The sequence below is a fragment of the Streptomyces sp. RLB3-17 genome (genome assembly GCF_007113425.2).
Taxonomy (GTDB): domain Bacteria; phylum Actinomycetota; class Actinomycetes; order Streptomycetales; family Streptomycetaceae; genus Streptomyces; species Streptomyces mirabilis_D.
The window spans coordinates 2,842,143-3,761,570 of the sequence record NZ_CP041610.2 but is presented as its reverse complement, the minus strand read 5'-3'; the positions used below and the strand labels follow the sequence as shown (position 1 = coordinate 3,761,570).

Below are 919,428 nucleotides of genomic sequence, written 5' to 3'. Positions count from 1 at the left end.
CGGGGGATCAGTCGAGTCCGCCGAAGACGATCTGGTCCCAGTCGATGACCGAGCCCGTGACCACGCCACTGCGGTCGGAGAGCAGGAACACGACGAAGTCGGCGATCTCGTCGACCTGGCCCAGCTTGCCCATCGGCTGGGTCTTCGCCGCCTTCTCCCGCCAGTCGTCGCCCGCGCCGTGGAAGGCGCGCTGGATCTCCTCCTCGCCCTCGGTGTCCGTCCAGCCGATGTTGAGGCCGTTGATCCGGACCCGGTCCCAGCGGTGCGCGTGGGCGGCGTTGCGGGTGAGGCCCATGAGCCCGGACTTGGCGGCGACGTACGGGGCGAGGAAGGACTGCCCGCCGTGGGCCGAGGACGTGATGATGTTGACGACGGTGCCCGGCGCCCCGCGGTCCACCAGATGCTGGACGGCGGCCTGCATCGCGAAGAACGGCGCCCGGAGATTGATCGCCACATGCGCGTCGAACAGTTCCGGCGTGGTGTCCAGGAGCGTGCCACGTGACGTCAGCCCCGCCGCGTTCACCAGGCAGTCGATCCGCCCGTGGGCGGCCACGACCTGCTCGACACTGCCACGCGCCTGCGCCGGGTCGGTCAGATCGGCCCGTACGAACGTGGCGCCGGTCTCAGCGGCGAACTTCTCGCCGAGCTCGGTGCGCCGCCCGGTGAAGGCGACCGTGGCGCCCTCGCGCAGCGCCGCGCGCACGATGCCCGCGCCGACGCCCTGGCTGCCGCCGTTGACGAGGACGACCTTGTCCTCGAGCAGTTGGTTCATGAGTGTGCTGCCGCCTTCCGGCGCGGAGACATTTCTGCCAGTCTCATGAGGTCGGGACCGTCAAGCAATCCGCAGAGAACCATCAAAAACCCCTCATTGATCTCCTCGATCTTGATCTCCTCGATCACGGGACGCAGCGAAGGAACCCATGGGACATCCGTATACGATCCGCGAGATCGCCCGGCAGGCCGGCCTGAGCGAGGCGACGGTCGACCGGGTCCTCAACCAACGCGGCGGCGTGCGCGAGAGCACGGCGCGGGAGGTGCAGCAGGCCATCAAGGACCTGGACCGGCAGCGCACCCAGGTCCGCATCGGCGGCCGCACCTTCATGATCGACATCGTGATGCAGACCCCGGAGCGGTTCTCCTCGGCGGTACGCGACGCCCTGGAGGCCGAACTGCCGTCCCTGCACCCGGCGATCGTCCGCTCACGGTTCCACTTCCGCGAGACGGACCCCGCGGCGGAGCTGGTGAAGGACCTCGACAGGATCGCCGCGCGCGGTTCTCAGGGTGTGATCCTCAAGGCCCCGGAGGTCCCCGAGGTCACCGCCGCGGTCGGCCGGCTGGTGGCGGCCGGCATCCCGGTGGTCACGCTGGTGACGGATCTGCCCAGCAGCCCGCGGCTGGCGTACGTCGGGATCGACAACCGGGCCGCCGGAGCCACCGCCGCCTATCTGATACGCCAGTGGCTCGCCGACCGTCCGGGGCATGTGCTCGTCACGATCAGCCGGGGGTCCTTCCGCAACGAGGAGGAGCGCGAGATGGGTTTCCGCAGCGGGATGCGCGGCGGCGGGCCCCTGCGCCGACTGGTCGAGGTCACGGACAGCGACGGGCTGGACTCCACCCAGCGGGCCCTGGTCCTGGCGGCTCTGGAGCGGGATCCGGAGATCAACGCCGTCTACTCCATCGGCGGCGGCAACACCGCGACCATCGACGCCTTCGCGTCGCTCGGCCGGGGAGTGCTGGCCTTCGTCGCGCACGACCTGGACCACGACAACACCCGGCTGCTGGCGGAGGGGAAACTGTCCGCGGTGCTCCACCACGACCTGCGCCAGGACATGCGGCGCGCCTGCCAGACCATCATGCGGGCCCAGCAGGCGCTGCCGGACGAGGGCCCGTTCCTGCCGTCGGCGATCCAGGTGGTGACGCCGTACAACATGCCGCCGTACAACGTGCCGCCGGTGTGAGAATCCCGTAGCCGCGGGGCGACAGGCGGGCGTCTACGCGGGCGGGCCCAACGGCTGTCCCGCGGGGCCGCTCTCCCGCGCGTGCGCCGCGCCGCCGATGTCCGTGCCCGCCCAGGACAGCGCCGTCCAGCCCTCCTCGGGGGAGCCCTCCAGGATCACGATGTCGGTGTTGTCCAGCCGGTGTTCGGTCGCGAAGGACATGTCGACGTTGTGCGCCCGAGCCGCCGTCCACACCCGGATCGCGGCGCCGTGGCTGACCATGGCGACACTGCCCACGCCGGTCGCCGCGGCCTCCGTGACCACCGCGTCGAACCGGCCCAGTGCCTCGATGCCGTTCTCGCCGCCCGGCATCCGCAGCGCGGTGTCCCCGGCCACCCAGGCGAACGCCGTCGTGAAGTACGTCCTGGCCGCCTCGGTGTCGCCGCGCATCATCTCCAGGTCCCCGGCCTCCAGCTCACGGATGCCGTCGCGTACGACCACCTCGAGGCCGCGGGCGGCCGCCAGCGGGGCGGCCGTCAGCTGGGTACGGGTCAGCGTGGAGACGTACAGCAGGTCGATGTCCACGTCCGCGAGCGTCTGGGGCAGCGCGGCGGCCTGCTTCTCACCGAGGTCGGTCAGACCCGGGCCGGGGACGGCGGTGTCCAGGAGGAAGGCCACGTTGGACGGGGTCTGGCCGTGGCGGATGAGGATCAGGCGCATACGGTCACCTTCTCAGACGGCGCTACGACGGACGCGGCGGCCCGGGCGGAGGCGGCGGCTCTGGCGGACGCGGCGGCCCTGGCGGTTGGGGCCGCCCTGCGCAGCAGAGTCGCCGTGCAGGGAAGAGCAGCCCCCTGGGAAGAGCCGCCCCGCAGGGAAGAGCAGCCCCCTGGGAAGAGCCGCCCCGCAGGGAAGAGCAGCCCACAGGCCGGAGCAGCCCACAGGCCGAAGCAGCCCACAGGCCGGAGCAGCCCCGTGCCCCGGCCGCCCGCCCCCGCCTCAGCCGCCGATCGTGAACCAGGTCGCCCGGGACTTCTTCCACTCGGGGTGGGTGAGGTCCTTGGCCTCCGTGCCGTCGCCGTACAGGTCGGCGGAGCCGTCGTCGGTGATCAGCTGGGCGCGGGCGCCGGGAACCGTGAGGTCCGGGACGTCGACGACCGACTCCCAGCCGCCCGGGTCCGAGGTGGGCAGGTCGAGCCGCTTGACCGGGGCGTGCGCCGGGTCGCCGTCCCAGGAGTAGAGGGCGTACGGGTCGGAGTTGTCGTCGGCGGCCCAGGAGCCCGCGACGATCAGGTACTGGTTCGCGGCGTTCTTGCGCAGGTCGCGCACGGAGAGACCGCCGAGGTCCAGCTCGATCGGCGTCCCGAAGACAGCCGTGGCGCCGCTGCCGACCACCTTGTCCATGTTCGTGACGGGCACGAGGAGCGCCTTGCCGCCGGCGACCGCCGGGGCGAGCGGGGCGCGGAAGCCGAGGTACGCGGTCGTCGTCGACCCGGGCGCGAACTCCAGCCCCTCCACGTTGAACCCGTCGATCTGCTTGGGGACCTGGCCGTCGGCGGTGCCCGCCGCGAAGCCGTAGCGGTCGCCGTGGGCCTCGTCCCAGGCGACGAGGTCGTCGCGGAGCTTCCCGTACGAGCCGCCGTACGACAGCACGGTCGCCGCGCCCGAACCGCTGACCTTGGTGGTGAAGACGGTGTTGCGGGCGGACTTGTACGCGCCGTCCTTGTTGTTGCCCAGCGAGCCCGTCCAGTAGATCGTGTCGCCGACGCGCGCGGCACCCTCGATGTCGATCTCCTTGGAGACACCGATGTTCGAGCTGAAGTCCCAGGTCCTCACGGGCGCGCCCGAGGCCGAACGGTCGTACAGGCGCAGGGTGTTGGACTCGTCGTCCGCCACCACCGCATAGCCGCCCCCGACGTCCACGGCGGCGGAGGCGTCGCTGGACCCCGTGAAGTACCTGCTGTCCGCGGCCTGTTGGACGGCGGCCGAGGCGGCGTAGTGCAGGGTCTTGGTGGCGGTCTGGCCGTCCACGCCGGTGACCTTCACGGTCAGGTCGGTGTAGCCCCGGCCGCGCGCGGCGACGGCGACCTGGCGGGTGGCGCCGGTGCCGGTGACCGTGGCGTCGGCGGTGGTCGCCACGGAGGTCCTGCTGCTCTTGGTCACCGTGACCGTGAGCGCACCGGCGTCCGCGCCGCTCTGCGCGACCGTCACCTTCACGACCGGATCCCCGCTCGCCCCCACCGCGCCGGACAGGTAGGCCGCCGACAGCGACAGTGTCGGCGTCCCGTAACTCGCCGCTCGGGCCTGGCTTCCCAGCCCCGTGACGGCGAGCGCGAGCACCCCACTGGCAACGGCGAGCGTCCTGCGGCCACGGGGGAGAAGGTAGTCCTGCACGGGGACCCTTTCGTCGGCGTGATGTCGACGAGAAGGCTCGGCCGTCCCCACCAACTGCCGACGGCCCGCACCCGTCCACGGGGTGAACAAGTGCGGGCGCGGCTCACGGAGTTGGATCCGCCCCGAGCGAGCGCTCCGTGACGCCCGCCAGACGGTCCATGAAGACCTCGCGCGCGTCCGGCGTCAGCGTGCGCAGGGCGACCAGGGCCGTGATGACGACGTCGCAGAGCTCGGACCGCACGTCGTCCCAGGTGTGACTGGCGCCCTTGCGCGGGTTCTGGCCGGTCGCGCCGATCACCGCCTCGGCGACCTCGCCGACCTCCTCCGACAGTTTCAGGATGCGCAGCAGCAGGCCCTCCTGACCGCCGTGCGCGCGGTGGGCGTCCAGCCAGGTGCACAGACGGTCGATGGATTCCCAGACGTCGTCATCAGCCATGGGGCAAGCTTCCCGCACCGGCCGCGGGTCCCACGCCACCTGGACGGCCACGGGTGCGCCCACGCCCACCCCCTCATGGGCCTACTCCTCGAACTCTTCGAACAGGGCCTCCTGCTTGCCCTCGGCCGCCTCGCGCACCCTCTTGTTCCGGGCGCCCACCACGGCCAGCGTGGCCGCCGCCGTCACGCCGAGCGCCACGGGGACCATCCAGCCGCGGTTCACGGCGTGGCCGAGCGCGTGGTCCAGCGAGAGGCGGCCGGGGCCCGCCACCGCGAGGCCCGCCGCCGTCAGGGCCAGCGACGCCGCGTGCTCGTAGCCGCCGTTCATCGCGAAGAACCCGTTGGGCAGATGGACCGCGGCCGCGCCCACCATCGCCCCGGCCGCCGCCGCGCCCGCCGCGGGGGTCGCGAGGCCCAGCGCCAGCAGGGTGCCCCCGCCGGCCTCGGCCAGCCCCGCCGCCGTCGCGCTCGCCTTCCCGGGCAGGTAGCCCATGGCCTCCATGGCGGTCCCGGTCCCCTCCAGACCGCCCCCGCCGAACCAGCCGAACAGCTTCTGCGCCCCGTGCGCGGCCAGCACTCCGCCCGTGCCCAGACGGAGCAACAGCAGTCCCAGATCACTTCGGTCGTAACAGGTCACGGTGGCTCCCAGAGCAGACGGCCGGCGGCAACGGTCAACGGTCCCTCCCGTGTCTCCACCGTCGCACCGATGACGCGTGACCGACGTGTTCGGGGTGTCGTTCGGGTGGCGGGCGCCCGGGACCGGTGTGAAGGTGACTCCCATGACGATTCAGGTAGCGAAACTCAGCGACCCGGCCGTCCGGGCCTTCGTCACCGCTGTGAACGCCCATGACCGTGCGGCCTTCGAGGCCGTCCTCGCACCCGACGCGACGATGTCCGACGACGGTGCCGACCGTGACCTGGCCGACTGGACCGATCGGGAGATCTTCTCCTCCCGCGGCCACATGGAGGTCGACAACGAGTCGAACGGCGGCCGTGCCCTCATCGCCCGCTACAGCAACGACACTTGGGGCGAGATGAAGACGAGGTGGAGCTTCACCGTCGACGACGGCGGCAGGATCATCCGCTTCGAGACGGGCCAGGCGTAGCCGGAACCGTCCCGGGGTCTTGCCTTCGTGTGCGCTCCAACCCCTAGCGTCCGGGGGCATGGAGAGCATCGGGAACAGGACGCTGGGACGGACCGGTATCGAGGTGAGCGCCCTCGGCTTCGGCTGCTGGGCCATCGGGGGAGAGTGGGCGACGCCCGACGGGCAGCCGCTCGGCTGGGGCAAGGTCGACGACGAGGAGTCCGTACGAGCCGTCCGGCGGGCCCTCGACCTCGGCGTGACGTTCTTCGACACGGCGGACGCGTACGGGACGGGGCACAGCGAACGCGTCCTCGCGCGGGCGCTGGGCAAGCGGCGCGCGGACGTGGTCGTCGCCACCAAGTGGGGCAACGTCATCGACGAGGACCGTCGCCTGTGCACCGGCTCCGACGACTCCCCCGCGTACGTCCGCCGCGCGCTGACCGCCTCACTGCGGCGCCTCGACACCGACCATGTCGACCTCTACCAGCTGCACCTCTCCGACGCCGACCCGGAGCGGGCCGCCCGACTCCGCGACACCTGCGAGGAGTTGGTCCGGGAGGGGCTGATCCGCTCGTACGCCTGGAGCACCGACGACCCGGCGCGGGCCGCCGTGTTCGCGCGGGGCCCGCACTGCGCGGCCGTACAGCACCGTCTCAACGTCCTTCAGGACGCGCCGGAACTCCTCGCGCTCTGCGAGGAGTCGAACCTCGCGAGCATCAACCGCAGCCCGCTCGCCATGGGGCTGCTCACCGGCGGGCAGAGCGCCGGGCGGGCGCTGGAGGCCGGGGACATCCGCAGCGCGCCGCCCGCCTGGCTGCCCGGCTTCCGGCGCGACAGCGGCGCCGACCCGGACTGGCTCGCCCGGGTCGACGCCCTCAGGGACATCCTCACCAGCGGCGGCCGTACCCTCGCGCAGGGCGCCCTCGCCTGGCTGTGGGCGCGCAGCCCGCGCACGGTCCCGATCCCCGGCTTCCGCTCGGTCGCCCAGGCCGAGGAGAACGCCGGCGCGATCGCGCGAGGGCCGCTCACCGCCGCGCAGCTGGCCGAGGCCGACCGCGTGCTGGGACGGTGAGCGGCCCCGGGCCGCGCCTACTGCTGGACGTACTGCTGGGACAGGGGGCGTCGGCCCCCCTGCTCGGTCAGGGTGATCTGCCCGGCCTTGATGGTCGCGAGGCGCGGCGCCCCGCGGGCGATCGACGAGTCGTGGGTGACCATGATGAAGGTCAGCCCGTACTCGTGCCACAGCCCTTCCAGCAGACCCATGATGTCGTCGCGGGTGCCCTCGTCGAGGTTGCCGGTCGGCTCGTCCGCGAGGAGCACCTTCGGCTTCTTGACCAGCGCGCGGGCGATGGCGACACGCTGCTGCTGACCGCCCGACAGCTCGGACGGCGCGTGCGTCAGCCGCTCGCCGAGACCGACCGAACGCAGCGCCTCGGCGGCCCGCTCGCGCCGCTCCGCGGGCTTCACCCCGAGCGGTACGAGCGCGGTCTCGACGTTCTCCTGCGCGGTCAGCGTCGGGATGAGGTTGAAGGACTGGAAGATGATGCCGATCTTCTCGGCGCGCAGCCGGGTCAGCTTGGCCTCGCTGATGGAGGCGAGGTCGACGCCGTCCAGCTCGACGCTGCCGGCGGAGGGACGGTCCAGGCCGCCGATCATCTGGAGCAGGGTGGACTTGCCGCCGCCCGTGGGGCCCTGGATGACGAGCTGGTCGCCGTCCTCGATGGTGAGGTCGATGCCACGCAGCGCCTCCACCGTGTCCTTGCCCCGCGTGTAGCGCTTGGTGACGCCGGTGAGCTTGTACATGAGGTTCTCCGAAGATGAAGCAGGCGTTGAAGTGGGAGAGGAGAGAGGTGGAGAGGAGGAGGGGAGAGAAGGGGGAGAGGAGAGAGGAGGTGAGGAAGGGGTAGGGGTAGGGGTAGGGCGTGAACGGGATCGCCCGAAGGGGCTAGGCGACGCTGCGCAGCGCGTCCGCCGGGCGCATCCGCGAGGCGCGCCAGCCGCCCATCGCACCGGCGATCAGACCGCCCGCGATGGCCAGGCCCGCGGCGAGCGCGATGGTGGTCACCGAGACCGGCGCGGAGAGCGCGATCTCCATGGTGTTCTTGACCGCCTGCTGCCCGGGACCGCCACCGCCGGGGCCGCCGCCCATGCCGCCACCGCCACCACCGGTGTTGCCGAGCTCCGCGGTCAGCTTCGGGCTGATCGCCGTCACCGCGTACGCCGCGCCGAGGCCGATGGCGATGCCGAGCGCGCCGCCGATCAGACCGTTCACGATGGACTCGCCGACGACCTGCCGGGTGACCTTGCGGGAGGGCCAGCCGAGCGCCTTGAGGGTGCCGAACTCACGCACCCGGCGGGACACGGCGGAGGAGGTCAGCAGCGCCGCCACCAGGAACGCGGCCACGAGCACCGCGATGGACAGCCACTTGCCGACGCTGGTCGCCAGGTTCGAGGCGGTCGACAGGGAGCCGGAGACGGTGGAGGCGAGGTCGGCGGAGGTGGTGACCGTCGTACCCGAGATGTTCTTCTGGATGGTCGCCTTGACCGTGGTGATCTGCTTGGAGTCGGTCGCCTTGACGTAGATCGTGGTGACCTTGTTCTTCGCGTCGCCGAGCGTCTGCGCCTGCTTCAGCGGCAGGTAGACGTCGGTCGTCGACTCGCTGCTGTCCGGCGTCGCGATCCCGATGACCGTGTACTTGGTGCCGGAGATCGTGAAGGTCTTGCCGACCGTGTACTTGTTCTCCTTGGCGTACGACTTGCTGACCACCGCGACCTTCGCGTCGGTCTGCGTCGCCGTGAAGGTCTTGCCCGAGGTGATCTTCGAGGTGGCGAGCGGGCCGAGGCCCTGGTTGGTGACGTCGACGCCCGCGACGGAGTACGAGTTCACGTCGAAGGAGGCGCCGCCGCCCTGCACCTGGGGCGCTCCCGTGCTGCCGCCGCCCTGGCGGCCGCCGGGGCCGCCCTGCTGGGAGGAGCCGCTGGACCCCGAGGAGGTCGAGGACTTCGCGGTGCCCTGGGTGAAGGAGCCGTCGACCTTGGTGACGTTCAGGCTCAGCGCGCCCACCGCGCTCGCCACGCCCTTCTGCGCGGAGACCTTGGTGACCAGGGAGGAGGCCAGGGACTGTCCGCCCTGCGTCATCACGCGGTCCGAGCTCTGCTTGGTGGAGCTGCTCGACTTGGCGTTGAAGTCGAACTTCGGTCTGCCGGACGAGTTGCTCGAAGGCGCCGCCTGGGCCTTGGTCACCGTCATGTCGGTGCCGAGCCCGTACAGCGATTTCAGGACCTTGTCCTGTGCCTGCTGCATGCCGGCCGACACCGAGTTGACGGTGATGACCAGCGCGATACCGAGCGCCAGACCCATGGCGATCACCAGGGCCGCTTTCTTGCGCCGGCTCAGCTCACGCTTGAGATAGATGCCAAACATCCCGTTCCCCAAAGGTTCTTGGCGCCCGCTGTGGGCGCGGCCACAAGCTATGGAGAAACCTTTGAGCGGGGCTGAGTAAGAGATGTGTGAGAGCTGAGAAAGTAGGGTCCGGAATCAATATTCCGTAAGACAGCTGATTCCTAAGGTCCGGAGGGGCTGTTGCCAGGAAACCCCTGTTGGGTGGGGTGCTGAGGGCAGGAGTCGGCCGGACGTACGGGTGGGGGTGTTCCTTCGCCCTGCCTTTGGGTGCGCTGTGGCTTTTCTTCGGGACCCCGACGCGTGGCGACTTCGAGACCCCGGCGTACGGACCCGCGAACTTCTTTTGTACGGTCCCGGGATGCGCGATTCCTCTCCCGTCCCCCCGCGTGCCGCTCGGTTGTCCCGCCGTGCCGCCCTCGGCCTCGCCGCGGCGCTCCCGCTGGCCGCGGTCTCCCCGGCGTCGGCCGCCACGCCCGTGATCGGCGGTGAGCGGCTCGCTCGCGCCGGCGTCCAGGTGCGCGGTGCCGCGGGGCTGCCCAAGCGGCTCACGGCCCGCTCCTGGCTCGTCGCCGACCACGAGAGCGGCGAGGTGCTCGCCTCGTACCACGCGCACACGCGCCTGGCGCCCGCCTCCACGTTGAAGATGCTCTTCGCGGACACCGTGCTGAAGAACTTCGAGCGGACCGAGCGGCACCGGGTGACCGACGCCGACCTCGCCGACATCCCCGCGGGCTCCAGCATGGTCGGCGTCAAGCCCGGCATCACCTACACCGTCGAGCAGTTGTGGCTCGGCGTCTTCCTGCGCTCCGGCAACGACGCGGTGCACGTCCTCAGCCACATGAACGGGGGCGTCGCCAGGACGGTCGCCCAGATGCAGGCCAAGGCCCAGGACCTGCAGGCCCTGGACACCCATGTGGTCAGCCCCGACGGCTTCGACCACAAGGGGCAGGTGTCGTCCGCGTACGACCTGACGCTCTTCGCCCGCCACGGCCTCGCCGACGCCGACTTCCGCGCCTACTGCCACACGAAGACCGCGAACTTCCCGGCGGGCGGCAAGAAGACCTTCCAGATCCAGAACACCGACCGCCTGCTGACGGGCGCGTGGGGTGTGCCGACGTACGACGGACTCATCGGCGTGAAGAACGGCTACACCAGCAACGCCGGCAACACCTTCACCGGCGCCGCGACCCGTGGTGGGCGGACCCTCCTCGTCACCGTGATGCACCCCAAGAGCGGCGGCAGCGGCGTCTACGAGGAGACGGCCGCGCTGCTCGACTGGGGGTTCAAGGAGGGCGCGAAGGTCCAGTCCGTGGGCACCCTCGTCGATCCGCTCAGCGAGGGCGGCGCCTCCGTGGCTCCCACCGGGAAGGCGGCCAAGGCGGCGGCCGGAGCTCCCTCGACGGCCGCGGGCGACGGCGGCTCGTCGTCGTGGGGGCTGGTCGGCGGGGCCGGGGGAGCGGTCGCGCTGCTCGCGGGCGGGGCGTACGCGTGGCGCAGGCGGCGGCGTGTGGTGGGGGACGAGGCCCCGGAGGGACGCCAGGGACGTCAGGACAGTCAGGACGGTCAGGACCGTCACCAGGGCTGACCGCGGTGGCCGCTGGGGGTCGGCCGTAATTGGGGCAGCCGTTCCGAGGCCCGGAGCTCACCTCGCGGTCCCGCGCGAGGTCCGCCCCCCACCCGGGCCGCGGAACGGCTGCCACCACCCCCCTCGGTGTGGACCGTGGTCGTACCGAAGTCCTCCACTCCAAGTGTGAAGCTCTGGTGGAGAAGCCACGAGCATAAGCCCGCCACCGGCCCGAACGGTACGGACGTTCAGCTTCCGTTTGTGTAGGTTGAGCCGTTGACGAGCCGTAGACGAGCTGTCCGGGGCCCGTCAGCCGCGCCCGACATACGGCATCGCCGTGGCCAGTACCGTCGCGAACTGCACATTCGCCTCCAACGGCAGCTCGGCCATGTGCCGCACCGTGCGCGCCACGTCCACCACGTCCATCACCGGCTCGACCGCCGTTTCCCCGTTCGCCTGCAACGCTCCCGTCCGCATGCGCTCGGTCATGTCGGTCGCCGCGTTGCCGATGTCGATCTGACCGCAGGCGATCCGGTACGGACGCCCGTCCAGGGACAGCGACTTGGTCAGCCCCGTCAGCGCGTGCTTGGTCGCCGTGTACGCCACCGACAGCGGGCGGGGCGTGTGCGCAGAGATCGAGCCATTGTTGATGATCCGGCCGCCCTGCGGGTCCTGCTCCTTCATCTGCCGGTACGCGGCCTGCGCGCACAGGAACGCGCCGTTGAGGTTCGTGTTCACGACGTGCAGCCACGCCTCGTACGGCAGTTCCTCGACCGGGACACCGCCGGGCCCGAACGTCCCCGCGTTGTTGAAGAGCAGGTCCAGCCGCCCGAAGCGCTCGCGCGCGGCGTCGAACAGGGCCGCCACGTCGTCGGGGCGTGAGACGTCGGTGCGTACGACGAGGGAGGGTGCTTCGGGGACGAGGGCGGCCGTCTCCTCCAGCCTCTCCGGCTTGCGTCCGGCGAGCGTCACCGACCAGCCGGTGCGCAGCAGTTCGACGGCCACCGCACGGCCGATGCCGGAGCCCGCGCCGGTCACCACCGCGATCTTCGCCTGCGAGGCGGGCAGGGCGTTCGAGTCGTTGAGGGCATTCATGGGCCCGCAGCGTAATCGGGAGGGGCTGCCGTGCGGTGTCGGCGTCCTGGTCGGATTGTCCTGGTGGGACCGTCCTGGTCCGACTGCTCTAGTCGGTCTCTCCGGGGTAGCGGACGCCGATCTGGGTGCGGATCGTGTCGAGCGTCCGCATCACGGCGAGGCTGCCGTCCAGGGGGACGAGCTGTGACTCCTTCTCGCCGGCCCGCAGGGCGCGCATCACCTCGGCGGCCTCGTGCCTGAGGCTGGTGCGCGGGCCGTGCGCCGGGTCGGCCGTGAACTCCTCGGCGTCGCGGCCGTCGCGGTGCAGCACGAGCCGGTCCGGGAAGAAGAAACCGCCCGGGATGTCGATGCGGCCCTGGGAGCCGGTGACGGAGGCGGAGACGGGGGTGCCGCCGTTGACGGAGCAGTGCACCGAAGCGAGAGCGCCGCTCTCCCAGGTGAGCAGTGCTCCGGTCTGGAGATCGACGCCCTCGTCGGAGAGCACCGCTCTCGCGGTGATGCCCGAGGGCTCCCCCAGCAACAACTGCGCGAACGACACCGGATAGACGCCGAGATCCAGCAGCGCGCCACCGCCCTGCGCGGGGTCCCGCAGTCGGTGCGACGGCGGGAACGGGCCATTGATCCCGAAGTCGGCCTGAATCGTGCGGACTTCACCGATCACACCGTCGTCGACGAGGCCCTTGAGCCGCCGGACCAGCGGATTGCAGTACATCCACATGGCCTCCATCAGGAAGCGGTCGTGCTCCTTGGCGAGCGCGACCAGTTCCTCCGCCTCGCGCAGGTTCAGTGTGAACGCCTTCTCGCACAGCACATGGCGCCCCGCCTCCAGACACATCCCGGCGGCGGCCCGGTGCGCCGAGTGCGGAGTGGCGACGTACACGACGTCGACGTCCTCGTCCGCCGCGAGCGAGGCCCAGTCCCCGTACGCCCTCGGTATCCCGAACCGCTCGGCGAACGCCTTCGCCGAGGCGTCGGTCCGCGAGGCCACGGCAACGACCTCGGCGTCCGGCATGTCCACCAGATCCGCCGTGAAGGCCGCCGCGATCCCGCCGGTCGCCAGAATCCCCCACCGCACCCGCTCGCCCACGCCCGTCATTCCCGGCCCTTCGCTCTGCCACTCGCTCAGCCACTTGACGTTCTGTGACCCCGAACACTCCGTTCGAACTGAGAGCATAGGTGGCGGATTACTCGAAGAGGGAGGGGCTCATGCCCGAGCGCGGGCACACCAGGCGGGACCCGAAGGGCCCGGAGGCCCCGGAGGGGCACATACCGAACACGGCGGTGGCCGACGCACCGGCGACACCCGACGCACCGGCGACGCCCGAAGCGCCGGACCGCGGTGCCCTCCGTCGCACCGGACTCCTCGTCACCCTGATCCTCGGCGGACTCACCGCCACGCCCCCGTTGTCGATGGACATGTACCTCCCGGCCCTGCCGGAGGTCACCCGCGCACTGCACGCCCCCGCCGCCACCGTCCAGCTCACGCTGACCGCCTGCCTCGCCGGGATGGCGCTCGGCCAGCTCGTCGTCGGACCGATGAGCGACAAGTGGGGCCGCAGACGCCCGCTCCTCGTCGGCCTCGTCGTCTACGTCCTCGCGACCGCCCTGTGCGCCCTCGCCCCGAACGTCGAACTCCTCGTCGCCTTCCGCCTCGCCCAGGGCCTCGCGGGCGCGGCCGGCATCGTGATCGCGCGAGCCGTCGTACGCGACCTGTACGACGGCATGGCGATGGCCCGGTTCTTCTCCACCCTCATGCTGATCTCCGGCGTCGCCCCCGTCGTCGCGCCCCTCATCGGCGGCCAGATCCTGCGCGCCACCGACTGGCGGGGCGTGTTCGTCCTCCTCACGGCGGTCGGCATCGCACTCACCGCGCTCGTCTGGACCAAGCTCCCCGAGACCCTCGAGCCCGCGCAGCGTCACGGCGGCGGCGTCGGTGAGGCGCTGCGCGCCATGCGCGGACTGCTCGCCGACCGCGTCTTCACCGGCTACACGCTGGCGGGCGGCTTCGCCTTCGCGGCACTGTTCGCGTACATCAGCGCCTCTCCTTTCGTGATCCAGGAGATCTACGGCGCGTCCCCGCAGACCTTCAGCCTGCTCTTCGGGATCAACTCCGTCGGCCTGGTCATCGTCGGCCAGATCAACGGCAAGATCCTCGTCGGCCGGGTCAGCCTCGACAAGGTCCTCGCGGTCGGCCTCGCCCTCATCGCGCTCGCCGCGACGGCCCTGCTCCTGCTCTCCACCGGCGTCTTCGGCAAGGCAGGCCTCGTCCCGGTGGCCGCGGCCCTCTTCGTCCTCATGTCCGCCATGGGCCTCGCCATGCCCAACACCCAGGCGCTGGCCCTGATGCGGGTACGGCACGCGGCCGGTTCCGCGTCCGCGCTGCTCGGCACCTCCTCCTTCCTCATCGGCGCGATCGCCTCCCCGCTCGTCGGCATCGCCGGGGAGCACACCGCGGTCCCGATGGCCGTCGTCCAACTGGCGGCGGTACTGGTGGCCATCGCCTTCTTCGTGGGACTGTGCCGTCCCTGGCAGTCGGGACACACCGTGGACGGAAAGGCGGCGGGCAGCTGAGCGCACCGAGACTGCGCGTGGACACCCCGGAACGGGCCGGACTCGACCCGACGGAACTGCGCCACCTCGTACGAGACGTCCGCACCCTCACCCGTGGGCCGCGCCCCTGGACGGCGGGCGTCGTGCTGGTCGCGGGCCGCGGCCCGGTCATCGCCGTCGAGGAGGCGGCGGGCTGGGCCGTGCGCTACTCCTCGTACGACGAGAAGACCGACACCGGGGTCGAACTGCCGCCCGGGGACCGGCGGCCGATGACCGTCCACACCCCCTTCGACCTGGCCTCCCTCACCAAGCTGTTCACGGCGGTCGCCGCGGTGCAGCAGCTGGAGCGGGGCACGCTGGGGATCGACGCGCGGGTGGGGGCGTATCTGCCGGAGTTCCGCGCGGCCTCCGCCCACGACATCACCGTACGACAGCTGCTCACGCACACCTCCGGGCTGCGCCCCGAACTCCCGCTGTACGACTGCCCGGACGACGCGGCGCGCCTCGCCCTGCTGCGGGCCGAGGCCCCTTCGTCCCGGCCGGGGGAGTACGTGTACTCCGACCTGAACCTGATCCTCCTCCAACACGTCCTGGAACGCGTCACCGGCCGCACGCTCGACGTCCTCGTCCGCGACGGGATCACCCGGCCGCTCGGGATGACCGCCACGTCCTTCGGGCCGTGCGCGGGGGCGGCGGCGACCGAGGACCAGCGGCGGCCGTGGGGCAAGGCGGACCGGGGGATGCTGCGGGGGGTCGTGCACGACGAGAACGCGTGGGCGCTCGGTGGGGTGGCCGGGCACGCGGGCCTCTTCTCCACGGCCCACGACCTCGCGGTCTTCTGCCGGACCCTCCTCGCGGGCGGCTCCTACGGCCCCGCCCGCATCCTCGGCCCCGACTTCGTCGAGCTGATGCTCACCCCGCCGGGCCTCGGCTTCGCCGTCGACCAGCCCTGGTTCATGGGTGCGCTGGCCGGGCGGGGCGCCGCGGGGCACACCGGTTTCACCGGTACGTCCCTTGTACTGGATCCCGCGACGGACACGTTCCTGGTGCTCCTCGCGAACACCGTGCATCCCCGCCGACGCCCGCCGGACAGCGCGCCCCGGGCAGAGGCGGCGACGCGGCTCGCGCGGGCGGTACGGGGGGCGTGAGCGGGGGGTTCTGTTCACTGCGGGTGCGTGGTGGCTGGTCGGTAGTCGTTTGGCTGCGGGCCGGTGGGGGCTGGGCGCGCAGTTCCCCGCGCCCCTAAAGGCTCTGGGTCGTCCGGCGTTTCAGGGCGAGGTCGGGGGTCGCACCCCACCCACCCCGGCCCGCGTCTCCAGCCCGTCCGGCGTTTGAGGATGGGACGGGTAGGGGCGGCGGGGGCGAGGGACTCGTTGCGGCGACCGTAGAATCGGTGGGTGAACGTCCCCGTACATCCCGCCGAGGCCCTGCGTACCGCCCTCGCCGGACTCCTCGACGGCCTCCCGCCGAAGGCGGCCACACAGGCGGTCGACCGGCTGATCGCGAACTACCGGGGAACGACCCCCACCCACACCCCGGTCCTCCGCGACCGCTCGGACGTGGTCGCGTACGCCGCCTACCGCATGCCGGCGACGTTCGAGGCGGTGCGATCGGCGCTGGAGGCGTTCGCGGACGCGGTCCCGCAGTGGACGCCGGCGAGCCACGTGGACGTCGGCGGCGGCACGGGCGCCGCGACCTGGGCGGTGAACGCGACCTGGGCGGGCGCCCGCCCCGTGACCGTGCTCGACTGGGCCGAGCCCGCCCTCGCGCTGGGCCGCGAGATCGCCGCGGCGAACCCGGAGCTGAAGTCCGCCGAATGGCACCGCTCTCGTATCGGATCGGCGCTCACCATCGAGAGCACTGATCTCGTCACTGTCTCCTACGTCCTCGGCGAGCTCACCGACGCCGACCGCGCCTCCGTCGTGACCGCCGCCGCGACCGCCGCCCAGGCCGTCGTGATCATCGAGCCCGGTACGCCCGACGGCTACGCGCGCGTCATCGAGGCGCGGGACCGTCTGATCACCGCCGGGTTCCACGTCGCCGCCCCCTGCCCGCACAGCGCGGCCTGCCCGATCGTCCCCGGCGAGGACTGGTGCCACTTCTCCGCCCGGGTCGCGCGTTCCTCCCTGCATCGTCAGGTCAAGGGCGGCTCCCTGCCCTACGAGGACGAGAAGTTCAGTTACGTCGCCGCCACCCGCCTCCCGCCGACCCCGGCCCCCTCCCGCGTCGTACGCAAGCCGCAGATCCGCAAGGGCCAGGTACTCCTGGACCTGTGCGGCCCCGACGAGGCCCTGCACCGCGAGACGGTGACCAAGCGTCACGGGCCGCTGTACCGGGCGGCCCGCGACGCGGACTGGGGCGACGCCTGGCCACCGCCGCCCGCGGAGGACTAGCAGCCGGGGCTCAGCTCCTCAGCTCCTCAGCTCCTCGGCACCTCCGCTCCTCAACACCTCAGCTCCTGTGTGCAGCACTTCACGCTGCCGCCGCCCTTGAGGAGCTCGCTCAGGTCGATGTCGACGGGCTCGAAGCCACGTTCCCGCAGCGGACCGAGGAGCCCCGTCGCGGCCTGCGGCAGCAGCACGTGCAGGCCGTCCGAGACCGCGTTGAGGCCGAACGCGGCGGCGTCCTCGGCACCGGCGATCAGCGCGTCGGGGAACAGTCGCCGCAGCACCTCCCGGCTACCGGGGGAGAAGGCGGGCGGGTAGTACATGACCTCGTCCGTCGTGTCGTCGAGGACGGCGAGGGCGGTGTCGAGGTGGTAGTAGCGGGGGTCGACCAGGTCGAGCCCGATCACCGGTCGCGCGAAGAACTCCTGGGCCTCGCCGTGCGAGAGGGGGCTCGCGCGAAAGCCACGGCCGGCGAGTACGTAGGAGGCGGTGACCGCGAAGTCGCCCTCGCCCTCGTTGACATGGACCGGCTCCTGGACGTGCGGGAAGCCGTGCGCGCGGAACCACTCCAGGTGGGCCGCCGCCTCCGGTTCACGCTCGCGGTGCGCGAACCGGGCGCCCAGCACCCGGCCGTCGACGACCGTCGCCCCGTTCGCGGCGAAGACCATGTCCGGCAGGCCGGGGCGCGGGGTGAGTTCCTCGACCGTGTGGCCGAGCGCGAGGTAACGGCTGCGCAGGTCCTCCCACTGGGCGACGGCGAGCGGCACGTCGACCGGCTTGGCGGGGTTCATCCACGGGTTGATGGCGTAGGTGACGTCGAAGTGTGCGGGTGGGCACATCAGATAGCGCCGGGGTGTGGCGCGGCGGGGAGGCTGCAAGGAGGGCTCCTCACGTACCGCAGGGGCAGGTGATGCCCATGGTGCGGTCCGCGGGGCCCGTCGGCCCGCTGGCGAACGGGTGGACTTCGCAGGGCACGACTTCTCTCGCCCCCGCCGCCCCTACCCGTCCCATCCGTACTTGGGGGCTCCGCCCCCAGACCCCCGATCGGCCTGAACGGCCTCGCCCTCAATCGCCGGACGGGCTGAGTGGTGCGGGCCGGGGTGGGTGGGACGCGGCCCCCGGCCTCGCCCTGAAACACCGGACGCCCCGAGGCTCTTAGGGGCGCGAGGAACTGCGCGACCAGCCCCCACCGGGCCCGCAGCCAAACGAATCGGGCGGGCGGAGGATCCGGGGCGCAGCCCCGGCCCCAGGGGCGCGGGGAACTGCGCGACCGGCCCCCACCGGCCCGCAGCCGGCCACGAGACGCCTCGTCTTGTCAACCTGTTAAGTTCGCCCCATGGCCGACACGCCCCGCCCCTCCGCCAAACCCACCCCCGACTCCACCCGCCGCAGCGAGAAGTCCCGGCGTGCGATCTTCGACGCCGCCCTCGCCCTCGTCGGCGAGGTCGGCTACCCCAAGACCACGATCGAGGGCATCGCCGCCCGCGCCGGCGTCGGCAAGCAGACGATCTACCGGTGGTGGTCGTCGAAGGCGGACGTCCTGCTGGAGGCGTTCATCGATCTGAGCGCCCAGGCGGCGGAGGCGGCGGACCGGTCGCAGGTGCTGGGGGAGCGCGCGGAGTACGTCATCCCGGACACCGGCGATCTCGCGGCCGACCTCAAGCTGGTCCTGCGCGCCACCGTCGACGAACTCCAGAACCCCAAGTTCGAGATCCCCTCGCGCGCCCTGGCCGCGGAGGGCGTCGTGAACGAGGCACTCGGCGTCGAGTTCGTGACCAAGCTCCTAGAACCCCAGCTCCAGCTCTACGTGAAGCGGCTGCGGTCCGCCCAGGACAAGGGCGACCTGCGCCCGGACATCGACCCCCGCATCGCCCTGGAACTCTTCGTCTCCCCGCTCGCGCAACGCTGGCTCCAGCACACCGGCCCCATCTCGTACGCGTATACGGACACCCTCGTCGACTACGCGCTGTACGGCCTCGCTCCACGGGGATGAATCATGCCAAAGCGCCCCGGATGGGGGGCTCTGTCCATTCGGGGCGCGGGAGGGTGGGACCATAGAGGTTGTTGAAGGCGTTCGTCGGCACGATGAGATCGACGTGAACGTGAATCACGTGAACGTGAACGTGATGGACATGGACGCCGCGACACGACCGCTGTCGGCACAACTGCTTGGCGAGGGGATTGATGAGCGCAGAGTTCGGCCGCCGCTCCGGCGCGCAGGGCAGGATCTCCCAGTGGCTGCGTGGTCGCCGTCCGAAGGGTGCGACAGAGATCGCTGCCGACGGCGGGCGCGAGGCCCTGCTGATCGCCGCTGCCGCCGCGGGGCTGCCGCTCGCGCAGGCCGCGTACCCCTCCGGCTACCGCTGTTCCTGTGACCGCGTCGGCTGCCCCACCCCCGCGCGCCACCCCGTCTCCTTCGCCTGGCAGACCCAGTCCACGACCGACCGCGCCCAGATCGAGCGGTGGGTCCGGCATCAGCCGCAGGCCAACTTCATCACCGCGACCGGCATGGTGCACGACGTCCTCGACGTGCCCGTGGACGCCGGCCGCGAGGCCCTTGAGCGGCTGCTCGCCTCCGGTGTGGAGGTGGGGCCCGTCGCGCAGAGCGGCGACGGCCGCATGTTCTTCTTCACACTCACCCGCGGTACGCCCGAGGACGAGGACGAGTGGTGGCCGTGCGAGCTGGACTCGCACCCCGAGACGACGGAAGAGCACCCCGGTCTGCGCTGGCACTGCCGAGGCTCGTACGTCCTCGTGCCGCCGGCCCAGCTCCCCGGTGGCCTGACGGTCGACTGGGTACGGGGCCCGGAACACCCCCTCCCCGACCCCCTGAGCCTGCTCGAGGCGCTGACGGACGCCTGTGCCCGTTACGTGGGCGAGAACGAGTCGGACGACCATCTGGCAGCCTGGCCCCATCGCAACTAGCCCACCGGAACCGGCCGAGCCCCAACTATCCGCCCTTCGCCGCCGTCAGCCCCTCGATCCGCCCCAGCACCGCCACCTGTTGCTTCTGCGCGCTCTTCCCGGGGTCCAGGACCGCCTGGTTGGAGACGAACTCCAGGGTGAGGGACTGCTTGATGTCCCCGGTGGTCAGGGCCTTGACGTCCGCACTGGGGGCCGGGATCTCGGTGCCCTGCGCGGCGGTCTGCTTCTCGTAGCGGCGGGTGGCGAAGAAGACCAGCGCGCCGCCGTCCGCGGTGCGCAGCCCCACCGGGGTGTAGTCGCCCGAGGACAGCGGCGCGTCGATGTACTGCCGGGCGAGACCGGGCTTGGTGGCGTTCTTGGCGCGCTGGGTCCGCCACTGCGAGGTGTGGAGGCCCGGTGCGAAGGTGTCGCCGCCGCTCTTCAGATACGTGGTGTACGACTGGCTCAGTTTGTTCGGCGCGACGGCGAGAGCCGTGTCGTCCCCGGTGACGGGCTGCGCCCAACCGTCCTTGTCCTGCTGGAACTTCGGTACGTCAGTGGCGGCGAGGACGGTCAGATACGAGGCCTGCCACACGTCGTTCGCGCCGCCCCGGGTGAAGACGAGCAGCCAACGGTAGCCCGCCACGCCCTTGTTGGCCGCGGCGTCGGCCACGAACCAGCGCGGCCAGCCCGCCTTCGCCGGTATCGAGAACTTCGCGTCGGTCAGCGACAGCGGCGAATAGGACGGGTTGCCGCCCGGATTGTTCTTCCGCCCGGCCGTCAGCTTCGCCCCGTCGATGGCGCCCAGGGCGCCGGTGACGCGGTCCGCGTCCAGGGAGCTGTCGTTCGCCTTGTCCGCCTTGTTGTAGGCGGCGGTGAAGTCCTTGAGCGCACGGGCGGCCTCGGTCCGGGTCGCCGTCGGTACGACCTCCCGCTCCCCGTGCACCACCACGCAGCCGCTCGCCGTCAAGGACAGAACGGTCACCGCCCCCGCTGTCAGGGCGAACCGGTTGAGACTACGAAGCCTTCGTGGGCTGCGACCCGCGCGATCCCTGCTCATCAGGTACCTTCACCTTCCCCTTCCCGGAGGCGAACCCTACCGGGGCGAGGAAGATCGCGAGTGTCGGGACCAGGTACAGCGCCCACACCGTGACCTGAAGGACCGTCGGGTCGGGCTGGAAGTTCAACACGCCCTTGAGGAGCGTGCCGTACCAGCTGTCCGGCGGGATCGTGCCACTGATGTCGAAGGCGAGATTCCGCAGCCCCGGGATCCAGTCGGCCTCCTGCAGGTCGTGGACGCCGTACGCGAGCACACCCGCCGCGACCACGACCAGCATGCCGCCGGTCCAGGTGAAGAACTTCGCGAGGTTGATCTTCAGGGCGCCCCGGTAGAAGAGCCAGCCGAGGAAGACCGCGGTGGCCAGGCCCAGGGCGACACCGATCAGCGGGCGCGGGGTGCCGTCGCTCGCCGCGTGCACCGACGCCCACACGAACAGCGCCGTCTCCAGACCCTCCCGGCCGACGGCCAGGAACGCGGTCGCGACCAGCGCGCCCGTGCCCATCGCCAGCGCCGCGTCCAGCCTGCCGTGCAGTTCGGACTTCAGATGCCGGGCGGTGCGCCGCATCCAGAAGACCATCCACGTCACCAGGCCGACCGCGACGATCGACAGCGAACCGCCGAGCGCCTCCTGCGCCTCGAACGTCAGCTCCTGGGAGCCGAACTCGAGCGCGCAGCCGAAGCCGAGCGCGAGCGCGATCGCGACGCCGATGCCCATCCAGATGGGCTTCAGGGCGTCCTTGCGACCGGTCTTCACCAGGTAGGCGATGAGGATGCAGACGACGAGGCTGGCTTCCAGCCCCTCGCGCAGGCCGATCAGATAGTTGCCGAACACGGGCTACGCCTCCTTGGAGAACAGCGCGCGCCCCCACCAGTCGTCCTTGTCGAGGACGCCGGGCGGGACGGCGAAGACCGCCGAACTCACGTGCTGGATGTACTCGTTGAGCGCGTCGGAGCGCGCGAGACTGCGCTGCACGGGGATGAACCCCTTGCGCACGTCACGCTGGTAGGCGAGGAAGAACAGCCCGGCCTCCAGCCTGCCTAGGCCGTCCGTGCCGTCCGTGAAGGAGTAGCCGCGGCGCAGCAGGGTGACCCCGTCGTTGGAGTCGGGATGCGCGAGCCGTACGTGCGCGTCGGGCTTCATCGCCTTCAGGAACGGCTCGTCGCGCTCCTTGGCCTTGCCGACCGGCGCGCCCTCGCCCTTGTCCCGGCCGAAGACGTCCTCCTGCTCCTGCAGCGAGGTCCGGTCCCAGGTCTCGATGTTCATCCGGATGCGGCGCGCCACGAGGTACGAGCCGCCGGTCATCCAGGCGGGACCCTCGCCCTCGCCCACCCACACGAACTTCTTCAGCCGGTCCGGCTCGGTGCCCGCGATGTTGCGGGTGCCGTCCTTGAACCCCATGAGGTTGCGGGGGGTCTGGGCGTCGGGGGTCGTGGAGGAGGTCTTGCCGAAGCCGAGCTGCGACCAGCGGATGGCGACCTTGCCGAAGCCGATCCGGGCCAGGTTGCGGATCGCGTGCACCGCGACCTGCGGGTCGTCCGCGCAGGCCTGGACGCACAGGTCGCCGTCGCTGCGCGTCTTCTCCAGGTTGTCACCGGGGAACGGCGGCAGGTCGACGAGGGCCTCCGGCCGCTGCCCCGTCAGCCCGAACTTCTCGCCGTACTTCTCGAACAGCGAGGGCCCGAAACCGATGGTCAGGGTCAGCCGGGACGGCTTGAGGCCCAGGGCCTCACCGGTGTCGTCCGGCGGTGCCTCGGCCAGTCCGCCGTACGCGCCCTCACCGACCGCGTGCCCCGCGGTCATCCGACGCGCGGCGGCCGTCCAGTCCTTCAGCATCTGGACGAACTCGGCGCGGTCGTCCGTCTTCACGTCGAACGAGGCGAAGTGCAGCCGGTCCTGCACCGGCGTCGCGATGCCCGCCTGGTGCGCGCCGTGGAAGGCGACCGCGGCGCCGGTCTCGGCACCCGCCGGGTCCACGTCGTTGCCAGTACGGGTCATCGCCACCGCGCCGCCGGCCGCGGCGGCCCCGAGCGCGAGCCCGGCACCGCCCCAGCCGATCAGCGAACGCCGGGAGGGCGAAGGTTCGCCCGCTGCCTGTGTGGTGTCGTTCGTCATGACGCGCCCCGTCTACTTCACAACAGCCGCGGCGAGCTTGGACAGCGGCTCGGCGAGCGCGTTGACCGCGTCCGAGAGCTCCTTGCGCTGGTCCTTGGTGACCTTGTCGTACGACACGAAACCGTTCTGTGCCTTCTCCTGCGGATCGTCCGTGCGGTACTTGTCCAGCAGCGTGTTCAGCGCCGAGAACTGCTTGTCGAGCTCGGTGGTCAGCGTCTTGTCGTTCTGCTGTGCGACCGGCTTGAGCAGCTCGTACGACTTCTGCGCGCCCTCGACGTTGCCCTTGAAGTCGCTGAGGTCGGTGTGCGAGTAGCGGTCCTCCTCGCCGGTGACCTTGCCGGTGGCGACCTCGTCGAGCAGTTCCTTGGCGCCGTTGGCCATGGAGGTCGGGGTGATCTCGGCCTTGCCGACCCGCTTCTGCCAGCCCTTCAGGTCGGTGACCAGCTCATCGGCGAGGGTCTTCTGCTCGGCGCCGATCTTCTTGTCCTGCCAGAGGGCCTTCTCCAGCGCGTGCCAGCCGGTCCACTTCTGGCCCTTCTCCAGGTCGTTGACGCGGGTGTCGGTCTTGGGGTCGATGTCCCCGAAGGACTCGGCGATCGGCTCGGTGCTCTCCCAGCCGAAGCGGGAGGGGGCGTAGGCCTGCTTGGCGGCCTCGATGTCGCCGGCCTTGATGGCGTCGGCGAACGTCTCCACCTTCGGGATCGTCGCGTCGGCCTGCTCCTGCGCGTACTCGCGGTAGGCGGCGACGGCCTTGTCGAGGCGCGGGTCGCGCTTGGCGACCGTGCCACCGGTCACGGCGAGCTTCTGGCGGACGCCGAGGCCCTTCATGCCGGGGCGGCAGGCTATCTCGTACGAACCGGCCTTGACCTCGGCGGTCAGCGTGTACTTGGTGCCCGGGCCGATGTTCTCCTTCTCGGAGACGATCCGGTCGTCCGGGAAGAGGATCTCGACCTCGGTGGCCTTCGAGCCCTTGTTCTCGATGTTCAGGGTGACCTGGCCGGCCGGGACGGACTTCGAGGAGGTCTCGCACTTGGAGTCGGCGGCGGTCACCTGAATCGCGTCGCCGGACCCGGCGTCGCTCTTCTCGGTGCAGCCCGTGACGGCGGCCAGAGCGGCCGCGGTCGCGGCGGCGGTGACAACTGAGAGTCGGACGGCTCGCATTCAGGCTCCAAGAGAACGACGGACAGGCCAGGCGGAAGATCGCCGCTGGCATGGTGAGGCTGCCCTAACTTACCTGAGGCTTACCTCACTCTTACCCACTCCGACGGTGATTCAGCTCTCACGGTTGACGCACGGACACGGCCTGATCACGGTGGCTCAAACTGAACCCCATGGAAAGGTCAAGTGATGGTCAAGTGTCTCGTTCGGCGGTCACGGCGCCCCGTTCCGGAGTCACCAGGACGGCACCCGTCCGGGGGTGCGGGACCACTTCGACGGGCTGGCGGTAGACCTCGCTCAGCAACACGCCCGTGAAAACCTCGCGCCCTTGCCCGGCACACCCGCTGAGCGCGGAGAAGGGGCGTGGCGCGAACTCGTCGACCTCCGTGGCCGCCATGGCCTCGGCGACGGCCACGTCGTCGTCCTCCCGGCTCGTGCCCGCCCGGGGCGCCCGGCCCATCCGTACGACCGCCTCGACCGCGAACGGGAAGGAGAGCGTGGCCGACTGGGGGAGCACGGCCCGGCGCAGGGCGAGTTCGGGCGCCGACCACTCCGGGGCGGGGCGACCATGGACCCGTACCACCCCCTCGGCGGCGCGCACATCGGCGGCCGAAGCCCCCCTCAAGGACTATGAGTTGACCTGGGGCATCAAGCAGTCGTACCGCGCCTATGTGGGCACCTTCACCGGCGGCGCCGGCAGCTATGACTCCACCACCCACGTGGTGAAGCTCGGGCGCGGCCGAGATCATCACCGCGGACGTGACCAGCAACGGCACCACACAGAACGACGTCCCGCTGACGGTCGCGGCGGGCGCGGGTGTGGTGGTCGCGGTACGCAGGCGGCGCACGGCGTGGAACGGGTGATGTTTGAATGCTCGAGTGACTGATTTCGACGTACTGCGCGTCTTCTGCGGGCCCGGTGGTGAACACGGCAACGAGCTCGGTGTGGTGCGCGAGGGCTCCGTGATGCCGGACCCGGAGGAGCGGCAGGCGTTCGCCGCGAAGCTCGGGTTCAGCGAGACCGTGTTCGTCGACGACCCCGAGCGCGGGGTCGTCGACATCTACACCCCGACCCTGCGGCTGCCGTTCGCCGGGCATCCCTGTGTCGGGGTGGGGTGGTTGCTCGACATTCCCGAACTGGTCACGCCCGCCGGGGTCGTGGGGGTGCGGCTGGACGGGGAGTTCAGCTGGATCGAGGCGCGGGCGGAGTGGGCACCGGGGCGTACGTTGCGGCAGTACGGGTCCGCCGACGAGGTCGACGCGCTGGCCGTGCCGGAGCCGGGGGAGTGGGTGTACGCCTGGGCCTGGGAGGACGAGTTGGCCGGGCGCGTGCGGGCCCGAGGCTTTCCCGGACGGGACGACGGCATCGTGGAGGACGAGGCGACGGGGGCGGCGGCGCTGCTGCTCACCGACCGGCTGGGCCGCGCCCTGAACATCGTCCAGGGCGCCGGCTCCCAGATCCTCACCGCGCCGCAGCCTGGTGGGTGGGTGGAGGTGGGAGGCCGCGTACGACTGCTCCGAACCTGAACGCCCCCGAGGTGCGGTTGTCGCCTGCGGGCCCGGCGGGGGCGGGCCGCGCGGTTCCCCGCGCCCCTCAAGGGGCGTAGCCCCCAGGGACGGGGCGGAGGAAGTCGTCGGGTGCCGGGTCAGGCGGTGAGGGGGAACTCCTCGCCCAGGGCGTGGAAGACCGCCGTGTTGAGGGCGAACGCCCGCCTGCACTCGGCGACGATCCGCTGCCGCTCCAACTCGTCCGCCCGCACCCCGTCCAGCAACTCGCGATACCCCCGCTTGAACGCGGCCGGATTACCGATGTCCTCGAAGACGTAGAAGCGGACACCGTCACCCTTCCGAGCGAAGCCCCAGGTCTGTTCCGCCTTGCCCCGGATGATCTGACCGCCGGAGAGGTCGCCGAGGTAGCGGGTGTAGTGGTGGGCTACGTACCCTCCGGGCCACTCGCGCGCGCACTCGGCGACCCGCGCCGCGTACGCCTCGGTGGCGGGCAGCGCGGTGAGCGTCGCCCGCCAGTCCGCACCCCGCAGATGCGTGAGGTCACGCTCCAGCGCACCGCGACGCAGCAACTCCGGCCGGATGAACGGCCCGGCCACCGGATCGGACGCCAACCGCTCGGCGTCCGCCTCCAGCGCCTCGTACACGAACCACAACTGCTCGGTGTAGCGCCCGTACGCCTCGACGCCGAGCCTGCCGCCGAGCAGGTCGCTCATGAACGTCGAGGTCTCAGCCTCCATGTGCTGCTCGTGCGACGCGGTGCGGATCAGCGTCGAGAACGCCGTATTCATGGGACCTCCGGTGCCGAAGAGGACGAGAACCAGTCGGAATCTTGTATGGTTAGGCTTACCTAAGTCAATAGCTTCTGGAGAGGTTCCCGACATCCTGTCGGTAAAAACGTACCCCGCCGGGCGACAAAGAAAGCCCGCCCTGTGATCAGGGCGGGCGAGGTGCGACGAGCGACGAACCACGGGCTACGGGCTATGAGCACGCGGCTACGGCAGCGTGAGGATCTCCGTACCGCTCTCCGTGACGACCAGCGTGTGCTCGAACTGCGCCGTCCGCCTGCGGTCCTTCGTCACGACGGTCCACCCGTCGTCCCACATGTCGTAGTCGTGCGTACCGAGCGTGAGCATCGGCTCGATCGTGAAGGTCATCCCGGGCTGGATGACGGTCGTCGCGTGCGGGCTGTCGTAGTGCGGGATGATCAGTCCTGAGTGGAACGAGGAGTTGATCCCGTGCCCCGTGAAGTCCCGCACGACCCCGTATCCGAACCGCTTGGCGTACGACTCGATCACACGGCCGATGACGTTGATCTGGCGACCCGGCTTGACCGCCTTGATCGCGCGGTCGAGGGATTCACGGGTCCGCTCGACGAGCAGCCTCGACTCGTCGTCCACGTCCCCGACCAGGTACGTCGCGTTGTTGTCGCCGTGGACACCACCGATGTACGCCGTCACGTCGAGGTTGATGATGTCGCCGTCCCGCAGCACCGTGGAGTCGGGGATGCCGTGGCAGATGACCTCGTTGACCGAGGTGCACAGGGACTTGGGGAAACCGCGGTAACCGAGGGTGGACGGATAGGCGCCGTGGTCGCACATGTACGCGTGCGCGACCCGGTCCAGCTCGTCCGTCGTCACACCCGGTGCGATGAGCTTCGCCGCCTCGGCCATCGCCTGCGCGGCGATCCGCCCGGCGATCCGCATCGCCTCGATGGTCTCGGGGGTCTGCACCTCCGGACCGGTGTACGGCGTGGGGGCGGGCTTGCCCACGTACTCGGGGCGCCTGATGTTTCCCGGAACGGGACGGGTGGGAGAGAGCTCTCCTGGTACGAGCAGCGACTGGCCAGACATGCCAGCGAGTCTAACCAGCGGGCATGGGGGCACTATGTCCGTGGCGAAAGGAGCAGGTCATGGCCCTCTTCAAGAAGCGGACCGTAGGGAAGCCGGGCGAGTGGTACTACTGCCTCGTCCACCAGAAGGTGGAGGAGGGCCCCGAGTGCCCCGCGAAGGACCGCTTCGGCCCGTACACCAGCCGTGAGGAGGCCGAACACGCGATGGAGACCGCCCAGGAGCGCAACCTCGAGTGGGAAACGGACCCCAAGTGGCACGACGCGACGGGCCCGACCCCAGAAGACGACTGACGCGCCCCGAGCCACTGGCCGGCGAGACGCCACCGGGCCGCCGGGCGGCATGAGGGCGTTGTGCCAGGGCGGCGCGTGGACCCGCGGGTGCCGAGGGTGGCCGGCTCCCGCGGGCGACCCGCACCACCCGGGCGACCGTCACGGGTGGTGCGGGTGGGAAAGTGCAGCCTGGCCCCGGGCGGAGCGCATCCGTACCGCGTGCTCATTCGTCCGTACGTCGTACCTCATCAGCTGCGGCAGGCACCACGCCAACACCCCCACCGCTCCCACGCAGACCACACCCCCGGCCCAGATCGACGCCCGCACCCCCGTCCAGGCCGCCGTCCCGCCCGCCCGTACCTGCCCCAGCTGGGGCCCGACGGAGTACGAGAGCAGCTCGATCCCGGCGAGTCGCCCCCGTAGCTCGTCCGGAATCGTCTGGTCCCACATCGCGCCCCGGAAGATCCCGCTCACCATGTCGCAACAGCCGCCGAGGACCAGGAACAGCAGCACCAGCCACACGTCGTGCACGGCCCCCGCCCCCACCATCGCAAGCCCCCAGCACGCCGCCGCGAACGCCACCATCCGCCCGTGCCGGTGCACACGCGAGGTCCACCCGCTGGTCAGCGTCACCAGCATCGCCCCGGCGGGCAGCGCGGCGTACATCAGCCCGAGCGACCACGCGGCGTGGAGCTCGTCGGCGAGGAACGGCAGCACCGCGAGCGGCATCGCGAAGAACATCGCGGCGAGGTCGATCACGTACGTGCCGAGGAGCTCCTTGCGGTTCCACGCGTACCGCGCGCCCTGGGCGATGGAGGCGAGCGACGGCTTCGCGGCCTCGTGCGCGGCCGGTGACGCGGCGAGTCCGACGATCAGTACGACCGACACCACGAAGGTCACCAGGTCCACGGCGTACGCCCAGCCGAGCCCGGCGTACGCCACCACGACGCCCGCGAGCGCCGGCCCCGCGACCCCGCCGACCGACCAGCGCAGGGAGTTGAGGGAGGCCGCGGCGGGCAGGTGCTCGTGCGCCACGATCCGGGGGACGAGCGAGTCGAGCGCGGGCCGCTGCACCGACCCGAGCGCGGAGGACAGCGCGGCGACCACGTACAGCGGCCACACCGCCGGACGCGGCATCAGCGCGTTGACGAGCAGTCCGCCGCACAGCAGCCCCTGCCCGGCCTCGGTGTAGAGGATCAGCTTCCGTTTGTCGAGGGCGTCGGCGAGCGCCCCGCCGTACAGCCCGAACACGATCAGCGGTACGAGTTCCACGGCCCCGATCGCCCCCACGGCCACCGCCGACCCGGTCAGCACCTTCATCTGCACCGGCAGCGCGACGAAGGTCAGGAAGCTTCCGAAGTTGGTGATCAGCCCGGCCAGCCACAGCCGCCGGAAGTCGGCCGACGCCCGCCAGGGCGCGAGATCGGGCAACAGCGACCGCAGTCGCGCACCGGCATCGGCGCCGGCATTGGCGGCGGGTTCGGCGTGCGCCGCCGGCAGCGCGGCGGGGGATACGGGGGCGTCGTCGGTCACGACGGCTCATGCTGAGCGGCCGCCCACCACGGCGGCAACTGCTTTTCAGCCGCCCAGCCGCCCCGCTGCCCTGCCGCCCCTCCGCCCGCTGTGCCCTGCCGCCGCCCGCCACCCCGCCGGCTCGTCGGCCGCCCTCGTCCTTCCCGTCAGGTCATCGCCCGCCGCGGTCTACCACCGCGCCGCCGGCGGAGCCGTCAGCTGGTCCGCGAGGCGGGAGAGCCGGTCGCGGAACCGGCGCCGCCCCCGCGGTGAGGGCAGGGAGTTCTCCCCGGCCGCCGCGCTGACGAGGTGCTGCACGGTGTCGAGGTCGAGCTCCTGTTCCGGCGGCACGGTCAGCGACTCGTGCGCCATCGCCCCCAGCTCCCGGTCACCGGCGTCGAGCGCGAGTACGGTCGCCCCGGCCCGCCGCGCGTCGTGGACCCGCTCCAGGAGCGGCGCCCCGGGTGCGGCGGGCGACACCACGAGCAACGTCTCGCCGCGCCGCGCCGCCTCGATACGGCCGAGGCCCACGGCGAGATGGGCCGGGTCCGAGGCCCGTGCCCCGTGCCGCACCAGCGTCGGCGACAGCTCCGGCGTCCCCGACCAGGCCGCCTCGTCCACCAGATGCGCGGCCAGGTGCCACGGCTCGTACTCCGCCGTGCCCACGAGGAGCAGCCCGCCCCCGTACGACACCACGGACCCTCGCAGGCCCTCCGCGAACCGGCGCGTGGCACCCAACCACTCGGTCCCGGCGAGGACTTCGCGCAGCAACGCGACCCGTACGGCATCCATGCGCACGCATCCTGCCGCAATCGGCAACTGATCAGGCGGAGTTCACCATGAATTCGCCCAAGTGGGGCAGATCCCGGCGCATGACGGAGACAACCGGAACCACCACGGCAACAACCGCGGTCACCAGCACCCCCTTCCACGCGGGCCGCGAAGGCTACGCGAGCTTCCGCATCCCCGCTGTCGTCACCACCCGTACACCCACCACACCCGTCACCACGCCCCCCGCCCCCACCCTGCTCGCCTTCTGCGAGGGCCGGGTCGACTCCGCCGCCGACCACGGCCACATCGACATCGTCCTGAAGCGGTCGACGGACGGCGGCCGCACCTGGGGCCCGCTCCAGGCCGTCGCCCGGAACGGGAACGACCTCGCGGGCAACCCCGCCCCCGTCGTCCTCGACACCGGCAGGATCCTGCTCGTGCACGTCCGCGCCGCCGCCGGCGCGACCGAGGACGCCATCCTGCGCGGCAGGGTGAAGCCCGCCGACGGGCGCCGCGTCTGGGTGCAGCACAGCGACGACGCCGGTGTCACCTGGTCCGCCCCTAAGGAGATCACCGGGCAGGTGAAGAAGGCGGGCTGGCGGTGGTACGCGACCACGCCCGGGCACGCCGTCCAGCTCGGCACCGGCCGGGTCGTCGTCCCCGGCAACCACACCCTGCCGCCCACCGGTACGGACACCGGCACCGAGGCGAAGTACAACAGCGGCCACTGCCTGCTCAGCGACGACCGCGGCGAGACCTGGTCCCTCGGGTACGTCGACGAGAACACCGACGGATACGTCAACGCCAATGAGACGACCGCCGCCGAACTCCCCGACGGGCGCGTCTACTTCAACACCCGCAACGACTCCCCGTCCCCCGGCAACCGTGCTGACGCCCACTCCGCGGACGGCGGCAGGACCCTGGTCAAACCCTTCCGGCCGCAGGCGGGCCTGGTCACCCCCGTCGTCCAGGGCAGCCTGCTCCAGCTCCGCGACCCGGACCTGCTGCTGTACTCGGGGCCCGCCGACCCCGCCGCCCGCGCCCTCATGACCGTCCGGGTCTCCGCCGACGGCGGCACCACCTGGCGGCCCGCGTACACGGTCGACGGACTGCCCGCCGCCTACTCCGACCTCGTCCGCGTCGACGGGGCGACGGTGGGGCTCCTCTACGAGACGGGCGACTTCGGGCCGTACGAGACGATCACCTTCCGCCGGATCCCCGTGACGGCCCTCACCTGAGCCCCCGCAGCCCCCGAGGCGGGAACCGCGGCACGTAAAGTCGGCGCATGACCTCTACTGACAGTGCACAGAAGGCCCCCGCGAAGGACCCCTGGGACCTTCCCGACGTGTCCGGGCTCGTCGTCGGCGTCCTCGGCGGCACCGGCCCCCAGGGCAAGGGCCTGGCCTACCGGCTCGCCAGGGCCGGCCAGAAGGTGATCATCGGCTCGCGTGCCGCGGAACGCGCGCAGACCGCCGCCGAGGAGCTGGGCCACGGTGTCGAGGGCGCGGACAACGCCGAGTGCGCGCGGCGCAGCGACATCGTGATCGTCGCCGTGCCGTGGGAGGGGCACGGCAAGACTCTGGAATCGCTGCGCGAGGAGCTGGCCGGCAAGCTCGTCGTCGACTGTGTCAATCCGCTCGGCTTCGACAAGAAGGGCGCCTACGCCCTGAAGCCGGAGGAGGGCAGCGCCGCCGAGCAGGCCGCCGCCCTGCTGCCGGACTCCCGGGTCGCGGCCGCCTTCCACCACCTGTCGGCCGTCCTCCTCCAGGACCCGGAGGTCGAAGAGATCGACACCGACGTGATGGTCCTCGGTGAGGAGCGCGCGGACGTCGAGATCGTGCAGGCGCTGGCGGGCCGCATCCCCGGCATGCGCGGTGTCTTCTCCGGCCGGTTGCGCAACGCCCACCAGGTCGAGGCACTGGTGGCGAACCTGATCTCCGTGAACCGCCGCTACAAGGCCCACGCCGGCCTCCGGGTGACGGACGTATAGCGGTCGTACGGGCATGGGGGACACTGGACGCCGTACGACCTCGTAGACCTCGTACGACCTGGTAGATCGCGTACGACCTCGTACGACCTCGTCAGAACAGTCCCGACAGGAGCCGACCCCCATGCCCCTCTCGCCCCCACCCGACCCGACCCGGCGACTCGCCCTCTACGCCCTCGCCGTCTGCGTCCTGTCCGTCGCCGCGGCCGTCGTCTCTTTCGTCCAGGGCAGCTGGCTGGGGATCGTGTGGGTGCTGCTGGCCGGACTGTCGTCCAACATGACGTGGTACTACGCGCGGCGCGGCAGGTCCGTCAGCTGACCGAGCAGAACTCGTTCGTGCCCTGCCAGAAGCGGTAGAACTCCTGGCCGCAGTACGTCTGGATCTCGTTGATCCCCAGGCTGTTCAGGAGCGAGTGGATCACGTCGAAGAAAGCCGTGTTCACCGACGGGATCCACAGCACCGCGAACACGAACAGCAGGCCGAACGGGGCGAACGGCTCCACCTGGCGCTTGACGTTGTACGACAGCCAGGGCTCGATCACGCCGTAGCCGTCCAGGCCCGGGACCGGCAGGAAGTTCAGGAGCGCGGCCGTGACCTGGAGCAGCGCGAGGAACGCCAGCGCGAACTGGAAGTCCCGCGGCACGCCGTCCAGGGCGTGCAGCCAGAACGGCGCCGTGCACACGACGGCGAACAGCACGTTCGTCAGCGGACCCGCCGCCGAGATCAGACTGTGCTTCCAGCGGCCCTGGATCCTGTTCCGCTCGATGAAGACCGCCCCGCCCGGCAGACCGATCCCGCCCATGATCACGAAGATCACCGGCAGCACGATGCTCAGCAGCGCATGCGTGTACTTCAGCGGGTTGAGCGTCAGATAGCCCTTCGCGCCGATCGAGATGTCGCCGCTGTGCAGGGCGGTGCGCGCGTGCGCGTACTCGTGCAGGCACAGGGAGACGATCCAGGCGGCCGTCACGAAGAGGAACACGGCCACACCGGGCTGCTCGGCGAACCCGGTCCATGTCGCCCACCCGGTCACCGCCATCACGGCCACGATCCCGACGAAGACGGGGCTGATCCTCCGGTCGCTGCTGCGACGGGAAGCGGCGGTGGTCATGGGGCTCCTCTGACTGGTACGCATGGTGCTGGGCCTGCCCGACCGTACCGGGCTCGCAGGGAAAACGTCTCGCGATCGGTCATTGGTTCCGGAGAGGGTGGGGGCCTGAGACAGTCACACCACCGGAGACAATGGACCCCGTGCGCTACCGGATCCTTGGCACCACCCAGGCACTCCGCCCCGACGGCACGCCCGTCGTGCTCGGCGGGGCGCGGCTGCGCGCCCTCCTGACCGTGCTCGCGCTGCGGCCCGGACGGACCGTGCCCGCGGCCGTCCTGGTGGACGAGGTGTGGGACGGCGATCCGCCCGCCGACGCGCCGGGCGCGCTCCAGGCCCTGGTGGGACGGCTGCGCAGGGCGCTCGGGCCGCAGGCGGTGGACTCGGGGGACGGCGGCTACCGGCTGGCCGCGGGCGCCGACGACATCGACCTGCACCGTTTCGAGCGGCTCGCGGGGGAGGGCGTCCGCGCGCTCGCCGACGGCGACTCCACGAAGGCGGCCGAGGCCCTCGACGACGCCCTCGCCCTGTGGCGCGGGCCGGCCCTCGCGGACCTCCCGGACCGGGCCGCCGAGTCGGCCCGCTGGGAGACCCGCCGCCTCGACGTACGGCGCGCCCGGTTCGCGGCGGCCCTCGCCCTCGGCCACGCCGAACAGTCCCTGCCCGAGCTCACCGCCCTGTGCGACCTCCACCCCCTGGACGAGCCCCTGCACGTCCTGCGTCTGCGCGCCCTGCGCGACGCCGGCCGCCCCGCCGAGGCCCTCGCCGCCTACGAGTCCGTACGGGAGCTGCTGGCCGACCGCCTGGGCTCCGACCCCGGCCCCGAACTGCGCGCCCTGCACGAGGAGTTGCTCAGCCCGGCCGACGACGGCGGCAGGGCGCACGCCCGGCGCCCGCGACCCCGCTCCACGGACCTGAACGAGGACCGGGCCGCACCGGCCGCACATGGCCGCTCCGCATCCCCGCCCCCCGGCAACCTCCGCGCCCGGCTGACCTCCTTCGTCGGGCGGGCGGCGGACATCGACACGATCCGGGAGGATCTGGCGGCGGCTCGGCTCGTGACGTTGCTCGGGCCCGGTGGGGCCGGCAAGACGCGGCTGTCGCAGGAGGCGGCGGAGACCGTGGCGGACACCGCGCCGGACGGGGTGTGGCTGGCCGAACTCGCGCCGGTCGAGGACCCGAACGCCGTGCCCGAGGCCGTGCTCACCGCCGTCGGAGCCCGCGAGACCGTGCTGCGCGGCGCCGGTGCCGAGGAGATGCGGGCCGCCGCCGACCGGCACGACGACCTCCATCGGCTCGCCGAGTACTGCGCCAAGCGGCGCATGCTGATCGTCCTCGACAACTGCGAGCACGTCGTGGACGCCGCCGCGCGTCTCGTCGAGGAGCTGCTGGAGCGGTGTCCGGGCCTGACGGTGCTGGCCACCAGCCGCGAACCCCTCGGCGTACCGGGGGAGTTGCTGCGCCCCGTGGAGCCGCTGCCGGAGCCGTTCGCGCTGCGGCTGCTGGCCGACAGGGGGGCCGCCGCCCGCCCGGGTTTCCGGGTCGAGGACGACCCCGCGGCCACCGCCGAGATCTGCCGCCGCCTCGACGGACTGCCGCTCGCCATCGAACTCGCCGCCGCCCGGCTGCGGATGCTCACCCCGCGTCAGATCGCCGACCGGCTCGACGACCGGTTCCGGCTGCTGACCTCCGGCAGCCGTACCGTCCTGCCGCGCCAGCAGACCCTGCGCGCCGTGGTCGACTGGTCCTGGGACCTCCTCGACGAGGACGAACGGGACGTGCTGCGGCGGCTGTCCGTCTTCGCGGGCGGCTGCGACCTCGCCGCCGCCGAGGCCGTCTGCGGACCGGCCGCCCTGGAAGCGCTCGGCTCGCTCGTCGACAAGTCCCTCGTCGTGGCCGCCCCTTGGGGGGACGGCGAGATGCGCTACCGGCTCCTGGAGACCGTCGGCGAGTACGCGGGCGAGCGGCTCGACGAGTCGGGGCAGCGCCCCGCCGCCGAGCGCGCCCACCTCACGCACTACCGCGAACTGGCCCGCACCACCGACCGCCGGCTGCGCGGCCCGGGCCAGCGCGCCGCCATCGCACGGCTGGAGACCGAGTCGGAGAACATCCGCGCCGCCCTCCAGCACGCCGTCGCCGCCCGCGACGAGCAGGAGGCGCTCTGCCTGGTCCTCTCCCTGGCCTGGTACTGGCAGATGCGCGATCTGCGGCAGATGGCCCGCCACTGGTCCCGCGAGGTCATGGCCCTCGGCCCGGACCCCTTCGCCGAGCCCGCGCGGCCGGCCGCCCCGCTGCTGGAGAGCTGCACCGACACCCCGCCGCCGATGCGCCCCGAGGTCCTCGAAGAGGCCCGCCGCGGTGTCCACCTCGTCCATCTCTCCTGCATGGACATGGACATGGCGGCCTGGGACACCCCGCAGGCCAAGCGGAAACTGGGCGTCATCAGCGAGACCTACCGCCCGGGCCAGCCGCAGACCTGCCGCAGCCCCGGCAACCTCTGGTTCTACGCCGTGATCCTGACCGGCGACATCGAGCGGATGCGCTCCGTCATCGACGCGACCGTCCAGACCTGCCGCGAACTCGGCTACGAGTGGGAACTCGCCGTCGCCCTCCAGATGCGTGCCAACATCCTCGCCAACCGGGCCACCTGGGCGGGCGACGCGACCCGGGACGCCGACGAGGCACTGGAACTCTTCACCCGGCTCGGGGACGCCTGGGGCGCCGCCGAGGCGCTGTCCGCACGCGGTGAGGCCCACGAGCGCCGGGGCGAGTTCACGCTCGCCGCCGCGGACTACACGGAGGCCATGACCCACGCCGAAGGGCTCGGCGCGCACGCCCAGACGGCAGTCCTGAGCACCCGGCTCGGCGGTGTGCTCATCGAGTCCGGCGACACCGAACGCGGCGAGCGGTTGCTGCTGCAGGTCCTGGAGCGCGGCGACGGCGCCTACAACGAGGCCATGCCCGCCTCCCGGCTGTTCCTGGCGATGTGGATGGCCCGCAGCGGCCGGGTCGCCGAGGCACGCGAACACATGCGGGTCCTGCGCGAGAACTTCGAAGCGGTCACCTTCGTGGTCTTCGACGGGTTCGTGGTGGGTGTCGAGGCCTGGCTGGACGCGCTCGAGGGGCTGCACGAGTCCGCCCTGGAGAAGGTGCGGCAGGCGCTGGCGCGGGCGGGCGACCCGTTGTCGCAGATCATCGCCCCGCACATGCCCTCCGCGCATCTGACCACCGCTGCCATCGCCCTCACCGGTCTGGACGGCGGCCGCCGCGTCCGCGACGCGGCCGTGCTGCTCGGAGCCGCCGACCATCTGCTGCCGCCCGGGCACTTCGTGGGCCCGATGGAGGACGAGGTGCGCGTACGGGCGGAGGCCGACGTACGGGCCGTGCTGGACGACGCGACGTACGAGGCCGCGTACGCCGAGGGCGGCGGGCTCTCCCTGGAGGAGGCCGCCGCCCTCGTGTGACGCGGACCGGGGGTGACGCGGACCGGGGTTCTCGTGGTCCTGTGCGCGAACGTCAGCTCTTGGTGCGGAACTTGTGGATCGCGATCGGCGCCATGACCAAGGTGAGCCCTGCCGTCCAGGCGAGGGTCACCCACAGGCTGTGCGTGACCGGGCCGCCGACCATCAGGCCGCGCGTGGTGTCCGCGAGCGCGGACAGCGGGTTGTAGTCGGTGAAGTTCTGCAGCCAGCCGGGCATGGTCCGGGTCGGCGAGAAGATGGACGAGCCGAACTGCAGGGGCATCAGCACCAGGAAGCCCATCGCCTGCACGGACTGCGCGTTCTTCATCGTCACCCCGAGGACCAGGAAGATCCACATCAGGGACGAGCCGAAGAGGACGGAGAGCCCCACGGAGGCGAACAGGCCCGGCCAGTTCGTGATGTCGAAGCCGACCAGCACGCCGACGATCATGAGGATCGTCGTCGCGACGAGCATCCGCATCAGCTCCACCACGATCTTGGCGAAGAGCACGGAGCCCTGGCCGATCGGCAGGGTGCGGAAGCGGTCCATCACCCCCTTCTGGAAGTCCTCGTTGAAGCCGGTGCCGACGGCCGTGGCGATGTTCATCGCCGTCATGGCCATCAGACCGGGCACCACGTACTGCACGTACCTGTCCTGCCCGCCGCCGAGCGACTGCCCGATGGAGCCGCCGAAGACGTACACGAACAGCAGGGTGAAGACGACCGGCATCAGGACGGCGTCGAACATCGACTCCGGGTCCTGGCGGATCCACAGCAGGTTGCGGCGGACGAGGGCGCCGATGTGGCGCGCGTGCGCGCGGGGCGAGATGCGGGGGTCGCCCTTCGCGGCGAGGGGGGTTTCGACAACGGCGGTACTCATGCGGAGACCTCCTCGTAGGCGCGGGCGGGGGCGGCGTCCTGCGGGGCACTGGCCTTGTGGCCGGTGAGGGACAGGAACACCTCGTCCAGGCTGGGCAGTTCGGTGGAGATGGAGCCGATGGTGATGCCGCGCGCGGTGACCGCGCCGACCACGGCGGTGAGCTGTTCGTCGCTGAGGATCGGGACCAGCACGGTGCCGGTCTCGGTGTCCACGACCGAGGCGGCGAGACCGGTGAGCCCCAGTTCGTCGAAGAGGGAGGCAAGCGGGCGCAGCTCCAGCGGGTCCACCGGGCGGATGCGCAGTGTGCGGCCGCCGACCCGGGCCTTCAGCTCGTCGATCCGGCCGCTGGCGATGACCTTGCCGCGGTCGATGACCGTCAGCTCGGAGGCCAGCTGCTCGGCCTCCTCCATGTACTGGGTGGTGAGCAGCACGGTGGCGCCGTCCGCGACCATCCGCTTGACCTCCTTCCACACCTCGTTGCGGGTGCGCGGGTCGAGCCCGGTGGTCGGCTCGTCCAGGTAGAGGACGGACGGGTGGCCGATCATGGAGGCGGCGAGGTCGAGACGGCGGCGCATACCGCCGGAGTACGTCGATGCCGGGCGCTTGGCCGCCTCGGTGAGCGAGAAGCGCTCCAGGAGCTCGTCGGCGCGCCGGCGGGCGTCCTTGCGGGGCAGGTCGAGCAGCCGCCCGATCATGTACAGGTTCTCCCAGCCGGGGAGCTTCTCGTCGACCGAGGCGTACTGACCGGTCAGGCCTATCACTCGGCGCAGCTGGCGGGGCTGCGTGAGCACGTCGTAGCCCGCGACGGTGGCCCGGCCGGCGTCGGGGGTGATGAGGGTGGACAGGATACGGACGAGGGTGGTCTTGCCGGCACCGTTGGGACCGAGCACCCCGAGGACGGTTCCCTCGCGGACGTCCAGGTCCACGCCGTCCAGAGCCTTGGTCTCGCCGTAGTGCTTGACCAGCCCCCGCACGGAGACGGCGCTGCGGGCGCCGCTGTCGGGGTTCTTGTCGATTCGCGTCATGCCCATCAAGGTGCCAGCGCCCACCGACAAACCACCTACAGCTCGCCTACAGCGCCGTACGCTCGCCGATATATCGCCGACAGACGTTCGTGCGTATCACCGTGGTGTGGGCGTCGCGCGTACGGCAACAGCCCGCCGACGGGGGAAATCGGCGGGCTGTCTTGGTGCCGCAGTGGCTCAGTGGACCGAGTGCTCCTCAAGAGGGAACGTTCCGCCGACGACGTCGTCCGCGAACGCGCGCGCCGCGTTGCCCATGACCTCGCGCAGATCGGCGTACTTCTTCACGAACTTCGGCATCCTGCCGCCGGTGAGGCCGAGCATGTCGGTCCACACCAGGACCTGCGCGTCGGTCTCCGGACCCGCGCCGATGCCGACGGTCGGGATGTGCAGGGTGCGCGTGACCTCGGCGGCGAGCTCCGCCGGGACCAGCTCCAGGACGACCGCGAACGCGCCCGCGTCCTGGACCGCCTTGGCGTCGCGCAGCAGCTGCTGGGCGGCCTCCTCGCCGCGGCCCTGGACGCGGTAGCCCATGGAGTTCACGGACTGCGGGGTCAGGCCGATGTGCGCCATCACGGGGATGCCGGACTCCACGAGCAGCTCGATCTGGCGGTGCGAGCGTTCGCCGCCCTCCAGCTTCACCGCGCCGACCCCGGCCTCCTTGACCAGGCGGGTGGCGGAGCGCAGGGCCTGGACGGGGCCCTCCTGGTACGACCCGAAGGGCAGGTCGCCGACGATCAGGGCGCGGCTGGTGCCGCGCACGACCGCGGCGGACAGCATCGTCATCTCGTCGAGGGTGACGGGGACGGTCGTCTCGTACCCCAGGTGGCAGTTGCCCGCCGAGTCGCCGACGAGCATGACCGGGATGCCGGCCTCGTCGAAGACGGACGCGGTCATCGCGTCGTAGGCGGTGAGCATCGGCCACTTCTCGCCGCGCTCCTTGGCTGTGGTGATGTCGCGGACCGTGATGCGGCGGGTGCTCTTGCCTCCGTACAGCGCCTTGCTGCTGTCGGTGGTCGCCCGCGCACCCTCCACGGGCTGCTTCGGGGCAGCCGAAAGCTGCGTCATCGCAACGGCTCCTTCTGTCATCTCGAGGCGCCCTGACGGCGTCCCCGGACCCCCTACATGGTGGCACCTCGTGCCACCGGGGGCCAGACCGGGTCGAGCGATGTACGTCTCCGGTCCACCCGTGATGTGCGTTTCGGGTGGACCGTAGGCCCATCTCTTCGTAAGGTCTCTGTAAAGGATTTACGATACGAGACGGTCCCGTATCGGAAATCGCTAGGCTCGGCCCCATGACAACTCCCGCAGCCCACGTCGAACGGCGCGTGCCCGAAGCGGTTCATCGGCGCCGCTGGGCCATTCTCGGCGTGCTCATGCTCAGCCTGTTGATAGTGGTGCTGGACAACTCCATCCTCAACGTCGCGATCAAGACGATCTCGACGCCGGCGCCCACCGGACTCGGCGCCACCCAGAGCGAGCTGGAGTGGGCCATCAACGCCTACACGCTCGTCTTCGCGGGGCTGCTGTTCACCGCGGGCCTCTTCGGCGACCGGTTCGGCCGCAAGAAGGTCCTGCTCGCCGGACTTGCCGTCTTCGGCACCGGCTCCGCGCTGGCCGCGGAGGCCGGATCACCCGTCCAGCTCATCGTCTTCCGCGCGCTGATGGGCTTCGGCGCCGCCTTCGTCATGCCCGCGACCCTCGCCGTCCTCATGAACGTCTTCGAGCGCGAGGAGCAGCCCAAGGCCATCGGCATCTGGGCCGGCGGAGTCGGCATCGCCATCGCCATCGGCCCGATCACCGGCGGCGTGCTCCTCGCCCACTTCTGGTGGGGCTCGGTCTTCCTGATCAACGTGCCGATCGTGCTGCTGGCGCTCGGCCTGATGTTCTGGCTGGTCCCGGACTCCCGCGACCCGAACCCCGGCCGCATCGACCTCGTCGGCGTCGTCCTGTCGGTCATAGGGCTCGTCCTGCTCGTCTACGGCATCATCAAGGGCGGCCAGCTCGCGTCCTTCACCGACGCGGCGGTCCTCGCGACCATCGGCGCCGGAATCGCCGTGCTCGCCTGCTTCGTCATCTACGAGAAGCGCAGCGACCATCCGTCCATCGACATCACCTACTTCAAGAACAAGGTCTTCTCGGCCGCCATCGCCGCCATCGCGCTCGTCTTCTTCGCGATGATGGGCGTGACCTTCTTCTCCGTCTTCTACACCCAGAGCGTGCGGGGCTACTCGCCGCTGAAGACCGGTGTGCTGCTGCTGCCGCTCGCCGCGGCCCAGCTCTTCTTCGCACCGCGCGCCCGCCTCGTCGTCGACCGCTTCGGCAACCGCGCCACATGCACCGCGGGCCTGGTGCTGCTCGCCGCGATGCTCGGCGCCTTCGCGACCCTGGACGCGGACACGCCGATCTGGCTCCTCGAGGTCATCTTCTTCCTCATGGGCACCGGCATGGCGCACATCATGACCCCGACCAGCGTCGTCATCATGCAGGCCCTGCCGCGCGAGAAGGCCGGCTCCGCCTCCGCCCTGAGCAACGTCTTCCGTCAGGTCGGCGGCGCCCTCGGCATCGCGGTCCTCGGCTCGGTCCTCTCCTCGGCCTACCGCACCGGCATCGAGGACAAGCTCACCCTCCTGCCGGCCGGCCTGCGGCACACCGCGGGCGAGTCCATCGAGGCCACCCTCGGCGTCGCCGCCAAGCTCGGCCCCCGGGGCGACGCCCTCATCGCCCCGGCCAACGACGCCTTCCTGCACGCCATGCACGTCACCGCCCTGTGCGGTGCGAGCATCGCGCTGGTCGGCGCCGTGATCGTGGCCCTGTTCCTGCCGGGCCGCAGTTCGACCCCGCAACAGGGCAAGGAGGAGACGGAGTTGGTGGCCGCCGAGCACTGACGGGGCGCGGCAGGGAGAATTGCGCCAGTACCACCAAGGAAAGGAGCGACACGTGAGCCTCGCGGACAGCCCAGCCAGGCAAGAGGGGTCCCCCCGGGGGCGTCCCCGCAGCGAGGCCGTGGAGCGCTCCATCATCGAGGGCGCGATAAAACTCCTGGAGGACGGCGTCCCCCTCGCGGAGATCTCCATCGAACGCCTGGCCAGGACCGCGGGCGTCGGCAAGGCGACCATCTACCGCCGTTGGAGCGGCAAGGAGGAACTCTTCGTCGACGTCATGCGCGCCACCGAGCCCCCGGACACCGAACTCCCCGGCACCTCGATGCGCGACGACCTGATAGCCCTTCTGGAGCCGCTGCGCCAGCGGGGCCTGGCCAGCCGCTCCTCGGCGCTCCTGCACAACGTCTACGCCCAGATCAAGTCCAGCCCCAAGATCTGGGCCGCGTACCAGGCGATCGTCATCGAACCGCGGCGTCTGACCACCTTCGAGGTCCTGCGCCGTGGACAGCGGGACGGCGAGCTGCGCGACGACGTGGACATCGAGGTCATCAACGACCTCTTCGTCGGCCCCATGCTGGTACGCGCCGTCATGCGCCCGGACGCCGAACTCCCCGAGGACCTGGCCGAACAGATCGTCGACACGGTACTCGCGGGACTGCGTCCCGACCGGCCCTAGTTCGTCCTCTCGTTCATCCTCGTATTCATCCTCGTATTCATCCTCCCGGCCGATGCGCCGAATGTGCGCGTTTCGTCACAGAGGCCGCGCTCCGCCCCGTATTCGGAACTCAGGACGTCGAGTTGTTCGTCCTCGTGCCCGTACGGCCGTCCCCGGACGGCGAGATCGATGCCGATCATCCCCTAGGGTCGTAGCCGAGGGGCTGACGGTGTGCACGGCAGGTTGTGAGGCGACGGTATGGCGCAGGCGTACGTGACGGAGACGGGCAGCGACGGCTCGGGGCCCGAGCGTCGGGGTCCCCGGCTCCGGCGCCTGCTGGACAGGCTCAGGCGCTCGCTGGGTTCATGGCGCGGCGACCGGGGCGTCTGGCGCCGTGGACTGATCCTGGCCGCGCTCGCCCTGATCCTCGCCCTGGTGATGCTGCTGCACGCGCAGATCCCCAACACGATCGGCAACCTCGGCAGTCTCACCGAGACGTTCCTGCCGTGGCTCGGCATCCTCATCCCGGTCCTGCTGGTCCTCGGCCTCGTACGGAAGTCCGCGACCGCCCTGATCGCCGTCGTGCTGCCCGCGATCGTCTGGTTGAACCTGTTCGGCGGACTGCTCACCGACCGGACCGGTGCCGGCGGCGACCTGACCGTCGCCACGCACAACGTCAACGCGGAGAACCCGGACCCTTCCGGTACCGCCCGTGACGTGGCCGCGTCCGGCGCCGACGTGGTGGCCCTGGAGGAGCTGAAGGCCACGGCGGTTCCCACGTACGAGAAGGCGCTCGCCCCGACGTACAGGTACCACTCCGTGCAGGGCACCGTCGGCCTGTGGAGCAAGTACCCGATGTCCGGAGCCGAGCCCGTCGACATCAAACTGGGCTGGACGCGTGCGATGCGCGCCACGGTGACGACGCCGAACGGCGAGGTCGCGGTGTACGTCGCCCATCTGCCCTCGGTCCGGGTGAAGCTGCAGGCGGGGTTCACCGCCCGCCAGCGCGACCGGAGCGCCGACGCGCTCGGCGAGGCGATCGCCACCGAGTCACTGCGGAAGGTCGTCCTGCTCGGCGACCTCAACGGCACGATGAACGACCGCGCGCTGAACGCCGTCACCTCGCAGATGCGCTCCACCCAGGGCGCGGCGGGCAGCGGCTTCGGGTTCAGCTGGCCCGCGGCGTTCCCGATGGCCCGGATCGACCAGATCATGGTCAAGGGCATCGAGCCGGTGACCTCGTGGACCCTGCCCAGGACCGGCAGCGACCACCTCCCGATCGCCGCCAGGGTCAAGCTCGCGGCAACCGGGTCTTAACCTCCTGGAATACTGGGCCTGCGAGACTTTGTTCCACAGGTGAACTTATGGAGCCCGTGCACACCGGTGTGCACGGGCGCGTCCGTGCGCGCCTGCGCCCCAGACCACTGGAGCGCACGCCCACGAACCCGGGCACGTCCCCGCCCGTCCGGTTCTCCTCTTTGCACTCCGCTCCTCTGAAAGGCCCCTCATGCCACTGGCCCTGCTCGCCCTAGCCGTGGGCGCCTTCGGCATCGGTACCACCGAGTTCGTGATGATGGGCCTGCTGCCCGACGTCGCGGACGACCTCCACATATCCATCCCCAGCGCCGGACACCTCGTCTCGGCCTACGCCCTCGGCGTGGTGATCGGCGCCCCGCTGCTCGCCGCGGCCACCGCCCGGATGTCCCGCCGCAAGGTCCTCATCGCCCTGATGGGGCTCTTCGTGGCCGGCAACGCGCTCTCCGCCTTCGCCCCCGACTACCACTGGCTGCTCGCCGCCCGCTTCGTCAGCGGTCTGCCGCACGGCGCCTTCTTCGGCGTCGGCGCCGTCGTCGCCACCAACCTCGTCGCCCCCGAGCGCAAGGCGCGCTCCGTCTCGCTGATGTTCCTCGGCCTGACCGTCGCGAACATCGCGGGCGTCCCCGTCGCCACCTTCATCGGCCAGCACTTCGGCTGGCGGGCCACCTTCCTCGGCGTGAGCGCGATCGGTCTGGCGGCGATAGCCTCGCTCGCGTTCCTCATCCCGCGCGACCACACGCACGGCCCCACGGGCGGCCTGCGCGGCGAGCTGGCCGCCCTGCGCTCGCTCCCCGTCTGGCTGTCCCTCGGTACGACGGTCGCGGGCTTCGGCGCCCTCTTCTCCGCGTACAGCTACATCACGCCGATGCTCACGGACTCCGCCGGGTACGCCGACTCCAGCGTCACGCTGCTGCTCGCGCTGTTCGGCGTCGGAGCGACGGTCGGCAACCTCGTGGGCGGCCGCCTCGCGGACCGCTCCCTGCGCGGCACCCTCTTCGGCGGACTCGTCTCGCTGGTCACGGTCCTCGCCCTCTTCCCCGTCCTCATGAGCGCCCAGTGGAGTGCGGCCGTCGCGGTCACCCTCCTCGGTGCCGCCGCCTTCATCACCGGCTCACCCCTCCAGCTGATGGTCATGGAGAAGGCCTCCGCGGCGCCGTCCCTGGCGTCCTCCGCCAACCAGGCCGCGTTCAACCTCGCGAACGCCGGCGGTGCGTGGATCGGCGGCATCGCGCTGGCCGCGGGCTTCGGCACGACGTCGCCCGCGCTGGCGGGTGCTCTGCTCGCCGTCCTCGGCCTCGCGGTCGCCGCGACGGCGTACGCCGTGGACCGCCGCCGCGCCGAGGTCCCCGCCCCCACACCGGGCCGCCTGGTCGCGACCCATGTCCCCCCGCACCCGGAACACGCGAATCACTGATCTGCCTCGCCCGTGAACGCGGGACGAGCGCAGGCTTTGAGGGGCGCGGGGAACTGCGCGCCCAGCCCCCACCGGCCGCAGCCAAAGAACTCCCCCGGGGGGTCTGGGGACGGAGCCCACAGGTCCGAGAGGGGACGGGTAGGGGCGGCGGGGGCGAAAGACCCCCGCCGCCCCGACGGCGTCACGCGTGCTCGCGCCACCGATTGGTGATCGGAAGCCGCCGGTCCTTCCCGAACCCCTTGGCGGAGATCTTCGTGCCCGGCGGATACTGCCGGCGCTTGTACTCCGCCGTGTCCACCATCCGCAGCGTCTTCACCACCAGCTCCCGGTCGAACCCGGCCGCGACGATCCCGTCCGCCCCCTCGTCCCGGTCCACATACCGCTCGAGGATCGCGTCCAGCACGGGATAGTCGGGGAGGGAGTCCGTGTCGACCTGGTCGGGCCGGAGTTCCGCGCTCGGCGGCTTGGTGATCGAGTTCTCGGGGATCGGCGGGGTCTGCCCCCGCTCGGCCGCCGCCCGGTTGCGCCACTCCGCCAGCCGGAAGATCGACGTCTTGTACACGTCCTTGATGGGCCCGTACGCGCCCACGGAGTCGCCGTACAGCGTCGAATACCCGACCGCCAGCTCGGACTTGTTCCCCGGCGCCAGCACGATGTGCCCCTCCTGGTTGGAGATGGCCATCAGCATCGTGCCCCGCAGACGTGACTGGAGGTTCTCCTCGGCCAGCCCGGTCAGCCCCAACGACGACATATAGGCGTCGAACATCGGCTCGATCGCCACCGTCCGGAAGTTCAGCCCCGTCCGCCGCGCCAGCTCCGCCGCGTCCCCCTTGGAGTGGTCGGAGGAGTACTTCGACGGCATCGACACCCCGTACACGTTCTGCGCGCCCAGCGCGTCGCACGCGATCGCCGCGACCAGCGCCGAGTCGATGCCGCCGGACAGTCCGATCAGCACGGACCGGAACCCGTTCTTCGCGACGTACGCCCGCAGTCCGACGACCAGCGCCGAGTAGACCTCCTCGTCGGCGTCGAGCCGCTCCGCGTACCCGCCCGCGAGCTCCGCCTCGTACGCGGGCAGCGGCTCCTCCGACAGCACCAGCCGCTCGATCCGCAGCCCGTCGTCGACGACACCCGTCACCGGCTCGGCGGCGCCCGCCGGCAGCTCCAGGTCCAGTACGACGCACCCCTCCGCGAACTGCGGCGCGCGTGCGACGACCTCCCCGTCCCGGTCGACCACGATGGAGTCGCCGTCGAAGACCAGCTCGTCCTGTCCGCCGATCATGGCGAGATAGGCGGTGGTGCAGCCGGCCTCCTGGGCCCGCTTGCGCACCAGTTCGAGACGGGTGTCGTCCTTGTCGCGCTCGTACGGCGAGGCGTTGATGGACAGCAGCAGCCCGGCCCCGGCGGACCGGGCCGCCGGCACGCGTCCGCCGTCCTGCCAGAGGTCCTCGCAGATGGCGAGGGCCACGTCGATCCCGTGCACCCGCACGACCGGCATGGTGTCGCCGGGCACGAAGTAGCGGAACTCGTCGAACACGCCGTAGTTCGGGAGGTGGTGCTTGGCGAAGGTCAGCGCCACCCGGCCCCCGTACAGTACGGCGGCGGCGTTCTGCGGGGCGCCGGCCGGCTGCCCGTACTTCGGCTGGGCGGTCTCGGACCGGTCGAGGTAGCCGACGATCACCGGCAGTTCCCCGAAGCCCTCGTCGGCCAGCCGCGCGGCCAGCGCGCGCAGCGCCGCGCGGGAGGCCTCGACGAAGGACGACCGCAGGGCCAGGTCCTCGACGGGATACCCGGTCAGCACCATCTCGGGGAACGCCACCAGATGCGCTCCCTGCTCGGCGGAGTGCCGGGTCCAACGGACGATCGCCTCGGCGTTGGCGGCGAGATCGCCGACGGTCGAGTCGATCTGATTCAGGGCGAGGCGTAGTTGAGGCACGGGCCCAGTGTAATCGTCAGAGCGACACAATGGGGTGTGGGGCGCCCCACGTGGAGACGCCCGGACCTCCGGCGCGGCAGTGCGGTGAACGGCGCCGGCCGCCCCCACCGGGCCCGGCTCCTCGTCATCATGCCCGGCAACTTACCCCCACGGGGTATCCCGCACCGCTGGGCCGCCGATCCGCCCGGAAACGCCGACGCCCGCCCCTCGACGAGGGGCGGGCGCGGTGGAGATGTGACGGAGGACCGTCAGTGACCGTGCTGGGAGCGGTACGACTCGACGTAGTCCGAGGTGGGCGTGCCCACACCGGTGACGTCGTCGTAGCCGCGCACGGCCTTCAGGGAGCTGTCCTTGCCGAGGCTGCGGACGGAGGTGAGCAGACCGCCCGACGCGTCGAAGGAGTTGGCGAAGTCCACGCGCGCCACGGCGAGTTCGGAGCCCGTGGGGGTGTCCGTCACGTCGTGGTAGGCCTTGGAGCCGTACTTCGCGTAGATCGTCGGGTTGGCGAAACCGATCGCCTTGCCCGCCGCCTCCTGGGCCAGGGCCTGGACGGCCGCGATCACCGGCGCGGCGAGCGAGGTGCCGCCGATCCGGTACTCGCTGTACTGCTGGGACCCGTCCGGGAAGGTCTGCGTCTGGCCGACCTTGAAACCGGTGTTGGGGTCGGCGACCGCCGCGATGTCCGGCACGGTGCGCATGGCCGTCGTGCCGTTGGCCTTGGCGAGCGCGCCGGGCACGACACCCTTCTGGTAGAAGGGCTGCGCCACGGTCTTGCTGGTGCCGCCGCCCGCGCCCGAGGTGAACGCGCCCGGGAAGCCGGTCCAGCTCTTGCCGTCGGCCGCGAGGGCGGCCTTCTCGGTGCCCCAGCCGGTCTCGAACTGGTACTTGTCACCCTTGCCGACCGCCAGCGACGTACCGCCGACCGCCGTCACCCACGCCGAGTTGGCCGGGGTGTCGACCTGCTTCGTCTTGGTGTTGGCGACCTCGTCACCGTTGTCACCGGAGGAGAAGTAGAAGCCGATGCCCTCGACCGCGCCGAACTGGAAGGTCTGGTCGTAGGCGGCCGCGAGGTCCGGCGTCTGGTTGGCCTCGATGTCGCCCCACGAGTTGGAGACGATGTCGGCCAGGTGGTTGTCGACGATCTTGTTCAGCGAGTCGAGCAGATCGTTGTCGAGGCAGGACGCGGCACCCACGTAGGTGATGCTCGCGTCCGGCGCGACGGCGTGCACGGCCTCGACGTCGAGGGTCTCCTCGCCGTACCAGCCGGCCGCCCCGCACGCCTCGGTCTGCGTGTAGGTGCCGGGCAGCACCTGACGCAGCTGGCTGCTGTTGTACGCCGAGTCACCGTGGTTCTTGGCGTACGTGGCCGCGTCGAACGCGATGGTCGGCGAGGCGTACGCGTCGGTGATGGCGACCCGCACGCCCTTGCCGGTGCGCTTGCCCGCGCCGTAGGCGGCGCGCAGCTGCTTGCCCGTGTAGCCCTGGATCGCGTACGGGATCTTCGTGCCGTACGCGTCCGGCAGGGTGCTCGCGATGTTCGAGCCGAAGTACGAGGAGAACGGCCCGGAGTTCTTGAACACGGCGTCCGGGGGCGGCAGCGTGTCGTCGTGCGTCGCCTTGTGCGGGGCGTTGTCCAGGCCGGTGACGGTCAGGACGGCGCCGTTGAGGGCGGCCGGCGCGGAGGCCGTCTTCGACGGCGCCCGGTAGGTCTTGTTGCCCTTGGCGTAGTTGTGGAGCTGGGTGCCGAACGCCTTCTCGGCGGCGGCCACGTCACCGGTGACGGAGACGTAGTGCTGCGTGGTGCCGGTGACCTTCAGGCCCGCCGACTTCAGCCACGAGGTCACCGCGGCGACCTGCGCCTTGGTGGCACCGAAGCGGGCCTGCGTCTGCTTGGCGCTGAGGTACTTGCCGTACGAGGCCGAGTTCGGGTCGGACACGGCCTTGGCGTACGCGGCCAGACCGGAGGCGTTCCGGCCGGCGAAGTAGACCCGGGCGGAGACCTGGGAGTTGTCGGACGAGGCCCCCTTGTCCGCCTTCGCCGTGGCCCACGCGGGCTTGGTGCCCGTGAGGGTGTCCCGGCTGGGACCGTCCGCGGCGTTGGCCGTGGGTATACCGAGCGCCAGCGCACCGGCGAGCAGCGGCAGTGTCGCTGCCATGCTCACTCCGGCGCGCATGGTGGCGCGATTGGATCTCATAAAACCCCCTGCGATGCGGTTCGTCGCATGTGTGGTCGTTCGTGATGTGCGAAACCGTGTGCCGGAATTGAGGACGCACGGAATGGATCACGCTGGGGGTCACTCTGGCGATGAACCGTTCATGCCAGGGGAATGAGAAGGCCAAGGAAACACCAAGTGGCCGCGAATAAAGGGTGTTTGGGACGGTATGACGTCACCCTCGCCCCGGATGTAGGGATATCCCTCGTTTTCTTGTAAAGGGGTTCCCAACTTCTGTGAGCGTATTGCGACATCGGCGGGTTCATGATTCGTCCCGGCGACGGTAAGCGCTTCGCGGCCCGGGGCGCGCAGGGGCTTTGAGGCGGCCGGAGTCCGAAGAGTCCCACCGCGGCGGCCACGCCGGCCCACTCCCGGCTGACCGGCGCGGTCGCCCACCCGGCGGGAGAGACGGACGGGTCCGGGGTTCGACACCCCGGACCCGTTCACGCACAGCCGTTCACACGCAGCCGTTCACCCCTGGCCGTCCTCGGCCTAGGGCCTGTCCGGCGGATCAGGTCGGAGGGAAGCAACGGCGCCTCATCAGCGCAGATGGGCGTGCCAGACCTCGCGTCTCCGGCATGATCCGCCGGACAGGCCCTAGTCGCGGGCCTTCGCGCCCCGCTCCTTGAGCATGTCCGCCATCAGCTGGATCTCCGACTGCTGCGCGTCGACCATGCCCTGCGCGAGCTTCTTCTCCACGCCGACCGTGCACTTCGCGACGCAGCCCTCGGCCATGTGGATGCCGCCCTTGTGGTGGTCGGTCATCAACTGCAGGTAGAAGACCTCCGCCTGCTTGCCGTTCAGCGTGTTCAGCTTCTTCATCTCGGTGTTGGTCGCCATGCCGGGCATCAGCGCGCCGTCCTTGCCGGACGCCATGTCACCCATGCCCATCCACGTCATGGGCGCGTCCGACGACACCTTCGGCAGCTCCCACAGGTCGAGCCAGCCCAGCAGCATGCCGCGCTGATTGGCCTGCGTCTGCGCGATGTCGTACGCGAGCCGTCGTACCTCCACGTTGTCCGTACGGTCGCGCACGATGTACGACATCTCGACGGCCTGCTGGTGATGGACCGCCATGTCCCGCGCGAAGCCCGCGTCCGCCGAGTCGGCCGACGGCACCTTCGTCCCCGAGGACCCCGAGCCGTCGCTCTCGGCGACCGCGTACGTGATCGCCCCGGCGGCCACCAGCACCGCCGCCGTGGTCCCCGCGATCCAGCCCACCTGGCGCATCTGGCTCACTGCGACAGGCCGTTGGTGCAGGCGGCGCCCGGCTCGGGCGTCTGCTTGCCCTGCACGAACTCCGAGAAGAACTTGTCGACGTTCGGGTCGCTCGCGCTCGTCACCGTGCGCTGCTTGCCCCACGCGCTCAGCATGATCGGGTCCTTCTGGTCCTCGACGGGGCTCATCAGGGTGTACGGCGTCTTCTTGACCTTCGCTTCGAGCGCCTTCACGTCGGCGTCGGAGGCCTTGCTGTTGTACGTCACCCACACCGCGCCGTGCTCCAGCGAGTGCACGGCGTTCATGTTATTGATCGCCTTGCCGTAGACGTCGCCGTTGCAGTTCATCCACACCGGGTTGTGGTTGCCGCCGACCGGGGGCTCCATCGGGTACTTCACGGTCTTGGTGACGTGGTTGCGGGACAGCGTCCCCGACCAGGTCTCCACGCCGTCCTTGCCCGTGACGAAGTGCCCCGAGCCCCCCTTCGAGTCGCTCGCCGAGGTGCTGCTGCTGTCGGACTGCGACTTGACCAGGACGACACCGCCGACGACAAGACCGGCAACTATGACCGTGCTGGCCGTGATCGTGAGGATCCGGTTACGACGCTCCCGGGCGCGCTCGGCCTTGCGCATCTCTTCTATGCGCGCCTTGCGCTGCGCGGAGGTGGTGTTCTTGGCGGAACCCATGGCGAGTCCTTATGGGGATGGGACGGTCGGGTCCGCTGATCGTAATGGGACGGGGGTGCTCAGTACGAAGGGAGGTCACAGAATGTCCAAAGGAGACACCCTGTGGCGCAGCCCCGCAAAGGTGGGAGGCGGTGCTGTTCGGATGGTCCGTGGATAATTTGAGCGGCAGATGCGTATTAACTACGCTGGCGGCATGAGGCTGCTGCGCTCCACCGATCTGGCCCTGCGTGTCCTGATGCGGCTCGCCGTCGCCGACGGGTCGACCCCCACCACCCGCGAGGTCGCCGCGGACATGGACGTCCCCTATACCCATGCCGCGAAGGTCGTCGCCGAACTCCAGCACCTCGGACTGCTCGCGGCCCGCCGCGGCCGCGGCGGCGGCCTCGGCCTCACCGAAGCGGGGCGTACGGCTTCGGTCGGCACGATCGTCCGCACCTTCGAGGGTGACGGTGACGTGGTCGACTGCGAGGGGGCCGCGCCCTGCCCGCTCCACACCGGCTGCCGACTGCGGGGCGCGCTGCGGCGGGCTCAGGAGGCGTTCTTCGCCTCGCTGGACCCGCTGACGGTGGCGGACGTGGTCGCCGCGCCTACGGGGCCGCTGCTGCTGGGGATCTCCGGCAGGCCGACCTCGGGTCTGACATCCGATGGCGGATGACACCTGACGAAATCTGTTATCTGTTATCTGCCATCGGTCATCTGTCAGCTGACGTCTGATATCTGAAGTCCGCCGCCTGCTATCTGCCGCCTGCCGCCTGCCGTCCGTCATCTGTCATCCGTCATCCGCCTCAGCCCTGCGCAAGCCAGAGATCCGGCCCGAACACCTCGTAGTGAATGTCGGCCGGAGCCACCCCCTTGTCGATGAGTTGCCCCCGCACCGCCCGCATGAAGGGCAGCGGCCCGCACAGGTACGCGCGCGTGCCCGACGCGACGGCCACGGCGGAGAGGTCCGCGCGCCCGGGGCGGCCGGCGCCCTCGGCGTCCTGCTCGTACCAGAAGTGGACGGCGGCGTCCGCGAGCTTCGCCGCGTACGCCTCGTGGTCGGCGCGCAGCGCGTGGTCGGCGGGGGAGCGGTCGGCGTGGACGACCGTGACGGGGGCGTGGTGTCCGGTGAGCGCGAGCTGTTCCAGCATGGCGATCATCGGGGTGACGCCGATGCCGGCGGAGGCGAGCAGCACCGGCGCGTCCGTGTCGTCGAGCACCAGATCGCCGTACGGCGCGGAGAGCTCGATCGTGCTGCCGACGTGCACACGCGTGTGGAGGTGGTTGGACACTTCGCCGTCGGGGCCCGAGGCCTCGCCCTGCACCCGCTTGACGCCGATCTGCCGTACGGGGGAGCCGGGGGCGCTGGAGAGGCTGTACTGGCGTATCTGGTGGGCGCCGTCCGGCAGCTCGACGCGTACGGACACGTACTGGCCCGCCCGGAAGTCCGGCAGTGGCCCCCCGTCGGCCGGGCGCAGCCGGAAGGTGGCGACGTCGGTGGTCTCCTCGACGCGTTCCACGACCTCCCAGGCCCGCCACCCACCCCTCCCGTCGCCGTGCTGTGCGTACAGCCGCCGCTCGATGGCGATGAGGGCGTTCGCCATCAGCCAGTAGACCTCGTCCCAGGCGGCCTCGACCTCGGGCGTGACCGCGTCGCCGAGGACCTCGGCGATCGCCGCGAAGAGGTGCTCGCGCACGGTCGCGTATTGCTCGGGGGCGATCCCCAGGGAGGCGTGTTTGTGCGCGATGCGGTTCAGCAGCACGTCGGGGCGCTCGTCCGGCCGCTCGACGAGGTGGGTGGCGAAGGCGGCGATGGATCCCGCGAGGGCCCGGCGCTGGGTGCCGGAGGCCTGGTTGCCGCGGTTGAAGAGGTCGCGGAGCAGTTCCGGGTGGGCGGCGAAAAGCCTTTCGTAGAAGCGGTCGGCGATCTCGCCGATGGCGGCGCCGACGGCGGGGAGGGTGGCGCGCACCGTGGCGGTGGACGGCTCGGACAGCATGGGGACTCCTCAAGTGCCTGGGACGGAACGTCAAGTGCCTGGGAAGGGAGGGGGGTTGCGATCCCCGTTTCTGCCCCGCACAGTAATAAAACTTGCATCTAAGATGCAAATTAAAGCTCATGAGGAGAGAGTCTGGGGGTCGGCCATTACAGACAGGCGGATGAGCAGGCAGTATGGGCACCAGAGCAGGACACCTGCCGTACGCGAGGCGTTCAGACCGCGGTCGCCCGGGCGATCATGGTCCGCAACGCGCATGAAATGGTGTTGTGGTGGGATGCTCAGGTGCCCCGACCGTCCCCGAGGCGTGGGAGCAGGCGGCCTGACCAGCAAGGATGGGTGGAAGCGGAAGATGGACAAGCAGCAGGAGTTCGTGCTCCGGACACTGGAGGAGCGGGACATCCGGTTCGTTCGGCTGTGGTTCACGGACGTGCTGGGCTTCCTCAAGTCGGTGGCTGTGGCTCCGGCCGAGCTGGAGCAGGCCTTCGACGAGGGCATCGGCTTCGACGGCTCGGCCATCGAGGGCTTCGCCCGGGTGTACGAGTCCGACATGATCGCCAAGCCGGACCCGTCGACGTTCCAGGTGCTGCCGTGGCGCGCGGAGGCCCCCGGCACGGCCCGCATGTTCTGCGACATCCTGATGCCGGACGGCTCCCCGTCCTTCGCGGACCCGCGCTACGTCCTCAAGCGCGCCCTCGCGAAGACCTCCGACCTGGGCTTCACCTTCTACACCCACCCGGAGATCGAGTTCTTCCTGCTGAAGGACCGCCCGCTGGACGGCTCGCGCCCGACCCCGGCCGACAACTCCGGCTACTTCGACCACACCCCGCAGAACGTCGGCATGGACTTCCGCCGCCAGGCGATCACCATGCTGGAGTCGATGGGCATCTCGGTCGAGTTCTCCCACCATGAGGGCGCCCCCGGCCAGCAGGAGATCGACCTGCGCTACGCCGACGCGCTCTCCACGGCCGACAACATCATGACGTTCCGCCTGGTCATGAAGCAGGTCGCGCTGGAGCAGGGCGTCCAGGCGACGTTCATGCCCAAGCCCTTCTCCGAGCACCCCGGCTCCGGTATGCACACGCACCTCTCCCTCTTCGAGGGCGACCGCAACGCGTTCTACGAGTCGGGCTCGGAGTACCAGCTGTCGAAGGTCGGCCGCTCCTTCATCGCGGGCCTGCTGAAGCACGCGGCGGAGATCTCCGCCGTCACCAACCAGTGGGTCAACTCCTACAAGCGCATCTGGGGCGGCTCGGAGCGCACCGCGGGCGCCGGCGGCGAGGCCCCCTCGTACATCTGCTGGGGCCACAACAACCGCTCCGCGCTCGTCCGCGTCCCGATGTACAAGCCCGGCAAGACCGGCTCGGCACGCGTCGAGGTCCGCTCCATCGACTCGGGCGCGAACCCGTACCTGGCCTACGCCCTGCTCCTGGCCGCCGGCCTGAAGGGCATCGAGGAGGGCTACGAGCTCCCGCCCGGCGCCGACGACGACGTCTGGGCCCTCTCCGACGCCGAGCGCCGCGCGATGGGCATCGAGCCGCTGCCCCAGAACCTCGGCGAGGCCCTCACCCTCATGCAGCGCAGCGAACTCGTCGCCGAGACCCTCGGCGAACACGTCTTCGACTTCTTCTTGCGCAACAAGAAGTCGGAGTGGGAGGAGTACCGCTCCGAGGTCACCGCCTTCGAGCTCCGCAAGAACCTGCCGGTGCTGTAGACGCAGGTCGAATCGGGCATCCCGCCAGAACGGCACGTAGGGCCGACGGTCACCGACCGTCGGCCCTACGGCGTTCACGGCGCCGCATCAGATCATGCGCCCGCGTCTCGGGGTGGGCTCAGTACGGGATACATGGTGGCCGCCCGCTACGTGGTTATGTAGCTTGCTCCCATGACCGACAACGCAAGGGGCGATGCCGCGTAGGCGCCCATCAGCCCTGCGGGGCGAGGTCCCTGCCCGCCATGTGAGGCGGCGGCGGTACCCGTCCATGGATCGCCTGTCAGGATCCTGCACGGCCGATCTCGGCCGGCTCGAACGCGCCCGCTTCTGGCCCGAGGCCACGGCAGAGGCGTTCTGGCACTGGAAGGCCCTTGCCCACGGCCCGCTCAGACGCATCGCCGACCCGTTCACGGCGCAACGATGCGGTGTCCCCGGCTGCTGCGACCCGGCCTACTTCCGCGATCACCTCGAAGCTGTGCTGCATGCCCTGCCCAAGAAGAGCTCCCGCGAGCTGCGCGCCCTCGTGTCGGCTCTCGACGACAAGATTTTGACGAGGGGCAAGGCCATCCAGGTCGACAACCTGGACGTGCCATGGTGGCGAGACCAGCTCTAGGCCAACGCTCTAGGCCAACAAGAGTGTGGTTTTGGCGGTGACCCGGGCGCGTAGTGTCTCGCGGACGGTGGGCCATTCGTCGGCGAGCAGGCTGTAGTAAAGGGAGTCGCGGCGGGTGCCGTCCGGGCGGCGCATATGGCTGCGCAGGGTTCCTTCGTGGACCAGGCCGAGGCGGGCCAGGGCCTGCTGGGACCGCACGTTGAGGTTGTCGGTGCGCAGGGCGAGCCGAGCCAGGCGCAGGTCTTCGAAGGCGTGGGCGAACAGCAGCAGTTTGGACTCGACGTTGTAGGGGCCGCCCCAGCAGGAACGGTCGAACCAGGTCGCGCCGATCTCGGTGCGGCTCTCGGCCAGGTCGAGGTCGTACATGCTGGTCGAACCGATCACGGTGCCGTCGTCACGGCGCTGCACCGCGAAGCAGCGTCGCGTCGGGTCGGCGGTCATCTCGCCGAGCCACTCGCGCAGTTGGTCCACGGTCTCGGGTCGTGCCCGGGGCATCCACCGCCAGACCTCGGGGTCGGACGCCGACGGGAAGAGAGCCTCGGCGTGGTCGGGAGACAGATGGACGAGGCGGACGACAGTGCCCTCAAGCGGCTGGTTGGTCACCGGAGCAGAATAGATCCGGTGACCTGTGACGATCTTCTTCCTACGGGTCTTCTTGCGGGCCTTCTCACGGGTCTCCTCGCACGCCTCCTCGCCGGAGCGCGGCAGGGGTCGTACGCCGTCAAGCCGTCACCTTCGTGAGGAACGCCGTCAGGTTCGTCACCGTTCGTTGGATCTTCTCCTCCAGCGTGAGTGACTCGTGGAGGCGGGCGCCGGCGCCCGCGTCCTTCTTGCCTCGTACGTACAGGGAGCAGGAGAGGTCGCTGCAGATGTAGGCGCCGACCGAGTTGCCCTGCTGGCCGGCCTTGCCCGCCTTCGGGGCGACCATCAGGGAGACGCCGCCGGTGTGGGTGGTCAGGCACATCGAGCACATGCTGCGCCGGGTCTGCCAGGAGGTGGGGCTGGGGCTGCGCAGGACCAGGGCCTTCGGGTGGCCGTTCAGTTCGAGGACGAGGTAGGCGCGTTCGGGGGACTGGGGATCTCGCCAGCCGAGGTAGTCCAGGTCGTCCCAGGGGTGGTCGGCCAGGTCGCGTGGGACGGACAGGCGCTTCGCCTCGCCCTTGGTGCAGTTCACGAACGCGGCGCGGATCTCTTGTTCGGTCAGCGGCTTCATGAGAGCCATGGTAAATTGCCTAAAGGTGTTAGGCAAATAGATTAGCTATTATGGCAAGTGGGAGGAAGGTTATGGTGCGCGTCGGGTTGACCACGGAACGTCTGGTTCTTGCCGGGGCCGAGCTGGCCGACGAGGTCGGCTTCGATCAGGTGACCGTCTCGGAGCTCGCCAGGCGCTTCGACGTGAAGGTCGCGAGCCTGTACTCGCACGTGAAGAACTCCCAGGACCTCAAGACCCGGATCGCCCTGCTCGCCCTGGAGGAACTCGCCGACCGGGGCGCCGCCGCGCTGGCCGGACGGGCGGGCAAGGACGCCCTGGCCGCTCTCGCGAACGTCTACCGCGACTACGCCCGGGAGTATCCCGGCCGCTATGCCGCCGCCCAGTTCAGGCTCGATCCGGCAACGGCCGCCGCCAGCGCCGGTGGGCGGCACGCGCAGATGACGCGGGCGATCCTGCGTGGCTACGCGCTGACGGAGCCGGACCAGACGCACGCCGTCCGGCTGCTGGGCAGCTTCTTCCACGGCTACGTCAGCCTGGAGATGGGGGGAGGGTTCAGCCACAGCGCCCCCGACACGCAGGAGACCTGGGTGCGGATGCTGGACGCCCTCGACGCGCTGCTGCGGAACTGGCCCGCGAGCGCGGCGGCGACATCAGCGACATCAGCGACATCGGTGACAGCGACCGGGCCCGCATCCGCCCCTGATCGTCCCGCCGGAATCGTCACTCCTGCCGATTCCGGCGCCCGAGAGTTTTGACGGAGACACCGAGGCCATGACCACCGACCACGACTGGATCACCACACCCGTCACCGCCGACCTCCTGCGCGGTGCCCTCGACCTGGAGCCCACCGAACGCGGTGTCCTCCCGCACCGGCTGCCCGCCCGGGCCCGCGGGCAGATCCCCGACGGACAGCTCGCCATGGCCGAGGCCCAGCCCTCCGGCGTACGGCTGGTCTTCCGTACCCGGGCCACCGCCGTCGAGCTGGACACGTTGCCCACCAAGCTCGTCTACGTGGGTGCGCCGCCCCGTCCGGACGGGGTGTACGAGTTGGTCGTCGACGGCCGGCCGGCGGGGCGGGCGAGCGTGATCGGCGGCAATGCGATGACCGTCGACATGGCCACCGGCGCGGCCTCGACCCGGCCGGGAGCGGTCGGTACCCTCCGTTTCGACGGTCTGTCCGACGGCGTCAAGGACGTCGAGATCTGGCTGCCGTACGACGAGACCACCGAACTCGTCGCCCTGCGCACCGACGCCCCCGTCGAGCCCGCGCCGGACCGGGGACGCAGGGTGTGGCTGCATCACGGCAGCTCGATCAGTCACGGTTCCACCGCCGCCGGGCCCACCTCCACCTGGCCCGCGCTCGCCGCCTCACTCGCCGGTGTGGAACTGATCAACCTGGGGCTGAGCGGGAGCGCTCTGCTCGATCCGTTCACCGCGCGGGCCATGAGGGACACCGCCGCCGACCTGATCAGCGTCAAGATCGGGATCAATCTGGTCAACACCGACGCGATGCGGTTGCGTGCCTTCGGCCCGGCGGTGCACGGCTTTCTCGACACCGTCCGTGACGGGCATCCCACCACGCCGCTGCTGGTCGTCTCGCCTCTTCTGTGCCCCATCCATGAGGACACGCCCGGGCCCACCGCCCCGGACCTCTCCGACATCGGTGCGGGGCGGCTGCGGTTCCTGGCCGTGGGGGATCCGGCGGAGCGCGCGAGCGGGAAACTGACGTTGCGTGTCATCCGCGAGGAACTGGCCCGGATCGTGGAGCAGCGGGCGGCCGAGGATCCGAACCTGCACCACCTGGACGGCCTGGACCTCTACGGTGAGGCCGACTTCGCCGAGTTGCCGCTGCCCGACCAGCTCCACCCGGACGCCGCCACCCATCGCCGTATCGGCGAACGCTTCGCCAAGCTGGCCTTCACCGCCCAGGGCGCCTTCGCCTAGTTCACGTACGCCGTCGCCTGGTTCACGCACGCCGTCGACTGGTTCGCGTACGCCGTCGGCTAGTTCACGTACGCGGGAGACACCGCCGCGGTGCTGATGCGCCGCGGCTTTCCCGTGCCGTCGGACGGGACGGTGTAGAGGTCGGCTCCGTAGTCGCCGGGGAGGGCGTAGACGATCGTGCGGTCGTCGCGCCAGACCACCTGGTCGTCGACGCTGCGGGGCTCGGCCAGCGGGGTTTCGCGCATCGTGCGCAGGTCGAGGACGTACAGGTGCCAGGGGGCGTCCTTCGACAGACCCGGCACGCGCTTCTTGTAGGCGACGCGCGTGCTGTCGGGGGAGAGCGACGGGCACTCGACGTTGGCGTGGAGGGTCGTGAGGGTGCGGGCCCGGAGGTCTCCTCGGACCAGGTACGTCGTGCCCTTCGTCGCCAGTGTCGCGTAGAACGTGCGGTCGTCGGCCGCGAACGTGATGCCCCAGAAGTTGACGTCCGCCGCGTGGTACGTCCTGCCGTCCTTCACGACGCGGAACGCCTCCAAGGAGGGGGTGAGTTTCCCCGTTCTCGTGTCCACGATCGCCGCGCGCGTGGAGAAGTTCGTACCCGCGTACGAGTCGCCGCCGACGAAGGCCGTCCACGCGGCGTACCTGCCGCTGGGGGAGACGCGGGCGCGGGACGGGATGCCGGGGACGTCGTAGCGGGCCGTCTCGCGCAGGCGCGTGTCGAGGATGACGGCCCGGTAGGTGTCCTGGACCGGGCCGTGCACCGACTGGAGGCAGACACCGGTGCCCGCGGCCGCGTAGAAGCGGAGGCATTTGACCTTCGACGCCGTGCGGGGCCCCGAGGGGTTCGATGCCGGGACCGTCGTCAGTTCGTCGCGGTGCGGGCCCCAGGCCATGTTCCGGAAGATCATGCGGCTCCCGGACCCGGTGGCGAGCGCGACCGTGCCCGCGGTGATCCTCGGGCCGCCGGGCTGGGTCTGGTTCTTGCGGTCCGCGCGGGCCGAGGCGTGCAGGACGGAGGCCGTGGCCACGCCCGCCAGGACGACCAGCGCCGAGATCAGGACCAGGATGCGGGTACGGAGGGTCATGCGAGGCCTTCTGAAGGGGCGGAGGGGGCGGGACGGCGGAGTGTGAGCGCGAACAGGGCGCAGAGCGCCAGCGCCACCGTCGACGCCGTGAGCGCCGTACGGTCGCCCCACGCCGTCCACGCCGCGCCGAAGCCGAGCGAGCAGACGAAACGGGCCAGGGCCTGGCCGGTCTGGACGAGGGCGAGACCGGACGAGCGCAGTTCCTCGGGCACGCTCTCCGAGGCCACCGCCATCAGTACGCCGTCGGTGGCGGAGTAGAAGCAGCCGTGCAGGAGCAGGACGGCGTACGGCAGTGCCGTTCCGTGCCAGGAGGTGAGCAGGAGGGCGTACGCGAGGAGCAGGGCGCCGTGGCCGGCCAGGAACACCCGCCAGCGGCCGACCCGGTCCGCGAGGCGGCCGAGCGGGACGGCCAGGAGCAGGAAGGCCGCCGCCGTGCCGAGGGGCAGCAGCGCGAACCAGCGGTCCGGTACGCCCAGGCGCCGTTGGAGAAGCAGGTAGACGAAGGAGTCGCTGACCGTCGCGAGGCCCAGGAGGAGCGCGCAGAGGGTGACGCGGCGCAGGTCGGGGCGGGCGAGGAGGGCGAGGGCCGCGCGCAGGGTGGGGCGGGGTGCGGTGTCCCCGGAGATCGCCTGCGGTGCCGTCCCTGTCGTCGGCGAACGAGCGCTGTCGGGAGCGGACTTGGTGCGAGTGCCGTCGGGAGCGGACTTCGTATGGGCGTCGTCGGGACCGGACTTCGTGCGAGCGCCGTCCGGATCTGGCTTCGTACGGGCGCCGTTCACACTGTTCGGCACGAACAGCACCAGGACCAGTACGCCCACCACCGCCACGCAGAAGCTCACCGTGAACACCGCGTCGTACCCGTCGACCGTGGCCCGCAGGATCAGGAAGGCCACGAGGGGACCGAACAGCGCGCCCGCCGTGTCCATCGCCCGGTGCACGCCGAACGCGCGCCCCCGTGTCTCCGGCGTGCTCGACAGCGAGATCAGCGCGTCGCGCGGGGCCGTGCGCAGGCCCTTGCCGGTGCGGTCGGCGGCCAGGATCAGGCCGATCGGGGTGAGCGTGTGGGCCAGGAGCAGCAGGGGCTTGCAGGCCGCCGAGAGGGCGTAGCCGAAGCCCGCCACCCACTTGTGGCGACCGCCGCCGCGGTCGGCCAGGTGGCCCCCGATCAGCCGGACGAGAGCTGAGAAGCCGTTGTAGATGCCGTCCAGGAGGCCGAAGCCCAGCGGGGACAGGCCAAGGCCCGTCACCAGGTACAGGGGCAGTACCGCCGTGACCATCTCCGAGGAGACGTCGGTGATGAGACTGACCGCGCCGAGCGCCAGCACCGTGGGCGCGACCGCGGCACGGCGCCGTCCGGCACGAGGCCGGACGGCGCCTTCCGCGGACGCCGCACTCGTGGAGGCGCGGCTGTCCGCCACGTACATCTCAGGACGTCCAGATGCCGGTGATGTCCTTGCCGGAGGCGGCGTTGCCCGCGTGTGTCGACAGGCCCTGCGAGTCCTCCAGGGTGCGCAGCAGGTCGTAGTGGTTGTAGGTGGTCGAGCTGGTGGATCCCGCGGTCACCTGCTGGCCGTAGAACACGGTCGGGATCTTGTTGCCGCTGAGCCGGTTGTCCTCGTCGAAGGTGACGACGAGCAGACTGTTGTGGGTCTTGGCCCAGGTCGCGTACGCGCCCAGCTTGTTCTTCAGCCAGGTGTCACCGGTCGACACCGAGCAGTCGTGCATGTCGCTGCACAGGTTGGGGACCACGAAGGAGACCTGCGGAAGCGTCGTGTAGTCCGTCGGGAACTGGGTGAAGGTCTTCGCGGACGACGTCGGTACGTTGCTGAAGCCGAACCACGGGTTGTGCTTCTGCGCGTAGTTGCCGCTGCTGCACGTCGTGGAACCCTGGCTGGGCAGCGTCTCGTTGTAGCTGGCCCAGGTCCTGCCCGCCGCGATCACCTCGGAGGCGAGGTTCGCGGCGGAGGAGAAGCCGGGGGTGACACAGCTGTCGTCGGTGATGCCCTGGGTGGAGCCGGAGAAGAGGGCGTAGTAGTTGGGCTGGCTCGGGTGCGTCTCGGCGTACGACGAGGTGAGGTTGGCGCCGCCGGTCTTGAGCGAGTTGATGTACGGGGCGCTGGAGGAGCCGATCACCTGGCTGTACGCGTGGTTCTCGAAGACCACGACGACCACGTGGTCCGGGGTCGGTACCCCGGCCGCGGCGTGCGCGGTCGTGGAGCCGCCGAGGCCGGTCCACAGGCCCACCGCGGCTGCGGTGAAGGCGAGGGCGGACGCCACGACGGCACGACTGCGGCGGTACACGTTTCTGCCGGACACTTCAGACCTCCGGTGGGGGGGAAGACGACGGTGGCGGTGCGGACAGAGCATGCACACGCCAACATTCCCCTGCGTCAAGCCACCCAACCGGCGGGGTGAAGAGCTGATGAACTGCTTACCTCTCGGGCTGCGCGGTCGTCGCCACCGCGCTCGCCTTCTTACTTTTCTTACCTTCCTCGCCGCTCGCGCGGGCCGCATCCAAGGACACCTCCTACGGAAGCCGATTCCGGCGCGGGGCGCCACCGCGGGGACCGGGGTTAGGCTCGGGCTCGTACGACCTTGATCGGACCGGTCGTGCGACCTGATCCGACGGGAGGGCCCAGGATGATGGCGCCGGGGCGCAGGAGCAGTACCTTCACGCGGCTGCTGCGACACGGCTTCACCGATCCGTCGGCCGCCGAGCGGCTCCTGGACGGCGCGGAGCTCGAGCCCGTACGGTCCGATCCGGTGCTCCTCGACGCGCTCGGCGCCACCGCCGATCCCGATCTCGCGCTGCTCGGACTCGTGCGGCTCGTCGAGGCGCAGGACGGTCACATCGCCGAGCGGGAACTCCTCGACACCCTGATCGCGGCCAAGCCGCTGCGCGACCGGCTGCTCGGCGTCCTCGGTGCCTCCGCCGCCCTCGCCGACCACCTCGCCCGGCACCCGCGCGACTGGCATGAGCTCGTGACGTACGAGCCGCAGGACCTCCACCCCGGGGTACGGGAGTTCGAGCGGGGGCTCGCGCAGGCGACCGATCCCGTCGCCCTGCGCGTCGCCTACCGGCGCTGCCTGCTGTCCATCGCCGCACGTGACGTGTGCGGCACCACCGACCTCGCCCAGACCGCCGCCGAACTCGCCGACCTCGCCACGGCCACCCTGCGCGCCGCGCTCGCCATCGCCGGCAGGGCCGCGCCCGACGACGCCGCGCTGTGCCGGCTCGCGGTGGTCGCGATGGGGAAGTGCGGGGGGCACGAGCTGAACTACGTGTCCGACGTCGACGTCATCTTCGTGGGGGAGGCGGTGGACGGGGCCGACGAGCGCAAGGCGTTGCAGGCCGCCACCCGGCTCGCCTCCCACATGATGCGGATCTGTTCCGAGACCACCGTCGAGGGCAGCATCTGGCCCGTCGACGCGAATCTGCGGCCCGAGGGGCGGAACGGGCCGCTGGTGCGGACCCTGAGCAGTCACCTCGCCTACTACCAGCGGTGGGCCAAGACCTGGGAGTTCCAGGCGCTGTTGAAGGCGCGGCCCGTGGCCGGGGACCTCGGGCTCGGCGAGGAGTACGTGGCCACGCTGGCGCCCCTGGTGTGGCACGCCGCCGAGCGGGAGAACTTCGTCGCCGACGTACAGAAGATGCGGCGGCGGGTCGTGGAGAACATCCCCGTCGCCGAGATCGAGCGCGAGCTGAAACTCGGACCGGGAGGACTGCGCGATGTCGAATTCGCCGTGCAGCTGCTCCAGTTGGTGCATGGGCGGGCCGACACCTCGCTGCGCAGCGGGACCACACTGGACGCGTTGAAGGCGCTCGCGGCCGGCGGGTATGTCGGGCGGGCCGACGCCGTGCAGCTCGACGAGGCCTATCGGTTCCTGCGGTCCATGGAGCACCGGATACAGCTCTACCGGCTGCGGCGGACCCATCTGGTGCCCGAGGACGATGCCGATCTGCGGCGCATCGGGCGGTCGCTCGGGCTGCGGGCCGATCCCGTCGTCGAGCTGAACCGTGAGTGGAAGCGGCACGCGGCTGTCGTACGGCGGCTGCACGAGAAGTTGTTCTACCGGCCGCTGCTGGACGCCGTGGCCCAACTCGCCCCGGGCGAGAGCCGGCTGAGTCCGAACGCGGCGCGGGAGCGGCTCGTCGCCCTCGGGTACGCCGACCCGGCCGCGGCCTTGCGGCATCTGGAGGCGCTGGCTTCCGGGGTCTCGCGGAAGGCCGCGATCCAGCGGACCCTGCTGCCCGTGCTGTTGGGGTGGTTCGCGGATTCCGCCGATCCCGACGCCGGGTTGCTGAACTTCCGCAAGGTGTCGGACGCCCTGGGCAAGACCCCCTGGTATCTGCGGCTGTTGAGGGACGAAGGGGCCGCGGCGGAGAACCTGGCGCGGGTGCTGTCGGCCGGGCGGCTCGCCCCGGACCTGCTGATGCGGGCGCCGGAGGCCGTCGCCCTGCTCGGCGACGGGGACGGGGGCGGGCTCGAACCGCGCGGCCGTGCCCATCTGGAGCAGGAGATCCTCGCCGCGGTGAGGCGCGCCGACGGGGGCGAGCAGGCGGTGACCGCCGCGCGTGGCGTGCGGCGGCGGGAGCTGTTCCGTACGGCCGCCGCGGACATCGTCGCCTCGTACGGCACCGAGGAGACGCCGGCCGTCGCCGATCAGGGCGCGCTGGTGGATCAGGTGGGCGGGGCCGTTTCCGACCTGACGGCGGCGACGCTGGCGGGGACCCTGCGGGCCGTGGTGCGGGACAGGTGGGGGGACACGCTGCCCACGCGGTTCGCCGTCATCGGGATGGGGCGGTTCGGGGGGCACGAACTCGGTTACGGGTCCGACGCGGACGTGCTGTTCGTGCATGAGCCCCGGGAGGGTGTCGACGAGCAGGAGGCATCCCGGGCGGCCAACGCGGTTGTCTCGGAGATGCGGCGGTTGCTTCAGGTCTCCAGCGCGGATCCGCCCTTGCTGATCGACGCCGATCTGCGGCCCGAGGGGAAGTCCGGGCCTTTGGTGCGGACGCTGAACTCCTATGAGGCCTACTACCGGCGGTGGTCGTTGGTGTGGGAGTCGCAGGCCCTCCTGCGGGCCGAGATCGTCGCGGGGGACGAGGACCTGGGGCGGCGGTTCATCGAACTGGTCGATCCGCTGCGGTATCCCGCGGAGGGGCTCGGTGACGACGCCGTACGGGAGATCCGGCGGCTGAAGGCCCGGATGGAGTCGGAGCGGATGCCCCGCGGGGCCGATCCGACGCTGCACACGAAGCTGGGGCGGGGCGGGCTGTCCGACGTGGAGTGGACCGTGCAGCTGTTCCAGTTGCAGCACGGGTGGGTGGAGCCGGGGCTGCGGACCACTCGGACACGGGAGGCGCTGGGCGCGGCGTGCGCGGCGGGGCTGGTGTCCGGGGAGGACGCGGCCATCCTGGACGAGGCATGGGTGCTGGCCACGCGGGTGCGCAACGCGGTGATGCTGGTGCGGGGGCGGGCCGGGGACACGTTTCCCTCCGACGGGCGTGAACTCGCCGCGGTCGGGCGGTACCTGGGGTACGGGCCCGGTCATGTCGGCGACATGCTCGAGGACTACCGGCGGATCACTCGGCGGGCTCGGGCCGTCGTGGAGGTGCTGTTCTACGGGGCCTGAGCCCCGGCACGGCCCCTTCCGTCCGGGGGCGGGTGCGGGTGGCTGCCACTCCGGCCAGGACCACCGCCATGCCCGCCAGGGTGCGGGCGCCGAGCGTCTCGTTCAGGACCAGGGCGCCGAGCGTCACCGAGACCACGGGGAGCAGGTAGCCGACCGTGGCCGCGCTGGTGGGGCCCTCTTCGGCGATCATGCGGTAGTTGAGGTAGAAGGTCAGGCCGGTGGAGAAGACGCCGAGGACGGTGACCGCCAGCAGGGCCGTGCCGTCGGGGTGGGTGGGGGCCGCCGCGGGGAGGGCCAGGGTCGTCCACGCCGTGGCCATGAGGAGTTGGGCCGCCGATACGGCCAGGGGGGCGCCGCGGGGTGTGAGATGGCGGGCCATGTAGGTGAAGGCGATCGCATAGCTCGCCGCGGCGGCCAGGAGGGCTCCGGCGCCCCAGCCGGTCAGGCCGTCGTGCTGCCAGGGGGCGAAGATCAGCAGGACGCCCGCGAAGCCGAGGAACAGCCCGGTCAGGCGGAGGGGGTGGAGGGCGCGGTCCGTGCCGAGAACCGCGCCCAGGAGGAGCGACCAGAGGGGAGTGGTCGCGTTCATGACCCCCGCGATCCCCGAGTCGACCGTCTGCTCGCCGAGCGCGAAGAGGGCGAAGGGGATCGCGTTGCAGAACAGCGCCGCGACGGTCACATGGAGCCAGAGTGCGCGGGAGCGGGGGAGGCGCTGGTGCGCCCCGCGGGCCAGGAGCAGGAGGACCGCCGTGCCCAGGGCGCAGCGCGTGAGGGTGAGGTGGGCGGGGGACAGGCCGTGGTCCAGGGCCACCTTGATCCAGAGGAAGCCGGAGCCCCAGAGGAGCGCCAGGGTGGCCATGCGGAGAGAGGAACGGAGGGGGGAGGCGGCTTGGGGGCTTGGCATGCGTCCTACGGTCCTTGGGTTTTGAGTTGAGAACAAGTGAAGTGTTTTGCATGCACTGTTAAGGTGTGCTTCATGCTTGATGTGCGGCGTATGCAGGTGCTGCGGGCTGTGGTCAGCAGCGGGTCGGTGACGGCGGCCGCGGCGGATCTGGGGTACACGCCGTCCGCCGTCAGTCAGCAGATCGGGGCGCTGGAGAAGCAGGCGGGGACCGAGCTCCTTGAGCGGGTCGGGCGCGGGGTGCGGCCCACCGCGGCGGGGCTGCTGCTGACCGAGTACGCGGACGCCATCGGCCGGCAGGTCGCCGAGGCGGAGACCGCCCTCGCGGATCTGCGGGCGGGGCGGACGGGGCGGCTCGCGGTGCGGTACTTCGCCACGGCCGGGGCCGCGCTGGTCGCTCCCGCCGTCGCGCGGTTTCGGCGTGAGCACCCCGGCGTACGGGTGGAGTTGAAGCTGATCGATGTGGAGGATCCGCTGCCCGACGTGAAGGAGGGGCGGGCCGATCTCGCCCTCGTGGTGCGGGCCGACGGAACCGGTCCCGAGGGCATCCGGCTCGTACGTCTGCTCGATGATCCGTACCGGGTCGTGCTGCCCAGGGGGCATCGGCTCGCGGGGCGGCGGCTGCTCGAACTGGCGGAGCTGGCGGATGAGCCGTGGGTCGGGAGCGAGTGGCCGGGGCCCTGTCTCGACGCCCAGCTGGACGCCTGTGCGGCTGCCGGGTTCCGGCCCTCGTTCGCGGTGCAGAGCGAGGACTACGCCACCGCTCAGGGATTCGTGGCGGCCGGGCTCGGAGTGAGTCTGGTTCCCCGGCTCGGGCTGGGGAGCCGGCACCCTGGTGTGGTGGTGCGGAAGGTGCGCGCTCCTGAGCCGGTGCGGGTCCTCTACGCGGCGGTGCGGGAGGCGGGTCCCGGCGCGGCCGAACGGCCGGCGTTGCACGGACTGCTGGACGCGCTCCGGGGCGCGGCCCACCCCGACCGGTGACGGCTCATGCCGACCCCCGGAGGCCGGTGTCGTGGTAGTCCTCGGCGGGCTCCAGGCGCTGGAGGGTCGCGAGACGGGACGTATCGCTCCGGCGGACGGCGCACGGGCCCGTCGGTCACCGACGGGCCCGTGCGACGACAGCTCCGGGTGTCAGGCCTCCAGCGGCACCAGGGGCGCGCCACGCGTCCCGGGAACCCAGCGGGGCAGGGCGTAGGGCAGAGCGCCGTACCAGAGGCGGGCGACCGTGAAGCCGAAGGCCAGGCACAGCATGCCGCCCAGCGCGTCCAGCCAGAAGTGGTTGGCGGTGGAGACGATGACCAGGAGTGTGGCCGCCGGGTACAGCAGGCCCAGGACGCGCACCCACGGCACCGAGGCCAGGGCGAAGATGGTCAGACCGCACCACAGGGACCAGCCGATGTGCATCGACGGCATCGCGGCGTACTGGTTCGACATGTGCTTGAGGTCCCCGGAGGCCATGGAACCCCACGTGTGGTGGACGACCACCGTGTCGACGAAGTCGCCGCCGTTCATCAGGCGGGGCGGGGCCAGCGGGAAGAAGTAGTAGCCGAGCAGGGCCACCGCCGTGGTGGCGAAGAGCGCGAGGCGCGCCGCCGCGTACCGGCCGGGGTGGCTGCGATAGAGCCACACCAGGACACCCAGCGTCACGACGAAGTGCAGCGTCGCGTAGTAGTAGTTCATCCCGATGATCAGCCATGTCACCGAGTTCACGGCGTGGTTGACCGACTGCTCGACGGCGATTCCGAGATGGTGCTCCATGCGCCACAGCCAGTCGGCGTTGCGCAGCGCCTCCTGCTTCTGCTCGGGCACGGCGTTGCGGATCAGTGAGTACGTCCAGTAACTCACGCCGATGAGCAGGATCTCGAACCAGAAGCGGGGGCGACGCGGGGTGCGCAGTCGGCGCAGGAACGCCTTCCCCGCGTTCTCCTCCGCGACGGGGCGTGGAGCGGCCCGGTCCTGGCCTTCCAGTGTCGTCACGGTCGTCTCACCCATAGGCACAAAGTCTGCCAGAAAAGCGTTCCGCGACCGATCATCCCCTGGTTGGGTCCTGGCCGCACGTTCTACGACAGGAGGAGTCCTACGCGCAACGTAGGGGCTCCTCCTTAGGGACGATTCCGGTCCCCAGGGGCCGAAGCGGTCGAACCGCGCACCACCAGCTCCGGCATGAACACGAATTCACTGTGCGGCGCGGGAGTTCCACCGATCTCCTCCAGCAACGTCCGCACGGCTGCCTGACCCATGGCCGGGACCGGCTTGCGTATCGTCGTCAGGGGTGGGTCGGTGAAGGCGATCAGAGGGGAGTCGTCGAAGCCGACGACCGATATGTCCTTCGGCACCTCCAGGCCCCGCTGCCGCGCCGCCCTTATCGCGCCGAGGGCCATCATGTCGCTCGCGCACACCACCGCCGTGCACCCCCGGTCCATGAGGGCGGTGGCCGCGGCCTGACCGCCCTCCAGGGTGTACAACGAGTGCTGGACCAGTCGCTCCTCGATGTCGGCCGGGCTCAGCCCCAACTGCTCCTGCATCGTGCGCACGAAGCCCTCGATCTTCCGCTGCACGGGCACGAACCGCTTCGGACCCAGGGCGAGTCCGATGTTGGTGTGCCCGAGCGAGACGAGGTGCGTGACCGCGAGGGCCATCGCCGCGCGGTCGTCCGGGGAGATGAAGGGCGCCTGGACCTTCGGTGAGAAACCGTCGACCAGGACGAACGGGACGCCCTGGGCGCGCAGCTGCTCGTAGCGCTGCATGTCCGCCGAGGTGTCGGCGTGCAGACCGGAGACGAAGATGATGCCGGCGACGCCCCGGTCCACCAGCATCTCCGTCAGCTCGTCCTCGGTGGAGCCGCCCGGCGTCTGGGTGGCGAGGACCGGGGTGTAGCCCTGGCGGGTCAGGGCCTGGCCGATGACCTGCGCCAGGGCCGGAAATATGGGGTTCTCCAGCTCCGGGGTGATCAGGCCCACCAGGCCCTCGCTGCGCTGCCGCAGCCGGACCGGGCGCTCGTAGCCCAGGACGTCGAGCGCGGCCAGGACGGACTGGCGGGTGGTCGCGGCGACGCCCGGCTTCCCGTTCAGGACGCGGCTGACAGTCGCCTCGCTGACCCCCGCCTGGGCTGCGATGTCGGCAAGCCGTGTGGTCACAGGATTGGACTGTACCGGTCGCATCTCAGACTGCCCACCAGACCGTTGAATCTGCGGGCAGTTCGGTCGTTTCGGTACCCGGCTCGACGTTCGCGCTGGCGAGCAGCAGGGTGCCCGGGGTGGGCAGCGGGAGGGGGGCCGCGGTGAGGTTCACCGTGCAGACGAAGGAGCCCTCGGCGGTGTCCCGGCGGAAGGCGAGGACCCCGTCGGGCGTCGGCAGCCAGGTCACCTGGCGGCCCGCGCCGAGCGCCGGGTGCTCGCGGCGCACGGCGAGCGCGCTGCGGTAGAACTCCAGCGTCGAGGTGGGGTCGCCCTCCTGCGCCTCGACCGTGAGGTTCTTCCAGGAGGCCGGCTGCGGCAGCCAGCTCGGGCCGCCCTCGACGGGGCCGAAGCCGAACGGCGCGACCTCGCCGGACCACGGCAGCGGCACCCGGCAGCCGTCGCGGGTGCCGTCCTGGCCCGCGCTGCGGAAGAACGCCGGGTCCTGGCGGACCTCGTCGGGCAGGTCGACGACCTCGGGCAGCCCGAGCTCCTCGCCCTGGTAGAGGTACGCCGAGCCGGGCAGCGCGAGCATGAGCAGGGTCGCCGCCCGGGCCCGGCGCAGACCACGCGCCTCGTCCCCTTCCGCGAGACGCGTGGAGTGCCGTACCACGTCGTGGTTGGAGAGGACCCAGGTCGCGGGCGCGTGTACGGCGTTCATGGCGCCGAGCGAGCGGTCGATGACCTCGCGCAGGTCCGCCGAGTTCCAACCGGTGGTCAGGTAGGAGAAGTTGAAGGCCTGGTGCAGCTCGTCCGGGCGCAGGTACAGCGCGCTGCGCTCGACGGTCGGCGTCCACGCCTCCGCCACCGCGATGCGCTCGCCGGTGTACTCGTCGAGGATCCGCCGCCAGCTGCGGTAGATCTCGTGCACGCCGTCCTGGTCGAAGTACGGCACGGCCTCGGTGCCGAGCAGCTTGACCTGCTCGTCGTGGCCGATGTCGGGCAGACCCGCCGCCTTGACGAGGCCGTGGGCGACGTCGATGCGGAAGCCGTCGATGCCGAGGTCCAGCCAGAAGCGCAGGATGGACCGGAACTCGTCGTGGACGGCCGGGTGGTCCCAGTTGAAGTCGGGCTGCTCGGGCGCGAACAGGTGCAGGTACCACTCGCCGTCCTCGACGCGGGTCCAGGCGGGGCCGCCGAAGATGGACTCCCAGTCGTTGGGGGGAAGTTCGCCGTTCTCCCCCTTGCCGGGACGGAAGTGGAAGCGCTCCCGGATCGGCGAACCCGGACCCTCGCGCAGCGCCTGCTTGAACCACTCGTGCTGGTCCGAGCAGTGGTTGGGCACCAGGTCGACGATCACCCGCAGTCCCAGGCCGTGCGCGTCCCGCACCAGGTCGTCGGCGTCCGTGAGGTTGCCGAACATCGGGTCCACCGCGCGGTAGTCGGCCACGTCGTAGCCCGCGTCCGCCTGTGGGGAGGCGTAGAAGGGGGACAGCCACACCGCGTCGACGCCGAGTTCCTTCAAGTACGGGAGCCGGGCCCGGACGCCGGGCAGGTCACCCATGCCGTCGCCGTTGCCGTCCGCGAAGCTGCGCGGATAGACCTGGTAGATGACCGCGTCGCGCCACCACTCCCGACGCCCGGAGGCGGCGGAGGAGGCGTCGGTGGGGAGTGCGTCGGTGGCGTGCTGGGTCATGGATTCCCTTAGGGGTGCGGGGGGAACGACGGAGGCGCTTGCTGAGTACGAGGGGTCCGCTAAGTGCGGGCGGGCCGTCAGGATTTCGTGCCTCCGGCCGTCAGACCGGAGACCAGGCTGCGCTGCACCAGCATGAAGACGAGGGCCGCCGGAAGGGTGATGATGATCGCCGTGGCCGAGGTCCACGCCCAGTCGGGCCGCTGGTCCTGCGCGAAGGTGCGGATGCCGACGGCGAGCGTGTAGTGGTCGGACTGCATGAACTGCGTGGCGTACGCGACCTCGCCCCAGGCGGTGAGGAAGCTGTAGAACGCGGTCACGGCGAGGCCCGGCTTGGCCAGCGGCACGATCAGCCGCCAGAACGTGCCGAAGGGGGTGAGCCCGTCGACCCGGCCCGCCTCGTCTATCTCCTTGGGGATGGTGTCGAAGTACCCCTTCATCATCCAGGCGCAGAACGGCACCGCCGTCGTCGCGTACGCCAGGATCAGACCGAGGTAGTTGTCCAGCAGGTTCAGCTCGGACATAAGGAGATACAGCGGCACGATCAGCACGATACTGGGGAACATCTGCGTGACCAGGAAGGTCCACATCAGCTGCCGGCTGCCGGGGAACTTCATCCGGGACACCGCGTATCCGGCGGTCGCCGCGAGGAAGACGCCGAGCACGGTGGTGCCGCCCGCCACGACGACGGTGTTCAGGAACCACTTCGGCAGGTCCGTCTGGGACAGCACATCGCTGTAGTTGTGCAGGCTGAGGTGCGAGAACACCTCGCTCGGCTGCTGCCAGGCGTTCTTCGGGCCGAGCGAGATGAACAGGATCCACATCACCGGGAAGGCCGCGATCACCGTGGCGACGATCAGCGTGCCGTGCAGGGCGATCGAGGAGCCGAGGCTGCGTTCCTCGCGGCCGCGCACCTTGCGGGGGGTGGCCACGGCGGACCGGCCGGCGGCGGTCGCGGAGGACTCGTGGGTTGCTGCGGTCATGGCGAGGGCTCCTTACGCCTGCTCGGACTTCAGGGTGCTGCGGCGGTAGAAGGTCGAGAAGGCCAGCAGGAGGGCGAGGATGATGATCCCGTACGTCGCCGCGCCCGCGTAGTCCGAGATGCCGGTGAACGCCTTGCGGAAGGCGAAGGTGACGAGGATGTCGGCGTCGCCGCTCGTGTTGTTGCCCAGCAGCAGATAGATGACGTTGAACATGTTGAACGTCCAGATGCAGCCGAGCAGGATCACGGTGTTCGACACCGGGCGCAGACCGGGCAGCGTCACGTTGACGAAGCGTTGCCAGGGGGAGGCGCCGTCCATCTCGGCGGCCTCGTACAGCTCCTTGGGGATGGACTGGAGTCCGCCGAGCACCGCGACCATGTTGAAGGGGATGCCGATCCAGACGTTCACCATGATGACGGCGATCTTCTGGGCGAGCGGGGTGCCGAGCCAGTCCTGGGCCGGCAGGCCGAACGCGGTGATGATCTCGTTGAAGACGCCGTACTGGGAGTTGAGCATCAGCCGCCAGGCGAAGACGCCGATGAACGAGGGGACGGCCCAGGGCAGGATCAGCATGGCGCGGTAGAAACCGCGGAAGCGGACCTTGCGGTTGAGCAGCACCGCGAGGCCCATGCCGATGCCGACCTGGAGGGTCACACAGGACACCGTCCAGATGACCGTCCACAGCAGGCGCGGGTAGAAGTCGCTGTCCGCGCCCGACAGCACGTGCCAGTAGTTGTCGAGGCCGACGAACTTGTAGGTGGCCGGGCGGTGGAAGGCGCCGATGGTGGACGCCACGTTCGACTCGTTGGCGTCGGTCAGCGACTGGTAGATGCCGTACCCGAGCGGATACAGGACGAGGACGGTGAGGACGATGGCGACCGGGGTCACCATGGCCCAGGCGTACCAGTACTTGTCCCAGGACCGCCGGAGCGCCGAAACGCGTGGGGGGCGCGCGGCGTTCTTGCCGGGCGCGGGCAGGTCGGTCTTCTCGGTGCTCGCTGCGGTCGTCATCCTCATCGGCTCTTTCGCGGCGGAAATGCGGAGGTCTGGGGCGGGAGATCTGGTGACCCGGGGTCCGTCGGTCCCGTGGCCCTGGTGGACCGGTGGACCCGTGGACCCGTGGGTCTGGTGGATCCGGGGTCCGATGGGCTCGGGGTCCGTGGGCCGGTGGGCCTGGATCCAGGGATCCGGTGGGTCCGGGGTTCAGGGTTCAGGGTCCGGTGGACCAGGGACCCGGGACCAGGGACCCGGTCAACCCCTGGGGCCAGTGCCCCGGGGGTCTGGTGGGTCCGGGGGCCGGTGGGTCCGGTGATCCTGGGGTAACCGGTAACCGGTGACCGCAGCCCCGGGGGAGCCCCGTTCGGGGCGGCAGCGGGGAAAACGTTCCCCGGGGCTGCGCGTTCTTCGGTTACCGGTGGATCAGGGGTTGCCCGGTCAGCCGATGGTGTAGCCGGGCAGGAGCTTCTGGAACTCCTTGGCGGTGGCGTCGAGACCGGCCTTGACGTCCTCGCTGCCCTGCAGGATCTTCACGTAGTTCTGCGCGAGCGGCGTGAAGAGCGAGCCGACCTGCGGCAGCGCGACGCGCGGACGGGCGGTCTGCTCCAGGATCGGCTTGAAGCCGGCGATCTTGGCGTCGGACGTGACCTCGGCCGTGTACGCCGACTTGCGGGTCGGCAGCGTGCCGGTGCCCTTGGCGATCTCGACCTGGCTGTCGGTCGAGGTCATGAACTGGGTGAAGAGGTACCCGGCGTCCAGGTTCTTGGAGCCCTGGTAGACCGCGAGGTTGTGACCGCCGGTCGGCGCCTGGGCCTTGCCACCGGGGCCGGCCGGGACGGGCGCGTAGCCGAGGTTGGTCTCCTTGCCCTTGAAGGCGCTGCCGGCCAGGTCCTCGCTGACCGACCAGGGGCCCTGGACCAGCATGGCGACCTTGCCGGTCTTGAACGCCGTCTGCATGTTCTGGTAGGCGTTGGCGTAGTCGACCTTCATCGACGCCTCGTCCTGGATCTTCTTCGCCGTGGTGATCGCGGTGACGGCGTCGGCGTCGGAGATGGTGATCTTCTTGGCCGAGGTGTCGGCCATGTCCGCGTTGTTGCTGTAGAGCAGCGGGAGCAGGAAGTACGAGTCGGGGTTCAGGTAGGTGCCGTACGCCCCGGTCTTCTTCTTGATCGTCTTCGAGTCGGCGATGAACTCGTCCCAGGTGGTCGGCGGCTGCGCGATGCCGGCCTTCTTCAGGAGGTCCTTGTTGTAGAGGAGACCCAGGGTGTCGGTGACCGAGGGGACGCCGTACGTCTTGCCGTTGTACTTGGTGGTGTTCAGCGGGCCCGAGTTGAAGTCCGAGGTGTCCTTCAGCGCGCTCGTGCCGTCGAGGGGAGCGATGTAACCGAGCGAGGCGTACTCGGCCATCAGGCCGACGTCGGTGCGGACGACGTCCGGGGCGCCCTTGCCACTCTTCGCCGCCGACTTGAACTTCTGCTCGACGTCGCTGAACGGGACGCTCTGGTAGTTCACCTTGATCTTCGGGTACTTGGCCTCGAACTTCTTGATGAGAGCCTTGTACGTCGGGGCTTCGGTCGCCGCGTCCGATGTGTCCCAGTACGTGATCGTCCCGGAAATGTCGCCGGCGGCCTTCGGCTTGCTCGACGAGTTGCCGTCGGAACCACCACAGGCAGTCGCGGTCAGCGCGATGACGGTCACCGCGGCGGCGATCGATATGCCACGTCGCATATGAACTCCTAGAAGAGGGTTTGCCCGGATCTTCCCTTGGGAGGACCGCGGGTGCCGTCTGTCCCATCGACGGCCGCCGGGCTGGGGAGGAAACTAACAGCGCTGCAAGTCCTTGCGAAAGACGTTGCAAGGAAATTTCCGCAAGATCCCGCAAGCGTGACGTTCCCGTTACCGCAAGGTGTCGCAAAGGGGTCGCAAAGAGGGAAGCGCCGTATCGGGTATGTCCGATACGGCGCTTTCGGCGCGGGCTCCCGCGGGAGTCCCACGGGGAGCCCGCGGGGGTCCCACGGGCTCCGTACGGCGTTCCGTACAGGCTTCCGCGCGGCTCGCGGAGGTCGCTCAGCAGCTGGTCTTGCCCGCGTACAGCGCCAGTGCCGTGTTCGCGCCGAGGGTCGCCGTGAACTGCCCGGAGCCGTTCACCGTGACGCTGGTGTTGTTCTGGACATTGCAGTACGTCCCCGCCGCGAGGGATGTCTGATAGGTCCGGGTCAGCGAGCCCGACTCGTGGTTGATGGCCACGTACCCCTTGGCGCCGCGGCCGAAGGCGATCGCGTCGTTGCCGTCGTCCCACCAGTCGGTGACCGACTGGCCCCGGGTGGCGTTGCGGAAGGCGACCATCGACTTGATCTCCGGCCAGGCGTGCTGGCACTTCCAGCCGTCCTGCCAGCAGGCGTTGACCGTGCCGCCGTTGGGCGGACCGGCGTCCACGTCCGACCACTCGTAGCCGGAGTTGATGTCCGGGGCGCCGTACGGGTAGGCGAGCATGAAGACGTTGGCGAGGGTGTAGTTCGCCCCGTCCTTGTAGTTGAGCGTCGAGCCGTTGCGCTCGGTGTCGTGGTTGTCGACGAACACGCCCGCGACGGAGCTGCTCATATAGCCCCAGCCCTCGCCGTAGTTCTTCAGGTAGGCGAGGTTCTCGTTGTTGAAGACCCGCTTGAGGTCGTAGGCGTACCGGAACTCCTGCACGTCGCCGTTGCCGGTGTACTCGGTCGGCTGGACCGCCTCCCCGGCGCCGTAGATGACCTCCTGCTTCCAGTACACCGACGGATTGGTCAGCCGCGACTTGATGTTGGCGAGATCGGTCGCCGGGATGTGCTTGGCCGCGTCGATGCGGAAGCCGTCCACGCCGTACCCGAGCAGGCTGTTCATGTATCCGGCGATGGTCTTGCGGACGTACTCCTCGCCGGTGTCCAGGTCGGCGAGCCCGACGAGCTCGCAGTTCTGGACGTTGGCGCGGTTGGTGTAGTCGCTGACCGTCGCCGTGCAGTCGTCCATGTCGTACGAGGAGTACAGGCCCGGGTAGTTGTACTTCGTGTACGAAGAGCCGCCGGTACCGGTGCCGGAACCGGCCGCCATGTGGTTGACGACCGTGTCCACCACGACCTTCACGCCGGCCGCGTGACAGGTGTTGATCATGTTCTGGAAGGCGGTCGCGTCACCGAGCCGCCCGGCGATCCGGTAACTCACGGGCTGGTACGAGGTCCACCACTGTGAGCCCTGTATGTGCTCGGCGGGTGGCGAGACCTGGACGTAGCCGTAACCGGCCGGGCCCAGCGTGTTGGTGCATTCCTTGGCGACCGAGTCGAACTTCCACTCGAACAGAACGGCGGTGACGTCCTTCGTGCCCGGCGGGGAAGCCGCCGCGACACCCGGGGGGAGGGCCACCGAGACCGCCAGGCCCGCCGCGAGGGCGAACGAGGCGGCAAGTGTCTTCCTGGCCATGTTTCTTGCCATGTGCATGCTCCTGCACTTCGTCGTGCGGGTGGGGGGAACGGAAGCTATCCGTTGGTTCGGGTTTCAGCAAGATGTCGAAAGAACTTCCAACACGTGTATTGACGGGGCCCCTTGACCGCGCCCACTCTCGCACCGCGGTCAACTTGCTTCCCCAGCAACCCAGTTGACCGCGTCCCCGCACCTCCGTCCCCCGCAAGGAGTTGCCGTCATGCGCTGGATCAGATCACGGGCGTTACCCCTGGCCGCAGCCGGACTGCTGGCCCTCGGCGGAGCCGCCGCGCTGCCCGCCCCGGCCGCCCACGCCGCCGTCTCCGACACCGGCATCCCCAACGGCGATGTGATCGCCAACCTGTGGGAGTGGAACTGGAAGTCGGTCGCCGCCGAGTGCACGAACGTGCTCGACCCGGCGGGCTACGGGGCGGTCCAGGTCGCCCCGCCCGCGGAGTCGTTGAAGCAGACGAACTACTACTGGTGGGACGTCTACCAGCCCTACGCCTACAACCTGAACAGCCGCTTCGGCACCGCGGCCCAGTTCAAGACCATGGTCGACACGTGTCACGCGGCCGGCATCAAGGTCTACACGGACGCCGTGATCAACCACACCGCCGCCCAGACCGGCACCGGCTACAACGGCACGGTCGTCACCAACAAGTACGACACCCCCGACTACGACCCCGCCGACAGCGACGACTGCACGAAGACGATCTCCAACTGGTCCGACCGGTACGAGGTCCAGCACTGCGAACTGCTCGGCCTGCCCGACCTGGACACCGCCGAGAGCGGCGTCCGCACGAAGATCACCGGCTTTCTCAACCAGCAGATCGACCTGGGTGTCGACGGCTTCCGTGTCGACGCGGCCAAGCACATCGACGCCGCCGACCTGAGCGCCATCGTCGCCGGACTGCACACCACGACCTCCGGCGCGGCGCCGTACATCACCCAGGAGATCTACCCCGGCACCCCGCCCGCGCAGGACGAGTACTACGGCACCGGTGACGTCCTCGACTTCACCTTCGCCGCGCAGATGAAGTCCCAGTTCCAGGGCGACATCGCCAACCTGTCGAGCTTCGGCGGCAGTTGGGGCCTGACGGCCGAGGCGAACTCCAACACCTTCGTCACCAACCACGACACCGAGCGCAACGGCTACTCGCTCAGCTACAAGGACGGCGACACCGCGGTCCTCGCCAACGTCTTCCAGCTGGCCCGGGGCTACGGCCGCCCGTCCGTCTACTCCGGCTGGACCTTCAGCCAGAGCGACGAGGCCCCGCCGAACTCCGCCGGTTTCGTCACCGACACCAACTGTGCGAGCGGCTGGTACTGCCTCGACCGCAACACCGCGGTCTCCGGCATGATCGGCTGGCACAACGCGGCGAGCGGCTACGCGGTCGCCAACTGGCAGTCCCCGTCCTCGAACGTCATCGGCTTCGGCAGGGGTGGCGCGGGCTTCGTCGCCCTCAACAACAGCTCCGGCGCCAGCACGCACACGTATACGACGGGCCTGGCCGACGGAACGTACCCGAACGTGATCGACGGGGGCGCGACCACCGTCACCGTCACGGGCGGCAAGGCCTCCCTGACCGTGCCCGCGAAGTCGGCGGTCGCCTTCTACGACCCGAACTACATCTGCACGGTGAACTGCGGCGGAGGCAGTGGGGGAGGAGGCGGCGGTGGTTCCACCAGCGTCACCGCGACCTTCGACGCGTACGCCTCCACCACCACCGGCACCGATGTGTACGTGGTTGGTTCGGTCGCCGCGCTCGGCAGCTGGAACACGGCGAACGCGGTGAAGCTGTCGTCGTCGGGCTACCCGATCTGGAAGGCCGACGTCTCCGTCCCGGCGAGCACGAGCATCGAATACAAGTTCATCAAGCGAGATTCGTCCGGGAACGTCACCTGGGAGTCCAACGCAAACAGGACACTCACCACCGGTACTTCGACGGTCGAGGTCAACAACTCCTGGAACGTGGCCGACGCCAACGCCACGGACGTGACCTTCGCAGTGAACGCCACCACCGACTACGGCACCAACGTGTACGTCGTCGGCTCCATCCCCTCCCTCGGCTCCTGGAACACCGCCGACGCCATCCCGCTGTCCTCGGCGTCGTACCCGTACTGGGGCCGACTGGTCATCGTGCCCAAGTCGACGTCGTTCGCGTACAAGTACATCAAGAAGGACTCCTCCGGCAACGTGACATGGGAGTCCGGCGCCAACCGCGCCTACAGCACCGGCTCGGGAACGGGTTACAGCGTCAGCGACACCTGGCGCTGAAAGTTCTTGCTCAGAGTTTCAAGACTCTTGCTGTAAGGCTTGCGTGGGCGATACCGTCGCGCCGGTCGCCCGGCATCGAGGCCGTGTCTCGGCTTGAAGCCGGTCCGGACGAGCTGTTCGAGCCGTAGCCGTACTGAGCCGTATTCACTAGGAGTTCACGCCTGTGGCCCTGATACCGAGATGGCCGGCGCCCGGGGCGCGCCGCCGTACCCCACCCCAGCGAAGAATCGCGGCCGTCGCCGTGGCCGCCCTCGCGGCGGCGTTCCTCCAGCCGATCGCGGCGCGGGCGCAGACCCCGCCCGCGCCGCCCTCGGACGCGAAGCTCGCCGCCGAACCGGCCCGGCACGACGACACGCGCGAGCAGTTCTACTTCGTGATGCCGGATCGTTTCGCCAATGGCGACACGTCCAACGACCGGGGCGGGCTGACCGGTTCGCGCCTCGCCACCGGGTACGACCCCACGGACAAGGGCTTCTACCAGGGTGGCGACCTGAAGGGGTTGACCGACAAGCTCGACTACATCAAGGGGCTCGGCACCACCGCCATCTGGATGGCGCCGATCTTCAAGAACCAGCCCGTGCAGGGCGAGGGCAGCAACGCCTCGGCCGGGTACCACGGCTACTGGATCACGGACTTCACCCAGGTCGACCCGCACTTCGGCACCAACAAGGACCTCGCGACCCTCATCTCCAAGGCGCACGCCAAGGGCATGAAGGTCTTCTTCGACGTCATCACCAACCACACCGCCGACGTCGTCGACTATGAGCAGAAGTCCTACGACTACCTCTCCAAGGGTGCCTTCCCGTATCTGACCAAGGACGGGAAGCCCTTCGACGACGCCGACTACGCGGCGGGAGGCGCCGGGTTCCCGTCCGTGGGCGCCGGGTCCTTCCCCCGTACGCCCGTCGTGCCCGCCGCCAAGAAGAACGCCAAGGTGCCGGCCTGGCTCAACGACCCGACGATGTACCACAACCGGGGCGACTCCACCTATGCCGGGGAGTCCACCACCTACGGCGACTTCTCCGGCCTCGACGACCTGTGGACCGAGCGTCCCGAGGTCGTCAGCGGCATGGAGAAGATCTACGAGAAGTGGGTCAGGGACTTCGGCGTCGACGGCTTCCGGATCGACACCGTGAAGCACGTGGACATGGAGTTCTGGACGCAGTGGGCCACCGCGCTCGACGCGTACGCGGCCGAGCGGGGCCGGAAGAACTTCTTCATGTTCGGCGAGGTGTACTCCGCCGACACGTCGATCACCTCCCCGTACGTCACCCAGGGCCGGCTCGACGCCACCCTCGACTTCCCCTTCCAGGACGCGGCACGCTCGTACGCCTCCCAGGGCGGCAGCGCCAAGAAGCTCGCCTCGGTCTTCGGTGACGACTACAAGTACACGACCGACAAGGCCAACGCGTACGAGCAGGTCACCTTCCTCGGCAACCACGACATGGGCCGCATCGGGTACTTCCTGAACCAGGACAACCCGAAGGCCACCGACGCCGAGCTGGTGAAGAAGGACGAGCTCGCCAACGAGCTGATGTTCCTCAGCCGCGGCAACCCGGTCGTCTACTACGGGGACGAGCAGGGCTTCACCGGCGCGGGCGGCGACAAGGACGCCCGCCAGACGATGTTCGCCTCCAAGGTCGCCGACTACCTCGACGACGACGAGCTCGGCACCGACCGCACGCACGCGAGCGACGCCTACGACACGAGCGCACCGCTCTACAAGGAGATCGCCGCTCTCTCGAAGCTCCGCAAGGACAACCCGGCTCTCGCGGACGGGGTGCAGACCGAGCGGTACGCGGCCGACGGGGCGGGCGTCTACGCCTTCTCCCGTACGGGCGGCAACAGGACCGAGTACCTCGTCGCCCTCAACAACGCGGGCGAGGCGAAGACGGCGACCTTCGCGACCGGCTCCGCCGACATGACCTTCCAGGGGATCTACGGGACCTCGTCCCGGCTGACGAGCGACGCCGACAAGAACGTCACCGTCACCGTCCCGGCGGGTTCCGCCGTCGTCCTCAAGGCGGCCCGCCCGCTCGGCACCCCCGCCGCGAAGCCCTCGCTCACCCTGAAGGCGCCGGACGCGGGCGCCACCGGCACCGTCGAGCTCGGCGCCGACGTCACCGGCGGTCAGCTCGACCGTGTCGTCTTCGCCGCCCAGGTCGGAGGCGGGAAGTGGCGGACGCTCGGCTCCGTCGACCACGCCCCGTACAAGGTCACCCAGGTCATTGGCAAGGACGTACCCGCCGGAACCGCCCTGCGCTACAAGGCGGTGGTCGTCGACTCGGCCGGGCGGACCGCGAGTGCGACGGCCACGAGCACCACCGGCGCCCCGCCCGCCCCCGAAGTCCCCACCGCCTCCTCGCGCGACTACGCGATCGTCCACTACAAGCGCACCGACGGCGACTACACCGACTGGCGGCTGTACGCCTGGGGCGACCTCGCCGACGGCGAGTCGACGACCTGGCCCGCGGGCCACGACTTCATCGGCCGCGACGCCTACGGGGCCTTCGCCTACGTGAAGTTGAAGCCGGGCGCCTCCAGTGTCGGCTTCCTCGTCATCGACAAGGACGGCAACAAGGACGTCGCCACCGACCGCACGATCGACGTCACCAAGACGGGCGAGGTCTGGGTCGAGCAGGGCAAGGAGGCCGTACAGACCCAGCGGCCCGACTACCCGGCGCAGGACACGACCAAGGCCGTACTGCACTACCACCGCGCCGACGGCGACTACACCGGCTGGGGACTGCACGTCTGGACCGGGGCCGCGACGCCCACGGACTGGTCCAAGCCCCTGGAGCCGGTCAGGACCGACGCCTATGGCGCCGTCTTCGAGGTGCCGCTCACCGCCGGTGCCACCAGCCTCAGTTACATCCTCCACAAGGGCGACGAGAAGGACCTCCCGACCGACCAGTCGCTCGACCTCACCGCGAACGGCCACGAGGTGTGGCTCGTGAACGGGCAGGAGAAGTACCTGCTCCCGCAGCCCGCGGGCAGCGCGGCCGCGCTCGACCTGACCACCTCCAAGGCGGTCTGGATCGACCGGAACACGGTCGCCTGGAACGGCTCCGAGGCCGCGGCCTCCACCCAGTTGCTGTACTCCCACGACGGCTCGATCGCCGTCAAGGACGGGACGCTGACCAGCGACGACGAGCGGTGGCTCCGGCTTTCCAGGACCACCCTCACTGACGCCCAGAGGGCCGCGTTCCCGCACCTCAAGGGCTACACCGCCTGGTCCGTCGACCCGCGCGACCGGAGCCGGGTGAAGAAGGCCCTGAACGGTCAGGTCGTCGCCTCGCAACGGGCCGCGAACGGCGCCGTGCTCGCGGCGACCGGCGTCCAGATCGCCGGCGTACTGGACGATCTGTACGACGCGACCGAGGCACAGCTGGGTCCGACGTTCCGTGACGGTCGTCCCACGCTGGCCGTGTGGGCGCCGACCGCGCAGAGCGTGGCACTGGAACTCGGCGGCTCCACGGTCGCCATGAAGAGGAACGACACCACCGGCGTGTGGTCCGTCACCGGCGCGAAGTCCTGGCGGAACAAGCCCTACCGGTACGTCGTGAAGGTGTGGGCGCCCACCGTCCGCAAGGTCGTCACCAACAAGGTCACCGACCCGTACTCGCTCGCCCTCACCGCCGACTCCGGGCGCAGTCTCGTCGTCGACCTGAAGGACAGGTCCCTCGCCCCGAGCGGCTGGTCCTCCCTGAAGAAGCCCAAGGCCGTGCCACTGCGGGACGCCCAGATCCAGGAGCTGCACATCCGGGACTTCTCGGTGGCGGACAAGACCGTCCCCGCGAAGGACCGGGGCACCTACCTCGCCTTCACCGACAAGAACAGCGACGGGTCCAGGCACCTGCGGGCCCTCGCCGCGGCGGGCACCTCGTACGTCCACCTCCTGCCCGCCTTCGACATCGCCACCATCCCCGAGAAGAAGTCCGAGCAGGCCACCACCGGCTGCGACCTCGCCTCCTACCCCGCCGACTCCCAGAAGCAGCAGGAATGCGTCGCCGCGATCGCCGCGAAGGACGCCTACAACTGGGGCTACGACCCGTACCACTACACGGTCCCGGAGGGCTCGTACGCGAGCGACCCGGACGGCACCGGCCGTACGGTCGAGTTCCGCCGCATGGTCAAGTCGCTGAACGAGGACGGCCTGCGGGTCGTCATGGACGTGGTCTACAACCACACGGCCGCCAGTGGTCAGGCGGACACCTCCGTGCTCGACAGGATCGTGCCCGGCTACTACCAGCGGCTCCTCGCCGACGGGTCCGTCGCCACCTCCACCTGCTGCGCGAACACGGCCACCGAGAACGCCATGATGGGCAAGCTGGTGGTGGACTCGATCGTCACCTGGGCCAAGGAGTACAAGGTCGACGGCTTCCGCTTCGACCTCATGGGGCACCACCCCAAGGCCAACATCCTGGCCGTCCGCAAGGCCCTCGACGCGCTGACCCCGGCGAAGGACGGGGTCGACGGAAAGAAGATCATCCTGTACGGGGAGGGCTGGAACTTCGGCGAGGTCGCCGACGACGCCCGTTTCGTACAGGCCACCCAGAAGAACATGGCGGGGACCGGCGTCGCGACCTTCTCCGACCGGGCGCGCGACGCGGTGCGCGGCGGCAGCCCCTTCGACTCCGACCCCGGCGTCCAGGGCTTCGCCTCGGGGCTGTACACCGACCCCAACTCCTCCACCGCCAACGGCACTTCGGCCGAGCAGAAGGCCCGGCTGCTGCACTACCAGGACCTCATCAAGATCGGGCTCAGCGGCAACCTCGCCACCTACCGCTTCACCGACACCGACGGCAAGGAGGTCAAGGGCTCCGAGGTCGACTACAACGGTCAGCCCGCCGGATACGCGGCGGCACCGGGCGACGCCCTCGCGTACGCCGACGCGCACGACAACGAGTCCCTGTACGACGCCCTCACCTACAAGCTGCCCGCCACGACCGGCGCGGACGACCGGGCGCGGATGCAGGTCCTCGCCATGGCGACCGCCGCCCTCTCCCAGGGCCCGTCGCTCTCCCAGGCGGGCTCCGACCTGCTGCGCTCCAAGTCCCTCGACCGCAACTCGTTCGACAGCGGCGACTGGTTCAACGCCATCCACTGGGACTGCCGGGACGGCAACGGCTTCGGACGCGGACTGCCGATGGCGGCCGACAACGCGTCCAAGTGGCCCTACGCCACACCCCTGTTGAGCACCGTCAAGGTGGGATGCCCGCAGATCGAGGGCAGCTCGGCCGCGTACCAGGACCTGGAGCGGATCCGTACGACCGAGAGCGTCTTCTCGCTGTCCACCGCCGGGCAGGTGCAGTCGAAGCTCTCCTTCCCGCTGTCCGGCAAGGACGAGACGCCCGGCGTGATCACGATGGAGCTCGGCGACCTCGTCGTCGTCTTCAACGCGACACCCAAGGCACAGGAGCAGACGGTCGGCGCCCTGGCCGGGACGGCGTACGCGCTGCACCCGGTGCAGGCGGCGGGCGCCGACCCTATCGTCAAATCCTCCTCTTACGAGGCGAAAACGGGCACGTTCGCCGTTCCGGGGCGCACTGTGGCGGTATTCTCCCGGATCTCCTGAAAGGGCATTACCTTGGTGGGGCAGGCCTCGAACCCGGTCTGCCCCACCGGTGTGTCCAAAGGCTGGTAGATGGACGTCAACGGCAAGCGGACAGACACGACCGTGCTGGTCGTGGACGATGTGGCGGCCAGTCGGTACGCCATGAGCGCCGTGCTGCGCCGCGCCGGTCACCAGGTCGTTCCGGTCGCCAGCGGCTCCGAGGCGCTCGTCGAACTCGACGTACGGCTGCGCAAGGGCGCCCTGCCCGACGTGGCGCTGGTCGATGTGGACCTGCCGGACATGAGCGGCTTCGAACTGTGCCGTCGGCTCAAGGCCCGGCCCCACATGGCCGGCCTGCCCGTCGTGCACTTCTCGGCCGCCGCCGTGGACGCGGGTGACCGCTGCCGAGGCCTCGACGTGGGCGGCGAGGCGTATCTGACGGTGCCCGCCGAGCCGGAGGAGATCGACGCGGTGGTCCGGGCCGCGGTGCGCGCCGCCCGGCTCAGGGCCGACGACCAGGCACTGGCACGGCGGCTGACCCGGCTGGCGGAGACGGTCGTCGCCATCCAGACGGCGCGCTCCCCGCAGGAACTCGCCGACGCCGCCGCCGACGGCGCCGCGCGGCTCACCGGCTCGCCCGCCGCCGTCTTCGTCCTCGGCCCGGACGACGAGCTGTACCGCGGCACCTCACGGGACCGTACCTCGCTCGCGATGCCCGACGAGGGCGCCCACCAGGCCGTGGCCGGACTGCTCCGACGGCTCACCCGGGGGCAGTCGGGCGTCCAGATCACCACGGTGCCCGCGCCGCTGTGGCCGGCCGGGTTCTTCCGGCCGGGCGTGCAGCACGACGCCCGCCTGGCGCTGATCCCCATCCAGGAAGGCCGCGCCTCGGTGTGCCTCGCCACGCCCACCCGCGGGGTGCGCCGGGTCAGTCCCGAGGACGAGGCCCTGCTGGCCCGGCTCGCCGAGGCCACCGCGCTCGCCGCCGAACCGCTGCTCATGTACCAGGTCGAACGGCACGTCGCCCTCACCCTCCAGCACAGCTTCCTGCCCCAGCCGCACCGGCTGCCCGAACTGCCGGGCGTCGACGTCGTGGTCCGGTACGTGCCCGCGTCCGCGGAGACCGAGATCGGCGGCGACTTCTACGCGGCCCTGCGCACCGGTGAGGGCGTGCTCACCGCGGTCGGCGACGTCGTCGGGCACTCGCTGGAGGCGGCCACCGTCATGGTCGAGATCAGGCACGCGCTGCGCGCCTACAGCGTCGAGGAGAGCGACCCGGCCGTGCTCGCCGAGCGCCTCGACCGGATGCTCCAGCGCTACCACCCCGGCATCACCACGACCGTCTGCCTGGTCCTGGTCGACCCCGCCACCGGACGCACCCGTATCGCCAACGCCGGCCACATCCCGCCGCTGATCATCCGGGACACCGGGGGCGCCGACTACTCCAAGGCCGCCGGCCCGCTGCTCGGTGTGGGTCTGCCCCACCCGCCGCCCACGGAGCTGTTCCTCGAACCCACCGACCGGCTCCTCATGGTCACCGACGGCCTGATCGAGACCCGGGGCACCGATCTGGCTGTCTCGATGGAGCACCTCCGCGCCGCCGCCACCGGCGCCCTGCCCGGCCTGGACGCCCTCTGCGACACCCTGCTCGACTGCTTCGGCCGGGACCGCGAGGACGACATCGCACTGCTGGCGCTGCGGCTAGGGTGACCGGGAAACCCTAGAACAGGAGTGCCCATGCCGCAGATCACCGTCGACTACTCCTACTCGCTCGACGACGCCTTCGACCAGCGCGGCTTCGCGCTCGCGCTGCACCCGGTGGTCGTCGAGACGGCGGCCGCGCGCATCGAGGCGTGCAAGACGCGGTTCCGGTGCACCGATGAAGAGGTGGTGGGGGCGGGTGAGGACGGACACGCCATCGTGCACATCACGCTCGCCCTGCTCCCGGGCCGCACCGACGAGACCAAGGCCAAGCTCACCGAAGCTGTACTGGAGCTGCTGCGCAAGCACATCGAGCCCACCGACGGGGTCTCGACCGTGCACGCGTCCGCCGAGGTACGCGACCTCGACCCGTCGTACCGGAAGTACGAGGAGTAGAGGCCGCCGGGCCTACGAGGCCGGGGGGGAGGCCAGCGCGATCAACCGGACGGCGAGGTCGGTGAACGGCCCGTCGCCCGGGTCGCCCTTGAGCGCCCGGCGCAGCAGCGCGCCCAGCTCCTCGTCGTGCGTGGCGCTCACCGCCGCCAGCGCGGCGAAGTCCTGCACGAGCTGCACCTCCAGTTCGCCGCGCGGAATCCGCCGCCCGTCCAGCCAGATCAGCGCCGTCGACTCGACGAGCGAGATCCAGGAGCGGATCACCAGCTCCAGGCGGGCGGGCGGGTCCTCGACCTTCAGATGCGACAGGATCTGGACATAGGCGGCCTGCCGCACCGCGTCGACGAGCGCGTTGGTCTTCGAGGAGCCGACCGCGGGACCGCCGCGCATCAACGCCGAGAAACCGGGGCCGTGGTCGTCCACGAAGTCGAAGAAGCGGCGCATGACCCGCAGCAGCCGCGAGCCCAGCGGGCCCTCGTGCGGCTCCACGAAGCGGCTCGCGAGATCGTCCGAGGCGCGCTGCAACGCCGCCTCGTACAGGCTGATTTTGCCGGGGAAGTAGTGGTAGACCAACGGCCGTGAGATACCCGCGGCCGAGGCTATCTCGTCGATCGAGACCTCGTCGGGTGAGCGTCGGCTGAAGAGGTCGAGGGCGACGCCGATCAACTGTTGCCGCCGCTCCTCGACACCCATCCTGCGGCGTACCCCGGTTGTCATACGAACACCTTACCGATCGGATCCGGCCCCGAACGGGCCGGTCCGACCATGGTCGTTCACATGTCCAACACGATGCGATCACCGAGCGCCCGCGAAACACAGATCAGCATCGAGTCACCACGCTCCGTGTCGGTGAGCAGTTCGTCGCGGTGCTCGATCTCCCCTTCCAGCACCCGCTGTTGGCAGGTTCCGCAGAATCCCTGCTCGCAGGAGTAGGCGGTGTCGGGCAGTTCGGCGCGTACGGCGGCGAGCACGGTGGTGTCGGCGGCGACGCTCACCGTACGTCCGCTGCGGCGCAGTTCGACCTCGAAGGCACCGTTGCCCTCGGCGGAGGTGCTCGGCGTGAACCGCTCCAGGTGCAGCGCCGCACCGTCGGGCAGTCGGCGTCCGACCGCCTCCATCAGCCCCTCGGGGCCGCAGCAGTGGACGGCCGCGCCCGTCGGCACGTCCGCGAACAGCGCGTCGAGATCGGGCCGTCCGTCCTCGTCCTCGGCCACGACGGTGACCCGGCCGCCGCGCAGCTTCCCGATCTCCTCCAGGAACGGCATCGACGCGCGCGTCCGGCCGCCGTACAGCAGCCGCCACTCCGCGCGGTCCTGGACCGCCCGCAGCATCGGCAGGATCGGTGTGATCCCGATGCCGCCCGCGACGAAGACATACGCGGGCGCCGGTGCGAGGGGGAACCGGTTGCGCGGCCCCCGCACCTCGACCTCCATGCCCTCCCGGAGCTGTTCGTGGACCTCGCGCGACCCGCCCCGCCCCTCCTCGACCAGCCGGGTCGCGACGGTGTACGACGAGGTGTCCTCCGGGTCCCCGCACAGCGAGTACTGCCGTACGAGCCCCGAGGGCAGGACGAGGTCGAGGTGGGCGCCGGGCTCCCAGCGCGGCAGGTCGTGCCCCTCCAGACGCAGTTGTACGACCCCGTCGGCGACCCGCTCGTGCCGGGTGACCAGCAGCCGCAGCGCCCGGGAGCGCGGCCGGCCGGAGATCGGCTCCTCGAGGGCGGGCAGCGGCCACAGCGGCGAGACCTCGATCCGGCGGCGCAGCGCCCGCCGGGCGAGCAGGGCCGCACCGGCGACGGCGACGACGGTCCGCAGCCGGGGCGTCATCCGGCTCTCCTCTCGGCAGCCGTCGCCGCCGGTGACGAGGCGAGATAGGCGACCGCCTGCTCGGTCGACCCCTCCTGGGAGGGGTGGTAGGTGCGGCTGAGATAGCGGGGAATGGACTTGAGCATGTCCCCGGTCGACGGCAGTACACCCCGCTTCCCGCTCAGGTAGAAGTCCTTGAAGCTCGCCCTGCCCGCCGTGAGGGTCGGGTCGTTCTCCATGAAGAACCGCGCCCCGCGCTGCCACAGGAAGACCAGGGCGGTGAAGGCCGTGGCCCAGGTCCGGGCGCGGCGCCGGTAGCTCCCGTCGACGTGGAGGAAGAGTTCGAAGGCCACGGACCGGTGCTCGACCTCCTCCGCGCCGTGCCAGCGCATCAGGTCCAGCATGGTGGGATCGGCGCCGCGCCGGTCCAACTCCTCCGCGTTCAGGATCCAGTCGCCGAGGAAGGCGGTGTAGTGCTCGATCGCCGCGATGATCGCGACGCGTTCCATCAGCCACCACCTGCGGGCCCTGCCCGGCGGCAGGGTGCGGTCGCCGAGCAGCTTCTCGAAGAACCAGTCGACCTGGGCGGTGTACGGCGTCGGGTCGAGCCCGAGTTCCCTGAGGTGGGGGAGTACCTCGTCGTGGGCCTGCGAGTGCATCGCCTCCTGCCCGATGAACCCGATGACGTCCGCGCGCAACCGCTCGTCCCGGATGTAGGGCAGTACCTGCTTGTACACGTGCACGAACCAGCGCTCACCGGCCGGCAGCAACAGGTGCAGCACGTTCATCGTGTGGGTGGCGAACGGCTCCCCCGGCACCCAGTGCAGCGGTGTGTCCTCCCAGGAGAACGACACCTTCCGCGCCTTGAGGGGTATCCGCTCGGACTCGACCGGCCGGGGCAGCCGGGCGGCATGCTTGTTAGACATGCCGTCAATGTACTGACGGGTAGGTGCCGGGAGAACCCCCGTGCGCCCACTTGTTGACGCGAAGGCCGGCCGTGCCACCCGAGTCCGGGCCGGGCCGGACCTAGCGCAGTCCGTCGACCGTTCGTCCGTCCGTCAGGGTGCCCTTCAACCCGGCCTGATCCCCCTGCTTCGTCCGTACGGCGAGCAGCGCGCCCCGGGCCGACCCGCTCACCCTGCCCGTCGTACTGATCGAGGCGGTGTCCTTGCTGCCCGCCGCGAGCAGGTACCAGTCGCCCGTGCCCGACTTCCACAGCACGCCCGCGAGCACATGGGGGTCACGGCTGCCGCACGCGGGCGAGTTCTCGGCCTTCGCCGCGATGGCACCGTACGCCCCGCCCGGGGTGTGGAACTGGGCCAGGACCCGGGTGCCGTAGCCCCGCCAGGTGTCGGCCCGGGTGCACACCCAGACGGCCTGCCCGCTCGCGTCGGGCAGCGACTGCTGCGCGTACTGCCAGGCGTTCACGGACCGCACGCCCTGGGAGCGCACGGCGGCCAGGGAGCAGGCGAACGGCGCCCAGTTCCGCAGCGCCGCCGGGCCCGCGGCCTCGTGGGGCGCCGCGGGCGGACCCGAGGTCAGATGGGCCGGGATCAGCTCGCCGAGATCGGCCAGCAGGTGCGGGCCCGAGGTGTCGGTCACCTCCATGACGTTCCACGAGGTGCAGGTGCCGGTCGGGGCGGGGCCGGCCAGTGGCGTGCTGACACCCTCGGCCGAGAGGGTGAGGGACGTCGGGCCCGCGGCCGGCTTCATCAGGTCGCGCTCGGCGGCCCTGGTCACCCAGGGGGCGGTCAGATAGCGGACGTTGCTGTCGGCCCGGTCCAGGACCAGCGCCTCCGCCTCGGCCCCGGTCGCGCCGTCGACCCGGGCGAAGTCGAGGGCCGCGCCGCCCGTGCCGGCGCGCGGCTCGGCGTACCGGGCGATGCGCAGTCCGTCGTAGAAGAGCACCACGCGCGCCTGGTCCACGTCACCGGCGTACAGCAGCTGCGGCGGTCCGGCCGGGGCACCCGAGGGGGTGCCGGGCGTCGCCGAGACCTGCACGGACTCGCCGGGCCGGGCCCAGACGGCGAGCGCGCGGCGCAGCAGCGCGGTGTCCCCGGCGAGGTTGCCGCGCGCGGGCCACACGGAGAAGTCGGTGCGCGCGGACGACCGCCACGCCGTCGGGGCGACCCGCGTCACCTTCCCGGGGTCGAGGGCGGCCTCGGCGGCCGGGTTCTGCGCGTACGACGGGGCGGCGGCGCCGTCGGGTCCCCAGCCACCGTTGGGCAGGGCGAGCAGCGCGCCGCAGACGGCCGCCGCGACGCCGGCGGCGAGCGCGGCCTTCATGTGCTGTCTGCGCCGCATCAGGTCGGTGGGCCGGGCGTGCAGCGAACAGGGGTCGAACTCGGGGGACAGGAGCAGGGCGTCCCTGGCCTCGACACCGCCCGCCGCCTTGAGTGCCGCGCCCGGCTCGTCGACGCCCGCCGCCGCCAGCACCTTGCGTACGTCGGAGTCGGGCAGCTTCTCCAGGCCGCGCAGGACGTACGCCGCGCGGGCGGGACCGGACAGGGCCGACAGCCGCTGGTCCAGGGCGAGTTCGTCGGCTCCGCCCGAGCGCGGGAAGAGCCTCAGGCCCCACACCTGGGGCAGGAACGGGGGCAGTTGGGACCGCCTGGGCCAGGCCGCGCGCCGCAGCGGCACCCCGGCCTCCAGCGCCGTACGCACGACCTTGAGGCGTACGAGGGCGTAGCCGGGGTCGCCGTCGCGGCCGGTGGCCTGGGCCGGGATCAGGGTGGCGGTCGTGCGTCCCCGGGGCAGGGCGCGCTGGGTGAGGGCGTGCGCGGTCAGCACCCGTCGGTTGCGGCCGAGACTCGGCGGCAGCACCAGATAGGCGAGCCGGACGAGCCGCGGGTAGTGCTCGACGAGAGCGGCCTCGGCCTGCTCGACGTCGACGACCGGTCCTGGGGAGGCTGCGGAGCGCTGGGCTACATCCTGTGGCTGCACGTTCAGCAGAACGAGCGAATCGGTGGATGGTCACCCCGGGGGGCCGGAAGCCCGGAGGGGGCGTGTTCCGCCTCGGGGTCCGGCACAGGCATGACTTTCCGCCGTCCGGCGGTAGGTCCGCCAGCTGTGCCGATCGGACAACGTGACCGTAGCGCGAGTTGATCGACTCCGGAGCCTACGGGCCTACGAGTGTGCCGGTTTCCGCTCCAGGGCGTGACGCAGTGGGCTTACGTTCGACTGAACTGTCCGTCCGTAACGGGGGAGATTGAGCACTTGGCGCGCCGCAGCCGTATCGAAGGCCAGGGCCCTCGCCGGGGCTCTCGACGGCGTGGGCGCCGACAGGCACCGGAGGAACGTATGAGGTTGACACGCGAAAAGCTGAGCGGGCACGGCCTTGCGGTCGTCGCGGCCGCGGCCCTGCTGGCGCTGACCGGCTGCGGCGGGTCGGGCGGGGGAGGAACCAAGAGCGACTCGGCCGACCGGGTCCCGGCCACCGCGACCGGCAGTCTGGAGGATCTGGCGGCCGAGGTGAAGTGCAAGCCGGACATCCAGACGGATGCCGACGAGATCCGTCAGGCGATCTGCAAGAACACCGACGGCAAGTTCGTCCTCGCGACCTTCGCCACCGACCGCGGCCAGCGTGAGTGGATCAACGACGCGAAGGACTACGGGGGGTTCTACCTCGTCGGCGCGAAGTGGGTCGCCGTCGCCGACCAGAAGGTGGTCACGGCGCTGCGCGGCACGCTCGGCGGTGACATGGAGGTCGGGACCGACCACCACCAGCATTCCCACAGCGGCTGAGCCGCACGTACGGCACACACGCAGAAGGCCGGTGGCGGGATCTCCCGCCACCGGCCTTCTCAGTGCCTTGCTAGTTCTTCGGCGAAGCGATTACTGCCTTCGGCGAAGGAGCTGTTACCTGCACTGCTGACCGGTGTTGATGCAGTTGGCGATCTTGTTCGCCAGGCCACCGGTGGTGACGCTGATGAAGTCGTCGTGGTCGGTCGCCGACTTGTGGAGCTGCTCCGGGAAGCCGTCCACCGCGTACGCGTTCTTCACCACGCCGTTCTGGAGGACCGGCGGCGCGATCTTGTAGACGAGACGCATGGTCAGCTGCGGGATCGCCTTGAAGCCGTTGCCGCAGACGCCGCTCGCCGGATCGGCGAAGGCCACGTGCGTGCGGTGGTTGGCGCTGTCGATGTTCTGGCCGTCCCAGCAGCTCTGGAAGGCGAACGTGCGGACCACGTTGCTGCCCTGCGGGCAGATCGGGTACTGCGTCGTCAGCTGGACCTTGTTCTCGAAGCCGGTGCAGCTCCAGTGCGCGTTGGCGTTCGCCAGACCGTTGGTGGTGGTCTTGGCGTCACCGGTGATGATGCGCAGGAACTGCGGCATCGCGACGACCTTGCTGGCAGGGCTGCCGACGTACTTGATCTGCGCCTGTACGGGCGTCAGGATCTTGCCGACGTTGCCTTCCTTGCCACCACCGTCCGCGTTCTGGTCGAAGTCCTGCGTGCCGTTCTGGAGACGGACCACCGGCCAGTAGTACGAGGACAGGTCGCTCTTGTTCTGGCAGCTGGTCCCGCCCTGCAGGAACGTCTGGTTGCTGGAGAACGCGTTGACCTTCTGGTTGCCGACGTAGTCGTGCAGGTGGTGCGCGCCGTTGGTCACACCGGGCGCCACGATCACGTTGTCGGTGTTGTGGTTCTTGTTCGCGTTCACGCCGCACTGGGTGGTGAACGTACCCCGCGAGGCGTTGGCGCCCTTCTGCGGCTTGCCCTGGACGTTCGCCGCGACCTTCGTGATGTCCACGAAGTCGGCGGCGACGGGGCCGTTTCCGGCCTGGCCGCCGATGTTGGCCGGCGCGCTCGCGCTCGGAGCCGCGCTGGCCGAGGCACCGCCGTTGTTCTGCTGGCCGCCGTTGTTCTGGCCACCGTTGTTCTGGCCGTTGTTGTTCTGACCCCCGTTGTTCTGGCCGTTGTTCTGCCCACCGGCGGTGGTCTGGGCCTGGTCGGCGGTGGTGCCGGTGCAGGCGGCGAGACCGTCCAGCGTGGTCGGCGCGGCGGCGCCCACCCGGGTGAAGTCGATCTTGATTCGGCCGATGACCGCGGTCCGCTTGTCCTTGAGCGGCGACAGGATCGCGTTCTGGACGAAGCCCGCGTCATTGGTCTGAGCCTGACGCGACGAGGCCAGCCGGGCGTAAGCCTCGGTGATCTGCTTGTCGAGCGTGGCCAGCTCCGTGTCGACGTTCGACTTGGCGTTGGCGGGCACACTGGTCAGTTTCTGCCCGACATCGGGGCAGGAGATGGTGGCGACCTGGGCGGCGGCGGCCTTGGTGGTGTTCGGGCTCGAGTTGGTCTCGTGCGCCGAGGCGTAGAAATTCGCCCAGATCAATCCGCCCCCACCGATCGCGAGCGCCGCGGATGCGGCAACGGCGCGAACAGCCAGCGGCGAACGTCGTTTGCGAGTGTTGCGTCCCATGGAACTCCTCTGACTTCCTTGCGGGGCAGCGAGGCGCCCGACAGGAGTGAAGCGGCGTCCATCAGTACGCAGGTGACTCCTGAGGCGTTCAGAAACCCTGGAAAATCTTAGAAGTTCGTGAGGTCATTTCCGGCGCAATGGGCTCAGAAGCGCATGTTTTTCGAGGAGTTGATCTCGGAAAACAGGTTTGAATGATATTCAACGGCGTCGGCGGGTCCTTCTTCCTCAGTGGCTGCCGTGGTCCAAATAGGCCAGTACGGCGAGTACGCGCCGGTTGTCATCGTCGGAGACCTCCAGCCCCAGTTTGGTGAAGATGTTGGAGGTGTGTTTGGCGATCGCCCGTTCTGTGACCACGAGTTGGGACGCGATCGCCGCGTTCGAGCGTCCCTGCGCCATCAGTTCGAGCACCTCCAGCTCACGCGGGGTCAGCCGCCCGAGGGGCTGCGCGGTGTGCGAACGCCGCGCCAGCAACTGCTGAATCACCTGCGGATCCATCGCGGTCCCACCCGCGGCGACCCGCCGTACGGCGTCGATGAACTGCTCCGCCTCGAACACCCGGTCCTTGAGCAGATAACCGACCCCGCCCGTGCCGTCCGCGAGCAACTCCCGTGCGTACAGCTGCTCCACGTGCTGGGAGAGCACGAGCACCGGCAGCCCCGGCCGCTCCCGACGGGCCTGGAGCGCGCACTGCAGCCCCTCGTCCGTGTGCGAGGGCGGCAGCCGTACGTCGACCACGGCGACGTCCGGCGCCAACTCGGCCAGCGCGCGGGTGAGTTCGGGCCCGCTCTCGACGGCGGCGGCGATCTCGAAGTCGTACGCCTCGAGCATCCGGACCAGTCCGTCGCGCAGCAGGAACAGGTCTTCGGCTAGGACAACGCGCAAGGGATCTCCATGGTGACCATGGTGGGACCGCCCGCGGGGCTGCTGACGGCCAGGACGCCGTCGAATGTACCGAGCCGCCGCTCGACGCCGGTGAGGCCCGAGCCCGCGCCGACCCGGGCGCCGCCCTCTCCGTCGTCGGTGACGGTGATGCGGAGCGTTCCGTCCCTGTGCTGGAGGTCGACCCAGAGGCGCTCGGCACCGGAGTGCTTGACCGCGTTGGTCAGCACCTCGCTGACGGCGAAGTACGCGGCGGACTCGACGGGCGCGTCGGCACGGCCGTCCATGTCGACGTCCACCTCGCTCACGAGAGGCAGCCGCAGCACCAACGCCCTTACCGCGTCGCCGAGTCCACGCTCGGCGAGCACGGGGGGATGAATACCCCGTACGAGGTCACGCAGCTCGGTGAGCGCCTCGGCGGAGGACCGGCGGGCCTGGGCGAGCAGCTGTCGGGCCTTGGCCGGGTCCTTCTCGATGAGGACGTCGACGGTCCCCAGGTCCATCCCCATGGCGACCAGTCGCGCCTGCGCCCCGTCGTGCAAGTCCCTCTCGATACGGCGGAGTTCGGCCGCCGAGGTGTCCACGGCGGTGCGCCGGGTCTCGGTGAGGACGCGGACGCGCTCGGCGAGTTCGCCGTCGCCGGGGGCGAGGACGGCGCGGGTGAGGAGGAAATGGACCCGCAGGAGGGCGGGGGAGAGGGCGTAGGAGGCGACGAGGAGCGCCGCGCCCAGTGCCCCCGCGAGGAGGGCGGTGCCCTGCCCCGACACCGGCACGAAGCCGTACCACCACCCCACGTGCGTGCCGTCCGTGAAGACCCGCCACAGGCCGGCCGCCAGGGCGAAGCCCTCCAGGGGGTAGAAGAGGAGGGCGGCGGGCAGCAGCGCGGTCACGAACCCGGCGGTCATGTCGACCACCAGCCAGCCGAGGTCGCGCCAGGTCGCCGGGTCCCCCAGCATGCGGAAGCAGCGCGTCCACGGGGGCGCGTCCGCGGGCAGGGTCCGGTACGTGGACGGAATCCGTATCCCGCACCACTCGGCGGCGACGATCCGTCGCCGGTCCGCGAAGGCCCGTACGCCGGTCAGGACCCACGGAGTCGTGACGATCCCCACCCCCACCGGGACGAGCAGGATCGACACGACGGACAGTACGAGGAGGACAACCGCGCCGGTGTACCCCCCGACGGCCAGCATCAGCCCTCGTCCCCCGGCGACCAGTACCTCCGGCCCGCGCGTCCGTATGCCCCTGCCGCTCCACATCTCCATACCGCCAGTCTCACCGACCCGCTCCGCGGGGTCACTGGGCCGAGCACCAGGACGGGGGTGGTGCCAGGTGCACCCCGGGGCGGGCCTTTCCTCGCCCCCGCCGCCCCTACCCGTCCCATCCTCCCGGGGCTCCGCCCCAGACCCCGAGGGTGGTCTTTCGGCTGCGGGCCGGTGGGGGTTGGGCGCGCAGTTCCCCGCGCCCCTAAAAGCACTCAGCCCGTCCGGCGTTTGAGGACGAGGCCGTTCAGGCCGATCGGGGGTTTGGGGGCGGAGCCCCCGAGTGGGGAGGGGACGGGTAGGGGCGGCGGGGGCGAGGACAAGGGCGCTACTGGGTGAGCACCTTTGTCTCCAGGTGTGGTGGGAGGCCCACCGGGGGGCGGTCCGGGCGTTGGGGGGCCACCCCGCCGATGCCCTGGAGCCAGGTCCACGTGTCCGCCACCGTTTCCGAGACGGGCCGGCACCGCAGTCCCGCCGCCACCGCCCGGGACACGTCCGCCCGATGAAGAGCGTCATGCATGTCGGACCCCACCGGCACCCACACCGGCAACTGCGTCCACGGCTGAATCCCGGCGTCGAGGACCACGGAAGGCTCGGTCCAACGCAGTTCCGCCCGCGCCCCGGTGACCTGGACGCACGCGTCGAGCAGCTCCCCCATCGTCGTATGCCCCTGCGGACTCATCAGGTTGTACGCCCCGCTCACCCCCGCGTCCGCCGCCCCGAGGATCCACTCCGCGAGATCACGCACATCGACGTACTGGAGGGGGAGGGACCGCGGGCCGGGCGCGAGTACGGGACCGCCCCGGGCGATCCGGGCCAACCACCACGGCAGGCGCCCGATGTTCTCGTACGGCCCGAGGATCAGCCCGGACCGCACCAGCAACGAGCGCTCCGCGCCGAACGCGGACACGGCGGCCAGCTCGCCGCCCAGTTTGTCCTGCGCGTAGTCGGTCTGTTCCGCGTCCTCGGACGCCCCTTCCACGAGCGGCGCGTCCTCGGCGTAGTCGGCGGGCGGAGCCCACGCGTAGACCGAGCAGCTCGACACGTACACATACCGCCCCGCCCGGTCGGCCAACAGCCGTGCCGTGTCGCGAACGGCCCGCGGCGCCGCCGACCAGGTGTCGACGACGACATCCCACTCACCATCGGTGGACGCGTCGGCGAGCTCCGCGAGCCCGTCGGGGGCGGTGCGGTCACCCAGCAAGGACCGCGCCCCGGCGGGCGGCTCGCGCCGCCCGCGGTGGAAGACGGTCACCTCCCAGCCACGGCCGAGCGCCGCCTCCACCACGGCCCGCCCCGCGAAGTCCGTACCGCCCAGCATCAGCAGTTTCTTGGGTGTCATACGGAGGACTCTGCCCGCACGGTCCGCCGGACGGAACGGGAATCTGCTGACAGAAGAGTTCCTGAGCTGCGAGGCGGGTCAACGCCCCGTCGGAGGCGCGTACTTGTACCCCACCCGCCGTACCGTCTGGATCGCCTGCCGGTGCTGCGCCCCCAGCTTGCGCCGCAACCGCGCGACGTGGACGTCGACGGTCCGCCCGTCGCCCACGTGCCCGTAGCCCCACACGGTGGTGACCAACTGGTCGCGGGTGTGCACCCGGTGCGGATGCGAGACGAGGTGGGCGAGCAGCTCGAACTCCAGGTAGGTGAGGTCGAGCTGCCGCCCGTCGACCTCGGCGGTGCGCCGCACGGCGTCGATGCGGACGAGCGGGTCGTCCCCCACGGCGGCGTCGGTGGGGGCCGGGGAGTCCGGGACGGCGACCGGCAGCAGGGGCTGCTGGTCGGCCGGTACGAGGACCAGGTAGCCGATCATCGGCGGCTGGCCGGGGAGTACGGGCAGGGTGTGCGGGGGAGCGGGCAGCCAGGTGGCGCCCGGCGGCAGGAAGTCCGCGACGTCGACCACCTCGTCCCGGTGGACGGCACGGAGTCGGTGCCGCGCGGGGACGGGGGCGGGTGCCGGTGCGGACGTGGTCGCGACGGACGAGAAGGAACGAGTGGTCGCCATGAGAGGTCAGCTCTTTCGCGCGAGAAGTTCGTCGGGAAGGTCGACGACCGCGAGTTCGTGGTCGGGGCCGTCGAGGACGTACGTCGTGCGCGCTGGCCGAAGGCCGGGGTGTACGGCTTTAGAGGGCCGGCGCGTTCGTCGCGCGGCAACACACCCGGTCGAAGTCGTGATGCTGACGGGAAGGCCAGAAGGGCTCCAGGTCGGGGCGACCCGTCGCGGTGTACTTCTGGAAGCTGGCCATGCCCCCATTGAAGCAGAAGCCGGAGCCGGGCAGGAGACTCCTCTCACAGGTCGGACGCGTCCTTGGCGTGAACTTGACGCCGTACGAGGCCGATGTCGCGCAACGCGAGGAGGCGCCCACCATGACGGTGGGCGCCTCCTCGCGTTGTGTGCGGGGCGGATCAGACCTGGCCGGCCTTCTCCAGGGCGGAGCAGCAGGTGTCGACGAGCAGGCGCGTGACGACGTACGGGTCGACGTTGGCGTTCGGGCGGCGGTCCTCGATGTAACCCTTGCCGTCCTTCTCGACCTGCCACGGGATGCGGACCGAGGCGCCGCGGTTGGAGACGCCGTAGGAGTACTCGTTCCACGGGGCGGTCTCGTGCAGACCGGTCAGGCGGTCGTCGATGCCGGCGCCGTAGTTCTTGACGTGGTCGAGCGGCTTGGAGCCCTCGCCCAGCGACTCGCACGCGGTGATGATCGCGTCGTAGCCCTCGCGCATCGCCTTGGTGGAGAAGTTGGTGTGCGCGCCGGCGCCGTTCCAGTCGCCCTTGACCGGCTTGGGGTCGAGGGTCGCGGAGATGTTGAAGTCCTCGGCGGTGCGGTAGAGCAGCCAGCGGGCCACCCACAGCTGGTCGGAGACCTCCAGCGGCGCCAGCGGGCCGACCTGGAACTCCCACTGGCCGGGCATGACCTCGGCGTTGATGCCGGAGATGCCGAGGCCGGCCTTGAGGCAGTTCTCGAGGTGCGCCTCGACGACGTCACGGCCGAAGATCTCGTCCGCGCCGACACCGCAGTAGTAGCCGCCCTGCGGGGCCGGGAAGCCGCCGACGGGGAAGCCGAGCGGGCGCTCCCCGTCGAAGAAGGTGTACTCCTGCTCGATGCCGAAGATCGGCTCCTGCGCGGCGAACTTCTCCGCCACCTCGGCCAGCGCGGCACGGGTGTTGGACTCGTGCGGCGTCATGTCGATGTTCAGGACCTCGCACATCACGAGGACGTCGTCGCCGCCGCGGATCGGGTCCGGGAAGGTGGCGACGGGCTTGAGTACGCGGTCCGAGGCGTGCCCCTCGGCCTGGTTCGTGGAAGACCCGTCGAAGCCCCAGATCGGCAGCTCGGCGCCCTTGGCGTCGTCGCCCAGTATCTTTGTCTTGGAACGGAGCTTGGCCGTCGGCTCGGTGCCGTCGATCCAGATGTACTCAGCCTTGAAGGTCACGGGCCACATCCTTCGGGGTGTGTCTTTGGGCGCACTGCGGGTGCTGCGGCGCTGCGGCACTGGGCGCCGCGGTACTGCCCGGCAGCCTGTCAACAGGCGATTTCCCGATCATTGCTCGAATGTGAACCCCGTGTTACCGGGTGTCTCTGTGCTGCGACTCACTCGCTGAGAGCGATGCGCGTCCGCATCGCCGGCCCGCTCGCGAAGCCCGCGAGCACACACGTCGGGCCACCGTGGTCCTCCCGGTCCCGGTGGCGGCGGCTCGTATGCGATGGGTTTGCGGGCGCGCACCGGGCTCTGCGCCCGGTGAACTCGCTCTACGTGCCGGTCCTGGTCCACGTGCCGGTCCTGCTGTTCGTGGCCGCGAACAGCAGGACGCACGACCCGCACCGGGCGGCGGTCCGGGCCGCGGGGCTGCTGCCGCACGCGGCCCGGCCGGTACCGCCGTCCGATCGGCGGAGTTCCTCAGTCGTCAGGTGCAGGCGCTCACCCCACCTTCTCGATCCGGGCCCGGCGGATCAGGAACTTGCCCGGCTCCCGAACCTGCTCGAACGCCGCGTTGTTGAGCAGTACGCAGCTGCCCGACACCGAGGTGACCTGCACGGTCGTGGACTTGTTGTTGTCCAGGTTCGTGACCTTGAGCTTGGTCCCGGCCGGGAACTGGTTGCTGGACGCGGCCGGGGCGCCCGCCTCGCCCGAGAGGGTGACGGTCGAACCGTTGCAGACCTGCTGGCCGGTGGCGGCGCCACCACCACCCGTCCCCTGCGCGGGTGCGGTGGTCTGCTGCTGCGCGGGTGTGGTCGTCGCCGGCTGGGCGGACTGCGCGGGCTGCGTGGTCTGGGAGCCCTGAGCCGACTCCCCAACCGCGCAACCGGACGCCTTCTGCTGCACCTTGATCTGTGCGATGACCGCCTCGCGGTTGGCGATCCGCGCCGCCGACTGCGCGTCGGGATTGGCCCGTTGGCCGTCGATGAACTTCTGGTTGTTGCCGAGGGCGGTGGCGAGCCCCTGGCAGACCGTCGAGTTTCCGGCGGACAGGGTCCGGCCGTTCTCGGTCGGCGCCGCGTTCGAGGTGGACGCCATGGCGAAGGCGCCACCTCCGGCCACGGCGGCCGCGCTGACCAGCAGCGCGAGCTTCTTCTTGGGACTGAGAGTCCTTCTACGCGACATGCGCGCCTCCTGTCCCCGGCCGCCTCGTGCGGCGGCCGGATGCGATCCGTGTGCCGCTATGTACGAGATGCCGAACAGGGTTACTCAACGGTTAACACGAGTCAGTGCAGTGGCCTGGGTCACATGCGAGTCAAGGCGTCCCGAACCGCTTCCTCCGTACGGGCCACGACTGCCGTCCCGTCCTCCGCCGTGATGATCGGGCGCTGGATGAGCTTCGGGTGCTCGGCCAGCGCCTTGATCCACTGCCCGCGCGAACTGTCGTCGCGAGCCCACGACTTCAGGTCGAGCTCCTTCGCGAGGGCCTCCTGCGTCCGGGTGATGTCCCACGGTTCGAGGCCCAGCCGCTCCAGTACGTCCCGGATCTCGTCCTCCGTGGGGACGTCCTCCAGGTAGCGGCGGACGGTGTACTGCGCACCCTCCGCGTCGAGCAGGCTGATGGCGCTGCGGCACTTCGAACAGGCCGGATTGATCCAGATCTCCATGCCACACACGGTACGCGAGCCGTTCACCACAAGATCATCACTCCATCTCTGGGAGCCATGGGGGGGCAGTACTGCCGGAACAGGGACCACGGCGCTTCGACGACGGATGCCGGCGGGGCGAGCATCACGTGCGCGTATCGCAACGGGTGGCGCTGGACCTGCTCCTGACGGCGCGAGCCGCGTCCTTCCCGGCGGGTGACGGGCGGGTCCCCGCCGTGCCGCCGGAGGGTCTGTTCGAATTTTCCGCCGCCTCACGCACCTCTCGCAGAACTGCTGTGACACGGCGGCAATTCCCTTGCTCACCTGGATGTTTGCTGGACTCTGCGGACTCCCTGGATGTCAGTGCCGGGCAGTAAACTGGAGGCAGTGTTCGAGGGTGTCGCCGGGGGGTCCGGATGGCGCCCTGACCGCGACAGGAGGATGCCTGTGCCCGCTGCCGCACTGAAGCCGCTGCCCACTCAGTCCACGTCCAAGAGGGCGGTCCTGATGGACCTGCCGTACGAGCCCGTGGCGAAGCGCCCGTTGCCGCCGGGGCGGCCTCGCGAGTGGTACGTCACGCACAACCGCCGGCTCAAGGCGATGCGTCTTGCGATCGCTCTGCTCGACTCCGGTGTGTACGTTCCGAATCAGGCCCGCAACGAGAAGATCCGCAGTACTGCGGAGGCGATCGGTGTTCATCCGCCGTCGGACACCACGTGCCACATGGTGCGTGCGCTGATGCGCTACGCGCGCTGAGCGCAGGGGGCGGCGGGGACGAGTATCTCGCCCCCGCCGCCCCTACCCGTCCCATCCTCAACCTGGAGGCTCCGCCCCCAGACCCCCATCGGCCTGAACGGCCTCGTCCTCAATCGCCGGACGGGCTGAAGATGCGGGCCGGGGTGGGCGGGGCGCGGCCCCCGACCTCGTCCTCAATCGCCGGACGGGCTGGAGATGTGGGCCGGGGTGGGCGGGGTGTGGCCTCCGGCCTTGTCCTCAGTCGTCGGGCGGGCTGAAGGTGTGGGTCGGGGTGGGTGGGGTGTGGCCCTCGACCTCGTCCTGGAACGCTGGACGACCTCGGGCTTTTAGGGGCGCGGGGAACTGCGCGGCCGGCCCCCACCGGCCGTCAGCCAACGAACTTCGGGCGGACGGGGGATGCGGGGCGAAGCCCCCGCCTCAGGGGCGCGGGGAACTGCGCGAGCAACCCCCGTGCTCCCGCAGGCGAATGGCACACCCGGGGGCCGGGGCGGAGCCCCGTCTCCTCCGTCACTGTCCCGTCGTCAGTTCCTTCTCCAGGGGGGTCCGGAAGCGCGGTGTGATCCGGGTCGGGCCCAGCCAGGCCCGTAGACGGGCGGCCTCCGTCTCGATGGCGGCCAGTGCCTCCCGCCCCACCCCGGCAGGGTCCAGCACCCGCCACACCAGAGCCCCATCGGCCCGCTGCGCCCACCCCCCGACCACCCGCCCGTCCCACCACACCGTCGGCCCGACATTCCCACTGCCGTCGAAGAGCGCGGGGCGGAGGGAGGGGGACAGGTACCAGTCCCGTTCCTGCCATCCCATGGGCGTGGGATCGAGCCCGGGGAGGAGCGCGGCCCACGGCGCGGCGGGGCCGGGGACGGGGGCGATGTCGTCGGCGGTCACATATCCGGTGGCTCCGTCGTCGAGCGACACGGCCACCGCCCCGATCGCGGCCAGCGCCCGCCGCACATCGGTGACCTTCCACCCCGTCCACCACTTGAGGTCGGCCTCGGTGGCGGGCCCGCACACCGCGAGCCAGCGGCGCAGCAACTCGGGCTGGGCCTCGGAGGGCGGGAGTTCGGGATGCGGCGGCGCCACGGCCCAGCGGAACTGGGTCGACGTCCAGGACCCCAGCGGGCGCCCACGCACCACCCGCCCCTCGACCCCGAGCACCCGCATCAGCCGGGACGACACGGTCTGCGCGCTCTCGTAACTCCGTCCCGCGCCGTACGTGAACTGCTCCCTCAACCGCGGCTCGTCCTGCACGAGTTCGTTCACCGTGGCCTGCCCGCGCCGCGCCAGCGCGGCGAGCGCGGACGCCTCCACCTCGGCGAGCCACTCCTCGGTCAGCCGTCCGTCACTGCCGCTCACCATGTTCTTGACCAGCCCGGCCCGGGCCTTCGCGGCGATCGCGAGCCCCGTCGAGGCGTGCACCGCCGCGGCCAGCTCGGTGGGGAACACGAACACGGTGTGCCGCATGCCGTGCATCCGTACCAGCGTCCGGTCCTCGTACAGCGCCCGGTCGAGCTCCGCCACCGTCTTCCCGGCGTCCGCGAGCCGCGCGCCCACCGCCAGGTACACCGTCGCCGGATCGGTCCCGTGCAGTGCGACCAGGGACCCGGCGACCTCCTCGGGGCTCTCCGCGCGCGCCGTCCCCGCGAGCCGGTGCCGCAGGGCGAGCCGGGCCCGCCGCTCCGCCCCTGCGATGTGCCGTCGTTCCTCGCCCACGCCGCCTCCCTCTCGTAGCTGCCGTCCCGCATCCTCTCGCGCCTCACCCGATCGGCGCCCCCGCCATGCGTACGCCCGGCTCGCGGCCTTGACTGAAGCGGGAATCCGCAGCGGAACGTCGGGAGACGACATGGCGCGGCACGCTGGGCAAGGGATACGCGGGACAGGCGGGGTGCACGGGGTGCACGGGATACGAGCGCCCGGCGTACGACGGGCCGGCCCGGGGTCCGTGGCTGTCGTGCTCCTGCTGGCCCTCGGCGCCTGCCTGGCCGGCTGTTCCGACGGCACCAGTCCCTCCGACGTGGCCTCCGCCGCCTCCTCCCTCGCGTCCGAGGCCGGCGACTCGCTCGCCTCCGCGACCGCCGAGGCCGGGCGGAGGTTCAACGAGTTCAAGAACGGCCTGGACGCCAAGGACGAGGTGAAACTCGGCGACCGGGTGACCATCGACTCCGCGGGCCGGGCCACCGTCAAGGCCACCGCCACCAACCCGACGTCCGCGGCGAAGACGTACGCGATCCAGGTCGACTTCCGCGACAAGGGCGGCAACCTCCTCGACACGGTCGTCGTCACCCTGAACGACGTCCCGGCGGGCGCCGCCAAGGACGCCACCGCCCGCAGCACCCGCACCCTCTCCGGAGACGTCACCGCCGACGTGGCCCGCGCCGTACGGACCTGACACCCGCGAACGCGCCTCCCGCTCCGGCGACCGTCTTGTTGTCGCCGTCGCCGTCGCCGTCGCCGTCGCCGTCGCCGTCGCCGATGCCTCAGCCGTACGTCTTGTTGTCGCCGTCGCCGATGCCTCAGCCGTACAGCTCGAACAGCCCGGTCACATACGCCGTCAGCCGTTCGCCCAGCAGTTCGGGGGTCAGGTCCGCGCGCCCCAGTTCCCGCCACGGCACCGCGAGCTTCTCGGCGTCGGGGGAGTAGGCCAGCGCGTCCAGCAACCGCCAGTACAGGTGCTCCTCGGCGTCGGCCGCTCGGCGTCCGCCGTGTGCCTCGTACCGCGCGCGGAACCCCAGGCCGTACGCCTCCCCGTGGAGCAGCGCGAGAGCCGTGGAGCAGTGGGCCACGTCCAGGTCGGCGGGCCCCCACGAGGTCTCCACCCAGTCGACCACCCCGCTGATCCGCAGTGTGTCGCCCGCGCCGGTGAAGAGCACGTTGCCGGGATGGAAGTCCCGGTGCAGGAAACAACCTTCGTACGCCGGGGGTTCGCGCCGGATCACGTCCACGGCCCGCTCCCACAGCGCGCCCCGGGGCGCACGGACGCGTTCGGGCGAGGTCCATGCCTGGTAGGGACGCGGGCGGTCGGCCGGAACCACCGTGTGGATACGGGCCAGTTGGCGGGCCAGCAGGTCGACGCGCCGGTCCAGGTCCTCCTCGTCGACCCGTACGCCGCCCGGCAGCGAGGACATCAACAGCGAGGGGTGGTCGCAGTGTTCGGCGGCGGCGTCGACGGCGTGGAGCTCGGGCGTGGGTACGTCCTCGTACGGGGCGAGCAGGGTGAGGACGGACGCCTCGCGGGCCAGCAGACCGGCCGCGTGACGGCGGTAGAAGGGCTTCACGAACGATCGCAGCACCAGACCCGTGCCGTCGTCGAGGGTGAGCCGACGCATCCGGGAGCTCCAGCCGCCGCGCAGGGCCGTGGACTCCCGTACGCTCCTGCCGACCGGAAGCTGTTTGGCCACCCAGCCGCGGGTCGCGGTCCACCCCCGCTCGCCCAGTCCCACGAGTACGGCGTCCACGAACCGCGCCCGGTCGGCGGGATTCTCGCGCAGCCACAGCCCCAGCATGTGGTCGGCGTCGGGGAATTCGAGCCGGGTGAACTGGGCGCGAGCGGTGAGCGCGTCCGTCACGGCCTCGGTGACGGCGGGCGGGATGACGGCGTCCGTACCGGGTACGGCGAGGACCGCACGGCCGTCGTAGCCGCGCAGCACGTCGAGCGCGGGGGCCCGCCGCCAGCTGTCCGGCGCCCGGATGATCTCGCTGAAGCGCCCGTCGCCCTCCCCGAACGGAACCCGCCAGGCCTCGGCGCCGTACACAGCGGGCGCGCACAGGCCCAGCGCCACCACGCGCCGCCCGTAGTGCCCGGCGAGATCGGCCACCGTCTGGCCACTCATGCTGAACCCGACGAGGATCAGCGGACCGTCCGCCGGCACCGACGCGTCGATGACGGAGACGGCCTGCTCGAAGCGTCGGCGCAGGCTCAGGTCCTTGAGTTCGCCCGAACTCTCACCGTGTCCGGAGAAGTCGAGGGCGAGGCCCCGGCAGCCGCGTGCCACGAACTCCTCCAGCAGCGGGAGCAGTCGCTCCTTGTTGCCGAGGCCCGCGCCGTGCAGCAGGACGGCGGTGGCCGCGGCGCCAGGGCCGTCGTCGTCACCGCCGCCGCTGACGCAGCTCAGTCGTTCACCGTCATGATCGTGTGCGAAGGAGGCGAGCATCCCCCCATTTACCCACGTCCGCTTTTACCGACGCCCGCTTTTCCACTCTCCACGTGGCGACGGCCCCGGCCGGGTCACAGACCCGGGGCGCCCCAGATCGGGAACCAGCGGCTGAGGTCCTGTTCGATCCGCAGATCGTCCGTGAGCGCGGCCTTGACCTGCAGTTCCAGCGCGTTGTCGCGCCGCTGGGCCTCGCCGGCCAGTGGTGCGAAGGGATAGAAGGTGCCGCGCTTGTAGAGGTAGACGAGTCCGAGCCGTCGCTGCCCGGTGTCCTGGAAGCCGGCCACGGAGCAGAGCAGCTGGGGTCCGAAGCCGCTGCCCTCCAGTGCGCTGTTCACCGCGTGCAGATCGCTGACCAGCGCGGGCAGATCGTCCGGGTCCCGCCGCGAGACCAGCCACGAGTACCCGTACTCGTCCCGGTTGACCTCCACCGGCGGACCCGTGCGTTCGGCATCCGCGTCGAGCAGTTCCTGCACCTCCTGGTGCGCCTGGGCGAAGGCCCCGCCCTCGACGCTCGCGAAACACACCGCTCCCGTCCCGGTCGGGGTGAACCCGGCGGCGGCCTGCAGGGTCAGGGCCGCCGACGGCAGCCCGAAGAGCTGGTCGAGATCGGGCGCGACGGCCTTGGTACGCCCGAGCAGGATGTCCAGGAACCCCATGCAGTCGGCCGCCTTTCCGGAAGGGACGAAGGGCCATGGCCCAGGACGAGAGGGATGGGTCGGGAAGGGGCGGGAAGAGGAGTCAGGCGGTGTTCTCCGGAGTCGCCGCCTCACCCAGCTCCGCCGAGATCCTGCCCAGTTGTTCGAGCCGCTGCTCCAGGCTCGGGTGGGTCGAGAAGAGCTTCGCGATCCCGGGTTCGGCACCGAAGGCGGGCGTGAAGTAGAACGCGTTGAACGCCTGGGCCGTCCGCAGGTCCTTGGTCGGGATCCGCGCGATGTCCCCGGAGACCTTCGTCAGCGCGGACGCCAGCGCCGAGGGCCGGCCGGTGAGCAGGGCGGCGGACCGGTCGGCGGCCAGCTCGCGGTACCGGGACAGGGCCCGGATGAGCAGGAAGCTGATCGCGTACACGGCCGCGGAGACGGCCATCACCGCCATGAAGATCGCCACGGTGTTCTGGTCCTTGCGGCCGCGCCCGCCGAAGAGCTGGGAGTAGAAGGCGAACCGCACGATCAGCCCGGCGATCACCCCGAGGAACGAGGCCACGGTGATCACGGCGACGTCCTTGTGCGCCACGTGCGACAGCTCGTGCGCGAGCACGCCCTCCAGCTCGTCGGGCTCCAGGCGCCGCAGCAGCCCGGTGGTCACGCACAGGACCGCGTGATCGGCGTTCCGCCCGGTCGCGAACGCGTTCGGCATGTCGATGTCCGACACGGCGACCAGCGGCTTCGGCATGTCGGCGACGGCGCACAGCCGGTCGACGACCCCGTGCAGCTGCGGATACTCCTCGCGCTCCACGATCCGGCCGTGCATCGCGTAGAGCGCGATCCGGTCCGAGAACCAGTACTGAGCGCCGAGAACCAGGGCCGCGACGACCACGACCAGCACCCAGGACTTCAGCAGCACGATCAACGCGGCGACGAAAGCCACGTACAACAATCCGAGCAGGAACAGCGTGACCGTCATGCGTACGGTCAACCGCGGATCGCTCCGGAACCGGCTCTGCATCTGCATCACCCCCGCAGTAAGGCACTCGTCCCGCTGTCCAGTGTGCACCTGCGGATGCCCATGAAGCGGTTCCGAACAGCCCTAGGAGGTGCAAAGGCAACCGGTGGGATTCCGTGCGGGATCTGGGGGATTCCGCCCAAGATGCTGAGTGGTCGATCGCCGACTAGCCTTTATTCGCGAGCAGCTCTTAAGGAAAAGAGCCGCCATCGGGGTACGCCCGCTGCACGCGTCGGCGGTTTGAACGTACTCCCCGTACTCGGGCGAGAATCGCGCCGGACCCGCTCCGCCGCGGTCACGGCCATCTGCCATCCGTCTCGTGCCTCCGAAAGACCGCACGAGGGGTGCAAGGAGGATTCATCCATGAAGGCACAACGTGCGAGGCGCTTCTTCGCGGTATCCGCCATCGGCGTTCTGATGGCCGGAGGCGCCGCGATCGGCGCAGCAGGTACGGCCTCGGCGGCTGCCCCGGCCCAAGCCCAGACCCATGTCACCAATGGCTGTTCCAACTGGGGTGGCCGTGGCTTCGGGAACTGCGGGTTCGGCTTCAACAACGGCTTCAACACCGGCTTCAACCGTTTCGGCTTCAACAACGGTTTCGGCTTCAACAACGGCTTCGGCTTCAACAACGGCTTCAGCAACGGCTTCGGTGGTGGAGTCGTAGTCATCGTGGTGCCCTGACGGACCACCGCCGAGGGCCGCCACCTGTACTCACAGGTGGCGGCCCTCAGTTTTTCAGGCGTCTTTCGGCGTCATGATCTTTAGACGTCGTAGTACAGCTCGAACTCGTGCGGGTGCGGACGCAGCTGCAGCGGCGCGATCTCGTTCGTGCGCTTGTAGTCGATCCACGTCTCGATCAGGTCGGACGTGAACACGTCGCCCGCGAGCAGGAACTCGTGGTCGGCCTCGAGGCGGTCGAGGACGGCCGGGAGGGAGGTCGGGACCTGGGCGACGCCCGCGTGCTCCTCGGGGGCGAGCTCGTAGAGGTCCTTGTCGATCGGCTCGGCCGGCTCGACCTTGTTCTTGATGCCGTCGAGGCCCGCGAGCAGCAGGGCCGAGAAGGCCAGGTACGGGTTGCCGGAGGAGTCGGGCGCACGGAACTCGACGCGCTTGGCCTTCGGGTTCGAACCGGTGATCGGGATACGCATGGCCGCGGAGCGGTTGCGCTGCGAGTACACCAGGTTGACCGGGGCCTCGAAGCCGGGGACCAGACGGTGGTACGAGTTCACCGTCGGGTTCGTGAAGGCGAGGAGCGACGGGGCGTGCTTGAGGATGCCGCCGATGTAGTAGCGGGCGGTGTCCGAGAGGCCCGCGTAACCGGCCTCGTCGTAGAACAGCGGGTCGCCGTTGGCCCACAGCGACTGGTGGACGTGCATGCCCGAGCCGTTGTCGCCGAAGATCGGCTTCGGCATGAAGGTCGCGGTCTTGCCGTTGCGCCAGGCGACGTTCTTCACGATGTACTTGAAGAGCTGGAGGTCGTCGGCCGCGGCGAGCAGCGTGTTGAACTTGTAGTTGATCTCGGCCTGGCCGGCGGTGCCCACCTCGTGGTGCTGGCGCTCGACCTGGAGGCCGGACTTGGCCAGCTCCAGGGAGATCTCGGCACGCAGGTCGGCGAAGTGGTCGACCGGCGGGGTCGGGAAGTAGCCGCCCTTGTAGCGGACCTTGTAACCACGGTTGTCCTCGAGGGCGCCGGTGTTCCAGGCGCCGGCCTCGGAGTCGATGTGGTAGAAGGCCTCGTTCGACTTGGTGTCGAAGCGCACGCTGTCGAAGACGTAGAACTCGGCCTCGGGGCCGAAGAACGCGGTGTCGGCGATGCCGGTGGAGGCGAGGTAGGCCTCGGCCTTCTTCGCCACGTTGCGCGGGTCACGGGAGTACTGCTCGCCCGTGATCGGGTCGTGGATGAAGAAGTTGATGTTGACCGTCTTGTCGCGGCGGAAGGGGTCGACGCGCGCGGTGGACAGGTCGGCGCGGAGCGCCATGTCGGACTCGTGGATGGCCTGGAAACCGCGGATCGAGGAACCGTCGAATGCGAGCTCCTCGGCCGGGTCGAAGGCCTCGGCCGGGATCGTGAAGTGCTGCATCACGCCCGGCAGGTCGCAGAAGCGGACGTCGACGAACTTGACGTCCTCGTCCGCGATGAACTTCTTGGCCTCGTCGGCGTTCTGGAACATCCAGCTCCTCCTACTCCCGCCCACAGTGGACCGGGGTGGTAGTTCGTTCGTGCGGCCAGTGCGGTGGCACACGCTGCAGCCGACCATAGGGATGGGGGATTTCTCCAGCGTGACCCATTTGTTTCGCCCAAGTTAACCGACCCGGGGTCGCCAGGCCCCTCCTGTCCGCATGGCAAAACGGGCGCAGTACCGTGGACGGGTGGACAACAGGCAAGCAATCGGATCGTGGCTCTCCGGACCCCGCGCGGCCCTGGAGGACGCCGGTGCCGACCTCGGATACCGGGGCGAACAGCTGGGTCTGCCGGAACAGGGCCCCGGCTCCATCGCCCGCCCCGGCCGCAGGCTGGGCGCCCTCGCCATCGACTGGGCCCTGTGCCTGTTGATCGCATACGGACTGCTCACCCACGGCTACAAGCCGGGTGCGACGGGCAACTGGGCCCTGCTCGTCTTCTTCGTCCTGGGCGTCCTGACCGTCGGCACGGTCGGCTTCACCCCGGGCAAGCGCCTCCTGGGCCTGCGGATCGTCCCCGAGGGCGGTGGCCGTCTCAACCCGCTGCGCGTCCTGCTGCGCACCGCCCTGCTGTGCGTGGCCATCCCCGCCCTGATCTGGGACCGCGACGGCCGCGGCCTGCACGACCGCCTGGCCCGCACGATCGAGGTCCGGGCCTAGCGACCGGGCACGACCCCGTACGACGACATCAGGCCGTACGGCGAGGGGTACGACGATGGGGGCGCCCGGAGTGATCCGGGCGCCCCCATCGTCGTAACGCTGCTCAGAGGAGTGTCAGCGGGCCTTCGGTCCGCCGCGCGGCATCCGCATGCCCTTGGGCATCGGACCCTTCGGAAGGGGCATGTTGCTCATCAGGTCGCCCATCGCGCGCAGCCGGTCGTTGGTGGCCGTCACCTGCGGGCCGGTCAGGACGCGGGGGAACTTCAGCATCGTCGTGCGGAGCTTCTTGAGCTCCACCTGACCCTCGCCGGAGCCCACGAGCACGTCGTGCACGGGCACATCGGCGACGATCCGCGCCATCTTCTTCTTCTCGGCCGCCAGCAGGCTCTTCACCCGGTTCGGGTTGCCCTCGGCCACCAGCACGATGCCGGCCTTGCCGACCGCGCGGTGCACCACGTCCTGGCTGCGGTTCATCGCCACCGCCGGAGTCGTGGTCCAGCCCCGGCCGATGTTGTCCAGCACGGCCGCAGCTGCGCCGGGCTGGCCCTCCATCTGTCCGAACGCGGCTCGCTCGGCCCTGCGCCCGAAGACGATCGCCGTCGCGAGGAAGGCGAGCAGAAGGCCGAGAATGCCCAGGTAGAACGGGTGGTCGATCAAGAGGCCGATCGCGAGGAAGACACCGAAGGTGACGATTCCGACTGCCGCGAGTACAAGACCGATCTTGGAGTCGGCCTTGCGAGTCATCTTGTAGGTCAGGGCGATCTGCTTGAGTCGCCCGGGGTTAGCAGCGTCCGCTGCAGTTTCCTTCCTCGCCATGCCACGAAGTCTACGTGGCCCGACAAGCGCCGACGACGGCAGTGTCCGGGCAGGCGGCGGCAGCGCCCGCACGGGGGGTCCGGCGACGGCTACGAACGCGTCGCCACGGACTCCAGCACGCGCTGCGCCTCGACCCGGTCCTTGGCGCGGCGGCGATCCTCCAGGACGGAGGTCCAGGCGTTGCGGCGGGCGGTGCGCTGACCGCTGCTCATGAGCAGCGACTCGACGGCACGGAGTGCATCGGTGAACGACGGGATGGCTGTGGCGCGTACGGGCGCGGCCTGCATGATGGAGGTCCCCCCTCGGGATGGCGGCTCTGGACGGGGCGGTACGTGGCGTAAGACCAGGGTCACTGATTGGTGTTACCAGGGCGTGACCGACCGGTCAAACACCAATGAAGCCTTGATGCGGCGGGCCTCCAGCATGACGCCGTCCTGACGCCTGTCCCCATCTGCGCGGACGGTCCGCAGCGCGGTGAATTGGCCACATTGTGGGGGGAGTTGCTTGTGCGCCGATTCACACGCGAGCGGTGGCACTGAGTGCCACCGCTCGGGTTGTACGGCGTTTTAAATTGTGTCGCCCGGACTACTCCGTACGGGTGTTCAGACCGCCTGCGAGGCGACGTACGCGCCCCGCTTCTCGATGGCCATCTGGTACAGCCGGCCGGCGCGGTACGAGGAGCGCACCAGCGGGCCCGACATGACACCGGAGAAGCCGATCTGCTCGGCCTCCTCCTTCAGCTCCACGAACTCGTGCGGCTTGACCCAGCGCTCCACGGGGTGGTGGCGCACGGAGGGACGCAGGTACTGCGTGATGGTCACCAGCTCGCAGCCCGCCTCGTGCAGCTGCGTGAGGGCCTCGCTGACCTCCTCGCGGGTCTCGCCCATGCCGAGGATGAGGTTCGACTTCGTGACCAGACCGTAGTCGCGCGCCTCGGTGATGACCTTCAGCGAGCGCTCGTAGCGGAAGCCCGGGCGGATGCGCTTGAAGATCCGGGGGACCGTCTCGACGTTGTGCGCGAAGACCTCGGGGCGGGACGAGAAGACCTCGGCGAGCTGGGCGGGCTCGGCGTTGAAGTCGGGGGCGAGGAGCTCGACCTTGGTGCGGCCGGCCTCGCGCTCCGCCGTCTGCCGGTGGATCTGGCGGACCGTCTCGGCGTACAGCCACGCCCCGCCGTCCTCCAGGTCGTCGCGGGCGACGCCGGTGATGGTGGCGTAGTTCAGGTCCATCGTGACCACGGACTCGCCCACGCGACGGGGCTCGTCGCGGTCGAGTGCCTCCGGCTTGCCCGTGTCGATCTGGCAGAAGTCACAGCGCCGGGTGCACTGGTCGCCGCCGATCAGGAACGTGGCCTCGCGGTCTTCCCAGCACTCGTAGATGTTGGGGCAGCCCGCCTCCTGGCAGACCGTGTGCAGGCCCTCGCTCTTCACGAGGTTCTGCATCTTCGTGTACTCGGGGCCCATTTTCGCCCGGGTCTTGATCCACTCGGGCTTGCGCTCGATGGGGGTCTGGGCGTTCCGGACCTCCAGGCGCAGCATTTTGCGTCCGTCGGGTGCGACTGCGGACACATCGGCTCCCTGTAGCTTCGATTCTTCGGCGTACACCAGGGTACGCCCGTACGGTTCTCGGCCCCCGGGGTGGGCAACCTTGCGGACCGGGGGTGCATTCCCGGGGGTTTTCTCGCCCCCGCCGCCCCTACCCGTCCCATCCTCAACCTGGGGGCTCCGCCCCCAGCCCCCCATCGGCCTGAACGTCCTCGTCCTCAAACGCCGGACGGGCTGGAGATGCGGGCCGGGGTGGGTGGGGTGCGACCCCGACCTCGCCCTGAAACGCCGGACGACCCAGAGCCTTTAGGGGCGCGGGGAACTGCGCGGCCGGCCCCCACCGGCCCGCAGTCAAACGAATCGGGCGGCCGGCGGATCCGGGGCGCAGCCCCGGCCCCAGGGGCGCGGGGAACTGCGCGAGCAACCCCCACCGGCCCGCGGTCAAAGGACTTCGGGTGGGCGGGGGACGCGGGGCGAAGCCCTGCCCTGGGGGCGCGGGGAACTGCGCGAACGGCCCCCACCGGGCCCGCAGCCAAACGAACCGGACGTACGGGGGCGCGGGGAACTGCGCGAGCAAGCCCCACTCACCCGTGGCCGGCATTCGTCAGGCCGAGGCCCGTTCGACCTCGCGGGGGCGCAGGTCGGCGTTCCCCAGGACGTCGCGGAGGTGCTTCTCCGCGACCGGCAGGACCTCGGCGATGGTGACGTCGCGCCCCAGCTCGTACGCCAGGGACGTCACCCCCGCGTCCCGGATCCCGCACGGGATGATCTTGTCGAAGGAGGATGTGTCCGGATTCACGTTCAGGGCGAAGCCGTGCATCGTGACGCCCTTGGCGACCCGAATCCCCATGGCGCAGATCTTCCGGTCCTCGCGCCGCTGCCCGGCGTTGGAGGGCGCGTACTCGGGCCCGTTCAGACGGGGGTCGAACTCCTCGTCCGTCAGCCGCAGGTCGAAGTCGAGGGAGAGCCCGCCGAGGGAGGGGCGCGCGGCGACGGGATCGCCCAGGACCCAGACGCCCGCCCGGCCCTCCACCCGGCTGGTCTCGACGCCGAACTCGGCGCAGACCCGGATCATGACCTCTTCGAGCCGCCGCAGGTGCGCCACCACGTCCACCGGGCGCGGCAGCTTCTGGATCGGGTAGCCCACGAGCTGCCCGGGCCCGTGCCAGGTGATCTTGCCGCCGCGGTCCACGTCGACCACGGGCGTGCCGTCGAGGGGTCGTTCGCTGTCCGCCGTACGCCGGCCCGCCGTGTAGACCGGCGGGTGCTCCAGGAGCAGACAGGTGTCGGGGACCTCGTCCAGGAAACGGGCGGCATGCACGCGGCGCTGCTCGTCCCAGGCCTCTTGGTACTCCACGGCCTCGGCACCGAATCCCATGCGGACGAACCGCAACTCACTCACGGCAAGCGCCTCCCTAGAAGCCTCAGAACCTTCAGAACCTGTGGTGTGGCAACCGGCGGGCCCGTTGCGCGGCAGGCGAAAGAACCTTTCGTCAGGTACGTAACGCGCCCACGCCACTGTACGTCCGGGCCGCGCGCGTCAGCCCAGCGGTCAATCCTCACACGATCGGATGAATGTATGCCGATGCGTGCGATCAGGTGCTTACTCTCCGCTACATTCGCGCCGTCCACGAGGCCATAAGGGCTGCTCACAGGCAATCCGGGCACCCAGTGATGCCCGGAAGGCAGGAGACCGCACCGCAGATGACGGAACGACCCGCGCAGCGCACTCCCAATCGCCAGCTCGCCGCGCTCATCGCAGAAGCGGGGTTCTCCAACGCGGGTCTCGCCCGTCGCGTGGACCAGCTCGGACTCGAACACGGACTTGACCTGAGATATGACAAGACATCGGTGACGCGGTGGCTGCGCGGGCAGCAGCCCCGCGGCACCACGCCCGCCCTCATCGCCGAGGTGTTCACACGGCGCCTCGGCCGTCGCCTCACCGCGCAGGACCTCGGGCTCGACGCCTGCGCGCCCGTCTACGCGGGCCTCGAGTTCGCCGCGACCCCCGAGGAGGCCGTCGACATCGTCAGCGGCCTGTGGCGCAAGGACTCCGGCAGCCACGCCGAGCTCCGCAAGATCGCCTTCACCCCGGCGGGACTCGTCGTCCCCAGCCGCGACTGGCTGATCGGACGGGCCGACGACCGGGTGAGTCGCGGCGACCAGGCCGCCGCGCGCATCCCCGCCCAGGGGCGGCCCGCGGTCCCCCGCCAGCGCAGCCAGACCGAACGCGGCCCCGGCCAGAAGGTCACCGGCGGGGACATCGCCGCCCTGCGCTCGGTGGGCGAACTGTTCCGCGCCCTCGACCACGCCTACGGCGGCGGCCACGCCCGCCAGGCCCTGGTCCGCTACCTGGAGCACGAGGCCGAGCCCATGCTGCGCGGCGCGTACGGAGAGCAGACCGGCCGCCGCCTGTTCGCGGCCGCCGCCGACCTCACCCGCCTCGCCGGCTGGACCTCGTACGACATCGGCGCGCACGGGCTCGCGCAGCGCTACTTCGTGCAGGCGCTGCGGCTGTCGCAGGCGGCCGGCGACCGGGCGTACGGCTCGTACGTCCTGGTCACCATGAGCCGGCAGGCGGTCTACCTCGGCCACGGGCGTGAGGCCGTGCAGCTCGCCCGGGTCGCGCAGCAGGGCGTCGGCTCGTCCGTGCCGCCCGTCGTCCAGGCGCTGCTGCACTCCGTGGAGGCGCGCGGGCACGGTGTACTCGGGGAGGTGCGGGCCTGCACGGCGTCGCTGGTGCGCGCCGAGCGGGCCCTCGAATCCGCCCGGCCGGGGGACGAGGCCCCGCACTGGGCGCGGTTCTTCGACGAGGCGCAGCTCGCCGACGAGTTCGGGCACTGCCACCGGGATCTGCAGCAGTACCGGGCCGCGGCGCAGCACGCCGAGCGCTCGCTGCAGTTGCGGGCGCCCGGCTTCGCGCGCAGCCGGCTGTTCTGCCGGGTGGTGCTCGCCTCGGCACGGCTCGGGCTCGGTGAGCTCGACCAGGCCTGCCTGTTGGGCGCCGAGGCCGCGGGGCAGGCGGCGGAGATGCGGTCGGTCCGGGCCGTCGAGTACGTACGGGACTTCGAGCGGCGGCTCGAACCGTACCGGGACGCGGCACCCGTACGGGGCTACCGGGATCGGGTGGCGGCCCTGGGCTGACTCAGGCCGCCGTTTCCAGAGGCTCCTCCGTCGCGGCCGGACGGGCGCCCAGGTCCATCAGGAGGGCGTGGGCGGCCCGGCGGCCCGAATGCAGGGCGCCCTGGACCGTGCCGGTGTCCCGGTGGTCCCCGCAGACGTACAGGCCCGCCAGGAGGCGCACAGGGCGGCGCAGGTCGTGCGGCGGGGGCATCGCGGGGACCGCGTCACGGGTGTGGTGGACCGCGAGGAGTTCCCAGCGGGTCGTCGACGTGCCGTAGAGACGGGCCAGTTGGGCGCGGACCGCGGTGTCCAGATGGGCGGCGGCCGGGGGAGTGCCCAGCACCGTCGAGGAGACGAGCGCCCGTCCGGCGGGGGCGCGGGACGGGTCGACCTGGCTGATGACCGCGGTCTGCGCCACCGGGCCGCTCCGGTCGGCGTCCAGCAGCAGGGCCGGGTCGGTCAACGGCGGCTCGTCCGTGGTGTGGTGCAGGACCGTCACCGGATGGAAGGCCGGGACGCGCAGACCGGGCAGCAGCCGGGCCGCGGCGCGGGCTCCGGTCGCCAGCAGGATGGCCCGGCAGCTGAGTTCGCCGTGGTCCTTCGTCGTCACGGTGGTCGTGGAGACCGCGGTGACCTCGACGCCGGTGTGGACGGTGCCCGGGGGCAGGGAGGCCGCCAGGAGCTCCGGCAGGGTGTCCGCGCCGCCCTCCGGCAGACACAGCCGGCCCGACGCGAACGAATGCAGGGCCAGGTCGGCGGCGCGGCTGGAGGTGGTGAGGGCCGGGTCGCACAGGAGTGCGGCGAGCAGGGGGCGCAGGAAGCCGTCGACCGCGCGGGGCGGCAGACCACGGGTGGTCAGCGCGTGTGCGGTGGGGAGGTCGGGGCGGGTGAGGAGGCGTTCGGGTGGTGTGACGGCGAGGCGGGCGAGGGCGGTGGCCAGGCGGGTCTGGTCGAGGTGGCCGCCGAGGGGGCCGGGGCGGGAGGACTGGCTCCGGGGGAGACGGGGGGCGCTCGCGAGGGCGCGTGCGGCGGTGAGTGCGCCCCTTGCGCTCCGGGGGGTGGTGGGGGCGGCGGCTCGGTGGTGACGGCCGTCGCTGTGCAGCAGCACGCCCGGCGAGAACGGGCGCAGGGCCAGGGTGTTCAGGCCCGGGGTGCGGTGCAGTTCGGGGTACGACGTGGACAGGAGCCGGCCGATGCGGTCGAGCCGGAAGCCGTCCACCTTCTCCGTCGTCATGCGGCCGCCCACGGTGGGGGCGACCTCCAGAACCTTCGTCGTGAGGCCTGCCCTGGTCAGGTGCTGGGCGGCCGCGAGTCCCGCGGCTCCGGCCCCGACGATGACGACGTCCACGTCCGCCTTGCTTACGGGCTCTAGCACGTACCCCTCCTCGAGGTTGCGCGGCCGGTGGGAACGTCATGCCCCCAACCTGCCCTGGGGATACCCGAGTTCGGGTCGAGGGTAGGTGTGTCTGGAGCCGTGGACAGTCGCGCGTCGGGCGTGCACGGTCGCATGGGGGTGCACGGATTCTCTGTCCGCGGGTGAGCGGGCGCCGTTCGCGCAGTTCCCCGCGCCCCTGGGGCGGGGCCCCGCCCCGCATCCCCGGGCGCCCGGACTCGTTTGGCTGCGGGCCCGGTGGGGGCTGGTCGCGCAGTTCCCCGCGCCCCCAGGACGGGGCTTCGCCCGCGCCCCCCGCCCACCCGAAGTCCTTTGGCTGCGGGCCCGGTGGGGGCTGGTCGCGCAGTTCCCCGCGCCCCCAGGACGGGGCTTCGCCCGCGCCCCCCGCCCACCCGAATTCGTTTGGCTGCGGGCCGGTGGGGGCTGGGCGCGCAGTTCCCCGCGCCCCTGAAGGCTCTGGGGCGTCCGGCGTTTCAGGGCGAGGTCGGGGGGCGCACACCACCCACCCCGGCCCGCGTCTCCAGCCCGTCCGGCGTTTGAGGACGAGGCCGTTCAGGCCGATGGGGGGCTGGGGGCGGAGCCCCCAGGTTGAGGATGGGACGGGTAGGGGCGGCGGGGGCGAGGAACGTTTTTCAGCGCAGCGCCGCCCGCAACGCTTCCTCGATCGACGGGAAGGCGAAGGTGAAGCCGGAGGACAGCAGGCGGGTGGGGTGGACACGTTGACTGCCCAGGATGTCGCCGGACATGTCGCCGAGGGCGAGGCGCAGGAGGGGAGCCGGGGTGGGGAAGACCGTGGGCCGATGCAGGACGCGCCCCATCGCCTCGGTGATCTCCCGGTTGGTGAGCGGCGTCGGCGCGGTGAGGTTCACCGGCCCGGACAGCGACGACGTGTCGATGAGATGCCGGATCGCGGCCACCTCGTCATGCAGGGAGATGTAGCTCCAGTACTGGCGGCCGTCCCCCATCCGCCCACCGAGCCCCGCTTTGAAGAGCGGAAACAGCTTCCCCCACGCCCCGCCCTCACGGGCCACCACCAGCCCCGTACGGGCGAAGACGGTACGGACACCCGCCTCCCGCGCCGGTGCCGCCGCCCCCTCCCAGGCCACGCACACGGAGGAAAGGAATCCCTCCCCGGGCGGCGCCGACTCGTCCACCACCCGGTCGCCCGTCTCGCCGTAGAACCCGATCGCACTCCCGTTGACGAACACCCGTGGCCGCTCGTCGAGAGAGGCCACCGCCGCGGCCAGCGTCGCCGTCCCCCGCACCCGGCTGTCCAGGATCTTCCGCTTGTACGCCTCCGTCCACCGCCGCGAAGCGACCCCCGCCCCCGCGAGATTGACGACCGCCGCGCACCCGGCGAGCCCCGCGGCGTCCATCCGCTGCCCGTCCGGATCCCACCGCACCTCGTCCTTCCCGCGGGGCGCACGCCGTACGAGGCGGACCACCTCGTGTCCGTCCGCGGTCAGGGAGCGCGTCAGCGCCGAACCGATCAGGCCGGACGCACCGGCGATCGCGACACGGGACCTACGGGAATCCGGAGCGAGCGGTGAGTCGTTCATGCGCCCATCCTGCCGCGCGCGCCGGGAAAGTACCGGACGGAACTGCGCGGGGCCGCCGTAAAGTGACCTTCATGCCGGTACCGCACATACGCATCGCCACCCTCGACGACGAGGACGCGCTCGGCCGTCTCGACCGTGTCACCTGGTCGACCCAGCACGCCGTCATGCCACGCCCCCAGCCGCCGTACGAACCCTTCTACAACGAGCGGTTCGGCCCCCGGGACCACCACGTCGCCGAACTCGACGGCGTCCTCGTCGGCTACATCCGGCTGGGCTATCCCACGCCCCTCGCCTGCAACTCCCACGTCCGGCAGATCCAGGGACTTGTCGTCGCCGAGGAGGCGCGCCGCGCGGGCGTCGGACGAGAGCTGCTGCGGGCCGTGATGGACGGGGCCCGACGGCAGGGCGCCCGGCGGATCACGCTGCGCGTCCTCGGGCACAACGCCCCGGCACGGAAGCTGTACGAGTCCGAGGGCTTCCAGGTGGAGGGCGTCCTGCCCGAGGAGTTCCTGCTCGACGGCCAGTACGTCGACGACGTGTTCATGGGCCGCTTTCTCTGAGCTACGAGGTGATCAGGTCACCCGTGTCCACCGGTGTCGTCGCGGTCGCCGCGCGCTGGGCGTCGCCCGCGACCTCGTCGGCCGTCAGGACGTAACCCGTCTCGTTGTCCGAGGTCGAGCGGGCGAACACGACGCCGTACACCCGCCCGCCGGTGGTGAGGAGTGGGCCGCCGGAGTTGCCGGGGCGGACGGTGGAGCGGATCGAGTAGATCTCCCGGGTGACCATGCTCGAGTTGTAGATGTTCTGGCCCCGCGCGTTGATCCGGCCTGCGACCGTGGCCGCCTGGAGATCCAGACCGCCGTCCTGCGGATAGCCCGCGACGACCGCCGAGTCGCCGCGCTTGGCGCTGTCGTCGAAACGCAGGAGGGGAACCCTGAGGTCCGGCACGTACAGGACCGCGACGTCCTTGCGCGGGTCGAAGAACACCACCCGCGCCGAGTACACACGGCCCACACCGCCCACCCGCACGGTCGGGTTGTCGATGCCCGCCACCACGTGGGCGTTGGTCATCACGTGCTGCGCCGCGTACGCGAACCCGCTGCCCTCGCGGCCCTGGTTGCCCGCGGCGCCCTCGATCTTCACCGTGCTGCGCTTGGCGGCGCTCGTCGCCGCCGCGGTGACGCTGTCGCCGGAGGGCTTCGCGACACCCGCCGTCGGCTCGTTCTCGAACGGGTTGAAGACCTGCGGGAAACCCGCCTCCGTCAGCGCCGAGGTGGCTCGTGAGAACCAGGTGGGCGTGGTGTCCGGCATCGCCGTCTGTACGGCGCCCAGCAGCGCGGAGTTGCGGATCGACTGGGTGATGAGGGTGGACGAGGAGGCTCCCAGGACGCTCGCGGCGACCCAGGCCACCAGCAGCACCGCCACCGTGTTCGCCGCCGCTCCGCCGACCCCGTCGGCCACCCGCAGCGGCCCCTGGTCCAGTTCGCGGCGCAGCTTCAGCGCCAGCCGGCCCGCCAGCTCGTGGCCCACCACGGCGGGTACCAGCACCGTCAGCACGGCCGTCACCGTCGCCGCCGACGTCCCCGCCGTCACCAGGTCCATCATCCACGGCAGCACCCATACGCCGATGACGGCGCCGCCCACGAACCCGGCCAGCGAGACACAGCCGGCTACCAGCCCGCGCCGGTAGCCGGACGCCGCGTAGGCAAGGATCACCAGCAACAGCAGGATGTCGAGCAGGTCCACGGAGCCGCCTTTCTCTTGGGCCCCTTAGTACGCGTGGGGCAGGCCCAGTGATCAGGCACGCGCGCGTGGAGCCGGGAAACGGCCACGCGTGCGTGGACCTGTAAAAACGTCCCGGACCAGGACGATGGTTCCACCAGGTGGCACAGCACACATCGCGGGGGGACCGGAACCGGGGCAGGGTGGCTCCATGCGTGTCTTCCGAAAGGCGCGGGGGGCCTGGACGCGGCTGGCGCGGAGGGTGTGGGCGCGGCGTGCCACCGTCGTCGTGCTCGGGTGCGTGCCCGGTCTGCTCGCCGTGCTCGCGCTGGTGGTGTGTGCGGTGGGGGTCGACCGGAAGGTCGTCGCGCGCGAGCGGCCGGTGGCCGCGCCGCTGCCCGCGGGTCCGCATCGCGCGGCGCGACCGGTCATCGTGCCCCGGTCGCGGTGGCTGGACGCCGGGAGCGCGCACGCGCAGCCGCCCGCCCGCTACGACGACCACGTCGTCGCGGTCTTCGTGCACCACACCGACTCGCCGAACGCGTACGAGTGCGCCGACGTGCCCCGCATCATCCGCTCCCTGTACGCCGGTCAGACCGGCGTCCGGCGGTGGGACGACATCGGGTACAACTTCCTCGTCGACCGCTGCGGCACGATCTACGAGGGGCGGGCGGGTGGGGTCGACCGGGCCGTCACCGGAGCGCACACGCAGGGGTTCAACCATGGCACCGCGGGGATCGCGGCCATCGGTACGTTCGGGGCGGGGACGCCGGTGCCGCGGGCGATGACCGAGGCGATCGCTTCGTTGGCGGCGTGGAAGCTGGGGCTGTCCGACGTGGATCCCCGTGCCACGGTGCGGCTCGTCTCCAGCAACGACCTCAGCCGTTACACCGCCGGTACGAGTGCGGTGCTGCCCACGCTGGCCGGGCACGACGCGGGCTTCATGACCAACTGTCCCGGCGCGGCGCTGGCGTCCCAACTCCCCGGAATCCGCTCCCGAGCCGCCCACCTCCAGGGCCGCTGACCCCGCCGACGCACTTCGCCCGCCGACCGCCGCTCACGCAGTTCCCCGCGCCCCCAAAACGGGGCTGCGCCCCGTATCCCCGTCCGCCGGGGGTTCTTCGGCTGCGGGCCGGTGGGGGCTGGTCGCGCAGTTCCCCGCGCCCCTGGGGCGGGGGCTTCGCCCCGCATTGCCCCTCTTTTAGCCTGTCCGGCGATTGAGGACGAGGACGTTCAGGCCGTTGGGGGGCTGGGGGCGGAGCTCCCAGGTTGGGGATGGGACGGGTAGGGGCGGCGGGGGCGAGGAACGTGTTCACAGACAGTGCACAGTCGAGTCAACGGTGTCTCAGATTGGCCCTCTCTAGCGTTCTTCCCATAGCAGCCGACCGGAGGTGGGGAAGATGAGCAGCAGGCGTACCGAGAAGACGGGCAAGGCGAACAGGGCGGCCGGCGCGCGGGGTTGGAACACCGCGTTGCGGACCCCGTGGACCGTGGCCTGCGCCGTGGTGACGGTCCTCGTGGGACCCGCCGCGGCCACCGCCTCGGCACTGGACCGAGCCAACGCCGCACCCCCGTACCACGCCCACGAGAACCACGAAGACCACGAAAGCCACAAGAACCGCGAGACACGTCTCCCGTACGTCACCCCGTACGCCACGTTGCCTCAGTCCCTGAAGCGCTCCCACAGCTTGGGATAGCGCTCGGCCAGCACGGACTCGTTCTCGAAGTCGAGCGGCGTACCCTCCGGCTCGGGCGACGCGGGCGGAATGCCCAGGTCGGGCGCGACGACCCCGGTCAGCTGCTCGTACGCCTCGTCCGCGGCGTACCCGAGCTCCTCACCGTCCCCGTCGAGGTCCTCGTCGAAGTCGTCCAGGAGGTCGGCGAGCGCGTCGGGATCGTGCATCGCGCCCTCGAAGACCTCCCGGCCCTGGCCGATCAGCCAGCACCGGAAGAAGTCGAAGGCGTCGTCGCTCACCCCGTCGAGCAGAACCCACGCCGCGCCCCACAGATCCCAGCGGTAGGCGCGGTTGTAGCGGGCCTCGAAGTGACGGGCGAAGTCGAGCACGGCGTCCGGGTCCAGCTGGACGAGCCGTTCGACGAGCAGGTCGGCGTGGTCCTCGGGGTCGCCCTCGACGGCCTCGCGGGTCGTGTCCACCAGCTCCCAGAACTCCGTCTCGTCCATCACGGGTCCAGCATCGGGCCTGAACGGGAGTGACGCACGCGGAGTGCCGCAGATTGTTATGCACGCACATGCCGACGGTAAAACCGCGGGCTACGAGGCGTTTTCCCGGTACAGCGCCGCCAGCCGCACCGCGTCCCCCGCGAATCGCTCCCGCAGCGCCGTCGGCGAGAGCACCTCCACCTCCGGCCCGAGCCCCGTCAGTTGCGCATGGGCGACCTCCTCGGACTCGACGGGGAGAGTGACCGTCACCCAGCCCCGCCCGTCGGGGTCACCGCACCCGTCCAGCGCCTGTCTGGCGGACGCGGGGTCGACGACGTACGCGAGTCTCCGCACGCCCTCCGGAGACAGCCGTACGACGGCCTCCGCCCGCAGGATGGACCGTGCGAACTGCCCGGCCCGCTCCGCCCAGAACCCGGGCAGGTCGAACCCGTCCTCCCGGGTGAAGCACTCCGTGGCGGGCCTCACCTCCGTGAAGCGGTCGATCCGGTAGACCCGGAAGGGGCCGGACCCGCCCGGCCCGGGCTCGGGCACCCGCGCGCACAGGTACCAGACGCCCGCCTTCAGTACGAGCCCGTACGGTTCGAGGACCCGCTCGACCTCGGCAGTCCCGCGCCGGTACCCCGCGGTGATCCGACGGTCGTCCCAGACCGCCTCCGCGACCACGGGCAGCAGCTCGGGCGTCTCGGGTTCGTCGAACCACGCGGGCGCGTCCAGATGGAACCGCTGTCCCGCCGCCCGCGAGGCGTCCCGCAGGGAGGGGAGCAGGGCGGCGGACACCTTCAGGCGCGCGGCGGAGGCGGCGTCCTCCAGACCCATGTCCCGCAGGGCCCCCGGCACCCCGCTCAGGAACAGCGCCTCCGCCTCCGTACGCGCCAGGCCCGTCAGCCGGGTGCGGTAGCCGCCGATCAGGCGGTAGCCCCCGGCCCTGCCCCGGTCCGCGTACACCGGAACGCCCGCCTCCGACAGCGCCTGGGCGTCCCGCGTGATCGTCCGTTCGGACACCTCGAGCTCCCGCGCCAGCTCGCCGGCGGTCATCGACGGCCGTGACTGGAGCAGCAGCACCATCTTGATCAGGCGGGCAGCACGCATACGGCCATGATGCCGGGCCCCACCGACAGCGAAGCGGCACGCGGGAACGCCGAAGGGCGCGGCGGCCGTAGCCACCGCGCCCCTCGCGAAACACCGGGAACAGGCGGACCCTCAGAGTCCGTAGCGCTCCCGCGCTTCCTTCACCGCGGACGCCTTGACCTCGCCCCGCCGTGCCAGCTGCGCCAGCGCCGCGACGACGATCGACTGCGCGTCGACGCCGAAGTGGCGACGGGCCGCCTCACGGGTGTCGGAGAGGCCGAAGCCGTCGGCACCGAGCGAGGAGTAGTCCTGCTCGACCCACTGCGCGATCTGGTCCGGGACCTGGCGCATGTAGTCGGAGACCGCGAGCACCGGGCCCTCGGCGCCGTGCAGCGCCTGGCGGACGAACGGCATCCGCTCCTCGCCGCGCAGCAGGGCCGCGTCGGCCTCCAGCGCGTCGCGCCGCAGCTCCGTCCAGGAGGTCGCGGACCACACGTCGGCGGCCACACCCCACTCCTCGGCGAGCAGCTTCTGCGCCTGGAGGGTCCAGTGGATCGCCGTGCCGGAGCCCAGCAGCTGGATGCGCGGGGCGTTGGCGACGGGGGACAGGCCCGCCGACTCGGCCGTGTTGAAGCGGTAGAGGCCCTTGACGATGCCCTCGTCGATACCGAGGCCGGCCGGCTTGGCGGGCTGCGGCATCGGCTCGTTGTAGACCGTCAGGTAGTAGAAGACGTTCGAGTCCTCGCCCGGGGCCGCCTCGCCGTACATCCGGCGCAGGCCGTCCTTGACGATCGTCGCGATCTCGTACGCGAACGCCGGGTCGTAGGACAGGGCGGCCGGGTTGGTCGCCGCGATGACCGGGGAGTGGCCGTCGGCGTGCTGGAGGCCCTCGCCCGTCAGCGTCGTACGGCCGGCCGTGGCGCCGACGAGGAAGCCGCGGCCGAGCTGGTCGCCGAGCTGCCACATCTGGTCGGCCGTGCGCTGCCAGCCGAACATCGAGTAGAAGATGTAGAAGGGGATCATCGCCTCGCCGTGCGTGGCGTACGCGGTGGACGCGGCGATGAAGTCCGCCATGGAGCCGGCCTCGGTGATCCCCTCGTTGAGGATCTGGCCGTCCTTGGCCTCCTTGTAGTACATCAGCTGGTCGCGGTCGACCGGCTCGTACGTCTGGCCCTTGGGCGAGTAGATGCCGAGGGAGGGGAAGAGGCTCTCCATGCCGAAGGTGCGCGCCTCGTCGGGGACGATCGGCACCCAGCGCTTCCCGGTCTCCTTGTCGCGGACGAGGTCCTTGATCAGGCGGACGAAGGCCATCGTCGTCGCCACGTTCTGCGAGCCGGAGCCCTTGTCGAAGGACGCGAACGCCTTGTCGGCGGGGGCGGGCAGCGGAGCGAGCGCGTGCGTACGGCGGGCCGGGGCCGGGCCGCCGAGGGCCGCGCGGCGCTCCTGGAGGTAACGGACCTCGGGGGAGTCGGCGCCCGGGTGGCCGTAGGGAACCACGCCGTCGACGAACTGGCTGTCGGAGATGGGCAGCTCGAGCAGGTCACGCATCTGCTTGAACTCGTCCGTCGACAGCTTCTTCATCTGGTGATTGGCGTTCTTGGACGCGAAGCCCTCGCCGAGCGTGAAGCCCTTGACCGTCTGGGCCAGGATCACCGTCGGCGCGCCCTTGTGGGCGAGGGCGGCGCGGTAGGCCGCGTACACCTTGCGGGACTCGTGGCCGCCGCGGGAGAGGTGGAAGCACTCGGTGATCTTGTCGTCGCTCAGCAGCTTCGCCATCTCGACCAGCGCCGGGTCGGCGCCGAAGAAGTCCTGGCGGATGTAGGCGGCGTCGCGGGTCTGGTACGTCTGCACCTGCGCGTCGGGTACCTCGCGCAGGCGGCGTACGAGCGCGCCCGTGGTGTCGAGTTGGAACAGCTCGTCCCAGGCCGAGCCCCACAGCGACTTCACGACGTTCCAGCCGGCGCCGCGGAACTGGGCCTCCAGCTCCTGCACGATCTTGAAGTTGGCGCGGACCGGGCCGTCGAGGCGCTGCAGGTTGCAGTTGATGACGAAGGTCAGGTTGTCCAGGCCCTCGCGGGAGGCGAGTGCGAGTGCCGCGGTCGACTCGGGCTCGTCCATCTCGCCGTCGCCGAGGAACGCCCACACGTGGGACTGCGAGACGTCCTTGATGCCGCGGCTGGTCAGATAGCGGTTGAAGCGCGCCTGGTAGATCGCCGACAGCGGGCCGAGGCCCATGGAGACGGTCGGGAACTCCCAGAGCCAGGGCAGGCGCCGCGGGTGCGGGTACGACGGGAGGCCGTTGCCGCCCGCCTCCTGGCGGAAGTTGTCGAGGTGCTGCTCGGTGAGCCGGCCGTCGAGGAAGGCGCGGGCGTAGATGCCGGGGGAGGCGTGGCCCTGGATGTAGAGCTGGTCGCCGGACCCGTCACCCTCCTTGCCCTTGAAGAAGTGGTTGAAGCCGGTCTCGTAGAGCCAGGCCGCGGAGGCGAAGGTGGCGATGTGGCCGCCGACGCCGTGTTTCGCGCCCCGGGTCACCATCGCGGCCGCGTTCCAGCGGTTCCAGGCGGTGATCCTGGCTTCCATCGCCTCGTCGCCGTCCACGACGGGCTCGGCGGCGGTGGGGATGGTGTTGACGTAGTCGGTCTCAAGCAGCTTGGGCAGCGCGAGACCGTTGCCCTCGGCGCGCTCCAGCGTGCGGCGCATCAAGTACGCGGCACGGTGCGGCCCGGCCGCCTGGGTGACGGCGTCCAGGGAGGCCTGCCATTCGGCGGTCTCCTCGGGGTCGCGGTCCGGGAGCTGGTCGAGCTCGCTCGGCTGGATTGCGGTGGGGTCGGTCATTGCGCCGCCTTCCGGATGCGGAGGGGGGTTCCCTCATCGGCAAGGGGTTTTCGGGGGTGCCCTTATGTCTTTGGCAGGACAGGGCGGCGGGCTCTGGTGGGAGCCCAGCGCTGACTGTAACTCCCTGATCGATGATCGATCAAAGGGTTGAAGGCGAAAACCTCTTCGTATCGCAAAAGTCGGCACGGGGTGCCTTGACAACAGGCACGGGGTGCCTTGGATTCCCAGGGTTTCCCCAGGTGAGCGTGGGTGCGCTCGGCTGTGTCACGGGCGCGGCGCGCAGCCCAGCACATGCGCCTTCACCAGGTCGGCGATCAGTGGATCCCGGCGCCGGAAGGCGTCCACGAGCGCCTCGTGCTCCTCCGCGTACGACTGCTGGACGGTTCCCAGCCAGCGAATGGACAGGGCGGTGAAGACCTCGATGCCCAGGCCCTCCCAGGTGTGCAGGAGGACGGAGTTGCCCGCGGCGCGCACGAGTTCGCGGTGGAACGCGACGGTGTGGCGGACCTGGCCGGTGCCGTCCGACAGCCGGTCGGCCTCGTACAGCGCCGTGACGTGCGGCTCCAGGGCCGAGCAGTCCTGGGCGAGCCGCTCGGCCGCCAGCTCGGCCGCGATGGCCTCCAGACCGGCCCGTACGGGGTAGCTCTCCTCCAGGTCGGCGGCCGTCAGGTTGCGCACGCGCACACCCTTGTTGGGCGCCGACTCGATCAGCCGCAGCGACTCCAGTTCGCGCAGTGCCTCCCGCACCGGGGTCTGGCTGACCTCCAGCTCGGTCGCGATCCGCCGCTCCACGATCCGCTCGCCCGGCTTCCAGCGCCCGCTGACGATCCCCTCCACGATGTGCTCGCGGATCTGTTCGCGCAGCGAGTGGACGACGGGCGCGGTCATGAGGGGCTCCTTCGCTGGGGGCGGGCCGGCCCCAGGGGCGTTTGACCTTTAGACAATAAGGCCGCAGCCCCGTCGGAGAGAGGCGTACGGGGGCGCTTTCATGCAGGTGAGACGAGACTTACACGCTGTCAGAGCGGCCGCGGCTGTAAAGACCCGTACCGGGTGGGGTCCGGAGGCGTCACGTCCGTGTCACTCCGAGAACCCGCAGGCCCCGCACGGTGTGGAGGTCTGCACAGGGGTTTCGGCGCGGGGGTTTCCACGGGGGCTCCCGCGAGCGCCAGGGGGTCGGCATGGGCGGATGGGGACGCAAGCGGGGGTTGCGCTGGGCTGCGGCGGCCGGGGCGGTCGCGGCCGTGGCGGCGTGCGGGCCCGTGGACACGGGGGCGGCCGTGCGGCCGAGTGCGGCGCGGGCCCACGGCACCCCGGTCGCCTCCGGCGGGGCGTGTGTCTTCGTCAAGCCGGACGGCGCGCGGAAGTTCGGGCACGTCGGCTGGGGCTTCCGGATCACCGGCACCGACCGCTGGGTGTACGGCGCGGTGGAGAACCCGTCGAACGCGCTCTACACCCCGCCCGGAGGCGACATCGGCGCCTGGCACGCGGAGGGCACGTACGCGCGGATGCTCGGCGACATGTCACGTGACGCGCACTTTCCAGGGAAGTCCACCCACCCGTACAGCCGCTACCGCTGCACCGACTCGTCGACCAGTGACGTGAACTCCGCCCGCGCCATGATCCGTAAGGTCGAGAAGCGGGGCTTCCTCGTCGGCGTCGACCCGGAGACGGGGGACCTCGGCTCGCGCGACTGCCTGGACGCTACGTACGACGTCCTCAGGGCGTACCGGACGCGGCACCTGACACCCGCGTACCCGACGGAGATCCCGAACCTGTGGGTGGAGACGCTGGTGCTGTGGTCGGACAGCGCGCTGAAGCCGCGGTGACCTGCGGCGGAAACGCGAAGCCCCTTGTGGGCGGAAACGCGAAGCCCCCGTCCGGAAGGTTCCGGACGGGGGCAGCGCGCGTGCGGGGGTGGTTACAGGCCGAGCTCGACCTCGAACTCGCCCGCCTCCAGGATCGCCTTGACCGCGGTCAGGTAACGGGCCGCGTCGGCGCCGTCCACCAGACGGTGGTCGTAGGAGAGCGTCAGGTAGGTCATGTCGCGGACGCCGATGACCGTACCCTCCTCCGTCTCGATGACGGCCGGACGCTTGACCGTGGCACCGATGCCGAGGATCGCGACCTGGTTCGGCGGCACGATGATCGTGTCGAAGAGCGCGCCGCGCGAGCCGGTGTTGGAGATGGTGAAGGTGCCGCCGGACAGCTCGTCCGGAGTGATCTTGTTCGCCCGGACCTTGCCCGCCAGTTCGGCGGTGGCCTTGGCGATGCCGGCGATGTTCAGGTCGCCCGCGTGCTTGATGACCGGGGTCATCAGGCCCTTCTCCGAGTCCACCGCGATACCGATGTTCTCGGTGTCGAAGTAGGTGATCGTGCCCTCGTCCGCGTTGATCCGGGCGTTGACGGCCGGGTGGGCCTTCAGCGCCTGGGCCGCGGCCTTCACGAAGAACGGCATCGGGGAGAGCTTGACGCCCTCGCGGGCCGCGAAGGAGTCCTTCGCCTGCGCGCGCAGCCGCATCAGGCGGGTGACGTCGACCTCGACGACCGAGGACAGCTGGGCCTGCTCGTGCAGGGCCTTCACCATGTTGTCGCCGATGACCTTGCGGATGCGGGGCATCTTGACGGTCTGACCGCGCAGCGGGGAGACCTCCAGGGCCGGCGCCTTCTTGGCCGCCGGGGCGGCAGCGGCCGGAGCCGGGGCAGCGGCGGCGGCCTTCGCGGCCTCGGCGGCGGCGAGGACGTCCTGCTTGCGGATACGGCCGCCGACGCCGGTGCCCTTGACGGAGGCCAGGTCGACGTAGTTCTCCGCGGCGAGCTTGCGCACCAGCGGGGTCACGTACGCGCCGTCGTCAACGGCGAGCGCGGCGGACGCGGGAGCCGGGGTGACGGGAGCGGCAACCGGCGCGGGGGCCGGAGCCGGCGCGGCGGGCGCGACCGGGGCGGCGGCCTGGACCGGAGCCGGGGGCGCGACCGGGGCGGCTGGCGCCACCGGGGCCGGGGCGGGCGCCGGAGCCGCGGGGGCGGCCGGAGCCGGGGCGGCAGCGGCGGGGGCCGGAGCCGCGGGAGCCGGGGCGGCGGCCGGAGCCGCGCCCGGGGCACCGATGACGGCGAGCTTCGCGCCGACCTCGGCGGTCTCGTCCTCGCCGACCACGATCTCCAGCAGCACGCCGGCGACCGGCGCGGGGATCTCGGTGTCGACCTTGTCCGTGGAGACCTCGAGCAGCGGCTCGTCCTCCGCGACCTCCTCGCCGACCTCCTTCAGCCAGCGGGTGACGGTGCCCTCGGTGACCGACTCGCCCAGCGCGGGCAGCACGACGTCGGTACCGGAGGCGCCACCGGCCGGAGCGGCGGCGGGGGCCGGGGCGGCGGCGGGAGCCGGGGCCGCGGGGGCCTCGGCGACCGGGGCGGGAGCGGCCGGAGCCGGAGCCGGGGCGGCCACGGGCTCGGCGGCCGGAGCGGGGGCGGCGGCGGGCGCGCCCGTGCCGTCGTCGATGACGGCCAGCTCGGCGCCGACCTCGACCGTCTCGTCCTCGGCGACCTTGATGGAGGCGAGGACACCGGCGGCGGGGGAGGGGATCTCGGTGTCGACCTTGTCGGTCGACACCTCGAGCAGCGGCTCGTCGGCCTCGACGCGCTCGCCCTCGGCCTTCAGCCAGCGAGTGACAGTGCCCTCGGTGACGCTCTCACCGAGCGCCGGAAGGGTTACGGAAACCGCCATGGTTTCTGTTGCTCCTTACGAATGGTGCGGAAGTCTGTGGTCGTCGTCGCGCCCAGGGGCGACGCGATGACTGAAATCAGCCGGGGACTGGATCAGTCGTGCGAGTGCAGCGGCTTGCCCGCGAGGGCCAGGTGGGCCTCGCCCATTGCCTCGTTCTGCGTCGGGTGGGCGTGGATGAGCTGGGCGACCTCGGCGGGCAGCGCCTCCCAGTTGTAGATCAACTGGGCTTCGCCGACCTGCTCGCCCATGCGGTCGCCGACCATGTGGACGCCGACCACGGCACCGTCCTTCACCTGGACGAGCTTGATCTCGCCCGCGGTGTTGAGAATCTTGCTCTTGCCGTTGCCCGCGAGGTTGTACTTCAGGGCGACGACCTTGTCCGCGCCGTAGATCTCCTTGGCCTTGGCCTCGGTGATGCCCACGGAGGCGACCTCGGGGTGGCAGTACGTCACCCGGGGCACGCCGTCGTAGTCGATCGGAACGGTCTTGAGGCCGGCCAGACGCTCCGCCACCAGGATGCCCTCGGCGAAGCCGACGTGCGCGAGCTGGAGCGTCGGGACCAGGTCACCGACGGCGGAGATGGTCGGGACGTTCGTCCGCATGTACTCGTCGACCAGGACATAGCCGCGGTCCATCGCGACGCCCTGCTCCTCGTAGCCGAGACCGGCCGAGACCGGGCCGCGGCCGACGGCGACGAGCAGGACCTCGGCCTCGAACTCCTTGCCGTCGGCGAGGGTGACCTTGACACCGTCCTGGGTGTACTCGGCCTTCGAGAAGAAGGTGCCCAGGTTGAACTTGATGCCGCGCTTGCGGAACGCGCGCTCAAGAAGCTTGGAGGAGTTCTCGTCCTCGACCGGGACGAGGTGCTTGAGGCCCTCGATCACCGTCACGTCGGTGCCGAAGGACTTCCACGCGGAGGCGAACTCGACGCCGATGACGCCGCCGCCGAGCACGATCGCGGACTGCGGGACGCGGTCCAGGACCAGCGCGTGGTCGGAGGAGATGATCCGGTTGCCGTCGATCACCAGGCCCGGCAGCGACTTCGGCACGGAGCCGGTCGCGAGCAGCACGTGGCGGCCCTGGATGCGCTGGCCGTTCACGTCGACCGAGGTGGGGGAGGACAGTCGGCCCTCACCCTCGATGTACGTCACCTTGCGGGACGCGATGAGACCCTGCAGGCCCTTGTACAGGCCCGAGATGACCCCGTCCTTGTACTTGTGGACGGCCGGGACGTCGATGCCCTCGAAGGTGGCCTTGACGCCGAACTGCTCGCTCTCGCGGGCCTGGTCGGCGATCTCGCCCGCGTGCAGCAGGGCCTTGGTGGGGATGCATCCCCGGTGCAGGCAGGTGCCTCCGACCTTGTCCTTCTCGATCAGGGCGACGTCCAGGCCCAGCTGCGCCCCGCGGAGCGCCGCGGCGTAACCGCCACTGCCACCGCCGAGGATCACTAGGTCGAAAACGGTGCTGGCGTCGTTCGCCACGTCACGTCCTCCATGCATGTGCGCCACGCCGGTCTCCAGTGACCGGTCGGCGGCTGGTGTCCGGCCGCTCTTCTTCGGCCCTGTGGTGGGGGCCCTGTCCTGCCGAGAACCCATCTTCGCACTTGTCCGGAGCGTTCGAGACGCCGGGCCGGTGTGTGAGAAGTCGCACTGTCCGAATACGGGGGTACCTCCGCGCCCCGACAGGGGGCACGGAGGTACCGCGCGACCGGCCGCGCTTCACCCGCGGCCGTGAAGCACCTCTAGCCGAGATCGCCCGCGGCGGTCAGCTCGGCGAGCCGCACCAGCGTCCGCACCGCCGACCCCGTGCCACCCTTCGGCGTGTAGCCGAACGGGCCGGACTCGTTGAACGCGGGCCCGGCGATGTCCAGGTGCGCCCACGTGATGCCCTCGCCCACGAACTCCTTCAGGAACAGACCGGCGACCAGCCCGCCGCCCATCCGCTCACCCATGTTGGCGATGTCGGCGGTCGGCGAGTCCATCCCCTTGCGCAGGTGCTCCGGCAGCGGCATCGGCCAGGACTCCTCGCCGACCTCCTCCGCGGCCTCGACGACCGCCGTACGGAACGCGTCGTCGTTGGCCATCACGCCGAAGGTGCGGTTGCCGAGCGCGAGCACCATCGCACCGGTCAGCGTCGCCACGTCGATGATCGCGTCCGGCTTCTCCTCGGACGCCTTCCACAGCGCGTCGGCGAGCACGAGACGGCCCTCGGCGTCGGTGTTGAGGACCTCGACGGTCTTGCCGCTGTACATGCGCAGCACGTCACCGGGGCGGGTGGCGGAACCGGAGGGCATGTTCTCGGCGAGCGCCAGCCAGCCGGTGACGTTGACCTCGAGGCCGAGGCGCGCCGCGGCGACCACGGCGGCGAAGACCGCCGCCGCGCCGCTCATGTCGCACTTCATCGTCTCGTTGTGCCCGGCGGGCTTGAGGGAGATGCCGCCCGAGTCGTAGGTGATGCCCTTGCCGACGAACGCGAGGTGCTTGGTCGCCTTCGGCGAGGTGTACGACAGCTTCACCAGGCGGGGAGCGGCGGCCGAGCCCGCGCCGACGCCGAGGATGCCGCCGTAGCCGCCCTTCGCCAGGGCCTTCTCGTCCAGCACCTGCACCTTGATGCCGTGCTCCTTGCCGGCGGCGGTGGCGACGGCGGCGAAGGCCTCGGGGTAGAGGTCGTTCGGCGGGGTGTTGACGAGGTCGCGGGCGCGGTTGAGCTCCTCGGTCACGGCGGTGGCGCGCGCGAGGGCCGCCTTGTACGCCGCGTCGCGGGGCTTGCCGCCGAGCAGGGTGACCTCGGCGAGCGGGGCCTTGCCGTTCTTCGCGTCCTTGCCGTTCTTGCCGTTCTCCTTGTAGGCGTCGAAGGCGTACGCGCCGAGCGCCGCGCCCTCCGCCAGGACGCCCGCGTCGGCGGCGTCGGTGATCGGCAGGGCGAAGACGGCCTTCTTGGCACCGGCGAGCGCGCGGGCCGCGGCACCGGCCGCGCGGCGCAGCGCCTCGGCGCTGAACGTGTCGTCCTTCTCCGGGACGGCTCCCAGTCCGACGGCCACGACGACGGGCGCCTTGAAGCCGGTCGGCGCGGGCAGCTTCGTCACCTCGCCCTCGCCGCCGGATGCGCCGAGGGTCTCCAGGATCCCGGCGAGTGCGCCGTCGTACGCATTGTCCACGGCCTCGGCACCCGGTGCGACGACCGGGCCCTTGGCGCCCTTCGCGACACCGACGACGATCGCGTCGGCCCGCAGGCCGGACGCCGCGGCGGTGCTGAGAGTCAGAGCAGTCACTGTGGTGAGATCTCGCTTCCATTGTTTTGCTGCGGCCGAGTAGGGATGGGTCGACCGGGCCCTGACGAATGACCCTAGATCCGGCCTCAGGGAGTGTCTTTACCTGGGTGGCACATACTCGGGACGAGCCTACGCGCGCCGCCGGGTTTCGCTCATTCCTACGCTCGCTGGAAGTTCAGCCGAGGGAGAGCGCCACGAGGGCGGTGGTCGCCGCCGTCTCGGCGAGGCCGCCGAAGACGTCGCCCGTGATGCCGCCGAAGCGGCGGGTGCAGTGGCGCAGGAGCAGTTCGGCGCTCGCGCAGGCGGCGAGGACGGCCAGGGGGGCGCGTACGAGGTCGTACGTGCCGAGGAGCGCGCCGGCGCCGGCCGCGGCGACGGTGACGGCGAGGGCCACCAGCAGGGCGCCGCGCACGGGCACCGTGCCCGCGACCGCGGCACCCAGGCCCTCGGGGCGGGCCGGGGGCACCCCGGTGCGCGCGGCCAGGGTGAGGGCGAGACGGGCCGCGGTCGCCGAGACGACGGCCGCGAGCACACCCCGCGCCCACGAGGCCTCGTAGGCCTGGAAGAGCGCGGCGACCTGCGCCAGCAGCACGAAGAGCAGGGTGATCACGCCGAACGGGCCGATGTCGGACTGCTTCATGACGCGCAGCGCGTCCTCGGCGGGCTTGCCGCTGCCGAGGCCGTCCGCGGTGTCGGCGAGCCCGTCGAGATGCAGACCGCGGGTGAGCGCGGCCGGGACGGCGGCGGTGGCGACGGCGGCCAGCAGGGGGCCCGCGCCCATCGCGAGCAGTGTCACGCCCACCAGGGCCGCGCCCGCCCCGACGACCAGCCCGGCGACGGGGGCGCACAGCATTCCGCCGCGCGCCGCCTCACGGTCCCAGCGGGTGACCGTGACGGGGAGCACGGTCAGGGTGCCGAAGGCGAAGCGGAGGCCGTGGGGGAGAGGGGTCCTGGACACCGGCGCAGGGTACCCGGGGAGGTGGCGGGCCGACCGGGGGCGGGTGCGGCGGCCGGGTGTGAGAGCCGCGGATAAAGTGCGCAATATGGGTCATTGGTTGCAGAGGAACATCATCGAACCGGGAAAGCTGCCGCTTCTGCTGGCACTCGCCTCCTTCGTGCTGACCTTTGTGATCACCCGTGTCATCGTCCGCCTCATCCGCGCGGGCAAGGGTCCGTTCGGCAACGTCAAGGCGGGCGGTCTGCACATCCACCACGTCGTGCCCGGTGTCGTCCTGACGGTGATCGGCGGATTCGGCGCGGTGGCCAGTTCCCGGCACGGCTTCGGCGCCGCCCTGTTCGCGGTGGTGTTCGGGATGGGCGCGGGACTGGTGCTCGACGAGTTCGCGCTGATCCTGCACCTCGACGACGTGTACTGGAGCGAGGAGGGCCGCAAGAGCGTCGAGGTCGTCCTGGTCACGGCGGCCCTCGTCGGCCTGGTGCTCGCCGGGTTCCTGCCGTTCGGGGTCAACGACATTTCCCAGGAGGAACTCCAGGACCGGGGCGGGGTCATCCTGAGCGTCGCCGTGAACTTCGTCTTCGCCCTGCTCGCCCTGAGCAAGGGCAAGGCCCGCATGGCGATCTTCGGCGTGATCGTCCCGTTCGTCGCCCTCATCGGCGCCGTCCGGCTGGCCCGCCCGGTCTCTCCGTGGGCCAAGCGCTTCTACCGTCGCAGGCCGCGCGCCCGGGCCAGGTCGATGCTGCGCGCCTACCACCACGACCGCCGCTGGTTCGGCCCGCGCCGCAGGCTTCAGGACTGGATCGGCGGAAAACCGGATCCCGTCCGGCCCCTGCCCGGCCGCCGGTGAAGGCGACAGCGACGGTGGCGGTGGCGGTGGCGGTGACGCAGGATCGAGATCCCGTACAGCATGAAGACCGCGGCGAGCGCGGCGATGTGCTCCTTGCCCGCGAGGTTCCCCTTGAACGCCACCTCGATCACCATCGCCGCGACCACCCCCCACCCCGTCCAGTAGGCGCGATAGCGCCAGGCGACGAAGATGGCGAGGCCGACCACGGCCGCCGAGGGCCCGGTGTCCACGACCTGCGCGTCCGTCACGGGCAGCCCCAGCGGGTTGCCCGGGCTCAGTGAGATCGCCACGCGCGCGTAGAGCGTGCCGGCCAGCGTGGTGGCGTACGCGATGACGAGCATCCGCCACCAGCCCAGACAGATCTCGGCGATCCCGAACACGACGAGAAGTTGCAGCAGCGCGCCCCACACCGGCAGGTCGAGGGCCGGCACGAACAGGGAGAGCGGGGTGCGCAGCAGGGCGAGCCAGAGTGGCTCCTCGGCCCGCACGGAGCCGATGTCCTGCACGAACTGGAAGCCCCAGGGCTGGTTCTGCACGAACTGGAGGATGGCCGTCAGACAGACGGCCCCGAGCGTCACCGGCATCGCCCGCCATCGCTGTCCGGCGAGTGCCTCGCGCACGGTGACGTACAGCAGTCCCCATTCGGCGCGGGCGAGGCGGGCGAGGGTGTTCATGCAGCGGTCCCCATCCGTCCTGCTGTCCAGGTCCCCGTCCGGCAGGCTCTTCCCGTCTGTCCGGCCACCCTCATCGGTGCGACTCCAGGTGCCTGCGGTGCAGCCACTTCGGCAGTCCGGGTGCTTCGAGAAACCCCTCGGCGCGCGCGGCCGCGAGGCCGATGCGCAGCAGGTCCGCGCTCTTCTCGAAGAGCAGGAACCGGGGTTCCCAGATCGGCCGGTACTTGGCGTTGGCCCGGTACAGCGACTCGATCTGCCACCAGCGTGAGAAGAAGCTGAGCAGGGAACGCCACAGTCGCAGGACCGGTCCGGCACCGAGGCGTCCACCTCTTTCGAAGACGGAACGGAACATGGCGAAGTTGAGCGAGACCTGGGTGATCCCGATCTCCTGGGCGCGGCGCAGGAGTTCGATCACCATGAACTCCATCAGCCCGTTCTCGGCGTCCCGGTCACGCCGCATGAGATCGAGCGAGAGCCCCCGCGGCCCCCACGGGACGAAGGACAGCAGCGCCCGCAACTCCCCCTCTCCGTCCGTGCATTCCAGCATCACGCACTGCCCGTCGCTCGGGTCGCCGAGCCGTCCGAGCGCCATGCTGAACCCGCGCTCGGTGGCCCCGTCCCGCCAGTCGTCGGCGCGCCGCAGGAGGTACGCCATCTCGTCGGCCGGGATGTCCTCGTGCCGCCGGATGCGCACCTCGTACCCGGCCCGCTTGACCCGGTTGTAGGCCTGGCGGACCGTGCGCATGGCGCGTCCCTCGAGGGTGAACTCGGCGGTCTCGACGATCGCCTCGTCACCGAGTTCGAGGGCGTCGAGCCCGTGCCGTGAGTAGACGGTCCCCGCCTCCTCGCTCGCTCCCATCACCGCCGGGATCCAGCCGTGCGCGCGGGCCTCGGCGAGCCAGGGCTCGATGGCGCCGGGCCACGCCTCCGGGTCGCCGATCGGGTCGCCGGAGGCCAGCGAGACCCCGCCGACGACGCGGTAGGCGACCGCGGCCTTGCCGGTCGGCGACCAGATCACGCTCTTCTCCTGGCGCAGCGCGAAGTAGCCCAGCGAGTCGCGGTCGCCGTGCCGGTCGAGCAGGGTGCGCAGCCGTTTCTCGTCGTCCTCGGTGAGCGGGTCGACGGCGCGGCGGGAGCGGAAGGCGGCGTAGAACACGGCGAGGACCAGCAGGGTGCTGAGCACGTTGATGGTGACGTTGACCCAGTTGGCGATCTCCAGGCCGCGGAAGCGGGAGTCGTCGGCGGCGACGGAGACCAGTCGCAGGGCGCCGTAGCGCCAGCGGTCCCAGAAGGTCGAACGGTAGGCGTCCTGCGCGCTGTTGGTGACCGTCACCAGCAGCGCGGCGAGCAGGGAGGCGACGAGCAGTCCGCCGACGGCGACGGCCGCGGCGAGCTTGGGGTTCGACCGGTCGCCCTTCGCGTAGAACTCCCGGCGGCCGGCGACGAGCGAGACGACGAAGGCGGCGGTCAGGGCGATGGAGACCCAGTTCTGGGCGTACTGGCGGATCTCCGGGAACGTCATCGCGACGGCGAACAGCATCAGGAACAGTCCGCTGAGCACGAAGTTCAGGATCCACGCGGCCCGTTTGCGGCGACGCATCGTGATGGCCAGGAACATGGTGAACACACCCGAGGCGAATCCCGCCGTCAGCAGGTACGGGGTGAAGAGGTTCTCGGTGTTGTGGCGCCGTACGTCCTGCCCGAGCGACACCCACGCGGCGCTCAGGAAGTTGATGAACGCGACGGCCCGCAGGTACCAGACCGCGAAGGCGGCGGCTCTGCGTGACGCGCCCGTGGACAGGTGGTCCCCTTCAGCCTGACGGGCCGGGACCCGCTCCTGGTCAGCGGCAATTCGGGCATCTCCCATAAAGGGCGATGATATGGGGCGGGGTGCGTCGTGCGGGGGAGGGGCGGTACGGGTGATGCGGGCCGGGGATTTGTTGCGGGGTGGGTTTCGCCAGTTCTTCGGCCGCGGGCCGGTGGGGGCTGCTCGCGCAGTTCCCCGCACCCCTGAAAGCCTCGGGGTGGACGGCGTTCGAGGGCGAGGCCGGAGGCTGCCCCACCCACCCCGGCCCGCATCCTTCAGCCCGTCCGGCGTTCGAGGGAGCGGAAGTTCACTCGTTCTGGTCGGAGACCTCGGGCTCGGCCTCGGGCTCGGGCTCGGGGGTCGGAGTTTCCGGGAGTTCGGCCGAGAGGGCGGCGGCGGCCTGGACGAGGGGGAGGGCGAGGAGGGCTCCCGCGCCCTCGCCGACCGTGACGCCGTGGTCGAGGAGGGGTTCGAGGGCCATGCGGTCCAGGGCCTTCGCCTGGGCCGGCTCGCCGCTGTTCTGGCCGGCCAGCCACCAGTCCGGCGCCCGGAAGGCGACCCGCTGCCCCACGAGGGCACACGCGGCCGAGACGACCCCGTCGAGGATCACCGGCATCTTGCGCACCGCGCTCTGCAACAAGAACCCCGTCATCGCCGCGAGGTCGGCGCCGCCCACCACCGCGAGCAGCTGCAGCTGATCCCCGAGCACCGGCCGAGCCCGCCGCAGGGCGTCCCGCACGGCCGCGCACTTGCGCATCCACGCGAGGTCGTCGATGGGCCGTCCGCCCCGCCCGGTGACCACGGACGCGTCGGTCCCGCACAGCGCAGCGACCAGCACGGCCGCCGCGGTGGTCCCGCCGACGCTCACATCGCCGAGCACCACCAGATCCGTACCGGAGTCCGCCTCCTCGTCCGCGACCGCGACCCCCGCCCGGAACGCGGCCTCGACCTCCTCCGGGGTCAGCGCGTCCTCGACGTCGATCCGCCCCGACCCGCGCCGCACCCGATGCCGTACGACCTCCGCGGGCAGCTCCTGCGGATCGCAGTCCAGCGCCATGTCGACGACCCGTACCGGCACGCCGAGCCGGCGCGCCAGCACCGCCGCGGGGCTCGCGCCCTCCAGGACCGCCCGCACCAACTGGTCGGCGGTGCCCGCGGGCCGCGCCGACACACCGAGTCCGGCGACCCCGTGGTCGCCCGCGAACAGCACCACGCGCGGGTGCTCGATCGGCCGCACCGGCACCGCGGACTGCGCCGCCGCCAGCCACTCACCCAGTTCGTCGAGGCGGCCCAGCGCCCCGGGCGGCACGATCTGGCGCTCCCGGCGCGCCTCGGCGTCCCGGCGCACGCCTCCGTCGGGGCGCTCGATCAGATCGGTGAAGTCGTCGAGATTAAGCGAGCTCATTCGCCGAACAGTACCGGCAGCGATCGAACACGTCCGCGCCACGTCGGTGCACCCCGGATCACGATCCGCTACGTACCGTTTGTGTCGGATTGTCGTACGGCTCGTTCGCGTGCCCCGCCGTCCCCCCACCCTGCCGTCCCCAGGAGCGTCCATGCCCCCCACGCCACCCCCGAGCGCCGATCGCCGCGCCGCCTACGCGGCCGAACTCGCCCAAGGCACCGACCGGTTCCACGAACCGCGCCGGGAGGACTGTCCCTGGTGCGGCTCGAAGCGGCTGCGCACCCGGCTGCGGACGCCGGACCAGGTGCAGCGCAAGCCCGGCACGTTCGTCGTCGACGAGTGCGCGGAGTGCTCCCACGCCTTCCAGAACCCCCGGCTCAGCGCGGAGGGGCTGGCCTTCTACCACCGGGACTTCCACGAGGGCCTCGACGGCCTCACCGACCGGCTCCTGGGCGCCCGCGGCAGCAGAGGGCGCCACCGGGCCGCCGCCCGCGCGCTGCTCCGCCACGCCGAGCCGGAGAGCTGGCTCGACGTCGGCACCGGGCACGGGCACTTCCCGGCCGTCGCCCGGGAGGTCCACCCGTACACGTCCTTCGACGGCCTCGACCCCACCCGGCGGGTCGAGAAGGCGCGGGCGGCCGGGCACATCGAGGAGGCCCACCGCGGCCGGCTCACCGATCCCCGGATCATCGGGCGGCTGAGCGCCCGCTACGACGTCGTGAGCATGTTCCACCATCTGGAGCACACCCGCGACCCGCGCGAGGAACTGCGCGCCGCCCTGACGGTCCTGCGGCCGGGCGGCCACCTCCTCGTCGAAGTGCCGGACCCCGACTGCGCGTTCGGCGCGCTGCTGGGCAGGTGGTGGGTGTCGTACGGCCAGCCGCGCCATCTGCACCTGATGCCGCTGTCCAACCTGCTGGGCGAACTGGAGTCCCTCGGCTGCGAGATCGTCGCGACGGACCGCCGCGAACCGCACATCCCGTACGACCTCGCCGGCGCCCTCGCGCTGGCCCTCGGCCGGGTCCTGCCCGATCTCGACGCTCCCTGGCGCCCCACCCCGCCGACCCAGTTCCAGCGCGCCCTGCACACGGTCCTGGCCCGGGCGAGCGTCCCGCTGCTCGCCTCGGCCTCCGCCCTGGACCACGCGATGGCCCCGGTCTTCCGCCGCACCCGCTTCTCGAACGCCTTCCGGATCATCGCCCGCAGAAAATCCTGAGCCCTGGTCAGCCCTGGTCGGCCTCGGTCGGCTCCGGTCAGCCCCGCAAGGCCAGCGCCTGCCCCGCCACCACCAGCAGCACGTGCTCGCACTCCGCCGCGAACCCCGCGTTCAGGCGGCCGAGTTCGTCGCGGTAGCGGCGTCCGGAGGCGGTGGCGGGGACGATGCCGGAGCCGACCTCGTTGGAGACGGCGACGAGGGTGCGGCGCGTGTTGCGGACGGCGGTGGTGAGTTCCTCGACGCGGGCGCGCAGCGCGCGTTCGCCGCCGCCGGCCCACTCCGCGTCGTCCCACGCGTTCACGGAGTCCATCGCGTCCGTGAGCCAGAGGGAGAGGCAGTCGACGAGGAGGGGAGGCCCGGAGCCCTCCAGGAGCGGCACCAGGTCGCAGGTCTCCACCGTCCGCCAGGAGCCGGGCCGCCGCTCACGGTGGGCGTGCACGCGCGACGCCCACTCGTTGTCCCCGTTGCGGGACCCGCCCGTCGCCACGTACTGCACCCCGGGGAAGGACTCCAGACGCCGTTCCGCCTCCACCGACTTGCCCGAGCGCGCCCCGCCGAGCACGAGGGTGCGGCGCGGTACGTCGGGTACGTCCTCGTAGACGCCCACGTCCAGCGTCGTCCCGTCCGGCACCGCCCGCGCGCCCGCCGCCGCGAGCCGCCGCCGCAGTTCGGGGCCCGGCGGCACGTCGTGGTCGAGGTGGACCGCGACCACGTCCGTCGTCGGCCCGACGGCCCCGACCGCGCGCAGCTTCGCCAGGGCGTCCGGCCGCCCCACCACATCGGCGACCACCATGGCGTACGAGTCGCCGTTCTCCTCAAGTCCCGCGGGCGCCGCGCCCGGCGGCAGATACAGCAGCCGCTGTCCGTCCGGTCCGGTCACCGCGTACCCCGTGCCGGGCGAGTCCATCGGCACCGCCCGCACCCGGTGTCCGGTCAGCAGCGCCAGCTCGCTGCCGTCGGGAACCCGTACGGGCTGCGGGAGCCCGGCCGGCACCTCGACGGCGGGCCCGTCGTGCGGATGCGAGAGCAGCACCTGCCGTACACCGCCCAGCGAGTGCCCGGCGCGGGCCGCGGCGAACGCGGCGCCGGGCGTGAGGTCGAGCAGCAGGGTGCCGTCCACGAGCAGCGCGGTGGCCGCCCGCGCGTCCTCGCCGAGCGCACTGGCACAGGCCGCACAGGGACAGTCGGGACGGGGCAGGCCCTCGGGGGCGCCGGTGCCGAGCAGAGTGAGTTCCACGCCCTGATTTTCCCGTGTCACCGTGGGTGGCGCGCGTTCGGGTACAGCGCTCGTAGGCGCGCGGCGCCGTTCACGACCCGCGACGCGTGCCGCGACTCGCGATCTTCTGTTCCGCACCCGGCGCAGCGCCTAGGCTTCGGACGGGAGCCGGATCTTGTGCGGCTTCCGCTGTGCAGTGTGCTCACACCTGGGAGGCGTACATGGCGGCATGGACGTGGCGGTTCGAGAAGTCCGACGGGACAGAGGTCCAACCCGCGGTACAGCCCGAGGAGTTCACCACACAGGGGGATGCGGAGTCCTGGATCGGCGAGGTCTGGAAGGACCTCCTGGAGGGCGGCGCGGACCAGGTGTTCCTCTTCGAGGACAGTACGAAGATCTACGGGCCGATGAGCCTGCACGCCGAACCGGAGTAGGCCGGCCGGGGTTGCCGGGACCGCTCCCGGCAACCCCGTTCACCGTGCGTCAACCCCTCGCCGCCGCCTTCACCCCGTACCTACTGCTCACCCAGCCGTACGCCGACCGTCCGCTCGGCCGCGCCCCGGACGAACGTCACCCGCGTCCGCTGGCCCGGCTTGTCGGCCGCGAGCGCCTCGGCGAGCGAGGTGAGGGTGGTGATGTCGTTCGTGCCGATCCGGGTGATGATGTCGCCGGGCCGGATGCCCGCGGTGTCGGCCGCGCCGCCGGGCTTCACCTCGACCACGGCGACACCCGCGGGCGCGTAGGTCTCGTCGAGCACGGTACGGCCGGTGATGCCGAGCGCGGCCCGTCCCGAGTCGGTGACCTTGCCGGTCCTGATGATCTGGTCGGCGATCGTCCGCACCATCGAGGCGGGGATCGCGAATCCGATACCGGGCGCCGTGCCGCCCCCGAGGCTCGGGTCCGTCGCGGCCAGCGTGGGAATGCCGATGACCTGCCCGTTCAGGTCGACGAGCGCGCCGCCGCTGTTGCCCGGGTTGATCGCGGCCGACGTCTGCACCATGTTGGCGATGGTGGCCCCCGTCCCGCCGCCGGTGCTGTCCTCGCTGACGGTGCGCCCGGTCGCCGACACGATGCCCTGGGTCACGCTGGACGACAGCCCGAGCGGCGAGCCCATCGCCAGCACGATCTGGCCGACCTCGACCTTCTCCGAGTTCCCGATGGTGGCCGCCTTCAGCCCGCTCGGCACCTTGTCGAGCTTGATGACGGCGAGGTCCTGGGCCGGGTAGGTGTACACGAGCCTGGCCGTCAGTACGTTCTGGCTGTTGGCCGTCGTCACCCTGAACGTCTTCTCGCTCCCGACCACGTGCGCGTTGGTGACGATGTGTCCCTGGCCGTCGTACACCACCCCCGAGCCCAGTTCGTCGCTCGCCTGGATCTGCACCACCGAGGGCAGGACGTTCTTGATCACCTTCAGGTACGCGTTCTGCAGGTCGTCGGCCGCGAGCGGGACGACGGCCTGCGTCGTGCCGTCCTTCGTCCCGTCCTTCTTGGCGGGCGACCCGGCGTCGGAACAGCCGGAGAGCAGGGCGGCGGCGCAGGCGAGGATGGCGATGACGAGGGCGGGTATGGGGAGCAGCGGACGCGACACGGGGGCACGGGTGGCAGCCATGTCCAGAGTGTCCCTTTCGCGGCTCTGTCGCGGCTCGCGATGCAGGGCCGAACAGGGGGCGATCAGGCAGCGATCAGTCCTGTACGCCGCAGGGATCGATCAGCCGCGTACGCCGCAGAGATGCAGCAGGGCCGCCACCTGGCGATAGGGGTCCGTCCGCCCGGCCCGCTCCTCCGCGGCCAGGAGAGTCGCCACGTCCTCGGGGACGGGGGTCCCGTCGGGCGCCGTGTCCGTGAAGACCCGCACGCCGTACCAGGCGTGCAACGCCGCCCCGATCCCCGCGAGCGTCGACGTCAGCGTGGCGAGCCGGTCCGCGCGGACGGCGAGGCCGAGCCGATTGACGTAGGCCTCCGTGTCGAACGCGGCCAGGGTCGCCGTCCAGTCGCCGGACAGGCCCGGCCGCATGGCCAGCGCGTCGGCGTTGCGCACCAGCAGCGAGAGGAGCCCGCCCGGGGCCAGCATCCGCGCCAGCCCCGCGAGGAGCGGGTCCGGCTCCTCGACGTACATGAGTACGCCGTGGCACAGCACCACGTCGAAGCTGCCGGGCAGGAAGTGCACGCCCGTCTCGCGGCCGTCGCCCTCGATGAGCCGCACCCGGCTCCGGATGCCCTCGGGCTCGGCGGCCAGCGCCTCCCGGGCCACGGTGAGCATCTTCGGGTCCTGCTCGAGGCCGGTCACCTGATGGCCGGCCCTGGCCAGCCGCAGCGCCTGCGTGCCCTGGCCCATTCCGACGTCGAGCACCCGCAATCGCTGCCCGACCGGGAACCGGCCGGCTATCTGCTCGTCGAGCTGCCGGGCCACCAGCTCCTGTCGCACGACATCACGCAGCCCGCCCAGCTTGCTCAGCCAGGCATCCGCCGCGCCCCCGGAGAACGATGTCGTGCTCAGGGCCGCTCTCCGCGCTTGACCTGCGGCTTCGGCAGCCGGAGGCGACGCATCTGGAGAGTGCGCATCAGCGCGTAGGCGACCGCGCCCTTCTTGGGCACGTCGGGGAAGCGGGCGGCCAGCTGCTTCTTCAGGCGGATCGCGATGCCGATCGAGTCGACCACGATCATCACGATCACCACGAGCCACAGCAGCAGCGCGATGTTCTGCAGCGAGCCCACCCGCACCATGCTCAGCACGAGGATGACCACGGCCATCGGCAGGAAGAACTCCGCGACACAGAAGCGCGAGTCCACGAAGTCGCGAGCGAACTTGCGCACCGGCCCCTTGTCACGGGCGGGCAGATAGCGCTCGTCGCCGTTGGCCAGGGCCTGGCGCTGCTTCTCCATCTGGACACGGCGCTCGTCGCGCTGCCGCTTGGCCGCCTCCTTGCGCGTCGTCGGCGTCTGGGCGACGCTACGACGCTGGGTCTGGGCCTCACTGCGCTTGGGCGTGGGGCGGCCCTTGGGGGCCTGCGGGTCACGGGTCTGCTTGGAGTCGGTCACCTGCGCCTTGTCGGCGGGGGCCTTCTCTTCCTTGGCACGGCTACGGAACACAAAACCCAAGGGTACGGGGTGCGGCGGCATGGACGTCGTTCGAGTGGGGAACGATCCGGCAACACCGTGCGTCTGTACTGGGACAGAGGGGACGTTGTGTACGGGTGGACCCCGAGTCCCACCTACTCCCTACGCCGGAGCGGTGCCGTACGCAGTCGTCCTTGGGGATGAGCGCATCCGTCCCCGAACAGTGCGGTAATGGATGCAGGGCCCGTACTGTGGGTTCTGTTGCAGTACCTGGAGCTGGAGTCCGTCAGAAGGGGGCGCGCGAAGCCCATGAGCGGTGTCATGAAGCGTATGGGGATGATCTTCCGCGCGAAGGCGAACAAGGCCCTTGACCGGGCCGAGGACCCGCGCGAAACCCTCGATTACTCGTACCAGAAGCAGCTGGAGCTGCTGCAGAAGGTGCGCCGCGGCGTCGCGGACGTGGCGACCAGCCGCAAGCGCCTCGAACTTCAGCTGAACCAGCTCCAGAACCAGTCCACCAAGCTGGAGGACCAGGGCCGCAAGGCGCTCGCGCTCGGCCGCGAGGACCTGGCCCGCGAGGCGCTCTCCCGCCGTGCGGCGCTCCAGCAGCAGGTGACGGATCTGGAGACGCAGCACCAGACCCTCCAGGGCGAGGAGGAGAAGCTCACCCTCGCGGCGCAGCGGCTCCAGGCCAAGGTGGACGCCTTCCGCACCAAGAAGGAGACCATCAAGGCGACCTACACGGCGGCCCAGGCGCAGACCCGTATCGGAGAGGCCTTCTCCGGCATCTCCGAGGAGATGGGCGACGTCGGCATGGCGATCCAGCGCGCCGAGGACAAGACCGCGCAGCTGCAGGCCCGCGCCGGCGCGATCGACGAACTGCTCGCCTCCGGTGCGCTCGACGACCAGTCCGGTCTGGCCAAGGACGACATCCAGAGCGAGCTGGACCGGCTCTCCGGTGGTACGGATGTAGAGCTGGAACTGCAGCGCATGAAGGCCGAGCTCGCCGGTGGTTCGCCGCAGCAGGCGATCGAGGGCGGCACGGGACAGTCCACGTCGCAGTCCCAGCCGCAGGACACCCCGCGCTTCGACAAGCAGTGACCCACACCTAGGGCGCCTGAGGAGGGCGACATGATCGTACGGATCATGGGGGAGGGGCAGGTGAGGTTGGACGACAGCCACCTCACCGAACTGAACAAGCTGGACGACGAGCTGCTCGCCGAGATGGAGAGCGGTGACGAGGCCGGCTTCCGTCGCACCCTGACCACTCTTCTGGACCAGGTCCGCCGCCTCGGCGCTCCGCTTCCCGACGACGCCCTCGAACCCTCCGACCTCATCCTGCCGTCCCCCGACGCGACCCTCGAAGAGGTCCGCGCCATGCTGACCGACGAGGGCCTGATCCCCGGCTGACGGTTCCCTCCGGGGGTTGAGCGGGGGAGCTCCTCAGCTCCGGGGCCGCCCAACTCGCCCACGCAGTTCCCCGCCCCCTGACCGGGGCTGCGCCCCGCGTCCCCCGCCCAGTCCTTTGGCTGCGGGCCCGTGGGGGCTGGGCGCGCAGTTCCCCGCGCCCCTGAAAACCTCGGCTCGCCCTCGTTCCAGCCTGTCCGGCGTTTGAGGACGAGGCCGTTCCGCCCCCTGCAAGGGCCCCGTACCGTAAAACGGGTGAGCACTCTAGAGCGCACGAAGTGCAGACTCCGCGCGCACCCGATGGCACTGGACGCGACCCTGGCGGCCGGCGTACTCGTGGCGATGCTGGCCAGCTCCTTCGTCGACCCCCACGGGGAGAACGGAGCGACCTGGGGCACGCACACCCCGAACGTCCTCAGCCTCACCCTCATGGTGCTCAGCGCCGCCGCCCTCGTGTTCCGCCGCCGCGCCCCCAGATCCATCCTCGCCACGACCGGAGCCTTCTCCGCCGTGGAACTGGTCGCCAGCGACCCCAGAGCCCCGGTGGTGATGTCCGCCGTCGTCGCCCTCTACACCGTCGCCTCGGCCACGGACCGCCCCACCACCTGGCGCGTCGGCCTGCTCACGATGACGGTGCTGACGGCCTGCGCGATGCTGGTCGGCCCCCTGCCCTGGTACGCGCAGGAGAACCTCGCGATCTTCGCCTGGACGGGCATGGCCGCCGCCGCGGGCGACGCCGTACGCAGCCGTCGCGCCTTCGTGCACGCCATCCGCGAACGCGCCGACCGCGCCGAGCGCACCCGCGACGAGGAGGCCCGCCGCCGCGTCGCCGAGGAGCGGCTGCGCATCGCCCGCGACCTGCACGACGTCGTCGCCCACCACATCGCCCTCGTCAACGTGCAGGCCGGAGTCGCGGCCCATGTGATGGACAAGCGCCCCGACCAGGCCAAGGAAGCCCTCGCGCACGTCCGCGAGGCCAGCCGCTCGGCCCTCAACGAACTGCGCGCCACCGTCGGCCTGCTGCGCCAGTCCGGCGACCCCGAGGCCCCCACGGAACCCGCCCCGGGCCTCGCCCGCCTCGACGAACTCGCCGACACCTTCCGCAACGCCGGACTCCCCGTGGAAGTCGCCCGCGCCGACCACGGCACCACCCTCCCCGCCGCCGTCGACCTCGCCGCGTACCGCGTCATCCAGGAAGCCCTCACCAATGTGCAGAAACACGCGGGCCCGGAGGCGAAGGCCGAGATCAGCGTCGTACGCGTGGGACCGAACGTGGAAGTGACCGTCCTCGACAACGGACCTGGGCAGGACGACGGCCCGGAGGAGGGCGGCGGGCACGGGCTGCTCGGGATGCGCGAGCGGGTCACCGCGCTCGGCGGCACCTGCACGACCGGTCCCCGCTACGGAGGCGGCTTCCGGGTCCATGCGATCCTTCCGGTCAAGAACCGCACCGCGCCCGCCCTGGGGGACTCCGCATGACCATCCGTGTCCTGCTCGCCGACGACCAGGCGCTGCTGCGCAGCGCGTTCCGTGTCCTCGTCGACTCCGAGCCCGACATGGAGGTGGTCGGCGAGGCGTCCGACGGCGCGGAGGCGCTGCGGCTCACCCGGGAGGTCCGCGCCGACGTGGTGTTGATGGACATCCGGATGCCGGGCACCGACGGCCTCGCCGCCACCCGGCTGATCAGCGCCGACCCGGGACTCGCACACGTACGGGTGGTCATGCTGACGACCTTCGAGGTCGACGAGTACGTGGTGCAGTCGCTGCGGGCCGGCGCCTCCGGCTTCCTCGGCAAGGGCGCGGAGCCGGAGGAGCTGCTGAACGCCATCCGGATCGCGGCGGGCGGCGAGGCGCTGCTGTCCCCGGCGGCCACCAAGGGGCTGATCGCCAAGTTCCTCGCCCAGGGGGACGGTTCGGACGAGGGCCGGGACTCCGCCCGGGCCGAGCGGCTCGAGGCGCTCACCGGGCGCGAGCGCGAGGTGCTCGTCCAGGTCGCGGGAGGACACTCCAACGACGAGATCGCCGAGCGGCTGGAGGTCAGCCCGCTCACCGTGAAGACCCATGTCAACCGGGCCATGGCCAAGCTCGGCGCCCGGGACCGGGCCCAACTCGTCGTCATCGCCTACGAGTCGGGCCTGGTACGCCCGAGGGTGGAGTGATCCTGGTACGCCCGAGGGCGGAATGGTCTCCGCGTTACGGCAGCGCCAGCATCCGCTCCAGCGCCAGCTTCGCGAACGCCTCCGTCTCCTTGTCCACCTCGATGCGGTTGACCAGGTTGCCCTCGGCGAGGGACTCCAGGGTCCACACCAGGTGGGGGAGGTCGATGCGGTTCATGGTGGAGCAGAAGCAGACCGTCTTGTCGAGGAAGACGATCTCCTTGTCCTCGGGCGCGAAACGGTTCGCCAGGCGGCGGACCAGGTTCAGCTCCGTGCCGATCGCCCACTTGGAGCCGGCCGGGGCGGCCTCCAGGGCCTTGATGATGTACTCCGTGGAGCCGACGTAGTCCGCCGCCGACACGACCTCGTGCTTGCACTCGGGGTGGACGAGGACGTTCACGCCGGGGATGCGCTCGCGGACGTCGTTCACCGAGTCCAGCGAGAAGCGGCCGTGGACCGAGCAGTGGCCGCGCCACAGGATCATCTTGGCGTCGCGCAGCTGCTGCGCGGTGAGGCCGCCGTTCGGCTTGTGGGGGTTGTAGAGGACGCAGTCCTCCAGGCTCATCCCCATGTCGCGGACGGCGGTGTTGCGGCCGAGGTGCTGGTCGGGGAGGAAGAGCACCTTCTCACCCTGCTCGAACGCCCACTCCAGGGCCCGCTGGGCGTTGGAGGAGGTGCAGATCGTGCCGCCGTGCTTGCCGGTGAACGCCTTGATGTCGGCGGACGAGTTCATGTAGGAGACGGGTACGACCTGCTCGGCCACCCCGGCCTCGGTCAGCACGTCCCAGCACTCGGCGACCTGCTCGGCCGTCGCCATGTCGGCCATGGAGCAGCCGGCGGCGAGGTCGGGGAGGACCACCTTCTGGTCGTCGGACGTCAGGATGTCCGCGGACTCCGCCATGAAGTGCACACCGCAGAAGACGATGTACTCGGCCTCCGGGCGCGCGGCGGCGTCGCGGGCCAGCTTGAAGGAGTCGCCCGTGACGTCGGCGAACTGGATGACCTCGTCGCGCTGGTAGTGGTGGCCGAGCACGAAGACCTTGTCCCCGAGTTTCTCCTTGGCCGCGCGGGCCCGCTCCACGAGGTCCGGGTCGGACGGCGAGGGCAGGTCTCCGGGACACTCCACGCCGCGCTCGCTCCTCGGGTCGGCCTCGCGGCCGAGCAGCAGTAGGGCGAGGGGCGTCGGCTGTACGTCGAGCTCCTGGGTCTGGGCGGTGGTCACGACACGCACCCTTTCTGTTCTGCGGCTCGCTTGGATCACGGGGGCGACCCAGCGGGACATTCGGACTAGCCTTTTCGTCGAAATGACGCTATCTATCATAACCGCTTCATGTCATGTTGACGATGCCCATAGTGTCGATGTGACGTGAATCCCGGAGGTTGTCCACAGGCCGCTGTCCGCTCTCCGGCGCGTGTGCGAGCATGGGAGGCGAGAACGGAAAGCCCACGGAAAGGCAGACTCTCGGCCCGGAATGAATCCGCGGCCCCGGCGGTTGCAATCGTCGGCAAGCAGTCTCCGTACAACCCGGGAGAGAAGCAGATGTCCGTATCGGACGAGAAGACCACCGTGAGCGACGGCATCATGCTGTCCGACGCCGCCGCGGGCAAGGTCAAGGCCCTGCTCGACCAGGAAGGCCGCGACGATCTGGCGCTGCGCGTCGCCGTTCAGCCCGGTGGCTGCTCCGGTCTGCGCTACCAGCTCTTCTTCGACGAGCGCTCCCTCGACGGCGATGTCGTCAAGGACTTCGGTGGCGTCAAGGTCGTCACCGACCGCATGAGCGCTCCGTACCTGGGCGGCGCCTCCATCGACTTCGTGGACACCATCGAGAAGCAGGGCTTCACGATCGACAACCCGAACGCGACGGGCTCCTGCGCCTGCGGCGACTCCTTCAGCTGAGCCCCGGCCAACTGCCGAACGCGTAACGCGTACGAAGGCGGCGTCCCCCTCCGACAGGGACGCCGCCTTCGCGCATCCGGGGCCATGCCTGAGCCGCCCTGACCGCTCCCGTGGCTACCGCGCCTGGGGCGTCTTCACCGAGGCGCCGGCCGGCTTGCCCTCCGGGATCGGCGTGCCGTCGGACCCGACGACCTTCCGGTCGCCGAGCGGCTGGTCGAGGTGCACCGTCTTCTCGTACACCTTGGCGATGAGGATGCAGACCTTGCCCTGCCACGGTGTCTCGGTCACCTTGACGGTCACCTTGTCCGTGCTCTCGCTCGCGGAGACGGAGTAGTCCGCGCACACCCCGCCCGTGAAGCTCACGGTCAGGTCCTTGCCGTCGGCCGTGTAGCCCTGCACCTTGACGTCACGGGACGTCGGCGCCGCGGTCGGCCGCGGGCTGGGGGTGGCGGTCGGCGTCGGTGCCGCGGTCGGCTCCGGCGAGGTCAGGTACTTCGGGGCGACCGCCGGATGCGTCACCGTGAAGGCGGAGTCCGTGCCCGTCGGCCGTACCTCGAACAGCCAGGACGGCACCAGTGTCTGGTGCCCGGACACGAAGTGCGAGGCCAGCCCGAAGACGGCCTTCTCGACGGCCACCGACTCCCGCTTCGGCACCGCCGTCGACGCACGGCACGGCGTCTCGTCACGGTCCTTCAGCGGTACGGCACTGGCGCAGCCGCCGGGTCCCACGCGCCCGCCGCCCGGCGTCGCGAGAGCGGCCTTGCCGTTCATCAGATCCAGGGTCCTGCTCGCGCTGATCACGGGATACGTGTCTCCCTCGACCGGCGTCTTCAACTGGCCGTTGCCGCCCACCACCTGGCCGTCCGGGCCGACTTGGACGCCGGTCGTCCAGCCATACGTGGGCAGGCCCCCGACCTTCGGGTCCGCGTTCACCACCCGTACGGCGCCCATGAGCTCGCTCGCGTCCAGCTTGGCGTCGTCCTGGCCCAGCGCCTTCAGCACGGGCACGGCGGCCTTCTTCGCGGCGGTCTCGGTCACCGCGTGGCTGCTCGGGGAGCCGGGGTCGCTCGTGCACACGGCGCCCTTGCAGTTGTCGGTGCCGGGCGCGTACCGGTTGAACGTCCAGGTCCCGGGGGCCCGCTGGTTCACCTGGAGGCTGGGTCCCGAGCCGTCCTTGTCCTGGCCGACCTTCCAGGTCTCGCCGGTGAGCTTCGGGGTGCCCGCGATGTCCAGGGCCTTCGCGAGGCGGGCCACCTCGGCCGCCGTGACCTCGCCCTTCGCCGCGTAGACGGGCGCGGAGTCCGGGCCGGCGGGCAGGGTGCCGTTCGCGTGGTAGGTCACGCCGTAGGGGTTGGGCTCACCGGGCGCGATATCGCCCGTACCGCCCGTGCCACCCGTACCGCCCTCGGTGTAGCCGTCGAGGACCAGCGGCGGGGGAGTGCCGTCGGCGCCGGGGCTCGCGGAGTGGTCGCGGTCGCTCCCGCCGCCGGACGCGGTCGCGGCGAGATAGGCCCCGCCGCCCCCGACGAGCAGCACCGCGGCCGCGACGGAGGCGACGGCCGCCGGGGAATGGCGGCGGCGCGGCTTCGCCGGCTCGCCGCCGTCCTCGGGGGGCTCGGGCGCTTCGGTCTCGGGTCGCTCGGTGCTCACCGCATCGCTCCTTCTGGTCGTACACCGCATCCCCTTTACGGGGGACAGCGATGGGACGCAGCGGGGGAGCGCACGGTTCCCTGCGGGCGCCGTTCGGGGCCGCCCTTTTCGAGGACCTTCCGGGTCCTGTCAGTCGCCGTAGTCGGACATCGCGTCCAGCAGACGGGCGGACGCGGGAGGCACGGTCACTCCGTGGATGCGCGACGGGGACACGGGAAGGTCGGCACGGGAGATGATCGGGTCCGGTGCCGCCCAGTCACGGGCCAAGGCGCCGTCGCCGCGCAGCGACGCCAGATCGCCTTCGAAGTCGTGCGGAACGGAGCCGTGGACCTTGCGGTTCGTCATGACGGAACCGTATGCACGCCGAGCGTTACGAAGAAAGACCTACTATCGGGTAGTTTTGACCGCTTCAGACGGCACGTGTCGACCGGGTAGCGTGAACTGTCAATCCCCTTCCGTCGCAGGAGCGTGTCCTCGCCGTGCGTATCGCAGTCACCGGCTCCATCGCCACTGACCACCTCATGACCTTCCCCGGCCGTTTCGCCGACCAGTTCGTCGCGGACCAGCTGCACACGGTCTCCCTGTCCTTCCTGGTCGACAACCTCGACGTACGCCGGGGTGGCGTCGGCGCGAACATCGCCTTCGGCATGGGACAGCTGGGCACCCGGCCGATCCTGGTCGGGGCCGCGGGCTCCGACTTCGACGAGTACCGGGCGTGGCTCGACCGCCACGGCGTCGACACCGACTCGGTCCGGATCTCCGAGGTGCTGCACACCGCGCGCTTCGTGTGCACCACGGACTCCGACCACAACCAGATCGGCTCCTTCTACACGGGCGCGATGAGCGAGGCCCGGCTGATCGAGCTCAAGGCGGTCGCGGACCGGGTCGGCGGCCTCGACCTCGTCCTGATCGGCGCCGACGACCCGGAGGCGATGCTCCGCCACACGGAGGAGTGCCGCTCGCGCGCGATCGCCTTCGCCGCCGACTTCTCGCAGCAGATCGCCCGTATGAACGGCGACGAGATCCGGATACTGCTGGACGGGGCGACCTACCTCTTCTCCAACGAGTACGAGAAGGGGCTCATCGAGTCCAAGACCGGCTGGAGCGACGAGGAGATCCTGTCGAAGGTCGGTCACCGTGTGACGACCCTCGGCGCCCGGGGCGTGCGCATCGAGCGGGCCGGTGAGGACCCGATCGAGGTCGGCTGCCCGGACGAGGAGCGCAAGGCGGACCCGACGGGCGTCGGCGACGCGTTCCGCGCCGGTTTCCTCTCCGGCCTCGCCTGGGGAGTCTCCCTGGAGCGCGCCGCCCAGGTCGGCTGCATGCTCGCGACGCTGGTCATCGAGACGGTCGGCACCCAGGAGTACCAGCTCCGCCGCGCCCACTTCATGGACCGCTTCACCAAGGCGTACGGCGACGACGCGGCCATCGAGGTCCGGGCCCACCTGGCCTGATCACCGAGGTCCGGGCCCATCTGGCCTGATCGGGACACTCCTCCGGCCGGCCGTCTAGGACACCCGGCGGACCACATAGGCGAAGCCGTGGTCCGCCGGCTCCTCCCCGACGTACTCGTGCCCGCGCATCTCGCACCACGCCGGGATGTCCAGCCGGGCGGCCTCGTCGTCCGAGAGGACGCGGACCGTGCCGCCCACCGGCACGTCCCCGATGACCTTGGCCAGTTCGATGACCGGGATGGGGCAGAGCTTGCCGAGGGAGTCCACCACGAGCGCGTCGGAGCCGGAGGGGGACGGCGAGGGCGGCGCCGACGCCGTCGGGGCGCCGAGCTTCTCGCGTACGTCCGCGACCGCGTCCGGCAGCACCGACAGGAACCGGTCGACGTCCTCGGACGGCGTACCCGGTGGCAGCGAGACCCGGACGTTGCCCTCGCTCAGGACGCCCATCGCCTTCAGGACATGGCTCGGGGTCAGCGTGCTGCTCGTGCAGGAGGAGCCGGAGGAGACGGAGAAACCCGCCCGGTCCAGTTCGTGCAGGAGCGTCTCCCCGTCGACGTACAGGCAGGAGAAGGTGACGATCCCCGGGAGACGGTGAACCGCGTCCCCGACCACCTCGACGTCCGGGACCAGTTCGGGCACCCGTACGCGGATCCGCTCCGTCAGTTCCCGCAGGCGCGCGGCCTCCGCGACCGCCTCCGCCCGTACCGCGCGCAGCGACGCCGCCGCGGCCACGACGGCAGGGATGTTCTCGAAGCCCGCCGCCCGCCCCGACTCCCGCTCGTCCACGGGCCCTTGGGGAGCGAACCGCACCCCCTTGCGCACGACGAGCAGTCCGACCCCCGAAGGCCCGCCCCATTTGTGGGCACTTGCCGTCAACAGGGACCAGTCGCCCTCCACCCGGCGCCAGGGCAGTGACTGCGCCGCGTCCACCAACAGCGGCACCCCCGCCGCCCGGCACGCCTCCGCGACCTCCCGCACCGGCTGCTCCGTGCCCACCTCGTGGTTGGCGGACTGGAGGCACGCGAGCGCGGTGTCGGGGCGCAGGGCGGCGGCGTAGGAAGAAGGGGAGACGGTGCCCGCGCGGTCGACGGGCACCGTCGTCACCGAGCCGCCCGCCGCCTCGTGGACCTCTGCCGAATGGAGTACCGACGAGTGTTCGACGGCTGACACGATCAGGTGGCGTCCGACGCGCCGGCGGCCCGCCAGCGCACCCTCGATCCCGGAGTGCACCGCCCGGGTGCCCGACGAGGTGAAGGTCAGCTCGTCCGGGCGGCACCCCACCGCCTCGGCCGCCGCCTCGCGCGCCGCGTCGAGCAACAGCCGGGCCCGCCGCCCCTCCCGGTAGAGCCGCGCGGGATCGGCCCACCCCTCGTCGAGCGAGGCCTGCAGGGCCTGCCGGGCGACGGGATGGAGAGGAGCAGCGGAAGCAGCATCGAAGTAGGCCACACCCCAACGCTAAGGCCCCGGTCAGGGCAGCGCCCCAAAGGGGCGCGAGGAACGTCGCGACAAGCCACAACGAGCCCGCAGCCGCTGTGACGTCCTGACGCCCCGAGCTCCTGGGCGCCCCAAACCTCCGTCAGAAGTAGCCCGGAGCAGGGCAACCCACCCCCTTCGGCTGACCCGGCGGCGCGTTGGGCACCCTCCCCGCGCGACCCCAAATAGCGTCCAGTAGGGTTTGGTCCGCATAAACATCCAAACCCCTGCCCGACGCAGGGCGGCGACCGACCAGCGAGAAGGCCGCAGCCGACCGCGCGGGCGAGACTCTCGGGAAGGCGCTACGTGAGTCCCAACGGCTCCGACCGCTCGCCGCGGCGCCCGATGCGGCGGAAGCTGCTGCAGGCACTGACTGCGGGCCTGGTCCTGGCGACCGCCACCGGTTGCACATACAAGGACTTCCCCCGCCTTGGTATGCCCACCCCGACCACAGAAGAGGGTCCGCGGATCCTCTCCCTGTGGCAGGGGTCCTGGGCGGCCGCGCTCGCCGTTGGCGTGCTGGTGTGGGGCCTGATCCTGTGGAGTGTGTTCTTCCACCGGCGCAGCCGCACCAAGGTCGAAGTTCCTCCGCAGACCCGGTACAACATGCCCATCGAGGCGCTGTACACGGTAGTCCCGCTGATCATCGTCTCGGTGCTGTTCTACTTCACCGCCCGCGACGAGACGAAGCTCCTCAGCCTCAAGCCGAAGCCCGACGTCACGGTCAACGTGGTCGGCTATCAGTGGAGCTGGGGCTTCAACTACATCGAGGACGTTCCCGGTGTCACCGGCAACGCCAAGATCGACCCGAACCTGCGTGCCATTCCGGACCGGTTCAAGAAGGACTTCCCGGCGAACGCCGGCGGTGTCTACGAGGTCGGTACGCCGGGTGAGCGGAACCCGCAGACGGGCAACCCCGGTCCGACCCTCTGGCTGCCCAAGGGCAAGACGGTCCGCTTCGTCCTCACTTCGCGTGACGTCATCCACTCCTTCTGGGTGGTGCCGTTCCTGATGAAGATGGACGTCATCCCGGGCCACACCAACTCCTTCCAGGTGACCCCCAACAAGGAGGGCACCTTCCTGGGCAAGTGCGCCGAGCTGTGCGGCGTCGACCACTCCCGGATGCTCTTCAACGTGAAGGTCGTCTCCCCCGAGCGCTACGAGGCCCACCTCAAGCAGCTCGCGGCGCAGGGACAGACCGGTTACGTCCCGGCCGGCATTGAGCAGACGGGCCACGAGAAGAACCGGGAGACGAACAACCTGTGAGCATCCTCAACGAACCTCAGGGTGCCGGGGCAGCCGAAGACTCGTACGAGAACGAGCTGCCGGTGCGGCGCAAGCAGCCGGGCAACGTCGTGATCAAGTGGCTCACCACCACTGACCACAAGACGATCGGCACGCTCTACCTCGTCACGTCGTTCGCGTTCTTCTGCATCGGTGGCGTCATGGCGCTGCTGATGCGCGCCGAACTGGCTCGCCCCGGCACGCAGATCATGTCGAACGAGCAGTTCAACCAGGCGTTCACGATGCACGGCACGATCATGCTGCTGATGTTCGCGACGCCGCTGTTCGCCGGCTTCACGAACTGGATCATGCCGCTGCAGATCGGCGCGCCCGACGTGGCGTTCCCGCGGCTGAACATGTTCGCCTACTGGCTCTACCTGTTCGGCTCGCTCATCGCGGTCGGTGGCTTCCTCACCCCGCAGGGCGCGGCCGACTTCGGCTGGTTCGCCTACAGCCCGCTGTCGGACGCGGTCCGCTCGCCGGGTGTCGGCGCCGACATGTGGATCATGGGTCTGGCCTTCTCCGGCTTCGGCACGATCCTCGGTGCGGTCAACTTCATCACGACCATCATCTGCATGCGCGCTCCCGGCATGACGATGTTCCGCATGCCGATCTTCGTGTGGAACGTGCTGCTCACCGCGGTGCTGGTGCTGCTGGCCTTCCCCGTGCTCGCGGCGGCGCTGTTCGCGCTGGAGGCGGACCGAAAATTCGGTGCGCATGTGTTTGACGCCGCCAATGGCGGAGCCTTGCTATGGCAACACCTCTTCTGGTTCTTCGGCCATCCAGAGGTGTACATCATCGCTCTACCATTCTTCGGCATCATCTCCGAAGTCATCCCGGTGTTCTCCCGCAAGCCGATGTTCGGCTACATGGGCCTGATCGCCGCGACGATCTCCATCGCCGGTCTGTCCGTGACCGTGTGGGCGCACCACATGTACGTCACCGGTGGCGTGCTGCTCCCGTTCTTCTCCTTCATGACGTTCCTCATCGCCGTACCGACAGGCGTGAAGTTCTTCAACTGGATCGGAACGATGTGGAAGGGGTCCTTGAGTTTCGAGACCCCGATGCTCTGGGCGGTCGGCTTCCTGATCACCTTCACCTTCGGTGGTCTGACCGGTGTCATCCTGGCCTCGCCGCCGATGGACTTCCACGTCTCGGACTCGTACTTCGTGGTGGCGCACTTCCACTACGTGATCTTCGGTACGGTCGTGTTCGCGATGTTCTCCGGATTCCACTTCTGGTGGCCGAAGTTCACCGGCAAGATGCTCGACGAGCGCCTCGGGAAGATCACCTTCTGGACGCTGTTCGTGGGCTTCCACGGCACGTTCCTGGTGCAGCACTGGCTGGGTGTCGAGGGCATGCCGCGTCGCTACGCGGACTACCTCGCCGCCGACGGCTTCACCGCGCTGAACACGATCTCGACGATCAGCTCGTTCCTGCTCGGCCTGTCGATCCTGCCGTTCTTCTACAACGTGTGGAAGACCGCCAAGTACGGCAAGAAGGTCGAGGTCGACGACCCGTGGGGCTACGGCCGCTCGCTGGAGTGGGCCACGTCCTGCCCGCCGCCGCGCCACAACTTCCTCACGTTGCCGCGGATCCGTTCCGAATCCCCGGCCTTCGACCTGCACCACCCGGAGATCGCCGCTCTCGACCAGCTCGAGAACGCCGGTCACGGTGAGAAGGCCCTCGCTGGTGGCAAGGAGGCCGGCAAGTGAAGGTCCAAGGCAAGATGTTCCTCTGGCTGGCTGCCTTCATCCTCGTCATCGCGATCGTCTATGGCGTGTGGTCGAAGGAGCCGGCCGGCACCACGGCGCTCTTCCTGGCCTTCGGCCTGAGCGTGATGATCGGCTACTACCTGGCCTTCACGGCCCGGCGGGTCGACCAGCTGGCGCAGGACAACGACGAGGCCGATGTCGCGGACGAGGCCGGCGAGGTGGGCTTCTTCAGCCCGCACAGCTGGCAGCCGCTCGCGCTCGGTGTCGGCGGTGCGATCGCCTTCATGGCCGTCGTCTTCGGCTGGTGGCTGCTGTACTTCGGGTTCCCGCTCATCCTGATCGGCCTGTGGGGCTGGGTCTTCGAGTACTACCACGGTGAGAACCGCACCCAGTAGCACGCACGCGGTCCCGTAGCGATCGCTGGACACCCCGGAAGCCCGGACTCTCCTGAGGGAGAGTCCGGGCTTCCTCTTTTGCCGCACGTCACATCCCCCACACGGCTCACTCGCCGCGCCATGGTTGACGGGTGTTCATAGCTTGAGTCCATGAATCACGCACCGCGAATCCGCACGGTCGTCAGCCGCACCACGCTGGTGGTCGCCCTCGGCGCGGCCGCCGCTGCCTGCGGCGGAAGCGGCCACCCGCTCTCCGCCAGGCCGTACGACGCGGCGGGTCAGCTCTCCTTCACCGACGTGGTCGGCGACAGCCGCAAGGTCGACCCGGACAAGCCCCTGGAAATCACCTCCAAGGGCGACGACGAGCGCATCACCGATGTGACGGCCTTCGACGCGTCGGGGCGCTATGTGGCGGGCGAACTCGCCGCCGACGGCTCCCGATGGCACAGCACCTCACCACTGGCCGCGGGCGCCCACTACACGGTGCACGTGAGCACGGAGGACGAGGACGGCGCCCCCGGCCGCCAGATCGTCGACTTCGAGACCACCGCGCCCACCACGAACAAGCCCCTGGGCGTGACCCTGGGGCCCGCCTCGGGGGAGTACGGCGTCGGTCAGCCCATCACCGCCGAACTCAGTGCCCCGGTCAAGGACAAGGCCGCTCGCGCGATCGTCGAAGGAGCCCTGAAGGTCGACTCCGTGCCCGCCGTGGAGGGCGCCTGGCACTGGGTGGACGACAAGACGCTGCACTACCGCCCCAAGGAGTACTGGCCCATCCACGCCACCATCCAGGCCCACAGCAACCTGAAGGGCATCAAGGTCGCCGACCGACTCTGGGGCGGCGACGCGAAGCCCCTGACGCTCACCACCGGGGACCGCTTCGTCGCCGTCACGGACGCCGCCGCGCACTCCATGACGATCTACAAGAACGACCAGGTGATCAACCAGATCCCCGTCACCACCGGCAAGCCGGGCTACGAGACCCGCAACGGCGTCAAGGTCGTACTGAGCAAGGAGCCCTACGTACGCATGCGCGGTACCACCGTCGGTATCGCCGAGGGCAGCGCGGACTCCTACGACCTGCCCGTCTACTGGGCGACCCGGGTCACCTGGAGCGGCGAGTACGTGCACGCCGCGCCCTGGTCGGTGGGGGAGCAGGGGTCCGCCAACGTCAGCCACGGCTGCACCGGGATGAGCACCAGCAACGCGGAGTGGTTCTTCAAGAACGTCCGACCGGGCGACATCGTGAAGGTCCAGAACTCCAACGGCGACGCGATGACCCCGTTCAACAACGGCTTCGGCGACTGGAACGTCGCCTGGAAGGACTGGCGCAACGGCAGCGCCCTGACGGCGGGCACCCCGGAGGGCCCGAAGCTGACGGACCGGGCCCGCCTACGTCCCGAGTCCGTGTGACCCAGACCCTGGCCACCGCGCCCCGAAAGAGGCGCGGGGCTGTCTCCTTCCGCCGCTCCGTGCTCTCAGGCGCCCAGAAGTGCCTTGCGGCGGAGCAGCGAGGCCAACGCGGAGGCGAACTCGACCGGGTCCACCGGAAGGGTCACCGCCGCGTCCGCACGGCTCCACGTGGCCAGCCAGGCGTCCTGAGGACGCCCGATGAGCACCAGCACGGGCGGGCAGTTGAAGATCTCGTCCTTGATCTGCCGGCAGACGCCCATGCCGCCCATCGGAACCGCCTCGCCGTCCAGCACACAGACGTCGATCCCGCCCTTGTCCAGCTCCGTCAGGACGGCGGCGGGCGTGGCGCACTCGACGAACTCGACCTGGGGGACGTCGGGGGCCGGTCTGCGGCCGGTCGCCAGCCGCACCTGCCCCCGGGTGTTGGAGTCGTCGCTGTAGACCAGCACCGTGGCGGTCGGCTGCATTGTTCCTCCACGCATCTAAGAAGCACGGCATTGCTCGGGAACTCCTGGTACCGATGGCGCGGATGCTACCCCCTCGAACACCTCGTCAACACCGGTTCGGACAGGGCTTCGATGGGCCATACGGGCTGGACACACCCCATCAACACCCCGAACGGCACCCCCGGGCGTGAGGGCGGGATAAGCGACCGACATAATGTCGGTCGTGGCGACAGCAACGACAGTAGAAACCGGGCACGCGCACCCGTCGGTCAATCGGCCGAACCTCACCAGCGTCGGAACCATCATCTGGCTGAGTTCCGAGCTGATGTTCTTCGCGGCCCTCTTCGCGATGTACTTCACCCTGCGATCGGTGACCGGACCGGATCACTGGAAGGAGATGGCGAGCCATCTCAACTTCCCGTTCTCGGCCTCGAACACCACGATCCTGGTGCTCTCCTCCCTGACCTGCCAGCTCGGCGTGTTCGCCGCCGAGCGCGGGGACGTGAAGAAGCTCCGGATGTGGTTCACCGTCACGTTCGTGATGGGTGCGATCTTCATCGGCGGTCAGATCTTCGAGTACACCGAGCTGGTCAAGAAGGACGGGCTCTCGCTCTCCTCCGACCCGTACGGCTCGGTGTTCTACCTGACCACCGGTTTCCACGGCATGCACGTGACGGGTGGACTCATCGCCTTCCTGTTTGTCCTCGGTCGCACCTACGCGGCCAAGAGGTTCACTCACGAGCAGGCAACCGCAGCCATCGTCGTGTCCTACTACTGGCACTTCGTCGATGTCGTCTGGATCGGCCTCTTCGCCACGATCTACATGATCAAGTAACCGGGCGTCGTCCGCGGCGAACCGATCGCACGCGACGAACCGATCCATTTCCAGAAGCATCGACGCAGAAGATCCTGACACCGGGGTAATCCGTGAAAAAGCTCTCCGCACGACGACGCCATCCGCTGGCGGCGGTCGTCGTCCTACTCCTCGCGCTGGCGGCCACCGGGGGGCTGTACGCCGCGTTCGCACCCGCGAGCAAGGCGCAGGCCGATACGACCGCCCAGTCCCTTGCCATCGACGAGGGCAAGAAGCTCTACTCCGTGGGCTGCGCCAGCTGCCACGGAACCGGCGGTCAGGGGTCCTCCGACGGGCCGAGCCTGGTGGGTGTCGGCGCCGCGGCGGTCGACTTCCAGGTCGGCACCGGCCGTATGCCGGCCCAGCAGCCGGGTGCTCAGATCCCGCGCAAGAAGGTCATCTACTCGCAGGCCGAGATCGACCAGCTCGCGGCGTACATCGCCTCGCTCGGCGCCGGTCCCACGATTCCGACGAAGAGCCAGGTCAGCCCCGAGGGCGCGGACATCGCCAAGGGCGGCGAGCTCTTCCGTACGAACTGCGCGCAGTGCCACAACTTCACCGGCAAGGGCGGCGCGCTGACGCACGGCAAGTACGCGCCGAGCCTTGAGGGTGTCGACCCCAAGCACATCTACGAGGCCATGCAGACCGGCCCGCAGAACATGCCGTCCTTCCCCGACACCACGCTGTCGGAGAAGAACAAGAAGGACATCATCGCGTACCTCAACGCGGTCAACGGTGACGACACCGAGAGCCCCGGCGGTCTGGAGCTGGGCGGCCTCGGGCCGGTCAGTGAAGGCCTCTTCGGCTGGATCTTCGGTCTTGGCGCCCTGGTCGCCGTCGCCGTCTGGGTCGCCGCTCGGACCGCAAAGGCCAAGAAGTCATGAGTAGCCAAGACATTCCAGAAGAGAACCTGCCCGCTGAGCAGGTCGACGAGCACGGTCACGGCGCGGTAGCCCTCGCGGACGAGACCAACCCGTTCGCGGACCCGGGCCTGCCGCCCCACGAGCACCGCATCCAGGACATCGACGAGCGGGCCGCCAAGCGGTCCGAGCGCGTCGTCGCCATGCTGTTCACGTTGTCGATGCTGGCCACCGTCGGCTTCATCGCCTCGTACGTGGCGATCCCGAGGGACAAGTCGATCTTCGTCTTCCCGCTCGGGCACATCAGCGCGCTGAACTTCGCGCTGGGGATGACCCTCGGTGTGGCGCTGTTCGCGATCGGAGCGGGCGCGGTCCACTGGGCCCGCACCCTGATGTCCGACGTGGAGATCGCCGACCAGCGTCACCCGATCGAGGCGGAGCCCGAGGTCAAGGCCAAGGTCCTGGCCGACTTCAAGCAGGGCGCCAAGGAGTCCGCGCTCGGCCGCCGCAAGCTGATCCGCAACACGATGTTCGGCGCGCTGGCCCTGTTCCCGCTCTCCGGCGTCATGCTGCTGCGCGACCTGGGTCCGCTGCCCGGCACCAAGCTGCGCCACACGCTCTGGTCCAAGGGCAAGCTGCTCGTCAACATGAACACGAACGAGCCGCTGCGCGCCTCCGACGTCGCCGTCGGCTCGCTCACCTTCGCCAAGCCCGAGGGCCTGGAGGAGCACGACGAGGACTTCCAGCTCCAGATCGCCAAGGCGGCCCTGATGATCGTCCGGCTCCAGCCGGAGAACATCAAGGACAAGCGCGAGCTCGCCTGGTCGCACGAGGGCATCGTGGCGTACTCGAAGATCTGCACCCACGTCGGTTGCCCGATCTCCCTGTACGAGCAGCAGACGCACCACGTGCTCTGCCCCTGCCACCAGTCCACCTTCGACCTCTCCGACGGTGCCCGAGTGATCTTCGGCCCGGCCGGTCACGCCCTGCCGCAGCTGCGCATCGGTGTGAACGAACAGGGCTACCTCGAAGCGCTCGGCGACTTCGAAGAGCCCGTCGGTCCTGCCTTCTGGGAGCGCGGATGAGCACTACCACCACCTCCGACTCGCGCCCCTCGCGCGAGAAGGCCCCGGCCGGCGAGAAAGTCGCCGACTGGGCCGATGGACGGCTCGGGATCTACTCCCTGGCCAAGTCCAACATGCGCAAGATCTTCCCCGACCACTGGTCGTTCATGTTGGGTGAGATCTGCCTCTACAGCTTCATCATCATCATCCTCACGGGTGTGTACCTGACGCTGTTCTTCCACCCGTCGATGAACGAGGTCACGTACCACGGCAGCTACGTCCCCCTCCAGGGACAGCTGATGTCCGAGGCGTTCAACTCGACCATGCACATCTCCTTCGAGGTGCGCGGTGGTCTGCTGGTCCGGCAGATCCACCACTGGGCGGCGCTGATCTTCCTCGCCGGCATGTTCGTGCACATGATGCGTGTGTTCTTCACGGGTGCGTTCCGCAAGCCGCGTGAGGTCAACTGGCTGTTCGGCTTCCTGCTGTTCGTCCTGGGCATGTTCACCGGCTTCACCGGTTACTCGCTCCCGGACGACCTGCTCTCCGGCACCGGTGTCCGCTTCATGGAGGGCGCGGTCCTGTCCGTGCCGGTCGTCGGCACGTACCTGGCGTTCTTCCTCTTCGGCGGGCAGTTCCCGGGCGGCGACTTCGTCGCGCGGTTCTACTCGGTCCACATCCTGCTGCTGCCGGGCATCATGCTCGGCCTGGTGGTCGGCCACCTGATCCTGGTCTTCTACCACAAGCACACGCAGTTCGCGGGCCCCGGAAAGACGAACAACAACGTCGTCGGCATGCCGCTGCTGCCGGTCTACATGGCCAAGGCCGGAGGCTTCTTCTTCCTGGTCTTCGGTGTCATCGCGGCCATCGCGGCGATCGCCTCGATCAACCCGATCTGGTCCATGGGCCCCTACCGTCCGGACATGGTGTCCACGGGCGCCCAGCCCGACTGGTACATGGGCTTCTCCGAGGGCCTGATCCGTGTCATGCCGGGCTGGGAGATCAACGTCTGGGGTCACACGCTCGTGCTGGGCGTGTTCATCCCGCTCGTGATCTTCCCGCTGGTCCTGGTCGCGATCGCGGTCTACCCGTTCATCGAGTCCTGGGTCACCGGCGACAAGCGCGAGCACCACATCCTGGACCGCCCGCGCAACGTCCCGACCCGGACCGCGTTCGGCGCCGCCTGGATCAGCTGGTACTTCGTCCTGCTCGTCGGCGGCGGCAACGACATCTGGGCCACGCACTTCCACCTGTCGATCAACTCGATCACCTGGTTCGTGCGCATCGGCTTCTTCGTCGTGCCGGTCATCGTGTTCGTCATCACCAAGCGGGTCTGCCTCGGCCTCCAGCGCCGCGACAAGGACAAGGTGCTGCATGGCCGCGAGTCGGGCATCATCAAGCGCCTGCCGCACGGTGAGTTCATCGAGGTGCACGAGCCGCTCAGCCAGGACGCCCTGCACACGCTCACCGCGCACGAGCAGTACCAGCCCGCCGTGATCGGCGCGACGGTCGACGAGAACGGTGTCGAGCGCAAGGTGAAGGGCTCGGAGAGGCTGCGCTCCAAGCTCAGCGAGGGCTTCTACGGGGAGGACAGCCAGATCCCGAAGCCCACGGTCGAGGAGTACAAGGAGATCACGAGCGGCCACGGCCACCACTGATCCTCCGACCGGTTGACCGGTCTTCACTGATCGCCACGGCGAGAGCCTCCGTCCATTGCCTGGACGGGGGCTCTTTGCCGTCTCCGGGCCTGGATAGGGTGTTCCCATCTACACAAGGCGTCCCTTTGGCGGGACGACGGACCCAGGAGCGGCTTATGAGCGCTGTGAACCCCGCTGGAGGCGACACCGCGGCGGGCCGTTCCTGGCCCGTGGTGCTGAACGGCCTGCTCGAGGGCCGCGACCAGAGCGCGGACGACACGGCCTGGGCGATGGACCGGATCATGAGCGGCGAGGCGACGGACGCGCAGATCGCCGGGTTCGCGGTGGCGCTGCGGGCCAAGGGCGAGACGGTCGAGGAGATCTCCGGTCTCGTCCGGACGATGTACGAGCACGCCAATGTGATCGAGGTGCCGGGGGACACCGTCGACATCGTCGGTACGGGCGGTGACGGCGCGAAGACGGTGAACATCTCCACGATGTCGTCGATCGTCGTCGCCGGGACCGGCGCCAAAGTCGTCAAGCACGGCAACCGGGCCGCGTCCTCCGCGTCCGGTGCCTCGGACGTCCTGGAGAAGCTCGGCGTCAATCTGGACCTGACGACGAAGCGGGTGGCCGAGGTCGCGGAGGAGGCCGGGATCACCTTCTGCTTCGCGGTGAAGTTCCACCCGGCGCTGCGTCATGTCGCGGCGGCGCGGGGGCAGTTGGGGATCCGGACCACGTTCAACGTGCTGGGTCCGCTGACGAACCCGGCGCGGGTGAAGGCACAGGCCGTCGGAGTCGCGGACCTGCGCATGGCGCCGATCGTGGCGGGCGTGTTCGCCGAGCGCGGCAACTCCTCGCTCGTCTTCCGCGGCGACGACGGCCTGGACGAGCTGACCACCACCGCGACGTCCCGGGTCTGGATCGTCCGCGACGGCAAGGTCACCGAGGAGCGGTTCGACCCGCGTGACGTCGGCCTCGAACTCGTCCCCGTGGAGGCCCTGCGCGGCGCCGACGCGTCCTACAACGCGGACGTCGCCCGTCGCCTGCTCAACGGCGAGACGGGGCCCGTACGGGACGCCGTGCTGCTGAACTCCGCGGCGGCCCTCGTCGCCCTGTCCCCGACCGACGCACCGCTCGCGGACCAGCTCCGCGCCGGGATGGCGAAGGCGGCGGAGGCTATCGACTCTGGGGCGGCGAAGCGGACGCTGGAACGCTGGGTGGCTGCGAGCCAGTCGTAGCTCGGTTGTTCGTCTGCGGGCCGGTGGGGGTTGTTCGCGCAGTTCCCCGCGCCCCTTCAGGGGGCGCGGGGAACTGCGCGATCTTTTGGGGGTCCGGGGGCGGAGCCCCCGGGTAGTGGCGCTGCCTCCCACTCGGCGTCCCGGTATGCGGACGCCGGGTTGCGGGTGGAAGATCTTGTGGCAGGATGCCGTATCAGGTCATGAGCGACAGCCATCAGGCCCCGGCCGGCTGTCCGGCAACCCTCCGTCCGTGGCGGGGTGCCCCGGGTGAAGACCAGGCCGTAGGCAGCGAGGTCTGCGGCAAGCGCGGACCCCTCGAGAATCCCAGGGGTCCTGGTCGTTCGAGGGAGCCTTCTGTGAGCAAGCGAATGCGATAGGGCGTAGAGCCCCGCCTCCGCACACCCCTTTTGCCTTTCCTCCCTGCGCCGAGCCGTGCAGCCGCACACCCGTACCCCCGTGCACCCGGCCCGCGCAGCGATTCCGCCTGCCTCTCACAGGAGCTCGCCATGTCTGTCTCCACCACTGCCGCCGACCAGGCCGTTTGTGCCCCTCTGCCCGTTCTGGGGCGAGATGTCACCGTCCCGCTCGTGACCGGCGGTGAGGTCACCTACGCCGCGCTCGACTACGCCGCCAGCGCCCCCGCCCTCCAGCGGGTGTGGGACGACGTCGCCGCGTACGCCCCGTACTACGGCAGCGTGCACCGCGGCGCCGGGTACCTCTCCCAGCTGTCCACCGACCTCTTCGAGAACGCCCGCAGGACCGTCGCGGAGTTCCTCGACTGCCGGGGCGACGACCAGGTCGTCTTCACCCGCTCCACGACCGACTCCCTCAACCTGCTCGCCGCCACCCTCCCGGCCGGCTGCCAGGTGTTCGTCTTCGAGACGGAACACCACGCCTCGCTGCTGCCGTGGAAGGACGCCCAGGTCACCTACCTCAACGCGCCCCGTACCCCGCGGGAGGCCGTCGCGGCCCTGGAGCGGGCCCTCGCCGCCCGCGACCCCCACGGGCCGGCCCTCGTCTGCGTCACCGGCGCCTCGAACGTCACCGGCGAGCTGTGGCCCGTGCGCGAGCTGGCCGCCGCCGCGCACGCGCACGGTGCCCGGATCGTCCTGGACGCCGCCCAGCTCGCCCCGCACCACCCGGTGTCCGTGCGGGACCTCGACGTCGACTGGGTCGCCTTCTCCGGGCACAAGCTGTACGCGCCGTTCGGCTCCGGCGTGCTCGCGGGCCGCGCCGACTGGCTGCGCGAGGCCGAGCCGTATCTCGCGGGCGGCGGCGCCAGCCGCAAGGTCACGCGGCGGGTGGACGGCGGCGTGGACGTGGAGTGGCACGAGAGCGCGGCCCGGCACGAGGCCGGTTCGCCGAACGTGATCGGCGCCTACTCCATCGCCTCCGCCTGCAAGGCGCTGACCGAGGCCGGTTTCGACACGCTCGTCGCCCGCGAGGAGCAGCTGATCGGGGCCGTCCGCGCCGGTCTGGCCGAGGTGCCCGAGGTCCGCGTCCTGTCGCTCTTCGGCGACGACGCCCCGCGCGTCGGCGTCCTCTCGTTCGTCGTCGAGGGCTGGAACAGCTCGCACTTCGCGGCCGCGCTGTCCGCCGAGTACGGGATCGGGGTGCGCGACGGTCTCTTCTGCGCCCACCCGCTGGTGCGGACGCTGCTCGGCAGCGATCCGCAGACGCAGGGGGAGTGCGGGGCGCCCGAGGCGGCGCCCGGGGAGAAGTCCCTCAACGCGATCCGCGTCAGCTTCGGGGCCGGTACGCCCGACGAGCACGTGGAGCGGTTCGTGCGCGCGGTGAAGGAACTGGTGCGGGACGGGGCGAAGTGGAACTACCGCACGGAGGACGGCCGCTGCGTCCCGGCGGTCTGAGACCGGCTTGGGGGTGCGTGGGGGCTCCGCCCCCACATCCCCGATGGGACCGCGCGGCTGTGCCTAGCTGTCGAGGCCGATGGCGAACGCCGCCTCCAGGTCGTGCTGGGAGTACGTGCGGAACGCGACGTGGGTGTCCGTCCCCTCGACGCCGGGGATCTTGCTGATCTTGCCGGGGATGACGTCGGCCAGGTCGTCGTGGGCCTTCACCCGGACCATGGCGATCAGGTCGTACGTACCGGTGACGGAGAAGACCTCGCTGACACTGTCCAGCGCGGCGATCGACTCGGCGATCTCGGGGATCCGGTCCACGCTGGTCTTGATGAGCACGATCGCGGTGATCACGGCTGGTTTTCTCCCTCGGGGGCTGCTGCTGGGGTTTTCACTCTAGTCGGCCGCCCGAACCGCACCCACGCGTAGACGAACCCCAGCGAGAAGCCCACCAGGTGGGCCAGATAGGCGACCCCGGGGCCCGAGGGGCTGCGGCCCGCCGCCAGCCATTGCAGGGTCACCCAGAAGGGCAGCACGACCCAGGCGGGGAAGCGCAGCGGCAGGAAGAAGAGGAACGGGAAGAGACTGGTCACCCGGGCCCGGGGGAACAGGTACAGGAACGCTCCGAGGACCGCGGAGATCGCCCCCGAGGCGCCGACCAGGGTCTGCTCGGAGCCGGAGTTGGCGATCGCGTAACCCAGCAGAGCGAGGTAGCCGCAGACCACGTAGAAGACGGCGAACTGGACGTGGCCCATGCGTTCCTCGGTCATCGCTCCGAAGACGTAGAAGAAGAGCATGTTGCCCAGGAGGTGGAGCCAGCTGCCATGGATGAACAGGGCCGTGGCCGGGGTGAGCCAGGCGCTCGGGGTCCCGTCGAAGAGCTCGGCGGGGATCACGCCCCAGCGCCGGAAGTAGGCCCGCTGGGCGACCACCAGCGCGTCCCCGGTGCCGAACGACGGATTGAGTCCCGAGGCGGGACCGATCAGGAAGATCAGGCAGCACAGGAAGATCAGCCCGTACGTCACCGGCGCGGACTGACCGCGCATCGTCCTGCCGACCGCCGTACCCCAGGTGCTGATCATGGGACAGAGCATGACGTAACCGCACCGATGCGCGCAGAATGCCTCGCCGCCATGGACGGCCGAGCGTCGAGTACCCGCCAGGCCGTAGGGTAACGAGCCACACGCGCCGGAGACCGGCGCTGGACGGACACTAGAAGGAAAGCGACTGCCACATGACGGTTCCCCTCCCGACCGCCGAGACTCGCTGGCGCTGCACACTCTGCGGCAACCTCACGCGATTCGACGTGACCCGCTCGTCCAAGGTCGTCGAGTATGTGCACCTGGACCTGGCCGGTGAGCCGAACGTCGAGGAGCGCAAGGTGGTCAGTGAGACCATCGAGTCGGTGCGCTGCCGGTGGTGCAACGCGGTGGACCAGGTGGAACTGGTGGACAGGCCGGGCGCCGGCTCCTGAGGGAGCGGGCCCCGCACAGACATTGGGGTGACGGATGGTGGAGACCACAGGCGGGGAGCCGGACGACGGCGCCGCTGAGGTGCTCGACCGTCCGCTGCCCGACGGGGTGCGCCGGCGGGTCGTACAGATCGTGTCGGACAGCTTCGGCGGGTTGACCGTTGCCGAACTCCCCGCCCAGTTGCGGCAGTATGCGCGGTTCGCCCCCAATCGGCGCGCGAAGTTCGCCGGCAACGCCATGGCCGCCGCGCTGGAGACCGATCCGCTGTTCCGGCAGCGTATCGCCGAGAAGCTCAGAGAGGCGCAGCCGGAGCTCGCCGGCGCCCTCGACTCGGGCGCGCCACCGCCGGCCGCGGATCCGCTGGACGTGGCGGCCGCGGCCTATGTGCTGCGCCCCACGGGCTGGGTGAAGCTGGTGACCGCCGCGGGCGAGGAGGCCCTGCGGGCGGACGCCGAGCGCGCGGACGAGGAGAGCCGGGCGGAGCTGGAGCGGCTGCGCGAGGAGCTCGCGCAGGCACGTGGTCAGACCAAGGCCGAAACCGAGCGGTTGCGCACGGAGTTGGAGTCCGCGAAGAGGGAAGCGGAATCGCTTCACCGCAAGTTGCGCGGCGCCCTCAGCGACGTCAAACGGGGCGAGGCCGCGCTGCGCAAGCTGCAAGGCGAGATGGACACCGCGCGGGCGGACGGGCAGGCCCAGGTGTCGGCCGCCGAGAGCGAGACCCGACGGCTCAAGGCGCGGCTCTCGGAGGCCGAGGCGGCCCTGGAGGCCACCCGCAAGGCGGCGCGCGAGGGTCGCAGCGTCGAGGACATGCGCGTACGGCTGTTGCTCGACACCGTGCTGGAGGCGACCCAGGGGCTGCGCCGGGAGCTCGCGCTGCCGCCCGTGTCCGTACGGCCGGCGGAGACCGTGGACGCGGTCGAACCGGGGCGCATGACGCCCAAGGACATCGCGGCCCGGGCCCTGTCCGAAAATGATCCCGCGATCCTCGACCAGCTGCTCGCGCTGCCGCAGGCGCATCTGGTCGTCGACGGCTACAACGTCACCAAGACCGGCTATCCGCAGATGCCGCTGGAGAAGCAGCGGCTCAGGCTGCTGGGGCAGCTCTCGCAGCTCGCCGCGCAGACGGGGGCCGAGGTGACGTGTGTCTTCGACGGGGCCGAGCTGGCGGCGCCCGTGCTGCTCGCGCCGCCGCGCGGGGTGCGGGTGCTGTTCTCCAAGGCGGGCGTCACGGCGGACGAGTTGATCCGCCAGCTGGTGCGCGCCGAGCCGCCCGGGCGGCCCGTCATCGTGGTCTCCACCGACCGTGAGGTGGCCGACGGGATCGCCAAGGCCGGCGCTCGCCCGGTGGCCTCCGTGGTGCTTCTCAAGCGCTTTTCGCGCGGCTGAAACAGGCCTCGGCGATCTGTGCCGTACGCCCCAAAGGGCCCGTACATCCCATCCGTAACATCCAGGCGTTGTGACCGAATTGGCGAAACCTTCACGCAACGTAGCGTCAGCCCCACATCACTGCACGTGAGTTGAGTGCAAAGAATGCGCTGGGTGACTAAGAATTTTCAGGTTTGGATTTGAACTGATCACAGGAAGGTCACTAGGGTCTGGGCTCGAACCTCCACTCGGGTGATCACTCATTGGGAGTGACGGTGGGGGGACACCGCCCGTCGGCGTCTCGGCAGGCGGCTGGAGGAAGAAGGAGCTCGCCTTCGTGGCGTCCCACCGTCGACCCAAGCAGCCGAGCCGCACCCGTGTGACCGTGCTCACCACCGCCGCAGCCGCTGCCGTTGCCCTCAGCGCCAACGCCGCCAATGCCGCGCCCAGCGAGAAGCCGAGCAAGGACGAGGTCAAGAGCAAGGTCGACCAGCTCTACCAGGAGACCGAGCAGGCCACCGAGAAGCTCGACGGGGCCAAGGAGAAGCAGGACAAGCTGGAGAAGGAAATCAGCACCCTGCAGGACAACGTGGCCCGCGGGCAGGACGAGCTCAACAAGCTGCGCGACGGCCTCGGTACGATGGCCAGCGCCCAGTACCGCACCGGCGGCATCGACCCCTCCGTGGCACTCTTCCTCTCCTCGAACCCGAACGACTACCTGGACAAGGCGTCCGCGATGGACCAGCTGAGCAGTCAGCAGGTCGAGGCGCTGAAGAAGGTCCAGGAGAAGCAGCGTTCGCTCGCCCAGCAGCGGCAGGAAGCCTCCGCGAAGCTCAAGGACCTCGCCGACACCCGTACGGAACTGGCCAAGCAGAAGAAGACGGTCCAGACCAAGCTCGCCGCGGCGCAGAAGCTCCTCAACTCCCTGACGGCCAAGGAGAAGGCGGCTCTCGACGCGCAGCAGTCCCGCGCCACCCGCGCCAGCGAGCGCACCGTTCTCAGCGACCCCGGTACACCCGCGTCCGGGCGCGCCGGTGCCGCGTTCTCCGCCGGACAGACCAAGATCGGCTCGCCGTACGTCTACGGCGCCTCCGGCCCCAGCTCCTTCGACTGCTCGGGCTTCACCTCTTGGGCGTACGCCCAGGCCGGTGTCTCCATCCCGCGCACCTCGGAGTCGCAGGCGACCATCGGCACCCGCATCTACTCGCAGAGCGATCTGCAGGTCGGCGACCTGGTCTTCTTCTTCGGCGACCTGCACCACGTCGGCCTCTACGCGGGCAACGGCCAGGTGCTGCACGCCCCGCGCACCGGAACCGTCGTGCGCTACGAGTCGATGAGCACCATCGGTGGAGCGTTCCAGTTCGGCGTCCGGGTCTGATCCGGCTCCCCGAACCCTCCGAGATCCTTTCGAGGCCCCTCGCCATACCGCCCGAACGGGCGAATCGCGGTAACTCCCGCTGACCCCACGCCCCGTCGGTGACCTGCGTCTCCGGCGGGGCGCCGCGTTGTGCGCCCCCCGAGATTTTTGGCCGGTGCGTAGTCGCACGGCTACTGTCTGGCGCGTTTCCCCCAACTCCGGGGGACCGTCAGCGGAAGGGAGAGCGGCTACTCGTGGGGTCCCATCGCCGCCGTCCACCGTCCGGGTTCGACCGGGGCGTCAGCGCCGCGGGCATCGCCGGCATCGCCGTGACCGTGATGTCCGTCGCGGCCGCCGCCCTCGGGGCCGTACCGGCCGCCGCAGCACCGAAGGACGACACCCGGGCCGAGGTGGACCGCCTGTACATCCAGGCGGAGAAGGCAACCGAGGCGTTCAACAAGGCCGACGAGCGCACGGGAGTCCTGCGCGAAGAGGTGAGCAAGGCACAGGACCGCATCGCCCGGCAGCAGGAGCGCATCAACACCATGCGGGACGCGCTCGGTTCGCTCGCCGGGGCCCAGTACCGCGCGGGCGGCCTCGACCCCTCCCTGGCGCTGCTCTTCTCCGACAGCCCCGCCGAGTACCTCGACAAGGCCGCCGCGCTCGACCGGATCAACGCCCACCAGGCCGGCGAACTCAAGGACCTCCAGCTCGCCATGCGCGACCTCGCCCAGGAGCGCGAGGAGGCGACCGCCGAACTCGCCGAGCTGGAGAAGAGCACCAAGGCCGTCGCCCAGCACAAGCGGACCGTCGAGAAGAAACTCGCCAAGGCGCGCATACTGCTCAACTCGCTGCCGTCCGCCGAGCGCGCCGCCTACGACCGGGCCTCCCGCTCCGGACGCTCCGACCTGCCCGAACCCGGCGGGGTCACGCCCGCCTCGGGGCGCGCCGCCGCCGCCCTCGCCGCGGCCCGCTCCGCACTCGGCCGCCCCTACATGTGGGGCGCCAACGGGCCCGGCGGATTCGACTGTTCCGGCCTCATGCAGTGGTCGTACCGGCAGGCGGGCGTCGGTCTGCCACGCACCTCCCAGGAACAGCGCTACGCCGGACGGCAGGTGTCGCTCTCCCAGGCGCAGCCCGGCGACCTCATCACCTACCGCTCCGACGCGAGCCATGTCGCGATGTACGTGGGCAACGGCCAGGTGATCCACGCGCCCTATCCGGGCGCGCCGGTGCGCTACGACCCGGTGGGCATGATGCCCATCTCGTCCGTCACGCGGGTCTGACCCCCGCGCCCGGGCGCCGTACGATCGGGAACGTGGCTGGTCGAAGGCGTGCGTCGCGGGCGGGATGCTCCCTGGTGCTGCTGCTCGCCGTGCTGGTGGGCTGCGGCGGCAGGCCCACCCAGGACACCGCGTCCGCCGATGTGCAGCGGGTCCTCGACCGGCGGGCGGCCGCGGTCCTGGACCGGAACGAGTCGGCGTACCGGGCCACGGAGGAACCGTCCGCCTCGACCGCGGAGTTCACCCGGCTGCGCGCGGTCCCGCTGGCCGCCTGGTCGTACCGCCTGACGGACCTGCACCGCTCCGGCGACCGCGCCACCGCGGGCGCCGAGCTGCGCTACCGCATCGAGGGCTACGACAGGGCGCCTGTCACGGCGGCCCGCACCCTGCGCCTGGTCCGCGAGGGCGGGACCTGGCGGGTCGCCTCCGACGTGCCCGCCGAGCGGGCCAGTCAGCAGTTGTGGGAGCAGGGGGCGGTGACGGTGGTACGGGGCGCGCACAGCCTCGTCCTGGGGGTCGGGCAGTCCGGTGAGCGGCTGCGGGCGTACGCCGGCCTCGCGGACCGCGCCGTGCCCGCCGTGACGGACGCCTGGGGCGCCGACTGGACGGGGCACGTCGTCGTCCTCGTACCGAAGTCGCTGGAGGGCATGGCGGGGCTGCTCGGGGCGCCCGCGTCCGGGTACCGGGGGATCGCGGCGGTCACCACGGGAGAGGCGGGCGGGACGGCCAGGGCGCCCGCGGACCGGATCATCGTCAACCCCGATGCGTACGGCCTCCTCGGCGACTTCGGCAAGCAGGTCGTGCTCACCCACGAGACGACGCACGTGGCCACCCGCGCCCACACCACCGCCGCCACACCCCTGTGGCTCTCCGAGGGCTTCGCGGACTGGGTCGGCTACCGCGGCAGCGGCCGTACGGCGACGCAGGCGGCGCCGGAGCTGGCGCGGTCGCTGCTGGACGGGCACGTACCGGCCGCGCTGCCGGACGACAAGGACTTCGGGTTCGCCGGGGACGCGGCGCGGCTGGCGCGGGCGTACGAGGGCGGCTGGATGGCCTGCAGGCTGATCGCCGACCACTGGGGCGAGGTCCGGCTGAACGAGTTCTACCGGGCCGTCGGCGACCACGAGAAGCGGGCGGGGGCCGTCGAGGGCGCGCTGCGGGACGTACTGCACACGACGCCGGAGAAGTTCACGCAGCAGTGGCAGGCGTACCTGAAGGCGCAGCTCGCCTGAATCGGCTCGGCTGAATCAGCCCGTCGCCGTGTCCAGCCGGGCGATGGCCTCGGCGAGCCACTCCCGCTCCGCCTCGCCCGTCGCCCGCGCCACCCGCAGCATCCCCTGCCGGAACAGGTCGCCGGCCTCCTCCGCCCGTACGGGCTCGCCGTCCCGGTAGAAGAAGCTCGCGGGCGTCAGAAGGAACTCCTGGCGGCGGCGCAGGACCGCGGCCTGCTCCCGCGGGTCCGGGAGGTGGCGCAGGAACGCCAGCAGGGTGTTGAAGCGGACGTGGTCGGTGATCTCGGCCTGCTTGGGGTGGCGCAGCCGCTCCAGGAGGTCCGCACGGCCCTTCTCGGTGAGCGACAGGATGCGACGCGGGGCGGCGCCGCTGCCGGGCTCCGTGTGCTGGTCCAGCTGTCCTGCGGCCACCAGGCGGGTGATCGCCGGGTAGAGCGCGCCGTCGCTGACGGGGCGGACATGGCCGCTGAGCGCCTTGATGCGCTCCTTCAACTCATAGCCGTGCAAGGGCTCTTCGAACAGAAATCCGAGGATCGACAGCTCCAGCATGCGGGGCGCTCCTTGCTTGCGGGTGTCGGACGACCATGGTACCTCTTATCGAGCTACCTCTAAACGAGGTAACTCGATAAGAGGTAATCGAGGGAAATCAAGGGAATCGAGGACTCATCGGTGAACGCCCACCGGAAGCAGCTCATATCGCTCGCCCACCCCGTGTACCTCTCCCTGCTCGCCTCCGTCGCCGCCGGGATCATCAACACCGTCTGGGTCTCCCGGCTCGGCGGCCCCGCCGTGGCCGCCGTCGCCGTCGCGACCAACACCGAGAACGTGCTCCTCGGCGTCGCCCTGGTCTTCGCCTCCGGCACGACCGTCCTCGTCGCCCACGCCAGAGGGGCCCGGGATCCGGGCGCGCTCCGGGCGGCCGTACGCGGCGGAGGGGCCCTGTGCGCGGTCGTGACGCCCGTGGTCGCCGTGGGCGGATACCTGCTGCGCGAGCCGCTGGCCCGGCTGGTCCTGGGCGGCGACGGGCGCGCCCTCGCCCTGGCGGTCGCCTACTTCGGGATCTCCCTGCCGGGCATCGCCGTCTTCTTCGCGCAGAACCTCGTCGACGGCATCCTGAAGGGCGCCGGTGACACCCGCACCCCGATGCGCCTCGCCCTACTGGCCAACGGGCTGATTCTCGGCCTCGACCCGCTGTTCATCCACGCGTACGGCGTCCGGGGCGCCGCCGCCTCCACGGTCCTGTGCCGCTGCGTCGCCCTCGCCGCCGGCCTGCGCGCCCTGCGCCGCAACGCGCCGCTGCGCGAGGCCGCGGCCGTCCGCCCCGCCGAGCGCACCGGCCCCGCGCTGCGCCGCACCCTGCGGACCGGACTGCCGATGTCCGCCGACTTCACCGTGCGTCAGGGCGGGGCGCTGGTCCTGGTCGCGATCGTGGCCCGGCTCGGGGTGACGGCCGTGGCCGCGTACTCCATCGCGTACAAGGTCATGTACGTCGCGACCATGGCCTTCTACGCGGTGCGGCAGGCAGCCTCGATCCACACCGCGCACACCCGGGGCAGCGGCCGGGACGAGCGGGGCGCGATCGGGCGGCAGGCGGTGATCGTCTCCGGGGCGGTGGGCCTGGTGGCAGCCGTCCTGCTCGGCGCGTTCGCCCCCTGGATCACGCGGGCCTTCGGAGCCGGGGGCGCGGTCGCCCACGACGGTGTGCTGTTCCTGCGCTGCGTCGGCCCGTACCTGCTGCTGATGGCCTGCTTCATCGCGCTGGGCGGGGTCTTCGAGGGGAGCGGGGGAGCCCCGTTGCTGCTGCGGGTGACAGTGCTCGGCACCGCGGTCCAGCTGCCCCTGGCGTACGCACTGTCGGGGCTCGGACTGCCCGGGATCTGTCTGGCGCTGGCGCTGTCCATGGCGGTGCAGTGCACGGCCGTCGGACTGCTTCTCGCCCGCGCCCGCCGCCGTCAGGAGGAGCTCAGGCGCTCCTTGCTGCGGGTGGCCTGAGCGGGCAGGGTCGGGGCCGGGTCGGACACCGTGCTCCACCACAGTTCGAGGGCGGCGAGCAGGGCCGCGACCACCAGCAGGCCGTTGCGCAGGAAGAGCAGGGTGATGCCCAGCCGGTCGCTGCCCACGACGTGCGAGAACCAGATCGGGAACTCCAGGACGGTCACGAAGCAGGCGGCCAGCACCAGGGCGACCGGCAGGGTCATCCGGCTGCCCCGGAAGCACAGGCAGACCGCGCCGATCCCGACCAGCCACACCATGTACTGCGGGCTGATGACCCGGCTGGTGGCCGTGAACATCAGCACCGCCACGAACGCGGCGTCGGCGAGCGTGTGCGGCCGGAAGCGCTGGACGCGCAGCCGCCACAGCAGCAGCCACGCGAAGGCGATCGCGGTGAGTGCCAGGGCCAGCCGGCTCACCACGTCGACGTACGGGCCGAGGAACTCCACCGAGCCGTAGTTGAGCAGCACCTGACCGTCCCAGCCGAAGTGCCGGCCCACGTGGAAGACGAGGGAGCCCAGCGACTCCACCTCGGTGCCCCGGTCGCGCTGGAAGGTCAGGAAGGAGAAGGCGCCGGGCATCGACAGCCCGAACAGCACCGCGATCCCGCCCGCGGTCACCGCCGCCGCGGCCCACGCGCGCCGCTTCACGGCCCCCAGGAGCAGGAGCGCCGGCCACACCTTCACCAGCGCCCCGAAGCCCACGAGAGCGCCCATCACCCGGGGATGGCGGGCTCCCGCGAGGAGCGCCGCGACCGCCACGGCCGTCACCATCACGTCGTAGCGGGCGTAGACGGTCGGTCCGAGCAGCGGGACGCCGATCACCCACACCCAGGCGCCGCGCAGCGTCTTGCCGGGGCGCCGTCCGGCGTAGTGGAGCAGCGCGTACACCACCACGTCGGCGACGAAGGCCAGCAGGAAGAAGGCGTGCGCGTAGTCGAGGAAGGGCAGCAGTCCGGGGGAGAGGATCGCGAGCGCGGCGGCCGGCGGGTACTGCCAGGTCACGTCGTCGAGCGGGAAGGTGCCGGTGCGCAGGATCTCGTACCAGCCCTGGTAGATCACCGAGACGTCACTCGTGACGTCCGGTCCCGGGAAGACGAACACCTTGAAGACGAAGAGCAGGAGCAGAAGCCTGGTCAGGCCCCAGGTTCCCAGCAACGCGTACGGAAACCCCGCCCCCCGTGTGCCCTTCATGCTCACCTGGCCCTCGTTCGTCGGCTGTCTGTGCGGTGGTGACGTGGTGCGGTGGTGCGGTTGTGCGGAAACATGATGACGTGCGGGGCTGTGCGAGGCCCGTGAAGCGCGGCCGTACGGAGCTGTGACCACCGGTGGAATACAGCTTCGCCGCTGTGGACCGCTCGCGTGGGGATTCGAAGGTTTCGGTAGTGTCGAGCGCGATGCACAAGACCTTGATCGTGACCAACGACTTCCCGCCCCGCCCCGGCGGCATCCAGGCGTTCCTGCACAACATGGCGCTACGACTGGACCCGGAGCGGTTCGTAGTCTACGCATCCACGTGGAAGCGGGGCCGGGAGGGCGTCGAGGCGACGGCCGCCTTCGACGCCGAGCAGCCCTTCACCGTCGTCCGGGACCGTACGACGATGCTGCTGCCCACACCGGGGGCCACCCGGCGCGCCGTCGGGTTGCTGCGCGAGCACGGCTGTACGTCGGTGTGGTTCGGGGCGGCGGCCCCGCTCGGCCTGATGGCGCCCGCGCTGCGCAGGGCGGGCGCCGAGCGCCTGGTGGCCACCACGCACGGCCACGAGGCGGGCTGGGCCCAGCTGCCCGCCGCACGGCAGCTGCTGCGCCGGATCGGCGAGTCCACGGACACGATCACCTACCTCGGCGAGTACACGCGCTCGCGCATCGCGTCCGCGCTGACGCCCGAGGCCGCCTCCCGCATGGTGCAGCTGCCTCCGGGGGTCGACGAGAAGACCTTCCACCCCGGTTCGGGCGGCGACGCGGTCCGCGCCCGACTCGGCCTCACCGACCGCCCGGTGGTGGTCTGTGTCTCGCGTCTGGTCCCGCGCAAGGGCCAGGACACGCTGATCCTCGCCATGCCCCGCATCCTCGCCAAGGAGCCGGAGGCGGTGCTGCTGATCGTCGGCGGCGGGCCGTACGAGCAGGACCTGCGCAAGCTGGCGTACGACACCGGGGTCGCCGCCTCGGTCCGCTTCACCGGCGCGGTCCCCTGGTCGAAGCTGCCGGCCCACTACGGCGCGGGCGACGTCTTCGCGATGCCCTGCCGCACCCGCCGGGGCGGCCTCGACGTCGAGGGCCTGGGCATCGTCTACCTGGAGGCCTCCGCGACGGGTCTGCCGGTCGTCGCGGGCGACTCGGGCGGTGCCCCCGACGCGGTCCTCGACGGCGAAACGGGCTGGGTCGTCCGAGGCGACTGCCCGGACGACTCCGCCGACCGCATCATCACCCTTCTCGCCGACCCCGAACTCCGCCGCCACATGGGCGAACGGGGACGGGAATGGGTGGAGCGGAAATGGCGCTGGGACCTGCTGGCGGAGAGCCTCAAAGAGTTGCTCTAGGTGCGCGACCGGTCACAAGCGACCCGCATTCTCCCCACTCATCGCGGCGCCCCCTGAAATCCCGGCAAAAACCCTAGGCGGAAGCAAATAATCCGCCGATGCTGCGCTCATGACAGAAAAACTGACTCATCATCAGATGAGTAACCGTCAACTGACAAACCGTCACTTGACGAGACGCCAGATCCTGGGCATGGTCGCCCTCCAGACGGCCGCCGCCGCCGGCCTCACCCGCGTAGGCCTCCAGTCCGCCCACGCGGCAGAGCCCGCCGCGGTCGACACCGCGCCCGCCATCGTCATCGGATCGGGTTACGGCGCCGCCGTGGCCGCCCTCCGCCTCGGCCAGGCCGGCATCCGCACCCTCGTCATAGAGATGGGCAAGCTCTGGAACACCGCCGGTTCCGACGGCAAGGTCTTCTGTTCCACCGCCGCCCCCGACGAGCGCTCGATGTGGTTCCGCACCCGCACCGAGGCCCCGCTCGCCACCTTCCTGTGGCTGGACGTCGTCAACAAGGACATCGGCCTCTACCCGGGAGTCCTGGACCGGGTCCACTACGACAACATGTCGGTCTACGTCGGCCGAGGCGTCGGCGGCGGCTCACTGGTCAACGGCGGAATGGCCGTCACGCCCCTCCAGTCCTACTTCTCCGAGCAGTTCCCCACGGTCGACGCCACCGAGATGTACAACACGTACTTCCCGCGCGCCCGCAGCATGCTCGGCGTCAACACGGTCGACCCCACCTGGTTCGAGTCCACGGAGTGGTACCAGTTCACCCGCACCTCCCGTAAGGCCGCCGCCAACGCCGGCCTGAAGACGACCTTCGTCCCGAACGTCTACGACTTCGCCTACATGCAGCGCGAGGCGGCCGGCACCGCCACCAAGTCCGCACTCGCGGCCGAGGTCATCTACGGCAACAACTACGGCAAGAAGAGCCTCGACAAGACCTACCTCGCGGCGGCGCTCGGCACCGGCAACGTCACCATCCACACCCTGGAGAGGGTCCGGGCGATCAGCAGGGGGACGGACGGCACGTACACCCTGACCGCCGACCGGATCGACACCACCGGCGCGGTCGTGGAGACCAAGCAGTACAGCTGCACGTACCTCTTCCTGGGCGGCGGCAGCCTCGGCACCACCGAACTCCTCGTCCGGGCCCGGGAGACGGGCACCCTGCCGGCCCTGGACGCGAGCGTCGGCACCGGCTGGGGCACGAACGGCAACGTGATGACGGGCCGCGCCAACCACATCTGGGACACGGTCGGGGCGAACCAGTCGACGATGCCGGTCATGGGCATCGACGACTGGGCCAACACCGCCAACCCCGTCTTCGCCGAAATCGCCCCGATACCCACCGGGTTGGAGACCTGGATCAGCCTCTACCTCGCGATCACCAAGAACCCGGAGCGCGCGTCCTTCACGTACGACGCGGCGACGGACTCCGCCAGGCTCGGCTGGACCGCCGCCCAGAGCGCGGTCTCCGTGAGCATGGCCAAGAAGCTCTTCGACCGGATCAACTCGGCCAACGCGACGATCTACCGCTACGACCTCTTCGGCAACAACAAGACCTTCGCCGACGACTTCTGCTACCACCCGCTGGGCGGCTGCGTGCTGGGCAAGGCCACGGACAACTACGGCCGCGTCAAGGGGTACCCGCACCTGTACATCACCGACGGCTCGCTCGTGCCGGGCTCGATCGGGGTGAACCCGTTCGTCACGATCACCGCGCTCGCGGAACGCGGAATGGCGCGGATCCTCGCCGAGGACACCGCGCCATGAGAACCGCTCGGTCGGGCCGTCAGCCCCGGTAGATGGCCTCGATCTCGTCCGCGTAGTCCTTCGCCACCACGTTGCGCTTGAGCTTCAGGGACGGCGTGAGGTGGCCCGACTCCTCCGAGAACTGGGAGGACAGAATGCGGAACTTCCGCACCGATTCCGCCTTCGACACCGCGGCGTTGCCGTCGTCGACCGCGTCCTGGATCGCAGCGATGAGATCCGGGTCCTCGCGCAGCGACGCCGCGGTGGAACCCGCCGGCTTGCCGTGCTCCTCGGCCCAGCGGCCCAGGAACTCCTCGTCGACGGTGACCAGCGCGCCGATGAACGGGCGCCCGTCGCCGACCACCATGCACTCCGCGACCAGCGCGTGCGCGCGGATCCGGTCCTCGATCACGGCCGGGGCGACGTTCTTGCCGCCCGCGGTGACGATGATCTCCTTCTTGCGGCCGGTGATCCGGAGGTAGCCGTCCTCGTCGAGGGTGCCGATGTCACCCGTGTGGAACCAGCCGTCCGCGAGCGCCTCGGCGGTCGCGGCCTCGTTGTTCCAGTACCCCTTGAACAGGTGCTCGCCGTGCAGCAGCACCTCGCCGTCGTCGGCGATGCGGATCACGGAGCCGGGCAGCGGCTGGCCGACCGTACCGATCTTCGTACGGTCCCAGGGGTTGAAGGCGGTGGCCGCGCAGGACTCCGTCAGGCCGTAGCCCTCCAGGACCGTGAAGCCGATGCCGCGGAAGAAGTGGCCCAGCCGCTCGCCGAGCGGGGCGCCGCCGGAGATCGCGTACTCACCGCGACCGCCCAGCACCGCGCGCAGCTTGCTGTAGACGAGCTTGTCGAACGTCTTGTACTTGATCTTCAGGCCGAGCGACGGGCCGGAGGGGGTGTCCAGGGCGCGGCTGTAGGCGATCGCCGTGTCCGCCGCCTTGTCGAAGATCTTGCCCTTGCCGTCCGCCTGCGCCTTGGCGCGCGCCGAGTTGTAGACCTTCTCGAAGACACGCGGCACACCGAGGATCAGCGTCGGCCGGAACGCGGCCAGCTCGTCGGTGAGGTTCTTGATGTCCGGGACGCAGCCCAGCTTGATCGGCGCCATCATCGGCGCGACCTGCACCAGCCGTCCGAAGACGTGCGCGAGCGGCAGGAAGAGGAGGACGGAACACTCGCCCGTACGGAACAGCGGGCGCAGCCGCTCCACGATGTTGCCGCACTCCGCGAAGAAGGCGCGGTGGGTGAGGACACAGCCCTTGGGACGGCCGGTCGTACCACTCGTGTAGACGATGGTCGCCGGGTCGTCCGCCTTGGCGAGCGAGCTGCGCTCCTCGACGGTGGCGTCGCTGACGTCCTTGCCCGCGCGCCCCATTTCCTCCACCCCGCCGGCCTCGATCTGCCAGACGTGCTTGAGGGCGGGCAGCCGGTCGCGCACCGACTCCACGGAGGCCGCGTGCGTGTCCAGCTCGACGATGCAGGCACTCGCGCCCGAGTCGCCGAGTATCCACTGCACCTGCTCGGCCGAGCTGGTCTCGTACACCGGCACGGTGATCGCGCCCGCGCTCCAGATCGCGAAGTCGAGCAGTGTCCACTCGTAGCGGGTACGGGACATCAGGGCGACCCGGTCGCCGGGCTGTACGCCCGAGGCGATCAGGCCCTTGGCCGCGGACCGCACCTCGGCGAGGAAGGTGGTGGCGGTGACGTCCGTCCACGTGCCGCCCACCTTGCGGGCGATGACGGCGACGTCGGGATGCTGCGCGGCGTTTCTGCGGACGATGTCGGTCAGATTTCCGTCCGCAGGGACCTCGTACAAAGCCGGAAGGCTGAACTCGCGCAAGACTGCTGCTCCTCATAGGGCGCCGACGCCACGACGGTGTGTGATGCGACGGAGCGGTCCAAGGCTCGGGCAGGTACCCAGGAACATCATTGTTGAAATCCTGAGTACGACTGGACTGCCCGGACGTTACCCACCGGTACGGCTTTTTAGATAGGGGGTCCCGCCGAGATGTTCCCTGCGTCACACAGGCTGGTGCGTCGCACCCGATGGCGTTCCTTCACGCACAGTAGTCCACGCTCTTCTTGCCATGCCAGTAACCGCAGGTCCGACCGCCTCTATTCACGTTTGCCGCACACGCCTACGCTTGATCGCCATGGCACCCACACCAGGCGGTAACCGCAGGACGCGCATTCATGTGGTCAGTGACGTGCACGGCAACGCGCGCGACCTGGCCCGGGCCGGCGACGGCGCGGACGCCCTGCTCTGCCTCGGTGACCTGGTGCTCTTCCTCGACTACGCCGACCACGCGCGCGGCATCTTCCCCGACCTCTTCGGCACCGAGAACGCCGACCGCATCGTCGAGCTGCGCACCGCCCGCCGCTTCGCCGAGGCACGCGAGTTCGGGCGGCGGCTGTGGGACGAGATCGGGATGGACCATTCCGTGGCCATCGAGAAGGCGGTGCGCAAGCAGTACGCCGAGCTGTTCGCCGCGTTCCCGACACCGACGTACGCGACCTACGGCAATGTCGACATGCCCCCGTTGTGGGCGGAGTACGCCGGACCCGGCACGACGGTCCTCGACGGTGAGCGGGTGGAGATCGGCGGCCGGGTCTTCGGCTTCGTCGGCGGGGGGCTGCGCAGCCCCATGCGGACGCCCTACGAGATCGACGACGAGGAGTACGCGGCGAAGATCGAGGCGGTCGGCGAGGTCGACGTGCTGTGCACGCACATCCCGCCGGACGTACCGGAGCTGGTCTACGACACGGTGGCGCGCCGCTTCGAACGCGGCTCCCGTGCCCTGCTGGACGCGATCCGCCGCATCCGTCCCCGTTACTCCCTCTTCGGCCATGTCCACCAGCCGCTCGCGCGCCGGATGCGGATCGGGACGACCGAGTGCGTGAACGTCGGCCATTTCGCGGCGTCGGGCCGCCCGTGGGTCCTGGAGTGGTGAACACCAGGTGGGGTGGCGATGCTTCGGCGGGCGCGCGGTAGCCTTCACGCTGCACACACGTGCGTACCACCCTCCCTCACCGGACCGCATCTGGAGGAGCCCCCGCGATGGCGGAACACACCAGCTCGAGCATCACGATCGAGGCGGCACCGGCTGATGTCATGGCGGTCATCGCCGACTTCGCCCGCTACCCGGACTGGACGGGAGAGGTGAAGGAGGCGGAGGTACTCGCCACGGACGGGCAGGGACGCGCCGAGCAGGTACGCCTCGTCATGGACGCCGGCGCGATCAAGGACGACCAGACCCTGGGGTACACCTGGACCGGCGACCACGAGGTCTCCTGGACCCTGGTCAAGTCCCAGATGCTCCGCTCCCTGGACGGCTCGTACATCCTCAAGCCCGCGGGCGCCGGCGCCACCGAGGTCACCTATCGGCTCACGGTCGACGTCAAGATCCCCATGCTGGGCATGATCAAGCGCAAGGCCGAGAAGGTCATCATCGACCGGGCGCTGGCGGGTCTGAAGAAGCGAGTGGAGTCGGGCGAGGCGGGCTGACCCCGCTCCGCGGGGCGCCCCTGAAGTCGGGGCTTCGCCCCGGATCCCGTCGGGCCGAGGTGTCTTGTCCGCGGGTGGGTGGGGGCTGGTCGCGCAGTTCCCCGCGCCCCTGACGGGGCGCGCCCGCGTTTTCAGCCCGTCCGGCGTTTGAGGACGCCGGCCGATCGGGGGGCCGGGGGCGGAGCCCCCAGGGACGGGCGGGGGCGGCGGGGGCGTTCGGCGCGGGTAGCGTTCATGCAATGCGCACCATCCTGATCACAGGCCAGGGCGGCACGGGCCGTACGACGGTCGCGGCGGCCACCGCGCTGAAGGCCGCCCGCGAGGGCACCCGCACCCTCCTGCTCACCGCCGACCGCACCGACACCCTCGGCGCCGTCCTCGGTGTACCCACCGGCGCGGAACCCACCGACACCGCGCCCCGTCTCACGACCTGGCGCCCCGACGCCAACGCCCGCTTCCGTGCGGACCTCACCGCCTTCCAGGACCGCGCGACCACCGCCCTGGACCTGCTCGGCGCCGCCCGCCTGGACGCCGAGGAACTCACCCCCCTGCCCGGCGCCGAGGAACTCGCCCTGCTGCGCGCCCTGCGCGACGCGGCGACCTCGCAGATGTACGACCTGCTGGTCGTGGACCTCCCGCCGACCCCACAGGCACTCGCCCTCCTCGCCCTCCCGGAGGAGCTCCGCCGCTACCTGCGCCGACTGCTCCCGCCGGAGCGCCAGGCGGCCCGCGCCCTGCGCCCCGTCCTCGGCCGCCTCGCGGGCGTCCCGATGCCCGCCGAGTGGCTGTACGAGACGGCGGCACGCTGGGACATCGAGCTGGCCGCCGTCGCGGCGGTCGTCGAGGACCGCGCCACGACCGTACGGCTGGTCGCCGAGCCGGGCCCGGCCGGCACCGACGCCGTGCACGCCGCCACCACCGCCCTCGCCCTGCACGGGCTGCGCGTCGACGCGCTGGTCGCGAACCGGGTACTGCCCGCCGCGAGCGCGGACGCCTGGCTGGGCGCCCTCGCCGCCCAGCAGCGCAAGGCGCTGGACGAGTGGCAGGAGACGTACACCGTCCACGAGGTCCCGCACCTCGGCCGCGACCCGCGCGGCACCGACGACCTCGGCGCGCTCCCCGTGCCCGGCGTCAACCGGGCGCCCGTCCCGGTCGAGTGGCCCGTTCTCGACCACCTCGCCGACGACGGCGTCCTCGTCTGGCACATCCCGCTGCCCGGCGCGATACGCGAGGAACTGGACCTGATCCGCCGGGGCGACGAACTCGTCGTCACCGTGGGCCAGTTCCGCAGGATCGTGCCGCTGCCGTCCGCGCTGCGCCGCTGCACCGTGGCAGGCGCCGCCCTGCGCGAGGGGGAACTCAGGGTGCGTTTCGCGCCGGACCCGGATCTGTGGCCCCGGACACGGTGAACGGCGTACCCCCGTTCGGGTACCGTCGAAAGGAAGAACCATAGGCAGGAGTCCGCCATGAGCGAAGAGCGCCCCACGTCCGACGCCGCTCAGGAGGCGAACGACGAAGCGCGCGCGAGCGACGCCGACGCCTGGGCGAAGGCGTGCGCCGAGGACCTCGCGGCGGAGAAGGCCCGCCGCCGCGCCCAGTACGGTCCGCCGCCCGGCTCGGCCGCAGAGGAACTGCGCAAGCTGGTCGACACGGTCGCCGACAAGCTGTCCGGACTGAACTCGCCGCTGTTCGGCATGGTCGCCTCCGGCACCGCCCAGCAGATGGTCAACCAGGTCGTACAGCAGGCCAAGGCCGCCGTCGAGCCGGTCATAGAGCGCAACCCCGATGTCTTCGATCACCTCGCGGCCGCGGGCAACGAGCTGCTCGCCGCCTACCGCTCGGCCGTCGAGGCCCAGGAACGACGCTGGACCACCCGGGAGCGTGGCCCCCGCGACGAGGGGACCGGTCCGGGGGAGCGGATTGACTTGGACTAAAGGCTGCTCGGGTACGGTTGGCCGTAGCGGGGCTCGACCGAAACTGAGGGATTCATGGGACTCACCATCGGCGTCGATATCGGCGGCACGAAGATCGCGGCCGGTGTGGTCGACGAGGAAGGCAACATCCTCTCGACGCACAAGGTGCCGACCCCCACCACGCCGCAGGCCATTGTGGACGCCATCGCCGCCGCAGTGGAGGGCGCGCGCGCAGGTCACGACATCGTCGGCGTGGGCATCGGTGCCGCCGGATACGTGAACCGCCAGCGCTCGACCGTGTACTTCGCGCCCAACATCGACTGGCGGCAGGAGCCGCTCAAGGCCGAGGTCGAGGCGCGCGTGGGGCTGCCCGTCGTCGTCGAGAACGACGCGAACGCGGCGGCGTGGGGCGAGTACAAGTTCGGCGCGGGCAAGGGCCACCGGAACGTCATCTGCATCACCCTGGGCACGGGCCTGGGCGGCGGCATCATCATCGGCAACAAGCTGCGCCGCGGCCACTTCGGTGTGGCCGCCGAGTTCGGCCACATCCGCATGGTGCCGGACGGTCTGCTGTGCGGCTGCGGCTCGCAGGGCTGCTGGGAGCAGTACGCCTCCGGACGCGCCCTCGTCCGCTACGCCAAGCAGCGGGCCAACGCCACCCCCGAGAACGCGGAGATCCTGCTCGCGCTGGGCAACGGCACCCCCGAGGGCATCGAGGGCAAGCACATCTCGGTGGCCGCACGCCAGGGTGACCCGGTGGCGGTGGACTCCTACCGCGAGCTGGCCCGCTGGGCCGGCGCCGGCCTCGCCGACCTGGCCTCGCTCTTCGACCCCTCCGCCTTCATCGTCGGCGGCGGCCTCTCGGACGAGGGCGAGCTGGTCCTCGACCCCATCCGCAAGTCGTACAAGCGCTGGCTCGTGGGCGGCAACTGGCGCCCGGTGGCCGAGGTGATCGCCGCCCAGCTCGGCAACGAAGCCGGCCTCGTGGGCGCGGCGGACCTGGCCAGGGAGCCCGACCCGATCATGTGACCGACGTGATCACGCAATACATGCACCTCGCCCGCCGCGCCCTTCAGGGGTACGGCGGGCGAGGTCGTACCGCGCCCCTTTCGGCGGGGGGCGCGGATGGCGCCGCTCAGGGGCGCGGGGCTGTGACATCTCGCGGCTGCGCCGCGTGGGCGTGAGCAGCCCCCACCGGCCCGCAGCCGACAAACCACCCGAGGCGTTCCGGCGCCGCCGAGCGGCGCATCCACGTATGTTGATCCACATGGCGACGACCCCGCTGCCCCGCTCCCACACCGAACCCGACGGCTCCGCCGTCATCCGCGTCCTCAGCTACAACATCCGCTCGATGCGCGACGACACCACCGCCCTCGCCCGCGTCATCCACGCCTGCGCCCCCGACCTGGTCCTCGTCCAGGAAGCCCCCCGCTTCTTCCGCTGGCGCAAGAAGCTGGCCCGGCTCGCGGCCGCGTCCGGCCAGACGATCCTGTCCGGTGGCGCGACCGCCGCGGGCCCCGCGCTCCTCTGCTCGATGCGAGCCACCGTCGAACGCACCGAGGACGTCCTGCTGCCCCTCACCCCCGGCCTGCACCGCCGCGGCCTCGCCACCGCCGTCATCCGCTTCGGCGCCGCCCGGCTCGGCGTGGTGAGCTGCCACCTCTCGCTCCAGAAGGACGAGCGGTACACGCAGAGCGGCCTGCTCCTCGACCGCCTCGCAGCCCTCGGCACCCCGCACGCCCTCGCCGGCGGCGACCTGAACGAACGCCCCGACGGCCCCACCTTCACCCGCCTCGCCGCCGACCTCCAGGACTGCTGGGCCACCGCACCCTGGGGCACGGAGTACACCTCGACGCCCACCGACCCCCACCAGCGCATCGACGCGATCTTCGCCACCCGCGGCATCGAGGTCCTCGGCTGCGGGGTCCCGTACGGCCACCCCGGGGTCACGGAGACAGACCTGAGGGCGGCCACGGACCATCTGCCCGTGCTGGCCGCCCTCAGAGTGCCCGCCGCGTAACCGGCCGCGTCAGACCACCGCGCCCCGCCCGGGATCGTCCTCGTCCTCGTCGTCGGGCTTCATGCGCGCCACGAGGGTGGCGAAGCCGCCCAGGAAGCCGCCGATGCCGACCGTGGCGAGCCACCACGTCATGTCCCAGCCGAGCAGGACGGCCAGCAGAAGCACGATCGGGCCACCGACGACGGCGAGCCAGGCGAACTTGGCCGTGGTGTCCGCGGTGGGCAGCGGAGGCGGCTCCGGCGGGACGAAGTGGCCCTCGTCGTCCCCGTCGAAGTCGTCCTCGGAGGGCTCGGGCGCCTGGTAGTCGCGCGGACCGCCGACGCCGGGCGCGAAGGAGACGGAGCCGCCGAGGGGCCTCGCTGCGGCGGGCGGCTTCCCGGCCTCGTCGCCGGTCCCGTCCTTCTCGCTCGTCCCGACGGTCCCGCCGGTCCCGTTCTTCTTGCCCTTCTCGGGCCTCTCGGGTGTGTCCCCGCCGCCCGGGGCGTCGTTCGTCACCGGGTCGAGGAGCGCCAGGTCCTCGATCGACTTGAACGGCTTCGCGCCGGGCGGATCCGGCGGTTCCTCGCCGTACCCCGCCACGATCGCCTGCCACGCGGCGTCCTCGTCGAACGGCACCCCCTGCTCGTCACCGAGAGGCTCGCCGACGGGTACGCCCTTCTCGTCGGGCTCGCCGCGCTCCGCGTCGTGCTCAGCCACCAGTGGCCGTCCCTTCCTGCTGACCCACCTGGCCCGTGTCGGACCGCTTGCCGACACCGGGCGCGAGCCGGGCGATGAACGCGTAGCTCTCCTCGAAGATCCGGTCCGCGTCATGGTCCAACGTCGCCACGTGGTAGCTCTGTTCCAGCAGGATCTCCGTCACGTCGGTGGACGACACCCGGCTCAGGATCCGGGCCGAGTCGACGGGCGGCACCACATGGTCCTGAGGGCTGTGCAGCAGCAGCATCGGCTGGGTGACCTGGGGCAGTTCACCGTCGACCATCCGGTAGAAGTTCCGCATGGAGTGGGCGGCGTGCAGGGGCACCCGGTCGTAGCCCACCTCCGCGACGCCCTCCTTGGCGATGTCGCTGGTGATGCCGCTCACCGTCCGGACGAGGTGGCGGAGCACCGGGAGGGCGTGGGCCGCCGCCCCGTGCACCTTGTTCGCCGGATTGACGACGACGATGCCGCTCACCTCGTCCCCGTGCTTCGCGGCGAGCCGCAGGGTCAGCGCTGCGCCCATGGACAGGCCGAAGACGAACACCTGGGCGCAGCGCTCCCGCAGGGCACGCAGCTCGCGGTCCACCTCCGCGTACCAGTCCTGCCAGCCCGTGAGCTGCATGTCCTCCCAGCGCGTGCCGTGCCCGGGCAGCAGGGGCAGCGCGACGGTCAGACCGCGCTCGGCGAGATACTCCGCCCAGGGGCGCAGCGACTGCGGGGAACCGGTGAAGCCGTGACAGAGAAGGACACCGACCTCTCCGCCCTCGTGGCGGAACGGCTCGGCTCCAGGAAGGACCGGCACTTCGGTCTCCTGTTCATCAGACGGGCGGAATGCGAGGCGTACTTCACCGTACGCGACGGCACTGACACCGACCAGGGTCGTCGAGGCCTTTGACAGTGCTCCGGGATAAGGTCTGACCGACGACACAGGAGGCATTCGGTTGATCTACGGCGCCATGAAGTTTTCCATCGGAGGGCCGCTGAAGCTTGCCTTCAGACCCTGGGTGGAAGGCCTCGAGAACATTCCCGCCGAGGGCCCCGCCATCCTGGCCAGCAATCATCTCTCGTTCTCGGACTCGTTCTTCCTGCCCGCGGTCCTCGACCGCAAGGTGACCTTCATCGCGAAGGCCGAGTACTTCACGACGCCCGGCGTCAAGGGCCGGATGACCGCCGCCTTCTTCAAGGGTGTCGGCCAGCTCCCGGTGGACCGCTCAGGCGCGCGTGGCGCGGGCGAGGCGGCGGTCAAGAGCGGCATCGACGTCATCGAGCGCGGTGAGCTGTTCGGCATCTACCCGGAGGGCACGCGCTCGCCCGACGGGCGGTTGTACCGCGGCAAGCCGGGCGGCCTCGCGCGCGTGGCGCTCGCCACCGGCGCCCCGGTCATCCCGGTCGCCATGATCGACACCGAGAAGATCCAGCCGCCGGGCAAGGTGATGCCCAAGCTGATGCGCCCGGGCATCCGCATCGGCAAGCCGCTCGACTTCAGCCGCTACAACGGCATGGAGCACGACCGCTTCGTGCTGCGCGCGGTGACCGACGAGGTCATGTACGAGATCATGAAGCTCTCCGGCCAGGAGTACGTCGACATCTACGCGACGGCCGCCAAGCGGCAGATCGCGGACGCGGCGAAGGCCGAGAAGCAGGCGCTCAAGGAAGCCGAACAGGCGCAGAAGGAGGCCGCGAAGGCGGCCGAAGCCGAAACCGAAGAAGGACGGGCCGGCACCTAGACGCTTGCGTCGGGGGACGGTGGGGGTGGGGGACATGGCCAAGCGCGAGAGAGTCATGAGGATGTCGGTCGAGCAGCCGCTGTGGCGTGCGCTCACCGCCTACCGCGTGCTGACGATGCTGTACGCGATCGGGCTCTTCGCCACCGCGTTCCGCAAGTTCGCCCATCCCTGGGTGGCCATCGGGTACTACGCGGTCCTGTTCGTCTGGACGCTCGCCACCCTGCCCAGGGTGGCGAACGCGGCGAGCTGCACCAAGCGCTTCCTCGCCGTCGACCTGACCGTCGCGCTCACCGGCATCATGCTCACGCCCGTCGCGGACACCCACCACCGCGTGGTGACCGGCGGCCCCACACTCCCGTCGATATGGACCGCGGGCTCCGTCCTGGCCTTCGCCATCAAGGGCGGCTGGCGCTGGGCGGCCTTCGCCTCGACGCTCGTGGCGGCCGCCAACCTCGTCGAGCGCGGCGCCCCCACCCGCGACACGGTCCACAACGTGATCCTGGTCTGGGTCGCCTCCATCGCCATCGGATACGTCGTCGAGGTCGCCCGCGCCTCCGAGCTCACCCTCGCCCGCGCACTGGAGATCGAGGCCGCGACCCGCGAGCGCGAGCGTCTCGCCCGTGACATCCACGACGGCGTCCTGCAAGTCCTCGCCATGGTGCAGCGACGGGCCTCCGCGCTCGGCGGCGAGGCCGCGGAGCTGGGCCGGATGGCCGGCGAGCAGGAGGTCGCGCTGCGCAGCCTGGTCTCGGGCGGCCTGGTGCCCGTCTCGCGGGTGTCCGAGGACGCCGCGCTCGGCGCGGTCGTACGGGCCGTCGAGGAACCGGACGAGGACCAGGACTCCCGGGGCCCTGTCGACCTGCGCGCCCTGCTCGCCCCGTACGCGAGTGCGCGCGTGACCTTCTCCGAGCCGGGCGCCCCGGTTCCTCTTCCCCCGGCCGCGGCCCGGGAGTTGGCCGCCGCCGTCGGCGCCGCCCTGGACAATGTCCGGAAGCACGTCGGAGAGGACGCCCGGGCCTGGATCCTCGTCGAGGACGAGCCGGACGAGGTGATCGTGACCGTACGCGACGAGGGCCCGGGCATCCCGGCGGGGCGGCTCGCCCAGGCCGAGGGGGAGGGGCGGCTCGGTGTGGCCCTGTCGATCCGGGGCCGGCTGCGCGACCTCGGCGGCGCGGCCGAACTGATCTCGGTGCCCGGCCAGGGCACGGAGGTCGAGCTGAAGGTACCGAAGGTTTCCAGGGTTTCACGGGGGAAGGCGGAGCAGCGATGACGGAGGTCACCGGCGTGGCGGGGCAGGGTCCGATCAAGGTCATGGTGGTGGACGACCACCCCATGTGGCGCGACGCGGTCGCCCGCGACCTGGACGCGTCCGGTTTCGCCGTGGTCGCCACCGCGGGCGACGGCGAGCAGGCGGTGCGCCGTGCCCGGGCCGCCGCGCCCGACGTCCTGGTGCTCGACCTGAATCTGCCCGCCAAGCCCGGCGTCCAGGTCTGCAAGGAACTGGTCGGCGGCAACCCGGCGCTGCGCGTCCTCGTCCTGTCGGCCAGCGGCGAGCACGCGGACGTCCTGGAGGCGGTGAAGTCCGGCGCCACCGGCTATCTGCTGAAGTCGGCGTCCACGGAGGAGCTGATCGACGCGGTGCGCCGTACGGCCGTCGGCGACCCGGTGTTCACGCCGGGCCTCGCGGGCCTGGTCCTCGGCGAGTACCGCCGACTGGCTTCCGAGCCCGCCCCCGCCGCGGGCGCCGACGAGCCCAAGGCCCCGCAGCTCACCGACCGCGAGACCGAGGTGTTGCGCCTGGTGGCCAAGGGCCTGAGCTACAAGCAGATCGCCGAGCGCCTGGTCATCTCCCACCGCACGGTCCAGAACCATGTGCAGAACACCCTCGGCAAGCTCCAACTCCACAACCGGGTCGAGCTGGTGCGCTATGCCATAGAGCGCGGTCTCGACGAGGCGTAGACCCCGACGAGTGGGCGGCGTAAACCCTGATTGACCCACCATCGAGTGAAGGCGAGTGATCAACACCCGCACATTTCACCGGAATTGCCCTTCCGCCCCATGCCGAAGTGACCTGGATCACTATTAGCGTGAGTCCCCTCAGGCAATCGCGGCGAAGGGACTTTTCCATGCGGGTCGGAGTACTGACCGGAGGCGGCGACTGCCCCGGACTCAACGCCGTCATCCGGGGCATCGTCCGCAAGGGCGTACAGGAGTACGGATACGACTTCGTCGGCTTCCGGGACGGCTGGCGCGGACCTCTCGAGAACGACACCGTCCGGTTGGACATCCCCGCCGTGCGCGGCATCCTGCCGCGCGGCGGCACCATCCTCGGCTCCTCGCGGACGAACCCGCTCAAGCAGGAGAGCGGCATCCGCCGCATCAAGGAGAACCTCGCCAAGCAGGAGGTCGAGGCGCTCATCGCGATCGGCGGCGAGGACACGCTCGGCGTCGCCGCGCGCCTCACCGACGAGTACGGCGTGCCCGTCGTCGGCGTACCGAAGACCATCGACAACGACCTGTCCGCCACCGACTACACCTTCGGCTTCGACACCGCCGTCGGCATCGCCACCGAGGCGATCGACCGCCTGCACACCACCGCCGAGTCGCACATGCGCGTCCTCGTCTGCGAGGTGATGGGCCGTCACGCGGGCTGGATCGCCATCCACTCGGGCCTGGCCGGCGGCGCCAACGTCATCCTCATCCCCGAACAGCGCTTCGACGTCGACCAGGTGTGCGCCTACGTGACCTCGCGCTTCAAGGCCTCGTACGCGCCGATCGTGGTCATCGCCGAGGGCGCGATGCCCAAGGACGGCCAGATGGTCCTGAAGGACGAGTCCCTCGACTCCTTCGGCCATGTACGCCTCTCCGGGGTCGGCGAGTGGCTGGCCAAGGAGATCGAGAAGCGCACCGGCAAGGAGGCCCGCACCACGGTCCTCGGGCACATCCAGCGCGGCGGCACCCCCAGTGCCTTCGACCGCTGGCTCGCCACCCGCTTCGGGCTGCACGCCATCGAGGCCGTCCGCGACGGCGACTTCGGCAAGATGGTCGCCCTGCGCGGCACGGACATCGTCCGGGTCCCGATCGCGGAGGCCACGGCCAAGCTGAAGACGGTCGACCCGAAGCTGTACGAGGAGGTCGGGGTCTTCTTCGGCTGACGCGCCCCCTCCCCGCGATCCCGTCGGCCGCACGGGCCTCCCGACACCCGTGCGGCCGGCGTCTCGACCACGGCTGCCGACTACACGGAGGGCCGCCGCTCCGACAGCGTGCCGGCGCCCCGCAGCCGGCCGACCAACTCCCGCACGACGGCCGTCCCGTTCAGCGTCAGCACCGACTCCGGGTGGAACTGCACACCCGCGAACCCCGGCCCGCGCAGCGCGTGCACCTCACCGCTCTCGGTGCGGCTGACCTCGATGCCGTGGGCCGACAGCTCGGCCGCCGTCTCCTCGTCGCAGTGCGCCACGAAGCTGTTGTAGAAACCGACGGTCTCGGCCCGCCCGAAGAGATCGATCCCCGTCTGCGCGCCCTGGTACGGGACCTCCTTGCGTACGATCTCCAGGCCCAGTTCCGCCGCGATCAGCTCGTGCCCGAGACAGACGCCGAGCACGCCGTGCCCGTGCCCCCCGATCACCTCGGCGGTGAGCTCCCGCAGGAACCGCATCTTGGGATCGTCCAGGTCCGAGGGGTCGCCCGGGCCGGGGCCCAGGACCAACGGCCCCTCGTGCGCCCGCACCGCCTCCCGCAGCCCCGGCTCGTCGTAGCGCCGCACGGTCACCTCCAGCCCCGAGGACCGCAGCACATGCGCGAGCATCGCCGTGAAGGTGTCCTCGGCGTCCACGACCAGCGCATGGCCCTCCAACTCACGTGCCTGCTCCTGCATCCGCAGCCAGAACGGCGCGAGCGAGGCCCGCCGCCCGTCCAGCGCCGCCCGCACCCGCGGATCGTCGGCCAGCCTCGGCCGTACGCCCTTCACGCGGGCCCCGGCCTCCACGACCCCCAGCGCCGCCAGTACCCCCGCCGCCTTCGCGTGCGTCTCGGCGACCTCGCCCGCCGGATCCGATCCCCGGACCAGGGTGGCGCCGACCGGCACCCGCAGCCGTCCGTCCGCGTCGATGTCGGCGGTCCGGATGAGGATGGGCGAGTCGAGGGTCTGGGCACCGCCCGCATCGCGGCCGATGAGGGCCAGCGCCCCCGCGTAGTAGCCCCGCCCGCCGACCTCGTGCCGCTCGATCACCCGGCACGCGTTCTGCACCGGCGACCCCGTGACGGTCGCCGCGAACATGGTCTCCTTCAGGACCTCGCGCACATCCAGCGAGGACCGGCCCCGCAGCTCGTACTCGGTGTGCGCGAGGTGGGCCATCTCCTTGAGCCGCGGGCCGATCACCACGCCGCCCATGTCTCCGACCGTGCACATCATCTTGAGCTCCTCGTCGACGACCATCGAGAGCTCCTCGATCTCCTTGCCGTCGGCGAGGAAGCCGAGCAGGTCGTCCGCGGAGGGCCCCTCGGCCGGATAGCGGTACGTGCCGCTGATCGGGTTCATCACGACGGTCCCGCCCGACATCCGCACGTGCACCTCGGGGCTCGCGCCCACCAGCGTGCGCTCCCCGGTGTGCACGACGAACGTCCAGTACGCGCCCCGCTCGCCGACCAGTAGCCGCCGGAACAGGGCCAGCGCGTCGGCCCGCCCGAATCCCGGGATCGCGCCCTCGTACGTACGCCGGATCACGAAGTTCGCGCCCTCGCCGCGCCCGATCTCCTCCTCCAGCACGCGTCCGACGATCCCGGCGTACTCCTCGTCGTCGACGTCGAAGCCCCCGCCCGTGACACGCACCCCGTGCGTCGGCAGCTCCGCCAGCGCCCGCTCCAGCGGCAGGACGTGCGTCTCCTCGGGGGTCAGCACCGTGAGCGGCGTGCCGTCGTCGCGGACGTCGAAGCCGCGCTCCCTGATCTGGCGGAAGGGGACGAGCGCGAGTCCCTCGTCGGGGAGGTCGGCGAGGCGGTCACAGGTGCTGACCGGTCCGAGCAGCAGCTCGACGGTGTCGTGATCGTGACCGGGGGTGCGGCGCCGCAGCAGGGCGAACGGACGGGGATCGTCCAGCAGGTCGAGCAGGTGCATCGGTCCTGTTCCTTCACTCGGATTCTCGGATTCCCGAAAACTCGGAGAGGAACGACCCGTGTCCGCAAACACCGAAGGCCGCCCCTCGGGCGGCCTTCGCGAAGTCTTGCGTACGCGCAGTCAGTGGGCCGCCGGATGAGCGGTCCACCACCAGTTCTGGGTCGAGTGCGCGAACATGCGCCGCACCTTACCCGACGTCAGGGGGCGGGCAACAGCGTGAACCGTCCGCGCCCTGCGTTCCTACTGCTCGGTCACCGGCCATGGATGGCATGGCCCAGGAAGCCCGACCGAGGAGACAACCATGTACGCAGCCCGTTCACCCCGGCCCCGCCGCGGCGGCGTCCGAACGCTCGCCGTGTGCGCCGCCGCCACGGCCCTCGCCGCCGCCCCGCTCGGCGCCGCACGCGCCGCCGGGACCGACGACACCGTCAAGGTCACCTACCGCGGCCACGAGTTCACCGTCCCCGCCTCCTGGCCGATCGTGGACCTGGAGAAACATCCGGATGTCTGTGTCCGGTTCGACCGGCACGCCGTGTACCTCGGAACGCCCGGCGACCAGCAGCAGTGTCCGGCGGCGGCGAGGGGACGTACCGAGGCGTTCCTGATCCAGCCGTCCGTCGTCAAGGGCCGCACCGCCAGCGAGAACCGCACGGCCCGCACGTTCCGGGTCACCGCCGACCGGATCGCCGTGACCGCCGCGTACGCGAAGGACCGTACGAGGATCCAGGACATCCTGCGCGACGCCGGTCTGCCGAACGCCGCCGCGGGGACCGACGTGACCGCGGGCGCGCCCGCCGCGGCACCGCTGCCCGCCGACGCGACGTCCTTCCGCGGCGAGGGCTTCGACGCCTGCACCGCGCCGGGCCAGACGGCGATGGACGCCTGGCGGGACGACTCCGACTACGGGGCCGTCGGCGTCTACATCGGCGGGGTCAACCGCGCCTGCGCCCAGAGCAGACTCACCGCCGGCTGGCTGCGGACGCAGTACGCGAACGGCTGGCGGTTCTTCCCGCTGTACGTCGGCCGCCAGCCCACCTCCGACGGCGGCAGCTGCAAAGGCGGCTGCGAGGCGATCACCGACCCCGCGCCGCAGGGCACCGAGGCCGCCGACGACGCCGTCGAGCAGGCCACCACGCTGGGCTTCCCCAAGGGCACGGTGATCTACGACGACCTGGAGAACTACACCCCCGGCTCCACCGTCACCAGCCGGGTGCTGTCGTACCTCGACGCCTACACCAAGCGCCTGCACGCACTGGGCTACCGCTCCGGCGTCTACGGCAACACCTCGTCCCTGGTCACCGACCTGGTCGCCAACAAGAGCCGCGTCACGCTGCCCGACGTGCTCCACTTCGCCCGCTGGAACGGCAAGTCGACGACCACCGACCCGACGATCCCCGCGAACCTGTGGGCCGACCACCAGCGCATCCACCAGTACGTGGGCGACACGACCGAGACGCACGGCGGCGTGACGATCTCCATCGACCGCGACAAGCTCGACGTGGGGTAGCGCCTGGCCACCCGCCCGCTCCGGGCGGCCGCGGGGCCTGCCGTGCGGCCGCCCGGAGCGCGTCCCGATCGAGCGCGGTCCGTCTCAATTGATGGGCATGGGGATGGACGCCCGACACGACCCCGTAATGTTGTCAGGGTGACCGTGAACGCTAAGCCCAGCGCAAGCGCTGGCAACACCTGGCGAGACCTGCCCGCGGCGCAGCAGCCCGAGTACCCCGATGCCGAGGCTCTGCGCGATGTGATCGCGGACCTCGAGTCGTATCCGCCGCTCGTCTTCGCGGGCGAGTGCGACCAGCTGCGCGCCCGGATGGCGTCCGTCGCCAAGGGAGAGGCGTTCCTTCTCCAGGGTGGCGACTGCGCCGAGGCCTTCGACGCGGTGTCGGCCGACCACATCCGCAACAAGCTCAAGACCCTGCTCCAGATGGGCGCCGTGCTCACGTACGCCGCCTCGGTGCCGGTCGTGAAGGTCGGCCGCATCGCCGGCCAGTACTCCAAGCCGCGCTCCAAGGGGACCGAGACCCGCGATGGCGTGACCCTGCCGACGTACCGCGGTGACTCGGTCAACGGCTTCGACTTCGACGAGAAGGCCCGCATCCCGGACCCCGAGCGTCTGAAGCGGATGTACAACGCCTCCGCCTCCACGCTCAACCTGGTGCGCGCCTTCACCACCGGCGGCTACGCCGACCTGCGCCAGGTGCACGCCTGGAACCAGGACTTCGTGAAGTCCTCCCCGTCCGGGCAGCGCTACGAGCAGCTGGCGCGGGAGATCGACAACGCGATGAACTTCATGCGGGCCTGCGGGACCGACCCGGAGGAGTTCAAGACCGTCGAGTTCTACGCCTCCCACGAGGCGCTGCTCCTCGACTACGAAGCGGCGCTGACCAGGGTCGACTCGCGTACGGGTCAGCTGTACGACGTCTCGGGCCACATGGTGTGGATCGGCGAGCGCACCCGGCAGCTGGACGGCGCGCACATCGAGTTCGCCTCGCGGATCCGCAACCCGATCGGCATCAAGCTCGGCCCGACGACGACGGCCGAGGAGGCACTCCAGTACATCGACCGCCTCGACCCGGACCGCGAGCCCGGCCGGCTGACCTTCATCGTGCGGATGGGCGCCGACAAGGTCCGCGACAAGCTCCCCGAGCTGGTGGAGAAGGTCACGGCCTCGGGCGCGGTGGTGGCCTGGGTGACCGACCCGATGCACGGCAACACCTTCGAGGCGGCCTCCGGCCACAAGACCCGCCGCTTCGACGACGTGCTCGACGAGGTCAAGGGCTTCTTCGAGGTCCACAAGGGTCTGGGCACGCACCCGGGCGGCATCCACGTCGAGCTCACCGGTGACGACGTCACCGAGTGCGTGGGCGGCGGCGACGAGATCTTCGTCGACGACCTCCACCAGCGCTACGAGACGGCCTGCGACCCGCGTCTGAACCGCAGCCAGTCCCTCGACCTGGCCTTCCTGGTCGCGGAGATGTACAGGGACCAGTGACGGGTTCGCCTGTTACACCTGAGTGAAGTGGGGCGCGGATCACATACGATCCGCGCCCCCTCCCACTTTTGCGGTTCCTGAGTGATGGGTAAGGTTAGGTTAGCCTCACCGATTAACGGGACGGCGCCAGACATCAATCCCGCCGGGAGGTGAACCGCGTGTACGTATGCAGCTGCTTCGGGGTCACCGAACAGCAGGTCAAGCAGCACGCGAAGAACGGCGCCTGCACGCCCCGCCAGATAGCCTCCGCCTCCAAGGCGGGCACGGACTGCGGCTCCTGCGTCCGCAGCATCCAGGCGATCCTCGGCCGTGGCGCCTGCCCCCGCCGTGAGCTGGCCGAGAAGGGCAAGCCGGTACTGGCCGAGCTGTCCCCGGCGCAGGGCCTGGAAGAAGCCGCCTAGCTTTCCGGCTGCTCGATCACCTGCGCGATGTAGAGCGCCTCACCGAGCTTCTCCACGAGCTCCAGCTGGGTGTCCAGGTAGTCGATGTGGTGCTCCTCGTCCTCGAGGATCGACTCGAAGATGTTCGCGGACGTGATGTCGCCCTTGTTGCGCATCACCTCGATCCCGCGCTTGAGGCGGTCGATCGCCTCGACCTCCACCTGCCGGTCGGCCTGGAACATCTCGGTGACGGTCTGGCCCACCCGGACGTGGAAGAGCCGCTGGTAGTTCGGCAGGCCCTCCAGGAAGAGGATCCGGTCGGTGAGCACCTCCGCGTGCTTCATCTCGTCGAAGGACTCGTGGCGCGTGTACTTCGCGAGCTTCGTCCAGCCGAAGTTCTCCTGCATCTTCGCGTGCAGGAAGTACTGGTTGATCGCGGTCAGCTCACCGGTCAGCTGCTCGTTGAGGAATTCGATGACCTCGGGGTCGCCCTGCATCGCAGAGGCTCCTTCCAAGCGAGGGACTGGGCAGATTGCGCCGCATCCTCGCATCGGCGTCCCGGGCCGTCCAGTAAGTGCACGCTTAGTACGAGTTGCCCGATTCCGTACTGGGCTGGTCATGTGCACTGTCCCGGGTCTGTCAGGATGGAGTCATGGGTCAGCCGGTGGGACGTGGAACGGGAGAAGCGGCACAGTCGGAGCTTCCGCCGGGGCAGCGACTGCAGCGCGGCTGGCCGGTCACGCACTACGGTCCCGTACCCAAGTTCCGTCCCGAACGCTGGGAGTTCAGGGTCTTCGGCGCCACCGCCGACGGTGAGAAGCACTGCTGGACCCACGAGGAGTTCACGGCCCTGCCGTACACCTCGGTCGTGGCCGATCTGCACTGCGTCACGAAGTTCAGCATGATCGGGGCCGAATGGGGCGGTATCCCGGCGCGCACGATCCTGGAGATCGCCCCGCCCGCGCCCGCCGTCACCCATGTCATGGTCTGGGCGGAGTACGGCTTCAGCTCGAATCTGCGCCTCGACGACTTCGCCTCCGACCGCACGATCTTCGCCACCCACAAGGACGGCGAACTCCTCACCGCCGAGCACGGCTTCCCGCTCCGCCTCGTCGTCCCCCACCTCTACGCCTGGAAGGGCCCCAAGTGGGTGCGCGGCGTCGAGTACATGACGGCCGACCGCCGCGGCTTCTGGGAGGAGCGCGGCTACCACAACATCGGCGACCCCTGGCGCGAACAGCGCTACTCCTACCAGGAGGAGCCCGGGGACGGCCCCGAGCTCTGACCCGGCCCGCCTTCTCCGGCGGCGTCAGCCGTCCCTGAGTTTCTTCAGGCGCTCCACGTCCGCCGCGTGCCCCTCCTTCCCGCCCGGCGTCTCGATGATCAGGGGCACGCCCTCGGTGGCGGGGTGGGTCATCAGCGCGCGGAACGGGTCCTCGCCGATGTGACCGGAGCCGATGTTCTCGTGGCGGTCCTTGTGGGCGCCGACCACGTCCTTGGAGTCGTTGGCGTGGATCAGCTTGAGCCGGCCCGCGCCGACCGTGTCCACCAGCAGGTCGAGCGTCTGGTGCATGCCGCTCGGGCCGGTCAGGTCGTGCCCCGCCGCGTAGATGTGGCAGGTGTCGAGGCACACGCCCAGCTTCGGATGGGCGTCCAGCGCCTCGAAGTACGGCCCGAAGTCCCAGGTGCGCGAGCAGAGCGAGGCGCCCTGGCCCGCGGTCGACTCCAGAAGCAGATACGGGTCGTCGTCATGCGTCAGCTCGTCCAGCAGGGGCAGCAGATGCTCACGTACCTGCCTCAGGGCGACGGACCGCTCCCGGCCTCCCGTGGCGCTCCCCGTGTGCACGACCACGCCGAGCGCCCCGATCTCCCGGCCCCGCCGCAGCGAGTGCCGCAGCGACTCCACGGACTTCTCGACCGTCGCCTCGGTGTGCGAGCCGAAGTTGATCAGATAGGGGGCGTGGACGTACGCGGGTATCGACTCGGCGGCGCAGGCCGCCCGGAACTCCTCGTCCTGGCGGGGACTGCCGACGGGCGTCGCCCAGCCGCGCGGGTTGGCGACGAAGACCTGGACGGTCTCGGCGCCCATCTCGCGCGCGTAGGTCAGGCCGACGGAGCTGAGGCCGCCGGCCACGGGGACATGGCCGCCGACGGGGTTGCGGAGCTGCTTGCTGGTCACGCCCTTCAGGGTGTCACGCGCTCCCGGACGGCCCGTCGGCGGACCTCACTGCCGTGGATCTGAGAGTCGCCGTGGCCTCGGCATTGTCGAGGCCACGGCAACGCCGTGGCCTCAGCGCCGCTGTGGTTCAGCGGATCACGATGGAGATCGTCGACCCCTTGGGCGCGGTCTTGCCGCCCTCCACCGACTGGCTCTTGACGTGGTCCCCGAAGAGCCCGAGCAGCCCGCGGTCCTCGTTGACCTGGAAGCCGGCGTCCTCCAGCGTCTTCTTCGCGTCGTCCACGGTGGCGCCCACCACGTCCGGCACCGAGACCATCTCGGGGCCCTTGGAGACGGTCAGCGTGACGGTGTCGCCCCCGGCGACCTGGCTGCCCGCCTTCGGCGACTGCTGGGCGATCTGGCCCTGGTCGAACTCCGAGTTGACCTGCTGGGTGGCGATCTTCACCTTCAGGCCCGCCTGCTCCAGCTCCGAGGTGGCGTCAGCGACGGACGCGCCCGTGACGTCCGCGACCTCCACCGGGCTGCCCTTGCTGACGGTGAGGGCGATGGCCGAACCGGCGTGCCGCTCCGTGCCCGCGCCCGGATCCGAACTGATCACGAAGCCCTTGGGAACGTCCTGGCTGAACTCCCGGGTGACCATGCCCGCGGCGAGCCCGTCCCCCTTCAGGACCTCCCGCGCCTTGAACAGCGCGAGTCCCGTCAGGTCGGGCACCTTCACCGTCTCCGGCCCGTTGGAGATGGTCAGTGTGACGGAGTCGTTGTCCCGGATGCGGGCGCCGGGCGCCGGGTCGCTGCTGATCACAGTGCCGCGCTTCACGGTGTCGCTGTAGGCGTGCTTGATCTGCCCGACGTCGAGACCGGCGTGCTCGATCCGCGTCCTGGCCTGCGCCTCGGTCTTCGCCAGCAGCAGCGGGACCTTGGTGAACTGGCCGGAATTGATGTACCAGACGCCCGCGCCGAGCCCGAGCACCAGCACGACCGCGGCGATGATCGCGAACATGCCGCGCCGGGGCCGTGAGCCGCGCCGCGGGGGAGCGGGCGGTCCGGACTCGAACCGGCTGGTCTGCTCGAACCGACTGGTCCGGTTCACCGGGTCGCCGGCGTCGCCGCCGTCCTCGTGGCCCTCGTTCACCGGCAGCAGGCGGGGCACGGACAGCGAGCGCGGGATCACGCTCGTACGGTCGCCCGCGTTGTCGTGTCCCACGGCGAGCGCCTGCGGGGGTATGGCGTCGAGCTGCTCGGCGGTGAGACCGGCCCGCGCCTGGAGGACCTGGCCGAGCAGCGCCACCGCGTCGTGCGGGCGCACCTCGGGGTTGCGGGCGGTCGCCGCGGCGACCAGCTCGTCCAGGGCGTACGGCATTCCGGGCACGGCGGCCGAGGGCGGCGGCACATCCGCGTGCAGGTGCTGGTAGAGCACCTGGGCGGGGGAGTCCCCGGAATGCGGCTTGCCGCCGGTGAGCATCTCGTAGAGGACGACCCCGCAGGCGTAGACGTCGACGCGGGTGTCCGCGGTGCCGTGCTCGATCTGTTCGGGGGCGAGGTACGACACGGTGCCGAGGACGGACCCTGTCGTGTTCGTGACGGTGTCCACGGCCCGGACGAGGCCGAAGTCGGCCACCTTGACCCGCCCGTCGTCCCCTATCAGGACGTTCTCCGGCTTCATGTCGCGGTGCACGAACCCGGCGCGGTGCGCGGCGCCGAGCGCGGCGAGCACCGGCTCCAGGACGTCCAGGGCGGCCCGCGGTTGCAGCGCCCCCCGCTCGCGCAGCACGTCACGCAGGGTGCAGCCGGCGACGTACTCCATGGCCAGGTAGACGTACGACCCGTCCGCGCCCTGGTCGAAGACCTGCACCACGTTGGGGTGCGCGAGCCGGGCCACCGACTTGGCCTCCCGGATGAACCGCTCGACGAACGAGCCGTCGGCGGCCAGCGTCGGGTGCATCACCTTGAGCGCGAGCACGCGGTCGAGGCGGGTGTCCAGGGCCCGGTAGACCGTGGCCATCCCGCCGACCGCGATCCGTGCGTCGACGCGGTAGCGGCCGTCGAGCACTTGCCCGACAAGCGGGTCCTGAAGGGTCGTATCCACGCAGGCGAGTCTACGAGCCGCCACTGTCACCCCCACCCTTCCGGCCAATTCCGGAGCGGGACTGCAGCCGACCTGTGACGGATCTCGCACGCCAGATCGATCCGGTCCACATGTCGTGCACAGGGAAGGTAAGGCAGCCTGCCCCGCCACCCCCCCAGCCGCCAACGGCGCCCCGCCCCCACAGGCGACCCCCACTTTCCAGCCGACTGGAAACGGACGGAGCGCGGGCGGGAGAAACAACACACCGGCGCCGGGCGCCTAGAAAGCAGGACGCTCAGGGTCCAACCGCGCCAGCCCCTCCGCAGGAGACGACGCGGAGGCGAAGTGCCGCCGAGGAATCCGCCCCGCACGCCAGGCGAGCCGCCCGGCTTCCACCGCGTGCTTCATGCCCTCGGCCATCAGCACCGGCTCCTGCGCCCGGGTCACGGCCGACGCCAGCATGACGCCCGCACACCCCAGCTCCATCGCGAACGCCGCATCCGACGCCGTACCGGCCCCCGCGTCCAGAATCACCGGCACACGCGCGTGCTCCACGATCAGCTGGAAGTTGTGCGGGTTGCGGATGCCGAGACCGGACCCGATGGGCGACCCGAGCGGCATGACCGCCGCGCACCCCACGTCCTCCAGCTTCCGCGCGAGCACAGGATCGTCGTTGGTGTACGGCAGCACGGTGAACCCGTCGTCGACCAGCGTCTCGGCGGCGTCCAGCAACTCGATCGGATCCGGCAGCAGGGTCCGCTCGTCGGCGATGACCTCCAGCTTGATCAGCTCCGTACCGAGCGCTTCCCGCGCGAGCCGCGCGGTCAGCACGGCCTCGCCCGCGGTGAAACACCCCGCCGTGTTCGGCAGCACCCGGATGCCCAGCTTGTCGAGCACGGACAGCACCGAGCCGTGCGCCGAGGGATTCACCCGCCGCATCGCGACCGTCGTCAGCTCCGTGCCGGACGCCACGAGCGACCGCTCCAGGACGTCGAGGCTGGGCGCACCCCCCGTACCCATGATCAGCCGGGACGAGAAGGACGTACCTGCGAGGACAAACGGATCGTCGGCCATGGTTCAGCCTCCTTGGACTGCGGTGAGGACTTCGACGCGGTCTCCCTCGGAGAGGGCCGTGGACGACCACCGCGTGCGCGGGACGACGGTTTCGTTGAGCGCGGCGGCGACGCCGGAGGGCGCGACGGTGAGGGTGGCGACGAGCGTGTCGAGGGCCGTGTCGGCGGCGACGAGCCGTCGCTCTCCGTTGACGAAGATGTTCATACGGTCTGCTCCGTGAGTGCGGTGCTGAAGCGCCCGGGGGCGAAGGGGCGGGCCTCTTCCGGGAGCTCGCCGGTGGTCAGGACGTGCGCCATGGCGTCCCCGGTGACGGGCGTGAGCAGGACGCCGTTGCGGTAGTGCCCGGTGGCCAGCAGCAGCCCGTCGAGCGCGGTCGGGCCGAGCAGCGGCGCGTTGTCGGGCGACCCGGGCCGCAGGCCCGCGCGCGTCTCGGTGAGCGGCAGCTCGGTGATCCCGGGCACCAGCTCGTGGGCGTCGCGCAGCAGCTCGTAGACCCCGCCCGCGGTCACCGTCGTGTCCCAGCCCAGCTCCTCGCTGGTGGCGCCCACGACGAGCTCACCGTTCTCCCGCGGCACCAGATAGACCTGGCTGCCGCGCACCACGGCCCGCACGGTCCGGCTTAGGAACGGCGCGTACCGCTTCGGCACGGTCAGCCGCAGCACCTGACCCTTCACGGGCCGTACGGGCGGCAGTACGTCGGCGGGCACGCCCGGGAGCTTTCCGCTGAGGCTCCCCGCGGCGAGCACCACCTGCCCCGCCGCCAGCTGTTCGCCGCCCGTCGTGACGACCCCGGCGGCCCGGTCCCGTACGACGGTCAGGCGCTCCGCCCATGTCCGGTGGAACTCCACTCCGGCCCGCTCGCACGCCGTGACCAGGGCCTTCGCGAGCCGACGCGGGTCGATCTGGTGGTCGCCGTCGACCCGCAGCCCGCCGCGCACGCCCGGCGCGAGCATGGGCTCCAGACGGCGGCACTCCCGGCCGCTGAGCCACTCCGATTCGAGCCCCGAGCGGTGTTGCAAGGCGTGCAGTTCGCGCAGGTGGGCCCGGTCGTCGGCGTCCATGGCGACGGCCAGAGTGCCGCACCGGCGGTAGCCGAGGTCCTGGCCGCTCGCCTCGGTGAGTTCGGCGGCGAAGTCGGGATAGCGGCGTGCGGAGGCGAGGTTCAGGCCCAGCAGGGTCTGCTCGCCGTAGTGCAGCTCGGTGACGGCGGCGAGCATTCCGGCGGCCACCCGTGCCGCCCCGCCGCCCGGCTCGGGGTCCACGACCGCGACCGTGAACCCGCGCTGCGCGGCCCGCCAGGCGGTCACGAGACCGATGATCCCGCCCCCGATGACGAGGACGTCTGACACACGTGCGTCCGATGACGGCGCATCCGAGGAACGTGCAGGTGTACGCGTAGGCGACATGGGCGTCCAGCCCCTCCCTTCGCCGGCATGACCCGGATCAGGTTCGTACGGTCGGAGGCCGCCAGCCTCCCTCTCAGCCCGGTGCGTCCGGGCTCCCGCGAGTGCTTTACGTTGGCCACCCTAGCCCGCTGCCGTATGTCTCAGTAAGGGAGCCTCCGTCCATGGCCCGTACGCTCGACGGCCTGGTCCTCGCCCCGGTCGCCGACCAGGCCCCCGGGCAGGTCGGTACACGCACCCGGTTCACCTACCACGAGAAGGACGGCGAGATCTGGGCCGAGTACGCGGGCGGGGACGTCGTACGCGGTCACCTCGTGGGGACGCGGGAGGGCGACCGCCTCGACTTCCGGTACGTGCAGCTGAAACACGACGGCAGCACCTCGTCGGGCCACTGCGTGTCCGTGGTCGTGGAGCTGCCCGACGGACGGTTGCGCCTGGAGGAGACCTGGGCGTGGGAGTCCCAGGACGGGAGCGGTACGAGCGTTGTGGAACAGGTCACTGCGCACGTCCCCTGACTGACAGATTGTCAGTTGTCTATGGTGATCAGGTGAGCGAGCAGACGCGGGCACAGGTGCGGGCGCAGGGGCGTACGGCACGGCGGGTCGTCATCGTGGGCGCGGGCATGGCCGGCGTACAGACGGCGGTCGCCCTGCGGGAACAGGGCTTCACCGGGGATGTGACGCTGATCGGCGCCGAGCCGCACCAGCCCTACGACCGGCCACCCCTGTCCAAGGCGGTGCTGCTCGGCAAGGCCGAGGGCTCCGCCTTCGACATCGACTTCGAGGCGCTGGACATCGAACTGCGGCTCGGCTGCGAGGCCCTGGGCCTGCGGCCCGCGGACCACGAGCTGGACACCGAGGCGGGACCGGTGCCCTACGACGTCCTGGTCCTCGCGACCGGCGCGGAACCGATCCAGCTGCCGGGCTCGGAGGGCGTTCCCGGCGTCCATCTGCTGCGGACCCTGGACGACGCCGAGCGGCTGCGCCCCGTGCTCGCCCAGCAGCACGACATCGTGGTCGTCGGGGCGGGCTGGATCGGTGCGGAGTTCGCGACGGCGGCACGTGAGGCCGGGTGCGCGGTCACGGTCGTCGAGGCCGCCGACCGGCCGCTGGCCGGCGCGCTGCCCGCGGAGGTGGCCGCGCCGATGACCGCCTGGTACACGGACAGCGGCGCGTCGCTGCGCACCCACGCGCGCGTGGAGCGCGTCGAGCCCGGCGCGGTGGTCCTTGACGACGGCACGCGGGTGCCGGCGGGCGCCGTGGTCGTCGGCATCGGCGCGCGCCCCGCCACTGCCTGGCTGGCCGGCTCCGGCATCGAGCTCGGCGCCCACCGCGAAGTGGTCGCCGACAGCCACCTGCGCACCTCCGTGCCGGACGTCTACGCGGTCGGCGACTGCGCCTCCTTCCCGTCGGGCCGCTACGAGGAGCGCCTCCTCGTCCACCACTGGGACAACGCCCTCCAGGCGCCGCGCACGGTCGCGGCGAACATCATCGGCGAGGCCCCGGTGGCGTACGACCCGGTCCCGTACTTCTGGTCCGAGCAGTTCGGCCGCTTCGTCCAGTACGTCGGCCATCACGCCCCCGCCGATACGACCGTCTGGCGGGGCGACCCGTCGGGCGCGGCCTGGACGGTGTGCTGGCTCCGCGAGAGCCGCCTCGTCGCCCTGCTGGCCGTGGGGCGTCCCCGTGACCTGGCCCAGGGCCGCCGCCTGATCGAGGCGGGCATGCCCATGAACCCGGACATCCTGGCCGACCCGTCCCGCCCCCTGAAGGACGCCACGGCATGACCGCCCGGTTTCCGTCGCCCGGACGGCGGTCCGGGGGGCGCTCGGGTACCGAGTGTCAGTCCGGGATGGCAGGCTTGTCCCGTGACCGAGATTGACGCAAAGATCGATGCTCTCGTCCCCGCCTGGCTCACCCTCCCCGACATCGCCGAACAGCTCGGCGTCGAGGTGACCCGCGTCCGGCAGTTGGTCAAGGAGGGCCAGCTGATCGCCGTACGCCGTGGTGAGAACCGCGCGCTGCACGTCCCCGCCGCCTTCATCGACGGGAACGAGCAGAAGGTCGTCAAGGGCCTGACCGGCACCTTGACGCTCCTGCGGGACGACGGCTTCTCCGACGAAGAGATGCTCGAGTGGCTCTTCACCCCCGACCCGAGTCTGCCCGGCACCCCCGCGCAGGCTCTGAGCGAGAATCGCGGCACGGAGGTGAAGCGCCGCGCCCAGGCGCTCGCCGTCTGATTCGACCGACCCTCCGGCGTACGGACCACGGCCGGCCCCGGACCACCCCGGCCGCCGCGGTCCGTACGCACCGCACCACGTCCGTAGGGTGCGTACGACATCCGTACGCACCGCACCACGGGGGACACACGCATGCCCGAGAACGCCGCCCGCACCCGCCTCGCCGACGCCCGCGTCTACCTCTGCACGGACGCCCGCAAGCGCCAGGGCGACCTCGCCGACTTCCTGGACGCGGTCCTGACCGGCGGCGTCGACATCGTGCAGCTGCGCGACAAGGGCATGGAGGCCGCCGAGGAACTGGACCACCTCCAGGTCTTCGCGGACGCCTGCGCCCGCCACGGCAAGCTCCTCGCGGTCAACGACCGGGCGGACGTCGCCCACGCCATCGGCGCCGACGTACTCCACCTGGGCCAGGGCGACCTCCCGGTCCCCGCCGCCCGCGCGATCCTCGGCGACGAGGTCCTGATCGGCCGCTCCACGCACGCCGAGTCCGAGGCCGCGGCCGCCGCCGTCCAGGACGGCGTGGACTACTTCTGCACCGGCCCCTGCTGGCCCACCCCCACCAAGCCCGGCCGCCACGCCCCGGGTCTCGGCCTGGTCCGTCACACGGCCTCCCTCGTCACCGACCGCCCCTGGTTCGCCATCGGCGGCATCGACCTCGGCAACCTCGACGAGGTCCTGGAGGCGGGCGCCCGCCGGGTCGTCGTCGTCCGGGCGATCACCGAGGCGGCGGATCCCGGCGCGGCGGCGGGAGAGTTCGCGAAGCGGCTGCGTCAGGTGTGAGTGGCGGCCGCGTCAGGCACAGGCCGTGCCCCCCGGGCGCGTCGATGGTCCGATCAACGATCGGACCGGTTGTCCCGACAGGTGTCCGAGGGGTGGACAAGAAGTCGACAAATCGGACAATTGGCGTCGGTTCGGTTGGGAGACCGCCGCCCCCTGACTAACCTGCCGGTATGGCCCTCGGATCTGCTTCCACCAGGACTGATCGCGCACGCACCGTGCGTGACATGCTCGGCACCGGCAAGGCGACGTACTCCTTCGAGTTCTCCGCGCCGAAAACCCCCAAGGGCGAGCGGAACCTGTGGAACGCGCTGCGCCGCGTCGAGGCCGTCGCCCCCGACTTCGTCTCCGTCACCTACGGTGCCGGTGGCTCCACCCGCGCGGGCACGGTCAAGGAGACCGAGCAGATCGTCGCCGACACGACGCTCACCCCGGTCGCCCACCTCACCGCGGTCAACCACTCCATCGCCGAACTGCGCAACATCATCGGCCAGTACGCCGACGCCGGCATCCGGAACATGCTCGCGGTCCGCGGCGACCCGCCGGGCGACCCGATGGGCGAGTGGGTCCCGCACCCCCAGGGGCTGACCTACGCCGCCGAACTCGTCCGTCTCATCAAGGAGTCCGGCGACTTCTGTGTCGGCGTCGCCGCCTTCCCCGAGATGCACCCCCGCTCCGCGGACTGGGACGTGGACGTCGCGCACTTCGTCGACAAGTGCCGGGCCGGCGCGGACTACGCCATCACCCAGATGTTCTTCCAGCCCGAGTCGTATCTGCGCCTGCGTGACCGGGTGGTGGCGGCCGGCTGTACGACACCGGTCATCCCGGAGGTCATGCCGGTGACGAGTGTGAAGATGCTGGAACGACTTCCGAAGCTCAGCAACGCTTCGTTCCCGGACGTCCTGAAAGAGCGGATCCTCACAGCCAAAGACGATCCGGCGGCTGTACGCTCCATTGGGATCGAGTTCGCGACGGAGTTCTGCGCGAGGCTGCTGGACGAGGGAGTCCCCGGACTTCACTTCATCACGCTCAACAACTCCACGGCGACGCTGGAAATCTACGAGAATCTGGGCCTGCACCACCCGCAGCAGGCCTAGACCGGTCGCACCCACGTACGACACACTGCGTAGCGGCCACTGGGAGAGGGGCGTACATGGGCTGGACGGTCCTCTATATCGCGTTCGGCATCGTCGCGCTGTGGCTGCTCGGCGAGGTCCTGCTGCAGTACAAGGCGCGGTTGCGCTGGCGCCTGCTCGCGTTCGTGGGCTTCCTCGGTGTCGTCTTCGGCGTGCTGATTCCCTCCGTGATCGTCATCGGGCTCGGCGCGGCGGCCTTCGCGGTCGGCCAGACGTACGTCACCCTGTCGTTCCGCCGCGGTTTCGCGGAGGGCTGGGCCGTGGGCAACCGGCAGGGTGCCGAGGGCGGCGCCGACAAGGGCCTCGGCAAGAGCAAGCGACGCCGCGGTGAGGACCACCAGGACCCGGCGCTGGAGGTCTCCGACCTCGAAACGGCCGAGGGGGCCGAGGCCAGGGCCGAAGGACTGGCCCGAGACGCGGCGTATCCCCAGGGCGACGACTTCACCCGCGAGGACGACGTGTTCTCGCCCGCGCACTCCGACCGGTTCATGCCGCCCGGTTCCAGCGGCCTGACGGCCGCCGAGGCCGCCGCCGTGTACGAGCCCCAGCCCCTGCCCGACGACACCGGCTCCTACGGCGTCTACAGCGACACCGCCTACGCGGCCGCCGCCACCGACCAGTCCTACGCCGCCGCGGCCCAGTCCCAGGACCAGCAGGCCTACGCCTACGACGGCTACGCGACCGGGTACGACCAGCAGCAGTACGGCTACGACAACGGCCAGCAGCAGTACGCCGCCTACTCCGACCCGTACATCGGCACGCAGTCCTACAACGGCGCCTCGTACGACACGACCTACGGCGGCGGCGGCGACCAGCAGTACACGCAGCAGCAGGGCTATGGCCAGGACCAGTACGCCACCGGCGGCTACGGCGGCGAGACCCCGGCCGGCGGCGTCTGGGTCCCGCAGCAGCGCAACACCGACGACCCCTACGGCGGCGAACTCCCGCCGGAGCAGCCCTACCCGTACCAGGGCAACGGCAACGGCAACGCCAACGGCGCCGGGTACGACGAGCAGTACCGGTACTGAAGGCCGCCCTCCCCGGGCGGCCTCCGGCGCGCCGATGCGCTCACTGAGAGCCCCGGAACTGCGGTCCCTCCACGATCAGTCCGGACACCAGGGCGCCCGACATGCCCGCGTGCGGGAGGCCGCCGCCCGGGTGGGCCCAGCCTCCGACCACGAAGAGCCCCGGCATACGGGTGGTGTTCGACGCGTGCAGCAGCCGTCCGTCCGCCGCGGCGAGCGCCGGGGCGGGGACGGCGCCGCCGTCCGCGCCCGTCTCTTCCGCGAAGTCGGCAGGAGTGCGGGCCTCGTGCCACAGCAGACGGTCGCGCAGGCCCGGTATCGCGCGCTCGGCGACACCGAGCACCCCCTCCACGTCCGCCTCGGACACCGACAGGCCCGACGGGACCGTGACGCTCAGCGTGACCGCCTCGTGCTCCGCGTCCGGTGCGAGGGCTGGGTCGTCCGGGCGCGACACCGTCACGGTGGGCGAGGAGGAGAACCCCGGACGCTCACCGAAGAGCCGGTCCAACTCCTCCGTACGGTCCGCCGCGTGCACCACCGTCCGGTGTGCCACCCCCTCGGGGCGCCCTCCGCGCAGCGCCAGCAGCACGGTCAGCCTGCTCGGTGCCCCGCGCTGCGGCGCGACCTCGTCACCGCCCCGTAGCGCCGTCCCGGGGGCCAGGGCGTCGAGCGCTCCGGGCGCGACACCGGCGACCACGAAGTCGGCGTCCGCGACCTCGCCGTCGGCCAGCTCCACACCCGTGGCTCGGCCGTCCTTCTCGACGATCCGCGCGACCGGGGCTTCGAAGCGGAACTCCACCCTGCGGGCCACGCACCGCTCGTACACCGCGCGCGCCAACTCCCGTATGCCGCCGCGCACATACCAGGTGCCGAAGGCGTGCTCCATGTACGGCAGTACGGCCGCGCTCGCCGGGGTGACGCGCGGATCGAGCCCGTGGGCGAGGGCGTGGCTCTCCAGCAGGGCCGTGAGGCGCGGGTCGCGCAACTCCCAGGCGCCGACCTCGGCGAGGGTCGTGGCGCGGCGGGTGCGCAGCAGCTTCTTGTGCGGCACCGAGGGGTAGGGCTCGCGCTCGGCGAGCACCGACCAGTTCGGCCACAGCGGCTCCTCCAGGAGCGGCCTGCGGGTGCGGTCCCAGGCCTCGCGTGCCCGCACCAGGAAGTCGCCCCACCGTGCGCCCGCGCCCGCCCCGAGGGCCTCGTCGAGGGCGGTGACGACGCCCGCGCGCGAGGCGTTCGGCAGACCGACCTCCGTGCCCTCGGCGAAGACATGGTGCGAGGACGGGTCCACCTGGACCAGCTCGACGCACGCCTCCAGAGGCTCCTTGCCCGTCTTGACGAACAGATCGCGGTAGACCGCGGGCAGCGGGAGCAGCCCCGGGCCCGTGTCGAACACGAAGCCGTCGCGCTCGAAGCGGCGCACCGCCCCGCCGTACGTCGCCGCGCGCTCGTACACCACCACCCGGTGGCCCGCGACGGCCAGCCGGGCGGCGGCCGCCATCGCGCCCATCCCGGCGCCGATCACCGCAATCCGTCCCATGCCAGCGACTTTATCGGCCGCCACCGACAACCCGGCCCGCGGTCTCAGTCGGGTGGCTGTCCCACCCGCTCGGCCAGGCGTCTCTCCTCCCGGCGCTGGGCCCTGCGGCGCAGGAACCGGCGGATCCGTGAGATCAGGAAGAAGAGCGCCAGCAGTCCCGCGAGCAGCAGCACGCCCGCGATGATCGCCGCGGCCTCGGGGTGGAACATCGCGAACGTCAGGATTCCGGCGACCCCGAGATCCTCGGCGGTGCTCATGACGAGGTTGCTGAACGGCTCCGGCGAGGTGTTGATCGCCATCCGCGTCCCGGCCTTGACCGTGTGGCTCGCCAACGCCGTCGAACCGCCGATCGCGCCCGCCGCCAGATCGGAGAGCGAACCGCTCTGCCCGGCGAGCAGGGCCCCGACCCACGCCCCCGCCGCCGGGCGGATCACGGTGTGCACCGAGTCCCACACCGAGTCCACGTACGGGATCTTGTCGGCGACCGCCTCGCACAGGAAGAGAACGCCCGCTGTGATCAGGATCTCAGGGCGCTGAAGGGACTCCGGGACGTCGTCGCTCAGACCGGTCGCTCCGAAGATGCCGAGGAGCAGCACCACCGCGTACGCGTTGATGCCACTGGCCCAGCCGCTGGTGAAGACCAGGGGGAGTACGGACACGGACGCGATCGTAACCAGTGGACGACGGTGCGTCCTGGGCATGAGTGCGTACGACTGAGTATCCGTACCTAGTGAGTGAGATGAGTACGCGCGCGGATGGGGCCCGACCTGCGCGAAAGAGAGAGTGGAGGCACGGAAGGGGGCGCGGCTCCGGTACCGCCGACACGGGGCGGCGGAACGGTCCTCGCGCCCTTGGCCGCTCCTTCCGCCGACTCTGTCGGCGGGAGCGAGGCACGGGGGAACCCGGGGGACGACCGAACGGGGGCCCAACGGGGAGTACGGGGGATACGGGGAAGTACGGCGAAGCGCCGGTTCGAGGTGGCCCGCGGGGGACGCGGCCACCTCGAACCGGCGCTTCGCCGTGCCCCGTTTGCGTACCGAACCCGGTCAGCTCACCGGTTGCCGCTCACGCGGCCCTGGAGCAGCCGCGACAGCGCCGCGTGGACGTCGTCCAGGGAACGCTCCGGCTGGAAGGCCTGCCAGTCCAGGGCGGCCACCAGGACCATCCCGACCAGCGCGGCGGCCGTCAGCGGAATGTCGATCTCGTCGCTGAGCTCGCCGTTCGCCACCCCTGCGCGCAGCACGCCCTCGACGACCGCGACCGCCTCCTGCCGGACCACCATGAGCGTGGACTGCCAGGCCCGGTTGGTGCGCCACAGCTCGGCCACGTAGAGCTGGGTGAAGGCCGGGTAGCGGTTGATGAAGGCGAGTCCGGCCCTGATCATCGCGTCCAGTGCGTCGACCTTGGTGCCGCCGTCCCGCTCGGTGCGCTCCGCGGCCTCCCGCAGGGAGGCGGTGAGGAGTCCCACGCCGTGCCGCAGCAACTCCTCGAAGAGGACGGACTTGCTCGCGAAGTTGTAGTAGACCGTGCCTTTCGCGACCCCGGCCCGCTCGGCGATCTCGTCCACGGTGGTGGCGGAGAACCCCTGTTCCGCGATGAGGGTGACCGCCGCCTCGTAGAGCTTCTGCCGGGTCGCCTCGCGACGGCCGCCACCTGCCGTGGTGCTGCTGCTTTCCATGGCCCTGATTGTCACAGGCTCAGCTCGGGGTGCAGACGGTCGAGGGTCCACACCTGCTTGCGGTGTGCCGACAGGGCGGTGAGTGCGAGCGCGCCCGCGGTGAACGCTGTGAGGACGGCGCACGCCTGCCAGACCGGTCCGAGACCGCCGCCCGTGATGAGCCTGCGGAGGGCCTCGACGACGTAACTCATCGGCAAGAAGGGGTGGATCGCGTTGAAGAAGCCCGGACTGGTCTGGACGGGGTACGTGCCGCCCGCCGAGGTCAGCTGGAGCATCAGGAGGGCGAGGACGAGAATCCGGCCCGCCGCTCCGAAGCGTGCGTTCAGCCACTGCACGAGCGCCGCGAAGCACGCCGTCACCAGGCACAGGAAGCCGACCGTTCCGGCCGCCCGCACCATCTCCAGGCCGATCGCCCAGTGCAGCACGGACATCAGGGCCACCGTCTGGAGCACGCCCAGGGCGGCCACCGGCAGCCAGCCCGCCAGCGCGATGCGCCAGGCCGAGGCACCCACCGCGAGCGCGCGCCGGTTCAGCGGCTGGATCAGCATGTACGCCACCATCGCGCCCACCCACAGGGACAGCGGGATGAAGTACGGGGCGAAGCCGGTGCCGTAGTTGGGCGCCTTGTGCAGGTCCTTGGAGGCGAGCTTCACCGGGTCGGCCATGACCTGGGTGCGCACGTCACGGTCCTGCCGGTCGTAGTCGGGGATCTGCCCGGCTCCGTCGTGCAGCCCGCCGGCGAGCTGCCCCGAGCCGCCGACGAGCTTGTACATGCCCTCGTCGAGGGTGCTCGCGCCCGTCTTCAGCTCGCCGACACCCGTGTCGAGGTCTGCCGCGCCGGTCTTGGCCGTGCCGAGCCCCGTGCGCAGCTTCTTGGCCCCCGCGGCGACCTTCTCGGCGCCCTCGTTCAGCTTGTTGACCTTGGAGACGGCGTCGGTGAGGTCTTCGGAGAGGTGCGGCGAGCGGTCGGCGAGGGCCTGGGCCTGCTTCTGCAGGGTGCCCAGATTCTTGTCGAGCCGGTCGAGATCGCCGTTCTGGTCGCCGATGAGCGTGTTCACGTCGTCGGCGACCGCGGCCACGTCCGCGGCCGCCTGTCGGGCCTTCTTCAGGTCGGGGCACGCGGCGTCGGGCAACGGCAGGGTCTCGCAGCGTGCCCTGTAGACGGCGCTCAGCGCGTCGGACGCCGTATGGGCGCCCTTGGCGGCGGCCGGGGCCGTCTTCACCAGTGTGTCCAGGTTGTGGCGGATCCCCGCGGCCGAGTCGGCGACGAGCCGGGCCGTGTCGCCGATCGACTTCTCGTTGTCCTTCAGGAAGGGGCCCACCTTGTCCGCGACCCCGTTGACCTTGTCGGCCAGCGCACCCGTGCCGTCGGCGACCTGCCGCGAGCCGTCCGCCAGATCGCCGGCGCCCCTGTCGAGCTTCCGCAGGCCCCCGGAGAGCTTGCCACTGCCCTCCTTGGCGTCCTTCAGGCCGTCGGCGAGGTCCTCGGAGCCCTTCCGGGCCCTGGTGATGCCACCGCTGAGTTTGTCGGCCCCCTTGGCGGCCTTCTCGGTCGCCCCGTGGATGTCCGAGAACGAGATGAAGATCTTGTCCAGGAACGACCGGGAGGCCTTCGTGGACGCCGCCGTGCGCACCTCGCCGAACACCGTCCGTGAGATCTGCCCGACGATGTAGTTGTTCGCGTCGTTCGTACGCACCTGGAGGGCGCCCGTCTCCGGAGCCCGTCCGGAGCTGGAGGCGATCCTCCGGCTGAAGTCGGACGGCATGGTCAGCGACAGGTAGTACGTGCCGTCCTCGACACCCCGGCGGGCCTCGGCCGCGCTCACCTCGTGCCACTCGAAGGTGTCGCTGTCGCGCAGCCCCTTGGTGATGTCCTCGCCCGCCGAGAGCTTCTTGCCCGCGACGCTCGCCCCCTTGTCGTCGTTCACGAGCGCCACGGGAATGCGGTCAAGGCGGCCGTACGGGTCCCAGAACGACCACAGGTAGAGGGCGCCGTACAACAGCGGCAGCAACAGGAGCGCGGCCAGCGCGGCACGCGGGAGTTTGCCCCGGCCGAAGCGCCTGAGCTCAAGAACGGCCAGTCTCGGCGAGCGCATCGGCCGTCTCCTTGTCGTCGGTCTCGCTGGTGTGGTCGGTCGGGCGGGTGGACACGCGGACGGCTCCGTCGGGAGCCTCGCCGCACACCGCCACGACCGTGGTGCCCGACTGGGCGATCGACTTCAACAGGGCCCAGACCTCGGCCCGTTCGGCATCCGACAACTTGAGGTCGGTGTCGTCGACGCCGAGCAGCCCCGGGCGGCCGACGAGGGCCAACGCGACGGACAGCCGCAGGGCTTCGAGGCGCTCCAGGTCGCGTACGGCGGTCCGGGAGCCCTTGGGCAGGGCCTCCCGGTCCAGCCCGGCGGCGGCCAGCGCGGAGTCGATCCGCAGCTTCCCCTCGGCCGCCCGCTCGGCTCGCGGACGCAGCGGCCCGCGCAGGGAGTCCTTCAGGGACCCCCCGAACCGCCGCTGCAGCAGCGCCCGTTCGAGCAGGTGCTCCCCGACGGTCAGGGCGGGGTCCAGGTCGGTGACACCCGGGACATGGGCCAGCGCGCTCGCGCGACGCACCGCGGCCATCTGCCGCGGCAGCGTGGCCCCGCCCACGGTGGCCGTCCCCTCGGTGGACCGCATCCGGCCCGTGAGCGCGAGCAGCAGGCACGTACGGCCAGAGCCGGACGGCCCCGCGACCGCGATCAGCGAGCCGGGCCCCGCATCGACACCGACCCCGCGGAACGCCCAGCCGCGAGGGCCCTCGAGTCCGAAGTCGCTGGCCGTGACACCGAGTCCGCGCGGACCGTCCACAGCGTCCCCATCCCCTGAACATTTTTGAACTGACTGGTCAGTGCAAAAACTAACCCGAACCTTCGATCGAAGCAAAGGCCCAGGTCAGAACGGATTGTCAGTGGCATACCTCACGATGGGCACATACGGCCACAGTGCCGTCACACAGACGACAGGAGGTTCGTCATGGCCACCTCTTCCGCAGCAGCCGCCCACCGGCGCCGCGCCACCGGCCCTGCCCCCTCACTGACCGGCCCGGCGAGCGACGTGCACCCCGTGCTCCGCCGGGCCACGGCCCCGCCCGCCGCCCTCGACCTGCTCGCCCAGGCCCGCGCCGGTCTTGACGAGGCGACCGCCCTGGAAACACCCAACGAGCGCTACGCGACGGCGCACTTGGCGGCCCTGCGCACCGCCGCCGCCGTCCTCGCCGCCCGGGGCCGCCCGGAGCCCACACCCCGACGCCGCGCCCGCATCCGGAGCGCCTGGGAAGTGCTCCCCGAGATCGCGCCCGAACTCACCGAGTGGAGCGCCCTGTTCGCCTCCGGAGCCGACCGGCGCGCCCGCGCCGAGGCGGGTATCCGGGGCGCGGCCGGCACCCGCGACGCCGACGACCTGATACGGGACGTGGCGATGTTCCTGCGTCTCGTCGAGCGGATGCTGGTGCTGCAACCCGTACTGCCCCAGCCCCGTCGCAACGGAGAGGAGGAGGGCGACGGAGACGGGGAGGGCAGGGAGCGCAGGGCGGACAGGGAGGTCCCGGACGCGAGCTGACCCCGCGATCCGACGCCTGATCCAATGCCTGATCCGACGCGTGATCCGCCGGGTGAGACGGAGGGTCGGGTACGACGGCGGAGGCAATAGGGTGGAGGCGCCTGAAGCCTCCTGCCGGGAGGCCCCCCGATCGCTCCGCCGCGCAAGAGGCGGTGCCGCTCCGAGGAGTCAACTGCCGTGCCGGACCCGACGCGCCCTCGCGCTTCTCTCCGTACCGCCGTGGTCTGGGAGGTCCTCAAGGACGCTCTCGACCGCCGGGTCAAGGCCACCGGGCGGGAGTCGCTGGACGTCCTCGACACCGGAGGCGGCAGCGGCAACTTCGCGGTGCCCGTGGCCCGACTCGGCCACCGTGTCACCGTCGTCGACCCCAGCCCGAACGCGCTGTTCGCGCTGGAGCGCCGGGCCGCCGAGGCCGGGGTCGCCGACCGTGTCAAGGGTGTCCAGGGCGACGCCCACGGCCTCTTCGACGTCGTCGAGCGCGGTGGCTACGACGTCGTGCTGTGCCACGGGGTCCTGGAGTACGTGGACGACCCCGCCGACGGCGTGCGCAACGTGGTGGACGCGCTGCGCCCCGAGGGCGTTCTCAGCCTCCTCGCGGCGGGCCTGGGCGGCGCCGTGCTCGCCCGCGCCCTCGCCGGCCACTTCAAGGAGGCCAAGCAGGCGCTCGACGACCCGGACGGACGCTGGGGCGAGGGCGATCCCGTACCGCACCGTTTCACCGCCGATCAGCTCACCGCGCTCGTCGAGGGCGCGGGTCTGCGCGTCGGCGCCGTGCACGGCGTACGGGTCTTCGCGGACCTGGTCCCCGGCGTCCTCGTGGACACCGAGCCGGGTGCCGTGGAAGCCCTTCTGAAGCTCGAGGCGGCGGCCGCCGAACTCCCCGCGTTCCACTCCGTGGCCACGCAGCTTCATGTGCTCGGTGAGGCACAGGGGGCCGACGAGGGTTGAGTCGCCTCCCATGTTGCGCCCCTGATCAGGGGCGGGGCGGCAGATGGAGTACGCCACAGGCCACCCGATCGGGCGCTCGGCGCCGTATGATCGAGGGAGACCGTCCGGCATGACGGGCCGGTTGCTGGGGAATGCACGCCTCAGTGAATCGGGGTGCCATGGCGGGTTCCGGTTGGCGAATTGGCGCAGAGGGGCGGGTTTCACGGGGGCGATTCCCTGCCTATCCTGAAGGGGACCCCCGGTCGCCCCGGCGACTGCACGATGAGGAGGACGCCGTGCCGCTCTCGGAGCACGAGCAGCGAATGCTCGAGCAGATGGAGCGAGCGCTGTACGCCGAAGATCCCAAGTTCGCGACAGCGCTTGAGGGAAGCGGGCTGCGTACGTACACCCGGCGACGGGTCTACCAGGCGGTCGCGGGCTTTCTGGTGGGTATCGCGCTCCTCATGGCCGGAATGGTCTCGAAGCAGATCTGGGTCAGCGTGGTGGGTTTTCTCGTCATGCTGGGCTGTGCGGTGCTCGCCGTCACCGGTTGGCGCAAGGCTCCCAAGCCGGGTGAGCAGCCGGCCGCGCCCGGCGCACCCGCCGCGCGCCACCAGGGCCGACAGCGCCGCTCCATGATGGACCGCATCGAACAACGCTGGCAGCGACGCCGAGACGAGCAGGGGCAGTAGCCCCGCGGGGTCAGTAGCCCTGCGGGCGCCCGCAGTCGAAGACAACGCGTGAGGGGGTGTCCCCACCCGGGCCGGGTGGGGACACCCCCTCAGTCGTACCCCGACAGGGCGTCTTGCCCACGCCGACGGTGAAGCGCCGATGTGAGGCGCCTGCGTGAAGCACCGGCGTGACGCCGACGGGAACCGAACCTTCGCCTGTGGGACGCCGGCCGGTACCGGCGGGTCGCCACCGGCGGCCTCCGTCCCAGTCGCGCACCCACCACATGTGGCCCGTGTCCCCGGCCGGGGACACGGGCCACATGGTTCAACGCGACGTCAGCTGTTCTGCCCCGAAGGGCGTCGCAGCAGGGACTCTCTGCGCGCCGCCAGCCGGGCCGACAGAGCCGCCCAGTAGGCCGACGCCGACCAGGCCACCCGGACGGCTGAGCGGGGCGCGAGCAGGGCGCGCAGGCGGGCCGTGCGGCTCGCCCGGGCGCCGAGGGCGTCCGTGACACGACGGGCGTCCTCCGCGAGCCCCGCCGTCAGCCGGGGGTGCGGGGCGTACAGCACCTGCTCGACCGCCGCGGCCAGCCGGTGCACCGCCTCCGACGCCTCGGCTTCGAGGAGCCCGAGTCGCACGATCCGCGCCGCGGCCTTCCGTGGTGTCTGGGACTCGTCCGGCACGATTCCGTAGTCCCACGCCGTATCGGTCACCTCCAGCCACGTCGCCAGCGTGTACGCGGGCGCGTCCGCCTCACCTCGGCCGTGCGCACCGAGCCGCACGGACCGGAGCCGCATCCGCCACAGCATCGGCAGCAGCGGTACGACCAGCAGCAGTAGCCCGGCCAGTGTGTACCCCAGGATCTGGAACCACGGAGTGCCGTCGTCCTTCGAGCCCACCGTGGCCAGCGCGGACTGGCTCGGGCACGCATCCAGCTTCTTCTGCTCGGCCAGGCAGTTGCTGCTGGCCGAGGGAGCGGTGGACGGCGCCGCGGACGTCGACGTGGACGGCTTGGGCACCGTCGGCGAGTCCGACCCGGGCGTGTCCGTCTGGGTGTACGCCGGCACCGAGCCCCGGTTCGGGGTCGGCTCGAAGCGGGTCCAGCCCACCCCTTCGAAGTACAGCTCGGGCCAGGCGTGCGCGTCCCGCAGCCCTACCGACATCGAACCGTCGGACTGCGGGGAGCCGGGCGTGAAGCCCACCGCGACCCGCGCCGGAATCCCCAGCGTGCGGGCCATCGAGGCCATCGCGAAGGAGAAGTGGACGCAGAAGCCCTGCTTGTCCTTCAGGAAGCGCGCGATCGCGGCCGAGCCGCTGCCCACCTGCACCCGGGTGTTGTAGGTGAACCCGCCGTTCACCGCGAAGTAGTCCTGGAGTTTGACCGCCTGCTCGTAGTGGTTCGTCGAGCCCGCGGTGACCTTGCGCGCCGTGTCGGCCACCACCGCGGGCAGCGACGACGGCACCTTGGTGAACTCGCGCTTCAGGGCCTTCGACGGCTCCGGCGCGTTCGCCAGCTGCGCCGCGGTCGGCTGCACGATCAGGCTCGTCACCTCGTACTGCACGCCGCGCGTGTTCTGGCCGTGGTCACCGACGAGCGTGCGCCCGACCGGCTCGTACCGCCAACTGCCGCTGATGTTCACCTTGCTGACCGGGTACGGCATGGGCAGCCAGTCCTGCGCGTACCAGTCGGCCGCCGAGATGCGGGTCTGGATCTCGCTGCGCTGGACATCGGCCCCGAGGCCGATCGGCGTCGGGAACGTGTCCGGCACGTCCTGGATGCGTCGCTGGGCCGGCTTCCACGCCGTGCCGTCGAAGTCGTCCAGGGACACGATCCGCAGATACATGTCCTGGGTGTCTTCGGTGTTGGTGCGGTAGGACATGACCTGGCGGTCCTCGTCCACGTTCAGGCTGTCGCGGAGCGAGACCAACGGGTTCACCGCGGAGATCGTGCCGCCCCCGGAACCCGATCCGACGCCCGCCCCCGCGCGGCCCAGCAGACCGCCGTCGAGGGCGGGCAGGGCGAGCGGCACCGCCAGGGCGACGCCCAGCGCGACCACGCCGATGCGCCGTCCCGTGCGGACCGGTGCGACCGTGCCCGAGGGGGCGTCCAGTCCCTGTGAGCGGGGCGCGCCGCCGAAGACCCGGCCCCACTGGGAGAGCCGGTCGCGGCCCTCCGCCAGGAGCAGCATCAGATAGCCCGTGGCCGCGAGCAGGAACCACAGCCAGGCCCAGCCGCCGCCCGACAGTCCCGCGGCGACCGAGTACAGCGCGAGCAGGGGGAGTCCGGCGGGGGCCGCGCTGCGGAACGTCACCGCGAGCGTGTCCACCGCGAGCCCGATCACCAGGACACCGCCGATCAGCATCAGGCGGATGCCGTCGGACAGCGGTGCCGGGATCGCGTACCGCCCGACGTCGTCCGTGCCCGCCTGGAGCAGATCGCCGAGGTGCCGGAACGCCTCCGGTCCCGGGACGAAGCCGAGGAGCGCCTGCTGCTGGGCGAAGACCAGCGTCAGCAGCATCAGCGTCACCAGCGCCTGCGCCGCCACCGTCAGCGGCCGGGCCAGCGGAACCCGCCGGGTCAGGGCGCCCACACCGGACTGCAGGGCCAGCAGGAACACCGCCTGGAGGAACCATGTCGCCGGCTTGACCAGCGGCAGCAGCGCGCACGCCGCCATCAGTGTGGCCGCCGCCGAATACAGCGTCAGCCGAGCCCGCCCGCTCATGATCGTCCACCCCCGGCCGTACTCCCCGTCGAGGCGGCACCCGTGCGCTGCCGGTCCGCCTGCCGCCACAGATCGGCGAGTTCCGCCCCCCGTGGCACCGTCACGGCGGTCCAGCCCGCCTCGCGCAGCATGCGCAGTCGACCCTCGCTCCTGTCCAACGGGCCGGGGACGTCGGTCGGTTCCCGCACCCAGGTCTCGCTGTCCAGCAGGAAGGCGACGGCCCCGCCGCTGCGCTGGCGCATCTTGGCGAGCACCGTCGCCTGCTCCTCGTCGAGGTCGCCGAGAAAGGCGATCAGCAGCCCTTCGTTGCCTCCACGCAGGACGTCGTAGGCCCGGGAGAGCCCGGCGCCGTCCGAGTGGTCGATGACCGCGAGCGTGTCCATCATCAGTCCGGCCGCGTCCGCCGACTCCTGGCTCGCGCCCGCGAAGCCGTCGGCGCCCTCGCCGGGCACCGAGTTGCCGTCGTCCGTCAGCAGCCGCACCGAGAAGCCCCGCTCGAGCATGTGCACCAGCGTCGACGCCGTGCCCGACACCGCCCACTCGAAGGCGGAGTCCGGGCCGGCGCCCTCGTAGGCGATGCCCCGGGTGTCGAGCAGCACCGTGCAGCGTGAGCGCTGCGGCTGTTCCTCGCGACGGACCATCAGTTCGCCGTAGCGCGCGGTCAGGCGCCAGTGCACCCGGCGCAGGTCGTCGCCGTAGCGGTAGCCGCGCGGGATGATGTCGTCCTCGCCGGCCAGCGCCAGCGAGCGCTGGCGCCCGTCGCCATACCCCTTCGCCTCACCGGTCAGCCGCACCGGCGGCAGCGGTTCCACGCGCGGGATGACCGTCAGGGTGTCGTACGTCGAGAAGGAGCGGGTCAGTTCGCACATTCCGAACGGGTCCGTCAGACGCAGTTGCAGCGGACCCAGCGGATAGCGGCCGCGCAGATCGGAGCGGACCCGGTAGGACACCTCGCGCCGGCCGCCCGCCTCCACCCGGTCCAGGACGAACCGGGGCCGCGGGCCGAGCACGTACGGCACCCGGTCCTGGAGCATCAGCAGACCGGTGGGCAGCCGCGAGACGTTGTCCATCCGCAGATGGACGCGGGCCTCGGAACCGGCCGGAACCCGCCCGGGGGAGAGCCTGCGGCTGCCCGCGACCCGGTAGCGCGTGCGATACAGCACGGTCGCGCAGACCAGCGGCAGGACCGCGAGGAGCAGGCCGACCCGGAGCAGATCGCTCTGCCCCAGGACGTACGCGCAGATCGCGGCCGCGATGCCGGCGGCCAGGAAGGAGCGCCCGCGGGTGGTGAGACCGGTGAGCGCGGTGCGCAGCCCGCCCTTGTCCTCCTCGGCGTCGCCGGTCCCCCCGGGCGTCATCACAGCCTCCGGGGCGGCTGCTGGCCGAACGCGGGCGCGCCGCGGCCCATCGTGAAGCCCGGCTGCTGCTGGGGTGCCGCGGGAACGGCGGTGTGCTGAAGGATCTCCTGGACGACCTGCTCGGCCGTACGACGGTTCAACTGCGCCTGGGCCGTGGGGAGCAGACGGTGGGCCAGGACCGCCACGGCGAGTGCCTGGATGTCGTCCGGCAGCGCGTACTCCCGGCCGCTGAGCGCCGCGGAGGCCTTCGCCGCGCGCAGCAGATGCAGCGTGGCACGCGGCGAGGCGCCGAGTCTGAGGTCGGGGTGGGTGCGCGTGGCGGCGACCAGATCCACCGCGTACCGCCGGACCGTCTCCGCGACGTGGACCGTGCGGACCGCGTCGATCAGTTTCACGATCTCGTGCGCGTGCGCCACCGGCTGGAGGTCGTCGAGCGGAGAGATCCCGCCGTGGATGTCCAGCATCTGGAGCTCGGCTTCCGCGCTGGGGTAGCCGATGGAGACGCGGGCCATGAAGCGGTCGCGCTGGGCCTCCGGCAGCGGGTAGGTGCCCTCCATCTCGACCGGGTTCTGCGTGGCCACCACCATGAAGGGGCTGGGCAGTTCGTAGGTCTGCCCGTCGATGGTGACCTGGCGCTCCTCCATCGACTCCAGGAGCGCGGACTGCGTCTTGGGGGAGGCGCGGTTGATCTCGTCGCCGATCACGATCTGCGCGAAGATCGCACCCGGTTTGAACTCGAAGTCCCGGCGCTGCTGGTCCCAGATGGACACACCCGTGATGTCCGAGGGCAGCAGGTCGGGCGTGAACTGGATACGCCGCACCGAGCAGTCGATGGACCGTGCCAATGCCTTGGCCAGCATGGTCTTGCCGACGCCGGGGACATCCTCGATCAGAAGATGTCCCTCGGCGAGCAGCACGGTCAGCGAAAGCCGTACGACCTCAGGCTTGCCTTCGATCACTCCTTCCACCGAACTGCGGACACGCTCCACAGTGGCGGTCAGATCCGTAAGGCTCGCTCGATCGTCATAGGTCGTCACCCGGCCCTCCTCGGCCCGTTCTCGGGCCGACGCCCTGTGCGGACCGGCCCACCCCGAAACACGGACACCACGCGCGAGTGGTTCCGCGTGACGCCACAACCGCATTCTTGTTGCCGTTACCGGTTCGTGTCACTCGCCTGTGGATAACTGGCTGCGATATGTCAGGTCTTGCGACCCTTTGGGCGCCGGTGGGTCGGGGTTTTTTCGTGAAGTGAGGGTCCCACGAGGGCCCCAGGAAGTTTTACGAGGGGCCCGGTGGGAGCGTTCAGGCGGGGTCGATCTCGCGCAGCAGACCCGTCGTCACGTCGAAGACGAAGCCGCGCACGTCGTCCGTGTGCAGGAGGAACGGTGAGGTGCGCACGCGCTGCATCGACTGCCGTACGTCCTGTTCGACATCCCGGAAGGCTTCGACCGCCCAGGCGGGGCGCTGGCCGACCTCCATCTCCAGGTCGTGCCGGAACTCCTCGGTGAGGGACTCCAGGCCGCAGCCGGTGTGGTGGATGAGAACGACGCTGCGGGTGCCGAGCGCCCGCTGGCTGATGGTGAGGGAGCGGATCACGTCGTCGGTGACGACGCCGCCGGCGTTGCGGATGGTGTGGCAGTCGCCCAGCTCCAGGCCGAGGGCGGCGTGCAGGTCGAGCCGGGCGTCCATACACGCGACCACCGCGACGTGCAGCACGGGGCGCGCGTCCATCCCGGGATCGGTGAACGCGCCGGCGTACTGCTGGTTCGCCTCGACGAGACGGTCGGTCACGCCGCCGCTCGTGGTTATGGCGTCTTCGGGCTCTGTGGGTACGGATGCAGAAGTCGTCATAGCTATGACGTTACTGGTCAGGTACGAAGTAGTCCTGCTGTGAGAAGGGACAAAGAACGTCATCGTGTCTTGTTGTGAGGTAACCCACATGGGTGTTTAGAGATCGCCTGGATAGGTGATTTTTGCTGATTCACAGCTTTGATCGGGGGTTCGTGGAGGAGTGGTCCGCGACGCGCATGCCGGTTGATTGACCGCGAGACACCGTGGACTAAAGTGACGCGAAGCGGGAGACGAGGCTCTCCCTGCTGGACTGCTTTCCCCTGGAGACCCGGCGATTTTCCGGCGTCTCCCCCCGCGTGCGCGGCGCGTACGTACGGCTCGGCCTCCTCCCGCTCCCGGTCGGCTGACGCCACTCACCCGGCGCCAGCAGGCCTCCCCTTCTCGAGCGGGTGGGGACCCGGCGGTGCGTACGGCCGCGCCGGATCTGAGAGGGCCCCTTGAGCCAGAGTCGACACGTCCCGGTGATGCTCCAGCGGTGCCTGGACATGTTGGCCCCGGCCCTCACCGAGCCGGGCGCCGTGGTCGTCGACTGCACCCTGGGACTCGGCGGCCACAGCGAGGCGCTGCTGACCCGGTTCCCCGAGGCCCGTCTCGTCGCCCTCGACCGCGACAAGGAGGCACTGCGCCTCTCCGGAGAGCGACTCGCCCCCTTCGGTGACCGTGCCACCCTCGTGCACGCGGTCTACGACGAACTGCCCGAGGTGCTCGACCGCCTCGGCATCCCCCGTGTCCAGGGCGTCCTGTTCGACCTGGGCGTCTCCTCCATGCAACTCGACGAGGCCGACCGCGGCTTCGCCTACGCCCAGGACGCCCCGCTCGACATGCGGATGGACCAGACGACCGGCATCAGCGCGGCCGAGGTGCTCAACACCTACCCGCCGGGCGAACTGGTGCGGATCCTGCGTGCCTACGGCGAGGAGAAGCAGGCCAAGCGGATCGTCTCCGCCGTCGTGCGCGAACGCGAGAAGGAACCCTTCAGCAACAGCGCGCGGCTCGTCGAGCTAATCCGCGACTCCCTGCCGCAGGCCGCCAAGCGCACCGGCGGCAACCCCGCCAAGCGCACCTTCCAGGCGCTGCGCATCGAGGTCAACGGGGAACTCAGCGTCCTGGAGCGGGCGATTCCCGCGGCCGTGAAGGCGCTCGCCGTCGGTGGCCGGATCGCCGTCCTGTCGTACCACTCGCTGGAGGACCGGCTGGTCAAGCAGGTGTTCGCGGCCGGTGCCGCCACCACCGCGCCGCCCGGTCTGCCGGTCGTGCCCGAGCGCTACCAGCCCCGGCTCAAGCTGCTCACCCGCGGTGCCGAACTTCCCACCGAGGAAGAGGTCGCCGAGAACCGGCGAGCGGCTCCCGCACGACTGCGCGGGGCTCAGCGCATCCGCGAGGACGCCGAGTGAGGCACCAGGAGGGGGAGATCGAGTGAGTAGGAAACCCGAACTCAGGGGGCGGGCCGCCCGGCTCGCCCGGCTTCTCCCCGCCGGCGGGGGCCAGGCCGCGCGCACCCCCTTCGTCCTGCTCGTCGTGCTCCTGCTCGGCGGTGGCCTGATCGGCCTCCTCGTGCTGAACTCCGCCCTGAGCGAGGGCTCGTTCCACCTGGACGACCTGCAGCGGGACACCAAGAGCCTCACCGACGAGGAGCAGGCGCTGCAGCGGGACGTGGACACCTACTCCGCGCCCGACGCCCTCCAGCGCCGCGCCCGCGAGCTGGGCATGGTGCCCGGCGGCGACCCGGCCTTCCTCAACCCGGACGGCAGCGTCAAGGGCGTCCCCGGAACGGCCGCCCAGCAGTCCTCCGCACGCAACCCGGTGGTCCGTCCGCCCGAGGTCCTCGCCCTCACGCAGACCACGGCCCCGGCCACCAGCTCCCCGTCGGCCGCCGTCCCCTCGGCAGGCACCGCCACACCGCAGATCCCGGCTCCGCGGACCTCGACCCCGCGGACCCCGACCCCGCGGACCCCCGCCCCCACCCCGTCCGCGCAGCCCTCCTCGACCCCCGGCAGGTGACGGAAGTGTCCGACAGGGAACCGCCGCGCCGTCGTGTGCCCGGCCCCGCCAGGCCCGTACGCCCCGGCGGCCAGCGGCGTCCGGGCCCCGGCGCCCGCCCCGCACGCCGCCCGGGCGCGCCCCGGCCCGGCGGCCCGCAGGCCCTGCGGCTGGGCAGCCCCCGCCCCCGGCTGCGCATGATCAGCCTCGCCCTGACACTGGTGATGATCGCCTTCGTCGTACGCCTGCTCCAGGTGCAGGCCGTGGACGCCAACGCCTACGTCGCGAAGGCCGAGCAGAACCGCTACGTCGGCCGCACCCTGGCCGCCACCCGTGGCGGGATCACGGACCGCAACGGCGTGGAGCTCGCGACGAGCGTGGACGCGTACGACATCACGGCCGACCCCACGATGTTCACGCAGGACACGACGAAGGTCACGGACGCGCCCGAGCAGGCCGCGGCACTGCTCGGGCCGATCCTCGGCCAGGACGTGGACACCGTCGCCAAGAAGCTCCGTACGAAGAACACCCGCTACACCCTGCTCGCGCACCGCCAGACCCCCCAGGTCTGGAAGCAGATCAAGGACCTGAGGAACACGCTCGCGGTCAAGGCGGAGACCGACAAGAGCACCGTCAACTTCCTCGCGGGCGTCGTCGCGGTCCCGGCCAGCAAGCGCGTGTATCCGAACGGCGATCTCGCCGCCGGGATACTTGGCTGGGTCAACGCCGACGGCAAGGGCGGCGGCGGAGTAGAGCAGAAGCTGAACAAGGAACTCTCGGGCAAGGACGGCAAGATCCGCTACGCCCAGTCCGGCGGCCGTCAGGTGCCGACCGTGGGGTCGACGGAGACCCCCGCGGTGGCGGGCTCCGACGTCGAGCTGACCATCAACCGTGACATCCAGTGGGCCGCGCAGAACGCCATCACCCAGCAGGTGAAGGCGTCCAGGGCGGACCGCGGGTACGTGATCGTGCAGGACGCCCGCAGCGGCGAGATCCTCGCCATGGCGAACTCGCCCGGCTTCGACCCCAACGACCTCACCCAGGCCAACGCGGCGGCCCTGGGCAACGCGGCCCTCCAGGACGCGTACGAACCCGGCTCCACCGCCAAGGTCATGTCGATGGCAGCCGTACTGGAGGAGAACGCCGCAACGCCCGCGACACACGTGGTCGTGCCCAACCGGCTGCACCGCGGCGACCGCCTCTTCCAGGACGACATCGACCACGCGACCTGGAACCTGACGCTCAACGGCGTGCTCGCCAAGTCCAGCAACATCGGCACCATCCTGGCGACCGGCCAGCTCGGCAAGACGCAGAAGGAGGCGAACCAGGTCCTCTATTCGTATCTGCGCAAGTTCGGCATCGGCAGCTACACCGGGCTCGGCTTCCCCGGCGAGACGAAGGGCATCCTCGCGCCCGCCGACAAGTGGTCGACCTCCCAGCAGTACACGATTCCTTTCGGCCAGGGCATGTCGATCAACGCGATGCAGGCGGCCTCCGTCTACTCGACGATCGCCAACGGCGGTGTACGCGTCGAGCCGACGCTGGTGCGCGGCTCCAAGGGGCCCGACGGCCGGTTCACCCCGTCCGCCCAGCCCAAGAAGACGAGGGTCGTGAGCGAGAAGACGGCCAAGACCCTCGCCCAGATGCTGGAGTCCGTCGTGGACGACGAGCAGGGCACCGGCGCCAAGGCGCGCATCCCCGGCTACCGGGTCGCGGGCAAGACGGGTACGGCCAACCGCGTGGATCCGGCCACCGGCAAGTACCACGGATACACCTCGTCGTTCGCCGGATTCGCCCCCGCCGACAAGCCCCGGATCACCGTGTACTGCGCGATCCAGAACGCGACCAAGGGCAGCTACTTCGGCGGCCAGATCTGCGGACCCATCTACAAGCAGGTCATGGAGTTCGCGCTCAAGACCCTCCAGGTCCCGCCCACCGGAGCGGGGGCCGCCAATCTGCCCGTTACCTTCACGCCGTGATCGATTCCGGCCATATTCCCTGATCAGGACTTGATCAGGGTCCGGCCAGGACCCGGACAAGACCGCACGCACAACGGACCAGGAACCAGCTCGTGACAACGATCACCCCGGATTCCGGGAACCAGGGCTCGCCACGCCCCTCGCTTCGCTCCGGCGGGGGTGCGCCCGGTACGCTCACCGCCGTGCCACACGCTGATCAGTCCCAAACCACCCAGAAGGGCGTTCCTGTGACATATCCGGGGCCGCCGCGACCGGTCCAGAACTCCGCCACACCCCTCGCGGAGCTCGCCGATCAGCTGGGTGTCACCGCCCCGGCGTCGAGCGCGGAGGTCACGGGCATCACCCATGACTCCCGCGCGGTGCGCCCCGGAGACCTCTACGCCGCGCTGCCGGGCGCCCGCCTGCACGGCGCCGACTTCGTGACGCAGGCGGCCGGTCTCGGCGCGGTCGCCGTGCTGACCGACCCGACCGGCGCCGAGCGCGCCGCCGCCACCGGGCTGCCGGTCCTCGTCGTCGACGACCCGCGCGGCCTGATGGGAGAGCTCGCGGCCACCATCTACGGCCACCCGGGGCGCGATCTGCTCCAGATCGGCATCACCGGCACCTCCGGCAAGACCACCACGGCCTATCTCGTCGAGGGCGGGCTGAAGACGCTCCGCTCCACCGGCCTGATCGGCACCGTGGAGATGCGCATCGGCGAGGAGCGCATCAAGTCGGAGCGCACCACCCCCGAAGCAACCGACCTCCAAGCGCTGTTCGCGGTGATGCGCGAGCGCGGCGTCGACGCGGTCGCGATGGAGGTCTCCAGCCACGCGCTGGTCCTCGGGCGGGTCGACGGCTGTGTCTTCGACATCGCCGTCTTCAACAACCTCAGCCCGGAACACATGGAGTTCCACTCCGACATGGAGGACTACTTCCGGGCCAAGGCGCAGCTGTTCACACCGCAACGCAGCAAACTCGGCGTCGTCAACCTCGACGACGAGTACGGGCGCAGGCTGGTCGAGGAGGCCACCGTCCCCGTCGTCACCTTCTCCGCCGAAGGACACCCGGACGCCGACTGGCGCGCCGAGGAGGTCGAGGTCGGCCCGATGGACTCGGCGTTCGTCGCGGTCGGCCCCAAGGGCGAGCGGATCACCGCCAAGTCGCCGCTCGCGGGCCCCTTCAACGTGGCGAACACCCTCGCCGCGATCGTCGCCCTCGCCGTCGCCGGGATCGACCCGCAGACCGCCGCCGACGGCATCGCCGCCGTCCCGGGCGTGCCGGGCCGCCTGGAGCGCGTGGACGCGGGCCAGCCCTACCTCGCGGTCGTCGACTACGCCCACAAGACGGACGCCGTCGAATCGGTCCTGCGCGCGCTGCGCAAGGTCACCGAGGGCAGGCTGCACGTCGTGCTTGGCTGCGGCGGCGACCGTGACAAGACCAAGCGGATGCCGATGGGCGCCGCCGCGGCGCGGCTCGCCGACACCGCCGTACTGACATCGGACAATCCCCGCTCGGAGGACCCCCTCGCGATCCTCGCGACGATGCTCGCGGGCGCCGCCGAGGTGCCGGCGCACGAGCGTGGCGAGGTCCAGGTCTTCGAGGACCGGGCCGCCGCCATCGCCGCCGCCGTCGCCCTGGCGCGGCCCGGCGACACCGTGCTGGTCGCGGGCAAGGGCCACGAGCAGGGCCAGGACATCGCCGGGGTGGTGCGTCCCTTCGACGACCGCCAGGTGCTTCGCGAAGCTATCCAGAAGACCCAGGGATGAACTTGTGATCGCCCTCTCTCTCGCCGAGATCGCAGCAGTCGTCGGCGGGCAGACGTACGACATACCGGATCCGGCGGTACAGGTCACCGGACCGGTCGTCAGAGACTCCCGTGAAGTGGAGCCAGGCAGCCTCTTCGTCGCCTTCGTCGGCGAGCGCGTGGACGGCCACGACTTCGCCGAGGCCGTCGTCGCGGCGGGCGCGGTCGCCGTACTGGCCTCCCGGCCCGTCGGCGTGCCCGCGATCGTCGTCGCGGACGTGCAGGCGGCCCTGGGCGCCCTCGCGCGTCACGTCGTCGAACGCCTCGGCGCGACCCTCGTGGCCCTCACCGGCTCCGCGGGCAAGACCAGCACCAAGGACCTGATCGCCCAGGTCCTGCGGAGCAAGGCGCCGACCGTCTTCACGCCCGGCTCGCTCAACAACGAGATCGGGCTGCCGCTGACCGCGCTGAGCGCCACCGAGGAGACCAGGTTCCTCGTCCTGGAGATGGGCGCCCGCGGCATCGGCCACATCAGCTACCTCACGGACCTCACGCCACCGAGGATCGGCCTCGTCCTGAACGTCGGGACCGCCCACATCGGTGAGTTCGGCGGCCGCGAACAGATTGCACAGGCGAAGGGAGAGCTCGTCGAGAGCCTTCCGCCGTCGGAAGCGGGCGGTGTCGCCGTCCTCAACGCCGACGACCCCCTCGTACGCGCCATGGCGTCCCGGACGAAAGCGCGCGTGATCCTCTTCGGAGAGTCCGGCGAAGCGGACGTACGTGCCGAGAACGTCCGCCTCACGGACTCTGGACAGCCCGCATTCAGGCTTCACACACCCTCCGGGTGCAGCGATGTGACCATGCGCCTGTACGGTGAGCATCACGTGTCGAACGCGCTCGCCGCGGCCGCCGTCGCCCATGAGCTGGGCATGTCCGCAGACGAGATCGCCCTCGCGCTCTCCGAGGCGGGCTCCCTCTCCCGCTGGCGGATGGAGGTCACCGAGCGCCCGGACGGCGTGACGGTCGTCAACGACGCCTACAACGCGAACCCCGAGTCCATGCGAGCCGCCCTGCGCGCGCTCGCGGCAATGGGCAAAGCCTCACAGGCACAAGGGGGTCGGACGTGGGCGGTGCTCGGCCAGATGGCCGAGCTCGGGGACGAGGCGCTCGCCGAGCACGACGCGATCGGGCGGCTCGCCGTCCGACTCAACGTCAGCAAGCTCGTCGCGGTCGGGGGCAGGGAAGCTTCCTGGCTCCAACTGGGCGCATATAACGAGGGTTCGTGGGGTGAGGAGTCGGTGCACGTGTCCGACGCACAGGCGGCTGTCGACCTGTTGCGCAGCGAGTTGCGCCCGGGGGACGTCGTGCTCGTGAAGGCGTCCCGGTCGGTCGGGCTCGAACGGGTGGCGCAGGCGCTGCTCGACGGCGGTGCCGAGGGTGAGGTCGCGGCCCGATGATGAACCAGATCCTGTTCGCAGGAGTCATTGGTCTGTTCCTGACCCTGATCGGGACCCCGCTGCTGATCAAGCTGCTGGCCCGCAAGGGCTACGGGCAGTACATCCGCGACGACGGGCCGAAGGAGCACCACAGCAAGCGCGGTACACCGACCATGGGTGGTATCGCCTTCATCCTGGCGACGATCATCGCGTACTTCCTGTCCAAGGTGATCACGGGCAAGCCGCCGACCTTCTCGGGTCTGCTGGTGCTCGGCCTGATGGCCGGCATGGGCCTGGTCGGCTTCCTGGACGACTACATCAAGATCGTCAAGCGGCGTTCGCTCGGTCTGCGGGCCAAGGCGAAGATGGCCGGTCAGCTGATCGTCGGCATCTCGTTCGCGGTCCTCGCGCTGCAGTTCGCGGACAACCACGGCAACACCCCGGCCTCCACCAGGCTCTCCTTCGTGGAGGACTTCGGCTGGACCATCGGCCCGGTGCTCTTCGTGGTCTGGGCCCTGTTCATGATTCTCGCCATGTCGAACGGCGTGAACCTGACCGACGGTCTGGACGGTCTCGCGACCGGCGCCGCGACCATGGTCTTCGGCGCGTACACCTTCATCGGCGTCTGGCAGTTCCAGGAGTCCTGCGCCAACGCGCAGACCCTGACCAACCCGGCCGCCTGCTACGAGGTACGAGATCCACTCGACCTCGCCGTCGTCGCCTCCGCCCTGATGGGAGCCTGCTTCGGCTTCCTGTGGTGGAACACCTCGCCCGCCAAGATCTTCATGGGTGACACCGGCTCGCTGGCCCTCGGCGGCGCGCTCGCCGGCCTCGCGATCTGCTCCCGCACGGAGCTGCTGGTCGCGCTCCTCGGCGGCCTCTTCGTCCTGATCACCATGTCGGTCGTCATCCAGGTCGGCTCCTTCCGGCTCACCGGCAGGCGCGTCTTCCGCATGGCACCACTCCAGCACCACTTCGAACTAAAGGGGTGGTCCGAAGTCCTTGTCGTGGTCCGCTTCTGGATCATCCAGGGCATGTGCGTCATTGTGGGTCTGGGCCTCTTCTACGCAGGATGGGCAGCCAAGAAGTGACCGACTGGCAGGGCAAGCACGTCACCGTCGCCGGGCTCGGCGTCTCCGGCATCCCGGCGGCCAAGGTGCTGCACGGTCTCGGCGCCGTCGTCACGGTCGTCAACGACGGCGACGACGAGCGCTCCCGGGCGCAGGCCGCGGAGCTGGAGGCGCTCGGCATCACCGTGCGCCTCGGTGACGGCGCCACCCTGCCCGAGGGCACCGAGCTCATCGTCACCGCGCCCGGCTGGAAGCCGGACAAGCCGCTGTTCGCCGCGGCCGCCGCGGCGGGCGTCCCGGTCTGGGGGGACGTCGAACTGGCCTGGCGGCTGAGAGGTCCCGACGCGGCCCCCTGGCTGGCCGTCACCGGCACCAACGGCAAGACCACGACCGTGCAGATGCTCGCCTCGATCCTGAAGGCGGCCGGGCTGCGCACGGCCGCCGTCGGCAACATCGGGGTCTCGCTCCTCGACGCGGTCCTCGGCGAGGAGCGGTACGACGTCCTGGCGGTGGAGCTGTCGAGCTATCAGCTGCACTGGGCGCCGTCGCTGCGCGCGCACTCGGGCGCCGTGCTGAACCTGGCACCGGACCACCTCGACTGGCACGGCTCCATGGAGGCGTACGCCGCCGACAAGGGCCGTATCTACGAAGGCAATCGGGTCGCCTGCGTCTACAACCTCGCCGACAAGGCCACCGAGGACCTGGTGCGTGAGGCGGACGTCGAGGAGGGCTGCCGGGCGGTCGGCTTCACCCTCGGCACCCCCGGACCGTCCCAACTGGGCGTCGTGGAAGGCATCCTGGTCGACCGCGCCTTCGTCGAGAACCGGCAGAAGAACGCCCAGGAACTCGCCGAGGTCTCCGACGTCAAGCCGCCCGCCCCGCACAACATCGCCAACGCCCTTGCGGCGGCGGCCCTGGCCCGCGCCTTCGGGGTGCCCGCCGCGGCCGTACGGGACGGGTTGCGGGCCTTCACGCCGGACGCCCACCGCATCGCGCACGTCGCCGACGTGGACGGCGTGGCGTACGTCGACGACTCCAAGGCGACCAACACGCATGCCGCGGAAGCCTCTTTGGCTGCCTACGAGTCGATCGTGTGGATCGCGGGCGGGCTCGCCAAGGGCGCGACCTTCGACGAACTGGTCGCCAAGTCGGCCAAGCGACTTCGGGGCGTCGTGCTCATCGGCGCGGATCGGGCTCTGATCCGTGAAGCCCTTGTGCGACACGCGCCGGAAGTACCCGTCGTCGACCTCGACCGGACCGACACTGGGGCGATGCTCGCGGCGGTTCGGGAGGCGCGGGGGCTCGCCCGCAAGGGCGACACGGTGTTGCTGGCGCCAGCCTGTGCCTCCATGGACATGTTCGCCAACTACAACAAGCGCGGGGACGCGTTCGCGGAGGCGGTCCGCGAACTCGGCGCGAGCGCCTGACGGCGGGTCTCGGACGGTCCGGGCGCGCCCGGGACCCTTGGGAGGGACGCGTGACGCCAGTGTGGGGACCCCCATCGCCCTGTGGGACGCCCTCCCGGGGCATGGCGGACGGAGCCGGTGATGGTCGGTAGCCGTACTGGCCGTCCCCCCGTCCAGCGTGCCCCACGGCGCCCCGCCGGACGCCCTCGTTCCCCACGAGACAGCACCCTGCGCCTGCTCGTCCTGCGCGCCCGCAAGGCCTGGGACCGCCCGCTCACCGCGTACTATCTGATCTTCGGCAGCAGCCTGTTGATCACCGTGCTGGGCCTCGTGATGGTCTACTCGGCCTCGATGATCACGGCGCTGCAGCTGTCGCTGCCGGGGTCGTTCTTCTTCCGCAAACAGTTCCTCGCCGCCTCCATCGGCACCGTGCTGCTCCTGATCGCCATGCGGGTACCGGTGAAACTGCACCGGGCGCTGGCGTATCCGATGCTGGCCGGCGCGGTCTTCCTGATGATCCTCGTGCAGGTCCCGGGGATAGGGATGGCGGTCAACGGCAACCAGAACTGGATCTCCCTCGGCGGCTCGTTCCAGATCCAGCCCAGCGAGTTCGGCAAGCTCGCGCTCGTCCTGTGGGGCGCCGACCTGCTCGCCCGCAAGCAGGACAAGGGCATGCTCGCGCAGTGGAAGCACATGCTGGTGCCGCTCGTCCCGGGCACCTTCCTGCTGCTCGGGCTGATCATGCTCGGCGGCGACATGGGCACGGCGATCATCCTCACCGCCATCCTCTTCGGACTGCTGTGGCTGGCCGGGGCGCCCACGCGGCTGTTCGGCGGCGTGCTGGCGGTCGCCGTGACCATCGGTTTCATCCTGATCAAGACGAGCCCCAACCGGATGTCCCGGCTCGCCTGCATCGGCGCCACCGAACCCGGTCCGAACGACACCTGCTGGCAGGCCGTGCACGGCATCTACGCGCTGGCCTCCGGCGGACTTTTCGGTTCCGGCCTCGGCGCCAGTGTGGAAAAATGGGGCCAACTCCCGGAAGCCCACACCGACTTCATCTTCGCCATCACCGGGGAGGAACTCGGCCTGGCGGGGACGCTGTCGGTGCTCGCCCTCTTCGCGGCTCTAGGCTATGCGGGTATCCGCGTGGCCGGACGCACGGAGGACCCCTTCGTGAGGTATGCCGCGGGAGGCGTGACCACCTGGATCACGGCGCAGGCCGTGATCAACGTCGGTGCGGTGCTCGGTCTGCTGCCGATCGCCGGAGTCCCGCTCCCGCTGTTCTCCTACGGAGGGTCCGCCCTGCTGCCGACCATGTTCGCCATCGGGCTGCTGATCGCCTTCGCACGCGACGAGCCCGCTGCGCGAGCGGCGCTTGCGATGCGGCAACCCCGCTTTGGTAGAAAGCGTGCTGCGGTGAGAGGCTCCGCGGGGGCCGCGGGGCCTCGGAGATGGAACACGATGCGACGGCGTGCCTCGGCGGCGCGCTCGTCCGGAGAGCGGTGAATTTCGGTGCATGTCGTACTCGCCGGCGGGGGGACCGCCGGCCACATCGAGCCCGCGCTCGCCCTCGCGGACGCCCTGCGCAGGCAGGACCCGACCGTGGGGATCACGGCCCTGGGCACGGAACGCGGACTTGAGACCCGGCTCGTACCGGAGCGGGGCTACGAACTCGCGCTGATCCCCGCCGTCCCGCTGCCCCGCAAGCCCACACCCGAGCTGATCACCGTCCCGGGGCGGCTGCGCGGCACGATCAAGGCGGCCGAGCAGGTTCTGGAGCGCACCAAGGCGGACGCGGTCGTCGGCTTCGGTGGCTATGTGGCGCTGCCCGCCTACCTCGCGGCCAAGCGCCTCGGCGTGCCGATCGTGATCCACGAGGCCAACGCCCGGCCGGGCCTCGCCAACAAGATCGGTTCCCGGTACGCGGCGCAGGTCGCCGTCTCGACCCCGGACAACAAGCTGCGCGGCGCCCGCTACATCGGCATCCCGCTGCGCCGCTCGATCGCCACCCTCGACCGGGCCGCCGTACGCCCCGAGGCGCGCGCCGCGTTCGGTCTCGACCCCTCGCTGCCGACCTTGCTGGTTTCCGGCGGCTCGCAGGGCGCACGGCGCCTCAACGAGGTCGTCCAGCAGGCGGCTCCCTACCTCCAGCAGGCCGGTATCCAGATCCTGCACGCGGTCGGCCCGAAGAACGAACTGCCGCAGGTCCACCAGATGCCGGGAATGCCCCCGTACATCCCGGTACCGTACGTGGACCGGATGGACCTCGCGTACGCCGCGGCCGACATGATGCTCTGCCGCGCGGGCGCGATGACCGTCGCCGAACTCTCCGCCGTCGGGCTGCCGGCCGCCTACGTTCCGCTGCCCATCGGCAACGGCGAGCAGCGGCTGAACGCCCAGCCGGTGGTCAAGGCCGGTGGCGGTCTCCTTGTCGACGACGCGGAGCTGACACCTGCGTGGGTTCAGCAGAACGTGCTGCCCGTGCTCGCCGACCCGCACCGGCTGTACGAGATGTCCCGAGCCGCCAGCGAGTTCGGCCGCCGGGACGCCGACGACCTGCTCGTCGGCATGGTGTACGAGGCGATCGCCTCTCGCCACCGCTAGGACCGCATGAGGGAAGGCAGGGAGCGTGGCCGGACCGACGACCGCCGAGCGCGGTGAACGGCAGAAGTTGGAGTCCGGCTCGCCCCGCCTCAGGCGGCTGCGTCGCCTTCGTATGCTCATCATCCTTTTGGTCGCCGTGGTGTTGGCGACGGCAGCCGCGCTCTGGCTGCTTTATGGCTCGCCGTGGCTGCGGGTCGAGAAGGTGTCGGTCTCCGGGGTGCGGGTCCTGACGGACCGGCAAGTGCTCGACGCGGCCGACGTGTCGGTCGGATCGCCGCTGATTTCCATCGATACCGACGCCGTTGAGGCGCGATTGCGCCGCAAATTGCCCCGAATTGACTCGGTTGATGTCGTCCGATCCTGGCCGCACGGAATCGGGCTGAAAGTGACCGAACGCACCCCGGTGCTCATTCTCAAAAACACCGGAAACGGCGGCAAGTACGTCGAAGTGGACGCCAAGGGTGTGCGTTTCGCGACGGTTTCGGCCGCCCCGAGGGGTGTGCCCACACTGGAATTGGCCGTGTCCAAGGCGGCCGTACTGCGCCGCTTCCCGGTCGACCGGCTGGTGCGCGAGGCGGTGGGGTTGGCGGGGGACATTCCGGCCGCGGTCCGGCGCGACACCCGGATCGTCAAGGTCCGTTCGTACGACTCGATCTCGCTGGAGTTGAGTGGCGGGCGCAGCGTCGAGTGGGGGAGCGGCGAGAAGGGCCGCGCGAAGGCCAGGACGCTCACCGCTCTCATGAAAGCAGCTCCAGGGGCCCGGCATTTCGATGTGAGTGCCCCCATCGCCCCTGCATCATCGGGGAGTTGACGCACATCAGTGCAGGCCAGCACCCTGGTTGGGCAGCGCTACGGCTGATCACATAGGGTGAAAAGAAAAACGGGAGGTTCGGCGTGTTCGTTGAACGTGCGCCACTTGTCGACTTAGTGTCCTGTTCGGAAGAGTCCAAGGAACAGACACACTGGTAACCCTAAACTTCAGCGTTAGGGTTCGGGTCGGCGTTCGGACCGTCCCATTCGGCATCAGTCGTCGGATCGCGAGCGTGCGAGGCGACGACACGTAACTCGAGGCGAGAGGCCTTCGACGTGGCAGCACCGCAGAACTACCTCGCAGTCATCAAAGTCATCGGTGTCGGCGGCGGTGGTGTCAATGCCATCAACCGGATGATCGAGGTCGGTCTCAAGGGCGTCGAGTTCATCGCCATCAACACGGACGCGCAAGCTCTGTTGATGAGCGACGCCGACGTCAAGCTCGACGTCGGCCGCGAACTCACGCGCGGACTCGGCGCCGGAGCCAACCCGGCCGTCGGCCGCAAGGCGGCCGAGGATCACCGCGAGGAGATCGAGGAGGTCCTCAAGGGGGCCGACATGGTCTTCGTGACGGCCGGTGAAGGCGGCGGCACCGGCACCGGCGGCGCGCCCGTCGTGGCCAACATCGCCCGCTCGCTCGGCGCCCTCACCATCGGCGTGGTCACCCGCCCCTTCACCTTCGAAGGACGCCGTCGGGCCAACCAGGCCGAGGACGGCATCGCGGAACTCCGCGAAGAGGTCGACACCCTCATCGTCATCCCGAACGACCGGCTGCTGTCCATCTCGGACCGCCAGGTCTCCGTCCTCGACGCCTTCAAGTCGGCGGACCAGGTCCTGCTGTCCGGTGTTCAGGGCATCACCGACCTCATCACCACGCCCGGTCTGATCAACCTCGACTTCGCCGACGTGAAGTCCGTGATGTCCGAGGCGGGTTCCGCGCTCATGGGCATCGGCTCGGCCCGCGGCGACGACCGCGCCGTGGCGGCGGCCGAGATGGCGATCTCCTCGCCGCTCCTGGAAGCCTCCATCGACGGCGCACGCGGCGTCCTGCTCTCCATCTCCGGCGGCTCCGACCTCGGCCTGTTCGAGATCAACGAGGCCGCCCAGCTGGTCAGCGAGGCCGCACACCCCGAGGCCAACATCATCTTCGGCGCGGTCATCGACGACGCGCTCGGCGACGAGGTGCGGGTCACCGTGATCGCCGCCGGCTTCGACGGCGGCCAGCCGCCGGCCAAGCGGGACAACATCCTCGGCTCCACCTCCGCCAAGCAGCGCGAGGAGCCCGCGCAGGTGCGGGCCGCCGAGAGCCGTCCGTCCTTCGGCTCGCTCGGCAGCGTCACGCCGAAGGAGGCCCCGGAGCCCACCCCGGAGCCGGTCAACGAGGTCCAGGTCGCTCCGCCGGTCCCGCCGTCCCGCGCCTACTCGGACAGCGCGGCCGAGGAGCTGGACGTGCCGGACTTCCTGAAGTGATAGGACATCGCTCCGAAACGAGCACCGTGAGCGGCGCGCACTTCGCCTTCACCGACCGGTGGGGCGGGGTGAGCGCCGTTCCGTACGAGGAGCTCAACCTCGGCGGAGCGGTCGGCGACGACCCCGACGCCGTACGGACCAATCGTGAACTGGCCGCCAAGTCGCTCGGACTGGACCCGGCCCTGGTCGTCTGGATGAACCAGGTGCACGGGCCGGACGTGGCGGTGGTCGACGGACCGTGGCTCTCCGCGGAGATCCCGTCCGTCGACGCGGTCGTGACCGCGCGGCGTGGGCTCGCCCTCGCCGTCCTCACCGCCGACTGCACGCCGGTCCTGCTGGCCGACCCGGTCGCCGGGATCGCGGCCGCCGCCCACGCGGGACGGCCCGGCATGGTCGCCGGGGTCGTCCCCGCCGCCGTACGGGCCATGGTGGAACTCGGCGCCGAGCCCGAGCGGATCGTCGCCCGCACCGGACCCGCGGTCTGCGGCCGGTGCTACGAAGTGCCGGACGAGATGCGCGCCGAAGTCGCCGCCATCGAGCCGGCGGCGTATGCCGAGACCAGCTGGGGCACTCCCGCGGTCGATGTGACCGCCGGAGTGCACGCGCAGCTGGAACGGCTCGGGGTGTGCGACCGGGCGCAGTCGCCGGTGTGCACGCTGGAGTCGGACGACCACTTCTCGTACCGACGGGACCGCACGACCGGGCGGCTCGCGGGCTATGTCTGGCTGGACTGATGGGGCATGACGGAACGTAAGGCTCAACTCGCCGGAAATCTGGCGAAAGTGGAAGAGCGCATCACGGCGGCCTGTGTGGCCGCCGGGCGCAAGCGTGAAGAGGTGACCCTGATCGTGGTCACCAAGACCTACCCCGCCGCTGATGTGCGGATCCTGTCGGAACTCGGTGTGCGCAACGTCGCCGAGAACCGGGACCAGGACGCGGCGCCCAAGGCCGCGGCTTGCTCGGATCTGCCCCTCTCGTGGCATTTTGTCGGTCAGTTGCAGACCAACAAGGTGCGTTCTGTGGTCGGTTACGCGGATGTGGTGCAGTCCGTGGACCGTGCCCGGCTTGTCACGGCGCTGTCGAAGGAAGCGGTGCGGGTGGAGCGCGAGGTGGGCTGCCTCATCCAGGTCGCCCTGGACGCGCAGGAGAGCGGCCGGGGTGAGCGGGGAGGCGTCGGAGTCGGCGGAATCGAAGAGTTGGCCGACCTCGTCGCCGGGGCACCCGGGCTCCGGCTCGACGGACTGATGACCGTCGCACCGCTCACCGGGGCGTACGCCGGACGCCAACAGGCGGCGTTCGAGCGGCTGATGGATTTGTCGACTGCTATGCGCCGCACGCATCCGGCTGCGAACATGGTGTCTGCAGGGATGAGTGCGGACCTCGAGGAGGCCGTGGCGGCCGGAGCGACACATGTACGCGTCGGTACGGCGGTACTCGGAGTCCGACCCGGGCTCGGGTAACGTCGCCAAGAAGTCGGACCACAGCAGAAAATATGGTCATTACCGCCACTGGCGGACATAACGACCTCGTGGATCGCGGGCACTTGGCAATTCGTCAGCCGATCCACCACAGAGCGGAGGACTCAGAGCATGGCCGGCGCGATGCGCAAGATGGCGGTCTACCTCGGCCTCGTGGAGGACGATGGGTACGACGGCAGGGGTTTCGACCCCGATGACGAGTTCGAGCCCGAGCTCGACCCGGAGCCCGAGCGTGACCGGCGGCGGCACGAGCCGCCCCACCAGTCGCATCAGGCACATCAGTCCCAACGGGATGAATCGGTACGAATGGTGCAGCCTCCGGCGCCTCGCGATCCGGTGCCGCATTCCGCTTCGCTCACTGCGGAATCCAGCCGTCCGGCGCGGATCGCGCCCGTGGCATCCATCACACAAGAACGCGCAAGCCTGGAGAAGAACGCACCGGTGATCATGCCCAAGGTCGTGTCGGAACGAGAGCCGTACCGGATCACCACGCTTCACCCGCGGACCTACAACGAGGCCCGTACCATCGGGGAACACTTCCGTGAGGGCACCCCGGTGATCATGAATCTGACTGAGATGGATGACACAGATGCGAAGCGACTTGTCGACTTTGCGGCCGGTTTGGTGTTTGGTCTCCACGGCAGCATCGAGCGGGTGACGCAGAAGGTGTTCCTGTTGTCGCCTGCTAACGTCGATGTCACGGCGGAGGACAAGGCCCGCATCGCAGAGGGCGGGTTCTTCAACCAGAGCTGAGACGCAGGACCGGATCAAGGTACGGAAACAGGGGAGAGGGAAGCACGGATCATGAGCGTGGTCGGGCAGGTTCTCTACATCGCGCTGACGTGTTTCCTCGTCGTGTTGATTTTCCGGTTGGTCATGGACTACGTCTTCCAGTTCGCCCGCTCATGGCAACCCGGCAAGGCGATGGTGGTCGTTCTTGAGGCCACCTACACTGTCACCGATCCACCGCTCAAGCTTCTGCGGCGGTTCATTCCGCCGCTGCGTCTCGGGGGCGTGGCGCTCGACCTGTCCTTCTTCGTACTGATGATCATCGTCTACATCCTGATCTCCGTCGTGAGCCGGCTGTGAACGATACGGTCTTGCCGAATGCCGACGACTACGTTGAGGTGAAGAGATGCCGTTGACCCCCGAGGACGTGCGGAACAAGCAGTTCACGACCGTCCGCCTCCGAGAAGGCTATGACGAGGACGAGGTCGATGCCTTCCTCGACGAGGTCGAAGCCGAACTGACGCGACTGCTCCGCGAGAACGAGGACCTGCGCGCCAAACTGGCGGCGGCCACGCGCGCGGCTGCGCAGAACCAGCAGCAGGGCATGCGCAAGCCGCCCGAGCAGCAGGACCAGCAGGGCCCGCCGCAGGGCATGCGAGGTCCGGGCGCGCCCGTACCCGCCGGCATATCGGGCCCGCCGCAGCAGCAGATGGGTGGCCCCATGGGTGGGCCGCCCCAGCTGCCGAGCGGTGCGCCGCAGCTGCCCGCGGGCCCCAGTGCCCAGGGCGGCCAGCAGGGCCAGGGCCCCATGGGTCAGGGTCCGATGGGCCAGGGCCCCATGGGTCAGGGTCCGATGGGCCAGGGCCCCATGGGTCAGGGTCCGATGGGGCAGGGCCCCATGGGTCAGGGTCCGATGGGGCAGGGCCCCGGTCAGCAGATGCAGCAGCAGATGCCGGGCCAGATGCAGCCCCAGATGCAGCAGCAGATGGGTGGCCCGATGGGCGGCCCCATGGGTGGACCCATGGGCGGTCACGGCCCGCAGATGCCGCAGCAGGGCCCCGGTGGCGACAGCGCCGCGCGTGTCCTCTCGCTGGCCCAGCAGACCGCCGACCAGGCGATCGCCGAGGCCCGCTCCGAGGCCAACAAGATCGTCGGCGAGGCCCGCAGCCGCGCCGAGGGTCTCGAGCGCGACGCCCGTGCCAAGGCCGACGCTCTGGAGCGGGACGCGCAGGAGAAGCACCGCGTCGCGATGGGCTCCCTGGAGTCCGCCCGCGCCACGCTGGAGCGCAAGGTCGAGGACCTGCGTGGCTTCGAGCGCGAGTACCGTACGCGTCTGAAGTCCTACCTGGAGTCGCAGCTGCGCCAGCTGGAGACGCAGGCGGACGACTCGCTCGCCCCGCCGCGCACTCCGGCCACGGCCTCCCTGCCGTCGCCCTCCGCGCCCTCGATGGCTCCGGCCGGCGCGAGTGCGCCGTCGTACGGCGGTCAGGGCATGGGCGGTGCCCCGGCACCGGCGGCGCCCTCCTACGGCGGGCAGCAGCAGATGTCGCCGGCCATGACCCAGCCGATGGCTCCGGTACGGCCCCAGGGGCCGTCGCCGATGCAGCAGGCCCCCTCGCCGATGCGTGGGTTCCTCATCGACGAGGACGACAACTGACGGCCTTGAGTACGCCTTAGGCGTCGGCAGCGTTCAGGGCGGAGCCCCGGATCTTTCCGGGGCTCCGCCCTTTTGTCGTGCTGTTTCGGGCGGGGGAGTTTCGGGCGCGCGTGCGGTTCCTTTGGGGCATCTGTACGGGGTACGCAACGCCGAAGGCCGGGGCCCACCAAGATCTTTGGTGGGCCCCGGCCTTCGTTCTTCGGCTGCGGGTGGGTGGGGGTTGGTTGCGCCGTTCCCCGCGCCCCTGAGGCGGGGGCTGGGCGCGCAGTTCCCCGCGCCCCTGAAGGCCTTCAGCCCGTCCGGCGTTTGAGGACGAGGCCGTTCAGGCCGGTGGGGGCCGGGGCGTAGCCCCGCCCCCCAGGGGCGCGGGAAACTGCGCGACCGGCCCCCACCGGCCCGCAGCCGACGAACCCACCCGGGGGTCTGGGGGCGGAGCCCCAGGTGGGGATGATGGGGGTCCCCCCTGCTCGAGCGAAGCCGAGAGCTTGGGGGAGGGTAGGGGCGGCGGGGGCGAGGAACGGTCCCGCCGCCGCCCGGGGCTACGCCTTGCGGAGACGGAAGGTGAGGGACAGTCCCTCGTCGGTGAACGGGGCGCCGTAGGTGTCGTCGGCCTCGCCCTGGGCGAAGTCGGTGGCGAGGACCTCGTCGGCGATCAGCGCGGCGTGCTCGTTCAGAGCGGCGATGACGGCCGGGTCGGTGGACGTCCAGCGCAGGGCGATCCGGTCGGCCACGTCGAGGCCGCTGTTCTTGCGGGCCTCCTGGATCAGCCGGATCGCGTCACGGGCGAGGCCCGCCTGCCGCAGCTCCTCGGTGATCTCCAGGTCCAGAGCGACCGTGGCACCCGAGTCGGACGCCACCGACCACCCCTCGCGCGGGGTCTCCGTGATGATGACCTCGTCCGCGGCCAGCGGCACCGTCTCGCCGTCGACCTCCACCGAGGCGGTGCCCTCGCGCAGGGCGAGGGAGAGGGCCGCCGCGTCCGTCTCGGCGATCACCTTGGCGACCGCCTGGACGCCCTTGCCGAAGCGCTTGCCCAGCGCGCGGAAGTTCGCCTTGGCCGTGGTGTCGACCAGCGAGCCGCCCACCTCGGAGAGGGAGGCGAGGGAGGTGACGTTCAGCTCTTCGGTGATCTGCGCGTGCAGCTCCCCGTCGAGGGACTCGAAGCCGATCGCCCCGACCAGCGCGCGGGACAGCGGCTGGCGCGTCTTGACGCCCGACTCCGCGCGCGTGGCGCGGCCCAGCTCCACGAGACGCCGGACGAGGACCATCTGCCTGGACAGCTCCGGGTCGATGGCGGACAGGTCCGCCTCCGGCCACGAGGACAGGTGTACGGACTCGGGGGCGCCCGGCGTCACGGGGACGATCAGGTCCTGCCAGACCCGCTCGGTGATGAACGGGGTCAGCGGGGCCATCAGCCGCGTGACCGTCTCCACGACCTCGTGCAGGGTGCGCAGCGCGGCCTTGTCGCCCTGCCAGAAGCGGCGGCGGGAGCGGCGCACGTACCAGTTCGAGAGGTCGTCGACGAACGCGGAGAGGAGCTTTCCGGCGCGCTGGGTGTCGTACGCCTCCAGTGCCTGGGTGACCTGGTCGGTGAGCGCGTGCAGCTCGGACAGCAGCCAGCGGTCGAGGACCGGGCGGTCGGCCGGGGCCGGATCGGCCTCGGAGGGGGCCCAGTCGGAGGTGCGGGCGTACAGGGCCTGGAAGGCGACCGTGTTCCAGTAGGTCAGGAGCGTCTTGCGCACCACCTCCTGGATGGTGCCGTGACCGACGCGGCGGGCCGCCCAGGGGGAGCCGCCGGCCGCCATGAACCAGCGCACCGCGTCCGCGCCGTGCTGATCCATCAGCGGGATCGGCTGCAGGATGTTGCCCAGGTGCTTGGACATCTTGCGGCCGTCCTCGGCGAGGATGTGGCCCAGGCACACGACGTTCTCGTACGACGACTGGTCGAAGACGAGGGTGCCGACCGCCATGAGGGTGTAGAACCAGCCGCGGGTCTGGTCGATGGCCTCGGAGATGAACTGCGCCGGGTAGCGGCTCTCGAAGAGCTCCTTGTTCTTGTACGGGTAGCCCCACTGCGCGAACGGCATCGAACCCGAGTCGTACCAGGCGTCGATGACCTCCGGCACGCGGGTCGCCGTCCGTCCGCAGCCGTCCTGCGGACACGCGAAGGTGACCTCGTCGATGAACGGGCGGTGCGGGTCCAGGTTCGACTGGTCGGTGCCCGTCAGCTCGGAGAGCTCGGCGCGGGAGCCGACACAGGTGAGATGGCCCTCCTCACAGCGCCACAGCGGGAGCGGGGTGCCCCAGTAGCGGCTGCGGGACAGCGCCCAGTCGACGTTGTTGTTCAGCCAGTCGCCGAAGCGGCCGTGCTTGACGGACTCCGGGAACCAGTTGGTCTTCTCGTTCTCCTGGAGGAGACGGTCCTTGATGGCGGTGGTGCGGATGTACCAGGACGGCTGCGCGTAGTAGAGGAGCGCGGTGTGGCAGCGCCAGCAGTGCGGGTAGCTGTGCTCGTAAGGGATGTGCTTGAAGAGCAGACCGCGCTGCTGGAGGTCCTCGGTGAGCTTTTCGTCCGCCTTCTTGAAGAAGACACCGCCGACGAGTGGAACGCTCTCCTCGAAGGTGCCGTTCGGGCGGACGGGGTTCACCACCGGCAGTCCGTACGCCCGGCAGACCTTGAGGTCGTCCTCGCCGAAGGCGGGGGACTGGTGGACCAGACCCGTGCCGTCCTCGGTCGTCACGTACTCGGCGTTGACCACGTAGTGGGTTTCCACGTCCGTGGGGAACTCGACGAGCTCGAACGGACGTTGATACGTCCAGCGCTCCATCTCGGCGCCGGTGAAGGTCTCACCGGTGGTCTCCCAGCCCTCGCCGAGCGCCTTCTCGACGAGCGGCGCGGCGACGACGAACTTCTCCTCGCCGTTCGTCGCGACGACGTAGGTGACCTCGGGGTGCGCGGCGACCGCGGTGTTGGAGACCAGCGTCCACGGGGTCGTCGTCCACACCAGGAGCGAGGCCTGGCCGGCCAGCGGACCGGAGGTGAGCGGGAAACGGACGTACACGGACGGGTCGACGACCGTCTCGTAGCCCTGCGCCAGCTCGTGGTCCGACAGGCCCGTCTCGTCGCGCGGGCACCACGGGGCCACGCGGTAGTCCTGGACCAGCAGACCCTTGTTGAAGATCTCCTTGAGCGACCACCACACGGACTCCACGTACTCGGGGTCCATCGTGCGGTACGCGTCGTCCAGGTCGACCCAGTAGCCCATACGGTTCGTGAGCTCGGTGAACGCGTCGGTGTGACGGGTCACGGACTCGCGGCACTTGGCGTTGAACTCGGCGATGCCGTACGCCTCGATGTCCTGCTTGCCGGTGAAGCCGAGCTCCTTCTCCACCGCGAGCTCGACCGGGAGGCCGTGGCAGTCCCAGCCGGCCTTGCGGGCCACGTGATAGCCGCGCATGGTGCGAAAGCGCGGGAAGACGTCCTTGAAGACGCGCGCCTCGATGTGGTGGGCGCCCGGCATGCCGTTCGCGGTGGGCGGGCCCTCGTAGAACACCCACTCAGGGTGGCCCTCGGACTGCTCAAGGCTCTTGGCGAAGATCTTCTGCTCACGCCAGAAGTCGAGCACGGCGTGCTCGAGGGCGGGCAGGTCGACCTGGGCGGGCACCTGGCGGTACGTCGGCGTTGTCATCAGCGAGCTTCCTCCGGCGGACTTTCTGCCTTCCGTCCGGAGGGACGAGAGCCTGAGCAGCCATCTCCTGGATGCTGCGGACGCCGTGCGCGGCGCGCTCCCGCGGTACCACCCTCCTTGGCCCCCCAGTGCGTGCTGTGCACCAGTGAGCCCCCTCATTGGGGTCGCGATGCCGGTTCTACCGGCCGCTGCTCGCTCGCTGCGGCTTTCTTCCGGCGGCTCCGGGGTGATCTTCGCGTCGCGCTCGCCCCCGGGCTTCCACCGTCCCCGGGTCGCTCCTGGCCGCGTACGCCGCTACTCGTCCCCATCCACGCTTTTCGCTGCGCCCAGTGTACGGCGCCGCGCGGACAGCGGCCGACCGGTTTTCCGGGGTACGCCGTCGGGGGCGCCCGGGGTCGTGCCGCGGCCTGCTCGGTGACCCGAACGGCGAGGCACGGGCGTCCGGATCCTGGGACGCCGGACCTGGCGGATTACCCGGCGGGGAGCTGGGCACAACGCATGCAGGTTCCTCGCGAGGGACCCGCGGGGCGGACGAAACGTTGATGCGCCCGGTTGCCGCGGACCAGAAGTCGATTTATCGTCCCAGCACGATTTGCGCGCAAAATCACAATATGTGAAGGAGCCGCGGCCATGGTGGCGAAGAAGACCGCCGTACAGCAGTCGGCGTCCGGCAGATCCACGGGTCCGGCGGTCAAGGACGTGGGTGGGAAGAAGAGCGCGTCGGTGGCACCCGTGGCGCACGCGACCGATCCGGTGAACACCGTCACGAGGACCGCCACGGAACCGGCCACCAAGACGGCCACGAAAGCCGCTGTCGGCAAGAAGGCGGCGGCCACCGGTGAAGCGGCCACTACGAAGGGAGCCACCAAGAAGGCGGTCGCCAAGAAATCCGTCGCCAAGAAATCCGTCGCCAAGAAATCCGTGGCCAAGGATGCGGTGACCAAGGAAGCGGTCGCCCGGAAGGCGGTGGCCAAGAAGGCCGACGGGAAGAGCGTGGCCAGGAAGAGCAGCGGCACGGCAAGGAAAAGCACCAGTACGGCGAAGAAGTCGGTCGCTTCCGCGGCCGAAGGCGCGGCCAAGGCCGCGAAGACGACGGGAGCCACGACGGTGGTTGCGAAGAAGACTCCTGGCACGGCCACGGCGGCGCAGAACCCCACCGCTGTCCCCAAGGCGCGGATCGCCGCGGTGGAGCCCGGCGAGCTCGCGGTACGCCCCGGTGAGGACCCCTGGACCCCGGAGGAGGTCGCGGAGGCGCGCGCCGAACTCCAGTCCGAGGCGCTGCGGCTGAGCACCGAGATCTCGTCGTCCGAAGAGTCGATCGCGGGCCTGATGCGCGACTCCGGCGACGGCGCGGGCGACGATCAGGCGGACACCGGCACGAAGAACATCACACGCGAGCACGAGATGGCCCTGGCGGCCAACGCGCGCGAGATGCTGGAGCAGACCGAGCGAGCGCTGGAGCGGCTCGACGCGGGCACCTACGGGCTCTGCGAGAACTGCGGCAATCCCATCGGCAAGGCGCGGATGCAGGCCTTCCCGCGAGCCACCCTGTGCGTCGAGTGCAAGCAGAAGCAGGAACGCCGCTACTGATTCGCGCGGGAGGGCTCCTGCGCACGTGGGCGCCGGGGGGTGTGCCGTACCCTCGTCCTCAGTCAGGCACCTAGGTCGAGGGACTCACTCACGTGGCAGAGGCGGAGCGCATCATCGGTACGCCGGATACCCCAGGAGCGGGGGGCGCCGAGCCGGAGCAGTCCGGCGTGGAAGGGACCGGGGCCCCGGCCGAGGAGCCCAGGGGCAGGCGCAGGATCGCCGTCCTGTTCACGGTCGCCGCCCTGGCGTACGCCCTCGACCTGGTCAGCAAGCTGATCGTGGTCGCGAAGCTGGAGCACCACGCGCCGATCCAGATCATCGGTGACTGGCTGAGGTTCGAGGCGATCCGCAACGCGGGAGCGGCCTTCGGCTTCGGCGAGGCGTTCACGATCATCTTCACGGTGATCGCCGCGGCCGTGATCGTGGTGATCGCGCGGCTCGCGCGCAAGCTCTACAGCCTGCCCTGGGCGATCGCGCTCGGTCTGCTGCTGGGCGGTGCGCTCGGCAACCTGACCGACCGGATCTTCCGCTCGCCCGGGATCTTCGAGGGCGCGGTCGTGGACTTCATCGCGCCCAAGCACTTCGCGGTCTTCAACCTGGCCGACTCGGCGATCGTCTGCGGCGGCATCCTGATCGTGCTGCTGTCCTTCCGCGGGCTCGACCCGGACGGCACGGTCCACAAGGACTGATCGGTCCATCAGGGCTGATCGGCCCGCACGCAGTGGCGTACGGGATCTCTGGACGGACGTGTGAAAGGACGTCTGGAGGCAGGTTCACGGGCACTGCTGTTCGGGTGATGGTCCGGCGGTGTCCGACCCGTCCGGCATACTCGACGGGTGAGCACCATTCCCGAGATCCGCAACCTGCCCGTGCCCGACGGCCTGGAGGGCGAGCGCGTCGACGCCGCCATCTCCCGCATGTTCGGCTTCTCCCGCACGAAGGCCGCCGAGCTCGCCGCGGCGGGGAAGGTCACGGTCGACGGCTCGGTGGTCGGAAAGTCCGAGCGGGTGCACGGCGGCGCCTGGCTCGAAGTGGAGATGCCGCAGGCTCCCGCCCCCGTGCAGATCGTCGCCGAGCCCGTCGAGGGCATGGAGATCGTGCACGACGACGACGACATCGTCGTGATCATCAAGCCGGTCGGTGTGGCCGCGCACCCGAGCCCCGGCTGGAGCGGTCCGACGGTGATCGGCGGCCTCGCGGCGGCCGGGTACCGGATCTCGACCTCGGGCGCCGCCGAGCGGCAGGGCATCGTGCACCGGCTGGACGTCGGTACCTCCGGTCTGATGGTCGTGGCCAAGTCGGAGCGCGCGTACACCTCACTGAAGCGGCAGTTCAAGGAACGCACGGTCGACAAGCGGTACCACGCGCTGGTCCAGGGGCACCCCGACCCGATGAGCGGCACCATCGACGCTCCCATCGGCCGGCACCCGAACCACGACTACAAGTGGGCGGTGACGGCCGAGGGCAAGCCGTCCGTCACGCACTACGACCTGATCGAGGCGTTCCGGGCGGCCAGCCTGCTCGACATCAAGCTGGAGACCGGCCGCACCCACCAGATCCGTGTCCACATGGCGGCCCACCGCCACCCCTGCGTGGGAGACCTGACCTACGGCGCGGACCCGACGATCGCCAAGCGCCTCGGCCTGACCCGGCAGTGGCTGCACGCGGTGCGCCTCGGCTTCGAGCACCCCGGGGACGGGCAGTGGGCGGAGTTCGAGAGCGACTACCCCGAGGACCTGCAGAAGGCGCTCGACAAGGTGCGTGAGGAGAGCTACGCGTGAGTGGCTCGGACGGGGCGCGGGACGGGTCCCACGTGGCGCGGGGCGACTCGTACGCGGTGCGGGTGGCCGAGGACGCCGCGGACCGTGAGGCGTGCTTCGCGGTGCGCAAGGAGGTCTTCGTCGGCGAACAGGGCGTCCCCGAGGACATCGAGTACGACGCGTACGACGCCGGTGCCCTGCATGTGCTGGCGATCCGCGAGGACGGGGTGCCGCTGGGCACCGGGCGGCTCCTGTACGGCCCGGAGGCCGCCGCGAAGACCGACGGAGACCTGACGGTCGGCTCGCTCGGCCGGCTCGCCGTGACGAAGGCGGCGCGTGGGCTCGGCGTCGGCGTGGCCCTGGTACGGGCCATCGAGGACGCGGCACGCGCGCGTGGTCTCGCCGCGGTGGACCTGCACGCGCAGGCACACGCGATGGGGTTCTACGAGCGGCTCGGGTACGTGGCGTACGGCGAGGAGTTCCTCGACGCCGGGATCGACCATCGGGCGATGCGCAAGGCTCTGTGAGACGGGGTTCGTCGCACGCGGGCTGCTGGGCGGGCATTGTCGTAGGCGCGTGGCACGCTTGAGGTCTGGCTCTTCCTTGATCGCCTAGACCTTGCCGGAGCGCTGACCGTGGATCAGTTGGCCCTGTTGTTCGTGCTGATGCTCGGGGCCGTGGTGAGCGTCCCGGTGGGGGACCGGTTCGGGCTCCCGGCGCCCGTCCTGATGACGCTCCTCGGGATGGTGCTGGCCGTGCTGGACTTCGTGCCCAACGTGGACGTCCCGCCGGACCTGATCCTGCCCCTGCTGCTGCCTCCCCTGCTGTACGCCTCGGTGCGACGCACCTCGTGGAGACAGTTCACCGCCAACAAGCGGCCGATCTTCCTGCTCGCCGTGGCGCTGGTGTTCGTCACCACGGCGGCCGTGGCCTGCGTCGCCGGCGCCATCGTGCCGGGGCTGCCGATCGCCGCAGCCGTCGCCCTGGGCGCGCTGGTGGCGCCGCCCGACCCGGTCGCCGCGACGGCTGTCGCGGGGCAACTCGGGCTGCCCCGCCGACTGGTGTCGATCCTGGAGGGCGAGGGGCTCTTCAACGACGTGACGGCCATCGTGCTCTACCACGTCGCGATCGCCGCCGCCGTGAGCGGCACCTTCTCGCCGTGGCGGGCCGGGCTCGATCTCGTGCTGTCCGCCGTGGTCGCTGTCGCCATCGGGCTGGCGCTGGGGTGGGCGGCGAACAAACTGATGTCGCTGCTCGGTGACGCCACGCTGCAGATCGGGATGACGCTGCTGGTGCCCTTCGCGTCGTACGTCCTGGCGGAGGAGCTGCACGGGTCGGGGGTGCTCGCCGTGCTCACCACCGCGCTGTTCCTCGCGGAGTACGCCACCGATGCCGACGACGTCATGACGCGGCTCGCCGGGTACACGTTCTGGGACGTGGTGGACACGCTGGTCACCGGGGTCGCGTTCGGGTTGATCGGGCTCGAGCTGCACAACGCGATCAGGACGGCGTCGGGGCGGTGGGGCGAGATGCTGGGCTGGGCCGCCGCGATCGTCGCCGTCGTGGTGTTCGTACGGCTGGCGTATCTGATGCCGGCGACGTGGCTGACGAAACGGCTGCATGCGAAACGGGACTACGACGAGGAGATTCCGACCTCGTGGCGGGAGACCGTGATCATGTGGTGGTCGGGGATGCGGGGGGTCGCGTCCGTGGCCCTCGCGCTGGCCATTCCGCTGAAGATGGACGACGGGTCGCCGTTTCCCGACCGCGACGAGATCATCTTCATCGCGTTCGGGGTGATCATGGCGACGCTGGTGCTCCAGGGGCTCACGCTGCCGTGGCTGGTGCGCAGGCTCGGGGTGCGGGCCGACGAGGATGTCGAGAAGGCGTTCGAGAAGGAGCTGGCGGTTCGGGCGGCGAAGGCGGCGAAGCGGAGGCTCAAGGAGATCGAGGAGGTGGAGGAGCTGCCGGAGGAGTTGTCCGAGCAGCTGATTCGGCGAGCCTTCGACATCGGGACGCGGATCAGTCCGGATCTGGGGGACGAGGAGCGGAGGGAGGCGCATGAGCAGCGGGCTCGACGGGTGAAGCGGTTGCGGCGGATTCAGGGGGAGATGTTGAGCGCTGCGCGGCATGAGGTGTTGTCGGCGCGGAGTGAGCCGGGGGCGGATCCGGAGATCGTGGACCGGGTGCTGCGGCACCTGGACGTACGTAGTTTGCGTTGAGGGGGTTCTCCCGCCCGCGCACCGCCCGTTTCCACCCTGCTGACAAGTGTGGGTCGCTTGTGGGGGTGATTCGCCGTCGGCGGCTGCGGGGGAGAGGCGTACGGATACTCTGCGCGGCCTGCGGCCTGCGGCCTGCGGGCGGTGCGGTGGGTGCGGGCGGTGCCGATGGTGCGGTGGGCGCGGAGGGTGCCGGCGGTGACGGCGGTGCGGTGGGTGTGGGCGGTGCCGGCAGTGCGGAGGGTGCGGCCTGCGGCCGGGGCGGTGCGGGCGGTGCGGGCGGTGCGAGGGTGTGGGCGGTGCCGGCGGTGCGGAGGGTGCGGGCGGTGTGAGGCCCCGGGGTGGTCAGCCTCGGCCTGGGCCTGTGCGTGGGGGGTCGGGGGTGTGGGGGGTCGTGGGGGCGGTTATCGCGCCGTCGGTGTCGTCGTGGTCCGGGCGGTGGGGGCGGCCGTCGGGCCAGCCCGCGGGCAGGATCGCCTCGGCCGTGTTGACGCGGGGGAGGGCGTAGGGGTGTACGTCGGTGAGCCAGCGGATCATGCGCTCGCGCACCGTGACCCGTACCGTCCAGATGTCGTCCGCGTCCTTCGCGGTCACCAGGGCGCGCACCTGCATGGTGTTGGGGGTGGAGTCGGTGACGGCGAGGCCGTAGTCGCGGCCGTCCCAGGCCGGGCACTCGCGCAGGATGTCGCGGAGCTGCTCGCGCATCGCCTCGACGGGTGCCGAGTGATCGACGTGGAAGAAGACGATGCCGGTCATCTGGGGAGTGCCGCGGGACCAGTTCTCGAAGGGCTTGGAAGTGAAGTACGAGACCGGCATCGTGATCCGGCGCTCGTCCCACGTACGTACCGTCAGGAACGTCAGTGTGATCTCCTCGACGGTGCCCCACTCGCCGTCCACCACGACCGTGTCACCGAGGCGCACCATGTCGCCGAAGGCGATCTGCAGCCCGGCGAAGAGATTCGCCAGCGTGGACTGGGCGGCGACACCGGCGACGATGCCGAGGATGCCGGCCGAGGCCAGCAGCGAGGCACCTGCCGCGCGCATCGCGGGGAAGGTGAGCAGCATCGAGGCGACGGCCACCACGGCGACGATCGCGGACACCACCCGTTGGATCAGCGTCACTTGCGTGCGCACCCGGCGGACCCGCGCCGGGTCGCGGTGGGCGTTCGCATAGCGGGTGTAGGAGGTCTCGACGATCGCCGTCGCGATGCGGATCACGAGCCACGCGGCGGACCCGATGAGGATCAGGGTCAGGGTGCGGCCGACGCCGACCCGGTGTTCCACGAGCAACTTCGCCTGGTCGTACGAGCCGCGCAGCAGGGCGGCGAACAGCACGAGCTGGAAGGGGACCCGTGCGCGGCGCAGCAGGCCCCACAGGGAGGCCTCTTGGTGTCGGGCGTCGGCCTTGCGCAGGACGCGGTCCACGGCCCATCCGATGAGCAACGTGAGCACGACCGAGCCACCGACGACGATCAGGGGACGCAGTACGTTCTCCATGCCTGAGACCGTAACCGGCTCGAGGCGGCCCTGAACATGTCGCCCTGGTCCCTGGGCCTCGATCCGGGGCTGTCAGTCCTGGCTGGCACCATGGGGCACATGAACATCATGCTCTTTCACTCGACCTACGGGCTCCGGCCCGCGGTGCGCGCGGCGGCCGACCGGCTGCGTGCCGCGGGGCACGAGGTGTGGACGCCGGACCTCTTCGAGGGCCGCACCTTCGAGACCGTGGAGGAGGGCATGACCTTCAACGACGGGATCGGCAAGGAGGAGCTGCTCAGACGCGCCGTCCTGGCCGCCGCTCCCTACTCCGAGCGCGGCCTGGTGTACGCGGGGTTCTCGCTCGGCGCCTCCATCGCGCAGACCCTGGCGCTCGGCGACGAGAAGGCCCTTGGGCTGCTGCTCCTGCACGGCACGTCGGACATCGCCGAGAGCGCGTCGGTGGACGAGCTGCCGGTCCAGCTGCACGTCGCGGAGCCGGACCCGTTCGAGACGGACGACTGGCTGAGCGCCTGGTATCTGCAGATGCAGCGGGCGGGTGCGGACGTGGAGATCTACCGGTACGCGGGTGCCGGGCACCTGTACACCGACCCCGACCTGCCCGACTACGACGAGGAGGCCGCCGAGGCCACCTGGCGGGTGGCGCTCGGCTTCCTCGACTCGCTGTAACGGTCCGCCGCACCGGGGCGACGGGCTTCCAACAGACGGGCCCGGGTCATCTGTTGGATGGACCCGGGCCCGCCTGTTCACCTTCGGTCAACTGCGACCACCGGCGTTGGGGAGCGTCGGAGAACCTAGCCCGGGAAGCACTCCTTGGGCGGGTGCACCTGCGACGGGAAGTGACCGGACCACACCCAGGACGTCGGCTTGGAGTCGTAGATCCTGAACCACCGTTCCCCCGAGGGGGTCTTGGTGGTCGAGCACTGGATCCGCAGGGTCGTGCCCCGCGGCTCCGTGCGGTACCTCGTCGACGAGGAAGTGGGCTGGGCGTATATGGGAGAGCTTTCCGCCGTGGTCAGGTTGACGAACGCCGGTGCCGCTGCCGCCGTGGCCTCCTGCGCCTCGGCGGATGTGGCGGTGAGTCCGGCGAGGGCCAGGGCGGCGCCGAGCACTGCGGTCTTCGTCAGGACACTTTGGGGGGTGGCCATGTGACTCCAATCCTAAGGGAACTGACGGACCGTCAATAGGACGATCCGACAATGCGCCCGACGCTATCAAGATCTTCTCCGCGCCCGGAATTGTTTTCTACACCGGGTCGTAGGTGCGCTCGACCTTCTGGGTGCCGGTGCGCGTGCGGTACGAACGAGCCCAGGACGAGGTCGCGTTGGCGTTCGTGCGGTCGGACAGGACGTAGTAGTCCATCTGCGCGCGATCGGCGGTGATGTCCAGGACGCCGTAGCCGTGGCGGTCGGTGTCGACCCAGTGGACGTGCCGGTTGGCGATCTGGATGAGCGGCGCGGCGATCGCGGAGACCGTGCCCTCGGGGACCTTCACGATGTCGTCGAGGTTGTCGGAGGTCACCGAGGTGATCACGAACTCGGTGGCGGCCGACGCGGACAGCGGGTACGTCCCGGCGTCCACCGGTACGTCGTTGGCCCAGGACATGTGGATGTCGCCGGTGAGGAACACCGTGTTGCCGATCGCGTTCGAGCGCAGATGGGCGAGGAGTTCACGGCGGTCGTCGGTGTAGCCGTCCCACTGGTCGGTGTTGACACCGATGCCGTCCTGCGGCAGGTCCAGCAGCTTGGCGAGCGGCTTGAGCAGGTCGGCGGTGAGCGAGCCGATGACGAACGGCGCGATCATCACCGAGTTGCCGACCAGCCGCCAGGTGGTGTCGGACGCCTTCAGTCCGGCCTTCAGCCAGTCGAGTTGGGCCCGGCCCGTGATCGTACGGTTCGGGTCGTCGACCGTGCCGCTGGCCGTGGACGCCTGCTGGGACCGGAAGGACCGCAGGTCGAGCAGGGAGAGGTCGGCGAGCTTGCCGAAGCGCAGCCGGCGGTAGGTGGTGCCCTCGATCGCCGGGCGTACCGGCATCCACTCGAAGTAGGCCTGCTTCGCGGCGGCCTGACGTGCCGTCCAGGTGCCCTCGGCGCCCTCGGTGTGGTTGACGGCGCCGCCGGACCAGGCGTTGTCGGCGAACTCGTGGTCGTCCCAGATCGCCACGACCGGCGCCTTGTGGTGCAGGGCCTGGAGGTCCGGATCGGTCTTGTACTTGCCGTGCCGGGTGCGGTAGTCGGCGAGGGTGATGATCTCGTTCGCGGGGGAGTGCGGCCGCACGACCGTGCCGCGCGCCGCGTACTCGCCGGACTTGTACTCGTAGATGTAGTCCCCGAGATGCAGCCAGGCGTCCAGGTCGCCCCGGGCCGCGAGATGGCGGTACGACGAGAAGTAGCCCGCCTCCCAGTTGGCGCAGGTGACGACGCCGAAGCGCAGGCCCGCCACGGCGGCGTTGGCGGCCGGGGCGGTGCGGGTGCGGGCGACGGGCGAGTCGGTGCCGCCCGCGGAGAAGCGGAACCAGTAGTCCGTGGCCGGTTCCAGGCCGCGGATGTCCGCCTTCACGGTGTGGTCGGAGGCGGCCGTCGCGGTGAGGGAGCCCTTGGAGACGATCGTGGTGAACGCCTTGTCCTTGGCGACGGTCCAGCTGACTTCGGTGTCGGGGCCGAGGCCGGAGCCGGGTATCGCCGTGGAGGTGGGCGTCACTCGGGTCCACAGCAGGATGCCGTCCGGGAGCGGGTCGCCGGAGGCGACGCCGTGCAGGAAGGCGGGGGCGTCCGTGGCGGCGCGGGCCGGCAGGGCGGCGGCGAGCGGGCCGGCCAGGACAGCGGTCGCCGCCGCGGCCTTGACGACCGTACGGCGGCGCGGCGAGGGAGAGTTGAGGCCCTGGGACGCCTCGGATGATCTGTATCGACTGGTCACGACCGAACAGGTTACTGATCGGTACGTGCGAGAGCGGGCGAACCTCGAAAGTTCGCCCGCTCTTCACGCGGAGGCCGGATTCCCCGTCGGCGTCAGCCCTTGAGAGCCGCGTCCACCACCTTGTCGAAGTCGGCCACCGTCAGGAGCGGGGTGCCGCCGTTGAGCTGCTTGCCGTCCATGACGAAGCCCGGGGTGCCGGTCACGCCCTCCTTGTTGTCGTCGAAGGTCTTCGACATGGCCATCGCCCAGGCGTCGTAGGTGCCCTTCTTCACCGCGTTCTGGAACGCGGTGTTGCCCTTCAGCGCGGGAACGGTGTCGGCGACCTTGAGGAGGTAGGCGTCGTCCTTGAACTTGTCGGTCGTCTCGTCCGGGTGCCACTTCGTCGAGTACAGCGCGGTCTTGTACTCGAGGAACGCCTCGGAGCTGACGTTCAGCGCGGCGCCCAGGGCGCTCAGCGCGTTCTTGGAGCCCTGGCCGTTGTCCTTGTTGTCGATGAACGTGGCGCCGACGTACTGGAACTTGAACTTGCCGTCGTCGATGTCCTTCTTCACGGTCGAGCCGACGGTCTGCTCGAACTGGGCGCAGACCGGGCAGCGCGGGTCCTCGTAGACCTTGAGGGTCTTCTTGGCGGTGCTCTTGCCGATGACGACGGTGGTGCCCTTGGTGCCGGTGGTGTTGGCCGGGGCGACGACCTTGGCGTCCTTCAGGCCCGCCCAGTAGCTCGGCTTGTTGTTCTGCACGACCGCGTAGCCGACGCCGCCGGCTATCGCGAGGACGGCGACGATGGAGCCGGCCACGATGGCCTGGCGCTTGACCTTGTCGCGCTTGGCCTGGCGCTCGCGCTCGAGGCGCAGCTTCTCGCGGGCCGCCGTCTTCGCCGCCTGGCTGTTTCGCTTGCTCATGTTGGTGATCTCCATGGGGGACGCGCACACGTGGTACGCGGGATACGTACGGGGGACTGCCGGTGCTCAAGGGCTGTCGCGCAGAAGCGATGGCTCAGGCGAAAGCGGCCGAGAGCGGCGGTCCACGCCGTCCCAGGGAGTGCACGAACAGGCGGGTGCGGGCGCCCGCGCTCCGGCGCGCGGGGCGCGGCAGCCGGCGTGCCGGGGCGAGCCGTACGGTCACCGCGGCGACCGCGATCAGCAGGGGCCGGAAGGTGGCCGCGGCCACCGCGCGCAGCAGCTGGTCCAGGGCGCGGTCGCCGCGGCGCAGCCAGGCGGCCGCGAGCAGCCCGACGCTGACATGGGCGGCGAGCAGCAGCCAGGCGGCGGCCGGGTCGGTCTGCGCGAGCAGGGTGGCGGCACGGTCGCCGCTGCCGCCGGTCACGTGGGCCAGCGGGGTGCCCACGCTGCCGCCGCCGCACAGCACGTCGAAGCCGACCGAGCGCAGCGGGCCCGCGACGGGGCCGCCCGCCCTGCCGTAACAGACGTGCTGGCCCGTGGTGAACACGGTGTCGGCGGTCAGCTCCAGCGGGACGAGCAGGGCGGCGATCCGGCCGAAGCCGCGCTCGCGGCCCGCCAGCGCGTACGCGATGACGAAGACGGCCGCGGCGATCGCCGCCATGGTGCCCAGCGGCAGCGGGACCCGGGACAGCAGTACGTGCGACGCGGTGGAGAGCGTCACGACGACAGCCGTGAACAGAGCCGCGCGCACGGCTCTGAGCTGGGTCCCGGGTATGTCCATAGCGGAGCCGAGTGTCCCACGTGCTCCCGTAAGGGCCCCCTAAAGGGTTCCTATGTGTTACGGGAGCGTTGTGGGTCCGTCGTCCGGGGTCCCTACAGGCCCGGGATCCGGCCGTTGCGGAACAGGTCGACGAAGATCTGGTGGTCGGCACGCGCGCGTGCGCCGTAGCTGTGCGCGAAGTCCACCAGGAGGCCCGAGAAGCCGTCCTCGTCGGCGGCGATCGCCGCGTCGATGGCCCGCTCGGTGGAGAACGGGACCAGCTCCGAGTGGCCGCTCTCGTCGTCGGCCGCGGCGTGCATGGTGGCCGTGGCCCGGCCGAGGTCGGCGACGACCGAGGCGATCTCCTCCGGGTCGTCGATGTCGCCCCAGTCCAGGTCCACCGCGTACGGCGAGACCTCGGCGACCAGCTGGCCGGCGCCGTCCAGCTCGGTCCAGCCCAGCCACGGGTCGGCGTGCGCCTGCAGGGCACGCTGGGAGATCACCGTGCGGTGGCCCTCGTGCTGGAAGTACTCGCGGATCGAGGAGTCCGTGATGTGCCGGGAGACGGCCGGGGTCTGGGCCTGCTTGATGTAGATCACGACATCGTTCTCCAGGGCGTCGCTGTTGCCCTCCAGAAGGATGTTGTACGAGGGCAGCCCGGCGGAGCCGATGCCGATGCCGCGGCGGCCGACGACGTCCTTCACCCGGTAGGAGTCCGGGCGGGCCAGGGAGGACTCGGGGAGCGTCTCCAGGTAGCCGTCGAAGGCCGCGAGCACCTTGTAGCGGGTGGCCGCGTCGAGCTCGATGGAGCCGCCGCCGGGCGCGAAGCGGCGCTCGAAGTCGCGGATCTCGGTCATCGAGTCGAGCAGCCCGAAGCGGGTCAGCGAGCGGGCGTCACGCAGCGCGTCCAGCAGCGGGCCCTCGGCCGTGTCCAGGGTGAAGGGCGGCACCTCGTCGCTCTTGGCGCCGGTGGCCAGGGCGTGGATGCGCTCGCGGTAGGCCGCCGCGTACACCGTGACCAGCTCGGTGATCTGGTCGTCACTGAGCGCCTTCGCGTACCCGATGAGGGCCACGGAGGCGGCGAATCGCTTGAGGTCCCAGGTGAAGGGGCCGACGTACGCCTCGTCGAAGTCGTTCACGTTGAAGATCAGGCGGCCGTTGGCGTCCATGTACGTGCCGAAGTTCTCGGCGTGGAGGTCGCCGTGGATCCACACGCGGGAGGTGCGCTCGTCCAGGTACGGTCCGCCGCGCCGGGGCCCGAACCCGATCTCCGCGGTGAGGTCGTGGTAGAAGAGGCCCGCCGTGCCCCGGTAGAACGCGAAGGCGGAGGCCGCCATCTTGCGGAACTTGACGCGGAACGCGGCCGGGTCGGCGGCCAGGAGCTCGCCGAAGGCGGTGTCGAAGACGGCGAGGATCTGCTCGCCGCGTTGCTCGGCGCTGAGCTGCGGGACCGACATCGCTGGGTGCCTCCTGGTGCAGGTGGTGCTTGACATGGGGGAAGGACGTGTCCGTCCGCCGGGACGGTTGCTTCCGTCCTGTCCCAACGGACGACGGTACGCGGGAGTGCCCGCGCGCCGGGGACGAACGGTACGCGCGCGTGCCCCGCGCCCCGGATGAAGGTACGGGTGATCGGCCCGCCCGTCACCCGACCACCGCCCCTCATATCGAGGCGCTTCGCGCCCAGTGTTCGTCTCCAGTGTCAGTGGCGCGTCATAGACTTCGACGCTGTCCCCCCAGACTGTCCGCAGCCTGTCGACGAATGTTCTCCTTGGAGGCCGAAGCCGTGTCAAAGCCGCCGTTCACGCACCTGCACGTCCACACCCAGTACTCGCTGCTGGACGGTGCCGCGCGGCTCAAGGACATGTTCGACGCCTGCAATGAGATGGGCATGACGCACATCGCCATGAGTGACCATGGCAACCTTCACGGGGCCTACGACTTCTTCCACACGGCGAAGAAGGCGGGCGTCACACCGATCATCGGCATCGAGGCGTACGTCGCCCCGGAGTCCCGGCGCAACAAGCGCAAGATCCAGTGGGGCCAGCCGCACCAGAAGCGCGACGACGTGTCCGGTTCGGGTGGTTACACGCACAAGACGATCTGGGCGGCGAACCGGACCGGCCTGCACAACCTCTTCAAGCTCTCCTCGGACGCGTACGCCGAGGGCTGGCTCCAGAAGTGGCCCCGGATGGACAAGGAGACCATCTCCCAGTGGTCCGAGGGGCTCATCGCCTCCACCGGCTGCCCCTCCGGCGAGCTCCAGACCCGCCTGCGCCTCGGCCAGTACGACGAGGCACTGAAGTCGGCCGCCGAGTACCAGGACATCTTCGGCAAGGACCGCTACTTCCTGGAGCTGATGGACCACGGCATCGAGATCGAGCGCCGGGTCCGTGACGGACTCCTGGAGATCGGCAAGAAGCTCGGCATCCCGCCCCTGGTGACGAACGATTCGCACTACACGTACGCGCACGAGGCGACCGCCCACGACGCCCTGCTGTGCATCCAGACCGGCAAGAACCTCTCCGACCCGGACCGCTTCCGCTTCGACGGCACCGGCTACTACCTGAAGTCCACGGACGAGATGTACGCCGTCGACTCCTCGGACGCCTGGCAGCAGGGCTGCGCCAACACCCTCCTGGTGGCCGAGCAGATCGACACCGCCGGCATGTTCGAGGCGAAGAACCTCATGCCGAAGTTCGACATCCCCGAGGGCTACACCGAGGTCACCTGGTTCCAGGAGGAGGTGCGCCTCGGCATGGAGCGCCGCTTCCCCGGCGGCGTCCCCGAGGACCGCCAGAAGCAGGCCGAGTACGAGATGGACGTCATCATCCAGATGGGGTTCCCGGGGTACTTCCTCGTCGTCGCCGACTTCATCATGTGGGCCAAGAAGCAGGGCATCGCCGTGGGCCCCGGCCGTGGCTCGGCGGCCGGTTCGATCGTCGCGTACGCCATGGGCATCACCGACCTCGACCCGATCCCGCACGGTCTGATCTTCGAGCGGTTCCTGAACCCCGAGCGCGTCTCCATGCCCGACGTCGACATCGACTTCGACGAGCGCAGGCGCGTCGAGGTGATCAGGTACGTGACCGAGAAGTACGGCGCCGACAAGGTCGCCATGATCGGCACCTACGGAAAGATCAAGGCGAAGAACGCCATCAAGGACTCCGCGCGCGTCCTGGGCTACCCGTACGCCATGGGCGACCGCCTCACCAAGGCGATGCCCGCCGACGTCCTCGGCAAGGGCATCGACCTCAGCGGCATCACCGACTCCTCGCACCCGCGCTACAGCGAGGCCGGCGAGATCCGCGCGATGTACGAGAACGAGCCGGACGTGAAGAAGGTCATCGACACCGCCAAGGGCGTCGAGGGCCTGGTCCGGCAGATGGGCGTGCACGCCGCCGGCGTGATCATGTCCAGCGAGCCCATCGTCGACCACGCCCCGGTCTGGGTGCGGCACACCGACGGGGTGACCATCACGCAGTGGGACTACCCGCAGTGCGAGTCGCTCGGCCTGCTGAAGATGGACTTCCTCGGCCTGCGCAACCTGACGATCATGGACGACGCCGTCAAGATGGTGAAGTCCAACAAGGGCGTCGACCTCGACCTGCTGGCCCTCCCGCTCGACGATCCGAAGACCTTCGAACTGCTCCAGCGCGGCGAGACCCTCGGAGTGTTCCAGTTCGACGGCGGCCCCATGCGCTCGCTGCTGCGCCTGATGAAGCCCGACAACTTCGAAGACATCTCCGCCGTCTCGGCGCTCTACCGTCCCGGCCCGATGGGCATGGACTCCCACACGAACTACGCGCTCCGCAAGAACGGCCTGCAGGAGATCACGCCGATCCACAAGGAGCTGGAGGAGCCCCTCCAGGAGGTCCTGGCGGTCACCTACGGCCTGATCGTGTACCAGGAGCAGGTGCAGAAGGCCGCCCAGATCATCGCCGGGTACTCGCTCGGCGAGGCCGACATCCTGCGCCGAGTGATGGGCAAGAAGAAGCCCGACGAGCTGGCGAAGAACTTCGTCCTCTTCCAGGAGGGTGCCCAGAAGAAGGGCTACAGCGCCGAGGCGATCCAGGCCCTGTGGGACGTGCTGGTGCCCTTCGCCGGCTACGCCTTCAACAAGGCCCACTCGGCCGCGTACGGACTGGTCTCGTACTGGACCGCCTACCTGAAGGCGAACTACCCCGCCGAGTACATGGCGGGCCTGCTGACCTCGGTCAAGGACGACAAGGACAAGTCCGCGATCTATCTGAACGAGTGCCGGCGCATGGGCATCAAGGTGCTGCCGCCCAACGTCAACGAGTCGGAGCAGAACTTCGCCGCCCAGGGCGACGACGTGATCCTCTTCGGCCTCTCCGCCGTCCGCAACGTCGGCACGAACGTCGTCGAGTCGATCATCAAGAGCCGCAAGGCCAAGGGGAAGTACGCCTCCTTCCCGGACTACCTCGACAAGGTCGAGGCCGTCGCCTGCAACAAGCGCACCACGGAATCGCTGATCAAGGCGGGCGCGTTCGACACCATGGGGCACACCCGCAAGGGCCTCACCGCGCAGTTCGAGCCGATGATCGACAACGTGGTGCAGGTCAAGCGCAAGGAGGCCGAGGGCCAGTTCGACCTCTTCGGCGGCATGGGCGACGAGGACACCAGCGAGCCCGGCTTCGGACTCGACGTCGAGTTCACCACCGACGAGTGGGACAAGGCCTATCTGCTCGCCCAGGAGCGGGAGATGCTCGGTCTGTACGTCTCCGACCACCCGCTCTTCGGCCTGGAGCACGTGCTGTCCGACAAGGCCGACGCGGGCATCTCCCAGCTCACCGGAGGTGAGCACGCGGACGGCGCGGTCGTCACCATCGGCGGCATCATCTCGGGCCTCCAGCGCAAGATGACCAAGCAGGGCAACGCCTGGGCGATCGCCACGGTGGAGGACCTGGCCGGTTCCATCGAGTGCATGTTCTTCCCGGCGACGTACCAGCTGGTGTCGACCCAACTCGTCGAGGACGCGGTCGTCTTCGTCAAGGGCCGCCTCGACAAGCGCGAGGACGTGCCGCGGCTGGTCGCGATGGAGCTTCAGGTCCCCGACCTGTCGAACGCGGGCACCAACGCGCCCGTGATCCTCACGATCCCGGCGCTGAAGGTCACCCCGCCGATGGTGAGCCGCCTCGGCGAGATCCTCAGCCACCACAAGGGCGAGAGCGAGGTGCGCATCAGGCTCCAGGGCCCGCGCAAGACCACCGTGCTGCGGCTCGACCGGCACCGGGTGAAGCCGGATCCGGCACTGTTCGGCGACTTGAAGGTGCTGCTGGGCCCGTCCTGCCTCGCGGGCTGACGGGATCGGCCGACAGGATCAGATGAGGTACGCGAGGGGCGCATCCGTTTCCGGGTGCGCCCCTCGGTGTGTGCCTGGGCTTCAACAGCCCTTACGCATGGCCTCAGTTGTGGCCGAAGCGCTTCTGGTGCTTGCGGGCGACATCCGCGGGGCTGCCCTGGGCCTGCGACATCGGCGTGTGAGCCTCCGTCGAGGACCGCTGCGCCTGCTCCTGCGCACGCTCGGCCTGCGAGGAGCGGTCCTGCTGGCCGCCCTGCTTGCGGTTCTTGTTCTTGGCCATGGTGATTGCCTCCTGTGGGGCCCTAGGGGTCAGGGCCGGATCCAGATTCACATTCACATAGCCTGACAAGCAGTGCATTTCGGAGAATTACCGTGCGTAATAAGCCCTGTCGGAGCGTTATCCACCGATTCGCCACGCCGAAGATCGAGTTCGGGCCGTTAACCTCCGCGCCGTCGGGCAGACTCGAAGGAAGCCCGAAGCAAACCTCCCGGAACCGGAAAGAGGGTGGACCGCGTGGACCGCTGCATCGTCCTGGTGGACGCCGGGTATCTGCTCGGGGCTGCTGCCAGTCTCCTCGCCGGGGAGCCTTCGCGATCCCGGATCACCGTCGACCACGCCGCCCTCATCCAGGGCCTGCGCGAGCGCGCCGAGTCCGACACGGAGCGGCCCCTGCTGCGCATCTACTGGTTCGACGGCGCCCCCGACCGCGTACCGCAGCCGGAGCACCGCCGACTGCGCGTGATGCCACGGGTCACGGTGCGCCTCGGCGCGCTGACCCGCAGCGACGGGCGGTGGGCGCAGAAGGGCGTCGACGCCGCCATGCACGCCGAGCTGACCGAGCTGGCCCGCAACCGCGCCTGCTCCGACGTGGTCCTGGTGACCGGCGACGGGGACCTGCTGCCGGGCATGATGGCCGCCAAGGAGCACGGCGTCGCCGTACACCTGTGGGCCGTGCAGGCCGCGGACGGCGACTACAACCAGTCCGAGGACCTGGTCGCCGAGGCCGACGAGCGCCGGGTGCTGGACCGGGCGTGGATCACCAAGGCCGTACGGGCCAAGGACCTCGGCGGGATCTGCGCGCCGCAGCCCGTGCCGCGCCCCGAGATCGCCGCGATCCTCTCCGCGCCGCTGCCCGACTCCTCGCTCACCGGTGCGGCCGAGCGGCCCTCCGAGGCCGCGGAGCACAGCCCCGTCGCCGAGTCGCAGAACGGGGCCGAGGAGCGCGTTCCCGCCCCCAAGGGCGTGCCCACGCCGAAGGACCTCGCCGCACTGCGCGCACCGGGCGTCCAGGCCCCCCAGCACCCCGCGAGCGCGACGCTGCGCTGGTCGTCCGACAAGGGGTGGATCGAACGCCCCGGGGGCGCCACGGAGTCCACGGAGGCCGCCGCGCTGCCCACGCTCGCCCAGCTCACCTCCGCCGAGCAGCGCTGGGCCGACCGCGAGGAGGACATCACCACGGTCGGCGGCGATCCGTACGAGGTGGGGCAGGTCTTCGCGCGCCGCTGGATGGAGCGGCTCACCGACCCGAGCCACCTGCAGAAGCTGTCCACGATGTACCCGCGGGTACCGCACCGCGTGGACGGCGAGCTGCTGCGTTACGCCGCGCGCTTCGGGCTGCTCGCCCACAAGGACGACCAGATCGACGAGCACGACCGTTACGCGATCAGGGCGGGGTTCTGGCGGGAGATCGATGTGCGTACGGCGGCGGAGCATGCCCCTGCCGGGGAGTGAGCCGGGGGAGCCGCCGAACCCCGGGTGTGCTGCTCGGGTGCGGGTGGGTGGGGGCGCTCTTTCGGCGCGCCAGACCTTTGAGACCCGGTCCAGGACGGCTCGTGGACCGGCTGAGGCGAGGGCCCCGGGCGCATAACGGGGCATCGGACCCCGTAGGCTCGTCCTTCGTGAGTACGCGCACGGCACAGGCAGTCCGGAACGGGCACAGGGGCGATGTCGTGTGCTCGGTGCGCGCGCTGACCAAGACCTACCCGGCGGTCCGCGGACGCCGTGGCAGCCCCGGTACGCCCGAGGTGCGGGCCACCGACGGGGTACGGCTGGACATCCGGCGTGGCGAGATCTTCGGCCTGCTCGGGCCGAACGGCGCTGGGAAGTCCACCCTCGTACGCCAGCTGACCGGGCTGATGCGCCCCGACAGCGGCAGTGTCGAGATTCTCGGACACGACATCGTGCGTCACCCCGAGCGGGCGGCGCGCATCCTCGCCTACCTCGGACAGGAGTCCACCGCCCTCGACGAGCTGACCGTGTCGCTGGCCGCCGAGACGACCGGGCGGCTGCGCGGGCTCGAACTGCGCGAGGCGCGGGCCGAGCGGGACGCCGTGCTCGACGAGCTGGGCCTCACCCCGATCGCCTCCCGCCCCCTGAAGAAGCTGTCCGGCGGACAGAGGCGGCTGGCCTGCTTCGCCGCCGCGCTGGTCGGGCGGCGGCCGCTGCTCGTCCTCGACGAGCCGACCACCGGAATGGACCCCGTGGCCCGGCGGGCCGTGTGGTCCGCCGTCGACCGGCGCCGGGCCGAGCACGGCGCCACCGTGCTGCTGGTCACCCACAACGTCATCGAGGCCGAGACCGTCCTCGACCGGGTCGCCGTCCTCGACCGGGGCCGCGTCATCGCCTGCGACACGCCGGCCGGGCTGAAGGAGCGGGTCGCGGGCGAGGTGCGGGTCGAACTCGTCTGGCGCGAGAGCGCCCCGCTGGACGTGCCCGAGGTCGCCGCGCTGCGCGCCCGGGCCGTCGAGTCGGGCCGCCGCTGGACCCTGCGGCTCGCCCCGGAGGAGGCTCGCGCGGCCGTCGCCACGGTCACCGGAGGCGCCGCGTTCGCCGCGCTCGACGACTTCACGCTGGCCACGCCGAGCCTGGAGGACGTGTACCTCGCGCTCGGCGGCAATGCGCAGGGGTTGGTGAAGGCGTGAGCGCGCGGGGTCTGGAATCCGTAGGGGAGTCTGTACGGACAGGGGAGTCTGTACGGACGGGGAGGGGCGTCGTGGGTGTGGGAAGCGGCGTGGGAATCGGCGTCGGAAACAGGAACAGGACGGCTGCCGGAGTGAAGAGGAGCAGCTCGACGTGAGTGTCGTACCCGCTGAGGCGCTGCCGGGCAGTGCGCTGTCCGTGGCCGAGGACGCCGGTGACGCCGCCGAACTCGGACCGCGGGCGCGGCTGTGGCCCTCCCTCGCCGCCATGTACCGGGCCCAGCTCTCCCGCGCGCGCGTGGCGCGGATTCCGCTGCTGTTCGTGGCCACGGTCCAGTCCGTCGGCATCATGGTCATGATGCGTGGCGTGGTGGACGGCGGGGGTGAGGCCCGGTCCATCGTGGCCGGGGCGTCGGTCCTGGTCGTCGCCTTCGTCGGGCTCAACCTGCTGGCCCAGTACTTCGGACAGCTGCGGGCCGGCGGCGGGCTCGACCACTACGCGACCCTGCCGGTGCCGCCGGCCGCGGTCGTGCTCGGTGCCGCGGGCGCGTACGCCTCCTTCACCGTGCCCGGGACCGTGGTCACCGCCGTCGTCGGCTGTGTCCTCTTCGGGCTGCCGATGGCGCATCTGTGGGTGCTCGTCGCGGTGATCCCGCTCGCGGGCGCCGCGCTCGCCGGGCTCGGGGCGGCGCTCGGACTGCTTGCGCCTCGGCCCGAACTCGCCACGCTGCTCGGGCAGTTGGGGATGTCGGCGGCGCTGTTGCTCGGGGTGCTGCCGGCGGACCGGCTGCCTACGGTGGTGCAGTACGGCCGTGATCTGCTGCCCTCCACCTACGGCGTCGAGGCCTTCGCGCGGAGCTTCGGGGCGCACCCCGACTGGGCCTTCGTCGTCGGTGACCTCGCCGTCTGCGCGGGTGTCGGGGTGGCCTCGCTGGCGGTGGCGACCTGGGCGTACCGCCGGGCGGCCGTCCGGTGACGCGGCTGACAGCCGGGCCTGGCACGATGTCAGTGTGACCGCACCGCTGACTCCGCCTCCGCCGCCGCATCAACCGCCCTCCGACGACGCCCACGTCTGGCAGGCTCCGCCCGCCGGGGGTGTCGCGGGGACCGTCGGGTACGAACAGGACGGGCCCGGGATGAAGATCGAAGTGCGGGACGCCGCCGTCGTCACGGTGGCGATGGTGCTCGCGGGCGTGCTGCTCGGTGTGCTGTGGTGGTGGCTGGCGCCGCATGTGCCGCTGATCGCGGACGACAGCGCGGTGTATCTGAAGGACACCGAGGGTGAGCAGGCCATCGGGGTCGACGGGACGTTCACGCTGCTGGCGCTGGCGTTCGGTGCGGTCAGTGCGGTGGTGGTGTTTCTGGTGCGGCGGCGTGGGGGTGTGCCGCTCGTTGTCGCGCTGGCGGTGGGAGGTCTGCTCGGGTCGCTGCTCGCCTGGCGGGTCGGGATCTGGCTCGGGCCGACGCAGAACGTGGTCGCCCATGCCAAGCAAGTGGGCAAGGGGGTGACGTTCTCCGCGCCGTTGAAGCTCGGGGCGAAGGGGGCGTTGCTGGCGTGGTCCCTGGCGGGGCTGGTGGTTCATCTCGGCCTGACCGCGTTGTTCGGTCCCCGGGACCCGGATCCCTACGCGAGCCCGTACGGGGCTCCGAACCCACCGCAACAACCTCCGACGGTCTGAACCAGGGGCACGGGCCGCCTTTCCTCGCCCCCGCCGCCCCTACCCGACCCATCCCCAGGGGCTCCGCCCCCTCACCCCCGCCAGGGGCGCTGCGCCCCCTGGACCCCCGCATCGGCCTGAACGGCCTCGTCCTCAAACGCCGGACGGGCTGAAGATGCGGGCCGGACCGGAGATGCTGGGGCGAAGCCCCGCCCCAGGGGCGCGCGGAACTGCGCGCTCAGCCACCACCGGCCGTCAGCCGAGCGGGGCCGGGCGCGTGGGTCATGGAGGTCGGTGGCCGTGGTTCGAGCGGCCCTTCTTCGTGCGCCACTTGCGTTTGCGGGTTCGTTTCGACATGCCTCTCGTGCTTAACGCACGACGACGCATCCGTCGAGGGGTCACGCACGGGCGACCGGCGCGGACACCGCTTCCGTGAGGTGCGCCAGGTCGTCGGGGGCGAGCTCCACCTCAAGGCCCCGGCGGCCGGCCGAGACGCAGATCGTGGCGTGGTGGTGGGCCGAGGCGTCCAGGACCGTACGGAGTCTCTTGCGCTGGCCCAGGGGGGAGATGCCGCCGCGGACATAGCCCGTGGTGCGCTCGGCGGCCGCCGGGTCGGCCATGGCGGCGCGCTTGCCGCCCACCGCCGTGGCCAGGGCCTTCAGGTCCAGGGAGCCCGCGACGGGGACCACGGCGACCACGAGGGAGCCGTCCACGTCCGCGACCAGGGTCTTGAAGACGCGATCGGGGGAGACCCCCATCGCCTCGGCGGCCTCCTCTCCGTAGGAGGGGTGCGCGGGGTCGTGCTCGTAGGCGTGGACCGTGTACGCGACGCCCGCCGCCGTCAGGGCCACCGTCGCGGGCGTGCCCCCGGACTGCTGCTGCTTCTTCGACTTCTTCGCCAAGGTGTCGAGGCCTTCAGTTGAGACTTGTCGGGCTGCGCGTCAGTTCCGCCGCCGGCAACGACGGCAGATTACGGATGATGGCGGTCTCGGCGCGCAGGAGTTTCAGCTCTTCGTGCAGGCGGGTGGCCGTGTCGGGAGCCTGGAGCAGCTTCTGCTTGGCCGGGATGTCGAGCATCACGGCGGCCGCCACCAGGTAGGAGACCACCGCCGGGTCGTCCGGCAGGTCCGCGCCGGTGGACAGTGAGCGTTCGCGGGCGCCCGCCAGCCGCTTCTGGTACTGGCGGAAGGCCCGCAGGACGCCCTCGGCGAGCGCGCCGGCCTCCTCGCCGGGTTCCTCCGGAAGTTCCTCCAGTTCGGCCGTCAGGAACGCGCCGGAGGCGTCCACCGACAGGAGCCGTACCCGCGTGGTGCCGGTGGCCAGTACCTCGAAACTGCCGTCGGCACGCTCCCGGATGGTGGCCGCGTCCGCGACGCAGCCCACCTCGTGGAAGGCCTTGAGCGGGTCGTCGCCGAACCCGGCCGCGGGACCGCGCCGCGGCAGCGCCGTCTGGTCCGGCATGCCGGGTGCGGTGCGCGCGACCTCGTGGCCGTCACGGATGGCGACGACGGCGAACCGACGCGGTTCGTCCTCGGGGGTCTTCAGCAGTTCGCGCATCATGGCGCGATAGCGCTCCTCGAAAATGTTCAGGGGAAGCACGAGACCCGGGAACAGTACCGAGTTCAGGGGGAAGAGCGGGAGCCGGACGGTGGTCACGACGCGAAAGCCTAATGGTCGCCGGAGCGGGCGCGTCCGCCGCGCTCACTCCGTGGATGGAGGGGGATGATCGAGGCGACCTCCAGGCGGACGCCGTCGCGCAGTTCCAGGAACTGGCCCAGCGGGTCGTCGGAGACCCGGTCCCAGGGGAACGAGGTCGCGTACGGGCCGATCAGACGGAGCTGGTCCAGGGCGTCCTGCCAGCGCTCCAGCCTGATCAGGACGTAGGTGAGGAGGTTGCGCACCTCCGCCGGCCACGGGTCGGCGGGCGCGTAGGCCGCCGAGACCGCGATCGCGAGGTCGGCCGCCTCGTCGAGCCGCTCGCGCGGGATGACGGCCCGGCCGCCCTCGGTCAGATAGGCGAAGGCCGCGCGCACCGGAAGCGCCTGTACGAGTGAGCCGGGCAGCGCGTCCTGCGCGGCCCGCTCGGCGAAGTCGAAGCACTCGCGGTGCGAGCCGTACCAGGCGGCCGACAGGTACTTCAGGGCGGCCACATGGCAGCCGTAGTGGTGCGGGGAGCGGCGTACGGCCTCGGTCCACAGCTGCTCGAACTCGGTGTGCCCGGCGTTGGTGCCACGGGCGTGGTCGAGCGCGATCCGCCAGGGCACCGGGTCGCGCGGGTCGCCCTCGGCGGCGGCGCCGATCAGCGGGCCGACCTCGCGCAGCAGCTCGGCGCGGGCGGGCGACTCCCACCAGCGGCGCACCGCGAGCTCGGCCTTGACCAGGAGCGCGTCCGGGTCGTGCGGGGACTCGCTCTGCCAGGTCTGGAGCCATCCGTCGCGGGTGCGCGCGAAGACGGCGAGGCGCCGCGCGTACCGGTCGCGGTTCTCCCACTCGGCGGCCTCGCGGGTGGCGGCGAGCAGTTTGGCGGCGATGTCGTACTCACCGCGGGCCGCCGCGACGAGGGCCGGGGCCAGCCGTTCGTCCGGGGCGTCCAGCAGTACCTCGTCGTCGGCGGGCAGTCCGGCGGCGAGGCGCGAGGTGTTCTTGACCATCCGGGCCGTACGGATGAACGCGCGCAGCAGTGCCATGGTGTCGACCATTGAAAGCCGCAGGTCGGAGCTGTACCAGAGGGTGCGCGGTGACACTTTCGTAACCCTCGTTTGGTTGTATGTCAGATGGTCAAGGGTGAGTAAAAAGTGACTGTTGTTCTATTATTGAACACCTGTCAACAGCATGGCCGGATACCGCCCCATCAGGCCTCACCAGGCCGCTCAGCTGCGGCGCAGCAGTCGCGTCGCCCCCGCCGCCACCGTCGTCGCCAGGATCCAGCCCAGGAGGATCACCACCGCGGCCAGCCACTGCCAGGCGCCGCTCAGCTGCCAGACGCCCACCTGGCCGAGGTCGATCACCGGCAGCAGCAGGTCGAGGGCGAACAGTGCGGCGTTCCACGGCGGATGCCCGCCGTTCGCCGGGGTGTGGGTCGCGTGCGAGAAGGCGATCGAGGACGCCGCCCAGAGCACCGCCATCCACAGGGCGGCCCGGCCGGGCCGGTACCCGTAGGCGACCGTCCAGTCCTGCGCGTACCCCCACAGCTTGGCCGCGAGCGGCAGGGTCTCGCGGCGGCGGCGCTGCTTGGCGAGCAGCACCTCGCGCGCGTCCTCGTCCTCCCCCGAGTCGCGCAGCACGGTGGCCAGCCGCTCGTACGGCTCCGGGCTGTACTCCGCGGTCGCCGCCGCCACCCACTCCAGGCGCCGGGTCAGCGGGAAGCCGCCCTGCGGTACGAGGTTCTCGTAGCTGAAGCCCCCCATGTGGAGGTTGCCCGGGCCCGGCCAGCTGTCGGCCCGGTCGACGAGATTGACGATCCGCGCGCCCGACAGGACCACCTTGCCCCGCTCGGGACGCTCCCCGAGGAAGCGCAGCTCGGGCGTCTGCACCCGCAGCAGGGACAGCTCCTGGTCGTCGTCGAAGGTGAAGCGGGCCCGCTCGAAGTCGAGGGCGTCCCCGAACCGTCCGTCGTCGAGGCGGATGCCGCCCTGGCACTCGAAACGCTGCACCAGCGTCCCGCGGGCCGGGGTGGTGCCGCTGGTCAGCAGGGGATTGCCGAGGCCCGCGGGGGTCATGTACAGCGTGCGGTTGACGGTCAGCTGGGGGGCGTTCAGAGCCAGCCGCGAGTACGGGTTGTTCAGCTTGCTGCCGCGCAGGCTGAGCGAGACGCCGACGGTGGCGCCGCGCAGGCTCAGCTCGCCGTGCGACTCCAGCATCTCGGCCTGCAGATCCTGCCCCACGGTCATGCCGTCGCCGGTGAGCGAGCGGCCGCGCCGGTCCCGGTAGACCACGGCCTGGTTGAGCAGCAGATCCGTACCGATGTGCGCGTCGGTCAGCCGCACCCCGTTGTGGAAGCGGCAGCGGGGCAGATGCAGATCGCCCTCGGTGTGCACCCGGGCCGCCTCCAGGCGCGGCACCGAGCAGTTGACCAGACGTACGGTCGTGAAGTGCGCCTCCGGCAGCAGGATCTCCTTCTCGAACCGGCAGCCCTTCAGCTCGACGTACGGCACCACCGTGCCGCCCGCGAGATCGAGGACGTCCGTGATCTGCACGCCGGTCAGCTTCAGGGAGGCGACCCGGCCCTGGAGGGCGGGCGGCCCGTCGAGCAGCAGCCATGCCACGATCCGGGCCCGGACACTGCGCTCGGGCCCCCAGGGATGGCCGCCGTGCGGATCGTCCACGGTCAGGTCCCCGCTGCGCAGGTCGTACACGCTGCCGTTGCGGAAGGCCTGCCACATCCCGGCCTCGGCGGCGGTCAACTCGTCCGGCAGGTCCCCACCGCGGACGCCGGCACCCTCGGTCACGTCACGTCCCTCCCTCCCCAGCTACTCGCGGGTTTCGTACAGCCGTTCATGCCCGCTGTGTGACGGACCGAACGCTATTGGTGACGGAGATCTCCAGGGGGAGCCTGGGACGGCTTGTATCAGCCATTGATACGGGCGTCCGGCGCCATATCGCCGTCTGAGAGAATTGGGACCGTGATCTCCCGAATCGATCTGCGCGGCGACGCCCTCCCCGAGGGCTCCGCCCTGCGCGACCTGCTGCCCCGAGCCGACTTCGACGTATCGGCCGCCCTGGAGAAGGTGCGTCCGATCTGTGAGGCCGTGCATCATCGTGGCGACGCGGCGCTGATCGACTACGCGGAGAAGTTCGACGGGGTGCGGCTGGAGTCCGTACGGGTTCCGGCCCGGGCCCTCACCGAGGCCCTGGAGCAGCTCGACCCGGCCGTGCGCGCGGCCCTGGAGGAGTCCATCCGCCGCGCCCGCCTGGTCCACCGCGAGCAGCGCCGCACCGCGCACACCACGCAGGTCGTGCCGGGCGGCTCGGTCACCGAGAAGTGGGTGCCGGTCGAGCGCGTCGGTCTGTACGCGCCCGGCGGACGTTCGGTCTACCCCTCGTCCGTGATCATGAACGCGGTTCCGGCACAGGAGGCCGGAGTCGCCTCCATGGCGCTCGCCTCCCCGCCGCAAAAAGACTTCGGGGGGCTCCCGCACCCCACGATCCTCGCCGCCTGCGCCCTCCTCGGCATCGACGAGGTGTACGCGGTCGGCGGCGCCCAGGCCGTCGCGATGTTCGCGCACGGAACCGAGTCCTGCGCCCCGGCCAACATGGTCACCGGGCCCGGCAACATCTGGGTCGCCGCCGCCAAGCGCTACTTCACGGGCAAGATCGGCATCGACACCGAGGCCGGTCCCACCGAGATCGCGATCCTCGCGGACGAGACCGCCGACCCGGTGCACGTGGCCTCCGACCTGATCAGCCAGGCCGAGCACGACCCGCTCGCCGCCGCCGTCCTCGTCACGGACTCCGTCGAGCTGGCGGAGGCGGTCGAGAAGGAGCTGGAGCCGCAGGTCGCGGCCACCAAGCACATCGAGGACCGGATCGTCCCCGCGCTGAGCGGCAGGCAGTCCGCGATCGTCCTCGTCGACGGCGTGGACGAAGGCCTGCGGGTCGTCGACGCGTACGGCGCCGAGCACCTGGAGATCCAGACGGCGGACGCTGCCGCCGTCGCCGACCGGGTGAAGAACGCGGGCGCGATCTTCGTCGGCGCCTGGGCGCCGGTGTCGCTGGGCGACTACTGCGCGGGCTCCAACCACGTGCTGCCCACCGGCGGCTGCGCCTGCCACTCCTCGGGGCTGAGCGTCCAGTCCTTCCTGCGCGGGATCCACATCGTGGACTACACGCGCGACGCCCTCGCCGAGGTGGCGCACCACGTGGTGACGCTCGCGGAGGCGGAGGACCTGCCGGCCCACGGGGCGGCGATCAAGGCCCGTTTCGGGTGGAAGGTTCCAGAGAGCAAGTGACCGGTATCGACGATCTTCCCGTACGGGACGAGCTGCGCGGCAAGTCCCCCTACGGCGCGCCCCAACTCGACGTGCCCGTAAGGCTGAACACCAACGAGAACCCGTACCCGCTGCCCGAACCGCTGGTCGAGCGGATCGCCGAGCGGGTCCGCGAGGCCGCCCGCAACCTCAACCGCTACCCCGACCGCGACGCGGTGGAGCTCCGTACGGAGCTGGCCAAGTACCTGACGAGGACCGGCGGGCACCGGGTCGGCGTCGAGAACGTCTGGGCGGCCAACGGCTCGAACGAGGTCATCCAGCAGCTGCTGCAGACCTTCGGCGGACCGGGGCGTACGGCGATCGGCTTCGAGCCCTCGTACTCCATGCACGCGCTCATCGCGCGCGGCACCGGCACGGCCTGGATCTCGGGTCCCCGCGGCGAGGACTTCACGATCGACCGGGCCGCCGCCGAGCGGGCCATCGCCGAGAGCCGCCCGGACGTCGTCTTCATCACCACCCCCAACAACCCCACGGGCAACGCGGTGCCGCGCGAGACGGTCCTCGCGCTGTACGAGGCCGCGCAGGCCGCCAAGCCGTCCATGGTCGTGGTCGACGAGGCGTACATCGAGTTCAGCCACGGTGACTCGCTGCTGCCGCTGATCGAAGGCCGGCCGAATCTCGTCGTGTCGCGAACGATGTCGAAGGCGTTCGGCGCGGCCGGACTGCGCCTCGGCTATCTCGCCGCGCACCCCGCGGTCGTCGACGCGGTCCAGCTCGTACGGCTGCCCTACCACCTGTCGGCCGTCGCGCAGGCCACCGCCCTGGCCGCCCTGGAGCACACCGACACGCTGCTCGGGTACGTCGAGCAGCTGAAGGCCGAGCGGGACCGCCTGGTCGCCGAACTGCGTGCGATCGGGTACGAGGTGACCGAGTCCGACGCGAACTTCGTCCAGTTCGGGCGATTCGACGGCGAGGGCGGCTCCCACGAGGCCTGGCAGAAGATCCTCGACCGGGGCGTCCTGGTCCGGGACAACGGCGTACCGGGATGGCTGCGGGTCTCCGCCGGCACCCCGGCCGAAAACGACGCGTTCCTGGACGCGGTCCGTGAGTTGAAGAAGGAGCAGAGCGCATGAGCCGCGTCGGAAGAGTGGAGCGGACGACCAAGGAGACGTCGGTCCTCGTCGAGATCGATCTCGACGGGTCCGGCAAGGTCGAGGTGTCGACGGGCGTCGGCTTCTACGACCACATGCTGGACCAGCTCGGCCGGCACGGTCTGTTCGACCTGACCGTGAAGACCGAGGGCGACCTGCACATCGACTCGCACCACACCATCGAGGACACCGCGCTCGCGCTCGGCGCCGCCTTCAAGCAGGCACTCGGCGACAAGGTGGGCATCTACCGCTTCGGCAACTGCACGGTCCCGCTGGACGAGTCCCTCGCCCAGGTGACCGTCGACCTGTCGGGCCGCCCGTACCTCGTGCACACCGAGCCCGAGAACATGGCGCCGATGATCGGCGAGTACGACACGACGATGACCCGGCACATCCTGGAGTCCTTCGTCGCCCAGGCCCAGATCGCACTGCACGTGCACGTGCCCTACGGGCGCAACGCGCACCACATCGTGGAGTGCCAGTTCAAGGCGCTCGCCCGGGCGCTGCGGTACGCCTCCGAGCGCGACCCCCGCGCCGCCGGCATCCTCCCCTCCACGAAGGGCGCGCTGTAAAGCCATGACAGGCCTCAACACCATCCTCATCGTCGTCGGGCTCTTCCTCCTGGGCGGTGTCTACTCCTTCGTCAAGCAGAAGATGCCCGCGAGTCTCATCGTGCTGCTCTCCATCGGCGCCGCGATGTGTCTGATCGCGGGCGTCATGAGGCTGGAGGTGTGGAATTGACCGCTCCTAAGAAGGTCGTCGTCTTCGATTACGGCTTCGGGAACGTGCGTTCCGCCGAGCGTGCCCTCGCGCGCGCGGGCGCCGAGGTCGAGATCACGCGTGACTTCGACAAGGCCATGAACGCGGACGGGCTGCTGGTGCCCGGCGTCGGCGCCTTCGCCGCCTGCATGAAGGGCCTCAAGGACGCCCGCGGCGACTGGATCATCGGCCGCCGTCTGTCCGGCGGCCGCCCGGTGATGGGCATCTGCGTCGGTATGCAGATCCTCTTCGCGCGCGGCATCGAGCACGGCGTGGAGACCGAGGGCCTCGACGAGTGGCCCGGCACGGTCGAGCCGCTCCAGGCCGACATCGTGCCCCACATGGGCTGGAACACCGTCGAGGCCCCGGCCGGCTCCCAGCTCTTCGCGGGCCTCGACGCCGACGCCCGCTTCTACTTCGTGCACTCCTACGCCGTCCACGACTGGTCCCTGGAAGTGGGCAACCCGGCGCTGCGCGCCCCCCTGGTGACCTGGTCGACGCACGGCAAGCCGTTCGTGGCGGCCGTCGAGAACGGCCCCCTGTGGGCCACGCAGTTCCACCCCGAGAAGTCCGGCGACGCCGGAGCCCAGCTCCTCACCAACTGGATCGGAACACTGTGAGCAAGCTCGAACTCCTCCCCGCCGTCGACGTCCGCGACGGCCAGGCCGTCCGGCTCGTGCACGGCGAGTCCGGGACGGAAACTTCTTACGGCTCCCCCCTTGAGGCCGCCCTCGCCTGGCAGAGCTCGGGTGCCGAGTGGCTGCACCTCGTCGACCTGGACGCCGCGTTCGGCACGGGCGACAACCGCAAGCTGATCGCCGAGGTCGCCGGCGCCATGGACATCAAGGTCGAGCTGTCCGGCGGCATCCGCGACGACGACACGCTCGCCGCGGCCCTCGCCACCGGCTGCACCCGGGTCAACCTCGGCACCGCCGCCCTGGAGACCCCCGAGTGGGTCGCCAAGGTCATCGCCGAGCACGGCGACAAGATCGCGGTCGGTCTCGACGTACGCGGCACGACGCTGCGCGGTCGCGGCTGGACCCGCGACGGCGGCGACCTCTACGAGACGCTGGAGCGCCTCAACGCCGAGGGCTGCGCGCGCTATGTCGTCACGGACATCGCCAAGGACGGCACGCTGCAGGGCCCGAACCTGGAGCTGCTGCGCACGGTGTGCGCCGCGACGGACCGCCCGGTGGTCGCGTCGGGCGGGGTGTCCTCCCTGGACGACCTGCGCGCCATCGCCGAGCTCGTGCCGCTGGGCGTCGAGGGCTCCATCGTCGGCAAGGCCCTCTACGCCAAGGCGTTCACCCTGGAAGAGGCCCTGGAGGCGGTAGCCAAGTGAGCGACGTACGACGTGTCACGACCGGCGCGCCCTGGGAGGACGCCTTCGGCTACTCCCGGGCGGTGGAGCTGCCGAACGGCCTGGTGCTGGTCGCCGGCTGCACCTCCGTGATCGACGGAGCGGTCGTCGACGGCGACCCGTACGAACAGGCGGTCAACTCCTTCAACGCCGCGTTCGCCGCGTTGCAGCAGCTCGGCCTCGGCCGTGACGACGTCGTCCGTACGCGCATGTACATCACCCACGCCCGGGACGTGGAGGAGGTCGGACGCGCCCACAAGGAGCTGTTCGACACCGTCCGTCCCGCCGCGTCCATGATCATCGTCTCCGGCTTCGTCGACTCGCGACTGGTCGTCGAGGTCGAGGTGGAGGCGTTCCGCTCCGGCGGAGAAGACGGAGTGTCCGCAGCATGACCCTTGCCGTACGAGTCATCCCCTGCCTGGACGTGGACAACGGCCGGGTCGTCAAGGGCGTCAACTTCCAGAACCTGCGTGACGCGGGCGACCCCGTCGAGATGGCCAAGGTGTACGACGCCGAGGGCGCCGACGAGCTGACGTTCCTGGACATCACCGCGTCCTCGGGCAACCGCGAGACCACCTACGACGTGGTGCGCCGCACGGCCGAGCAGGTCTTCATCCCGCTCACCGTGGGTGGCGGCGTACGCACCGCCGAGGACGTCGACAAGCTGCTGCGGGCGGGCGCCGACAAGGTCGGGGTCAACACGGCCGCGATCGCCCGGCCCGAGCTCATCCGGGAGATCGCGGAGCGGTTCGGACGGCAGGTGCTGGTGCTGTCGGTGGACGCCAGGCGCACTCCCGGGGGGACCTTCGAGGTCACCACCCACGGCGGGCGCAAGGGCACCGGCATCGACGCGGTCGAGTGGGCGCACCAGGCCGCCGAGCTGGGCGCGGGCGAGATCCTGCTCAACTCGATGGACGCGGACGGCACGAAGGACGGCTACGACATCGAGATGATCGAGGCCGTCCGTAAGCACGTCACCGTGCCGCTCATCGCCAGCGGGGGCGCGGGCCGGCTCGCCGACTTCCCGCCCGCCATCGCCGCGGGCGCCGACGCGGTGCTCGCCGCGTCCGTCTTCCACTTCGGGGATCTTCGGATCGGCCAGGTGAAGGAGGCGCTGCGGGGGGCGGGGCGCCCCGTTCGCTGACGTCGGACGTCGGCGGTGCAGGCAGTGCGCTGAGCCCCGGTCACTGGGTGGCCGGGGCTCACTTGCGGGCAGATGCGAAAGATAAGTTGCGCAAAATATGTTGTGCAATTTTTCTTTCGTATCTACGGTTGGGGACATGGCAAGCAAGGAGAACCGCCGGATCACGGACATGGGCACGCTCAAGGCGCTGGCCCATCCGTTGCGGATGAAGCTCTACCGGGGGCTCATCGTGGCCAGGGTCGCCACCGCCTCCCAGCTGGCGGAGCAGGTGGACGAGGCCGTCTCACTGGTCAGCTACCACCTGCGCAAGCTGGCCGAGCACGGCGTGATCGAGGAGGCGCCGGCACAGAGCGCCGACGGCCGGGAGCGCTGGTGGCAGCCCGCCTCGGACGGGGTCAGCATCCGCGACGAGGACTTCCGCGGCGCGCCCGAGAAGGCCGCTGTGTACACCGCGGCCAGTCGGCTCTTCTCCGAGCAGCGCGCCGACCTGTACCGCCGTTACCTCGACGAACGCGCTCACTGGTCGCCCGAGTGGAACCGCGCCGCCGAGTCCTCCGAGTCCGCGATGCGGCTGACGGCCGGTGAGCTGTCCGAGCTGGTCGCGGACATGCAGGCCCTGTTCAAGGCCTACACGGAGCGGGGCCGGGCCGCCGAGGAGGCCGGTGACACCGAAGGCCGCGAGAACGTCGCGGTGCACACGTACGCCTTCCCGTTCCGCGTCTGAGCCGCGCCCGAGCCGCGTCCGAGCCGCGCCCGAGCCGGGTCTGGTCCCGGTCCCGAGCCGGGTCTGGTCCCGGTCCGAGGCTGGTCCGGGACCGGGGTCCGGGTCCGGGTCCGGGGTCCGGGTCCGGGTCCGGGGTCCGGGTCTGAGCCGAGTCTGAGAGGACAAACCCCATGAGCGTCACCGCAGTGCGGCCGGGCGCGGCCGACGAGCGGCCCGCCCACCGTGACCCCAACGTGCTGCGCTGGGTCGGTGCGTACACCTCGTCGGCGATCGGCGACAACGTCTACTACATCGCCCTGTCCTGGGCCGCCGTCCAGGCCGGGACACCCGCGCAGGCCGGGCTCGTGTCGGCCGCCGGCGCCGTGCCCCGCGCCCTGCTGATGCTCGGCGGGGGAGTGGTCGCCGACCGGTTCGGGCCGCGTCGTGTGGTCGTCGGCAGCGGCGCGGTGCGCTGTGCTCTGGTCCTGACCGCCGCCGGGCTGCTCCTCGCGACCAGCCCCGGACTCTGGGCGCTGGGCGCGGTGGCCGTGCTCTTCGGGGTCGTGGACGCCGTCTTCCTGCCCGCCGCGGGCGCCCTCCCCGCCCTGCTCGCCCCCCGGAGCCAGCTCGCCCGGGTCCAGGGCATGCGGGGCCTGGCGACCCGGCTCGCCACCGTCCTCGGCGGCCCGCTCGGCGGCCTGGGCGTGGCCCTTGGCGGTACCGCCGGAGCGTTCGGACTGGCCGCGCTGCTGATCGGGGTGTCCCTGCCGATGCTGCTGACCATACGGGTCGGGCGGCTGCCCGCGGACGACGACAAGGCGCGCGGAGCGGTCATGGCCGAACTCCGGGACGGGCTCCGGCGCATCCGCCGACACCCGGTGCTCCGCCCGTTGGTGCTCGCCATCGCCCTCTCCGACCTGGGCTTCGTCGGACCGATGAACCTCGGCCTGACCCTGCTCTCGCAGCAGCGCGGGTGGGGGTCGTCCGGGATGGGCTGGGTGCTCGCCGGGTTCGGGACCGGCGCGGGTGCGGCGTCCCTGCTGCTCGCCCTGCGGGGGTGGGTGCCGCGCGCCGGACTCGTGATGGCGGTGACGGCCGTCGCGGGCTCGGTGGCCATCGGGGGGCTCGCGCAGGTGGCGTCCGTCGCCGCCGGGGCCTGCGTGGCCCTGTGCATCGGACTGCTGGCCGGGCTGGGCGGGGCCCTGAGTGGCGCGCTGGTGCAGGCGCAGACCGAACCCGCGTACGCCGGTCGGGTCATCTCGGTCTCCACCTTGGTCAGCTTCGGCGTCGCGCCGCTCACCTTCCCGGTGGTCGGCTGGGCCGTCGAGCGATGGGGCACCGGCCCGGTCTTCACGAGCTGCGCCGCGATCTGCGCCCTGAGCGGGATCATCGCCCTCTGCTCCCGGCCTCTGCGCCACGCCGAGCTGCCGCGCTGAGCAGGCCGCTCGGGGCCTCAGGGCCGGTCCGGCGGATCATGCCGCAGACGCGGGGGCCGGCACGCCCCACCCCAAGCTCTTCGAGCGGGGGGACCCCCATCGACTTGGCTCTTCGAGCAGGGGGACCCCCATCGTCTTGCAGCCGCACGCACCGAGCCCCGCTCACCGGCGTCGATGAGCCATCGTCGCTCTCCTGCGACCTGATCCGCCGGACAGGCCCCGACAGGTGCCGGACAGGCCCTGGCAGGTCCGGCGGTCCGCAGCCGCACCCGGTTCGGTGAGCCCGCTCAGAGACCCAGCTGCTTCGTCTCGCTCAGCTTCGCGATCGCGTCCTTGTCGCCCTCCAGCTCCACGTCGGCCGTCTTCTGCCGGCCGAGGGCGAACATCAGCAGCTCCGAGGGCTCGCCGGTCACCGTCACGACCGGTGTGCCCCGGTGGGCGACCGCCGTCTGGCCGTCCGGGCGGCGCAGCACCAGGCCGGTCGGGGCGCCACGGCCGGCGAGGCGGGCGGTGCGCTCAAGGCGGGACCACAGGGCGTCCTGGAAGACCGGGTCCAGCGGGCGTGGCGTCCAGTCCGGCTGGGCCCGCCGCACGTCCTCGGTGTGGACGTAGAACTCGACCGTGTTCGACGCCTCGTCGATCTGCTTCAGCGCGAAGGGCGAGAAGCGTGGCGGGCCCGTACGGATCAGCTGGATCAGCTCCTCGTACGGCTTCTCGGCGAACTCCGCCTGCACCCGCTCCAGACGCGGCGCGAGCTGTTTGAGCAGCAGCCCGCCCGCGGCGTCCGCGCGGCGCTCGCGCACCACCACGTGCGCGGCGAGATCACGGGTGTTCCAGCCCTCGCACAGGGTCGGGGCGTCCGGGCCCTCGGCCTCCAACAGGTCGGCGAGGAGAAGTCGTTCACGCTTGGCATGGGTCGACATGCCAGCAAGCCTACGACCGCCCCAGGAGCCCGCCCAGTGGACGTCGGCGTTCAGGGGGCGCACGGTCCGGCCTGTGGACAACTGGCGGGTGCGTCCCACGGGCGCGGCACAATGGTCGGCATGACCAGCACGCCCCCGCCCAGCAGCCCGAGCGGCCTGGATCCCGAGATCGCCGCGCGCCTCAAGCGCAGCGCCGACGGACTCGTCCCCGCCATCGCCCAGCAGTACGACACCGGTGAGGTGCTGATGCTCGGCTGGATGGACGACGAGGCTCTGCACCGCACGCTCACCACGGGCCGCTGCACGTACTGGTCGCGCAGCCGCCGGGAGTACTGGGTGAAGGGCGACACCTCCGGCCACTTCCAGTGGGTGAAGTCCGTGGCCCTGGACTGCGACGCCGACACGATCCTGGTCCAGGTCGACCAGGTGGGCGCCGCCTGCCACACGGGCGCCCGTACCTGCTTCGACGAGGACGTGCTCCTCAAGGAGGCGGCCCCCGTGGACACCCAGGGCGCCGATTCCGGCGTACCGTCACTGGATCAGTAAGGTCAGCCGCCATGGACCTCGAGACGTTCCGCAAGCTGGCCACCGACCGCCGTGTCATCCCCGTCAGCCGCAAGCTCCTCGCCGACGGCGACACGCCGGTCGCGCTCTACCGCAAGCTGGCCGCCGAGCGCCCCGGCACCTTCCTCCTGGAATCCGCCGAGAACGGCCGCGCGTCCTTCTCGTGGTCCAGGTACTCCTTCATCGGCGTCCGCAGCCAAGCCACCCTGATCGAGCGCGACGGGCAGGCCCACTGGCTCGGCACCCCGCCCGTCGGCGTCCCCGTCGACGGGGACCCGCTGGCCGCCCTGCGCGCCACCATCGAGGCCCTGCACACACCGCACGGAGAGGGCCTGCCCCCGTTCACCGGCGGCATGGTCGGCTACCTCGGCTACGACATCGTGCGCCGCCTGGAGAAGATCGGCCCCGGCGAGCGGGACGATCTGAAACTTCCCGAGCTGACCATGCTGCTCACCAGCGACCTCGCCGTCATGGACCACTGGGACGGCTCGGTCCAGCTGATCGCCAACGCGATCAACCACAACGACCTCGACACCGGAGTCGACGAGGCCTACGCGGACGCGGTCGCCCGCCTCGACGCCATGGAGGCCGACCTCTCCCGCGCGGTCTCCCAGCCGCCCGCCGCGCTCCCGCCCTCCGAGCTGCCCGAGTACACCGCCCTGTGGGGCGGCCCGGACTTCCAGGACGCCGTCGAGGACATCAAGGAGCGCATCCGGGCGGGCGAGGCCTTCCAGGTCGTCCCCTCCCAGCGCTTCGAAACGCCGTGCACGGCAAGCGCGTTGGACGTCTATCGCGTACTGAGGGCGACCAATCCCTCCCCGTACATGTACCTCTTCCGCTTCGACGGCTTCGACGTCGTCGGCTCGTCCCCCGAGGCCCTGGTCAAGGTCGAGGACGGGCAGGCGATGGTGCACCCCATCGCGGGCACCCGGCCGCGCGGCGCCACCGTCCAGGAGGACCAGGCCCTCGCCGACGAGCTGATCGCCGACCCCAAGGAGCGCGCCGAGCACCTGATGCTCGTCGACCTGGGGCGCAACGACCTGGGGCGGGTCTGCGAGCCAGGCTCCGTCGAGGTCGTCGACTTCATGTCCATCGAGCGCTACTCGCACGTGATGCACATCGTGTCCACCGTGACCGGACGCGTCGCGGCGGGCCGTACGGCCTTCGACGTGCTCACCGCCTGCTTCCCGGCCGGCACCCTCTCCGGCGCCCCCAAGCCGCGCGCGATGCAGATCATCGACGAACTCGAACCGTCCCGGCGGGGCCTGTACGGCGGCTGCGTCGGCTACCTCGACTTCGCCGGCGACTCCGACACCGCCATCGCCATCCGTACGGCCCTGCTGCGCGACGGCACCGCGTACGTCCAGGCGGGCGCCGGCATCGTCGCCGACTCGGACCCCGTCGCCGAGGACGACGAGTGCCGCAACAAGGCCGCCGCGGTCCTGCGCGCGGTGCACACCGCCAACCGGCTCGGCCGGTAGCGGGCGGCTCAATCCGGGTTCTGCCGTACGAGTTCGGGCGATAGGACGAGGGTCACGTGAACCCCGGGTGACGGTTCGCCCGGGGTTCAGGCGATAGTGGACTACGTGACAGCTGTACCTTCCCCCCGATCCGAAGCCGCGGGACCCGCCCGGTCCGGCCGCCGAAGCCTCGCCGTCGCCCTGCTCAGCGGCGCCCTCGGCGCGGCCGTGGCGCTGCTCTCCACCCGGCAGAGCTGGTCGGAGGGCACCGCGACGGTGGCCGGCGGCGCCTTCCCGCTGACCGCCAAGGGCAGCGACGTCACGGGCGTGCCCGCGGCGCTCGCCATAGTGGGCCTCGCCGCGCTCGTCGCCGTCTTCGCCGTCCGCAGCTCCGGGCGCTTCCTCGTCTCCGCCCTGCTCGCGCTCTCCGGCGCGGGCACGGTCGTGGCGGCGGTGCTCGGCGCGAGCGACAGCTCCGCCCTCGACGAGAAGGCCGCGGCCGCCTCCGGCGACACCGCCGCCACCGCGAGCGCCCTCAGCCACACCGCCTGGCCCTACGCGGCCGCGGCGGGCGGCGCGCTCATCCTCCTCGCGGGGCTGCTCGCGCTGCGCTACGGACGGCTGTGGCCCGCGATGTCCGGCCGCTACGAGCGCGACGGGACGCCCCGGCCGCGCAAGGCCAGGCCGGTCGACCCCGACCGGCCCGAGGACATCTGGAAGGCGCTCGACCGGGGCGAGGACCCGACGGGACCGGATCCGGCCGGGACCTAGGACCGGAATCGGCCGAGGCCAAGGACCGGAATCGGGCAGACCGGGCAGGCCCTACGGCCCGGGACCTTGGTCGTGACGTGCAGAATGTGACGTGCCAGTCGCCACCCCGCGCTCCCGCCGCAGGCGTGCGTACGGGAGAATGGACGATGAGCGTCCGACTCACACACGTAATCAGCAACGAGGAGCAAGTCATGGCGGGCAGCAGCCACGGTCACACCCCGGCCGCCTGGACCGGTGTCATCATCGCCTTCATCGGTTTCTGCGTCGCGGGTGCCTTCATGGTGATGGCCAACCCGCTGGGCTTCTGGGCCGGCATGGTCATCGTCGTCCTCGGCGGTGTCGTCGGCATGGCCATGCGCGCGGCGGGCCTCGGCCAGCCGAAGAGGACCGCGGCCCCGGCCGTGGCGCACCCGGTCCGCGAGGCCGTCGGCGCCGAGAGCTGACCCCCCAGGGCTTCTCGAGAGGCGGTCCCGGCACTCCCGCCGGGACCGCCTCTCGCGCGTCCGCCCCGGACCCGCCGCACCCGCGACGAGCGCGCCACGCCCGGGACGGGCAGAATGCGACGGGTGAACGCCGAAACCCGGAGGGTGACGCCGCCCCGACCTGCTGAGCGGGTCGTGCCGCGGCGGCTCGCCGTCCCCGCGGGGGCGCTCGCGGCCGTCGCCGGCGCCTTCGCGTACGTCGGGGCCGTGGACCCCAACCAGCCCGGGCACTACCCCGTCTGCCCGCTGCTGCGCTACACGGGCCTGTACTGCCCCGGCTGCGGCGGTCTGCGCAGCGCGCACGCCTTCGTGCACGGGGACTTCGCGGCGGCCTTCACGGACAACGCGCTCGCCTTCACGGGCTACTTCGTCCTCGCGGTGGTGTGGACCGTCTGGGCGGTCCGCTCGGCGCGCGGACGGCCGCTGCGGATCGACCTGGGGCCCGTGCACCTGTGGAGTGCGGGCGTGTTGCTCCTGGTCTTCACCGTTGTCCGGAACCTGCCCTTCGGTGGCTGGCTGCACCCTTGATCAAATGGCAAACGTCCAGGTAGTGGGACCGGCGTCAACCGGATGTGAAGCCAAGCCCTTCCTCCGGATACCATCGGAGTGACCCATCATGACCGTCGGAACGGCGGTCCGGGGTCGACAGGCTCAACCGTTCACCGTCAGGGAAGGGGGCCGCTCGCGTGAGTGTGCTCGACGAGATCATCGACGGAGTCCGTGCCGACCTCGCGGAGCGGCAGGCGCGCGTCAGCCTCGACGAGCTCAAGGAGCGCGCGGCGAAGGCTCCCGCGGCCAAGGACGGCGTGGCCGCCCTGCGTGGCGACGGCGTCAAGGTCATCTGTGAGGTCAAGCGCTCCAGCCCGTCCAAGGGCGCGCTCGCCGCGATCGCCGACCCCGCGGCCCTGGCCGCGGACTACGAGGCGGGCGGCGCGGCCGTCATCTCGGTCCTGACCGAGCAGCGCCGCTTCGGCGGCTCGCTGGCCGACCTGGAGGCCGTCCGTGCCCGGGTCGACATCCCCGTGCTCCGCAAGGACTTCATCGTCACGTCGTACCAGCTGTGGGAGGCCCGCGCGTACGGCGCCGACCTCGCGCTGCTGATCGTGGCCGCCCTCGACCAGGCCGCCCTGGAGTCCCTCATCGAGCGCGCCGAGTCCATCGGGCTCACACCGCTGGTCGAGGTGCACGACGAGGACGAGGTCGAGCGGGCGGTGGACGCCGGGGCGAAGGTCATCGGCGTCAACGCGCGCAACCTGAAGACCCTCAAGGTGGACCGCACCACCTTCGAGCGGATCGCTCCCGAGATCCCGTCCGGCCTCGTCAAGGTCGCCGAGTCCGGCGTCCGCGGGCCGCACGACCTCATCGCGTACGCCAACGCCGGCGCCGACGCGGTCCTGGTGGGCGAGTCCCTCGTCACCGGCCGCGACCCGAAGACGGCGGTCGCCGACCTCGTCGCGGCCGGGGCCCACCCCGCGCTGCGCCACGGACGGAGCTGACACTCCGGTGCACAGCGCGCCCCACGCCACCGCCGTCACCCGTCCGGGCCCACGCCCCGACGGGGGAGTGGCGTGCGTGCGGGCGGCTGCAGCCGGGGCGCGCGACCCCTACGCCCGCCTCGCCCGCGGCTGTCGGCCGCGCGGCTGCCGGGCACCGGCCCGCCGCGTCCACGGGCGCCGCGTGCGGTATGTCATCGGTGACGAACCGGGCCAGGTCAACGGCATGCGATGGCCCGCCGGCGCACGCGTACAGACGCCGCTCCGGGCCCGCCGCACCTCGCGGTGAGCTGACGGCTCCGACTCCGGGTGCCCTCGGGGCGACCTGTGCGTGCGCGACCGACGTGACCCCTGTCCGACCTGTAACCGGGGCTGTCGCCCCTGCGAGGTATCCGCATGCCCAGCGAGTTCTTCATTCCCGACCCCGAGGGTCAAGTTCCCACCGCCGAGGGGTACTTCGGCGCGTTCGGCGGCAAGTTCATCCCGGAGGCGCTGGTCGCCGCCGTGGACGAGGTCGCCGTCGAGTACGACAAGGCGAAGGCGGACCCCGAGTTCGCCCGCGAGCTCGACGACCTGCTCGTCAACTACACCGGGCGCCCGAGCTCACTCACCGAGGTGTCCCGCTTCGCCGAACACGCCGGTGGGGCGCGCGTCTTCCTCAAGCGCGAGGACCTCAACCACACCGGGTCCCACAAGATCAACAACGTGCTCGGTCAGGCCCTCCTCACCAAGCGGATGGGCAAGACCCGCGTCATCGCCGAGACCGGCGCCGGTCAGCACGGCGTGGCCACCGCCACCGCCTGCGCGCTCTTCGGCCTCGAGTGCACGATCTACATGGGTGAGATCGACACCCAGCGGCAGGCACTCAACGTGGCCCGCATGCGCATGCTCGGCGCCGAGGTCATCGCCGTGAAGTCCGGCTCCCGCACCCTCAAGGACGCCATCAACGAGGCCTTCCGGGACTGGGTCGCCAACGTCGACCACACGCACTACCTCTTCGGGACCGTCGCGGGGCCGCACCCCTTCCCCGCCATGGTCCGCGACTTCCACCGGGTCATCGGCGTCGAGGCCCGGCGGCAGATCCTGGAGCGCGCCGGACGGCTCCCCGACGCGGCCATCGCCTGCGTCGGCGGCGGCTCCAACGCCATCGGCCTCTTCCACGCCTTCATCCCGGACGCGGACGTACGCCTCATCGGCTGCGAGCCCGCCGGACACGGCGTGGAGACCGGGGAGCACGCCGCGACCCTGACCGCCGGTGAACCCGGCATCCTGCACGGGTCGCGGTCGTACGTCCTCCAGGACGAGGAAGGGCAGATCACCGAGCCCTACTCCATCTCGGCGGGCCTCGACTACCCGGGCATCGGCCCCGAGCACTCCTACCTCAAGGACAGCGGCCGCGCCGAGTACCGCGCGGTCACCGACGACGCGGCCATGCAGGCCCTGCGCCTGCTCTCCCGCACCGAGGGCATCATCCCGGCGATCGAGAGCGCCCACGCGCTCGCCGGGGCCCTGGAGGTCGGCAAGGAGCTGGGCAAGGACGGGCTGATCATCGTCAACCTGTCCGGGCGCGGCGACAAGGACATGGACACGGCCGCCCGCTACTTCGGCCTGTACGACACCGCCGCCGACGCCGTCGTCGAGCCGGACGCCGACAGTGACACCGCAGAGATCGAGGGGGACGCCAAGTGAGCGGCAACATCCAGCTGTTGAGCGACACCCTCGCCGCCGCGAAGGCGGAGGGGCGCTCCGCGCTCATCGCGTACCTGCCGGCCGGGTTCCCGACGGTCGACGGCGGGATCGCGGCCGTCAAGGCCGTCTTCGAGGGCGGCGCGGACATCGTCGAGATCGGTCTGCCGCACAGCGACCCCGTTCTCGACGGGCCCGTCATCCAGACCGCCGACGACATCGCCCTCAAGGGCGGCGTCAAGATCGCCGACGTCATGCGCACGGTCCGTGAGGCGCACGGGGCCACCGGGAAGCCGGTGCTCGTCATGACGTACTGGAACCCCATCGACCGCTACGGCGTCGAGCGCTTCACCGCCGAACTGGCCGAGGCGGGCGGCGCGGGCTGCATCCTGCCCGACCTGCCCGTCCAGGAGTCCGCGCTGTGGCGTGAGCACGCGGAGAAGCACGGTCTCGCGACCGTCTTCGTCGTCGCGCCCAGCAGCAAGGACGCCCGGCTCGCCGAGATCACCGCGGCGGGCAGCGGCTTCGTGTACGCGGCCTCGCTGATGGGCGTCACGGGCACGCGGGAGTCCGTGGGTGCCCAGGCCCAGGACCTGGTGCGGCGTACCAAGGCCACCACCGAGCTGCCGGTCTGCGTCGGCCTCGGTGTCTCCAACGCCACCCAGGCGGCCGAGGTGGCCGGCTTCGCCGACGGTGTGATCGTCGGTTCGGCCTTCGTCAAGCGGATGCTGGACGCGGCGGACGAGGCCGCGGGCCTCGACGCGGTCCGCGCCCTCGCGGGCGATCTGGCGAAGGGCGTGCGCGGCACGGCCTGAGACACCTTCCGCCGCGTACGCGTCCTGTTGCGTACGTAACGGACAATCCGCTCACTCGAACGGGTGGACCTGGGACCGGGGAGGCGCGCTGCGCCTCCCCGGTTCGTTCTGCCGGTTGTGAGCGAGAAGAACCGTGACGGAAAGCGCACCGCCCGCGAGCGGATGGCGGTCGAGCGAGAGAAGCAGAAGTCCGCGGACAGGCGCCGCCGGGCGCTGATCGTGGGCGCGTCGGTGGTGTGCGTCCTGGCCCTTGCCGCGGTGGTGGGCGTCCTGGCCGCCAACTCGGGCAAGGACAAGAAGAGCGCCGCGTCGGGCCCGGCCGTGTCGCCCTCGGGTGCGACCGGCAAGGACGGCCTCGCCATCCCCGTCGGCAAGGACGGCGCCAAGTCGACCCTCACGGTCTGGGAGGACTTCCGCTGCCCGGCCTGCCAGGCCTTCGAGACGGTGTACCGCCCGACGATCCACGAGCTGGTGGACGCCGGAAAGCTCAGGGTCGAGTACCACCTGGTCACGCTCATCGACGACGGCAGGGGAGGCAGCGGCTCCCGGCACGCGGCCAACGCCGCGGCCTGCGCCCAGGACGCCGGAAAGTTCACGGCGTTCCACGACGTGCTGTACGAGAACCAGCCCAGCGAGACCACCGACGACTTCTCGAACGACAACAAGCTCATCGAGCTGGCGGGCAAGGTCGACGGCCTGGATACCCCCGCCTTCCGGAAGTGCGTCAAGGACGGCACGCACAACAGCTGGGTCGTGAAGTCGAACGCGGCCTTCCAGCGCGGCGGTTTCCGGGGCACGCCGACCGTGCTGCTGGGCGGCAAGAACATCTACGAGGACCAGACGATGACCCCGGCGAAGCTCAAGCAGATGGTGGAGGCGGAGAACAAGGCCTGAGCCCCGCGTCGGCCCTGTGCCCCCGGCTCGGACACGGGCCGGGGGCGACTCATGTCGTTGCTCACGTCCTGACCCGAGTTGTGGCCTTCGTCACGCCCCGTGTCAGGGCCTCTGTTCGGGGCCCCTGTTATGGACCCGTAGCCGGGCTGCTTGCCGTGGGTCCGGTCCGGCAGGGTAGCGTCGACCCTGCCATGGATATCGCCTACATTCCCAGCCCGTCGCACGGTGTGGTGCACCTCGGCCCCATCCCGCTGCGCGGCTACGCGTTCTGCATCATCATCGGCGTCTTCGTAGCCGTCTGGCTCGGCAACAAACGCTGGATCGCCCGGGGTGGGCGGCCCGGCACGGTGGCCGACATCGCGGTGTGGGCCGTCCCGTTCGGCCTTGTCGGTGGCCGGCTCTACCACGTGATCACGGACTACGAGCTGTACTTCAGCGACGGCCGTAACTGGGTGGACGCCTTCAAGGTGTGGCAGGGCGGCCTCGGCATCTGGGGCGCGATCGCGCTCGGTGCCGTGGGCGCGTGGATCGGCTGCCGCCGACGCGGCATCCCGCTCCCCGCCTGGGCCGACGCCCTCGCCCCCGGCATCGTCTTCGCCCAGGCCATCGGGCGCTGGGGCAACTGGTTCAACCAGGAGCTGTACGGCAAGGCGACGGACGTGCCGTGGGCGCTGCACATCACGTCCTCGACGGACGGGCGCGTGCCGGGGTACTACCACCCGACGTTCCTGTACGAGTCCCTGTGGTGCGTCGGCGTCGGCTTCCTCGTCATCTGGGCGGACCGCCGCTTCACGCTGGGCCACGGGCGGGCGTTCGCGCTGTACGTCGCCGCGTACTGCGTCGGCCGCGGCTGGATCGAGTACATGCGCGTCGACGACGCCCACCACATCCTGGGCCTGCGTCTCAACGACTGGACCGCGATGGTGGTCTTCCTCCTCGCGGTGACCTACATCGTGGTGTCGGCGCGGCTGCGGCCGGGACGCGAGGAGGTCGTCGAGCCGGACGGGGACACCCCCGACGGGGATGCCGTCGACCTCGACAAGAAGGCCGACAGCGAGGTCGACAGCAAGGCTGACGACGAGGCCGACGAGACGACCGGCAAGAAGTCCGACGGCAAGAAGCTCGACGGCAAGAAGCCCGACGCGAAGACGGACACCGAGTCCGACGGACCCGCGCAGTCCAAGGAGCCCGCGGAGCCCGCGGACTCCGAGGAGCTCGTGGAGCCCGCGGAGTCCGTGGAGGCGGCGAGGGGCGAGGCCGAGTCGGCCAAGAAGGTCTGAGTTCCTCCAGTACGTCGAAGGGGGGCGCCGCGTCCGAGGACGCGGCGCCCCCCTTCGCTCATTTCCGGCGGGAGAGCGCCAGCGTGCGGCGGGCGCCCGCCACGACCGCCGCGTCCACGAAGCGGCCGTCGGGCAGGGCCTGGGCGCCCGGCTCGGTGGCGGCGGCCTTGACGATGAGCTCGGCGGTCTCGACCTCGGCCGGGGTCGGGAGATAGGCGTGTTCGATCACCGGGAGCTGGCGGGGGTGGATGGCCGCGCGGCCGAGGAAGCCCAGGGTGCGCCCGTGGGCGCAGGAGGCGGCGAGGCCTTCGAGGTCCCGGATGTCCGGGTAGATCGACTGCGTGGGCGGCGCGAGGCCGGCGGCCCGGGCGGCGACTACGATCCGGGCGCGGGCCCAGTCCAGGCCCGCGTCCTCCCGTACGCCCAGGTCGGCCCGTAGATCCGCCTCCCCCAGCCCGATGCCGCGCACCGCCGGGTGGGCCGCGGCGATGGCGAAGGCGTGTTCGACACCGAGGGCGGTTTCCAGGAGGGCGTACAGGGGGATCGCGCCTCCCTCGGAGGGAGCCGAGTGTTCCGCGACCCGGACGACATCGGTCGGGGAGGTCACCTTGGGCAGCCGGAGGCCGGAGAGGCCGGGGAGCGGGGCGAGCGTCCTCAGGTCGGCCTCGGCGAAGGGACCGTCCAGCGCGTTCACGCGGACGTGGACCGGGACCGGGGGAGGGTCCGAGAGCAACTCGGCGGTGGCGGCGCGGGCGTACTTCTTGCGGTGCGGGGCGACCGCGTCCTCCAGGTCGATCAGGACGACGTCCGCGCCGGAGACGAGGGCCTTGGCCACCACTTCCGGGTGGTCTCCGGGGGCGTAGAGCCAGGTGAGCGGGAGGGCCGGGATCCTCATAGGGCGCCTTCCGATCTGAGGGTGGTGATCTCGGCCTCGGACAGGCCGAGTTCGGTGAGGACGGCGTCCGTGTCGGCACCGTGGGGGCGGCCCGGCCAGCGGATCGCGCCGGGGGTGGCGGAGAGCCGGAAGAGCACGTTCTGCATGCGCAGGGGGCCGAGTTCGGGGTCGGCGACGGTGGTGATCGCGTCCAGGGCCGCGTACTGCGGGTCCTCCATCACATCCCGTACGTCCTGGATCGGGGCCACCGCCGCCTCCGCCTTCTCGAAGGCGTCCAGGACCTCGGCGCGGCGGTGGCGGGCGATCCAGGAGCCCACCGCCTCGTCCAGGACGTCCGTGTGGCGGGCCCGGTCGGCGCCCGTCGCGAACCACGGTTCCTCGATCAGCTCCGGGCGTCCGACCAGCCGCATCAGCCGCTCGGCGATCGACTGGGCGGAGGTCGAGACGGCGACCCAGGAGCCGTCCGCCGTGCGGTAGGTGTTGCGGGGCGCATTGTTCGCGGAGCGGTTGCCGGTGCGGGGCTGGACGTAGCCCAACTGGTCGTACCAGAGCGGCTGTGGGCCGAGCACGGTGAGGATCGGCTCGATGATCGCCATGTCGACCACCTGGCCGCGGTCCGAAGCGTCGCGGGCGTGGAGCGCGGCCATGACGGCGTACGCCGTCGCCAGGCCCGCGATCGAGTCGGCCAGGCCGAAGGGCGGGAGGGTCGGCGGGGAGTCCGGTTCGCCGGTGATCGCCGCGAAGCCGCTCATCGCCTCGGCGAGGGTGCCGAAGCCGGGGCGGTGCGCGTACGGGCCGAACTGGCCGAAGGCGGTCACGCGGGCGAGGACGAGGCGGGGGTTGGCGGCCGACAGCTCCGTCCAGCCCAGGTCCCACTTCTCCAGGGTGCCGGGCCGGAAGTTCTCGATGATCACGTCGGCGGTGGCGGCGAGGCGCAGCAGGGTGGCGCGGCCGCCGGGCCTGGACAGGTCGAGGGTGATGGTGCGTTTGTTGCGGCCGAGGAGCTTCCACCACAGGCCGATGCCGTCCTTCGACGGGCCGTGGCCCCGGGACGGGTCGGGCTTGGCCGGGTGCTCGACCTTGACGACCTCCGCGCCGAAGTCGCCGAGCATGGTGGCGGCGAGCGGTCCGGCGAACAGGGTGGCGAGGTCGAGGACGCGCAGCCCGGTGAGCGGGCCGCGATCCGTCCCCGCCTCGTGGTCGGTGTGCCCGTTCATGAGGTGTGCCGGGTGTTCGAGGCGGCCTGGGCGTCGATCTCGGAGCGGTAGGGCATCGAGGACGAGGCGCCGGGGCGCTGCACCGACATGGACGCCGCCGTCGACGCCCACGCGAGGGCGGCGCGCATCGGCCGACCCTCCGCCAGCGCGACCGCGAGGGTGCCGACGAAGGTGTCGCCCGCGCCGGTCGAGTCCACGGCGGTGACCCGGGGTGCGGGCACGGTGAAAGGTTCGGCGCCGCGGGACGCGTACAGACTGCCCGCCGCGCCCAGTGTGACGACGACTTCGGGTACCTGGTCGAGCAGGGCGGTGGCCGCGTCGCGGGGGTCGGTGAGGCCGGTGAGCGCGGCGGCCTCGTGTTCGTTGGGCACCAACAGGTCGATGGAGGCGAGGAGTTCGGGCGGCAGGGACTGTACGGGGGAGGGGGTCAGGATGGTCCGGACGCCGTGGCGGCGCGCGGCCTCGGCGCCCGCGAGGACGGCGGCCAGCGGGATCTCCAGTTGGAGCAGCAGGGCGTCGGCGCCGGCGATGAGCGCCTCGTCGCCGGGGGCGAGGTGGTCGACGGTGCCGTTGGCGCCGGGGATGACGACGATCTCGTTGCCGCCCTCGTCGTCCACGACGATGTGCGCGGTGCCGGACGGGCCCTCGGTGGTGCGCAGGTGGTCGGTGTCCACGCCGGAGTGCTCCAGGGTCGTACGGAGCTGGGAGCCGAAGGCGTCGGCGCCCACCGCGCCGATCATCGAGACGTCGGAGCCCGCGTGGGCGGCGGCCACCGCCTGGTTGGCGCCCTTGCCGCCGGGGATCGTACGGAACTCCCGTCCCGTCACGGTCTCTCCGCGCTGCGGGGCCTTCGCGACGTACGCGACGAGGTCCATGTTCGTGCTGCCGAGCACGGCGATATGGGTCATGGGTGACGGGTCTCCCGGTGCGTGAGCTGGTGGGCCAGCCGGTGGGTCAGCTGGGCGAGGGTGTCGAAGCCGATGCCGTCGAAGTCGGCGACGGAGGTGGCGAGGCGGTTCTTGAGGGGGGTGGTCCAGCGGTCGGGGAGCGCGGTGGGGGCGCCAGTGAGAAGGCCCGCGACGCTGCCCGCCGTCGCGCCGTTGGAGTCGGTGTCCCAGCCACCGGACACCGCGCGACAGATGGAGCCGGAGAAGTCGCCGTTCGCGTGGGTGAGGGCGGCGGCGATCAGGGCGGTGTTGGGGAGGGCGTGGACCCAGTGGTAGGCGCGGTGGGTGGTGTGCAGTGCGTCGACGACCGTGTCGAAGTCCTCGGTGGTGCGGGCGAGGTGGACGGCGTGGCGGATCGCCTCGGCCAGCCGGGAGGCGGGGGGTACGACGGTGAGGCCGGTGCGCAGGCAGGCGTGGATGTCGCCGTGGCCGGTGGCTGCCTCGGCGATGGTGGCCGCCGTGAACATCGCGGCGTACACGCCGTTCGCGGTGTGGGTGAGGGTGGCGTCCCGGTGGGCCGCTGCCGCGGCGGCGGCCGGATCGCCCGGGTTGGTCCAGCCGTGGACGTCGGCGCGGATCAGGGCGCCGATCCATTCGCGGAAGGGGTTGCGGTGGTGGGCCGTGTGCGGGGGTTCGATGCCGGTGAGGAGGTTGCGGTAGGCGACGCGTTCGGCGGTGAACGTGCGGCCGGCGGGGAGTTCGTCCAGCCAGAGGCGGGCCACGTCGGCGGTCGTGAAGTCCCTGCCGTGTCGCTGGAGCAACAGGAGGTTCAGGAGGGGGTAGTTGAGGTCGTCGTCCTCGGGCATGCCGTCGATGTTCTCGGCGAGGGAGGTGGGGGCGGAGCGTCTGTTCCAGGGGTGGGTCCGGAGCAGGTCGTCGGGTACGCCCCGGGCGGTGAACCAGGTGCGCAGCGGCCAGTTTCCGCCGGCCCGGGCCAGGTCGCGGATCCCTTCGAGGGGGAGCTTCTCCACGGGTTTGCCGAGCAGACAACCGACCGCTCTGCCGAGCCAGGCGGCTTCCAGGTGGGCCTGGGCGGGGGCCGGGGCGGGCCCGGGCCGGGCGGGCCAGTCCGGGCAGTGGGCCCTGATCTGCCCCAGGTCCGTCGGTTCCGCATCCGCCAACCCGCTGGGCAGCTCCGCCAGTTCGTCCAGGAGGTCGCCCGCCAGTGCGCGCAGGTACCGCGAGGCCGGAGTCGGGGACGTGCCCGCGCGCGGTGGGGCCTCCGGTCCGCCCGCCGCGTGCCAGCGGGCGGCGATCGCCTCCGGTGCGCGGTTGTCCTGGTACGCCTGGGCGAGTTCGTGGCCGAGCAGGTCCTCGGGTTGGACCCAGGTCAGTCGGAGCGTCATGGGGTCCCCGTCAGCTCGGCGTACGCGGACTCGTGGGCGCGACGACGGCCCACGTCACGGGCGAAGATCTCGCGGATCACCCCGGTGAGGGTGGTCGCCGGGGCGTGCAGGTCCAGGCGGCTGGCCTCGGCGACCGTCTTGGCCCAGTCGTGGGGGATCTCGGAGCCGAGGGCACCGGCGAGGGCGCCGGACATGGTGGCGATGGAGTCGCAGTCGCGGCCGTAGTTCACCGAGCCGAGGACCGCGTGCCGGTAGTCGCCCCCGGACACCACCAACATGCCCAGGGCGACGGGGAGTTCCTCGATCGCGTGGAGGCGGGAGGGGCGGCGGGCGGCGAGGGAGGGGGAGCGGTAGTCGGGGCCGACCGTGTCGTAGGGGGCCACCGCCTCGCGGAGCGGGATCAGCGCCGACTCGAAGTCGGTGTGGCGGGCGGCGACTTCGCAGACCGCCTCGATGGCCGACCGGGTGCCGTCCTTCGCCAGGGACAGGCAGGCCGCGACGACCGAGTCCGGGGTCGCCCGGGGGGCGCACGCCGCCGCCACCCCCGCCGCGAAGACGCCCGCCGCCTCCCGCCCGTACGACGACTGGTGGGCGCCCGCGACGTCGAGCGCCTCGGCGTACGCGCCCGCCGGGTTGGCCGCGTTGACCAGGCCGACCGGCGCCATGTACATCGCGGCGCCGCAGTTGACGATGTTGCCGGAGCCGGCCTCCCGGGGGTCCACATGGCCGTAGTGGAGGCGGGCCACCAGCCACTTCTCCGCGAGGAAGATCCGCTGGAGGGGGATGGCCTCGGCCTCCAGTTCCGGGATCCAGCGCGGGCCCGTCATGAGGTCGGGGACCAGGTGCTCGGCCACGGCGTACGCGTCGAGGTGGTCGCGGACGGTGGCGTACACGCGTACCAGCGCGTGGGTCATCAGGGTGTCGTCGGTGACGTGTCCGTCGCCCTTGTGGTACGGGGCGATGGGGCGGGCGGTGCGCCAGGCGTCGCCGTTCCAGGGGCCGACGATGCCGTGGACCCGGCCGCCGTGGCGTTCGACGATCTGCTCGGGGGTGTAGCCCTCGACGGGGCCGCCCAGCGCGTCGCCGACGGCGGCTCCGACGAGGGCTCCGGTGATGCGTTCGTCGAGGGTTCCCGATCCTTCTCCTTTGGGCGTCATGCCCGAATCATCCCTCTGGGGTGGCCAGTTCCGTCGCTTCCAGGAGGTCGGCGAGTCCGATCAGGTCCGTGCCCGTGAGGCGGGGCAGCGCGCAGCCGGACAGGATGCGGCAGGCGTCGCGCCAGGAGGCCGGGATCGCGGCGCCGCCGCCCAGCGCGCCGGTGAGCGCGCCCGCGAGGGCCGGGGCCGAGTCCGCGACCCGGGACAGACAGGCGGCGGCGGGCACCGCCTCCGCGATCCGGCCGCGTGCGGCGGTGGCCAGGGCGAGGGCGACCGGCACGGTCTCCGCCGCCGCGATGCCGTAGCTGTAGACGTGGTCGACGATCTGGTGTTCCAGGAGGGGGACCAGGGCGAAGGTGTCCTCGCTGGCGCGGGCCAGCCGCAGTGCGTGCCGCGCGTTGCGGCCGATCTCCGTCGACTCGGGGAGCTCGGCGAGGGCGGCGTCCGCGCAGGCGTCGACGTCGGCCCCGGCGAGGGCGAGCGCGAGGGCCGCGGCCATCGCGCGGGCGCCGTGCACCCCGTCGCCGTCCTGGGTGTAGCGGGCGTCGAACTCGGCGAGTTCCGCGGCGAGTCGGGGGTCGCCCGGGTGCGCCACGGCGAGCACACAGGCCCGTACGCAGGCCGCGTCGTCGAAGTAGTGCGGGTTGTCGTGGCCGGTGGCGGGCGGGCGCAGCCCGGTGGCGAGGTTGCCGAGGCCCGCCCGTACGGAGATCCGGGCGCGGAGGGGGAGCAGTGCGGACTCGACCTCGGGGGCGCGCTCGGCGGCCGCGGCGACCTCGCTGGCGACGGCGTTCCAGGACAGGTCGATGGACGCCCGCATCCGGCGTTCCCGGCTCAGGTCGCCGAGCGCGCTGCGGTCCCCGGCGCGCAGCACGGCCTCCGCCGCGAACGCCGCCCATTCCGCGTCGTCCGAGGGGCCGAGCCGCAGGGGTTCCGGCGGCTGGTTCAGCGCGATGGGCACGGGCAGGGTGGTCGTCGCGTTCTGTTCCGCGAAGGTGTCCAGCTCGCGGGTCAGCCGCCGGGTCCACTCGGGCATCCGGGCCGCGCGGTGCCGGCCGGCGGGCCAGCCCGCGGCGTCGCCCGCGGCCAGTCCGAGCAGGAGGCCCTCGATCCGGCGGGGGCGCGGGGCGGGTGCGGGGGCGGCGCCCGGCTCGATACGGGGGACGGTGTCCGACGAGGGGGAGTCCCCGGGGTCGGACGTCGTGGGTGAGTCCCCGGTGCCGGTTGTCGAGGGTGAGTCCCGGGTGTCGGTCGTCGTGGGTGAGTCCTCGACGTCGGTCGTCGAGGGGATGTCCTCGACGTCGCAGATCGAGACCGATCCCCCGGCTTCCGGTGCCGAGGCCGATCCCGTACCGGGTTCGTCGCCCACCAGGCCGGGTCTCATGGCTGCACCTCGTCATCGTCGTCGGCAAGGATGTAGTCGCTGGTGAGGGCGTACAGGTCGGGGGGCGGAGGTGTCGTGCTCCCGGTCCCCCACTTCCCGTCGTCCCCCGGTGTGAGCAGTTCCGCCACGTCCAGTACGTGGTGGCCCGCCATGGAGGGCAGGCAGCTGCCGCGTGCCGGGCCGATCGCCGCCGCCCAGTCCGCCGGGATCGCGGCGGCGCCCCGGGTCGCCCCGGCCAGCGCGCCCGCCACCGCGGCCGTGGTGTCGGCGTCGCGGCCCATGTTGACGGCGGTGAGGACGGACTCGGTGAAGTCGCCGTCGGCGGCGGCGTACGCGCCGAAGGCCAGGGCGACGGCCTCGGGCGCCAGGTCCGTCCAGGGGTAGCCGCCGATGACGACCGCCGAGCGGACCGCCCGTTCCCCGCGGTGGGCGACGGCCACCGCCCGGCGCAGGGAGCGGGCCGTCCAGGAGTCGTCCGGGATCACGGCGAGCGCGGAGGCGACCACCGCGATCGTGGCCGCGCCCGCCATCGCCGCCGCGACCCCCGCCGCGACCGCCTGGCCGCCGTAGATGCCCTCGCCCTCGTGGCTCACCGAGCCGTCGATCGCCACGAGCCGGGCCGCCTCCGCCGGGCGGCCCGCCGCGAAGACGCCGAAGGGGGCCGCGCGCATCGCCAGACCGTCGCTCCAGGCGTGCCGGTGCTGGGCGGAGATGGGGGCCGCGAGTCCCCGGCGCAGGTTCTCCAGGGTGCCGCGCTCGCTGAAGCCGGCGCCCCGGAACGGCCCCTCGTCGCGGTCGGCGATCCACTGGTGCCAGGCCGCCTCGACATGCGTCACGGTGAGCGCCGAGCCGTGCCGGGCCAGCAGCAGCCCCGAGAAGATCGCGTACTCCGTGTCGTCCGTCCCGGCCGGGTGCTCGGCGACGTACCCCGTGATCCGTCCCCACTTCGCGCGGATCTGCGACGGCCTCATGTTCTCGGCGGGCGCGCCCAGCGCGTCCCCGACGGCGAGGCCGAGCAGCGCGCCGCGGGCCCGCTCGCGCAGAGCGGCCGAGTCCCCGGGTGCCGGGACGGAGGGAATGCAGGCGATGGAAGCCATACGGTGCCTCTCCTCTCAGGGCGCAGAGCCCTTTGGGGATGTGTCCCACGGGAGGGGGCGGGGAGAGCCGCCCGAGGCTCCTCATTCACCCGGTCGACATCTGTGCATGATCTTTAACAGATGAGCGCCTGAAGGTAAAACCGCAGGTTAGCCCAGCCTTTCCTTGCTGGCGGAGAAGAAATTCCAGGCGTAGTTTCGTGGTTGTCGAAAAGTAGAAACAGTCCAATCGACGGATCCTGGGGGACCGGTATGTCCATCATCGACACCGAGGCGACGCTGCACGAGGCGCACCGCGACAACCACACCCACCGGGACGTGAACGGCGGATGGCTGCGCCCGGCCGTGTTCGGCGCGATGGACGGGCTCGTGTCCAACCTCGCCCTGATGACCGGTGTCGCCGGCGGGTCCGTCTCCCATCAGACGATCGTCATCACCGGGCTCGCGGGCCTGGCCGCAGGCGCCTTCTCCATGGCCGCGGGCGAGTACACCTCCGTCGCCTCGCAGCGCGAACTCGTCCAGGCCGAACTCGACGTCGAGCGCCGTGAGTTGAGAAAGCATCCGCAGGACGAGGAGCGCGAGCTCGCCGCGCTGTACGAGTCGCGCGGCGTCGATTCCGCGCTCGCCCGCGAAGTGGCCAAGCAGCTCTCGCGCGACCCCGAACAGGCCCTGGAGATACACGCCCGCGAAGAGCTCGGCATCGACCCCGGCGACCTGCCCTCCCCGGCCGTCGCCGCCGTGTCGAGCTTCGGCTCCTTCGCCCTGGGCGCCCTGCTCCCCGTACTGCCGTATCTGCTCGGCGCGACCGTCCTGTGGCCCGCGCTGCTGCTCGCGCTGATCGGGCTCTTCGCGTGTGGCGCGATCGTGGCCCGGGTGACGGCTCGAAGCTGGTGGTACAGCGGAATCCGGCAGCTCGCCCTCGGGGGTGCCGCGGCGGGTGTGACATACCTCCTGGGCAGCCTGTTCGGTACCGCCGTAGGATGATGTCTCGCGCACCTATGCATGGGACTGCATAAGTAGCCGTTACTCGCTGGTTTCGATCGCTTAACCACTGGGAATGAGCCGTAAGCGCTGCGGGCAATGAGGCCTGCGCCGCGCCAGTGCGGTGGGTGACGTTGCCTGCCGTACTCCGGGCCCACGGACATCGATCTGTCCGCTTAGGTCCCCTTAACTTCACTGTCGTGCGAGGTACCCCCACGCCACCCCACGGTGTCCGCATGTTGGAACGTAGTATCCGGTTCCCGAGAACCGCCCCATCATGTAACCTGCACGAAATTTTGCACCCCTAAGCAGAGGGCCAACGTCGTCCCTCGGCACATGCATATGCCACGACGACGACGGGAGAGCCGATGCGTACGCCGCGCCAGCCGTCCCAGCACTCCACGAATGGCCAGAAGTGGTCCTTCATGGATGCTCGCCCTGCTGCGCAGGGTATGTACGACCCCCGCAACGAGCACGACGCCTGTGGCGTCGGCTTCGTGGCCACCCTCACCGGTGAGGCGAGCTACGCGCTGGTCGAGCAGGCGCTCACCGTGCTGCGCAACCTGGAGCACCGGGGTGCCACCGGCGCCGAGCCCGACTCGGGCGACGGCGCGGGCATCCTGTCCCAGGTGCCCGACGCGTTCCTCCGCGAGGTGGCCGGATTCGAGCTGCCCGCGGCCGGCGCGTACGCGGTCGGCATCGCCTTCCTGCCCGAGGACGGCATCGAGGATGTCGTCTCACAGATCGAGACGATCGCCGCCGACGAGGACCTGACCGTCCTCGGCTGGCGCGAGGTCCCGGTCGCCCCCGAGCTGCTCGGCGCCACCGCCCGCTCCACGATGCCCGCCTTCCGTCAGATCTTCGTCACGGACGGCGTCTCGACCGGCATCGAGCTGGACCGCAAGGCGTTCGTGCTGCGCAAGCGCGCCGAGCGTGAGGCCGGCGTGTACTTCCCGTCGCTCTCCGCGCGCACCATCGTCTACAAGGGCATGCTGACCACCGGCCAGCTGGAGCCCTTCTTCCCGGACCTGTCCGACCGCCGCTTCGCCTCCGCGATCGCGCTCGTGCACTCCCGGTTCTCCACGAACACCTTCCCGAGCTGGCCGCTCGCCCACCCGTACCGCTTCGTCGCGCACAACGGCGAGATCAACACGGTCAAGGGCAACCGCAACTGGATGAAGGCCCGCGAGTCCCAGCTGGTCTCCGACCTCTTCGGTGACAAGGGCCTGGAGCGGGTCTTCCCGGTCTGCACGCCCGACGCGTCCGACTCCGCCTCCTTCGACGAGGTGCTCGAGCTCCTCCACCTCGGCGGCCGCTCGCTCCCGCACTCCGTGCTGATGATGATCCCGGAGGCGTGGGAGAACCACGACTCCATGGACCCGGCCCGCCGCGCCTTCTACCAGTTCCACTCCACGATGATGGAGCCCTGGGACGGCCCGGCCTGTGTCACCTTCACCGACGGCACCCAGGTCGGCGCGGTCCTCGACCGCAACGGTCTGCGCCCCGGCCGCTACTGGGTCACCGACGAGGGCCTCGTCGTGCTCGGCTCCGAGGTCGGCGTCCTCGACATCGACCCCGCGAAGGTCGTCCGCAAGGGCCGCCTCCAGCCCGGCAAGATGTTCCTCGTCGACACCGCCGAGCACCGCATCATCGAGGACGACGAGATCAAGGCCGGCCTCGTCGCCGACAAGCCGTACGCGGAGTGGCTGGAAGCCGGCGAGATCGAGCTCTCCGACCTCCCCGAGCGCGAGCACATCGTGCACACCCACGCCTCGGTCACCCGCCGCCAGCAGACCTTCGGCTACACCGAGGAAGAGCTGCGCATCATCCTCGCGCCGATGGCCAACACCGGCGGTGAGCCGCTGGGCTCCATGGGCACGGACTCCCCGATCGCGGCCCTGTCCGCGCGCCCGCGTCTGCTCTTCGACTACTTCACCCAGCTGTTCGCGCAGGTCACCAACCCGCCGCTGGACGCGATCCGCGAGGAGCTCGTCACCTCGCTGCGCTCCTCGCTGGGCCCGCAGGGCAACCTGCTGGAGCCCACGGCCGCGTCCTGTCGTAGCGTCACCCTGCCCTTCCCGGTGATCGACAACGACGAGCTGGCCAAGCTCATCCACATCAACGCCGACGGCGACATGCCGGGCATGAAGGCCGCGACCCTGTCCGGTCTCTACCGGGTCAGCGGCGGCGGCGACTCCCTCGCCGCGCGGATCGAGGAGATCTGCGCGGAGGCCGACGCCGCCATCGAGAACGGCGCCCGTCTGATCGTCCTGTCGGACCGCCACTCCGACGCCGAGCACGCGCCGATCCCCTCGCTGCTGCTCACCGCGGCCGTCCACCACCACCTCATCCGCACCAAGCAGCGCACCCAGGTGGGCCTGCTGGTCGAGGCGGGCGACGTCCGCGAGGTCCACCACGTGGCCCTCCTCATCGGCTTCGGCGCCGCCGCGGTCAACCCCTACCTGGCGATGGAGTCGGTCGAGGACCTGGTCCGCGCCGACACCTTCCTGACCGGCATCGAGCCCGAGCAGGCCATCCGCAACCTGATCTACGCGCTCGGCAAGGGCGTCCTCAAGGTCATGTCCAAGATGGGCATCTCGACCGTCGCCTCCTACCGCGGCGCCCAGGTCTTCGAGGCCGTCGGCCTCGACCAGGCCTTCGTCGAGAAGTACTTCAACGGCACCGCCACCAAGATCGGCGGCGCCGGCCTCGACGTCATCGCCAAGGAGGTCGCGGCGCGGCACGCCAAGGCCTACCCGGCCTCCGGCATCGCCCCCGCACACCGGGCCCTCGACATAGGCGGCGAGTACCAGTGGCGCCGCGAGGGCGAGCCGCACCTGTTCGACCCGGAGACGGTCTTCCGCCTCCAGCACTCGACGCGCTCCGGCAGCTACGACATCTTCAAGAAGTACACCGACCGGGTGAACGAGCAGTCCGAGCGCCTGATGACGCTCCGTGGCCTGTTCGGCTTCAAGTCCGACCGGCAGCCGATCTCGATCGACGAGGTCGAGCCGGTGAGCGAGATCGTCAAGCGCTTCTCCACCGGCGCGATGTCCTACGGCTCCATCTCCAAGGAGGCGCACGAGACCCTCGCCATCGCCATGAACCAGCTGGGCGGCAAGTCCAACACCGGTGAGGGCGGCGAGGACGCGGACCGGCTCTACGACCCGGCGCGCCGCTCGTCGATCAAGCAGGTCGCCTCCGGCCGCTTCGGCGTCACGTCCGAGTACCTGGTCAACGCCGACGACATCCAGATCAAGATGGCGCAGGGTGCCAAGCCCGGCGAGGGCGGCCAGCTGCCCGGCCACAAGGTCTACCCCTGGGTCGCCAAGACCCGGCACAGCACCCCGGGCGTGGGCCTGATCTCCCCGCCCCCGCACCACGACATCTACTCCATCGAGGACCTGGCCCAGCTGATCCACGACCTCAAGAACGCGAACCCGCAGGCGCGGATTCACGTCAAGCTGGTCTCCGAGGTCGGTGTCGGCACGGTCGCCGCGGGTGTCTCCAAGGCGCACGCGGACGTGGTGCTCATCTCCGGCCACGACGGCGGTACGGGCGCCTCCCCGCTGACCTCCCTGAAGCACGCGGGCGGCCCCTGGGAGCTCGGCCTCGCCGAGACCCAGCAGACGCTGCTGCTCAACGGCCTGCGCGACCGTATCGTCGTGCAGACCGACGGCCAGCTGAAGACCGGCCGTGACGTCGTCATCGCCGCGCTGCTCGGCGCCGAGGAGTTCGGTTTCGCGACCGCGCCGCTCGTCGTCTCCGGCTGCGTCATGATGCGTGTCTGCCACCTGGACACCTGCCCGGTCGGCATCGCCACCCAGAACCCGGTCCTGCGCGACCGCTTCGCCGGCAAGGCCGAGTACGTCGTGAACTTCTTCAAGTTCATCGCCGAAGAGGTCCGCGAGATCCTCGCCGAGCTGGGCTTCCGCACCATCGAGGAGGCCGTCGGCCACGCCGAGAACCTCGACGTGGAGCGGGCGGTCACCCACTGGAAGGCGCAGGGCCTGGACCTGTCCCCGCTCTTCCACGTGCCCGAGCTGCCCGAGGGCGCGGTGCGCCACCAGGTCATCGCCCAGGACCACGGTCTGGAGAAGGCGCTCGACAACGAGCTGATCAAGCTCGCCGCCGACGCGCTGGCCGCGAACACCCAGGCCGACGCCCAGCCGGTGCGCGCGCAGGTCGCGATCCGCAACATCAACCGCACGGTCGGCACCATGCTCGGCCACGAGGTGACGAAGAAGTTCGGTGGCGGCGGCCTGCCCGACGACACCATCGACATCACCTTCACCGGCTCCGCGGGCCAGTCCTTCGGTGCCTTCCTGCCGCGCGGTGTCACGCTGCGCCTGGAGGGCGACGCCAACGACTACGTCGGCAAGGGCCTCTCCGGCGGCCGGGTGATCGTCCGTCCCGACCGGGGCGCCGACCACCTCGCCGAGTACTCGACCATCGCGGGCAACACCATCGCGTACGGCGCGACGGGCGGCGAGCTCTTCCTGCGCGGCCGCACCGGCGAGCGCTTCTGCGTCCGCAACTCCGGCGCGACGGTGGTCTCCGAGGGCGTGGGCGACCACGGCTGCGAGTACATGACCGGCGGTCACGCGGTCGTCCTCGGCGAGACGGGCCGCAACTTCGCGGCCGGCATGTCCGGCGGCATCGCGTACGTCGTCGACCTGAACCGCGACAACGTCAACGTCGGCAACGTGGGCGCCGTCGAGGCCCTCGACGACACCGACAAGCAGTGGCTGCACGACGTGGTGCGCCGCCACCAGGAGGAGACCGGCTCGACCGTCGCCGAGAAGCTCCTGGCGGAGTGGGACACAGCGGTGGACCGCTTCAGCAAGATCATCCCCAGCACGTACAAGGCAGTGCTCGCCGCCAAGGACGCCGCCGAGCGAGCCGGACTCCCCGAGTCCGAGATCACCGAGAAGATGATGGAGGCGGCGACCAATGGCTGATCCCAAGGGCTTTCTGAACCACGGCCGCGAGGTCGCCAGGACCCGCCCCGTCGCGGAGCGCGTCAAGGACTGGAACGAGGTCTACGTTCCGGGCTCGCTGCTCCCGATCATCTCCAAGCAGGCCAGCCGTTGCATGGACTGCGGGATCCCGTTCTGCCACAACGGCTGTCCGCTGGGGAACCTGATCCCCGAGTGGAACGACTACGCCTACCGCGAGGACTGGTCCGCCGCGTCCGAGCGTCTGCACGCCACGAACAACTTCCCGGAGTTCACGGGCCGCCTGTGCCCCGCTCCCTGCGAGTCGGCGTGCGTGCTGGGCATCAACCAGCCGGCCGTGACCATCAAGAACGTCGAGGTCTCGATCATCGACAAGGCGTGGGACACGGGCGACGTCGCCCCGCGGATCCCCGAGCGCCTGTCGGGCAAGACCGTCGCCGTCATCGGCTCGGGCCCGGCGGGCCTGGCCGCCGCCCAGCAGCTCACCCGGGCGGGCCACACGGTCGCCGTGTACGAGCGTGCCGACCGCGTCGGCGGCCTGCTGCGCTACGGCATCCCCGAGTTCAAGATGGAGAAGCGGCACATCAACCGCCGCATCGAGCAGATGCGCGCGGAGGGCACCCGCTTCCGTACCGGCATCGAGATCGGCCGCGACCTCAAGGCGACGGACCTGCGCAAGCGGTACGACGCCGTGGTCATCGCCGCCGGTGCGACGACCGCGCGTGACCTCCCGGTCCCCGGCCGCGAGCTCAAGGGCATCCACCAGGCCATGGAGTACCTGCCGCTGGCCAACAAGGTGCAGGAGGGCGACTACGTGGCGCCCCCGATCACGGCCGAGGGCAAGCACGTCGTGGTCATCGGCGGCGGCGACACCGGCGCGGACTGCGTGGGCACCGCCCACCGCCAGGGCGCGGCCTCGGTCACGCAGCTGGAGATCATGCCGCAGCCCGGCGAGGAGCGGAGCCCGGGCCAGCCCTGGCCGACGTTCCCCATGCTCTACAAGGTCACCTCCGCGCACGAGGAGGGCGGCGACCGCGTCTACTCGGTCTCCACCACCCACTTCGAGGGCGACGAGGACGGAAACGTCCAGTGGCTGCACCTCACCGAGGTCGAGTTCGTCGACGGCAAGCTGAACCAGAAGCCGGGCACGGAGCGCAAGATCCCCGCCCAGCTGGTCACGCTGGCCATGGGCTTCACCGGCACCGACGTCGAGAACGGCGTGGTCTCGCAGTTCGGCCTGGAGCTCGACGCGCGCGGCAACATCGCCCGCGACGCCGAGTTCGCGACCAACGTGCCCGGCGTGTACGTCGCCGGTGACGCCGGCCGCGGCCAGTCGTTGATCGTCTGGGCCATCGCGGAGGGCCGCTCGGCCGCCCGCGGCGTCGACCGCTTCCTGACCGGGGCCAGCGACCTGCCGGCCCCGATCCGCCCGACGGACCGCTCGCTGATGGTCTGACGCTCCACCCCGACAAACGTCCCGTACAACGGCGTACGGAACTGAACGCGGCGCCTGCCTTGTCCCCGACCGGACGGTGGTGGGCGCCGTGGTGCGTCGTCAGCGGGTTGGACGGTGGCGGGCGCGGTGACGCGTCGTCAACAGAGCCGGGTCGGCGGCGGCGCGTCGTGGTGGCCGGTCTCAGTCGGCCGGGTGCCCGGTGTCGTCCGGCCAGACCCCGATGTGGTCCTGCTCCAGTTCCAGCATCACCCGGTCCTCCATCCCGAGGGCCGCGGTGTACTCGGCGGGCAGCTGGAGCCGGCCGGCCCGGTCCAGCGTCGCGAACTCCCGTGCCACCAGGGACTCCTGGCCCTCCGCGTCGACCTCCGTGCGGCGCAGCACCTCCGTCGAGGTACGGCCGTCACGGATCGCGACCGCGCGGCGGACCTCGCCGGCGACCGCCTGGTCGTGCGTGACGATCACGATCGTCGTGCCCAACTCCTCGTTGGCCCGGCGGAACGCCGCGAAGACCTCCGCGCCGGTCGCCGAGTCCAGCTCACCGGTCGGTTCGTCGGCGAGCAGCACGGACGGCGAGTTGGCGAGGGCCACGGCGATCGCGACCCGCTGCTGCTGCCCGCCGGACATCTGCTGAGGCCGACGGTCCCGGCAGTCGGCGACGCCGAGCATCGCGAGCAGTTCCTCCGCCCGCTCGGCCCGCCGCTTCCCGCGGCCCCGGCCGCCCTTCAACTGCATGGGCAGCGCCACGTTCTGGGCCGCCGTCAGATAGGGGAGGAGATTGCGGGCCGTCTGCTGCCAGACGAAACCGACCACCTCACGGCGGTAGCGCAGCCGGTCCTTCGCGTTCATCGTGAGCAGATCGCGGCCCGCGACCCGCGCGGCGCCCGCGGTGGGCACGTCGAGGCCGGCGAGGATGTTCATCAGGGTCGACTTGCCGCTGCCGGAGGCGCCGACCAGGGCCATCAACTCGCCCTCCTGGACCAGCAGATCGAGCCCCTGGAGCGCCTGCACCTCCACCCCGGCGGAGCCACCGCGCCCGGGGGAGCCGTCCCCGGCCGCCCGGCCGGAGAAGATGCGGACCAGCCGGTCGCAGGCGATCAGGGCGTCCCGCCCGTACGCGGGCCGGTCGCGGCGCGCCGCCGCCCGATGCTCCAGCTCCGCCAGGCTCGTCCGCGAGGTCGTCGGGGTCATCGCATGCCTCCTGTCCTGAGTTCGGTGATCGACGTACGGCGCCCCGCCCACCAGGCCTGCGCGACGGCCACCGCCCACGCCAGCAGCACCGTGCCCGCCGCGGGCAGGAGCAGCGACCACACGTCGGTACGCAGCGATGCGCCGATCACCGGCACTCGGCCCGCCGCGGTGGCCAGCGCGAGACGTTCCAGGTCGATGCCGGGGGCGAGCAGCCGGACCGTGGCCCAGCCGGCGAGCATCCCGCCCGAGGCCGCGAGCAGCGCCTGCGGCAGCGCGTCCAGACTGAGCAGCCGACGGCCCTGGCGGGGCGTGAGGCCCATGGTGTGCAGCCGGGCCAGCAGCGCGGCTCGTTCCGGCGCGGACTGAAGCAGGGAGAGCAGCAGGGCGAGTACGGCGTACCCCGCACCGGCCAGGGCGGCCGTGGTGTAGATCCGCTCGGCGCCCGCCTGCAACGGCGCGTCGGAGAGCGCCGCCCGTTCCTCGTCGCGCGACGTCACGGTGAGGCCCTTCCCGGCGCCGCGCACGGCCGTCCGCAGGGCCGGTGCGTCGAGTGCGGCACCGGTCGCCAGCAGCGTCGTCGGGTCGGAGTGCGTGAGGCCCGCGGCGTCGACCAGCAGGAAGTCGGCGCCGGGGGCGGCGGGGGTGCGGGAGCGTACGGCGGCGATCCGGACGGTGATGTCACCCGCGAGGGACGTGATCCGACGCGGTGCGCGGCCCAGACGCTCCGCGAGACCGGGGGAGGCGACGGCGTTCAGCACCCGCCCCGTCCCCGCACCCTGCGCCCCCTTGGGCTTCAACACCTCCGCGGGGAACGCCCCGAGGCCCGTCTGCCGGGCCAGCCGGGCGTACGACGCCGGCTCGACCCCGATCAGCGTCAGGCCCTCCTTCGCCCCTGCCCCGCCGGAGGTGAGCTCCGCCGTGCGCTCGATCCGCACGGCCGTCACCGCACGTACGCCCGCGACCTTCCGTACCGCCCCTGCCACGTCCGCCGGCAGCGGCGTCACCTCGCCCGGCCCGGCGATCCGCGCGTCCGCGCCGGTCGCCAGCAGCGCGGCCCGGTCCCGGGCGTCGGACACCCCGGCGAGCACGGAACCCCCGAACGCCGCCGTCGTCAGGGCCAGCAGCAGCGCCAGCAGCGGCAGCGCGACGCCCACCGTCGAGGAGCGGCCCGCGCGGGCCAGCGACAGGAAACCGACCACCCCGCGCCCTCGCGCGGCCGGGCGGGCGGCCCACCGCAGCGGCAGCGGATACAGCCGTACGAGCACCAGCGCCGCGATCAGCCCGACCAGGACCGGGGCGGCGCTCACCAGGAGGTCGCCCGCGCTGGACGCGCCGCGCCGCCGCAGCGCCACGACCGAGCCGACGGCCAGCACCAGCACGGTGAGTTCGGCGACCGTGCGGCGCCTGCCGGGCCTGGCGTGGGCGAGATCGTCGCGCTCCGCGTGCGCCCGCGGCCTGCGGTGCGCCACGACCGCCCGCACCGGCAGTACGGCACAGGCGAGGAGAGCGACGGCGGACGCCCCGAGCACGGCGGGCAGGAGCCGGGCCTCGTCGACGGTGAGGACGGCGAGCAGCAGACCGGTGGCGGCCGCGGGCACCGCCACGACCGCGGTCTCGGCGAGGAGCCGTCCGGCGATCCCGCGCAGCGAGCCGCCCCGCGCACGCAGCAGGGCGAGTTCGGCGGCCCGGCGGGCGGCGACCAGGCCGCCGGCCATCACCAGGACGACGGCGGCGACCGCGCCGATCCCGAACGCCCCGACCGCCACGACGGGCGTGATCGCCGCGCGGGTCGTCGTGTAGGAGCCGACGATCGTCTCCAGATCGGTGGCGACGGCCGCGGTGCCCCCGGCCACCTCGCGCATCCGCAGCAGCTCGGGCCCGCCTTCGAGGGAGGCGATCCGGGAGACGAGCCCCGGGACGTCCTGTGCGGTGAGCCGGTCGGTGGCGGGGGCGAACCGCCAGTACAGCTCCGGCTGTCCCTGGCTGCCGAGGAGCACCGGGGCGGCGCCGGGCGCCAGCAGCAGGCCCGCGTCCCAGTGGAACTGCGGAGGGACCGGGGCGTCCGCGGCCACGCCCGGGGTGCGCAGGACCGGCTCCGCGGACCAGTAACCGCCCTGCGGATGCCGGGGCTCCACGATCCCGGTGATCCGCACGACCAGCGGCGCGCCTCCGAAGCCGTCCACGTCGATGACGGAACCGACCCGCAGCCGCAGCGTCCGGGCGGTCGCCTCGGTCACCGCGGCCTCGACTTTCCTGGTGTCCGCCGTCACCTCCCCGGCGGCGATGGGGAGCCGCCCGCCGCGCACGGTGGCGTGGGCGGCGAGTCCCGACTGCGCGACCAGCGTGAAACGGGGCGGCGCGTCGATCACCGGCAGCCAATGATTCAGTCCGACGAGGCTCTTGGAGGTCCGCACCCCGTAGGCCGACTCCGTGGTGTCCGCCCGCAGCGGCGCGGGCAGCCTGGCCAGCGCCGCGCGTCGCACGGCCGCGAGCGCCGGGGGCCGCACCGCCTTCTCCCGGGTGGACTGCGCGATCTCCAAGCCCGGCTGCGGTGCGCTCAGTTCCACCGAGGTGGCGGCCGGGGGCGCCCCGGCGATCTCCTGCCGCAGCCCTTTCGTCTCGTACGCGTCGAGGGCGCGCGGCAGCGCCGCCGCGAGGAACGCCGTGACCAGCACGAGCACTCCGAACGCGACGGCCGCCCCGGGGGCGGTCCGCAGCCGCGTACGCACCCAGGGCGCCACACCGCGCTCCGTGCGCTGTCTCCACCAGGCCATCTCAGCTGTCCCCCTGGTGGCGGAGCGCGACCGCCGGGTCGGCGCGGCGGACGGCCGTCGCGGCGCTGATCAGCAGGGGCAGGGCCGCGACGCCCACGAGGAGCAGCGCCACCTGGGACACCGGGAGTTCGACGAGGACGCGGGGGACCGGTCGCGCGGCCCCCGGGGTCAGCACGATCAGCGGGACGACGGCCCGGGTCAGGACGGTACCGAGGCCGAGACCGGCGAGCAGACCGGCTCCGATCAACAGGCCCTGCTCCACGGCGACCAGCCGGGCGAGTTCCCGGCGGCCCGCACCCAGGGCCCTGAGCACGGCGAACTCAGCGGACCGCTCGCGCCGGGAGCCCGCGGTGCCCACCGCGAAGCCGCCCGCGGCAAGGGCAGCGGCGGCCACCGCCACCGCCAGCAGCGCCGCGCGCGGCCCGGCGCCGAGCGGATCGCCCAGCAGCCGGTCCGCGGCCTCGTCCCGTACGAGCACCTGGTCCGGCTCGATGTCGGGGCGGGCCCGCAGCGCGGCCGCGACCTGCGCGGCCCTGCCGGGGGCGGTGCTCAGCCACCATTCGGCGGGTGCGAGCGGAGCGCGTGCGCGCTGCGCGAACACGGCGTTCACGGCGCGCAGATCCAGCAACAGAGCGCCCCCGTCCGCCATTTCCGCCCCGCCCTCGTCCGCCGCTCCGTCCGATGCCTCCGCGGTGGCCCCGGCCCAGGCCGCGCCCGCTCCGGTCGTCGGCAGCTCGCTCACCGACCGCACGATCGTCACCCGCAGCCGCTCCCCGTCCAGCGTCACGTCGATGCTCTCGCCCGGCTCGGTCCCGGCCGCGCGCAGGAACGCCCGGGTGGCGACGGCCGCGATCCGTGCCGGGGGCGTGGCCCGCGCGGTGTCGAGGCGGACGGTGAACTCCGGCGGACCGGAGGCCCATTCGTCGCTCCCGGGCGCGTTGCCCGTCCCGTACGAGACCGTGAGCGGCGCCGTCCTCGACACGGCCGGACGCAGGGCCGTCGACGGGAGCGCCGCTCCGTCCGCCGTCTCGGTCCTGCTGCCGCGCCAGCGCACCCCGGCGGGCACCGCGACCGCGCGGGCGGCTCCGTCGGGGCCCGTGGACAGCATGCGTACGACGGTGAGCCGGTGCTGTTCGGGCTCGCCCGCGGGAACCGTGCCGTCGAGCTGCAGCCCGGCCAGCCGCAGCGGCCCGGCAGGCGTGGCGCGGGCGCCCGAAGCCGACACGTCCAGGTCGAGGGTGACCCGGTGGACCCGGCCGTCGACGGGCAGCTTCCCGGCGCTCAGCCGGTACGCGATGCCGTAGCCGTCCTCGACGACGACGGTGACCAGCGGCGCGAGTCCGGAGGGAGAACGCCCCGCCTTCGCCCCTTCACCCGCGGCCGTCGTCCCGCCCGTTGCCGCCGTCTCGTCGGTGATCCGCAGGTCGAGCGCGAGCCGCCGGGTGCCGTCGGGCAGCGACACCGAGGGTCCGGCCGCCTGCTCCCGAGGCGCGAGACCCCGCAGCAGCCGTCCCACGGGCTCGTCGGCGAGGTCGCCGCGCATCAATATCCCCTCCCCGGCGTGCGCCGTGTCCAGGGCGAGCACCGTCGCCCTGCGACCGCCGGAGAGGTCCGTGGTGGCGCGGTAGGCGGGAGCGGCGTCCCGTACCCCGGGCAGCGCGGCGTACAGACCGGTCTGGCCGGGGCTGCCCGGCCTGCCGTCCAGCACCCGCACGGAAGCACCCGTCCCGAAGTCCGCCTGGTCGCCCTGCGACCGCTGCCACGACGCGCTCTGCCCGATCGCCAGCATCCCGGTCGTCACGGCCAGGACCAGCAGCAGCACCGGCCCCGCCCCACGCAGCGGACGCCGGCTGAACTGCCAGCCCGCCAGCGCCGCCGGCAGGCCCCGCCCGCTCGCGGCCCGCCGCTCCGCGAGCCGCGCCCCCAGCGGCAGCAGCCGCAGCGTCAGCACCGTGCCCGCCAGCAGGGCCAGTGCGGGCGCCGCGACCAGCAGCGGATCGATGCCCAGATCGCCCGCCCGGTCACGGCTGAGCGCGCCGCCACCGGACGAGCCGGTCTGCCGGTCGAGTTGCCAGTACGCCACCGCCGCGATCAACAGCAGCCCCACGTCGGCCCCGGCCCGCACCGGCGCCGCGCCCGCCGCGGCCCGCACACGCCGCAGCCGCGGCGGCGCACCCGCCGTCGCGGCCAGCGCGGGCGCCACGACCGCCGCCGCGCAGCACACCGCGACCCCGGCCGCGACCAGCCACACCTGGAGCACCGGAGCGTCCCCGAGCCGCACCCCGGACCGGTCGAGGGACGACCACCGGGCGAGCAGCCGCACCAGCGGACCGGACACCAGCGCGGCACCCACCGCCGCCGGTACGGCGAGCAACAGCGCCTCCAGCACGGCGAGGCCCGTGATCCGGCGGCGCGAGGCACCCCGCGCCTTCAGCAGATCGGTCTCGCCCGCCCGCTCGGTGTCGAGCAGGCGCGCCACCAGCAGCAGCGCGTACCCGGCGAGCAGCACCAACTGGACGGAGACGATCATCAGCGTGGACCGGGAGACGAGCAGCGCGCGCCCGGTCCTGTCGAGCACGGCGGGCAGCGCCGTCCGCACGGTCGCCCCGGCTCCGAACGCTGTGTTCTCGCGGTTCTTGCGCAGCACTTCGGGCTCGCGCGCCGAGGCCTCGCGCAGCGCGTCGATGCCGTCGGTGGTCAGACTCCGGTAGTCGGCCGTCGCCACCCACCCGGTGGTGCCCGCGGAGGTGCGGGAGGCGAGGACGGACGGGTCGGCGAGCAGCGGGCCGTAGGTGGTGAAGTCGACGGTGCGCACCCCGTGACCGCCGAGGGTGTCCAGCTGCCAGTACGGATCCGCGCTGTCGGCGGCCCGGTACACGCCGGTGACCCGGACCGTCAGGGGCGCGCCGCCCAGCCGGTCGGTCAGGGCGATCCGCGCGCCGGGCCGCACCTTCAGCCGGTCGGCGGCCACTTCGGGCAGCGCCACGGGCACGGGAGCGGTGCGCGCCGCCGGGGCCGGGCCGGGCAGCGTGCCCGAGACCAGCCTGATCCGCGACCGGTCGAGGGTGGCGAAGTGGGTGAGGTCCGGTTGCCCCGTGCGGCCATCGGTGCCCTGGAGGGAACGGGGCAGCGCGTACGGCCCCGAACCGCGCAACGTCCGTACGGTCACCGGAAGCCCCGCGAAGGTCCGGCGCGCGCCGCGGACCGCCGCGTCCTGGGCCGCCTGCTCCCGGCCGCGGGGCACGTCGGCGCTGATGACGAGCGAGGCGGAGGTCGCGGCCGGGCCGCTCAGGTTCTGTCGGAGCGCGGCGTCCCCGACCGAGGCGGAGAACGCGGCGAGGGCGGCGAGCACCGAGGTGGTCAGCAGCACCGCGAGCAGGGCGGCGCCGAGCAGCAGCCGATGCGCCCGAACGCGCAGCAACAAGAAGCCCGTCACTCGTCCCCCACCCGATTGCCGAGCCACCCCTCGCCAACCCGACATGAATATCATGGGGTTCTCGTTCTGGGTACACGAGTTCCATTCCGCAGGGGGTGCGTCGATGACGGAGAACACCGGCACGCGGTCCGGTGCCGCCCTCGTGGGCGAATCCGCCGACGGACCGATGGTGCGGGTGGAGAACCTGCACCACTCGTACGGCACGGGCGCGGTGGCCGTGCACGCGCTGCGCGGCGCCTCCTTCGAGCTGCGGCGCGGTGAACTCGTCGCCCTCAAGGGCCGGTCGGGCTCCGGCAAGACGACCCTGCTCCATCTGATCGGCGGCCTCGACCGCCCGGACCGCGGCCGCGTCCTCGTCGACGGCACCGACCTGTCCGCACTCGGTGAGAACGAGCTGCTGGAACTGCGCCGCGACCGCATCGGCTACATCTTCCAGTCCTTCGGACTCATCCCCATCCTCACCGCGGCCGAGAACGTGGGAGTGCCGCTGCGGCTGCGCAGAGCCGACCCCCGCGAACGTGAGGAGCGCGTGGCCCTGCTGCTCGCCCTCGTAGGGCTCGCCGACCACGGGGCCCAGCGCCCGGCGGAGCTCTCCGGCGGGCAGCAGCAGCGGGTGTCCATCGCCCGCGCCCTCGCCAACCACCCAGCCCTGCTGCTCGCCGACGAGCCGACCGGACAGCTGGACGCGCAGACCGGCCTGGCGGTGATGGAGCTGCTGCGGGCGGTGGTCGCCAGTGAGGGCGTCACGGCCCTGGTCGCCACGCACGACCCCCAACTCCTCGGCCTGGCCGACCGCGTACTCGAACTGAGCGACGGCGAGGTCGTCGAGCACTGACGGCGCCCGACCGACCGGGCGCAGACACCTCGGCGGAGGGGCCGCGGCACGTGGGTGAGGGGCTACGGCACCGTGGGTGAGGGGCTAAGGCACCTTGTACGTCTCCCCGTACACCTTCCACTCCAGCGGCGTGCGCAGGTCCAGGTTCCCGTCGTACAGGAACAACCGCTGGGCCGTGTCGATGCGGGTCGTGTCGCGGTGGGCGCTCTCGGCCTTCATCGCCGCGCGACGGACATCGAGGAAGAGGTCGAGGTAGGTCTTCTCGGAGCCGCCCTCGGCCGGGGTGTCGGCCTGGGCCATGGCACGGGCGCGCAGGTCGTAGAAGCCGCCCGCGCCGGTGCCGGGCCCGTGCATGACCATGGCGTCGTAGTAGATGAACTGGCCCAGCGTGCCGAGGCCGTCGAGTTTGGCGCGGCGCACCGCGGGGTCGAAGTAGACGCGGTCCCGCTCGGCGTCCTGCGCCCTGCGGAAGGCGGTCACCGAGGCCTCCTTGCGCCAGGCCGCCACGAATCCCGGGCCGAGACCCTCGTGCGAGTCCGTCCCGTCGACCTTGCGCAGGGCGGGGAGGTAGCGGGCGAGGCCGTTGCCCGGGTGGTCCTTCGTGTAGCCCTCGACCAGGACGAGCAGATCGTGGGTGCCGGTGCAGAAGCCGATGAGACCCGCCGTGTACCCCTGGCCGTCGCCGATGTCCTCGATGTAGGCATACGCGCTGCGCCAGTCGAGCGTGGAGTTCTCCGCGCTCGCCACGAGCTTCTGGGCCAGCTCCTTCTTGTCCGGGGCGGCGAGGCCCGCGCCCGCCGGTCGCTGGGCGTCCTGGCGGGCCCGCGCGCGCCCGGCGGCCCCGCTCGCGTCCGTGAGTCCCGGGGCGAGGAAGCAGACCGCCACCGCGACCAGGGGGAGGACCGCGAGCAGGAGGAGCCGAGCACGTTTCATGGGCTCAGCCTAGGGAGCGCTCAGGCCGCTCCGCTCGTCAGCTCGGACACCTTTCCGACGGCCGTGATCACCAGCAGCGCCAACAGCGCGGCGCACGCGGCCGCTTGGACGAGCGCACGGCGTCGGTCCCGGGGCGCGTACGCGTAGGCGAGCGTGACCACCCCGCCCGCCAGGAGTCCGCCGAGGTGGCCCTGCCAGGAGGTGAGTCCCGCCGAGACGAGCAGCCACAGCAGCAGGCCCGCCATGAAACGGTTGACGGCGCTCATGTCGGCGCCCAGCCGGCGGGCCATGACGTAATACGCGGCCCCCAGCCCGAAGATGGCACCCGACGCACCGAGCGTGGGCGTGTAGGGCGCGATCACCAGCACGAGGACCGAGCCGCCGAGGGCCGAGAGCAGATAGAGCGTGACGAAGCGGATCCGGCCCAGCTGGGCCTCCACCACCCGGCCCAGGTTCCACAGCGAGACCATGTTCATCACGATGTGCAGAATCCCGAACGTGCCCTCGGTGGGCGGCAGATGGAGGAACGCACCGGTCAGCATCCGGTACCACTCCCCGTCGACCACGCCCTCCGGGTGGAAGTCGGAGGGGTACTGGGCCTGCCAGAGGTAGTGCCCGCCGTCGGGCCCCGTCAGCGCCGCGCCCAGCATCTCGAACCGGTCCACGATCGCCGGGCGCACCACCTCGCCCACATAGGCCAGCACGTTGAGCGCGATCAGGACGTACGTCACCACGGGCACGGTCGAGATACGGCCGCCGAACGCCGTGCGGGCCCGCCGGATCGTCCTGGCGCCCTCCTTCACGCACTCCACGCACTGGTGACCGACGGCCGCCTCGCGCATGCAGTCCGGGCAGATGTAGCGGTCGCACCGGGTGCAGCGCACATGGGACTCCACCTTGGGGTGGCGATAACAGGTGGTGACGGCGGATTCGGTGGACTCGGCGGATTCAGTGGATGCAGTGGATTCAGTGGATTCAGTGGATTCAGTGGATTCGGATTCCACGACCGGCTCCTCGCGGGTACGGAGATCAGGGGGACGATGAGCCGGTGGGGTCGGCGGCGAACAAAATAGCGAACGCCCATGTGGGAGGGGGAGGGCAGGGGCTCCCGGTGCCGTAATCTCGGCGTTTCCGCAACCCTCGTGCGATGGGAGCCCCGCATGGCCGGAATCAGCCTCACCAAGGTGGAGGAGACCGCGCCCGCGCTGGTCGGTCTGTACAAGAGCGCCGGTGTCTCCCTCACCAAGCACGGGCTGAGCGGACAGCGGGCCGCGGTGTACCTGGTCGTCGACTACTCCGGGTCGATGAAGCCGTACTACAAGGACGGCAGTGTGCAGGCGCTGGCGGACCGGGTGCTCGGCCTGTCGGCGCACCTCGACGACGACGGCACCGTCCCCGTCGTCTTCTTCTCCACGGACATCGACGCGGTCACGGACATCGCGCTCGACAACCATCGGGGCCGGGTGGAGAAGATCGTGGCCGGGCTCGGTCACATGGGGAAGACCAGCTATCACCTGGCCATGGACGCGGTCATCGACCACTATCTCGACAGCGGCTCCACGGACCCCGCCCTGGTCGTCTTCCAGACCGACGGCGGCCCCATCAACAAGCTCGCCGCCGAGAGGTACTTGTGCAAGGCGGCGAAGCTTCCGCTGTTCTGGCAGTTCATAGGGTTCGGTGACCCGGACAGCAAGCAGTTCGAGTTCCTGCGCAAACTCGACGAGCTGCCGGTGCCGCAGAAGCGGGTCGTCGACAACGCCGGTTTCTTCCACGCGGGTTCACAGCCTCGGAAGATCTCCGACGTCGAGCTGTACGACCGGATCGTGGGCGACTTCCCCCAGTGGCTGACGGCCGCGCGCGAGCGGGGGATCGTCCGGTGACCGTGCGTGTCCTGCCGGCGGCCGGGCGGGTGGCCGTGCCCTGGAAGAACGGTGGCGGGGTGACGCGCGAGATCGTCGCCCGGCCCGAGGGTGCGGACATGGGGGACTTCGAGTGGCGGGTGAGCCTGGCCGACGTCGGCTCCGACGGGCCGTTCTCGGCGTTCGCCGACGTGGACAGGATCCTCACCATGGTCGAGGGGGAGGGGATGGACCTGACGGTCGGCGGTGAACGGCGCCGGGTCGCCACGCGGTTCGTCCCGCAGCGTTTCCCGGGTGACCTGCCGACCGGCTGCCGCCTCCTCGGGGGGCCGGTCGTCAATCTCAACGTCATGTGGCACCGGGGCGCCGCCGCGACCCCCACCGTCACGGTCGCCGTCCCCCGCCGGTCCCTCGCCCTCCCGGCGGGCCCGGCCGTCGTTGTCGTCGCCCTCGACGGCACGGCCGAGGTGGCCGGGGTGACCCTCGGGCGCCACGACGCCGTGCTCCTGACGGACGAGGAAGCGACGCTCCGCGCGACGGGCCACACCGCCGTGATCACCCTCACGCCGAACGGCTGAGCCCCCGCCCGGTTTCTCGCCCCCGCCGCCCCTACCCGTCCCATCCCAGGGGGCTCCGCCCCCAGACCCCCGGGTGGGCTCTCAACCTGCGGGGGGTGGGGGCTGGGCGCGCAGTTCCCCGCGCCCCTGACGGGGCGCTCTTGTCGGCGCCGGTTCACCTCTTCAGCCCGTCCGGCGTTTGAGGACGAGGCCGTTCAGGCCGATCGGGGGGGTGGGGGCGGAGCCCCCAGGTCGAGGATGGGACGGGTAGGGGCGGCGGGGGCGAGAGGCAGGTGGGGGGTGACGCGCCGTTGGCTTCGGGGAGGTGTCGTGCCACTCTGGTGGGCCGAGGGGGTGACCCATGGGCGCGGGAGAGATCAACTCCGGTCGGGGGCAAGGGACTTCACGTGCGGGGCGAAGGGACGAGACGCCAGGGGGCGAGCGGCTGGCGGACTGGGCCGACGGACGCCTCGGCCTCTACGCGCTGGCCAAGGCCAACATGCGCAAGGTCTTCCCGGACCACTGGTCCTTCATGCTCGGCGAGGTCTGCCTCTACAGCTTCCTGATCCTGATCCTGACCGGTGTCTACCTCACGCTCTTCTTCGAGCCGAGCGCCTCCGAGGTCGTCTACCACGGCCCGTACGAACCGCTCAACGGCATCCTCATGACCCGCGCCTACGAGTCCACCCTCCACATCAGCTTCGAGGTGCGCGGCGGACTCCTGGTCCGGCAGATCCACCACTGGGCGGCGATCGTCTTCCTCGCCGGGATGCTCGTGCACATGATGCGCGTCTTCTTCACCGGCGCGTTCCGCAAGCCCCGCGAGGTCAACTGGCTGTTCGGCTGGACCCTGCTGATGCTCGGCCTGATCACCGGCCTGACCGGCTACTCGCTCCCCGACGACCTGCTCTCCGGCACCGGCGTCCGCTTCGCCCAGGGCGCGATCCTGTCGGTCCCGATCGTGGGAACGTACCTCTCCTTCTTCCTCTTCGGAGGCGAGTTCCCGGGCCACGACATCATTCCGCGCTTCTTCCCGATCCACGTCCTCCTGCTGCCGGGCATCATGCTGGGCCTGGTGGTCGCCCATCTGATCCTGGTCTTCTACCACAAGCACACGCAGTACCCGGGGCCCGGACGCGACCAGAAGTCCGTCGTCGGGATGCCGTTCATGCCGGTGTACATGGCCAAGGCGGGCGGGTTCTTCTTCCTCGTCTTCGGGGTGCTGTCGCTGATGGGGGCGATCGCGACCGTCAACCCCGTCTGGGCCTTCGGACCCTACCGGCCGGACCTGGTGACGACCGGCGCGCAGCCCGACTGGTACCTCGGCTTCTCCGAGGGGCTCATCCGGGTGATGCCGGGATGGGAGATCAACGCGTGGGGCCACACCCTCCAACTCGGTGTGTTCATCCCCTTCTCCCTCTTCCCGCTGATCATGACCGCCATCGCGGTCTACCCGTTCATCGAGGCGTGGATCACCGGGGACAGACGGGAACACCACATCCTGGACCGGCCGCGCAACGTCCCCACCCGCACCGGGCTCGGTGTCGCCTGGCTGACGCTGTACGGAGTGCTCCTGGTCGGCGGTGGCAACGACCTGTGGGCCACCCACTTCCACCTCTCCATCAACGCCATCACCTGGTTCGTACGGGTCTCCTTCTTCGTCGCCCCGGCCCTCGCCTTCGTCGTCACGCGCCGGATCTGCATGGGACTCCAGCGACGGGACCGCGACAAGGTGCTGCACGGAAGGGAGTCCGGGGTCATCCGGATGCTTCCGCACGGCGAGTACGTCGAGGTGCACGAACCGCTCACACCGGCGCAGCGGTTCACGCTCACCCAGCACGAGCAGCCCCCGCCGTACGAGGTGGGACCGCTCGTGGACGCCAACGGCGTCACCCGCCGGGTCGGCCCCGGCCGCAGGCTGCGCGCCCGGCTCGCCCGCGCCATGTACGGACCCGACACCCAGATCCCGAAGCCGACGCCGGAGGAGTACCGGGAGCTCACCGGCGGCGAGCACCACCACTGAGCACCTCGGCCCGGCACTCGGCCGGGGTGCCCCACGCGGTACGCAGGGCACGGGCCTTGGCCAGCCACAGGGACAGGTCGTACTCCGCGGTGTAGCCGATCGCGCCGTGCAACTGGAGCGCCGTGCGCGCGGTGGCGTACGCGGCCTCGCAGGCCGTGACCTTGGCCGCGGCCACGTCGGCGGGCGCCATCGTCAGGGCCGCGCCGAACAGCAGCGGGCGCGCGAACTCCAGGGCGATCTTCGCGTCGGCGAGGCGATGCTTCACCGCCTGGAACGAACCGACGGGGACGCCGAACTGGGTGCGCTGCCTGACGTACGCGACGGTCCGGTCGAGGAGCGCGAGACCGACGCCGAGCGCCTGGGCGGCGGTGGCGAGCCGGGCCCAGACGAGGGCACGGGCGACGGGAGGGGCGGTGGAGAGCAGTTCACCGCCGGGGGCGAGGGGGGTGAGGCGGCGGGAGGGGTCCAGGGAGGCGCGTACCGGGCCGTGGCCGGGGGACAGCCGCAGTCCGTCGGCGGCCAGGGCGAGGCGGGTGGTCGCCGCGTCGCCGTCCAGGGCGTACGCCCCGTCGAGGGCCAGCGTCGCCGACGCCTCGCCCGAGGCCAGCGAAGGGAGCAGCCGCCCGGCGGGCAGAGGGTCCGCCAGCCCGGCCAGCAGGGCGGCCGCCGCGACCGTCTCCACCAGCGGGCCGGGCACCGCGTGCCGTCCCAACTCGACGAAACCCACGGCCAGTTCCACCGGACGCGGGCCCATCCCCTCGTACGCCTCCGGCACCGCGAGAGCGAACACGCCGACCTTGGCGATACGGGACCACAGCGCACGGCCGGCGCCGTGGTCGCCGCGGCTCCAGTCCCGTACGACCGACGGGGTGTCCGCGGCCGTCAGCATCGCGTCCAGCGAGTCGGCGAACGCCCGCTGCTGCGGGTCGAGGAGGAAGCGCATCAGCGGCGGCCCTTCGGGAGGCCGAGCAGGCGCTCGGCGATAATGTCGCGCTGGATCTCGTTGGTGCCGGCGTAGATCGGACCGGCGAGCGAGAAGACGTACCCCTCGGACCAGTCCGTGTCCGCCGACTCGCCGTCCGGGCCGAGGAGGTCGAGGGCCGTCTCGTGCAGCGCGATGTCGTACTCCGACCAGAAGACCTTGTTCAGGCTGGCCTCCGGTCCTGAGGTCCCGCCGTCGAGGAAGCGGGAGGCGTTGGCGTAGGTGAAGAGCTGGTAGGCGCGGGCGCCGATCACCGCGTCGGCCACCCGGTCGCGCAGCGCCGTGTCCGAGGGGTCGGCGCGGCTGCGCCACAGCGCCTCCAGCCGGTCCGCGGCGGCGAGGAAGCGGCCCGGTGAACGCAGCGTCAGCCCCCGCTCGTTGCCCGCCGTCGACATGGCGACCCGCCAGCCCCCGCCCGGCTCGCCGATCACGTCCTCGTCCGGGACGAAGACCTCGTCGAGAAAGACCTCGGCGAAGGCCGGCCTGCCGTCCAGGCGGCCGATGGGGCGCACGGTGACCCCGGGCGCGCGCAGGTCGAACATCAGATAGGTCAGGCCCTGATGAGGCCTCGGTGTGCCCGGCTCACTGCGGAAGAGACCGAACGCGCGGTCGGCGAAGGCGGCCCGCGACGACCAGGTCTTCTGCCCGCTCAGCAGCCAGCCCCCGTCCGTACGCACCGCGCGCGAGGTGAGCGAGGCCAGATCGGACCCTGCCTCCGGCTCGGACCACGCCTGCGCCCAGACGACCTCCCCGGTGGCCATGGAGGGCAGGATCCGGGCGCGCTGTCCTTCCGTGCCGTGGTCGAAGAGGGTGGGCGCCAGGAGGTTGATGCCGTTCTGGCCGACCCGGCCCGGCGCGCCCGCCGCGTAGTACTCCTCCTCGAACACCAGCCAGCGCACGATGTCCGCGTCCCGGCCGCCGTACACCCGCGGCCAGGACACCACCGACCAGCGGTCCGCGGCGAGTTCGGCCTCCCACACGCGGTGCGCCGCGAAGCCCTCCTCGGTCTCCAGGGACGGGAGGGGCGTCCGTGGCACATGGGCGGCGAGCCAGGTCCGGGCCTCGGCGCGGAAGGCCTCGTCGGCGGGGGAGAGGGTCAGATCCATCGGCAGCACCTTCCCTAACAAGTGTTTGGTAGGTTAGCGTGGAGGCATGAGCGACGTCGAGAGTCCGGTGTACGTCGGCGGGCACGGGCTGCTGACCGGGCGCACCGCCGTCATCACCGCCGCCGCGGGAGCGGGCATCGGCGGGGCGACGGCGCGCAGGTTCCTGGAGGAGGGGGCGCGGGTGGTCATCAGTGACGCCCATGTCCGCCGCCTCAAGGAGAGCGAAGAGGCCCTCGCCGCGGAGTTCGGCGCGGCGAACGTCGCCTCGCTGCCGTGCGACGTGACGGACGAGCAGCAGGTTGAAGCCCTCTTCGCGCTGGCGGGAGATCTCCACGACGGCCTGGACATCGTCGTCAACAACGCTGGCCTCGGCGGCACTTGCGCCCTCGTCGACATGACCGACGAGCAGTGGTCGAGCGTGCTGGACGTGACACTGAACGGCACGTTCCGGTGCACCCGGGCCGCCCTGCGCCGTTTCCGGGACCAGGGCGGCGGCGGAGTCGTCGTCAACAACGCCTCCGTCGTCGGCTGGCGCGCCCAGGCCGGTCAGGCGCACTACGCCGCCGCCAAGGCGGGCGTCATGGCACTCACCCGGTGCGCGGCCGTCGAGGCCGCCGAGTACGGGGTGCGCGTCAACGCGGTGTCACCGAGTCTCGCCATGCACCCGCACCTGGTGAAGGTGACCACGCCCGAGCTGCTGGAGGAACTGACGGGCCGCGAGGCCTTCGGCCGCTACGCGCAGCCCTGGGAAGTGGCCAACGTGATGGTGTTCCTGGCGTCCGGCTACTCCTCGTACATGACCGGCGAAGTCGTCTCCGTCAGCAGCCAACATGCCTAGGGCGTCGTCGGCCGGCACCCCTGGGACCACAATGGAACCGTGCCTACCAAGAAGAAGCCCCAGGTGACCGCCACCCCCGAGCGGCGCCGCGAACTCCTCGACACCGCCGCGGAGGTCTTCGCCGAGCAGGGCTACAACGCCACCACCGTACGCAAGATCGCGGACGAGGCCGGGATGCTCGCGGGCAGCCTCTACTACCACTTCGACTCCAAGGAATCGATGCTGGAGGAGATCCTGCGGACCTTCCTCGACGAGCTCTGGGAGGGCTACGACGCCGTCCTGGACGCCGAACTCGGCCCGCGCCGGACGCTGGAGGCCCTGGTCACCGAGTCGTTCCGGGAGATAGACCGGCACCGTGCCGCCGTCGCCATCTACCAGAAGGAGTCCCGGCACCTCGCCGCCCAGCAGCGCTTCGCCTTCCTCGCCGACTCGCAGCGCAACTTCGAGAAGGCGTGGCTGAGCACGCTGGAGCGCGGCGTGGCCGCCGAGGTCTTCCGGGCCGACCTCGACATCCGGCTCACCTACCGCTTCGTGCGCGACACCGTGTGGGTCGCCGCGTCCTGGTACCGGCCCGGCGGACAGCACAGCCCCGAGGAGATCGCCCGGCAGTACCTGTCGATGGTGCTGGACGGCATCTCCGTACGCGAATAGCCCATGTCTGCGATACCCCATGTCTGCGAGGGAGTTGTCATGGCCGAGGCCTACATCGTCGAAGCGGTCCGTACGCCCGTCGGGCGGCGCGGGGGAGGCCTGAGCGGTGTCCACCCGGCCGACCTCGGCGCGCATGTCCTCAAGGCGCTGGTCGAGCGCTCCGGGGTGGACCCGGCCGCCGTCGAGGACGTCGTCTTCGGCTGCCTGGACACCGTGGGGCCGCAGGCCGGGGACATCGCCCGCACCTGCTGGCTGGCGGCCGGACTCCCCGAGGAGGTGCCGGGCGTCACCGTCGACCGGCAGTGCGGCTCCTCCCAGCAGGCCGTGCACTTCGCCGCCCAGGGCGTCCTGTCCGGCACCCAGGACCTGGTGGTCGCGGGCGGAGTGCAGAACATGAGCCAGATCCCCATCGCCTTCGCCTCCCGCCAGGCCGCCGAACCCCTCGGCCTCACCGAAGGCCCCTTCGCGGGCAGCGAGGGCTGGCGGGCGCGCTACGGCGACCTGCCCGTCAACCAGTTCGCCGGCGCCGAGATGATCGCCGCCAAGTGGGGCATCAGCCGCCGCGACCAGGAGGAGTTCGCCCTCCGCTCGCACCGGCGGGCGATCCGCGCCATCGACGAGGGCCGCTTCGCCCGCGAGACCGTGGCCTACGGCGAGGTCACCGCCGACGAGGGCCCGCGCCGGGACACCTCACTGGAGAAGATGGCGGGCCTGAAGCCGGTCGTCGAGGGCGGCACCATCACCGCCGCCTGCTCCTCCCAGGTCTCCGACGGCGCCGCCGCGATGCTGCTCGCCTCCGAGCGGGCGGTACGGGAGCACGGGCTGACCCCGCGCGCCCGCGTCCACCACCTCTCCGTACGCGGAGAGGACCCCATCCGCATGCTGTCCGCGCCCATCCCGGCCACCGCGTACGCCCTGAAGAAGACCGGCATGTCCCTCGACGCCATCGACCTCGTCGAGATCAACGAAGCCTTCGCCCCGGTCGTCCTCGCCTGGCTCAAGGAGACCGGCGCCGACCCGGAGAAGGTCAACGTCAACGGCGGCGCCATCGCCCTGGGGCATCCGTTGGGGGCGACGGGCGTGAAGCTGATGACGACGCTCCTGCACGAACTGGAGCGCACCGGCGGCCGGTTCGGTCTCCAGACGATGTGCGAGGGCGGCGGCCAGGCGAACGTGACGATCATCGAACGGCTCTGAGGCCCGGGCGGGCGTCAGCGGCCGAGCGAGAAGCCCAGCAGTACGGCCGCGTGGACCTCGACCATGCCGGGTGCCAGGTCGCCCTCCGAGCTTCCGCCGCCACCGCCGTGTCCCCGGTGACCGCGCATTTCCCACGACTCGGCGTCCACGTCCTGGATGTGCAGCACCGTGCCCAGTGGGACGCCCGCCGCCTCCGCGTACACCTCCGCCTTGCGGCGGGCCGCGTCCACCGCCCGGCGCCGGGCCTCGTCGCGCAGCGCGGGCTTGTCGCGTACGTCGAAGACGACGTCGTCGACCCGGTTCGCGCCCGCGTCGACCGCGTCGACGATGAGCCGCTGCAGGTCGTCGATCGTCTCGATCTCGATGACGTACGAGGCCTGACAGCGGTAGCCGAGGAACTTCCGGCCGGTTCCGTAGCCGTCGTACTCGGACTGGAGCGACAGTCTGGATCCGGAGACCGACGCGTCCGGTATCCCGTGTCCGCGCAGTGTCTCGCGCAGGCGGGACACCGCCGAGCCCGCCTCCTGGAAGGCCTTGTCGGGCGACGGCTCCAGCACGTCGACCGCCAACTTCACCCGCACCAGCTGAGGTTCCGCCCGCACGCTTCCCGCACCGAACACACTGAGGCCCCACGGCTCATCTATCGTCTGGGTCATCCGGGCATTGAAGCACCCACGACCGCCAGGGCACCGAGAGTTTCCCGGGCTTCCGCCATCACCCGGTCGACCAGCTCCTTGCACGACGGCAGGTCGTCGATCAGCCCCGCGACCTGTCCCGAGGCCATCACCCCCAGGTCCGTGCGCCCGTCCACCATCGACGACTTCAGGAGCATCGGTGTGTTCGCGGCGAGCAGTACCTGGCTCCAGGTCAGCTCCTTGCCGTGCTTCATGGCGAGACCGTCGCGAACCATCCGCGACCAGGAGAGCCCGGACAGCCTCCGGAACCCGGCGGCCCGGCGGACGGCCTGTGCGAGGGCCCTCGCGCGGCCGGACCTCTCCAAGGAGTCGACGAAGTCCGTACGCAGCATGCGATGGGGGAGGCCGTCCACGGCCGTCGTGACCGTGACGTCCCTGACCGTCGCCGCCAGGTACTTCGCCTTCACCGCGGCCGGGACCGTCGAGTCCGAGGTGAGCAGGAAACGGGTGCCCATGGCGATGCCCGCCGCCCCGTACGCCAGCGCCGCGACCAGCCCCCGCCCGTCGTGGAAACCGCCCGCCGCGACCACCGGGATGTCCACCGCGTCCACCACCTGCGGCAGCAGCACCGTCGTCGCGACCTCGCCGGTGTGGCCGCCGCCCTCGCCGCCCTGCACGATCACCGCGTCCGCGCCCCAGGCAGCCACCTTCTCGGCGTGCCGGCGCGCCCCGACGGAGGGGACGACGACCACACCGGCCTCCTTCAGCTCGGCGATCAGCTCGCGGGAGGGCGCGAGGGCGAAGGACGCGACCCGTACGCCCTCGTCGACGATGATCCGTACCCGCTCGCCCGCGTCCCCGGCGTCGGCGCGGAGATTCACCCCGAACGGCGCGTCCGTACGGGACCTGACCTCGCGTACGGCCTCTCTCAGATGGTCGAGGGTCATCGTCGCGGAGGCCAGGATGCCCAGCGCCCCCGCGTTCGCCGCCGCCGACACCAGGCGGGGGCCCGCGACCCAGCCCATACCGGTCTGCACGACGGGGTGACGGACACCGACGAGGCGGGTGAGCGCGGTCTCCATCAGCTCCTGACCTCTCGATCCCGGGCGCCGCCCGGATCGATGACCTCGCGGATCAGTCTCAGCTCCTCGGGCGTCGGTTCACGGGTGCGGGGCACCTCGTCGGGCACCGACAGCCCAAAGCCCGTCGCCTCCCGCACCTGCTCCACGGTGACGCCCGGGTGCAGTGAGGCGAGCCGCATCGAGTGGTCGGGCGTGGCGAAGTCGAAGACACCGAGGTCGCTCACCACGCGCGGGATGCGGTGGAAGCGGGTGGCGCTCGGGCCCGCGGCGGCGGCACGGTCGTACCCCACCCCGCACACCATGTCGACCCGCTCGACGAAGACGCGCGGCGAGTGCCTGGGGACCCAGTAACTGGTCGGGTTGTTCAGGGTGTTGACCGGCGCGCCGCGCACGCCGAGCAGCTGGCGCGTGGGCCTGGACCAGTCACCGACGCAGGAGATGTTCTGGTTGCCGAAGCGGTCGAGCTGGCTCGCGCCCATCATCACGTGCCGACGTCCGCCGGTGACCATGGTCAGGTGCTGCCGGTACGGCAGCCAGCCCTCCGGAGTGCCGTCGAGGCCGACGAGCATCGCCTCGCCGTCGGTCAGCAGCAGATCGGGGGAGAAGGTGCGCTTGGCGAGACGGGCGCCGATGGAGGGGATGGGGCCCATGGGGCTGGCGAGGACCTCGCCGTTGTCCCGCCAGGCCTCGGCGCAGGCGATCACGCAGTACTCGGCGCGGGTGACCGCGGCTGCGGGGGCGCCGGGGGCGGGAGTGGACGCGGGGCTCATCGCTGCTCCTTGTGCCAGGCCCGTACGGCGGACTGGTAGGCCTGCTCGTCGCCGGCGAGGAAGCGCGCGGCGAACTCGGCGTACGGCGTGGTGGCGTACAGCTTCTGGAAGGGCTCGTCGCGTCCGTGGTCGGGGGCGCAGGACGTGAAGTGCGCGCCGTTCGGAGTCTCGACCACGCCCGTCACGCTCGACCGCTTCAGCAGCAGGGTCTGCGGGGCGGCCTCCTTGGTGAGCTCCGCCGTGTCGACCACGCGCTCGCACGAGACGTACGCGGCGTCGGCCGCCTCGCAGAACAGGTCGTCGAAGTACGGGTCCGGGCCCAGATACTGACCGTTGCCCAGGCGGTCGGCGCGGTTCATGTGGACCAGGGCCGCGTCCAGGCGCAGGGCGGGCATGGCGACGAGCTCCTCCCGTACCCCCGAGGAGGCGTCGGCGTACGGCGAAGTGACCGTGCGCAGGCCGGGGTTGACCCGCATCACGTCCGAGCCGAGCCCGGCCCGGACGGGGAGGAAGGGCAGGCGGTTCGCGGCGGCGTGCAGGCCCCACATGAACATCGCCTCGTCGACCTCCGTCAGCTCGAACGCCCCGCGCTCGCGCGCCGCCCGGTAGTGCGGTTCGAGCGGGATCGAGTCGAGGGTGGTGAAGGCGATGACGAGCCGGCGGATCCGGCCCGCGGCGGCCAGCAGGCCGACGTCCGGGCCGCCGTACGACACCACGGTGAGATCGGTGATCCTGGTGCGGAGCAGTGCTCTCACCAGGGCCATCGGCTTGCGGCGCGAGCCCCAGCCGCCGATGCCGAGAGTCATCCCGCTGTGGAGCCGGGAGACCACCTCGTCGGTGGTCATCGTCTTGTCGCTCACCTGTCGACCCCCTCCTTTCCGAAGGTGTCGCGGACACGGTCGGCGACCCCGCCGAGGTTCGCCTCGAAGGTGAAGCCCTGCTCGAATCGGTAGCTGCGGCGCACGTCCACGGGGTCGATGCCGTTGAGCGCGGCCTTCGCGAGCCGGATCAGCTCGCCGTCCTTGGCGGCGATCTCACGCGCCAGTTCCAGCGCGGCGCCCAGGAGTTCCCCGCGCGGCACGACCCGCCACACCGAGCCGTGCGTGTGCAGCTCGGCGGCGGTCGCCGTGCGCGAGGTGTAGTACAGCGCGCGCACCAGGTGGCCCGGGACCAGGCGGGCCAGATGCGTGGCCGCGCCGAGGGCGCCGCGGTCCAGCTCGGGCAGGCCGAACGTGGCGTCCTCGCTCGCCACGATCGCGTCCGCGTTCCCCACCAGCCCGATCCCGCCGCCCAGACAGAAGCCGTGCACCGCCGCGACGACGGGGACCTCGCACTCGTAGACCGCGGCGAAGGCCTCGAAACAGCCGCGGTTCGCCCCTATGAGTGCGCGATGGCCCCCGCTGTCCCTGGTCTCGCGCTGCATCTCCTTGATGTCCACGCCCGCGTTGAAACCGCGCCCCTCGGCCGTCAGCACGACGCATCGGACGCCGGGGTCGCGGCCCGCCGCGCGCAGGGCGTCGGCCAGGTCGAACCAGCCGCGCACCGGCAGCGCGTTCACCGGCGGGAAGTCGACCGTGACGACGGAAATCCCCTTTTCCGGGGACGAGGTGGAGACACCCATGGACGCATCAGCTACCTTTCCACCTCAGGACCATTCCACCAAACGTTTGTTAGGCGCACTCTCGAAGCTAGCAGTGAATGCATCCGGGCGGGAGGCCCTGTGGACAACCTGGATCTCGGGGGCAGGACCGTCGTCGTCACGGGCGGCACCCGTGGGGTGGGCGCCGGGATCGCCCGGGCGTTCGTCGAGGCGGGCGCGGACGTGGTGGTCTGCGCCCGCAGACCCCCCGACACACCGCTGGAGGGCACGGAGTTCGTGTCGGTGGACCTCCGCGACCCGGCCGCCGTGCACGCCTTCTTCGCCGCGCTGCCCCGGCTCGACGTGCTGGTGAACAACGCGGGTGGCGCGCCCTACCGGCCACTGACGGAGGCGGACGCCGGACGCCATGCGCGCGTGATCGAGCTGAACCTCGTCGCGCCGCTGACCGCCTCGCTCGCCGCGTACGAGCACCTCAGGCGGGCCCGGGGATCGATCGTGATGATCGGCAGCGTGAGCGGGACGCGGCCGTCGCCCGGGTCGGCGGCCTACGGGGCGGCCAAGGCGGGCCTTGCGAACCTGGCCCGTTCGATGGCCGTCGAGTGGGCTCCCGACGTCCGGGTCAACACCCTCGTCGTCGGCATGGTCCGCACCGAACTCTCCCATCTGCACTACGGCGGCGAGGACGGCATCGCGGCCGTCTCCCGCACCGTCCCGCTGGGCCGCCTCGCCGACCCGTCCGACATCGGCGGGGCCGCGGTCTTCCTCGCCTCGGACGCGGCGAGGTACGTCAGCGGGGCCTCGCTGCTCGTCCACGGCGGCGGCGAGCGTCCCGCCTTCCTGGACGCGGCGACCGCCAACAAGGCCGGCACGTCCGGACAGGACCTGGGAGGACTGAGATGAGTGGACCGCTGCTGTGCGAGGGGCGGGTCGTGATCGTCACGGGCGCCGGGCGCGGACTCGGCCGCGCGCACGCGCTCGCGTACGCCACCGAGGGGGCGCGGGTCGTCGTGAACGACCTCGGGGTGGGCCTCGACGGCACGCCCGGCCCGGACAGCCCGGCCGCGCGGGTCGTCGAGGAGATCCGGGCGGCGGGCGGACGGGCGGTGGCCCACGGCGGCGACATCGCCACCACCGAGGGCGCCGCCTCCCTCGTACGCACCGCGCTGGAGACGTACGGCCGCCTGGACACCCTCGTCAACAACGCGGGGTTCCTGCGCGACCGGATGCTCGTCAACCTCGACGAGGACGACTGGGACGCCGTGCTGCGGGTCCACCTCAAGGGCCACTTCCTGCCGCTGAAGCACGCGGCGGCGCACTGGCGGGCGGAGGCGAAGGACGGCCGCACGCCCCGGGCCAGGGTCGTCAACACCAGCAGCGGGGCGGGTCTGTCGGGTTCGGTCGGACAGGGCAACTACAGCGCCGCCAAGGCCGGGATCATCGGCCTGACCCTGGTCGCCGCGGCCGAACTGGGCCGCTACGGAGTCCAGGTCAACGCGATCGCCCCCGCGGCCCGCACCCGGATGACCGAACGCACCTTCGCGGACACCATGGCGGCCCCCGACGCCGACTCCTTCGACGCGATGGCCCCCGAGAACGTCTCCCCCCTCGTCGTCTGGCTGGGCGCGAACGCGAGCAGCGGAGTCACCGGCCGCGTCTTCGAGACCGAGGGCGGCCGCATCACCGTCATGGAGGGCTGGCGGCCGGGCCCCACCGCGGACAAGGGCGCCCGCTGGACCCCGTCCGAGGCCGGCGACACGGCCCTGAAGCTGTTGGCGCAGGCGGAGGTTCCGGGGGCGGTGTACGGGGCGGGGTAGGGGGCGCCTCCATCCGTGCGGACGATCCCTGAGGACGTACCCCTGAGGACGTATCCCCGTGGGCGCGTGGTTCAAGGACCGGACGGGCCGGGGGAGTCCAGCCGCGCCAGCGCGCTCGCCGCCCGGTCGCGGATCACGGGGTCGGTCGCGCCGGTGAGGACGCGCAGGATCGGCAGGCCGTGGGGGTTGCCCAGGCGGCCCAGTACGTCCGCGCCGAAGGCCTGACGCAGAGGGTCGGGGGCGGCGCACCACTCGACCGCCGCCCGGAACGTCTCCTCGTCGCCGCGCAGGCCCAGCGCCGTCGCCGCCTCGGTCCAGTCGTCGTTGTCGGGGTCGGCGGGGCGCAGCGCGCGGGCGGCCAGTTCGGCGGCGGGCGCGGTGATGCCGAGGGCGGATTCGAGGAGGGTCGCTATCGCGGCGTGGCCCGTCTGCTGGTCGTTGCTCGCGACGGGATTCCCGGCCGGGTCGAGGAGTTGGACCTCCACGGTGATGCCGCCGTCCTCCGGGTAGCGGTGGGTGACGGAGGGACGGCCCGGGCCCCAGGTCTCCTCCAGGCCCGCACGCACCTCGGTCTCCACGTCGGCGGTCAGCCGGCGGTGGGCCTCGGCGAGCGCCGCCGACCGCGCCCGCGCTCCGTGCCGCAGGAGGGCGCGTACACAGCCGGGCGAGCCCCGGCGGGCGGCCGCGACGAGCGGGGGCTCACCGGTCGGGCCCGGACGGTCGGGGTCCGCGCCCGCCGCGAGGAGCTCCCTCACCACCGCGACCCGCCCCAGCCGCACCGCCCACGTCAGCGCCGTGAACCCGAACTCCTCCACCGTGTCCGGCGCGGCCCCGGCCGCCAGCAGGGCGCGTACGACCTCCGTGTGCCCACCGCACGCCGCCCCGCACAGCGGCGCGTCCGTGCCCTGGCTGAGCCGGTCGGGCGCGGCGCCGGCCACCAGCAGCAGTCGTACGACGCCCGGCCGGTCGCTCACCGCCGCGAGATACAGCGCCGTCTGACCGTCCTCGTCCACCGCGTCCGGGCTCACACCGGAGCGCAGCAGCCGTACCACCGCGTCCTCGTCACCCTCGCGCACAGCCGTGAAGAGATGTGCCGCGGGGTCGTTCGTGCTCATCCTTCGACCCTCGCTCGCGAAGGACGCGAGAGGCAAAGTCTTTGGGGGTGTTGTGTCTCACCTCCCCCCACACGCCGCCCGCGTGCGTCGCATGTCCTACGTGTCGCACTCCAGCACCGTCCTGCACAGCGTGCAGCGCGCCCGTACCCGGCCCCGGACCGGCACACGGATCCGCTGGTGGCAGGTCGGGCAGGGGAAGGAGACGCGCAGGGGCCCGCGGCTGTCGGGGCTGAACGCGTAGGGGACACCCGGGTGCGGGCCCGGTGCGTGGTGGTCCTGGGCGTGCCGCCGGTCCTTCGCGTAGCGGCGGCGGCCCGCCCAGCCGGCCGCGGTCAGCGGGGGCTGCTGCTCGTCACGGCGGGCCTGCGCCATGCCCGCCGTGTACGCCGTGTACGCCTGCGGGCTGGTGAACCAGATCGAGGGGTCCTCGTCGAAGACCAGGGCACGTTTGGCGAGGACGTAGCCGAACTCCTCCGGGGTGAGGTAGCCGAGTTTCTGTGAGGAGTCGGCGTCCTCCCGGTAGGCGTCGAGAAGCAGCCAGCCCGCGCCGAGGTAGGTCGCCGCGGTGTCCGTGAGGATCTCGTTGTCGCGCGTGCCGGGGAAGTAGAGGTCGAGGCGGTGCAGATAGACGTGCATCACCTCGTGGGCGAGGGCCGCGCCGATGTCCCGGCGGTGGGAGCGGAAGCGGTCGTTCAGCTCGACGAAGTACTCGGGGCCCGCCGTGAGTTCGACGTTGGCCGCCTGGGTCATCTCGCGGAAGCCGATGATCAGCCGGGCGTCCGGGAGGTGGTAGTGGTGCACCATCTCGCGGGCCACGCGCTGCGCGCCCAGATGCAGGTCGTCGATGTCGCCGAAGGCCACGTCGGCGGGGGCCACGCTGGTCGCGAAGGTGTGGATGGTGTCGTACGAGAGCCGCTTGTAGAGCGCGGTGATCGATGCCCGCACCGTGTCCAGATGCGGGAAGCCGTGCTCGACGGGTCCGCCGTTCGCCACGTCCGTACCCCCTGAAGACGCCGGGCCTCCTGCATTCCACTCTAAGCGCCGTTCCGGTGGGTGGCGGGGCGCGGCTGGCCGAAATGGGGTCCTTGTCGGAGCGCCTCCGTGTCTAAATAATTCGCAAAGGCTTGGCGGGTGCATGTCACTCGATGCGTGCGACGGCTGTCGTGTCGTGCGGCCTCGGTGTGCCCCCGCGGGGCTTCCAACCCCCCACGAGAGGAAGCACGTTGAAGTCTTCGAAGAAGTTCACGGGCGTCAAGAGAGTCCTCGCCCTCGGCGCCGTCGCCCTCGCCACCGTCTCGCTCCAGCCCGTCTCCGCGCAGGCCGCGCCCACGCCCGTCGTCGGCGGCACCCGCGCGGCGCAGGGAGAGTTCCCGTTCATGGTCCGGCTCTCCATGGGCTGCGGCGGTGCGCTCTACACCCAGCAGATCGTCCTCACCGCCGCGCACTGTGTGAGCGGCTCCGGCAACAACACCTCCATCACCGCCACCACCGGCGTCGTCGACCTGCAGAGCAGCAGTGCGATCAAGGTCAAGTCGACCAAGGTGCTGCAGGCGCCCGGCTACAACGGCAAGGGCAAGGACTGGGCGCTGATCAAGCTCGCCTCGCCCGTCAACCAGCCCACACTGAAGATCGCCACCACCACCGCGTACAACAACGGCAACTTCACCATCGCCGGGTGGGGGGCCGCGCGCGAGGGCGGTGCCCAACAGCGCTACCTCCTCAAGGCCACCGTCCCCTTCGTCAGCGACGCCACCTGTCAGCAGGCGTACGGCAGCGATCTCGTGCCCGGTGACGAGATCTGCGCCGGGTTCGTGCAGCAGGGTGGGGTCGACACGTGCCAGGGCGACTCCGGTGGGCCGATGTTCCGCAAGGACGACTCGGGGGCGTTCATCCAGGTCGGGATCGTCAGTTGGGGGCAGGGCTGCGCGGAGCCGGGGTATCCCGGGGTGTACTCCGAGGTCTCGACCTTCGCCGCCGACATAGCCAGAGCGGCGTCCACCCTGTAGGGGCTGCGCCCCTCCGATCCTGGGTGAGTTGCTTGGGTGCCGGTGCCGGTGCCGGTGCCGGTGCCGGTGCCGGTGCCGGTGCGGGTGCGGGTGGGCGGTGGCTGGTCGCGCCGTTCCCCGCGCCCCCGGGCCGGGGCTGCGCCCCGGTTCCCCGTCCGGCTGTGGTCGTTCGGGTGCGGGTGCGTGGGGGCTGGGCGCGCAGTTCCCCGCGCCCCTGGGGGTGGGGCTGCGCCCCGCATCCCCCGGCCGCCGGAAGTTCTTCGGCTGTCGGGCGGTGGGGGCCGGTCGCGCCGTTCCCCGCGCCCCTAAAGCCTCGGTCGTCCGGGGTTCGAGGCCATGGCCGAAGGGCGCACCCCACCCACCCCGGCCCGCTTCTTTCAGCCTGTCCGGCGTTTGAGGACGACGTCGGAGGCCGATGGCCCGCCCACCCCGGTGCGCGTCTTCAGCCCGTCCGGCGTTTGAGGACGAGGCCGTTCAGGCCGATGCGGGGGTCTGGGGGCGGCAGCCCCCAGGGATGGGACGGGTAGGGGCGGCGGGGGCGAGGGAAGGCGGTTGTCGTCGCCGGGGCGCTCGGCCGAGGCTCATCGGCCCGGCGCCGACGCAGCCGCGTCAGGGCGCCTCAGTACCGGCGCCGTCGGCGACGGCTCCTGGAGCTCCAGGAGCCACACCTCGTTGGCACCCTCACGCAACACCGGCCCGGGAACGTACAACGACCGCTGCGGCCCCACCGACCAGTACCGCCCGAGACAGAACCCGTTGACCCACACGAACCCCCGCGTCCAGCCCGGAAGTTCGAGGAAGGCGTCCCCGGCGCCACGCACCTCCACGGTGCCCCGGTACAGCCCGCGCCCGCCCTCCGCAGACAACCCCCCGAACGGCACCCGCCCCACGCCCCCGGCGTCGAACGCGTCAAGACGCAGCCCCCGCGCCCGCACCCCGTCCAGAAACTGCCGCTCGTGCAGCATCCCCCCGGTGATGCCCTTCGGCTCACCCGAACGCGGACCGTAGTTGACCCTCCCCAGGGACTCCACCCACGCCTCCACGCGCGCGTGCCCCGCGACAGGCTCCTTGAGCCCCGGATCGTCCTCGGTGAGCACACCGGCCGCCACACCGTCGACGTACACCACCGCCAGGTCCCGCAGCCCGCGCAGCAGGAGGGGGTACGGCCCCCGCGGACCGGGGACGGTCACCTCGTACTTCACCAGGCCCCGGTCGACGTCCAGTTCCTCGAAGGTGGGCGGGACGGGGTACTCGGCGTCCCGGCCGCCCAGTGTCTCCAGTACGGCGTCCAGGCCGGCCCACTCCCGAAGGTCCACGGCCGCGCCCGCACCGAGCGGCGCGGGCGCGGGCGGCAGCTCCGGCAGCGGCCCGTCCGCGTACGCGCCCAGGATCTCCCTGAAGCGCCAGAACTTCTCGGTGGGACGCCCGAGTTCGTCGATGGGCGCGTCGTAGTCGTAGGAGGTGACGTCGGGCTCCAAGGGGCCCTCGTGCAGCGCGCCCCCGCCCCGGTTCGCCCCCGCCCAGCCCGCGAAGTTGGTACCCCCGTGCGCCATGTACAGATTGACCGAAGCCCCGCACTCCAGGATCTCGCGCAGCGCCTGTGCCGCGTCCCCCGCATCCCGTACGACGTGCTCGCCGCCCCAGTGGTCGAACCAGCCGCACCAGAACTCCATGCACATCAGCGGCCCCTCGGGCCGGTGCCGGCGCAGCACCTCGAAGGCCGCGCGTGCGCGGGAGCCGAAGTTGACGGTCGCGAGGACACCGGGGATCGAACCGCCGGTGAGCATGTGGTCCTCGGGACCGTCCGAGGTGACCAGCGGAACGCTCACGCCCTCGGCCCGCAGCACGTCCGCCAGGCGCCGCAGATACACCTGGTCGGAGCCGTAACTTCCGTACTCGTTCTCGACCTGCACCATCAGCACCGGCCCGCCGCGGTCGATCTGCCGCGGCACGATCTCGTGCAGCACCTGGTGGAACCAGCGCTCCACATGCCCCACGTACTCCTCGTCCCTGGTGCGGAGCCTCCCCGTCAGCCAGTGCGGCAGCCCCCCGTTCTCCCACTCCGCGCAGATGTACGGGCCGGGTCGCACGATCGCCCACAGGCCCGCCTCCCGCACGGCGTCCAGGAACCGGCCCAGCGCCTGGACGTCGCGGTACTCGCCCGGGCGCGGCTCGTGCAGATTCCACGGGACGTACGTCTCCACACAGTTGAGCCCCATCGCCCGCAGCATCCCCAGCCGATGCCCCCACTGCCCCTCGTGCACCCGGAAGTAGTGCAACGCGCCGGACAGCAGCCGCACCGGGCGCCCGTCCAGCAGAAAATCCGTGTCCCCCACCGTGAACTCGCTCATGAGCTCACCCTCACCTCTGGCGGCGTCCGCGTCCATGGACAAAGATCAGCTCTGGTTGGACCAAAGAGTGACGCCGGCGGCAGGGGCGCCGAGGAGGGGAGGCGCGCGGATGCACCACACCTGGATGCGCTATTTCTCCCCCGCTCCCGTCCACCACCGGCTCGGCCTCGTCTGCCTCGGCGTAGGCCTGCAGCACGGCGAACTGCCCACCGTCGGGCCCCGCACCCTCGACCACCACGTGGCCGTCGTCGTCAGCGCGGGCGGCGGCTGGTTCCGAGGCCCCGACGGACACCACCACACCGTCACCGCGCCCGCCCTGCTCTGGCTCACCCCCGGCGTACCCCACCACTACGGACCCGACCCCAGCTGGGACGAGTGCTTCGTCGACTTCACCGGGCCCGCCACCGCCACGTACACCGAACTCGGCTACATCGAACCCGACCGCCCCGTCGTGCCGCTCTCCGACGCCACCGGCGCCCGTGCCACCGTCGGCCGCATCGCGCGCGCCGCGCGCCGCGGCAACCCCCTCCTCGAAGTCGAGACCGGCGCCGCCGTCCACGAACTCCTCGTCGCCCTGCGCCGCGCCCGCGCCGACCTCGCCCCCGACGGCGACCCCGTCCTGCACGCCCTCGCCCGTGACGCGTTCCAGCCACTGTCCGTCGCCGAGCACGCGGCCCGGCACGGCATGACCCCCGCCGAACTGCGCGCCGCCGTCCGCCGCGGCGCCGGCCGCAGCCCCAAGGACTACCTCCTCGGCATCCGCCTGGGCCGCGCCAAGGAACTCCTCGCCGCCACCGAACTCCCCGTCGCCGCGGTCGCCCGGCGCGTCGGCTACGACGACCCCGCCTACTTCTCCCGCCTGTTCACCCGCCGTGTCGGCATGGCCCCCGTCCGCTTCCGCGAACAGCAGGGCCGCACCCTCCCCGGCGGCTGGAGCGACCGCATACCCGACCCCGACGATCCGCCCATGATCGAGCCCCCGCACGCCACGTAAAGTTGCTCCTCATGACCACCAGCGACACCGGCAACACGAACGACGGGGCGGGCGGCGAGGTCGACCCCGCCGTGCGCGCGGAACTCGCCCGGCTGCGCGACAGCATCGACAACATCGACGCCGCCGTCGTCCACATGCTCGCCGAACGCTTCAAATGCACCCAACAGGTCGGCCACCTCAAGGCCGCCCACCAACTGCCGCCCGCCGACCCGTCCCGCGAGGCCCACCAGATCGCCCGGCTGCGTCGCCTCGCCGAGAACGCCAAGCTGGATCCGGCCTTCGCGGAAAAGTTGCTGAATTTCATCATCGCCGAGGTCATCCGGCACCACGAGAGCATCGCGGACGGTGCCGGGCGGGGCGCGGCGGCCACGGGGGAGTGACACCGGGTGCCCCCAGCGTGCATCCTGCGTGAGCACTCCCTGTCAGGTGTCAGGCCAATGGCACATGCCGGCCGACCGTCCGTACGGGCCCCAGGGCACCCGCCACCCGTGGCAGCCGCCATCCGTGGCACCGCCATCCGTGGCACCCGCCCCCGCCCGTACCGGCCCGGGCCGGCATGTGGCCGATCGAGGGGACGTCGGGCCATGCCGTCGGATGCCAAGATCCTCATCGTCGACGACCACGAGGACACGCTGTACGCGCTCGAAAGCGCCCTCGCCCCGCTGGGCCACCTCGTGACCCGCGCGACCAGCGGCGACGACGCCCTCAAGGAAGTGCTGCGCGGCCAGGTCGGACTGCTCCTCCTCGACGTGCGCATGCCCGGCGTCAGCGGCCTCGACGTCGTGCGCTACATGCGGCGCGTCGAACAGACCCAGCACATCCCGGTCATCCTGCTCACCGGCTTCGGACCGGACACCGAACTGTCCGCCACCGCGTTCGCCCTCGGCGTCGCCGACCTCGTCATGAAACCCGTCGACCCCTGGACCCTGCGCACCAAGGTCCGCTACCTGTACGACACCCACCAGCGCCGCCGGGCCCTGGAGGCGGAGGTACGCGAGTTACGCGCCCTTACCGAGGAACGCGCCTCACCGCGCGCCCCGGGCCGCCTCCGCCACGACACCCGCGTCCCCCCGCAACGCGACGGCCACACCGACGCACGGGACGCGCGGGATGTACGGGGCTCACGGGGCTCACGGGAGGCACTCGACGCACGGGAGCAGGACCGCACCGCCTGAGGACGCCGATCCCGCCGTGACCGTGCCGAACAAACGCCGCATACCGGGCCTGCCCTGTGTCCTGTCCGAGCCATCAGGCAGCATGTCCCCCATGTCCGTACTGACGCGCGACGAAGCGCAGACCCGTGCCCAGCTCCTCGACGTCCACCACTACGGGATCGCACTCGACGTGACCCACGGGGACGAGACCTTCGACTCCCTGACCGTGATCCGGTTCACCGCCCGCGCCGACGCGGACACCTTCGTCGAGCTGAAGCCCGCAGAACTGCGCTCCGTCACCCTCGACGGACAGCCCCTCGACCCCGAGACCCTCGACGAGAACCGGCTCCCCCTCAAGGGCCTCACCGCGGGCGAGCACGAACTGCGCGTCGACGCACGGATGCGCTACTCCCGCACCGGCGAGGGCATGCACCGCTTCACCGACCCCACCGACGGCGAGACCTACCTCTACACCCAGCTGTTCATGGAAGACGTCCAGCGCGTCTTCGCCGCCTTCGACCAGCCCGACCTGAAGGCCGTCTTCGAACTCTCCGTGACCGCCCCCGACGGCTGGACCGTCCTCGCCAACGGCGTCACCGAACACGTGGGAGAGGGCCGCTGGCGGGCCGCCCCCACCCCGCTGATCTCCACCTACCTCGTCGCCGTCGCCGCCGGCCCCTGGCACTCCGTCCGCACCGAGCACCGCGGCCTGCCCTTCGGCATCCACTGCCGCCGCTCGCTCGCCCCCTACCTCGACGCCGACGCCGACGAGATCCTCGACGTCACCCGCGCCTGCTTCGACCGCTACCACGAGAAGTTCGACGAGCCCTACCCCTTCGACTCCTACGACCAGGCGTTCGTCCCCGAGTTCAACGCCGGCGCCATGGAGAACCCCGGCCTCGTCACCTTCCGCGACGAGTTCGTCTACCGCTCCGCCGTCACCGACACCGAACGCCAGACCCGCGCCATGGTCATCGCCCACGAAATGGCCCACATGTGGTTCGGCGACCTCGTCACCCTGCGCTGGTGGGACGACATCTGGCTGAACGAGTCCTTCGCCGAGTACATGGGCTACCAGACCCTCACCGAAGCCACCCGCTTCACCGACACCTGGACCGACTTCGGCGTCACCCGCAAACCCTGGGGCTACGACGCCGACCAGCGCCCCTCCACCCACCCCGTCGCCCCCGACCCGGACGCCGTCCCCGACACCGCGTCCGCCATGCTCAACTTCGACGGCATCTCCTACGCCAAGGGCGCCTCCGCCCTGCGCCAACTCGTCGCGTGGCTCGGTGAGAAGGACTTCCTGGCCGGCATCAACACCCACTTCGCCCGCCACAAGTTCGCCAACGCCACCCTCGCCGACTTCATCGACAACCTCGCCTCCGCCACCGAACGCGACGTCCACGCCTGGGCCGACTCCTGGCTGCGCACCACCGGCGTCGACACCCTCACCCCCACCCTCACCGCCGGACCCGACGGCACCCACACCCTCACCGTCGAACACCACGGCAGCCGCCCGCACCGCATCGCCGTGGGCCTCTACGACAACGACCTCGGCGTCGAAGGCCGCCTCACCCTGCGCGACCGCCTCGAAGCCGACGTCCCGGGGACCGAGCCGACCGTGATCGGCAAGCGCCCCGCCCTGCTCCTCCTCAACGACGGCGACCTCTCCTACGCCAAGGTCCGCTTCGACCCCGAGTCCTTCCAGACCGTGCGCACGGCCCTCGCCGGACTGCCCGAACCCCTCACCCGCGCGGTCGTCTGGAACGCCCTGCGCGACTCCGTCCGCGACGGCGAACTGCCCGCCATGGCCTACATCGACGCCGCCCGCGCCCACCTCCCGCGCGAGAGCGACCTCGCCCTCGTCCAGGGCGTCCTGTCGTTCGCCGCCACCCAGGTCGCCGACCGCTACCTCCCCGCCGAGGACCGCCCGACCGCCCTCGCCACCCTCACCGACCTCTGCCGCGACCTCATCCGCCGCACCGAGGACGGCTCCCACCCCGGCCTGCGCCTCACCGCCGTGCGCCACTACATCGACGTCGCCGCCCACCCCGACACCATCAGTGCCTGGTTCTCCGAAGGCACCGTCCCCGGCGGACCCGAACTCGACCCCGAACTGCGCTGGCGCATCCTCGGCCGGCTCGCCGTCCTCGGCGCCATCGACGACGCCGTCATCGAGGCCGAACTCGTCCAGGACCCCAGCGCCACCGGCCAGGAAGGCGCCGCCCGCTGCCGCGCCGCGCTGCCCGACCCCGAGGCCAAGCGCCGTGCCTGGGAGGAGATGTTCACCTCCGACCACCTCTCCAACTACCTCTTCACCGCCACCGCCCAGGGCTTCTGGCAGCCCGAACAGACCCACCTCGTCCGGGAGTACGTCGAGCGCTACTGGGCCGACGCCGTCGCCGTCTCCGCGCGTCGCGGCCCCGCCATCGCCGATGCCGCCGGGCGCTACGCGTTCCCCGTCCACGCCGTCGCCCCCGAAACCCTCGCCCTCGGCGAAACGTGCCTCCGCGACGGCGACCCCATCCCCGCCCTCCGCCGCAAACTCGTCGACCAACTCGACGACCTGGCACGGGCATTGAAGGTACGAACCGCATAACGGACGACCGGTGGCCGGGGCCGGGGCTGCGCCCCGGATCCCCCCGCCGCCCGATTCGTTTGGCTGCGGCCCGGTGGGGGCTGGTCGCGCAGTTCCCCGCGCCCCTGGGGCGGGGGCTGCGCCCCGCATCCCGGCCCGCCCCGGGTCGCCCTGGCTGCGGGCCGGTGGTGGCTGGTCGCGCAGTTCCCCGCGCCCCTGAAGCGGGGGCTTCGCCCCGCATCCGCCCCCGGGTCGCTCGGCTGCGGGCCGGGTGGTGGCTGGTCGCGCAGTTCCCCGCGCCCCTGAAAGCCTGGGGTCGTCCGGCGCTCCAGGGCGAGGCCGGCGGTCGCACCCCACCCACCCCGGCCCACGCCATCCAGTCCGTCCGGGTGTGAGGAAGGGCCGGGGGCTGATGTCCCGCCCACCCCGTCACCCCACCCACCCTGGCTCGCGTCTTTCAGTCCGCCCGGGTGTGAGGAAGGGGCCGGAGGCCGGTGCCTCGCCCGCCCCGTCACCCCACCCACCCTGGCTCGCGCCTTTCAGCCCGTCCGGGTGTGAGGAAGGGCCGGAGGCCGATGCCCCACCCGCCCCGTCACCCCACCCACCCCGGCCCGCTTCTTCAGCCCGTCCGGCGTTTGAGGACGAGGCCGTTCAGGCCGATCGGGGGTTTGGGGGCGGAGCCCCCAAGTGGGGATGGGACGGGTAGGGGCGGCGGGGGCGAGGAAAGGTGGTTCCCGTTCCGGCGTGGCGTGGCGCCCAGCAGCTTCGCCCCCGCGCATATTTTCTCCGCCCACCAGTACCCCCATTCGGGTCGGATCGTTGACCTTTCAGGGCGCGCGGGCCCATCCCCGTACAGGCTGGTACTCCCCCTGCCGCGCGCCCACCGGAGGACACCTCATGAGCACGCCGCCCCTCGCCTCAGGCCCCGAAGGTCCCGGCGCGCTGCGGCCGCTGCTCGACACCGTCCTCGACGCACTGCGCGACGGCGGCGAGGCACGCGGCGGACCGCTGCCCGCCGGCGGACCGGAGGGCGTGGCCCGGCGCGTACGGGAAGCGGTCGGCGACGTACTGCCCGAGCAGGGAACCGAAGACGCCCTACACGTCCTCGTACGGGCTCTCGCCGAGGGCGCGGCCGACCCCGCCCACCCCCTGTGCGCCGCCCACCTGCACTGCCCACCCCTCGCCGTCGCCACCGCCGCCGACCTCGCCGCCTCCGCCCTCAACCCCTCCATGGACTCCTGGGACCAGGCCCCGGCCGCCTCGGAACTGGAGGCGCTCGTCACCCGGGCCCTCGCCCAGGAGATCGGCGCCGACGACGCCCTGGTCACCACCGGCGGCACCGAGTCCAACCAACTCGCCCTCCTCCTCGCCCGGGAGGCACACGCCGGCGTGCGGCTCATCCACGGCGCCAACGCCCACCACTCCCTGCCCCGCGCCGCCTGGCTCCTCGGCCTGCCCGACCCCGTCGTCGTCCCCGCCCCCGCCGGCACCATGGACCTCGCCGCCCTCGACGAAGCCCTCACCGAACTCCAGGGCCTCCGCGGCTCCCTCCTCGTGGCCGCCACCGCGGGCACCACCGACGCCGGACTCATCGACCCCCTGCCGGACATCGCCGACCTCTGCGAAGCCCACGGCACCCGCCTCCACATCGACGCCGCCTACGGCGGAGGCCTCCTCTTCAGCGACCACCACCGCGGCAAGCTCGACGGACTCGACCGCGCCCACACCGTCACCCTCGACCTGCACAAACTCGGCTGGCAGCCCGTCGCCGCAGGCCTCCTCGTCGTCAAGGACCCCCACGACCTCGACGCCCTGAGCCACCGCGCCGACTACCTCAACGCCGACGACGACACCGAAGCGGGCCTCCCCGACCTCCTGGGCCGCTCCCTGCGCACCACCCGACGTCCCGACATCCTCAAAGTCGCCGTCACCCTCAAAACCCTGGGGCGAGCGGGACTCGGCGCGCTCGTCGACCAGGTCTGCGCCCGCGCCGTCGAACTGGCGGACCTCGTCGAAGCACACCCCGGCTTCGAGCTCTACGACCCGCCCACCCTCAGCACCGTCCTGTTCCGCCCCGCCGAGGCCTCCGACGAAGCCGTCGCCGCCGTACGCCGCACCCTGCTCCACGAAGGACGCGCCGTCCTCGGCCGAGCCCTGCTCGATGACCGGCTCTGGCTCAAAGCCACCCTGCTCAATCCCCACACCCGGCCGGGCGACCTGGCCGCGCTCCTGAAACTGGTGGAAGGACACACACCCCGATGAGCCCGACGCCCCTCCCTCCACCCCACGAGTCCGACGCGCCCCGCGACCTCGTGGGCATCGGCATCGGCCCGTTCAACCTCTCCCTCGCCGCCCTCGCCCACCCTCTCCCCGAACTCGACAGCGTCTTCTACGAACAGCGCCCCGGCTTCGACTGGCACCCGGGCCTGCTCATCGACGGCGCCACCCTCCAAGTCCCCTTCCTCGCCGACCTGGTCACCCTCGCCGACCCCGCCAGCCCCTGGTCCTTCCTCAACTACCTCAAGGACCGCGACCGCCTCTTCCCCTTCTACTTCGCCGAGCGCTTCCACATGCAGCGCGCCGAGTACGACGCCTACTGCCGCTGGGTCGCGGGCCGCCTCCCCGGACTCCACTTCGGCCACCAGGTCGACGCCGTCCGCTGGAACCCCGAACGCACCCTGTTCGAAGTCGACTTCACCCAGCTCGACAGCGAGGGAGAAGCCGAGGCCCTCGGCCGCACCTACACCCGCAACATCGTCCTCGGCGTCGGCACCGCACCCCACATCCCCGAGCCCCTCAAACCCCTCGTCGACGCCCCCGGCGTCCCCGTCATCCACGCCGCGGACTACCTCGCCCACCGCGAAAGCTTCCTCACCGCCGAACACATCACCGTCATCGGCGCGGGGCAGTCGGGCGCCGAGGTCTTCCTCGACCTCCTGCGCAACCGGCCCGCCGGCCGCGAGAAGATCCACTGGCTCGCCCGCACCGAGGCCTTCGCCCCGATGGAGTACTCCAAGCTCGGCCTCGAACACTTCACCCCCGACTACACCCGCTACTTCCACGCCCTCACCGAGCCCGTACGCGACCGGCTCGTCGCCGCCCAATGGCAACTCCACAAGGGCATCGACGCCGACACCATCGCCGCCATCCACGACGAGCTCTACCGCCGCACCCTCCACGGCGGCTGGCCCGACGCCGTCCTCACCCCCGCCGTCACCGTCCGCACCGCGGGCCGCGTCGCCACCACCAAGGTCGAACTCCACCTCGAACACGGCCAGCAGAGCGCCCGCACCCGCCTCGTCACCGACGCCGTGGTCCTCGCCACCGGCTACCGCGAACGCCCCCTCGGCCAGATCCTCGCCGGACTCGACCCCTACCTGCGCCGCGACAGCGCCGAACGCCCCCGCATCGACGACCAGTTCCGCCTGGCCCTCGACCCCGCCGTCACCGGCCGCGTCTACGTCCAGAACGCCGAACTCCACACCCACGGCGTCGGCGCCCCCGACCTCGGCCTCGCCGCCTGGCGCAGCGCAACCATCCTCAACTCGCTGACGGGCAAGGACCCCTACCCGCTGCCGCGCCGTACGGCCTTCACCACCTTCGGACTCGAACCCCAGTCCCAGGTCCCGCCCGCCCGCCACACCGCCCAGACCCTCACCCCGCTCGTCGACGGACGGTGAGAAGAAGACCCCGGACACGCGTCCGGGGTCCAGAGAACAAGCGAGCCGCAACGGGCGGCCCAGAAAACAGGCAGCCCAGAAAACCTGCGGCCCAGAAAACCTGCGGCCTAGAAAACAGGCGTGCCGTCCCGCGTGAGCTTCCAGTCCACCGAAGCGAACTCCTTCGGGTCGAGCACACCCTTCGCGGTCACCCACTCGGCGATCCGCGTACGGATCTCCGTCGACTCCGACCAGACCTCCTTCGCGGACGCCACATGCGGGAAGGCGCCGCCACCGTTCGCCCGGTAGTTGTTCACCGCGAACACGAACTGCTGCGCGTCGTCCAGCGCCGCACCGTTGTACGTCAGGTTCTTGATCCGCGAACCCTCCGCCTGCGCGATGTCGATGTCGTACCGGAGCCCCGACACATAGTCGTAGTTGTAGTCCGGACGGTTGTTCGCGTTGGTCAGCTTCTCCGTGTCGATCACCGCACCGGCCGCCGTCCGCACGAAGTAGTTCGCCGAGTACTCCAGGTACGCCCGCACCTGCGCCCCCGTCAGCACCTTCGCGACCAGCGTGTTGTCGTACACGTACAGGCTCGACAGATCCCGGATCGTCACCTTGCCGGCCGGGATCTCGGAGGTGCGCGAGAACGGCGAGGCCTGCGCGATCACGGGCAGCGACGCGTACTCCGTGCCCACCAGCGCCGCCTTGACCACGTCCTCCTGCACCTTGGTGATCAGGTCGATGATCGGGGCGTCCTTGTAACGCGCCTCGACCGTCGTCAGCGTGTCCGTGGCCGTGCCGACCACCTGGTTGACGTACGCCACCACCAGGTCGTGCTCGTCCTTCAGCAGCCGGGTGATCTTCGGGTCGTCGGCGACCGAGTTCGAGTTGCGGACCGAGGCCTTCACCGACTCGACCTGCCACTTCCCCTTCTCGAGGACCAGCTCGAAGTCGAACACCGACAGCCGCTCCGCATACGCCAGCGGCTCCGACAGCACCACCGTCCCGCCGGTCTTGGCGTTGGTGACCTTCAGCTCCGGGATCTCCACGTGCGCGTGCCCGACGAGAATCGCGTCGATCCCCGGCACCTGCTGGGCGACGAGCGCCGCCGAGTTCTCGACGTACGGCAGCTGGTCACCGTAGGAGGACGTGCCGGACGAACCGGAGTGCGCCGACACGACGACCACGTCCGCACCCATCGACCGCAGCTTCGGCACCCACTTCGCCGCCTGCTCCTCCAGACCCGGGAACGTCAACTTCCCCTGGACGTACGCCTTGTCCCAGATCGCGATACCCGGGTTCGTCAGACCGAGCACCGCCACCTTCACCGACGGGGCGCCCGGCACGTGGAACGTCTTCATGAAGTACGGCGGGAAAGCCGGCTTCAGCGTCTTCGCGTCCAGCGCGTTCGCACCCAGCAGCGGGAAGCGGCACTGCGACTCGAACTTCCGCAGCGTCTCGATGCCGTAGTTGAACTCGTGGTTGCCCAGCGCCACCGCGTCATAGCCGATCGCGTTCATCGCCTGCGCCATCGGGTGCACCGGACCGCCCTTGGCGGTGATCGGGTCCACCTTCGCGTAGTAGTACGTCAGCGGGGTGCCCTGGATCGTGTCGCCCGCGTCCAGAAGGAGGGTGTTGCAACGCCCCTTCTCCTTGCGGATCTCGTTCACCAGCGTCGAGATCCGCGCCAGCCCCTGCGCGTTGCCCGCCGCGTCCTTGTATTCCGCGTCCTTGAAGTAGTCCCAGTTGAAGACATGTCCGTGCAGGTCCGTCGTGCCCATGACGGTGAGGGAGTGCCGCTTCACGGGCTTCTTCCCACCCCCTGCCGCCGCCGAGGTCGCCGCCTGCGCGGACGGAGCCGCGACCGCACCGGTCAGCGCCACCCCCGCACCCGTCACGGCGGACTTCTTCAGGAACTTCCTGCGGTTCAACGGCATGTCTATGGCTCCTTGGGAATTGGTCAACGACGCGCGTAGATTCTGACCTACGCATGACACTCCAGAACAGGTCCCGGAGGTTTCCATCTGGTGACCACCGGGCACCACGCCCACCCTTCCGGTGACAGAGTGGGGCGTATGGCCCCCACCGCAGAGGAACCCCGACCCGCAGTCCCCTACGGAACCCCCGAATCACCCCGCATCGCCGTCCGCGGCGAAGCCCACCTCGAAGTCGACCCCGAGATCGCCCGCATCGGCATCACCGTCAGCGCCCGCGGCACCGACCGACGCGAGGCCCTCGCCGACCTCACCCGCCGCAACGCGACGGCCATGGACCTCGTGAAGTCCTACGGAGACGCCGTCGAACGCCTCGAAACCGGCGCCTTCTCCATCAGCCCGGAACTCACGAAACACGGCCGCGGCGAACGCGTCCGCGCCTACCACGGCCGCGTCCACCTCACCGCCGAACTCACCGACTTCACCGCACTCGGCGAGCTGACGACCCGCCTCGCCGACCTCGACCTCACCCGGGTCGACGGCCCCTGGTGGGCCCTGCGCCCCGACTCGCCCTCCCACCGCCAAGCCCGACAGCAGGCGGTCCGCGAAGCCGTCCAACGGGCTCGCGAATACGCCGAAGCCCTCGGCACCACCCTCGCCGCCCTCGTCGAACTCGCCGACATCGGCGCCGAGAACGCCCAGCCCTACCCGGCGGCCCCCGGACGCGCCATGCGCTCCATGTCCTTCGTCGGCGGCACACCCGAAGAAGCCGCCCCCCTCGACCTCGAACCCGAGCGCCAACACGTCTACGCCCAGGTCAACGCCCGATTCACGATGGCCCCGCCGGAACTGTAAAGCGCGGACCGGTCGCCATAAAGTACCGACGCGCTCATCAGAGCACCCCCGCGCACAATTCAACTGTTGTCAATAAGGCTTCATGCAAAGGTTGTTGAGTAGTCATGCTGGACCAATTCTCTACCGACCGGTAAGGCCTAGGCTCAAACCATGCGCCGAGCAAAAATCGTCTGTACATTGGGCCCCGCCACCGATTCGTACGACCAGCTCAAAGCCCTGGTCGACGCCGGAATGGACGTAGCCCGCTTCAACCTCAGCCACGGCACCCACGCCGAACACGAGGAGCGCTACCAGCGCGTGCGAAAGGCCTCCGACGAGACCGGACGCAGCGTCGGACTGCTCGCCGACCTTCAAGGCCCGAAGATCCGACTCGGCCGCTTCACCGAAGGCCCCGTACTCCTTGAACGCGGAGACACCTTCACCATCACCGTCGAAGAAGGCGCCGAGGGCGACCGCCTCACCTGCGGCACGACGTACTCGGGCCTCGCGGCCGACGTCACCCCCGGCGAACGCATCCTCGTCGACGACGGCAAGGTCTGCCTCGAAGTCACCGCCGTCGACGGCCCCCGCGTCCACACCACCGTCGTCGAAGGCGGCATGGTCTCCGACCACAAGGGCCTCAACCTCCCCGGCGTCGCCGTCTCCGTCCCCGCCCTCTCCGACAAGGACGAAGCGGACCTCCGCTGGGCCCTACGCACCGGCTTCGACGTCATCGCCCTCTCCTTCGTCCGCAGCGGCCGCGACATCGACGACGTCCACCGCATCATGGACGAGGAAGGCCGCCGCCTTCCCGTGATCGCCAAGGTCGAGAAGCCCCAGGCGGTCGACGCGATCGACGACATCGTCGCCGCCTTCGACGGCATCATGGTCGCCCGCGGCGACCTGGGCGTAGAGATGCCCCTCGAGCAGGTCCCGATCGTCCAGAAGCGCGCCATCAAGCTGGCCAAGCGCAACGCCAAGCCGGTCATCGTCGCCACCCAGATGCTCGACTCGATGATCGACAACTCCCGCCCCACGCGGGCCGAGGCGTCCGACGTCGCCAACGCCGTCATCGACGGCACGGACGCCGTGATGCTCTCCGGCGAGACGAGCGTCGGCAAGTACCCCGTGGAAACCGTCCGGACGATGTCCCGCATCGTCGAGGCCGCCGAGGAGGACATCCTCGCCAAGGGCCTGCCGCCCCTGACCGACCGCAACAAGCCCCGCACCCAGGGCGGTGCGGTCGCCCGCGCGGCGGCGGAGATGGGCGACTTCCTCGGCGCCAAGTTCCTCGTCGCCTTCACCCAGTCCGGCGACACGGTCCGCCGCCTGTCCCGCTACCGCTCCCCGATCCCCCTGCTGGCCTTCACTCCCGACCCGGCCACCCGCTCCCAGCTGAACCTGACCTGGGGCGTAGAAACGTTCCTGGGACCGCACGTCGACTCCACCGACGCGATGGTCGACCAGGTCGACGAACTCCTCCTGAAGTACGGCCGCTGCAAGAAGGGCGACATCGTCGTCATCACCGCCGGCTCCCCGCCCGGCGTCTCGGGCACCACGAACCTCGTACGCGTCCACCACATCGGAGAGGACGACAGCCCCAAGTAGACCCGGCTGTCAGTACTTGGAACCGACGTGGGCGTCCATGAGAGCGACGGAGGCTTTGCGGGCGACGGAAATGGCGAACGGGTTTCCGTCGCGGGTGCAGTGGGTCCACTGAATGCCGAGTTTGTCGAGTGTGTCGGTGTAGAGCTGCCGGATGTCGTCGCAGACGTTGGTGAAGAAGTACCGGGGGTATTCGTAGCGCTTGCGCTCGCCGGCGATGACCTTCTCGGTCCAGTTGGTGATCCGGCAGCCGTCGGAGTGGACGAGCCCGCGGATGAATTCCCAGGGATGAGAGTCGACGATTTCCTGTTGCCAGGATTCGAGGACGACAGGGCGCTCGTGCTTCTTGCCGGGGCCGTGCTGGGGGAAGAGGCAGGGCCAGTGCCGGCTGTATCCGACGACCGAGACGTATCCGACTGCTTGGACCCGGTTCGACTTCTTGCTGGGGTTGATGGCTTCGACGGCGGCAGCGCAAGCTTCGATCAGGCCTGGCCAAGTGTTGGCGCACGCGATGCGGAGAACGTAGCCGGCTCGCATGTCGGGGCTGATGCAGCCGTCACCGAGGTAGAGCCCCAAGAGGTAGCTGTAGGCCGCCGTGTTGGAGGGTGGCTCCGGCGTTGCGCCGCATCTTGAGCATGGTGTGCGCTGCATGCGCGGTAACGGGTCGACGCGCGATTGCCAGCAACGGATCGCCGACCTGGATACCCCGGTCTCCTTGCTCACGGAGTTCAGGCTGCGCCCCTGAGCGACAAGTGCCAGAGCTCGCTCGCGTGTGCCCATGTCGTACATGTGGTCACTTTGCGCGAGCGATCGCGACCGTGCGCAGCAAAAAGCGGATGTTCACGAGAACGGGAACATCCGCTTTTCTGTGACGACCTTGGAATCCAAGGAAAAGTGCCCCGAGTCGGACTCGAACCGACACTGTATGGGTTTTGAATCCATTGCCTGCTGCCAATTGGGCTACCGGGGCCCGCTGAATCGAAGGTTTACCCCGACCCGCTGCCCGTCCACCATACCGCAGCTGGGTAGGCTCTTGGGAGCAGTACCCGCCCCTGAACGAGGAGCCCCCGTGACCGCCCCCGAGTCGCCCCAGCCCGTCGCCGACGACGACAAGTCGCACGTGCCTCCGCTGACGACCCGTGTCGTCATCGCCGAGGACGAGGCGCTGATCCGCCTCGACCTCAAAGAGATGCTCGAGGAAGAGGGCTACGCCGTCGTGGGCGAGGCGGGGGACGGGGAGCAGGCCGTCGAGCTGGCCCGTGAGCACCGGCCCGACCTCGTGATCCTCGACGTCAAGATGCCCAAGCTGGACGGGATCTCGGCGGCCGAGAAGATCGCCGAGGAGAGCATCGCCCCCGTCCTGATGCTCACCGCGTTCTCGCAGCGCGACCTCGTCGAGCGGGCCCGTGACGCCGGCGCGATGGCGTACCTCGTGAAGCCCTTCAGCAAGAGCGACGTCGTACCGGCGATCGAGATGGCCGTCTCGCGGTTCACGGAGCTGAAGCAGCTGGAGAAGGAGGTCGCCGACCTCAGCCAGCGTCTGGAGACCCGCAAGCTGGTCGACCGGGCCAAGTCCGTGCTGCAGACGCAGTACGGGCTGACCGAGCCCGCCGCGTTCCGGTGGATCCAGAAGACCTCCATGGACCGTCGTATGTCCATGCAGCAGGTCGCCGAGGCGGTCATCGCGGACGCCGAGGAGAAGAAGGCCTCCAAGGGCTAGGGAGCGGCGGCGCCCCGCTTCGGGGTGCCGCGTCTTGCCCGCGCGAGCCCGGCGACCGCGTGTCAGGCTGGTTTCGGGGCCGCGTGGCCTTCGGGTCGGCAAGGCAGCAAAGGAGACAGCGCGTGGAAGAGAAGGCGTTCGTCCAAGCGGTGTCGGAACGTACGGGCCTGACTCGGCAGGAGTCGGCCGATCTCACGCGTGCCACGCTCGAGACGCTCGCCCATCGGCTGAGCTCGGGTGAGGCGCGGAACCTGGCGCTGGAGCTCCCGGAGGGTCTGGCGGAGTCCGTTCGGCGGGGTGCCACCGCGGAGATCGAGCGCTTCGACTACGACGAGCTCGTGCGGCGAGTGGCTCAGCGCAACGTGCTCAAGCCGGACGAGGCCGACGGCGGCGTCCGTGCCGTGCTGGTCACGCTCCGTGAGGCGATCAGCGAGAAGGAGTTCGGCCATGCGATGTCGCAACTCGGTGCCGACTTCTCCAGACCGATCGAGAATTTCGTCGGCTGATTCCGCTGCGAGCGGTATGGGTGAGTGACGAAGAGGCCCGCGCCCCCCGACTGGGGGCGCGGGCCTCTTCGTGCGGCGGCTGTACGGTCGTACGGCCGGAGCCTGGTCTCAGTCCTCGCCCAGGTAGGCCTTGCGTACCGACTCGTCGTGCAGCAGGTCCTGTCCGGTGCCGGAGAGGACGATGTTGCCGACCTCCATGACGTGTCCCTGATCGGCGAGGGAGAGCGCCGCCTGGGCGTTCTGCTCGACGAGGAGGATGGTCGTACCGTCGGCCTTGAGTTCGGCGATGGTGGCCATGATCTTCTGCATCATGATCGGCGAGAGACCCATGGAGGGTTCGTCGAGCATGAGCAGCTTGGGCTGGGACATGAGCGCGCGGCCCATGGCCAGCATCTGCTGCTCTCCGCCGGAGAGGGTTCCCGCGGCCTGCTTGCGGCGTTCACCCAGGATGGGGAAGAGGTCGTAGGCGCGCTGGATGTCCTTCTCGATGCCCGCCTTGTCGGTGCGCAGGAACGCGCCGAGCTGGAGGTTCTCGGTGATCGTCAGCCGGGGGAAGATGTGGCGTCCCTCGGGGGAGTGGGCGAGGCCCAGGGAGACGATCTTGTGGGCGGGGATGCCGCTGAGGGGTTTGCCGTCGAAGGTGATGCGGCCCGCGGTGGGCTTGAGGAGCCCGGAGAGGGTGCGCAGGGTGGTCGTCTTGCCGGCGCCGTTGGTGCCGATGAGGGTGACGATCTGGCCGGCTTCGACGGAGAAGGAGATGCCCTTGACGGCTTCGATCTTGCCGTAGGCGACCTTGAGGTCTTCGACCTCGAGCAGTGCGGTCACTGGGCGTTTCCTTCCTTGCTGGTGGTGCCCTCCGCGGCGGCGTCGCTCTCGGCGGCCTCAGGAGTCTCGGTGGCCTCGGGAGTCTCGTCGGACTCGGGAGTCTCGGAGGCTTCCGCGGGCTCGGGAGCGGCCGAGGCCTCCGCCGCCTCGGCGGCTTCGACCTCGGCGAGTTCCTCGGCGCCGGGGGCGCCCTCGAACGGGGTGCCGAGGTAGGCGGCGATGACGCGTTCGTCGCCCTGGACGACCTCGGAGGTGCCCTCAACGAGCTTCTCGCCCTGGACGAGGCAGGCGACGCGGTCGGACAGGTTGAAGATGAAGCGCATGTCGTGCTCGATGACGAGGACGGCGATGCCCCTGTCGCGGATGGCGAAGACGAGGTCTTCGGTCGCGCGTGTCTCCTGGGGGTTCATGCCGGCCGTGGGCTCGTCCAGGAGCAGCAGTCCCGGTTCGCTCGCCATGGCGCGGGCGATCTCGAGCTTGCGCTGTTCGCCGTAGGGGAGGTTGCGGGAGAGGTGGTCGGCCTTGTGGTCGAGGCCGATGAACTCCAGCAGTTCCATGGCGCGTTCGCGGGAGGCGGCTTCTGCCTTGCGGAAGCCGGGGCCGCGCAGGAGGGCCGACCAGAGGCCTTCCTTGGTCCTGGTGTGGCGGCCGACGAGCACGTTCTCCAGGACGGTCATGTTGGCGAAGAGCCGGATGTTCTGGAAGGTGCGGGCGATGCCGGCGCTGGTGACGAGGTGGGGCTTGGGCGGGAGGACGGTGCCCTTGTAGGAGACCTTGCCCTCGGTCGGCACGTACAGGCCGGTGAGGCAGTTGAAGAAGGTCGTCTTGCCGGCGCCGTTGGGGCCGATGAGGCCGACGATCTCGCCCGAGTTGACGGTGAGGTCGACGCTGCGGACGGCGGTGAGGCCGCCGAAGCGCATGGTGACGCCGCTGGCCTCGAGTACGGGGCTGGTGGCCGTGGTGGTGGTCATGTGGGTCACGCCCCTGCCTTGGTGACGCCGACAGTGGAGTCGGGCAGGCCTTGTTCGGGGATGTCGATGCTGTCGTCGGACTCGTGGAATTCGAGCTGGCGACGGCGGTTGGCGATGATGCCTTCGGGGCGGAAGCGCATGAGGATCACGAGCGCGATGCCGAAGGCGAAGAGCTGGTACTCCTTCAGGAAGCCGAGCTTCTCGGGGAGGAGGTAGAGCAGGGTGGCGCCGAGGATGGGGCCGTTGACCGTGCCCATGCCGCCGAGGACGACCGCGGCCAGCAGGAAGGCGGAGTTGGGCGGTACGGAGCCGGCGAACTGGTACGGGGCCGGGTTGACGCTGTAGCCGACGTGGGCGCTGACCGTGCCGGCGAGGCCGGCGAGGGAGGCGCCGAGGGCGAAGGCGATGAGCTTGACGCGGAAGCCGTTGATGCCCATGGCGGTTGCGGCGGTCTCGTCCTCGCGGATGGCGATCCAGGAGCGGCCGATACGGGAGTCGGCGGCGCGGTTGAAGACGACCACGACGATGCCGGTGATGATCAGCATCAGCAGGAAGTAGTTCGCGAAGCGGCCGAGGGTGATCGAGCCGATGTCGTGCGAGTTCCCGAGGTTGAACCCGAAGATGTCGAGGTCCGGGATCATCGAGATGCCGTTGGGGCCGTTGGTCAGGTTCGGTCCGGAGGAGCCGTCGAGGTTGTTGACGGAGATGCGGAAGATCTCTCCGAAGCCGAGGGTGACGATGGCGAGGTAGTCGCCGCGCAGTCGCAGGGTGGGGGCGCCGATGAGGACGCCGAAGACGAGCGACGCGGCCATGCCGGTGAGCATGGCGGCCCAGAAGGGGAACTGGACGCCGGAGAAGCGGGAGAACTCGGAGCCGGAGACGAGGGCCGCGGCGTAGGCGCCGACGCCGAGGAAGGCGACGTATCCGAGGTCGAGGAGTCCGGTGAGGCCGACGACGATGTTCAGGCCGAGGGCGACGGTGGCGACGACGAGGATGTTCACGCCGAGGTTGGCGTTGTGCTCGTTGTTCTCGACGAAGGGGAAGATCGCCGCGGCGAGGAACGCCATGGAGGTGGCGAATCCCTTGTGGCGGGCGTTGAGCGTGGCGAACCGGTCGAAGAGTCCGGCGGCCTGGAGCGCCCAGGTGCCGAGGACGACGAGCAGCAGGTAGCCGATGAACGTCTCGCTGGCGTCGGGGTCGACGCCGATGCCGTACGTGAAGACGATCAGGGCGACGGCGGTGGCGCCGGTGATGACGAGGCGCTCGGCCCAGCCGGGGAGCTGCTCGGCCGCGGGGATGCGGTCGGGCTTGCTGACCCAGTCCTTGAAGGTGTTGCCGGGGCTCGGGAGAGCGAGGGCGCCGAGGAGGGCAATCAGGGAGCCGATGGCGGTGACGTAGGCGCCGGGGTCGAGGGCGACGAGGCCCTTGAGGTCGACCGCGATGGCGATGGCGCTGAACCAGCTGACGGCGAACGCGGAGCCGGCGGCGAGGACGACGGGCGCGGTGGCGCCTGCCGGGTTGAGCCAGCGCAGGCCGCGGACGCCGAAGAGGGTGAGCGCGAAGAGCAGGGTGATCGCGCCGGCGACGAGGTCGAGGATCTGGAGGCCGGCCGGGGAGCCGTAGTAGGTGAGGTCCCCGGGGAAGTCGGCCGTGTAGGTCCACGACATGAAGGTGCTGGCGATGGTGGCGACGGCGCCGACGGCGACGAGGGCGCGCGCGGCGGTCTGGGGGAGTGCGATCAGGCCGCGCGCGGGGGCGGTGATCTCGGCGGTGTTCTCGGTGGTTGCCATGGTGTTCACGCCCTGTCCGCGACGCGTTCGCCGACCAGGCCTTGTGGCCTGAACAGCAGTACGAGGATGAGGAGGACGAAGGCCCAGACGGAGGACCAGCCGCCGCCGCCGAGCTGCTGCATGCCGGGGATGCCGTCGATGTAGGAGGTGGCCATGGTCTCGGCGAGGCCGAGGACGAGGCCGCCGATCATGGCGCCGTAGATGTTGCCGATGCCGCCGAGGACGGCCGCGGTGAAGGCCTTGAGGCCCATCTGGAAGCCCATGTTGTACTGGATCGAGCCGTAGCGCAGGCCGTAGGAGACGGCGGCGACGGCGGCGAAGAAGCCGCCGATGGCGAAGGCGATCACGATGATCTTGTTGGTGTCGATGCCCATGAGCTGGGCGGTGTCAGGGTCTTGGGCGGTGGCCTGCATGGCGCGGCCGGTGCGGGACATGCTGACGAAGAGGGCGAGGGCCGCCATGCAGAGCGGGGCGGCGACGATGACGAAGAGCGAGCCGCTGCTGATGCTGATGGACCCGATGTGCCAGGGGCCGGCGTTGATCTGGGGGAAGTTGCGGTCGGTCTTGGCGTTCGGGTACCAGTTGAAGACGGCCTGCTGGAGCGCGAGGGAGAGGCCGATGGCGGTGATGAGGGGTGCCAGGCGTGGCGCGCCGCGCAGTGGTCGGTAGGCGAACCGTTCCGCCCCGACGGCGATGAGGACGGCGACGAGTCCGCCGCCGATGAGCATCGCTGGGAGGGCTATCCACATGGATGTGCCGTCGGGCAGGACGTAGAGGTAGACCGTGAGTGCGCCGAAGCCTCCGGTCATGAAGATCTCGCCGTGGGCGAAGTTGATGAGCTGGACGATGCCGTACACCATCGTGTAGCCGATGGCGATCAGCCCGTACATCGAGCCGAGGAACAGCCCGTTGGCCAGCTGCTGCGGCAGGGTGTTCACCGCATGGCCTCCATGTGGGTGGGGAGAGTGAACGGGGGGATATGGGACGGGCCGCGCGGTGACGTGTGGTCTTGGCCGCGCGGCCCTGGGGTGTAGCTAGCGGCGATCTCGAATCAGCTGGGATCAGCTGGAGTGAGCTGGGATCAGCTGGACTTGGCCGGAATCAGCTGGAGTCAACTGAAATCAGCTGGGATCGGATCAGCCGTTGAACGTGCCGCTCTTGACGGCCTTCCACTTGCCGTTGACGACCTGGTAGACGGTGAGCTGCTTGTTGGTGGTGTCGCCGTACTCGTCGAAGGAGACGGGGCCGGCGATGCCCTCGAACTTCGTCTTCTGGACCTCGTCCACGATCTTGGCGCGGGCGCCGTCGGGGACCTTGCCGTCCTTCACGACGTTGGCGATCGCCTTGATGATGGCGGTCGCGGCGTCGTAGGAGTAGCCGCCGTAGGTGCCGTAGTCGCCCTTGAGGCCGGACGCCTTGTACTTCTTGATGAAGTCCGCGGCGGAGGGCAGGGAGTCGACGGGCTGGCCGACGGAGGTGGCCAGGTCACCCTCGGAGGTCTTGCCGGCGGTCTGGATGTAGGTGTCGCTGAACATGCCGTCACCGCCGAACAGCGGGACCTTGACTCCGCCGTCCTTGAGCTGCTTGGTGAGCTTCTCCGACTCGTCGTACTGGCCGCCGTAGTAGACCAGGTCGGCCTTGGAGTTCTTGATCTTGGTGACGAGGGCGGAGAAGTCGGTGTCGCCGGTGTTGACGTGGTCCTCGCCGGCGACCTTGCCGCCGTTCTTGGTGAAGCCGGCCTTGAACAGCTTGGCCAGGCCCGCGCCGTAGGTCTGCTTGTCGTCGACGACGAAGACGTTCTTCTTCTTGAGCGTGCTGGACGCGTACTCGGCCGCGAAGCCGCCCTGGAGGGCGTCGGTGGTGGCCGTGCGGAAGTACGTCTTGAACGGGCGCGACTTCGAGGTCTGCCAGTTCTTGCCCTGGGTGAGCTCGGGCGCCGTGTTGGAGGGCGAGATCTCGACCAGGTTGGCGGTCGCGAAGACCTGCTGCATCTGCGTGGCCACACCGGAGTTCAGCGGGCCGACGACGCCCAGGACCTTCTCGTTGTTGACGAGAGCGGTGGCGTTCTGCTGGCCGCTGGCCGGGATCGCCTTGTCGTCGAGCGCCTGGACCTTGAAGGTCACGCCGGGGACGGTGTTGTTCTTGTTGGCGTCGTCGACGGCGATCTGCACGCCGCCCTGGATGCCGAGGCCGGTTGCGGAGTTCTGACCGGTCAGCGGAGCGTCAACGCCGATGATGATCTCGGTCTTGCTGCTGCTGCTCTTGTCCCCGCTGTTGTCACGCGAACCGCAGGCGGTCAGCGTGAGTGCTCCGGTGGTGAGCACGGAGGTGAGTATGACCAAAGAACGCTGTCGCACGTTGAATCCTCTCCCTGGCGCAGCAGCCCTGCTGAGCTGCCGTGTGTCTCGCCGGGCCGTACTGGGTGATACCGAGCCGTGCTGCAGACGCGCCCGGCGGCGCGGTGACTGGCCGTGACTCTAAGCCTGTCTGTGGGCCCGGGCATCGCCGTGGGCTGGCTTGTGACTTTCTTGTTATGACGTGCCGGTTGGTGGGCTTCAGGGACGGGTATTCTCGGCCGATTTGGCGGAAATTCTTCTCGTTCCACATGTTGAGAATCCGCACCTCCGGTTGTGCGTGGACGGAGATCGCGGTCGGGTGCCGTCGCAGGTCGCGTGGCGAAGTCGGGAGAGGTCGCGGGAGTGCGGGCCGCCGAAGAAGGAACTCCGATGCCGTATTGCGTGCGTGTTACGCAGCGTTACGTCGAGAAAAGGGAACGCGGAGTTCGGTCGGCGTACACGGTATTAGGGCGCATGAGGTGCGGTCCGGGCGTGCGGTCTCGTGAAGGCGCGTGAAGTCGCCCGAAAGGGTGATGAGTTGCCGCTGATTTCCGATAACTCCGGCGTATTGGAGCGCGGTTGCGGCGCGCGATGCGCGCGAGTGCCGGTGAGTGGGGGGCAGTTGTCTCCTGCCCCCTTGCTCCGTGGGCGGCTGAGGTGGGGGTCAGGACTGGCGTACGTGGGCGGCGTCGGAGGGGTTGACGTCGCGCAGGAGGCAGGTGAGGCGGGCGGTGCAGACGCGCTTGTCGTTCTCGTCGGTGATGACGATCTCGTACGTCGCTGTCGTGCGCCCGCGGTGTACGGGGGTGGCCACGCCGGTGACGAGGCCGGAGCGGGCGCCGCGGTGGTGGGTGCAGTTCAGGTCGACGCCGACGGCGATCTTGGAGCTGCCGCCGTGGAGCATGGAGCCGACCGAACCGAGGGTCTCCGCGAGGACGGCGGAGGCGCCGCCGTGCAGGAGACCGTACGGCTGGGTGTTGCCCTCCACCGGCATGGTGCCGACGACCCGGTCCGCGGAGGCCTCGATGATCTGTACGCCCATGCGGGTGCCGAGGTGGCCTGCCGAGAAGAGGGCGGGCAGGTCGACGCCGAGTGCGGCGTACTCGTCGATGACCTCTTGCGGGAACTTCACTTGGCTCTGCTCGCCCATGGGGGCCGGCTCCGATCGTCGTCGATCTCTCTGGCTGACTGGCTGAGCAAACGCTCAGTCGGTGGCCGATTGTTCCAGACGGACCACGACGGACTTGCTGGCCGGGGTGTTACTGGTGTCCGCGGTGGCGTCGAGCGGGACGAGGACGTTGGTCTCGGGGTAGTACGCGGCGGCGCAGCCGCGGGCGGTCGGGTAGTGCACGACACGGAAGCCGGCGGCGCGCCGCTCCATGCCGTCCTGCCATTCGCTGACGAGGTCGACGTACGAGGCGTCGGCGACGTTCAGCGCGCGGGCGTCCTCGGGGTTGACGAGGATCACTCGGCGGCCGTTCTTTATGCCCCTGTAGCGGTCGTCGAGGCCGTAGATGGTGGTGTTGTACTGGTCGTGCGAGCGGAGGGTCTGGAGGAGGAGGCGGCCTTCGGGGAGCTTCGGGTACTCGACGGGCGCGGCGGTGAAGTTGGCCTTGCCGGTGGCCGTGGGGAAGCGGCGTTCGTCGCGAGGGGCGTGGGGGAGGGTGAAGCCCGCGGGGTCGGCAATGCGCGCGTTGAAGTCGTCGAAGCCGGGGATCACGCGCGCGATGCGGTCGCGGATCGTGGCGTAGTCCTTCTCGAACTCCTCCCAGGGGGTGCGGGAGGAGTCGCCGAGCACGCGGCGGGCGAGGCGGCAGACGATGGCCGGCTCGGACAGGAGGTGCTCGCTCGCGGGCTTCAGACGGCCGCGTGAGGCGTGGACCATGCCCATGGAGTCCTCGACGGTCACGAACTGCTCGCCGCCGCCCTGGAGGTCGCGCTCGGTGCGGCCGAGGGTGGGCAGGATCAGGGCGCGGGCGCCGGTGACGACGTGGGAGCGGTTGAGTTTGGTCGAGACGTGCACCGTGAGGCGGGCGCGGCGCATGGCGGCCTCGGTGACCTCGGTGTCGGGGGAGGCGGAGACGAAGTTGCCGCCCATGGCGAAGAAGACCTTGGCGTCGCCGTCACGCAGGGCGCGGATGGCCCGTACGACGTCGTAGCCGTGCTCGCGGGGCGGGGCGAAGCCGAACTCCTTCTCCAGGGCGTCCAGGAAGGCCGGGGCGGGGCGCTCGAAGATGCCCATGGTGCGGTCGCCCTGCACGTTCGAGTGGCCGCGGACCGGGCAGACGCCCGCGCCGGGACGGCCGATGTTGCCGCGCAGCAGCAGGAAGTTGACCACTTCTCGGATCGTGGGCACGGAGTGCTTGTGCTGGGTGAGGCCCATGGCCCAGCAGACGATGGTGCGCTGGGAGGACAGGACGAGGCGGAGTGCCTCGTCGATCTCCTCGCGGGTGAGGCCCGTCGCGGTGAGGGTCTCGTCCCAGTCGGCGGTGCGGGCGGCGGCCGCGAACTCCTCGTAGCCGTGGGTGTGTTCGGCGATGAAGTCCTCGTCGACCGCGCCCTCGGTCTCCAGGACGAGCTTGTTCAGGAGCCGGAAGAGGGCCTGGTCGCCGCCCAGGCGGATCTGCAGGAACAGGTCGGTGAGAGCGGCGCCCTTGAGCATGCCCTGGGGGGTCTGCGGGTTCTTGAAGCGCGCCAGGCCCGCCTCGGGCAGCGGATTGACACTGATGATCTTCGCGCCGTTGGCCTTGGCCTTCTCCAGGGCGGAGAGCATGCGCGGGTGGTTGGTGCCGGGGTTTTGCCCGGCGACGATGATCAGGTCCGCCTTGTAGAGGTCCTCGAGCAGGACGCTGCCCTTGCCGATGCCGATGGTCTCGGAGAGCGCGGAGCCCGAGGACTCGTGGCACATGTTCGAACAGTCCGGCAGGTTGTTCGTGCCGAGCTCGCGGGCGAAGAGCTGGTAGAGGAACGCGGCCTCGTTGCTCGTGCGCCCCGAGGTGTAGAAGAGGGCCTCGTCGGGGGAGCCGAGGGCGGCGAGCTCCTCGGCGACGATGTCGAAGGCGCGCTCCCAGGAGACCGGCTCGTAGTGGTCGGCGCCCTCGGGCAGGTACATGGGGTGGGTGAGGCGGCCCTGCTGGCCGAGCCAGTAGCCGCTGCGGCCGTGCAGGTCGGTGACCGGGTGCGCGGCGAAGAAGTCCGGGGTGACCCGGCGCAGGGTGGCCTCCTCGGCGACCGCCTTCGCGCCGTTCTCGCAGAACTCCGCCGCGTGCCGGTGCTCCGGCTCGGGCCAGGCGCAGCCCGGGCAGTCGAAGCCGTCCTTCTGGTTGACACGCAGGAGGGTCAGCGCGGTGCGCTTCACCCCCATCTGCTGCTGGGCGATGCGCAGGGTGTGCCCGATGGCGGGCAGCCCGGCCGCGGCGCGCTTCGGCTCGACGACCTGCGGCGCGTCCTGGACCGGATCGCTCTTGGGCGGCTTGCTGGCCATCACGGGACCCCTTCGCATGCACGTATGAAGTACGTCGGCGAGTCTCGCATGCGCCGGTGACAACGAGGGTGGCCGGTCCCGGGAGGTCCGCACTGTCAGTGGGGCGTGCGAGGATCGGGGGCGTGGCAGAAACAGCATCGAAGAAGACCGAGAAAACCGCAGGTGCGGGCCGTCCGCGGCTGATGCTCATGGATGGGCACTCGCTGGCGTACCGCGCGTTCTTCGCGCTGCCCGCGGAGAATTTCACGACCGCGACGGGTCAGCCGACGAACGCGATCTATGGTTTCGCGTCGATGCTGGCGAACACGCTGCGCGACGAGGCACCCACGCATTTCGCGGTGGCGTTCGACGTCTCGCGCAAGACGTGGCGCTCCGAGGAGTTCACGGAGTACAAGGCGAACCGTTCGAAGACCCCGGACGAGTTCAAGGGGCAGGTCGAGCTGATCGGCGAGCTGCTGGACGCGATGCACGCGCAGCGGTTCGCCGTCGACGGCTTCGAGGCCGACGACATCATCGCGACGCTCGCCACGCAGGCCGAGGCCGAGGGCTTCGAGGTCCTGATCGTCACCGGTGACCGCGACTCCTTCCAGCTGGTGTCCGAGCACACGACGGTGCTGTACCCGACGAAGGGCGTCTCCGAGCTGACCCGCTTCACTCCGGAGAAGGTCGTCGAGAAGTACGGGTTGACGCCGGCGCAGTACCCCGACTTCGCGGCGCTGCGCGGCGACCCGTCGGACAACCTGCCGGGCATCCCCGGTGTCGGCGAGAAGACGGCCGCGAAGTGGATCAACCAGTTCGGTTCGTTCGCGGACCTCGTCGAGCGTGTCGACGAGGTCAAGGGCAAGGCCGGGCAGAACCTCCGCGACCACCTGGAGGCGGTGAAGCTCAACCGCCGTCTCACGGAGATGGTGAAGGACGTCGAGCTCCCGAAGACGGTCACCGACCTGGAGCGCGCGGCGTACGACCGTACGGCGGTCGTGATGGTCCTGGACACCCTGGAGATCCGCAACCCCTCCCTGCGTGAGCGGCTCTTCGCCGTCGACCCCGGGACGGAGGAGGCCGAGGCGGCCGCTCCGGTCGTCGAGGGCGTCGAGCTGGACGGGGCGGTCCTGGGCGCGGGCGAGCTGAAGCCGTGGCTCGCCGAGCACGACGGCAAGGCCGTCCTGGGTCTGGCCACCGTCGACACGTGGGCGCTGGGTTCGGGGTCGGTGGCCGAGGTCGCGCTGGCCGCGGCGGACGGGGCGGCGGCGTGGTTCGACCCCTCGCGGCTGGACGAGGCCGACGAGAACGCGTTCGCGAAGTGGCTCGCCGACCCCGAGAAGCCCAAGGTGCTGCACAACGCCAAGGGTGCGATGCGGGTCTTCGCCGAGCACGGGTGGACGATCGAGGGTGTGTCCATGGACACCGCGCTCGCCGCGTATCTGGTGAAGCCGGGCCGCCGCTCCTTCGCGCTGGACGCGCTGTCCCTGGAGTACCTGGGCCGGGAGCTGGGGCCCGCCGCGGCGGCCGACGGTCAGCTGGCCTTCGGCGCGGACGACCAGGCCGAGGCCGAGGCGCTGATGGTGCAGGCCCGCACGATCCTCGACCTGGGCGAGGCGTTCGGCGAGAAGCTGGCGGAGGTCGGCGCGGCCGAGCTGCTGCGCGACATGGAGCTGCCCACGTCGGCGCTGCTGGCCAGGCTGGAGCGGCACGGCATCGCGGCGGACCGGGCGCACCTGGAAGCCATGGAGCAGATGTTCGCCGGCGCCGTGCAGCAGGCGGTGAAGGAGGCCCACGCCTCCGTCGGGCACGAGTTCAACCTCGGCTCGCCCAAGCAGCTCCAGGAGGTCTTCTTCGGCGAGCTGGACCTGCCCAAGACGAAGAAGACGAAGACCGGTTACACGACGGACGCGGACGCGCTGGCCTGGCTGGCCACGCAGACCGACCACGAGCTGCCGGTCGTCATGCTGCGCCACCGTGAGCAGGCCAGGCTGCGGGTGACGGTCGAGGGCCTGATCAAGACGATCGCCGCGGACGGCCGTATCCACACCACGTTCAACCAGACGGTGGCCGCGACGGGCCGGCTCTCGTCGGTGGATCCGAACCTGCAGAACATCCCGGTTCGTACGGAGGAGGGCCGCGCGATCCGCCGCGGCTTCGTGGTCGGCGAGGGCTTCGAGTCCCTCATGACGGCCGACTACAGCCAGATCGAACTGCGTGTGATGGCGCATCTGTCCGAGGACGAGGGCCTGTTGGAGGCGTTCACGTCGGGCGAGGACCTGCACACGACGGTGGCGTCGCAGGTGTTCTCGGTCGAGCGTTCGGCGGTCGACGCGGAGATGCGCCGCAAGATCAAGGCGATGTCGTACGGCCTCGCCTACGGGCTGTCGGCGTTCGGTCTCTCCCAGCAGCTGAACATCGACGCGGGTGAGGCGCGTGCGTTGATGGACACGTACTTCGAGCGTTTCGGAGGCGTACGGGACTATCTGCGCAGGGCGGTCGACGAGGCTCGCGCCACGGGCTACACGGCGACGCTCTTCGGGCGCCGCCGCTATCTGCCCGACCTCAACAGCGACAACCGGCAGCGTCGTGAGGCCGCCGAGCGCATGGCGCTCAACGCCCCCATCCAGGGCACGGCCGCGGACATCGTCAAGATCGCGATGCTGAACGTGGACCGGGCGCTGCGCGAGGCCGGGCTCAAGTCCCGCATGCTCCTGCAGGTCCACGACGAAATCGTCCTGGAGATCGCCCCGGGAGAGCGGGCGCAGACCGAGGAACTCGTCCGCCGCGAGATGGCGTCCGCCGTTCATCTCCGGGCGCCGCTCGACGTCTCCGTCGGCGCGGGCCCCGACTGGGAATCCGCAGCGCACTAGCCCCCGGCGAACGAGCCCCTGAAACCCCGACCCACATTTCCGCCCCAGGCCCCCGACGCCGACGCCTGGTTCCGGCCAGGACCCCGGTCCCGGTTCCGGTCCCCGGCGTCGGGCTCGGTCTCGGCCCCCGGCCTCGCGCCCCGGGCGCCGGGCGCCGACCCCGGTCCCGACTAAGATCCAGGCCCCGGTTCCGGCCTCGGGCCAGGGTCAGGCGTGGGCCTTGGGCCCGGTCCCCGGCCTTGGGCCCGGCCTCCGGTCCCTGGCCTCCGGCCTCCCTTCCCCGGCTTCGGGCCCCGGCCCGGCGCCGGGCCGGGCCGGTTCGGTCCCCGGTGGCGCTGGTTGTGGCTCCGCCCGTTCCCGGCGTCGGGTGCCCCGCGGGCGGCTTGCGCGCCGGTGTGGACAGATGCCCCACCCCCTAGGAGAAGCCCCCGCCCACAGGGCACCGCCGTCGCAGCAGCTTGCGGCGCAAGCCGCCCCGCGCTCTGCCGTACGAGCCGCCCGCGGGGGAGAGTTGTCCCGCGCTCCGCCGTGCGAGCCGCCGCAGGGAAAGTCGCCCCCCGCCTCGTCGTGCGTGCCGCCCGCAGGGAAAGCCGCCCCCCGCCCCGTCCTGCGAGCTGCGCGGAAGGTGAAGTCCTTCTGTTCGCTGCCCGTAGGGCATGGGCCTTTTCCGGTGGGCCGGAGGCGCAGGGGAGGGGGTCCGCTCAACCCCCGGAGGGAACCGTCACTCGCGTGGCCCTCGCAAAGACGCCCCCCGTGCGGGGGGACGGCAAGGATGCGGGCATGGGTATACACATGCTTCACCGTCGCACGGCCATGGCCACAGCCATCGTCTCGGCGCTGCTCGCGCCGGTACCCGCGGTGGCCGCGAGGGCGAGCACCGCCCAGGTGCCCCCGGCCTGCCGTTCCACCCGCAATCCCGAGCTCGCCGCCCGGATGTCCCGCGACATCAGGGCGGTGCTGTCGTCACGCCAGGGCACCGTCGCCATGGCGGTGCGCGACGACAACAGCGACCTGACCTGCGCCCTCGCGAGCGAGCGTCGGTACGACTCGGCGAGCGTCGTCAAGGTCACGATCATGGAGGCCACACTGCAGCGCGCGGACGAGTTGCAACGCAGCCTCACGGAGTGGGAGCGCGCCAACGTGCAGCCCATGATCATGACCTCGGACAACACCGCCGCCCAGCATCTGTGGAACGACCTGGGCCGCACCTGCCTCGGCCGTTTCCTGGACCGTGTCGGAACGCGCCGCACCGAGCTCGGCCCGGCCGGCTACTGGGGCCTGACCCGCACCACGGCCGCCGACCAGATGCGGCTGCTGGGCGTGCTCTCCAGCGCCGGTTCCTTCCTGAAGAGCCGCGCCTACGGCCTGAAACTGCTCAACCAGGTCCGCGAGGACCAACGCTGGGGCGTCCCCGCCGGCATGCCGAGGAAGCTGCAGGCGCACATCAAGAACGGCTGGCTGCCCCGGTCCACCCACGGCTGGCGCGTCCACAGCGTCGGCGTGTTCACCGGCTCCGAGCGCACGTACCGCATCGTCGTCCTGTCGCACGACAACCCGACGATGGCGTACGGGGTCCGCACCATCGAGCGCATCGCCCAGGTCGTCCACCGCGGCCTCAACCGCGGACGCGGCGCCGTCCAGGGCCTCACTCCGGAGAACAGGATCAGCGAGGTGTCGGACGGTTCGGCGCCGCGCGGACCGGTGCCGGGCTGGGACGAGCCGGAGCGGGGCGCCACACCCTGACCCCGACGGCGTACAGCGCGAGGCCGAGCACGAGACCCGCGCCCGCGCCGAAACAGAGCGCCGGGATCAACTCCCAGGGCTTCGCACGGGTGCCCCAGGAGGCCCACCAGCGTGACGCCCGCTGCACGGCGCCCACCAGCCCGCAGCCGCCGATGACGGCGGCGGCCAGCCACCGGTCGGACCGCGAAAGCACCGGCACCCCCACCGGTTCGGCCGAGGGCGCCCGGCGCAGCGCGACGCTCACGAAGGCCACGATCACGACGGCCCCCACCAGCGAACTGCCGTACTGCGCGTGGGTGAACACCGGCGTGCCGTCGGCGTTCCGCGACAGGACGGGGACCAGCCGAACCCCCCACCGGTCGTGGTGCGTGAACGCGTCCCACACGACGTGTGTCAGCGCGCCGAGCACCGCGGAGGCGTACCACCACAGTGCGGCCGAGGAGCGCACCGGCCCGCGCGGTGTCCCGCAGCGCAGCAGGGCCGCGGGCCGGCCCTGACGGGCCCGTGGCAGCAGCGCCACCAAGGGTTCGCGCAGGACCAGCCAGGCACCCACCAGCGCGCAGGCGACGAGTACGTCGAAGGTGAGGACACCCGTGAACGAGTGAGTGAAGTCGCCGAACTCCATCGCTCCGGGGACCACGCTCGCCGCGTAGTAGGTCATGTCGGGGGCGAAGGAACCGGCCACGAGTGCCGCGGGCGCGAGGCGGCCACGGCCGCTTCCGTCGCCGCGCAGGGCGGGCAGTACGGCCGCCGCGTGGCTGAGGGTGAAGGGCAAAGCGTCCCCCTGTGGCAGACGGTGGTCTGATATGTCGGCCCCGGTGATCTCCGTCGCCCAGTATGAGTGACGTATGAAAATGCCCGCGGGCTCCACCCCGCGCCGCGTGTTCTCTTGGACAATCCCACATGGCCAACCGGTGAAAATCGGGCACGAACGGGTGCCCGGGCGACGGAAGTTGTCGTAGGGTCGCCTGGGTCACTGAGCCAGCGAACGCGCGGTGCGCGGGCGGTCGTCCACGGGAGGGGTTCACTCAATGGCGGCGCATTTCGGCAGACTGCGCAAGGGAGCGACGACCACCGCCGTGGCCGCGGTCGCGGTCGCGGCCCTGTCCGCTTCCCAGGCACCCGGAGTGACCACCGACGACCTCGGCAGACAGGCCGCCGGCGCCGCCCAGCCATCGGGGGACGCGAACACCGGCGGCGCAGGCGGCGGCGCGACCGGCGACTCGCCGTACTACACCGACCTTCCGCCGCTGAAGAGCCCCAACCCGAGCCCGTCGGCGAGTCCGACCACCGGCACGACCGTCTCCGTGGGCGAGGCCGAGGCCGGCATACCCGCGACCGTCCTCGACGCCTACAAGAAGGCCGAGGCCGAGCTGCGCGCCTCCAAGCCGGGCTGCAACCTGCCCTGGCAACTCCTCGCCGCCATCGGCAAGGTCGAGTCCGGCCAGGCCCGCGGCGGCCGGGTCGACGCGAGCGGTACGACGTACTCGCCGATCCTCGGCCCCAAGCTCGACGGCAACGGCTTCGCGCTGATCGCCGACACCGACCACGGCGCGTACGACGGCGACCCCGCCTACGACCGGGCCGTGGGCCCCATGCAGTTCATCCCCTCCACCTGGGAGTGGGCGGGCCGCGACGGCAACGGCGACGGCAAGAAGGACCCCAACAACGTCTACGACGCGGCGCTCGCGGCCGGCCACTACCTGTGCCGGTTCGACCGGGACCTGTCCGTGCAGTCGCAGATGAACGCCGCGATCCTGAACTACAACAACTCGACGGAGTACCTCAACACGGTTCTGTCGTGGCTGGAGTACTACCGCAAGGGCACCCACGAGGTCCCGGACGGCACGGGCACCCTGCCCTCGCACAGCAGCAACAGCGACCCCGGGGCGAGCCCCAGCCCGACCACGCCCGCGACACCGAGCACGCCGAGCACACCGAGTACGCCGAGTACCCCCAAGCCGGGCGGCGGCTCGACGAGCCCCACCCCGAAGCCGCCCGCGCCGAGTTCGCCCGCGCCGAGCCCGACGCCTCCCACGCCCACCCAGACGGTGGACCATCTGGAGGACGCGAACACCGGGAAGCTCACGGCGACGGCGGGCAGCGCCTTCAGCACCAAGGTCGCCGTGCGGGCCGAGTCCAAGGCGAGCAAGGGCGTGTCGAAGGTCCGGGTGCGGTTCACGATCATCGGTGACACGGACGCCACCTTCACCGGCGGCGAGAGCGTCGCCACCGTCGTCACCGGCAGCGCGGGCACGGCCACCGCGCCCGCACTCGTGGCGGGGGAGAAGACCGGCGACTTCACCGTCCGCGCCACCGTCGTGGGCCGCGTGCTGGGCGGCCTCGACTACACGGCCACCGTCACCCCGCGCCAGGCCGACACCCTCACCCGCACCAGCGACACCGCGCTGACCTGCGTGCCGGGCGGCGAGTTCGCCGACCAGGTCGAACTGAAGGCCACCTACAAGGGTGCCGTCGCGGGCAAGGTCGCGGCCACCGCGACGCTCATCAAGTCGGCGGACGACGCGACCGAGAACGACAAGGGCCCGTACTTCAAGGACGCGGACGGCAAGACGATCCGCACCCTCACGGACCTCACGACGGACGCCGACGGCGTGCTCAAGCTCCCCAAGCTGTACGCGGACGACGCGACCGGCACGTTCCTGCTCCGCGTCAACACCACGGGCGGCGCGGTGCTGACGGTCGAGCTGAAGGTCGCCGCGGCCGCCTCGTAGGCCGTACGCGCGTCAAAGGGCGCCCCTCCGCCGACAGGCGGAAGGGCGCCCTCGTTCGTGTGCGCAATGTGTTCTCATCTCGCCCCGCCGTTGCTACGGTGCCGGATCTGACGAGGTATCAGTTCTCGATCCGCCGTCCCCCGGGAGGCCCCGCATGCGCGCCCTCATCGCCGCCGCGACCGGTCTCGCCGTGGCGTTCGCCCTGGTGCTCACGATCACGGCCATGGGCTCACCGGCAGGCAAGACCTCGCCCAAGCCGCTGCTGACGACCGTGCCCGCGCACCCGTAGCGCTCAGGGCATCCGCAACTCTCAGGGAGGGACGCCGAGATGCGTCGCAAGGCCAGCCTGATCCTGCTCGCCTTCGCCGTGTTCTTCGCGGCGCTGTCCCCGCTGCTGCGCTGGTACGCCTTCCCGCGGCTGGCGAAGATCCCCGCCAACCAGTACCAGGACATGGTCCTGGAGGCGAAGGACGCGACCCTGCTCGACTACGGCACCATGCAGGCCAAGAAGGTCCCCAAGGTCACCATCGTGCAGACCCTGAAGGGCGACGTCGAGGCCTCCGACCGCATCGAGAAGGCGGCGGGCCGCGACGTCGTCGTCTGGGACAGCCTCTCCTATGTGCAGGGCCCCGACGGGAAAATGGTCTCCAAGCTCCCCGAGCGCTACATCTTCGACGCGCACAGCCAGGACCCCGTCCACGCCACCGGGGAGTCCGTCGACGGCGACCCCGTCACACGCGAGGGCATCGAGTTCAAGTGGCCCTTCCGCACGGAGAAACGGGACTACGAGTACTTCGACGCGCAGACCCGCACCTCGGCCCCCATCCACTACAAGGGCACCCAGACCTTCCGCGGCGTCAAGGTGTACTACTTCGAGCAGACCATCCCCTGGACGAAGGTCAAGTTCCCCAAGGTCATGCCGGTCCAGGGCATCACTCCGGAGTCGGTCGCCAAGACGGGCACGACACGCTGGTACACGACCGTCCGCAGGTTCTGGGTGGAGCCGGTCACCGGGGCGCCTGTCTACGGCGAGGAGATCCACAAGGAGGAGCTGCGGGGCGGCACCCTCCTCGGGGACCGCGACAAGGTGACCGCCTTCGCCGGACACGTGAAGATGCGCGAGGACTACATCAAGCACACCGTCGCCCTGGTCAAGTCCAACCGCACCCTGATCCTGCTGCTGACGTCGTATCTGCCATGGGGCTTCCTGCTCCTGGGCGCGGCTCTGCTGTCCCTCTCCCTCTACCTCGAGGCGCGCAGCCGCCGCCCGGGCGACCCGGCCCCCACGGAGGCGGTGGAACCTGAGCCGGTCAACGCCTGAGCCGCGCGTTCGTGTGCCGGGTCGGCTCGGCGGTGGCCGGGTCCTCGGGCCACGGATGCCTGGGGTAGCGGCCCCGCAGCTCCGCCCGCACCGCCTTGTACCCGTCCTTCCAGAAGGAGGCGAGGTCGGCGGTGACGGCGGCGGGGCGCCCGGCGGGCGAGAGCAGATGGACGAGCACGGGCACCCCGGCGACGGCCGGTGACTCGTGCAGCCCGAACATCTCCTGCAGCTTGACGGCGAGCACCGGCTGCTCGGGGTTGGCGTAGTCGATCCGGATCCTGGACCCGCTGGGCACCTCGATCCGCTCGGGCGCGAGCTCGTCCAGCCGGGCCGCGTCTCCCGTGGCCCAGGGCAGCAGCCGGTTCAGCGCCTGCCCGGCGTCGATCCGCGCCAGATCGGCCCGCCGCCGGGCACGGCCGAGCTCCGGCTCCAGCCATTCGTCCACGCGCGCGTGGAGCGCGTCGTCGGACACGTCGGGCCAGGGGTCGCCCAGGTGCAGCCGCAGAAACCCGAGCCGCCGCCGCAGCCCCTCGGCGTCCGGGGACCACCGCAACAGCCCGAACCCGTCCTCCCGCAGCCCTTCGAGCAACGCCTCCCGTACGAGCGCGGGGTCGGCTTTCTTCAGCGGACGCACCGCCAGCTCCACGGCCCCGAGCCGCTCGACCCGCCGCGCGACGACGTCGCCGTCGGCCCAGTGGACCTCGTCCCCCTCGGTGCGCAGGGGCGCCGCGGCCCGCCGTGCCGTCTCCTCGTCGACGACGGCGGCGAGCCGCACACGCGCGTGCCCGGCTCCGACGGGCCGATCGGCCACGGCGACCGCCAGCCAGGGCGCGCCGCGCAGAGCCGAGCCGTCGCCGATGTCGGCACGGGTGCCGTTCAGCATGAGGTAGGAGCCGCCCTGCGCCTGCGCGAGCCGCTCGGGGAACGTCAGGGCGGCCACCAGCGCGACCACGCGATCGTCGCCCCCGCCGGCCGGCCACGGACCGCCTTCGAGCCCCTCACCGCGGACACCGTCCTGGGCGGGTGGCTGGGAAAGTCCCGTCGACGCGGAGCGCAGGCGTCGGGATTCGGTGCGCCAGCGCGACGCGTAGGGGTCGCCGCCGCGTCGGGCCAGTCTCCAGGCCGCGGCCAGGTCGTCGCCGTACTCACGGGGCGGCTCCTCGCTCAGGAGGGCGACCACTTCGGCGGCGCGGTCGGCGCCCACCACGGGGGCAGCGTCCAGCAGTGCCCGGGCGAGCCGGGGGTGCAGGCCCAGCCGGGACATGCGCACACCCCGTTCCGTGGCCCGACCGGACGCGTCCACCGCACCCACCGCCGACAGGACGGACCGCGCCGCCGCCATCGCCCCGCCCGGCGGCGGATCCAGGAGCGCCAGCCCCGTCGCCCCAGGGTCGCCCCAGCAGGCCGCCTGCAGGGCGAACGCCGTCAGGTCGGCCACCTTGATCTCCGGGGCGGGAAATCGCGGCAGACGGGCGTCCTCGGCCTCCGTCCAGCATCGGTACACCCGCCCCGGCGCCTCGCGCCCGGCCCGCCCCGCCCGCTGCCGTCCGGCCGCCTGCGAGGCCCGTACCGTCGCCAGCGCGCTCAGCCCGCGCGCGTGGTCCACCCGCGGCTCCCGTGCCAGCCCGGAGTCGACGACCACCCGTACCCCCGGAACCGTCAGGGACGACTCCGCCACGGAGGTCGCCAGGACCACCCGGCGCCGGTCCCCGGTCCCCGGTGACAGCACCGCGTCCTGCACGGCGGCGGGTGCCCGTCCGTGCACCTGCAGCACGTCGACCCGGCCGCCCAGATCCCCCAGCCCGCCCGCCACCCGCGCGATCTCCCCGACCCCGGGGAGGAAGCACAGGACGTCCCCCTCGCACTCCGCCAGTGCCCGCCGCACCACCGACGCGACATGCGTCAGCAGCGCCGGGTCGACACGCATGCCGTGCGGCGGCCGTACCGGACGTACCGGAGGCGCCCACTCCACCTCCACCGGATACGAGACGCCCTGCGCCGCGACGACGGGCGCGTCGCCGAGCAGCCGCGCCCACCCCGCCGCGTCCGTGGTCGCCGATGCCGCCACGAGCCGCAGCTCGGGACGGAGCGTGGCCCGTACGTCCAGGAGGAACGCGGCGACCGTGTCGGCGTCCAGATGACGCTCGTGGCACTCGTCGAGCACCACCACGTCGACGCCCGCGAGCTCCTGGTCCCGCTGGAGCCGTTGGAGGAGGACACCCGTCGTGACGACCTCCACCCGAGCGCGTGGCCCCACGACCCGCTCCCCGCGCACGGTGAACCCGACGCTCTCGCCGACCTTCTCGCCGAGCAGCCACGCCATCCGCCGCGCCGCGGCCCGGGCGGCGATCCGCCGCGGTTCGGCGACCACGACCCGGCGCGCCGGCCGCCCGTCACCCGGGTCGCCGAGGAGTCCGGCGAGCGCCAGCGGCACGAGGGTCGTCTTGCCGGTCCCGGGCGGCGCCACGAGCACGGCGCTGCCGCCGTCCTCCAGGGCGTCGTCCAGGGCGGGCAGGGCGCCGCGCACGGGCAGCGCGTCCAGGGCGTCGTAACGGATCACCCGTTCAGTCTCGTACGCACACGAAGATCGCCGTACCGGGGATCAGGTTTCCGCGCAGCGGGGACCAGCCGCCCCACTCCTGGGTGTTCCAGGCGGGCCACTGCGGCTCGACCAGGTCGAGCAGCCGGAAGCCCCCGGCCACCACGTCCCGCACCCGGTCGCCGACCGTCCTGTGGTGCTCCACGTACACCGCGTGGCCCTCCTCGTCCTGCTCGACGTAGGGAGTGCGGTCGAAGTAGGAGGACGAGACCGACAGGCCCTCGGGGCCGGGCTCGTCCGGGAAGGCCCAGCGGATCGGGTGCGTCACGGAGAAGACGAAGCGGCCGCCGGGGCGCAGCACCCGGTGGACCTCCTTCAGGACGCGCACCGGGTCGGCGACGAACGGCAACGCGCCGTACGCCGAGCACGCGAGGTCGAAGGAGCCGTCCGCGAAGGGCAGCGCGCCCGCGTCGGCCTCCACGAGGGGCACCCCGCCGCCTATGCGCAGCGCGTGCTGGAGCTGGCGGTGGGAGAGGTCCAGGGCGACCGGACGGGCCCCCTGGGCGGCCAGCCAGCGCGAGCACTGGGCCGCGCCGGCGCCGATCTCCAGGATGTCCTTGCCCTTGAGGTCCTCCGGCGGGCCGAGCAGCTCGGCCTCCACCTCGTCGAGGCCCTCGGGGCCCCATACGAAACGGTCGTCCCCGAGGAACGTGCCGTGTTCTGTCTGGTAGTCGTCCGCGTTCCGGTCCCACCAGCCGCGGTTGGCGCGGGAACTCTCCGTGACGCCCGCGTCGCGCCGGGTCGCCTCCGGCTCGACGGGTTCGGGCTCCCGGACCTCGGAGTGTTCCGGTTCGTGGATCTGGGGCTCTTGGATGATCGGCTCCCTCGTATTAGTCTGCGGCTCCAACCGGTCTCGGGAGTGTCACGGCAGGGGTTGCCTTTGGCCCGCGTGGCCTCGTGAGACAGGTTTTGTGCCGGGATTGCGGCGATCCGCCCCGGGTGTGCGCCTTCGCGCATTGACCCTGCCCGGCTGCCCCCGTATGCTACAAGTTGCGCTGCGGGCCTGCGCTCCTCAGACGTAGCAGGCTGCGCTCGCATCTGTATGTATGTCCCCTCGGTTTTCGAGGCGCCACCGGGCCACCGGGTTCGGCGCTTCCTTGGCTGTCCGGCTTCTACAGGGCGAAACGGGCTCCCGGCGTAAGCAGTACCTACGACTCTCTGTCCGTACCGGAGCCCTTTCCCACATGACGAGCAGCACCGAGACCACCGCCACCACTCCGCAGGTTGCGGTCAACGACATCGGTAACGAGGAAGCCTTCCTCGCCGCGATCGACGAGACGATCAAGTACTTCAACGACGGCGACATCGTCGACGGCGTCATCGTGAAGGTCGACCGGGACGAGGTCCTGCTCGACATCGGTTACAAGACCGAAGGTGTCATCCCGAGCCGCGAGCTCTCGATCAAGCACGACGTCGACCCGAACGAGGTCGTCGCCGTCGGTGACGAGATCGAAGCCCTTGTTCTCCAGAAGGAGGACAAGGAAGGCCGCCTGATCCTCTCGAAGAAGCGCGCCCAGTACGAGCGCGCCTGGGGCACCATCGAGAAGATCAAGGAAGAGGACGGCATCGTCACCGGTACCGTCATCGAGGTCGTCAAGGGTGGACTCATCCTCGACATCGGCCTCCGTGGCTTCCTGCCGGCTTCCCTCGTCGAGATGCGCCGTGTCCGCGACCTCCAGCCCTACGTGGGCAAGGAGCTCGAGGCCAAGATCATCGAGCTGGACAAGAACCGCAACAACGTGGTCCTGTCCCGCCGTGCCTGGCTGGAGCAGACCCAGTCCGAGGTTCGCCAGACGTTCCTCACCACCCTCCAGAAGGGTCAGGTCCGCTCCGGCGTCGTCTCCTCGATCGTCAACTTCGGTGCCTTCGTGGACCTGGGTGGCGTCGACGGTCTCGTGCACGTCTCCGAGCTCTCCTGGAAGCACATCGACCACCCCTCCGAGGTTGTCGAGGTCGGTCAGGAAGTCACCGTCGAGGTCCTCGACGTCGACATGGACCGCGAGCGCGTCTCCCTGTCGCTCAAGGCGACGCAGGAAGACCCGTGGCAGCAGTTCGCCCGTACGCACCAGATCGGTCAGGTCGTCCCGGGTAAGGTCACCAAGCTCGTTCCGTTCGGTGCGTTCGTCCGCGTGGACGAGGGCATCGAGGGTCTGGTCCACATCTCCGAGCTGGCCGAGCGCCACGTGGAGATCCCGGAGCAGGTCGTCCAGGTCAACGACGAGATCTTCGTCAAGGTCATCGACATCGACCTCGAGCGCCGCCGCATCAGCCTCTCGCTGAAGCAGGCCAACGAGTCCTTCGGTGCTGACCCGGCCTCGGTCGAGTTCGACCCGACCCTGTACGGCATGGCCGCGTCCTACGACGACCAGGGCAACTACATCTACCCCGAGGGCTTCGACCCCGAGACCAACGACTGGCTCGAGGGCTACGAGACCCAGCGGGAGGCGTGGGAGCACCAGTACGCCGAGGCGCAGTCGCGCTTCGAGCAGCACCAGGCTCAGGTCATCAAGTCCCGCGAGGCCGACGCTCAGGCCGAGGCCGAGGGTGCCACCACGACGGGTGCGGCTCCGGCCGCCTCCGGTGGCGGTTCGTACTCCTCGGAGTCGGACGACACCTCCGGCGCCCTGGCGTCGGACGAGGCCCTGGCTGCCCTCCGCGAGAAGCTCGCCGGCGGCCAGAGCTGAAAGCTCACCGCTAGCCAGTAGCACGTGACTGCGGGCCCGCACCCTTCGGGGTGCGGGCCCGCAGTGCGTTTACTCCGCTTTCGCCCCCCGGCCGTCCGGCGGGTCGCACGTGTGCGGATGCAGAAACATGCGAGATACACGAGTAACTGATGGGCCGTAACCAGCCATTGGGAGGCTTCCCCGGTCGTTCAAGATCGAAAGGGGAGCCCCCGTCATGGCACAACCTCAGAGCGGTCCTGGCACGAGTCGGCGTTCCTTCCTGCGCAACGTGGGACTCACGGGCGGCGCGGGCACCATGCTCGCCACCATGGGTGCCCTCGGCCTCGCGCCCACGGCCGAAGCCGCCCAGCGCGAACAGCCCTTCCGCGCCCCGCAGCCGGGCGACTTCACCCTCACCGGCCGCGGCGCCGCCAAGGTGGTCGTAGTCGGCGGCGGCATCGCGGGCCTGGCCACCGCGTACGAACTCGGCAAGGCGGGCTACGACTGTACGGTCCTGGAGGCCAGAGGCCGCACCGGCGGCCGCAACTTCACGGTCCGCGGCGGCGACACCACCACCGACCTCCACGGCAACACGCAGACGGCCCGCTTCAGCGACGGCCAGTACATGAACTGCGGCCCCGCCCGCATCCCCCAGTGGATGGTCACCCTCGACTACTGCCGCGAACTCGGCGTCCCCATCGAGGTGTTCACCAACGTCAACGCGGACGCGTACCTCTTCAACGAGTCCACCGGAATGAAGAAGCCCGTGCGGTACCGCACCGCGAAGGCCGATGTGTACGGCTACGTCTCCGAGTTGCTCGCCAAGGCCACCGACAAGGGAGCCCTGGACAAGGAGCTGACCGCCACCGACCAGGAGAAGCTCGTCGAGTTCCTCAAGGACTGGGGCGAACTGGGCGACAAGCTGACGTACGAGGGCGGCGAGCGCCGCGGATACACGACCGTCCCGGCCGCCGCGGGTACCTCCGGAGTGCTCCTCGGTGACGTCCCGTCGGCCTCCGACGTCCTCGCGTCCGGTGTCGGCCGCTACTTCTCCTTCGAGTTCGGCTTCGACCAGGCGATGCTGATGTTCCAGCCGGTGGGCGGCATGGATCAGATACCGCGCGCGCTCACCAGGGCGATAGGCGAGCACCGCATCCGTACCGGGGCCGTGGTCTCCAAAATCACCGACAAGGGGAGTGGGGTTTCGGTCACTTACGCCCAGGGAGGCCGTACGAAGGTGATCGACGCCGACTACTGCGTCGGCGCCCTCCCGCCCAACATCCTCGCCAGGATCCCGCACAACCTCGGCTCCGGTGTGCAGAGCGCCCTGGAGGCGATCACTCCCTCGTCGGCGGCGAAGATCGGGCTCGAGTACCGTTCCCGCTGGTGGGAGCTCGATCACCACATCTACGGCGGTATCACCGAGACCGACCAGGACGTCACCCACATCTGGCACCCCTCGTACGGCTTCCACGGCGCGCGCGGCGTGATGATCGGCTACTACAACTACGGCGGCGACGCCGACTCGTACGCCCAGCTCACCCCCAAGGAGCGCGAGAAGCGCGCCGTGGCGGCCGGGGTGAAGATCTATGGCGAGAAGTACCGCACCGAACTCGCGTCCTCCTTCTCGCACCACTGGCGCCAGACGCCGCACCTGGAGGCCGCCTGGCACAACACCCCCGGCGGCCCCGACGACATCCGCTACAAACCGCTGAACGAGCCCACGGGACGCGTCTACTTCGCGGGCGACTGGCTCAGCTACACCGACGCGTGGCAGCACGGCGCTTTCACCTCCGCCCGCAAGGCGGTCACGGCGCTGCACGCGCGCGTGCTGTCGGCGTAGGCCGGCGGGTCGACGAACCCGGCGGGTGAGCCGAAGGGGCGCGCGTGCGCGCCCCGGAGGCGAACCGGGCCGTAAAAGGAGCGGTCCGGGGAATGCTCGCGATTCTCTCCACGTTGTGAAGTACGAACACGAGGAGGAGCGGTCACAGTGCTTGATCCGCAGGGTTTGTACGCATGGGAGCCGAAGGGCCTGGCCGTGGTGGACATGGCACTCGCCCAGGAGTCGGCCGGTCTGGTCATGCTCTACCACTTCGACGGATACATCGACGCGGGGGAAACGGGCGACCAGATCGTCGACCGTCTGCTCGACTCGCTGCCCCACCAGGTCGTGGCCCGTTTCGACCACGACCGGCTCGTGGACTACCGGGCGCGCCGCCCGCTGCTGACGTTCAAGCGCGACCGCTGGACCGACTACGAGGAGCCCACGCTCGACGTGCGGCTCGTCCAGGACGCCACGGGCGCGCCCTTCCTGCTGCTGTCGGGTCCCGAGCCGGACGTCGAGTGGGAGCGTTTCGCCGCCGCCGTCCAGCAGATCGTGGAGCGGCTCGGCGTGCGGCTGTCCGTGAACTTCCACGGCATTCCCATGGGCGTCCCGCACACCCGCCCCGTGGGCCTCACCCCGCACGGCAACCGCACCGACCTGGTGCCGGGCCACCGCAGCCCCTTCGACGAGGCGCAGGTCCCCGGCAGCGCCGAGTCCCTCGTCGAGTACCGCCTCATGGAGGCCGGACACGACGTCCTGGGCGTCGCCGCGCACGTCCCGCACTACATCGCCCGCTCCCCGTACCCGGACGCGGCGCTGACCGTCCTGGAGGCCATCACGGGCGCCACGGGCCTGGTGCTCCCCGCCATCGCGCACTCCCTGCGCACCGAGGCGCACCGCACCCAGACGGAGATCGACCGGCAGATCCAGGAGGGCGACGAGGAGCTCGTGGCCCTCGTCCAGGGTCTCGAGCACCAGTACGACGCCGCCGCGGGCGCCGAGACACGGGGCAACATGCTCGCGGAGCCGGTGGACATCCCGTCGGCGGACGAGATCGGGTTGGAGTTCGAGCGCTTCCTGGCGGAGCGCGAGGGTGACGCGTAGGGCGGGGTGACGCCGTAGGGGGCGACACTGTGGGGCGAGGGTGCAGGTAGGCACGTTCGCGCCTGCGCAGAGGTCCCTTCGTGTCTGCGCACGGGCCCCTTTGGGGGCCGTGGGGGGCTTGTCACCGGCAGGCCCTAAGCTCTCGGTCATGCTGAAGGTTGGCCTGACCGGCGGTATCGGCGCCGGCAAGAGCGAGGTGTCGAGGCTGCTCGTGCGGCTCGGCGCGGTGCTGATCGACGCGGATCTGATCGCGCGGGAGGTCGTCGCACCCGGAACCCCCGGGCTCGCGGCCGTCGTCGACGCCTTCGGGCAGGACGTGCTCGCACCCGACGGTGGTCTGGACCGCCCCAAGCTGGGCTCGATCGTCTTCGCCGACCCGGAGAAGCTCGCCGTCCTGAACTCGATCGTGCACCCCCTGGTCGGTGCCCGCTCCCGCGAGCTGGAGAGCGCCGCGGCCGAGGACGCCGTCGTGATCCACGACGTCCCGCTGCTCGCCGAGAACGCCCTCGGGCCGCTGTACGACCTCGTGGTCGTCGTCGACGCCAGCCCCGAGACCCAGCTCGAGCGTCTCGTGCGGCTGCGCGGCATGACCGAGGCGGACGCCCGCGCCCGCATGGCCGCCCAGGCCACCCGCGAGAAGCGGCTGGGGATCGCGGACGTCGTCATCGACAACGACGTCCCCCTCGAGGAGCTGGAGGGGCGCGTACGGGAGGTTTGGGCGGATCTCGTCCGCCGGGCGCAAGCCCGCAAGGAATAGCCGCCCTGGACGGGGGCGTTGAACCCGTTCAGTGAGGGAAGGACTCTGCCGTGCCCGAGACCAGCGGATCGACCGGACGTACTCCGGAGACGCATGTCATCGACTTCCGTGCCGCCGAGCAACTGCTCGCCGCGCGGGACCCGCGGGGCGCGGTGAAGCTGCTCGATCCAGTGATCGCCGCGCACCCGGAGAACACCGCCGCCCGACTGCTGCGCGCGCGTGCCTTCTTCGCCGCCGCGCAACTGCGGCCCGCCGAGCTGGAGTTCACGATCGTCCTGGAGCGTGAGCCGGACAACGCGTTCGCGCACTTCGCGCTCGCCCGCACCTATGAGCGCCAGCTCCGTCCCGACCAGGCGAAGCGGCACTTCCGGCTGGCGGCGGCGCTCGACCCGAAGCCCCAGTACCTGGAAGCGGCGCGCTTCGACTCGTAAGTCTTAAGTCGTAAGACGTGACTCGTGGCCGTCGTCGATCCGCTACGGGTGACGGTGCTCCGGAGGCCGGTACGGCGGGATGTCGTGGCCCGGCTGGTAGTGAGGCCCCTGATGGATGTGACGCAGGATCACGGTCATGTCGACGGTGACGATCAGCCACAGCACTCCGCACGCGGCCGCCCAGCCGGGGCGTCCGACCAGCGCGAACGCGGCCGTACCGAAGATCGCCCAGACCAGGCCCCAGACACTCAGCCAAAAGCGCATGCGCAGAGCGCTGCGCGCCGTCGTCGGTTCACTGCCTGTACGCATACGGATCACTACTCCATGACGCGGATCCGTGACCATCGCTCCTACTGGAAACGTACTCTTCGTCGTGCACGTTGACCAAGGGGCCGCGAGAGCGAGCGGCGGCCGGACCGACGGGGAGGCGCGGGTGCTGCTGGAGGCGCTGCGGGCGGACGCGAGACTCGCCGAGTGGCTGAGGGACCTGGAGAGCGAGGGCGATCCCCGGCTGGAGGCGGAGCTCCCGGACGCGGACGGGCTGCCGGACCTCCTGCTCGACCTGACCGTGGCCCACGAGCACATCAACGAACTCGTCGCGCTGCGCGGCCTGCTGGTGGCCGACCCGGAGGCGATGACGCTCCTCGCCCGGTGCGTCGGCCGCTTCGTACGGGGCATGGGGGAGATCGGGAAGGGGTGGGAGCCGCCCGCGTTCCCCGAGTCGGCGGGGCCGCTCGGGCGCTGCTTCCACCTGTACGTCTTCATCGCGGCACTCCCGTACGTCCGGGCCTACCACCGAGAGCTCGGCATCCCCGACGACGTGTCCCGGCGCACCCTGGCCGACCTCGGCCGGCATGTGTCCGTGCACCACAGACGGCTCGGGACGCCGGGGCTGCTGTTCCCCTGGTGGATCGCTCTGCACTTCCACGGTGAGCTGTTCCAGCTGGGCCGGCTGCAGTTCCAGCGCTCGCGGCTCGGACGGCGCACGGGGCGGGCCGTCGCGGCGGCGGGCCTCGACGCCGGCCCCGGCGACGCCTGTCTGAGCCTGCACATACCCGACTTCCACGGGCCGCTGTCACCCGCTGCCTGTGAGCGGTCGCTCGTGCTGGCCCGGGAGTTCTTCGCCCGGCACTATCCCGACGAGCGCCATGAAGTCGCCGTGTGCCACTCCTGGCTGCTCGATCCACAGCTCGGGCGGTATCTCCCGGCGGACTCGAACATCATCCGCTTCCAGGAACGCTTCCGGATCGCGTACCAGGAGACGACCCCCGACGACGGGGTGCCGGTCGGCTTCGTCTTCGGCGATCCGGAGCTGCCCACGCGCGCGCTGCCGCGCCGGAGCGCGGTGGAGCGTGCGGTGGGGGACCATCTGCGCGCGGGCGGGCACTGGTACGTCGGGCACGGCTGGTTCGCGCTGTAGCCCGTTGTCCGGTCCACGGCGATGAGTTCCGGACGCGCCCTCGGTCTACCCCTGCGACAGCAACGCGTACCGCTTCGCACAGGAGGCCCTCATGTCCGAGACCACCGTCCCCGTCACCACGCTCACCTCCACCTCCTCGCCTACCTCTGCCTCTTCGCTGAAGACCCGCGGCCGCGGTGCCCGGATCTCCCTGGGCGCGCTGCAGATCGTGCTCGGGCTCTTCTACGCGCTCGCGAGCGCGCTGCCCAAGCTGATCGCGCACCCGTCGGCCGCCGAGGCGTTCGACAAGCTCGGCTGGGGCAGCACGGGGATGTACCTCATCGGCGCGCTCGAACTCGCCGGAGGCCTCGCCCTGCTGGTCCCGCTGCTGTCCTCGGTGGCGGCGGTGGCGCTCAGCGCGCTGATGGTGGGCGCCTTCGTCGTGAACGTCACCGTCATCCACGGGCCGTACGTGGCGACCCCGCTCATCCTGATCCTGCCGCTCGCGCTGATCGCGTGGGCCAGGAGGAACCACACCACCGAGCTGGTGCGGTGGGTGCGGCGACGGGCATGACACGGTGACGGCGCACGACGGCCGTACGACGTCGGGGGCTCCCCAAGCGACCACGGGGAGCCCCCGACGTCGTACGTACGGCGACGCCCTCGGGTCAGGGCGAGTCGGGGCCGCCGAGGCCCCGGAGGCGTTCCATCTCGCGGCGGTCGCGCTTGGTCGGGCGGCCCGCTCCGCGGTCGCGGACGCCGGCCGGGGCGATCGCCTCGCGCGGCGGGGGCGGCGGGCTGTTGTCGACGTAGCACTCGGCGGCGACGGGCGCGCCGACCCGCTTGCGGATCACCCGCTTCACGACGACGACCCGTTCCCGGATCCCCTGCCGCAGGCGCACCTCGTCGCCGACGCGCACGGCGTACGCGGGCTTGACGCGGTCCCCGTTCACCCGGACGTGTCCGCCCCGGCACGCGGTCGCACCCGCCGAGCGGGTCTTGACCAGACGTACGGACCAGATCCAGCTGTCGACCCGCACGCTCTCGCCGCCCACCGGACGGGCGGCCTCGGCGGCGGCCACCGCCTTCTCCTCGTCGACCTTCTCGTCGACCTTCTCGTCGTTCCGTTCGACGTCCGCACCCTCAGAAGCCATGCCTCGACTCTAGAAGAGTCCTGGCCCGGCATGCCCCGATGGCTTTACTGCAAGTTGGTTGCAGCTGCGACAACTGTGCCAGAGAGTGGCTTCGGCGCTCGCGCCAGTAGCGGGAAGCTCGCCGTCGGATCTCGCCGTCGGAGCCTCGCCGTCGGATCTCGCGGTACGAAGTCTCGCAGTAGAAGATCTCGCAGTAGGAAGTAAGGACAGGCACGTATGGTCACCGTCCCCGCTCCCACCTCCCCGCAGCCCGTCGCCCCGACGGGTTCGCGTTGGCAGCGGATCCGCACCTCGATGACCCGCAGGGAGTGGGCCCGGCTCGGCGGCATGGCGGCCTTCGTCCTCGCGCTGCACGTCATCGGCTGGTTCATCCTGGTGGTGATCGTGGCGCCGGAGCACTACAGCATCGGCACCAAGAGCTTCGGCATCGGGATCGGTGTCACCGCCTACACCCTGGGTATGCGGCACGCCTTCGACGCCGACCACATCGCCGCCATCGACAACACCACCCGCAAGCTGATGGGCGAGGGCAAGCGACCGCTCTCCGTCGGCTTCTGGTTCTCGCTCGGGCACTCCAGCATCGTCTTCGCCCTGGCCCTCCTGCTGTCGCTGGGCGTCAAGGCGCTGGCCGGACCCGTCCGGGACGACAACTCCCAGCTGCACAGCGTCACCGGCATGATCGGTACGACCGTCTCCGGGGTCTTCCTCTACCTCATCGCCGGGATCAACCTCCTCATCCTCGTCGGGATCTGGAAGGTGTTCCGCCGGATGCGCACCGGGCACTTCGACGAGGCGGCGCTGGAGGAGCAGCTCAACAACCGCGGGCTGATGAACCGCCTCCTGGGCCGGCTGATGAAGTCGATCAGCGAGCCGTGGCAGATGTACCCGCTCGGCATGCTCTTCGGCCTCGGTTTCGACACCGCCACGGAGATCGCCCTGCTGGTCCTCGCCGGTTCCGGCGCCGCCTCCGGCCTGCCCTGGTACGCGATCCTGTGTCTGCCGGTGCTGTTCGCCGCGGGCATGTCGCTGCTGGACACCATCGACGGGTCCTTCATGAACTTCGCCTACGGCTGGGCGTTCTCCAAGCCGGTCCGCAAGGTCTTCTACAACCTCACCATCACGGGTCTGTCCGTCGCCGTCGCGCTGATCATCGGCACCGTGGAACTGCTGGGGCTGCTCGCCGAGAAGCTCGCTCTGCACGGAGTCTTCTGGGACTGGGTCGCGGGTCTGGACCTGAACGTGCTCGGCTTCGTCATCGTCGGACTGTTCTTCGTGACCTGGCTCGTCGCCGTGGCGGTGTGGAAGTTCGGCCGGATCGAGGAGAAGTGGACCGCCGGGCTGCGCCCCGCCGAACAGCCCACCGACTGACCCACCGGGGCCGGGTGGGGGAGGGACGGGGCGGCCGGTCGTACGGTGGGGGCATGGACAGCAGCCCGGCCGGCAGGAGCGATCCCGACATCGTCGGCGGCCTGGACGGCCTGGGCGCAGTGGGTGATCTGGACGCACTGGCCGATCTGGACGACCTGGGCGCACTGACTGATCTGGACGCCCGGATCGCCGGGTGCCGGGCGTGTCCGCGGCTGGTCGCATGGCGCGAGGAGGTCGCCCGCACCAGACGAGCCGCGTTCGCCGACCAGACGTACTGGGGCCGCCCCGTTCCCGGCTACGGACCGGCCGACGCCTCGCTGCTCGTCGTCGGTCTCGCACCCGCCGCCCACGGCGGGAACCGGACCGGGCGGATGTTCACGGGGGACCGCTCCGGGGACGTGCTCTACGCGGCGCTGCACGACGTGGGGCTCGCCTCGCGCGGGACCTCGGTGAGCGCGGACGACGGACTGGAGCTGTACGGCGTACGCGTCACCTCGCCCGTGCACTGCGCGCCGCCCGCCAACAAGCCGACACCCGGCGAACGGGACACCTGCCGGCCCTGGCTCGTACGGGAGTTGGAGCTGCTGCGGCCCACGCTCCGGTCGGTGGTCGTGCTGGGAGCCTTCGGCTGGCAGGCCGCGCTGCCCGCCTTCGCCGCGGCGGGATGGACGGTGCCCCGGCCCAGGCCGGTGTTCGCGCACGGGGCGAGGGTTTCGCTGGGGACGCGGGACGGGTCGGCGGCGGGATCCGTCGAGCTGTTCGGGTGCTTCCACGTCAGCCAGCGGAACACGTTCACCGGACGGCTGACGCCCGCCATGCTGCGGGACGTGCTGCGCACGGCGGCCGGGGCGGCGGGGCTGACGACGCGACCGTACGAGGGTTAACCTCGCCCGATGGGCCTGTATCCGGAGATCGAACCGTACGACCACGGCATGCTCGACGTCGGCGACGGCAACCGCGTGTACTGGGAGGTCTGCGGAAACCCCGACGGCAAGCCCGCCGTCATGCTGCACGGCGGTCCTGGGTCCGGCTGCGGTCCTTGGTTCCGGCGCTACTGCGACCCCGCCAAGTACCGGATCGTGCTGCTCGACCAGCGCGGCTGCGGACGCTCCACGCCGCACGCCGCCGCGTACGGGACGGACATGGCCGTCAACACGACGGCGCATCTGATCGGCGACCTGGAGCTGCTGCGACGGCACTTGGGCATCCGGCGGTGGCTGGTGTGGGGCGTGTCGTGGGGGTCGGTGCTGGGGCTGCGGTACGCGCAGACGCACCCGGACGTCGTCTCCGAGCTGGTGCTGACGGCGATGGGCACCGGATCGAACGCCGAAGTGGCCCTGCTGACCAGGGGGCTTGGACGGTTCTTCCCCGCGGCCTTCGAGCGGTTCCTCGCCGAACTGCCCGAGGGGGAGCGGGACGGGAACCTCGCCGCCGCGTACAGCCGGCTGCTCGAATCGCCCGACCCCGAGGTGCGGGCGCGGGCGGCACGGGCCTGGACCGACTGGGAGACGGCGATCGTTCCCGCGCCGCCGCGGTCGGAGAAGCGCTATGAGGACCCGGAGTTCCGCATGGGTTTCGCGCGGACGGTCACGCACTACTTCGGCAACGACCACTTCCTCGGGGAAGGCAACGACGAAGGCGTCGTGATCCGCGACGTGCCCCTGCTGAAGGGGATCCCCGGCACCCTCGTCCAGGGCAGTCTCGACTTCGGGAACCTGCTGGGCACGGTGTGGCGGCTCCACCACCGCTGGCCCGACAGCGAGTTGATCGTCGTGGACGACGTGGGGCACACCATGGGGGCGAGGGGTGTGGTGGACGCGTTGGTGGCGGCGACGGACAAGTACGCCCTGCGGTAGCCGACTTCAGGCTCGGGGAGTCTCTGTCTCGCCGAAGAGATGCCGCACCGTCGACCGGTAGTTGGCCTGGACGTGGGCGAGGGCGTGCGCGCGGGCGCGCTCCGGGTCGCCGGAGGCGATGGACTCGTACAACTCGTGGTGTTCGGTGAGGAGTTGGGGCCACTCCTCGTTCTGGCGGGTGAGCCAGCGCAGGCGGCCGTCGACCGGCTCCATGACGGAGATCAGCAGGCTGTTGCCCGCCATGGCCAGGATGCGGTCGTGGAAGCGGGTGTTGATGTCGGTGATCGCCTCCGCGTCGTCGGCGCGGGTCGCCGTCGCCGCACGGTCCAGCAGGTCCGCCAGCTCGGCGAGGTCCCGCGGTGTCGCCCGTGCCGCCGCGAGCCCGGCCGCGTAGACCTCCAGCGCCTCGCGCAGCTCGAAGAGTTCGGCCACGTCCGTCGGGGTGAGCCGGCGTACGACCGTGCGGCGCGGTGTCTCGAAGTGCACGAACCCCTCCGCCACGAGCGCGCGGATCGCCTCGCGCACGGGAACCCGTGAGACCCCGAACCGCTCCGCCAGCTCGCGCTCGACGAGACGGTCCCCGGGGCGCAGCCGCCCCGCGATGATCTCCTGCCGCAGCGCGGCCAGGACGCGTTCACGGACCGCGCCCAGGGGTTCCCGTTCCGCGCCCAGGGGTTCGATCTTCGTCATGGGGCCATCTTCGCCGACTCCGGGGGTGTTTTACGGAGCCGTAACCGCTCGGACATCGGTCAGAACGCTTGACGGCGAGACCATGACGGCAGTTTGGTATACCAAACACGCTCCGCAGGGCCGTCTCGCACGCGCCACAGCCGCCGCCCCCCACGCGAACCGCTGTCCTCCGTCCCCTCGCCCATGGAGGTCCCGTGTCCCTCGCCGACCGTGCCGAAGCCACCGGCACCCCAGCGTTCGTCCCCGACCCCCGGCTCACCAACGAAGACCTCGCACCCGCGGAGAAGCGCAACTGGAAGGTCTTCGACCTCTTCGCCATGTGGATGTCCGACGTCCACAACCTCGGCAACTACACCTTCGCCGCCGGCCTGCTGGTCCTCGGCATGAACGTCTGGCAGATCTTCACCTCGCTGCTCGTCGGCTTCGTGATCATCTACGCCGGCATGAACCTGATGGGCCGCATCGGCCAGCGCACCGGCGTGCCCTTCCCCGTCGTCAGCCGGATCAGCTTCGGCGTCTGGGGCGCCAACATCCCGGCGCTGATCAGGGCCGTCATCGCCATCATGTGGTACGGGATCCAGACCTACCTGGCCTCCGTCGCCGTGAACGTCATGCTGCTCGCCGCCTGGCCCGGCCTGGAGTCGTGGACCCACCACTCCTTCCTCGGCCTGGACGCGCTCGGCTGGACGTCCTTCGTCTCCCTCTGGCTGATCCAGGCGATGATCATCAGCCGGGGCATGGAGTCGGTCCGCAAGTTCCAGGACTTCTGCGGCCCGGCCATCTGGCTCGTCATGATCGCGCTGGCCGTCTGGGTCCTCGCCAAGGCCGGCTGGAGCATCTCGCTCACCTCGACCCCGCACCCGGTCTCGGTGGGCGAACAGTGGCGCCAGTGGTTCGGCGCGGTCGGCCTGATCCTGGCCACCTACGGCACGCTGATGCTCAACTTCTGCGATTTCTCGCGCTTCGCCCCCAGCTACAAGACGGTCAGGCGCGGCAACTTCTGGGGCCTGCCGATCAACTCCACGGCCTTCGTCATCGTGTCCGTCATCGTCACGGCCGGTTCCATCGAGGCGTTCGGCGAGGCCATCACCGACCCCGCGCTGCTGGTCGCCAAGGTCGGCAACACCTGGGTCCTGGTCCTCGGCGCCCTGACCTTCGCCATCGCCACCATGGGCGTCAACATCGTCGCCAACTTCGTCTCACCCGCGTACGACCTGGCGAACGTCTGGCCGCAGAAGATCACCTTCAGGATCGGCGGCATGATCAGCACGGTCGCCGCCCTGGTCGTGACCCCCTGGAACCTCTTCTCCAACCCCACGGTCGTCAACTACTTCCTCGGCGGCCTCGGCGCCTTCCTGGGCCCGCTGTTCGGCGTCATCATGATCGACTACTACTGGGTGAAGCGCGGGCGGATCGACGTCGACCAGCTCTTCGACGCCCGGCCCGGATCGCCGTACTACTACCGCAAGGGCGTCAACCCCAAGGCCCTGTGGGCGTTCCTGCCCTCGGCGGCGGTCGCCGCGGTGCTGGCCCTGGTGAAGGCGTTCAGTGACGTGGCCCCGTACTCCTGGTTCATCGGAACCGCGCTGGCCGCAGGCCTGTACATGACCCTCTGCCGCGCCGAACGCGCCGCCGACGAGACCACCGTCACCGAGCCCGTGGAGGTCTGAGCGGCGTGCACATCGTCGTCACCAACTGCAACACCACGCAGGAGATGACCGAGGAGATCGTGCGAGGTGCCCGGGCCGCCGCAGGCCCGGGCACCACCGTGACCGGCCTCACCCCCGCCTGGGGACCCGAGTCCGCCGAGGGCTGGCTCGACAGCTACCTCTCCGCCGCGGCCGTCCTCGACACCCTGCGCACCTACGAGGGTCCCTGCGACGCCGTGGTCATGGCGGGCTTCGGCGAACACGGACGCGAGGGCGCGCGCGAACTCGTGAACGTGCCCGTCGTCGACATCACCGAGGCCGCCGCCCACCTCGCCTGCCTGCTCGGCCGCCGCTACGGAGTCGTCACCACCCTGGAGCGCTCACGCGGCCAGATCGAGGACAGCCTGTACGCCGCCGGAGTCGCCCAGAACTGCGCCGCGGTCGTCGGCACCGGCCTCGGCGTCCTCGACCTCGGCGACGTCCAACGCACGCAGGAGGCGTTCGTGACCGCGGCGGAGCGGGCCCGGGAGGCCGGCGCCGAGGTCCTCGTCCTCGGCTGTGCCGGTATGACGGGCCTGCAACGGGCGGTCGGGGAGAAACTGGACCTCCCGGTCGTCGACGGCGTCGCCGCCGCGGTGAAACTCGCGGAGTCCCTGGTCTCCCTGGGCCTCAGGACGAGCCGGGTGGGCAGCTATGCGCGACCGCTGCCGAAGCGGAGGGTGTGGGGCGCCGGCCGAGGGTGAATGTGGCCTAGGCCTAGGATTCGGGCTCGGGCTCGGGCACGACCGCCGTCGCCGTGATCTCCACCAACTGCCCCGTGTACCCGAGGCAGGCCACGCCGAGCAGCGTCGACGAGTGGGGTCCGGTGCTGAGCCCGGACGCCTCGACGACACCCCACACATCGGACAGCACCCTCGGCTCACCGCTGACGACGTACACATCGGTCGCCACCACATGCGCGAAGTCACTGCCCACCGCGCGGAGTTGCTCGCCGAGATTGGCGATCACCTGCTCGGCCTGCCGCACGTGATCCCCCACACCGACGACCTTCCCCGCCGCGTCCAGCGGCACGGCCCCGGCAAGAAAGGCGAGCCGCGCACCCGCCTCGACGACCGACACGTGAGCGTAGCCGGGAGGCGGAAAGAGGCTGGGGACGGTGACACGAGCGGGCACGGGAACTCCGGGAATCCTCGACTGGACGGCCAACCTTCCTATGGTGTGGGCGGACGGAGGGCGGTCGCACGCGATTTAACTCCGGCTCGTCCCCGAGCGAAGCCACTTCCCTCACGAGGGGGACGGTCCGCCCCCCCCGGCGGATATTGGCTCGACAGCCCCGTCACCCGACCGCATCCTCACCCCATGCCCACACCGACCCGGCCGCCGCACATCGACGACGAGAAGTTCCTCGCCCACGTCACCGACCGCCTGGCCGCCCTCCCCGCCGTCCGGGCCGTCGCCCTCGGTGGCTCGCGCGCGCAGGGCACCCACGGTCCCGACAGTGACTGGGACCTGGCGATCTACTACCGGGGCGTCTTCGACCCCGACGACCTGCGGGCCGTCGGCTGGCAGGGTGAGGTCTCGGAGATCGGTGGCTGGGGCGGGGGCGTGTTCAACGGCGGTGCCTGGCTGACCGTCGAAGGCCGTCGTGTCGACGTTCACTACCGCGATCTCGACGTGGTGGAGCGGGAGTTGGCGAGGGCGGAGCAGGGGCGGTTCCACGTGGAGCCGCTTCTCTTCCATCTCGCCGGAATCCCCAGCTACCTCCTCGTCGCCGAGCTCGCCGTCAACCGTGTCCTGCGCGGCGACCTGCCCAGACCCGCCGCCTACCCGGCGAAACTCCGCATCTCCGCCTCCGCCCACTGGCACGGCACGGCCCGCGCCACCCTCGCCTACGCCAAGGCCAACCACGCACCCGCCGGTCGACTCACAGAGGTCGCGGGAGCGCTGGCGGCCGCCGCCCTGCAGACCGGTCACGCGGTGCTGGCGGCGCGTGGGGAGTGGGTGACGAACGAGAAGCGGCTGCTGGAGCGGGCCGGGTTGAGAGGGATCGACGAGATCGTGCGCGGTGGGGTGGGCGAGCCGGAAGGGCTGGTGCACATGCTCGGGCGGGCGGAGGTGGTCTTGGACGCGGCGGTCGTCCGGGCCGAGGAGGTCGCGGACGACGGGGGCATCCGGGCCTAGGAGATCCTGGACGCCGGGGTCGACCAGGTGCGGGAATGCGGGGCCGAATAACCCTTCGAAAAGCCCCCGCCGCCACTGCTACCGTCACCGACGTGGCGAAACTCAATCAGATCATCGCAGTGGAGAAGGGCATCAAGTCCAAGTCCCATCAGGACCTGACGGCCGCTCATCACGGGCTGCAGAAGCCCGCATTGCTGGCCGGCATCTCGCGGACCTATCAGCCGAAGGACGAGGAGGGTGAGCAGCTGCCGCCCGAGTCGACGCGGGTGCAGGTGCAGGCCGAGGACGTGCTGCGGGAGACCGCGGGGACGCTCACCCGGCTGTTCGACGTGACCGCCACCAAGGACTGGGCGAACTGCACGGCCCGGGCGGATGTGAAGGTGGACGGGCGGGTCCTCGTCGCCGACGTGCCCGTGTCGTATCTGCTCTTCCTCGAGAAGCAGCTCACCGATCTCAACACCTTCGTACGGAAGCTGCCCGTTCTCGACGCCTCCGAGTCGTGGGTGCGGGACCCGTCGACGGACGCGTGGAAGACCGAGCCCGTCAGGACGCTGCGGACCAAGAAGGTGCCGCGCAACCACGTCAAGGCCGAGGCCACCGAGAAGCATCCCGCCCAGGTCGAGGTGTACTACGAGGACATTCCCGTCGGGTACTGGACGACCGTGAAGTTCTCCGGCGCCCTGCCCGCGCGACGCGTGAACGAACTGCTCGACCGGGTCGAGAAGTTGCAGCAGGCCGTCAAGTTCGCCCGGGAAGAGGCGAACGGCGTGGACGTCGTCGACCAGCGCGTCGGGGACTCCGTGTTCGGCTACCTGTTCGGGTAGCCTCAAGAACTCCCCGGCCACAACGCACCACGGCCGGGGTGCGCGAGGAGCGCAAGCTGAACCTGAAGCTTGTCGTGAATGCACGGTTCCAGTGGAGGTTCGAATCCTCCCCGCGGCACCACACGGCACTCCACGGAGTGCCCACGCGCCGCGGTAGCCCAACTCGGCAGAGGCAGACCGTGATCAATCTCAGACTCTTGCTCCAGACTCAGCATTCGCCGCCGATCGCCGGATCGACCGGGCCCGGGCCCCGGGACGCCGAAATGCTGGTTCAAGTCCAGTCCGCGCAGCTCGATGCGTGGTGGTCCAAAGGCAGGACGCGGCGACATAACGACTGACCTGGGTTCTCAAGCGTGCCGGCGTGTGACATGGGTGGCATCACAAGGGTCCGGGGGCCGGCTACGCCCTCGGACCCGCTCCATTTCAACCCCGGCCCACCGGCAGTTGCGTTCATAAAGAACGCGGCATCCCCGCGATGCGTCACCTTCCGGAAATACATCCGTTCCATTTTCTCCAGCAACGCGATCTACCGTAGGCAGTACACCGCCCGGCCGACGTCGCCCGAAGGCGCCCCCGCCCTCGCCCGACAGGAGTCCCGTGTCCCGCCTCAGCGCCGCCGTACCGCCCTGGCTCGCCCACGCCCTGCGCGCACAGCGCGGCCCCGTGCCCTGGAGCGCGGTCGTGCGGGGCGCCCTGGCCGCCGGACCGCTGCTGCTCGTGGCGGTGCTGAGCGGGCGTACGTCCGTCGGTGTCGTCGCCGCCCTGGGGGCCATGCTCGCCGGGATCAACGACCGGCCGGGCAGCCGTAGGGCCGCGGTCAGGCGGCTCGGCGTGCCGGCGCTCGCGGGAGCCGGTGGGCTGCTCGTGGGGTCGTACGCGGGACAGCACGTCGGCGCGGTGACGCTCACCCTTCTCCTCACCGTGCTCGGGCTGCTCGCCGGAGCGGTCAGCGCCGTCGGGCCCGTCGCGAGCGGAGCGGGTACGCAACTGCTCGTCGCCGCCGCCATCGGGGCCGGGATGCCGCTGCCCGAGCCCGGCTGGCAGCGCGCGCTCTTCTTCGTCGGCGGGGCCGGCTGGCTGCTCGTCCTGCGGCTCGCGCTGCCCACACCCGGGGCCATCGCCGGCGACTACCGCTTCGACGGGGAGCGGGACGCCGTCGGGGGCGTGTACGACGCCGTCGCCGCGCTGCTCGAAGCGGTCGGGGGGCCGGACGCGCCCGGTCGCCGGGTCGCCCTCACCGCCGCGCTCGACCACGCCCAGGACGCGCTCGGCGGGCCCCGGCTGCGGCCGTACGCCAGTTCCGCGGCCGAGCGGCGGCTGCACGCGCAGTACGCCGCCGCGCTCCCGCTCGCCGAGGCCGCCACCGCGCTCGCCTGGGCGGGCGAGGCGGTGCCCGCAAGGGCCGTCGAAGGGCCGCGGCGACTCGCCGTGGCCGTACGGACCAGCACGCACACCGGGCCGCTGCCCGCGCCCGCCCGCTCCGCACCGGCCCTGCGCGCCCTCGACGACGCACTCCTGCACGCGGCCGACACCTTCGACCGGGGTGGCGACGACAGCGCGCTGCACACGCGGCGCCGTACCGCCACGTCCCTCGCCCGCACGGTCCTCGGTTCCGCAGGACGCGAGTACGGGCTCCGGGTCGCCCTCTGCTTCGGCGCCGGCGTGGCCGTGGCGCAGGCCCTGCACCACGCCCGCTGGTACGGCAGCCACGCCCACTGGTACTGGCTCCCCGCGACCGCCGTCTTCCTGGTCAAGCCCGACCTCGGACCGCTCGCCTCACGCGTGATCTGCCGGGCGGCGGGGACCGTGCTCGGCGCCGTCCTCTTCGCCGGCTTCGCGGCGCTGCTCCCGCGCCCCGCCGGGCTGGTCGCCCTGGTGGCGCTGTGCGGCGCCCTGATCCCCGTCGCCACCCGGCACTTCGCGGCACAGACCGCCGTCGTCACCGTGCTCGTGCTCTCCCTCGTCATGGTCGGCGGGGAACCGGGGGCCTCCTGGAGCCGGATCGGCGAAACGCTGCTGGCCTGCGCGATCGTGCTGCTCGTCGGGCATCTGCCGGCGCTCGGACAGCGCGGGGGAGGGGTACGGGCCCGCCTCACGCACGCCGCCGAGGCCGCGCACGTCTACCTCGCCCACGTACTGGGCGACGGCACGACCGACGACCGGGCCGGCCGCTGGACCCTGCGCCGCGAGGCCTACCGCGCGCTCGCCGAGGCCCGCGCCTCGATCGACCTCGCCGCCGCCGAACTCCCCGCCCTGGCCCGGCACGCCGAGGGAACGGACGAGGTCGCGGCCACCCTCGAACGCCTCGTCGACACCACGACCGCGTGCGCCGTGCAGCTCGACGACAACGGACGGCTCACCCCCGAGCACACCGAACGCATCACCGCACTCCTCGACGAGCTGGCCGAGGGGCGGGAACGCGCGGGGCTGGTGGTGAAGGAGGGGCAGGCGCTCCCCGTTCCGCTCGCGGGCTGAGCACCGGGAGTCCGACCCGTCGTACGGTGACGCCATGACGCCGTCCGTCCCGGCCCCGGCCGCCACCACCCCGTCCGCGGCCGGCCCCGCCGACCTCCTCATCACCGGATGCACCGCGCTCGTGCACGACGAGCACGAGGAGATCGCGTTCGTCGAGGACGCCTCGATCGTCGTACGGGGTGGGGTCATCGAGGCGGTCACGCGCGAGGCGCGCCTTCCGGACGCGGCCCTGCGCATCGACGCGCGAGGCCAGGTGGCGATGCCCGGCCTGATCAACTGCCATACGCACACCCCGATGGTCGCCCTGCGCGGGATCGCCGAGGACCTGCCCGCCGAGGAGTGGTTCAACGACTTCATCTGGCCCATCGAGTCCAACCTCACGCAGAAAGACGTGGAGTTGGGGGCGAGGCTCGCCTGCGCCGAGATGATCCGCGGGGGCGTCACCTGCTTCGCCGACCACTACTTCTCGATGGACGCGGTCGCCGCCGTCGTGAGCGAGAGCGGGCTGCGTGCGCACCTCGGCGAGGCCTTCTTCTCCTCGCAGGGCGCCGAAGGCCGCCAGAAGTCGCTGGACTTCGCGCTGCGACAGCGCGGTGCCGCAGGCGGCCGTATCACCACCGCCCTCGCCCCGCACGCCCCGTACACCGTGGACGACGCCGATCTCGCCGCGACCGCCGCCCTCGCCCGCGAGCACGGCCTTCCCGTGCACCTGCACGCGGCCGAGAGCCGCGGCCAGACCGACACCAGCCTGGTCCGGTACGGCCGGACGCCCATCGAGATCCTCCAGCGCGCCGGGCTCCTCGACAACGAACCCGGTCTGCTCATCGCGCACGGCACCGGCGTCGTCGACCGCGACCTGCCGGTGCTGGCGGCCGCGAGCGGACCCGTGGCCGTCGCGACCGCACCCCGCGGCTATCTCAAGTTCGCCTGGGGCCCGACCCCGGTACGGGCCCTGCGCGAGATCGGCGTCCCCGTCGGACTCGCCACGGACGGAGCCGCGTCGAACAACTCCCTGGACGTGTGGGAGTCGATGGCGCTCACCTCACTCGTGCAGAAGTCCACCGAGGGCGACCCACGATGGCTGACGTCCCGTCAAGCCCTGCACCACGCGACCCTCCAGAGCGCGCGGGCCGTCGGCCTGGGCGAGCGGATCGGCAGCCTCGCGCCGGGGCGGCGGGCCGACATCGTCCTCGTCGACCTCAGCGGCCCGCACACCCAGCCCGTGCACGATCTCGCCGCCACCCTCGTCCACAGCGCCCGCTCCGGTGACGTGACGACGACGATCGTCGACGGACGTGTCCTGATGCGCGACCGTGAGCTGCTGACACTCGATCTGCCCGCCACCGTCGCGGAGTTGGGGGAGCGGCTGCCCGCGCTCGTCGACCGGGGCCACGGGAGGCGCATTCAGGAGTACGACACCTGATCCACGCTGCCTAGGCTGGAGGGCATGGACCCCGCAGAAGGCCTCATCGACCACCCGTACGCCGTCTACGACCGCCTGCGCGACACCGCTCCCGTACACCGCGTCGCCGGTACCGACGGCAACCCCGCCTGGCTCGTCACCCGCTACGAGGACGTCCGCGAGGCGCTCGCGAACCCGCTGCTCTCGATGGACAAGAAGCACGCGCTGCCAGGTAGTTACCAGGGGCTGTCGCTGCCGCCCGCCCTCGACGCCAACCTCCTGAACATGGAGGCGCCCGACCACACCCGCATCCGGCGCCTGGTGGTCCGCGCCTTCACAGCGCGCCGCATCGAGCAACTGCGCACACCTGTACGGGAAACCGCCGACCGGCTCCTCGACGCGCTCGGACCGCACGGCAGCGTCGACCTGATGACCGCGTACGCCGCGCCCCTGCCCATCACCGTCATTTGCGACCTGCTGGGCATTCCGGGGGAGCACCGCCGGGACTTCCGGGCCTGGACCGACGTGCTCGTCGCGCCGGACCCGACGCGCCCCGGGGCCGCCAAGGAGGCGGTCGCGGCCATGCTCGGGTTCCTCACCCAACTCCTCGCGGACAAACGGAAGAAGCCGGCGGACGACCTGCTCTCCGACCTGATCGCGGTGCGCGACGAGGGCGACCGGCTCAGCGAGGACGAGCTGATGTCGCTCGCCTTCCTCATCCTCTTCGCGGGCTACGAGAACACCGTGCAGCTCATCGGCAACGCCATCCTGGGACTGCTCACCCACCCCGACCAGCTGGCCGCCCTGCGCGCGAACCCGGAGCGATTTCCGAACGCGGTCGAGGAGTTCGCGCGCCACGAAGGGCCCGCGCTGCTCGCCATCCGGCGCTTCCCGGTGGAGGACGTGACGATCGGCGCGGTCACCGTGCCCGCGGGTGAGACCGTCCTGCTGTCCCTGGCCGCGGCCAACCGGGACCCGGCCCGCTTCCCCGACCCCGAGCGCCTCGACCTCGGCCGGGACGCCTCCGGCCATCTCGCCCTCGGCCGTGGCATCCACTACTGCGTGGGCGCGCCGCTGGCCCGCCTGGAGACGGAGATCGCCGTCTCCGCACTCCTGGAACGCCTTCCGGACCTCGCGCTCGACACCGACCCCGCCGAGCTGCGCTGGCGGCCCTCCCTGCGCGCCCGCGGCCTGCTCGCGCTTCCGGTGACGTACTGAATCCAGAAATCTTCCGCTCCGCCGATGAGTTCCGCTCCCGCGCCCGGTCACCACTGCGAAGGCATCGTCTCGTAGGAGGGGCACATGACGCTTCCGAAGATCGTCTCGAGCGAGGAGTGGCGCGCCGCGCGCGAGGAACTGCTGGTCAAGGAGAAGGCGGCGACCCGCGCGCGCGACGCGCTCAACGCGGAGCGGCGCGGGCTGCCGATGGTCGAGATCGACAAGGAGTACGTGTTCGAGGGCGGTGACGGCAAGGCGGCCCTGCTCGACCTCTTCGAGGGGCGCCACCAACTCGTCGTCTACCACTTCATGTTCGCGCCGGAGTGGGACGCGGGCTGCCGCAGCTGCTCGGCCTTCCTCGACCAGATCGGCCACCTCGCCCATCTGCGGGCCCGGGGCACGGAGTTCGCCGCCGTGTCCCGGGCGCCGTACACGAAGATCCTGCCCTTCAAGGCCCGTATGGGCTGGACGGTCCCCTGGTACTCGTCGTACGACAGCGACTTCAACTACGACTTCAGGGTGTCCGTCGAGGTCGACGACGAGCCCTGTGAGCGGCCGGGCGTGAGCTGCTTCCTGCGGGACCGCGACCGGGTCTTCCACACCTACTCGACGTACGAGCGCGGCCTCGACGGGCTCGGCTCGACGACGACCCTGCTGGATCTCACGGCACTCGGCAGGCAGGAGGAGTGGGAGATGCCCCGGGGACGCGCCTCGGCACTGGGGGCGCCGGCGGGCAGCGAGCGGATCCGGTACCACGACGAGTACGAGGAATGACAGGAAAGTGCGAGAAGGGAAAACTCACGAAATGAAACGCGCACAGGCCGAGAGTTCCCTCACAGCAGAGCGGTGAACGAGTGTTGACTATGTCTCAGTACCGTCACTGACCGAGCCCTTCACCCCGCCTTTGGCGTTTAACTCTATGAGTACGCGTCATGAGTACGGCGCTACATGGAGGTGCAGGGTGAACGGGCGAATGGTGCTGGAGCGCTTTCCCGCCGGTGGGCCGCGCGGTTCGTGGCCCGCCGAGGAGTTCGCACAGGCGTGCCGTCTTCAGGGACAGGCCGCCGAGGTCGTCATGGACCTCGCCTCGGACGCGTTCCTGGTGATCGTGCGCGCCGGGGAACTCGTCGAGTGAGGCCGGCCGAGGTCAGCCCACCTTCGGAGCGGGCACTTTCGGAGCGGGCGCTTTCGTGGGCGCTTTCGTAGGAATCTTCGTCGGCACCTTCGCCGTGAACTGCTCGGCCTGCAAGGAGTACAGCTCGGCGTAGACACCGCCCTTCGCCAGCAGTTCGTCCGGACTGCCGGACTCCACCAGGCGACCCTGTTCGAGGACATGCACCAGATCGGCGTGGCGGACCGAGGCCAGCCGGTGGGTGATGAGGACAACCGTCTGGCCACTGCCCGCCAGGGCCCTGATCTTGTCGAAGACCTCCAGCTCGGCCCGGGCGTCGAGCGCCGCGGTCGGCTCGTCCACGATCAGGATGCGACCACGGCGGTACGCGGCCCGTGCGATGCCCAGCCGCTGCCACTGCCCGCCCGACAGCTCGTGCCCACCGCTGAACCCGCGGGCGAGCAGCGTGTCCAGGCCGCGCGGCAGGTCCGCGACCACGTCCTCGGCCCCGGCCTCCGTCACCGACGAGGTGACACGCTCGTCCGTCAGTGGCGCCGAGGCGCGGCCGACCGCCACGTTGACGCGGGCCGTGAACGGCCAGCGTTTGAAGTCCTGCGCCACCATCGCGATACGTTCGGCGAGTTGCTGCCGGTCCGCGGTCGCCGCGTCGACGCCGTCCCACAGGATCCGGCCCCGCTCGGGCGTGTACAGGCCCGCGAGCAGCTTCACCAGGGTCGTCTTGCCCGAGCCGTTCTCACCGACGAGCGCCACGATCTTGCCGAGCGGCAGACGCAGGGTGACGTCCGCGAGCGCCGGCCGGGTCGCGGCGCCCGGATAGGTGAACGTGACGTTCTCGAAGCGGATCTCGCTCGGATCGTCGGGGAGCGGCTCGCCGCCCACCGGGATCGCGCGCTCGGCCGCCTCCACGTACAGGCGCTGCAGATCGCCCACGAACAGGGCCTCCTCATGGAGGGAGTTGACCTCCAGGACGAGCGTGTCGAGGCTCGCGGAGCCGGTACGGATCGCGATCACGGCCGTACCGGCGACGGAGAGTGCCATCGCACCGGCGAGCAGCAGTCCGCCGAGCGTCGCGTACGTCGCCACGGTGGCGATGCCCGTCCAGCCCGCCGCGACCAGGCCGGTGCGGGCGGAGAGACGGGCCAGGCGGGCCTGCTCCGCCTCGGCGGTCTCCGACATCGAGCGGAAGTGACGCAGCAGGAACGGGCCGACGCCGTGCACGCGGATCTCCGGGGCCGCGGCGGGCTCGGTGAGCAGACTGCTGATCAGGTGCCCGGCACGGGCGTGCTGCACCCAGGTGTGGAAGGACTCGTAGCGGCGCCGGGCGATCGTCAGGGAACTCCAGGCACTCGGCAGGGTCATCGTCACGAGCAGCGGCAGCAGGGCGGGATGCAGCACGGTCAGCACGCCCGCGGCCGCGATGAGCGAGATCATCGCGTTCACCACGCGGGTGGCGATCGCGATCATGCGGCGGGCCGAGGAGGCACCGTACTGCGCGGTGTCCAGCAGCTTGTGGAAGGCGTCGTCCTCGATCGCGGACAGTTCGACGGCCGCAGCCCGCTCCAGGTACAGCTCGGTGGCGACGCGTTCCACCTTGGGTTCCAGGCGCCCGGTGGCATACGTCGAGGCCGCCCGCAGCAGCGCGCCGAGCAGCATGACGGCGGCGACCGTGATCAGCGCCGGGACCGCGCCGTGCAGCCGGTTCCCGACGGAGCCGCTCGTCATCAGCCGGCCCAACACGATGTTGACGGCCAGCAGGCTCACCGCCTGCGCCGCGCCCCGGGCCAGTTCGGCGGACACCACGATCCGGGCGGCGCGCCGGTCCGCGGTCCAGGCGAGCCGGAAACTGGACGCGAGCAGGGACGGCAGCCGCGTCACCATCGCGCGGAAGTTCAACTCGAGGAACGCTTCGGAGTGCTGCGACCAGCCCATGTCGTAGCGCAGGGGGCCGCCGAAGAGCAGGTGTTCGGAGGCGGACGGCGCCGGCTTGTCGTCGTCGCGTTTCTTCTTGCGCGCTTTCCCTGTGGATTTTCCCACCATCGGCCTCCCCGGGAACGGATGAACGGTGCCCTCCCCAGGAACGCGGCACTCCACTCGTGGTGATGACGGAGTGCGGATGGCGACCGGCGCACTTCGGACACACTCGCCAGCCCCCTGACGGGAGGATCACGCGCTGATCGGACGCGACCAGACGGGTGTCGTACCGGTGACGCGGCACAGGGCCAGATAGAGGGGGATCGGCGGGGTGTACGGCAGGGTGCCGGCCGGCTTGTGGATGAGGCCGGGGGCGTGCGGGGTGTCCGGTACGACCGCCCCGGCGGCGTAATGCGCGGGCGCGGGCCAGTCCAGGGCCACATCGGACTCGGAGGGCACGAGCCACCACCAGTGCGCCCCGTCGGCGTACACACAGCCCACCCGGGGCAGTCGCATCATCAGCAGCGGTCCGAACCGGGCGGGCACCGCGACCGCGTCGCAGCCCAGCGGTACCGTCATGCCCTCGGGCACGGGGAGACGTCGCAGCGCCCCGGACACCGTCTGCTCGCGCTTCAGGCGGACCAGCGTGTCCAGGCTCAGGACCTGAGCACCGGGTCCTGTCGCCGACGTACTCCTCACAGCCTTCCCCGATCCCGGCTTCGCACGATCGGGGGGATCCCCATGGTCCGCTTACCCCAGGAGGATTCCCTCCGCCAGGATGCCTCCGCCCGCCAGGAGGCTTCCGTCGTCGGGGACGCTTCCGTTCCCCAGGACCCTTCCCTGGCCGAGGGTGCTTCCGTTCCCCAGGACCCTTCCCTGGCCGAGGGTGCTTCCGTTCCCCAGGACCCTTCCGTCCCGGTGCCCCGGCCGTCGGCCGGGGGCTTCCTCGCGCCCCATCCGAGGTCGGAGCGGGCCGCCGCGGCACCCGTGGCGTCGGCCGCCGGGGAGCGCGGGAGATCCGCCCACACCAGAAGCCCTGGCGCGGTGTCCTGGGCGCCCCAGGACCGGCACACGGCCGCGACGAGCAGCAGCCCCCTGCCGTGTTCCTCCTCGGGACGCTGCGGCGAGGGGTGCGGCTCATCAGGAGCGCATCCCTCGTCACGTACGGCTATCCGCACCAGGTCGTCCCTGTCGTGCAGCTCGCACACCACGCGCGCGCTCGCGCTGTGCACGATGGCGTTGGTGACCAGCTCGGAGACGACCAGGACCGCCGTGTCACAGGTGTCGTCGGACACGGCCCAGCCGGAGAGCCGGGCGCGCGTCAGATGCCGGGCCTGAGCCACGGAACCCGGGTGTGCGGCCAGCTCGAAGCGGAACCGGCGCGCGGCGGCGCCGCCGGGGCGCACCCCTGCGGCGGCACGCAGACCGGAGCGGTCCTCGGCGGCGTCTGTTCCTAAGGGCGCGGACGGAATCACGCTTGCCACTATCTCCCCGCCGTGAACACTTGGCAAGTGTCACTCTGAAAATTGCAGAGTGCCGTGTGACTCTGAGAAGGGCCGTGGCACACTGCTGGCAACAGCACGCAGAGCGGCGCCAGTTGGGATCGTCGAAGACGACGAAGAAGAGGCAGAGGACCCCGAACGGCGCCGTCCGGTCTGTCAGGACGCAGTACCTGTTCAGAAACGTTCAGAACGGCGCCCGACCGTTCACCACGGCATCCGACCGTCGGAACGGCGGCTGTTCGGGACTCAGTGGAGGTGGGACGTGAGCGAACCGCGGTCCGCGCCGACGGTCGGCCAGGTCGTCCTCGGCCGACGCCTGTTGGACCTGCGAGAACGCGCGGGTCTCAAGCGTGAGGAGGCGGCGCGCATCCTGCGTGTCGCGCCCGCCACGGTCCGCCGGATGGAGATGGCCGAAGTCGCCCTCAAAATCCCGTACCTGCAGCTCCTGCTGAAGTCGTACGGGGTGTCGGACGAGGAGGCCGAGGCCTTCGTCCAACTGGCCGAGGAGGCCAACCGGCCCGGCTGGTGGCAGCGCTTCCACGACATCCTGCCGGGCTGGTTCTCGATGTACGTCAGCCTGGAGGGCGCGGCCACCCTCATCCGTTCGTACGAACCCCATTTCGTGCCCGGAATCCTGCAGACCGAGGAGTACGCCCGCGGGGTCCTGAAGTCGGGCGCCATCGGCCAGACCAGGCCCGAGGACATCGAGCGCCATGTGGCGCTGCGCATGCAACGCCAGAATCTGCTCACTCGTGAAGGCGCACCCCGGATCTGGGCCGTGATGGACGAGACGGCCCTGCGCCGGCCCGTCGGCGGCCCCGAGGTGATGCGCGCCCAGATCGACAAGCTGATCGAGGCCACGAAGCTGCCCAACGTGACGCTCCAGGTCGTCCCGTTCTCCACGGGGCCGCACCCCGGCACGTACGGGCCCTTCGTGCTCTTTCGCTTTGCCATGCCGGAACTCCCGGACATGGTCTACAGCGAGTACCTGACCGGCGCCGTCTATCTGGACGAGCGTTCCGAGGTGGCGACCCACCTCGAGGTCATGGACCGCATGGCGGCTCAGGCCGCCACGGCACATCGCACGAAGGAGATCCTCCGGGATTTCCGCAAGGAGTTGTGAATGGACAACATCAAGCAGCGGATACGCAATGAGCGGATCTGCAATGAGCCGATCTACAACGGGATGCCCGCCCGTGAACTGGGAAGCGAGGGCTGGCACAAGCCGTGGAGCGGCGGAAACGGTGGCAACTGCCTGGAGGCGATGAAGCTCGCGGACGGGCGTATCGCCGTCCGTCAGTCGGCGGACCCGGACGGGCCCGCGCTGATCTACACACCCGGCGAGATGACCGCGTTCATCCAAGGCGCCAAGGAAGGGGTGGCCGACTTCCTTCTTTCCTGAACTCTCTTGACATTGGTGCTGAATAAATTGGTGCTGAATTGATTATTTGCAGCGATGGAAGACCGAGACTGAGACCGAGACCGTAGGACCACGACAACGCCGTGGGGCCACGACAACACCGTAGGACCACGACAGCAAACTTCGCTCTACCTGGCGGGGCGTCGGCCAAGGGGTGCTCAAGGACCCGGCGGCAGCGCCCCGCACAACGCCTCCAACGCCGCCCCGTACGCATGCTCCGAGGGCGTCGCGTAACCCACCACCAGCCCGTCCGGCGCGGACATCGTCGCCTCCGGATGCCGGAACCCGGCAAGTCCGTCGAGCGCGACACCCTGCCAGGTCGCGGCCTTGACGGCCGACCGCTCGGTCCCGGGCGGCAACCGCAGCACCGCGTGCAGCCCGGCCGCGATCCCCGTCACCTCGATGTGCGGCGCCCGCTCCGCGAGGGCCGCGACGAGCCGGTCACGCCGCCCGCGGTACCGCTGCCGCATCCGGCGGACATGACGGTCGTACGACCCGGAGGCGAGGAAGTCCGCGAGCGTCAGCTGCTCCAGGACGCTCGCCCACGCCTCCCGTTCGCCTTTGACTGCGAGGACGGCGTCGACGTACCGGCGCGGCAGGACCATCCAGCCGAGCCGCAGCGCGGGCGACAGACTCTTGCTCACCGAGCCGATGTGGACGACCCGTTCGGGGTCCAGTCCCTGCACGGCGCCGACGGGCTTGCGGTCGTAGCGGAACTCGCCGTCGTAGTCGTCCTCCAGAATCACCCCGCCACGCGCGCGTGCCCAGTCGACGACGGCAGCCCGCCGCTCCGGGTGCAGCGGGCCACCGGTCGGGAACTGGTGCGCCGGCGTGAGCAGGACCGCCCGTTCCCGGCCCAACTCGCCCACCTGGGCGCCGTCCTCGTCCAGCGACAGCGGCACGGTCCGAACCGACGCGGCGGCCAGCAGCTCGCGGTGGAAGCCGAGGCCGTACGACTCGACAGCCAGCGGCCCGCGCAACACGCCCGGGAAGAGCAGCCGCAAGGCGTGCGCGAAGCCCGAGCAGATCACGATCCGCCCCGGCTCGGTGCGCACGCCACGCGCGCGTGCCAGGTACTCGGTGAGGGCCTCGCGCAGTTCCACGCGGCCCGCGGGATCGCCGGGTCCGAAGGCCGCGTTGGGCGCCTGCTGGAGCGCCCGCCGGTACGAGGCCAGCCAGGCGGCACGCGGGAACGACGAGGCGTCAGGTGTCCCCTGGCGCAGATCGTGTCGGGGTCCACGCGCGCGTGGAGGTGCCTTCTTCGGTACGCGCTCCGGGGCCCCCAGCGGTTCGGCGCGCTCGGCGACGCGGGTGCCCGACCCCTGGCGGGCGGTCAGCCAGCCCTCGGCGACGAGTTCGGCGTACGCGTCGGCGACGGTGTTGCGGGCCACGCCCAGGTCGGCGGCGAGCGAGCGGTACGGCGGCAGCCGGGTGCCAGGGGCGAGCCTGCCCTCGCGTACGGCCTCGCGCAGCGCCCGGATCAGCGCGGCCCGCCGCCCGCCCGGCCCGGACAGCTCCAGATGCAGGTCGGCGCCGATCCGCTCCGCAGAATTGACCCATGATTCCGCCATGAAAATGCACCCTACAGCCGGTCTTTCAGGTCCGTAGATTCATGGTCATGACGACGAACACGAACACGCCGAACGCGACGAACACGAACACGATGAACACGCCGAACATGAACGCTACGAACGCGAACACGACGAACGCGAGGGACATCATGAACCCGACGACCACCGCTCCCGCTCGCCTCGACTTCGCGAAGTCCGCCCCGAAGGTCTTCCGCTCCCTCGTCGGCTTCGACGCGGCGGCCCGCGACGGGCTCGACCCGGCCCTCGTCGAACTGATCCAGATCCGCGCCTCCCACCTCAACCACTGCGCGTACTGCCTCCACATGCACACCAACGACGCCCGCAAGGCCGGCGAGAGCGAGGACCGTCTGCACATGGTCCCGGTGTGGCGCGAGGCCCGGCACTTCTTCACCGAGAGGGAGCGCGCGGCCCTCGCGCTCACGGAGGCGGTCACGCGCGTCGCCGACGCGGGCGTGCCCGACGACGTCTACGCGGAGGCAGCCGCCCACTTCGACGACCAGGAACTGGCCCACGTCCTGGCCCTCATCCTCACGATCAACACCTGGAACCGGGTCGCGCTGGCCACGGCGAAGGTGGCGGGCACGGACGAACGCCGCTGACCCGCACGGCAACGCGGGCCCGGGGGCTCCCGCACCGACCGACGGGGCCCTACGCGGTCATGGGGCGGTCGTACGGTCCGATCGGCGCCGGCAGCTGCGAGGTCCCGGCCAGCGCGCGGTCCACGGCGGCCGCCACCGCCCGCCCCTCGGCGATCGCCCACACGATGAGCGACTGCCCGCGGGCCGCGTCCCCGGCGACGTACACCTTGGGAACGTTGGTCGCGAAGTCGGTGTCGCGGGTGATCGTGCCGCGCGCGTCGAGGACCAGGCCGAGCTGGTCGATCAGCCCGTCGTGCCGGTCGGGCCCCGAGAAGCCGAGGGCGAGCAGCACGAGGTCGGCGGGAAGGGTCCGCCCGGAGCCGGGGACCGGGCGGCGCCGCTCGTCGACCTCGACCAGGTGCAGGGAGCGCACATGCCCGTCCGCGTCGCCGGTGAAGTGGAGCGTGGACGCCGCGAAGAGGCGCGCGTCAGCGTCCGCGGCGGGCGCCGTCTCCAGGTCGCGGGCCTCCTCGTGCGCGGCCGACAGCCGGTAGATCTTCGGGTAGGTCGGCCACGGCTCGACGTCCTCGTCGCGCTCGGACTCCGGCTGCGGATAGATGTCGAGCTGGGTCACGGACGCGGCGCCCTCGCGCACGGCGGTCCCCAGACAGTCGGCACCCGTGTCACCGCCGCCGACGATGACGACGTGTTTCCCGGCCGCGGACAAGGGCGAGACCTCCAGATCCCCCTCGCACACCCGGTCGGCCAACGGCAGATACTCCATCGCCTGATGGATGCCGGCCAACTCCCGCCCCGGAACGTCCAGTTCGCGCCAGGCCGTGGCACCCACCGCGAGCACGACGGCGTCGTAGCGCGCCCGCAGCTCGGCCGCCCCGAGGTCCCGCCCGATCGCCGTGGACGTCCGGAACTTCGTGCCCTCCGCCCGCATCTGCTCCAGCCGCCGGTCCAGATGCCGCTTCTCCATCTTGAACGCGGGGATCCCGTACCGCAGCAGTCCACCGATCCGGTCGGCCCGCTCGTACACGGCGACGGTGTGCCCTGCCCGGGTCAGCTGCTGCGCCGCGGCGAGCCCGGCGGGCCCCGACCCGATCACCGCGACCGTACGGCCCGAGAGCCGGTCCGGTGGACGCGGCGGCGTGAAACCGTCCGCCCAGGCGCGGTCGGCGATGGCGACCTCGACGTTCTTGATGGTCACCGCGGGCTGGTTGATCGCGAGCACACAGCCCGCCTCGCAGGGCGCGGGGCACAGCCGGCCGGTGAACTCGGGAAAGTTGTTCGTCGCGTGCAACCGGTCGCTCGCCGCCCGCCAGTCCTCGCGCGAGACGAGGTCGTTCCACTCGGGAATCAGATTGCCCAGCGGGCAGGCGTCGTGGCAGAACGGGATGCCGCAGTCCATACAGCGGTCGGCCTGCCTGCTGATGATCGGCAGCAGCGCACCGGGGACGTACACCTCGTTCCAGTCCCGCACCCGTTCCTCGACGGGCCGACGGGGATACTCCTCGCGCGGAGTGGTCATGAATCCCTTGGGATCGGCCATGGCCGTCTCCCTCATGTACGCGTACCGGTACGGGGCCGCGCGACCATCGAACGCCTTCGACCCACGGCCCTGAGCGGCACTCCTTTCCCGCCACGATACGTCGCCTCCGAGTACCCTGCCGCTCAGCTGCGGGCCCCGTTCCCGGGTGCCGCCGGCCTCAGGTGAGGGCCAGCGTGTACGAGACCGCCGCGGCGGCCGACGCGACCGCGCGGATGTGGTTCCACATCGTCCACTCGCGCACATACGAACGCCAGTACACGGCGGCCTCCGGCGTACCCGGGGCCAGCTTCAGCAGCGCGTCGTTGCGCGGGACATTCGCGACGACCGTCACCCCGAACGTCCCGAACAGATACAGCGCGCTGCCCAGCAACAGCTCCACCGTCCCCTCGTCGGGCAGCAGCACGAAGGTGACCACGGCGAGCACGGCACACAGCCCCGCCGACCCGACGAACACGAGCATGAACGCCGGGCGCACCGCGGCCACGTTGATCGCGTTCATCGCCGCCACGCCCTGCGCGGGCGGCAACTCGGCGAGCCCCCGCATCACGAACGTCGAGAACCCGCAGAACACCCCGGCCACCAGCCCGCAGCCGAGCACCCCCAGCACGGTCAGCACGAAATACGGTCCATCGATCATGACAACCCCCGCGTAGCTCCCCGAAGCCGAATTCCAAGATCCTGAGATTCCGAGATCCTGCACGGCACCCACCGTCACCACAAGTGAAATCCCTTACTGTCACGGTGACCATGGCCGAGGGACGCGGAGGCATGCGCGAACGTCCAGAACGGGTGGCACGTCTTCGCCGCGTGGCGCGCCTTCGCGGGTGGCACGTCTTCGCCGGATGGCACGCCGTCGCCGGGTGCACGCCGTCACGCGCGTGCCGCGAGCTCGTCCTGCCACCCCTCGAGCCGCGCCTCCACCGCGGCCGCGATCCGCCGGCGCGCCTCGTGCCGCGGCACGCCACTCATCAGCAACTGGTCGTACGGAGTGTCCATGTGCCGTACGGCGGCACGGACCGCAGCCGTCACCGCGGCCTCCGACAGCGCACGGCCCGCGGCACTGCGCCCCACCCGCCCGCTCCCGCGCACCGAGGCGTGCGCGGCGATCGCGTGCGCCCGGTCGGCGGGACAGCCGGGAAAAAGACCGCGTATCTCCCGTGCGAACGCCTCCGTGAACCGCAGGTCCTCCGCCTCCCGCCGCCGCGCGTCCCGCGCCCGGCGCCGCCGTCGCGCCTCCGCGTCCGCCAGGCACCGCTCCTCGGCCCGGGCGAGCGCCGCCTCCTCGACGAGGACGCCCTGCCGCTCGTACCGGCTCCGCCGCCGGTTGTAGCGCACCACCACCGCCGACAGCGCGCTGCCCTCCCGCGACCGGCGCGTCAGCGCGGTGTCGCCCCGCGGCAGGAACACCAGGTGTCCCAGATCCGCGCAGTCCAGACAGCGTGACTCCCCCTCCTCCAGCACCAGCAGCGCCAACGGTCCACTCCGGCACTCGACACAGCGGCGCTGCTTCAGCGGCTGGATGACGAGAAGTCCGCCACGGGGCGGGGGAGTTGCGATCGGTGCCATAGGTCGTTCATTCCCCTGTCCGGGGCGGCTCCCCACGCGAGGCCGCCCCCTTCTCCGTACCACCTTCTCCTCGCCTCCCGCGTCCTCCTCGAGCCCCGCCTTGTTCTCGGCCTCGTCCCTTGATCGACGCGGCCCCTCCGGCCCGCGGCCCCTTTCCCGGCGCGGCCCCTCCAGCCCACGGCCCCTTCCACGATGCGCCTCCCCCTGGCCACGGCCCCTTCCACGATGCGCCTCCCCCTGGCCACGGCCCTCCTCTTCGGTGCGACGCGTCCCGGCCACATCCGCCCGCCTCGACGTGTCCCTCCCCGGTCGTGGCCCACGCCCGGGGCCGCGCGCAGCCTCCGTCCGCTCGCGCTGTCCGCCCTCGCCGCTCGTCGCGCCCACGAGAGCGAGGCGTGATCGCGGCATCATGGGCCTGTGCGACTCGAAGCGATCACCTGGGAACGGCTCGGCGACCTCCTCGCCGAGCGCCTGCTGGACCTGAAACCGGACGACGGCAGTCCGTGGCCGCGGATCGCGTTCGACGGAGCCCCCGCCGCCCACCCCGGTGACCTCGCCCAGCGCGTCAGTGAGGCGCTGCGCATACGCGGCCGGTCCTCGCTCGTCGTCGGCACGGAGGGCTTCCTGCGCCCCGCGTCACTCCGGCTCGAATACGGTCACGAGGACGCCGAGGCGTACTACAACGGCTGGGTCGACACCGGCGCCCTGTGGCGCGAGGTCTTCGGCCCGCTCGACCCCGGCGGCGACGGCCGCGTCCTGCCCGACCTCTGGGACCCGGTCACCGACCGCGCCACCCGCAGCCCCTATGTCCAGCTCCCGCCCGGCGGGGTGCTGTTGCTCCACGGCCCCTTCCTGCTTCGGCACTGGTTCCCGTTCGACCTGAGCGTCCACGTCCTCCTCTCCCCGGGCGCCCTTCGTCGCCGTACTCCGGAACCCGAGCACTGGACCCTGCCTGCCTTCGAGCGCTACGAGACGGAAGTGGACCCGGGCGCCACGGCCGACGTCCTGGTCCGCGCCGACGATCCGCGCCACCCCGCCTGGAACGGCTGAGCGGCGGCCACGAAGGCGCATCCCGGACTTCCGGGTGCGCGTGCCTGGGGACACGGCGAGAATGTAGGGCGCCGGGACTAGCGGTGTGTTCCGCGCCGCGCCGGCCGTCCGGCACCGGGAGGTACTTCATGACCACCGCCGGAGACATCATGCACCGTGGTGCCCAGTGGATCCCCGCTCACGAGACCCTGGACCGCGCAGCCCAGCTGATGCGTGAGCTCAACGTGGGCGCGCTGCCCATCAGTGACGAGAACGAACGGCTCTGCGGCATCCTCACCGACCGCGACATCGTCGTCGGTTGTGTCGCCATGGGCCACGACCCGGCCCAGGTCACCGCAGGCGAGATGGCCCAGGGCACCCCGCGCTGGATCGAGTCGGGCGCCGACGTCGGCGAGGTGCTCCAGGAGATGAAGGGGCACCAGATCCGCCGGCTTCCCGTGATCGAGAACAAACGACTCGTCGGCATGATCAGCGAGGCCGACCTGGCCCAGCATCTGACGGACGAACAGCTTGCCGCGTGGGTCGAGAGCGTCTACGCGAGGAGCGCGATGCGCTGACCGCGCGGACTCTCCCGACCGGGAGGGTCATGAGCGCGCACTCCCGCCCGGCCGGCCGTGCCGGGCGAGGGGCGGCTCACCACTCTCACAGCCAGCCGTTGCGCCGGAACCCCCGGTACAGGACGAGGCAGGCGAGGGTGATCACGCCGATGACTATCGGGTAACCGAACCGCCAGTGCAGTTCCGGCATGTGGTCGAAGTTCATGCCGTAGAGCCCGCAGACCATCGTCGGTACGGCGATGACCGCCGCCCATGCCGTGATCTTCCGCATGTCCTCGTTCTGCGCCACCGTCACCTGCGCGAGGTGCGCCTGCAGGATCGAGTTGAGCAGTTCGTCGAAGGCGGCGATCTGCTCGGTGACCCGCAGCAGATGGTCGGAGACGTCCCGGAAGTACGCCTGTATCTCCGGGGCGATCACCCGTATCGGCCGGGTGGCGAGCTCCTGGACGGGGCGGGCGAGTGGCACCACCGCCCGCTTCAGTTCCAGGAGTTCGCGCTTGAGCTGGTAGATGCGGCCCGCGTCCGCCCGCGCGCCGTTCTCGGCGAACACATCGGCCTCGACCTGGTCGATGTCCTCCTGGACCGAGTCCGTGACATGCACGTAGTCGTCGACCACATGGTCGGCGATCGCGTGCAGCACCGCGGCCGGGCCCTTGGCGAGTTGACGGGTGTCCGCCTCCAGCTCCTCGCGCAGCGGCCCCAGCGACCCGTGCCGTCCGTGCCGCACGGTGATGACGAAGTCGGACCCGACGAAGACCATGATCTCGCCGGTGTTCACCACCTCACTGGTCGCCGTCAGCTCCTGGTGCTCGACGTAGCAGACCGTTTTGAACACCGCGAAGAGCGTGTCGCCGTACCGCTCCAGCTTCGGCCGCTGATGGGCCTCCACCGCGTCCTCGACGGCCAGTGGGTGCAGGTCGAAGAGGTCGGCTATGCCGGCGAACTCCTGGTCCGTGGGCTCGTGCAGTCCGAGCCAGACGAAACCCTCGTCGCTCTTGCGGATCCGCTCCACGGTCTCGACGAGATCGCGTCCGCCCGGGACCCTGGCGCCGTCCTGATACGCCACGCAGTTCACCACCGCCGTGCCCAGCGGGGACCGGGCGTGGTGACTCAGGTCGACACGGGTACGCCGCCGGGCCAGCCGCGCCACCTTGCGGAGCCCACCGACCTTGCCGAGGCTCGTGACCTTCCGCAGATTCCCTGCCATGGACATCCGGAACTCCTTGCGTGGATCTCCCCGCGCCGCACTTCGCGCCCTGGCGTGCAAGTCTGCCAGTCCCCTTCGCTCGCCGGGAAAGCCTGTGGGAACGGAATATTCCACTTCGTTTCAGTGGTGCCGGGCGGCATCGGACCAGGCCGGCAGCGTTGCTGTTCGAGCGTCAGAGGCGGGCGGTGCCCGCGGTGACGCACGGGAGGGGAGAACGGGAGCGTCGGCGATTCCGGACAAGCGGGTCAACTGGGATGATCGCCGTATGACGCAAACCGACGGCTATCTCCTCGACAACCGGCAGACCGAGGCGGGGCAGCGCTTCGACGCCTTCGCCACTCTCTTCGACCCCACCACCTTCCGGCACATGGAGCGCTTCGGCATCGGTTCCGGCTGGCGCTGCTGGGAGGTCGGCGCGGGTGGCACGTCCGTGGTGTCCTGGCTCGCCAAGAAGGTCGGCCCGACCGGGCGGGTCGTCGCGACCGACATCGACACGTCGTGGGCGGCCTCCGCGGCCCGCCCGCCGGTCGAGATCCGGGTGCACGACGTGGGCGCCGAGGAACCGCCGGGGGAGGGCTTCGACCTCGTGCACGCACGGCTCGTGCTGGTCCATGTGCCGGACCGGGAGCGGGCGTTGCGGTCGATGGTCAAGGCACTGCGGCCCGGCGGGCGGCTTCTCATCGAGGACGCCGATCCCGCGCTGCAACCGCTGCTCTGCCCCGATGAGCACGGCCCCGAGCAACAGCTCGCGAACCGGCTGAGGCACGGTTTCCGCAAGCTGCTCGCCGAGCGCGGCGCCGACCTTTCCTACGGCCGCAAACTCCCTCGCCTGCTGCGGGAAGCGGGACTGCGCGAGGTGGAGGCCGACGCGTACTTCCCCGTCACCTCGACCGCCTGCGTGGACCTCGAGTCCGCGACGGTCCGTCAGATCCGCGACCAGCTCGTCACGGCGGGAATCGCCACCGACGAGGACATCGACCGTCACCTGGCCAACGTGGCCTCCGGCTCCATGGACCTGGCGACCGCACCGATGATCTCGGCCTGGGGACGCAAGTAGCGCCACTACCGGACCCGCGCCCCCTCGGGCCTGCCCCCGACCCGCTCCACCGCCATCGCCCCCGCCCTGCACCCCTCCACCGCCGCCGCCTCGGGCTCGGCGCCCGCGAGAAGGGCGGCGAGGAACGCTCCGGTGAAGGCGTCGCCGGCGCCCGTGGTGTCGCGAGGGTCCGCGGGCACCGCGGGGACGTGGGCCCGTACGGCGCCCGAGCGGGCCACCAGGGCCCCGTCGGGACCCTGCTTCGCGACGACCAGGGGGACGTGGCGGCTCAACTTGGCCGCCGCGTCCACCGGATCGGGCAGTCCCGTCAGCAGGAACGCCTCGTCGCGACTGGGCAGCAGCAGGTCGACGCCCTCGGCGAGCGCGAGAAATCGGTCCGCGCCCAGTTCCGTGAGGAACCCCGCCGACGCGGGGTCCAGGCTGACCGGGATCCCACGCGCGCGTGCCGACTCCAGAGCCACCGACACCAGCGCCCGGCTCGGTTCGGAGAAGAACAGATAGCCCGACAGATGCAGCCGCGCGACACCGTCGAGCAGGGCGGGCGACCAGTCGTCGGGGTCGAGCCGCAGGGAGGCCCCGCTGTCGGTGAGGAACGTCCGCTCGGCCGAGGCACCCTGGTCCACCAGGCAGATCACCGTCCCCGTCGGCGCCTGCGGATCGACGACGAGGAGGGGGCGTACGCCGCAGGCCACCAGCTCGCGCTCGTGCCAAGCGGCGGCATCCGCCCCCACCCGGCCCAGCAGCCGCACCTCCGCGCGGCCCCAACGCGCGGCCCAGCAAGCGACGTTGGCGCCGGCCCCGCCCGGCAGGGTCCGGATCGCGGCGGCCGTGTCGGTGCCCGCCGCGAGCGGCCCATGGTGCCGGGCGACGATGTCCGTGACCACGTCACCGACGACGAGCAACGCCCCCGTCGCCGGGCCCACGTCCCGCCCGGCACCGCCCCGGGCCGCCCGGTTCGCGCCCGGGCCCGGACCGCCGTCGCGATCCGTCCCGTTCACGCCCCGGCCCAGGCCGCCGCGATCCGTCCCGCGAGTCGTACGTTGCCGCGCACCGCCGCCAGATTGGCGCTCAGCGAGGCGCCGTCGGTGTGCCGCACCAGATGGTCGAGCAGGAACGGCGTCACGGCCTGCCCGCTCACGCCCTCCGCCTCGCACGCCCGCAACGCCTCGGTGAGCACGCGCGCGTGGAGCGCGGGATCGAGCTGCTCCTCCTCGGGGACCGGGTTCGCCACGATGAGCGCCGACTCCGGGCCGCCCAGCGCGTCCTGCGCGCGCATGACGTCCGCCACCTGCCCGGGGGAGTCCAGCGTCCAGTCCACGGGATGTCCCGAGTCGGACAGATAGAAGCCCGGGAAGCGGCCGGTACCGTACCCGGCCACCGCGACGCCCAGTGTCTCCAGGCGCTGCAGCGTCGCCGGCACGTCCAGGATCGACTTGACGCCCGCGCACACCACCGTGATCCGGGTCCGCGCCAGCAGGCCCAGGTCCGCCGACTCGTCCTGCGTCACCGTCCATTCCCGGTGCACCCCGCCGAGGCCGCCCGTCGCGAACACGCGGACGCCCGCGAGAGCGGCCAGCAGCGCCGTCGCGGACACGGTCGTCGCGCCGCTCGCGCCCGCCGCCACCGCGAGCGGCAGATCGCGGTGCCCCAGCTTGCGGATCCCGTCCTCGTTGGCGACCCGCTCCAGCTGCTCCTTGTCCAGTCCGACATGGGGCCGCCCGTCCAGCACGGCGATCGTCGCCGGTACGGCGCCCTCCCGTCGTACGACGTCCTCCAGCTCCAGCGCGACCTGCAGATTGCGCGGGCGGGGCAGTCCGTGCGCGATGATCGTCGACTCCAGGGCCACCACCGGCCGGCGCGCGTCGAGCGCCTCCCGCACCTCTTCGGACACCACGATCACGTGCCTGCCTCCTGTCTGTCGCCTTTCCTCATCTCTGGCGGGCGGCGCGCCCGGTCAAACCCTTGCGACCTGCGGCGTACGACACCAGCCTGGGGGCATGACGGACAACTCGGCACGTCTTGACCATGTCGTCCTGTGGGTGCGCGATCCGGTCGCCTCGGCCGACTTCTACGAGAAGTCGGTCGGCCTGGAACCCGTGAGGGTCGCCGAATACGCGGAGGGCAAGGCGCCGTTTCCCTCCGTGCGCCTCAATGGAGAGACCATTTTCGACCTCATGGCCCTCCCCATGGCCGCGTACATGAACATGATCCCGGGCGCCGCTGACAGCGCGGGGCACCCGGTCAACCACGTATGCCTGTCTCTCCAGGAGGCCGATTTCGACGCGCTGCGCACACGTCTGGAGGAACGGTCCGTTCCCCTCTCGGGCTTCTCGTACGACTCCTTCGGCGCCCGTGGCATGGCCAAGCGCAGCTTCTACTTCCAGGACCCGGACGGAAACGTGTTCGAGGCACGCCACTACGACTAGGTTCCGGGCCTTCGGACCACCCTCCGCGTGAGGTTTTCCCGCATGCCCTTAAGGTGACCGCTCATGACCACGAACACGCAGGCCACCCCGTCCTTCGCCGTGCACATCCCCGACGCCGAGCTGGAACCGGAGCCCCTGGACCCGGCTCAGGTCGTCTCCGGTGATCCGGTGGTGAGCGGCAAGGTGCTGTGGGAGTCGGCCGACGGCAAGCAACTGCGCGGCATCTGGCAGATCACGCCCGGCGTGGTGACGGACACCGAGGCCGACGAACTCTTCGTCGTCGTCAGTGGCCGTGCCACGATCGAGGTCGAGGGCGGTGACGTGATCGAGGTGGGCCCGGGCGACGCGGCCGTGCTGCGCGAGGGCGACCGTACGACGTGGACCGTGCACGAGACGCTCCGCAAGGCGTACCACATCAGCCTCTGAAGCAGCCTCTGAGCCCCTTCGGCGCTCACCGGCGGCTTCGGCCTCGGCGCCGCGTGAACAGCGCCAGCCCGCCCAGCGGCACCAGCAGGCACGCGGCGAGGAGGTTCAGCCACCCGTAGCTCGCCTGTGCGACGACGAGACCGGCGGTCGCCCCACCGAGGCCGGCCGCCGTGTTCATGGTCAGGTCGGACACCCCCTGGGCGGCGGCCCGCGCGGCCTGGGGCACCGAGTCCGTCAGGAGCGCCGAGCCGGACACGAGCCCGGACGACCAGCCAAGGCCCAGGACGAAGAGCCCCGCGGCGATCTGTCCGTGACTGCCGCCCGCCGTGCCCGCGAGGAGCGCCGCGCAGGCCAGCAGGCCCACGGCGAGCCCGATTCCCGAGAGCCGTCCGAGCCGGTCCGAGAGCCGCCCCATGAGGGGCGAGAACGCGTACATGCCCGCGATGTGGCCACTGATCACCAGCCCGATCAGATCGATGCTCGCCCCGTGGTGTCCGAGGTCGACAGGGGTCATCGACATGATCGAGACCATCGCGGTGTGCGAGACGGCCACGGTCACGAGCGCCAGCCTGGCCCGCGGCGAGGCGGCGACCGCGGCGAAACCGGCGCGGATGGAACGCGCCTGAGCCGACTGCTCCTCGACGGGTGCCAGCGCCCGGGCGGTCAGCAGGGGATCGGGCCGCAGCAGCACGGCCACAAGCAGCGCGGACAGGAGGAAGACCCCGGCCGCCCAGAGGAACGGCCCCGCCGCCTCGGGTATCCCGAGCCCGGAGACGCTGCGTCCGGCGGGCGCGGCGATGTTGGGCCCCAGCACCGCTCCGATCGTGGTCGCCCACACCACGTTCGAGATGGCCCGGGCACGCCGCTGCGGCTCGGCCAGATCGGCGGCCGCGAACCGCGCCTGGAGGTTCGCCGACGAGGCCGCGCCGAAGCCCGCCATGCCGAGCAGCAGCAGCGGAAAGCTCCCCATACACGCGGCGACCACGACGACGCCCGCTCCCGACGCCCCGATGAGGTAGGCCAGCACCAGACCCGGGCGGCGCCCCCGCGCGGTCATCAGCGCGGCCAGCGGCACGGAGAGCACCGCCGTGCCGGTGACCGTCGCGGTGGGTGCGAGCCCGGAGAGCGACTCGGTGCCACTGACCTGCTTGGCCAGCACGGTGGCGAGCGCGATGCCGGTGGCGACGCCGAGCCCGCCGAGGATCTGACCGGCGATGAGTACGGCGGTGATGCGGCGCCGCAGCGCCGGTATCTCCTCGGCGTCCACGGGCGCGGCGAGCTGCCGCTCGACGGAGGTCACGGCGAACACTCGGACGCGCTGGAATCGGCTCGGGTCACCGGCGCAGTTTCCAGCCCGCGCCCCACATGAACAAGGGTTGTCGCGAGCCATGAGCGCCGCCGGCCGCCGGCCGCGCCCGTCAGAACAACGGCTCCGGCAGTACCCCTTCCAGCGCCAGCAGCCTCCGCTTGGTCTCCAGGCCGCCCCCGAACCCCCCGATGCCGCCGTCGCTCTCCACCACCCGGTGGCACGGCACGACGACCGGCAGCGGGTTCGAGCCCATGGCCACGCCCACGGCCTGTGCCGCGCCCGGCTGGCCGACCCGCCGGGCCAGATCGCCATAGCCCACGACCCCGCCGTACGGAACTCCCGCGGCAAGCTCGCGCAGCACCTGACGGTTGAACCCGGAGATCAGCGACCAGTCCAGCGGCAGCTCGAAGTCCCGCCGCTCGCCCGCGAAGTACGCCGTGACCTGGCGTATCGACTCGGCAAGGAGCGGTGACCCGGGTGCCTCGACCGGCTGGGTGCCCAGACGCGCGGCGAGCCGCTCGAGCGCCTTGTCGCGCACCGCGTCCGTGGCGTGGAAGACCACGTTCACCAGGCCGTCCGGTGTCGCCGCCAGCAGCAGCGGACCGATGTCCGTGCCGACGACGGCCCACACCACCCGCTGTTCGTCCTGCCCATCGCTGTTCATGCGATCCACCGTACGATCCGCCACTGACAATGCCCGCGGCACGGACGCCGCACGGCGTCCGTGCCGCGGGCGAGAGACCCGCCGACAGCCGATCAGGTCTGTTGCAGAGCGCTCCGGATCACGTCGGGCTTGTTCGTGATCACGCCGTCCACGCCGTAGCCCGCCAGGCGCCGTGCGGTGTTCGCGTCGTCGATGGTCCAGGTGAAGACCTCCATCGGCCGGTTGTGCGGTCCGACGAACGAGTGGACCGCGGAGACATAGCCGGCCGAGAGGGAGGCGTGGTCCGGGTTGATCAGATCGGCGAACCGCGCGTACTCGTGCAGGCGCGCGACCGACGGCTGGCCCAGGAAGGCCGTGGTGATCCCGGGACGCAGTTCGTGGACCGTCCGCACGCTGTGCTCGCTGAAACTCTGGACGACCAGCCGGTTCCTGAGATGGTCCGGATCCAGCCAGCCTTCGTTGCTCAGGACCTTGAGGGTCTGCCGCTCGATACCCGGATAGAGCTCGGGGTTCTTGATCTCCAGCACGAGCTTCTGGTGATTGTGCGAGACGCGGTGCATGTACTGCTTCAGTGTCGGCACACGGGTGCCCGCGTACCGGGGACCGAACCAGCTCCCCGCGTCCAGGCGCGCGACCTCAGCCGCGGTGAAGTCCTTGACCTTCCAGGGAGCCCGGTGCGGATAGACCTTCTTGACGTCGGTCGTACGCGCCAGGCTTGCGTCGTGGAGCACGACGAGCTCGCCGTCCTTGGTGCGCTGGACGTCGTTCTCGACCCAGCCGAAGCCCATCGCGGCCGCCTTGTCGATGGAGGCGAGGGTGTTCTCGGGCGCGTAGGCGGACGCTCCGCGGTGCGAGACGACCAACGGAGCTCTGCGCAGGGAGCCGGCCTGTGCGTGGGAGGTGGGCAGTATCAGGATGGTTCCCCCGATAAACGCGGCGGTCGTGGCGGCGGCAACGCGCGCGTGCATACGTACTCCTCGCGTCGAGCGATCACAGACAGATCAAGAGTGACAGCAGAGAGTCAACGACGGAGGGGTACCGGATGGACACGGATTGAATGGAGTTGACCAAGTCCGCTCACCGGCATCACACAGGTGCGGCGAGGTCGTGATTCTTTGCCGGAAAATCGTTCGACCATTCAGGTGGGAGTCATACTCTCTGCCTCGACCCTGGCCGTGGTTTCGGTCCCGAGGGTGGGGGCATTTCCGGGAATTTCTGGTGTAAAAGGGCGGGAAGGGCAGCCGCGCATGCAGGGCACGGTCGACGGCTTCAGTTACGGACTCGTCACACCGCTGGTGGCGTACCTCATGGCCTGCCTGGGCGGAGCGCTCGGCCTGCGCTGCACCACCAGATCGATGCTCGTCGCCCGCTCCTGGCGGGCCGGCTGGCTCGCGCTCGGCTCGGTGGCGATCGCCTCGGGCATATGGACCATGCATTTCATAGCCATGATGGGGTTCACCGTAAAGGAGACCCCGATCCACTACGACAAGCCGACGACGTTCGCGAGCCTGGGCGTGGCGGTCGTGATGGTCGGCATCGGGATCTTCATCGTGGGTTACCGGGGCGCCACCGGAACCGCGCTCTTCACCGGGGGCACCATCACCGGTCTGGGAGTCGCCTCGATGCACTATCTGGGCATGGCCGGCATGCGCCTCAACGGGAACCTCGAGTACAACACCCTCACCGTCTCCGCCTCGGTGGTCATAGCCGTCGTCGCCGCCACCGCCGCTCTGTGGGCGGCGGGGCAGGTCCGGGGATTCCTCTGGAGCGTGGGCGCCAGCCTCGTCATGGGACTGGCCGTCAGCGGTATGCACTACACGGGCATGGCCGCCCTCAGCGTCCATCTCCACGGCACGACCAACAGTCCCGGCGGCGACTCGGCCGCCGCCCTGCTCGCGCCCATGATGATCGGCCCGCTGGTCTTCCTGTGTCTGGCGGGCGTCGTCGTGATGTTCGACCCGCTGATGGTCATGGGCAAGCCCGACTGGAGGCCCACGGAGCACCGGCCCGGCGTCCCGGCCCACTCCACGGTCCAGTACGTCGGCCGCCGCCCCCTGCCGCGCGCCGGCCGGGAGCGCGGCCATCGCAGCTCACGCGCCCCCCAGAACCGGTGATCCGGGCCCGTTGTCAGTGCGGGGTCGTACGGTGGAACCCATGCGGCCCGTATCAAAGATCGAACGTTCGGTGGCGCCCTTCGAGGTCGTCAGCCCCTACCAGCCGAGCGGTGACCAGCCGGCGGCCATCGCCGACCTGGAAAAGCGCATCCGCGCGGGTGAGAAGGATGTCGTCCTGCTGGGCGCGACCGGCACCGGCAAGTCCGCCACCACCGCGTGGATGATCGAGAAGCTCCAGCGCCCCACGCTCGTCATGGCACCGAACAAGACGCTGGCCGCACAGCTGGCCAACGAGTTCCGCGAGCTGCTGCCGAACAACGCGGTCGAGTACTTCGTCTCGTACTACGACTACTACCAGCCCGAGGCCTACGTCCCGCAGTCGGACACCTACATCGAGAAGGACTCCTCGATCAACGAGGAGGTCGAGCGCCTGCGCCACTCCGCGACCAACTCGCTGCTCACCCGCCGCGACGTCGTGGTGGTCGCCTCGGTCTCCTGCATCTACGGCCTCGGCACGCCGCAGGAGTACGTCGACCGGATGGTCAGCCTCAAGGTCGGCGACGAGATCGACCGCGACGACCTGCTGCGCCGCTTCGTCGACATCCAGTACACGCGCAACGACGTGGCGTTCGCCCGCGGCACCTTCCGGGTCCGCGGCGACACCATCGAGATCTTCCCGGTCTACGAGGAGCTCGCCGTCCGCATCGAGATGTTCGGCGACGAGATCGAGGCACTCTCCACGCTGCACCCGCTCACCGGTGAGGTCATCAGCGACGACAACCAGGTCTACGTCTTCCCGGCGTCCCACTACGTGGCCGGACCCGAGCGCATGGAGCGCGCGGTCAACGACATCGAGAAGGAACTGGGGGAGCGCCTGGCCGAGCTGGAGAAGCAGGGCAAGCTCCTGGAGGCCCAGCGCCTGCGCATGCGTACGACGTACGACCTGGAGATGCTCCGCCAGATCGGCTCCTGCTCCGGCGTCGAGAACTACTCGATGCACTTCGACGGCCGCGAACCCGGCTCCCCGCCGAACACGCTGATCGACTACTTCCCGGACGACTTCCTGCTCGTCCTCGACGAGTCGCACGTCACGGTCCCGCAGATCGGTGCCATGTACGAGGGCGACGCCTCCCGCAAGCGCACCCTCGTCGACCACGGCTTCCGGCTGCCCTCCGCCCTGGACAACCGTCCCCTGAAGTGGGAGGAGTTCCAGCAGCGCATCGGGCAGACCGTCTATCTGTCGGCGACCCCGGGGAAGTACGAACTCTCGCGGGGTGACGGCTTCGTCGAGCAGATCATTCGCCCCACCGGCCTGATCGACCCCGAGGTCGTGGTCAAGCCCACCGAGGGCCAGATCGACGACCTGGTGCACGAGATCCGCAAGCGCACCGAGAAGGACGAGCGCGTCCTGGTCACCACGCTCACCAAGAAGATGGCCGAGGACCTCACCGACTACTTCCTGGAGCTCGGCATCCAGGTGCGCTATCTGCACAGCGACGTCGACACCCTGCGCCGCGTCGAGCTGCTGCGCGAGCTGCGCTCGGGCGAGTTCGACGTCCTGGTCGGCATCAACCTGCTGCGCGAGGGGCTCGACCTGCCCGAGGTCTCCCTGGTGTCGATCCTCGACGCCGACAAGGAGGGCTTCCTGCGTTCGGGTACGTCGCTGATCCAGACCATCGGCCGCGCGGCGCGCAATGTCTCCGGCCAGGTCCACATGTACGCCGACCGGATCACCCCGGCGATGGAGAAGGCCATCGAGGAGACCAACCGCCGCCGGGAGAAGCAGGTCGCCTACAACGAGGAGAGGGGCATCGACCCGCAGCCCCTCCGCAAGAAGATCAACGACATCGTGGCCCAGATCGCCCGCGAGGACATCGACACGGAGCAGTTGCTCGGCTCCGGATACCGCAAGGGCAAGGACGGCAAGGGAGCCAAGGCCCCCGTGCCCTCGCTCGGCGGCAAGGCGGCCAAGTCCGCCAAGGGCAAGGCCAAGGAGACGGTGCCGACGGACCGCCCCGCGGCCGAACTCACCGAGCAGATCGAGGAGATGACGGAGCGGATGCGGGCCGCCGCGGCCGACCTCCAGTTCGAGATCGCGGCACGGCTGCGCGACGAGGTGTCGGAGATGAAGAAGGAGCTGCGCCAGATGAAGGAGGCGGGCCTGGCCTGAGGCCCCCGCCCACCGTGCCGGACCTCGGCGGATACGCGCTGTGTTGCAACACCGACACAAAGCGCGCCCCAGGGTTCGGCACGGTCGTCGGCGCTGCGTAGGGTGCTGGACATCCGCGGACTCCGCGGCAACAGGGGACAGCTCGAGAGGGGAACAGCGCGTGACGGTCAACATGACCAAGGGTCAGGCCATCAGTCTGCAGAAGAACGACGGGGGCACCCTGACCGCGGTGCGCATGGGGCTCGGCTGGCAGGCGGCTCCCCGGCGCGGCCTGTTCGGCTCGCGCACCCGGGAGATCGACCTCGACGCGTCCGCCGTGCTGTTCGCGGACAAGCAGCCCGTCGACGTGGTGTTCTTCCGTCACCTCGTCAGCGACGACGGATCCGTGCGACACACCGGTGACAACCTGGTCGGTGGCGTGGGCCAGGGTGGTGACGACGAGGCGATCCTCGTCGACCTCCAGCGCGTCCCGGTCCACATCGACCAGATCATCTTCACCGTCAACTCCTTCACGGGCCAGACGTTCCAGGAAGTGCAGAACGCGTTCTGCCGTCTGGTCGACGAGACCAACGGCCAGGAGCTCGCCCGCTACACGCTCGCGGGCGGCGGCCAGTACACGGCGCAGATCATGGCGAAGGTGCACCGTGCGGGCCCTGGCTGGCAGATGACGGCCCTGGGCACACCGGCCAACGGCCGTACCTTCCAGGACCTGATGCCCGCGATCCTGCCGCACCTGTAGGCAGCGCGGCGCCCGGCACACGAAGCGACACGGGGGGACAAGGCGATGACGGCCGAGCTGGTCCGGGGGCAGAACCACCCGCTCTCCCAGGCCCGTCTTGAGGTCCGCGTATCGGCCGGCCGGCCGATCGTGGCCGGGGCCACACTGAGCGACGAGCAAGGCAGGGTCCGGGGCGTCGAATGGGTGGCTCACCCGGGCGCGCCGACCCTGCCCGGACTCGAGGTCTCCAAGCAGGCGGCGGCCGACCACCGCCTCGCGTTCGACCTGGACGCCCTGCCGGGGACCGTGCACCGCGTCAGCGTGCTGCTCGCACTGCCGGCCGGTGTCGGTGGCCCTGTCCGGTTCGGGGCCGTCGCCGCCCCCTTCGTCGCCGTCACCGGCCTCGACGGGGTCGAGGTCGCCAGCTACACCATCACCGGCCTGGACACGGAGTCGGCCGTCGTCGCCCTGGAGCTCTACCGCAGACAGGGCGTCTGGAAGGTACGCGCGGTCGGCCAGGGGTACGCGGGCGGCCTCGCCGAACTCCTCACCGACCAGGGCCTGTCCGAGGCCCGGCAGCTCGCGGGCAGCATCAACGAAGCGGTGGCCCAAGGGCTGGCCCGCTCGGTGTCGGCACCCCCGCCGCGTACGGCGGACGCGGACCGCTCACGACAGGCGGCCGCCTCGGCGCCCGGACCGGACCAGCCGTACGCCGCACCGCAGGGCGCCCCCGGGACCGTACCGGCGCGGTCCCCGTACGACGCGCCGGGTCCGCAAGGAGCCACGGTGCCGCAGACGGGCTACCCGGGAGGCCCCGCGCAGCCCGACCCCTCCGCCGTCACCCAGCCGTCCGCCCCCACGGCCGGCCCGGTCGACTACAGCCACCCCGGCAGGCAGGCCGCCGCGCCGCCCCCGCCCGCGCCGACCGCACCACCGGCCGCGCCGGGGCAGCCCGCGCAGCCCGTCGCCGGTGACGCGACCGGCTGGTCCATGGAGGAGCGGCTCTACAACCAGGTGTGGGGCATGTTCGAGGACCTGGCGCGCACCACGGCCGCGTATCGCAGCGCCGTCGACTTCGCCGACTCGCGCATGGAGCAGGAGCTCGACAAGGTCCTCTCCGACCCGCGCAGCCGGATCGGCGGGCAGGGCGACGCCGCGCGTGAGGCCGCCCAGGCCAAGCGCGCGGGCCTGGTCGACCAGGCCCGCGCCGCGCTCGACCGGGACCTCGCCCAGCTCGCGGCCGAGGCCGAAGTGGTCGAGCCCGCGCTGCCCGCGGCGTACGCATCCTGGGACAACCCGGTCTGGCACGGCTACCGGGTGCCCATGGAGATCCCCATGGCCCTGCGCCTCGGCGACCTCCGGCTGCCCGAGAGCGAGAACCTGAGCATCCCGATGCTGGTCCGGCTTCCGCTCGAACGCGGCCTGTGGATCGACAGCGGACGCGCCGGCCTCGACGACCCGCTCACCGACTCCGACGAGCTGCGCCGACTCGCCATGGACACGGCGGTGGCGCACGCCGCCCGGCTGCTCGCCGTCTATCCCGCGGGTGAGTTCACGGTGCACGTGATCGACCCGGCCGGTTCGGGAGCCTCGTCTCTCGCGCCGCTGGTGCGTTCCGGAGTCCTCGACGCTCCGCCCGCCGCCGGGGCCGCGGGGGTGGGCGAGGTGCTGGCGCGGCTCACCCAGCGTGTCGACCTGGTGCAGATGGCGGTGCGTGGCGGCGTGGCCGACTCGCTGCCGCCGGACCTCGACACCGCCGAACAACTGCTGATCGTCAACGACTTCCCGCACGGCTTCGACGACCGCGCCGTGACGCAGTTGCGCTATCTCGCGGACGAGGGACCGGCCGTCGGCGTCCATCTGATGATGGTCGCGGACCGGGAGGACGCCGCCGCCTACGGGCCGCTGCTCGATCCTCTCTGGCGTTCGCTGTTGCGACTCACCCCGGTGCCCGACGACCATCTCGCCGACCCGTGGGTGGGGCACGCCTGGACGTACGAACCCGCGCTCGTCCCGCCGGGCAGTCAGGTGCTCCAGCAGGTGCTCTCCCAGGTGGCGGCGGCCCGCCGCTCGTGGAACCGCTGACCCGCAAAGGGCTTTACCAAGCATCGGTAAAGCCCCCCGACCTGGGAGTTTGGTCTTTCTTTTACTAATCGCTTTACCTTTCCTTGGTGTTTCGGGTAGTGTTTTCCGTACGGAGGGGAGTACTCCCTACCAGTAGCGGCGTTCCCGTCAATACGGATCCGACCGGATCCCGGGGCGTCGGCCCGTGGGCCGCGGACGCATCACGCGTCCCCTCGGTCGCGGGTGGAAGAGACCTCCGGCAGCGACGACGCTGGTATTTGCCGTTACGACTGCCGGAGGCGCAGTGGATGTTTCCGTGACCCTTTGGGTCCTCACGATCGTGGGCCTCGCCGCCCTCATCGCGGTCGACTTCTTCATCGGTCGCAAGCCGCACGACGTATCGATCAAGGAAGCCGGAATCTGGACGATCGTCTGGATCGCTCTGGCCGCACTGTTCGGCCTGGGACTGCTCGTGTTCTCCGGCGGCCAGCCCGCCGGCGAGTTCTTCGCCGGCTTCATCACCGAGAAGTCGCTGAGCGTCGACAACCTCTTCGTCTTCGTCCTGATCATGGCGAAGTTCGCCGTGCCGACGCAGTACCAGCAGCGGGTACTTCTCGTCGGCGTCCTCATAGCGCTCGTCCTGCGCACGATCTTCATCGCCGCGGGCGCCGCGATCATCTCCAACTTCGCCTGGGTCTTCTACATATTCGGCGCGTTCCTCATCTACACGGCCTGGAAGCTGATCCAGGAGGCGCGGGCCGACGAGCCGGAGGAGGAGTTCGAGGAGAACAAGCTGCTCAAGGCCGCCGAGAAGCGCTTCGGTGTCGCCGACCGGTATCACGGCACGAAGCTGTGGATCCAGCAGAACGGCAAGCGCGTCATGACGCCGATGCTGGTCGTGATGCTCGCGATCGGCACCACGGACGTACTCTTCGCGCTCGACTCGATCCCCGCGATCTTCGGCCTGACCCAGGACCCGTACATCGTCTTCACGGCCAACGCGTTCGCGCTGATGGGTCTGCGCCAGCTGTACTTCCTCATCGGCGGCCTGCTCAGGAAGCTGGTCCACCTCAGCTACGGCCTGTCCGTCATCCTCGGCTTCATCGGCGTCAAGCTGGTGCTGCACGCACTGCACGAGTCCGGCGTCCACGTTCCCGAGATCTCCATCCCGGTCTCGCTCGGGGTGATCTGCGCGGTCCTGGTCGTCACGACGATCACCAGCCTGATCGCCTCCAAGAAGCAGGCGGCGCTGGAAGCGTCCGATGGCGCTCCGCAGACCCCGACGTCTGACCCGGCGTCTGACCCGACGTCTGACCCGACGTCTGAGAAGTCCCCGACGAACAGCATCGACGTCTGATCACGTCGGAGGCGGCAACAGCCGCCTCGTGGCGGGGTGCGCGGCGCAGGGCCGCGCACCCCGTCGGCTGTTCGCTCGGGCGACCATCGGAATGCGGGGCCCGTCCGCGCCTGCGACGATCGCTGCATGATCGTTCGGCTCCGGTCACTCCTGACGCAGTGGACGGCCGTCGTGCCCGTGGTCGCGGTGATCCTGCTGGCCTTCACTTGGGGGCGCGACCTGCCCGGCGCGATCGTCGCACTGGTGACCCTGGTCCTGGCGGGGGCGGTGCTGGCCGCGGTCCACCACGCCGAGGTGATCGCGCACCGGGTCGGCGAACCCTTCGGATCCCTCGTCCTGGCCATCGCCGTCACGATCATCGAAGTGGCGCTCATCGTCACCCTGATGGTGGACGGCGGCCCGAAGAGCTCGACGCTCGCCCGTGACACGGTGTTCGCGGCCGTGATGATCACGTGCAACGGCATCGTGGGACTGTGTCTGCTCGTCGCCTCCCTGCGTCACGGGCTCGCCGTCTTCAACGCGGAGGGCACCGGCGCCGCCCTGGCGACCGTCGCGACGCTGGCCACGCTCAGCCTGGTCTTCCCGACCTTCACCACCAGCAGGCCGGGCCCGGAGTTCTCCACGACCCAGCTCACCTTCGCCGCGCTCGCCTCACTCGTCCTGTACGGCCTGTTCGTGACGACCCAGACCGTGCGGCACCGCGACTACTTCCTCCCGATCACCCGTCTGGGCGAGGTGATCGACGTGGACGAACACGCGAACGCCCCGTCCGCCCGTGCCGCCGGGATCAGCCTGGGCCTGCTCACCCTGGCCCTCGTCGGAGTGGTCGGCCTCGCCAAGGGCGTGTCGCCCACCATCGAGTCCGGCGTCGAGGCGGCCGGTATGCCACAGTCCGTGGTCGGTGTGATCATCGCACTGCTCGTGCTGCTCCCGGAGACCATCGCCGCGGTCCGGTCGGCCCGCCGCGACCGGGTACAGACCAGCCTGAACCTCGCCCTCGGCTCCGCGATGGCCAGCATCGGTCTGACGATTCCCGCGGTCGCCCTGGCGTCCTTCTGGCTCTCCGGGCCGCTCGTACTCGGCCTCAGTTCCACCCATATGGTGCTGCTCGCGCTCACGGTGGTCGTGAGTTCCCTGACGGTCGTCCCCGGACGCGCGACCCCCCTCCAGGGAGGCGTCCATCTGGTGGTGTTCGCGGCGTACTTGGAGCTGGCGGTCACGCCCTGACCGACGCACGGCCGGTGGAGCCGCCGCTCACTCCGTGGCTGGTGCGACGGCCATCCGGGGCACCGGCCGGGTCTCCGGCAGCAGTGCGAAACACCCGAGGCTGAACAGGGCGATCCCCGTCAGATACGCCGCCACACCCCAGGGCACCCGCTCTCCCTCGGCCACCGCCGTCGCCACGATGGGCGTGAGCGCGCCGCCCAGGACCCCGCCCAGGTTGTAGCCCACCGCCGCCCCCGTGCAGCGCACCCGAGGCTCGTACAACTCCGGCAGATACGCGGCGATCACGGCGAACATCGTGATGAACGCGAGCAGCGCCACCAGGAAGCCCAGGAACATCAACAGGGGCTCGCCGGTCGACAGCAGCGCGATCATCGGAAACATCCACAGCGCCGAGGCCGTACACCCCGCCAGACACAGCGGCCGCCGTCCGTAGCGGTCGCCGAGAAGGGCCACCACGGGCGTGAGGGAGCCCTGCACCACCACGGCCGCCATGATGCAGGACAGCATGACGGTACGGCTCACCCCGAGCCGCTCGACGCCGTACGCGAGCGACCAGGTCGTCACCGCGTAGAACACGGCGTAGCCGACGGCGAGTCCACCGGCCGTCAGCAGGACGAGCCGCCAGTGGTCGCGCACCACCTCGGCGAGCGGCACACGCGCGTGGTCCTCCATTTCGAGGAAGCTGGGGCTCTCCGCGAGCGAACTGCGCAGCCACAGCCCCGCGGCGGCGAGCAGGCCGGCCGCCCAGAACGGCACCCGCCACCCCCATGCCGCGAACTGCGCGTCGGACAGCGTTGTCGACAGCATCAGCATCACGCCATTGGCCAGCACGAACCCCACGGAGGGGCCGATCTGCGGAAAGCTCGACCACAGCGCGCGCCGCTCGGCGGGCGCGTGCTCCGCGGTCAGCAGCACCGCACCGCCCCACTCCCCGCCGAGCCCGAGCCCCTGAAGGAAACGCAGCACAAGAAGGAGCAGGGGAGCGGCCGTACCGATCGAGTCGTACGTCGGCACGCACCCGACCGCGACGGTCGCGGCGCCGGTCAGCAACAGCGAGGCGACGAGTACCGGCCGCCGTCCGCGCCGGTCCCCGATGTGCCCGAACAGCATCGAGCCGAGCGGGCGGGCGACGAACCCGACGCCGAACGTCGCGAAGGCCGCCAGCGTTCCCGCCAGCGGTGAGAAGGTCGGGAAGAACAACGGTCCCAGGACCAGTGCGGCCGCGGTCCCGTAGACGAAGAAGTCGTAGAACTCGATGGCCGTTCCGGCGAGCGAGGCGGCCGCGAGCCGGAGCATGGAGGGCGCCCTTACGGTGTGTACGTCGTGCATGCCGCGTCAACTACCCACGGTGACGGACGGTTACGGGGGCGCGCGGAAGCGTGGTGCGCGGCGGAGGCTGATCGCGATGCGCCGGAGCGGACCGGCCTCGTACTGCTCGGAGCGGGTCTCGTCACGGAACGGCGGGTGATCACGGAACGGCGGGTGTCATCACGGAAAGGCGGGTCTCATCACGGATCGGACGGCCCGTCACCGCCGCGCCGTGGCGTGATAGACCGGGTCCGAGCAGCGGTCCGCAACGGGCCGGCAGATCTGGAAGGACCGGAGGAACCGTGCCCCGCACCCTCGCCAACGCCCCGATCATGATTCTCAACGGGCCCAACCTGAACCTTCTCGGGCAGCGTCAGCCGGAGATCTACGGCTCGGACACGCTCGCGGACGTGGCGGCTTTGTGCGCCAAGGCGGCCGCCGCGCACGGCGGCACGGTGGACTTCCGTCAGTCCAACCACGAGGGCGAGCTGGTGGACTGGATCCACGAGGCGCGCCTGAACCACGCCGGCATCGTGATCAACCCGGCCGCGTACTCGCACACCTCCGTCGCGATCCTGGACGCGCTCAACGCCTGTGACGGCCTCCCGGTGGTGGAGGTCCACATCTCCAACATCCACCAGCGTGAGGCGTTCCGGCACCACTCGTACATCTCGCAGCGGGCCGACGGGGTCATCGCGGGGTGCGGGGTGCAGGGGTACGCGTTCGCGGTGGAGCGGGTGGCGGCGCTGGCGGGGACGGGGCAGGCGCAAGCCTGACTCAGAGCCGCCCGGCCTCCACGATCCGGCGCAGGAACCGCTGGGTGCGCTCCCGCTGCGGGCTCCCGAAGAGCTCCTCGGCCGTGCCGCGTTCGAGGACCACACCGCCGTCCAGGAAGCACACCTGGTCGGCGACCTCGCGGGCGAAGCCCATCTCGTGCGTGGCCAGCACCATGGTCATGCCCTCGTCCTTCAGGTCCCGGACGACGGACAGGACCTCACCCACGAGCTCCGGGTCGAGGGCGGCGGTGATCTCGTCGAGGAGCAGCAGTCGGGGACGTACGGCCAACGCGCGGACGATCGCGGCCCGTTGCTGCTGCCCGCCGCTCAGCCGGTCGGGATACTCGCCCGCCTTCGCGCCGAGGCCGAGCCGGTCGAGCAGCTCACGCGCGTGTGCCTCGGCCTCCGCGCGGCCCACGCCGTGCACGCGGCGCGGGGCGAGCGTGATGTTCTCCAGCACGGTCATGTGCGGGAAGAGGTTGTACGCCTGGAAGACCACGCCGATCCGACGGCGTACGGCGTCGTGGTCGGCCCTCGGGTCGGTGATCTCCTCGTCGTCCAGCCAGATCGCGCCGTCGTCGATCTCCTCGAGGAGGTTCGCGCAGCGCAGCAGGGTCGACTTGCCGGAGCCGGAGGCGCCGATCAGCGCGGTCACCGTGTGCGGGGCGACCTCCAGGTCGACGTCGCGCAGGACGACGGAGTCGCCGAAGGTCTTGCGGACGGATTCCATCCGCAGCACCGGTGTGCCGGTCATATGGTCCCTCCCTGGGCCCGCTGACGGTCCATCCGGGCCGTGATCCAGTCCGTGAAGCGGGTCATCGGAATGGTCAGCGCGACGAAGACCAGTCCCGCGACGATGTACGGCGTGTAGTTGAGGCTGCGGCCGACGATGATGTCGGCGGCCCGCACCGCGTCGACCGCGCCGCCGATCGACACGAGCCCGGTGTCCTTCTGGAGGGACACCAGGTCGTTGAGGAGCGGCGGCACCTGGCGGCGTACCGCCTGGGGGAGGACGACGTAGCGCAGGGCCTGCCGGTTGGTGAGCCCGAGCGAGCGGGCCGCGGCGCGCTGCGAGGGGTGGATGGACTCGATGCCGGCGCGGAACACCTCGGCGACGTACGCCGAGTACGTCAGCGTCAGCGCCGTGCCGCCCAGGAGGACCGGGTCCACGGTGACGCCCTGCAGCCGCAGCGCGGGGACGCCCAGGACCACGATCATCAGGTTGATGATGAGCGGGAGGCCGCGGAAGAAGTCCGTGTACGCGGCGGCCAGCGCCCGTACGGGGAAGAACACCGGGCCGCGCAGGGTGCGGGCGATGGCGATCAGCATGCCCAGGACGAGGACCGCGGCGCCACATATCAGGAGCAGCCGTACGTTCAGCCACAGCCCTTCCAGGACCTTGGGGAACGCCTCGCGCGCGTACTGCCCGTTGAAGAACGTCTCCTTGGTGCGCGACCAGCCGGGCGCGTTGACGACGACGAGGTACAGCACGACGCCGGTGACCAGGGTGGAGAGCGCGGCGACGGCCGTCGCGCGGCGGGCGCGGGCGCGCTTGTGGCGCTCCCGTTCGAGCCGCCGCTGCGACGGGACGTACGCCTCGGGCATGTCGCCCTCGCCGGAGTCCGCTCCCGGCTCTCCCGGCTCTTCTTCCGGCTCCCCCTGCGACTCCTCCTTGGTGACGGTCACTTGAGCACCGGAGCGTCGACGGCCTCGGACAGCCACTGCTTCTCGATCGAGGCGAGCGTGCCGTCCTGGCGCAGGGCGTCCACGGCCTTCGTCACGCACGGGGTCAGGGCGCTGCCCTTGTCGAGGACGAGTCCGAACTGCTCGGGCGTGCCGCCGGTGTTCTCGAACTGTCCGACGATCTTGGCGTCGGTCACCTCGGCCGCCGTGATGTAGAACGCGGTCGGCAGGTCGACCACGATGGCGTCGACCTGGCCGTTCTTCAGCGCGGACTTGGCCTGGTCGTTCTTCGCGTACGCGGCCGGCTGCTGGGTCGGCTTCACCACGTCGTCGATGTAGTTCAGGCTGGTGGTGCCGACCTGGGCGCCCAGCTTGACGCCCTTGAGGTCCGCGATGCTCTTCGCCTTCGCGGCCTTGGAGCCCTTGAGGGCGATGACCGCCTGACGGACGTCGTAGTAGCCGGACGAGAAGTCCACCGCCTTCTTGCGTTCGGCACTGATCGACACCTGGTTGATGTCGAAGTCGAAGGTCTTCACGCCGGGAGCGAAGGCCTTGTTGAAGGGGACGGTCTGCCAGACGACGTCACTCTTGTCGTAGTCGAGTTGCTTGGCCACGGCGTATGTGACCGCGGACTCGAAGCCCTTGCCGTTCGCGGGCTTGTCGTCCTTGAACCACGGCTCGTACGCGGGTTCGTCGGTGGCGATGGTCAGCTTGCCGGACGTCCGGGTGCCCAACGCGCCCTTCGCGCAGGCTTCCCCGGTTGTCCCGGAGGCCTTGGCGGAGGCTTTGTCCTCCGGCTGCGGGGCACAGCCCACGGCGACGGCGAGCAGGGCGACGGTGGCGGCGGACGCGGCGCGGCGCAGGGTGCGTTGGGCGAGATGCATGGCGGGAGAGTGACAGCGAGACATGTCGTTTGTCGAGGTCACAGCGGCAAAAGTCCGCATAGTGGGAACGTGTGTTGCGGTCCTGTGAACGCTCGATGAGAAGAGCCGCGGATCGGCCTGCCGACGGCTGTGCCGGGGCCGCCGGCCGAGGGCGGGGATCAATGGGCCGGCGGCCCGTTTCGCATCAGGAGCCGTCGACCTGAGCGGGGCTGCTTCCAGTGGACTGCACCACCGCATCCGCCGGGAGCGCGCGCAGGGCACCGGCGCGTGCGCTCCATTCACACGGGGCGCGTGTTCGCGGACTTCACGCCCCCCCGGCCGGGGTTCGTCGTACGACCCGGACCGGCCAGGATTCGTTCGTCGTACGACCCGGACCGGTCGGGTTCGTTCGTCATACGCGCCCCGGAGTCACCAGCCGCGCGCGTGCCACTCCGGAAGGTGCGGTCGCTCGGCGCCCAGCGTCGTGTCGTTGCCGTGCCCCGGGTAGACCCAGGTCTCGTCCGGCAGTGCGTCGAAGATCTTCGTCTCGACGTCGTGGATGAGGCTGGCGAACGCCTTCGGGTCCTTGCGGGTGTTGCCCACACCGCCGGGGAAGAGACAGTCCCCGGTGAACACGTGCGGGTGCCCGTGCGGGTCGTCGTAGACGAGGGCGATCGAGCCCGGTGTGTGCCCCACGAGGTGGCGCGCGGTGAGCTCCACGCGCCCCACCCGGATCGTGTCGCCGTCGCCCACGAGGACGTCGGTCGGCACGGGGATGCCCTCGGCGTCGTCCCGGCCCGCGTACGTGCGGGCGCCGGTGGCCACCACGACCTCCGCGAGCGCCTGCCAGTGGTCGCCGTGCTGATGTGTGGTGACGACGGACGCGATGCCGTCGTCACCGATCAGCGTGAGCAGGGTGCCGGCGTCGTTGGCCGCGTCGATCAGCAGCTGCTCGTCGGTGGCCCGGCAGCGCAGCAGATAGGCGTTGTTGTCCATCGGGCCGACCGCGACCTTGGAGATCATCAGGTTCTGCAGCTCGTGCACATCGGCAGGTCCGCCGACCTTCACCGCTCCGCTGTACGTCATGACGGCAGCCTATAGCGGGGGGAGCGCGGGGAGTGGCCCGCCATCGACGCTCAGCCCCGAACCGTCGCGCCGTCCGCAGAGCCAGCCGAGCAGCGCCGGTGCGGGACCGGTCACGGTGACCTCGGGTCCGCCCTCGGCGTCGCGTCCCGTGCTCCACGCGCGCGTGGCGTCGGTGATCCGGGTGGAGGGCACCTCGGGGTGCCCCGTGAACCGATCGGCGAGGAACGCGATCTCCCGTTCCACGAACTCCTCCGGGAGATCTTCGAGCTCGTACCCGATCCCCAGGTCCACGTGATGCAGCTCGACCTCGCCCCAGCGCCGGAACGGCACCCGGGCCGCGGAGTCCGTGACCCCGTTGCGCAGCTCCACCGTGCGCGACCAGTCCGCGGGGGCCGCCCCCGCGTCCTGGAACCGGGCCGCGCTCTCCCGCAGGTCCGCGAGCTGTCCGTCCAGGGGGCGCGGAGCGTCACGCTCGATGTCGGCGTCCCGGGCTTCCCCGGAGACGTACATGGGGAGCCCGTCGAGGACGTTCACGAGCGCGTCCGCGTTACGGGAGAGGTGGGCGAGCACATGGCCGCGGCTCCAGCCGGGCAGCCGTGACGGCTCGGCCGCGGAAGCGTTGTCCAGTTCGGCGGCTGCGTTGAGCAGCCGTTCGGTCGCGTCACGTACAGACGCCAGGTCGCGCACATGATCCATCATGCGGCCGACCCTAGCCCTGGCACACGTTCGGGTGAAGGTGGTCGGCCACGCCCGCAAATCGAATGCACGTGCTATACCCTCGGGTGTGGCGTCGGGCATGCTGGATGGCCCGGGATTGTTGTGAACCAGGGAAAGCAACCGGCGCTGTCAGTGGCTCCCCCTAGTCTGGGAAAGACGGGGGCCTCGGCCCCTGTCACTTCTCTCAAGAAAGGTGCGGACCGGCGTGGCCGACCGTCTCATCGTCCGTGGAGCGCGCGAGCACAATCTGAAGAATGTCTCGCTCGACCTCCCGCGCGACTCGCTCATCGTCTTCACGGGCCTGTCGGGGTCGGGCAAGTCCTCGCTGGCCTTCGACACGATCTTCGCCGAGGGACAGCGGCGTTACGTGGAGTCACTGTCCTCGTACGCCCGGCAGTTCCTCGGTCAGATGGACAAGCCGGACGTCGACTTCATCGAAGGCCTCTCCCCGGCGGTCTCCATCGACCAGAAGTCGACCTCGCGCAACCCGCGCTCGACGGTCGGCACCATCACCGAGGTCTACGACTACCTGCGTCTGCTCTTCGCGCGCATCGGCAAGCCGCACTGTCCCGAGTGCCGCCGCCCCATCACGCGCCAGTCGCCGCAGGCCATCGTCGACAGGGTTCTGGAGCTGCCCGAGGGAAGCCGCTTCCAGGTCCTTTCGCCGCTGGTGCGCGAGCGCAAGGGCGAGTTCGTCGACCTCTTCGCCGATCTCCAGACCAAGGGGTACAGCCGTGCCAGGGTCGACGGTCAGACGATCCAGCTCACCGAGCCGCCCACGCTGAAGAAGCAGGAGAAGCACACCATCGAGGTGGTCGTCGACCGCCTCACGGTGAAGGACTCCGCCAAGCGCCGCCTCACCGACTCCGTGGAGACCGCCCTCGGGCTCTCCGGCGGCATGGTCGTGCTCGACTTCGTCGACCTCCCCGAGGACGACCCCGAGCGCGAGCGCATGTACTCGGAGCACCTGTACTGCCCGTACGACGACCTGTCGTTCGAGGAGCTGGAGCCCCGCTCCTTCTCCTTCAACTCGCCCTTCGGCGCCTGCCCCGAGTGCACCGGTATCGGTACGCGCATGGAGGTCGACCCCGAGCTGATCGTCCCGGACGAGGACAAGTCCCTCGACGAGGGCGCCATTCACCCCTGGTCGCACGGGCACACCAAGGACTACTTCGGGCGCCTCGTCGGAGCCCTCGCCGACGCGTTGGGATTCCGGACCGACATCCCCTTCGCCGGTCTCCCGCAGCGCGCCAAGAAGGCCCTGCTCTACGGCCACAAGACGCAGATCGAGGTGCGCTACCGCAACCGGTACGGGCGCGAGCGTGTCTACACCACCCCCTTCGAAGGGGCCGTCCCCTTCATCAAGCGGCGGCACAGCGAGTCCGAGAGCGACGCCAGCCGCGAGCGCTTCGAGGGCTATATGCGCGAGGTGCCCTGCCCCACCTGTGAGGGCACCCGCCTCAAGCCGCTCATCCTCGCCGTCACCGTCATGGAGAAGTCGATCGCGGAGGTCTCCGCGATGTCGATCAGCGACTGCGCGGACTTCCTGGGCAAGCTGAAGCTCGACGCGCGCGACAAGAAGATCGCCGAGCGCGTCCTGAAGGAGGTCAACGAACGGCTGCGCTTCCTGGTCGACGTCGGCCTCGACTACCTGTCGCTCAACCGCGCGGCCGGCACGCTCTCCGGCGGCGAGGCCCAGCGCATCCGCCTGGCCACTCAGATCGGCTCCGGCCTCGTCGGCGTCCTGTACGTCCTCGACGAGCCGTCCATCGGCCTGCACCAGCGCGACAACCACCGGCTGATCGAGACCCTGGTCCGGCTGCGTGACATGGGCAACACGCTCATCGTCGTCGAGCACGACGAGGACACCATCAAGGTCGCCGACTGGGTCGTCGACATCGGCCCCGGCGCGGGTGAGCACGGCGGCAAGGTCGTGCACAGCGGCCCCTTGAAGGAACTGCTCGCCAACGCCGAGTCGATGACCGGCCAGTACCTGTCGGGCAAGAGGGAGATCCCGCTTCCGGACATCCGCCGCCCCGCCGACCCGGGCCGCAGGCTCACCGTGCACGGCGCCCGTGAGAACAACCTCCAGGACATCGACGTGTCCTTCCCGCTGGGCGTGCTCACGGCGGTCACGGGTGTCTCGGGTTCCGGCAAGTCGACGCTGGTCAACGACATCCTGTACACACACCTGGCGCGCGAGCTCAACGGCGCCCGGAACGTTCCCGGGCGGCACACGCGTGTGGACGGCGACGACCTCGTCGACAAGGTCGTGCACGTCGACCAGTCGCCCATCGGCCGCACCCCGCGGTCGAACCCGGCCACGTACACCGGAGTCTTCGACCACGTCCGCAAGCTGTTCGCCGAGACGACCGAGGCGAAGGTGCGGGGCTACATGCCCGGCCGCTTCTCCTTCAACGTCAAGGGCGGCCGCTGCGAGAACTGCTCGGGCGACGGCACGATCAAGATCGAGATGAACTTCCTGCCGGACGTGTACGTCCCCTGCGAGGTCTGCCACGGGGCGCGCTACAACCGGGAGACCCTGGAGGTCCACTACAAGGGCAAGTCCATCTCCGAGGTTCTCGACATGCCGATCGAGGAAGCCCTCGGCTTCTTCGAGGCCGTCCCCGCGATCGCCCGGCACCTGCGCACGCTCAACGACGTCGGTCTCGGCTACGTCCGGCTCGGCCAGTCCGCGCCGACGCTGTCCGGCGGCGAGGCCCAGCGCGTCAAGCTCGCCAGCGAGCTGCAGAAGCGTTCCACGGGCCGCACGGTGTACGTGCTGGACGAGCCGACCACCGGTCTGCACTTCGAGGACATCAGCAAGCTGATCACGGTGCTCTCCGGTCTGGTCGACAAGGGCAACACGGTCATCGTCATCGAGCACAACCTCGACGTCATCAAGACCGCCGACTGGGTCGTCGACATGGGCCCGGAGGGCGGCAACGGCGGTGGTCTCGTGGTGGCCGAGGGCACGCCCGAGCAGGTCGCCGGGGTTCCGGCCAGCCACACCGGCAAGTTCCTGCGCGAGGTCCTGGGCGCGGACCGGATCAGCGACGCCGCCTCCGTACCGGCTCCCCGCAAGGCGGCCGGCAAGAAGGCGGTCGCGGCCAAGTCGACGGCGAGGAAGACGACCACGAAGGCCGTGAACAACACGGCCACGAAGAAGGCCGCCGCGGCCACCAGCACGACGGCCACGAAGAAGGCGACCCCCGCGAAGAAGGCCACGCGGGCACGCAAGGCCTGATCCGGCCGGACGGGCCAGGCCCGACACATCAGGAAGAACACGGTGCCCCATGGGAACTCCCCATGGGGCACCTCCCGTTGCTCGGTCAGCCGCCCTTGGAGCACATCGGTCTCAGTGGGTCCAGCTGTCCGGCTCAGTGGGTCCAGCTGTCTCAGGGGGCGTCGAGTTCCGCGGCGAACGGCGGTTCCGCGCCCGCTCGTGAGCAGGTGATCGCCGCCGCGCGGGCCGCGAACCGCAGCAGCTCGCTCCAGCCGTCGGGGCCCAGCTCGGCCAGCGCCGCCGGGGACAGCGCGTCCCGTGCGGCCAGGCCGTGCAGCAGGGCCGCGTTCACCGTGTCTCCGGCGCCGATGGTGTCCACGACCTCGACCGGTTCACCTGGCACGGAGTGGACGGAGCCGTCCTGGGTGAACACCGTCAGGCCGTCGCCGCCCTGGGTGATCACGACGGCCGCGGGACCGGACGCCAGCCACTCGCGCGGGGTGCCGCCCAGCCACAGCGCGTCCTCCTCGGAGAGCTTGAGGAGCGACACCGACGGCAGCCAGCTCTTGAAGCGGGCCCGATAGGCGTCCGCATCGGGGATGAGCACGGCCCGGATGTTCGGGTCGAGCGTGGTGAACACGCCGCGCGCGGCAGCGGCCCGCATCAGCTCCTCGTAGGCGCTCGCGCCCGGCTCCAGGACCAGCGAGCAGGTCCCGAAGGACACCGCCCGGGTGGCGTCAGGGAGGCGCTCCGGCGCGGCGAACAGGCGGTCGGCCGTGCCCTCGACGTAGAAGGAGTACGCCGCCGAGCCGTCCGCGTCGATGGAGGCGACCGCGAGGGTCGTCGGCTCCGTCCCGCGCTGCACCGAGGACACGTCGACGCCCGCCTCGCGCAGCCCGCCGAGGAGCGCATCGCCGAAGGCGTCGTACGAGACCCGGGAGCAGAAGGCGGTGGGGGAGCCGAGGCGGCCCAGCGCCACCGCCGTGTTGTAGGGGCCGCCGCCGCGTGCGGGCCGCAGGCCGACGAGCGCGCCCGCGCCCTGCGGTACCAGGTCGATCAGGGCCTCACCGGCGACGACGATCACGACAGGGATCCTTTCGCGGGACTGTTCTGACTCAGGTCGGTGGGGGAGGCCCCCGATGTCCCGGGGGGCTCGGCGCAGCCGCACGAGGTGCGGTGGACGAAGGCGCAGGGGAGCCGCACGGTGCGGGCCGGGTGGTCCGGCGAGGCGAGCCGTTCCAGGAGCAGCCGGACGGCTTGCGCGCCGATCTCCTTGCTGGGCTGGGAGATCGCGGTCAGCCGGGGCGCGAACAGATCCGCCCAGGCGAAGTCGTCGAAGCAGCACAACGCCAGGTCGTCCGGCACGGACAGACCGCGTTCGCGCAGGGCGCGCAGGGCCCCCATGGTCATCGCGTTGTTTCCGGTGACCAGCGCGGTCGGGGGCGCCGCCAGGGACAGCAGCGCGTCGGTGGCACGTTCGGCGGCCGTCGCCTCGGAGTCGCCGTGCGCCACGAGCCGTTCGTCGTAGGGGAGCCCGGCGCCCGCGAGGCCGTGTCGGTAGCCGGAGATCCGCTCGTTCGTGGTGCTGAGCCCGGGCAGGCCCGCGACGAGCCCGATGCGTCGGTGACCCCGTTCGGCGAGATGCCCGACCAGCCGTGCCATCGGCTCGGCGTTCTCGGCGCAGACCTGGTCGAAGCGGAAGGGGTGGTCGGCCGGGGCCTCCACCAGGCGGTCCAGGAAGACGGTCGGCACGTTGTGCTGCCCGAGGTAGCGCAGGAGCGCGTCCGGATCGGCGGAGGGCGCGACGATCAGACCGTCGACGCGTCGCTCGTGCAGCAGCTGGACGACCTTCCGCTCGTGCTGGGGATCGTCGTGCGGATCGGCGAGGAGCAGCCCGTACCCGTGCTCCAGGGCGCCCGCCTCGACGCCCTGGAGGATCTCCGTGAAGTACGGGTTGCTGATCGCCGACACCGCGAGGCCGATGGACCGGGTGCGTGCGGTGACCAGCGAACGGGCCAGGGTGTTGGGCGTGTAGCCGAGCGCGTCGATGGCGTCCAGGACGGCCTGGCGGGTGTGGGGCAGCACGGGGCGTGTGTCGTTGAGCACATGGGAGACGGTCGCCACGGACACTCCCGCGTGCGCCGCCACGTCGACCATCGTTGCCATCGCCCTGCCTCGCCTCTCCCCGGGCGACCCACTGGGGCCCTTCCCGGACTCTCGGCCTGTTCCGGCGGGAACCTATCGCATCCGGCGGTGGACGTAAACGCTTGCGCAAACGTTTACGTCCCGTCACCCGCCCCTATGAGGACCCCCTCGGGGCGGAATCATCCCTACCGGTATCGTCGACACACGCCCGGCCCCGACCTGTGGAGACGCCATGCCTGCCCGCCGTACCGTCCTGCGAGGAGCGGCGCTCGCCCCGGTCGCCGGGGTTGCCCTCAGTGCCTGCTCCGGGGGCAGCGGGGGCGGGACGCCGGCGGCGCCGACCGCGCCGGTCGAGCTGGGTGCGGAGAGCGAGGTCGCCAAGGGCGGCGCCAAGCTGTACCGGGAAGAGAACGTCGTGGTCAGCCGCGCCGAGAACGGCTCCCTGAAGGCGTTCAGCACGATCTGCACGCACGCCGGGTGCGCCATCAACAAGCTTCAGGGCACGACGCTGATCTGCCCGTGCCACGGCAGCGAGTTCGACGCGGCGACGGGCAAGGTGCTGCAGGCCCCTGCCACCGTGCCGCTGAAGGAGCTGTCCGTGCAGGCCAAGGGTGGCAGGATCGTCGCGGGTCCCTGACCGGGGGTGCGGTGACGCCGCGTCCCCGGCCGGCCGGGTTCACTCCCAGTCCCAGCCGATGCCCACGATGCCCGACCGCACCCGCGGCTCGACGAGATGCACCGAGCGATGGCGCCCGCTGAGGGGGAGCTCCTGGCGGCCGCTGCGTGGCGCCGCCGCCGAGTGCTGGGTGAACCGGTGGCAGCGCACGGGCAGCGCATCCTCGGCGAACCGCACCTGGAGGGCGTACTGCCCGCCCGCGAAGCCGAACCCGCGTACGTACTCGCTGGACGCACCGGCCGTGCCGTCCTCGAAGCCGTAGCGGAAGAGGAACGTATCTCCCGCGCGCAGCCGCGTGTCGAAGAGCAGCTCGGCGACCATCACTCCGGTGTCGTGGTGCCAGCGCACCCGTCCCGTGCGGCAGTTCTCCAGGGCTCGGACCGCCGTGCGCTCCGGGGCGCAGCCGGGGTCGCCGTGGTGGACGGCCACATAGCGGTCCACACCGTCCTTGTGGGCCCGCACGATGTGGTGGGACTCGCGCGCGAGCAGCTCCCGGTGCGTGCCTATCCGGACGAGTTCGTGGTGGCCGAGGGTGTGCATGCCGCCGTCGAGCGGTGACTCCAGCTCGGCCAGGAGCCGCTCCAGGACGCCGGAGGCCTCCACCAGGGAGCGGTACGAGCGGCCGGTGGGGCGCTGGGGGTCGCAGCGCTGGTCTGCCTTGGCCAGCAGCCGGATCAGCGACTCGTCGGGGAGCTGGAGGATCTCCTCCAGGGCGCGTACGGCGCGCAGCGACTCGGGGCGCTGCGGGCGCCGGGCGCCCTGCTGCCAGTAACTCAGGCTCGTGACCCCGACTTTGACCCCGTACCGAGACAGATGGTGCTGTACGCGCTGCAGGGGCAGGCCCCGTGCGGCGATCGCGGCGCGCAGTGCGACATGGAAGGGGCCTCCCGCCAGGGCCGTCTCCAGTTCGGCAATGGCGACGTCCGCGTGCTGTGTGCCGTACCGCATGCAGGGGCCTTTCTGTGAATGTTCACAACGGCTGGTCAGACCGTTGGATGCAGGTCGTCGGGGGCGCCCGGCCGGCGCGCGGGGCTTGTTCACACGCGCCTGTCGCCGTCCACGACCCCGAGTTCCCACGCATTGAAGCGTGTTGACCAAGCCCCGACAACACCTGATACGCAACCTACTCAACCTGCTGTACCGCCCTCTGGCCGATCCGCGATCACGGTCCCGGCGGCTGAGTCCACAGGCGGGCCGGGAGGCCGTCGCGGTGTCAGCCCTCGCCAGTAGGGTGTGTGACATGGCCGACCCCTCCAGCTACCGCCCCAAGCCGGGACAGATCCCGGACTCTCCCGGGGTGTACAAATTCCGCGACGAGCACCGCAGGGTGATCTACGTCGGAAAGGCGAAAAGCCTGCGCCAGCGTCTGGCCAGCTACTTCCAGGACCTGGCGAGCCTGCACCCCCGCACCCGCACGATGGTCACCACGGCCGCGTCCGTGGAGTGGACGGTGGTGTCCACGGAGGTCGAGGCGCTCCAGCTGGAGTACTCCTGGATCAAGGAGTACGACCCCCGGTTCAACGTCAAGTACCGCGACGACAAGAGTTACCCCTACCTCGCGGTGACGATGAACGAGGAGTTCCCGCGTGTGCAGGTGATGCGCGGCCACAAGCGCAAGGGCGTGCGCTATTTCGGTCCGTACGGGCACGCGTGGGCGATCCGCGACACCGTCGACCTGCTGCTGCGCGTCTTCCCGGTCCGCACCTGCTCGGCGGGCGTCTTCAAGAACGCCGCCCGCACCGACCGCCCCTGCCTGCTCGGCTACATCGGCAAGTGCTCCGCCCCCTGCGTCGGGCGGGTCTCCGACGAGGAACACCGTGAGCTGGCCGAGGAGTTCTGCGACTTCATGGCCGGCCGTACGGGGACGTACATCCGCCGCCTCGAGCAGCAGATGACGGACGCGGCCGAGGAGATGGAGTACGAGCGGGCGGCCCGTCTGCGCGACGACATCGAGGCCCTGAAGAAGGCCATGGAGAAGAACGCGGTCGTGCTCGCCGACGCGACCGACGCCGACCTGATGGCCGTCGCCGAGGACGAGCTGGAAGCCGCCGTGCAGATCTTCCACGTGCGCGGCGGCCGGGTGCGCGGCCAGCGCGGCTGGGTCACCGACAAGGTGGAGGCCGTCACCACCGGTGACCTGGTCGAACACGCGCTGCAGCAGCTCTACGGGGAGGAGACGGGCGACTCCGTCCCCAAGGAGGTGCTCGTCCCGGCACTGCCCGACCCCGTGGAGCCCGTCCAGGAGTGGCTGACCGAGCGCCGCGGGTCGAACGTCTCCCTCCGCATCCCGCAGCGCGGCGACAAGAAAGCGCTCATGGAGACCGTGCAGCGCAACGCGCTCCAGGCGCTCGGCCTGCACAAGACCAAGCGCGCCTCCGACCTGACCACCCGCTCGCGCGCCCTGGAGGAGATCGCCGGAGCCCTCGACCTGGACAGTGCCCCGCTCCGGATCGAGTGCTACGACATCTCGCACCTCCAGGGGGACGACGTGGTCGCCTCCATGGTCGTCTTCGAGGACGGGCTGCAGCGCAAGAGCGAGTACCGGCGCTTCCAGATCAAGGGCTTCGAGGGCCAGGACGACGTCCGCTCCATGCACGAGGTGATCACCCGCCGCTTCAGGCGCTATCTCGCCGAGAAGGAGCGCACGGGTGAGTGGACGGACGGCGAGAACGCCTCCAGCGACGGGATCTCCCGCGACGGTGCCTCCGTCGACGGGACCTCCGCCGAAAGCGCTCTCCTGGGGAACGCCGCTCTGGAGGGTGACACCACGGGGAACGCCTTCGCGGGGAACGCCTTCACCGAGGAGGACGGCCGCCCCAAGCGCTTCGCCTACCCTCCGCAGCTCGTCGTGGTCGACGGTGGCCAGCCGCAGGTCGCGGCGGCCAAGAGGGCCCTCGACGAACTGGGCATCGACGACATCGCCGTCTGCGGTCTCGCCAAGCGCCTGGAGGAGGTCTGGCTGCCGCACGAGGACGACCCGGTGGTCCTGCCGCGCACCAGCGAGGGCCTGTACCTGCTCCAGCGGGTCCGTGACGAGGCGCACCGCTTCGCCATCACCTACCAGCGCACCAAGCGGGCCAAGCGTTTCAAGGCGAGCCCCCTGGACGAGGTGCCGGGCCTCGGCGAGACCCGCAAGCAGGCGCTGATCAAGCACTTCGGCTCGGTGAAAAAGCTGCGATCCGCGACCATCGACCAGATCTGCGAGGTCCCCGGGATAGGCCGCAAGACGGCCGAGGCGGTCGCCGTGGCCCTCGCCCAGGCGGCTCCGGCCGCACCCGCCGTGAACACGGCGACTGGAGAGATCATGGAAGACGAGGAAGTCGGGGCGCCCGTGGACACGGGCTCCCCGGAGGAGCCCGTGTCCACGGGCGCCTCACACGAGCGACGGGGGCAGGAGACATGAGCGACAACGAACGACAAGAGATCCCAGCACAGACCGAACAACCGGCCGAACAACCGGCCGGATCGCAGACCGGGCAGACGGCCGCACCACAGGCCGTCGACGAGACCCAGGGGGGTACGACGATGGAGACGCCCGCGGTGCCCGAAGCCGCCATCCCCGAGCTGGTGATCATCTCCGGGATGTCCGGGGCGGGCCGGTCGACGGCCGCCAAGTGTCTGGAGGACCTCGGCTGGTTCGTCGTCGACAACCTGCCGCCCGCGCTGATCCCCACCATGGTGGAGCTCGGCGCCCGCTCCCAGGGCAACGTGGCGAGGATCGCGGTCGTCGTCGACGTACGAGGCCGCCGCTTCTTCGACAACCTCCGTGAGTCCCTCGCCGACCTGGAGGCGAAGAACGTCACCCGGCGGATCGTCTTCCTGGAGTCCTCCGACGAGGCCCTGGTGCGCCGCTTCGAGTCCGTGCGCCGTCCGCACCCCCTCCAGGGCGACGGCCGCATCGTCGACGGCATCGACGCCGAGCGCGAGCTGCTGCGCGAGCTGCGCGGCGACGCCGACCTGGTCATCGACACCTCCAGCCTGAACGTGCACGAGCTGCGCGCCAAGATGGACGCCCAGTTCGCCGGCGAGGAGGAGCCCGAGCTGCGGGCCACCGTCATGTCCTTCGGCTTCAAGTACGGCCTTCCGGTCGACGCCGACCTGGTCGTGGACATGCGCTTCCTGCCCAACCCGCACTGGGTTCCGGAGCTGCGCCCCTTCACCGGCCTGAACGAGGAGGTGTCGGCGTACGTCTTCAACCAGCCCGGCGCCAAGGAGTTCCTCGACCGCTACACCGAGCTGCTCCAGCTCATCGCCGCCGGCTACCGCCGCGAGGGCAAGCGCTATGTGACCATCGCGGTCGGCTGCACAGGCGGCAAGCACCGCTCGGTCGCCACCTCCGAGAAGCTCGCCGCCCGCCTCGCCTCGCAGGGCGTGGAGACCGTGGTCGTCCACCGGGACATGGGGCGCGAGTGACCGGACGTGCCGCACTGCGGCTGAGCAGGCTGCGCCGGGTCGCCTCCGAGGGACGCGGCGACAGGCCCGCCGAGGCGCGCGGCGGGAAGCCGCGCCGTCGGGGTGCCCAGCCCAAGGTCGTCGCCCTCGGCGGCGGCATGGGGCTGTCCGCCTCGCTCGCCGCGCTGCGCCGGATCACCGGCGACCTCACCGCCGTCGTCACCGTGGCCGACGACGGCGGTTCCAGCGGGCGCCTGCGCGACGAGCTGGGCGTGCTGCCGCCCGGCGACCTGCGCAAGGCCCTGGCCGCGCTGTGCGGCGACGACGACTGGGGTCAGACCTGGGCCCGCGTCATCCAGCACCGTTTCCAGTCCCAGGGCGATCTGCACGAGCACGCGGTCGGCAATCTGCTGATCGTCGCCCTGTGGGAACAGCTCGGCGACCATGTCCAGGCCCTGGACCTGGTCGGCAGGCTCCTCGGGGCGCACGGCCGGGTGCTGCCCATGTCCGCCGTACCCCTGGAGCTGCAGGCCCTCGTCAAGGGGCACGACCCGGATCGGCCCGAGGACGTGGACACGGTACGGGGACAGGCGACCGTGGCCCTCACCCCAGGCGAGGTGCAGTCCGTGCACGTCGTCCCCGCCGACCCGCCCGCCGTCCCCGAGGCCGTGGCGGCGGTCCTCGACGCCGACTGGGTGGTCCTCGGTCCCGGCTCCTGGTTCTCCTCGGTGATTCCGCACCTTCTCGTGCCCGAGCTCCTCGATGCGCTCACCGAGACGAAGGCGCGCCGGGTACTCTCCCTGAACCTCGCCCCGCAGCCCGGAGAAACCGAGGGCTTCTCCCCGCAGCGTCATTTGGAGGTTTTGGGACGACACGCCCCTAAACTCGCCCTGGACGTGGTGCTGGCCGACGAGGCCGCCGTGCCCGATCGCGAACTGCTCACCGACGCCGCCCAGCGGTTCGGCGCCGCGGTCGAGCTGGCGCCGGTGGCCCGGACCGACGGATCTCCGCGGCACGACCCGGAGCTGTTGGCCGCCGCGTACGACCGTATTTTTCGGATGCATGGAAGGATCGGCCCATGGCGATGACGGCAGCGGTGAAGGATGAAATTTCCCGGCTCCCCGTCACCCGGACCTGCTGCAGAAAGGCGGAGGTCTCCGCCATTCTGCGGTTCGCCGGCGGCCTCCACCTGGTGAGCGGCCGGATTGTGATCGAGGCGGAGCTGGACACCGCGATGGCGGCGCGCCGGCTGAAGCGGGACATTCTGGAGATCTTCGGCCACAGCTCCGAACTGATCGTGATGGCGCCCGGCGGTCTGCGCCGCGGCTCCCGGTATGTCGTACGCGTCGTGGCGGGCGGCGACCAGCTGGCCCGCCAGACGGGGCTCGTGGACGGCCGTGGGCGCCCGATCCGGGGCCTCCCGCCGCAGGTGGTCTCGGGGGCCACCTGCGACGCGGAGGCGGCCTGGCGCGGGGCGTTCCTGGCGCACGGCTCGCTCACCGAGCCGGGCCGTTCCTCCTCCCTGGAGGTGACCTGCCCGGGTCCGGAGGCCGCGCTCGCGCTCGTCGGCGCCGCCCGTCGGCTCTCGATCGCCGCGAAGGCCCGCGAGGTGCGCGGCGTGGACCGCGTGGTCGTCCGCGACGGAGACGCGATCGGCGCGCTGCTCACCCGTCTCGGAGCGCACGAGTCGGTGCTGGCCTGGGAGGAGCGGCGGATGCGCCGCGAGGTCCGCGCCACGGCCAACCGGCTCGCCAACTTCGACGACGCCAACCTGCGCCGCTCGGCCCGTGCCGCCGTCGCCGCCGGAGCCCGCGTGCAGCGCGCCCTGGAGATCCTCGCGGACGAGGTGCCCGAGCACCTCGCGGCCGCCGGACGGCTGCGCATGGAGCACAAGCAGGCCTCCCTGGAGGAGCTGGGCGCGCTCGCCGATCCGCCGCTGACCAAGGACGCCGTGGCCGGCCGTATCCGTCGGCTGCTGGCGATGGCCGACAAGCGGGCCCAGGATCTCGGCATCCCCGGGACGGAGTCGAACCTCACCGAGGAGATGGCGGACAACCTCGCGGGCTGACCCGTCCGATCGATCGCCGGAAGCCCAACACGCCGGTGCCGATGTCCACTTGGGGCGTCTGCACCGGCGTTCGCGTTCCTGTGAGGCACCCTTGACTTGACCATGAAGTGTCATGAGCCTGGCATCTGTTCGCTGCTGTGGCGGACTCACGCAAGGGGGGCTCATGAGACGAAGAGCGAGAGCGATCCTCGCTACGGGCGCGCTCCTGCTGGGCGGTGCGGGCATGGCGCCCATCGCCCAGGCGCAGAACGGCGGTTCACCCAAGCCCGACGCGAACGCCGTGAAGGTGTTCCACGCGGAGATCACGAAGCAGCAGGTACCCCTGCTGCTCGCGGCCGGGCAGGACGGCCACGAACTCGGCGACACGACGTGGAAGAACGGCAAGAGCGCGGTCGAGGTCTACGTCACCGACCAGCAGGCCAAGAAGCTGGAGAAGCAGGGCGTCGACCTCACCGAGCACACCCTGACGGCCAAGGCCGAGGCGCGGGTGGAGAAGGCGGCCCAGGGCGTGTTCCGCCCGTACAGCGGCAAGGGCAATCTCCAGGAGGAGATCGTCAAGACCGGCGCCGCCCACCCCGATCTCGCCAAGGTCGTCTCCATCGGCAAGACGGTCAACGGCCAGGACATCCTCGCGCTCAAACTGACCAAGGGCGCGAAGAAGTCCAAGGACGGCTCCAAGCCGTCCGTGCTGTACATGTCCAACCAGCACGCACGCGAGTGGATCACGCCCGAGATGACACGGCGTCTGATGCACTACTACTTGGACAACTACTCCACGGACAAACGCATCAAGAAGATCGTCGACTCCACCGAACTGTGGTTCGTCCTGTCGGCCAACCCCGACGGCTACGACTACACGTTCAAGGACGCCGACGCCCGCCAGTGGCGCAAGAACCTGCGGGACGTCAACGGCGACGGGGTCATCTCCACCGGTGACGGCGTCGACCTCAACCGCAACTTCGCCTACAAGTGGGGCTACGACGACGAGGGTTCGTCACCCAACCCCACCAGTGAGACCTACCGCGGCGCGAGCCCCGGCTCCGAGCCCGAGACCAAGGCGCTCGACGCCTTCGAGAAGCGGATCGGCTTCACGTACGGCATCAACTACCACTCCGCCGCCGAACTGCTCCTCTACGGAGTGGGCTGGCAGGTGGCGACGCCCACCCCGGACGACGTGCTCTACAAGGCGCTCGCCGGAACCCCCGAGCACTCCGCGATCCCGGGCTACCACCCCCAGGTCTCCTCGGAGCTCTACACGACCAACGGCGAGGCGGACGGCCACGCGGGCAACGTCAACGGCATGGCGATGTTCACCCCCGAGATGTCGACCTGCCAGACCGCCTCGGACATCGACCCGAACGACGCCTGGAACGCGGCCGACTGCGCCTCGGTCTTCACGTTCCCGGACGACGAGAAGCTGATCGAGCAGGAGTTCGAGAAGAACGTCCCGTTCGCGCTCTCCGTCGCCGAGACCGCGGCCCACCCCGACCAGCCGTCGTCCTCGGTGGGCCTCGACGCGCCCGACTTCACCCCGGCCCCCTTCACGACGTCGTACTCCCGCGGCGCCGACCAGACGGTCTCCGTGGTCGTCCGCAAGTCCGTACGCGACAAGGAGCTCAAGTACCGCGTCAACGGCGGCCGTACGCTGGACATGGCGCTCAAGGCCTGGAAGGGCGGCGAGACCTACGGCGGCAAGGACAACCTCTACTTCGACGAGTACCGCGCCAAGGTGAAGGACGGCGACCCCGGCGACAAGGTCGAGGTGTGGTTCACCGGTGAGACCAAGAGCGGCAAGAAGACCTCCAGTACGCACTTCACGTACACCGTGGCCCAGCGGCCCAGTGCCGACACGCTGGTCGTCGCCGAGGAGGGCGCGACCGCCACGCAGTCCCAGGCCTACGTCGACGCCCTGAAGGCCAACGGCAGGAAGCCCCTCGTGTGGGACGTGGCGACCCTGGGCGCGCCCGACGCGCTCGGCGTGCTCGGCCACTTCAGGACGGTCGTCCACTACACCGGCGCCGCACGGCCGGGCAACGCCACCCAGCTCCAGCTGCGCGCCTTCCTCAACGAGGGCGGCAAGCTGATCGAGGCGGGCGAGCTGGCCGGCGGCAACGTCGACCTCGGCGGAGGCACCCTTTCGAACGACTTCAGCCAGTACTACCTGGGCGCCTACTCCCGTACGTCCACTCCGGGGGCCAACGGATTCGCCGGCGCCGGAAAGCTCACCGGCTTCACGGGGGCGCTCGGCGACGCGCCCGGCAACCCGCTGAACACGGCGGGCACCTACGGCGTCACCTCGGACTCGCTGGCGCCCGCGCAGTACCCGCAGTTCGCCTCGAGCGCGGGAGCGGGCCAGTTCGCCGGGACCGTCAACCCGTACGGGCCCTACGCGGGCTCGTACATGGCCGCCGCCGTGCACACCGACGACGCCTACAAGCGCCTCACCAGGACCATCGACCTCACCGGTGTCAGCGCCGCCGACAAGCCGACGCTGCGCACCCAACTCCTGTGGGACACCGAGCCCGGCTACGACCACGCGGTGCTCGAGGCCCACACCACCGGGGCCGACGACTGGACGACGCTGCCCGAGGCGGGCGGTGCCACCAGCACCAAGGTCCCGGCGGAGTGCGAGGCCGGATTCCTGGTCAGGGAGCACCCCTTCCTCAAGCGGTACCTGACCGTGAGTTCCACCGGCTGCGCCAACACCGGTACCAGCGGGGCGTGGAACAGCTTCACCGGCGCCTCCAGCGGCTGGCAGCAGGTCAACTTCGACCTCAGCGCGTACGCGGGCAAGTCGGTCGAGGTGTCGCTGAGCTACATCTCCGACCCGAACACCGGCGGTCACGGCGTCCTCGCGGACAACGCCTCCCTCGTCGTCGGCGGGGCGGCCACCCAGACCGAGGGCTTCGAGACCTCCCTCGGGCCCTGGAGCGCCTCCGGACCGCCTCCGGGCAGCCCCTCCGTGCTCAAGGACTGGGCGCGCTACGGAGAACTGTTCAAGACGTACGGCGGAGTCACCACGCACGACACGGTGCTGCTGGGCTTCGGCCTGGAGCACGTCACCGCGGCGGCCGACCGCGCGGCCCTCATCAAGAAGGCGCTCGGGGCGCTGAACAGCTAACCCTGTGTGACTATCTCGTCAACACCGAGGGTGTTCCGTACCCCTACTGGTGGGTACGGAACACCCTGCCGTGTATGGGGTATCTCGATGTCACCGCAGACGCCTCGGGGAGGTAGGGTCGTAGGCGGTCGGGGACATCCCATACAACTCGCCGGCACTGAGTCGGCGTACCTAACGAGGAGATCGGTTCGTGACGATCCGCGTAGGCATCAACGGCTTTGGCCGCATCGGTCGTAACTACTTCCGCGCGCTGCTGGAGCAGGGTGCTGACATCGAGATCGTGGCTGTCAACGACCTGGGTGACACCGCGACCACCGCTCACCTGCTGAAGTACGACACCATCCTGGGCCGCCTCAAGGCCGAGGTGTCGCACACCGCCGACACGATCACCGTCGACGGCCACACCATCAAGGTGCTCTCCGAGCGCAACCCCGCCGACATCCCGTGGGGCGAGCTGGGCGTCGACATCGTCATCGAGTCGACCGGCATCTTCACCAAGAAGGCCGACGCCGAGAAGCACATCGCCGGCGGCGCCAAGAAGGTCCTGATCTCGGCTCCGGCCAAGGACGAGGACATCACCATCGTGATGGGCGTCAACCAGGACAAGTACGACCCGGCGCAGCACCACATCATCTCCAACGCCTCCTGCACCACCAACTGTGTGGCGCCGATGGCCAAGGTGCTCGACGAGAACTTCGGCATCGTCAAGGGCCTGATGACGACGGTCCACGCGTACACGAACGACCAGCGCATCCTGGACTTCCCGCACTCGGACCTGCGTCGCGCCCGCGCCGCCGCCGAGAACATCATCCCGACCACGACCGGTGCCGCCAAGGCCACCGCTCTGGTCCTGCCGCAGCTCAAGGGCAAGCTCGACGGCATCGCGATGCGCGTCCCGGTCCCGACCGGCTCGGCCACCGACCTGGTCGTGACGCTGCAGCGCGAGGTCACCAAGGACGAGGTCAACGCCGCGTTCAAGAAGGCCTCCGACGACGGCGACCTCAAGGGCTACCTGGCCTACACCGAGGACCCGATCGTCTCCTCGGACATCGTCGGCGACCCGGCCTCCTGCACCTTCGACTCCTCCCTGACGATGGTCCAGGAGGGCAACTCGGTGAAGATCCTCGGCTGGTACGACAACGAGTGGGGCTACTCCAACCGTCTCGTCGACCTCACGGTCTTCGTCGGCGGCCAGCTCTAAGTCCCGGAGCAGGCACCTCTGATGTGAGAGCAGGGCTCGGGCAGCGCACAGCCGCGTTGTCCGAGCCCTGCTCTGTGCACGGATCGAACAGCCCTCCCGGACAACAGAGCCCTCCTAGGAGTCCCTTTATGAAGACGATCGACGAACTTCTCGCCGAAGGCGTGGACGGCAAGCGGGTCTTCGTCCGCGCCGACCTCAACGTGCCGCTGGCCGACGGCCTCATCACCGACGACGGCCGTATCCGCGCCGTCCTGCCCACCATCAAGGCCCTCGCCGAAGCGGGCGCCAAGGTGGTCGTCGCCTCGCACCTGGGCCGCCCCAAGGGCGCCCCGTACCCGGCGTTCTCCCTGCTGCAGCCCGCCGAGCGCCTCGGTGAACTGCTCGGCGCCCCCGTGGCGTTCGCCCAGGACACCGTCGGCCCCGCCGCCCACGACGCCGTGAACGGCCTCCAGCCCGGCCAGGTCGCCGTGATCGAGAACCTGCGCTTCAACCCGGGCGAGACGTCCAAGGACGACACCGAGCGCGGCGAGTTCGCCGACCAGCTCGCCGCCCTGGCCGACGTCTACGTAGGTGACGGTTTCGGTGCCGTGCACCGCAAGCACGCCTCCGTGTACGACCTCCCGGCGCGCCTTCCGCACTACGCGGGCTACCTCATCGCCACCGAGGTCAACGTCCTGAAGAAGCTCACCGAGGACGTCAAGCGCCCCTACGTCGTCGCGCTCGGCGGCGCCAAGGTCTCCGACAAGCTCGCCGTCATCGACCAGCTGCTCGGCAAGGCCGACCGTCTGCTCATCGGCGGCGGCATGGCGTACACCTTCCTCAAGGCCAAGGGGTACGAGGTCGGCATCTCCCTCCTTCAGGAGGACCAGGTTCCGGCCGTCAAGGAGTACATGGACCGCGCGGAGAAGAACGGCGTCGAGCTGGTCCTCCCCGTCGACGTGCTGGTGGCTCCGGAGTTCCCGGACCTGAAGACCAAAGCCCCGGCCAACCCCACCACCGTCGCCGCGGACGCCATCCCGGCCGACCAGGAGGGCCTGGACATCGGTCCGGAGACCCGCAAGCTGTACGCCTCGAAGCTCGCCGACGCGGCCACCGTCTTCTGGAACGGTCCGATGGGCGTCTTCGAGCACCCCGACTACGCCGAGGGCACCAAGGCGGTCGCCCAGGCCCTCGTCGAATCCCCGGCCTTCACGGTCGTCGGCGGTGGCGACTCCGCCGCGGCCGTCCGCATCCTGGGCTTCGACGAGAAGGCATTCGGTCACATCTCGACCGGTGGCGGCGCCTCCCTCGAATACCTCGAGGGCAAGACGCTCCCCGGCCTCGCCGCACTGGAGGACTGACCCCGCATGACGACCCGTATGCCGCTGATGGCGGGCAACTGGAAGATGAACCTCAACCACCTCGAGGCCATCGCGCACGTCCAGAAGCTCGCCTTCGCCCTGGCCGACAAGGACTACGAGGCCTGTGAGGTCGCCGTCCTGCCGCCCTTCACCGACCTGCGCTCCGTACAGACCCTGGTCGACGGCGACAAGCTCAAGATCAAGTACGGCGCTCAGGACCTCTCGGCGCAGGACTCCGGTGCCTACACCGGCGAGATCTCGGGCCCGATGCTGTCCAAGCTGAAGTGCACGTACGTGGCGATCGGCCACTCCGAGCGCCGGCAGTACCACAACGAGACCGACGAGATCGTCAACGCCAAGATCAAGGCCGCCTTCAAGCACGGCCTGACCCCGATCCTGTGCGTCGGCGAGGAGCTGGACATCCGGGAGGCGGGCAACCACGTCCCGCACACGCTCTCCCAGGTCGACGGCGGTCTCAAAGACGTCCCGGCCGAGCAGGCCGAGTCGATCGTGATCGCGTACGAGCCGGTCTGGGCCATCGGCACCGGCAAGGTCTGCGGCTCCGACGACGCCCAGGAGGTCTGCGCGGCGATCCGCGCCCGGCTGGCCGAGCTGTACTCCCAGGAGGTGGCCGACCAGGTCCGCATCCAGTACGGCGGCTCGGTGAAGTCGGGCAATGTCGCGGAGATCATGGCGAAGCCCGACATCGACGGCGCCCTGGTCGGCGGCGCCTCCCTGGACGCCGACGAGTTCGTCAAGATCGTCCGCTTCCGCGACCAGTAAGTATGCGCTAGCGGCGATTCGTCGTACCCTTGCGGGGGTCGCGGCCTTCGGAGTGGGCTTGAGATGCTCACCCAGTAGGCTTCGGCCCCCGTCGTCCATTCAGTTCCGAGGAAGTTGGTCCAGCCGTGGTTTTGGGGTTCTCGATCGCCCTGATCGTCTTCAGCCTGCTGCTGATGCTGCTGGTGCTGATGCACAAGGGGAAGGGCGGCGGCCTCTCCGACATGTTCGGTGGCGGCATGCAGTCGTCCGTCGGTGGCTCCTCGGTCGCCGAGCGCAACCTCGACCGCATCACCGTGGTGATCGGTCTGCTCTGGTTCGCGTCCATTGTCGTGCTCGGCATCCTGATGAAGGTCAACAACTGATCACCGACCGGCATCGGTACAGCAGCACAACTGCACATTACGCAAGCACAATCCGCACGTAAGGCCCCATGTCCGGTACGCGCCCCCAGGCGCGGCCTATCATGGGGCTTGCGTCTAGGGGCCGGGGTGTAACTCCAATCACTGGACGCGCGTTGGGCCTTACGTAGACTGAGGCGCTCGCAGCGAAGCGTCACGCCGACTCGCTTCGCGGCACCATCACGCAGGGAGTTACGACCGTGGCAAGTGGCAACGCGATCCGAGGAAGCCGGGTCGGGGCGGGGCCGATGGGCGAGGCCGAGCGCGGCGAGTCCGCGCCGCGGCTGCGCATCTCCTTCTGGTGCTCCAACGGGCACGAGACGGTGCCCAGCTTCGCCAGCGACGCGCAGGTTCCCGAGACCTGGGACTGCCCGCGCTGCGGCTTTCCCGCCGGACAGGACCAGGACAACCCGCCGGACCCGCCGCGCACCGAGCCGTACAAGACGCACCTCGCGTACGTACGGGAGCGGCGCAGCGACGCGGACGGCGAGGCCATCCTCGCCGAGGCGCTCGCCAAACTGCGGGGCGAAATCTAGGAGTTGAGAACCGGCCGGGCACCGAGGTGCCTGGCCGGACGTGTTTCGCACGCCGGGTCGCGCACGGGCGCCGCCGGGGCGGGCCGCCGTGCCGACCCGGTCGCGGAGCGTCCGCGGCGTCGTCGCGAGCCGATTGTCAGTGGTGCCCTCTACGGTTCTTGAAGTGGCGGAACCAGAGGGGGCCTTGTGACGACGGTCGAGGCGGCGGGGGTGCGGGCACCGGCGTGGCGCGGGGGATTCGGGCGGCTGTGGAGCGCGGCGGTGGTCTCGCGCTTCGGGGACGCCCTGCGCACCGCCGCGCTGCCGCTGCTCGCCGTGCGGCTCACGGACGATCCGCTCGTCATCGCCTCCGTCACGGCCTGCGGCTACCTCCCCTGGCTCCTCTTCGGGCTGCTGGGCGGCGCGGTCGCGGACCGGGTGGACCAGCGGCGGGCGATGTGGGCCGTCGACACCGTACGCGGCGGGCTGGTGGCCTGCTTCGCCCTCGCCGTCGGGCTCGGCCATGCCACGATCGGCCTGCTGATCGCGCTCGCCTTCGCCCTGACCACCCTCCAGACGCTGTTCGACAACGCGTCCACGGCCCTGCTGCCCTCCCTGGTCGGCAAAGAGACCCTGGGCAGTGCCAATGCCAGGCTGATGACCGGCCAGCAGCTCGCCGGCGGCTTCCTGGCCGGGCCCTTCGTGCCGCTGCTGCTCACCCTCGGGGCCGCCGCGCCGTTCGCGGCCGACGCGGCCACCTATCTGCTGGCCGCGGCGCTCGTGGCCTCCCTGCGGATCCGGGCGCCCGAGCGGGAGCCCCGGCCCGCCGGGAGCACCCTGCGGGCGGAGGTGGCCGAGGGAGTGCGGACCCTGTGGCACGACAGGGTGCTGCGCGCGGTCTGCACGGCCACACTGCTGTGCAACATCGGCATGGGCGCCCTGATCGCCACGCTGGTCCTGCACGTGACCGGCTGGCTGCATGCGGGAAACGCGGGCTTCGCGGCCGCGATGACGGCCTACTCGGCCGGATCCCTGGCCGGGGGAGTGCCGGCCCAGTGGATCGCGCGCCGGATCGGGCGGGTACGGAGCCTGTTCCTGTGCGGATGCGTCCAGACGGCGGCCCTGGTACTCCTCGGCACCGTCCGCCACCTGGGTGCACTCCTCGCGGGCATGGCACTGCTCGGACTGATGGGCATGGTGTGGAACGTCAACCAGGTCACGCTGATGCAGCAGCGCAGCCCGGCGGCCATGGTGGGCCGCGTCAGCTCCGCGTTCCGCACCGCCTCCACCTCCGGGGCCCCGGTCGGCGCCATGCTCGGCGGCGCCGTGGCGGGTGCCTACGGGCTGAACGGACCCGCGCTGTTCGCGGCCGTCCTCTTCGGGCTCGCCGTCACCTCGCTGATACCCGCGCATCTGCCGGACGTATCTGTTGTTGAGCCGGACGACGGCGCGACGACAGCTCACGTCAAGCCCTGATCAATTAGGTTGGGACCGGCAGTGGGGCGAGGCAAGCAGCAGCACACGCAGGAAAGAAGGCGGAAGCCAGAGATGAACGCAGACAGCCGTGCCAGGCTCAACCAGACGCCCGAGTGGACCGCTCTGGCCAAGCACCGCGAGGAGCTCGCGGAGACCCATCTGCGGGACCTGTTCGCAACCGACCCCGGGCGCGGAACCGGGTACACGCTCCAGGTCGGCGATCTGCACGTCGACTACTCCAAGCACCTGGTCACCGACGAGACGGTGCGGCTGCTGCGCGAGCTGGCAGCGGCGACCGACGTCTTCGGGCTGCGGGACGCCATGTTCCGCGGCGAGAAGATCAACGTCACCGAGAACCGGGCCGTGCTCCACGTGGCGCTGCGCGCCCCGCGCGACGCGGTGATCGAGGTCGACGGGGAGAACGTCGTCCCGGCCGTGCACGCCGTGCTCGACAAGATGGCCGGCTTCGCCGAGCGGGTCCGCTCCGGCGAGTGGACCGGCCACACCGGCAAGCGCATCAAGAACGTCGTGAACATCGGCATCGGCGGCTCCGACCTCGGCCCGGCGATGGCGTACGAGGTGCTGCGCTCCTTCACCGACCGCGACCTCACGGTCCGCTTCGTGTCGAACGTGGACGGCGCCGACCTGCACGAGGCCGTCCGCGACCTCGACCCGGCCGAGACGCTGTTCATCATCGCCTCGAAGACGTTCACCACCATCGAGACGATCACCAACGCGACCTCCGCGCGCAACTGGCTGCTGACCGAGCTGAAGGCCGACCAGGATGCCGTGGCCAAGCACTTCGTGGCGCTGTCCACCAACGCCGAGAAGGTCGCCGACTTCGGCATCGACACCGCCAACATGTTCGAGTTCTGGGACTGGGTCGGCGGACGGTACTCGTACGACTCCGCGATCGGTCTGTCCCTGATGATCGCGATCGGGCCGGACCGCTTCCGGGAGATGCTCGACGGGTTCCACCTCGTCGACGAGCACTTCCGCACTGCGCCCGCCGAGTCCAATGTGCCGCTGCTGATGGGCCTGTTGGGTATCTGGTACGGCAACTTCCACAACGCCCAGTCGCACGCCGTACTGCCGTACTCGCACTACCTGTCCAAGTTCACGGCGTATCTGCAGCAGCTGGACATGGAGTCCAACGGCAAGTCCGTGGAGCGCGACGGGCACGACGTGGAGTGGGAGACCGGCCCGGTCGTGTGGGGGACGCCCGGCACCAACGGGCAGCACGCCTACTACCAGCTCATCCACCAGGGCACGAAGCTGATCCCGGCGGACTTCATCGGTTTCGCCGAGCCGGTCGCCGATCTGCTGCCGGGCCTGGTCGCCCAGCACGACCTGCTGATGGCGAACTTCTTCGCGCAGACCCAGGCTCTCGCCTTCGGCAAGACGCCGGACGAGGTGCGCGCCGAAGGTGTGGCCGAGGAACTGGTCCCGCACAAGACGTTCAAGGGCAATCACCCGACGACGACGATCCTCGCGAGGAAGCTGTCGCCCTCGGTGCTCGGCCAGTTGGTCGCCCTCTACGAGCACAAGGTGTTCGTCCAGGGCGCGGTCTGGAACATCGACTCCTTCGACCAGTGGGGTGTCGAGCTCGGCAAGGTCCTCGCCAAGCGGGTCGAACCCGCGCTGACCGAGGGTGCGGACGTGCCGGGCCTGGACGAGTCGACGAAGGCGCTCGTCGCGAAGTACCGGGAGCTGCGCGGCCGGTAGGCGCGGACGCGCGTGGGTCACGGAAAGCGGGCGGTGGGAGTCCGCCCGCTTCCCGTAGACTCCCGGGCGATCATGTGGATGAAGGCTCGGGGGAGCGGAAGTTGACTGGTTCGCGGGGGAGTTGGACGGGTGGCACGCTGACGGCGAGGTCGTTTCTGAAGCCGAAGCGGGTCGCGGAGGCGGTGTTCCATCCGGCGTGGATCCCGGAGGCGGTCGATCCGGGGGTGGAGCGGCTCAAGCGGGTACGGGTCATCGCCGGGGCGGTCGCGGCGGTCGGTGTCTACACCTTCGTGCAAGGCGGGTTCGCCTTCACGGAAATGCTGCAGAACATGCTGACGGCGTCCGCCGTGCTGCTGTTCATCACGCCGTTGACCGTCGGGGTGATGCTCTTCGTCTGGCGGCGCACCGGGACGGTCCGGCAGCTGCGGGTGCCGCTCGGCAACTCGTTCAAGCTGCTGCTGGCCTTCGTCGGGTCCATCGTCCTGACCGTGCTGATGTGGTGGCTCGCCGCCGGGGTCGGAGGGTTCGCCCTGGTGCTGGGGCTGGTGGCGATCTGGCTGACCGGGTTCGTCGGCTCGGGTGCGGTGAAGGTGTCCGGAAACTTCTTCGGTACGGCCGCGGTGCATCGCTGTCTGCCGCCGTTGCTCGCCACCGTGACGACGTGGCTGATGGCCCTTCCGGACCTCGCCACGGGGGATCTGCACGGGCTCAGTCTCGGGATGGGGGTTGTCTTCATTCTGGGGGCGCCGGTGACGGTCACGGGGATCGCCGCGCTGGAGATGTACCGGTTGCGGAGGCGGCACGGGATACGCCTGGGGGCGCATCCGGCCACACTGCCTCCGCCTGTCCCGTCGGCTCCGCCTGTCCCGCCGTACGGGTACCTGCCGCCGCAGGGCAACCCGTACGGTCCGGGTCCGGCGTACACGTACAACCAGGGCAACCCCTATGCGCCGGGGCAGCGGAACCCGTACAACCAGGGACCGCGGAACCCCTACAACCAAGGACCGGGGAACCCGTACAACCAAGGACCGCAGAACCCGTACCACCAGCAGAACCCGCACGGGTTCTGACGGCGCTCGGGTCCCGGGCTCAGGCCACCGCGCTCAGTGTGTCCGCGAGCCGTCGTCGGGCGGCGCGGCCCGCGGGGAGCGCGGCGAGGGCGGCGGCGCCCAGGACCGCGGCCAGACCGAACAGGGACAGCAGGAGGAGGGACGGCCCCCGGGCGATACCGGCGCCGATCCCACTCGACTTCCCCTGGACGTCGATCAGCCAGTGCGCCAGAGGCAGCCCCAGCGCCGTACCCGCGAGGACCGCTGCCAGCGCGGTGCAGGCGGTGGCCGTGACGGTGACCGCCGTGATCTGCCGCGGGGACAGCCCGATGGCCTTGAGCGCCAGCAGATCCCGTTCGCCCTCGCGCACGGTGCCGCCGACCGCGGTCAGCAGTTCGATGAGCCCGATGAGGGCCAGTACGGCGATCAGCCCGACGACGACGCCGCGCAGCGGCGAGAGACCGTCGGCCGGGTTGGTCACGGCGTGCACGTCCAGGTGCCCGTGCCCGGCCGCGGTCAGCTCGGCGGCGACCCTGCCCGGGTCGGCGCCGGGGCGCAACTGGAGCTGGTAGAGGGTCGGGCGGAGCTCCGGGTCGTTCTCGCGCAGGGTGTCGAGCGAGGTGGAGATGACGCGTCCGCCGTTCTCCGGCTCGATGCTGCGGCCGACGATGTGCAGGATCTGCGGGCGCGCGCCGACGGTCATCCGCACCCAGTCCCCGACGCGCACGTCCAGCAGGTCGAGCAGCCCCTGACCGGCCACCGCCTCGTCGGGCCCGCGGGCCGGGCGGCCCTCGGCCAGCGAGAACGGATACGGATCCCGGTGCGTACCGAGCCCGCGCAATGCGATCGTCGCCGTCTGGCCCGGAACCAGAGCGGCCACCTCGGCGCCCGGGTGCACGGCGGTGACCTGTGCGTTCCGGGCGAGCAGTGCGCGGGCCGCCGGATCTCCGAGGCCCTCGTCCGGGTGCGCCGTGAGCGCGGCCGCGAGGCCGATCCGCTCGGGTTCGCTGTGGAAGCGGTCGATGGTGGTCCAGGCGCTCAGCGCGACCACGATCAGCAGCAGTGGCAGGGCGAGCCGGGCGACCGTGGCCAGCGAGCGCGGCCGCCGCGGGAAGGCCTGGTGCCAGCCGAGCACGAGGGCGGGGGGCAGCCGCAGTCCGAGCGCCCGGCGGGCCACGCCCGACAGGCGACCGGCCGGAGGTGCCGCGGCCCGCAGCACCGGCACGGGGGGCACCCGGCCCGCCCGCCACGCGGCGATCCCGGTCGTCGCGCCGATGAAGAGCACCGCGGCCACCGGTACCGCCAACAGGGCCGCGGTGTGCCCGGGCAGTCCCTGCCAGACGCCCAGGGCGTCACCGAGGCGGCCGGGGATCCTGCTCCCCAGCGCCTGGGTGAGCGCGGCGGCGACCAGGGCGCCCAGCGACGCGTACACGACGTGCTGGATCAGGAAGATGCGCACCACCTGGCCGGGCGTGAACCCGATCGCCTTCAGGATCGAGATGTCCCGCAGGTGGCCGCGGATACGGGTGCCGATCGCGCCGTACACGGCGAGCGCGGCGGCGAGGAGCGCGCCGAGGCCGAACAGGCCGAGCACCTGCCCCAGCAGCCGGTTGTCGCCCTGGGCCTCGGCGCGGGCCTGCTGCCAGTTCGACACCTGGGTGACCGCGCCGGAGCCGAGCGTCGTCACCGCGCGCTGCACGGCGTAGTCCGTGTCGCCGGGATCGGTCAGGCGCAGACCGATGATCTGACCCGTACGTCCGTCCGCGCCCCGCACCGCGGAGGGCAGCGCCCAGACGACCCCCGACCGCTCGCCGGGGCGGTAGCGCGGCTCGGCGCTGTCGGTCACGCCCAGGACGGTCAGGGTGCGTGCGGTGCCGGGCACGGTGAGGGTGTCCCCGGGCTCGGCCCACAGCGCACGGGCGAGACTTTCCTCCAGGACGACTCCGTCGGGCCGGGCCTGGTCGAGCCAGTGACCGGAGACGAGCAGCGGCCGACCGGTGGCCGGCGGCTCGACGGCGCCGCGCAGCTCGACGGAGGCACGGGTGCCGCGGGACTCGACGGTGGCGGACGCGGTGCTGTACGGGCCCGCCACGGACTCGACGCCGTCCAGCCGGGCGAGCCGCCCGGCGTCGGCGGACGCGCCGGTGTGGATCCACACATGGGCGCCGTGCGACTGTGTGAAGACGCGCTGCCAGGGGTTCGTCGCGTATCCGAAGAGTGCCGCGGCGAGCAGCAGCGAGGTGACGATTCCCGCGGTGGCGAGCACGATGAACAGCGCCTCGCCCCGATGCGTGCGCAGATCGGCATGCGCCCAGCGCAGAGTGGCCCGCACGCCGCTCAGTCCCTCAGTTCCAGCACGCCGGATATCCCGGCGCCGCGTGACGGCGTGCCGTCGAGTTCCGCGTCGTCGGCGATGCGGCCGTCGAAGAAGCTGATCACGCGGTCCGCGGCGCTGGCGAGCCGGGCGTCGTGGGTGACGAGCACGATGGTCTGACCGCGCTGGTGGAAGCGGGACAGCAGCCGCATCACCTCGCGGGTGCCCTTGCTGTCCAGGCTGCCCGCGGGTTCGTCGGCCAGCAGCAGGGACGGATGGTTGACCAGCGCCCGGGCCAGGGCGACGCGCTGCTGTTCGCCGCCGGACAGCTCACCGGGCATGCTTCGTCCCTTGCCCGCCAGGCCCAGCTCGGACAGCAGCCGCTCGCGCTCGGCGCGCGCCTGCTTGGGGGAGACCCCGGCGAGCAGGGCGGGCAGCTCCACGTTGTCGGCGACCGACAGGTTGGAGACCAGGTTGAAGAACTGGAAGACGATGCCGATGCGCCGTCGCCGCTCCACCGCCCAGCGCGCCTCGCTGTACGCGTCCGTGCATTCGGCGTCCAGCCAGACGCTGCCGGAGTCGGGCCGCTGGAGGCCGCCGAGCAGATGCAGCAGCGTCGACTTGCCGGCGCCGGACGGCCCGGTGACGGCGACGAACTCGCCCTGGCGCACGGCAAGATCCACTCCACGCACGGCATACGCCGGGGCGCCCTCGCCGTAGTGGGTCTTGACCAGGCCCTCGGCGCGCAGCAAGGGAGCCTGACCCTCGGCGCGCGGCACAGGAGCGGTGTGGCTCATTCCAGCTCCTCCAGTTCCTCCTGGCAGCGCTCCAGCCAGTCCAGATCGGCCTGCAGGTGCAGCATGGCGCCCTCGATCAGCAGCTGGGAGATGCGGTTGTCCCGGTCCTCGGCCGCGGCGAGCTTCGACAGGTTGCGCATGGTGTTCAGATACTGCCGCCGCTGCCTGTTGATCAGGGCGATCTGGTCGGCCAGGCCGGTCGTGGGGGCGAGCGCGAGTTTCATGAAGAACTCGTCCCGTACCCGGGGCTCGTCCGCCGTCTCCTGGTACCAGGCCTGCAGCGCCTCGCGCCCGGTGTCGGTGAGGTGGTAGATCTTCTTGTTGGGGCGGCTCGACTGCTCGACTTCCTCGCCCTCGATCAGTCCCGTCTTCTCGAGGCGGCCGAGCGTGACGTAGATCTGGCCGACGTTGGGCTGAGGGTACGCGGAGCCCAGCAGTTGCTCAAGGTCCTGCTTGAGCTCGTACCCGTGGGCCGGGCCTCGCGCCAGCAGGGCCAGGAGGGGCAGCCGCACCCGTGCTCTCCTCCCCGCGTCCTTGTCGTGTGCCGCAGACCGATGTCATACCGATGTCAGGCCGTTGCCCGGTCGATGCGGCCGGAGGCCAATGTGTGGCAGGCCCTAGTATCGCCCATACCTAACAGGTATACATGGCCACTGACGCCGGGCGAAGGTGCCCGACGCCGGTGTACAGGGAGGAACCTATGCGGTGGATACGTGCCGCCGGTAGGGGCCTCCTGGTCGCGGCGGTGGTCCTGACCGGTTACGTCACCTCCGGCACCCCCGCCGACGGGGCGCACGGCGGCGGTCGCGGCCCGCTCACCCTGGCGACCGCGGGGGACCTCACCGGCTATCTGGGGCCACTGCTCGAAGGGTGGAACCGTACCCACCCCGGCGAGCGGGTCACCCTCGTCGAACTCCCGGACTCCGCCGACGAGACGCACGCGCAGATGACGACCGACCTGCGCGGCGGTGGCAGAAGCCGCTTCGACGTCCTCAACATCGACGTCGCCTGGACCTCGGAGTTCGCCGCCGCGGGCTGGATCTCCCCGCTGGACCGCGGCCGCTTCCCGCTCCGCAGCTTCCTGCCGCCGGTCGTGGACACGGCGACGTACGACGGAAGGCTGTACGCGGTCCCCTACGTCACCAACGCGGGACTCCTCCTGTACCGCAAGGACGTCCTCGCCAAGGAGGGCGTCGCGCCGCCGCGGACCTGGGCCGAGCTGGCGCGACAGGCGAGGACCATCGCCCCGAAGTACGGACTCGACGGCTACGCCGGCCAGTTCCTGCCCTACGAGGGCCTCACCGTGAACGCGGCGGAGGCGGTCTACTCGGCGGGCGGCACGATCCTCGGCGACGAGGGCGAGCGCGTCACCGTGAACTCCGAGGCGGCCCGCGAGGGCATCGGGTTCCTCGCCGACGGCGTGCGCGACGGCTGGATCGCGAAGAAGGCGCTGACGTACAAGGAAGAGGAGTCCAAACAGGCCTTCCAGGACGGCCACCTCCTCTTTCTGCGCAACTGGCCCTACGCCTACGTCGGTGCTTCCGGCAAGGGATCGGCGGTCGCCGGGAAGGTCGGCGCGGTCCCCCTGCCCGGACCCGACGGACCGGGCACGAGCGTGCTGGGCGGCTCCAACCTGGCCGTCAACACCCATGCGCGGCACCCCGATTCGGCCGCGCGCCTGATCGCGTACCTCACGACCGAGCGGGCGCAGCGCCAGGTCCTCACCAAGGGTGCGCTGCCGCCCGTACGGGCGGCGCTGTACCAGGACCCGGAGCTGATCCGGGCGTTCCCCTATCTGCCCACGCTGCGCGCCAGCGTCCTCGCGGCCGCCCCGCGCCCCAAGAGCCCGCGCTACGACCAGGTCAGCCTGGTCGTCCAGGCCGTGGTCCACGATGCGATGACGGGGCACGAGACGCCGTCCGCGGCGGTACGGCGGCTGGCGCGCGAGCTGGCGGCCATCCCCAGCCGCTAGCACCCCGGCGGTGCCTTGTGGGCAACCTGCTAGTTACTTGTTAGGTAACGGGAGCATCCCATCTCCGGGTTTTGTGCCCGAAAAGTCTGCATATAACTGACCAACTCCCCGGTCGATGCCGGGTTGATGCTGCCTACTCGTTGACACCCGTGTGACACGCCTACTTAACATGCATGCATAACCACAGGCACGCACAGACAGGTCCAACGGGTGACCCTCAACACGCACCGCTGGTGGCGCGACGCAGTGATCTACCAGGTGTACGTCCGCAGCTTCCTGGACAGCACCGGTGACGGCATCGGCGATCTCGCCGGGGTTCGCGCGGGCATGCCGTACCTCAAGAAGCTCGGTGTCGACGGCATCTGGCTGAGCCCCTTCTACCCCTCGCCGCAGCACGACCACGGCTACGACGTCGCCGACTACTGCGACGTGGACCCGCTCTTCGGCGACCTCGCCGAGTTCGACCTGCTGATGACCGACGCCCGACGCCTCGGCATCAAGGTGCTCCTGGACATCGTCCCCAACCACTGCTCCAGTGAGCACCCGTGGTTCCGTGCCGCGCTCGCGGCGGAGCCGGGCAGCGCGGCCCGCGCCCGCTTCCACTTCGCCGACGGACGCGGCCCGGACGGCGCCGAGCCGCCCAACAACTGGCACGCCATGTTCGGCGGACCGGCCTGGTCCCGCGTCACCGAGGCGGACGGCAACCCCGGCCAGTGGTACCTGCACATGTTCACCTCCGAGCAGCCCGACCTGAACTGGCGCAACCCCGAGGTCGGCACGCACTTCGACCACGTGCTGCGGTTCTGGCTCGACCGGGGCGTCGACGGCTTCCGCATCGACGTCGCCGCCGGCCTCTTCAAGCACCCCGACCTGCCGGACTCACCCGACCCGGAGGCCGACGCCCGCACCCGCGACTCGGTCAACCCGCTCGCCTGGAACCGGCCCGAGGTGCACGACGTGTGGCGCCACTGGCGGTCCGTCTGCGAGGAGTACACCGGGCGCGACGGCCGCGACCGGCTGCTGGTCGGCGAGGTCTCGGTACCGACGGCCCGCGAACACGCCCAGTACGTACGCCCCGACGAGCTCCACCAGGCCTTCTTCTTCGACCTGCTCAGCGCGCCCTGGAACGCCGACGCCTTCCGCAAGGTCATCTCCGAGGCCATGCAGGACATCGCCGGCACCGGATCGACGGTCACCTGGGTCCTCAACAACCACGACCAGGTCCGCACCGTCACCCGCTACGGCGAGCTCGGCACCGAGGGCAGCGGCCTCGGGACGGCCCGTGCCCGCGCCGCCGCACTGCTGATGCTGGCGCTGCCCGGAGCCGCGTACATCTACCAGGGCGAGGAGCTCGGGCTGCCCGAGGTCGTCGACCTGCCCGACGACGTGCTGACCGACCCGATCTTCCGCCGCACGGGAAGCCGCGCCCGTATCCGCGACGGCTGCCGGGTGCCGCTGCCCTGGTCCGGGCACGCCTCGCCGTTCGGTTTCACCTCGGGCGCGGAGAGCGCCAAGCCGTGGCTGCCGCAGCCCGCCTACTTCGCCGAGTACGCCACCGACCGCGCGCTCGCCGACACCCGCTCCTTCTGGCACCTGTACCGCGACGGGCTCCAGCTGCGCGCCGGACTTCCGCAGTTGGGCGAGGGCGCGCTGCGCTGGCTTCCGGCGCCGCCCGGCGTCCTCGCCTTCGTCCGCGGCGACGGCCTGGTGTGCGCCGTCAACTTCGGTACGGCCCCCACACCCGCGCCGGTCTCCGGCACCCCCTTGCTGTCCAGCGGCCCCTGTCCGGCCGGCGTGCTGCCCGGCTCGACGGCCGCCTGGTGGATCAGCGACAGCACGAATCCCTGACCGTCCCCTCCTCCGCCTTCCGTTCCTCTGGTTTCCGTCAATTCCCCTGCCCTGAAAGGGACATCAACGATGATGCGACGACGTACGACCCTGCTCGCGAGCTGCACCGCCCTCGCCCTGGCCCTCGGCGCCACCGCCTGCGGAGGCGGGCCCGTGGCCGCCGGAGGCGGCGGTAAGTCGCTCAGCGGCCAGACGATCACCGTGGCCGGTGTCTGGTCCGGCAGCGAGCAGAAGAACTTCCAGAAGGTCCTGGACGCCTTCACCGCGAAGACGGGCGCCAAGACCCAGTTCGTCTCCACCGGCGACAACGTCTCCACGGTCGTCGGCAGCAAGATCGAGGGCGGCAACGCCCCCGACGTGGTGATGGTCCCGCAGGTCGGCGTCCTCCAGCAGTTCGCGAAGGAGGGCTGGCTCAAGCCGCTCTCCAAGACCACCGAACAGTCCGTCGACACCAATTACGCGAGCGTCTGGAAGAAGTACGGCAGCGTCGGCGACACCCTGTACGGCCTGTACTTCAAGGCCGCCCACAAGTCGACCGTCTGGTACAGCCCCGACGCGCTCGCCCAGGCGGGTGTCAAGCCGCCGACCACGTACGACGCCATGCTGAAGGCCGGACACACCGTCTCCGACTCGGGCCTCGCCGCCTTCTCCGTCGCCGGACAGGACGGCTGGACCCTCACCGACTGGTTCGAGAACATCTACCTCTCCCAGGCGGGACCGGAGAAGTACGACGCCCTGGCCGCCCACCGGCTGAAGTGGACCGACCCGACCGTGGTCGATGCGCTCACCACCCTCGGCAAGCTCTTCAAGGACAAGCAACTGATCGCCGGCGGCCAGAAGGGGGCCCTGAACACGGACTTCCCCGGCTCCGTCGAGAAGGTCTTCGGACCCAAGCCCGAGGCGGGCATGGTCTACGAGGGCGACTTCGTCGCCGGGGTCGCCAAGGACCAGTTCGGCAAGAAGATCGGCCAGGACGCGAACTTCTTCCCCTTCCCCGCGGTCGACGGCGGCAAGGCGCCCGTGGTCAGCGGCGGCGACGCGGCCGTGGTCCTCAAGGACGGCAAGAACCAGAAGGCCGCCATGACGTTCCTGGAGTACCTGGCGACCCCCGAAGCGGCCGCCGTCTGGGCCGGGGCGGGCGGCTTCCTCTCCCCGAACAAGAAGCTCGACCTCGCCTCCTACAGCGACGACATCGCCCGCGAGACCGCCAAGTCCCTGGTCGCCGCCGGGGATTCGGTCCGCTTCGACATGTCCGACCAGGCCCCCGCCGCGTTCGGCGGCACCAAGGGCGCCGGCGAGTGGAAGATCCTCCAGGACTTCCTCCGTGACCCCTCGGACCCGAAGGCGACCGCGGCCGACCTGGAGAAGGCCGCGGCCAAGGCGTACCAGGGCTGATCGCCATGACCGCCACCCTCGTGAAAGAGGCGAGGCCTCCGGCCGTCGGCATGGCCGACCACAGACGGCGCGCCAGGCGCCGTGGCCGGATCATCGCCCTCGTCTTCGTCCTCCCCGCCCTGCTCCTGCTCGGCGCGCTCGTCGTCTACCCCGTGGTCTTCTCCGTGGGGCGCAGCTTCTTCGACGCCTCCGGCAGCCGGTTCGTGGGCGGCGACAACTACACCGAGATGTTCCGCGACCCGGCCACGCTCAAGGCCGTACGCAACAGCGCGATCTGGGTCGTCGTCGCGCCGACGCTGCTCACCGGGCTCGGCCTGGTGCTCGCCGTCCTGGTCGAGAAGATCCGCTGGGCCACCGCGTTCAAGCTGCTGCTGTTCATGCCCATGGCGGTCTCCTTCCTGGCCGCCGGCATCATCTTCCGGCTCGCGTACGACGAGGACCCCGACAAGGGTGTCCTGAACGCCGCCGTGGTCGGCGTCCACGACGCGTTCGAGGGAACCTCGTCCTATCCGACCGCCCGTGCCCGCGACGGCCGAGTCCTCACCAAGGGCGCCGACGGTTCGTACCGTACGACCGCCTCCGCCTCGCCCGGCCACACGGTCGGCCTCGGCCTCGTCGGCGTCCTCCCCAAGGACCTGCCGAAGGACGCGAAGCCCGCCTACGCGGCCGCGGGGCAGAAGGCGGCCCGGGACGAGCTGCGCGGTGTCGTCTACCTGGACTTCACACCCGGCGGGGGAGGGAAACAGGGCCAGGTCGACCGCGGGGAGAGCGGACTGCCCGAGATGAAGGTCGAGGCGGCGCGCGACGGGAAGACGGTCGCGAGCACGACCACCGCGGCCGACGGCTCCTTCCGCTTCTCGGGGCTGGACCCCGGCTCGTACACCGTGCGGCTGCCCGCGTCGAACTTCAGCCCGCCGTACGAGGGCGTGTCCTGGCTCGGTCCGGCGCTGGTCACCCCCGCCATCATCGGCGCCTACCTGTGGATCTGGACCGGCTTCGCCATGGTGCTGATCGGCGCCGGACTCGCCGCCCTGCCGCGCGACGCGCTGGAGGCGGCCCGGATGGACGGCGCCAACGAGTGGCAGATCTTCCGCCGGATCACCGTGCCGCTGCTGGCACCCGTGCTCACCGTGGTCTTCGTCACGCTCGTGATCAACGTGATGAAGGTCTTCGACCTCGTCTACATCATCGCGCCGGGCCCCGTGCAGGAGGACGCCACCGTGCTCGCCACCCAGATGTGGCTGGTGTCCTTCGGCGGCGGCAACAACCAGGGCCTGGGCAGCGCACTCGGTGTGCTCCTCCTGCTCCTGGTCGTCCCCGCCATGGTCTTCAACGTCCGCCGCTTCCGAAGGAGTCAACGATGAACGCGCTCAGGCGGGGGCTCGGCAACGGCCTGGTGCAGGCGTTCCTGGTGATCGTCGGCCTGGTCTGGGTCACCCCGCTCGCGGGGCTCTTCCTCTCCTCGATGCGCTCGGCGCAGGACACCGCCGAGGGAGGCTGGTGGACGGTGCTGACCAGACCCGGTCAGCTCTCCTTCGACAACTACTCCGCGCTCCTGGGCAACGCGGGGATGACGCGGGCGTTCTGGAACACCGTGCTGATCTCCGTGCCGGCCACCGTCCTCGTCGTGGTGATCGCGGCGCTCGCCGGATACGCCTTCGCCTGGCTGGAGTTCCCCTTCCGGGACACGATCTTCCTTGTCGTGGTGGCGTTGTTGGTGGTGCCGGTCCAGATCGGGCTGCTGCCGGTCGCCAAACTCTTCGGTGCGCTGGGGCTGTTCGGCACGATTCCCGGTGTGGTGCTCTTCCACGTCTCCTACGGGCTGCCGTTCGCCATCTTCCTGCTGCGCAACTACTTCGCGGAGATGCCGAAGGAGATGCTGGAGGCCGCCCGGATGGACGGAGGCAGCGAGTGGCGCATCTTCACCCGGCTGGTGCTGCCGGTCGGACGCCCGGCCCTCGCGAGCCTGGCCATCTTCCAGTTCCTGTGGGTGTGGAACGACATGCTGGTCGCCCTGCTGTTCGCCGACAGCTCCTCGCAGCCACTGACGGTCGAACTCCAGTCCCAGATACGGCAGTTCGGCAGCAACATCGATGTGCTGGCACCGGGGGCGTTCCTGTCGCTGATCGTTCCGGTGATGGTGTTCTTCGCGTTCCAGCGGCACTTCGTGCAAGGGGTGATGGCCGGGTCGGTGAAGTGAGGGACCGCGCCCGCAGACCCCCGCCAAAAGACTGCGCAGTCTTTTGGCGGGGGCTCCGTCTCTCGGGCTCAGGCCGAGGCCGGCGGGTACAGCGAGCGCGGCAGCTGGGAGGCCGCCGCCGCGTCCAGGAGCCACAGGGTGCGCGAGCGCCCGTGGGCGCCGGCCGCCGGAGCCTGCACCTCGCCCGCGCCCGAGAGGGCGATCGCCGCGGCCTGCGCCTTGTCCTCGCCGGCCGCCAGCAACCAGACCTCACGGGCGGAACGGATCGCGGGCAGGGTGAGCGTGACCCGGGTCGGCGGGGGCTTGGGAGCGCCGTGCACGCCCACCACCGTCCGCTCCGTCTCACGGACCGCGGGCAGCTCCGGGAAGAGCGAGGCCACGTGGGTGTCCGGGCCGACGCCCAGCATCAGGACGTCGAACGAGGGCACGAAACCGTGGTTCTCGGGGCCCGCTGCCTTCGCGAGCTCGGCCGCGTACGCCTCCGCCGCCGCGTCCACGTCGGCACCGTAGGGACCGTCGGACGCGGGCATCGGATGCACGCGCGCGGGGTCCACCGGCACCGAGTCCAGCAGTGCCGCACGGGCCTGGGTGTCGTTGCGGTCCGGATCGCCCTCGGGCAGGAACCGCTCGTCACCCCACCACAGGTCGATACGGCCCCAGTCGATGGCGTCCCGGGCGGGCGCGGCCGCGAGCGCCGCGAGGAGCCCGTTGCCGTTGCGCCCACCGGTGAGGACCACCGAGGCGTAGCCGCGCGAGGCCTGCGCGTCCACGACCTTGGTGATCAGCCGGGCCGCGGCGGCCTGGGCCATCAGCTCCTTGTCGCGGTGCACGACGAGCTGCGGAGTGTTCACTCGGAGGCCGCCTTCTTCGCAGGGGCCTTAGCGGCGGCTTTCGCGGGGGCCTTCTTCGCGGGCGCCTTGGCGGCGGCGGTCCTGACGGCCGCCTTCGCCGTGGCCGGCTCCTCCTCGACGGCCTCGGCCGTCGCCCCGTTCAGCCGGTCCACCCCGTACCGCAGCGCCGACGCGTAGGTGTCGTCCGGGTCGAGCCGGCGCAGCTCCTCCGCGATCAGCTCCGAGGTGTCGCGGCGCTTGAGCGCCACCGCACGGTCGGGCTGGCCGTCGATGGAGAGGGTCGCCAGGGTGCCGTCGGCGCGGTCCAGGGCGATCGGGCCGCAGCTCGTTTCCATGCGGACGGCGGTGAGGCCGGGGCCGGAGGACTTGGACCGCTTGACGGGAACGTCCAGCCGGTCCGCGAGCCACATGGCGAGCAGCTCCACGCTCGGGTTGAACTCCTCGCCCTCCACCTCGACCGCTTTCACGTCACAGACGACCTGGTCGAGGGCGGCGGCCAGCATCGAGCGCCAGGGCGTGATGCGGGTCCAGGAGAGGTCGGTGTCCCCGGGGGTGTAGGCGTCGGCACGCGCGTTGAGCTCGCGTGCGGGCGCCTCGGCGGCGTAGGTGTCGGTGACGCGGCGCTGGGCCAGCTTTCCGAGCGGGTCGTTGGCCGGGTCGAGCGGCGCGCTCACCGGCCACCAGACGACGACCGGCGCGTCCGGCAGCAGCAGCGGCAGGACGACGGAGTCGGCGTGGTCGGCGACCTCCCCGTACAGCCGCAGCACGACCGTCTCGCCGGTGCCCGCGTCCGCGCCGACCCGCACCTCGGCGTCGAGGCGCGACTTCGTGCGGTCGCGGGGTGAGCGGGAGACGCGCTTGATGACCACGAGGGTGCGCGAGGGGTGCTCGCGGGACGCCTCGTTGGCGGCCTTCAGGGCGTCGTAGGCGTTCTCCTCGTCGGTGACGATGACGAGGGTGAGCACCATGCCGACGGCGGGGGTGCCGATGGCGCGGCGGCCCTGCACCAGCGCCTTGTTGATCTTGCTGGCCGTGGTGTCCGTGAGGTCTATCTTCATGGGCGACGCCAGCTCCGTCCGTCTCGCTCGAGCATTTCGTCGGCCTCGACGGGGCCCCACGTGCCCGAGGGGTACTGTGCGGGCTTGCCGTGCTTGTCCCAGTACTGCTCGATCGGGTCGAGGATCTTCCAGGACAGCTCGACCTCCTCCGTGCGCGGGAAGAGGTTCGAGTCGCCCAGCAGGACGTCCAGGATCAGGCGCTCGTACGCCTCCGGGCTGGACTCGGTGAACGACTCGCCGTAGGCGAAGTCCATCGAGACGTCCCGGATCTCCATGGAGGTGCCGGGCACCTTGGAGCCGAAGCGGACCGTGACGCCCTCGTCGGGCTGGACGCGGAAGACGATCGCGTTCTGGCCCAGCTCCTCCGTCGCCGTGTGGTCGAACGGGGAGTGCGGGGCGCGCTGGAAGACGACCGCGATCTCGGTGACGCGGCGGCCGAGCCGCTTGCCGGTGCGCAGATAGAAGGGGACGCCCGCCCAGCGGCGGTTGTCGACCTCCACCTTGATCGCGGCGTAGGTGTCGGTCTTCGACTTGGGGTCGATACCGTCTTCCTGGAGGTAGCCGACGGCCTTCTCGCCGCCCTGCCAGCCGGCCGCGTACTGCCCGCGGACGGTGTCGCGGCCCAGGTCCCGGGGGATCCGGACCGCGCCGAGGACCTTGGTCTTCTCGGCGGCGAGGGCGTCCGCGTCGAAGGAGGAGGGCTCCTCCATGGCGGTCAGGGCCATCAGCTGCAGGAGGTGGTTCTGGATGACGTCCCGCGCGGCGCCGATGCCGTCGTAGTAGCCGGCCCGGCCGCCGATCCCGATGTCCTCCGCCATGGTGATCTGCACGTGGTCGACGAAGGACCGGTTCCAGATCGGCTCGAACATCGTGTTGGCGAAGCGGAGCGCCAGGATGTTCTGGACGGTCTCCTTGCCCAGGTAGTGGTCGATGCGGAAGACCTGGTCCGAGGAGAAGACCTCGTGCACGATCGCGTTGAGTTCCTCGGCCGACTTCAGGTCGTGGCCGAAGGGCTTCTCGATGACCGCGCGCCGCCAGGAGCCGTTCGACTGGTCGGCCAGATGATGCTTCTTCAGCTGCTGGATGACCACCGGGAAGGCGGACGGCGGCACGGAGAGGTAGAAGGCGAAGTTGCCGCCCGTGCCCTGCGCCTTGTCCAGCTCGTCGATCGTGGCGCGCAGCCGCTCGAACGAGTCGTCGTCGTCGAAGGTGCCCTGGACGAAGCGCATCCCCTGGATGAGCTGCTGCCAGACCTCCTCGCGGAACTCCGTACGGGCGTGTTCCTTGACGGCGTCGTGGACCACCTGGGCGAAGTCCTCGTTCTTCCACTCGCGGCGGGCGAAGCCGACGAGCGAGAAGCCCGGCGGCAGCAGCCCGCGGTTGGCGAGGTCGTACACGGCGGGCATCAGCTTTTTACGTGACAAATCGCCCGTGACGCCGAAGATGACCAGGCCCGACGGCCCCGCGATACGCGGGAGCCGTCGGTCTGCGGGGTCACGCAGCGGATTGCTGCTTGACAAGGTTTCAGCCCTCCGAAGGGGCGAGGCGCTTGAGCTCCACCTCTGTGGACTTGAGCAGGTCGTTCCAGGACGCCGCGAACTTCTCGACGCCCTCGTCCTCCAGGAGCTGGACCACGTCGTCGTACGAGATCCCGAGCTTCTCGACCGCGTCGAGCTCGGCGCGCGACTGCTCGTACGTACCGGCGATGGTGTTGCCGGTGATGTCGCCGTGGTCCTCGGTGGCCTGCAGGGTGGCCTCCGGCATGGTGTTCACCGTGTTCGGCGCCACCAGATCGTCGACGTACAGGGTGTCCTTGTACGCCGGGTCCTTGACGCCGGTCGACGCCCACAGCGGGCGCTGCTTGTTGGCCTGCGCCTTGTCGAGGGCGGCCCAGCGGTCAGAGGAGAAGACCTCCTCGTACGCCTGGTAGGCGAGCCGGGCGTTGGCGAGAGCCGCCTTGCCGCGGGCGGCCTTGGACTCGGGGGTGCCCAGGGCGTCGAGCCGCTTGTCGATCTCGGTGTCCACGCGGGACACGAAGAAGGACGCCACCGAGTGGATCTTGGAGAGGTCCAGGCCCGCGGCCTTCGCCTTCTCCAGACCCGCCAGATAGGCGTCCATGACCTCGCGGTAGCGCTCCAGCGAGAAGATCAGCGTGACGTTGACGCTGATGCCCCGGCCGATGACCTCGGTGATCGCGGGCAGGCCCGCCTTGGTCGCCGGGATCTTGATGAGCGTGTTCGGGCGGTCCACCAGCCAGGCCAGCTGCTTGGCCTCGGCGATGGTCGCGGCGGTGTTGTGGGCGAGGCGCGGGTCGACCTCGATGGAGACCCGGCCGTCCTGGCCCTGCGTCGCGTCGAAGACCGGGCGCAGGATGTCGGCGGCGTCACGGACGTCCGCCGTCGTGATCATGCGGATGGCCTCGTCGACGGTGACCTTGCGGGCGGCGAGATCGGCGAGCTGCTGCTCGTAGCCGTCGCCGCTGCTGATCGCCTTCTGGAAGATCGACGGGTTGGTGGTGACGCCCACGACGTGCTGCTGGTCGATCAGTTCGGCGAGATTGCCGGACGTGATCCGCTTGCGCGACAGGTCGTCCAGCCAGATCGCGACGCCTTCCTCGGAGAGGCGCTTCAGTGCGTCTGTCATGGAAATTGCATCTCCTACGTGTCGTATATCAGCGTCAGCGCTGGGCTGCGGCGATCGATTCCCGGGCGACGCCCGCGACGTTCTCGGCAGTGAAGCCGAATTCACGGAAGAGGACCTTGCCGTCCGCCGAAGCACCGAAGTGCTCCAGCGAAACAATGCGTCCCGCGTCCCCGACGAACCTGTGCCAGGTCAGACCGATACCGGCCTCGATCGAGACGCGCGCCTTCACCGACGGCGGCAGGACGCTGTCCCGGTACCCCTGGTCCTGCTCCTCGAACCACTCCACGCACGGCATGGACACGACCCGCGTCGGGACGCCCGCGGCCTGGAGCTGCTCGCGCGCCTCCACCGCCACGTGCACCTCGGAACCGGTGGCGATGAGGATGACCTCCGGCTCGCCACCTTCGGCCTCGAAGCGGACGTAACCGCCCTTGACCGTGTTCTCGTCGGCCTCGTACGTCGGCACGCCCTGACGGGTCAGCGCGAGGCCGTGCGGGGCGCCCTTGCCGAAGACCTTCGTGTAGCGCTTGAGGATCTCGCGCCAGGCGATCGCGGTCTCGTTGGCGTCCGCGGGACGGACGACGTTGAGGCCGGGGATGGCGCGCAGCGAGGCCAGGTGCTCGACCGGCTGGTGGGTCGGGCCGTCCTCACCGAGACCGATGGAGTCGTGCGTCCACACGTACGTCACCGGCAGGTGCATCAGAGCGGACAGACGCACGGCGTTGCGCATGTAGTCGGAGAACACCAGGAAGGTGCCGCCGTAGACACGGGTGTTGCCGTGCAGCGTGATGCCGTTCATCTCCGCGGCCATGGAGTGCTCGCGGATGCCGAAGTGGATCGTGCGGCCGTACGGGTTCGCGCCCGGCAGCGGGTTGTCGGCCGGCAGGAACGAGGAGTTCGGGTCGATCGTCGTGTTGTTCGAGCCGGCGAGGTCGGCGGAGCCGCCCCACAGCTCGGGGATGACCGCACCGAGAGCCTGCAGCACCTTGCCGGACGCGGCACGGGTGGCGACACCCTTGCCCGCCTCGAACGCCGGGAGCTTCTCCTCCCAGCCGGCCGGCAGCTCGCACGCGGCGATCCGGTCGAACTCGGCGGCACGCTCGGGCTGAGCGGTGCGCCACTCCTGGAAGCCCTTCTCCCACTCGGCCTTCGCCTCACGGCCGCGGTCGAGAGCCTGGCGGGTGTGCGCGAGGACCTCGTCCGCGACCTCGAAGGACTTCTCCGGGTCGAAGCCGAGAACGCGCTTGGTGGCCGCGACCTCGTCCTCGCCGAGCGCCGAGCCGTGCGCGGCCTCGGTGTTCTGCGCGTGCGGGGCGGGCCAGGCGATGATCGAGCGCATCGCGATGAACGACGGCTTGTCCGTCACCTTCTTCGCGGCCTCGATCGCGTTGTAGATGGCGTGCGGGTCGATGTCGCCGTCCGGCTTCGGCGCGACGCGCTGCACGTGCCAGCCGTACGCCTCGTACCGCTTGACGGTGTCCTCGGAGACCGCCGTCTCGGTGTCGCCCTCGATCGAGATGTGGTTGTCGTCCCACAGCAGGACGAGGTTGCCGAGCTTCTGGTGACCGGCCAGGGAGGACGCCTCGTGCGAGATGCCCTCCTGGAGGCAGCCGTCACCGGCGATCGCGTAGATGAAGTGGTCGAAGGGGGACTCGCCCTGCGCCGCGTCCGGGTCGAACAGACCGCGCTCGTAGCGGGCGGCCATCGCCATGCCCACCGCGTTGGCGACACCCTGCCCGAGCGGGCCGGTCGTGGTCTCCACACCCGGGGTGTGTCCGTACTCGGGGTGGCCCGGGGTGCGGGAGCCCCACGTCCGGAAGGACTCCAGATCGTCCAGCTCCAGGCCGAACCCGGCCAGGTAGAGCTGCGTGTAGAGGGTCAGGGACGAGTGGCCCGCGGACAGCACGAAGCGGTCACGTCCGGTCCAGTCGGGGTCCGCCGGGTCGTGCCGCATCACCTTCTGAAAGAGGGTGTACGCGGCAGGCGCCAGACTCATGGCCGTACCGGGATGGCCGTTTCCGACCTTCTGTACGGCATCGGCGGCCAGGACGCGGGCGGTGTCGACGGCCCGCTGGTCCAACTCGGTCCACTCGAGGTCTGTGGTGGTCGGCTTGGTGCTCACCCTGGGTCAGGGCTCCTCTCCACATGTCACGCATGTCGAATGCCGGTGCACTGGGCGCCCACCGGCCGTTGTCGAGCCTACCCCCGTAGGTACGTGCGTTTTTTCGAGTCATTCCAGACTGCCGGGACTCTCCGGGATCCGCCTCCCGACTGGTCCGTTCCGTGTTCGGCAACTGAATACGGAGCCGCTCGTAAGAGTGCTCAATCGAGCTCCGTCGCGCCCGTCGTGCACCCCCTCTTCCCGCCCTGGTGCGGCCGCTCCCAACACGACCCCACCCCCGCGAAGGCCGAGGTATAGGCAACGTCTACAGTGGCGTGGTACGCGCGAGCCTTTACGGGGAGTTCACACCCGGGGGCTCGCTGGGATGTCTCTGTCAGGGGTGTGCGTGACGGCCGTCGAATCCCGTCCAGCGGGGGTGCTCGGGACGAGCAGCAGCCCAAGCCACCGGCCGTTCGGGGCCCGTGTGAAGGCGTTCGTGGCGCTGACCAAGCCGCGAATCATCGAACTGTTGCTGATCACCACCGTTCCGGTGATGTTCCTGGCCCAGCAGGGTGTACCCGACCTCAAGCTGGTCCTGCTCACCTGCCTCGGCGGTTTTCTGTCGGCGGGCGGCGCCAACGCGCTGAACATGTACATCGACCGCGACATCGACGCCCTGATGGAGCGCACCTCGCAGCGGCCACTGGTCACCGGCATGGTCAGCCCGCGTGAGTGCCTGGCCTTCGGGATCACGCTGGCGGTCGTCTCGACCCTGCTGTTCGGGCTGACCGTCAACTGGCTGTCCGCGTGGCTGTCACTCGGAGCGCTCCTTTTCTACGTCGTCGTTTACACGATGATCCTCAAGCGGCGCACCTCCCAGAACATCGTCTGGGGCGGCATCGCCGGCTGCCTCCCGGTGCTCATCGGCTGGTCGTCCGTCACCAACTCCATGTCGTGGGCGCCGGTCATCCTCTTCCTCGTCATGTTCTTCTGGACGCCGCCGCACTACTGGCCGCTGTCCATGAAGGTGAAGGAGGACTACGCGCGTGTGGGCGTGCCGATGCTTCCGGTCGTCGCCTCCAACAAGGTGGTCGCCCGCCAGATCGTCATCTACAGCTGGGTGATGGTCGCGGTCTCGCTGCTGCTCACCCCGCTCGGCTACACGGGCTGGTTCTACACCCTGGTCGCGCTCGGGGCGGGCGGGTTCTGGCTGTGGGAGGCGCACGGTCTGCAGAACCGCGCCAAGGCCGAGGTGACCGGCGGGAAGCTCAAGGAGATGCGGCTGTTCCACTGGTCCATCACCTATGTGTCGCTCCTGTTCGTCGCGGTCGCGGTGGACCCCTTCCTGCGCTAGGCGCCGTCCGGCGGATCTTCACGGGCGGGGTACGTGGGCTAAGCCACGTACCCCGCCCGTCGCCGTTTGATCTACCCGTCGGTAGCATCCTGGCCATGGCAGACACGCAGCAGGTTGACGAGACCACCGGCGCCGCCCAGGACGTCAAGGCCGAGCGCAAGGCGGCCAAGCTCGCCCAGCGGATCAACGCCTTCGCCAAGGAGCACGGCGGGACCGAGGGACACGTCGAGTACATCGGACAGCGCGGCGCCCGGATCGTCCTCGTCGGCGCGGACGGTGCCTGGGGGGACGTGGTGGCGCCCACCTTCACGATCGCCGAAGAGGCCGTGAAGAAGGCCGGGATCACTGTTCACGAGACGTTCGACGGTGAGTTCGCGGCGAAGATCAAGACGGGGCCGTACGAGTGGAAGAGGATGGCGGGGATCCAGCTTGGGGCGCCGAGTAACGGCTGACAATATCTGTTATCTGTCACCTGATAGTTGATATCTGTCATCCGATATCCGTCAGCTGTTGGTATGCCTTGCGCTTCACCAACACCTGACGCCCGCCTCACCCGTTAGGACCTGAAGAACGCAACGGTCCAGTCGCGGGGAGTCCGGATGATCGAAACGCCGTCCCTGGTGGACCAGTACTGCCACGGCGTACTGAGGACGGAGTTGGGCCTCGGCACCTTCGAGGCCCACCTCGCCAGAACCGAGGGCCCCCCGGCCCCCGGCACCACCTTCTTCGACACCCAGACCGGCTTCGCGGTGCGCCGCTGGTGCCCGCCCCTGCTCGGTCTGGAGCCGCACTGTCCGCCCGCCCGCTATCTGGCCCGGCGCCGCGAACTCGGCGTCCTGGAGTCGGGGCGCAGACTCCTGCGCGGCAGCGGCATCACGACGTATCTCGTCGACACGGGGCTGCCCGGGGACCTGACGGGACCGGGCGAGATGGCTTCGACCGGCGCGGCCCACGCCCATGAGATCGTCCGCCTGGAGCTGCTGGCGGAACAGGTCGCGGACACCTCGGGCACCGTCGAGTCCTTCCTCGCCAATCTCGCCGAGTCCGTCCACGGAGCCGCCGCGAACGCCGTCGCCTTCACGTCGGTCGCGGGGGGACGCCACGGTCTGGCGCTCGCGCCCGAGCCGCCGGGACCGGGAGAGGTGCGGGGCGCGGCGGGCCGCTGGCTCGCGGACCGCCGGGTGGGCGGGGCGCTGAGCGACCCGGTTCTGCTGCGCCACTTACTGTGGATCGCGGTCGCCTCGGGGCTGCCTCTCCAGCTCCACGCCGGCCTGGGCGAACCAGGTCTGCGCATCGACCGCACCGACCCCGTGCTGCTCACCGACTTCGCCCGTGCCACGGCCGGGCTCGGCACGGATCTCATCCTCCTGCACGGCTACCCGTACCACCGTCACGCGGCGCACCTCGCCGGGGTCTTCCCGCACGTCTACGCCGACCTGGGTGCCGCGCTGGTGCGGACGGGAGCCCGGGCGGCGGCCGTCCTCTCCGAGATCCTGGAGCTGGCCCCCTTCGGCAAGCTCCTGTTCTCCAGCGGTGCACACGGTCTGCCCGAACTGCACGTCGTCGGCGCGCGCCTGTTCCGTGAGGCGCTGGCCCGGGTGCTGGGCACCTGGGTCGCCGAGGGCGCCTGGTCGCTGGTGGACGCGCAGCGGGTGGCGGGTCTGATCGCGGCGGGGAACGCGCGGCGGGTGTACGGGGTGGAGTGAGCCTACGCGCGCGTGAGCGCCGATTCCGCGGCAGGACCCGGCAGTTCCGCCGCGGCCTCCGGGCGTTCGCGCAGCGACAGCAGGACCCGCAGGACGCCGATCCACACCAGGCAGGCGCCGAACATGTGGAGGCCGACCAGGGCTTCGGGGAGGTCCGTGAAGTACTGGACGTAGCCGATGACGCCCTGGCCGAGCAGGATCAGGAACAGTTCGCGGGTGCGGTCGAGCGGGCCCTTGGGGGCGTCGACGGCCTTGAGGACGAACCACAGTGCGAAGGTCAGCGTGACCACGATCCAGGCCAGCACGGCGTGCAGCTTGGTGACGGTCTCCCAGTTGACGGCCATGCGTTCGACCTCGCTGGAGTCGCCCGCGTGCGGACCCGCGCCGGTGACCACCGTGCCCACCGCGATCAGCAGGATGGCGGCGGCGACCAGGCACCACACGAGCTGCTGCACCGCCTTGCCGACCAGCGGGCGCGGCTCGGCGGAGCCCTCGCGCGTGCGCTGCCACATCACCGTGGCCACCGTGATGAGCGCCGTGGAGAGCAGGAAGTGCGCGGCGACCGTGTAGGGGTTGAGGCCGACCAGGACGACGACGCCGCCGAGGATCGCGTTGCTCATGACGATCCAGAACTGCGCCCAGCCGAGCCGGGTGAGGTCGCGCCGCCAGGGCTTCTCGGAGCGCGCGGCGATGATCGCCCAGCCGACCGCCGCGCACAGCACGTAGGTCAGCATGCGGTTGGTGAACTCGATGACTCCGTGGAAGCCCATCGCGCTCGTCGTGGTGAGCGAGTCGTCGGTGCACTTGGGCCAGGTCGGGCAGCCGAGGCCCGAACCGGTCAGCCGTACGGCGCCGCCGGTGACCACGATGACCACCGACATGACGAGCGCGGCGAGGGCCGCTCGTCGAACCGTCCGGGAGGTCGGGGTCCAGCGTTCGGCGATGAGGGCGAGCGGGTTGCGCGCGAAGGCTACGGCGTCGGCTCGGGTCACGTTTGGCACGCGCCCCATCGTAGGCGTCCGCTTGTGCACGCCTTCACGAGGCCCCCGCACCTACGCAAATCGCCATCTCAGCCCGTCTCGTAGGCCCATACACCCGGAACACCCGGAGTCGCTCACCCCCGCAGTCACTCCCAGCGGAAGAACTTGCCCGCCCCTCCCAGGCCCACGACCGCCCACACGGCCAGGATCCCGAGGTCGCCCCACGGCAGGCCCGCTCCGTGCTGGAGGACGTCCCTCAGCCCGTCCGAGAGCGCCGAGACGGGCAGCAGGCCGAGCACGTCCTGGGCGCCCGCCGGGAACTTGTCCATCGGGACGATCACACCGCCGCCCACGAGGAGCAGCAGGAAGACCAGGTTCGCGGCGGCGAGCGTCGCCTCCGCCTTGAGCGTGCCGGCCATCAGCAGGCCCAGACCCGAGAAGGCGGCCGTGCCGAGGACCAGCAGGAGCAGGACGGACAGCGGGTTGCCGTGCGGCGACCAGCCCAGCGAGAAGGCGATCGCGGTCAGCAGAACAACCTGGAGGACCTCCGTGACCAGCACGGACGCCGTCTTCGCGGTCATCAGGCCCCAGCGGGGCAGCGGGGAGGCGGCGAGCCGCTTCAGGACCCCGTAGCGCCGCTCGAAGCCGGTGGCGATGGCCTGCCCGGTGAACGCGGTCGACATCACGGCGAGTGCCAGGATGCCGGGGGCCAGGAAGTCGACCGACTTGCCCTTGCCGGTGTCGATGATGTCGACCGAGCTGAACAGGACCAGCAGGAGCGTCGGGATGATCACCGTGAGGAGGAGCTGCTCACCGTTGCGGAGCAGCATCTTCGTCTCGAGCGCGGCCTGCGCGCCGATCATCCGGGGCAGCGGGGCCGCCCCCGGCTTCGGGGTGTAGGTACCGGCGGTGGTCACGAACGCAGCTCCTTGCCGGTCAGTTCCAAGAACACGTCTTCCAGGGTGTGGCGTTCGACGGAGATCTTCTCCGGCATCACCCCGTGCTGCGCGCACCAGGACGTGACGGTGGCCAGCAGCTGTGGGTCGATCTTGCCGCCCACCCGGTACGAGCCGGGCGTCAGTTCGGCGGCCGTGCAGTCGGCCGGCAGGGCCTTCAGCAGGGAGCCGACGTCGAGCCCCGGACGGCCGGTGAAGCGCAGGGTGTTCTCGGCGCCGCCGCGGCACAGCTGCTCGGGGGAGCCCTGCGCGATGACCCTGCCCGCGTCGATGATGGCGACGTCGTCGGCGAGTTGCTCGGCCTCGTCCATGTAGTGCGTGGTGAGGATGACCGAGGCGCCGTCGGCGCGCAGATCGCGGACGAGGTCCCAGGTGGCGCGGCGGGCCTGCGGGTCGAGGCCCGCGGTCGGCTCGTCGAGGAAGACCAGTTCGGGGCGGCCGACCACGGCCATCGCGAGCGCCAGGCGCTGCTGCTGGCCGCCCGAGAGCCGCCGGTAGGTCGTGCGGCCGCAGCTGTCGAGGCCGAGCCGTTCGATGAGCGCGTCCACGTCCAGGGGGTGGGCGTGGAGCTTCGCCACATGGCGGAGCATCTCGTCGGCGCGGGCACCGGAGTAGACCCCGCCGGACTGGAGCATCACGCCGATGCGGGAGTGGAGCTGCCCGGACTGTCTCACCGGATCGAGGCCCAGGACGCGTACCGTGCCGGAATCCGGCTTCCGGTACCCCTCGCAGGTCTCGACCGTGGTCGTCTTGCCCGCCCCGTTGGGGCCCAGTACGGCGGTGATGCCCGCCTCGGCCACCAGGTCGAGGCCGTCCACCGCGGTCTTGTCGCCGTACCGCTTCACCAGGGCCTGGACCTGGACCACGGGCTCGCTTCGCATGAGGCGCAAGTCTAGGGAGCCGGTCGGGTGATCGGTCGGGCGGGGTTCAGGAGGCGGTCCCGGGTACGACCCATTCGTCGCGGGGGCGGTGCAGTGCCAGCCAGCGTTCCGCGTACGCCACCGCGTCGGCCACCGGGAACAGGCGTACGTCGGCCGCGCCCACCCGGCCCCGTACGACGGGGCGGTCCCGTTCGAAGTCGGAGCCCAGTTCGTCGAAGCGGTCGGAGTCGACGGACACCTCCGTGACGACCTCCCAGCGGGTCGTTCCCTGTGGGGTGCGCACCGGGCGTCCCACCTCGACGAGCGGGGACGGTATGCGGTATTCGGCGAGGTGGAAGCTGGTGCACGTGTCGTAGCCCGCGCCGAGCAGGAGCACTCGGGCGTCGAGGGCCTCCAGGCGGGCCAGCGGGCTGCGCTCGCCGAGCCGGCAGTCGGGGGCGTGCCCCTCGACGATCTGCGCCGCGCGGGGGCCGAGGGCCGCGAAGGACGTCTGCGGATGGGCGCTGCGCAGGGCGCCGGGCCAGGTGCGGACGGTCTCCGGGATCACGCCGACCCCGCGGCTGGGTGTCACGAGGGGGTCGTAGGCGGGCATCGTCGCCCGAATGGGCGACCACCACTCCTCGGGTACGGGCGGATTGCTCCACAGTGCCGGGTCGGAGAGGTCCCCGGACTGGGTGGGGACCACCAGCGTGCCGTCGGGACCCAGCGCGTCGAGCAGTCCCTGGACGACGGCGACCGGGCCGCCATTGACCCAGCCGAGGGCACTCAGGGACGAGTGTGCGAGAAGCGTTTCTCCTGGCTGGACGCCCAGCTCCAGAAGCTGCGCGGCGAGGGTCTCGCGTGTGACGAGTGGGCCGGTCGGAGGGGGTGTCGACATGGTTCCCGAGTCTTGCGGAGAGCCGGTCCCGAAGCCAGTGAATTGATCGATCAAAGATCGTTTCCGCAGGTCATCTTAGGTATACCTAAGTGATGTAGCGCACCGCCCGCCTCCGGGGGCGCGGCTTGTCAGGCTCCAGGGAATTACGCAACAATGGCGTTGTGAAAAACGTTGGCGAGGCTCGGGAGACCCCCACGGGGGCCCCTCAGGAGGAACTCGCGACCGGTGAGCGTTCGACGCGCAACCGTGTCGCGCGGTCCATCCTGGACCACGGCCCGTCGACCGTGGCCGACCTCGCGGGGCGGCTGGGCCTCACCCAGGCCGCCGTGCGCCGTCATCTCGACGCGCTGGTCGCCGACGACGTGGTGGAAGCACGGGAACAGCGGATCTACGGAGCGCGTACGCGCGGCCGTCCCGCCAAGGTGTTCGCCCTGACCGACTGCGGCCGGGACGCCTTCGACCAGTCCTACGACAAGCTCGCCGCGGACGCGATGCGCTGGATCGCGGCGCGCGAGGGCGGGGACGAGGCGGTCGTCGCGTTCGCCCGCGCCCGGATGGCCGCCCAGGCCGAGGCGTACCGCAGGGCCGTCGAGGCCGCCGCGCCGGAGCAGCGCACCGAAGCGCTGGCCAAGGCCTTGAGCGCGGACGGGTACGCTGCTGCAGCGCGTAGCGCACCGGTCGGCGAGCAGCTCTGCCAGCACCACTGCCCGGTCGCTCATGTCGCCGAGCAGTTCCCGCAGCTGTGCGAGGCGGAGACCGAGATCTTCTCCCAGCTGCTCGGCACCCATGTTCAGCGGCTGGCCACCATCGCCCACGGCGACGGTGTGTGCACCACGTTCATCCCCAAGATTTCCGAATCCACCCATAACGCATCTGCAAGTACCGCCGGGAGGAACCCCGCATGACGCTCCCCATCGAGGAGACTGCCCACCCTGAGCTCGAGGGTCTGGGTACGTACGAATACGGCTGGGCCGACTCCGACGTGGCCGGTGCCTCTGCCAAGCGCGGTATCAACGAGGACGTCGTCCGCGACATCTCCGCGAAGAAGAGCGAGCCGGAGTGGATGACCAAGCTCCGCCTCAAGGGCCTGCGCCTCTTCGAGAAGAAGCCCATGCCCAACTGGGGCTCGGACCTGTCCGGGATCGACTTCGACAACATCAAGTACTTCGTGCGTTCCACGGAGAAGCAGGCGGAGTCCTGGGAGGACCTGCCCGAGGACATCAAGAACACGTACGACAAGCTCGGCATCCCGGAGGCGGAGAAGCAGCGCCTCGTCGCCGGTGTCGCGGCCCAGTACGAGTCCGAGGTCGTCTACCACCAGATCCGCGAGGACCTGGAGGAGCAGGGCGTCATCTTCCTCGACACCGACACCGCCCTCAAGGAGCACCCGGAGCTCTTCAAGGAGTACTTCGGCACGGTCATCCCGGTCGGCGACAACAAGTTCGCGTCGCTGAACACCGCCGTGTGGTCCGGTGGCTCCTTCATCTACGTGCCGAAGGGCGTGCACGTCGAGATCCCGCTCCAGGCCTACTTCCGTATCAACACGGAGAACATGGGCCAGTTCGAGCGGACGCTGATCATCGTCGACGAGGACGCCTACGTCCACTACGTCGAGGGTTGTACGGCGCCGATCTACAAGTCGGACTCCCTGCACTCCGCGGTGGTCGAGATCATCGTGAAGAAGGGCGCCCGCTGCCGCTACACGACCATCCAGAACTGGTCGAACAACGTCTACAACCTGGTCACCAAGCGCGCCGTGGCGTACGAGGGCGCGACCATGGAGTGGATCGACGGCAACATCGGCTCCAAGGTCACCATGAAGTACCCGGCCGTCTACCTGATGGGCGAGCACGCCAAGGGTGAGACCCTCTCCATCGCCTTCGCGGGCGAGGGCCAGCACCAGGACGCGGGCTCCAAGATGGTCCACATGGCGCCGAACACGTCGTCGAACATCGTGTCGAAGTCCGTGGCGCGCGGTGGCGGTCGTACGTCCTACCGCGGTCTGGTCGAGATCGGCGAGGGCGCCCACGGCTCGAAGTCGAACGTGCTGTGCGACGCGCTGCTCGTCGACACCATCTCCCGCTCCGACACCTACCCGTACGTCGACGTCCGCGAGGACGACGTGTCCATGGGCCACGAGGCGACGGTCTCCAAGGTCTCCGAGGACCAGCTCTTCTACCTGATGAGCCGCGGTCTGACGGAGTTCGAGGCGATGGCGATGATCGTGCGCGGCTTCGTCGAGCCGATCGCCAAGGAGCTGCCCATGGAGTACGCGCTTGAACTCAACCGGCTGATCGAGCTGCAGATGGAAGGCGCGGTCGGCTAAGACCCGCCGCCCGGAAAACAGCTGGTGGCCCGCCCCTTCCGGCGGGCCCGAGGATCTCAACCGACGCAGGAAAGAGAGCAGACCGACAGCCATGGCTGAGGCTCAGAACATCCCGGTGGGTTCCACCACCGCCGGACAGATCGCGGTGGCCGCCGAGTCGACCGTCGCCACGCGCATGAGCGCGCCCCCGTCCTTCGACGTGGCGGACTTCCCGGTCCCCCACGGCCGCGAGGAGGAGTGGCGGTTCACCCCGCTGGAGCGCCTGCGCGGGCTGCACGACGGGACCGCGGTCGCGACCGGCGACGGCCTGAAGGTGGACGTGGAGGCGCCCGCGGGCGTCGTCGTGGAGACCGTCGGCCGTGACGACGCGCGCCTCGGCCGGGCGGGCACCCCGGTGGACCGCGTCGCCGCCCAGGCGTACTCCGCGTTCGAGAAGGCCGGCGTGATCACCGTCCCCAAGGAGACGGTGCTCACCGAGCCCATCCGCGTCGCGGTGCACGGCGAGGGCGGGGTCGCCTACGGCCACCAGGTCGTGGAGCTCGGAGCCTTCGCCGAGGCCGTCGTCGTCATCGACCACACTGGTGACGCCGTGCTCGCCGCCAACGTCGACTACATCCTGGGCGACGGCGCCAAGCTCACCGTCGTCTCCGTCCAGGACTGGGACGACAACGCCGTGCACGTGGGCCAGCACAACGCGCTGATCGGCCGGGACGCCACGTTCAAGTCCTTCGTGGTCACCTTCGGCGGCGACCTCGTGCGCCTGCACCCGCGCGTCGCCTACGCCGGCACCGGTGGTGAGGTCGAGCTGTTCGGTCTGTACTTCACGGACGCGGGCCAGCACCAGGAGCACCGTCTGCTGGTCGACCACAACACCCCGCACTGCAAGTCGAACGTCGCCTACAAGGGCGCGCTCCAGGGCGACGGCGCGCACGCCGTGTGGATCGGTGACGTCCTCATCGAGGCCAAGGCCGAGGGCACGGACACGTACGAGATGAACCGCAACCTGGTTCTGACCGACGGCGCCCGCGTCGACTCCGTGCCGAACCTGGAGATCGAGACCGGCGAGATCGTCGGCGCCGGACACGCCTCCGCGACCGGCCGCTTCGACGACGAGCAGCTCTTCTACCTGATGGCCCGCGGTATCCCCGCCGACGAGGCCCGCCGACTGGTGGTCCGCGGCTTCTTCGCCGAGCTCGTGCAGCAGATCGGTGTCGACGACATCGAAGAGCGGCTCCTCGTGAAGATCGACGAGGAGCTGGAGGCGTCGGTCTGATGACTGCCTCGTCGACGTTCGTACGCGCCTGTGGGCTGAGCGAGCTGGAGGAGGACACCCCGAAGCGGGTGGAACTCGACGGCACGCCGGTCTCGGTCGTGAAGACCGAGGGGGAGGTGTTCGCGATCAACGACATCTGTTCGCACGCGAACGTCTCGCTCTCCGAGGGCGAGGTGGAGGACTGCCAGATCGAGTGCTGGCTGCACGGCTCCGCGTTCGACCTGCGCACCGGCAAGCCGTCCGGCCTTCCCGCGACGCGCCCCGTCCCCGTATACCCCGTAAAGATCGAAGGGGACGACGTGCTCGTCTCCCTCACCCAGGAGTCCTGAGGAACCCATGGCAACGCTTGAAATCCACGACCTGCACGTCACCGTCGAGGCCGACAACGCCACGAAGGAGATCCTCAAGGGCGTCGACCTGACCGTGAAGCAGGGCGAGACGCACGCCATCATGGGCCCCAACGGCTCCGGCAAGTCGACCCTCGCCTACTCGCTCGCGGGCCACCCGAAGTACACGATCACCGGCGGCACCGTCACCCTCGACGGCGAGAACGTCCTGGAGATGTCCGTCGACGAGCGCGCCCGCGCGGGCCTGTTCCTCGCGATGCAGTACCCGGTCGAGATCCCCGGTGTCTCGGTCTCCAACTTCCTGCGCACCTCCGCCACGGCCGTCCGCGGCGAGGCCCCCAAGCTGCGCACCTGGGTGAAGGAGGTCAAGGAGACCATGGAGCGCCTCTCCATGGACCCCGCCTTCGCCGAGCGCAACGTGAACGAGGGCTTCTCCGGCGGTGAGAAGAAGCGCCACGAGATCCTCCAGCTGGAGCTGCTCAAGCCGAAGATCGCGATCCTCGACGAGACCGACTCCGGCCTGGACGTCGACGCCCTGCGTGTCGTCTCCGAGGGTGTCAACCGCGTCCGCGAGACCGGTGAGGTCGGCACCCTGCTGATCACGCACTACACGCGCATCCTGCGCTACATCAAGCCCGACTTCGTCCACGTCTTCTCCGGCGGCCGCATCGTCGAGTCCGGCGGCGCCGAGCTCGCCGACAAGCTGGAGAACGAGGGCTACGAGGCTTATGCGAAGCATGAAGTCGACATGAAGGGTGGCGCATCCGCGTGACACAGCTGCCGGGCCTCCTCGACACCGAGGCGATCCGCAAGGACTTCCCCATCCTGGACCGTCAGGTCCACGACGGCAGGAAGCTCGTGTACCTGGACAACGCGGCGACCTCGCAGAAGCCGCGCCAGGTGCTGGACGCCCTGAGTGAGTACTACGAGCGCTACAACGCCAACGTCCACCGCGGTGTGCATGTGCTCGCCGAGGAGGCCACGGCGCTGTACGAGGGCGCGCGCGACAAGGTCGCCGCGTTCATCAACGCTCCGAGCCGCGACGAGGTGATCTTCACCAAGAACGCCTCCGAGTCGCTCAACCTCGTGGCCAACATGCTCGGCTGGGCCGACGAGCCCTACCGGGTCGACCACGAGACCGAGATCGTCATCACCGAGATGGAGCACCACTCCAACATCGTGCCGTGGCAGCTGCTGGCGCAGCGCACGGGCGCGAAGCTGAAGTGGTTCGGTCTCACCGACGACGGCCGTCTCGATCTGTCGAACATCAACGAGATCATCACCGAGAAGACGAAGATCGTCTCCTTCGTGCTGGTGTCGAACATCCTGGGCACCGTGAACCCGGTCGAGGCGATAGTGCGCCGCGCCCAGGAGGTCGGCGCGCTGGTCTGCATCGACGCCTCGCAGGCCGCGCCGCACATGCCGCTGGACGTCCAGGCCCTCCAGGCCGACTTCGTGGCCTTCACCGGCCACAAGATGTGCGGTCCGACGGGCATCGGCGTGCTGTGGGGCCGCCAGGAGCTCCTGGAGGACCTGCCCCCGTTCCTCGGCGGCGGCGAGATGATCGAGACGGTGTCGATGCACTCGTCGACGTACGCCCCGGCGCCGCACAAGTTCGAGGCCGGCACCCCGCCGATCGCGCAGGCGGTCGGCCTCGGCGCGGCGATCGACTACCTGAACGCGATCGGCATGGACAAGATCCTCGCCCATGAGCACGCGCTCACCGAATACGCGGTGAAGCGGCTCGGTGAGGTCCCCGACCTGCGGATCATCGGCCCGACCACGGCCGAGGACCGCGGCGCCGCGATCTCGTTCACCCTGGGTGACATCCACCCGCACGACGTGGGCCAGGTCCTGGACGAGCAGGGCATCGCGGTCCGGGTCGGACACCACTGCGCACGCCCGGTCTGCCTGCGGTACGGAATTCCTGCGACCACGCGAGCGTCGTTCTATCTGTACTCCACGCCGGCCGAGATCGACGCGCTGGTGGACGGCCTGGAGCACGTCCGGAACTTCTTCGGCTGAGGGGCTGGCTGAGACGTGAAGCTTGATTCGATGTACCAGGAAGTCATCCTGGACCACTACAAGCACCCCCATGGGCGAGGCTTGCGGGATGGCGATGCCGAGGTGCACCACGTCAACCCGACGTGCGGCGACGAGATCACGCTGCGCGTGAAGTACGACGGCGAGCAGATCGCGGACATCTCGTACGAGGGACAGGGCTGCTCCATCAGCCAGGCCTCGGCGTCCGTGCTGAACGAGCTCCTCGTCGGCAAGGACGTGTCCGAGGCGCAGAAGATCCAGGAGACCTTCCTGGAGCTGATGCAGTCCAAGGGCAGGATCGAGCCCGACGACGCTATGGAGGAGGTGCTGGAGGACGCGGTCGCGTTCGCCGGTGTCTCCAAGTACCCGGCCCGGGTCAAGTGCGCCCTCCTGAGTTGGATGGCCTGGAAGGACGCGACGGCCCAGGCTCTGGGCGAGAGCGCCGAGAGGAAGACGGCATGAGCGAGAACGAGACCCTGACGATGAAGCCGGCCTCCGAGGAAGAAGTCCGTGAGGCGCTGTACGACGTCGTCGACCCCGAGCTGGGCATCGACGTCGTCAACCTCGGCCTGATCTACGGTATCCACATCGACGACGCGAACATCGCGACGATCGACATGACCCTGACGTCCGCGGCCTGCCCGCTCACCGACGTCATCGAGGACCAGGCCAAGTCCGCCACGGACGGCATCGTCAACGAACTGCGCATCAACTGGGTCTGGATGCCGCCGTGGGGCCCGGACAAGATCACGGACGACGGGCGTGAGCAGCTTCGGGCGCTCGGGTTCAACGTCTGAGTCCGCGCACACCTTCGCACACGTCTGTGGCCCCCGGCGGTTCGCCGGGGGCCACAGGTGTTCCTGCGCTCAGGACCAGCCGTTCACCACACGGAACGCCGAGTCCGCGCGGAAGAGCTGACTGTTGTCGTCCCTGTCCAGGCGGAGCTGGAAGTTGCGGTGGCGCAGATAGCGGCCCGGGTAGTTGATCGACTCCAGCATGACGGCGCCGGTGTACGGGGACGTCCGGGGGCAGAAGGTGGCGTCCTTGCGGAAGAGGTCGGAGCCGTCGTTGCGGTCGGCGCGCAGAGAGAAGTTGCGGTGGCGCAGATACGCGCCGTCGGCGGTGGCGAAGGAGTAGCAGTTGGAGTTGCCGAGTCCCGCCACCACCTTGAAGCTGGCGTCCCGCTTGGTCGAGCCCGAACTGCCCGAATCCACCGGATCGAGCCGTACGAAGCCGTCGCTCAGATGCCAGTAGCGGTTCGGGTAGTTGACCGACTGGAGCGACTTCCGCGAGGAGACGGGATTGGACTCGGGAGGCTTGCTGGACGCGGCGGTCTGCGACGGCTCGGTGGTGCCGGCGACGGGCTTGTCGTCGGACCCCTGTTCCGAGGGCCCCGGTGAGGCCGAGTCCGACGCGGTGGAGGTGGAGCCGGAGTGCCGCGGGGAGGACAGGGCGTTCTTGCCCGCCGGGGCCGTGGTGCTGCCGCCGGCCGAGGCGGAGAAGCCGGGTATGAGCGGGACGTCGGTGTCGGAGGCGGTGTGGTTCGCCCTGTTCTTCGACGCGGCGTCAGTGTTGCTGTCCAGTACGGCGATCGCGGTCGCGGTGGCGATGAGTACCGCCACCGCGAGTCCGCTGTCGGCGACGGGTGAATCGTGACCCTCTGACGGCGGATCAAAACTGACCCACTTCGTGGTCTTCTGACCAACCTGATCTTGATCGAAGGTCAGGAGAAGAGGGTGATTTCCGTGGAGGACTGGGCAGAGATCCGCAGGCTGCACCGGGCCGAGCAGATGCCGATCCGGGCGATCGCCCGGCAGCTGGGCATCTCGAAGAACACCGTGAAGCGGGCGCTGGCCACGGACCGTCCGCCGGTCTACTCCCGGCCGGCCAAGGGCTCGGCGGTCGACGCGGTCGAGCCGCAGATCCGGGAACTGCTGAAGCAGACCCCGACGATGCCGGCGACGGTGATCGCCGAGCGGATCGGCTGGGAACGCGGGATGACCGTCCTCAAGGAACGCGTGCGTGAGCTGCGGCCCGCCTATCTGCCCGTCGATCCGGTCTCGCGCACCACGTATCAGCCCGGCGAGCTGGCGCAGTGTGACCTGTGGTTCCCGCCGGCCGATATCCCGCTCGGTTACGGGCAGTCCGGCCGTCCGCCGGTGCTCGTGATGGTCTCGGGCTACTCGCGGATCATTGCCGCGCGGATGCTGCCCACCCGCACCACCGGCGACCTGATCGACGGGCACTGGAAGCTGCTGACCGGCTGGAATGCGGTTCCGCGGATGCTCGTCTGGGACAACGAGGCCGGTATCGGCCGCGGCAAGGTGACCGGCGACTTCGCTGCGTTCGCGGGCCTGCTTGCCACCCGGATCTACCTCTGCAGACCCCGTGATCCGGAGGCGAAGGGGCTGGTTGAGAGGGCCAACGGTTACCTGGAGACCAGCTTCCTGCCGGGCCGCACCTTCACCGGATCCGAGGACTTCAACACCCAGCTGACCGCCTGGCTGGCCATCGCCAACCGGCGCCAGCACCGCATCCTGGGCGCCCGGCCGGTCGACCGGTGGGAGGCTGACCGGGCCCAGATGCTCACTTTGCCGCCGGTCGATCCGCCGCGCTGGTGGCGCTTTGCCACCCGCATCGGCCGCGACCACTACGTCCGCGTCGACACCTGCGACTACTCCGTGCACCCCCTGGCCATCGGCAAGAAAGTCCAGGTCCGCACCGACACCGACGAGGTCGTCGTGACCCTGACGCCCGGCGGGGCGGAAGTCGCCCGCCATCCGCGGTGCTGGGCCAAGCAGCAGACCATCACCGACCCGGTCCATGCCCGCGCCGCCGCCCTCCTGCGCGGCGACTACCGCCACCACCAAGCCTCCCGGGCTCTGGCCGCCCGCCAGCAGAACACCGCCACCGCGGCCGATCTCGTCGAGGTCGAACAACGCCAACTCGACGCTTATGACCGCATGTTCACCCTCATCGAGGGCGGCGGCGGACAGGACGAGCCGGAGGTCTCCTGATGCCTGCCACCGCCAAGACCGCCGCCCCGGCGGGGCCCAGAACCGGCCGCCAGACCACCGCTGACCTGTCCTTCCTGGCCCGGGCGATGAAAGCCCCGGCCCTGCTGGACGCCGCTGAGCGGCTGGCCGAACGCGCCTTGAAGGAGACCTGGACTCACACCGAGTTCCTCGTCGCCTGCCTCCAGCGGGAGGTCTCCGCCCGTGAGTCCCACGGCGGCGAGGCCCGCATCCGCTCCGCCCGCTTCCCGGCGATCAAGACGGTCGAGGAACTCGACGTCACCCATCTGCGCGGCATAACGCGCCAACAACTCGCGCATCTGGGCACGTTGGACTTCATCGCCGCCAAGGAGAACGCCGTCTTCCTGGGGCCGCCGGGGACCGGAAAGACACACCTGGCGATCGGGCTCGCGGTCCGCGCCTGCCAGGCCGGCCACCGGGTCGCGTTCGCCACCGCCGCCGAGTGGGTCGACCGCCTGGCCGCCGCCCACCACACCGGACGCCTCCAGGCCGAGCTCACCAAACTGTCCCGCTATCCGCTGATCGTGGTCGACGAGGTCGGCTACATCCCCTTCGAATCCGAGGCCGCGAACCTGTTCTTCCAGCTGGTCTCCAACAGATACGAGAGAGCAAGCGTGATCGTCACGAGCAACAAACCCTTCGGACGCTGGGGCGAGGTCTTCGGCGACGAGACCGTGGCCGCCGCCGTGATCGACCGCCTCGTCCACCACGCCGAGGTCCACTCCCTCAAAGGCGACTCCTACCGCATGCGCGGACGCCAACTCGGACGCGTCCCCACCGCCACACACGACACCGACTGAACACCGGCAACCCAGACCCGGTGGGTCAGAACTCGACCGCCCAAACCGGGTCAGGATTCAACCGCCGCCGACATCCGCCGGCCATCCACAGCCGTCGGGTTCCGGGCAGCCGTCCCTCGTCCGGGAACTCCCCGGACTCCCAGGGCACCGGCGGCTCGACGAAGGGAGGCAGTTCCGCAGGATAGGGAGTGCCTTGGGGGGTGGGGCGCCAGGCGGGTTCCTCCGAAGTGGGCACGGGCTGGTCGGGCCCGGGCTCGGGTTCGGGCTCTGGCGTTGTTTCTGGCATGCGCGTTCCTCCAGCGTCGCCCAAGGCGCACGCGGATTCGTCTACTGGTCTCAGCACAAGAGGGGGCGCAGGCACACGGAACGGCGGTAGCCGTGGAAACCCGGTGCGCGACTGGTGAAACAGTAGTGGACTTGGTGACTTCTGAGCAGCCGTTTCCCCACTGATCCCGGTGGCCCCACGGGGATTCATGGGGGTTCATGGGATTTCATGGGCGTGGTGGCTGCACATTGCATGCTCGGTGTGATCCAAGTCCGGGCTCATCGGGGCGCGACAGCGTGAGGTCGTGTCCGCTTCTGTGCAACCCGCCCCCACCCGCCCGGTGTTCGTCCTCGGCCGCTCCCGCTCGGGAACCACGCTTGTCCAGCCGATGCTGCACGCGCGTCCACGGATCGCCCTGCCGCCCGAAACGCTCCACCATGGCCTTAAGGGCACGGGGGCCCCAACGTGCTCCCCGCCTACGAAGGACGGCCGGCCTTCGGCCATCTGGCGAACCGGCGGGCACCTGGATCACCAGGCTGACGCCCGATCAGATACGGCTGAGCGAGGCCGTATTGGGGCGGCGGACGCTCGACCGCCTGGCGCGGGTGTGCGAACCGGGGCCGGCGGCCTGCCGGCCTGGCGCGGGATGGGCTGTGGTGGGGGGCTCGCGCTCCTTGTGTACGTGCGTACGCATCGATGCGTACACTCGTACACATGGGATACGCACTGCTCGCCGGAGCCATCGCCTCCGAGGTGGCCGCCACGACCGCCATGAAGTACAGCGAGGGCTTCAGCAGGCTCTGGCCCTCGCTGGTGACCGTCCTCGGATACGTCATCGCCTTCGTGCTGCTCGCGCAGTGCCTCAAGACCGTCCAGGTCGGCACGGCCTACGCGATCTGGGCCGGCGCCGGCACCGCCGTCATCGCCGCGATCGGCATGGTGTTCCTCGGCGAGGCGCTCAGCTTCACCAAGGTCGCCGGGATACTGCTGATCATCGGCGGGGTCGTGGTGCTGAACCTCGGCGGGGCCCACTGATGGCGGCGCGCCGCTACGACCCCGAGCGGCGGCAGCGGATCATCGACGCGGCGATCCGGGTCGTGGGCGCCAAGGGACTCGCCGGGCTGAGCCATCGCACCGTCGCCGCCGAGGCCGATGTGCCGCTCGGCTCCACCACGTACCACTTCAAGACCCTCGACGAGCTCATGGTCGCCGCGCTGCGCCAGGCGAACGAGGGCTTCGCCAAGGTGATCGCCGCCCATGGTGCGCTGGAGGACCCCCGGGCCGACCTCGCCGGCGAACTCGCCGGGCTGATGGGGGAGTGGCTCGCGGGCGACCGTACGGGGGTGGAGCTGGAGTACGAGCTCTACCTCGCGGCGCTGCGCCGCCCCGCCCTGCGCCCCGTTGCCGCCGAATGGGTCCAGGACCTCGCCGAACCCCTCGCCCGCCGCACCGACCCCGTCACCGCGAGGGCACTGGTGGCACTGTTGGACGGGATCTGTCTGCAGGTGCTGCTGACAGGGGCCTCGTACGACGAGGGGTACGCGCGGGAGGTGTTGGGGCGGGTGATCGGCTGAGGCGGAGGGCTCGGCGCGGGGGACGCGCGGGGTGCGAGGGCGAGGTCCTGCCGTGCGTCCCGCGCAGGGGCGTACGGGGAGCCCGGCACGTGAGATGGCGGGCGTACCGGTTCGCTCGTGCGCCCCGGGCCGCGTTAGGTTTCACCCATGACCGACACGACTGCTACTCGCACCACCGGCGCCGTCGCCGCCGGCCTCGCCACCCTCACGGCCGACGGCACCGTCCTCGACACCTGGTTCCCCGCGCCCGAGCTGTCCGCCGAACCCGGCCCGGCCGGCACCGAGCGGCTGTCCGCCGAGCGTGCCGTCGAGCTGCTCGGCGAAGGCGCCGCCAAAGCCATCGGGCCCGACGCCCGCCGGGGCGTCGAAGTGGTCGCGGTCCGCACGGTCATCGCCTCACTGGACGAGAAGCCGATCGACGCGCACGACACCTACCTGCGCCTGCACCTGCTCTCGCACCGCCTCGTGAAGCCGCACGGCCAGAGCCTGGACGGCATCTTCGGTCACCTCGCCAACGTCGCCTGGACCTCGCTCGGCCCGGTCGCCGTGGACGACGTCGAGAAGGCGCGCCTCAACGCCCGCGCCGAGGGCCTGCACCTCCAGGTGACGTCCATCGACAAGTTCCCGCGCATGACGGACTACGTCGCCCCCAAGGGCGTCCGGATCGCCGACGCCGACCGTGTCCGGCTCGGCGCGCACCTCGCCGAGGGCACCACCGTCATGCACGAGGGCTTCGTGAACTTCAACGCGGGCACGCTCGGCACGTCGATGGTCGAGGGCCGCATCTCGGCCGGTGTCGTGATCGGCGACGGCTCCGACATCGGCGGCGGCGCCTCCACCATGGGCACCCTGTCCGGAGGCGGCAACGTCCGCATCACCATCGGCGAGCGCTGCCTGATCGGCGCCGAGGCGGGCGTCGGTATCGCCCTCGGCGACGAGTGCGTGGTCGAGGCGGGACTGTACGTCACCGCGGGCACCCGCGTGACCATGCCCGACGGGCAGATCGTCAAGGCCCGCGAGCTGTCCGGTGCGTCGAACATCCTCTTCCGCCGCAACTCGGTGACCGGAACCGTCGAGGCCCGGCCGAACAACGCGGTGTGGGGCGGCCTGAACGAGATTCTGCACAGCCACAACTGATCATCGGCGGCCGTGACCTGCGGCCGCCCTCGACCGACGCCCTGACCCGCTGCCGAGCTGTCGGCAGCTGTCGACGCCGGTCACCATCGAGCGCCCTTCCACGGCCCCAGGACCGCCGGGAGGGCGCTCGCTGCCACTCCAGGCACCCGTCTGCCACACCTGCGCCCCATGCTGCGAGAGTGTTCCGATGCTGCTCGATCCTGAGAACACTCTCTTCGTCCGTGGCGCCACGCCCGTGCTCCTGCTGGCCGACGCGCCTGTCCACGACGCCCTACCGCTCTTGGTCGCGCCCGACGGGGCGGTGCCCCGGTGCGAGGGTTGGGGCATCGTCCCCCGACTCACCCTGTGTGTCGTGGACGGACCTGGGGACCACGGGCTCGTCGTCCCCGCTCTCGCTGCGCCGGTGGTCGGCGGGCCCGACGAAGCCGGGGCGTCCAGCGGCATGGCCGACTGGTGCGAGGACGCCGAGCAGGCCGGTGGAGCCGTCGTCCTGTCTTTGGACCAATTGCCCGACGTACTCGACTGGTCCGCCCTGCTGTCCTCGGGCACAGTCCGCGGCGGCTTCATGCCTGTGCCGGCCTGACCTCAGCCGCGCCGGAGCGGCTCAGCCGGCCTGACGCCTGCCGCGAGGGTCCGCGGGATCTAGCTGATCTTTCACGTCGAAGCCGTCGACGAAGAGGTAGGTGTGCACGGCAGTACACGCCGGCGGCCCAGGACACGCGCTGATGAGCAGCGTGCTCGCCGCACCAGTTCGGAAGAGCGCGTGCGGTGCGCGCTGCGGGCGGGATCCGCTTACCTCTCAGGTCATCGACCGGGGTGCGCCCGCATGCCAGGCTTTCAGCGTACGGAGCCCGACCGACCGGAAGGACACCATGCCCGCCTACGTCATTGCCCACCTGCAAGAGGCCGCTCCGCACCCGGAGATCGCCGAGTACATCGAGCGCATCCCCACCACCTTCGAGCCGTACGGCGGACGCTTTCTCGTGCACGCCGCGCAGCACGAGGTGAAGGAGGGCAGTTGGCCCGGGCACGTCGTCGTGATCGGGTTCCCGGGGATCGCCGAAGCGCGTGCCTGGTGGGACTCACCCGCGTACCAGGAGATCGCACCGCTGCGCTCGCGCCACATCGAGGGCGAGATCATTCTGGTCGAAGGCGTCCCCGAGGGCTACGACCCGACCGTCACCGCGAAGGCGATGCGGGAGGCGCTGCCCGCCGAGTAGCCCTCGGGCTCGGCCGGCGCGCCCTGTTGGTCGTCGGTGTCGACGCGGCTTCGTCAGCTCGTGAGGATGACGAGTTGCCGGGTCGCCCGGGTCATCGCGACATAGCGGTCGACCGCTCCTTCGACGCCCTCGCCGAACGCCTCCGGATCGATGAGGACGACCAGGTCGAACTCGAGCCCCTTCGACAGCTCCGGGGTCAGCGAACGGACACGGGACGTCGTCCGGAACGAGGGATCGCCGATGACGCAGGCGATCCCGGCGGCGTGCGTGGCGAGCCAGGTGTCGAGGATCGAGCCCAGATCCGCGGCGGATCCGTGGACGACGGGAACGCCGCCGCTGCGGATGGAGGTCGGCACATTGGCGTCCGGGAGCACGGCCCGGATGACCGGCTCGGCCTCCGCCATGATTTCTTCCGGCGTCCGGTAGTTGATGCCCAGGGACGCCGACTCGATCCGGTCGAGCCCGATCCGCTCGAGCCGTTCCCGCCACGACTCCGTGAACCCGTGCCTGGCCTGGGCACGGTCCCCGACGATGGTGAAGCTCCGGGACGGGCACCGCGGCAGCAGCATCTGCCACTCCGCGTCGGTCAGCTCCTGGGCCTCGTCCACGACGATGTGCGCGAACGGGCCGGCCAGCAGGTCCGGTTCGGTGCCGGGCAGCGCGGACTCGTCGACCAGGGTGTCCCGCAGGTCCTGTCCGTGCAGCATGCCCAGCGCGCCCTCGCTCTCGTCGATCACGACGTTCTGCAGCAGGCTGTCGATGACGTCGGCCCTGCGCGCGCGTTCGGCGGCCACGGCGGCTTCGTTGCGACGCTTGCGCCGCGCCGCCTCCGGGTCGCCGAGCCGCTGCCGTGCCGCGTCCAGGAACGGCAGGTCGGACACCGTCCAGGCCTGGGCGTCCTCGCGCTGCAGCTTCCGGACCTCGTCGGGGCCGAGCCAGGGTGCGCACGTGCGCAGGTAGGCGGGTACCGACCACAGATCTGAGACGAGGTCGGCCGCTTCGAGCAGCGGCCACGCGCGGTTGAAGGCCAGGAGCAGCTCCCTGTTCCGCCGCAGCGACGTGCGGAGCAGGTCGGCCGACATGTCGTCGTCATGTGCCGAGGCGTCGTCGTGCCCCTCCACCAGGATCGTGAGCAGCTCCTCCCAGACCTGGTCGCGGGCCTCGTTGTGCGGAGTACCGGGTTCCGCCGCTTCGAACGCCGTGGCCCAGTCGTCGGCGCTCAGCCAGATGTCGGACCAGTGGGTCGTGACCGTCATCCCCTTGGTGGGCGGCTCCTCGTAGAACCTGACGGCCGTCTCGATCGCCTTCACCAGGTTCACGGACGACTTCAGGGCGGCCACGTCCGGATCGGCCTCGATCGTCGCCGCGGCTCCCTCGGCGACGAGGTCCCGCAGGACGCAGGTCTGCACGCCCTCCTCTCCGAGGCTGGGAAGGACGTCGGCGACGTACGCCAGGTAGGGCCGGTGCGGACCGACGAACAGCACGCCGCCCCGGCGGTGACCGAGGCGCGGGTCGGAGTGGAGGAGGTAGGCGGAGCGGTGCAGGGCGACGACAGTCTTGCCCGTACCCGGGCCGCCGTCGACGACGAGAGCGCCGCGTGATCCCGCGCGGATGATGGCGTCCTGGTCGGCCTGGATGGTGCCGAGCACGTCGCGCATCCGCCCCGACCGGTCGCCGCTCAGGCTGGCGATGAAGGCGGACTGGTCGTCGAGCGCGGCGTGCCCGGCGAACCCGTCCGAGGTGAACACCTCGTCCCAGTAGTCGCCGATCCGGCCGCCCGTCCAGCGGTACCTGCGGCGGCTCGCCAGCCCCATCGGGTTGGCGTGGGTGGCTCCGAAGAACGGCTCGGCGGCGGGGGAGCGCCAGTCGAGCAGCAGCCGACGACCCGTGCTGTCCTTAAGGCCGAGTCGTCCGACGTACACGGGTTCGGGGCTGTCCGCGCCGACCATGTGCCCCAGGCACAGGTCCAGACCGAAGCGACGCAGTGCGCGCAGGCGAGCGGTCAGCCGGTGGATCTCGATGTCCCGGTCCATCGCTTGCCGGCCGAGGCCGCCGGGCGTCCTGCGCTCGGCGTCGAGGCGTTCGGTCAGCTCGGCGATCGACTGCTCCAGGCACTCCGCGAGGGCCGCGAAGTGCTGCTCGTCGCCGGCGATCAGCGTCGGGTCGGCCTTGGTGGCGAGACGGTCGGGAAGGTCGAACGCACTGGTGGTCAGGGGGTTCACGTCGTTGGCTCCGAATGCTGCGAAGGTGAGGTCGCTCGTGACCCTTGCGCGCGGCAAGGCGTCCGGACCGGCGTGTGCGGGTTCTCGTGAGCGGGGTTCTGACGGGGCGGTCCCGCGTGGCTCATGCGGACATGCGCGGGTTGTCCCGGCCGGTCATGCCGGTCATGCCGGTCGTGCCGGTCGTGCCGGTCGTGTCGATCATGTCGAGGAGAAGCTTCGCGGCCACCGTCGCCCCGTCGGTGCGGATCGTGGGGACCACGGCCCTCGCTCGTGCGCGGGTCCCGGGGGCCGGCGCCGCAGACCGATCACTGCCCGGTGGCTGTTCTCTGCCTCGCCGTACGGCTCGCGCATCAGGCCGGTCGCCACCGAGCGCATCGACGGGCCGAGCGGCACCGGCGGCACGTCGACCCGAGCCGGCAGCGCCACGAACTCCTCGTCCGGCGGGGCGCACACCCGCACCTCCGTGCCGAGTCCCCGCAACCCCACCGCCGGTCCCGCCGGCGGTTCGACGTCCCCGCGCGATCCACACGTCGACAAACAGCACCCGCACTTCGCGACTCCCCGTTTCCGCAGATTCCGGCTTCGGCCGGAGATTCTGCGGCACGACGGGGGCCTTGCCGCAAGCCCCCCGGTGCGCTATAAGTTGAGAGTGGCAAGGAGTGGGTCATCACCTCCTTGCCTTTTCTCTTGTCGTCCGCCGTGGAATCGATCGTGACGAACCCTCGGGGAAGACATAGGTGACGATGGATGCCGACGCGCAGAAGAACGGCCGTGAGTTCGTGGCGAATCGGTCGTCCACGCTGTTGAGGACGGCCGCGCCTCAGGCGGCCGCCAACTCCTCGTACGCCGCCAGCAGTCCGTCGGTCACCTCCCGGCCGGCGGCCCGCAGCGGCGCGCGGACCGGACCCGCGGGCAGGCCGAGCCGACCGAGCAGGGCCTTGGCCGTGACCGTGCCGGGCAGGCCCGACGACATCATCAACTCGATGAGCGGGACAACGCGTTGTTGCCGACGGGCCGCCTCCGCCGTGTCCCCCGCCTCGAACGCGTCGAGGATCGCACGGAAGGGGCCCGGGGCGGCGTTCGCCACCGTGCTGATGTAGCCGGTCCCGCCGACCGCCCGCAGGGCGAGTACCTGCTCGTCACAGCCCGCGTAGTACGCCAACTCCGTACGGGCCAGCACCTTCTGGGTGCCGAGGAGGTCGTACGCGCAGTCCTTGACGGCGACGATCCGGGGGTGCTCGGCGAGCCGGATCAGGGTGTCGGGCTCGATGCGCGTGCCGGTGCGGCCGGGAATGTCGTACAGCGTGAGCGGCAGTCCGGTGGCGTCGGCGATCTCCCGGAAGTGGGCCTCGACGGCGTCCTGCGGAGGCCTGCTGTAGTACGGCGTCACGACCAACAGGCCGTCCGCGCCCGCCTTTTCGGCCGCCAGGGCCAGTTCGACGGTGTGCCGTGTGTCGGCGGTGCCGACGCCCGCGACGATCGCGGCCCGGTCGCCGACCGCCTCCCGCACGGCACGTACGAGCGCGGACTTCTCGGCGTCGGTCGTGGTCGGGGACTCGCCCGTGGTGCCGGACAGGACCAGGCCGTCGCAGCCCGCGCGGACCAGCCGGTCGGCGAGCCGCCCTGCCCCGTCGAGGTCGAGCGCGCCCGCCTCGGTGAAGGGCGTGACCATCGCGCAGAGCGCACGGCCGAAGGGAGGGGTGGGGGAAGAAGCGGGGTGAGGGGCGGAGGGGGCTGAGGTCGTCATACGAGCTAGTCTCGGCAGCTCCACTGTGAAGCTCCACTTAATTCTTCTACGAGGTAAAGGAAAGCGTTGCTACCAGGTGGCCGCTTTCGCGAGGCCCTGGTGCCAACCCGGCCCCTCATGGGTCACCATGGCGGGGACGGAAGTCGACGGCAGATCGCGGGAGGCGTCATGAGGCTGGGCAAGGCACTCGCCACCGGAGTCGCGGAAGAGCGGACTCGCGCGGACGACGACAATCTCCAACTTCCCGAGGAACTTCCCGAGGGAATCGAGGAGTTGGAGGCGTCCGTGCCCGATGAGGTCCCGGTCGCCCGATGAGGCTGCGGCTCCCCGAGGAACGTCCGACGGAGCCGCCGACCGGATACAAGATCGCCCACCCGGTGCTGTCCCAGGACGGCACCCGGGCCGGGTTCACCGGCGTGTCGCTGGGCGGCGCGGTGCCGTACGGAGTGCTGGACGAGGCGCGCTGCGTCTACGGGCTGCGGCATCGGGCGCCACACCGCCGCTGCGACTGCGGCTTCCACTGCGTGCACGACTCGGCCACGGCCGAGGCCATGCTCTGCACCGCCGAGCACCGGGCGGCCGTCCTCCTGGAGGTCTCCGTCCTCGGCGCCTACATCCGCTTCGAACAGGGGTTCCGCTACGCCCGCCAGCGGGTGCGGAGCGCCACGGTCGGTCCCTGCGCCTGTGGCGCGGTGGCCGCCGCGCTCGCGGACGCGGGCTGGGGGCGCCCCGGCTGGCGCGCCCTCGCGGCGGCCTGCGCGGGCTGTGTACGCGGCCGTACGTCCCTGTCGTTGGCGGGGTTCGCGCGGCTGGCCGGTGACGGGCTGCGGGTCCGTGCCGGGAGCGGGGCCGTGGTCGGGGATCTGCCCGCCGGGCTCGGGGTGTCCGAACTCGTGGCCGAGGCGGCACTGCTGCAGGCCCGGCTGGACTGGTTCCAGACCCAACTGGCACGTCTCGACGAGGGCGGGCCGCAGGGCTGAGCCCCCCTCGCCGACAACTTGACCCGTCTGGACAAAAAAAGTGTTCGGTGAGACGGTGGAGTCATGTTGGACGTGACCGTGATCGAGGACGCCGAGGCAGCCGCCGTCTCGCTTGACCCCATACGAGCCCGGCTGCTGGCCGAGCTGGCCGCCGGGCCCGCGTCGGCCGCCATGCTGGCCGCAAAGGTCGGACTGCCGCGGCAGAAGGTGAACTACCACCTGAAGGCGCTGGAGCGGCACGGCCTGGTCGAGCTCGCGGGCGAGCGCCGCAAGGGCAATGTCACCGAGCGGCTGATGCGCGCGACGGCGGCGTCGTACGTCATCTCGCCGCTCGCCCTCGCCGCCGTGCAGCCCGACCCGGACCGCTTCCGGGACCAGCTCTCGGCCCGCTGGCTGCTCGCCGTCGGTGCCCGGCTGGTCCGGGACGTGGGGGCGCTGATCACCGGCGCGACGAAGGCCCGCAAGCGGCTCGCCACCTACGCGCTCGACGGTGAGGTGACCTTCGCCTCCGCCGCCGACCGCGCCGCGTTCATCGAGGAGCTGACGCAAGGGGTCGGCGCGCTCATTCGCAAGTACCACGACGGGAACGCGGAGGGCGGGCGCGACCACCGGATCGTCGTCGCCGTCCACCCGACGCTCAAGCCGGCAGCCATCGCCGAGCCGGAAGCCATCGCCAAGCCGGAAGTCACCGCCGAGCCGGAGGCCATCGCCGAGCCGGAAGCAATCGCGGTGGAATCGAGCCGGCCCGGCCAGGACTGAACCACAGGAGAACCACCACCATGTCCAAGGAATTCGAGATCGCCCGCGAGTTCGAGGTCGACGCCACCCCGGAGCAGATGTGGGAGGCGATCACCACCGGTACCGGCGGCTGGCTGTGGCCGATGGAGTTCGAGCCGCGCCAGGGAGGGGCCGGGCCCTTCGGCTCCACGCTCACCAACTGGGACCCGCCGCACCGCCTCACCAGTCTGGTCGAGGACGTCGAGGGCATCTCCCAGCAGACCCTCAACCAGATCGACGAGACCATCGAGCCGCGTGACGACGGCCGCCGGTCCCGGGTGCGGTACGTGCACAGCGGCATCTTCGTCGAGGACTGGGACAACCAGTACGACGGCGCGAGCAAGCACACGGACTTCTATCTGCACACCCTGCGCCAGTACGTGACGCACTTCGCGGGGCGCCCGGTCGCCTTCGCCACCTTCGACGGCCCCGGCGCCTCCACGGCGTCCGACGCCTTCGCCGCCGTCGGGCGGGCGCTCGGCCTCGCGGACGACACGGCCGAGGGCGCGCGGGTGCGGGCCCGGGGACCCGAGGGGCAGCTCCTCGACGCCGTGGTCGACTACCGCAACCCGTACTTCATCGGGCTGCGCACCGACAACGCCCTCATCCGTTTCTTCGGTCGCAACCACTGGGGCGCTCCCGTCGGCATGAGCGTCCACGACTTCGCGTCCGACGCCGACGCCAAGCACAACGAGACCGCCTGGAAGGGCTGGCTGAACGAGACGTTCGCCGCCTGACATCGGGCAAGGGAAGAGCCCGGCCCCCCGGACGACGGGGCCGGGCTCTTCCCTTTTCGGGGCTGTGGCCTCATCCACAGCCCCTACAGGCCTACGGCCGGAACCGCAGTACCTGCGGGTCGTGGTCGCTGACCTGGTCGGAGAACTCCGAGTTGATGTGCACGCTGTCGTAGTCGAGGTCGCAGCCCTTGCGAATCGACGGGCTGACCAGGATCTGGTCCAGGACCTGCTGGTTGCCCTGGTAGTCGTACGTGTAACGCTCGCTCTTCGGCAGCGACTTGATCGCCGACCAGAGCTCGCCGTCACCCTCGAGGATCTTGGTGGTGTCCGAGAACTCGAAGTCGTTCATGTCGCCGAGGGCGAGCACGTCGGCGTTCTTCTGCGCCTTGAGGATCTCGTTGACGAAGGAGTTCACCGCCGTCGCCTGCAGATGACGCTGGGTCTCCGAGCTGCGGGCCGGGGGCTGGTACTGCGCGGTCAGCCCCTGGTCACCGCCCTTGGAGTTGAGGTGGTTGGCGATCACGAAGACCGTCCTGCCACGGAAGACGAACTCGCCGGCCAGTGGCTTGCGGCTGGACGTCCAGGCCGTGTTGGCCGGGTCGATGCGGCCGGGGGAGGCCGTCAGCTGGGCCTTGCCGTGCACCTTGGTGACACCGACGGCGGTCGTCGAGTCGCCGCCCGCGCGGTCGGTGAAGGAGACCCGCTCCGGGTTGAAGAGGAAGACCTGGCGGATGTTGCCGCCGGGCTCGCCGCCGTCCTTGTCGTTGACCGGGTCTATGGAACGCCAGTCGTACTTCGGGCCGCCCGCCGCGACGATCGCGTCGATCAGCTTGTTCACCGTCTGGTCGGCGGCGACCGTGCCGTCGTCCTTGGCGCCGTTGTTGTCCTGGATCTCCTCCAGGGACACGATGTCGGGCGACTGGAGGTTGTTCACGATCGCGGCCGCGTGGGCGGCGAACGTGCCGTCGCCCGGGTCCAGGTTCTGGACGTTGTACGTCGCCACGGCCAGCTCGCTCCGCGACTGCTTGCGGGTCGTCTCGCGCTGCAGGTCACCCTTCTCCAGGGTGCCCAACTGGCTCGCGACGAGCGTGTAGCCGCCGTACTGGTTGTAGTCGAGCGGGCCCGCGGTGGTGCCGGCGAGCTCGTCGCCGACGTTCGCGACGGGGAAGTCGGCGGTCGCGCCGAGGGACTGGATCTGCAGGCGTCCGGTGTTCTGCGAGGTGTACGCGCCGTAGATCGTGCCGCCGCGGCGGGTGGCGTGCTCGTGCGGCTTCACCGTGACCCACAGCTCGCTGTACGGGTCGGTGGCGGTGACCACGCGGGTGTCGGCGACCTGGACGTTCATGCCCTCGAGGGACTCGTAGTAGTCCAGGGCGTACTTCGTCGGCTCCAGGGTGAGCGCGTTGATCGAGCCGCTCGCGGCCGTGTCACCGGCGGGGGCGTAGGCGGCCGGCACGGAACGGCTGTTGATGACCGTGGGCGCGGGGACCGCGTTGCCGGACGACAGCACCGTGATCGTCGGCTTGGTGATCTCCGTCAGCGACTGGTTGCCGGAGGAGGCGCCGCCGGGCACGTACTCCGAGACGGTGCCCGTGACGGTGACCGAGTCGCCGACGGCGACCTTCGGGGTGGAGCTGGTGAAGACGAAGACGCCCTCACTGGTGGCCGGGTCGTTGTCCGGGGTCGGGTCCTGGATCCAGAAACCCCGGGACGAGCCGTAGGTCCGCAGGGCCGTGACGATGCCCGCCACGTCCGTGACCTTCTGGCCCGCGTAGGGGGACGTCCGGGTGGTGCCCTGGATGTCGTGGATGTGGACGGTGTCCGCGTGGGCGGGTGCGGTCAGCACCACGGCGGAGACGGTGGAACAGACCGCGGCTACGGTCAGCGCGCCGATGCGCGCGGTTCTCTTGCTCGGCAAGGGAATCCCTCCGGGGACTTACATGAGCGCCGGGACGAGGGTGGAGCGTGTGGGAGTAGCGCGACCTGTGTGCGGGTCGGTGACGCGCGTAGAAGCTGGTGGGACGGGTGCCCCTCTGAACTTCTACGCGCGTCAATCTCGTGTGTGGGAAGGGGAGTTGTCAAGGATGGAGTGATGTACAACTCCTGACAGGGACATGAACCGGGCGGCATGGGTGGAAATCCGTCTAGGCTGAGCCGTCGACACGGTTTTCCGGTGGGGCGTCCGGATCCTCGGGTCCACGGGCGCGCCGGATGTCCTGCGGGGCGATGCCCTTACGGGCTCGGTGGACGTACTTCCGGGGCAGGCGGATGTGCTGCCGGCCCTGGTGAGTGTGTCGCCGGGGCTGGGTGACGCGTCGCCTGGTTCTGGTGGGTGTGCCGCCGGAACCCGGGGGTGTGCCGCCGGGCCCGGTGGGTGGTCTGCCGGACCCCGGTGGATGTCACGCTTGTTCCGCTCGTCATGCTTGTTCTGGTTGTACTGCGTTTCCCGCTTGTCATGCTTGGTCGGTCCCGCCGGTCGGGTCGCCCGGTTCCGCTCGTTCGGACCGTTCGATCCCGCTGTTCGGGTCCTGATTGTTCGGAGGAGAACCCAGCCGATGTCAGAGAGCTCCCCCTTGCCGCCGGTGCGGCTGACTTCCGAAGCGGAGCTGGCGCGGGACGCGCTCGCCACACCGCTGCTCTCCCGCGCCGCACGGCTGGCCCGCTGGGCCGGCCCGGACACGCGGGTCGGCGCCGGGGGCGAACTCGTCGAGGAACAGCTTCCCGGGGCGGCCGACGCGCTCGGGCTCACCGGCGACGACGCGGCGGCGACGGCCAGTGAGGCCTGGCGGGTGGCCGTCGACACCGGGCTCGTCGAGATCGTGGACGAGGAGGAGGGCGCGGTCGCCGCGGGCGCGGACCTCGCGCTGCTCACCTCCGGAGCGCCGCAGGACGTCCTCGGGGTGTGGCTCACCGCCCTGGAGACCGTACTGGCCGACGCGAGCGTGCCCGACCTCGACGACCTCGTCGACGCGGTGGACGGCGGCGGCGAGATCGACTTCTCCTCGCTGGACTGGGACCCCGAGGCGGAGGCCGAGTTCCTGGACGGAGTGCTCGGCAATCTGTACCTGCTGACTGTGAGCGAGGGCGGGGCCGGCGAAAGCCCCGTACCGCTGCCGGCCCTCGCCGCGTCCATGATCGTGCCGGACGACATGGGGGAGCCGACCAACGACGTACTGGAGCAGGTCTCGGACGCGATGATGCGGCTCGACGACCAGTTCCGGCTGCTCGAACCCGTCGGCCTCGTCGACTTCCAGCCGGTCGACGAGACACTGATGGCGGACGCCGACGAGGAGTCCTCGGCCGCCGCCGACGACGCCGACGTGTCGCGGTACGGGATGGTACGGCTGACACCGCTCGGCCTGTACGGGCTGCGGGCGCGGCTGCTGGAGTCCGGCCTCACCGCCCCCGCGGTGGGCGACCTGGCGGACAAGGGCGCGGACGCGCTGCTGGACGGCACCGCCGCCTTCCCGCCGACCGCCGCCCGGGCCGAGACCGAGCAGTGGCTCGCCCGGCGCGAACCCCTGGCCGCCGCACGGGAGTTGCTCGCAGCGGCGCGCGGTGGCGACGCCGGGGCGCCGTTGCGCCGGCTGCACTGTCAGCAGGCGCTCTCGCTCGTCGGCCTGGAGGCCGAGCCCGCGCTGCGCGAGGTCCTCGACGACGCCGAACTGGGCGGACTCGCCCGGGTCTGGCTCTCCGAACACGGCGCCGCCGATGTGCCCCCGCCGTCCGAGGCGATGATCTTCTGGCTCACCATCGACACGATCGCCGCGCAGCTCGCCGCCGAGGGCAACTCCGCCGAGCTGCAGGGGCTGGTCGAGGGCCTCGCCCAGCAGCACGGCAGCTTCTTCGCCGCGGCCTGGCGCGTCGACCACCCGGCCACCCCGGACGTCCTGGAGGCGATGGGCCGCCTCCACCCCGACAAGAAGGTCGCCAAGGAGGCCCGCAAGGCCGCGTTCAAGGCACGCTCGCAACAAGGGGGTTGAGCGAGCCGGGATGGCCCGAGGGGGGCTTCCCTTGCCCCGGCCCCGAGGAGGCGCTCGTTCCTCGACCTCGGGGGGCTTCACCCGTCCTCCGGCCCCGGGAGGGGCGCTTCCCCAGCCGCGGGGGGGCTTCGCCTGTTCCCCAGCCCCGAGGGGGCGCTCGTTCTCCGGCGCCGGGTGGGGCGTCCGTTCTTCGGCGCCGGTGGGGCTTCGCCCATTCCTCGACCTCGGGGGCTTCGCCCGTTCTCCGGCCCAGAGAGGGGTGTTTCCCCGGCCCCGGGCGCTTCGCCCGTTGCCCAGCCCCGGGGGGCTCGTTCCCGGCCCCGGGAGTGGCGTCCGTTCCTCGGCCCGGGTGGGGCTTCGCGCATTCCTCGGTCTCGGGGGCCCGTTCTCCAGTCTCGGGAGGGGCGCTTCCCCGGCCGCGGGGGGCTTCGCCTATTCCTCGGCCCCCGGGGCGCCCGATTCCCAGCCCCGAGCGGGCGCTCGTTCCCCGGCCCGGGTGGGGGGCCGTTCCCCGGCCCCCGGAGGGGGTTTTCCCCGTGCCCCGGCCCCGGGAGGGGGTGCTCCTTCCCGGTTCCGGAGGGGGGCGGCCCGTTCCCCCGTCCGGAGGACTTTTGGGCCCTGTGGTCGAGTCCTTACGGATTCATGGAACCGAGTGCGGTGAAGTCGCCCGGTGTTCAACCGGCGTTCAGGCGTGGGCGGGACGGTGTGGCCGCAATGCCCTCGGCCACCCTCCACGGTCATCCTCCACCGTCACGGGAGACACCCATGTCGCTCACCCGCAGGGACTTCGCCGGTCGATCCGCGCTGACCGGCGCCGGTATCGTCCTGGCCGGCAGTGTCGGCGCCCTCGCCACCGCTCCGAACGCCCTCGCGTCCACCGACACCGAGAGCGTGGGGGAGGACGGCGAGCCGACGGACCGGCACGGCGGAGTCGGCTACGGACCGCTGGTCCCGGACCCGAAGGGCCTGCTCGCGCTGCCCGCCGGATTCTCCTACCGCGTCATCACCTACAGCGGCCGTACCAAGCTGGACTCGGGTGAGTTCACGCCGTCCAACCACGACGGCACCTCCACCTTCGACGGGCCGCGCGGCGCCACCCTCCTCGTCAACAACCACGAGCTCAAGGGCCCCCGCGCCGGCTGGAAGTACCCCGTGCCGCTCACCGAGGGCCTGGTCTACGACCCGGCCGCGTCCGGCGGCTGCACGGTCGTCGAGGTGCGCCACGACAAGGTCGCCGAGTGGGTCGGCGTCGCGGGCACCTCCACCAACTGCGCGGGCGGCAACACCCCTTGGGGCACCTGGCTCACCTGCGAGGAGACCGAGGACAAGGCCGGCCAGAACGGCATGACCAAGGACCACGGCTACGTCTTCGAGGTCGACCCCGTCGACCGCCGCCGCAACCGGAACCCCAAGCCGATCAAGGCACTCGGCCGGTACGCCCACGAAGCCGTCGTCGTCGACCCCAAGCGCGGCCGCCTCTACCTCACCGAGGACGCCTCGGGCCCCAACGGCCTCCTCTACCGCTGGACGCCCCCGCAGGGCTTCGAGCACGGCCACGGACAGCTCGCCACCCTCGCCGACGACGCCGGCGCCCTCCAGGCCTTCAAGTGCTTCGACTCCGGCGGCCGGTTCATCGACGACCTCTCCCGCGCCACCAGGATCGGCACGGTGTACGGCGTGGACTGGGTCGACGTCCCGGACCGTGACGCGAAGACCGTCTCCGTCCGCAAGCAGTTCACCGACGGCCAGGTCACCCGCGCCCGCAAGCTCGAAGGCATGTGGTGGGGCGACGGCGGCACGTACATCGTCTCCTCGTACGCCCGCGGGGAGAGCCCCGTCCAGCACGACGGAGCCGTCTGGTTCTACGACCCCAAGCGCCGCACCCTGACCCTCAAGGTCCTGCTCGGCGTGAACCCCGACCCGTCCAAGGACGGAGCCTTCGACGGCCCCGACAACATCACCGTCTCCCCCTACGGCGGCCTCGTCATCGCCGAGGACGGCGAGGGCGTCCAGCACCTCTTCGGCGCCACCGAGAGCGGCCGTACGTACCCGATCGCCCGCAACGAACTGAACATCGGGACCGAAGCCGAGCCGGCCTACAGCGAGTTCACCGGCGTCACCTTCTCGCCCGACGGCAGGACCCTCTTCGCCAACATCCAGGAGCCCGGCATCATGCTCGCCATCACCGGCCCCTGGAAGCGCCAGAAGCGCGGGTAGTTAATTCGATGGCTCGAACCGCGGCCGCCCTCCTAAAGTGGTGCACGTCCAGGTGCGAAGGCAGGACCTACTTCCACTGATAATGGGGCGGCCGCGGGTTCGAGTCCCGCCACCGGTACAACGCGCCGGTGTAGCTCAGGGGTTAGAGCACCTACGTCGGTTCCGCCGGATTTGAACTCTGGACACCACAACTTCATGCACCTCCCGGTGCGCGGGCTGCGGCTACTTCTCTCTCAAAGAATCCACGCCGCCGCCGACTTGATCTCGGGAGGCGCAGTTCATGGTGGGTGCCCGGTGCGCAGGCAGCGGATACTTCGGGACACGGTATGTTGCGGGTTCGAATCCCGTCATCGACTCCGGGTCGATGTGGCGGAACTGGTAGACGCGCCGGGTGAATAGGAACCGTCGCCGACTCCTGATCTCGGACACCCTCCATTTGCTGTGCCTCCCTCCGACATACTCATGAATTCGGGGGAATTCACCATGGCACGCTTCAACACCCGTGCGGCGAAGGCACAGCCGACCTCTCGCGTGACATCCACCGGCCGCGTGCTGCGCACCCACCAGGGTGGCCGCGGCCAGGAGCGCGACGCGCGCTCCGAGCTCTTCCTGCTGGCCATCGCCAACTTCGTCTCGCAGAACACCTTCTACGAGACCGGCGAGGCCCGTGACGACCGGTTCGCCGTGCTCGTGCGCGAGCTCGCGGTCGCCGACCCCTCGTGGACGGCCGCCCTGCTGGGCTGGCTGCGCGGCGAGGGCAACCTGCGGACGGCCTCGCTCATGGGCGCCGCCGAGTACGTGAAGGCACGCCTCGACGCGGGTGCCACCGACGGCCCGGCCAACCGCCAGGTCATCGCCTCCGTGCTGCGCCGCCCGGACGAGCCCGGGGAGCTGCTCGCCTACTGGACCTCCCGGTACGGCCGTAACGTGCCCAAGCCCGTCAAGCGGGGCATCGCCGACGCCGTACGCCGGCTCTACGGTGAGAAGTCGCTGCTGAAGTACGACACGGCGGCCAAGGGCTACCGCTTCGGCGACATCCTCAACCTGGTGCACGCGGCGCCCGATCCGGCGAAGCCGTGGCAGGGCGACCTGTTCCAGTACGCCCTCGACCGGCGGCACCACCCGGACACGGCCGTGGTGCCCAAGTCGCTGCCCGTCGTGGTGGCCCACCGCGACCTGATGGCGCTGCGGCCCGCCAAGCGGCGCAAGGTCGTGACCGGCGCGCACGGTGCGCGGCGCCTCGCGGAGGCGGGGATGACCTGGGAGGCGCTGGCCGGCTGGCTCCAGGGCCCGATGGACAAGGCGGCGTGGGAGGCCGTCATCCCGTCCATGGGCGCGATGGCACTCGTACGCAACCTGCGGAACTTCGACGAGGCGGGAGTGAGCGACGAGGTGGCGGCTCAGGTCGCCGCCAGGATCAGCGACCCGGCGGAGGTGGCGCGCTCGCGGCAGTTCCCCTTCCGCTACCTCGCCGCGTACCAGCACGCGCCCTCGCTGCGCTGGTCGTACCCGCTGGAGCAGGCGCTCGGTCACTCGCTGGCGAACGTGCCCGCGCTGCCCGGTCGCACGCTCGTGCTCGTCGACCGGTCCGGCTCGATGTTCTACTCGCGGCTGTCGGAGCGCTCGGAGCTCAACCGGGCCGACGCGGCGGCGATCTTCGGTACGGCGCTCGCGCTGCGGGCGGCGGACGCGGATCTCGTCGAGTTCGGCACGAGCAGCAACCGGGTGAAGTTCACGAAGGGCGAGTCGGTGCTGAAGGTGCTGGAGCGTTTCGGCGACCTCGGCGGCACCAACACGAGCGAGGCGGTGCGCGCGCACTACAGGAAGCACGACCGGGTGCTCATCGTCACCGACGAGCAGGCCACCTACAGCCACTACGGCGACCCGACCGAGCAGGTCCCGGCGCACGTCCCGGTCTACACCTGGAACCTGGCCGGCTACCGGGCGGGCCACGGCCCCTCCGGGAAGGCCAACCGGCACACCTTCGGGGGCCTCTCGGACGCGGCTTTCCGGATGGTTCCCCTGCTGGAGTCGGCGCGCGACGCCGACTGGCCGTGGGCCGGATAGTCGAGCGCGCCTGAGTGCGGCCCGTACTTCGGTACGGGCCGCACTCTTGTGCGGAAAGGAAACTGATATCTAACATTTCAGTTCATGGAGGCGATACGACCCGTGCGCCGGACCCTGCTGAGGGACCGCGCGTACGAAGCGATACGGGACGCCATCGTGGCCGGTGAGCTCGCACCGGGCGCGGTGGTGCGCGACGCCGGGCTCGCCGAGCTGCTCGGGCTGTCGCGGGCGCCGGTGCGCGAGGCCTTCTCCCGGCTGGTCGACGAGGGGCTGCTGGAGTCCAAGCCGCAGAGCTACACGCGGGTGACCCCCCTGGTGGCCGCTGATGTACGGGACGCGGCGGCCGTGGTCGGCGCCATGCACGAGCTGGCCGCGCGCACGGCGGTGCCCCGGCTCGAAGCGCCGCACATCGAGGTGATGCGCGAGGCCAACGTGCGCTTCGCGGACGCGGTGCGCGCCGGTGACGTGGACGCCGCTCTGACGGCCGACGACGCGTTGCACGACGTACTGGTACGGGTGAGCGGCAATCGTGCCGCCGCCGCCACCGTCGCCCGCTACACCCCGCTGATCCGCCGTCTGGAACGGCGCCGCTTCGGTGAGGGCGGCAACTGCCGTTCGGCGGGCCTGCACGACGAGCTGATCGACGCCTGCGCCGAACGGGACGTGGCCGCCGCCGTCCGCGTCACCGCGGAGATCTGGGGCGCGCTCGAAGACCTGGCCGATGCCGAACCCTGATGCGGGAGGACCCATGTCCCTTTCCTCGTACGAGCGTTACCCCCTGCTCTTCGGGCCCTCGCCCGTGCATCCGCTGGAGCGCCTGACTAAGCACCTCGGTGGCGCCTCCCTGTGGGCCAAGCGGGAGGACTGCAACTCCGGTGTCGCCTACGGCGGGAACAAGACCCGCAAGTTGGAGTACCTCGTCGCCGACGCGCTCGCCCAGGGCTGCGACACCCTCGTCTCGATCGGTGGCGTGCAGTCCAACCACACCCGCCAGGTCGCCGCCGTCGCCGCCTACGCGGGGCTCAAGTGCGTGCTCGTGCAGGAGAGTTGGGTGGAGTGGCCCGACTCCGTGTACGACAAGGTCGGCAACATCCTCATCAGCCGCCTCGCCGGGGCCGACGTACGGCTCGTGCGGGCCGGGTTCGGGATCGGCTTCAAGGAGAGCTGGGAGCAGGCGCTGCGGGAGGTCGAGGAGGGCGGCGGCAAGCCGTACGCCATTCCGGCCGGGGCGTCGGACCATCCGCTGGGCGGTCTCGGGTTCGCCGGGTGGGCCTGTGAAGTGGCCGATCAGGAGGCGGAGTTGGGCGTCTTCTTCGACACCGTCGTGGTCTGTTCGGTGACCGGGTCGACCCAGGCGGGCATGGTCGCCGGGTTCGCGGCCCTGGAGGAGGCGGGCGGGCGACCGCGGCGCGTCCTCGGGATCGACGCGTCGGCGGCGCCCGCCCGCACTCGTGAGCAGATCGCGCGGATCGCACACGGCACCGGGCAGCTCATCGGCGTACGGAAGGAGTTGACTGAGGCGGACGTCGAGCTGGACGAGCGGTACCACGCGGGCACGTACGGGATTCCGGACGAGGCCACGCTGGAGGCGATGCGGCTCGCGGCGCGCACCGAGGGGATGGTCACCGACCCCGTCTACGAGGGCAAGTCGATGGCCGGGATGGTGGATCTGGTGGCGCGGGGGGAGATCGGGCGGGAGTCCACCGTGCTCTACGCCCACCTGGGCGGACAGCCGGCGTTGAACGCGTACAGCGCGTTGTTCTAGGTGCCGGGTTTCTTCAGGCGGTCGGTTCCTTTGGGCGGTGGATTCCTCAGGAGGTTTGTTTCGGCCTGGTGCCTGTGATCACGAACGCCGACACGAGCAGGGCGGTCAGCGCGATGAGCGAGCCGATGCCGAACGCGCGGGCCGCACCCTCGGTGAGGATGTCGGACGGGGAGCCGTGCGCGTGCCGGGCCGCCGTGCCGAAGACCGTGACGAGGATGGAGAGGCCGAGGGTGCCGCCGAGCCACTGCAGGGTCTGCAGCAGGCCGGAGGCGGCGCCCGCCTCCCGTGGCTCGATGCCCGCGAGGATCGTCGCGTTGAGCGGCATGAAACTCAGGCCGACGCCCACGCCCATCAGTACCAGCGGGCCGAACAGGCCGGTGAGGTAGCCGTCGTCGGGTCGCAGCCGCCACAGCCACGCGGCCGCGACGACGAGCAGGGCCATGCCGGTCAGCAGAACCGGCTTGGCGCCGAGCCGCGCGAGCAGCCGGGGCACGAAGCGTACGACCGTGAACATCGCCAGGGTCATGGGCAGGAAGGCGAATCCCGCGCGGAGCGGGCTGTACCCCAGGACCTGCTGGCAGATCAGGGTGAGGAAGTAGAACGCGCCGAACATGCCCGCGGGCAGCAGCAGTACGCCCGCGTAGCCGCCCGCGCGGTTGCGGCTCGCGAACAGGTGCAGCGGCATGATCGGCTGGTCCGCGCGGGACTCGATCAACGTGAAGCCGACCAGCAGCGCCGCCGCCGAACTGAAGCCCAGCAGTGCCTGGGTGTCGGACCAGCCCTCCTCCGAGACCCGGATGAACGCGTACACCAGCGAGGTCATCCCGGCCGTGCCGGCGAGTGCCCCCGCCGCGTCGAAGCGGCCCGCGTGGCGCGGGGTCTCGGTGACGAAGCGGGGCAGGGCGACGGCGACCGCGATGCCGATCGGTACGTTGATCAGCAGGGCCCAGCGCCAGGACGCCCAGGAGGTGAGCATGCCGCCGAGGACCAGGCCGATGGAGGCGCCGATGCCCGCCATCGACGCGTAGATGCCCAGGGCGTGGTGGCGGCGCGGGCCGTCGGGGAAGTTCGTGGTGATCAGCGCGAGGGTGCTGGGGGCGGTGAGGGCGGCGCCGACGCCCTGGAGGGCGCGCGCGGTGAGGAGCCAGGCGCTTTCGGTGGCGAGACCGCCGAGCAGGGAGGATCCGGCGAAGAGCAGGACGCCGATGGTCAGGGTGCGGCGGCGGCCCGCGATGTCGCCGACCCGGCCGCCGAGCAGGAGCAGGCCGCCGAAGGTGAGGGTGTAGGCGTTGAGCACCCAGGACAGGCCGGTCGGGCTGAAGTGCAGGTCCTTCTGGATGTCGGGCAGTGCGACATTGACGACCGTGGAGTCCACGCCGACCATCAGGTAGGCGGTGACGATGACGAACAGGACGGCGCCGAGCCTGGCGGGTTGGGGTGGTGCGGAGAGAGCGTCGGTGGTGGTGGGTGGTGCGGACGGGGTAGACGAGGTGGACACGGTGTTCTCCCGGTCTGGCGTCCCCGGACGAAGGTGCACACGGGCAGCACGGACTGCCCGCGAGATAAGCGGGGACTGTCTCCGTTTAACCCTCGCTAAGATACGGAGGGGGTCCCCGGTTCGCAAGGAGTATCTGAATGACGCAGGTCAAGCCCATGCGTGCGGACGCTCGGCGCAACTACGAGCGGTTGCTGAAGGTGGCGGCCGAGGCGTTCGCCGAGCACGGGGAAGGCGCGTCGCTCGACGACATCGCCAAGCGGGCGGGCGTCGGGTCCGGCACGCTGTACCGGCACTTCCCGACGCGGCAGGCGCTGCTGGAGGCGGCGTACGTCGACCGGATCGAGGCGCTCGGGGCGCGGGCCGACGAGATCGCGAAGGAGTTGCCCCCGGGCGAGGCGCTGGCGGAGTGGCTCTACGAGCTGTGCGTCGGCACGATCCAGGTACGCGGAATGAAGGCCCTGCTGGGCTCGGCCGTCACGGACGGCAGCAGGGCCGCGCTCACGGCCTGCGGCACTTCCATGAAGGGGGCGGCGCAGCGGCTGGTCGAGGCGGCGCAGCGGGAGGGGACCCTCCGTCAGGACATCGAGCCGATCGAGGTGCTGCGGCTGGCCCACGGGGTTGCCACGGCCTCGGAGTTGGCGAACGGCCAGGGCAAGCAGATCCGCCGGTATCTGTCCCTGCTGACGGAGGGGCTGCGGCCGTAGCGGCGGGGTGCTGTCCGGCGGTGTGTTGTCCGGTGGTGCGCCGTCCGGCTGTGGTGGGTCGGGGCCGTGCCGGTACGTCGAGCCCGTCGCCGCCGGATCAGACGTGGGCCGGGCAAGGGAGCCGCTGCTCGATCCGAACGTGAGCGACGGGCTTGCGACGTACCGCCACGGCCCCTTCGGAGGGTGGGCGGCCGCGGGTCAGAGGGACTGGGCCGCGGGCTTCACCATGCCGCGGACCGTGCGGGACTTCACGAAGTCGCCCATCGCCGTCATTTCCCACTCGCCGGAGAACTGCTTGATCATCTTGGCCATCATCACGCCGGTCTGGGCCTCGGCGTTGGTGAGGTCGAAGCGGACCAGTTCCTCCCCGGTGGCGGCGTCCAGCAGGCGGCAGTACGCCTTGGCGACCTCGGTGAACTTCTGGCCGGAGAAGGAGTTGACCGTGAAGACCAGGCCGGTGACGTCCTGGGGGAGGCGGCCGAGGTCGACCACGATCACCTCGTCGTCACCGCCGCCCTCGCCCGTGAGGTTGTCGCCGGAGTGCTTGATCGCGCCGTTGATGATGGACAGCTTGCCGAAGTAGCAGCTGTCGATGTGGTTGCGCTGCGGGCCGTACGCGATGACCGAGGCGTCCAGGTCGATGTCCTTGCCGCGGTACGCCGGCTCCCAGCCGAGGCCCATCTTGACCTGGGAGAGCAGCGGGCGGCCGCCCTTGACCAGGGAGACCGTCTGGTTCTTCTGGAGGCTGACACGGCCCTTGTCGAGGTTGATCTTCCCGGCGCCGATCGGCGGTGCGGCGGGCGGGGCCGGGGGTGCGGCGGGCGGGGCGGGAGTCACCGCGACCGGCGGGGCCGGAGGTGCCACCGGGGCCTGCGCCGGCGGGGCGGGCGCGGCGACGGGGGCCGGCGCCGGGGGCGGTTCCTCCACCGAGACGCCGAAGTCGGTGGCGATGCCCGCGAGGCCGTTCGCGTACCCCTGGCCGACCGCGCGGGCCTTCCAGGCGCCGTTGCGGAGATAGATCTCCACGACCACCAGCGCCGTCTCGGTGCCGAGCTGCGGGGGCGTGAACGAGCCCAGGACGCTGTTGTCGTCCGCGTTGCGGATCGTGGCCGTCGGTTCGATGCCCTGGAAGGTCTGGCCCGCGGCGTCCGGGCTCGCGGTGACCACGATCTTCTCGATGCCCGGCGGGACGGCGCCGGTGTCGACGGTGATCGCGTCGGGAGCCGCACCGCCGCCCGAGCGGTACGTCACGCCCGGTCCCGTCGGCTGGTTGTAGAAGATGAAGTCGTCGTCGGAGCGCACCTTGCCGTCGGCGGTGAGCAGCAGGCCCGATACGTCGAGCCGCACGGGGGCGGCGACGTCCACCGTCACGCGCGCGGCGGAGAGAGGGATGTTCGAGCCGGGGGTCATAGCTGTCATGCCTCGTGAACGAGCGAGACCATTTTGCCGTTCCCTTACCAAGCGGCCAATTGGCCCAGCCGTGAAATCCCCGGCTCGCAACCCCTCCCGCGGACTACGGAACCACCACGATCTTCCTGCCCACCCCGGCCGCGAACTGCTCCAGCGCCTGCGGATACCGCTCCAGCTCGATCCGGTCGCTGATGAAGATCTCCGGGTCGAGCACGCCGTTCGCGAACAGCTCCGCCGCCCGCTCGAAGCTGTGCAGCACCGCCATCGAACCGGTGATGGTGATCTCCTGGTTGTAGATGCGGTACGGGTCGATCGTCACGCGGGTGGCGTAGTCGGCGACCCCGAACTGGAGGAACGTGCCCGCCTTGGCCACCCGGTCCAGGCCGTCCTGGATGGCCGCCGCGTTGCCGGTCGCGTCGACGACGACGTCCCAGCCCTGCGGCCGGTCCAGCTGGTCCGCGTTCGCCGCCGACCCCGAGACACCGAGCGTGCGTGCCGTCTCCAGTCGGGCCGCGTTCAGGTCCACCACGTCCACGCTCGCCGCGCCGGTCCGCTTGGCCAGCTCCAGCATCATCAGGCCCATCGTCCCGGAGCCGTAGATCAGGACATGGGCTCCCAGGCGGGACCGCAGGACGTCATAGCCGCGTACCGCGCACGACAGCGGCTCCACCAAGGCCGCGTCCTGGGTGCGTACGTGCTCGGGCAGCTTCACGCAGTTCGCCACCGGGGCCACCGCGTACTGCGCGGCCCCGCCCGCCGTGGTGACGCCGATCGCGGCCCAGCGTTCGCAGAGGTTGTTGTGGCCCGCACGGCAGTAGCGGCACTCGTAGCAGTAGAGGGAGGGGTCCACCGCCACGCGGTCGCCGATCGAGATCTCCGTGACCTGGGCGCCGACCCCGACCACCTCGCCGGCGAACTCGTGCCCGGGCACGATCGGCAGTTTCGGCGCGAACTCGCCCTGGAGGATGTGCAGGTCCGTGCCGCACAGGCCGCAGGCGGCGACCTCGACGACGACCTCGCGGGGGCCCGGCGTCGGGTCCGGGACCTCGGTGACGACGGCGCGGCCCACGGACTCGATGACGGCGGCCTTCATTTGACGGCTCCCAAGGACAGGCCCTGGACCAGTTTGTCCTGGGCGGCGAACCCCGCGGCGAGCACCGGCAGGGAGATGACGAGCGACGCGGCGCACACCTTGGCCAGGAACAGGCCCTGGCTGGTGATGAAGCCGGTCAGGAAGACGGGGGCCGTCTCGGCGACCACACCGGTCAGCACGCGGGCGAACAGCAGTTCGTTCCAGCTGAAGATGAAGCAGATCAGGGCCGTGGCCGCGATGCCGGGGAGGGCTATGGGGGCTACGACCCGGGCCAGGATCGTCGGCAGTTTCGCGCCGTCGATCTGGGCCGCCTCGATCACCGCCACCGGTACCTCGGCGAGGAACGACTGCATCATCCACACCGCGATCGGCAGGTTCATGGAGGTGTAGAGGATGACCAGGAGCCAGATGTTGTCCAGCATTCCGGTGTTCTTCGCGAAGAGGTAGATCGGGAGGAGGCCCGCGACCACCGGCAGCATCTTCGTCGACAGGAAGAAGAACAGGACGTCCGTCCACTTCTTCACCGGGCGGATGGAGAGTGCGTACGCCGCCGGGAAGGCCAGCAGGAGGACGCAGAGGGTGGAGACCACCGAGGCCACCGTCGAGTTGAGCAGCGCCGGCCAGGGGCTCGCGCCGCCGCCCGTGCCGAAGAAGTCGCGGTAGCCGTCGAGGGTGAGGGCGGCGCCGAAGGACGGCGGGTTGGTCGCCGCGTCCGACTCCGAGTGGAACGACGTCAGGGCCATCCACGCGATGGGCAGGAAGAACAGCACACCGAGCAGCCAGGCCAGCAGGCCCAGGCCCGTTCCCCGGGCACGCCGGGGTCGTACGCGGATCGTGGTGGCGCTCATGCGCGGGACACCTCCTCGCGGAACAGGGACGAGACCACGCGCAGGGCGAAGGTCGCGATGATGATCGAACCGATGACGACCAGGACGCCCGCGGCGGAGGCGAGGCCGTTCTCGTGGGCCTGGTAGAAGCTCTGGTAGACGGTGTAGGGGAGGTTCGCCGTCCCCAGGCCGCCGGACGTGAGGGTGAAGACCGCGTCGAAGTTCTGGACGATGTAGATCGAGCCCAGCAGGGCGCCGAGCTCCAGGTAGCGGCGCAGGTGGGGGAGGGTGAGATAGCGGAAGACCTGCCAGTCGCTCGCGCCGTCCACCCGGGCGGCCTCGATCTGCTGGTGGTCGCGGCTCTGCAGGCCGGCCAGGAGGATCAGCATCATGAACGGCGTCCACTGCCAGACCAGCGAGGCCTCGACGGCCAGCAGCGGGGTGCCCGAGATCCAGTCCGGCTGGGGGCCGCCGACGTAATGCAGCAGTCCGTTGAGCAGGCCGTACTCCGGGTTGTAGAGCACGTGCTTCCAGAGCAGGGCCGCGGCCACCGGGACCACCAGGAAGGGGGCGATGAGGAGCGTTCTGACGATGCCCCGGCCGCGGAACTTGCGGTCCAGGAGCAGGGCCAGACCCAGGCCGATGACCAGGCTGGCGACGACCACGGCCGCCGTCAGGAGGATCGTCGTCCAGACGGAGTGGCGCAGGTCGGGGTCGGTCAGGACGTCCGAGTAGTTGGAGAGGCCGGTGAAGTGGCGGGCCTTGGGGTAGAGCGCGTTCCAGTCGAAGAAGGAGATCACCAGCGTGGCCACGAAGGGGAGCTGGGTCACGGCGACCATGAAGATCAGGGCGGGGAGCAGCGGGGCGCGGGTGGCCCAGGCGCGCAGCCGGTTGGACGGCTTTCCCAGGGTGCGTACGGGAGTGGCGGCCACGGGGGCCGTTGTCGTGGCGGTCATCGTCCCTCGTACTCCTTGGAGATCTTCTCGGCGAGTTTCTGGGACTTCTTCAGGGCCGAGTCGACGGACTGGCGTCCGGCGATGGCCGCGCTGATCTCCTGCGAGACCTTGGTGCCGAGGTCGGTGAACTCGGGGATGCCGACGAACTGGATGCCGGGCGCGGGGCGCGGCTGCACGCCCGGGTCACGCGGCCGGGCGCCCTCGATGGCCTCGCGGGTCATCTCCTGGAAGGCGGCGGCCTCCTTGGTGTACGCGGCGTTCGTGTAGGTGGAGGCGCGCTTGCCGGCCGGCACGTTGGACCAGCCGATCGTGTCCCCGACCAGCTGTTCGTACTGCTTGCTGGAGGCCCAGGAGATGAACTTCCAGGCCTTGTCGGAGTTGTGGGAGGCCTTCTGCAGGCCCCAGGCCCAGGTGTAGAGCCAGCCGGAGGACTTGGTCTTCTCGACGGGCGCGGGTACGTAGCCGATCTTGCCCTTGACCGGGGAGTCGGACGCCTCCAGGGAGCCCGCCGCGGAGGTGGCGTCGTACCACATGGCGGTCTTGCCCTGGGTCATGTTGTTGAGGCACTCGGCGAAGCCGGACTGGGCGGCGCCGGACTCGCCGTGCCCCCGTACGAGGTCCACGTAGAACTTCGTCGCCTTCTCGAACTCGGGGGAGTCGAGACGGGCCTTCCAGTCCTTGTCGAACCAGGTGCCGCCGAAGGTGTTCACGACGGTGGTGAGGGGCGCCATGAGCTCGCCCCAGCCGGGCAGGCCGCGCAGACAGATGCCCTTCATGCCGGACTGGGCGCCGTCGACCTCGGCGGCCAGCTGTCCCACCTGCTCCCAGGTGGGGTGGTCGGGCATCGTCAGGCCCTTCTGGGCGAAGACGTCCTTGCGGTACATCAGGAAGGACGACTCGCCGTAGAACGGCTGCCCGTAGAGCTTGCCGTCGGCGGCCGTCAGGGACTGCCGCATGGGGGCGAGGATGTCCTGCTCGTCGTAGCCGCTGTCCTGGCGTACGTAGGAGTCCATGTCGTGCAGCCAGCCGTTGCGGGCGTAGATCGGTATCTCGTAGTTGGAGAGCGTGGCGACGTCGTACTGGCCGGCCTGGTTGGCGAAGTCCTGGCTGATCTTGTCGCGGACGTCGTTCTCCGGCAGCACGGTGAAGTTCACCTTGATGCCGGTCTCCTTGGTGAAGTGCGCCTTGGTGAGCTTCTGCAGCTCCACCATCTGCGGGTTGTTGACCATCAGGACGTTGATGGAGTCGCCGCCCGACCCCGACCCGCCCGCTCCGACCCAACAGCCGGAGAGCAGCGGGGCGAGCAGCGTCCCTGCGGCGACCGCGGCGAGTGCGCGCGGCCTCCGTCGGCTCTGGGTTCGCATGGATCGCTCCTGGACGTATAGGGAGATAAAGGGCTTTCGCGGGTGTGGCTGTGCCCTTGTAGTGGGTGAGTTGGGTTTTCAGACTCGGATGACCTGGGGGCCTTGCAAGGAGTACCGGTGTGCCTCCGACGTCGGAAGCAGCGTGCTCGTGACGATCGCTTCCAGGGCGGTGATCTCCGCGAAGCGGCAGAAGCTGACCGCCCCGAACTTGGTGTGCACGCCCGCGAAGACCGTGCGCCGGGAGGCCCTGATCGCCTGGGCCTTGACCTCGCTGACCGCCGGGTCGGGGGTGGTGAGGCCGTGTTCGCGGGAGATGCCGTTGGCGCCGATGTACGCCAGGTCGATGACGAAGCCGGCGAGCATCTTCGTCGTCCAGTGGTCCACGGTCGCGAGTGTGCCGGGGCGGACCCGGCCGCCGAGCAGCAGGACGCTGGTGTGGTCGGCCTCGGCGAGCGCGCCCGCCGTGGCCAGGGAGGCGGTGACCACGGTCAGTGGCCGGTCCTTGGGGAGTGCCTCGGCGATGAGCTGCGGGGTGAACCCCTCGTCGATGAACACGGTCTCGGCGTCCCCGAGCAGCTCGGCCGCGGCGCTCGCGATCCGGCGCTTCTCGGGCACATGGCTGGTGGCGCGGAAGGCGAGTGTCGTCTCGAACCCGGCGCTCTCCACGGGGTAGGCGCCGCCGTGGGTGCGGCGGACCAGGCCGTGGTCCTCCAGGGCGCGCAGGTCGCGTCGTACGGTCTCCTTGGCGACGCCCAGTTCGGCGGCGAGCGCGGTGACGTCGACCGCGCCGGTACGGCGGGCGGCCCTGACGATCTCCCGCTGACGTTCTTCCGCGGTCATGGCCGACACCTGCTCCCTGCGTCCCGTGCGTACTGCCCGTTCGGGCCCGGTGTGGGCCTTGGGGGAAGTTCTACAGCGGGTGCGCGGCACTGACCAGGCCTGTTGCGTGACCGATGGTGCCCGGCTGTGACCGTTTGGCGGGGCGGGTGCCCGTGCCGGACCTGGGGCGCAGCGGTGAGCGGGGTGGGATCGGGCAGGGTTGGTGCCCGAACACGGCGGCGGGCGGGCCCGTTCGGTGCCCGCCCGCCCTCTCGCGCCCTCGCCGCACGGTCGTCTTCCGGCCGCCCGGTCGTCGCCACGGCAGCCGTCCGGTCGTCGGTAGGGCCGTCCGGTCACCAGTACGGCCGTCCGGTGGTCCGGTCGTCAGTACGGCCAGATCGGCGGACGCGTCGTGAAATGGCCGCCCAGGTGGGCGTGGTCCGGGTTGGCCGGGTCGAGCTCGCCCTGTTCGGCGATGAGCTTCTCGGCGTACGGCTCGGAGTCGTCGCGCGGCTCGTAGCCCAGCGCCCGGGCCGTCGAGAGGTCCCACCACAGCCGGGTGTTGGCGGAGGAGCCGTAGACGACCGTGTGCCGTACGTCCTCGGCGGTCAGCGCCGCGTGGAAGAGACGGGCGCCGTCCTCGGGGCTCATCCAGACGGAGAGCATGCGCACGCTGGTCGGCTCCGCGAAGCAGGAGCCGATGCGGACCGAGACCGTCTCCAGGCCGTGCTTGTCCCAGTAGAACTGCGCCAGGTCCTCGCCGAAGGACTTGGAGAGCCCGTAGAAGGTGTCCGGGCGGTGCGGGGTGTCGATGGGGATCAGAGCGCTGTCGTCGAAGGGGGCCTCGCCCCGGGGGCGCGGGGTGAAGCCGACGGCGTGGTTGGAGGAGGCGAAGACGATGCGTCGTACGCCCTCTTCGCGCGCCGCCTCGTACAGGTTGTACGTCCCCTCGATGTTCGCCTTGAGGATCTTGTCGAAGGAGGCTTCCAGGGAGATGCCCGCGAGGTGGATGATCGCGTCGACGCCCCGCACGGCCTCGCGCAGCGCGGCCTTGTCCGCGAGGTCCGCGGTGAGCGCGTCCGGCTCGCCCTCGACGGGCATCAGGTCGAGGAGGCGCAGCTCGTAGCCGTAGTCCGGCAGCAGCCCCCGCATCAGGGTGCCGAGTCCGCCGGCGGCGCCGGTGAGCAGAACGGTGCGGGGAGCGGGCATGCGGGCTTCTCCTCACGGCCACAGTGAGTGGCCGTATTCGTGTACGGCATTCACATCCATGGACACGCTAAGGAGCCCCGACCTGCTGCGTCAAGTGTCGCGCGGAGGTGGCGAATCCGCTGCTGTGTCGCGGGTTTGCGCGCTTGACCGGCCCCAAGGTCGCGCTTTAGCGTGGTGGCGTTCAGAAATATGGACATGGATCAGAAACATGCACTCGCTGTTGTGTGCGTGAGTACCTGCCCCAGGGAGAGTCCGTGACGTCAGCCCCCCTTGCCGCTCGGCTCAGCGTCCCCAGCGGGCCGCTGTTCTTCCCCATCACGGCGTACGGCCCCGACGGTGCCCTCGATCTCGACACCTACCGCGCGCACGTGCGGCGCGGCGTCGAGGCGGGTGCCGCCGCCGTCTTCGCCTGCTGCGGCACCGGGGAGTTCCACGCGCTCACGCCCGAGGAGTTCCAGGACTGCGTGCGGGCGGCGGTGGAGGAGACGGCCGGGCGGGTTCCGGTCGTCGCCGGCGCCGGGTACGGGACCGCACTCGCCGTACGGTTCGCACGCCTCGCCGAGGAGGCGGGGGCCGACGGGCTGCTCGCGATGCCGCCGTATCTGGTGGTGGCGGGGCAGGAGGGGCTCCTGCGGCACTACCGGGAACTCGCCGCCGCGACCTCGCTGGACATCGTGGTCTACCAGCGCGACAACGCCGTGTTCACGCCCGAGACCGTGGTCGAACTCGCCCGCACCGAAGGGATCATCGGCTTCAAGGACGGGGTGGGCGACCTCGACCTGATGCAGCGGATCGTGAGCGCCGTGCGCAGCGAGGTCCCCGGTGACTTCCTGTACTTCAACGGGCTGCCGACCGCCGAGCTGACGGGGCTCGCGTACCGGGGCATCGGCATCACGCTGTACTCGTCGGCGGTCTTCTGCTTCGCACCCGAGATCGCCCTGGCGTTCCACGCGGCGCTCAACGCGGGCGACGACGAGACGGCGAACCGGCTGCTGGACGGCTTCTACCGCCCCTTCGTCGACCTGCGGGCCCAGGGCCGCGGATACGCGGTCTCCCTGGTCAAGGCGGGGGTGCGGCTGCGGGGGCTGGACGTGGGTGAGGTACGGCCGCCGCTGCACGAGCCGACCGAGGACCATGTGAAGCAGCTCGCGCAGCTGATCGAGCGGGGGTACGCGCTGCTGGAACCGCTCGAGGGTCCTGACGGAGTGCTTGAGGGACCTGAGGGAGCGCTTGAGGGACCTGCGGGAGAAGGACGGCTGGGGGAGGGCGAGTGAAGGCGTCCGCTTTCGTCTATCCGTGGGACGTCGTCGGGGATCCGGGGGCGGCCGAGCGGATCGCCGGGCTCGGGGTGCGGCAGGCGACGCTCGCCTCCGCGTACCACTCCACGCGCGCGCTGACCCCCCGCCACCCCCGGCACCGGATCGTGACGGCCGCGCACGCCGCCGTCCTGTACCCCGTCGACGACGCACGGTGGGAGGGGCGCGCGCTGCGGCCGTACGCCGCCGGGGAGTGGGCGCCCGGGGACGCGTACGGGGAGGCGGCCGGCGCGCTCGCGGAGGCCGGGCTTGACGTCCACACATGGGTGGTCCTCGCGCACAACTCCCGGATGGGTGCCGAGCATCCGTCCACCTCCGTCGTCAACGCCTACGGGGACCGCTACGCGTGGGCGCCGTGCATCGCGCAGGCCGACACACGGGCGTACCTCGTCGACCTCGCGGTGGAGGCGGCGGTGCGGCCCGGGGCGCTGGGTACGGAGCTGGAGTCGCTCGGCTGGTACGGCCTCGCGCATCTGCACGCGCACGACAAGATCGGCGGGGTGGGACTCGGGGACGCCGGCCAGTACCTGATGTCGCTCTGCTTCTGCGCGGCCTGCCGGGCGGGGTACGGGGGATGCGGGCTCGACGCGGATGACCTGGCGTCGGCCGTCCGGGAGGCGCTGGAGCCGGTGTGGCGGGGGGAGGTGCCGTCGGAGGGCGGCTGGCCGGTGGTCGAGAAGCTGCTCGGGGGTGAGACGGCGGCCGCCACGCGCGCGTGGCGTGAGGGCGTGGCCCGTTCGCTCCAGGAGACGGTCGTCGCCGCGGTGCGCGCGGCCGCGCCGGCCGGCTTCCAGGTGGTGCTGCACGCCGATCCCGTGTCGTACCACTGCGGGGCGAACGCCGGGGTCGATCCCGGGCACATCCTGTCCGTGGCGGACGGGGTGGTGGTGCCGTGCACGGGTGGGGTGGGCCCGCTGACGCCGTTCGCGGAACAGGGGTGGGACGCGGCCGTACTGGCCGCCAACTTCACGGTCGTGTCGGGGATGGGAGGCAGTCCGGGCACCTTGTCGGACGACGCGGCCCGGGCGGCTGAGGCGGGCGCGACCGAACTGCGGCTGTATCACGCGGGGTTGGCTTCGGACGGGGATCTGGAAGCCGTGCGGGCGGTGTTGACGGGGTCGGTCTGAGTCCAGACCCCGGGGGCCCTATGAATCTCGGGGCCTTCGGCGTTGGAGGAGTGGGGGCAGGGTCAGGAGCCGGATCAGCCCGAGGGTGAGGAGCAGGGGCCGGTAGTCGACCAGTTCGACCAGGCCCGCGCCGAGGGCCAGCCCGAGCGCGTTCGGGGCGTACATCAGAGTGTTCGCGGTGGCGGAGGTGCGGCCGAGGAGCGGGGCCGGAGTCTCGCGCTGGACGGCGGTGTACGCGGCGATCAGGACGCAGGGGAGACCGAAGCCGATCGCCGCGCCGCAGACCAGGGCCACCGGGTCGGACGGAACCGCGCGGAGCGCGACCGCGACCGCCGTGAGGACGATGCCGTACGCGGCGAAGCGGCGCTCGCCCAGTCGGCGCAGCAGGGGGCCCGAGACCAGGCCGATCAGCACCGAGCCGACGCCCTGGGCGACGTAGAGGAGGCCGACGTACGCGGGGGAGTGGCCAAGACCCTCGGCGACGGCGTAGACCGTGGCGCCGTTGAGGCCCGCGAAGAGCATGGTCGTGGCCGCGGCCAGGACCAGTGGCCGAAGTTCCGGATGATGCCGGATGTGGCGGACGCCCTCGGCGGTCCGGGCCCGCCAGGCCGAGGGGTCCGGGACGGGCGGGGCCTCGCGGACCCGCAGCAGCGCGTACAGCCCGGCCGCGAGGGCGAAGGTCACGGCGTCCAGGACGGCCACCCTCGCACCGCCGTAGGCCGCGTACAGGCCTGCCCCGGTGAGCGGGGCCAGGAGCTTCATGCCCTCGCTCGCCGTCATGCGCAGGCCGTTGAAGTCGCCGAGGAGGTGCCTGTCGACGGCCGTGGCCACGAGCGCCGACTCCGCCGCGTCATGGACGACGCCCGCCGCCCCGTAGATCAAAAGCACCGTGAAGAGGATCCACAGGCGGTCCCGGGTGGTCACGGCGAACAGCGTCGGCAGGAGCGCGGCCAGGGCCAGGTTCACGGCGATCAGGAGCGGTCGGCGGCGGGTGCGGTCCGCGAGCACGCCGAGGACGGGGCCGACGAGCGTGGGGGCCCAGAGGGCGAACACGCACAGGGCCGCCAGACCGTTCGAGTCCGTCAGGTCCTTGACCCAGATCCCCGACACCAGCCACATCGCCGACGAGCCGAAGCCCGAGACCACCACTCCGGTCAGGTACAACCCCGCGTCGCGGTCGCCCATCACACGCGCCACCGTCCATGTCATGGCAGGTGATCGTGGTGCTGAGGAGGGCGGTCGGGGATCGGGCATCCGCCCTATCTCCTCGGCCGGGGAGCGATGAGTTCCGGGCTTGGGTCCGGTCCACGTAAGGAGCGAAGTCACAGACGAGCCCGTAAGAGCCGAAGGGCTCCAGGGCTGAAGAGCTGGGGAGCACTGGATGACTGACGACCGGACTTTCGACACCTTCGACCTCGGGCCGCAGGCCCTGATCGTGGCGCGCCTCGCGGCGGAGATGACGCAGGAGCAGCTCGACGGCGACACTCCCTGTCCCGGGCTCGCGGTGCGCAACATGCTCGGGCATCTGGGCGGACTGGCCGTCGCCTTCCGCGACGCCGGGCGCAAGGACCTGGGCGTCACGACCGACACCAACCCCGGTTCCGTGGTGCCGGACATCGGGCCCGACTGGCGCGAGACCCTGCCGAAGGCGCTCGACGAGCTCGCCGAGGCCTGGCGCGACCCGGCCGCCTGGACCGGTGAGACCCGAGCGGGCGGGGTGACGTTGCCGGGCGCGGTCGCCGGGGCCGTGGCCGCCGACGAACTGGTGGTGCACGGCTGGGACCTGGCCCGGGCCACCTGCCGGGAGTACGAGCCCGACGAGGTCGCGCTGCGGGCGGCGTACGGCTTCCTCGCCGCCGCGGCCGAGAACTCCGGTCCGGGCCAGGGCGTGTTCGGCCCCGTGGTGCCGGTGCCCGACGACGCGCCCCTCCTCGACCGCGTGATCGGCCTGAGCGGCCGCGACCCCGGCTGGAAGCCGTAGCCCGGCCGAGTTGCAGAAGCGTACGGACTGCGGAAGGGCTGTGTGTGATCTGATCGGGCGCGGCATCGAGGCGTATGGGCCGTGGGTCGAGTTTGTATGGGGAGTCGGCCGAGCGCGAGGGGGCGTTCCGGCGTTCCCCCGCGAGGCGGACAAGGAGAGACATCGCGAAAGCGAACACCGCGCATGAGCCGTCCGACGGCCCGGACCTCCTTGGTCACTGCAACTTCTTTTGTCTGAAGCGTTGACGAAACACGGCTGCGCTCCTACCTTCAACGCGTCGTACTTCGTACGTCATATATGAGACGCGATACACGAGATCAGATACAGATCCGAGAGGCGCGCATGACCTCTGTGCCCATTCCGATCCCGTCCCGCACGCAATTCGTGCTGGAGGGGATCAAACACCGCATCCTCACCGGGCAGTTGACCCCGGGACAGGCCCTGGTCGAGACCGAGCTCGCCGCGCAGTTCGGGGTGTCGAAGACGCCCGTGCGCGAGGCGCTCAAGACCCTGGCCGGTACCGGACTCGTCGTGATGAACCAGTACAAGGGCGTCACGGTACGCATGGTGGACGCGGACATGGCGCGCGAGGTGTACGACGTGCGGCTGCTGCTGGAGCCGGAGGCGCTGCGGCGGACCGTACGGCGCCAGGCGTCGCTCGACGCCGCACGCGACGCGCTGACCCGCGCCGACGACGCCTCCGACACCGCCGAACGCTCGCTCTCCAACCGGGAGTTCCACCGCGCCCTGTACGTCTCCTGCGGCAACCCGCTGCTCGGCCGGATGCTCGACGAAGTGCGTGACCAGGCCGCTCTGGTGTCGGCGGTCGCCTGGGCCGCCGACCCGTCCTGGGAGCGCGAGGCCAGCGAGCACCGGGAGATCCTGCGCCTCGCCCTGGACGGTGACGCCGACGGCGCGGCCCGCGCGCTGCACGCCCACATCGAGTCGTTCGTGCGACGGGCCTTCCCCGCGACCCAGGAAGAGGTTGGACAGGAATGACAGCGACGTACGAGACCCAGCGGGCCGCGCTCGCCGAGGTCGTGGCGATCCCCGTGACCCCCTTCACGGAGGACGGGACGATCGACGGCGACACCCACCGGGCCCTGCTGCGTCGGCTGCTCGACGGCGGCATCCGCACCCTCACGCCGAACGGCAACACCGGTGAGTTCTACGCGCTGACCCCCGAAGAGCGGAACCTCGTTACCGAGTTGACGATCGACGAGGCCGGCGACCGCGCCGCCGTCCTGGTCGGCGTCGGACACGACGTGCCGACCGCCGTCGCCTCCGCCCGGCACGCCCGGGAGCTCGGGGCACAGATGGTGATGGTCCATCAGCCCGTGCACCCCTATGTCTCGGAGGGCGGCTGGGTCGACTACCACCGGGCCATCGCCGAGGCCGTGCCGGAGCTGGGCGTCGTGCCCTACATCCGCAACCCGGTGCTGCCCGGCGCCCGGCTCGCCGACCTCGCCGACGTCTGCCCGAACGTGATCGGCGTGAAGTACGCCGTCCCCGACGCGGCCCGCTTCGCCGCCTTCGCCCGGGACGCGGGGCTCGACCGGTTCGTGTGGGTCGCGGGCCTCGCCGAACCGTACGCCCCGTCCTACTTCTCGGCCGGTGCCACGGGCTTCACCTCGGGCCTCGTGAACGTCGCCCCGGCCGTCTCCCTGAACATGATCGAAGCCCTTCGAGCCGGCGACTACCCGGCCGCCATGAAGGTCTGGGAGCAGATCCGCCGCTTCGAGGAGCTGCGCGCGGCGAACACCTCCGCCAACAACGTCACCGTCGTCAAGGAGGCCCTCGCCTCGCTCGGCCTGTGCCGCCGCGAGGTGCGCCCGCCGAGCAGGGAACTGCCCGAGTCCGAGCGGGCGGAAGTCGCCGCCATCGCCGCGGGGTGGTCCATATGAGCCAGGGAAGAAGGGAGCCGAAGCGCCCCGAGGAGCTCCGGAGCCATCAGTGGTACGGCAGCGGCGTCTCGTCGGGTCTGCGCTCCTTCAGCCACCGGGCCCGCACCCGCCAGCTCGGCTACCTTCCCGAGGAGCACCTCGGCAAGCCGGTCATCGCGATCCTGAACACCTGGTCCGACATCAACCCCTGTCACGTCCATCTGCGCGACCGCGCGCAGGCCGTGAAGCGGGGGGTGTGGCAGGCCGGGGGCTTCCCGCTCGAATTCCCGGTCTCCACCCTCAGCGAGACCTTCCAGAAGCCGACCCCCATGCTCTACCGCAACCTGCTGGCGATGGAGACCGAGGAACTGCTGCGCTCGTATCCCGTCGACGGCGCGGTACTGATGGGCGGCTGCGACAAGTCCACGCCCGCCCTGCTCATGGGCGCCGCGTCCGTCGACCTGCCGGCCGTCTTCGTGCCCGCCGGGCCCATGCTGCCTGGTCACTGGCGAGGCGAGGTCCTCGGCTCCGGCACCGACATGTGGAAGTACTGGGACGACAAGCGCGCCGGACTCATCGGCGACTGCGAGATGACCGAGCTGGAGAGCGGGCTCGCGCGCTCCCCGGGGCACTGCATGACCATGGGTACGGCGTCCACGCTGACGGCCGCCGCCGAGGCGCTCGGGGTGACCGTGCCCGGCGCGTCCAGCATCCCCGCTGTCGACTCCAGGCACGACCGGATGGCGGCCGCGGCGGGCCTCAGGATCGTCGAACTCGTCCGCCAGGACCGCAAGCTGTCCGACATCCTCACCGCGGACGCGTTCGAGGACGCGGTGACGACCGTCCTCGGACTCGGCGGCTCGACCAACGCCGTGATCCACCTGATCGCCATGGCGGGCCGGGCGGGCGTCACCCTCACGCTCGACGACTTCGACCGGATCGCGCGGACCGTGCCGGTGCTCGCGAACGTCCGGCCCGGCGGCCAGAAGTACCTCATGGAGGACTTCCACTTCGCCGGCGGTCTGCCCGGGTTCCTGTCGCGGATCACCGATCTGCTGCACCTGGACCGGCCGACGGTGTCGTACGACAGCATGCGCGAGCAACTGGCCGGCGCCCAGGTGCACGACGACGACGTCATCCGCACCCGGCGCGACCCGGTCGCGGCCGAGGGCGGAGTCGCCGTACTGCGCGGCAACCTCTGCCCCGACGGCGCCGTCATCAAGCACATCGCCGCCGAGCCGCAGCTGCTCAAGCACACCGGTCCCGCGGTCGTCTTCGACGACTACAAGACCATGCAGCGGACCATCAACGACCCCTCGCTCGGCATCACGGCGGACAGCGTGCTGGTGCTGCGGGGCTCCGGGCCCAAGGGCGGTCCCGGCATGCCGGAGTACGGGATGCTGCCCATCCCCGACCATCTGCTGAAGCAGGGGGTGCGGGACATGGTGCGGATCTCCGACGCCCGGATGAGCGGCACGAGTTACGGCGCCTGTGTGCTGCACGTGGCGCCCGAGTCGCACATCGGCGGACCCCTCGCCCTGGTGCGTACCGGGGACACGATCACCCTCGACGTCGAGGCGCGGTCGCTCCAGCTCAACGTGGACGACGCGGAGTTGGAGCGGCGCAGGGCGGAGTGGACGGCGCCGCCCGAACGGTACGAGCGCGGGTACGGGGCGCTCTACAACGAGCAGATCACCCAGGCGGACACCGGCTGCGACTTCGCCTTCCTGGCCCGGCCGGGGAAGGTGCCGGACCCGTACGCGGGCTGAGCGCGTCCGCGAGGGCCGCCCCTCTTTGAGTCTCACCTGATCGACATCTTGAGCAGCAAGCAGCGATCACCAAACAGCAAGCGCTTCACCCATGTGTACGTAGCAAGCGCTTCCTGTCGTACAGCAAGCGTTCCACGGCACCCGCCAGAACGGAGAACAGTCATGGCCCAAGCCGCAGTCGTGGCGAAACAGCCCGCGCCACCCCGGCGGCGCCGTGGCTCGGCGACGCCCCGCAGGCTCCCCTATCTGCTGATCGCCCCGGCGGGCCTGCTGATGCTGGGCTTCATCGCCTACCCGGTCATCAGCGTCTTCTACTACAGCCTGCAGAACTACAACCCCACCAAACCGTGGCGCAACGGCTTCGCGGGCTTCGACAACTTCACCCACGCCTTCACCAGCGACCCCCAGTTCTGGGGCACGCTGACGTTCAGCGCCAAGTGGGTCTTCGTCGAGGTCGGCCTGCAACTGCTCTTCGGGCTCGCGCTCGCGCTGATCGTCAACCAGACCTTCGTGGGACGGGCCGTCGGCCGCGCGCTGGTCTTCTCGCCCTGGGCCGTCTCCGGTGTGCTGACCTCCGCGATCTGGGTGCTGCTCTACAACTCCCAGACCGGCATCACCCGTTACCTGGCCGACGCGGGCATCGGCCAGTACGGCACCAGCTGGCTGTCGGACACCTCCACCGTCTTCCCGGCGGCCGTGGTCGCCGACCTGTGGCGCGGTGTCCCCTTCTTCGCGATCCTGATCCTCGCCGACCTCCAGTCCGTCTCCAAGGACCTGTACGAGGCCGCCGAGGTCGACGGCGCCAGCCGCTTCAAGCAGTTCCTGCACATCACGCTGCCGCACCTGAAGGACGCCATCATCCTGTCCACGCTGCTGCGCGCGGTGTGGGAGTTCAACAACGTCGACCTGCTCTACACGCTGACGGGCGGTGGTCCCGCGGGCGAGACGACGACCCTCCCGCTCTACATCGCCAACACCAGCGTCGACGCCCACAACTTCGGCTACGCGTCCGCCCTCACCACGGTCGCGTTCGTGATTCTGCTGTTCTGTTCGGTCGTCTATCTGCGACTGAGCAAGTTCGGAGGCGGGGACAAGTGATCACCAAGGACGCCACGATCAGCGCCCCCGCGGCGCCCGCCCCACCCGCCGAGGAGCCCCGGCAGCGCCCGGGCGGAAAACGCCGCGCCTGGGACGAGGTCCCGCGCTGGCACATCTACCTCCCGCTCTCCATCTACCTCCTCTTCACCCTGATCCCCTTCTACTGGATCCTGCTCTTCGCGCTGCGCCCGGCCGGCTCGACCTCGCTCGTGCCGTGGCCCATGACCTTCGACCACTTCGACAAGGTGTGGAACGACCGCAGCTTCGGGACCTACTTCCAGAACAGCGTGCTCATCGCCGTCGCCACGCTGGTGATGACGACCCTCGTCGCCCTCGCCGGCGGCTACGCCCTGGCCCGCTTCGACTTCAGGATCAAGCGCGGCTTCATGCTGGCGCTGCTCTGCTCCCAGTTCGTGCCGGGCGCGCTGCTCCTGGTCCCGCTCTTCCAGATCTTCGCCAAGCTCCAGATGATCAACTCGCTGGGCAGCGTCATCATCGCCGAGACGGTCTTCCAGCTGCCGCTGTCGATGATCCTCATCAGCGGGTTCATCAGGAACGTCCCGTACTCGCTCGAAGAGGCCGCCTGGGTCGACGGCTGCGACCGCTTCACCGCCTTCCGGATCGTCGTCCTGCCCCTGCTGCGGCCCGGGCTGATCGCCGTCGGCTCCTTCGCCTTCGTGCACGCCTGGAACCACTTCCTGTTCGCCCTGATGTTCCTCAGCGACCAGAGCAAGCAGACCATCCCCGTCGGCCTCAACACGCTGATGAGCTCCGACAGCGTCGACCTGGGCGCGCTCGCCGCGGGCGGCATCATCGCGGCCGTCCCCGTCGTCATCGTCTTCGCCTTCATCCAGAAGTGGCTGATCACCGGCTTCAGCGCGGGGGCGGTGAAGGGATGAGGCCCGCCGAGGAATTCCTGTCGAGCACGCCCACCGGAAAACTGCCGCTGCCCATCGTTCTCGCGGGTGCGCGCGGCCACGGCCGTTGGCACCTGGAGAACATCCGCCGGCTCCAGGACGAGGGGCTCGTACGGCTGGCGGGCATCTGCGAGCTGACCCCGCTCGACGCGGAGGAACTGAACGGGCACACCGTCGAGCAGTCGGCCGACTTCGGCGCCCTCCTCGACTCCACCGGCGCCGCGATCGCCGTGATCTGCACGCCCATCCCCACCCACACCGACCTGGCGCTGATCGCCGCGGGCAAAGGCGTACACCTGCTCCTGGAGAAGCCGCCCGCGCCGTCGTACGCGGAGTTCCGCCGGATGGCCGACGGGGTCGCCGCGGCCGGGGTCGTCTGCCAGATCGGCTTCCAGTCGCTCGGCTCGCACGCCGTGCCCGCGATCCGGAAGCTGATCGCGCAGGGTGCGATCGGCCAGGTGGCCGGGATCGGCGGGGCGGGCGCCTGGGCACGCGACGAGGCGTACTACCGGCGGGCGCCGTGGGCGGGCAAGCGCCGTCTGAACGGCGTGGACGTGATCGACGGGGCGCTCACCAACCCCCTCGCGCACGCCGTCGCCACCGCCCTCGCGCTCAACGGGTCCACCCGAGCCGAGGACGTCACCGCGATCGAGACCGAGCTGCTGCGCGCCAACGACATCGAGTCGGACGACACGTCGTGCGTACGGATCACCACCCCGCGGGGCCGGGTCACCGTCGCCGCCACGCTCTGTGCCGAGCGGCCGGGTGAACCGTACGTCCTGGTGCACGGCAGCAGCGGCCGGATCACCTTCTGGTACAAGCAGGACCGGGTGCTGGTGCAGCGGTCGGGGCACGGCCCGGAGGAGATCGAGTACGGCCGTACGGACCTGCTGGAGAACCTGGTCGCGCATCTGACGGAGGGCGCCGAACTGCTGGTCGCGCCGGATGCGACGGGTGCCTTCATGAAGGTGGTGGAGGCGATCCGGCAGGCGCCGGACCCGCTCGCGCTGCCCGCCGACGCCTGGGCTCTGCTCCCCGAGGAAAGCCGCCGGGTCGTGCCCGGCATCGACGGACTCGTCGCGGCCGCCGCCGACACCCTCGCCCTCTACTCCGAACTCGGCGCCTCCTGGGCCCGGCCGCACCAGACCCCGAACGACATCCGAAGCGACGTCCCGGACAAGACCGCGGACAAGACCGCGGACATGACCGCGGACAAGATCACGAACAAGACCGCGAACAAGGTGGGAAGCGAGGTGAGCACCCCATGAACCACGCGCAGAGCACCGACTCGCTCGTCCTGCGAGTCGCGGGCCGCCCGGTCGGCCGGTACGTCACCCGGCCCGAACTCGCGCCCCGGTTCTCGCCGCGCCCCTATCTCCACCCGGTCACCACCCTGGCCGGCACGGCTGTCACCGAACTCAGCCCCGCCGACCACACCCACCACCTCGGCGTCGGTGTCGCCGTTCCCGACGTCGAGGGGCACAACTTCTGGGGCGGCCGTACCTACGTCCGCGACCAGGGACCCACCGAGCTGGCCAACCACGGCGCCCAGCGGCACGCCGGTTTCCAACTGCGCGACCCCGACGGCTTCGTGGAGGAACTGCGCTGGGTGGCCGCGGGCGGCGAGCTGCTGCGTGAGCGCCGCACGGTCGCCGTCACCGAACTCACCGACTCCGCCTGGGCGTTGGACTTCACCTTCTCCCTCACCAATACGACCAGGCACCCCCTGTCGATCGGCAGCCCGGCCACCAACGGGCGGCCCGGAGCGGCCTACGGCGGCTTCTTCTGGCGGGCCCGCAAGGAAGCACAGGCGCCGCACGTCTTCACCGCCGACACCGAGGGCGAGGAGGCGGTCCACGGGGCCCCCGCCGACTGGCTCGCCCTCGTGGGCGCGGGCTGGACCCTCGTCTTCGCCGGGGCCACCGCCGCGACCCGCCGCGACCCGTGGTTCGTGCGCACCACCGAGTACCCGGGTGTCGGCTCCTCCCTCGCGCACACCGAACGGCTGCCGATCCCGCCCGGGGAGACGGCCGTACGCCGGGTCGTCACCGTCGTCGCGGACGGCGCCCTCGGCAGAAGCGAGGCCGCGGCGCTGGTACGGAAGGCGGTGAGCCCCTGATGGCGCTGCCCTCGGCCGACCTCGGCGACGGCACCTACCGCAACCCCGTCCTCGACGCCGACTGGTCCGACCCCGACCTGCTGTGTGTGGGCGACGACTTCTACCTCACCGCCTCCAGCTTCGGTCGCGTGCCCGGCCTGCCGCTCCTGCACTCCCGGGACCTGGTCAACTGGACGCTCGTCGGACACGCCCTCCAACTCCTCGAGCCCGCAGGGGACTTCAGGAAGCCCAGGCACGACTGCGGGGTGTGGGCGCCGTCCCTGCGGTACCACGACGACCGCTTCTGGATCTTCTGGGGCGACCCCGACCACGGCATCTTCCAGGTCAACGCCCCGGAGATCCGCGGTCCCTGGACCCGGCCGCACCTCGTCGAGGAGGGCAAGGGACTCATCGACGCCTGCCCGCTGTGGGACGAGGAGACCGGCGAGGCGTATCTCGTGCACGCCTGGGCCAAGTCCCGCGCGGGCGTGAAGAACCGGCTCACCGGCCACCGTATGCGCCCCGACGGCACCGGACTGCTCGACCAGGGCAAGGTGATCATCGACGCGGACCGGATCCCGGGCTGGTTCACCCTCGAAGGGCCCAAGGCCTACCGGCACGACGGCTGGTTCTGGATCTTCGCACCCGCCGGGGGAGTGGAGACCGGCTGGCAGGGCGCCTTCCGCTCACGCGGTTTCTTCGGCCCGTACGAGGAGCGGGTGGTGCTGGAGCAGGGGGACACCGAGGTCAACGGCCCCCACCAGGGCGGCTGGGTGCGCACGAAGGCCGGCGAGGACTGGTTCGCGCACTTCCAGCAGCGCGGGCCCTACGGGCGGGTCGTCCACCTCCAGCCGATGCGCTGGGGCGACGACAGCTGGCCGGTGCTCGGTGACAAGGGCGTCCCCGTCGCCGTACACCGCAAGCCGCGACTGCCGGCGCAGCCGCCCTCCGCGCCCGCCACCGACGACGACTTCCCCGGCGGCCGGTTCGGACGGCAGTGGCAGTGGACCGCCAACCGGCAGGACGGCTGGGCCACCCAGCACTCGGCGGACGGACTGCGGCTGAGCTGCGTACGGACGGTGGACGCGCACGACCTGCGCAGACTGCCGAACGTCCTCACCCAGCGGTTACCCGGCACCCCCGCCACCGTCGAGGTGGAGCTGCGCCTCGACAGCGAGGAGCCGGGGGCACGGGCGGGACTCGCGGTGCTCGGGGACGCCTTCAGCTGGATCGGGCTCCAGCGGGAGGCGGACGGGTCGGTGCGGCTTGTGCACCGGTTCGCCGAGTCGGGCGCCGAGCGGGAGCGCGACGCCGCGCATCCGCGAGAGGCGCCCGAGGGGCGGGCCCGGCTGTGGATCGAGAGCGGAGCGGGGGCGCGCTGCCGGTTCTCGTACGACGTCGGGGGCGGCCGACAGCCCTCCGGCCAGGTCTTCGCCGCCACCCCCTGGCGCTGGGTCGGCGCCCTGCTCGGACTTTTCGCACTCGCGCCCGTCGGCGGGGGACCCGCCGGCGCGGCCTCGTTCAGGCAGTTCCGCATCACCAGTTCCTTCCGCTGACAAGACCCCACAACCCTGTTGGATCCAGAAGAAGAGAGCCGATCAATGAAGATCAACATCCACAGAACCGGGCGTGCCGCGACGGTCGTCGCCCTGGGCTCCGTGCTCGCGCTCACCGCCACCGCCTGCGGCGACAACGGCAGCGGAGCGGCGGACGACAAGGGCACCGAGGGCTCCGGCAAGGGCGAGATCACCTTCTGGGACAACAACGGCGGTGTCCGCACCGACATCTGGAAGCAGATCATCGCGGACTTCGAGAAGAAGTACCCGGACATCAAGGTCAAGTACGTCGGCATCCCGGCGGCGAGCGCCCAGTCGAAGTACGACACCGCCATCCAGGGCGGCGGCCTGCCCGACGTCGGCGGCGTGGGCACCGCGATGCTCGCCGAGGTCGCCGTCCAGGGAGCGCTGGAGCCGCTGGACAGCCGGCTCAAGGGGAGCTCGCTGAACGGCAAGCTGAGCCAGAACCTGCTCGACGTCAGCCGGTCCGCGGGCGGCGGTGACGCCCTGTACCAGGTGCCGACCTCCGCCAACAACGGCACGCTGTGGTACCGGACGGACCTGTTCAAGGCGGCGGGAGTGGACGCCCCGACCACCTGGTCGAAGTTCTACGACGCCGCCGACAAGCTCACCGACAAGGGCAAGAACAAGTTCGGCTTCACCATCCGGGGCGGCGAGGGCGCCATCGCGCCGGCCCTCGACGCGGTGTACGGCCAGACCGGCATCACCTCGTTCTGGAACGGCGACAAGACCACCGTCAACGACCCGAAGAACGTCGCCGCCCTCGAGAAGTACATCGCCCTGTACAAGAAGGACACCCCGTCCGCCGACGTCAACAACGACTTCACCAAGATGGTCGCCCAGTGGGACAGCGGCACCATCGGCATGCTCAGCCACAACCTCGGCTCCTACCAGGACCACGTGAAGGCGCTGGGCGCGGAGAAGTTCCGCGGCATCCCGAACCCCACGCAGGACGACGGCACACGGGTGCAGGTGTCCAACCCGGTCGACGGGATGAGCCTGTTCAAGTCCAGCAAGAACAAGGCGGCCGGCTGGAAGTTCATCGAGTTCGCCCTCTCGGCGGCGGAGAACTCCAAGTTCAACGAGTCGGCGGGACAGGTCCCGGCGAACACCGACGCCGCGAAGGACGCGTGGATCCAGAAGGCCGAGCCCACCAAGCTGGCCGCGGAGGCGCTGAACGGGGCCGGCACCAAGATCGTGCAGCTGCCGTACTACCTGCCGGACTGGAACACGATCTCCAAGTCCGACAACGAGCCGAACTTCCAGAAGCTGCTGCTCGGGAAGATGAGCGCGAAGCAGTTCCTGGACACGCTGGCCGACCAGTTGAACAAGGCGCAGGCGGACTGGAAGGCCAACCACTGAGAACTCGGCTGGTTCGGTCGGCTTTTGACCGCGGGGCCGTTGTGGCTGGTCGCGCCCACGCGGCGGAGCCGCACATTGATACAGCCCCGCGCCCCTGAAAGACGGGGCGCGGGTCCCCCCTCTGCTTGAAAGGCGCACGTTCGTGTCCCTCACCCGCAGACAAGTCACCTCGGCGGCTCTTGCCGCCGTTCCCGTCGCTCTTGTGGCGACCGGTACCGCACAGGCCACCCAGCGTCGCCGCACCCTGTACATCGCGGGTGACTCCACCGCCGCCCAGAAGTACGCCGACGCCGCGCCGGAGACCGGGTGGGGCATGGCGCTTCCGTTCTTCCTGAGGGAGCACCTGGAAGTCGCCAACCATGCCGTGAACGGACGGAGTTCGAAGAGTTTCGTCGACGAGGGGCGCCTCGAGGTCATCTTCGAGGCGATCCGGCCCGGCGACTTCCTGCTCATCCAGTTCGGGCACAACGACGAGAAGAGCGCCGACCCGACGCGCTACACCGAGCCCTGGACGACGTACCAGGACTACCTGCGGCAGTACGTCGACGGGGCGCGGGCCCGTGGCGCGCGGCCGGTGCTCGCCACCTCCGTGGAGCGCAGAAAGTTCGACGCGGACGGCAACGCCGTGCCGACCCACGGCGACTACCCGGCGGCGATGCGTGCCCTCGCCGAGGAGGAGCGCGTGGCGCTGCTCGACATCCAGGCCCTGTCGATCGCCCTGTGGCAGCGGCTCGGCGTCGAGGAGACCAAGAAGTACTTCAACTGGACCGCGACCGAGCAGGACAACACCCACTTCAACCCGCCGGGTGCGATCGCCGTGGCCCGTCTCGTCACGGCCGAACTGCTGCACCGCCGGGTGCTGGCACACCGGGACGTGCGCCGGCTGGACGAGGAAGTCCCCGAGTCCTGGATCACCTGGCCGGACGCGGCCGCGTAACCCCCTTCCACAGAACCTTCGCCAGAAGGAGAGCCGCACAGTGAAGACACAGAGATGGCATGCGCATGCCACAGCAAGGTCGGCGACCACGGCCCTGCTGGTCGGTTGCACCGCCCTGGCCCTCGCCGTCACCGGCACCACCGCCCAGGCCCAGGCCCGGTCGGGCGACCTCGGCCGAGGGACCCTCGCCGCCGGTGACGGCTGGGGCTCCTACGGCACGGGGACCTCCGGTGGCGCGGCGGCCGACGCCGCGCACGTGTACACCGTCACCACCTGGGCCGAGTTCAAGGCCGCGCTGAAGAACGGCGGCACCGCCCCGAAGATCATCCAGGTGAAGGGCACGATCGACGCCAACGCCGAGGGCTGCGACTCCTTCGCCGCGCCGGGCTACGACTTCGACGCCTATCTGCAGAAGTACTCGCCGGAGAACTGGGGATACGGCACGAACCTGGACGCCGAGCCGGAGGACAGCCCCGAAGGCCTGCGCCGCGCCTCCGCCGCCAACCAGGACACCGCCATCAAGGCGGAGATCCCCGCCAACACCACCCTCGTCGGCCTCGGCAGGGGCGCGGGGTTCAAGGGCGCCAGCCTCCAGATCAAGGCCGTGGACAACGTCATCGTCCGCAACCTCACCTTCGAGAGCCCGCTCGACTGCTTCCCGCAGTGGGATCCGACCGACACCTCCGTCGGCAACTGGAACTCCGAGTACGACAGCGCGGTGGTGTACGGCTCCACGCACGTATGGCTGGACCACAACACCTTCACCGACGGGGACCACCCCGACAGCACGCTGCCCACGTACTTCGGCCGGATCTTCGAGCAGCACGACGGCGAGCTGGACATCGTCAAGGGCGCGGACTACGTGACCGCCTCCTGGAACGTCTTCGCCGACCACGACAAGACGATCCTCATCGGCAATAGCGACAGCGCGTCCACCGCGGCGGTCGACCGGGGCCACCTCAAGGTCACCTTCCACCACAACCTGTTCTCGAACCTCGTCGAGCGCGCGCCGCGCGTCCGCTTCGGCCAGGTCGACTCGTACAACAACCACTTCGTCGCGGGCGACGGCTACTCCTACAGCTACGGCATCGGCATGGAGTCCCAACTCGTCGCCGAGCACAACGCGTTCACGCTGCCCGCCGGGGTCAGCGCGGCGACCGTCCTGAAGAAGTGGAAGGAGGCGCCGCTCACCGCCGCGGACAACTACGTCAACGGGGCGGCCACCGACCTGATCGCCGTGCACAACGCGGAGATCCCGGCGGAGACGCTGCAGTCCGGGGCCGGATGGACGCCGACCCTGCGCACGAAGGTCGACTCGCCCAGGGCGGTGCCGCGGATCGTGGACCACGGGGCAGGCGCCGGAAAGATCTGCTGACCGGCTGATCCGGCTGACCAGCCGACCCGGTCGATCAGCCGACCCGGTCGATCAGCCGACCCGGTCGACCGGCTGATCCGGTCGATCAGCTGACTCGGTCGACCGGCTGATCCGGTCGAACAGGCTCCGATCGTTCCCCCTCCCGGTCAGGCCGGAGCGGCTCCGCACCGCCCCTCACCCAGGGCGCGCCGCTCCGGCCCCTCTTCCCTCCCGCAGAGCCCGCGAGGCCTCTGAGCCTCGCGGCACAGCGAAGGAGCATCGCCATGCTCTCCCGCACCACCACACCCGGCCCTGCCGTCCCCAGCCGGAGGACCTTCCTCGTCGCCAGCGCCGGAGCCGCTCTCGCGCTCGGCCTCGCGACTCCCGCGCGGGCCCAGGCGCGGCCCCAGGAGAAGTCCCCCTTCGGGCGTTACGGTTCGCCGTCCGCCCGGCTCACCGAGCGGACCCTGTACGTCCACCCCGGCGGCCTCGGCGACCACACCACCGTCCAGGCCGCCGTCAGCGCTGCGAGCGGGGCCGGACACACGCTGGTCGTCGCCCCGGGCACGTACCGCGAGACGGTCGCCGTCGGTGTCGACCGTACGGAGATGACCTGGATCGGCGCCTCCGGGGACCCGCGTGACGTCGTCGTCGTGTACGACCACGCCAACGGCACCCCGAAGCCCGGCGGCGGCACCTACGGGACCACCGGGTCGGCCACCACCACTGTGCAGGCCGACGGGTTCACCGCCCGCTCGATCACCTTCGCCAACGACTTCCTGCGCGCCGACCACCCCGAGATCACCGGCACTCAGGCGGTCGCCGTCAAGGTGCAGGGCGACCGCTCGGCCTTCGTGGGGTGCCGGTTCCTGGGCCACCAGGACACGCTGTACGCCGACTCGATCGCGCTCGGCACCTTCGCCCGCCAGTACTACCGCGACTGTTACGTCGAAGGTGACGTGGACTTCGTCTTCGGCCGGGCGACCGCCGTCTTCGAGCGCTGCCACTTCCGCACCCTGAACCGCACGGACCTGGCGACCGCCCCCTACGGCTTCGTCTTCGCCCCCTCCACCGCGCTCGCCAACCCGCGCGGCTACCTGGTGACCCACGGCCGTGTCAGCAGCGAGGCCCCGGACGCGTACTACAAGCTCGCCCGCCCCTGGGTGCCCGGCTCGGACACGACCGCCCGGCCCATGCTGACCGTCCGCGACACTCGCCTCGCCGCCGGGATCGACGCGGTCGCGCCCTACACCGACATGGCGGACGCCTACCCGTGGCAGAGCCAGCGCTTCGCCGAGTACCGGAACACGGGGCCGGGCGCGGTCGTCAGCGTCCCGGAGAACCGTCCCCAACTGAGCCACGGGGAGGCCGAGTCGGCGACCCGGGAGGCGTACCTCGGCGACTGGACACCGTGGAAGGGGTGCTGAGATGCGCCGACGCGCCTTTCTCGCCACGGCCGGTGCGCTCGGCGTCGTCGGTGCGACGCCCGCCTTCGCGGGCGGGCGCCGGGTGCTGCACGTCCGACCGGGTGACTCCGTCCAGGCCGCCGTCGACGCGGTGACGGGCGCCGGCTGGACGATCGTCGTGCACCCGGGCACGTACCGCGAGGTCGTGAACATCCCCGCCGACAAGGCCGACCTGACGCTGCTCGGCGCCGGCCGCGACCCGCGCGACGCCGTCGTCGTGTACGACAACGCCAATGGCACCCAGAAGCCGGACGGCTCGGGGACATACGGCACCGCGGGCTCCGCCACCTTCCCCTCGGCGGCGCCGGGGCTCACCGTGCGCGGGCTGACGCTCGCCAACGACTGGCTGCGTGCCGACCACCCGGACATCACCGGGACCCAGGCGGTGGCGGCCTACGTCACCGGGGACCGCTCGTCCTTCACCCACGTCCGCCTGCTGGCACACCAGGACACGCTGTTCGCGGACACGACGGCCCTGACCGCCTTCGACCGCCAGTACTACCGCGACTGCTACATCGAGGGCGACGTCGACTTCGTCTTCGGGCGGGCCACCGCCGTCTTCGAGCGCTGCCACTTCCACACCCTCGACCGGGACGTCGCCTTCAAGCCCGAGGGGATGGTCTTCGCGCCCTCCACGGCCCGCGCCAACCCGCACGGTTTCCTGGCCCTGCGCGGCCGGGTCACCTCGGGCGCGCAGGACGGTGCGTACAAGATCGCGCGGCCGTGGGTGCCGTCGTACGAGACGACGGCCCGGCCGTCCCTGGTCGTACGGGAGACGGAACTCGGCCCCGGCATCGACGCGGTGGCGCCCTACGTCAACATGCGCGAGGCCTACCCCTGGCAGTCCATGCGCTTTCGCGAGTACCGCAACACCGGCCCCGGCGCGGAGATCACCGTGCCGGAGAACCGTCCCCAGCTCACGGACACGGAAGCCGCATCGCACACGCGTGCGGCGTATCTGGGCGACTGGCGCCCGTGATGTTCCCGAAGAAGGCACCGAAGCAGTCCCCCACCGTATCGACGAAAGGACCGCACTCCATGTCTCGTCGAACCGCTCCCGTCCTCGGCGCCGCCCTGGCGCTCGGCGCCGGACTCGCCGTCCTGCCCACCCAGGCCCAGGCGGCGACCGTCGTCGTCAGCACCACGGCCGACCTCACCAGCGCCATCAAGAACGCCACCGCCGGCACCGTCATCCAGGTGCGCGCCGGCACGTACTACCCGACGGCCACCCTCCAGTCGACGGCCAACGGCACTTCGTCGAGCCCGGTCACCCTCCAGGCGTACGGCACGGAGACGGTGAAGATCGACGGCTCGTCGCTGCCCGCCGGGGACTGGATCTTCAAGCTGACCGCCGACTACTGGAACGTCTCCAACCTCACCTTCCAGAACTCCCCGGACAGCGCGGTCGTCTGCCAGTCCTGCACCGGCACGAACTGGAACAACATCAAGACCATCAACGGCGGCGACTCCGGCTTCACGCTCACGGGTGACGGCACCGTCAACAACACGGTCAAGAACATCGACTCGTACGGCAACTACGACGCCGCCACACATGGCGAGAACGCGGACGGCGTCGCCGTGAAGTTCGGCTCCGGCACCGGCAACCTGATCACCGGCGCCCGCCTGTACAACAACTCGGACGACGGCATCGACTTCTGGTCCTTCTCGTCGCCCGTCACCGTCGAGCACACCTGGTCCTTCGGAAACGGCAGGAACCGCTGGGGCGACTCGGCGTTCGCGGGTGACGGCAACGGCTACAAGCTGGGCGGCGACGGCGAGGTCGTCGCGCACGTCGTGAACAACTCCGCCGCCTGGGACGACGCGGGCAACGGCTTCACCGAGAACTCCAACACCGGCTCGATCGTCATCAACCGCACCACCGCGTACGCCAACGGCAAGTACGGCTACTACTTCGCCACCAGCTCCGCGAAGCTCGGCAAGAACCTGGCGGTGAGCAACGGCAGCGCGGCGGTCGCCAAGGGGTCCTCGGTCACGTCCGCCGGCAACAACTGGGACTCGGGCGTCTCCACCCCGTCCTTCCTCTCCACGGACGCGTCGACGACGTACAACTCCCGCAAGTCCGACGGCTCGCTGCCCGCGACGACGTTCCTGACGACGGGGAGCACGACGATCGGCGCCACGATGAACTAGTCCTCAGCAGGCGCTCCGTGCGGGAAGCGGCACGGCCGACCGCTTCCCGTATGTACGTCGGCGCCCACTCAGCCCAAGTGCCACAGGGCGTACGCCACCACGCACAGGATCACACCGGCGAACGCCATGAGCGCACCCAGGAACCGGAGATAGCCGGGGGTCGCGAAAAGGGTGGGCGACCCGCCGAGGCATGGAACCATGATCTTTCCCCTCGGTGAACCACATACCTCCGACGTTGATCAGGCGTTGGGTTCGGCTCGGTGAGTCAGTTCGCCTCTGCTCACGTCAATGACCGCCGCCATGCTCGTGTCTGGACACGAGTGGACGAAAGGCTGCCAAGGCGTCCGCGTAGTCGGATGCGGCAGGATCCCCGGGGGGGAGGGTGAGGGACAGTGATTCGGCCGCACCCAGTACCGCTGATGCCAGTTCGTCCGACGCCGTGCGGGCGATGACGCCGTCCTTGAAGGCGACGGAGATTCCGTCCTTGACGCGCCGGAAGACGAGGCTGAACGAGGTGTCGACACCGGTGAAAGTGAGCGTTTTGCCATTGCCGCTGAGAAAAGCGCGGAGGCTGTCCAGCAGCTGTGTCACCGAGAGGTAGATCATCATGCCCTGGTCGGGGGTACGGCCTGCTGAGTCTGCCGTACCGAGACCCCCGGTGACGGACATGTCACCGAGGTCGAATCCGCTGGGGTCGCCCTGGCCGGGTCGAACGGTGAACTGCACAGTGATCACGGGGTGTAGCTCTTTCCTACCGGGAAGAAGGTGATGATGCGATTCCCGTCGTCCGAGTCGACGACCAGGCGGTACCGGGCCCGCATTCCGTTCACGATCATCCTCTTCTCGTAGGTCTGCATCCGGCGTGCAGGATCCGAAACGCGTGTGCCCTTCTCGATCATCGTCTCCGCGGCCTTCTCCACCTGGGCGCGCGTGGTCGACGGAGGCAGGAGATCGCCGTGGCCGCCGTTCGCGGTACCCGCGATGTGACGTTCGTCGATGTGCTGCCAGCCCTCCTTGGGGTTGCCGTCCTCAAGCCTCGGAGTGGTGCGGCAGATCGCGAGCCCGTAGGGGTCGATCCAGGTCAGCGGATGCGGGCCGTACCAGTATGGGTTCGGGCCGGCGTCCAGACCGAGCGGGTCGGACGAGACATAGCGTGCGGTCTCCGGGTCGTAGTACCGGTGGAAGTTGTGATGCAGGCCGGTTTCGGTGTCCGCGTACTGGCCCGGGAACCGGAGCGGGCAGTCCACGGACTCGTGGTCGTCCGTGGGCGCCGGATACCTCGTTCCCCAGAGGGTGGTACGGCGCTGCCAGGCCACGTTGCCGTCGGTGGAGACGAGTTCGGTCGGGGTGCCGACCGAGTCCGTGACGACAGCGTGGAAGTGGACCGTGCGGTCGGTCGTCGTGTCCTCGGCGAGCTGGGCGAGGAACGAGGTGCCCCGGGCCGCCTCCGCAGGTCTGTGAGTGGTCTGAGCGAGAGGGCGGTGTGTGCCGGGCGCGTAGTCCCAGGTGGTGACCCCGCCGTCAGCGGCCCGCTGTTCGGCGAGATGGGTGTCGTCCCAGGTGAAGTGAGTGCGATCGGTCTCTGAACCATTTTCGCGGAGACGGCACTTGGACATGCGGCGACCGAGCGGATCGTATGCGTAGCGCCAGCGCTCGCCCTCCGGTGTCGTTGCCTCGGTGAGACGGTCCTCCGCGTTCCAGGTGAGCGTCCAGATCCGTTGCTGCCCGTTGAGCAGCTTGCGGGTCCTGCGTACCAGGCGGCCCTGCGCGTCGTACTCGTACGACGTGCGGCCGGAGCGGCGGACGAGGGTGCCCTCGGATTCATGCTCACAAGGTCGCTGAGCCAGCCGGCGTCCTTGCCCTTGGCGTAGCGGTTCCAGAACTTCTCGAAGGCGTCGATCGACTCGCCGGTGTTGTGGTGGATGAGGGAGGACGCACTCGTGTGCACCGGTCCCCGTACGTCGTCGACCGAGTCGGCGAAGGTGCGCCAGGCGGTCGCCGCGGCCCGCAGCGAACCGGAGTTGGCGTCCGGCCACCACAGGCCCAGCTTCAGCAGGATCTTCTTGGCCTCGTCCTCAACGCTCACCGGAACCGTCGCTCCCTGCCTTGTCGGTCCCGCCGGTCTTCACCTCGGTGAACATTCCCGCGATGAGCTGGTCGTTGTCGACGGTGCCGTCCGCCAGGTCGTTCATGGCCTCGTGGATGCTCACCAGGCCGAGTACGAGGGTGCCCGCCGCGCTCTCTATCTTCTTCTGCTGCGGTGAGTAGGCGTCCCCGAACTCCTTGCCCTGTTTGTCGTCGCCCCAGGGTTTTCCCAGGCTGTCCAGGGTGGTGACGAGGGTGGTGAGTGCCTTGCTGAGGTTCTTGGCCCCTTCGTGGAAGTCCGGCGCCGCACGCTTCAGATCGGCGGTGTGGATGTGCAGGACCATGCCGTCGCCGTTGCCATCACCCATGCGGGTCTCCCCGTCTGACGCATCGTTCGCATGTGCGTTCCGACCCTAGGAGAACCGGTTGAAGGGAAGGTCAAGTGGACGCCACCCGCGGGCAATGCACCCGGGAGGCACCGCCCGCGGGTGAGGTCTCGATCGGATAAAGCCTCCCGCATGGCATGCGTGATGCGCGTAGACAGTCCCTGACCTGGTGCGGAATGACCTGGTCACCCATCACCCAGATCCGGAGAATCCATGCGGAAGTCCCTCAGAGCGGCAGCCATCGCGGCCGCTTGTGCCGTCGCCGGCGGAGCCCTCTACGGCACCGGCGTCGCCACGGCCGGCCAGTCGACGGCCAACTCGACCCACGAGCCCTACAACATCGGGCTCCTGGTCAAGGACATCGACACCTACTACGGCGCCACGCTCGACAGCAACGGCGTGTACCAGGCGTCCAAGGACAGCCAGTACGCCAAGGACCTGTCGCGCCTGGAGTCGGACGCCAAGCGCTACATCGACAGGGCGGCGCACAAGGCGAAGCACCGGGGCGAGAAGCCCGCGGTCGTCTTCGACATCGACGACACGCTGCTGCTCTCCCTCGACTACGAGAAGAAGACCAACTACACGTACAACTCGGCCTCCTGGGCCGCGTACGTGGCCCAGGCCGACCGTCCGGCCGTCTTCGGCACCCCCGAACTCGTCGCGTACGCCGAGTCCAAGGGTGTCGAGGTCTTCTACAACTCGGGCCTGAAGGAGTCGCAGCGCGTCTCCGCGGTCGCGAACCTGAAGAAGGTCGGCGCCGACATCAACCTCGACGCCGACCACATGTTCCTCAAGGACGCGGCCAACCCGCCGGCCTACCTGAGCGCCTGCGCCACGGCCGCCGCCTGGAACTGCACCACCGTGCAGTACAAGTCCGGCACCCGTAAGCACATCGAGTCCCTCGGGTACGACATCGTCGCCGACTTCGGCGACCAGTACTCCGACCTCGACGGAGGCTACGCCGACAAGACGTTCAAGCTCCCGAACCCGACGTACTTCGTCGGCTAGGACTCAGGACCCGGTCCGTACGGGGCGGATCGACTCCAGGGTCGGCACCACCGGTTCGATCGTTCCGTCGGCCGCGAACTCCATGCGGTCGACGGTGGTCTCCCGGTGCGTGCCGTCCCCGCCCGCCTTCCCGGGGCCGTTCAGGGCGAACCGGTGGTAGACGATGTACCAGTCGTCGGTGCCGGGGACGTTCACCACGGAGTGGTGGCCGGTGCCCTTGATGCCGTACTCCGGGCGCTTGGACAGGATCGTGCCCCGCTTGGTCCACGGACCGAGCGGGGACGGTCCGGTGGCGTAGGCGACGTGGTAGTTCTCGCTGCGGGTGTCGTCCTCGGACCACATGAAGTAGTACGTGCCCCGCCGCTTGACGACGAAGGATCCCTCACGGAAGTCGGGCTGCGTGATGTCCTGCACCTGCGAGGCGTCGAACGACACCATGTCTGCGTTCAACGGCACCACGTATCCGTGGCCGTTGCCCCAGTACAGATACGACTGCCCGTCGTCGTCCGTGAACACCGCCGGGTCGATCATCTGACCCGTGAACTGACCCTTCGCGACCAGGGGTCTGCCCAGCGCGTCCTTGAAGGGACCGGCCGGGGAGTCGGCCACCGCCACGCCGATCTGCTGCTCCGCACAGAAGTAGAAGTAGTACTTGCCGTCGCGTTCGGCGATCGCCGGGGCCCAGGCGTTCTTGTCCGCCCAGGACACATCGGGTCCCAGGTCCAGGATCACACCGTGGTCCTTCCAGTGGACCAGGTCCTTCGACGAGTACGCCTTGAAGCTCGTCCCGCTCCACCCCGCGTAGCCGTCCGTCGTCGGATAGATCCAGTACTGGCCGTCCAGGTAATGGACGTCCGGGTCGGCGTTGAGTCCGGGGAGGACCGGGCTGCGGTTGGGTACCGCCTCGACCGTCCAGGTCCGGCTCGTCCCGTCCGGGGCCGTCACGGTGTAGGTGCGCGGGGTGCGGAAGTCCCGGGGTGTGCCCGAGGCCGGGCTGACCTTCGCGCCCGCGCCGACCGCGAGGGCGGGGGCGAGGTGCCTGAGATTCGTGTCCGGCCTCATCGGCAGGACGACCTTCGAGGCCGACTCGGTGACGATCGCATACCCGCTCTGGCCCTTCGCGGTCGCGTCCACGACCGACGTGCCGGTCACCGGGTAGGCGGCCAGCAGCCGGTCGTACTCCGCCTGCGTCACCGGCATCACCGTGCCGTGCCGGGGGCTCGCGGGCAGTTGGTAGTTCGTCGACATGGTCCACTTGCCCGAGTCGAGGTCGGTCGTCTCGAAGGGGACGTAACCACGGCTGCCGTACTCGTCGATGAACAGGTACCACTTGTTCTCGGTGTTGGACTTGAAGACCGTCGGGCCCTCGCCGCGGTCGATCGAGCCGCTGCCGATGCAGTCCGAGACGAAGTCGTACTTGGTGTTCGTCAGGGAGGTCGACTTCTCGCCGGTGATGAACTTCGAGCAGGGGCTGGAGGAGCTGGGATCGCGCTCGTCCTTGGTGTAGCGGTAGTAGCTGCCCTTGTTCTTGATGACCGTCGAGTCGATCACCGAGTAGCCCGGGTCGTCCCAGACCTTCGGCTCGCTGAAGGTGCGGAAGTCCTTCGTGGTGGCGTACAGCATCTTGTTGTACGTCGATCCGGTGTGGTCCGGGTCGTCGTCGGCGTACAGCTTGGACGCCCAGAAGACGACGTACTCACCGAGCGAGTCGTCCCAATAGGCCTCCGGTGCCCAGGTGTTGCCCGCGTTGTCGGGGGCCACCTTCACCAGGCGCTGGTCGGTCCAGTGCACCAGGTCGGTGGACTCCCAGATCATGATGGACCTGCTGCCGTGCCGCTGCACGTAGTCCCAGCTGCCGCTGGAGTTCTGGTACATCTTCAGGTCGGTGGCGATGAGGAAGAACTTGTCGCCCTTGGGGGAGCGGATCACGAAGGGATCGCGCAGCCCCTTCTCGCCGGTGGTGGAGGTCAGGACGGGATGGCCCGCGTTCAACTCCCGCCAGTGCAGAGGGTCGTTGCCGCGGCTCAGGGCGTAGCGGATCTGCTCGCCGTCGGCCGTGCCCTCGCCGGTGAAGTAGGCGAAGAGGTAACCGGCGTACTTCGGTTGGTTCACGTGCGGTGCTCCCGAAGGTGACGGTGACGATGACGCGGGGCTCGGTGGGGCGGCCAGCAGGCCCAGGAGAAGGGCGAGGACGGGGATCAGGAGCGCGCGGGCGGTGCGGCGTCGCATGACACATCCTGTCGGAGTCTGGTGGATTCTGTGCGGGAAACGCTCTCGGAGTGTTGCCAGTGGGGGACAGCGCGTCAATTGATGAAAGCGGCACGACAGCCAGCGAAAGTTTCGACCTTTTTCGTGAGCCCTCGGCAACCTTTCCCGCCACCGCGGCGACCCGGGAGCAGAAGCGGGCCGGGGCGGCCCCTCCGGCCCGCTTCGTCTCCCGTCCCCCCAGGAAAGGAACGCCCCGTGCTTCTGAGCACCGGACGCCACCGCAGGACCCGTACGCTCTCGATCGCCGCGGCGGTGGCCGTCGCCGCGGGGGCGGGTGGCGTCTACCTCGGCCTCGCGAACAACGGCTCGGCGCAGGCCGCCGCCACCACGGTCACCGTCTCCACCACCGCGCAGCTCCAGACGGCCGTCGCCGATGCCGCCGCGGGCACGACCATCCAGGTGCGCGGCGGCACGTACTACCCGACGGCCACGCTGAAGTCGACGGCGAACGGCACCGGTTCCTCGCGGATCACGCTCACCGCGTACGGCAGCGAGAAGGTGAAGATCGACGGTTCCAAGCTGGCCGCCGGTTCCTGGCTGGCGGGGATCTACGGCGACTACTGGACCGTCCAGAACATCACCTGGCAGGACTCGCCCGCACAGGGCTTCGTCGCCACCTCCTCCGTCGGCGGCGTCTTCAAGAACCTCGTCACCGCGAACAACGGCGACTCGGGCTTCACGCTGCGCGGCGACGGCACGACCGACAACCTCGTGCAGAACCTGGACAGTTACGGCAACTACGACGCCGCGAGCCACGGGCAGAACGCCGACGGCATCGCCATCAAGTTCGGCTCCGGCACCGGCAACAAGGTCACCGGCGCCCGCCTCTACAACAACGCGGACGACGGCCTCGACCTCTGGCAGTTCTCCTCGCCGATCACCATCGAGCACTCGTGGTCGTACGGGAACGGCAAGAACCGCTGGAACGACTCCGCCTTCGAGGGCAACGGCAACGGCTTCAAGCTCGGCGGCGGCGGGGCCTCGGTCGCCCACGTCGTGAACAACGACGCGGCCTGGGACAACGCGGGCAACGGCTTCACCGAGAACTCCAACACCGGGGCCATCGTGCTCAACCGCAACACGGCCTACGCCAACGCCGACGCGGGCTTCTTCTTCGCGACGGGCAAGGCGCGGCTGGCCAGGAACCTCGCGGTGAGCAACAAGGGCGGCCTGGACAAGCTCGGTTCCGCCACGGTCTCCGCGGCCAACAACTGGGACAGCGGCACCTCGACGCCGTCCTTCAGGTCGACGGACGCGACCACGGCGTACGGTGCCCGCTCGTCGAGCGGTTCGCTGCCGGCGACCACGTTCCTGACGACGGGCTCGACGACCATCGGCTCGACCATGAACTGACGTACCCGCGTACTGACGTACGAGGGAAAGTGAACGCCCCCGCCGGTCGTCACCGGCGGGGGCGTTCCTCTGACTGGCTCCGAGGGGGGCTCAGGCCAGCAGATCCCTTACTTGTACGTGATGTCAGATGACGTGAACCTGCAGAAGGTTCCATCCGCGCCCGTACCGAGCTCGGTGGGCTCCTTGCCGCTGCTGTTGCCCTTGAAGCGCACGCAGGTCTTGAGCTTCTTCTTGGTGTCGCCGGTGACACGGATCTTCGACAGCGTCGCCGTGTCGCCGAAGTTGGAGTTGATGCCGACCAGCGCCTTGCCCGGGGCGGTCGCGTCGATGTCGCTGAGCACGATCGTGCGCTTGACCTGCGTCTTGCAGTTGCCGCAGGAACGCGCCAGCTTGCCGAAGTTCTCGACGTGGAATCCGGTGATGGTGAGCTTGCCGGCGCCGTTGAACTGGAACACCTTGTCGGAGGCCTTCTGCGCGCCACCGCCGATCACGTTGTACTTCGCGTAGGACGCCTTGCCCTTGAAGGTGGCCGCGTCCTCGCCGACGTCCAGCCACCACACGTTCTGCAGCGTGCAACTGCCCAGACAGTGGACGCCGTCGGCGGCGGGGGTGCCGATGATGACGTTCTTGAGGACTGCGCCGTCCTTCAGCTCGAAGATCGGGCCCTGGTTCTCCGACTGGTCGGAGGTGCCGAGGGAACCGCTTCCGAAGAACTTCGTGAGCTTGCCGTCGTAGGTGCCCGAGACCGAGATCGTCTTCGAGACGGCCTTGCTGCCCGTGGCCGTCGGCCAGACGGAGCTCGCGCCCGCGGTGCTCAGCATCGACGTCGTGACGAGCGCGGCCCCGGTGATGCCGAGTGCGGTGACCCCACCGATCACGGACCGCCGCCGGGTGAGGCGACGACGGTGCCGGACGCGCTGTTCAACTCGTGCAGACATGAAGCGGATTTCCTTGCGGGGAGGGGACGTGTTCGTCTCCTGGTCGCCGCGGGTGAGGAAAGGGTTGCCGCCGTCCGCAGGTTTTTTCGAGGGGATTTTCTACGAGTCGCCGTCGGTGCCGCTCGCGGCGGCGAAGTCACCCGCAACCGACAGTGTCCTGTCCGCGCTCCTCGCGTCCGCCGAGTAGCGGTCGTCCTTGGCGTCCCGGCCGCCGCGGGTGTGGTTGTACTGGCCCGCGAAGACCCACTGGCCGGCCGCGAGGGTGTGGCCGTCCTTGAGCACCCAGGTGTAGACGAGGAAGCCGTCCTTCTCGGTGACCGTCGTCGTGAAGTCGCTCTCGGGAGCCGAGCGCCAGGAGCCCGTGTCGCTGACCCCGCCGGTCTGCCTGATCTTCAACTCGACGGTGAGCGAGGTGAGCTTGTCGGCGTTCTTCAGGGTCACATTGCTCTGCGCCCAGAAGTCGTTGCTGTGCGGATCCACCGAGCCGTCGGACCACAGCGAGCCGTCCTGGTTGCCCGCGGTCGGCGCCTTGGGCGCGGCGGGCGAGGAGTTCGCGGCCGAGGGGGTGTCCGAGGGGGAGGCGCTCGCCTTCCCGGACGGCTTCGAGGCACCCGAGGTGTGCGAGGGGTGCGGCACGACGGGCGCGCGGCTCGTCGCGTCCGGGGAGACGACCGGGGTGGGCGAGACGGCGACCGTCTGCTGTGGCGGGTTGTTCTCCTGCACCGCCGCGGCCACCCAGTAACCGCCGACCGCGAGGGCGCCCGCCACCGCGGCCGTGGCGCCGACGATCCGTCCCCAGCCGAGCACCGGCGGACGCGCCGCGCGCCGGGGACGACGCTCGGAGGCGCCGGACATCCCGCGCTCGACCCGGGCCAGGATGCGCGCGCGGTCGGGCTCATGCGCCTCGGCCGCCTCGTGCAGCCTGGCGCGCAGCTCGTCGTGCACGTCCTGCGCCTTCCTCATCGGTCCCTTCCTCCGGCTCCACCCGTGGGCAGCACACCTGCGTGCACCCGCATCGGGGCCTCTTCGGTGCCGAGGAGCCGCTTCAGTTCGGCCATGCCCTTCGACGTCTGGGACTTAACCGTACCCACGGAAACACCGAGGGCGAGCGCCGTGTCCTTCTCCGAGAGGTCGAAAGCGTGCCGAAGCACGACACATGCGCGCTTACGGAACGGCAACCGGCGCAGCGCCTCCTGGACATCGATCTTCCCCGCTATGTCGGGGTTCTCGGTCTTGTCCTCGCGCTGCGACCAGAACAGTGTGATCCGTCTGCGCTCGCGCACCGCGCTGCGGATCCGGGTGCGGGCCAGGTTCGCGACGACACCGCGGGCGTACGCCACCGGGTGGTCGGCCGCGCGCACCCGGTCCCAGCGGTGCCACAGCGCGAGCAGCGCGTCGGCCGCCAGATCGTCGGCTGCGTCCGCCTCGCCGGTCAACAGATGGGCGAAGCGGGCGAGTTCGGCATGGTGCCGCTCGAAGAAGGCGTGGAACTCCACGGAGGCTGCGTCGTCGACGACAGTGCCCACGGCTACCTCTCCTTGCTGCGGCTTGTGAGCAACCGGTGCGGGTGCGTGCGTATACGGCCCCCGTGCGCCACTCGTGAAGGAATGGTGCCCCTGTGGGGCGAGATGCGTGAGCGTACCAGCGATGCGTACAGGGCTTCGAACAGCGTATGGCGGGCCGAACTCGATTCCGTAACACGGCGAAAACCTGAAAGCGGTTCAACGCGGGAACAATCCAGCCAGCATCCGCACACCCAGCACGCAGGCCACAAGGAGTATCAGCCATGTCCGAAACCCAGAAGGTGGCCGACCGGCCAAGTGCCGCGCCACCAGCGGCGAACAGCGTCGACCGGTTCTTCAAGATCTCCGAACGGGGCTCCACCTTCGGCCGGGAGATACGCGGCGGATTCGCCACGTTCTTCACCATGGCCTACATCCTTGTCCTGAACCCGATCATCCTCGGCAGCGCCAAGGACAAGTTCGGCCACCAGCTCGACAGCGGCCAACTCGTCACGGCCACCGCCCTGGTGGCCGCGGTGATGACCGTCATCATGGGCGTGGGCGGCAATCTGCCCCTCGCGATCGCCGCGGGCCTCGGCCTGAACGCCGTCGTCGCCTTCCAGATCGCCCCGCTGATGAGCTGGCCCGACGCGATGGGCCTGGTGGTCATCGAGGGCGTGATCATCTGCGTACTGGTCCTCACCGGACTGCGCGAAGCCGTCATGAACGCCATCCCGCAACCGCTGAAGCACGCCATCGGTGTGGGCATCGGACTCTTCATCGCCTTCATCGGCTTCGTGGACGCCGGTTTCGTCAGCCGCATCCCGGACGTCGCGAACACCACCGTGCCGGTGCAGTTGGGCGCGACCGGTTCGCTGACCGGCTGGCCCGTGCTGGTCTTCTGTCTCGGCGTGCTGCTCACCATCGGACTGATGGCACGCAAGGTCAAGGGCGCCATCCTGATCAGCATCGTGACCATGACCGTGGTCGCCGTGATCATCAACTCGGCCGCCGACATCAAGAGTTGGGGCCTGACCACGCCGAAGATCCCCTCCGACGTGGTGGCCACCCCGGACTTCGGTCTCGTCGGACACTTCAGTCTGTTCGGCGGTTTCGGCGAGACCGGCGCCCTGACCGTCGTCCTGCTGATCTTCACCCTGATCCTGTCGGACTTCTTCGACGCCATGGGCACGATCGTCGGTATCAGCGCCGAGGCCGGTCTGCTCGACGAGGAGGGCAAGGTGCCCGGCATCGGCCGGGTGCTGTTCATCGACGGCGCCGCGGCCGTCGCGGGCGGCGCGGCCTCCGCCTCCTCCAACACCGCCTACATCGAGTCCGCGGCCGGCGTCGGCGAGGGCTCGCGCACCGGCTTCTCGAACCTGGTCACCGGCGGCATGTTCGCCCTCGCCCTGTTCCTGACCCCGCTGCTCACCATCGTCCCGCTCCAGGCGGCGGCCCCCGCTCTGGTCGCGGTCGGCTTCCTGATGATGACGCAGGTCAAACACATCGAATGGGACAGCTACGAGATCGCGATCCCCGCGTTCCTGACCATCGCGGCGATGCCATTCACCTACTCGATCACCAACGGCATCGGGGCCGGCTTCGTCGCCTATGTCGTGATCAAGGCGGTGCTCGGCAAGATCCGTGAGGTCCACTGGCTGCTGTGGGCCGTGTCGGCGCTGTTCCTGGTGTACTTCGCGATCGATCCGGTGAGGCAGTTGTTCGGCGTGAAGTGACCGTACGGGAGTGAAGTGACCGTACGAAGGAAGGGCCGCCCCCAGGGGTGCGGGGCGGCCCTTCGTCGTGCGCGGTGCGTCAGTTCTTCAGCGCCGCCCGCATCATGGCCTTGGCCACCGGCGCCGCCAGGCCGTTGCCGCTGACCTCGGACCTCGCCGCGTCGGACTGCTCGACGATGACCGCCACGGCGACCTCCTTGCCGTTCGAGTCGGACTTCGCGTACGACGTGAACCAGGCGTACGGCGTCTTGCTGTTCTTCTCGCCGTGCTGGGCCGTACCCGTCTTGCCGCCCACGGTCGCGCCGGAGATCTTCGCGTTCGTGCCCGTGCCCTTGGTGACGACCGTCTGCATCGCGGACTGGAGCTGCTCGGCGGTCGTCGAGCTGACGATCTCCTTGGTTTCGGTGCTGTCGTCGTAGTTCTTCACCACGTTGCCGCTCGCGTCACTGGTCTGCGACACCATGTGCGGTGAGACCAGCTTGCCGCCGTTGGCGATGGCGGCCGACACCATGGCCATCTGCAGCGGGGTCGCCGTGACGTCGAACTGACCGATACCGGTCAGCGCCGTGGACGACTTGTCCATGTTCGAGGGGTAGACGCTCGGGTACGCCCGCACCGGCACGTCCTGCGAGCTGTCGTTGAAGCCGAACTTCTCCGCCATCGCCTTGACCTTGTCCTGCCCGAGGTCGACGGCCATCTTCGCGAAGACGTTGTTGCACGAGTACTGCAGCGCCACCCGGATCGAGGCGTTCTTGCAGGGCGCGGAGGCGCTCTCGTTCGACAGGTCGGTACTCGTGTTCGGCAGCGTGTACGGGTTCGGGCTGTCCGTGCCGGTGTCCACGTTCTTGTACAGCCCGTCCTCCAGCGCCGCCGCCGCGACCACCAGCTTGAACGTCGACCCAGGGGGCAGCGGCTGGCGCAGCGCCCGGTTGGTCATCGGCTTGTCCGCGTCCTGCGTCAGCTTCGTCCAGGCGGCGGAGTCACCGGCGCTGAGCTGTGTGGGGTCGTACGACGGAGTGGAGACCACCGCGAGGATCTTGCCGTTCGTCGGGTCGATCGCGACGGCCGCGCCCTTCTTGGCGCCGAGCGCCGCGTACGCCGCCTTCTGCACGTCCGGGTCGATGGTCGTGACCACGTCACCAGGGCTGGAGCGCTTGTTGGTGATCGTGTCGAGGGGGTTCTTCAGCTGGTTGTCCGTACCGTCGAGCAGGCCCTTGAAGACGCCCTCCAGTTGGGTCGCCCCGAACACCTGGGAGCTGTAGCCCGTGACCGCCGCGTACAGACTGCCGTCCGTGTACGTCCGCTTGTACTTGAGGTCGCTGCCCTTCGTCTGCGCGGAGCCGGTGATCGCCCGGCCGGCCACGATGATGTTCCCGAGCGGGTTCGCGTACTGCTCGATCGCGTTCCGTCGGTTGTTCTTGTTGTCCGCGAGTGCCTTGCCGTCGTAGAACTGCACCCAGGTCGCCCTGACCAGCAGGGAGAGCACGAGCAGCAGAGTGAAGACGGCGGCACGCCTGATCGTCTTGTTCATCCCGCTCAGAAGGACGAGCGGAAGGGAGCGAATCGTTCCCTTCCGCCCTCATTTCTCATGCGCTGTTCATGAAGTCCGGCTCGTATGAAGTCCGGCTCAGCCCTTGAAGTCCGGCTCAGCCCTCCAGGGTGAGCACGACCTCGTCCGTGTCCTCGCCGCGCGCGTGCGCGTACCCCCGGGCGTTCGCGGTGACCCGGAACCCGCACTTCTCCAGAACCCGCCGTGACCCCGCGTTGTCGGCCGCCGCCCGCGCGTGCAGCGGGCGTTCGGGCACCTCGGCCAGCAGGTCCCGCAGCGCGGCCGTCGCGATGCCCCGGCCCCAGTACGCCCGGTCGATCCAGTAGGTGACCTCGCGCTCGCCGGGCTCCCCGTACACCGCGGCGCTGCCCACGACATCGCCGTCCGCGAGGATCGTGCGCGGCACCACGTCGGACGAGGCGCGGATGCGCTTCCAGTGGGCGTCGAAGGCGTCCCGGTCGGTCGGGTCCTCGGCGGTGAAGGCCGCCATTCGCAGGGACTCGGGGTCGTTCATCAACCGGAAGAAGACCGGCAGATCACTGTCGTGCACCGGGCGGAGCGAGACCTCCATCGTCAGAGCCTCCGGGTGGCGAGGGTCAGCCGATCGCGGGCGTCGAACAGGGCGTCCTTGACCATCTGTTCGTGCGCGGGGGTGAGCCGGGCCACCGGGACCGAGCAGCTGATCGCGTCCCGGGCGGGGGTGCGGTAGGGGATCGCGACGCCGAAGCAGCGCAGCCCCAGCGTGTTCTCCTCACGGTCCACGGCGAAGCCCTGCTCCCGGACCTGGTGCAGCTCCTCGATGAGCTTCTCCCGGTCGGTGATCGTGTGCTCGGTCAGCGCGGGGAGCGTCTCGGGCAGCATCTTGCGGACCTGCTCGTCGGTGTGGGTGGCGAGCAGCGCCTTGCCGAGCGAGGTCGAGTGCGCGGGGAGCCGGCGGCCCACCCGGGTGAAGGGGCGCAGGTAGTGCTGCGACTGGCGGGTGGCCAGGTACACGACGTTCGTGCCGTCCAGGCGCGCCAGGTGGATGGTCTCCGTGGTGTCGTCGGAGAGCCGGTCCAGGGTCGGGCGGGCCGCGGCGACCACCTCGTCGCCGTCGATGTACGAGGTGCCGACCAGCAGCGCCCGTACGCCGATGCCGTACCGCGTGCCCGTCGCGTCCGTCTCGACCCAGCCGAGCTCGACGAGGGTGCGCAGCAACATGTAGAGGCTGGATTTCGGATAACCGACGGCCTCCTGGACCGCGGCCAGGGAGTGCATACCGGGCCGGCCCGCGAAGTACTCGAGCAATTCCACGGTCCGTACCGCGGACTTGACCTGCGCTCCGCCGCCTGTCTCGCCTGCCGACATCGCCCTTGACCCCCTCGTTCGACGGGAAATAGTCTCCGCATCATATTCACCATCAGAGACAGCGTTCAGTATATCGAACACCGCTGGTGGGTGAGACAAGAACTGCGGCATTACATCTGGAGGGACCCGCGGTGGCAGCAGCACCAGTCTGGAGTGTCGACCCCCGTACCGGGAAGCAGCGCGAGCAGGTTGCGGTGGAGGCCACGGCCCAGGAGGTCGACGAGGCCGTCCGCGCCGCGCACGCCGCCCGGGGAGCCCTCGTCGACCGCACCGTGCGCGCGTCCTTCCTGAGGACCGCCGCGGACCTGCTCGAAGCGGCCAAGGAGCAGCTCGTCGAGGCCGCCGACGCGGAGACCGCGCTCGGCCCGGTCCGGCTCACCGGCGAACTCGCCCGCACCTGCTACCAGCTGCGTGCCTTCGGCGGCATCGTCGACGAGGGCGCGTTCCTCGACGTCGTCATCAACCACCCCGACGACACGGCGACCCCGCCGATCCCGGACCTGCGCCGCTACAAGGTGCCGTTGGGTGTCGTCGCCGTCTACTCCGCCTCCAACTTCCCCTTCGCCTTCTCCGTCGCCGGCGGCGACACCGCGAGCGCGCTGGCGGCCGGCTGCCCGGTCGTGGTCAAGGCCCACCCCGACCACCCGGCGCTCTCCGAGCTGGTCGCGGCCGTACTGCGCCGGGCCGCCGCCCGGCACGACATCCCGGGCGGTGTCGTCGGCCTCGTGCACGGCTTCGAGGCGGGTGTCGAACTCGTCAAGCACCCGCTGGTCGCGGCGGCCGGGTTCACCGGCTCCGTCCGCGGCGGCCGTGCCCTGTTCGACGCGGCGGCCGCGCGCCCCGTGCCGATCCCCTTCCACGGCGAGCTGGGCTCCCTCAACCCCGTCGTGATCACCGAGGCCGCGGCGGCCGAGCGCGCCGAGGCGATCGGCGCCGGGCTCGCGGGCTCGATGACGCTGGGCGTCGGCCAGTTCTGCGTGAAGCCGGGCCTGGTCCTGGCGCCCGCGGGCGCGGCGGGCGACCGCCTGGTGAAGTCCCTGACCGACGCCGTCAGCGACACCGACGCGGGCGTTCTCCTGGACCACCGCATGCGCGACAACTTCATCGCGGGTGTCGCCGAGCGCGCCGGGCTCCCCGGCGTCGAGTCCCCGGTGACCCCGGGCTCGGGCGGCGAGCACACGGTGAGCCCCGGCTTCCTGACCGTGCCCGCGCAGAAGCTCGTCACCGAGGGTGAGCACGACCTGCTCCTGGAGGAGTGCTTCGGCCCGCTCACGGTCGTCGCCCGCTACGAGGACGAGTCCGAGGCCAGCGCGGTCCTCTCGCGCCTTCCCGGCAACCTCACCGCCACCGTGCAGTTGTCGACGGAGGAGGCGGCGGGCGAAGGCCGCGGCGCGGAGATCCTCGCCGAGCTGACGCCGCTCGCCGGGCGCGTCCTGGTCAACGGCTGGCCCACCGGTGTCGCCGTCGCCCCCGCCCAGCACCACGGCGGTCCCTACCCGGCGACGACGTCGACCTCGACGTCGGTCGGCGGTACGGCGATCGAGCGCTGGCTGCGGCCGGTGGCGTACCAGAACGCGCCGGAGGCGCTGCTGCCGCCGGAGCTGCGGGACGACAACCCGCTGGGGCTGCCGCGACGCTACGACGGTCACCTGGAGCGGTAGCGCTCCGCGGGTAGCGCCGTCGGGGTTGTGGTCGTTCGCGGGCTGCGGGGCCGTTGTGGCTGGTCGCGCAGTTCCCCGCGCCCCTTCGGGGGCGCGGTACTTGGCCTGAGAGTATGGGTGAATGGACGTCGAACTTCCCGAACTTCCCTTCCCCCTCCGTACCTACGGGCCTGACGGGCACTGGTCGCACGAGGACGGGATACTCACCGGCTGGGCCGGCCCCCGCCAGGACCGTTTCGTACCGCCCACCGACGAGGCACTGGACCCGGCCTCCGACGCGCCCCGTCTCCTCGGGGCGCCGGAGGGGGACTTCCAGCTGATCGCCCGCGTCACGGTCGGCTTCGGCGCGGCCTTCGACGCGGGGGTCCTCTACGTCCATGTGGGGGAGCGGGCCTGGGCGAAGCTCTGCCTGGAGTACTCCCCGGACGTGCCCACCGTCTGCACGGTGGTCACCCGGGGGCACTCCGACGACGCCAACTCCTTCACCGTGGACGGCAGTTCCGTCTGGCTGCGGATCAGCCGCACGGGTCGGGCCTTCGCCTTCCACGCCTCCCGCGACGGCAAGCGCTGGACGTTCATCCGGCTCTTCACCCTGGGTGAGGAGAAGGAGACGTCCGCCGCGCTCGTCGGCTTCATGACGCAGTCGCCGATGGGGGAGGGGTGCGTGGTGACGTACGACGGCATCGAGTTCCGCCCGAACTGGCCCAAGGACCTGAGAGACGGCAGCTGACCGTGGGTGGGGGGTCGGCCGCGGGGTGGGAACCGTGGCCCCCCTCCACCACGTCCTCCGCTGCATGATCAGCACACCCGGCACCACGGGCCCCCTCGTCATCAGAACCGCCCTGCCCAGCGAGGCCGCCGCCATCACCGAGCTGCACCTCCGCGCCCGCTCCACGTACTACCCGGACGGCCTGCCCTTCGGCGACGTGGACTGGGTCGCCGCGTGGCGGGGCAGCATCGAGCGCCCCGAGGCCCATGTCCTCTGCGCGGTGCGTGACGGACACCTGGTGGGCATCGCCTCCTTCCGGACGGCCGACGACGCGCCCGCCGACACCGTGAAGCTCTTCCAGTTCCACGTCGATCCCGACTGCTGGCGCCAGGGCATCGGCCGGGCACTGCACTCGGCCTGTCTCGAACAGTGGCGGGCCGACGGCAAGCACACCGCCACTCTCGACGTGCACGTCGACAACGCCCGCGCCCAGGCCTTCTACGCCCGCCAGGGCTGGGTCCCGGACCCGGAGAACCCGCCCGCCGAAGGCGATCACCACCTCTTCCTGCGCTACGCCGTCACCGGGGAATGAAACCGGCCGTTTGAACGTTCACATACTCCTGCCCCCGGAGGGGCCCGTATTCGTACGACCTGGAGAGAGCCGAAGACATGCGCGTCGAGATCTGGTCGGATATCGCCTGTCCCTGGTGCTACGTGGGCAAGGCCCGCTTCGAGAAGGCGCTGGACGCCTTCCCGCACCGTGACGAGGTCGAGGTCGTGCACCGCTCCTTCGAGCTGGACCCCGGTCGCGCCAAGGGCGACATCCAGCCCGTGCTCAAGATGCTGACCAAGAAGTACGGCATGAGCGAGGCACAGGCGCAGGCCGGCGAGGAGAACCTGGGCGCCCAGGCCGCCGCCGAGGGCCTGGCCTACCGCACCCGGGACCGCGACCACGGCAACACCTTCGACATGCACCGCCTCCTCCACTTCGCCAAGGAGCGGGGCCGCCAGGACGAACTGATCGGCCTGCTGTACAAGGCGAACTTCGCCGAGGAGCGGACCGTCTTCAACGACGACGAGCGGCTCGTCGAGCTGGCCGTCGCCGCCGGGCTCGACGCCGACGCGTCCCGCGAGGTGCTGGCCGACCCGAAGGCGTACGCCGACGAGGTGCGCGCCGACGAGCGCGAGGCCGCCGAGCTCGGCGCGAACGGCGTGCCGTTCTTCGTCCTGGACCGCAAGTACGGTGTCTCCGGCGCCCAGCCCGCCGAGGTCTTCGCGCAGGCCCTGACCCAGGCGTGGGGCGAACGCCCGCCGCTGAAGCTGATCCAGGACGGTGCCGCCGACGCGGAGGCCTGCGGCCCGGACGGATGCGCCGTACCGCAGCCGTAAGCCCGTCCGGCACGGTGGTGAAAGCGCAGGTCGGGGCGGACGTATAAGCAGTCCTTACCGGAACCACGCAAAATTCCGTAATGGACGAGAGGTGCTCGGGGCCGCACAGTGGTCCCATGGAGACCTTCGAGAGCCTCGTACGAGCCGAGTTCGCCCCGAAGAACACCTATCTGAACACCGCGAGCTGCGGACTCCTGCCGGCGCGCACGGTCGAGGCCATGCGCGTCGCCGTCGAGTCCGTCGCCGACGGACGGCCGTCCGACATGTTCGACGACGTGGAGGCCGCCCGCGCCGCCTTCGCCCGGCTGGCCGGGGTCCCCGCGGGCCGGGTGGCGGCCGGGGCCTCGGTCGCCGTCTACAGCGGACTGATCGCCGCCTCGCTGCCGCCGGGCGCCGAAGTCCTCACCGCGGAGGACGACTTCAGCTCCGTCGTGAACCCCTTCCACGTCCGTGGCGACCTCAAGCTGCGCGCCGTACCGCTGGAGCGGATCGCCGAGTCCGTACGTCCGGGCACCGCGCTCGTCGCGGTCAGCGCCGCGCAGTCCGCGGACGGGCGGATCGCCGATCTGGCGGGCATCGCCCGGGCCGCGCGCGAGCACGGGGCGCGTACGTACGTCGACGTCTCCCAGGCCGCCGGCTGGCTGCCGATCCAGGCCGACGCGTACGACTTCGTCTCCTCGGTCGCCTTCAAGTGGCTCGTCTGCCCTCGGGGCGTGGCCTTCCTGGTCGTTCCGGAGGACCTCGGCGGGCTGACTCCCGTGTTCGCCGGCTGGGTCGCGGGTGAGGCGCCCTGGGACAGCTGCTACGGCCCGGTGGCGGAACTCGCCCACTCGGCGCGGCGGTTCGACGAGAGCCCCAGCCTCTTCTCGTACGCGGGCGCCCGGCACTCGCTGGAGCTCTTCGAGGAGCTGGGCGTGGCGAACGTACGCGCCCACGACCTCGCCCTCGCCGACCGTTTCCGCGCCGGGCTCCAGGGACTCGGCCAGACGCCGGTTTCCGCCCCCGGCTCGCCGATCGTGTCCGTGCCCGGACTCGGCCGGCGGCAGCAGGAGCTGAGCGAGGCCGGGGTCGAGGTGTCCGACCGGGCGGGCAACCTGCGCGCGGCCTTCCACCTGTACAACACCCCCGCCGACGTCGACCGACTGCTGGACGTCCTGTCCGGCTGACCCCGGCGGGGGGCTGCTCCTTCACGCCCGCGGCCACGTCACGCGTGCGGCCACGTCACGCTCGCGGTCACTGCACGGGCGTGAAATCACGGGCGCCGATGAACTCGGGCCTGCGGACCGGCGCCGCGAACGGCTCCACCGCCGCGTTCTCCACGCTGTTGAACACGATGAAGACGTTGCTGCGCGGGAACGGGGTGATGTTGTCCCCGGAGCCGTGCATGCAGTTGCAGTCGAACCAGGTCGCCGAACCGGCCCGGCCCGTGAAGAGCTTGATGCCGTGCCGGTCGGCGAAGCGGGTCAGCGCCTCGTCGGACGGGGTGCCCGCGTCCTGCATCTGGAGCGACTTCTTGTAGTTGTCCCGCGGGGTGGCCCCCGCACAGCCGAGGAACGTCTTGTGCGACCCCGGCATGATCATGAGGCCGCCGTTGGTGTCGTGGTTCTCGGTCAGCGCGATCGACACGGACACGGTCCGCATGTTCGCCAGCCCGTCCTCGGCGTGCCAGGTCTCGAAGTCCGAGTGCCAGTAGAACCCGCTGGCCCCGAAGCCCGGCTTGACGTTGATCCGCGACTGGTGGACGTAGACGTCCGAGCCGAGGATCTGCCGGGCCCGCCCGACGACCCGCTCGTCGCGTACGAGCGCGGCGAAGACCTCGCTGATCCGGTGCACCTCGAAGACGGACCTGATCTCCTGAGTGGCGGGCTCGACGATCGAGCGCTCGTCGGCGCGGATCGCCGGATCGGTGACCAGCCGCTCCAACTCGGCCCGGTAGAGGGCGACGTCGTCCTCGCCGATCAGCTCCTCGATCGCGAGGAAGCCGTCACGCTCGTACGCCTGGAGGTCGGGCACGGAGAACGGCCCCGGCGTGCCGGGCGTGCCCCAGACGACCGGGTCCTGGCGGGGGACGGACACCTCGGTGGCGCCGCGGCTGGGGTAGAGATCGGTGACGGTGGTCGTGCTGGTCGTGGTGGTCGTGGTCATGGGGCTTCAGACCTCCTCGGGTTCGGTGAGCAGCGGGTAGACGCCGTTCTCGTCGTGGTCCTCCCGTCCCGTGACGGGCGGATTGAAGACGCAGACGCACCGGAAGTCGGTCTTGGGGCGCATGGTGTGGCGCTCGTGGCCGTCGAGCAGGTACATCGTGCCCGGCGTGATCCAGTGCGTCTCACCGGTCTCGTCGTTGGTCAGCTCGGCCTCGCCCGCCACGCAGAGCACGGCCTCGATGTGGTTCGCGTACCACATGGACGTCTCCGTACCCGCGTACAGGACCGTCTCGTGGAGGGAGAAGCCCACCTTCTCCTTGGCGAGGACGATGCGCTTGCTCTCCCAGGTACCCGTCGCGGCCTTCACATGCCGGTCGGTGCCCTCGATGTCCTTGAACGAACGGACTATCACGGTGGTGCCGTGCCTTTCTGTCAGATCTGTCAGATGTCTGCCGGACGTCTGTGGACGTCGGTCAGACGGTTTCGCGTACGGCGCGGGCGACGGTGCGCAGGCCCTCGTCGAGCTCGTCGGGGGTGATGGTGAGCGCGGGGAGGAGTTTCACGACCTCGCTCTCCGGGCCTGAGGTCTCGATGAGCAGCCCGAGTTCGAAGGCGCGCTGCGCGACGCGCCCCGCACGCTCCTTCTCGTGGAACTCGAGGCCCCAGACGAGACCGCGTCCCCGGTACTCCTTCACGTCGGCGAGGTTCTCCTCGGTGACGGAGATCAGGGCCTGCTCGATCTGCTCCCCGCGGGCACGGGTCTGCTTCTCCATGGCGGACCCGTCGGACCAGTACGTCTCCAGGGCCGCGGCGGCGGTGACGAACGCGGGGTTGTTGCCGCGGAACGTGCCGTTGTGCTCGCCCGGCTCCCAGACGTCCAGTTCGGGCTTGAACAGGCACAGGGACATGGGCAGCCCGTACCCGCTGATGGACTTGGACACGGTCACGATGTCGGGCACGATCCCCGCCTCCTCGAAGGAGAAGAACGCTCCCGTCCGCCCGCAGCCCATCTGAATGTCGTCGACGATGAGCAGCATGTCGCGCCGCCGGCACAGGTCGGCGAGGGCGCGCAGCCACTCGGGCCGGGCGACGTTGATGCCGCCCTCGCCCTGCACGGTCTCGACGATGACCGCGGCGGGCTGGTTGAGCCCCGACCCCTGGTCCTCGAGCAGCCGCTCGAACCAGAGGAAGTCCGGCACCTGGCCGTCGAAGTAGTGGTCGAACGGCATCGGGGTCCCGTGCACGAGCGGAATCCCGGCACCGGCCCGCTTGAAGGCGTTCCCGGTCACGGCCAGCGAGCCCAGCGACATCCCGTGGAAGGCGTTGGTGAAGGACACGATCGCCTCGCGCCCCTTCACCTTCCGCGCCAGCTTCAGCGCGGACTCGACGGCGTTGGTGCCTGTCGGCCCCGGGAACATGACCTTGTACGGCAGGTCGCGCGGCCGTAGGACGAGATTCTGGAAGGCCTCCAGGAAGGCGCGCTTGGCGGTCGTCGACATGTCGAGACCGTGGGTGACGCCGTCGCGCTCCAGGTAGTCGATGAGGGCCCGTTTGAGTACAGGGTTGTTGTGCCCGTAGTTGAGGGACCCCGCGCCGGCGAAGAAGTCGAGGTACTCGTGCCCGTCCTCGTCGAACATCCGGCTGCCCCGAGCCCGGTCGAAGACGGTGGGCCAGCTGCGGCAGTAGCTGCGCACCTCCGACTCCAGGGTCTCGAAGACGCTCAGGTCGGGCTGGATGATGGTCACGGCGAATCGCTCCTCGGTGCGTGGGGGGAGGGGGAGAAGGCAGGGGGAAGCCAGGGGGTGTCCGGGTCGGCCGGGGGCCGGCGCGGGGTCAGCCGGGGAGCGGACCGATCCGGTAGAGCACTTCGGGGTCGTGCGGTCCGTCCGGGAACTGCCCGGCCTCGAACAGCACTTCGTGCTCGACGCGCGCGCCGTGGCGTCGCGCGTACGAGGTGAAAAGGCGCTCGGAGGCGGTGTTGCCGGGCGTGATCGTGGTCTCGACGGCGGTGATCGTCCGCTGTTCCGCGACCCGCGCGGTCAGCCCGTCGAGCAGGGCCGCGGCCAGTCCGCGTCCGCGGTGGGCGGCGTCGACGGCCACCTGCCACACGAGCAGGGTGCCCGGACGCTCGGGCCGGACGTACCCGGTGACGAAGCCGACGGGCACACCGTCCGCGTCGCGCGCCACCGCCGACGTGCCGGCGAAGTCACGACACCACAGCAGATAGCTGTACGAGGAGTTCAGGTCGAGGGTTCCGGAGTCCTTGGCGATATGCCAGAGCGCGGCTCCGTCCGCCACCTTCGGACGGTCGATCCGAAGGCCCTCCGGCATTTCCAGGAATTCCGCTTGCAGGTCTGCTCGTGCGGCGGTCATGCGGATTGAATTTACCGAGGGAAATCTCAAATTGCATCGTCGTCCGGGGTTACGTACGACGCGCCGTTGTGTTATCACGCGCCCGTGAGAGCGGGGTGCTGCGAGTGGTATAAGGGGACGGTTTGCCCGGAAAATAGGGGAGGAAGTGGACGCAGTGTGGAGTGCGTCACAGACACGTAATCACCACGAGACGTGCCCGAATTACGTCGGTTGGCGTTCGCGAAATCTTTGCGTTTAGGGACCGGGAAAGCGGGCAGAAGAATACGGGAAGCTAATCTTCGAGTTAATGCAAGAATAAGCATGGTGAGTGCCATGGTGAGCGCCTCTTCAATTGATGCGCGATTAAGCCCCGGTAACTCCGTGGGGAGAACACGCCGGGGCTCCGCCCCGGATCCCGGTGTGTTCTTCGGGTGCGGGTGGGTGGGGGCTGGTCGCGCAGTTCCCCGCGCCCCTAAAAGCCCCCAGCTCGTCCGGCGCGCGAGGACGAGGCCGATGGGGCGCCGGGGCGCAGCCCCGCGCCCCAGGGGCGCGGGGAACTGCGCGCCAAGCCCCCACCCACCCGCACCCGACACACCCGCCCGTGACGTACGGCTAGGACCACGCCTTCGTCGTCGCGCGGCGTGCCGCTTCCAGGTCGATCGTGAGACCGGACTCGGCCATCGCCGCCCCCAGCGCCGCGAGGCAGGAGTGCACGACCCCCGGCGTCGCATCGGGGCCGTAGTGGTTCACCCGGATCATCTCCTTCGCCAGCGCACCCCCACCCGCGACCAACGGCAACGCCGGATCCGCGGCCAACGCCCTCGCGACCAGCACCCCCGCATCGACCCCGGACGGCGCCCGCAACGTCGTGGCGACCGGCGCGGCGTCCCCCGCCTCGTACACATACGGCTCCAGCCCGCCACCGAGAGCGACCGCCCCCGCCCGCGTGGCCGCCCCCGCCAGGGCATGGCGGCGCATCACCGCGTCGAGCCCCTCCGCCTCGATCCGCTCGACACACGCCTCCAACGCCAGCATCTCCAGCTGCGCCGGCGCGTGCAGCAGCGCCTTGCGCCCGCCGTCGACCCACCGCTCCTTCCAGTCCAGCAGGGAGAGGTAGGACCGACGCGGCGCCCCCGGATTGGCGGCCATCCGCGCCCACGCCCGCTCGCTCACGGACACGGCCGACACCCCGGCCGGCCCGCCCATCGCCTTCTGTGCCCCGATCACGCACAGGTCGACCCCCCACGCGTCCGGCAGCACCGGCTCCGCGCCGATCGAGGCGACGGCGTCGAGGTAGAACAGCGCGCCGTGCGCACGCACGACCTTGCCGATCTCCGCGACGGGGTTCGTGTTGCCCGTCGCCGCCTCCGCGTGCACCAGCGAGACGAAGTCGATCTCCGGATGCTCGGCGAAGGCGTCACGCACCTGTGCGGCCGTCACCGCCGTGTGGAACGGCACCGCGAGGTCGATCACCGTCGCGCCGCAGTCCCGCAGCCAGTCCCCGAAGGTCTGCCCGTACGGCCCGGTGATCACGTTGAGCGCGGTGGTGCCGGGCCCGGCCGCGGCGCGAATGGCACCCTCCAGGGGCAGCAGCGCCTCGCCCTGCATGATCACGACGTCCTGCTCGGTGGAGAGCAGCCGCGCCACGCGGTCCTCGATCGCCGCGAAGTGTGCGGCGCTCAGCGGGGCGAGGTCCAGGAAGGGATGGGTCACGGCGGTGCTCTCTTCGCTCACAGGTTCCAATGCGCAGCCCCGAGCGTATCCGGGCGCCCTTGTCACGCCCGCGGCGATCCTCGGTCGTACGAGCGGACACCCCCAGGTCGTACGACCGGACGGCCGCACGAGGCATGACTTCTGAGGCCGAACGGCGCAACAGCCATCGGATTGGTTTGAGCGAGCCAAACCTTTCCTTATAATCGGAATCCTCCATTCCCCCCACAGGAGGTCTCCGTGAACTCGGTCCTCGGACGCCGGACGCGCATTCTGGCCGCCACCACCGCCACGGCCGGGCTGCTGCTCGTGGCCGGCTGTTCCTCGGGCGGCGGAGGGGGCCAGAGCAGTGCCAAGGGCGTTCCCCTGGTCAAGGCGGGCCAGGTCACGACCTGTACCCACCTCCCGTATCCGCCGTTCCAGTCGGAGATCAACGGCAAGGTGCAGGGCTTCGACGTCGCGCTGATCGACCTGGTCGCGGGGGACCTCGGCGTGAAGCAGGCCATCGTCGACACGCCCTTCGAGAACTTCAAGACGGGCGCGTTCCTCAACTCCGGCCAGTGCGACCTCGCCGCGGCCGGCATGACGATCACCCCGGAGCGCAAGAAGAACGTCGACTTCTCCGACCCGTACTTCGACGCCACCCAGGCCGTCCTGGTCGACAAGAAGAGCGGCGTCAACTCCCTCGCCGACGTGAAGGCCAAGGGCAAGAAGCTCGGCGCCCAGGCGCAGACCACGGGCGAGGAGTACGCGGCGAAGCAGGGCTTCGACTCGGTCTCCTTCGAGTCCTCCGACGCGGTCCTGAACGGCCTGCGCACCGGCCAGGTCCAGGCCGTCATCATCGACTACCCGGTCGTCCAGGGCTGGCTGAAGGACAAGGCGAACGCCGACGCCTTCAAGGTGGTCGACAACCTCAACACCGGTGAGCAGTACGGCTTCACGGTCAAGAAGGGCAACACCAAGCTCCTCGCCGAGATCAACAGGGCGATCAAGCAGGCCAAGGCCGACGGTACGTACAAGAAGCTCTACGAGAAGTGGATCGGCCCGTACCCCGCGTCCGCGGCCACCGCCTCGCCGTCCGCCTCATGAGTGATGCCGACGCACGGCTCCAGCCCCGAAAGTCCGGCCTGACCCGGCGCCAGAAGCGCGCCCTCTCGCGCGGCGCGCAGTACGTCGTCTTCGTCGCCGCCGTGATCGCCTTCGCGGTCACGGCGGACTGGGGACGTCTGAAGAACCAGTTCGCGCAGTGGGACCTGGTCAAGCAGATGTTCCCGGACGTCATCACACTGGCGCTGAAGAACACCGTGCTCTACACGATGTCCGGCTTCGTCGTCGGTCTCGTGCTCGGCCTGGTCATCGCCCTGATGCGGCTGTCCCCGGTGGGCCCCTACCGCTGGCTCGCCGGCATCTACATCGAGATCTTCCGCGGCCTGCCCGCCCTGTTGATCTTCGTCTTCGTGGGTGTCGCCGTGCCCTTGGCGTTCCCGGGCACGCAGATCCCCGGCGGTACGTACGGCAAGGTGGCGCTCGCGCTCGGCCTGGTCTCGGCCGCGTACATGGCCGAGACGATCCGCGCGGGCATCCAGGCGGTGCCCAAGGGGCAGATGGAGGCGGCCCGTTCGCTGGGCTTCTCGCACGCGCGGGCCATGGTCTCGATCGTCATCCCGCAGGCGTTCCGCATCGTGATCCCGCCCCTCACCAACGAGCTCGTCCTCCTCTTCAAGGACTCCTCGCTGGTGCTGTTCCTCGGGGTCACCCTGGAGGAGCGCGAACTCACCAAGTTCGGGCGCGACCTGGCGAGCCAGACCGCCAACTCCACACCGATCCTGGTCGCGGGCCTGTGCTACCTGCTCGTCACCGTGCCACTCGGATTCGTCGTACGCCGCCTGGAGGCCAAGGCCGGGGAGGCCACCAAGTGACCAGCACCAGCAGCACCAGCACCAGCACTCCAGAGATCCACGTCCGGGACCTCCACAAGTCCTTCGGCGACAACGACGTCCTGCGCGGGATCGACCTGGAGATCGGACAGGGCGAGGTCGTCTGCGTCATCGGACCCTCCGGTTCCGGCAAGTCCACCCTGCTCCGCTGCGTGAACCTCCTGGAGGAACCCACCAAGGGGCAGGTCTTCGTCGGCGGTACCGAGGTCACGCACCCCGACGTCGACATCGACGCCGTACGCCGCCGGATCGGCATGGTCTTCCAGCAGTTCAACCTCTTCCCGCACCTGTCGGTGACCGAGAACCTCACGCTCCCGCAGCGCAGGGTGCTGAAGCGGGACAAGGAGGAGGCGGCCAAGGTCGCCGCCGAGAACCTGGAGCGGGTGGGCCTGTCCGAGAAGGCGGACGCCTACCCCTCCTCCCTCTCCGGCGGTCAGCAGCAGCGCGTCGCGATCGCCCGCGCGCTCGCCATGGGGCCCGAGGTGATGCTCTTCGACGAACCGACCTCGGCGCTCGACCCTGAGCTCGTCGGCGACGTGCTCGCCGTCATGCGCAGGCTCGCCCACGAGGGCATGACGATGATGGTCGTCACCCACGAGATGAGCTTCGCGCGCGAGGTCGCCGACCGGGTCGTCTTCATGGACGGTGGCGTGATCGTCGAGGACGGCGCCCCCGCGCAGGTCATCGGCAATCCGAGCCACGAGCGCACCCGGCACTTCCTGTCCCGGCTGCTGGACCCGGCGATGGCGGAGGTCGAGGAGGACAGCGCCCCGTAGGGGCGCGGGGCTGTGACCCTGAGCGGCTCCGCCGCGTGGGCGCGACCAGCCACGAACCACTCGCGGTGGCAGAACTAAGGTTCTCCCCATGAGCGATCAAGCGGTGCTGCATGTGAAAGGCAGGGTGCTCGTCGGCGCCGACGACGTGCGGGACGAGCTGTGGGTCGTCGGCGGCCGGATCTCGTACGAGCGCCCCGGTGCCCGTGACATCCGTACCGTCGAGGGCTGGGCCCTCCCCGGTCTCGTCGACGCGCACTGTCACGTCGGCCTCGACGCCCACGGGCCCGTCCCCGACGACGTCTCCGAGAAGCAGGCGCTCACCGACCGCGAGGCCGGCACCCTGCTCATCCGGGACGCGGGCTCGCCCTCCGACACCCGCTGGATCGACGACCGCGCCGACCTCCCGAAGATCATCCGCGCGGGCCGGCACATCGCCCGCACCCGCCGCTACATCCGCAACTACGCGCACGAGATCGAGCCGGAGGACCTGGTCGCGTACGTCGCCCAGGAGGCCCGGCGCGGCGACGGCTGGGTGAAGCTGGTCGGCGACTGGATCGACCGGGAGACGGGCGACCTCAGCGCCTGCTGGCCGCGCGAGGCCGCCGCGGCGGCGATCGCCGAGGCGCACCGCCTCGGCGCACGGGTGACCGCGCACTGCTTCGCGGAGGACTCGCTCAGGGACCTGGTCGAGGCGGGCATCGACTGCGTCGAGCACGCGACCGGCCTGACCGAGGAGACGATCCCCCTCTTCGCCTCCCGAGGGGTCGCGATCGTCCCCACGCTCGTCAACATCGCCACCTTCCCGCGGCTCGCCGCCGGCGGAGAGACGAAGTTCCCGCGCTGGTCGGCGCACATGCGGGCACTGCACGAACGCCGCTACGACACCGTGCGCGCCGCCTACGACGCCGGAGTACCGGTCTACGTCGGCACCGACGCGGGCGGTTCGCTGGCCCACGGTCTGGTGGCGGGCGAGGTCGCCGAACTCGTCACCGCGGGCATCCCGCCGGTCGAGGCGCTGTCCGCGACGGCCTGGGGCGCCCGGCGGTGGCTCGGGCGGCCGGGGCTCGACGAGGGCGCGCCCGCCGACCTCGTGGTGTACGAGGGGGATCCGCGCGCGGACGTACGGGTGCTGGCGGCTCCGCGCCGGGTCGTGCTGAACGGGCGGGTCGTCGGCTAGCGGCGGGGAGCAGAGAGCGGAGAGCGGCGGAGAGGTCGCCCGGTCGTCCGGTTGACGGAGCGTTACGTGTCCGCCGGTCGCCTCGTTACGCACCACCGTGCGCGCTCCGGAGCGTCGACCGGCGTGTTCGGGGCGGGGCTGTTGAGTGGGTGACGGCGGGGAACATCCGTGCCCAGCGGTGTCGGGAGATTCGAACGAATTCCCGGAAACCCCACGTTGGAGTGAAGTCACGTCAGGTTGCTGACTGTTCACTCTCGGTGCGTAATTCTTGCCGGGTCCCAAGCTGTTCTCTCCTGGGGGTCCCACCCTTGAACGCCAACACCGACTTCCGCATGCCCGCACGCCGTTTCACCGCCACCGCGGCGGCCACCGTCCTCGCCGCCGGTCCGATGGTGCTGGCCGGTGCGGGTTCCGCGCACGCCACCTCCGACCACGGTCGCGCGAGCGCCGTCGTGCTGCGCACCGGGCTCGACGTGTCCCTGCTCAACAAGACCGTGAACGTCCCGCTCGCGGTCTCCCTCAACGAGGTGCGGGCGCCGCAGAGCGCCGAGCGGACCGCGCTGACAGCGAGGCTGGACGGGGTCGACGGTGGGCAGCCGTTCAGTGTGCTGCGGGCGGATGTCGCCTCCGCGAAGGCGACGGTCTCCGCGTCGGGGGCCGAGGCGTCCACGAACCTCACCCATGCGCGGATCCATGTTCCCGGGCTGCCGTTGCTGTCCCTCATCGAGATCGGGCAGGTGACCTCGAAGGCGACCTGTGAGGCGGGGCGCAAACCCGCGGCTTCCGCCACCCTCCTGGGCGGGGTGACCGTCCTCGGCAAGAAGGTGACGTTGACGGTGGGCGGTCCGACGGAGGTGAAGGTGCCGGGGGTCGGTGAGGTCCGGATCGACTTCTCCAAGACGCGGACCACGTCCCGTACGGCCGCCGCGTCCGCGCTCGAACTCCATGTCTCCGTCAACCCGTTGAAGCTGAACGTGGCGGATGTGGAAGGCACCCTGACCCTCGGGTCCGTCACCTGCGAGTCCCCGTCCGCGGCCCCTGCCTCTGCTCCCGCCTCAGTTTCTGCCCCCGACATCAAGCCCCAGGGGGCACCGGCGAAGTCGGGCCTCGCGGAGACCGGCGGCGCGTCGACGACTCCGTTCGTGGTGGGTGCGGCGGTCGTACTCCTGGCGGCGGGCGGGGCGGCCGTCGCCCTGGGACGCCGCCACCGCTCCTGACCCCGACCTGTTCTCGCCCCCGCCGCCCCTACCCGTCCCATCCCTGGGGGCTGCCGCCCCCAGACCCCCGCTTCGGCCTGAACGGCCTCGTCCTCAAACGCCGGACGGGCTGAAAGATGCGCGCCAGCGCTTCTGAGGGGCGCGGGGAACTGCGCGATCAGCCACCACCCACCCGCAGCCGAAGAATCCGCCCGGGGGTCTGGGGCGGAGCCCCCAGGGATGGGACGGGTAGGGGCGGCGGGGGCGAGAAAGGCCGTTGCCGCACGCCCGTCACCGCCCAGCCACCACCACCGCCCGATCCAACGCCTGGAGGAATCCATTGACGGTGGCCCGGTCTCGTACGGCCAGGCGGAGCCAGTCGTCCCCCAGCCCCGGAAACGTGTCCCCACGCCGCACCGCGAACCCCAGCCCCCGCAACTGACGCCGCACCACCACCGCCCGAGGCAGCCGAATCAGCACGAACGGACCCTCGGCGGGCTCGACGACCCACAACCCGTCGGGCTCGAACTCCCGGAGTCCCGCGACGAGATGGGACCGGTCGGAGGCGACCTTCCGGGCCGCGTGCGCGGCCTCGGCGAGCGCCCGGGGCGACACGCACGCCTCGGCCGCCGCGAGGGCCGGCGTGGAGACGGGCCAGAGCGGCTGCGCACGGGACAGTTCGCGGACCGTGTCGGGCGCGGCCAGCACGTACCCGATCCGCAACCCCGCCAGCCCCCACGTCTTCGTGAGGCTGCGCAGCACGACAAGCCCGGGGATGTCCGTCCGCCCGGCCAGCGCCTCCCGCTCACCCGGCACCGCGTCCATGAACGCCTCGTCGACCACCAACGTCCGCCCGGGCCGCGCGAGCGCGGCGATCGAGGCCGCCGGGTGCAGCACGGACGTCGGGTTGGTCGGGTTGCCGATCACGACGAGGTCCGCGTCCTCGGGTACGGCCGAGGGGTCCAGCCGAAAGCCGTCCGACGCACGCAACAGCACTCGGTCGACGGTGTGGCCGGCATCCCGCAGTGCCGCCTCCGGCTCGGTGAACTGCGGGTGAACCACGACCGGTTGACGGACTTTCAGAGCGCGCGCCAGAAGCACGAACGCCTCCGCCGCGCCCGCCGTCAGGAGCACCCGCTCCACCGGCACCCCGTGCCGCGCCGCCACCGCGGCCCGCGCGGCCCGCCCGTCCGGGTAGGCCGCGAGACCGTCCAGCGACGCGGCGACGTGCTCGCGCAACCACGCCGGAGGCGTGTCCGCACGGACGTTCACGGCGAGATCGGTGAGCGCCGAGCCGTCGTCCCGCACCTCGGCGTCCCCGTGGTGGCGCAGATCGTGCGCGTCGTCTCCGCGCGAGCCGGCGCCGTGCCCGTCGCCCCCGTACGCGCCCTCAGTGCGCATGCGCGTGCCCGCCGTGGTGGTGCCCGTGGTGATGTCCGTCGTCGTCCGGGTGGAAGTGCGGCTGCTGGGGGAGGCCCACCTTGTCCTCGAAGCCGGGCAGCGCGATCCGGTAGACGCAGGAGTCGCAGTTCATCCGCAGGTCGCCCTCGACGGCCTCCCGGTACCGCTCCATGACCAGGTCGAGCAGCTCCGGCTCGGGGCCGATGACCTCGGCCGACCGCACCTCGACGTCCGGGTGCGCGGCCGCCCAGCCCTCGGTCTGCTGCCGCACCCGGTCCGGGAGGATGCCGGTGAACAGGAAGTAGGGAAGGACCACGATCCGCCGCGCGCCCAGCTTCACACAGCGGTCCAGGCCCGAGGGGACGTCCGGCGCCGCCAGCGACACGAACGCCGTCTCGACGCCCGCGTACCCGCGTCCCTCCCACAGCAGCCGCGCCGCCTTGTGCACCTCGGCGTTGGCGTCCGGGTCGGTGGAGCCGCGCCCGACGAGCAGCACGGTGACGTCGGACCGGTCCTGCGGCGTACGGACCGTGCCGCCGAGCGCCTCGTCCAGCCGCCGTTCGAGCACCGCCAGCAGCGACGGGTGCGGGCCCAGCGGACGCCCGTAGGTGTACGAGATACCGGGGTGCCGCTCCTTCTCGCGGGCCAGCGCCGCCGGGATGTCGCCCTTGGCGTGCCCGGCGGACACCAGCATCAGCGGGACCGCGGCGAACCGGCGTACCCCCTGCTCGACCAGTTCGGTCACGGCGTCACCCAGCGGCGGCGGCGACAGTTCGATGAACCCTCCGGCGACGGGCAGTTCGGGGTGGCGGCGCCCCAACTGCCGTACGAAGTCGCGGAAGGCCTCGGCTCCGGCCGCGTCCCGGGTGCCGTGTCCGGCGATGAGCAGGGCGGGGGGCGGGGTGGTCACGAAAACTCCTTGGTTGCGGGGTGGTACAGCAGGGCGTTGAGCGCGGCGGCGGCGACCGCCGAGCCGCCCTTCTCGGACACGTTGCTGACGGCGGGCAGCCCGCTGTCGCGCAGCGCGGCCTTGGACTCGGCGGCGCCGACGAAGCCGACGGGCAGACCGATGACGAGCGCCGGGTCGGCGTCGAGGGTCAGCAGCTCCTCCAGGGCGGTCGGCGCACAGCCGATCACCCAGAGCGCGCCGGGCCCGACGTCCTCGTACGCGAGCCGGATCGCGTGGGCCGAACGGGTCAGCCCAGGGCCGGACTTGGCGTCCTTGAGGCGGCAGACGGTGTCGCGGCGCGTGATGCCCGCCGCGACCATCTCCACGTCCACCACGACCGGTGCCCCGGCGTGCAGCGCCGTGTGCGCCTTCGCCAGGGCGCCCTCGTCGGTGACGAGGTCGTCCGCGTAGTCGAGGTCGGCCGCGGAGTGGATGACCCGCTCCACGACCGCCCGCGTCAGCGGCGGGAAGTGCGAGGTGTCCAGGCGGGCACGCAGCCGCCGGAAGGACTCCTGCTCGATGGGGTGCACGACCCGGTTCTCCGGGAACACCTGGCTCACTCGGCTCACTTGGGCTCCTCCTGCCAGCGGTAGCCGCGCGGTGTCACCATGCGCCCGGCGATCTCACGCGTCGCCGTGTTGCCCACGGTCACGACGGTCATCATGTCGACGATCGCCGGATCCAGGGACCCCAGCGACGTCACCCGGCTCGACTCGTCCGGCCGGGAGGCGTTGCGGACGACCCCGACCGGCGTCGTCGGCTCCCGGTGCTCGGCGAGGATCGCGAGCGCCTTCGGGAGCTGCCAGTCGCGGCCCCGGCTGCGCGGGTTGTAGAAGGTCACGACGATGTCCGCCTCGGCGGCCGCCCGCACCCGGCGCTCGATGACCTCCCACGGTGTGTGCAGGTCGGAGAGGCTGATCGACACGTGGTCGTGGCCCAGCGGCGCGCCCAGGATCGCCCCGGCCGCGAGCGCGGCGGTCACGCCCGGTACCCCGACCACGTCGATGTCGTCGGACGCCTCGGCCAGCGCCGGTGACGCCATCGCGTACACGCCCGCGTCCCCGCTGCCGATCAGCGCGACGGCCTGCCCGCGCCGTGCCTCGGCGACCGCCGTGCGCGCCCGTTCCTCCTCGGCGCCGAGCCCGGACTCCAGGATCCGGGTGCCGGGGCGCAGCAGATCGCGGATCTGGTCGACGTACTGGTCGAGCCCGACGAGCACGGACGCCCGCCGCAGCTCCTCCTTCGCCCGCGGGGTGAGCAGGTCACGGGCGCCGGGCCCGAGCCCGACCACAGCGAGCCGCCCGCGCGCCACACGGCGCACGACGGCACAGGTGGCCATCGCGGGCCGCCCGTCCGCGCGCGTCGACTTCCGCTTGGGTACGAGGAGTTCACCACCGCGTACGAGCGCGGCGGCCTCCGCCACGGACGGGGTGCCGACGGCGGCGAGCGGCGCGCCCGAGGGGTTCGGCACGTCCACCGTCGCCAACTCCTCGGCGGTGTACGTCACCACGGGCACCCCGAGCCGTCCGGCGGCCTCGATGATGCCGGGCTCCTCGGCCTTGGCGTCGACGGTGGCCAGCTGAGCGACGGACCTCGGGGACAGTCCGGCGTCACGGAGTGCGTCCTCGACGAGCGCGAGGATCTCCGCCACCGGGGCGCCCTTGGACGCGCCGACCCCCACCACGAGGGAGGGCGGCCGCAGCAGCACCTCGCGCTCGCCGGGCGCCACGGCCCGGTCGGTGACACGAATGCCGTACGCGCCCTCCGTAGCGACCGGCAGGGGCGGCAACGGCCACGCCAAGTCGGCCCGCAGGGCGACGGGTTCGCCGTCCAGCAGGGCCCGGGTGACCGCGGCGACCTCGCCCTCCACGGGGAAGCCGAGCGTGTCGAGGCCCGGCACTGCGACCGCGTCCGTCGCGGTCGTCACCACCGGCTCGGCTCCGAGGAACTCGCCCACCTCGCGGGCGAGTTCATTGGCGCCGCCGCCGTGGCCGCCGACGAGCGACACGGCGAACCGGCCGCCCTCGTCCACGCACACGACCCCCGGGTCGGACGTCTTGTCGCCCAGCAGCGGCGCGATCAGCCGTACCACCGCGCCCGTGGCGAGGAAGCACACCAACTGGTCGCACTCCGCGAAGGCCCGCCGCACGGCGTCCCCGACGGACCCGTCGTACACCCGTGTACGGGTGGGCCAGGCCGCGGCCAGCCGGTCACGGGCCGCCGCGCCCGCCGCCGTGGCGGAAATCAGGCCGATCACTGGAGGACTCCTTCGGTACGCGCCGGAGGCCGGACGCCCCACAGCAGAAAAACGGGGTTGGTGGCCGCGAGCCGGGTGACGTTCCCCGGCAGCGGCGCGAGCCGGGAGGACTGCAGCAGTACGCCGTCGCAGTCGAGCCCGGCGGCGGTGAGCGCCTCCCGGGCCGCCGGCACCCGGTCGAGCGCGGCCATGGCGACGACGACGGCCCGCCGGGCCCGCCGCGCGCAGACGGTCACGATGGCGGGCAGCTCGCGGCCCCCGCCGCCGATGAAGACGGCGTCCGGATCGTCCAGGTCGGACAGCACGGTGGGCGCGGCCCCGTGCACCACGCGGACGTCGACGCCGTGCGCCTCGGCGTTGGCGAGGATCCGGTCGCAGCCGTCCCGTGTCTTCTCGATCGCGGTGACGGCGGCCCCGAACCGCGCGCACTCGACGGCGACGGACCCGGAGCCCGCGCCGACGTCCCAGACCAGTTCGCCGAGGCGCGGCCCGAGCCGGGCCAGTGCCAGCGCCCGCACCTCGAACTTGCTGATCATCGAGTCGCGGTGGCTGAACTCGCGCTCGTCCAGGGCCCACCGGTCGGGTCCCGCCGGGGGACCGGCGACCGTCCGCACGGGGGCGAGGGCCCGCGACTCGTCGAGGCACAGGACGACACTCACCGCCGTGCCCCAGTCGCGGCCCGCGGCCTGCGCCGGGGTGACGCGCTCGACACGCTCGTGTGCGGGGTCGCCGAGGGCGCTCGCCACGACGAGGACGCGCCCGGCGCCGCGGTGGGCGAGGGCGGCGCCCAGTTCGGCGGGCCCGGAGCCGGGGCCGGTCAGCACCGCCACCTTCGGGTGGGAGCGGCAGACCTGGACGGCCGTGCGCAGCGCGCGCCCGTGGGCGCTCACCACCACCGCGTCGTCCCAGGGCAGCCCGAGCCGCGCGAAGGCGGTCGCGACGGACGAGACACCGGGGCGCACGTCTAGCCGCTCGGTCCCGAACCGTTCGGCCAGCGCCCGGACGATCCCGAAGAACCCGGGGTCACCGGAGGCGAGCACGACGACGCGCCGCTCCTTTTCCAGGCATCCCTCGATCGCGTCGAGGGCGGGCGCGAGCGGCCCGAGGACGATCCGCTCCACCGCGTCGGGCAGCCGCGCGGCCGCAAGGTGGCGTCGGGCGCCCACGACGAGCCCGGCGCCGGCCAGCGCGTCCGAGGCGTCCGTGGAAAGCGGTGCCCCCGTCCCCGTACCGAAGACGGTGATCACGACGGACTGCCCTTGCGGGCCGCGCGCAGCTCCGCGCGCGCCTGCGGATCGGCCCTGCGGAAGCCGTGGAAGTGACCGGGGTGGTAGAGGTGCGAGCGGGTCCCGGTCGCGTCGAGGGCGGGGCCGACCAGGAAGAGCGTGTGCTTCCAGAGCTTGTGCTCCTTGACGGTCTCCTCCAGCGTCTCGATCGTGCACTTCACGATCAGCTCCTCCGGCCAGGTCGCCTGGTAGGCGACCACGACCGGCGTGGACGTCGGATAGCCGCCCTCCAGCAGCTCCCGCACGAGCTGTCCGCTGCGGGCGGCCGACAGGAACAGCGCCATGGTCGTGCCGTGCCGCGCGAACTCCCGCACCTCCTCGCCGGGCGGCATGGGCGTCTTGCCGCCGCCGAGCCGGGTGAGGATCACGGACTGCGCGACCTCGGGGATCGTCAGCTCGCGCTGGGCGAGCGCGGCCACGGCGGAGAAGGAGGAGACGCCGGGAATGATCTCGGTCTCGACGCCGATGTCCGCACACCGGTCCAGCTGCTCCTGCGTACCGCCCCACAGGGCCGGGTCGCCGGAGTGGATGCGGGCCACCTTCAGCCCCTCGGCCGCCGCCCGCTCGTACACGGCCACGACGTCCTCGAGGGACATCGTCGCCGAGTCGAGGATCTCCGCCCCCTCGCGCGCGTGCTCGAGGACCTCGGCCTGCACCAGGCTGGCCGCCCAGATCACGATGTCGGCCTCGGCGATGGCGCGCGCGGCGCGGAAGGTCAGCAGATCGGCGGCGCCGGGCCCTGCCCCGACGATGGTCACCTTGCCGGTGGGGGCATCGGCCATGGGAATCGGTCCTCTCCTACGGATGAATCGGGTGCTGCGAGAAGTCGGTGGGCGGGTCAGTGGGCGCGAGGTCGTCGCCGGACGTGCGCGAACGGGGTGCGATCGGATACGAAGGGCTCATGGCGGTCTTCGTCGCGCTCGGCGCGTTCCTGATGACGCTGGCCGGAGGCTGGACGGCACAGCGGGTCACCGACCGCCGCCACCTGGTGCTGGGCCTGGCGGGCGGCCTGATGCTCGGCGTGGTCGGCCTGGATCTGCTCCCGGAGGCGCTGAGGGCGGCGGGCGAGGAGGTGTTCGGCGTACCGGCGGCCCTGCTGCTGTTCGTCGCCGGGTTCCTGTTGGCCCATTTGGTGGAACGGCTGCTGGCCGCCCGGCAGGTCGCGCACGGCGCCGAGGAGCACGACGGACGCGCGCCCGAGGTGGGCCTGACGGCCGCCGCGGCGATGGTCGGGCACAGCGCCATGGACGGTGTCGCGATCGGCGCCGCCTTCCAGGTCGGCGGCGGCATGGGCCTCGCGGTCGCGCTCGCGGTGATCGCCCACGACTTCGCGGACGGCTTCAACACGTACACGATCACGAGCCTGTACGGGAACGCGCGCCGCAAGGCGATCACGATGCTGTTCGCGGACGCGGTGGCCCCGGTGATCGGCGCCGCCTCGACCCTGTTCTTCACCATCCCGGAGCAGGTGCTCGGCGGCTATCTCGGCCTCTTCGGCGGCGTACTGCTGTACCTGGCCGCCGCCGAGATCCTCCCCGAGGCGCACCACGAGCACCCGGCCCGCTCGACCCTGCTGTGCACGATCGCGGGCGCGGGGTTCATCTGGCTGGTGGTGGGTCTCGCCGGAAGCGGGTGATCTTCCGGGGCTCACAGTTTCCCGCCGCGTTTGCCGTCCCGCCGGGCGGGCGCGATGAGGGTGGAGAGGTACGGCAGCGGTTCGCCGTCGAGGTCGGCGGCGGGCCGGATGGACTCGCCCTCCAGCCCGAGCGCGGACCCCCACACGGCGTCGTCGAGCCGACCCGTGACCCGCAGCGCCTCCGCGACCTCGTGCGCCTGCCGCCCGAACTTGTACGCGACGACGGTCCCGGGCCCGTTGAGGGCGTCCTTGAGCACGGCGGCCCCGGCGGTCACCGGAACGAGGGTGAGTGGCTCGGTCCCTTCCGTGAGCACGGCCCCGGACCGCGCCGCCAGATCCTGCATGGCGGTGATACCGGGCACGGTCTCGACGACCGTGCCCGGCACCAGCTCCCCGATGGTCTGCGCCAGGTAGGTGAAGGTCGAGTACACGTTCGGATCGCCGATGGTCGCGAAGGCGACGGACGCGTGCCGCCGGAGCAGCTCCGCGACCCGCGTGCCCGCGGCGTCCCAGGCGGCCTCGCGCCGCCCCCGGTCGGTCCGCTCGTTGAGCGCGAACACGACGCGGACGACCTTCTCCTCGGGCACGTAGTGCAGGACGGTGGCCTCCGCCCGCCCCGGCTCTCCGCCGTCCTTTCCATCGGGCGCGGCCATCACCGGTACGACCACGACCTCGGCGGCACGCAGCGCGTTGACGCCCTTGACGGTCACCAGCTCCGGGTCACCGGGACCGACCCCGATTCCGATCAGCTTGCTGCTCATGACGTCCGGCACCTCTCCACGAACCGACGGGCGACACCGGGCCGTGACGCCCAGTGCGTGTGCAGATAACTCGCGTGCACACCTTGTTGTACGAAACCTTCGACGCGCCGCTCAGGGGCGCGCACCCCCCAGGCGGGAGCCGCCCCGGCGCCCGGCTCGACGACGGTCCGGTGGAACTCGTGCCCCCGCATCCGCGTCCCGGCGACGGCGAGCGTGCTGTCACTCACGGCCACGGCGTCCCGGTAGCCCAGGGTGAGCCGCTCACTCATCCGGGCCGAGACGTCGAGCACGCCGCACATGGGCTGCCCGTCGATGTCGCGCGAGAGATACAGCAGCCCGGCGCACTCGGCGGCGACGGGCGCCCCGCCGAACGCCAGCTCGGCCACGGCCTTGCGCAACGGCTCGTTGGCGGACAGCTCGGGCGCGTACACCTCGGGAAACCCTCCACCGATGACCAACCCGCGGGTACCGTCCGGCAGTTGTTCGTCCCGCAGAGGGTCGAAGGTGACGACTTCGGCTCCCGCGGCGGTCAGCAACTCGGCATGCTCGGCGTAGGAGAAGGTGAAGGCGGCTCCTCCGGCGACAGCGATTCGGGGCGCCGCACGCAGCCCGGACCCGCGATCTTTCAGCCCGTCCGGCGTTTGAGGACGAGGCCGTTCAGGCCGATGGCGGGGGTCTGGGGGCGCAGCCCCCAGGGTGGGGAAGGGAAGGGGCGGCGGGGGCGAAGAAACGACAGCCGCAGCCGCGTCCCAAGCCGCACCCGACAACTCACCCGCACCACGCGCCAACGCGTACAGCGCGTCCAGATCACACCCGCGTCGCACCTGCTCGGCCATCGCCCCCACGGCGTCCACGGCATCCGAGCGCCGCTCGGCGACAGGAACGAGCCCCAGATGCCGAGCGGGCGTGTCCACCTGCGCGGCCCGCCGCAGGCACCCCAGCACCGGCACCCCGGACTCGTCCAGGGCCTCCCGCAGCATCTCCTCATGCCGCGACGACCCCACCTTGTTGAGAATCACCCCGGAAACCCGCACCTCGGGATCCCAGGAAGCGAACCCGTGCACCAGCGCGGCCACGGACCGGGACTGCGACGACGCGTCGACGACCAGCACCACCGGCGCCCGCAGCAACTTCGCCACCTGCGCCGTGGACGCGAGCTCACCCTCCCCGGCGGCCCCGTCGTACAGCCCCATCACACCTTCGACGACCGCGAGATCGCATCCGCGCGCCCCGTGCGCGAACAACGGCGCGATCAACTCCGTACCGCACAGATACGCGTCGAGATTCCGCCCCACGCGCCCGGTGGCGAGCGCGTGGTACTCGGGGTCGATGTAGTCGGGCCCCACCTTGTGCGGGGACACGGCGAGCCCCCGTGAGGCGAAGGCCGCCATCAACCCCGTGGCAACGGTGGTCTTGCCGCTCCCGGACGAGGGCGCGGCGATGACCAGCCGAGGGACGGAAATCACCACTCGATGCCCCTCTGGCCCTTCTGTCCGGCGTCCATCGGATGCTTCACCTTGGACATGTCCGTCACGAGATCCGCGAACTCGACGAGCTTCTCGGGAGCGTTGCGCCCGGTGATCACGACATGCTGCGTCCCGGGCCGGTCCCGCAGCACGGCGACGACCTCGTCGACGTCCACCCATCCCCAGTGCATCGGGTAGGCGAACTCGTCCAGCACGTACAGCTTGTACGTCTCGGCGGCGAGGTCCCGCTTGACCTGCTCCCAGCCCTCGCGGGCCTTCTCCTCGTTGTCCATCTGGGAGTCGCGCTGCACCCACGACCACCCTTCGCCCATCTTGTGCCAGTCGACGGACCCGCCCTCGCCGGAGGCGCCGAGCACGCGCAGCGCGTTCTCCTCCCCGACCTTCCACTTCGCCGACTTGACGAACTGGAACACCCCGATGGGCCACCCCTGGTTCCAGGCGCGCAGCGCCAGCCCGAAGGCGGCGGTGGACTTGCCCTTCCCGATCCCCGTGTGCACCACGACCAGCGGCCGGTTGCGGCGCTGACGCGTCGTCAGTCCGTCCTCGGGTACGACACTCGGCTGCCCCTGTGGCATTACGCGGCCCTCCTCGAAGTCCCCTGCACATCGCGCACGAGCCCGGCGATCGCGTCGGCCCGCAACTCGTCCAACGTCACCGCCGTGCCGCCCAGTTCACCCGCGAGCCGCCCCGCGAGTCCGAGCCGCACGGGCCCCGCCTCGCAGTCGACGACCACGGAGGCGACCTGGTCGGCCGCGAACAGCCGCGCCGCCCGTTCGGCGAGCGCGACGGGCTCAGGGCCACCGGTGGCCCGCCCGTCGGTCACCACGACGACCAACGGCCGCCGGGCGGCGTCCCGCAGCCGTTCGACCCGCAGCACGTCGTGCGCGCGCAGCAGTCCGGCCGCGAGCGGCGTCCGCCCGCCCGTGGGCAGCGACTCGAGGCGGGCGGCGGCCGCGTCCACGGACGAGGTGGGCGGCAACGCCACGTCGGCCGAGGACCCCCGGAAGGTCACGAGCCCCACCTTGTCGCGCCGCTGGTACGCGTCGAGCAGCAGCGACAGCACCGCGCCCTTGACGGCACTCATCCGCTGCCGCGCCGCCATCGACCCGGAGGCGTCCACCACGAACAGCACGAGGTTGCCCTCACGTCCCTCCCGGGTGGCCTGGCGCAGATCGTCCCGCCGTACGACGAGGCCGCGCCCCGACCGCCCCCGCGCCCGCTGATGGGGCGCCGCCGCCTGCACGGTCGCCGCCAGGTGCAGCTTGGTGAGCGCCCCTCGGGGCCGCCGCGACCCGGTGGTCCGCCCGTGCTCGGTCCGCGCCCGCGAACGCCGCCCGGCCGCGCCCTCGCCGAGCCCCGGCACGCTCAGCACCTTCGTGCGAAAGGGTTCGGCGGCCCGTACGGGGGACTGCTCACCGGCGCCCTGTGCGGCCGGCGCCCGCCCGTCGTCCGAGGGCTCGCCCTGCGCCGGGACGTCACCGGCGGGGGAGTCTCCGTCCGGCCCGTCCTGAGGCGGCTGCCCACCGCCGCCGGGCCCGTCCGGATCCGGGTCCCCGTCCGGATCGTCGTCGGAGGAACCCTCCTCGGAAGAGCCCTCGTCCGATCCCCCGAACTCCTCCAGCGTCTCGTCGAGCTTGTCCTCGTCGAGCCCCGGCGCGTCGAAGGGGTTGCGGCGCCGCCGGTGCGGCAGCGCGAGCAGCGCGGCCTGACGTACGTCCTCCGCCAGCACCTCGGTCCGTCCCGCCCACGCGGCGAGCGCGGTCGCGGTCCGTGCCATGACGATGTCGGCCCGCATGCCGTCCACCTCGAAGGCCGCGCAGGTCGCCGCGATCTGCCGCAGCGCCGGGTCCCCGAGCCGCACGGACGGCAACAGCTGCCGCGCCGCCACGATCCGGGCCCGTACGGCGGACTCCTCGTCGGCCCAGCGCGCCGCGAAGCCCGTCGGGTCGTCGTCGTAGGCGAGCCTGCGCCGCACGACCTCGACCCGCTGATCGGGCTCCCGGGAGGCGGCCACCTCGACGGTCAGCCCGAACCGGTCGAGCAACTGCGGTCGCAGCTCGCCCTCTTCGGGGTTCATGGTCCCGACGAGCAGGAAGCGTGCCGCGTGCCGTACGGAGACACCCTCGCGCTCGACGTACGAGGCGCCCATGGCGGCGGCGTCCAGCAGCAGGTCGACCAGGTGGTCGTGGAGGAGGTTGACCTCGTCGACGTACAGGATCCCGCGGTGGGCGTCGGCCAGCAGCCCCGGCTCGAAGGCCTTCACGCCCTCCGCGAGCGCCCGCTCGATGTCGAGCGCGCCCACGAGCCGGTCCTCGGAGGCACCGACGGGCAGTTCGACCATGCGGGCCGGCCGGGTCTCGAAGGCGCCCGGCTCGTGCGGACCGTCGGGACAGGCCGGGTCGGGCCCGGCCGGATCGCACGAGAACCGGCACCCGGCGACGACGTCCACCCCCGGCATGAGCGCCGACAGGGCGCGTACGGCCGTGGACTTGGCCGTGCCCTTCTCGCCGCGGACGAGCACACCGCCCACGGCGGGCGACACGGCGTTCAGCAGCAGCGCGAGCCGCAGGTCGTCCTGGCCGACCACGGCCGTGAACGGGAACGGGGTACTCACTGGTCGTCGCCCTCCAAGTCGCCTTCGAGCTCCAGATAGGTGGCACGCAGCCGCTCCAGCGTGTCCGCGTCCGGCTCGGCCCACAGCCCCCGGTCGGCGGCCTCGAGGAGCCGTTCGGTGATGCCGCGCAGCGCCCACGGGTTGGACTTCTTCATGAAGTCCCGGTTCTCCGCGTCGAAGACGTACTCCGCGCTGAGCTTCTCGTACATCCAGTCGTCCACGACCCCGGCCGTGGCGTCGTACCCGAAGAGGTAGTCGACGGTCGCCGCCATCTCGAAGGCGCCCTTGTAGCCGTGCCGTCGCATGGCGGCCATCCAGCGCGGGTTGACGACCCGGGCGCGGAAGACGCGATGGGTCTCCTCGCCCAGCGTGCGGGTCTTCACCTGGTCCGGTACGGCCGAGTCGCCGACGTACGCCTCCGGGCTCGCGCCCGTCAGGTGCCGCACCATCGCGACCATGCCGCCGTGGTACTGGAAGTAGTCGTCGGCGTCGACGAGGTCGTGCTCGCGGGTGTCGACGTTCTTCGCGGCGACGGCGATGCGCCGGAACGCGATCTCCATGTCCCCGCGCGCCGCCCGCCCGTCCAGCCCGCGCCCGTACGCGTAGCCGCCCCACACCGCGTACACCTCGGCGAGGTCGGCGTCGGAGCGCCAGTTGCGGGCGTCGATCAGGGGGAGGAGACCGGCGCCGTACGCGCCCGGCTTGGAGCCGAAGATGCGGGAGGTGGCGCGGCGCCGGTCGCCGTGCTCGGCGGTGTCCTCGTCGGCGTGCGCGCGGACGTAGTTGCGGTCGGCGGGCTCGTCCAGCTCGGCCACCGCGCGCACCGCGTCGTCGATCAGGCCCACGACGTGCGGGAACGCGTCCCGGAAGAAGCCGGAGATGCGGACCGTGACGTCGATGCGCGGCCGGCCCAGCTCCTCCAGGCCCACCACGTCGAAACCGGTCACGCGGCGCGAGGCGTCGTCCCAGACCGGGCGGCAGCCGAGCAGCGCGAGGATCTCGGCGATGTCGTCGCCCTGGGTGCGCATCGCGGACGTGCCCCAGACCGTCAGACCGACGGACTTGGGGTACTCGCCCGTGTCCTGCAGGTACCGCTGCACCAGGGAGTCGGCGAGCGACTGCCCGACCTCCCAACTCAGCCTGGACGGGATCGCCTTGGGGTCGACGGAGTAGAAGTTGCGACCGGTCGGCAGGACGTTCACCAGCCCGCGGGTCGGTGAGCCCGACGGGCCCGCGGGGACGTAACCGCCGTCCAGGGCGCGCAGGATGTGGGTGATCTCGTCCGTCGTCCGGGCCAGGCGCGGCACGACCTCACGACAGGCGAACTCCAGCACCGCGACGGCGTCGGGGAGTTCGACGCCCAGCACCTCCCGTACGAGGGCGGTGCTCTCGGACGTCACCCAGCCGCGCTCCTCCATGCCCTCCGCCATCCGGCGGCACAACTGCTCCAGCAGGTCGATCGCGTCCGCCCCGGTCCGTGCCGGTCCCTCGACGAGGTCCGTCAGCTCGACCGGCACCTTCACCGGCGCGCCCGGCTCGGCGAGCAGCTCCTTCTCGACCAGGCCGAAGTACTCGGCGAGGCAGGCCCGCAGCCCCGGCAGCGCGTTCGCGGTGCCGCCCCACACCTGGGAGGCGCGCAGCACGGCCAGCACGAGGTTGACGCGCGGCTCGGCCTCCGGGCCGCCGCCGAGGATGTGCAGACCGTCGCGGATCTGCACGTCCTTGATCTCGCACAGATAGCCGTCGATGTGCATGACGAACTCGTCGAACGCCGCGTCGTCCGGCTGGTCCTCCACATGCAGGTCGTGGTGGAGTTCGGCCGCCTTGACCAGCGTCCAGATCTGCGCGCGGACCGCCGGGGCCTTCGTCGGGTCCAGGTCGGACACCAGCGCGTACTCGTCGAGGAGCTGCTCCAGCTTGGCCAGGTCGCCGTAGGTGTCGGCGCGGGCCATCGGCGGCACGAGGTGGTCGACGACCGTGGCGTGGCCGCGCCGCTTGGCCTGGGTGCCCTCGCCGGGGTCGTTGACGATGAAGGGGTAGATGAGCGGGAGTTCACCGAGGACGGCGTCCGGCGCGCAGCCACCGCTGAGCCCGAGGCCCTTGCCCGGCAGCCACTCCATCGTGCCGTGCTTGCCCATGTGCACGACGGCGTCCGCGCCGAAGCCCCCCTCCGAGGTCGCGGCCTCCAGCCACCGGTAGGCCGCCATGTAGTGGTGCGACGGCGGCATGTCCGGGTCGTGGTAGATCGCGATCGGGTTCTCGCCGAAGCCGCGCGGCGGCTGGATCATCACGACGACGTTCCCGAACTGCAGGGACGCGAGCACGATGTCGTCGCCGTCGACGTAGAGGGAGCCGGGCGGCTCGCCCCACGCGTCCAGCATGCCTCGCTTGAGATCCGGGTCCAGTTTGTCGAACCAGGCCCGGTAGTCGGCCAGCGGCACCCGCGCGGGCGCGGCGGCCAGCTGCTCCTCCGTGAGCCACTCGACGTCGTGGCCGCCGGCGTTGATGAGCCGGTGGATCAACTCGTCGCCGTTGTCGGGGTGTCCCTCGACGACGTACCCGGCGTCCCGCAGTGCGTCGAGCACCCGTACCGCCGAGGCGGGCGTGTCGAGGCCGACCGCGTTGCCGACGCGGGAGTGCTTGGTCGGATAGGCGGTGAAGACGAGCGCGAGCTTCTTGTCCGCGTTCGGCTTGTGCTTCAGCCGGGCGTGCCGTACGGCGATTCCGGCGACGCGGGCGGCCCGCTCGGGGTCGGCGACGTAGACCGGCACCTCGTCGGGCCCCTGCTCCTTGAAGGAGAAGGGGACGGTGATCAGACGGCCGTCGAACTCGGGGATCGCGACCTGCATCGCCGCGTCCATGGGGGAGAGGGCGGCGTCCGACGCGTCCCAGGCACTCCTGGACGAGGTCAGACAGAGCCCTTGCAGCACGGGGACGTTCAGGTCGGCGAGCGCGCCGATGTCCCAGGCCTCCTCGTCGCCGCCCGCGGACGCCTCCGAGGCGTGCGTGCCGCCCGCCGCGAGCACGGTGGCGACCAGCGTGTCCGCCGTGCCGAGGATCTCGTACAGGCCCGCGTCCGCGCCGCGCAGCGAACCGCAGTACACGGCCAGCGCGTTGGAGCCGCGCGCCTCGATCGCGTCGCACAGCGTGTCCACGAACGCGGTGTTGCCGGACAGCTGGTGGGCCCGGTAGAAGAGCACGCCGACGGTCGGCCGGCCCTCGACGAAGGCGCGCTCGCCGTGGACGCCGTACTCCGGCATCTTCCGCGGCTCCTCGAAGCCCTCACCCGTCAGCAGCACGGTGTCGGAGAGGAACCGGGCCAGTTCGGTGAGGTTGTCCGGGCCGCCCTCGACCAGATAGCGCAGCGCCTCGGCGACGACACCGGCGGGCACCGACGACTCCGCCATCAGTTCGGCGTCGGGTACGGACTCCCCGCCGAGCAGCACGGTGGGGATGCCCGAGGCCTTCAGCTTCCGCAGGCCCTCCTCCCAGGCACGCTTGCCGCCCAGGAGTCGTACGACGGCGATGTCCGCGCCCTCGACGAGGGACGGCAGTTCGCCCTCGACCTCCACCCGGGTGGGGTTGCCGATCCGGTACGGGGCGCCGGAGGCACGCGCCGCCAGCAGATCGGTGTCGGCGGTCGACAACAACAACACTGTGCTCATGCGGGCGCTCCCGGTGGAATGAAAGGCAATCCTTGCGGCGCGCCCGACTCGATGAGCCGCCACAGCGCGTCCGTGTCCGCGTGTTCCTCGATCAGATCGCCGAGCCGGTCGAGCTGCTCCTCGCGCAGCGCCGCGAACGACGTGTCGGCGGCCGGCACGAAACGACGGCCCGCGGCGGCCGCCACCTCGCGCAGGAAGGCGCGCCGGAAGCCGTCCGACTCCAGCGAGCCGTGCCAGTGCGTGCCCCAGACGGCACCGACCCGGCAGCCGTCCAAGAACGGTTCACCGCCCGTCACATCGGCGACGCCGTGGTGGATCTCGTAGCCCTCGACGTGCTCGCCGAGCGCCTCCCCGACGGGCCGGGTCAGGGTCTTCTCGCGTGCGAACCGCACGCGGACCGGCAGGAGTCCGAGCCCGTCGACATGACCGGCGCGCGACTCGACCTCGTCCTCGATGTGCTCGCCCAGGACCTGGAAACCGCCGCAGATGCCCAGCACGGGCCGCCCCTCGGCGGCTCTGCGCAGGATGGCGTCCGCGAGTCCGCGCTCGCGCAGCCACTCCAGCGCCTTCACCGTCCCCCGGGTCCCGGGGACGACGACGAGGTCGGCGTCGGCCAGCTCCTCGGCCCGGTCCACGAACCGCACGACGACACCCGGCTCGGCGGCCAGCGCGTCCACGTCCGTGAAGTTGGACATCAGCGGGATCGCGCAGACGGCGACGCGCAGTACGTCCTCACCGACGGGGGAGGTCACTCGGGACTCCCGGACCGCTCCCCGCAGCGACACCCGCAGCCCGTCCTCCTCGTCGATGCCGAGGCCGTGCCGGAACGGCAGGACGCCGTACGTACGCCGCCCGGTGAGGCCGTGGAGCATGTCGAGCCCCGGCTCCAGCAGGGAGACGTCCCCCCTGAACTTGTTGACGAGGAACCCGGCGACGAACTCCTGGTCCTCCCGCGACAGCAGCGTGACCGTCCCGAAGAACGAGGCGAACACACCCCCGCGGTCGATGTCGCCGACGACGAGCACGGGCAGCCGCGCATTGCGCGCGATCCCCATGTTCACGATGTCGGTCCGCCGCAGATTGATCTCGGCAGGACTGCCGGCCCCCTCACAGATCACCGCGTCATACGTGCCCCGCAACTCGGCGAGACAGTCCAGCACGGTGGTGAGGAGGGCTTCCTGCCGCCCCCCGTGGTAGCCGCGCGCGGTCATCTCGCCCACGGGCTTTCCCATGAGGACGACCTGACTGCTCCGGTCGCTGCCCGGCTTGAGCAGCACGGGGTTCATGAGCGCGGTCGGCTCCACCCGGGCGGCCTGCGCCTGCATGGCCTGCGCGCGCCCGATCTCGGCGCCCTCACGCGTCACGAACGAGTTCAGGGACATGTTCTGCGCCTTGAAGGGCGCGACCTTGACGCCCTGGCGCACCAGCCACCGGCAGATCCCGGCGGTCACGACGCTCTTGCCCGCGTCGGAGGTGGTTCCGGCGACGAGCAGCCCGCCGCTCATGACGTACGCCCCTTCCTGAGAAGCCTCTGTACGAGCAGCCGTCCGCCGGCGCTCACGCCGAGGGCGAGCCAGCCGACACGCCGTGACAGCCGTACGGCCCGCTCGATGTCGTCGACGTGCACGGCGCGTCCGGCGCCGTTGAGTTCGGGCCGGTGCTCGACGCGCCCGCCGTAGGAGAGGGTGCCGCCCAGGCGCACCCCGAGCGCCCCCGCGAACGAGGCCTCCACGGGCCCGGCGTTGGGGCTCGGATGCTTGACGGCGTCGGCGCGCCAGGCGCGCAGGGCCCCTCGGGGACTGTCACCCGCGAGGGCGGCGAGCACGGCGGTGAGACGAGCCCCCGGCCACCCGGCGACGTCGTCGAGCCGAGCCGAGGCCCACCCGTACCGCCGGTACCTGGGCGACCGGTGACCGACCATGGCGTCAAGGGTGTTGACGGCCCGAAAGCCCACGAGCCCCGGGACGCCGGCCACGGCACCCCACACCAGGGCGCCCACCACGGCGTCGGAGGTGTTCTCGGCGACGGACTCGACGACGGCGCGCGCGATGCCGTCGGCGCCGAGGGCCTGGGGATCGCGCCCGCACAGATGCGGCAGCCGCTCCCGGGCCGTCTCGATCTCCCCGTCCGCGAGGGCGGCACCGATCGCCCGGGCCTCCCGCCCGAGCGTGGTGCCCCCGACAACGGCCCAGGTGGCGGCGGCCGTCAGCGCGAGGGACGCGGCATGTGAGGGGCGTACGGCACGGGAAGCGGCGGCGGCGAGTCCGGCGGCACCGCCCACACACACAGCGGTGTGCAGCGCGCCCCACCCGCGGTGGTCCCGCCACAGCACCCGCTCCACGGCTGCCGCGCTCCGTCCGAACGCGGCGACCGGATGCCCCCGGCGGGGATCACCGAGCAGCAGGTCACCGAGGAGTCCGGCGGCGGCGCCGTACGCGAAGACGCGATCGGCACGCACGGGGTCAGCCGACCGTCAGGTCGGGTGGAACCATCGCTCGCAGGGCACTTGGGCAGCCGCGCATGGCGTTATGTCCTCACTCAGGGTGTCCGCGCCCTGGTTCGACGAGACCGGCGGGGAGAGTTCCTGGCTCCCGGGGAGTTTCCTTCCCCGGTCACAGTGGCGGGACCGCGCCGGATTCACACCGGCTTCCTCTTCTGTCGCCGTACTTGGCTCCGGCAGTCCACCACGGGTTGGAAGACCCGTCAACTTGCTGTTGACCTGCGCGGGGAGAGTGTGCGAAGGCCCACATACAGGTGGGGTGCGGGACGGTGATCCGTCCCGCACCCCACTCGAAGTGGTGCCCGTTTTGGGTTACTTGCCGACGATCAGGAAGATGCCGTACGCCACCGCCGCGGCGCACGCCGCGAAGCAGACGTACGCGCCGGTGACCGCGAGGGTCGCGGAGCCGCCCTGGGCGGACGCGGACTCGCGCTTGGAGAGGCCGACGATGCCGAGGGTGAAGAGGCCGACGAGGCCGACGGTGGTCACGAGGCTGACTCCGAACACGGAGCCGAGGGCTGCCCAGTCGATGTGCATGCTGTTCTGTCCTTACACCGTGGCCGGGCGGGTGGGCTCCGCGTCCGGGGACGGGATGGTGGTCTTCAGGTCGCCGGACAGGTCGCCGGTGACGGGGCCCGCGGGCGGCGGGGTGACGGCGGCGATCGCGGCGGTGACGACGCCCGCGGGTTCGGCGTCGACGTCGTTGACGTTGTCGACGGTGACCGGCTGGCGGCGGGAGAGCTTCCAGATGGTGCCGGCGCCGGCGACGAGCAGCGCGCCGGTGAGGACGATGCCCCAGGTGCCCTGCTTGGTCAGGAACTCGGCGGAGGCACCGGCCAGACCGGCGGCCGGCAGGGTCAGGCCCCAGGCGACGAACATCCGCGTGGCGGTCGACCAGCGGACCACGCCGCCCTTGCGGCCGAGGCCCGAGCCCATCACGGCGCCGGAGCAGACCTGGGTGGTGGAGAGGGAGAAGCCGATGTGCGAGGAGGCCAGGATGGCCGTCGCGGCGCTGGTCTGGGCGGCGAAGCCCTGCGGCGGCGCGAGGTCCGTGAGGCCCTTGCCCAAGGTGCGGATGATGCGCCAGCCGCCCAGGTAGGTGCCGAGCGCGATGGCCGTACCGGCCGAGACGATGACCCACAGCGGGGGGTTCGAGCCCGGGGCGATGACGCCGCCGGTGACCAGGGCGAGGGTGATGATGCCCATCGTCTTCTGGGCGTCGTTCGTGCCGTGCGCCAGGGAGACCAGGCCGGCGGAGGCGATCTGGCCGGCGCGATAGCCCTTGGCGGTCGCCTTCTCGTCGGCGCGGTTGCCGATCCGGTACGTCAGCCGGGTGGCCAGCATCGCGGCGAGTCCGGCCACGACGGGCGCGGCGACCGCGGGGATCAGCACCTTGGTGACGACGGTCGAGCCGTTCACCGACGACCAGCCGGCCGACATGACCGCGGCGCCGATCAGACCGCCGAACAGTGCGTGGGAGGAACTGGAGGGCAGACCCAGAAGCCAGGTCAGCAGATTCCAGAGGATGGCGCCGACGAGCGCCGCGAAGATCACTTGGACGCGTATGCCCTCTTCGTTGATGATCCCGCCGGAGATCGTCTTGGCGACCTCCACGGAGAGGAACGCGCCGACGAGGTTCAGCACGGCGGACATGGCCACCGCCGTCTTGGGCTTCAGAGCGCCGGTCGAGATGGTGGTCGCCATCGCGTTGGCAGTGTCGTGGAAACCGTTCGTGAAATCGAACACGAGAGCGGTGACGATCACGATTCCGAGGAGGAGCGTGATGTGTTCCATTTACCCAGGCTTCTGTTTGGCGTCAGTGGCAGGTGGACCGTAGGCAACCTGAGTGAACGGAAGATGAACTGGGGCGGGCGCTGGGGTGTCTCAAACGGTGGACCGCCCCTCCGCTTGTGATGACCAGTGTGCGGGAGGGGCGGCCCGACGGTTTACCAGATGTTCGAACGGAGGCGGAATACCGGGTTCCGGCAGGGGTTGTTCGAGGGCTCCTAGCCCGCGGCGAACTGCTTGAGCCGGGTCATGGATCCGTTGAAGAGATTCTGGTCACCCGGGAGCGTGCCGCTGTTGTCGTACTGCCAGAACGTCCAGGTCGACCAGCCGGCCGGCAACGCGCCCGTGTCCGCCGAGTCGTAGCGGGCGAGCCAGAGGGCGTGGTTCGCGGCGAAGGCGCCGCTGCCGCCGGTGCAGGTGTTCCACCAGTGGGTGGTCGTGTAGATGACGGGGCGGCGGCCGGTCTCCCGTTCGAGTTCGTCGCTGAACGCCTGGATCCAGCTCACGATCCTGGCCTTGCTCATGCCGTAGCACTTTTGCTTCTTGTCGTACGGGTTGTACTCCATGTCGAGCGCGGGCGGCAGCGTCCAGCCGTCCGCGCGCCAGGTGCCGCCGTTGCGCACGAAGTACGCGGCCTGGGTGGCGCCGGACGACTTGTCCGGCACCGCGAAGTGGTAGGCGCCGCGCAGGATCCCCGCGTCGCGCGCTCCGTCGTACTGCCGGCCGAAGTACGGATTGCGGTACGTGTGGGACTCGGTCGCCTTCACATAGACGAACCGGGCGCCCTTCGCCCGCGCGCTCTGCCAGTCGACGTTCTTCTGGTGCGAGGAGACGTCGTGGCCCTTGGGTTTGGCCGCCGCGGCGACCGGGGTCCCGGCGAGGGCGGTCCCCGCGGCGGTGAGCGCCGCCATGGCGGCCGCCGCCGCGAGGACGCGGGCACGGCGAAGGAGTGGTTTGTGGTCACGGGCCATATTTCCCCCCGGAATGGCGACGTGCGTGACAAATCCCCCAGAGGCTATTGGAAGATCGTTGAGAGCCCGTCGGTCGCCAGCCAATCACCCCCGGAGGGCGATATGCGCCGCTATGTCCCCTTACGGACGCTTGTCTTCCGCCCTAAAGTGCCCTCACCGACCGTGGGTTGACGTCCCTGCCTGGCAGGATCGCCCCATGGCTGAGCAGCGGCGGGACGCACGGGAAGTGCGGGACGTGGGGGAGAGTGCGCCGGGCGCGCGCGAGCGGGAGATGGCGGCCGCGTGGGGCGAGCTCGTCGCGACGGCCCGCCGGACGGTGGCCGACGGGCTTGTCGTCGGTACGTCGGGCAACGTCTCCGTCCGGGTCGGCGACACGGTCCTGGTCACACCGACGGGAGTGCCCTACGACCGGCTGAGGCCCGAAGACGCCGTCGGTGTGGACCTCGAGGGCCGGCAGGTCCTCGGTTCGCTCGTTCCGACGAGCGAACTGCCGATGCACCTCGCGATCCACCGCGCCACCGACGCGCGGGCCGTCGTCCACACCCACGCCGCGCACGCGACGGCCGTCTCGACCCTCGTCCCCGAACTCCCCCTGATCCACTACATGGCGGGCGCCCTCGGCGGACCGGTCCGAGTTGCCCCCTATGCGACCTACGGCACCCCGGAGTTGGCCGAGAACATGCTCCAGGCCCTCACCGGCCGCACGGCCTGCCTCCTCCAGAACCACGGCACCATCGCCTACGGAGCCTCGCTGTCCCAGGCGTTCGACCGCACCGCCCAACTGGAATGGATGTCCCGCGTCTGGCTCCTGGCGTCGTCCGTGCCCGGCCTGTCCCCGACGCTGCTCTCGCCGGAACAGGTGGGCGAGGCGGGGGAGCGGCTGGGCCGCTACGGGCAGGGCGGCGGGGCCGCGCCCCGCTGATCCGACGCGGCGTACCGACCTGGCGGTGCGGTGGCACCGCACGCGGGGGTGCGGTGGCACCGGACCTGGCGGTGCGGTGGCACCGGACCCGGCGGTGCGGGTTGTACCGACCCGGCGGTGCGGGTTGTACCGACCCGGCGGTTCCGGTGCGCGCGCAGCGCCGGAGGACGAGCCCGCGCACCCCAAGGCGGGAGTCCACCGCCCGCTCCGGCTGGCCGACCGGGGGCCGCGCCGGGAGACTGAACCCGTGCGTACTGTCAAAGCGACGGCCGCGGCCGTCTCCGTAGCCCTGGCCGCGGGCGCAGCCTCCGTGGCGGCGGGCCGGTTCGCCAGCGACGCCGCGCTGAAGGCGCCGCCCGGCAGGCCGCTGCCCACCGAGCCCCGGCTCACCGTGCACTCCACGGCCGCGGGCCGGATCACGCTCACCCGCGACCTGGCCTCCCTGCGCCCGGGACGGTACGGCCTCACGGGCGACGGCTCCCACGCGGTCGTCGGTCCCGTCCTGGACGACGCCCACCACAGCGCCGACACGGTCGTACGCCGCCTCGAACGCGTCACCCACGGCACCCTGGAACCCGGCGACAAGGCATGGCTCACGCCGAACCTGCACATCGGCAACCCCAGCAGCGCCCTCGGTCTCGACCACGCCGACGTGGACGTCCCCGGCGAGCTCGGCCCGCTGCCCGCCTGGTTCGTGCCCGGCACCCGTGACACCTGGGTGATCACGGCGCACGGGCTCGGCACCACCCGCGAGCACCCCATGAACGTGATGGAGTTCCTGCACCGCAACCAGCTGCCCGTGCTCGACCTCGCCTACCGCGGCGACCTCGGCGCGCCCCGCTCCCCGGACGGCCTCAGCCACCTCGGCGAGACCGAGTGGCGCGACCTGGACGCCGCCGTGCGCTACGCCGTGCGCTACGGCGCCGACCAGGTCGTCCTCTACGGCTGGTCCATCGGCGCCACCATGGCCCTGCGCACCGCCGCGCACTCCGCCCTGCGCGAGCGGATCTCCGGGCTGATCCTGGACTCGCCCGTCCTCGACTGGGGAGCCACGCTGCGCGCCCTCGCCTCGGCCCGCCACACGCCCAGCGCCCTGCTGCCCCTCGCGGTCCGTGCCGCGCAGGGCCGCACCGGTCTGCACGGCGACCGCATCCAGGAGGCCGCCGACCCCGGCCAGCTCAAGGTTCCGACCCTGATCGTGCACGGCCCGGACGACACCATCGCCCCCTGGGGCCCCTCGCGCCGCCTCGCCGAGCGCCGCCCGGACCTGGTCACCCTGCACACGGTCCCGAACGCCTCCCACGGCGCCATGTGGAACGCCGCCCCGAACTACGAAGAGGCCCTACGCCGCTTCCTCACCCCTCTGATGTAGCCACCCCCCGGAGGCTTCCGGTTGGGCCCCGGTCAACTCGTGCAAGGCCGCGCTCACACGTGTCGAGCCCTCTCGGAGCCCTGTCCATTGGCCACCCCTGTCGCCTGCTGTGACATTCCGTTTGGGTTTTCGGACTGTCAACCGGAAGACTGCACCCGTGACGTCCCGTAACCCGCGCGACTCCAGGCTCCGACTCGTCCGCTCGCGCCCCCTGGCTTCCGCCCCCCGAGCGGTGACCCAGCGCAGCTCGCGCCGACCCGCACCCCGGCCCCCCGAGGGCACCCCGCCCCCCGCGGAACTGGCCCGCATGGCCCGCACCGGCCTCGCCGCCGCGGCCCGTGTCGCCCGCTGGGCCGACGCCTCGCTCGGCCCGGGGAGCGACGGCGCGACCCCCGACGGCAAGGGCACCCTCGCCGACGCGACCGCCGAACGGGCCGCCGACGAGTTGGGCCTGACCCCGGCTCAGGTCCGCGCGGACTGGGACACCGCACGCCTCGCCGGCCTCGTCGAGGTGCACGGCGACATCGCCCGCCCCGGCTGGCGACTGCGCGCCTGGAACCGCGACGACAGCGCCGTCCTGCGCGGCTGGGTCGCCCTCTTCGACGCCTGGTCGCTCGCCCACCCCGAGCCGGCCGACCGCGAGGCGTCCGCCGTCGCCGAGGTCGTCTCCGCGATGCCCCAGGTGCTCTCCTTCCTCCAGCTCTCCGCCGGGCCCGTCCCCATGGAGCAGCTCCTCGACCTCCTCGAGCAGCGCGTCACCGAACTGCGCACCGAGCGCTGCGAGATCCCCTACGGCCCCCAGCCGGAGCCCGTCCCGGAGGCCGCCGAGATCGCGGACGCCCCCCTCGAGCCCCTCCTCGACTGGGCCCTGCACGCGCTCGCCTCCGTCGGCGCGCTCACCTGCGCCGACGGGCAGGCCACGCTCACCCCGCTCGGCAGCTGGGCGGTCTGGGTCAAGCTGGAGCAGATCTGCGTCGCCGCGCAGAGCCCCGCCGGGAACATCGAACAGCCCGCCTCGGACATGCTCCGCGGCTGCGCCCAGCTGCGCCCGAACGCGGCCCGCGCCGAGTACCGCGCCTGGCTCGCCGCCCGCCCCGTCGGCGGCGCCGTCACCGAACTCCTCGAAGCCGCCCGCGGCGAGGACGCGCTCACCCGCGGCCTCGCCTTCGAGGCGCTGCGCGTGGTCGGCGCCCCCGCCGAGCCCGACGTACGCGCCGTGGCCGACGAGTCCTGGCTGCGCCCCTACGCCCTGCTGTGGCTCGCCGAGCACGACGGGCACGACCCGGAGGACGCCCACGAGGTCCTCACCCGCGAAGAGTCCACCTGGCTCTGGGTCGACACCGCCGCCGCCGTCGCCGACCACGGTGAGGCGCCGCTTCTCGTGCGCCATCTGGAGTCCGCGGTGCAGCCCACCGTGCCCGCGCTCCTCGACGAGGTGCGCGCCGTCGGCCATCCCCGCACCGTCCAGGTCCTGGTCGCGCTCGCCGCCGCCCACCCGGACCCGGCCCTCGCCAAGGCCGTACGCCGCGCCGCCTTCCAGGTCCACACCGGAGGCAGCTAGGGCCTGCCTGTCCCTGGGATCAGCCCCGCACCTCCTCGCCCCCGCGCACCCGGGGTCAGCCCCGTATCTCCGGGGCGTACGTGCCGAAGCTCCAGATGTTGCCCTCGGCGTCCCGGGCCAGGTAGTCCCGCGAGCCGTAGTCCTGGTCGGTCGGGGGCATGAGGATCTCCGCGCCGTGGTCCACGGCGCGCTGGTGGTGTGCGTCGACGTCGTCCACGACCACGTACACCCCCATGGGGCCCGCGTCCTTCATCGCGCCGTCGAAGACGCCACCGCGGCCCTTGGAGCCGAGCATCACCGCGCCGTTGCCCTGGACCAACTCGGCGTGCATCACCGTGCCGTCCTCACTCTCGTACACCGAGGCCTCCGAGAAACCGAAGGCCTCCGTCAACTGCCTGATCGCCGCTTTCGCGTCCGCGTACAGCAGCGTCGGGTAGATGCTCGGGCGCCCGCCGTCCGTACCTGCCATGCCGATCACTCCCACTGGAACTCGTCCTGCTGGGCCGGAATGTCACCCGCTGCCCAGTCTTGCACCGGCCACTGACAACGCCCCGGAGCGCCGAAGCCGCCCGGAACGCGCCTCAGCCGCGGGCGTCTCTTCGCCCCGTCCGCGCACCCGCCTTCGCCCGTCCGCGCTCCCGCCTTCGCCCGGTCACCGCTCTCGCCTCCGCCGCGTCCGCGCGCTCAGCGGAAGGTGTTGCACTGCGCCATGTCGCCGGTGCGGTAGCCCTGGTAGAACCACTGCTGCCGCTGCGCGGACGAGCCGTGCGTCCACGTCTCCGGGGTCACCCGGCCCTGGAACTCCCGCTGGATCCGGTCGTCGCCGACGGCGGCCGCCGCGTCCAGTCCGTCCCGGATGTCGGCCGGAGTGAGGTTCTTGATCAACGGCCTGCCCGTCGACGGGTCCTTCGTCGTCGTCGCGTGGTGCGCCCACACCCCCGCGTAGCAGTCCGCCTGCAACTCCACCTTCACCGAGTTGCTGTTCGCGCCCGTGACCCCGCTCTGGGCCCTGCCCAGCGTCCCCATCAGGTCCTGCACATGGTGCCCGTACTCGTGCGCCACCACGTACGCCTGCGCGAACGGCCCGCCGCTGGAGCCGAACTTGGTCCGCAGGTCGTCGAAGAAGCCCAGGTCCAGATAGACCTTGCGGTCACCGGGACAGTAGAAGGGCCCGACCGCCGAGGTCGCGGTGCCGCACGCGGTGTTCACCCGCCCGCTGAAGAAGACGGTCGGCGAGCGCGTGTACCTACCGCCGCGTCGTGCGAACTCCTGCGCCCAGAAGTCCTGCACGCTGTTGACCACCGCCACCGTCCGGCAGTCCTCCCTGGCGTTCGCGTCCCGCCCCGTCCGGCAGGTCTGCTTGATCTGGTCGAGCGAGGAAGTGGTCACCGCGGGCTGGTCGTTGCCGGAGGACAGCCCGAGCTGATCGGGCCCGACGCCGAAGAACAGCCCGAGGATCAGGGCGATCAGACCCGCGATGCCACCCCCGACGGTCGCCCTGCCACCAGGGATCCGACTGCCGCGCGCATCCTGCACGTCGGAGGTGTCCAGGTCGGCGTCGTCGTCGAACTGCATGGGCACACCACCCTCTGCGTACGGCTTCGCACCTCGGCGTACGTCGCTCCGTGGCGCCATCCTCGTACGCCCTCAGGGGTCCGGCGCCGGGCGGAGGGCCGAACGGGCGACACACCTCCCGCCGCCCGCCGTGTCCCGACGGGCGTTCCCACCGCCCACGCCTACGCTCTGCGCCTGATCCGTGCGCCTGGGCGGCCGGACAGGTCCTAGGAGCGGCGGGTGGTGCCGATGGGGGCGAGGTGATGGCTGTGCCGGTCGAGGCGGCGGAGGCGGAACAGTCCGCCCCGGCGACCACGCACCCCCCGGCCCCCCGGCTCCGTCTCCCCACCGCCCGCCGCCAAGCCGCCCGCGCTCTGCTCCCCGTCGCCGTCGCCCTGCTGCTCACCGCCGCCCACGAAGCGCGCCCCGCGCCCTACGGAGACCGCCTCATCGCCCACACGCGCGTGGCGCACGGGCACGGGACACGACAGCCCCCGCTGCGCGCCACGAGGGCGGCCGTCGAGGCCTACGACGGGACGACCGGCCACCCCCGCTGGACCTACGCCCGCGAGGGCCGCCGTCCGGTGGCCGTGCTCCCCGCGCGCGGGCACGCGATCGCGCTGTGGGACGACGGACTGGTCACCGACACCGCGCGCGGCGACGGCAGCGCCGTGCGGTGGCACCGGGCCCTTCCCGGGGCCGCCGGGTGGCTCGCGGACCACGGGGCGCGTGGGGTGCTGCGACCCCTGGGCACCCGCATGCTCGCCGTGATCACCCCCCGGCGCGTCGCCGCCTACCGCATCGCCGACGGCGACCTGCGCTGGACGCTGCCCGCCCGGTACGGCTGCTCCTTCGCCCCCGAACGTGCGTTGCGTCACGGCGAGGCGCTCCTGATCGCGCAGCCCTGCGCCACCGGTGACAGCTGGACCACCGAGCTCGTCGCCGTCGACGACCTGGGCAGAATCACCCCGCACCGCACGCCGCTGGGCAACGTGTGGCAGGGCGAGCGTCACAGTGCCGGACACGCTCACCCAGGGAAAGTGGTTGCACGGCCCCGTTAGACTTGGTCGCATGGCCATTCTCCTCGCGCATTAGACGGCGGGAACGTCCTCAGCCGTCCACCCCGCCAACCACCCTGCCCTGGAGTCTGTCCGTGATCTCCGCCTCCGGTATCGAGCTGCGCGCCGGCGCCCGCATCCTCATCGAGTCCGCCACCTTCCGCATCACCAAGGGCGACCGTATCGGCCTGGTCGGCCGCAACGGCGCGGGCAAGACGACCCTGACGAAGGTCCTGGCCGGCGAGGGCATCCCGGCCTCCGGCACCGTCGCCCGCTCCGGCGAGGTCGGCTATCTGCCCCAGGACCCCCGCACCGGTGACCTCGACGTCCTCGCCACCGACCGCATCCTCTCCGCGCGCGGCCTGGACACCCTGATCCGCAAGATGCGGGAGAACGAACAGCGCATCGCCAACGGCTCGGGCGCCACTCGCGAGAAGGCCATGCGGCAGTACGAGCGCCAGGAGACCGAGTTCCTCACCAAGGGCGGGTACTCCGCCGAGGCCGAGGCCGCCACCATCGCCGCCGCGCTCAACCTGCCCGACCGCGTGCTCGGCCAGCCCCTGCACACGCTCTCCGGCGGTCAGCGCCGCCGTGTCGAGCTGGCCCGCATCCTGTTCTCGGACGCCGACACGCTCCTGCTCGACGAGCCGACCAACCACCTCGACGCCGACTCGATCGTCTGGCTGCGCGACTACCTGAAGACCTACCGCGGCGGCTTCATCGTGATCTCCCACGACGTCGACCTCGTCGAGACGGTCGTCAACAAGGTCTTCTATCTGGACGCCAACCGCGCCCAGATCGACGTCTACAACATGGGCTGGAAGCTCTACCAGCAGCAGCGCGAGGCCGACGAGAAGCGCCGCAAGCGCGAGCGGCAGAACGCCGAGAAGAAGGCCGCCGCGCTGAACTCGCAGGCGGACAAGATGCGCGCCAAGGCCACCAAGACGGTGGCCGCGCAGAACATGGCCAAGCGCGCCGACAAGCTGCTGGCCGGCCTCGAGGCGGTCCGCGTCTCCGACAAGGTCGCCAAGCTGCGCTTCCCGGAGCCCGCGCCCTGCGGCAAGACCCCGCTGATGGCCGAGGGCCTGTCGAAGTCGTACGGCTCGCTGGAGATCTTCACCGATGTCGACCTGGCCATCGACAAGGGCTCGCGCGTGGTCATCCTGGGCCTCAACGGCGCCGGCAAGACGACCCTGCTGAAGCTGCTCGGCGGCGCCGAGCAGCCCGACACCGGTCAGGTCATAGAGGGCCACGGCCTCAAGCTCGGGTACTACGCGCAGGAGCACGAGACCCTCGACCCCGAGCGCACGGTCCTGGAGAACATGCGTTCCGCCGCCCCCGACCTGGATCTGGTCGAGGTCCGTAAGACGCTCGGCTCGTTCCTGTTCTCCGGCGACGACGTCGACAAGCCGGCCGGCGTGCTCTCCGGCGGCGAGAAGACCCGGCTCGCGCTCGCGACCCTCGTGGTCTCCTCGGCGAACGTCCTCCTCCTCGACGAGCCGACGAACAACCTGGACCCGGCCAGCCGTGAGGAGATCCTCGGCGCGCTGCGCACCTACAAGGGCGCCGTCGTCCTCGTCACCCACGACGAGGGCGCCGTCGAGGCGCTCCAGCCCGAGCGGATCATTCTGCTCCCGGACGGTGTCGAGGACCTGTGGGGCTCCGACTACGCGGACCTCGTCGCCCTCGCCTGAGCCCTCTTACGGCCTCCCGGACAGCCCCGGGGCCGCCGTCAGCACGACGTGATCGAATGACTGATCCACTGCGTATGGATCATTCGGCCGATCCGTGATCCACCATCTGTGTGAGATCTCCTCGTACCGAGGTGTGTCCTACATCCATTTCGCGGCCGAGTCCTTTGTTCCCAAGGGCTCGGCCGTCTTGCGTCGCTGACCTGGCACTTCACGGAAGAACCCGTTCGGTCGTACGGACAGAGCAGTGCGGACCCTGTGATTCCATTTGTGAGGACGGGCTCCTGTCGTCAAAACCGTGTCTCACGGACCTTGCCGAATGGGTGGCCATGAAGCCCTTGAGGGGTGATCATGAGAAGTCCAGAGCGCACTTCCCATGAGGAGGCACGGGTGGCCGAGACTCTGAAGAAGGGCAGCCGGGTAACCGGCGCCGCGCGCGACAAGCTCGCGGCAGACCTGAAGAAGAAGTACGACTCCGGTGCGAGCATTCGAGCGCTGGCCGAAGAAACCGGCCGTTCGTATGGCTTCGTGCACCGGATGCTCAGCGAGTCGGGCGTCACGCTCCGAGGGCGTGGCGGAGCGACGCGGGGCAAGAAGGCCGCCTCGGCCTGAGGCCGGGCGTCCCCATCGGCTTCGGTGGTGGCCACCCGGTCGGTCGGGTGATCGACCGGGTGGTTACTGTGCAGTCACTTAGGTGTGTTCCTCGTGCCCTTCACGAGGTACGCGTCTGATCCGACCGCACCCATCGGAGGCAGCCCATGGCTTCGCTCGACAAGGATCTTGACCCCGTACTCGACAAGGACGGCGTACGGCTCACCGTCGACGACGCGATCGCCACGGTGACGCTGACCAATCCGGCCAAGCGCAACGCCCAAAGTCCTGCTCTGTGGCGGGCGTTGACGGAGGCCGGGCGGTCGCTGCCGGGCACTGTCCGTGTGGTCGTGTTGCGTGCCGAGGGCCAGTCGTTCTCGGCCGGGCTCGACCGGCAGGCGTTCACGCCCGAGGGCTTCGACGGCGAGCCGTCGTTCATCGACCTCGCGCGCGGGGCCGACGCCGAGCTCGACGCGACCATCGCCGAGTACCAGGAGGCGTTCACCTGGTGGCGGCGCAGCGACGTCGTGTCCATCGCCGCCGTGCAGGGGCACGCCATCGGTGCGGGTTTCCAGCTGGCGCTCGCCTGTGACCTGCGCGTCGTCGCGGACGACGTGCAGTTCGCCATGCGCGAGACCAGCCTCGGGCTCGTTCCCGACCTGACGGGAACGCATCCGCTGGTGAGCCTGGTCGGATACGCCCGCGCGCTGGAGATCTGCGCCACGGGTCGCTTCGTGTCGGCCGAGGAGGCCGAGCGCACGGGGCTCGCCAATCTCGCCGTGCCCGTCGACCAGCTCGAGGATGCCGTGCGGGACCTCGCCGCCGCGGTGTTGGCCGCGCCTCGGGACGCGGTCGTCGAGACCAAGGCGTTGCTGCGGGGGGCGCAGGAACGGACGTACGAGGAGCAGCGGGTCGCCGAGCGCGCGGCTCAGGCCCGGCGGCTGCGGGACCTGGCCGGTCTGGGGGAGTGAGGTCGTCCTTCCTACTCGACGGACGTCACCAGTGCCGTCACTGACGGAGTGTCCGGCAAGGCGTCCGCGACCGCCGCTCTGACGGCCCTTGCCACGTCCACCGTTCGCTCCGTTGCCGCGACCGCCAGTTCGACGCGGACGTGGCGGCGGGCGAGGGCGGGATCCGTGCCGGGGACGTTCTCGATGTGCACCGGATGGCCCAGGACGTCCGTCAGGTGGAGTACCCCCGGCACGGACAGGGCGGCGGTGGCCGCCCGGGCCTCGTCGGGCGCCGTCGGTACGGCGGCCGGAGGCGGGGCGGCGTGGCGTACGGCGGTCGGCGGCGCGCAGACGTCCCCCAACTCCGTCACCTTCAGGTCGACCTCCGTGACCGTCAGGCCGAGGGGTTCGGCCGCCTCGGCGAGGGCCACGCGCAGGCGGGCCGCGGTCGTGGGAAGCGGCTCGACGCCGGGGGCCGTCGGATCCGCCCCGGCCGTGAACTCCGCGACGATGCGCAGGGGGCCGGGCGGCAGCGCGCTGGGCGGCGGCGGTACGACGGGTTCGTAGACCAGTTCCGGGTCCGCGAGGGCGATCCGGAGCGAGCCGAGGCGGACAGCGGGCACGTCGGCCGCGGCGCGCCGCAGGAACGCGTCGGCCGCCTCCTCGGCGATCCAGGCGCCGTCGCGCGGATGCCCGAGCGGGAGCAGGCGCCCGAGCCCGAGCTGTCGCCGTACTGCCTGCGTCCATCGATCCGCGGTCATTGTTCCAGCCTGCCGCATCCCTGGCGCGCGAGCCCGCAACCGCACCTACTGTGGGCAAGGAGGACGACCGAAAGGGACGTACGGCGATGACCGACATGACGGAGCAGAACCGGACGGACAGCTCCGGGAGCGAGAAGGAGGCTCCCCAGAGCCGCAAGCCCGGGGTCACCAAGCGCGGCGGTGGTGATCCCGCGACACGGGGGCGGACCACGATCGCCGACGGTGTGGTGGAGAAGATCGCCGGGCTCGCCGCCCGGGACGTGCTCGGTGTCCATGCGATGGGCAGTGGGCTGAGCCGGACCTTCGGGGCCGTGCGCGACCGAGTGCCAGGGGGGTCGAAATCCGTCTCGCGCGGCGTCAAGGCCGAGGTCGGGGAGCTCCAGACCGCGCTCGACCTGGAGATCGTCGTCGAGTACGGCGTGTCGATCGCGGACGTCGCCCGCGCCGTGCGCGAGAACGTCATCGCGGCCGTGGAGCGCATGACGGGACTCGAGGTCGTCGAGGTCAACATCGCGGTGAGTGATGTGAAGCTTCCCGAGGAAGAAGACGAGGAGCCGGAGGCGCGGCTCCAGTGACCGGCCCGGCCGCGCAACGGCCCACGACACCGAGGCCGTCGAACCGCTGAGGAGTGCACCATGAGCTTGGCCGTGATCGGCATGATCGCCGGAATGGCGCTGGGCTTCGCCGGGTACTTCGGGGGCTTCGGGGCCTTTCTGCTCGTGGCCGCCCTGGGTGCCGTCGGTTTCGTCGTCGGACGGTTCCTCGAAGGGGACCTGGATCTCGGTGACTTCTTCCGTCCCCGCGACGACCGGCGGCGGTGACGCCCGTGACCGGCCCGCTCGGCGACACCCGACGGCCCCTGACGGCCGTCGAGGCGGCCGAGCGCGGCGCGACCCGGATCGCCGACCGGGTCGTGGCGAAGATCGCCGCGCAGGCCGCCCGCGAGGCCCTGGACCCGCTGCCCCCGGACGCCGTACCCCCGCACGCGACGGTCGTCGTCCTTCCCCAGGCTCTCGGCTCCGCTCGAGCAGGGGAGACCCCCATCGCAAGCGCCCGCGTCCGCCTCCACCTCGAACTCGGCTACCCCTCCGACATCGGCGCCCGCTGCAACGCGGTGCGTTGTCATGTCGCCGAGCGGGTACACGCGTTGACGGGGATGGAAGTGCCGGAGGTGACGGTCCACGTCGAACGGCTGCACCTGCTACCGGCGACCGCCGCGGCACAGGGGAGGACGCGATGAGCGAGCCCCAGGGCTCCGAGAACACCACCCGACGCATGCCCGTCCTGGAGAAACCCGACGCGGGCCCACCGGCCGAGGACGAACTCGGCCAGTCCGCCTCCGCGGCCGACTACGACCCGCCGCCCGCCGTCGACGACGCGAGCGGCGGGCGGGGCCGGTTCTGGTCGGCGCGCCGTGTCCCCGCGGGGATCGTCGCGCTGCTGGTCCTGGTGGGTGCGGGCGTCCTGCTGTACGACGTCGCGGCCGTACGTGCCCACCGGCCCGCCTCGCACTGGCGCGGGTCCCTCGCCCGGCAGCTCGCCGAACGGCCCCTGGACGACACCTGGGTGCTCGTCGGCGCCGGCCTCGCCGCGGTCCTGGGACTCTGGCTGATCGTCCTCGCCGTGACGCCGGGGCTGCGTGACGTCCTGCCGATGCGGCGCACCCATCCCGACGTACGGGCCGGGCTGCACCGGGGCGCCGCCGCGACGGCGCTGCGCGACCGGGCCATGGAGGTCTCCGGGGTGCGGTCGGTCCGGGTACGGATGGGGCGCAGGAAGGTCGACGTGCGGGCGGTCTCGCACTTCCGCGCACTCGACGACGTACGGGCCGACCTGGACGCCACGCTCGCCGACGGCATCCGGGGACTCGGGCTCGTCCGGACGCCCGCCCTGTCGGTGCATGTCGCGCGTCCGGGCCGGAAGGGGTGAGGGCGGTGCTCAGGATCGTCAACCGTGTCCTGCTGGGCATCGTCGGGCTCGCGCTGCTGGTCCTCGGCGGCTCCGTGCTCGCCGTCGGACTGGGCGTGCGGCCGCCCTCCTGGTGGATCCACGACGGGCGGCACGACGTGCTGCTGAGCGCCGCCGAACGGACCCGGTGGCGGGACCAGGGCTGGTGGTGGCCGACCGTCATCGCCGTTCTCGCCGTCGTCGTCCTGCTCAGCCTGTGGTGGCTGTCGGCCGTACTGCGGCGGCGCCGGCTCGCGGAGGTGCTCGTCGACACCGGCGACGGTGAAGGGGCGCTGCTGCGCGGGCGGGCCCTGGAGGGTGTACTGGCCGCCGAGGCGGGGCGGTTGGACGGTGTCGAACGGGCCGAGGTCCAGCTGACCGGGCGACGCGGCGCTCCCGGGACCCGGGTCCAGCTCCTGCTGGAACCGCATGTCGATCCCGGGCAGGCGCTGCACCTGCTGACGACGGAGGCCCTGACACACGCCCGGGACTCCGCAGGCCTCGCCGCGCTCCCCGCGGAGGTACGCCTCCGCGGGGTCAAACACCGGGCCGAAAGGGTGAGTTAGGCCCCCGGGCGGCGTCCGGGCGGACTCAGAACCCGCTCCGCACGCCGCCGTCCACCGGCATCATGAGGCCCGTCAGATACGACGCGGCGGGCGAGAGCAGGAACGCCGCCGTGCGGCCGAACTCCTCCGGGGTGCCGTAGCGGCGCAACGGAATCCGCGACTCGTTGGCCGCGCGGGTGGCCTCCGGGTCGGCGGAGAGGCCGTCGAGCTCGCGCAGGCGGTCCGTGTCGATGCGGGCCGGGAGCAGGCCCACGACACGGATGCCGCGCGGGCCCAGTTCGTCGGCGAGGGACTTGGCGAAGCCGGCGAGACCGGGGCGCAGACCGTTGGAGATGGTCAGGCCCGGGATGGGCTCGTAGACCGAGCCGGAGAGCACGAAGCCGATGACACCGCCCTCGCCGAGCTCCGCGGCGGCCGCACGGGCCAGCCGGACCGCGCCCAGGAAGACGGACTCGAAGGAGGCCGTCCACTGCTCGTCCGTGTTGTCCGCGACGAACCCGGGCGGCGGCCCGCCGACGCTGATCAGGATGCCGTCGAAGCCGCCGAAGTGCTCACGGGCCGCCGCGATCAGCCGGTCCGGGGTCCCCGGGTCGGAGTTGTCGGCGGCCACCCCGACCGCGTTCGGTCCGAGCGCGGACGCCGCGTCGGCGGAGGTCTTCTCGTCGCGCCCCGTGACGATCACCTTCGCGCCGTCGGCGGTGAGCTCGCGCGCGGTCGCGTTGCCCAGGCCACGGGTGGCTCCCGTGACGACGTACACACGGTCCTTCAGTCCAAGATCCATGGCCCCCATCCTCCCCTATCCGGTCGTCCCGGCTCCTCCCGGATGCGCTTCACCGAACAGGTTGAAGGCGGTCCCCACCAGGCCGAGGTGGCTGAACGCCTGCGGGAAGTTGCCGAGCTGGCGGCGCGCGACGGGGTCGTACTCCTCGGACAGCAGCCCCACGTCGTTGGCCAGGCCGAGCAGCCGTTCGAACAGCTCGCGGGCGTCCTTCGTACGGCCCGTCATGTGCAGCGCGTCCGCGAGCCAGAACGAGCAGACGAGGAAGGCGCCCTCGCCGCCCGGCAGCCCGTCGACGTCGACGCCCTCGTCGCTGTAGCGGCGCAGCAGGAAGCCCTCGCGTTCGAGATCGGCGCGCACCGCGTCGATGGTGCCGACGACCCGGGGATCGTCGGGCGGCAGGAAACCGACGCGGGGGATGAGCAGCAGTGACGCGTCCAGTTCGCGTGACCCGTAGGACTGCGTGAAGGTGTTGCGTTCGCTGTCGAAGCCGTGCTCGCACACCTCCTTGTGGACCTCTTCGCGCATCGTGCGCCAGCCCTCCAGGTCGCCGCCGAGCTCCGGTTCGTTCTCCAGCGCCCGGACGGCGCGGTCGGCCGCCACCCACGCCATCACCTTCGAGTACACGAAGTGCCGGCGTGGGCCGCGCACCTCCCAGATCCCCTCGTCCGGCTGCCGCCAGGCGGTCCGCAGGAACTCCATCAGGGCGCACTGCAGGCGCCACATGTGCGGCTTGGACGGCAGACCCGAGCGCCGGGCCAGTGAGAGCGAGTCGATGACCTCGCCGTACACGTCCAGTTGGAGCTGCTTGACGGCCTCGTTGCCGATCCGGACCGGGTACGAGCCCCCGAAGCCGGGCAGCCACGACAGCTCGAACTCGGGCAGCCGGCGCTCACCGGAGAGGCCGTACATGATCTGCAGGTCCGCGGGGTCGCCCGCGACCGCGCGCAGCAGCCAGTCGCGCCAGGCCTCGGCCTCCTCGTGGTACCCGGCCGACAGGAGCGCGCCCAGGGTGAGGGTCGAGTCGCGCAGCCAGCAGTAGCGGTAGTCCCAGTTGCGGACGCCGCCGAGTTCCTCAGGGAGCGAGGTGGTGGGGGCGGCGACGATGCCGCCGGTCGGGGCGAAGGTGAGGGCCTTCAGGGTGATCAGGGAGCGCACGACGGCGTCGCGGTGCGGACCGTCGTAACGGCAGCGCGCCGCCCAGGCCTGCCAGTCCTCGACGCTGGAGCGCAGTGCCTCGTACGGGTCGACGAGGGGTGGGCGCGACTGGTGCGAGGGATGCCAGGTCAGGACGAAGGCGACCTTCTCGCCCGCCTCCACGGTGAACTCCGAGTGCGTACGGAAGTCCTTGCCCCAGGTGCGTACCGCGGGCTCGCTGCGCAGCCACACCGAGTCCGGGCCCGCGACCGCCACCCGCTGGCCGTCCGCCCTGCGCACCCACGGCACGACGGAGCCGTAGTCGAAGCGCAGTTGCAGTGTGCTGTGCATCGTCACCCGGCCGCTGAGTCCCTCGACGACGCGGACGAGATCGGGGGCGTGCTCGCGTTGTGGCATGAAGTCGGTCACGCGGACCGCGCCCTCGTCCGTCTCCCATTCGGAGTCGAGCACCAGCGTGTCCTGCCGGTACGCCCGCCGGGTGCAGGGGCCCGCCCCCGTGGGTGAGATCCGCCAGCGACCGTGGTTCTCGTCGCCGAGGATCGCGGCGAAGCAGGCGGCCGAGTCGAACCGTGGCAGACAGAGCCAGTCGACGGATCCGTCCCGGCCCACCAGCGCGGCGGTCTGTTCGTCCCCGATGAGCGCGTAGTCCTCGATACGTGGGTGCACGTGGGGCGAGTTCCCGGCGAAGGCCGGGGCCAATCGGGTCGGGGGCCGACCGGGTGACACCGGCCGAGGAAGTACGGGCGCGCCGGGCGGCGGCCCAGGGGTCAGGCGGCGACCGTGGCCGCTTCCGGCGCGGTCGTGGAGGCGGCGGCCTCGGCCCGGTCGCGGCGCTCCCGGCGGACCAGGATCAGCCAGCCCACGGGCACGCCCGCGGAGAAGAGCCACCACTGGATCGCGTACGCCATGTGCGGACCGATGTCGTTGTGCTCGGGGTCGGGGATCAGTTCGGGGGAGTCACCCTTGGGCGCGGGCGCGGTCTGCTCGATGTACCCGCCGAGGACCTGCTTGCCGAGGCTCTTGGCCTGCTGCTCGCTGTTGATCAGCATGACCTGGCGGTCGGGCAGGCCCTGGATGTTCTTGATGCCGCTGTCGCCGGTCGTCTCGTCGGGCATCAGCCGCCCGGTGACGGTGATCTCGCCCTTCGCGGGCGCCGGGATCTTCGGGAACGCGGTCTGTGAGCCGTTCGAGTCGATCCAGCCCCGGTTGACGAGGAGCACCCGGCCGTCGTCCAGGTCGAAGGGGGTCAGGACGTGGTACCCGACCTCGCCGGCGGCGTTGGTGCGGCGCCGCACGACGACCTCGTGCGCGGTGTCGAAGGTGCCCTTCGCGGTCACCCGGCGGTACAGGTCCGCGTGCTCGACGTGCTGCCCCGGCGCGGTGACCGACTCGGCGGGCACCGGCGTGGCCGTCAGCGACTGCGAGATGACCTTGTTCAGCGCGACCTTGTGCTCATGGCGGTGCAGCTGCCAGAAGCCCAGCTTGATCATCGTGGGGATGAGCAGGAGGGCCACGAGGGTGAGAATCACCCACTGCCGGGACAACAGGAAGCGGTACACCCCACGACCGTACAACTCGGTCGTGGGGCGTATTCAGGGGGGTGCGCGTCGACACGACGGGAACGTGTGCTCCCGGGCCGTTCCGCTCGGCTCTCAGACCTTGTCGATGATGCCCACCTTGCCCTCCGCGCGGGCGCAGTGCGCGCCGCAGAACCAGTGGCCCTCGACCTCGACGCCCTGGCCGATGATCTGCACGCGACAGTGCTCGCAGATGGGGGCCATCCGGTGGATCGCGCAGGAGAAACAGTCGAAGACGTGCACCGCGCCCTGCGCGTGCACCTCGAAGGTCATGCCGTAGTCGTTGCCGCACACTTCGCATCTCGCCATGCGCCACAGGGTGAGGTGCGGACGCGGCGCGGGCGAGCGGGCGCCGGGCGAGTCGCCCGGCAATCACCCGTACGTCCGTCAGCGACCCCGGCCCCTCTTCAGCCCTCCGTGGTCACTTCTCGGAGGCCGGCGCCACGTCCCGCAGCAGCTGGCCGAACGCCGCCTCGTCGATCACCGGTGTCCCGAACTGTTTGGCCTTGACCACCTTGGACGTACTGGAGTCCGGATCGTTGGTGACGAGCAGGCTGGTCAGCCGGGACAGACTCGTCGCGACATGCAGTCCGGCCTCGACGGCACGGTCCTCCAGCAGCTCGCGGTCGACGGACGTGTCCCCGGAGAACGCGACCCGCATACCCTGCTTGAGTGGTTTGTCCGCTTCATAGCGACCCGGGTTGGGATAGGGGCATGCGGGGCGTTTGCGTGAAGGCCGCCAACTCCCGGACGGGTAGCCACCGGACGGGTAGCCGCCGGACGCATGACCACCGGAACCGGGCTGCCGTCCGATCCGCGGTGCCGCGGGGCTCTCGGACCACTCCTTGAGCGGCCGGCACTCCAGGAGCGGCAGCCGGATGCCGTCCCGCGCGGCGGCCCGCAGGCTCGGCCGGAACGCCTCGGCCAGCACGCGCGCGTCGTCCAGCGCGTGGTGCGCCCGCTGCTGTACGACACCGAAGTGCGCGGCCAGCGACTCCAGCTTGTGGTTGGGCAGCGGCAGGCCCAGCTCCTTGGAGAGCGCGATGGTGCACAGCCGCTGACGCACCGGCGCCTCACGCTCCGCGCGCGCGTACTCCCGCGCGATCATCGACCAGTCGAAGACCGCGTTGTGCGCCACGAGCACCCGGTCGGCGAGCCGGTCGGAGAACTCCTCGGCGATGTCCTGGAAGAGCGGGGCGCCTTCGAGCACCTCGGTCGTCAGACCGTGGATCCAGACCGGGCCCGGGTCCCGCTCCGGGTTGACCATCGTGTACCAGTGGTCCTCGACCTCGCCGCGCGCGTCCAGCCGGTAGACGGCGGCCGAGATTATCCGGTCGTCGCGGGCAAGGCCGGTGGTCTCCACGTCGACGACCGCGTACCCCTGCGGATACGCGGCCGGCCAGGGGGCTGGTGACGATGCGGTCGTCAGGTCTTCGAGCATGGTCACTGAGGATACGGGCCCTGACTGACAGTCCGGCGCCCACCTTCCCGGATCCGACGGACGGTCCGGCCCCCGGAGTTGACGCGGTCAGCGGGGGACAGGGGTGCCTTTTGTGGCGCGGGTCACCGGTTGGTCCGGCCCGGCGGACGCCCCCGGGCGCATGGCTGACGCATGGCTATGGACCTTTCGACGGTGTCCTGCAAGCGTGCTCCGCGCCCCAGCAGGTAGCGCCTACGAAGGGCGGTACGGACATGGCACGAGTGAGGTACGGCGCACGGACCGAGGCGGAGATGGCCGCCGCGCGCACCGCGAGCGCCAAGCTCCCCGACATCTGGTCCACCGGTGTGGTGGCCGTCTGGGAGAGCGATCCGGACGCGGTCGCGGCGGTCCTGCCACCCCCGCTCAAACCCACCGGGCGCCCCCTGGTCCGGGTGAACATCAGCAAGGTGGACCTGCCGGGCTATCCGCTCGGCGCGGGCTCGTTCGCCGTCGCAGCGGCGCACGACGGCGTCGAGGGCTGGTACCCGCTGGTCATGCCGATGACCCACGAGCGGGCGCTCATCGGCGGCCGCGAGGTCTTCGGGGAGCCCAAGAAGCTCGGCGAGGTCACCGTGGAACGCGACGGCCTCGTCGTACGGGCGGCGCTCGCCCGGCACGGCATCGCGTTCGTCGAGGTGCGCGGCGCGGTGAGCGGTGACCTGCCGCTGCCCGAGCCCGCCCGGAAGACCGACTTCTACTTCAAGTTCCTTCCCGCGGTGGACGGTTCGGGCTTCGACGTCCACCCCGTGCTCGTGCACTGCGTACGCAACGAGAAGGTGCGCAGGCTGGAGCGCGTCACCGGGGACGTCGTGCTGCGCGAGTCGATGTACGACCCGGTCGCCGACCTCCCCGTACGCGAACTGGTCGAGATCACCCTCGGCGAGAAGACCACCGACCAGACGGGCCGGGTGGTCGAACGCGTCAGCGCCCAGGCCCTGTTGCCGTACATCCATCAGCGCTACGACGATCCGCGGCAGATCCTCGACGGGCCGCCGGAAGGGAGCGCCTGATGGATCTCCGGGCGGGGCAGGTCGCCGTCGTCACCGGCGCGGCGAGCGGTATCGGGCTCGCGATGGCGCGCCGGTTCGCGGCGGACGGTCTGAAGGTGGTCCTCGCGGACGTCGAGGAGGGTGCCCTGGAGAAGGCCGCCGCCACGCTGCGGGAGGACGGGGCGCAGGTGCACGCGCGCGTGGTGGACGTCTCGGAGCGCGAACAACTCGACGCGCTCGCCGCCGAGACGTACGAGAAGTACGGCGCCGTGCATGTCCTGTGCAACAACGCGGGGGTCGGCTCCGGCGCCGAGGGCCGCATGTGGGAGCACGATCCGAACGACTGGAAGTGGGCCTTCGCCGTCAACGTCTGGGGTGTCTTCCACGGCGTCCAGGCCTTCGTGCCGCGGATGATCGCCGCGGGAGAGCCGGGCCACGTCGTCAACACCTCGTCGGGCGACGGCGGGATCGCCCCGCTGCCGACCGCCTCCGTGTACGCCGTCACCAAGGCGGCCGTCGTGACGATGACCGAGTCCCTGTACGCGCATCTCAAGGCGGAGCACGCGCGCGTGGGGGCGTCGGTGCTCTTCCCCGGGCCCCACATGCTCCGCACCGGCCTGTGGGAGTCGCACCGCAACCGGCCCGAGCGCTACGCGAAACAGCGCCCGAGGAAGACCCCGTACCGCAGCCTCGACCAGTGGGAGGCCGCGATGAAGGAGGCGGGGCAGGAGGTGCGGTTCACGCCGGTGGAGGAGGTCGCCGACCTGGTGGCGGACGGCATCCGGGAGGGCCGGTTCTGGCTGCTGCCCGCGAGCGAGCACAGCGACCGGCAGATCCGGGCGAGGTCGCAGTCGATGCTCGACCGGGCCGACCCGTCGTACCTAGAGCACTTCATCCTGGACTGAGGAGGCGGGCGATGACCGACCGGGACCCCTATCTGATCATCTCCTCCGACTGCCACGCCGGGCTCCCCACCGAGGAGTACCGGCCCTACCTGGACTCCCGGTTCCACCGGGACTTCGACGAGTTCCTCGCGGGCCGGGGCCGGCGCCGCGAGGAGATGAACCGGCTCGGCATCCGCAACGAGGCGTTCGCGGACCGCTGGTTCCAGGACAACGAGGAGGGCCTGCGCGGCGGTTGGGACACCGCGCAGCGCCTCAAGGAACTGGACGGCGACGGTGTGGCGGGGGAGGTGGTCTTCCCGGACGCCGACGCCGTGGACAGCCGCACCGCGGCCCCCTTCGGCGTGGGCCTCGGCCTCTCCGGCGACCACGACCCGCAGCTCGGCATGGCGGGAGCGCAGGCCCACAACCGCTGGCTGGCGGAGTTCGTCGGGCAGAACCCCGAACGGCACTGCGGGGTCGCCCTGTTGCCGATCACGGCGGCCCCCGACGCGGTCGTCGCCGAGGTGTACCGCGCCAAGGAGTCGGGACTCGGCGCCCTGATGATCCCCGCCATGTGGGTCGACAAGGAGCCCTACCACGACCGTCGTTACGACCCCGTGTGGGCGGCCGCCGCCGAGTGCGGGATGCCGGTGGTCACGCACTCCGGCGCGGCACCGCGCCACGAGTACGGCGACCACCTGGGGATCTATGTCTCCGAAGTCACCTGGTGGCCCGCGCGCCCCCTGTGGTTCCTGCTCTGGTCGGGCGTCTTCGAACGCCACCCGGGGCTGAGGTTCGGGGTGGCCGAGTCGGGCTGCTGGTGGCTGCCGAACCTCCTCTGGTTCATGGACCGCCTCTACCTGGGCGCGCACGGCGGCAAGAAGCTGTCGCCCTTCGCCGAGCTGAAGCGGCCCCCGCACGAGTACCTCGACCGGCAGCTCTTCATCTGCGCGACGAACACCAAGCGCCGCGAACTCGCGCAGCGCTACGAGATCGGCGTCGACAACATCCTCTGGGGCAGCGACTTCCCGCACCCCGAGGGAACCTGGCCCGACACCCGCGCGTGGCTGCGGCGCACCTTCCACGACATCCCGGTCGCGGAGACCCGCCGCATGCTCGGCCTCGCGGCCGCGGAGGTCTTCGGCTTCGACGTCGAGCGGCTGACCCCGCTCGCCCGGCGCATCGGCCCGACCCCGGCCGACCTCGGCCAGAGCGACGACCAGACGGCCGTGGCGGCGTCCTGGGCACGCTCGCGCGAGGTGGGCCGTCACTGGCTGACCGACCACGACTTCCCGGTCCTGGGGACGACGCCGTGAGCGCCCCCACGAACGACCCCGTGACCGACCGCTACACCGTGATCTCGGCGGACTGCCACGCCGGAGCGGACCTCCTGGACTACCGGCCCTACCTGGCGAAGGAACACCACGAGGCGTTCGACGCGTGGGCGGCCACGTACGTCAATCCGTACGAGGACCTGCTCGCCGACACCGCCGACAAGAACTGGAACTCCGCGCGGCGCCTGGCGGAGCTGGAGGAGGACGGCATCGTCGCGGAGGTGGTGTTCCCCAACACCATCCCGCCCTTCTTCCCGTCGGCCGCCCTGATGGCGCCGGCCCCCACCGCCGAGGAGTTCGAACGGCGCTGGGCGGGCCTGCGCGCCCACAACCGCTGGCTCGCGGACTTCTGCGCGGCCGCGCCGGGTCGCCGCGCGGGTGTCTTCCAGATCCTCCTGAACGACGTGGGGGAGGCGGTGAAGGAGATCAGGTGGGCCTCCCGGGCGGGCCTCAGGGGCGGCCTGCTGCTCCCCGGCACCCCACCGGGCTCGGGACTGCCCGAGCTGTACTCGTCGACGTACGACCCGATCTGGGCGGTCTGCGAGGAGCTGGGCGTCCCCGTGAACCACCACGCGGGCTCGGCGTCGCCGCCACTGGGCGAGGAACCGGCGGCCCGCGCGGTCTTCATGGTCGAGACGACCTGGTTCTCGCACCGCGCGCTCTGGCACCTCATCTTCGGCGGCGCCTTCCGCCGCCACCCCGGCCTGAGACTGGTGCTCACCGAGCAGGGCTCGGGCTGGATACCCGGGGTGCTCGACATGCTGGACTACTACCACGGGAGGCTGTCGGCGGCGGCGACGAAGAGGGCGAAGAGGTCGACGGCGGAGTCGAAGTTCGGCGCGGGACTCGCCGAGGCGATGGGCAAGGGCCCCTCGGACGTCTGGCGGGACAACTGCTTCGTCGGCGCGAGCTTCATGCGCCCGCACGAGGTGCCGCTGCGGGCGCGGATCGGCGTCGACAAGATCATGTGGGGCAGCGACTACCCGCACGACGAGGGCACCTACCCCTACTCCCGGGAGGGCCTGCGCTGCGCGTACGCGGGCGTGCCGCGCGAGGAGGTCGCCGCGATGGTCGGCGGGAACGCCGCCCGGGTGTACGGCTTCGACCTCGACGCGCTGGACGCCCTCGCGGCGAAGGTGGGACCGACCGTGGCGGAACTGGCCGAACCGCTGACGCGGCCCCCGGCGGACGCGACGAGTCCGGTGTTCGCGCGGGGAGCGTCAGTACGGGTCTGGTGACGCGCCAGGTGGCATCCTCCCCGTGTGACGGTACCCACGCACGACGAGGCCCACGAAGGCACCCTCGGCTCCCGCCTGAACTGGCTGCGGGCCGCGGTGCTGGGCGCCAACGACGGCATCGTCTCCACCGCCGGCCTCGTCGTCGGCGTGGCCGGCGCCACGGACGACCGCTCCGCGCTGCTCACGGCGGGCCTCGCGGGGCTGCTGGCCGGCTCCATGTCGATGGCGGCGGGCGAATACGTCTCGGTCTCCACCCAACTGGACTCCGAGAAGGCCGCCCTGGCGCTGGAGCGACGCGAACTGCGCGAACAGCCCGATGCCGAACTCGAGGAGCTGACCGAACTCCTGGAGCAGCGCGGCCTGACCCGCGACGTGGCCCGCGAGGCGGCCGAGCAGCTCACGGAACGCGACGCCCTGAAGGCCCACGCGCGCGTGGAGCTCGGCATCGACCCCGACGACCTCACCAACCCCTGGCACGCGGCCTGGGCGAGCTTCCTCTCGTTCACCGTGGGCGCCCTCCTCCCCCTCCTCGCCATCGTCCTGCCACCGGCGGCCTGGCGCCTGGGCGTCACCGTGCTCTCGGTCCTGGCCGCCCTGGTCCTCACCGGCTGGCTGAGCGCCCGCCTGGGCTCGGCGAACCCGGGCCGCGCGGTACTGCGGAACGTGGGCGGGGGTGCGCTGGCGATGGGGGTCACCTATGCGGCGGGGGTGCTGTTGGGGGCGGCCGGGGTGTGACGAGCGCCGAGCGACCATCTGACGCGCATCGGTCCGGACCTGTCGGCGTTCTTGGCGGAGATCACCAATAAGCAAGCGCGTACCCTCGGTAATACTTGTGGGTAACAACGTCTAGCCGCGGCCGAGCTGCGGTTCTACGGTGCATCCATGCCGAACCTGCCCGATGTCGTGCTGTGGTCGATACCCGCCTTTGTGCTGCTCACCGTGATCGAGGTGGTGAGCGTCAGGATCCATCCGGACGACGATGCCGCGGGGTACGAGGCGAAGGACGCCGCGACGAGCGTCGGCATGGGGCTCGGGAGCCTCGTCTTCGACTTCCTGTGGAAGATCCCGATCGTCGCCATCTATACGGCGATCTACGAACTGACGCCGCTGCGGGTGCCCGTCCTGTGGTGGACCGTTCCGCTCATGCTGCTGGGGCAGGACTTCTTCTACTACTGGTCGCACCGCGGGCACCACGTCATCCGCGTCCTGTGGGCCTGCCACGTGGTCCACCACTCCAGCCGGAAGTTCAACCTCACCACCGCGCTGCGCCAGCCCTGGACGACCTGGACGGTCTGGCCCTTCTACGTGCCGCTGATCGCCCTCGGTGTGCACCCCGCCGCGCTCGCGTTCTGCTCGTCGGCGAACCTCGTCTACCAGTTCTGGATCCACACGGAGCGGATAGACAAGATGCCCCGTTGGTTCGAGTTCGTGCTCAACACGCCCTCCCACCACCGGGTCCACCACGCCTCCCAGGGCGGCTATCTGGACCGCAACTTCGGCGGGATCCTCATCGTCTGGGACCGGCTCTTCGGGTCCTTCGTCGCCGAGACCGAGCGGCCCGTCTACGGGCTCACCAAGAACATCGCCACGTACAACCCCCTGCGCGTCGCCACCCACGAGTACGCCGCCATCGCCAGGGACCTGAAGGCGGCGACCGGTTGGCGCGAGCGGGCGGGGCGGGTCTTTCGCGGGCCCGGCTGGCAGCCGACGCCGAAGTCCGCGGGGCACCAGGCGGTCACGGAGCCCGTCGCGTGAGCCCACGGCACGCGCGCGTGCTGCTCGTCTCCTTCGGCGTGGCCGCTGCCGTGGACCTCGTTTCCCTGGCCGTCGGGTTCACCCCGGGGCACCTGGTCGCCAAGCCGCTTCTGATGCCCCTGCTCGCCGCCCACGCGGTCGTACGCGGCGGACCGCGGCTCCTGGTGGCCGCCCTGCTCTGCGGCTGGGGCGGCGACGTACTGCTGCTGTCCGACGCCGACCCGGCCTTCCTCGTGGGGATGGCCTCCTTCGCGGCCGGTCACGTCTGCTATCTCCTGCTCTTCAGAGGGCCGGATGCGCCGCATCGCCCTCCACACGTGCGTGGGCCGTCGGCCCGGCTCGGTGGCGCGTACGTCCTCGCCCTCGTCGTCACCGTCACCCTCCTGTGGCCCGATCTGCCCGCCGGCCTCCGTATCCCCGTCGCGGGCTACAGCCTGCTGCTGACCGCGATGGCGGCCGCAAGCACCCGGCTCGGGCCCGTCGCGGGCGTGGGCGGGGCGCTCTTCCTGCTGTCCGACACCCTCATCGCCACCGGCGTCGCCGACTGGCCGCAGCTCCCGAGGCCGGACTTCTGGATCATGCTGACCTATGCCGCCGCCCAGTTCCTGCTGGTCAGCGGAGTGCAGGGCACCCTCGGCGCGCATACCGCGGCGGGGGCGGCGTACGGTGAGATGCGCTCAACCACCCCCTGAGCGCATCTCACCCAGCCGATCGGCCGAGAAGGATCCTCGTCATGCGCGCCACCACCATCCACGCCCCGTACGACATGCGCGTGGAGGACGTCCCCGAACCCCTGGTGCAACTGCCCACCGACGCGGTCGTACGGGTGCTGCGGTCCTGCATCTGCGGCAGCGACCTGTGGGCCTACCGGGGCGAGGCGGCACGGCAGGCGGGGCAGCGGATCGGGCACGAGTTCCTCGGCATCGTCGAGGAGACCGGCTCCGAGGTGACCGGCGTCCGCCGCGGCGACCTGGTCGTCGCGCCCTTCATGTGGTCGGACGGCGTCTGCGACTACTGCCGCGAGGGCCTCACCACCTCCTGCGAGCACGGCGGCTTCTGGGGCGCGGTCGGCTACGACGGCGGTCAGGGCGAGGCCGTGCGCGTCCCCTTCGCCGACGGCACCCTCGTACAGCTGCCCAAGGAGGCGGCCTCCGACGACCACCTGCTGTCGGCCCTGCTGACGCTCTCCGACGTCATGGGCACCGGTCACCACGCGGCCCTCGGCGCGGGAGCCCGCAAGGGCGCCACCGTCGCGGTCGTCGGGGACGGCGCCGTCGGGCTGTGCGCCGTGCTGGCCGCCAAGCGGCTCGGCGCCGAGCGGATCATCGCGCTCGGACGCCACCAGGCGCGTACGGACATCGCGCGCGCCTTCGGTGCCACGGACGTCGTCGCCGAACGCGGCGAGGCGGCCGTCGAGGCCGTCCGCGAGCTGACCCGCGGCCAGGGCGCGCACGCCGTCGTGGAGGCGGTCGGTACCGAGCAGTCCATGCGGACGGCCGTGAACATCACCCGCGACGGCGGCGCCATCGGCTTCGTCGGCGTGCCGCACGGCAGCGGCACGGGCCTCGACCTGGGCGTGATGTTCGACCGGAACGTCGCGCTGCGCGGCGGTGTGGCGCCGGTGCGGGCGTACATCCCGGAGCTGCTGCCCGACATCCTGGACGGCACCATCGACCCGTCGCCCGTCTTCGACATGACCGTCGGTCTGGAAGGCGTGCCCGACGGCTACAAGGCGATGGACGAGCGCACCGCCCTCAAGGTGCTCGTCACCAACGGCTCATGACCACCTGATCGGCAGCGGAAGCGCCGTCAGCAGCCCCGACACCGCCACGACCAGGCCCAGCGCCACCACCTCCGCGCGAGCGGGCACACAGGCGCTGAGCCGGTCGGCGGCCCGGCGCAGCCGCAGCCGCGCGAGCAGCGCCAGCACGGCGACGGCGGCCACCAGCACCAGCTTGGCGAGCAGGGTGCGCCCGTACGACGTCGCCGTCAGCTGGTCCAGGACCGTGCCGGGCGGCATCCGGCGCAGTGCGCTCCACACGCCCGTCGCGGTGAGCGCCGCGAACAGGACGGCGGCCACGCGCGCGTAGAGGCCCAGAAGCGCCGCGCCGGCCGCGTCCGCCGAAACCGCCGTCTCGGCCGTCCCCGTCGGCTCCGCGGCCTCCGCCTCCGAAGCGGCGCGCCAGGTGCGCAGCATCCGCAGTACATGCAGCAGGCCGCCCGTCCACAGGGCCGCGCAGGTCACGTGAACGAGCGTCAGACCGGAGCCGACGAGCGGGCCGTGCTCCGGCGCCGGGTGGGCGCGCAGCGCCTCCGCGAGGGCCACCGCGGCCAGTGGCCACACCTGCGCGGCCGGTCTCCGCGAGAGGGCGCAGAGCCCGGCGGCCAGGAAGGCGTTGACCTCCAGGAGCGCGAGCTTGCCGTCCCGGCTCTGGTAGAGCCCGCCGACGTCCATGTCGGAGAGGTGGTGCGGCAGCAGGTTGCCGGTGGACACCACCGAGGCCAGCCCCAGCGCGGCGAGGAACCCGACCGCCGCGGCGGAGGGCGCCCAGCTGCGGGGCGCGTGCTCCAGCGGCGCGCCCGGCACCAGGCGGGCCAGCCGGGCCGCGAACAGCTCGCCCACCGGGACGCACAGCGCCGCGAACAAGGCCGCGCGCAGCAGGGCGATGCCGCCGACGCCGGGAGCGGCCGCCTCGCCGGTGCCGTCCAGCGCGGGGCGCGGACCGAGCAGCGGGATCAGCGCGGCCACGGCCACCAGGACGAGCAGGGCGACGGCGCGTCCGGCGGCGGGGCGCCGCACCGGACCACTCGCGCCCGCTGTCTCGGCTGTCGGTCGTATCAAGGTCACCCCAGGATCTTCACCAGTCGGCACAGAACCGGGCAAGTGCAGGGAAACAAGCGGTGGTTAGGCATTCCGCCCATAGATACGTTTCCGGTCGACCCCTCGCTCACGCCCGACGGGCGCGATCGTCTCCCGAAGCGACCAGCCGGCTCAGGCCCACCGGGCCGGGTCCGTCCCCCAACGTCCCGGCGGCCGTGCCCAGTCGAAGGGCCCGCCGGCGAAGGAGACGGGCGACCGTGCGTACCTGAGCCGGCCCAGGTCGCTGTCGGTCTCGGCGAGCCAGGGGCCCGGTTCGTACGAGGTGTCGGCGGGCTCCTCGTCCCGGTGCGCCGACCCGTCCATCAGCCACGCGGCCGTCCGCGCGAGCGCCAGCCGGACGAGCCGTGTCCCGCCCTCCCGGGCCTGCTCGGTGAGCGACCGGAGCACCGCGGCGGCCAGCAGGTACCCCGTGCCGTGGTCGAGGGCCTGCGCGGGCAGCGCACCCGGCCGCTCCGCCGACCCCTCGATCTCCGCGATCCCGGTGGCGACCTGCACCAGACTGTCGAAGCCCCGCCGCCCGGACCACGGCCCGTAGTCGCCCCACGCCGACAACTGCGCCACCACCAGACCGGGCCGCCGCTCGGCCAGTGCCCCCGGGGAGAGCCCGAACCGGTCCAGTGCGCCCGGCCGGTACCCGGTGACGACGACATCGGCCTCGGCGAGCAGCTCCTCGAAGGCCGAGCGATCCCCGCGCGCCGACAGGTCGAGCGTGGCGGAACGCTTCCCGAAGTCCAGGTCGGCGTGCTGGTCGTCGATTTCGGGCAGGCGCGGGCTGTCGATCCGCAGGACGTCCGCGCCAAGGAGAGCGAGCGTGCGGGTGGCCACCGGGCCCGCGATGACCCGGGTGAGGTCCAGCACGCGCACGCCCGCGGCGGGCAGCAGCGGATCCCCGGCGAGCGGGGCGAGCGGTCGTACGGGTGCCGTGTCCAGCCGCTCGCGGGCCACCAGCGGGTGCGCGGCGATCGCCCGCCCCTGTGGGTGCGCCGCCCACCGGCCGGGCGAGCGCAGGGCGATCGCGAGTCCGCCGGCCGCGTACACCGTCTCCTCCACCTCGGTGGCCGGCCGCTCGGCGAGCACCTCGGCGACCACCTCGGTGAGGGAGCCCCGGCCCTGCGGCACACCCAGCGCGCCCAGCAGCCGCTTCTGGTGGTGCGGATAGTTCGCGTGGGTGCGGACCCAGCCGTCCGCCGTCCGCCAGAACCGGGACAGCGGGGCGAAGTTGACCGGCTCACGACCGTCGACGCGCAGATGCCGCTCACTGTGGAAGGCGGTGGCGACGGCCCCGTCGTCCACGCGCACCTCGGGCATCTTCCCTCCGGTGCGCCCTGCGGTCAGTTCGGCCCCGGCGAGGGCACAGACCGCGACACATGCCCGGGCCGTCCCGCGCACCGGCAGTCGTGCGGGCAGCACGCCCTCCCGTGCGACAGCCGAGATCAGTGAGACGAGTGCGGGGTCGCCGCCCAGAGCGGCCCACGCGAAGTCCGTACGAGTCATGACGGCACTATGCCGGGTGTACTGGATCAACATGGGAAAGGGGGCCGGGGCAACCGCCCGGCCCCCTCGCTCACGCGGTCACTCAGTGACCGCGTTCAACGCGTTGACGGTGCCCCAGCCGTAGAACCCGTTGTGGTTCTTCGTGCCCTCGCACACCGCGTCGACCTTGCCGTCGCCGTCGATGTCGTAGGGGTCGGTGCACGGCGTGGCGTCGGCCTCCGCGTACAGCAGCGCCTTCACCAGGGCGGCGGAGGCGTGCGGGTGGGTCGACTTGATGAGGGCGGCGACGCCCGCGACGTGCGGGGACGCCATCGACGTGCCCGCCATGTAGCCCCACGTGCCGCCGGGCAGCGGGCCGAGGATCAGACCGCTGGTGGCGGGCGGTGCCGGGGTCTGGTAGCGCGTCGAGTCGCCGCCGGGCGCTGCGACGTCGATGACGCCCAGGCCGTGGTTGGAGAAGGACGACTTGATGCCCTTGGCGCCCGTCGCGGCCACGGTGACCACACCCGGCAGCTGGGTGGGGATGTCGTAGCACTTGGAGGGGTCGATCACCCGGTCCGAGGGCGTGCCGTCGTTCGGGGAGACCGGGTCGGTGATCGAGTCGGCGGCCAGGTCGTAGTTCTCGTTGCCCGCCGCGGCGACGTTGACGGTGCCCTTGTGCTCCGCGTACTGCGAAGCGCGGGTGATCGCGTTGACCAGGGCCTTCTGGTCCGGGTCGTCCTTGCAGTTGAAGTACCAGGGGTCGGTGTAATAGCTGTTGTTGGTCACGTCGACGTGGTGCTCGGCGGCCCACACGAAACCGCAGACGACGGCCTCGGTGTAGAAGTAGCCGGCCGTCGTGGCCACCTTGATGCCGGCGACCTTCACGCCGGGCGCGACTCCGGTGATGCCGACGCCGTTCTTGGCGGCGGCGATCTCGCCCGCGACATGCGTGCCGTGCGGGCTCTCCGCGGCGGTCGGCCGCCAGGCCCCGTCGGTGGTGTCCGGCTTGCCCGTCACACAGTTGACCGAGGCGTCGCGGTTGAAGTTCGGCGCGATGTCGGGGTGCGTGTCGTCGACACCGGTGTCGATCACGGCGACCGTCACCTTGCTGCTGCCGAGGGTCTTCTCGTGCGCCTTGTCCGCCTTGATGGCGGGCAGGTCCCACTGGAGGGACTCCAGCGGGTCCTGCCCGGCGGCGGCCTCGGCGCTCGCGGCCTTCTCCTGCGCCGCGGTGAGCACCTGGGGCGCGCCCATGTCGGTGGTCGACTGCGCGGGCAGCGGCGCGTTGCGTGTGTTGCCGGCCGACTGCACGCCGCGTACGCCGCGGATCGTCCTGGCGAAGTCGGCGTTCGAGGAGTGCACGACGATCACGCCGATCTGGTCGTACGACGTCACTATCGTGCCGCCCGCCTTGGCGATGGCCTTCTTCACGGAGGCGGAAGTGCCGTGCCCGGGGCGGACGTTGACGACATAGCTGAGGGCGGTCGCGTCCGCCGTCGTCGTGGCGGTCCGCGTGGCGGAGCCGTCGGTGTCGGCCGCCGAGGCGCTGACGTTCGGCAGGAAGGCGAGGGCTGTCGCCGTGGCCATCCCGAGCGGGAGGGCTATGGCGCGACGGGAGCGCTTGTGAGGCGCGGTCATGGAGTCTCCAGTTCATTCGCGGTACGAGCGGTACGAGCCGTGCGGAAGCTCATGTGACGTTCGGCCGGACTTACTTGGCGGGACTTACTTGACCGCGCGCAGCGCGTTGACGATCCCGGCTCCGTAGAAGCCGTTCACGTGCTTGCCGCCCACGCAGGTGGCGTCCACGACGCCGTCGCCGTTTCCGTCGTAGGGGGCGGTCGGGCAACCCGGGTTGTCCGCCTCGGCCTTGAGGAGCGCCTGGAGCTGGGCCGGCGAGGCCCAGGGGTACTTGGACTTCAGCAGCGCGGCCACGCCCGCGACGTGCGGCGTCGCCATCGACGTGCCCTGCAGGAAGCCGTACTGGTTGTTCGGCATCGTCGACAGGATGCGGCCGTTCTTCGACGGCGTGTCCGGGATCTGGTACTTGTCGCCGCCCGGCGCGGCGACGTCGATGACGCCCTTGCCATAACTGGAGAAGTACGACTTGGCACCGGTGACGCCGGTCGAGGCGACCGTGACGACGCCGGGCAGCTGGGTCGGTACGTCGAAGCACTTGTGCGGGTCGACCGTGCGGGTCACGGCGGTCGAGTCGTCGGGGCTGGAGGCGTCGACGAGGGCGTTCGAGTCGAGGTCGTCGTTGGAGTTGCCCGCCGCGGCGACGTTGAGGGTGCCCTTCTTCTGGGCGTACAGCTGGGCCCGGTTGACGGCGTCGACGATGGCCCTCTGGTCGGGGTCGTCGAGGCAGTTGTAGAGCCACGGGTCCACGTAGTAGCTGTTGTTGGTGATCTCCACGCCGTGGTCGGCGGCGAAGACGAAGGCGCAGACGACGCTCTCGGGGTAGAAGAGCTGGCTCGCGTCCGGCTCGGCCACGGTGATGCCCGAGACCTTCACTCCGGGCGCGACGCCCGCGACCCCGATGCCGTTGCGGGCGGCGGCGATCTCCCCCGCGACATGGGTGCCGTGGTAGTGGTCGGCGTCCACGGGGCGCCACGCGCCGTACGTGGTGTCCGGCTTGCCGCCCACGCAGTTCGCGGACTGCGAGGGGGAGAAGTTCGGGGCGATGTCCGGGTGGGTGTCGTCGACGCCGACGTCGATCACGGCGACGGTCACGTTCTTGCTGCCCGGGTTGGTCTTCGCGGCCTTGTCGGCGCCGATCGCGCGCAGGTCCCACTGGTCGGCTTCCAGGGGCTCCTCGCCCGCGGCGGCGGTCCTGGAGACCTTGGCGGCCTCGGCGGCGGACAGCATCTGCGCCGCGCCCTCGTCCGTCGTCCCCGCGGCCGTCAGCGGCGCGGTCCGGGTCGCGCCCGCCGACTGCACCCCGCGCACGGCGCGGATCTGCTTGCCGAAGTCCGGGTTGGCGGAATGGACGACGATCACGCCGATCTTCTCGTAGGCGATGACGACGGTGCCGCCCGCCGCGGAGATCGCCTTCTCCACCGACTCGATGGTGCGGTGGTCCGTCCTGGTGTTGACCACGTACGCGAGGTTGGGGCCGTCCGCGCTCGTCGTGGCGGACGCGGTCAGCGGGGCGGCCGACGCGGCGCCCGGCAGGAAACCGAGCGAGGCGGTGAGGGACAGGACGACCGGCACCGCGAGGGCGAGGCGACGTCTGGAACGCAGATGAGCCATGGGATCTCCACATCATCCGGAAACGAAAGCCGCCCGAACACAGGTGGTGCTCGGGCAGGTGCGTGAGGGTGCTGAGGCTGGTGCGGGTAGCGCTTCGGCAGGTGCATGACGAGTACTGCAGGCCGAAGCTATCTCCCGTCCCAGCTGGCCAGCAATGACTTCCGGAGATGACTTCCGAAAGAAGTCGGGGGAGTTGAACCGGTCCACGCGTGGCGCCGTGACCTTGAGCAGGGAGCCCGAGGACGATCGAGCCCCCTGTTGGATCACGCACCGGAGCAAATCCGTCGCTCTCGGTTACGTGATTCAGGTCACTGTGAGGTCGCAACCGAATGTCCGCACCCCAGCCGTCCCCGTCCGCGAGCCCCGACTCGCCCCCGTCCACCGTCGTAACCGCACCCGCAACGCGAGGAGACTTCGTGGCTACCGACGCACCGCCCCCTTCGAAGGCCGATCCCCGGCTGCCCTCGACCGAGCAGTTCGTCGAGGTGCAGGAGAGCGCCGAGTTCGCCGAACTGCGCCGCTCGCACCGCTCCTTCGCCTTCCCGCTGACCGTCGCCTTCATCGCCTGGTACCTGCTGTACGTCCTGCTCTCGAACTACGCGGGCGACTTCATGGGCACCCAGGTGGTCGGCAACATCAACGTCGCCCTGGTCCTCGGGCTCGCCCAGTTCCTCACCACGTTCCTCATCGCCTGGTGGTACTCGCGGTACGCCGCCGCGAAGCTCGACCCCAAGGGCGAGGCCATCAAGTCCCGGCTGGAGGGCGACGCATGAGCCCCGTACAGACGACCGTGCTCGCCGCCGGTGAGGCCAGCCAGCACCGGCCGCTGATCATCACCCTCTTCGCGGTGTTCGTCGCCGCGACCCTCGTCATCACCGTCTGGGCGGGCCGCCAGACCAAGGACGCCGCCGACTTCTACGCGGGCGGACGACAGTTCACCGCCTTCCAGAACGGCCTGGCCGTCTCCGGCGACTACATGTCCGCGGCCTCGTTCCTCGGCATCGCGGGCGCGATCGCCCTCTTCGGGTACGACGGCTTCCTCTACTCCATCGGCTTCCTGGTCGCCTGGCTGGTGGCCCTCCTCCTGGTCGCCGAGCCGCTGCGCAACTCCGGCCGCTACACCATGGGCGACGTCCTGGCGTACCGGATGCGCCAGCGCCCGGTCCGTACGGCCGCGGGCACCTCCACCATCGTCGTGTCGATCTTCTACCTGCTGGCCCAGATGGCCGGCGCGGGCGTCCTGGTCTCGCTGCTCCTCGGCATCACCAGCGACGGCGGCAAGATCGGCATCGTCGCCCTCGTCGGCGTCCTGATGATCGTGTACGTCACCATCGGCGGCATGAAGGGCACCACCTGGGTCCAGATGGTCAAGGCCGTCCTGCTGATCATCGGCGCCCTGCTGCTCACCTTCCTGGTGCTGCTGAAGTTCAACTTCAACATCTCCGACCTGCTCGGCAAGGCCGCCGACAACAGCGGCAAGGGCGCGCCCTTCCTGGAGCCCGGCCTCAAGTACGGCGCCACGTCCACCACCAAGCTGGACTTCATCTCCCTGGGCATGGCGCTGGTCCTGGGCACCGCGGGCCTGCCGCACATCCTCATCCGCTTCTACACCGTGCCCACGGCGAAGACCGCGCGGAAGTCGGTGAACTGGGCGATCGGCCTCATCGGCGCCTTCTACCTGATGACCCTCGCCCTCGGCTTCGGCGCCGCCGCGCTGATCAAACCCGACGAGATCATCGCCTCCAACAAGGCGGGCAACACCGCCGCGCCACTCCTGGCACTGCACCTGGGAGGCGTCGACTCCAACTGGGGCGCCATCCTGCTCGCCTCCATCTCCGCCGTCGCCTTCGCCACGATCCTCGCCGTCGTCGCCGGCCTGACCCTGGCCTCGTCCTCCTCGTTCGCGCACGACATCTACGCGAACGTCATCAAGAGGGGGCAGGCCACGGAGAAACAGGAGATGACCGCCGCCCGCTACGCGACGGTCGGCATCGGCGCCGTGTCCATCCTGCTGGGCGCCCTCGCCCGCGACCTGAACGTCGCCGGTCTCGTCGCGCTCGCCTTCGCGGTCGCCGCCTCCGCCAACCTGCCGACGATCCTCTACAGCCTCTTCTGGAAGCGGTTCACCACCCAGGGCGCGCTGTGGTCGATCTACGGCGGTCTGGTCACGGCGGTCGGACTGGTGCTGTTCTCGCCGGTGGTCTCGGGCAAGCCCACCTCGATGTTCCCCGACGTCGACTTCCACTGGTTCCCGCTGGAGAACCCGGGCCTCATCTCGATCCCGGTCGGCTTCCTGCTGGGCTGGCTCGGCACGCTCCTGTCCAAGGAGGAGCCGGACGCCGGCAAGTACGCCGAGCTGGAGGTGCGGTCCCTGACGGGCACCGGAGCACACTGATCCCCCTCGCCGACGGCCGCGTCGTAGATCCCTACGACGCGGCCGCGCCGCGTCTCGTGGGATCCGGCCGGGGTTGATGTCAGTCACGTCACGTAGGCTCGGTCGTGTCGAGTAGAAGTGATCCGCAACGAGGGAGGGGGCCCACGTGCTCATCGACACCTACGGCCGAGTGGCCACCGACCTGCGCGTCTCACTGACGGACAGGTGCAATCTCCGGTGTACGTACTGCATGCCCGAAGAGGGCCTGCAGTGGCTGGCCAAGCCCGACCTCCTCACGGACGACGAGATCGTCCGTCTCATCGAGATCGCGGTCACCCGCCTCGGCATCACCGAGGTCCGCTTCACCGGCGGCGAACCCCTGCTGCGCCCCGGCATCGTGGGCATCGTGGAGCGGGTCTCCGCACTCGAACCCCGCCCCCAGATGTCCCTGACGACCAACGGCATCGGCCTCAGACGCACCGCCGCCGCCCTGAAGACCGCGGGCCTGGACCGGGTGAACGTCTCGCTGGACACCCTGCGCCCCGATGTCTTCAAGGCCCTCACCCGCCGAGACCGCCACCAGGACGTCATCGCGGGCCTCGAAGCCGCCCGCGACGCCGGCCTGACCCCGGTCAAGGTCAACTGCGTCCTGATGCCGGGCCTCAATGACGACGAGGCCCCCGACCTGCTGGCCTGGGCCGTGGAGCACGACTACGAGCTGCGCTTCATCGAGCAGATGCCCCTGGACGCCCAGCACGGCTGGAAGCGCGAGGGCATGGTCACCGCGGGCGACATCCTCGCCTCGCTGCGGACGCGCTTCGCGCTCACCGAGGAGGGCGCCGACGAGCGGGGTTCGGCCCCGGCCGAGCGCTGGCTCGTGGACGGCGGCCCGCACCGCGTCGGCGTGATCGCCTCGGTCACCCGCCCGTTCTGCGCGGCCTGCGACCGTACGCGCCTGACGGCCGACGGCCAGATACGCAACTGTCTGTTCGCCACCGAGGAGACCGACCTGCGCACCGCCCTCCGCTCGGACGCCCCCGACGAGGAGATCGCCCGCATCTGGCGCCTCGCGATGTGGGGCAAGAAGGCGGGCTCGGGCCTGGACGACCCGTCGTTCCTCCAGCCGACCAGACCGATGTCCGCGATCGGCGGCTGAGAGCGCCCCTTCAGGGGCGCGGGGCTGTGACACATGCGGCTCCGCCGCGTGGGCGCGACCAGCCACGGACGACCCGCACTTCCAGAACCGCTCAGCCCTCCGGCTCCTGCCAGTCCTCCAGCCGCACCACGTCCTTCAAGAAGCCCCGCACGTCGAGGAACGTGGAGAGGTGCTCGCGGTGCTCCTCGCAGGCGAGCCACGTCTTGCGCCGCTCGGGCGTGTGCAGCTTCGGGTTGTTCCAGGCGAGCACCCACACGGCATCGGTGCGGCAGCCCTTGGCGGAGCACTGCGGAGTGCTGGGGGCCGGGGTCATGTCGGGGAGCGGGAAAGTCACGCCTCAACCCTAAACGGCCCCGAAAAGGCGACGCCGAGCAGCCACGGGGGGAGCTGCCCGGCGTCGGTCTGTCGCTCCGACGGGGGATGCGGAGCGCGTACGAAGTATGTCACGGCTAGCCCGCTGCCCGGCACCTGAACAACATGATTGATCTGAGCTTTTCTTGAGCTTGGTGCGCGATCGGATTCCGTTTTCGGCGGATCCCCCGTGGTCAGGTGAGGGTCGAGTCGGGCTCGGCCCGCTCGTGCGGGCCGCCTCCCGGACGCACCCCGGGGTCGGTCACGACGTCCTCCGGGACGGATTCCGCGGAGGCGTCCGGGCGCGGCGGCGCGATCATCGCGGGGCCGGGCACGTTGACGAACGTCGACGGCAGCGACGGCGTGTTCTCCCGTCCGGCGTTGGCGATCACCACGGAGATGTAGGGGAGGAGTATGCCGAGCACCAGTGCGACGATGGCGACGTGCCGCTCCACGTTCCAGAGGGTCGCGGCGAGGATCACGGAGACCGTGCGGACGGACATCGAGATGACATAGCGGCGCTGCCTGCCGCGGACGTCCTCGTCGAGCCCCTGCCTGGCCCCGGTGATCCGGAAGACCTGGCTTTTGCTCTGCTTCCGCATCACGTTCCACCACCTGCTCTGTGTCGGACTCTCCCCGGCCCGTACCCGGTCCGAACCCGGTCTGGGAAGCAGGCCCGAACACGTTCCACGTTACGCCGCGGCTGCGTCGCCTTCGAGACCGGGGCGGGTCCGTCCTGGGGGGACATGATGCGCCGTACCGCGTACGGCCGCGCCCGACATGCGCCGTATGGCGCACACGCCGAGACTGGGCGTAATGCTCACGTAGAGCCGTACTAGGAGGCAGACATGGGCTGGTTGTGGGCGATCATCGTGGGCTTCGTGCTCGGCCTGCTGGCCAAGGCGATCCTTCCGGGCAAGCAGCACAGCCCACTCTGGCTGACCACCATCTTCGGCATCCTCGGAGCCATCGTCGGCAACGCGATCGCCCGGGCTCTCGGCGTCGCCGAGACCCGAGGCATCGACTGGAGCCGCCACGCCTTCCAGCTCGTGGCCGCGATCATCATCGTCTTCCTCGGCGACATGGCGTACATGGCGCTGCGGGGCAACAAGCAGAAAGCCTGACGGGCGGGTACGAAGCCCGGTTGATCAGGTACGACGAAGACGAAGGGGCGGTCTCCGCACGGGAAACCGCCCCTCATGGTGTCCGGGCCTCAGCGACCCGTGTCCGGGCCTCGGCGACTCGTGTCTAGGCCTCGGTGACCTCCACCGCCGCCAGGTTCTTCTTGCCCCGGCGCAGTACCAGCCAGCGACCGTGCAGCAGGTCCTCCTTGGCGGGGACCGCGTCCTCGGCGGTGACCTTGACGTTGTTCACGTAGGCACCGCCCTCCTTGACCGTGCGGCGCGCGGCCGACTTGCTGGCCACCAGGCCGACCTCAGCGAAGAGGTCCACCACCGGGCCGAGCTCGGCGACCTGGATGTGCGGCACCTCGGAGAGCGCCGCGGCCAGCGTCCTCCCGTCGAGCCCGGTCAGCTCGCCCTGGCCGAAGAGAGCCTTGGACGCGGCGATCACCGCGGCCGTCTGGTCGGCGCCGTGCACCAGCGTCGTCAGCTCCTCGGCCAGCGCGCGCTGGGCGGCGCGGGCCTGGGGGCGCTCCTCGGTCTGCTGCTCCAGCTCTTCCAGTTCCTCGGGGGACTTGAAGGACAGGATCCGCAGGTATGTCGAGACGTCGCGGTCGTCCACGTTCAGCCAGAACTGGTAGAACGCGTACGGCGTCGTCATCTCGGGGTCGAGCCAGATGGCGCCGCCCTCGGTCTTGCCGAACTTGGTGCCGTCCGCCTTGGTCATCAGCGGTGTCGCCAGCGCGTGCACGTTGGCGTGCGGCTCCAGGCGGTGGATCAGGTCCAGGCCCGCGGTGAGGTTGCCCCACTGGTCGCTGCCGCCCTGCTGCAACGTACAGCCGTGGCGTCGGTACAGCTCCAGGAAGTCCATGCCCTGCAACAGCTGGTAGCTGAACTCCGTGTAGCTGATGCCTTCCTCGGACTCCAGGCGCCGGGCCACGGAGTCCTTGGTCAGCATCTTGTTGACGCGGAAGTGCTTGCCGATGTCCCGCAGGAACTCGATGGCCGACAGGCCGGCCGTCCAGTCCAGGTTGTTCACCATGACCGCGGCGTTCTCGCCCTCGAAGGACAGGAACGGCTCGATCTGCGAGCGCAGGCGCGTCACCCAGTTCGCGACCGTCTCCGGGTCGTTCAGCGTGCGCTCGGCGGTCGGGCGCGGGTCACCGATCTGGCCCGTCGCGCCGCCGACCAGGGCCAGCGGGCGCAGGCCCGCCTGCTGGAGGCGACGCATGGTGAGGACCTGCACCAGGTGCCCCACGTGCAGACTGGCCGCGGTCGGGTCGAAGCCGCAATAGAACGTGACGGGACCGTCCGCGAGCGCCTTGCGCAAAGCATCTTCGTCGGTGGACAGGGCGAACAGCCCCCGCCACTTCAGCTCGTCGACGATGTCCGTCACGGTTCTCGTATCTCCTTGGGTGGTCTCGTGAATCAGGTACGAGGTTATACGCCCTGGCTGACAGAGCTCATATTGAAGTCGGGCACCCTCAGCGCGGGCATCGCAGCCCTAGTGAACCAGTCGCTCCACTCACGGGGCAGCGTCTTTTCCGTGCGCCCCGCCTCCGTGGCCCGCGACAGCAGGTCCACCGGCGACTCGTTGAACCGGAAGTTGTTCACCTCGCCGACGACCTGGCCGTTCTCGACGAGGTAGACGCCGTCCCGGGTCAGTCCCGTGAGCAGCAGCGTCGCCGGGTCGACCTCGCGGATGTACCAGAGGCAGGTCAGCAGCAGACCGCGCTCGGTGGCGGCGACCATCTCCTCCAGGGAGCGGTCCTCACCGCCGTCCAGGATCAGGTTGCCGATGATCGGGGCGACGGGCAGCCCGGTGAGGCCCGCGCTGTGCCGGGTGGTGGACAGATGGGTCAGCGTGCCCTCGCGCACCCAGTCCGTCGCCGACAGCGGCAGCCCGTTGTCGAACACGGAGGCGTCGTCGCCCGAGGAGTGCGTGAGCACGAAGGGCGCGGACTCGAGCCCCGGCTCGTTGGGGTCGCTGCGCAGGGTCAGCGGCAGCTCGGTGAGCTTCTCGCCGACGCGGGTGCCGCCGCCGGGCTTGCTGAAGACGGTCCGGCCCTCGGCCGCGTCCCGGGCCGCCGCCGACCACATCTGGTAGATCAGCAGGTCTGCGACGGCGGTCGGCGGCAGCAGCGTCTCGTAGCGGCCGGCGGGCAGCTCGACGCGCCGCTCGGCCCAACCGAGCCGGGTCGCGAGCTCGGCGTCGAGGGAGGCGGGGTCGACGTCCTTGAAGTCCCGCGTGGACCGCCCCGCCCACGCCGAGCGCGTCCGGTCGGGCGACTTGGCGTTGAGTTCCAGCGTCCCGTTCGGCTGGTCGTGGCGCAGGCGCAGCCCCGTCGACGTACCGAGATAGCTGGAGACGAGCTCGTGGTTGGCGAAGCCGTACAGTTCGCGCCCGCCTGCCCGGGCGCGGGCGAAGGACTCGCCGAGCGCCGGGGCGAAGTCGGTGAAGACGGCGGAGGAGGTCTCGGTGGGCGCGTCGGTGAAGTCGGGGGACTCCGGTACGCCGGTGACCAGCGGCTGGGCGTCCTCGGCGGGCCCCGCGCCGCGTGCCGCCGCCTCCGCGGCTCGTACCAGGGGCTCCAGCTCGTCCGCGGTCACGGCCGCGCGCGAGACCACCCCGGAGGCCGTGCCCTCACGGCCGTCGACGGTCGCGATGACGGTCAGGGTGCGTCCGCGCGTGACCCCGTTCGTGGTCAGCGCGTTGCCGGCCCAGCGCAGGTTGGCGGTCGAATGCTCGTCGGCGATCACGACGCAGCCGTCGGCGCGGGAGAGTTCGAGGGCGCGCTCGACGACCTCGTGCGGCTTGTTCTGCTGGCTGGAGCGAGCGCTCATCGACCGGCCTCCTGCGTCGTGTTGAGGATATTGACGCCCTTGAAGAGGGCGGACGGGCAGCCGTGCGAGACCGCCGCGACCTGACCCGGCTGGGCCTTGCCGCAGTTGAAGGCACCGCCCAGGACGTACGTCCCCGGGCCACCCACCGCGGCCATCGAACCCCAGAAGTCGGTCGTCGTGGCCTGGTACGCGACATCCCGCAGCTGCCCGGTGATCCGACCGTTCTCGATCTTGAAGAACCGCTGACCGGTGAACTGGAAGTTGTACCTCTGCATGTCGATGGACCAGGACCGGTCGCCGACGACGTAGATGCCGCGGTCCACGCCCCCGATCAGGTCCTCGGTCGAGAGCCCCGCGGGGTCCGGCTGGAGCGAGACGTTGGCCATGCGCTGTACGGGCACGTGTCCGGGGGAGTCGGCGTAGGCGCACCCGTTGGACCGGTCGAAGCCGGTGAGCTTCGCGATCCGCCGGTCGAGCTGGTAGCCGACGAGGGTGCCGTCCTTCACGAGGTCCCAGGACTGCCCCTCGACGCCCTCGTCGTCGTACCCGATGGTCGCGAGGCCGTGCTCGGCGGTGCGGTCACCGGTGACGTTCATCCGCTCGGAGCCGTACCTCAGCTTGCCGAGCTGGTCGAAGGTGGCGAAGGAGGTGCCGGCGTACGCCGCCTCGTAGCCCAGCGCGCGGTCCAGCTCGGTGGCGTGGCCGATGGACTCGTGGATCGTCAGCCACAGGTTGGAGGGGTCGACGACGAGGTCGTACAGCCCCGCCTCGACGCTGGGTGCCCGCATCTTCTCGGCGAGCAGCTCCGGGATCCGCGCGAGCTCGGACTCCCAGTCCCAGCCGGTGCCCATCAGGTACTCCCAGCCGCGTCCGACCGGCGGCGCGATCGTGCGCATGGAGTCGAACTCGCCGCTGGACTCGTCGACGGCGACCGCGGTGAGCTGCGGGTGCAGCCGTACCCGCTGCTGGGTGGTCACGGTCCCGGCGGTGTCGGCGTAGAACTTGTTCTCGTGGACGGTCAGCAACGAGGCGTCGACGTGGTTGACGCCGTCGGCCGCGAGCAGCCGCGCGCTCCAGTCCGCGAGCAGCCCGGCCTTCTCCTCGTCCGGCACGGAGAAGGGGTCGATGTCGTACGACGAGATCCACGTCTTCTCGGCGTGCACCGGCTCGTCAGCCAGCTCCACACGTTCGTCGGAACCGGCCGCCCTGATCACCTGGGCGGAGAGCTTCGCCATCGCCACGGCCTGCGACGCGACCTTCGCGGCCGCGTCCATCGTCAGATCCACACCCGACGCGAACCCCCAGGTCCCGCCGTGCACCACCCGCACTGCGTACCCCAGGTCCGTGGTGTCCGACGATCCGGCGGGCTTGGCGTCCCGCAGCCGCCAGGACGCGCTGCGCACCCGCTCGAACCGGAAGTCCGCGTGCTCGGCCCCCAGCGCCCGCGCCCGCGCGAGCGCGGCGTCGGCCAGGGCCCGCAGCGGCAGTGCCGTGAAGGCTTCGTCGATGGAATGAGGCACGGAGGTCTCCCTGCTGTCGTGGCCTGTCGGGTCCGATCATGTCGCGCGGGCGGGTCCGTGGGCCACATCTTTCCCTCCGCGCATCGAGGCTTTCTGTAGGGATCCGACAGTGAGTCCCCCGCGCCACTGTCGGTGCCCGATTCTCCGGGAGGCGTAGGGGACCGATAGGTTTCCAAGGAAGGCGCCTGTCTTGCAGGGGTTTCAGACAGCTATCGAAAGGGTGATCCGTTGAGCCGCTCGGTTCTCGTCACCGGAGGCAACCGGGGCATCGGCCTCGCCATCGCCCGCGCTTTCGCCGATGCCGGCGACAAGGTCGCGATCACATACCGCTCGGGTGAGCCGCCGGCCGCCCTCACCGCATTGGGCTGCCTCGCCGTCAAGTGCGACATCACCGACACCGAACAGGTGGAGCAGGCCTACAAGGAGATCGAGGCCGAGCACGGTCCCGTCGAGATCCTGGTCGCCAACGCGGGCGTCACCAAGGACCAGCTTCTGATGCGGATGTCCGAGGAGGACTTCACCTCCGTCCTCGACACCAACCTCACCGGTGCCTTCCGGGTCGTCAAGCGTGCCAACCGCGGGATGCTCCGTGCCAAGAAGGGGCGGGTCGTCCTCGTTTCGTCGGTCGTGGGGCTGCTCGGCTCCGCGGGGCAGTCGAACTACGCCGCCTCCAAGGCCGCCCTGGTCGGCTTCGCGCGTTCGCTCGCCCGCGAACTCGGCTCGCGCAACATCACCTTCAACGTCGTCGCGCCCGGTTTCGTCGACACCGACATGACCAAGGCGCTCACCGACGAGCAGCGTGCGGGCATCGTCGCCCAGGTGCCGCTCGGCCGGTACGCGCAGCCCGAGGAGATCGCCGCGACGGTGCGGTTCCTCGCCTCGGACGACGCCTCGTACATCACTGGAGCCGTCATTCCGGTTGACGGCGGACTGGGAATGGGTCACTGATCACCATGAGTGGAATCCTCGAGGGCAAGCGCGTCCTGATCACCGGTGTGCTGATGGAGTCCTCCATCGCCTTCCACACCGCCAAGCTGGCCCAGGAGCAGGGCGCGGAGATCATCCTGACCGCGTTCCCGCGGCCCACGCTGACCGAGCGCATCGCCAAGAAGCTCCCCAAGCCCACCAAGGTCATCGAGCTCGACGTGACCAACGACGAGCACCTGGCGCGTCTCGCCGACATCGTCGGTGAGGAGCTCGGCGGCCTCGACGGCGTCGTGCACTCCATCGGCTTCGCGCCGCAGGACGCCCTCGGCGGCAACTTCCTCAACACCCCCTTCGAGTCGGTCGCCACGGCCATGCACGTCTCGGCGTTCTCCCTGAAGTCGCTGACCATGGCCTGCCTGCCGCTGATGCAGAACGGCGGCTCGGTCGTCGGCCTCACCTTCGACGCGCAGTACGCGTGGCCGCAGTACGACTGGATGGGCCCGGCCAAGGCCGCCCTGGAGTCCGTCAACCGCTACCTCGCCCGCGACCTGGGCAAGCAGAACGTGCGTTCCAACCTGATCTCGGCGGGCCCGATCGGCTCCATGGCCGCCAAGTCCATCCCGGGCTTCGGCGAGCTCGCCTCCGTCTGGGACACCCGGGCGCCCCTCGAGTGGGACCTCAAGGACCCGGAGCCGGCCGGCCGCGGTGTCGTCGCCCTGCTGAGCGACTGGTTCCCGAAGACCACCGGCGAGATCATCCACGTGGACGGCGGACTGCACGCCATCGGCGCCTGATTTCCCCCATGTGGCCGACGCCCCGTTTCCCGCAGTGCGGGGAGCGGGGCGTCGCCCGTTCGGCCTAGTCGGCCGGGCGTCCCGGGCATCGCACCGCGCACGCTGGAACTACGCACCGCCCCGCAGCCGTACGGCCGAGGAGGTCCCCGTTGTGCGCCTGTCCCGCCGTTTTGCCCCGGTGTTCGCCGCTGTCGCCTTCATGATGGTTCTGCCGTACGACGCGGTGCCCCACACGCGCGTCGTGCACGGAAAACTCCCCGTCCCCCAGCCTTTCGGCGCCGAGTGTCGCACCACGGTCCAGGGTTCGCACGTGACCGCGTACTGCCACAACCCCTACCCGGAGACCGACCGGGTCGCCCTGCACATCGAGTGCGACCGCTGGTGGGACATCGACACCGACACCGACCCGGTCGACGCGGGCCCCGCGATGACGGTCCGGCTGACCGGCCGCTGCTGGGAGGAGGTCCGGTCGGCGTGGGTCAGTCACCAGAGGTGACCGTGTTCGTCAGCTGTCGGAGGCCAGGGGCCTGAGCCGTCCCGGACGGCACTGGAACGGATAGCCCCCGGCTTCCGCGCCCGCCGCCTCCGCGTCCCCCGCGCGGATCGCGTCGACGAGCCGCGCGTGGTCCATGTACGTCTCCGGCGTCAGCTTCCCGCCGACGTCCTCGCGCAGCCAGTCGCGCAGCACCTCGCCCAGATCCGCGTACATCGCCGTCATGACGTCGTTGTGGGACGCGGCCACCACCGCCAGGTGGAAGGTCGCGTCGGCGGCCACGAAGGCCTCCGCGTCACCCGACTCCCAGGCCTCCTCCCGCCGTACGAGCAGGGCGTCGAGCTGCTTCAGATCGCGCTCGGTGCGCCGCTCGGCGGCCAGCTTCGCCGCGCTCGACTCCAGCGTGGCGCGCAGCTCGGCGATGTGCCGCGGATCGGCGTCGGCGAAGCGCCGGTGCATCACGCCCGCGAGCTCGCTGGTCGCCACGACATAGGTGCCCGAGCCCTGGCGGATGTCGAGCAGACCGTTGTGAGCCAGTGCGCGAACGGCCTCGCGGACGGTGTTGCGGGCGACGCCCAGCTGGTCGACGAGCTCCGGCTCGGTGGGGATGCGGGAGCCGACCGGCCACTCGCCCGAAGTGATCTGGTTCCGCAGCTCGGCGATGACCTGCTCGGACAGCGCCGAACGGCGGGGGTGGCTCAGCGGCATGACGGTCCTTCGTACGGGCCCGGTGTGATCGTTCGCGCGGGGCCGGAGAATCCGGAGATTAACGCAAGGCGATTGGACAACCAATCATCCCATGATTCTATGATGGGCCTCATGGTGAGCGAGGAGACCGGCACGACGACGTCCACACCCGTACGCGGTTCCGCCGAGAGCACGGACCCCCGATCGCACCCCACGCGCGCGTGGGCGACGCGGCTCGTGACGGTCGGCATCGTCCTCACGGCCCTCAACCTGCGCCCCGCGATCACCAGCTTCGGAGCACTCCTGGGGGACGTGCGCGACGGGCTCGGCATGAGCGGCAGCGTCGCCGGACTGCTCACCTCCGTGCCCCCGCTCTGCTTCGCCGTCTTCGGCGTCATGGCGCCGCGCCTCGCCCGCCGCTTCGGACCCGGCGCGGTCGTCTGCGCCGGAATGGTCGCCATCACGGCAGGGCTCGCGATCCGGCCCTACACCGGGAGCGCGGTCGGCTTCCTGGCGGCCAGCGCCCTCGCACTGATGGGCATCGCCGTCAGCAACGTCCTGATGCCGGTGATCGTCAAACGCTGGTTCCCGGACCGGGTCGGCTCCATGACCGGCCTCTACTCGATGGCGCTCGCCCTGGGCACCTCGGCCGCGGCGGCGGTGACCGTGCCCGTGACCGACGCCCTGGGCGGCGGCTGGCAGTCGGGCCTCGCGGTGTGGGCGGGCCTGGCGGCGGCCGCCGTACTGCCGTGGATCGGGCTGGTACGCGCGCCGGGCGCCGATGCCCGCGACGGCGAGCGGACACGGGCGGCACACCCCGCCCCGCGGGAAACCGACGGACTGCGCATCACCCGCAGCCGGACCGCCTGGGCGCTCGCCGTCTTCTTCGGACTCCAGGCCACCGCCGCGTACATCACGATGGGCTGGATGGCGCAGATCTTCCGCGACGCGGGCGTCTCCGCGGGCACCGCGGGCCTGCTCCTCGCCGTCACGATGGTGATGGGCGTGCCCCTGGCCTTCGTCATCCCGCGCCTCGCCACCCGCATGCCCCACCAGGGGCCGATCGTGGTCGCGCTCGGTGTCTGCGGCCTCGCGGGATACGCGGGCCTCTACCTCGCCCCGGCGGGCGGAGCCTGGGCCTGGGCGCTCCTGCTCGGCGTCTCCAACTGCGCCTTCCCGCTGGCCCTCACCATGGTCGGCATGCGGGCCAGGACCGGCGCGGGCGTCGCCCAGCTGTCGGCGTTCGCGCAGAGCACCGGGTATCTGATCTCGATCCCCGGACCCCTCCTCGTGGGCGTGCTCTACCAGCACAGCGGCGGCTGGGGGCTGCCGATCGCGCTCATGGCCGCCCTGATGATCCCGCAGATCGCGGTGGGCGTCCTGGCCGGCCGGGACCGCACGGTGGAGGACGAGGCCGCGCCCGGCCGCCGCGCCTGAGACCCCCCCCGAGGCCGGAGGTGGGGACGAAGGGTGCGAGACTGGCCGTATGGCGCTCGACCCGAACCCCCAGAACGGCCAGAAGAAGCTGCTGCTCGTGCTCGGCGCGATGCTGGCCATCACCGTGATCATCGGCATCATCGCCTCGATCGCCTCACCCTGACCGCCACCGCGGGCCCCCTGGGACGCCGATGGTGGGGCTAGCCCCCCTGTCCCCTAGGGGGTGAGTGTCAGGGTCAAGTGGGTGGATCACCGGATGGGTTGACGGCCCGGGAATCCGTACCTTCGAGTTGTGGCCGCGAGGACGCGGACCACGGAGCACTCGAGGCCCCACGGAGGCGGCATGTCGGCCCGTACGCACACCCGGCCCCACCCGGCGACCCCGGGCGGCGTGGACATCCGGCTGCCCTGGTGGGCCCTCGCCCTGCCCGCCCTCGCCTTCGTCGCCCTGCTCCTGCTGATACTGAACCCGGCGGACGCGCACGCCGCGGGCGGCGACCCCGCGATCACCCACCTCTTCGAGCGCGTCCAGCAGACGGTGCTGCACCAGACCCCCTGAGCACGCCCGGGAGAGCAGGTCAACTCTCAGCGCCGCGTGGCGTGTTTCATGCGAAGCTGGGACCCATGAGCGTCGCAGAACCCCGCAGGATTGTCCTCTTCCGGCATGCGAAAGCCGACTGGCCACAGGTGTCCGACCACGAGCGGCCGCTCGCTGACCGGGGCCGTAAGGACGCCGCCGTCGCCGGACGCAAGCTGGCCGACACCGGGATCCCTTTCGATATGGCCCTCTGCTCCACGGCGACCCGCACCCGGGAAACCTGGAAGCTCGCCGTCCACGAGCTCCCGCACCGGCCGAAAACCGTCTATGAGGAGCGGCTCTACGAGGCCTCGCCCGGCGAGCTGATCGCCGTACTCAACGAGACCCCGGACGACGCGCACAACGTGGTCCTGATCGGCCACAACCCCGGTATCCAGGGACTCACCGAGGTGCTGGCCGGACAGGCCGAGGGCGACACCCGCACCCGGATGGCCGCCCACGGCTTCCACACGGGCGCCTTCGCCGTGCTCTCCGTCGAGGGCTCCTGGAAATCCCTGGAGCCCGGAGTGTGCACGCTGACCGACTACTGGGCGCCGACCGAGTAACCCACCCGACAGGGACGGGGGCCCGGCACCAGTACGGTGCCGGGCCCCCGTCGACGTATGTCCGGGCCCCGGGGCCCGTCCGGCGGATCAGGCCCTAGTGGTCGCCGAGGTGCATGTCAGCCGCCTCGACCTCTTCGCGGGTGACACCCAGCAGATACAGCACGGTGTCCAGGAAGGGGAAGTTCACCGCGGTGTGCGCGGCCTGGCGGACGACGGGCTTGGCGTTGAAGGCGACGCCGAGACCGGCCGCGTTGAGCATGTCGAGGTCATTGGCCCCGTCGCCGATCGCCACGGTCTGGGCGAGCGGCACCCCCGCCTCGGCGGCGAACCGGCGCAGCAGCCGTGCCTTGCCCGCACGGTCCACGATCTCCCCGGTGACCCTGCCCGTCAGCTTCCCGTCGACGATCTCCAGGGTGTTGGCCTGCGCGAAGTCCAGCCCGAGCCGCTCCTTCAGATCGTCCGTGACCTGCGTGAATCCGCCCGAGACGACACCGACTTGGAAACCGAGCCGCTTCAGCGTACGGATCAGCGTGCGCGCGCCCGGTGTCAGCCGCACCTCCTCGCGCACCTTGGCCACCACCGAGGCGTCCAGCCCCTTGAGCAGCGCCACACGCGCGTGCAGCGACTGCTCGAAGTCCAGCTCCCCGCGCATCGCGGCCGCCGTCACCTCGGCGACCTGCTCCTCGCACCCGGCGTGCGCGGCGAACAGCTCGATCACCTCGTCCTGGATCAGCGTCGAGTCCACATCCATGACGACCAGGCGCTGCGCCCTGCGGTGCAGCCCCGCCGCCACCACCGCGATGTCCACCCCGAGCGCCGCGGCCTCGGTCACCAGCGCGGTGCGCAGCGCCTCGGTCCCGGTACCGGACACGGCGAACTCGACCGCCGTCACCGGGTACTTGGCGAGCCGGAAGATACGGTCGATGTTGCCGCCGGTCTTGGTGATCCGGGCGGCGATCGCGGCCGTCGACTCCGCCGTGAGCGGATGCCCGAGCACGGTGACGAGGGACCGCCCGAGGCCGCGCGGCCGGTTGTCGCCGAGGCCGGAGATGATCTCCGCCTGCATCTTCATCGACTCCGCCCAGCTGTGGACGGTGGCCCGCAGATCGCCCTCCAGACCGGCCGGCGGCTCGGTCACCAGCGCGCAGAGCACGATCCGGCCACGGGTGACGACCTGCTCGATGTCGACCACCTCGACTGAGTAGGCGGCGAGGGTGTCGAAGAGTCCGGCCGTGATACCCGGCCGGTCCTTGCCGAAGATCTTGACGAGGAGAGTGGGGACCTCGGAGGTCTGCGAAGCGCTCATGGTGACTCCACCGTATCCGGCACCCAGTGCCTTGCGCCCCTGAGGTCCGTCCAGCGGACGGGGAACACTGGGTGTCGGAGTGGTGTCGAGCGCGTTGCCCGGCAACGACGATCAGCTCTGCCGCCCCGGCCCCGGTGGCGCGGAAGGTCCCTGGCCGGGAGGCGGCTGCGGCGGAGGCGGCACATCGCGTCCCCGTGGCCGCCGCTTCTGCGGCCCAGGTGGCGGCGCCATCGGCCGGACGACCGTCGGCGCGCCGTACACGTCGTCGGGCGAGCGCGGCCGCTCGGCCGGCCGGCCGTCGTCGGGTTCCCGCAGCTCGTCGGGCAGCCGCAGATAGGGGTTGGTGTCGGGGTTCGCCGGCCGGTACGGCGCGCCCGGGGCGTACGGTCCGGGCCCCCGGGGGAGGTCAGGGGCGGGCGCGGCCACCGGGGGACCCGCGTCACCCAGTGCCAGCGGGGCCGCCCGCCGTCCCGCGGCCCCGCTCGCGTACGCCAGCAGCGCCCCCGCCGCCCCCGCGCCCGCACCCCAGACGGCGCCGAGCAGCAGAGCCATGCCCAGATGCCCGTGCAACCGGATTCCGGCACCGAACGCGTCGATGCCGAACACCGACAGCGAGGCGTCCACGGACACGTCCGTCAGCCACGCCAGCAGCGGCAGCGCCAGCGCCGTCACGATGCCGAGCCGAAGAGCGCAGCGCCCGGCGAAACCGAGGGCACCCCCTCCTCCTACAACGGGAGCAGCCGGTGTTCCCACCGAAGCCGCACCCCGCTCCCGTACAAAAGGCGTACGCGAGGCGGCGAGGACGCCGGCGAACAGCATCATCACCGCGGTCGCGACCCCCAACAGCCACACCCGTCCGTCGAGTTCGGCGAGCCGGCCCAGGGTGACGGGCTGATCGGAGTCGACGCTCAGCAACCGGTCCAGCGGGTGGGGGAGCAGCTTGGCGAGTTCGCCGGTGGCCTTGCCGTCCCAGGGCACGAAGAGGCCGATCGGGATGCCCAGCCACACCCCGTTGGGCGCGCCCAGCAGCGCGGCGCCCGCGATCAGCTTGGGATGGGGATCGCCGATCGCCGCGTACGCCGCCGCCGCGAGGCCCGCGAGGACCGCCACCAGGACCACCGTGACCAGCGCGGACGCGGCCGGACGCACCATCCGGTGCACGCCCTCCCAGCCGCGCGGCAGCGGGGTGCGCCGGGAGGCGAGCAGGGCGATCACCAGGATTCCGGCCGCCCAGGCCGCGCCGCCGAGCAGCGTGGGCACCGTGTCCACGGTGAAGCCCACGGCCGCCTGCGCCTGCACCAGGTCGCCGATCTTGCCGGGCAGCAGTCCGCCGAGGTCCCCGAGACCGCCGGGGAGCTTGTCGGTGATGTTCCCGAGGCCGCCGCCGCCCGTCACCCGGTCGAGGCCGAGCTTGCTCCCGTCGATCGTGATGATGTCGTGCCCGGCCCAGGCGAGCCCGCCCAGCGTCGCCACGAACAGCACGACCACCGCGCCCGCACGTGCGAGGAGTTCGGACGGCGCGATCACAACTCCCGCCCCGCGCAGGGAGCGTAGGAAGAAGAAGGAGAGCAGGAGCGCGCCCACGAGTCCCACACCCAGTGGCGTGATCTGTATGGCCGTGTGCGCCTCCGCTCCCTTCAGACCGAAGGCCGACACGTCGCCGGACGGTTTGACGGCACCATTGGCCCCAAGAGCCACCACCGCCGCGGTCATCGGCCCGAGCGAGCCCGCCGCGTCGGCGCCGACCAGATGCAGACCGAGCGCGGCCGTGCCCGCCATCGCGATCAACGCCCAGCTCACCGAGGCGATCGCGGACAACAGCACATCCCCCCACGGCAGTCGCCCGCCGTGCCTCGCGGTGTCGATGCTCATCGTCAGACCCCCCGATCCGCGCCGCGGTGTCATCACCGCGGATGTCCCCCTCGCGTGGGATTACCACTCTCCGGGCCGGTTTCAACCCCGTCAACGGAAACGGGCAACCCGCCCGTACGCGCTCTTCACATGGCCCGACTTTCGGTCAGGGGGCTGCTCCTGAAATAGTTCCCCCCGATGTTCGACATCCCTAGACTCCCTGTGATGGGGGAACTTCGGGGGACAACTCAGTGGGGCATGGAGTGCCGGAACTCGTACTGGAATTGAATGGACGGACCTGGACGCTCGATGCGTCCAGGCCATACACCCTCGGACGTGATCCGCAGGGGGACGTCGTGCTCGACGACGCCAGGGTCTCCTGGCGTCACGCCACGATGAGCTGGGACGGCCGGAGTTGGGTCATCGAGGACCACGGCAGCACCAACGGCACCTTTGTGCAGGGGCAGCGGATCCATCGGATGGAGATCGGCCCCGGTTCGGCCGTGCACCTCGGCAACGCGACCGACGGCCCGCGTCTGAACCTCTCCGGCGCCGCTGCCGCCGTCGCGCAGCCTCAGCAGCAGCCCTACGCCGCGCAGGGCGCGAGCCCCGGCTGGGCGCAGCAGGCACCGCCGCAGCAGACGCCGGAGCAGAGTCACCAGCAGCCGCAGCAGCCCGCGGCGCGAGTGCCGCAGCAGCAGGGACCCGGTGGTGGCGCGGGGGCGCCGCCGGTCTACGGCGACCGCAGCCCGACCACCTTCCACCAGCTCGACCTCGGCCGGGTGATGCGCATCGGTCGTGCGCTGGAGAACGAGCTGGTCGTCTCCGACCTCCAGGTCTCGCGCCACCACGCCGAGTTCCACGCGACGCCCGGCGGCCGTTTCGAGATCCGCGACCTCGGCTCGCACAACGGCACCTACGTCAACGGTCAGCCGATCGCCAAGGGCGGCTCGGCGCTGCTCGGCCCGAACGACATCGTCGGCGTCGGCCACTCGACGTTCCGCCTGGTCGGGGACCGGCTCGAGGAGTTCGTCGACACCGGTGAGGTCTCCTTCTCGGCCCGCCATCTGACGGTGACGGTCGACGGCGGCAAGCAGATCCTCAAGGACGTCTCCTTCGGCGTTCCCGAGAAGTCGCTCATCGCGGTCATCGGCCCCTCGGGCTCCGGCAAGTCGACGCTCCTGAAGGCGCTCACGGGCTACCGCCCCGCCAACCAGGGTGACGTCCTCTACGACAACCGGAACCTGTACAAGCAGTTCGCCGAGCTGCGTCAGCGCATCGGTCTGGTCCCGCAGGACGACATCCTGCACAAGGAACTCACCGTCAAGAAGGCCCTCAAGTACGCGGCGAAGCTGCGCTTCCCCGCCGACACCACGACGGCCGAGCGTGAGGCCCGCATAGACGAGGTGCTGCGCGAGCTGAAGCTGGACATCCACAAGGAGAAGAAGGTCACCTCCCTCTCCGGCGGCCAGCGCAAGCGCGTCTCGGTGGCCCTGGAGCTGCTGACCAAGCCGTCGCTGATCTTCCTGGACGAGCCGACCTCCGGTCTCGACCCGGGCATGGACCGCGATGTCATGCAACTGCTGCGCGGCCTCGCCGACGACGGACGTACGGTCCTCGTCGTCACGCACTCGGTGGCCGAGCTGGCGATCTGCGACAAGCTGCTGGTGATGGCACCGGGCGGTTCGGTCGCGTACTTCGGTCCGCCGGAGGAGGCCCTCAACTTCTTCGGCTACGAGACCTGGGCCGACGTCTTCTCGGCCTTCGAGAACTACCGCGACTACGACTGGGCGGGCCGCTGGAAGGGTTCGCAGCACTACCAGATGTATGCCGCGGACATCGACGCCGTCGCTCCGCAGTCGGCCAATGTGACGCCGCCGCAGGCGATGAAGCCGCCGAAGCCGCAGGGCTGGTTCTCCCAGCTCAGCACGCTGGTACGGCGCTATGTGTCGGTGATCGTGTCCGACAAGGGTTTCCTGGCGCTGACGGTGATCCTGCCGGCCGTGCTCGGCGCGGTGAGCCTGCTCATCGACCCGAACAAGACCCTGCTGGTGAACGCGCAGGTGAACCCGAAGACGGGCGTGCACGTGCCGAACGGCACGGCCACCACGGTGCTGCTGATCCTCGCGGTCGGCGCCTGTTTCGCGGGCGCGGCGAACTCCGTCCGTGAGCTGATCAAGGAACGGGTGATCTACGAGCGGGAGCGCGCCACCGGCCTGTCCCGCTCGGCGTACCTGATGTCCAAGGTGGTCGTGCTCGGTGTGGTCACCGTGCTGCAGGGCGCCATGGTCGGCGCGATCGGTTTCACCAGCCGCACCAAGCCCACCGAGGGCGTGGTCTTCGGCCATTCGGTGCTGCTGGAACTCTCCATCCCGATCATGGCGCTGGGCTTCACCTCGATGATGTTCGGCCTGGTCATCTCCTCGCTGGTGAAGACGGCCGAGAAGACCATGCCGCTGCTGGTGATGTTCGCGATCATCCAGGTCGTGTTCACCGGCTGCCTGTTCATCCTGAACGGCAAGATCGGCGTCAACGAGTTCTCGTACCTGATGCCCTCGCGCTGGGCGGTCGCCGCCGCCGGCGCCACGCTGGACTTCAACAACATCAATCCGAACACGGACGATCCGTCCAGCACGGACCCGCTGTGGAACCACACGGCGACCGCCTACGGCATGGACATCGTCGCGCTGCTCGTCCTCGCGGCCGTCTGTGGCTTCTTCGTGGCCCGCTTCCTGCGCCGCCACGAGCCCGAGGTCATGCGCAAGTAGTCCCGCGCGCACGTATGCCGAAGGGCGGCACCCCAACACCGGGGTGCCGCCCTTCGGCGTACGTGTCAGAGGTCCGCGCAGGCCTCAGTACGCGCTGTTGACGTTGTCCATCGAGCCGTACTTGTCGGCCGCGTAGTTGGCGGCGGCCGTGATGTTGGCGACCGGGTCGTAGATGTTCCACGAGGTGCCGGGCACGTGGTACGCGTTGAAGGTCGGCTGGATTACCTGCAGCAGGCCCTTCGAGGGGATCCCGTTGATGGCGTTGATGTCCCAGCCGTTGATGGCCATCGGGTTGCCCGAGGACTCGCGCATGATGTTGCGGTGCAGCCCGTTGTACGAGCCCGGGATGCCCCTGCGCTTCATGATGTCGAGCGACTGACGTATCCAGCCGTCGAGGTTGTTGGCGTACGTCTTCGTGGTGGCCGCCTTCGTGGTGGCCGTCTTCGTGGCGTACGTCTTCGTCGTGGCCGTCTTCATGGCGACCGTCTTCATGGCGATCGTCTCGATCGCGGGGCGCTGCACGGAGCGGCTCGCGGCCTGCACCTTGCGCACGTTCTCGGCGGCCTTCGTGGCGGCGGCCGCGTCGGCGGCCTTCTTCTTCGCCTCGATGGCCTGGGTCTTCAGGCTCGCACCGGCCTGCTGGTCGGTGACGCGGGCCTGCACGTTCTTGATCGGCTGCTGGCTGAAGGCGACCGGGGCCGCGGAGATGGCGGCGTCGTTCGTGGTGGCCTGCGTGTGGTTCGGCGCCAGCGAGAACGCGAGGGTCGCGGCACCGAGGGTGGCGACACCGGCGATCGAGAGCTTGTGGAGCTTCGTCAGCTTCGGACTATGGCCAGGAGTGCGGGTGTTCTTGGTCATGGCTGATGGACCTCTTCGAATAGCGCGGAGGTCGCTCCCGGTCCGGTGGGGGACAGAGTGTTTCCGGATCTGGCGCCGTGGGCTTGAACCCTCGGTGCTGAGCGACGGGTGCCATTCTTAGCGGCCGCAAAATACCGTGGCAAAGGTGTGACGTACGACGGAAGGTAGTAGGCCCACTAGGGGCAAATCGGGGCAGACTGTCACGTCTGCCCCGCTCACTATGCCCGGCTTTATCTCCTATGCGCCTTCGTACGTGATGTGCGCCCTATGTGCGGGCTCACATCGGCCTCATGGAATTCTCACCGACAGTTGCTGGAGCAACCCTCAGTGTGAGGGCCTTCCTCCGGGAGGATGAGGTGCACGTCCCCGAACTCGTGCCAGAGGTAGAGCCCGCTCAACGCCTCGCCGTAGCTGCGCTCGATCGCCGCCCGTCCCGCGATCGCCTCCAGCATCAGCAGATGCGAGGCCTCCGGCTCGTGCAGCCCGGTCAGCAGCCCGTCCACCACCCGCACACCCCGCTCAGGGGTCACCACGAGGTCCGTCCAGCCCTTCCGGGCCCGGACCACCCCGCCGGCGTCGACGGCCGACTCCACGGCGCGTACGGCCGTCGTACCGACCGCGAGGATCCGCCCCTCTCCCGCTCTCGCGGCGTTGATCAGCCGGGCCGACGCCTCCGGCACCTCGTACCGCTCCGGATACGGCGGCTCATGGGCCTCGGCCGACGCGACACCGGTGTGCAGCGTGATCGGCGCGAACTGCACGCCCCGGCTCACCAGCTCCGCCACCAGGCGCGCGGTGAACGGCCGCGCCGCGCTCGGCATCTCCGCGCTGCCGTCGGCCGACGGCAGCGCGAACACCGTCTGGTAGACGGACAGCGGCTGGTCCCTCTGTGTATAGGAGTAGCGAATGGGGCGCCCGTGGCGCCGCAGCAGCCCGAGCACGTCCGGCTCCGACACCCGCCCCCACCACAGCCGCGAGCCGTACGGCGTCAGCGTCGAGCCGTACGGCGTCAGCGGCTCCTCCAGTACGAGGCGTACGTCCCCGGCAAGGCGTACCTCCGTACCCGCGGGTCCCCCCGCGCGCGCACGTGTGGTGCCCCTTCCGTCGGGATCCCGCAGCTCGACGGCCCACCGTCCGTCATCGCCCCGCGTGGAGAAATGCACCACCACGCGCGCGTGCCCGATCCACCCGTCCACGGCGGCCGCCAGCGTGGGGGAGGTGTTGACGATCAGCAGATCCCCCGCCCGCAGCCGCCGCGGCAGCTCCACGAACGCGTGATGCGACACCTCCGTACCGCACGACACGAGCAGCCGCACGGAGTCCCGGTCCCGCCCGGGCCCGCGCTGCTCGGCCGGCACCCGCGCCGACCGCTCCTCCGGAACCCGCACGGTCGTCGTCATCGCACTTCCAGCAGCGCCGTAGCGCCGTAGCGGCCACTGGCAGGGCGTTCGTCCAGCAGCCGCAGAATGGCCGGAACCACGCTGTCCGGCGTCGGCCGCGCATCGCCGTCGTCCGGTACGGCCGCCGCGTACAGGTCCGTGCCCATGTCCCCCGGGTCCACGGCCCACACCCGCAGCCCGGGCTCCTCCACGCCGAGCACGGCCGCCAGATGGTCCAGGGCGGCCTTCGACGCCCCGTACCCGCCCCACGTCTCGTACGCCTCCGCGGCCGCGTCCGAGCTGACGGCGACGACCGCCCCGGCCGGCGCGGCCCGCAGCAGCGGCAGCGCTTCCTGGACCAGGCCCAGCGCCGCGACCACGTTGACCTCCAGGGCATGGCGCAGCCCGTCCAGGGGCAGGTCCTCCAGACGCACCAGCGGCTCGGCGCCCAGCGCGCTCGCGTTGTTCACCAGCAGGTCCACGCCGCCGAGCCCACGCGCCGCAGCCACCAGCCCGGCGCGGTGCCCGGCGTCCCCGACATCCCCGGGCAGCGCCTCCACCCGGTTTCCGTACGCGGACAGCGCCTCCGCCGTCTCCTTCAGCACTCCCGCGGTCCTCGCGTCGAGGACCAGATCCCAGCCGCGCTCCGCCAGAGCCGTGGCCAGCGCCCGCCCCAGCCCCTTCGAAGCACCCGTGATGATCGCTACCGGCATGACGTCCGTCCCCTCGTCCCAGCACCGCCGCTCCGGGCGGGTGCCCTCAACGTAGGAACCCGGCCGCCCCCGCCGCCTCGTGCGCGGGCCCCAATGACCTGGGGCCCTTCGCCCTAGGCCCACCGGCCTAGACAGCCGCCACCACAGGTCGGATACGCCCTGTCACACCCCGCCGGTACGTTGGGGACATGAGCCAAGGCCCCCGGTCCGGTCTGTACGCGGTGAGCTCCGCGCTGCTTGCCATGAGCAGGCACCTCGAGGTGCGCGACGTCCTCAAGACGATCGTCGCCTCGGCCCGCGAGCTGCTCGACGCGCAGTACGCGGCGCTCGGTGTGCCCGACGACCACGGAGGCTTCGCCCAGTTCGTGGTCGACGGCGTCAGCGACGCCCAGTGGAAGGCCATCGGCCCGCTTCCGCGCCAGCACGGCATCCTCGCCGCGATGCTGCACGAGGCCCGCCCCGAGCGCCTCGCCGACGTACGCAAGGACCCCCGCTTCGAGGGCTGGCCCGCCGCCCACCCCGACATGTCCGACTTCCTGGGCCTGCCGATCCGCGACGGCGACGAGGTCATCGGCGCCCTGTTCCTGGCGAACAAGAACAGGACGAAGGAGAACCAGAAGGACTGCTCCGCGCCGGACGGCGGCTGCGGCTTCACCGAGGACGACCAGGAACTCCTCACCATCCTCGCCCAGCACGCGGCGATCGCCCTGACCAACGCCCGCCTCTACGAGCGCAGCCGCGAGCTCACCATCGCCGAGGAGCGCTCCCGGCTCGCCCACGAGCTCCACGACGCCGTCAGCCAGAAACTCTTCTCCCTGCGCCTGACCGCACAGGCCGCCGCCGCCCTCGTGGACCGTGACCCGGCACGCGCCAAGGGCGAACTGCACCAGGTGGCCATGCTCGCCGCGGAGGCCACCGAAGAGCTGCGCGCCGCCGTCATCGAGCTGCGCCCCGCCGCCCTCGACGAGGACGGCCTGGTCGCCACCCTGCGCACCCAGATACAGGTCCTCGACCGCGCCCACTCCGCGCGCGTGACCTTCGCCGGCCACGGGGTGCGGGCGCTGCCCGCCGCCCAGGAGGAGGCCATGCTGCGCGTCGCTCAGGAGGCCCTGCACAACGCGCTGCGGCATTCTGGAGCCGGCCGCGTCGATGTCACCCTGGAGAAGCGCGGCACCGGCACCGTCCTGCGCGTCAGTGACGACGGCAGCGGCTTCGAGCCCACGGCGGTCCGCGCCGCGGGACGCCACCTGGGCCTCGTCTCCATGCGCGACCGGTCGAGCGGGGTCGGCGGCACCCTCAGCGTGGAATCGGCGCCCGGAAAGGGCACCACGATCGAGATGGAGGTCCCTGGTGGCTGACGCAATCAAGGTGCTGCTCGTCGACGACCACCAAGTGGTCCGCCGGGGCCTGCGCACGTTTCTCGAAGTGCAGGACGACATCGAGGTCGTGGGCGAGGCGTCCGACGGCGCCGAAGGGGTCGCCCGCGCCGAGGAACTGAAGCCCGACGTCGTCCTCATGGACGTCAAGATGCCGGGCATGGACGGCATCGACGCGCTGCGCAAGCTCCGTGAACTGGCCAACCCCGCGCGCGTGCTGATCGTCACCAGCTTCACCGAACAGCGCACGGTCGTCCCGGCCCTGCGCGCGGGCGCCGCCGGCTATGTCTACAAGGACGTGGACCCCGACGCCCTCGCCGGAGCCATCCGCTCGGTGCACGCCGGGCACATCCTGCTCCAGCCCGAGGTGGCGGGCGTCCTGCTGTCCCAGGAGGAGGCCAACTCGGGCCAGGGGAGAGGCGGCTCGCTCACCGAACGGGAGCGCGAGGTGCTCGGCCTGATCGCGGACGGCCGCTCCAACCGGGAAATCGCACGCGCGCTCGTCCTCTCCGAGAAGACCGTCAAGACGCATGTCTCGAACATCCTGATGAAGCTCGACCTCGCCGACCGCACACAGGCCGCGCTCTGGGCCGTACGCCATGGGGCGGCGGGCTGATCGCCCGCGCCGCGGCGGCAACTCGGAGGGTTCCGCTCCGGGCTGAGATTCATACCGTCGTGTGTATGTCACCCGGATGGCGCATCCTCCGGGGGTCTCGGCCGTTCTCCAGTGCGTGCCGCGGCGACTGCCGCGGTGATCGCTAGGGAGGGCTCAGAAGTGAAGAACCTGAAGAAGGCCACGGCTGTCGCGATGGTGGCCGGCGGGCTGGTCGCCGCCGGTGCCGGTATGGCGTCCGCGACGGACGGCTCGTGGGCGGGCGGCAACGCCGCGGGCTCCCCGGGCGTCGTCTCGGGCAACGTCATCCAGGCCCCGATCCACATCCCCGTGAACGCGGTCGGCAACAGCGTGAACGTCATCGGCGTCCTGAACCCGGCCTTCGGCAACCTGGGCCTCAACCACTGAGACCCACACCCCCACCACCCCCACCGGCCTCCCAGGACTCTCCTGGGAGGCCGACTGCCGTGTCCCCCCGGGGGGCAGGGGGGCGCAGCCCCGCCCCGAGGGGCGCGGGGAACTGCGCGCCAAGCCCCCACCCACCCGCAGCCGAAGACCCCACCCGGGGGGTCTGGGGGCGGAGCCCCCAGGGACGGGATGATGGGGGTCCCCCCTGCTCGAGCGAAGTCGAGAGCTTGGGGGAGGGTAGGGGCGGCGGGGGCGCACACAGGCCTCAGCGAACCCCCCGCTCCCGCTCCTCCACGAACGCGTTGTACGCCGCCACCTGCGCCCGCCGAGCCGTCCGCTCAACCGGCCGCAAGGCCAACGCCCGCGCCGAGATCTCCGACGCACTCACCGCCCCGCCATGCCCGTTCTCGTACGCGACGGAGATCAGCAACCCCACCCGCTGGGCCAGCTCCAGCACCCGCACCGCACGCGGCGGATACCCGGGCGCCAACACCTCCCGCCCCCGCTCGGCCCGCGCCCGGTACGCGTCGACCGCCGCCTCGGCGACCGGCCCCGACCCCGCCACGTCGAGCCGCGACAACACCTCCGTCGCCTCACGCAGCGCCTCCGCGAGCTCCCGCTCGGCCTCACCGAGCGAGGGCACATCCGCCGGCGGCGCCTCCCGCACGGCGAGGCAGTGCCACACCACCTCGACATGGACATCACCCTCGGGCCCGGCCTCGTACACCTCGGGAACGAGCCCGAGCGCCGCCCCGTGACAGACCACCGCCTCCTCCGCGTCGAGGGCGCGCGCATTGAAGTCCGGCGGCCCGCTCAACCCGAGCGGATGGCCCGGCGCGGGCAGCGCGACCCGCAGTCCTTTCACCCCGAGCGCGCGAAGCCGGCCGAGGGCGAGCGTGAGCCCGACGGGCCCGGACTCACCCGGCAGCCCCTCGACCCGGTGCACCGCGTCCTCACCGACGATGGCGAGCGCCGCGTCATCCGGCGAAACAAGTCCGGCCAAAAGGGCATTTCCCCATGCGGCCAGGCGTCCTGAGCGTGGTTCCGAGAGCATGCCTCCACCCTAAGGACCGACCGATGGATGGGAGCGGCCAACCGGTGGCGTAGGTTTTCCCTGGGGGCTGCGTCCACAGACGTAAGCGACGGCCGAGACTGCAATGGGAGACAACGCGCTCATGAGCGATGTACTGGAGCTGGAGGACGTGTCCGTGGTCCGAGAGGGCCGGGCTCTGGTGGACCAGGTCTCCTGGTCGGTCAAGGAGGGGGAGCGCTGGGTCATCCTCGGCCCGAACGGCGCCGGAAAAACGACCCTCCTGAATCTCGCCTCCAGCTACCTCTTCCCCAGCCAGGGCACTGCCACCATCCTCGGCGAGACCCTCGGCAAGGTCGACGTCTTCGAACTGCGCCCGCGCATCGGTGTGGCCGGTATCGCCATGGCCGAGAAGCTCCCCAAGCGCCAGACCGTCCTGCAGACCGTGCTGACGGCCGCGTACGGCATGACCGCGGGCTGGCACGAGGACTACGAGGACATCGACGAGCAGCGCGCCCGCGCCTTCCTCGACCGCCTCGGCATGAGCGACTACCTGGACCGTCGATTCGGCACGCTCTCCGAGGGCGAGCGCAAGCGCACCCTGATCGCCCGCGCCCTGATGACCGACCCCGAGCTGCTGCTGCTCGACGAGCCCGCCGCGGGCCTCGACCTCGGCGGCCGCGAGGACCTCGTCCGCCGCCTCGGCCGCCTCGCCCGCGACCCGATCGCCCCCTCCATGATCATGGTCACGCACCACGTCGAGGAGATCGCTCCCGGCTTCACCCACGTCCTGATGATCCGTCAGGGCAAGGTGCTCGCCGCGGGCCCGCTCGAACTCGAACTCACCTCGCGCAACCTCTCCCTCTGCTTCGGACTCCCGCTCATCGTCGAGCAGAACGGCGAGCGTTGGACCGCACAGGGCCTGCCGATGTCCTGAACACCCGGTACGAGCCCCTTCTCCACCGATCTGCGCCCTGTCCGCGCCCGGCCCGCGGACCTACCATGACCATGTGAACGACATCAACGCATGGGTGTGGTGGCTCGTCGGCGCGGCCGCGCTGGGCATCCCGCTCGTGGTGACCGCGATGCCGGAGTTCGGCATGCTCGCCCTCGGCGCCGCGGCGGCGGCGGTGACTGCGGGCCTCGGCGGCGATGTCGTCCTTCAGGTACTCGTCTTCGCCGTCGTCTCGTTCGCCCTCATCGCCGTCGTACGACCCGTCGCGGCCCGGCACCGCGCCCAGCGGCCCCAACTCGCCACCGGAGTGGAGGCGTTGAAGGGGAAACAGGCCATCGTCCTGGAACGGGTGGACGGTTCGGGCGACGGCCGGATCAAACTCGGCGGAGAGATCTGGTCGGCGCGCGCCCTCGACGCCCAACAGGCCTACGAAGTGGGCCAGGAGGTGGACGTCGTGGACATCGAAGGAGCCACGGCGATTGTGATGTGACCTCGTGCGACGCAAGTGAACCGAACGCCCCACGCGGCAGACGACGGTCTGTCAGACTCGTCGAGCAAGATCTTCAACAACCATAAGATCTTTCGGACATACCGAGGCGGAGAAGGGTACGGGGAGCATCGATGGCACCAATCATCATCGTCCTGATCATCCTGGTGGTGTTGGTATTCATCGCCCTGATCAAGACCATCCAGGTCATCCCACAGGCCAGCGCGGCCATCGTGGAGCGCTTCGGCCGCTACACACGGACCCTGAACGCGGGCCTGAACATCGTGGTCCCGTTCATCGACTCGATCCGCAACCGCATCGACCTGCGTGAACAGGTCGTGCCGTTCCCGCCCCAGCCGGTGATCACCCAGGACAACCTGGTGGTCAACATCGACACGGTCATCTACTACCAGGTCACCGACGCACGCGCCGCCACCTACGAAGTCGCCAGCTACATCCAGGCGATCGAGCAGCTCACCGTCACCACCCTGCGCAACATCATCGGTGGCATGGACCTGGAGCGGACCCTCACCTCCCGCGAGGAGATCAACGCGGCCCTGCGCGGCGTCCTCGACGAGGCCACCGGCAAGTGGGGCATCCGCGTCAACCGCGTCGAGCTCAAGGCGATCGAACCGCCCACCTCCATCCAGGACTCGATGGAGAAGCAGATGCGCGCCGACCGTGACAAGCGCGCCGCGATCCTCACCGCCGAAGGCATCCGCCAGTCGCAGATTCTCACCGCCGAAGGTGAGAAGCAGTCCGCGATCCTGCGCGCCGAAGGTGAGGCCAAAGCCGCCGCCCTGCGCGCCGAGGGCGAGGCCCAGGCCATCCGTACGGTCTTCGAGTCCATCCACGCCGGCGACGCCGACCAGAAGCTCCTCGCCTACCAGTACCTCCAGATGCTCCCCAAGATCGCCGAGGGCGACGCCAACAAGCTCTGGATCGTGCCCAGCGAGATCGGCGACGCCCTCAAGGGCCTGAGCGGTGCCATGGGCAACTTCGGCCCCATGGGCGGCGGTTCGGGCAACGCGGGCACCGAGCGCCGCGAGAAGCCGTCCGTCACCGACTGACGTCCTGGTCCCTACGACGATGGGGCCCACCTCCTGCCTTTCGGCGGAGGTGGGCCCCATCGTCGTAGGAACTGCCGGGCCTAGGCCGCGGGTTGGGCCAGCCATTCCGGGAGGGCGTCGAGGTCGTCACGGCCCAGCGCCAGCAGCATCGCGTCCGCGGGCGTCGGCTCGAACGGCTGCCGCAGCAGCGGCATACCCGCCTGCTCCGGAGTCCGGTCCGCCTTGCGGTGATTGTCCTCCGCGCAGGACGCGACCGTGTTCAGCCAGGAGTCCCGACCGCCCTGCGCGCGCGGCACCACGTGGTCGACCGTCGTCGCCCGCCTTCCGCAGTACGCGCACCTGTGCCGGTCGCGTATCAGCACACCGCGCCTCGACCACGGCGCTTGTCTTCGGAAAGGCACCCTTACATACCTGCACAGCCTTATGACTCGGGGCACGGGTATGTCCAGCGCGGCGCCGCGCATACGCAGTTCGGGGTGGGCCTGCTCGACGACAGCCTTGTCCTGCAGCACCAGAACGACGGCTCGGTTCAACGTCACCGTCGACAGCGGCTCAAAGCTCGCGTTCAGAACCAGCGTGTCCCGCATCCAGCCCACCTCCCGTGCGCACCGGCCCACCCCCTGGCGGGCTTGGATCAACTCTGGCCGGGCACGCCGAGATGGACAACGCAATAAAAATGCCCGCCCCTGATCACTTCCAAGACCAGAGGCGGGCAAACGTTCAGTGAACGTGAGTCTTCACCGCTTTACGCGGGCGACGCGTACTCTCCCATCAGCTGGGCGCGCGCCAGCGTGTGGAACCGCAGATTGAATCCCACGACGGCCGGCGACACCTCCGCGTCGGGACCGAGCTTCTCCTGATCCACGGCGTACACCGTGAACACATACCGGTGCGCAGGATCCCCGGCCGGCGGCGCGGCGCCACCGAAGTCCTTGGACCCGTAGTCGTTGCGCACCTGAACGGCACCCTCCGGCAGCCCCTCGAACTTGCCGCTGCCCGCACCCGTCGGCAGCTCCGTCACCGAAGCGGGAATGTCGAACACCACCCAGTGCCAGAACCCGCTCCCCGTCGGGGCGTCCGGATCGAAGCAGGTCACGGCGAAGCTCTTGGTCTCCGGCGGGAAGCCCTCCCAGCTCAGCTGCGGCGAGGTGTTCCCGGCCGCATAGACCTGAGCGTCCTTCAGTACCCCGCCCGGCTCGACGTCCTCACTGGTGACCGTGAAGGCCGGAACGGGCGGATGGAAGTCATGGGGAAGCGGCGGCCTCTTGAGCTCGGTCACGTCAGAACCTCCTGAACGGTGGAATCTCTCGACCCGAGCCTAGAACCAGCTGCGCTTGCTGCCGACCTCGGAAAGCCACTGGTTCAGGTACGCGGCCCAGTCCGTGCCCTGGTAGTCGTGCAGCCCCACCCGGAAGGAGCGGTAGGAGTCGCTGCCCTCACTGAAGAGGCCCGGCTTCTTGTCCATCTCCAGGATGACGTCCATCTCGTGGTCGTCCGCGACGAAGCTCAGCTCGACCTGGTTCAGCCCGCGGTACTGCGACGGCGGGAAGAACTCGATCTCCTGGTAGAACGGCAGCTTCTGCCGGGTGCCCCGGATGTGACCGCGCTCCATGTCCGCGTTCTTGAAGCGGAAGCCCAGCTGGATGAAGGCGTTCAGGATCGCCTGCTGCGCCGGCAGCGGGTGCACGTTGATCGGGTCCAGGTCACCGGAGTCCACGGCACGCGCGATCTCCAGCTCGGTGGTCACACCGATGTGCATACCCCGCAGCGCCTGCCCGTCGATCGTGGTGATCGGCGTCTCCCACGGGATCTCGAGCCCGAAGGGAACGGCGTGCACGGCACCGGCCTGCAGCTCGAAGGCCCCACCGAGCCGCAGCTTGGTGAACTCGATGTCCTGCTTGTACTCCTGGTCGTCGTGCCCCTCGACCTCGACCTTGGCCTGGAGCCCGACCGACAGCCCCTCGATGGCCTGGTTCACGGACCCGCCCTGGATCCGCACCTCACCCTGCACGACACCACCCGGAACGACGTTGACCTCGGTCAGCACCGTCTCGACCGAAGCCCCACCGGCTCCCAGGCTCGCAAGCAGCCGCTTGAACCCCATGTTTCTTCCTCCCCAGGCAACGCCTGTGCTCCGTCGTACATCCGTCTGGATCCTTGATCCCTACAAACGCGATCCGACCGCGGCCGGTTCCGCGCCCTCACCCTTACAAGGAGGACGCTCCCTGACCACCCGTAGACACGCACAGGTCCGCACGGACACGCACTCGTGCGGACCCGTACGGCACAGTCCCCCACCCGGCCGCATCCGTCCGGGCCACTGGACTACGCTCGTACGCCATGATCGCGGCCCCTGACCGTACGCCCATCACCCGGGACTTCTTCGACCGCCCCGTACTGGAGGTCGCCCCCGACCTGCTGGGGCGCGTCCTCGTGCGCACGACACCGGACGGTCCGATCGAGCTCCGTCTCACGGAGGTGGAGGCGTACGACGGCCCGAACGACCCCGGCTCCCACGCCTATCGCGGCCGCACGGCCCGCAATGACGTGATGTTCGGTCCGCCTGGGCATGTATACGTCTACTTCACCTACGGCATGTGGTTCTGCATGAACCTGGTGTGTGGCCCCGAGGGCAACCCGAGCGGGGTCCTCCTCCGCGCCGGGGAGATCATCGAGGGCGCCGAACTCGCTCGCAAACGTCGACTCTCGGCCCGAAATGACAAGGAACTGGCCAAAGGGCCCGCACGCCTGGCCACGGCCCTCGGCGTGGACCGGGCCCTCGACGGCGCCGACGCCTGCGGCCCCGAGGGCTCCCCGCTGACCCTTCTGACGGGCACCCCCGTCCGCTCCGACCAGGTACGCAATGGTCCGCGTACGGGAGTGGCCGGCGACGGGGGCGTCCACCCCTGGCGCTTCTGGGTCGCGAACGACCCCACCGTCAGCCCTTATCGGGCCCATACGCCACGCCGTCGCTCAACTTGACGCGTCCCTGGGGGGTCCGTAATGTAGCCCGAGCCGCTTGACCCGGGTACGGCGTTCAGCCTGCAGCCGGAAGTGGCCAACCCACTACCTACGACTTCCCCTCAGCGGGGGTCAATTCGGCGTGCCTGCATGCCCGAATTGCAGCCCGCGGAACTCGATTATGAGTTGCCGAGGGAATCGGCTAGCGTAGTGAATGTCGAAAGGCCGCGAAGCGAAAGCATTCAAAGCCGCAAGACAGAATCCCTCTCCGGCAGGGAATCGGACACGAAAGAGTCTGATACAGTCGGAACCGCCGGAAAGGGAAACGCGAAAGCGGAAACCTGGAAAGCACCGAGGAAATCGGATCGGGAAACGGTCTGATAGAGTCGGAAACGCAAGAACAAAGCAAGACAGCAGGACCGAAGGGAAGCGCCCGGAGGAAAGCCCGAGAGGGTGAGTACAAAGGAAGCGTCCGTTCCTTGAGAACTCAACAGCGTGCCAAAAATCAACGCCAGATATGTTGATACCCCGTCTCCGGCCGATCGGTCGGGGCGAGGTTCCTTTGAAAAAGTCCTGCCGGGCATGGTCTCGGTAGGCGCACAGCGAGGACGCTGTGAACCGAGGGGATTATTCCTCCCTTCGGTTCCGCTCTCGTGGTGTCGTCCCGATTACGGGAAAACATTCACGGAGAGTTTGATCCTGGCTCAGGACGAACGCTGGCGGCGTGCTTAACACATGCAAGTCGAACGATGAAGCCCTTCGGGGTGGATTAGTGGCGAACGGGTGAGTAACACGTGGGCAATCTGCCCTTCACTCTGGGACAAGCCCTGGAAACGGGGTCTAATACCGGATAACACCTGCCCGGGCATCCGGGTGGGTTAAAAGCTCCGGCGGTGAAGGATGAGCCCGCGGCCTATCAGCTTGTTGGTGAGGTAGTGGCTCACCAAGGCGACGACGGGTAGCCGGCCTGAGAGGGCGACCGGCCACACTGGGACTGAGACACGGCCCAGACTCCTACGGGAGGCAGCAGTGGGGAATATTGCACAATGGGCGAAAGCCTGATGCAGCGACGCCGCGTGAGGGATGACGGCCTTCGGGTTGTAAACCTCTTTCAGCAGGGAAGAAGCGAAAGTGACGGTACCTGCAGAAGAAGCGCCGGCTAACTACGTGCCAGCAGCCGCGGTAATACGTAGGGCGCAAGCGTTGTCCGGAATTATTGGGCGTAAAGAGCTCGTAGGCGGCTTGTCACGTCGGGTGTGAAAGCCCGGGGCTTAACCCCGGGTCTGCATTCGATACGGGCTAGCTAGAGTGTGGTAGGGGAGATCGGAATTCCTGGTGTAGCGGTGAAATGCGCAGATATCAGGAGGAACACCGGTGGCGAAGGCGGATCTCTGGGCCATTACTGACGCTGAGGAGCGAAAGCGTGGGGAGCGAACAGGATTAGATACCCTGGTAGTCCACGCCGTAAACGGTGGGAACTAGGTGTTGGCGACATTCCACGTCGTCGGTGCCGCAGCTAACGCATTAAGTTCCCCGCCTGGGGAGTACGGCCGCAAGGCTAAAACTCAAAGGAATTGACGGGGGCCCGCACAAGCAGCGGAGCATGTGGCTTAATTCGACGCAACGCGAAGAACCTTACCAAGGCTTGACATACACCGGAAAGCATTAGAGATAGTGCCCCCCTTGTGGTCGGTGTACAGGTGGTGCATGGCTGTCGTCAGCTCGTGTCGTGAGATGTTGGGTTAAGTCCCGCAACGAGCGCAACCCTTGTTCTGTGTTGCCAGCATGCCCTTCGGGGTGATGGGGACTCACAGGAGACTGCCGGGGTCAACTCGGAGGAAGGTGGGGACGACGTCAAGTCATCATGCCCCTTATGTCTTGGGCTGCACACGTGCTACAATGGCAGGTACAATGAGCTGCGAAGCCGTGAGGCGGAGCGAATCTCAAAAAGCCTGTCTCAGTTCGGATTGGGGTCTGCAACTCGACCCCATGAAGTCGGAGTTGCTAGTAATCGCAGATCAGCATTGCTGCGGTGAATACGTTCCCGGGCCTTGTACACACCGCCCGTCACGTCACGAAAGTCGGTAACACCCGAAGCCGGTGGCCCAACCCCTTGTGGGAGGGAGCTGTCGAAGGTGGGACTGGCGATTGGGACGAAGTCGTAACAAGGTAGCCGTACCGGAAGGTGCGGCTGGATCACCTCCTTTCTAAGGAGCATCTAGGCTGCCGGGCTTGCCCGGTGGTCCAGGGCCATTACGTCGGCACACGTTCGACGGTGGTTGCTCATGGGTGGAACGTTGATTATTCGGCGCACTTGACTGTCTTCTCCTTCCAGTACTGCTCTTCGGGGCGTGGAACGAATGAGGGAAGCGGCGAGGGTGCCGGGCACGCTGTTGGGTGTCTGAGGGTATGGCCGATTGGCTGCCTTCAGTGCCGGCCCCAGTGCACTCGAACCGGAAGGTTCGGGGTGATGGGTGGTTGGTCGTTGTTTGAGAACTGCACAGTGGACGCGAGCATCTGTGGCCAAGTTTTTAAGGGCGCACGGTGGATGCCTTGGCACCAGGAACCGATGAAGGACGTGGGAGGCCACGATAGTCCCCGGGGAGTCGTCAACCAGGCTTTGATCCGGGGGTTTCCGAATGGGGAAACCCGGCAGTCGTCATGGGCTGTCACCCATACCTGAACACATAGGGTATGTGGAGGGAACGCGGGGAAGTGAAACATCTCAGTACCCGCAGGAAGAGAAAACAACCGTGATTCCGGGAGTAGTGGCGAGCGAAACTGGATGAGGCCAAACCATATGCGTGTGAGACCCGGCAGGGGTTGCGTATGTGGGGTTGTGGGATTTCTCTTTCACGGTCTGCCGGCCGTGAGACGAGTCAGAAACCGTTGATGTAGGCGAAGGACATGCGAAAGGTCCGGCGTAGAGGGTAAGACCCCCGTAGTCGAAACGTCAACGGCTCGTTTGAGAAACACCCAAGTAGCACGGGGCCCGAGAAATCCCGTGTGAATCTGGCGGGACCACCCGCTAAGCCTAAATATTCCCTGGTGACCGATAGCGGATAGTACCGTGAGGGAATGGTGAAAAGTACCGCGGGAGCGGAGTGAAATAGTACCTGAAACCGTGTGCCTACAAGCCGTGGGAGCGTCGGGCAAGCACTTGTGCTTGCCTCGTGACTGCGTGCCTTTTGAAGAATGAGCCTGCGAGTTTGCGGTGTGTTGCGAGGTTAACCCGTGTGGGGAAGCCGTAGCGAAAGCGAGTCCGAATAGGGCGATTTAGTAGCGCGCTCAAGACCCGAAGCGGAGTGATCTAGCCATGGGCAGGTTGAAGCGGCTGTAAGAGGTCGTGGAGGACCGAACCCACCAGGGTTGAAAACCTGGGGGATGACCTGTGGTTAGGGGTGAAAGGCCAATCAAACTCCGTGATAGCTGGTTCTCCCCGAAATGCATTTAGGTGCAGCGTCGTGTGTTTCTTGCCGGAGGTAGAGCACTGGATAGGCGATGGGCCCTACCGGGTTACTGACCTTAGCCAAACTCCGAATGCCGGTAAGTGAGAGCGCGGCAGTGAGACTGTGGGGGATAAGCTCCATGGTCGAGAGGGAAACAGCCCAGAGCATCGACTAAGGCCCCTAAGCGTACGCTAAGTGGGAAAGGATGTGGAGTCGCAGAGACAACCAGGAGGTTGGCTTAGAAGCAGCCACCCTTGAAAGAGTGCGTAATAGCTCACTGGTCTAGTGATTCCGCGCCGACAATGTAGCGGGGCTCAAGCGTACCGCCGAAGTCGTGTCATTGCAGCAATACGCCCAACGGCGGCTGTGATGGGTAGGGGAGCGTCGTGTGCCGGGTGAAGCCGCGCCGGAAGGCAGTGGTGGACGGTTCACGAGTGAGAATGCAGGCATGAGTAGCGATACACACGTGAGAAACGTGTGCGCCGATTGACTAAGGGTTCCTGGGTCAAGCTGATCTGCCCAGGGTAAGTCGGGACCTAAGGCGAGGCCGACAGGCGTAGTCGATGGATAACCGGTTGATATTCCGGTACCCGCTGTGAAGCGTCAAACATTGAACCAGGCGATGCTAAGTCCGTGAAGCCGCCCCGGAGCCTTCGGGCAAAGGGGAGTGGTGGAGCCGACGGACCAGACCTGCAGTAGGTGAGTGATGGGGTGACGCAGGAAGGTAGTCCATCCCGGGCGGTGGTTGTCCCGGGGTAAGGGTGTAGGACGTCAGGTAGGTAAATCCGCCTGGCACATAGTCTGAGACCTGATGCCGAGCCGATTGTGGTGAAGTGGATGATCCTATGCTGTCGAGAAAAGCCTCTAGCGAGTTTCATGGCGGCCCGTACCCTAAACCGACTCAGGTGGTCAGGTAGAGAATACCGAGGCGTTCGGGTGAACTATGGTTAAGGAACTCGGCAAAATGCCCCCGTAACTTCGGGAGAAGGGGGGCCATCACCGGTGATGAGTCTTGCACTCTGAGCTGGGGGTGGCCGCAGAGACCAGCGAGAAGCGACTGTTTACTAAAAACACAGGTCCGTGCGAAGCCGTAAGGCGATGTATACGGACTGACGCCTGCCCGGTGCTGGAACGTTAAGGGGACCGGTTAGTCACTCTTCGGGGTGGCGAAGCTGAGAACTTAAGCGCCAGTAAACGGCGGTGGTAACTATAACCATCCTAAGGTAGCGAAATTCCTTGTCGGGTAAGTTCCGACCTGCACGAATGGCGTAACGACTTCTCGACTGTCTCAACCATAGGCCCGGTGAAATTGCACTACGAGTAAAGATGCTCGTTTCGCGCAGCAGGACGGAAAGACCCCGGGACCTTTACTACAGTTTGATATTGGTGTTCGGTTCGGCTTGTGTAGGATAGGTGGGAGACTTTGAAGCGGCAGCGCCAGCTGTTGTGGAGTCGTCGTTGAAATACCACTCTGGTCGTGCTGGATGTCTAACCTGGGTCCGTGATCCGGATCAGGGACAGTGTCTGATGGGTAGTTTAACTGGGGCGGTTGCCTCCTAAAGAGTAACGGAGGCGCCCAAAGGTTCCCTCAGCCTGGTTGGTAATCAGGTGTTGAGTGTAAGTGCACAAGGGAGCTTGACTGTGAGACCGACGGGTCGAGCAGGGACGAAAGTCGGGACTAGTGATCCGGCGGTGGCTTGTGGAAGCGCCGTCGCTCAACGGATAAAAGGTACCCCGGGGATAACAGGCTGATCTTCCCCAAGAGTCCATATCGACGGGATGGTTTGGCACCTCGATGTCGGCTCGTCGCATCCTGGGGCTGGAGTCGGTCCCAAGGGTTGGGCTGTTCGCCCATTAAAGCGGTACGCGAGCTGGGTTTAGAACGTCGTGAGACAGTTCGGTCCCTATCCGCTGCGCGCGTAGGAATATTGAGAAGGGCTGTCCCTAGTACGAGAGGACCGGGACGGACGAACCTCTGGTGTGCCAGTTGTCCTGCCAAGGGCATGGCTGGTTGGCTACGTTCGGGAGGGATAACCGCTGAAAGCATCTAAGCGGGAAGCCTGCTTCGAGATGAGTATTCCCACCCCCTTTGAGGGGTTAAGGCTCCCAGTAGACGACTGGGTTGATAGGCCGGATCTGGAAGGCGGGTAACCGCTGGAGGTGACCGGTACTAATAGGCCGAGGGCTTGTCCTCAGTTGCTCGCGTCCACTGTGTAGTTCCCAGACAACGAACGGTTGTGCTGGCTGAACAGTTCCACTAATCAATTGAATAGTGTGCTTGTTCGCTGCCCGTTCAAGACCCCACTTTATTGCGGGGTGTCTGAAAGGGTTTCGGTGGTCATAGCGTGAGGGAAACGCCCGGTTACATTCCGAACCCGGAAGCTAAGCCTCACAGCGCCGATGGTACTGCAGGGGGGACCCTGTGGGAGAGTAGGACGCCGCCGAACAATCTTTGGAGGACCTCTGGTCCCAGCGACTCGCTGGGACCAGAGGTCCTTTTTTGCTTTTCCGAAGCGCGCCGGGTACCCGGCTGCGCGAGAATGACTTGCGGTACCGATGACAGGAGTCACCCATGTCCACCAACTCTCCCGACGAGCGACCGGAGCGCGATCAGCGCCGCCGGGACAGTGGTGACCGCGGCGGTTACCGCGGAGGTCCGCGCCGCGACAACGACCGTCGTGACGACCGACCCACCAGCGGTCCCCGTCGTGATGACGACCGCGGTGGGTTCCGTCGGGACGACAACCGGGGTGGCGGTGGCGGCGGCTTCCGGCGCGATGACAACCGTCGTGACGACAGCCGGCGTGATGACAGCCGTGGCGGTGGCGGTTTCCGTGGCCGTGACGACCGGCGTGAGGGCGACCGGGGCGGGCGCCCGCCGTTCCGCCGTGACGACCGACCCACCAGCGGTCCGCGTCGCGACGACCGTGACCGTGGTGGGGTCCGTCGGGACGGTGACCGTCCCGCGTTCCGTCGTGACGACCGACCCAGCAGTGGCCCGCGCCGTGACGACCGCCCCAGCAGTGGTCCCCGTCGTGATGACGACCGCGGTGGGTTCCGTCGGGACGACAACCGCAGTGGCGGTGGCGGCGGCTTCCGGCGCGACGACCGCGGTGACTTCCGCCGCGATGACCGTCGGGACGACCGGCGTGACGATCGCCGGGGTGACGACCGCGGTGGTTTCCGTCGTGACGACCGACCCAGCAGCGGCCCGCGCCGTGACGACCGCCCCAGCAGCGGTCCCCGCCGTGACGACGACCGCGGCGGCTTCCGCCGCGATGACCGTCGGGGCGACGACCGTGGCGGGTTCCGTCGCGAAGGGGACCGTCCCGCGTTCCGTCGTGACGACCGACCCAGCAGTGGCCCGCGCCGTGACGACCGCCCCAGCAGCGGTCCCCGTCGTGACGACGACCGCGGCGGCTTCCGCCGCGATGACCGTCGTGACAGCGGCGATCGTGGCGGCTTCCGCCGTGATGATCGCAGTGACTTCCGGCGCGACGACCGTCGCGACAGCGGTGACCGCGGTGGCTTCCGCCGGGACGACAACCGCGGTGCCGGTGGCGGCGGCTTCCGGCGCGACGACCGCAGTGACTTCCGTCGTGATGACCGCCGTGATGACCGTCGGGACGACCGGCGTGAGGGCGACCGTCCCGCCTTCCGTCGCGACGACAGGCGGGACGATCGTCGCGATGACCGTCGCGACGACACCCGTGGCGGCGGCGGTTTCCGCGCCCGCGACGACCGAGGTCGCGACGACCGTGGACGTGGTGGCCCCCGTCGTGACGACCGGGGTGGCCGTCCCGGTGGCACCGGCGGCACCGGTGGCTTCCGGGGCCGTGACGACCGTCGGGGCGACGACCGGCGCGGCGGCGGCTTCCGTGGCCGCGACGAGCGCGACCGGGACCGTGAGCCGATCAAGCGGCTGCCGATCCCCGATGACGTCACGGGCGAGGAGATCGACGCGGACGTACGGCAGGAGCTCCAGAGCCTGCCGAAGGGGCTCGCGGAGGACGTCTCCAGGAACCTGGTGATGGTCGCCCGCCTCATCGACGAGGACCCCGAGGGCGCGTACGCGTACTCGAAGATCGCCCTGCGGCTGGCGTCGCGCGTGGCCGCCGTACGCGAGGCGGCCGGGTTCGCCGCGTACGCCAACCAGAAGTACAGCGAGGCGCTCGCGGAGTTCCGGGCGGCACGCCGTATGACCGGGAACGTGGACCTGTGGCCCGTCATGGCGGACTGCGAGCGCGGCCTGGGCCGGCCCGAGAAGGCGCTGGACATGGCGGGTGCGCCCGAGGTGCACAAGCTGGACAAGGCCGGTCAGGTCGAGATGCGGCTCGTGGCGGCCGGTGCCCGGCGCGACATCGGGCAGCTCGACGCCGCCATCGTGACGCTCCAGAGCCCGGAGCTCGCCTCGAACTCCGTACAGCCCTGGACGGCGCGGCTGCGTTACGCCTACGCCGACGCGCTGCTGGCCGCCGGTCGTGAGGACGAGGCGCGCGAGTGGTTCGCGAAGGCCGTCGAGTCCGACAAGGACGGCAGCACGGACGCCTCCGACCGGCTCGCCGAGTTGGACGGCGTCGAGTTCGTCGACGCGCTCGTCGAGGACGAGGACGAGGACGAGGTCGCGCCCGAAGCCGAGGCTGAGGACGAAGCTGAGGACGAGAGCGAGACCGCGACTGACGCGGAGGCCGACACCGACCCCGACACCGAGGTCGAGACCGAGGTCGACGATGAGGACGACGATAAGGACGACATCGTCGAGGCCGAGCGGACCAAGCCGGTCGTCGAGGCCGACGACGATGACGAAGCTCCGCGGGGCTGACGTACAGCGGTTGTCGTAGGACACGGGCGGCGGGATTCCGGAAGGGATCCCGCCGCCCGTGTCGTTTCAGGCCCTGATTTCGCCTGAGTGCCTCGCCTGGGTGCCTCAGAGGGGCAGCGCCCGCAGTACCAGCCCCGACGCCGGCTTCGGGCCGAACGACGTCGACTTGCGGGGCATCGTGACGCCCTGGCGGGCGAGGTCGCGTACGACCTCCTCGCGGACCGGATGCATCAGGACGGCCGTGCCGCCGTCGCGCTCCGCCTTGTCCACCGTGGCGGCCGTGTCGTGGATGTACGCGATGTGGGCGGGCGAGTCCTCGGGGATGCCCCAGATGTGGGCCAGGAGTGTGGCGTGCAGGACGGTCGCGTCCAGCGTGCGCCAGGCCTCGGGGCGGTCCGCCGGGACCGTACGGGCGAGGAGGCCCGGGGAGGGGCGGTCGACCAGGTGGAAGGAGCCGTCGCCCGCGAGGAGGAAGGCGTTGCCCTCGGCGGCGGCCGCGGCGAGGGCCTCCAGGGCCTCGGGGAGCGGTACGTCGAGGTGACGTACACGGAACGAGTCCGTGAGGGCGGTCAGCGCCTCCGCGACCGGCAGATTGTGCAGCAGGCGGTGGATCGCGCGGACCCGGAGCGGGTAGCGCGCGGTGTCCACCAGGAGCACGAGGCCGTAGTCCCAGGGGCTGGGTGAGGGGTGCTCGGCGCGTAGCCGCAGGTACGTCGCCCAGCGGTGGTGGCCGTCCGCGATCAGAGCCTGGTGCCGGCCGAGATCCGTCTGGATCTCGGCCAGGTCCGCCGGGTCGGTGATCGCCCACAGACGGTGACTGAAACCGTCCTCCGTGGTCGTCGAGAGCAGCGGGTCGCCTTCCGCGGTGCGCTCGATGACGGCGGCCGTGCCGACCCGGGAGCCGTTGCCGCGGTAGGTCAGCAGCAGCGGTTCGAGGTTGGCCGAGGTGGCACGCATCAGGGCCGCGCGGTCCGCGATGATGTGCGGCATGACGTCCTCGTGCGGGAGGACGACGCCGGCGGACGGCTCCGACAGGCGCAGGGCGCCGATGATGCCGCGTTGCAGCATGCCGTCGTCGTGCTGCTCGTAGACGTACAGGCCCGGCTCGGGGTCGGCGGCCAGGACGCCTTCGGACACCCAGTCGTGCAGGGTGTCCGCCGCCTGGCGGTTGCGGGCCGTCGGGGTCGTGTCCTGGGGGAGGATCAGCCTGACGATGTTGTGCGGGTCGGCGGACTCGAGGTGGAGCAGACCGTCCGGCCGGACGATGACGTCGTACGGCGGAGATGTCACGGCGGCGAGGCTGCCGACCCGGTCGGGGTCGTAGCGCAGGCCCCGGAACGGGGTCAGTTCGAGGCCGCTGCGCGCCGGGGTTTCCTCCGCGGGACCTGCATAGTTCATTGAGGCATCGTAAGTGTGCAGACGCTGTGCGGGATGATCGGGGGAAAGAGATCGAACGAGGAGCGATGCGTAATGAGCCAGACCGCCAGGACCCGGCCCGAGGCCAGTGATCAGGCGCTGAATGAGGCCTACGACACGGCTCTGCTCGACCTCGACGGCGTGGTGTACGCGGGCGGCAACGCGATCGCGAACGCCGTGGCATCACTGGGCACGGCCCGTTCGGGAGGGATGCACCTCGCGTATGTCACGAACAATGCGCTGCGTACGCCCGATGCGGTGGCGGAGCATCTGAGTGAGCTCGGTATACCGACGGACGCCGATGACGTCATCACCTCGGCGCAGGCCGTGGCGCGGCTGATCAGCGAGCAGGTGCCCGCCGGTGCGCGCGTCCTGGTGATCGGCGGCGAGGGACTGCGGGTCGCGCTGCGCGAGCGCGGGCTCGAGCCGGTCGAGTCGGCGGACGACGACCCGGCGGCGGTCGTCCAGGGGTTCGGCGGTCCCGACCTGCCCTGGGGGCGCTTCGCGGAGGCGTCCTACGCCGTCGCGCGCGGGGTGCCGTGGTTCGCGTCCAACACCGACCTGACGATCCCGAGCGCGCGGGGGATCGCGCCCGGGAACGGGGCCGCGGTGGAGGTCGTACGCATCGCCACGGGCGCCGAGCCGCAGGTGGCGGGCAAGCCGTTGCCCCCGATGCACCGCGAGACGATCCTGCGGACCGGGGCGAAGCGGCCGCTGGTGGTCGGCGACCGGCTGGACACGGACATCGAGGGCGCGTTCAACGGCGAGGTGGACTCGTTGCTCGTGCTCACCGGGGTGACGGACGGCGCGCAGCTCCTCGCCGCCCCGCCGCAGCACCGGCCGACGTATGTGGACGCCGATCTGCGCGGGCTGCTCACCGGGCAGCCGGAGGTCGTGGAGGAGGGCGACGGGTTCCGCTGCGGCGGCTGGACGGCGCGGGCCGGGAGCGAGCGTTTGGAACTCGCGGGCGACGGTGAGGCGCTCGACGGGCTGCGGGCGCTGTGCACGGCGGCGTGGACGGCCGCGGGGGCCGGGACGTGCGAGCTGGACGGGGGGAAGGCGCTGGCGCGTCTGGGGCTCTGAAGGCCCTGGGGACTCGTCGGTGGTGGGGCGTAGTCACCCGGGATCGAAGCGTGAGCGAGGGTAGGCTAACCTAACCACGTGTTGGTCGACAGTCCCCCCGAACAGCGCGCGGAGACCGCCCCCGCGCCCCCGAGCCGTCAGGCGATACGCGCCGTCGGGCTCCTCGCGTCCCTGGGCCTCCTGGTGCTCGTCGCGTTGGCGAGTATCGCGATCGGTGCGAAAGCGCTGCCGCTGGACCAGGTCTGGCACGGCCTGTTCCACGGCACGGGGACGTACTCCGACGTCGTGGTGGACGACCGGATCTCGCGTACCGTCCTCGGGCTGCTCGTCGGCGCGGCGCTCGGACTGTCGGGTGCCGTCCTGCAGGCGCTCACCCGCAATCCGCTGGCCGACCCCGGACTGCTCGGCATCAACGCGGGCGCGTCCGCCGCGGTCGTCACCGCCATCACCTACTTCGGTGTCACGAGCCTGAGCGGCTATGTGTGGTTCGCGTTCTTCGGTGCGGCCGCGGTCGGGGCGCTGGTCTGGTTCCTGGGCGGCAGCCGCGGCGCCACCCCGGTGCGGCTCGCGCTCGCCGGCACGGCGATCAGCGCCGCGCTCTACGGCTATCTGCAGGCCGTGATGATCATGGACGACGCGGCGCTCGGCAAGATGCGCTTCTGGACGGTGGGTTCGCTGGCCTCGGCCACCGACTCGACCATCAGGCAGGTGCTGCCCTTCCTGGTGGTCGGCACGGTCGTCGCGCTGGCGCTCGCCCGGCCCCTGAACGCCATAGCCATGGGCGACGACACCGCCCGCGCGCTCGGCGCCGACCTGAACCGCACCCGGGCGCTGTCCATGGCCGCCGCCACCGTGCTGTGCGGCGCCGCGACCGCCGCCTGCGGGCCGATCGTCTTCGTCGGGCTCATGGTCCCGCACGTGGTCCGCTCCTTCACCGGGCCCGACCTGCGCTGGATCCTGCCGTACGCGACCGTGCTGTCGCCCGTGCTGCTCCTCGGCGCCGACGTCGTGGGGCGGATGGTCGCGCGACCCGCGGAGCTGCAGGTCGGCATCGTCACCGCGGTCCTCGGCGGGCCGGTCTTCATCCATCTCGTACGACGGCGGAGGACGGCCCAGCTGTGACGACCACACGTACCCGAGCCGTGCGGACGCGCGGCGGTCTCTCCGTCCGGCTCGACGTCCGGGCGTTCACCGTCGTCGTACTGCTGCTGGTGGCCGCGCTCGCCGCGAGCGTGGTGCTGATCGGCACCGGCGACTTCCCGATCCCGGCCGCCGACGTCCTCAAGACGCTCGTCGGCAACGGGAACGCGGGCCAGGAGTTCATCGTCAACGACCTGCGGCTGCCGCGGGTGCTCGTCGGCCTGCTGGTCGGGGCCTCGCTCGGGCTCGGCGGGGCGCTGTTCCAGTCCATCTCCCGCAACCCGCTGGGCAGCCCGGACGTCCTCGGCCTCGGCCAGGGTTCGACGGCCGGGGCGCTCATCATGATCGTGCTGTTCTCGGGCAGCGCGAACCAGGTCGCGCTGGGAGCGCTCGTCGGCGGCCTGGTGACCGGGCTCGCGATCTATCTGCTCGCCTGGAAGCGGGGCGTGCACGGATACCGACTGGTCCTGGTCGGTATCGGGGTCTCCGCGATCGTCACGGCGGTCAACGGCTATCTGCTGACCAAGGCGGACATCGTCGACGCGGCCCGTGCGGTCGTCTGGATGACCGGCTCCCTCAACGGGCGTGACTGGACCCAGGTCTGGCCGCTGCTCGCCCTGTGCGCCGTCCTCGTCCCGCTCGTCCTCGGCAACGCGCGCGGGCTGCGCATGATGGAGATGGGCGACGACGTGTCGTACGCCCTCGGAGTGCGCGTCGAGCGCGTACGACTCCTGCTGATGCTGGCCGCCGTGCTCCTCACCGCCGGTGCCACCGCCGCCGCGGGCCCGGTCGGCTTCGTGGCGCTCACCTCACCGCAGCTCGCCCGGCGGCTGACCCGCTCGCCGGGCCCGAACCTGGTGCCGTCGATGTGCATGGGCGCGACCCTGCTGATCGTCGCGGACTGGGCCTCGCAGCGGGCCTTCGGCGCCGACCAGCTGCCCGTCGGCGTCGTGACGGGGGTCCTGGGCGGGATCTATCTGCTGTGGCTGCTGGTCACCGAGCGCAAGGCGGGCCGGATATGAGCGCCGCGGTGAACAGGGACACCCAGGCGAACGAGAACACCCAGGCGAACGAGAACACTCAAAGGAGCACTGTGAACCGCCTGTCCGCCGACAACGTCACCCTCGGCTACGACCAGCGCGTCATCGCGGAGAAGCTGTCGGTGGAGATCCCCGACAACTCCTTCACCGTGATCGCCGGCCCGAACGCCTGCGGCAAGTCCACGCTGCTGCGCGCCCTGTCGCGGATGCTCAAGCCCTCCGAGGGACGGGTGCTGCTCGATGGGCAGGTCATCCAGTCGATGCCCGCGAAGAAGGTGGCCAGGACGCTCGGGCTGCTGCCGCAGTCGTCGATCGCGCCGGACGGGATCACGGTCGGTGACCTGGTCGGCCGGGGCCGCTATCCGCACCAGGGCCTGCTGCGCCAGTGGTCGACGGAGGACGAGCGGGTCGTACAGGAGTCGATGGCCTCGACCGGCGTCGCCGAACTGGCAGATCGCTATGTCGACGAACTGTCCGGCGGCCAGCGGCAGCGCGTGTGGATCGCGATGGCACTCGCCCAGCAGACTCCGCTGCTGCTGCTCGACGAGCCGACGACCTACCTGGACATCCAGCACCAGATCGACGTGCTCGATCTGTGCGCCGAACTCCACGAGGAGCAGGGGCGCACCCTGGTCGCCGTCCTGCACGACCTCAATCACGCGGCCCGGTACGCCACCCACCTCGTCGCCCTGCGCGAGGGCCGGGTCGTCGCCGAGGGCGCGCCGAACGACATCGTCACGGCCGAACTGGTCGAGGAGGTCTTCGGGCTGCGCTGCCAGGTGATCGACGACCCGGAGACCGGGACGCCGCTGGTGGTGCCCGCGGCACGCAAGGCCCGCGTGAAGGTGGCCGCCGGAGCCGCTGCCGCCGGAGCCGCTAAAGAAGCTTCCTGAGGCGGAACAGGTCGAGCAGGGCCGCCTCCAGCCGCACCCTGCCCGAGCCCCAGGCCTTCGCGAAGTTCAGCTGCCCGTCGACCATGGCGACCAGATCGTCGCCGGACATGGCGAGTCTGATCTGGGCCTTCTCGACGGGTGGGCCCTGGAGGGTGTCGAGCACCTCGATCCGGCCGTCCTTGAGACGACCGACGAAGGTGATGTCGAGGTCGGTGATGCGGCAGCTGAGCGAGCGGTCCAGCGCCGCCGCCTCGCGTACGTTCCCGTCCGCGCCCGCCATGTTGTCCGAGAGCTTGTCGAGTGCGCTGCGGCACTCCTCAATCGTGGCCATCGCGGTCGACGGTACCGCAGTGCTTCGGGGTAGCGTCGGGGCATGAACGAGTCAGTGTCGGAGGCCGGGACCCCGCAGGGAGCGATGCCGGAGCCGGAGGTTCCGGTCGAGGTCGAACCCGAACTCGAGTACGACCCCGCCGCCCCGGCCCCGCTGGACGTGGACCGCACCCCCACCGGGAACGCCGAGGTCGACGCCCAGCTCGACCGGCTGGGCGACGCCGACCACCTCGCCACGGACGGACATGTCGAGGTGTACGAGGATGTACACAGGGGGCTGCGCGACGCGCTCACCGCGCTCGACGCCCGCCCGGGACCTCCGGCGCCCCCTACGCCGTACGACCGCAGGAGCTGAACCCAACGTGGCAGGAGTGGCACGCCGCCGCCTCGACGCCGAGCTGGTCCGCCGCAAGCTCGCCCGCTCGCGCGAGCACGCCAGCCAGCTGATCGCCGCCGGCCGGGTGAGCGTCGGCAAGACCCTCGCGACCAAACCCGCCACCCAGGTGGAGACCGCGGCCGCGATCGTGGTCACCCAGGACGACAGCGACCCCGACTACGTCTCACGCGGCGGGCACAAGCTCGCGGGCGCCCTGGCGGCCTTCGTACCCCAGGGACTGAAGGTCGAGGGGCGGCGGGCGCTGGACGCAGGAGCGTCCACCGGAGGCTTCACCGACGTACTGCTGCGCGCGGGTGCCTCCCATGTCGTCGCCGTCGACGTCGGCTACGGTCAACTCGCCTGGTCTCTGCAGAGCGATGAACGCGTCACCGTCAAGGACCGTACGAACGTACGCGAGTTGACGTTGGAGGCGATCGATGGGGAGCCCGTGGATCTTGTTGTCGGGGATCTGTCCTTCATCCCGCTCGGCCTGGTGCTGCCCGCCCTCGTGCGGTGCGCGGCGCCCGACGCCGATCTGGTGATGATGGTCAAGCCGCAGTTCGAGGTGGGGAAGGAACGGCTGGGGAGTGGTGGAGTCGTACGCAGTCCGGAACTGCGCGCCGAGGCGGTGCGCGGAGTGGCCCGGCGGGCCGCGGAGCTGGGGCTCGGGGTGAAGGGCGTGACCGCGAGTCCGCTGCCCGGGCCCTCGGGCAATGTCGAGTACTTTCTGTGGCTGCGTGCCGGGGCACCCGAACTCGACCCGGCCGACGTTGACCGTGCAGTGGCGGAGGGGCCGCGTTGACACAGACCCGAGCTCGTACTGTTTTCCTGCTGGCCCACACCGGGCGGCCCGCTGCGATCCGCAGCGCCGAACTCGTGGTCCAGGGGCTGCTGCGCTCCGGGATCGGGGTGCGCGTGCTGGAGGCGGAGGCGGCCGATCTGCCGCTGCCGCCCGAGGTGGAGCTGGTGAAGGAAGCCACTCCGCAGTGCCTTGACGGATGCGAACTGCTGATCGTGCTCGGCGGTGACGGCACACTGCTGCGCGGCGCCGAGTTCGCCCGCGCCTCCGGCGTGCCGATGCTCGGCGTCAACCTCGGCAGCGTCGGCTTCCTGGCGGAGGCCGAGCGTGACGACCTCGACAAGGTCGTCGACCGGGTGGTGACCAAGGCGTACGAGGTCGAGGAACGCATGACCGTCGACGTCGTCGTCCACCAGAACGGCGACATCGTGCACACCGACTGGGCGCTCAACGAGGCCGCCGTGCAGAAGGTCTCCGCCGAGAAGCTCCTCGAGGTCATCCTGGAGATCGACGGACGGCCGGTCACCGGCTTCGGCTGTGACGGCATCGTCTGCGCGACCCCGACCGGGTCCACGGCGTACGCCTTCTCCGCCGGCGGACCCGTCGTCTGGCCCGAGGTCGAGGCACTGCTCATGGTGCCGATCAGCGCGCACGCGCTGTTCGCCAAGCCGATGGTGACCTCACCGAACTCGGTGCTCGCGGTGGAGGTGCTGCCGCACATTCCGCCGGGGGTGCTGTGGTGCGACGGGCGGCGGACGGTGGAGCTGCCGCCGGGGGCGCGGGTGGAGGTACGGCGGGGTGCCGTGCCGGTGCGGCTGGCTCGACTGCACCACGCCTCGTTCACCGACCGGCTGGTGGCCAAGTTCGCGCTGCCGGTGTCCGGGTGGCGCGGGGCGCCGCACTGACACTCCCGTCAGGTCCACTCCCGTGGGTGACAAGGCACCGTTTGTAGGTGCTTGTCACCTGCGGGTTCGCGGCCGCGGGGCGGGGGCCGTCGCACATCCGTGGCTGGACCTCGTAAGGTCGTGTCCGTGTTGGAGGAGATGCGGATACGGTCGCTCGGAGTCATCGACGACGCGGTCGTCGAGCTGTCGCCAGGCTTCACCGCCGTGACCGGTGAGACCGGTGCGGGCAAGACGATGGTGGTCACCAGCCTCGGGCTGCTGCTCGGCGGGCGCGCGGACCCCGCCCTCGTACGGATCGGCGCCAAGAACGCCGTCGTGGAGGGGCGGATCACCGTACCCGCCGGCGGTACGGCGATCGTACGGGCCGAGGAGGCGGGCGCCGAGCTCGACGACGGCGCGCTGCTGATCAGCCGTACCGTTTCGGCCGAGGGACGCTCACGGGCGCACCTGGGCGGCCGTTCCGTCCCGGTGGGCGTGCTCGCCGAGCTGGCCGACGAACTGGTGGCCGTGCACGGGCAGACCGACCAGCAGGGGCTGCTCAAACTGTCCCGGCAGCGACAGGCGCTCGACCGGTACGCCGGGGACGCGGTCGCCGTGCCGCTCGCCAAGTACGCGGGGGCCTATCGGCGACTGCGGGCCATCTCGGCCGAGCTGGACGAGATCACCACACGCGCCCGTGAGCGGGCCCAGGAAGCCGACCTGCTGCGCTTCGGACTCGAGGAGATCGCGGCGGTCGAGCCGCGCGCGGGCGAGGACGTGGAACTGTCGGCGGAGGCGGAGCGGCTCGGGCACGCGGAGGCGCTCGCGTCCGCCGCCACGGCCGCCCACGCCGCGCTCGCGGGCAATCCCGAGGACCCCGAGGGCATCGACGCGGCGACGCTCGTCGCGGGCGCGCACCGGGCCCTGGAGGCCGTACGGTCGCACGACGCCGCGCTCGCCGGGCTGTCCGGGCGGATCGGGGAGATCAACATCCTGCTGCGCGACGTGGCGGGGGAGCTGGCCGGGTACGCCGACGACCTCGACGCCGATCCCCTGCGGCTCGCGGCCGTGGAGGAGCGCCGCGCCGCGCTCACCCAGCTGACCCGGAAGTACGGCGAGGACATCGACGCCGTACTCGCGTGGGCCGAGCAGGGCGCCGCGAGGCTCCTCGAACTCGACGGCGACGACGAGCGGATCGACGAGCTGGCCGGCGAGCGGGACGCGCTGCGGGCCGAACTGGGCGGGCTTGCGCAGGCGCTGACGGACGCCAGGACCGAGGCCGCCGAACGGTTCGCCGCCGCCGTGACCGCCGAGCTGGCCTCGCTCGCCATGCCGCACGCGCGCGTGTCGTTCGAGATCCGGCAGACCGACGACCCCGAGGGCGTGGAGCTCGGCGGGCGCACCGTGGCGTACGGGTCCGCGGGTGTGGACGAGGTCGAGCTGCTGCTCGCCCCGCATCCCGGGGCGCCGCCGCGGCCCATCGCCAAGGGGGCCTCCGGTGGTGAGCTCTCACGCGTGATGCTCGCGGTGGAGGTCGTCTTCGCGGGGACCGACCCGGTGCCGACGTATCTCTTCGACGAGGTCGACGCCGGTGTGGGTGGCAAGGCCGCGGTCGAGATCGGGCGGCGGTTGGCCAAGCTCGCCAAGAGCGCGCAGGTCGTCGTGGTGACTCATCTGCCGCAGGTCGCCGCGTTCGCCGACCGGCAGCTGCTGGTCGAGAAGACCAACGACGGGTCTGTGACGCGCTCCGGGGTGAAGGTGCTCGAGGGGGAGGAGCGGGTTCGGGAGCTGTCCCGGATGCTGGCGGGGCAGGAGGACTCGGAGACGGCCCGGGCGCATGCGGAGGAGTTGTTGGCCACGGCTCGGGGTGACGTGTAGTTCCGTCTGCGGGCGGGGGCCGGCTTTTTGCGTCGCTCCGCGACGGGCGCCCCGACCGCTCCGCGGTCTTCTCTTCGCCGCTCCGCGGCGCGTTCCCCGCCCACCCCTTTTGCCGCCCCGGCCCGCCCCCCGAACCGGCCCGCTCCGCGGGCCCCTGGAGTTGTCGCATGATCACCAGCTTCGGTACCGCAGTCGCCGTCACCCGCGCCACCCTCGCGGGCCTGCGCTCCAAGACCCCGGGCGGCCCGGAGCGCTGGCAGCGCACGAACTACGCCGGGCGCACGGTCGAGTTGTACGCCGGCCCCGCCACCGCCCTCGGAGCGGCGCTCGCGGCCGCGCGCGTCCACCGTGGCGCCGGGGCCGCGGTCCTGGCCGCCGGGGTGTGCGGCGCGTACGACGACGTGGTCGGGGCGGGGGACCCCCGCCGGGGGTTCCGGGCGCATCTGGGGGCGCTGAAGCACGCGGAGGTGACCAGTGGGGCGGTCAAGCTGTTCGGAATCTCGGCCGCGGGGCTGGTGGCGGGGGCGCTGCTCAAGGAGCGGCCTGTGGACAAGCTGCTCGCGGGGGTCGTGATCGCCGGGAGCGCGCACTTCGTCAACCTCGTGGATGTCCGGCCGGGGCGGGCCGCCGGTGCGGTGCTCGCGCTGGGGGCCCCGGGGTTGCTGCGGGGCGGGCCCGCCGGGCGGCTGTCGGCCGCGGCGACGGGTGCGGCGGCGGCCGTGTTCCCCGACGACCTCGGTGAGCGCGCGATGATCGGCGATACCGGGGCCCATGCGCTCGGCGCCGCGCTGGGCTGCGCGATCGTCGCGGGCAACGGGCGGGCCGGGCTCCTCGCCCATGCCGCGGCGCTGGTGGCTGCGACCGTGTACGGGGACAAGGTCGGCGAGGCGGTCGCGCGACCGCTGGGGTGAGGGGCGGACACCCTGTCGCGCATCCAGCGAAGGACAATCCGTCGCGAAGACACGCGACTTGTCACTCTTGTGGGTGACAGCTGTCGTCGAGTTGGGCGCTGCGCCGCGAGGCTTGCTCCTATGGCGGTCCCGGAACACCCGTACGGCCTGGCATCCTTGGCGTAGTACGCGGAGCACGACGTGCGGTACACCCCCCTCTGCCTTTCCCTCTGTACGTTCTCCGTGCCCGTCCGACGCCGAACCAGGAGCCCCGGCCACGTGAGCCACGTGAGCAGCCACTCACCGCACGGTCAGTCGCCGCTGCGCACCGTGCAGGTGCTCGGCGGCGGAAGCGCGGGCAGCAGCGCGCATGTGCGGTCGCTGGCTTCGGGGCTCGTCGCCCGGGGGGTGCGGGTCACCGTGTGTGCACCCGCCGAGGCCGACCTCGAGTACGGGTTCAGTGGCGTCGGCGCCCAGCACTTTCCCGTGCCGCGCAGCAGTGATCCGGCCGCCGTGGCCGCGCTGCGGGTGGCCTGCGCGGACGCCGACCTCGTGCACGCGCACGGGCTGCACGCCGCGCTGCGGGCCGCGCTCGCGCTCAGCGGGCGGCGCACCCCGCTCGTCGTCACCTGGCACACCCGTTCGCACGCGGAGGGCGCGCGGGCGCATCTGCTGCGGCTGCTGGAGCGGCGGGTCGCCAGGGCCGCGGCGGTGGTGCTGGGCTCCTCGTCCGACCTCGTGGACCGCGCCCGCAGGCGCGGGGCGCGGGACGCCCGGCTCGCGGCCGTCGCGTTCCCGACGCCACGCAAGGCCGTCGAGTACGGGGACCCCGACCGGCTCCGCCACAAGGCGCGGGCCGAACTCGGCGCCACCGACCGCCCGTTGCTCATGGCCGTCGGTTCCCTCGACCGGCACCGCGGATACGACACCCTGCTCGACGCCTCGCGCGCGTGGCGCTCGCTCGACCCCGTGCCGCTCCTGGTGATCGCCGGGGAGGGGCCGCTGCGGGCGGCCCTCCAGCGGCGGATCGAGGACGAGGAGCTGCCGGTGCGGCTCGTCGGGCGGCGCGAGGACGTCTCCGAGCTGTTCCTGGCCTCCGATCTCGCGGTGTTGCCGAGCGCTTGGGAGTCCCGTTCCGTGCTCGCCCAGGAGGCCCTGCACGCGCGTGTGCCGCTCGTCGCGACCGCCGTCGGAGGCATCCCCGAACTGGTCGGCGACGCGGCCGAACTCGTCCCGTGCGCGGACGCCGACGCGCTCGCCGCCGCCGTCGTACGGCTGCTCGGGGACGACGATCGCCGGGAGTTGCTCAAGGAGCGGGGGGTGCGGCAGGCCGCGACCTGGCCGACAGAGGACGAGACCGTCGCCCAAGTGCTCAGCGTCTACGACGAGCTGACCCAGACCAGGCCCCTTGCCTAGGAGCCGTCCGATGGCTCAGGGCACGTGCCGCCGCGCTCGCAGTGCCAGGCTCAACGCCAGTACCGTCTGCGGGTCGTCCAGGTCCGTGCCCAGCAACTCCCCGATCCGGGCGAGGCGGTTGTAGAGGGTCTGCCGGTTCAGGTGCAGCTCGCGGGCCGTCTCCGCCTTGCGGCCCGCGTGCGCCAAGTACGTCTCGAGGGTGGGCAGCAGCGGCGGCTTGGAGCGGAGGTCGTGGTCGCGGAGGGGGCCGATGGCGCGCTCCACGAAGGCCGCCAGGTCCGGATGGTCGCGCAGCCGCCACAGGAGCAGGTCGGTGTCGAGGCGGCGGGCGTCGTACCAGGGGCGGTCCGTCAGGCCCTGCGCGGCCGTCGCCGTCTCCGCCGCGTGCCGCAGGCCCGCCGAGGCCGCCGCCCAGCCGCCCGCGACCCCGACCACCACCACGGGCGGCTGCGCCCCCGGCCGCTGCATGCCCGCGCGCTCCACGCCCGCCCTGAGGGCCGCCGCGACCCGGTCCGCGACCGCCGCGCGCTCGGACTCCGAACGCAGGCCCAGCAACAGGGGGACACGGCCCTCCACCGGGCGTACGCCCAAAAGAACCGGCACCCCCACCGAGGCCAGCTCCTCCGCGACCGCGCGCGCCAGGACGGCCCAGCCGCCGCCGGGGGAGGGGCCGTCGGCGAGCCGCATCACGACCGGCAGGAGCGGGCCGTTGCCGGGCTTGAAGCCGAGCACGCGGGCCTGTGCGGGGGCGTCCTCGGCGGCGATACGGCCCTCCGCGAGGTCGGTGAGGAAGTCGCCGCGTCCGCGTGCCGCGAGCTCCTCCTCCTGGCGGGCCTGCATGAGGACGACGGCCAGGATGCCCGCGGCCCGCTCCGCCGCGATCCGGTGCACGGGGGCGACCGGGGCGCTGACGGGCAGGAGGACCAGCCGGGCGCGTACCGAGCCGGTGCCGGGGCCGCCGCCCGGCACGTCCACGAGGGTCGTCCCGGCGGGCGGCTCCTCCTTGTGCTGGCCGCGCATCCCCTCCCACACCTGGAGCGGATCGGCGCCGGCGGAGCCGGCCCCCGCGGCGTACAGGAGCTGTCCGTCCGCGGTCTCCAGGAAGACGGGGTTGCCGCTGAAGTCCGCGAGGATGCCGAGGACCTGGGGTATGCCCCCGCCGCCGAGCAGGGCCTCGGTACAGCGCCGGTGCACTTCCTCGGCCCGCTGCAGCAGCGCGTAGTGGCCGTTGACGATCTCGGTGTGGATCTCCTCCGTGACCGCCACGAAGGGCACCTCGCGGTGCAGCTGGACCAGCGGGAGACCGGCGGAGCGGGCCGTCTCCACGAGGGCCGAGGGCAGCCGGGTGAAGCGCGGGCCGAGCTCCACGACGAGTGCCGCGATACCGCGCTCCGCGAGGGTGCGGACGAACGCGCGCTGGTCGGCGGGGCGGGTGCCGAGGCCGTAGCCCGTGGTCAGGAGCAGTTCGCCGCCCTTGAGGAGCGAGGCGATGTTCGGGACCTCGCCCGCGTGCACCCAGCGCACGGTGCGGCCCAGCCGGTCGGCACCCGCGAGGATCTCCGGCAGCCCGCTGCGCAGCCCGGGCAGCTCCAGCGCTCGCTGCACGGTGATTCCGGCGCCCTGGGTGTCGTATCGACTGTCCAAGTGGCTGTCCAAACGGCTGTCCATGCAGCGGACGCTACCCGGGGAGGCCTCCCGGAGGCATGTCCGAGGCCGGGCCGTTCACTACCGGGGCAGGATGTTGTGGTTGAAGCGGAAGACGTTGTCCGGGTCGTACGCGGCTTTCACCGCGGCCAGCCGGCGGATGTTCCCGGCGCCGAGGCCGGCCACCACGCGGTCGGCTCCCTCGTCGCCGACGAGGTTGAGGCAGACCGCGCCGGTGCTCCACGGCCGGAGGGCGGCGCGCACGTCCTCGACCCACTGGACGCAGCGCCTGTCGTCGGCCGGGTCCTCCCACATCCCGAAGGGGTGCACGGTCCACCGGGCGTCCCGGAACGGCACCGGGAAGCGGTCCGGGCCGGAGGCGATCGCGCCGCCCTGCGGGAACAGCGAGTACCGGGTGGCCGTGGGCACGGGCATGGTGTTTCCCAGCTCGCAGAAGACGTCCACGGCCTTGTCGGGCAGGCCGGTCAGGGACTCCGCGGAAGAGTGGTTCCGCAGGCCCGCCGGGCTGTCCAGGATGCGCTGGAAGGCGGCGTAGGGGAGGGCCGTGAGGATCACGGCCTCGTGAGGCAGCGCCAGCAGCGGCCGGGCGAGCTTGCGGAGGTCCTGCTCGGGGCCCGGGTACGTCAGGAGTGCGTCGACCAGCTGTGTGCGGATGATCCCGCCGCCGGTCTCCGGCGGTGCGGTCTCGATGATCTCGCGGTAGCCGCGGACCACGTCCGGGCCGGACTCCGGGCGGTAGGTGAGCAGGGCGATCGAGAAATCCGGCAGCGAGTGCAGTCTCAGGGTCAGTGCGGTGGCGACGCCGAAGTTGCCGCCACCGCCGTGCAGGGCCCAGAAGAGTTCGGGGTTCTCGTGATCGGTGGCCTGGATCTGCGAGCCGTCGGCCGTGACCAGTTCGACGCCGAGCAGGTTGTCGACGGCGAGGCCGAAGGCGCGGTCGAGCCAGCCGGTGCCGCCGCCGAGGGCGAAGCCGGCGACGCCGGTGGTCGAGTTCCGGGCGCCGGTGGTGGCCAGGCCGTGGGGCCGGGTGGCGTGGTCGAGGTGGCTCATGAGGGCGCCGCCCTCGACCCGTACCGTCCGCGAGCCGGGGTGGACGGTCACCGTGTGCATCCGGCGCAGGTCGATGACCAGGCCGTTGTCGTTGAGCGACATCCCGGCCGGGCTGTGGCCGCCGGCTCGGATCGCGATGTGGAGGTCCAGGTCCCGGGCGAAGCGGACGCAATGGACCACGTCCGCCTTGGTCTCGCACCGGGCGATCACTGCGGGGTGGCGGTCGATGCGGGCGTTGAAGAGCGTGCGGGCGTCGTCGTAGCCGGGATCTTCAGGCCTGAGAGCGTCGCCGGTCAGGTGTGCGCGCAGGGCGGCGAGGCGGGTGTGGGCTTTTGAGAAGGGGGACATCGCAGGTGCCCCCTTTTTCAGGAGGGGACGGGACTGCTTTTCAGCCTAGGGGCTTGTGTGAGGCTGCGGGCGGGTGGGGGCTGGTCGCGCAGTTCCCCGCGCCCCTGAAAGCAGATGCTCGCGCCCTTGAAGAGAGCATCGGCCCGGGTCCCTGACGAAAGCGGCGGCCCGTCCCCGAAAAAGGGATGAAAGCGGCGGCCCCGCTCCCGAAAAGGGGAGCGCGGGCCGCCGTCCCGCTCGTGTCAGCCGCCGTATGCCCCGCTTGCCGTCAGCCTCAGGGCCGTGTCGATCAGGGGCACGTGGCTGAAGGCCTGGGGGAAGTTGCCCACCTGGCGCTGGAGGCGGGGGTCCCATTCCTCGGCCAGGAGGCCCAGGTCGTTGCGGAGGGCCAGGAGCCTTTCGAAGAGCTTGCGGGCCTCGTCGACGCGGCCGATCATCGCCAGGTCGTCCGCCATCCAGAAGGAGCAGGCCAGGAAGGCCCCCTCGTCGCCCTCGAGGCCGTCCACGCCCGCGTCCTCGCCGGTGGTCGGGTAGCGCAGGATGAAGCCGTCCGAGGTGGACAGCTCGCGCTGGATCGCCTCGATGGTGCCGATCACGCGCTTGTCGTCCGGGGGGAGGAAGCCCATCTGCGGGATGAGGAGCAGCGAGGCGTCCAGCTCCTTGGAGCCGTACGACTGTGTGAAGGTGTTGCGCTCCTTGTCGTAGCCCTTCTCGCACACGTCCCGGTGGATGTCGTCGCGCAGTTCGCGCCACTTCTCCAGCGGGCCGTCCGCGTCACCGGACTCGATGAGCTTGATCGTGCGGTCGACGGCGACCCAGGCCATCACCTTGGAGTGCACGAAGTGGCGGCGCGGGCCGCGGACCTCCCAGATGCCCTCGTCCGGCTGGTCCCAGTGGTCCTCCAGGTAGCGGATCAGCTTCAGCTGGAGGAGCGAGGCGTAGTCGTTGCGCGACAGGCCCGTCATGTGGGCCAGGTGCAGGGCCTCGATGACCTCGCCGTAGACGTCCAGCTGGAGCTGGTGCGCGGCGCCGTTGCCGACCCGCACGGGGCCCGAGTTCTCGTATCCGGGCAGCCAGTCGAGCTCCGCCTCGCCCAATTCCCGCTCGCCCGCGATGCCGTACATGATCTGCAGGTTCTCCGGGTCGCCGGCCACGGCGCGCAGCAGCCATTCGCGCCAGGCGCGGGCCTCGTCGCGGTAGCCGGTGCGCAGGAGGGAGGAGAGGGTGATCGCGGCGTCGCGCAGCCAGGTGTAGCGGTAGTCCCAGTTGCGTACGCCGCCGATCTCCTCCGGGAGGGAGGTGGTGGGCGCGGCGACGATGCCGCCCGTGGGGGCGTACGTCAGGGCCTTGAGGGTGATCAGGGAGCGGACGACGGCCTCGCGGTAGGGGCCGTGGTACGTGCACTGGTCGACCCAGTCGCGCCAGAAGTCCTCGGTGGCCTCCAGGGCCTGCTCCGGCTCGGGCAGCGCGGGGGGCTTCTTGTGTGAGGGTTCCCACGAGATGGTGAACGCGATCCGGTCACCGGGTGCCACCGTGAAGTCGGCGTACGTGGTCAGCGCCTTGCCGTAGGTCTCGCAGGCGGTGTCGAACCACACCGAGTCGGGTCCGGCGACGGCGACCGTGCGCCCCTCGTGCTTGTGCACCCAGGGCACGACACGGCCGTACGAGAAACGCATCCGCAGCGCGGAGCGCATCGGGACGCGGCCCGTGACGCCTTCCACAATTCGGATCAGCTGGGGCGCGCCGTCGCGCGGCGGCATGAAATCGGTCACTCGGACCGTGCCGCGTGGGGTGTCCCACTCGGATTCGAGGATCAGCGAGTCGCCGCGGTACGAGCGGCGCGCCGCCGTCGGTGGTTCGGCGTCGGCCGCGTGGGCGGGCCCGAGCCGCCAGAATCCGTGTTCCTCCGTGCCGAGCAGTCCCGCGAAGATGGCATGAGAGTCGAAGCGGGGCAGGCACAGCCAGTCCACCGTGCCGTCCCGGCAGACCAGTGCTGCGGTCTGCATGTCTCCGATGAGTGCGTAGTCCTCGATGCGCCCGGCCACGTGCATCTCCAGTCGAACGGCCACGTCGCCCCCGAGGGGCGGTCGCTCTGCGGTCAGGGAACAGGAACGTTAAAACGTTAGAAGATTGAACGTTAGAACGTTGGTAAAGCGTCGTTGCGGAACGTCAATTATCGGTGCGATTGTCGTTGCGAAACGAACTGACGAGCTCTCGTGGTTCCGGGATACGGGCGGGGATGGTGCCGTGTGCCGGCCGGACTCGGCAGCGAGTGTCCGAGCAGGATACGACGCACGTGGGTGATCCGCGTGCCGCTCCAGGCAACCCGACTGGTCCGATCGAGTGAGTGCTGTGTGTGGTCCGTGCCGATGTGTGTGCGGAGCGTGGCCGGAAGCGGCCTCCTCGGGTCGCTGATACCCTGGTAGCCCGTGGACCGGTGGGCAAGAAACCCCCGAACCGCAGCGACGGCACCTCCGGAAATCTTCGGACACCACGCCGGTACGCACCCCAGACCGCGACCACGGGAGCCCCCTCTTGGCCATGCCGCCCAAATCCACGACGACCAAGCACATCTTCGTCACCGGGGGTGTCGCCTCCTCCCTCGGTAAGGGCCTGACCGCCTCCAGCCTGGGTGCGCTGCTCAAGGCGCGGGGCCTGCGGGTCACCATGCAGAAGCTCGACCCCTACCTGAACGTCGACCCGGGCACCATGAACCCGTTCCAGCACGGCGAGGTGTTCGTCACCAACGACGGCGCCGAGACCGACCTGGACATCGGACACTACGAGCGCTTCCTCGACGTTGACTTGGACGGCTCCGCCAATGTCACTACAGGGCAGGTGTACTCGACGGTCATCGCCAAGGAGCGGCGCGGCGAGTACCTGGGCGACACCGTGCAGGTCATCCCGCACATCACCAACGAGATCAAGCACCGCATCCGTCGTATGGCGACCGACGACGTCGACGTCGTGATCACCGAGGTCGGCGGCACGGTCGGCGACATCGAGTCGCTGCCCTTCCTGGAGACCGTCCGCCAGGTCCGGCACGAGGTCGGCCGGGACAACGTGTTCGTGGTCCACATCTCGCTGCTGCCCTACATCGGCCCCTCCGGCGAGCTGAAGACCAAGCCGACCCAGCACTCGGTCGCGGCCCTCAGGAACATCGGTATCCAGCCGGACGCGATCGTGCTGCGCGCCGACCGCGAGGTGCCCACCGCCATCAAGCGCAAGATCTCGCTGATGTGCGACGTCGACGAGGCGGCCGTGGTCGCGGCCATCGACGCCAAGTCGATCTACGACATCCCGAAGGTGCTGCACACCGAGGGCCTGGACGCCTACGTCGTGCGCAAGCTGGACCTGCCCTTCCGTGACGTGGACTGGACGACCTGGGACGACCTGCTCGACCGCGTCCACAACCCGCTCCACGAGATCAACCTCGCGCTCGTCGGCAAGTACATCGACCTGCCCGACGCCTACCTCTCGGTCACCGAGGCGCTGCGCGCCGGCGGCTTCGCCAACAAGGCCCGCGTGAAGATCAAGTGGGTCACCTCGGACGACTGCAAGACCCCGGCGGGCGCCGCGAAGCAGCTCGGCGACGTCGACGCGATCTGCATCCCCGGCGGCTTCGGCGACCGTGGCGTGTCGGGCAAGGTCGGCGCGATCCAGTACGCCCGCGAGAACAAGATCCCGCTGCTCGGCCTCTGTCTCGGCCTGCAGTGCATCGTGATCGAGGCCGCGCGCAACCTGGCCGGCATCCCGGACGCCAACTCCACCGAGTTCGACTCCGCCACCGCCCACCCGGTCATCTCCACGATGGCCGAGCAGCTCGACATCGTGGCGGGCGAGGGCGACATGGGCGGAACGATGCGCCTGGGCATGTATCCGGCCAAGCTCGCCGAGGGCTCCATCGCGCGCGAGGTGTACGACGACAAGGAGTACGTCGAGGAGCGTCACCGTCACCGCTACGAGGTGAACAACGCCTACCGCGGCGAGCTGGAGAAGAAGGCCGGTCTGCAGTTCTCCGGCACCTCCCCGGACGGCAAGCTCGTGGAGTACGTCGAGTACCCGCGCGAGGTGCACCCCTACCTGGTCGCGACCCAGGCGCACCCCGAGCTGCGCTCCCGCCCGACCCGCCCGCACCCGCTCTTCGCGGGCCTGGTCAAGGCCGCCGTCGAGCGCAAGACGGGCAAGTAACACCAGGGCTGTACGGTGGCCGGGGTACGCGTCTTTCGGGACACGTGCCCCGGTCTTCGTTCGGTGCGTAGGAGGAACAGGGCGACATGACGATCAAGGACACCCCCGAGGAGTGGGAAGTCAGGGCCACCGCGACTCCCTTCGTCGGCAACAAGACGTCCGTCCGCACCGACGACGTGGTCATGCCGGACGGATCGGTCGCCCGCCGCGACTACCAGGTCCACCCCGGGTCCGTGGCCGTCCTCGCCATCGACGACCAGGACCGCGCGGTGGTGCTGCGCCAGTACCGGCACCCCGTGCGCCACAAGCTGTGGGAGATCCCGGCCGGACTCCTCGACGTGCCCGGTGAGAACCCGCTGCACGCCGCCCAGCGCGAGCTGTACGAGGAGGCGCACGTCAAGGCCGAGGACTGGCGGGTGCTGACCGACGTGTACACCACCCCGGGCGGCTGCTCCGAGGCCGTGCGGATCTTCCTCGCCCGCGACCTCTCCGAGGCCGAGGGGGAGCGCTTCGAGGTCGAGGACGAAGAGGCCGACATGGAGCTGGCCCGGGTCCCCGTCGGCGACCTCGTGCGCGGGGTGCTCGCCGGCGAACTGCACAACAACTGTCTCGTCGTGGGCGTCCTCTCCCTGGTCGCCGCCCGCGGCGGCGACGGACTCGACGCGCTGCGCCCGGCCGAGGCGCCCTGGCCGGCCCGCCCCTTCGAGTCCTGACGCACCCCGGACGCTCCGCTGCCACGACCGGATCCCACGACCGGATCGAACAGCCGGATCGAACGGCCGAACACCAGCAGTCCTACGATCGGCTGATCCGATCGGGGGACGTCCCCGCCGTGCTCCGCCCGGATCGTCGCAGAGCGTGAACTAGGCTCTGGAAACGCCCGAACCGGAGTCCCGGCGGGCTTGCGCGCGCAGTGGGACGGGAGCGTGGCCCGTGGCGGATCAGGCGGTGGACACAGACGGCACGAAGGTGTCGTCGGCGGGGCGGCGCCCGGCTGCCGGGTCCGCTCCTACGGAGGGTCAGTTCCTGGGCCGCACAAGAGAGTTGAAGGAACTCAGGGTCGACATCGAGCGCGCGGGCCTGGACACCCTCGCGGGCCGCAAGACACCCCGCGCGCGCGTGCTGCTCATCGCCGGCAGGCCCGGATCGGGCCGCACCGCGCTCGCCGAGGAGCTCGCACGGCAGGTTGCGGGGAGTTACCCGGACGGGGTGCTGCGCGCCCGGCTCACCGAACCCGACGGCACCCCCGTGCCCACCGAGCGCACCGCGCGGGAACTGCTGAGGACCCTGGAGCTGCCCGCTCCGGCGGGGGCCGCCGCCGACGACCTGAGCGAGGCGGTGCGCGAGGCCCTCGCCACCCGCCGCGTCCTGCTGCTGCTCGACGACGCGGCCGACGCCGAGCAGGTCGACGCGCTGCTCCCGGACACCCCCGAGTGCCTGGTCGTCGCGGTCTCCGGCGGGCCGCTGACCGGCATCGCGGACGTCCGCCCCTGCACCCTGGGCGGCCTGGACACCAAGTCCGCGCTCGAACTGCTCGACCGCTTCACCGGCTCGGTGCGCATCACCGTCGACCCGCTCGCGGCCGAGGGACTGGTCGAGGAGTGCGCCGGTCAGCCCGCCGCGCTGCGCCTCGCGGGAGGCTGGCTCGCCGCCCGCCCCACCTCGGCCGTCGCCGACCTCGCCAAGCAACTGCGCACCGAGGGCGACGAGAGCACCCCGCTCGGCCGCGTCTTCCATCTCGTCTACACCGCGCTGTCCACCACCGCCGCGCGGATACTGCGTCTGCTCTCGCTCGCCCCGGCCGGCCTCATCGACCCGCACACCGCGTCCGCGCTGGCCGGCTGCTCGGTGGACACCGCACGGGCCGCGCTGGACGACTTCGTCGGCTTCGGCCTCGTACGGCCCATCGAGTCGCGGCTGCCGCAGTACGAGGTGCCCGGCTGCCTGCTGCCGCTGCTGCGCTCCCTCGCCGAGAGCCAGGACCGCCCGGCCGAGCTGCAGCTGGCCCGCGCCCGGATGCTGGAGCGGACCGTACGGCTGCTGGTGTCCTGCCGCGCCATCACCGAGACCGACAACGCGCCCGCCCGCGAGAAGCTCGCCGCGCTGCCCCGCGAACTGCGCTTCCCGACCCCCAGGGCGGCCGAGGACTGGCTGCGCATCCGGCAGCCCGCGCTGCTGGCCGCGGCCCGGCTCGCGGTCGCGGACGGGGAGCTGGACACCCTGGCCAGGCGGCTGATGGCCGCGCTGGTGCGGGCGATGGTCGCCCATTTCGGCACCCGGGCCGCGGCGCCCGAGCTGTACGGCATCCACCGCCTCGTCCTCGACGTCGCCGAGCGCCGGGGCCTGCCCCGCGAGAAGGCCGCGGCCCTGCTGAACCTCGCCGACCTGGACGCGCAGACCGGCCGCACGGCCGACGCCCTGGCCCGCTACCGGGCCGCCCTGGACGCCGGACGCGAGGCGAACGACCCGTATGCGACCGGCCGCGCGATGGAATCCGTAGGCGGCGCCCACCAGGAGCTCGGGGACCACGACCGGGCCGCCGACTGGTACGGCAGGGCGCTCGCCCAGCGCCTGGCACGGGACGAGCGGGTGGACGCCGCCCGGCTGTACGGCCGTATCGCCACCGCGCACACCTACGCGGGCCGCTACGGCGAGGCGCTGCGCAACTGGCGCGCCGCCGTCACCGGACACCGCAGGAACGGCGATGTGCCCGCTCAGGCACGGGCGTTGAGCGAGTTGGCGCGCGTCCAGGAGTACGCCGGGCGGCCCGAGGAGTCGCTGCGCACCTGCCACGAGGCGGTCGAGTGGGCGCGCCGCGCCGAGGACCACCGGCTGCAGGCCGCGCTGCAGCTCCGGCTGGCCGACACCCTGGACCGGCTCGGCGACCCCGCCGCGGCGGGACTGCACCGCAAGGCGGCCGAGCGCATGCTGGGTGATGAGCTCCCGGAGAGCGCGACGGCCGTGGAAGGCACAGAAGACACGGAACAAGGTGCTAACGCCTGCGAAATCCGTAGTACATCCGTCGAAGATTGATGCATTGAAAGGCTAGACAGAGAGAACCCCTTCATTAGACTGGCTCCGCCGCGTTCTTTCGTGGTGTCTCCCGGTGCGCCCCCGTGTATCCGGGTATGACATGCATTGCCCCGGCTTGCATCGCCCCGGCCGTGCATAGCCCCAGAACCCTCTGAGCCAAGGACCGTGATCGACGTGAAGGTCGGCATCCCCCGCGAGGTCAAGAACAACGAGTTCCGGGTGGCCATCACCCCCGCCGGTGTGCACGAGCTGGTGCGCAACGGCCACCAGGTCGTCGTCGAGCGGAACGCCGGTGTCGGCTCCTCGATCACGGACGACGAGTACGTTTCCGCCGGTGCGCAGATCCTGCAGACCGCCGACGAGGTCTGGGCCGCCGCCGACCTGCTGCTGAAGGTCAAGGAGCCCATCGCGGAGGAGTACCACCGCCTCCGCAAGGACCAGACCCTCTTCACCTACCTGCACCTGGCCGCGTCCAAGGAGTGCACGGACGCGCTCCTGGAGTCCGGCACCACGGCGATCGCGTACGAGACGGTCGAGCTGCCGAGCCGCGCGCTGCCGCTGCTCGCCCCGATGTCCGAGGTCGCGGGCCGCCTCGCCCCCCAGGTCGGCGCCTACCACCTGATGGCCGCCAACGGCGGACGCGGTGTGCTGCCCGGCGGTGTCCCCGGTGTGCTGCCCGCCAAGGCGGTCGTCATCGGCGGCGGTGTCTCCGGCTGGAACGCCGCGCAGATCGCCATCGGCATGGGCTTCCAGGTGACCCTGCTCGACCGTGACATCAACAAGCTCAAGGAGGCGGACAAGATCTTCGGCACGAAGATCCAGACCGTCGTCTCCAACGCCTTCGAGCTCGAGAAGGCCTGCCTCGAGGCCGACCTCGTCATCGGTGCGGTCCTCATCCCCGGTGCCAAGGCCCCGAAGCTCGTCACCAACGAGCTGGTCTCCCGGATGAAGGCGGGAAGTGTTCTTGTCGACATCGCGATCGACCAGGGCGGCTGCTTCGAGGACTCCCGTCCGACCACGCACGCCGAGCCGACCTTCCCGGTCCACAACTCGGTCTTCTACTGCGTCGCCAACATGCCCGGCGCCGTGCCCAACACCTCCACGTACGCGCTGACCAACGCCACGCTGCCGTACATCGTGGAACTGGCCAACCGCGGCTGGGTCGAGGCGCTGCGCCGCGACCCCGCGCTGGCCAAGGGCCTCAACACGCACGACGGCAAGGTCGTGTACCGGGAGGTCGCGGAGGCGCTCGGCCTGGAGCACGTCGAGCTGGAGTCCCTGCTCGGCTGAGACACCGAAGGGTGACCGGCCGCGTGGCCGGCTGACCCATCGATCGGCAAAAGGCGATACGTCAACACAGGTCGTCAACGCCCCGTACCCGGCCGGACCTTGCCCAGCGAGGTCCGGCCGGGTGTGTGTCGGGTCACTTTGCGACACTCGTTCAACTCGCCACGAACGTAACCCTTTAACCGATTCGCACACCCGTGAAACCTGCTGTGCGACGGCCTTACGCCCTTGACAGAGGGGTGTTCGGTTGCCGACACATCGGGTCGGGTCCGGCGGATTGTGTTGCTGCGGACCGGTGACACGCCATAGAGTCGCCAACCGTCGGCATGGTGCCACGCTGACCTATCTAGAAGTTTCCTGGTCACCAAGGAGGTAAGACGACTTGTGAATGAGTCGACATTTACTCCCGGGGGTGGTCAACCAGGAATGCCGGCGCGGGGCCAGGGCCCCACGGGGCTCGAGGCTGTCGGCTCCGTCGCTGTCCGAACCTTCGCAGCGCAAAAGAGTCCCCGGATGACTCAGACAGCACACCAGAGCATGGATGGCCATCACGTGAACGCCATGGCCGGCAACGGAAGTGGCGGGAACCACACCCACTTCGCCGACTACGACGAACTGCCCGAGGGGCACTTCTACGACCCCGACGCCGAGTACGAGCCCGATCCGGAGTACGCGGCCACGCTCGCGCCCGACGCGGCCCGTCAGCGCCGTGAGCGCGTCGGACCGACCGGACGCCCGCTGCCCTACTTCCCGATCCCGGGTCCGCTGACCAGCCACGGCCCCGCGACGATCATCGCGATGTGCAACCAGAAGGGCGGCGTCGGCAAGACGACGTCGACCATCAACCTGGGCGCCGCGCTCGCGGAGTACGGACGCCGGGTCCTGCTCGTCGACTTCGACCCGCAGGGCGCGCTCTCCGTGGGCCTCGGCGTCAACCCCATGGAGCTCGACCTCACCGTCTACAACCTGCTCATGGAGCGGGGCATGGCGGCCGACGAGGTGCTCCTGAAGACGGCGGTCCCGAACATGGACCTGCTGCCCAGCAACATCGACCTGTCCGCCGCCGAGGTGCAGTTGGTGTCCGAGGTCGCGCGCGAGTCCACGCTCCAGCGCGCGCTGAAGCCGCTGATGGCCGACTACGACTACATCGTGATCGACTGTCAGCCCTCGCTCGGCCTGCTCACCGTCAACGCCCTCACGGCGGCCCACAAGGTGATCGTGCCGCTCGAGTGCGAGTTCTTCGCCCTGCGTGGTGTCGCGCTGCTCACCGAGACCATCGAGAAGGTCCAGGAGCGGCTCAACCCCGAGCTGGAGCTCGACGGCATCCTCGCCACGATGTACGACTCCCGCACGGTGCACAGCCGTGAGGTGCTCGCGCGCGTGGTCGAGGCGTTCGACGATCACGTCTACCACACGGTGATCGGCCGGACCGTCCGCTTCCCGGAGACCACCGTCGCCGGTGAGCCGATCACCACGTACGCCTCCAACTCCGTCGGTGCCGCCGCCTATCGCCAGCTCGCCAGGGAGGTGCTCGCCCGGTGTCACGCCGAGTGAGTCTGCCGGGGGCCGACGAACTGTTCCGTACCACCGGGGGCATGGCGCTCCAGTCATCCACCCCCACCCGCCGGACCAACGGCGAGGCCCGGGTACCGGCTCCGGCCGGTGAGAGCGACCCGGCCGCCGTAGCGGAGGACGCGCCGCAGTCGGTGCCCGTGCAGGGCGGTGACGGCGAGGGCGACGAACACGTCGCGGCGGACGCCGAGGCGGACGCGGGAGAGTCCCGCAGCAGGGGTACGGCCCCGGAGCGCTCGGCGCGGCGCCAGGCGACGCAGGAGGGCGCCGGCGGGCAGGCCGCCCGCGGCAACAAGCGCTCCCGCGCCGCCAACCGGCGGCCCAGCGGGCGGGAGCGGCACGACGAGAAGATCACGGTGTACGTGTCCGCCGAGGAGCTCATGGACCTCGAGCACGCCCGGCTGGTGCTCCGCGGGGAGCACGGGCTCGCGGTCGACCGCGGCCGGATCGTCCGCGAGGCGGTCGCCGTCGTACTCGCCGATCTTGAATCCCGCGGGGACGCGAGCATCCTCGTACGACGGCTTCGCGGGCGGTAGCGGTAGCCTGCGACGGCTATGACCTCGAACGACACCTCTGTCCCCGCCGGCTCCGGCGGCCGTCGTCGTGTCCTGGGGCGGGGCCCCGGCGCGACGCCGGTCCCGACGGAGGAGCGGGACGGGCGGCCCGAGGAGCGCGTCGAGCCCGCCGAGGAGCCGACGGTCGACGGGCGAGCCGAGTCGGTGGAGGAGCCGGTCGAGGAGCCCGTAGAGGCCGCCACGGAGACGGCGCCCGAGCTTCCGGCGGATACGGCTCCCGAGCCTCCGGCAGGGGACCCTCCGGCGGACACGGCGCTTGAGTCTTCGACAGCGGGCCCTCCGGCGGACACGGCGCTTGAGCCCTCGGCCGGGCCTCCGGCGCAGGCCGAGGCCGGTGACGGGGTCTTCAAGGTGCGGCTCGCGAACTTCGAGGGGCCGTTCGACCTGCTGCTCCAGTTGATCTCGAAGCACAAGCTCGATGTCACCGAAGTGGCGCTGTCCAAGGTCACCGACGAGTTCATGGCGCACATCAGGGCGATGGGGCCCGACTGGGACCTCGACCAGACGACCGAGTTCCTGGTCGTCGCGGCGACGCTGCTCGATCTGAAGGCCGCCCGGCTGCTCCCGGCCGCCGAGGTCGAGGACGAGGCGGATCTGGCGCTGCTGGAGGCCCGGGACCTGCTGTTCGCGCGGCTGCTCCAGTACCGCGCCTACAAGCAGATCGCGGACATCTTCAACGCCCGGCTGGAGGAAGAGGGCCGCCGCTACCCGCGTACCGTCGGGCTCGAAGCCCATCACGCCGAGCTGCTGCCCGAGGTGGTCATCAGCATCGGGGCGGAAGGATTCGCCAGGCTCGCCGTGAAGGCGATGCAGCCCAAGCCCAAGCCGCAGGTGTACGTCGACCACATCCACGCCCCGCTGGTGAGCGTGCAGGAGCAGGCCGGGATCGTGGTGGCGCGGCTGCGGGAGCTCGGGGAGGCCAGTTTCCGCGCCCTCGTCGAGGACACCCAGGACACCCTCACCGTCGTGGCCCGGTTCCTGGCCCTGCTGGAGCTCTACCGCGAGAAGGCCGTCGCCCTCGACCAGGAGGAGGCCCTCGGGGAGCTCATGGTGCGCTGGACGGGCGGTGACGGCGACGGCCAGCCGAGGGTGACGGACGAGTTCGACCGCCCGCCGGAGGTGGCCAAGGACGACCGGGCCAAGGACGGCGACACCAAGGACGACAAGATCAAGGACGGCGCCAAGGAGGAGAAGGCGTGAGCCAGGAGAGCAGCGACGTCCCGGCGGGCCTGCGTACCGTCGCCGACCTCGATCTGAAGCCCGCCCTGGAGGCCGTCCTCATGGTCGTGGACGAGCCCGCGACCGAGGAGCACCTCGCGAAGATCCTGGAGCGGCCCAAACGGCAGATCAAGGACGCGCTGCGGGAGCTGGCCGACGAGTACACCGTCCAGGGCCGCGGTTTCGAGCTGCGGCTCATCGCGGGCGGCTGGCGTTTCTACACCCGGCCCGAGTACGCGGCGGCCGTCGAACGCTTCGTCCTCGACGGGCAGCAGGCCCGGCTCACCCAGGCGGCTCTTGAGACCCTGGCGGTCGTCGCCTACCGCCAGCCGGTCAGCCGATCGCGGGTCTCGGCGGTCCGCGGAGTGAACTGCGACGGTGTGATGCGCACCCTGTTGCAGCGCGGTCTGGTCGAGGAGGCGGGCACGGAACCCGAAACAGGTGCGATCCTGTACGTGACGACGAACTACTTCCTGGAGCGAATGGGCCTGCGCGGTCTGGACGAGCTCCCGGAGCTCGCGCCCTTCCTCCCCGAGGCGGACGCGATCGAGGCCGAGACGCTGGAAGGGGTCCCGTCGTTCGATCCGGATGCACCGGATGCAGATGCAGACGACACGACGACGACGGAACTTTGATGCGAAGCAGTGGCAGTGGCAGTGGCAGGAACAGCGGGCGCGGCAACCCGCGCGGGACCGGTGGAGGAGGTAATCCCCGCGGGACCGGCGGAGGCGGCAACCCGCGCGGGACCGGCGGGAGCGGCAACCCCCGGGGCGCCGGTGGGGGCGGCTCCCAGCCGAGGAGCGCGGGAGGGCGCGACGACAGGCCGAAGCGCGCCGGCAAGCCCCGCCCCGAGGAGCGCCGCTACGACGTAGGCCCCGCCGCGTCCCACGAAGGCCCGAAGTCCGGGCGCGGCAACGCGGCCCGCGGCGGCGCCAAGGGCGGCCCCAAGCAGGGCCAGCAGCGCGGCGGCCGTACGGAGCCCGCGCGTTCCCGCGAGTACGAGACGCGGGCCGAGGAGCGCAACCGGGACCGGTATGCGGGCAAGCCCGACGTCAAGCTGCCCAAGACCTTCCCGGGCGCCGAGGAGGAGGGCGAGCGCCTGCAGAAGGTGCTCGCGCGCGCGGGCTACGGCTCCCGGCGTTCCTGCGAGGAGCTGATCGAGCAGGCCAGGGTCGAGGTCAACGGCGAGATCGTCCTCGAGCAGGGTCTGCGCGTCGACCCGGAGAACGACGAGATCAAGGTCGACGGACTGACCGTGGCCACGCAGTCGTACCAGTTCTTCTCGCTGAACAAGCCCGCCGGTGTGGTCTCGACCATGGAGGACACGGAGGGCCGGCAGTGCCTCGGTGACTACGTGACGAACCGCGAGACGCGGCTCTTCCACGTCGGGCGGCTCGACACCGAGACCGAGGGCGTCATCCTGCTCACCAACCACGGCGAGCTGGCGCACCGGCTGACCCACCCCAAGTACGGCGTGAAGAAGGTCTACCTCGCGCACATCGTGGGTCCCATCCCGCGCGACCTGGGCAAGCGGCTCAAGGACGGCATCCAGCTGGAGGACGGGTACGCCAAGGCGGACCACTTCCGCGTCGTCGAGCAGACCGGCAAGAACTACCTCGTCGAGGTGACCCTGCACGAGGGCCGCAAGCACATCGTGCGCCGCATGCTCGCGGAGGCCGGCTTCCCGGTCGACAAGCTCGTGCGCGTGGCCTTCGGTCCGATCACCCTGGGCGACCAGAAGTCGGGCTGGCTGCGCCGCCTGTCGAACACCGAGGTCGGGATGCTCATGCAGGAGGTCGATCTCTAGGCCCCCGCCCGGCGGCCCTGGAGGGCGCTGTGCGCCCTCCGCCCGCCTTCACCGCCCTTCGGGAGCGCGAAGGGCTCCGACGCGCTCCAGGGGCCGCTGAGGGCTTCTGTCACGGATGTGCCGAGAACACAGATGTGCCGAGCCGAGAACACGGATGTGCCGAGAACCGCGCCCGAGGTCTTGTAGGGCGCGGTTCGGCTTTTTATAGTCGTACTGACTATTACTCGTACTGGCCATTGCTCGTGCCGGCCGGTACCGGCCACGACTCGTGCGGAACCGGGGGCGGGTGACTTGCGCGCAAAGGGAGGCCTCGCTCCCGAGGGCTACGACAAGTACGCCTTCGAACCCTTCGCCGTCACCGTCGACCTCGCCGTCCTGACCGTCCGCGCGGGCGAACTCGAGGTGCTGCTCGTCGAACGAGGGCAGGAACCGTACGCCGGCCGCTGGGCACTGCCCGGCGGCTTCGTGCTGCCGACGGAATCCGCGGAGACGGCCGCCCGGCGCGTACTCGCCGTCGAGACCGGCATCCGGGACCTCTCCCGCCTCCACCTGGAACAGCTGCGGACCTACAGCGAACCCGACCGCGACCCGAGAATGCGGGTCGTCTCCGTCGCGTTCGCCGCGCTGCTCCCCGACCCTCCCGAGCCGCACGGCGGCGGTGACGCGGCACAGGCCCGCTGGCTGCCGTACGGCTCGGTCGGTCCGCTCGCCTTCGACCACGACCGCATCCTCGCCGACGCCCACGAACGTGTCGGCGCCAAGCTCGAGTACACCTGTCTCGCCACGTCCTTCTGCCAGCCCGAGTTCACCCTCGGTGAGCTGCAGCGGATCTACGAGACGGTGTGGGGCGCCGTCCTCGACCGGCCCAACTTCCGGCGCAAGGTCCTCGCCACGCCCGGGTTCGTCGCACCGGTCCCGGGGGCCGCACGCCTCACCGGAGGCCGCGGCAAACCCGCCGCGCTCTACCGCGCGGGCGGCGCCACCGCCCTGCAGCCACCCCTGCTGCGTCCCCCTTCGGAAGGACGGCCCTCATGACCACCACCCCGACGCTCGCGAAGCACGCCGCCAGCGGATCCCTGCTCGGCCTCGCCCTCGGCGACGCGCTGGGCTTCCCGACCGAGTTCAGCGACATCCCCTCGATCCTGGCCAAGTTCGGCCCCTGGCGGGAGATGAAGCTGCCGCGGCCCGCGATCGTCACGGACGACACGCAGATGACGCTGGCGCTGGGGCGGGGGCTGCGTACGGCGATGGACCGCGGGCTGCTCACACCGCTGCGGATGGAACGGCCGGTGCGCGAGGAGTTCGTGGACTGGTACCAGTCGCCCGACAACAACCGCGCGCCCGGCCGCACCTGCCTCGTGGCCTGCAACCTCCTGAAGACCGAGGGCCGGCCCTGGCAGGAGGCCAGCCAGATCGACTCCAAGGGGTGCGGGGCCAACATGCGGGTGGCGCCGGTCGGGCTTGTACGGGGGCTGAGCGAGGAACAGCGTTCGGGCGCCGCGCAGTTGCAGGCCGCGCTCACCCACGGCCATCCCACCGCGCTCGCCGCCTCGGACCTCACCGCCCACGCCGTGTGGCTCCTGGCCGGAGGCGCCGAGCCGACCGAACTGATCGGCCTCCTGCGCTCGTACGCCCGGGAGAACCGCGGCCGCTACCTCTCCCGCTGGCTCGGCGACCTGTGGACCCGCAGCCAGGACCCCACACCGGAGCACTTCATCGAACGCGGCTGGGACGAGTGCCTGGAGGTTCTCGACCGCCTTCAGGACGCCGTGCGCACCGCCTCGCCCGAGAGCGACCCGTGCCTGGCCACCGGCGCGGGCTGGATCGCCGAGGAGGCGCTCGCCACCGGACTGCTCTGCTTCCTGCAGTTCGTCGACGAGCCCGTCACCGCGCTGCGCCGCGCGGCCTGCACCTCCGGCGACTCCGACTCCATCGCCTGTCTGACGGGCGCGTTCGCAGGCGCCCACCACGGCTCCGACGCCTGGCCTACGGAGTGGGCCGACCGCATCGAGTACCAGAGCGACCTCATGTCGCTGGGGGCGCTCTGGGATGCCTGAGAGGCGGCTCTGGGATGCTTGGGCGATGATCGACGACGTCCTGGACATCGACCTCGCGGGTGTGGTGGCCGAGCAGCCCGACCCGGTGCTGTTCGCCACCGTCTCCGGGGCGCATCTGTACGGCTTCCCGTCACGCGACTCGGATGTCGACCTGCGGGGTGTGCACCTGTTGCCGACGGCCGAACTGGTCGGCCTGCGCGAGCCGGACGAGACCCGGTCGCGGATGTGGGACCGGGACGGCGTCGAGATGGACCTCGTCACCCACGACCTGCGCAAGTTCGTACGGCTGATGCTGCGGCGCAACGGCTATGTGCTGGAGCAGCTGCTCTCGCCCCTGGTCGTGCACACCGGGGAGGCGCACCGCGAGCTGGTCTCGCTCGCCCCGGGAGTCCTCACCCCTCACCACGCCCACCACTACCGGGGTTTCGCGACGACCCAGTGGCGGCTTTTCGAGAAGACCGGTGAACTCAAGCCGCTGCTCTACACGTTCCGGGTGCTGCTCACCGGCATTCATCTGATGCGCAGCGGTGAGGTGCAGGCCGATCTGCGCACGCTGGTCGCGGAGGTCGGGGAGGCTCCCGGGTATCTGCCCGACCTGATCGCGGCGAAGGCGGAGCGGGAGCACGGGGACGCGGACGTCGACCACGCGCGTGTGGCGGCCGACGTGGAGCGGTTGCACGGCGTGCTGGACCTGGCGCAGGACGCCTCAGCGCTGCCGGACGCTCCGTCCGCGTACGAGGCCCTGCACGCGTTCGTCGTCCGGGTCCGGCTGGAGGGTGCGGGGGGCTTCGGAGTCCGCGCGGAGGGCTGAGGCGCGGCGGGTGCGCAGGAGGAAGTCCTCGACGCGGGCGTGGTCCGGTTCCGCGGGCAGGGGGCTGTGGACGGCCGCCTCGTCCGTCTCGGTCGCCAGCCGGGACATCCAGGCCTCGGCCTCCGGCCACGGGACCTCGCCGCGCTTCACCGCGAGCAGAGCCTCGCGCCGCGGGCCGACGTCGATCGTCAGCGCGCCGGTGCGCAGCAGGTCACGGGAGCTCATGAGGAGGCGCAGGAGGTGCATGGCGTGCTTCCAGCGCGGGGCGCCGTGCTGCCGGACGTCGGCGTCCAGCTTCTTGCGCTGACCCAGCGCGTAGCGGGCGAACGTGTCGTGCACCCGGCGGGAGAGGAACGCCTCGCGCAGGGCGAGGAGTTCGCGACCCGTGTCGTCGACGTACTCGACGAGAGGGGAGTGCAGGCACTCCAGGATGTTCGGGTTGGCGCGCAGCGCGAGGGTGCAGAAGCGCTCCAGTTCCCAGCTGAACTGTTCCTCGGCCGGCCCCTCGACGTGCGTCGGAGGCTTCTCGAAGTGCCAGAAGAGCGGGGTCGGCGCGAGGAACACACCCCGGCGGTCCGTGTCGCTGCCGTCCGTGGCCAGCCCGAAGGCGCGCGAACCCATCACGCAGGAGTAGATCGTGTGGTCGCGCACCAGGGACACCGGGGTCTCGGAATGCATGTCCTGGAGCGTACGTGCCCGCTCACGCCAGGAAGATCGATTTTCCCTTCACCGTGATCTTCTTCGCGGGCAGTGGTCGCGGGGCCGGGCCAGCGACCACCGAGGCGTCGGTGATGCGGTACTTGCTGCCGTGGCAGGGGCAGTCGATGGTGCCGTCGGCGACCTTGTTCACCGTGCAGCCCTGATGGGTGCAGATCGCCGAGAAGGCCTTGAACTCGCCCTTCTTCGGCTGGGTGACCACGACCTTCTGCTCCTTGAAGACCTTGCCGCCGCCGACCGGGATGTCGCTCTTCTCGGCGAGTTCCTTGCCGGCCGAGGGCTTGGAGGAGGCGATCGGGGAGGTGGTCGCGGTGGGGGAGGCCGCCGACGAACTGTTGCTGTCGCCGTACTTGCTGCACCCCGCGAGCAGGAAGGCCGCGCCCGTTCCGAGAACCGTGCGCCGCGCCGGGGGGTTCGTCATGTCGTCACTCCGAACGTACGGAAGAACCAGAGAGCCGACGTCAGCCAGATGGCCGTGAGGACGACGAAGACGAGTCCTCCGACCAGGGGCAGCAGCCAGCCGGGCAGTCGCTCCGAGCGGAGCAAGAGCATTTTGGCACTAAATGCACCGAAGAAGAAGCAACCCAGGAGCGAATGCCACATCACCCGCGGCTCGTACGTCTGATAGCCCAACGCGTACAGGCAGTGCACCGCGACCGGCACCGCCACCAGGAACGCGACCCGCCCCGACCAGCGGTGCAGCGTCGGCGCCCAGCTCGGCCCGGGCAGCTTCCCGTAGACCATGAACGCCGAGACCAACTGGACCAGCGCGAAGGCGAAGGCCGTCGTCGCCAGCCACGACTTCACCGCGCCCGTGCTGCTGAACCCCGCGAGGTTGAAGGCGGTCCCCGCCGGGTGGTGCGTCTTGCCGTAGGCGCCGAGGCCGACCGCGATCGCCGCGGCGACCAGGGCGGGGACGAGATAGCGGGCCGCGCCCGGGCGGCGGTGGGCGGGCGGGGGAGCGGGGAAGCCCTGGGTGGCGGCGTTCGGATCCACGGTCATGTCGGCTCCCGATCAGGAAAGGGCCAGGAAAGGGTTCACGAACGGGTCTTGAAGTGATGGGTCTTGGCGTCACGGGTCTTGAAGTGATGGGTCTTGGAGCCACGGGTCTCGAAGTGACGGGTCTTGGGGCAACGGCTCACGGAGTGACGGGCGAGGCGGTGAGTGTCTGTCCGTCGACCGTCACGGTGGCGGACTCAGGGTCGATCGTCGGCGCCGCCGCGGGCTTGCCGTCCCGGTCGAGGATGCCGACCTGCTTGCCGCCGGGCAGCACGATCCAGCCGCCGTCGAGCTTGGCGCCGCGCACCGTGGCGGTCGCGCGGTAGAGCCCGGACGGCTTGACCGCCTTGTCGGCGGTGAACGCGTAGCGCTGCCCGCCGAGGTCGACGGTGCCGCGGATGCTCCTGCCGTCCTTGAGCGTGCCGTCCAGTTCGGCGCCGTTCTTGCCGGTGAGCTTCATGGTGCCGTCGTCCTTGACGTCGCCCTTCAGCCACGACTCCTTGCTCCGGCCGTCGCAGAAGTACGCGATCGCCTTGCCGCCCCGCAGGGAGACCGCGACCGCGGAGGAGTTGTCGTCGGTGCGGCCCGCGTAGTCGGCGTTCGGCGGCGCGCTCTTCGAAGGGGGCGGGGGGCTCGGCGACGGCGGCGCACTGGTGGGCGGCGGGCTCGCCTGCGGCGTGGCGCCGGGTGAGGTCTCCGGGGACGAGGAGGACGCGTTCTTCGTCCCCGTCGTCGCGTTGAGCGTCAGCATGAACACGGCGAGCAGGAGCCCCGCCAGAAGGGTGAGCAGCGGTCCTGGGCGTTTCATACGGGCCATGCGGGCCTCCCCCGAGGCGAGTCTCCTGCCATGAGAGCGGACCCGTGCCCCGGCGTCCAGAGGCGCACGGGTGTGTTCTCACTACAAGTGGCGGAATAGGGCGATTCAGGTGACATTGGCGAAGGCCCGGGCCTGGCGGTGGCCCGCCCCGGCCGCACTCCCGAAAGACACTCCCCAGACACTCCCCGAAGCCCACTCTCGAAAGGCGTGACCATGGCGGGTAACGATCTCGGCGGCCTGCTCGGCGGTCTCCTCGGCGGAGGCGGCCAGGGCGGTTCCGGCGGTACCGGCGGTTCCGGCGCGGGCAACATCCTCGGCGCGCTGCTCGGCGCCCTGGGCGGCGGCGGTGGCCAGGCGGCCGGCGGCAGTCCCCTGGGCGGTCTGCTGGACATGCTCACCAAGTCGGGCCTGATGGACCAGGCCGAGTCGTGGATCGGGACGGGCGAGAACAAGCCCGTCAGCGGTGAGCAGATCGCCCAGGCCCTGCCCGACAACACCCTCCAGGAGGTCGCCGCACAGGCCGGCGTCAGCCCGCAGGAGGCCGCGGACCAGATCGCCCAGCACCTGCCCCAGGCGGTCGACAAACTGACTCCGAGCGGAGAGCTGCCGCAGCCGGGCGCCTCCCTGGAGGACCTCATCAAGCAGCAGTCGCTCTGAGACGTGCCCCTTTCCGTGCGCGGCGGCCGTCTCGTCAGGCGGGCGCCGCGCACTTGCGCGTTGCGGCCTGACTACGCTGGTGTGACAAGACGAGACACGACGACATACGACGAGCTACGACAGGTACGTAGCTCGGCTAGGCGAGGAGTGACACCGTGGCGGTACGAGCGGTCCGGGGCGCCGTCCAACTGGAACGGGACGAGGCCGGCCACATGGACGAGCAGGTCAGCGAGCTGCTCACCGCCGTCCTGGAGCGCAACGGTCTCACCACCGACGACCTCATCAGCATCTGGTTCACCGCGACGCCCGATCTGCACAGCGACTTCCCGGCCGCCGCCGCCCGCAAGCTCGGCATCGTCGACGTACCGCTGATCTGCGCGCAGGAGCTGGACATCGAGGGTGCGATGCCCCGGGTCGTACGGGTCCTCGCGCACATCGAGTCGGACAAGCCCCGCGCCGACATCGCGCACGTCTACCTGGGTGCCGCGGGCGCGCTGCGCAAGGACATCGCCCAGTGAGAACCGCGCTCGTCATCGGAACCGGGCTGATCGGTACGTCGGCGGCCCTCGCGCTCTCCCAGCGGGGCGTCGTCGTCCACCTCACCGACCACGACCCGGAGCAGGCCCGTACGGCGGCCGCGCTCGGCGCCGGCACCGACGAGGCGCCCGGCGGCCCCGTGGACCTCGCGATCGTGGCGGCCCCGCCGGCGCACGTGGCGGCGACGCTCGCGGACGCCATGCGGCGCGGGGTCGCACGCGGCTACCTCGACGTGGCGAGCGTCAAGGGCGGACCGCGCCGCGAGCTGGAGGCGCTCGGCCTCGACCTCTCCGCGTACATCGGTTCGCACCCCATGTCGGGCCGCGAGAAGTCGGGCCCGCTGGCCGCGACCGGTGACCTCTTCGAAGGCCGCCCCTGGGTCCTCACCCCCACCCGGGACACGGACACCGAGGTCCTGAACCTCGCCCTCGAGCTGGTGTCGCACTGCCGTGCCGTCCCGGTCGTCATGGACGCCGACGCCCACGACCGCGCGGTCGCGCTCGTCTCCCACATGCCGCATCTGGTGTCCAGCATGGTCGCCGCGCGCCTGGAGAACGCGGAGGAGGCGGCGGTACGGCTGTGCGGGCAGGGCATCCGTGACGTGACCCGGATCGCGGCCTCCGACCCCCGGATGTGGATCGACATCCTCTCCGCGAACCCGGGCCCGGTCGCCGACCTCCTCGCGGACGTCTCCGCCGACCTCGACGAGACCGTCCAGGCCCTGCGGGCCCTTCAGTCCTCCGACGAGGCCAAGCGGCGCGTAGGCGCGAGCGGCATCGAGGACGTCCTGCGCCGCGGCAACGCGGGCCAGGTCCGCGTCCCCGGCAAGCACGGTGCCGCGCCACTGACGTACGAGACGGTGGCCGTCCTCATCGACGACCAGCCCGGCCAGCTGGCCCGCATCTTCGCCGACGCGGGGGCCGCCGGGGTCAACATCGAGGACGTACGCATCGAGCACGCGACGGGACAGCAGGCCGGCCTCGTCCAGCTGATGGTGGACCCGAAGGCGGCACCGGTGCTGAGCACGGCACTGCGGGAACGGGGCTGGGCGCTGCGGCAGTAGGGGCAGCGCCGGGCCCAGTGCGGCCTGCCCCGGGGCGGCGGCGGTGCTTCCCCTGCGATGGGCCCGGGAAGGGCCAGTAATGCGGGGTCCGGGGAGACAGTAACCTTGTGTTGGGCGCGATCGTGCCCCGCACAGACCTCCACCCCGCACCAGGAAGGTGTTCCCACCGTGGAAAACGGCGCCGCCCGGCCCGCCCCGGCAGTGATTGTCGCCATCGACGGCCCCTCCGGCACGGGCAAGTCGAGCACCTCCAAGGCCGTGGCCGCGAAGCTGGGCCTCAGCTACCTGGACACGGGCGCGCAGTACCGGGCGATCACCTGGTGGATGGTGACCAACGGCATCGACATCACGGACCCGACCGCGATCGCCGCCGTGGCGGGGAAGCCGGAGATCATCTCCGGGACCGACCCCTCCGCGCCGGCCATCACGGTCGACGGGACCGACGTCGCGGGCCCGATCCGCACCCAGGAGGTCACCTCCAAGGTCAGCGCGGTCAGCGCGGTGCCCGAGGTGCGCGCCCGGATCACCGAGCTGCAGCGTTCGATCGCGGCCGCCGCCGAGCCGGGGATAGTCGTCGAGGGACGCGACATCGGCACCACCGTGCTGCCGGACGCCGATCTGAAGATCTTCCTCACCGCTTCCCCGGAGGCGCGTGCCTCCCGTCGCAGCGGTGAGCTGAAGGGCGCGGACGTCAACAGCACCCGCGAGGCCCTGCTCAAGCGGGACGCCGCCGACTCCAGCCGTAAGACCTCCCCCCTCGCCAAGGCGGACGACGCGGTCGAGGTGGACACCTCCGACCTCACGCTCCAGCAGGTCATCGAGTGCGTCGTCACCCTCGTCGAGGAGAAGCGGGCCGCCAAGTGACCGCACCCTCCGAGAGAGGCGCCGAGGTAGGGCGCCGTATCGGCGTCGGCCTGATGTACGGGCTGTGGAAGCCGCGCGTGCTCGGCGCCTGGAAGGTCCCCGCGACCGGCCCGGCGATCCTGGCCGTGAACCACTCGCACGCCATCGACGGCCCGATGGTCATGGGCGTGGCGCCCCGCCCCACCCACTTCCTGATCAAGAAGGAAGCCTTCATCGGCCCGCTCGACCCCTTCCTCCTCGCCATCGGCCAGGTGAAGGTGGACCGTGCGACCACCGACCGCACCGCCATCACCGACGCCCTCGGCGTCCTGTCGTCCGGTGGCGTGCTCGGGATCTTCCCGGAGGGCACCCGCGGTGAGGGCGACTTCGCCTCGCTGCGTGCCGGACTCGCGTACTTCGCGGTCCGCTCCGGCGCGCCGATCGTCCCCGTGGCGGTGCTGGGAAGTTCAGAGAAGAACAGCCGGTTGACAAAGGCGCTGCCCCCGCTGCGCAGCCGGGTCGACGTCGTCTTCGGCGACCCCTTCGAGGCGGGCGACGGCAGCGGACGGCGTACCCGCAAGGCGCTGGACGAGGCGACCGCCCGCATCCAGAAGCAGCTGAGCGCCCACCTGGACCACGCCAGGCGTCTGACCGGACGCCCGGAAAACGCCGGGCGCCCCACCGGGCACTAGGCGACACTTGAGTAGTGGATCACCCGATATGCGGGTGGTCCACCGATCACCACGATGAACGACGAGGTACGGACTTCATGAACGACCACATCCAGCCCGACGGCTCGGCCGGCCCGGCCGAGCACGAGCACGGGGCGCTTGGCGATGCCGAGTACGCGGAGTTCATGGAGCTCGCCGCGGAAGAGGGCTTCGACATCGAGGACGTCGAGGGCGCGATCGACGAGGCGGGCCACGGCCCGCTGCCCGTCCTCGCCGTCGTCGGCCGGCCCAACGTCGGCAAGTCGACCCTGGTGAACCGGATCATCGGCCGCCGCGAGGCGGTCGTCGAGGACAAGCCCGGCGTCACCCGCGACCGCGTCACCTACGAGGCCGAGTGGGCGGGCCGCCGCTTCAAGCTCGTCGACACCGGCGGCTGGGAGCAGGACGTCCTCGGCATCGACGCGTCCGTGGCCGCGCAGGCCGAGTACGCGATCGAGGCGGCCGACGCGGTCGTCTTCGTCGTCGACGCCAAGGTCGGCGCCACCGACACCGACGAGGCGGTCGTACGCCTTCTCCGCAAGGCCGGCAAGCCCGTCGTCCTGTGCGCCAACAAGGTCGACGGCATGAGCGGCGAGTCCGACGCCTCGTACCTCTGGGCCCTCGGTCTCGGCGAGCCGCACCCCGTGTCCGCGCTGCACGGCCGCGGCACCGGCGACATGCTGGACGCCGTCCTCGAGGCCCTGCCCGAGGCTCCGGCGCAGACCTTCGGCACCGCGGTGGGCGGCCCCCGCCGCATCGCCCTCATCGGCCGCCCGAACGTCGGCAAGTCCTCCCTGCTGAACAAGGTGGCGAACGAGGACCGTGTGGTCGTCAACGAGGTCGCGGGCACCACCCGTGACCCGGTCGACGAGCTCATCGAACTCGGCGGCATCACCTGGAAGTTCGTCGACACGGCGGGCATCCGCAAGCGCGTCCACCTCCAGCAGGGCGCCGACTACTACGCCTCGCTGCGCACCGCCGCCGCCGTCGAGAAGGCCGAGGTCGCGGTCATCCTGATCGACGCGTCCGAGACCATCTCCGTGCAGGACCAGCGCATCGTCACCATGGCCGTCGACGCGGGCCGCGCCATCGTCCTCGCCTTCAACAAGTGGGACACCCTCGACGAGGAGCGCCGCTACTACCTGGAGCGGGAGATCGAGACCGAGCTCGCCCAGGTGGCCTGGGCGCCCCGGGTGAACGTCTCGGCCCGCACCGGCCGTCACATGGAGAAGCTCGTCCCGGCGATCGAGAACGCCCTGGACGGCTGGGAGACCCGCGTCCCGACCGGCCGACTGAACGCCTTCCTCGGCGAGCTGGTCGCCGCCCACCCGCACCCGGTCCGCGGCGGCAAGCAGCCCCGCATCCTTTTCGGAACGCAGGCCGGCACCAAGCCCCCGCGGTTCGTGCTCTTCGCCTCCGGCTTCATCGAGCACGGCTATCGGCGCTTCATCGAGCGCCGGCTGCGCGAGGAGTTCGGCTTCGAGGGGACGCCGATCCACATCTCCGTGCGGGTGCGCGAGAAGCGCGGCACCAAGAAGAAGTGACGTAGCGACAGGTGAGGGGCGGCTCCCATGGGAGCCGCCCCTCACCTGTTCAACCGTTTCCGCTCACAGGCCCCTGCGGGGCGCGGGCGGCAGCGCGGCCGGGATGTGGTGCAGTCCCGTACCGCTCTGGCGCGCCACCGGCTGCCAGACGCCGGTCGTCGACGCGCCGTGACCGTGCTGGGAGCCGCCGTTGCGCGCGGAGTACGCCCCCGCGCTGTAGGAGCTGTACGACGAGGGGTACGAGGATCCGCCGTACGCGCTGGAACCCTGTGTCAGGATCCCGAAAGCCGTGAAGCCGAGCTGGTCCTCGCCGTGGCGGTCGCCGGGCAGGGCCTTGAACGATCTGACCCACTCGGCGTAGAGCGCGTCATAGATCGGCGTGGCCGAGGGGCCGCGCGGAGGATCCTGAGCCGATCGCGCGGCCGGGATCTGCTGGAAGGGCTGGCGGCGGGGGGCGTCGTAGGTGTGCACGTATGTGCCAACGACCCCACGGCCCAACGGATGCGGTCACACCTTTGCTTCCCCCGCCCCGTCAGGGGCGCAAGCCCGTCAGGGGCGCGGGGAACTGCGCGCGCAGCCGCATACGGCCCGCAGCCGACAACACACGCGCAGCCCCGCTCTTCTACGGGCGCGGGGAACTGCGCGCGCAGCCACGCACGACCCGCAGCCGACAACGCACCCCCGCACCCGGCTCGCCCCGGTGGAACGCTCACGTCCCGGCGAGCGGCATCGCGGCCGCCACCAACTTCCCGTTGGCCGCCGCCTTGTCCAGCGCGTCCCGCAGCAGATCCTCCCGCGGCTGCCGCCCGATCGACCCGACCGGCGCCGCGAACAGCAGCACCTGCTGGTGCTTGTTGGCGGCGGCCCGCCAGCTCTCCGCGACCTGGAGCGCCTGGTGCGCCTGCCACCAGGCGACGGGCGACCCTCCCCCGGTGCCCGGCTGGAGCACGGCGTGCAGCTGCCCCATGGCGAGCAGCACGGACCACCCGTGCAGCACCGGCGGCACCGAGCTCAGCTCGGTCACCGGCATGAACCCCTGTTCGATGAGGAGCGGCAGGAAGTCGTCACCGATGTCCGTCGAGCCGGGCCGCACGATGGGCCCCGTGGGCTCGACGACGAGCGCGGGGTGCAACTCGCCGCTGATCAGGATGAGTCCGCTGGTGACGCCGAGCACGGCCTGCTCGGGCACGGCCTGGGCGGGCATGCCGTCGGGGTTGATCGAGCGGACGGCGCCCTGGAGTTGCTCCTCGGTGACCTGGACGACCTGTGAGGGCAGGCAGGTGGCGTGGGCGAAGGCGAGGACGGCGGTCTCGTCGCCGATGAACAGGACGGTGCTGGTGCGCTCCTGTTCCGAGTCGCCCGGGGTGCGGCAGGACGTGCAGTCGTAACTGCCCGGGGCGTTCTCTCCGGCGAGCAGCCGGTCGGCTTCTTCGTCGCCGATCTCGGCGCGTACGTCGTCGCTGACGTCGAGCATGCGCGGCACGGGTGGCTCCTCGGGATGCGGTGCGTGGCGATGCCGGGTGGCTCCCGGCCCATGAATCCGGGGGTCCCGGCTCATGAAGATGACAACGGGCGATCTGTGGCCGGAGTCACGCCCGGGAGCGAACGGAATCGAACCATCCGACGCGCAGGGTGATCACTTGTGCGGAATCTGTTACTCCGAGCCAACTTCGTGTGCGTTCAAGGAAGTTGGTTCCGTGAAGTGGGTCACAGGTCACTTGAGCGGCTGGTCGACAAATCCTGAAATCAGCCTATGAAGTGGGTGGCTGAAAATCGCCGATACCCGCGGTAACTGTGAACTGGCCTCGAATGACATGGAGTTGGTTGATATCGGGCGACCGTCTCCATAGATTTCTCGGCCGTGTGCACAGAGCACCGCTCGGGTACGTCCGCCGGCCGAACCGTACGACTGGTTCGCAGCACCACCTCCGGCGGACGGGGCGGAGCACGACGACCGCGTCCTACGCGCAGGAAGTCGCGCCCCGTCTTGGGGGATCCCGGGTGTTTCGAGAGGGAACTACATGTCCGCATGTGCCGATAACACTCGTAAGGTTCGTACGACACGTACGACGGCGGTCCTCACCGGGGCGGCTCTGCTCGCCCCGCTCGGACTGCTCGCCGCGACCGGCAACGCCGCCGCGGCCGACAGCGGAGTGTGGGACCGCATCGCCAAGTGCGAGAGCGGCGGAAACTGGCACATCAACACCGGCAACGGCTACTACGGAGGACTGCAGTTCTCCGCCGGCACCTGGCGGGCGTACGGCGGTACGGCCTACGCGTCGACCGCCGACAAGGCCTCCAAGGCCGCCCAGATAGCCGTTGCCAGCAAGGTCCAGAACGCACAGGGATGGGGCGCCTGGCCCACCTGTTCGGCGCGGGCCGGAGCGTACGGCAACGCACCCGCGTCCTCGGGCGCCGCGTCGTCCGGAGGGTCGGCCACCACGAAGTCGGCACCCAAGGCGGCCCTCAAGTCGACTTCCAAGTCGACCACCAAGTCGGCCCCCGTACAGGCGTCCGAGGCCCCGGCGCGCGCATCCGGCCACACGAACCGCGCGGCGTCCCGCGGCGACTACACCGTCCGCGGCGGCGACACCCTGAGCGGTATCGCGGAGCGGCACGGCACGACCTGGCGGAAGATCTACGCCGCCAACCGGGCGGTCATCGGCGGTGATCCCGACCTGATCATGCCCGGCCAGCGGCTCGACCTCTGAGCCCCGGCTCCACCCCGCCGCCCCTCCCCGGTCCTCCGACCGGGTGGGGCCCCGGGCGCGGCGGGGCGGACGCGCCCGGTGTGCTGTTTAACGTGACCCGATGCACCTCGAGCCGACGTCATCGCCCCTGTTGAGCAAGCGCATGCGGTACGTGGCCGCGACCGTCGTCGCCACCACCCTGGCCGTCCTCGTTCCCGCGAGGGCGGCCGTCGCGTCCCCGTCCCCGTTCTCCGGCCCGTGGGCGGGGCGGGTGTCGTACAACTGTGCGCGGGACCACTGGCCCTGGGGCTGCCTCGCCAAGTGCGAGAGCGGCGGGCGCTGGCACGCGAACACCGGAAACCACCACTACGGAGGACTGCAGTTCAGGCAGGCCACCTGGGTGGCGTTCGGCGGCCGGAGGTACGCCCCGCGCGCGGATCTGGCCCGGCGGGAGCAACAGATCAAGGTCGCCAAGCTGGTGGTGCGCGCCCAGGGGTGGGGCGCCTGGCCCGTCTGTGCCAAGAGGTACAAACTCCGGGGCCACACACGTGTGATGAACCCCGGTCGGACGTTCTAGGTCTGCCGGCGGCGCACTTCGGCCGCCTCTCCGCTGAACGCGACCGAGCCCCGGCTCAGTTCATGGACGTAGGTCGTGCGGCCCGCCCGTTCGCGCAGACCGGGCGGCAGCCGCTGCTCGGCGACCACCACGCACGCGTCGAGGCGGTCGAGGAGTTCGTACGTGCGGGCCGCGACCGCCGGTGACATGCCCTGCGCGGGCTCGTCGACGAGCACCACACGCGCGTGTGCCAGCAGGGCGCGGGAGAGGGCGAGCATGCGCTGCTCGCCCCCGGAGAGGGTGCCGGCGCGGCGCGGGAGGAGAGGCTTCAACTGCGGGTACGCGTCGAGGGCGGGAGCGACGTCGGGCGCGGTCAGCTCCAGGTGCTCGCGGACCGTGAGCGAGCCGAAGACGGCCCGACGCTCCGGGACCAGGCACAACCCGCGCCGGGCCCGTTCGAAGGCGGGCAGCCGGGTCACGTCCACCCCGTCCCAGACGACGGCGCCGTCGGACAGCGGCACGGTTCCCGCGAGGGCGCGCAGGGCGGTCGTACGGCCCGAGCCGTTGCGGCCGAGCAGCACGGTGAGGCCGGGGCCGGGCGCGACCAGGGTCACGCCGTGCAGGGCCTCCAGAGGGCCGTAGCGCACGCGCGCGTGGCGCAGCGAGATGTTCACCCGCGCCCCCGCTCCAGTACGTGGCCGGCGGGTCCGGAGGTGACGACGCGTCCGGCGGCCATGACATGGACGACGTCGGCGAGGTCGGCGACCAGATCGAGGTCGTGCTCGACGACCAGCAGCGCCGTGCCGTCCCCGGCGAGTGCGCGCAGCACCCGGGCCAGCGCGGTCACTTCGGCGGTGTCCAGGCCCGCGGCGGGCTCGTCGAGCAGCAGCACGTGCGGACTTCCCGCGAGGGCCCGCGCCAGCTCGACCCGTCTGAGCGTCCCGGTCGGCAGTCCCTCGGCGGGCAGTGCGCGGACCGGCCCGTCGAGCCCGAACAGCCGCAACGCCCGTTCCACCGCGGCGGGATCGGCGATCCGGCCCTGCTCCGCCCCCACCTGGACGTTCTCGGCGACCGTCAACGAGGGGAAGACGGCCAGCTGCTGGAAGGTCCGCGCGATGCCGAGCCGGGTCCGGGCGTGCGCCGCGAGCCGGGTGATGTCCCGTTCGCCGAACAGTACCCGGCCGCGCGAGGGCCGGAGCGTTCCGGCGAGGCAGTGGAACAGGGTGCTCTTGCCGGCCCCGTTGGGCCCCACGACAGCGGTGACCCACCCCGGCCGGACCTCGAGATCGACCCCGTCGAGCGCGGTGAACCCGTCGTAGGCGACCCGTATCCCTCGGGCGAACAGAGATCCGGGCGTCGGCACGGCCGGAGTGCGGGGAGCGCTCGGCCCGCGTGACGTCGTGCCCCGCCCGGATGTCGCGGATCGCGGACCTGCGGCCGTCCTCGTGGGTCCGTCGGGACCCGGGCGGTCACCGGCGCCCGGTGGCGCTGCGGCGGGTTCCGGTTCGGTGCCGTCCGGCCGTCCGGCGGCGGGCGGGCGGCCGGTGGGCCCCGTCTCCACCGGCCGCAGCCGTCGCCGCACCCGCGCCCCCAGCGCGGTCGGCGTCGCCCTGCGGCGCGGCCGGAGCCGGGACGTCGCCGTGCGCAGGGCCTCGTACGGGCCACCGGGGAACCGGCCGACGAACACGGCGAGGACTCCGATCAGCGCCGCGGCGACCCCGCCGCGCGCCCCCGCGTCGAGCCCCACCAGCAACGCCGCCGCGGCCAGCGCGCCGAGGGCGCTGTCGGCGCCGAGGACCACGACCGCCGCGAACCAGAGCAGCCCGCGCACCGGGTCGTACGCCGTCGCGTCGAAGGCGCGCAGACCCATGCCGAGCATCCCCCCGCCCAGCGCGGCCAGGGCGGCGCCCGCCACGAAGGCCGTCAGCTTCAGCGAAGGGACCCGTACGCCCGCCGCGGAGGCGCCCGACGCGTGGTCGCGCATCGCGGCCAGAGCGCGGCCCGTACGGCCCCGGCGCAGCGCCCCCGTCGCCAGCAGCGCGGCTGCCAGCAGCCCCAGTTCGAGCACGTAGTACGCGCGGTCGCCGTCGAAGCCCGCCGGGCGGTCCAGGGACAGTCCCGAGGTCGCGTAGGGCTGGGCGAAGACGAAACGGCTGACGCCCACCCCCACGGCGAACGTCGCCAGGGCCAGCGCCAGGCCGTGGCGGCCGATCGCCGGCCAGCCGGTCAGGACGCCGAGCGGGGCGACCAGCACCACCGCCACCGCCAGCGCGGCCAGTTCGGGCAGACGCGGCAGGCCGGGGAAGCGGCCGGCGGCCAGCAGCGCGGTGAAGAGGGCGCCCAGACCCGCGTACGCCGCCTGCCCGAGGGAGATCTGACCGCCGCGGCCGGTCACCACGACCAGGGACAGGAGCACCACACCCAGCGCGGGCACCTGCACCGACGTGTGCAGGTCCGAGCCCGCGAGGCCGAGCGGCAGCAGGAACAGCACGACCGCGACGATCCACGCGCCCGGGGGCGTCGCCACCCGGGCCGTCGCCGTGCGTGGCAGGGCGTCCCGGTCGCCGATCCCCGGCAGGACGAGCGCCGCGACCAACAGGGCCACCACGAACAGGTTCGCGCCCACCGCCTGGAGCAGTGGCTCCGCCCAGCCCGCCGGATGCAGCCGCGTCAGCTGACTCTGCGCGACCCCGAGACCCAGCGCCACCACGACGGCCACCGGCAGGCTGCGCATCCGGGCGGCGACGGCCACCGCCATCACCTCCATGACGAGCAACGGCATGCCGTACGGATCGAGACGTACGTACGGCGCCAGGAGCACGCCCGTCAGGCCCGCCGTGAAGGAGCCGAACGCCCAGCCCGCGGCGGCCACCCGGTCCGCGTCGATGCCGCCGAGCACGGCGAGCGAGCGGTCGTCGACCACGGCCCGCAGTTCCGTGCCGAAGCGCGTCCAGCGCGTCACGCCCCCCACCCCGACCGCCAGTGCGACGGCGACCGCCAACTGCCCCCACGGGTCCGCCGAAACCAGCGTCGGCGCGTCCGCGCGCGCCCCGGTGCCCCACACCAACGCGGCCCCGCCGACCAGCAGCACGAAGACGCCGAGAGACGCGACCAGCGTCTGCGCCGGGTCGCCGCCGAGGACGGACAGGGGACGGAAGACGAACCGTTCCAGCGCCACGCCGATCGCGGGGGCCACCAACAGCAGCGTCACCGCGGCACCGAGCGCGAGCGGCCAGCCCCACACCACCGTGAACTGCCGCAGCAGATAGGCGCACACCATCGCGATCGCGCCGTGCGCGAAGTTCAGCACCCCGGTCGCCCGGTGGGTGACGACCAGCCCGATCCCGGTGAGCGCCGCCGCGCCGCCGACCGAGAGCCCGGCCAGCGTGAGGTCGTAGGTCAGGGAACCGCTCATCACCGCTCCGGCGCGGGCGACCGCTCGGCCGCGGGCGGCTCACAGATCGGGCACGGGCCCAACTCCCCGCTCGCCAGCACCCGCGAGTCCACCGGCACGGCGGCGGGCTTCCCCGCGACCAGCGGGCAGTCCGCGCGGTGCCACAGCGTGCCCCCGGGGACCATCAGCAGCTCCCCGCTGACGGCGAGCGGCGCCACGGCGGCCTGTTCGGACCGCTCCGCGTCGGTGGGCTCGGCCGCCACCAGCAGCCCGTACAACTCCTCGACACGCGCCACCGCCAGGGCGCTCCTGCCGTGCGTGAGCAGCACCGCGCCCGCGACGATCAACGCGGCCCCGGGAACCGTGCACGACGCCAGGAAGGGCAACTGCCGTTCCGCGTACCGCTCGCCCGAGACGCCGTACCAGCCGATGACGCACAACACCGCCCCGGCGGCGAGGGCGGCGCAGCCGGCCCATAGGACGGGGTGCACGGTCCGCAGTCGAGATGTCCGCATCCTGGCTCCCAGACGTCGTGTGTCTGTCTGTCTTCCAAGTCCGCCAATGGACTTGCACTATGCCTTCTGGAAGCTGACCCTGAAAGCTCCGGGCGCGGTCGGCCCGGACCGACACCCGGTGGTGAGCCAGCATGGTTCTCGGGAGCGACCTCAGGCGGAACAACGGCCGGGGGGTGGCGGCGCTGGTCGCGCTCGTCCTCTCCGGGGCCCTCACGGCGTGCGGCGACAGCAGCGGCGGCGGGAGTTCCACCCCTCCGCCCACCCCCACCGTGGAGCGGCCCAGCAGCGCGTCGGCCGGCCCGACCGGTCCGGACGACCCGGCGGCGGCCGAGAACCAGGTCAGGCGGAACTGGGAGAAGTTCTTCTCCCCGTCCGTGCCCGTCAAGGACAAACTGAACTACCTGGAGAACGGCGACAGGATGACCGCGGTCGTCCAGGGCTTCAGCGGCGACAAGCGTGGTCAGCAGGTCGCGGCCCAGGTCCAGAAGGTCGTGTTCACCGCGCCCGCCGTGGCCGAGGTGACCTACGCGCTGACCCTGAAGGGCGCGACCGCCCTGCCGAACGCCTCCGGGACGGCCGTCTACGAGAACGGCACCTGGAAGGTCTCCGACAACACCCTCTGCGCCCTGGTCGCGCTGAGCGGCGACGGATCCGCGACCCCGGCCGGCTGCTGACCCGCCGTGCGCCCCAGGGGAGTTCGCGAAGGAGTCCTCGCCGCCGCCCTGCCGCTCCTGCTGGGCACGGCACTCGTCCTGGGCACGGCGGCCTGCGGCAGCCGCCTGCCCGAGAGCGACTTCGAGCACCGGACCACGCCCGCCCCGCAGAGCACCGCCCCGCTGCGCGTCGGGATCGTCACCAGCGCCACCAGCCCCGTCGGCGGCTCCGCCTTCACCGGCCCCCGCGACGGGGCCAAGGCCTACTTCGACCGCCTCAACGCGCGCGGGGGCATCGACGGCCGCCCGGTCGAGGTGCGCACCTGCGACGACGGCGGCAGCGGCGTGGGCGACAACGAGTGCGTGCACCGGCTCATCGACGAGGACAAGGTCGTCGCCCTCGTCGCCACCACCGCCCTCGACTACGCGGGCGCCTCCCGCGTGTCCGCCGCCGGAGTGCCCGACATCGGCGGACAGCCCATCGGCGCGGCCTACGACACCTATCCGCACCTCTACGGGATCTACGGCAGCCTCGCGCCCCGCGAGGGAACACCTGGCTGGGGCGGGAAGCTGTACGGCGGCACCGAGGTCTACCGCTACTTCAAGCGCGTCCAGGGCGCCCGTACGGCCGCCGTGATCTCCTACAACCAGTCCGCGTCGGCCGCGTACGCCCGGCTCGTCACCCGGGGTCTGAAGGCCGAGGGCTACCAGGTGGTCACCGAACAGGTCGATTTCGCGCTGCCCAACTTCCGCGCCGCCGCGGCCGATCTGAAGGACCAGGGCGCCGACCTCGTCTTCGACGCCCTCGACACGCACGGCAACGCCCAGCTGTGCAAGGCGATGGACGACGTCGGCGCCAAGGTCATCGCCAAGGTCACCAACGTGCAGAACTGGACCTCCACCGTCCCCGAGGACTACAAGGACGCCCCGCGCTGCCGCAACGCCCTGTGGGCGACCGGATCCAGCCGGAACTACGAGGACACCTCCGACGCCGCCGTCCGCGCGTTCCGGGACGCCACCAAGGGCCTGCCGACGCACTCCCAGTGGCAGCTGGAGGGCTGGGCCGCCGCGATGTGGTTCACGGACGCGGCGAAGTCCTGCGCGAAAACGGGCGTCACACGCGCGTGTGTCGACCGCTTCATGAACCGCGGCGCCCCGTACACCGCCGACGGCCTGCTGATCCCCGTCTCCTCCGAGCGCCTGCCCACGCCTCCGAAGACCCGCCGGACCTGCGTCTCGGTGGCCCGCTGGGAGGACGGCAGGGGCTGGGTCTCCCAGGGCGACATGAACAGCGACTGCTTCGAGGTGCCGCAACTGTCGTACGAGCCCTGACGTGCCTCGGCTGTCCTGCGCGCCCTGATGTGCACATGAGAAGCAACCATTCACCCGGGCCCGGGGTCTATCCCGGCAGGAGGCGGATCCGACGGAGGACCCGGCGGTGCCGCCCCGCACGAAAGGGCGCTCGCATGATGACGCCGGTCCCGCGGACCGCTCGGCACCGCGCCGACCCGGACGCCGCCGTGCCCCCGTGCGCCGACTGCATCGCCGACTCCGCGGGCGGACTGACCTTCGACGTCACCGAGACCGGCGAGCCGGGCGCCGCGCTCCTGGTGCTGCGCCGCCGCGAGGGCCACGAGGAGGTCAGCCTGCCGCTGACCCCCACCGGGGACGGCCGGCTGCGCGCCGCGCTGCCCAGCGGCGTCGCCCTGCCCGAGGGCCGCTGGGACGCCTACGCCCAGGTCGCGGGAGGCGAGCCGCGACGGCTGGCCCCGGGCGTCAACGACCTGCGCTCGCTCGTCGCCCGGGTCCCCAGCGGCTCCCTCGGCCATGTCGCCGTCCGCATCCCGTACGCGACGCGGCACGGCAACCTCTCCGTGCGCAGTTGGCTGCGGGCCCCGCACGCGGAGGCCGTCGAGCTGTACCGCGGGGAGCGGGGACTGGGCGTACGAGGCCGGGTCTACGGCGTTCCCCTCGCGCCGGACGCGTACGCCGAGGTCCGCCACCGGGACGCGACCGGTCCGCCGATCCGCGCGGAAGTGGCCGTGGAGCAGACGGAGTTCGGCTTCACGGTGGCATACGGCGCCCTGCGGCCCGGCGTCTGGGACCTGTGGCTGCGCCCGGCGGGGGAGGGCGGTCCCCGGGTGCGGATCGCGCGGCTGCTCGACGCCATCGCCGACAAGCGCCCCTTCCTCATCCACCCCAGGGTGCCGGTGAAGACCCTGTACGGCCCGGTGGAGGCCGGGCCCTACTACACGCGGGACAACGATCTGTCCGTGACGGTCACCGCGGCCGGCTGACCGTGCCAGGCGCCCAGGAGCACCTTGCGGACCCTGGTTGTCCGCAAGGGCTGGCAGACTCGACGGCATGTTGGAGACATCGGCACGGCTGCTGCGGTTGCTCTCACTGCTGCAGGCCCACCGCGAATGGTCCGGGGCCGATCTGGCGGACCGTCTGGGCGTCACGTCCCGCACGATCCGCCGCGATGTGGACCGGCTGCGCGAGCTGGGCTATCCCGTCAACGCCAGCCCGGGCACGGGAGGCGGCTACCAGCTCGGCGCGGGAGCCGAGCTGCCGCCGCTGCTGCTGGACGACGACGAGGCGGTGGCCGTCGCGGTCGGGCTGCGCACGGCCGCCGGGCAGGGCATCGAGGGCATCGGCGAGACCTCCGTACGCGCCCTCGCCAAGCTCGAACAGGTGCTGCCGAGCCGACTGCGCCGCCGTGTGAGCGCCCTCAACGCCTTCACCGTGCCGATGCTGCGCGGCCCCCAGCCCTCCGCCGTGGACCCGGGCGTGCTCACGGAACTCGCCAACGCCTGCCGCGACGGTGAGCGGCTGCGCTTCGAGTACCGCGACCACGGCGGCTCCCCGACCCGCCGGAACGTCGAACCGCACCGCCTGGTGTGCACCGAACGCCGCTGGTACCTGGTCGCCTGGGACGTCGACCGCGACGACTGGCGCACGTTCCGGGCCGACCGCATCACCCCGACGCCTCCGCACGGACCCCGCTTCACCCCCCGTACGCCACCGGCCGAGGATCTGGCGGCGTACGTCTCCCAAGGGGTCTCCACGCGCGCGTACGCCTCGCAGGCGGTCGTCCGGCTCTTCGTGCCCCTGGCAGAGGCGGTCGAGCGGATCTCCCCCTCGGCGGGAACGCTGGAAGCCTCCGGGGAGGACAGCTGCGTCCTGCGCACCGGCGCCGCCGGCCTCGACGTGATGGTGATTCACGTGATGCTGATGGGCTTCGAGTTCGAGGTCCTGGAGCCGGCCGACCTCACCGACGCGATCAGGACGGCCCGGGACCGGCTGTCCCGGGCGCTGGAGCGCTCTCCTGAGGGATCGCCCCGTACTGGGGATGGTGCAGGTCGAACGCGGGGCTCTCGGAGCGGATCCGGGGCAGCGTGACGAAGTTGTGCCGGGGCGGCGGACACGAGGTCGCCCACTCCAGGGAGCGGCCGAAGCCCCAGGGGTCGTCCACCTCGACCTTCGTGCCGTACCGGGACGTCTTCCAGACGTTGTAGAGGAACGGCAGCGTCGACATGCCCAGCAGGAACGCGCCGATCGTCGAGACGGTGTTGAGCGCCGTGAAGCCGTCGGCGGCCAGATAGTCCGCGTACCGGCGCGGCATGCCCTCGGCACCCAGCCAGTGCTGCACCAGGAACGTCGTGTGGAAGCCGACGAAGAGCGTCCAGAAATGGATCTTGCCGAGCCGTTCGTCGAGCATCTTGCCGGTGAACTTGGGCCACCAGAAGTAGAAGCCGCCGAAAGTCGCGAAGACGACGGTGCCGAAGACGACGTAGTGGAAGTGCGCGACCACGAAGTACGAGTCGGTGACCTCGAAGTCCATCGGCGGCGAGGCCAGGATCACTCCGGTCAGACCGCCGAACAGGAACGACACCAGGAAACCGATGGCCCACAGCATGGGTGTCTCGAAGGAGAGCGAGCCCTTGATCATCGTCCCGCTCCAGTTGAAGAACTTCACCCCCGTGGGCACCGCGATCATGAACGACATGAAGGAGAAGAACGGCAGCAGCACCGCGCCCGTCGCGAACATGTGGTGTGCCCACACCACGATCGACAGACCGGTGATGGCCATGGTCGCGGCGACCAGCGTCAGATAACCGAAGACCGGTTTCCTGCTGAAGACCGGCAGGATCTCCGTGATGATCCCGAAGAACGGCAACGCGATGATGTAGACCTCGGGATGCCCGAAGAACCAGAACAGGTGCTGCCACAGCAGCGCGCCGCCGTTGGCCGCCTCGAACACCACCGAACCGAAGCGCCGGTCCGCCTCCAGGACCAGCAGCGCCGCCGCGAGCACCGGGAACGCGAAGAGGACGAGGATCGAGGTGAAGAGGATGTTCCAGGTGAAGATCGGCAGCCGGAACATCGTCATGCCGGGGGCCCGCATCCCGACGATGGTCGTGATGAAGTTCACCGCGCCGAGGATCGTGCCGAAGCCCGTCAGCGCCAGGCCCATGATCCACATGTCGGCGCCGATGTTCGGAGAGTGCTCCAGGCTGTTGAGCGGGGCATAGGCGAACCAGCCGAAGGAGGCGGGTCCGTCGGGCACCATGAGCGAGCCGAGGACGATCAGACCGCCGAAGAGGAAGAACCAGTACGACAGCATGTTCAGGCGGGGGAAGGCGACGTCCGGGGAGCCGATCTGCAGCGGCATGATCTCGTTGGCGAAACCGGCGAAGGTCGGGGTGGCGAACAGCAGCAGCATGATCGTGCCGTGCAGGGTGAACAACTGGTTGAACTGGTTGTTGTCCACGATCTGGAGACCGGGCCGGGCGAGTTCGGCGCGCATCACCAACGCCATCAGACCGCCGATGAGAAAGAAGGCGAAAGACGTGATCAGGTAGAGGTGGCCGATCTTCTTGTGGTCCGTCGTGGTGAGCCAGTCCACGGCGAGCCGCCCCGGCCGCCGCCTCCTGTATACGGGTCGCGCCGTCGCGTGCGCGGTCTCCGTGCCCATTGCTCGCCCCTTCGCCGTCGCGCCGTGGGCCTGCCTGAAGCTCACGCCGTGGTGCTCGCATCGCTCCGCGCTCCGACAGAGGGTGTGCGGGGGTTCTGTGCTGGAACCGTGCATTTCCTATGTGGTGTCAGCTTCCGCGACATGCCCCGGAATCGGAATGGAAAGGCTTCCCCCACGGGATCTCGCCGGGGGACTCCGCACTTTCCATTGGGTTATTCAGGACGGCGTCAAGGTAGTCCCGAATTACGTTCGAAGGCGTGCGGGACACGTACGGAACCCCTCGTACGTGTGACGGAGTTCGGCCGAAACGCGTGTCGTGACCCTGTGACAGAAGTGTGACCGGAGGAGCACAGGTGACGCATGGTCTCCGGCCCGGACTTCCCCCGCCGCGGTCGGCCGCCTAACGTGGCGGTCATGGCACCCATTCCCACCCCGCCCGCAGAGCCCCAGGACAGTCCGCAGGCCTATGTCGGCCTGGAGGCGAGGAGCGCCGAGCACCGCGCCCGGGAGCACGGCTGGTCCACGGTGCGCTCGCTGCCGCCCGGCGCGATCATCACCATGGAGTACCGCACGGGGCGGCTGAACTTCGAGGTCACCGACGGCCGGGTGACTCGCTGCTGGAAGGGCTGAGGCCGCCGAGGCCGATCCACGGACGCCGATCCAGGCGGGCCGGGAGGCCGAAGAGTCCACGGAATGCGCGAAGGCCCCCGGCTCACGAGCCAGGGGCCTTCGCCGTGCGGGGAGGTTGTGCGTACCGGCCCCGCTGTTCTCCATGATCGGTCCGTTGCGCCTCAGCCGCCTGTCAGCGGCCGGGCGGACGACGTCGTGGTGGTGCGCGCCACACGGTCCGAGTGCGGTGGACGGCGGCTGCCGACCGGGGTGACCGGGGTGCGCTCCGAGCGGGTCGTGTGGGGTCCGGGCGCCAGGTAGACCGGCGCCCGGGGCGGGCGGGCGGTGGGCAGCGCCCCGCGCGCCGGAGCCTCCTCGTCCACCGGGACCGACTGCTTGACCAGCACGGGCACACCGACCGGGGAGCCGACCGGAGCCTCGGCCGGGGCGGGCACCGCACGGCCGCGGCGGGCGCGCCAGGCGTCGCGCAGGGTGAACAGACCGGTCTCGGCGCGGGCGATCAGCGGCTCGCACCACGGCAGCGCCAGCAGGATCAGCAGACCGGCGGCCCAGCCCAGCAGCACATCGCTGAGCCAGTGCGTACCGAGGTAGACGGTGGTGAGGCCGACCCCGAGCGAGGTCACGGCGGACAGCGCCGACAGCCAGCGCCTCGCCCGCGGGGTGGAGGCCAGATAGGCCAGGATTCCCCAGGTCACGACGGCGTTCGCGGTGTGGCCCGAAGGAAATATATCGCCGCCAAGACCCATCTCGTTGGAGCCGATCGTGATGGCGTAGTGCGGGCCGAGGCGGCCCATGCCGAGCTTCGCGGCGCCGACCGTGATGTTGAGCAGCAGCAGCGAGGCGCCCAGCGTGAGCATCGGGCGCAGGGTGTGCTGCCGCCAGGAGCGCCAGCCCAGCCACGCGGCGACCATCACGGCGGTGGGGCCGCGCTGGCCCAGCACCACGTAGTAGTCGAGGAACGCGTGGATCTCCGGCCACTGCTGATAGGGCCGGAAGAACATGACCTGCCAGTCGAACCGGACCAGCCACGATGTGATCGCAACGGCCCACACGATGGCCACGTAGAAGGCCAGGGTGGCTCCGAAGAGCACAACCCTGTGCCTGCTCATCTTCGGCACATCGATGTTCGCCGGCCGTTCCGGCTCACGGTCCAACCGGGCGAAGACCCGGTCCAGACGGGTGAGGTTTCGTTCGGTACGCACTCAATCGACGTTACAGCGAGTGAGCTGCGTTCCAGGCCGAATCACTCGCTTTGTGATGACGATGTGATGTGGGATTCCTCTCAGGGCGATGTTTAATTCCAATGATTCTCTAATCATCGGCGCCCCGATCCTTCAATTCCATTGATCGGCTCGGGCTTCTGTTTTATGTCACTTTTGAATTCGTTCACCGAATCCTGGGGTGGAATTCTCCGGCCGCTCACCGAGCGTCAACGAGTGGATCATGGCGGACCGGAGCCGTTCAGCCAGAACCCTCCGTAGAGCGCGGAGGCCAACGCCACGCCACCGAGAATCAGCGCTGACCTGGACGTACGCAGTCGGGCCAGGGCCAGCGCGAGCGGGAGCAAGAGGGGGAAAGCGGGCAGCAGGAGGCGCGGTTTCGAGCCGAAGTAACTCGACGCGCACAGGGCGAGCGCGATGACGATCCCCGCGTACACCAGCAGCGCCAACGGCTGGCCCTGTCGTACACACGTCACGTACAGCCAGACGATCAGTGCGACTCCGACGATCAGTCCGACGCCGGCCAGAGCCGACGGGAATGACGTGAACTTGTCGCCCACGAAGCGGGCGAACGCGTACCCGCCGTCGAATCCGTTGCGCCAGCCCGCCTGGACATCGAGATAGCCGAGCGGCCCCTTGCCGGTGCGGTGGCCGACCCAGAGCACATACCCGGCGGCGCCGAGCGGCGCGAGGAGCATGCCGAGGGCGCGTCGGAGCACGGGCGCGCCGTGCGCGGGGTGCGCGCTCCGATCCCGCACGAACGAGGCGATGGCGGCCACCCACAGGGCCGCGACCACCGCGGCTCCCACCGGGCGGGTCAGGCCGGCGAAGGCGGCGAGCAGGCCGGCCGTCACCCAGCGGCCGGTCAGCACCGCGTAGAGCGACCAGGCGGCGAGCGCCGTGAACAGGGACTCGCTGTACGCCATCGACTGCACGACACCGACCGGCAGGACCGCCCAGACCAGCACCGCGCAGACGCCCACGCGGGAGCCGTACACGTGGTCCGCGACGGCGAAGATCCCCCAGGCCGCGGCGAGCGAGGCCAGCGTGCTGACCAGCAGCCCGGCATCCGCGTACGACAGAGGGGTGAGCGCCGAGACGAGCCGCTCCAGCCAGGGCAGCAGCGGGAAGAACGCGAGGTTCGAGTGCACGTCACCGTTGGGCAGCCGCACCTCGTAGCCGTAGCCGAGATCGGCGACGCGGGTGTACCAGAGCGAGTCCCAGCGCGCCGTCAGCAGTGTGTGGGCGCTCTTGCCGTTCGCCGCGCTCCACAGCGCGAGCGTGAGGACGCCCAGGGCCCGTACCGCGGCGTACCCGAGGAGGGCGGGCGCGGCCCGGCGTGGCGCGCTCGCGCCGGGCGGCGTCGCGAGGGGCGTCTCAAGATCGGTCACGGGCTCGATTATCGACGGCGGGCGGAACCGGGCGGCCGTCCGGGACGTGGTGCACCAGGGGGGCGTGGCGTACGCCACATGCTCAGCAAGGAGAACGTGAGAGGTCCGCCACGTGTATGCGACAGGAACTCGCGTACTCTGGCCGCTCACTCGCCTTTGATGCGTGCGTCCGGGACCCCGCTCCTCCTGGACCGCAGCCGCAGGGAGTCCCCACCCAGCGGATCGCCGAACGCGAGGGAACATCTGGGAGGTACGTACATGTCCGGGACGACCACGGCCGCCGCGCGTCGCCGTCGGGAGGCCGGGGCCGGTGCCAACCGCTGGGTCGTCCTCGTGGTGCTGTGCGTCAGCCTGCTCCTCGTGGCCCTCGATGCCACCGTGCTGCACGTCGCGGTGCCCGCCGTCACCGCGGACCTCAAGCCCGGCGCGATAGAACTGCTCTGGATCGTCGACGTCTATCCGCTCGTCTGCGCCGCGCTGCTGATCCTCTTCGGCACGCTGGGTGACCGGGTGGGTCGCAGACGTGTGCTCCTCCTCGGATACGGACTCTTCGGCATCGCCTCCGGGATCGCCGCGCTCGCCGACAGCGCCGAGGTCCTCATAGGCGCGCGCGCCCTGCTCGGCGTCGGCGGCGCGATGATCATGCCCGCGACCCTGTCGATCCTGCGCCAGGTCTTTCCCGACCGGCGGGAGCGGGCGCTCGCGATCGGCATCTGGAGCGCGGTCGCCGCGGTGGGCGCGGCGGTCGGGCCACTGCTCGGCGGGTTCCTCCTCGAACACTTCTGGTGGGGATCGGTCTTCCTCGTCAACATCCCGCTGATGCTGATCAGCCTGCCGATCGGACGGCTGCTGCTGCCCGAGTCCTACGGCGACCGCGACGGTCCCTGGGACGTGATGGGGGCCCTGATGGCCGCCGCCGGACTCTTCGGGCTCGTGCTCGGAGTCAAGCGGCTCGGCGGCGGTGAAGGGCCGCTCGGTCCGTTCACGCTGGCCTCGCTGCTCGTGGGCGGCGCCCTGATGTTCGCCTTCGTACGGCGCCAGCGACGGCGTGCGCATCCGCTGGTGGACCTGCGGATGTTCTCGCGGCCCGCGTTCAGTACGTCCGTGTGCTGCATCGTCCTCGCCATGCTCGCGCTGGTCGGGCTCGAGCTGATCGCCGCGCAGTACCTGCAACTGGTCCTCGGGCTCTCGCCTCTGCAGACCGGGCTGCGACTGCTGCCGCTCACCTTCGCGGCGATGGCCGCGGGGCTCGCGGGGGCGCGGCTGCTGCGGCGGTTCGGGCCCCGCGCGATGGTGTGTTTCGGGTTCTGTCTCACGGCGGTGGCCGTGGTCACGCTCACCGCGATGGGCGGGAACGACAACACCGGGCTGCTGTTGTTCGGATTCGTGCTGCTCGGGTTCGGGCTGGAGACGACGCTCTTCGGGGCGTACGAGTCGATGCTGAGCGAGGCGCCGCCGGCGCAGGCGGGTGGGGCGGCGGCGATCGGTGAGACCTCGTACCAGCTGGGGGCGGGGATCGGGATCGCGCTTCTGGGGAGTGTGATGAACGCGGCGTACGCGCCCGGACTGTCGTCCGTACCGGGGGTCTCGCCGGGGGACTCCGCTGCGGCGGGGCACTCGCTGGGAGAGGCGTACGACGTCGCCGCGCGGCTCGGCGGGGTGCGGGGGGCGGCCCTGCGTCACGCGGCTCGGGACTCCTTCGTGCACGGGCTGCATGTGACGTTGCTCGTCAGTGCGGGGTTGTTGTTGCTGGGGGCGGGGATGGCGTTGCGGTTGCCTCGGGTCATGGAGTGTGGGGTGCCCGCGGCGGGCTCGGCGGAGATTCCGGCGCCTCGGGGGGTTGCGGAGTCCCGCGTCTCGGCGTAGCCGAGATTCACCCACCCACGCACCACCCGTTTCCACCATGCCGACACGTGCGGGTCTCCCGTGGGGGTTGCCCGCCGTCGGCGCCCGCCGGTCCGCTCGGAGAGCGGCCCACCGGTGGCTGAGCACCGTCGCGGCGGGGAACCGCCACCCGAGCCCCCCGAACGAACCGGAAGTCACCGATGGCGCTTCACCCCCGCGGGGGACCCGCACGTGTCAGCGTGCTGGAAACCGGTGGTGCGTGGGTGGGGGAGGTACTGGACGTGCGGGACGCTGGGTCGTACCGTCGGGGCGAGACCGTAACTAGCGGTGCTAGTTTTAGCGTGCCGGAGGCTGCCCCCATGTCCGCGTCCCCGAAGCTCCCGCCCTTCGACCCCACCGACCCCCTCGGCCTCGACGACCTCCTGGACCCGGAGGACCTGGCGATCCGGGACACCGTACGGACCTGGGCCGCGGACCGCGTGCTGCCGTACGTCGCCGAGTGGTACGAGAAGGGCGAGCTGCCCGGGATCCGGGAGCTGGCGCGCGAGCTGGGCGGGATCGGGGCGCTCGGGATGTCGTTGGAGGGGTACGGATGCGCGGGCGCGACCGCCGTGCAGTACGGGCTCGCCTGTCTGGAGCTGGAGGCCGCCGACTCGGGCATCCGGTCCCTCGTCTCCGTGCAGGGCTCCCTCGCCATGTACGCCATTCATCGGTTCGGGAGCGAGGAGCAGAAGCAGCGGTGGCTGCCGGGCATGGCCGCCGGCGAGGTCATCGGGTGCTTCGGGCTGACCGAGCCCGACCACGGGTCCGACCCGGGCGCCATGCGGACGTACGCCAAGCGCGACGGCGGCGACTGGGTGCTCAACGGACGCAAGATGTGGATCACGAACGGGTCCGTGGCCGGGGTCGCGGTCGTCTGGGCGCAGAGTGAGGACGGGATTCGGGGGTTCGTCGTGCCCACCGACGCCCCCGGGTTCTCCGCTCCCGAGATCAAGCACAAGTGGTCCCTGCGGGCGAGCGTGACCAGCGAGCTCGTACTCGACGACGTACGGCTGCCCGCCGACGCCGTACTGCCGGACGTGACCGGGCTCAAGGGCCCGCTCAGCTGTCTGTCGCACGCGCGGTACGGGATCGTGTGGGGCTCGATGGGCGCCGCGCGGGCCAGTTTCGAGGCCGCCGTCGAGTACGCGAAGACGCGCGAGCAGTTCGGGCGGCCCATCGGCGGCTTCCAGCTCACCCAGGCCAAGCTGGCGGACATGGCGGTGGAACTGCACAAGGGGATTCTGCTCGCCCACCACCTGGGGCGGCGCATGGACGCGGGACGGCTCCGTCCCGAGCAGGTCAGCTTCGGCAAGCTCAACAACGTACGGGAGGCCATCGAGATCTGCCGGACCGCCCGTACCATCCTCGGTGCCAACGGGATCTCGCTCGAATACCCCGTGATGCGGCACGCGACCAACCTCGAATCGGTGCTCACCTACGAGGGCACCGTCGAGATGCATCAACTCGTGCTGGGCAAGGCGCTCACCGGACTCGACGCCTTTCGGTGAGTCGAGCACCGGAGAGCAGGGCCGGTGAGCGGCCCTGCCTCAGCTCTGGTTGAAGAAGCCGTCCGTCTGGCGTCCCGGGGCCTCGCCGCTGACGATCTCGGTGTTGGCAGGGGTCAGCAGGAAGACCCGGGTGGCGACCCGCTCGATGGTGCCGTGCAGGCCGAAGGTCAGACCGGCCGCGAAGTCCACCACGCGCTTGGCGTCGGCGGGCTCCATGGCCGTGAGGTTGATGATGACCGGGACGCCCTCCCGGAAGAGTTCGCCGATGCCGCGTGCGTCCCGGAAGCTGTCCGGGGTGACCGTGCCGATCCGGCGGCCTGTCTCTTCCGCCGTCTCGGACGCGACCTTCACGCGTGGATCAGTGACCCAGGCATCGCCGGAGTCCTGTCCTTCGGCGTAGTTGTCGTCGTCGTAGTAACGCTCGTCATCGTTGTCGTCGACGAGGCCAAGCCAGGCACTCGCCTTGCGCACCGATCCCATGGACGCCTCCTCTCACAGCGGTCTTTCTTGCTTTCCGCATCCCCATGGTCGTCCATGATGCGGATGTCGCGCCAAGTGGATAGACGCCGCGCGGGGGTTTCGTGACGGTACTGGTGCACAGCGAATTCGTCGAGAGCCCCCGTGCCCCAAGGGTCTTGCGGTGTACGGCTGCTGACTGTGAGTGAAATATGATTCTCGACGGCGTTCGGGTGACGGTCGGGGCGTACGGGTGAACGAAGGGGTCGATACGATGCCGCAGCTCAACGTCAAACGAGGCACGGGGGAGTGTCGTGTTCGGAATCGTGAGGCCCTGCAGCCACCGCCTCGGTGAGGGGCTCAAAACACAGTGGATGGCGCATCTGTGCGGACTCTGTCTCGCGTTGCGCGGAGACCACGGACAGTTCGCTCGGGTTGTCACCAATTACGACGGGCTGCTGATATCGGTTTTGACGGAGGCTCAGGTCGAGCGCACCACCGGGTGGCGGCGTACGGCGGGGCCGTGCCCGTTGCGCGGGATGCGGACCGCGTCCGTCGCCCAGGGTGAGGGAGCCCGCCTCGCCGCCGCCGTCTCGCTGGTGCTGGCCTCGGCCAAGGTGCGCGACCACGTGGCGGACAAGGACGGGCTGCTGGCGCGCAGGCCGGTGGCGCTCGCCGCCCGCCGGGTCGCCGAGAGCTGGGGGCGCGCAGGGGCCCGTACCGGATCCGACGTGGGCTTCGACACCGCCGTACTCGTCGACGCCGTCGACCGGCAGGTCGGCATCGAGGCGCTCGCCGGTCCCGGGACGCCGCTTCTGACCGTCACCGAGCCCACCGAGACCGCGACCGCCGCCGCCTTCGCGCACACGGCCGTCCTGGCCGGGCGACCGGGCAACGCCGAGCCGCTCGCCGAGGCCGGCCGGCTCTTCGGGCGGCTCGCGCATCTGCTGGACGCCGTGGAGGACCGGGAAACTGACGCCGCGTCGGGAGCCTGGAACCCGCTCACGGCCACCGGCACCCCGCTCGTGGAGGCGCGCAGGCTCGCCGATGACGCTCTGCACGGAATACGGCTCGCGCTGCGCGAGGTGGAGTTCACGGACGGCAAGCTGGCGCATCTGCTGCTCGCGCACGAGCTGGGGCGATCGGTGGACCGCGCGTTCGGGACCTCGGGGTGCGGGCACCAGGACCACGAGGACGGTGCGCGGGGGGCTTTCGGGCCGCCGCAGCACGGTGGGCCGTACAACCCGCAGAGCCCGCAGAGCCCGTACGACGGGCAGAATCCCTACGCCGGTGGCGGCAACCCCTTCGGAGGTGCTTCCTCCTTCCCGCCGCCCGGGCCCGGCAGGCGAGGCTTCTGGGCCGGGTGTGCGGCCGCGATCGGGCTGTGCTGCACCTGCAAGGTGTGCTGTGCCGACGAGTTCGAGGGGCCGTGGTCGCGAAGGAGGCGCGAGGGCTGCCTCGGCAACTGCGACTGTGACTGCAGTTGCTGCGAGGCCTGTGAGATCTGTGAGTGCTGTGAATGCTGCTCGTGCTGCGACTGCGGACTGTGACGAACTTCGTATACGGCGGCGTGGGCGATTACGCGGCCGCAGCGGTTCGGGCCTGCTCATTCGGGGGGCTGCTGTCTCCGCCCCCGCGCCCTTTCGGGCGCGGGGGCAGGCGTGCCTAGTTGTTCAGTTCCGGCGGCGAGATCTGGGACTTCTCTATCGCGGAACCCGTCGTCCCCCACTTCTTGAGAATCCTGTCGTACGTGCCGTCCGCGATCAGCTTGTTCACCGCCGCCTGGAAGGCCGGTGCCAGCTTCGTGTCCTTCTTGAAGGCGAAGCCGACGTCGAGGCGGTGGTACTCGTTGAGGAACTTGACGCCCTGTTGGTGGGCGACGGCGTAGCGCAGGCCGTTGATGGTGCTCATCACGAGGTCGCTGCGGCCCTGTTGGAGTGAGGACCAGATCGCGCCCTGCTCGCTGTAGGTCTGCACCTTGTACGCCTTCTTGCCGGCGTCGGTGCAGACCTTCTTGTTCTCCTCCAGCGTCGCCTCGAAGGTGGTGCCCGCTCCGGTCGCGACGTTCAGGCCGCACAGCTGCTCGAGATCGGTGATCTTGGCCAACTTGCTGTCGGAGCGCGTGGCGAAGCCCTGGCCGTCGTTGATGTAGGTGACGAAGTCGATCGTCTTGCGCCGCTCGTCGGTGACGCCGAAGTTGCTGGCCCCGAAGTCGTACTTGCCGCTGTCCAGGGCCGGCAGGATCGCCTCGAAACCGGCCTGTTCCGTCTTGAGTTCGATGCCGAGCACCTTGGCCACGGCGTCCGCGAAGTCGACGTCCTGGCCCGTCAGCGTCTTGCCGTCGTCCAGGTACGTCGTGCCGGGGGGCGTACCGCCGACGGCGACCGCCACGGTGAGGCTGGTGACGCCGGACGGGAGCAGCTTGGCGGCGGCCTCGTCCTTCGGGACGGCCGAGACGACGTCCGTGGTGGGGATCTTGTCGGCCTTGGCCGCCGCATTCGCCGCGGTGCCGGTCGTGTCCTCCGAGCCGGAGCCGCATGCCGTGAGGAGCAGGGCCGTCGAGGTGATGAGGGCAAAAGGCGCAAAATGCCTATAACGGGTACGCGTGGACGTACGCATGGTGTGCGGTCTCCTGAGAGCAAGAGTGAGCAGAACCCGAGGGGAGGGGTGCGCGTGTGAAGGCGAGAGGGAGGGAGAACGCGAAGGGCGCCCGGTCGACCGAGGGATCGGGCGATCGGATTGATCAGAGGATCAAGCGATCGGGGCGCGCAGTGGGTCGGCTCAACAGGAAGAGGACCACACTCGACCGAAGTCGATGTGGGAGCGCTTGACCAGCCACTGCTGTGGATGCATGGGCCAAGTGGAACAGGCATCCGGTTGTGCGTCAACCGACTTGAGACGTACGGCTCACAGTATGGACAGCCTTGACAGCGGGGGGAAACGGGCCCGTACTCTCGGTGGACGGCCCTGCTGAGGGGCTCGGCCGTACAGCGCCGCGAGGCGCTTCGTGTGAAGGCATCCACCCGTGTTCGACTACGTCACGGAGTCTTCGCATGTCTTCCGACACCCTCGCCAAAACATCCGCCGCACCGGACATACCGGAGCAGGCCGACTCCCTGCGGATCGTTCCGCAGCGCAGACTGGGCCAGTGGACGGCAGCCGTCGCCGTACTCGTCCTGCTCGGGCTCGCCGTCACCTCCGTGGTCCGCAACAAGGCGTTCCAGTGGGGAGTGGTCGGTGACTACTTCACCTCGGACTCCGTGCTGCGCGGCCTGTGGCTCACCCTGTGGCTGACGGCTGTGGTGATGGTGCTCGGCTTCGCGCTGGGGACGCTGCTCGCTGCGGCCCGGTTGTCCGCCAATCCCGTGCTGCGCAGCGTCAGTTGGGGATATGTGTGGCTGTTCCGGTCGATTCCGATCCTGGTGCAGCTGCTGCTGTGGTTCAACATCGGGGCGCTGTATCCCGAGCTCCTCGGCGTGAAGACGGTCAATCTGTTCACCCCGATCGCGGTCGCGATCATCGGGCTCACCCTGCACGAGGCCGCGTACGCCGCCGAGGTGGTGCGCGGTGGCATCCTCTCCGTCGACCGGGGGCAGATCGAGGCCGCGCAGGCGCTCGGTCTGAGCCGGTGGCGCCGCTGGTGGCGGATCGTTCTGCCGCAGGCGATGCGCTCCATCGTGCCGCCCGCCGGGAACATGCTGATCGGCACCCTCAAGGGCACCTCGATCATCAGCGTCATCGCCGTGCAGGACCTGCTCTTCTCGGTGCAGCTGGTCTACCACCGCACCTACCAGGTCATCCCGCTGCTGATGGTCGCCACCATCTGGTACACCGTCGTCACCTCCGTCCTCGGCCTCGGCCAGTACTACGTCGAGAAGCACTACGCGCGCGGCTCGGAGCGCACCCGGTGAAGGCCTCTCTCGTGATCGTCGGGGCCGGGCCGCGGGGGACCGGTCTCATCGAACGCATCGCCGCCAACGCGCCCGAGCTGTACGCCGGTTCGGGACTCGACATCCATCTCGTCGACCCCCATCCACCGGGCGCCGGACGCATCTGGCGCGAGGCGCAGTCGCCACTGCTGTGGATGAACTCGCACGCCGAGGACGTCACCATGTTCACCGACGAGACGGTGGTCATGGACGGGCCCGTGCGCCCCGGTCCCACGCTGCACGAATGGGCGGCCATCGACGGCCGTACCTTCGCCGACCGGAAGCTGCAAGGGGCATACCTGAGCTGGGTGCACGAGCAGGCCGTGGCCGCCCTGCCGCCGGACGTCACCGTCCACCATCACCCGTGCAGGGCCCTGCGTGTCAGCGGTCCGCGCGAAGGGCGCCAGCAGGTGTGGCTGGAGGGCCGTCCGCGTCCCCTCCTCGCCGACCTCGTCGTTCTCGCGCTCGGCCACCTCGACGCCGAACTCGACCAGGAGCAGGGCGAGTTGGCGACGTACGCCCATGCCCACGACCTGGTCCATCTGCCGCCCGACTTCACCGCCGACAGCGACCTGTCCTCGCTCGCGCCCGGCGAACCCGTTCTCGTGCGCGGCTTCGGGCTCGCCTTCGTCGACCTGATGGTGCTGCTCACGGAGGGGCGGGGCGGGCGGTACGACGGTGACACCTACCTTCCGTCGGGGCGGGAACCGGTGCTGTACGTCGGATCGCGGCGCGGAGTGCCGTACCACTCGAAGATCGGTTACGACTGGACCGGTGAACGGCCGCCGCTGCCACGGTTCTTCGGGCCCGCCGAGGTCGACGCGCTGCTGGCGCGGCCGGAGGGCTTCGACTTCCGGCGGGACGTGTGGCCGTCGATCGAGAAGGAGCTGGGGTTCGCGCACTACCACCGGCTGTTCACCGTCCACCCCGAGCGGACGGCGATCGCCTGGGCCGACTTCGAGGAGAAGTACGCGGCCGGGGAGGCGGCGGAGCGCGAGGCGCTCGTGGCATCCGCCGTGCCCGACCCCGCCGACCGGCTCGACCTCGCGGCGCTCGACCGTCCGCTGGACGGGGTGCGGTACGCGTCGCACGAGGAGTTCCAGGACGGGCTCCGGGCGTACGTCGAGGGAGATCTGCGGCGCCGCCATGATCCCGGAAACAGCCCTGACCTGGCCGTCTTTCTCGGACTCCTCTCCGTCTACGGGCAGTTGATCCGGCTCGGAGACGTCGGACCCTGGTGGCACGGCTTCTTCAGCTACCTCGCCTCAGGGCCGCCCGGACCCCGGCTGCGGCAGATGCTCGCGCTGTCCCGGGCGGGCGTCGTGCGGTTCGTGGGCGCGGACATGGCGGTGGTCGCCGAGGACGGGGTGTTCCGGGCGTCGAGCGCGACCGTGCCGGGCGAGACGATCGAGGCGCGGGCGCTCGTCGAGGCGCGGCTGCCCGAGCCCACCGTCGGGCGCGCCCTCGACCCGCTGCTGCGTGAACTGCACGCCGACGGTGCCGTCGAGACCCCGGAGGGGCTGCTGCGGGTGGACCGCTCCGACGGGCGGATCCTCGACCGGGGCGGCCGGCCGCATCCGCGGCGCTTCGCGCTCGGGCCCTACACCGACGTGCGTACCCCCGGCGCCTTCACCCGGCCGCGCACCGGCGGGCCCGCGTTCCGGCAGAACGACGCCACCGCGCGAGCCGCGCTGGCTTTCCTGCGCGATCTTGCGTGTCGGGCCGTCGCGTAACCCATCCCGACCGTCAACTCCACTGCCAGCACAAGGGATTCACACGATGACCTTCATGGTCGACATCAGGTCCGTCCACAAGAGCTTCGGCCCGCTGGACGTGCTCAAGGGCATCGACCTCGCGGTGCGCACCGGCGAGGTCACCGTGATCCTCGGCCCGTCCGGCTCCGGCAAGTCCACGCTGCTGCGCACCATCAACCACCTGGAGAAGGTGGACCGGGGCCGCATCAGCGTCGACGGCTCGCTGGTCGGGTACCGGCGCTCCGGCGACAAGCTGTACGAGCTGCGCGAGCGCGAGATCCTGAGGCAGCGCACCCGCATCGGGTTCGTCTTCCAGAACTTCAACCTCTTTCCGCACCTCACCGTGCTGGACAACATCGTCGAGGCCCCGGTCTCCGCGCTGAAGCGTCCGCGCAAGGACGCCGTCGAGGCGGCGCGGACGCTGCTCGACCGGGTGGGGCTCGCCGACAAGGCCGACTCCTACCCGAAGCAGCTCTCCGGCGGCCAGCAGCAACGCGTCGCCATCGCCCGCGCACTCGCCCTGGAGCCGAAGCTGCTGCTCTTCGACGAGCCGACCTCGGCGCTCGACCCCGAGCTGGTCGGCGAAGTCCTCGACGTCATCAAGGACCTGGCCCACCAGGGCACCACGATGATCGTCGTCACGCACGAGATCGGGTTCGCCCGGGAGGTCGCCGACACCGTCGTCTTCATGGACGACGGGCGGATCGTCGAACAGGGCGCCCCCGGTGACGTACTCGACCGGCCGCGGCACGAACGGACGCGGTCGTTCCTGTCCAAGGTTCTTTGATCCCTCACCAGGGGGCTCTGATCGGATTACCGGAGAAAGGTTTCACCCGATATGACCGCACCGCACGGCCGGGGGCTGCTGCACCTGGCCGCCGCCCTCGATCAACAGGCGGCCTTCGACGCCGCCTCGTACGTCGGGCCGGCGCAGCTCGCGGAGCGTGGCGGGCTCGACTTCGTGACGCTCGGCGACACCTTCGCGCGCCCCGGGCCCGACGCGCTCGCCGTACTCTCCCGTGTCGCGCCCGCCACCCGCCGGATCGGTCTGGTGCCGACCGTGACCACCACCCACACCGAGCCCTTCCACGTCCAGGCGGCGGTGGCGACCCTCGACTGGGTCAGCCGCGGCCGGGCCGGCTGGCAGCTCGACGTGTCGACGACCGAGGGCGAGGCGCGACTCTTCGGCCGCAGGCACGCGGCACCCGCCGACGCGCTGTGGCGGGAGGCCGGCGAGATCGCCGAGGTGGCCGCCCGGCTCTGGGACAGCTGGGAGGACGACGCCGAGATACGCGACGAGGCCACCGGCCGGTTCGTCGACCGGGACAAGCTGCACCACGTCGACTTCCGGGGCGCCACCTTCTTCGTGAAGGGCCCCTCGATCGTGCCGCGGCCCCCGCAGGGCCACCCCGTCCGGGTCGTCGACGCCACCGAGGGGCCCGCCCGGCGGGTCGCCGCCCGGTATGCCGACGTGGCGCTCGTCCGGGTCGTGGGACCCGCGCAGGCCCGGGCCGTACGGGCCGAACTCCGGGACGCGGCAGCCAAGTTCGGCCGCGACCCCGACACCCTGCGGGTCCTCGGCTCACTCGTCGTCGACCTCGGCGACGGGGAACGCGCGGCCGAGCCGGGCCACGGGGGTGGCGGTCCCCGGCAGACCGCGCAGGGGCCGCTGTACCGGGGCGGCCCGGTCGACCTGGCCGAGCTGATCGCCGCCTGGCACGCGTCCGAGGCCGTCGACGGCTTCCACCTCGCCCCGGTCGAGCCGCACCGTGACCTGGAACGGCTCGTGAACGGAACGGTGGCGCTGCTCCAGCACCGCGGTCTGTTCCGCACCTTCTATCCGGGCAGCACGCTCAGGGAGCACCTGGGACTGGCCCGGCCCGCCAACCAGTACGCCGTGACCGGGGGAGCGTCATGACCGTACGCACGCGCATGCATCTGGCGGCGCACTTCCCGGGTGTCAACAGCACCACCGTCTGGACCGACCCGCGCTCGAAGTCCCAGATCGAGTTCGCCTCCTTCGAACACCTCGCGCGCACCGCCGAACGCGGCCTGTTCGACTTCTTCTTCCTCGCCGAGGGGCTGCGGCTGCGCGAGCACAAGGGACGCATCCACGACCTGGACGTCGTGGGCCGACCGGAGTCGATCACCGTGCTCAACGCGCTCGCCGCCGTCACCGAACGGCTCGGGCTCGCCGCCACGGTCAACGCGACCTTCAACGAGCCCTACGAACTCGCCCGCAGACTGGCCACGCTGGACCACCTCAGCGGGGGCCGGGCCGCCTGGAACGTGGTCACCTCCTCCGACGCCTTCACCGGGGAGAACTTCCGCCGCGGCGGCTTCCTCGACCGCGCGGACCGGTATGCGCGCGCCGGCGAATTCGTCGCCACCGCACGAGAGCTGTGGGACTCCTGGACGCCGGAAGGCGTGGCGCGCCCCTTCGCCCACCAGGGGCGGCACTTCGACATCGCGGGGGAGTTCGGGCTGCCGCGCTCACCGCAGGGGCAGCCCGTCGTCATCCAGGCCGGGGACTCGGACGAGGGCCGGGAGTTCGCCGCGGCCACGGCGGACGTGGTCTTCACCGGGCACGGGACCCTGGACGCCGGCCGGGAGTTCTACGCCGATGTGAAGGGGCGGCTGGCGACGTACGGGCGGTCGCCCGAGGACCTGAAGATCATGCCCGGTGTCACCGTCGTGCTCGGTGACACCGCGCCGGACGCGCGGGAGCGGGCCGCCGAGATCCGGCACCGGCAGGTCTCCCCGCAGAACGCGCTCCTCGCACTGGAGCGGATCTGGGGCGTCGACCTCTCCTCGTACGACCCCGACGGACCCCTGCCCGACATCGACCCGGAGCCGGAGCCGGCCCTCGCGCAGGGGCGGGTGCGCGTCGCCGACCCCCTCGCGGTGGCGGAGAGGTGGCGGGCCCTGTCGCGGGCGAAGGGGCTGTCCATCCGGCAGACCGTGATCGAGGCGTCCGGGCGGCAGTCCTTCGTCGGCACGCCGGAGACGGTCGCCGCCGAACTCGACGAGTTCGTGACGGCCGGCGCCGCCGACGGCTTCATCCTCGTCTCCCATCTGACCCCGGGCGGACTGGACGAGTTCGTGGACCGGGTGGTCCCGCTGCTCCAGGAGCGGGGCGCCTTCCGCACGGAATACACAGGCACGACGCTGCGCTCACACCTCGGGTTGCCGGAACCCGTATGGAAGGGTTGATCACATGACGAAAGACGCATCCGCAGACGCATCCGCAGACGCATCCGCAGACGCATCCGCAGACGTATCTGACGGGACATCCGCAGACGTGTTCGACGACGCATCCGAGGACTGGGAGCGGTGGCACGAGCGCCGCGTCGAGACGGTGTCCGGCTCCTACGGCCCGTTGGCGCTCACCGGCACGCACTGGCTGGAGGACTATCCGGACGGGCGACTTCCGGACATCCCCGGGCTGTGGACCGACCAGGAGGACGGGGTCCTGCTGACGGCCGCCCCCGAGGACGGTCTGAGCCTGGACGGAAAGCCCTTCACCGGCGAGGTCCGGCTCGACGCCGACCCCGGCTCGGCGGCCGACGCCCGGGTCGGGCTCGGCGAGCGCCGGTTCGTCGTTCTGGTGCGCGAAGGGATCTGGGGCGTACGCGACTTCGACCCCGCCTCCGAGGCGCGCGCGGCCTTCAAGGGCGTCGAGGCGACGCCGTACGACCCTCGCTGGTCGGTGCCGGGGCACTTCACGCCGTACGGCGAGAGCCGGACCGTACATGTGGAGAACGCGGACGGAGTCGCCCGCGGTCTGGGGCTCGGCGGCATCCTCGCCTTCACCCTGGACGGCGAGGACCTCACGCTCCAGGTGTCGGTGGAGAGCGACGGCTCGTTGTGGGCCGTGTTCGCCGACACCACCAGCGGGGACAGCAGTTACCGCTTCCGGTTCCTGCGCCCCTCCGCACCCGACGCCGAGGGGCGTACGACGGTGGACTTCAACCGGGCCGTGCTTCCGCCGTGCGCGTTCGCCGACCACTTCATCTGCCCCTTCCCGCCGCCCGGGAACACGTTGGGCGTGGCCGTTCCGGCGGGGGAGCGCACGCTGCTCTGACGGTTCACTCCGCCACGCCCTCCACGCCCTCCGCTCACTCCTCCAAGCTCTCCAGACGCCTCGAGTGCCCCGACGATCCACACGCGATCCGCACACCTGAGTCTGGGAAGATCAACTGCCGCTGGTGGTACGTCAGTTGAACGCTGCACGGCCGAAAGGCGCCCTTGCGCCCGTCGGCCGTGCGGCCGAATACTCCCCCACAGCGCTTGTCAGGGGCACGGCTTGTCCGGAATCCGGTCAGGCGGCTCCCGGCTGCGCCTCACGGGCCCCGACCCCACGCGGGCCCCCTACTTCCCTCGGGAGGAACGACAAGTGAGGATCAAGCGCACCACCCCCCGCAGCGGTATAGCGAGACGGACCCGGCTGATCGCCGTGACCACCGGACTCCTGGCCGCCGCAGCGTTCTCCGTCCCCACCGCGAACGCATCCGACGCCCAGACGTTCAGCGCCACCCAGCTGAGCACGGTGAACAAGTCGGTACTCAAGTCCGACATCGCGGGAACCGCCTGGGCGGTCGACGCCAAGACGAACCGCGTCGTCGTCACCGTCGACAGCACGGTCTCCAAGGCCGAGATCGCGAAGATCAAGAAGGACGCGGGCGGCAACGCCGCGGCCATCACGATCAAGCACACCCCGGGCAAGTTCAAGAAGCTGATCACCGGCGGCGACGCCATCTACGGCGGTTCCTACCGCTGCTCGCTCGGCTTCAACGTGCACAGCGGGAGCACCTACTACTTCCTGACCGCCGGCCACTGCGGTCAGGTCGCCTCCACCTGGTACTCCAACTCGGGTCACACCACCACGCTGGGCACGAACGTCAGCTACAGCTTCCCGACCAACGACTTCGCGCTGGTGCGCTACACCAACACCTCGATCGCCCACCCGAGCGCGGTCGGCAGCCAGACCATCAGCAGCGCCGCCACGCCCAGCGTGGGCACGACCGTCTACCGTCGCGGCTCGACCACCGGCACGCACAGCGGCCGGGTCACCGCGCTGAACGCCACGGTCAACTACGGCAGCGGCGACGTGGTCTACCAGATGATCCAGACCACGGTCTGCGCCGAGGGCGGCGACAGCGGCGGTCCGCTCTACGCGGGTTCCGTCGCCTACGGTCTGACCTCCGGCGGCAGTGGTGACTGCACCTCCGGCGGTACGACCTTCTTCCAGCCGGTCACCGAGGCGCTGAGCTACTACGGCGTGAGCGTCGGCTGACCGACGGCCCCCCGTAACACCCGCACGACCGGATCTGCAGCCAGCAGCAGGCGAGCCCCCGCACGCAACTGTCGTGCGGGGGCTCGCCCTTGCTCGGGTGACGGAGTTACCGTCGAAGTACACGCCGGGTACGCGCCTGATGCGGTACTTGCCCGATGCGCCCACTTCGGACCCTGGGGGGCCGTGATGGTCGAGGAACTGGTGGCGGCGGGAGTCTCCGTCGTATCCGTGGGGATCGTCTACGCGATGGCCGGGGCCCGTGTCGTCAAACAGTACGAACGTGGTGTGGTGTTGCGCCTGGGCCGGTTGCGCTCGGACGTGCGCGGGCCCGGGTTCACCATGGTGGTGCCCTTCGTCGACAAGCTGCGCAAGGTCAACATGCAAATCGTGACGATGCCCGTCCCCGCGCAGGACGGCATCACGCGGGACAACGTCACGGTCCGGGTCGACGCCGTCATCTACTTCAAGGTGGTCGACGCGGCCGACGCGGTCATCCAGGTCGAGGACTACCAGTTCGCGGTCTCGCAGATGGCGCAGACCTCACTGCGCTCGATCATCGGCAAGAGCGACCTGGACGATCTGCTCTCCAACCGGGAGAAGCTCAACCAGGGCCTGGAGCTGATGATCGACAGTCCGGCCATGGGCTGGGGTGTGCAGATCGACCGGGTCGAGATCAAGGACGTGTCGCTGCCGGAGACGATGAAACGGTCGATGGCCCGGCAGGCCGAGGCCGACCGTGAACGGCGCGCGCGGGTCATCAACGCGGACGCCGAGCTCCAGGCGTCCAAGAAGCTGGCGGAGGCCGCCGGGGTGATGTCCGAACAGCCCGCCGCGCTCCAACTGCGGCTGCTGCAGACCGTGGTGGCGGTCGCCGCCGAGAAGAACTCCACCCTCGTGCTCCCCTTCCCGGTGGAACTGCTGCGGTTCCTGGAACGGGCGCAGCAGCCGGCCGCCCCGGCACCCGAACAGGCGCGGCCGTCGACCGCGCAGCCGGTGCGGGAATCGGTGGAGCAATCGGTGCGGGAATCGGTGGAGCAATCGGTGCAGGAGCAACCGTCTTCCCTCGCGCCCCCGTTGGGATCGGACTCTGAAGGGTCGAAAACCAGACAGGACTAGACCTCACGGGCTGCACATGCGTCACTCGCACGCGGTGTTTGCACTGCGAACGCACAGGGTGCGATCACGCAGGGTCAAGGTGCCGGGGGCGTGCACCCGTTGCTGTACGCGCGTCCTGAAGTCGACCTTGTGAGCCACCTGTGGGTCTCGGAATAGTGGGCGCCCGTACGCCTTTTGATTCCGTACGCCTTCCGGCCCCGGAGGTCCCCACGACCTCCCGGGCCGCCCCCCACAGGAGGACGCGAAGTGAAGCACCGACGTATATCCGGGCGGCGCGCAGCAGTGGCAGGTGCGAGTGTCGCCGCCCTGATCGCCGCGGGAGTCACCTTCCAGACTGCGAACGCGAGCGAGACGCAGAAGAGCGCGGCGCCCCGGCCGCTCTCGATCACGGCGGCCGGAAAGCTCGCCTCGACGCTCGGCAAGGACCTGGGTCCCGACGCGGCGGGAACGTATTACGACGCGAAGGCCGGGCACCTCGTCGTCAACGTGCTCGACCGGGCCGCGGCGCGTGTCGTCGAGGCGGCCGGCGCCCGGGCCAGAATCGTCGAGAACTCCCTCGCCGAGCTGACGAGCGCCCGTACCACCCTCAAGAAGGACGCGACCATCCCCGGCACCTCCTGGGCGACCGACCCGGGGACCAACAAGGTCGTCGTCACCGCCGACCGCACGGTCGGGGGCGCGGCCCTCGCCCGGCTGACCAAGGTCGTCGACGGTCTCGGCGCCAAGGCCGAACTCCAGCGCACGAAGGGGGAGTTCAAGACCTTCATCGCGGGAGGCGACGCGATCACCGGCTCAGGCGGGCGCTGCTCGCTCGGCTTCAACGTGGTCAAGGGTGGCCAGCCGTACTTCATCACCGCCGGGCACTGCACCCGGGCGATCTCCACCTGGTCGGACTCCAGCGGCAAGGAGATCGGCACGAACGAGCAGTCCAGCTTCCCCGGCAACGACTTCGGTCTGGTCAAGTACACCTCGACGGTCGACCACCCGAGCGAGGTCGATCTCTACAACGGCTCCGCGCAGCCCATCACCCAGGCGGGTGCGGCGACCGTCGGGCAGTCGGTGACGCGCAGCGGTTCGACGACCCAGGTGCACAGCGGCACGGTCACCGGCCTGGACGCCACCGTGAACTACGGCAACGGCGACATCGTCGACGGACTCATCCAGACCGACGTCTGCGCCGAGCCCGGTGACAGCGGCGGCTCGCTCTTCTCGGGCTCCACGGCCATCGGCCTCACCTCGGGCGGCAGCGGCGACTGCACCTCGGGCGGCGAGACCTTCTTCCAGCCGGTCACCGAGGCGCTGTCGGCCTTCGGCGCCCAGATCGGCTGACGCGCTCCGTCCTGCCTGCTCAGAGCCGGGTGGACCGGTGTTTGCGCAGGTGGGACGGGCTCGAACGGATGTCGCACACTTGTTCGGAAATTGGTCTATGGTGGGGGTGAGGTCATTGGGAACGAATGTTCGAGAGCCTGTTTAGAGGGCCCTCGGACACGAACGGATACGGACGGGTACGGGAGGTGCGTGTGCCGGGGTTCACGCATCTGCACACCGTCTCCGGGTTCTCCCTGCGGTACGGGGCCTCGCACCCGGAGCGGCTGGCCGAGCGTGCCTCGGAGCGGGGCATGGACGCCCTCGCGCTCACCGACCGGGACAGCCTCGCGGGCACGGTCCGGTTCGCCAAGGCCTGCGCGAAGGCGGGTGTCCGTCCGCTGTTCGGGGCGGAGCTCGCGGTCGAGGCTCCCGTCCGAGAGGCGAGGGCGTCCGCCCGGACGGCGGGGTCCTTCGCCCGGACGACCGGGGCCTCCGCGCCGACGGGCTCGGCTTCCGCCCGAGCGGCCGGGGAACTCGTACGAGGAGCCGGGGAGCCCGTACGAGGGGAGCGGCGCCGCGCCCCGGTCCGTGGTGGTGCCTTCATCGACGAGTCGACTCCCCGGGTGACCTTCCTCGCCCGGGACGGCGCGGCCGGCTGGGCCGACCTCTGCAGAATCGTCACGGCGGCGCACGCGGGCGGCGGTCCCGACAGCGGCCCGGGGCGGCAGCCCCTGCTGCTCCGGCCGGACAACCACGCCGAAGGACTGACCGTACTGCTCGGCCCCGCCTCCGACGTCGGCCGCGCACTCGCCGCGGGGCGCCCCGACCGCGCCGCGAAGCTGCTCGCGCCCTGGCGGGAGATCTACGGCGACGCCCTGCGCCTCGAAGCCGTCTGGCACGGCCGCGAGGGCACCGGCCCCGGGTCCCTGCGGCTCGCCGCCCGCACCGTCGGCTTCGCCGCCGAACAGCGGGTTCGACCGGTGCTCAGCAACGCGGTCCGGTACGCCGACCCGGGCCTCGGTCCGGTCGCCGACGTTCTGGACGCCGCCCGTCGCCTCGTCCCCGTCGATCCCCGGCGCGAGCTGGACTCCGGCGAGGCCTGGCTCAAGGGCGAGGCCGCCATGCTGGGTGCCGCCGAACGGATCGTCGAGGCCGCGGGCTACCGCCGTGACACGGCGCACCGTCTGCTCGAACAGACCCAGGCCACCGCCGCCGAGTGTCTCGTCGATCCCGAGGACGACCTCGGTATCGGCACCGTCCACTTCCCCGAGCCGCATCTCGTCGGCGCGGGCCGGCGTACCGCCCAGCGCGTCCTGGCCTCCCGGGCGGCCGCGGGCATGGTGCTGCGCGGCTACGACGGCAAGCGGGCCTACTGGGAACGGATGCACCGCGAGCTGGACATCATCGCCCACCACGACTTCGCCTCCTACTTTTTGACGGTCGCCCAGGTCGTGGACGACGTACGGAAGATGGGCATCCGGGTCGCCGCGCGCGGTTCCGGCGCGGGCTCCCTCGTCAACCACCTCCTCGGTATCGCGCACGCCGACCCGGTCGAGCACGGGCTGCTGATGGAGCGCTTCCTGTCCAAGCGCCGCTCGGTGCTGCCCGACATCGACATCGACGTGGAGTCCGCGCGCCGGCTGGAGGTCTACCGCGCGATCATCGACCGGTTCGGCACCGAGCGGGTCGCGACCGTCTCGATGCCCGAGACCTACCGGGTCCGGCACGCCGTCCGCGATGTGGGCGCCGCCCTCTCCATGGACCCGGCCGACATCGACCGGATCGCCAAGTCCTTCCCGCACATCCGCGCCCGCGACGCCCGCGCGGCGATGGACGAGCTGCCCGAACTGCGGGAGCTGGCGCGGGAGGTTCAGCGGAAAGGGGAGAAGTACGGGCGGCTGTGGGAGCTGGTCGAGTCCCTCGACGCCCTCCCGCGCGGCATCGCCATGCACCCGTGCGGGGTACTCCTCTCCGACGCCTCCCTGCTCGCCCGTACGCCGGTCGTGCCGACCAGCGGCGAGGGCTTCCCCATGTCGCAGTTCGACAAGGAGGACGTCGAGGACCTCGGGCTGCTCAAGCTCGACGTGCTGGGCGTGCGGATGCAGTCCGCGATGGCGCACGCGGTGGCCGAGGTGCAGCGGGCCACGGGGGACCGGCCGGACATCGACGCGGTGGCGCCGGGCGACCCGGAGACGTATCGGCTCATCCAGTCCGCCGAGACGCTGGGCTGTTTCCAGATCGAGTCGCCCGGCCAGCGCGACCTGGTCGGACGGCTGCAGCCCGCGACCTTCCACGACCTCGTCGTCGACATCTCGCTCTTCCGGCCGGGACCGGTCGCCGCCGACATGGTGCGGCCGTTCATCGAGGCGCGGCACGGGCGGGCGCCGATCCGCTATCCGCACCCGGACCTGGAGGGACCGCTGAAGGAGACGTACGGCGTCGTGGTCTTCCACGAGCAGATCATCGACATCGTCGACATCATGACCGGCTGCGGACGCGACGAGGCGGACCGGGTGCGGCGCGGGCTGTCCGACCCCGAGTCGCAGGGGCGGATCCGGTTCTGGTTCGCACAGAACGCGGCGGCCAAGGGGTACGACGCCGAGACCATCGCGCGGACCTGGGAGATCGTCGAGGCCTTCGGGTCGTACGGCTTCTGCAAGGCGCACGCGGTCGCCTTCGCCGTCCCGACGTACCAGTCGGCGTGGCTGAAGGCCCATCACCCGGCCGCTTTCTACGCCGGGTTGCTCACCCACGACCCCGGGATGTATCCGAAGCGGCTGTTGCTGGCGGACGCGCGGCGGCGGGGGGTGCCGATCCTGTCGTTGGACGTGAACCGGTCGGCGGTCGCCCATCGTATCGAACTGGTGTCTGAATCTGATGGCTCCGCCGGCCGCTGGGGTGTCCGCCTCGCCCTCTCCGACGTGCACGGCATCAGCGAGGCCGAGGCGGCGCGGATCGCGGGCGGCCAGCCGTACGCCTCCCTGCTCGACTTCTGGGAGCGGGCCCGGCCGAGCAGGCCGCTCGCACAGCGGCTCGCGCAGGTCGGCGCGCTGGACGCGTTCGGCGCCAACCGGCGTGACCTGCAACTGCACCTGACCGAACTGCACCGGGGATCCAGGGGTGCGGGCGGCGGCCAACTCCCGCTTTCGGGCGGGCGGAAGACCGCCTCCGCCGGGCTGCCCGACCTCTCCTCGGCGGAGCGGCTCAGCGCCGAACTGGGCGTGTTGTCGATGGACGCCTCACGCAATCTGATGGACGACCACCGGGAGTTCCTGGGGGAGCTGGGCGTGGTGACGGCACGTCGGCTGCGGGAGGCGCGGCACGGAGAGACGGTCCTGGTCGCGGGCGCCAAGGCGGCCACCCAGACCCCGCCGATCCGCTCCGGCAAACGCGTCATCTTCACCACCCTGGACGACGGCACCGGCCTGGTCGACCTCGCCTTCTTCGACGACTCGCACGACGCCTGCGCCCACACCGTCTTCCACTCCTGGCTGCTGCTGGTGCGCGGAGTGGTGCAGCGCCGGGGCCCGCGCAGCCTCAGCGTGGTGGGTGCGGCGGCCTGGAACCTCGCCGAACTGGTCGAACTGCGCGCCGAGGGCGGCCTCGACGTGGTGGCGGCGCGGCTGGCGGAGCCCGTACCGGAGCCCCTGCCGGAAGGGGAGGGCACGAAGGAGAGCCGGAAGATCCGGATGTCCACGGGGTACGAGATGCACCCCTGGGCCGATCTGCGTCCCGCGGGCGAAGGGCCCGCGGGAGGAAAGAAGTTGTGGCACCAGAGTCCGGGGAGTGCGGGATGACCATCCTCTGTGTACGTTTCCAGCTGCCTCCGACGTACGAGGCCGCCCTGCCGGGGCTCCTCGGACTGTTGGAGGAGTTCACCCCCGTCATCGAGGCGCTGCCGCCCGACCGTGTGCTGGTCGATCTGCGGGGCGCCGAACGGTACTTCGGGCGGACCGCCGTGGAGTTCGCCTCGCTGATCCGGGTGCGGGCACTCGCCCGGTACGGGATCGACTGCGCGATCGGCGCCGGACCCGGGCCGATGCTCGCGCGGATGGCACTGCGGGAGGCCGTGCCCGGAGTGACCCGGGTGGTGCCCGGGGAGCCGGACGCCGTCGCGGAGTTCCTCGCCGAGCGGCCCGTCGGCGCGCTGCCCGGAGTCGGCGGCGCCACCGCCCGCACCCTGTGCGAGTACGGCCTCGACACCATCGGCAAGGTCGCCGCCGCGCCCCTGTCCACGCTCCAGCGTCTGACCAGTGCCCGGACCGGCCGCGAACTGCACGAGAAGGCGTCCGGCGTCGACCGCGGCCGGGTCGTCCCGAACGCCACCTCGCGCTCTCTCGCCACCGAACGCCCCTTCTCCCGCGACGAGCTGGACCCGTCCCTGCACCGCCGCGCGCTGCTCTCCGGCACCGAGGAACTGGGCACCCGGCTGCGCGCCCTGGAGAAGGTCTGCCGCACCCTGACCCTCACCGTCCGCTACGCCGACCGCTCCTCGACCACCCGCAGCCGCACCCTCAAGGAGCCGACCGCCCACTCCTCGGCGCTCACCGCCACCGCGTACGCCCTGTACGAGACGCTCGGCCTCCAGCGCGCCCGGGTCCGCGCGATCGGCCTCCGCGCCGAGGGCCTCGCCCCCGCCGAACAGGCCTCCCACCAGCTGACCTTCGACCCCGTGGACGAGAAGGTCCGCCGCATCGAGGAGGTCGCGGACCGCGCGCGAGCGAAGTTCGGCCCGCATGCGGTGATGCCGGGCACGCTGGCGGCGTAACTCTCCTCAGGTGTGCGTCAGTTGGCCCACGGCGGGGTGATACGGGTGCCGTCGGACAGTTCCGCCGTCAGGCCGATGGGCGTGGTGACCCAGGTGATCACGGTCCGGTCGGTCGGGTTCTCGACGCCGAAGGTCGCCCCGGGGTTGATGATCAGCGTGTCGCCCGCGGCGACCCGCTCGGTGCGCCCGTCGAGCGTGATCACCAGCTCGCCCTCGAGGATGTGGAGGATCTCCTCGCGGCTGACGGTGTGCAGGGGCGCCTTGGTGCCGGCGGGGATCTCACCCCGCCAGGCGCACAGTTCCTTGCTGCCGGCGCCCGGACGGGCGTACGAGACGAAGCGGGCGCCGTGCATCTCGTGGACGACGGCATCGGACGGGTGGATGACGGGCATGGCTGCCTCCTGGGCAAGTGGTCAAGTAGCTTGACTATATGACCTCATGGTCAAGCTGCTTGACCAATCCGTCAAGGGTGTTTCAATGCATCCGTGGAGAACTCCGAGGCCATGGCCCTGACCGCCGTCCTGCTCGCCGCCGCGGGCGACCTGACGCGACGCATCAATGACGGCGTAGAAGCCCGTGGCTTCGAGGTGCGGCCCGCGTACGGCTTCGCGTTCACCCGGCTCGCCCCGGACGGTGCGACGGTCACCGACCTCGCGACCCACCTGGGGGTGACCAAACAGGCCGCCAGTCAGCTCGTCGACGAGCTCGTGCGCAAGGGATACGCCGAGCGGCGCCCGTATCCCGGCGACGCGCGCGCCCGGCTCGTCGTGCTGACCGAACGCGGCTGGGCCTGCACCCGGGCGGCGGAGGAGGCGGCCGCCGATGCCGTGCGGGCGTGGGTCGAGGTGCTCGGTGAGGGTGAAGTGGGCGTGTTGCGTGACCGCTTGGCGCGAATCGCGCCCTATGGTCCCATCAGGCCCAGCTGGTGATGGTTCGTCAGATGTTGGCCGGTGGCCGAGACCGCCGCTGTTTCTCGCCGGAAGTTTTTTACTGACGCGTAACTTCACACTTGGGCTACTCGCCCGTAACTTGACGAGTGAACAGCATCCTCGTGATCCGGATCACAGGGCGTACGTCGTCGCAACTCCCTTGAGCCGCAAGGAGATCACCCGATGCTGCCCTGGAAGCGCCTGCTCAGACCCCTCACCGCGCTGCTGCTGACCGCGGTGGTCGCCGTGGTCCCCGCCGCCACCGCCCACGCCGCCGCGCCGAGCAGCGGCTGGAACGACTACTCCTGCAAGCCCTCCGCCACCCATCCCCGCCCCGTCGTCCTCGTCCACGGCACCTTCGCCAACTCGACCGACAACTGGCTGGCCTTCGCGCCCTACCTGGTGGACCGCGGGTACTGCGTCTTCTCCCTCGACTACGGGCAACTGCCCGGCGTCCCCCTCTTCAACGCCCTCGGCCCCATCGACAAGTCGGCCGAACAGCTTCAGGTATTCGTCGACAAGGTGCTCGCCGCGACCGGCGCCGCCAAGGCCGACCTCGTCGGCCACTCGCAGGGCGGCCTGATGCCCCGCTACTACCTCAAGTTCCTCGGCGGAGCCGCCAAGGTGAACACCTTCGTCGGCATCGCACCCGACAACCACGGCACCACCCTCGACGGCCTGACCAACCTGCTGCCGTACTTCCCGGGCGCCGAGGACCTGCTGTCGGCGGCCACACCCGCGCTCGCCGACCAGATCGTCGGCTCCGCCTTCCTGACCAAGCTCAACGCCGGCGGCGACACCGTCCCGGGCGTGCACTACACGGTGATCGCCACCAAGTACGACGAGGTGGTCACGCCGTACCGCTCACAGTTCCTCACCGGATCCGACGTCCACAACGTGCTGCTGCAGGACCTGTGCCCGGTCGACCTCTCCGAGCACGCCGCGATCGGCCTCCTCGACCGGATCGCCTTCCACGAGGCGGCCAACGCCCTCGACCCGGCACACGCCACCCCCACGAACTGCGCCTCCGTGTTCAGCTGACCGCCCCGGCCGGGGCCTGTCCGACCTGAGCCGCCGGACAGGCCCCGGAGTGCACCGGGAACTAGCGACCGCGACCGCGTCGGCCGTCGCTCGTCGCGCGGCGGCGGACCGAGGAGAACAGCGCCGCCGCGCCCAGCGCCAGCGCGCTCGCCCCGCCGATCGCGAGATAAGGGCTGGAGGAGTCACCGCCGGTCTCGGCGAGGTGCCGCTCCGAGACACCCGCGGCCTCGGACCGGCCGGCGGAGCCGCCGGGAGCGGCGTCGGAGGCGTTCGTGTCGGCCGCCGGAGTGGCCGTGCCGTCGTGGTGGTCGTGCCGCACCGTCGACTTGTCGGCACCGTCGGCTATCTGCTGCTCGGAGGGCGCGGAGGCGGTGGGTGCCGGGGTGGTCGGCGCGGGGGTGGTACCGCTTCCGGTCCTGCCCGCGCCCGTACCGCTGCTGCCCGTACCGCCGCCACCGGCACCGGCGTTGCCGGAACCCCCGCCCCCGAAGGTGACGTCCGAGCAGGAGTAGAACGCCTCCGGACTGTCCGAACGCTGCCAGACCGCGTACAGGAGCTGCCTGCCCGAGCGCTGCGGCAGGGTGCCGGAGAAGGTGTAGTAGCCGTTCGCCGCGGCCGGGTCGGTCTTCGTGGCGACCGGGTGAGCCAGGTCCAGGTCGGCCCAGGCCAACGGCTTGGACGGGTCGTAGCCCGCCTTGGTGATGTAGACGTCGAAGGTGCCCTTGTGCGGGGCCGTCACCCGGTACTTGAACGTGTACGCGCCGCTGCTCACGCTCGTCGTCGGCCAGTCGGTGCGGGCCAGGTCCAGGCCCTTGAACTCGTCGTTGCCCGCGCTGCACAGCTTCCCGTCGGGGATGAGCCGCTGGTGTCCGCCGTTCGCGTCGCCGATCCGGATGCCGTTCCAGTCGTACAGCGCCTGGGTGCCGCCGGCCGCGACCGCCGCCTTGCAGGCGCCGGACTTCGGGCTCTCGGGATTCTCCGCGTAGCACTGGAAGACCCGGCTGACCGGGTCGCCCATCGTGCCGTGCGCGACGGCGGGCGCCGCGGCGAGCGCGGTCAGGGCGACCGGTGCGACACCGACGGCGACCGCGACGGCGGCGGCCTTGCGGCGAGCAGGCATGGGGGAACTCCTTGAAGCGGGCCTTCAGGTCTACGGCGGACCCGTGGGGGGTGATCAGCAAGCTAGCCCGAAGAAACCGCGAAATCGCCTGTTGGAGGTGGGTGAGGGAGATCCTTATGGTCGGCTTAAGGGAGTGCTGAGCCTGCGCTCAGGTAGCTACCGTTCTGGCCATGACAGATGCCCCGAAGGAACCGGAGATCCGCCCGGCCGTCGCCGCCGACGTGGCCGCCGTGAAAGCGGTGACCGACGCCGCGTACCACCACTACATCGAGCGCATCGGAGTGGTGCCGAAGCCCATGGAGGCGGACCACGCGGCGAACGTGGCTGCGGGGCGGGTGTTCGTCACGGGGGAGCCCGTGCGGGGCCTCGTGGTGATCGAGGCGCGCGAGGATCATCTCTTCCTCGACAGCATCGCCGTCCACCCCGACGCCCACGGCGAGGGCGTCGGGCGACGGCTGCTGGCGTTCGTGGACGCGCACGCGCGTGCGCTCGGGCTGTCCGAGGTCAGGCTCTACACGAACGCGATGATGTGGGAGAACCAGAAGATCTACCCGAAGTACGGGTACGAGGTCGTGGAGCGCCGCGTGGACGGCCGGTACGACCGGATCCACTACCGCAAGCGGCTCGACTGACGGTTTCCGTGCTGGGGCGTGTCTCAGTGCGGGGGCGCGGTCTCAGTGCCGGGGTGAGCGGCTCGGGCCGCTCACTCGTCCGGCCACCACGTGCGGTGGATGTCCTTGCGGACCTCCGGACGCTCGACGGGGCGCTCGTCGGCCTTGTCCCGCACTCGGCGGGACTGCGACTTACTCAGGGGCTTCTGCACGGTCACACGGCGCATGGCTGCCTCCTTGTGCCTACCGGGATCCGCGGTTGTACGGAGGTAGACCCTTTCCGCGAGAGTTGCTCATCAGTCCGGATCTGTCTGTGGCGGCTGTCACGATTCGACTGTCAGTGGTGGGTGTCACCCTGGGGCACATGACGGGTTACAACGAAATGAATCCAGGTCAGAGCGGTGTCAAACCTTGTCCGAGCGAGGTGGGGCCGGAGCTCGGCGGCGCGGGCGGGGGTGCGGAGGCGATGGCCGACGCGGACCGGGTGGACTGGGACGCCGAGGCCGACACCTTCGACGACGAGCCGGACCACGGGCTGCGCGACGGCGTCGTGCGGGAGGCGTGGGCGGAGCGGCTGCGGGCCTGGCTGCCCGAGACCCCGTCCGACGTGCTCGACCTCGGCTGCGGCACCGGAAGCCTGGCGCTCCTCGCGGCCGAGCGGGGCCACCACGTCACCGGGATCGACCGCGCGCCGCGCATGGTCGAGCTGGCCCGCGCCAAGCTCGCCGGACGTGACGCGGTGTTCCTCCTCGGTGACGCGACGGCACCGCCCGTCGGCGAGCAGCGGTTCGACGTCGTGCTCGTGCGGCACGTCCTGTGGGCGCTGCCCGACCCCGGGCGCGTCCTGCGGCACTGGCGTGGGCTGCTGCGCCCCGGAGGGCGGCTCGTCCTGGTCGAGGGGGTGTGGGGGACGCTGAGCCCCGCCGGCATACCCGCGGACCGGCTGGCCGCCCTGCTGGAACCCCTGACCTCGGACCTCCGGGTGGAGCGGCTGTCCGACGACGCGCGGCTGTGGGGGCGCGAGGTGGCGGACGAGCGGTACGCGGTGGTGGCCCACGTCTGACCACCGGGTACGCGACGGCCGCCGAGCATCCGCCGGGTACCGGCTCTAGCCGAGCAGCGCCTCGAAGTCGCCCTCGCGGGCCAGGAGTTCGAGTGTGTCGAGGGCGTTCCGCGCGGCGGTCGCGGCCCGCGGATCGGTCGTCGCGAGGCCGCTCGCCGCGAACTCGTCCTCGTCCAGGCGCAGTACGTCCGTGCCGTCCGCGGAGCGCCACAGGTCCAGATCGAGGTCCTCGACGACCAGTTCGCCGCCGGAGAGGGTGGCCGGGCGGGTGATGTCGCAGTACCAGCCCTTCCGTACGCCCTCGGCGTCCCGGACCTCCTTGACCGCGTACCAGCGGTCCCGCCAGTAGTACTCGGTGAAGACATCGCCCGGCTCGAACCGTACGAAGCCGAAGTCGCGGACGCCCTCGCCCGCCCACGGCGCCCGCACGGTGACGCGGATACCGTCGTCGGCGAGCAGTTCGGCGGGGTAACGGATCTTCGTACGACCGGACTTGACGAGGACGACCTCCACGGTGCGAGGTGCGTCAGGCGAGTTCGCGGACATACCGCACCTCCGTCCCGCAGATCTCGTAGCCGAACCACTTGTTGATCGCGATCATCGGTTCGTTGCCGGCGTCGTTGCCCGTGAACGCCTCCGTGTACCCGGCGGCGCGGGCACGGTGCAGCGAGTCGTTCTTGGCGAGCTTGGCGAGGCCGCGACCGCGGAACGCGGCGGCGGTGCCCGTCATCACGGTGCCGTAGCGGGTGCCGCCGTCCGTGCGGGCCGCGCTGAACGCCGCCGGGCGGCCGTCGACGAGCGCGACCGTGGTCAGCTCGGCACTGAACAGGGGGTGGCGCCAGGTCTCCTGGAGCCAGGCCTGGTAGTCCGTGAACTCGTGGGGGATGTCGCCGGGTTCGTCCGCCATCGTCTCCGCGTCCAGGGCGAACAGGGGGCGCGGGTCGTCGGCGAAGTCCGAGCCCTTGCGCAGTTCGACGCCCGGCGGCGGCCCCTGGAGCGGCGGCAGGGTGCCGCCCGCCAGGTCGAGGCGGAGGAAGTGGGCGGAGCGGCTCGCGTGGTAGCCGTGCTTCTCGGCGAACGCGCGGTTGCCCGGCTCGTCCAGGACCCAGGCGAAGAGCTTGGTCGCGCCCAGGGCCGCCAGATGCTCCTCGGCGGCGCGCACCAGGAGCGAACCAGCGCCCCGGCGCGCGTGGCCCGGGTCGACGTACACGTTGAGGTAGCCCTGATTCGGCTCCGCGCTGTCGTGCGCGATGCCGACCTGGGCCGTGCCGATCGGTTCGCCGTCCTGCTCCGCGAGCAGCGGGCGGTAGTGGGCGTCGGGGTGCGCGTGCGTGACGTCGTACGCGATGGAGTCGGGGGTGTACAGCACGAAGGGGAGGGCGCGGTTGCGGACGCGCGCGAAGCCCTCGACGTGCCGTCGGTCGTCCGGGCGGACATCGCTGATGATCACAGTCATGGAGTCGAACGCTACGCGCGAGGTGCGTGCGAGTGCCTCTCATTTTCCGTTCCGTACGGGACAATCGCTGCGTGACGTTGAAGATCCACATCGATGAGGGGGCCGCGCCCTACGAACAGGTGCGTGCCCAGATCTCCGAGCAGGCGCGGTCCGGCGCGCTGCCGGTCGGCTACAAGCTGCCCACCGTGCGGGGGCTGGCCGAGGAACTCGGCCTCGCCGCCAACACGGTCGCCAAGGCCTACCGGGCGCTGGAGTCGGACGGGGTGATCGAGACGCGCGGCCGCAACGGGACGTTCGTCGCCGCCGCGGGCTCGGCGGCGGAGCGCGAAGCGGCGTCGGCCGCACAGGCGTACGCCGAGCGCGTGCACCGCCTCGGCCTCTCCGAGTCCGCCGCGCTGGACGCCGTACGGGATGCCCTGCGGGCGGCCTACGGGAGCTAGCCCTTCTCTGTTTCCGGGTGCTTCAGAGGTTGTCCGGTGTCCGGGTCACCGTCAGGCTCGCCGCCGTCGCCGCCCAGGCGAAGGCCGCCGCGTCCCGGACCGCCGCCGCGTTCGGGTCGTTGTTGAAGTACGTGTACACGTCGTGGTCGTCGGACCAGGCGTCCGTGAGGCGCCGTACCCAGGTCGTCAGGGACTGCCGGCCGTAGCGCGGCCACGGCTGGGCGCGGCCCTCGTGGAAGCGGACGTAGCCCCAGTCGGCGGTCCGCCACAGGGGTGTCACGGGGCGGGCCAGCACATCGGCCCAGCAGAGGGCGGCGCCCCGTGACTCGAGCACCTTGCGCACCTGCGGTGTCCACCAGGAGTCGTGGCGCGGTTCGACCGCGACCCGGACGCCGGTGGGGAAGCGGCCCAGGCACTCGTCGAGAAGGGCGGGGTCGGCGTGCAGCGTGGGCGGGAGCTGGAGCAGGACCGGGCCCAGTCGGTCGCCGAGCCCGGCGGCGTGGCCCAGCAGTCGGTCGACCGGCTCCGCCGGGTCGCGCAGCCGTTTGATGTGCGTCAGATAGCGGCTCGCCTTGAGGGCGACGACGAAGTCGGGCGGGGTGCGCTCCCGCCAGCTCTCGAAGGTCTCCCGCGACGGCAGCCGGTAGAACGCGTTGTTGATCTCGACCGTGGCGAACCGTGCCGCGTACTCCTCCAGCCACAGCCGCATCGGCACCCCGTCCGGGTACAGGACGCCGCGCCAGTCCTTGTACTGCCACCCCGACGTGCCGACGAACAGGGTCATACGACCATCAAAACACCGCACGCGGTGCCGGGCAGCTACAGATACAGTCCCGCGTCCGCGCCCTCGCGCTGGTCCGGCACCGACGTCGGCGTCGTGCCCCGGCGCAGCGCGTACAGCTCGGCCAGGGTCGCGCCGTCGCGGCCGACCCCCTCCTCCGTGCCCAGCCAGCTCACCGCCTCCGAGCGGGTCAGCGCGCCGACCTCGATCCGGGCGAGACAGCGGCCGGGACGGACCACGGCGGGGTGGAGCCGCTCGAGGTCCTCGTTGGTCGTGACGCCCACGAGCACGTTGCGGCCCTGGCCGAGGAGGCCGTCGGTGAGGTTGAGCAGCCGCGAGAGCGCCTGGCCCGCGGTGTGCTTGGCCTCGCCGCGGATCAGCTCGTCGCAGTCCTCCAGCAGGAGCAGCCGCCAGCGGCCCTTGCCCGTGCCGTCCTCCTCGCCGATCGCGATGTCCATCAGATAGCCGACGTCGGAGAAGAGGCGCTCCGGGTCGAGGACGCAGTCCACCTGGCACCAGTCGCGCCAGGAACGGGCCAGGGTGCGCAGGGCCGAGGTCTTGCCCGTGCCGGGCGGCCCGTGCAGCAGCAACAGCCGGCCCGCGATGTCCTCGGGCGTCGTCTTCATCAGCCGGTCCATGGCGTCCGCCACCGGTCCGGTGTAGTTCGACCGCACCTCCTCCCACGTACCCGCGGAGATCTGTCGGGTGGTGCGGTGCGGGCCGCGGCGCGGGGAGACGTACCAGAACCCCATCGTCACGTTCTCCGGCTGGGGTTCGGGTTCGTCCGCCGCGCCGTCCGTCGCCTGGTCGAGGATCTTGGCGGCCAGTTCGGTGCTGGTCGCGGTGACCGTGACGTCGGCGCCGCGGTTCCAGCGGGACACCAGCAGGGTCCAGCCGTCGCCCTCGGCGAGCGTGGCGCTGCGGTCGTCGTCGCGGGCCGAGCGCAGCACGCGGGCGCCCGGTGGGAGGAGCGTCGCCCCGGACCGTACGCGGTCGATGTTCGCCGCGTGCGAGTGCGGCTGCTCGCCCGTCGCGAAGCGGCCGAGGAACAGCGCGTCGACGACGTCCGACGGCGAGTCGCTGTCGTCGACGTTGAGCCGGATCGGCAGTGCGTCGTGTGGGTTGGCAGACATGCCGCCATGATCCGTCACGCGGGCGCCCCGTGCACCCGGTTTCCGCGGTGCGTCCTGTGTGTCGGCTGTGTCTGCCCGTATCCCCTCCGTCCTGTTACACGGCTGTGGTCTTACAAGACCTGTCCCACGGCCGATCCCCGCCGTTACTGTTGCCCTTGATGGGACGTCATGGGTGGAATTCGGGGGCACGGCGGTGGCGGCTCACCGCGCTGCTCGGCGTGGGAGTGGCCGCGCTGGCCCTGGTGGTGACCTTGCTCAACACCCTGCCCGGAGGCGGCGCGAGCACCGCGGGCACCACCCGCGACGGGGACAAGGTGCACGGCACCCCCGTCACCCCGCCCGAAACGCCGCAACCCGAGGTGGGCTGGGGCTTCACCCACACCCAGTACAGCGCCGACCAGGGCAGTGACACGGCCACCCGGCGCGTCGAGGGGCTGCTGCAGAAGCAGTCGCTGCCGCAGATCCAGCACATCATGGGCTGGGGGGCGGGCAACCCCGAACCCTCCAAGGGGCGCTACGACTTCTCCGAGATGGACCGCCGTATCGACTTCATGCGGAAGTCCGGCGGGACCCCGGTCGTCACCCTGTGCTGCTCCCCGGACTGGATGAAGGGCGGCAAGGCCGGCGCGGACAACACGAACTGGAGCCAGGCCGCCCTGGAGACCGCCCCGGACCGCGCCCACTACGCGGACTTCGCCGCGCTCGCCGCGACCGTCGCCAAGCGCTATCCGGACGTCCGTCACTTCATCGTCTGGAACGAGTTCAAGGGTTTTTGGAACGACGGCAAGGCCCGCTGGGACTACGAGGGCTACACCGAGCTCTACAACCTCGTCTACAAGGCGCTGAAGAAGGTCAATAAGGACATCCAGGTCGGCGGGCCCTACCTCGTCATGGACAGCGTCGATCCGCGCCAGACGGAGAACGCGTCGACGACCCTGAAGGGCACCTGGGGCGCCATGGACCAGCGGGTCCTCGACGCCTTCGACTACTGGAACAAGAACAAGGTGGGCGCCGACTTCGTCGTCGTCGACGGCTCCAGCTACACCAAGGACGACGACCTGCTCCCGAACGAGTTCGCGGCCACCGACAAGTTCACCGCCGTCAGCCGGTGGGTGCGCGAACAGACCCACGGACTGCCGCTGTGGTGGGCCGAGTACTACGTCGAGCCCGCCGACGGCAACGACGAGCGCACGGGCTGGTCCGAGGCCCGCCGCGTCGCCGTCCAGGCCGCCGGCCTGATCGCGATGGCCCGCGGCGGCGCCACATCCGGCTTCTACTGGAACCCGGAGAAGGAGAAGGGCACCGACTGCGCGGGCTGCCTGTGGACGCCGACCGACCGTGCCGGCGGCGGCGCGGCCCTGCCCATGCTCGACCTCGTCTCCCGCTTCAGCCGGGCGTTCGCTCCCGGCTCCACGTACGCGACGGTGTCCGTGGCCCCCGACGACGTGTCCAACGTCCGCGTCCTCGCCACCGACAAGGCCGTCCTGGTCGTGAACACCCTGAACCGGTCCATCAACGCGCAGGTGGACGGCAAGCGGTTCGACATGTTGGCCTACGAAGTGAAGTGGCTCACCCGCTGAACCCGTGATCCCGGGTCCGGGTGAGCCACTCCGCCTGGCTGGACCTCGTGCTACTTCATGGTCAGGAACCGTTGTACGAGCGAGGCCAGCAGCACCGCCAGCAGCGGCAGCGAGAACCAGAAGCCGCTCTGCAGCCACCGCAACTGCCGCACACTCGGCCGCACCGCGACCCGTACGACCTCCCGCACCGCCAGCATGATGATGAGCGCCACCGCCGCCAGCGCGCCGACGACCGACCACGGTGTCCAGGTGACCAGGGGACCGATCGGCCCCGGGGCGGGCTCGGGCACCTTGCCCGCGGGCTGTTTGCGCAGCGCGTACATCGTCACGTCGTCGTTGACGAGGACCTTCGTCAGGTCCTGCCGGTCGTCGAGGTTGCGGACGAGCCGTGACTCCCAGGTCGCCGAGTAGCCCACGTCCATCTGGAGGTAGACCACCTGGCTGCGGTTGATCATCAGGTACGAGTTCGGGCCGGCGTCCTTGAGCGACTTGACCAGCCCGGACACCAGCACCGGGTCGCTCGGCGCCAGCGTCGGCACGTACTGCACCTTCTCCATGTCCCGGGTGCCCCACGGCATCGCGGGCGTCACGTTGTTGACCGTGTCGTTGCTCAGCCAGAGCAGCCGCACGGTCGGCTTGTCGTGCGCGTACACGTAGTTCATGGCCGTGACCTCGCCCGGCCGGATCCGCTCGAAGGACTCGTTGCCCCAGCGGGCCACCAGGAAGCCGCCCATGAGCAGCAGACCCGCCATGAGCGCGGCCAGCGGGGCGAGGCTCACCCGGTCCTTCTCCCGTTCCTTCGCGGTGACGCCGGTGCGCGGGAAGAGGGCGAGGCCGGCCAGCAGCGCCGCCCCCGGCAGGGCGAACATGAAGACCCGCAGGGCCATCTCGCCGCCGTACGACTGCATGCCGAAGCCGAGGAACGGGACGAAGGTCAGGACGATCAGCGACCGCTCGCGGTACTTGTGGTCGCGCCGTCGCCACCAGCCCCAGCAGGCGAAGGCCATCACACCGCCGGCGAGCAGCACGCGCGCGTAGAGGACGAGTTTGTGCGTCGAACTGCCGCCCTGGATACGGCCGGAGACGGAGGTCGACACATTGCTGCCGACGCCGCCGACCCCGCCGAACAGGTCGTTGAAGTGGCCCGACCAGTACGGCTCGGCCATGAAGCCGATCCAGACGGAGACCAGCACGGCGAACAGGATCGGCAGCCCCCGCAGTTCGCAGCGGCCCACGAGGACGAGGACCGCGAGCACCCCGAGCATCACGAACGGGGTGAGCTGGTGTGCCGGGACGCTCGCCGCGAACAGGCCGATCAGCACCATGAGGAGCACGGCCCGCTGGCGCCGGTCGGTCGGCTCGACCTCCGCCTCGCCCGGGCGCACCTTCGCCCACAGCACACGCGGCGCCCGGAACCACACCAGGAGGATCGCCACGAAGACGAGGTAGAGGAGATAGGTGAAGCCCTGGGGGGAGAAGTAGTCCTGGCCCACCCAGCCGCTCAGCACGAAGATCCAGATGCCGGTCCACTTGGCGCGCCAGCTCGCCCGCATCGAACGCACGAGCAGGAACATCGGGGCCAGGTAGAGCAGCTGCATGGTCAGCGGCCACAAGCGGATCACCTCGGTGAGGTCGCTGACACCGCAGGCCTTGGCGACGAAAGCGGCCCCCGCGAAGAAGCCCGGCCAGCTCCAGCGGGCGTCCAGGTCGGGTACCGCGGATCCGGTGCGGTCGATGTAGTCGATGAAGCCGAGGTGCTGCCAGGCGGTGGCGAACCGTGGCTCGGTCTCGATGACCGCGGGGAGCGCGTGCAGGGAGATCACGGTGGCGAGCAGGGTGATGAGCAGCAAACCCCTGTGCTCGCGGTTCATCCAGAGCAGCGAGGCGAAGACCGTGATCAGGAGGGCCGCGCCGATCAGGGTGGGCATCGGCAGGACGGAGATGAGGCCGAGGCCGCCCATCCTGTCGAGGGAGGCGTCGTCGAGGCCCAGTGCCGGGACCCAGTAGAGGAGTAGTGCGGAGATCAGCAGGAAGCCGAGGAGCACGCCGGGTTTGGAAGGGTGTCGTAGGCGGTCGCGGAGGGTTGGTGGGGGTGGCGTCGTGTCGTCTGCCGGCTGCGGGTCGGTGGTGGCTGGTCGCGCCCACGCGGCGGAGCTTGATGTCCCGCCCCGCGCCGCTGTCGGGGCGCCGTCCGAACCGTCCGTCTCGAAGGGAGCGTCGACTTCCTGGGCCTCCGCCGGGCCCAGGGAAGCCTCCGAGCCCGGTGCCCGCGCCTCCACCGGCAGACCCACTGCGGGCAGTTGCGGCTTGAGCGCCCAGGTCGGGCGGTGGTCCGGGCGTGCCTTGGGTGTGCCCGTGGGTGGGGTGCCGGGGCCCGGGCGGACGTCCGGGCGGCGTTCCTGGTGGTCGAAGTCGACGTGCACGCCGAGGGCGAGGGTGTCGGAGTCGAGGGCCCAGGCGGGCCCACGCTTCGCCTCGCGCGGCTTGGCCGCGGCCACGTCGCGCGCGCCCAGGTCGGCGAGGTCCCCGTCCGGCGCCGCGCCCGCCGGGAGTTCGGCGGGCGGCGCGGTCCGTACGATCTTGAACAGCTTCGGCGCGGCGATCGACACGATCACCGCGAGGCTGGAGATCTCCGCCACGCCCGCCCCGGTCAGGCCCATCCGGGGCAGCAGGATCACCGTCAGGCCGAGGACCAGGACGCACAGCAGGCCCTGCAGATAGGCGAGTCCGGAGGTGCGGCTCTGGGCGCGCAGCACCGCGAAGTACGTCTCCATGACGACCCGCAGCAGCGCGCCGACCGCGAACCAGCGCAGCAGCGGGGTCGCCGCGTGCGCGTAACCGTCGCCGAAGACGTGCAGGATGAACGGCGCACCGACGAACAGCAGTCCGCACACCGGCAGCATGATCCGGGCCATCCGCCTGATCGCGGCCCGGGTGTTCGCGGCGAGCCGCGCGGGATCGTGCGAGCCCTCGACGGTCAGCGAGGCGCCCATGTTGATGGCGAGCAGGTTGACCGTGCCGCCGATCGTCGTGGTGACGTAGAAGTACGCGTTGTCGGAGGAACTGACCTGCGAGGCGACGATCACCGGGACGAGATAGACCACGGCGAGCGAGAAGAGCGAGCCGGTGTAGTCGCCGGCGAGGAAGCGTCCGACCTCCTTGAGCGTGGGCGGGTTCGCGCGCTCCTCGGTCGCCTTGATGTGCCGGGGGACCAGCCGCCGGAAGACCAGCAGGCCGAGCGGTACCACCGACAGGGCGATCGCGGCGACCCAGGAGACGAAGACGCCCGTCGTCGGGATCGCGGCGGCGAGTCCGACCAGCAGTGCCAGCTTCACCGCGGAGAACACGGTGTTGCCCACCGGCACCCAGAGCGCGCTGCGCAGTCCGGTCAGCACGCCGTCCTGCAGGGTCAGCAGCGACCAGGCGACGACCGCCAGGATGAAGCCGAGGCCGTTGAGCGGGCCGTGCAGGAAGCGGTACGAGGGTCCCCATGCGTTCAGCGTCAGCAGGAAGACCACGGCGGCCAGCGCCACGACCACCGAACTTCCCGCGTACGTACGGAAGATGAGGCGTCCGGTGGCGCGGCCCGCGACGGGGATGAAGCGGGCCAGGGCGCCGGTCAGGGTCACCGCGGTCAGGCCCGCGAGGAGCTTCATCGCGGCGATCGCGGCGGAGCCCTGGCCGACCGCGGTGTCGGAGTAGTAGCGGGCGGCGACCAGCCAGTAGCCGAGCCCGAGCACCGCGGAGATCCCGGTGTTGAGCATCAGGGCGTAGGCGTTGCGGAAGAGTTGGTCGCCTCCGCCGCTGCCGTCCTTGCGGCCCCGGCCGGGCAGGCGGAGGCGGCGCCCGGGCCGCTGCTCGGGCGCCTCGGCGGTGGGCGATGAAGCCTGGGCTGTGGTCGTCGTGTCAGACACGGGAACGGATGGCCTTCCGCCGGACCTGTCGTGCTCTTCGGACCATGGCGTACCCCTTGGTGAGGGCGCGGTCCCGGACGAAATTGCGGGCGATCGCGCGGCCCTCGACGAGCCGCTCGAACTCCTCGATACCGGTGCCGCGGCGCACGGTCACGCGTTGCAGGGCGTACGGGCCCTGGCGGCGGCGCGCCAGGCCGTTGCCGACGGCGAGCGACTGGGCGAAGCCCGTCTCCCGCACCACCTGGCGCACCCGGCGGCTGGAGTAGCCGTAGGGGTACGCGAACGAGGCCGGGCGGCTGCCCAGCTCGTCGGCGATGATCTCCTTGCAGCGCAGCACCTCGAACCGCAGCGCGTCGTCGGAGAGCTGGTCCAGCTGCGGGTGGGTGTGGCTGTGCCCGCCGATCTCGACCTGCTCGGCGGCGAGTTCGCGCACCTGAGCCCAGCTCAGCATGGCGTCGAGGCCGCCTCCGGTGTCGTACGCGCCCTTGATCCACCCCGTCGAGACGAACAGCGTGGCGGCGAAGCCGTGCTTGGCCAGCACGGGCAGCCCGTGCCGGTGCACGCCCTCGTAACCGTCGTCGAAGGTGATCAGCACGGGTCGCTCAGGCAGCGGTCCGCCCGACCGCCAACGCGCCGCCAGCGCCGCCGTGTCGACCGGGGTGAACCCCTGGTCCCCGAGCAGTGCCATCTGCTCGGCGAACGCCTCGGGCCCCACGGACAGCTCACGCGTCGCGTCATTGGGCGCGGCGGCGATGGAGTGGTACATGAGGATCGGTACGGGAGTGTCCTTCACCGGCCCGCACCTCCCTCGTGCACCCGGCCCGCCGCCGCGACCGCGGCGGTGTCCGGCGCGCGGCGTCCGCGTGCGGTGGCGGCCGGTTCGAGGCGTGTCCGCCCGGTGGTGTCGGACGAAGGGCGTCCGCGCAGCCCCGTGCCCCGCGTGGGTTTGGTGCTCATGCCGCCGCCCCCTCGTGTCCCGGACCGCTCTCGATCCCGTTCTCGATCTCGGCCACGGTGAACGTGGCGCCGCCCCTGCGGGCCCGGACGCTGCCGAGTACGTACCCGCCGGCCGCCGTCAGGACACCGGCCACGATGGCTCCCGCGCGGCCCGCGCCGCCGGGGCGGGCGAGCAGGGCGTCGCGCAGCCCGCGGGCCACCCCGGCGGGCAGCACGCGGGTCGTGTAGCGGCGCTCCGACTCAAGACCCTTGTCGGCGCCGACGCTCCGGGCGACCAGGGCCTTGGAGAGGCCCTCGGCATAGGCGCGGGTGCGGAAGTACGCGAAGTGCTCGCGTGGTTCCGGTACCCGGTGGTGGATGACCGCGCGGTCGTCGATCAGCAGGATCGCGTCCGGGCGGGCGCGGGTGAGGCGGATGCACAGCTCCGTCTCCTCGCAGCCCAGCGGACGCTTGTCGCCGTCGCGGCCGATGCCGGTCGCGAAGCCGCCCGCCGCGTCGAACGCCGTACGACGGAAAGAAGCGTTTCCGCCCAGGACGTTGCGGACCTGGACCCGGCCCGGCGGCAGCCCCTTGTACGTGCAGCCCACCACCCAGTCGAACTCCTCGGGGAACCAGGCGGGCCGGCGACCCGACGCCCAGATCGGCATCGTACGGCCGCCGACGGCCATGACTCGCGGGTCGGCGTATCCCGAGGCGAAGTGGCGCAGCCAGTCGCGCTCGGCCACGGCGTCGTCGTCGAGGAACGCGATGATCTCGCCGTGCGCGACGGCGATCCCGGTGTTGCGGCCCGCGGACAGGCCGCGCGGGCCCGCGTTGGCGAGCACCCGTACCGCGTCGGTCTCCTTGTACTCCCTGCTCAGCCGGTCGAGCAGGGTGGCGTTGTGGTCCACGACGAGGAGCGTCTCCAGGGCGGGCAGCGACTGCGCCCGCACCGAGGAGACCGCCGCGAGGATGTCCTCCCAACGGTCCTCGGTGTAGACGCAGATCACCACAGAGATGTCGGGACTGCTCAAGACACCTCTCCCTGGCCCGAGTCGAGCTGGGCGGCGTGCGGCCGGCGGCGCAGAGCACGCCGGTTGGAACGCTCACCCATGATCACCTTGAGCACCCGGAACCCGTCCCGCACGGCCCGCAGATTGCTCGTGCCGTGGATGCGGAGGTACTCGTGGCTGGGTATCTCCTGCACCTTGAGCCCGGCCTTGACGACCCGGATGTTCATCAGCGTCTCGACCTCGAAGCCGGTGCAGTCGAGTTCGATCTGGTCCAGGCAGTGCCGCCAGAACGCGTTGTAGCCGTAGCAGAGATCGGTGTAGCGGGCGCCGAACTTGGCGTTGACGGCCGCGCACAGCACTCGGTTGCCCAGCTTGCGGATCGGTGTCATGTCGGAGGTGCCGCCGCCGTTGGCGAACCGCGACCCCTTGGCGAAGTCCGCCCCGGACACCAGCGCGGACACATACGACACGATCTCGTGGCCGTCGGCCGAGCCGTCCGCGTCGACCATCACGATGATGTCGCCGGTGCACGCCTCGAATCCGGTGATCAGGGCGTCGCCCTTGCCCTTTCCCTGCTGCTCGACGACCTTGACGTCGGGCCACAGTTCACGGGCCACCTCGACGGTGTTGTCGGTGGAATTGCCGTCGACAAGAACCACTTCGTGTATCCAGGCGGGAAGGGTCTTGAAGACGTACGGCAGATTCTCCGCCTCATTCATGGCGGGAATCACGACACTCACCGGTGGCGCGATGGCCAGGTGAGAGGAGATCGGCCGGTACTTGCCGGCCATTAACGGATCTTCGCCCGATACGGCTGGGCGCAGGACTGAGCTCATGAGTCTGGTCCCTCTCGTCCGGTGGACCGCCCGCCCCTGGGCGGTCCGGCTTTTAGTCCGGTTCGAAAGGGGGGTTCTCACTTACGGCATGACGAAATGGATCTCCGTGCATGCCGGGTGAGCTGGCAAAGCTGGCCGATTCCGAAGGCGGAAGTCCGAAGACGGAAGCCCGAGGACGGAATTCCGGATGCGGAAACCGGTCGCGCGGCACGACTCGGCACAAGTGTGGTCACCGAGCACGGCACCCCCCTACCGCGCCCCGCGCCGGACCCTCTTCGCGATCTTGAGCCCTCCCCTAGATCGCATGTGCGTGATGGTCCGATGCGGGTGAGATGTATGACGGTATTGACGATTGCGCCCATATGGCAAGGCCTGGAACGACGCCTCACGTTTTTGTTGGTTTGGCCGTTACCTAACAACTCGAACGGATTTTCCCCATCCGCTTGCGCAGTCGTCTTCCCATCACCAGGAAGAGAACGAGAGAGCTGATCGCCGTCACGGCCACGATCCCGCCATGGACCGACCACCGGTGCACCGCCAGCATGCCCTGGGCGACAAGGAGGTCGACGGCGATCGCTCCCGCGACGGACACCACCGTGCGGGCGAACGGATCCAGCCCGCGCAGCGCGGCCCCGATGGCGGCTCCTGGTGCGGCGAGCAGGAAGAAGAGCGTGAACGGGCCGCGCAGGGAAGAGTCCACGTCGGCGAGCGCGAGTACCGCGCCGACCCCCGCGACGGCCACCGCCATGCCCGCGAGCAGCGGGACCAGGTCCCTCCCCGGATCCTGTCCCGGCCGCTTGTCGCTGTCTGATGAAGGTGACTTGATGCCTATGGTCTGCATGGGCGACTTTGCCCCCTGAAGCGCCGGATGCCGGGCTTCAATGTCGCGCAGCGGGCTGGGGGCCGTCAAGATGCGGTAGGCGCTCATGGTGCCTTCTTGGGCGACTTCAAACATGCGGCGCGAGTGTTCACCACGTGTTCCCCGGAGGCGCCGGCCGCCTCCGGGGAACCGCGGTGTGGGGCGGGCGAGTTGAGGCGCCGCGGGGCGATCTCCGGCGCGACCGGTATCGGCGCACGGCTGCGGAGCGGCCATCCATGCGTGCGCTCAAGCGAGTTGACGGTCTGTCATCGCTATGCGGTGAGGCGCCGCGGGGTCCGAAAAGTCTTGGCATGGACACTTCCTGTCAACACGCGTAGCTGCTACGACAGTTGTGGCAGAGATCCTGCTAAAGGGAGGTTCCATGAGACGTTCCCGAATTACGGCATACGTGACCTCACTCCTCCTCGCCGTCGGCGTCGCCCTCACCGGGGCCGCGACGGCGCAGGCGTCCGGAACCGTCGCGGCCACCGGCTATGTGGCCCTCGGCGACTCCTACTCGTCCGGTGTCGGCGCGGGAAGCTACATCAGCTCCAGCGGCGACTGCTTGCGCAGCACGAAGGCGTACCCCTACCTCTGGGCCGCCGCCCATTCACCCTCGTCGTTCGACTTCACGGCCTGCTCGGGCGCACGTACGGGTGATGTCCTGGCGAACCAGCTGGGCCCGCTCGGCTCCTCGACGGGCCTCGTCTCCCTCAGCATCGGCGGCAACGACGCGGGCTTCGCGGACGTCATGACGACGTGTGTGCTCCAGTCCGACAGCGGCTGCCTGTCCCGCATCGCCACCGCCAAGGCCTACGTCGACTCCACGCTCCCCGGCCAACTCGACTCCGTCTACTCCGCGATCAGCTCGAAGGCGCCCGCCGCCCACGTGGTCGTCCTCGGCTACCCCAGGTTCTACAAACTGGGCGCGACCTGCCTCGGCCTCTCCGACACCAAGCGCGCCGCGATCAACGGCGCCGCCGACTACCTGGACAGCGCCATCGCCAAGCGCGCCGCCGACCACGGCTTCACCTTCGGCGACGTCAGGAGCACCTTCACCGGTCACGAGCTCTGCTCAGGCAGCGCCTGGCTGCACAGCCTGAACCTGCTCAACATCACCGAGTCCTACCACCCCACCGCGGCCGGCCACTCCGGCGGCTATCTGCCGGTCTTCACCTCGGCCGCCTGACCGCCCCTCACGGAGACGTGGAAGCGGAGGCCTCGTCCGACGGGGTCTCCGTCACACACGTCACCGAGAACGGCACCGAGTTGGACGTCGTCCGGACGGGACTGCGCACCTCCACACTGATCTCGTTCTGGAAGATCCCGCTCGCGTTGTACGTCGTCAAGAAGATCGACTTCTGTTTGGTCCTGCCACCGTCCGACGAGAACGACAGGGTCTTCCAGCCCGGGTCGGACACCTCGCCGGTCTTCAACACCCAGCGGTACTGGACGTCCACCGGTACACGGCCCACCGTGAAGGTCGCCGTGAAGGTCGGCGCCTGGGCCTGGGACGGCGGGCAGGAACCGGAATAGTCCGTGTGCGCACCCGCGACCGTCACCTGCACGGACTGGGCCGGCGGCGAGCTCGCAGAAGCGCTGCTCGACGGACTGGCCGAGGCAGTGGAGCCGCCCGGTGCGGCCGTGTTGCCCCTGCTGCTGCTCGCGGACGGCGAACTCCCGCCGCTGGAACCGCTCTTGGTGCCGCTCCCGCTGCTGCTGTCGTTGCTGCTCCCGCCGCCGTTGTCACGGTTCATCAAGGCGTACGTCAGCCCGCCCAGCGCGAGCGCGAGCACGATCACGCCCGCGATCACGGCGGCGGCCGCGCGCCGGTTGCGTACGGGCTCCGTGGACGTGGGGGTGTCGGTGTACGGCGGATACGGCGTGTAACCCGGCTGCGGTCCCTGCGGAGAGGTCCGGGACGGCTGCGTGGGAGGTCCGAATCCCGGCGGCTGCTGCGCGGGCTGGGAGAACGAGGAGATCGTCGGCGACTGGGCCGTCGGCGACGGCGGTCCCGCGGCCGGGAAGCCGCCCGCGGCGACGAGCCGCAGATCGCTCTCCGCCTGCGCGGCGCTCAGCCGCTCGGCCGGGTCCTTCCTCAGCAGACCCTCGATCACGGGCGCGAGCGGCCCCGCGCGGCGCGGCGGGGGCAGCGGCTCGTCGACGATGGCCCGCAGAGTGCTCAGCGGGGTGTTGTGACGGAAGGGCGAGTTGCCCTCGACCGTCGCGTACAACAGGACGCCGAGCGACCACAGGTCGGACTCGGGCCCGGGCGTACGACCGAGCGCCCGCTCGGGGGCGAGGAACTCGGGCGAACCGATGACCTCGCCCGTCATCGTCAGCGCCGAACTGCCCTCGACCGTGGCGATACCGAAGTCCGTGAGGACGACCCGGCCCTCGTTCGACAGCAGCACGTTGGCCGGCTTCACATCGCGGTGCAGCACCCCGGCCTCGTGCGCGGCCCGCAGGGCGGAGAGCACCTCGGCGCCGATGTCGGCGGCGCGCTGCGGCGACTGCGGGCCCTCGGAGTCCAGCAGGTCGGACAGGGCGATGCCACGGACGAGTTCCATGACGATCCAGGGGCGGCCGTCCTGCGTCGCCACGTCGTACACCGTCACCACATTGCGGTTCGCGACCCGGGCCGCGGCCCACGCCTCGCGCTCCAGCCGGGCGTACATCCGCTCCACGTCGTGCGCCGGGATCCCGGCGGGCGCACGGACCTCCTTGACGGCGACCTCGCGGTGCAGCACCTCGTCACGGGCGCGCCACACGGTCCCCATACCGCCCTCACCCAAGGGGGAGAGGAGACGATAGCGGCCCGCGATCACACGTTCACTGCCCGGCTCTTCGGACACGGGTGTCCCCCATTCGTATCCGCTGTGCATCCGCGTGATGTCTCTTCACGATGTCTCTTCGCGCGATTTCTCCCCAAAAGTAGCTCAGCCGAGTGCGGATGCCGCCCCCTTGAACACCAATCCAGCCCCAAGAGCGACGACGATCAACGCCGAGCCCAGGGGGGCGGTCCTGCGGACCAGGGCCGCGGTCGCTCCACCGGCCCACCGGGGACGCTTGGCCAGAGCACGGTTCATCCCGTCGCCCAGCTTGACGACGGCGAACCCGGCCGCCGTGAGCGTCAGGGCGAGACCGACGCCGTACGCCAGGACGAGAAGTAGGCCGAACCACGCCTGTCCCAGCGCCGCCGCGCCCACCAGGACGACCACGGCGGAGGGGCTGGGCACGAGTCCGCCGGCGAATCCGAGCAGGATCGTCCCGCGGAGGGTGGGGGCCACCTCATGGGTGTGGGTGAAGCCGCCGTGAGTGTGTTCGAGGGTGGGGGAGACGGCGGGGTCGTGCGAGTGGGGGTGAGGGTGGGGGTGCGCGTGGTCGTGGGGGTGGGGGTGCGCGTGGTCGTGGTGGTGGTCATGGTCGTGGGGATGTCCCCGCTCGTGCCCGTGTGCGTGCGGCTTGCTGTCCGCCGCTGCCGCCGCTGCCGTGGCGGCGGAAGCGTGGGCGTGGGCGAGGACCAGGGGGCGTTCGCGCTCTTCCGCGTGCTCGTGGCCACGCTCGTGCTCGTGCTCGTCGGCGTGGCCGTGCGCGTGGTGGTCATGGGCGTGGTCGTGCGCATGTCCGTGGGAGTGGTCGTGGGCGTGCTCAAGTCCGGGTCGCCGCGGCCGGTTGCGCCAGGCCCGGCGTACGAGCGTGGCACCCGCGAAGGTCACCAGGACGCCGCTGGCGATGCCGAGCCACGCGATCACGGAGGGCGCCGCGGCCGAACCGGCCGTCACCAGGAGGCCGAGGGCGACCACGCCCAGGGTGTGGGTGACCGTGACGGAGGCGGCCAGCGGCATGACGTCCCGCAGCCCCGCCTTGCCGCCGCGCGCCGCGGCCGTCGCGGCCATCAGGGTCTTGCCGTGACCGGGCGCGAGCGCGTGCATCGCGCCCAGGAACACGGAGATGAGCAGGGCCAGCGCGGCGAAGCCGACGGTGAGGTGATGGCGGGCCACCAGGTTGTTCAGCGCCTCGGTCCAGCGGTCGGCGCCCCGGGGCAGTACGGAGGCGCCGGGGGCCTGCGACCGCTCCTCGACGAGCGCCGGGCCGCCGGGGCGAATCCGCAGGGACGCGGTCGCGGTGTCGGCGGGGGAGGAGAGCAGTGCCTTGGGGTAACCGGTCAGTTCGTGCGACACCGACTTGGTCGGTACGTCCGAGGCGGTGAGCGTCATCCGGTCGCCGCGCGCGGTGATCTCGCGCCAGCCGGGTCCCCGGTCGGCACCGGCGCTGTGGAAGCCGAGTGAGACCGTGTCCTGCTTGGGCAGCGCCGCCGTCAACCGGCACTCCACACGCAGGGTGTTGAGCCCGGCCTGTCCGGGGCGCAGCTTCGCCCGGCTCGTGGCGACGGAGAGCGCGGCGGGATGTCCGTCGACGGTGACCTTGCTGCCTTTCGCGGCCGTCTCGCAGCGCTGCCGCGCCCAGTCCGTCATACCGAGCTTCTCGAGGTCGGGCTTGGCCTGGGTGGCCGGGATCTCGGCGAGGTCCTCGACGTGGTCGACGCGCAGCTGCCCGGGGGCGGCGACGAGTCCGTCGTACCGGTTGACGGTGAAGTTGCCCAGCGGATGCGCACTCGCGGCCCCGGTGGGGACGAGGACGAGGGCGCAGGCGGCGGTGAGGACGGCCGCGCAGGAGGCGAACAGCCGACGCGACCTCCCCCGCGGGGACTTCGCCCGCAGGCCGCGCGTTCGAGGGGGCCTCACTTGCCCTCCCCCAGAGCCTTGCGAGCCGCTCGGGCACCCAGGGGTGAGAAGCCCGCGTTCAGGTCGAGGGCCGACTTCAGCGAGGCGCGGGCCTCCTTCTCGTGACCGGTGGCGCGCTCGATCATGCCGCGGTGGTAGAGGAAGGACGCGTTGCGGTAGCCGGTGGCCGTGGCCTGGCGGGCGTACGGCAGAGCCTCCTTGTCGCGGCCGTTGACGTGCAGCGCCCAGGCGAGCGCGTCCGCCGTGTGCACGGTGTGGCGGCGGGCCCACTCGGCGCGGGCCGCCTTGAGCGCGTCCCCCCGGTTGCCGTGGTCGGCGGCGGCGAGGGCGGTGTCCAGGTCGGCGTTGACACCGTAGGAGTGGGCCAGCGAGACCCAGGCGGTCACCAGGGCGTACTGGTCGCGGGCCTTCTGCGCGTCGCCGGCCCGGTCCCGCGCCTCGTACAACTCACCCAGTTCGACAAGCGGTTGGGGGAGCGGATAGCGCTCCACGACCTGTTCCATGCCCTTGATCGCCGCCGCCTGGTCGCCCTTCGCGGCCTGGGTGCGGGCGCGGCCCTCGAGGGCGGGGAGGTAACTGTCGTCGGCGGCCAGGGCTCGGGCGTAGTACTTCAGCGCGGCGTCGTAGTCGCCCTGGTTCCAGGCGAGTTGGCCGAGCGCCGCCGCCACGTAGGAGACGTCGCCCCGGCTCGTCGCCGTGTCGAGCGCCTGCTGAAGGACGCGGCGGGCGGTCTTCACATCGCCGCGCAGCTCGTGGACGTAGGCGTACCGGGTGAAGACGGGGACGCCCGGTCGGCGCGAGTCGGCCAGGTCGGCGGCCTTCGAGGCGTCGGCGTAGCGGCCGAGTTCGACGAGCGCGTCGATACGGGAGGAGAGGGCGCGCTCGCTGTACGGGTTCTCCTTCAGCACCTTGTCCGCGTAGGTCAGGGCGCCGGTGAAGTCGTGCCGCGCCGCGGCGAGGGCGGCGCTGCCGGCGAGGGCCGACTCGTTGTCGGGACGCAGCTTCAGGGAGCGGTCCAGTGCCTGCTGCGCCTGGGGGTAGCGGGAGGGGTCGCCCTTGGTGCGGGCCTGTTCGACGTACGCGAGTCCGAGGGTGGCCCAGCTGTCGAAGTCCTTGGGCTGGGTGCGGAGATGGGCCTGCAGCGAGGTGATGCTGGCGTCGAGGTCCCCGCCGGCCAGCAACTCGGGTGACACGGCGCCGGTGGTGGCGGCGACCGCGGTGCCCGAGCCGTCCCGCAGGGCCCCGACGATCACGGCCCCGGCGGTGAGCGCGAGGGCCAACGAGGCGGCGCAGAGTCCGAGTTGGGCCGCCCGCCAGCGACGTGTCGAGGCGGACACCCGCCGGACGGCGGCGACGCGTTCGTCGGCCACGGGCGGCTGTTCCCCCACCGCGGGCACGTGGTCTTCGAGCACGAGCGGCTCGGCTTCGGGTTCGGCTTCGGGCAAGTGATCCTCGGCCACCGGCAGCTCGGCTTCGGGCTCGGGCTCGGGCTCGGAAGCGTCGTGCGGAGGCTGTGGGCCGGCCGTCGTCACCTCGTCGGGCTCGCCCTCCGGCGCGCTCTCGTTCGTACGCGGGGACATGCCCTCTCCTCAAAGTCCTTGGGGTGAACGGTCGTCGTGGGGGTGGGGCGGCGCGGCCCGCGGTGTGGGGGGTGGTGGGGTGCGGGCCGCGCCAGTCGGTGGACCGGGCCCGGTCAACGGGCCCGGTCGGGTCGCCAGGGCCGGTCAGTAGGCCCGGTTGTACATGCGGCGGCGCCACCACATGACGCCGGCGCCGATCAGCAGGACCCCGGCCACGCCCGCCGCCGCGGAGCCCGCGATCAGCATGATGTTCGTGCTGCCGGAGCCCGTCTGCAGGGCGTCACCCAGCTGGTTCTTGACGTTGCTTCCGGTGCCCTTCGCCAGCGGTCCGCGCGAACCCGAGGTGGGCTCGGCCACGTAGGGGAACGACTTCTCGAAGCCCTTGTCGTTCTTGTCGACCGAGTCCGACAGACCGGTCTTCTGGCCGAGCAGTTCACCCTCGACGACCCGCAGCGAGGCATCGATCACGTCGTCGGCGAGCCGACGCCCGTTCGGGAAGCCCGCGTTGTCGCCGTCGAGCACACCGAGCCGCTTGGGGTGCATGCTGGGCTTGATCGAGGTGTTGAGCCGAAGCTCCTCCGCCGGACGCACGTTCGGCGGCTGGTTGAGGCCCTTCACGCCCTTCAGGAACACGTCGACCAGGTCGTTGCGCGGCTCGGCGGGCGCCTTGATCTTGTAGATCGCCTCGATGAGCTTGGGCAGCTCCGGGTTGGTCACGTTCTTCAGGAACTGCGCGTCGTCCCAGGGCGAGGACGCGTTGAACTTGTCCTTGTCCTTCTGCGGGTTGACGACCTCGTTGACCAGCGGGCTGCCCAGGCGCGAGACCTGCGTGTAGTAGCCGCGGGCGTCCTTGCGCTGGACGGTGGACCAGATGCCGACGATCGGCTGCTTCGACGACTCCTGGATCATGTAGTTGGGCACCTGCAGGGCCAGCGTGTTGACGTTGTAGCCCTTGAGCGTGTCCCGCCCGACCTCGGACAGGTTGCCGCCGTACAGCAGGTCGAAGACCCGCAGATCGGCGACGAAGGGGTCGTCCGCCTGGCCGGCGAAGGTCGTCGAGTCGCCCGCGAGCTTGTACACGGCCTGGTTGCGGAGCTTCGTGTAGTCGGGCATCGACGCCTTGCCGACGTTCGACGGCGCGACCGGGATGTCGTCCGCGACCTTCGTCTTGGAGACCAGCTTCTGGTTGTGCAGCCGCAGCAGGTCGATGTCGTAGGTCTGCGTGATGTTCAGGTTCGGGTCGTCGAGGCTTTTGACCGGGCCCGTGTTGTAGAGGAACGTGTCGCCGTTCTTGCGGTGCGTCTTGAAGGTGTACCGGTACACCAGCTCGCTCTGCGCGTCACCGTTGTTGTCGATGTGGATGTCGTACTGGGCGTCGTCGGCGAACGTGTAGAAGTTCGGCCCGCCGGCCGGCTCCTCGAAGGGTATGAAGTTCGCGATGACCGTCGTCGTGTCCGGCTTGTCCGGGCTGACGAAGGCGTACAGGTCGGTGTTGTCGTACTGGGGAGTGCCCGAGATGAGCGGGGCCTCCCGGTGACTGGAGGCGGAGGCCGCCCCGGGGTCCAGCGCGGCTACGCCGGCGGCTACGAGCCCCCCGGCAGCCAGCGCACCGCAGACGAGGGTCGCGAGACTCCTGCGTCCCAAGCCACTCCTGGAGATAGGTGTCATGCCGTCCGTCCTCAGATCCCAATTGCCTGACGCACGCCATTCGGAGCGGTCGCCGGGGTGGATTGGTCGAATCCCAAACGTTCTTACGGCGGGTTTCGCGGCTCGTTTCATCGACGGGCCGGTTTCTTTCACGGCGCTCTCAGACACCCCTCATCACTCTTTGGCAACCGACCCGCGTTTTGACCGCCGTGATCCGTAACCCATCCGGAGGCGCTCGCGCTGCGAACATGTAGGTGCAGGGACAGGCCGCGCGCGGCCGGAGAGGGGGGAACGAGTGGAGGCGGACGAACTCCTGGTGCTCGTGGCCGGAGGCGACCAGAAGGCATTCGAGGAGCTGTACGGACAGGTGTCCGGGCCCGTGTTCGGGCTCGTACGCCGTGTGGTGCGGGACGTGGCGCAGTCGGAGGAGGTGGCTCAGGAGGTGTTGCTCGAACTCTGGCGTTCCGCCGCGCGGTTCGACCCCGGCCGGGGCAGCGCCCTGTCCTGGATCCTCACCCTCGCGCACCGCCGGGCCGTCGACCGGGTCCGCAGCGCCCGCGCGGCCACCGAACGCGAGCAGCGCGAGGGGCAGCGCGCCCATCATCCCGCCTTCGACCAGGTCGCCGAGGAGGTGGAGGCCGGGCTCGAACGCGAGTGGGTGCGCCGCTGCCTGGAGCGGCTGACCACTCTGCAACGGCAGTCCGTCACCCTCGCCTACTACGACGGCTACACCTATCGCGAAGTCGCCGAACGCCTCTCCCTGCCACTCGGCACGGTCAAGACACGTATGCGCGACGGACTGACACGGTTGCGCCACTGCCTGGGAGGTGCGGCATGAGCGCGCGTCGGACACCGCGCCACGGGGTCGGCGTGCCGGTCCGTCAACCTGCCTTGCGGGATCAAGAGTTCGTCCGTCAACCTGGGGTGCCGGATCAAGAGTTCGTCCGTCAACCTGCCGTGCCGGATCAAGAGTTCGCCCATCAGTCCGCCGCGCCCGATCAAGAGTTCGCCCGTCAGTCCGCCGTGCCCGATCAAGAGTTCATCTGCCAGCCTGCCGCGCCGGACCCCGAGTTCGCCCGCCAGGGCCGTGCTCCACACCCGCGGCGCCTTCCCCCGGGCTCCCGACACCCCCGTATCCGCGCCCTGGAACTGCCCAGCCGCGCCCCGCACCCCCAGGGAGGCGTCGTATGAGCGTCCTCGACCGTCTGCTGCGCCGCGATCTGCACTCGCTCGCCGCCCCCTACGCCCTCGACGCGCTGGAACCCGACGAACGCCACCGCTTCGAGCGTCATCTGCAGGGCTGCCCCCGGTGCGCGGCCGAGGTGCGGGAGCTGGGCGAGGACGCGGTGCGGCTCGCCTGGTCCACCGCGGCACCCGCACCGGCCGCCCTGCGCGAACGGGTCCTGACCGCCGTACGGACGATTCCTCAAGAGGCGCCGGACCCGTCGCATCCCGCCCACCCGTCGCAGGCGTTGCCGAGCGGCGTGCCCCGTGGGCGCGCGGCGCACGGGCCCGCGCGCGACCGGACCCCGCGCTTCAGGTCCTTGTTCGCCCCGCTCTCCACCGCCACCGCCGCCGCGGCGCTCGTCGTGGCGTCCCTCTTCGCCGTGCAGGCGACACAGACTCAGGACAAGCTGGACCAGGAGCGGGCCCAGGCACGTGAGATCGCCCACGTTCTGGCGGCCCCCGACGCCCGGGCGACGAGTGACCGGGATGCACAGGGCCGTGGAATCGGAGTGGTCGCCTCCGCATCGGAGCGGCGCGCCGTCGTGACCTTGAGCGGACTTGCCACTCCGTCAGGGGGGCGCGTGCACCAGTTGTGGCTCATGCGCCCCAACGTGCAACCGCGCTCCCTCGGGCTCTTCGAGGGCGACACGCCCTTGATTGCCGACGGACTGAATACCAACGCCACGTCACTGGCTGTCACCGTCGAGCCGCAGGGGGGCTCGATACAGCCCACCACCAGGCCTGTTGCGCAACTCGCCCTGAAATCGGTCGGATTCGGAGAGTAACCGTCAACACCCTTACGAGGAAGGTGAATCCTGCCACCGCGATACACGAGTGCCACGAGGGAGCGATAGGGTTAGCCTGCCCGGGCCGGGTGGACTCGTACGGGTGGGGAGAGACATGGAACAGATAACAGTGCGCAGCAGGGCACGTGTCCCTGCGATCACCTGCGGGAGCAGCGCGACCAGTTCGCGCCTCGACCGCCATCTGGCGGTGCTGGGCGGCCCTGCCGTCCCGCAGCGCGAGACGGCCGAGGCGACCTCGCTGATGCGTGAGCTCACCGCGCGTGACACCGCGCACGACAGCAGTGGGAGGGGCGCGCGCGTACGGCGGGTCTCGCTCTTCGCCCCTCTGAAGCGGCTGCGTCGTTCGCTGTTCGGCGGCCACTAGTACGGTCGCGCGGTACTCGAACCCGCGCTCGGGCGACCACACCGCCCCGGCGTAAGCGCTGCGTTCTCGCCGCCCGTCGTCCCCACGGCACGCAGCGCCGCCCCGGTGTGTTCCCGGAGCGCGGGTGGACCCCCGTTCGTCTTTTTGTGCGCCTCCTTCCCACCCGGCGGCGCGCGACGGTCTCCGTCTCCCCTCCTCCCGGCCCTGGGCCGTGGTCAACCGCAGGTGTCCGAGACCCCGTTGGGTCTCACCGCTCGCCGGTCGCGTACCGGCGCACGGCGAGCGGCACGAACACCGCGAGAATGACGGCGCACCAGGTCAGCGCCCCGGCCACCGGATGCGTCACCGGCCAGGCCCCCTCGTCCGGCACCGGTGCGTTCCCGAAGAGGTCCCGCAGTGCCGTCGTCACCGCGCTGATCGGATTCCACTCGGCCACCGTGCGCAGCCAGCCGGGCAGGTTGTCGGTGGGAATGTACGCGTTCGACAGCAGCGGCAGGATGAACGTCGCGCCGCCCAGTTGACCGGCCGCCTCCTCGCTCTGTGAGGCGAGCCCCAGCACGATGCCGATCCATGTCGTCGCGAACCGGAAGAGCAGCAGGAGTCCGACGCCGGCCACCGCCCGGAGCGCCGACCCCTCGATCCGCCAGCCCACGGCCAGCCCGACCAGCATCAGCGGCACCGTGCCCACGGCGGTGACCACGAGGTCCGCGAGCGCCTGTCCGAGCGGCACGGCGGCCCGGCTCATCGGCAGGGTGCGGAAGCGGTCCATCACGCCCCGGTGCGAGTCCTGGGCGGCCTGGAACATGCCGGTCATGATCCCATTGGCGGCGGTCGCCACCAGCAGTCCCGGCAGCAGGAAGGCGCGGTACTCCTGTCCGGGTGTCGCGAGGGCACTGCCGAAGACGTAGCCGAAGAACAGCAGCATCGTGATCGGCATCGACTGGGTGAGGATCAGCAGGCCGGGATTGTGCCGGATCCGCCGCAGGTGCCGCCCCAGCATCGCGGTCCCGTCGTACGCCAACGTGCTCATGTCACAAGCTCCTTGCGGTCGGTGCGGCCTCCGGTGAGGCGCAGGAAGACGTCGTCGAGCGTCGGCGGGCGCAGGCTCGCGTCGAGCAGTGGCACCCCCGCGGCGTCGAGTTCACGGACGAGCCGGGGCAGGGTCAGGGTCGGATCGGTGGTCACCGCCCCGACCGCGTGCCGCTCCGGGGCGAACGCCGGTTCGGAGCCGGTGAGCCGGTCGAGGACGGCCGCCGCGCCGGGCATCGCGTCGGCGTGGGCGACGACGACCTCCGCGTACGAGCCGATGAGCGCCTTGAGTTCGGCGGGCGATCCGGTGTGCGCGACCCGGCCGTGGTCCACGAGCGCGATGTCGTCGGCGAGCCGGTCGGCCTCCTCCAGGTACTGCGTGGTCAGCAGCACGGTCGTGCCCTCGCCCCGCAGGGCGCGCACGGCCTCCCAGATCTGGTTGCGGCTGGCCGGGTCGAGCCCGGTGGTGGGTTCGTCGAGGAAGAGCACCTCGGGGCGGCGGATCAGGCTCGCCGCGAGGTCGAGGCGGCGCCGCATACCGCCCGAGTAGGTGGACGCGGGCCGGTCGGCGGCCTCGGCGAGCCCGAAGCGTTCGAGGAGTTCACCGGCGCGTGTGGCGGCGTCCCGCGTCCGGTGCAGCCGCGCGAACAGTCGCAGGTTCTCCCGGCCGGTGAGGTCGCCGTCGACGGAGGCGTACTGCCCGGTGACCCCGATGGCGCCGCGCACCGCGGCCGCCTCCCGTACGAGGTCGTGCCCGGCGACCCGCGCGGACCCCGCGTCGGGCCGCAGCAGCGTGGTGAGCAGGCGCACCGCCGTGGTCTTGCCCGCGCCGTTCGGTCCGAGCACCCCGCAGACGGTGCCCTCGGCCACCGCGAGATCAAGCCCGCGCACCGCGTGGACGACCTCCCCCTTGGTCCTGAAGCGCTTCTCCAGACCTTCACTAAGTACGGCGTACGTAGTTGTCATGAGGTGACCATAGCGCACTACGTACGCTGTACGTAACTAGGATGGTGGCGAGGTGATCGACGACATGACAGGGCGCAGTGCCGTACCCGAAGTGATCTGGGCCCGCCCCGAGCGCGCGGGCCGTGGTCCGCGGGCGGCCCACAGCCGGGCGGACATCGCGGCCGCCGCGGTGCGGATCGCGGACGCGGACGGGCTCGAAGGGGTCTCGATGCGGCATGTGGCCACCGCGCTGGGCTGCGGCACGATGTCGCTGTACAACTACGTCCCGCGCAAGGAGGACCTGTACGAGCTGATGGTTGACGCCATCAGTGGTGAGCACGACTCCTGGGAGCCGACGGGCGACTGGCGCGCCGACATGCTCCGGGTCGCCCATCAGACGCGTGCCCTCATGCACCGCCACCCGTGGCTGCCGCGCCTGATGTCCCCGGTCTACGGCTTCAGCCCCAACGCCCTGCGCTACCTGGAGCACTGTCTCGTCTGCCTCGACCCGCTGGACGCGTCGTACGGCACGAAGATGGAGCTGATCGCGATGCTCAACGGCGTGGTGACGACGTACGTCGGCAACGAACTGGCCACCGCCGAGCGCACCCGCTCGCTGCCCTGGTCCGCGGAGCAGGAGCAGGAGATGCGGATCGCCTACCTCGGCAGCCGGATCGCGACCGGCGCGTATCCGCGGATGGCGGCCGCCTTCACGCACGACGCGGGCCCGATCGACCTGGAGGCGGTGTTCGAGCGGGCGCTGGGACGGGTGCTGGACGCGTTCGAACCGAAGGGTTAGAACTACGGTGCTGTCGGACCTACGGGGTCAGATGAGCGCGAACTGCCCTTCTGGGCCCTCTTCGTGATGATCGAGGACGGACGCGGGCCGATGCGCCGCCTCCGGAACCGGCAGCACGCCCGCCTCGCGCAGCTCGGTCCGCGTGATCGGCGAACCGATCGTCAACTCCGCCAGCTGGGGGCGGAGTTCCGCGAGCAGTGTCAGCACCGTGACGAGTTCCAGCAGCTCGGACGTCCAGGCCTGCGGCCAGCCGACCGTCCGGATCGCCTCCAGAGTGCCCGGCTCGGGTGGTTCCGCCGGCTCGGTCCTGGCCGCGAACCACTGCTCCAGGACGCGCACTCCGCCCACCTCGAAGTCCCAGGCCTCCGGCGGCACCGGCGAGATACGGCCCTCGTCGAGGAGGAGGGCCTCCTCCTCGCGGTCGTAGCGCATGTCGACGGGGCGCGACGGGAGCGGGGCGCGGACATAGGGGCGACGGCCCCCGGGGAGCTTGGGGCGCTCGCCGTCGCGGCGCATCAGCCACAGCATCCGGCGCCCCAACCCGACGCCGTGCGCCCACACCTGCGGGTCCGCGGTGAGCGGGACGGCGCATCCGTCACGGCCCGACCGCGCGACCGCGACCGTCCAGGCGAGGACGTCGACGGGGTCGGGGGAGTGGCCGAGGCGGGCGCCGAGGTGCTCCAGCAGGCCCGGCGCCAGATTCGGTTCGAGGCCCCCGGGGCGCCGGTGCAGGGGGCGGACACGGCCGCCGCGACCCGCGCTCAGCGGCAGCACGGACGCGACCAGCAGCACCGGACCCGACGTGTCCGGCACCGCCGTCTGCTCCATCACGAACACCTGCCGCTCGTCGGCCACCCGCCACAACTCGGGGCGCGCCGCGTCGATCAGCCGGTGGTCCGGGATCAGCCACTGCTCGTCGAAGGGGCCGTGCAGGACGCGGACCGGCTCCGGACAGGGCCCCGACTCACGCTCCAGCCGGGCCGTCCCGCTGGACTGCCCCGGCAGCTGTCCGACGGCCGAGCGCGTGGTGCGCGAGCGCGTCGGGCCGAACAACGCCTCGCGGCCTGGCCCCTCGGCCTTCATCAGCGTGTCCCAGCGCGCCTTCAGGGCCGCCGCGTCGGGCGCCGTCGGCCACCCCCGGCCCAGCCTCGGCGGTGCGACGGACCACGGCATGAGGTCCGCGAGCAGCGGAGCGTCGTCGTGCGTCACGCCCGGCATCGTACGACGCGGGCGCGGCGCGCCGGTCTCGTACGCCATCGTCAGTGGGCGTCGAGGGTGACCGTGAAGGAGAAGCGGTCACCGCGGTAGTGGATGCGGGCCACGTCCAGGGCACGGCCGTCCTCGCCGTGCACGATGCCCGTGTAGTGCAGGATCGGGCTGAGCAGCGGCACCTGGAGCAGCCGGGCCGTCTCCGGATCCGCGAGCCGCGCCTCCACCGTGTCGGTGATCCGGCTGATGCGCACGCCCACCACGTCCCGCAGCACCTTGGTCATGGGCCAGCGCACCAGGTCCTGCGGGTCGATCCGCGCGGCCAGTTCGGGACGGACGTAGTTGCGCGCGTGGTTCGTCGGCTCACCGGTCTTCTCGTCGCCGCGCAGCCGGTGGTACGTCCCCACCTCGGCCAGATCCGGGAAGTACTCGGCGAGTTCGGCCGGCACCGGCACGCTCCCGTGGTCCAGCAGCTCGGTCGTCATGCCCGACTGCTGCGCGACGATCGTGTCCACCGAGCCGAGCAACCGCACCGGAGCGCCCCGTTGCGCGCTCGGCTCGATGAACGTGCCCCGCCGCCGATGGCGGGTGATCAGTCCCTCGTCCTCCAGCTCCTTCAGCGCCTGCCGCATGGTGAGCACACTCACCCCGTAGTGGCCGGCCAACCGCTCCTCGGTCGGCAGGCGCAGCGGTTCCTGGGGTGAGCGCCCGAGTATCGAGGCACGCAGGGACTGCGACACCTGGTACCAGAGCGGGAGTTTGCGGTTCAGGACGATCGAGTCCGGGGCGAAGGAGGTCACGAGGGATATCCGTACCGGTCGCCGACGCTCAGTGCAACGGGCCGAAGTGCCGCTGGAGGCCCTGCCACACGTCGTCGTACCCGCGCTGCAGATGCTCCGCGTGCGCCGCCTGCGCGGTGGCGGTCACCGGCCACCGGGTCTCGAACATGAACGCCAGCCCGTCGTCGATCTTCTGCGGCCGCAGCTCGGCGGCGCTGGCCCGGTCGAAGGTCTCCCGGTCCGGCCCGTGCGCCGACATCATGTTGTGCAGCGAACCGCCCCCCGGAACAAAACCCTCCGCCTTCGCGTCGTACGCCCCCTCGATGAGCCCCATGTACTCGCTCATCACGTTCCGGTGGAAGTACGGCGGCCGGAAGGTGTCCTCGCCCACCAGCCAGCGCGGCGCGAACACCACGAAGTCGACCCCGGCGAGGCCCGGGGTGTCGCTCGGCGAGGTCAGCACCGTGAAGATCGACGGATCCGGGTGGTCGTAGCTGATCGTGCCGATCACATTGAAACGGCGCAGGTCGTAGACGTACGGCACATGGTTGCCGTGCCAGGCGACGACATCCAGCGGCGAGTGGTCGTACGTCGCCGTCCAGAGGTTGCCGCAGAACTTGTTGACCACCTCCACCGGGCCCTCGACATCCTCGTACGCGGCGACGGGAGCGAGGAAGTCCCGCGCGTTGGCGAGTCCGTTGGCGCCGATCGGGCCGAGGTCGGGCAGCTGGAAGGGCGCCCCGTAGTTCTCGCACACATAGCCGCGGGCCGTCGGGCCCTGCCCGCCGTCGGACGCGGCGTCCAGCAGCTCCACCCGGAAGCGGACCCCACGGGGAATCAGCGCCACTCCGCCCGGCTCCACGTGCAGCAGCCCGAACTCCGTCCGCAGCAGCAGCCCGCCCCGCTCCGGCACGATCAGCAGCTCCCCGTCGGCGTCACTGAAGACGCGGTCCATCGAGGAGTCGGCGTGATACAGGTGCACGGCCATGCCGGTGCGCTGGGTCGCGTCGCCGTTGCCGCCCAGCGTCCACAGGCCCGCGAGGAAGTCGGTGCCCCGGGCCGGCTCCGGCAGCGGGTTCCAGCGCAGCCGGTTCGGGTCGGGCTCGGTCTCGGTGAAGGGCGCCGAGCGCAGCGTCCCGTTGTCCATGCGCGTGAACGCCGGGTGCGCGGCCGACGGGCGGATCCGGTACAGCCACGAACGCCGGTTGTGCGCCCTCGGCTCCGTGAACGCCGTACCGCTCAGCTGCTCCGCGTACAGCCCGAGAGGGGCGCGCTGGGGCGCGTTGCGGCCGTGCGGCAACGCCCCGGGGAGCGCCTCCGAGCTGTGTTCGTTGCCGAATCCGGTGAGGTAGGTCAGCCCCTCGGCCGTCTTCCTCGCGTCCCCGCTCATGATCGCTCCCTCGCGCCTGATTCCTATGCTTCACCGTAGGATTCAGTTTTTTCGCGCGCAAGAGGTACGCCGAGGTGCGTGGCCGACGAACGCGCGGCGCCGGAACCTCCGTGCGGAGTACACCCCAGGGTTGGCGGTACGCCCCAAGAACCCGACTCCAGGGGGATTCGCCTGTCAGAGCGTTGTTCTAATGTCCCCGACATGTCGTGGAAGCGTGGAGTGCTCGCCGCGCTCGCGGTCTGCGCCCTGCTCGGCGGATCGGCGGGCTGCGGCACCGGCGCCGCACACGGGCGGAGGGACGCGGTGTCGCCCTCACCCGTGGGCAAAGTCCTGGACGATACGGACAAAGAAGGACGTCACTACCGTGAGGTCGACAAGAAGAGCGCACCCGAGGTCGCCATCGAGGTCCAACCGGCCTCCGACGACGGCTGGGACGTCCGCCTGACCGTCCACCGCTTCCGCTTCTCGCCCGCCGCCGCCAAGGCGGAGCCCGTGGCCGGCCGCGGCGTCGCGCTGCTGTCCCTGGACGGCCGGAACCTCGCCACTTTGCGCACCGCCGAGTACCACCTCGCCGGCGAGCTGGTCCCACGCGGCACCCACCACGTCACCGCGCGTCTGTACGCCGACGACCGCACGGCGTGGGCCGTCCACGGCAAGCCCGTCGAGAGCACGGCGGACATCACCGCCTCCGGGGCCGCCGCGTCGACCCAGCCGTCGACACCCACCGCGCCGCCCCCGTCGACCCCCGCGTCGACACCGACGTCGACGCCGAGCGGGAACGGCGTCGCGGGCCGAACCGACACGGGAGGTTCACCGGATCCCGGCGGAAAGGCATCATGAAGCCTGTGCCCCAAGCGACCTCGCTGCGCCGCGCGCCCGTTCAGCGGCGCAGCGCCGAACGACTGACCAGGATCCTCGACGCCTGTGCCGACCTCCTCGACGAGGTCGGCTACGACGCCCTGAGCACCCGGGCCGTGGCCCAGCGCGCGGGCGTCCCCATCGGCTCCGTCTACCGCTTCTTCGGCAACAAGCGCGCCATGGCCGACGCACTCGCCCAGCGCAACCTCGAGCGCTACACCGAACGCGTCACCCAACGCCTCCGGGCGACAGGCGCACAGGGCTGGCGGGCCGCCATGGACGCCGTACTCGACGAGTACCTCGCCATGAAGCGCACCGCCCCCGGCTTCTCCCTCGTCGACTTCGGCAACCAGATACCCGTCGGCACCCGCGACACCGAGCCCAACACCCGCGTCGCCGACCGCCTCACCGACCTCCTCTCCGACTACCTCGACCGCACCCCCGACGAAGACCTCCGGCGCACCTTCCTGGTCGCTGTGGAGACCGCCGACAGCCTGGTCCACCTGGCCTTCCGGATCGCCCCGGAGGGGGACGAGCGGATCATCGGGGAGACGCGGGAGCTGCTGCGCGCGTATCTGGCCAGGCTTCTGGACTGAACCGCCGCGCCGCCGAAAGGCGGGGGCCGGGAGGCCGGCTCGCGATTTCCCGACCTCACCCCCGCAAAGCCCTCCCTTCCATCCCTACCGGTCGGTATGCTCGGTCCGGTCCGTGTGTCACCGCCGCCACCGTCCTCCGGGAGGACCCGTGTCCCGCACCTCCGGCGCCACCCCCGACTCCCGCACCGCCCTGCGCGTCTGCCCCCTCTGCGAGGCCACCTGCGGGCTGACCCTCACCATCGAGGGCACCCGGGTCACCGGTGCCCGCGGCGACCGCGACGACGTCTTCAGCAAAGGGTTCATCTGCCCCAAGGGCGCCTCCTTCGGGGCCGCCGACGGCGACCCCGACCGGCTGCGCACCCCCCTCGTCCGCACGGACGGCGAACTGCGCGAGGCCACCTGGCAAGAGGCCTTCGACGCGATCGCGGAGGGCCTCGGCCCGATCGTCGAGCAGTACGGCCCGCACGCCCTCGGCATCGTCCTCGGCAACCCGAACGTGCACACCATGGCCGGCGCCCTCTACCCGCCCGTCCTGCTCAGCGCGCTGCGCACCCACAGCGTCTTCACCGCCTCCACGCTCGACCAGATGCCCAAACACGTCTCCAGCGGCCTGCTCTACGGCGACGCCAACGCGATCCCGGTCCCGGACCTCGACCACACCGACCACCTCCTCCTCATCGGCGCCAACCCCCTGGAATCCAACGGAAGTCTGTGCACCGCCCCCGACTTCCCCGGCAAGCTCAAGGCACTGCGCGCCCGCGGCGGCACCCTGACGGTCATCGACCCGCGCACCACCCGTACCGCCAAACTCGCCGACCGCCACGTGACCATCCGCCCCGGCACCGACGCCCTGCTGCTCGCCGCGATGACATACGTCCTCTTCGAGGAGAAACTCGTCGACCTGCGCGAGCTCGCCCCGCACGTCCAGGACGTCGAAGAACTCGCCACCGCCGTACGGGACTTCACCCCCGAGGCCGCGAGCGAGGCCTGCGACGTGGACGCCGACACCATCCGCGCGCTCGCCCGTGAACTCGCCGCCGCCCCCACCGCCGCCGTCTACGGCCGCATCGGCAGCTGCACCGTCCCGCACGGCACCCTCGCCAGCTGGCTCGTCGACGTCCTCAACATCCTCACCGGCAACCTCGACCGCCCCGGCGGCGCCCTCTTCCCGCAGGCCGCCACCGACAAGACCCCCCGGCCCGCCGGACCCGGCCGTGGCTTCGCGCTCGGCCGCTGGCACAGCCGGGTGAGCCGCCACCCCGAGGCCAAGGGCGAACTCCCGCTCGCCGCGCTCGCCGAGGAGATCGACACCGCCACACCCGAGGGCAGCCCCGTCCGCGCCCTCATCGCCATCGCCGCCAACCCCGTACTGTCGGCACCCGACGGCGACCGCCTCGACAAGGCCCTCGACTCCCTCGACTTCATGGTCAGCGTCGACCCGTACCTGAACGAGACCGCACGCCACGCCGACGTCGTACTGCCGCCGCCCCCGCCCTCCCAGAGCGCCCACCACGACTTCGCCTTCAACACCCTCGCCGTGCGCAATCAGGTCCGCTACAACCGCCCCGCCGTCCCCCTCGAACCGGGCCGCATGGCCGAGACCGAGATCCTCGCCCGGCTGGTGCTCGCCGCCACCGGCATGCACGGCGCCGACCCGTCCGCCGTGGACGCCATGGTCATCGACTCCACCCTCGGCAAGGCCGTCCAGGACCCGCACGGACCCGTCCACGAACGCGACCCGAAGGAACTCGCCACGCGGCTCACCGGCGAGAGCGGACCCGAACGCCGGCTCGACATGATGCTGCGCCTCGGCCCCTACGGCGAGGGCTTCGGCGCCCGGCCCGACGGCCTGAGCCTGGAGAAACTGCTCGCCCACCCGCACGGCATCGACCTCGGACCGCTGCGCCCCCGTCTGCCGCAGCCACTGAAGACGCGCAGCGGAAAGATCGAGCTGCTGCCGGCGCCGATCGTCGACGATCTTCCCCGGCTGCGCGCCGCCCTGCGCGAGCGTCCGGCCGCGATCGTCCTCGTCGGCCGCCGCCATCTGCGCTCCAACAACAGCTGGATGCACAACGTCCCCGCCCTCACCGGCGGCACCAACCGCTGCACCCTGCACATCCACCCCGAGGACGCGGCACGCCTCGGCCTCGCCGACGGGACGGCCGTGCGCGTCAAGGGCGCCGGGGGAGAAGTGGTCGCCCCGGCCGAGGTCACGGACACCGTACGACGTGGGGTGGTGAGCCTGCCGCACGGCTGGGGACACGACCGCCCCGGCACCCGGATGAGCCATGCGGCCCTCGATCCGGGCGTCAACGTCAACCAGCTCCTCGACGGCTCGCTCCTCGACCCGCTGTCGGGTACGGCGGTGCTCAACGGGGTGCCGGTGGAGCTCGCAGCGTGCCCGTAGCGGGCCTCCGCTCACCGAGACGAGCCTGTGACCTGGAGTTTTGCGCTTATTGCTCGCGTGTCAACATCTTGTTAACGCAATCTTGCGCGACCTAACGTCATCGCACCGCCGTCCCTGGTGGGAGTTCAAGGGCGAACGTTAGGTAATCCAACTCATGCTGACCATCCTCGGCTTCACCATGATCGCGACCTTCCTGGTCCTGATCATGCTGAAGAAGATGTCGCCGATCGCGGCGCTCGTGCTGATCCCGGCACTCTTCTGTGTCTTCGTCGGAAAGGGCGCCAAGCTCGGTGACTACGTCATCGACGGCGTCACCAGCCTCGCCCCCACGGCGGCGATGCTGATGTTCGCGATCGTCTACTTCGGTGTGATGATCGACGTCGGTCTCTTCGACCCGATCGTCCGGGGGATCCTCAAGTTCTGCAAGGCCGACCCGCTGCGGATCGTGGTCGGCACGGCGGTCCTCGCCGCGATCGTCTCCCTCGACGGCGACGGCTCGACCACCTTCATGATCACGGTCTCGGCGATGTACCCGCTGTACAAGCGCCTCAAGATGAGCCTGGTCGTGATGACCGGCGTCGCCGCCATGGCCAACGGCGTCATGAACACGCTCCCCTGGGGCGGCCCCACGGCCCGCGCCGCGACCGCGCTGAAGCTCGACGCCAGCGACATCTTCGTCCCGATGATCCCGGCCCTCGCCGTCGGCCTTCTCGGCGTCCTCGCCCTCTCGTACGTTCTCGGGCGCCGCGAGCGCAAGCGGCTCGGCGTGCTGACGCTGGACGAGGTCCTGGAGCCGGAGACCGAGACGGTGCTCGTCGGCGCGGGTGCGGGCGCCTCCGGCGACGGCGCTGCCGCCGTCGCGAAGAAGGCGGCGCGCACCGGTGGTTCGGGCTCCGGCTCCGGCACCGGTTCCGGCGCTGACGCCGATCTGCCCGAAGCGGACGACGACTTCCAGGGTCTCGACCCCCACCGCGCCACCCTGCGCCCCAAGCTCTACTGGTTCAACGCGCTCCTCACGGTCACGCTGCTCACCGCCATGATCATGGAGTGGCTGCCGATCCCGGTCCTCTTCCTGCTCGGCGCCGCACTCGCGCTCACCGTCAACTTCCCCCACATGCCGGACCAGAAGGCCCGCCTCGGCGCCCACGCCGAGAACGTCCTCAACGTCTCCGGCATGGTCTTCGCCGCCGCCGTCTTCACCGGCGTCCTCCAGGGCACCGGCATGGTCGACCACATGTCCAAGTGGCTGGTCTCCAACATCCCCGACGGGATGGGCCCGCACATGGCCCTCGTCACCGGTGTCCTCAGCATCCCGCTCACCTACTTCATGTCGAACGACGGTTTCTACTTCGGCGTCCTCCCGGTCCTCGCCGAAGCGGGCCAGGCACACGGAGTCTCGTCCCTGGAGATCGCCCGCGCCTCGCTCGTCGGCCAGCCGCTGCACATGTCCAGCCCGCTGGTGCCCGCCGTATACGTCCTCGTCGGCATGGCGAAGGTCGAGTTCGGCGACCACACGAGGTTCGTGGTGAAGTGGGCGGCGCTGACTTCGCTGGTGGTGTTGGGGGCGGGGATTCTGTTCGGCATTATCTGACGGGCGGGTATCGGCTGACAGTTTCTGTCATCTGATATCTGTCATCTGAAATCCGTCATCTGATATCTGTCGGTCGATATCAGCCAGTCGATACCCGTCATCTGCCACCTGTTCTCTGAAATCCGTCATCTGCAATCCGTCATCGGATGGAGGGGTGTCCCCGTGGGGCCCGGTCGGAACCGCGGCTGGCTGCTGCGCCTCGTCATCGCCTTCGGCTTCGCGCAGGGGGCGGTGTCGATGGCCCGGCCCGCCGTCTCCTACCGGGCCCTCGCCCTGGGCGCCGACGAACGCGCCATCGGTGTGATCGCCGGTGTGTACGCCCTGTTGCCCCTCTTCGCCGCCGTACCGCTGGGCCGCCGTACCGACCACGGACGTTGTGCCCCGCTGCTGCCCGCCGGGGTCGTCCTCATCGCGGGCGGTTGCGCGCTCAGCGGTACGGCGGACTCGCTGGGGGCGATGGCTGCCTGGAGCGGGGTGATGGGCCTGGGGCACCTCTGCTTCGTCATCGGAGCCCAGTCGATCGTGGCCCGGCAGTCCGCGCCGCACGAACAGGACCGCAACTTCGGCCACTTCACCATCGGCGCGTCCCTGGGCCAACTGGTCGGGCCGATCGTCGCGGGCCTTCTGATCGGGGGCCCGGACAGGGCGGGCAGCAGCGCGCAGGCCCTGCTCGTGGCGGGTGCGCTCGCCGCGGTGTCGTTCACCTCGCTCTGGCGCATCGAGCACCGTACGCCCGCCGAGTCCCGTACGGCTCAGGGCGACCGTGTGCCCGTGCACCGCATTCTGCGCGCCCGGGGCGTACCCGCCGGAATCCTCGTCAGCCTCTCCGTGCTGTCCGCGACGGACATCCTGACCGCGTATCTGCCCGTGGTCGGCGAGCACCGGGGCATCGCGCCGTCCGTGATCGGTCTGCTGCTCAGTCTGCGCGCGGCGGCGACCATCGCCTGCCGACTGGTCATGACGCCCATGCTGCGACTGCTGGGCCGGGCGGCGCTGCTCACCGCGACCTGTCTGGTGGCCGGTGTGCTGTGCGCGGGTCTGGCGCTGCCCCTGCCGGTGTGGGCGCTGGCCGCGATGCTGCTGATCCTCGGCTTCTGTCTGGGCGTCGGCCAGCCGCTGTCCATGACGACGGTCGTGCAGGCCGCCCCGGACGAGGCCCGCTCCACGGCCCTGGCCCTGCGGCTGACCGGCAACCGTCTGGGGCAGGTGGCCGCCCCGGCCGCGGCGGGGCTGGTCGCCGGGGTCGCCGGTGTGGCCGCGCCGTTCGTGATGCTGGGCGCGCTGCTGGTGCTGTCCTCGGGCGTCGCGCTGCGCTCGCCGAGGAAGGCGCCCGCGGGCCGTGCGGAGCCCGTACGGCCCGGAGTGCCGCTCCGGCGCAAGAGCGACATATGACCTCCGCGACCGGCCCGACGAGGGTGCGGCGAAGTGTCTGTCGGACCGGTAGGCGATCGTCCGTTTCCGCCGCGCCCGAACAGGGACGGGAAGCGACACGCCGGATCCCGCCGGGTGTCTTCCCCCGGGTGGTCGCGGTCCGTTAACTTCCGTGACTCATACGTCCCTTGCGGCCCGCTCGGGGCGTCTCGACCGCGGAGCGACAGCGCCCTTTGAGCCCCCGGGGGCACCCTTCATGACACGCGCCATCTCCCTGCACCAGGTCAGCAAGTCGTATACGCGCGGGGTCCGCGTGGTGGAGCGGCTGTCGCTGGACATCCGGCCGGGCGAGTTCCTCGTCCTGCTCGGTCCCTCCGGCTGCGGCAAGTCGACCGTGCTCAGGATGATCGCCGGCCTGGAGAACGCCACCGAGGGCGAGGTACGTCTCGACGGTGAGGACGCGGGCGATCTGCCGCCGTCCGAGCGGGACATGGCGATGGTCTTCCAGAACTTCGCCCTCTACCCGAGCATGACGGGCCGCGACAACATCGGTTTCCCGTTGCGCATCGAGGCCCCCGGCGAGGACCCGCGTCCGCGTGTCGACGCCACCGCCCGGATGCTCGGCATCGAGGACCTCCTCGACCGTTTCCCCCACCAGCTGTCGGGCGGCGAGCGCCAGCGCGTGGCGATGGGCCGAGCGATCGCCCGCCACCCTTCCGCCTTCCTGATGGACGAGCCGCTCTCCAACCTCGACGCCAAACTCCGCAACCACCTGCGCGCCGAGATCGCCTCGCTCACCAGGGAGTTGGGCGTCACCACGGTGTACGTCACCCACGACCAGGCCGAGGCGCTGTCGCTCGGCGACCGGGTCGCCATCCTGCGTGGCGGCGTCCTCCAGCAAGTGGGCACGCCCCGCACGGTCTACGCGCTGCCGGCGAACGTCTTCGTCGCCGCCTTCATCGGCACCCCGCGCATCAATCTGCTGCGCGGCCTGGTCCGGGCCCCGCTCGACGGGGCGATGACGATCAGTCTCGGCAAGCAGTATCTGCCGCTGCGCGAGCCCTGGTCGGTGGACCAGCGGTTGCTGCGGGTGCAGCAGGGCCGCGAGGTCATCGTCGGGCTGCGTTCCGAGGCCGTCCGCCTGGCCAATCCGTCGGAGGCCCGGCCCGGCGAGGTGGCGATCAGCGGTCTCGTCGAGCATGTGGAGTTCCAGGGGCACGAGGTGCTCGTCCACTTCAACACCGGCTCGCGGCCCGCGTTCGTCCCGGATCTGGAGGCGCCGCGCCCGGTCCGCCCGGTCGGGCGCCGCCGTCGCGAGGGCTCGCTCCTCGACCGTCTCCGGGACCGCAGGGCCGGTCTGCGGGCCGGCCCGGTGGTCGACCTCGACGAGCCCGCCGGCCCGGGTCCCGCGCGCGACGGCGAGATACCCCCGGAGGGCCGGCTCCCCGGCGACCTGGTGGTCCGCACCACCCCCGACTTCGATCTCCGTCACGGCATGCAGGTGCCTCTCCTCGTCGACCTCGCCCATCTGTTCGTCTTCGACCAGCACGGCGAACGCATCAGCCCCGCTCCGGCGCGGCTGCCGGACCTGGACGAGTGAGGTGAGCAGGGTGAGTCGCGGGAAGACGTCTGGCGCCTGAAAACTAACACCGCTAGTTTGTGGTTCGGACGACGCCGCGAGGCGGACGGCACGCCCCCGCCCGGGAGGAACACGATGAAGGCACATGACGGCATGTACATCGACGGCGCTTGGCGCCCCGCCGCCGGGACGGACACGATCGAGGTCGTGAACCCGGCGGACGAACAGGTTCTCGGCCGGGTTCCGGCGGGCACGGCCGAGGACGTCGACACCGCCGTACGGGCCGCCCGCGCCGCCTTCCCCGCCTGGGCCGCGACCCCGCCCGCCGAGCGAGCCGCGCGGCTCGGCGCCCTGCGTGACGTCCTCACCGCACGCAAGGACGAGATCGCCGAGACGGTCACGGCGGAGCTCGGCTCCCCGCTGTCCTTCTCGCAGGCGGTCCACGCGACCGTACCGATCCTGGTCGCGGGCTCGTACGCCGAACTGGCGGCCACGTACGCCTTCGAGGAGAAGGTCGGCAATTCGACCGTCTACCAGGAACCGATCGGTGTCGTCGGCGCGATCACGCCCTGGAACTACCCGCTGCACCAGATCGTCGCCAAGGTGGCCCCCGCGCTCGCGGCGGGCTGCACGGTCGTCCTGAAGCCCGCCGAGGACACCCCGCTCACCGCCCAGCTCTTCGCGGAGGCGGTCGCGGAGGCGGGCGTCCCGGCGGGCGTCTTCAACCTCGTCACCGGCCTCGGCCCGGTCGCGGGCCAGGCCCTCGCCGAACACCCGGACGTGGACCTGGTCTCCTTCACGGGCTCCACGGCGGTGGGACGGCGGATCGGAGCGACCGCCGGTGCGGCCGTCAAGCGGGTCGCCCTCGAACTCGGCGGCAAGTCCGCCAACGTCATCCTGCCGAGCGCCGACCTCGCCAAGGCCGTCAACGTCGGCGTCGCCAACGTGATGTCCAACTCCGGCCAGACGTGCAGCGCCTGGACCCGCATGCTCGTGCACGCCGCCCAGTACGAGCAGGCGGTCGAACTCGCCGCGACCGCCGCGGCGAAGTACGGGGACCGCATCGGCCCGGTCGTCAACGCCAAGCAGCAGGCGCGGGTGCGCGGTTACATCGACAAGGGCGTCGCCGAGGGCGCCCGGCTCGTCGCGGGCGGCCCCGAATCCCCGCGCGAGCAGGGGTATTTCGTCCAGCCGACCGTCTTCGCGGACGTCACCCCGGAGATGACGATCGCGCAGGAGGAGATCTTCGGCCCGGTGCTGTCGGTGATCCCGTACGAGGACGAGGAGGACGCCGTCCGGATCGCCAACGGCACGGTGTACGGGCTCGCGGGCGCGGTGTGGGCGGGTGACGAGGCCGAGGCGGTCGCCTTCGCGCGACGGCTCGACACCGGGCAGGTCGACATCAACGGTGGCCGGTTCAACCCCAGTGCCCCGTTCGGCGGTTACAAGCAGTCGGGGGTCGGACGGGAACTGGGCGCGCACGGCCTGTCCGAGTACCTCCAGACGAAGTCCCTCCAGTTCTAGCCCGTTCCACTCCACTCCGTTCCACACCACTCCACACCACTCCATTCCCGTCAGTTCCAGAGTTCTGGGCCGAGGAGCTTTTACGTGGTTCGCGCTGCCGTACTTCCCGCCGTGGGCGCTCCCCTGGAGATCGCCGAGATCGACCTCCCGGCGCCCGGCCCCGGCCAGGTCCGCGTCCGGCTGGCCGCCGCCGGGGTCTGCCACTCCGACCTCTCGCTGTCCGACGGCACCATGCGGGTGCCCGTCCCCGCCGTCCTCGGCCACGAGGGTGCCGGGACCGTCGTCTCCGTCGGGGAGGGCGTGACGGGTGTCGCGCCCGGCGACGGAGTCGTCCTCAACTGGGCGCCCTCCTGCGGAAGGTGCCACGCCTGCTCGCTGGGGGAGGTGTGGCTGTGCGCCGACGCGCTGACCGGCGCGGGAGACGTGTACGCGCGGCGCGCCTCCGACGGGAGCGACCTCCATCCCGGCCTGAACGTCGCCGCGTTCGCCGAGGAGACCGTCGTGGCCGCCGGCTGCGTCCTCCCCGTCCCGGACGGCGTCCCCCTCACCGACGCCGCCCTCCTCGGCTGCGCCGTCCTCACCGGGTACGGCGCCGTCCACCACTCGGCGCGGGTCCGTGCCGGTGAGACCGTCGCCGTGTTCGGGGTGGGCGGGGTCGGGCTCGCGGCGCTCCAGGCGGCGCGGATCGCGGGCGCGTCGCAGGTCATCGCGGTGGACATCTCTCCGGAGAAGGAGTCACTGGCACGCGAGGCCGGTGCCACGCACTACGTCGTCGCCTCCGACACCACCGCCCGCGAGATCCGCTCCCTCACCGGCAAGCAGGGTGTCGACGTCGCCGTCGAGTGTGTGGGTCGTGCCGTGACCATTCGCGCGGCCTGGGACTCCACGCGCCGCGGTGGGCGTACGACGGTCGTCGGCATCGGTGGCAAGGACCAGCAGGTCACCTTCAACGCGTTGGAGATCTTCCACTGGGGCCGTACGCTGTCCGGCTGCGTGTACGGCAACTCCGACCCCGCGCGGGATCTGCCGGTGCTGGCGGAGCATGTGCGGGCGGGGCGGCTCGATCTGGGGATGCTGGTGACCGAGCGGATCGGGCTGGACGGGATCGCGGGGGCGTTCGAGAACATGGTGGCGGGGAAGGGCGGACGAGCGCTGGTGGTGTTCTAGGGCCGGGTGGCTTGGTTGTCCGCGGGTGTGTGGGGGCCGGTCGCGGGGTTCCCCGTGTCGCTGAAAGCCTTGGACCGGGGACGGGAGCGGGACACCGCGACCCCGGCCAGGCACAGAGCGCCGCCCGCGAGCGTGAGCAGCGCCGGTACCTCGTCGAGGAACAGCCAGGACATCGCGACGACGAGCGCGGGCACCGCGTAGGTCGTCGCGCCCATCCGGCTCGCGGTGGTGCGGGCCAGCGCGTACGCCCAGGTCGTGAACGCCAGCGCGGTCGGGAAGACGCCCAGGTAGAGCACGTTGAGGGTGGCGGTGGCGGGCGCGTTCGCCACGTCGTGGACGAGTTGCCCCGCGAACGGCAGGCACGCCACCGTCCCGACCAGACATCCGAACGTGGTCACCTGGAGGGCGCTCGCCCGCCCGAGCGCCGGCTTCTGCGCGACGACCCCCGCCGCGTAGCCGACGGCGGCGAGCAGACACAGGACCACTCCCAGCACCGAGGACCCACCCTCGCCGGACATCGACAGCCCCACCGCGACCGCCCCCGCGAACGACACCGCCATGCCTGCGAGCAGCCGCGGTGGCATCGCGTCGCCGAGCAGTCGGGAGCCGAGCAGCGCGATGAGGAGCGGGCCGATGTTCACGACGAGCGCCGCCGTGCCGGCGTCCACCTGCTGCTCACCCCAGTTGAGCACCACCATGTAGAAGCCGAACCAGAGCAGGCCGGATATCGCGATCCCGCGCCGGGCCGCGCGCGGCGGCCACCCCTCGCCGCGTACGAGACAGAGGGCGCCCAGCGTGACGGATCCCGCCAGCAGCCGCCCCAGTGCCAGCGCGCCCGGCGAGTACGCCGCGCCCGCGCTGCGGATCGACACGAAGGCGGAGGCCCACAGCACGACCGTGACGGTCGCGGCGCCCGCGGCGAGCAGGTCCGCGCGACGGGCGGACGCGGGGGAGGTGGCGTTCATCATGGTCCCGAGGCTAGGTGGGGTACGGGGCAGGGCGCTCGCGGCTTTCGGACGCCGCGGTGGGACATGGCCGGTCAGTGGAGTGCCGTCGGTTCGATGCCCAGGAGTTCCGCGAAGGCCCGCTCGCCGTCCGGCGTGACCTTGACCGCGCGCTCCGAGCCGATACGTACGCACCAGTGGGCGTCCAGGGCGTGGCGGCACAGGGCCGCGCCGGCGGTGCCCGCGAGGTGGGGGCGGCGTTCGGTCCAGTCGAGGCAGCCGCGCGTGAGGGGGCGGCGGCCGGTGCGGTTCAGGTCGATGCCTGCCTCGTCGAACCATCGCAGGCCCGCGTCCGTGAGCGCGAACCCGGTGTCCTGACGGAGCAGGCCGCGGTGGGTGAGGGCGTCGGTGAGGGTGATGCCGAGGCGGCCCGCGAGGTGGTCGTAGCACGTGCGGGCGCGGGCCATCGCGGAACCCGTGCCGGCTTCCCGCAGGGTGCGGGGGCGTCGGGTGGTGTCGGGGGCGACCTGGGCGGCGAGGTCCTCGACGAGTTGGGCGACGTGGGGGTCCGCGAGCCGAACGTAGCGGTGTCGGCCCTGGCGGTCCTCGGTGAGTAGGCCGCCTGCGACGAGCTTGCCCAGGTGTTCGCTGGCCGTCGAGGGGGCGACGTGGGCGTGCCTGGCCAGTTCACCCGCGGTCCAGGCGCGGCCGTCGAGCAGGGTGAGCAGGAAGGTGGCGCGGGTCTCGTCCGCGAACATCGCGGCCAGCGCGGCGAGTCCCGGTGCGACCGGATCCGTCGACCTCGTCATGCCGCCCATCATCCGCCCTCGACAGTTCGGCCCCCGCCGAACGGTCTCCGGGCCGCGGGGGTTCTTCGGCCGCGGGTGGGTGGGGGCTTGGCGCGCAGTTCCCCGCGCCCCTGAAGCGGGGGCTTCGTCCCGCATCTCCGCATCCGCCGCCCGACTCGTTCGGCTGCCGGCCGGTGGGGGCTGACCGCGCAGTTCCCCGCGCCCCCAGGACGGGGCTTCGCCCCGCGTCCCCGCCCGCCCGACGCTGTTCGGCTGCCGAGCGGTGGGGGCTGGGCGCGCAGTCTCCCGCGCTCCTCAAGCCTCCAGCCCGTCCGGCGTGCGAGGACGAGGCCCATCGGGCGATGGGGCGCCGGGGCGCAGCCCCGTGCCCCGGGGGCGCGGGGAACTGCGCGCCAAGCCCCCACTCACCCGCAGCCAGCAAACCCGCCCGGCCGCCTCGGCTCCGTCAGCCGACGCCCGTCACCCTTCCGAACTGCTCCGTCAGCCCGTCGAGCAACGCCCCGAGCCCCACCTCGAAGGCCCGCTCGTCCACCTTCTCCTGCTGCTCGGCGAGCAGGTGGGCCTGCCCGAGGTGGGGATAGTCGGCGGGATCGTACGCGCTCTCGTCGTCGACGAAGCCCCCGGCGAAGGACCCGAGGGCGGAGCCCATGATGAAGTAGCGCATCAGGGCGCCGATCGACGTGGCCTGAGCCGCTGGCCAGCCGGCGTCGACCATCGCGCCGAAGACGGCGTCCGCGAGGCGCAGCCCGGCGGGTCGGCGCCCGGGACCGCGGGCGAGGACCGGGACGATGTTCGGGTGGTCGCGCAGCGCCGCCCGGTAGGACACGGCCCAGTCGTGCAGGGCGGTACGCCAGTCCCGCCCGTCCTCGAACATCGCCAGGTCGACCTGCGCGCTCACGGAGTCCGCCACCGCTTCCAGGATCTGGTCCTTGGTACGGAAGTGGTTGTAGAGGGAGGGCCCGCTCACCCCCAGTTCGGCGGCGAGCCGCCGCGTGGAGACGGCGGCCAGACCCTCCGCGTCCACCAGGGCCCGTGCCGTGTCGACGATCCGGTCGGTGCTGAGGAGGGGCTTGCGCGGTCGGGCCATGGCGCACATAGTAGGGCTGCGGAGTTAAACTAGCAGTGCTAATTTAGCTTTTCGAATGTACGGCTTTCAAATGGGGTGACCGTCATGAACCTGGAGCTCAGCGAGGAGCAGACCGCCGTCCGGCAACTCGCCAAGGACTTCGTGGACCGCGAGATCGCCCCGCATGTCGTCGAGTGGGACCGGGCGGAGGAGGTCGACCGCTCGCTCGTGAAGAAGCTCGGCGACGTCGGCTTCCTCGGGCTCACCGTCGACGAGGAGTACGGCGGCAGCGGCGGCGACCACCTCGCGTACTGCCTCGTGACGGAGGAACTGGGCCGCGGTGACTCCTCCGTACGCGGCATCGTCTCCGTCTCGCTCGGTCTGGTGGCCAAGACGATCGCGTACTGGGGGAGCGAGGAGCAGAAGCGGCAGTGGCTGCCGGGGCTGACCTCCGGCGCGTACGTGGGCTGCTTCGGCCTCACCGAACCCGGCACCGGCTCGGACGCGGGCCATCTGACGACGAAGGCCGTACGCGACGGCGACGACTACGTCATCAACGGCACCAAGATGTTCATCACCAACGGGACCTGGGCCGACGTCGTCCTGCTCTTCGCCCGCTCCACCGACGCGCCCGGCCACAAGGGCGTCTCCGCCTTCCTCGTGCCGACCGACACCCCCGGCCTGACCCGTCGCACCATTCACGGCAAGCTCGGCCTGCGCGGCCAGGCCACCGCCGAACTCGTCCTGGAGGACGTACGCGTACCCGCGAGCGCGATGCTCGCGCCCGAGGGCAAGGGGTTCTCCGTGGCCATGTCCGCCCTGGCCAAGGGGCGGATGTCGGTCGCCGCGGGGTGTGTCGGCATCGCCCAGGCGGCCCTGGACGTCGCCGTGCGGTACGCGACCGAGCGGGAGCAGTTCGGGAAGACCATCGCGCACCACCAGCTCGTCCAGGAACTGATCAGCGACATCGCCGTCGACGTGGACGCGGCACGGCTGCTGACCTGGCGGGTCGCCGATCTCGTCGACCGCGGACTGCCCTTCGCGACGGAGTCGTCGAAGGCCAAGCTCTTCGCCTCCGAGGCCGCCGTGCGCGCGGCGAACAACGCACTCCAGGTCTTCGGCGGCTACGGCTACATCGACGAGTACCCGGCGGGCAAGCTGCTGCGCGACGCCCGCGTGATGACCCTCTACGAAGGCACCAGCCAGATACAGAAGCTGGTCATCGGGCGTGCGCTGACGGGGGTTTCCGCCTTCTGAGTACGCCCGCACGCGGCACTGAGTACGAGGGCGGATGCGGCGACGGTCGCGTCCGCCGACCCTTGTCCCCATGAGTGAGACACCCGTCAAGCATCAGAACACGGCTGCCTTCTACGGGCAGGCCGTGGCTTCCTTCTCCGTCGCCATGGTGGCGACCGCCGTCGGTATCTACAAGCTGCACGCCGACGCCTGGGTGCGAGCCTTTCTGGCCATCGCCGTCCTCTATCTCGTGACGTCGTCCTTCACGCTGGCCAAGGTGATCCGGGACCGTCAGGACGCGGGCGCCGAGCGGGCACGCTAAGCGCCCGCTCAGCTTCGGCGGTATGGTGTACCTCCTGTCAGCGAGAGGGGCGAACCAGCGATGAGTACGGCGGAGGAGACGGCCGGCGGCGAGATGCAGCCGTGGGCCGAGGTCACCCCGGACGCGGCCCGGCGGCTGCTCGTCGCCGCCGTGGAGGCCTTCGCCGAGCGCGGATACCACGCGACGACGACCCGGGACATCGCGGGCCGCGCGGGCATGAGCCCCGCAGCGCTCTACATCCACTACAAGACCAAGGAAGAGCTGCTCCACCGCATCAGCCGGATCGGGCACGACAAGGCGCTCGACATCGTGCGCGGCGCGGCGCAGGGCGACGGCAGCGCCGCCGAGCGGCTCACCGACGCCGTGCGGTCCTTCGTGCGGTGGCACGCCGGGCAGCACACCACCGCGCGGGTCGTGCAGTACGAGCTGGAAGCCCTCGGGCCCGAGGCGCGGGCGGAGATCGTCGCGCTGCGACGGCAGACCGACGCGGCCGTGCGCGGCATCATCGCGGACGGCGTGGCGGCGGGCGACTTCGACGTGCCGGACGTGCCGGGCACCACGCTCGCCGTGCTCTCCCTCTGCATCGACGTGGCCCGCTGGTTCAACGTCGACGGGCCCCGTACGCCCGACGAGGTCGGCGCGCTCTACGCCGACCTCGTGCTGCGCATGGTCGGGGCCAAGCAGTAGCGGCCCCCGGCGGGTGGGGCGCTCAGAGGTAGTAGCGCGACACCGACTCGGCCACGCACACCGGCTTGTCGCCGCCCTCGCGCTCCACGGTGAAGGCCACGGACACCTGGACACCGCCGGTCACGTCCTCGACGCCGGTGATCTGCGCGGTGGCGCGCAGCCGTGAGCCGACCGGTACGGGGGCGGGGAAACGCACCTTGTTCGTCCCGTAGTTGACGCCCATCTTCACGCCTTCGACCTTGATCAGCTGCGGGCCGAAGAGCGGGAGCAGCGACAGGGTGAGGTAGCCGTGCGCGATCGTCGTGCCGAAGGGGCCGGTCGCGGCCTTCTCGGGGTCGACGTGGATCCACTGGTGGTCGCCGGTCGCCTCCGCGAAGAGGTCGACCCGCTTCTGCTCGATCTCGACCCAGTCGCTGTACCCCAGCTGCTCGCCCACCGCGGCCCGTAGTTCGTCGACCGTCGCGAACGTCCTCGGCTCTGCCATCTTCCCGACCTCCCACATCTCCATGTCTAAGCAACTGCTTAGCATGGTCGGGTACGGGGCGCATGTCAACGGACCGGACGTGTGACGAAGTAGGTAGGGCGGGTGACGCAGTAGGTAGGGTTGGAGGGGTGCCCCAGATCCCTGAGAAGATCCACGAGCTGACCGTCGGCCAGCTGTCGGCCCGCAGTGGCGCCGCCGTCTCCGCCCTGCACTTCTACGAGTCCAAGGGCCTGATCAGCAGCCGTCGCACCACCGGCAACCAGCGCCGCTACCACCGTGACGCGCTGCGCCGTGTCGCCTTCGTCCGGGCCGCCCAGCGTGTCGGCATCCCCCTCGCCACCATCCGCGAGGCGCTCGCCGAACTCCCCGAGGAGCGCACCCCGACGCGCGAGGACTGGGCCCGGCTGTCGGAGGCCTGGCGTTCCGAACTCGACGAGCGGATCAAGCAGTTGAGCCGGCTGCGGGATCACCTGACCGACTGCATCGGGTGCGGTTGTCTGTCCCTGGAGAACTGCGTGCTGTCCAACCCGGACGACGTCTTCGGCGAGCGCCAGGCGGGCTCCCGGCTCATGGTGGAGCGCGTCACCGCGCGGCCGGAGCCGCAGCGGTCACAAGGGGCGCAGGAGTCGCCGCGCGCGGCCGAAGAGTGCTGCTGAGGGCACCCCTCGGCCCGTCCCGTGGCCGGGCCGAGGGGTGCCCTTCGGTCTGCCTCGTGGCCGGGCCGAGGGTGCCCTTCGGTCTGCCCCGTGGCCGGGCGGAACCGCGGCTCCCGTGCCGCGACCGCCCGGACCCGTCACTCGTACTCCGTGCCGCCCTTGCGCGTCAGATACGCCGGGCTGACCGCCTTCGCGATGGCCCGGCCGCCGGTCACCGGGCTGTGGCGCTCGACGGCAGGGCGTATCACGACGCCTTCCCGCAGATGCAGTGCGCGTCCGGACACGGTCTCCCGGCCCGAGGCGAACTCCAGGACGCGGTCGATGTCGTACGGGCCCTCGTACAGCCGTGGCACCAGCGGCAGTTCCCCGTCGAGAAGCTCGGCCGCGTCCAGCCAGCGGACCTCGCCGGCGATCTCCGCGGACACGTCGAACACGGCGTGGCCGAGGGACTCGCGGCGCCCGTCGGCGCCGTACGACAGGTCCTGCACGCCCGCCCCGTACACCTCGCCGAAGATGCCGACCCGGCGGGCGCCGAGCCGTTCGGCGAGCCGGGCCGCGGCCGCCGCGACGCCGCGGGCGTGGACGGCACGCCAGTACAGATTGCGGGAGTCCTCCTTGAGGGCGAGGGACTTGGCACCGAAGCCCTTGGAGGAGACGTACACGCGGTCCCGGTCGGCGAGGTAGGTCAGCAGGCAGGCCGAGCCGTGCAGCTTCTCCGTCAGGACGACGTTCTCGCCCGGCGTGAAGATGTCCGGGTACCGCTGGATGTTCTCGATGTCGACCCAGGGCAGCAGATCGGGCGCGGACTCGACGTCTCCGTTCATGGTGGGCGGGATCGGCGGCACCCACTTGACGATGCCGAGCGCCTCGGCGAAGTCGGTGCCGTCCGCGGCGGCCCGCGCCAGGTCGACGTCGGCCAGCGCCTTCGGGCGGCAGACGATGCCCTGCGAGAGCTCACCGCGCAGGCGTACGGCCTTGACGCGGTCCGATCCGGGGCCCGCGAGGCGTCCGGTCAGACCCAGCTCCTCGATGAGCGTGGCGGGGAGCACGGACTGCTCGGGGATGTAGACGGCACTCTCGCCGGTGCGGTAGGCGCCCTTGGCGACGACGGCTCGGTACAGGCCCACCTGGGCCAGTTCGAGCGCGTCGGCGTTCGGATGCTCGTGGACGGTCAGCACTTCGGCGGTGACGCGCAGCGTCGACATCGGGACTCCTCGGGTTCCGCGGGTACCTCAACGGGGTTTCATCGAGCCCAACTGTCCTGAGGAGAAAGCGCTGGAGCGAGCGGATTCGCGCCTGCTAGCGTCGGATTCACAGGTCTGTACGCCCCGTCCGCACCCCGGCGAGGTCAGCGCCCCGCCAGGGGCGCGGGGAACTGCGCGCCCAGCCACGGACCATCCCGCGGCCGACGACTCACCCGCAGTCCCCGTAACCCGGCCGACCCCGAGCCTCATCCCGACCGGCGACCCCCGCCCCGCGCCCCCCGTTCAACCCGGCGGAGCGCTCACGCGGAGACGAGCAACCGCCCGCGCCTGGCCTCCGCCAGCGCCTCGGGCGTGAGGACGGGCCGCGGTACGACGATTCCGCAATCCGTGCAGACGGGACCCGACGACGGTTCGTGGGCCAGGTCGTACATCCAGGTGAGGCGCTCACCGGTGCAGACCGGGCAGACCGTGCCCGGCTCGCGCTCCAGCGCGGCGATCAGCCGGCGCAGCACCTCGGCCAGTGATTCGTGGGGGTGGATCCGCGGGTCGTCGCACCACGCGACGCCGAATCCGCCCCAGGTCAGCCGATGCCAGTCGTCCACGCTGCCCGGCCGGCGCAGCCCGTCGTGCTTCTCCTTCTTGCGGCGCTCGGCGAACTCGACCTCGTAGGCGAGCCAGACGGAACGGGCCTCCTCCAACTCGTCCAGTGCGGCCACGAGCCGCGCTGGATCGGGGGACCGGTCCTCGGGGCCGAACCCGGCCCGGGAGCAGAGATGGTCCCAGGTCGCCCGATGCCCGTAAGGGGCGAACCTCTCCAGGCACTTGCGCAGTGAATAGCGTCGCAGTGCCAGATCATTCCTCGGATCTCGCACCTGTCTCGCCAGACTCCGAAAACCCGCCATCGCCCTGCACCTCCGTCACACCTGCACCTGTACTTCGGTCACTTCGGCGTTGCCGTCCCAGGGACGTCGCCGAGTAGACGTATCGACACGCGATTCGGCTCCATCCAATTTCCGATGAGCGCCATAAGTCACCGACCGAACTTCCTCCGGCCTACCTCCCCTCGCTGTCAGCCACCTGTCGAAAAGCCCGCGGGCCGGGATGAGCGGGGTGTCGCCGGATCCGCATGGCCCGTCGATCTCTAAACGGCTCGTGACGTCCGAACAGCTCAGTGATCGTTGAAAAGTTGACGCATGTTCATCTTCCAACTCGGGGATACCGGCGGTAACGTCCGGCCCACCCCCGTCGGTAGGAGCAGCCATGCCACGGCGCACCCCACGCACCGCACTCGACAGACAGAGAACTCCCCGCAGATTCCCCAAGTTCCTGGGGGCGGCTTCCATCTGTGCTCTCATAGCCGCCCTGCTGTCCCCGCTGACCCAGGCGGCGGCCGCCGACAGCACGACCGCGCTCGCCGCCAACGACTACTGCGGCGGCCAGTGTTCCGACATCCTCCCGCCCGGTCAGAACGGCAACGCCACCCTCGCCCAGATCCTCCTCAACCAGGCCTTCGGCATCCAGCCCGACCACGCCGAGGACCAGCTCGGCCCCTACAACAACCTGGCCTCGGGCGCCGCCACGCTCACCGACGCCAAGATCAACGACTTCTTCAACGACGCGTCCTTCGGGGTCGCCTCCGACCAGGTCGCCTCCTCCACCGCGCCCGGCGGACGCACCGACGTGACGATCGTCCGCGACAAGAAGACCGGTGTGCCGCACATCACGGGCACCACCCGCTACGGCACCGAGTACGGCGCCGGGTACGCCGCCGCCCAGGACCGGCTGTGGCTGATGGACGTCTTCCGGCACGTCGGCCGCGGCCAGCTGACCTCCTTCGCCGGCGGGGCCTCCTCCAACCAGGGCCTGGAGCAGGAGTTCTGGCGCAACGCGCCCTACACTGAGGCCGATCTGCAGACCCAGATCGACAACGCCATCGCGAACAACGGCGCCCGCGGTCAGCAGGCCCTCGCCGACGCCAACGCCTACATCGACGGCATCAACGCCTACATCGACGCCTCCGACAGCGGCCGCTACTTCCCCGGTGAGTACGTCCTGACCGGCCACAAGGACTCCATCACCAACGCCGGCACCATCGACCACTTCAAGATCACCGACCTGGTCGCGCTGGCCTCCGTCATCGGCTCGCTCTTCGGCTCCGGAGGCGGCGGCGAGGTCAACAACGCCCTCTCGCTGCTGGCCGCCCAGTCCAAGTACGGCGTGACCGAGGGCACCAAGGTCTGGGAGTCCTTCCGCGAGCGCAACGACCCCGAGGCGGTGCTCACCGTCCACAACGGCGAGAGCTTCCCGTACGCCTCGAAGCCCGACACCGCGCAGGGCGAGGCCCTGCCCGACGCCGGCTCGGTGACGCAGGAGCCACTGGTCTACGACCGCACCGGCAGCGCGGCCACCGCCACGGCCACCGGCGCCTCGGCGACGGCGGCGGCCACCACCCTCACCTCCGCGAAGCGCGGGATGTCCAACGCCCTCGTGGTGAGCGGCAAGTACACCGCCAGCGGCCATCCCATCGCCGTCTTCGGGCCGCAGACCGGCTACTTCGCGCCACAGCTCCTCATGCTCCAGGAGATCCAGGGGCCGGGCCTCAGCGCGCGTGGCGCCTCCTTCGCGGGCCTGAGCATGTACGTCGAACTCGGCCGCGGCCAGGACTACTCCTGGAGCGCGACGACCTCCGGCCAGGACATCATCGACACGTACGCCGTCGAGCTGTGCCAGGACGACTACCACTACCTGTACCACGGCACCTGCACCGCCATGGACAAGGTCGAGCGGACCAACTCCTGGAAGCCCACCACGGCCGACGGGACCGCGGCGGGCTCGTACCGTATGCAGGTCTACCGGACCAAGTACGGTCCCGTGGAGTACCGCGCGACGGTCGGCGGCAAGAAGGTCGCGTACACGACCCTGCGTTCCTCCTACATGCACGAGGCCGACTCGATCATCGGCTTCCAGATGCTCAACGACCCGGACTACGTGAAGAGCCCGGGGACGTTCCAGAGCGCGGTGCAGCACATCAACTACACCTTCAACTGGTTCTACGCCGACTCCTCCCACACCGCGTACTACAACAGCGGTGACAACCCGGTGCGGGCGGCCGGCGTCGACGCCGAGTTCCCCGTCTGGGCGCAGGCCGCGTACGAGTGGCGGAACTGGGACCCGACGACGAACACCGCCTCGTACACCCCACCGTCCGCGCACCCCAACTCCATCGACCAGGACTACTACATCTCCTGGAACAACAAGCAGGCCAAGGACTACACCACGGCCCCCTGGGGAGACGGTTCCGTGCACCGCGGGAACCTCCTGGAGGACCGGGTGAAGAAGCTGGTCGCCGCGGGCGGGGTGACCAGGTCCTCGCTCACCAAGGCGATGGCCGACGCCGCGCTGGCCGATCTGCGGGCCGAGGACGTGCTGCCGAAGCTGCTGAAGGTCATCAACAGTTCGACGGTCACGGACACCACGGCCGCGGCGGCGGTGACCAAGCTCTCCGACTGGGTGACGGCCGGCGCCAAGCGCAAGGAGACCTCTGCCGGTTCGAAGGCCTACGCCAATGCCGACGCGATCCGCATCCTGGACGCCTGGTGGCCGCTGCTGGTGAAGGCCGAGTTCGAACCCGGTCTCGGCACCGACCTGTACACGGCCTTCTCCAACAACCTGCCCATCGACGAGTCCCCGTCGGCCGCGCACGGCCCGACCGGGGCGCACGCCGGAAGCTCCTTCCAGTACGGCTGGTGGAGCTATGTCGACAAGGACATCCGGGCGGTCCTCGGTGAGTCGGTGCAGGGCGGACTGTCGCAGAAGTACTGCGGCGGCGGCACCCTCAGCGCCTGCCGGGACGCCCTGATCAGCACGCTCAAGACGGCGGCCGGCCTGACCGCCGCCCAGGTCTACCCGGGCGACGACCAGTGCTCGGCGGGCGACCAGTGGTGTGCCGACTCGATCGTCCAGCGGACGCTCGGCGGTATCAAGCACGGCAAGATCACCTGGCAGAACCGGCCGACCTACCAGCAGGTGGTGGAGTACACGTCGCACCGGTGACCCCGGAGCGCGTCGCGGACTCCCGGCGGCGGGTCATCGAACGCGGCCCGCCGCCAGCACCACCTGGGCCAGCTCCCGGTGGCAGATGTCGCTGTGGGCCCCGCTCGGGGGCCCGCCGCGGTTCACCACCGCGCACGCGTCGACGTTCACGCATCCCGACACCGGAAGCTGCGCGCGCAGCGCGTCGGCGAGCGTGAACGTCTTCGTGCCCTCCACCGCCTGCACCCCGTCGTGTCCCATCGCGCCCCAGCGGGCACCCAGGAGGTGTCCGGGGTCGAGGTCGATCCCCAGCACCGAACGGTCGTCGTCCGCCATCCGGGAGGCCAGCGGATAGATCGTGCCGAGCGCCGTGTCGAAGTGGGAGTAGCAGCACACCAGAGGGCCGTCGACGCGGCTCTGCAGACCGTGCAGCGCGCCGCTCGCCCGCGGGTCGCCGGGCAGCGACGCGGCGAACGCGTAGTGCGAGAACGCCCCTTGGAGCAGTGTCACGGACTTCACCGCGCGCACGCCCTCGGGCAGTCCGCGCAGCGCGAAGGAGACCAGCCGTCCGCCGAAGCTGTGTCCGACCAGATGCACCCGCACCCCGGGCGCGGCGGTCGCGAGCTGCCCGAGCGCGCGCCCGAGCCCACGCTCACCCACCGTGCCCGCGCGCCGCTTCATGGCGTAGTAGGTGGCCTGGCGCAGCAGTTCACGCGCCCCGTCCCAGGGCCGCGGCAGGGCGAAGGTCTCGCCGGGGGCCGTCATTCCGGCCAGCGCCTCGGCGAACTCGCCGCACACCGTGGCCGTGTCCCCGAAGAGCATCGCGGGGTCGCCCTGCGGCGCGCCCTCCGCGAGCGTGTCCGCGGCGAAGGCGGCCTGCGGTCCCTGGGGTGATACCTCCACGAGCAACCGCACCAGTCGCCCGAACTCCTCCAACGAGGCTCCCTCGTCCGGCTGTTGGTCCAGCAGGCGCGCGAGCTGCTCGACGACCGTCGCTCGGCCCGGGAACACCTCCAGGAGCGCGTGCCGGGTGTCCTTGTCGAGCGCGGTGCGGGCGGCGGCGGGCACGTCGGCGGGGACGGCGGCGGCCACCGACCGGGGGAAGTCGGGGATCGGTTCGTCCGAGAACCGCATCGAGGGCCACACCACACCGACGTAGCCCAGGCGCGCGTGCGGCGCGAGATCCGGCACGGGCGCGAAGAACTGGCTGTAGAGGCGGGTCGCGCCGGAGCGGTCGTTGTTCCAGCCGTGCGCGAAGACGATCAGATCACGCACTCCGCGCCGGGGCACCTCCGCGAGCAGCCGGTCCCTTTCCCGGCCGTCCACGTCCCCGTCCGCGTCGAAGGTCAGCTCCCAGTAGGGAGAAACACTGACTGCCGGATCCGCCATGGCAAGCCCCCTCGTCCCCCGAAGGCGGTGCGATGTGGGCGCATCGTCCTACCGGGGGCGAAGATTGGCCATACGTCATGACTGAACCGCGGAAAAGAAGTTCTTTCCGCTCATCCGTAGAGAAGATATTCCTTCCGGATTCTTTGGAAGGCCTTCAGTTCGTCCTGCCAGGCGGCCACGATCTCGTCGGTCGTCGCACCCGCGTCGATCATCGTGCGCACCTTGGCGGAGCCGGTCAGCTTGTCGATCCAGTTGTCCGAGCGCCAGGCGAAGCCGCTCCAGACCTTCTTGGCGGTCACCAGGAGGGCGATTCCGGTGCGGACGGGGTCGTACGCGGCCCGGTCGTCCACATGGATCTGCACGCCGCCGATCGTCTTTCCCTGGAACTTGGAGAAGGTCGGCGCGAAGTACGCCTCCCTGAAGCGCACGCCCGGGACCTTGAGCCGGTTCGCCTCCAGAGCCCATCGGCCGTCGATGCCCTCCGCGCCCAGCAGCTCGAAGGGACGGGTCGTGCCGCGCCCCTCCGACAGGTTCGTCCCCTCGAAGAGACACGTTCCGGAGTACACCAGGGCGGTGTCGGCCGTCGGCATGTTCGGGCTCGGCGGCACCCACGGCAGACCGGAGGCGTCGTAGAAGTCCGACCGCTTCCAGCCCGACATCAGTACGGTGGTCAGCTCCACCGGCGCCGCCAGGAACTCCCCGTTGAACAGCCGCGCGAGCTCCGCCACCGTCATCCCGTGCGCCTGCGCGATGGGCTGCCGCCCGACGAACGTCGCGAACTCCTTGTGCAGCACCGGGCCCTGGGCGGCCCGTCCGGTCACCGGGTTCGGCCGGTCCAGCACCACGAAGCGCTTGCCCGCGAGCCGGGCCGCCTCCATGCAGTCGTACAGCGTCCAGATGTACGTGTAGAAACGCGCGCCCACGTCCTGGATGTCGAAGACGACGGTGTCCACGCCGGAGGCGGTGAAGACGTCGGCGAGGGGCTTGCCGCTCTTGAGATACGTGTCGTAGACCGGGAGCCCGGTCGCCGGGTCGTCGTAGCGGCCCTCGGAGCCGCCGGCCTGCGCGGTGCCGCGGAATCCGTGTTCCGGGCCGAAGACGGCGGTCAGCTCGACGTGGGGGTCGGCGTGCATGACGTCGACGATGTGGCGAACGTCTCTGGTGACGCCGGTGGGGTTCGTGACGACGCCGACACGCCGGCCGTGGAGGGTGGCGTAGCCGCTTGCCTGGAGCTGCTCGAAGCCGGTGCGCAGGGGGTCGGCACGGGAGGTCGTCGTGGTGGGGGCGGTGCGGGTGGTGCGGGTCGCCGCGAAGGCGGCCGTGGCGGTGGCTGTGGCTGTCAGGAGGGCTCGGCGGGAGAGGCGCATGGGGGGACCTCCGTGATCGCGGAACGTTGGCATCGGCACGTTATGCGCTCCCGCGGACGGTTCGTAAGCGGCAGGCCGTAAGTGGCTGGTCGCGCCCACGCGACGGAGCCGCACATGTCGAGCCCCGCGCCCCTGAAGAGGCGCTCCCGCGGGCCGGAGCTGTCAAAGGGCCCTTCCCCTGCTACATACCGACTGGTTAGTCTGGGGTCGCAGCTGAGCCGTGTTGTGTCGCGTCGTGTCGAAGGAGACCGATGGTGGAAGCCGTGCAGGATGCGGGAGTGGTCGTCACCGGGGCCGGAGGCGGCATCGGGGCCGCACTGGCCCGTCGTTTCGCCGCCGAGGGGGCCCGGGTCGTCGTCAACGACCTGGACGCCGCCAAGGCGAAGGCCGTGGCCGAGGAGATCGGGGCGATCGCGGTTCCCGGCGACGCGTCCACCATCGTGGCCGAGGCCCGGGACGCCCTCGGGGGCACCATCGACGTCTACTGCGCCAACGCGGGCCTCCCCTCGGCCGGCAGTGAGTCGGCCGACGAGAAGGTCTGGGCGCTCGCCTGGGACGTCAACGTGATGGCGCACGTCCGGGCGGCCCAGGAGCTGCTCCCGGCCTGGCTGGAGCGCGGCAGCGGCCGGTTCGTCTCCACCGTCTCCGCCGCCGGACTGCTCACCATGATCGGCGCCGCGCCCTACAGCGTCACCAAGCACGGCGCGTACGCCTTCGCCGAGTGGCTGTCGCTGACGTACCGCCACCGCGGCGTGAAGGTGCACGCGATCTGCCCGCAGGGCGTGCGCACCGACATGCTCGACGCCACCGGCAGCGCGGGCGACCTGGTCCTCCAGCCCACCGCCATCGAGCCGGAGACCGTCGCCGACGCGCTGTTCGCGGGGATCGAGGAGGACCGCTTCCTGATCCTGCCGCACCCCGAGGTCGCCGGGTACTACCAGGTGCGGGCCGCCGAACCGGACCGCTGGCTGACGAACATGAACCACATCCAGCAGAAGTGGGAGGCGACCCGGTGACCACCTACGCCGACCGGCCCTGGGTGGCCCTCCTCAATGACGCCCAGAGCGGCCCGGTGAGCCCGGCCGACTCCCTGGTGCACGCCCTGCGCGGTGCCGTGGCGGACGCTCCGGACCGCTCCGCGCTCGCCTACTTCGACGGGCGGCTGAGCTACCGCGAGGTGGACGAGCTGAGCGACTCCGTCGCCGGGCACCTCGCCGCCCGCGGTCTGGAGCGCGGCGACCGCGTCGCGATCCTGCTCCAGAACTCCCCGCACTTCGTGCTCGCGCTGCTCGGCGCCTGGAAGGCGGGCGCGACCGTCGTGCCGGTCAACCCGATGTACAAGTCGGGCGAGGTCCGCCACGTCCTGCACGACGCGGACGTACGCGCCCTGGTGTGCTCCGACCGCGCGTGGGAGTCGTATCTGCGCGAGACGGCCGCCGACTCGGCCGTGAGCGTCGTCCTCACCGGATGTGAGTTGGATTTCCAGACCCGGGGCGACGCGCGGGTGCTGACCTTCGAGCGACTGCCGCAGGCCGCGGACGCCGACGATCTGGTGGCGGTCGCCCGGGCGGGTCACAAGGCCCCCGCGGGGCGTGACGCGGAGCCCTCCGACATCGCGCTGATCAGCTACACCTCGGGGACGAGCGGCACCCCCAAGGGGGCCACCAACACGCACGGCAACATCATGTACAACGCCGAGCGGCAGCGGACGGGCCTCGGGCTGCCGGAGGCGCCCGTCTACTTCGCGATGGCGCCCCTGTTCCACATCACCGGGATGGTCTGCCAGCTCGCCGCCTGCCTCGACAGCGGGGGCACGCTGGTCCTCGCCTACCGCTTCGAGGCGGGGGTCGTCCTCGACGCGTTCGCCGAGCACAGGCCGCAGTACACGGTCGGCCCGTCGACCGCCTTCATGGCACTCGCGGCGCATCCGGCGGTCACGCCGGACCACTTCGCCTCCTTCGTGAACATCTCCTCGGGCGGCGCGCCACTGCCGCCGGCCCTGGTGGAGAAGTTCCGGGCCGGCTTCGGGCCCTACATCCGCAACGGCTACGGACTCACCGAGTGCACCGCGCCCTGCGCCTCCGTACCGCCGGGCCGGGAGGCTCCCGTCGACCCGGTCTCGGGCACGCTGGCCGTCGGTGTGCCGGGCCCCGACACGGTCGTACGCATCGTCGACGACCAGGGCCAGGAGGTGCCCTTCGGTGAACAGGGCGAGATCCTCGTACGGGGCCCCCAGGTCGTGCCCGGTTACTGGCGCCGCCCCGAAGCCACCGCCGAGACCTTCCCGGACGGTGAGCTGCGCACCGGCGACATCGGCTTCATGGACCCCGAAGGCTGGCTCTACGTGGTCGACCGCAAGAAGGACATGATCAACGCGTCGGGCTTCAAGGTGTGGCCCCGCGAGGTCGAGGACGTGCTCTACACGCACCCCTCGGTCCGGGAGGCGGCCGTCGTCGGCATCCCCGACGGCTACCGCGGCGAGACCGTGAAGGCCTACATCAGCCTGCGGCCCGGCGCGGACGAGGACCCCGACGCGCTCGCCGCGTACTGCAAGGAGAGACTGGCCGCCTACAAGTATCCGCGGCATGTGGAGATCCTGCCCGAGCTGCCGAAGACGGCGAGTGGCAAGATCCTCCGACGGGAACTGCGTTCCCGTCCCCAGGACTCTCAGTAGACGAGCAGCAGACGACGCGTTTCACCGGACAACGCTTGAAAGGCAGGTGGCGGCAGTGCCCAGGACGACGGACGGAGACGGTACGCCCGTCCCGCAGCGGCTCTTGGCCGCCGCCACCAGGCTCTTCGCGGAGCAGGGCTACGACCGCACATCCGTGCAGGAGATCGTGGAGGCGGCGGGCGTCACCAAGGGTGCGCTGTACCACTACTTCGGCTCCAAGGACGACCTCCTGCACGAGGTGTACGCGCGCGTGCTGCGGCTTCAGCAGGAGCGGCTGGACGCGTTCGCCGATGCCGACGCGCCGGTCGAGGAGCGGTTGAGGGGTGCCGCCGCCGACGTCGTCGTCACCACGATCGACAACCTCGACGACGCGGCGATCTTCTTCCGCTCCATGCACCACCTCAGCCCCGAGAAGGACAAGCAGGTGCGCGCCGAGCGCCGCCGCTACCACGAACGCTTCCGCGCGCTCGTGGAGGAGGGCCAGAAGAAGGGCGTCTTCTCCACCGCCACCCCGGCCGACCTGGTCGTCGACTACCACTTCGGCTCGGTGCACCACCTGTCGACCTGGTACCGCCCCGACGGCCCCCTCACCCCCCAGGAGGTCGCCGACCACCTGGCCGACCTGCTGCTGCGGGCGCTGCGGCCATAGCCTTTCGGCCGCGGATGGGCCGGGCCCTTCAGGGGCGCGGGGAACTGCGCGATCTTTTGCGGGGGTCTGTGGGGGCGCAGCCCCCAGGGGACGGGAACGGGTAGGGGCGGCGGGGGCGAAAAAGCCCCTCACCGCCCCACCCGACCGGACGGTCAGACGTACTTCTTGATCTCCCGTCGCGCCAGCGACCGCTGGTGCACCTCGTCCGGGCCGTCCGCGAGCTTCAGCGTCCGTGCGCTCGCCCACAGCTCGGCGAGCGGGAAGTCCTGGCTGACACCGCCCGCGCCGTGCAGCTGGACCGCCTTGTCGAGGATGTCCACGACCGTGCGCGGGGTGGCGATCTTGATGGCCTGGATCTCGGTGTGGGCGCCCCTGTTGCCGACGGTGTCCATCATCCAGGCGGTCTTCAGGACCAGCAGACGCAGCTGTTCGACGGCGACGCGCGCGTCCGCGATCCAGTTCTGGACCACGCCCTGCTGGGCGAGCGGCTTGCCGAAGGCAGTACGGGACACGGCCCGGCGGCACATCAGCTCGATCGCCCGCTCGGCCATGCCGATCAGCCGCATGCAGTGGTGGATGCGGCCCGGGCCGAGCCGCGCCTGGGCGATGGCGAAACCGCCGCCCTCCTCGCCGACGAGGTTGCTCACCGGGACGCGGACATGGTCGAAGACGACCTCGGCGTGCCCGCCGTGGGAGTGGTCCTCGTAGCCGTACACCTGCATGGCGCGCCGGACTTCGAGACCCGGGGTGTCGCGCGGGACCAGGACCATGGACTGCTGGCGGCGGATGTCCGGCCCGTCCGGGTCCGTCTTGCCCATCACGATGAAGATCTTGCAGTCCGGGTTCATCGCCCCGGAGATGTACCACTTGCGGCCGGTGATCACGTACTCGTCACCGTCGCGTTCGATGAGGGTCGTGATGTTGGTGGCGTCGGAGGAGGCCACCTCCGGCTCGGTCATCGCGAACGCCGAGCGGATCTCGCCGGCGAGCAGCGGCTCCAGCCACTGCTTCTTCTGCTGCTCGTCGCCGAACTGCGCGAGCACCTCCATGTTGCCGGTGTCCGGCGCGGCGCAGTTCAGCGCGGTGGGCGCCAAGTGCGGGCTGCGGCCGGTGATCTCGGCGAGCGGCGCGTACTGGAGGTTGGTCAGCCCGGCGCCGTACTGCGCGTCGGGCAGGAAGAGGTTCCACAGGCCCTGCCTGCGGGCCTCCGCCTTCAACTCCCCGACCACGGCGGGCGTGTCCCACGGCGAGGCCAGCCGGGCGCGCTGCTCCTCCGCCACCGCTTCCGCCGGGTAGACGTACTCGTCCATGAAGGCGAGCAGCTTCCCGCGCAGTTCCTCGGTACGCGCGTCGAATGCGAAGTCCATCTCGGATCAGCCTTCCTGAAGAGTGGTCAGACCGTGCTCGATGAAGAACGGGACCAGTTCACCGATGCGGTCGAAGCCGGCGCCGACCGTCTGGCCGAGCGTGTAGCGGTAGTGGATGCCCTCCAGGATCACGGCGAGCTTGAACCAGGCGAACGCCGTGTACCAGGCGACGTCGGACACGTCGCGCCCCGAGCGCGCGGCGTACCGTTCGACGATCTCGGCCGGGTCCGGGTGCCCGGCGGCCGAGGCGGTCGTGCTGATGGGGGAGTCGGGCAGGTCCAGCGGCGCGCTGTACATCACCAGCAGGCCCAGGTCGGTGAGCGGATCGCCGAGCGTGGACATCTCCCAGTCCAGGATCGCCTTGATCCGGTCGTCCTCGCCGATCAGCACGTTGTCGAGCCGGTAGTCGCCGTGCACGACGGAGGGCGCGGGGGAGTGCGGCAGCTCACGGCCGAGGGCGGCGTGCAGTTCGTCGATCCCGGCGAGCTCACGGTTCCTGGAGGCGTCCAGCTGCTTGCCCCAGCGGCGCAGCTGCCGGTCGAGGAAGCCCTCGGGGCGCCCGAAGTCGGCGAGGCCCACGGCTGCGGGGTCGACGGCGTGCAGTTCGACGAGCGTGTCGACGAGCCCGAGCACCGCGTCCCGGGTGCGCTCCGGGCCGAGCGGGGCCAGCTGCTCGGCGGTGCGGTACGGGGTGCCGACCACGAACTCCATGACGTAGAAGGGCGCGCCCAGCACCTCCTCGTCCTCGCACAGCAGGACCGGACGCGGCACGGGGACGGCGGTCGGGTGCAGCGCGCTGATGACGCGGTGCTCGCGCTTCATGTCGTGCGCGGTGGCCAGTACGTGCCCGAGCGGGGGCCGTCGGACGACCCAGCTCGTGGTGCCGTCCGTGACCGCGTACGTGAGGTTCGACCGTCCGCCCTCGATCAGCCGGCCGGTCAGCGGGCCGTGCACCAGACCGGGCCGCTCGCCGTCGAGCAGACCGCGCAGTCGGTCGAGGTCGAGACCTGGCGGGTGGTCGGGACTCATCATTTCTCCTGCACGCCGGGAAACGGGACGTGACCATGATGCCGACCAGTCGGTATGTCGTCCAGCGCCGGGACGAAACGTGATCGGCGTCTCCCTCCGGGAGCCGGGGGAGACGCCGGGCGTGCTCGCGCCTAGTGGTCGTCCCAGTGGCCGTCGTGCTCGGCGTGGCGGTGGCCGTCGTGCAGGTAGTCGACGTGGTCGCCGTGCGCGACCGCCGGGTGCCCGCAGCCCTCGCCGTGCCGGTGGCCGTGCTCGCCGTGCGCCGTGTGGCCGCTCGGCTCGCACTCGTCCCAGTGTCCGGAGTGCTCCCGGTGCAGATGTCCGTCGTGCGCGTAGTCGACGTGGTCCCCGTGCGGCACGGCGGTGTGCCCGCAGTCCGGGCCGTGGGTGTGCTCGTGGGTCGGATGCTCCAGGTGAAGGGTGGTCATGGTGCTCACCTTCGTGAGTGGCGTGGAATGACGGCTCAGGCTAACGCCAGAAAGAACCGCATTCATCGCCATTTGCGTCGTTCCGCCCCATTTGATCCGGATCAGAACACCAGTGCCACCGCGCACACGGCGAGGGCGACCGTGCACAGGGTCGCCGCGGTCGCGTGCCGCGGCGTGAGGGCGGGCGGACCGTCGGTGCCGGACGTCGAGAGCACCCGGATGCGCCGGTGCGCGAGCGCCAGGAAGCCCAGCCAGAGCGCGCAGCACAGGGCGCAGGCCGCCACGTCGGTCGCCGACGGGCCGCCGTGCAGCGCCGCCTTCGCCGCGAGGACCGCGGCGACGGTGCTCGACAGGGTCGTACGCCGCCACGCGAGCCGCGTACGCTCCGGCTGCAGCCCCGGGTCCCGCTCGGGACGGTGCTGGGGGCGGCCGGGCACGGTCACCCTTCCCAGCCGACGAGGACGACGACGACCATCGCGACGGCCACGATCGCGACGGCGATGCTCAGCAGTGCCGGGAAGCGCGACACGGGAAGGTCCTCCCCGCGGCGCATCGCGCGCTCGCAGCGCACCCAGTGATTGACGGCGCGCAGCGAGCAGAGCACGCCCGCCGCCAGCAGGGCCAGCGCGAGGCCGACCCGCCAGCCCCAGCGCAGGTCCGGCAGGAACTGATCCACGGCGAAACCGCCGCCGATCAGCGCCAGCGCGGTGCGCAGCCAGGCGAGGAAGGTCCGCTCGTTCGCCAGCGAGAACCGGTAGTCGGGCGTGACGCCCTCCTGCCGGACCTCCTCGGGCGCGAACCACAGCCGGACGTTCCGTACGAATTCGATCACGCCATCGACCCTACCGGGGCCCGTCGGGGGCTCAGTCGGTGCCCGTCGCCCGGTGGTCCTTGAGGCGCTCGTACGCCGCCAGGCCGTCCGGCACCCACGTCCAGTCCGTCAGGTGCCGTTCCACCTCCTCGTCGGTGAGGAAGTCGTGCCAGGCGACCTCCTCCGTCTGGGGGTTCACCGGGAGCTCGCAGCGGACCTCGTAGACGGCCGACCACCAGGTCTGGCCGGAGCCGTCGTCGTAGAGGAACTTGAAGAGGGGGACGGGCCGAGGGAGTCCTGAGACCCCGAGTTCCTCCTCGGCCTCGCGCAGGGCCGCGGAGTCGTAGGACTCGCCCGCGCCCACGACCCCGCCGACGAACATGTCGTACAGGGAGGGGAAGACGAGCTTGGTGGGCGTGCGGCGGTGGACGAAGAGGCGGCCCCGGGCGTCCCGGGCCTGGATGAACACGCAGCGGTGGCGAAGACCGCGCGCATACGCCTCGCCGCGCGGGGACTGCCCGACGACCACGTCGTTCTCGTCCACGATGTCGAGGATCTCGTCAGCGGCGCTCATGGCCCCATCCAAGCAGCCGTCGGCGCCGGGCGCGGTGCGCGCCGTCCGTGCGGCCCGACGCGGCGTGGTCGTACGCCCTCAATGCGGCTGGAGGTCCCGTACCGACTCGGTCTTGGTGGTGCCCGACGGCATCGAGGGGTGCATGCCCAGCAGGACGATTCCCGCCACGATCGCCGCGAGCCCCGCCGCTTCCCAGGTGAGTGCCCCCACGTCCGTGTGCAGCTTGTCCCCGAGGAAGCCCACGCCGCACACGATTCCGGCGAGCGGCTGGGCGGCGGTGAGCGCGGGCAGCGACATCCGCAGCTCCGCCGTCTCGAAGGCGCTCTGCACCAGCACCAGGCCCGTCACTCCGAGCGCGAGCACCCCGTACGGCTGCCAGCCGGTCAGCAGCTCACTGAAGCCGCCGGCTCCGAACCGCTCCCCGCTGACCCGGGTGAGCGCGTCCTGGACGCCGTACAGCAGCCCCGCGGCCAGCGCGAGCAGGACGGGCGCCGCGGTCATCCGGGAGCGCTTGGCATAGGTGGTGAGCAGCAGCGCGAGCCCGATCATGATCCCGATGATCAGCCAGTGTCGCAGCGGATCGGTCACCGAGTCGCCGCCCTTGGGCTTGCCCGCCACGATGAACGCCGTGACCCCGCCCGCGAGCAGGACGAGGCCCGCCCAGCCCTGGCGGCCCAGGGGGTGCTTGGTCTGGTGGCGGGTTAGCGCGAGCGCGAACAGCAGATTGGTCGCGAGGAGGGGTTCCACCTGGGAGATCTCGCCCTTGCCCAGGGCGACCGCGCCGAGGACCATGCCGCACACCATGAGCCCGATGCCGCCCAGCCAGCGGGGCACCCGGATGAGGTCGAGCAGCAGGCGCCAGGAGAGGAAGTCGCTCAGCGGGGCGTGTGAGGCGGCGTTCTGCTGGAGCACGAAACCGAAGCCCAGACAGCAGGCCGCGCTCACCGAGAGGATCAGAACGAGAACCGACACGCTGGGTACCTCGATACGTTCGGGTCAGCACGGGTCGCGGGCGCGTATTCCCGCCGACTGTAGTGCCATCGACCGTGCCCTGCCCACGGGAGTACCCGGAACCGGACAGTTGACTCGGTCACTCTTCTTGCCGAAGGATCTGACCGATCGGTAACAACGGCTGGTCGATCGGCGGCGCTGCCTGTTCGACCGATACCGGTGCCTGATGTCTTCCGTACCACTGTCTCATCAACCAACGACGATGCCGCCGGCTCGTGACGAAGCCGGCAGAAGCCGACCGGAAACGTCGGCAGGCCGAGAGGACGGGTCCATGGCCTACGACGCAGATGTGATCGTGATCGGAGCGGGCCTCGCGGGGCTCGCCGCGACCGCGGAGCTCGTCGACGCGGGCCGCAAGGTGATTCTCCTCGACCAGGAGCCGGAACAGTCGATCGGTGGCCAGGCCCACTGGTCCTTCGGCGGACTCTTCTTCGTGAACTCGCCCGAGCAGCGCCGGATGCGGATCAAGGACAGTCACGCGCTCGCCCTCCAGGACTGGATGGGCACGGCCGGCTTCGACCGGGCCGAGGACCACTGGCCGCGCCGCTGGGCCGAGGCGTACGTCGACTTCGCGGCCGGTGAGAAGCGGTCCTGGCTGCACCAGCAGGGGGTCCGCTTCTTCCCGGTGGTCGGCTGGGCGGAGCGCGGCGGCTACGACGCCAACGGGCACGGGAACTCCGTGCCGCGCTTCCACATCACGTGGGGGACCGGGCCCGGAGTGGTCGCGCCCTTCGAGCGGCGGGTACGCGCCGGGGTCGCCCGGGGCCTCGTCCAGCTCAAGTTCCGCCACCGCGTCACCGGGCTGTCCCGCAGCGCGGGCACCGTCGACACGGTCACCGGGGAGATCCTGGAGCCGTCCGGCATCGCGCGCGGGCAGGCCAGCAGCCGTACCGTCGCCGGGGCGTTCGAGCTCAAGGCGCAGGCGGTGATCGTCACCTCGGGCGGCATCGGCGGCAACCACGACCTGGTCCGCGCGAACTGGCCCGAGCGGCTCGGTACGCCGCCCGAGAAGATGGTCGCGGGCGTCCCCGCGCACGTCGACGGCAAGATGCTCGCGATAGCCGAGGAGACGGGCGCGCACCTCATCAACCGCGACCGCATGTGGCACTACACCGAGGGCATCCAGAACTGGAACCCCATCTGGGAGAACCACGGCATCCGCATCCTGCCGGGCCCGTCCTCCCTCTGGCTGGACGCCCGCGGGAACCGGCTCCCCGTGCCGCTCTTCCCGGGCTTCGACACCCTCGGCACGCTCGAGCACATCATGAAGACCGGATACGAGTACACGTGGTTCGTGCTCGACCAGAAGATCATCGGCAAGGAGTTCGCGCTCTCCGGCTCGGAACAGAACCCGGACCTTACCGGCAAGTCGATCAGGGACGTGATCGGCCGGGCGCGCGCCGACGTACCGGGCCCCGTCAAGGCGTTCATGGACAACGGCGCGGACTTCGTCGTCGAGAAGGATCTGGGCGCCCTGGTGCGCGGCATGAACGCCCTGACCAAGGAGCCGCTGATCGACGAGGCCGCGCTGCGCCGCGAGATCGTCGCACGCGACCGGGAGATCGCGAACCCCTTCACCAAGGACCTCCAGGTGACGTCGATCCGCGGCGCCCGCAACTACCTCGGGGACAAGCTGATCCGTACGGCCACCCCGCACCGCATCCTGGACCCCAAGGCGGGTCCGCTCATCGCCGTCCGCCTCCACATCCTCACCCGCAAGAGCCTGGGCGGGCTGGAGACCGACCTCTCCTCGCGCGTACTGACGGAGGGCGGCGACCCGCTCTCCGGCGTGTACGCGGCAGGCGAGGCGGCCGGCTTCGGCGGTGGCGGAGTCCACGGCTACCGCTCCCTGGAGGGCACCTTCCTCGGGGGCTGCCTCTTCTCCGGCCGCACAGCGGGCCGAGCGGCCGCCAAGGCGGTGAGCTGACCCTCGCGCGAGTCCGGGCCCGACGCCCCGGGTCCGCATCCCGCTCCGGTGGGCCCGGCTCCGCGGGGGACCGTTCCGTGGTCGGGTTTCGGCCGTGACCCGGACCCCGGGGAGCCGGGGCCCGAGCGCGGCCCGACTCCCGCCGGGAGTCGGGCCGCGCTCGGAAAGAGCCGTCCCACCAGCCCGTTCCCGTCCCGGAGAGCGCGCGAGAGAACATCAACTCTGCGCCATTCAAGGGAAGTTGCACCGTGCAGCGGATCGATCGGGCCTTGACGTAAACCCTCAGCCAAGGGTTTGCTGTGCGTGATCTCCCCTTGACTAGCCGCGTCTGTGAGGAAGCCCCGCGGTGTCGCCACCCCCGCCACCCCCTCCTCCCCTCGGCCGTGGCCGCAAACGCGCGGTCCACGCCTTCGACGCCGCGCTCGACGACACCGAACTCGTCGCCGCGCGCACCTCGTTGGCCCAGGGGCGATGGACCGCGGTCCGCGCGCTGCTCGCCGCCACCGGCGACGACTGGGACCGCCGCGGACACCGCGTCACCGTCCTGGCCCAGGAGCCCGCCGCCCTCGCCTGGGCCCGGGACTGGCAGCTCGCGGAACCCGAGTCCGCCGACGCCGCCGTACTCCTCGCCTGCGCCACCGTCCAGCGCGCGCTGCACGGCAAGGACCGCCCGGAGCGGGCCCGTGAGGCCTGCGACGCCGCCGCCGCGCTCGCGCCCGCCGACCCGACCCCCTGGCTCGGCCTGCTGATACTGGAGCGTGCGCGCGGCAGCGAGGGCGACGTGGTCCGGCTCTTCGACGAGGTGCGCCACCGCTACCCCGAGCACCACCACGCCCACCACCTGATGGTCGCCCGGCTCGCCGAGCGCCGCGCCGAGGCCGGCCAGGACCCCCTCCACGAGGTCTACGACTTCGCGAACTGGGCGGCCGAACAGGCGCCCGCCGACTCTCCGCTCGCGATGCTGCCCGTCGTCGCGCACGCCGAGCGCTATCGCGTGCTGGCCGGCGCCGGCAGCGAGTCCACCGACCCCGCCGCCTCCGGGCACTGGGTCGGACGCCGGGCCCGCCAGGTGATGAAGGCCGCCTTCGACTGGTGGCTGGAGTGGGAGCGCGAGGACCACCCCCGCCGCCACCTCGACCTCAACTTCCTCGCCCACGCCAAGTTCTGCGAGGGCCGGGGCGCCGAGGCCGCCGCCCTGTTCCACCGCATCGGCCCGCACGCCACCCCGGAGCCGTGGTCCTACCCGGACCGCGACCCGTACCAAGCCTTCCGTGCCGCCCGCGACAGCGCCCTCGGCACGGTGTGACCCCACCCACAAGAAGTCGAGAAACCCGAAAGGACGGCCCCGCGATGACGACGGGCAGTTCGAGCACCTCGAGCAGTTCGAACACGGGTAGACCCGCCACGGCCGGTGGCGCCATCAGCACCTTCAAGGGCCAGGACCGCGCCCTGCACGCGGGCCGGCTCGGCACGGGAGGTCTGCTGCTCTCCGTCCTCGCGGCGACCGCCCCCCTCATGGTGGTCGCGGGTGTCATGCCCACCACATTCGCGGTGATGGGCATCGTCGGACAGCCGCTGCTCTTCGTCATCCTCGGCGTGGTGCTGGTGCTCTTCAGCGTCGGGTACGCCGAGATGAGCCGCCACGTCCACAACGCGGGCGCCTTCTACGCCTACGTCGCCCGCGGTCTCGGCGGCACCGCCGGCGCCGGCGCCGCCGCGGTCGCGCTCGTCGCCTACAGCGCCCTGCAGTTCGGCATCTACGGCGTCTTCGGCTTCGAGGTCTCCGGGCTGTTCGCCACCTACGCCCACGTCGACGTCGCCTGGTGGATACCTGCGCTGATCGCCGTCCTCGCCGTCGGCGCGCTCTCCTGGCTGAAGATCGACGTCAACGCGCTCGTACTCGGCGTCCTCCTGGTCGTCGAGGTGGCGCTCGTCGTCATCTTCGACATCGCCGCCGTCGCCGACCCCGCCAAGGAGGGCCTCTCCCTGCACGCCTTCAACCCGGACACGCTCACCGGGGCGGGCGTCGGCACCGCGCTGTGCTTCTGCATCGCCGCCTTCACCGGCTTCGAACAGGCACCGGTGTACGCCGAGGAGACCAGCCGCCCGCACATCCTCGTCCCGCGCGTGATGTTCCTGGCGATCGGCTTCGTCGCCGTCTTCTTCGCACTCAGCTCCTGGGCGCTGACCATCGCCGCGGGCCCCTCCGGGATCGTCGGGGCGGCGCAGAAGCAGAGCGCCGGACTGCTGTTCTTCCTCACCGAGTCGCGCCTCGGGGGCGCCTTCACCGACGTCCTGCACGTCCTCTTCGTGACTGGCATGTTCGCGGCGCTGCTCAGCTTCCACAACGTCGTCGCGCGGTACGCCTTCGCCATGGGCCGGGAAGGGCTGCTGCCCTCCGCCTTCGGCCGGACCACCGGCACCAGCGGCGCGCCCGGCACCGGCTCACTGCTGCAGACCGGCGTCTCCGCGATCGTGCTGATCGCGTTCGCCGTGACCGACGACAAGCCCATCGGCGACCCGACCGCGCCCGTGCTGCACCTGTTCACCTGGGCCGGCAACGTCGGCGCGCTCGGCGTCATCCTGCTGATGGCGGCGGCCTCGCTCTCCGTGATCGTCTTCTTCGCCCGCCGCGGCGCCGCCCGCGCCCAGGCCTGGCGCCTGGCCACCTCGGCGATCGCGGCCGTCGCCCTCCTGGTGATCGCGGGCTACACGGTCAAGGACTTCGACATCCTGGTCGGCGCCGGTCCCGACTCCGTGCTCAGCTGGCTGCTGCCCGCCCTGATCGCGGCCGCCCTGGTCGTCGGCCTGGTGCAGGGCCTGGTGCTGCGCTCCCGCAAACCCGAGGCGCACGCCCGTATCGGCCTGGGCAACGAGGCGTTCCAGCTGGACAAGGCGGCGGAGTCCACCCCCTGATCCGGCGCCTCGATCCGGAGCCCCGATCCGGGCTCCTGTTCTGAGAAGCGTGTGAGAAGTGGTTACGGAAGTCTGACGAGCACCCGCTGCCGCTGGCCTCAAGGGGGTCGCGGGTGCTCGTATGGGTGTGTGAACCCTGAACAGTCCCCACGGCGGGGACCGGACCGGCCCCGGGAACGCCCGCCGGAGGACCCGGAAGCCTCCGGCGCGCCCATCGGCCGCCGGCTCCTGCTCGGCACGCTCGGACTCGGCGCCTTCGGCGTGCTGGCCGCGCCCACCCTGCAGCGCGGCCTGGAGTCCCTCTTCGCCGGCGACCCCACGGGGCTGACCGGCCTGCTCCCCAACGGCGGCGGTTTCCGCTACTACTCGGTGACCTCCTCGGTCCCGAACAAGGACGCGTCGAACTACCGCCTCACCATCGACGGCCTGGTCGACCACCCCCGCAGCTACACCCTGGCCGACCTCAAGGCCCTGCCGCAGACCCGGATCGTGCACGACGTCCAGTGCGTCACGGGCTGGCGGGTGCCCGGCACCCCCTTCGAAGGCGTACGGCTGTCCCATCTCCTGGACGCCGCCGGGGTCCAGACCAAGGGCCGCGCGATCCGCTTCACCTGCTTCGACGGGGCGTACACCGAGAGCCTCACGCTCCAGCAGGCCCGGCGCCCCGACATCCTGGTGGCCCACCGCATGCAGGACAAGCCACTCGGCCACAACCACGGCGGCCCGGTCCGCCTCTACGTCGCCCCCATGTACTTCTACAAGTCCGCCAAGTGGCTCTCCGGCATCACCGTCACCGAGGACGTCCGTCCCGGGTACTGGGAGGACCGTGGCTACGACGTGGACGCGTGGGTCGGCCGCTCGAACGGACGCGACGATGCACCCACGAGTTGACGACACCCCGACCCTCGCCGCGCCCGCGCCGCGCGTACGGCGCTTCAGCCACGCCGAGCGCTGGGTGCACCGCGTGACCGCCCTGCTGATGGGGATCTGCGTGGCGACGGCGGCGTGCCTGTACCTGCCGATGTTCGCCGAACTCGTCGGCCGCCGTGAGCTGGTGGTCAGGATCCACGAGTGGGCGGGCCTGATGCTCCCGGTACCGGTCCTGGCGGGCCTGGTCTCCCGCGCCTTCCGCGCGGACCTGGGCCGCCTCAACCGCTGGGGCCCGCACGACCGTACGTGGCTGCGCGCGGCGCTACGACGGGACCGGCGCCCTTCGTCCCGACCCGCGGCCAAGTTCAACGCGGGCCAGAAGACCTACGCCGCCTGGATCGCCGGCGCGACCCTGGTCATGCTCGCCACGGGGCTGCTGATGTGGTTCACCCACCTCACCCCCCTGATGTGGCGCACCTCGGCGACCTTCGTCCACGACTGGCTGGCGCTCACGATCGGTGTCGTCCTCGCGGGCCACATCGGCATGGCCCTCGGCGACCCGGAGGCCCGCCGCGGCCTGCGCACGGGCTCGGTGAGCCGTGAGTGGGCGGAGCGCGAGCATCCCCTCTGGCGGCCCTAGGCCGAGTCTGCCGGGGGTCCGCGGCCCCCCGGCACACCCCTAGCCCTGCTCGACTAGCCCTGCTCGACCTCGAAGTCCAGCAGCACCTTGCACGAGCGGCTGCGGTCCGCGGCCAGGGTGAACGCCGACTCCGCCGCAGCGAGCGGGACCACCGCGCTGACCAGGGAGTCGAAGCGCGGCTCGGCCGCGAGCAGGACCAGCGCGTCGTCGAACTCCTCGTCGAAGCGGAACGCGCCCCGCAGCTCGATCTCCCGGCTCACCACCAGGTTCCCCGCGAACGGACTCTGGCCCGGCGGCAGCATGCCGAGCTGGACGACGACCCCGCCGCGCCGCACCAGGCGCAGGCAGGTGTCGAGGCCCGCGGCCACCCCGGACGCCTCGACGGCCACGTCGACCTCCGTCGGCCAGCCGGGATCGGCGGGATCGTCGGCCCGTACCACCGCGTCCGCGCCCGCCGCGACGGCGTACGACAACGCCTGCGGCAGCAGGTCCGTCACCGTCACCCGGGCCGCGCCCGCGGCCTTCGCGGCGGCCACCACGAGGCAGCCGATGGGCCCGGCCCCCGTCACCAGGACATGCCGGTCCTTCACCGCACCTGCCCGGCGGACGGCGTGCAGCGCCACCGACAGCGGCTCGGCGAGCGCCGCCCGCCGCAGCGGGAGCCCCGCGGGCAGCTCCCTCAACTGCCGGGCGGGCACCACCGCTTGGGCGGCGAAGGCGCCCTGCACATGCGGGGTGCGCGCCGCGCTGCCCAGGTAGCGGGTGTCCCGGCAGACGTTCGCCCGCCCGTCGGCGCACTCCGGGCACACCCCGCACGGGGTCGCCGGGTGCACCGCCACGGCCGTACCCGGCGTGGGACCGGTGGCCCCGTCGCCGTACGACAGCACCGTCCCCACGACCTCGTGGCCCAGCACCATCGGCTCGCGCAGCCGGAAGTCCCCGACCCCGCCGTGTCGCCAGTAGTGGAGGTCCGAACCGCACACCCCGCCGTACCGGACGGCGACGAGTGCCTCGCCGGGCCCGGCGGAGGGGACCGGCAGTTCGTCGACCCGCAGGTCACCCTGCCCGTGAATCACACAGCCGAGCATCGTCAGGCCCCTTTCACCGCGCTCACCGCTTTCATCGCGCGGTCCGCTTCACAGCACACTCGTCATACCGCCGTCGACGTACAGCACCTGCCCGCTCACGAAGTCCGCCGCCGGCGAGGCGAGGAAGAGCACCCCGCCGACCAGGTCCTCCGTACGGCCCCACCGGCCGGCCGGGGTGCGTCGCCGCACCCAGGCGCTGAACTCCTCGTCCTCGACGAGGGGCTGGGTCAGCTCCGTCTCGATGTAACCGGGGCCGAGCCCGTTCACCTGCACCCCGTACTGCCCCCAGTCCGCGCACATGCCCTTGGTGAGCATCTTCAGCGCGCCCTTGGTGGCCGCGTACGGGGCGATGCCCGGACGGACGACCTCGCTCTGCAGCGAGCAGATGTTGACGATCTTGCCGTGGCCGCGCTCCGTCATCCGTCGCGCCGCCTCGCGGCCGACCAGGAACGCGCTGGTCAGGTTGGTGTTCAGGATCCGGTGCCAGTCGGTGTCCGTGAACTCCAGGAGCGGGGCCCGCAGTTGCATGCCCGCGTTGTTGACGAGGATGTCGAGCGGGCCCACCCGGTCCTCGACGTCCGCTATTCCGGCGGCCACCGAGGGGCCGTCCGTGACGTCGAAGACCGCGGTGTGGACGTCGCCGGGCAGCTCCGACGCGGCCTTGGTGAGCCGGTCGGCGTCCCGCCCGTTGAGGACGACCGTGCAGCCCGCCTCCAGGAGCCCGCGGGCGAGTGCGAACCCGATGCCCCGGCTGGAGCCGGTGACCAGGGCCCTGCGACCACTGATGTCGAACAGAGGGTGGCTCATCCCCGTACTCCCGTCTCTCATCCTCGTACCCCTAGATGACCAGCGACAGCAGCAGGACCAGCCCGCCCGCCACCACCGAGATGATCGTCTCCATGACGGACCAGGTCTTGACGGTCTGGCCGACGCTGAGGCCGAAGTACTCCTTGACCAGCCAGAACCCGGCGTCGTTGACATGGCTGAAGAAGAGCGAGCCGGCGCCGATCGCGAGGACAAGCAGGGAGGTGTGGGTGGTGGACATGTCGGCCGCGAGGGGCGCGACCAGGCCGGCCGCCGAGATGGTGGCGACGGTCGCGGAGCCGGTCGCGAGGCGGATGGCCACCGCGATCAGCCAGGCGAGCAGCAGCGCGGGGATCGACCAGTCCTTGGAGATGTCGAGGATCATCTGGCCCACGCCGGAGTCGATCAGGGTCTGCTTGAAGCCGCCGCCCGCGCCCACGATCAGCAGGATGCCCGCGATGGGGGCGAGGGACTTCTCGACGGTCGTCGAGATGCGGTCCTTGGTGAAGCCGGCCGCGCGGCCGAGGGTGAACATGCCCACGATCACGGCGGCGAGCAGGGCGATCAGCGGGGAGCCGACGACGTCGAAGACGCGCTGCACCATGTGGGTGGGGTCGTCCACGATGATGTCGACCAGTGCCTTGGAGAGCATGAGGACGACCGGGAGCAGCATGGTGGCGAGGGTGGCGCCGAAGCCGGGTCGCTTGTCGAGTTCTTCGGAGGCGCGGGTGGGGATCATGCGGTCGGGGGCCGGGACGTCGACCCAGCGGGCCGCGTAGCGGGAGAAGACCGGGCCCGCGATGATCACGGTCGGGATGGCGACCAGGACGCCGAGGGCGAGCGTGATGCCGAGGTTGGCCTTGACCGCGTCGATGGCGACCAGCGGGCCGGGGTGCGGCGGGATCAGGCCGTGCATCACGGACAGACCGGCCAGCGCCGGGATGCCGATGCGCATCAGGGAGTAGTTGCCGCGCTTGGCGACCATCAGCACGACGGGGATCAGCAGCACGATGCCGACCTCGAAGAACAGCGGCAGGCCGATCACCGAGGCGATCAGCACCATGGCCCAGGGCATGGCGCGGCCGCCGGCCTTGGCGAGGATGGTGTCGACGATCTGGTCGGCGCCGCCGGAGTCGGCGAGGAGTTTGCCGAGGATCGCGCCGAGCGCGATCAGAACGCCGACGCCGGCGACGGTGGCGCCGAGGCCGGTGGTGAAGCTGGCGATGGTCTTGTCGAGCGGGGCCCCGGCGAAGGCGCCGAGGGCGAGCGATCCGATGGTCAGGGCCAGGAATGCGTGCAGCTTGAACTGGGTGATGAGCAGGACGATGACGGCGATGCCCGCCAGCACGGCGATGCCCAGCTGAGCATGCCCCGCCGAGGTGATCGGCTCGACGGTGTCCGCTGCCAGCATCTCGACGCTGAGTCTGGTCACGGTGGTCCCTTGCTTGAGAAACGTACGTGGGGAAGGTGTTAGAGCGAGGGCTGGGCAAGCCCTTGGAGTGCGGCCACGGCCCGTTCGGTGATCTCCCCGGGGTCGCCGGAGACGTCCACGGAGACACCCGCCTCGTCCGCTTCCAGCGGCTGGAGGGTGGCGAACTGCGAGTCCAGCAGCGCCGTCGGCATGAAGTGCCCCTGACGGTGCGACATCCGGTCCTCGATGAGCGCGCGGTCGCCGGTCAGATGGACGAAGACGACTCCGGGCGCCTCGGCCCGCAGTCGGTCGCGATAGCTGCGCTTGAGCGCCGAACTGCTGACCACTCCGCCGAGCCCGTGCCGGTCGTGCGCCCAACGGCCGATGGCGTCCAGCCACGGCCAGCGGTCGTCGTCCGTCAGCGGGTGCCCGGCCGTCATCTTGGCGATGTTGGCCGGCGGGTGGAAGTCGTCGCCCTCGGCGTACGGGACGCCGAGCCGGGCCGCAAGCAGGGGACCGATGGTGGTCTTGCCGGTACCTGCGACGCCCATGACCACGACGACATGGGGGGTGCTCATCGCTGCCTCACTGTCTACGTCACTGTCGCGTGACTGTCTTCGTCGACATCTGATGTCGACGACACTGAAACTCATTAGGTACGACGAATTCAAGAGTGTGTGACATATAAGTCTGACTTTTTGTTCCAGGGCTCCGCCTCGTACGCTGACCCCATGACCACACGGGGCCGGGGGCTGCACGGACATGTACTGGAATCCCTCGGGCCGGCGATCACGGCGGGCGAGTACCCGCCGGGCAGCGTGCTGCGCACCGACGAACTCGCGCAGCGCTTCGAGGTGTCACGCTCCGTGATGCGCGAGGCGGTCAGGGTGCTGGAGTCCATGTACCTGGTCGAGTCCCGCCGCCGCGTCGGCGTCACGGTCCGCCCCAAGGCGGAATGGAACGTGTTCGACCCTCAGGTCATCCGCTGGCGGCTGGCCGGCGCCGACCGCCCCCACCAGCTGCGTTCGCTCACCGTGCTGCGCTCCGCCGTCGAACCGATCGCCGCGGGCCTGTCCGCCCGGCACGCCACCGCCGCGCAGTGCGCGGAGCTCACCGAGTGCGCCCTCGGCATGGTGGCCAACTCACGTGGCCACAAGCTGGACGAGTACCTCGTCCACGACATGGCCTTCCACCGGGTGATCCTCAATGCCTCCGGCAACGAGATGTTCGCCCGTCTCGGTGACGTGGTCGCCGAGGTCCTCGCGGGCCGCACCCACCACGAGGTGATGTTCGAGGACCCCGACCCGGCCGCCGTCACCCTGCACGTCCAGGTCGCGGAGGCGGTCCGCGCGGGCGACGCGTCCCGCGCCGAGGAACTCACCCGCCAGATCACGGTCGGCGCGCTCCAGGAACTGGACATCCTCGCGCCGTAGGCGTCCTACCCCAGGAAGTCGCCGTCGACGTACACCCAGGCTCCGTCGACCCGCTCGAACCGGCTCCGCTCGTGCAGCGAACCGCCCCGGTAGGAGGCCCGGAAGGTCACGGTCCCCACGGAGTGGAAGGCCGACCCCTGCCCCGTGTCGAGGATCTCCAGACCCGTCCACCGCATCCCCGGATCGAAGTCGACCCGCGCCGGCCGTGTCCGCGGATGCCAGGTCCGCAGCAGATACCCCTCGTCCTCCTTGACGAAGGCGCAGTACCGCGACCGCATCAGACGCTCCGCGGTCGGCGCGGGCGCCTCACCGCGGTGGAAGAGCCCGCAGCACCGCGCGTACGGCTCGGGCAGCCCGCACGGGCAGCTACGACTGGTCATGACCGCCATTCTCTCCCGGCCCCGAGGGGCCTCTCTCCCCGCCCGGAGCCCCTACGCCGAGTCGGCGTTGGTCGGCGGGTACGTCGGGCGGGCCGGCATCGGCGCGACCGGTACGGCCAGGGTCGGCAGCGGCGGCAGCTTCGCCGTACGCAGCCAGGCCCCGAACAGGTCGTCCAGCGGCTCGGCCGAGTACCGGGCGGCATGCGCGGTGAACGCCGCCGTGGTGACCGCGCCGCCCCGGTGCAGGGCCGCCCAGCCGCGCAGCATACGGAAGAAGGCGTCGTCGCCCATCGCGCAGCGCAGCGCGTGCAGGGTGAGCCCGCCGCGCTCGTAGAGCCGGTCGTCGAACATCAGCTTGCGGCCCGGGTCGGACAGCACCAGGTCCTTCGGCTGCCCGGAGAGCTTGCGGTGCGCGAGAGCGGCCAACTGCTGGGCCGTACGGCCTCCCGACCGCTCCGACCACAGCCACTCGGCGTACTTCGCGAAGCCCTCGTTCAGCCAGATGTGCCGCCAGTCCGCGATGGACACGCTGTTGCCGAACCACTGGTGCGCCAGCTCGTGCGCGACCAGCCGCTCCGAACCCCGCGCCCCGTCCACGTGGTTGGCGCCGAACAGCGACAACCCCTGTGCCTCGACGGGGACATCGAGCTCCTCCTCGGTCACCACGACGGCGTACTCGCCGAACGGATACGGCCCGAAGATCTGCTCGAACAGCTCCATCATCGCGGGCTGCCGCGCGAAGTCCCGGGAGAACGCGGCGAGCAGGTGCGCGGGCAGATGCCCCGTCTGCGGCACGCCGCCGAGCCCGGGGTCGCCGAGCAGCACCGTCTGGTACTTCCCGATCGACAGCCCGACCAGATAGCTGGAGGTCGGCGCAGCCTGCTCGTACACCCAGGTCGTCGTCGACGCCTTCGTCGTGCGGGTGAGCAGCCGGCCGCCCGCCACCACCGAGTACGCCGACGGCGTCGTGATCGAGATCTGGTACGAGGCCTTGTCGGCGGGGCGGTCGTTGCACGGGTACCAGGAGGGAGCGCCGATCGGCTGGCTCGCCACCAAGGCCCCGTCCTCCAGCTCCTCCCAGCCGAGCTCGCCCCAGGGGCTGGTGACCGGCTTGGGGTTGCCCGACCAGTGCACCTCCACGGTGAACGCGGCCCCGGCCCGTATCGGCTTCGGCGGCCGGATGCGCAACCGGCCGCCCCGATGTGTGTAGTGCGGTGCCTTGCCGTCGACCCGGACCCGGCCGATCCGAAAGTCGGCCAGGTTCAGCTGGAACTCGGTGAGTGGAGCCCGGCCCGCTATGGCGTTGAGCCGCGCGGTGCCCGACAGCCGGTTGGGGCCGGGACGGTAGTCCAGCGCGAGCTCATACCGGTGTACCCGGTAACGGGGATCACCGTTGGCCGGGAAGTACGGGTCCGAACCCACTGTCTGCTGAACGCTCACGCTTGCGTCTGCTCCCTGCGCTGTGCTCGTACGACGTGCCGGTGCACCGTCCCCGGACGCCGTACGGGCCGCGCCTAGGAACGCCATGCCTCGATCGGGTTGCCCAGCCAGCGGGTGTCGTCGGGGACGGATTCCGCCGCCATGACGAGCGACGCGGGTCCCAGCGTGCTGCGCGCCCCGACTGTGCTGCCGGGAAGGACGATTCCGCCCGGGCCCAGGGTGGCGCCCTCACGGAGGACAACAGTATCCGTCCGCAAGATCCGGTCGTGGAAGAGGTGGGTCTGCAGGACACAGCCCCGGTTGACCGTGGTCGCGTCCTCCAGGGTCACCAGGTCCGTCTCGGGTAGCCAGTAACTCTCGATCCATGCGCCCTTGCCGATATGGGCGCCGAGGCCGCGCAGCCACGCCGTCATCAGCGGCGTACCGGGCACGGATCCGGCCAGCCACGGCACGGCGACGACCTCGACGAAGGTGTCCGCCAGCTCGTTGCGCCACACGAAACCGCTCCACAGAGGGTGCTCGCCCGCCCGGTGCCGGCCCACCAGCAGCCACTTCGCCACGATGGACGTCAGGCAGGCCAGCGCACCGACGCCCAGGAACACGATTCCGGCCAGCAGCGGCGCCCAGACGCCCAGCGCGCTCAGCGCGGCGACGGTGAGCACGGCCAGCGCCGCCGAGCAGAACACCGGCACGATCCGGCACAGCTCCACGAGGGCCCGCGCCCACAGCAGCCGCGCGGGCGGGTCGTAGGTACGGCTCTGATCGCCGTCCTGCGTCGAGCGGGGCAGCTTCACCGGCGGCAGACCCAGGTACGAGCTGCCCTTCTTCGCCTTCTTCGGGGTCGCCGACAGCACCCCGACCAGCCCGCCGTCCGGCACGCTGCGGCCCGGCGCGGTCATCCCGGAGTTGCCCAGGAAGGCCCGGCGGCCGATCTCGGCACGCCCGATCCGCATCCAGCCGCCGCCCAGCTCGTACGGCGCGGTCAGGGTGTCGTCGGCGAGGAAGGCGCCCTCGCCCACGGTGGTGAGACTCGGCAGCGCGAGGACGGTGGAGACCTCGGCACCCCGGCCGATCTTCATACCGAGCAGCCGCAGCCACACCGGCGTGATCAGCCCGGCGTACAGCGGGAACAGCGTGTCGCGCGAGCGGTCCATCAACTGCGTGACGGTCCAGGCCTGCCAGCCGATCCGGCTGTGCGTCGGGTACGTGCCTTCGCGCAGGCCCAGGCTGAGCAGACGCACGCCGACCAGGAGCAGCAGCGCGTACGCGAGCCCGAAGGCGAGCGTGGCCGGGACCAGCGCGAGCGCCGCGCCGCGCAGGGCCGCACCGAGCCCGGCGTCCGCGCTCACGAACAGATGAGCCACCAGGAGCGCGGCTACGGCGGACAGGACAGGCAGTGCGGTCAGGGCGAAACCGGTCGCGCCGTACATCGCCCGCCAGTACGTACCCCGGCGCGGACGCTCCTTGGGCCAGGCACGCTTCGCCTTGCCGAGCTTGCCGGCGGGCGCTCCGGCCCAGCGCTGCCCGGTGGGGATCTGCCCGGCGACCGCCGAGCCCGGCGCCACCTCGGCCCGCTTGCCGACGCGCGCGCCCGGGAAGAGGATGCTGCGCGTCCCGACCACCGCACCGGCGCCGACCTTGACCTGCCCGATCTCCAGCCGGTCACCGTCCAGCCAGTACCCCGACAGGTCCACCTCGGACTCGACGGCGGCACCCCGGCCCAGCTTGAGCATGCCGGTCACCGGCGGCAGGGAGTGCAGATCGACGTCCGTGCCGACCTTGGCGCCCAGGGCACGCGCGTACCGCTCCAGCCAGGACCCGGTCAGCGAGGCCGCGCCGCTGAACTCGGCCAGCCGCTCGGCGGTCCACAGCCGCAGATGCACGCTTCCGCCGCGCGGGTGGCGTCCGGGCTTCACCCGGCGCAGCAGCAGCCGCGCCCCGCCCGCCGCGATCGCGAGCCGCCCCGGCGGGCTGTGGAGCACGACCGCCCCGGCGCCGACGAGCCACCACGGGGCGCTCGGCGCCCAGGGGTAGGGACCGAACCAGTGCAGTACGTTCCCGAGCGCGGCCAGCGCCACGGTCCAGCGCAGCCCCATCAGCGTGAACAGGGGTATCAGCAGGAACAGTTGGGCCACCTTGGCGCGCAGCGGCACCGGGGCGATCACCCGATCGCCGCCGTCGTCCTGCGCGGACTTCTCCAGGTGCCGGGCCAGCTTGCGCAGGACGGGCTGCTGGTAGATGTCGAGCACGGCGGCGCTGGGGTAGCGGGTGCGCAGCCGGGTGGTGAGCTGGGCGGCGGCGAGGCTGCCACCGCCGATCGCGAAGAAGTCGTCGGACCCGCTGCCGACCGGGATGCCGAGGACCTCGCTCCACTGCTCGGCGAGCCAGGCCTCGGTGCCGTAGAGCTGTTCCTTCGCACCGCCGGTCTCCAGGCCCTCCAGGGGCCAGGGAAGCGCGTTGCGGTCCACCTTGCCCGAGGTACGGGTCGGCAGGTCCGCGACCGGGGCGAGCAGCGGGACGAGAGCCGCGGGCAGTTCGGCGCGCAGCTTCTCGACGGCGGCGGCGTGGTCCCAGCCCTCCTGCGTGACGACATAGCCGACGAGCAGCTGGTTGCCACTGCGGGCGGTCCGCACGGCGGCGGCGGCGCCCGCCACCCCGGGGAGCGCCTGGAGCGCCGTGTCGACCTCGCCGAGCTCGATGCGGCGCCCGCCGAGCTTGATCTGCTCGTCGGCCCGCCCGAGGAAGATCAGCCCCTCCGGCTCGGCCTTGACGAGGTCACCACTGCGGTACGCACGCTCCCAGCCGAGCGCCTTGAGCGGCGCGTACTTCTCCGCGTCCTTCTCGGCGTCGAGATACCGGGCGAGACCGACCCCGCCGATCACCAGCTGGCCGCTGTCGCCCATGGCCACGGGCTCGCCGGCCTCGTCGACCACGGCCAGTTCCCAGCCGTTCAGCGGCAGCCCGATCCGGATCGGCTCCTCGCCGGTCATGAGGGAGGCACAGGCGACGACGGTCGCCTCGGTGGGCCCGTAGGTGTTCCACACCTCGCGGCCCTCGGTCACCAGCCGCTGGACCAGCTCGGGCGGGCAGGCCTCACCGCCGAAGATCAGCAGCCGTACGTCGGCCAGGGCCTCGGGCTCCCAGAGCGCGGCGAGCGTCGGCACGGTCGAGACGACACTGATCTCCTGCTCGACCAGCCAGGGCCCCAGGTCGGCGCCGCTGCGCACCTGGGAGCGCGGCACGGGCACCAGACAGGCGCCGTAGCGCCAGGCCAGCCACATCTCCTCGCAGGAGGCGTCGAAGGCGACGGACAGGCCGGCCATGACCCGGTCACCGGGCCCGATCGGGTCCTCGGTGAGGAACAGCTCCGCCTCGGCGTCGACGAAGGCGGCGGCGCTGCGGTGACTGACGGCCACGCCCTTGGGCTTGCCCGTGGACCCGGAGGTGAAGATGATCCAGGCGTCGTGCTCGACACCGGGCCGTGCGGCGGGCACCTCGGAGGTGCCGTTGACGATCAGCCGGTGCCCGGCCCCGACGACGGCCCGCACCTCCGCCTCGCCGAAGACCAGCTCGGCCCGCTCGTCGGGGTCCTCGGCGTCCACCGGCACATAGGCCGCGCCTGCGGCCAGTACGGCGAGGATGGCTATGTACAGCTCGTTGGTGCCGGAGGGGACGCGGACGCCGACCCGGTCGCCGAGGCCCACCCCGGCGTCGCTCAGCCGCCGCCGCAGGGCCTCGACCTCGACGGCCAGGGCGCGGTAGGTGAGGACCCGGTGGCCGTCGTCGAGGGCGGGCTCGTCGGGGTGGGCCCGGACGGTGGCGTCGAGGATGTCGACCAGCGTGCGCGGCGAGGCGGCGACGGAGGCCGAGAAGCGCGCCGGGTCGCCGAACTCCGCGCGCACCTCCTCGTCGAACAGCGCGAGTGCGGGGCCTTGCTCGAGGGCTGCCATCGGGTCCTCACGTGTCGTTCCCGGAGCGTCCGGGGAGCTGGTGGGCCCGCAGGTATGCCTGGGGATATTCCGGTCCAGCTCCAAACAAGCCTTGAATTTTAGTACGACGCTAGTCGCGTACCTGGTCATCAGCCATGCGAGGAGGCCGTACGAGGGCACCGGAACCGCTGATTCCGGTGTGGCGACGGTGCTCTGACATGGGGGTATGTCATCCTGACGAGATCTGCCCCACATCTGTGCGTAACGCGGCGAACACGACGAGTTGAGGGCCTCGATGCGTACAACGAGTGAGGGCCGCGACCTGATGGTCGCGGCCCTCACTCCTCTGTGTGTCCGAGGGGGGACTTGAACCCCCACGCCCGATAAAGGGCACTAGCACCTCAAGCTAGCGCGTCTGCCATTCCGCCACCCGGACAAGGTGTTTGTCGCGCGGGGTTTCCCTCGCGGCGACAGAGGAAACATTACCAGGCTTTCGAGGGCCCCCGGTCACACCCCGTCGCCGCGTGAACGGCGTGTGACGGGCCGGGTCCGGCCTTGGGGCGAGGCGGGGGTGGGGGAGAGGATGAGGGGGGACCACCAGCAGTGACAGTGGGAGGAAGCAGCGTGAGCGAGTCGAACACGGCCAGGAGCGTCTCTGGCGAGGACGAGGTCGTGGACCTCTGTCGCGAGCTGATCCAGATCGACACCAGCAACTACGGGGACCACTCCGGACCGGGTGAGCGCAAGGCCGCGGAGTACGTGGCCGAGAAGCTCGCCGAGGTCGGGCTCGAGCCGCAGATCTTCGAGTCGCACAAGGGACGCGCGTCGACCGTGGCCCGTATCGAGGGCGAGGACCGCTCGCGCCCCGCGCTGCTCATCCACGGCCACACCGACGTCGTACCGGCCAACGCGGCGGACTGGACCCATCACCCCTTCTCCGGCGAGATCGCGGACGGGATGGTGTGGGGCCGCGGCGCGGTCGACATGAAGGACATGGACGCCATGACGCTGGCGGTCGTCCGGGACCGGATGCGCAGCGGGCGCAAGCCGCCGCGTGACATCGTCCTCGCGTTCCTCGCCGACGAGGAGGCCGGCGGTACGTGGGGCGCGCGGCACCTCGTCGACAAGCACCCCGACCTCTTCGAGGGCGTGACCGAGGCGATCGGCGAGGTCGGCGGGTTCTCCTTCACGGTCAACGAGAAGCTGCGGCTGTATCTCGTGGAGACCGCCCAGAAGGGCATGCACTGGATGAAGCTGACCGTGGACGGCACCGCCGGGCACGGTTCCATGATCCACAAGGACAACGCGATCACCGAGCTGTCCGAGGCCGTCGGGCGACTCGGGCGGCACAGGTTCCCGGTCCGGGTGACGAAGACCCTGCGGCACTTCCTCGACGAGCTCGGCGACGCGCTCGGCACCGAGCTCGACCCGGAGAACATGGACGAGACGCTCGCCAAGCTCGGCGGCATCGCCAAGCTCATCGGCGCCTCGCTGCAGAACACCGCCAACCCGACCCAGCTCGGTGCCGGATACAAGGTCAACGTGATTCCGGGGCAGGCGACCGCGCACGTCGACGGGCGTTACCTGCCGGGGTACGAGGAGGAGTTCCTCGCCGACCTGGACCGGATTCTCGGACCGAGGGTCAAGCGTGAGGACGTGCACGCGGACAAGGCGCTGGAGACCACCTTCGACGGGGCGCTGGTCGACGCCATGCAGACCGCGCTGTCCGCCGAGGACCCGATCGCGCGGGCCGTGCCCTACATGCTCTCGGCCGGCACCGACGCCAAGTCCTTCGCCGACCTCGGCATCCGCTGCTTCGGCTTCGCCCCGCTCAAGCTGCCGCCGGAGCTGGACTTCGCGGGCATGTTCCACGGGGTCGACGAGCGGGTGCCGGTGGATGCGCTGAAGTTCGGCGTCCGTGTACTCGACCGCTTCATCGAGGCGTCATGACGCGTTGACGCCCGCAATCGCCCGTACGTGCGGAGATCGCCCGGGACGGGTGAATGGGACCATAAGCTCGTAGCTCAAGTACTTCTTCCTCGTTACAGGTGATGTGATCCGCTACTTGGGGATCGCATTTGCCTACAAGGAGGAATAATGATCAAGAAGGTCGTCGCTGCTGCGGCTGCCACTGGTGGTCTGGTTCTCGCGGGTGCGGGCCTGGCTGTCGCCGACTCGGGTGCCCAGGGTGCCGCTGTGCACTCCCCGGGCGTCATCTCCGGCAACGTCATCCAGGTGCCTGTTCACGTCCCGGTGAACGTCTGCGGCAACACGGTCTCCGTGATCGGGCTGCTGAACCCCGCCTTCGGCAACACCTGCATCAACAAGTGACGTTGTGCCTCACCCCATGAGGGTCTGAGCCCGTCGGCCCCGGAGCGTGCGCCATGCGCTCCGGGGCCGACCGGCTTTCGGCGCACGCACGGGATGGATGCGTGCGCTTTCCGGAGGGTCCAAGCCAAGGACTAAGGCAGGGAATTCAGCTATGCGACAGGTCACCCGCAAGGGCCTGATGACCGTGGCGGCCGCGACCGGCGTACTCGCCGCGACCGGAGGCTACGCACACGCCGACTCGGGTGCGAGCGGCGTCAGTTCCAACTCGCCCGGCGTGCTGTCGGGCAACACGGTGCAGGCACCGGTGCACGTGCCGGTCAACGTCTGCGGCAATACCGTGAACGTCGTCGGGTTGCTCAACCCGGCGATGGGCAACACGTGCGTCAACGACGGCGGCGGTGGGTCGTCCGCCGGGGGGCACGGGGGCGGCGGCTCCCACGCCGGTGGGCACGCGAGTGACTCGCCCGGCGTCGGCTCCGGCAACCACGTCCAGGCGCCGATCGACGTGCCGGTCAACGTCTGCGGCAACAGCGTGAACGTCGTCGGAGTCGGCAACCCGGCGATGGGCAACGACTGCGCGAACGGACACGGCGACCACACCCACTATCCGCCCGGCGGCGGTCACCCCGGTCAGCCCGGTCACCCGGGACACCCCGGTCACCCGGGACACCCCGGTCACCCCGGTCACCCGGGACACCCCGGCTACCCGGGCCAGCCGGGGCACCCTGGGCAGCCCGGACACCCCGGCCAGCCCGGCAACCCCGGACACCCGGGTACGCCCGGACACCCCGGAACCCCGGGCACGCCGCCCAGCTCGCACCGCCACCACCCGGGGACGCAGAACGTCTCCCAGCCGCAGAGCTCCGCGGCGCAGCTCGCCCACACCGGCAGTGACCTGCCGATCGGCGCGGTGATCCCGGCGGGCGCGGGCGCGCTGCTGGCGGGCGCCGTGCTCTACCGTCGGGCGCGCTCGGGCGCGTAGTCGGGCAGGACAGAGAGAAGTGTCCGGGCCTGGAACGGGGGTCGGGGCAGGGGTGATCGCTTCGCCACAGGCATCCCCTGTGGCGAAGCGGCCGGAGCGGGCCCGCACGGGCGGGCCCCGCTCCGTTTCAGCCGCTTCCGCTCACCACGTGGCACGCACCTGGCGGATGATCCGCCGGCGCAGCCGCACCTTGCGGCTGCCGTCGGGGTGCAGGCTGAGGCGGTCCAACTCCCAGTGTCCGTACTCCGCATGGTCCGTCAGCAGGCGTGTCGTCTCCTTGCGGGACACCCCGCGCGGCACGTACACGTCGACAAATTCGTATTCCGGCATCGCATCTATTGTGCGGGCAGAGGCCCTGTACGGATAGCGTCTGCACTATGTCTGATGCTGTGCAGCCCACCGCTGCCGAGGTACGCGCCGCCGCCGAGGCTGTCAAGACCGCACTCGACCGCCACCTGGCCGCGGTCGAGCGCAGGTCGGGCGATGACGACCCGGCCGTATACGAGGCGTTCAACGAGCTGGCCGCCGCGGCCGAGGAGTACGACGAGCTGCTCTACGACCGTTATGACGAGGTCACTCCCTTCGAGATCCCCGGCAGCGACGACACGCTGCCGCCGTACACCGGCCCCGAGGAGCCGAACGCGCTGAGCGTGCTGATCCGCCGGGACTACGCGGTGGTGGAGCCGCAGCGACTGCTGGCGCAGGCTCAACGGGTGGAGGCCGTGGAGGAGAACGGGGCCACCGCGGCCGCGGGCTTCGACGCGGCGTCCGGCACGGTGCACGGGGCGCTGGGCGTCCTGTTCGGCGAGTTCGAGCCGGACGAGATCGCCTCTCGGCACAAGGAGTTCGGCCTGGAGGAGGGCGACTCGACACTCTGGGTCACGGCCGCCGACGAACCGGCCGACCCCGGCGAGTGGCTCGAGACCCCCTTCGAGGCGATCGACCCGCAGCGCGTGGTCTGCCGTTTCGACGTCAGCGCGGTCTTCGACGACGAGTCGGACGACGACGACCTGGAGGACGACCTCGCCCCGGACTCCGAACTGGACGAGGACGGGGACCTGGAGCCGCTGGACGCCGATCGCTGAGCACCGCGTCAACGGGATCCTGAGCATGCCGTCGCGGGAGCGCTGAGCGCCGCGTCACAGGAAGCGGGTGCGCTGAGCGCCGCGTCACAGGAAGGTGGCGGTCACCGGAAGCCCGGTGGCCGCCACCTTCCCGCGTACGGGAGCCGTGTCCCTGGGCGGGCGGCTCAGCCCGCCGCCGGGACCTGTGCCTTGAGCAGGGCGGGCAGGCGCGTGGTGCGCGGCTTCTGCGGGACCTCGGCCACGGCCCGCTGCAGGGCCTGCTCCACCCCGTGGACCACGGACAGATGGCGCTCGGCCCGGCCGAAGGCCGTGTAGACCCAAGGCCTGGTCAGGGCCGCCGCGGCGTCACCGGGGAGCACCACGACCGCGGCGGGCCAGCGCAGACCGACCGCCTGGTGCGCCGTGAGCGCCCAGCCGTGCCGCACGGACTGCTCCACCCGCTCCTTCGGTACGACGACGGGCAGACCCGAGCACTCCAGGTGCAGCCCGTCGGCGTCGGCCTTCACCACGTGCCCCACCGTCGTACGACCCGGAGCGGGGGAGTGGGCGACGCGGTCCCCGGGGTCGAAGCCCCCGAAGCGGCCGGGGCCCGGGTTCAGCCGCTCCTTGAGCGCGCTGTTGAGTGCGCGGGTGCCGACGGCGCCGCCGTGCCCCGGGGTGATCACCTGCGTCTGCTCGGCCGGGATGCCGATGGCGCGCGGCACCGAGTCCGCGACCAGCTGCACGGTCCGGTGCACCGCCTCGCCGGCGTCCCGCACGGGGACGATCACGACTTCCTTGCCGGGCGCCTCGACCTGGTTCAACTCGCCGATGCCGACCCCGGAGACCAGCTCCCCGACGGGGCCGGGGTCCGGCGTCCGCGAGGCCACCTGCGGGCACACCCGGGCGGCGAGCAGATCGGCGAAGACCCGCCCCGGACCCGCCGACCACAGCACTCCCGGGTCCCCGCTCAGCACCAGCCGTGCGCCGTCCGGCAGCGACTCGGCGAGCATCGCCGCCGTCTCGACGTCCAGCTGCGGTGCGTCCAGGACGACCAGGAGGTCCAGGTCGAAGGCGCCTTCCGCGTCCCGGCCCGGGCCCTCGGCGCCCGAGAGGAGCCCCGCGACGGTGGCGACTCCGGTGACCGGCCCGTCCCCGGCGTCGCCCGAGGGGCCGGCCGGCAGGCCGTACCGCGCCATCTGGGCCGTGCAGTCGTCGCGGCCGCTCGGCGTGTGGGTGGCCGCCCAGCCGCGCAGGCCGAGACCGCGCGCGGCGTGCAGCAGCGCCGCCACCTCGGCCTGGGACGCGTGCCCGCCGGTGTGCAGGACCAGGCCGTGGCCGGCGACCGCCCGGATCAGCTCCGCGGCGGAGCGGGTGGCCGAGGCGGCGGCCTGCTCCCATCCGTCGGCGGAGCCGTCCGTCTTCGGTACGGAGTTCATGACCCGGGCCAGTCCGTCGGCGAGGCTCTCCTCGGCCAGCGCGTACCGCTCCAGGCCGATGAGGACGCGGACCGGGCGCTCCTCGGACTCCTCGGCGCCCTCCTCCTGGGCCGGGGGCGCGGTGTCAAGGGCGTCCTGGAAGACGAGCGCGTCGCCCTCCGCGAGGGCGCTCTGCACGGCCGCGTCCGGATCCGGCACCGCGCGCTGGGCGAGCGCGGCGGTGAGCGCCGGGGCGTCGAGAGCGGTGTGCCCGGCGAGGGCCGCCTGCTCGAGGAGCCATACGGTGACCGCCCGCCCGCGCCGCTCGTCGTCCGGGTGGCACTCCGCGCCGAGCAGAGCGCGGGCGAACCCGTCGGCCTGCTCGGGCCGCACCCCGGCGACCCGCAGCAACTGCCAGGGGTCCTCGCGCAACTGGTCGTCAGCGCCCTCGCCGAGTGCCGCGAGGGCCCCCGGTGCGAGGGTGTCGGGGGCGCCGCCCTCGTCCAGCACTGCGCGTACGGCGGCGACGGCTTCCGGTGCGAGGGCCGCCGAGGCCTCGGCCGGGGCGGCCACCGGCTGCGGGCGCGACACGGGCTCCGGGGCGACCGCCCGGCGCGGCGTCGGCTCGGGCTCACGGAACGCGGTGGCCACGGGCTTCTCGCCGCTTTCCACGGCCCGCACCGCCGCGAGCAGATCGGCGGCCGTCCCGCTGAGCTTGGTCCCGGCCGCGATCGGCCCCTGCTTCTCGGCCTTCCGCCGTTCGATCCGCTCCCGCTCCAGCCGCTGCGCCGCCAACTCGGCCGCTGCCTCGGACAGCTTTGCGGCGTCCGCCGTGCCGTCGGCTTCCGCGCCGCCCTCGCCCTCGACCGCGTCCGTGACCGCGGCCGTGTCTGTATCCGTGTCCGTATCCGTGTCCACGTCCTGCGGGTCGGCGGTCGCTCCCGCGCCCGGCGTCCCCGGCTCCACTTCCTCCGTGGTCTCGGGCTCCGTGCTCACAGCGTGCTCCAGTCGTGATCGGGATAGTGGTGCACCGGTGCCGACACGTCGTCGAGCGCCCGGCAGATCTCGTCAGGAAGACTAAGGGTCTCCACTGACAAGGCGGCCGTGAGCTGCTGAGCGTTGCGCGCGCCGACGATCGGGGCGGCGACACCGGGCCGGTCGCGGACCCAGGCGAGGGCGACCTGCAACGGCGTGACCGCGAGGCCGTCCGCCGCCGTCGTCACCGCGTCCACGATGCCGCTCGCCGTGTCGTCCAGGTACGGCGCGACGAACGGCGCGAGGTGCTCCGAGCCGCCCCGGGAGTCCGACGGCGTGCCGCCCCGGTACTTCCCGGTGAGCACCCCCCGCCCGAGCGGGGAGGACGGCAGCAGGCCCACGCCCAGGTCGAGCGCCGCGGGCAGCACCTCCCGCTCCACGCCGCGCTGGAGCAGGGAGTACTCCATCTGCGTACTCGCGATCCGCGTCCGTGTCCCGGGCGCCGCCAGCTGCCAGGTCGCCGCCTTGGCGAGCTGCCAGCCGCAGAAGTTGGACACCCCCGCGTACCGCGCGCGACCGCTGCTGACCGCGAGGTCGAGCGCCTGGAGGGTCTCCTCCAGCGGGGTGTCCGGGTCGAAGGCGTGGACGTGCCACAGATCCACGTAGTCCGTGCCGAGGCGCTGAAGCGAGGCGTCGAGTGCCGACAGGAGATGCCCGCGCGAGCCGTCGAACCGCCGGTCCGGGTCGGGCACACTGCCCGCCTTCGTGGAAATGACCAGGTCGCGACGCGGCACGAGCCCTTCTATGAGTTGTCCGAGCAGGTACTCCGACTCCCCGTCCCCGTACACATCGGCGGTGTCGACGAGGTTCCCGCCCGCTTCCCAGAACACCTTCAACAGCTCCGCGGCGTCGTGCTCGTCGGTGTCCCGCCCCCACGTGAGGGTGCCGAGTCCGATCCGGGACACACGCAGGCCGGTACGGCCGAGATGCCTCTGCTCCATGGACGCCGAGATTACTGGCCAAAACTCGCCTCGTGGGGGCCCTGTGGACAACCTGGATGATCAGACCTGAACCCGTTCCTGCCACCGCGCCCACCAGCGCGCTAGGTGTACTGACCTGTGAGGTTGGGGACGCGGCTGGCGGGTGGTTGGCCCTTGAGCGCGGTGTGTCCGCGGTGGTGATTGTAGGTGTGGAGCCAGACGGGGTATGCCTCGCGTCGCTCGGCTTCGCTCCGGTAGGGCTGTGCGTAGGCCCATTCGTCGAGGAGGGTTCGGTTGAACCTCTCCACTTTCCCGTTGGTCTGGGGCCGGTAGGGGCGGGTGCGTTTGTGTGAAATCCCCGACTCTGCAAGGGAGTTGCGCCAGAGGTGCGATTTGTAGCAGGAGCCGTTGTCGGTCAGGACGCGTTCGACGGTGATCCCGGCCTGGGTGAAGAAGGCGTGGGCGCGGGTCCAGAAGGCGACGGCGGTCTCCTTCTTCTCGTCGGTGAGGATCTCGCTGTAGGCGAGGCGGGAGTGGTCGTCGACGGCGTTGTGGAGGTAGCTGTAGCCGGCGCCGGAGCGGGTCTTGCGGCCCGCCTGGCGTCCGAGGGTCTTGTGTCCGCCGCCGTCGGGGATGTTGCCGAGCTTCTTGATGTCGACGTGCACCAGCTCGCCCGGGCGGTCGCGCTCGTAGCGGCGGATCACCCGGCCGGTGGCCCGGTCCAGGTGCGTGAGCCGGGCCAGGCGGTAGCGGGTCAGGACGCGGTGGACGGTGGCCGGGTTCAGGCCCAGGAGGTAGGCGATGCGGGCCGGTCCCCAGCGGCGCAGCACGCGGACCTTGATGATCCGGCGTTCGGTGCGGGTCGGGGTCCGGCGCGGGCTGCGGTGTGGGCGCGAGGACCGGTCGGCCATGCCTGCCTCGCCGAGTTCGCGGTAGCGGCCGGCCCATCGCTGAGCCGTCGTGGGTGAGACCTGGAAGCGTTCGGCGGCCCGGCGCAGCGTCCAGCCGTCCTCTACGACGCAGCGGGCCAGACGCAGGCGTCCGGTCTCGGTCAGGGGTGCATTACGGTGGAGCACGAGGGCCTTTCGGTCGGTGTAGACGTCGCAATCCACACCGAACCCGGAAGGCCCTCACTCGTTCAAGATCACCCCACCGTGAAACCTGTCACCAACCTCCGTGGACAGAACAGCTAGGGTCTGCGGCACAAGGGACGTTACTGATCGGTAAGGGGATCGGCCATGCAGCTCGGGATCAACCTCGGCTACTGGGGCGGCGGAATGGACGCGGACAATCTCGCCGTCGCCCAGGAGGCCGACCGACTGGGATACGCGGTGTGCTGGGCCGCCGAGGCCTACGGCTCGGACGCGGCCACCGTGCTCACCTGGGTCGCCGCCAAGACCGAGCGCATCGACGTCGGCTCGGCGATCTTCCAGATCCCGGCCCGTCAGCCCGCGATGACCGCGATGACCGCCGCGACGCTCGACTCGCTCTCCGGCGGGCGCTTCCGCCTCGGCCTCGGCGTCTCCGGGCCGCAGGTCTCCGAGGGCTGGTACGGCGTCAAGTTCGACAAGCCGCTGGCCCGCACCCGCGAGTACGTCGAGATCGTACGCAAGGCGATGACCCGCGAGCGGCTGTCGTACGAGGGTGAGCACTGGACGCTGCCGCTGCCGGACGGTCCTGGCAAGCCGATCAAGCTGACGGTGCACCCGCAGCGCGAGCACATCCCGCTGTACATCGCCGCGATCGGCCCGAAGAACCTGGAGCAGACCGGCGAGATCGCCGACGGCGCCCTGCTGATCTTCCCCTCGGCCGAGCACCTCGAGGACACCGCGCTCCGCCATCTGCGCGCGGGTCGTGAGAAGGCCGGCAAGACCATGGAGGGCTTCGACGTCTGTCCGACGCTGCCGCTGGCCGTCGGCGCCGACAAGGACGTGACGGCGCTCGCCGACATGTTCCGCCCCTACACCGCGCTGTACGTCGGCGGCATGGGCAGCCGCAAGCAGAACTTCTACAACCAGCTCGCCCAGCGCATGGGGTACGAGAAGGAGGCCGCCGAGATCCAGGACAAGTACCTGTCCGGCGACAAGGAGGGCGCGGCCGCCGCCGTTCCGCACACGCTGATCGACCAGACCACCCTGCTCGGCTCCGTGGACCGCATCGCCGAGCGGATGAAGGCCTACGCGGCGGCGGGCGTCACCACGCTCACGCTGTCGCCGGCCGGCTTCACGCTGGAGGACCGGATCGCCTCGCTGCGCGCCGGTTCGGACGCGCTGGAGCGGGCCGGTCTGGCGTAACGCGCCGCAACCCTCTCCCCGGAGGGACGGAAGAAGTTCTGCGGCCGTGGTGGGGGCTCGGGGGGTCTTCCCCGCCACGGCCGTCACGGGGAACAACGCGCGGGCGTGTCCTGGGTTACGCGCCAGGGCCCGCCCCGTCATCCTTCGTTCGGCGCATTTGTCCGACACATCGGTTGCCGGGCCCCCGGCATCCCATTTGACTCGTTTTCTGCGGACCCTGCAGAAAGGGTGTCATCGATGCTTTCGGCCAAGAGCCTGTTCCAGGAGATCCTCGACAACGACGAGTCGTTCCGGCTCTTCTGCTCCATCGCCGCCAGTGGGGAGTCGCAGGGTGGCTGGGAGAACGCGCGCATCGCCGCCCTCGTTCCGCCGAGCGCACGCGAACTCGCCCCGAAGATCACCCGGCACGGCGCCGACGAGGACAAGCACGGGCGGATCTTCAACGCCCTGATGAACAAGCGCGGCCTCACGCCGGTCGAGGTCCCGGCCGACACCGACTACACGATGCTCCTGGAACGGCACGGGATCGGCCTCGCCCACGACAAACTGAAGAGCCGGCAGCCACTCACCGTTCTGGACATCGTCACCTACCTCGCCCACAGCAGGGTCACCGAGCAGCGTGCCTCCGAGCAGATGGAGTTGCTGCTCAGGCACTTCGCCGACCATCCCGACATCGGTCGCGCGGTCCGGATGATCTCCGAGGACGAGGACCGGCACCTCGCCTACTGCCACGAGGAACTGCTCCGCTTCGCGTCCGCCGGACACGGCCCGGCCATCCGGCGGACGCTGCGCGCGTGCGCGCTCGCCGAGATCCGCGTCTACCGGGACGTCAGTCTCGCCGTGATGGTCCACATGGGAGGCATTCTCGGCTGGTCGAGGGCCAGGGAGGCGACGCTCGCCGCGGCCATCCACACCGTCTACGCCTACGAGCGCGCCGCGGGCTGGCGCCGCATGGTGTCCCTGAAGATGCCGGAACACCGCGACGCCCTGGGCGGCCCCGCGCCCCCCGCACCGGAGGTGGCGTGACCCGTCACAGCCAGCCTCGCCGCTTGAAGAGGTGGTACAGCAGGAATTCCAGCGCCACCATCGCCAGGATCACCACCGGGTACGACCAGAGCCAGTGCAACTCGGGCATGTGGTCGAAGTTCATGCCGTAGATGCCGGCGATCATCGTGGGGACCGCGGCCATGGCCGCCCACGCCGAGATCTTCCGCATGTCGTCGTTCTGGCGCACGCTCATCTGCGCGAGATGCGCCGCGAGGATGTCCGAGACCAGCCGGTCCAGGCCCTCCACCGACTCGTTCACACGGGCCAGATGGTCGTTGACGTCGCGGAAGAAGGGCTGCGCCTTCTCGTTCACGAACGGCACGGGGGTGCCGGCTGCGCCCGAGCCCGAGAGCCGGGTCAGCGGAACGGTCAGGGGGACCGTGGCCCGCCGGAACTCCAGGATCTGCCGCTTGAACGTGTAGATCCTGGACGCGGTGTGCCGTGAACCGCCGCCGTTCGGCGAGAAGACCTCCGCCTCCAGCCCCTCCAGGTCCGTCTGGAGTTCGGTCGCCACCTCCAGGTAGTGGTCGACCGTGGCGTCGGCGATCGAGTAGAGCACCGCCGTCGGTCCGTGCCGCAGCATCTCGGGGTCCTCCTCCAGTCGGCGGCGCACCTGGGCGAGAGGTGAGCACTCGCCGTGCCGGACGGTCACCACGAAGGCGTCCCCGATGAACACCATCACCTCACCGGTGGTGACGACATCGCTCTCCGCCTCGTACGCGACCGGCTTCAGGACCACGAACAGCGAATCGTCGTACATCTCCAGCTTGGGCCGCTGATGCGCCTTGAGGGCGTCCTCGACCGCCAGCGGGTGCAGCCCGAACTCCTCGGTGACGAGGTCGAACTCCTGCTCCGTCGGCTCGTACAGCCCGATCCAGATGAACGCGTCGCCCTCGGCGCGTGCCAGATCCAGGGCGTCGGAGAGGTCCTCGGGGCCCTCCGTCCGGCGCCCGAGATGGTAAATGGCGCAGTCGACGATCACGGAGCGTATTCTCCCGTCACCCGGCCGCCACCGCACTCCGGCTGCCGTTGTCCACAGGCCCCTCCGGGTCTCCGAGTCACCCGTTTACGCTGGGCCGCATGCCCACCCTGATTCTCGTACGGCACGGACGTTCGACCGCCAACACCGCTGGGCTGCTCGCCGGCTGGACGCCCGGCGTCGCCCTCGACGAGCGCGGCGCCCAGCAGGCCGCGGAGCTGCCCGGGCGGCTCGCCGCGCTGCCGATCTCCGAAGTCGTCACCAGCCCCCTGCAGCGCTGCCAGGAGACCGTGCAGCCGCTGCTCGACGCCCGCCCCGAGCTGCGTGTGCACACCGACGAGCGGATCGGGGAGGCGCACTACGGCGACTGGTCCGGCCGCAAGCTCGCCGAGCTGAAGGACGAGCCGCTGATGGAGGTCGTACAGGCGCATCCGTCCGCGGCCGCGTTCCCCGGCGGAGAATCGATGCGGGCGATGCAGACGCGGGCCGCCGAAGCGGTGCGCGAGTGGAACGCGCGCGTGGAGCGCGACCACGGCGGCGACGCCGTCTACGTCATGTGCTCGCACGGCGACATCATCAAATCCCTTGTCGCGGACGCACTCGGACTTCATCTCGACCTCTTCCAGCGGATCTCTGTAGAACCGTGTTCCATCACCGCGATCCGTTACACACGACTGCGTCCCTTCCTCGTGCGCCTCGGGGACACCGGCGACCTCGCCTCCCTGGCGCCGCGGGAGGAGCCCCCCAGCGGGGACGCCCCGGTCGGTGGCGGTGCGGGCGCACCGTGATCGTCGGCCGCAGTAGGGTGAAGCGGTCGAAGCAGCGCAGTAGTTGTCAGCAAGTTGTCAGCAGCCGATGAGGGCCGAGGCAGTCAGCCGGTCCACATGCCGATTCCAATGGAGACAGGACGTGTCCCGTCAGGTGTTCCTCTACGACCCCCCGGACCGTTTCGTGGCCGGTACGGTCGGGTTGCCCGGGCGCCGTACCTTCTTCCTGCAGGCCTCCTCAGGCCCCAGGGTGACCAGCGTCGCCCTGGAGAAGACCCAGGTCGCCGCGCTCGCCGAACGTATGGACGAGCTCCTCGACGAGGTCGTACGGCGCACCGGCGGCAGCGCACCCGTCCCGGCCATGGCCCCCGCCGAGGTCTCCGACACCGCCCCTCTCGACACCCCGGTGGAGGAGGAGTTCCGGGTCGGCACGATGGCGCTGGCCTGGGACGGTGACGAACAGCGCATGATCGTCGAGGCGCAGGCCCTCGTGGAGCTCGACGCCGACACCGACGAGGACCTCGCCGAGGCCGAGGAAAGGTTGCTCCAGGACGAGGAGAACGGCCCGCCGATGCTCCGCGTCCGGCTCACCGGCGCGCAGGCCAGGGCCTTCGCCAAGCGCGCCCTCGACGTCGTCAACGCGGGCAGGCCGCCCTGCCCGCTGTGCAGCCTCCCGCTCGACCCGGAAGGACACGTATGTCCGCGCCAGAACGGATACCGCCGCGGAGCGTGACCACGGCCGAGCTGCTCGCCCTGGGCGAGCTGAAGGTGCGCGGACGGATCCGTGAGGCCTCGAACGCGGTGCTGTACTGCTCCGTTTCGTACGAGGGCAGGGACGCGTTCTGCGTCTACAAACCGATCGCCGGGGAGCGGCCCCTGTGGGACTTCCCCGACGGGACCCTCGCCCAGCGTGAGGTGGCCGCGTACGAGGTCTCCGAGGCCACGGGCTGGGGGCTGGTGCCCACCACCGTGCTGCGCGACGGACCCTACGGCGAGGGCATGTGCCAGCTGTGGGTCGAGGCCCTGCCGGAGGCCGACGGGGACGGGCTGCTGGCCCTGGTGGAGGCCGAGGAGCCCGCGGCGGGCTGGAAGGCGATCGGCTTCGCCGAGGTCGGCGAGGGAGAGACGGCGCTGCTCGTGCACGCCGACGACGTGCGGCTGCGGCGGCTCGCCGTGCTCGACGCCGTGATCAACAACGCCGACCGCAAGGGAGGGCATCTGCTGCCCGCCGGTGAGGGGCGGTTGTACGGCATCGACCACGGGGTCACCTTCAACGCCGAGAACAAGCTGCGCACGCTGCTGTGGGGCTGGGCGGGGGAGTCGCTGACGCCGGAGGCGGTCGAGGTCCTCACCGCCCTGCGGGACGGTCTGGCGCCGGGCGCGCCGCTCGCCACCCGGTTGGCCGAACTCATCACCACCACCGAAATCGACGCCACACGCGCGCGTGTCGAGGCGATGCTCGCCTCGGGAAAACACCCGGAGCCGAGCGGGGAGTGGCCGGCGATCCCCTGGCCACCGGTGTAAACACCCTCGCCCGTCCAGGAGCCGGGCCCGCCCGGCCCACACCGAGTGCGCCGACCGGGTCCCACGAAATCCGGCACCCCCGGTTGGTGCTGGGCGCCCGTTGCCGCGCCCGGATTCGGGCGCGGTCGGCTCTGGCTGACGGGTGGCGTCCGGTCCGCGGCACGTGACGTGCGACACTCACCGCCTCGCGCGTAGCCGGTCCCGGCGGCGCACACGCCCGTGGGGTGGGGCGCGGGCCCGGCGGCTCACGTTCTCGCTCACGGCGCATGTGAGGGGGGCGGATCGCCGTCCTCGGCGGTGTGCGCGGTGGGTTGTGCCGTCGTACGGCGCCCTCACCCCCGTAGGACCGGATGACGCACACCGTCGGGCGTCGCGCAAGAGGGCCTTCCGCGTCATCAGGGCTGGTCCGGTTCGTATACGGAAGTTCCGTCCGGTTAGGCTCATGACATGCATGCCTGGCCCGCTTCTGAGGTCCCCGCCCTGCCTGGTGAGGGCCGCGACCTCCGGATCCACGACACCGCGACCGGCGGCCCCGTCACACTCGACCCCGGTCCCGTCGCCCGTATCTACGTCTGCGGCATCACGCCGTACGACGCGACCCACATGGGTCACGCGGCGACCTACAACGCGTTCGACCTCGTTCAGCGCGTGTGGCTCGACACCAAGCGGCAGGTTCACTACGTCCAGAACGTGACCGACGTCGACGACCCGCTCCTGGAGCGGGCGGAGCGCGACGGCGTCGACTGGGTAGGACTCGCCGAGAAGGAGACCGCCCTCTTCCGTGAGGACATGACCGCCCTGCGGATGCTGCCGCCGCGGCACTACATAGGCGCCGTCGAGGCGATACCCGGCATCGTGCCGCTCGTCGAGCGGCTGCGGGACGCGGGCGCGGCGTACGAACTCGAAGGGGACGTCTACTTCTCCGTCGAGTCCGACCCCAACTTCGGCAAGGTGTCCAACCTGGACGCCGCCGCCATGCGCCTGCTCTCCGCCGAGCGGGGCGGTGACCCGGACCGTCCGGGCAAGAAGAACCCGCTCGACCCGATGCTCTGGATGGCGGCGCGGGAGGGGGAGCCCAGCTGGGACGGCGGCTCGCTCGGCCGCGGCCGGCCCGGCTGGCACATCGAGTGCGTCGCCATCGCCCTCGACCACCTCGGGATGGGCTTCGACGTCCAGGGCGGCGGCTCCGACCTCGCCTTCCCGCACCACGAGATGGGCGCCTCGCACGCCCAGGTGCTCACCGGCGAGTTCCCGATGGCCAAGGCGTACGTGCACGCCGGCATGGTCGCCCTCGACGGCGAGAAGATGTCGAAGTCCAAGGGCAACCTCGTCTTCGTGTCGAAGCTCCGGCGCGACGGCGTCGACCCGGCCGCCATCCGCCTCGCCCTCCTCGCGCACCACTACCGCGCCGACTGGGAGTGGACGGACACCGTCCTCACGGACGCGGTCGCCCGTCTGGAGAACTGGCGGGCGGCGGTGTCGCGTCCCGACGGGCCGTCCGCCGAGGCGCTGGTCGAGGAGATCCGCGAGGCCCTCGCGAACGACCTGGACGCACCGGCCGCGCTCGCCGCGGTCGACCGCTGGGCGGCGCTCCAGCGCGAGACGGGCGGTACGGACGAGGGCGCCCCCGGCGTCGTCTCGCGTGCCGTGGACGCCCTCCTGGGCGTGGCCCTGTAGTTCCTCCCGTACACGTGTGGGGCGCCGGGCGGTCGTACCGCCCGGCGCCCCTTCTCTCAGATCTCTCTCAGAGCGTCACTTGTTCACGATGACGGCCTGTACGGCGCTGCTGTTGGCGTCGTAGAGGCCGATGACCTGCTGCCCGTAGGCGAAGGCCTGCTGGACCTCGTCGTGGGTGACCTGGTTGGGGTTCACCAGGGGGCGCCAGGCGTTGTCGATGAACAGGTAGAGGATCGACGGCTGGCCCGGGAGCGGGGTGACCACGTCCCAGAAGTGCTGGGCGATCCCGCTCGTCAGGACCTGTGCCTGCTGCTGTTGCTGCTGCCCGCCGAGCTGCTGGAGCAGCTGCTGGAACGGCTGCTGCTGCCCCATCTGCTGAAGCTGCTGCTGGAGGTGCTGCGGAATCTGCTGCTGCGGGATCAGCGGTTGCGGGTTCTGGTGCAGCGGGTTCTGCTGCTGCGGGTGCTGGAGTTGCGGGTTCTGCAGCTGGCCGAACGGCTGCTGCATCTGCTGTCCGAACGCCATGGGCTGCTGCTGTCCGAACTGCTGGGGCGGCGCCGTGCTCGGTCCCTGCTGCCCCAGCTGGATGCCTTGCTGGATGCCCTGCTGGTGTCCTTGCTGCTGACTCATCTGCGGGGTGGTGCTCATACGGGTGCCACCTTCCGTGAATCATCGAATCGTTGACTTGCGGCTACGCCCTCGGACACGTCAGCCCGTGACCACCAGGCCGACGATCTCGTCGTCCGAGAACCAGACACGTACGTCGGGCCGTCCGCCCGCGAAGGCGGAGTGCACCGCCTGACGGATCTCGGGGGAGGGGTTGTCGAGGTTGCGCCAGTCGCCGGCCACGAACAGCCGGAGCCTGGGCGGGAGTTCGCGCGGGTACGGCAGCAGCTCGTCCCAGTACCGTTCGGCCTGGCCCGAGCCGACCGCCTCCGGCAGCAGACGGGTGACCGCCGCCTTGATGTCCGGCCGGTTGCCGATCCGCTGGGAGGCGGGTCGGCCCGGCGCGTCCTGCTGCGGGGAGCCGGTGGCCCGCAGCACCGCGCGGGCACGCTCCGGGGACATCGGTTCCTGGGCCGCCGCCTTGAGCATGCCCTGCAGCGCGGCCAGGGCGCCGACCACCACCGGGGAGGCGGAGGAGGTCCCGGAGAACGTGTCCGTGTACCAGCCGATCTCCTCGGCACCGCCCTGCAGGTCGCCGGGCCGGTCCCAGAAGCCGCCGGTGGTCGTGACCTCGCGCCCCCAGCCCTGCGCGTCCACCCGCGCCCCGTAGTTGGAGAAGGCGAGGCGGGAGCGGTCCGGGCCGTGGTCGCGGCCGTGCGTGCCGGGCGGCGGTGCGCCCGCGCCGACCAGTACCGCGCCCGAGGACGGGTTGGCGGGGTTGAAGGGGTTGCGCCACCACGCGGGGAACTCGGCGGGGCGCCGCTCGTACACCGCGTCGTCGAGCGACTCGGCGCCGTTGCCCGCGGCCGCCACGACGAGTACCCCCTTGGCGGTCGCGTACCGGATGGCCGCGAAGTTGTCCGGCCACCACTCGATCGCGATGTAACCCTGCTGGTCGTCGCGCTCCTCGAAGTCGAACCGCGGCCCTGGGGCGTGCAGTTCGACCAGGATGATGTCACCGGGGCCCAGCCGGTCGGCCGCCGCGTGGATCGCGGCCGCCGTGCCCATGCCCTGGAACGACGCGGCCGCGGTCACCGCGTCCGGCGCGATGCCGGTGATCCCGCGCTCGTCGCGGTCGCCGCCGATCACCCCGATGACGGCGGTGCCGTGGTTGCGCCAGGCGAGGTCCGTCAGCGGGGTGCCGACGACCACGCCCGCGAGCTTCGCGGCCAGGTCCTCGTGGCCGAGCTGCCACGCCCCCTCCACATCGATCACCGTCACGCCCTGGCCCGTACCGCCCGGCCGCTGCCAGGCCCAGTGGGCGTCGATGCCCTCGGGCGCCGGCCGCAGATAGCCCTGGCGGCTGGTGAAGTCCGGGGTGACGGGCGCCCCCTCCTTCGTCCGTCGGCCGTCGTCCGAGCTCGCCGAGCCGTTCGTGCTCCGCCCGACCGACCCCACCGAGGCGGGGACGGCGCCGGGCTTCACGTACGCCGTGTCGATCTCCGGCAGCGCGGCGATCCGTGAACGCAGCTCCTGGGCGCGGCTCTCGACGCCGCGCACCCGGTAGAAGAGCGCGAGGTCGCTTCCGCCCCCGCCGTCCGCCACCTCGGACTGCCGCAGTCGTTCCTCGCCGCCGAACAGCGGCTCCAGGGCGAGCTGTTCGTCACTGAGGAACATGTTGAGGGCCGACACGTCCGAGCCCGCCGCCGAACGGACGCCCTCGGCCCCGGCGCGCAGCCGGGCCTCGGGGCGTGCGACGACGATCAGCTCCTGCTCGGCTCCCCGGTAGGTGAACCCCGCTCCGTCGGGTCCCGGCCCGGCCGTTCCCGGGCCCTGCGTCGGCTGTACCTGGTCGGTCATCGCGTACCGCTCCTCTCGGTTCGGTTCTGCGGGTGTTGCCAAGTCCCGTCCCCGGGCCGCGCCTTCGGGGCACAACCTGGCACGCCGACGGCGACTCGTCCACCCCGGCTTCGCCAACTCGGTTTGAAAACAAGTTGAATGGGGAAACCTGTGCAATCCGTCCTGAAACAGATGTCACGCAGCAAACCGGCCAAAGACTGCGGAGTCAGGGGTCATGTGGTGGGGTGGCAGGGACAGTTGATCGCCGGACCGGTCAACTCCCGGTCCCGCCCGGAAGGACGCACCGTGACATCCACGCACCGTTCGTTCCCAGGCCGTCTCAGCCGCCGAGGACTGCTCACCGCCGGTGCCGCGACCGCCGGCGCCGCGCTCGCCGGGTCCTCGGCCGGCCCGGCCTGGGCAGCGGAGACCTCGTTACCCGCCGTCATCCATCTGCCGAACGGCATCCGCCCGGAGGGCATCACCATCGGCGGCGGCCCGTACGCCTACCTCGGATCCATCGCCGACGGTTCGGTCTACCGCGCCGATCTGCGCACCGGACAGGGCCGGACCATCGCCCCCGGGCCGGGTACGGCGGCGGCCGGGCTCAAACTCGACGGCAGGGGGCGGCTGTTCATCGCCACGGTCGGTACGGGCGCCCGCGTGGTGGACGCCCGTACCGGCGCCGAACTCGCGTCGTACGTCCTCGCCACGGAGCCCGAGACCTTCGCCAACGACGTGGTCCTGACCCCCGCGCGGTCTGGTTCACGGACTCCTACCAGCCCACGCTGTACGCGCTGCCACTCGGCCCGGGCGGCGCCCTGCCGGACGCGGCCGACGTCGTACGGCTCCCCCTGAGCGGCGACTGGAGCCAGGTGCCCGGCGCCACGATCAACGCCAACGGGATCACACGGACCCCGGACGGTGCCGCCCTGCTCGTCGTGCAGACCGGGGCCGGCGGCCTGCACCGGGTCGACCCGAGGACCGGAGTCACCCGGCTCGTCGACCTCGGCGACGCGGCGCCCCTCGTCAACGGCGACGGGCTGCTGCTCACCGGGCGGACGCTGTACGTGGTGCAGAACATGCAGAACGCGATCGACGTCTTCCGGCTCTCGCCCGACGGGCGCAGCGGCGTCTTCCGGCGCCGCCTCACCGACCCGGACCTCGACGTGCCGACCACCGTGGCCGCGTACGGGGACCGCCTGTACCTGCCCAACGCCCGGTTCACGACCACGCCGACGCCGGACACCCCGTACGACGTGATCGCCGTCGCACGCTGACGCGTGGAGACCGCGGGGCGCTGAACGCGGAGGGGCGGTGCGCCAGACGCGCACCGCCCCTTCCGTCGGCCCGGCTTCCGCCCGGCCCGATCCGTCCGCTCAGTCCTCCGGGGAGTCCTCGTCCTCGGTGCCGGTCTCCGGCCGCGGGGGCTTGGGAGGCTTCGGACGACCGCCGGGGTTGTCCCGCAGATACGAGGAGCTGTCGCTGCCGTCGGCCGTGGCATGTCCGCCGGGGGCCGGGCCCGCAGGACCGCCGCCGTCCCGCCGCCGCAGATAGCGCTCGAACTCGCGCGCGATCGCCTCGCCCGACGCCTCCGGCAGCTCCGCGGTGTCCCGGGCCTCCTCCAGCGTCTGCACGTACTCGGCGACCTCGCTGTCCTCGGCGGCCAGCTGGTCCACGCCCAGCTGCCAGGCGCGCGCGTCCTCGGGCAGTTCGCCCAGCGGGATCCGCAGGTCGATCAGGTCCTCCAGGCGGTTGAGGAGCGCCAGCGTCGCCTTCGGGTTCGGCGGCTGCGACACATAGTGCGGTACGGCCGCCCACAGTGACACCGCCGGTACGCCCGCGTGCGTGCACGCCTCCTGGAGGATGCCGACGATGCCCGTGGGGCCCTCGTACTTGGTCTCCTCCAGGTCCATCGTGCGGGCCAGGTCCGGGTCTGAGGTGACCCCGCTCACCGGCACCGGACGTGTGTGCGGGGTGTCACCGAGCAGTGCGCCCAGGATCACCACCAGCTCCACACCCAGCTCGTGCGCGAAGCCGAGCAGTTCGTTGCAGAACGAGCGCCACCGCATCGACGGCTCGATCCCCCGGACCAGCACGAGGTCGCGCGGCTTCTCGCCGCCGACCCGGACCACCGACAGGCGCGTGGTCGGCCAGGTGATCTTGCGGACCCCGCCGTCCAGCCACACCGTGGGGCGGTTCACCTGGAAGTCGTAGTAGTCCTCGGCGTCCAGCGCCGCGAACACCTCGCCCTTCCACTCCTTGTCGAGATGCGCGACCGCGGTGGAGGCGGCGTCGCCGGCGTCGTTCCAGCCCTCGAACGCGGCCACCATGACCGGGTCGATCAGCTCGGGAACCCCCTCGAGCTCGATCACCCAGCGCCTCCTTCCGACGTGCCCCTTACGTACGCCCCAACCTTACGGCGTGCCAAGGGGGCCTCCGCAGCCCCCTTGCACGGGGGAGTGAACGGATCACTGCCCCGCCGAGGGGCCGGAAACACGCGTGATCGCCACCATGAACCACCCCCCGAGTCATCCGAGCTGTTTCTACAGGGTGCTGCGCAGCCACTGCTCCACGCTCGCGATGTGCACCGTCGCCCACGAGCGGGCCGCCTCCGCGTCGCGGTCCCGCAGGGCGGACAGGATCGCCCGGTGCTCGTGCAGGGTGCGGCTGACCGCGTCCTCCTGGGTGAGGCCGCGCCAGATCCGGGCCCGGGTGGTGGGCCCCGAGAGGCCGTCCAGCAGCGAGCACAGGACCGAGTTCCCGGAGCTCTGCACGATGCCCCGGTGGAACTCCAGGTCGCAGGCGACGAGTTCCTCCACCGAGGGGGCGGCGCCCAGCGCGTCCAGCTGGGAGGTCAGGGCGTGCAGTTGCTGCTCGCTGATCCTCGAGGCGGCCATCGCCGTCGCGGCGGGCTCCAGGATCCGGCGCACGGCGAGGAACTCGAGCACCGTGTCGTCCCTGTGGAAGTCGACGACGAAGCTCAGCGCCTCCAGGAGGAGCTGGGGGTCCAGGCTGGTGACGTACGTGCCGTCGCCCTGCCGTACGTCCAGGATGCGGATCAGCGAGAGCGCGCGCACCGCCTCCCGCAGGGAGTTCCGGGACAGGCCGAGGTCGGCGGCGAGCTCGCTCTCCTTGGGAAGCCGGTCGCCGGGGCGCAGCGTGCCGGAGACGATCATGCCCTTGATCTTCTCGATCGCCTCATCGGTGACTGCCATGGCCGACCTCCCTGTCACTCCGGATGTCGCTGAGTCATCCGATGTCTTGGGCCATTATGTGGGGTCACCAGGCCGAACGGACAGAAACGTCAGCGTTTCCCGGGCTCCTGTACGGTGTCGCGGACGTTCGGAACATCAGGAGTGCCCGCCATGCCCCAGGAACTGCGCGCCGTCGACTGGACCGGAAGCAGCCTCGCGCTCATCGACCAGACGATCCTGCCGCACCGCACCGAGACCCGCGAGATCCATGACGTGGACGGGCTGGTGGACGCCATCCAGCGGCTCGTCGTGCGGGGCGCGCCGGCGATCGGGGCGGCGGGGGCGTACGGGGTGGCGCTCGCGCTGTTGCAGGGGGAGCGCGAGGGCTGGTCGGCCGAGGAGACGCGGGCGGCCGTGGCCCGCGTCCGTGCGGCGCGCCCGACCGCGGTGAACCTCATGGTGTGCGTCGACCGGGTGATGGCCCGCTTCGACGAGGGACTGGACGCGGTCCTCGCGGAGGCCGCGGCCGTCCAGCGCGAGGACGTCGAGGCGAACCGGGCGATGGGGGCGTACGGCGCGGACTGGCTGCTCAAGAAGGTCGGGGTGGACCGGCCGCTGCGGGTGCTCACGCACTGCAACACCGGTGCGCTCGCCACCGCCGGCTGGGGCACGGCGCTCGGCGTCATCCGTGAACTGCACGCGCGCGGCCTGGTCGAGGTCGTCTACGCCGACGAGACGCGTCCCCTCCTCCAGGGCTCCCGCCTCACCGCCTGGGAACTCGTCCAGGAGGGCATACCGCACTACGTCCAGGCCGACGGCGCCGCCGCGGGAACGATTCTGAGGGGCGAGGTCGACGCGGCGGTCGTCGGCGCCGACCGCATCGCCGCCAACGGCGACACGGCCAACAAGGTGGGCACGGTCGGAATCGCCCTCGCCTGCGCGGACGCCGGAATCCCGTTCCTGGTGGCCGCCCCCACCACGACGGTCGACCTGACCACGGCCAGGGGCGCCGACATCCACATCGAACTCCGCGGCGAGGACGAGGTACTGGAGTGGTCGGGCGTACGAACGGCGCCGGCGGAGTCCCGAGGCCACAACCCGGCCTTCGACGTCACCCCGGGCCGCCTGGTGACGGGCCTGGTGACCGAACGCGGGGTGCTGGAGATATCGGCGGGCGAACTCCCGGCCCACCACCTGCGCTAGTCGGCGGGGGCGGACTCACACGGTGCTCTCATCCCGGGTGGGTCCACCCGCCGCAGTGACTCAGCGGCCCGTCAGTTCCAACTCCAGCAGCCACTCCACCACTTCGGTGTGATGGCGGGCCCGGCGTGGGTCCGTGCCCCAGACGTACAGCCCGTGGCCTGCCACGACGACCGCCGGCATGCGGGGGTCGCGGGCCGCTTCCAGGCGGTCGCCCAGGACCTTCATGTCCTGGCTGTTGGCGATGACGGGGAGGGTGACCTCGACGTCGTGGGCGGGCAGGCCGACGCCCTTGAGCATCTCCAGGTCCCGGAACACGATGCCCCCGGGCTCCCGGCGTCCCATCGCCACGGACGCGACCGTATGGACGTGGACGACCGCCCCCGCACCCGTGAGCGCGGCCACACGCGCGTGCAGTTCGGCCTCCGCCGAGGGCTTCCCGCCCGCGACCGCCGCACCCGCGCCGTCCACCAGCACCACGTCGTCGGGCGTGAGTTCGCCCTTGTCGTGCCCGCTCGCGGTGACGGCGAGCCGCAGCGGGTCCCGGCTCAGGACGACGGACAGGTTGCCGGACGTGCCGCGCATCCAGCCGAAGGAGGCGAAGCGGGCCGACTCGGCGGCCAGGACCGCGCCCGCCTCCTTGAGGTCGAGGGCCGGCGTCTCGGCGGTCATGTGGTGCTCCTCGTGATGGTGATCTCGTCGAACGTCCCCGCCTGCGGGTGATCGCCGACGCCCTGCTCGTAGTACGGCTCCCCGGGGCGGCGTACCCCCACGGTCCGCCATCCGGCCGCCCGCGCCGCGTCCAGCTCGCCCGGCCGGTCGGAGAGGAAGAGCAGCCGGTCGGGCGCGGTGCCCAGCGCCGCCGCGATCGTCTCGTACGACGCCGGCTCCTGCTTGGGCCCCGCGTTCTCCGTGTCGTACAACCCCTCGACGAGCGGCAGCAGATCGCCCTCGGGGCTGGACCGGAACCACGCCCGCTGCGCCGCCACGGACCCCGACGAGTACACGTGCAGCCGTACGCCCGCCGCGTGCCAGGCGCGCAGCGCCGGGACGACGTCCTCGTAGAAGTGCGAGACGAGGTCGCCGCGCGCGAAGCCCTCGGACCAGATGATGCCCTGGAGCGTCTTGAGCGGGGTGGCCTTGCGGTCCTCGTCGAGCCAGCCGTTCAGGGCCTTCTCGACGCGGGCGGCGTCCGCGTCGGGCTCCGCGATCAACTCCCGCACCTGCGCGGTCGCCCGTGCCACCGCCGGATCACCGCTCCGCTCCGAGAGCAGTGCTCCGAATCGAGAGCGGGAGTACGGGTACAGCACGTCCACGACGAACCCCGTGGCGCTCGTGGTGCCCTCGATGTCGAGCACCACGGCGTCCACGTCGAACCGGAGCGTCACGCCGTGGCCCGGTCCCGCTGGTACCCCGCGTCGATCGTGTCGAAGTCCGGGAAGCGGTCCGCGATCCGGTCACCGGTGAAGTTCCCGACCCAGCCGTCCTCCTCGTGGAAGAACCGGATCGCGGTGAACGACGGCGACGTACCCATGTCGAACCAGTGCGTCGTACCGCGCGGCACGCCCAGCAGGTCGCCCTTCTCGCACAGCACGGCGTGCACCTCGCCGCCGACGTGCAGGTAGAAGATCCCCGACCCCGAGACGAAGAAGCGCACCTCGTCATCGTCGTCGTGCGTGTGCTCCTGGAGGAACTTCGCGCGCGCGGCCTTCGCCTTGACCGGGTACTCGGGGTCGTCGCTCGGGTGCAGTCCGAGGACGTCGACCGTCGTGAAGCCCTCCTCCGCGTTCAGCTTCTCGATCTCGGCACCGTACGCGGCGAACACCGTGTCGCTGTCCGCGTCCGCGGGCACGTCCTCGCGGACCGGCCACTGCTCGTAGCGCACACCGATCGGCGCGAGCGCGGCGGCGATCTCGGCCGGGTCGGAGGTGCGGCGCACCAGCGTCTCGGGTCCGGACTCGGGCCACGTCGTCAGCAGGGTCATGGGAGAAACTCCAAGGGGTGGATGGGGTGTCCGGATACCGAGACTGGCATCGGTGCCCGGCCCGAGGATGAGGAGGGCGGCGTGCAGGAGGCGGGAGAGCCGGTGGTCAGCCGCGACATGCCGCGCCGGTGCAGCGGTGCGTCGCTGTCGCGCATGGTGTCGTCATCGGAAGCCTCACTGTCCAACGTCGTCCGGCGATGGTAACTCCCGCCCGGTGATCGGCCGAGTGCGACGAAGCGGTCGTTCCACATACTGAGAAACGACGTCCAATTCTTTGACGGCTGGCTGGAAACGTTCACATGATCTGCCTATGAAGACGCTGCTGCTCGTGCGGCGGCTGTACGTGGACTTGCTCCGGTCGACCACAGCCCGCTGTCGCTGACCTCCCCCCGGAGCGCTCAACCACGCCCCGCCCTCGGTGCGTTCCCCGTGAACCCGAGGCGCACGCCCGTGTACGAGACGTATGCCGCCCCGGCATGTCTTCTCCCCGGCGCTCCGGACCGGCACTCCCTCTTCGCCCCGCTCACTTCTGCTTTCCCAGCCCTGGAGCCCTCATGTCCCGTACCGCCCGCACCCGCGTCCCGCTCGCCGCGCTGTCGCTCGCTTCCGTCTCCGCGCTCTTCCTCGCGGGCTGCTCCCAGTCCTCCAACGCCTCGCGGAGCACCGGCGACCAGGCCGCCTCGGCCGCCGCCGCGACCGGCAAGAAGCCCGCGCCGTTCAGCAAGGGCAACGTGAAGGTGGCCCTGGTCCGGCAGAGCGGCGCCGGCGACTACTTCGAGCAGTGGGGCAACGGCGCCAAGGCGCAGGCCAAGGCCCTCGGCATCGACCTGACCGTGTACGACGCCCAGGCCGACAACGCCAAGCAGGCCACCGACCTGTCCTCGGCCATCAACTCCGGCGCGCAGGCCATCGTCGTCGACCACGGCTTCCCGGCCACGATCCAGCCCGAGATCGACCAGGCGGTGAAGAAGGGCATCAAGGTCGTCGTCTACGACGTCGAGACCACCAACAAGAGCGTCGTCAGCACCAAGCAGGACGACGCGAGCATGGCGCAGGCCGTGCTCGACGTCATGGCGAAGGACCTCGGCAAGAAGGCCAAGGTCGGTTACGTCAACGTCGCCGGGTACGCCGCCCTCGACAAGCGCGACAGCGTCTGGAAGAAGACCGCCGACGCCCATGGCTGGAAGCAGGCGTTCAAGGTCGGCAAGGTCACCGACTCCACCGCCACCGACAACGTTCCCCTGGTGTCCGCCGCGCTCACCCAGAACTCCGACGTGACCGGCGTCTTCGCCCCCTACGACGAGCTCGCCAAGGGCACCGTCCTCGCCGTCCAGAACAAGAAGCTCCAGGGCAAGGTGAAGGTCTTCGGCGCGGACGTCTCCAACGCCGACATCCAGAACATGACCGCCAAGGACAGCCCGTGGGTCGCCACGGCGGGCACCGACCCGTCCGCGGTCGGCGCCGCGGTCGTCCGTACGGCCGCCCTGGAACTGGCCGGTCAACTGAACACCACGTCGGTCGAGTTCCCGGCCGTCGCCATCACCCAGGACTTCCTGAAGCAGAACAAGATCGAGAACATGGACCAGCTGCGCACGGCGCTGCCCGCGCTGAACCTCTCCAAGGTCAGCACCGCGGACTGGATCCCCAATGTCGCCCACTGACGCTCCGGTGGAGAGCGCGGCGGTCGCCCTCCGCGACGTCAGCATGGCCTTCGGGGGCAAGACGGTGCTCGCCTCCGTCTCCCTCGACATCGCGCCGGGCAGCGTCGTCGCGCTGCTCGGCGCGAACGGCGCGGGCAAGTCCACCCTCATCAAGATCCTGTCCGGCGTGCACACGGAGCACGGCGGCGAGGTGAGCGTGAACGGCGTGCCCGCCGCGCTCCACTCCCCGCTCGCCGCACGCCAGTTGGGCATCCAGACGGTGCACCAGCGCATCGGCGAGGGCATCGTGCCCGGCCTCTCGGTCGCCGAGAACCTGGTCTTCGAGGAGCTGGCCCAGACGCGCGGCAACCCCTTCCTGGGCGGACGCCGGCTGCTGGCCCGCGCCCGTGAGATCCAGTCGGCCCTCGACCTCGGCTGGAGCGACGCCGTGCTCAGGCGGGACGTCACCGAACTCGGCATCTCCGACCGCCAGTTGCTGATCCTGGCGCGGGCCCTGGCGACCCGGCCCCGCCTCCTCGTCCTCGACGAGCCGACCTCCGCACTCTCCGCCGCGGAGGCGGAGCGCCTGTTCGCGCTCGTCGAGCGGATGCGGTCGGAGGGCATCGCGGTGCTCTACGTCTCCCACCGCCTCGGCGAGATCGACGCGCTCGCCGACCGCCTGGTCGTCCTGCGGGACGGCCGTCTCACCGAGGACCAGGTCAAGCCCTTCGACTGGGACAGCGCCCTGCGTGCCATGCTCGCCCAGGCCCAGGAGACGACCACCGCCCGGCCGCGGCACACAGGCGAACACGGCGAGGTCGTCCTCTCCCTGCGCGGCGTTCCGTTCCTGGCCGGCCACCCGCCCCAGGACCTCGACCTGCGCGCCGGCGAAGTCACCGGCGTCGTCGGGCTGCTGGGCGCGGGCAAGACCGAACTGGCCCGCGGCCTCTTCGGCGCCGAACCCTTCACCGGGGGAGCCGTCGAGCTGGACGGCAAGCCCTACGAGCCGCGCCGCCCGGCCGACGCCATCCGCGCCGGCATCCACCTGGTCCCGGAGGACCGGCACACGGACGCGCTGGTCCCCGGCTGGTCGGTGGCCCAGAACATCTCCCTGCCGTTCCTCAGGTCGCTCTCCACGGTGGGACTCGTGAGCCGCTCCAAGGAGGACGCGCTCGGCCGCGCCACCATCGAGCGGCTCGGTGTCGTCGCCCGGGATGAACACAGCACCGTCGAGGAGCTGTCGGGCGGCAACCAGCAGAAGGTCGTCGTCGGCCGCTGGCTCGCCGAGAACCCCCGCGTCCTCATCCTGGACGAGCCGTTCCGAGGAGTGGACATCGGCGCCCGCCGCGACATCGGCCGCCGCGCCCGCGCCCTGGCCACCGAAGGGGCAGCCGTCCTCGTCCTGTCCGCCGACGTCGACGAGATCCTCGAGATCGCCGACCGGGTCGTCGTCCTGGCCGCGGGCGAGATCCGCCTCGACGCGTACGGGGAAGACGCGGAGCGCGACCGCGTGATCCAGACCATCTCGGCGTCCGTCTGATGCCCGGCACACCAGGAAGTACGCCATGACCACCACCCAGAGCACCTCCGTGCCGACGGCGGCCCCGTCCGCACCCGCCGTCGGCCACCGGATCCAGAACGCCGTCATCAAGTACGGCTTCATCTTCGTCACCGTCACGCTCTTCGCGTACTTCGCGATCAGCGAGCCGTCCTTCCGCGACTCGGCGACGCTCCTCGACACCCTCCGGTACGTCTCCGTCGCCGCCGTCCTCGGCCTCGGCGTCACGCTCACCATGGCCGTCGGCGGAATGGACATGTCGGTCGGCGCCGTCGCCGGCCTCGGCGTCACGGTCGCCGCGAAGACGATGGTCACCTACAACCAGGTCGGCACGGTGGCGATCCTCGCGGTCGTCGCCGCGGGCGCACTGGCCGGATTGCTGAACGCCCTGCTGATCGTCGTCCTCAAGATCCCCGACATGCTCGCCACGCTCGGCACCATGTTCGTGATCCAGGGCACCAAACTCATCCTGGTCGACGGCCAGTCCATCACCCCCGGCATGACCCAGTCCGACGGCACCACCGCGCCCGGCAGGTTCACCGAGGGCTTCCTGCGCATCGACCGCGGCACCTTCCTCGGCGTACCCGGCTCGGTGCTGATCTTCGGCGCGCTGACCGTCGTCGCCTGGGTGTTCCTGGCCCGCACCCGCTGGGGGCGCGTGCTGTACGCGATCGGCGCCAACCCCGAGGCCTCGCGGCTGGCCGGCATCCGCGTCGGCGCGTACCGGGCGCTCGCCTACGTCCTCTCCGGCGTCCTCGCCTCCATCGGCGGCCTGATCCTGGCCTCCCGCATCGGCCAGGGGGATGTCTCCGCCGGTACCTCCCAGCTGCTCGAAGCCGTCGCCGTCGCCCTCGTCGGCACCTCCGTCCTCGGCCGGGGCCGCCCCAACGTCTGGGGCACGGCCCTCGGTGCCGTCCTGATCGGGATCATCACCACGGGTCTGACCATCGAGGGACTGCCGTACTACACGCAGGACGTCGTCGAGGGCGCGGTCCTCATCCTCGCCCTGGTCTTCAGCTTCACCCTGTCCAAGCGCCGCACCGCATAAGGGAGTTACGAGTCGATGGGCTACCGCATCCTGGAGACCGAGGACGTCGCCGGCTATCTGCGTGAGCGCGGCCACTGGGGCACCGACGAGCCGGAGGTCCGCGAGGTCTCCGACGGCAACATGAACCGCGTCTTCCTCGTCACCGCCACCGACGGCACCCGGGGCCTCGCCGTCAAGCAGGCCCTGCCCTGGGTGCGGGTCGCGGGCCCCTCCTGGCCGATGAGCCCCGAGCGTGCCGACGCCGAGGCCCGCGCCTACGAGCAGGTCGCCAAGGTCGCCCCGGACAAGATCCCGGCGATCCACGGCTACGACTCCGACAACTACGCCCTCGTCATGGAGGACATGTCCGACCTGGAGGTGCTGCGCACGATCCTCAACGAGGGCGGCACCTACGGCCCGGACACCTCCCGCCGCATCGGCGAGTTCGTCGCCCAGCTCTCCTTCTCCACCAGCGACTTCGGCATGCCCTCCGCCGAGCGCAAGGCGCTGATCGCGGCCTCCGTCAGCCCCGAGCTGTGCAAGATCACCGAGGACGTCGTGCTCAGCGAGCCCTACCTCGAGCACGAGCACAACCACTGGCACCCCGGCCTCGACGACCTCGCCGCCGCCTTCCGCTCCGACCCGCGACTGCGCACCGAGGTCGCCGAACTGCGCCACCTCTTCATGACCGGCGCGCAGGCCCTGCTCCACGGCGACCTGCACACCGGCAGCATCATGGTCGGCACGCGCGAGGGCGCCCCGGTGGTACGGGTCTTCGATCCCGAGTTCTCCTTCGTCGGGCCGATCGGCTTCGACCTCGGCCTGTACTGGGCGAACACGCTCGTCTCCGCGGCCCGCGCGGACGCGCTCGGCGTCGAGGGCGACCACGGCGACCAACTCCGGCTGTCCTGGGACGCGTTCCGGGCGGAGTTCCGCCGGCTGTGGCCGACCCGTGTCGACACCTTCTTCGACGACGCCTTCCTCGACCGCTTCCTGGACCGCGTCTGGACGGAGTCCCTGGGCTTCGCCGGCGCGGAGATCGTCCGTCGCATCATCGGCTTCGCCCACCTCACCGACCTCACCACCCTGCCGGACCCGGTGCCCGCCTCCCGGCGCGCCCTTCTCCTCGGGCGTGAACTGATCGTGCGCCGCACGGAGTTGACGTCACCCGAGGACGTCGAGGCACTCCTGCGCTGACGGGTGCTCGGCCATGGCCGAGCACGCGGAAAGGGCGGCTCCCCCCGTGGGAGCCGCCCCTCAAGTCGATCGGATCATCCGCTCAGGATCTGATCACTTCATGGTCACTTCTTGTCGAGCAGGTCCTGCACCTTGCCGCGGACCTCGTCCGTGGCGAGCCCGCGGATCGTCAGCGTCGTACGGCGGCGCAACACGTCGTCCGTCGTCTCGGCCCACTCGTGGTCGCGGGCCCACACGACCTGCGCCCAGATCTCCGGGGCGTCCGGGTGGACGCGCTCGCCGAGCTCCGGGTTCTCGTTCGCCAGGCGCGCGATGTCGAAGGCCAGCGAACCGTAGTGCGTCGCCAGGTGCTTGGCGGTGTCGGCGCCCATACGGGGGCCGGGCGCCGGGCCGTCGACGAGCAGCCGGTGGGCGACCGCGCGCGGGTTGGCGACACCCGGCAGTGGCATCTTCTTCGGCAGCTCGGAGATCGGCTCGAAGTCCTCGCCCAGCGGGCGGCCCGGCAGCGACTCCAGCTTCTTCATGACCGTACGGCCGATGTGCCGGAAGGTGGTCCACTTGCCGCCCGCGACGGACAGCATCCCGCCACGGCCCTCCGTGACGACCGTCTCGCGCTTGGCCTTCGAGGTGTCGCCGGGGCCGCCGGGCAGCACCCGCAGACCGGCGAAGGAGTACGTGATCAGATCACGGGAGAGCTGCTGGTCGCGGATGGAGAACGCGGCCTCGTCCAGGATCTGGGCTATGTCCTTCTCGGTGACCGAGACGTCCGCCGGGTCGCCCTCGTACTCCTCGTCGGTCGTACCGAGCAGCAGCATGTCCTCCCAGGGGAGGGCGAAGGTGATGCGGTACTTGTCGATCGGGGTGGCGAGCGCGGCCTTCCAGGGGGAGGTGCGCTTGAGAACCAGGTGCGCGCCCTTGGACAGGCGGATGGACGGCGCCGCGTTCGGGTCCTCCATCTTGCGCAGGTGGTCGACCCAGGGGCCGGTGGCGTTGAGGACGAGGTGCGCGTTGACGCCGAACTCCGCGCCGTTCGTACCGTCCTTGAGGTCCGCGCCCGTGACCCGGCCCTTGGTGAAGCGCAGGCCGGTCACCTCCGCGTGGTTGAGCACGACGGCGCCCGCCTCGACGGCCGCGCGGACCGTCATCAGCGCCATGCGCGCGTCGTTCATCTGGTCGTCGCCGTACACGGCCACGGCCTTGAGGTTCTCGGTGCGCAGCTCCGGCACGTCCTGCTGCGCCTTGGCCGGCGAGAGCAGGTGGCCGACGCCGTCACCGAACGCCGACAGCGCGGAGTAGGCGAAGACGCCCGCCCCGAGCTTCGCCGCGCCGTGCGGCCCGCCCTTGTACACGGGGAGGTAGAACGTGAGCGGGTTCGCCAGGTGGGGGGCCACCTGACGGGAGACCGCACGGCGCTCGAAGTGGTTCTCCGCCACCAGCTTCACCGCGCCGGTCTGCAGGTAGCGCAGACCGCCGTGGAGCAGCTTGGAGGAGGCGGAGGAGGTGGCGCCGGCGAAGTCGCCGGCGTCGACCAGAGCCACCCGCAGACCGGACTGCGCGGCGTGCCAGGCGGTGGAGATGCCCAGGATGCCGCCGCCGATCACGAGAAGGTCGTACGTCGCCTTGGAGAGCTGCTCCCGGGTCTCGGCGCGGCTCGGGTTGGAGCCGGAGGCCGGGTGCGTACCGAGGGCAGGCACGGTCTGCAGGGTGGACTGACTGGTCATTGCGGGTTCTTACTCCTCGTCAGTTCTCGTCCTCGAGCCAGCCCATGGTCCGGTCGACGGCCTTGAGCCAGCTCTTGTACTCACGGTCGCGGGTCTCCGCGTCCATGTTCGGGGTCCATTCCGCGGCCCGGCGCCAGTTGGCGCGCAGGTCCTCGGTGTTGGTCCAGAAGCCGACGGCGAGACCGGCGGCGTAGGCGGCGCCGAGGCAGGTGGTCTCGGCGACCATCGGGCGCACCACGGGGGCGTCCAGGACGTCGGCCAGGGTCTGCATCAGCAGGTTGTTGGAGGTCATGCCGCCGTCGACCTTGAGGGCCGTGAGCTCGACGCCGGAGTCCTTCGTCATGGCGTCGCTGACGTCACGGGTCTGCCAGGCCGTGGCCTCCAGGACGGCGCGCGCGATGTGCGCCTTGGTGACGTACCGGGTCAGACCGGCGATCACACCGCGGGCGTCGGGACGCCAGTACGGGGCGAACAGACCGGAGAACGCCGGTACGAAGTAGGCGCCGCCGTTGTCCTCGACCGAGGACGCGAGGGTCTCGATCTCGGCGGCGGACTTGATCAGGCCCATCTGGTCGCGCATCCACTGCACCAGCGAACCGGTGACGGCGATCGAGCCCTCGAGGGCGTAGACCGGAGCCTGGTCGCCGATGCGGTAGCCGACCGTGGTGAGCAGGCCCGAGTACGAGTTGATGATCTTGTCACCGGTGTTCATCAGCATGAACGTGCCGGTGCCGTACGTGGACTTGGCCTCGCCCTCGGAGAAGCAGGTCTGGCCGAACAGGGCCGCCTGCTGGTCGCCGAGCGCGGAGGCGACCGGGATGCCGCCGAGCAGCTCGCCGAGCGGGCCGCCGGTGACCTCGCCGTAGACCTCGGCGGAGGAGCGGATCTCCGGGAGCATCGCCAGCGGGACGCCGATGGACTCGGCGATCTTCTCGTCCCACGCCAGGGTGTGCAGGTTCATCAGCATGGTGCGGGAGGCGTTGGTGACGTCGGTGACGTGGTGACCGCCGTTCACACCGCCCGTCAGGTTCCAGATGACCCAGGAGTCCATGGTGCCGAAGAGGATGTCCCCGGCCTCGGCGCGCTCGCGCAGGCCCTCGACGTTGTCGAGCAGCCAGCGGGCCTTGGGACCGGCGAAGTAGGACGCGAGCGGCAGGCCGGTCTCGCGGCGGAAACGGTCCTGGCCGACATTGCGACCGAGCTCCTTGCAGAGCGCGTCGGTGCGGGTGTCCTGCCAGACGATGGCGTTGTGGACGGGCTCACCGGTGTTCTTGTCCCACAGCACGGTGGTCTCGCGCTGGTTGGTGATGCCGATGGCCTTGATGTCGTCGCGGGTGATGCCCGCCTTCTCGATGGCCCCGGCCACGACTTCCTGGACGTTGGTCCAGATCTCGGCGGCGTTGTGCTCGACCCAGCCCGGCTTGGGGAAGATCTGCTCGTGCTCCTTCTGGTCGACGGAGACGATGCGTCCGTCGCGGTCGAAGACGATGCAGCGGCTGGACGTGGTGCCCTGGTCGATCGCGGCGATGAAGGGGCCGGCGGTGTGTGCGTCGGTCACGGTGTGCTCCTGAAGGTTCCGTATGAAAGAGGCTGGCTCACGGCGTATTGCTCACGGCCTGACGGCGTATTGCTTACGGCTCGGAAAACCTTGCGGTTCAAGGAGGGCCCGAGGCCCGAAGGCCTCGGGGATTTAAGCAAAGGCGACGTTGTAGAGGCCTGCGGCGATCGCGCCGCCGATCAGCGGACCGACGACCGGAACCCAGGCGTAGCTCCAGTCGGAGCCGCCCTTGTTCGGCAGGGGGAGCAGCGCGTGCACGATGCGCGGGCCGAGGTCACGGGCCGGGTTGATCGCGTAGCCGGTGGGTCCACCGAGGGAGAGGCCGATGGAGACGACCACCAGCGCGGTGATCAGGGCGCCCAGGGGGCCGAGGCCGTTGCCCTTGTCGTTGAGACCCTGCGTGAGGACCGCGAGCACCAGCACGACAGTCGCGATGATCTCAGTGGCGAGGTTCTGCACCGCGTTGCGGATCTCGGGGCCGGTGGAGAAGATACCGAGCACGGGGCCCGCGCCCTTCTCCTCCGCCTCGACGGCCTTGGAACCGGCGGCCTGCGCGTCCGAAGCCCCCACGATGTCGGGGTCGGTCAGGTGCGCGTGGAACTGTCCGTAGTACACGACCCAGACCAGCGTGGCGCCGATCATCGCGCCGAGCAGCTGGCCGCCCCAGTACACCGGCAGGTTGTTCCAGCCGCCGTCCTTGATGGTCAGCGCCAGCGTCACGGCCGGGTTCAGGTGTGCGCCGGACAGCGGCGCGGAGGTGTAGACCGCCGTGAGGACCGCGAAGCCCCACCCGAAGGCGATGGCGAGCCAGCCGGCGTTTCTGGCCTTGGAGGCCTTCAGCGTGACGGCGGCACAGACGCCACCGCCGAGCAGGATGAGTATGGCGGTACCTATGGTCTCGCCGATGAAGATGTCGGAGCTGGACACCCGCGACTCCTTTGTCCTTCGTCCAGGGGAAGGCGAACCCCGGGTCCCACCGGTGGTTCGCGCCCTCGGGGGTGAGGGCGATGCCGGCCCATGGCACTGTCACACTCTAACGCGTATTGCCGGTAGGTGTTCGACAATGCCGACCGATGGACGGGAGTCTTGCCCTGGCGTTACCAGCTCGTCAAGAGTTCCGTTATCGAAAACACGATCGTTATTGATCGCCCCGAGTTATCGATCTTGCGGGGCCCGATTGGCTCGCGCGTACATGCCAAAACGGGCCGGTACGTAGGACACGTACCGGCCTGTTGTCGTACGGGGTTCAGCTCGTCGTTCGGGGCGTCAGAACCGCCCGGCTCCCAGGTCCCGGGAGACCGCGCGGGCGCAGTCCCGCACCGCCGCGATCAGCTCGGGGCGTACCTCGCCGTCACGGCAGATCCGCTCCACGGCCCCCGCGATGCCTACGGCGCCCACCGGCATGCGCCGCCGGTTGTGGATGGGGGCCGCGACCGAGGCGACGCCCGTCCATGTCTCCTCGACGTCGTCGGCGTACCCGCGCGCGCGGGTCAGGTCGAGGACCCCCTCGAACTGTTCCGGTTCGACCGTCGTGCGGGCCGTGAACGTCTTCCGCTCGGCCTCCAGGACCTCGCTGTGCGCCACCGGGTCGTAGGCGGACAGGACCTTGCCCAGGGCCGTGGAGTGCAGTGGCTGCATGGCCCCGACCTCCAGCACCTGGCGGCTGTCGTCGGGCCGGAACACGTGGTGCACGATCAGTACGCCATGTTGGTGCAGCACGCCCAGGTAGACGCTCTCGCCGCTGGAGCGGGCCAGGTCGTCGGTCCACACCAGCGCCCGCGCGCGCAGCTCGTGCACGTCGAGATAGGTGGTGCCGAGCCGCAGCAGCTCGGCGCCCAGCTGGTAGCGCCCCGAGACGCTGTCCTGTTCGACGAAGCCCTCCTGCTGGAGGGTGCGCAGTATGCCGTGGGCCGTGCCCTTGGCCAGGCCCAGCGAGGAGGCGATGTCGGACAGGCCGAGCTGCCGCTCGCCGCCCGCGAGGAGCCGCAGCATCGCCGCCGCCCGTTCGAGCGACTGGATGTTCCGTGCCATCGCCGTGCTGCCTCCGTCCCCTTCGACCGACAGCGTGCGCCTCCGCTACCGCCGTTCGGCAATGTCGAACACTACCGTTCGTTGCCGAGCTCCCGCTAATGGGTCGTCGCAACATGTTCGGTCTGTCTTAACACCCCGGACGCACCCGCCACGCCCGTCCGCCCCGTGGACGGCCCTGACCCCGTGACGATGCTCGGGCTACCCTGACGGCGTGCGCCTTCCATGGGAAGCGCAAAGCCGACAGCCGTCGCACTTCAGGGAGCACCTTCATGGCTTCGTTGCCGAACCCGTCCCTTTCGTCCGAGCTTGCCGAGAACCGGACCCGCATCGCCGACCTCCGTGAGGCGCTCGCCGAGCGTGTCGTGGTGGCCGACGGCGCGATGGGCACGATGCTGCAGGCGCAGGATCCGACGCTGGAGGACTTCGAGAACCTCGAGGGCTGCAACGAGATTCTGAACATCACCCGCCCCGACATCGTCCGTTCCGTCCACGAGGCCTATTTCGAGGTGGGCGTGGACTGCGTGGAGACGAACACCTTCGGCGCCAACCACTCGGCCATGGCCGAGTACGAGATCTCCGACCGCGTGCACGAGCTGTCCGAGGCGGGCGCCCGCATCGCCCGCGAGGTGGCCGACGAGTTCGCCGGCCGCGACGGCCGCCGGCGGTGGGTGCTGGGCTCCATCGGCCCCGGTACGAAGCTGCCGACCCTCGGCCACATCGGCTTCCACACGCTGCGCGACGGCTTCCAGGCGAACGCCGAGGGCCTGATCGCCGGCGGCGCGGACGCCCTGATCGTCGAGACCACCCAGGACCTCCTCCAGACGAAGTCGTCCATCCTCGGCGCCCGCCGGGCCCTGGACGCGCTCGGGGCCGACCTGCCGCTGCTGGTCTCCCTCGCCTTCGAGACGACCGGCACGATGCTGCTGGGCTCGGAGATCGGCGCCGCGCTGACCGCGCTGGAGCCGCTGGGCATCGACATGATCGGCCTGAACTGCTCGACCGGCCCCGCCGAGATGAGCGAGCACCTGCGCTACCTCGCGCGCCACTCCCGCATCCCGCTGCTGTGCATGCCGAACGCCGGGCTGCCCATCCTCACCAAGGACGGGGCGTACTTCCCGCTGACCCCGCCCGAGATGGCGGACGCGCAGGAGACCTTCGTCCGGCAGTACGGCCTGTCCCTGGTCGGCGGCTGCTGCGGCAGCACCCCCGAGCACCTGCGCCAGGTCGTCGAGCGCGTGCGCGGGATGGCACCGGCGGAGCGCCGCCCCCAGCCGGAACCGGGCGCCGCCTCCCTCTACCAGACCGTCCCGTTCCGCCAGGACACCGCGTACATGGCGATCGGCGAGCGCACCAACGCCAACGGCTCGAAGAAGTTCCGCGAGGCCATGCTGGAGGCCCGCTGGGACGACTGTGTGGAGATGGCCCGCGACCAGATCCGCGAGGGCGCCCACATGCTCGACCTGTGCGTCGACTACGTCGGCCGGGACGGCGTCGCGGACATGCGGGAGCTCGCCGGACGCTTCGCCACCGCCTCCACGCTGCCCATCGTGCTGGACTCCACCGAGGTCGACGTCCTGCGCGCCGGCCTGGAAAAGCTCGGCGGCCGGGCCGTCATCAACTCCGTCAACTACGAGGACGGCGACGGCCCCGAGTCCCGCTTCGCCAAGGTCACCCGGCTGGCGCAGGAGCACGGCGCGGCGCTGATCGCGCTGACCATCGACGAGGAGGGCCAGGCCCGTACCGTCGAGACCAAGGTCGCCATCGCCGAACGGCTCATCGAGGACCTGACGACGAACTGGGGCATCCACGAGTCGGACATCCTCATCGACACCCTGACCTTCACCATCTGCACCGGCCAGGAGGAGTCCCGCAAGGACGGCATCGCCACCATCGAGGCGATCCGCGAGCTCAAGCGCCGCCGCCCCGACGTGCAGACCACGCTGGGCCTGTCGAACATCTCCTTCGGACTCAACCCGGCCGCGCGCATCCTGCTGAACTCGGTCTTCCTCGACGAGTGCGTCAAGGCGGGCCTGGACTCGGCGATCGTGCACGCGTCGAAGATCCTCCCCATCGCGCGCTTCGACGAGGAGCAGGTCACCACCGCCCTCGACCTGATCTACGACCGGCGCGTCGCCCAGCAGGGCGACGAACCGGCCTACGACCCCCTCCAGAAGCTGATGGCGCTGTTCGAGGGCGCCACCACCAAGTCGCTGAAGGCGGGCAAGGCCGAGGAGCTGGCCGCGCTGCCCCTGGACGAGCGACTCAAGCGGCGCATCATCGACGGCGAGAAGAACGGCCTCGAGGCCGACCTCGCCGAGGCCCTCCAGACCCGCCCCGCCCTCGACATCGTCAACGAGACGCTGCTCGACGGCATGAAGGTGGTCGGCGAGCTGTTCGGCTCCGGCCAGATGCAGTTGCCGTTCGTGCTCCAGTCCGCCGAGGTCATGAAGTCCGCGGTCGCCTACCTCGAACCGCACATGGAGAAGTCGGACGCCGAGGGCAAGGGCACCATCGTGCTGGCGACCGTGCGCGGCGACGTGCACGACATCGGCAAGAACCTCGTCGACATCATCCTGTCCAACAACGGCTACAACGTCGTCAACCTCGGCATCAAGCAGCCGGTCTCCGCGATCCTGGACGCGGCCGAGGAGCATCGGGCCGACGTCATCGGCATGTCGGGCCTGCTCGTCAAGTCCACGGTGATCATGAAGGAGAACCTGGAGGAGCTCAACCAGCGGGGTCTGTCCGCCGATTACCCGGTCATCCTCGGCGGTGCCGCCCTCACGAGGGCGTACGTCGAGCAGGACCTGTACGAGATCTACGAGGGCGAAGTCCGCTACGCCCGGGACGCGTTCGAGGGCCTGCGCCTGATGGACGCGCTCATCGGGGTCAAGCGGGGCGTGCCGGGGGCCGTACTGCCGGAGCTCAAGCAGCGCCGGGTGAGGGCCGCCGCCCCGACGGTCGTCGAGGAGCGCCCGGAGGAGGGCCACGTCCGCTCGGACGTATCCGTCGACAACCCGGTGCCCACCCCGCCCTTCTGGGGCACCCGTGTCATCAAGGGCATCCAGCTCAAGGAGTACGCCTCCTGGCTGGACGAGGGCGCGCTGTTCAAGGGCCAGTGGGGCCTGAAGCAGGCCCGCGTGGGCGACGGACCGACGTACGAGGAACTCGTCGAGACCGAGGGCCGGCCCCGGCTGCGCGGACTGCTGGACAAGCTCCAGACCGACAACCTGCTCGAAGCGGCCGTCGTCTACGGCTACTTCCCCTGTGTGTCCAAGGACGACGACCTGATCATCCTGGACGAACAGGGCAACGAGCGCACCCGCTTCACCTTCCCGCGCCAGCGCCGCGGACGGCGGCTGTGCCTGGCCGACTTCTTCCGGCCCGAGGAGTCCGGTGAGCGGGACGTCGTCGGCCTCCAGGTCGTCACGGTCGGCTCCCGCATCGGTGAGGAGACGGCCAAGCTCTTCGCGGCGAACTCCTACCGCGACTACCTCGAACTGCACGGCCTGTCCGTGCAGCTGGCCGAGGCCCTCGCCGAGTACTGGCACGCCCGCGTCCGCTCCGAGCTCGGCTTCGCCGGTGAGGACCCCGCGGCCATCGAGGACATGTTCGACCTCAAGTACCGCGGTGCCCGTTTCTCCCTCGGCTACGGCGCCTGCCCCGACCTGGAGGATCGCGCCAAGATCGCCGAACTCCTGGAGCCCGAGCGCATCGGCGTCCACCTCTCGGAGGAGTTCCAGCTGCACCCCGAGCAGTCCACGGACGCGATCGTCATCCACCACCCGGAGGCGAAGTACTTCAACGCGAGGTGAGGGCCCTCACAACCGACAGGCGTTTCATCTGACGCCGTCGTACACTGGACGGTCCACAGCAGGCCGGTTCCCCCTGAGGGAACCGGCCTTCTCGTCCCTCAAGGAGGTGCGCCAGGATGACCACTACGGTTCCCGCGCTCGGTACCCGTACGGCCGAAGGCTCAGCGCTGCAGGCCGTGCTCCTGGACATGGACGGCACCCTGGTGGACACCGAGGGGTTCTGGTGGGATGTCGAGGTCGAGATCTTCCGGGCGCTCGGGCACACCCTCGACGACTCCTGGCGCCATGTGGTGGTCGGCGGACCCATGACCCGCAGCGCGGGTTTCCTGATCGAGGCCACCGGGGCCGACATCACGCTCGGCGAGCTCACGGTGCTGCTCAACGACGGTTTCGAGGACCGTATCGACCGGGCGCTGCCGCTGATGCCGGGGGCGGCCAGACTCCTCGCGGAGCTCGCCGCGCACGAGATCCCCACCGCCCTGGTCTCCGCCTCGCACCGGCGCATCATCGACCGTGTTCTGGCCTCCCTGGGCCCCCAGTACTTCGCGCTGACCGTCGCGGGCGACGAGGTGGAGCGGACCAAGCCCTTCCCCGACCCGTATCTGCTGGCGGCGTCCGGGCTCGGCGCCGAACCGGCCCGGTGCGCCGTCATCGAGGACACCGCCACGGGCGTCGCCGCCGCGGAGGCCGCGGGCTGCCACGTGGTCGCCGTCCCCTCCGTCGCACCGATCGCCCCCGCCGTCCGGCGCACGGTCGTGACCTCCCTGGAAGAGGTCGACCTGCCATTCCTCCGTGGTCTGATGACGGAAATGCGCTAGGCGTTCACCCAGCGTGCATAACCGAATGTGCCGATAACCCCTGCGTTTCCGCAGGTAAGGGCCCCGGACCTGCCACGGGAAATTGATTCCGGGGCCGGATGGCCGAATTCCGGTACTCTCCCACCGAGTTGACAGTGTGAGGTTCATCACCTGACGAGGGGTCGACATTCGGCCTGTCGTGTGCCGTAACCCCCCTTTCGGGGGTGATGGACGTGCCCTTGTGTCCCGATTGGTGGAACGCTGCACTAATCCTTCCGCTGTCGGGTTATCGGTGCGTCCACGCCCGGTTTCGCAGCGTGATGGGAACTCAACTCCGGTCTCTGCGGGCCGTCCTGGTGGTGCGGACTAATGTCGTCGCGAGAACCTCGCCATAACCCCGGTGACTCGCCCGCACCACCCCTGCATGGCGAGTACACGGACACGACAGCTCTGGAGAAACTCGAGCATGAACCGCAAGACTTTGGTGCTGCCGGCCGTTGTGGGCCTGCTCGCCCCGGTGCTCGCCGCGTGTGGCGGTTCCAACAGCGGGGGGAGCGGCGGCGGCGCGATCGTCGTGGGCACCACGGACCGGTTCACCGCGACGAAGGATGCCCCGGCTCCTCTCGACCCGGCGTACGCGTACGACGTCGGCACCTGGAACATCCTGCGCCAGACCGTGCAGACGCTGATGGTCCAGCCCCGCGGTGACGGCGACCCCCAGCCCGAGGCTGCCGAGAGCTGCGGTTTCACCGACTCCGGCTACGAGCGCTATGCCTGCAAGCTGCGTGACGGCCTGAAGTTCGCGAACGGTGACCCGATCACCGCCAAGGACGTGAAGTTCTCGATCGACCGCGCGATTTCGCTCAAAGGCGACGTTTCCGCGCTGCTGTCCACCGTCGACACCGTGGAGACGCAGGGCGACAACGAGGTGATCTTCCACCTCAACACCGCGGACGCCACCTTCCCGTTCAAGCTGTCGACCCCGGTCGCCGGCATCGTGAACCCGAAGGACTACGAGAAGGGCAAGCTGCGCGACGGCTTCTCCGTCGACGGCTCCGGCCCGTACACCCTCCAGGCCGACGTCAAGAACGACGAGGCCGTCAAGATCACCTTCACCAAGAACCCGAACTACAAGGGTCTGTTGAAGCCGAAGAACGACAAGGCCGAGATACGCTCCTTCGAGAGCGCCGACGCCATGGGCGCCGCGCTCAACAAGGGCGACATCGACCTGATGACCCGCGCGATGACGCCGGCCCAGATCGAGAAGCTCGGTGCCGCCGGCACGGGCGGCAAGGTCGACCTGGTCGAGATGCCCGGCCTGGAGATCCGCTACCTCGGCTTCAACACCAACGACCCGTCGGTGAAGAGCACGGCTGTCCGCCGGGCCATGGCCGAGGTGATCAACCGAGCCGAGCTCGTCTCCAAGGTGTACGGCTCCCAGGCCGAGCCGCTGTTCTCGATGGTCCCGGCCACCATCACGGGTCACTCCAACTCGTTCTTCAACAAGTACGGTGACCCGAGCGTCTCCAAGGCCACCACGACGCTGAACAAGGCCGGCATCACCACCCCGGTCAAGCTCACCCTGCACTACACGACCGACCACTACGGCGTCGCCACCGCGCAGGAGTTCGAGGTGCTGAAGAAGCAGCTCAACTCCAGTGGCCTGTTCGACGTCGACATCAAGGGCGAGCCCTGGGATACTTTCCGCCCGGCGGAGAAGAAGGGCTCGTACGAGGTCTACGGCATGGGTTGGTTCCCCGACTTCCCGGACGCCGACAACTACCTGGCGCCGTTCCTCGACAAGAACAACACCCTCGGTTCCCCGTACGTGAACAGCGCGATCCGCAACACGCTGATCCCGGAGTCCCGCCGCGAGGCCGACCGTCTCACCGCGTCGAAGAGCCTCACCGAGATCCAGGACAAGGTGGCCGACGACGTACCGCTCCTGCCGCTGTGGCAGGGCAAGCAGTACATCGCCGCGCGGGACGACATCACGGGTGCCGAGTGGGCGCTCAACTCGTCCTCCACGCTCCAGCTGTGGGAGCTCGGCCGCGGTGTGAGCGGCTGACCGGTCCTTCACAGGGCGCCGGGTCCCGTGGACCCGGCGCCCGACCGCACGACCCGGCGCCCGCTCCACGTGGCGTTCCAGAAAAACAATGACAAGGCACCTCCTCGTGAACATGCGCAACCAGTGGCCAGTCCTGTCCGTCGCGACGGGGCTGGCCGCCGGTCTGCTCGCCGGCTGCGGCTCGCAGACGAGCGAGCCCGGCAGCACCGGCTCCTCCCTGGTGATGGGGATGTCCGACGACGTCCTGGCCACCGACCCGGCCTCCGGCTACGACCCGGGGTCCTGGCTGTTGTTCAACAACGTCTTCCAGTCGTTGCTGAGCTTCCCCGACGGCGGTACGGAGCCGGTTCCCGAGGCGGCCAAGGAGTGCGCGTTCTCGGACGCCACGACCAAGGTCTACAAGTGCACGCTCCAGGACGGCCTGAAGTTCAGCAACGGTGACGCCCTCACCTCCGAGGACGTCAAGTTCTCCTTCGACCGCATTCTGAAGATCGACGACGCCTCCGGTCCGGCCGTCATGTTCCCCATGCTCGACACGGTCCAGACCCCGGACGCGAAGACCGTCGTCTTCAGGCTGAAGTACGCCGACGCCACCTTCCCCAGCAAGATCGCCTCCGGCGCCGGCTCGATCGTGGACCACCAGCAGTACGCGGACAACGGGTTGCGCAAGGACGACCAGGCGGTCGGCTCGGGCCCGTACAAGCTGGACTCCTTCGGCAAGGACCAGGCCGTCTTCTCGGTCAACGACAGCTACAAGGGCACCGCCAAGGTGAAGAACTCCGGCATCACGCTGAAGTTCTTCCACGGCGACCAGACCGCCCTGAAGAAGGCGCTGCTGAACCACCAGGTCGACATCGCCTACCGAGGTCTCGCCGCCGACGACATCGCGGACATCAACAACGACACCTCCACCGGCAGGGGCGTCAACGTCGTCGAGGGCACCAGCGCCGAGGTCCAGCACATGGTCTTCAACATGGACGACCCGGTCGCCGGCAAGCTCGGCGTGCGCAAGGCCATCGCCTACCTGCTCGACCGCGAGGCCCTGGTCAACAAGGTCTACGAGGACACCGCGACGCCGCTGTACTCGATCGTCCCGGCCGGTGTCACCGGCCACAACACGGCCTTCTTCGACCGCTACGGAGCCCGCCCCTCGAGGACGAAGGCAGCCGCGGCGCTCCGTGCCGAGGGCATCACCGGCAAGGTCAAGCTCACGCTCTGGTCGACCCCCTCGCGCTACGGCCCCGCCACCGACCAGGAGTTCAGGGCGATCGCCCAGCAGCTCAACGCCAGCGGGCTGTTCGACGCGACCGTGAAGTCCGTCGCGTACGACCAGTACGAGAAGGACATCGCCAAGGGCAAGTACGGCGTGTACGTGAAGGGCTGGGTGCCCGACTACCCGGACCCCGACAACTTCACGGCCCCCTTCTTCGGCAAGGGCAACGTGCTGAGCAACCACTACACGAACAGCACGATCACCGGGCGGCTCATCCCGAAGACGGCCGCCCAGAGCGACCGCTCCTCGACCGAAACCGAGTACGGCAAGATCCAGAACATCGTGGCCGAGGACCTCCCGGTCCTCCCGATCTGGCAGGCCAAGCAGTACGCGATCGTGCGGGACAACGTCTACGGCCTCGAGAACTGCCTCGACGCCTCGACGGTGTTCCGCTTCTGGGAGATCAGCAAGGACTGACTCCACGCCGGTACCGACGCCGAGGGCGCCCTCTTCGTGGAAGGGGGCGCCCTCGGTCGTGCTCCTGGGACCCTCGGTCGATCTCCTGGGATCCTCAGCCGAGCTCCTGGGGGAGTGGACGGCGTCCGTGGGTTACTGCTGTGCGCCGGGGCGCACCAACCCGCTCTCGTACGCGTACACCGCGGCCTGCACTCGGTCACGCAACCCCAACTTGGTGAGCACGTGGCCCACATGCGTCTTGACGGTGGTCTCGCTGACGAACAGGTCGGCGGCGATCTCCGCGTTCGACAGGCCGCGCGCCACCAGCTTCAGCACCTCGACCTCCCGCTCGGTCAGGGTGTGCAGTGTGTCGGGCACCGGCTCGTCGCCCGACGGCAGATGACCCGCGTACTTGTCGAGCAGCCGGCGGGTGATGCTCGGCGCGAGCATCGCCTCGCCCGACGCGACCACCCGGATCGCCTGCACCAGCTCATTGGCCGGCGCGTCCTTGAGGAGGAAGCCACTCGCCCCGGCGCGCAGCGCCTCCACCACGTACTCGTCGAGGTCGAAGGTCGTCAGGACGAGCACCTTGGCCGGTCCGTCCCGCCCAGGACCGGTGATCTGCCGGGTCGCCTCCACCCCGTCCATCCTCGGCATACGGATGTCCATCAGAACCACATCGGGCTGCAGCGCACGTACCTGATCCAGTGCCTGCAGACCGTCACCGGCCTCGCCGACGACCGCGATGTCCTGCTCCGCCTCCAGAATCATCCGGAAGCCGGTACGCAGCAGCGGCTGGTCGTCGACCAGTAGGACGCGGATGGCCACGCAAGTCTCCTTGGAGTCTGTCCGGCGGACCGGGCCGGAGCTGACAACGCGCCGGACAGGTCCTAGTCCCGCCCCATTCTGCCCTGCTCGGTGACGGCGGAATCCGGCGCCCTGACGGGCAGCGGGTAAGGCGGGGGAGTACCACCGAACTCCGGGCATACCGCTTGGTGGTCGCACCAGCCGCAGAGCTTGGTGGGCCTCGGTCGCCAGTCGCCCGTCTCGGTAGCCTGCCGGATCGCCTCCCACAGCGCGAGCAGTTTGCGCTCGACCCGCTCCAGGTCCTCGATCATCGGGTCGTACGTCACCACGTCGCCGCTGCCGAGGTAGACGAGCTGGAGCCGGCGCGGGACCACCTGCTTCAGCCGCCACACCACCAGGGCGTAGAACTTCATCTGGAACAGCGCGCCCTCGGCGTACTCCGGCCGCGGTGCCTTGCCCGTCTTGTAATCGACGATCCGGACCTCGCCCGTCGGGGCCACGTCGACGCGGTCGATGATGCCGCGCAGCTTCAGCCCGGATTCGAGTTGGGCCTCGACGGACAGCTCACGCTCGGCGGGCTCCAGCCGCGTCGGGTCCTCAAGACTGAACCAGCGCTCCACCAGCTGCTCGGCCTCGCCGAGCCAGCGGGTCAACCGCTCGCCCTCGGGATCGTCGGCGAACAGCTCCACGACCTCCGGCCGCGTCTCGCGCAGCCGGTCCCACTGCCCCGGAATGAGTGCCTTGGCGCGCGGAGCCGTCCGCTCCGCCGCCGGGGCGTCGAAAAGGCGCTCCAGCACCGCGTGGACCAGCGTGCCCCGGGTGGCCGCCTCGCTCGGCTTCTCGGGGAGTCTGTCGATCACCCGGAACCGGTAGAGCAACGGACACTGCATGAAGTCGCCCGCCCGTGAGGGCGACAGCGAGCTCGGAGGAAGGGCCGGGCGGGCAGCGGGAACCGCCGACGCGTCCGTCGCTTCGGCCACGGCGGCTTCGGCCACGGCGGCTTCGGCCGTGACGGCTTCGGTCGGCTCGGGAGGTACGGCGCCCCCGGTGCTGGTTTCCATGTCCACAGACCTTACGGCCCGCCACTGACAGTGAGTGCACAGTCGGGGCCTGTGCGCGCTTGTGCGACGGAGCGGAAAACAGAGGGGGTGCCGGGGCGGAACGCGTCGCGACGGACGCATACCATCGACCCAGACCCTCCTGCTTCGCATGATCGGGAGCGGGAGACGCTTCGAACGAGGGGACATCGTGGACGAGAGCGGCGGGAGCGGGCAGCCGCGGTCCGGCACCGACGAAGCGACCGAGCGCCACGGGGAGCAGCGGGCCTCCTCGGCCCCGGCCGCGGGTGCCAGGCGCTCCGGACCGGAGCGCCCCGAGCACCCCACCGGGCCGACACCACCCACGGCCGCCCCGGGCACCTCCGAGACCGCCCCGTCCCCCGACCGACCCCACGACCCCACCGACTCCGCCCGCGGGGCCGCGACGCACAGCGACCCTTCGAGCGGGGCCGAGGACGGGGCCGAGGTGCCCGGCGCTTCCCCGGACCAGGCCGAGGCACCCGCCGGTTCCGGTTCCCCGGACGAGGCCGGACCGTCCGCCCAGGACGCGCCCCACGGCCCCTCCGACGGAGCCCGCCCGCACCCCGAGCCCGAACACCCCCGAACCCTCGCCCACTCCGGCACCGGCACCGGCAAGGCGCAGCCCCCGCGACGCGGCCGGGAGCCCGGTGGCGGGCTGCTGATGGGGCGACCGTTCGGCGTCCCCGTGTACGTGGCACCCAGCTGGTTCCTCGTGGCCGCGCTGATCACCTGGGTGTTCGGCGGCCAGCTCGACCGCGTGCTGCCCGAACTCGGCGCCCTGCGCTACCTCGTGTCCCTCTTCTTCGCGGTCGCCTTCTACGCCTCCGTCCTCGTCCACGAGCTGGCCCACACGGTCGCCGCGCTGCGCTTCAAACTGCCCGTGCGCCGGATCCAGCTGCAGTTCTTCGGCGGCGTCTCGGAGATCGAGAAGGAGGCCGAGACCCCGGGCCGTGAGTTCGTGCTGTCCTTCGTCGGACCACTGCTCTCCCTCGTCCTCTCGGGCCTCTTCTACCTCGCCATGCTGGCCGTCGAGCCCGGCACGGTCCCCGGCGTGCTGCTGGCCGGCCTGATGATCTCCAACCTCATCGTGGCCGCCTTCAACCTGCTCCCCGGCCTGCCCCTGGACGGCGGCCGCATGCTCCGCGCCGTCGTCTGGAAGATCACCGGCAGGCCGATGAGCGGCACGATCGCCGCCGCCTGGGTCGGCCGCGCCCTCGCCGTCTCCGTACTGATCGGGCTGCCCCTGCTCACCCAGTCCGGAGCGCTCGGCGCCACCCAGGACCACGTCGGCGGCATGGACACGGTCACCGACGCCCTGCTCGCCGCGATCCTCGCCGCGATCATCTGGACCGGCGCAGGCAACAGCCTCCGCATGGCCCGTCTGCGCGAACACCTGCCCGAGCTGCGCGCCCGCTCACTCACCCGGCGCGCGGTCCCGGTCGAGACCAGCACCCCTCTCTCGGAGGCGCTGCGCCGCGCCAACGAAGCCGGCGCCCGTGCCCTGGTCGTCGTCGACGCCGACGGCGAACCGCTCTCCCTCGTCCGCGAGGCCGCCATCGTCGGCGTACCGGAGCACCGCCGCCCCTGGGTCGCCGTCAGCGGCCTCGCCCAGGACCTCACCGACGGCATGCGGGTCTCCGCGGAGCTCGCCGGCGAGGCCCTCCTGGACACCCTCCGCGCCACCCCGGCGACCGAGTACCTGGTGGTGGAGGACTCGGGCGAGATCTACGGAGTCCTCTCGGCGGCAGACGTCGAGCGGGCCTTCGTCAAGGCGATGGCCCGCCCGTCCTGAGCGCGGCCCGAACGTGGTCGGCGCCCCGCGCGGGGACCGGTAGGCTGGTCACATGTCCGAACCGACCGGTGCCGCCCGCAGGCGCGGGCCCTTCAAGGTCGGGGACCAGGTTCAGCTGACCGACCCCAAGGGCCGCCACTACACGTTCACGCTCGAGGCCGGGAAGAACTTCCACACCCACAAGGGTTCCTTCCCCCACGACGAGCTGATCGGCGCTCCCGAGGGCAGCGTTGTCCGCACCACGGGGAACGTCGCCTATCTCGCGCTGCGCCCCCTGCTCCCCGACTACGTCCTGTCCATGCCCCGCGGCGCCGCCGTGGTCTACCCCAAGGACGCGGGGCAGATCCTGGCCTTCGCCGACATCTTCCCCGGCGCGCGCGTCGTGGAAGCCGGTGTGGGCTCCGGCTCGCTCAGCAGCTTCCTGCTGCGGGCCATCGGTGACCAGGGCATGCTCCACTCCTACGAGCGCCGCGAGGACTTCGCGGAGATCGCCCAGCAGAACGTGGAGCGTTACTTCGGCGGCCCGCACCCCGCCTGGCAGCTCACCGTCGGCGACCTCCAGGACAACCTGTCCGACACCGATGTCGACCGCGTCATCCTCGACATGCTCGCTCCCTGGGAGTGCCTGGAGGCCGTCTCCAAGGCGCTGGTCCCCGGTGGCATCCTGTGCTGCTACGTCGCCACCACCACCCAGCTCGCACGGACCGTCGAGTCCATCCGCGAGATCGGTTCCTTCAACGAGCCGACCGCGTGGGAGTCGATGATCCGCAACTGGCACGTGGAGGGCCTGGCGGTCCGTCCGGACCACCGGATGATCGGCCACACCGGCTTCCTGCTCACCGCCCGCCGCCTCGCGGACGGCGTCGAGCCGCCCATGCGGCGACGCCGCCCCGCCAAGGGCGCCTACGGCGAGGACTACTCCGGCCCGAACGCCGACGGCGGCTCAGGCCGCTGACCCGACCGGCGCGCACGCCGTCGACGTACTCAACGCACCACACCTGTGGCCGAGTTCCCGGAAGCACTCCGGAGCTCGGCCGCGGTGCGTTCCCGCGCGGGGGCCGCGGAACAGGTGGGCAACTCCGCCGCAAGCCCTTTCCGTTGACGTGCCACGATGACCCGCCGCCAGAATTCCGGACCCCGCCGTTCCACCCCACTGTGACGTGTGGCACCATGCTGGCCACTCCACCCCCACCGTCACGGCCCTCCCAGGAGACGCTCCTAGTGCAGCAATCCGTCGTCCCGGAACTGGCACACACCCACACCCGCCCCATCCACTGGCTCGCCACGGCCACCGCCCTGGCCGGAGTCGTCGCCCTCTCCTCGGTCCTCCAGCCCGGCTCCGCGACGGCGGCCCAGCCCGGCCCCGAGGCCAAGTCCGCCCCGGCCGCGACGGCGCCCCCGGACCCCGCGGCCGTCACGTTCCCGATCGAGTGCGGGCCCGTCAAGGTCCTCGTGCAGAAGAAGGCGTCCGGAGACCTCGACGGCGACGGCAGCCCGGAGACGGTGGCCGTCGTCCGCTGCGACGCGGGCATCGGCACCCCGCCCAACGGCGTCTACGTCCTCACGCAGGGCGGGTCGGGAGCCAGGAAGCCCCGCGTCGTGGCCACCCTGGTCGACCCGAAGGACCGCCTCGACGTCACCGACTTCGCGGTGCGTGACGGCGCCGTCACGGCGACCCTGCTCGGCTACTCCTCTGCCGACGTGCCGAGTTGCTGCCCCGACGTGAAGGAGCAGGCCAAGTGGCAGTGGAAGAACGGCACGTTCATCCGCTCGACACCCTCCGGGGCGCAGAACGCATGAGAAGCGTGTGAGAAAAGAGACATTTCGTGACGCGGAGTGCCCTCCAGGTCACTCCGCGTCGGGACCGTAGACCTCGACCCTGTCCGAAACTCGACGTACGTGGATGCAGTCGCCCGGGCACTCCTTCGCGGAGTCGGCGACATCCCGCAGAAGCGTCAGCGGTACGGGCGTTGTGGCGCCCGGGGCCTGCAGGAGCTCGTCCTCGGCGCTCTTCACATAGGCCAGGCCGTCGATGTCCAGCTCGAAGACCTCCGGCGCGTACTGGGCGCAGATGCCGTCCCCGGTACAGAGATCCTGGTCGATCCAGACCTCGAGAGCCTCGCTGTCGCCTGGGGCCTCCTGCTGCACGGTCATTTCTCCTGCCGTTTCCTGCGTCGAGCGATCCGAAGACTGGGGAATCGGGCCAGCTCTGACGGGTGTTGAACACGTCGACCCTACCTCCGCCCGCTTCCCGACCGTGTTCGGTGGGTATTCCCCTGGCGTGAGGGAGAGCGCAAGGGTGAAGATCGGACACACCTCGACAGTCTTTGTGATCTAGGGGTTTCAATCGACACCCACCCAGGTAGGGTCTGGAAGCGTCCAGCTCCCCTTGGAGGAGGTGAGGACCGTGGCAGCCCACGACGACGACATGAACCGCGGCATCCGCCCGGGACGAGGGTCCGATGACCCTGCCGGGCAGGTTGCCTACCTTGAGCAGGAGATCGCCGTCCTGCGACGCAAGCTCGCCGACTCTCCGCGGCACACGAGGATTCTCGAAGAGCGGATCGTCGAGCTGCAGACCAACCTGGCCGGCGTGTCCGCACAGAACGAGCGGCTCGCCAACACGCTCCGTGAGGCCCGCGACCAGATCGTGGCCCTCAAGGAAGAGGTCGACCGGCTGGCACAGCCACCGGCCGGCTTCGGTGTCTTCCTCACGGCGAACGAGGACGGCACGGCGGACATCTTCACAGGGGGCCGCAAGCTCCGGGTGAACGTCAGCCCCAGCGTGGAGCTCGAAGAGCTCAGGCGCGGCCAGGAAGTGATGCTCAACGAGGCCCTCAACGTGGTCGAGGCCATGGAGTACGAGAGCGTCGGCGACATCGTCACCCTCAAGGAGATCCTCGAGGACGGCGAACGCGCCCTGGTGCAGGGACACACCGACGAGGAACGGGTGGTACGGCTCGCCGAGCCGCTGCTGGACGTCGTCATCCGTCCCGGAGACGCCCTGCTTCTCGAACCCCGTTCCGGCTATGTCTACGAAGTCGTCCCGAAGAGCGAGGTCGAGGAACTCGTCCTCGAAGAGGTCCCGGACATCGGCTACGAGCAGATCGGCGGCCTGGGAAACCAGATCGAACTGATCCGCGACGCGGTCGAGCTCCCCTACCTCTACCCGGACCTCTTCAAGGAACACGAACTGCGGCCGCCCAAGGGTGTGCTGCTCTACGGGCCCCCCGGATGCGGCAAGACGCTCATCGCCAAGGCGGTCGCCAACTCGCTGGCCAAGAAGGTCGCCGAGGTCACCGGCCAGGCCACCGGCAAGAGCTTCTTCCTCAACATCAAGGGCCCCGAGCTCCTGAACAAGTACGTCGGCGAGACCGAGCGGCAGATCCGCCTCGTCTTCCAGCGTGCTCGTGAGAAGGCCAGCGAGGGCACCCCCGTCATCGTCTTCTTCGACGAGATGGAGTCCCTCTTCCGCACCCGTGGATCGGGCGTCAGCTCGGACGTGGAGAACACCATCGTCCCCCAGCTGCTCGCCGAGATCGACGGCGTGGAAGGCCTGGAGAACGTGGTCGTGATCGGCGCCTCGAACCGCGAGGACATGATCGACCCCGCGATCCTGCGCCCCGGACGACTCGATGTGAAGATCAAGATCGAGCGCCCGGACGCCGAGGCCGCCAAGGACATCTTCGCCAAGTACCTCACACAACGCCTCCCGCTGCACTCCGACGACCTCGGAGAGCACGGCGGGGACCGGGCGGCCACCGTCCACGGCATGATCCAGACCGCCGTGGAACAGATGTACGCCGAGTCCGAGGAAAACCGCTTCCTCGAGGTCACCTACGCCAACGGCGACAAGGAAGTCCTGTACTTCAAGGACTTCAACTCGGGCGCCATGATCGAGAACATCGTCGGCCGCGCCAAGAAGGCAGCGATCAAGGCCTTCCTCGAGCAGAACCAGAAGGGCCTTCGGGTCTCCCACCTCCTCCAGGCGTGCGTGGACGAGTTCAAGGAGAACGAGGACCTGCCGAACACCACCAACCCGGACGACTGGGCCCGAATCTCCGGAAAGAAGGGCGAACGGATCGTTTACATCCGTACGCTCGTCACCGGAAAGCAGGGCGCGGACACCGGACGCTCCATCGACACGGTGGCGAACACCGGGCAGTACCTGTAAAAGACAGGGCGGCTGCGGGTGCCCTCCACGGGTACCCGCAGCCGACTGCTTTTCGGGGCCACGGCTGGAGCAGAGCAATGACGCAAATGATCTCCCCACCAGCGCAGAGGCGTTCTAGGCTCTTTCGTACCGCCGAGTCGCGCGTTGCGGGGACGGGCACCGCACACGCACCGGAGCACCAGCGGTACTTGAGCAGCGCCCCCGACCGAGGGCGCCGCCGGGCAAGGAGGGCCGCATGACCGTACGGCGAGTAATGGGCATCGAGACGGAGTACGGGATCTCCGTCCCCGGCCACCCCAACGCCAATGCCATGCTCACCTCGTCCCAGATCGTCAACGCGTACGCGGCGGCGATGCACCGGGCGCGCCGCGCCCGCTGGGACTTCGAGGAGGAGAACCCGCTGCGGGACGCGCGAGGCTTCGACCTCGCCCGCGAGGCCGCCGACTCCAGCCAGCTCACCGACGAGGACATCGGCCTGGCCAATGTCATCCTCACCAATGGCGCACGGCTGTACGTGGACCACGCACACCCGGAGTACAGCGCTCCCGAGGTCACCAACCCGTGGGACGCCGTCCTGTGGGACAAGGCCGGCGAGCGCATCATGGCGGAGGCCGCGGAGCGCGCGGCCCAGCTCCCCGGCGCCCAGCCGATCCACCTCTACAAGAACAACACCGACAACAAGGGCGCCTCGTACGGCACGCACGAGAACTACCTGATGAAGCGGGAGACCCCCTTCTCGGACATCGTGCGCCACCTCACGCCGTTCTTCGTCTCACGCCAGGTCGTCACCGGAGCGGGCCGCGTCGGTATCGGTCAGGACGGGCACGAGCACGGCTTCCAGCTCAGTCAGCGCGCGGACTACTTCGAGGTCGAGGTGGGCCTCGAGACCACGCTCAAGCGCCCCATCATCAACACCCGCGACGAGCCGCACGCGGACGCCGAGAAGTACCGCAGGCTGCACGTGATCATCGGTGACGCGAACCTGTCGGAGATCTCGACCTATCTCAAGCTGGGCACGACCGCCCTGGTCCTGTCCATGATCGAGGATGGCTTCATCGCCGTCGACCTGGCCGTCGACCAGCCCGTGCGCACGCTCCACCAGGTCTCGCACGACCCCACGCTGAAGCGGCTCGTCACGCTGCGCAGCGGACGCACGCTGACCGCGGTGCAGCTCCAGATGGAGTACTTCGAGCTGTCGCGCAAATACGTGGAGGAACGCTTCGGGGCGGACGCCGACGACCAGACCAAGGACGTCCTGGCCCGCTGGGAGGACACTCTCAACCGCCTGGAGAACGACCCGATGAGCCTCTCGGGGGAGCTCGACTGGGTCGCCAAGCGGGAGCTCATGGAGGGCTACCGGCGCCGTGACGGCCTCGACTGGGACGCGGCACGGCTGCATCTGGTCGACCTCCAGTACGCCGACGTACGGGCCGAGAAGGGCCTGTACAACCGTCTGGCGGCGCGCGGCAAGATGAAGCGGCTCCTGGACGAGCGGGACGTCGAGCGGGCCCGTACGAAGCCGCCCGAGGACACCCGCGCGTACTTCCGCGGGCGCTGTCTGGAGCAGTACGCGGACGATGTGGCGGCGGCCTCCTGGGACTCGGTGATCTTCGATCTGCCGGGCCGGGACTCGCTCCAGCGCGTCCCAACCCTGGAGCCGCTTCGCGGAACGCGTAATCACGTCAAGGAGCTCCTCGACCGCTGCCGTACGGCGGAAGACCTGGTCAGGGTCCTGTCGGGCGGCTGACCGGGCCGCCAGGGGCGTCGGAGCCCGGGCGGCACAACGGGGTGGAAAGACGCGACGTCCGGGAATCATCGAGGTGGCTCCCGGACGTTGTAGCAACTGCGGGGCCGATGTCGGACCCTGCTTGTAGGGTCTGATCAAGAACGTCGAACCGAGCGGGGTGAGGGTTATGGCGACCAAGGACACCGGCGGCGGACAGCAGAAGGCGACGCGTTCCACCGAGGAGGTCGAGGAGCAGGCGCAGGACGCGCAGGTATCGGACGACCTCAAGGAACGCCAGGAGAAGCTGAGCGACGACGTCGACTCCGTACTGGACGAGATCGACGACGTACTCGAGGAGAACGCCGAGGACTTCGTGCGCTCTTTCGTTCAGAAGGGTGGCCAGTAGGCCGCTTTTCCCTTCGATTCGAAGGCCTTACTCGGAGGCGACTGAGCGCCGGAAGGGCTGGGCGTGAAGTGCTGCTCGCGGTGACGGGAGACCGGGCCGCGGGCAGCCTGCGTCGGCGATGCCCGGCGCTCGAAGAGGTGCCGCCTCTTTCGCGGGGCTGCGCGTGATCAAAGGGCTCTGCGAGATCAAAGGGCCCGTGAGATCAAGGCGGCTCCGCGTCATGAATGGGGCTCTGCGTGATCGGTTTGAAAGGTCCCGCAGTTCATGTGGATCAACGCCACGAGACGGGTAGGGTCCGTGGCGTACCGTGCTTCAACTGCAATTCGGCCATCGGCAAGTTGGGAGATGATCCCGACGCTGTTCGTCGGGCTGCCGCCTACTTGGAAGGATCCCCGTGGAAGCCAACACTCGTAGCACCGGGCGTCTACCGGCTGCCTTCCTGACGCCCGGGTCGTCGTCCTTCATGGACTTCCTGTCCGAGCACCAGCCGGAGATGCTGCCGGGCAAGCGGCAGCTGCCGCCCGTCCAGGGCGTGATCGAGGCCCCGCACGGCACGACCATCGTCGCCGTCACGTTCCCCGGCGGAGTGGTCCTCGCCGGCGACCGCCGGGCCACCATGGGCAACATGATCGCCCAGCGCGACATCGAGAAGGTCTTCCCGGCCGACGAGTACTCGGCGGTGGGCATCGCCGGTACGGCCGGTCTGGCCGTCGAGATGGTCAAGCTGTTCCAGCTGGAGCTGGAGCACTTCGAGAAGGTGGAGGGCACCACGCTCTCCCTGGAGGGCAAGGCGAACCGGCTCTCCACCATGATCCGTTCCAACCTCGGCATGGCCATGCAGGGCCTCGCCGTGGTCCCTCTGTTCGCGGGTTTCGACGTGGACCGCGACAAGGGCCGCATCTTCTCCTACGACGTCACCGGAGGCCGCTCCGAGGAGCAGGGCTACGCCTCCACCGGCTCCGGCTCGATCTTCGCGCGCGGTGCCATGAAGAAGCTCTACCGCGAGGACCTGACCGAAGAGCAGGCCACGACCCTCGTCATCCAGGCGCTGTACGACGCGGCCGACGACGACTCGGCGACCGGTGGTCCCGACGTTGCCCGCCGGATCTACCCGATCGTCACCGTGATCACCGAGGACGGCTTCCGCAGGCTCACCGACGACGAGTCCTCCGACATCGCCCGCGCGATTCTGGAGCGGCGTCTGGAGCAGCCGGACGGCCCGCGGGCCGCGCTGCTCTGAGCCCGGCTCCTTTTGCCAAGGTGACCCAGTGACTTCGACAGAAAGGGACGGATAACCGGTGTCGACGCCGTTCTATGTCTCACCCCAGCAGGCCATGGCCGACCGGGCGGAGTACGCCCGTAAGGGCATCGCCCGCGGTCGCAGCCTCGTTGTGCTGCAGTACGCCGACGGCATTGTGTTCGTCGGCGAGAACCCGTCCCGTGCCCTGCACAAGTTCAGCGAGATCTACGACCGGATCGGCTTCGCGGCCGCCGGCAAGTACAACGAATACGAGAATCTGCGGATCGGCGGCGTGCGCTATGCCGATCTGCGGGGTTACACCTATGACCGTGATGATGTGACCGCCCGGGGTCTGGCGAATGTGTACGCACAGACGCTGGGCACGATCTTCTCCTCGGCCGCCGAGAAGCCGTACGAGGTGGAGCTCGTCGTCGCCGAGGTGGGGGAGACCCCCGAAGGCGACCAGATCTACCGGCTGCCGCACGACGGGTCCATCGTGGACGAGCACGGGTCCGTCGCGGTGGGTGGCAATGCCGAGCAGATCAGCAGTTACCTGGACCAGCGCCACCAGGACGGGATGTCACTGGCGGAGGCGCTGAAGCTGGCCGTGCAGTCGCTGTCGCGGGAGCCCAACGGGGGCGAGCGGGAGATCCCCGCGGAGCGCCTGGAGGTCGCGGTCCTGGACCGTACGCGTCCGCAGCAGCGCAAGTTCAGGCGGATCGTCGGGCGTCAGCTGGGCCGGCTGCTGGAGGAGGGCGGCGCGGAGACCGCCACGGAGGCCGAGGACGCCGAAGACGAGGAGTGACCGTTCGTCCTCGCCCCGCCCGCCGGCTGCCGGTGGGTGGGGCGGGGCCGTGCCGGTACATCAGCCCGTCGCCGCCGGATCGGACGTTGCCCCCCGGGGAGCCGTTTCCAGATCCGGACGTGAGCGACGGGCTTTGACGTACCGGCACGGCCCCTTTCGTGCGTCGGCGGCTGCGGGCGCGTGGGGTGTGCGGTCTACGGGGCGCCTGGTGGGGCTGTGGAGCCTCGTACGACCAGGTGTACCGGGATGTCGCCCACGGGGGGTGTTCGGCCGTCCAGGACGGCCAGGAGGGCTTCCATGCCGCGTTCGCCGAAGCGCTCCGCGTCCAGGCGGACGGTGGTCAGCTCCGGGTCGATGGCCTGGGCCAGGGCCAGGTCGTCCAGGCCCGTGACGGAGAGGTCCTCGGGGATGCGCAGGCCCAGGCGGCGGGCGGCCTTGTAGGCGCCTGCCGCCAGTTTGTCGTCGTCGCAGACCAGGGCGGTGGGGCGGGGGCCGGGGGCGGCGAGGGCCGATCCCGCGGCGGCCACCGCGTCCTCGATGGAGATCGGGGCCCGGGTCGTGCGGAGGTCCGTGCCGGGGACCTCGGACAGGCGCTCGGCCAGTTCCCGGGCGCGTACCTCGAAGGTCCAGGACGGGATGTCCGCCGCCAGATGGAGGAAACGGCGGTGGCCCAGGGACAGGAGGTGCTCGGCCACCTGTCGTACGCCGTCCGTGATGTCGAGGTTGACGGTCGCCGCGCCCAGGCTGCCCACAGGGTCGCTGTCGAGCATCACCAGGGGGAGCTGGTCACCCCGGATGGCGGTCAGGGCGTCCGCGGCCATGGAGGAGGCGATGACGCCGTCCAGGGCGGCAGCCGCGGAGCCGAACGGGTCACGCGCGGGGCCGATGCCCTCGGGGGAGGGGTACAGGACCACGCCGAAGCCGTGTTCCGCCGCGACGCGGGCCGCGCCGGTGTAGACCCCGGCGAAGAACTCGGTGGTCAGCGCCGGGACCACCAGGAGGACCGTACGGGTGCGGCCCAGGCGCAGGTTGCGGGCGGCCAGGTTCGGGCGGTAGCCGAGCTCCTGGGCGGCCTCGCGGACGCGTTCCGCGGTCGTCTCGGAGACCCGGCCGCGCCACTTGTCGCCCAGTACGAGGGAGACCGCGGCCTGGGACACCCCGGCGGCCTGGGCGACGTCACGGCTCGTCGGGCGGGTGCTGCCTCGTGCCACCGGCGACCTGCTCCTTCGTCTGGACTCGCGGACTGGGCACATGGTACGTATGACACAGGGCGTTATACGTAAAACCTCGTGTGCATGACCATCGGGCGTCACGCGTTACCGGAAGGGCATGACATGGCCGCGGGATACCTGGAGATCCTCAGGGCGAGGCACGCCGCACGGCTGCTCGCCGGCACGCTCACCGGGCGGCTGCCGAACGCCACCGCCGCCATCGCCGTCGTGCTCTTCGTCCGGGCGGAGGGCGGGACGTACAGCCTGGCCGGTGCGCTGGCGGCCGTGTACGGGGTCGGCAATGCCGTGGGGCAGCCGCTGCTCGGGCGGCTCGTGGATCTGTACGGGCAGCCGCGTGTCCAGTTGCCGGCCGCGCTCGTCTCGGCCCTCGGGATGGGCGTCTTCGCCTTCTCGGGCACCGACCCGCTGCCGGTGGCGTACCTCTCGATGGTCGTCGCCGGGCTCTTCACGCCGCCCCTTGAGGGCGGTCTGCGGGCGTTGTGGCCCTCCGTGCTGCGCCGGGAGGAGCAGGTGCACACCGCGTACGCGATGGACGCCGTGGCGCAGGAAGTCATGTTCACCGTCGGACCGTTGCTGCTGACCCTGTGTGCCTCGCTCTGGTCCGCCCGGGCGGCGCTGCTGATCCTGAACGTCGTCGGGGTGCTGGGCGCCCTCTCCGTGGTCCTCTCGCCACCCTCGCGCGCGTGGCGTTCGGCACCGCGCGAGGCGCACTGGCTCGGCGCGTTGCGCTCCCCCGGGCTGCTGGCGCTGCTCGGCGCGTTCCTGTTCGTGGGGATCGCGCTCGGCTCGATCACGGTCGCCGCGGTGTCGTACGCCGACGACCACGGCGGCGACGCGGTGTACGGCTGGCTGATGGCGGCCGTGGGGCTCGGGGCCCTCGTCGGCGGGACGGCGTACGGGGCGCGGCGGTGGAGCGGCGCGCCCGAGCGGCGACTGCGGGTGCTGGTCGCCCTTCTGGCGGTGTGTTATCTGCCACTCGTGCTGATGCCGGGCGTGGTCGCCATGACGGCCCTCGCGGCGCTCGCCGGGGTCTTCCTGGCGCCCTGCATCGCCTGCGCCTTCATCATCGTCGACCGGCACGCGCCGAGGGGCACCGTCACCGAGGCGTTCTCCTGGCTTGTGACGACGTTCACCGTGGGCGCGTCGGTCGGAACGGGCCTCGCGGGGCCGGTCGTCGAGTGGGGCGGGGCGGTGTGGGGCTTCGCCCTGCCGGGTGCCGCGGGTGCCGCCGCGCTGGTGGTTCTGCTGGCCACGGGGCGGGTCCTCGCAGCTACCGGGGACGGTGCGGTCGTTGCGGTCTCATCGGAAAATGATCCAAACCGTGCCGTCGAACCCCGTTTCAGCTCGGGGGATCGGGCGTAATGTTCAGTCATGGACCGCCGCATTTTCGGGCTGGAGAACGAGTACGGCGTCACGTGTACGTTCAGGGGACAGCGCCGCCTGTCTCCCGACGAGGTGGCGCGGTACCTCTTCCGCCGTGTCGTGTCATGGGGCCGCAGCAGCAATGTCTTTCTGCGGAACGGTGCCCGCCTCTATCTCGACGTGGGATCACATCCGGAATACGCGACACCCGAATGTGACAACGTGACGGAACTCGTCACCCACGACAAGGCCGGCGAGCGCATTCTCGAAGGACTCCTGGTCGACGCCGAACGACGCCTGCACGAGGAAGGAATCGCGGGCGACGTCTATCTGTTCAAGAACAACACCGACTCGGCGGGCAACTCCTACGGGTGCCACGAGAACTATCTGGTGGCCCGGCACGGGGAGTTCTCCCGGCTCGCGGACATTCTCATTCCCTTCCTGGTCACCCGGCAGCTGCTGTGCGGTGCCGGCAAGGTGCTGCAGACTCCGCGCGGCGCCGTGTACTGCGTGAGCCAGCGCGCCGAGCACATCTGGGAGGGCGTCAGCTCGGCGACGACCCGCTCCCGGCCGATCATCAACACCCGCGACGAACCGCACGCCGACGCCGAGCGCTACCGGCGGCTGCACGTCATCGTCGGTGACTCGAACATGTCCGAGACGACGATGCTCCTCAAGGTCGGCGCCACCGACCTGGTACTGCGCATGATCGAGGCCGGTACGGTCATGCGCGACCTCACCCTGGAGAACCCCATTCGGGCGATCCGTGAGGTCAGTCACGACATCACGGGCCGGCGCAAGGTGCGTCTGGCCAGCGGCCGGGAGGCCTCCGCGCTGGAAGTGCAGCGGGAGTACTTCGAGAAGGCCGTGGACTTCTGCGAGCGCCGCGGCATCCGCACCGGCACGGTCGAGCAGGTGCTCGAACTGTGGGGCCGCACGCTCGACGCGATCGAGGCCGAGGATCTCGACCGGATCGGTACCGAAATCGACTGGGTGATGAAGTACAAGCTCATCGAGCGGTACCGGGCCAAGCACAACATGACGATGTCGCATCCCCGGGTCGCGCAGATAGACCTCGCATATCACGACATCCACCGGCGTCGTGGTCTGTACTACCTCCTGGAGAGGAAGGGACAAGCCACCCGGATCTGCAACGATTTGAAGATCTTCGAAGGCAAGTCCGTGCCGCCGCAGACCACTCGGGCCCGGCTGCGCGGCGACTTCATCCGGCGCGCTCAGGAGCAGCGACGCGATTTCACCGTCGACTGGGTCCACCTCAAGCTCAACGACCAGGCACAACGCACGGTGTTGTGCAAGGACCCGTTCCGTTCGGTCGACGACCGGGTGGAGAAGCTGATCGCGGGAATGTGAGCGTCGAGTTCCGGGTGTGAGGGCGGAACGCAACGCGGGGCGCCGTACGTTTTCCGTACGGCGCCCTTCTCACGTCGTAGAGTTGCGCGCACGCCATCAACCAAGATCGATCGATACGAGGCCCTCACCGTGCGCCGACGCTCCCTCATGATTGCCGTACCCGCCGGACTGGTCACGCTCGCCGGATGCGGTGACGACAAGTCGGGCAAGGCCAAGTCCAGTACCAGCAGCCCGTCCCCGTCGGCCCCCGCGTCCGCCTCTGCGGCGCCGCCGCCGAAGATCGTCGACGGTCCGCTGCCGGCGATCACGGCCGGGACGAAGTTCGGTGAGAAGCCGACCGTGGCCAAGGGCAGCGGCTCCCCGTCGAAGGACCTGGCGGTCAAGACGGTCATCGCGGGCGGCGGCAAGACGGTCGCGGAGAACGACTACATCCAGGCCAACTACCTCGGCCAGATCTGGGACACCGCCAAGGTCTTCGACAACTCCTACGACCGTAAGACGCCGCTGCTCATCCAGCTCGCGCAGGGCGGCATCATCGACGGCTGGCGCTATGCCCTGGTGGGCAAGAAGGTCGGCAGCCGCGTCCAGATGTCCGTGCCGCCCACCTGGGGCTACGGCCCGCAGGGCAACACGCAGGGGGGCATCAAGGGCACCGACACGCTGGTGTTCGTCGTCGACATCGAGAACACCTTCAACGCGAAGAGCTCCGCCCAGGGCAAGGAGGTCGCGCAGAGCGACGCCGCCCTCCCGAAGGTCGGCACCAACACCGACGGCAAGGCCCCCTCCATCGACGTGCCGAAGGCGACGGCCCCGACGAAGCTCGTGGCGAACTACGTCCTCGAGGGCGACGGCGACGAGGTCAAGGCGGACAGCAGCGTCCTGGTGCAGTACAAGGGCGTGCTCTGGGACACCGGCAAGGAGTTCGACTCGACGTACAGCAGCGGCCGGCTGGCGTCGTTCTCGCTGCAGCAGGTCGTCAAGGGCTGGGCGCAGGGCCTGACCGGCAAGAAGGTGGGCAGCCGCGTCCTCATCGTCATTCCGCCGGCGCTGGGCTACGGCAACAACCCGCCGAGCGGCAGTGGCATCAAGAAGGACTCCACCCTGGTGTTCTCGGTGGACATCCTGGCCAAGATGTAACGCCTTGCGGGATGTGAGACTGTCGGTGTTGCTTTAAGGCCTTTACGCGAACAAGCAGGAGCTAGAGACGTGAGCATCGAGAAGCCCGAGATCGACTTCCCGGGCGGCGAGCCCCCGGCGGACCTCGAGATCAAGGACATCTGGGAAGGCGAAGGCCAGGTCGCCAAGGCCGGCGACTTCGTCAAGGTCCACTACGTGGGCGTGGCGTTCTCCACCGGCGAGGAGTTCGACGCCTCCTGGAACCGCGGCGCCCCGCTGGAGTTCCAGCTCGGTGTCGGTCAGGTCATCAGCGGCTGGGACCAGGGTGTGCAGGGCATGAAGGTCGGCGGTCGTCGCCAGCTGGTCATCCCGGCGCACCTCGCGTACGGCGACCGTGGCGCCGGTGGCCGAATCGGCCCCGGCGAGACGCTGATCTTCGTCTGCGACCTGGTCGCGGTCTGATCCACAGCGGGATCGGGTCTTGATCCGATCATCATGAAGGCCGGGTTCCCGCCCGATCTTCATACGCTCTGTGATCGGGATTCGTCCGAAGCCGATCACCTGGGGCCCATGCCTGTCCGGGCATGGGCCCTCGGCTTTTGCCGGGGCACTTCGGAGCGGTACGGTCAACGGTCGGAAGCACCATAGGAAGGGCGTCGATGGCCATTGCCAAGGCCGAGCGGCTGATGAACCTCGCGCTGTGTCTGCTCGGGACGCGGCGGCCGCTCAGCAAGCGCGAACTCCGCGAGTCCATCGAGGCCTATCTGGAAGCCGGGTCGGACGACTCCTTCAACCGGATGTTCGAGCGCGACAAGGACGATCTGCGCGAGCTCGGCCTGGTCATCGAGACGGTGGAGAACCTCGACGGCGAGGTCGGCTATCTCGCCCGCCGCGACAGCAACCGCCTGCCGCCCATCACCCTCGACGCCGAGGAGGCCGCCGCCCTCGGCCTCGCCGCCAAGGTCTGGCAGCAGGCCCGGCTGGCCGGCGCGGCGAGCGGTGCGTTGCAGAAGCTGCGCGCCGCCGGGCTGCCCGAGGACTTCGACCCCTACGAGGCGCATGGGGCCCTCGAACCGCACATCCCCGTGCACGAGGCGGCCTTCGAGCCGCTGATGCTGGCCTGCCGCGACCGCCGCCCGGTCGTCTTCGACTACCGCAAGGCCACCGCCGCGCACCCCGAGACCCGGCAGGTCGAGCCGTGGGCGCTGGAGTGCTGGCGCGGCCACTGGTACCTGGCGGGCTGGGACCGCGACCGCGGCGCCGAGCGCGTCTTCAGGCTCTCGCGGATCACCGGCAGGGTCCGCTCCCGCGCCGGGCGGTACACCGCCGAGGTGCCCGACGTCGTCACCGTGCGGGAGACCGTGGCGAGCTGGGCGGGCGAGATCGCCGACCGCTCCGCGCTGATCCGGCTGCGCACCGGCTCCGGTTACCCGCTGCGGGCCAAAGCGGTCTCGGTACGGGAACTCGGTGACGGCTGGGACGAGTTGGAGATTCCGTACGGGCACGGCCTGGACGCCTGGCTCGTCGAGTTCGGGCCCGACGTGGTGGTCCTGGAGCCCGCCGAGCTGCGGGCCGATGTAGTGGACCGGCTGCGCGCCGTGGCCAAGGGCTGAGGGGGAACGTAGAGAACGTGGCAGGAAAACCGGCCAGGCCCACGAACGCGATCGACCAGACCCGGCGGATGCTGTCCCTGGTGACCTATCTGCGCGAGCGCCCCGGCGCGCACGTCGGTGATGTCGCCCGGGCCTTCGGGATCACCGAGGACGAGCTGATCTCCGACCTCGACGTGCTGCCGCTGTGCGGGACCAGCTTCCGCGGCGGTGACCTCCTCGACATCGACACCGACGGCGACCGCATCTGGTGGCACAACCCCGACCTCGTCGCCGAACCCCTCCGTATCGCCGCGGACGAGGCGACCGCGCTCCTGGTGGCCGCCCGCGCGGTCTCCACGCTGCCCGGGCTGCGTGAGGGCGACCGGCAGGCGTTGCTGCGGGCCACCGCCAAGGTGGAGGCCGCCTCGGGCGAGGCGGCGGCCGCCAGCTCCCGCCTCTCGGTGACCTTCGAGTCCGAGGGCGGGGTCTTCGCGGACGTCGACCGGGCGATCTCCGAGCGGCGCCGGCTGTGGATCCGCTACTACTCGCCCTCGCGTGACGAGCTCACCGAGCGCGAGATCGACCCGATCCGCCTGGTCAGTGTCGGGCACACGTACGTGGAGGCCTGGTGCCGCCGCTCCGAGGCGCGCCGCACCTTCCGGCTCGACCGGGTCGCCGAGATCCGCATCCTCGACGAGCCGTCCGCGCCGCCCGAGATCGAACTGCGGGACCTCTCCGAGGGGCTGGTGCAGCCCGCGGCCGAGGATCCGGAGGTGGTCGTCGAGGTCGGGCCGGGCGGGCGCTGGGTCGCGGAGTACTACCCGCACGACAGCGCGGACGAGCTGCCGGAGGGCGGGCTGCGTATTGCTTTGCGGACCCCCGACCCCGCGTCGCTGCGACGGCTGGCGCTGCGCCTGGGCCGGGACGGTCGGATCGTGTCGCCGCCGGAGCTGGCGGACAGCGCCCGTGAGGCGGCTCGGGAGGCACTCGCGGCCTACGACGGGCTCGAGGGCGATCAGGACGGACCGTACGACAGGCAGGAGCAGGGGCTTTGACCACGTCGGCGATGTCGGGCGCGTCGGGGAGGGCCGGTACCTCGCAGAGGACCGGCGGGTCGGTGAAGGCGGGCGGCGCGGAGCGGGCCGGCGCGTCCGTGGGCACGGCGGAGATGACGGCCGTCACCGCGTTCGCCGGTATGCGGAGAGTCGCCGACGTGCTGTTCAAGGCCGGCTGCCCCGACTGCCGGGCCGCTCTGGAGCTCAGGGCGAACGCCCTGATGCTGGCCATCGGCGCCACCAGCCGCACCACGTTCTACTCCTTCACCTGCACCGAGTGCGGCTCGGCCGTCCGCAAGCCCGCGGGCGAGCGCATCGTCGAACTCCTCACCGGCGGTGGGGTGCGCACACTGCGCCTGCACTCCACGACTTAGGCTCGACCTCATGTTCTGGCCGATGTTCGCGATTGTGGTGGGTTTTCTTGGAATCGCCGTTCTCGGCGTCCTCGCTGTCCGTGTCTTCGTGGAAGCGGAGCGTCTGGGGAAGCAGGTGACGGACTCCGCGCGCCGGATCAGCCAGGCTGCCGACGACCTGGAGCGGGCGGCCGTCGGGGTCGCGCGTTCTGTGGATGCCGTATGACCTTCCAGGGATCCCGGTATGAGTCCGTCGAGGTATGCGCAATGAGCCGTTGGAACCTGTCAAGTTGCCGGTGAGGGCGGGTACGCTTCTGATCGTGGTCCGGAGAACGAGGCGCGGGCCGCGAACTGGGAGTACGCACAGGGATTGCCCCGCGTTAACCCCTGAGCGTTACGATCGCTGTCATCACGACGTTCGGACACATGTCCGACCGATCGGACAGCACCCCGACCCAGCCGCCTCGGTGAGAAGGTAAAGACTTATGTTCGGAAGGCTCGGCGCTCCCGAGATCATTCTCATCCTCGTCGTCATCATCCTGCTGTTCGGCGCGAAGAAGCTTCCGGACATGGCGCGCTCCCTCGGCAAGTCCGCGCGCATCCTGAAGAGCGAGGCCAAGGCGATGAAGGACGAGGGCAGCACCCCCGCCCCGGCCGGTCCGCCCAGCACCGACGAGCAGACCCCGGCTCAGCGCACGATCCAGGCCGCGCCCGGCGATGTGACCAGCTCCCGCCCGGTCACCGAGCCGACGGACACGACCAAGCGCTGACGCAGGGCCGGACGCGTCCGGTCCGCCGCACGAGATGAGGACGTGGGTTGCTCAAGTCTGCCCGCAAGAAGGAGAAGGATCCCGAGGGACGGATGCCCCTTGCGGACCACCTTCGTGAGCTCCGCAACCGGCTCGCGAAGGCGATGCTGGCCATCGTCATCGTCACGGTCGTGGCCGCCTTCTACTACAACGACATCATCAACTTCTTCACCAAGCCGGTGCTGGACTCGGTCGGGTGTCCTTCGAGCTTCGCCGAGCTGGCGAGGATGCCCAAGGGCAAGCAGTGCGCGCAGATCACGATCAACGGTCTGCTCGCCCCGTTCACCCTGGCGTTGAAGGTCTCGTTGATGGCCGGCGTCGCTTTCGCCTCGCCGGTGTGGCTCTACCAGCTGTGGGCGTTCGTCGCGCCCGGTCTGCACCAGAACGAGAAGAAGTACGCGTACGCGTTCGTCGGGACGGGCGTTCCGCTGTTCTTCGCCGGTGGCTTCTTCGCCTACAAGGTGCTGCCCACCACCGCGAAGGTGCTGATCACCTTCACGCCGCACGGTGTGAACAACCTGCTGCCGCTGGACGATCTGCTCGACCTCGTCACACGCATGGTGGTCGTCTTCGGTCTCTCCTTCGAGCTGCCGCTGCTGCTGGTCATGCTCAACCTCACCGGCATCCTGACCGGCAAGCGCATGCTCGGCTGGTGGCGCGCCATGATCATGGGCATCACGGTCTTCGCGGCCGTCGCCACGCCGAGCACCGACCCGCTGACGATGCTGGCGCTCGCGGTACCCATCTGGGTCCTCTACTTCGGCGCCGTCGTCTTCTCGCTGATGAACGACCGGCGCAAGCGGCTCCGCGAGGCCGAGGGGCCGGCGGACGACGAGGCCTCCGACCTGGACCTCACGCCCGAGGACATCGGCGAGGTCGAGAGCGTGTCGGCGCAGCGCGCGCTGCCCGAGCAGTCGGGCACGGACCGGGTCAACGGTTATGACGACGTGACCTGACGAAGGCCGGAGATCTCGTAGGGTCAGGGCCGTGACCAGCGAGATCACCCTCTTCGTCAATCCCACCGCGGGACGCGGCCGGGGCGCCCACGCGGCGCAGCCGGCCGCTTCCGCATTGCGGGCGGCGGGATTCTCCGTCCGTACGGTCCTCGGGGAGAACGCCGAGGACGCCCTCACACGCGCGCGTGCGGCCGTCGAGGGCGGCACCGGCGCCCTCATAGCCGTCGGGGGCGACGGCATGGCGAACCTCGCCCTCCAGGCCGTCGCCGGCACCCGCACCCCGCTCGGCCTGGTCGCCGCCGGCACCGGGAACGACTTCGCCCGCGCCCTCGGGCTTCCGGTGCGCGACCCGGCGGCCGCGGGACGGCTGATCGCCGAGTCCCTCAAGGGGGCGCGGCTGCGCGAGGTCGACCTGGGCCGGGTGAACGGCACCTGGTTCGCCACCGTCCTCGCCTCCGGCTTCGACTCCCGGGTCAACGATCGCGGCAATCGCATGCGGTGGCCGGTCGGCCGCTTCAAGTACGACCTCGCCATGCTCGCCGAACTGGCCGCCCTCAGGCCCCTCCCGTACCGGATCACCCTGGACGGCGGCGAGGTCCGGGAGATCGGGGCGACCCTCGTGGCGGTCGGCAACGGATCGTCGTACGGCGGCGGGATGAGGATCTGCGCGGGCGCCGACCTGGAGGACGGGCTGTTCGACGTCACGGTCGTCGGGGAGTGCAGCCGTACGACCCTGCTCAAGGTGTTCCCCAGGGTCTACCGGGGCACCCACCTCGACCACCCCGTCGTCACCGTGCACCGGGCCGCCAAGGTCGAGCTCGTCGCAGAGGGTGTCACCGCGTACGCGGACGGGGAGCCGCTGGGGCCGCTGCCGCTCACGGCGGAGTGCGTGCCCGCTGCGGTGCGCGTGGCCATTCCCTGAGCTGCGGGAATCCGGGGTTTGAGATAAACAGATCCGGATATTGATCGTCATGTTGTCAGTGGCTGCCGGTAGTCTCGAAAGCACGATGACAGAGGACCTCTCACCGGCCGAGCGGTATGCGGCAGCACGGAAGCGCGCTGTCGAGCAGGCCACCGCGCTCGCCTCCTTCCGCGAGATGTACGACTTCGGCCTCGACCCCTACCAGATCGAGGCCTGCCAGGCGCTCGAAGCGGGCAAGGGTGTGCTCGTGGCCGCGCCCACCGGCTCGGGGAAGACGGTCGTCGGCGAGTTCGCCGTCCACCTCGCCCTCCAGCAGGGCAAGAAGTGCTTCTACACCACGCCGATCAAGGCGCTCTCGAACCAGAAGTACGCCGATCTGTGCCGCCGTTACGGCGCGGCCAAGGTCGGCCTGCTCACCGGGGACAACAGCGTCAACTCCGATGCCCCGGTGGTCGTCATGACCACCGAGGTGCTGCGCAACATGCTGTACGCGGGCTCCCAGACCCTCCTCGGCCTCGGCTATGTGGTCATGGACGAGGTGCACTACCTCTCGGACCGCTTCCGTGGCGCCGTCTGGGAGGAAGTGATCATCCACCTCCCCGATTCGGTGACCCTGGTGTCACTCTCGGCGACCGTGTCGAACGCGGAGGAGTTCGGCGACTGGCTGGACACCGTGCGCGGCCACACCGAGGTGATCGTCTCCGAGCACCGGCCCGTCCCGCTGTTCCAGCATGTGCTGGCCGGGCGCCGGATGTACGACCTCTTCGAGGAGGGTGAGGGCAACAAGAAGGCGGTCAACCCCGATCTCACCCGCCTGGCCCGGATGGAGGCCAGCCGTCCGTCGTTCCAGGACCGCAGACGTGGCCGCGCCATGCGCGAGGCCGACCGCGAGCGCGAGCGCCGGCAGCGCTCGCGGATCTGGACACCGGGCCGCCCCGAGGTCATCGAACGGCTCGACGCCGAGGGCCTGCTGCCCGCGATCACGTTCATCTTCAGCCGCGCCGCCTGCGAGGCCGCCGTCCAGCAGTGCCTGTACGCGGGCCTCAGGCTGAACGACGAGGAGGCGCGCGCGAAGGTCCGCGAGATCGTCGAGGAGCGCACCGCGTCCATCCCCTCCGAGGACCTGCACGTCCTGGGCTACTACGAGTGGCTGGAGGGCCTGGAGCGCGGCATCGCGGCCCACCACGCGGGCATGCTGCCCACCTTCAAGGAAGTCGTCGAGGAACTCTTCGTACGCGGCCTGGTGAAGGCCGTGTTCGCGACCGAGACCCTGGCACTGGGCATCAACATGCCCGCCCGCTCGGTGGTGTTGGAGAAGCTCGTCAAGTGGAACGGCGAGCAGCACGCCGACATCACACCCGGCGAGTACACCCAGCTCACCGGGCGTGCCGGGCGGCGCGGCATCGATGTCGAGGGTCACGCCGTCGTGCTGTGGCAGCGCGGCTTCAGCCCCGACCACCTGGCGGGACTCGCGGGCACCCGAACCTACCCGCTGCGCTCCAGCTTCAAGCCGTCGTACAACATGGCCGTGAACCTGGTCGAGCAGTTCGGCCGGCACCGCTCGCGCGAGCTGCTGGAGACGTCCTTCGCGCAGTTCCAGGCCGACAAGTCGGTCGTCGGGATCTCCCGGCAGGTGCAGCGCAACGAGGAGGGTCTTGAGGGCTACAAGGAGTCCATGACCTGCCACCTCGGGGACTTCGACGAGTACGCGCGACTGCGCCGCGAACTCAAGGACCGCGAGACGGAGCTCGCCAAGCAGGGCGCGGCGCAGCGGCGCGCCGAGGCGGCCGTGGCGCTGGAGAAGCTCAAGCCCGGCGACATCATCCATGTCCCGACCGGCAAGTTCGCGGGCTTGGCGCTGGTCCTCGACCCGGGGCTGCCCGCGGGCCGGTCCAACGGCCACCGCGGCTTCGAGCACCACGACGGACCGCGCCCGCTGGTCCTCACCGCCGAGCGCCAGGTGAAGCGACTGGCGTCGATGGACTTCCCGGTGCCGGTCGAGGCGCTGGAGCGGATGCGTATCCCGAAGTCCTTCAATCCGCGCTCCCCGCAGTCGCGTCGCGATCTCGCCTCCGCGCTGCGCACCAAGGCCGGGCACATCGTTCCCGACCGGCTGCGCAAGCGCCGTTCCGAGGCCGCCGACGACCGCGAGATCGCCCGGCTGCGCACCGCGATCCGCGCCCACCCCTGCCACGGGTGCAACGACCGTGAGGACCACGCCCGTTGGGCCGAGCGCTACCACCGGCTGCTGCGCGACACCAAGCAGTTGGAGAACCGCATCGAGGGGCGGACGAACACCATCGCCCGCACCTTCGACCGGATCGTCGCCCTCCTCACCGAGCTGGACTACCTGCGCGGCGACGAGGCCACGGAGCACGGCAGACGACTCGCCCGCCTGTACGGCGAACTCGACCTGCTGGCCAGCGAATGCCTGCGCGCCGGGGTCTGGGAAGGTCTCGACCCGGCCGAACTCGCGGCATGTGTCTCGGCGTTGGTGTACGAGTCGCGGGTGGGTGACGACGCGATGGCGCCGAAGCTGCCGTCCGGCAGGGCCAAGGCGGCGCTCGGTGAGATGGTCCGCATCTGGGGCCGTCTCGACGCGCTGGAGGAGGACTTCCGGATCACCCAGTCCGAGGGCGTCGGCCAGCGCGAGCCGGACCTCGGCTTCGCCTGGGCGGCCTACGAGTGGGCTTCCGGCAAGGGCCTCGACGAGGTGCTGCGCGAGGCGGAGATGCCGGCCGGTGACTTCGTCCGCTGGTGCAAGCAGGTCATCGACGTGCTGGGCCAGATCTCGGCCGCCGCACCGGTCTCCGGCGGTGAGAGGTCGACGGTCGCGAAGAACGCCCGCAAGGCGGTCGACGGCCTGCTGCGCGGAGTGGTCGCCTACTCGTCGGTGGGCTGAGCCGAGCCGGTGGCCCGGTCGCTCGTGGCGCGCCGCCTCCCTGCCGGGGGCGGCGCGCCTTCCGCCATCGGGTGGTAGCCCCGGCGCCGCTGCCGAGCGGCCTCGGACCCGTCCCAGGCGTCGGTGACCTGTCGGGCGCGGCTCTCCGCCCGCGGCTCCTGACCGGTGCCGGGGGTCTCCACCCCGCTGCCTGCGGCCCTTTCGCTGCCGCACCCCGTGACGGCACCGGCTCCGGCGCTCAGGAGGGCGAGGGTGACGAGCAGACGGGCGAGGCGGGTGGTCTTGGACCGCATGGGTCTCCCGGGGGCCGACGCTGACGAACGGAAGGCGAGAGGTGGGGCGCGAAGCTCGTGCCACGCCTGTGACGCCCCGGCTCCGGGGCACGTTCGGCCCGCGTTCGTTTTCGCGATGCTCGGTGCCGCATCGTGACTCGTCGGCTTTCCGGCCCGACCACGGCCGTGAGGTCAGGCGCGGGTCCGAAGGTAGCCGCGCCAGCCGCCGTACTCCGTGATGTCCTCGGCCCCTTCGAGCGCCGCGGGCTCGCACAGGAAGCCGGGCACGTGAGTGCCGTCGGCGAGTTCGACGCGGCCCAGTGCCATCGGTCGCGGCAGCTCGCCGAGCAGCCGGCCGAGGCCCGCCGCGGGCAGCCGCCACACCTCGGCCTCGATGCGGGCTCCGGCGCTCTCGCCCACGTGGACCAGGCCCGGCTTGGGCGGGGTGGTGGACAGTGCGTGCAGACGGTAGGCGGGTGCCGTCGTGGTCGTACGTTCCCACTCCGCGCCCAGGGACAGGAGCTGGGGGTTCAGCGGCTGGCCGGACAGGTGGGCGCCGACCACCGCGATCCGCAGGCCCGGCTGGAGCAGCGCGGCGATCCGGGCGAGGCGTTCGTCCGTGAACGCCGGGCCGATCAGCATGACGCCGAAGGGCAGAGCGGCGGGCGTGAGACCGGCCGGGACGGCGACCGCCGCCAGGTCGAAGAGGTTCGTGGAGTTGGTGAAGCGGCCCAGCCGGGCGTTGGCGCCGAGCGGGTCGGCGGCGACCTCCGCGAGCGTGGGGTGGCCGGGTGCGGTCGGCAGCAACAGGGCGTCCGCGTCCCCGAGTTCGGCGAGGGCCCGGGTGCGCAGGGCCGCCAGCCGGTCCTGGTCGGCGAAGAGCTGGTGGGCGGGGATGTCCCGGGCGCGGGTGATGATCCCGGCGACGGTCGGGTCGAGACCTTCACCTCCCTCGCTGATCAACTTGTCGACAAAACTCCCCACCGCGGTATAGCGCTCGGCGACGAACGCGCCCCCGTAGAGCATCGCCGCCGCCTCGGTGAACGGGGTGAGGTCGAGCGTGCGCACCTCGGCCCCGGCGGCGACGAGCTGCTCCACGGCGGCCTCGTACGCCTGCGCCCAGCCCTCGTCGAGTTCGCCGAGCTGTGCCGTCGGGGGGACGGCGACGCGCCAGGGGCCGGGGGCCCGCTGGGGGAGTGCGGGGAGTTCGCGTCCGGAGGGGGACGCCAGGTACGAGAGGGCCTGCTCGGCCTCCGGGAGCGTACGGGCGAAGACGGTCACGCAGTCGAGCGAGGCGCAGGCCGGGACGACACCGGTGGCCGGGACCAGACCGCGGGTGGGCTTGAGGCCGACGATGCCGTTGAAGGCGGCGGGGACGCGTCCGGAGCCGGCCGTGTCGGTGCCGAGGGCGAGGTCGACGATGCCGAGGGCCACGGCCACGGCCGATCCCGAGCTGGAACCGCCGCTGATCCTGGCCGGGTCCAGGGCGCCTCGTACGGCGCCGTGCGGGGAGCGGGTGCCGACCAGGCCGGTGGCGAACTGGTCGAGGTTCGTGGTGCCGAGGACGAGTGCGCCGGCCGTGCGGAGGCGGGCGACCGCGGGGGCGTCGCCCTCCGGGGTGTACGCGTAGGCCGGGCAGCCTGCGGTGGTCTTCAGGCCGGCCACGTCGATGTTGCCCTTCGCGGCGAGGAGCTTGCCGGCGAGGGGGAGGTGTTCGCCTGCGGCGAGGCGGGCGTCGATGGCCTGGGCTTCTTTCTCGACCTCTGCCTGGGGGCGGAGGTCGATCCAGATCTCGGGGCGGTCGACCGCCTCGATGCGGGCGTAGGCCAGGTGGACTCGGGTCAGGACGGACATGGGTTGCTCCTGGTTCTTCGGGTGCGGGCCGGTGGGTGGTCCGTGCCCACCCGTTCCGCCATGGGGGTCCCCCCTGTTCGAGCGAAGCCGAGAACTTGGGGGAGGAACGCCTGCCCACAGACCACGGCGGGTGTCGAGGCGCCCGTTGGAATCGCCTGTGTGTGACGCCTGCCCGCAGGCCGCGGCGGGGTGTTGAGGCGGCCGTTGGAATCGCCTGGGTGTGGCGTCTGCCCGCAGGCCGCGGCGGGGTGTCGGGGCGGCTGTTGGGATTGCCTGGGTGTGGCGTCTGCCCGCAGGCCGCACGCGTGCTGTCAGGTGGCGGGTGCCAGGACGACCAGTGCTGTGCCCGCTTCCACCTGGGCGCCGGGCTTGGTGAGGACTTGTTGGACCACTCCGTCCATCGGGGCGGGCACCCTGGACTCCATCTTCATCGCCTCCAGCGCCAGCAGGGGCTGGCCGGTCGTCACCCGGTCGCCCGGCCTGACGTTCAGCTGCCACACGGAGGCCGCGAACTCGGCCTCGATCAGACGGCCGCCCGGGGGGACGGTCACCTCGGCGGTGGGCGCCGCGGGTGCGGACACGGCGTCCGCGCGGTCGAACTCGCCCGCCGCCTCCCAGGCGTCCCGCTCGGCGGAGAACGCGGCGCCCTGCCTGGCCCGGAACTCCGCGATGGACGTGGAGTGGGTGGCGAGGAAGGCCTCGTACTCGGCGAGTGAGAAGACGCCCTCCTCGATCCGGGGCACGAAACGGCCCGAGATGATGTCGGCGCGCAGGTCGAGGAGTTCATCGGGCTCGACGGCGTACCACTTGATGCGGTCGAAGAAGCGCAGCAGCCAGGGCGAGCCCGGCTCGAACGCGCCGCGCTGCTGCCACCCCGACCACACCTGGGTCGTACGGCCGACGAACTGGTAGCCGCCGGGGCCCTCCATGCCGTAGACGCAGAGGTAGGCGCCGCCGATGCCGACCGAGTTCTCGGCGGTCCAGGTGCGCGCCGGGTTGTACTTGGTGGTCACCAGGCGGTGGCGCGGGTCCAGCGGGGTGGCCACCGGTGCGCCGAGGTAGACGTCGCCCAGGCCGAGGACGAGGTACTCCGCGTCGAACACCGTGCGGTACACGTCGTCCACCGAGTCCAGGCCGTTCACGCGGCGGATGAACTCGATGTTCCACGGGCACCAGGGCGCGTCGTCGCGGACGCCCGCCATGTAGCGGGCGATCGCCTCGCGGGTCGCGGGGTCGTCCCAGGAGAGGGGGAGGTGCACCGTGCGGGAGGGGACGACCAGCTGGTCGCTCGGCGGGAGTGTGCGGGCTATCTCCCGTACCGCGGTGAGGAGTTCGTGCTGCGGAAGCCTGCCGGGGTCCGTCTGGATCTGCAGGGAGCGGATGCCGGGGGTCAGGTCCGTGACGCCGTCGAGCGCGGCCTCGGCCACGGATTCCATCAGCGCGTGGACCCGCATGCGCAGCGCCAGGTCCAGTTGCATGGGCCCGAATTCGACCAGCAGGTTGTCGTCTCCGCTGCGGCGGTACGTCACGTCGCCGTCCCGCGCGAGCACCCCGCCGTCGACGATCGCGGCCCGCTGCGAGCCGTCGTCGGCCAGCGGTGCGAAGCGCACGGTGTCACCGGGGCGGAACTGGCCGAGCTTCCAGCGTTCCGTGCTGACGACCGTCGCCGGGCAGACGAAGCCGCCGAGCGAGGGGCCGTCCGGTCCGAGCAGCACCGGCATGTCGCCGGTGTAGTCGACGGCGCCCACCGAGTACGGCGTGTCGTGGATGTTGGACGGGTGCAGGCCCGCCTCGCCGCCGTCGGTGCGCGCCCAGCGGGGCTTCGGGCCGATCAGCCGTACGCCCGTGCGCGCCGAGTTGAAGTGGACCTTCCAGTCGGCGGCGTAGAAGTCGTGGATGTCGTCCTCGGTGAAGAACTCCGGTGCGGCGTGCGGGCCTTCGAGCGCGCCGACCCGCCAGGTGGAGGAGAACCCGGGGCGGTCGCCGACCGGTACCGGCGCCCCGTGATCCGTCGCCGAGCCGCCGTGCAGTACGTCGCCCGTGCGCAGGGCGCGGCCTCCATGCCCGCCGAATCGGCCCAGCGTGAACGTGGACGCGCTGCCGAGGAACGCCGGTACGTCCAGGCCCCCGCCCGCGAAGAGCACGTAGGTGCGCAGGCCGTGTTCGGTGGGGGAGCCGACCTCCAGCAGGGCCCCCGCCGGTACCGTCACCGGTTCCCACTGCGCGACCGCCGCGCCGTCCACGGTGACCCGCGCCGGTGCGCCCGTGACGCACACCGTCGTGGCATGGGTGAAGCGCAGGGTCGGCCCCTGGAGGGTGCACTCCAGACCGGGTGCCCCCTCGTGGTTGCCGAGGGCGTGGTTGCCGAGCCGGAAGGAGAGGTCGTCCATCGGGCCGCACGGGGGCACCCCCACCTGCCAGTAGCCGGTGCGGCCCGGCCAGTCCTGGACCGTGGTGAGGGTTCCGCCGGAGACGACCTCGACGCGCTGCGTGGGATCGCCGACTTCGGCCAGCGTCGCCGTCGAATGCGTGGCCCGCCGGAAGGACGGTTCGGCGAGCGCGGCCCGCACCAGCCCCAGGTTCGTCTCGATACCGTCCACCCGGGTCCTGGCCAGCGCCTCGTCGAGGCGTTCCAGCGCGTGCGCCCGGTCCGGGCCGTACGCGATGACCTTCGCGAGCATCGGGTCGTACGACGTGGTCACCTCGGTGCCCGTCTCCACCCAGCCGTCCACGCGGACGCCGCCGGGGAACTCGACCCGCGTCAGCAGGCCCGCGCTCGGCCGGTGGTCGCGCGAGGGGTCCTCGGCGTACACCCGGGCCTCGACGGCGTGACCGCGCGGCGCCCCCGGATCGCGTACGACGTCCGACTCCCCGCGCGCGAGCCGCAGCATCCAGGCGACGAGGTCGACGCCGTAGATCTCCTCGGTTACCGGATGCTCCACCTGGAGGCGGGTGTTGACCTCCAGGAAGTAGGCCTCCTCGCGGGCGGCGTCGTAGACGAACTCGACGGTTCCGGCCGAGCGGTATCCGACAGCGGCACACAAGTCCCGTGCGGCGTCGGCGAGTTGGGTGCGGACGGCGGACGGCAGGCCCGGTGCCGGAGCCTCCTCCAGCACCTTCTGGTTGCGGCGCTGGAGCGAGCAGTCCCGGTCCCCGAAGGTGACGACCCGGCCCCGGCCGTCGCCGAAGATCTGTACCTCGACATGGCGGGCGTGCTCCACCAGCCGCTCCAGGAAGACCCCGGCGGAGGCGAAGGAGGCGGCGGCTACGCGCTGTACCCGCTCCCATGCCCCGGTCAGTTCATCGGCGGAGCGACATGCCGACATACCGATGCCGCCGCCACCGCCGGTGGCCTTCAGCATGACGGGATAGCCGATGCGGGCGGCCGCCTCCAGAGCCTCGGTGAGACCGGGGAGAAGTCCCGTGCCCGGCGCCAACGGCACCCCGGCCGCCTCCGCCGCCGCCCGCGCCGTGTGCTTCGCCCCGAACAGCTCCAGCTGCTCCGGCGTCGGACCCACGAACACGATCCCGGCGTCCTCGCAGCGCCGCGCGAAGGCCGCGTCCTCGGACAGGAAGCCGTACCCGGGGTGGATCGCCCCGGCCCCGGTGTCCTTGGCCGCCTTCAGGACGAGGTCGGCGTCGAGATAGGACTCCTTCGCGGGCGCGGGCCCCAGCCGTACCGCCTCGTCGGCGAGCCGGACGTGGGGTGCGGAGCGGTCGGCGTCGGAGTACACGGCGACCGTGCGCAGGCCGAGTTCACGGGCGGTGCGGATGATCCGTACCGCGATCTCGCCGCGGTTGGCGACCAGCAGGGTGTCGAAGGTCATCCCGTCGCCCCGCTCGCCTCGATGGTCATCTCCACCGCGGTCGGCTCGAAGCCGTTGCAGGGGTTGTTGATCTGGGGGCAGTTGGAGACCAGCACGAGGACGTCGCACTCGGCGCGCAGGGTCAGCGTGAGCCCCGGGGCCGAGATGCCGTCGACGATGCCGAGGGTGCCGTCCTTCTCGACCGGCACGTTCATGTACCAGTTGATGTTCGAGACGAGATCGCGCTTGCCGAGGCCGTACTTGGCGCCCTCCGCGAGGAAGTTGTCCACGCAGGCGTGCTGGGACCAGGTGTGGTGGCCGTAGCGCAGGGTGTTCGACTCCTTGGAGCAGGCGCCGCCGACCGTGTCGTGCCGGCCGACCTCGTCCGCGACCACGGTCATCAGCGGGGTGTGCTCGTTGGACATCAGCACGCTGCCGGTGGTGAGGAAGAGGTTGCCCTGCGCGTGGATGGTGTCGGGCGCGCTGTAGCGGACGGTCGTGTCGTGGGCGTCGTACACCAGGAAGTCGACGGCCTGGTTGCCGTGCAGGTCGGTGACGGTGAGCGTCTCTCCGGTGCGGACGACGGCGGACCAGGCGGCCCGGGCCAAAACCACGGTCTTCATGCGATCCCCCTCGCGGCAAGGAACTCGGCGGTGTTCAGGAAGGCGCGACGGCCCTCGGGTGTGGCCTCCCACAGCGGGTCGCCGGGCGCGGTCGCGGCCGCGCGCCAGGCGAGGACCTCCAGGGGAGTGCTGACGTACTCCGTACGGGGGTCGGCGGGGTGCGGCACGTTCGCGAGCAGCACGGTCACGTCCTGTTCGGCGCGGAGCGTCACGCTGCCGCCGGGGCCCGCCGGACCGGTGAAGTCCAGCGAGCCGTCGTCACGGACCTCCACTCCCTGGAAGAAGGAGAGCGAGGGGGGCAGGTCGCGGGGTTCGAGGCCGTTCTTGGCGGCGGCCAGCTTGAACAGTTCGCGGCCGGCGGGGGAGGCGGACTGCGGGGTTCCGTCGCCGTAGCGCTGGGTGTTGCGTACGAGGGTGGAGGTGCCGCAGAGCGTGTCGTGGCGGCCGGAGGTGTCGGCGACCAGGGAGGCGAGGACGCGGCCCTGGTCGGAGAGGAGCAGCTGCCCCTCGCCGAGGTAGGCGTTCCACTGGACCTTGACCGTGTCCGCCACGTTCAGGCGTTCCCAGGGGCGGTCGGCGGCGTACAGGAGCAGGTGTGCGCAGGCGTCGCCCCTGAGGTCGGTGAGCCTGAGTTCCGTGCCGCGGGCCAGCACCTTGTGCGTGTAGTTGCCGCCCGCCACCGTCTCCGCCCACACCAGGTGGCCCGCCTCGCAGGGCGGCGCGGGCCAGGCGCCCGCCGGGACGACGGGCATGGCCTCCGTGCGGGAGCCCTCTTGCGCCCGGGCGTGGGCACGGGCTCCGTAAGTGGTCGCTGTCGCCATCGCGAGTCCTCCGGCTCCTGGGTGGTTTCTGTCGCTCGACAGAAATTAGGGGCGGGGAGGGTCGGGGCCGTGTCCCGAGTGTTGCCGGACGGTTACCGACCCCTCACGGGGCGCTCCGCGGGTTTGGCGGTACGGGGCGCTCTGCGGGGTTTGAGGGTGCGGGTTGGTCGTGGCTGGGGTGCGCGGTTCCTCGCGCCCCTGGGGGGGCGGGGCGTGCTGTGGGTTTGGGGTTGCGGGTTGTGTGTGGCTGGGCGCGCAGTTCCTCGCGCCCCTGGTGGGTGGGCGCGCCGTTCCTTGTCCTGCTCGGGTCCGGTGTCGTGTGCGAGGATCGAACGCATGGGAAGTGGTGGTGGGCGACGGGTCGGGCGGCCACGGGCTGCGCAGCGGCCGGACAGCGGGCTGTCGCCGCGGGACGAACTGCTCGACGCCGCCGCCGAGTTGTTCACGACGAGCGGGTACGCCGCGACCACCACCCGTGCCGTCGCCGAGCGGGCCGGCATGCGCCAGGCGTCGATGTACCACTACGTCTCCGGCAAGGAGGAGCTGCTCGCCGAGCTCCTGGAGTCGACCGTCACACCCTCGCTCGCCTTCGCCCGGGAGCTCCTCGCCGACGACGCGACCCCGCCCGAGAACCGGCTGTGGGAGCTGTGCCGCACCGACGTGGAGCTGCTCTGCGGAGGCCCGCACAACCTGGGCGGGCTGTATCTGCTGCCCGAGGTGCGCGCCGAGCGCTTCGCCGGCTTCCATGCCGTACGGGCCGAGTTGAAGGACACCTACCGGCAGTTGCTGGCCGCGACCACGGCAGGTGGCGCGCTCGTCAAGAGTGAACTCGACCTGCGGACGGATCTGCTGTTCGGTCTCATCGAAGGGGTGATCCTCGTGCACCGGTCCGACCCCGAGCGGCCCGTGTCCGCCTTCGCCGAAGCGACCGCCGACGCGGCGCTGCGGATCGCCGGAATCTGACGTACCGCCCTGTGGAGGTACGGATTTCGCTTGCCCGTACACCGCTACTCATCGTGTGCGAACGAAGCCTGAGCGTGCAAACGGCCGAGAGTACTCCTGCCGCGCGGGCGATTTCAGGCGGTTGCTGAATATGACACGGCGATGATCCGGTCGGACTAAGCTCGCCCGCAGCGCACCGAGTTGAGATGTAATCGTGCGCTTGTTCCCAAAAGTTCCGAAGATGCGGTTTGACCACGCAGTTTCCCCACGAACTCCCCCCTACCCCAGCCGATTTGTCTCAGAGGGCATACATGGTGAGTGTTCAATCGCCTCCCGGTGGCCGTGAACTTCCCTACGCGCGCGTGCTGTTGCCTCCGGCCATACTGATGGCCGCGGTGACCGGGGCCGCCGTCGCCTTGGTGACGGGCCCGGCCCGGGCCGCCGTCGGCTGGTGTGGCGGCGTCGCGACGCTGCTGGTGATCGCGGTCGCCGCCGAAGCCGTACGCCGTGGCCGCGTCATCCGTGCCGTGCGCGCCGAACTGGCCCGCCGTACCGCGTACCTGGAACAGCGCATCGCCGCCCACGACCAGGACATCGTGCGCTTCCACCACGAAGTCCTGCCCGCCGCGATCCGGCGCATGAACCGCGGCATGAACCCCGACTCCGTGGCGCACCGCTTCGGCGTCGACGACCCCAGCCTGCCGCAGATCTCCGAGGTGGAACGGGACCTGCTGGGCACCGTCCTCCAGTTGCTGGACACCGAGAAACTGCTGCTCGACTCCTCGCACCGCTCCTTCGTCAACATCGCCCGCCGCGTCCAGGCGATCGTCCACCAGCAGAACAAGGAACTCCGCGAGATGGAGGAGGACCACGGGCGTAACCCCGAGGTCTTCGACGACCTGCTCCGCATCGACCACGGCACCGCGCTGATCGGCCGCCTCGCCGACTCCATCGCGGTGCTCGGCGGCGGCCGCCCGGGCCGCAACTGGCCCAAGCCCGTGCCGTTGTTCAGCGTGATGCGCGGCGCGATGTCCCGGATCCTCGAGTACCGGCGCATCGAGCTGCACTCGATCGCCGACGTCAACGTCAACGGCATCCACGTCGAACCGGTCATCCACGCGGTCGCCGAACTCCTCGACAACGCGACGCGCTATTCGCCGCCGAACAGCAAGGTGCACCTGACCGCCCTCAAGGTGCAGACCGGTGTCGCCATCGAGATCGAGGACTCCGGCGTCAGCTTCAGCGACGAGGCCCGCGGCAAGATGGAGGAACTGCTCCGGCAGGCCGCGGCCGGCACCGACCTCCAGGTTCTCGGCGAGGCCCCGCGGCTCGGCATCTCCGTCGTCGGCCGGCTCTCGAAGATGTACGACATGGCGATCGCGCTCCGCCAGTCCGCGTACGGCGGTGTCCGCGCGGTCGTCGTGGTGCCGAGCAACATGCTCACCAAGGACCCCGCGGCCTCCCTCGCCCACGGCATCGGCGCGAACTCCACCGCGACCATGGACACCGACGGGGTCGAGGGGCCCAACCGCAAGCCGAAGAAGCGTCGCCCGACCACCGGACCCCGCCTCCCCGAGCAGGACGACGGGGCGAGGGACGACGACGCCCCCCTGGTCACCGAATGGACGCCCAACGGCCTGCCGCAGCGGCGCAGCCGGGTCAAGATCCCGCTCAGGGAGCGGTACGCCGAGGCCGCCCGGCTCGCCGCCGAGGAAGCGGCGGCCGCCTCCGCGGCTCCCTCCTGGGGCACTGTGCCCGCCACCCCGAAGAAGCAGGAGACGGAGAAGGAAAAGGAGAAGCCACCGGGGCACTGGGTCGAGGCGTTCTGGGAGGGCCTCAAGCGTGACCCGGACCCCAACGCGTTCACCACGAAGAACCAGGCGGCCTCGGAGGCCGACGACGAGGGGGACCTCAAGTGATCCATCAGCGGGACAACTTCGACTGGATGCTCAGGGATCTCGCTGACGGAGTACCGGGCATCCAGCAGATCGTGGTGCTCTCCGCCGACGGACTGCGCATCGCACGCTACGGCGGCAACCCGGACGCCGCCGACCGCGTCGCCGCGGCCTGCGCGGGCCTGCAGAGCCTGGCCGCGGCGGTCGCGAGCGAGGTTCCCAGCAGCGACGGCACGATGAAGATGGTCCTCATCGAGATCGACGGAGGTTACTTCTACCTGATGTCCGCCGGGGCCAACGCCTATCTCGCGGTCCTCGCCAACCAGATCGCGGAGCCCGGCCTCATGAGCAACCGCATGAGCGACCTCGTCGCCCGGATCGGCGCCCATCTGACCAGTCCGCCGAGGCGCAACGGGCAGACCGTATGACTCCTCCGCAACGCCGACGGCGATACCCCAAGGAAGAGTTCACCGAGCCTCCCCGGGAGCGGCCTCCCCAAGAGGGTGAGGAGGACGGTGAGGAAGAGGACCCCAAGAATCCCGGGCGCCTGTATCTGCTCACCGGTGGGGGCGAGGCGGGCGAGCGGGCCGACCTGGACCTGGTCACCTTGATCGTGGCGCGCGCCGACGCGCCGACACCCACCACCCAGCCGGAGCAGTCGGCGCTGCTCCGGCTCTGCCAGACCCCTCTTTCCGTGGCCGAGCTCTCGGCCTATCTCAATCTGCCGTTCAGCGTGGTGACCGTCCTGCTCACCGAGCTGCTGGCGGCCGAACTGGTACAGGCACGCGCCCCGATCGTTCGCTCGGCGCTCCCCGACCGTTCCCTCCTCGAAGCGGTGATGCATGGACTTCAAAAGCTCTGAGACGATCACCGGCCCGCGCGCCGAGGACCATCTGCCGCACACGGCGCAGGCCGCCGTGAAGATCGTGATCGTGGGCGGGTTCGGAGTCGGCAAGACGACCATGGTGGGTGCCGTCAGCGAGATCAAACCGCTGACCACCGAGGAGACCATGACGCAGGCCGGCATCGGCATCGACGACAACTACGGCTCGGAGACCAAGACCGCGACCACCGTCGCCATGGACTTCGGCCGCATCAGCATCACGGAACGGCTGGTGCTCTACCTCTTCGGCACCCCCGGCCAGGAGCGCTTCTGGTTCCTGTGGAACGGCCTGTTCGAAGGCGCGCTCGGCGCGGTCGTACTGATCGACACCCGCCGGCTGGAAGTCAGCTTCGACGTGATCGGCCGTCTGGAGGAGCGCGGTGTGCCCTTCGTCGTCGCCATGAACACCTTCCCGGACGCGCCCAGCTATCCGATCGAGGACCTGCGCGCCGCGCTCGACCTGTCCGAGGACATCCCGATCGTGCAGTGCGACGCCCGCCGCCGGGCCTCCAGCCGGGACGTCCTGATGACGCTGATGCACTTCCTGTACTCGCTCACGATGAGCGAGGCACGCACCTGATGCCCGCGTCGGCCGCCACTCCCGCCCCAAGACACCGGACCATCCGCAAGAACCCGGACACCCCCAAGAACCCGGACACCCTCAACACACCCGATCCACTTCAGTTTCGGAGCGATCACCGTGACGTCTGAATCCCACTTCCCGGCCGGTACGGACGACCGTACGCTCGCCCCGCCGCCCGGCTGCCCCGCCCACGGCCTCGGTCCCGGCGGGCTGCACCGGCTGTACGGCCCCGAGGCGGACGACCTGGGAGACCTGTACGAGAAACTCCGTCAGGAGCACGGTGCGGTCGCCCCCGTCCTGCTCCACAACGACGTGCCGATCTGGGTGGTGCTCGGCCACGCCGAGAACCTGCACCTGGTGAGCACCCCCACACACTTCTCCCGGGACAGCCGGCTGTGGAAGGCCGTCCAGGACGGCACCGCCGGCCCCGACCACCCCCTCGCGCCGCACATCGCCTGGCAGCCCATCTGTTCGCACGCCGAGGGCGACGAACACCTGCGGCTGCGCGGCGCGGTCATCGGTGCCATGTCGACCATCAACCACCGCACCATCCGGCGACACATCAACCGCGCGACCCAGCTGCTCGTCAACCGGTTCTGCGAGAAGGGCCGGGCCGACCTGGTCAGCCAGTTCGCCGAGCACCTGCCGATGGCGGTGCTGTGCGAGATCCTCGGCATGCCCGACGAGTACGACGACCGGCTGGTGCAGGCGACCCGCGACCTGCTCAGGGGCACCGAGACCGCGATCGCCAGCAACGAGTACGTCATGAACATCCTGATCAGGCACACCGCCCGGCGCCGGGTCGAGACCACCGGGGACTTCACCAGCGTCCTGATCAACCACCCGGCCCAGCTCACCGACGACGAGGTCTCCCAGCATCTGCGCCTGGTGCTGCTCGCCGCGTACGAGGCCACGGCCAACCTGCTCGCCAACGTGCTGCGCGTGGTGCTCACCGACCCGCGCTTCCGTGCCCAGCTGAACGGCGGGCAGATGACGGTGCCCCAGGCGGTCGAGCAGTCCCTGTGGGACGAGCCGCCGTTCAGCGCGGTCCTCGGCTATTTCGCCAAGCAGGACACGGAGTTGGGCGGCCGGGAGATCCGCCGGGGCGACGGTCTGATCCTGGGGATCGCGCCGGGCAACATCGACCCGAAGGTGCGTCCCGACCTCAAGGCCAACATGATGGGCAACCGCGCCCACCTCGCCTTCGGCGGCGGCCCCCACGAGTGCCCGGGCCAGGACATCGGCCGTGCCATCGCGGACGTCGGGGTCGAGGCACTGCTGATCCGGCTGCCCGACGTCGAACTCGAGGGCGACGAGGACGAGTTGCGCTGGCGCTCGTCGATGTCCTCGCGCCACCTGGTGCAGCTTCCGGTGTACTTCGCGCCGCAGGCGCCCCAGGACGTCGAGGAAGTGCCCTCCATCAGCCCCGTGCCGCGGCCGCGGCCGAGCCTGGAGGTCACGACGGACGAGCCGGCCGCGGCGCCCGCCCCGGCACCCGTGGCATCGCCCGTCCTGCCGGCGACACCGGAACCCGTACGCCGGCTCGGCGCCTGGCAGCGCTTCCTGCGCTGGTGGCGGGGCTACTGAGCCGGGCCGTCGGCGATCACGCACCCTGGGCCCACTCGTCGTACGAGGACCAGGCCCGCAGTGCCCGCCCACTGACGAACCGGTGCGCGCGTCCCGTGACCGGATCGGTGAACTCCAGGACCCGCGCGAGCAGTTGGAGCGGACGCCGGAAGTCACCGGCCGGCACGGGGCCGGTCACCACCGGGTAGAGCGGATCGCCGAGGATCGGAACGCCCAACGCGTTCATGTGAACCCGCAGTTGATGGGTCTGCCCGGTGTGCGGCAGCAGGCGGTAGCGCCCCAGTCCGTCGCGGTGGTCGGTGAGTTCGACCTCGGTGTGGGCGTTCGGCTCGCCCGCCACCTCGCGCGCGGCCAGCACCCCGCGCTCCTTCACGATCCGGCTGGTGACGGTCCGGGGCAGCGCGAGCCCCGTGTCGTACGGGGCCACCGCCTCGTACTCCTTGCGGACCAGCCGGTCGCGGAACAGCGTCTGGTAGGCGCCGCGCTCCTCGGGCCGCACGGTGAACAGCACGAGCCCGGCGGTGAGACGGTCCAGCCGGTGCGCGGCGCCGATCGCCGGCAGGCCGAGCTCCCGCCGCAGCCGGGCCAGGGCGGTCTCGGCGACATGGCCCCCGCGCGGGGTGGTGGCGAGGAAGTGCGGCTTGTCGGCGACGACGATGTGCTCGTCGCGGTACACCACGTCGAGGGCGAACGGCACCGGTTCCTCGTCGGGCAGCTCCCGGTGGAACCACACGAACATCCCCGGCTCGTACGCCGCGTCGGGCGCCACCGGACGCCCGTCGGCGCCGACGATCAGGCCGTCCCCGAACATCCCGTCGATCACCCCGGCCCCGGCCGCGAGCCGCTCCACCAGATGCTCCCGCACGGTGGCCCACCCCCCGTCCCGCGGCAGTCTGATCCGCACGGGGTCGACTCCCTCGCGCTGCGGCAGGGGGGAGGGCGGGATCCGGGGTCTGCGTCTCACCTGGTCAAGCGTACGAGGCTCGGGGTGGGGGAGGGGTTCAGGCGTACGAGGCCGGGACCACCTCGGGCGTCTCGGCCACCGGTGTCCGCGCCCGGTAGGCCCGGTAGGCGGCGCCCGCGACCAGCGTCAGGCCCAGGAACAGCACCGTGAACCACTGGAAGTACCAGTGTCCGCCGGCCGGGTCGTACACCGCCGCGCGCGGCCAGGCGAGGTTGACGGTCATGAAGAGGCCGTAGACGAGGCCGATCACGTTGACGGGGACGCCCCAGCGGCCCAGCGAGAAGAGCGGGGCGCCCCTCTCGTCGGTGCCGTCGGCGGTGAACTGTCCGCGCAGCCGACGGACCAGCAGTGGTCCGGTCACCATCGCGTAGGCCAGGTACAGCATCACGATGCAGGTGGTACCGATCGCCAGGAAGGCGTCCGGGGAGGCGAAGTTGAGCAGCAGCAGAGCGGCGGCGAGGACGCCGACGACCAGGGCGGGAGCGCTCGGCATGCCGGTGCGCGGGTTGACCTTGGAGAGGCGGCCGGAGAAGGGGAGCTGGTGGTCGCGGGCCATCGAGAAGAGCATGCGGCAGGCGGCGGTCTGGATCGCCAGGGTCGCCACCGCGATGGCCACCACGACGTCGGCGAGCAGCGCGCGGCCGACCCCGTCGCCGAGGCTGCTGGTCAGGACGTAGCTCAGACCGTCGACGCCGAGACGGCCGTCGGTGAGGCTGGGCGCGGCGAGCAGTCCGCCGAGCACGATCAGTCCGCCGAGCAGACCCGCGGCGCCGAGCGCGGTGAGGATCGTGCGGGGCGCGGTGCGACGCGGGTGGTGGGTCTCCTCGCTCATCTCCCCGGCGCTGTCGAAGCCGATCATGACGTACGCGGCCATGAACGAGCCCACCATCAGCGCCCCGAACAGGCCGGTGCTGCCCTGGCCGGTGTGGAAGGTGATGCCGGGGGAGCGCTCGGAGTGGGTGAGCAGGAGCACGATGATCAGGACGGCGCCGATGATCTCGGCGGTGACACCGATCCGGTTGATCATCGACATCACACGGTTGTCGATGACGTTCACCAGGGTGGTCAGCACGAGGAGGATCACGCCGAGGACCGCCGCGTTGGCCGCGCCGTCGGGGCTGGTGGGAGCCGGATCGCTGCCGACCAGCTGGAAGCCGGACCAGATTGCGGGCAGCACCATCTGCAGCGCGAGCGCCGCCGCCGCGACCACCACGATCTGCCCGATCACCATGATCCAGCCGGCGAACCAGCCGAAGGAGAGGTTCGACAGGCGCGAGGACCACTGGTAGATGGCGCCTGAGATCGGATAGCGCGCGGCCAGCTCCGCGAAGCAGGCGGCGACCGCCAACTGGCCCACCAGCACGGCCGGCCAGGTCCAGAAGAAGACGGGGCCGCCGAACGCGTACCCGAAGGCGAAGAACTGGAAGACGGTCGTCAGGACGGAGATGAAGGAGAACCCCGCGGCGAACGAGGCGTACCGGCCGAGGCTGCGGTGCAGCTCCTGGCGGTAGCCGAACTCGGCCAGGGATCGGTCGCCGGAGGACTCCGGAGGATCGGGGCGTACGTCGGAGGGGGCGGTGGTGGTCACGGCGGCACCTGCCTTCGGCGCGGAAGGGTGGGCGGGGTGGGTGTGCTGGACGGCGTGAGCCGGATTCCTGTCGGGTGACAGAAATTAGGGAGTACCTGTTTCGCTCGCGTGACACGGCCGTGTCGGGGTCGGGCCTAAGTCCTCACGCCCTTGCGCCCCGTGGGGAATCGCGATACATCGTGTGTATTGACGCTCGTCGCGTACACGCGATATGTTCGGCAACGGATATTCGGAGACGAGGTGAGGTCATCATGGCGACGAAACGCCGGAAGCTGAGCAATCCGCTGGCGCTCGCGGTCATGGTGCTGCTCACCGAGAAGCCGATGCATCCGTACGAGATCGCCCAGACCCTGCGCCGACGGGGCAAGGACACCAGCCTGAAGATCAACTACGGCTCGCTCTACACCGTCGTGCAGAACCTGGAGAAGCACGGCTTCGTCGAGGTCGCGGAGGTGCAGCGACAGGGCAACCGCCCCGAGCGCACGCTGTACGGCATCACGGACGCCGGACGTGCGGAGGCCACGGAGTGGCTGTCGGACCTGCTCGCCGTCCCGGCGGAGGAGTATCCGATCTTCGAGGCCGCGCTCTCGCTGATGGGCGTGCTCCATCCCGACGAGGTGGCACGCCTGTTGGGGGAGCGGCTCAACATGCTGGAGGTGCGGGCCGCGAGTCTGCGCGGCGGCCTGGAGAAGCTGTACGAGACGCTGCCCCGGCTCTTCCTGATCGAGTCCGAGTTCAAGCTGCACATGATCGAGGCGGAGGCCGCATGGGTCCGCGGCTTCCTGGCGGAGGTCACGGCGGGCACGTTTCCGGGCGTCAGGGAGTGGCGGTCCTTCAGTGAGACGGGGGAGATCCCCGAGGAGTACCTGCAGTTGGAAGCCGGTGAGGTCGAAAGGCCGTAGCCGAACAGAGAAAAGACCCCGGCAGCGCTGTTGCAGCAGCTCCGCCGGGGTCTCGAACCCCGAACCGAACCCGCCGTGAGGCAGCTCCGGGCCATCGAGGTGCGGCACACCCAGGATAGCCCGGCGCTCTTCACGCGGATCGGCTCGGCACACCCACCCGAGATCACCGCTCACACAGGAGAGCAGTCGTCATGAGCAGTACCCGTGCGCCCGCGGTCGAGGCGCGTCAGCTGATCAAGACCTATCCGGGTGACGTCACCGCGCTCAGCGGCATGGACGTCACCGTCGAGACCGGCACCGTCTTCGGCCTGCTCGGCCCGAACGGCGCCGGCAAGTCCACCACCGTCAAGATCCTCACCACCCTGGCCCGTCCCGACTCCGGCTCCGCCACCGTGGCCGGTCACGACGTGCTGCGCCACCCGGACCGGGTGCGCCGCGCGATCGGCGTCGTCGCCCAGAACTCCGGCGCCGACCCGGTGGCCACCGGCCGGGAGAACCTCCAACTCCAGGGCAGGCTCTACGGCTTGAAGGGTGCGGGCCTGAACCGCCGGGTGGACGAACTGCTCGACCGCTTCAAGCTCGCCGACGCGGCGCGGCGCCCGGTCAAGGGCTACTCGGGCGGCATGCGGCGCCGGCTCGACGTGGCGCTCGGTCTCGTCCACCGCCCCGAGGTGCTCTTCCTCGACGAGCCCACCACCGGACTCGACCCCGAGGCGCGCACCGCGATGTGGGACGAGATCGCCCGCCTCGCCGGCGACGAGGGGCTGACCATCCTGCTCACCACGCACTACCTCGAGGAGGCCGACCGGCTCGCCGAGCGCATCGCGATCGTCGACCGCGGGCGTGTCGTGGTCGAGGGCACCCCGGACGCCCTGAAGGGCGAACTCCGCGGTGACGCCGTCCACGTGGAACTGCGCGAAGCCCTGGGAGACGCCGGTCGCACGCTGCTGAACGGCGCCCTCACCGGGCTGCCGGGCGTGCACGAGGCGCTGTTCGACGGCCGCCGTGTCAGTGTCCGCGCCGATGACGGGGCCGCCGCGATGCCCGCCCTGCTCGGGGTGCTGGAGCGGGCCGGGGTCGGGGTCGCCGCCGCGACCGTCGCCCGCCCCTCGCTCGACGACGTCTACCTCCGCTACGCGGGCCGCCGTTACGCGGAGGCGGAAGCGGAAGGCGCCGAGAACCTCGTCCTCGCCGGAGGTGTCCGATGAGCACCGCCGTCTCCCAGACCTGGTACATGACCCAGCGTCAGCTGATGGTGTTCGCGCGGCAGCCCGCCTACGCGATCATCACCCTGATCCAGCCGGTGATCTGGCTGTTCCTGTTCGGCAACCTCTTCAAGAAGGTCGTCGAACTCGGAGGCTTCGGCACCACCTCGTATCTGGACTACCTCGTCCCGGGCGTGGTCGTGATGAGCGCGCTCAGCTCCAACATGTGGGCGGGCATGGGCACGCTCGACGAGATCCAGCGCGGCACGCTCAACCGCTTCCTGACCACGCCCGTCAGCCGGGCCGCCCTGATGAACGGCAACGTCGTCAACAACGGCCTGATCACCGCGCTGCAGTCGGTCATCATCGTGCTGCTCGGCCTGCTGGGCGGCGCGGACTACCCGGGCGGCATCGGCGGCATCGCGATCCTGATCGTCGCCTCGGTCCTGCTCGGCACGATCTTCGGAGCGTTGTCCAACGCGCTGGGCATGCTGGTCCGGGAGCGGGAGTCGATCATCGGCATCAACACGTTCCTGCTGCTGCCGCTGACCTTCCTCTCCTCGGCCTTCATGGCCCCGTCCCAGATGCCCGGCTGGATGCGCCACATCGCCGACTTCAATCCGCTCAACTGGGCCATGGTGGCGGGGCGTTCGGCGATGTCCGAGCACCCCGACTGGGGTGTCGTGCTCGGCCGCTCGGGCGCGCTGCTCGCACTGGCCGTGGCGGCGGTGTGGCTGTCGATCCGTACGTTCAGGTCCTACCAGCGTTCCGTGTGACCCCGAAGGGCCGGGGTCGGCGTCCTGAGTGACGTTGAGGGGGCGGGAGTCAGGAGGCGGCCGACGCGGTCGCCTCCTGCTCCGCCTCCACCTGCGCGTTCCAGTCCCGCTTGGAAGCCTGCCAGCCGTCCTCGTTGTGCCCAAGGCGCCAGTAGCCGGAGATCGACAGGTCCTCGCGCGGGATCTCACGCTCGACCCGCAGCAGCCGGCGCAGCTCCTTCACGAAGCCCGCCTCGCCGTGCACGAACGCCTGCACCCGGCCCGCCGGGAAGTCGAGGGCGCGGACGGCCTCCACCAGGGCCTCGCCGAGCGGCCGGTCCCCGCGGTGCAGCCAGACGACCTCCACGTCGGAGTCGATCTTCTGCTCCTCCTCACGCCCGGAGATCTCCACGAAGGCGCGGGCCACGGCGCCCTCCGGCAGGGCCTCCAGGGCGGCGCTGATCGCGGGCAGCGCGCTCTCGTCACCGGCGAGCAGATGCCAGTCGGCGCTCGCGTCGGGCGCGTAGGCGCCACCCGGACCCATGAACCGTACGACCTCGCCCGGCTGGACGTGCGCCGCCCACGGCCCGGCCAGGCCCTCGTCGCCGTGCACCACGAAGTCGAGCGTCAGCTCGCGCAGTTCGGGGTCCCAGGCACGCACGGTGTACGTCCGGGTCACCGGCCACTGCTCGCGCGGGAGTTCCTCGCGGATCCGCTCCATGTCGAAGGCCTCGGGGTAGGTGACACCCTCCGGGGCGAACAGCAACTTCACATAGTGGTCGGTGCTGGTGCCCGCGGTGAACTCGGCGAGGCCCTCGCCGCCCAGCACGACACGCTGCATGTGGGGGGTCAACCGCTCGGTCCGCACGACGTGCGCGGAGTGGGGCTTCCTGGACCTGCGTGCCGGACGCTCTGCCATGACGGCCTCCTCGTTCACTCGCTTAGGCTTACCTAAGCTAGCATCTCTCCCCCAGTTAACACCCCCCGCGTGAAAAGCCCATGAGCCCCCCACATCAGGGCTCGAGTCGCGCGGTGGCAGGGGTCGAGTCCTGCTCCGTGAGTAAGGCTACCCTAAATTGAGAACGTCACTCTCCTGGGTGAGAACTTCATTTTCGCTCACTCCCGATCACTCGCCGAGCGTGGTGAGCAACCGCTGCAGCGACCCGCCCAGACCCCAGCGCGCGGCCAGTCCCTCCAGCGCGGCCGGGTCGCGCGGCGCGTGCGGCAACGCCGTGTCGACGTCCGGCAGAGGAACGTCACCGGCGACCCGTACGACCTTGGGCGCGACCGCGACGTACGGCCGCGACTCGTCGAGCCGCTTGCGCTGAGAAGGTGTCAGCTTCGCCTTGGGATCGTCGACCGCCGCCATGATTCCGGCCAGGTCGCCGAACTGGTCGAGCAGCTTGGCCGCCGTCTTCTCACCGATCCCCGGCACCCCCGGCAGACCGTCGCTCGGGTCGCCGCGCAGCAGCGCGAGATCCGCGTATCCGGAAGCGCCGACCCCGTACTTCTCGCGCAGCCAGGTCTCGTCGGTGAGCTGGAGCGTGCCCACACCCTTGAGGGGATACAGGACGCGCACCCCCCGCTTGTCGTCGACCAGTTGGTAGAGGTCGCGGTCGCCGGTGACGATGTCGACCGGGCCGTCGGCGCGCCCGGTGAAGGTGCCGATCACATCGTCCGCCTCGTACCCCTCGACCCCCACGCGGGCGATGCCCAGCGCGTCGAGGACCTCCTCGATGACCGGCACCTGCGGGGAAAGCGTGTCCGGCACCTCCTCCTCGTCCGGCCGGCCGGCCTCGGTCTCCACGGCGACGCGATGCGCCTTGTACGAGGGGATCAGGTCGACCCGCCACTGCGGGCGCCAGTCCGCGTCCATGCAGGCCACCAGATCGTCGGGGCGGTGGTCCCTGACCAGCCGGTCGATGAATTCGAGCAGCCCGCGCACGGCGTTCACGGGCGTGCCGTCCGGGGCCTTCACCGAGTCGGGGACCCCGAAGTAGGCACGGAAGTACAGGGAAGCGGTGTCGAGCAGCATCAGGCGTCTGGTCACGCCTCGCATCATGCCGTACGCCACTGACAGTGACCTGGACCACTCGTGTGTTTGCTCCGTGTAAGCGTGGGCAGGCGCGGCACCGGGACAACCCCGTTGGTTTTTCAACTGTCCGATCGAGAGGCACCCGTGTCATCCAGGCTTGAGGCCGAGCATTTGTACAAGGTGTTCGGGAGACGACCCGACGCCGCGGTGGAGCGGCTCCGTCAGGGAGCCGACCGTGAGGAACTGCGCGCCGACGGCACGACCGCCGCGGTGATCGACGCGTCCTTCACGGTGGAACCCGGCCAGATCTTCGTCGTCATGGGCCTGTCCGGATCCGGCAAGTCCACCCTCCTGCGCATGCTCAACGGACTCCTGGAGCCCACCGCGGGCCAGGTGCGCTTCGACGGCCAGGACCTGACCGCGCTCAGCGCCCGCGCGCTGCGCGAGGTCCGCTCGAAGAAGATCAGCATGGTCTTCCAGCACTTCGCGCTCTTCCCGCACCGCAGCGTCCTGGAGAACGCGGCCTACGGCCTCGAGGTCCAGGGTGTGCCGAGCGCCGAGCGCAAGGAACGCGCCACCAGGGCCCTGGAGCTGGCAGGGCTCGCCGGCTGGGAGAAGTCCTGGCCCGACGAGCTGTCCGGCGGTATGCAGCAGCGCGTCGGCCTCGCCCGCGCGCTCGCCACCGACGCCGATCTGCTGCTGATGGACGAGTCGTTCAGCGCGCTGGACCCGCTGATCCGGCGTGACATGCAGGACCAGCTGATCGAGCTTCAGAAGAAGCTCAAGAAGACCATCGTCTTCATCACCCACGACCTCAACGAGGCGATGCGCCTCGGCGACCGGATCGCGGTCATGCGTGACGGCCGCATCGTCCAGACCGGCACCGCCGAGGACATCCTCGTGCGTCCCGCGAACGACTACGTCGCCTCCTTCACCCAGGACGTCGACCGCTCCCGGGTTCTGACCGCCGGGGCCGTCATGGACACCGACGTACGCGGCGACGAGGCGGACTGCGACTGCGAGACCGCCACGCCCGACACCCCCTTCGTGGACCTCTGCGCGATCAGCGCCCGCCTCACGCACCCGGTGGCGGTGCTCGACGAGCGGCGCGCACTCGTGGGCGTCGTCCACCGGCAGCGCCTCGTCGCCTTCCTCGGCGACGAGCAGGGGACCCCCGCAGGCTGTGCCAGTCCTCGGCACGAGGCGGTGACGGCCGGTGCCTAGGATCCCCTTCGGCGACTGGGTCAACAGCGCCGTCGACTGGCTGCTGAACCACATGGCGTGGCTCTTCGACTTCTTCAAGACCGTCTTCCAGGGCACGTACGACGGCATCGACGCCGTCCTCCAGGCCCCCGAACCGCTCCTCCTCGCGGGCATCTTCGCGGTGATCGCGTTCTGGCTGCGCGGCACCTCCGCCGGTGTCCTCACCTTCGTGGGATTCGCGTTCATCGACTCCCTCGAACTGTGGGAGGACGCGATGGTGACCCTCTCGCTGGTCCTCGTCGCCACGCTCATCGCGCTCGTCGTCTCGGTACCCGTGGGCATCTGGGCGGCGCGCTCCGACCGGGTCAGCGGCATCGTCCGCCCGGTGCTGGACTTCATGCAGACGCTGCCCGCGATGATCTACCTCATCCCGGCGATCCTGTTCTTCGGCACCGGCGCCCCGGCCGGCATCGTGGCCACGCTGATCTTCGCGCTGGCCCCCGGCGTCCGCATGACCGAGCTGGGCATCCGCCAGGTCGACAAGGAACTCGTCGAGGCCGCCGACGCGTTCGGCACCACGCCCCGCGACACCCTGCTGCGCATCCAGCTGCCGCTCGCGCTGCCCACGGTGATGGCGGGCGTCAACCAGGTCATCATGCTGGGCCTGTCCATGGCCGCCATCGCGGGCATGGTCGGCACCGGCGGCCTCGGTGGCGACGTCAACGAGGCCATCGGGCAGCTGAACGTCGGCCTCGGCTCCGAGGCGGGCGTGGCCATCGTCATCCTGGCGATCTACCTGGACCGCATGACCAGCGCCCTGGGCACCCAGGTCTCCCCGCTCGGCCGCCGCGCCGCCGCCAAACTGCGCGCCGCGCAGGGCCTGAAGATCTGGTCCTACCGCCCCAGCTCGGCCGTCGCCGTCATCGGTGTCGTCGTGCTCGCGCTGGTCGCGGGCGGCATGGGCATGTTCGGCGGGACCGACTCGATGTCCACCGCGGCCGACGGCGAGAACGTCGGCCAGGGCAAGAAGGTCACCATCGGCTACATCCCGTGGGACGAGGGCGTCGCCTCCACCTTCCTGTGGAAGGAGATCCTCGAGGAGCGCGGCTTCCAGGTCGACACCAAGCAGTTCGACGCGGGCCCGCTGTACACCTCCCTCTCCCAGGGTGACATCGACTTCGAGACGGACTCCTGGCTGCCGACCACCCACGAGCAGTACTGGAAGAAGTACGGCAGCAAGCTCGACGACCTGGGCTCCTGGTTCGGCCCCACCTCGCTGGAGCTGAGCGTCCCCTCGTACATGAAGGGCGTCGACTCCCTCGCGGACCTCAAGGGCAAGGCCGGCACCTTCGGTGGCAAGGTCACCGGCATCGAGTCCAGCGCCGGAATGATGGGCCTGCTCAAGAGCAAGGTCCTCAAGGACTACGGCCTCGACAAGGAGTACAAGGTCGTCGACAGCTCCACGCCCGCGATGCTGGCCGAGCTGAAGCGCGCGTACGCCAAGAAGGAGCCGATCGTCGTCACCCTCTGGTCGCCGCACTGGGCCTACAGCGACTACGACCTGAAGAAGCTCAAGGACCCGAAGGGCGCCTGGGGCAAGGGCGACGGCGTGCACACCCTCTC

The 919,428-nt window shown here is 70.8% G+C and carries 807 protein-coding genes, 2 tRNA genes, 3 rRNA genes, 9 pseudogenes and 3 riboswitches (1 of these 824 cut by a window edge); of the genes and pseudogenes, 458 read left to right on the top strand and 363 right to left on the bottom strand.

Annotation, left to right across the window (positions count from 1 at the left end; genetic code table 11):
- Positions 1–7: 7 nt before the first annotated feature.
- Positions 8–772 (bottom strand): SDR family oxidoreductase, encoded by a 765-nt coding sequence (locus tag FNV62_RS17385; RefSeq protein ID WP_054230880.1) that lies wholly within the window; start codon positions 770–772, stop codon positions 8–10.
- Positions 769–900: a hypothetical protein gene (locus FNV62_RS57095; RefSeq protein ID WP_263985745.1), complete on the bottom strand. Its 132-nt coding sequence runs from the start codon at positions 898–900 to the stop codon at positions 769–771. The genes FNV62_RS17385 and FNV62_RS57095 overlap by 4 nt, the downstream gene beginning before the upstream one ends.
- Before the next feature lie 20 nt (positions 901–920).
- Between FNV62_RS57095 and FNV62_RS17380 the strand changes: the two genes are divergently transcribed.
- Positions 921–1,958 carry a LacI family DNA-binding transcriptional regulator gene (locus FNV62_RS17380; RefSeq protein WP_144315372.1) on the top strand — a complete coding sequence of 346 codons (1,038 nt, stop codon included), beginning with the start codon at positions 921–923 and terminating at the stop codon, positions 1,956–1,958.
- A gap of 33 nt (positions 1,959–1,991) precedes the next feature.
- Here the strand turns inward: FNV62_RS17380 and FNV62_RS17375 are convergent, their stop codons facing one another.
- From FNV62_RS17375 to FNV62_RS17360, 4 genes are all read right to left on the bottom strand, one after another.
- Positions 1,992–2,657, bottom strand: coding sequence for a histidine phosphatase family protein (locus FNV62_RS17375; RefSeq protein WP_144315371.1), 666 nt, complete (start codon positions 2,655–2,657; stop codon positions 1,992–1,994).
- A 279-nt stretch (positions 2,658–2,936) separates the two neighbouring features.
- Entirely contained in the window at positions 2,937–4,331 is a 1,395-nt protein-coding gene (locus FNV62_RS17370; RefSeq protein ID WP_143601452.1) for a hypothetical protein, read from the bottom strand.
- A gap of 103 nt (positions 4,332–4,434) precedes the next feature.
- A complete protein-coding gene (locus FNV62_RS17365) occupies positions 4,435–4,767 on the bottom strand; it encodes a MazG-like family protein (RefSeq protein ID WP_097284434.1) in 333 nt (110 codons plus the stop codon).
- Between the two features lie 81 nt (positions 4,768–4,848).
- Complete coding sequence (locus tag FNV62_RS17360; protein ID WP_097284433.1) at positions 4,849–5,403, bottom strand: DoxX family protein; 555 nt, start codon at positions 5,401–5,403, stop codon at positions 4,849–4,851.
- Between the two features lie 142 nt (positions 5,404–5,545).
- Between FNV62_RS17360 and FNV62_RS17355 the strand changes: the two genes are divergently transcribed.
- Both FNV62_RS17355 and FNV62_RS17350 read left to right on the top strand, forming a co-directional pair.
- The gene (locus FNV62_RS17355) at positions 5,546–5,872 is read left to right on the top strand and encodes a nuclear transport factor 2 family protein (protein WP_054231034.1); all 327 of its coding nucleotides are present in this window, start codon (positions 5,546–5,548) and stop codon (positions 5,870–5,872) included.
- A gap of 58 nt (positions 5,873–5,930) precedes the next feature.
- Positions 5,931–6,923 carry an aldo/keto reductase gene (locus FNV62_RS17350; RefSeq protein WP_097284432.1) on the top strand — a complete coding sequence of 331 codons (993 nt, stop codon included), beginning with the start codon at positions 5,931–5,933 and terminating at the stop codon, positions 6,921–6,923.
- Positions 6,924–6,940: 17 nt separating this feature from the next.
- On the opposite strand, the gene FNV62_RS17345 is transcribed toward FNV62_RS17350, so the two are convergent.
- Positions 6,941–7,654 (bottom strand): ABC transporter ATP-binding protein, encoded by a 714-nt coding sequence (locus FNV62_RS17345; protein WP_144315370.1) that lies wholly within the window; start codon positions 7,652–7,654, stop codon positions 6,941–6,943.
- Between the two features lie 142 nt (positions 7,655–7,796).
- Positions 7,797–9,275 carry an ABC transporter permease gene (locus FNV62_RS17340; RefSeq protein ID WP_097284431.1) on the bottom strand — a complete coding sequence of 493 codons (1,479 nt, stop codon included), beginning with the start codon at positions 9,273–9,275 and terminating at the stop codon, positions 7,797–7,799.
- A gap of 337 nt (positions 9,276–9,612) precedes the next feature.
- On the opposite strand from FNV62_RS17340, the gene FNV62_RS17335 reads away from it, so the two are divergent.
- Positions 9,613–10,839 carry a D-alanyl-D-alanine carboxypeptidase family protein gene (locus tag FNV62_RS17335; RefSeq protein WP_144315369.1) on the top strand — a complete coding sequence of 409 codons (1,227 nt, stop codon included), beginning with the start codon at positions 9,613–9,615 and terminating at the stop codon, positions 10,837–10,839.
- A gap of 288 nt (positions 10,840–11,127) precedes the next feature.
- On the opposite strand, the gene FNV62_RS17330 is transcribed toward FNV62_RS17335, so the two are convergent.
- Together FNV62_RS17330 and FNV62_RS17325 are read right to left on the bottom strand one after the other, a co-directional pair.
- The gene (locus FNV62_RS17330; RefSeq protein WP_143613175.1) at positions 11,128–11,913 is read right to left on the bottom strand and encodes an SDR family oxidoreductase; all 786 of its coding nucleotides are present in this window, start codon (positions 11,911–11,913) and stop codon (positions 11,128–11,130) included.
- An 88-nt stretch (positions 11,914–12,001) separates the two neighbouring features.
- Positions 12,002–13,009, bottom strand: a complete 1,008-nt coding sequence (locus tag FNV62_RS17325) for a Gfo/Idh/MocA family protein (protein WP_097284429.1) — start codon at positions 13,007–13,009, stop codon at positions 12,002–12,004.
- Between the two features lie 110 nt (positions 13,010–13,119).
- Here FNV62_RS17325 and FNV62_RS17320 point away from each other — a divergent pair, with 110 nt between their 5' ends.
- The 3 genes from FNV62_RS17320 (at position 13,120) to FNV62_RS17310 (ending at position 16,856) form a co-directional block, all read left to right on the top strand.
- The gene (locus FNV62_RS17320) at positions 13,120–14,484 is read left to right on the top strand and encodes a multidrug effflux MFS transporter (protein WP_054230868.1); all 1,365 of its coding nucleotides are present in this window, start codon (positions 13,120–13,122) and stop codon (positions 14,482–14,484) included.
- Positions 14,485–14,501: 17 nt separating this feature from the next.
- Positions 14,502–15,611, top strand: coding sequence for a serine hydrolase domain-containing protein (locus FNV62_RS17315; RefSeq protein ID WP_225900270.1), 1,110 nt, complete (start codon positions 14,502–14,504; stop codon positions 15,609–15,611).
- 249 nt (positions 15,612–15,860) lie between these two features.
- Positions 15,861–16,856 carry a small ribosomal subunit Rsm22 family protein gene (locus FNV62_RS17310; RefSeq protein ID WP_060896282.1) on the top strand — a complete coding sequence of 332 codons (996 nt, stop codon included), beginning with the start codon at positions 15,861–15,863 and terminating at the stop codon, positions 16,854–16,856.
- A 50-nt stretch (positions 16,857–16,906) separates the two neighbouring features.
- On the opposite strand, the gene ddaH is transcribed toward FNV62_RS17310, so the two are convergent.
- The gene (ddaH, locus tag FNV62_RS17305) at positions 16,907–17,728 is read right to left on the bottom strand and encodes a dimethylargininase (protein ID WP_376325459.1); all 822 of its coding nucleotides are present in this window, start codon (positions 17,726–17,728) and stop codon (positions 16,907–16,909) included.
- Positions 17,729–18,186: 458 nt separating this feature from the next.
- Between ddaH and FNV62_RS17300 the strand changes: the two genes are divergently transcribed.
- On the top strand, positions 18,187–18,843 hold the full coding sequence (locus tag FNV62_RS17300) for a TetR/AcrR family transcriptional regulator (protein ID WP_060896283.1): 657 nt from the start codon (positions 18,187–18,189) through the stop codon (positions 18,841–18,843).
- A gap of 191 nt (positions 18,844–19,034) precedes the next feature.
- The gene (locus tag FNV62_RS17295) at positions 19,035–19,775 is read left to right on the top strand and encodes a bifunctional DNA primase/polymerase (RefSeq protein WP_054230864.1); all 741 of its coding nucleotides are present in this window, start codon (positions 19,035–19,037) and stop codon (positions 19,773–19,775) included.
- A 25-nt stretch (positions 19,776–19,800) separates the two neighbouring features.
- Here FNV62_RS17295 and FNV62_RS17290 read toward each other — a convergent pair whose 3' ends face one another.
- The 5 genes and pseudogenes from FNV62_RS17290 to FNV62_RS17270 all read right to left on the bottom strand — a co-directional run.
- Complete coding sequence (locus FNV62_RS17290) at positions 19,801–20,814, bottom strand: hypothetical protein (protein WP_144315368.1); 1,014 nt, start codon at positions 20,812–20,814, stop codon at positions 19,801–19,803.
- Positions 20,771–21,646 (bottom strand): iron uptake transporter permease EfeU, encoded by an 876-nt coding sequence (efeU, locus tag FNV62_RS17285; protein ID WP_143601443.1) that lies wholly within the window; start codon positions 21,644–21,646, stop codon positions 20,771–20,773. Before efeU ends, FNV62_RS17290 begins: the two co-directional genes overlap by 44 nt.
- A gap of 3 nt (positions 21,647–21,649) precedes the next feature.
- Complete coding sequence (gene efeB / locus FNV62_RS17280) at positions 21,650–22,927, bottom strand: iron uptake transporter deferrochelatase/peroxidase subunit (protein WP_143607900.1); 1,278 nt, start codon at positions 22,925–22,927, stop codon at positions 21,650–21,652.
- A gap of 12 nt (positions 22,928–22,939) precedes the next feature.
- Positions 22,940–24,088, bottom strand: coding sequence for an iron uptake system protein EfeO (efeO, locus tag FNV62_RS17275; RefSeq protein ID WP_097284422.1), 1,149 nt, complete (start codon positions 24,086–24,088; stop codon positions 22,940–22,942).
- A 190-nt stretch (positions 24,089–24,278) separates the two neighbouring features.
- Positions 24,279–24,713: pseudogene (locus tag FNV62_RS17270) on the bottom strand (hypothetical protein); the annotation flags it as partial.
- 251 nt (positions 24,714–24,964) lie between these two features.
- On the opposite strand from FNV62_RS17270, the gene FNV62_RS17265 reads away from it, so the two are divergent.
- A complete protein-coding gene (locus FNV62_RS17265; RefSeq protein WP_060896285.1) occupies positions 24,965–25,612 on the top strand; it encodes a PhzF family phenazine biosynthesis protein in 648 nt (215 codons plus the stop codon).
- 119 nt (positions 25,613–25,731) lie between these two features.
- Here FNV62_RS17265 and FNV62_RS17260 read toward each other — a convergent pair whose 3' ends face one another.
- Positions 25,732–26,382 (bottom strand): heme oxygenase (biliverdin-producing), encoded by a 651-nt coding sequence (locus FNV62_RS17260; RefSeq protein WP_054230857.1) that lies wholly within the window; start codon positions 26,380–26,382, stop codon positions 25,732–25,734.
- A gap of 204 nt (positions 26,383–26,586) precedes the next feature.
- The gene (map, locus tag FNV62_RS17255) at positions 26,587–27,444 is read right to left on the bottom strand and encodes a type I methionyl aminopeptidase (protein ID WP_054230856.1); all 858 of its coding nucleotides are present in this window, start codon (positions 27,442–27,444) and stop codon (positions 26,587–26,589) included.
- Positions 27,445–27,503: 59 nt separating this feature from the next.
- Between map and FNV62_RS17250 the strand changes: the two genes are divergently transcribed.
- The gene (locus FNV62_RS17250; RefSeq protein ID WP_054230855.1) at positions 27,504–27,734 is read left to right on the top strand and encodes a hypothetical protein; all 231 of its coding nucleotides are present in this window, start codon (positions 27,504–27,506) and stop codon (positions 27,732–27,734) included.
- Positions 27,735–27,872: 138 nt separating this feature from the next.
- Here the strand turns inward: FNV62_RS17250 and FNV62_RS17245 are convergent, their stop codons facing one another.
- Together FNV62_RS17245 and FNV62_RS17240 are read right to left on the bottom strand one after the other, a co-directional pair.
- Positions 27,873–29,213 (bottom strand): MFS transporter, encoded by a 1,341-nt coding sequence (locus FNV62_RS17245; RefSeq protein WP_225900841.1) that lies wholly within the window; start codon positions 29,211–29,213, stop codon positions 27,873–27,875.
- A 201-nt stretch (positions 29,214–29,414) separates the two neighbouring features.
- Positions 29,415–30,017 (bottom strand): hypothetical protein, encoded by a 603-nt coding sequence (locus FNV62_RS17240; protein WP_054230854.1) that lies wholly within the window; start codon positions 30,015–30,017, stop codon positions 29,415–29,417.
- A gap of 80 nt (positions 30,018–30,097) precedes the next feature.
- Between FNV62_RS17240 and FNV62_RS17235 the strand changes: the two genes are divergently transcribed.
- From FNV62_RS17235 to FNV62_RS17225, 3 genes are all read left to right on the top strand, one after another.
- Positions 30,098–31,234, top strand: coding sequence for a sialidase family protein (locus FNV62_RS17235; RefSeq protein WP_144315367.1), 1,137 nt, complete (start codon positions 30,098–30,100; stop codon positions 31,232–31,234).
- Positions 31,235–31,281: 47 nt separating this feature from the next.
- The gene (gene npdG, locus FNV62_RS17230; RefSeq protein WP_054230852.1) at positions 31,282–31,986 is read left to right on the top strand and encodes an NADPH-dependent F420 reductase; all 705 of its coding nucleotides are present in this window, start codon (positions 31,282–31,284) and stop codon (positions 31,984–31,986) included.
- 121 nt (positions 31,987–32,107) lie between these two features.
- Complete coding sequence (locus FNV62_RS17225; protein ID WP_054230851.1) at positions 32,108–32,302, top strand: hypothetical protein; 195 nt, start codon at positions 32,108–32,110, stop codon at positions 32,300–32,302.
- On the opposite strand, the gene FNV62_RS17220 is transcribed toward FNV62_RS17225, so the two are convergent.
- Entirely contained in the window at positions 32,295–33,095 is an 801-nt protein-coding gene (locus FNV62_RS17220; RefSeq protein ID WP_054230850.1) for a site-2 protease family protein, read from the bottom strand. The genes FNV62_RS17225 and FNV62_RS17220 overlap by 8 nt on opposite strands.
- 131 nt (positions 33,096–33,226) lie before the next feature.
- Here FNV62_RS17220 and FNV62_RS17215 point away from each other — a divergent pair, with 131 nt between their 5' ends.
- The gene (locus tag FNV62_RS17215) at positions 33,227–36,556 is read left to right on the top strand and encodes an AfsR/SARP family transcriptional regulator (protein ID WP_144315366.1); all 3,330 of its coding nucleotides are present in this window, start codon (positions 33,227–33,229) and stop codon (positions 36,554–36,556) included.
- A gap of 52 nt (positions 36,557–36,608) precedes the next feature.
- Here the strand turns inward: FNV62_RS17215 and FNV62_RS17210 are convergent, their stop codons facing one another.
- From FNV62_RS17210 to panB, 3 genes are all read right to left on the bottom strand, one after another.
- Entirely contained in the window at positions 36,609–37,433 is an 825-nt protein-coding gene (locus FNV62_RS17210) for an ABC transporter permease (RefSeq protein ID WP_143607895.1), read from the bottom strand.
- On the bottom strand, positions 37,430–38,458 hold the full coding sequence (locus FNV62_RS17205) for an ATP-binding cassette domain-containing protein (RefSeq protein ID WP_060902020.1): 1,029 nt from the start codon (positions 38,456–38,458) through the stop codon (positions 37,430–37,432). Before FNV62_RS17205 ends, FNV62_RS17210 begins: the two co-directional genes overlap by 4 nt.
- Before the next feature lie 177 nt (positions 38,459–38,635).
- A complete protein-coding gene (gene panB / locus FNV62_RS17200; RefSeq protein ID WP_060902016.1) occupies positions 38,636–39,523 on the bottom strand; it encodes a 3-methyl-2-oxobutanoate hydroxymethyltransferase in 888 nt (295 codons plus the stop codon).
- Between the two features lie 227 nt (positions 39,524–39,750).
- Between panB and FNV62_RS17195 the strand changes: the two genes are divergently transcribed.
- From FNV62_RS17195 to FNV62_RS17180, 4 genes are all read left to right on the top strand, one after another.
- Positions 39,751–41,343: an MFS transporter gene (locus tag FNV62_RS17195; protein ID WP_143607894.1), complete on the top strand. Its 1,593-nt coding sequence runs from the start codon at positions 39,751–39,753 to the stop codon at positions 41,341–41,343.
- A gap of 52 nt (positions 41,344–41,395) precedes the next feature.
- Positions 41,396–42,016 carry a TetR/AcrR family transcriptional regulator gene (locus FNV62_RS17190; RefSeq protein ID WP_075026511.1) on the top strand — a complete coding sequence of 207 codons (621 nt, stop codon included), beginning with the start codon at positions 41,396–41,398 and terminating at the stop codon, positions 42,014–42,016.
- 237 nt (positions 42,017–42,253) lie between these two features.
- The gene (locus tag FNV62_RS17185; RefSeq protein ID WP_097284415.1) at positions 42,254–43,312 is read left to right on the top strand and encodes an endonuclease/exonuclease/phosphatase family protein; all 1,059 of its coding nucleotides are present in this window, start codon (positions 42,254–42,256) and stop codon (positions 43,310–43,312) included.
- Between the two features lie 190 nt (positions 43,313–43,502).
- Positions 43,503–44,726 (top strand): MFS transporter, encoded by a 1,224-nt coding sequence (locus FNV62_RS17180; protein ID WP_097284414.1) that lies wholly within the window; start codon positions 43,503–43,505, stop codon positions 44,724–44,726.
- Between the two features lie 181 nt (positions 44,727–44,907).
- Here FNV62_RS17180 and FNV62_RS17175 read toward each other — a convergent pair whose 3' ends face one another.
- From FNV62_RS17175 to FNV62_RS17160, 4 genes are all read right to left on the bottom strand, one after another.
- Positions 44,908–46,662 (bottom strand): NAD+ synthase, encoded by a 1,755-nt coding sequence (locus tag FNV62_RS17175; RefSeq protein WP_164657628.1) that lies wholly within the window; start codon positions 46,660–46,662, stop codon positions 44,908–44,910.
- A gap of 248 nt (positions 46,663–46,910) precedes the next feature.
- The gene (locus FNV62_RS17170) at positions 46,911–48,818 is read right to left on the bottom strand and encodes a protease pro-enzyme activation domain-containing protein (protein ID WP_179858148.1); all 1,908 of its coding nucleotides are present in this window, start codon (positions 48,816–48,818) and stop codon (positions 46,911–46,913) included.
- A 654-nt stretch (positions 48,819–49,472) separates the two neighbouring features.
- Positions 49,473–50,105, bottom strand: coding sequence for a DUF305 domain-containing protein (locus FNV62_RS17165; protein WP_054230838.1), 633 nt, complete (start codon positions 50,103–50,105; stop codon positions 49,473–49,475).
- 5 nt (positions 50,106–50,110) lie between these two features.
- Positions 50,111–50,779: a DUF3105 domain-containing protein gene (locus FNV62_RS17160; RefSeq protein ID WP_144315364.1), complete on the bottom strand. Its 669-nt coding sequence runs from the start codon at positions 50,777–50,779 to the stop codon at positions 50,111–50,113.
- A 193-nt stretch (positions 50,780–50,972) separates the two neighbouring features.
- Between FNV62_RS17160 and FNV62_RS17155 the strand changes: the two genes are divergently transcribed.
- Positions 50,973–51,434, top strand: a complete 462-nt coding sequence (locus FNV62_RS17155) for an Rrf2 family transcriptional regulator (RefSeq protein ID WP_097284412.1) — start codon at positions 50,973–50,975, stop codon at positions 51,432–51,434.
- Positions 51,435–51,564: 130 nt separating this feature from the next.
- Here the strand turns inward: FNV62_RS17155 and FNV62_RS17150 are convergent, their stop codons facing one another.
- A complete protein-coding gene (locus FNV62_RS17150) occupies positions 51,565–52,755 on the bottom strand; it encodes a globin domain-containing protein (protein ID WP_144315363.1) in 1,191 nt (396 codons plus the stop codon).
- A 349-nt stretch (positions 52,756–53,104) separates the two neighbouring features.
- On the opposite strand from FNV62_RS17150, the gene glnA (FNV62_RS17145) reads away from it, so the two are divergent.
- Positions 53,105–54,466 (top strand): type I glutamate--ammonia ligase, encoded by a 1,362-nt coding sequence (gene glnA / locus FNV62_RS17145; RefSeq protein ID WP_054230834.1) that lies wholly within the window; start codon positions 53,105–53,107, stop codon positions 54,464–54,466.
- A 268-nt stretch (positions 54,467–54,734) separates the two neighbouring features.
- A complete protein-coding gene (locus FNV62_RS17140) occupies positions 54,735–55,079 on the top strand; it encodes a hypothetical protein (RefSeq protein WP_143601433.1) in 345 nt (114 codons plus the stop codon).
- Positions 55,080–55,088: 9 nt separating this feature from the next.
- On the opposite strand, the gene FNV62_RS17135 is transcribed toward FNV62_RS17140, so the two are convergent.
- Both FNV62_RS17135 and FNV62_RS17130 read right to left on the bottom strand, forming a co-directional pair.
- Entirely contained in the window at positions 55,089–55,682 is a 594-nt protein-coding gene (locus FNV62_RS17135) for a GNAT family N-acetyltransferase (protein WP_225900269.1), read from the bottom strand.
- Between the two features lie 118 nt (positions 55,683–55,800).
- Complete coding sequence (locus FNV62_RS17130; protein WP_054231030.1) at positions 55,801–56,292, bottom strand: FBP domain-containing protein; 492 nt, start codon at positions 56,290–56,292, stop codon at positions 55,801–55,803.
- Positions 56,293–56,363: 71 nt separating this feature from the next.
- On the opposite strand from FNV62_RS17130, the pseudogene FNV62_RS17125 reads away from it, so the two are divergent.
- A pseudogene (locus tag FNV62_RS17125) lies at positions 56,364–56,927 on the top strand (TetR/AcrR family transcriptional regulator); the annotation flags it as partial.
- 136 nt (positions 56,928–57,063) lie between these two features.
- Positions 57,064–58,236, top strand: coding sequence for a GDSL-type esterase/lipase family protein (locus tag FNV62_RS17120; RefSeq protein ID WP_054230830.1), 1,173 nt, complete (start codon positions 57,064–57,066; stop codon positions 58,234–58,236).
- Positions 58,237–58,295: 59 nt separating this feature from the next.
- Here FNV62_RS17120 and FNV62_RS17115 read toward each other — a convergent pair whose 3' ends face one another.
- From FNV62_RS17115 to FNV62_RS17105, 3 genes are read right to left on the bottom strand one after another with little or no spacing between them, the layout of a single operon-like run.
- Positions 58,296–59,321: a TolB family protein gene (locus tag FNV62_RS17115; RefSeq protein WP_144315361.1), complete on the bottom strand. Its 1,026-nt coding sequence runs from the start codon at positions 59,319–59,321 to the stop codon at positions 58,296–58,298.
- A complete protein-coding gene (locus FNV62_RS17110) occupies positions 59,318–60,745 on the bottom strand; it encodes an MFS transporter (protein WP_205523150.1) in 1,428 nt (475 codons plus the stop codon). Before FNV62_RS17110 ends, FNV62_RS17115 begins: the two co-directional genes overlap by 4 nt.
- Before the next feature lies 1 nt (position 60,746).
- Positions 60,747–61,637 (bottom strand): alkaline phosphatase family protein, encoded by an 891-nt coding sequence (locus FNV62_RS17105; protein WP_054230828.1) that lies wholly within the window; start codon positions 61,635–61,637, stop codon positions 60,747–60,749.
- Between the two features lie 324 nt (positions 61,638–61,961).
- Here FNV62_RS17105 and FNV62_RS17100 point away from each other — a divergent pair, with 324 nt between their 5' ends.
- Positions 61,962–64,958: a bifunctional [glutamine synthetase] adenylyltransferase/[glutamine synthetase]-adenylyl-L-tyrosine phosphorylase gene (locus FNV62_RS17100; RefSeq protein ID WP_097284388.1), complete on the top strand. Its 2,997-nt coding sequence runs from the start codon at positions 61,962–61,964 to the stop codon at positions 64,956–64,958.
- Here the strand turns inward: FNV62_RS17100 and FNV62_RS17095 are convergent.
- Positions 64,909–65,817 carry a DMT family transporter gene (locus FNV62_RS17095; RefSeq protein ID WP_169081037.1) on the bottom strand — a complete coding sequence of 303 codons (909 nt, stop codon included), beginning with the start codon at positions 65,815–65,817 and terminating at the stop codon, positions 64,909–64,911. The genes FNV62_RS17100 and FNV62_RS17095 overlap by 50 nt on opposite strands.
- 135 nt (positions 65,818–65,952) lie before the next feature.
- Here FNV62_RS17095 and FNV62_RS17090 point away from each other — a divergent pair, with 135 nt between their 5' ends.
- Positions 65,953–66,840, top strand: a complete 888-nt coding sequence (locus tag FNV62_RS17090; RefSeq protein WP_205521916.1) for a LysR family transcriptional regulator — start codon at positions 65,953–65,955, stop codon at positions 66,838–66,840.
- A 150-nt stretch (positions 66,841–66,990) separates the two neighbouring features.
- Here FNV62_RS17090 and FNV62_RS17085 read toward each other — a convergent pair whose 3' ends face one another.
- The 7 genes from FNV62_RS17085 to FNV62_RS17055 form a co-directional block, all read right to left on the bottom strand.
- A complete protein-coding gene (locus FNV62_RS17085; RefSeq protein WP_143607876.1) occupies positions 66,991–67,851 on the bottom strand; it encodes a phosphatase PAP2 family protein in 861 nt (286 codons plus the stop codon).
- Between the two features lie 110 nt (positions 67,852–67,961).
- On the bottom strand, positions 67,962–68,996 hold the full coding sequence (locus FNV62_RS17080; RefSeq protein ID WP_054230823.1) for a LacI family DNA-binding transcriptional regulator: 1,035 nt from the start codon (positions 68,994–68,996) through the stop codon (positions 67,962–67,964).
- Positions 68,997–69,021: 25 nt separating this feature from the next.
- A complete protein-coding gene (locus FNV62_RS17075) occupies positions 69,022–70,671 on the bottom strand; it encodes a glycoside hydrolase family 13 protein (protein ID WP_054230822.1) in 1,650 nt (549 codons plus the stop codon).
- 77 nt (positions 70,672–70,748) lie between these two features.
- The gene (locus FNV62_RS17070; RefSeq protein ID WP_097284385.1) at positions 70,749–71,651 is read right to left on the bottom strand and encodes a sugar ABC transporter permease; all 903 of its coding nucleotides are present in this window, start codon (positions 71,649–71,651) and stop codon (positions 70,749–70,751) included.
- A gap of 12 nt (positions 71,652–71,663) precedes the next feature.
- Positions 71,664–72,662: a carbohydrate ABC transporter permease gene (locus FNV62_RS17065; protein WP_097288905.1), complete on the bottom strand. Its 999-nt coding sequence runs from the start codon at positions 72,660–72,662 to the stop codon at positions 71,664–71,666.
- 423 nt (positions 72,663–73,085) lie between these two features.
- Complete coding sequence (locus FNV62_RS17060; protein WP_144315360.1) at positions 73,086–74,375, bottom strand: extracellular solute-binding protein; 1,290 nt, start codon at positions 74,373–74,375, stop codon at positions 73,086–73,088.
- Positions 74,376–74,714: 339 nt separating this feature from the next.
- Positions 74,715–76,097, bottom strand: coding sequence for an alpha-amylase (locus FNV62_RS17055; protein WP_097284384.1), 1,383 nt, complete (start codon positions 76,095–76,097; stop codon positions 74,715–74,717).
- 220 nt (positions 76,098–76,317) lie between these two features.
- Here FNV62_RS17055 and FNV62_RS17050 point away from each other — a divergent pair, with 220 nt between their 5' ends.
- The 4 genes from FNV62_RS17050 (at position 76,318) to FNV62_RS17035 (ending at position 86,032) form a co-directional block, all read left to right on the top strand.
- On the top strand, positions 76,318–78,378 hold the full coding sequence (locus tag FNV62_RS17050) for a carbohydrate-binding module family 20 domain-containing protein (RefSeq protein ID WP_144315359.1): 2,061 nt from the start codon (positions 76,318–76,320) through the stop codon (positions 78,376–78,378).
- A gap of 169 nt (positions 78,379–78,547) precedes the next feature.
- Positions 78,548–83,956 (top strand): pullulanase-type alpha-1,6-glucosidase, encoded by a 5,409-nt coding sequence (pulA, locus tag FNV62_RS17045; RefSeq protein WP_144316480.1) that lies wholly within the window; start codon positions 78,548–78,550, stop codon positions 83,954–83,956.
- Positions 83,957–84,025: 69 nt separating this feature from the next.
- Complete coding sequence (locus FNV62_RS17040; protein WP_097284381.1) at positions 84,026–85,645, top strand: fused response regulator/phosphatase; 1,620 nt, start codon at positions 84,026–84,028, stop codon at positions 85,643–85,645.
- 27 nt (positions 85,646–85,672) lie between these two features.
- Positions 85,673–86,032, top strand: coding sequence for a 5-carboxymethyl-2-hydroxymuconate Delta-isomerase (locus tag FNV62_RS17035; RefSeq protein ID WP_067363410.1), 360 nt, complete (start codon positions 85,673–85,675; stop codon positions 86,030–86,032).
- 12 nt (positions 86,033–86,044) lie between these two features.
- Here the strand turns inward: FNV62_RS17035 and FNV62_RS17030 are convergent, their stop codons facing one another.
- The 4 genes from FNV62_RS17030 to FNV62_RS17015 form a co-directional block, all read right to left on the bottom strand.
- Complete coding sequence (locus FNV62_RS17030) at positions 86,045–86,746, bottom strand: TetR/AcrR family transcriptional regulator (protein ID WP_097284379.1); 702 nt, start codon at positions 86,744–86,746, stop codon at positions 86,045–86,047.
- Between the two features lie 56 nt (positions 86,747–86,802).
- The gene (locus FNV62_RS17025) at positions 86,803–87,855 is read right to left on the bottom strand and encodes a PDR/VanB family oxidoreductase (protein WP_144315358.1); all 1,053 of its coding nucleotides are present in this window, start codon (positions 87,853–87,855) and stop codon (positions 86,803–86,805) included.
- Positions 87,852–88,760: a metal-dependent hydrolase gene (locus FNV62_RS17020; RefSeq protein ID WP_060900739.1), complete on the bottom strand. Its 909-nt coding sequence runs from the start codon at positions 88,758–88,760 to the stop codon at positions 87,852–87,854. The genes FNV62_RS17025 and FNV62_RS17020 overlap by 4 nt, the downstream gene beginning before the upstream one ends.
- Positions 88,761–88,860: 100 nt before the next feature.
- Entirely contained in the window at positions 88,861–90,777 is a 1,917-nt protein-coding gene (locus FNV62_RS17015) for a hypothetical protein (RefSeq protein WP_143613148.1), read from the bottom strand.
- A gap of 357 nt (positions 90,778–91,134) precedes the next feature.
- Between FNV62_RS17015 and FNV62_RS17010 the strand changes: the two genes are divergently transcribed.
- A complete protein-coding gene (locus FNV62_RS17010; RefSeq protein WP_097284376.1) occupies positions 91,135–91,578 on the top strand; it encodes a hypothetical protein in 444 nt (147 codons plus the stop codon).
- Between the two features lie 114 nt (positions 91,579–91,692).
- Here FNV62_RS17010 and FNV62_RS17005 read toward each other — a convergent pair whose 3' ends face one another.
- The 9 genes from FNV62_RS17005 to FNV62_RS16970 form a co-directional block, all read right to left on the bottom strand.
- Positions 91,693–93,255, bottom strand: a complete 1,563-nt coding sequence (locus tag FNV62_RS17005) for a DUF1996 domain-containing protein (protein WP_054230811.1) — start codon at positions 93,253–93,255, stop codon at positions 91,693–91,695.
- Positions 93,256–93,480: 225 nt separating this feature from the next.
- Positions 93,481–94,137 carry a LuxR C-terminal-related transcriptional regulator gene (locus tag FNV62_RS17000; RefSeq protein ID WP_143607871.1) on the bottom strand — a complete coding sequence of 219 codons (657 nt, stop codon included), beginning with the start codon at positions 94,135–94,137 and terminating at the stop codon, positions 93,481–93,483.
- Positions 94,122–95,396, bottom strand: a complete 1,275-nt coding sequence (locus FNV62_RS16995; RefSeq protein ID WP_144315357.1) for a sensor histidine kinase — start codon at positions 95,394–95,396, stop codon at positions 94,122–94,124. The genes FNV62_RS17000 and FNV62_RS16995 overlap by 16 nt, the downstream gene beginning before the upstream one ends.
- 325 nt (positions 95,397–95,721) lie before the next feature.
- Complete coding sequence (locus tag FNV62_RS16990) at positions 95,722–96,714, bottom strand: NAD-dependent epimerase/dehydratase family protein (RefSeq protein ID WP_143652028.1); 993 nt, start codon at positions 96,712–96,714, stop codon at positions 95,722–95,724.
- A 99-nt stretch (positions 96,715–96,813) separates the two neighbouring features.
- On the bottom strand, positions 96,814–97,398 hold the full coding sequence (locus FNV62_RS16985) for a winged helix-turn-helix domain-containing protein (RefSeq protein WP_097284372.1): 585 nt from the start codon (positions 97,396–97,398) through the stop codon (positions 96,814–96,816).
- A 118-nt stretch (positions 97,399–97,516) separates the two neighbouring features.
- A complete protein-coding gene (locus FNV62_RS57565; protein ID WP_095858130.1) occupies positions 97,517–97,639 on the bottom strand; it encodes a hypothetical protein in 123 nt (40 codons plus the stop codon).
- Positions 97,640–97,799: 160 nt separating this feature from the next.
- Positions 97,800–98,828 (bottom strand): glutamine synthetase, encoded by a 1,029-nt coding sequence (gene glnII, locus FNV62_RS16980; RefSeq protein ID WP_054230805.1) that lies wholly within the window; start codon positions 98,826–98,828, stop codon positions 97,800–97,802.
- Positions 98,829–99,314: 486 nt separating this feature from the next.
- Complete coding sequence (locus tag FNV62_RS16975; RefSeq protein ID WP_054230804.1) at positions 99,315–99,998, bottom strand: hypothetical protein; 684 nt, start codon at positions 99,996–99,998, stop codon at positions 99,315–99,317.
- 119 nt (positions 99,999–100,117) lie between these two features.
- On the bottom strand, positions 100,118–100,480 hold the full coding sequence (locus FNV62_RS16970) for an arsenate reductase family protein (RefSeq protein ID WP_179858143.1): 363 nt from the start codon (positions 100,478–100,480) through the stop codon (positions 100,118–100,120).
- Positions 100,481–100,906: 426 nt separating this feature from the next.
- On the opposite strand from FNV62_RS16970, the gene FNV62_RS16965 reads away from it, so the two are divergent.
- Positions 100,907–101,215 carry a hypothetical protein gene (locus FNV62_RS16965; RefSeq protein ID WP_054230803.1) on the top strand — a complete coding sequence of 103 codons (309 nt, stop codon included), beginning with the start codon at positions 100,907–100,909 and terminating at the stop codon, positions 101,213–101,215.
- Between the two features lie 507 nt (positions 101,216–101,722).
- Here FNV62_RS16965 and FNV62_RS16960 read toward each other — a convergent pair.
- Positions 101,723–102,922, bottom strand: coding sequence for a winged helix DNA-binding domain-containing protein (locus tag FNV62_RS16960; RefSeq protein ID WP_225900268.1), 1,200 nt, complete (start codon positions 102,920–102,922; stop codon positions 101,723–101,725).
- 190 nt (positions 102,923–103,112) lie between these two features.
- Between FNV62_RS16960 and FNV62_RS16955 the strand changes: the two genes are divergently transcribed.
- Positions 103,113–103,598 (top strand): FxLYD domain-containing protein, encoded by a 486-nt coding sequence (locus FNV62_RS16955; protein WP_143611159.1) that lies wholly within the window; start codon positions 103,113–103,115, stop codon positions 103,596–103,598.
- Between the two features lie 124 nt (positions 103,599–103,722).
- Here FNV62_RS16955 and FNV62_RS16950 read toward each other — a convergent pair whose 3' ends face one another.
- The 3 genes from FNV62_RS16950 to htpX all read right to left on the bottom strand — a co-directional run bounded on the left by FNV62_RS16950 (position 103,723) and on the right by htpX (position 107,025).
- Positions 103,723–105,360 carry a phosphotransferase gene (locus tag FNV62_RS16950; RefSeq protein ID WP_144315355.1) on the bottom strand — a complete coding sequence of 546 codons (1,638 nt, stop codon included), beginning with the start codon at positions 105,358–105,360 and terminating at the stop codon, positions 103,723–103,725.
- Positions 105,361–105,434: 74 nt separating this feature from the next.
- The gene (pspAB, locus tag FNV62_RS16945; RefSeq protein WP_144315354.1) at positions 105,435–106,019 is read right to left on the bottom strand and encodes a PspA-associated protein PspAB; all 585 of its coding nucleotides are present in this window, start codon (positions 106,017–106,019) and stop codon (positions 105,435–105,437) included.
- A gap of 82 nt (positions 106,020–106,101) precedes the next feature.
- Entirely contained in the window at positions 106,102–107,025 is a 924-nt protein-coding gene (gene htpX / locus FNV62_RS16940) for a zinc metalloprotease HtpX (protein WP_054229287.1), read from the bottom strand.
- A 360-nt stretch (positions 107,026–107,385) separates the two neighbouring features.
- Here htpX and FNV62_RS16935 point away from each other — a divergent pair, with 360 nt between their 5' ends.
- Positions 107,386–107,703 carry a hypothetical protein gene (locus tag FNV62_RS16935; RefSeq protein ID WP_097284369.1) on the top strand — a complete coding sequence of 106 codons (318 nt, stop codon included), beginning with the start codon at positions 107,386–107,388 and terminating at the stop codon, positions 107,701–107,703.
- 80 nt (positions 107,704–107,783) lie between these two features.
- On the opposite strand, the gene glnA (FNV62_RS16930) is transcribed toward FNV62_RS16935, so the two are convergent.
- Positions 107,784–109,193, bottom strand: a complete 1,410-nt coding sequence (gene glnA, locus FNV62_RS16930) for a type I glutamate--ammonia ligase (RefSeq protein ID WP_054229275.1) — start codon at positions 109,191–109,193, stop codon at positions 107,784–107,786.
- Between the two features lie 199 nt (positions 109,194–109,392).
- Here glnA (FNV62_RS16930) and FNV62_RS16925 point away from each other — a divergent pair, with 199 nt between their 5' ends.
- The gene (locus FNV62_RS16925) at positions 109,393–109,863 is read left to right on the top strand and encodes an RDD family protein (protein WP_060895232.1); all 471 of its coding nucleotides are present in this window, start codon (positions 109,393–109,395) and stop codon (positions 109,861–109,863) included.
- A 114-nt stretch (positions 109,864–109,977) separates the two neighbouring features.
- Here FNV62_RS16925 and FNV62_RS16920 read toward each other — a convergent pair whose 3' ends face one another.
- From FNV62_RS16920 to lipB, 4 genes are all read right to left on the bottom strand, one after another.
- Positions 109,978–110,679, bottom strand: coding sequence for a DUF4191 domain-containing protein (locus tag FNV62_RS16920; RefSeq protein WP_054229277.1), 702 nt, complete (start codon positions 110,677–110,679; stop codon positions 109,978–109,980).
- An 89-nt stretch (positions 110,680–110,768) separates the two neighbouring features.
- The gene (locus FNV62_RS16915) at positions 110,769–110,966 is read right to left on the bottom strand and encodes a hypothetical protein (RefSeq protein ID WP_054229278.1); all 198 of its coding nucleotides are present in this window, start codon (positions 110,964–110,966) and stop codon (positions 110,769–110,771) included.
- Positions 110,967–111,281: 315 nt separating this feature from the next.
- Entirely contained in the window at positions 111,282–112,247 is a 966-nt protein-coding gene (gene lipA, locus FNV62_RS16910) for a lipoyl synthase (RefSeq protein ID WP_054229279.1), read from the bottom strand.
- A 580-nt stretch (positions 112,248–112,827) separates the two neighbouring features.
- On the bottom strand, positions 112,828–113,625 hold the full coding sequence (gene lipB, locus FNV62_RS16905; RefSeq protein WP_144315353.1) for a lipoyl(octanoyl) transferase LipB: 798 nt from the start codon (positions 113,623–113,625) through the stop codon (positions 112,828–112,830).
- A 302-nt stretch (positions 113,626–113,927) separates the two neighbouring features.
- Between lipB and FNV62_RS16900 the strand changes: the two genes are divergently transcribed.
- A complete protein-coding gene (locus FNV62_RS16900; RefSeq protein ID WP_054229281.1) occupies positions 113,928–115,367 on the top strand; it encodes a hypothetical protein in 1,440 nt (479 codons plus the stop codon).
- Position 115,368: 1 nt separating this feature from the next.
- On the opposite strand, the pseudogene FNV62_RS16895 reads toward FNV62_RS16900, so the two are convergent.
- Together FNV62_RS16895 and FNV62_RS16890 are read right to left on the bottom strand one after the other, a co-directional pair.
- Positions 115,369–116,727: pseudogene (locus FNV62_RS16895) on the bottom strand (NAD(P)/FAD-dependent oxidoreductase); the annotation flags it as partial.
- Positions 116,728–117,371: 644 nt separating this feature from the next.
- Positions 117,372–118,298, bottom strand: a complete 927-nt coding sequence (locus FNV62_RS16890) for a TIGR01777 family oxidoreductase (RefSeq protein ID WP_144315352.1) — start codon at positions 118,296–118,298, stop codon at positions 117,372–117,374.
- Positions 118,299–118,369: 71 nt separating this feature from the next.
- Here FNV62_RS16890 and FNV62_RS16885 point away from each other — a divergent pair, with 71 nt between their 5' ends.
- Positions 118,370–118,858, top strand: coding sequence for a GNAT family N-acetyltransferase (locus FNV62_RS16885; protein ID WP_181360876.1), 489 nt, complete (start codon positions 118,370–118,372; stop codon positions 118,856–118,858).
- Position 118,859: 1 nt separating this feature from the next.
- On the opposite strand, the gene FNV62_RS16880 is transcribed toward FNV62_RS16885, so the two are convergent.
- The gene (locus FNV62_RS16880; RefSeq protein WP_060902030.1) at positions 118,860–120,044 is read right to left on the bottom strand and encodes a MarP family serine protease; all 1,185 of its coding nucleotides are present in this window, start codon (positions 120,042–120,044) and stop codon (positions 118,860–118,862) included.
- 187 nt (positions 120,045–120,231) lie between these two features.
- On the opposite strand from FNV62_RS16880, the gene FNV62_RS16875 reads away from it, so the two are divergent.
- Both FNV62_RS16875 and FNV62_RS16870 read left to right on the top strand, forming a co-directional pair.
- Complete coding sequence (locus FNV62_RS16875) at positions 120,232–121,044, top strand: peptidoglycan recognition protein (RefSeq protein ID WP_225900267.1); 813 nt, start codon at positions 120,232–120,234, stop codon at positions 121,042–121,044.
- Positions 121,045–121,420: 376 nt separating this feature from the next.
- A complete protein-coding gene (locus FNV62_RS16870; protein ID WP_143613132.1) occupies positions 121,421–121,717 on the top strand; it encodes a hypothetical protein in 297 nt (98 codons plus the stop codon).
- On the opposite strand, the gene FNV62_RS16865 is transcribed toward FNV62_RS16870, so the two are convergent.
- The 4 genes from FNV62_RS16865 to FNV62_RS16850 form a co-directional block, all read right to left on the bottom strand.
- The gene (locus FNV62_RS16865; RefSeq protein WP_054230746.1) at positions 121,684–122,202 is read right to left on the bottom strand and encodes a DUF4240 domain-containing protein; all 519 of its coding nucleotides are present in this window, start codon (positions 122,200–122,202) and stop codon (positions 121,684–121,686) included. The genes FNV62_RS16870 and FNV62_RS16865 overlap by 34 nt on opposite strands.
- Positions 122,203–122,292: 90 nt before the next feature.
- Positions 122,293–123,291 carry a helix-turn-helix transcriptional regulator gene (locus FNV62_RS16860; protein WP_143613130.1) on the bottom strand — a complete coding sequence of 333 codons (999 nt, stop codon included), beginning with the start codon at positions 123,289–123,291 and terminating at the stop codon, positions 122,293–122,295.
- 111 nt (positions 123,292–123,402) lie between these two features.
- Positions 123,403–126,105, bottom strand: a complete 2,703-nt coding sequence (aceE, locus tag FNV62_RS16855) for a pyruvate dehydrogenase (acetyl-transferring), homodimeric type (protein ID WP_054230748.1) — start codon at positions 126,103–126,105, stop codon at positions 123,403–123,405.
- A gap of 264 nt (positions 126,106–126,369) precedes the next feature.
- Positions 126,370–126,993: a GntR family transcriptional regulator gene (locus tag FNV62_RS16850; RefSeq protein WP_054230749.1), complete on the bottom strand. Its 624-nt coding sequence runs from the start codon at positions 126,991–126,993 to the stop codon at positions 126,370–126,372.
- A 290-nt stretch (positions 126,994–127,283) separates the two neighbouring features.
- Here FNV62_RS16850 and FNV62_RS16845 point away from each other — a divergent pair, with 290 nt between their 5' ends.
- On the top strand, positions 127,284–127,931 hold the full coding sequence (locus tag FNV62_RS16845) for a hypothetical protein (protein ID WP_143601415.1): 648 nt from the start codon (positions 127,284–127,286) through the stop codon (positions 127,929–127,931).
- A 92-nt stretch (positions 127,932–128,023) separates the two neighbouring features.
- Here FNV62_RS16845 and sucB read toward each other — a convergent pair whose 3' ends face one another.
- From sucB to FNV62_RS16825, 4 genes are all read right to left on the bottom strand, one after another.
- Positions 128,024–129,823 carry a 2-oxoglutarate dehydrogenase, E2 component, dihydrolipoamide succinyltransferase gene (gene sucB / locus FNV62_RS16840; protein ID WP_144315351.1) on the bottom strand — a complete coding sequence of 600 codons (1,800 nt, stop codon included), beginning with the start codon at positions 129,821–129,823 and terminating at the stop codon, positions 128,024–128,026.
- A 92-nt stretch (positions 129,824–129,915) separates the two neighbouring features.
- Positions 129,916–131,304: a dihydrolipoyl dehydrogenase gene (gene lpdA / locus FNV62_RS16835; RefSeq protein WP_054231578.1), complete on the bottom strand. Its 1,389-nt coding sequence runs from the start codon at positions 131,302–131,304 to the stop codon at positions 129,916–129,918.
- Between the two features lie 260 nt (positions 131,305–131,564).
- Positions 131,565–133,094, bottom strand: a complete 1,530-nt coding sequence (locus tag FNV62_RS16830) for a leucyl aminopeptidase (RefSeq protein WP_060902034.1) — start codon at positions 133,092–133,094, stop codon at positions 131,565–131,567.
- A gap of 175 nt (positions 133,095–133,269) precedes the next feature.
- Positions 133,270–134,052, bottom strand: coding sequence for an adenosylcobinamide-GDP ribazoletransferase (locus FNV62_RS16825; protein WP_143601414.1), 783 nt, complete (start codon positions 134,050–134,052; stop codon positions 133,270–133,272).
- 85 nt (positions 134,053–134,137) lie between these two features.
- Between FNV62_RS16825 and FNV62_RS16820 the strand changes: the two genes are divergently transcribed.
- On the top strand, positions 134,138–134,899 hold the full coding sequence (locus FNV62_RS16820; RefSeq protein ID WP_054231575.1) for a hypothetical protein: 762 nt from the start codon (positions 134,138–134,140) through the stop codon (positions 134,897–134,899).
- Here FNV62_RS16820 and FNV62_RS16815 read toward each other — a convergent pair.
- The 3 genes from FNV62_RS16815 to cobT all read right to left on the bottom strand — a co-directional run bounded on the left by FNV62_RS16815 (position 134,842) and on the right by cobT (position 138,785).
- On the bottom strand, positions 134,842–135,573 hold the full coding sequence (locus FNV62_RS16815) for a hypothetical protein (protein ID WP_164331688.1): 732 nt from the start codon (positions 135,571–135,573) through the stop codon (positions 134,842–134,844). The two genes, FNV62_RS16820 and FNV62_RS16815, sit on opposite strands and share 58 nt — an antisense overlap.
- A 70-nt stretch (positions 135,574–135,643) precedes the next feature.
- Complete coding sequence (locus FNV62_RS16810; protein ID WP_097284354.1) at positions 135,644–137,440, bottom strand: phosphatidylglycerol lysyltransferase domain-containing protein; 1,797 nt, start codon at positions 137,438–137,440, stop codon at positions 135,644–135,646.
- Positions 137,441–137,687: 247 nt separating this feature from the next.
- Positions 137,688–138,785, bottom strand: coding sequence for a nicotinate-nucleotide--dimethylbenzimidazole phosphoribosyltransferase (gene cobT / locus FNV62_RS16805; RefSeq protein WP_097284353.1), 1,098 nt, complete (start codon positions 138,783–138,785; stop codon positions 137,688–137,690).
- Positions 138,786–138,936: 151 nt separating this feature from the next.
- On the opposite strand from cobT, the gene FNV62_RS16800 reads away from it, so the two are divergent.
- A complete protein-coding gene (locus tag FNV62_RS16800) occupies positions 138,937–140,001 on the top strand; it encodes a class I SAM-dependent methyltransferase (RefSeq protein ID WP_143601412.1) in 1,065 nt (354 codons plus the stop codon).
- 37 nt (positions 140,002–140,038) lie between these two features.
- Here FNV62_RS16800 and FNV62_RS16795 read toward each other — a convergent pair whose 3' ends face one another.
- Complete coding sequence (locus FNV62_RS16795; protein WP_143601411.1) at positions 140,039–141,238, bottom strand: bifunctional adenosylcobinamide kinase/adenosylcobinamide-phosphate guanylyltransferase; 1,200 nt, start codon at positions 141,236–141,238, stop codon at positions 140,039–140,041.
- A 200-nt stretch (positions 141,239–141,438) separates the two neighbouring features.
- On the opposite strand from FNV62_RS16795, the gene FNV62_RS16790 reads away from it, so the two are divergent.
- On the top strand, positions 141,439–141,651 hold the full coding sequence (locus tag FNV62_RS16790; protein WP_054231569.1) for a hypothetical protein: 213 nt from the start codon (positions 141,439–141,441) through the stop codon (positions 141,649–141,651).
- Between the two features lie 80 nt (positions 141,652–141,731).
- Here the strand turns inward: FNV62_RS16790 and FNV62_RS16785 are convergent, their stop codons facing one another.
- The 3 genes from FNV62_RS16785 to FNV62_RS16775 form a co-directional block, all read right to left on the bottom strand.
- Entirely contained in the window at positions 141,732–142,826 is a 1,095-nt protein-coding gene (locus FNV62_RS16785) for a S1C family serine protease (protein ID WP_097284350.1), read from the bottom strand.
- Positions 142,827–142,925: 99 nt separating this feature from the next.
- A complete protein-coding gene (locus FNV62_RS16780) occupies positions 142,926–143,627 on the bottom strand; it encodes a class I SAM-dependent methyltransferase (protein ID WP_097288901.1) in 702 nt (233 codons plus the stop codon).
- 83 nt (positions 143,628–143,710) lie between these two features.
- Positions 143,711–144,337 carry a DUF3043 domain-containing protein gene (locus tag FNV62_RS16775; RefSeq protein WP_079089405.1) on the bottom strand — a complete coding sequence of 209 codons (627 nt, stop codon included), beginning with the start codon at positions 144,335–144,337 and terminating at the stop codon, positions 143,711–143,713.
- A gap of 246 nt (positions 144,338–144,583) precedes the next feature.
- Here FNV62_RS16775 and FNV62_RS16770 point away from each other — a divergent pair, with 246 nt between their 5' ends.
- The 4 genes from FNV62_RS16770 to FNV62_RS16755 all read left to right on the top strand — a co-directional run bounded on the left by FNV62_RS16770 (position 144,584) and on the right by FNV62_RS16755 (position 147,840).
- The gene (locus FNV62_RS16770; RefSeq protein ID WP_054231594.1) at positions 144,584–145,375 is read left to right on the top strand and encodes a PspA/IM30 family protein; all 792 of its coding nucleotides are present in this window, start codon (positions 144,584–144,586) and stop codon (positions 145,373–145,375) included.
- Positions 145,376–145,405: 30 nt separating this feature from the next.
- Positions 145,406–145,684: a PspA-associated protein PspAA gene (gene pspAA / locus FNV62_RS16765; RefSeq protein WP_054231565.1), complete on the top strand. Its 279-nt coding sequence runs from the start codon at positions 145,406–145,408 to the stop codon at positions 145,682–145,684.
- A gap of 252 nt (positions 145,685–145,936) precedes the next feature.
- Positions 145,937–147,160, top strand: a complete 1,224-nt coding sequence (locus FNV62_RS16760; RefSeq protein ID WP_054231564.1) for a sensor histidine kinase — start codon at positions 145,937–145,939, stop codon at positions 147,158–147,160.
- A complete protein-coding gene (locus FNV62_RS16755; RefSeq protein WP_060895957.1) occupies positions 147,157–147,840 on the top strand; it encodes a response regulator in 684 nt (227 codons plus the stop codon). Before FNV62_RS16760 ends, FNV62_RS16755 begins: the two co-directional genes overlap by 4 nt.
- Positions 147,841–147,874: 34 nt before the next feature.
- Here the strand turns inward: FNV62_RS16755 and nadA are convergent, their stop codons facing one another.
- Positions 147,875–149,059, bottom strand: a complete 1,185-nt coding sequence (nadA, locus tag FNV62_RS16750; protein WP_097288900.1) for a quinolinate synthase NadA — start codon at positions 149,057–149,059, stop codon at positions 147,875–147,877.
- Positions 149,060–149,377: 318 nt separating this feature from the next.
- Here nadA and FNV62_RS16745 point away from each other — a divergent pair, with 318 nt between their 5' ends.
- On the top strand, positions 149,378–149,734 hold the full coding sequence (locus FNV62_RS16745) for a HesB/IscA family protein (RefSeq protein ID WP_054231562.1): 357 nt from the start codon (positions 149,378–149,380) through the stop codon (positions 149,732–149,734).
- 114 nt (positions 149,735–149,848) lie between these two features.
- Here the strand turns inward: FNV62_RS16745 and FNV62_RS16740 are convergent, their stop codons facing one another.
- Complete coding sequence (locus FNV62_RS16740) at positions 149,849–151,414, bottom strand: hypothetical protein (protein ID WP_413083850.1); 1,566 nt, start codon at positions 151,412–151,414, stop codon at positions 149,849–149,851.
- Positions 151,415–151,513: 99 nt separating this feature from the next.
- Positions 151,514–151,729: a hypothetical protein gene (locus tag FNV62_RS16735; RefSeq protein ID WP_097284346.1), complete on the bottom strand. Its 216-nt coding sequence runs from the start codon at positions 151,727–151,729 to the stop codon at positions 151,514–151,516.
- Between the two features lie 134 nt (positions 151,730–151,863).
- Here FNV62_RS16735 and FNV62_RS16730 point away from each other — a divergent pair, with 134 nt between their 5' ends.
- Positions 151,864–152,838, top strand: a complete 975-nt coding sequence (locus FNV62_RS16730) for a carbohydrate kinase family protein (RefSeq protein ID WP_097284345.1) — start codon at positions 151,864–151,866, stop codon at positions 152,836–152,838.
- A 54-nt stretch (positions 152,839–152,892) separates the two neighbouring features.
- On the opposite strand, the gene FNV62_RS16725 is transcribed toward FNV62_RS16730, so the two are convergent.
- A complete protein-coding gene (locus tag FNV62_RS16725; protein WP_097284344.1) occupies positions 152,893–154,284 on the bottom strand; it encodes a cysteine desulfurase/sulfurtransferase TusA family protein in 1,392 nt (463 codons plus the stop codon).
- A gap of 333 nt (positions 154,285–154,617) precedes the next feature.
- Between FNV62_RS16725 and coxB the strand changes: the two genes are divergently transcribed.
- The 4 genes from coxB (at position 154,618) to FNV62_RS16705 (ending at position 159,118) form a co-directional block, all read left to right on the top strand.
- On the top strand, positions 154,618–155,577 hold the full coding sequence (coxB, locus tag FNV62_RS16720; RefSeq protein WP_143601407.1) for a cytochrome c oxidase subunit II: 960 nt from the start codon (positions 154,618–154,620) through the stop codon (positions 155,575–155,577).
- Positions 155,574–157,310 (top strand): cytochrome c oxidase subunit I, encoded by a 1,737-nt coding sequence (gene ctaD, locus FNV62_RS16715; protein WP_054231556.1) that lies wholly within the window; start codon positions 155,574–155,576, stop codon positions 157,308–157,310. The genes coxB and ctaD (FNV62_RS16715) overlap by 4 nt, the downstream gene beginning before the upstream one ends.
- Complete coding sequence (locus FNV62_RS16710) at positions 157,307–157,705, top strand: cytochrome c oxidase subunit 4 (RefSeq protein WP_054231555.1); 399 nt, start codon at positions 157,307–157,309, stop codon at positions 157,703–157,705. The genes ctaD (FNV62_RS16715) and FNV62_RS16710 overlap by 4 nt, the downstream gene beginning before the upstream one ends.
- Before the next feature lie 150 nt (positions 157,706–157,855).
- On the top strand, positions 157,856–159,118 hold the full coding sequence (locus FNV62_RS16705; protein WP_143601406.1) for a L,D-transpeptidase: 1,263 nt from the start codon (positions 157,856–157,858) through the stop codon (positions 159,116–159,118).
- Positions 159,119–159,183: 65 nt separating this feature from the next.
- On the opposite strand, the gene FNV62_RS16700 is transcribed toward FNV62_RS16705, so the two are convergent.
- The gene (locus FNV62_RS16700) at positions 159,184–159,585 is read right to left on the bottom strand and encodes a response regulator transcription factor (protein ID WP_054231553.1); all 402 of its coding nucleotides are present in this window, start codon (positions 159,583–159,585) and stop codon (positions 159,184–159,186) included.
- 193 nt (positions 159,586–159,778) lie between these two features.
- Here FNV62_RS16700 and FNV62_RS16695 point away from each other — a divergent pair, with 193 nt between their 5' ends.
- The 6 genes from FNV62_RS16695 (at position 159,779) to FNV62_RS16670 (ending at position 167,087) form a co-directional block, all read left to right on the top strand.
- On the top strand, positions 159,779–160,399 hold the full coding sequence (locus FNV62_RS16695; protein WP_054231552.1) for a heme-copper oxidase subunit III: 621 nt from the start codon (positions 159,779–159,781) through the stop codon (positions 160,397–160,399).
- A gap of 92 nt (positions 160,400–160,491) precedes the next feature.
- The gene (locus tag FNV62_RS16690; RefSeq protein ID WP_054231551.1) at positions 160,492–161,301 is read left to right on the top strand and encodes a c-type cytochrome; all 810 of its coding nucleotides are present in this window, start codon (positions 160,492–160,494) and stop codon (positions 161,299–161,301) included.
- On the top strand, positions 161,298–162,362 hold the full coding sequence (locus FNV62_RS16685) for a ubiquinol-cytochrome c reductase iron-sulfur subunit (RefSeq protein ID WP_099923082.1): 1,065 nt from the start codon (positions 161,298–161,300) through the stop codon (positions 162,360–162,362). Before FNV62_RS16690 ends, FNV62_RS16685 begins: the two co-directional genes overlap by 4 nt.
- Positions 162,359–163,999 carry a cytochrome b gene (locus tag FNV62_RS16680; protein WP_054231549.1) on the top strand — a complete coding sequence of 547 codons (1,641 nt, stop codon included), beginning with the start codon at positions 162,359–162,361 and terminating at the stop codon, positions 163,997–163,999. Before FNV62_RS16685 ends, FNV62_RS16680 begins: the two co-directional genes overlap by 4 nt.
- Before the next feature lie 155 nt (positions 164,000–164,154).
- The gene (trpD, locus tag FNV62_RS16675; RefSeq protein WP_099923084.1) at positions 164,155–165,219 is read left to right on the top strand and encodes an anthranilate phosphoribosyltransferase; all 1,065 of its coding nucleotides are present in this window, start codon (positions 164,155–164,157) and stop codon (positions 165,217–165,219) included.
- A gap of 196 nt (positions 165,220–165,415) precedes the next feature.
- A riboswitch (SAM riboswitch) is annotated at positions 165,416–165,532 on the top strand.
- A 193-nt stretch (positions 165,533–165,725) separates the two neighbouring features.
- A complete protein-coding gene (locus tag FNV62_RS16670) occupies positions 165,726–167,087 on the top strand; it encodes an aminotransferase class V-fold PLP-dependent enzyme (RefSeq protein ID WP_143613118.1) in 1,362 nt (453 codons plus the stop codon).
- A gap of 63 nt (positions 167,088–167,150) precedes the next feature.
- Here FNV62_RS16670 and FNV62_RS16665 read toward each other — a convergent pair whose 3' ends face one another.
- The gene (locus tag FNV62_RS16665; protein ID WP_054231546.1) at positions 167,151–167,432 is read right to left on the bottom strand and encodes an Lrp/AsnC family transcriptional regulator; all 282 of its coding nucleotides are present in this window, start codon (positions 167,430–167,432) and stop codon (positions 167,151–167,153) included.
- Positions 167,429–168,160, bottom strand: coding sequence for a rhomboid family intramembrane serine protease (locus FNV62_RS16660; protein ID WP_054231592.1), 732 nt, complete (start codon positions 168,158–168,160; stop codon positions 167,429–167,431). Before FNV62_RS16660 ends, FNV62_RS16665 begins: the two co-directional genes overlap by 4 nt.
- Positions 168,161–168,312: 152 nt before the next feature.
- On the opposite strand from FNV62_RS16660, the gene FNV62_RS16655 reads away from it, so the two are divergent.
- The 5 genes from FNV62_RS16655 to FNV62_RS16635 all read left to right on the top strand — a co-directional run bounded on the left by FNV62_RS16655 (position 168,313) and on the right by FNV62_RS16635 (position 173,787).
- On the top strand, positions 168,313–168,552 hold the full coding sequence (locus FNV62_RS16655) for a hypothetical protein (protein ID WP_054231545.1): 240 nt from the start codon (positions 168,313–168,315) through the stop codon (positions 168,550–168,552).
- Positions 168,553–168,586: 34 nt separating this feature from the next.
- A complete protein-coding gene (locus tag FNV62_RS16650; RefSeq protein WP_060902042.1) occupies positions 168,587–169,936 on the top strand; it encodes an NYN domain-containing protein in 1,350 nt (449 codons plus the stop codon).
- A gap of 316 nt (positions 169,937–170,252) precedes the next feature.
- Complete coding sequence (locus FNV62_RS16645) at positions 170,253–171,293, top strand: NlpC/P60 family protein (RefSeq protein WP_143601404.1); 1,041 nt, start codon at positions 170,253–170,255, stop codon at positions 171,291–171,293.
- A 233-nt stretch (positions 171,294–171,526) separates the two neighbouring features.
- Complete coding sequence (locus FNV62_RS16640) at positions 171,527–172,558, top strand: NlpC/P60 family protein (protein WP_097284338.1); 1,032 nt, start codon at positions 171,527–171,529, stop codon at positions 172,556–172,558.
- Positions 172,559–172,590: 32 nt separating this feature from the next.
- Positions 172,591–173,787, top strand: coding sequence for a hypothetical protein (locus tag FNV62_RS16635; protein WP_144315349.1), 1,197 nt, complete (start codon positions 172,591–172,593; stop codon positions 173,785–173,787).
- Between the two features lie 15 nt (positions 173,788–173,802).
- Here FNV62_RS16635 and FNV62_RS16630 read toward each other — a convergent pair whose 3' ends face one another.
- Positions 173,803–174,336, bottom strand: coding sequence for a PadR family transcriptional regulator (locus FNV62_RS16630; protein ID WP_097284336.1), 534 nt, complete (start codon positions 174,334–174,336; stop codon positions 173,803–173,805).
- A 120-nt stretch (positions 174,337–174,456) separates the two neighbouring features.
- Here FNV62_RS16630 and FNV62_RS16625 point away from each other — a divergent pair, with 120 nt between their 5' ends.
- Complete coding sequence (locus tag FNV62_RS16625; RefSeq protein WP_144315348.1) at positions 174,457–175,779, top strand: MATE family efflux transporter; 1,323 nt, start codon at positions 174,457–174,459, stop codon at positions 175,777–175,779.
- On the opposite strand, the gene FNV62_RS16620 is transcribed toward FNV62_RS16625, so the two are convergent.
- Positions 175,740–176,972, bottom strand: a complete 1,233-nt coding sequence (locus FNV62_RS16620) for a glycosyltransferase family 87 protein (RefSeq protein ID WP_054231591.1) — start codon at positions 176,970–176,972, stop codon at positions 175,740–175,742. The genes FNV62_RS16625 and FNV62_RS16620 overlap by 40 nt on opposite strands.
- A 203-nt stretch (positions 176,973–177,175) precedes the next feature.
- Here FNV62_RS16620 and FNV62_RS16615 point away from each other — a divergent pair, with 203 nt between their 5' ends.
- Both FNV62_RS16615 and FNV62_RS16610 read left to right on the top strand, forming a co-directional pair.
- Positions 177,176–178,318 (top strand): glycosyltransferase family 4 protein, encoded by a 1,143-nt coding sequence (locus FNV62_RS16615; protein ID WP_144315347.1) that lies wholly within the window; start codon positions 177,176–177,178, stop codon positions 178,316–178,318.
- Positions 178,319–178,508: 190 nt separating this feature from the next.
- A complete protein-coding gene (locus FNV62_RS16610) occupies positions 178,509–180,092 on the top strand; it encodes a GMC oxidoreductase (RefSeq protein WP_143605363.1) in 1,584 nt (527 codons plus the stop codon).
- A 19-nt stretch (positions 180,093–180,111) separates the two neighbouring features.
- Here FNV62_RS16610 and FNV62_RS16605 read toward each other — a convergent pair whose 3' ends face one another.
- Positions 180,112–181,908, bottom strand: coding sequence for an AMP-dependent synthetase/ligase (locus FNV62_RS16605; protein WP_144315346.1), 1,797 nt, complete (start codon positions 181,906–181,908; stop codon positions 180,112–180,114).
- 313 nt (positions 181,909–182,221) lie between these two features.
- Between FNV62_RS16605 and FNV62_RS16600 the strand changes: the two genes are divergently transcribed.
- The 6 genes from FNV62_RS16600 to FNV62_RS16575 all read left to right on the top strand — a co-directional run bounded on the left by FNV62_RS16600 (position 182,222) and on the right by FNV62_RS16575 (position 187,506).
- Positions 182,222–183,019 carry a metallophosphoesterase family protein gene (locus FNV62_RS16600; protein ID WP_079090376.1) on the top strand — a complete coding sequence of 266 codons (798 nt, stop codon included), beginning with the start codon at positions 182,222–182,224 and terminating at the stop codon, positions 183,017–183,019.
- 107 nt (positions 183,020–183,126) lie between these two features.
- Positions 183,127–183,573: an SRPBCC family protein gene (locus FNV62_RS16595; RefSeq protein WP_054231534.1), complete on the top strand. Its 447-nt coding sequence runs from the start codon at positions 183,127–183,129 to the stop codon at positions 183,571–183,573.
- A gap of 239 nt (positions 183,574–183,812) precedes the next feature.
- Positions 183,813–184,982 (top strand): ArsA family ATPase, encoded by a 1,170-nt coding sequence (locus FNV62_RS16590; protein ID WP_143601400.1) that lies wholly within the window; start codon positions 183,813–183,815, stop codon positions 184,980–184,982.
- A 57-nt stretch (positions 184,983–185,039) separates the two neighbouring features.
- Positions 185,040–185,507 carry a DUF5304 domain-containing protein gene (locus FNV62_RS16585; RefSeq protein ID WP_054231532.1) on the top strand — a complete coding sequence of 156 codons (468 nt, stop codon included), beginning with the start codon at positions 185,040–185,042 and terminating at the stop codon, positions 185,505–185,507.
- A gap of 54 nt (positions 185,508–185,561) precedes the next feature.
- Positions 185,562–186,515 (top strand): ROK family glucokinase, encoded by a 954-nt coding sequence (locus tag FNV62_RS16580; RefSeq protein WP_097284331.1) that lies wholly within the window; start codon positions 185,562–185,564, stop codon positions 186,513–186,515.
- 238 nt (positions 186,516–186,753) lie between these two features.
- The gene (locus tag FNV62_RS16575; protein WP_144315345.1) at positions 186,754–187,506 is read left to right on the top strand and encodes an endonuclease/exonuclease/phosphatase family protein; all 753 of its coding nucleotides are present in this window, start codon (positions 186,754–186,756) and stop codon (positions 187,504–187,506) included.
- A 9-nt stretch (positions 187,507–187,515) separates the two neighbouring features.
- Here the strand turns inward: FNV62_RS16575 and FNV62_RS16570 are convergent, their stop codons facing one another.
- Positions 187,516–188,202 (bottom strand): hypothetical protein, encoded by a 687-nt coding sequence (locus FNV62_RS16570; protein ID WP_097284330.1) that lies wholly within the window; start codon positions 188,200–188,202, stop codon positions 187,516–187,518.
- Positions 188,195–189,004: an alpha/beta hydrolase gene (locus tag FNV62_RS16565; protein ID WP_144315344.1), complete on the bottom strand. Its 810-nt coding sequence runs from the start codon at positions 189,002–189,004 to the stop codon at positions 188,195–188,197. Before FNV62_RS16565 ends, FNV62_RS16570 begins: the two co-directional genes overlap by 8 nt.
- Before the next feature lie 139 nt (positions 189,005–189,143).
- Here FNV62_RS16565 and FNV62_RS16560 point away from each other — a divergent pair, with 139 nt between their 5' ends.
- The 4 genes from FNV62_RS16560 (at position 189,144) to FNV62_RS16545 (ending at position 193,084) form a co-directional block, all read left to right on the top strand.
- Complete coding sequence (locus FNV62_RS16560; RefSeq protein ID WP_179858141.1) at positions 189,144–189,929, top strand: lysophospholipid acyltransferase family protein; 786 nt, start codon at positions 189,144–189,146, stop codon at positions 189,927–189,929.
- A gap of 34 nt (positions 189,930–189,963) precedes the next feature.
- Positions 189,964–191,199: a MacS family sensor histidine kinase gene (gene macS, locus FNV62_RS16555; protein ID WP_097288896.1), complete on the top strand. Its 1,236-nt coding sequence runs from the start codon at positions 189,964–189,966 to the stop codon at positions 191,197–191,199.
- A gap of 41 nt (positions 191,200–191,240) precedes the next feature.
- The gene (locus FNV62_RS16550; protein WP_096239823.1) at positions 191,241–191,888 is read left to right on the top strand and encodes a response regulator; all 648 of its coding nucleotides are present in this window, start codon (positions 191,241–191,243) and stop codon (positions 191,886–191,888) included.
- Between the two features lie 167 nt (positions 191,889–192,055).
- Positions 192,056–193,084, top strand: a complete 1,029-nt coding sequence (locus FNV62_RS16545; protein WP_143601397.1) for a 6-phosphofructokinase — start codon at positions 192,056–192,058, stop codon at positions 193,082–193,084.
- An 80-nt stretch (positions 193,085–193,164) separates the two neighbouring features.
- On the opposite strand, the gene FNV62_RS16540 is transcribed toward FNV62_RS16545, so the two are convergent.
- Both FNV62_RS16540 and FNV62_RS58005 read right to left on the bottom strand, forming a co-directional pair.
- Positions 193,165–195,045 (bottom strand): anthranilate synthase family protein, encoded by a 1,881-nt coding sequence (locus FNV62_RS16540; protein ID WP_143607851.1) that lies wholly within the window; start codon positions 195,043–195,045, stop codon positions 193,165–193,167.
- Positions 195,046–195,165: 120 nt separating this feature from the next.
- Entirely contained in the window at positions 195,166–195,222 is a 57-nt protein-coding gene (locus FNV62_RS58005) for a trp operon leader peptide (RefSeq protein WP_071528813.1), read from the bottom strand.
- 124 nt (positions 195,223–195,346) lie between these two features.
- On the opposite strand from FNV62_RS58005, the gene FNV62_RS16530 reads away from it, so the two are divergent.
- The 3 genes from FNV62_RS16530 to FNV62_RS16520 all read left to right on the top strand — a co-directional run bounded on the left by FNV62_RS16530 (position 195,347) and on the right by FNV62_RS16520 (position 198,444).
- Positions 195,347–196,552: a glycoside hydrolase domain-containing protein gene (locus FNV62_RS16530; protein ID WP_143607850.1), complete on the top strand. Its 1,206-nt coding sequence runs from the start codon at positions 195,347–195,349 to the stop codon at positions 196,550–196,552.
- Positions 196,553–196,690: 138 nt separating this feature from the next.
- Positions 196,691–198,043 (top strand): class II 3-deoxy-7-phosphoheptulonate synthase, encoded by a 1,353-nt coding sequence (locus FNV62_RS16525; RefSeq protein WP_054231523.1) that lies wholly within the window; start codon positions 196,691–196,693, stop codon positions 198,041–198,043.
- Between the two features lie 149 nt (positions 198,044–198,192).
- The gene (locus FNV62_RS16520; RefSeq protein ID WP_097284326.1) at positions 198,193–198,444 is read left to right on the top strand and encodes a bacterioferritin-associated ferredoxin; all 252 of its coding nucleotides are present in this window, start codon (positions 198,193–198,195) and stop codon (positions 198,442–198,444) included.
- Here the strand turns inward: FNV62_RS16520 and bfr are convergent.
- Positions 198,441–198,920 (bottom strand): bacterioferritin, encoded by a 480-nt coding sequence (gene bfr / locus FNV62_RS16515; RefSeq protein ID WP_054231521.1) that lies wholly within the window; start codon positions 198,918–198,920, stop codon positions 198,441–198,443. The genes FNV62_RS16520 and bfr overlap by 4 nt on opposite strands.
- A gap of 155 nt (positions 198,921–199,075) precedes the next feature.
- Between bfr and FNV62_RS16510 the strand changes: the two genes are divergently transcribed.
- A complete protein-coding gene (locus tag FNV62_RS16510) occupies positions 199,076–199,708 on the top strand; it encodes a sulfite oxidase-like oxidoreductase (protein WP_054231520.1) in 633 nt (210 codons plus the stop codon).
- A gap of 24 nt (positions 199,709–199,732) precedes the next feature.
- Here FNV62_RS16510 and FNV62_RS16505 read toward each other — a convergent pair whose 3' ends face one another.
- The 5 genes from FNV62_RS16505 to thiO all read right to left on the bottom strand — a co-directional run bounded on the left by FNV62_RS16505 (position 199,733) and on the right by thiO (position 205,147).
- The gene (locus tag FNV62_RS16505) at positions 199,733–200,602 is read right to left on the bottom strand and encodes a deoxyribonuclease IV (protein WP_097284325.1); all 870 of its coding nucleotides are present in this window, start codon (positions 200,600–200,602) and stop codon (positions 199,733–199,735) included.
- Between the two features lie 127 nt (positions 200,603–200,729).
- Complete coding sequence (gene pknB / locus FNV62_RS16500; protein ID WP_225900266.1) at positions 200,730–202,688, bottom strand: Stk1 family PASTA domain-containing Ser/Thr kinase; 1,959 nt, start codon at positions 202,686–202,688, stop codon at positions 200,730–200,732.
- Positions 202,689–202,946: 258 nt separating this feature from the next.
- Complete coding sequence (locus tag FNV62_RS16495; RefSeq protein WP_143607848.1) at positions 202,947–203,741, bottom strand: thiazole synthase; 795 nt, start codon at positions 203,739–203,741, stop codon at positions 202,947–202,949.
- A gap of 3 nt (positions 203,742–203,744) precedes the next feature.
- Positions 203,745–203,945: a sulfur carrier protein ThiS gene (gene thiS, locus FNV62_RS16490; RefSeq protein WP_060902061.1), complete on the bottom strand. Its 201-nt coding sequence runs from the start codon at positions 203,943–203,945 to the stop codon at positions 203,745–203,747.
- The gene (gene thiO, locus FNV62_RS16485; RefSeq protein ID WP_143601392.1) at positions 203,942–205,147 is read right to left on the bottom strand and encodes a glycine oxidase ThiO; all 1,206 of its coding nucleotides are present in this window, start codon (positions 205,145–205,147) and stop codon (positions 203,942–203,944) included. The genes thiS and thiO overlap by 4 nt, the downstream gene beginning before the upstream one ends.
- A riboswitch (TPP riboswitch) is annotated at positions 205,145–205,256 on the bottom strand. (Overlaps the previous gene by 3 nt.)
- Before the next feature lie 52 nt (positions 205,257–205,308).
- Between thiO and FNV62_RS16480 the strand changes: the two genes are divergently transcribed.
- The 6 genes from FNV62_RS16480 (at position 205,309) to FNV62_RS16455 (ending at position 210,327) form a co-directional block, all read left to right on the top strand.
- Positions 205,309–205,659: a hypothetical protein gene (locus FNV62_RS16480; protein WP_143601391.1), complete on the top strand. Its 351-nt coding sequence runs from the start codon at positions 205,309–205,311 to the stop codon at positions 205,657–205,659.
- Positions 205,660–205,691: 32 nt separating this feature from the next.
- On the top strand, positions 205,692–206,930 hold the full coding sequence (locus tag FNV62_RS16475) for an NAD(P)/FAD-dependent oxidoreductase (RefSeq protein WP_144315342.1): 1,239 nt from the start codon (positions 205,692–205,694) through the stop codon (positions 206,928–206,930).
- Between the two features lie 81 nt (positions 206,931–207,011).
- Positions 207,012–207,383 (top strand): Rv2175c family DNA-binding protein, encoded by a 372-nt coding sequence (locus FNV62_RS16470; protein WP_054231512.1) that lies wholly within the window; start codon positions 207,012–207,014, stop codon positions 207,381–207,383.
- 132 nt (positions 207,384–207,515) lie between these two features.
- Positions 207,516–208,166 (top strand): thiamine phosphate synthase, encoded by a 651-nt coding sequence (thiE, locus tag FNV62_RS16465; protein ID WP_054231511.1) that lies wholly within the window; start codon positions 207,516–207,518, stop codon positions 208,164–208,166.
- 170 nt (positions 208,167–208,336) lie between these two features.
- Positions 208,337–209,260 (top strand): methylenetetrahydrofolate reductase [NAD(P)H], encoded by a 924-nt coding sequence (gene metF, locus FNV62_RS16460; protein WP_054231510.1) that lies wholly within the window; start codon positions 208,337–208,339, stop codon positions 209,258–209,260.
- A 56-nt stretch (positions 209,261–209,316) separates the two neighbouring features.
- Positions 209,317–210,327, top strand: a complete 1,011-nt coding sequence (locus FNV62_RS16455; protein ID WP_144315341.1) for a hypothetical protein — start codon at positions 209,317–209,319, stop codon at positions 210,325–210,327.
- Positions 210,328–210,367: 40 nt separating this feature from the next.
- Here FNV62_RS16455 and FNV62_RS16450 read toward each other — a convergent pair whose 3' ends face one another.
- From FNV62_RS16450 to FNV62_RS16430, 5 genes are all read right to left on the bottom strand, one after another.
- The gene (locus FNV62_RS16450; protein WP_143607844.1) at positions 210,368–211,861 is read right to left on the bottom strand and encodes a phytoene desaturase family protein; all 1,494 of its coding nucleotides are present in this window, start codon (positions 211,859–211,861) and stop codon (positions 210,368–210,370) included.
- 44 nt (positions 211,862–211,905) lie between these two features.
- Positions 211,906–212,520, bottom strand: a complete 615-nt coding sequence (locus FNV62_RS16445) for a DUF4126 domain-containing protein (protein ID WP_060902066.1) — start codon at positions 212,518–212,520, stop codon at positions 211,906–211,908.
- 392 nt (positions 212,521–212,912) lie between these two features.
- Positions 212,913–213,539, bottom strand: a complete 627-nt coding sequence (locus tag FNV62_RS16440; protein WP_060902067.1) for a TetR/AcrR family transcriptional regulator — start codon at positions 213,537–213,539, stop codon at positions 212,913–212,915.
- 11 nt (positions 213,540–213,550) lie between these two features.
- Positions 213,551–215,635 carry a YhgE/Pip family protein gene (locus FNV62_RS16435; RefSeq protein WP_143613097.1) on the bottom strand — a complete coding sequence of 695 codons (2,085 nt, stop codon included), beginning with the start codon at positions 215,633–215,635 and terminating at the stop codon, positions 213,551–213,553.
- Complete coding sequence (locus FNV62_RS16430; protein WP_143601384.1) at positions 215,607–216,380, bottom strand: ATP-binding cassette domain-containing protein; 774 nt, start codon at positions 216,378–216,380, stop codon at positions 215,607–215,609. The genes FNV62_RS16435 and FNV62_RS16430 overlap by 29 nt, the downstream gene beginning before the upstream one ends.
- Positions 216,381–216,545: 165 nt before the next feature.
- Here FNV62_RS16430 and FNV62_RS16425 point away from each other — a divergent pair, with 165 nt between their 5' ends.
- The 3 genes from FNV62_RS16425 to FNV62_RS16415 all read left to right on the top strand — a co-directional run bounded on the left by FNV62_RS16425 (position 216,546) and on the right by FNV62_RS16415 (position 218,749).
- Positions 216,546–217,130 (top strand): SAV_6107 family HEPN domain-containing protein, encoded by a 585-nt coding sequence (locus FNV62_RS16425; RefSeq protein WP_054231504.1) that lies wholly within the window; start codon positions 216,546–216,548, stop codon positions 217,128–217,130.
- Between the two features lie 177 nt (positions 217,131–217,307).
- Complete coding sequence (locus tag FNV62_RS16420; RefSeq protein ID WP_097284314.1) at positions 217,308–218,078, top strand: methyltransferase; 771 nt, start codon at positions 217,308–217,310, stop codon at positions 218,076–218,078.
- A 275-nt stretch (positions 218,079–218,353) separates the two neighbouring features.
- The gene (locus tag FNV62_RS16415) at positions 218,354–218,749 is read left to right on the top strand and encodes a DUF3040 domain-containing protein (protein WP_054231502.1); all 396 of its coding nucleotides are present in this window, start codon (positions 218,354–218,356) and stop codon (positions 218,747–218,749) included.
- Between the two features lie 315 nt (positions 218,750–219,064).
- On the opposite strand, the gene FNV62_RS16410 is transcribed toward FNV62_RS16415, so the two are convergent.
- From FNV62_RS16410 to FNV62_RS16395, 4 genes are all read right to left on the bottom strand, one after another.
- Positions 219,065–221,452, bottom strand: a complete 2,388-nt coding sequence (locus FNV62_RS16410) for a DUF3488 and DUF4129 domain-containing transglutaminase family protein (protein WP_144315340.1) — start codon at positions 221,450–221,452, stop codon at positions 219,065–219,067.
- Positions 221,449–222,810 carry a DUF58 domain-containing protein gene (locus tag FNV62_RS16405; RefSeq protein WP_143607840.1) on the bottom strand — a complete coding sequence of 454 codons (1,362 nt, stop codon included), beginning with the start codon at positions 222,808–222,810 and terminating at the stop codon, positions 221,449–221,451. The genes FNV62_RS16410 and FNV62_RS16405 overlap by 4 nt, the downstream gene beginning before the upstream one ends.
- Positions 222,810–223,847 carry an AAA family ATPase gene (locus tag FNV62_RS16400; RefSeq protein WP_054231500.1) on the bottom strand — a complete coding sequence of 346 codons (1,038 nt, stop codon included), beginning with the start codon at positions 223,845–223,847 and terminating at the stop codon, positions 222,810–222,812. Before FNV62_RS16400 ends, FNV62_RS16405 begins: the two co-directional genes overlap by 1 nt.
- Before the next feature lie 265 nt (positions 223,848–224,112).
- Entirely contained in the window at positions 224,113–224,661 is a 549-nt protein-coding gene (locus FNV62_RS16395; protein WP_054231499.1) for a beta-class carbonic anhydrase, read from the bottom strand.
- Positions 224,662–225,098: 437 nt separating this feature from the next.
- Between FNV62_RS16395 and rsmH the strand changes: the two genes are divergently transcribed.
- The 16 genes from rsmH (at position 225,099) to FNV62_RS16315 (ending at position 243,009) form a co-directional block, all read left to right on the top strand.
- Positions 225,099–226,055: a 16S rRNA (cytosine(1402)-N(4))-methyltransferase RsmH gene (gene rsmH, locus FNV62_RS16390; protein WP_079064858.1), complete on the top strand. Its 957-nt coding sequence runs from the start codon at positions 225,099–225,101 to the stop codon at positions 226,053–226,055.
- Positions 226,056–226,077: 22 nt separating this feature from the next.
- A complete protein-coding gene (locus tag FNV62_RS16385; RefSeq protein ID WP_143654891.1) occupies positions 226,078–226,662 on the top strand; it encodes a septum formation initiator family protein in 585 nt (194 codons plus the stop codon).
- 5 nt (positions 226,663–226,667) lie between these two features.
- Positions 226,668–228,620 (top strand): peptidoglycan D,D-transpeptidase FtsI family protein, encoded by a 1,953-nt coding sequence (locus FNV62_RS16380; protein ID WP_275901471.1) that lies wholly within the window; start codon positions 226,668–226,670, stop codon positions 228,618–228,620.
- A gap of 227 nt (positions 228,621–228,847) precedes the next feature.
- Positions 228,848–230,368: a UDP-N-acetylmuramoyl-L-alanyl-D-glutamate--2,6-diaminopimelate ligase gene (locus FNV62_RS16375; protein WP_097284309.1), complete on the top strand. Its 1,521-nt coding sequence runs from the start codon at positions 228,848–228,850 to the stop codon at positions 230,366–230,368.
- Positions 230,369–230,372: 4 nt separating this feature from the next.
- Positions 230,373–231,803 carry a UDP-N-acetylmuramoyl-tripeptide--D-alanyl-D-alanine ligase gene (locus FNV62_RS16370; RefSeq protein WP_054231494.1) on the top strand — a complete coding sequence of 477 codons (1,431 nt, stop codon included), beginning with the start codon at positions 230,373–230,375 and terminating at the stop codon, positions 231,801–231,803.
- Positions 231,803–232,873 (top strand): phospho-N-acetylmuramoyl-pentapeptide-transferase, encoded by a 1,071-nt coding sequence (gene mraY, locus FNV62_RS16365; protein WP_177323990.1) that lies wholly within the window; start codon positions 231,803–231,805, stop codon positions 232,871–232,873. The genes FNV62_RS16370 and mraY overlap by 1 nt, the downstream gene beginning before the upstream one ends.
- Positions 232,855–234,279, top strand: coding sequence for a UDP-N-acetylmuramoyl-L-alanine--D-glutamate ligase (murD, locus tag FNV62_RS16360; protein ID WP_054231492.1), 1,425 nt, complete (start codon positions 232,855–232,857; stop codon positions 234,277–234,279). Before mraY ends, murD begins: the two co-directional genes overlap by 19 nt.
- A 120-nt stretch (positions 234,280–234,399) precedes the next feature.
- Positions 234,400–235,767 carry a putative lipid II flippase FtsW gene (gene ftsW, locus FNV62_RS16355; protein ID WP_097284308.1) on the top strand — a complete coding sequence of 456 codons (1,368 nt, stop codon included), beginning with the start codon at positions 234,400–234,402 and terminating at the stop codon, positions 235,765–235,767.
- 6 nt (positions 235,768–235,773) lie between these two features.
- A complete protein-coding gene (gene murG, locus FNV62_RS16350; RefSeq protein ID WP_054231490.1) occupies positions 235,774–236,865 on the top strand; it encodes an undecaprenyldiphospho-muramoylpentapeptide beta-N-acetylglucosaminyltransferase in 1,092 nt (363 codons plus the stop codon).
- Between the two features lie 25 nt (positions 236,866–236,890).
- The gene (locus tag FNV62_RS16345) at positions 236,891–237,676 is read left to right on the top strand and encodes a cell division protein FtsQ/DivIB (protein ID WP_143607838.1); all 786 of its coding nucleotides are present in this window, start codon (positions 236,891–236,893) and stop codon (positions 237,674–237,676) included.
- Between the two features lie 275 nt (positions 237,677–237,951).
- Positions 237,952–239,145, top strand: coding sequence for a cell division protein FtsZ (gene ftsZ, locus FNV62_RS16340; RefSeq protein WP_060902082.1), 1,194 nt, complete (start codon positions 237,952–237,954; stop codon positions 239,143–239,145).
- Between the two features lie 26 nt (positions 239,146–239,171).
- A complete protein-coding gene (pgeF, locus tag FNV62_RS16335; RefSeq protein WP_097284306.1) occupies positions 239,172–239,879 on the top strand; it encodes a peptidoglycan editing factor PgeF in 708 nt (235 codons plus the stop codon).
- A 6-nt stretch (positions 239,880–239,885) separates the two neighbouring features.
- Positions 239,886–240,605, top strand: a complete 720-nt coding sequence (locus FNV62_RS16330) for a YggS family pyridoxal phosphate-dependent enzyme (protein ID WP_060902083.1) — start codon at positions 239,886–239,888, stop codon at positions 240,603–240,605.
- 129 nt (positions 240,606–240,734) lie between these two features.
- On the top strand, positions 240,735–241,376 hold the full coding sequence (gene sepF / locus FNV62_RS16325) for a cell division protein SepF (protein ID WP_054231485.1): 642 nt from the start codon (positions 240,735–240,737) through the stop codon (positions 241,374–241,376).
- A 51-nt stretch (positions 241,377–241,427) separates the two neighbouring features.
- Positions 241,428–241,712 carry a YggT family protein gene (locus FNV62_RS16320; protein WP_054231484.1) on the top strand — a complete coding sequence of 95 codons (285 nt, stop codon included), beginning with the start codon at positions 241,428–241,430 and terminating at the stop codon, positions 241,710–241,712.
- 46 nt (positions 241,713–241,758) lie between these two features.
- Complete coding sequence (locus FNV62_RS16315; RefSeq protein WP_143601379.1) at positions 241,759–243,009, top strand: DivIVA domain-containing protein; 1,251 nt, start codon at positions 241,759–241,761, stop codon at positions 243,007–243,009.
- Between the two features lie 539 nt (positions 243,010–243,548).
- Here FNV62_RS16315 and ileS read toward each other — a convergent pair.
- Positions 243,549–246,698, bottom strand: a complete 3,150-nt coding sequence (ileS, locus tag FNV62_RS16310; RefSeq protein ID WP_097284305.1) for an isoleucine--tRNA ligase — start codon at positions 246,696–246,698, stop codon at positions 243,549–243,551.
- A gap of 630 nt (positions 246,699–247,328) precedes the next feature.
- On the opposite strand from ileS, the gene FNV62_RS16305 reads away from it, so the two are divergent.
- From FNV62_RS16305 to FNV62_RS16285, 5 genes are all read left to right on the top strand, one after another.
- On the top strand, positions 247,329–248,288 hold the full coding sequence (locus tag FNV62_RS16305) for a TraR/DksA family transcriptional regulator (protein WP_144315339.1): 960 nt from the start codon (positions 247,329–247,331) through the stop codon (positions 248,286–248,288).
- A gap of 92 nt (positions 248,289–248,380) precedes the next feature.
- A complete protein-coding gene (gene lspA, locus FNV62_RS16300) occupies positions 248,381–248,977 on the top strand; it encodes a signal peptidase II (RefSeq protein ID WP_054231480.1) in 597 nt (198 codons plus the stop codon).
- Between the two features lie 147 nt (positions 248,978–249,124).
- A complete protein-coding gene (locus FNV62_RS16295) occupies positions 249,125–250,069 on the top strand; it encodes an RluA family pseudouridine synthase (protein WP_054231479.1) in 945 nt (314 codons plus the stop codon).
- Complete coding sequence (locus FNV62_RS16290) at positions 250,066–250,575, top strand: GNAT family N-acetyltransferase (RefSeq protein WP_382214762.1); 510 nt, start codon at positions 250,066–250,068, stop codon at positions 250,573–250,575. Before FNV62_RS16295 ends, FNV62_RS16290 begins: the two co-directional genes overlap by 4 nt.
- Before the next feature lie 108 nt (positions 250,576–250,683).
- Positions 250,684–252,270 (top strand): Na+/H+ antiporter, encoded by a 1,587-nt coding sequence (locus FNV62_RS16285; RefSeq protein ID WP_097284302.1) that lies wholly within the window; start codon positions 250,684–250,686, stop codon positions 252,268–252,270.
- Between the two features lie 342 nt (positions 252,271–252,612).
- Here FNV62_RS16285 and FNV62_RS16280 read toward each other — a convergent pair whose 3' ends face one another.
- Positions 252,613–253,764: a mechanosensitive ion channel family protein gene (locus tag FNV62_RS16280; protein ID WP_143613081.1), complete on the bottom strand. Its 1,152-nt coding sequence runs from the start codon at positions 253,762–253,764 to the stop codon at positions 252,613–252,615.
- 99 nt (positions 253,765–253,863) lie between these two features.
- On the opposite strand from FNV62_RS16280, the gene FNV62_RS16275 reads away from it, so the two are divergent.
- Positions 253,864–254,433, top strand: coding sequence for a dienelactone hydrolase family protein (locus FNV62_RS16275; RefSeq protein WP_097288894.1), 570 nt, complete (start codon positions 253,864–253,866; stop codon positions 254,431–254,433).
- A gap of 125 nt (positions 254,434–254,558) precedes the next feature.
- Here FNV62_RS16275 and FNV62_RS16270 read toward each other — a convergent pair whose 3' ends face one another.
- The 5 genes from FNV62_RS16270 to FNV62_RS16250 form a co-directional block, all read right to left on the bottom strand.
- Positions 254,559–254,912: a hypothetical protein gene (locus tag FNV62_RS16270; RefSeq protein WP_054231476.1), complete on the bottom strand. Its 354-nt coding sequence runs from the start codon at positions 254,910–254,912 to the stop codon at positions 254,559–254,561.
- 97 nt (positions 254,913–255,009) lie between these two features.
- Entirely contained in the window at positions 255,010–256,680 is a 1,671-nt protein-coding gene (locus FNV62_RS16265) for an alkaline phosphatase D family protein (RefSeq protein ID WP_144315338.1), read from the bottom strand.
- Positions 256,681–256,772: 92 nt separating this feature from the next.
- Positions 256,773–257,582, bottom strand: a complete 810-nt coding sequence (locus tag FNV62_RS16260; protein WP_054231584.1) for a thioredoxin domain-containing protein — start codon at positions 257,580–257,582, stop codon at positions 256,773–256,775.
- A gap of 94 nt (positions 257,583–257,676) precedes the next feature.
- A complete protein-coding gene (locus FNV62_RS16255) occupies positions 257,677–258,363 on the bottom strand; it encodes a hypothetical protein (RefSeq protein ID WP_097284299.1) in 687 nt (228 codons plus the stop codon).
- Positions 258,364–258,455: 92 nt separating this feature from the next.
- Positions 258,456–259,799, bottom strand: a complete 1,344-nt coding sequence (locus FNV62_RS16250; RefSeq protein ID WP_060902093.1) for a DUF2252 domain-containing protein — start codon at positions 259,797–259,799, stop codon at positions 258,456–258,458.
- 326 nt (positions 259,800–260,125) lie between these two features.
- On the opposite strand from FNV62_RS16250, the gene dnaE reads away from it, so the two are divergent.
- The gene (gene dnaE, locus FNV62_RS16245; RefSeq protein ID WP_054231583.1) at positions 260,126–263,665 is read left to right on the top strand and encodes a DNA polymerase III subunit alpha; all 3,540 of its coding nucleotides are present in this window, start codon (positions 260,126–260,128) and stop codon (positions 263,663–263,665) included.
- A gap of 103 nt (positions 263,666–263,768) precedes the next feature.
- Here dnaE and FNV62_RS54585 read toward each other — a convergent pair whose 3' ends face one another.
- Positions 263,769–263,945: a hypothetical protein gene (locus tag FNV62_RS54585; RefSeq protein WP_167552113.1), complete on the bottom strand. Its 177-nt coding sequence runs from the start codon at positions 263,943–263,945 to the stop codon at positions 263,769–263,771.
- Positions 263,946–264,179: 234 nt separating this feature from the next.
- Here FNV62_RS54585 and FNV62_RS16240 point away from each other — a divergent pair, with 234 nt between their 5' ends.
- From FNV62_RS16240 to FNV62_RS16225, 4 genes are all read left to right on the top strand, one after another.
- Positions 264,180–265,397: an NYN domain-containing protein gene (locus FNV62_RS16240; RefSeq protein WP_097288893.1), complete on the top strand. Its 1,218-nt coding sequence runs from the start codon at positions 264,180–264,182 to the stop codon at positions 265,395–265,397.
- Positions 265,398–265,564: 167 nt separating this feature from the next.
- A complete protein-coding gene (locus tag FNV62_RS16235; protein ID WP_179858139.1) occupies positions 265,565–266,587 on the top strand; it encodes an ABC transporter ATP-binding protein in 1,023 nt (340 codons plus the stop codon).
- Between the two features lie 151 nt (positions 266,588–266,738).
- Positions 266,739–267,560, top strand: a complete 822-nt coding sequence (locus FNV62_RS16230; protein WP_054231471.1) for an ABC transporter permease — start codon at positions 266,739–266,741, stop codon at positions 267,558–267,560.
- Between the two features lie 34 nt (positions 267,561–267,594).
- A complete protein-coding gene (locus FNV62_RS16225) occupies positions 267,595–268,263 on the top strand; it encodes an AAA family ATPase (RefSeq protein WP_143601373.1) in 669 nt (222 codons plus the stop codon).
- Positions 268,264–268,640: 377 nt separating this feature from the next.
- Here the strand turns inward: FNV62_RS16225 and ybaK are convergent, their stop codons facing one another.
- The 4 genes from ybaK to FNV62_RS16205 form a co-directional block, all read right to left on the bottom strand.
- Positions 268,641–269,144 (bottom strand): Cys-tRNA(Pro) deacylase, encoded by a 504-nt coding sequence (ybaK, locus tag FNV62_RS16220; RefSeq protein ID WP_054231469.1) that lies wholly within the window; start codon positions 269,142–269,144, stop codon positions 268,641–268,643.
- A gap of 13 nt (positions 269,145–269,157) precedes the next feature.
- Entirely contained in the window at positions 269,158–269,898 is a 741-nt protein-coding gene (locus FNV62_RS16215; protein ID WP_097284294.1) for an LON peptidase substrate-binding domain-containing protein, read from the bottom strand.
- An 11-nt stretch (positions 269,899–269,909) separates the two neighbouring features.
- On the bottom strand, positions 269,910–270,941 hold the full coding sequence (locus FNV62_RS16210; protein ID WP_373559581.1) for a hypothetical protein: 1,032 nt from the start codon (positions 270,939–270,941) through the stop codon (positions 269,910–269,912).
- 171 nt (positions 270,942–271,112) lie between these two features.
- Positions 271,113–272,690 (bottom strand): oxidoreductase, encoded by a 1,578-nt coding sequence (locus tag FNV62_RS16205; protein ID WP_143601372.1) that lies wholly within the window; start codon positions 272,688–272,690, stop codon positions 271,113–271,115.
- 174 nt (positions 272,691–272,864) lie between these two features.
- On the opposite strand from FNV62_RS16205, the gene hisD reads away from it, so the two are divergent.
- The 10 genes from hisD (at position 272,865) to FNV62_RS16160 (ending at position 280,722) form a co-directional block, all read left to right on the top strand.
- On the top strand, positions 272,865–274,190 hold the full coding sequence (hisD, locus tag FNV62_RS16200) for a histidinol dehydrogenase (RefSeq protein ID WP_143601371.1): 1,326 nt from the start codon (positions 272,865–272,867) through the stop codon (positions 274,188–274,190).
- The gene (locus FNV62_RS16195; RefSeq protein WP_054231465.1) at positions 274,187–275,302 is read left to right on the top strand and encodes a histidinol-phosphate transaminase; all 1,116 of its coding nucleotides are present in this window, start codon (positions 274,187–274,189) and stop codon (positions 275,300–275,302) included. Before hisD ends, FNV62_RS16195 begins: the two co-directional genes overlap by 4 nt.
- Positions 275,299–275,892, top strand: coding sequence for an imidazoleglycerol-phosphate dehydratase HisB (gene hisB / locus FNV62_RS16190; RefSeq protein ID WP_054217455.1), 594 nt, complete (start codon positions 275,299–275,301; stop codon positions 275,890–275,892). Before FNV62_RS16195 ends, hisB begins: the two co-directional genes overlap by 4 nt.
- Before the next feature lie 4 nt (positions 275,893–275,896).
- Complete coding sequence (locus FNV62_RS54580; RefSeq protein WP_054231464.1) at positions 275,897–276,061, top strand: hypothetical protein; 165 nt, start codon at positions 275,897–275,899, stop codon at positions 276,059–276,061.
- Positions 276,052–276,699, top strand: coding sequence for an imidazole glycerol phosphate synthase subunit HisH (hisH, locus tag FNV62_RS16185; protein ID WP_177323971.1), 648 nt, complete (start codon positions 276,052–276,054; stop codon positions 276,697–276,699). Before FNV62_RS54580 ends, hisH begins: the two co-directional genes overlap by 10 nt.
- Positions 276,696–277,421 (top strand): bifunctional 1-(5-phosphoribosyl)-5-((5-phosphoribosylamino)methylideneamino)imidazole-4-carboxamide isomerase/phosphoribosylanthranilate isomerase PriA, encoded by a 726-nt coding sequence (priA, locus tag FNV62_RS16180; RefSeq protein WP_054231462.1) that lies wholly within the window; start codon positions 276,696–276,698, stop codon positions 277,419–277,421. The genes hisH and priA overlap by 4 nt, the downstream gene beginning before the upstream one ends.
- Complete coding sequence (locus FNV62_RS16175) at positions 277,418–277,831, top strand: RidA family protein (protein ID WP_054231461.1); 414 nt, start codon at positions 277,418–277,420, stop codon at positions 277,829–277,831. The genes priA and FNV62_RS16175 overlap by 4 nt, the downstream gene beginning before the upstream one ends.
- A complete protein-coding gene (gene hisF, locus FNV62_RS16170) occupies positions 277,828–278,583 on the top strand; it encodes an imidazole glycerol phosphate synthase subunit HisF (RefSeq protein ID WP_054231460.1) in 756 nt (251 codons plus the stop codon). The genes FNV62_RS16175 and hisF overlap by 4 nt, the downstream gene beginning before the upstream one ends.
- A gap of 136 nt (positions 278,584–278,719) precedes the next feature.
- Complete coding sequence (locus FNV62_RS16165) at positions 278,720–279,307, top strand: ArsR/SmtB family transcription factor (protein ID WP_054231459.1); 588 nt, start codon at positions 278,720–278,722, stop codon at positions 279,305–279,307.
- A 170-nt stretch (positions 279,308–279,477) separates the two neighbouring features.
- Positions 279,478–280,722 carry an MFS transporter gene (locus tag FNV62_RS16160; RefSeq protein WP_143607832.1) on the top strand — a complete coding sequence of 415 codons (1,245 nt, stop codon included), beginning with the start codon at positions 279,478–279,480 and terminating at the stop codon, positions 280,720–280,722.
- 287 nt (positions 280,723–281,009) lie between these two features.
- On the opposite strand, the gene FNV62_RS16155 is transcribed toward FNV62_RS16160, so the two are convergent.
- Entirely contained in the window at positions 281,010–281,645 is a 636-nt protein-coding gene (locus FNV62_RS16155; RefSeq protein WP_060902101.1) for a TIGR03085 family metal-binding protein, read from the bottom strand.
- A 120-nt stretch (positions 281,646–281,765) separates the two neighbouring features.
- Here FNV62_RS16155 and hisI point away from each other — a divergent pair, with 120 nt between their 5' ends.
- The 11 genes and pseudogenes from hisI to lgt form a co-directional block, all read left to right on the top strand.
- A complete protein-coding gene (hisI, locus tag FNV62_RS16150) occupies positions 281,766–282,191 on the top strand; it encodes a phosphoribosyl-AMP cyclohydrolase (RefSeq protein WP_054231580.1) in 426 nt (141 codons plus the stop codon).
- Between the two features lie 11 nt (positions 282,192–282,202).
- Positions 282,203–283,690, top strand: coding sequence for an anthranilate synthase component I (locus tag FNV62_RS16145; protein ID WP_054231456.1), 1,488 nt, complete (start codon positions 282,203–282,205; stop codon positions 283,688–283,690).
- A gap of 96 nt (positions 283,691–283,786) precedes the next feature.
- Entirely contained in the window at positions 283,787–284,440 is a 654-nt protein-coding gene (locus FNV62_RS16140; protein WP_054231455.1) for a TIGR02234 family membrane protein, read from the top strand.
- Positions 284,441–284,631: 191 nt separating this feature from the next.
- Positions 284,632–284,883: an HGxxPAAW family protein gene (locus tag FNV62_RS16135; protein ID WP_054231454.1), complete on the top strand. Its 252-nt coding sequence runs from the start codon at positions 284,632–284,634 to the stop codon at positions 284,881–284,883.
- A gap of 114 nt (positions 284,884–284,997) precedes the next feature.
- The gene (locus tag FNV62_RS16130; RefSeq protein ID WP_143607830.1) at positions 284,998–285,450 is read left to right on the top strand and encodes a DUF2752 domain-containing protein; all 453 of its coding nucleotides are present in this window, start codon (positions 284,998–285,000) and stop codon (positions 285,448–285,450) included.
- A 158-nt stretch (positions 285,451–285,608) separates the two neighbouring features.
- Positions 285,609–286,418 carry an indole-3-glycerol phosphate synthase TrpC gene (trpC, locus tag FNV62_RS16125; protein ID WP_054231452.1) on the top strand — a complete coding sequence of 270 codons (810 nt, stop codon included), beginning with the start codon at positions 285,609–285,611 and terminating at the stop codon, positions 286,416–286,418.
- A gap of 7 nt (positions 286,419–286,425) precedes the next feature.
- Positions 286,426–286,704, top strand: a complete 279-nt coding sequence (gene trpM, locus FNV62_RS16120) for a tryptophan biosynthesis modulator TrpM (RefSeq protein ID WP_376226742.1) — start codon at positions 286,426–286,428, stop codon at positions 286,702–286,704.
- A 107-nt stretch (positions 286,705–286,811) separates the two neighbouring features.
- Complete coding sequence (trpB, locus tag FNV62_RS16115) at positions 286,812–288,104, top strand: tryptophan synthase subunit beta (protein WP_054231451.1); 1,293 nt, start codon at positions 286,812–286,814, stop codon at positions 288,102–288,104.
- The gene (gene trpA, locus FNV62_RS16110) at positions 288,101–288,916 is read left to right on the top strand and encodes a tryptophan synthase subunit alpha (protein ID WP_060902105.1); all 816 of its coding nucleotides are present in this window, start codon (positions 288,101–288,103) and stop codon (positions 288,914–288,916) included. The genes trpB and trpA overlap by 4 nt, the downstream gene beginning before the upstream one ends.
- 117 nt (positions 288,917–289,033) lie before the next feature.
- Positions 289,034–289,810: a DsbA family protein gene (locus FNV62_RS16105; RefSeq protein WP_164331684.1), complete on the top strand. Its 777-nt coding sequence runs from the start codon at positions 289,034–289,036 to the stop codon at positions 289,808–289,810.
- Between the two features lie 191 nt (positions 289,811–290,001).
- A pseudogene (lgt, locus tag FNV62_RS16100) lies at positions 290,002–290,818 on the top strand (prolipoprotein diacylglyceryl transferase); the annotation flags it as partial.
- Between the two features lie 330 nt (positions 290,819–291,148).
- Here lgt and FNV62_RS16095 read toward each other — a convergent pair.
- Genes FNV62_RS16095 through FNV62_RS16065 form a run of 7 tightly spaced genes read right to left on the bottom strand, consistent with a single transcriptional unit; the run spans position 291,149 to position 299,133 of the window.
- Positions 291,149–291,985 (bottom strand): HpcH/HpaI aldolase/citrate lyase family protein, encoded by an 837-nt coding sequence (locus FNV62_RS16095; protein ID WP_371647676.1) that lies wholly within the window; start codon positions 291,983–291,985, stop codon positions 291,149–291,151.
- Positions 291,982–293,202, bottom strand: coding sequence for a CaiB/BaiF CoA transferase family protein (locus tag FNV62_RS16090; RefSeq protein WP_143601364.1), 1,221 nt, complete (start codon positions 293,200–293,202; stop codon positions 291,982–291,984). The genes FNV62_RS16095 and FNV62_RS16090 overlap by 4 nt, the downstream gene beginning before the upstream one ends.
- Positions 293,199–294,110 (bottom strand): ribokinase, encoded by a 912-nt coding sequence (gene rbsK, locus FNV62_RS16085; protein ID WP_097284280.1) that lies wholly within the window; start codon positions 294,108–294,110, stop codon positions 293,199–293,201. Before rbsK ends, FNV62_RS16090 begins: the two co-directional genes overlap by 4 nt.
- Positions 294,107–295,495, bottom strand: a complete 1,389-nt coding sequence (locus FNV62_RS16080; RefSeq protein WP_144315336.1) for an ADP-ribosylglycohydrolase family protein — start codon at positions 295,493–295,495, stop codon at positions 294,107–294,109. The genes rbsK and FNV62_RS16080 overlap by 4 nt, the downstream gene beginning before the upstream one ends.
- On the bottom strand, positions 295,492–296,652 hold the full coding sequence (locus FNV62_RS16075; protein WP_144315335.1) for an ADP-ribosylglycohydrolase family protein: 1,161 nt from the start codon (positions 296,650–296,652) through the stop codon (positions 295,492–295,494). The genes FNV62_RS16080 and FNV62_RS16075 overlap by 4 nt, the downstream gene beginning before the upstream one ends.
- A gap of 7 nt (positions 296,653–296,659) precedes the next feature.
- The gene (locus tag FNV62_RS16070) at positions 296,660–298,036 is read right to left on the bottom strand and encodes an ADP-ribosylglycohydrolase family protein (protein ID WP_144315334.1); all 1,377 of its coding nucleotides are present in this window, start codon (positions 298,034–298,036) and stop codon (positions 296,660–296,662) included.
- Complete coding sequence (locus FNV62_RS16065; RefSeq protein WP_054236027.1) at positions 298,033–299,133, bottom strand: ADP-ribosylglycohydrolase family protein; 1,101 nt, start codon at positions 299,131–299,133, stop codon at positions 298,033–298,035. The genes FNV62_RS16070 and FNV62_RS16065 overlap by 4 nt, the downstream gene beginning before the upstream one ends.
- A gap of 249 nt (positions 299,134–299,382) precedes the next feature.
- Between FNV62_RS16065 and FNV62_RS16060 the strand changes: the two genes are divergently transcribed.
- The 3 genes from FNV62_RS16060 (at position 299,383) to FNV62_RS16050 (ending at position 306,525) form a co-directional block, all read left to right on the top strand.
- A complete protein-coding gene (locus tag FNV62_RS16060) occupies positions 299,383–300,114 on the top strand; it encodes a VIT1/CCC1 transporter family protein (RefSeq protein ID WP_060902111.1) in 732 nt (243 codons plus the stop codon).
- Between the two features lie 365 nt (positions 300,115–300,479).
- On the top strand, positions 300,480–305,072 hold the full coding sequence (gene gltB, locus FNV62_RS16055) for a glutamate synthase large subunit (protein ID WP_205521708.1): 4,593 nt from the start codon (positions 300,480–300,482) through the stop codon (positions 305,070–305,072).
- Positions 305,065–306,525, top strand: a complete 1,461-nt coding sequence (locus tag FNV62_RS16050; RefSeq protein WP_054236024.1) for a glutamate synthase subunit beta — start codon at positions 305,065–305,067, stop codon at positions 306,523–306,525. The genes gltB and FNV62_RS16050 overlap by 8 nt, the downstream gene beginning before the upstream one ends.
- 180 nt (positions 306,526–306,705) lie before the next feature.
- Here FNV62_RS16050 and FNV62_RS16045 read toward each other — a convergent pair whose 3' ends face one another.
- Genes FNV62_RS16045 through FNV62_RS16035 form a run of 3 tightly spaced genes read right to left on the bottom strand, consistent with a single transcriptional unit; the run spans position 306,706 to position 313,923 of the window.
- Entirely contained in the window at positions 306,706–307,713 is a 1,008-nt protein-coding gene (locus FNV62_RS16045) for an ABC transporter ATP-binding protein (protein ID WP_054236023.1), read from the bottom strand.
- Positions 307,710–310,487, bottom strand: a complete 2,778-nt coding sequence (locus FNV62_RS16040; protein ID WP_143607825.1) for an ABC transporter permease — start codon at positions 310,485–310,487, stop codon at positions 307,710–307,712. Before FNV62_RS16040 ends, FNV62_RS16045 begins: the two co-directional genes overlap by 4 nt.
- A gap of 1 nt (position 310,488) precedes the next feature.
- Positions 310,489–313,923: an FtsX-like permease family protein gene (locus FNV62_RS16035; protein WP_144315333.1), complete on the bottom strand. Its 3,435-nt coding sequence runs from the start codon at positions 313,921–313,923 to the stop codon at positions 310,489–310,491.
- Positions 313,924–314,026: 103 nt separating this feature from the next.
- On the opposite strand from FNV62_RS16035, the gene FNV62_RS16030 reads away from it, so the two are divergent.
- The gene (locus FNV62_RS16030) at positions 314,027–314,758 is read left to right on the top strand and encodes an ABC transporter ATP-binding protein (protein ID WP_143613047.1); all 732 of its coding nucleotides are present in this window, start codon (positions 314,027–314,029) and stop codon (positions 314,756–314,758) included.
- Positions 314,759–314,842: 84 nt separating this feature from the next.
- On the opposite strand, the gene FNV62_RS16025 is transcribed toward FNV62_RS16030, so the two are convergent.
- Positions 314,843–315,691, bottom strand: a complete 849-nt coding sequence (locus FNV62_RS16025; protein WP_143607823.1) for a chitosanase — start codon at positions 315,689–315,691, stop codon at positions 314,843–314,845.
- A 20-nt stretch (positions 315,692–315,711) separates the two neighbouring features.
- Positions 315,712–316,587 (bottom strand): rhomboid family intramembrane serine protease, encoded by an 876-nt coding sequence (locus FNV62_RS16020; RefSeq protein ID WP_225900839.1) that lies wholly within the window; start codon positions 316,585–316,587, stop codon positions 315,712–315,714.
- 264 nt (positions 316,588–316,851) lie between these two features.
- Between FNV62_RS16020 and FNV62_RS16015 the strand changes: the two genes are divergently transcribed.
- The 3 genes from FNV62_RS16015 to FNV62_RS16005 all read left to right on the top strand — a co-directional run bounded on the left by FNV62_RS16015 (position 316,852) and on the right by FNV62_RS16005 (position 320,130).
- Entirely contained in the window at positions 316,852–317,571 is a 720-nt protein-coding gene (locus FNV62_RS16015) for a vWA domain-containing protein (protein ID WP_143607821.1), read from the top strand.
- A complete protein-coding gene (locus FNV62_RS16010; RefSeq protein ID WP_097284269.1) occupies positions 317,568–318,128 on the top strand; it encodes a HutD family protein in 561 nt (186 codons plus the stop codon). The genes FNV62_RS16015 and FNV62_RS16010 overlap by 4 nt, the downstream gene beginning before the upstream one ends.
- A 340-nt stretch (positions 318,129–318,468) precedes the next feature.
- Positions 318,469–320,130: a cytochrome b gene (locus FNV62_RS16005; RefSeq protein ID WP_143607820.1), complete on the top strand. Its 1,662-nt coding sequence runs from the start codon at positions 318,469–318,471 to the stop codon at positions 320,128–320,130.
- On the opposite strand, the gene FNV62_RS16000 is transcribed toward FNV62_RS16005, so the two are convergent.
- A complete protein-coding gene (locus FNV62_RS16000; protein WP_143613045.1) occupies positions 320,105–321,073 on the bottom strand; it encodes an acyl-CoA dehydrogenase family protein in 969 nt (322 codons plus the stop codon). The genes FNV62_RS16005 and FNV62_RS16000 overlap by 26 nt on opposite strands.
- A complete protein-coding gene (locus tag FNV62_RS15995) occupies positions 321,073–322,218 on the bottom strand; it encodes an acyl-CoA dehydrogenase family protein (protein WP_143607818.1) in 1,146 nt (381 codons plus the stop codon). The genes FNV62_RS16000 and FNV62_RS15995 overlap by 1 nt, the downstream gene beginning before the upstream one ends.
- Positions 322,219–322,264: 46 nt before the next feature.
- Here FNV62_RS15995 and FNV62_RS15990 point away from each other — a divergent pair, with 46 nt between their 5' ends.
- Genes FNV62_RS15990 through FNV62_RS15980 form a run of 3 tightly spaced genes read left to right on the top strand, consistent with a single transcriptional unit; the run spans position 322,265 to position 324,904 of the window.
- On the top strand, positions 322,265–323,056 hold the full coding sequence (locus FNV62_RS15990; protein WP_143613044.1) for an SDR family oxidoreductase: 792 nt from the start codon (positions 322,265–322,267) through the stop codon (positions 323,054–323,056).
- A gap of 39 nt (positions 323,057–323,095) precedes the next feature.
- Complete coding sequence (locus FNV62_RS15985) at positions 323,096–323,707, top strand: TetR/AcrR family transcriptional regulator (protein ID WP_097284263.1); 612 nt, start codon at positions 323,096–323,098, stop codon at positions 323,705–323,707.
- Positions 323,708–323,746: 39 nt separating this feature from the next.
- Complete coding sequence (locus FNV62_RS15980; RefSeq protein ID WP_097284262.1) at positions 323,747–324,904, top strand: acetyl-CoA C-acetyltransferase; 1,158 nt, start codon at positions 323,747–323,749, stop codon at positions 324,902–324,904.
- Between the two features lie 14 nt (positions 324,905–324,918).
- On the opposite strand, the gene FNV62_RS15975 is transcribed toward FNV62_RS15980, so the two are convergent.
- Genes FNV62_RS15975 through FNV62_RS15955 form a run of 5 tightly spaced genes read right to left on the bottom strand, consistent with a single transcriptional unit; the run spans position 324,919 to position 329,012 of the window.
- Positions 324,919–325,560 (bottom strand): SIMPL domain-containing protein, encoded by a 642-nt coding sequence (locus FNV62_RS15975; protein WP_143601352.1) that lies wholly within the window; start codon positions 325,558–325,560, stop codon positions 324,919–324,921.
- Positions 325,557–326,621 carry an NAD(P)H-dependent flavin oxidoreductase gene (locus FNV62_RS15970; RefSeq protein WP_143613043.1) on the bottom strand — a complete coding sequence of 355 codons (1,065 nt, stop codon included), beginning with the start codon at positions 326,619–326,621 and terminating at the stop codon, positions 325,557–325,559. Before FNV62_RS15970 ends, FNV62_RS15975 begins: the two co-directional genes overlap by 4 nt.
- Positions 326,621–327,391: a CoA-transferase subunit beta gene (locus FNV62_RS15965; protein ID WP_144315331.1), complete on the bottom strand. Its 771-nt coding sequence runs from the start codon at positions 327,389–327,391 to the stop codon at positions 326,621–326,623. The genes FNV62_RS15970 and FNV62_RS15965 overlap by 1 nt, the downstream gene beginning before the upstream one ends.
- Positions 327,388–328,251, bottom strand: a complete 864-nt coding sequence (locus FNV62_RS15960; protein ID WP_143613041.1) for a CoA transferase subunit A — start codon at positions 328,249–328,251, stop codon at positions 327,388–327,390. Before FNV62_RS15960 ends, FNV62_RS15965 begins: the two co-directional genes overlap by 4 nt.
- Positions 328,248–329,012 (bottom strand): enoyl-CoA hydratase family protein, encoded by a 765-nt coding sequence (locus FNV62_RS15955; RefSeq protein ID WP_143607814.1) that lies wholly within the window; start codon positions 329,010–329,012, stop codon positions 328,248–328,250. The genes FNV62_RS15960 and FNV62_RS15955 overlap by 4 nt, the downstream gene beginning before the upstream one ends.
- A 108-nt stretch (positions 329,013–329,120) precedes the next feature.
- On the opposite strand from FNV62_RS15955, the gene FNV62_RS15950 reads away from it, so the two are divergent.
- The gene (locus tag FNV62_RS15950) at positions 329,121–329,891 is read left to right on the top strand and encodes an SDR family oxidoreductase (protein WP_143605358.1); all 771 of its coding nucleotides are present in this window, start codon (positions 329,121–329,123) and stop codon (positions 329,889–329,891) included.
- Positions 329,888–330,805 (top strand): SDR family oxidoreductase, encoded by a 918-nt coding sequence (locus FNV62_RS15945; protein WP_144315330.1) that lies wholly within the window; start codon positions 329,888–329,890, stop codon positions 330,803–330,805. The genes FNV62_RS15950 and FNV62_RS15945 overlap by 4 nt, the downstream gene beginning before the upstream one ends.
- A gap of 71 nt (positions 330,806–330,876) precedes the next feature.
- On the opposite strand, the gene FNV62_RS57090 is transcribed toward FNV62_RS15945, so the two are convergent.
- Together FNV62_RS57090 and FNV62_RS15935 are read right to left on the bottom strand one after the other, a co-directional pair.
- Positions 330,877–331,920, bottom strand: coding sequence for an ankyrin repeat domain-containing protein (locus FNV62_RS57090; protein ID WP_143613039.1), 1,044 nt, complete (start codon positions 331,918–331,920; stop codon positions 330,877–330,879).
- 96 nt (positions 331,921–332,016) lie between these two features.
- Complete coding sequence (locus FNV62_RS15935) at positions 332,017–332,913, bottom strand: hypothetical protein (RefSeq protein WP_054236003.1); 897 nt, start codon at positions 332,911–332,913, stop codon at positions 332,017–332,019.
- A 152-nt stretch (positions 332,914–333,065) separates the two neighbouring features.
- Here FNV62_RS15935 and FNV62_RS15930 point away from each other — a divergent pair, with 152 nt between their 5' ends.
- A complete protein-coding gene (locus FNV62_RS15930) occupies positions 333,066–333,926 on the top strand; it encodes a S1 family peptidase (RefSeq protein WP_097284255.1) in 861 nt (286 codons plus the stop codon).
- 581 nt (positions 333,927–334,507) lie between these two features.
- Here FNV62_RS15930 and FNV62_RS15925 read toward each other — a convergent pair.
- Positions 334,508–336,277: a glycoside hydrolase family 35 protein gene (locus tag FNV62_RS15925; protein ID WP_144315329.1), complete on the bottom strand. Its 1,770-nt coding sequence runs from the start codon at positions 336,275–336,277 to the stop codon at positions 334,508–334,510.
- A gap of 109 nt (positions 336,278–336,386) precedes the next feature.
- Between FNV62_RS15925 and FNV62_RS15920 the strand changes: the two genes are divergently transcribed.
- From FNV62_RS15920 to FNV62_RS15895, 6 genes are all read left to right on the top strand, one after another.
- Positions 336,387–337,271: a helix-turn-helix transcriptional regulator gene (locus tag FNV62_RS15920; protein ID WP_097284254.1), complete on the top strand. Its 885-nt coding sequence runs from the start codon at positions 336,387–336,389 to the stop codon at positions 337,269–337,271.
- Between the two features lie 11 nt (positions 337,272–337,282).
- Positions 337,283–337,651 (top strand): chorismate mutase, encoded by a 369-nt coding sequence (locus tag FNV62_RS15915; protein ID WP_097288885.1) that lies wholly within the window; start codon positions 337,283–337,285, stop codon positions 337,649–337,651.
- 204 nt (positions 337,652–337,855) lie between these two features.
- Entirely contained in the window at positions 337,856–338,446 is a 591-nt protein-coding gene (locus FNV62_RS15910) for a two-component system response regulator (protein ID WP_143601346.1), read from the top strand.
- An 82-nt stretch (positions 338,447–338,528) separates the two neighbouring features.
- Positions 338,529–341,027, top strand: a complete 2,499-nt coding sequence (gene pepN, locus FNV62_RS15905) for an aminopeptidase N (protein ID WP_144316479.1) — start codon at positions 338,529–338,531, stop codon at positions 341,025–341,027.
- Between the two features lie 876 nt (positions 341,028–341,903).
- On the top strand, positions 341,904–343,268 hold the full coding sequence (locus tag FNV62_RS15900) for a pyridoxal phosphate-dependent decarboxylase family protein (protein ID WP_143613035.1): 1,365 nt from the start codon (positions 341,904–341,906) through the stop codon (positions 343,266–343,268).
- Complete coding sequence (locus FNV62_RS15895) at positions 343,265–344,686, top strand: lysine N(6)-hydroxylase/L-ornithine N(5)-oxygenase family protein (RefSeq protein ID WP_097284251.1); 1,422 nt, start codon at positions 343,265–343,267, stop codon at positions 344,684–344,686. The genes FNV62_RS15900 and FNV62_RS15895 overlap by 4 nt, the downstream gene beginning before the upstream one ends.
- A gap of 107 nt (positions 344,687–344,793) precedes the next feature.
- Here FNV62_RS15895 and FNV62_RS15890 read toward each other — a convergent pair whose 3' ends face one another.
- Positions 344,794–346,608: a bifunctional metallophosphatase/5'-nucleotidase gene (locus FNV62_RS15890; RefSeq protein WP_097284250.1), complete on the bottom strand. Its 1,815-nt coding sequence runs from the start codon at positions 346,606–346,608 to the stop codon at positions 344,794–344,796.
- 138 nt (positions 346,609–346,746) lie between these two features.
- Between FNV62_RS15890 and FNV62_RS15885 the strand changes: the two genes are divergently transcribed.
- Complete coding sequence (locus tag FNV62_RS15885) at positions 346,747–347,460, top strand: SIMPL domain-containing protein (RefSeq protein WP_144315328.1); 714 nt, start codon at positions 346,747–346,749, stop codon at positions 347,458–347,460.
- A gap of 150 nt (positions 347,461–347,610) precedes the next feature.
- Positions 347,611–349,047, top strand: a complete 1,437-nt coding sequence (gene pyk, locus FNV62_RS15880) for a pyruvate kinase (protein ID WP_054235994.1) — start codon at positions 347,611–347,613, stop codon at positions 349,045–349,047.
- 9 nt (positions 349,048–349,056) lie between these two features.
- Here pyk and FNV62_RS15875 read toward each other — a convergent pair whose 3' ends face one another.
- Together FNV62_RS15875 and FNV62_RS15870 are read right to left on the bottom strand one after the other, a co-directional pair.
- Entirely contained in the window at positions 349,057–349,833 is a 777-nt protein-coding gene (locus FNV62_RS15875) for a helix-turn-helix domain-containing protein (RefSeq protein ID WP_144315327.1), read from the bottom strand.
- A gap of 106 nt (positions 349,834–349,939) precedes the next feature.
- A tRNA-Leu gene (locus tag FNV62_RS15870) sits at positions 349,940–350,014 on the bottom strand.
- Between the two features lie 99 nt (positions 350,015–350,113).
- On the opposite strand from FNV62_RS15870, the gene FNV62_RS15865 reads away from it, so the two are divergent.
- Together FNV62_RS15865 and FNV62_RS15860 are read left to right on the top strand one after the other, a co-directional pair.
- On the top strand, positions 350,114–350,764 hold the full coding sequence (locus FNV62_RS15865) for an ANTAR domain-containing response regulator (RefSeq protein WP_054235992.1): 651 nt from the start codon (positions 350,114–350,116) through the stop codon (positions 350,762–350,764).
- Positions 350,765–350,886: 122 nt separating this feature from the next.
- The gene (locus FNV62_RS15860) at positions 350,887–351,270 is read left to right on the top strand and encodes a DUF2267 domain-containing protein (RefSeq protein WP_054235991.1); all 384 of its coding nucleotides are present in this window, start codon (positions 350,887–350,889) and stop codon (positions 351,268–351,270) included.
- 108 nt (positions 351,271–351,378) lie between these two features.
- On the opposite strand, the gene FNV62_RS15855 is transcribed toward FNV62_RS15860, so the two are convergent.
- The 7 genes from FNV62_RS15855 to FNV62_RS15825 form a co-directional block, all read right to left on the bottom strand.
- Positions 351,379–352,095, bottom strand: coding sequence for an ABC transporter ATP-binding protein (locus FNV62_RS15855; RefSeq protein ID WP_060898117.1), 717 nt, complete (start codon positions 352,093–352,095; stop codon positions 351,379–351,381).
- Positions 352,092–353,075, bottom strand: coding sequence for an ABC transporter ATP-binding protein (locus tag FNV62_RS15850; protein ID WP_143601342.1), 984 nt, complete (start codon positions 353,073–353,075; stop codon positions 352,092–352,094). Before FNV62_RS15850 ends, FNV62_RS15855 begins: the two co-directional genes overlap by 4 nt.
- Entirely contained in the window at positions 353,072–354,856 is a 1,785-nt protein-coding gene (locus tag FNV62_RS15845; protein WP_143605356.1) for a branched-chain amino acid ABC transporter permease, read from the bottom strand. The genes FNV62_RS15850 and FNV62_RS15845 overlap by 4 nt, the downstream gene beginning before the upstream one ends.
- Positions 354,857–354,861: 5 nt before the next feature.
- On the bottom strand, positions 354,862–355,794 hold the full coding sequence (locus FNV62_RS15840) for a branched-chain amino acid ABC transporter permease (protein ID WP_054235988.1): 933 nt from the start codon (positions 355,792–355,794) through the stop codon (positions 354,862–354,864).
- 198 nt (positions 355,795–355,992) lie between these two features.
- Positions 355,993–357,213 (bottom strand): branched-chain amino acid ABC transporter substrate-binding protein, encoded by a 1,221-nt coding sequence (locus tag FNV62_RS15835; protein WP_179858135.1) that lies wholly within the window; start codon positions 357,211–357,213, stop codon positions 355,993–355,995.
- A 643-nt stretch (positions 357,214–357,856) separates the two neighbouring features.
- On the bottom strand, positions 357,857–358,342 hold the full coding sequence (locus FNV62_RS15830) for a PaaI family thioesterase (protein ID WP_054235986.1): 486 nt from the start codon (positions 358,340–358,342) through the stop codon (positions 357,857–357,859).
- 54 nt (positions 358,343–358,396) lie between these two features.
- Complete coding sequence (locus FNV62_RS15825) at positions 358,397–360,676, bottom strand: FdhF/YdeP family oxidoreductase (protein WP_144315326.1); 2,280 nt, start codon at positions 360,674–360,676, stop codon at positions 358,397–358,399.
- A gap of 122 nt (positions 360,677–360,798) precedes the next feature.
- On the opposite strand from FNV62_RS15825, the gene polA reads away from it, so the two are divergent.
- Both polA and FNV62_RS15815 read left to right on the top strand, forming a co-directional pair.
- Positions 360,799–363,528, top strand: coding sequence for a DNA polymerase I (gene polA / locus FNV62_RS15820; RefSeq protein WP_143601341.1), 2,730 nt, complete (start codon positions 360,799–360,801; stop codon positions 363,526–363,528).
- Positions 363,529–364,308: 780 nt separating this feature from the next.
- On the top strand, positions 364,309–365,271 hold the full coding sequence (locus FNV62_RS15815) for a serine hydrolase (protein WP_144315325.1): 963 nt from the start codon (positions 364,309–364,311) through the stop codon (positions 365,269–365,271).
- Here FNV62_RS15815 and FNV62_RS15810 read toward each other — a convergent pair.
- Positions 365,192–366,046 carry a DUF4184 family protein gene (locus FNV62_RS15810; protein WP_144315324.1) on the bottom strand — a complete coding sequence of 285 codons (855 nt, stop codon included), beginning with the start codon at positions 366,044–366,046 and terminating at the stop codon, positions 365,192–365,194. The genes FNV62_RS15815 and FNV62_RS15810 overlap by 80 nt on opposite strands.
- Positions 366,047–366,302: 256 nt before the next feature.
- Between FNV62_RS15810 and FNV62_RS15805 the strand changes: the two genes are divergently transcribed.
- From FNV62_RS15805 to FNV62_RS15795, 3 genes are all read left to right on the top strand, one after another.
- On the top strand, positions 366,303–368,006 hold the full coding sequence (locus tag FNV62_RS15805) for a lytic transglycosylase domain-containing protein (RefSeq protein WP_144315323.1): 1,704 nt from the start codon (positions 366,303–366,305) through the stop codon (positions 368,004–368,006).
- A 154-nt stretch (positions 368,007–368,160) separates the two neighbouring features.
- Positions 368,161–368,295, top strand: coding sequence for an SPW_0924 family protein (locus FNV62_RS15800; RefSeq protein ID WP_107096558.1), 135 nt, complete (start codon positions 368,161–368,163; stop codon positions 368,293–368,295).
- A gap of 39 nt (positions 368,296–368,334) precedes the next feature.
- Positions 368,335–369,327, top strand: a complete 993-nt coding sequence (locus tag FNV62_RS15795; RefSeq protein WP_144315322.1) for a DUF3068 domain-containing protein — start codon at positions 368,335–368,337, stop codon at positions 369,325–369,327.
- Here FNV62_RS15795 and hrpB read toward each other — a convergent pair.
- Both hrpB and FNV62_RS15785 read right to left on the bottom strand, forming a co-directional pair.
- Positions 369,317–371,887, bottom strand: a complete 2,571-nt coding sequence (hrpB, locus tag FNV62_RS15790; protein ID WP_144315321.1) for an ATP-dependent helicase HrpB — start codon at positions 371,885–371,887, stop codon at positions 369,317–369,319. The two genes, FNV62_RS15795 and hrpB, sit on opposite strands and share 11 nt — an antisense overlap.
- A gap of 4 nt (positions 371,888–371,891) precedes the next feature.
- The gene (locus tag FNV62_RS15785) at positions 371,892–372,773 is read right to left on the bottom strand and encodes a class I SAM-dependent methyltransferase (protein ID WP_413083847.1); all 882 of its coding nucleotides are present in this window, start codon (positions 372,771–372,773) and stop codon (positions 371,892–371,894) included.
- A gap of 337 nt (positions 372,774–373,110) precedes the next feature.
- On the opposite strand from FNV62_RS15785, the gene rpsA reads away from it, so the two are divergent.
- The 5 genes from rpsA to FNV62_RS15760 all read left to right on the top strand — a co-directional run bounded on the left by rpsA (position 373,111) and on the right by FNV62_RS15760 (position 378,706).
- The gene (gene rpsA, locus FNV62_RS15780) at positions 373,111–374,610 is read left to right on the top strand and encodes a 30S ribosomal protein S1 (RefSeq protein WP_060898457.1); all 1,500 of its coding nucleotides are present in this window, start codon (positions 373,111–373,113) and stop codon (positions 374,608–374,610) included.
- Positions 374,611–374,905: 295 nt separating this feature from the next.
- On the top strand, positions 374,906–376,432 hold the full coding sequence (locus FNV62_RS15775) for a flavin monoamine oxidase family protein (protein WP_097288882.1): 1,527 nt from the start codon (positions 374,906–374,908) through the stop codon (positions 376,430–376,432).
- Positions 376,433–376,579: 147 nt separating this feature from the next.
- Positions 376,580–377,518 carry a PAC2 family protein gene (locus FNV62_RS15770; protein WP_060898459.1) on the top strand — a complete coding sequence of 313 codons (939 nt, stop codon included), beginning with the start codon at positions 376,580–376,582 and terminating at the stop codon, positions 377,516–377,518.
- A 148-nt stretch (positions 377,519–377,666) separates the two neighbouring features.
- A complete protein-coding gene (gene coaE, locus FNV62_RS15765; protein WP_143601335.1) occupies positions 377,667–378,275 on the top strand; it encodes a dephospho-CoA kinase in 609 nt (202 codons plus the stop codon).
- A gap of 50 nt (positions 378,276–378,325) precedes the next feature.
- Positions 378,326–378,706, top strand: a complete 381-nt coding sequence (locus FNV62_RS15760) for a tetratricopeptide repeat protein (protein WP_054235974.1) — start codon at positions 378,326–378,328, stop codon at positions 378,704–378,706.
- A gap of 42 nt (positions 378,707–378,748) precedes the next feature.
- Here the strand turns inward: FNV62_RS15760 and FNV62_RS15755 are convergent, their stop codons facing one another.
- Positions 378,749–379,015, bottom strand: a complete 267-nt coding sequence (locus FNV62_RS15755; RefSeq protein ID WP_181360874.1) for a DUF6343 family protein — start codon at positions 379,013–379,015, stop codon at positions 378,749–378,751.
- Positions 379,016–379,079: 64 nt separating this feature from the next.
- On the opposite strand from FNV62_RS15755, the gene FNV62_RS15750 reads away from it, so the two are divergent.
- Positions 379,080–380,126 (top strand): acyltransferase domain-containing protein, encoded by a 1,047-nt coding sequence (locus tag FNV62_RS15750; RefSeq protein WP_376226805.1) that lies wholly within the window; start codon positions 379,080–379,082, stop codon positions 380,124–380,126.
- 91 nt (positions 380,127–380,217) lie between these two features.
- Positions 380,218–380,679 carry a DoxX family protein gene (locus FNV62_RS15745; protein ID WP_143654862.1) on the top strand — a complete coding sequence of 154 codons (462 nt, stop codon included), beginning with the start codon at positions 380,218–380,220 and terminating at the stop codon, positions 380,677–380,679.
- Positions 380,680–380,773: 94 nt separating this feature from the next.
- Here the strand turns inward: FNV62_RS15745 and FNV62_RS15740 are convergent, their stop codons facing one another.
- Entirely contained in the window at positions 380,774–381,259 is a 486-nt protein-coding gene (locus FNV62_RS15740) for an RNA-binding S4 domain-containing protein (protein WP_097284238.1), read from the bottom strand.
- Between the two features lie 216 nt (positions 381,260–381,475).
- Between FNV62_RS15740 and FNV62_RS15735 the strand changes: the two genes are divergently transcribed.
- The 3 genes from FNV62_RS15735 to pip are packed head-to-tail and all read left to right on the top strand — an operon-like array spanning position 381,476 to position 384,483.
- On the top strand, positions 381,476–382,627 hold the full coding sequence (locus FNV62_RS15735; protein WP_225900265.1) for a HoxN/HupN/NixA family nickel/cobalt transporter: 1,152 nt from the start codon (positions 381,476–381,478) through the stop codon (positions 382,625–382,627).
- Positions 382,628–382,680: 53 nt separating this feature from the next.
- Entirely contained in the window at positions 382,681–383,511 is an 831-nt protein-coding gene (locus FNV62_RS15730) for a uracil-DNA glycosylase (protein ID WP_144315320.1), read from the top strand.
- Positions 383,512–383,520: 9 nt separating this feature from the next.
- On the top strand, positions 383,521–384,483 hold the full coding sequence (gene pip / locus FNV62_RS15725) for a prolyl aminopeptidase (protein ID WP_144315319.1): 963 nt from the start codon (positions 383,521–383,523) through the stop codon (positions 384,481–384,483).
- 6 nt (positions 384,484–384,489) lie between these two features.
- Here pip and FNV62_RS15720 read toward each other — a convergent pair whose 3' ends face one another.
- Positions 384,490–385,173, bottom strand: coding sequence for a GntR family transcriptional regulator (locus FNV62_RS15720; RefSeq protein ID WP_054235968.1), 684 nt, complete (start codon positions 385,171–385,173; stop codon positions 384,490–384,492).
- Positions 385,174–385,367: 194 nt separating this feature from the next.
- On the opposite strand from FNV62_RS15720, the gene FNV62_RS15715 reads away from it, so the two are divergent.
- Positions 385,368–386,843, top strand: a complete 1,476-nt coding sequence (locus FNV62_RS15715; protein WP_143601330.1) for an NCS1 family nucleobase:cation symporter-1 — start codon at positions 385,368–385,370, stop codon at positions 386,841–386,843.
- Between the two features lie 5 nt (positions 386,844–386,848).
- Positions 386,849–387,565: an aspartate/glutamate racemase family protein gene (locus FNV62_RS15710; RefSeq protein WP_097284234.1), complete on the top strand. Its 717-nt coding sequence runs from the start codon at positions 386,849–386,851 to the stop codon at positions 387,563–387,565.
- Between the two features lie 13 nt (positions 387,566–387,578).
- Here the strand turns inward: FNV62_RS15710 and FNV62_RS15705 are convergent, their stop codons facing one another.
- The gene (locus tag FNV62_RS15705; protein WP_143601329.1) at positions 387,579–387,995 is read right to left on the bottom strand and encodes a RidA family protein; all 417 of its coding nucleotides are present in this window, start codon (positions 387,993–387,995) and stop codon (positions 387,579–387,581) included.
- A 186-nt stretch (positions 387,996–388,181) separates the two neighbouring features.
- Here FNV62_RS15705 and FNV62_RS15700 point away from each other — a divergent pair, with 186 nt between their 5' ends.
- The 7 genes from FNV62_RS15700 (at position 388,182) to FNV62_RS54570 (ending at position 396,057) form a co-directional block, all read left to right on the top strand.
- A complete protein-coding gene (locus tag FNV62_RS15700; protein WP_144315318.1) occupies positions 388,182–389,003 on the top strand; it encodes a nucleotidyltransferase domain-containing protein in 822 nt (273 codons plus the stop codon).
- 92 nt (positions 389,004–389,095) lie between these two features.
- On the top strand, positions 389,096–389,827 hold the full coding sequence (locus FNV62_RS15695; RefSeq protein WP_144315317.1) for a hypothetical protein: 732 nt from the start codon (positions 389,096–389,098) through the stop codon (positions 389,825–389,827).
- Between the two features lie 597 nt (positions 389,828–390,424).
- Complete coding sequence (locus FNV62_RS15685; RefSeq protein ID WP_143601327.1) at positions 390,425–392,302, top strand: FUSC family protein; 1,878 nt, start codon at positions 390,425–390,427, stop codon at positions 392,300–392,302.
- A 34-nt stretch (positions 392,303–392,336) separates the two neighbouring features.
- Complete coding sequence (locus FNV62_RS15680; RefSeq protein WP_144315316.1) at positions 392,337–393,725, top strand: amidohydrolase; 1,389 nt, start codon at positions 392,337–392,339, stop codon at positions 393,723–393,725.
- A gap of 24 nt (positions 393,726–393,749) precedes the next feature.
- Positions 393,750–394,922: a cytochrome P450 family protein gene (locus tag FNV62_RS15675; protein WP_144315315.1), complete on the top strand. Its 1,173-nt coding sequence runs from the start codon at positions 393,750–393,752 to the stop codon at positions 394,920–394,922.
- 84 nt (positions 394,923–395,006) lie between these two features.
- Positions 395,007–395,696, top strand: coding sequence for a DUF899 domain-containing protein (locus tag FNV62_RS15670; RefSeq protein ID WP_054235962.1), 690 nt, complete (start codon positions 395,007–395,009; stop codon positions 395,694–395,696).
- 187 nt (positions 395,697–395,883) lie between these two features.
- On the top strand, positions 395,884–396,057 hold the full coding sequence (locus tag FNV62_RS54570) for a hypothetical protein (protein WP_095855250.1): 174 nt from the start codon (positions 395,884–395,886) through the stop codon (positions 396,055–396,057).
- A 12-nt stretch (positions 396,058–396,069) separates the two neighbouring features.
- On the opposite strand, the gene FNV62_RS15665 is transcribed toward FNV62_RS54570, so the two are convergent.
- From FNV62_RS15665 to FNV62_RS15655, 3 genes are all read right to left on the bottom strand, one after another.
- Positions 396,070–398,091, bottom strand: coding sequence for an ABC transporter ATP-binding protein (locus tag FNV62_RS15665; protein ID WP_144315314.1), 2,022 nt, complete (start codon positions 398,089–398,091; stop codon positions 396,070–396,072).
- Between the two features lie 126 nt (positions 398,092–398,217).
- Positions 398,218–398,664 carry a hypothetical protein gene (locus FNV62_RS15660; protein WP_097284227.1) on the bottom strand — a complete coding sequence of 149 codons (447 nt, stop codon included), beginning with the start codon at positions 398,662–398,664 and terminating at the stop codon, positions 398,218–398,220.
- On the bottom strand, positions 398,661–399,440 hold the full coding sequence (locus FNV62_RS15655) for an ATP-binding protein (RefSeq protein WP_225900264.1): 780 nt from the start codon (positions 399,438–399,440) through the stop codon (positions 398,661–398,663). Before FNV62_RS15655 ends, FNV62_RS15660 begins: the two co-directional genes overlap by 4 nt.
- 289 nt (positions 399,441–399,729) lie before the next feature.
- Here FNV62_RS15655 and FNV62_RS15650 point away from each other — a divergent pair, with 289 nt between their 5' ends.
- Both FNV62_RS15650 and FNV62_RS15645 read left to right on the top strand, forming a co-directional pair.
- Complete coding sequence (locus FNV62_RS15650; protein ID WP_060897851.1) at positions 399,730–400,590, top strand: helix-turn-helix domain-containing protein; 861 nt, start codon at positions 399,730–399,732, stop codon at positions 400,588–400,590.
- Complete coding sequence (locus FNV62_RS15645; RefSeq protein WP_054235958.1) at positions 400,591–400,869, top strand: DUF397 domain-containing protein; 279 nt, start codon at positions 400,591–400,593, stop codon at positions 400,867–400,869. It begins immediately after the preceding gene.
- A gap of 176 nt (positions 400,870–401,045) precedes the next feature.
- Here FNV62_RS15645 and FNV62_RS15640 read toward each other — a convergent pair whose 3' ends face one another.
- Positions 401,046–402,458, bottom strand: a complete 1,413-nt coding sequence (locus FNV62_RS15640; protein ID WP_143607796.1) for a PLP-dependent aminotransferase family protein — start codon at positions 402,456–402,458, stop codon at positions 401,046–401,048.
- A 92-nt stretch (positions 402,459–402,550) separates the two neighbouring features.
- Here FNV62_RS15640 and FNV62_RS15635 point away from each other — a divergent pair, with 92 nt between their 5' ends.
- A complete protein-coding gene (locus FNV62_RS15635) occupies positions 402,551–403,078 on the top strand; it encodes a carboxymuconolactone decarboxylase family protein (protein ID WP_399223689.1) in 528 nt (175 codons plus the stop codon).
- 49 nt (positions 403,079–403,127) lie between these two features.
- Here the strand turns inward: FNV62_RS15635 and FNV62_RS15630 are convergent, their stop codons facing one another.
- From FNV62_RS15630 to FNV62_RS15620, 3 genes are all read right to left on the bottom strand, one after another.
- On the bottom strand, positions 403,128–404,615 hold the full coding sequence (locus tag FNV62_RS15630) for a glutamate synthase subunit beta (RefSeq protein WP_054235955.1): 1,488 nt from the start codon (positions 404,613–404,615) through the stop codon (positions 403,128–403,130).
- 157 nt (positions 404,616–404,772) lie between these two features.
- Positions 404,773–405,252, bottom strand: coding sequence for a DUF1772 domain-containing protein (locus tag FNV62_RS15625; RefSeq protein WP_143607795.1), 480 nt, complete (start codon positions 405,250–405,252; stop codon positions 404,773–404,775).
- 233 nt (positions 405,253–405,485) lie between these two features.
- Entirely contained in the window at positions 405,486–406,181 is a 696-nt protein-coding gene (locus FNV62_RS15620) for a DUF2293 domain-containing protein (protein ID WP_143613004.1), read from the bottom strand.
- Positions 406,182–406,598: 417 nt separating this feature from the next.
- On the opposite strand from FNV62_RS15620, the gene FNV62_RS15615 reads away from it, so the two are divergent.
- A complete protein-coding gene (locus tag FNV62_RS15615) occupies positions 406,599–407,231 on the top strand; it encodes a uridine kinase (RefSeq protein WP_143607792.1) in 633 nt (210 codons plus the stop codon).
- Between the two features lie 128 nt (positions 407,232–407,359).
- Positions 407,360–407,788, top strand: a complete 429-nt coding sequence (locus FNV62_RS15610; RefSeq protein WP_054235951.1) for a CBS domain-containing protein — start codon at positions 407,360–407,362, stop codon at positions 407,786–407,788.
- A gap of 85 nt (positions 407,789–407,873) precedes the next feature.
- Here FNV62_RS15610 and corA (FNV62_RS15605) read toward each other — a convergent pair whose 3' ends face one another.
- Positions 407,874–409,001, bottom strand: coding sequence for a magnesium/cobalt transporter CorA (gene corA, locus FNV62_RS15605; RefSeq protein ID WP_097284220.1), 1,128 nt, complete (start codon positions 408,999–409,001; stop codon positions 407,874–407,876).
- Positions 409,002–409,260: 259 nt separating this feature from the next.
- Between corA (FNV62_RS15605) and FNV62_RS15600 the strand changes: the two genes are divergently transcribed.
- Positions 409,261–410,052, top strand: a complete 792-nt coding sequence (locus FNV62_RS15600; RefSeq protein WP_143607791.1) for a methyltransferase domain-containing protein — start codon at positions 409,261–409,263, stop codon at positions 410,050–410,052.
- Between the two features lie 5 nt (positions 410,053–410,057).
- Here the strand turns inward: FNV62_RS15600 and FNV62_RS15595 are convergent, their stop codons facing one another.
- Positions 410,058–410,975, bottom strand: coding sequence for a carbohydrate kinase family protein (locus FNV62_RS15595; RefSeq protein WP_097288880.1), 918 nt, complete (start codon positions 410,973–410,975; stop codon positions 410,058–410,060).
- A gap of 71 nt (positions 410,976–411,046) precedes the next feature.
- Complete coding sequence (locus FNV62_RS15590; protein ID WP_143607790.1) at positions 411,047–411,952, bottom strand: pseudouridine-5'-phosphate glycosidase; 906 nt, start codon at positions 411,950–411,952, stop codon at positions 411,047–411,049.
- 97 nt (positions 411,953–412,049) lie between these two features.
- Here FNV62_RS15590 and FNV62_RS15585 point away from each other — a divergent pair, with 97 nt between their 5' ends.
- On the top strand, positions 412,050–412,478 hold the full coding sequence (locus FNV62_RS15585; RefSeq protein ID WP_054235947.1) for a VOC family protein: 429 nt from the start codon (positions 412,050–412,052) through the stop codon (positions 412,476–412,478).
- A 63-nt stretch (positions 412,479–412,541) separates the two neighbouring features.
- Positions 412,542–412,904, top strand: coding sequence for a cupin domain-containing protein (locus FNV62_RS15580; protein ID WP_054235946.1), 363 nt, complete (start codon positions 412,542–412,544; stop codon positions 412,902–412,904).
- A gap of 25 nt (positions 412,905–412,929) precedes the next feature.
- Here the strand turns inward: FNV62_RS15580 and FNV62_RS15575 are convergent, their stop codons facing one another.
- The 3 genes from FNV62_RS15575 to FNV62_RS15565 form a co-directional block, all read right to left on the bottom strand.
- On the bottom strand, positions 412,930–414,204 hold the full coding sequence (locus FNV62_RS15575) for an MFS transporter (protein ID WP_054236037.1): 1,275 nt from the start codon (positions 414,202–414,204) through the stop codon (positions 412,930–412,932).
- Positions 414,205–414,322: 118 nt separating this feature from the next.
- Positions 414,323–414,877: a methylated-DNA--[protein]-cysteine S-methyltransferase gene (locus FNV62_RS15570; protein WP_143601317.1), complete on the bottom strand. Its 555-nt coding sequence runs from the start codon at positions 414,875–414,877 to the stop codon at positions 414,323–414,325.
- Positions 414,878–414,969: 92 nt separating this feature from the next.
- Positions 414,970–415,845 (bottom strand): glycerophosphodiester phosphodiesterase, encoded by an 876-nt coding sequence (locus tag FNV62_RS15565; RefSeq protein ID WP_143601316.1) that lies wholly within the window; start codon positions 415,843–415,845, stop codon positions 414,970–414,972.
- Between the two features lie 279 nt (positions 415,846–416,124).
- On the opposite strand from FNV62_RS15565, the gene FNV62_RS15560 reads away from it, so the two are divergent.
- From FNV62_RS15560 to FNV62_RS15535, 6 genes are all read left to right on the top strand, one after another.
- On the top strand, positions 416,125–416,991 hold the full coding sequence (locus tag FNV62_RS15560) for an MHYT domain-containing protein (RefSeq protein WP_143607788.1): 867 nt from the start codon (positions 416,125–416,127) through the stop codon (positions 416,989–416,991).
- A 40-nt stretch (positions 416,992–417,031) separates the two neighbouring features.
- Positions 417,032–419,161 (top strand): excinuclease ABC subunit UvrB, encoded by a 2,130-nt coding sequence (gene uvrB, locus FNV62_RS15555; RefSeq protein ID WP_060902147.1) that lies wholly within the window; start codon positions 417,032–417,034, stop codon positions 419,159–419,161.
- A gap of 160 nt (positions 419,162–419,321) precedes the next feature.
- Entirely contained in the window at positions 419,322–419,900 is a 579-nt protein-coding gene (locus FNV62_RS15550; RefSeq protein ID WP_054235941.1) for a TerD family protein, read from the top strand.
- Between the two features lie 45 nt (positions 419,901–419,945).
- On the top strand, positions 419,946–421,964 hold the full coding sequence (locus FNV62_RS15545; RefSeq protein WP_143613003.1) for a TerD family protein: 2,019 nt from the start codon (positions 419,946–419,948) through the stop codon (positions 421,962–421,964).
- A gap of 283 nt (positions 421,965–422,247) precedes the next feature.
- Positions 422,248–423,300 carry a TerC family protein gene (locus FNV62_RS15540; RefSeq protein ID WP_225900263.1) on the top strand — a complete coding sequence of 351 codons (1,053 nt, stop codon included), beginning with the start codon at positions 422,248–422,250 and terminating at the stop codon, positions 423,298–423,300.
- A 126-nt stretch (positions 423,301–423,426) separates the two neighbouring features.
- Entirely contained in the window at positions 423,427–424,527 is a 1,101-nt protein-coding gene (locus FNV62_RS15535) for a calcium:proton antiporter (protein ID WP_143613002.1), read from the top strand.
- Positions 424,528–424,554: 27 nt separating this feature from the next.
- Here FNV62_RS15535 and FNV62_RS15530 read toward each other — a convergent pair whose 3' ends face one another.
- On the bottom strand, positions 424,555–425,856 hold the full coding sequence (locus tag FNV62_RS15530; RefSeq protein ID WP_225900262.1) for an MFS transporter: 1,302 nt from the start codon (positions 425,854–425,856) through the stop codon (positions 424,555–424,557).
- A 281-nt stretch (positions 425,857–426,137) separates the two neighbouring features.
- On the opposite strand from FNV62_RS15530, the gene aroQ reads away from it, so the two are divergent.
- Entirely contained in the window at positions 426,138–426,611 is a 474-nt protein-coding gene (gene aroQ, locus FNV62_RS15525; RefSeq protein WP_143613001.1) for a type II 3-dehydroquinate dehydratase, read from the top strand.
- A gap of 1 nt (position 426,612) precedes the next feature.
- Here the strand turns inward: aroQ and FNV62_RS15520 are convergent, their stop codons facing one another.
- The 5 genes from FNV62_RS15520 to FNV62_RS15500 all read right to left on the bottom strand — a co-directional run bounded on the left by FNV62_RS15520 (position 426,613) and on the right by FNV62_RS15500 (position 430,942).
- Positions 426,613–427,365 carry an amino acid ABC transporter ATP-binding protein gene (locus FNV62_RS15520; protein ID WP_097284211.1) on the bottom strand — a complete coding sequence of 251 codons (753 nt, stop codon included), beginning with the start codon at positions 427,363–427,365 and terminating at the stop codon, positions 426,613–426,615.
- The gene (locus tag FNV62_RS15515; RefSeq protein ID WP_097284210.1) at positions 427,362–428,297 is read right to left on the bottom strand and encodes an amino acid ABC transporter permease; all 936 of its coding nucleotides are present in this window, start codon (positions 428,295–428,297) and stop codon (positions 427,362–427,364) included. Before FNV62_RS15515 ends, FNV62_RS15520 begins: the two co-directional genes overlap by 4 nt.
- Positions 428,294–429,178, bottom strand: a complete 885-nt coding sequence (locus FNV62_RS15510; RefSeq protein ID WP_144315313.1) for an ABC transporter substrate-binding protein — start codon at positions 429,176–429,178, stop codon at positions 428,294–428,296. The genes FNV62_RS15515 and FNV62_RS15510 overlap by 4 nt, the downstream gene beginning before the upstream one ends.
- 408 nt (positions 429,179–429,586) lie before the next feature.
- The gene (locus tag FNV62_RS15505) at positions 429,587–430,243 is read right to left on the bottom strand and encodes an MBL fold metallo-hydrolase (protein ID WP_075026258.1); all 657 of its coding nucleotides are present in this window, start codon (positions 430,241–430,243) and stop codon (positions 429,587–429,589) included.
- A gap of 9 nt (positions 430,244–430,252) precedes the next feature.
- Positions 430,253–430,942 carry a maleylpyruvate isomerase family mycothiol-dependent enzyme gene (locus tag FNV62_RS15500; RefSeq protein ID WP_054235933.1) on the bottom strand — a complete coding sequence of 230 codons (690 nt, stop codon included), beginning with the start codon at positions 430,940–430,942 and terminating at the stop codon, positions 430,253–430,255.
- A 223-nt stretch (positions 430,943–431,165) separates the two neighbouring features.
- Here FNV62_RS15500 and uvrA point away from each other — a divergent pair, with 223 nt between their 5' ends.
- Positions 431,166–434,207, top strand: coding sequence for an excinuclease ABC subunit UvrA (uvrA, locus tag FNV62_RS15495; protein ID WP_143601312.1), 3,042 nt, complete (start codon positions 431,166–431,168; stop codon positions 434,205–434,207).
- Between the two features lie 151 nt (positions 434,208–434,358).
- Here uvrA and FNV62_RS15490 read toward each other — a convergent pair whose 3' ends face one another.
- Complete coding sequence (locus FNV62_RS15490; RefSeq protein ID WP_097284208.1) at positions 434,359–435,270, bottom strand: carbohydrate kinase family protein; 912 nt, start codon at positions 435,268–435,270, stop codon at positions 434,359–434,361.
- Entirely contained in the window at positions 435,267–436,352 is a 1,086-nt protein-coding gene (locus FNV62_RS15485; protein WP_097284207.1) for a LacI family DNA-binding transcriptional regulator, read from the bottom strand. Before FNV62_RS15485 ends, FNV62_RS15490 begins: the two co-directional genes overlap by 4 nt.
- Before the next feature lie 211 nt (positions 436,353–436,563).
- Between FNV62_RS15485 and FNV62_RS15480 the strand changes: the two genes are divergently transcribed.
- The gene (locus FNV62_RS15480) at positions 436,564–436,968 is read left to right on the top strand and encodes a Rieske (2Fe-2S) protein (RefSeq protein WP_060895641.1); all 405 of its coding nucleotides are present in this window, start codon (positions 436,564–436,566) and stop codon (positions 436,966–436,968) included.
- A 39-nt stretch (positions 436,969–437,007) separates the two neighbouring features.
- Here the strand turns inward: FNV62_RS15480 and FNV62_RS15475 are convergent, their stop codons facing one another.
- The gene (locus FNV62_RS15475) at positions 437,008–437,955 is read right to left on the bottom strand and encodes a hypothetical protein (protein ID WP_054235929.1); all 948 of its coding nucleotides are present in this window, start codon (positions 437,953–437,955) and stop codon (positions 437,008–437,010) included.
- A gap of 292 nt (positions 437,956–438,247) precedes the next feature.
- On the opposite strand from FNV62_RS15475, the gene uvrC reads away from it, so the two are divergent.
- The 13 genes from uvrC (at position 438,248) to FNV62_RS15410 (ending at position 455,096) form a co-directional block, all read left to right on the top strand.
- Positions 438,248–440,410, top strand: coding sequence for an excinuclease ABC subunit UvrC (gene uvrC, locus FNV62_RS15470; protein WP_144315312.1), 2,163 nt, complete (start codon positions 438,248–438,250; stop codon positions 440,408–440,410).
- On the top strand, positions 440,407–441,420 hold the full coding sequence (gene rapZ / locus FNV62_RS15465) for an RNase adapter RapZ (protein ID WP_143607780.1): 1,014 nt from the start codon (positions 440,407–440,409) through the stop codon (positions 441,418–441,420). The genes uvrC and rapZ overlap by 4 nt, the downstream gene beginning before the upstream one ends.
- Positions 441,417–442,487 (top strand): gluconeogenesis factor YvcK family protein, encoded by a 1,071-nt coding sequence (locus FNV62_RS15460; RefSeq protein ID WP_054235926.1) that lies wholly within the window; start codon positions 441,417–441,419, stop codon positions 442,485–442,487. The genes rapZ and FNV62_RS15460 overlap by 4 nt, the downstream gene beginning before the upstream one ends.
- Positions 442,478–443,467: a DNA-binding protein WhiA gene (gene whiA / locus FNV62_RS15455; protein WP_010987695.1), complete on the top strand. Its 990-nt coding sequence runs from the start codon at positions 442,478–442,480 to the stop codon at positions 443,465–443,467. The genes FNV62_RS15460 and whiA overlap by 10 nt, the downstream gene beginning before the upstream one ends.
- A gap of 163 nt (positions 443,468–443,630) precedes the next feature.
- A complete protein-coding gene (locus tag FNV62_RS15450; protein WP_143612998.1) occupies positions 443,631–446,588 on the top strand; it encodes a M14 family metallopeptidase in 2,958 nt (985 codons plus the stop codon).
- A 190-nt stretch (positions 446,589–446,778) separates the two neighbouring features.
- Positions 446,779–447,789 (top strand): type I glyceraldehyde-3-phosphate dehydrogenase, encoded by a 1,011-nt coding sequence (gap, locus tag FNV62_RS15445; protein ID WP_054235924.1) that lies wholly within the window; start codon positions 446,779–446,781, stop codon positions 447,787–447,789.
- Between the two features lie 128 nt (positions 447,790–447,917).
- The gene (locus FNV62_RS15440) at positions 447,918–449,129 is read left to right on the top strand and encodes a phosphoglycerate kinase (RefSeq protein WP_143612997.1); all 1,212 of its coding nucleotides are present in this window, start codon (positions 447,918–447,920) and stop codon (positions 449,127–449,129) included.
- Between the two features lie 6 nt (positions 449,130–449,135).
- Positions 449,136–449,912 (top strand): triose-phosphate isomerase, encoded by a 777-nt coding sequence (gene tpiA / locus FNV62_RS15435; RefSeq protein WP_054235922.1) that lies wholly within the window; start codon positions 449,136–449,138, stop codon positions 449,910–449,912.
- A gap of 125 nt (positions 449,913–450,037) precedes the next feature.
- A complete protein-coding gene (gene secG / locus FNV62_RS15430; RefSeq protein ID WP_006373292.1) occupies positions 450,038–450,274 on the top strand; it encodes a preprotein translocase subunit SecG in 237 nt (78 codons plus the stop codon).
- Between the two features lie 236 nt (positions 450,275–450,510).
- Positions 450,511–450,846 carry an RNA polymerase-binding protein RbpA gene (locus FNV62_RS15425; protein WP_075026247.1) on the top strand — a complete coding sequence of 112 codons (336 nt, stop codon included), beginning with the start codon at positions 450,511–450,513 and terminating at the stop codon, positions 450,844–450,846.
- A 186-nt stretch (positions 450,847–451,032) separates the two neighbouring features.
- Positions 451,033–452,301: an MFS transporter gene (locus tag FNV62_RS15420; protein ID WP_143607778.1), complete on the top strand. Its 1,269-nt coding sequence runs from the start codon at positions 451,033–451,035 to the stop codon at positions 452,299–452,301.
- A 72-nt stretch (positions 452,302–452,373) separates the two neighbouring features.
- Positions 452,374–454,026 (top strand): glucose-6-phosphate isomerase, encoded by a 1,653-nt coding sequence (pgi, locus tag FNV62_RS15415; protein ID WP_143601307.1) that lies wholly within the window; start codon positions 452,374–452,376, stop codon positions 454,024–454,026.
- A gap of 101 nt (positions 454,027–454,127) precedes the next feature.
- Positions 454,128–455,096 (top strand): hypothetical protein, encoded by a 969-nt coding sequence (locus FNV62_RS15410; RefSeq protein ID WP_097284202.1) that lies wholly within the window; start codon positions 454,128–454,130, stop codon positions 455,094–455,096.
- Positions 455,097–455,115: 19 nt separating this feature from the next.
- Here FNV62_RS15410 and FNV62_RS15405 read toward each other — a convergent pair whose 3' ends face one another.
- Genes FNV62_RS15405 through FNV62_RS15395 form a run of 3 tightly spaced genes read right to left on the bottom strand, consistent with a single transcriptional unit; the run spans position 455,116 to position 458,698 of the window.
- Positions 455,116–457,407, bottom strand: a complete 2,292-nt coding sequence (locus FNV62_RS15405; RefSeq protein ID WP_143607777.1) for an FtsX-like permease family protein — start codon at positions 457,405–457,407, stop codon at positions 455,116–455,118.
- 5 nt (positions 457,408–457,412) lie between these two features.
- Complete coding sequence (locus tag FNV62_RS15400; protein ID WP_097284200.1) at positions 457,413–458,186, bottom strand: ABC transporter ATP-binding protein; 774 nt, start codon at positions 458,184–458,186, stop codon at positions 457,413–457,415.
- A complete protein-coding gene (locus FNV62_RS15395) occupies positions 458,183–458,698 on the bottom strand; it encodes a PadR family transcriptional regulator (protein WP_060898347.1) in 516 nt (171 codons plus the stop codon). Before FNV62_RS15395 ends, FNV62_RS15400 begins: the two co-directional genes overlap by 4 nt.
- A gap of 188 nt (positions 458,699–458,886) precedes the next feature.
- Between FNV62_RS15395 and FNV62_RS15390 the strand changes: the two genes are divergently transcribed.
- From FNV62_RS15390 to FNV62_RS15370, 5 genes are all read left to right on the top strand, one after another.
- On the top strand, positions 458,887–460,158 hold the full coding sequence (locus FNV62_RS15390) for an ABC transporter substrate-binding protein (RefSeq protein WP_097284199.1): 1,272 nt from the start codon (positions 458,887–458,889) through the stop codon (positions 460,156–460,158).
- A 210-nt stretch (positions 460,159–460,368) separates the two neighbouring features.
- A complete protein-coding gene (locus FNV62_RS15385) occupies positions 460,369–462,006 on the top strand; it encodes a glycoside hydrolase family 13 protein (RefSeq protein WP_143601304.1) in 1,638 nt (545 codons plus the stop codon).
- Positions 462,007–462,075: 69 nt separating this feature from the next.
- Positions 462,076–463,401, top strand: a complete 1,326-nt coding sequence (locus FNV62_RS15380) for an ABC transporter substrate-binding protein (RefSeq protein ID WP_143601303.1) — start codon at positions 462,076–462,078, stop codon at positions 463,399–463,401.
- A gap of 5 nt (positions 463,402–463,406) precedes the next feature.
- Positions 463,407–464,765 (top strand): ABC transporter permease subunit, encoded by a 1,359-nt coding sequence (locus FNV62_RS15375; protein WP_097284197.1) that lies wholly within the window; start codon positions 463,407–463,409, stop codon positions 464,763–464,765.
- On the top strand, positions 464,762–465,601 hold the full coding sequence (locus tag FNV62_RS15370; protein WP_060898342.1) for a carbohydrate ABC transporter permease: 840 nt from the start codon (positions 464,762–464,764) through the stop codon (positions 465,599–465,601). The genes FNV62_RS15375 and FNV62_RS15370 overlap by 4 nt, the downstream gene beginning before the upstream one ends.
- Before the next feature lie 68 nt (positions 465,602–465,669).
- Here the strand turns inward: FNV62_RS15370 and pgl are convergent, their stop codons facing one another.
- The 5 genes from pgl to tkt are packed head-to-tail and all read right to left on the bottom strand — an operon-like array spanning position 465,670 to position 472,275.
- Complete coding sequence (pgl, locus tag FNV62_RS15365; RefSeq protein WP_054235910.1) at positions 465,670–466,452, bottom strand: 6-phosphogluconolactonase; 783 nt, start codon at positions 466,450–466,452, stop codon at positions 465,670–465,672.
- A complete protein-coding gene (gene opcA, locus FNV62_RS15360; protein ID WP_097284195.1) occupies positions 466,449–467,510 on the bottom strand; it encodes a glucose-6-phosphate dehydrogenase assembly protein OpcA in 1,062 nt (353 codons plus the stop codon). The genes pgl and opcA overlap by 4 nt, the downstream gene beginning before the upstream one ends.
- A complete protein-coding gene (gene zwf / locus FNV62_RS15355) occupies positions 467,507–469,030 on the bottom strand; it encodes a glucose-6-phosphate dehydrogenase (protein WP_054235908.1) in 1,524 nt (507 codons plus the stop codon). The genes opcA and zwf overlap by 4 nt, the downstream gene beginning before the upstream one ends.
- A gap of 4 nt (positions 469,031–469,034) precedes the next feature.
- Positions 469,035–470,153, bottom strand: coding sequence for a transaldolase (gene tal, locus FNV62_RS15350; protein ID WP_054235907.1), 1,119 nt, complete (start codon positions 470,151–470,153; stop codon positions 469,035–469,037).
- Between the two features lie 34 nt (positions 470,154–470,187).
- Positions 470,188–472,275, bottom strand: a complete 2,088-nt coding sequence (gene tkt, locus FNV62_RS15345) for a transketolase (RefSeq protein ID WP_097284194.1) — start codon at positions 472,273–472,275, stop codon at positions 470,188–470,190.
- A gap of 379 nt (positions 472,276–472,654) precedes the next feature.
- Between tkt and FNV62_RS15340 the strand changes: the two genes are divergently transcribed.
- The 3 genes from FNV62_RS15340 to FNV62_RS15330 all read left to right on the top strand — a co-directional run bounded on the left by FNV62_RS15340 (position 472,655) and on the right by FNV62_RS15330 (position 475,314).
- Positions 472,655–473,608 (top strand): heme o synthase, encoded by a 954-nt coding sequence (locus tag FNV62_RS15340; protein ID WP_079090393.1) that lies wholly within the window; start codon positions 472,655–472,657, stop codon positions 473,606–473,608.
- 95 nt (positions 473,609–473,703) lie between these two features.
- Positions 473,704–474,060: a hypothetical protein gene (locus FNV62_RS15335; RefSeq protein ID WP_054235905.1), complete on the top strand. Its 357-nt coding sequence runs from the start codon at positions 473,704–473,706 to the stop codon at positions 474,058–474,060.
- A 147-nt stretch (positions 474,061–474,207) separates the two neighbouring features.
- The gene (locus tag FNV62_RS15330) at positions 474,208–475,314 is read left to right on the top strand and encodes an amidohydrolase family protein (RefSeq protein WP_054235904.1); all 1,107 of its coding nucleotides are present in this window, start codon (positions 474,208–474,210) and stop codon (positions 475,312–475,314) included.
- 2 nt (positions 475,315–475,316) lie between these two features.
- Here FNV62_RS15330 and FNV62_RS15325 read toward each other — a convergent pair whose 3' ends face one another.
- From FNV62_RS15325 to FNV62_RS15310, 4 genes are all read right to left on the bottom strand, one after another.
- Complete coding sequence (locus FNV62_RS15325; protein ID WP_097284191.1) at positions 475,317–476,324, bottom strand: COX15/CtaA family protein; 1,008 nt, start codon at positions 476,322–476,324, stop codon at positions 475,317–475,319.
- A 116-nt stretch (positions 476,325–476,440) separates the two neighbouring features.
- On the bottom strand, positions 476,441–477,157 hold the full coding sequence (locus FNV62_RS15320; RefSeq protein ID WP_225900836.1) for an ABC transporter permease: 717 nt from the start codon (positions 477,155–477,157) through the stop codon (positions 476,441–476,443).
- Between the two features lie 50 nt (positions 477,158–477,207).
- Positions 477,208–478,131, bottom strand: a complete 924-nt coding sequence (locus FNV62_RS15315; protein WP_067733685.1) for an ABC transporter ATP-binding protein — start codon at positions 478,129–478,131, stop codon at positions 477,208–477,210.
- A gap of 46 nt (positions 478,132–478,177) precedes the next feature.
- Positions 478,178–479,008: an aminoglycoside N(3)-acetyltransferase gene (locus FNV62_RS15310; protein ID WP_097284190.1), complete on the bottom strand. Its 831-nt coding sequence runs from the start codon at positions 479,006–479,008 to the stop codon at positions 478,178–478,180.
- 161 nt (positions 479,009–479,169) lie between these two features.
- Here FNV62_RS15310 and FNV62_RS15305 point away from each other — a divergent pair, with 161 nt between their 5' ends.
- From FNV62_RS15305 to FNV62_RS15270, 8 genes are all read left to right on the top strand, one after another.
- Positions 479,170–479,913, top strand: a complete 744-nt coding sequence (locus FNV62_RS15305) for a helix-turn-helix transcriptional regulator (protein ID WP_143601301.1) — start codon at positions 479,170–479,172, stop codon at positions 479,911–479,913.
- Positions 479,910–481,334: a Fe-S cluster assembly protein SufB gene (gene sufB / locus FNV62_RS15300; RefSeq protein ID WP_054235898.1), complete on the top strand. Its 1,425-nt coding sequence runs from the start codon at positions 479,910–479,912 to the stop codon at positions 481,332–481,334. Before FNV62_RS15305 ends, sufB begins: the two co-directional genes overlap by 4 nt.
- Before the next feature lie 91 nt (positions 481,335–481,425).
- On the top strand, positions 481,426–482,607 hold the full coding sequence (gene sufD, locus FNV62_RS15295) for a Fe-S cluster assembly protein SufD (RefSeq protein ID WP_054235897.1): 1,182 nt from the start codon (positions 481,426–481,428) through the stop codon (positions 482,605–482,607).
- Positions 482,607–482,936, top strand: coding sequence for a bifunctional 3-phenylpropionate/cinnamic acid dioxygenase ferredoxin subunit (locus tag FNV62_RS15290; RefSeq protein WP_054235896.1), 330 nt, complete (start codon positions 482,607–482,609; stop codon positions 482,934–482,936). The genes sufD and FNV62_RS15290 overlap by 1 nt, the downstream gene beginning before the upstream one ends.
- A 7-nt stretch (positions 482,937–482,943) precedes the next feature.
- A complete protein-coding gene (gene sufC, locus FNV62_RS15285) occupies positions 482,944–483,726 on the top strand; it encodes a Fe-S cluster assembly ATPase SufC (protein WP_054235895.1) in 783 nt (260 codons plus the stop codon).
- On the top strand, positions 483,723–484,979 hold the full coding sequence (locus FNV62_RS15280; protein WP_054235894.1) for a cysteine desulfurase: 1,257 nt from the start codon (positions 483,723–483,725) through the stop codon (positions 484,977–484,979). The genes sufC and FNV62_RS15280 overlap by 4 nt, the downstream gene beginning before the upstream one ends.
- A gap of 15 nt (positions 484,980–484,994) precedes the next feature.
- Complete coding sequence (gene sufU / locus FNV62_RS15275) at positions 484,995–485,459, top strand: Fe-S cluster assembly sulfur transfer protein SufU (RefSeq protein ID WP_054235893.1); 465 nt, start codon at positions 484,995–484,997, stop codon at positions 485,457–485,459.
- Positions 485,456–485,794, top strand: coding sequence for a metal-sulfur cluster assembly factor (locus tag FNV62_RS15270; protein ID WP_054235892.1), 339 nt, complete (start codon positions 485,456–485,458; stop codon positions 485,792–485,794). The genes sufU and FNV62_RS15270 overlap by 4 nt, the downstream gene beginning before the upstream one ends.
- A 69-nt stretch (positions 485,795–485,863) precedes the next feature.
- Here the strand turns inward: FNV62_RS15270 and FNV62_RS15265 are convergent, their stop codons facing one another.
- The gene (locus FNV62_RS15265) at positions 485,864–486,619 is read right to left on the bottom strand and encodes an AbfB domain-containing protein (protein ID WP_225900261.1); all 756 of its coding nucleotides are present in this window, start codon (positions 486,617–486,619) and stop codon (positions 485,864–485,866) included.
- A gap of 114 nt (positions 486,620–486,733) precedes the next feature.
- On the opposite strand from FNV62_RS15265, the gene istA reads away from it, so the two are divergent.
- The 8 genes and pseudogenes from istA to FNV62_RS15225 all read left to right on the top strand — a co-directional run bounded on the left by istA (position 486,734) and on the right by FNV62_RS15225 (position 493,028).
- Positions 486,734–488,014, top strand: coding sequence for an IS21 family transposase (istA, locus tag FNV62_RS15260; RefSeq protein WP_143613979.1), 1,281 nt, complete (start codon positions 486,734–486,736; stop codon positions 488,012–488,014).
- Entirely contained in the window at positions 488,014–488,832 is an 819-nt protein-coding gene (gene istB / locus FNV62_RS15255; RefSeq protein ID WP_144315245.1) for an IS21-like element helper ATPase IstB, read from the top strand. Before istA ends, istB begins: the two co-directional genes overlap by 1 nt.
- A 569-nt stretch (positions 488,833–489,401) precedes the next feature.
- A pseudogene (locus FNV62_RS57085) lies at positions 489,402–489,518 on the top strand (sulfotransferase); the annotation flags it as partial.
- Positions 489,519–489,748: 230 nt separating this feature from the next.
- Positions 489,749–490,132 (top strand): DMT family transporter, encoded by a 384-nt coding sequence (locus FNV62_RS15245; RefSeq protein ID WP_263986825.1) that lies wholly within the window; start codon positions 489,749–489,751, stop codon positions 490,130–490,132.
- Positions 490,132–490,671, top strand: a complete 540-nt coding sequence (locus FNV62_RS15240) for a TetR/AcrR family transcriptional regulator (RefSeq protein ID WP_144315309.1) — start codon at positions 490,132–490,134, stop codon at positions 490,669–490,671. Before FNV62_RS15245 ends, FNV62_RS15240 begins: the two co-directional genes overlap by 1 nt.
- A gap of 147 nt (positions 490,672–490,818) precedes the next feature.
- Positions 490,819–491,808, top strand: coding sequence for a 2,3,4,5-tetrahydropyridine-2,6-dicarboxylate N-succinyltransferase (gene dapD / locus FNV62_RS15235; RefSeq protein WP_097284186.1), 990 nt, complete (start codon positions 490,819–490,821; stop codon positions 491,806–491,808).
- 187 nt (positions 491,809–491,995) lie between these two features.
- Entirely contained in the window at positions 491,996–492,391 is a 396-nt protein-coding gene (locus FNV62_RS15230; protein ID WP_144315308.1) for a hypothetical protein, read from the top strand.
- A gap of 289 nt (positions 492,392–492,680) precedes the next feature.
- Complete coding sequence (locus FNV62_RS15225; RefSeq protein WP_054235886.1) at positions 492,681–493,028, top strand: DUF1330 domain-containing protein; 348 nt, start codon at positions 492,681–492,683, stop codon at positions 493,026–493,028.
- Between the two features lie 53 nt (positions 493,029–493,081).
- Here the strand turns inward: FNV62_RS15225 and helR are convergent, their stop codons facing one another.
- From helR to dapA, 3 genes are all read right to left on the bottom strand, one after another.
- Positions 493,082–495,250, bottom strand: coding sequence for an RNA polymerase recycling motor ATPase HelR (helR, locus tag FNV62_RS15220; RefSeq protein ID WP_144315307.1), 2,169 nt, complete (start codon positions 495,248–495,250; stop codon positions 493,082–493,084).
- A gap of 121 nt (positions 495,251–495,371) precedes the next feature.
- Complete coding sequence (locus FNV62_RS15215) at positions 495,372–495,509, bottom strand: hypothetical protein (RefSeq protein ID WP_164405946.1); 138 nt, start codon at positions 495,507–495,509, stop codon at positions 495,372–495,374.
- A gap of 561 nt (positions 495,510–496,070) precedes the next feature.
- Positions 496,071–496,997, bottom strand: a complete 927-nt coding sequence (gene dapA / locus FNV62_RS15210; protein WP_143612990.1) for a 4-hydroxy-tetrahydrodipicolinate synthase — start codon at positions 496,995–496,997, stop codon at positions 496,071–496,073.
- 168 nt (positions 496,998–497,165) lie between these two features.
- On the opposite strand from dapA, the gene FNV62_RS54565 reads away from it, so the two are divergent.
- From FNV62_RS54565 to FNV62_RS15195, 4 genes are all read left to right on the top strand, one after another.
- On the top strand, positions 497,166–497,312 hold the full coding sequence (locus FNV62_RS54565; RefSeq protein ID WP_205523149.1) for a hypothetical protein: 147 nt from the start codon (positions 497,166–497,168) through the stop codon (positions 497,310–497,312).
- Positions 497,309–497,977, top strand: a complete 669-nt coding sequence (locus tag FNV62_RS15205; protein ID WP_097284183.1) for a hypothetical protein — start codon at positions 497,309–497,311, stop codon at positions 497,975–497,977. The genes FNV62_RS54565 and FNV62_RS15205 overlap by 4 nt, the downstream gene beginning before the upstream one ends.
- Before the next feature lie 63 nt (positions 497,978–498,040).
- Positions 498,041–498,736 (top strand): ArsR/SmtB family transcription factor, encoded by a 696-nt coding sequence (locus FNV62_RS15200; protein ID WP_225900260.1) that lies wholly within the window; start codon positions 498,041–498,043, stop codon positions 498,734–498,736.
- Positions 498,737–498,756: 20 nt separating this feature from the next.
- Entirely contained in the window at positions 498,757–499,491 is a 735-nt protein-coding gene (locus tag FNV62_RS15195) for an SRPBCC family protein (protein ID WP_144315306.1), read from the top strand.
- A gap of 91 nt (positions 499,492–499,582) precedes the next feature.
- Here FNV62_RS15195 and FNV62_RS15190 read toward each other — a convergent pair whose 3' ends face one another.
- A complete protein-coding gene (locus tag FNV62_RS15190; protein ID WP_143607771.1) occupies positions 499,583–501,409 on the bottom strand; it encodes an endonuclease/exonuclease/phosphatase family protein in 1,827 nt (608 codons plus the stop codon).
- Positions 501,410–502,046: 637 nt separating this feature from the next.
- On the opposite strand from FNV62_RS15190, the gene FNV62_RS15185 reads away from it, so the two are divergent.
- The 5 genes from FNV62_RS15185 to FNV62_RS15165 all read left to right on the top strand — a co-directional run bounded on the left by FNV62_RS15185 (position 502,047) and on the right by FNV62_RS15165 (position 509,523).
- A complete protein-coding gene (locus FNV62_RS15185; RefSeq protein ID WP_097284180.1) occupies positions 502,047–503,474 on the top strand; it encodes a hypothetical protein in 1,428 nt (475 codons plus the stop codon).
- A gap of 765 nt (positions 503,475–504,239) precedes the next feature.
- Positions 504,240–505,691 carry an alkaline phosphatase PhoX gene (locus FNV62_RS15180; RefSeq protein WP_143601295.1) on the top strand — a complete coding sequence of 484 codons (1,452 nt, stop codon included), beginning with the start codon at positions 504,240–504,242 and terminating at the stop codon, positions 505,689–505,691.
- Between the two features lie 483 nt (positions 505,692–506,174).
- Positions 506,175–507,758 (top strand): TROVE domain-containing protein, encoded by a 1,584-nt coding sequence (locus FNV62_RS15175; RefSeq protein ID WP_144315305.1) that lies wholly within the window; start codon positions 506,175–506,177, stop codon positions 507,756–507,758.
- Between the two features lie 84 nt (positions 507,759–507,842).
- Positions 507,843–508,493, top strand: coding sequence for a GntR family transcriptional regulator (locus FNV62_RS15170; RefSeq protein WP_097284177.1), 651 nt, complete (start codon positions 507,843–507,845; stop codon positions 508,491–508,493).
- A gap of 13 nt (positions 508,494–508,506) precedes the next feature.
- Positions 508,507–509,523, top strand: coding sequence for a 1-aminocyclopropane-1-carboxylate deaminase (locus FNV62_RS15165; RefSeq protein WP_097284176.1), 1,017 nt, complete (start codon positions 508,507–508,509; stop codon positions 509,521–509,523).
- A gap of 46 nt (positions 509,524–509,569) precedes the next feature.
- Here the strand turns inward: FNV62_RS15165 and FNV62_RS15160 are convergent, their stop codons facing one another.
- Positions 509,570–511,021, bottom strand: coding sequence for an MFS transporter (locus FNV62_RS15160; RefSeq protein ID WP_143601293.1), 1,452 nt, complete (start codon positions 511,019–511,021; stop codon positions 509,570–509,572).
- Between the two features lie 137 nt (positions 511,022–511,158).
- On the opposite strand from FNV62_RS15160, the gene FNV62_RS15155 reads away from it, so the two are divergent.
- Entirely contained in the window at positions 511,159–511,725 is a 567-nt protein-coding gene (locus FNV62_RS15155; RefSeq protein WP_054232323.1) for a TetR/AcrR family transcriptional regulator, read from the top strand.
- 198 nt (positions 511,726–511,923) lie between these two features.
- Here FNV62_RS15155 and FNV62_RS15150 read toward each other — a convergent pair whose 3' ends face one another.
- From FNV62_RS15150 to FNV62_RS15120, 7 genes are all read right to left on the bottom strand, one after another.
- Positions 511,924–513,135: a TerD family protein gene (locus tag FNV62_RS15150; RefSeq protein WP_144316474.1), complete on the bottom strand. Its 1,212-nt coding sequence runs from the start codon at positions 513,133–513,135 to the stop codon at positions 511,924–511,926.
- A 103-nt stretch (positions 513,136–513,238) separates the two neighbouring features.
- Entirely contained in the window at positions 513,239–514,228 is a 990-nt protein-coding gene (locus FNV62_RS15145) for a zinc-dependent alcohol dehydrogenase family protein (RefSeq protein ID WP_143612986.1), read from the bottom strand.
- Entirely contained in the window at positions 514,225–515,076 is an 852-nt protein-coding gene (locus tag FNV62_RS15140; RefSeq protein WP_067364318.1) for a carbohydrate ABC transporter permease, read from the bottom strand. The genes FNV62_RS15145 and FNV62_RS15140 overlap by 4 nt, the downstream gene beginning before the upstream one ends.
- Positions 515,073–516,011: a carbohydrate ABC transporter permease gene (locus tag FNV62_RS15135; protein ID WP_060902182.1), complete on the bottom strand. Its 939-nt coding sequence runs from the start codon at positions 516,009–516,011 to the stop codon at positions 515,073–515,075. Before FNV62_RS15135 ends, FNV62_RS15140 begins: the two co-directional genes overlap by 4 nt.
- Positions 516,008–517,375, bottom strand: a complete 1,368-nt coding sequence (locus FNV62_RS15130) for an ABC transporter substrate-binding protein (RefSeq protein ID WP_097284172.1) — start codon at positions 517,373–517,375, stop codon at positions 516,008–516,010. Before FNV62_RS15130 ends, FNV62_RS15135 begins: the two co-directional genes overlap by 4 nt.
- Before the next feature lie 78 nt (positions 517,376–517,453).
- Complete coding sequence (locus tag FNV62_RS15125) at positions 517,454–518,215, bottom strand: DeoR/GlpR family DNA-binding transcription regulator (protein WP_060902183.1); 762 nt, start codon at positions 518,213–518,215, stop codon at positions 517,454–517,456.
- A 363-nt stretch (positions 518,216–518,578) separates the two neighbouring features.
- A complete protein-coding gene (locus FNV62_RS15120) occupies positions 518,579–519,403 on the bottom strand; it encodes an NAD-dependent epimerase/dehydratase family protein (RefSeq protein ID WP_097284171.1) in 825 nt (274 codons plus the stop codon).
- Positions 519,404–519,657: 254 nt separating this feature from the next.
- Between FNV62_RS15120 and FNV62_RS15115 the strand changes: the two genes are divergently transcribed.
- Entirely contained in the window at positions 519,658–520,677 is a 1,020-nt protein-coding gene (locus FNV62_RS15115; protein ID WP_225900259.1) for a 5-dehydro-4-deoxyglucarate dehydratase, read from the top strand.
- A complete protein-coding gene (locus FNV62_RS15110) occupies positions 520,674–521,846 on the top strand; it encodes a hypothetical protein (protein ID WP_144315304.1) in 1,173 nt (390 codons plus the stop codon). Before FNV62_RS15115 ends, FNV62_RS15110 begins: the two co-directional genes overlap by 4 nt.
- Before the next feature lie 18 nt (positions 521,847–521,864).
- On the opposite strand, the gene FNV62_RS15105 is transcribed toward FNV62_RS15110, so the two are convergent.
- Complete coding sequence (locus tag FNV62_RS15105) at positions 521,865–523,055, bottom strand: MFS transporter (protein WP_144315303.1); 1,191 nt, start codon at positions 523,053–523,055, stop codon at positions 521,865–521,867.
- Positions 523,056–523,227: 172 nt separating this feature from the next.
- Here FNV62_RS15105 and FNV62_RS15100 point away from each other — a divergent pair, with 172 nt between their 5' ends.
- The 15 genes from FNV62_RS15100 (at position 523,228) to FNV62_RS15030 (ending at position 540,439) form a co-directional block, all read left to right on the top strand.
- Complete coding sequence (locus tag FNV62_RS15100) at positions 523,228–523,827, top strand: TIGR03086 family metal-binding protein (RefSeq protein WP_144315302.1); 600 nt, start codon at positions 523,228–523,230, stop codon at positions 523,825–523,827.
- A gap of 342 nt (positions 523,828–524,169) precedes the next feature.
- Entirely contained in the window at positions 524,170–524,826 is a 657-nt protein-coding gene (locus FNV62_RS15095; protein ID WP_054232312.1) for a GntR family transcriptional regulator, read from the top strand.
- Positions 524,823–525,731 (top strand): dihydrodipicolinate synthase family protein, encoded by a 909-nt coding sequence (locus FNV62_RS15090; protein WP_060899646.1) that lies wholly within the window; start codon positions 524,823–524,825, stop codon positions 525,729–525,731. Before FNV62_RS15095 ends, FNV62_RS15090 begins: the two co-directional genes overlap by 4 nt.
- Positions 525,728–527,479, top strand: coding sequence for an L-arabinonate dehydratase (gene araD / locus FNV62_RS15085; protein ID WP_144315301.1), 1,752 nt, complete (start codon positions 525,728–525,730; stop codon positions 527,477–527,479). The genes FNV62_RS15090 and araD overlap by 4 nt, the downstream gene beginning before the upstream one ends.
- A gap of 162 nt (positions 527,480–527,641) precedes the next feature.
- Entirely contained in the window at positions 527,642–528,577 is a 936-nt protein-coding gene (locus FNV62_RS15080; RefSeq protein ID WP_143607760.1) for a carbohydrate ABC transporter permease, read from the top strand.
- Positions 528,574–529,476, top strand: a complete 903-nt coding sequence (locus FNV62_RS15075; protein WP_143607759.1) for a carbohydrate ABC transporter permease — start codon at positions 528,574–528,576, stop codon at positions 529,474–529,476. The genes FNV62_RS15080 and FNV62_RS15075 overlap by 4 nt, the downstream gene beginning before the upstream one ends.
- The gene (locus FNV62_RS15070; protein ID WP_144315300.1) at positions 529,473–530,762 is read left to right on the top strand and encodes a Gfo/Idh/MocA family protein; all 1,290 of its coding nucleotides are present in this window, start codon (positions 529,473–529,475) and stop codon (positions 530,760–530,762) included. The genes FNV62_RS15075 and FNV62_RS15070 overlap by 4 nt, the downstream gene beginning before the upstream one ends.
- Positions 530,759–531,613, top strand: coding sequence for a PmoA family protein (locus tag FNV62_RS15065; protein ID WP_144315299.1), 855 nt, complete (start codon positions 530,759–530,761; stop codon positions 531,611–531,613). The genes FNV62_RS15070 and FNV62_RS15065 overlap by 4 nt, the downstream gene beginning before the upstream one ends.
- Complete coding sequence (locus tag FNV62_RS15060) at positions 531,613–533,148, top strand: glycoside hydrolase 43 family protein (protein WP_144315298.1); 1,536 nt, start codon at positions 531,613–531,615, stop codon at positions 533,146–533,148. Before FNV62_RS15065 ends, FNV62_RS15060 begins: the two co-directional genes overlap by 1 nt.
- A gap of 45 nt (positions 533,149–533,193) precedes the next feature.
- The gene (locus tag FNV62_RS15055; protein ID WP_144315297.1) at positions 533,194–534,531 is read left to right on the top strand and encodes an ABC transporter substrate-binding protein; all 1,338 of its coding nucleotides are present in this window, start codon (positions 533,194–533,196) and stop codon (positions 534,529–534,531) included.
- Positions 534,532–534,673: 142 nt separating this feature from the next.
- Positions 534,674–535,468, top strand: a complete 795-nt coding sequence (locus FNV62_RS15050; protein ID WP_054232304.1) for a rhamnogalacturonan acetylesterase — start codon at positions 534,674–534,676, stop codon at positions 535,466–535,468.
- A gap of 40 nt (positions 535,469–535,508) precedes the next feature.
- Positions 535,509–536,843: a polysaccharide lyase family 1 protein gene (locus tag FNV62_RS15045; RefSeq protein WP_144315296.1), complete on the top strand. Its 1,335-nt coding sequence runs from the start codon at positions 535,509–535,511 to the stop codon at positions 536,841–536,843.
- A gap of 263 nt (positions 536,844–537,106) precedes the next feature.
- Positions 537,107–538,249: a pectinesterase family protein gene (locus tag FNV62_RS15040; RefSeq protein WP_097284161.1), complete on the top strand. Its 1,143-nt coding sequence runs from the start codon at positions 537,107–537,109 to the stop codon at positions 538,247–538,249.
- Between the two features lies 1 nt (position 538,250).
- A complete protein-coding gene (locus FNV62_RS15035; RefSeq protein WP_144315295.1) occupies positions 538,251–539,267 on the top strand; it encodes a pectinesterase family protein in 1,017 nt (338 codons plus the stop codon).
- Positions 539,268–539,326: 59 nt separating this feature from the next.
- Positions 539,327–540,439: a right-handed parallel beta-helix repeat-containing protein gene (locus FNV62_RS15030; RefSeq protein ID WP_144315294.1), complete on the top strand. Its 1,113-nt coding sequence runs from the start codon at positions 539,327–539,329 to the stop codon at positions 540,437–540,439.
- Between the two features lie 68 nt (positions 540,440–540,507).
- On the opposite strand, the gene FNV62_RS57080 is transcribed toward FNV62_RS15030, so the two are convergent.
- The 4 genes from FNV62_RS57080 to FNV62_RS15015 form a co-directional block, all read right to left on the bottom strand.
- On the bottom strand, positions 540,508–540,639 hold the full coding sequence (locus FNV62_RS57080; RefSeq protein ID WP_257040263.1) for a hypothetical protein: 132 nt from the start codon (positions 540,637–540,639) through the stop codon (positions 540,508–540,510).
- Between the two features lie 85 nt (positions 540,640–540,724).
- The gene (locus FNV62_RS15025) at positions 540,725–541,048 is read right to left on the bottom strand and encodes a hypothetical protein (RefSeq protein ID WP_143612977.1); all 324 of its coding nucleotides are present in this window, start codon (positions 541,046–541,048) and stop codon (positions 540,725–540,727) included.
- Positions 541,049–541,170: 122 nt separating this feature from the next.
- Complete coding sequence (locus tag FNV62_RS57560; protein ID WP_318658501.1) at positions 541,171–542,055, bottom strand: RHS repeat-associated core domain-containing protein; 885 nt, start codon at positions 542,053–542,055, stop codon at positions 541,171–541,173.
- Between the two features lie 459 nt (positions 542,056–542,514).
- Positions 542,515–542,892, bottom strand: a complete 378-nt coding sequence (locus FNV62_RS15015) for a hypothetical protein (protein WP_144315292.1) — start codon at positions 542,890–542,892, stop codon at positions 542,515–542,517.
- Positions 542,893–543,123: 231 nt separating this feature from the next.
- Between FNV62_RS15015 and FNV62_RS15010 the strand changes: the two genes are divergently transcribed.
- On the top strand, positions 543,124–543,918 hold the full coding sequence (locus FNV62_RS15010) for an HAD family acid phosphatase (protein ID WP_097284158.1): 795 nt from the start codon (positions 543,124–543,126) through the stop codon (positions 543,916–543,918).
- Between the two features lie 3 nt (positions 543,919–543,921).
- Here FNV62_RS15010 and FNV62_RS15005 read toward each other — a convergent pair whose 3' ends face one another.
- On the bottom strand, positions 543,922–546,147 hold the full coding sequence (locus FNV62_RS15005) for a family 43 glycosylhydrolase (RefSeq protein WP_144315291.1): 2,226 nt from the start codon (positions 546,145–546,147) through the stop codon (positions 543,922–543,924).
- 234 nt (positions 546,148–546,381) lie between these two features.
- Here FNV62_RS15005 and FNV62_RS15000 point away from each other — a divergent pair, with 234 nt between their 5' ends.
- Positions 546,382–547,539: a right-handed parallel beta-helix repeat-containing protein gene (locus FNV62_RS15000; RefSeq protein ID WP_143601277.1), complete on the top strand. Its 1,158-nt coding sequence runs from the start codon at positions 546,382–546,384 to the stop codon at positions 547,537–547,539.
- A 107-nt stretch (positions 547,540–547,646) separates the two neighbouring features.
- Here FNV62_RS15000 and FNV62_RS14995 read toward each other — a convergent pair whose 3' ends face one another.
- The 3 genes from FNV62_RS14995 to FNV62_RS14985 form a co-directional block, all read right to left on the bottom strand.
- The gene (locus FNV62_RS14995; protein WP_097284155.1) at positions 547,647–548,477 is read right to left on the bottom strand and encodes a pectate lyase; all 831 of its coding nucleotides are present in this window, start codon (positions 548,475–548,477) and stop codon (positions 547,647–547,649) included.
- Positions 548,478–548,576: 99 nt separating this feature from the next.
- Positions 548,577–549,440 (bottom strand): hypothetical protein, encoded by an 864-nt coding sequence (locus FNV62_RS14990; RefSeq protein WP_144315290.1) that lies wholly within the window; start codon positions 549,438–549,440, stop codon positions 548,577–548,579.
- On the bottom strand, positions 549,437–550,003 hold the full coding sequence (locus FNV62_RS14985) for a SigE family RNA polymerase sigma factor (RefSeq protein ID WP_060902186.1): 567 nt from the start codon (positions 550,001–550,003) through the stop codon (positions 549,437–549,439). Before FNV62_RS14985 ends, FNV62_RS14990 begins: the two co-directional genes overlap by 4 nt.
- 260 nt (positions 550,004–550,263) lie before the next feature.
- On the opposite strand from FNV62_RS14985, the gene FNV62_RS14980 reads away from it, so the two are divergent.
- The gene (locus FNV62_RS14980) at positions 550,264–551,715 is read left to right on the top strand and encodes an NCS2 family permease (protein ID WP_143654810.1); all 1,452 of its coding nucleotides are present in this window, start codon (positions 550,264–550,266) and stop codon (positions 551,713–551,715) included.
- Between the two features lie 79 nt (positions 551,716–551,794).
- On the opposite strand, the gene FNV62_RS14975 is transcribed toward FNV62_RS14980, so the two are convergent.
- The 3 genes from FNV62_RS14975 to FNV62_RS14965 all read right to left on the bottom strand — a co-directional run bounded on the left by FNV62_RS14975 (position 551,795) and on the right by FNV62_RS14965 (position 554,611).
- Complete coding sequence (locus FNV62_RS14975; protein WP_143607736.1) at positions 551,795–553,246, bottom strand: peptidoglycan D,D-transpeptidase FtsI family protein; 1,452 nt, start codon at positions 553,244–553,246, stop codon at positions 551,795–551,797.
- Positions 553,247–553,361: 115 nt separating this feature from the next.
- Positions 553,362–553,835 carry a GNAT family N-acetyltransferase gene (locus FNV62_RS14970; protein WP_060902189.1) on the bottom strand — a complete coding sequence of 158 codons (474 nt, stop codon included), beginning with the start codon at positions 553,833–553,835 and terminating at the stop codon, positions 553,362–553,364.
- 2 nt (positions 553,836–553,837) lie between these two features.
- On the bottom strand, positions 553,838–554,611 hold the full coding sequence (locus FNV62_RS14965; RefSeq protein ID WP_028803360.1) for an IclR family transcriptional regulator: 774 nt from the start codon (positions 554,609–554,611) through the stop codon (positions 553,838–553,840).
- 131 nt (positions 554,612–554,742) lie between these two features.
- Here FNV62_RS14965 and FNV62_RS14960 point away from each other — a divergent pair, with 131 nt between their 5' ends.
- The 5 genes from FNV62_RS14960 to FNV62_RS14940 all read left to right on the top strand — a co-directional run bounded on the left by FNV62_RS14960 (position 554,743) and on the right by FNV62_RS14940 (position 559,536).
- Positions 554,743–556,272: an aldehyde dehydrogenase (NADP(+)) gene (locus FNV62_RS14960; RefSeq protein ID WP_143601272.1), complete on the top strand. Its 1,530-nt coding sequence runs from the start codon at positions 554,743–554,745 to the stop codon at positions 556,270–556,272.
- A gap of 121 nt (positions 556,273–556,393) precedes the next feature.
- Entirely contained in the window at positions 556,394–557,002 is a 609-nt protein-coding gene (locus FNV62_RS14955; protein ID WP_054232288.1) for a DUF1349 domain-containing protein, read from the top strand.
- A gap of 64 nt (positions 557,003–557,066) precedes the next feature.
- Positions 557,067–557,573 (top strand): GNAT family N-acetyltransferase, encoded by a 507-nt coding sequence (locus tag FNV62_RS14950; protein WP_143601271.1) that lies wholly within the window; start codon positions 557,067–557,069, stop codon positions 557,571–557,573.
- A gap of 77 nt (positions 557,574–557,650) precedes the next feature.
- Positions 557,651–558,370 carry a DsbA family oxidoreductase gene (locus FNV62_RS14945; protein ID WP_054232287.1) on the top strand — a complete coding sequence of 240 codons (720 nt, stop codon included), beginning with the start codon at positions 557,651–557,653 and terminating at the stop codon, positions 558,368–558,370.
- A 116-nt stretch (positions 558,371–558,486) separates the two neighbouring features.
- Complete coding sequence (locus FNV62_RS14940; RefSeq protein ID WP_143601270.1) at positions 558,487–559,536, top strand: aminotransferase class V-fold PLP-dependent enzyme; 1,050 nt, start codon at positions 558,487–558,489, stop codon at positions 559,534–559,536.
- Positions 559,537–559,603: 67 nt separating this feature from the next.
- On the opposite strand, the gene thpD is transcribed toward FNV62_RS14940, so the two are convergent.
- The 5 genes from thpD to FNV62_RS14915 all read right to left on the bottom strand — a co-directional run bounded on the left by thpD (position 559,604) and on the right by FNV62_RS14915 (position 564,579).
- Entirely contained in the window at positions 559,604–560,515 is a 912-nt protein-coding gene (thpD, locus tag FNV62_RS14935) for an ectoine hydroxylase (protein ID WP_143601269.1), read from the bottom strand.
- A gap of 6 nt (positions 560,516–560,521) precedes the next feature.
- On the bottom strand, positions 560,522–560,926 hold the full coding sequence (locus FNV62_RS14930; protein WP_054232284.1) for an ectoine synthase: 405 nt from the start codon (positions 560,924–560,926) through the stop codon (positions 560,522–560,524).
- A gap of 61 nt (positions 560,927–560,987) precedes the next feature.
- Positions 560,988–562,259 (bottom strand): diaminobutyrate--2-oxoglutarate transaminase, encoded by a 1,272-nt coding sequence (ectB, locus tag FNV62_RS14925; RefSeq protein ID WP_097284147.1) that lies wholly within the window; start codon positions 562,257–562,259, stop codon positions 560,988–560,990.
- Between the two features lie 88 nt (positions 562,260–562,347).
- The gene (gene ectA, locus FNV62_RS14920) at positions 562,348–562,887 is read right to left on the bottom strand and encodes a diaminobutyrate acetyltransferase (RefSeq protein WP_095855368.1); all 540 of its coding nucleotides are present in this window, start codon (positions 562,885–562,887) and stop codon (positions 562,348–562,350) included.
- Between the two features lie 591 nt (positions 562,888–563,478).
- Positions 563,479–564,579 carry a pyridoxal-phosphate-dependent aminotransferase family protein gene (locus FNV62_RS14915; protein ID WP_144316473.1) on the bottom strand — a complete coding sequence of 367 codons (1,101 nt, stop codon included), beginning with the start codon at positions 564,577–564,579 and terminating at the stop codon, positions 563,479–563,481.
- A 237-nt stretch (positions 564,580–564,816) separates the two neighbouring features.
- Here FNV62_RS14915 and FNV62_RS14910 point away from each other — a divergent pair, with 237 nt between their 5' ends.
- From FNV62_RS14910 to FNV62_RS14890, 5 genes are all read left to right on the top strand, one after another.
- A complete protein-coding gene (locus tag FNV62_RS14910) occupies positions 564,817–565,665 on the top strand; it encodes a transporter substrate-binding domain-containing protein (RefSeq protein ID WP_054232281.1) in 849 nt (282 codons plus the stop codon).
- The gene (locus tag FNV62_RS14905; RefSeq protein WP_097288875.1) at positions 565,662–566,495 is read left to right on the top strand and encodes an amino acid ABC transporter permease; all 834 of its coding nucleotides are present in this window, start codon (positions 565,662–565,664) and stop codon (positions 566,493–566,495) included. The genes FNV62_RS14910 and FNV62_RS14905 overlap by 4 nt, the downstream gene beginning before the upstream one ends.
- Positions 566,492–567,289: an amino acid ABC transporter ATP-binding protein gene (locus tag FNV62_RS14900; RefSeq protein WP_054232280.1), complete on the top strand. Its 798-nt coding sequence runs from the start codon at positions 566,492–566,494 to the stop codon at positions 567,287–567,289. The genes FNV62_RS14905 and FNV62_RS14900 overlap by 4 nt, the downstream gene beginning before the upstream one ends.
- An 88-nt stretch (positions 567,290–567,377) precedes the next feature.
- The gene (locus FNV62_RS14895) at positions 567,378–568,466 is read left to right on the top strand and encodes an amidohydrolase family protein (RefSeq protein ID WP_054232279.1); all 1,089 of its coding nucleotides are present in this window, start codon (positions 567,378–567,380) and stop codon (positions 568,464–568,466) included.
- Between the two features lie 308 nt (positions 568,467–568,774).
- Entirely contained in the window at positions 568,775–569,683 is a 909-nt protein-coding gene (locus FNV62_RS14890) for an SCO1860 family LAETG-anchored protein (RefSeq protein ID WP_144315289.1), read from the top strand.
- Between the two features lie 270 nt (positions 569,684–569,953).
- On the opposite strand, the gene cobC is transcribed toward FNV62_RS14890, so the two are convergent.
- The 6 genes from cobC to cobM are packed head-to-tail and all read right to left on the bottom strand — an operon-like array spanning position 569,954 to position 576,337.
- Positions 569,954–571,063, bottom strand: a complete 1,110-nt coding sequence (gene cobC / locus FNV62_RS14885; RefSeq protein WP_144315288.1) for an Rv2231c family pyridoxal phosphate-dependent protein CobC — start codon at positions 571,061–571,063, stop codon at positions 569,954–569,956.
- A complete protein-coding gene (locus tag FNV62_RS14880; protein WP_097284141.1) occupies positions 571,053–571,973 on the bottom strand; it encodes a sirohydrochlorin chelatase in 921 nt (306 codons plus the stop codon). Before FNV62_RS14880 ends, cobC begins: the two co-directional genes overlap by 11 nt.
- Positions 571,970–572,572 (bottom strand): precorrin-8X methylmutase, encoded by a 603-nt coding sequence (locus tag FNV62_RS14875; RefSeq protein WP_186003209.1) that lies wholly within the window; start codon positions 572,570–572,572, stop codon positions 571,970–571,972. Before FNV62_RS14875 ends, FNV62_RS14880 begins: the two co-directional genes overlap by 4 nt.
- A gap of 5 nt (positions 572,573–572,577) precedes the next feature.
- Positions 572,578–574,269 carry a precorrin-3B C(17)-methyltransferase gene (gene cobJ, locus FNV62_RS14870; protein WP_144315287.1) on the bottom strand — a complete coding sequence of 564 codons (1,692 nt, stop codon included), beginning with the start codon at positions 574,267–574,269 and terminating at the stop codon, positions 572,578–572,580.
- On the bottom strand, positions 574,266–575,516 hold the full coding sequence (gene cbiE, locus FNV62_RS14865) for a precorrin-6y C5,15-methyltransferase (decarboxylating) subunit CbiE (RefSeq protein WP_097284139.1): 1,251 nt from the start codon (positions 575,514–575,516) through the stop codon (positions 574,266–574,268). Before cbiE ends, cobJ begins: the two co-directional genes overlap by 4 nt.
- Positions 575,513–576,337 (bottom strand): precorrin-4 C(11)-methyltransferase, encoded by an 825-nt coding sequence (gene cobM, locus FNV62_RS14860; protein ID WP_143607719.1) that lies wholly within the window; start codon positions 576,335–576,337, stop codon positions 575,513–575,515. The genes cbiE and cobM overlap by 4 nt, the downstream gene beginning before the upstream one ends.
- Before the next feature lie 119 nt (positions 576,338–576,456).
- Between cobM and FNV62_RS14855 the strand changes: the two genes are divergently transcribed.
- Positions 576,457–577,191, top strand: coding sequence for a ZIP family metal transporter (locus FNV62_RS14855; protein WP_097288874.1), 735 nt, complete (start codon positions 576,457–576,459; stop codon positions 577,189–577,191).
- Positions 577,192–577,202: 11 nt separating this feature from the next.
- Here the strand turns inward: FNV62_RS14855 and cobI are convergent, their stop codons facing one another.
- From cobI to FNV62_RS14805, 10 genes are all read right to left on the bottom strand, one after another.
- Positions 577,203–577,952 (bottom strand): precorrin-2 C(20)-methyltransferase, encoded by a 750-nt coding sequence (gene cobI, locus FNV62_RS14850; RefSeq protein ID WP_060902202.1) that lies wholly within the window; start codon positions 577,950–577,952, stop codon positions 577,203–577,205.
- Positions 577,949–579,421 (bottom strand): cobyrinate a,c-diamide synthase, encoded by a 1,473-nt coding sequence (locus FNV62_RS14845; protein WP_144315286.1) that lies wholly within the window; start codon positions 579,419–579,421, stop codon positions 577,949–577,951. The genes cobI and FNV62_RS14845 overlap by 4 nt, the downstream gene beginning before the upstream one ends.
- Positions 579,415–580,014 carry a cob(I)yrinic acid a,c-diamide adenosyltransferase gene (gene cobO / locus FNV62_RS14840; RefSeq protein ID WP_054232271.1) on the bottom strand — a complete coding sequence of 200 codons (600 nt, stop codon included), beginning with the start codon at positions 580,012–580,014 and terminating at the stop codon, positions 579,415–579,417. The genes FNV62_RS14845 and cobO overlap by 7 nt, the downstream gene beginning before the upstream one ends.
- Positions 580,014–582,053, bottom strand: coding sequence for a putative cobaltochelatase (locus FNV62_RS14835; protein WP_143607715.1), 2,040 nt, complete (start codon positions 582,051–582,053; stop codon positions 580,014–580,016). Before FNV62_RS14835 ends, cobO begins: the two co-directional genes overlap by 1 nt.
- On the bottom strand, positions 582,050–585,718 hold the full coding sequence (gene cobN / locus FNV62_RS14830; RefSeq protein ID WP_144315285.1) for a cobaltochelatase subunit CobN: 3,669 nt from the start codon (positions 585,716–585,718) through the stop codon (positions 582,050–582,052). Before cobN ends, FNV62_RS14835 begins: the two co-directional genes overlap by 4 nt.
- Complete coding sequence (locus tag FNV62_RS14825) at positions 585,715–587,223, bottom strand: cobyric acid synthase (protein ID WP_144315284.1); 1,509 nt, start codon at positions 587,221–587,223, stop codon at positions 585,715–585,717. The genes cobN and FNV62_RS14825 overlap by 4 nt, the downstream gene beginning before the upstream one ends.
- Positions 587,220–588,176, bottom strand: a complete 957-nt coding sequence (locus FNV62_RS14820) for a cobalamin biosynthesis protein (protein ID WP_143612960.1) — start codon at positions 588,174–588,176, stop codon at positions 587,220–587,222. Before FNV62_RS14820 ends, FNV62_RS14825 begins: the two co-directional genes overlap by 4 nt.
- Positions 588,177–588,275: 99 nt before the next feature.
- Positions 588,276–588,419: riboswitch (cobalamin riboswitch) on the bottom strand.
- 111 nt (positions 588,420–588,530) lie between these two features.
- Positions 588,531–588,755: a hypothetical protein gene (locus tag FNV62_RS14815; protein WP_054232266.1), complete on the bottom strand. Its 225-nt coding sequence runs from the start codon at positions 588,753–588,755 to the stop codon at positions 588,531–588,533.
- Between the two features lie 12 nt (positions 588,756–588,767).
- Positions 588,768–590,012, bottom strand: a complete 1,245-nt coding sequence (locus tag FNV62_RS14810; protein WP_054232265.1) for an inorganic phosphate transporter — start codon at positions 590,010–590,012, stop codon at positions 588,768–588,770.
- 212 nt (positions 590,013–590,224) lie between these two features.
- Positions 590,225–590,977, bottom strand: a complete 753-nt coding sequence (locus FNV62_RS14805) for a lysozyme (protein ID WP_097284132.1) — start codon at positions 590,975–590,977, stop codon at positions 590,225–590,227.
- Between the two features lie 196 nt (positions 590,978–591,173).
- On the opposite strand from FNV62_RS14805, the gene FNV62_RS14800 reads away from it, so the two are divergent.
- The 3 genes from FNV62_RS14800 to FNV62_RS14790 all read left to right on the top strand — a co-directional run bounded on the left by FNV62_RS14800 (position 591,174) and on the right by FNV62_RS14790 (position 594,832).
- Positions 591,174–591,899 (top strand): class II aldolase/adducin family protein, encoded by a 726-nt coding sequence (locus FNV62_RS14800; RefSeq protein WP_097284131.1) that lies wholly within the window; start codon positions 591,174–591,176, stop codon positions 591,897–591,899.
- Positions 591,900–592,146: 247 nt separating this feature from the next.
- Positions 592,147–593,271: an alpha/beta hydrolase family protein gene (locus tag FNV62_RS14795; protein WP_097284130.1), complete on the top strand. Its 1,125-nt coding sequence runs from the start codon at positions 592,147–592,149 to the stop codon at positions 593,269–593,271.
- Positions 593,272–593,428: 157 nt separating this feature from the next.
- Positions 593,429–594,832 (top strand): hypothetical protein, encoded by a 1,404-nt coding sequence (locus tag FNV62_RS14790; protein ID WP_164331675.1) that lies wholly within the window; start codon positions 593,429–593,431, stop codon positions 594,830–594,832.
- 55 nt (positions 594,833–594,887) lie between these two features.
- On the opposite strand, the gene FNV62_RS14785 is transcribed toward FNV62_RS14790, so the two are convergent.
- Both FNV62_RS14785 and FNV62_RS14780 read right to left on the bottom strand, forming a co-directional pair.
- On the bottom strand, positions 594,888–595,301 hold the full coding sequence (locus tag FNV62_RS14785) for a VOC family protein (protein ID WP_054232339.1): 414 nt from the start codon (positions 595,299–595,301) through the stop codon (positions 594,888–594,890).
- Positions 595,302–595,516: 215 nt separating this feature from the next.
- A complete protein-coding gene (locus FNV62_RS14780) occupies positions 595,517–596,407 on the bottom strand; it encodes a neutral zinc metallopeptidase (RefSeq protein WP_097284128.1) in 891 nt (296 codons plus the stop codon).
- A gap of 242 nt (positions 596,408–596,649) precedes the next feature.
- Between FNV62_RS14780 and FNV62_RS14775 the strand changes: the two genes are divergently transcribed.
- From FNV62_RS14775 to FNV62_RS14760, 4 genes are all read left to right on the top strand, one after another.
- On the top strand, positions 596,650–597,447 hold the full coding sequence (locus FNV62_RS14775) for a hypothetical protein (RefSeq protein ID WP_179858130.1): 798 nt from the start codon (positions 596,650–596,652) through the stop codon (positions 597,445–597,447).
- 92 nt (positions 597,448–597,539) lie between these two features.
- Entirely contained in the window at positions 597,540–599,138 is a 1,599-nt protein-coding gene (locus tag FNV62_RS14770; protein WP_054232258.1) for an ABC-F family ATP-binding cassette domain-containing protein, read from the top strand.
- 387 nt (positions 599,139–599,525) lie between these two features.
- On the top strand, positions 599,526–599,747 hold the full coding sequence (locus FNV62_RS14765) for a helix-turn-helix domain-containing protein (RefSeq protein ID WP_006123601.1): 222 nt from the start codon (positions 599,526–599,528) through the stop codon (positions 599,745–599,747).
- Between the two features lie 146 nt (positions 599,748–599,893).
- Positions 599,894–600,697: an enoyl-CoA hydratase/isomerase family protein gene (locus FNV62_RS14760; protein WP_143607711.1), complete on the top strand. Its 804-nt coding sequence runs from the start codon at positions 599,894–599,896 to the stop codon at positions 600,695–600,697.
- An 11-nt stretch (positions 600,698–600,708) separates the two neighbouring features.
- Here the strand turns inward: FNV62_RS14760 and FNV62_RS14755 are convergent, their stop codons facing one another.
- Positions 600,709–601,437 (bottom strand): nucleopolyhedrovirus P10 family protein, encoded by a 729-nt coding sequence (locus FNV62_RS14755; RefSeq protein ID WP_097284126.1) that lies wholly within the window; start codon positions 601,435–601,437, stop codon positions 600,709–600,711.
- A gap of 86 nt (positions 601,438–601,523) precedes the next feature.
- Between FNV62_RS14755 and FNV62_RS14750 the strand changes: the two genes are divergently transcribed.
- The 5 genes from FNV62_RS14750 to amaP are packed head-to-tail and all read left to right on the top strand — an operon-like array spanning position 601,524 to position 603,950.
- Positions 601,524–602,012 carry an Asp23/Gls24 family envelope stress response protein gene (locus FNV62_RS14750; protein ID WP_054232255.1) on the top strand — a complete coding sequence of 163 codons (489 nt, stop codon included), beginning with the start codon at positions 601,524–601,526 and terminating at the stop codon, positions 602,010–602,012.
- A gap of 60 nt (positions 602,013–602,072) precedes the next feature.
- The gene (locus FNV62_RS14745; RefSeq protein ID WP_054232254.1) at positions 602,073–602,258 is read left to right on the top strand and encodes a hypothetical protein; all 186 of its coding nucleotides are present in this window, start codon (positions 602,073–602,075) and stop codon (positions 602,256–602,258) included.
- 5 nt (positions 602,259–602,263) lie between these two features.
- Positions 602,264–602,677 carry an Asp23/Gls24 family envelope stress response protein gene (locus FNV62_RS14740; protein ID WP_060902207.1) on the top strand — a complete coding sequence of 138 codons (414 nt, stop codon included), beginning with the start codon at positions 602,264–602,266 and terminating at the stop codon, positions 602,675–602,677.
- Positions 602,674–603,366 carry a DUF6286 domain-containing protein gene (locus FNV62_RS14735; RefSeq protein WP_144315283.1) on the top strand — a complete coding sequence of 231 codons (693 nt, stop codon included), beginning with the start codon at positions 602,674–602,676 and terminating at the stop codon, positions 603,364–603,366. The genes FNV62_RS14740 and FNV62_RS14735 overlap by 4 nt, the downstream gene beginning before the upstream one ends.
- Before the next feature lie 5 nt (positions 603,367–603,371).
- Positions 603,372–603,950: an alkaline shock response membrane anchor protein AmaP gene (gene amaP, locus FNV62_RS14730; RefSeq protein ID WP_144315282.1), complete on the top strand. Its 579-nt coding sequence runs from the start codon at positions 603,372–603,374 to the stop codon at positions 603,948–603,950.
- Between the two features lie 25 nt (positions 603,951–603,975).
- Here the strand turns inward: amaP and FNV62_RS14725 are convergent, their stop codons facing one another.
- From FNV62_RS14725 to FNV62_RS14705, 5 genes are all read right to left on the bottom strand, one after another.
- A complete protein-coding gene (locus FNV62_RS14725; RefSeq protein ID WP_143612958.1) occupies positions 603,976–604,731 on the bottom strand; it encodes an SDR family oxidoreductase in 756 nt (251 codons plus the stop codon).
- Between the two features lie 15 nt (positions 604,732–604,746).
- Positions 604,747–606,552 carry a glycoside hydrolase family 15 protein gene (locus FNV62_RS14720; RefSeq protein WP_097288873.1) on the bottom strand — a complete coding sequence of 602 codons (1,806 nt, stop codon included), beginning with the start codon at positions 606,550–606,552 and terminating at the stop codon, positions 604,747–604,749.
- A 101-nt stretch (positions 606,553–606,653) separates the two neighbouring features.
- On the bottom strand, positions 606,654–607,445 hold the full coding sequence (locus FNV62_RS14715) for an SURF1 family protein (protein WP_054232249.1): 792 nt from the start codon (positions 607,443–607,445) through the stop codon (positions 606,654–606,656).
- Positions 607,446–607,538: 93 nt separating this feature from the next.
- Positions 607,539–607,772: a hypothetical protein gene (locus FNV62_RS14710; RefSeq protein ID WP_054232337.1), complete on the bottom strand. Its 234-nt coding sequence runs from the start codon at positions 607,770–607,772 to the stop codon at positions 607,539–607,541.
- Between the two features lie 112 nt (positions 607,773–607,884).
- The gene (locus FNV62_RS14705) at positions 607,885–608,904 is read right to left on the bottom strand and encodes a DEDDh family exonuclease (RefSeq protein ID WP_144315281.1); all 1,020 of its coding nucleotides are present in this window, start codon (positions 608,902–608,904) and stop codon (positions 607,885–607,887) included.
- Between the two features lie 251 nt (positions 608,905–609,155).
- Here FNV62_RS14705 and FNV62_RS14700 point away from each other — a divergent pair, with 251 nt between their 5' ends.
- The 8 genes from FNV62_RS14700 (at position 609,156) to FNV62_RS14665 (ending at position 616,926) form a co-directional block, all read left to right on the top strand.
- A complete protein-coding gene (locus FNV62_RS14700) occupies positions 609,156–609,953 on the top strand; it encodes an acetoacetate decarboxylase family protein (RefSeq protein WP_060897005.1) in 798 nt (265 codons plus the stop codon).
- Complete coding sequence (locus FNV62_RS14695) at positions 609,953–610,837, top strand: SDR family oxidoreductase (protein WP_060897004.1); 885 nt, start codon at positions 609,953–609,955, stop codon at positions 610,835–610,837. Before FNV62_RS14700 ends, FNV62_RS14695 begins: the two co-directional genes overlap by 1 nt.
- Positions 610,838–610,848: 11 nt before the next feature.
- Positions 610,849–612,132 carry an amidohydrolase family protein gene (locus FNV62_RS14690; RefSeq protein WP_144315280.1) on the top strand — a complete coding sequence of 428 codons (1,284 nt, stop codon included), beginning with the start codon at positions 610,849–610,851 and terminating at the stop codon, positions 612,130–612,132.
- Entirely contained in the window at positions 612,129–613,388 is a 1,260-nt protein-coding gene (locus tag FNV62_RS14685) for an amidohydrolase family protein (protein WP_382109451.1), read from the top strand. The genes FNV62_RS14690 and FNV62_RS14685 overlap by 4 nt, the downstream gene beginning before the upstream one ends.
- Positions 613,389–613,412: 24 nt before the next feature.
- Positions 613,413–614,123, top strand: coding sequence for a VIT family protein (locus FNV62_RS14680; RefSeq protein ID WP_054232245.1), 711 nt, complete (start codon positions 613,413–613,415; stop codon positions 614,121–614,123).
- Between the two features lie 147 nt (positions 614,124–614,270).
- Positions 614,271–615,143 (top strand): sterol desaturase family protein, encoded by an 873-nt coding sequence (locus FNV62_RS14675; RefSeq protein WP_143601252.1) that lies wholly within the window; start codon positions 614,271–614,273, stop codon positions 615,141–615,143.
- The gene (locus tag FNV62_RS14670; RefSeq protein ID WP_097284119.1) at positions 615,140–615,835 is read left to right on the top strand and encodes a lysoplasmalogenase; all 696 of its coding nucleotides are present in this window, start codon (positions 615,140–615,142) and stop codon (positions 615,833–615,835) included. Before FNV62_RS14675 ends, FNV62_RS14670 begins: the two co-directional genes overlap by 4 nt.
- 41 nt (positions 615,836–615,876) lie before the next feature.
- The gene (locus FNV62_RS14665) at positions 615,877–616,926 is read left to right on the top strand and encodes a zinc-dependent alcohol dehydrogenase family protein (RefSeq protein WP_054232242.1); all 1,050 of its coding nucleotides are present in this window, start codon (positions 615,877–615,879) and stop codon (positions 616,924–616,926) included.
- On the opposite strand, the gene FNV62_RS14660 is transcribed toward FNV62_RS14665, so the two are convergent.
- The 4 genes from FNV62_RS14660 to FNV62_RS14645 form a co-directional block, all read right to left on the bottom strand.
- Positions 616,921–617,991, bottom strand: a complete 1,071-nt coding sequence (locus FNV62_RS14660) for a CopD family protein (RefSeq protein WP_144315279.1) — start codon at positions 617,989–617,991, stop codon at positions 616,921–616,923. The genes FNV62_RS14665 and FNV62_RS14660 overlap by 6 nt on opposite strands.
- A gap of 144 nt (positions 617,992–618,135) precedes the next feature.
- Complete coding sequence (locus tag FNV62_RS14655) at positions 618,136–619,518, bottom strand: CoA transferase (protein WP_144315278.1); 1,383 nt, start codon at positions 619,516–619,518, stop codon at positions 618,136–618,138.
- A gap of 78 nt (positions 619,519–619,596) precedes the next feature.
- Entirely contained in the window at positions 619,597–621,138 is a 1,542-nt protein-coding gene (locus FNV62_RS14650; protein WP_144315277.1) for a S8 family peptidase, read from the bottom strand.
- A gap of 84 nt (positions 621,139–621,222) precedes the next feature.
- Positions 621,223–622,749, bottom strand: a complete 1,527-nt coding sequence (locus tag FNV62_RS14645) for a S8 family serine peptidase (protein ID WP_097284116.1) — start codon at positions 622,747–622,749, stop codon at positions 621,223–621,225.
- Between the two features lie 416 nt (positions 622,750–623,165).
- On the opposite strand from FNV62_RS14645, the gene FNV62_RS14640 reads away from it, so the two are divergent.
- The 3 genes from FNV62_RS14640 (at position 623,166) to moaA (ending at position 626,279) form a co-directional block, all read left to right on the top strand.
- Positions 623,166–623,522, top strand: a complete 357-nt coding sequence (locus FNV62_RS14640; RefSeq protein ID WP_054232238.1) for a DUF485 domain-containing protein — start codon at positions 623,166–623,168, stop codon at positions 623,520–623,522.
- On the top strand, positions 623,519–625,144 hold the full coding sequence (locus FNV62_RS14635; RefSeq protein WP_060902212.1) for a cation acetate symporter: 1,626 nt from the start codon (positions 623,519–623,521) through the stop codon (positions 625,142–625,144). The genes FNV62_RS14640 and FNV62_RS14635 overlap by 4 nt, the downstream gene beginning before the upstream one ends.
- Positions 625,145–625,289: 145 nt before the next feature.
- Entirely contained in the window at positions 625,290–626,279 is a 990-nt protein-coding gene (gene moaA, locus FNV62_RS14630; protein ID WP_097284115.1) for a GTP 3',8-cyclase MoaA, read from the top strand.
- Between the two features lie 91 nt (positions 626,280–626,370).
- On the opposite strand, the gene FNV62_RS14625 is transcribed toward moaA, so the two are convergent.
- Positions 626,371–626,592 carry a hypothetical protein gene (locus FNV62_RS14625; protein WP_054232235.1) on the bottom strand — a complete coding sequence of 74 codons (222 nt, stop codon included), beginning with the start codon at positions 626,590–626,592 and terminating at the stop codon, positions 626,371–626,373.
- Between the two features lie 232 nt (positions 626,593–626,824).
- Entirely contained in the window at positions 626,825–627,232 is a 408-nt protein-coding gene (locus FNV62_RS14620) for a DUF3099 domain-containing protein (protein ID WP_144315276.1), read from the bottom strand.
- A 246-nt stretch (positions 627,233–627,478) separates the two neighbouring features.
- Between FNV62_RS14620 and FNV62_RS14615 the strand changes: the two genes are divergently transcribed.
- Positions 627,479–627,754, top strand: a complete 276-nt coding sequence (locus FNV62_RS14615) for a GlsB/YeaQ/YmgE family stress response membrane protein (RefSeq protein ID WP_054232233.1) — start codon at positions 627,479–627,481, stop codon at positions 627,752–627,754.
- A gap of 124 nt (positions 627,755–627,878) precedes the next feature.
- On the opposite strand, the gene tyrS is transcribed toward FNV62_RS14615, so the two are convergent.
- Genes tyrS through FNV62_RS14600 form a run of 3 tightly spaced genes read right to left on the bottom strand, consistent with a single transcriptional unit; the run spans position 627,879 to position 632,115 of the window.
- A complete protein-coding gene (gene tyrS, locus FNV62_RS14610) occupies positions 627,879–629,147 on the bottom strand; it encodes a tyrosine--tRNA ligase (RefSeq protein WP_144315275.1) in 1,269 nt (422 codons plus the stop codon).
- 44 nt (positions 629,148–629,191) lie between these two features.
- The gene (locus FNV62_RS14605; protein ID WP_143601247.1) at positions 629,192–630,595 is read right to left on the bottom strand and encodes a metallopeptidase TldD-related protein; all 1,404 of its coding nucleotides are present in this window, start codon (positions 630,593–630,595) and stop codon (positions 629,192–629,194) included.
- Positions 630,592–632,115: a TldD/PmbA family protein gene (locus FNV62_RS14600; protein ID WP_060902218.1), complete on the bottom strand. Its 1,524-nt coding sequence runs from the start codon at positions 632,113–632,115 to the stop codon at positions 630,592–630,594. The genes FNV62_RS14605 and FNV62_RS14600 overlap by 4 nt, the downstream gene beginning before the upstream one ends.
- Before the next feature lie 228 nt (positions 632,116–632,343).
- Here FNV62_RS14600 and fabG point away from each other — a divergent pair, with 228 nt between their 5' ends.
- The 3 genes from fabG to FNV62_RS14585 all read left to right on the top strand — a co-directional run bounded on the left by fabG (position 632,344) and on the right by FNV62_RS14585 (position 634,332).
- Positions 632,344–633,063 carry a 3-oxoacyl-[acyl-carrier-protein] reductase gene (gene fabG / locus FNV62_RS14595; protein WP_054232229.1) on the top strand — a complete coding sequence of 240 codons (720 nt, stop codon included), beginning with the start codon at positions 632,344–632,346 and terminating at the stop codon, positions 633,061–633,063.
- Between the two features lie 5 nt (positions 633,064–633,068).
- Positions 633,069–633,836: an enoyl-ACP reductase FabI gene (gene fabI, locus FNV62_RS14590; protein WP_054232228.1), complete on the top strand. Its 768-nt coding sequence runs from the start codon at positions 633,069–633,071 to the stop codon at positions 633,834–633,836.
- A 151-nt stretch (positions 633,837–633,987) separates the two neighbouring features.
- Positions 633,988–634,332, top strand: a complete 345-nt coding sequence (locus FNV62_RS14585; RefSeq protein WP_097284111.1) for a hypothetical protein — start codon at positions 633,988–633,990, stop codon at positions 634,330–634,332.
- 9 nt (positions 634,333–634,341) lie between these two features.
- Here the strand turns inward: FNV62_RS14585 and FNV62_RS14580 are convergent, their stop codons facing one another.
- Positions 634,342–635,037 (bottom strand): FadR/GntR family transcriptional regulator, encoded by a 696-nt coding sequence (locus tag FNV62_RS14580; protein WP_075026115.1) that lies wholly within the window; start codon positions 635,035–635,037, stop codon positions 634,342–634,344.
- A 111-nt stretch (positions 635,038–635,148) separates the two neighbouring features.
- Here FNV62_RS14580 and FNV62_RS14575 point away from each other — a divergent pair, with 111 nt between their 5' ends.
- The 4 genes from FNV62_RS14575 (at position 635,149) to FNV62_RS14565 (ending at position 637,596) form a co-directional block, all read left to right on the top strand.
- Positions 635,149–636,453 carry a CynX/NimT family MFS transporter gene (locus FNV62_RS14575; RefSeq protein ID WP_225900258.1) on the top strand — a complete coding sequence of 435 codons (1,305 nt, stop codon included), beginning with the start codon at positions 635,149–635,151 and terminating at the stop codon, positions 636,451–636,453.
- 49 nt (positions 636,454–636,502) lie between these two features.
- Positions 636,503–636,616 (top strand): SGM_5486 family transporter-associated protein, encoded by a 114-nt coding sequence (locus FNV62_RS57075; RefSeq protein WP_097284109.1) that lies wholly within the window; start codon positions 636,503–636,505, stop codon positions 636,614–636,616.
- Between the two features lie 180 nt (positions 636,617–636,796).
- Positions 636,797–637,012: a hypothetical protein gene (locus tag FNV62_RS14570; protein WP_054232224.1), complete on the top strand. Its 216-nt coding sequence runs from the start codon at positions 636,797–636,799 to the stop codon at positions 637,010–637,012.
- Between the two features lie 65 nt (positions 637,013–637,077).
- Positions 637,078–637,596, top strand: a complete 519-nt coding sequence (locus FNV62_RS14565; RefSeq protein ID WP_143601245.1) for a SixA phosphatase family protein — start codon at positions 637,078–637,080, stop codon at positions 637,594–637,596.
- Positions 637,597–637,690: 94 nt separating this feature from the next.
- Here FNV62_RS14565 and serB read toward each other — a convergent pair whose 3' ends face one another.
- The gene (gene serB / locus FNV62_RS14560; RefSeq protein WP_143601244.1) at positions 637,691–638,902 is read right to left on the bottom strand and encodes a phosphoserine phosphatase SerB; all 1,212 of its coding nucleotides are present in this window, start codon (positions 638,900–638,902) and stop codon (positions 637,691–637,693) included.
- A 111-nt stretch (positions 638,903–639,013) separates the two neighbouring features.
- Positions 639,014–640,774 carry a streptophobe family protein gene (locus FNV62_RS14555; RefSeq protein ID WP_144315273.1) on the bottom strand — a complete coding sequence of 587 codons (1,761 nt, stop codon included), beginning with the start codon at positions 640,772–640,774 and terminating at the stop codon, positions 639,014–639,016.
- 242 nt (positions 640,775–641,016) lie between these two features.
- On the opposite strand from FNV62_RS14555, the gene FNV62_RS14550 reads away from it, so the two are divergent.
- Positions 641,017–643,521, top strand: coding sequence for an FHA domain-containing protein (locus FNV62_RS14550; protein WP_060902225.1), 2,505 nt, complete (start codon positions 641,017–641,019; stop codon positions 643,519–643,521).
- 84 nt (positions 643,522–643,605) lie between these two features.
- Here FNV62_RS14550 and FNV62_RS14545 read toward each other — a convergent pair whose 3' ends face one another.
- From FNV62_RS14545 to FNV62_RS14535, 3 genes are all read right to left on the bottom strand, one after another.
- On the bottom strand, positions 643,606–644,379 hold the full coding sequence (locus tag FNV62_RS14545; RefSeq protein ID WP_143601242.1) for a transglycosylase SLT domain-containing protein: 774 nt from the start codon (positions 644,377–644,379) through the stop codon (positions 643,606–643,608).
- Positions 644,380–644,678: 299 nt separating this feature from the next.
- Entirely contained in the window at positions 644,679–645,779 is a 1,101-nt protein-coding gene (locus tag FNV62_RS14540; protein ID WP_144315272.1) for an S-adenosylmethionine:tRNA ribosyltransferase-isomerase, read from the bottom strand.
- Positions 645,776–646,471, bottom strand: coding sequence for an SDR family NAD(P)-dependent oxidoreductase (locus FNV62_RS14535; protein WP_144315271.1), 696 nt, complete (start codon positions 646,469–646,471; stop codon positions 645,776–645,778). Before FNV62_RS14535 ends, FNV62_RS14540 begins: the two co-directional genes overlap by 4 nt.
- Positions 646,472–646,659: 188 nt before the next feature.
- Here FNV62_RS14535 and FNV62_RS14530 point away from each other — a divergent pair, with 188 nt between their 5' ends.
- From FNV62_RS14530 to FNV62_RS14520, 3 genes are all read left to right on the top strand, one after another.
- The gene (locus FNV62_RS14530; RefSeq protein ID WP_060902229.1) at positions 646,660–647,829 is read left to right on the top strand and encodes a GAF domain-containing sensor histidine kinase; all 1,170 of its coding nucleotides are present in this window, start codon (positions 646,660–646,662) and stop codon (positions 647,827–647,829) included.
- Positions 647,822–648,463: a response regulator gene (locus tag FNV62_RS14525; RefSeq protein ID WP_054232215.1), complete on the top strand. Its 642-nt coding sequence runs from the start codon at positions 647,822–647,824 to the stop codon at positions 648,461–648,463. The genes FNV62_RS14530 and FNV62_RS14525 overlap by 8 nt, the downstream gene beginning before the upstream one ends.
- A 159-nt stretch (positions 648,464–648,622) precedes the next feature.
- Positions 648,623–648,868, top strand: coding sequence for a chaplin (locus tag FNV62_RS14520; RefSeq protein WP_054232214.1), 246 nt, complete (start codon positions 648,623–648,625; stop codon positions 648,866–648,868).
- A gap of 265 nt (positions 648,869–649,133) precedes the next feature.
- Here FNV62_RS14520 and FNV62_RS14515 read toward each other — a convergent pair whose 3' ends face one another.
- Positions 649,134–649,922, bottom strand: coding sequence for a hypothetical protein (locus FNV62_RS14515; protein WP_054230571.1), 789 nt, complete (start codon positions 649,920–649,922; stop codon positions 649,134–649,136).
- Positions 649,923–650,043: 121 nt separating this feature from the next.
- Between FNV62_RS14515 and FNV62_RS14510 the strand changes: the two genes are divergently transcribed.
- From FNV62_RS14510 to FNV62_RS14500, 3 genes are all read left to right on the top strand, one after another.
- Positions 650,044–650,835 carry an ABC transporter ATP-binding protein gene (locus tag FNV62_RS14510; RefSeq protein WP_054230572.1) on the top strand — a complete coding sequence of 264 codons (792 nt, stop codon included), beginning with the start codon at positions 650,044–650,046 and terminating at the stop codon, positions 650,833–650,835.
- A gap of 73 nt (positions 650,836–650,908) precedes the next feature.
- Positions 650,909–651,343, top strand: coding sequence for an NfeD family protein (locus FNV62_RS14505; RefSeq protein WP_054230570.1), 435 nt, complete (start codon positions 650,909–650,911; stop codon positions 651,341–651,343).
- Positions 651,344–651,474: 131 nt separating this feature from the next.
- Complete coding sequence (locus tag FNV62_RS14500) at positions 651,475–652,410, top strand: SPFH domain-containing protein (RefSeq protein WP_054230569.1); 936 nt, start codon at positions 651,475–651,477, stop codon at positions 652,408–652,410.
- A gap of 80 nt (positions 652,411–652,490) precedes the next feature.
- Here FNV62_RS14500 and FNV62_RS14495 read toward each other — a convergent pair whose 3' ends face one another.
- The 3 genes from FNV62_RS14495 to FNV62_RS14485 all read right to left on the bottom strand — a co-directional run bounded on the left by FNV62_RS14495 (position 652,491) and on the right by FNV62_RS14485 (position 654,514).
- The gene (locus FNV62_RS14495; RefSeq protein WP_054230568.1) at positions 652,491–652,997 is read right to left on the bottom strand and encodes an HNH endonuclease; all 507 of its coding nucleotides are present in this window, start codon (positions 652,995–652,997) and stop codon (positions 652,491–652,493) included.
- A gap of 158 nt (positions 652,998–653,155) precedes the next feature.
- A complete protein-coding gene (locus FNV62_RS14490; protein ID WP_075026101.1) occupies positions 653,156–653,689 on the bottom strand; it encodes a YbhB/YbcL family Raf kinase inhibitor-like protein in 534 nt (177 codons plus the stop codon).
- A 39-nt stretch (positions 653,690–653,728) separates the two neighbouring features.
- Positions 653,729–654,514, bottom strand: a complete 786-nt coding sequence (locus FNV62_RS14485; protein WP_054230566.1) for a sporulation protein — start codon at positions 654,512–654,514, stop codon at positions 653,729–653,731.
- 236 nt (positions 654,515–654,750) lie between these two features.
- On the opposite strand from FNV62_RS14485, the gene FNV62_RS14480 reads away from it, so the two are divergent.
- The 6 genes and pseudogenes from FNV62_RS14480 to FNV62_RS14455 all read left to right on the top strand — a co-directional run bounded on the left by FNV62_RS14480 (position 654,751) and on the right by FNV62_RS14455 (position 663,642).
- Positions 654,751–655,392 (top strand): DNA-3-methyladenine glycosylase, encoded by a 642-nt coding sequence (locus tag FNV62_RS14480; RefSeq protein WP_097284099.1) that lies wholly within the window; start codon positions 654,751–654,753, stop codon positions 655,390–655,392.
- 660 nt (positions 655,393–656,052) lie between these two features.
- Positions 656,053–657,578, top strand: a 16S ribosomal RNA gene (locus FNV62_RS14475).
- Between the two features lie 314 nt (positions 657,579–657,892).
- Positions 657,893–661,014: ribosomal RNA gene (locus FNV62_RS14470) — 23S ribosomal RNA — on the top strand.
- Between the two features lie 136 nt (positions 661,015–661,150).
- Positions 661,151–661,267 (top strand): 5S ribosomal RNA (gene rrf, locus FNV62_RS14465).
- Together the 16S, 23S and 5S rRNA genes form the textbook arrangement of a ribosomal RNA operon.
- Before the next feature lie 650 nt (positions 661,268–661,917).
- Positions 661,918–662,571: pseudogene (locus FNV62_RS58000) on the top strand (hypothetical protein); the annotation flags it as partial.
- Between the two features lie 171 nt (positions 662,572–662,742).
- The gene (locus FNV62_RS14455; protein WP_205523072.1) at positions 662,743–663,642 is read left to right on the top strand and encodes a tetratricopeptide repeat protein; all 900 of its coding nucleotides are present in this window, start codon (positions 662,743–662,745) and stop codon (positions 663,640–663,642) included.
- Positions 663,643–663,747: 105 nt separating this feature from the next.
- Here FNV62_RS14455 and FNV62_RS14450 read toward each other — a convergent pair whose 3' ends face one another.
- A complete protein-coding gene (locus FNV62_RS14450; protein WP_097284096.1) occupies positions 663,748–665,040 on the bottom strand; it encodes a DUF1015 domain-containing protein in 1,293 nt (430 codons plus the stop codon).
- Positions 665,041–665,112: 72 nt separating this feature from the next.
- Between FNV62_RS14450 and FNV62_RS14445 the strand changes: the two genes are divergently transcribed.
- The 4 genes from FNV62_RS14445 (at position 665,113) to FNV62_RS14430 (ending at position 669,214) form a co-directional block, all read left to right on the top strand.
- Complete coding sequence (locus FNV62_RS14445) at positions 665,113–666,141, top strand: HAD-IIA family hydrolase (protein WP_144315269.1); 1,029 nt, start codon at positions 665,113–665,115, stop codon at positions 666,139–666,141.
- Positions 666,142–666,219: 78 nt separating this feature from the next.
- Positions 666,220–667,263 carry a FecCD family ABC transporter permease gene (locus FNV62_RS14440; protein WP_144315268.1) on the top strand — a complete coding sequence of 348 codons (1,044 nt, stop codon included), beginning with the start codon at positions 666,220–666,222 and terminating at the stop codon, positions 667,261–667,263.
- The gene (locus tag FNV62_RS14435) at positions 667,260–668,303 is read left to right on the top strand and encodes a FecCD family ABC transporter permease (protein WP_144315267.1); all 1,044 of its coding nucleotides are present in this window, start codon (positions 667,260–667,262) and stop codon (positions 668,301–668,303) included. Before FNV62_RS14440 ends, FNV62_RS14435 begins: the two co-directional genes overlap by 4 nt.
- Positions 668,300–669,214 carry an ABC transporter ATP-binding protein gene (locus tag FNV62_RS14430; RefSeq protein ID WP_144315266.1) on the top strand — a complete coding sequence of 305 codons (915 nt, stop codon included), beginning with the start codon at positions 668,300–668,302 and terminating at the stop codon, positions 669,212–669,214. Before FNV62_RS14435 ends, FNV62_RS14430 begins: the two co-directional genes overlap by 4 nt.
- Here the strand turns inward: FNV62_RS14430 and FNV62_RS14425 are convergent.
- Positions 669,198–669,545 (bottom strand): SCP2 sterol-binding domain-containing protein, encoded by a 348-nt coding sequence (locus tag FNV62_RS14425; RefSeq protein ID WP_060901712.1) that lies wholly within the window; start codon positions 669,543–669,545, stop codon positions 669,198–669,200. The genes FNV62_RS14430 and FNV62_RS14425 overlap by 17 nt on opposite strands.
- Before the next feature lie 42 nt (positions 669,546–669,587).
- Here FNV62_RS14425 and FNV62_RS14420 point away from each other — a divergent pair, with 42 nt between their 5' ends.
- The 6 genes from FNV62_RS14420 to FNV62_RS14395 all read left to right on the top strand — a co-directional run bounded on the left by FNV62_RS14420 (position 669,588) and on the right by FNV62_RS14395 (position 675,787).
- Positions 669,588–669,899, top strand: a complete 312-nt coding sequence (locus tag FNV62_RS14420; RefSeq protein WP_097284091.1) for a hypothetical protein — start codon at positions 669,588–669,590, stop codon at positions 669,897–669,899.
- A gap of 7 nt (positions 669,900–669,906) precedes the next feature.
- Positions 669,907–670,722 carry a TlyA family RNA methyltransferase gene (locus tag FNV62_RS14415; RefSeq protein WP_075027836.1) on the top strand — a complete coding sequence of 272 codons (816 nt, stop codon included), beginning with the start codon at positions 669,907–669,909 and terminating at the stop codon, positions 670,720–670,722.
- The gene (locus FNV62_RS14410) at positions 670,719–671,624 is read left to right on the top strand and encodes an NAD kinase (RefSeq protein WP_054234477.1); all 906 of its coding nucleotides are present in this window, start codon (positions 670,719–670,721) and stop codon (positions 671,622–671,624) included. Before FNV62_RS14415 ends, FNV62_RS14410 begins: the two co-directional genes overlap by 4 nt.
- A gap of 138 nt (positions 671,625–671,762) precedes the next feature.
- Positions 671,763–673,481: a DNA repair protein RecN gene (gene recN / locus FNV62_RS14405; protein ID WP_144316471.1), complete on the top strand. Its 1,719-nt coding sequence runs from the start codon at positions 671,763–671,765 to the stop codon at positions 673,479–673,481.
- Between the two features lie 167 nt (positions 673,482–673,648).
- A complete protein-coding gene (locus FNV62_RS14400) occupies positions 673,649–674,392 on the top strand; it encodes a hypothetical protein (protein ID WP_097284089.1) in 744 nt (247 codons plus the stop codon).
- Positions 674,393–674,650: 258 nt separating this feature from the next.
- Positions 674,651–675,787, top strand: a complete 1,137-nt coding sequence (locus FNV62_RS14395) for a glycosyltransferase family 4 protein (protein WP_144315265.1) — start codon at positions 674,651–674,653, stop codon at positions 675,785–675,787.
- Between the two features lie 15 nt (positions 675,788–675,802).
- Here the strand turns inward: FNV62_RS14395 and FNV62_RS14390 are convergent, their stop codons facing one another.
- The 3 genes from FNV62_RS14390 to FNV62_RS14380 all read right to left on the bottom strand — a co-directional run bounded on the left by FNV62_RS14390 (position 675,803) and on the right by FNV62_RS14380 (position 680,895).
- A complete protein-coding gene (locus tag FNV62_RS14390; protein WP_373559468.1) occupies positions 675,803–677,455 on the bottom strand; it encodes a PucR family transcriptional regulator in 1,653 nt (550 codons plus the stop codon).
- Between the two features lie 57 nt (positions 677,456–677,512).
- The gene (locus FNV62_RS14385; protein ID WP_144315264.1) at positions 677,513–678,850 is read right to left on the bottom strand and encodes an FAD-binding oxidoreductase; all 1,338 of its coding nucleotides are present in this window, start codon (positions 678,848–678,850) and stop codon (positions 677,513–677,515) included.
- A 242-nt stretch (positions 678,851–679,092) separates the two neighbouring features.
- The gene (locus tag FNV62_RS14380; RefSeq protein WP_060902234.1) at positions 679,093–680,895 is read right to left on the bottom strand and encodes a glycoside hydrolase family 15 protein; all 1,803 of its coding nucleotides are present in this window, start codon (positions 680,893–680,895) and stop codon (positions 679,093–679,095) included.
- A gap of 496 nt (positions 680,896–681,391) precedes the next feature.
- On the opposite strand from FNV62_RS14380, the gene FNV62_RS14375 reads away from it, so the two are divergent.
- From FNV62_RS14375 to FNV62_RS14320, 12 genes are all read left to right on the top strand, one after another.
- A complete protein-coding gene (locus tag FNV62_RS14375) occupies positions 681,392–683,041 on the top strand; it encodes a CTP synthase (RefSeq protein ID WP_054234472.1) in 1,650 nt (549 codons plus the stop codon).
- Positions 683,042–683,127: 86 nt separating this feature from the next.
- Complete coding sequence (locus FNV62_RS14370; protein ID WP_097284085.1) at positions 683,128–683,754, top strand: NUDIX domain-containing protein; 627 nt, start codon at positions 683,128–683,130, stop codon at positions 683,752–683,754.
- 220 nt (positions 683,755–683,974) lie between these two features.
- Positions 683,975–686,074, top strand: coding sequence for a tetratricopeptide repeat protein (locus FNV62_RS14365; RefSeq protein ID WP_144315263.1), 2,100 nt, complete (start codon positions 683,975–683,977; stop codon positions 686,072–686,074).
- A gap of 165 nt (positions 686,075–686,239) precedes the next feature.
- Positions 686,240–687,364, top strand: coding sequence for an alanine dehydrogenase (ald, locus tag FNV62_RS14360; protein WP_060902235.1), 1,125 nt, complete (start codon positions 686,240–686,242; stop codon positions 687,362–687,364).
- A gap of 423 nt (positions 687,365–687,787) precedes the next feature.
- Positions 687,788–688,915, top strand: coding sequence for a ParA family protein (locus tag FNV62_RS14355; RefSeq protein ID WP_075027827.1), 1,128 nt, complete (start codon positions 687,788–687,790; stop codon positions 688,913–688,915).
- Positions 688,900–689,469 (top strand): hypothetical protein, encoded by a 570-nt coding sequence (locus FNV62_RS14350; RefSeq protein ID WP_143601231.1) that lies wholly within the window; start codon positions 688,900–688,902, stop codon positions 689,467–689,469. Before FNV62_RS14355 ends, FNV62_RS14350 begins: the two co-directional genes overlap by 16 nt.
- Positions 689,470–689,487: 18 nt before the next feature.
- Positions 689,488–690,708, top strand: coding sequence for a segregation and condensation protein A (locus FNV62_RS14345; RefSeq protein WP_097284082.1), 1,221 nt, complete (start codon positions 689,488–689,490; stop codon positions 690,706–690,708).
- The gene (gene scpB, locus FNV62_RS14340; protein WP_054234465.1) at positions 690,705–691,361 is read left to right on the top strand and encodes an SMC-Scp complex subunit ScpB; all 657 of its coding nucleotides are present in this window, start codon (positions 690,705–690,707) and stop codon (positions 691,359–691,361) included. The genes FNV62_RS14345 and scpB overlap by 4 nt, the downstream gene beginning before the upstream one ends.
- Positions 691,361–692,533 carry a pseudouridine synthase gene (locus tag FNV62_RS14335; RefSeq protein ID WP_054234464.1) on the top strand — a complete coding sequence of 391 codons (1,173 nt, stop codon included), beginning with the start codon at positions 691,361–691,363 and terminating at the stop codon, positions 692,531–692,533. Before scpB ends, FNV62_RS14335 begins: the two co-directional genes overlap by 1 nt.
- Positions 692,534–692,824: 291 nt before the next feature.
- Positions 692,825–693,568 carry an NUDIX hydrolase gene (locus tag FNV62_RS14330; protein ID WP_060902240.1) on the top strand — a complete coding sequence of 248 codons (744 nt, stop codon included), beginning with the start codon at positions 692,825–692,827 and terminating at the stop codon, positions 693,566–693,568.
- Positions 693,565–694,590, top strand: coding sequence for an ADP-ribosylglycohydrolase family protein (locus tag FNV62_RS14325; RefSeq protein WP_143601229.1), 1,026 nt, complete (start codon positions 693,565–693,567; stop codon positions 694,588–694,590). Before FNV62_RS14330 ends, FNV62_RS14325 begins: the two co-directional genes overlap by 4 nt.
- A 25-nt stretch (positions 694,591–694,615) precedes the next feature.
- Positions 694,616–695,401 (top strand): DNA polymerase beta superfamily protein, encoded by a 786-nt coding sequence (locus FNV62_RS14320; RefSeq protein WP_373559467.1) that lies wholly within the window; start codon positions 694,616–694,618, stop codon positions 695,399–695,401.
- Here FNV62_RS14320 and FNV62_RS14315 read toward each other — a convergent pair.
- From FNV62_RS14315 to FNV62_RS14300, 4 genes and pseudogenes are all read right to left on the bottom strand, one after another.
- A pseudogene (locus tag FNV62_RS14315) lies at positions 695,297–696,082 on the bottom strand (DNA polymerase beta superfamily protein); the annotation flags it as partial. The gene FNV62_RS14320 and the pseudogene FNV62_RS14315 overlap by 105 nt on opposite strands.
- A 19-nt stretch (positions 696,083–696,101) precedes the next feature.
- Positions 696,102–696,539 (bottom strand): Rieske (2Fe-2S) protein, encoded by a 438-nt coding sequence (locus tag FNV62_RS14310; RefSeq protein ID WP_054234462.1) that lies wholly within the window; start codon positions 696,537–696,539, stop codon positions 696,102–696,104.
- Entirely contained in the window at positions 696,536–697,120 is a 585-nt protein-coding gene (locus FNV62_RS14305; protein WP_054234461.1) for a DUF6529 family protein, read from the bottom strand. The genes FNV62_RS14310 and FNV62_RS14305 overlap by 4 nt, the downstream gene beginning before the upstream one ends.
- Positions 697,121–697,256: 136 nt before the next feature.
- Entirely contained in the window at positions 697,257–697,925 is a 669-nt protein-coding gene (locus FNV62_RS14300) for a hypothetical protein (RefSeq protein WP_097284079.1), read from the bottom strand.
- Positions 697,926–698,147: 222 nt separating this feature from the next.
- Between FNV62_RS14300 and FNV62_RS14295 the strand changes: the two genes are divergently transcribed.
- The 6 genes from FNV62_RS14295 (at position 698,148) to der (ending at position 703,288) form a co-directional block, all read left to right on the top strand.
- Positions 698,148–698,591 carry a YidB family protein gene (locus tag FNV62_RS14295; RefSeq protein WP_143654787.1) on the top strand — a complete coding sequence of 148 codons (444 nt, stop codon included), beginning with the start codon at positions 698,148–698,150 and terminating at the stop codon, positions 698,589–698,591.
- Between the two features lie 155 nt (positions 698,592–698,746).
- Complete coding sequence (aroH, locus tag FNV62_RS14290) at positions 698,747–699,109, top strand: chorismate mutase (RefSeq protein ID WP_054234458.1); 363 nt, start codon at positions 698,747–698,749, stop codon at positions 699,107–699,109.
- Positions 699,106–700,191, top strand: a complete 1,086-nt coding sequence (locus tag FNV62_RS14285) for a prephenate dehydrogenase (protein ID WP_097284077.1) — start codon at positions 699,106–699,108, stop codon at positions 700,189–700,191. Before aroH ends, FNV62_RS14285 begins: the two co-directional genes overlap by 4 nt.
- Before the next feature lie 168 nt (positions 700,192–700,359).
- On the top strand, positions 700,360–701,055 hold the full coding sequence (gene cmk / locus FNV62_RS14280) for a (d)CMP kinase (RefSeq protein WP_060902246.1): 696 nt from the start codon (positions 700,360–700,362) through the stop codon (positions 701,053–701,055).
- Entirely contained in the window at positions 701,013–701,726 is a 714-nt protein-coding gene (locus FNV62_RS14275; protein WP_060902247.1) for a lysophospholipid acyltransferase family protein, read from the top strand. Before cmk ends, FNV62_RS14275 begins: the two co-directional genes overlap by 43 nt.
- Positions 701,727–701,803: 77 nt before the next feature.
- Positions 701,804–703,288 (top strand): ribosome biogenesis GTPase Der, encoded by a 1,485-nt coding sequence (gene der / locus FNV62_RS14270; RefSeq protein ID WP_097284076.1) that lies wholly within the window; start codon positions 701,804–701,806, stop codon positions 703,286–703,288.
- 63 nt (positions 703,289–703,351) lie between these two features.
- On the opposite strand, the gene FNV62_RS14265 is transcribed toward der, so the two are convergent.
- Together FNV62_RS14265 and FNV62_RS14260 are read right to left on the bottom strand one after the other, a co-directional pair.
- The gene (locus tag FNV62_RS14265) at positions 703,352–703,759 is read right to left on the bottom strand and encodes a hypothetical protein (protein WP_060902248.1); all 408 of its coding nucleotides are present in this window, start codon (positions 703,757–703,759) and stop codon (positions 703,352–703,354) included.
- Between the two features lie 238 nt (positions 703,760–703,997).
- Complete coding sequence (locus FNV62_RS14260) at positions 703,998–704,771, bottom strand: hypothetical protein (protein ID WP_097284075.1); 774 nt, start codon at positions 704,769–704,771, stop codon at positions 703,998–704,000.
- A 538-nt stretch (positions 704,772–705,309) separates the two neighbouring features.
- On the opposite strand from FNV62_RS14260, the gene FNV62_RS14255 reads away from it, so the two are divergent.
- Together FNV62_RS14255 and FNV62_RS57070 are read left to right on the top strand one after the other, a co-directional pair.
- The gene (locus FNV62_RS14255) at positions 705,310–705,999 is read left to right on the top strand and encodes a transglycosylase family protein (protein ID WP_144315262.1); all 690 of its coding nucleotides are present in this window, start codon (positions 705,310–705,312) and stop codon (positions 705,997–705,999) included.
- 100 nt (positions 706,000–706,099) lie between these two features.
- Positions 706,100–706,555, top strand: a complete 456-nt coding sequence (locus FNV62_RS57070) for a transglycosylase family protein (RefSeq protein ID WP_318658465.1) — start codon at positions 706,100–706,102, stop codon at positions 706,553–706,555.
- On the opposite strand, the gene FNV62_RS14245 is transcribed toward FNV62_RS57070, so the two are convergent.
- The 3 genes from FNV62_RS14245 to FNV62_RS14235 are packed head-to-tail and all read right to left on the bottom strand — an operon-like array spanning position 706,552 to position 710,443.
- Positions 706,552–707,208: an ABC transporter ATP-binding protein gene (locus FNV62_RS14245; RefSeq protein ID WP_144315261.1), complete on the bottom strand. Its 657-nt coding sequence runs from the start codon at positions 707,206–707,208 to the stop codon at positions 706,552–706,554. The genes FNV62_RS57070 and FNV62_RS14245 overlap by 4 nt on opposite strands.
- Complete coding sequence (locus tag FNV62_RS14240; protein ID WP_144315260.1) at positions 707,205–709,949, bottom strand: ABC transporter permease subunit; 2,745 nt, start codon at positions 709,947–709,949, stop codon at positions 707,205–707,207. Before FNV62_RS14240 ends, FNV62_RS14245 begins: the two co-directional genes overlap by 4 nt.
- On the bottom strand, positions 709,949–710,443 hold the full coding sequence (locus tag FNV62_RS14235; RefSeq protein ID WP_143612939.1) for a hypothetical protein: 495 nt from the start codon (positions 710,441–710,443) through the stop codon (positions 709,949–709,951). The genes FNV62_RS14240 and FNV62_RS14235 overlap by 1 nt, the downstream gene beginning before the upstream one ends.
- 131 nt (positions 710,444–710,574) lie before the next feature.
- On the opposite strand from FNV62_RS14235, the gene FNV62_RS14230 reads away from it, so the two are divergent.
- From FNV62_RS14230 to FNV62_RS14215, 4 genes are all read left to right on the top strand, one after another.
- Positions 710,575–711,117 carry a hypothetical protein gene (locus FNV62_RS14230; protein WP_143612938.1) on the top strand — a complete coding sequence of 181 codons (543 nt, stop codon included), beginning with the start codon at positions 710,575–710,577 and terminating at the stop codon, positions 711,115–711,117.
- 48 nt (positions 711,118–711,165) lie between these two features.
- Positions 711,166–712,428, top strand: coding sequence for an ABC transporter substrate-binding protein (locus tag FNV62_RS14225; protein WP_225900835.1), 1,263 nt, complete (start codon positions 711,166–711,168; stop codon positions 712,426–712,428).
- 137 nt (positions 712,429–712,565) lie between these two features.
- A complete protein-coding gene (locus FNV62_RS14220) occupies positions 712,566–713,393 on the top strand; it encodes a hypothetical protein (protein ID WP_211179565.1) in 828 nt (275 codons plus the stop codon).
- 67 nt (positions 713,394–713,460) lie between these two features.
- Positions 713,461–714,498, top strand: a complete 1,038-nt coding sequence (locus FNV62_RS14215; protein WP_143607683.1) for a helix-turn-helix transcriptional regulator — start codon at positions 713,461–713,463, stop codon at positions 714,496–714,498.
- Here the strand turns inward: FNV62_RS14215 and ctaD (FNV62_RS14210) are convergent.
- On the bottom strand, positions 714,380–716,074 hold the full coding sequence (ctaD, locus tag FNV62_RS14210) for a cytochrome c oxidase subunit I (protein WP_060902258.1): 1,695 nt from the start codon (positions 716,072–716,074) through the stop codon (positions 714,380–714,382). The genes FNV62_RS14215 and ctaD (FNV62_RS14210) overlap by 119 nt on opposite strands.
- A gap of 414 nt (positions 716,075–716,488) precedes the next feature.
- Between ctaD (FNV62_RS14210) and FNV62_RS14205 the strand changes: the two genes are divergently transcribed.
- Positions 716,489–716,704 carry an I78 family peptidase inhibitor gene (locus tag FNV62_RS14205; protein ID WP_075027802.1) on the top strand — a complete coding sequence of 72 codons (216 nt, stop codon included), beginning with the start codon at positions 716,489–716,491 and terminating at the stop codon, positions 716,702–716,704.
- A gap of 161 nt (positions 716,705–716,865) precedes the next feature.
- On the opposite strand, the gene FNV62_RS14200 is transcribed toward FNV62_RS14205, so the two are convergent.
- Both FNV62_RS14200 and FNV62_RS14195 read right to left on the bottom strand, forming a co-directional pair.
- A complete protein-coding gene (locus tag FNV62_RS14200; protein WP_097284069.1) occupies positions 716,866–717,906 on the bottom strand; it encodes a phosphatase PAP2 family protein in 1,041 nt (346 codons plus the stop codon).
- Between the two features lie 239 nt (positions 717,907–718,145).
- On the bottom strand, positions 718,146–719,315 hold the full coding sequence (locus FNV62_RS14195; protein WP_144315259.1) for a glycosyltransferase family 39 protein: 1,170 nt from the start codon (positions 719,313–719,315) through the stop codon (positions 718,146–718,148).
- 258 nt (positions 719,316–719,573) lie between these two features.
- On the opposite strand from FNV62_RS14195, the gene FNV62_RS14190 reads away from it, so the two are divergent.
- Positions 719,574–721,181 (top strand): MFS transporter, encoded by a 1,608-nt coding sequence (locus FNV62_RS14190; RefSeq protein WP_097284067.1) that lies wholly within the window; start codon positions 719,574–719,576, stop codon positions 721,179–721,181.
- Between the two features lie 338 nt (positions 721,182–721,519).
- On the top strand, positions 721,520–722,710 hold the full coding sequence (locus FNV62_RS14185) for an acyl-CoA dehydrogenase family protein (RefSeq protein ID WP_054234441.1): 1,191 nt from the start codon (positions 721,520–721,522) through the stop codon (positions 722,708–722,710).
- Positions 722,711–722,749: 39 nt separating this feature from the next.
- Here the strand turns inward: FNV62_RS14185 and FNV62_RS14180 are convergent, their stop codons facing one another.
- Positions 722,750–723,190, bottom strand: a complete 441-nt coding sequence (locus tag FNV62_RS14180) for a cell division protein SepF (protein WP_054234440.1) — start codon at positions 723,188–723,190, stop codon at positions 722,750–722,752.
- A 290-nt stretch (positions 723,191–723,480) separates the two neighbouring features.
- Between FNV62_RS14180 and FNV62_RS14175 the strand changes: the two genes are divergently transcribed.
- Complete coding sequence (locus FNV62_RS14175; RefSeq protein WP_143601218.1) at positions 723,481–724,716, top strand: DUF5685 family protein; 1,236 nt, start codon at positions 723,481–723,483, stop codon at positions 724,714–724,716.
- Between the two features lie 115 nt (positions 724,717–724,831).
- On the opposite strand, the gene FNV62_RS14170 is transcribed toward FNV62_RS14175, so the two are convergent.
- Positions 724,832–725,785, bottom strand: coding sequence for an ABC transporter substrate-binding protein (locus FNV62_RS14170; RefSeq protein ID WP_143601217.1), 954 nt, complete (start codon positions 725,783–725,785; stop codon positions 724,832–724,834).
- A 434-nt stretch (positions 725,786–726,219) separates the two neighbouring features.
- Here FNV62_RS14170 and FNV62_RS14165 point away from each other — a divergent pair, with 434 nt between their 5' ends.
- From FNV62_RS14165 to FNV62_RS14115, 11 genes are all read left to right on the top strand, one after another.
- Complete coding sequence (locus FNV62_RS14165) at positions 726,220–727,077, top strand: amino acid ABC transporter permease (RefSeq protein ID WP_075027795.1); 858 nt, start codon at positions 726,220–726,222, stop codon at positions 727,075–727,077.
- A complete protein-coding gene (locus FNV62_RS14160) occupies positions 727,074–728,828 on the top strand; it encodes an FAD/NAD(P)-binding protein (protein ID WP_144315258.1) in 1,755 nt (584 codons plus the stop codon). Before FNV62_RS14165 ends, FNV62_RS14160 begins: the two co-directional genes overlap by 4 nt.
- 46 nt (positions 728,829–728,874) lie before the next feature.
- Positions 728,875–729,636 carry an amino acid ABC transporter ATP-binding protein gene (locus FNV62_RS14155; RefSeq protein WP_097284063.1) on the top strand — a complete coding sequence of 254 codons (762 nt, stop codon included), beginning with the start codon at positions 728,875–728,877 and terminating at the stop codon, positions 729,634–729,636.
- Positions 729,637–729,687: 51 nt separating this feature from the next.
- Positions 729,688–730,767, top strand: coding sequence for an LLM class flavin-dependent oxidoreductase (locus tag FNV62_RS14150; protein ID WP_097284062.1), 1,080 nt, complete (start codon positions 729,688–729,690; stop codon positions 730,765–730,767).
- Positions 730,764–732,062 (top strand): NtaA/DmoA family FMN-dependent monooxygenase, encoded by a 1,299-nt coding sequence (locus FNV62_RS14145; protein WP_144315257.1) that lies wholly within the window; start codon positions 730,764–730,766, stop codon positions 732,060–732,062. Before FNV62_RS14150 ends, FNV62_RS14145 begins: the two co-directional genes overlap by 4 nt.
- Positions 732,063–732,150: 88 nt before the next feature.
- Positions 732,151–732,933, top strand: coding sequence for a DUF1684 domain-containing protein (locus FNV62_RS14140; RefSeq protein ID WP_225900257.1), 783 nt, complete (start codon positions 732,151–732,153; stop codon positions 732,931–732,933).
- A 312-nt stretch (positions 732,934–733,245) separates the two neighbouring features.
- Positions 733,246–734,145, top strand: coding sequence for a S1 family peptidase (locus FNV62_RS14135; RefSeq protein ID WP_054234431.1), 900 nt, complete (start codon positions 733,246–733,248; stop codon positions 734,143–734,145).
- 186 nt (positions 734,146–734,331) lie between these two features.
- Positions 734,332–735,261, top strand: coding sequence for a slipin family protein (locus tag FNV62_RS14130; RefSeq protein WP_144316469.1), 930 nt, complete (start codon positions 734,332–734,334; stop codon positions 735,259–735,261).
- 246 nt (positions 735,262–735,507) lie between these two features.
- Complete coding sequence (locus FNV62_RS14125; RefSeq protein ID WP_097284058.1) at positions 735,508–736,590, top strand: S1 family peptidase; 1,083 nt, start codon at positions 735,508–735,510, stop codon at positions 736,588–736,590.
- Positions 736,591–736,781: 191 nt separating this feature from the next.
- The gene (locus FNV62_RS14120) at positions 736,782–740,366 is read left to right on the top strand and encodes a DNA polymerase III subunit alpha (protein WP_144316468.1); all 3,585 of its coding nucleotides are present in this window, start codon (positions 736,782–736,784) and stop codon (positions 740,364–740,366) included.
- A complete protein-coding gene (locus FNV62_RS14115) occupies positions 740,363–741,337 on the top strand; it encodes a DNA polymerase thumb domain-containing protein (RefSeq protein ID WP_143601212.1) in 975 nt (324 codons plus the stop codon). Before FNV62_RS14120 ends, FNV62_RS14115 begins: the two co-directional genes overlap by 4 nt.
- A 17-nt stretch (positions 741,338–741,354) precedes the next feature.
- Here the strand turns inward: FNV62_RS14115 and FNV62_RS14110 are convergent, their stop codons facing one another.
- Positions 741,355–741,729 carry a cupin domain-containing protein gene (locus tag FNV62_RS14110; RefSeq protein ID WP_143601211.1) on the bottom strand — a complete coding sequence of 125 codons (375 nt, stop codon included), beginning with the start codon at positions 741,727–741,729 and terminating at the stop codon, positions 741,355–741,357.
- Between the two features lie 93 nt (positions 741,730–741,822).
- Here FNV62_RS14110 and FNV62_RS14105 point away from each other — a divergent pair, with 93 nt between their 5' ends.
- Together FNV62_RS14105 and FNV62_RS14100 are read left to right on the top strand one after the other, a co-directional pair.
- Positions 741,823–742,266: a MarR family winged helix-turn-helix transcriptional regulator gene (locus FNV62_RS14105; protein ID WP_097284054.1), complete on the top strand. Its 444-nt coding sequence runs from the start codon at positions 741,823–741,825 to the stop codon at positions 742,264–742,266.
- 183 nt (positions 742,267–742,449) lie between these two features.
- Positions 742,450–743,307 carry an esterase/lipase family protein gene (locus tag FNV62_RS14100; RefSeq protein WP_054231058.1) on the top strand — a complete coding sequence of 286 codons (858 nt, stop codon included), beginning with the start codon at positions 742,450–742,452 and terminating at the stop codon, positions 743,305–743,307.
- Positions 743,308–743,368: 61 nt separating this feature from the next.
- On the opposite strand, the gene FNV62_RS14095 is transcribed toward FNV62_RS14100, so the two are convergent.
- Positions 743,369–744,427, bottom strand: a complete 1,059-nt coding sequence (locus FNV62_RS14095; protein ID WP_144315255.1) for a lytic polysaccharide monooxygenase — start codon at positions 744,425–744,427, stop codon at positions 743,369–743,371.
- A 170-nt stretch (positions 744,428–744,597) separates the two neighbouring features.
- Here FNV62_RS14095 and FNV62_RS14090 point away from each other — a divergent pair, with 170 nt between their 5' ends.
- Positions 744,598–745,059 carry a GNAT family N-acetyltransferase gene (locus FNV62_RS14090; RefSeq protein ID WP_097284052.1) on the top strand — a complete coding sequence of 154 codons (462 nt, stop codon included), beginning with the start codon at positions 744,598–744,600 and terminating at the stop codon, positions 745,057–745,059.
- Positions 745,060–745,130: 71 nt separating this feature from the next.
- Here FNV62_RS14090 and FNV62_RS57065 read toward each other — a convergent pair whose 3' ends face one another.
- Positions 745,131–745,265, bottom strand: a complete 135-nt coding sequence (locus tag FNV62_RS57065; protein WP_097284051.1) for a hypothetical protein — start codon at positions 745,263–745,265, stop codon at positions 745,131–745,133.
- A 239-nt stretch (positions 745,266–745,504) separates the two neighbouring features.
- Between FNV62_RS57065 and FNV62_RS14085 the strand changes: the two genes are divergently transcribed.
- A complete protein-coding gene (locus FNV62_RS14085) occupies positions 745,505–746,101 on the top strand; it encodes a class I SAM-dependent methyltransferase (protein ID WP_144315254.1) in 597 nt (198 codons plus the stop codon).
- Positions 746,102–746,146: 45 nt separating this feature from the next.
- Here the strand turns inward: FNV62_RS14085 and FNV62_RS14080 are convergent, their stop codons facing one another.
- Positions 746,147–746,647, bottom strand: a complete 501-nt coding sequence (locus tag FNV62_RS14080; protein ID WP_143612931.1) for a DUF402 domain-containing protein — start codon at positions 746,645–746,647, stop codon at positions 746,147–746,149.
- On the bottom strand, positions 746,628–747,557 hold the full coding sequence (locus FNV62_RS14075) for a GNAT family N-acetyltransferase (RefSeq protein ID WP_097284048.1): 930 nt from the start codon (positions 747,555–747,557) through the stop codon (positions 746,628–746,630). The genes FNV62_RS14080 and FNV62_RS14075 overlap by 20 nt, the downstream gene beginning before the upstream one ends.
- 71 nt (positions 747,558–747,628) lie before the next feature.
- On the opposite strand from FNV62_RS14075, the gene FNV62_RS14070 reads away from it, so the two are divergent.
- A complete protein-coding gene (locus tag FNV62_RS14070) occupies positions 747,629–747,997 on the top strand; it encodes a GntR family transcriptional regulator (RefSeq protein ID WP_054231064.1) in 369 nt (122 codons plus the stop codon).
- Positions 747,998–748,019: 22 nt separating this feature from the next.
- Here the strand turns inward: FNV62_RS14070 and FNV62_RS14065 are convergent, their stop codons facing one another.
- On the bottom strand, positions 748,020–748,781 hold the full coding sequence (locus FNV62_RS14065; protein ID WP_143612930.1) for a DUF72 domain-containing protein: 762 nt from the start codon (positions 748,779–748,781) through the stop codon (positions 748,020–748,022).
- Positions 748,782–748,816: 35 nt separating this feature from the next.
- The gene (locus FNV62_RS14060; RefSeq protein ID WP_143612929.1) at positions 748,817–749,911 is read right to left on the bottom strand and encodes a DUF5925 domain-containing protein; all 1,095 of its coding nucleotides are present in this window, start codon (positions 749,909–749,911) and stop codon (positions 748,817–748,819) included.
- A gap of 158 nt (positions 749,912–750,069) precedes the next feature.
- Here FNV62_RS14060 and FNV62_RS14055 point away from each other — a divergent pair, with 158 nt between their 5' ends.
- A complete protein-coding gene (locus FNV62_RS14055; protein ID WP_143601205.1) occupies positions 750,070–751,491 on the top strand; it encodes a GH39 family glycosyl hydrolase in 1,422 nt (473 codons plus the stop codon).
- A gap of 50 nt (positions 751,492–751,541) precedes the next feature.
- On the opposite strand, the gene FNV62_RS14050 is transcribed toward FNV62_RS14055, so the two are convergent.
- The 6 genes from FNV62_RS14050 to FNV62_RS14025 all read right to left on the bottom strand — a co-directional run bounded on the left by FNV62_RS14050 (position 751,542) and on the right by FNV62_RS14025 (position 759,118).
- Positions 751,542–755,405: a lipopolysaccharide biosynthesis protein gene (locus FNV62_RS14050; protein WP_143612928.1), complete on the bottom strand. Its 3,864-nt coding sequence runs from the start codon at positions 755,403–755,405 to the stop codon at positions 751,542–751,544.
- Positions 755,398–756,198, bottom strand: a complete 801-nt coding sequence (locus FNV62_RS14045) for a polysaccharide deacetylase family protein (RefSeq protein WP_060900612.1) — start codon at positions 756,196–756,198, stop codon at positions 755,398–755,400. The genes FNV62_RS14050 and FNV62_RS14045 overlap by 8 nt, the downstream gene beginning before the upstream one ends.
- The gene (locus FNV62_RS14040) at positions 756,195–756,362 is read right to left on the bottom strand and encodes a hypothetical protein (RefSeq protein ID WP_164331673.1); all 168 of its coding nucleotides are present in this window, start codon (positions 756,360–756,362) and stop codon (positions 756,195–756,197) included. The genes FNV62_RS14045 and FNV62_RS14040 overlap by 4 nt, the downstream gene beginning before the upstream one ends.
- The gene (locus FNV62_RS14035) at positions 756,359–757,375 is read right to left on the bottom strand and encodes a glycosyltransferase (protein ID WP_054231070.1); all 1,017 of its coding nucleotides are present in this window, start codon (positions 757,373–757,375) and stop codon (positions 756,359–756,361) included. The genes FNV62_RS14040 and FNV62_RS14035 overlap by 4 nt, the downstream gene beginning before the upstream one ends.
- A complete protein-coding gene (locus FNV62_RS14030) occupies positions 757,372–758,190 on the bottom strand; it encodes a glycosyltransferase family 2 protein (RefSeq protein WP_054231071.1) in 819 nt (272 codons plus the stop codon). The genes FNV62_RS14035 and FNV62_RS14030 overlap by 4 nt, the downstream gene beginning before the upstream one ends.
- 412 nt (positions 758,191–758,602) lie before the next feature.
- A complete protein-coding gene (locus FNV62_RS14025) occupies positions 758,603–759,118 on the bottom strand; it encodes a hypothetical protein (protein WP_413083841.1) in 516 nt (171 codons plus the stop codon).
- 313 nt (positions 759,119–759,431) lie between these two features.
- Here FNV62_RS14025 and FNV62_RS14020 point away from each other — a divergent pair, with 313 nt between their 5' ends.
- Positions 759,432–760,238: an SGNH/GDSL hydrolase family protein gene (locus FNV62_RS14020; RefSeq protein WP_143612927.1), complete on the top strand. Its 807-nt coding sequence runs from the start codon at positions 759,432–759,434 to the stop codon at positions 760,236–760,238.
- 7 nt (positions 760,239–760,245) lie between these two features.
- Here the strand turns inward: FNV62_RS14020 and FNV62_RS14015 are convergent, their stop codons facing one another.
- The 4 genes from FNV62_RS14015 to FNV62_RS14000 all read right to left on the bottom strand — a co-directional run bounded on the left by FNV62_RS14015 (position 760,246) and on the right by FNV62_RS14000 (position 767,045).
- Positions 760,246–761,904 carry a serine/threonine-protein kinase gene (locus FNV62_RS14015; protein ID WP_097288864.1) on the bottom strand — a complete coding sequence of 553 codons (1,659 nt, stop codon included), beginning with the start codon at positions 761,902–761,904 and terminating at the stop codon, positions 760,246–760,248.
- 84 nt (positions 761,905–761,988) lie between these two features.
- A complete protein-coding gene (locus tag FNV62_RS14010) occupies positions 761,989–763,797 on the bottom strand; it encodes a sulfite exporter TauE/SafE family protein (protein ID WP_225900256.1) in 1,809 nt (602 codons plus the stop codon).
- On the bottom strand, positions 763,794–765,377 hold the full coding sequence (locus FNV62_RS14005; protein ID WP_143612926.1) for a tetratricopeptide repeat protein: 1,584 nt from the start codon (positions 765,375–765,377) through the stop codon (positions 763,794–763,796). The genes FNV62_RS14010 and FNV62_RS14005 overlap by 4 nt, the downstream gene beginning before the upstream one ends.
- Before the next feature lie 144 nt (positions 765,378–765,521).
- Entirely contained in the window at positions 765,522–767,045 is a 1,524-nt protein-coding gene (locus tag FNV62_RS14000) for a DUF4331 domain-containing protein (RefSeq protein ID WP_144315253.1), read from the bottom strand.
- A 274-nt stretch (positions 767,046–767,319) separates the two neighbouring features.
- Here FNV62_RS14000 and FNV62_RS13995 point away from each other — a divergent pair, with 274 nt between their 5' ends.
- The 3 genes from FNV62_RS13995 to FNV62_RS13985 all read left to right on the top strand — a co-directional run bounded on the left by FNV62_RS13995 (position 767,320) and on the right by FNV62_RS13985 (position 769,421).
- Positions 767,320–767,862: a sigma-70 family RNA polymerase sigma factor gene (locus tag FNV62_RS13995; protein ID WP_054231075.1), complete on the top strand. Its 543-nt coding sequence runs from the start codon at positions 767,320–767,322 to the stop codon at positions 767,860–767,862.
- A 349-nt stretch (positions 767,863–768,211) separates the two neighbouring features.
- Positions 768,212–769,036: an anti-sigma factor domain-containing protein gene (locus FNV62_RS13990; RefSeq protein ID WP_144315252.1), complete on the top strand. Its 825-nt coding sequence runs from the start codon at positions 768,212–768,214 to the stop codon at positions 769,034–769,036.
- Positions 769,037–769,151: 115 nt separating this feature from the next.
- Complete coding sequence (locus FNV62_RS13985; RefSeq protein ID WP_054231078.1) at positions 769,152–769,421, top strand: hypothetical protein; 270 nt, start codon at positions 769,152–769,154, stop codon at positions 769,419–769,421.
- A 247-nt stretch (positions 769,422–769,668) separates the two neighbouring features.
- Here FNV62_RS13985 and FNV62_RS13980 read toward each other — a convergent pair whose 3' ends face one another.
- Entirely contained in the window at positions 769,669–770,451 is a 783-nt protein-coding gene (locus FNV62_RS13980) for an ABC transporter permease (RefSeq protein WP_143654773.1), read from the bottom strand.
- The gene (locus tag FNV62_RS13975; RefSeq protein ID WP_144315251.1) at positions 770,448–771,416 is read right to left on the bottom strand and encodes an ATP-binding cassette domain-containing protein; all 969 of its coding nucleotides are present in this window, start codon (positions 771,414–771,416) and stop codon (positions 770,448–770,450) included. Before FNV62_RS13975 ends, FNV62_RS13980 begins: the two co-directional genes overlap by 4 nt.
- A 64-nt stretch (positions 771,417–771,480) precedes the next feature.
- Here FNV62_RS13975 and FNV62_RS13970 point away from each other — a divergent pair, with 64 nt between their 5' ends.
- Positions 771,481–772,194 (top strand): TetR/AcrR family transcriptional regulator, encoded by a 714-nt coding sequence (locus FNV62_RS13970; RefSeq protein ID WP_144315250.1) that lies wholly within the window; start codon positions 771,481–771,483, stop codon positions 772,192–772,194.
- A gap of 27 nt (positions 772,195–772,221) precedes the next feature.
- On the opposite strand, the gene FNV62_RS13965 is transcribed toward FNV62_RS13970, so the two are convergent.
- From FNV62_RS13965 to hmgA, 3 genes are read right to left on the bottom strand one after another with little or no spacing between them, the layout of a single operon-like run.
- Entirely contained in the window at positions 772,222–773,412 is a 1,191-nt protein-coding gene (locus tag FNV62_RS13965) for a type ISP restriction/modification enzyme (RefSeq protein ID WP_144316465.1), read from the bottom strand.
- A 41-nt stretch (positions 773,413–773,453) separates the two neighbouring features.
- Positions 773,454–774,203 (bottom strand): GntR family transcriptional regulator, encoded by a 750-nt coding sequence (locus FNV62_RS13960; protein WP_054231081.1) that lies wholly within the window; start codon positions 774,201–774,203, stop codon positions 773,454–773,456.
- 28 nt (positions 774,204–774,231) lie between these two features.
- The gene (gene hmgA / locus FNV62_RS13955; protein ID WP_143607670.1) at positions 774,232–775,572 is read right to left on the bottom strand and encodes a homogentisate 1,2-dioxygenase; all 1,341 of its coding nucleotides are present in this window, start codon (positions 775,570–775,572) and stop codon (positions 774,232–774,234) included.
- A 201-nt stretch (positions 775,573–775,773) separates the two neighbouring features.
- Here hmgA and FNV62_RS13950 point away from each other — a divergent pair, with 201 nt between their 5' ends.
- The 8 genes from FNV62_RS13950 to FNV62_RS13915 all read left to right on the top strand — a co-directional run bounded on the left by FNV62_RS13950 (position 775,774) and on the right by FNV62_RS13915 (position 786,665).
- Complete coding sequence (locus FNV62_RS13950) at positions 775,774–776,412, top strand: nuclear transport factor 2 family protein (protein ID WP_144315249.1); 639 nt, start codon at positions 775,774–775,776, stop codon at positions 776,410–776,412.
- Positions 776,409–777,026, top strand: coding sequence for a TetR/AcrR family transcriptional regulator (locus tag FNV62_RS13945; protein WP_144315248.1), 618 nt, complete (start codon positions 776,409–776,411; stop codon positions 777,024–777,026). The genes FNV62_RS13950 and FNV62_RS13945 overlap by 4 nt, the downstream gene beginning before the upstream one ends.
- 148 nt (positions 777,027–777,174) lie before the next feature.
- Positions 777,175–779,433, top strand: coding sequence for a molybdopterin oxidoreductase family protein (locus tag FNV62_RS13940; RefSeq protein WP_144315247.1), 2,259 nt, complete (start codon positions 777,175–777,177; stop codon positions 779,431–779,433).
- A 154-nt stretch (positions 779,434–779,587) separates the two neighbouring features.
- Entirely contained in the window at positions 779,588–781,024 is a 1,437-nt protein-coding gene (locus FNV62_RS13935) for a CitMHS family transporter (RefSeq protein WP_143601196.1), read from the top strand.
- Positions 781,025–781,186: 162 nt separating this feature from the next.
- Positions 781,187–782,416 (top strand): MFS transporter, encoded by a 1,230-nt coding sequence (locus FNV62_RS13930; protein WP_143612919.1) that lies wholly within the window; start codon positions 781,187–781,189, stop codon positions 782,414–782,416.
- A gap of 235 nt (positions 782,417–782,651) precedes the next feature.
- The gene (locus FNV62_RS13925; protein ID WP_143612918.1) at positions 782,652–783,995 is read left to right on the top strand and encodes an ABC transporter ATP-binding protein; all 1,344 of its coding nucleotides are present in this window, start codon (positions 782,652–782,654) and stop codon (positions 783,993–783,995) included.
- Positions 783,996–784,109: 114 nt separating this feature from the next.
- Positions 784,110–785,498, top strand: a complete 1,389-nt coding sequence (locus tag FNV62_RS13920) for an aldehyde dehydrogenase family protein (protein ID WP_143601194.1) — start codon at positions 784,110–784,112, stop codon at positions 785,496–785,498.
- Positions 785,499–785,582: 84 nt separating this feature from the next.
- A complete protein-coding gene (locus tag FNV62_RS13915) occupies positions 785,583–786,665 on the top strand; it encodes a Zn-dependent alcohol dehydrogenase (RefSeq protein WP_143607664.1) in 1,083 nt (360 codons plus the stop codon).
- Here FNV62_RS13915 and FNV62_RS13910 read toward each other — a convergent pair.
- From FNV62_RS13910 to FNV62_RS13900, 3 genes are all read right to left on the bottom strand, one after another.
- Positions 786,662–787,633 (bottom strand): DMT family transporter, encoded by a 972-nt coding sequence (locus tag FNV62_RS13910; RefSeq protein ID WP_143601193.1) that lies wholly within the window; start codon positions 787,631–787,633, stop codon positions 786,662–786,664. The genes FNV62_RS13915 and FNV62_RS13910 overlap by 4 nt on opposite strands.
- 71 nt (positions 787,634–787,704) lie before the next feature.
- The gene (locus tag FNV62_RS13905) at positions 787,705–788,430 is read right to left on the bottom strand and encodes a metalloregulator ArsR/SmtB family transcription factor (protein WP_107308958.1); all 726 of its coding nucleotides are present in this window, start codon (positions 788,428–788,430) and stop codon (positions 787,705–787,707) included.
- Positions 788,431–788,863: 433 nt separating this feature from the next.
- Positions 788,864–789,505, bottom strand: a complete 642-nt coding sequence (locus FNV62_RS13900) for a TetR/AcrR family transcriptional regulator (protein ID WP_143601191.1) — start codon at positions 789,503–789,505, stop codon at positions 788,864–788,866.
- A gap of 84 nt (positions 789,506–789,589) precedes the next feature.
- On the opposite strand from FNV62_RS13900, the gene FNV62_RS13895 reads away from it, so the two are divergent.
- The 3 genes from FNV62_RS13895 to FNV62_RS13885 all read left to right on the top strand — a co-directional run bounded on the left by FNV62_RS13895 (position 789,590) and on the right by FNV62_RS13885 (position 791,729).
- Complete coding sequence (locus tag FNV62_RS13895) at positions 789,590–790,741, top strand: acyl-CoA dehydrogenase family protein (protein ID WP_097284024.1); 1,152 nt, start codon at positions 789,590–789,592, stop codon at positions 790,739–790,741.
- A gap of 70 nt (positions 790,742–790,811) precedes the next feature.
- Complete coding sequence (locus FNV62_RS13890; protein WP_067365118.1) at positions 790,812–791,042, top strand: YiaA/YiaB family inner membrane protein; 231 nt, start codon at positions 790,812–790,814, stop codon at positions 791,040–791,042.
- Between the two features lie 60 nt (positions 791,043–791,102).
- The gene (locus FNV62_RS13885) at positions 791,103–791,729 is read left to right on the top strand and encodes a TetR/AcrR family transcriptional regulator (protein ID WP_060898788.1); all 627 of its coding nucleotides are present in this window, start codon (positions 791,103–791,105) and stop codon (positions 791,727–791,729) included.
- 22 nt (positions 791,730–791,751) lie between these two features.
- Here the strand turns inward: FNV62_RS13885 and FNV62_RS13880 are convergent, their stop codons facing one another.
- Positions 791,752–792,213 (bottom strand): MaoC family dehydratase, encoded by a 462-nt coding sequence (locus tag FNV62_RS13880; RefSeq protein ID WP_054231208.1) that lies wholly within the window; start codon positions 792,211–792,213, stop codon positions 791,752–791,754.
- A 128-nt stretch (positions 792,214–792,341) separates the two neighbouring features.
- On the opposite strand from FNV62_RS13880, the gene soxR reads away from it, so the two are divergent.
- Positions 792,342–792,869 carry a redox-sensitive transcriptional activator SoxR gene (gene soxR / locus FNV62_RS13875; RefSeq protein ID WP_097284022.1) on the top strand — a complete coding sequence of 176 codons (528 nt, stop codon included), beginning with the start codon at positions 792,342–792,344 and terminating at the stop codon, positions 792,867–792,869.
- A 137-nt stretch (positions 792,870–793,006) separates the two neighbouring features.
- Here the strand turns inward: soxR and FNV62_RS13870 are convergent, their stop codons facing one another.
- On the bottom strand, positions 793,007–794,074 hold the full coding sequence (locus FNV62_RS13870; protein ID WP_143612917.1) for an RNA ligase (ATP): 1,068 nt from the start codon (positions 794,072–794,074) through the stop codon (positions 793,007–793,009).
- Positions 794,075–794,373: 299 nt separating this feature from the next.
- Positions 794,374–794,976 (bottom strand): hypothetical protein, encoded by a 603-nt coding sequence (locus tag FNV62_RS13865; protein ID WP_097284020.1) that lies wholly within the window; start codon positions 794,974–794,976, stop codon positions 794,374–794,376.
- Between the two features lie 358 nt (positions 794,977–795,334).
- Between FNV62_RS13865 and FNV62_RS13860 the strand changes: the two genes are divergently transcribed.
- Positions 795,335–798,127 (top strand): penicillin acylase family protein, encoded by a 2,793-nt coding sequence (locus tag FNV62_RS13860; RefSeq protein WP_054231100.1) that lies wholly within the window; start codon positions 795,335–795,337, stop codon positions 798,125–798,127.
- 33 nt (positions 798,128–798,160) lie between these two features.
- Here the strand turns inward: FNV62_RS13860 and FNV62_RS13855 are convergent, their stop codons facing one another.
- A complete protein-coding gene (locus FNV62_RS13855; RefSeq protein ID WP_097284019.1) occupies positions 798,161–799,495 on the bottom strand; it encodes a serine-threonine protein kinase in 1,335 nt (444 codons plus the stop codon).
- 110 nt (positions 799,496–799,605) lie between these two features.
- Positions 799,606–800,862 carry an exo-beta-N-acetylmuramidase NamZ domain-containing protein gene (locus tag FNV62_RS13850; RefSeq protein ID WP_054231102.1) on the bottom strand — a complete coding sequence of 419 codons (1,257 nt, stop codon included), beginning with the start codon at positions 800,860–800,862 and terminating at the stop codon, positions 799,606–799,608.
- A 251-nt stretch (positions 800,863–801,113) separates the two neighbouring features.
- Here FNV62_RS13850 and FNV62_RS13845 point away from each other — a divergent pair, with 251 nt between their 5' ends.
- The 3 genes from FNV62_RS13845 to FNV62_RS13835 are packed head-to-tail and all read left to right on the top strand — an operon-like array spanning position 801,114 to position 804,185.
- Positions 801,114–801,878, top strand: a complete 765-nt coding sequence (locus tag FNV62_RS13845) for an SDR family oxidoreductase (RefSeq protein ID WP_054231103.1) — start codon at positions 801,114–801,116, stop codon at positions 801,876–801,878.
- Positions 801,875–803,536, top strand: a complete 1,662-nt coding sequence (locus FNV62_RS13840; RefSeq protein WP_143601187.1) for a class I adenylate-forming enzyme family protein — start codon at positions 801,875–801,877, stop codon at positions 803,534–803,536. Before FNV62_RS13845 ends, FNV62_RS13840 begins: the two co-directional genes overlap by 4 nt.
- A gap of 55 nt (positions 803,537–803,591) precedes the next feature.
- Complete coding sequence (locus tag FNV62_RS13835; protein WP_054231210.1) at positions 803,592–804,185, top strand: TetR/AcrR family transcriptional regulator; 594 nt, start codon at positions 803,592–803,594, stop codon at positions 804,183–804,185.
- A 152-nt stretch (positions 804,186–804,337) separates the two neighbouring features.
- Here FNV62_RS13835 and FNV62_RS13830 read toward each other — a convergent pair whose 3' ends face one another.
- The 7 genes from FNV62_RS13830 to FNV62_RS13800 form a co-directional block, all read right to left on the bottom strand.
- Positions 804,338–805,552 (bottom strand): acyl-CoA dehydrogenase family protein, encoded by a 1,215-nt coding sequence (locus FNV62_RS13830; protein WP_060898795.1) that lies wholly within the window; start codon positions 805,550–805,552, stop codon positions 804,338–804,340.
- A gap of 6 nt (positions 805,553–805,558) precedes the next feature.
- Positions 805,559–806,581 (bottom strand): phosphotransferase family protein, encoded by a 1,023-nt coding sequence (locus tag FNV62_RS13825; RefSeq protein WP_060898796.1) that lies wholly within the window; start codon positions 806,579–806,581, stop codon positions 805,559–805,561.
- Between the two features lie 131 nt (positions 806,582–806,712).
- Positions 806,713–807,009: a hypothetical protein gene (locus tag FNV62_RS13820; RefSeq protein ID WP_054231106.1), complete on the bottom strand. Its 297-nt coding sequence runs from the start codon at positions 807,007–807,009 to the stop codon at positions 806,713–806,715.
- Positions 807,010–807,110: 101 nt separating this feature from the next.
- Complete coding sequence (locus FNV62_RS13815) at positions 807,111–807,452, bottom strand: DUF202 domain-containing protein (RefSeq protein WP_225900255.1); 342 nt, start codon at positions 807,450–807,452, stop codon at positions 807,111–807,113.
- On the bottom strand, positions 807,449–807,841 hold the full coding sequence (locus FNV62_RS13810) for a YidH family protein (RefSeq protein ID WP_054231108.1): 393 nt from the start codon (positions 807,839–807,841) through the stop codon (positions 807,449–807,451). Before FNV62_RS13810 ends, FNV62_RS13815 begins: the two co-directional genes overlap by 4 nt.
- 31 nt (positions 807,842–807,872) lie before the next feature.
- Positions 807,873–808,394 (bottom strand): NUDIX hydrolase, encoded by a 522-nt coding sequence (locus FNV62_RS13805; RefSeq protein ID WP_143612916.1) that lies wholly within the window; start codon positions 808,392–808,394, stop codon positions 807,873–807,875.
- Positions 808,395–808,472: 78 nt separating this feature from the next.
- A complete protein-coding gene (locus FNV62_RS13800; RefSeq protein ID WP_054231110.1) occupies positions 808,473–809,366 on the bottom strand; it encodes a DMT family transporter in 894 nt (297 codons plus the stop codon).
- Between the two features lie 310 nt (positions 809,367–809,676).
- Between FNV62_RS13800 and FNV62_RS13795 the strand changes: the two genes are divergently transcribed.
- From FNV62_RS13795 to FNV62_RS13775, 5 genes are all read left to right on the top strand, one after another.
- On the top strand, positions 809,677–811,332 hold the full coding sequence (locus tag FNV62_RS13795) for an FAD-binding dehydrogenase (RefSeq protein WP_143612915.1): 1,656 nt from the start codon (positions 809,677–809,679) through the stop codon (positions 811,330–811,332).
- A gap of 346 nt (positions 811,333–811,678) precedes the next feature.
- The gene (locus FNV62_RS13790; protein WP_097284013.1) at positions 811,679–812,638 is read left to right on the top strand and encodes a hypothetical protein; all 960 of its coding nucleotides are present in this window, start codon (positions 811,679–811,681) and stop codon (positions 812,636–812,638) included.
- A gap of 44 nt (positions 812,639–812,682) precedes the next feature.
- The gene (locus tag FNV62_RS13785) at positions 812,683–814,248 is read left to right on the top strand and encodes an APC family permease (protein WP_060899908.1); all 1,566 of its coding nucleotides are present in this window, start codon (positions 812,683–812,685) and stop codon (positions 814,246–814,248) included.
- Positions 814,249–814,377: 129 nt separating this feature from the next.
- On the top strand, positions 814,378–815,139 hold the full coding sequence (locus FNV62_RS13780) for a molybdopterin-dependent oxidoreductase (protein WP_060899907.1): 762 nt from the start codon (positions 814,378–814,380) through the stop codon (positions 815,137–815,139).
- Positions 815,123–815,758, top strand: a complete 636-nt coding sequence (locus FNV62_RS13775) for a cytochrome b/b6 domain-containing protein (RefSeq protein ID WP_054231115.1) — start codon at positions 815,123–815,125, stop codon at positions 815,756–815,758. The genes FNV62_RS13780 and FNV62_RS13775 overlap by 17 nt, the downstream gene beginning before the upstream one ends.
- A gap of 53 nt (positions 815,759–815,811) precedes the next feature.
- Here the strand turns inward: FNV62_RS13775 and FNV62_RS13770 are convergent, their stop codons facing one another.
- The 4 genes from FNV62_RS13770 to FNV62_RS13755 are packed head-to-tail and all read right to left on the bottom strand — an operon-like array spanning position 815,812 to position 819,639.
- Complete coding sequence (locus FNV62_RS13770) at positions 815,812–816,846, bottom strand: L-idonate 5-dehydrogenase (RefSeq protein ID WP_143607656.1); 1,035 nt, start codon at positions 816,844–816,846, stop codon at positions 815,812–815,814.
- Positions 816,847–816,894: 48 nt separating this feature from the next.
- The gene (locus tag FNV62_RS13765; protein WP_060902269.1) at positions 816,895–817,653 is read right to left on the bottom strand and encodes an SDR family oxidoreductase; all 759 of its coding nucleotides are present in this window, start codon (positions 817,651–817,653) and stop codon (positions 816,895–816,897) included.
- Between the two features lie 31 nt (positions 817,654–817,684).
- Positions 817,685–819,082 (bottom strand): gluconate:H+ symporter, encoded by a 1,398-nt coding sequence (locus FNV62_RS13760; RefSeq protein WP_054231118.1) that lies wholly within the window; start codon positions 819,080–819,082, stop codon positions 817,685–817,687.
- A gap of 38 nt (positions 819,083–819,120) precedes the next feature.
- Positions 819,121–819,639 (bottom strand): gluconokinase, encoded by a 519-nt coding sequence (locus tag FNV62_RS13755; protein WP_054231119.1) that lies wholly within the window; start codon positions 819,637–819,639, stop codon positions 819,121–819,123.
- A gap of 153 nt (positions 819,640–819,792) precedes the next feature.
- Between FNV62_RS13755 and FNV62_RS13750 the strand changes: the two genes are divergently transcribed.
- Entirely contained in the window at positions 819,793–820,494 is a 702-nt protein-coding gene (locus tag FNV62_RS13750; protein WP_097288859.1) for a FadR/GntR family transcriptional regulator, read from the top strand.
- 5 nt (positions 820,495–820,499) lie between these two features.
- Here FNV62_RS13750 and FNV62_RS13745 read toward each other — a convergent pair whose 3' ends face one another.
- The 4 genes from FNV62_RS13745 to FNV62_RS13730 all read right to left on the bottom strand — a co-directional run bounded on the left by FNV62_RS13745 (position 820,500) and on the right by FNV62_RS13730 (position 826,679).
- Positions 820,500–820,874, bottom strand: a complete 375-nt coding sequence (locus FNV62_RS13745; RefSeq protein ID WP_399222228.1) for a YchJ family protein — start codon at positions 820,872–820,874, stop codon at positions 820,500–820,502.
- A 51-nt stretch (positions 820,875–820,925) separates the two neighbouring features.
- Complete coding sequence (locus tag FNV62_RS13740; RefSeq protein ID WP_225900254.1) at positions 820,926–822,314, bottom strand: M1 family metallopeptidase; 1,389 nt, start codon at positions 822,312–822,314, stop codon at positions 820,926–820,928.
- 74 nt (positions 822,315–822,388) lie between these two features.
- Entirely contained in the window at positions 822,389–826,264 is a 3,876-nt protein-coding gene (locus FNV62_RS13735) for a Pls/PosA family non-ribosomal peptide synthetase (protein WP_143612913.1), read from the bottom strand.
- A 330-nt stretch (positions 826,265–826,594) separates the two neighbouring features.
- A tRNA-Leu gene (locus FNV62_RS13730) sits at positions 826,595–826,679 on the bottom strand.
- Positions 826,680–826,867: 188 nt separating this feature from the next.
- Here FNV62_RS13730 and FNV62_RS13725 point away from each other — a divergent pair.
- The 3 genes from FNV62_RS13725 to FNV62_RS13715 all read left to right on the top strand — a co-directional run bounded on the left by FNV62_RS13725 (position 826,868) and on the right by FNV62_RS13715 (position 829,556).
- On the top strand, positions 826,868–828,193 hold the full coding sequence (locus tag FNV62_RS13725; RefSeq protein WP_143601180.1) for a M20/M25/M40 family metallo-hydrolase: 1,326 nt from the start codon (positions 826,868–826,870) through the stop codon (positions 828,191–828,193).
- Positions 828,194–828,340: 147 nt separating this feature from the next.
- Positions 828,341–828,574, top strand: coding sequence for a chaplin ChpH (gene chpH / locus FNV62_RS13720; protein ID WP_054231124.1), 234 nt, complete (start codon positions 828,341–828,343; stop codon positions 828,572–828,574).
- 151 nt (positions 828,575–828,725) lie between these two features.
- Positions 828,726–829,556, top strand: coding sequence for a chaplin (locus FNV62_RS13715; RefSeq protein WP_143612912.1), 831 nt, complete (start codon positions 828,726–828,728; stop codon positions 829,554–829,556).
- 141 nt (positions 829,557–829,697) lie between these two features.
- On the opposite strand, the gene FNV62_RS13710 is transcribed toward FNV62_RS13715, so the two are convergent.
- Entirely contained in the window at positions 829,698–829,886 is a 189-nt protein-coding gene (locus FNV62_RS13710) for a DUF5703 family protein (protein ID WP_054231126.1), read from the bottom strand.
- A 47-nt stretch (positions 829,887–829,933) separates the two neighbouring features.
- Here FNV62_RS13710 and FNV62_RS13705 point away from each other — a divergent pair, with 47 nt between their 5' ends.
- The gene (locus tag FNV62_RS13705) at positions 829,934–830,641 is read left to right on the top strand and encodes a hypothetical protein (RefSeq protein ID WP_054231127.1); all 708 of its coding nucleotides are present in this window, start codon (positions 829,934–829,936) and stop codon (positions 830,639–830,641) included.
- 164 nt (positions 830,642–830,805) lie between these two features.
- On the opposite strand, the gene FNV62_RS13700 is transcribed toward FNV62_RS13705, so the two are convergent.
- The 3 genes from FNV62_RS13700 to FNV62_RS13690 all read right to left on the bottom strand — a co-directional run bounded on the left by FNV62_RS13700 (position 830,806) and on the right by FNV62_RS13690 (position 835,069).
- Positions 830,806–833,034, bottom strand: a complete 2,229-nt coding sequence (locus FNV62_RS13700; protein ID WP_143612911.1) for a helix-hairpin-helix domain-containing protein — start codon at positions 833,032–833,034, stop codon at positions 830,806–830,808.
- Positions 833,031–834,014: an aldo/keto reductase gene (locus FNV62_RS13695; RefSeq protein ID WP_060902276.1), complete on the bottom strand. Its 984-nt coding sequence runs from the start codon at positions 834,012–834,014 to the stop codon at positions 833,031–833,033. Before FNV62_RS13695 ends, FNV62_RS13700 begins: the two co-directional genes overlap by 4 nt.
- A 101-nt stretch (positions 834,015–834,115) precedes the next feature.
- Positions 834,116–835,069 (bottom strand): IS481 family transposase, encoded by a 954-nt coding sequence (locus tag FNV62_RS13690; protein WP_144314686.1) that lies wholly within the window; start codon positions 835,067–835,069, stop codon positions 834,116–834,118.
- Between the two features lie 162 nt (positions 835,070–835,231).
- On the opposite strand from FNV62_RS13690, the gene FNV62_RS13685 reads away from it, so the two are divergent.
- Both FNV62_RS13685 and FNV62_RS13680 read left to right on the top strand, forming a co-directional pair.
- The gene (locus tag FNV62_RS13685; protein ID WP_054231130.1) at positions 835,232–836,287 is read left to right on the top strand and encodes an LLM class F420-dependent oxidoreductase; all 1,056 of its coding nucleotides are present in this window, start codon (positions 835,232–835,234) and stop codon (positions 836,285–836,287) included.
- A gap of 237 nt (positions 836,288–836,524) precedes the next feature.
- On the top strand, positions 836,525–837,313 hold the full coding sequence (locus tag FNV62_RS13680; RefSeq protein ID WP_143612910.1) for a ferritin-like domain-containing protein: 789 nt from the start codon (positions 836,525–836,527) through the stop codon (positions 837,311–837,313).
- Positions 837,314–837,317: 4 nt separating this feature from the next.
- Here FNV62_RS13680 and corA (FNV62_RS13675) read toward each other — a convergent pair whose 3' ends face one another.
- Positions 837,318–838,316 (bottom strand): magnesium/cobalt transporter CorA, encoded by a 999-nt coding sequence (gene corA / locus FNV62_RS13675; protein ID WP_097284004.1) that lies wholly within the window; start codon positions 838,314–838,316, stop codon positions 837,318–837,320.
- Positions 838,317–838,414: 98 nt separating this feature from the next.
- On the opposite strand from corA (FNV62_RS13675), the gene FNV62_RS13670 reads away from it, so the two are divergent.
- The 4 genes from FNV62_RS13670 to mshC all read left to right on the top strand — a co-directional run bounded on the left by FNV62_RS13670 (position 838,415) and on the right by mshC (position 842,281).
- Positions 838,415–839,101, top strand: a complete 687-nt coding sequence (locus FNV62_RS13670; protein WP_143612909.1) for a histidine phosphatase family protein — start codon at positions 838,415–838,417, stop codon at positions 839,099–839,101.
- Positions 839,102–839,222: 121 nt separating this feature from the next.
- Positions 839,223–839,813: a DUF3090 domain-containing protein gene (locus FNV62_RS13665; RefSeq protein ID WP_054231134.1), complete on the top strand. Its 591-nt coding sequence runs from the start codon at positions 839,223–839,225 to the stop codon at positions 839,811–839,813.
- Positions 839,777–840,604, top strand: coding sequence for an SCO1664 family protein (locus FNV62_RS13660; RefSeq protein WP_097284003.1), 828 nt, complete (start codon positions 839,777–839,779; stop codon positions 840,602–840,604). The genes FNV62_RS13665 and FNV62_RS13660 overlap by 37 nt, the downstream gene beginning before the upstream one ends.
- A 447-nt stretch (positions 840,605–841,051) precedes the next feature.
- A complete protein-coding gene (gene mshC, locus FNV62_RS13655; protein ID WP_143601176.1) occupies positions 841,052–842,281 on the top strand; it encodes a cysteine--1-D-myo-inosityl 2-amino-2-deoxy-alpha-D-glucopyranoside ligase in 1,230 nt (409 codons plus the stop codon).
- A 75-nt stretch (positions 842,282–842,356) separates the two neighbouring features.
- On the opposite strand, the gene FNV62_RS13650 is transcribed toward mshC, so the two are convergent.
- On the bottom strand, positions 842,357–842,929 hold the full coding sequence (locus FNV62_RS13650; protein ID WP_179858124.1) for a hypothetical protein: 573 nt from the start codon (positions 842,927–842,929) through the stop codon (positions 842,357–842,359).
- A 60-nt stretch (positions 842,930–842,989) separates the two neighbouring features.
- Positions 842,990–844,747, bottom strand: coding sequence for a S8 family peptidase (locus FNV62_RS13645; RefSeq protein ID WP_143612908.1), 1,758 nt, complete (start codon positions 844,745–844,747; stop codon positions 842,990–842,992).
- Between the two features lie 285 nt (positions 844,748–845,032).
- Between FNV62_RS13645 and FNV62_RS13640 the strand changes: the two are divergent.
- Positions 845,033–846,006: pseudogene (locus FNV62_RS13640) on the top strand (SMP-30/gluconolactonase/LRE family protein).
- Positions 846,007–846,105: 99 nt separating this feature from the next.
- On the opposite strand, the gene FNV62_RS13635 reads toward FNV62_RS13640, so the two are convergent.
- Positions 846,106–847,101 carry a PAC2 family protein gene (locus tag FNV62_RS13635; RefSeq protein WP_060902285.1) on the bottom strand — a complete coding sequence of 332 codons (996 nt, stop codon included), beginning with the start codon at positions 847,099–847,101 and terminating at the stop codon, positions 846,106–846,108.
- Between the two features lie 171 nt (positions 847,102–847,272).
- Complete coding sequence (locus tag FNV62_RS13630; RefSeq protein WP_054231141.1) at positions 847,273–847,944, bottom strand: FadR/GntR family transcriptional regulator; 672 nt, start codon at positions 847,942–847,944, stop codon at positions 847,273–847,275.
- Positions 847,945–848,094: 150 nt separating this feature from the next.
- On the opposite strand from FNV62_RS13630, the gene mtnA reads away from it, so the two are divergent.
- On the top strand, positions 848,095–849,126 hold the full coding sequence (mtnA, locus tag FNV62_RS13625) for an S-methyl-5-thioribose-1-phosphate isomerase (protein WP_097288857.1): 1,032 nt from the start codon (positions 848,095–848,097) through the stop codon (positions 849,124–849,126).
- A gap of 60 nt (positions 849,127–849,186) precedes the next feature.
- Here mtnA and mtnB read toward each other — a convergent pair whose 3' ends face one another.
- The 3 genes from mtnB to FNV62_RS13610 are packed head-to-tail and all read right to left on the bottom strand — an operon-like array spanning position 849,187 to position 851,107.
- The gene (mtnB, locus tag FNV62_RS13620) at positions 849,187–849,795 is read right to left on the bottom strand and encodes a methylthioribulose 1-phosphate dehydratase (RefSeq protein ID WP_054231143.1); all 609 of its coding nucleotides are present in this window, start codon (positions 849,793–849,795) and stop codon (positions 849,187–849,189) included.
- Positions 849,792–850,511, bottom strand: coding sequence for an acireductone synthase (gene mtnC / locus FNV62_RS13615; protein ID WP_060902287.1), 720 nt, complete (start codon positions 850,509–850,511; stop codon positions 849,792–849,794). Before mtnC ends, mtnB begins: the two co-directional genes overlap by 4 nt.
- Positions 850,508–851,107, bottom strand: coding sequence for a 1,2-dihydroxy-3-keto-5-methylthiopentene dioxygenase (locus FNV62_RS13610; RefSeq protein WP_054231145.1), 600 nt, complete (start codon positions 851,105–851,107; stop codon positions 850,508–850,510). The genes mtnC and FNV62_RS13610 overlap by 4 nt, the downstream gene beginning before the upstream one ends.
- A 554-nt stretch (positions 851,108–851,661) precedes the next feature.
- Between FNV62_RS13610 and FNV62_RS13605 the strand changes: the two genes are divergently transcribed.
- The 4 genes from FNV62_RS13605 to mtnK are packed head-to-tail and all read left to right on the top strand — an operon-like array spanning position 851,662 to position 856,529.
- Entirely contained in the window at positions 851,662–852,768 is a 1,107-nt protein-coding gene (locus FNV62_RS13605) for a substrate-binding domain-containing protein (protein ID WP_143601170.1), read from the top strand.
- Positions 852,755–854,287 carry a sugar ABC transporter ATP-binding protein gene (locus tag FNV62_RS13600; protein ID WP_143612907.1) on the top strand — a complete coding sequence of 511 codons (1,533 nt, stop codon included), beginning with the start codon at positions 852,755–852,757 and terminating at the stop codon, positions 854,285–854,287. The genes FNV62_RS13605 and FNV62_RS13600 overlap by 14 nt, the downstream gene beginning before the upstream one ends.
- Before the next feature lie 25 nt (positions 854,288–854,312).
- The gene (locus FNV62_RS13595; RefSeq protein ID WP_060902290.1) at positions 854,313–855,353 is read left to right on the top strand and encodes an ABC transporter permease; all 1,041 of its coding nucleotides are present in this window, start codon (positions 854,313–854,315) and stop codon (positions 855,351–855,353) included.
- 15 nt (positions 855,354–855,368) lie between these two features.
- The gene (gene mtnK, locus FNV62_RS13590; protein WP_143612906.1) at positions 855,369–856,529 is read left to right on the top strand and encodes an S-methyl-5-thioribose kinase; all 1,161 of its coding nucleotides are present in this window, start codon (positions 855,369–855,371) and stop codon (positions 856,527–856,529) included.
- 104 nt (positions 856,530–856,633) lie between these two features.
- Here the strand turns inward: mtnK and FNV62_RS13585 are convergent, their stop codons facing one another.
- From FNV62_RS13585 to FNV62_RS13570, 4 genes are all read right to left on the bottom strand, one after another.
- Entirely contained in the window at positions 856,634–858,250 is a 1,617-nt protein-coding gene (locus tag FNV62_RS13585; RefSeq protein ID WP_097283994.1) for a glycerol-3-phosphate dehydrogenase/oxidase, read from the bottom strand.
- A 19-nt stretch (positions 858,251–858,269) separates the two neighbouring features.
- Positions 858,270–859,808, bottom strand: coding sequence for a glycerol kinase GlpK (gene glpK, locus FNV62_RS13580; RefSeq protein WP_054231151.1), 1,539 nt, complete (start codon positions 859,806–859,808; stop codon positions 858,270–858,272).
- Positions 859,809–859,940: 132 nt separating this feature from the next.
- Positions 859,941–860,735 carry an MIP/aquaporin family protein gene (locus FNV62_RS13575; protein WP_054231152.1) on the bottom strand — a complete coding sequence of 265 codons (795 nt, stop codon included), beginning with the start codon at positions 860,733–860,735 and terminating at the stop codon, positions 859,941–859,943.
- A 339-nt stretch (positions 860,736–861,074) separates the two neighbouring features.
- The gene (locus FNV62_RS13570) at positions 861,075–861,839 is read right to left on the bottom strand and encodes an IclR family transcriptional regulator (protein ID WP_054231153.1); all 765 of its coding nucleotides are present in this window, start codon (positions 861,837–861,839) and stop codon (positions 861,075–861,077) included.
- A 269-nt stretch (positions 861,840–862,108) separates the two neighbouring features.
- Between FNV62_RS13570 and metH the strand changes: the two genes are divergently transcribed.
- The 4 genes from metH (at position 862,109) to FNV62_RS13550 (ending at position 870,209) form a co-directional block, all read left to right on the top strand.
- The gene (gene metH, locus FNV62_RS13565) at positions 862,109–865,654 is read left to right on the top strand and encodes a methionine synthase (RefSeq protein WP_097283993.1); all 3,546 of its coding nucleotides are present in this window, start codon (positions 862,109–862,111) and stop codon (positions 865,652–865,654) included.
- 116 nt (positions 865,655–865,770) lie between these two features.
- The gene (locus tag FNV62_RS13560; RefSeq protein ID WP_054231155.1) at positions 865,771–866,472 is read left to right on the top strand and encodes an HAD family hydrolase; all 702 of its coding nucleotides are present in this window, start codon (positions 865,771–865,773) and stop codon (positions 866,470–866,472) included.
- A gap of 445 nt (positions 866,473–866,917) precedes the next feature.
- Positions 866,918–868,519 carry an ABC transporter substrate-binding protein gene (locus FNV62_RS13555; protein ID WP_097283992.1) on the top strand — a complete coding sequence of 534 codons (1,602 nt, stop codon included), beginning with the start codon at positions 866,918–866,920 and terminating at the stop codon, positions 868,517–868,519.
- A gap of 106 nt (positions 868,520–868,625) precedes the next feature.
- On the top strand, positions 868,626–870,209 hold the full coding sequence (locus FNV62_RS13550; protein WP_097288856.1) for an ABC transporter substrate-binding protein: 1,584 nt from the start codon (positions 868,626–868,628) through the stop codon (positions 870,207–870,209).
- Between the two features lie 132 nt (positions 870,210–870,341).
- Here the strand turns inward: FNV62_RS13550 and FNV62_RS13545 are convergent, their stop codons facing one another.
- Positions 870,342–871,016, bottom strand: a complete 675-nt coding sequence (locus tag FNV62_RS13545; protein ID WP_054231158.1) for a response regulator — start codon at positions 871,014–871,016, stop codon at positions 870,342–870,344.
- A gap of 62 nt (positions 871,017–871,078) precedes the next feature.
- Entirely contained in the window at positions 871,079–872,056 is a 978-nt protein-coding gene (locus FNV62_RS13540; protein WP_143612905.1) for a RecB family exonuclease, read from the bottom strand.
- A gap of 187 nt (positions 872,057–872,243) precedes the next feature.
- Here FNV62_RS13540 and FNV62_RS13535 point away from each other — a divergent pair, with 187 nt between their 5' ends.
- From FNV62_RS13535 to FNV62_RS13525, 3 genes are all read left to right on the top strand, one after another.
- A complete protein-coding gene (locus tag FNV62_RS13535; RefSeq protein ID WP_143612904.1) occupies positions 872,244–873,866 on the top strand; it encodes a site-2 protease family protein in 1,623 nt (540 codons plus the stop codon).
- A gap of 52 nt (positions 873,867–873,918) precedes the next feature.
- Positions 873,919–874,821 carry a tRNA (adenine-N1)-methyltransferase gene (locus tag FNV62_RS13530; RefSeq protein ID WP_054231160.1) on the top strand — a complete coding sequence of 301 codons (903 nt, stop codon included), beginning with the start codon at positions 873,919–873,921 and terminating at the stop codon, positions 874,819–874,821.
- A gap of 266 nt (positions 874,822–875,087) precedes the next feature.
- Positions 875,088–875,666 carry a hypothetical protein gene (locus FNV62_RS13525; RefSeq protein ID WP_143607644.1) on the top strand — a complete coding sequence of 193 codons (579 nt, stop codon included), beginning with the start codon at positions 875,088–875,090 and terminating at the stop codon, positions 875,664–875,666.
- A 48-nt stretch (positions 875,667–875,714) separates the two neighbouring features.
- On the opposite strand, the gene FNV62_RS13520 is transcribed toward FNV62_RS13525, so the two are convergent.
- Positions 875,715–876,020 (bottom strand): ferredoxin, encoded by a 306-nt coding sequence (locus tag FNV62_RS13520; protein WP_054231162.1) that lies wholly within the window; start codon positions 876,018–876,020, stop codon positions 875,715–875,717.
- 253 nt (positions 876,021–876,273) lie between these two features.
- On the opposite strand from FNV62_RS13520, the gene arc reads away from it, so the two are divergent.
- From arc to prcA, 6 genes and pseudogenes are all read left to right on the top strand, one after another.
- Positions 876,274–878,040 carry a proteasome ATPase gene (gene arc, locus FNV62_RS13510; protein WP_054231213.1) on the top strand — a complete coding sequence of 589 codons (1,767 nt, stop codon included), beginning with the start codon at positions 876,274–876,276 and terminating at the stop codon, positions 878,038–878,040.
- 235 nt (positions 878,041–878,275) lie between these two features.
- Entirely contained in the window at positions 878,276–879,787 is a 1,512-nt protein-coding gene (gene dop, locus FNV62_RS13505) for a depupylase/deamidase Dop (protein ID WP_343323942.1), read from the top strand.
- Between the two features lie 166 nt (positions 879,788–879,953).
- Positions 879,954–880,172, top strand: coding sequence for a ubiquitin-like protein Pup (locus tag FNV62_RS13500; protein WP_060902297.1), 219 nt, complete (start codon positions 879,954–879,956; stop codon positions 880,170–880,172).
- Positions 880,173–880,396: 224 nt separating this feature from the next.
- Positions 880,397–880,615, top strand: a pseudogene (locus FNV62_RS13495) (endonuclease domain-containing protein); the annotation flags it as partial.
- Positions 880,567–881,412 (top strand): proteasome subunit beta, encoded by an 846-nt coding sequence (prcB, locus tag FNV62_RS13490; protein ID WP_054231165.1) that lies wholly within the window; start codon positions 880,567–880,569, stop codon positions 881,410–881,412. The pseudogene FNV62_RS13495 and the gene prcB, both read left to right, overlap by 49 nt.
- A gap of 58 nt (positions 881,413–881,470) precedes the next feature.
- On the top strand, positions 881,471–882,217 hold the full coding sequence (prcA, locus tag FNV62_RS13485; RefSeq protein ID WP_054231166.1) for a proteasome subunit alpha: 747 nt from the start codon (positions 881,471–881,473) through the stop codon (positions 882,215–882,217).
- A 194-nt stretch (positions 882,218–882,411) separates the two neighbouring features.
- Here the strand turns inward: prcA and FNV62_RS13480 are convergent, their stop codons facing one another.
- Complete coding sequence (locus FNV62_RS13480; RefSeq protein WP_164331671.1) at positions 882,412–883,428, bottom strand: LacI family DNA-binding transcriptional regulator; 1,017 nt, start codon at positions 883,426–883,428, stop codon at positions 882,412–882,414.
- A 123-nt stretch (positions 883,429–883,551) separates the two neighbouring features.
- On the opposite strand from FNV62_RS13480, the gene FNV62_RS13475 reads away from it, so the two are divergent.
- The 12 genes from FNV62_RS13475 (at position 883,552) to FNV62_RS13420 (ending at position 895,887) form a co-directional block, all read left to right on the top strand.
- Positions 883,552–884,811 (top strand): MFS transporter, encoded by a 1,260-nt coding sequence (locus FNV62_RS13475; protein ID WP_075027686.1) that lies wholly within the window; start codon positions 883,552–883,554, stop codon positions 884,809–884,811.
- A 9-nt stretch (positions 884,812–884,820) separates the two neighbouring features.
- Positions 884,821–886,182 (top strand): Pup--protein ligase, encoded by a 1,362-nt coding sequence (gene pafA, locus FNV62_RS13470; RefSeq protein WP_054231169.1) that lies wholly within the window; start codon positions 884,821–884,823, stop codon positions 886,180–886,182.
- A 129-nt stretch (positions 886,183–886,311) separates the two neighbouring features.
- Entirely contained in the window at positions 886,312–887,319 is a 1,008-nt protein-coding gene (locus FNV62_RS13465; protein ID WP_054231170.1) for an FKBP-type peptidyl-prolyl cis-trans isomerase, read from the top strand.
- A gap of 69 nt (positions 887,320–887,388) precedes the next feature.
- The gene (locus FNV62_RS13460) at positions 887,389–887,760 is read left to right on the top strand and encodes an FKBP-type peptidyl-prolyl cis-trans isomerase (protein WP_054231171.1); all 372 of its coding nucleotides are present in this window, start codon (positions 887,389–887,391) and stop codon (positions 887,758–887,760) included.
- 197 nt (positions 887,761–887,957) lie between these two features.
- A complete protein-coding gene (locus FNV62_RS13455; protein WP_054231172.1) occupies positions 887,958–888,911 on the top strand; it encodes a helix-turn-helix transcriptional regulator in 954 nt (317 codons plus the stop codon).
- 17 nt (positions 888,912–888,928) lie between these two features.
- Positions 888,929–889,945 carry a helix-turn-helix transcriptional regulator gene (locus tag FNV62_RS13450; RefSeq protein ID WP_054231173.1) on the top strand — a complete coding sequence of 339 codons (1,017 nt, stop codon included), beginning with the start codon at positions 888,929–888,931 and terminating at the stop codon, positions 889,943–889,945.
- A gap of 113 nt (positions 889,946–890,058) precedes the next feature.
- On the top strand, positions 890,059–890,319 hold the full coding sequence (locus FNV62_RS13445; protein WP_054231214.1) for a hypothetical protein: 261 nt from the start codon (positions 890,059–890,061) through the stop codon (positions 890,317–890,319).
- A 10-nt stretch (positions 890,320–890,329) separates the two neighbouring features.
- On the top strand, positions 890,330–890,524 hold the full coding sequence (locus FNV62_RS13440; RefSeq protein WP_054231174.1) for a hypothetical protein: 195 nt from the start codon (positions 890,330–890,332) through the stop codon (positions 890,522–890,524).
- A gap of 259 nt (positions 890,525–890,783) precedes the next feature.
- Positions 890,784–891,068, top strand: a complete 285-nt coding sequence (gene tatA, locus FNV62_RS13435) for a Sec-independent protein translocase subunit TatA (protein WP_054231175.1) — start codon at positions 890,784–890,786, stop codon at positions 891,066–891,068.
- 47 nt (positions 891,069–891,115) lie between these two features.
- Positions 891,116–892,063 carry a twin-arginine translocase subunit TatC gene (gene tatC / locus FNV62_RS13430; RefSeq protein WP_179858121.1) on the top strand — a complete coding sequence of 316 codons (948 nt, stop codon included), beginning with the start codon at positions 891,116–891,118 and terminating at the stop codon, positions 892,061–892,063.
- Positions 892,064–892,094: 31 nt separating this feature from the next.
- Positions 892,095–892,985 (top strand): diacylglycerol kinase, encoded by an 891-nt coding sequence (locus tag FNV62_RS13425; RefSeq protein ID WP_143601163.1) that lies wholly within the window; start codon positions 892,095–892,097, stop codon positions 892,983–892,985.
- A 40-nt stretch (positions 892,986–893,025) separates the two neighbouring features.
- Positions 893,026–895,887 (top strand): DEAD/DEAH box helicase, encoded by a 2,862-nt coding sequence (locus FNV62_RS13420; protein WP_060902304.1) that lies wholly within the window; start codon positions 893,026–893,028, stop codon positions 895,885–895,887.
- Here FNV62_RS13420 and FNV62_RS13415 read toward each other — a convergent pair.
- From FNV62_RS13415 to FNV62_RS13395, 5 genes are all read right to left on the bottom strand, one after another.
- Positions 895,869–896,180 (bottom strand): hypothetical protein, encoded by a 312-nt coding sequence (locus FNV62_RS13415; RefSeq protein WP_143601162.1) that lies wholly within the window; start codon positions 896,178–896,180, stop codon positions 895,869–895,871. The genes FNV62_RS13420 and FNV62_RS13415 overlap by 19 nt on opposite strands.
- Positions 896,181–896,351: 171 nt before the next feature.
- A complete protein-coding gene (gene atzF, locus FNV62_RS13410) occupies positions 896,352–898,013 on the bottom strand; it encodes an allophanate hydrolase (RefSeq protein ID WP_143601161.1) in 1,662 nt (553 codons plus the stop codon).
- A 311-nt stretch (positions 898,014–898,324) separates the two neighbouring features.
- Complete coding sequence (locus FNV62_RS13405; protein WP_143612902.1) at positions 898,325–901,840, bottom strand: 5-oxoprolinase/urea amidolyase family protein; 3,516 nt, start codon at positions 901,838–901,840, stop codon at positions 898,325–898,327.
- Positions 901,837–902,442, bottom strand: coding sequence for an urea amidolyase associated protein UAAP2 (locus tag FNV62_RS13400; RefSeq protein WP_101406119.1), 606 nt, complete (start codon positions 902,440–902,442; stop codon positions 901,837–901,839). Before FNV62_RS13400 ends, FNV62_RS13405 begins: the two co-directional genes overlap by 4 nt.
- Positions 902,439–903,263, bottom strand: coding sequence for an urea amidolyase associated protein UAAP1 (locus tag FNV62_RS13395; protein WP_097283981.1), 825 nt, complete (start codon positions 903,261–903,263; stop codon positions 902,439–902,441). Before FNV62_RS13395 ends, FNV62_RS13400 begins: the two co-directional genes overlap by 4 nt.
- 336 nt (positions 903,264–903,599) lie before the next feature.
- Here FNV62_RS13395 and FNV62_RS13390 point away from each other — a divergent pair, with 336 nt between their 5' ends.
- From FNV62_RS13390 to FNV62_RS13365, 6 genes are all read left to right on the top strand, one after another.
- The gene (locus tag FNV62_RS13390; protein ID WP_143601159.1) at positions 903,600–904,226 is read left to right on the top strand and encodes a TetR/AcrR family transcriptional regulator; all 627 of its coding nucleotides are present in this window, start codon (positions 903,600–903,602) and stop codon (positions 904,224–904,226) included.
- Positions 904,227–904,516: 290 nt separating this feature from the next.
- Positions 904,517–906,124, top strand: coding sequence for an ATP-binding protein (locus FNV62_RS13385; protein ID WP_143612901.1), 1,608 nt, complete (start codon positions 904,517–904,519; stop codon positions 906,122–906,124).
- Positions 906,121–906,528 (top strand): roadblock/LC7 domain-containing protein, encoded by a 408-nt coding sequence (locus FNV62_RS13380; protein WP_054231184.1) that lies wholly within the window; start codon positions 906,121–906,123, stop codon positions 906,526–906,528. The genes FNV62_RS13385 and FNV62_RS13380 overlap by 4 nt, the downstream gene beginning before the upstream one ends.
- Entirely contained in the window at positions 906,525–906,962 is a 438-nt protein-coding gene (locus FNV62_RS13375) for a DUF742 domain-containing protein (RefSeq protein ID WP_097283978.1), read from the top strand. Before FNV62_RS13380 ends, FNV62_RS13375 begins: the two co-directional genes overlap by 4 nt.
- Positions 906,943–907,563, top strand: a complete 621-nt coding sequence (locus tag FNV62_RS13370; protein ID WP_097283977.1) for a GTP-binding protein — start codon at positions 906,943–906,945, stop codon at positions 907,561–907,563. The genes FNV62_RS13375 and FNV62_RS13370 overlap by 20 nt, the downstream gene beginning before the upstream one ends.
- 120 nt (positions 907,564–907,683) lie before the next feature.
- Positions 907,684–909,153 carry a cytochrome P450 gene (locus FNV62_RS13365; protein WP_143612900.1) on the top strand — a complete coding sequence of 490 codons (1,470 nt, stop codon included), beginning with the start codon at positions 907,684–907,686 and terminating at the stop codon, positions 909,151–909,153.
- A 16-nt stretch (positions 909,154–909,169) separates the two neighbouring features.
- Here the strand turns inward: FNV62_RS13365 and FNV62_RS13360 are convergent, their stop codons facing one another.
- The gene (locus FNV62_RS13360) at positions 909,170–910,117 is read right to left on the bottom strand and encodes an RluA family pseudouridine synthase (RefSeq protein WP_054231188.1); all 948 of its coding nucleotides are present in this window, start codon (positions 910,115–910,117) and stop codon (positions 909,170–909,172) included.
- Positions 910,118–910,154: 37 nt separating this feature from the next.
- Positions 910,155–911,705 (bottom strand): amino acid permease, encoded by a 1,551-nt coding sequence (locus tag FNV62_RS13355; protein ID WP_060899890.1) that lies wholly within the window; start codon positions 911,703–911,705, stop codon positions 910,155–910,157.
- A gap of 251 nt (positions 911,706–911,956) precedes the next feature.
- Between FNV62_RS13355 and FNV62_RS13350 the strand changes: the two genes are divergently transcribed.
- The 3 genes from FNV62_RS13350 to FNV62_RS13340 all read left to right on the top strand — a co-directional run bounded on the left by FNV62_RS13350 (position 911,957) and on the right by FNV62_RS13340 (position 914,588).
- Positions 911,957–912,607 (top strand): PadR family transcriptional regulator, encoded by a 651-nt coding sequence (locus FNV62_RS13350; protein ID WP_097283974.1) that lies wholly within the window; start codon positions 911,957–911,959, stop codon positions 912,605–912,607.
- Between the two features lie 191 nt (positions 912,608–912,798).
- The gene (locus FNV62_RS13345) at positions 912,799–913,815 is read left to right on the top strand and encodes an ATP-binding cassette domain-containing protein (protein WP_143601116.1); all 1,017 of its coding nucleotides are present in this window, start codon (positions 912,799–912,801) and stop codon (positions 913,813–913,815) included.
- Entirely contained in the window at positions 913,812–914,588 is a 777-nt protein-coding gene (locus tag FNV62_RS13340) for an ABC transporter permease (protein ID WP_060899887.1), read from the top strand. Before FNV62_RS13345 ends, FNV62_RS13340 begins: the two co-directional genes overlap by 4 nt.
- A gap of 49 nt (positions 914,589–914,637) precedes the next feature.
- On the opposite strand, the gene FNV62_RS13335 is transcribed toward FNV62_RS13340, so the two are convergent.
- Positions 914,638–915,486: a siderophore-interacting protein gene (locus tag FNV62_RS13335; protein ID WP_143612899.1), complete on the bottom strand. Its 849-nt coding sequence runs from the start codon at positions 915,484–915,486 to the stop codon at positions 914,638–914,640.
- A 207-nt stretch (positions 915,487–915,693) separates the two neighbouring features.
- The gene (locus tag FNV62_RS13330; protein WP_211179531.1) at positions 915,694–916,626 is read right to left on the bottom strand and encodes a 5'-3' exonuclease; all 933 of its coding nucleotides are present in this window, start codon (positions 916,624–916,626) and stop codon (positions 915,694–915,696) included.
- Positions 916,627–916,746: 120 nt separating this feature from the next.
- On the opposite strand from FNV62_RS13330, the gene FNV62_RS13325 reads away from it, so the two are divergent.
- Together FNV62_RS13325 and FNV62_RS13320 are read left to right on the top strand one after the other, a co-directional pair.
- A complete protein-coding gene (locus tag FNV62_RS13325) occupies positions 916,747–917,826 on the top strand; it encodes a quaternary amine ABC transporter ATP-binding protein (RefSeq protein ID WP_097283971.1) in 1,080 nt (359 codons plus the stop codon).
- A protein-coding gene (locus FNV62_RS13320; protein ID WP_143626813.1) for an ABC transporter permease/substrate binding protein crosses the window boundary here: on the top strand, positions 917,819–919,428 show its 5' portion. 1,000 nt of this gene lie beyond the right edge of the window; only the first 1,610 of its 2,610 coding nucleotides appear in the window; it begins with the start codon at positions 917,819–917,821; its stop codon lies off the right edge, out of view. The genes FNV62_RS13325 and FNV62_RS13320 overlap by 8 nt, the downstream gene beginning before the upstream one ends.

What these genes read in the sequence shown, in the direction of transcription:
- uvrB (WP_060902147.1), top strand. Translation starts at nt 417,032, where the DNA reads ATGCGGCCCGTATCAAAGATCGAACGTTCGGTGGCGCCCTTCGAGGTC.
- FNV62_RS13895 (WP_097284024.1), top strand. Translation starts at nt 789,590, where the DNA reads ATGAACCTGGAGCTCAGCGAGGAGCAGACCGCCGTCCGGCAACTCGCC.
- FNV62_RS14665 (WP_054232242.1), top strand. Translation starts at nt 615,877, where the DNA reads ATGCGCGCCACCACCATCCACGCCCCGTACGACATGCGCGTGGAGGAC.
- FNV62_RS14185 (WP_054234441.1), top strand. Translation starts at nt 721,520, where the DNA reads ATGTCCGCGTCCCCGAAGCTCCCGCCCTTCGACCCCACCGACCCCCTC.
- FNV62_RS16745 (WP_054231562.1), top strand. Translation starts at nt 149,378, where the DNA reads ATGTCCGTATCGGACGAGAAGACCACCGTGAGCGACGGCATCATGCTG.
- FNV62_RS15830 (WP_054235986.1), bottom strand. Translation starts at nt 358,342, where the DNA reads ATGGGCGAGCAGAGCCAAGTGAAGTTCCCGCAAGAGGTCATCGACGAG.
- FNV62_RS15640 (WP_143607796.1), bottom strand. Translation starts at nt 402,458, where the DNA reads ATGGCGGAATCATGGGTCAATTCTGCGGAGCGGATCGGCGCCGACCTG.
- FNV62_RS13645 (WP_143612908.1), bottom strand. Translation starts at nt 844,747, where the DNA reads ATGACCGACCAGGTACAGCCGACGCAGGGCCCGGGAACGGCCGGGCCG.
- FNV62_RS16480 (WP_143601391.1), top strand. Translation starts at nt 205,309, where the DNA reads ATGGCCCGTACGCTCGACGGCCTGGTCCTCGCCCCGGTCGCCGACCAG.
- FNV62_RS17090 (WP_205521916.1), top strand. Translation starts at nt 65,953, where the DNA reads ATGCAGGTGCTGCGGGCTGTGGTCAGCAGCGGGTCGGTGACGGCGGCC.
- FNV62_RS15090 (WP_060899646.1), top strand. Translation starts at nt 524,823, where the DNA reads ATGACAGCGACGTACGAGACCCAGCGGGCCGCGCTCGCCGAGGTCGTG.
- FNV62_RS16850 (WP_054230749.1), bottom strand. Translation starts at nt 126,993, where the DNA reads ATGACCGCGCCCGTCGTCCACTCGCTGCGCGAACAGATCCGCGAGCAC.
- pspAA (WP_054231565.1), top strand. Translation starts at nt 145,406, where the DNA reads ATGATCGTACGGATCATGGGGGAGGGGCAGGTGAGGTTGGACGACAGC.
- FNV62_RS14645 (WP_097284116.1), bottom strand. Translation starts at nt 622,749, where the DNA reads ATGGCTCATCTGCGTTCCAGACGTCGCCTCGCCCTCGCGGTGCCGGTC.
- FNV62_RS13395 (WP_097283981.1), bottom strand. Translation starts at nt 903,263, where the DNA reads ATGGCGACAGCGACCACTTACGGAGCCCGTGCCCACGCCCGGGCGCAA.
- FNV62_RS13890 (WP_067365118.1), top strand. Translation starts at nt 790,812, where the DNA reads ATGAGTGAGACACCCGTCAAGCATCAGAACACGGCTGCCTTCTACGGG.
- der (WP_097284076.1), top strand. Translation starts at nt 701,804, where the DNA reads ATGAACGACCACATCCAGCCCGACGGCTCGGCCGGCCCGGCCGAGCAC.
- FNV62_RS13335 (WP_143612899.1), bottom strand. Translation starts at nt 915,486, where the DNA reads ATGGCAGAGCGTCCGGCACGCAGGTCCAGGAAGCCCCACTCCGCGCAC.
- FNV62_RS14510 (WP_054230572.1), top strand. Translation starts at nt 650,044, where the DNA reads ATGAGCGATGTACTGGAGCTGGAGGACGTGTCCGTGGTCCGAGAGGGC.
- FNV62_RS15155 (WP_054232323.1), top strand. Translation starts at nt 511,159, where the DNA reads ATGACGCAGGTCAAGCCCATGCGTGCGGACGCTCGGCGCAACTACGAG.
- FNV62_RS15105 (WP_144315303.1), bottom strand. Translation starts at nt 523,055, where the DNA reads ATGACATGGACGGTGGCGCGTGTGATGGGCGACCGCGACGCGGGGTTG.
- FNV62_RS16920 (WP_054229277.1), bottom strand. Translation starts at nt 110,679, where the DNA reads ATGGCGAGGAAGGAAACTGCAGCGGACGCTGCTAACCCCGGGCGACTC.
- FNV62_RS14605 (WP_143601247.1), bottom strand. Translation starts at nt 630,595, where the DNA reads ATGAGCGCTCGCTCCAGCCAGCAGAACAAGCCGCACGAGGTCGTCGAG.
- FNV62_RS16595 (WP_054231534.1), top strand. Translation starts at nt 183,127, where the DNA reads ATGGCGGAACACACCAGCTCGAGCATCACGATCGAGGCGGCACCGGCT.
- FNV62_RS16935 (WP_097284369.1), top strand. Translation starts at nt 107,386, where the DNA reads ATGAAGGCACAACGTGCGAGGCGCTTCTTCGCGGTATCCGCCATCGGC.
- FNV62_RS15895 (WP_097284251.1), top strand. Translation starts at nt 343,265, where the DNA reads ATGAGCCCGACGCCCCTCCCTCCACCCCACGAGTCCGACGCGCCCCGC.
- FNV62_RS15080 (WP_143607760.1), top strand. Translation starts at nt 527,642, where the DNA reads ATGGCCCAAGCCGCAGTCGTGGCGAAACAGCCCGCGCCACCCCGGCGG.
- sucB (WP_144315351.1), bottom strand. Translation starts at nt 129,823, where the DNA reads ATGGCGGTTTCCGTAACCCTTCCGGCGCTCGGTGAGAGCGTCACCGAG.
- FNV62_RS16530 (WP_143607850.1), top strand. Translation starts at nt 195,347, where the DNA reads ATGTACGCAGCCCGTTCACCCCGGCCCCGCCGCGGCGGCGTCCGAACG.
- FNV62_RS15610 (WP_054235951.1), top strand. Translation starts at nt 407,360, where the DNA reads ATGACCACCGCCGGAGACATCATGCACCGTGGTGCCCAGTGGATCCCC.
- FNV62_RS17020 (WP_060900739.1), bottom strand. Translation starts at nt 88,760, where the DNA reads ATGTCTAACAAGCATGCCGCCCGGCTGCCCCGGCCGGTCGAGTCCGAG.
- FNV62_RS14310 (WP_054234462.1), bottom strand. Translation starts at nt 696,539, where the DNA reads ATGACGAACCCCCCGGCGCGGCGCACGGTTCTCGGAACGGGCGCGGCC.
- FNV62_RS14580 (WP_075026115.1), bottom strand. Translation starts at nt 635,037, where the DNA reads ATGCCGCTGAGCCACCCCCGCCGTTCGGCGCTGTCCGAGCAGGTCATC.
- FNV62_RS15565 (WP_143601316.1), bottom strand. Translation starts at nt 415,845, where the DNA reads ATGCACGCGCGCGTTGCCGCCGCCACGACCGCCGCGTTTATCGGGGGA.
- FNV62_RS17340 (WP_097284431.1), bottom strand. Translation starts at nt 9,275, where the DNA reads ATGTTTGGCATCTATCTCAAGCGTGAGCTGAGCCGGCGCAAGAAAGCG.
- FNV62_RS16995 (WP_144315357.1), bottom strand. Translation starts at nt 95,396, where the DNA reads ATGGAGATGTGGAGCGGCAGGGGCATACGGACGCGCGGGCCGGAGGTA.
- FNV62_RS16890 (WP_144315352.1), bottom strand. Translation starts at nt 118,298, where the DNA reads ATGAACGACTCACCGCTCGCTCCGGATTCCCGTAGGTCCCGTGTCGCG.
- FNV62_RS15560 (WP_143607788.1), top strand. Translation starts at nt 416,125, where the DNA reads ATGCAGGGCACGGTCGACGGCTTCAGTTACGGACTCGTCACACCGCTG.
- FNV62_RS16260 (WP_054231584.1), bottom strand. Translation starts at nt 257,582, where the DNA reads ATGAGCAAGCGAAACAGCCAGGCGGCGAAGACGGCGGCCCGCGAGAAG.
- FNV62_RS15670 (WP_054235962.1), top strand. Translation starts at nt 395,007, where the DNA reads ATGACGCTTCCGAAGATCGTCTCGAGCGAGGAGTGGCGCGCCGCGCGC.
- glnA (WP_054230834.1), top strand. Translation starts at nt 53,105, where the DNA reads ATGGACAAGCAGCAGGAGTTCGTGCTCCGGACACTGGAGGAGCGGGAC.
- pafA (WP_054231169.1), top strand. Translation starts at nt 884,821, where the DNA reads ATGGACCGCCGCATTTTCGGGCTGGAGAACGAGTACGGCGTCACGTGT.
- FNV62_RS15900 (WP_143613035.1), top strand. Translation starts at nt 341,904, where the DNA reads ATGAGCACGCCGCCCCTCGCCTCAGGCCCCGAAGGTCCCGGCGCGCTG.
- FNV62_RS16455 (WP_144315341.1), top strand. Translation starts at nt 209,317, where the DNA reads ATGGGCTGGACGGTCCTCTATATCGCGTTCGGCATCGTCGCGCTGTGG.
- FNV62_RS15180 (WP_143601295.1), top strand. Translation starts at nt 504,240, where the DNA reads ATGTCGCTCACCCGCAGGGACTTCGCCGGTCGATCCGCGCTGACCGGC.
- FNV62_RS17025 (WP_144315358.1), bottom strand. Translation starts at nt 87,855, where the DNA reads ATGACGCCCCGGCTGCGGACCGTCGTCGCCGTCGCCGGTGCGGCCCTG.
- FNV62_RS16305 (WP_144315339.1), top strand. Translation starts at nt 247,329, where the DNA reads ATGGTGGCGAAGAAGACCGCCGTACAGCAGTCGGCGTCCGGCAGATCC.
- FNV62_RS13795 (WP_143612915.1), top strand. Translation starts at nt 809,677, where the DNA reads ATGGCCTACGACGCAGATGTGATCGTGATCGGAGCGGGCCTCGCGGGG.
- pip (WP_144315319.1), top strand. Translation starts at nt 383,521, where the DNA reads ATGGGCCTGTATCCGGAGATCGAACCGTACGACCACGGCATGCTCGAC.
- FNV62_RS16685 (WP_099923082.1), top strand. Translation starts at nt 161,298, where the DNA reads ATGAGTAGCCAAGACATTCCAGAAGAGAACCTGCCCGCTGAGCAGGTC.
- mraY (WP_177323990.1), top strand. Translation starts at nt 231,803, where the DNA reads ATGAACCAGATCCTGTTCGCAGGAGTCATTGGTCTGTTCCTGACCCTG.
- FNV62_RS15805 (WP_144315323.1), top strand. Translation starts at nt 366,303, where the DNA reads ATGGCGGCGCATTTCGGCAGACTGCGCAAGGGAGCGACGACCACCGCC.
- FNV62_RS17065 (WP_097288905.1), bottom strand. Translation starts at nt 72,662, where the DNA reads ATGACGACCGCAGCGAGCACCGAGAAGACCGACCTGCCCGCGCCCGGC.
- FNV62_RS13990 (WP_144315252.1), top strand. Translation starts at nt 768,212, where the DNA reads ATGAGCGTCCTCGACCGTCTGCTGCGCCGCGATCTGCACTCGCTCGCC.
- FNV62_RS17385 (WP_054230880.1), bottom strand. Translation starts at nt 772, where the DNA reads ATGAACCAACTGCTCGAGGACAAGGTCGTCCTCGTCAACGGCGGCAGC.
- FNV62_RS17195 (WP_143607894.1), top strand. Translation starts at nt 39,751, where the DNA reads ATGACAACTCCCGCAGCCCACGTCGAACGGCGCGTGCCCGAAGCGGTT.
- sepF (WP_054231485.1), top strand. Translation starts at nt 240,735, where the DNA reads ATGGCCGGCGCGATGCGCAAGATGGCGGTCTACCTCGGCCTCGTGGAG.
- FNV62_RS14775 (WP_179858130.1), top strand. Translation starts at nt 596,650, where the DNA reads ATGGCTGTGCCGGTCGAGGCGGCGGAGGCGGAACAGTCCGCCCCGGCG.
- FNV62_RS13415 (WP_143601162.1), bottom strand. Translation starts at nt 896,180, where the DNA reads ATGCGGTCCAAGACCACCCGCCTCGCCCGTCTGCTCGTCACCCTCGCC.
- FNV62_RS17110 (WP_205523150.1), bottom strand. Translation starts at nt 60,745, where the DNA reads ATGTACGTGGCGGACAGCCGCGCCTCCACGAGTGCGGCGTCCGCGGAA.
- FNV62_RS14180 (WP_054234440.1), bottom strand. Translation starts at nt 723,190, where the DNA reads ATGGGATCGGTGCGCAAGGCGAGTGCCTGGCTTGGCCTCGTCGACGAC.
- FNV62_RS17355 (WP_054231034.1), top strand. Translation starts at nt 5,546, where the DNA reads ATGACGATTCAGGTAGCGAAACTCAGCGACCCGGCCGTCCGGGCCTTC.
- FNV62_RS14995 (WP_097284155.1), bottom strand. Translation starts at nt 548,477, where the DNA reads ATGTCTGCACGAGTTGAACAGCGCGTCCGGCACCGTCGTCGCCTCACC.
- FNV62_RS16810 (WP_097284354.1), bottom strand. Translation starts at nt 137,440, where the DNA reads ATGGGAGATGCCCGAATTGCCGCTGACCAGGAGCGGGTCCCGGCCCGT.
- FNV62_RS16545 (WP_143601397.1), top strand. Translation starts at nt 192,056, where the DNA reads ATGCGGGTCGGAGTACTGACCGGAGGCGGCGACTGCCCCGGACTCAAC.
- FNV62_RS57065 (WP_097284051.1), bottom strand. Translation starts at nt 745,265, where the DNA reads ATGCGCCGTGTGACCGTGCAGAAGCCCCTGAGTAAGTCGCAGTCCCGC.
- FNV62_RS15035 (WP_144315295.1), top strand. Translation starts at nt 538,251, where the DNA reads ATGCGCCGACGCGCCTTTCTCGCCACGGCCGGTGCGCTCGGCGTCGTC.
- FNV62_RS16705 (WP_143601406.1), top strand. Translation starts at nt 157,856, where the DNA reads ATGAATCACGCACCGCGAATCCGCACGGTCGTCAGCCGCACCACGCTG.
- FNV62_RS13945 (WP_144315248.1), top strand. Translation starts at nt 776,409, where the DNA reads ATGAAGCCTGTGCCCCAAGCGACCTCGCTGCGCCGCGCGCCCGTTCAG.
- rapZ (WP_143607780.1), top strand. Translation starts at nt 440,407, where the DNA reads ATGAGCGACAACGAACGACAAGAGATCCCAGCACAGACCGAACAACCG.
- FNV62_RS16050 (WP_054236024.1), top strand. Translation starts at nt 305,065, where the DNA reads ATGGCTGATCCCAAGGGCTTTCTGAACCACGGCCGCGAGGTCGCCAGG.
- FNV62_RS14785 (WP_054232339.1), bottom strand. Translation starts at nt 595,301, where the DNA reads ATGGCAGGTACGGACGGCGGGCGCCCGAGCATCTACCCGACGCTGCTG.
- FNV62_RS17005 (WP_054230811.1), bottom strand. Translation starts at nt 93,255, where the DNA reads ATGGGACGCAACACTCGCAAACGACGTTCGCCGCTGGCTGTTCGCGCC.
- FNV62_RS15875 (WP_144315327.1), bottom strand. Translation starts at nt 349,833, where the DNA reads ATGTACGACATGGGCACACGCGAGCGAGCTCTGGCACTTGTCGCTCAG.
- FNV62_RS15140 (WP_067364318.1), bottom strand. Translation starts at nt 515,076, where the DNA reads ATGAGCGCCACCACGATCCGCGTACGACCCCGGCGTGCCCGGGGAACG.
- FNV62_RS15040 (WP_097284161.1), top strand. Translation starts at nt 537,107, where the DNA reads ATGCTCTCCCGCACCACCACACCCGGCCCTGCCGTCCCCAGCCGGAGG.
- FNV62_RS13350 (WP_097283974.1), top strand. Translation starts at nt 911,957, where the DNA reads ATGGCGACGAAACGCCGGAAGCTGAGCAATCCGCTGGCGCTCGCGGTC.
- FNV62_RS16040 (WP_143607825.1), bottom strand. Translation starts at nt 310,487, where the DNA reads ATGGCCTGGTGGAGACAGCGCACGGAGCGCGGTGTGGCGCCCTGGGTG.
- FNV62_RS16070 (WP_144315334.1), bottom strand. Translation starts at nt 298,036, where the DNA reads ATGAGACCCGGCCTGGTGGGCGACGAACCCGGTACGGGATCGGCCTCG.
- FNV62_RS16045 (WP_054236023.1), bottom strand. Translation starts at nt 307,713, where the DNA reads ATGACCCCGACGACCTCGCGGACGAGCCTGGCGGAGCTGGAGCATCGG.
- hisF (WP_054231460.1), top strand. Translation starts at nt 277,828, where the DNA reads ATGACCCTTGCCGTACGAGTCATCCCCTGCCTGGACGTGGACAACGGC.
- FNV62_RS14230 (WP_143612938.1), top strand. Translation starts at nt 710,575, where the DNA reads ATGGTTCTCGGGAGCGACCTCAGGCGGAACAACGGCCGGGGGGTGGCG.
- FNV62_RS15010 (WP_097284158.1), top strand. Translation starts at nt 543,124, where the DNA reads ATGCGGAAGTCCCTCAGAGCGGCAGCCATCGCGGCCGCTTGTGCCGTC.
- FNV62_RS13560 (WP_054231155.1), top strand. Translation starts at nt 865,771, where the DNA reads ATGACCACTACGGTTCCCGCGCTCGGTACCCGTACGGCCGAAGGCTCA.
- npdG (WP_054230852.1), top strand. Translation starts at nt 31,282, where the DNA reads ATGACCTCTACTGACAGTGCACAGAAGGCCCCCGCGAAGGACCCCTGG.
- FNV62_RS16680 (WP_054231549.1), top strand. Translation starts at nt 162,359, where the DNA reads ATGAGCACTACCACCACCTCCGACTCGCGCCCCTCGCGCGAGAAGGCC.
- FNV62_RS15145 (WP_143612986.1), bottom strand. Translation starts at nt 514,228, where the DNA reads ATGAAGGCCGCCGTCATCGAGTCCGTGGGCCGCGCCGTCGTCACCGAG.
- FNV62_RS16670 (WP_143613118.1), top strand. Translation starts at nt 165,726, where the DNA reads ATGTCTGTCTCCACCACTGCCGCCGACCAGGCCGTTTGTGCCCCTCTG.
- FNV62_RS15825 (WP_144315326.1), bottom strand. Translation starts at nt 360,676, where the DNA reads ATGGCCAGCAAGCCGCCCAAGAGCGATCCGGTCCAGGACGCGCCGCAG.
- FNV62_RS54580 (WP_054231464.1), top strand. Translation starts at nt 275,897, where the DNA reads ATGACAGGCCTCAACACCATCCTCATCGTCGTCGGGCTCTTCCTCCTG.
- FNV62_RS15535 (WP_143613002.1), top strand. Translation starts at nt 423,427, where the DNA reads ATGATCGTTCGGCTCCGGTCACTCCTGACGCAGTGGACGGCCGTCGTG.
- FNV62_RS17170 (WP_179858148.1), bottom strand. Translation starts at nt 48,818, where the DNA reads ATGGCAGCGACACTGCCGCTGCTCGCCGGTGCGCTGGCGCTCGGTATA.
- efeO (WP_097284422.1), bottom strand. Translation starts at nt 24,088, where the DNA reads ATGCGAGCCGTCCGACTCTCAGTTGTCACCGCCGCCGCGACCGCGGCC.
- FNV62_RS13715 (WP_143612912.1), top strand. Translation starts at nt 828,726, where the DNA reads ATGCGACAGGTCACCCGCAAGGGCCTGATGACCGTGGCGGCCGCGACC.
- FNV62_RS14345 (WP_097284082.1), top strand. Translation starts at nt 689,488, where the DNA reads ATGACCTCGAACGACACCTCTGTCCCCGCCGGCTCCGGCGGCCGTCGT.
- FNV62_RS14825 (WP_144315284.1), bottom strand. Translation starts at nt 587,223, where the DNA reads ATGAGCGGCGGGCTGCTCGTCGCCGGAACCACCTCCGACGCGGGCAAG.
- FNV62_RS13770 (WP_143607656.1), bottom strand. Translation starts at nt 816,846, where the DNA reads ATGCTCGGCTGTGTGATTCACGGGCAGGGTGACCTGCGGGTCGACGAA.
- FNV62_RS15915 (WP_097288885.1), top strand. Translation starts at nt 337,283, where the DNA reads ATGACCACCAGCGACACCGGCAACACGAACGACGGGGCGGGCGGCGAG.
- FNV62_RS14205 (WP_075027802.1), top strand. Translation starts at nt 716,489, where the DNA reads ATGGCACCCATTCCCACCCCGCCCGCAGAGCCCCAGGACAGTCCGCAG.
- hmgA (WP_143607670.1), bottom strand. Translation starts at nt 775,572, where the DNA reads ATGAGCGGGGACGCGAGGAAGACGGCCGAGGGGCTGACCTACCTCACC.
- FNV62_RS17075 (WP_054230822.1), bottom strand. Translation starts at nt 70,671, where the DNA reads ATGACCCAGCACGCCACCGACGCACTCCCCACCGACGCCTCCTCCGCC.
- macS (WP_097288896.1), top strand. Translation starts at nt 189,964, where the DNA reads ATGGCCAAGCGCGAGAGAGTCATGAGGATGTCGGTCGAGCAGCCGCTG.
- FNV62_RS14025 (WP_413083841.1), bottom strand. Translation starts at nt 759,118, where the DNA reads ATGAGCGCCTACCGCATCTTGACGGCCCCCAGCCCGCTGCGCGACATT.
- FNV62_RS17365 (WP_097284434.1), bottom strand. Translation starts at nt 4,767, where the DNA reads ATGGCTGATGACGACGTCTGGGAATCCATCGACCGTCTGTGCACCTGG.
- FNV62_RS14370 (WP_097284085.1), top strand. Translation starts at nt 683,128, where the DNA reads ATGACGATCAAGGACACCCCCGAGGAGTGGGAAGTCAGGGCCACCGCG.
- FNV62_RS15060 (WP_144315298.1), top strand. Translation starts at nt 531,613, where the DNA reads ATGGCGCTGCCCTCGGCCGACCTCGGCGACGGCACCTACCGCAACCCC.
- FNV62_RS15545 (WP_143613003.1), top strand. Translation starts at nt 419,946, where the DNA reads ATGACGGCCGAGCTGGTCCGGGGGCAGAACCACCCGCTCTCCCAGGCC.
- dapA (WP_143612990.1), bottom strand. Translation starts at nt 496,997, where the DNA reads ATGACGACCTCAGCCCCCTCCGCCCCTCACCCCGCTTCTTCCCCCACC.
- metF (WP_054231510.1), top strand. Translation starts at nt 208,337, where the DNA reads ATGGCCCTCGGATCTGCTTCCACCAGGACTGATCGCGCACGCACCGTG.
- FNV62_RS15775 (WP_097288882.1), top strand. Translation starts at nt 374,906, where the DNA reads ATGCTCGCCACCATGGGTGCCCTCGGCCTCGCGCCCACGGCCGAAGCC.
- istB (WP_144315245.1), top strand. Translation starts at nt 488,014, where the DNA reads ATGCCTGCCACCGCCAAGACCGCCGCCCCGGCGGGGCCCAGAACCGGC.
- FNV62_RS13850 (WP_054231102.1), bottom strand. Translation starts at nt 800,862, where the DNA reads ATGCGCCTCTCCCGCCGAGCCCTCCTGACAGCCACAGCCACCGCCACG.
- FNV62_RS15645 (WP_054235958.1), top strand. Translation starts at nt 400,591, where the DNA reads ATGGACAACATCAAGCAGCGGATACGCAATGAGCGGATCTGCAATGAG.
- FNV62_RS13970 (WP_144315250.1), top strand. Translation starts at nt 771,481, where the DNA reads ATGACAGGGCGCAGTGCCGTACCCGAAGTGATCTGGGCCCGCCCCGAG.
- FNV62_RS14575 (WP_225900258.1), top strand. Translation starts at nt 635,149, where the DNA reads ATGGTGAGCGAGGAGACCGGCACGACGACGTCCACACCCGTACGCGGT.
- FNV62_RS13340 (WP_060899887.1), top strand. Translation starts at nt 913,812, where the DNA reads ATGAGCACCGCCGTCTCCCAGACCTGGTACATGACCCAGCGTCAGCTG.
- corA (WP_097284220.1), bottom strand. Translation starts at nt 409,001, where the DNA reads ATGTCCATGGCAGGGAATCTGCGGAAGGTCACGAGCCTCGGCAAGGTC.
- FNV62_RS15170 (WP_097284177.1), top strand. Translation starts at nt 507,843, where the DNA reads ATGGAGGCGATACGACCCGTGCGCCGGACCCTGCTGAGGGACCGCGCG.
- FNV62_RS14975 (WP_143607736.1), bottom strand. Translation starts at nt 553,246, where the DNA reads ATGAACAAGACGATCAGGCGTGCCGCCGTCTTCACTCTGCTGCTCGTG.
- FNV62_RS17035 (WP_067363410.1), top strand. Translation starts at nt 85,673, where the DNA reads ATGCCGCAGATCACCGTCGACTACTCCTACTCGCTCGACGACGCCTTC.
- FNV62_RS15955 (WP_143607814.1), bottom strand. Translation starts at nt 329,012, where the DNA reads ATGGGTGTCTCCACCTCGTCCCCGGAAAAGGGGATTTCCGTCGTCACG.
- FNV62_RS14700 (WP_060897005.1), top strand. Translation starts at nt 609,156, where the DNA reads ATGGCACGAGTGAGGTACGGCGCACGGACCGAGGCGGAGATGGCCGCC.
- FNV62_RS15290 (WP_054235896.1), top strand. Translation starts at nt 482,607, where the DNA reads ATGACTGCCTCGTCGACGTTCGTACGCGCCTGTGGGCTGAGCGAGCTG.
- FNV62_RS14515 (WP_054230571.1), bottom strand. Translation starts at nt 649,922, where the DNA reads ATGCTCTCGGAACCACGCTCAGGACGCCTGGCCGCATGGGGAAATGCC.
- ctaD (WP_060902258.1), bottom strand. Translation starts at nt 716,074, where the DNA reads ATGGGCACGGAGACCGCGCACGCGACGGCGCGACCCGTATACAGGAGG.
- FNV62_RS15520 (WP_097284211.1), bottom strand. Translation starts at nt 427,365, where the DNA reads ATGACCGGCACACCGGTGCTGCGGATGGAATCCGTCCGCAAGACCTTC.
- FNV62_RS16320 (WP_054231484.1), top strand. Translation starts at nt 241,428, where the DNA reads ATGAGCGTGGTCGGGCAGGTTCTCTACATCGCGCTGACGTGTTTCCTC.
- FNV62_RS15130 (WP_097284172.1), bottom strand. Translation starts at nt 517,375, where the DNA reads ATGCGAACCCAGAGCCGACGGAGGCCGCGCGCACTCGCCGCGGTCGCC.
- FNV62_RS16610 (WP_143605363.1), top strand. Translation starts at nt 178,509, where the DNA reads ATGGTCGCCCTCCAGACGGCCGCCGCCGCCGGCCTCACCCGCGTAGGC.
- FNV62_RS15025 (WP_143612977.1), bottom strand. Translation starts at nt 541,048, where the DNA reads ATGATGATCTACCTCTCGGTGACACAGCTGCTGGACAGCCTCCGCGCT.
- FNV62_RS13540 (WP_143612905.1), bottom strand. Translation starts at nt 872,056, where the DNA reads ATGGAAACCAGCACCGGGGGCGCCGTACCTCCCGAGCCGACCGAAGCC.
- FNV62_RS14480 (WP_097284099.1), top strand. Translation starts at nt 654,751, where the DNA reads ATGATCGCGGCCCCTGACCGTACGCCCATCACCCGGGACTTCTTCGAC.
- FNV62_RS14355 (WP_075027827.1), top strand. Translation starts at nt 687,788, where the DNA reads ATGCCGGCGCGGGGCCAGGGCCCCACGGGGCTCGAGGCTGTCGGCTCC.
- FNV62_RS15310 (WP_097284190.1), bottom strand. Translation starts at nt 479,008, where the DNA reads ATGTCGACACCCCCTCCGACCGGCCCACTCGTCACACGCGAGACCCTC.
- FNV62_RS17335 (WP_144315369.1), top strand. Translation starts at nt 9,613, where the DNA reads ATGCGCGATTCCTCTCCCGTCCCCCCGCGTGCCGCTCGGTTGTCCCGC.
- FNV62_RS13555 (WP_097283992.1), top strand. Translation starts at nt 866,918, where the DNA reads ATGAACCGCAAGACTTTGGTGCTGCCGGCCGTTGTGGGCCTGCTCGCC.
- FNV62_RS16405 (WP_143607840.1), bottom strand. Translation starts at nt 222,810, where the DNA reads ATGACGCCCGGGGGGACCGGCGACGCCGAGGAGGACAAGGGCGGGCTG.
- FNV62_RS17260 (WP_054230857.1), bottom strand. Translation starts at nt 26,382, where the DNA reads ATGAATACGGCGTTCTCGACGCTGATCCGCACCGCGTCGCACGAGCAG.
- FNV62_RS17345 (WP_144315370.1), bottom strand. Translation starts at nt 7,654, where the DNA reads ATGTACAAGCTCACCGGCGTCACCAAGCGCTACACGCGGGGCAAGGAC.
- FNV62_RS16080 (WP_144315336.1), bottom strand. Translation starts at nt 295,495, where the DNA reads ATGACGCTCCGACTGACCTGGGTCCAACCCGAGGACCTGCTCGGCCAC.
- FNV62_RS17225 (WP_054230851.1), top strand. Translation starts at nt 32,108, where the DNA reads ATGCCCCTCTCGCCCCCACCCGACCCGACCCGGCGACTCGCCCTCTAC.
- FNV62_RS13400 (WP_101406119.1), bottom strand. Translation starts at nt 902,442, where the DNA reads ATGAAGACCGTGGTTTTGGCCCGGGCCGCCTGGTCCGCCGTCGTCCGC.
- FNV62_RS14945 (WP_054232287.1), top strand. Translation starts at nt 557,651, where the DNA reads ATGCGCGTCGAGATCTGGTCGGATATCGCCTGTCCCTGGTGCTACGTG.
- FNV62_RS15065 (WP_144315299.1), top strand. Translation starts at nt 530,759, where the DNA reads ATGAACCACGCGCAGAGCACCGACTCGCTCGTCCTGCGAGTCGCGGGC.
- FNV62_RS14235 (WP_143612939.1), bottom strand. Translation starts at nt 710,443, where the DNA reads ATGCGGACATCTCGACTGCGGACCGTGCACCCCGTCCTATGGGCCGGC.
- FNV62_RS15480 (WP_060895641.1), top strand. Translation starts at nt 436,564, where the DNA reads ATGCCTGCCCGCCGTACCGTCCTGCGAGGAGCGGCGCTCGCCCCGGTC.
- FNV62_RS13980 (WP_143654773.1), bottom strand. Translation starts at nt 770,451, where the DNA reads ATGAGCACGTTGGCGTACGACGGGACCGCGATGCTGGGGCGGCACCTG.
- FNV62_RS14615 (WP_054232233.1), top strand. Translation starts at nt 627,479, where the DNA reads ATGGGCTGGTTGTGGGCGATCATCGTGGGCTTCGTGCTCGGCCTGCTG.
- FNV62_RS15930 (WP_097284255.1), top strand. Translation starts at nt 333,066, where the DNA reads ATGCGTGCGACGGCTGTCGTGTCGTGCGGCCTCGGTGTGCCCCCGCGG.
- FNV62_RS14625 (WP_054232235.1), bottom strand. Translation starts at nt 626,592, where the DNA reads ATGACCCCGGCCCCCAGCACTCCGCAGTGCTCCGCCAAGGGCTGCCGC.
- FNV62_RS16280 (WP_143613081.1), bottom strand. Translation starts at nt 253,764, where the DNA reads ATGGAGAACGTACTGCGTCCCCTGATCGTCGTCGGTGGCTCGGTCGTG.
- FNV62_RS16600 (WP_079090376.1), top strand. Translation starts at nt 182,222, where the DNA reads ATGGCACCCACACCAGGCGGTAACCGCAGGACGCGCATTCATGTGGTC.
- thpD (WP_143601269.1), bottom strand. Translation starts at nt 560,515, where the DNA reads ATGACCACGACCACCACGACCAGCACGACCACCGTCACCGATCTCTAC.
- FNV62_RS14495 (WP_054230568.1), bottom strand. Translation starts at nt 652,997, where the DNA reads ATGCGGGACACGCTGGTTCTGAACGCGAGCTTTGAGCCGCTGTCGACG.
- FNV62_RS15745 (WP_143654862.1), top strand. Translation starts at nt 380,218, where the DNA reads ATGTCCGAGACCACCGTCCCCGTCACCACGCTCACCTCCACCTCCTCG.
- mtnB (WP_054231143.1), bottom strand. Translation starts at nt 849,795, where the DNA reads ATGACCGCCGAGACGCCGGCCCTCGACCTCAAGGAGGCGGGCGCGGTC.
- FNV62_RS15370 (WP_060898342.1), top strand. Translation starts at nt 464,762, where the DNA reads ATGAACGCGCTCAGGCGGGGGCTCGGCAACGGCCTGGTGCAGGCGTTC.
- pepN (WP_144316479.1), top strand. Translation starts at nt 338,529, where the DNA reads ATGTCCCCCATGTCCGTACTGACGCGCGACGAAGCGCAGACCCGTGCC.
- FNV62_RS17150 (WP_144315363.1), bottom strand. Translation starts at nt 52,755, where the DNA reads ATGCTGTCCGAGCCGTCCACCGCCACGGTGCGCGCCACCCTCCCCGCC.
- FNV62_RS13830 (WP_060898795.1), bottom strand. Translation starts at nt 805,552, where the DNA reads ATGGACTTCGCATTCGACGCGCGTACCGAGGAACTGCGCGGGAAGCTG.
- FNV62_RS15380 (WP_143601303.1), top strand. Translation starts at nt 462,076, where the DNA reads ATGATGCGACGACGTACGACCCTGCTCGCGAGCTGCACCGCCCTCGCC.
- FNV62_RS14240 (WP_144315260.1), bottom strand. Translation starts at nt 709,949, where the DNA reads ATGAGCGGTTCCCTGACCTACGACCTCACGCTGGCCGGGCTCTCGGTC.
- FNV62_RS13985 (WP_054231078.1), top strand. Translation starts at nt 769,152, where the DNA reads ATGGAACAGATAACAGTGCGCAGCAGGGCACGTGTCCCTGCGATCACC.
- FNV62_RS16550 (WP_096239823.1), top strand. Translation starts at nt 191,241, where the DNA reads ATGGTGGTGGACGACCACCCCATGTGGCGCGACGCGGTCGCCCGCGAC.
- FNV62_RS13685 (WP_054231130.1), top strand. Translation starts at nt 835,232, where the DNA reads ATGCAGCTCGGGATCAACCTCGGCTACTGGGGCGGCGGAATGGACGCG.
- FNV62_RS15625 (WP_143607795.1), bottom strand. Translation starts at nt 405,252, where the DNA reads ATGATCGATGGACCGTATTTCGTGCTGACCGTGCTGGGGGTGCTCGGC.
- FNV62_RS17120 (WP_054230830.1), top strand. Translation starts at nt 57,064, where the DNA reads ATGACCACCGACCACGACTGGATCACCACACCCGTCACCGCCGACCTC.
- rbsK (WP_097284280.1), bottom strand. Translation starts at nt 294,110, where the DNA reads ATGACCCATATCGCCGTGCTCGGCAGCACGAACATGGACCTCGTCGCG.
- FNV62_RS17030 (WP_097284379.1), bottom strand. Translation starts at nt 86,746, where the DNA reads ATGACAACCGGGGTACGCCGCAGGATGGGTGTCGAGGAGCGGCGGCAA.
- atzF (WP_143601161.1), bottom strand. Translation starts at nt 898,013, where the DNA reads ATGTCCGTCCTGACCCGAGTCCACCTGGCCTACGCCCGCATCGAGGCG.
- FNV62_RS15165 (WP_097284176.1), top strand. Translation starts at nt 508,507, where the DNA reads ATGTCCCTTTCCTCGTACGAGCGTTACCCCCTGCTCTTCGGGCCCTCG.
- FNV62_RS15125 (WP_060902183.1), bottom strand. Translation starts at nt 518,215, where the DNA reads ATGACCGCGGAAGAACGTCAGCGGGAGATCGTCAGGGCCGCCCGCCGT.
- FNV62_RS17165 (WP_054230838.1), bottom strand. Translation starts at nt 50,105, where the DNA reads ATGCGCCAGGTGGGCTGGATCGCGGGGACCACGGCGGCGGTGCTGGTG.
- FNV62_RS15135 (WP_060902182.1), bottom strand. Translation starts at nt 516,011, where the DNA reads ATGACCGCCACGACAACGGCCCCCGTGGCCGCCACTCCCGTACGCACC.
- FNV62_RS15005 (WP_144315291.1), bottom strand. Translation starts at nt 546,147, where the DNA reads ATGCGACGCCGCACCGCCCGCGCGCTCCTGATCCCCGTCCTCGCCCTT.
- FNV62_RS14065 (WP_143612930.1), bottom strand. Translation starts at nt 748,781, where the DNA reads ATGACCCTGTTCGTCGGCACGTCGGGGTGGCAGTACAAGGACTGGCGC.
- FNV62_RS16000 (WP_143613045.1), bottom strand. Translation starts at nt 321,073, where the DNA reads ATGCGCTTCCTCCTCGACCCGCAGCAGCGGGCGTTCGCCGACTCGCTG.
- FNV62_RS14675 (WP_143601252.1), top strand. Translation starts at nt 614,271, where the DNA reads ATGCCGAACCTGCCCGATGTCGTGCTGTGGTCGATACCCGCCTTTGTG.
- FNV62_RS13885 (WP_060898788.1), top strand. Translation starts at nt 791,103, where the DNA reads ATGAGTACGGCGGAGGAGACGGCCGGCGGCGAGATGCAGCCGTGGGCC.
- FNV62_RS16660 (WP_054231592.1), bottom strand. Translation starts at nt 168,160, where the DNA reads ATGATCAGCACCTGGGGTACGGCGGTCGGCAGGACGATGCGCGGTCAG.
- FNV62_RS13975 (WP_144315251.1), bottom strand. Translation starts at nt 771,416, where the DNA reads ATGACAACTACGTACGCCGTACTTAGTGAAGGTCTGGAGAAGCGCTTC.
- rpsA (WP_060898457.1), top strand. Translation starts at nt 373,111, where the DNA reads ATGACGAGCAGCACCGAGACCACCGCCACCACTCCGCAGGTTGCGGTC.
- FNV62_RS15620 (WP_143613004.1), bottom strand. Translation starts at nt 406,181, where the DNA reads ATGGCACCGATCGCAACTCCCCCGCCCCGTGGCGGACTTCTCGTCATC.
- FNV62_RS15720 (WP_054235968.1), bottom strand. Translation starts at nt 385,173, where the DNA reads ATGACGAAGATCGAACCCCTGGGCGCGGAACGGGAACCCCTGGGCGCG.
- FNV62_RS15700 (WP_144315318.1), top strand. Translation starts at nt 388,182, where the DNA reads ATGCCCACACCGACCCGGCCGCCGCACATCGACGACGAGAAGTTCCTC.
- FNV62_RS15965 (WP_144315331.1), bottom strand. Translation starts at nt 327,391, where the DNA reads ATGAGCCCCGCGTCCACTCCCGCCCCCGGCGCCCCCGCAGCCGCGGTC.
- FNV62_RS15980 (WP_097284262.1), top strand. Translation starts at nt 323,747, where the DNA reads ATGGCCGAGGCCTACATCGTCGAAGCGGTCCGTACGCCCGTCGGGCGG.
- FNV62_RS14940 (WP_143601270.1), top strand. Translation starts at nt 558,487, where the DNA reads ATGGAGACCTTCGAGAGCCTCGTACGAGCCGAGTTCGCCCCGAAGAAC.
- FNV62_RS13860 (WP_054231100.1), top strand. Translation starts at nt 795,335, where the DNA reads ATGCCACGGCGCACCCCACGCACCGCACTCGACAGACAGAGAACTCCC.
- FNV62_RS16870 (WP_143613132.1), top strand. Translation starts at nt 121,421, where the DNA reads ATGAGCAGCAGGCGTACCGAGAAGACGGGCAAGGCGAACAGGGCGGCC.
- FNV62_RS15205 (WP_097284183.1), top strand. Translation starts at nt 497,309, where the DNA reads ATGAGGCTGCGGCTCCCCGAGGAACGTCCGACGGAGCCGCCGACCGGA.
- FNV62_RS14020 (WP_143612927.1), top strand. Translation starts at nt 759,432, where the DNA reads ATGAGACGTTCCCGAATTACGGCATACGTGACCTCACTCCTCCTCGCC.
- FNV62_RS13520 (WP_054231162.1), bottom strand. Translation starts at nt 876,020, where the DNA reads ATGACCGTGCAGCAGGAGGCCCCAGGCGACAGCGAGGCTCTCGAGGTC.
- FNV62_RS14635 (WP_060902212.1), top strand. Translation starts at nt 623,519, where the DNA reads ATGAGCCCCGTACAGACGACCGTGCTCGCCGCCGGTGAGGCCAGCCAG.
- FNV62_RS17290 (WP_144315368.1), bottom strand. Translation starts at nt 20,814, where the DNA reads ATGAGCAGGGATCGCGCGGGTCGCAGCCCACGAAGGCTTCGTAGTCTC.
- FNV62_RS15100 (WP_144315302.1), top strand. Translation starts at nt 523,228, where the DNA reads ATGACTGACGACCGGACTTTCGACACCTTCGACCTCGGGCCGCAGGCC.
- FNV62_RS15150 (WP_144316474.1), bottom strand. Translation starts at nt 513,135, where the DNA reads ATGACCCCCGGCTCGAACATCCCTCTCTCCGCCGCGCGCGTGACGGTG.
- FNV62_RS14895 (WP_054232279.1), top strand. Translation starts at nt 567,378, where the DNA reads ATGAGCGATCAAGCGGTGCTGCATGTGAAAGGCAGGGTGCTCGTCGGC.
- FNV62_RS16630 (WP_097284336.1), bottom strand. Translation starts at nt 174,336, where the DNA reads ATGCTGGAGCTGTCGATCCTCGGATTTCTGTTCGAAGAGCCCTTGCAC.
- tpiA (WP_054235922.1), top strand. Translation starts at nt 449,136, where the DNA reads ATGACGACCCGTATGCCGCTGATGGCGGGCAACTGGAAGATGAACCTC.
- FNV62_RS14810 (WP_054232265.1), bottom strand. Translation starts at nt 590,012, where the DNA reads ATGGAACACATCACGCTCCTCCTCGGAATCGTGATCGTCACCGCTCTC.
- FNV62_RS14040 (WP_164331673.1), bottom strand. Translation starts at nt 756,362, where the DNA reads ATGAGCACCAAACCCACGCGGGGCACGGGGCTGCGCGGACGCCCTTCG.
- FNV62_RS13330 (WP_211179531.1), bottom strand. Translation starts at nt 916,626, where the DNA reads ATGCGAGGCGTGACCAGACGCCTGATGCTGCTCGACACCGCTTCCCTG.
- FNV62_RS14970 (WP_060902189.1), bottom strand. Translation starts at nt 553,835, where the DNA reads ATGGAGGTCTCGCTCCGCCCGGTGCACGACAGTGATCTGCCGGTCTTC.
- FNV62_RS15330 (WP_054235904.1), top strand. Translation starts at nt 474,208, where the DNA reads ATGATCGAAACGCCGTCCCTGGTGGACCAGTACTGCCACGGCGTACTG.
- FNV62_RS13670 (WP_143612909.1), top strand. Translation starts at nt 838,415, where the DNA reads ATGCCCACCCTGATTCTCGTACGGCACGGACGTTCGACCGCCAACACC.
- cobO (WP_054232271.1), bottom strand. Translation starts at nt 580,014, where the DNA reads ATGCCACAGGGGCAGCCGAGTGTCGTACCCGAGGACGGACTGACGACG.
- FNV62_RS16450 (WP_143607844.1), bottom strand. Translation starts at nt 211,861, where the DNA reads ATGGGACGGATTGCGGTGATCGGCGCCGGGATGGGCGCGATGGCGGCC.
- FNV62_RS13750 (WP_097288859.1), top strand. Translation starts at nt 819,793, where the DNA reads ATGACCACACGGGGCCGGGGGCTGCACGGACATGTACTGGAATCCCTC.
- FNV62_RS14955 (WP_054232288.1), top strand. Translation starts at nt 556,394, where the DNA reads ATGGACGTCGAACTTCCCGAACTTCCCTTCCCCCTCCGTACCTACGGG.
- FNV62_RS17095 (WP_169081037.1), bottom strand. Translation starts at nt 65,817, where the DNA reads ATGGCCACCCTGGCGCTCCTCTGGGGCTCCGGCTTCCTCTGGATCAAG.
- trpB (WP_054231451.1), top strand. Translation starts at nt 286,812, where the DNA reads ATGCCCAGCGAGTTCTTCATTCCCGACCCCGAGGGTCAAGTTCCCACC.
- FNV62_RS14695 (WP_060897004.1), top strand. Translation starts at nt 609,953, where the DNA reads ATGGATCTCCGGGCGGGGCAGGTCGCCGTCGTCACCGGCGCGGCGAGC.
- FNV62_RS14570 (WP_054232224.1), top strand. Translation starts at nt 636,797, where the DNA reads ATGTCGGCCCGTACGCACACCCGGCCCCACCCGGCGACCCCGGGCGGC.
- FNV62_RS17300 (WP_060896283.1), top strand. Translation starts at nt 18,187, where the DNA reads ATGGCCGACACGCCCCGCCCCTCCGCCAAACCCACCCCCGACTCCACC.
- FNV62_RS16315 (WP_143601379.1), top strand. Translation starts at nt 241,759, where the DNA reads ATGCCGTTGACCCCCGAGGACGTGCGGAACAAGCAGTTCACGACCGTC.
- pyk (WP_054235994.1), top strand. Translation starts at nt 347,611, where the DNA reads ATGCGCCGAGCAAAAATCGTCTGTACATTGGGCCCCGCCACCGATTCG.
- FNV62_RS15335 (WP_054235905.1), top strand. Translation starts at nt 473,704, where the DNA reads ATGGCAGACACGCAGCAGGTTGACGAGACCACCGGCGCCGCCCAGGAC.
- FNV62_RS17330 (WP_143613175.1), bottom strand. Translation starts at nt 11,913, where the DNA reads ATGAATGCCCTCAACGACTCGAACGCCCTGCCCGCCTCGCAGGCGAAG.
- FNV62_RS13805 (WP_143612916.1), bottom strand. Translation starts at nt 808,394, where the DNA reads ATGAGCGCCGCTGACGAGATCCTCGACATCGTGGACGAGAACGACGTG.
- FNV62_RS16075 (WP_144315335.1), bottom strand. Translation starts at nt 296,652, where the DNA reads ATGACGCCCAAAGGAGAAGGATCGGGAACCCTCGACGAACGCATCACC.
- FNV62_RS14095 (WP_144315255.1), bottom strand. Translation starts at nt 744,427, where the DNA reads ATGCCTGCTCGCCGCAAGGCCGCCGCCGTCGCGGTCGCCGTCGGTGTC.
- aceE (WP_054230748.1), bottom strand. Translation starts at nt 126,105, where the DNA reads ATGACCGACCCCACCGCAATCCAGCCGAGCGAGCTCGACCAGCTCCCG.
- FNV62_RS14655 (WP_144315278.1), bottom strand. Translation starts at nt 619,518, where the DNA reads ATGACTCGTACGGACTTCGCGTGGGCCGCTCTGGGCGGCGACCCCGCA.
- FNV62_RS13475 (WP_075027686.1), top strand. Translation starts at nt 883,552, where the DNA reads ATGGCCGCGGGATACCTGGAGATCCTCAGGGCGAGGCACGCCGCACGG.
- thiO (WP_143601392.1), bottom strand. Translation starts at nt 205,147, where the DNA reads ATGTCGCCTACGCGTACACCTGCACGTTCCTCGGATGCGCCGTCATCG.
- FNV62_RS16255 (WP_097284299.1), bottom strand. Translation starts at nt 258,363, where the DNA reads ATGGACATACCCGGGACCCAGCTCAGAGCCGTGCGCGCGGCTCTGTTC.
- FNV62_RS13920 (WP_143601194.1), top strand. Translation starts at nt 784,110, where the DNA reads ATGAAGGCACATGACGGCATGTACATCGACGGCGCTTGGCGCCCCGCC.
- FNV62_RS16900 (WP_054229281.1), top strand. Translation starts at nt 113,928, where the DNA reads ATGACGGAACGACCCGCGCAGCGCACTCCCAATCGCCAGCTCGCCGCG.
- FNV62_RS14710 (WP_054232337.1), bottom strand. Translation starts at nt 607,772, where the DNA reads ATGGCGAGATGCGAAGTGTGCGGCAACGACTACGGCATGACCTTCGAG.
- FNV62_RS15070 (WP_144315300.1), top strand. Translation starts at nt 529,473, where the DNA reads ATGAGGCCCGCCGAGGAATTCCTGTCGAGCACGCCCACCGGAAAACTG.
- FNV62_RS14650 (WP_144315277.1), bottom strand. Translation starts at nt 621,138, where the DNA reads ATGACCGCGCCTCACAAGCGCTCCCGTCGCGCCATAGCCCTCCCGCTC.
- FNV62_RS16695 (WP_054231552.1), top strand. Translation starts at nt 159,779, where the DNA reads ATGTCGGTCGTGGCGACAGCAACGACAGTAGAAACCGGGCACGCGCAC.
- FNV62_RS15990 (WP_143613044.1), top strand. Translation starts at nt 322,265, where the DNA reads ATGAGCGACGTCGAGAGTCCGGTGTACGTCGGCGGGCACGGGCTGCTG.
- FNV62_RS15530 (WP_225900262.1), bottom strand. Translation starts at nt 425,856, where the DNA reads ATGCACGACGTACACACCGTAAGGGCGCCCTCCATGCTCCGGCTCGCG.
- mshC (WP_143601176.1), top strand. Translation starts at nt 841,052, where the DNA reads ATGCATGCCTGGCCCGCTTCTGAGGTCCCCGCCCTGCCTGGTGAGGGC.
- FNV62_RS13595 (WP_060902290.1), top strand. Translation starts at nt 854,313, where the DNA reads ATGACCACCACCCAGAGCACCTCCGTGCCGACGGCGGCCCCGTCCGCA.
- FNV62_RS15740 (WP_097284238.1), bottom strand. Translation starts at nt 381,259, where the DNA reads ATGGCTTCTGAGGGTGCGGACGTCGAACGGAACGACGAGAAGGTCGAC.
- cobC (WP_144315288.1), bottom strand. Translation starts at nt 571,063, where the DNA reads ATGCGCACTGAGGGCGCGTACGGGGGCGACGGGCACGGCGCCGGCTCG.
- FNV62_RS16970 (WP_179858143.1), bottom strand. Translation starts at nt 100,480, where the DNA reads ATGGAGATCTGGATCAATCCGGCCTGTTCGAAGTGCCGCAGCGCCATC.
- FNV62_RS15600 (WP_143607791.1), top strand. Translation starts at nt 409,261, where the DNA reads ATGACGCAAACCGACGGCTATCTCCTCGACAACCGGCAGACCGAGGCG.
- FNV62_RS14620 (WP_144315276.1), bottom strand. Translation starts at nt 627,232, where the DNA reads ATGCGGAAGCAGAGCAAAAGCCAGGTCTTCCGGATCACCGGGGCCAGG.
- FNV62_RS17235 (WP_144315367.1), top strand. Translation starts at nt 30,098, where the DNA reads ATGACGGAGACAACCGGAACCACCACGGCAACAACCGCGGTCACCAGC.
- FNV62_RS15440 (WP_143612997.1), top strand. Translation starts at nt 447,918, where the DNA reads ATGAAGACGATCGACGAACTTCTCGCCGAAGGCGTGGACGGCAAGCGG.
- FNV62_RS15580 (WP_054235946.1), top strand. Translation starts at nt 412,542, where the DNA reads ATGACCACGAACACGCAGGCCACCCCGTCCTTCGCCGTGCACATCCCC.
- FNV62_RS13370 (WP_097283977.1), top strand. Translation starts at nt 906,943, where the DNA reads ATGGACTTCAAAAGCTCTGAGACGATCACCGGCCCGCGCGCCGAGGAC.
- FNV62_RS16160 (WP_143607832.1), top strand. Translation starts at nt 279,478, where the DNA reads ATGAGCGTCACCGCAGTGCGGCCGGGCGCGGCCGACGAGCGGCCCGCC.
- FNV62_RS17250 (WP_054230855.1), top strand. Translation starts at nt 27,504, where the DNA reads ATGGCCCTCTTCAAGAAGCGGACCGTAGGGAAGCCGGGCGAGTGGTAC.
- bfr (WP_054231521.1), bottom strand. Translation starts at nt 198,920, where the DNA reads ATGCAGGGCGACCCCGAGGTCATCGAATTCCTCAACGAGCAGCTGACC.
- hisB (WP_054217455.1), top strand. Translation starts at nt 275,299, where the DNA reads ATGAGCCGCGTCGGAAGAGTGGAGCGGACGACCAAGGAGACGTCGGTC.
- FNV62_RS14690 (WP_144315280.1), top strand. Translation starts at nt 610,849, where the DNA reads ATGACCGACCGGGACCCCTATCTGATCATCTCCTCCGACTGCCACGCC.
- FNV62_RS15735 (WP_225900265.1), top strand. Translation starts at nt 381,476, where the DNA reads ATGGTCACCGTCCCCGCTCCCACCTCCCCGCAGCCCGTCGCCCCGACG.
- fabI (WP_054232228.1), top strand. Translation starts at nt 633,069, where the DNA reads ATGAGTGGAATCCTCGAGGGCAAGCGCGTCCTGATCACCGGTGTGCTG.
- FNV62_RS13825 (WP_060898796.1), bottom strand. Translation starts at nt 806,581, where the DNA reads ATGAGTCCCGACCACCCGCCAGGTCTCGACCTCGACCGACTGCGCGGT.
- serB (WP_143601244.1), bottom strand. Translation starts at nt 638,902, where the DNA reads ATGAGCGCTTCGCAGACCTCCGAGGTCCCCACTCTCCTCGTCAAGATC.
- FNV62_RS13570 (WP_054231153.1), bottom strand. Translation starts at nt 861,839, where the DNA reads ATGGCACGGAACATCCAGTCGCTCGAACGGGCGGCGGCGATGCTGCGG.
- FNV62_RS13785 (WP_060899908.1), top strand. Translation starts at nt 812,683, where the DNA reads ATGACGACGGGCAGTTCGAGCACCTCGAGCAGTTCGAACACGGGTAGA.
- FNV62_RS13880 (WP_054231208.1), bottom strand. Translation starts at nt 792,213, where the DNA reads ATGGCAGAGCCGAGGACGTTCGCGACGGTCGACGAACTACGGGCCGCG.
- FNV62_RS16740 (WP_413083850.1), bottom strand. Translation starts at nt 151,414, where the DNA reads ATGCGGTGTACGACCAGAAGGAGCGATGCGGTGAGCACCGAGCGACCC.
- FNV62_RS15015 (WP_144315292.1), bottom strand. Translation starts at nt 542,892, where the DNA reads ATGGGTGATGGCAACGGCGACGGCATGGTCCTGCACATCCACACCGCC.
- FNV62_RS14110 (WP_143601211.1), bottom strand. Translation starts at nt 741,729, where the DNA reads ATGCCCGTCATCCACCCGTCCGATGCCGTCGTCCACGAGATGCACGGC.
- FNV62_RS14005 (WP_143612926.1), bottom strand. Translation starts at nt 765,377, where the DNA reads ATGTCCCCGCGTACGAACGAGAGCGCGCCGGAGGGCGAGCCCGACGAG.
- FNV62_RS17055 (WP_097284384.1), bottom strand. Translation starts at nt 76,097, where the DNA reads ATGGCCAGGAAGACACTTGCCGCCTCGTTCGCCCTCGCGGCGGGCCTG.
- FNV62_RS13375 (WP_097283978.1), top strand. Translation starts at nt 906,525, where the DNA reads ATGACTCCTCCGCAACGCCGACGGCGATACCCCAAGGAAGAGTTCACC.
- FNV62_RS16510 (WP_054231520.1), top strand. Translation starts at nt 199,076, where the DNA reads ATGGGTCAGCCGGTGGGACGTGGAACGGGAGAAGCGGCACAGTCGGAG.
- FNV62_RS14555 (WP_144315273.1), bottom strand. Translation starts at nt 640,774, where the DNA reads ATGAGCATCGACACCGCGAGGCACGGCGGGCGACTGCCGTGGGGGGAT.
- FNV62_RS13935 (WP_143601196.1), top strand. Translation starts at nt 779,588, where the DNA reads ATGCTGACCATCCTCGGCTTCACCATGATCGCGACCTTCCTGGTCCTG.
- FNV62_RS17320 (WP_054230868.1), top strand. Translation starts at nt 13,120, where the DNA reads ATGCCCGAGCGCGGGCACACCAGGCGGGACCCGAAGGGCCCGGAGGCC.
- sufC (WP_054235895.1), top strand. Translation starts at nt 482,944, where the DNA reads ATGGCAACGCTTGAAATCCACGACCTGCACGTCACCGTCGAGGCCGAC.
- FNV62_RS16985 (WP_097284372.1), bottom strand. Translation starts at nt 97,398, where the DNA reads ATGGCGACCACTCGTTCCTTCTCGTCCGTCGCGACCACGTCCGCACCG.
- trpD (WP_099923084.1), top strand. Translation starts at nt 164,155, where the DNA reads ATGAGCGCTGTGAACCCCGCTGGAGGCGACACCGCGGCGGGCCGTTCC.
- FNV62_RS13900 (WP_143601191.1), bottom strand. Translation starts at nt 789,505, where the DNA reads ATGGCCCGACCGCGCAAGCCCCTCCTCAGCACCGACCGGATCGTCGAC.
- FNV62_RS15030 (WP_144315294.1), top strand. Translation starts at nt 539,327, where the DNA reads ATGTCTCGTCGAACCGCTCCCGTCCTCGGCGCCGCCCTGGCGCTCGGC.
- FNV62_RS16580 (WP_097284331.1), top strand. Translation starts at nt 185,562, where the DNA reads ATGGGACTCACCATCGGCGTCGATATCGGCGGCACGAAGATCGCGGCC.
- FNV62_RS13855 (WP_097284019.1), bottom strand. Translation starts at nt 799,495, where the DNA reads ATGGCGGATCCGGCAGTCAGTGTTTCTCCCTACTGGGAGCTGACCTTC.
- FNV62_RS13925 (WP_143612918.1), top strand. Translation starts at nt 782,652, where the DNA reads ATGACACGCGCCATCTCCCTGCACCAGGTCAGCAAGTCGTATACGCGC.
- glnA (WP_054229275.1), bottom strand. Translation starts at nt 109,193, where the DNA reads ATGTTCCAGAACGCCGACGAGGCCAAGAAGTTCATCGCGGACGAGGAC.
- FNV62_RS16135 (WP_054231454.1), top strand. Translation starts at nt 284,632, where the DNA reads ATGGCGGGCAGCAGCCACGGTCACACCCCGGCCGCCTGGACCGGTGTC.
- FNV62_RS14735 (WP_144315283.1), top strand. Translation starts at nt 602,674, where the DNA reads ATGAGCGAGCCCCAGGGCTCCGAGAACACCACCCGACGCATGCCCGTC.
- FNV62_RS15195 (WP_144315306.1), top strand. Translation starts at nt 498,757, where the DNA reads ATGTCCAAGGAATTCGAGATCGCCCGCGAGTTCGAGGTCGACGCCACC.
- FNV62_RS15375 (WP_097284197.1), top strand. Translation starts at nt 463,407, where the DNA reads ATGACCGCCACCCTCGTGAAAGAGGCGAGGCCTCCGGCCGTCGGCATG.
- FNV62_RS17325 (WP_097284429.1), bottom strand. Translation starts at nt 13,009, where the DNA reads ATGACGGGCGTGGGCGAGCGGGTGCGGTGGGGGATTCTGGCGACCGGC.
- sufB (WP_054235898.1), top strand. Translation starts at nt 479,910, where the DNA reads ATGACGCTCCCCATCGAGGAGACTGCCCACCCTGAGCTCGAGGGTCTG.
- FNV62_RS15175 (WP_144315305.1), top strand. Translation starts at nt 506,175, where the DNA reads ATGGCACGCTTCAACACCCGTGCGGCGAAGGCACAGCCGACCTCTCGC.
- FNV62_RS16885 (WP_181360876.1), top strand. Translation starts at nt 118,370, where the DNA reads ATGCCGGTACCGCACATACGCATCGCCACCCTCGACGACGAGGACGCG.
- FNV62_RS13455 (WP_054231172.1), top strand. Translation starts at nt 887,958, where the DNA reads ATGGCCATTGCCAAGGCCGAGCGGCTGATGAACCTCGCGCTGTGTCTG.
- FNV62_RS14745 (WP_054232254.1), top strand. Translation starts at nt 602,073, where the DNA reads ATGAGCTTGGCCGTGATCGGCATGATCGCCGGAATGGCGCTGGGCTTC.
- opcA (WP_097284195.1), bottom strand. Translation starts at nt 467,510, where the DNA reads ATGAAGATAGACCTCACGGACACCACGGCCAGCAAGATCAACAAGGCG.
- FNV62_RS16650 (WP_060902042.1), top strand. Translation starts at nt 168,587, where the DNA reads ATGGTGGAGACCACAGGCGGGGAGCCGGACGACGGCGCCGCTGAGGTG.
- FNV62_RS16435 (WP_143613097.1), bottom strand. Translation starts at nt 215,635, where the DNA reads ATGCGCTCGCCGAGACTGGCCGTTCTTGAGCTCAGGCGCTTCGGCCGG.
- FNV62_RS15390 (WP_097284199.1), top strand. Translation starts at nt 458,887, where the DNA reads ATGCGGTGGATACGTGCCGCCGGTAGGGGCCTCCTGGTCGCGGCGGTG.
- FNV62_RS13680 (WP_143612910.1), top strand. Translation starts at nt 836,525, where the DNA reads ATGCTTTCGGCCAAGAGCCTGTTCCAGGAGATCCTCGACAACGACGAG.
- FNV62_RS14855 (WP_097288874.1), top strand. Translation starts at nt 576,457, where the DNA reads ATGGCGGTCTTCGTCGCGCTCGGCGCGTTCCTGATGACGCTGGCCGGA.
- FNV62_RS16270 (WP_054231476.1), bottom strand. Translation starts at nt 254,912, where the DNA reads ATGGCCACCCCCCAAAGTGTCCTGACGAAGACCGCAGTGCTCGGCGCC.
- FNV62_RS14375 (WP_054234472.1), top strand. Translation starts at nt 681,392, where the DNA reads ATGCCGCCCAAATCCACGACGACCAAGCACATCTTCGTCACCGGGGGT.
- FNV62_RS16540 (WP_143607851.1), bottom strand. Translation starts at nt 195,045, where the DNA reads ATGCACCTGCTCGACCTGCTGGACGATCCCCGTCCGTTCGCCCTGCTG.
- FNV62_RS54565 (WP_205523149.1), top strand. Translation starts at nt 497,166, where the DNA reads ATGAGGCTGGGCAAGGCACTCGCCACCGGAGTCGCGGAAGAGCGGACT.
- FNV62_RS15675 (WP_144315315.1), top strand. Translation starts at nt 393,750, where the DNA reads ATGGACCCCGCAGAAGGCCTCATCGACCACCCGTACGCCGTCTACGAC.
- FNV62_RS16095 (WP_371647676.1), bottom strand. Translation starts at nt 291,985, where the DNA reads ATGAGGATCCCGGCCCTCCCGCTCACCTGGCTCTACGCCCCCGGAGAC.
- FNV62_RS16275 (WP_097288894.1), top strand. Translation starts at nt 253,864, where the DNA reads ATGAACATCATGCTCTTTCACTCGACCTACGGGCTCCGGCCCGCGGTG.
- FNV62_RS14325 (WP_143601229.1), top strand. Translation starts at nt 693,565, where the DNA reads ATGACCACCACCCCGACGCTCGCGAAGCACGCCGCCAGCGGATCCCTG.
- FNV62_RS14220 (WP_211179565.1), top strand. Translation starts at nt 712,566, where the DNA reads ATGACGCCGGTCCCGCGGACCGCTCGGCACCGCGCCGACCCGGACGCC.
- FNV62_RS16785 (WP_097284350.1), bottom strand. Translation starts at nt 142,826, where the DNA reads ATGGCTGCCACCCGTGCCCCCGTGTCGCGTCCGCTGCTCCCCATACCC.
- FNV62_RS14950 (WP_143601271.1), top strand. Translation starts at nt 557,067, where the DNA reads ATGATCAGCACACCCGGCACCACGGGCCCCCTCGTCATCAGAACCGCC.
- FNV62_RS14255 (WP_144315262.1), top strand. Translation starts at nt 705,310, where the DNA reads ATGTCCGCATGTGCCGATAACACTCGTAAGGTTCGTACGACACGTACG.
- FNV62_RS15910 (WP_143601346.1), top strand. Translation starts at nt 337,856, where the DNA reads ATGCCGTCGGATGCCAAGATCCTCATCGTCGACGACCACGAGGACACG.
- FNV62_RS16090 (WP_143601364.1), bottom strand. Translation starts at nt 293,202, where the DNA reads ATGAACGGGCACACCGACCACGAGGCGGGGACGGATCGCGGCCCGCTC.
- gltB (WP_205521708.1), top strand. Translation starts at nt 300,480, where the DNA reads ATGCGTACGCCGCGCCAGCCGTCCCAGCACTCCACGAATGGCCAGAAG.
- pspAB (WP_144315354.1), bottom strand. Translation starts at nt 106,019, where the DNA reads ATGGGGTTCCTGGACATCCTGCTCGGGCGTACCAAGGCCGTCGCGCCC.
- FNV62_RS17295 (WP_054230864.1), top strand. Translation starts at nt 19,035, where the DNA reads ATGAGCGCAGAGTTCGGCCGCCGCTCCGGCGCGCAGGGCAGGATCTCC.
- whiA (WP_010987695.1), top strand. Translation starts at nt 442,478, where the DNA reads ATGGCGATGACGGCAGCGGTGAAGGATGAAATTTCCCGGCTCCCCGTC.
- FNV62_RS14750 (WP_054232255.1), top strand. Translation starts at nt 601,524, where the DNA reads ATGACCGACATGACGGAGCAGAACCGGACGGACAGCTCCGGGAGCGAG.
- araD (WP_144315301.1), top strand. Translation starts at nt 525,728, where the DNA reads ATGAGCCAGGGAAGAAGGGAGCCGAAGCGCCCCGAGGAGCTCCGGAGC.
- FNV62_RS14530 (WP_060902229.1), top strand. Translation starts at nt 646,660, where the DNA reads ATGAGCCAAGGCCCCCGGTCCGGTCTGTACGCGGTGAGCTCCGCGCTG.
- FNV62_RS17070 (WP_097284385.1), bottom strand. Translation starts at nt 71,651, where the DNA reads ATGACCGCAGCAACCCACGAGTCCTCCGCGACCGCCGCCGGCCGGTCC.
- FNV62_RS15270 (WP_054235892.1), top strand. Translation starts at nt 485,456, where the DNA reads ATGAGCGAGAACGAGACCCTGACGATGAAGCCGGCCTCCGAGGAAGAA.
- FNV62_RS14300 (WP_097284079.1), bottom strand. Translation starts at nt 697,925, where the DNA reads ATGAAACGCCCAGGACCGCTGCTCACCCTTCTGGCGGGGCTCCTGCTC.
- FNV62_RS15315 (WP_067733685.1), bottom strand. Translation starts at nt 478,131, where the DNA reads ATGCGAAGCGAGCCCGTGGTCCAGGTCCAGGCCCTGGTGAAGCGGTAC.
- FNV62_RS16790 (WP_054231569.1), top strand. Translation starts at nt 141,439, where the DNA reads ATGGCGGCATGGACGTGGCGGTTCGAGAAGTCCGACGGGACAGAGGTC.
- FNV62_RS17220 (WP_054230850.1), bottom strand. Translation starts at nt 33,095, where the DNA reads ATGACCACCGCCGCTTCCCGTCGCAGCAGCGACCGGAGGATCAGCCCC.
- FNV62_RS15815 (WP_144315325.1), top strand. Translation starts at nt 364,309, where the DNA reads ATGGGTATACACATGCTTCACCGTCGCACGGCCATGGCCACAGCCATC.
- FNV62_RS16065 (WP_054236027.1), bottom strand. Translation starts at nt 299,133, where the DNA reads ATGGCTTCCATCGCCTGCATTCCCTCCGTCCCGGCACCCGGGGACTCG.
- FNV62_RS14000 (WP_144315253.1), bottom strand. Translation starts at nt 767,045, where the DNA reads ATGACACCTATCTCCAGGAGTGGCTTGGGACGCAGGAGTCTCGCGACC.
- FNV62_RS17185 (WP_097284415.1), top strand. Translation starts at nt 42,254, where the DNA reads ATGGCGCAGGCGTACGTGACGGAGACGGGCAGCGACGGCTCGGGGCCC.
- FNV62_RS13865 (WP_097284020.1), bottom strand. Translation starts at nt 794,976, where the DNA reads ATGGCGGGTTTTCGGAGTCTGGCGAGACAGGTGCGAGATCCGAGGAAT.
- FNV62_RS17160 (WP_144315364.1), bottom strand. Translation starts at nt 50,779, where the DNA reads ATGGGTTCCGCCAAGAACACCACCTCCGCGCAGCGCAAGGCGCGCATA.
- FNV62_RS15630 (WP_054235955.1), bottom strand. Translation starts at nt 404,615, where the DNA reads ATGGCCGATCCCAAGGGATTCATGACCACTCCGCGCGAGGAGTATCCC.
- FNV62_RS15665 (WP_144315314.1), bottom strand. Translation starts at nt 398,091, where the DNA reads ATGGTGGGAAAATCCACAGGGAAAGCGCGCAAGAAGAAACGCGACGAC.
- FNV62_RS15505 (WP_075026258.1), bottom strand. Translation starts at nt 430,243, where the DNA reads ATGACGTACAGCGGAGCGGTGAAGGTCGGCGGACCTGCCGATGTGCAC.
- FNV62_RS15920 (WP_097284254.1), top strand. Translation starts at nt 336,387, where the DNA reads ATGCACCACACCTGGATGCGCTATTTCTCCCCCGCTCCCGTCCACCAC.
- FNV62_RS14190 (WP_097284067.1), top strand. Translation starts at nt 719,574, where the DNA reads ATGTCCGGGACGACCACGGCCGCCGCGCGTCGCCGTCGGGAGGCCGGG.
- FNV62_RS14545 (WP_143601242.1), bottom strand. Translation starts at nt 644,379, where the DNA reads ATGACCAAGAACACCCGCACTCCTGGCCATAGTCCGAAGCTGACGAAG.
- FNV62_RS15095 (WP_054232312.1), top strand. Translation starts at nt 524,170, where the DNA reads ATGACCTCTGTGCCCATTCCGATCCCGTCCCGCACGCAATTCGTGCTG.
- FNV62_RS14485 (WP_054230566.1), bottom strand. Translation starts at nt 654,514, where the DNA reads ATGGGGTTCAAGCGGCTGCTTGCGAGCCTGGGAGCCGGTGGGGCTTCG.
- FNV62_RS13585 (WP_097283994.1), bottom strand. Translation starts at nt 858,250, where the DNA reads ATGACCAGTCAGTCCACCCTGCAGACCGTGCCTGCCCTCGGTACGCAC.
- cobI (WP_060902202.1), bottom strand. Translation starts at nt 577,952, where the DNA reads ATGAGCAGCAAGCTGATCGGAATCGGGGTCGGTCCCGGTGACCCGGAG.
- FNV62_RS14080 (WP_143612931.1), bottom strand. Translation starts at nt 746,647, where the DNA reads ATGTCCGCGAACTCGCCTGACGCACCTCGCACCGTGGAGGTCGTCCTC.
- FNV62_RS13910 (WP_143601193.1), bottom strand. Translation starts at nt 787,633, where the DNA reads ATGATGAACGCCACCTCCCCCGCGTCCGCCCGTCGCGCGGACCTGCTC.
- FNV62_RS16145 (WP_054231456.1), top strand. Translation starts at nt 282,203, where the DNA reads ATGGACCTCGAGACGTTCCGCAAGCTGGCCACCGACCGCCGTGTCATC.
- FNV62_RS13405 (WP_143612902.1), bottom strand. Translation starts at nt 901,840, where the DNA reads ATGACCTTCGACACCCTGCTGGTCGCCAACCGCGGCGAGATCGCGGTA.
- FNV62_RS14420 (WP_097284091.1), top strand. Translation starts at nt 669,588, where the DNA reads ATGAACGAGTCAGTGTCGGAGGCCGGGACCCCGCAGGGAGCGATGCCG.
- FNV62_RS16590 (WP_143601400.1), top strand. Translation starts at nt 183,813, where the DNA reads ATGCGCACCATCCTGATCACAGGCCAGGGCGGCACGGGCCGTACGACG.
- FNV62_RS15475 (WP_054235929.1), bottom strand. Translation starts at nt 437,955, where the DNA reads ATGCGGTACGGCACACAGCACGCGGACGTCGCCATTGCCGAACTGGAG.
- dop (WP_343323942.1), top strand. Translation starts at nt 878,276, where the DNA reads ATGACCGTACGGCGAGTAATGGGCATCGAGACGGAGTACGGGATCTCC.
- FNV62_RS14430 (WP_144315266.1), top strand. Translation starts at nt 668,300, where the DNA reads ATGAGCGCCGCGGTGAACAGGGACACCCAGGCGAACGAGAACACCCAG.
- FNV62_RS14165 (WP_075027795.1), top strand. Translation starts at nt 726,220, where the DNA reads ATGTCTTCCGACACCCTCGCCAAAACATCCGCCGCACCGGACATACCG.
- FNV62_RS15510 (WP_144315313.1), bottom strand. Translation starts at nt 429,178, where the DNA reads ATGCATCTCGCCCAACGCACCCTGCGCCGCGCCGCGTCCGCCGCCACC.
- FNV62_RS15320 (WP_225900836.1), bottom strand. Translation starts at nt 477,157, where the DNA reads ATGATCGGCGCGCAGGCCGCGCTCGAGACGAAGATGCTGCTCCGCAAC.
- metH (WP_097283993.1), top strand. Translation starts at nt 862,109, where the DNA reads ATGGCTTCGTTGCCGAACCCGTCCCTTTCGTCCGAGCTTGCCGAGAAC.
- FNV62_RS13845 (WP_054231103.1), top strand. Translation starts at nt 801,114, where the DNA reads ATGGTGGAAGCCGTGCAGGATGCGGGAGTGGTCGTCACCGGGGCCGGA.
- FNV62_RS14990 (WP_144315290.1), bottom strand. Translation starts at nt 549,440, where the DNA reads ATGAGGAAGGCGCAGGACGTGCACGACGAGCTGCGCGCCAGGCTGCAC.
- FNV62_RS15975 (WP_143601352.1), bottom strand. Translation starts at nt 325,560, where the DNA reads ATGACCCAGACGATAGATGAGCCGTGGGGCCTCAGTGTGTTCGGTGCG.
- FNV62_RS15485 (WP_097284207.1), bottom strand. Translation starts at nt 436,352, where the DNA reads ATGGCAACGATGGTCGACGTGGCGGCGCACGCGGGAGTGTCCGTGGCG.
- FNV62_RS15200 (WP_225900260.1), top strand. Translation starts at nt 498,041, where the DNA reads ATGTTGGACGTGACCGTGATCGAGGACGCCGAGGCAGCCGCCGTCTCG.
- coaE (WP_143601335.1), top strand. Translation starts at nt 377,667, where the DNA reads ATGCTGAAGGTTGGCCTGACCGGCGGTATCGGCGCCGGCAAGAGCGAG.
- FNV62_RS16210 (WP_373559581.1), bottom strand. Translation starts at nt 270,941, where the DNA reads ATGGTCGACACCATGGCACTGCTGCGCGCGTTCATCCGTACGGCCCGG.
- FNV62_RS16615 (WP_144315347.1), top strand. Translation starts at nt 177,176, where the DNA reads ATGCACAAGACCTTGATCGTGACCAACGACTTCCCGCCCCGCCCCGGC.
- FNV62_RS14060 (WP_143612929.1), bottom strand. Translation starts at nt 749,911, where the DNA reads ATGTCTGCCAACCCACACGACGCACTGCCGATCCGGCTCAACGTCGAC.
- FNV62_RS14755 (WP_097284126.1), bottom strand. Translation starts at nt 601,437, where the DNA reads ATGACCGCGGATCGATGGACGCAGGCAGTACGGCGACAGCTCGGGCTC.
- FNV62_RS16395 (WP_054231499.1), bottom strand. Translation starts at nt 224,661, where the DNA reads ATGACGACTTCTGCATCCGTACCCACAGAGCCCGAAGACGCCATAACC.
- FNV62_RS14090 (WP_097284052.1), top strand. Translation starts at nt 744,598, where the DNA reads ATGACAGATGCCCCGAAGGAACCGGAGATCCGCCCGGCCGTCGCCGCC.
- FNV62_RS14445 (WP_144315269.1), top strand. Translation starts at nt 665,113, where the DNA reads ATGAGCCAGACCGCCAGGACCCGGCCCGAGGCCAGTGATCAGGCGCTG.
- map (WP_054230856.1), bottom strand. Translation starts at nt 27,444, where the DNA reads ATGTCTGGCCAGTCGCTGCTCGTACCAGGAGAGCTCTCTCCCACCCGT.
- FNV62_RS14815 (WP_054232266.1), bottom strand. Translation starts at nt 588,755, where the DNA reads ATGCACATCGACTGGGCAGCCCTCGGCTCCGTGTTCGGAGTCAGCCTC.
- tatA (WP_054231175.1), top strand. Translation starts at nt 890,784, where the DNA reads ATGTTCGGAAGGCTCGGCGCTCCCGAGATCATTCTCATCCTCGTCGTC.
- FNV62_RS17350 (WP_097284432.1), top strand. Translation starts at nt 5,931, where the DNA reads ATGGAGAGCATCGGGAACAGGACGCTGGGACGGACCGGTATCGAGGTG.
- FNV62_RS16820 (WP_054231575.1), top strand. Translation starts at nt 134,138, where the DNA reads ATGGGTCATTGGTTGCAGAGGAACATCATCGAACCGGGAAAGCTGCCG.
- FNV62_RS14150 (WP_097284062.1), top strand. Translation starts at nt 729,688, where the DNA reads ATGACCGCACCGCACGGCCGGGGGCTGCTGCACCTGGCCGCCGCCCTC.
- FNV62_RS15885 (WP_144315328.1), top strand. Translation starts at nt 346,747, where the DNA reads ATGGCCCCCACCGCAGAGGAACCCCGACCCGCAGTCCCCTACGGAACC.
- FNV62_RS57080 (WP_257040263.1), bottom strand. Translation starts at nt 540,639, where the DNA reads ATGGTTCCATGCCTCGGCGGGTCGCCCACCCTTTTCGCGACCCCCGGC.
- FNV62_RS14800 (WP_097284131.1), top strand. Translation starts at nt 591,174, where the DNA reads ATGGCTGAGCAGCGGCGGGACGCACGGGAAGTGCGGGACGTGGGGGAG.
- ftsW (WP_097284308.1), top strand. Translation starts at nt 234,400, where the DNA reads ATGGTCGGTAGCCGTACTGGCCGTCCCCCCGTCCAGCGTGCCCCACGG.
- FNV62_RS17115 (WP_144315361.1), bottom strand. Translation starts at nt 59,321, where the DNA reads ATGACCCTCCGTACCCGCATCCTGGTCCTGATCTCGGCGCTGGTCGTC.
- FNV62_RS13660 (WP_097284003.1), top strand. Translation starts at nt 839,777, where the DNA reads ATGTCCGCGCCAGAACGGATACCGCCGCGGAGCGTGACCACGGCCGAG.
- FNV62_RS16155 (WP_060902101.1), bottom strand. Translation starts at nt 281,645, where the DNA reads ATGTCGACCCATGCCAAGCGTGAACGACTTCTCCTCGCCGACCTGTTG.
- FNV62_RS13705 (WP_054231127.1), top strand. Translation starts at nt 829,934, where the DNA reads ATGTCTGATGCTGTGCAGCCCACCGCTGCCGAGGTACGCGCCGCCGCC.
- FNV62_RS16775 (WP_079089405.1), bottom strand. Translation starts at nt 144,337, where the DNA reads ATGCCGCCGCACCCCGTACCCTTGGGTTTTGTGTTCCGTAGCCGTGCC.
- mtnA (WP_097288857.1), top strand. Translation starts at nt 848,095, where the DNA reads ATGCCCCAGGAACTGCGCGCCGTCGACTGGACCGGAAGCAGCCTCGCG.
- FNV62_RS57090 (WP_143613039.1), bottom strand. Translation starts at nt 331,920, where the DNA reads ATGAGCACGAACGACCCCGCGGCACATCTCTTCACGGCTGTGCGCGAG.
- FNV62_RS17140 (WP_143601433.1), top strand. Translation starts at nt 54,735, where the DNA reads ATGGATCGCCTGTCAGGATCCTGCACGGCCGATCTCGGCCGGCTCGAA.
- FNV62_RS14385 (WP_144315264.1), bottom strand. Translation starts at nt 678,850, where the DNA reads ATGTCCCCCTTCTCAAAAGCCCACACCCGCCTCGCCGCCCTGCGCGCA.
- FNV62_RS13440 (WP_054231174.1), top strand. Translation starts at nt 890,330, where the DNA reads ATGTTCTGGCCGATGTTCGCGATTGTGGTGGGTTTTCTTGGAATCGCC.
- FNV62_RS14450 (WP_097284096.1), bottom strand. Translation starts at nt 665,040, where the DNA reads ATGAACTATGCAGGTCCCGCGGAGGAAACCCCGGCGCGCAGCGGCCTC.
- FNV62_RS16030 (WP_143613047.1), top strand. Translation starts at nt 314,027, where the DNA reads ATGACGGAGAACACCGGCACGCGGTCCGGTGCCGCCCTCGTGGGCGAA.
- FNV62_RS16130 (WP_143607830.1), top strand. Translation starts at nt 284,998, where the DNA reads ATGCGACGGGTGAACGCCGAAACCCGGAGGGTGACGCCGCCCCGACCT.
- FNV62_RS14295 (WP_143654787.1), top strand. Translation starts at nt 698,148, where the DNA reads ATGGCGGGTAACGATCTCGGCGGCCTGCTCGGCGGTCTCCTCGGCGGA.
- FNV62_RS16800 (WP_143601412.1), top strand. Translation starts at nt 138,937, where the DNA reads ATGCCCCCCACGCCACCCCCGAGCGCCGATCGCCGCGCCGCCTACGCG.
- FNV62_RS15925 (WP_144315329.1), bottom strand. Translation starts at nt 336,277, where the DNA reads ATGAGCGAGTTCACGGTGGGGGACACGGATTTTCTGCTGGACGGGCGC.
- FNV62_RS15230 (WP_144315308.1), top strand. Translation starts at nt 491,996, where the DNA reads ATGCTGCTCGATCCTGAGAACACTCTCTTCGTCCGTGGCGCCACGCCC.
- FNV62_RS13695 (WP_060902276.1), bottom strand. Translation starts at nt 834,014, where the DNA reads ATGGAGCAGAGGCATCTCGGCCGTACCGGCCTGCGTGTGTCCCGGATC.
- FNV62_RS16860 (WP_143613130.1), bottom strand. Translation starts at nt 123,291, where the DNA reads ATGCGTGCTGCCCGCCTGATCAAGATGGTGCTGCTGCTCCAGTCACGG.
- FNV62_RS15400 (WP_097284200.1), bottom strand. Translation starts at nt 458,186, where the DNA reads ATGAGCCACACCGCTCCTGTGCCGCGCGCCGAGGGTCAGGCTCCCTTG.
- FNV62_RS16015 (WP_143607821.1), top strand. Translation starts at nt 316,852, where the DNA reads ATGGCCGGAATCAGCCTCACCAAGGTGGAGGAGACCGCGCCCGCGCTG.
- FNV62_RS14390 (WP_373559468.1), bottom strand. Translation starts at nt 677,455, where the DNA reads ATGGACAGCCGTTTGGACAGCCACTTGGACAGTCGATACGACACCCAG.
- FNV62_RS17040 (WP_097284381.1), top strand. Translation starts at nt 84,026, where the DNA reads ATGGACGTCAACGGCAAGCGGACAGACACGACCGTGCTGGTCGTGGAC.
- dapD (WP_097284186.1), top strand. Translation starts at nt 490,819, where the DNA reads ATGACCGACACGACTGCTACTCGCACCACCGGCGCCGTCGCCGCCGGC.
- FNV62_RS14500 (WP_054230569.1), top strand. Translation starts at nt 651,475, where the DNA reads ATGGCACCAATCATCATCGTCCTGATCATCCTGGTGGTGTTGGTATTC.
- FNV62_RS17100 (WP_097284388.1), top strand. Translation starts at nt 61,962, where the DNA reads ATGATGGCGCCGGGGCGCAGGAGCAGTACCTTCACGCGGCTGCTGCGA.
- FNV62_RS13775 (WP_054231115.1), top strand. Translation starts at nt 815,123, where the DNA reads ATGCACCCACGAGTTGACGACACCCCGACCCTCGCCGCGCCCGCGCCG.
- FNV62_RS16025 (WP_143607823.1), bottom strand. Translation starts at nt 315,691, where the DNA reads ATGAAACGTGCTCGGCTCCTCCTGCTCGCGGTCCTCCCCCTGGTCGCG.
- FNV62_RS15845 (WP_143605356.1), bottom strand. Translation starts at nt 354,856, where the DNA reads ATGGCAACCACCGAGAACACCGCCGAGATCACCGCCCCCGCGCGCGGC.
- FNV62_RS14085 (WP_144315254.1), top strand. Translation starts at nt 745,505, where the DNA reads ATGGCCGACGCGGACCGGGTGGACTGGGACGCCGAGGCCGACACCTTC.
- FNV62_RS13650 (WP_179858124.1), bottom strand. Translation starts at nt 842,929, where the DNA reads ATGAGCACCACCCCGCAGATGAGTCAGCAGCAAGGACACCAGCAGGGC.
- FNV62_RS17010 (WP_097284376.1), top strand. Translation starts at nt 91,135, where the DNA reads ATGAGGTTGACACGCGAAAAGCTGAGCGGGCACGGCCTTGCGGTCGTC.
- FNV62_RS15890 (WP_097284250.1), bottom strand. Translation starts at nt 346,608, where the DNA reads ATGCCGTTGAACCGCAGGAAGTTCCTGAAGAAGTCCGCCGTGACGGGT.
- FNV62_RS14540 (WP_144315272.1), bottom strand. Translation starts at nt 645,779, where the DNA reads ATGACGACGACCGTGCGGGTTCCGGAGGAGCGGTCGGCGCGGGTGCCG.
- FNV62_RS15225 (WP_054235886.1), top strand. Translation starts at nt 492,681, where the DNA reads ATGCCCGCCTACGTCATTGCCCACCTGCAAGAGGCCGCTCCGCACCCG.
- FNV62_RS17050 (WP_144315359.1), top strand. Translation starts at nt 76,318, where the DNA reads ATGCGCTGGATCAGATCACGGGCGTTACCCCTGGCCGCAGCCGGACTG.
- FNV62_RS14725 (WP_143612958.1), bottom strand. Translation starts at nt 604,731, where the DNA reads ATGGATCTTGGACTGAAGGACCGTGTGTACGTCGTCACGGGAGCCACC.
- FNV62_RS13345 (WP_143601116.1), top strand. Translation starts at nt 912,799, where the DNA reads ATGAGCAGTACCCGTGCGCCCGCGGTCGAGGCGCGTCAGCTGATCAAG.
- FNV62_RS15945 (WP_144315330.1), top strand. Translation starts at nt 329,888, where the DNA reads ATGAGTGGACCGCTGCTGTGCGAGGGGCGGGTCGTGATCGTCACGGGC.
- panB (WP_060902016.1), bottom strand. Translation starts at nt 39,523, where the DNA reads ATGACGCAGCTTTCGGCTGCCCCGAAGCAGCCCGTGGAGGGTGCGCGG.
- FNV62_RS54585 (WP_167552113.1), bottom strand. Translation starts at nt 263,945, where the DNA reads ATGGCCAAGAACAAGAACCGCAAGCAGGGCGGCCAGCAGGACCGCTCC.
- tal (WP_054235907.1), bottom strand. Translation starts at nt 470,153, where the DNA reads ATGACAGACGCACTGAAGCGCCTCTCCGAGGAAGGCGTCGCGATCTGG.
- FNV62_RS57075 (WP_097284109.1), top strand. Translation starts at nt 636,503, where the DNA reads ATGGCGCTCGACCCGAACCCCCAGAACGGCCAGAAGAAGCTGCTGCTC.
- murD (WP_054231492.1), top strand. Translation starts at nt 232,855, where the DNA reads ATGGGCAGCCAAGAAGTGACCGACTGGCAGGGCAAGCACGTCACCGTC.
- FNV62_RS13735 (WP_143612913.1), bottom strand. Translation starts at nt 826,264, where the DNA reads ATGGCAGCCCTCGAGCAAGGCCCCGCACTCGCGCTGTTCGACGAGGAG.
- FNV62_RS14980 (WP_143654810.1), top strand. Translation starts at nt 550,264, where the DNA reads ATGTCCGAAACCCAGAAGGTGGCCGACCGGCCAAGTGCCGCGCCACCA.
- FNV62_RS16425 (WP_054231504.1), top strand. Translation starts at nt 216,546, where the DNA reads ATGGCCACCTCTTCCGCAGCAGCCGCCCACCGGCGCCGCGCCACCGGC.
- chpH (WP_054231124.1), top strand. Translation starts at nt 828,341, where the DNA reads ATGATCAAGAAGGTCGTCGCTGCTGCGGCTGCCACTGGTGGTCTGGTT.
- efeB (WP_143607900.1), bottom strand. Translation starts at nt 22,927, where the DNA reads ATGACGAACGACACCACACAGGCAGCGGGCGAACCTTCGCCCTCCCGG.
- FNV62_RS16875 (WP_225900267.1), top strand. Translation starts at nt 120,232, where the DNA reads ATGCGTGTCTTCCGAAAGGCGCGGGGGGCCTGGACGCGGCTGGCGCGG.
- FNV62_RS13500 (WP_060902297.1), top strand. Translation starts at nt 879,954, where the DNA reads ATGGCGACCAAGGACACCGGCGGCGGACAGCAGAAGGCGACGCGTTCC.
- FNV62_RS16990 (WP_143652028.1), bottom strand. Translation starts at nt 96,714, where the DNA reads ATGCTGGGCGGTACGGACTTCGCGGGGCGGGCCGTGGTGGAGGCGGCG.
- FNV62_RS13610 (WP_054231145.1), bottom strand. Translation starts at nt 851,107, where the DNA reads ATGACCCTGCTGACGACGTGGCCCGAGTCCGGACCCGAGACGCTGGTG.
- FNV62_RS15185 (WP_097284180.1), top strand. Translation starts at nt 502,047, where the DNA reads ATGTCAGAGAGCTCCCCCTTGCCGCCGGTGCGGCTGACTTCCGAAGCG.
- FNV62_RS17130 (WP_054231030.1), bottom strand. Translation starts at nt 56,292, where the DNA reads ATGAAGCCGCTGACCGAACAAGAGATCCGCGCCGCGTTCGTGAACTGC.
- FNV62_RS17215 (WP_144315366.1), top strand. Translation starts at nt 33,227, where the DNA reads ATGGACCCCGTGCGCTACCGGATCCTTGGCACCACCCAGGCACTCCGC.
- FNV62_RS14400 (WP_097284089.1), top strand. Translation starts at nt 673,649, where the DNA reads ATGATCACCAGCTTCGGTACCGCAGTCGCCGTCACCCGCGCCACCCTC.
- FNV62_RS14535 (WP_144315271.1), bottom strand. Translation starts at nt 646,471, where the DNA reads ATGCCGGTAGCGATCATCACGGGTGCTTCGAAGGGGCTGGGGCGGGCG.
- FNV62_RS16005 (WP_143607820.1), top strand. Translation starts at nt 318,469, where the DNA reads ATGGGCGCGGGAGAGATCAACTCCGGTCGGGGGCAAGGGACTTCACGT.
- FNV62_RS13905 (WP_107308958.1), bottom strand. Translation starts at nt 788,430, where the DNA reads ATGATGGGCGGCATGACGAGGTCGACGGATCCGGTCGCACCGGGACTC.
- FNV62_RS14305 (WP_054234461.1), bottom strand. Translation starts at nt 697,120, where the DNA reads ATGACCGTGGATCCGAACGCCGCCACCCAGGGCTTCCCCGCTCCCCCG.
- FNV62_RS16865 (WP_054230746.1), bottom strand. Translation starts at nt 122,202, where the DNA reads ATGGACGAGACGGAGTTCTGGGAGCTGGTGGACACGACCCGCGAGGCC.
- FNV62_RS14055 (WP_143601205.1), top strand. Translation starts at nt 750,070, where the DNA reads ATGGGACGTCATGGGTGGAATTCGGGGGCACGGCGGTGGCGGCTCACC.
- FNV62_RS15800 (WP_107096558.1), top strand. Translation starts at nt 368,161, where the DNA reads ATGCGCGCCCTCATCGCCGCCGCGACCGGTCTCGCCGTGGCGTTCGCC.
- FNV62_RS15325 (WP_097284191.1), bottom strand. Translation starts at nt 476,324, where the DNA reads ATGGGGCGCGTGCCAAACGTGACCCGAGCCGACGCCGTAGCCTTCGCG.
- FNV62_RS57070 (WP_318658465.1), top strand. Translation starts at nt 706,100, where the DNA reads ATGCACCTCGAGCCGACGTCATCGCCCCTGTTGAGCAAGCGCATGCGG.
- FNV62_RS16700 (WP_054231553.1), bottom strand. Translation starts at nt 159,585, where the DNA reads ATGCAGCCGACCGCCACGGTGCTGGTCTACAGCGACGACTCCAACACC.
- FNV62_RS15795 (WP_144315322.1), top strand. Translation starts at nt 368,335, where the DNA reads ATGCGTCGCAAGGCCAGCCTGATCCTGCTCGCCTTCGCCGTGTTCTTC.
- FNV62_RS16440 (WP_060902067.1), bottom strand. Translation starts at nt 213,539, where the DNA reads ATGGAAAGCAGCAGCACCACGGCAGGTGGCGGCCGTCGCGAGGCGACC.
- FNV62_RS15755 (WP_181360874.1), bottom strand. Translation starts at nt 379,015, where the DNA reads ATGCGTACAGGCAGTGAACCGACGACGGCGCGCAGCGCTCTGCGCATG.
- cobN (WP_144315285.1), bottom strand. Translation starts at nt 585,718, where the DNA reads ATGAGCACAGTGTTGTTGTTGTCGACCGCCGACACCGATCTGCTGGCG.
- FNV62_RS14130 (WP_144316469.1), top strand. Translation starts at nt 734,332, where the DNA reads ATGGTCGAGGAACTGGTGGCGGCGGGAGTCTCCGTCGTATCCGTGGGG.
- FNV62_RS16060 (WP_060902111.1), top strand. Translation starts at nt 299,383, where the DNA reads ATGTCCATCATCGACACCGAGGCGACGCTGCACGAGGCGCACCGCGAC.
- ectA (WP_095855368.1), bottom strand. Translation starts at nt 562,887, where the DNA reads ATGACCGCCGCACGAGCAGACCTGCAAGCGGAATTCCTGGAAATGCCG.
- FNV62_RS13385 (WP_143612901.1), top strand. Translation starts at nt 904,517, where the DNA reads ATGGTGAGTGTTCAATCGCCTCCCGGTGGCCGTGAACTTCCCTACGCG.
- FNV62_RS15055 (WP_144315297.1), top strand. Translation starts at nt 533,194, where the DNA reads ATGAAGATCAACATCCACAGAACCGGGCGTGCCGCGACGGTCGTCGCC.
- FNV62_RS17180 (WP_097284414.1), top strand. Translation starts at nt 43,503, where the DNA reads ATGCCACTGGCCCTGCTCGCCCTAGCCGTGGGCGCCTTCGGCATCGGT.
- FNV62_RS16575 (WP_144315345.1), top strand. Translation starts at nt 186,754, where the DNA reads ATGGCGACGACCCCGCTGCCCCGCTCCCACACCGAACCCGACGGCTCC.
- thiS (WP_060902061.1), bottom strand. Translation starts at nt 203,945, where the DNA reads ATGAACATCTTCGTCAACGGAGAGCGACGGCTCGTCGCCGCCGACACG.
- FNV62_RS15680 (WP_144315316.1), top strand. Translation starts at nt 392,337, where the DNA reads ATGACGCCGTCCGTCCCGGCCCCGGCCGCCACCACCCCGTCCGCGGCC.
- FNV62_RS15500 (WP_054235933.1), bottom strand. Translation starts at nt 430,942, where the DNA reads ATGATGGATCATGTGCGCGACCTGGCGTCTGTACGTGACGCGACCGAA.
- ileS (WP_097284305.1), bottom strand. Translation starts at nt 246,698, where the DNA reads ATGACAACGCCGACGTACCGCCAGGTGCCCGCCCAGGTCGACCTGCCC.
- thiE (WP_054231511.1), top strand. Translation starts at nt 207,516, where the DNA reads ATGCCCGAGAACGCCGCCCGCACCCGCCTCGCCGACGCCCGCGTCTAC.
- FNV62_RS13820 (WP_054231106.1), bottom strand. Translation starts at nt 807,009, where the DNA reads ATGACCACCCTTCACCTGGAGCATCCGACCCACGAGCACACCCACGGC.
- FNV62_RS17085 (WP_143607876.1), bottom strand. Translation starts at nt 67,851, where the DNA reads ATGGGTGAGACGACCGTGACGACACTGGAAGGCCAGGACCGGGCCGCT.
- FNV62_RS13745 (WP_399222228.1), bottom strand. Translation starts at nt 820,874, where the DNA reads ATGACCAGTCGTAGCTGCCCGTGCGGGCTGCCCGAGCCGTACGCGCGG.
- FNV62_RS15570 (WP_143601317.1), bottom strand. Translation starts at nt 414,877, where the DNA reads ATGAACAGCGATGGGCAGGACGAACAGCGGGTGGTGTGGGCCGTCGTC.
- FNV62_RS14320 (WP_373559467.1), top strand. Translation starts at nt 694,616, where the DNA reads ATGATCGACGACGTCCTGGACATCGACCTCGCGGGTGTGGTGGCCGAG.
- mtnK (WP_143612906.1), top strand. Translation starts at nt 855,369, where the DNA reads ATGGGCTACCGCATCCTGGAGACCGAGGACGTCGCCGGCTATCTGCGT.
- FNV62_RS14170 (WP_143601217.1), bottom strand. Translation starts at nt 725,785, where the DNA reads ATGCGTACGTCCACGCGTACCCGTTATAGGCATTTTGCGCCTTTTGCC.
- FNV62_RS16620 (WP_054231591.1), bottom strand. Translation starts at nt 176,972, where the DNA reads ATGAAGGGCACACGGGGGGCGGGGTTTCCGTACGCGTTGCTGGGAACC.
- FNV62_RS14760 (WP_143607711.1), top strand. Translation starts at nt 599,894, where the DNA reads ATGGCTTCGCTCGACAAGGATCTTGACCCCGTACTCGACAAGGACGGC.
- FNV62_RS17380 (WP_144315372.1), top strand. Translation starts at nt 921, where the DNA reads ATGGGACATCCGTATACGATCCGCGAGATCGCCCGGCAGGCCGGCCTG.
- FNV62_RS15635 (WP_399223689.1), top strand. Translation starts at nt 402,551, where the DNA reads ATGAACACGCCGAACATGAACGCTACGAACGCGAACACGACGAACGCG.
- FNV62_RS13445 (WP_054231214.1), top strand. Translation starts at nt 890,059, where the DNA reads ATGACGGCCGTCACCGCGTTCGCCGGTATGCGGAGAGTCGCCGACGTG.
- hisI (WP_054231580.1), top strand. Translation starts at nt 281,766, where the DNA reads ATGACCAGCACGCCCCCGCCCAGCAGCCCGAGCGGCCTGGATCCCGAG.
- FNV62_RS16655 (WP_054231545.1), top strand. Translation starts at nt 168,313, where the DNA reads ATGACGGTTCCCCTCCCGACCGCCGAGACTCGCTGGCGCTGCACACTC.
- FNV62_RS13870 (WP_143612917.1), bottom strand. Translation starts at nt 794,074, where the DNA reads ATGTCGACGCTGCGCGTCACCGCCGAAGTGCTGACCGTCCACGAGCAT.
- FNV62_RS16585 (WP_054231532.1), top strand. Translation starts at nt 185,040, where the DNA reads ATGAGCGAAGAGCGCCCCACGTCCGACGCCGCTCAGGAGGCGAACGAC.
- FNV62_RS16250 (WP_060902093.1), bottom strand. Translation starts at nt 259,799, where the DNA reads ATGTCGGTCCCGCAGCTCAGCGCCGAGCAACGCGGCGAGCAGATCCTC.
- FNV62_RS14100 (WP_054231058.1), top strand. Translation starts at nt 742,450, where the DNA reads ATGCTGCCCTGGAAGCGCCTGCTCAGACCCCTCACCGCGCTGCTGCTG.
- FNV62_RS14805 (WP_097284132.1), bottom strand. Translation starts at nt 590,977, where the DNA reads ATGGCCCGTGACCACAAACCACTCCTTCGCCGTGCCCGCGTCCTCGCG.
- FNV62_RS57565 (WP_095858130.1), bottom strand. Translation starts at nt 97,639, where the DNA reads ATGGCCAGCTTCCAGAAGTACACCGCGACGGGTCGCCCCGACCTGGAG.
- pgi (WP_143601307.1), top strand. Translation starts at nt 452,374, where the DNA reads ATGAACGCAGACAGCCGTGCCAGGCTCAACCAGACGCCCGAGTGGACC.
- FNV62_RS16330 (WP_060902083.1), top strand. Translation starts at nt 239,886, where the DNA reads ATGACGGAACGTAAGGCTCAACTCGCCGGAAATCTGGCGAAAGTGGAA.
- FNV62_RS14115 (WP_143601212.1), top strand. Translation starts at nt 740,363, where the DNA reads ATGACCATCCTCTGTGTACGTTTCCAGCTGCCTCCGACGTACGAGGCC.
- FNV62_RS13710 (WP_054231126.1), bottom strand. Translation starts at nt 829,886, where the DNA reads ATGCCGGAATACGAATTTGTCGACGTGTACGTGCCGCGCGGGGTGTCC.
- FNV62_RS16845 (WP_143601415.1), top strand. Translation starts at nt 127,284, where the DNA reads ATGGGCGGATGGGGACGCAAGCGGGGGTTGCGCTGGGCTGCGGCGGCC.
- recN (WP_144316471.1), top strand. Translation starts at nt 671,763, where the DNA reads ATGCGGATACGGTCGCTCGGAGTCATCGACGACGCGGTCGTCGAGCTG.
- FNV62_RS14155 (WP_097284063.1), top strand. Translation starts at nt 728,875, where the DNA reads ATGACCTTCATGGTCGACATCAGGTCCGTCCACAAGAGCTTCGGCCCG.
- FNV62_RS13605 (WP_143601170.1), top strand. Translation starts at nt 851,662, where the DNA reads ATGTCCCGTACCGCCCGCACCCGCGTCCCGCTCGCCGCGCTGTCGCTC.
- FNV62_RS15730 (WP_144315320.1), top strand. Translation starts at nt 382,681, where the DNA reads ATGGACAGCAGCCCGGCCGGCAGGAGCGATCCCGACATCGTCGGCGGC.
- FNV62_RS17155 (WP_097284412.1), top strand. Translation starts at nt 50,973, where the DNA reads ATGAGGCTGCTGCGCTCCACCGATCTGGCCCTGCGTGTCCTGATGCGG.
- FNV62_RS14215 (WP_143607683.1), top strand. Translation starts at nt 713,461, where the DNA reads ATGTTGGAGACATCGGCACGGCTGCTGCGGTTGCTCTCACTGCTGCAG.
- FNV62_RS16755 (WP_060895957.1), top strand. Translation starts at nt 147,157, where the DNA reads ATGACCATCCGTGTCCTGCTCGCCGACGACCAGGCGCTGCTGCGCAGC.
- FNV62_RS14145 (WP_144315257.1), top strand. Translation starts at nt 730,764, where the DNA reads ATGACCGTACGCACGCGCATGCATCTGGCGGCGCACTTCCCGGGTGTC.
- FNV62_RS15585 (WP_054235947.1), top strand. Translation starts at nt 412,050, where the DNA reads ATGACGGACAACTCGGCACGTCTTGACCATGTCGTCCTGTGGGTGCGC.
- FNV62_RS14425 (WP_060901712.1), bottom strand. Translation starts at nt 669,545, where the DNA reads ATGGCCACGATTGAGGAGTGCCGCAGCGCACTCGACAAGCTCTCGGAC.
- htpX (WP_054229287.1), bottom strand. Translation starts at nt 107,025, where the DNA reads ATGCAGAGCCGGTTCCGGAGCGATCCGCGGTTGACCGTACGCATGACG.
- FNV62_RS16770 (WP_054231594.1), top strand. Translation starts at nt 144,584, where the DNA reads ATGAGCGGTGTCATGAAGCGTATGGGGATGATCTTCCGCGCGAAGGCG.
- FNV62_RS17210 (WP_143607895.1), bottom strand. Translation starts at nt 37,433, where the DNA reads ATGAGTACCGCCGTTGTCGAAACCCCCCTCGCCGCGAAGGGCGACCCC.
- FNV62_RS13390 (WP_143601159.1), top strand. Translation starts at nt 903,600, where the DNA reads ATGGGAAGTGGTGGTGGGCGACGGGTCGGGCGGCCACGGGCTGCGCAG.
- FNV62_RS13950 (WP_144315249.1), top strand. Translation starts at nt 775,774, where the DNA reads ATGTCGTGGAAGCGTGGAGTGCTCGCCGCGCTCGCGGTCTGCGCCCTG.
- FNV62_RS14030 (WP_054231071.1), bottom strand. Translation starts at nt 758,190, where the DNA reads ATGAGCTCAGTCCTGCGCCCAGCCGTATCGGGCGAAGATCCGTTAATG.
- FNV62_RS13600 (WP_143612907.1), top strand. Translation starts at nt 852,755, where the DNA reads ATGTCGCCCACTGACGCTCCGGTGGAGAGCGCGGCGGTCGCCCTCCGC.
- FNV62_RS17375 (WP_144315371.1), bottom strand. Translation starts at nt 2,657, where the DNA reads ATGCGCCTGATCCTCATCCGCCACGGCCAGACCCCGTCCAACGTGGCC.
- FNV62_RS17205 (WP_060902020.1), bottom strand. Translation starts at nt 38,458, where the DNA reads ATGACGCGAATCGACAAGAACCCCGACAGCGGCGCCCGCAGCGCCGTC.
- FNV62_RS16815 (WP_164331688.1), bottom strand. Translation starts at nt 135,573, where the DNA reads ATGAACACCCTCGCCCGCCTCGCCCGCGCCGAATGGGGACTGCTGTAC.
- cobM (WP_143607719.1), bottom strand. Translation starts at nt 576,337, where the DNA reads ATGGCCGATGCCCCCACCGGCAAGGTGACCATCGTCGGGGCAGGGCCC.
- FNV62_RS14905 (WP_097288875.1), top strand. Translation starts at nt 565,662, where the DNA reads ATGAGTGATGCCGACGCACGGCTCCAGCCCCGAAAGTCCGGCCTGACC.
- uvrC (WP_144315312.1), top strand. Translation starts at nt 438,248, where the DNA reads ATGGCCGACCCCTCCAGCTACCGCCCCAAGCCGGGACAGATCCCGGAC.
- FNV62_RS14780 (WP_097284128.1), bottom strand. Translation starts at nt 596,407, where the DNA reads ATGCAGTTCGACGACGACGCCGACCTGGACACCTCCGACGTGCAGGAT.
- FNV62_RS14965 (WP_028803360.1), bottom strand. Translation starts at nt 554,611, where the DNA reads ATGTCGGCAGGCGAGACAGGCGGCGGAGCGCAGGTCAAGTCCGCGGTA.
- FNV62_RS14705 (WP_144315281.1), bottom strand. Translation starts at nt 608,904, where the DNA reads ATGCTCGAAGACCTGACGACCGCATCGTCACCAGCCCCCTGGCCGGCC.
- FNV62_RS16410 (WP_144315340.1), bottom strand. Translation starts at nt 221,452, where the DNA reads ATGAGCGGGCGGGCTCGGCTGACGCTGTATTCGGCGGCGGCCACACTG.
- FNV62_RS15450 (WP_143612998.1), top strand. Translation starts at nt 443,631, where the DNA reads ATGAGACGAAGAGCGAGAGCGATCCTCGCTACGGGCGCGCTCCTGCTG.
- cobT (WP_097284353.1), bottom strand. Translation starts at nt 138,785, where the DNA reads ATGAGCTCGCTTAATCTCGACGACTTCACCGATCTGATCGAGCGCCCC.
- FNV62_RS16915 (WP_054229278.1), bottom strand. Translation starts at nt 110,966, where the DNA reads ATGCAGGCCGCGCCCGTACGCGCCACAGCCATCCCGTCGTTCACCGAT.
- FNV62_RS57560 (WP_318658501.1), bottom strand. Translation starts at nt 542,055, where the DNA reads ATGTCCAAGTGCCGTCTCCGCGAAAATGGTTCAGAGACCGATCGCACT.
- FNV62_RS15995 (WP_143607818.1), bottom strand. Translation starts at nt 322,218, where the DNA reads ATGGATCTGACCCTCTCCCCCGCCGACGAGGCCTTCCGCGCCGAGGCC.
- FNV62_RS13765 (WP_060902269.1), bottom strand. Translation starts at nt 817,653, where the DNA reads ATGAGCCACCCTCTGTTCGACATCAGTGGTCGCAGGGCCCTGGTCACC.
- FNV62_RS13530 (WP_054231160.1), top strand. Translation starts at nt 873,919, where the DNA reads ATGTCCGAACCGACCGGTGCCGCCCGCAGGCGCGGGCCCTTCAAGGTC.
- FNV62_RS13965 (WP_144316465.1), bottom strand. Translation starts at nt 773,412, where the DNA reads ATGCCGGGCGTGACGCACGACGACGCTCCGCTGCTCGCGGACCTCATG.
- FNV62_RS14335 (WP_054234464.1), top strand. Translation starts at nt 691,361, where the DNA reads ATGCGAAGCAGTGGCAGTGGCAGTGGCAGGAACAGCGGGCGCGGCAAC.
- FNV62_RS15120 (WP_097284171.1), bottom strand. Translation starts at nt 519,403, where the DNA reads ATGCCCGCTCCCCGCACCGTTCTGCTCACCGGCGCCGCCGGCGGACTC.
- FNV62_RS15240 (WP_144315309.1), top strand. Translation starts at nt 490,132, where the DNA reads ATGGCGGCGCGCCGCTACGACCCCGAGCGGCGGCAGCGGATCATCGAC.
- FNV62_RS16975 (WP_054230804.1), bottom strand. Translation starts at nt 99,998, where the DNA reads ATGTCGCGTAGAAGGACTCTCAGTCCCAAGAAGAAGCTCGCGCTGCTG.
- sufD (WP_054235897.1), top strand. Translation starts at nt 481,426, where the DNA reads ATGGCTGAGGCTCAGAACATCCCGGTGGGTTCCACCACCGCCGGACAG.
- FNV62_RS17240 (WP_054230854.1), bottom strand. Translation starts at nt 30,017, where the DNA reads ATGGATGCCGTACGGGTCGCGTTGCTGCGCGAAGTCCTCGCCGGGACC.
- FNV62_RS15970 (WP_143613043.1), bottom strand. Translation starts at nt 326,621, where the DNA reads ATGGAGACCGCGCTCACCCGCCTCGTCGGTGTCCGTCACCCCGTCGTG.
- FNV62_RS13755 (WP_054231119.1), bottom strand. Translation starts at nt 819,639, where the DNA reads ATGAGCACCCCCCATGTCGTCGTGGTCATGGGCGTCGCAGGTACCGGC.
- FNV62_RS16950 (WP_144315355.1), bottom strand. Translation starts at nt 105,360, where the DNA reads ATGCTCGCCTCCTTCGCACACGATCATGACGGTGAACGACTGAGCTGC.
- FNV62_RS14075 (WP_097284048.1), bottom strand. Translation starts at nt 747,557, where the DNA reads ATGACTGTGATCATCAGCGATGTCCGCCCGGACGACCGACGGCACGTC.
- FNV62_RS14565 (WP_143601245.1), top strand. Translation starts at nt 637,078, where the DNA reads ATGAGCGTCGCAGAACCCCGCAGGATTGTCCTCTTCCGGCATGCGAAA.
- FNV62_RS16165 (WP_054231459.1), top strand. Translation starts at nt 278,720, where the DNA reads ATGGCAAGCAAGGAGAACCGCCGGATCACGGACATGGGCACGCTCAAG.
- FNV62_RS13630 (WP_054231141.1), bottom strand. Translation starts at nt 847,944, where the DNA reads ATGGCAGTCACCGATGAGGCGATCGAGAAGATCAAGGGCATGATCGTC.
- FNV62_RS16495 (WP_143607848.1), bottom strand. Translation starts at nt 203,741, where the DNA reads ATGGCCGACGATCCGTTTGTCCTCGCAGGTACGTCCTTCTCGTCCCGG.
- FNV62_RS16735 (WP_097284346.1), bottom strand. Translation starts at nt 151,729, where the DNA reads ATGACGAACCGCAAGGTCCACGGCTCCGTTCCGCACGACTTCGAAGGC.
- FNV62_RS17060 (WP_144315360.1), bottom strand. Translation starts at nt 74,375, where the DNA reads ATGCGACGTGGCATATCGATCGCCGCCGCGGTGACCGTCATCGCGCTG.